Below are 922746 nucleotides of genomic sequence, written 5' to 3' on the forward strand. Positions count from 1 at the left end.
GCCCTTCATTGCCGAAGACCTGCCGGCCTTGACGCAACTCGATATGCGCGACAACGGCCTGATCGTCACGCCCGATGTCCAGGCACAGTTCAATGGTCTGCAAACATTGGAGCAACTGAACCTGGAGAACAACCCGCTCGACAACCTCGATGTCAGCGCCATGGGCCAGCTCAGGACATTGAACCTCAGGGCGACCCGGTTACAGGCTTGGCCAACCGGTGCCGAGAGCCTGCCGCACCTGACATGGCTCGACTTGCGGGACAGCCTGCTGCGCTCGCTCCCTCCATCAGCTCTTGCCAACGACGAGGTGCTGCTCAGCGTCAACCTGACCGGGAACCCCTTGAGCCCCGAGGGCGAGGCCGCCCTGGTGGCGGCACAGCAGCGGGTCGAGAACGCGAGAGGGCTTCCCCATGGGGCATTGGCTCGATTTGCCGGCGAAACCGTACCGTCTCAATTCCCGCCGCCGGAAACGGGCTGGTCCACAGCCCAACGCCTGTTATCGCTTCCCGAGCAATCGGCAGTGCCCGAGGGAGACGCCGGACGTCAGCTTCGCCTGCAGCGTCTTGATCCGCTACTGACCCAGGAACAGGCCGCCTCCAGACTTGAGCGATGGCGTAACGAGGGCATGACCGGCCTGCAGATGGACGCCCGGATCACCCAATGGCATCAGGCGACGATCTCGCTGATTCGTCGCCTCAATGGCTGGCTCTTTGTGAGGGAAGTCAACACAGCCAGGGGTATCATGCCTGCGCGAAGCCGTGCGCTCGCGGCAGCGCGCATCCGTGGTGTGTGGCAGGAGGGGCTGATGCGCGTCGAGGGGCGAGGGCTGGGGCTCAGTTTGCGGGACCTGCAAGTGGGCGACTTGCCTGAGCTGGTGGAGCAGTTCCCTGGCGTAAGGACGCTGGATCTTTCCGGGGTCTTGTTGACCGAGCAAGGTTCGAACGCCTTTCTCGGCGCCTTCCCCCGTTTGAACCGCTTGGACCTGGGCAGCAATGATTTGCGCGCGGTACCTGATGCGGTCCTGCAGATGGATCGGTTGGAGCACTTGGGGTTGGGTTATAACAACCTGCCGTCCGCGTCGGCTTATCCGCTGTTGACCAATGGCCGCCTGCGTTCGCTTAACCTTTCCACCAACGGGCTGACCACATTCGATCCTCCGGATTTCGGCCAGATCGAATCGCTGGAACTCAGCTACAACGAGATACAAGTCTGGCCTGGCCGTCTATTGGATGCGCAGGCTTTGCATATATTGAACGTGAGCGGTAACGAGTTCTCGGATCTACCGGCGGGGTTGCTCGATGGCAGTCACGACACGCTGGTGGGCGGGATGGACCTGAGCGAAAACGAATACCTGTCGCTCCCCGCGTTCTATGCAATCAGGGATTATTTTGAGCGGGCCGGCGACGACGAGGTCCTGGGGTTTTCCGAAGACGAAATCGATAGCTGGATTGCGGCGTTGGAGGCGCCGCAGGATGACATGGCGAATTTTGATGACGACCCCGATGGCGGCGCAGGCGCAGTAGCGGGTGCCCATCACGATCCCCACGCCGGTGTGGCCCCGGTCGAACCTCTCCTTGACCCGTCGCACGATACGTCGACCGATGCGCTGGAACCCTGGCTGGCCGATTCAAGCGATGAACAGGCGATGGCCCGTCGAACGATCTGGGCGCAGTTGGCCCAAGAGAACGATCACGAGCGGTTTTTCCAGTTGCTTGATCGGCTGCGCACTACCATCGATTTCAGGCGCGGCCGAACAGGACTGACGCAGCGGGTATGGAACGTCCTGGAAGCCGCCAGTGAAAATAGGGAGTTGCGTCAGTTGCTCTTTCAGAACGCCGAAACCCACGGTACCTGCATCGACGGGCGAATCTTGACGTTCAGCGAGCTGGAAGTCCGCGTGTTTGTCCATCAAGCCTTGCGCAACCTTTCACCGGACCGTCTGACGCCCAGGGGCCAGGCCCTGTTGCGCTTGTCGCGGCAGTTGTTTCGGCTGGACCGGCTCGATACGTTGGCCGAAGCGAACGGGCAAGGCATGGATCGGGCAGAGGTGCGCCTGCGCTATCGCATTGGCCTGACGAGAGGATGGGGGGATGGAATCGATTTGCCGGGGCAGCCTGCACATATGGCTTATGGCGTCGCGATCACTGATGCTCAGCTGGAGCAGGCGCGCGCCTCGATCCTTGAGGCAGAACGGACCGATGAGCTGCTCATAGACATGGTGTCGCGGGAATACTGGACGACATACCTTCAGGCGCGGTATCCGGAACAGATGAGCGATATCGACGAGGCTGTTGCCAATGGGCGCGATGAGCTTTTCAACGAGCTGGAAGATCGCAGAAACAATGGCGACGTCGACGGGCAGCAGTACGATCAGGAAGTCATCGCCCTGGGCAGAAAATTCGATGCCATGCGAAAGCAGAAACTGGTCGAGCTGACGCGAACAACCGTGAACGACTTGCAGGGCACCGCCGCTGAAACGCAGCTATCCGACCGCCAGTCACCTCAACCCGGACCCTCTCGCCGCGACTGATTCGCGGCATTTGGCAATAAAAATGCCGACCGGACGAGGCTTGCGCCGTCGAACGGTCGGCATTCTTTCGCTTAGTTGTCGTAACCCAAGTTAGGCGCCAGCCAGCGTTCAGTCACGCTCAAGTCCTGCCCCTTGCGTGCGGTGTAGCTCTGGACCTGATCCTTGTCGATCTTGCCCACGGCGAAGTACTGCGCCTGAGGGTGGGCGAAGTACCAGCCGCTGACCGCCGCCGCCGGGAACATGGCGTAGTGTTCGGTGAGGAACACGCCGCTGCGTCCGGCTTTCAGTTCGCTGGCTTCTGGGTCGAGCAGGCGGAACAGAGTGGCCTTCTCGGTGTGATCAGGGCAGGCTGGGTAGCCGGGGGCAGGGCGGATGCCGGTGTATTGCTCCTTGATCAGCGCCTCGTTGTCCAGGCTTTCGTCCTTGGCGTAGCCCCAATGCTCCTTGCGCACCTGCTGGTGCAGCCATTCGGCGCAGGCTTCGGCCAAACGGTCGGCCAGGGCCTTGACCATGATTGAATTGTAGTCGTCGCCGGCTTCCTGATACGCCTTGGCGACTTCTTCGGCGCCGATGCCGGCGGTGGTGATGAAACCGCCGACGTAATCGGTGACGCCGCTGTCCTTCGGCGCGACGAAGTCGGCCAGGGAAAAGTTTGGCTTGCCGTCGGTCTTGATGATCTGCTGGCGCAGGTGATGCAGGCGCGCCAGTGGCTTGCCGTCGTCGCCATAGACTTCCAGGTCATCGTCATGCACCTGGTTGGCCGGCCAGAAGCCGAACACGGCGCGGGCGCTGATGAGTTTTTCGTCGATCAGCTTGCGCAGCATCGCCCGGGCATCGGCGTACAACGCCGTGGCCGCTTCGCCGACCACTTCGTCGGTGAGGATGCGTGGGTATTTGCCGGCCAGGTCCCAGGAAATGAAGAACGGCGTCCAGTCGATGTATTCGGCCAGGACGTTCAAGTCGATGTCGTCCAGCACCCGTGCGCCAGTGAAGGTGGGCTTGACCGGCTGGTAACTGCTCCAGTCGAACTGCGGCTTCTTCGCCACGGCCGCCGGGTAGCTCAGGCGCTCAGTACGGGCGCTGCGATTGGAGGTACGCTCGCGCACGTCAATGTAGTCCTGGCGGGTTTTCTCGACGAACGCCGGCTTCAGCTCCTTGGACAGTAACTGGGTCGCCACGCCCACGGCGCGGGAGGCGTCGGTGACGTAGATCACCGCATCGTTGCTGTACTTGGGCTCGATCTTCACCGCCGTGTGGGCCTTGGAGGTGGTGGCGCCGCCAATCATCAGCGGCAGGTGGAAGTCCTGGCGCTGCATCTCGCGAGCCACGTGCACCATTTCGTCCAGGGACGGGGTGATCAGGCCGGACAGGCCGATGATGTCGCACTTCTCGTCCTTGGCGACCTGGAGGATTTTCTCCGCCGGCACCATCACGCCGAGGTCGACGATGTCATAGCCGTTGCACCCGAGCACGACGCCGACGATGTTCTTGCCGATGTCATGCACGTCGCCCTTGACCGTCGCCATGAGGATCTTGCCCTTGGCTTCCGGCTTGTCGCCTTTTTCCGCCTCGATGAACGGGATCAGGTGCGCCACCGCCTGCTTCATCACGCGGGCGGATTTGACCACCTGGGGCAGGAACATCTTGCCGGCGCCAAACAGGTCGCCAACGATGTTCATGCCGGCCATCAGCGGGCCTTCGATCACTTCGATCGGCCGGGCGAACGACAGCCGCGACTCCTCGGTGTCTTCAACGATATGGGTGGTGATGCCTTTGACCAGCGCGTGCTCCAGGCGCTTGTTCACTTCCCAGCCGCGCCATTCCTCGGTTTCCGCTTCCTTGACGCTGCCGTCGCCCTTGTACTTGTCGGCGATGGCGAGCAGGGCATCCGTGCCCTCGGGGGTGCGGTTGAGGATCACGTCTTCCACGGCGTCGCGCAGCTCCACCGGGATCTGGTCGTAGATCTCCAATTGGCCGGCGTTGACGATGCCCATGGTCAGGCCCGCACGGATCGCATGCAACAGGAACACCGAGTGGATCGCCTCGCGCACCGGGTTGTTGCCGCGGAACGAGAACGACACGTTGGACACGCCGCCGGAGGTCAGCGCGTAAGGCAGTTCGTCGCGGATGTAGGCACAGGCGTTGATGAAGTCCACGGCATAGTTGTTGTGCTCTTCGATGCCGGTGGCGACGGCGAAGATGTTCGGGTCGAAGATGATGTCTTCTGGGGGAAAGCCGACTTCATTGACCAGGATGTCGTAGGAGCGCTTGCAGATTTCCTTCTTGCGCGCCTCGGTGTCGGCCTGGCCGGCTTCGTCGAAGGCCATCACCACCACGGCGGCGCCGTAGCGCTTGCACAGCTTGGCGTGGTGGATGAACTGCTCGACGCCTTCCTTCATGCTGATGGAGTTGACGATGCCCTTGCCCTGGATGCACTTGAGGCCGGCCTCGATCACTTCCCACTTGGAGGAGTCGATCATGATCGGCACCCGGGAAATGTCCGGTTCGCCAGCGATCAGATTGAGGAAGGTCACCATGGCCTTCTTCGAATCGAGCATGCCCTCGTCCATGTTGATGTCGATCACCTGGGCGCCGGCCTCGACTTGTTGCAAGGCTACTTCCAACGCTTCGGTGTAGTTGTCCTCGCGGATCAGCCGGGCGAACTTGGCGGAACCGGTGATGTTGGTCCGCTCGCCGACGTTGACGAACAAGGAGCTGCGATCGATGGTGAACGGTTCCAGCCCCGACAGGCGGCACGCCCGGGGAATCTCCGGAATCTGCCGCGGCGCATAACCGGCCACGGCCTTGGCGATCGCTTCGATGTGCGCCGGAGTAGTGCCGCAGCAGCCGCCGACGATGTTAAGGAAGCCACTCTGGGCAAACTCTTCGATGACTTTGGCGGTGTCCACCGGCAGTTCATCGTATTCGCCGAATTCGTTGGGCAGGCCGGCGTTCGGGTGGGCCGATACGTGGGTGCTGGCCTTGTTCGACAGCTCTTCCAGGTAGGGACGCAATTCGCTGGCGCCGAGGGCGCAGTTCAGACCGACCGAGATCGGCTTGGCGTGGGCCACGGAGTTCCAGAAGGCTTCGGTGGTCTGGCCGGAGAGGGTGCGGCCGGAGGCGTCGGTGATGGTGCCGGAGATCATGATCGGCAGTTCGACGCCCAGTTCTTCGTAGACGCCTTGCACGGCAAAGATCGCGGCCTTGGCGTTCAGCGTGTCAAAAATGGTTTCGATCAGGATCAGGTCGGCGCCGCCTTCGATCAGGCCCTTGGTGGCTTCGGTGTAGTTCTCCACCAGTTCGTCGAAGGTCACGTTGCGGTAGCCAGGGTTGTTCACGTCCGGCGACAGCGAGCAGGTACGGCTGGTCGGGCCGAGCACGCCGGCGACGAAGCGCGGCTTGTCCGGGGTTTCCAGGGTCTTGGCGTCGGCAACCTGGCGGGCCAGCCGCGCGCCTTCCAGGTTCAATTCATAGGCCAGGCCCTGCATGCCATAGTCCGCCTGGGACACCTGGGTGGCGTTGAAGGTGTTGGTTTCGAGGATGTCGGCGCCGGCATCCAGGTAGGCTTTTTCAATCGAGCCGATCACGTCGGGGCGGGTCAGTACGAGCAAGTCGTTGTTGCCCTTGACGTCGCTTGGCCAGTCGGCGAAACGCTTGCCCCGGTAGTCCTGTTCTTCCAGTTTGTAGCTCTGGATCATCGTGCCCATGCCGCCATCGAGGATCAGGATGCGTTCCTTGAGGGCTTGCTGGAGAAGATGGAGGCGAGCGCTGCGATCGGACATAGGACTACCTGGAAAAAAAGACCATTACGAAAGCCGAAATCATAGCAAACCTGTGCGGTATTTGATCATGCTGGGCTTTTGCATGAATATCGCTCATGTTTGCAAGGTGATACCGGCCCGGTAGAATCGCCGGAGAATTCTTAGGCATCGAGACATGCCGTACCGCTTCTTATCCGGCAGTCTGTTGCTGCTGTTGTCCTTTACCGCAGCCGCCGGAGGTCCCGCTCCCGCGATTTCCTATACCCGCGACATCCAGCCGATCTTCACCGAAAAATGCGTGGCCTGCCACGCCTGCCATGAGTCTGCCTGCCAGTTGAACCTAGGCAGTGATCCGGGCGTGCTCAGCAGCTATCCGAATTTCATCTTCAACATCCCCGCCGGGCAGGTGCCGGCATTTGTCGACGCCATGGAAACCGACCCCATGGAAGCAGGGGGGCTGGACATGAATCGCTACCAGAAACTCTGATCGAGGCGCCTGGCGATGCGCCTTCACATCGTCGGGTTCTTTCCTGACAAAAATACTAGGACTTTGTCCGGCGCGATGATTGGCGTAAACTGCCGGCAAGCCTGCGAGGAGTTTCCATGACCGCCATTACCATTACCGATGCCGCCCACGATTACCTGGCCGACCTGCTGTCCAAGCAGAACACCCCGGGTATCGGGATCCGCATCTTCATCACCCAGCCCGGCACCCAGTACGCAGAGACGTGCATTGCCTACTGCAAGCCGGGAGAAGAAAAACCTGAAGACACCGCGCTGGGGCTCAAAAGCTTCACCGCGTACATCGATTCGTTCAGCGAAGCTTTCCTGGACGATGCGGTTGTCGACTACGCCACTGACCGAATGGGCGGCCAGCTGACCATCAAGGCACCGAACGCGAAAGTGCCGATGGTCAACGCCGACAGCCCGGTCAACGAGCGCATCAATTACTACCTGCAAACCGAAATCAACCCGGGGCTGGCCAGCCACGGCGGCCAGGTATCGTTGATCGACGTGGTGGAAGACGGCATCGCCGTGCTCCAGTTCGGCGGCGGCTGCCAGGGCTGCGGCCAGGCCGACGTCACCTTGAAGGAAGGCATCGAGCGCACGTTGCTCGAGCGCATCCCGGAACTCAAGGGCGTACGCGACGTGACCGACCACACGCAGAAAGAAAACGCCTACTACTGATAGGTGTTCGCTGCGCGCAGCACACTGTGGCGAGGGAGCTTGCTCCCGCTCGATTGCGAAGCAATCGCAAGGCAACCGGCGCGATCTCCGTGATGGGTGCGTGGGTTACCCAGGGACCGCTTCGCGGTCCAGCGGGAGCAAGCTCCCTCGCCACAACAGCTTCGGTGATCGGCGCGTAACCTGTGGGCACCTGCCGAACCCTGTGGGAGCGAGCTTGCTCGCGATAGCGGTGGGTCAGCTTGCGATGATGTTGAATGTGCCTTTGTCATCGCGAGCAAGCTCGCTCCCACAAGGGACAGTGATGAGTCAGGGCCGATAGAGATGCGCATGTCCAGCGCGGTACAGCGATGATTCGCTGAATACATCATTGCCCAACACCCGTCCCACCAGAATCAACGCCGTACGCCGATAGCCCTTGGCCCGTACCTTTTCGGCAATATCCTCCAGCGTCCCCACCACCCAATCCTGATCGGGCCACGTCGCCCGGTGAACTACCGCAATCGGACAATCCGCGCCGTAGTGGGGCAGCAGCTCATCGACGATTTTTTCCAGATGGTTGACGCCCAAGTGAATCGCCATGGTGGCGCCGTGTTGCGCCAGGCTGACCAACTCCTCTCCAGTGGGCATGGCGGTTTTGTCCGCGTAGCGGGTCAGGATCACGCTTTGGGATATGTCCGGCAGTGTCAACTCGGCACCGAGCAGAGCGGCGCAAGCTGAAGTGGCGGTCACGCCCGGGATGATTTCGAAAGGAATGTCCAGCTCCCGTAGGCAGCGGATCTGCTCGCCGATCGCGCCGTAAAGGCTCGGGTCGCCGGAGTGCACTCGCGCTACATCCTGACCGTTGAGGTGTGCCGTCTTTATCAGATCGATGATCTGTTCCAGGTGCAGCTCGGCGCTGTTTACCACCTGTTCGGCGCGGTGGCCTTCCAGCACGGCCGTTGGCACCAGGGAGCCGGCGTAGATGATCACGGCGCAGTTGCGAATCAGCCGCTGGCCCTTGACGGTGATCAGCTCCGGATCGCCAGGGCCGGCGCCGATGAAGTAAACGGTCATGACCGGTTCCTATGCAAAGATGAGGGCGTGCATGAGCAATGCTCATGATTCGGCAGTCGATTATCGAGTGTTACGAAGCCGCCGCCAATGCCAACGTCGCCTGTGGGCCTTTCTGGCGGGTGACTCGCAATCTCGCGGGCGAAACACCCAATTGATCGGCCAGGGCGAGGGCGGCGCTTTCGGCGACGCCATGGCAACCCGTACGCTCGAAAGCGATGGCTGAGCGATGGCTGAGCTGTGCTTGATAACCCGCCAGTTGTTCAGCGCTGAAACACGTCAGCGGCAGCGATAATTGCGCTGCCAACTCCAGCAGCCCCGGCTCGTCACGCTTGCGGTCAATGCTCGCCAATGCCCTTATTTCGTCGAGCGCGATACCGTGGGCCAGCAGCGTCTGCTCAAGCAATGCCCGCAACGTGCTGGCCGAGCAACCGCGCTGGCAGCCGAGGCCGACCACCAGGATCGGCCCGCCACTCATGCTTGGTCGTGAGCCTGTGCACCACGGCGGAACAGCCAGGCGCTGATCAGGCCCAAGGCCAGCCAAAACGCAACATTGGTCAATTGCGAAGCGAGCTTGAACTCACTTTCCAGCGCCTCGGGCGCGAGCATCGAATGCACGTCCGGCTGCGGGGCGCCAATGACGTGAGGAATCAGCAGGGTCGCAAGGCCCAACACTTTCAACAGCCAATGCCGACCGAACGCAATCAGGGCGATGCCCACCGCCGTACATGCAGCGGTGCCGATCCACCACATCTGCCGTTGGGCCAGATCCGCCGCAGCAGTGCCCGGCAGTTCCGGCGGCAAGCCCAGCGTCGGCGCCAGGACGAAGGTGGCATAGCCGGCCAGGCCCCAGAGCAAACCCTGGGATGTGCGCGTCGGTTCACGCAAGGTGTACAGGCCCGCCAGCATCAGCGCAAAACCCACCGCGACCACCAGGTTGCCGCCGGTGGTGGAGAGCACGCGTTGCCAGCCGTCCTCCGGCTCCCAGGCTTGCGCGTCATGGCTGTGTGCAACCCCAGCGGCGTGTTCATGGACCTCGGCGGCCGGGGCCTTTTCGTAGGTCTCGGCTTGCTGGATCAGCGGCGATACCCAAAAACTTTGTAGAAGAGTCAGCAGCAGGGCGGCCAACAATCCACTGAAACCGGCGGTTTGCGCGATACGCTTGATCATGGCGTCGGCGCTCAATGGCACGGGAACGCGGCGCTGTGCCGTGTGTCGTGGGCTGCGTTGTGCACCGCTTCGATGTGGGAGAAACCGGCGAAATACACCAGGCCCGCGCCGAGAATCGAGGCAAGGACCGCGGCGCTCAAGCGCTGGCTCAGGGTGACGGTGCTACTGGTCGTGCGGGCGGTGCTGCTGATGGTCGACATGGCGCTTCCCTCTGGTGTCAGCGGGCGGACCGAGCGCAATGAAAACCCAGGCGAAGACTCGCCGGGATTCGAACAGCGCCCGCCCACCGCGGGTTTGTTGAAAAGAAGTCATGGGCCGGTCTCCGGGCTCACGAGGGGCAGGGCCTGAGCCTTGCCTGAAAGCGTCACCTTCCCATGCGCATGCACAGTGGTTTCGACGCTTCACTCGCTTACCGTTGCGGGGGCAGCACCGGACTGACGTGGCCTTGAAGTAAAGCACACGATTCACCGGTTTCCCGTTTCACCCTGTGAAGGGCACCCAAACAGGCGCACAGGAGACCATGGGCGGGTGCGGGGCGTCAATGTGCAAGGCAGCCCAAACGGTGGCGTGTTTCAGGATTTGAGATAGGGTTGAGCTGAAACACTGCAACTCTCAAGGAAATGACATGCGCTTTTCAGCCCTGACCCAACGCATCATCGGCGACGGTGCCGCCGCCTGGGAAATTCATGACCGGGCGCTGGCCATGCGCGAGCAGGGCAGGGACGTGCTGTTGCTCTCGGTGGGCGACCCGGATTTCGACACACCCCACGCGATCGTCGAGGCCGCCGTCGCCAGCTTGCGGGCCGGCGATACCCACTACTCGGATACGCGAGGCTTGCACTCGTTGCGCGCCAGCATCGCCCGGCGGCATCAACAGCGCTGCGGCCAACCGGTGGGCGCCGAGCACGTCACGGTGCTTCCCGGTGCCCAATGCGCGGTCTATGCCGTCGCGCAATGCCTGCTCGACCCTGGCGATGAAGTGATCGTCGCCGAACCGATGTACGTCACCTATGAAGCGGTATTCGGTGCCTGCGCAGCGAAAGTGGTGCCGGTGGCGGTGACGCCGGAGAACGGCTTCCGAGTCCAGCCGGCCGACGTCGCCCGGCTGATCACCCGGCGCACCCGCGCCATGCTGATCAACAGCCCCAACAACCCCTCCGGCGCCAGCCTGCCGCTGTCCACCTGGCAAGCCCTGGCGCAACTGTGCATCGAACACGACCTGTGGCTGATCAGTGACGAGGTCTACAGCGACTTGCTCTACGAAGGCGAACACATCAGCCCGGCCGGCCTGCCGGGCATGGCTGAGCGCACCGCCACCATCAACAGCCTGTCCAAATCCCACGCCATGACCGGCTGGCGCATCGGCTGGGCCATTGGCCCCGAACCTCTCGCTGAACACCTTTCCAATCTGTCGCTGTGCATGCTGTTCGGCCTGCCGGACTTCGTTCAGCGCGCGGCCCAGGTTGCGCTGGATCTGGATTTGCCCGAAGTGGCGCAGATGCGCGAGGAGTATCGACAGCGTCGCGACCTGGTGTGCGCGGCACTGGAAAATTGCCCTGGTCTCAAGCCGGTACAGCCTGATGGCGGCATGTTTGTGATGGTTGACGTGCGGCAGACGGGGCTGGGTGCGCAGGCGTTTGCCGAGCGGTTATTGGAGGGCAATGAGGTGTCGGTGCTGGCGGGGGAGGCGTTTGGGCCGAGCGCGGCGGGGCATATTCGAGTTGGGTTGGTGGTGGGCCAATCCCAGCTCAAAGACGCCTGCCAAGGGATGGCCCGATGTGCCGTGGATTTATTGAAGAGGTAGGCGGGTCGGCTACCTGACGTTTGTAATTGAGTGGTTCACCCGACGAACGGTGGGTTAACCTGTCAGATCTGACAGTAGGCGCGGCGGGCAAATCCGCGCTTAATTTCTCCAGGCTATTGAGTGCCGGTCTGGAGTGTCATGTATGTCCTCTTTAGTTAGGAATATTGGTATCTTGGCGAGGCCTCTCAGCATTGAAGGGGTTGGTGCCGACAATATCTTTCCTCCTGAAGCCTCCACCCAAGGCGCAAAGTTATTAATTCCTGAGTGGGAGAATCCCTCTCAGCAACTCGGCAAGAGTGATCTGCTGGAGGTCTGGGTAGTTGCACCTGGATCGTCAGATGAAGTGTCGTTCTATAGTAATTATTTCCCCGTTCCTGTGGTATTTCCGGCATTTGTCTTATTGCCCGCTCAATATCTGCAACAGGAGGGAGATGTTCTTCTGAAGTATCGTGTGACGCAGGGGGACTCCGAAAACGAAGATACATCGTCTCCGCAGATATTTCATGTGACGAGACCTACACCGGTGAACCTGGCTGGGCCAGGTTTTCCCAGCGCCACACTATGGGGTTATCTCAATTGTTCTTCGCAACCCAAGTTGTGGGAGCGGGTGCTTGTACACGTGCCAGCCCAATCTGGGCGGTTCGCCAAGGATGACGAATGTGCATTGAACTGGGAGGGCTATAGCAGCCTCAATGGTCTCGGTCCGATTGCCGGAACAGCGGTGCGAGTGACAAAGATTCTGACTCAAGAAGAGGCGTCATCTGACCAGGGATTCGATCTGGTCCTGGAAAGTGACAAGTACGAACAGCACATAAAGCCAATGGAAAGAAATGCTTCGGCTTTGGCCAGTTATACCTTGTATCGAAACGGCAGCGCATTGGGAAAGTCACCGCCCGCATTGGTGAAGATTGATCGAGTCATTCCAGGGCAAGCGCTTCCCTGCGGTCCTGGTGCTACAGGGCTGGAGGCAATCCACGCCTTTTCTGATGTTAAAGATCCATTAAACGTAATGTCGATGGAGTTCGAAAAAATGAATATTCAAGTTAAATCGGGTGGGGTACTGGCTGAGCCTCCTATCATTGTGGGGCAGTTGCCGGATAACAGGCTGACGTACCAACAATTAAAAGTCGACGGTTCCATTGAAGTGCAGCTTGCGAGTATTGTGGATGAAAGTCCCGAAGGGGGCTCAAAGGTAGAGCTTCATTTGTTTCCCAAAGGCGAGACTCCTGTTGAGAATGATCCGACTTATGTGATTGCGACACAGTTAAAAGCAGATCAGCCCGGAGGAGACTGGTCATTTCCGATTAAATTTCAGGTGCCCACGGATGGGTTTGAGGACGTCTTCAACCCTACTGGAGAATACAATGCCTATGAGCTCGCATTCATAGTTTACGACGCCAACGGCAACGTTGATACTTCGTCACCTTTTACCGAAGCACTGATCGATTTGACTGCGCCTTACCAACGCCAGCCCGGTACTGGCAATGGGACCGGTACCCGCCCAGCGTTGTTAACTTTGGACGCCGCGTTTCCAGTCGTTATCGATGATGCCTGGTTGGCCGATCCCGCCAACGCAGGTGGATTGAATCTCACCATTCCTCATGCGTATCAAAAATTTGAGGCGAATAATGATCGGGTCAAATTCTATATTTCGACGCAAACCACCTTTGGCTTGATGCAGGGGGAAACACCCGCCTACGACGGGCCTGTTCCGCCCAATGGGACCATCAATATTCCCCATGCCTTTCTTGCAGCACTGAATGACGGGATGCATTACTACTCCTACAATCTTACTGATCTGCCGGGCAACATCAGCAATCACGCACCCATTACTCCAATGTTCAGCCGGGTCAAGGCAGAAAGGCCGGTGCTGGCTGTACCCAGGATTCCTGTTACCAACGGTGGTGCAATACCCATTACATTCGCGACGGTACGTCCGAGCCCCAGCTTAGCGGTTATGGAAATTGACCACCCTCTTCATTCAATCCCCGGGGACCGGATCATCCCCTACCTCTATTCATCGGAAAGCGGGCCGACCCAACTGCAGGAACAAGAAATACCTCCAGGTAATACTAGGCCACTAGAATTCTTGCTGGACTATGACACTTTGGCTCCCCTTTTTGGAGACGCGAACAAGGATAGCGAGACTGAGCTGGAATATTATTATGAATTGGAACGCTCCTCGATCACTCCCAACCCGGTATCGGCGCCTCAGCAGTTTGCGGTCATCGATTTTAGTTATGCGGGACCGGAACAGCCTAACCTCCCGGATCCGGAGAATGTCAACATTGCTCATGTAGTAGTGCAGGGCGCAGGCACTCCTCAACCCGATCCTAATACGCTTGGGCCTGACCAGGCGGGCTTGGCGGCGGCCATGAACTGGCCAGTCTGGACGGACGTCGATCGACCTGTCACGGGGCGTGAGATTGTCACGTTTTTCTATCAGGGCAAACCAGTAGGTGGCCCGGTGCCGGTGCGGGTGGGCGATACAACCGTTACAACATCGTTACCCTGGACAACGATTCTGGCTGAGGGTAACGGTACTGCGGCGGGCGGCAATGCCCGGGAGGCGTACATCACTATCGGGTACCCTGGTGGCGAAAATGGGATGACGCAGACGCCGACAACAAAGGTCGACGTGACCGCAATCGTCATAAATCTTCCTGCGCCGCAAATCGTTGTGTCTGCCTTTACTAACCCTGGTACAGGAAGTCTGGTGCCGGAACGAATCGTGACCAGCATCAACTGCCCGAGCCTCGACCACCCGGTTGTTGCGAACGGTCCGAAGCCGCCCTATCAGCCCCGTCAATTGCGAATCCGGATTCGGCGAGATACCAACATTCCCACCGGTACGCCAGTGGATCTGGTATTCGAAGGACGAGAAAACAATGTACCTGGGGCCCCGGCGATTCCCAATACGCGCATCGAGCTTTCGTCAGCGATGCCGGCCACGGGGGATTTGGAGTTCAGACTGACGGACTACGAAAAAATCAAGACCATTCAACTGCCCAGCCCTGCCGCCGGACAACGCCCTCCTACCCGCTACGCGCATATTGCTTATACCGCAAATGGTATCGAAGCGGCGGTGACCGTTCCCGTGGCACTGTTGAACTCAAGCCTGGTGTATTGCGAAGTGGAGCGCCCAGAGCCAACACCTTGATTGTAATTTCAGCTGGAGCAGCTAAAGGCGACAACCGATGTCGTCTTTAGCTGTTGAAGTGAAGTTTCAATTGCTAAGAAATAGAGCTCCCACAATAAACGGAAAAAGCCTTACGCAGTTACAGATTTATCCTACATAAGCTCGGGTGGGTAGACAGTACTCTGGCGACCGTTTTTTTACTCGGCTCGCGCATATAACGAGTCGGACATTCGTTCCCCTAAGGAACGTAATCGAGTAGGACTCATTTATGTCGTCTAGGCCTGTTTTTTCCTATCGTAAGACAACGCTCAGCCTTGCGGTCATGGTGTTCATGCCCTTGCTGATCAATCCGTCCATGGCGCAGGCGGCAGGTGTCGTCCTCCCCGGACAGAACCAGACCATTGATGCGACTACCCCAGTAGATACTTGGTCCGTTGGGCAAGGGGCTACCCTGACCGGCACGCGAGCTTCCACGTTGGGCATCATCAGCAGCGCCGGTGGTGCTGTCAACTTGACTAACTCCGCGGTCAACGCCACCGGAACAGGCCAGTTCTCCCGTGGCATCGCGCTAACTAACGCCAACGCTACGCTGGACAACTCCACAGTCACCAGTACCGATGGCGTTGGCATCCTGGCCGCCCGGGACGTCAACACCGTGGGCGGCTCTACGGTAACGTTGCGTAACAACAGTACGGTACGAGGTCTGACGGGGGGGATAGCCGGCAACCGTTTCAGTAACCTGACCGTACAGAACTCCACGGTGGAAGGTACCGGCGCCAACAGTTTCGGCATACGGCTTCTGGAGGGCTCGTTATCCGCCAGCGGCAGTACGATCACCGGCGGCCTGAACGGATTGACGGTAGGCACCGATACGATGCCAACCGGAGTCACGCCTTCGTCCATTGTGCTGGACGGTACCCGGATAGAGGGCAAGACCGGTTCGGCCATTGTCGTAGGGTTCAATACCTCGACTGTTCCAACCGTGGCCAACATCGAGGTGCGCAACGGTTCGACCTTGATAGGCGGTAACGGTACAGTGCTGGAAGTGCGCAACGGCGCCTCAGCAGGATTGCTTGTCGATAACAGCGCGCTGACCGGCAATATCGTGGTGGATGCAGGCGGGACGGGCAACGTGACCCTGCAGAACGCAGCGTCATTGACCGGTGACATGCAAAACGTCACCAGCGCGACTCTTAATAATCAAGCGAGCATGACCGGCAATGTGCTGGGCGCTTCAAGCGTGGTGATCAATAACGCATCCACGCTGACGGGTAATTTGCAGGATGTTGCCAATGTATCCATCAACAACCGAAGTGTGATGGTCGGTGATGTCTCTGGTGCGGCCGGCAGCGCTTCGAGCCTTGCGCTGGATAACGGTGCCAGCCTGACCGGCAAGGTCAACAACGTTAACACCTTCGCTATCAGCAACCAGGCACTGTGGCAAATGGTCGAGAGCCAGGCGGTGAGTAACCTCACGCTCAACAGCGGGGGAACGGTTCGCTTGGGCAGCAACCAGCAATACTTCCAGCTGGACGTAGCCAACCTGGCGGGCAATGGTCGATTCGAGCTGGGTACGGATTTCAGGCAAGGCATCAGCGATCTTTTGAACATCACCGGCAGTGCATCTGGCAATCATCAATTGCTGGTAGCCAGTACCGGGCTAGATCCTGTCAGCGACGCATCGATCAAGGTGGTACAGAGTGTCGCTTCAGGTGCTCAATACGATCTGGTCAACGATCGGGTGGATGTCGGGGCATACACTTACCGTTTGGTCAAGCAAGGTGATGATTGGTATCTGCAACCCGACAAGGACGTGATCAGCAATCCGACCCGTTCAGTCATGGCGATCTTCGGCACCGCGCCGACGGTCATTTATGGAGAAATGGCGCTATTGAACACCCGCATGGGCGACCTACGCGTCAATGGAGGTCAGACGGGCGGTTGGATGCGTTCGTTCGGCAGCCGATACAGCGTCACCAACAAAGCTTATGGCAATGGTTATAGCCAGAACCAACAGGGGATTTCCCTGGGGGTGGACACCCCGGTGGAAATCGCCGGTGAGCGGGTGTTGCTGGGCGTGTTCGCCGGCTACAGCAAGTCGAACCTCGACTTGAGCCGTGGCAGCTCCGGTGAAATCGACAGCACCTCTCTCGGTATGTATGGCACTTGGCTGGGGGACAGTGGTTATTACCTGGATACCGTGGCCAAGCTCAATCATTTCCGCAATGATGCCAAGGTGACGATGAGCGACGGCACCAGGACCAAGGGCGGTTACAACAACCTGGGCGCCAGTGCATCCGTTGAGTTTGGCAAGCATATCGACTTCAAAGATGGCTATTACATCGAGCCGTTCACTCAATGGCAGGTAGCGACGGTGCAGGGTAAGGACTTCAGCCTTGATAATGGTTTGAAGGCGGATGCTGACACGACGCGTTCCATGCTGGGTAAAGTGGGTCTGTCCGTGGGACGGGGCATGAAGCTGGACGATGGCAGCGTGCTCCAACCGCATGTTCGTACAGCCCTTGTCCAAGAGTTTGCCAAGCACAACGAGGTGCGGGTCAACGATAACAAGTTCAACAACGATCTTTCCGGTACGCGGTTCGAAGTGGCGGCGGGTGCTTCTTGGACACTGAGTGATCGTTGGCAGGTCCATGGTGAACTCGATACCAGTAAAGGCGATAACCTGACCAAGGATTACGGCTTCAATTTTGGCGCTCACTACAAATTCTGAAAAAGAAAAAGGGGAAGCCTCGGCTTCCCCTTTTTTCTGGTTTCTGGCTTATGCAGCCTTGAGCACCTGAAACTCTCCCTTGAGAATAAAAGTCTGCCCTTCGGACCCTGGAATTTCGACGGTTATATTGAATACGCCTTTTGTGTGCCCTTCTGACGCAGGGAGCAATTCGATGTTACCTGAAACCCCTTCATAGATGAACTTATCGGCATCCTTATAGCTAAAGCCTACATCGGAACGGACCGTGCCTCGTAGTTCATTACCTACCTGATGTACCCCCAATTCATAGTCTGCTGGGATACAAATAATGAGTTCACGCGTAGTGGTTGCGGTTGCCGTTGTCTTTTTTTCCTCACGATCCACTGCAGTAATGACTATGGTTTCTACCTTATCTATCCCGGCAAGCTTCTTTTCAATCAATCGTGAGGTAGCTGCAAATTCTGGAAATTCCTTGCCCTGGGTCGAGTAAGCAGATGCGAGCACGTAATTGTTTGGTGCAAAACTCAGTGAGTTGCTAGCGGCATTCATGGTCCGATCTCCGTTTGGGAATTAGATATCCAAAGGCCGTATGGCCTTAACTCAGGATGAACTATAGGAGGCTCGTTTTTTAACGGCTTGTAAACTGTCAGAGCTGACAGTTTACAAGCGCTGTCAGACATGAATCCTACCGCTGCGATAATTTAAACTAAGCACTTTGGCCCTTCCGTCTTCGAGGCGAGGGATGGCCACGACTGTGTGTGAAATTGTGTAAGGGTTTTGCTCGCGGGTGGACGAGGGCGTATATCCTTGGCGGCTTGAGATTTCCTGCGCCGGATATGTCGCCATCGCGAGCATGCTCGCTCCCACAGTGGTTTTGCGCCGTACCCGAAGACCTCTGTGGAAGCGAGCCTGCTCGCGATGAGGCCCTGCCAGGCGCCACAGCACTTAGCGGACCCACCCATGCCCAACATCCTCCTCGTCGAAGACGACGCCGCCCTCTGCGAACTCATCGCCAGCTACCTGGAACGCAACGGCTACCAAGTCAGCGTGCTCAACCGTGGCGACCATGTGCGTGAACGTGCGCGGGCCAATCCGCCGGACCTGGTGATTCTCGACCTGATGCTGCCGGGCCTGGACGGCTTGCAGGTGTGCCGTTTGCTGCGGGCCGATTCGGCGACGTTGCCAATCCTGATGCTCACGGCGCGGGACGACAGCCACGACCAGGTGTTGGGCCTGGAGATGGGCGCCGACGACTACGTCACCAAGCCTTGCGAGCCACGGGTGCTGTTGGCGCGGGTGCGCACGTTGTTGCGGCGCAGCAGCTTGACCGAGCCGCAGACGGTCAACGACCGCATCGTCATGGGTAATCTGTGCATCGATCTGTCCGAGCGCACGGTGACCTGGCGCGGGCAGCCGGTGGAGTTGTCCAGCGGCGAGTACAACCTGCTGGTGGTGCTGGCCCGTCATTCAGGCGAAGTGCTGAGCCGCGACCAGATCCTCCAACGCTTGCGCGGTATCGAGTTCAACGGCACCGATCGCTCGGTGGACGTGGCCATTTCCAAGCTGCGGCGCAAGTTCGACGACAACGCCGGCGAGGCGCGCAAGATCAAGACCGTGTGGGGCAAGGGTTACCTGTTCAGCCGCTCCGAGTGGGAATGCTGATCGATGTGGAAGCTGCTGATTCGCCTGTATCTGGTCACCATCGTTTCCTACAGCGCGGCGATATATTTGATGCCGGAACTGGTGATCCGCCTGTTCCACGAGCGTTTCCAAACCTACAACCTCGACTATTCCCGTGGCCTGCAAACCCTGATGGTCAAGCAGTTCCGCGCCGCGCCCAGCGAGCAATGGCCGGCGCTGGCGGCACAGATGGACAAGGAGTTCGAGCCATTGCGCATAGAGTTGGCGACCACCGGGGACGCCGGTTTCACCGCAACCGAACAGGCGCGTCTCAAGCGTGGTGAGAACGTGGTGCGCATCGGTGACTGGGGCTGGCGAACCCTGGCGGCCGCGCCGCTGGACGAGCACACGGCGGTGAAGATGATCGTGCCGCCCGACCCGGCGGATGTCAGTTGGTTGTATTGGAGCATCAACGTGTTGATCGGCGCGACGATGCTGGGCTGCCTGCTGCTCTGGTTGCGGCCGCACTGGCGCGATCTGGAGCGTCTGAAGCGCACCGCCGAGCGTTTCGGCAAGGGGCATTTGAGCGAGCGCACGCACATTGCGCCGCGCTCGAACATCGGCAGCCTGGCCCACGTATTCGACACCATGGCCGGGGACATCGAGAATCTGCTCAACCAGCAGAGGGACCTGCTAAACGCCGTTTCCCATGAACTGCGCACGCCCTTGACCCGGCTCGATTTTGGCCTCGCTCTGGCGTTGTCGGAGGAGATGCCGACGGCCAGTCGCGAGCGTTTGCAAGGGTTGGTGGCGCACATTCGCGAACTGGACGAGTTGGTGCTGGAACTGCTGTCCTACAGCCGCTTGCAAAATCCGGAGCGGTTGCCGGAGCGGGTCGAAGTGCCGCTGGACGAGTTCATCGACAGTATCCTCGGCAGCCTCGACGAAGACCTGGCCGCGCCAGAGGTGGTGATCGACGTGCTGCTGCACGGGGCGCTGGAGCGTTTTGTGCTGGACCCGCGCCTCACCGCCCGGGCTTTGCAGAACTTGCTGCGCAATGCGATGCGCTACTGCGAAAAGCGCATCCAGGTCGGTGTGCTGGTGAGCGAGCAAGGCTGTGAGATCTGGGTCGACGATGACGGCATCGGCATTCCCGACAGCGAGCGCGAGCGCGTCTTCGAGCCGTTCTACCGCCTGGACCGCAGTCGCGACCGGGCCACGGGCGGCTTCGGCCTCGGCCTGGCGATCAGCCGCCGTGCCCTGCAAGCCCAGGGCGGCACCCTGACCGTCGAGGCCTCGCCGCTAGGCGGGGCACGGTTCAAGTTATTGCTCCCCACACCTTCCTGATGGCTTCTGTGGCGAGGGGGCTTGCTCCCGCTGGGCCACGAAGTGGCCCCATACAGTCATCCAAACAACCCCGCCGCAATATTGATCGAAAACCCCAATATCGCCGTATTGAACACAAAACCGATCAACGACTGCGCCAACACGATCTTGCGCAACTGCCGCGTGGCAACCCCCACGTCCGAGGTCTGCACCGCCACGCCGATGGTGAACGAGAAGTACAGGAAATCCCAGTAATTGGGTGTGGCCAGGCCTTCGGCAAAACGCAGCGCCGGCTCCTTGCCGTTCCAGGTGTAATACAACCGGGCGTAATGAACGCTGAAGATCACTCCGATCAGCAACCATGAGCCGATCACGGTCAACGCGGTCGCGCCATAGTGCAGCCACTTGCCGGCCGTTTGCAGGTCGCGGCTTCCGGCCAGTTCAAAGGTGATGGTCGCCAGGCTGGCCAAGGCTGCGATGCAAACCATCAACAACACGAGCCCGGCGTTTTCGTCTTCCATTTCGGCGATGCGCTTCACGTCCGGTGCCTTGGCTCGCACCGTGAGCCAGAACATCAACAGCAGATAAGTCCAGACCCCGACGTTCCAGCCGATCAGGATCTTGCCGATGACCGAGTCAGCGGGAATCGACAAACCCGCGGCCAGGCCAATGATCGTGGCCCAGGAAAGGCGCGGGTGAGTGCGGGTGAGGCGGGGCATGGGAACTCACTGTGACAAGGGAATACGGGTAGTAACAGTCATCCGGCAAACGCCGGGCTGGCGATGTCGCTGGATTGAATCAGCCGCACGCCGGCCTCCTGCATGCGCCGCATGGCCGCGTCCATCGAACCGTCGATATCGATGCCCCGGCAAGCGTCCAGAACGACGATCGCGTTGAAGCCAGCCATTCGTGCGTCCAGCGCCGAGTACATCACGCAGAAGTCCAGGGCCAATCCGACCATGTACACCGTGTCGATGCCGCGTTCCTTGAAGTAGCCGGTCAGGCCGGTCGGGGTCTGGCGGTCGGCTTCCATGAAGGCTGAGTAACTGTCGATGGCCGGGTTGCACCCCTTGCGAATGACCAATTGGGCATGAGGCAAGTCGAGGTCAGGGTGCAGCGCGGCGCCCGGGGTATCCTGGACACAGTGATCGGGCCAGAGCTTTTGTTCGCCGTAGGGGAGCTGGATGAGGTCGAAGGGTTGCTTGTCTTCATGGCTGGAGGCGAACGAGGCGTGCCCGGCGGGGTGCCAGTCCTGGGCGCAGACGACGTTCAGGAACGAACGGCCGAGTCGGTTGACCAGCGGCACGATTTCGTCGCCACCCGGCACGGCCAGTTGGCCGCCAGGGATGAAGTCGTTCTGGATGTCAATCACGAGTAAAGCGGTGGTTGTGGCTTTGGTATCCGCTAGGGTCATGCCGGCTGCTCCTGGGGGGGAACTGAAGAGCTTAGCCGAATCGGTTCCGGCTCAGGTGGTTGTTTGTGCCGGGCACCGCATCGCGAGCAAGCTTGATTCCACATGGGCCGGTGGACGACGCCCTGCGGATAAGGGCCGCTACAGGGGAGCCCAGTGTCTTTCGTCGCAAATATTTTTTGTATGATGGCTTTTTGATGCACTTCTGTAGCGACTGTGTAGAATCGCCAACTTTCAACCGGGCATGGAAGCAGTACGGCCTTAAGGTCACGAGAAAAAACCCATGCTCATCGGCAGCTATTCACCCGCTCTCGTTTCGTTTTCCCTGTTTGTTGCAATCCTGGCGTCCTACACCGCGCTGGATCTGGCCGGGCGTATCGCCACCGCTCAGGGGCGTGCCGTTCACTTCTGGATGGCCGGTGGTGCGTTGGCGATGGGGGTGGGCATCTGGTCCATGCATTTCATCGGCATGCTCGCTTTCACCTTGCCGGTAGAGCTTGGCTACGATTTGGCGATCACTGCGCTGTCTTTGCTGATTGCCGTCCTTTCCAGCGGCTTTGCGCTGTGGTTGGTCAGCCAGCCACAACTGCGCGCCTGGCATTTGGCGTTCGGCGCGTTGGTGATGGGTACCGGCATCAGTGCCATGCATTACACCGGCATGGCCGCGTTGCGGATGCAACCGGGCATCGATTACGACCCGACGCTGTTCGGGGCTTCGTTGTTGATTGCCGTCGTAGCGTGTGCGGCGGCGTTATGGATCGCCTTTCATCTTCGCCAGAATACGCCTCACGTACGCCTGGCTCGTGCCGGCGCCGCCGTGGTGATGGGCGTCGCCATCGTCGGCATGCACTACACCGGCATGGCCGCGGCGCAGTTCCGCGAAGGCAGTTTCTGCGGGGCCCTGGATGGCTTGAGCGGCAAGGGGCTGGACAATGTGGTGCTGATTACCACCCTGGCAATCCTGGCGATTACCTTGCTGACTTCCATCCTCGACGCACGCCTTGAAGCGCGTACGGCGGAGTTGGCCAGGTCACTGACCCAGGCCAACCGGGAGCTGACTCAACTGGCCCTGCACGACCCCCTGACCGGATTGCCCAACCGTGTTTTGCTGGCCGATCGCATTGGCCAAGCCATGCACCGCGTGCAGGAACAGGGCGGGTGTTTCGCCTTGATGTTCATTGACCTGGATGGCTTCAAACCGGTGAACGACGCGTTTGGCCATCACATGGGCGACCTGTTGCTGCGGGACGTGGCCCTGCGCCTGCGCGAGGATCTGCGCAACCAGGACACCCTCGCACGGATCGGTGGCGACGAGTTCGTCCTGCTGGTGCAACTGGCCGAGCCGGACGACGCCCTGCGCCTGGCCGCTCGGCAGGTTGCATTGATCGGCGGCACGTTCCGGGTCGCCGACCATGACCTGCAGATCTCCGCCAGTGTCGGCATCTCGCTTTATCCGGGCAACGGCCAGAGCGCCGATGAACTGTTGATGAACGCGGACGCGGCGATGTATCACGCCAAGGGCGCCGGCAAGAACGGCTACAGCTTCTTCGACGCCTCGATGAACAGCAACGCCCGCAAGCAATTGCAACTGCTGCAAGACTTGCGCATCGCCGTCGAGCAGCGGCAGTTCAGCCTGCATTACCAGCCCAAGTTCGACGCCGCGAAGGGCCGTCCGGTAGGTGCCGAAGCGCTGCTGCGCTGGACTCATCCAACCCAGGGCCTGCTGATGCCCGACACCTTCATCGACCTGGCGGAGAAGACCGGGTTGATCATTCCGATCGGCGAATGGGTGCTCAACGAAGCCTGCCGGCAGATGCGCGAATGGTACGTGCTGGGCTACACCGACTGGCGCATCGCGGTGAATCTCTCGGCCTTGCAGTTCTGCCATGCGGGCCTGGTGCAGAGCGTGGCCAAGGCGCTGGAAACTCATCATTTGCCGGCCAACAGCCTGACGCTGGAAATCACCGAGACCACTGCCATGAGCGACGCGGACGCGAGCATGACGGTGCTGCAACAGCTGTCGGACATGGGCGTGGACCTGTCCATCGACGACTTCGGCACCGGCTATTCGAGCCTGATGTACCTCAAGCGCCTGCCGGCCAACGAGTTGAAGATCGATCGCGGTTTCGTGCGCGACCTGGAGCACGACAGCGATGACGCGGCCATCGTCTCGGCCATCGTCGCCCTCGGCCAGGCCCTGGGGCTGCGGATCGTCGCCGAAGGGGTGGAGACCGATGTACAACAGGACTTCCTGACGCAGTTGGGCTGCGATTCACTGCAAGGATATCTGCTGGGGCATCCGCAACCGGCCGAGCATTTCCTCAAGAACATCCGCCAATTCCCGCGCGTGGCGATCGCCTGAGGCGATTGCTCAGGGGACGATGTCGAACGCGGTGCTGCCCAGCCGCTCGCCATTGATCAGCACATGCACCGCATGCCGGCCCTCATAGTGTCGGCGCGTGGTCAGCTCGCGGATGTGCTGGGAGCGGCTGAGGTTGGCGCACGCCAGGGCGGGCAGGTCGAAGGTCCTGAGTTTAAACACCTTGGCCGACGTACCGCCCGAGGCTTTTACGTAATCGATCGCATAATCGATCACCAAGCGTTGGTTCTCGGGACAAGTCGATTGCACCTTGAACGACAACGTGACCTGCTCGCCCAGGCGAATCACCGCCGGCAGCACTTGCAGATCCGAGACCTCGACCTGCGCCTTACCTCCCGCTCCGATGACCGCCAGCGCCCGGGGGTTACCTTGCTTGATCAGGCTGCGCAGGGCATGCCGGGCGATCCAGGCGGTGTGGCGCTCCTGGAGCGGCCAGCCTTCGATGCGGTCAAGGACCCAGTCGGGATGCTGCTTGGTCACATCGTTCAGGTGGTTGGCGACGGATTTGCGCACGTACAGGCTGTCGTCGGCCTTAAGCGCATCGAGGATGGCGGCGGCGAGTTCCGGGTTGGCCTGGATCGGCTCCAGATGGAATGACCAGGGCAGGCGCGGGCGGCTGCCTTCGCTGGCGAGGCGGCGCACGTGCTCGTTGGCGTCCAGTGCCCATTCATGCATCACTTCTAAAGTACCTGCCAGGTCATCGCGCAGGAAATGCCGCACGGCGAATTCCGCGGAGCCGAACCGGGTGAAATACTTGAGCGCGTCCATGGACGCTTCGAAGGCATGCCGACCGTACGACGCCACGTAGTGCGGCAGGAACATGCTCACGAACATGCTGTTCAACCGCGGCGCCAGGGCACGCAGTACTTCCAGCGATGATTCGTAATCCAGCGGCAAGACCGTATGCAGACACTCGCTGACCCGCGCCATGCGCTGCATCACCGACAACTGCGCCAGCCCATCGTTGGCCATGTCCAGGAACGCCTTGGCATCGAACGCCGGGTACACCGCGCGCATTTCGGTGGCGATGTGTTCCAGGCGGGCGTTGTTGAAGATTTCCTTGAGGGCTGGGGAAGAGGTGGTGGTGCTCATGTTGGGTCCGTCCGGCGGGTGTTGGGCCAAGGCTCGCCACTATGCCATAGCCGGCACAAGGGAATGGGGCCTTCAGAAGCAACAGTAAAAGGAATGATTCGCCGTCGCCGAAGTCCCAGATTCAGTACCTTGAATTAATTGGAGTTCTTCTATGCGCAAACCCACCCTCATCGCCAGCCTCGTCTTGATCGCCGGCCTCGGAGCCTTTGGGCCTGTCGCGCAAGCCGTCGAGAAAACCGGAGACGCCCTGGAGCATTCGCCAAGCAATGGCCGCCGGCTGGTGGAAAACGACCGGGTCCCGGCGGACTACCAGCGCTCGGACAGGGCCATGAAAGACTGGAAGCAGAAAAAGCTCGAGCAGCCGACAGAAGAGCAGCAATGGGTGCATATCGACGATAAGTACCTGCTGATCGAAACCGTGTCCGGCGCCATCGTCAAGATCGTCCCGGCGACACGTTAAAGCACTAAAGCACTTCGCCTTTATCCCACAGATGAACCAACTCGCCAGGTGCCCGGTCCTCGGGCACTTGCAGCACCATTTCGTCGTCCTGGTCGTTGGCCCGGTAACGCACCTCGATCTGGAAATAACGCTGGTCGCCCCGGCCAGGGCTGGAAGAGGTGAGCGGCAGGCACCCCTCCAGCACCGAGCAGATGCGCGTGCGTTGGTCGATGTCGCATTGGGCGAACTCGATTTCCCGGGGCCGGGTCAGGGCATGGATGGCTGCCACGCCGCCCTGGCGCGACAGCTTTACGACCGCTTTGTCATCAAGGTCTGGCAGGGTTTTCATCCGTTCTCCTCGTTCAGGTCGACACCCACCTGTGCCCAGCCGTCCTGGACGGCTTTGACTTCCCGTTCGCCGAAACGCTGGCGGGCGTGCTCAATGGTCAGGCGAGCAAACGCGCTGAAGGACGCGTCGTTGGCCAGTTGCCTGTCGCACAAGGTGTCATACCAGATTTTCCCGGCCTTTTCCCAGGCGAATCCGCCCAGCGCGGTCGCCACCAGATAAAAGGCCCGGTTGGGAATGCCGGAGTTGATGTGCACGCCGCCGTTGTCCTCGCGGGTGATGACGAACTCGCGCATGTGCGCCGGCTGGGGATCCTTGCCCAGCAGCGGGTCATCGTAAGCGGTGCCGGGGTTGGACATGCTGCGCAAACCGTCACCGTTGATCTTGTCGGTGAGCAGGTCCGCGCCGATCAACCAGTCGGCCTGCTCGGCGGTCTGGCCCAATACGAATTGCTTGACCAGTACCCCGAACACATCGGAAATCGATTCGTTCAATGCGCCGGACTGGTTGGCATAGATCAAGCCCGCTTCGCTTTCGGTGACGCCGTGGGCCAACTCGTGGGCCACGACGTCGAGGGAGCGGGTGAAGCGCTGGAAGATCTCGCCATCGCCGTCGCCGAACACCATCTGCGCGCCGTTCCAAAAGGCGTTTTCGTAGTCCTGGCCGTAATGCACGCTGCCGACCAGGGCAAACCCCTTGTTATCGATGGAGTCACGCTCCAGCACCCTCCAGAAAAAGTCATAGGTCGCGCCGAGGGCGTCGTACGCTTCGTCCACCGCCGGGTCGCCACTGGGCGATTGACCCTCCAGGCGCACCGGTTGGCCTGGCAGTTCCATGCCGTTCTGGGCGTCGTGGATGCTGCGCTGTGGTTGGCCGGCCTTGCCGGGCTTGGGCAGCTTGGCGGACGCGGGTGGGTTGCTGGGAGGGCCTGGGTTGTGGCGCAGGTTCTTGACATGAGTCAGGGTGCCGAGGGCGCTGGAACGCTGCTGCTCGGAGCCATGGGCGATAATGCGGTTGAGGATGTAAGGCGGAATGAAGCCGTGGAGCGGGCGTGAGTCGATCATCAGAAAATCCTTATCTGAAATGCAGGGTCGATACCCATGTGAACCGAAGTGGCCGTTGCGGTTCCCTTTGCCGCAAAAGGTTGCCTGTCGCGCAGATATCTGCGAAAACCCCGCGCCTGGATCACACGGGAATAACGCCATGAATGACGAGTTGCAAATCATCGACTTAAAAGAGGGCGACGGCAAAAGCGTAGTCAAAGGCGCGCTGATTACCACCCAATATCGCGGCACCCTCGAAGACGGTACAGAGTTCGATTCATCCCACAGTCGGGGCAAACCCTTCCAATGCGTGATCGGCACTGGCCGGGTCATCAAGGGCTGGGATATCGGATTGATGGGCATGAAGGTCGGCGGCAAGCGCAAACTCTGGGTACCGGCGCACCTGGCCTACGGTGAACGGTCCGTGGGCGCCCACATCAAGCCCAACGCCAATCTCAGCTTTGAAATCGAGTTGCTGGAAGTCCTGACGCGGGACGATTGAGGCGTCTTCGTTCATGACCGGTCGCTGAACAGCGGGATCCGTCCGTTGGTCGAGGGGCGGTAGTGCCAGGCCAGTTGATCCAGGCACGGCGTGCGTTCCAGGATTGCCTCTAGGGATGCGCGGGCGATGTCCATCGCCAGGGCCTGGCCTGGACATTCGTGGCGGCCGCTGCCGAAGCTGAAACTGCGCCGATTCGGGCGATCCAACAGCAGGGTATCGGGCGCTGGGTTGAGCTGCGGGTCGCGGTTGGCCGCGGCTAGCAGCACCAGGACTGCGTCTCCCTGGGACAGCGCAGCGCCAAGGATTTCGCAGGGCGCGGCGATGAAGCGTCGGGTGTTCTGCACGGCTGGGTCGAAACGTTGGACTTCGGCCAATAATGAGTTGATCTGCGTGGGGTCGTCCCGGAGCACTTGATGTAGCGCGGGATCACGGATCAACGCCAACAATGCGTTACCGATCAGGCCTGCGGTGGCCTCATGGGTTTGCGAAAGCAAGCCGATCAGGTTGGCGGTCCGGCTGTCTGGGTCGGCGTCTTCGAAGCCCTGGCAGATGCTGTTCAATAACTGACTGTCTCGCGCGACGATCCGCTCCTGGAAAAGCCTTGCCAGTTGCTCGCTGGCCCGGTGGGCGGCCTCCCGTTGTGGAGCTTGGCTCAGGGGCGACAGGCAGGCGACGAAATCACCCGTCAGCTCGCTGATCAGGTGACTGTCCGTCGGATTGAAACCCAGCAGTTGCGCCACCACGCTGACCGGGCCGCTGAACTGCGCCTGGCGCACGCCTTCGGCGCCATGCCTGAGCAAGCGCGCCTTCACCAGCGCCTCGAGGTGGCGGGGATCGATGTCCTGCAACCTCGGCGCGATGGCCGCCCTCGGGCAGCGTTGTCGTTCACCTTCGTTCATCCGCATCAAGCGCCCGAACACTCGGCCGGCAGGCCCCTCGGCAATCGCCTTCGGCACCGGCTCGTGGGCGGGGCGCACGTGGCAGTCGGGATGATGCAAGACCGCGCACACCGCTTCGGCGCTGCTAGCGACCCAGATATTCAAGTGTGGGTCGAAGTCCAGCCCGCCGTTGGCGCGAAGGGTCGAATAATATGGGTAGGGATCGGCGTGTGTCGCGGCGGTGATCGGGTCCATGATGGTTGCCTCGTTCGTGCGGGGAGAGTGCTGCTACTATCTCCAGTCGACGCATGGCTTGATTCGTCCGGGAGCGAAATATGAACGCAGAGCAACACGATGTGGGCGTGTCCCAGGTAGCCGCGGCCATTGCCGAACCGGCCCGCACTCGAATGCTCTGCGCGCTGATGGATGGCCACGCCCGCACCAGCACGGAGCTGGCAAGCATCGCCGATGTCAGTGCCTCCACCGCCAGCGCCCACCTGGCGAAGCTCAAGGAGTCGGCGCTGGTGCGTTTGCATGTGCAGGGCCGTCATCGTTATTACAGCCTCGCCGACAAACGCGTAGCCGCTGCCCTCGAGGCGTTGATGGTGATTGGCCAGGACGCCGCGCCGACCTTCACCCCACGTACGCCGGATCGCCTGCAGTTTGCTCGCACCTGTTACGACCATATGGCGGGCACCCTAGCGGTGCGGCTGCACGACCGCTTGCTCGAAGCCGGGTGGCTGGTCGAGGTGGACGGCCAAGGGTATCGGCTGAGTGAAACGGGTGAGGCGCTGTTCGAAGGCTTGGGTATCGATGTGCAGGCATTGACGGCCCAACGACGCCGTTTCGCCTGCCCATGCCTGGACTGGAGCATGCGCCGGCCGCACCTGGGCGGTGCCTTGGGGGCGGCGTTGCTGCAACTGGCGATCAAGCGTAAATGGCTGGTCCAGGACCTGGACAGCCGGGCGCTGGGGTTGACGGCCAGCGGCCGCAAGGAAATGGCAGGGCGGTTTGGGATCGATGCGGAATTCGATGCCATATCGACTGGCGCCATCGCGAGCAAGCTCGCTCCCACAATGGACTTGCGCTGAACTCAACACTCAAGACCACCCGAGATTTCCTGTGGGAGCGAGCCTGCTCGCGATGGCGGCGTCTCATTCAATCCTTTTGCAAGCTGACCCACCGCCATCGCGAGCAGGCTCGCTCCCACAGTGGATTTGCGCTGAACACAACACTCAAGACCACCCGAGATCAACTGTGGGAGCGGGCTCGCCCGCGATGACGGCGGCGCATTCAATCCTTGTGCAAGCTGACCCACCGCCATCGCGAGCAGGCTCGCTCCCACAGTGGATTTGCGCTGAACACAACACTCAAGACCACCCGAGATCAACTGTGGGAGCGGGCTCGCCCGCGATGACGGCGGCGCATTCAATCCTTGTGCAAGCTGACCCACCGCCATCGCGAGCAGGCTCGCTCCCACAATGGACTTGCGCTGAGCACAACACTCAAGACCACCCGAGATTTCCTGTGGGAGCGAGCCTGCTCGCGAAGGCGGCCGCTCATTCATGCAGTCATATGGCGGCGCCGATATTCATCCGGCGTGGTGCCCATCATTTTGCGGAACATGCTGATGAACGCCGAGGCGCTGCTGTAGCCCAGGTCCAGGCCAATGGTTTCCACGCTCTGACCACGTTCGAGCAGGGCCAGGGCCTCGATGACTTTCAGGCGCTGGCGCCATTCCACCAAGGACATGCCCAGGTCCCGCTGGGCCCGGCGCATCAGTGTGCGCTCGGTGGTGTTGGCGGCGCGAGCCAGTTGCGGCAAGGAGCGCGGGTCGCTGGGATTGGCCTCCAAGGCCCGCAACACCGGACCCAGCAGCGGATCATCCGAAGAGGGCAGGTAACTGCCGACGTGGGGCGCCTGCGTCAGCTTGTCCACCAGCACTTGCAACAAGCGCTGCTGTTCGGGCGTCTGTGGCTGGCTCGGCGGGTCGCTGCGCAGTTCTTCCAGCAACGCGCGGATCAGCGGGCTCAGGGTCAGCGCGCAGGGGACGGCTGGCAGCGCACCGCACAGCTCGGCCGCCAGGTACAACGAGCAATGGCAGGCTTCATGCCGATTGAAGCCCACGTGTTCCATGTCCGGCGGCAGCCAGATGCCGTATTGCGGGGGCGCCAGGTAATGGTGCTGGGCGATTTCGATTTCCATCACGCCACTGTAGGAATAGACGAACTCTCCCCAGGCATGCCGGTGCCGGGGATACGTGGCGTGGGCCGGCATGCAGGCGCTGCGGAAGAAAATCGCCGAGGGTAGCGCCGCGTCGAACGGAGGAATCTTCAGGTGTTGGGCTGGTGGCTGCATATCGACCGCAATGGCGGATTACCGGGATGGCTTGTCGGGTTTTCACTATATCCAGCAAAGGTGTCAGGCAGACAATCCTTTCATCTCTTTTCTGCCCGAGGACCTTTCCATGACCACCCGCCGTGCCCTGGATGGCCAGGTCATCGCCCTGATGACCGGCCTCTGTGCCATCTGGGGTTTCCAGCAAGTCGCGATCAAGGCCGGCGCCGCCGACATGGCGCCGATGTTGCAACTGGGGGTGCGCTCGGCCATCGCCGCGGTACTGGTCTGGCTGTTGGTGCTGGCGCGCGGTGAACGCCTGTCCCTGACCGACGGCAGTTGGCGCCCGGGCCTGTTGGTGGGGTTGTTGTTCGCCCTGGAGTTCGTGATGGTGGGTGAGGGCCTGCGCCACACGACGGCTTCGCACATGGTGATTTTCCTCTACACCGCACCGATGTTCGCCGCCCTCGGTTTGCACTGGAAGTTGCCAAGCGAGCGTCTCAAACCGGCGCAATGGCTGGGCATCGCCGTTGCCTTCGGCGGCATTGTGGTCGCCTTTAGCGGCGGTTCGGGCGCGGCGAACGGCAGTTCGTTGCTCGGCGATGGCATGGGCTTGCTGGCCGGCGCGCTGTGGGGCGCGACCACCGTGACGGTACGCTGTTCGCGGCTGACGGACCTGCCGGCCAGCCAGACGCTGCTGTACCAGTTGGTGGGCGCCGGGGTGCTGCTGATCGGCATGTCGGCAGCGCTGGGGCAAACGACAATCAACCCCACGCCATCTCTTATTGCGAGCATGGCGTTCCAGGTGTTGCTGGTGTCCTTCGCCAGCTTCCTGATCTGGTTTTCGCTGCTACGCCGGTATCTGGCGTCGCAATTGGGGGTGCTGTCGTTCATGACGCCCCTGTTCGGCATCGGGTTTGGCGTCTGGTTGCTGGATGAGCCGCTGGAGCCGAACTTTATTGTTGGCGCTGCGCTGGTTTTGAGTGGGATCTTGCTGGTAAGCGGTTACGGTTGGTTTCGCCAGCGTTGGGGGCGATCGCCGGTATTGCGGCAAGAGTAACTGAACGCAGATGCATAAAAGCCCACCCTTGCTATGACAGGGGTGGGCTTTTTTACTGAAAAAATTCACCTGCCCAGAGGGGCTTGGATCAAACCTTGACGATCCAACCCGCGGGCGCTTCCACGTCGCCGGTCTGCACGCCGGTCAGCTCTTTGTAGAGCTTCTGAGTGATCGGGCCGACTTCGGTTTCGCTGTGGAACACGTGCAGCTTGTCCTTGTAGCTGATGCCGCCAATCGGCGTGATCACCGCAGCGGTACCGCAGGCGCCGGCTTCCTTGAAATCCGACAGCTTGTCGATGAACACGTCGCCTTCGATCACTTCCAGGCCCAGGCGCGATTTCGCCAGTTCGATCAGCGACAGGCGGGTGATGCCCGGCAGGACCGAAGGGGAGTTGGGGGTGATGAATTTGTTGTCGTGGGTAATGCCAAAAAAGTTGGCCGAGCCGACTTCTTCGATTTTCGAATGGGTCAGCGGATCCAGATAGATGCAGTCGGCGAAGCTGGCCTTCTTGGCCTGGGAACCGGGCATCAGGCTCGCGGCGTAGTTGCCGCCGACCTTGGCCGCGCCGGTGCCCTGTGGGGCAGCGCGGTCGAAGCTGGAGATCAGGAAGTTGTGCGGGGTCAGGCCGCCCTTGAAGTAGGCGCCGACCGGGATGCAGAAGATCGAGAAGATGAACTCGGGCGCGGTGCGCACGCCGATGTTGTCACCCACGCCAATCACGAACGGGCGCAGGTACAGCGCGCCGCCAGTGCCGTACGGCGGGATGAAGCGCTCGTTGGCGCGGACCACTTGCTTGCAGGCTTCTACGAACTGCTCGGTGTCGACATGCGGCATCAGCAGGCGGGCGCAGCTGCGCTGCATGCGGGCGGCGTTCTGGTCCGGACGGAACAGGTTGATCGAACCGTCCTTGCAGCGATAGGCCTTCAAGCCTTCGAAGCATTGCTGACCGTAGTGCAGGGCGGTGGAGCCCTCGCTGATGTGCAGCACGTTGTCGTCGGTCAGGGTGCCCGCGTCCCAGGCGCCATCGCGCCAATGCGACAGGTAGCGCTTGTCGGTCTTGATGTAGTCAAAGCCCAGTTTGTCCCAATTGATGCTCTCGTTACCCATGACACCCTCTATTTCCTGACAACCGTCGAAACGGTTCAAGCTTCTGACGTTTTGAATGGGGACAACAATACTTCATTCCGGGGGTGTTTCGCAGCTTGCTCGATGAGGAGCAGGAGATATTTCCAGCCGACTCCCCCGTGGCGAGGGAGCTTGCTCCCGCTCGGCTGCGAAGCAGTCGTAACCCGTTAGACGCGGTGTGACTGAATAAACCCGTCGCCAGATTCAGGGCCGCTTCGCGGCCCAGCGGGAGCAAGCTCCCTCGCCACGGTATAACTGCCGTTAACAATGCAACGCATGCCCCAACGCCCGCAACGCCGCTTCCTGCACCGCTTCGCCCAGCGTCGGATGGGCGTGGATAGTGCCGGCGATATCTTCCAGGCGCGCGCCCATTTCCAGGGACTGGCCGAACGCGGTGGACAGCTCCGACACCCCCACGCCAACCGCTTGCCAGCCGACGATCAAGTGATTGTCCCGGCGCGCCACGACGCGCACGAAACCGCTTTTCGATTCCAAGGTCATCGCCCGGCCGTTCGCGGCGAACGGGAAGCTCGACACGATGCAATCGAGCCCGGCAGCCTTGGCCTCGTCCGGCGTCTTGCCTACAACGACGACTTCCGGATCGGTGAAGCACACCGCCGCGATGGCCGTCGGGTTGAATTCGCGATGCTGGCCGGCGATCAGCTCGGCGACCATCTCGCCCTGGGCCATGGCCCGGTGGGCGAGCATCGGTTCGCCGCTCAGGTCGCCGATGGCCCAGACGTTGCGCATGCTGGTCTGGCAATGGTTGTCGATCTTCACCGCCGAGCCGTTCATCGCCAGGTCCAGGGCTTCAAGGTTCCAGCCTTGGGTGTTGGGTTTGCGTCCAACCGCCACCAGCACCCGGTCAGTGTCCAGGTTTAACGTGTCGCCGTTGGGATCACGCACCTGCAAAGTGCTGCCCTGGGCATCGAAACCTTCGACGCTGTGCTTGAGGTACAGCCTCACGCCCAACTGCTTGAGCGCCTCGTGTACCGGTTGGGTCAGTTCGCCGTCGTAGGCCGGCAGGATCCGCTCCTGGGCCTCGACCACGCTGACTTGCGCGCCGAGCTTGCGATAGGCGATGCCCAGCTCCAGGCCGATATAACCACCGCCGACCACTACCAGGTGCTTGGGCACCGAGGTGGGGGCGAGGGCTTCAGTGGACGAGATGATCGGCCCTCCAATCGGCAGCATGGGCAGTTCTACGCTTTTCGAGCCGGTAGCCAGCAGCAGGTGCTCGCACTGGATGCGCGTGTCGCCGACCTCGACGGTCTTGCCGTCGATGACCCTGGCCCAGCCGTGGATGACCTGGACCTTGTTCTTCTTCAGCAACGCGGCGACACCAGTGGTCAGGCGGTCGACAATGCCGTCCTTCCATTCCACGCTCTTGCCGATGTCAAGGGTTGGCGCCGACACGGTGATACCCAAGGCCGAGCCCTGGCTGTGGTGGTGAGTCTGGTGAAACTGCTCGGCCACATGGATCAATGCCTTGGACGGGATACAGCCGATGTTCAGGCAGGTACCGCCCAACGCCTGGCCCTCCACCAGGATCGTTTCAATGCCCAGCTGGCCGGCGCGAATCGCCGCAACGTAGCCGCAGGGACCGCCGCCGATGATCAGCAACTTGGTGTTCAAAGTCTGCATCGCCTACTCCACAAACAGGGTGGCAGGTTGTTCGAGCAAGCCGCGCAGGGCCTGGATAAATTGCGCCGCGTCCATGCCGTCGACCACCCGGTGATCGAAGGAACTGGAGAGGTTCATCATCTTGCGGACCACGATCTGGCCCTTGATCACCACAGGCCGCTCGACGATCTTGTTCACGCCGACGATCGCCACTTCCGGCAGGTTCAGCACCGGTGTGCTGACAATGCCGCCGAGTGCGCCGAGGCTGGTCAGGGTGATGGTCGAGCCGGAGAGCTCATCGCGACTGGCCTTGCCATTGCGGGCGGCCGTGGCCAGGCGCGAAATCTCCGCCGCGCTGTCCCACAGGCTGCGGGCTTCGGCGTGACGCACCACGGGCACCATCAGGCCGACATCGCTCTGGGTCGCAACGCCGACATGCACTGCGCCGCAGCGATGGATGACCTGGGCTTCGTCGTCATAACGGGCGTTCATCTGCGGGAAGTCGCGCAGGGCCACGACCAACGCGCGGACGAGGAAGGGGAGCAAGGTCAGCTTGCCGCGACTGGCGCCGTGTTTTTCGTTCAGATGAACCCGCAGCTCTTCCAGCGCGGTGACGTCGATTTCCTCGACGTAGCTGAAATGGGCGGCGCGTTGAGTTGCTTCCTGCATGCGCTGGGCAATCTTGCGGCGCATGCCGATCACCGGGATCTGCTGCTCGTCATGGCGTTCGGCGTAACCCGAACCGCCCTTGGCCTGGGTCGAGGGACCCTGGGCCAGATAGGCTTCCAGGTCTTCATGCAAAATACGCCCGGCAGGGCCGCTGCCCTGGACCAGGCGCAGCTGGATACCGAGGTCCAATGCGTGCTTGCGCACGGCCGGCGAGGCCAGTGGGCGCTCGTCGGGGTCACGTGCCACTGGGGCTTGCGGGGTGCAGCGGGGTGCGGCGGTTTTTGCCATCACCGGTTCAGGCGTTGCCACTGGCGCTGGCTTCGGTGCTTGCGCAGCAGCAGCAACCGGAGCCGGAGCCGGTTGCGAGGACTCCTTCAGGTTGCCCGCACCTTCCACTTCAATGCGGATCAGCTCGCTGCCCACCGCCATGACTTCACCCGGCTCGCCACCCAGGGCGATGACCCGGCCATGCACTGGCGAGGGGATATCCACCATCGCTTTGTCGGTCATGACGTCGGCCAGTACCTGGTCCTCGACGACCATGTCGCCCACCTTGACGTGCCACACCGACAACTCAACTTCCGCGATGCCTTCGCCGATGTCCGGCATCTTGATAACGTGCGTGCCCATTCAGACCTCCATGACCCGTTTCAACGCCGCGCCCACACGGGACGGCCCAGGGAAATACGCCCACTCCTGCGCATGCGGGTAGGGGGTGTCCCAACCGGTGACACGCTCGATGGGCGCTTCCAGGTGGTGGAAGCAGTGTTCCTGCACCAGCGAGACCAGCTCTGCGCCGAAACCGCAGGTGCGGGTGGCTTCGTGGACAACCACGCAACGGCCGGTTTTCTTCACCGATTTGACAATGGTGTCCAGGTCCAACGGCCAGAGGCTACGCAGGTCGATGACTTCCGCGTCGATGCCGGTCTCTTCGGCCGCCACTTGGGAGACATAGACCGTGGTGCCGTAGGTGAGCACCGTCACGTCCTTGCCCGGACGGGTGATGGCGGCGACGTCCAGTGGCACGGTGTAGTAACCGTCCGGCACTTGCGCCTGCGGATGCTTGGACCATGGCGTTACAGGGCGGTCATGGTGGCCGTCGAACGGGCCGTTATACAGGCGCTTGGGTTCGAGGAAGATCACCGGGTCATCGTTCTCGATGGAGGCGATCAGCAGACCCTTGGCGTCGTAGGGGTTGGACGGCATGACGGTGCGCAGGCCACAGACCTGGGTGAACATCGCCTCGATGCTCTGGCTGTGGGTCTGGCCGCCATAGATCCCGCCGCCGCAGGGCATGCGCAGGGTCATCGGCGCGGTGAACTCGCCGGCCGAGCGATAGCGCAGGCGCGCCGCTTCGGAAATGATCTGGTCCGACGCCGGGTAGACGTAGTCGGCGAACTGGATCTCGGCCACCGGCCGCAGCCCGTAGGCGCCCATGCCCACCGCCACGCCGACGATGCCGCTTTCGGAAATCGGTGCGTCGAACACCCGTGAAGTGCCGTACTTGTTCTGCAGGCCTTCGGTGCAGCGGAACACGCCACCGAAATAGCCCACGTCCTGGCCGAACACCACGACGTTATCGTCGCGCTCAAGCATCACGTCCATGGCCGAGCGCAGAGCCTGGATCATGGTCATGGTGGTAGTGGTCATGGCGGTGTCCAACGCAATATTGTTGTTGTGATCGTTCATGTCAGATCCCCAACTGCTGACGCTGGCGCTTCAAGTGCTCCGGCATCTCTTTGTAGACGTCTTCGAACATGGTCGCGGCGCTTGGAATCTGCCCGCCGGCGAGGGTGCCGTACTGCTCGGCTTCTTTCTGCGCGGCGATCACCTCGGCTTCGAGTTCGGCGGTGACGGCCGCGTGCTCTTCTTCGGACCACTGGCCGATCTTCACCATGTGCTGCTTGAGGCGGGCGATTGGATCGCCCAGGGGGAAATGGCTCCAGTCATCGGCGGGGCGGTATTTGGAAGGATCGTCGGAAGTGGAGTGCGGGCCGGCGCGGTAGGTGACCCATTCGATCAGCGCCGGGCCGAGGTTGCGGCGGGCGCGTTCAGCGGCCCAGCGCGAAGCGGCGTAGACCGCCATGAAATCGTTGCCATCGACGCGAAGGGAGGCGATGCCGCAGCCGACGCCGCGCCCGGCGAAGGTGGTGGCTTCACCGCCGGCAATGGCCTGGAAGGTGGAAATCGCCCACTGGTTGTTGACCACGTTGAGAATCACCGGGGCGCGGTAGACGTGGGCGAAGGTCAGGGCGGTGTGGAAGTCCGATTCGGCGGTGGCGCCGTCACCGATCCAGGCCGAGGCGATCTTGGTATCGCCCTTGATCGCCGAAGCCATGCCCCAGCCCACGCCCTGGATGAATTGCGTGGCGAGGTTACCGGAAATGGTGAAGAAGCCGGCGTCCTTGACCGAATACATGATCGGCAATTGCCGGCCTTTGAGCGGGTCGCGCTCGTTGGACAGCAGTTGGCAGATCAGGTCCACCAGCGGCACTTCCCGGGCCATCAGGATGCTTTGCTGGCGGTAGGTGGGGAAGCACATGTCGTCAATGTTCAATGCCAAGGCCTGGGCGCTGCCGATGGCTTCTTCGCCAAGGCTTTGCATGTAGAACGACATTTTTTTCTGGCGCTGGGCGACGACCATGCGGTTGTCGTAGATGCGCGTCTTGAGCATGGCCCGCATGCCCTTGCGCAGGATCTCGACGGGGATGTCCGCAGCCCACTCGCCCAAGGCATTGCCCTGGTCATCGAGCACGCGGATCAGGCTGCGGGCCAGGTCAGCGGTGTCGGCGGGTTCGACGTCGATGGGAGGTTTGCGCACCGTGCCGGCATCGGACAGATGCAGATAGGAAAAGTCGGTCTTGCAGCCGGGACGGCCCGAGGGTTCTGGGACGTGCAGGCGTAGCGGTTCGTACGCTGGGTTCATGGCTTTCTACGCTCGATCTTGTGAATTTCTTGTAGTGGGCGCGCTAGCTGACGAATTTCCCTGGGTAGGTGGGAAATTGTCCTACAACAATCATAGGCTCGACGAAGAAGAATATTTTTCTCTGTTGCCTTGCTGTTCAGATCATTTGCAGATAAAAAATCTGCACAACGATAAAAAACAGGAAATTTTGCCTCATGCGCAAATTGGATCGCACCGATATCGGCATTCTGAACAGCCTTCAGGACAACGCCCGGATCACCAACGCCGATCTCGCTCGCTCGGTCAATCTGTCACCGACGCCATGCTTCAACCGCGTCCGAGCCATGGAAGAGCTTGGGGTGATCCGCGAGCAGGTCACGCTGCTGGACGCCGACTTGCTGGGGTTGCACGTCAACGTGTTTATCCATGTCAGCCTGGAGAAGCAGGTGGAAGAGGCGTTGCAGCACTTCGAGGAGGCCATCTCCGACCGGCCGGAGGTCATGGAGTGCTACCTGATGGCCGGCGATCCTGATTACCTGATCCGTGTGTTGGTGCCGACCATTCAGTCGCTGGAGCGGTTCATGATGGACTTTTTGACCAAGGTCCCGGGCGTGGCGAACATCCGCTCCAGCTTTGCGCTCAAGCAGGTGCGCTACAAGACTGCGTTGCCGTTGCCGGCCAATGGCATGACGTTAGCGACTTAGGCAGCGTTCGCGGCGGCGAGCGGCCTGAAAGTCTCAATCTGCTTTCATAATGGGTGAAGGTGCTCAGAGGTGATAGGTCGCTGAGGTCGAGCAGGTCCTGTTGAACAGACATAACAAATCCGATACCAGAGGTCTGGCATCGGATTTTCGGATAAGCCCAGCTTTGACTCAGACACTTAGTGAATTGCTTTACAATCTACTTCAGGTCATTTCTGAGATCAGACGAGTCACAGGGTAACTATCGGACTGGTAGCTTGGATGCTTTCCATTTCTGAATGGCCGGATCGAAGACAAACTCGAATTGGTCTCCGTTCAATAACATGATCGAATCTTTACCTGCATTAGTATTGCCCAATAAAAGTTTTACTGTTTTTTGGGTACGACTACTCAGCACGATCTTGACGCCTTTGCATGCTTCCGTGGGTAGCGTGACCAACGGCGCATAATCGGTGTCGGACACATCATATTTAATGTTGCCCTCCGCACGCGGTATATTCCCATCACCATTTTTCGGAACGAAATTGAGCGTCCAGACGGAGGACATGCAGCGTGATCCGATGACTTCCATTACTTTTTTCGATACGACCGGTTCCGGCGACGAGGCATGATTTGCCGAGGCGGTGCAGACCCCATCGTTGCTACAAGATGAATAAGCGATTCCTTGGCAGAGACCATAGGTGGTGGGTGTGGAGCCGAGTGGCGCGACGGTGCCTGAATTCGCTCGTGGAGGGTAGAAAAGAGCAGAGGTGGAAGGCACCGATTGGCAGGATGGCCTGGCCTGTGCTCCTTGGGCATAGTCCTCCAGGAAATCAGTCACTTGTTCGGATAAGCCGTTCCACTGGACGGGGACTTCGACAGTTGCTACCGCAGTTGAAACGCCACTCGAGGTATCTGTGATGGTTGCGCTCCATTGGTCAGGCGCGGTAGCCGATACACGCAATTTATAGTTCACGCCCGCCTTCCAGGGATAGGTTATCCAGCATTGAACGCCATTGCCTTCGTGAGAAATAAAAACGCAATTGGAGGCTGTGGTATGTTTCCAGCCGGTGGCTTTCGAGACCGAGAAAATCAGCAGCCTCTCATTGGCTGTGCGGGCCTGTAGACCCATATGACCGCCCTCACCGTTCTTGAAGAAGAATCGATGGCCCCAATAAGTGTGTCCATTGAATCCGGGTTCTTTTGTGATGATAATGGAAAACTCGATGTCGTTGTAACCATTGGTCGTCGACATAAAGTTACGGTCTATCTTAGCCATGCCTCCGGCAACTACCGCTGCCTGAACGTTGCTTTGAAAGAACAATGACATTGAAAATAGAAGACCGAATGCAACCCGGAGGATGATTGCCATCCGCCACTCGGAGCCAGAGCAAAGGAAGTTATTAGATATTTGTGTCGATGAGGGTTTCATAAAATGCCTCCTGTTTTGTCATACAGGAAAATAGATACAAATCATGAGGCTGACACCTGACAGAAATAACAGTGCCGACCAGTGGTCTAAGGCATCCGTTGTGCGGTCCCTCTGCTGCCTGATGGACAGCATTTCATAGCTGATTAAGGGGAATCTTCAGGTACGTCACACCATTGCCCTCCGCCGGCGGCAGGTGGCCCGCCCGCACGTTCACTTGGATCGCCGGCAACAGCAGCGTCGGCATGCCCAGTGTCTTGTCGCGCTGGGTACGCATGGTCACGAACGACGCCTCATCGATGCCATCGCGTACGTGGATGTTGTACTGGCGCTGCTCACCCACGGTGCTCATGCATTGGGGCTCGCGTCCTTCCGGCGGATAGTCGTGGCACACGTAAAGCCGCACACTGGCGGGAAAGGCCAGCAACTTGCGAATCGAGGCGTAAAGCTGACGGGCATTGCCGCCCGGGAAGTCGCAACGGGCGGTGCCCACGTCCGGCATGAACAGCGTGTCGCCCACCAGGATCACGTCGCCATCGATCAGGTAGGCCATGTCCGCCGGGGTGTGACCGGGCACGTGCAGCGCAGTGGCCTCGAGATTGCCGATCAGGAAGGACTCGTCGGCCGCGAACAGGTGGTCGAACTGCGAACCGTCGACGGCGAAGTGTGGTTCCAGGTTGAACAGGGACTTGAACACGTTCTGCACCTGGCCGATGGACTCGCCAATGGCGATCTTGCCGCCCAGTTCGCGACGCAGGTAAGGTGCGGCGGACAGGTGATCAGCATGGGCATGGGTTTCCAACAGCCATTGCACCGTCAATTGATGTTCGCGCACATAAGCGATCACTCGATCAGCCTGTGCGGTACCGCTGCGGCCCGATGCCGGATCGTAGTCGAGCACCGGGTCGACCACCGCGCATTGCCCGCCGTCGTGTTCGTAAACCACGTAGGTGTAGGTCTTTGAAGCGGGATCGAGGAAGCTTTGGATCTGCGCGGGCATGGCAGCGGACCTGTGCAAGAAGAAGCGGTTGCAATGCGCAAGATTTACGACATATGGTCCGCAGCTTAAGTGAGGGCCACCGCGTCCTGCAAATGCGATCACGCCTGACAACAGACGTGCGCGGCTTGAGAGACCCTTATGTTACTGGCAGGTTTTTTCGGTGTGGTGATGGGCCTGGTTCTTGGCCTGACGGGGGCGGGCGGGGGTATCCTGGCCGTCCCGGCCCTGGTGTTGGGCCTGGGCTGGAGCATGACCCAGGCCGCGCCGGTGGCACTGTTCGCGGTGGGCAGCGCGGCGGCGGTGGGCGCCATCGATGGCTTGCGCCATGGCCTGGTGCGTTACCGCGCGGCGCTGTTAATCGCCTTGCTGGGCGCTGTGTTCTCGCCAGTGGGCATTTACTTCGCCCACCAGCTTTCGGAAAAAATCCTGATGGTCCTGTTCAGCCTGCTGATGGTGCTGGTGGCGGCGCGCATGCTGCGCCGGGAAACCTCGCAGCCGGGCCCCAGCGATCACGGCGCGGCCAGCTGGGGCCAAAAGAATTGCATGCTCGATCGCCAGACCGGGCGGCTGGCCTGGACACCGCGCTGCACCGCCACGCTGTCGGCATTGGGCGCGGTCACGGGAATGGTCTCAGGTTTGCTGGGCGTGGGCGGCGGTTTCTTGATCGTGCCGGCATTCAAGCAACTTACCGACGTGCAGATGCGCGGCATCGTCGCCACGTCCTTGATGGTCATCAGCCTGGTTTCGTTGATTGGCGTGGTCGGCGCGTTTCATGCCGGGGTGAGCATCGACCGGGTTGGGGCGGCGTTCATTGCGGCGAGTATCGTCGGGATGATCCTGGGGCGACGGTTCTGCGCGAAGGTGCCGGCGCGGGCGTTGCAGGTGGGGTTTGCCGGGGTTTGCCTGGGGGTGGCGGTGTTCATGCTGGTGCGGGCGTAGCGATCTGGTCAGGGGGCTTTTGTGGCGAGGGAGCTTGCTCCCGCTGGCCTGCGCAGCAGGCCCATACGGTCTTGAGCCAGGGCGTCTGCTTCGCAGCCGAGCGGGAGCAAGCTCCCTCGCCACGGGGATCGGCGCGCCTTACAACTCTCGGCACTGCATCGAAAACCCCAACGCCACCGATTGCCCTTGCTCCAGCAAACGCAGCCCCGGCCGTCCTGGCAGGTGATGGGCATTGACCGGGTGACTTACCGGTTCGATGCAGAAAAAATCCAGCCCCACGGGGCAGTACAGCAGGAAGTAATCGCTGCCGCTGGCGCGGCATTCCAGTTCATAACCCAGGTCTGGTTGCTGGATCAGGCACTGGCCATCCCAACCACCGAAGCCGTTGTCGACGAGGGTATCCGGCAGTAACCGTGCGTGTTGGAAATCCCACTCCGAGGGAACATCCTTCAGTTCCGTTGGCAGTTTCGTGGCGTCGCACATCCAGACTTCGCTGGCGCGGGTTTGCAGGCGTGTATCGGCTGTGCGCGGGAAATACGGATGCAAACCCAACCCGTGCCAGGCGGCCTGTTCGGCCATGTGGGTGACGTGCAGCGCCATCTGCAGTTGGCCGCCACTGAGGCGGATCCGCAAGCTGGCGCAATAGGCAAACGGGGTTTGGCAGTCGAGTTGCAACAAAACTTCCCCGGCACTCTGTTCGGCGACTTGCCAAGGCTGCTGCCAGGCACTGCCATGGATCGGAAATGGATCGTTGGGGCTGTTGGCTTCCAGGGCGAGCCAGCCGCCGGGGCAATCGAAACCGCCATGGGCGATTCGGTTCGACCACGGGATCAACGGGAAGCAGCCGAGCTTGCCTGGCAAGCCATTTTCCAGCGCTTGTGGCGCGGGTGGGCGTAGGAGGGGAGCGCCGGTGCTGCGCAAGGTCCATTCAACGAGGCTGGCGCCCAGGTGTGGGGCCAGGGTGAGGCGGGTCAGTTCGTCTTCGAGGTGGAGGAGTGGTGGTGTCATGGCGGCGTCTGATGGGTTGGCAAAGCTGGAGGGGAATACGCCCAAGTGTGGCGAGGGGATTTATCCCCGCTGGGCTGCGAAGCAGCCCTAAAGGCTTCAATCTCGGTGTATCAGACAAATCGAGATGGCTGGTTTTGGGGCCGCTGCGCAGCCCAGCGGGGATAAATCCCCTCGCCACAAGGGGACCTATTGTTTTCTGTTACAACACCAAATGTGGCAACCACAGCGAAATGGCGGGCACGTACGTCACCAGCAGCAGAACCAGGAACAGCATGCCGTAGAACGGCAGCAGGGCCTTGACGGTGCTTTCGATGCTGACCTTGCCGATGGCGGAGCCGACGAACAGCACCGCGCCCACCGGCGGCGTGATCAGGCCGATACCCAGGTTCACCAGCATGATCATGCCGAACTGCACCGGGTCCACGCCGATGCCGACGATGACTGGCATCAGGATTGGCGTGAGGATCAGGATCAGCGGTGCCATGTCCATCACGGTGCCCAACAGCAGCAACATCACGTTGATGCACATCAGGATCACGTAGCGGTTATCCGACAGCGTCAGGAACGCGGTGGTGATCTTCGCCGGGATTTCCATCAGCGTCATGATGTAGCCGAAGCTGGCGGCGAAGCCGATCAGGATCATCACAATGGAAATGGTGCGCACCGTACGGTGCATCAGTTTCGGCAACTCGCTCCACTTGTAGTCGCGATAGATGCACATGGTCACGAAGAACGCCCACACCACGGCGATGGCGGCCGATTCAGTGGCAGTGAACACACCCGAGAGAATGCCGCCCAGGATGATGAACAACGTCATCATGCCCCACATGGCTTCCTTGCAAATCTTCAGCGCTTCTTTGAGCGGAATAACCTCGCCCTTGGGGTAATTGCGCTTTTTCGCGAAGACCAGGCACAGCGCCATCAGGCAGAGGTTCATCATGATGCCGGGGACGATGCCGGCCATGAACAGCGAACCAATGGAGACGGTGCCGCCAGCGGCGAGAGAGTACAGCACTGCGTTGTGGCTTGGCGGTGTCAGCAGCGCTTGTACCGAACCACTGACGGTGACGGCGGTGGCGTAATCACGCGGATAGCCCCTGCGTGTCATTTCCGGGATCAGTACCGAACCGACCGAGGCGGTGTCAGCCACCGAGGAACCGGAGATCGCGCCAAAGAAACTCGAGGCCACGAGGTTGACCAGGGACAGGCCACCACGGACGAAACCTACGAGCACGCTGGCGAAGGCCACTAGCCGGCGAGACATGCCGCCCTCGGCCATGATCGCGCCGGCCAGGACGAAGAACGGAATGGCCAGCAGCGAGAATTTGTTCACGCCGCCCGTTATCTGAATCATCATGGCCTGGAACGGAATGTCGATCCACCATGCCCCGATCAGGGCGGCGGCGCCCAGCGCGTAGGCGACCGGCATGCCGATCAGGATCAATACCAAAAAACTGCCCAGCAGAATCAGAGCGTCCATTAAGCGGCACCTTCGTTTTCTTCTACCAGGTCGAACTGCACGACCCGACGCTGGCTTTGATCACCCAGCAAGAGTTTTTCCAAGACAAAAATCAGGGTCAGGAACCCACCGATCGGGATCGGCATGTAAGTGATGCCGACTCGCAGGGTAGGGATGGCGCTCATGAACTGGTTCCAAGTGGTCATGCACAGCTTGGCACCCCAGATGGTCATGAAAATGCACACCGCTGCCATCATCAACTGGGTGAACACCGAAGCCACGTTTTGCCAGTGCTGGGGCAGGCGGCTGGTGACCATGTCCACAGCCATGTGCGACCCGGAGCGGTAGCTGGCGGCGGCGCCGATGAAGGTGAAGACGATCATCAGCAAGATCGCGGTGGGCTCCGGCCAGCTTGAGCCGGTGCCAAGGACGTAGCGGGCGAACACGCCCCAAGGGATCATCAGCGCAACGGCAAGGACAGAGAGGCCGGCCACCCAGATGCAAGTCATGTAAATCTTGTCGTTGATACGCAGCAGCAAATTCTTCATCGGGTTCCACCGTTACCGGGCGCGCCTTCTAACCGCAGGCGCGCCCAGCCGTTTCATGAGTACAGATTAAGAGGTCTTACTGAACAGCTTCGATGCGCTTGATCAGGTCGGCGTACGGTGCACCGTATTTGGCTCGGACCGGCGCGGTGGCGTCGTAGAAGGGTTTCTTGTCGACGGTGATGAACTCGACGCCGGCTTTCTTGAGTTTTTCTTCACTGGCGGCCGATTTCTCGTCCCACAACTTGCGCTCTTCAGCCTGGGCAGCCTTGGCCGCTTTCTTCACCATGTCCTGCTGCTCTGGGGTGAGCTTGTTCCAGGTGATTTTCGACATCACGATCGGCTCAGGCAGGATCAGGTGCCCGGTCAAGCTGTAGAACTTGGCGTTCTGGTAGTGGTTGTGCTCGAGCATGGTCGGTGGGTTGTTTTCTGCGCCGTCGATCACGCCAGTCTGCAACGCGCTGAAGATCTCGCCAGTGTCCATCGCGATACCGTTGCCGCCCATGGCGTTCATCATTTCAATGAACATAGGGTTGCCTTGGACGCGGATTTTCATGCCCTTGAGGTCTTCCGGCGTGCGCACGGGCTTCTTGGTGTAGAGGTTGCGCGTGCCGCCGTCCATCCAGGCCAGGGCCACCAGGCCGAATTCGGAGTTGGTGATCCGGTCCAGGATCGCATCGCCGACCTCACCGTCGATCACGGCGCGCATGTGCGCCTGGTCGCGGAAGATGAATGGCATGTTGAAGACGTTCACGTCCGGCACCACGGGGCCGACGATGCCCAGGCTGACGCGGGACATCTGGATTGCGCCGGCTTGCATCTGCTCGATCACTTCTTTTTCAGAGCCCAGTACGCCCCCCGGGAAGTACTTGAACTTCAGTTCGCCTTTGCTCTCCTTTTCCAGGGTTTTACCCATGGATTCCTCGGCGACCACGGTTGGGTAGCCCTTGGGGTGGATGTCGGCGATCTTGATGTCCAGAGCCTGCGCCGCCTGTGCCAGGAAGGCCAGGGGCAAGGCCGCGATCAGAAGTGTACGTTTGAAATTCATGGTCAATCTCCAGTGTTGTTGTTTTTATGTCTATCGATGTGAAGCGGCAAAGCAGATCAGTTCGCGGAGTGTTTCCATCCTCCGAAAGCAGGTTCAGCGAGACCCTTGACGCCGGGGTTCAGCGCGAACACGCCACCGGCCAGGGATTGCGGATCGTTGTCGTCTCCAGGACGGATCGAGGTCACGAAAAGGGTGTCCAGCTGGCTGCCGCCAAAGGCGCACATGGTCGGTTTTTTCACCGGCACTTCCAGGGAGCGGTCGAGACGTCCATCCGGCGTAAAGCGATGGATCAAGCCGGCGTCGTTGGCGCAGATCCAATAGCAACCATCGGCGTCGACTGCCGCGCCGTCCGGGCGACCGGCCAGGGGCATCATGTCGACGAACAGGCGGCGGTTGGATGGGGTGCCGCTGTCGATGTCGTAGTCGAAAGCCCAGATCTGCTGGATCAGCGGGTGTGAATCGGACAGGTACATCGTCCGGCCGTCGGGGCTGAAGCCCAGACCATTGGGCACGATGAAACCACTCAGTTGCGCCTCGACCGGGCTGCGTTGTCCGGCTTCATAACGGTACATCTTGCCTTCATCCGCATTGGCGCCCATGTTCAGCACCATGCTGCCGGCCCAGAAACGACCCTGGCGGTCGCAACGGCCATCGTTGAGGCGCATGTCGGCGCGGCTGTGCTCGACGTTTGCACAGAGCTCGCTGTCCAGGCTGCCGTCGTCATGTGGATGCAGGCGGAAGAAACCGCTTTCCATCCCCGCGATCCAGCCACCGTCCTGGTGACGGGCAATGCAGGCGAGCATTTCGGGGGCTTCCCAGCTTTGGATCTTTGCGCTGCTGGCGCTCCAGCGCTGCAGGCCGCCGCTGGGGATGTTCACCCAATACAAGGCGTTTTCCTCGGGCACCCACACAGGGCTTTCCCCGACGGCGTTGCGTGCGTCGACAATCAATTCGGCTTGCATGGTGATTCCTTGGTTCGTTTGTATCCCACGGACAACAGGCGGATCAGTCGAACGGGCCGGCGGCCACAAAGGCGCCACCTTGGTAGACCATGGCCGGATCATCGGCGGCCGGCATCGGTTGCGCTTCGACCTTGGCGCGGAAGATTTCCGAGGTGTCCTTGGGCTTGTAGCCCAGGTGCGCGGCGTGGCTGTTGTCCCACCAGACGTCACGGTTGGCGGAGACGCCATAGACGATGGTGTGGTCGACTTTGGGTGTGTAGAGCGAGCATTCGATCAGTTGGGTGAGGTCGTCGAAGCTCAGCCAGGTGCTCATCATCCGGCGGTTCTGCGGTTCCGGGAACGACGAGCCGATGCGGATGCTGACGGTTTCGATGCCGTAGCGATCGAAGTAGAAATTGGCGACGTCTTCGCCGTAGGACTTGGACAGGCCGTAGTAGCCATCCGGACGGCGAGCGCAGTGGGCGTCGAGGGTTTCGTCTTGTTTGTAGAAACCGATGACGTGGTTGGAACTGGCGAAAATCACGCGTTTGACACCGTGCTTACGCGCGGCTTCGTAGATGTGGAACACGCCGCTGATGTTGGCGCCGAGGATCTCCTCGAATGGACGCTCAACCGATACACCACCGAAATGCAGGATGGCATCGACACCTTCAACCAGTTGATGCACGGCCTGCTTATCCGACAGGTCGCACGGCACCACTTCCTCGCTTTCATCGATGGCCGGGGCCATGTTGGCAATGTCAGACAGGCGAATGTGGCGGGCATAAGGCTTGAGGCGTTCGCGCAAGACTTTACCAAGGCCGCCGGCGGCGCCGGTCAACAGCAGGCGATTGAAGGGATGGCGAATCTGTGTGGTGGTCATGGCATTACCTGAGCAAACAGTGAGAGGTACAGTTGTTATAAGTTGTCGTACGACCGAGAGGGAATATCCTTATCCTTCCGCTACCTTGTCAACGTTTGATCGACGAACCGCTCTGGGTCGGCATCCTTGCCGGGGCTCGCCATGGCGCTGGCAGGCGTTCATGGCAAGTGTTCCATGGGTCTTACAGGAGCGAAATCGGATAGCTGATGAAGATACGGTTCTCGTCGAATTCGTTGGTGCTGAAGTCGCGACGAATCGATGCGTTACGCCATTTCACGTTGAGACTCTTGAGTGCGCCGCTCTGCACGGTGTAGGCCAGTTCGGTTTCACGGCCCCATTCCTTGCCGTCATCGACCGTGGCGGTGTGAACGTTGTCACCGCTGATGTAGCGGTTCATCAGGGTCAGGCCCGGCACGCCGACGGCGGCGAAGTTGAAGTCGTGGCGCAGTTGCCAGGATTTTTCCTTGGCGTTGTCGTAGCTGGAGTTGTAGCTGTCGTTCGCCAGGGTGCCGCCGCTGGTGCCGTTGACGCGCATCCAGGCATCGTCGCCGCCGACTTTCTGCAGGCCGACGTAGAAGGTGTTGCCGCCGTATTTGGCGGAAAGCATGGCGAAGGCGGTTTTGTTGTCAAGGTCGCCGGCCAGTGCGCTGCCGTCTTCCTTGCCGGTGAAGTAACCGAGGTTGGCGCCCAGGGTCCAGTCGCCGATCGGCTGGCTGTGGGTCAGGTTGAAATATTGCTGTTGGTAGATGTCGGACAGTTCCGCGTACCAGACGCCGACCTGGGTGCGTTTTTCGTTGAAGGCGTATTCGCCGCCACCGAAGTTGAAACGGTCCGAGGTGAATGCACCGCGGCCGTTCATCGACATGTCTTCCATGCTCGCGTCGTTACGCGGGCTGTTGGCGCGGAACTGGCCGCCGTAGAGACTCAGGCCGTTGATTTCGGTGGAAGTCACCTGTCCGCCACGGAAGGTTTGCGGCAGGGAACGGCCGTCGTCGGAACGCAGGATCGGCAACACTGGCATCCACTCGCCGACTTTCAATTCGGTCTTCGAGACCTTGGCCTTCAGGGCGACGCCCAGGCGACCGAAGTCATCGGCCGGGCGGCCGTCGTCGTGCACCGGCAGCAGCTGGGTGCCGGCCGTGCCACGACCGCCGTCGAGCTTGACCGAGTACAGGCCCAGCACGTCAACGCCGAAACCGACGGTGCCCTGGGTGAAGCCGGACTTGGCGTCGAGGATGAAACTCTGGGTCCATTCCTCGGCTTTGCCCTGGGTGGCGTTGTCGTTGACGAAGTTGCGGTTGAAATAGGCGTTACGCAGGTTCAGCGTGGCTTTGGCATCATCGACAAAGCCTTCGGCACCAGCGGTCATGGGCATGAACAGCGCCAGACCGGTGCAGCCGAGCAGTGACAGCGCGGGCGTGGATTTGAGAAGGGTACGGCGGCTGGGGCGGTTACTGGACGAAAAACGGGCACGAGTGCTCACTCTGACGCTCCTACTTTTTGTTGTTTTTATTTGTCATACGTCGTCGTACAACATGGAGCGGATTATTTGTGGAGCGTTCCTCGTTGTCAACTGGCCATTACCGCAAATTTTCATCGAGAATGATCCGGCCATGGGCTATTTCAACGCTTTCGCCTAACAAAACGCAGGCAAGCGGGCCGTTGCGGTAAGGAAAAACGGTGCCCTCAGGATAGCGACGAGCGGCGCCGGTCATGCGATGACCGGCGTAAGACATTAGTCGAATGGCCTCGAAAAAAGCAGTGGGGGCGAGGGAGATTGCTCCCGCCGGGCTGCACAGCCGCCCCATCCCAGGCGACTCTGTACGGCGTATTCCGTTTACAGGGGAGGCTGCTGCGCAGCCAGCGGGAGCAAGCTCCCTCGCCACGCAAAAGCCCCGGGCACTTCTTGCACCTTCCCATCGTCGAACGGGAATTGACCCGTGGCAAACGAGCCGACATGTCCCTGCAAGGTCTCTGAATGGATCAATACACCCCACGCGCCTGGGAGCCCCACGAAAGGCCGACGCTGCCAGGCTCCCCGTCGACGCCACTGCATCCCACGCCCAAACGGCTCGCCTTTGCGCTGGTGGGCGTGCTGGTGGCGTTGACCGGGGGGTTGGGCAATTCGCTGGTGATCGCCAACTTGCCTTACTTGCAAGGGGCCCTCGGCGCCACCACCGCCGAGATGGCCTGGTTGCCCGCCGCCTACGTCATGACCAACGTCTCCATGAACCTGCTGCTGGTAAAGTTCCGCCAGCAGTTCGGCTTGCGCGCGTTCACCGAGGTGTTCCTGGCCCTGTACGCCCTGGTGACGTTCGGTCATCTGTTCGTCAACGACCTGAACTCGGCGATTGCCGTGCGGGCGGCCCATGGCATGGTCGGCGCTGCCCTCAGCTCCTTGGGCCTGTATTACATGGTCCAGGCTTTCCCGGCGAAGTGGCGGCTCAAGGCGCTAGTGCTGGGCCTGGGGACTTCGCAGCTGGCCTTGCCGATGGCCCGGTTGTTCTCCGAAGACCTGTTGCAAATTGCCGAGTGGCGGGGCCTCTACCTGTTCGAACTGGGGATGGCGCTGCTCTCGTTGGGTTGCGTGCTGCTGCTCAAGTTGCCACCGGGCGACCGCTTCAAGACGTTTGAAAAACTCGATTTCCTGACCTTCACGGTGCTTGCCAGCGGCGTCGCCTTGTTGTGCGCGGTGCTGTCGTTGGGGCGCATCGATTGGTGGCTGGAGGCGCCATGGATCGGCGTGGCCTCGGCGCTGTCCATCGTGTTGATCCTGGCGGGCCTGGCGATCGAGCATAACCGCAGCAACCCGATGCTGATGACGCGCTGGCTGGGCAGTGGGGTGATGATCCGCCTGGCCCTGGCGGTGATCCTGATTCGCATGGTGACTTCGGAACAATCCACTGGAGCGGTGGGGTTTCTGCAAGCGCTGAACATGAGCAGCCAACAGATGCACAGCCTTTATGTGGTGATGCTGGTCGGCAGCATCGCCGGGCTGGTGACCAGTGCCTTGACGATCAACCCGGCGCACCTGTTCATGCCCCTGATCATCTCCCTCGCGTTGATGGCGACAGGTTCGGTCATGGACAGCTACTCGAACAACCTGAGCCGCCCGCAGAACATGTATTTCAGTCAGTTTCTGCTGGCGTTTGGCAGTACGTTTTTCCTGGGGCCGACGATGATTCTCGGCGTGCGCAATGTACTGACCAACCCGCGCAATCTGGTGAGTTTTTCCGTGTTGTTCGGGATTTGCCAGAACCTCGGTGGCCTGGTGGGGGCCGCGGTGCTCGGTACCTTCCAAGTGGTGCGCGAGAAATTTCATTCCAGCCACCTCGTGGAAAACATCAACCTGTTCGACCCTCGCGTGGCCGCGCGGGTGGACAGCGGTGGCTCGGCGGTGGGTTCGCTGATCGCCGATCCGGGCCTGCGGCACCTGCAAGGCATTCGCAGCCTTGCCGCGGCCGCCACCCGCGAAGCCAACGTGCTGGCCTACAACGATGTGTTCATGCTGATCGCGGTGATCGCCGTGCTGACCATGATCTGGATCTCCCTCCGCGCCCTGTGGCTGATGACTACCACCCAGCACGTCGCCACAGCGCCTGCCCCTTCGACACAACCAAGCGGTGCCACTTCTTCATGACCGAGCCGACCTCCACGACCACCAACGCCATCGCCGATACGCCTGAGGACCAGGCGCCACCCGCCGTTCCAGCGACAAAACCGCGTTCCCTGCGGATAAGAGTTGTTTCATCCCTGGGGTTCGCGGCGGTGGCGATCGTCGGTGTGCTGGTGGTGCTTTATGCCTGGCAATTGCCGCCGTTCGGTAGCGCCGTGGAAACCACAGAAAATGCCTTGGTGCGCGGGCAAGTGACGATCATCGGGCCGCAGTTGAGCGGCTACGTGCATGAGGTGCCGGTGCAGGATTTTCAGTTCGTGAAGGCTGGCGATCTGTTGGTGCGGCTCGACGACCGCATCTATCGACAACGTCTCGACCAGGCACTGGCGGAACTGGCCGTGCAGCAAGCGGCCCTCGCCAACGTCGTGCAGCAACGCAACAGCGCCGAAGCCACCATCAAGCTGCGCCAGGCCGCGCTGGCGGACAGCCAGGCCCAGGCACGAAAAAACGCCGCCGACCTGCGCCGCAACGAGGAACTGATCAAAGACGGTTCGGTGTCCCAGCGTGAGCTGGACCTGAGCCGCGCGGCCAGCGCACAAACCCAAGCCGCCGTGGCGCAAGCCCAGGCCAGCCTGGAAATCGCCCGCCAGGATTTGCAAACGGTGGTCGTCAACCGTGGCTCCCTCGAAGCCGCCGTCGCCAGTGCCGAGGCGACGGTGCAACTGGCGCGCATCGACCTGTCCAACACCCGAGTCGTGGCGCCCCGGGACGGTCAGTTGGGGCAGATCGGCGTACGCCTCGGGGCCTACGTCAACTCCGGTGCACAGCTGATGGCCCTGGTCCCGAACCAGAAATGGGTGATCGCCAACCTCAAGGAAACCCAGATGGATAAGGTGCGTGTTGGCCAGCCGGCAAGTTTCACCGTGGATGCCCTCGGCCATCGCCGATTCCATGGGCATGTCGAACGGATCTCCCCGGCCACCGGTTCTGAGTTCAGCCTGTTGCAGGCCGACAACGCCACGGGCAACTTCGTCAAGATCGCCCAGCGCGTGCCGGTTCGCATCACAGTCGATCCAGGCCAGCCGGAAAGCGAACGCCTGCGGCCGGGAATGTCGGTGGTGGTGAGTATCGATACGGCGGGTAATGCAGAAAAAACAGAATAATTGTGGGAGCGAGCCTGCTCGCGATGGCGGTACCCCAGGCTATGAAGATGCTGGATATGCCGGCCTCTTCGCGAGCAGGCTCGCTCCCACAAGGGTATGTGGATTATGTGAGTTCTATGGCTGCCAAAAATCCAATGTGGATTATGTAAGTTCTGTGGCTACCAAAAATCCAATGTGGGAGCGAGCCTGCTCGCGATGGCGGCACCCCAGGCGATGAAGATGCTGGATGTGCCGGCTTCTTCGCGAGCAGGCTCGCTCCCACAAGAACCCGGTGCAATCTTGAATTCAGTGCCTGGCGCTCATCTCACGACGTAGACCTTGCGCACGTAGACGCTGCTTTTCCAGGCGCAAGGGGCGTCCAAGGGAACGAACACTGTATCGCCGGTGCCGACGATCAGCTCGGTGCCGTCGGCCAGTTGCAAGGTGACGCTGCCTTCGAGCAGGTGCATCAGTTCATGCAGCTTGTGCGGCCGTGACTTGCGTGTGTAGGGGGTTGAATCCCAGATGCCGATGCGCAGGTTCGTCGCTTGCTCGACGAACAGGTTGTGCGAGCGGCATTGCGGCGCCGGGCTGAGCAGGATCTCTTCGTCGGGCGCCGCGGAGGGTGCAAGCAAGGTCGGCGCGGGCAGGGCGGTGAGTCCCGGTTGATTGGCCTCGACGGATTGGGTATCGGCACAAAAGGCCCACAGCGAAGCCGGTTGCGCATCAATTTCGAGGGCGGTGCCACGGGCTATCACAGCGCTTTCGCCCGGATTGAGCCGCAGCGTTTGCGCCTGGCTGCGCAGCGTGACCGCCCCGGCATGGACGACGATCGTTTCGCTGAACGGATACTCCTCGACGCTGATTCGTCCGCCGGCCCGGACCACGCCGGCGGCCATGCCATCAACCCCAGCGTAGGCAATGAGCCGGTCGAAGGGGTCGTTGGCACCCAATGAACCTGGCTTGAATGAGGTGGAGGCGGGGCTGCCATCGGCGCGCGCCAACAGCATTGCAGTGGGCTCAAGCATGAAACATTGCTCCGGAATTAACGGCATGGAATGAAGAGTCTGTCAGCCGATGGCCTGGGTCACCGGTGCGAATTGGCGCACGCCACCACTGGCCTGGGGCGCAGTGCCTTGTGCCATCTGGGCGACGGTGTCGACGTGCTTGAGGCCAATCTCTTCGAGCCAGGGCCCCAAGCCGCAGTCGGCGGGAATATCGATGCGCACGAACGCCTCCGGCACGTGGGCCAGCAATGCCGCGACCAGGTGCCGGGCCTGCGTGGCGTCCTGGGCGATGACCGGGCCGATGCAGCGTCCGCGTCCGTAAGGGCGAAGCAGGGCGAAGGCGCGCAACTGGCCGTCCTGCTCGATGCCCACGCCTTGTTCAACGACATCGAACAGATCGTTCAGCACGGCCTCGCGATCCAGGCCGCTGCCAAGGTTGGCCAGCCTGATCAACTCGGCCCGATCGGCCGGTGCCAGCGCACGGCAGCGTTGGCCGTTGCCCAGGGCCGGCGGGACAGGTGACGATGTGTGCCCTTGATGTTGCTGGATCTGCCCGAACTCAACGAAGCCCTGGCTGGCGTATAGAGGCGTGCCGGCCAACGTCGCATTGAGAACGGCGGTCCGCGAACCGCAAGCCTCGATCGCCAACTCCATCAATTTGCGACCAATGCCCCGGCCCTGGTATTCATCGTCGACAATAACCAGGCCGATGGTGGCGTAGTTGCCCTGGGCGCAGGAGAACGCAGTGCCGATCAAGCGATCCCCATCCAGTGCGACGAAACCTTGGGCGAGCCGCTGCAACATGGCCCAATCCTCCAGGCGATGGGGCCATTTCAGCTGCACGGACAAGGCATGCGCCGAGGGAACATCAGCGTCGGTCATGGCGCGATAAACGTAAGCAGGGCGTTGCGAAATGGACATGGCGGGTCCCCTGGAAATTGACGTGGAGCCGGACGCAATTGTCCGTGCAGAATGGTTGTATCTCACCTGTCGCCTGGGCTGACAATAGCCGCCAGTGAATTCGGCAGCTTCGATAAGCCGCAGCGGTGCCGGCCGAATTTCTTGCCCCAACGGGGCGTCAGCCCAGCAGGAAATACCGAGCCGATTTGCGCGATAGCCATGTCAATAATTGCGCTCGCGATCCACCAAGCCCAGCATCGATTCGCCCCGCTGGTGCCGTCGAATGTTCTCCAGCAGTCCGTCAAAGGCTGTCTCCGGCTGGGTCATCGCCGCGATATGAGGCGTCAGCAGGATCTGCGGGTGGTTCCAGAAAGGATGCCCGGGATCGGCCGGTTCCTGCCTCAGCACGTCGAGCACTGCCGCGCTCAGTTGCCCGCTGGCGAGTGCGTCGAGCAAGTCCGCCTCGACGAGGTGACCCCCCCGGCCCATGTTGATCAAGGCTGCCCCCTTGGGCAGATGCTCCAATAGCTGGCGGTTGAGGATGCCTTGGGTCTGTTCGGTGAGCGGCAGCACGCACAGGAGGATGTCGCACTGGCTGAGGAAAGCGGGCAATTGCTCGGCGCCGGCGTGACAGGTCACGCCATCGATGTGATGTTCGCTACGGGCCCACCCCGACAAGGCAAAGCCGAATGGCTTCAAGGTGGCGAGTATCTGTCGCGCCTGCAGACCAAGACCCATGACACCCACCCGACGTTGCCGGGCCGGCACCAGGCGATGCGCCTGCCAGCGACGTTCGGCCTGTTGCTGGCGGTAGCGCATCATGTCTCGATGAAGGCTGAGCACGGCGAAACTGGCGTATTCGCACATGCCCTGGCTGATGCCTGGATCCAGCAGCCGCACCACGGGCAGCGTGGATGGCAAACGTGCGAGGTCGAGTTGGTCGACGCCGGCCGAGAGGGCGAACAGCACCTCAAGGTTGGGCAGCAGCGTCTCGAGGTCATCCGGCGCCTGCCAGGCGGCGAGGTAGCGGATATCCCGAGGATCGCCGATGTCTGGCCAGGCCCGCCATTGGATGTCGGGTGCCTGTTCGGCGAACAGGCGTCGCCACTGTTCGCCGCGTATCGGGTCAGCTTTATAGAGCAGGGCCATGGACAGTTCTCGCGTCAGATTCCAGAGTGTTCAGCATGCCTGAATGGCGAAGCAGGATCTGTCGAAAGGCATGCGCAGGGGGGCACGAGGCGGTGCTGTAGCGCGCCCATGGCGGCAGAATCGTTGGGGCGCGAGGCCGTTGGCGGATTCTGCTGTTTGCCGGGGTGTAAACAGTCGATCCGGATTTCTCAACGAGCAAGTTCGGCGTAGACCGTTGCGTCGAACGCTTAACCTGTGAACACACCGCAGCCGCTTCCTGGTTGCGCGGCTCACGATGGGAAATGCCAATGAACAGTAAAGTCGAAGAAACCCCGAGTCTGCTCCGTCAGCGTGATCAATTCGTGCCCCGTGGGCTGGTGACCGCGCACCCGTTGGTGATCGATCGGGCCCAGGGTTCGGAGTTATGGGACGTGGACGGTAAGCGCTACCTGGACTTCGTCGGTGGCATCGGTGTGCTCAACATCGGCCACAACCACCCGAAAGTCGTCGCGGCGGTGCAGGCTCAATTGCAGAAAGTCTCCCATGCCTGTTTCCAGGTCGTGGCCTATAAGCCGTATCTGGATCTGGCTCAGCGCCTGTGTGAAATGATCGGCGGCCAGCACGACTATAAGGCAGCGTTTTTTACCTCCGGCGCCGAAGCCGTGGAAAACGCCGTGAAAATCGCCCGTGCCCACACTAACCGCTCGGCAGTTATTGCCTTTCGTGGCGGCTTCCATGGCCGGACGTTGCTTGGCACCACCCTGACCGGCATGAGCCAGCCCTATAAACAGAACTTCGGGCCGTTCGCGCCGGAAGTCTTCCACACGCCTTATCCAAACGCGTATCGAGGCGTCACCGGCGAAATGGCCCTCCAAGCGCTGGACGAGCTGCTGGCAACCCAAGTGGCGCCCGAGCGAGTGGCAGCGATCATCATCGAACCGGTGCAAGGTGACGGCGGTTTCCTCTCGGCGCCCACCGAGTTTCTCCAGGGCCTGCGCGCGCTGACGGACAAACACGGGATTGTACTGATCCTCGATGAAATCCAGACCGGCTTCGGACGTACCGGCAAATGGTTCGGTTTCCAGCATGCCGGCATCCAGCCAGACCTGGTCACCGTCGCCAAGAGCCTGGCCGGTGGCTTGCCACTGTCGGGCGTGGTCGGCAAGGCCGCGATCATGGATGCGCCGCTGCCCGGTGGCCTGGGCGGCACCTATGGCGGCAACGCGTTGTCGTGCGCGGCGGCGCTGGCGGTGATCGACGCCTACGAGCAGGAACAGCTTTTGGCCCGCGGCGAGGCGTTGGGCGAACGGTTGCGCCAGGGCCTGTTGGCGTTGCAAACGCGCTATCCGTGCATTGGCGATGTGCGGGGCAAGGGTTTCATGCTGGCGATCGAGCTGATCAAGCAGGACGATGCGCGTACGCCGGATGCGGAGCTCAACCAGCGGCTGATCGACGAAGCCCGTGCCGGTGGGCTGCTGGTGATCAAGTGCGGGGTGTACCGCAACGTCCTGCGTTTCCTCGCGCCGCTGGTGACCACCGAAGCGCAGATCGACGAAGCGTTGCAGATTCTCGAAGGCGCCTTGGCACGGGTCTGTGCCGTTTAGGGAGCGTTGATCGATGGGACATCATCGGAGGCTTACAGATGAAGCTGACTGAATACCAGGCGTTGCTGATCGACTGCGATGAGGTCCTGGTGGATCGTGATTCAGGTGTCTGGGCGGCCTTGCAGCCGTTGTTGGAAAACCATGCCGGACCATTGGACAAAGCCGCGCTGCTCGCCGATTTCAACGAGGTGCTGCAATCCCTGTATCCGCGCTTCGGCGAGTTGGGCTTCAGTGGCCTGCTGTGTTTCGCCCACCGTCAACTGGCCGAGCGCTGGAAGGTCAAGGCCAGTTGGGAGGAGGGCATTAGCTTCGCCCGCTCGGCCGCGGGCTGGACGCTGTTCGAGGACGCACCGGGAGCGATGCTTTACCTGCGCAAGTTCTATCGGTTGTTGGTATTGGGCGACCGCGACGCCGAGGACCGTGGCGTGTTGTGCGAGCGCCTGGGCATCGAGCCGGAGGATTTCATTTCGCTGGCGAGCGCGCCGCTGCAGGATCGTGACTGGCTGGACGCCAATGGGCTGGACGCGGCGGCGATCCTTCACGTGACCCGCCCTGGCACAGGGTCGCGGGCGGTTGGGGCGGTGTGCCTGATCTGTCGCGACCTCGACACCTCCCCGGCACCCTGCGCGGCGGACTACTGCATCAACAGCATGGCGGACCTGGTGGCTCAGCATCAGCTGTCTTTACGGCGCTGATTTTGTTAGAAGATTGTCTTACAAACGGCAGGCGAGGGGTATGCGATGGAAGGTTTAGCGAAACTGGACCGGATCGACATCAGCATTTTGGTCGAGCTTCAGAAAGACGGTCGCATGACCAACGTCAGCCTGGCCGACGCTGTGGGGCTGTCAGCCAGCCCATGTCTGCAACGGGTCAAGCGCCTGGAGTCGGCGGGGTATATCTCCAGCTACAAGGCCCATCTCAATCTTGCCAAGATCACCGATTCGGTGACGGTGTTCACCGAAGTCACCCTGAGCGACCACAAGCGTGAGGACTTCGCCAAGTTCGAGTCCAATATTCGCCTCGTCGATGAAGTGCTCGAATGCCACTTGATCAGTGGCGGCTACGATTACCTGGTCCGTTTCATGACCCGCAGCATCCAGGATTACCAGGACGTGATGGAAAGCCTGCTGGACAAGAACATCGGCATCTCCAAGTACTTCAGCTACATCGTCATCAAGTCGCCGGTTCGCAAGGATGAGATTCCGTTGCGCAAACTGTTGCGGCATTGAAGGCGTTCGTCCAGAACCACTGGCCTTTGTCTGCGGTCACTGCCAGGTAACCCTCGCTGATGGAGGACCTGGACATGGACCTGGCCGAGCAATACCGCAACTACATCGCCTGCCTCAATGCCCGTCACTGGCAAGACCTGGGCAGCTTCGTCGACGACAGCGTGCACTACAACGGAGCCCCGGTGGGCCTGGCGGGTTATCGGGCGATGCTGGAAAACGATGTGGGCACGATCGCGGACTTGCGTTTCAATATCGACCTGCTGGTGGTCGAACCGCCGAATGTCGCGAGTCGTTTGCTTTTTGATTGCTCGCCGCGCGGACGTTTCCTCGGATTGGACACCCACGGTCGGCGGATTCGATTTTCCGAGAACGTGTTTTATACCTTCGAGCAGGGCAAGATCGTTCGGGTGTGGTCGGTGATCGATAAGGCGGCGGTGGAGGCGGCGCTGCAACGCCAAAGCCCTTTCGAAGAAGGGCCTTGAGCAAAATCATGTGGGAGCGAGCAGGCTCGCTCCACAGGGGTTACCGTCCAGGGCGACCCGAGCCTCATTCCTTGAGGAAAGTCAGCAGGTCCTGATTGAGACGGTCCTTGTGTGTCTCGGTCAGCCCGTGCGGCGCACCGGGATAGACGAGCAACCGGGCACCCTTGATCAGCGCTGCCGAGGCGCGGCCTGCAGCGTCGATGGGCACGATCTGGTCATCGTCGCCGTGGATCACCAGCGTCGGCACGTCGAATTTCTTCAAGTCGCCACGGAAGTCGGTCGCCGAGAATGCCGCGATCGAGTCATAGGTGTTCTTGCTGCCGCCCTGCATGCCTTGAACCCAGAACGATTGGATCAGGCCTTGGGATGGCTTGGCGCCTTTGCGGTTGTAGCCGTAGAACGGACCGGACGCGATGTCCAGGTACAGTTGCGAGCGGTTCTCCAGGGAGGCCTTGCGCAGGCCGTCGAAGACTTCGAGCGGCAAGCCGCCGGGGTTGGTATCCGTCTTGAGCATCAGCGGTGGAACCGAGGACACCAGCACGGCTTTTTTCACCCGGGCTGTGCCATGGCGACCGATGTACCGAGCCACTTCACCGCCCCCCGTCGAGAAACCGACCAGGGTGACATTCTTCAGGTCCAGCGCTTCGATGACCGCCGCGAGGTCGTCGGCGTAGTGATCCATGTCGTTGCCTTCCCAAGGTTGGCTGGACCGCCCATGACCGCGGCGGTCATGGGCGATCACGCGGTAGCCCTTGGACGCGAGGAACATCATCTGTCCTTCCCAGCTGTCGGAATCCAGCGGCCAGCCGTGGCTGAAGGTGACGACCTGGCCATTGCGCGGGCCCCAATCCTTGTAATACAGCTGGACGCCATCTTTGGTGGTGATGTAGCTGGCGGACTGCACCACGCTGCCGATTGCCGAGGCGCTGGCGCCGGCCTGGACAGGTGTCGCCGCTTCGGCGCCGAGGGTGGCCAGGGCCAGGGTTGCGACAGCCAGGGTGCGGTTGATTGTGTTCATCGTTTCTCTCTCCATAAGGGACGGTTTGATCTGCCGAGATCGTCGTCGATCCCGTTGGTGGGCAGATTAGAGAGGGCGCAGCGGAACGAGAACGGCGCTGGCGTCGATAGCAACTATGGGGATTTCAGATACCCGTGTTCTGCTTCCTGGGTGTGCAGGGTTTTGTGGCAAGGTAGCTCCCTGCCACAAAACAGCAGGATCAGTATTTGTAGACGATGCCCAGCCTGCCCATGATTTCCAACGCATTGGCCAGGCCCAGACCGTTCATCGGCAGGCATGCAAACGCTTGGTACTCGTCGAAATGCGTGCCGATGGCCAACAGCTTAAGATCGTGGATTTCCAGTCGTGCATTGAAATACTGGAGCAGCGCCCGCTCCCAATCGTCGGCGTGATTGACTGCATCGACGACTGTGCCGTCGGGCGTGGGGATTTCAATGCCCCGTTCGCGCAGGGGGGCGAGGGCGTTGATGGCGTAGACGCCAGACAACGACCATTCCTTCCACTCGAACTCAGCCATCCGATGCGTGCTGACAAGGGCCGATTGCAGCTGAGTCCACGCCCAGTCCCATTGGCCGGTAGCCGCCGGCATGTTTTCGATCAGCGCTTGCGCGTGCGTCTCGTCGAACAGGCAGTCGAACAGGTCCGCCAGCGTATCGGCCGGATCCAGTGGTGGCGTTTGCCCCTGAGTGTCCAGGTCATGACTCAGACGCTGCCACAGACTGCCCAATTCCAGCCAATCGTCCTCGTCCATGGCATCGTCGATCACCTGGGCCTTGTGGCCTCGGTGGTAGTTATCCAGCCGCGTCTTGCGCACACGTACCGCGCCCTCGGCCAGGTCGGCCTTATAGCTGCTGTGGTCCAGGTAGTTGGTCTGGAAAACGATGCGGTCCACGAATATGTCGTGGACGAGGCTTTCCTCTGCGTCGAAATAGGCCGCGCCTTCGAGTGTGCCGTGGGCGGTGATGACGCGTTGAAGCGACAGGGGGTCAATGGGGTTCAAAGAATCAGCTCTCAGGGGAAACGGTCGAGTCCGGTCCGGCTTCAGCCGCCATTTTCAGTCGGTCGGCTTTGCTGATGTATCGGTCTTTGCTTTTCGGTGCCAGCTTGGCACTGGCTTTTTTGGCGTTGGCCTTGAGCAACTGGTTTATTTTCTTGCGACGATTCATGTTGTTTCACTTGGGCGCGTAAGAGGCTGGGGGTCGATCATACCGCCAGTCGAATAAGTTATCGCCGAAAGTGTAGCGCTGATTTTGAACCCTGCATCAACGCACCCGGCTGCGACTCTGCACCGAAAGATCCAGCGCCTTTTGCATGTCCAGCCGTGCCGAACGCCCTACGTCCTTGTCGTTGAGCTGGTAATTGCGCTCCGACGGCAGGATGGGTGCGGTGAGGTCTTCGCCGTCCATTTGTTCGAAGTCGTGATTGTCGCCAATGGTCATGGCGCTGCGTCGCAGGAGCATGCGCAGCTGTTCGGGGTGAAGTTGCGGGTTGATCGACAGCATCGCTGCCAGCAGGCCGGTGACCATGGGTGTGGCGTACGATGTGCCGCAATGCACCGGGCCATCCTCGCCGGCATTGGGCGTCGAGGCGTGGGTGCACGCGGCGGCGGTGATGTCGACGCGCATGTCGATATTCGAGGAGTTGCGCTTGACCGCGTAGCCTGGGTCATCGACGGCGACGCCGGCCCGTTCGCTGCGCTGGTGTCCGCCGACCACCAATAACTGTTCGGTAATGAACGAGGAGGGCAGGCGGTATTCATCGGTGCCGGAAAATGACGACCCATTGCCAGCGGAGTTCACCACCACCACGTCGGGATGTTCCTTGCGCAGCCACAGGAAAAACTCTTCCAGCAGTTCTTCGTAGCCGCTCATGGCAATACCCGAACGCAGCAGCGAATCGACGTCATCGCCCTTGACGTCTTTCGCTCCCACGCGGTGGATGCCCCAGCTCCAGTTCAGCACACGGACGCCATCCTCGACGAGGTTCACCGAGGCGGCGATGTTGGCTGTGATCCCTGCGTCCGAATTTCGCTCGACGATCACTTCGAAGCCGCCGCTCGCCTTGTCCAGGCCCCGCAGCAAACCGGTGTTGCCACCATCGTTCCAGCGCGCGGCGAGAATGCCGGCGACGGTCGTGCCATGGTTGTCGGGTTTGTTCGCATCACGGGCGTACACGCAGGTGCGCGGCATGGAGCAGGGGCCAAGATAGTCGGCAAAATCCGACGTGTCGAAATCCACGTCACGCTCGATCAAGCCGATGCGCACCGGCTGCGGTTGGATCGGCGCCTGCTGCCCGGGGATGCGCCGCTGGTAGTAATGCACCGCGTCGAGAAAGCGATTCGCGGCCCATTCATCGGAGCCCTGGGCCGGTTTCTTGGGCTCTTCGGGCTGGGTGGGCGCTTGCTCGGTTTCTTCGGCCCCGGACTCTTCGATCACTACGGCATCGACGCTGGTTTCGCCGCCCAGGCGCAGCACCAACGCGTCGCGCTGCATCAGGTCCCTGGCCGGCAGGCGCAATTGATACACGTTGAGCGGCGCGATGCTGCCGACCACCCTGGCCCCGTACTTGTTGGCGAGACGTTCCGCCTCCTGGCGGCCATCGTGGCTTTCCTCGATCAACACGCTGACCAGATCCACATAGGTGGTCAGGCCGTCCATGTTCTTGGTCACCTCATCCGGCCCGGCCGCGACGACATGACTGCTGCGCAGGGTCAACCAGACGGCATTGCTGGCGCGCGGACCGTCTTCCAGCCAGAGCGGCCCGCTTTGGTAGTCGGCCTTGTCCAAATGCAGACGCAGGCGTTGGCCGTCACGCTGGACCCTGTCAGCGGGAATCGCTTTTTCACCGAGCTTCAGTTGCGGCGTTGCTTCACCCAGCCCTCGCGCGGTCAAGCACCACTCCTGGCGCTCGATTTCGAGCAAGTCGCCGCAGCGCTTCAGGCTTTCCAGGCGCAACGGCTCTTGCGCCATTGCAGACGTGCCCGCAGACAACGCGATCAAGGTGACGAGGACAGCGGATCGTAAGGGCATGGGTGAGGTTTCTTTGCCGGGGTTTGCTGTTCCGACCGCTGTGTCGATGGCTTCGTTCAGGCAATGGCGCCAGCCGTCATCAAAATTGAACAACCGAACCCGCGCCGAAATCCGATCCATAGGCAACTGAAAAACGGGGAACCCTATGTCTCGTCCACCCATGATCGGAATCATCGCCTGTTCAGGCAAGGTCGGCCCACACACCGTCCAGCTCAGCAACGACAAATACGCACAAGCCGTCGCGACCGCCGCCGAGGCACTGCCGGTGATCCTTCCGGTGGTTGCGTCACTGATCGATCCGGCTGACGTCATCGCTGGCCTGGACGGGCTGCTTTTCACCGGCTCGCCTTCCAATATCGAACCCCATCACTACGGCGGCCCACCCAGCCCGCCTGGCACCGAGCACGACCCGGCCCGGGATAACCTGGCGCTGCCGCTCTGGCGCGCCGCTGTCGAGGCCGGTCTTCCGGTGCTTGGCATCTGTCGCGGCTTCCAGGAAATGAATGTCGCTTTTGGCGGCACGCTCCATCAACAACTCAACGGCCCCGGCGCCGAGCACGAGCCGCCGAGCAACGAGCCGGTCCAGGACCAATACGCCCGCAACCATGCACTGACCGTGCGACCGGGCGGGGTGTTGGCGCGGTTGGGGCTCAAGGAACAGATCGAAGTCAACTCCGTCCACGGCCAGGGCATCGCACGGGTGGGGCAGGGTTTGCGCATCGAAGCCGTGGCGGAGGATGGCCTGGTGGAGGGGCTTTCGGTGGAGGGCAGCCGGGCGTTTGCGTTGGGGGTGCAATGGCACCCGGAATGGGAAGTGACGGAGCATCCGGATTATCGGGCGATCTTTCGCGCGTTCGGAGAGGCGTGCAGGCAGCGGGCGAGCTAACCCGGTTCGTGACACAGACGCAGATCTTGTTGCCTTGCCGGCCCACACCGTCTGAGGAAAACGGAACGGGCAATACGAGAAGCGTCTGACAGCGCCGCATGAGTCCCTTGCGATAGCGTCCGTCCTGAATTTTCAGGATGAGAATCGCGATTCGTGACGCGCCCAAACAATCTGCCAAAAGTCAAAAATCCACGTTCCGGCGAAGGGGGTTCGGCCGGTTTATGTGGTTTTGAGCATCCGCCGAAAGGGTCTGGCCGAGGCGGGCCACGACTATCATCCTGCTCCGAAGACACATGAAATTACGGGCTTCTCTGATCTGAAGAAAGGCAAGAAGAAAACTCCGGTGCAAGGAGGCGGAGGCTTAAGAGATCGCTGGCTCGACGCCAAAGGCCGGACCATTTACGGGTGAGAAAACGGGACAGATCTATTTTGACTTCAACCGCCCCTCGATCGCCACTCGCACGCAGCCCCAGGCGATGACGCCGATGATCAGCAACTCTGCCAGGCCGATAATCAAGTGGAATGAAAAGGCCACGGGCTGTTCGGTCCAGTAGAAAATCGTCGGGCGAGTGCTGCCGATGCGTATCCGTCCGGTAAACAGCGACGGCGTCCATGCGATCAGACGGGTCAGCTCCAGCACAATCAGGAAAGCGCCAATCAAGGCGATCAGGGCGCGTGCGGGGATGCCTAGTTGTTCGGTCGACTCAGCCGAAGGCGTGAGCGCCTTCGCTTTGCGTTGCCTGGCGATCTTCGCCGGCGTTGGAGTAGGCCTGTAGGGCACTTTCGAAACGTCCGTCGAACCGACAGCAACCTCCGTGGGCATCGGTACCTGCAGGTAGTCGCTCAGCTCACGCAGCCACCGCTCGGTGCGTTCACTGCCCGGCACCACCGCAACGTTGTCACTTGTCAGGCGGTGGGTGGCGCCATCGCGCATCACCAGCCACAGTTGGGTGTTGGCTGGTTTGGCCTGTTGATGGCGGCGGAGCTCGAGGTGCTTGACGGCGTCGAACCTAAACACCGAATGCACCCGTTCGCGGCGTGCAAAGAAGTTCCGGGTACGGCGCTTGCCTTCACCGTCGATACGCGACAACAGCAAGGTTTCGCGGGTGCCGGTGTAAAGCATCAGCGCCAAGCCTAGGGCAGGAATCAGCAGCAGCCCGAGCACGAGCAGGAGTGAGGCCAATGGATCCATGCCTGTCGGCGACAAGTCGGCATCTGTGATTGCGAGCACGGCCGCCACTGGAAAAATGAAAGTCATCGCGCTTGTCAGCAGCACGAATCCGCCCTGCACCCAATTGATTGAGTGGATATGCAGGTCATCCCGCGCGGTACGCTCGAATCGATATCCGATCAACATGCAGACCTCCTGGCGCACCACTTTCAAGACCGCTTCAAGTTGCGAACAGCCGTTGGCCATGGCTGTTTTCTAGCCGCGCAGAATACCTCTTTCGGCGGGTTCTCGGCATGCTTGATGGTCTGTGCGCGTAGGCATAACCACCGCCGACCTGCCAGTTTTCGGTCGATCCGGAACACCGCCAGGCAGGCATTCGGAATGAATTGGGGCCTAAGTCAAACGCCAAAACGCCCGATACGGCGTATCGGGCGTTTGGGTGGGGATGTCCATCTGTCCTAAAAACTGCCTCCCTCGATGTGGTAGACCTTCGGTTCATCCGAAAAATATTCCTCCAATCCCATCATGAATATCCGATGGTCTTCACTCTCTTCGAAACCCGGCGTGTGATCTTCAAGTGACTGCCATCTCACGATCAGGTTGAATTGTTCAGGGGTTTCAATCCCGGGCGCCAGCAAGTGACCGCCGTATCCCTTTGCACGGGTGAGCAGAGGAGCGACCTCGGCAAACGCACGTCGGAACATTTCAATGCGGTCCTTGTGAACGGGGAGCAGGGCGATCTCGTAAATCATGGCGTACCTCGAAATGACATGAACGGTTAAAAAGTACGGGCTTATGAGATGAGCGATGGCTCAACGGCGATCGCGATTTTTCCTAGAACGCCGTTGTTGGGACTTTCCAGCCGTGCATGGGCGAGCGGGATGTCGGCAAGGGAATAGACGGCGCCAACGTGTGGCCGCAACTGACCTCGTGCTATCAATGCACTCAACTCATCGAGTTTGCCTCGGTTCTGCCTTGTGAAAACGAAGTGATAACTCGCGTTCTTGCCCCAGGCCTGAACCAGGTTTTGCGGTTGTGCAATGTCCACGATGCTGACTACGCGACCAAGCTGTGCAAGTGTGTCGGGGCTGCGTGACAGTGCATTGCCGCCGATGGTGTCAAACACGACGTCAACGCCACGGCCTTCTGTTTCTCGCATGATGGCCTCGACGTAGTCCTCCTTCTCGTAATCAATGACGACATCGGCCCCCATACTGCGCGCGAACTCGAAGTTCACCTCGCGCACGGTCGTGTATACCCGTGCTCCGATGGCTTTCGCCAACTGGATCGCCACGTGACCGACACCTCCCGCGCCGCCGTGTATCAGAATGCTTTCTCCCACTCTGAGCGACGCACGCACGACCAGTGCTTCCCACGCCGTCCCGCCAACCAATGTCAGGCTCGCCGCCTCAAGGTGGCTTAGCAAGGGAGGCTTTTTGCCGATGATGCTCTCAGCAGCTACGTGGTACTCGGCGTAACTTCCTGGGCCATCGAATATTTGCGGGGTGTACCAGACCTCGTCTCCGGGAGCGAAGGCTGTCACGCCCGGCCCAACTGCTTCGACAACGCCCGAAATGTCGTGTCCGGTGATGGCCGGCAGTGGCACCAGGTCCGGATAGTCGCCGCGTCGGACCTGGTAATCCAAGGGATTGATGGAGGTGGCATGCACCCGGACCAGGACTTGCCCTGCATGCGGCACGGGTTTGGGCACATCGCGAAGTTCAAACGATTCCGCCCCGCCAAATGATTTCAATACCATCGCTTTCATAATGACACCTCATATCTATAAAAAGGGATATCGAGATATCTCGATATTTTACGGCAAAAAATTAGAGCTCTTTCCCTATGATTTCAGCAAGGGTGCTGATGGCCGCTTCATTACGCTTGTAGTAAGTCCACTGACCGATGCGCCTGACTTCCACCAGGCCCACTCGTTGCAGCGTCGCAAGATAACCAGACACCGTGGACTGGGACAATCCGATGCCTTCCTGGATACTGCTGACGCAAACGCCCACCGTGAGAACGTCACCTTCATCCTGCGGAGGGAAGTTCTTTGTCGGGTCCTTCAGGCCTTTCAAGATTTGAAGGCGTGTAGGGTTCGATAGGGCTTTAAATACTTCGATCAATTCCATGGAGTGGATAATATCGAGATTTACCGATATGTCAATACGATTTTCAATGAATCCTTTGGGCGGTAGAGAACTCCGCGCTTTGGGTCACCCCCAGCACAATCCCTGCGCTTTGAACGTTTCAAGCGCCGCCACCGCGCCGGCATCGAGAAAGGGGCAGGTTTATTGATTAAATAAACCTGCCCCTTTTCGCTTAAAATTCCAGCGAAGCACCGTCCTCCGGAATGTCTACACGCCCCTCAATCCCTTGCTTCTTAACATAGGCGCGCAGTTCTTCACGAGTGAGGGACATATGGTTGATCGCGTCCATGTGCACCGCGACAATGTGTGCGTTTTTCGCGGCTTTTGAGGCGCGAAGCACATCATCTTCACCCATGATGATCGAACCTTCGAATCCCGCCATTTTTGCTTTGCCGGCGTTGAGCACGATTACTTCCGGACGGTACTGGTTGATGGCCTGGTCTACCTCGTTACGCCAAATCGTGTCACCGGCAAGGTAGAGAGTCTTATAGCCTGGCGCCTGGAAAACCACGCCCATGGCTTCACCCAGAGGTTTTGCGAGCGCTGGCACGGCATACATTTCGTCAGTGCCATGCTGACCGCCGGTCTTGGTGATTTTGACGCCGCCGAATTCCGCTTCGTCAGTTAGTACGCGTACGTTCTTGAAACCTTGGGAACGAATCAGTTGCGCATCTGCTTCATGTTGAGCGAACAACGAAATGTCTTTAGGCAGCGCTTTTTGTGCGGCATCGTCCCAATGGTCCAGGTGTGTATGGGTGACGATGACGGCGTCGACCCCGGCGATAACCTTCTCCGGCGATTGCGTGAGATCAACCAAGGGGTTGCGAAGGTTGCTTCGATAGGTGTTTTCAAAACCCGGATAGGCGCCTTTTTTTGCCAGCATCGGATCGATCAGGAAGGTGGTGTCACCGAAGGTGATTTTTACCGTCGCGTTGCGGACCTGCTGCAAATCCAGTTTATGAGGGGCGCCAGGCGCCTTGGGAGTAGTTGAACCGGCGAACGAAGGGGTAGCGGCCACGGCGCAAGCAATGCTGAGGGCAAGCTGTAACGTTCTGAGTTTCATAAAAATCATTCCTGTTGTTTACCACGAGGGGTCCATTCTTGCCGAATGTCTCGGGGGTCAACAGTGGCCCGAACGACACATTTCGATATAATCGGGCCAACTGATCAACGTTGTTCACCTTGAGCCCTACGGGGCGAACCGAGGCTGCCCCCATGCTCTCCGTACGCGTTGCTGTTTTAGCTTTCGAAGGCGTCAGCCTTTTCCACCTTTCGGTGCCGGGAATGGTATTGGGAACCGCCCAGCCTGCGCCCGATGGGCCTCGGTATGAAATCAATTACTGCGCAGAAGTGCCCGGAATGGTCGGTACCGACCAAGACATTGGGTTGTCGGTAAGCCTCGGCCTGGAGCTGATGGAAACCTGCGACGTCATCATCATCCCGGCGTGGGGCGATCAATCCCTGATTGCATCGCCCCAGCTCGTGGAAGCGCTGCAGCTGGCCAACACGCAAGGCAAGCTCATTGTGGGATTGTGTTTGGGGGCATTCGTCCTCGGCGATGCCGGGCTGCTCGATGGAAAGGAAGCCACTACCCACTGGGCTGCCCGTGACCAGTTTGCGCAACGTTTTCCCAAGGTTCGATTCAAACCCGAGGTGCTTTACGTCCGTGCCGATAACATCGTGACGTCCGCGGGCACCGTAGCGGCAATCGATTGTTGCTTGCACCTGGTGCGCGAGCGCCTCGGTGCGGACGTGGCGAATCGCACCGCGAAAATGCTGGTGACGCCACCTCACAGGCCGGGAGGCCAGGCGCAGTATGTTGAACACCCAGTGCCAGCATTCGCTGGCGAGACTCACTTATCCGACGTCCTGACATGGGCCCGAATGAATCTGTCCAGTGACCTGTCTCTCGACGCTCTGGCAGACACGGCGAAGATGAGCAGGCGAACGTTTACCCGTCGGTTCAAGGAGGCGACGGGCACAACCGTGTCCAAATGGTTAACTGCTGAACGGGTGGCCAGAGCGCAGGCATTGCTGGAAACGACTGAGTTGCCCATCGAATGCATCGCAGGGGAGGTGGGGTTTGGGACGTCATTGTCGTTGAGGCAGCACTTTGGCGCGCATCTGGGGACGTCGCCTTCTGATTATCGGAAGATGTTTTGTCTTGGGGTGGGGCGCAAGCGTTGATGGAGATGTATCTTTCGATGGTCTTGCTCACCCCCAACGCGTTCCCAACACAATCCCCTGCGCCTTGAACCCCTCAAGGGCCGCGACCCCCACCGGCATCAACTCACGCACCGTCACTCCTGCCGCCTCGGCCAACGCAACCAGATGCTCCCGCCCGCTGCGCCTATGCTCCGTCAGCGAAACCAGCAGCGCATAAGCCATTGGCGCAAGGCGTGAAAACGTCACGTGCCCACCACGGCGCTGAAGCAGGACCAACGTCGGGGCCGTTGGTTTGTCGATGGGCCGATGATCCGGCCCGATGTCGCACACCGGCCATTCATAGGCGTGTGCCCACGCGAGTTCCGACATCACGGGCGTGCCTTCAACCAGATTGCCGTGGGGATTGTGTGCGGGCTCCACCGCATCATTCAGCAACAGGGCGCTTTCGCTCCATTCGTGTTGCGCCAGCTCGGGCAGCCAGGCGGGGTGGTTCTGCGAGCTGGCACGTTGTTCCAGATAGCTGACAAACTCCCCGCCCAGCTGCGTGAACAGTGGCGTCTGGCAACGGTAGTTCGCGTAGAAATCGTGGACCAGCCATCGCCAGTCAGCGGCTGGCAGGGTTTGGTGGATGACCGGGAAGCTGGCGGCCAGCAGCGATTCGATGCTGCCGATGAACAGTTGCCGGTAGACGGCCAGGCGTCGGGTTTCAATTCCCGGCGGTGGTGGGTTTTGAGGATTGCGGACGTAATTGGCCATGCAGTTGAGTTGGTCGAGCAGTTGTTCAGGCATGGCGGGCCTCCGGTGTTGCCGGGCAAGCGAGTTTTTGAAGGTGTTTGATCTGCCCGACTTCAGCGAGCAGTTCCGACAAGGGTGGGAAGTTGTAGTCGCGTTCCAGCAGGGTTGGTACCGAGCCGAATCGTTGATACGCCTGGTGTAGCAGCGTCCAGACGTCTTGCTTGACGGCCGAGCCGTGGGTGTCGATTTTCAAATCCTCGGCTTCGTCAAAATGGCCTGCGACGTGCAGGTAGGTGACGCGTTGGGCCGGGATGGCGGCGAGGAACTTCTCGGCGTCGTAACGGTGATTGATCGCGTTGACGTAGAGGTTGTTGACGTCCAGCAGCAGGTCGCAGTCGGCTTCCTGTAGCACGGCGGTGATGAAGTCGATCTCGCTCATGGCCTGGAAGGGCGCGGCGTAGTAGGAGATGTTTTCCACCGCGATGCGCTGGCCCAATACGTCCTGAGCCTGACGAATGCGGGCGGCGACGTGATGGACGGCTTCTTCGGTAAAGGGGATCGGCAAGAGGTCGTAGAGGTGACCGCTGTCGGAGCAGTAACTCAGGTGTTCGCTGTAGAGCGCCACGGCGTAGCGATCGAGGAAGCGGCGAGTACCACGCAGCAGTTCAATGTCGAGGGGCTGCAGACCGCCGAGGGACAGGGACAGGCCGTGGCAGGTGATGGGGTGACGTGCGGCGAGTTGGTCGAGTTGTTCGGCGTAGACGCCGCCGACACCGATCCAGTTGTCCGGGGCGCACTCAAGGAAATCCACGGCGCTTGGGGCCATTTCCAGTAGGTCGCTTAGCAGGGCACGGCGCAGGCCGAGCCCGGCGCCGGAGGGTGAAGTGAACGTGCTCATCGCGCTTCTCCAGGGGATGGCCAAACCCTCCCGGCCTGGGCGGCCAGGAGGGAGGAGCGAAGGGGGATTTACTCCTTGGCCTGGCTCATATGGATGAACAGCTCGGTCGGTACTTTCTTGCCATTGGCTGTGTATTGGCCGGTGCGGTATTTGTAGGTTTCCGCCTCGGACAGGTAGCCGTCGTGGTTACTGTCAATCTTTTCGAACTCGGCTTGCTGGGTCGGCGCGACGGTGAGGAATTCCTTCAGCGACACACGGGCGTCGTCGTCAGTGTCGGTACGAGCGAAGGACGCGTCGCCACATTTGCCTTCACCGCACTTGCCTTCTGCCGCGGTGACTTTTTTGCCCGATTCGGCGGCACCGCATTTGCCTTCACCACACTTGCCTTCAGCCTGTGTGGCCTTTTTGGCCGATTCGGCAGCGCCACATTTGCCTTCACCGCATTTGCCTTCGGAGGTCTTTTCAGCCGAAGCCAATTGATAACCCTGGGCCAGGGCGTCAACGGCGAAAGCGGACTGGGCCAGGCCCAAACCGCCGGACAAAGCCAGGGCGGCGAGGGCGAGGCGAGCGGAGTTCGAATTTTTTGTACGCGTCATGAGATTTCTCCAGATAAGAGCTGTGTGGCCCCTGGCAAGCGTTGCGCGGGGCGTGTGCCGTGGCGGTGTCACGTTGCTTGCCCGGTGCTCGGCACGTCGGGTCGAAGCAAGGCGGGACTGGCCTGTTCGGACGGGGCCATTTGGCGCTTGTCGTGTATCTGGGATGTGTCATGCGGCGGTGTGTTTGTATTGCTGTGTGTCGTGGATACAGAGCGCTGCGAACCTTTTTCCGCTGATCCGTATTTTTCGCTTACAGGTGCGTCTGTAACGGTCTCAGTTCTCGTCCCACAATTCGATCGTGCCGCAATGGCTCTATTGGGAGAAAGCTCATGGCGAAGATGGCGATTTTTTTGGGTGGTTTCCTGGCGCTGACGCTGCTGATTGGTGTGCTGGCGACGATCTCGCCTGTTTAAGACAGCTTTTGTGTGGCGAGGGAGCAAGCTCCTTCGCCACACAGCTTTCACTTGAGAAAAAATGCGCGGATCAGCGATGCAAGATCACCTGCGCAATGTCCAGCAACGGCATCACCCGTTGGGCGGCGTTGAGTTTGATCGCTTCCTTGGGCATGCCAAAAACCACGCAACTGGCCTCGTCCTGGGCAACGGTGGCGCTGCCGGCATCGAGCATTTCCTTGAGGCCGCGGGCGCCGTCGTCGCCCATGCCGGTCATGATGATGCCCGTGGCGTTACGGCCGGCGAACTTGGCCACCGAGCGAAACAGCACATCCACCGAAGGGCGATGGCGATTGACCAACGGGCCGTCCACCACTTGCACGTGATAGAACGCGCCGCTGCGGGTCACCATCATGTGCTTGCCGCCGGGGGCGATGAGCGCCAGGCCCGGGTGGATGCGGTCGTTGTTCTTCGCTTCGCGCACTTCGATCTGGCACAGGCTGTTGAGCCGGGCGGCGAATGAGGCGGTGAATTTTTCCGGCATGTGCTGGACGATGACGATGCCCGGGCACACGCGCGGCAGGGCCGTCAGCACCGCCTCCAGGGCCTGGGTGCCGCCGGTGGAGGTGCCCATGGCGACGATGCGTTCGGTGGTCTGGGCCATGGCGTGGCCGTTGGCGGCGGGCAGCATCGCGTCAGCGCTGAGTTTGGCCGCCGGGGTCAGCGGGGCGGCCGGGGCCGGGCGTTTACCCAGGTTGCGGACGTTGACCTGGGCGGCGGCGCGGATGGCCGAGACCAGTTCCGACGCCGAGTCCAGCAAGAAGTTCTTCAGGCCGCTAGTGGGCTTGGTGATGATTTCCACCGCGCCGGCGGCCATGGCTTGCAGCGTGGTTTCCGCGCCCTTGGGCGTCAGGGAAGAACAGATCACCACGGGCGTGGGCCGTTCGCTCATGATCTTTTTCAAAAAGGTAATGCCGTCCATGCGCGGCATTTCCACGTCCAGCACGATCACGTCGGGCCATTCCTTCGCCAGTTTATCCATGGCGAAGATCGGATCGGACGCCGCGCCGATAACGTTGATGTCCGGCGTGTCACTCAGGATCGCCAGTAATACCTGACGGACCACGGCGGAATCGTCCACCAGCAATACATTGATTTTTCTGCCTGGCATGGTTAATTCAAGGTCCTTATCGGTTGGTGCCTGACCCAGACATCGCCATTGCACAGGTCGAAAACAATACTTCGGTAGCCAGTGCTACCCATGTCCTGGGCAATCAGGTCCAGGCGATAGAGGGCGGCCATTTCCAGCGCGGCGTTGACGTTCAACCGCGCCACGTCGCCGAACGCCACGTGGCGTTGCAGCTCGGGAAACATTTCGCCGCCGCCGAACAGCTTGAGCTGGTATTCCTCGGGTTCGGTGCGATGGGCCCGCGCCTGGCGGACGAACAACTCAAAGGCTTCATCGGCGTACATCCCATTCAGCGCCGTGGAGCAGCGTACCCGGTTGGGCAACATGAAGTGGCACATGCCGCCGATCTTGCGCCGTGGATGCCAGAGGGTGATGGCAACGCATGAGCCAAGGATCGTGCGCAGCCGGGTCGGGCAGGTCGCAAAGCGAAACTCCCCAGGCCCCAGATAGACTTCGGCGACTGGCTTTATCGCGGCGTTCATGGCTTGCGATAAATCGAAGGGGCGACCAGCTTTAACGCATCGCAAACGCCGTTGAGGCTCTCCGAATGGCTGACGATGAAATACCCACCGGGCTTGAGCCGGGGGATCAGTCGAGCAACCACTTTGCTTTTGGTGGGCTGGTCGAAATAGATCATCACGTTGCGCAGGAAAATCACATCGAACTCCCCCAACTCCGGAAGCGTGTCGTTGAGATTGACCTGGATGAAGTTGACCCGGTTGCGCAACGCCCGATCGATGAGGAAGGTGCCTTGCTGATTGCCGGTGCCCTTGAGGCAATATTTCACGAGTAACGAATGGGGCAGGTTGCGGGCGCGCTCCATCGGATAGTGCCCGGAACGGGCCTTCGCCAACACTTGCATGCTGATGTCCGAGCCGATGACTTCCCAGGGCGTGGTGCCCAGGCTTTCGGCCAGGGTCATGGCGAGGCTGTAGGGCTCCTCGCCGGACGAGCTGGCCGCGCTCCACAGGCGAAAGGTCTTGCCGGGTGTCGCATGGGGCAGCACGTGATCGCGTAGAAAATCGAAGTGCTTGGGCTCACGAAAAAAGTAGGTTTCGTTGGTCGTGAGCAGGTCCAGCGCCACTTGTAATTCGTCGCTGCGCTGGCCGCTCATGATCAGCTTGAAATACTCGCCGTAGCTGTCCAGCTCATAGTGCTTGAGGCGCTTGAACAGGCGCCCGGCCACCAGGGCTTTCTTGGCCGGCGACAGGTTGATGCCGGCGGCCTGGTACAACCAGGATTGAAACTGGCCGAACTCCCGGTCAGTGAGCGCCATTGAATTCACTGTGCGTTCCTTGCAAGTGTCCGTGCTCATGAGTCTGGCGCTTCCAGTGCGGCGGGGCTGGCTTGGGCGAGTTCGGACATTTCGTCGATGGACAGCACCCGATCCACCTCCAGGACGATGACGAACTTGCCCTCGACCTTCGCCATGCCGCTGATGAAGTCGGCGCGAATTTTCGCGCCGAAGCTCGGTGGCGGTTCGATCTGCGAGGCCGGGATTTCCAGCACCGCCGATACAGTGTCCACCAGCAGCCCGATGTCCTGGGCCAGGCCGTCAGCGCTGGCGGCCTCGATGATCACTACGCAACTGCGGCGGCTGATGGTGGAGTTCGGCCGGCCAAAACGGGCCGACAGATCCACCACCGGCACGACCGCGCCGCGCAGGTTGATCACTCCACGAACGAAGGCCGGCATCATCGGTACGACGGTCAGGTTGCCGTACTCGATGATTTCCTTGATGCACAAGATGCCGATGGCGAACATCTCTGTGCCGAGCATGAACGTCAGGTACTGCGCTTCTTCCTCGACCGCGCTGGCGGTCTGACGTGTGGTCGCGATAGCGCCCATTGCCTTTTCTCCTTTAAGCAAGCCTATGGAACCGAGCCATCAGAACCGGGTGAATTCCGATTCGTCCGGCGCGCTGGCCATGTTGTAGGCAAACGCCTTGGGCATCACCGGTGCCGGCGCCCGGGCCGGTTTACGGCTGGACGGGCCGGGCGTGTTATCGACCCGGGCGACCTGAAGAACGGCCTTGGGCGGCGAGTCCAAGGTGAAGAAACTCATGGCCTGTTGCAGTTGTTCGGCCTGGCTGCTCATCTCTTCGGCGGTGGCGGCCAGCTCTTCGCTGCTGGAGGCGTTCTGCTGGGTCACCTGGTTGAGTTGGGTCATGGCGGTGTTGATCTGCGCCACACCGGCGGCCTGTTCTTCGGACGCGGCGCTGATTTCCTGCACCAGATCCGAGGTCTTGTTGATGGACGGGACCATCTCGTTCAGCAGGTTGCCGGCCTTCTCGGCCATCTCGACGCTGCTGGACGACAGCTCGCCGATCTCCTGTGCCGCGACCTGGCTACGTTCGGCCAGTTTGCGAACTTCGGCAGCGACCACTGCGAAGCCTTTGCCATGTTCCCCAGCGCGGGCCGCTTCGATGGCGGCGTTGAGCGCCAGCAGGTTGGTCTGGTAGGCGATGTCGTCGATGATGCTGATTCGCTGGGCGATTTTCTTCATCGCCACCACGGTCTGCTGCACCGATTCGCCACCGTCGGTGGCTTCCTTGGCAGCCTTGCTGGCCATGCCATCGGTCACCTTGGCGTTTTCGGTGTTCTGGTTGATGCTGGCGCTCATCTGCTCGATGGATGCGCTGGTTTCCTCGACGCTGGCCGCCTGTTCGCTGGTCGCCTGGCTCATCGATTGGGCGGTGGCGCTGACTTCCTCGGAAGCGCTGGCGAGGTTGTCCGCCGCGTTGCGCACTTCACCGATGATGTGCGACAGCTTGCCGACCATGTTCTGCATGGCGTTGAGCACCATGCCGGTTTCGTCCTTGGAACCGCCATCGATTTTCGCGTTCAGGTTGCCCTCGGCCAGTTGCTCGGCCACCACCGCCGCCTGTTTCAACGGACGGGAAATGATGCGTGAGACGAACAGCGCCAATCCCAGGCCCACCAGCAGGGCCGCGACCAGCACGGCGATGATCGACAGGCGTGCGTTTTCATACAAGCGGGTGCCGTGCGCACTGGCGACGTCAGCGCCGGCCGCGTTGAGCTCGACAAGTTTTTGCAAGTCGTTGGTCACCAGGTCGAAGCGATTCTTGGATTCGCCCTTGAGCATCGCCTGGGCTTGCTCGGTCAGGTTCTGCCGGGACAATGCGAGCAGGTCTTTGCTGATTGCAAGGTAAGAAGCCCAGTCACCGCGGGTGGTTTCGAATGCCTGACGATCCTCAGCGCTGGAGAGCAGTTTCTCGTAAGTGCCCAGGCGCGTTTCGAAGGCCTTTTTGGCTTCCTCGGCTTCTTGCTCGAGGGTGACGCGCTCCTGTTCGGAGTCGGCGGCAATATGGCGATTCTCCTTGAGGCGATAGCTCGCCGCAAAAAAGCGCATGCCTGAAGCGGCGCGCATGGACGGCATCCAGTTCTCACGGATATCAAGAGCGGTGCCGTTCACCTGGCCCAGTTGGATGATCGAGAACACGCCCATGACGGCGGTCAGCGCCAACACCACGAGAAATGAAGCGATCAGTTTGGTGGCGATTCTAAGGTCGTAGAACCATTTCATTGGGGAATACCTCTCCATGGAGTGTTGAAGCGTCAGCGAGCGTTGGCTTGTTGTAATGGGGTCGAGTTGTAGCGGTTTTCTATTTGTGCGATCTGGGTGAGCAGGGCCGGTACGTCGAGGATCAACGCCACGGCGCCGCTGCCCAGAATGGTCGAGCCGCTGATGCCGCGCAGTGCGCCGAACAGCTTGCCCAGGGGCTTGATCACGGTCTGGAATTCACCCAACAGGTCATCCACCACCAGCCCGGCCTTGAGTTCGGCGTAGCGCACCACCACCACGTTCTGCCGGCGCGAGGCCGGACCTTCGTGATGAAAGTGATCGCGCAAGTACACCAATGGCAGCACCTCGCCCCGCAGGTCGAGGTAGCCTTGTTCGCGGCTGGCGATGCCATCGTCTTCGCTCAGCTCGATGCATTCCTGGACCATGTCCAGCGGAATGACATAGGTGGACTGGCCGATGCCGACCAGGAATCCGTTGATGATCGCCAGGGTCAGCGGCAGTCGGATGCGCACCACGGTGCCCTTGCCCGGCTGGCTGTCCAGGTCGACCGTGCCGCGCAGCAGCGTGATGTTGCGCTTGACCACGTCCATGCCCACGCCGCGCCCGGACAGGTTGGTGACGGCCTGGGCGGTGGAAAAGCCCGGTTCGAAAATAAGGTTGTAGATTTCCTGGTCGGTCAGGTTCGCGCCCGCTGCGATCAGCCCACGTTCGTGGGCTTTTTCCAGGATGCGGTCGCGGTTCAGGCCGGCGCCGTCGTCGGCGATTTCCAGCACGATGCTGCCCGAGTCGTGGTAAGCGTTGAGGTGCAAATGCCCCTTGGCCGGTTTGCCTGCCGCCAGCCGCGCCTCAGCGGTTTCGATGCCATGGTCCATGGCGTTGCGCAACAGGTGCATCAGCGGGTCGCCGATCTTTTCCACCACGGTCTTGTCCAGCTCGGTTTCCGCGCCGCTGATGATCAGATCGATGTCTTTGTCGAGCTCCTGGCTGACATCGCGCACCACCCGACGAAAGCGGTTGAAGGTCTCGCCGATGGGGATCATGCGCAGGCGCAAGGCGCCGTCGAGAATCTCCTCCACCAGCCCGGATACCGACGAGGTGGCTTCCTGCAATGGGTCGTTCTGGCAGTTACGGGCCAACAGGCTGGCGCCGGCGCTGGCGATCACCAATTCACCGACCAGGTTGATCAGTTCGTCGAGCTTGTCGGCATTGACCCGGACGTACGCGCCGTCCTTGGTTTTACTGTCACTGACCACGGCCTGCTTTTCAGGCGCGACCTGGGCAGGCATGCGCGGGGTCTTGCGTTGGTCCGGCATCAGCTCGCCCGTGGTGACCATGGCGGTGCTTTCGTCGCTCTGTGCCTGGGATGTCGCGACCTCGCCGATGCTTGCCTGGGCCTCGACGTCTTGGGCGACGATTTCGATCGCACAGTCTTCCCGGACGAAATCGAACACTTCATTGATCGCGGTATAACCGGCGGCGGAGCGGAACGCGATGTCGAAGCCCAGGTAGCAGGATTCAGCATCCCAGGTGTCGATGGCCGGCATCGCCTCGGTGAGCGTGGTGATGTCGACGATTTCACCCAGGGTCTGCAAGTAGCGCAGGAACGACAAGGGGTCCATGCCGTTGCGGAACACGTCCTGGCCGAAGCGCAGGGAGATGTGCCAGAGGCACGCTTCGGCTGAGCCGGTTGGCTCGGCTTGGGTTTCCCGATCCGGTTCGGTCGCGGTCGGGGGCGCCTGGTACTCCTGCAGGAGCTGGCACAGTTCCATTTCCCGCGCCAGGGCAGGGGGCTGCAACGTCGAGCCCTGGTTGGCGACCACGTCGATCAATTCGAGCATGTGGTCGCCGGACTTGAGCAGCACCGCGATCAAGCCAGGGTCCACCGCGACGCTGCCCTCGCGCAGGCGATCGAGCACGTCCTCGACGATGTGGGTAAAGCTGACGATCGGCTCCAGGCCGAACAGTCCAGCCGACCCTTTGATCGTATGGGCCGCTCGGAAGATCGCGCCGATGGCGTCATCGTCGCCGGGGTCGTTTTCCAATTGCAGCAACGATTCTTCCATCGCCTGCAGTTGTTCACGGGCCTCGACGATGAAGGTTTGTTGTGCCTGATCGAGATTGATGCTCACGCTCATATCCTTTGTCGTGTCCGACGTGTTGCAAAGGGACTACGCAACCAGGTTGCACAGCGCCAGTGTTTCGGTGACGGCTTTGCTTGGGTCGGCCACCGTCAGTTGGGTCCCGGCCTTGGGCGCCTCGCGCTGAACCATCAGCAGCAATTGCAGGCCGGCGCCATCCATATCGGTGATCTGCGACAGGTCCAGCACCATGGCGGGCGTGGCCCCCAACCGTGGCAGCAATTGCGCGGCCAGGTCGGCGGCGGTGTAGATCGTCAGCTCGCCGTCGATCTGCACCTGCGCGGTGTCATTTTCTACTTCGTACAGCAGCGGCATTGAAGCCTCCAGCCATCAGGGAAGAATCAGCTTGGACACCGCCGCCAGCATCTGCGCTGGCTGGAACGGCTTGACCACCCAGGCCTTGGCGCCTGCGGCCTGGCCCTCTTGCTTCTTCGATTCCTGGGACTCGGTGGTGAGCATGATGATCGGCGTGAACTTGTAGCTGGCCAGTTTCTTGACCTCCTTGACGAAGGTGATGCCGTCCATGTTCGGCATGTTCACGTCGCTTATGATCAGGTGCACTTTCTGGCCGTTGAGCTTGCCCAGTGCATCCTTGCCATCGCTGGCCTCGATCACGTCGTAGCCGGCACTTTTCAACGCGATGCCGACGACCTGCCGAACGCTCGCGGAGTCGTCGACAACCAATACATTTTTCGCCATGAGGGGCTCCTAAAAGAAGGTTATTTCCTGTGAAGTCTGTTGCGCGGCCGAGTCGCCGTGATGGTTGCGGCGTTGCTCGTCGGTGGCGTAGGTGGTTTCCATGCGCGCCAGCCATTGGCGGGCGTCGATGGAGATGGCCTGTTCGGGCGACTGGCTGGCTTGCTGCATGTGCACATGCAGGTCCTCGATGTTGTCGCGCACGTGGCTGAGGATCTGGCTGACCCGATCCTGGAATTGCAGGCTGACCAGCACTTGGGTGAGTTCGTCTCGAATACCGAAACTCTCCCGTTGCAACATGTCGGCCGAATCGGCGAGGCGGCCGGTGACGCTCTGGAAGCGTTCGAGCACGCGTTGGATGCTGCCTTCGGACACGGCCACGGACTGGCTGTCCTGGTCGGCGCCGCTGGAAGCCGCCTGCACCAATTGGGTGATGGCGGTGTTGATGACATCGACCTTGGCCGACATCTGTTGGCCGGTCTCGCTGGACTTGCTCGACAGGGCCCGCACGGCATCTGCCACTACCGCAAAACCGCGTCCGGCTTCGCCTGCGCGGGCGGCTTCGATGGCGGCGTTGAGGGCCAGCAGGTTGGTCTGGGCGGCAATCGCAGCGACATCCGCGGCCATGGTCCGCAACTCGCCAGTGTAGGCCGTCAGGTTGCGCACTTGGGCCAAGGTTTCATCACGGCTGGCCTGGGTGCACTTCAGCGAATCGATCACCTTCACCAGTTCGCCTTCGCTCTGCGCCAGCACCTGGACGGCACCGCCACCACCACTGCCCGCCAACTCGCCAGCGGCCAGTTGCGAGGCTTGTACGGTTTCTTCGAGACGCGAGGAAATGCCGGTGAAGCGGCTGGTCAACGAGACGATCGCGGTTTCTGTCTGCTGCCGTGAGCTTTCGACTTGCTTGGCCCAGATCGGCATCGCGCCGAGGATCACTTCGTTGAGTTGCGCGCTGCTTTTGTGAGCGCCATGGTCGGCGGCTTGCAGTTCATGATGGGCGATGGCCGCTGCGGCCACCTTGTCCAATTGCAGGCGCTGCGAGCGCGCGCCCCAGATACCGGCACCCACGCCAAGGACCAGAAGCACAGCACTGAAACCGATGTTTTGAGCGCTCGTGCCATTGAGTACCAGCAGCCCTGCGCCGGCGATGATGGCAACGATCAAGGCGTGCCAGGAGGTGTGCGTCTGGGATGTGGCAAGGGAATGGTCGTGGGAATACGACATCATGGTTCGGTCCTTGAACAGTATTGCTGACAGGATATTTGCGAATAACTGGTTATCTGCAAAGTCGACCCGGTCTTGAGGACCAGTCGTCCGGTTTTGGAAAAAAAGTGGCACATTGCTATCGCAGAATAGACGAGATCCTGGAAATGTCGAGGTGGCCTGACCTGTGGAAGAAATCACGATGAACCTCAACAGTGTTCGTCAGATCATTCTGTGAAACACAATGAAAGGATTGAGCTAAATTACCCGCACCAGTTTTCGAACCTGCCATCGAGCCCTCATGCCCACCCAGCCTCTCTGGAAAACCTACCTGCTGTTCTTGGCCCCCATGGTCTTGTCCAATTTCCTGCAATCGATGTCCGGTACGCTCAATAGCATCTACATCGGCCAAATGCTCGGCACCCAGGCCCTGGCGGCGGTGTCGGGGATGTTTCCCATCGTGTTTTTCTTCATCGCGTTGGTGATTGGCCTGGGCGCGGGGGCAGGGGTCTTGATCGGGCAGGCCTACGGCGCCGGCGAGACGGGAACCGTGAAGGCGATTGCCGGCTCGACGCTGCTGCTGGGGACAATCATCGGACTGACGGCGGCAATCCTCGGCAGTGTTTTTGCCCGCGAGGGGCTGCAAGGCCTCGGAACGCCCGCCGACGTGCTGGAGGATGCGGTGTCGTATGCGCGGGTGATGATGTGGATCCTCCCGATGCTGCTGGTGTTTGTGCTTTTCACCCAGCTATTGCGTGGTGTCAGCGATACCGTTTCGCCGTTGCTGGCGTTGCTGGTGTCCACCAGCGTTGGGATGGCGCTGACGCCGGCGTTGATCCGGGGCTGGCTGGGGTTGCCGCAGATGGGCATCCAGAGCGCGGCGCTGGCGGGGCTGGTGGGCACCGCGTCGGCGATGGCGATGCTGGCGTGGCGCCTGAATCGACGGGCCCATGCCTTGGCGCCGGATCGGGCGCTGTTCGCGGCGATGCGCCTGGACAGGGATATCCTCGGCAAAGTGCTGCGCATCGGCCTGCCCACCGGATTGCAGATGGTGGTGATCTCGCTATCGGAGTTGGTCATCCTGGCCCTGGTCAATCGCCACGGGTCCCAAGCCACGGCCGCCTATGGCGCGGTGACGCAGATTGTCAGTTACGTGCAGTTCCCGGCGCTGTCGATTGCCATCACCGCGTCGATCCTCGGCGCCCAGGCCATCGGCGCCGGACGCCTGGAACGCCTGGGGCCGATCCTGCGCACCGGGATGCTGATCAACGTCTGGTTGACCGGTGGGCTGGTGCTGCTGGGGTACCTGTTGTCCCGCTGGTTGCTGGGCCTGTTCATCACCGACCCGGCGGCGCGGGTCCAGGCCGAGCACCTGTTGCACATCATGCTATGGAGCCTTTTGGTGTTCGGCTTCCAGGCCATCATCGGTGGCATCATGCGCGCCAGCGGCACGGTGCTGATGCCGGTGGCGATCTCGATTTTCTGCATCATCGGCGTGCAAGTTCCGGTCGCCTACCTGCTGGACGCACACTTCGGCCTGCAAGGGGTGTGGATGGCGTTTCCGGTGGCTTACCTGAGCATGCTGTTGCTGCAGACGCTGTATTACAAACGGGTCTGGCAGCACCAGCGGATCGAGCGGTTGGTGTAACCGGCCCGACATGGAACCCTTGGGGGGCAAGCTCGCTCCCACAGGGTTAGTCACCTTTTCCGATTTACGAGGATCCCGATGTCCGCAGAACTCCCCACCGTCGCCTACCGTGCCTTCCTCTTCGACATGGACGGCACGCTGCTCAATTCCGTCGCCGCCACCGAGCGGATCTGGACCCGCTGGGCCATGCGCCATGGCCTGGACGTGGCTAAATTCCTGCCGACTATCCATGGCGTGCGCGCCGTCGACACCGTTGCCCGCCAGAACCTGCCAGGAGTGGATGCCCAGGCCGAGGCCGCGCAGCTCACCATCGAAGAAATCGAGGACGTGGAAGGGGTGGTCGAGGTGCCCGGTGCGCTGGGCTTTCTCAAGAGCCTGCCGCCGACGCAATGGGCGATTGTCACCTCGGCGCCGATGGCCTTGGCTTTGCGTCGCATGGAAGCGGCCGGGATTCCGCTCCCCGACGTGATGGTGACCGCCGAGGACGTGAGCGCCGGCAAGCCGAATCCAGCGTGCTACCTATTGGCCGCACAACGCTTGCAAGTTGCTCCGCGGGAATGCCTGGTGTTCGAGGACGCAGAAGCCGGAATCAAGGCTGGCGAGGCGGCGGGCATGGACGTGATGGTAGTGACGGCCACGCATACGCACCCGGTGGTGACGGTGCATTCGCAGATCGCGGATTACCGTGGGCTGAGCATTGTGGTGGACGATGGATTGATACGCGTCTCAAACCAACGCTAGCCCCTGTGGGAGCGAGCTCGCTCCCACATTTTTAACCTCAGCGATTTCGGGATCAGGTCACTACCCGATAGCACGGCACATACGCCGCGCCGCCCGGCAGTTTCATCCGGTGTTGCGCGACAAAGGCCTGGAGCAGGCGATCCAGCGGTTCCATGATCGCGGGATCACCATGGATCTCGTACGGGCCGTGTTCTTCGATCAGGCGGATGCCCTTGTCCTTCACGTTCCCGGCCACGATCCCCGAAAATGCCCGGCGCAGGTTGGCGGCCAGTTCGTGGGAGGGCAGGTCGCGGCTCAAGCCCAGGCTGGCCATGTTGGCGTGGGTAGGGTCGAACGGGCGTTGGAAACCTTCGTCGATTTTCAGCAGCCAGTTGAAATGAAAGGCGTCGTTGCGCTCGCGGCGGAACTGCTTCACTTCTTTGAGCCCCTGGGTCATCTGCCGCGCCACTTCGGCCGGGTCGTCGATGATGATCTGGTAGTGCTTCTGCGCGGCTTCGCCCAAGGTCGCGCCGACGAACGCGTGCAACTGCTCGAAATACGGCGTAGCGCTTTTAGGCCCGGTGAGGATCACCGGGAACGGCAGGTCCTGGTTGGCCGGGTGCATGAGAATGCCCAGCAGGTAGAGAAATTCTTCCGCCGTACCGGCGCCGCCCGGGAAGATGATGATGCCGTGGCCGACGCGCACGAAGGCTTCCAGACGCTTTTCGATATCCGGCAGGATCACCAGTTCATTGACGATCGGGTTCGGTGCCTCCGCGGCAATGATGCCCGGCTCCGTCAGGCCCAGGTAGCGGCCACCCTGGATGCGCTGCTTGGCGTGGGCGATGGTGGCGCCTTTCATCGGGCCTTTCATCACGCCGGGACCGCAGCCGGTGCAGATGTCCAGGCTGCGCAGGCCCAGTTCGTGGCCGACTTTCTTGGTGTACTTGTATTCTTCGGTGTTGATCGAGTGGCCACCCCAGCACACGACGATTTTCGGTTCCACTCCAGGGCGCAAGGTGCGGGCGTTGCGCAGCAGGTGGAACACGTAGTCGCTGATACCCTGTGACGAGCTCAGGTCGATGCGCTGGCTGTCCAGCTCGTTCTCGGTGTAGACGATGTCGCGCAGGGCGCTGAAGAGCATTTCCCGGGTGCTGGCGATCATCTCGCCGTCGACGAACGCATCGGCCGGCGCGTTCAGCAGCTCCAGGCGTACACCACGGTCCTGTTGGTGGATGCGGATCTCGAAGTCCTTGTAGGCTTCCAGGATGGTCTTGGCGTTATCGACATGGGCGCCGGTGTTGAGAATCGCCAGGGCGCACTGGCGGAAAAGATCGTAGATGCTGCCGGAACCGGCTTCGCTCAGTTGCTGCACTTCGCGCTGGGACAAAGTCTCCAGGCTGCCCTTGGGGCTTACCGAAGCGTTGATTACATGTCTTTGAGTCATTCAGCTTTCCTTGAAAACGATGCCGCTCGCACGACGGCGGCATCTTGAAAAAAACGTCCACGCAGGAAGATCGCACGATCCTTGCGGTATCGCCATGGACTTTGATCCGGATCCATCGGGTCGGTTGCAACACAAAATGAGCCCCAGCATAGCTAAATCGACCGGGCAGGCGATAATGCGCGAGTCTTTTCACGCCATACAAGGAAATTGCGACGCGATGTTCGAGATCAAACCGTGGGACGCCGCCGACTACCGGCAACAGACCCGTCGCAGCACCCTCATCGTGGCCGTGGTGTTCCTGGCGCTGGCAATGCTGTTGTCCAGCCTGGCGGTGATGCTGTTCGGTACACCCGGGGGCGATAATTTTCGCTTCAATGTCGGCGGCGTTTTCGCTGCCGTGCTGGTGATGGTCGGGCTGATGCGCGGCTATTTCTGGTCGCAGCCGTGGATGGCCGCTGCGGTGTATGGCTGGCAGCTCAAGCGCAGCCTGATGAGCGTCACCAACGTGATGCACCAGGTAAAGGCCGGTGTGCAGGCCCGGGATCCGGCAGCGATGAAGCTACTGCGTTTCTATCACCTGGGCCTGGCCCAGATGCACCGGCTGGATGCCAATTCCAGCGACCACGCCTCGTTGGTCCGTGAGGCCGACGAGCATCTGGAAAACATGCAGGCGCTGGGCCTGGATTCAGAGCAATCACGCCTGGACCCGGCCTGGATAGACTCGGTCAAACAGGCCTACGGCGAGCGCCGCTAACGGCCGCTCATCGGTTGCCTCGGGAAAAAAATAAACCCCGGTCTTCCAATGCCTTTCTCATGAGCAGTCATGGAAAGGAGAGTCGAGATGACTGGAAAGATGGTTCATGGAACCTGGGCCCTGTTGTGTGTGGCTACAGTGGGATTGGCGGGCTGCGCGGGCGGTAACAGCCACTCACCGGTAGACGCGCCAGGCGCCGCGAAAAGCCCAACCACCGCGACGCTGGAAGCGGGGGCCGGGATCATGCAGAACAAACCCCCTTTGCAAGCGTTGGATACCTACCTGGACGGCTTTCATTTTTATAACGGCCGGATGTCCGGGCAAATGGAAGCGCACCATTACTGCACGGCACTGAACGAAGAAGTGTTCCAGTGCGCCATCTTCGATGCCAACAGCGCCAAGGCCAAATTGATGGGCGTGGAATACATCATCAGTAAGCGCCTGTTCGAAAGCTTGCCCGCCGCCGAAAAGCAGCTGTGGCACAGCCATGTGCATGAGGTGAAGTCTGGACAACTGGTCGCGCCGGGCATTCCGGAGGTGGCGGAAACCCGCTTGATGAAGAACCTGGTCAGCACTTACGGCAAGACCTGGCACACCTGGCACACCGAGCAGGGCAACGCTCTGCCTTACGGCGTTCCGCAGTTGATGATGGGGTTCACCGCCGATGGGCAAATCGATCCGCAATTGGTGCGCGAACGCGACCGCCGGATGGGCATCGACAGCGAAGCGAAGAAACACGCCCGCGAATCGATCAGCGCACCGGACATCGATCCTGGCGCAGATGCGTGGCGCAAAGGGCAGGTGTGGCAGATAAAGGATCCGACGGGGCATACCCATTAAAGTCATTTGAACAAATGCTTTGTGGCGAGGAGGCTAGCTCCCGCTGGGTTGCGAAGCGGCCCAGGGCAATCAACCTGGATATATATGTTTTGTTAATACGAGTTGGGCTGCTGTGCAGCCCATCGGGAGCAAACTCCCTCGCCACGGGGGCAGAGAGTTGAAAACAAAGGTTATATACACTACGGCTGTTTGAAATGCCCCGGAACATCATATTCCGTTTCGTTTGGCTTGGTTCTTTTCTGAACTTGAACATCGCTGATCTTGACGCTCTTTAATTCAGTAAAGGACACTCGCAAGAGTGCCTCGGCTTCTTCGGTGGTAAGCGTCTCGGTGTCGCCCGCCAATACCCGGCTATCGGGTTGGCCGTCAGCGATGAAACTGACGATGAATCGATCCTGGCTCATTCGTTACCTCGACAAGTCAAGCGCCAGGACGCAGCAGAGCTGCGCCCCAACGGTTCTCGGGTTACGACTTCCTGCCGCCGCCGTGGCTGCGTTCGCCACCTTTGCGGCCTGCTTCAGAGGCTTTTTCCCGATCATTTGCAAAATTGCCGCCGGAAGCGTGTCCGCCTTTCTTGCCGGCTTCGGATGCTTTCTCACGGTCGTTTGCGAAGTTACCTGGATTTTTGTTTCCGCTATTAGCCATTTCGAGAATCCTCATTTTGGTTAAGCGAGTAAAACGTGCCTCGCAGTATTGTGAAAGAAAACGGCGGATGGAAGTTTAGAAAAAACGTTTCGCTGGCGACGAACGGTAGTGAGTTGAAAAGTGTTGCTGAAAAAACTTATACAGCCGTTTCGCTTGAGCTTATACAACATCGAAAAGATTAATTAACAAAGCGGCGGCAAATGATATTTATTCATCGAATAACTCAGTCCTCACCGCCGCTCACTTTCCAATGCTTGGCTTCGGGTGGAAACACCACTTGTTCAACCCTGTGGGCAATGCCAAAGGCCAGTGAGTTTTCCGCCGGGATCACACGCTCCTCGGCGCACAGGCACTTGAAGATATCCAGTTGCGTGGCGGCACCGGCGGTTTCCTTGACGTAGATTTCCACATACCGCGCCACGTCGTTGTCCAGGCTGGACAGGTATTCGCGCAAGCGCGAGTGATCCACCGACTTCTGGCCGAAATACCAATTCATCGGGTGGATCAGGAAGCGCGAGTGGGGTGTGGTGGTGCGGTCGCTGGCGGCCAGGTACATGACGATGCCCATCGACTCGATGTTGCCGGCGTTCACGGCGCGCACCGGCACGGGAAGAGACTTGATGAAGGTGTAGAGGGTGAAACCGAAGTTCGTGCTACCGCCGACCGTAGAGAGGTTGAGCATCAGCGAGTCGGCGCCTTTTTCAATGGCTTCCAGGCAATTGTCCCGAAAGCGCTCGGTGGTTCCTTGATCGATCTGGCAATGGAAATGGACGATGTGTTCGGACATCTGAAACTCCTCTCGACTTACGCGTTGACGAGTCTGCGGATCAGCGGCTCTGTACAGTTGGGAGTCCGCCGGCTGTCGGATGTTCCACTTCCGTCACTCGCTTATCGAGGCCCGCAGCGCTCGATTGCTTCGGTCAACAGGCTTGGACGGCTTGGGCCATGCGCTGCAGGAACATCGTCAGCGCAGCTTCTTGGGCACTCAGGCCTTTGCGAACCCGGGGCTTGGGCAGTTCGTGCAGGACGCCGCGCATGAAACCTTCCACAACGGCGGGGTGGATATAGCATTTACGACAGACGGCGGGCGTGTTGCCCAACTGTCGGGCGACCTGCCTGACCATCTCGGCCACGTGCCGCTTGGCCTCGGTTTCGGTTTCCCACTGCAGTGTGCGCAGGCCGTCCAGCGCCGCCGCGCTGCCTGCCCAGGTGCGGTAGTCCTTGGCGGTGAAATCGGCGCCGGTGAGGGTCTTGAGGTAGGCGTTGATATCCGAAGAAGTGATGGCGTGGCGCTCGCCGTTTTCATCCAGGTACTGGAACAGGTTCTGCCCGGGCATTTCCTGGCAGCGCTTGACGATCCGCGCCAGGCGCCGGTCCTTCACGGTGATCTGGTGTTCGATGCCGCTCTTGCCCCGGAACTGGAAAGCGATGGCGCTGCCATTGACCGCGACATGCTTGTTGCGCAGGGTGGTCAGGCCGTAGGAGCGGTTGTCCCGGGCGTATTGCGTATTGCCGACGCGAATAAGGGTGACGTCGAGCAAGGTGATGACCGTCGCCATGACTTTGTCGCGGCTGAAGCCGGGGGTGGCGAGGATCTCTTCCAGGCGTTTGCGCAGCCGGGGCAGGGTGCGGCCGAATTCCAGCATGCGTGAATACTTGTCGGCATCGCGCACTTCGCGCCAGCGCGTGTGATAACGGTACTGCTTGCGCCCACGGGCATCGCGCCCGGTGGCTTGGAGGTGGCCGCGCGGGTCGCAGCAGATCCAGACGTCGGTGTAGGCCGGCGGAACGGCCAGGGAATTGATGCGTTGGATTTCGGCCGCGTCAGTGATGCGCTGGCCCGAAGGATCGAAATAGCAGAATTTGCCTCGCAGTTTCCTGCGGGTGATGCCCGGCGCAGTGTCATCGACATAGTGCAAGTCGGCCGGGAGTGCATCGGGCAGCGGGGTGTCGGGCATGGTTGATCCTTGGCGATGAATTCAAATGGCCTGTGAACTCATTGACCTCTGCCCGTTGCGGTCGTGCCGAGATTCTCATGTCACTTGGGACGCTTGTGTGCTGGCCCTACAGGCGCGAAGGCTACGCCAACACCGCCACCGCCTTGATCTGCGCCCACACGATCTGTCCGGGATGCAGCTTCAACTGATCGCGCGAATACCGAGTGATCCGCGCCAGCAGCGGTGTGCCGGCGGCCTCCACGCGGATCAGCACATGGGCGGCATTGTCGCCGGCCAGTTCGCTGACGACCGACACTGGCAGGCGATTGAGGATGCTGGTCTGCCCGTCGTTCGCCAGGCTCAGGCTGACGTCCCGGGCCTGGACCTTGAAGCGCAGCGGCTGCCCGACCGCCAGCGCCGTGTGGGCAACCCGCACGTTCAACTGGCTGTCGGGCAGGGTCAGGGTGAGCAACTGATAGTCCGGGTCGTAGCCGGCGACTTTTCCGTTGATCACCACGCCTGCGTCATCCCCCAACGCCAATGGCAGGTCGAGCCGGGCGAGGGTCTCGCCGATTGGCCCGCTGGCCAAGGCCCGCCCAGCGTCCAGCACCACGATATGATCGGCCAGCCGCGCCACTTCGTCCTGGGAATGGCTGACGTACAGCACCGGGATATCCAGCTCATCGTGGAGCCGTTGCAGGTAAGGCAGGATCTCGTTTTTGCGGCGTGTATCGAGGGCGGCCAGAGGCTCGTCCATCAGCAGCAGGCGCGGGCTGGTCAGCAAGGCGCGGGCGATGCCGACGCGCTGGCGTTCGCCACCGGAAAGGTTGTGGGGTTGCCTGTCGAGGAGATGGCCGATGCCGAGCAGTTCCGTCGCGTGGTTGATGTCCACGCGCCGTTGCGCCGCGGCAACGCGCTTGAGGCCGAACAGAAGATTGTCGCGCACCAACAGGTGATCGAACAGGCTCGCCTCCTGGAAAACGTACCCCAGCGCTCGCTTGTGAGGCGGGACGAACACCTCACGCTCACTGTCTTGCCAGACCTCGCCATTGACCTCGACGAAACCCCGCGTCGGTCGGTCCAGCCCGGCCATGCAGCGCAGGCAGGTGGTCTTGCCGGATCCGGACTCGCCGTACAGCGCCGTCACCCCACGGCCGGGCAATTGCAGGTCCAGGTCCAGGGAAAAATCGCCACGGTCGAGTTGAAACCTCGCCTCGATCATCGATCAGCTCCAACCGGCGCGAGTTCGGCGGCTAGAGTACAGCGCCAGCAGCACCAGGAAAGAAAACACCAGCATCGCCGCCGCCAGCCAATGGGCCTGGCTGTACTCAAGGGCTTCGACGTGGTCGTAGATTTGCACCGACACCACCCGGGTCTTCTCGGGGATGTTGCCGCCGATCATCAACACCACGCCAAACTCACCCACCGTGTGGGCGAAGCCGAGGATTGCGGCGGTGATGAAACCCGGTCGGGCCAAAGGCAGGATGACGCTGAAAAAGGTATCCCACGGCCCGGCCCGCAGGGTGGCGGCGACTTCCAAAGGACGACTGCCGATAGCGGAAAAGGCGTTTTGCAGCGGCTGCACCACGAAGGGCATTGAGTAGATCACCGAGCCAATCACCAGTCCGGTAAAGCTGAAGGTGAGGGTGCCCAGCCCGAGGGCTTGGGTGAATTGGCCGATCCAGCCGTTGGGTCCCAGCGCCAGCAGCAGATAGAAGCCAATCACGGTCGGCGGCAGTACCAGCGGCAGGGCGACCACCGCACCCACCGGGCCGCGAAGCCGCGATTGGGTGCGCGACAGCCACAGGGCGATGGGCGTGCCGATGAAAAGCAGGATCACCGTGGTCAGCGACGCCAGTTTCAGGGTCAGCCAGATGGCGGCGTAATCGGCGTCGGTCAGTGGCATCAGCGTTGGTAACCGTAGGCCTGGATGATGGCGGCGGCTTTCGTGCCCTTCAGATAGCTCATCAATGCCTGGGCGGCGGGGTTGCCCCGTCCCTTTGCCAGGATCACCGCGTCCTGCTTGATCGGATCATGCAGTTCGCCCGGGACAACCCACGCGGAACCGCTTGTCAGCTTGCCGTCCTTGAACACCTGGGACAGGGCCACGAAACCCAGTTCGGCATTGCCCGTGGAAACGAACTGATAGGCCTGGGTGATGTTCTGGCCCTCGACGATCTTGCCCTTGACCTGATGGGTGAGCCCCAGCTTTTCCAGCACCTGTGTGGCGGCCAGGCCATACGGCGCGGTTTTCGGATTGGCAATGGACAGGTGTTGGAAGGCATTGTCCCGCAGGACTTGCCCCTTGGCGTCGACGTAATCGGTCTTGGCCGACCACAACGCCAACGTGCCGATGGCGTAGGTAAAGCGCGAGCCCTGGACGGTGTCGCCTTCGCTGTCCAGCCTCGCCGGCGTGGTGTCGTCGGCAGCCAGGAACACCTCGAATGGCGCGCCGTTCTTGATCTGGGTATAGAACTGCCCGGTCGCGCCGTAGGCGGCAATCAGTTTATGCCCGGTGTCCTTCTCGAAGCTGGCGGCGATGGCCTGGATCGGGGCGGTGAAGTTGGACGCGACGGCGACTTGCACTTCATCGGCTTGGGCGGCGTTGATACAAAAGCAAGTAGCAAGCAGCAGGGCGAGTGGGGTCAGGCGCATGGGCAGGGTTCCGTCGAAATGGGTTCGCTATATAGCGGAATATATAGCGAAAGGCTGACAAACGGAACGTGGCATTTTGTCAGAAGTCAGCGGTGGCAGGGCTGCCGTCATCGCGAGCAAGCTCGCTCCCACAGGATTTCGGGATGAATGCATGATTGATATTCACACTGGACCCCTGTGGGAGCGAGCTTGCTCGCGATAGCGTCCGGTCAAGCGCCGGAGACTGTCAGGCTAGCGCTCAGCCCTTGAACCGAGCCAGAGCCTCCTCAGCCAGGCGCCGCGTCAGCTCGCCACTGGGCAGCTCCCGCCCCAGGGGAAACGCCTGGCCGGCCCAAAGGTTGGCGAAGTCGGCTTCATCCTTCGCGCGAAGGGGCATCAACGCGCCGCCCGCCAGCGGAAATGCTGGCGCCAGTGGGCTCATCGGGCCGACCTCGCGCATCACCCGGTTGACGATCCCTCGGGCCGGCCGACCGGTGAACAGGTTGGTGATTGCAGTCTGGCTTTCCTTGGCCGTGCGCAACGCCCGGTGATGGGAAGGCGTGATCTTCGCTTCCGGGGTAAACAGGTAGGCGCTGCCCAGCTGCACCGCCGACGCACCCAGGGCAAATGCGGAGACGATGCCCCGCGCATCGCCGATACCGCCGGCGGCAATCACCGGCACGGTCACCGCGTCCACGACTTGCGGCAGCAAGGCGAACAGGCCCACCTGAGTATCGAGGTCGTCGCTGAGGAACATCCCTCGATGACCGCCGGCTTCATAACCCATGGCAATGATCGCGTCGCAGCCGTGTCGCTCGAGCCAGATCGCTTCTTCCACGGTTGTGGCCGAAGAGAGGACTTTCGCCCCGGTGGCCTTGACCCGATCGAGCAACGATTTTTCCGGCAGGCCGAAGTGGAAGCTGACCACCTTGGGTCGCATCTCTTCCAGCACCCGGCAGGCCGTATCGTCGAACGGCGTGCGATTGGATACGGGCATCGGCGCGTCGAAATCCACCCCCAGCTCTTCGTAATAAGGCTTGAGGCGCTGTTTCCAGGCCTCGGCCCGTTGTTCGTCGAAGGCGGGCGGCTGATGGCTGAAAAAATTGACGTTGAACGGCTTGTCGGTCTGCTCGGCGATGGTCGTCAGTGCCTGGCGCAGTTGCTCCACGTCGAGCATCGCCGCGGGCATCGAGCCCAGTCCGCCGGCATTGCAAGTGGCGACCACCATCGCCGGACCGGTCACCCCGGCCAGCGGCCCCTGGATGATGGGATGCTCGATGCCGAGCAGGTCAAGAATGCGGGTGTCTGGCCACTGACTCATGTTCGGGTGTCTCCGACGGCAGAAGGAAACGGTGTTTTTAGCAGGTGTGACCCGGCCAGGGCCAGTCGAGTTTTTCAATCGCTGCCCGGGTTTGATACCAACGGCGGGATGGGTACCATGGGACACCACTTATCAAGGAGCCGAACCCATGGACGTGAAACTCAAGACCGTCGAACCTTTCACGGTCGCCGGTTTGCAGGTACGCACCCGCAACGCCGAGGAGCAACAGGGCGATACGGCGAAAATCGGCCCGATGTGGCAGCAATTCTTCACCGAAGGGTTGTTTGAGCGAGTTCCGGCGCGGCAGTCGGAGTCGTTCGTCTACGGTGTGTACTCCGGCTACGAGTCCGATGCCACCGGCTACTTCAATGTGACGGCGGGCGTACAGGTCGACGCCACGAGCGCAGGCTACCCCGCCGTGGAAGTCGAGGGCGGGGATTACCTGGTGTTCTCGGCCAAGGGCGAAATGCCTGATTGCGTGATCCAGACCTGGGGGCTGATCTGGGCGTACTTCGCCGACAATCCGCAGGCCGTGCGCCGGTTCACCACCGATTTCGAGGTCTATAACGCACCCGACTCGGTGGCGATCTATATCGGTGTTCAATCCTCGGGCGAGCGTTCCAGCGCCAACAGCTGACGCTTGCGCTCAACGCCCCAGCGGTAGCCCGACAGGTTGCCGTCGCTGCGCACCACTCGATGGCAGGGGATCGCCACGGCGAGGCTATTGGCGCCGCAGGCCTGGGCCACCGCGCGCACCGCTTTGGGCATGCCGATGCGCTGGGCGATTTCGGCATAGCTGGCGGTGCTGCCGGGCGCGATCTCTCGCAGGGCTTGCCAGACCCGTTCCTGGAACGCCGTGCCACGCAAGTCCAGTGGCAGGTCCAGGCCCAGGGCCGGTGCCTCGATGAAGCCCACCACTTGGGCAATCAGTTGCTCGAATTCCCGATCGGCACCGATGAGGTTGGCGCGGCGGAACTTGTCTTGCAGGTCACGCAGCAGCGCATCCGGGTCGTCCCCCAGCAGGATCGCGCACACGCCACGCTCGCTTTGCGCCACCAGGATCGCTCCCAGGGAACACTGGCCGAGGGCGAAGCGAATATCGGTGTTCAGCCCGGCGGCGCGATACTCGCCAGGTTTCATACCCAGGACTTTGTCGGCGGCTTCATAGAAGCGGCTGTTGGAACCGAAGCCTGCGTCGTAAAGCGCTTCGGTCACCGTTCCGGCGTCGGCCAGGCGTTCGCGCACTTTGCGCGAGCGATGGGCGGCGCCGTAGGCCTTGGGGGTCAGGCCGGTGATCGACTTGAAGACGCGATGAAAATGGAAGGGACTCAGGCCGGCGCTTTGTGCCAGTTCATTCAAGCCTGGCAGTTGCTCGGCCGCCTCGATCTGCCGGCAGGCCGCCGCCACCCGCGCCGCTTGTTGCGCGGCGATCTGGGTCTGGTCCCTGGCCATCCGTTTGCTGGGACGATAACCGGCTGCCTGGGCCTGTTCCGGCGTGTCGAAGAATTCGACATTGCGCGGGTTGGGCAGGCGCGACAGGCTGCTGGGGTGGCAATAGATGCCGGTGGTCTTCACGCCGTAGACAAAGGTGCCATCGGCGCGCGGATCCCGGGCGAGTACGGCGGCCCAGCGAGGGTCCTGATCAGGGGCGAGCGTACTTGAAGTGCTGTTCATGGTCGTGATTCCTTTGGCCCGTTTTGGCTAGATTACTGAGCCATCCAGGTGACGACACTCCGGGTCTTGCGGTTGAATTCTGCATTGTCATCCGGCCATGCGGAACGTCATGTTGATGCGTTGGGCGCCCAGACGTGTATGTTGTCCCGGCTTGAGCGGCAGCACGCCGTGGTAGCGCAACCGGTCCACGCCGCCCCAGATTGCGATGTCGCCATGAAACAACGGAATGCGCTGGCTTTTGTCGCTGCGCTCGAATCCACCAAACTGGAATGTCGCCGGCAGGCCAAGGGAAAGCGAGACGACGGGGGCCGTCAGGGAGCGCTCGTTCTTGTCCTGGTGCAGCGACATCCGCGCGCCGGGCACGTAGCGGTTGATCAGGCAGGCATCGGGCTCGAAGTGCTCGAAGCCCGCTTGCCGGGCGGCGGCCTGGGCCAGCTCGCGAAACACTGGCGGCATGGCGGGCCAGGGATCGCCTGTCTGTGGATCATGGGCGGTGTAGCGATAGCCGCTGCGGTCGGTGGTCCAGCCGAGTGCGCCGCAACTGGTCAGGGCCACCGACATGGTAAAGCCACCGGGCGTGACCATCTGCCGGAACGGTGCGGCCTGCAAGACTGTTTCCAGCGCTGGCAACAAACGGTCGAGCCAGGGCAGGGCAAACCCGCGTAGCACGAAGGATTGCTGGCCGATCTGTTCGACCTGGCCAGGCGTGGTGGGCGCCTGGTCGGCGAACAGGTCGAGAGTGACGGGGGTGTCGTCATTGCGCATCATGAAAAATGATCCCGAGTGTATGCCGGCGACCGCTGTGTACACGGCTGACGCCATGGCGCAAGTTAACCCGATAATACCCGCGAACGCCTTTGACCGGCCGCTGGTGTACGGCGAACACCACGGCGTCGCCTCGTTTCAAGTCGATGACTTGGGGGCGTGACTGCATGCGCGGGCGTTGCTCGGTGAGGACGAACTCGCCCCCGGTAAAGTCGTCTCCCGGTTCCGACAGCAGGATGGCTACCTGTAGCGGGAACACCTGTTCGCCATAAAGGTCCTGGTGCAGGCAGTTGTAATCCTGCGGGCCGTATTGGAGGAGCAACGGTGTGGGACGCTGCTGCCCGGCGGCATGGCAACGGCGGATGAAATCCGTGTGCTTGTCGGGGTATCGCGTTTCCAGGCCCATGCAATCGTTCCAGCGATTAGCCACTGGGACCAGCATCGGATAGAGCGACTGGCGCAATTGCTGGACGATCTCAGGCAGCGGATAAGCGAAATACTGGTACTCACCGCGCCCGAAACCGTGGCGCCCCATTACTACCCGCGAACGAAAAACCCCGGCGTCCTCATACAAGCCGCTCAACTGCCGGCATTGTACGGTCGGCAGCAGGTTGCGAATGATCGCGCAGCCGTCCTCATCGAGGCTATCCACCATGGTGGGCCAATCGAGGTGGGGGAGGTGTTGGGTCAATAGAGGCGTTGAGGACATGATTGCAATCCTGGATAAAAGGACTGTTCAGCCTGAAGAGTGCAGCGCTGCCGGGCACTCCGATTCTTGCGATGTGAAGCGCTTTTTGTAGAAAGGGAGCAAGCTCCCTCACCACAAAAAGCCAGCTGGCAGGCTTCAGAGTGCCTTGCTGACCTTGAGGTCGGTGATCTGATCATCGGTCTCGCCATGCAACTTTTGCAGCGCGACCAGCGCTTCTTCCTCGGTGCCGGTCTCCAGTTGCGCGAACTCGAAGCGGCGCTCGCCGTTGAGTTTGTACTTGATAACGTATTTGGTTGTCTGGGCCACGGTTTTACCTATCTTGGACGGGGGGCTCAACTCAGCTTCGAACTGGAGCGCCGGATGATCTTGATCTTGTGGGTCAGGGTCGGCTTGCGGGTAACGCTGATGGCGCGACGGTTGACGGTGTCGATGGTGATATTCCAGAAGCCGGTGCTGGGGGCCGTGATCCTGGCCGGGAACGTGTCGAACGCGCCGCCGTGGTAGGTGTGGCGGCCACCATTCTTGAAGCTACGGAAATTGGCGTCGTTCATCAAACGGATGTTGCACATTTGGGAGCATTCGATCACGACGATATCGTCTTCGTTGAGGTGCTCGCGCTGGTGGATGAATTTCATGGGCGCCTCCAGAAGGGCATTTCTTGCAAATCAGGACAGTAAGATGAAGCAATGATAATGGAGGGCAGTTTATCAGCACCGCGGGTTAATATCCGGCCCCTGTCCTGGGTGTCATTCATTTCTCAGGCGGGGGCGAATAAAAAATGAGAGGACGTTGGAGAAAATCGACGTTTGCATTGTCGGAGGGTCTTTATTGGAGGATTCATATGAAGCGCAGCGTGTGGGTATTGGCCTTGGCCTTGGGTGGATGTGCATCGGTATCGGACATCAACCAGACGCCGCCCACCATGAGCGTCATCTCCGGCAAGAAACCTCATGAATACGCCAAGTGCGTTGCCGACAAGCTTCTGGAGAGCCGTGGCCCGCTGCAAATGGAGCCGCATAAGAATGGCGTGCGGGTGATCGTCCCCGGCAAGCTGTCGGCGCTACCGGCCGCGGTGTTCGACATCGACGAACGCTCCAGCGGCTCCAGCATCAAGCTGCACGAAAGCCTCTCCAACGTACCGGTGCGCCCGGGCGACGTTCAGGACGCGGCCAACGCTTGTATTTCCGGTTAAGCAGGGCCCGTCCTTTATTTACAGACGACCACCACGCTGCGGCTGGTGAAGTTGCCCACGTCCACACCGAGGGTCTTTTCGCTGTCGTTGGCCTGTGGCGTGCCATCCGTGCCGACGATGCGGTAGCCCGTACCGGCGCAGGAAGCTTCCGCTTTCTCGTAACACGTCGCCCAGGAATTGGCTTCGCCTGAACAGTCGATGGCCAAGCCTTGTTCACCGGTATCCAGATAGGTTTTTTCGGCTGAGGCACAGCCTGCCAGGGCCAGAACTGCAAACAGCGCCAGGATTGTCTTCATGGGGGGGTTGTCATCAGGATGGGGAGGAATGGCGCGAGATTATAGCGAATGGCCATTCCGGTACAGCTAAACCCGCGGCCCCTTCCGAGCACCAGGGCTTCGGCGGGGCCGTCTGTTTATTTCTTGCGGCGAGTATTGCGCGCTGGCGCCTGTTCACGTTCCCGGGGCGCCGGGGCGGAACGTTCGTCCTGAAAGACCGCGGCGACTTCCACCGCCATTGTCTTGGTGGGCAAGGGACCGGCGACCTGCTCGCCGTGGTAGTTGATAATCCACCACTGGCCGTCCTTGTCCTGGCTGACCGAATAACCGTTTGCGTTCTGTGTTGCCGACATCTAGCTGCCTCGTTGGCGGAATCAAGGCGGCCATGATACGCCAAATGCTCGCAAACCGTGCTGATGGGCGTACAGTGAGGACCGCTGGAACCATCGAAGCGAAAGGCGATTGAACTATCCGCCGGTTTATTTCTCTATGATGGCATCGGTTGGCCAGCGCAGGCATTGTAAGGTGCCTGCCGGCTGATTAGACTGCGCCGAAAACTTGTACACACCGCCTTTTCAAGGACTTATATGATCAAGAAATGCTTGTTCCCAGCAGCCGGTTACGGTACTCGCTTCCTGCCAGCGACTAAAGCCATGCCCAAAGAAATGCTGCCGGTGGTGAACAAGCCACTGATCCAGTACGGCGTCGAAGAAGCCCTGGATGCGGGCCTGACGGAAATCTCCATCGTCACCGGCCGTGGCAAGCGCGCCCTGGAAGACCATTTCGACATCAGTTACGAGTTGGAAAACCAGATCAAGGGCACCGACAAGGAAAAATACCTGGTCGGCATTCGCAAGTTGCTGGACGAGTGCTCGTTCTCCTACACCCGCCAGACCGAAATGAAAGGTTTGGGCCATGCGATCCTGACCGGCCGCCCGCTGATCGGTGACGAACCGTTCGCCGTGGTCCTGGCGGACGACTTGTGCGTGAACCTGGAAGGCGACGGCGTTTTGACCCAGATGGTCAAGCTGTACAAGCAATTCCGTTGCTCCATCGTGGCGATCCAGGAAGTGGATCCGCAGGAAACCAACAAGTACGGTGTCATCGCCGGTGAAATGATCCGCGAAGACATCTACCGCGTTCACAGCATGGTTGAAAAACCAAAACCTGAAGATGCGCCGTCGAACCTGGCGATCATCGGCCGCTACATCCTGACTCCGGACATCTTCGACCTGATCGAACAGACCGAGCCAGGCAAGGGCGGTGAGATCCAGATCACCGACGCCCTGATGAAACAGGCCCAGAACGGCTGCGTCATGGCCTACAAGTTCAAGGGCAAGCGCTTCGACTGCGGTGGCGCCGAAGGTTACATCGACGCAACCAACTTCTGCTTCGAGAACTTCTACAAAACCGGCAAGGCTTACTGATTCAGCCTGCGTCGCGCCTTGAAAAAACGCCCCGACTGGTTCGGGGCGTTTTTTTTTCTGCAAAAAAACCTTCCGCCAATCATCAATCACACAAACAAAGTCGCTGTTTGCGCTGCAACGCTGCCTCAGGTGAAAACAGCAGGTATGCTGACAACCTGCCGAAGGAGATAGATGATGGCCTACGATTTTGATCTGTATGTGATTGGCGCCGGTTCCGGCGGTGTGCGGGCGGCGAGGTTTGCCGCGGGTTTCGGCGCGAAAGTGGGCGTGGCGGAAAGCCGCTACCTGGGGGGGACCTGCGTCAACGTCGGCTGTGTGCCGAAAAAACTGCTGGTCTACGGCGCGCATTACGCCGAGGACTTCGAACAAGCATCGGCCTACGGTTGGACGGCGGGCGAGGCGAGTTTCGACTGGGCCACGCTGATCGCCAACAAGGATCGTGAGATCAATCGCCTCAACGGCATCTACCGCAACCTGCTGGTCAACAGCGGTGTGACCTTGCATGAAGGCCACGCCAGGATTACCAGCCCTCATGAAGTCGAGATCAACGGCGAGCGCTACACCGCCAGGCACATCATGATCGCCACCGGCGGCTGGCCGGTGATTCCGGATATTCCCGGGAGCGAGCACGCCATCGGTTCCAACGAAGCGTTTTTTCTCAAGACGCTGCCCAAGCGCATGCTGGTGGTGGGGGGCGGCTACATCGCCGTGGAATTCGCCGGGATCTTCCACGGCATGGGCGCGCAGACATCCTTGCTTTATCGCGGTGACCTGTTCTTGCGCGGTTTTGATGGCGCGGTGCGCAAGCATCTGGCCGAAGAGCTGCAGCGTCGTGGCTTAGACCTGCAATTCAACGCAGACATCCAACGCATCGACAAAGAAGCCGACGGCAGCTTGAAAGTGACGCTCAAGGACGGTCGCACGTTGTCGACCGATTGTGTGTTCTACGCCACCGGCCGCCGGCCGATGCTGGACAATCTTGGGCTGGAGAACACGGGCGTCAAGCTGGACGAGAAAGGCTTCGTGCAGGTCAACGAAAAATACGAGACGGCTGAACCGTCGATCCTGGCCATTGGCGATGTGATCGGCCGTGTGCAGCTCACGCCTGTCGCCCTGGCCGAAGGCATGGCGGTGGCGCGGCGCCTGTTCAAGCCTGAGCAATACCGCCTGGTTGATTATCGAATGATCCCCACGGCGGTGTTCAGCCTGCCGAACATCGGCACGGTAGGTTTGACGGAAGAACAGGCTCGGGAAGCCGGCCATGAGGTGCAGATTTTCGAAAGCCGTTTCCGGCCGATGAAGCTGACCCTCACTGACTGCCAGGAACGCACCCTGATGAAATTGGTGGTCGATGCCAAGACCGATAAGGTCCTGGGCTGCCACATGGTCGGGCCGGACGCCGGTGAAATTATCCAAGGGCTGGCGATTGCCCTCAAGGCCGGTGCTACCAAGCGCGATTTCGATGAAACCATCGGCGTGCATCCAACCGCAGCCGAAGAATTCGTCACCATGCGTACGCCTACCGCCTGATCAGGCTTTTCGTCCATGGGGCTGTGATCCGTTGATCCAGCCCCGTGAACTGTCAGGCAGCTGCCACGATCAATTGATCGCCGCCTTCGGCAGCTTCCACAGATTTCTTCTATCTATATAGATTCCTGATAGCCAAAACCAATCATTTGCATGAGCTTTGGCAATGAGCCAACAGCGCAATGAATGGCTAAGATTCACCCCATCAACTTTTCAACCACTGACGGAGAGTCAACGATGCCTATCATCAACAGCCAAGTTAAACCGTTCAAAGCCACCGCTTTCAAAAACGGCGCTTTCGTCGAAGTATCGGACGCCGACCTGAAAGGCAAGTGGTCTGTCGTGTTCTTTTACCCAGCTGACTTCACCTTCGTTTGCCCAACCGAGCTGGAAGACCTGGCCGACAACTACGCCGAGTTCCAGAAGCTGGGCGTCGAAATCTACAGCGTGTCCACCGACACTCACTTTGCCCACGCTGCCTGGCACAACACTTCGCCAGCCATCGGCAAGATCCAGTACACCATGATCGGCGACCCGACCCTGGCCATCTCCCGCAACTTCGACGTGCTGATCGAAGAAGCTGGCCTGGCTGACCGCGGTACTTTCGTGATCAACCCTGAAGGTCAGATCAAGATCGTTGAAATCAACGACGGTGGTGTAGGCCGTGACGCTTCCGAGCTGCTGCGTAAGATCAAGGCAGCCCAGTACGTTGCCGCTCACCCAGGTGAAGTCTGCCCAGCCAAGTGGAAAGAAGGCGAGGCCACCCTGGCTCCGTCCCTGGACCTGGTCGGCAAGATCTAAACCAATGCGTTACCCGAGGGCGATCCGCTCTTAGCCAAGTAAGCCGCTTCGCCCCAAAAAACGCCCGGGCGAGATTCGCCTGGGCGTTGTTTTTTCTGAAATTCAAAAATGGAAATCGCCCGTATGTTGGACGCCAATCTTAAAGCTCAGTTGAAGTCATACCTGGAACGGGTCACCCAGCCGATCGAGATCGTTGCATCCCTCGACGACGGTGCGAAATCCCAGGAAATGCTTGCGTTACTCAAAGACGTTGCCAGTCTTTCCAACCAGATTACCTTGCTCGACAACGGCACCGATGTGCGTAAGCCATCGTTTTCGTTGAACCGCCCGGGAGCCGATATCAGCCTGCGTTTCGCCGGCATTCCCATGGGGCATGAATTCACTTCGCTGGTGCTGGCCCTGCTGCAAGTCGGTGGCCACCCTTCGAAGGCCAGTGTCGAAGTGATCGAACAGATCCGCTCGCTCAAGGGCGAGTTCAACTTCGAGACGTATTTTTCGCTGTCGTGCCAGAACTGCCCGGACGTGGTCCAGGCGCTGAACCTGATGGCGGTGCTGAACCCGAACATCAAGCACGTCGCCATCGACGGCGCGCTGTTCCAGGCTGAAGTCGATGAACGCCAGATCATGGCCGTGCCAAGCGTGTACTTGAACGGTGTGAACTTCGGCCAGGGTCGTATGGGCCTGGAAGAAATCCTCGCCAAGATCGACACCAGTGGCATCGAGCGCCAGGCTGAGAAGATCAGCGCCAAGGATGCCTTTGACGTGTTGGTGGTGGGCGGTGGCCCGGCCGGTGCCTCGGCGGCCATCTATGCGGCACGAAAAGGCATCCGTACCGGTGTGGCGGCCGAGCGTTTCGGCGGCCAGGTGCTCGACACCATGGCCATCGAGAACTTCATCTCGGTCCAGGAAACCGAAGGGCCGAAACTGGCTGTCGCCCTGGAAGAACACGTCAAGCAATACGACGTCGACATCATGAACCTGCAACGCGCCGACGCACTGGTGCCAGGCACGGCCGGTGGGCTGCATGAAGTCAAGTTCGCCAGCGGCGCGAGCCTCAAGGCCAAGACCGTGATCCTGGCGACCGGTGCCCGCTGGCGCGAAATGAACGTGCCGGGCGAGCAGCAATACCGCAACAAAGGCGTGGCGTACTGCCCGCATTGTGACGGTCCGCTGTTCAAGGGCAAGCGGGTCGCGGTAATCGGCGGCGGTAACTCCGGCGTCGAAGCGGCCATCGACCTGGCGGGTATCGTGTCCCACGTCACGTTGCTGGAGTTCGATGTGCAATTGCGTGCCGACGCGGTGTTGCAGCGCAAACTGCACAGCCTGCCGAACGTGACGGTGATCACCAACGCCCAGACCACCGAAGTGACGGGTGACGGGCAGAAGGTCAACGGCCTGCGCTACAAGGACCGTCCGAGCGGTGAAGTGCGCGACGTGGCGCTGGAAGGAATCTTCGTCCAGATCGGCCTGTTGCCTAACACCGATTGGCTCAAGGGCACCGTCGAGCTCTCGCCGCGTGGCGAGATCATTGTCGATGCTCGTGGCGAAACGTCGATCCCGGGTGTGTTCGCTGCCGGTGACGTGACCACCGTGCCGTACAAGCAGATCGTGATCGCCGTGGGCGAGGGCGCCAAGGCTTCGCTGAGCGCCTTCGATCACCTGATCCGCACCTCCGCACCGGCCTGATAGCCAGTCGCTGGAAAAACAAAACCCCATGGGCCTTGGCTCATGGGGTTTTTTTGTGACCGCAGAACTTACAACGGTGCAGGCTGGATGATCTCGACCCAATAACCGTCCGGGTCTTTGATGAAGGCCAGGCTTTTCATGCGGCCATCACTCAAGCGTTTCTGGAAGTCACAGCCCAACGCTTCGAAGCGCTCGCAGGCGGCGACCACGTCTGGCACGGAGATGCAGATGTGACCGAAACCGCGCGGGTCGGTGTTGCCGTTGTGGTAGGTGAACGCCGGATCGTTTTCGGTGCCGTGGTTATGCGTCAGTTCGAGGATGCCGGGGATCGATTTCATCCACTCGGTACGCGCCGCCGCGTCCGCCGGGATCTGGTTCTTGTCGACCAGGGCAAGGAAATACAGGCTGAATTCGGCCTCTGGAAAGTCGCGTTTTTCCACCAGGGAAAAACCCAGCACACGGGTGTAGAAATCAAGGGACTTGGTAATGTCCTTGACCCGCAGCATGGTGTGGTTGAAGACGAACTTGGCCGTTGCGGCATCGGGTTGAGCGGTGACGCCAGGGAAAGTATTGAGTTCTTGCAGGCTCATGGGCCCTCCGAAAAATAAGTGGGGCTTGTGCTAGCTTCCTTGCAGGTGCGTCCATGATACGCAAGGGGCGTGGCATCGCCAAACGTGCCTATTGCCTGGTGGTGCGTCGCGCTTCAGACTTCACGATCAGTCCTTGAGTGCAACGCAATGTTTCGACCGCTTTCTTCGCTGTTCGTCCTGTTGTTTGCCGTCGCGTCGAGCGTCGATGTGGGGGCGGCCGAACCACAGGTAACCTGGCCCTCGGGATGGATCATCGAATCGCTGCCCGCCGACGCACTGGCCCCGGCCAAAGGTACCAGTCGGCAGCGCGCCACCAAAAGCGACCCTTCGGGCAATGCCGTGATGGTGATGGAATTGACCGCGTCGGCTGTCGAGCCCGACCATCAAGTAAACTTGCAAGGCGTGCTGTTGGAAATGAGAAAGTCCATTCAGAAGGATTTTTTCCAAGGCGGCTATCAAAGTGTCTGCAATAAGATTCACGCGTCCGTATTGGGTGGCGTAAGCGCTTTGGAAACCACTTGCACGATCACGCAAAACGGGCGTCATGTATTGTCGCAGACCCTCGTCGCGGCACTTAATGACGGTAATGCCTACGTGTTGTCCTATGCGGGGCAGGCGCAGGTATTTGTAGAAAGCCAGGATGAAATACAGTCGGTACGAAATAGCCTGAAATTATAAGGCTTTCAGCGTAATACTCTTGGGCCAACACGAAAGTTCGGCCCATAAAAAAGCCCTGGGTGCAGGCCAGGGCTTTTTTCGTTGTAGTGCTTTCAACCGCGCAGCCAGGAATCGACGGTGCTCGCACCGTATTTTTCCTTCCAGGCTTTCAAACCGCGATGGTTGCCGCCCTTGGTTTCGATCAGTTCGCCCGTGTGCGGGTTCTGATAGACCTTGACGACGCGGGCACGGCGGGTCTTTGGCGTCTTGCCCGACGACAGGCCTGATTTGGACGGGCTCGGGTCGAGGATCGCAACGATGTCGCGCAGGCCCTTGCCGTAGGTTTTCATCAGCCCTTGGAGCTTTTCTTCGAATTCGATTTCTTTCTTGAGCCCGGCGTCATTCTTCAAAGCTTCCAGCTGCGCGAGCTGCTCTTGAAGGGCCTTTTCGGCTTTGCGAAATTCAGCGAGTCTGGACAATATAATTACTCCAATCAAAATATAAGGCTGATACCAACCGCAAACAAAGCTATAAGCCAGGCGCCTTGTAGCGACTCGGTGACTAATGACTCTCCTGCTATCTGGTAGAGGCAGAAAAAATTGTAGTAGTTAAACCGAAAAGTGTAAATCGTAACTTTTTCGTTATGTAACAGCTGTTGGCGTTTTACCATCAGTCGGGCCGATGACGTCAAGCGACTGGCGACGGAGATTGGCTGTTAGCAGTACTAGGCGGTGTAATGCAATCGCGTGCTCTAGTCCGTTGGGCTAATAGATAACCCTATCGAAAGTTAAGCGCAATCAAGTCGGCTGAACGGCCTGTGCCAGCTCGATAAATGCCAGGGTTGCCGGCGAGGCCTGGCGGCTATCGAGTACGGCCAGGCCGATCTGTCGTGGGACGGGAGGCGACAGAGGACGAACAACGAAGCCAGGATTATCGAACAGGGGCAACGAGCCTTCGGACACTACGCTCACCGCGTCGCCACGAGTGACGAGGTCGAGCGTACTGAGCAGTTGCGAGCAGCGATAACGGACATTGGGTGTCAAGCGCGCGGCATTGAACAGTCGCCAGACCAGTTCCGACGAGCCGGCCTCGGTGAGAATGAAAGGGTCGTCGCACAAATCCTTGAGTTGCACGTGGGTTCGATCCCCGAGGGCGTGAGCAGAAGGGAGCAAGGCGACCATCTGGTCGGTCACCAACGCGAACGTATCGAAGCGTTCCTCCGGCAAGACTACGAAACCGACGTCGATCCGGCGTTCGTCCAACCATTGCAGAACCTGCCGGTCCGGCCCCTCGTCGACATGCACTTCGATCCCCGGGTGCAAGGTCCTGAAGCGTTCCAGGATAGCGGGCAACAGCTTCATCGAGGCTGTCGGGCCGAACGAGCCGATGCGCAAGGTTCCGCGGCGCATGCCTCGGGCATCCGCGGCTTCCTGGCGCAGCGTGTTGGCCAAGCCGAGCATGGCTCGGGCCCGCAGCAGCAATTGCTGGCCGATGTCGCTGGGCTCCACCAGGGTCTGATGACGCCTGAACAGCTCGACGCCCAGTTCGTTTTCCAAGGACCTGATTGCGTGCGACACCGCTGATTGTCCGATGCCCAACCGTGTCGCGGCTGCCGTGAAGCCGCGCAGCTCGGCGACCAGCGAAAAGATTTCGAGTTGGGTCAGGGTCATGAGTAAAAGCTCATTTTACGATGACAAGATATGAGGCGAACAATACGGCACTTGAGCGACAGAGAAAACCGTGGCGAGAGAGCTCCCTCGTCACTGGCATCCGAACGACCTTGAATGAGATGAAAGCAATGAAACCCATGGAACATTCCATGCCGATCGCTTCCGACCTGCCGGTCTACCTGAAGCTCGCCATGGTCACAATGATCTGGGGAGGGACGTTCGTGGCCGGGCGGATCCTCTCCAATGCATTGGCGCCCATGCTGGCCGCCAGCCTGCGCTTTCTGCTGGCGAGTCTCGCGCTGCTGGTGTTTCTCGGGGTGGCCGGCATTCCTCTGGCCAGGCCCAGCCTGAAGCAGGGCTTGCAACTGGCGATGCTGGGGTTCTTCGGTATTTTCTTCTACAACCTGTGTCTCTTTTATGGTTTGCAATACATCAGCGCGTCGCGGGCCTCGTTGATCGTGGCGTTGAACCCCGCGGTGATCGGGCTGGCCTCCTGGTGGTTATTCAAGGAGCGGCTGAGCCGCTTGAAAGTCGCCGGCATCGTCTTGTGTCTCGGCGGGGCGGGTCTGGTGATCGTGGGTCGTGACCCGGCCTTGCTACAAACAACGGAGCAAGGGTGGATAGGCGACGTGCTGATTTTCGGCTGCGTGCTCGGCTGGGGTATTTACTCGCTATTTTCCAAAAGCCTGAATGAAAGCCTTGGCCCGTTGCAAACGGTGACCTGGTCGATCCTGCTGGGCACGCTGATGCTTTGGGGAGCGTGCGCGGTCGGGGGAGAGATTCGCTTCGCGGCGCTGACCGCACTGGATGCCGGGCAATGGCTGAGCCTGTTGTACCTTGGCGTACTGGGCTCGGCGCTGGCCTATATCGCCTGGTATGACGGCATCCGCCGGATTGGCGCGACCCGGTCCGGCGTGTTCATCGCGCTCAATCCACTGACGGCGGTCCTGCTGGGCGCCTTGCTATTGGACGAACGGCTTACGGCCTTGATGTGCGGGGGCGGGGGGCTGATCCTGATGGGTATTTTCCTGTGCAACAAACCCCTTGCACGCTCGGCCAAAAAGGCGATTTGATACCCAAGGCGGACAAATGTGGTTACGCTGTGTAGAATCGATTTACGCATATAAGAATAACGTCTTCTGGCAGCAGAAGCCTCGCCCGCAAGAGCCTTGGGTCGACAATGAAGATACTTGGGTTTCAACTGATCTATGGCGATTTCCTCGCCCGCAGCGTCCGCGGTATTTCCTGCGCGCCGCCGCGCGCCCTCAGCATCACTGGCAACTAACGTTTCTTGTTAATTGATAAGCATGATGAGGCGCCGACATGGCAGATCTATACGAAAACCCGATGGGCCTGATGGGCTTTGAATTCATCGAATTTGCATCCCCTACGCCCAACACCCTGGAGCCGATCTTCGAGATCATGGGTTTCACCAAGGTAGCGACCCACCGCTCCAAGGACGTGCACCTGTATCGCCAGGGCGCGATCAACCTGATCCTCAACAACGAGCCCAATAGCGTGGCGTCCTACTTCGCCGCCGAACACGGTCCGTCGGTTTGCGGCATGGCGTTCCGCGTCAAGGACTCGCAAAAAGCCTACAAGCGCGCCCTGGAACTCGGTGCCCAGCCGATCCATATCGAGACCGGCCCGATGGAGCTGAACCTGCCTGCGATCAAAGGCATCGGCGGCGCGCCGCTGTACCTGATCGACCGTTTTGGCGAAGGCAGCTCGATCTATGACATCGACTTCGTGTTTCTCGAAGGTGTCGACCGCAATCCGGTGGGTGCGGGGCTCAAGATCATCGATCACCTGACCCACAACGTGTATCGCGGGCGCATGGCGTACTGGGCGAACTTCTATGAGAAGTTGTTCAACTTCCGCGAGATCCGCTACTTCGACATCAAGGGCGAATACACCGGTTTGACCTCCAAGGCCATGACCGCGCCGGACGGCATGATCCGCATTCCGCTGAACGAAGAATCCTCGAAGGGCGCCGGCCAGATCGAAGAGTTCCTGATGCAGTTCAATGGCGAGGGCATCCAGCATGTGGCGTTCCTCACCGACGACCTGATCAAGACCTGGGATGGGCTGAAGAAAATCGGCATGCGCTTCATGACCGCGCCGCCGGACACCTACTACGAAATGCTCGAGGGCCGTCTGCCGAATCATGGCGAGCCAGTGGCGGAGCTGCAATCGCGTGGCATCCTGCTCGATGGTGCTTCCGAGCAGGGCGACAAACGCTTGCTGCTGCAGATTTTCTCGGAAACCCTGATGGGCCCGGTGTTCTTCGAATTCATCCAGCGCAAGGGCGACGATGGCTTCGGCGAGGGCAATTTCAAGGCGCTGTTCGAGTCGATCGAGCGTGACCAGGTGCGCCGTGGTGTGCTGACCGCTGACTAATGCCTGAGTGTCACAAACACCGCCCGGCCTGATGCCGGGCGGTTTTTTTTTGCCCGGCGCAAGCTACGCTGGCGATCCATCCGCCCGTGGTGGCGCTATCGCCAGCAAGCTCGCCCGCACCCTGAATATTGGCCAGAGCAGGTCCGGCATCAATGCTTGACCGGTGCTGTTTGTCAGGCGCTTTGCACGCGTTTCAACCCAATCGCTTCATCCAGGTGGGCCGTGAGGGCGTCCAGGTTGTCAAACAGACGAAGCTCGGTAAGCCCCCATTCCGGTCGATTGATATAAAGCTTGCCCGACAACTGATCCTTGCTGACCAGCGTTCTTTTGATCGAGCTGTCCTTGGAACGGTGGAAGATCATGGTGCCTTCCGGTCTGGTTTCGACAAGGTACATGCCAGGATCGGTCAGCCGTGGGTGCCTATCCATCAGGCGCAGCGGCGAGACGGGAATCACCGTCGTGCCGCTGACCTGTTTCAGACCGGCAGTCTTGAGCGCCCACACCAGTGCGTCGATGTCCTTGAACTTCACTCTGTTGACTTGCCACACCCGGTGGTAATGCTGGGACAGATCGGGAATGTCGACCGATAGCTGGTCAGCAGCCATAAGCAGAGGGTATACGCTGAAGTCCCCCAGCTGATGTTTCGCCAGGTACAGCTGAAACCCATCTTCCGAGCGTTCGATCAGGAATTCGTTCGGCTTGTTCAACAACTTGCCAGGGCTGACGGGCGCCCGCCGTATCAGCTGGGTGCCGGTACTTATCTCCAGCAGCAGATCTGACTTCACAAAAAGGTACCCGGCGCCGGAGGGCGTACGGTGAGCGGTTGGTCGTGCGATGGGCAAGAGACTGGAAACGATCTCTCCTTCATCGGGCAGCACTCGCGTGGGTTGACTGCCGGCATCGACCACGCGTACCCCGACGGCACCTTGCAGTTCAGCCAATCCGGGGGTGTTTCGAGCGGTATTGGCGTGGCCGCTCTCCACCAGCGCCACCCATTTGAGCGGGCCCCGGTGGGTCTGGTCGGTCTCGATGAGGGTATGGGCCACGTACTTGAAGTTCCTGGAGCGCTCGGGGGCGTGCCGCCTCATTTCGTCCCTGAAGGTGATCGACGTGTCGAGCGCCTGCACCTTGATGCCGTGCCGGTGAGCAACAGTGATGAGGTTGATCAACGAATGGGCGCTGGAGGGATTCATCTGCTGGAGTTCGTCCTGGCGCCGGAGATTCGCCCGCAGAGGATCGGACATCGCACCGCTGGAGGCAAATGCATCCAGCCGGGGTTGATCGTATTCACTGATCAGGTTTTCCATGTAGAGCGTCTTGACCTGCTGCTCCTTCAGGGCGGGCATGTTGTCGATCAAGAACTTCCTGGCGCCGATGGCGTTGTAGGCCGCTCCCAAGACCAGGCCATTGGATACACGGTAAATGCTTTCAAGCACAGCGGGGGGTGGGCTGTAAGGTTGCAAAGCCGGCGTGGGCGGCCTGGGGCGGGTGACCGGTTGGCCTTCGAAGAAGTACTGGCTGGCGCTGATGGTATCCCTGGCGCGCTGGAAACGTTCCCGCTGCGCGGTTTCGACATCGAGACCACGCTGCACCGGTATTGTCGCAAAAAGGCTATGGGGGTCCTGCGTAAGGTTGGCACTTCGAATGTCTTGTTCCAGAACGCGTCGGTAACGAACGGGCAGCTCGAATGGCTTCATGCCCTGGCCCCCTACGTTCAGGTTCAAATCAGCGGCCCCGAGCGACGGGTCCTGGATGATCTGCAGGTTCGGGCCATGGGCAAGGTCCTCGACATGCAAGCTCATCACACCTTGCACTTGGGCCAGGCCAGGCGTGTTGGGGTAGCTGAAAGTCACCGTGGCGTGCTGCTCCTGTTCAAGAGCGATGTTCCTTTTACGATACTGGGACGCTCCCACCAGGGCGACCCACTTGCCTTGCGGACGATTAACGCGGTCGGCGTTGATCACTTGGCTGGCGTGATACGTGAGCAGGCCTCGGAAACCGTCGTCTCCGGACAGTTCCGCCTGGGCCCTGGCGGCGCAGTCCAGGGCCTGGACCCTTATGCCATTTTCCCGCGCCGCGATGATCAGGTTCTGATAGGTGTAGGGCGTTGGCGGGACCGCGTCATCATTCACGTCGAGAGCGTGCAGGCGACGCTTCAGTCTGGCGTCGAGGACACCGGTCCTGGCGAACCCGTCCAGGACGACCTGGTCGATGTCGATTCGCAAGCGATCCAGGTACAGCGTCGTTACACCGCTTGCGACCAGTGCCGGCATCGCGTCGATCAGTTGCATCTTGCTGCCGGTGCCCGAAAACCGCTCCGTCATGACCAGGCCTTGGGAGTGTTCGAAGATTTTCTCGATGAGCTTGGAAAATGTCTCCACGCCAAGCAACGAAGGAGCGGCGGAACGAGGGATCCGTTGGGCGTTTTGAAGGAATAACCGGGCGTCCTCTTTCAGTTGGTTCTGTTGGGTCCGGTAAATAGGGCCTAAAGCAGCGTCGCGCTCTTTGATGGACTGGCTCGATAGCCCCTCGTTCCTGCGATCGAATACTGCTCGCTGGTCCTTGCCCAGTTGGTAGGCCCGCAGCTTCGTGGCGAAGGCGTTTTCGCGCCAGGACACCGCGCCTGTTGGCCGATAGAGTGCCGGGCCCGAAGGTGACAGTTCATTCAGGCCCCACGCGTAATAAGCGTTCAAGGCAGGGTCATGGACGACCCGGGCGACTTTCCCGTCGTCCAGATCGACGTAGCTGCCGTTGCCGTTGACCCGAAGACCATCGGCGCGGGCCGGTGGCAACCCTTCGGGTGGATTGAGCGCGTAGCGATCCAAAGACCTTGGCGAAGGCTGCGCAGCCGTTGGGGCGCCACTGGTCGGGTCCGTCAGCTCGACGGGTGGCGGCGGGCTCTTCTGGGATGAAGCCCCGGCAGAGCCACTGGGCTCGGACGTCGATGTGTGGGGGCGTGGCGGGATGCCGGTCCCAGGCAATGCAAGATGAGGCGGCAGCCTGACGTCGGGTAGGGTAATCGTGCCCGGATCGGTGCCTGGCGTGTCTGTGCCCTTCGGGCGCACAGGTTTTTTTGGAGACATGTTCTCTTCCTTGATAGGTGTCGTGTTGCAGCGGCCAGCCGGTGCCGACGCGTGCGGACGGGTTGGTCTTGGCTGCTTGGACGTGTTGAGGAAGTGCCGTTCAGTGCTGGGCAATGGTCCCGATCATCAGGTCCGAGCTGTTCACTTCTTGCGTGTCGTCGCTATCGAGAATCCAGCGCTGGTCCAGTACGTCATAGAAGATCGCGCCTGGCGTGCCGTCAGCGAGGCGAACGCCAGCGACGCTGAGAAATGTCGTCGCCAGGCTGCCATCAGCTTCATGGGCCTGGATTTCTCGCAGGAGCGTGGCAATGTCGGCATGGAACCTGGCATTGATGCTCAACAGTCGCGCTTTCGCCAGATCGGTGTCGATCTGGTAACGGGTGCCGGACACGAGTTCCACATGCACAATTTCCGGTGGTTTCCGGTCATCGGACGCTGGCGTGAGCAACAACCGCACGTCACCGAGCAGGACCCAGGTCCTACCGACACGGATATCGCTGCGGGCCAGATCCATGTCAAAGCTGTCGGCGTGAATATTCCACACCGACGAATCGGTTGCGCTGGTCGTATACAGGCGCAGGGTGGCGCCGGGGCTGGGGTGGACTTCGTAAGTGGAGGCGTTGCCCTCCAGCTCGTAAATGCTGGTGTGCTGGCGTTCAGGCAACCTGATTTTTTGCGGTCTGGAAGGCAGGCGTATGACTTCACGGGACGGGGACCGGAAGACAGCACGACCAGGGCGTCGGCGCAGTACATGGCGCCCCTCGACCACGCGTGTTCCCGGGTTCTGATAATCATCGTGGAATGACGGCCGTACCGTACCCACCCGGTAGGAGGTGCCGTCACGAAAGACCAGGGTGATGGCGCGCGTGAGCGATACGCCAGTGGACATCAACGTGCCCGTGACATTCGACGCAACACCCTGGTTATGCTTCATCCAATGATCGAGCGTCAGCCGCGTGCCGTTGGTGAATTGCAGCACCAGCTTCATGTCGCTGTAGGTCAGCCAGTTCCAATAACCGATGGTGCAAACCTCCACGCGATAATGAGCGTGGACGGCTTCCAATTCGCTGTCGTCATGGTCCAGGAACAGCGTGGTGGTTGCGTTGGCAGGTTGCTGCGGGATATCGAAGATCGGCTCGAGGCATTCCCTGGCAACGAAATAGTTTTCGATGACGAGATCCCGTGAGGCGACTTTTTCACCATTGAAAATGACCGGCGCGGGCGGCGATTTGCGTTGGTGCACCATGATCGCGCTGACGGGGTGATCTTCCGGGGCGAGCAAAGCGTCTGGCAGATCCGGCTTGAAAGTGAAGCCATCTCGCGTCACGAACAGCAGAGCGTCATTACGCAGGACCCGTTGAGTCCCAACCTGGCAATACGTATCGACAATGCACAGCTCGCGAAATAGATCCGTTGTCTGCGCATCATGGGATAACGTCACCTTCAACGACGTGCCCTGGATTTTCCAATCCTGGATCCCTTCCGCTGGGTAGCCGAGTTCAATGATGCTCGGCTCCGTCCCATCCTCGGTGATATGGATGTCGCCAGTGTTCATGGCGACGTAGTAACGGTCCGTGCCGGGGCCACCGTCGACCCGACTGGAATTGCCCATCAGCCGGAACACATCATCGCCGCGTCCACCGGTGGCTCGGTCATCCATACCATTGAGCGTGATGTGGTTGGGGTGCCGGTCACCGATGACCCGGCTGTAGCCACGCGGTAGTGTCTCGACGTTTTCAATCGAGGTGATCGTTGCGTAGTGGGCAGGGTGGGTGTCGTCGTGGGACTTCAACAGGGAGAGTCCGCCGGGCAGATCGATTTCAAGGCCGAGATAGGCGTAAGAGCCGTTGACGTCCGGGAGCCGACCCTGCAACGACAGCGTGTCGTTGCCCGCGCCGCCATGCAGCGCGTTCCTGGCATCCACGACCGGCGTCTTGAGGGTCTCGTTCACATGGAACATGAACGCATCATCCTCCGAACCTCCCGTCAGGCTCTTCTTACCCGTTGAGAAGCTGAAGTAGTTGGGTTTGTCGTATACGCCGAAGACCTGGTCGTTGCCGCCACCCAACTGCCAATAGATGCCCTTGCCCTTGCCTGGTTCACCGACGGTCACCCTGGGAGCCTTGTCCAGCCCCCGAGACGCATCGATTACATCGTCGCTTTCCACTACCTCTGGTGTGCTCACTTCCCGGTAAGGCTGCTCGCCGTCATCCCAGTGCAGTTTCCAGTGCTTGAGCGGTTGCATGTTGACTTCGAAGCGGCCGCTGACGAGGGCTTCCACGCTGGGTTTCAACTCGCCGTCCAGCAGCTTGCGCGCCTGGTCCACCAGCGCCTGGGTGTACCCGACACGGGTGCGCGCAACCTCGTAGCGTCCCATCACTTGCGTATCGAGGGCTTGCCCAGTGAACGCGAACCAACCCGAGCGCCAGCGTTCGTTGATGCTCAGCTCGATGTAATCGTCAATGTCATCGACCTGGCGTGCTGCGCCGTAGACCCTTGCGCCCACCATCAGGACGGCGCACGCCACCAACCCAACCGCGCCGGTCAGACCGAACCCCGCCATTGCCGCCGCCCCGAGCGCGACCGAGAGGCCTGCGCTCGCCACGCTCATGCCGGCCGAGACGTAATGGTCCATGGCCTCCTTGCCCGTGGATCTGGCGGCGGCGTCGAAGGCATTGATGGCGTGGTAGATATCGAAAGGGAGCGTGAGGATGCCGGCCATCAGGCCCGCGCTGCGGATCAGCCATTTGCCCACGGCGGTGGCCTTGAAGCCCATGAGCACCCGGTCAGCCTGGCGCAGCATTTGTTTTCCGGTCTTCAACAGCCCGTGCTCCACCATGACCGAAGTGAGCTCACCGCCGATTTCCCCGGAGCTGACCGCTATCTCGGCCAAATCGCTGTTTCTCAGGCCATCACGGATCCCCACCAGACCACCGTAGATTCCGTAGATCTGCATGCCCAGCGCAGCGGTGAGCATACCGTGGCTCTTCAGGTTGTTGACCCAGGTTGGCATGCCCGGTGCGAAGGGTTGGCCCTGCAACGCTTGCATCGTCTGCAACGCATCGAGCAATTTGCCGAACGTGTCCATCGACCCGCTGGGGACGTGGCCTGGTGTTGGCTCAAGAATCGCGGGGGAGCTGGAGGATCGGACGGACGCGAGCTCGAACAACAGAGAGGTCGCATCGGGGGCGTTGCCCAAAGGGTGCGCCTTGATGTAAGTCTCGATCATCAGTGGATCGAACCGGACGGCATCGATCAGCGCTCCGTCCGGTTGCGAAAGAAGTGCCGAGTCTGTTGCGGTCCCGTCGTCGCCCAGGCGTGCGCCCATGCGATAAAGGTCGACGCGGCTTATGCTCAACTCGCCAATCTTCACCGGCCCCAGGCGTTCATCCAAACGCGTGAGCCGTTCCCGGGGCGTTGGTTTTTTATCCGGTTGCGTGTCGTTATGTTCGGGCAGACGTTGCAGCGGATGGGACGTGATATCGGTGATCACCACAGGTGGAATCCGTTCCACTCCTGGTTGGGCGGATCGCCCTTGGGAAGGTTCTGACATCGATAATTCCTTTATCGTAAGGTCTGCCGAGCGCCCTCCTGGCGTTCGTGCGGGCATGATAAAGGAGCTGGACCTGGCGCGTGGGCGCAGAGTGTTTCGTGATGCAAGCTGGGGCAGTCAGGCCCGGCGCCGTTGCCGCACCATATGCTTGGACCCTTCGAATACCAGAACCGCCACGGCCATCCAGATGGGGATATAGGTCAGCCATTCTCCAGCCTGGATGCTTTCACCCAGCAGCAGCGCGACCCCCAGCAACAACACCGGCTCGACGTAGCTCAACAGCCCGAACAGGCTGAAGGGCAGCAACCGGCTGGCAACGATATAGGCCACCAGGGCCGAGGCACTGATGACGCCGAGCAGCGGGATCAGCAGCGACAGCCATGGGTGTTGATTGAAAACCTTGAAACCTTGTTCGCCGCTCTGCACGAACCAGAGCGCCAACGGCAGCATCAACGTCATGTCCAGCCAGAGCCCACCCAGGTTGTCGGTGCGCAGGCGTTTGCGCAGGATGAAATAGATCGGATAGCCCAGCACCACCAGTAACGTCGCCCAGGAAAACCCACCCACCCGGTACAGCTCGTTGAGCACGCCGAGAGAAGCGAAAAACACCGCGGCTTTCTGCAGGCGCGAAAGGCGCTCGCCATAGGCGATGCGCCCCGTCAGGACCATCGATAGCGGCAGCAGGAAATAGCCCAGCGACACGTCCAGGCTGTAGCCGTTGAGCGGCGCCCACATGAACAGCCACAACTGCGCCCCCATCAGTGCCGATGACGCCATTGCACCCAGCAGCAAGCGCGGCGTGGCGATCAGGCGTGCGACAAGATCCGAGACGAGTTTCCATTCACGGGAGATCAGCATGAACGCAGTCATGCACGGCATCGTCAGCAACATGCGCCAACCGAAAATCTCCAGGCCCGTCAGCGGCGCGAGCAGCGAGGTGTAGTAGTACATGACGGCGAACAGGGCGGATGCCGAGACCGATAGAGCGATGCCTTTGGACACGGATGCCTCTTGTTATTGGAATTGCAGCACGATACGGAAAGCCGTTTACCCGTGGCGAGGGAGCTTGCTCCCGCTGGGCCGCGTAGCGGCCCCAAAGAGCGACTGCTGCGCAGCCGAGCGGGAGCACGCTCCTCGCCACGGTGATCACAGTGTAAGTTACGACGTACGCGGCACGCGCCCCGGCACGAAATGGCCGACATCATTGAACCCCGGCGTCGAGGCATGGCCCGGTGTCACCAGCGAATCGATGAACGCTTCATCCTCCGCCGTGATTTTCACCGCCTGTGCCTTGGTGTACGAATCCCACTGCTCCTCGGTGCGCGGCCCGACGATGGCCGAGGTGACGGCATTGTTGTTCAGCACCCAGGCGATGGCGAACTCGACGATGCCCACGCCCCGGCCCTGGGTGTATTCCAGTATCTGCTGGGCGATGCGCAGCGACTCGACCCGCCATTCGGTTTCCAGGATGCGCTTGTCCTGGCGTCCGGCACGGCTGTTGGCGTCCGGTGCGACGTCTGGCGCGTACTTGCCGCTGAGCACGCCGCGAGCCAGGGGGCTGAATGGCACCACGCCAAGGCCATAATTCTGCGCCGCTGTGATCTGCTCGGTTTCCGCCTGGCGGTTGACGATGTTGTACAGCGGTTGGCTGATGACCGGGCGGTCGATGCCCAGGCTGTCGGCAATGCGGATCACCTCGGCGATGCGCCAGCCGCGGTAGTTCGACAGGCCCCAGTAGCGGATCTTGCCCTGGCGAATCAGGTCGCCGATGGCCGACACGGTGACGTGCAGCGGGGTGTTGTGGTCTTCGCGGTGCAGGTAATAGATATCCAGGTAATCGGTGCCCAGGCGCGTCAGGCTGGCCTCGATCCCATTGAACAGATGCTTGCGGCTCAGGCCGCTGCGGTTAGGCATACCGTCCGGCGGGCCGAAGCCGACCTTGGTGGCGAGCACCCATTCATGGCGACGATGGGCAATCGCCTCGCCGACGATTTCTTCGGAGCGACCTCCGGTGTAGACGTCCGCGGTGTCGATGAAGTTGATGCCCTGGTCCCAGGCCTTGTCGATGATCCGCAGCGAATCTTCGGTGCTGGTCTGTTCGCCGAACATCATGGTGCCCAGGGTCAACGTCGAGACTTGCAACCCTGAATGGCCTAGCGTGCGGTAGCTCATGACAAGATCCTTTTATTCATGGGGAAAGGTTCAATCAAATACCAGAACCGCCGCAAGGATCAAACAGAATTCTCAAACCACCACAAATCAATTGTGGGAGCGAGCAAGCTCGCTCCCACAGGGTAAAAGAGGTGTCAGGCCCGCAAGGTGCGGGTCATGCGCAGCGCCAACAGGCTGCCGCAGACGATCACGCCGGCCAGCAGGTACAGCGCCGCATCGGTCGAGCCAGTGGTGTCCTTGACCCAGCCCACCAGGTATGGGCTGAGGAAACCGGCCATCTGGCCCATGGAGTTGATCAACGCCAGCCCGCCGGCCGCCGCGCCCGCGCTGAGCAGGGCGGTGGGCACCGGCCAGAACATCGGCAGGCCGGTGAGGGCGCCCATGGTGGCGATGGACAGGCCGAGGATGGCGATGGCCGGCGTGGTGTCGAAGTTCACCGCGATCAGCAGCCCCACCGCGCCCATCAGCATCGGCACGACCAAGTGCCAGCGACGCTCCTTGTGCAGATCCGCCGAGCGCCCCACCAGCAACATGAACACCGCCGCCAGCAGATAGGGAATCGCACTCAGCCAGCCGATCACCAGGTTATCGCTGAAACCGAGGTTCTTGATGATCGACGGCAGCCAGAAATTGATCGCATACACGCCGCTCTGGATGCAGAAGTACACCAGGCCGAAGGCCCAGATCGCCGGGTTCTTGAACACGGCGGCCAGAGAGTCTGTGGTGGTTTTCGGTTTGTTGGCCAGGTCTTCGGCGTGGTCGGCGGTGAGCACGGCGCGTTCATGGTCGGTCAGCCAGGTGGCCTTGGCGAAGGTGTCGCTGAGCAGGAAGAACGCCAGGGCGCCGAGAATCACTGTCGGGATGCCTTGCAGCAGGAACATCCACTGCCAACCCGCCAGACCGCCCTGGCCGGCGGCGAAGTGGTTGAGAATCCAGCCGGAGAACGGGCTGCCCAGCAGCCCCGACACTGGGATGGCCGACATGAACAGCGCCATGATCCGGCCACGGCGGAACGTCGGGAACCATTGCGAAAGGTACAGCACGACGCCAGGGAAGAACCCGGCTTCAGCCGCCCCGGTGAACAGCCGCAAGGTGTAGAACTGGGTTGGGGTGGTGACGAACAGCAGGCAGGTCGACAGCGTGCCCCAGGTGATCATCATCAGGGCGATCCAGCGCCGAGGGCCGAATTTGGTCAAGGCCAGGTTGCTCGGCACGCCGCACAGCACGTAGCCGATGAAGAAGATCCCGGCGCCGAGGCCGTACACGGTTTCGCTGAACTTCAACGCGTCGAGCATCTGCAACTTGGCGAAGCCAACGTTCACCCGGTCGAGGTAGTTGAACAGGTAGCAGATGAAGATGAACGGGATCAAACGCAGGGTGATGCGCTTGTAGACGGTATTCTTTTCGTCGGGGGTAGCCAGGAGGGCTGCTGCGCTCTGGGACATGACGGGGCTCTCTTTATTATGATTTTGGCGTGCCAAGGGGTAACGTTGACCGCCCCTTGAGTCTCGGCCAGCCCAAGGTCCCGTGTCTTTGTGCCGCAGCACAACGTTTGCAATCCGACCCTGTGCGCCTGACCAATCCCGTGGGCGGCGCACCTCAAAACAACAATCACGCCGCTTGCAAGGAACACCGCCCATGTTCGAACTCGATCACGACCTGGCGCAGGACATCGTCGACCGGGCGATGGCGATTCTGCCCTATAACGTCAACGTCATGGACAACCAGGGCTTGATCCTCGGCAGCGGCGAGCGCGAGCGCATCAATACCCGCCACGAGGGCGCGCAACTGGTCCTCGCCAACGGACGGGTGGTGGAAATCGACGAGCACACGGCCGTCCACCTCAAGGGCGTACAGCCGGGAATCAACCTGCCATTGATGCTCGACCAGCGCTTGATCGGCGTGCTGGGCATTACCGGCGAACCCGCGCAATTGCGCACTTACGCCGAACTGGTGCGTATGACCGCCGAAATGCTGCTCGGCCAGCGCAACCAGCAGGCCGAGCAGCAATGGCGCCGCCAGCGTTGCGATGACTTGCTGGCGTTGCTGCTGGGCGATGCCGGGGATTCGCCAAGGTTGCTCGATGAAGCGCAGCAGATGGGCCTCAAGCCGCAGCTGTCGCGCGTACCGTATCTGTTCGAATTGGGCTTGGAGCATGGCCCTGGTCAAACCGTCGAATCGCTGAGCGCCTGGCTGATGTCGCGCTACCCGGACAGCTGGTGCCTGACGTCGTCCAAATCCTCCTTGCTCTGGTGCCGGCCGGTCACGGCCTCGGTGGAGAACGAGCGGCTGCTGGGCAAGCTCGATGGCCTGGGCTGGAGCATCCTGCGAGTTGCTGTGGGCGGCCAGGCCGAGGGGCTGGCGGGGCTGCGCCGTTGCTACCGGCGGGTGGCGGATCTGCTGGCGTACGGGCGCGATGTCCTGCCGCAGTCGCGCTTGCTGCTTCTCAATCGCTATCGGCTGCCGGTGATGCTCTGGCGGCATCGCAGCGATGATGCCCTCGACGAACTGCTCAGCCCGTTGCGCAAAGTGATCGCCAAGGACAGCAACGGCCAATTGCTCGCTACCTTGCGAAGCTGGTGCGAACACGACGGCCAGAGCCAGGCCTGCGCCGACGCCCTGGGCATCCACCGCAACAGCCTGCGCTATCGCATGGAACGCATCGCCGAACTCAGCGGCGTCGACCCGCTCAGGCTGGATGGGATGCTGGCGTTGTACCTGGGGGTTCAATTGTTGCCCCATGATCAGAACTTTCCGGAGTGACCCCTTCGCGAGCAGGCTCGCTCCCACCATTGATCTCCAGTGATTACAGAATATGCGACCACAGCAGTTCCCATGTGGGAGCGAGCCTGCTCGCGAAGAGGCCAGCAATGCCAACCCATCCTTTGTGAATTTGACCAATAATGCCCAAGGTCTTTTGTGCGGCGGACCGGCGTCAGAATCGCGGTCAGCTGGCAGCATGCTGTACATCGGAACCGGAGAACAAAAATGAAAATAGTCATCGCCCCCGACTCGTTCAAGGACAGCCTCAGCGCCCAGGCCGTGGCGGACGCCATCGCAGGAGGGCTGGCCGAGGTCTGGCCGGACGCGCAGCTGATCAAGTGCCCAATGGCCGATGGCGGCGAGGGAACGGTGGAGGCGGTGCTCGCGGCCTGCGATGGCCAATGGCGCGAGGCGCGGGTCCGTGGCCCGCTGGGCGCCGCTGTCCAAGCCCGCTGGGGCTGGTTGCCCGACAGCCGCACGGCGATCATCGAGATGGCCGAGGCCAGCGGCTTGCAACTGGTGCCGCCGGGACAGCGCGACGCTTGTTCCAGCAGCACCTATGGCACTGGCGAACTGATCCGCGCCGCTTTGGATGAAGGGGCGAGCCGAGTCATCCTGGCGATCGGTGGCAGCGCCACCAACGACGGCGGCGCCGGGGCGATGCAGGCACTGGGCGCGGCATTGCTGGACGACCACGGCCAAGCCCTGCCCCCCGGCGGCCTGGCCTTGGGCAAACTGGCGCGTATCGACCTGGGCGACCTGGACCCACGCCTGGCCGGCGTGTGCTTCGAGATTGCCGCCGATGTCGACAACCCCCTTTGCGGTGCCCATGGCGCTTCAGCCGTGTTCGGCCCGCAGAAAGGCGCCTCCGCCGAGCAGGTGCAACAACTGGACCGGGCGCTGGGGCACTTTGCTGAACATTGTGCCCAGGTGTTGAACCGCGACGTTCGCGACGAACCCGGCAGCGGTGCCGCTGGCGGCCTGGGGTTTGCCGCCAAGGCGTTCCTCCAGGCGCAGTTTCGTACCGGCGTGGAAGTCGTCGCGCAATTGACCGGCCTGGCCGATGCGATCGACGGCGCCGACCTGGTGATCACCGGCGAAGGCCGTTTCGACGCCCAGACCCTGCGTGGCAAGACGCCGTTTGGCGTGGCCCGTATCGCCCAGCGGCGCGGCGTACCGGTGGTGGTCATCGCCGGCACGCTGGGGGAGGGCTACGAAGCGCTTTATGAGCACGGCATCGATGCCGCGTTTGCCCTGGCGAATGGGCCGATGACGCTACAAGAAGCTTGCACCGATGCGCCACGCCTGCTGGCCGAGCGGGCCCGGGACATCGCCCGGCTCTGGCGAGTGGCGGCGCGCTGACTTGCCCTTGGGGCAGTCGCCAGGACGCATCAGTCGTCGGAGATTGCCTTGGGACATTGACCCGCCCGCACACCCTGCGTAGCCTTGCGCCTTCGAGGTTCTTCGGCACGCGCCGAAGCTAGGGTCTGTATGAAATGTTCGCGTACAGAGCCTGAGAAGGGAACGCGGTCCAAGCCGCGGCTGCCCCCGCAACTGTGAACGGTGCTGTTTCTGCAAGGCCACTGTGCTTGCCCTATACAACGGGCGCACGGGAAGGCGCAGCAAAATGTCAGTCCCGGCTTTGAAAAAAGCCGATTTGGCCCGCCGTCAGCCAGGAGACCTGCCTCGACAACAGATTCTCACTACAACCGGGCGGGGTGATCCGGTGGCGAAATCTTCCGCGCGCGCCTGTGCCAGTGGTTGTCGTCCCGTTTGCCCGCCACCTTGCCAAAGGGCATCCGATGAAAACACTGGCCAAACTCCCCGTCACCATCGTCACCGGTTTCCTCGGGTCGGGTAAGACCACCTTGCTGCGGCACATGCTCGACAACGCCCAAGGCCGACGTATCGCGGTCATCGTCAACGAGTTCGGCGAACTGGGCATTGACGGGGAGATCCTCAAGCAGTGCTCCATCGGTTGCACCGAAGAAGAAGCCAACGGCCGCGTCTATGAACTGGCCAACGGCTGCCTGTGCTGCACCGTGCAGGAAGAGTTCTTCCCGGTGATGCGTGAGTTGGTGGCGCGTCGCGGCGACCTCGACCACATCCTCATCGAAACCTCCGGCCTGGCCTTGCCCAAGCCGCTGGTCCAGGCCTTCCAGTGGCCGGAAATCCGCAGCGCCTGCACCGTCGATGCGGTCATCACCGTGGTCGATAGCCCGGCCGTGGCCGCGGGCACCTTCGCCGCGTTCCCGGACAAGGTCGATGCCCAGCGCAAGCTGGACCCGAACCTGGACCATGAATCACCGCTGCACGAGCTGTTCGCCGATCAACTGGCGAGCGCCGACCTGGTGATCCTCAACAAAGCCGACCTGATCAACCCCGAGGACCTGGCCAAAGTCCGCCTGGAAGTCGCCGAAGAGCTGCCGCCAGCGGTCAAGGTCATCGAAGCAAGCAACGGTCGCCTGCCGCTGGACGTGTTGATCGGCCTGGGCGCGGGCTCCGAGGAACACATCGACAGCCGCCACAGCCATCACGACCACCACCATGACGGCGATGACGACGACCACGATCACGATGCCTTCGATTCGATTTCCATCGAACTGCCCCAAGCTGACGAAAGCCTGCTGCTGGACGCGCTGACGCAACTGGTAATTCAGCATGACGTATTGCGGGTCAAGGGCTTCGCGGCCATCCCGAACAAGCCGATGCGCCTGTTGATCCAAGGTGTGGGCACGCGCTTCGACAAGCACTTCGACCGCCAGTGGGGCGCCGATGAAGCGCGCGTCACACGTCTGGTACTGATCGGCCAGGCCCTGGACGCCGGGCTGCTCGAAGCGCAGTTGCGCGCCGCCCTCAGCGTCTAAACCATGCACCTGCTCAGGACCCAGCCCGGTGGTTTCGTGTCGGATGACAACATCGCCGACCTCGGGCAAACCCCCGCCGAGCTGGTGATCCTGTGCAGCGGCGATTCCAGTCTGGCGCTGCTGGCAGAAGCGGCGCGGCAGTTGCCGGACGATTTTCCGCAGTTTCGCCTCGCCAACCCGATGCAAGTGCAGAACCACGCCTCGGTGGATCTGTACGTTGAAGATGTATTGCGCCACGCCAAGGTCATCCTGCTGTCGTTGCACGGTGGCATCGGCTATTGGCGCTACGGCATCGAGCGCCTGGTGGAACTGGCCGGGCGCGGGGTGAAACTGATCCTGGTGCCGGGGGACGACCGTCCGGACCCGGAGCTCAGCGACCTGAGCAACGTGTCCGCCGAGCACCGCGATCGGCTCTGGCAGTTTCTTCGTCAAGGCGGATTGGAAAACGCCCTTAACCTGTTCCGTCACCTGGGCAGCCAATGGTTTGGCCGCGATTATCCGTGGGGCGAGCCCCAGCCCTTGGCGCGCACGGCGATCTATCACCCGGAAAAAACCAACGCGACCCTGAATGATTGGCAAGCGGACTGGCGGGCAGGCGATCCCGTAGCGGCGCTGTTGTTTTATCGCTCCCACCTGCAAGCCGCGAACACCGCGTTCATCGACGTGTTCTGCCAGCGGCTGCAAGCGGCGGGGCTCAACCCTTTGCCGATCGCCGTGGCGAGCCTCAAGGAACCCGGTTGTCTGGCACAGGTGGAAGACTGGCTGGACGAAGTGGCAACGGGGGTTATTCTCAACACCACCGGCTTTGCACAATCGAGTCCGGAAGCGCCGCACTTGCGGCCGTTTCGCCGCGATATCCCGGTGATCCAGGCGATCTGCGCCCAGGACAACGAACCCGGCTGGCGCGCCAGCGAACAAGGCCTGGGCCCACGGGACCTGGCGATGCACATCGCCTTGCCGGAGCTGGACGGGCGAATCATCAGCCGGCCCATCAGTTTCAAGGACCTGGCCTGGCGCAGCGAGCGCAGCCAGAGCGATGTAGTCTGCTACCGGGCGATACCCGAACGCATGGATTTTGTCGCTGGACTGGCCCGCCGCTGGACCACCCTGGCGCGCCTGCCCATCGGCGAAAAGCGCGTGGCGCTGATCCTCGCCAACTACCCGACCCGGGACGGACGCATCGGCAACGGCGTCGGCCTGGACACGCCAGCGGCGGCGCTGAATATTCTGCGGGCGATGCAGGCCGAGGGTTATCCGCTGACCACCGAGCTGCCGGCCAGCGGCACCGCGCTGATCCGGCAGTTGCTCGGCGGCGTTACCAACGACCTGGATAGCCTCGACCTGCGGCCTTGTCATCAGAGCCTGGCCGTCGACGCGTACCGGGCCCTGTTCGACGCGCTGCCCGAGGCCAATCGCCAAGCGGTGCTGGAACGTTGGGGCGCACCCGAGCAGGACCCGATGTTCCGTGACGGACGCTTGATGATCGCCGGCCTGCGCCTGGGCCTGACGTTCGTCGGCATTCAGCCGGCGCGGGGGTATCAGGTCGATCCGAGCGCGGTGTACCACGACCCGGACCTGGTGCCGCCCCATGGCTACCTGGCGTTCTATTTCTGGTTGCGCCACACCTACGGCGCTCACGCCGTGATTCACGTCGGCAAGCACGGTAACCTCGAATGGCTGCCGGGCAAGGGCGTCGGGCTGTCGGAAAACTGCTGGCCGGACGCGCTGCTGGGGCCGCTGCCAAACATCTATCCGTTCATCGTCAACGACCCGGGCGAGGGCGCTCAGGCCAAGCGGCGTACCCAGGCGGTGATCATCGACCACCTGATGCCACCGCTGACCCGCGCCGAAACCTACGGGCCGCTGCGCAACCTGGAGCTGCTGGCTGACGAATACTACGAGGCGCAATTGCTCGATCCGCGCCGCGCCAGGGAATTGCAACGGGACATCCTGGCCCTGGTGCGCGAGACGCATATCGACCGCGAGCTGCAACTCGACGCCGGCCTCGACAGCGACGCCGACGCGGCGATCTGGCTGCCGCGCCTGGACACCTACCTGTGCGACCTGAAGGAATCGCAGATTCGCGATGGCCTGCATATCTTTGGCGAGTCGCCGAGCGGACGGCTGCGCATCGACACCTTGCTGGCATTGCTGCGCATTCCCCGTGGCGACGGCAAGGGCGCCCAGTCGAGCCTGCTACGGGCCCTGGCCAAGGCGTTCGGGTTGGGCTTCGATCCGCTCGATTGCACCTTGGCCGAGCCTTGGGCCGGCGAGCGCCCCGAGGCTTTGCGCGACGTCAGCGATGAGCCCTGGCGCACCGTCGGCGACAGCCGTGAGCGTCTGGAGCTGTTCGCGGCGCGACTGATCGAGCAAGCCTTGGCGGGCGATATCGCGCAGCTCGACGCGCCGGGTTGGGAGACGGTGCACGGCATCATCGACCACCTGCGTGCCGTCGTCGCGCCGCGCCTGGATGCCTGTGGCTCGGCGGAGATGCGCGGCTTGCTCGACGCATTGGGCGGGCGTTTCGTACCGGCCGGCCCCAGTGGCGCGCCGAGTCGCGGACGCTTGGATGTGCTGCCCACCGGGCGCAACTTCTTCTCCGTCGACGTGCGCAACTTGCCCACCACCACGGCGTGGCGCATCGGTTTTCAGTCGGCGAGCCTGATTCTGGAGCGGCACCTGCAAGACCACGGCGATCACCTGCGCCAGCTCGGCCTGTCGGTGTGGGGCACCGCCACCATGCGCACCGGTGGCGACGACATTGCCCAGGCCATGGCGCTGATGGGCGTGCGTCCGGTGTGGGCCACGGGCAGCCAGCGGGTCGACGATTTCGAGATCCTGCCGTTGAGCCTGCTGGACCGGCCTCGGGTGGATGTGACGTTGCGGGTGTCCGGGTTTTTCCGGGACGCCTTCGCCAATCTGATCCGCTTGTTCGATGCGGCGGTGCAAGCCGTAGCGGCCCTGGATGAACCCGATGACATGAACCCGCTGGCGGCCAAAGTGCGTGCCGAGCGCGAAGCCTTGCTGCAATCGGGCTTGCCCATGGAAGACGCGGCGCGCCAGGCCGGCTGGCGGATTTTCGGCGCCAAGCCCGGCGCCTATGGGGCGGGCGTGCAGGGGGCCATCGACGGTCGGCTCTGGCAGAGTCGCGAAGACTTCGCCGAGGTGTACCTCAACTGGGGCGGTTATGCGTATGGTGCGGGCGACGAAGGCACCGCCGCGCGGGCGCAATTTTCCCGGCGCCTGAGCCAGGTGCAAGCGGTGTTGCAGAACCAGGACAACCGTGAGCACGACCTGCTCGATTCCAACGATTACTACCAATTCCAGGGCGGCATGCTCGCAGCCGTGGAAACCCTCAGCGGCGAAACCGCCGCCAGTTATCACGGCGATCACAGCCAACCGGATCTGCCGAAGATCCGTACCTTGAAAGAAGAACTCAACCGAGTCATCCGTTCCCGCGCGGCCAATCCGAAGTGGATCGATGGGGTCAAGCGTCATGGCTACAAAGGCGCGTTCGAACTGGCGGCGACGGTGGACAACCTGTTCGCCTTCGACGCCACCACCCAGTTGATCGAAGACCACCAGTACGCCTTGCTGGCCGATGCCTATCTGCTCGATCCGCATACCCGTGACTTCGTCCGGCAGCACAACCCCGACGCTCTGCGGGACATGACCGAGCGCATGCTCGAAGCGCAGCAGCGGGGGATGTGGCAGGCGCCGGGGGATTATCGCGAGGCGCTGGAAAACCTGCTGCTGGACATCGAAGAAGATGGCTGACTTACCGACGGATGACGGCCGCTGGTGGCGAGGGAGCTTGCTCCCGCTCGGCTGCGAAGCAGTCGTCATCCAGAACAGCAGCGTGACCAAAGGTTCTTGGGGCCGCTGCGCGCTACAGCGGGAGCAAGCTCCCTCGCCACAGGGGACCTCCTTACATTGATGAGATTTCTCATATGACCGACACCCCACATTTCCCCCTCGCCGCCGTGGTCGGCGCCGATGCGCTGAAACTGGCCCTGTGCCTGGCGGCCATCGATCCGAAGATCGGCGGCGTGCTGATCGAAGGCCCGCGCGGGATGGCCAAGTCCACCCTGGCCCGGGGCCTTGCGGATATGTTGGCCAGCGGTCAGTTCGTGACCTTGCCCCTTGGCGCCACCGAGGAGCGGCTGGTGGGCACCCTCGACCTGGACGCGGCATTGGGGCAAGGGCGCGCGCAGTTTTCCCCGGGGGTGCTGGCCAAGGCCGACGGCGGCGTGTTGTACGTCGATGAGGTGAACCTGTTGCCTGATCACCTGGTGGACCTGCTATTGGATGTCGCCGCCAGCGGCACCAACCTGATCGAGCGCGACGGTATTTCCCACCGGCATCCGGCGCGTTTCGTGTTGATCGGTACGATGAACCCGGAAGAAGGCGAACTGCGTCCGCAACTGCTCGACCGCTTCGGCCTCAACGTGGCCCTCGATGGCCACACCGCACCGGCCGAGCGCGGGCAGATCATCCGTCGCCGCCTGGATTTCGACAACGACCCGGCGGCGTTTTGCGCCGAGTGGGAGCCGGCCCAGCAGCGGTTGCGTGAACGCTGCGAACAGGCCCGCGCAGGCTTGGCCCAAATCCCCCTGGATGACGCGGCGCTGGGGCAGATCACCGAGCGTTGCTTTGCCTGCGGAGTCGATGGGTTGCGCGCCGACCTGGTCTGGCTGCGGGCTGCCCGCGCGCATGCCGCCTGGCGTGGCGCGCACGCCATCGCTGCTGAAGACATTGATGCCGTTGCCGAATTTGCCCTGCGTCATCGCCGCCGCGAGCATGCCGCTCCGGCCCCCGCGCCAAACCAGGCCCCACCTTCGAACCCGAATGAAACCAGCCAACCCAGCGAAGGCCAAGGCCAAAGGGGCGACCTGCCGCCCCGGGCGTTGCCGACCGGCGCCCGACGAGACGTGCCGAGCTGGCCAAAAAAGCCCTAGGCATTCGCCCCCGTTCGCCGTCGGGGGCGAATGCCAGACCCCGTCCGGGACGTCTGGACCATGGGCGCCAAGGCCACGGCAGAGCAGCGTCCAACGGTGTGGTGGACTGGCCGGGCACGCTGCTCAAGGGGCGCCCGCGCCTGGCTGCGGACCTGCGTTTCAAATCGCGGCAGCGTTCAGCCCATGAACTGTGGTTGGTGATTGTCGACGCATCGGCCTCGACCCGTCGCCATCGGGCCTTGAGCGACGGCAAGGGCCTGCTGGCGCAACTGTTCGACGAGGCCTACCGACAACGCGCACGGTTGGCGCTGTTGACGGCCAGCGGCGCCACGCCGACCTGGCAAGTGCAAGGGCTCAAGGCCTCCCACGGCCTGGTGAAGTGGCTCGACGCGCTGGGGGCCGGTGGTGGTACGCCGTTGCTGGCGGCGATCGGCGAGGCGCAGCGCTGGCTGGCCTCCCGTCGCAAGCGCTTCCCGGCGGAGCGACAGCGGGTGTTGCTGATGACCGACGGCCGGGTGAGAGACGGGCAACCCATGCCGCCCCTCGATTGCCCCAGCCTGCTCATCGACATCGAGCGCGGGCCGATCCGCCTGGGTCGGGCGCGGCAATTGGCGGGGCAGTTGGGGGCTGAGTATCGGCATATTGATGAAGGCACTTGAAATGAGCTGTGGCTGTCTGGGCCCTATCGCGAGCAAGCTCGCTCCCACATGGGTTTCGCTGTGAACACATAACTGCTGAACACCCCAGCTCCCTGTGGGAGCGAGCTTGCTCGCGATGGCATCGCCCCGGTTCCAATGCTCTGCCCACCCAACCCGCATCACTGCTCTATGCTCAAGCAACTCTCAAAGGAATGAACCCATGCGCGTACTCGTCACCAACCCCCAGGACGATTTCAGGGTCAAGGCCTACGCAGGCACCAACGGTGTGCTGCTCGCCATGGACCTCGCCGAGCCACGACGCAAGGGGCTGTTGGGCTTCGCCATCGAGAAGCAGCACGGTGACAAGCCGTGGCTGTTCCTGTTCAACAGTCTGACCTTCCCCGACAAGGCCCACACCTTCCCGCAGTTCCATGCCACGCCCAGCGACAAGGCGCCGTTGCAGAAATTTCGCTGGGCCGATTATGCGGTCAACCCGGGCACGACGATCCATTACCGCGTGCACCTGGCCTACGGCAGTCCCGATGCGCCGCAGTTGGGCGAGGCCCTTGAGTTGACCGTCACCAGCGATGACGGCCAGCCTGCCAACCAGAGCGTCATCTTCAATCGCGCGGTGGCCGCCAGCCAGGCGTTCCAGCGCAAGTTTCCGGAATTGGACAGCCTGATCAGCGCCAATCGGAGCCTGTCCATCGAAGACTGGCCAGATGCGCCGCGTCGCTGGCTGGAAAACGGTTTGCTGGGGCGCCTGGTCGGCTTCATCGACCGGGCCCTGGATGCAAGCTGGGCGTTGGACGTGGCCATTTATGAATACGAACTGCCGGTGATTGTCGAGGCGGTCAACGCGGCCCATGCGCGCGGCGCTCGGGTGAGGGTGCTTTACCATGCCCAGCCGGAGGACGACGCGACGATCAGCAATGAAGCCAGCCTGCAAAAACTGCCGGCGGCGAACAAGCGTGGTCGAGTCACCCATAGCATTTTCCACGACAAGTTCATCGTCCTGAGCAAAATCGACCGGCATGGAGTGCCGACACCCGAGGCCGTATTGTGTGGCAGCACCAACTTCACCGCCAACGGCGTCTATCGCCAGGCCAACGTCATCCATGTGCTGGACGATCCACGCATCAGTGACAGTTATCGCCAGGTGTTCGAGCAGATCTGGGCCAACCCCGGGGACGTCGACGCCACCCGCGATTGGCTGACGCTCAGCAATCCCATGGACGGCGACGAAAAACTCTTCGCCGGTTTTTCGCCCCGCAACGGCAAGGGCGATCTCGATCGCTTTGTCGAGATCATCGCGGCCGCGCGCAAGGACCTGCTGTTCGTCACCGCATTCGTCTTACCCGAGCGGATTCTCGATGCCTTGCTCGGCCAGCCGAACGACGACGTGTTGCGCTACGGCCTGCAAAACACCACCAGCCGCATCACCGGTTTCCATGCCGACCGCACCGCCGAATTCGCCGCCACCGCGCTGCTCAATACCGGCCTGGAGGGTTGGCTGCGGGAAAACATGAAAGGCCAGAAGGGCAACCTGCTGGTCCACACCAAGGCCGTGGTCACCGACTTCACCAGTGACTCGCCGACCATCATCAGCGGCAGCCACAACCTGAGCGCCGCCGCCAGCGCCAGCAACGACGAGAACTATCTGATCATCCAGGGCGACACCGACCTGGCCGACCGCTACGGGCTGGAACTGCTGCGCTTCTATGAGCACTACCGGTTTCGCTATTTCGCAAAAAAGCTCGCCCTCAAGCAGGTCCAGCCCCTGGCGCCGGACGACAGCTGGAGCGATGACTATTACCGCGAGGGCGATCTACGGATGTTGTCCAGGATCAGGTTTTGCGGCCGTTGAAGCGGCCGTCGAAAACGTTTCCACGTTGTGCTGCCAATCGCTGCGCCACGGCGCAGATCCTGCCGTAAACCGCTCGGCAAAACGTCGCCTGGCGCACCATAACTGCCCCCAAACCCTCAGAAACACGGGCGCAGCGCCCGTGTCTGGAGCATCCCGCAAAGTCTGCTGAGCGGGCCCCGCAAAACGGTGGTTTGTACCAAGCGGCGACTATTTTTAACGGTTTTTCCACGGTCTCATGGTGTTGTAATGAAAACGTGATGCAGCGTTGCCGCGAGCCTCACGAATGGCGTCAATGTTTGCTTCGTCATGCCTTCAACAACAAATCCAGGACCGCACTCATGAGCTTTCTTCGACCCAAGTACATCACCTTCGACTGCTACGGCACGTTGACCAACTTCCAGATGGGCAACATGACGCGCGAGCTGTTCGCCGACCGTGTCGATGCCGGGCAGATGGACCAATTCGTCAAGGACTTCGCCGCTTATCGCCTGGACCAGGTGATGGGTGACTGGCGGCCTTATGATGAGATCATCAAGACCTCCCTGATGCGGGTCTGCAAGCGTTGGAACGTCGAATACCGCGGCGAAGGCCAGCTCTATTACGACGCCGTGCCAACCTGGGGCCCCCACGCCGATGTGCCGGCGGGCCTGTCGAAGATCGCCGACAAGATCCCCCTGGTGATTTTTTCCAATGCGATGGACGAGCAGATCATGTCCAACGTCGACAAGCTCGGCGCGCCTTTCCATAAAGTGTTCACTGCCCAGCAGGCCCAGGCCTACAAGCCGCGGCTGGCCGCGTTCGAATACATGCTCGATAACCTCGGCTGCGGGCCGGAGGATGTGCTGCATGTGTCGTCGAGCTTCCGTTACGACCTGATGCCGGCCAATGACATGAAGATCAAGCACAAGGCCTTCGTTGCTCGTGGTCATGAGCAACCGGGCAACTCGATCTACAACTACCACCAGATCCCCGATATCGGCGGGCTGCCTGGACTGGTCGGGCTCTGAAACCGAGCGAACGCTTCAAGGCGAAAGGGGTTTAGACATGGGCAGTGAGTCTTATTGGCTCGATACCGCACCGGCCTTCACCGGTGCCCAGGTCGGCGGGTTGCCCGACCAGGTCGACGTCGCCATCGTCGGTGGCGGTTTCACCGGTCTGGCGGCGGCCCGGGCCCTGGCCTTGAAGGGCGCCCGGGTGGCGGTGCTGGAGGCGGGAAGGGTGAACGGGCAGGCGTCCGGGCGCAATGGCGGGCAGTGCAACACCGGCGTCGCCCAGGACTATGCGGCATTGTCAGCAAGCCTGGGTGCCGATAAGGCCCGCGCTTATTACCTGGCCTACGAAAGCGCCGTGCAGAGCGTCGTTTCGTTGGTCGAGCAGGAAGGGATTGCCTGCGACTTGACGCGTCACGGCAAGCTCAAGCTGGCCGCCAAGCCGATGCACTACGAAGGGTTGGCGCGCACCTGTGAACTGATCCGCAAGGAGGTCGATGCCGAGGTTCAATTGTTGTCGGCGAAGGAAGTTCGCGCCGAGGTCAATTCGGACCAGTTCCACGGCGGCCTGCTGCAGCGCAATGGCGTACAGATGCATGTCGGGCGCTTTGGTGTCGGCCTGGCCGAGGCGGCCGCCCGTCATGGCGCGTTGATTTTCCAGGGCGTCGAGGTGAAGGACTGGAAGACCCGCGGCAGCGGCTATCAAGTCAACACGAACAAAGGCGTGCTGCATGCCTCGCAAATTCTGCTAGCCACCGGTGCGTGCCAGCAAGGCGGGCTGGGTTGGTATCGGCGACGCATCGTCCCGGTGGGCAGTTTCGTGGTCGCCACCGAGGTACTGCCACAGGCGCTGATCGACAGTTTGCTGCCGGCCCGTCGCTCCTACGTCACCAGTCGCATGATCGGCAATTACTTTCGCCTGACCCCGGACAACCGCTTGCTGTTTGGCGGCCGTGCGCGGTTTGCCATGTCTGACAGTGTGTCCGATGCCAAGAGCGGCAAGGTGCTGCAAGCGGCGATGGTGCAGATGTTCCCGCAGTTGGCCGACGTGAAAATCGACTATTGCTGGGGCGGACTGGTGGACATGACCTCTGACCGCTTGCCCCGCGCCGGCCAGCATGGCGGCATCTACCACTCCATGGGCTACAGCGGCCACGGCGTGCAGATGTCGGTGCACATGGGCCAGGTCATGGCCGACGTCATGGCCGGCAAGGTCGAGGCCAACCCTTGGCGCGAGCTCGACTGGCCGGCGATTCCCGGGCACTTCGGCAAGCCCTGGTTCCTGCCGTTTGTAGGCGCGTATTACCGCCTGCAGGACTACCTACACTGATTCATAAGGCGTTGTTTGGCGTTTCAACCGTTGCGACGACCGTGCGCAACCGAGCCCCTATCACTTGCGGAAGGTAGAACTGACATGACTGACAATAAGAACAGCATCGACGGCCAGTTGATTACGGGCGAAGAAAGTCTGCGGGTTTTCGAAGGGCTCAATCGCGGCATGTCGCGCCGCCACGCCTTGCAAATGCTCGGGCTGGCCGGGGTCGCCGCGGCCGGGGCCGGCAGCCTGTTCGGCGCCGCCGGCAAGTTGTGGGCCGATGACGCCACGAGCCCAGGCAAGGGCAAGCCCGGCGGACGTATCCGAGTGGCGGGCATCACCAGTTCCACCGCCGATACCCTGGATCCGGCCAAGGGCTCATCGTCCACCGACTACGTGCGCCATTACATGTTCTACAACGGCCTGACCCGTTTCGACAGCCACATGGTGCCGCAACTGGAGCTGGCCGAACGCATCGATACCACCGATGCGACGCTGTGGGTGATCACCCTGCGCAAGGAAGTCACCTTCCACAACGGTAAAGGACTGACAGCGGCGGACGTGGTGTTTTCCCTGCTGCGGCACAAGGATCCGGTCACCGGTTCGAAGGTCCTGCCGCTGGCCTCGCAATTCGAGGAGGTCAAGGCCAACGGGACCCACGAGGTGCAGATCCGCTTGAGCGGCCCGAATGCCGAACTGCCGTCGATTCTGGCCGTGTCCCACATGCTGATCGTGCCCGAGGGCACCACGGATTTCAGCCAGGGGGTCGGCACCGGTCCGTTCAAGGTCAAGGAGTTCAAGCCGGGAGTACGCTCGATCGGCGCCCGCAACACCAATTATTGGAAGCCCGGCTTGCCCTACCTGGACGAGATCGAGTTCATTGGCATTGGCGACGAGCCGTCGCGGGTCAACGCGCTGCTGTCGGGCGATGTGCAGATCATCAACGAGGTCAACCCGCGCTCGACGACCCGCATCAAGGACAGCGCAGGCCACCGTGTCGTCGATTCGCCCTCGGGCAACTACACGGACCTGATCATTCGTCAGGACCAGATGCCAGGCCAGAGCCCGGAATTCACCCAGGCGATGAAACTGTTGCTGGACCGCGAGCAGGTCAAGTCGGCGATTTTCCGTGGCTTCGCCAGGGTCGGCAACGATCACCCGATTGCGCCGGGCGCGCGCTTCTTCAACGCCGACCTGCCGCAACGCACCTATGACCCGGAAAAGGCGCGTTTCCTGCTGAAGAAAGCCGGCATGGAAAACATCAGCATGCCGGTGATGTGCTCGCCGGCCGCCACCGGTTCGGTGGACGTCGCCGTGCTCTTGCAGCAGTCGGCGAAGGAGGCCGGGCTCAAGCTCAACGTCAATCGGCTGCCGAGCGACGGCTACTGGTCCAACCACTGGGCCAAGCACCCGCTGAGCTTCGGCAACATCAACCCACGGCCGAACGCCGACATGCTGTTCTCGCAGTTTTTCCAGTCCTCGGCGCCGTGGAACGAGTCCGGCTGGAAGAACCCGCAATTCGACCAACTGCTGGTGCAGGCCCGTGGCGAAACCGACGAGGCCAAGCGCGGCAAGATGTACGCCGACATGCAGACGCTGGTGCATGAGCACAGTGGCATCGGCATCCCGGTGTTCATCAGCAACATCGATGGCGTCGACCAACGCGTCAAGGGCTACGGCACCAATCCGCTGGGTGGCTTCATGGGCTACATGTTCTCCGAGCAAGTCTGGCTGGACGCTTGATGAGCGTGGTCTGGCTCCGTGACATGGCAAGAGGATCGGGTGATGAATAGCAACACATTGTGGTTGATCGGCCGGCGCCTCGGCGCCGCGATCGTGACCCTGCTGATCGTCTCGATGGTGGTGTTCGCCATCACGGCGGTATTGCCGGGAGACGCGGCGCAACAGTCCCTTGGACAGTTCGCGACGCCTGAACAAGTGGCGGCCCTGCGGGTGAAGATGGGCCTCGACCAGCCAGGCGCATTGCGCTACCTGCACTGGCTGACCAGCCTGCTCAGCGGCGACCTCGGCGTATCGATTTCCAATGCCGTGCCGGTCAGCGAGCTGATGGCCGGACGAGTGCCCAACACCTTGATGCTCGCGGCCGCCACGGCGCTGGTGTCGGTGCCGGTGGCACTGATCCTCGGAATCGGCTCGGCGATGGGGCGAGGGGGGCGCATCGACAGCGTCCTGAGTTTCTTCACGCTGACGATGGTGGCGGTGCCGGAGTTCCTGGTGGCGACGCTGGCGGTGTTGATCTTCGCGGTCAACCTGGGCTGGCTGTCGGCGCTGTCCTACTCCAGCGAAATCACCTCGCCGCTGCAATTCATGCGCACCTATGCCTTGCCGGTCATGACGCTGTGCTGCGTGATCGTTGCGCAGATGGCGCGCATGACCCGGGCGGCGGTGATCGATCAGCTCGACAGCCCCTACGTTGAGATGGCTCGCCTCAAAGGCGTGAGTCCGGTGCGGGTGGTTTTGCGCCACGCCTTGCCCAATGCCATCGGGCCGATCGCCAATGCCATCGCCTTGAGCTTGTCCTACCTGCTGGGTGGCGTGGTGATCGTCGAGACGATCTTCAACTATCCCGGCATCGCCAGCCTCATGGTCGATGCCGTGACGAACCGCGACATGGCATTGGTCCAGGCCTGCACGATGCTGTTTTGCACGGCGTACCTGATGCTGGTGTTGATTGCCGACCTGTGCGCAATCCTGTCCAACCCGAGGCTGAGAAACCAATGAACAATCTCATTGCGAAGTCCCCGCCTGCTGCGCCCGAACTGGCCTATGGCAAGGTTTCCAACGGCGCCTCCTGGCTCGGCCTGCTCGGCGCCGCCATGTGCGTCATCTGGTTGCTGGTGGCCATTTTCGGACCCTGGCTGGCGCCGCACCCGGTGGGCGAAGTGGTGTCCGACAACGTCTTCGACAGCTTCAGCGCGGCGTACCCGCTGGGCACCGACTACCTGGGCCGCGACATGCTCAGCCGGATCATGGTGGGCGCAAGGTTCACCGTCGGCCTGGCCTTGGTCGCGGCGGTCCTGGCGAGCGGCTTGGGAACCACTTGCGCGCTGTTGTCAGTGGTCTCGCCGAAGTGGCTGGACGAGCTGATCAGCCGCCTGATGGACGCCTTCATTTCGATCCCGAGCAAGATGCTTGCGTTGATCATGGTTTCGGCCTTCGGCTCCTCGGTGACCTTGTTGATCTGCACGGCGGTGCTGAGCTTCACGCCGGGCGCATTCCGGATCGCCCGCAGCATGGCCGTGAATATCGAGGCTTTGGAGTACGTGCAGGTGGCCCGTACCCGTGGCGAGCGCAGGTTGTACATCGCTTGTGTGGAGATCCTGCCGAACATGCTCAACCCGGTGCTGGCCGACTTGGGGCTGCGCTTTGGCTTTATCGTGCTGCTGCTCAGTGGCATGAGCTTTCTCGGCCTGGGCGTGCAGCCGCCGGACGCGGACCTGGGCTCTCTGGTACGCGAGAACATCGGCGGTCTCAACCAGGGCGCGCCAGCCATCGTGATTCCGGCCCTGGCCATTGGCACCCTGACGATCGGCGTGAATCTGTTTATCGATCGCCTGTCTTCGCGGCGCAATCGACGCACGGGAGGTCATTGAAATGAGCGAATTGATTCGAGTCGAAAACCTGCGGGTAGTCGCCTGTGGCGAACGCGGCGAGGTGGAGATCGTCAAGGGCGTCAGTTTTTCTCTGGCAAAAGGCGAAGTGCTCGCATTGATCGGCGAGTCCGGTTCCGGCAAGACCACCATTGCCCTGGCGCTTCTGGGTTATGCCCGACGCGGCTGTCGCCTGGCCGGTGGCGTGGTGCGCATCGGCGAGCACGACATGCTGGCCTTGAGCGAAGGCGAGCTGCAAGGCTTGCGCGGCAATCGCGTCTCGTACATTGCCCAAAGCGCCGCGGCGGCATTCAACCCAGCGAAAAAGCTCATCGACCAGGTGGTCGAGGGCGCGCTGATCCATGGCCTGGGCAGCCGGGCGGTGCTCGAAGCCAAGGCCATCGAACTGTTCCGTGACCTGGCGTTGCCGAACCCCGAGCGCATCGGTCAGCGGTATCCCCATCAAGTCTCCGGCGGGCAATTGCAACGGGTCATGGCGGCAATGGCGCTGATCAGCGATCCGCTGCTGGTGGTGCTCGATGAGCCCACCACCGCCCTGGATGTGACGACCCAGATCGATGTGCTGCGCGCTTTCAAACGCGTGGTGCGCGAGCGGGGCGCGACGGCGGTGTACGTGTCCCATGACTTGGCTGTCGTCGCGCAGATGGCCGACCAGATCGTAGTACTCAACGGCGGCGAGATATTCGAGCAGAGCGCGACCGCGCCGTTGCTCAAGGGGCCCGCCCATGCCTATACCCGAAGCCTGCTGGCGGCGGCGCGTCCGGACACGACGATCCGTCCGCCCTGCGGCCTCGCGGAGGACGCTCCGCTGTTGACCATCCGGGGGCTGACCGCCGGCTACGGCAACAAGAACCCGCAAGGCATGCCGGCGATTCGCGTGCTGGAGGACATCGACCTCACCGTGCGCCGGGGCCAGGCCATCGGGGTGATCGGTGAGTCCGGTTCAGGTAAATCGACCTTGGCCCGGGTGGTGGCGGGGTTGCTGCCTCCGGCCCTTGGCGGGTTGACCTTCGACGGCCAGCCATTGGGCGGCAGCTTGCAGGAACGCACTGCTGACCAGTTCCGCCGCATCCAGATGGTTTTCCAGAACGCCGACACCGCCCTTAACCCCATGCATAGCATCAGCGCCATCCTGAGCCGGCCGTTGAAGATGTATTTCGGCCTCAAGGGCGCGGCCCTGCGCGAGCGCATCGGCGAGTTGCTCGACCTGGTCCGTTTGCCCCGGGACTTGGCCGAGCGACGTCCGAGCGAGCTGTCCGGCGGTCAGAAACAGCGGGTCAACCTGGCCCGGGCGCTGGCGGCCAAGCCGGACCTGATCCTCTGCGATGAAGTGACGTCGGCCCTCGATACCGTGGTCGGCGCGGCGATCCTTGAACTGCTGCGCGACCTGCGCCAACAACTGGGCGTGTCGTACCTGTTCATCAGCCACGACATCTCCACCGTGCGAGCGCTGTGCGACGACATCGTGGTGATGTACAGCGGCCACAAGGTCCAGTCGGGGTCTCGGCAATCGTTCGCCCAGGCACCGTTTCATCCCTACACGGACCTGCTGATCCATTCGGTGCCAGAGCTGCGCCAGGGCTGGCTGGAAACCTGCGGCGCGACGACTTGCGGTACGTTGCCGGCGTTGGGGCCAACGGCCAATGAACCGGATCTGTGCACATTCCTCGGTCGCTGCCCGGTACGGGTCGATGGGGTGTGCAACCATATCGCGCCACCCCGGCGCATCATCGATGGCGGCAGCGAGGTGCTCTGTCACCACGACAGCGGCGAACTGCTGAAAAGCCAGCGGGATTCAAACAGCATGATCGTGGGAGCCTACGCATGAACGCGCGTTTCGTGAGGTTGGCCGAACAGGGCCGCCCCGTCGTCAACCTGAAGGTCGATGGCGTGCCCATCACGGCGTTGCAGGGCGATACGTTGATGGTCGCCTTGCTGACCCATGGCCCAGCGTTGCGCCAGTCGGAATTCGATCCCGGCAGCCGCGCCGGCTTTTGCCTGATGGGCGCCTGCCAGGATTGCTGGGTCTGGACCCGCAGCGGCGAACGCTTGCGCGCCTGCTCCAACGAAGTCCGCGAAGGGCTGGATATCATCACCACGCAACCGGAGGCGATATGGCCACTGCGCGGATAGTCATCGTCGGCGCCGGACCAGCCGGCGTACGCTGTGCCCAGACGTTGGTCGCGGCAGGGTTCAGGCCGATCCTGATCGACGAGAACCGTCGCGACGGCGGGCAGATCTACCGGCGCCAGCCCGAAGGGTTCACCCGAGACTACGGGACGCTGTACGGCACCGAAGCGGCCAAGGCCCGTGATTTGCACGAAAGCTTCGATCGCCTGCGCCCCAACCTCGACTATCGTCCGGATACGCTGGCGTGGAACCTGACGCCGGGTCAATTGAGCTGCGTCAGCCAGGGTCGCCATACGACCGTGGATTTTGACGCACTGATCCTCTGTACCGGTGCCACCGACCGCTTGATGCCGGTCGAGGGCTGGCAGTTGGGCGGCACGTATAGCCTCGGTGGGGCGCAGATTGCCTTGAAGGCTCAGGCGGTGTCCATTGGGCACCGGGTGGTGTTCATGGGCAGCGGGCCGTTGCTGTACCTGGTGGCCAGCCAATACGTGAAGGCTGGCGCCCAGGTCGCGGCGGTGCTGGACACCTCGCCATTGGTCAAGCGCATCCTGGCCTTGCCCAAGCTCATGGCGCGTCCTGGCCTGCTGTTCACGGGCATGAAACTGCTGGCGCAGCTGTACCGGGCGAAGGTTGCGGTACACCTGGGTATTTCGCCGCTGCAAGTGCTCGGCGAAGCGACCGCCGGAGTGAGCGGCGTTCGGGTACGTCGCGCAGACGGCCAGGAACTGACGGTGGATTGCGACGCGGTGGCGTTGGGGTATCACCTGCGTCCCGAAACCCAGCTGGCCGACCTGGCGGGCTGCCGCCTGCGCTTCGACGAGGCTTCCGGGCAATGGCTGCTGGACACCGACGAAGAAGGTCGGACGTCGGTCAGTGGCATCTATGCGGCGGGGGACGGCTCGCGAATTCGGGGTGCCGACGGCGCCGAGCATGCCGGGCGGCTGGTGGCCATGGCGCTACTGGGTGACTTGCAGCAACCGGTGGATGCGGCCCGATTGGCCGAACAGCGCGGGGCGTTGAAGGTGATGGACGAGTTCCGCCTCGGCCTCGCCCAGGCGTTTCCCTGGCCGGCCGCGCAAGCCAAGGCCTTGCCGGACGAAGCCATCGTCTGCCGCTGCGAAATGATCAGCGCCGGTGAGCTGCGGCGTACCGTCAGCGAGAAGGGGGCCTGTGAAGTCAATCGGGCCAAGGCTTTCAGCCGGGTCGGCATGGGTCGCTGCCAGGGCCGTTATTGCTCCCAGGCCGGGGCCGAGGTGATTGCCGCGGCGGCCGGCGTGCCGGTGCAAGAAGTCGGACGCCAGCGCGGACAGGCACCGGTCAAACCGCTTTCCATGCTGACTCAGGAGGTCACGCCATGACCGTTGAAAAGGCCGATGTACTGATCGTCGGTGGTGGTTTCATGGGCGCGGCGTCGGCGTTTTTCCTGCGCCAGCGGGGCCGGTCGGTGATCCTGCTGGAGCGCGACCAGATCGGCCAGTATGCCAGCGGCGTCAACTTTGGCAACGTGCGACGCCAGGGCCGTTTTCTCGGGCAGCTGGAATTGGCGAACCGTTCCTGGGCGCTGTGGAAACGCCTGCCGGAACTGATCGGCGAGGACCTGGAATTCATTCCCAGCGGACACATGCGCGTGTGTTACCGGGAAGAGGAAATCGAGGAGCTGCAAGCCTACGCCGATGCCCCCGAAGCCCGGCAACTGGAACTGCAGATTTATCGGGGCAGTGAACTGCACGGGCGCTTTCCGTTCCTGGGCAAGGACGTCAAGGGCGGCTCGTACGCCCCCCATGACGGTCACGCCAACCCGCGTCTCGCGGCACCGGCATTTGCCCGCGCGGCGCGGCGCCTCGGTGCCCGCATCGAAGAACGCACGGAAGTGGCCGAGGTGCACAAGGCCAATGGCGAATTCAGCGTCACCACAACCGATGGCCGCCAGTTCCGCGCCTCCCAATTGCTGATCACAGCCGGTGCCTGGGGACAAAAACTTTCCGGGCAGTTCGGTGAGCCGGTGCCGCTGGCACCCAACGGTCCGCAAATGGCCGTCACCGAGCCGGTGCCCTATGCCTTGCCGACGGTGATCGGGGTGTACACGAAGATTCCCGAAGAAGTGATCTACTTCCGGCAGATTCCACGGGGCAACATCATCATCGGCGGTGGCTACCGTTGCGAGCCGGACATGCTCAACCGCCGCGCCCATGTCGAACCGCGCAGCCTGCTCAACCAACTGGACCAGATGCGGCGCCTGGTGCCGGGCATTGGCAACCTCAACATCATCCGCGTGTGGAGCGGTATCGAAGGCTACCTGCCCGATAACCTGCCGGTGATGGGCGCCAGCGGCAACGTCGACGGCCTGTACTACGCCTTCGGCTTCAGCGGCCATGGTTTCCAACTCGGTCCGGGCGTCGGCGACGTCATGGCCGAACTGATCAGCACCGGCACCACCAGCACGTCGATCGAACCGTTCTCCATCCGCCGGTTCACCCCGTCCGAACAACGGAGCAAAGCCTCATGAAACCTCGCGTCCTGGCTATTTTCGAGCGCCTGTTGGCGTTCGAAACGGTTTCCTCGGAATCGAACATGGCGCTGATCGAATACGTCCGCGATGTGTTGGCGGGCAAAGGCATCGAATCGCTGATCGTCAAGGACGAGAGCGGCAAGAAAGCCAACCTGTTCGCCAGCACCGGCCCCCGTGAGGTGCCAGGGGTCCTGCTATCCGGCCATACCGACGTGGTGCCGGCGGCGGGGCAGGCCTGGACCGTTCCGGCATTCCAGGCGACGGTGCGCGATGGCCGGGTCTACGGGCGCGGTAGCTGTGACATGAAAGGCTTCATCGCCCTGGCGATCGACGCCATGCTCGACGCGGCCGACCAGCCGTTGAGCCGGCCGCTGCAACTGGCGCTTTCCCATGATGAAGAAATCGGCTGCGTGGGCGTTCGCCGCCTGCTCGACGTGCTGCACCTGGCCCCGGTGCGACCGTTCCTGTGCGTGATCGGTGAGCCGACCAACATGCAATTCGTGTTGGGCCACAAGGGCAAGGGCTCCTACCGCACCTACTGCCGAGGCCTGGAAGCGCACTCATCCCTGGCCCCGCGCTCGATCAACGCCATCCACGTGGCGTGCGACTTCATCGCGGCGTTGCGCCAGAGTCAACGGCAGTTGCAGGAGCAGGGCGCCCAGGACAGCGACTATGACGTGCCCTACAGCACGGTGCATGTCGGGCAGATCGTCGGCGGCAAGGCACTCAATATCGTGCCGAACCTGTGTACGCTGGACTTCGAAGTGCGCAACCTGCCGGCCGACGATCTGGATCGGTTTCTGGAGCAACTGCACGAGCACGCCGAAGTGATCGTCCGCGAGGCGAAAAAGCTCTCGAACGTAGCGGACATCCAGATCGAGACGCTGAATGTCTATCCGGGGCTTGATACGCATCCGAGCGTCGAAGCGGTGCGGTTTCTCAAGCATTTCGCTGAGCCGGGTACCGGGACTGCGAAGGTCTCTTTCGGCACCGAGGGTGGGTTGTTCAAGCAGCGGCTGGACGTGCCGGTGGTGGTGTGTGGGCCGGGCTCCATCGAACAGGCGCATAAGCCGGATGAGTTTATCGAAGTGGCGCAGATGGAGGCGGGGGAGCGGTTCCTGGCTGGGTTGCTTGGGGCTTTGAAGGTTTAAACCGCGTCCACCGCAAGGCACCCAGATTTAGCCACGCCAAAGAAACCTGTGGGAGCGAGCTTGCTCGCGATGGGCCCAGCACATTCGACTCACTCATGGGCTTATACGCCGCCTTCGCGAGCAAGCCCGTTCCCACGCACCAAGCAAGAACAAAGCAGTCGCAGTCCTATCGGTATAGCCTGCCGCTTCACCCCAAAACTTCAGCATCCAACACCGCCCAACCTCCGCTTTCAGCATCCTGCGCCGCGGCACCTCCTTAGACTGGAACTACCTCGGAACAGGACGCGACCATGCTCACTCAACTTCTGAAAGACCCCAGCCTGCTGGCGGAACTGGCTTATATCGACGGGCAGTGGGTGGGGGCCGACGATGGCGCCACCCTCGACGTCATCAACCCGGCCACCGGCCAAACGCTCGCCCGCGTCCCCGCGATGCAAGGCAGCGAAACCCGACGCGCCATCGAGGCAGCGGACGGGGCCTGGGCGGCATGGCGCGCGCGTCCGGCGGCGGAGCGGGCGGCGATGTTGGAGCGCTGGTATCAGGCCATGATGGACAACCTCGAAGACCTCGCGCTGATCATGACCCATGAACAGGGCAAGCCACTGAATGAAGCCAGGGGCGAGATTCGCTACGGCGCCGGCTTCGTCAAATGGTTCGCCGAAGAGGCCCGTCGGGTCTATGGCGAGACCATTCCGGCCCCCAGCGGCGACCGTCGGCTGCTCACGCTGAAGCAACCGGTCGGCGTCTGCGCCGCCATCACACCGTGGAACTTCCCCAACGCGATGATCACCCGCAAGTGCGCTCCGGCGCTGGCGGCGGGGTGCCCGGTGATCGTCAAGCCGTCGGACCTGACACCGTTGTCCGCCCTGGCGCTCGCCGTGCTGGCCGAGCGGGTCGGGATTCCGGCCGGGGTCTTCAATGTGGTCACGGGCATGCCCGCTGGCATCGGCGAAGAGCTGACCGGCAACCCGACGGTGCGCAAGATTTCCTTCACCGGCTCGACGGCGGTCGGCCGCCTGTTGATGCGCCAGAGCGCCGAGCACATCAAGCGCCTGAGCCTGGAACTCGGTGGCAATGCGCCGTTCATCGTGTTCGACGATGCTGATCTGGAACAGGCCGTGGCCGGCATCATGCAAAGCAAGTTTCGCAACGCCGGCCAGACCTGCGTCTGCGCCAACCGCATCCTGGTGCAGGAAGGCATCTACGAACGTTTTGCCGAGCGGCTGGTGCAGGAAGTGCGCAAGCTGAAGATCGGCGATGGGCTCGAAGCCGACGTGATGATCGGCCCATTGATCAATCCTGCTGCGGTGAGCAAGGTCGCCCGGCATATCAACGATGCGCTGAGCCAGGGCGCGCGCCTCCTGTGTGGCGGCATTCCTCAAGGCGACAGCCAGTTCGTCGAGCCGACGGTGCTGGGCGACGCCCACGCCGGGATGTTGCTTGCCAATGAAGAAACCTTCGGCCCGGTTGCACCGCTGATGCGCTTTTCGACGGAGGACGAGGCACTGGCTTTGGCCAATGCCACGCCTTATGGCCTGGGTGCCTATTTCTTTACCCAGGACCTGCGGCGCTCGTGGCATTTCGGCGAGGCGTTGGAGTTCGGGATGATCGGGCTCAACACCGGGATCATCTCCATGGAGGTGGCGCCTTTCGGTGGCATCAAGCAGTCCGGCCTGGGGCGCGAAGGCAGCAAGTACGGCCTGGATGAATACCTTGAAGTGAAAGCTTTCCATATCGGTGGGCTGTGATGCGGCCTTCGTTTGAACAGACAACCGGGAGTCAGGACTGATGAGCAAACCCTTTAGAATCGCCGCGATTGCCGGCGATGGCATTGGCAAGGAAGTATTGCCCGAAGGCCTGCGAGTATTGGAGCAGGCCGCCAGGCAATGGCAGTTGGACCTGGACATCCAAGTGTTCGATTGGGCTCACTGCGATTATTACCTGGAGCACGGGCAGATGATGCCCGTCGACTGGTTCGAGCAACTCAAGGGCTTCGACGCGATCTACTTCGGCGCCGTGGGATGGCCGGACAAGGTCCCGGACCACATTTCCCTGTGGGGCTCGTTGCTCAGGTTCCGCCGCGATTTCGACCAGTACGTGAACATCCGCCCGGTGCGGCTGTTCCCGGGCGTGCCCTGTCCGCTGGCCGGACGGGAGGCGGGGGATATCGATTTCGTGGTAATCCGCGAAAACACCGAGGGTGAATATTCCTCGGTCGGCGGCAAGATGTTCGAAGGCACCGAGCATGAATTCGTCCTGCAGGAATCGGTGTTCACTCGCCGAGGCGTCGACCGGATTCTCAAGTTCGCCTTCGACATGGCCCAATCCCGACCGCGCAAGCGCCTGACGGCCGCGACCAAGTCCAACGGGATTTCCATCAGCATGCCGTACTGGGACGAACGCACGGCCTTGATGGCCGAGCAATACCCCGAGGTGACATGGGACAAACAGCACATCGACATCCTGTGCGCCCGTTTCGTCCTGCAACCAGACCGCTTCGATGTGGTGGTCGCCTCGAACCTGTTCGGCGACATCCTTTCCGACCTCGGCCCCGCCTGCGCCGGCACTATCGGCATCGCGCCGTCGGCGAACCTGGATCCGCAGCGGCGCTTTCCCTCGCTGTTCGAACCGGTGCACGGCTCGGCGCCGGATATCTATGGGCAAAACATTGCCAACCCGATCGCGATGATCTGGTCGGCAGCGTTGATGCTGGATTTCCTTGGCAACGGCGATGAGCGTTATCGCGCGGCCCATGACGGGATCCTGCGGGCCATCGAGCAGGTGATCGCACACGGGCCGATAACCCCGGACCTGGGCGGACAAGCCTCGACCCAGGACGTCGGCAAGGCTATCGCCGCGGGGCTTTGAGGGCCTGGCGCACTATCGCAAGCCCATGTGGTCGTAACCTTCAGCGCATCCATGCCTGAACGTCACGACCCATGGAGACCCAATGAATCAGGACGTCCCGAACACCGATACCAATCGCCGCCAATTGCTGCAAATCATCGCCGGATTGTCTGACGGCGTGATACTGGTCGAGGTCGACCAGACCATTGCCTGGGCCAATGAAGCCGCCCTGACCATGCACGGCGTCACGGAGCTCGGCGAGTTGGGCGCCAATGCCAAGCAATACGCCAAGCGTTTCCACCTGCGCTATCGCAATAACCATTCGTTGCCCGAAGACAATTACCCCATCGCCCGCGTCGCTCGTGGCGATGAATTCAGCGATGTGCTGGTGGAAGTCACGCCAGACGCCGACCCGGATCGGACCTGGGTTCACCGCATCCGCAGCATGGTCCTGAGTGACCGTGCCGGCGAGCCGGAATATCTGGTGCTGATTCTCAGCGATGCCACTGAATGGGCCAGCGCTGAGCAACGGTTCGAGAGAACCTTTGGTGCCAATCCGGCGCCTGCGGTGATCTGCCGCCTCAGCGACCTGCGCTATATCAAGGTCAACGCGGGCTTCCTGGAAATGACCGGCTACAGCCGCGAGCAGGTGATCGGCCGTTCGGTGTATGAGTTGGATGTGCTCGAAGCGGCCGAGAAGCGTGACCTGGCCATCGAGCGCCTGGGCCAGGGTGCGACCATTCCGCAGATGCAGGCCGAAATGCGTTTGCCGGACGGTAGCAGCAAGCAAGTGATCGTCGCCGGCCAGCCCCTGGACCTGCACGATGAAGACTGCATGCTGTTCTCCTTCATGGACATGGAGCCCCGGCGCAAGGCCGAGACGGCGCTGCGCCAAAGCGAGGAGCGCTTTGCCAAGTCATTCCGCCTGTCGCCGGTGCCAACGCTGATCTGTAGCGCTGAGCAGCAATTGCTGGAAATCAACGAAGCCTTCCTCCAGGCGACCGGTTATGCCAGCGAAGAGTTGTTGGGCAAGACCGTCGAGGAAATCGGTTTTCTCGACAAGGACGCAGGCGCGACGCTTTTTGCGCGGTTGGAAAAGACCGCCACTGTGTCCGGCGTCGACATCAAGGTTCACAGGAAGGGGGGCGAACAGATCGACTGCGAAGTGGCGGCCGACACTGTGGTCATCCAGGACAAACCCTGCTATTTGCTGGTGCTGATGAACATCACCGAACGCAAGCGTTCGGAGCTGGAACTGGTGGCGGCCATCGAGGAAGTGATGAAGGACGCCTCGTGGTTCAGTCGGACCTTGATCGAAAAACTCGCCAATGTGAAAAGTATCAACGCGCAAAGCCCCACGACATCGTTCACCGAGCTGACGGCCCGGGAACGCGATGTGCTTGGCCTGATCTGCGAGGGCCTGGCTGACAAGGAAATCGCCGCGCGGCTCAAGCTCGCGCCAAACACCGTGCGCAATCACGTGGCTACGCTATATTCCAAACTGGACGTGCATAGCCGCAGCGAAGCGATTGTCTGGGCGCGGGAGCGGGGGTTGTACGCAAATGAATGGCGGATGAAGGCACCATAGTAGCCAGTGCATATGCACCTGCCGTGCTAGTGCAAATTCGGGTTCTTCGCGGGCGCCTCCTTCCTTAGGCTGAGAGGGTGCGGCATAGCTGTTGATGTCGCGTCCCCCACGAAACAGTCAAGGAATACGCCACAATGCGCAACAAGCCCTTCAAGTGCGAGATCGACAGGAAGTCTGCGGGAGCCAGGAGGCCGGGTGTGTCCACCGGTCATTTGCGACTTCGAAGCTGAGGTGCAAACGATGACCCATCTTGCTCCGCTTCGCGCCCGCCTCGAAAAAAGTTTTGCTCCGCTGTCCTGCGCATGCAACCTCAATGGCGATGGCACGCTGACTATTCGCCTGTATCACCAGGAAAGCGGCGAGGTCGACCTGGTGGTGAGCGGCATGAGCGTCGAGAGCATCCGCTCTGAAGAGGGCCTGGAGAAGCTGATTGACGAGCTGCGCTACGAACTGCAGAACACGCCGTTGCACCGCAGTGATCCTGCCTGATTTCCTGGTCCGGTAAGACGCGCTCCCTCGCCACGGGCCAACGAATCAGAGCAATGTCGCCCGGCAATCGAGCACCAGCCGGGCGCCGCCCGACTCGCTGCGATCCACTTCCAGGGTAAATCCGTGCAAATTGACAATCGCCGCGACAATGGACAGGCCAAGGCCGAATCCGCCGTGCTGGCTGCTGCCCTCGGCGCGGTAGAAACGGCGAAACACCGCCTTGCGCTCTGCCTCCGGGATGCCAGGGCCGGAGTCGAGCACTTCGATGCGGGTGCTGTCGCCCTGGTCGACGCCGCGCAGGATCACCTCACCGCCCGGTGGGGTGAATTTGATGGAATTGCTTAGCAGGTTCGACACGGCCTCGAACAGCAACGCCCGGTCGCCGTTGAGCAGGGGCAGGCTGGCGGGCACCTCCAGCTTGAAAACCAGCTCGCGCTCTTCGGCGAGGGGCAGGTAGAAATCGTGCAGTTCTTGCAATAACTGCAAGGGATCGAGGCGCATGAAGCCGGAGCGACGCTGCTGGTCCTCCAACTCCGATATCCGCAACAGCCCGCGAAACCGCGCCATTAGCGTATCCGTCTCGGCGATCACCTGATCCATCTGCAAGGCTTCGGGCGAGCCGTCCGCCGCTTCCTGCTGGATGCGATAGAGCTGGGCCCGCAGGCGGGTCAGTGGCGTGCGCAAGTCATGGGCGATGTTGTCGCAGACGCCCTTGACCTCGTTCATCAGCCGTTCGATGCGGTCGAGCATGGCATTGACGATGGCCGCCAGCATGTCCAGTTCATCGCGGCGGCTCGACAGCGGCAGGCGATGGGTCAGGTCACCGGCGACGATGGCTTCGGCGCTGGCTTGCAGCTTGCGAATCCGCCGCAACGGCCGGCGCCGCAGCAGGTGCCAGCCGAAGATGCCCGGCAGGATCGTCAGCGATACGCCCCAGAACAGCGCGTGTGAAATGATGCGTGTCACGGCGAACAACGAGCCGTTGTCCCGCGCCAGCACCAGCCAGCGACCATCCTGGGTCCGGGTCGCTATCGCGTCGCAACTGTCGGACGGCACGCCCGGGTCGTCGGAATCGACGCAACCGCCGAGCATATGGATCTTGCCATCGAGCGGCAGATCGGCGGGGATGCGTTGGATCGGTCCGCTCAGATGGCGCAACTGCGGATCGAACAGGCCGTAGGCGTCGACGCCGCGTTCGTCCAACGTCAGGCTGGCCATCAGCGCGTCCTCCAGCTGGTCGCCGTGGATGCGCGCGAACAGGTGCTGGCGTTGCATCAGGGAATGTTTGGCGAGGCTGTCGAGGTAGCCAAACACTTCGTAATACATCACCCCCATCAGGATGGCGCTCCAGATCACGAACAGCGCGCTGTAGAGCGCCAGCAGGCGGCTGCTTGAGGATCGCCAGCCCTTAGCGGGGTTCAGCAATGACATAGCCGGACCCTCGTACCGTGCGAATCAGCGGTTCCAGGCCCGGCGGGTCGATTTTCTTGCGCAGGCGACCGATGTGGACGTCGATCAGGTTGGTGCCGGGGTCGAAGTGATACCCCCAGACCTCTTCGAAAATCATCATGCGCGACAGGATCTGGCCGCTGTTGCGCATCAGGAATTCCAGCAGTTTGTATTCGGTGGGCAAGAGGCTGAGCAGTTGCCCGTTGCGGCTGGCTTCGCGGCTGATCAGGTTCAGCTCCAGGTCCGCCACCCGCAGCGCGGTCTCGGGTTCACGGGCACCGTTGTTGCGGCGCAGCAACACCTCGACCCGGGCGGCCATTTCATCGGTGGCGAACGGCTTGGTCAGGTAATCGTCGCCACCGGCGCGCAGGCCGCGGACGCGTTCGTCGACATCGGACAGGGCGCTGATCATCAGAATCGGCGTGGCCACGCCCATGGTCCGTAGCGTGGTGACAATCACCAGGCCGTCCAGTTCGGGGAGCATGCGGTCGAGGGTGATCAGGTCGTAGTCACCGCTGACCGCGCGCTCCAAGCCTTCACGGCCATTGTCGACCCAGTCGACGTCCAGGCCGTTGCGGGTCAGTTCGGCGACAATTTCCCGAGCGGTCACGGCGTCGTCTTCGATGGTCAGGATGCGGTTCATGGTCAGTACCGGGTGAGTAATTGGAGCGACTGCGCAGCATTCTGCCAAAGAATACCTGTCGGCTTTCTGAAAAAAAGTTCATGGGCGCGGACGTGCGCATTGATTGGCCTGGATCAACACTTCGTCACAAATAATCCCTAACATCATTGCGCCGCGCACCAGCATGCTGCGCCTGTTGCCCTGTTTTGGCGCGCAGTCGCCGATGGGCATCGCCGCAAGGCGGGTGGTGGCGTGCCGCAAGGAGCCAAGACCGACTGAACCTTCAAGGAAGAGCTGCATGATGCAACCTCAAGACCTCATACACCGACAATACGATATCCAGCCGCTCGAGGCTGACATGACCGTGCTCCTGGACGGACAGGCTGTCAATGCCGCCCAGGGCGAAACCGTGCTTACCGTGATCCAGGCCCTGGGTCGCCGGCACGTGGCCCGCAACGACCATGACCAGATCAGTGGCGCCTATTGCGGCATGGGGGTTTGCCACTGCTGCCTGGTCAAGATCGATGGTCGCCATAAGCGCCGCGCCTGCCAGACTCTCGTGCGCCCCGGCATGCAGATCGAGACCCGGGCCAACCGCATTGCTGAAACGGAGGCGCCATGAACCTCGATCCGGTCATCGTCGGCGGCGGGCCGGCGGGCATGGCGGCGGCTACCGAGCTGGCCTCCCACGGGGTGCGCTGCACCTTGCTCGAAGAGGCGCCGCGCCTCGGTGGCGTGGTGTATCGCGGCCCCTTGCGCGATGGCGTATGCCTGGATTACCTGGGGGCCCGCTACAGCGAAGCGTTGGAGAAGCTCCACGGGGACTTCCAGCGCCACGCCGACCTGATCGACGTGCAATTGGGCAGCCGTGTCATCGGGGCGGAGGGATTCCGGGCGCTGACGCTGCTCGATGCGCACGAGCGCTTGCGGTCGGTTGCCTATTCGCAGTTGATCCTGGCAGCGGGGTGCCATGAACGCAGCGTACCGTTCCCTGGCTGGACCCTCCCGGGTGTGATGATGCTTGGCGGCTTGCAGCTGCAGATCAAGAGCGGCGTGGTCAAGCCGCCGAGCCCGGTGGTGATCGCCGGGACGGGCCCGTTATTGCCATTGGTGGCCTGTCAGCTTCACGCCTCGGGCGTCACCGTGGCGGGTGTCTATGAGGCGTGTGCGTTCGGCAGGATCGCCAAGGAAAGCCTAGCGCTGCTGAACAAGCCGCAACTGTTCCTCGACGGCCTGGGCATGCTCGCGTACCTCAAGCGCCATCGCATTCCCGTGCGCTATGGCTGGGGCGTGGTGCGTGCCGAAGGCGAGGGCGAGTTGAGCGCCGTGACCGTAGCGCCGTACTCCGTAAATTGGGAACCGGACCTTGCGCGCGCCGAACAGGTGCCGGCCCAGACGTTGGCCGTCGGCTACGGGTTTATCCCGCGCACCCAGCTGAGCCAGCAGATGGGCCTGGAACATGGTTTCAGCGACGACGGCTATCTGCGTGCCGTGTCCGATGCCTGGCAACGGGGCAGCGAGGCGCATGTCCATCTGGCGGGCGACATGGGCGGGATTCGCGGGGGAGAGGCAGCCATGCTGAGCGGGCGCATCGCGGCGCTGTCGGTGCTGGTGCAACGCAACGTCCTGGATGAGGCGGCAGCCCTCGGGCGTCGCGAGCGGTACCAGGCACAACTGGACCGCATCATTCGTTTTCGCGCCGCGGTCGATCGCTACACCCAGCGTGGGGCGGGCCAAACGGCGCTGCCTGCCGCCGACACGGTGATCTGCCGCTGCGAACATGCCACCCGCGCCGACATCGACCGGGCCCTGGCGCAGGGCGTGCAAGACATGGCCAGCCTGAAGATGCGCACCCGCGTGAGCATGGGCGACTGCCAGGGGCGCATGTGCGTCGGTTATTGCAGCGATCGGTTGCGCGAGGCCACCGGGCGCGCTGATGTAGGGTGGCTGCGGCCACGTTTCCCCATAGATCCTGTTCCTTTTTCAGCGTTCCAGTACCTCGGCACGGAGGCCGTTTCCCATGATTAGGCATTACGATGTTGTGATTGCCGGTGGCGGCGTGATCGGCGCCTCCTGCGCTTACCAGCTGTCCAAGCGCAACCATCTGAAGATCGCCCTGATCGACGCCAAGCGTCCAGGCAACGCCACCCGCGCCTCGGCGGGTGGCCTCTGGGCCATTGGCGAATCGGTGGGCCTGGGTTGCGGGGTGATTTTCTTCAGGATGATGTCAGCCAATCGCAAGCGCCAGGCCCAGGGCGCCGCCGTGGCGGTGGATGCCAGCACGCCGCACATCCTGCCCGACTCGTTTTTCGAATTCGCCTTGCAGTCCAACGCGATGTACCCGCAAATGCACCGGGAACTGTTCGATCGTCATGGCATGGATTTCAAGTTCGAACGGACCGGGCTCAAGTTCGTGATCTACGACGATGAAGATCGGTTGTATGCCGAGCATATCGTCGCCTGCATTCCTCATCTGGCCGATCAGGTGCGCTGGCTCGACCAGGCGGCATTGCGCGAGGCCGAGCCGAACGTCAGCCACGAGGCCCGGGGTGCCCTGGAATTCCTGTGCGACCATCAGGTCAGCCCATTCCGCCTGGCAGACGCCTACACCGAGGGCGCGCGGCAGAACGGTGTCGACCTGTTCTTCAACACCAACGTGACTGACGTGTTGCGAAGCGGGACGCGGGTCACCGGCGTGAAGACCGCCGAGGCCGGGACATTCACTTGCCAGACCTTGATCAACGCCGCCGGGGCCTGGGCGGCGGACCTGAGCGAGCAGGCAACGGGCGTGCGGATCCCGGTCAAGCCAGTCAAGGGCCAGATCCTCTTGACCGAGCGCATGCCCAAAATCCTCAATGGCTGCCTGACCACCAGCGACTGCTACGTGGCGCAGAAAGACAACGGCGAAATCCTCATCGGCAGCACCACGGAGGACAAAGGGTTCGACGTGACCACCACCTACCCGGAGATCGAAGGGCTGGTACAGGGTGCCGTGCGCTGTATCCCGCAACTGGTCGACATCAACCTGAAGCGCACCTGGGCCGGCCTGCGTCCAGGCTCACCCGATGAGCTACCGATCCTGGGGCCGATGCGCGGTGTCGAGGGCTACCTCAACGCCTGCGGGCACTTTCGCACCGGTATCCTGACCTCGGCCATCACCGGCGTGCTGCTGGACAAACTGGTGAACCAGGAGCCGCTGCCACTGGACATCACGCCATTTCTGGCCGACCGCTTCGAGGTAGCGCCGACTCCAGAGCCTAGAAAAATGGAACCGGCCTGAACCCTGTGGGAGCGAGCTTGCTCGCTCCCACAAAGGCATGTATCCAGCCGTCATTCCACCGGCGTGCTGACAAACGCTTCCAACCCTTCGGCATAGGCGGTGAATGCGCTGATCTGCGGGAAGGACTTGCCCTGTACTTGATCCGCCACCAACAGGTTGGTGAAGGTCCACGCCACGGCGACGGTGATGCCGGCCTGATCGATGGAACCATCGGTGGGCAGCGGTTGTTTTGCCAGGGCTTGCTCCAGCTCACCGTAGGCGGCCAGCAACTGGCCCGAAATTCGTGACAGCCACGGAGCATGTTGGATATCCGCCGGTCGCAGGGTGCGTTCGTAATAGATCTGCACCGACTTTTCGCACGCCGCCAGCGCCAGCCCGACCAATTGCAAGGAGCGCAACCGTTGGGCTGGATCGGACGGCATCAGGCTGTTCGCCGGGCCGGCCAGTACCTCCAGGTAATCGATGATCAAGGTGGAATCCATCAACACCGAGGCATCATCCATCACCAGCGTGGGGGCCTTGACCACCGGGTTGATGCTCTGGAAATGCTCGAATTGCCGGAACACCGACACCGATTCGTGTTCCAGGGCAATCCCTAGGCATTTGGCGGAAATGGCGACGCGTCGCACGTAGGGCGAGTCCAACATGCCGATCAGTTTCATGGCTTCTCCTTCAGCGGTTTGGCAGGTCGGGTATCAATCCTCGAAGCCGACCTGTTCATGGATTTCATCGACTTTGAGTTCGAGTCGGTAGGCCACGGCGATGAACAGCGCTTGGCACAGGCACAACGTGGCGCTCAACGAGCGGAACGCGAACGAGCTGCCTTCGTTGACCAGCAACACCGCGTTGGCCCGCTTGGCCAGCGGCGATAAGTTGCTGTCGGTGATGATCAGTGTCTTCGCCTGGTGATGCTGGGCAATGCGTAGGCAGTGCTGGGTTTCCTTGCCGTAAGGCGTAAAGCTGATGGCAATCACCAGGTCGTTGGCCCGCACGCTGCGCATCTGCTCGCGATAACTGCCGCCCAGGCCGGAGACCAGGTGAATGCGCTTGTTGGTGTGCTGCAGGTTGTAGACCAGGTAATCGGCCACCGCGAATGAACGCCGCACACCGACCACATAGATGTTGTCGGCATTCACCACCAGGTCCACGGCTTTTTCGAACGCCTCGTCTTCGAGTTCCAGCCCCAGGCGTTCGATACCCGACAGGGTCGCGTTGACGCATTCCCGGGCCAGGTCGCCGGCACTGGCCTTCTGGGATTTGTTGGCGATCATGCTGCGAATGCGTTGCTGGTAGTTCTGTACCGGCGTGGTTTTGTGGGTGTACGCCTCGCGGAACAAAGCCTGCATTTCGCTGAACCCGCTGAAGCCGAAGCGCTGAGAGAAGCGCACGATGGCCGAGGGATGCACTTCACATTCCCGGGCGATGTCGCTGATGCGATCAACCATGATCCGGTCGCTTTGCTGGCTCATATAGCTGGCGATGCGCTTGAGCTGGCGCGGCAGGCCTTCGTATTCCTCGGTGATCAGTTGCAACAGCCGCTCGGCGTTGATCGGTGGGCTGGGGAGGGCGGCTTCGGACGCGCTCTCGGACGGCGCCTGCAGATCGGGGCGGGTCATAGGAAATCCTTCTGGCTTGTTCTTATAGGACGCCCCTGAAAAACGGGCCGATCCTCGACAATAGGTTGGCTGGTCGCAGTCTACAGCGTAGGCGGGAGGAAAATCATGGGTGAACGAAGTTGTAGCCCTGCTGAAACGATGCACCGCGTCTGGCCCGGTTGAGCAATAGCATATTGGAAAAAATATTCCACGATAAAAATATATGGAAAAAATATTGATTCTTGGCGCTTGCTCGTTTTAGTCTGCATCCACCAAAGCGTTGGCGTCGGTTCCGACGGCAAGCGCAGGCTGATAAAAATAACAGGAGCCAGCATGGGCCAGACTCGTTTTGCCAGTGGGCGTCAATTGGATGTCATCTGCCTGGGACGCCTGGGCGTCGATCTCTATGCGCAGCAGGTCGGCGCGCGGCTGGAAGATGTCAGCAGTTTTGCCAAGTACCTGGGTGGATCGTCGGCCAACATCGCCTTCGGTACGGCCCGCCTGGGGCTGAAATCGGCGATGTTGAGCCGTGTAGGCGACGATCACATGGGGCGTTTCCTGGTGCAGTCCCTCGCCCGGGAAGGCTGTGACGTCAGCGGCATCAAGGTCGATGCCGAGCGCCTGACCGCCATGGTCTTGCTGGGTATCAAGGATCGCGAGACCTTTCCCCTGGTGTTCTACCGGGAAAACTGCGCGGACATGGCGCTGCGGGCCGAAGACATCGACGAAACCTTTATCGCTTCCAGCAAGGCGCTGCTGATCACCGGCACTCATTTCTCTACCGAAGGCGTCTACAACGCGAGCATCCAGGCGCTGGACCATGCCCGAAAACACAACGTCAAATGCGTTCTCGACATCGATTACCGCCCGGTCCTCTGGGGCCTGGCGAGCAAGGCCGACGGTGAAACCCGTTTCGTTGCCGACCGCAAGGTCAGCCAGCACGTGCAAGGCATCCTGGCGCGTTTCGACCTGATCGTCGGCACCGAGGAAGAATTCCTCATCGCTGGCGGCAGCGAGGACCTGCTGGCCGCGCTGCGTACGGTGCGCGCGCTGACGCCGGCAACCCTGGTGGTCAAGCTCGGCCCACAAGGATGCACGGTGATCCACGGTGACATCCCGAACCGATTGGAAGACGGCGCCATTTACCCGGGCGTTAGGGTCGAAGTCTTGAATGTGCTGGGTGCCGGTGATGCGTTCATGTCCGGGTTCCTCGCCGGTTGGCTGGAGGACGCCGACGATGAGCGCTGCTGCCAGTTGGCCAATGCCTGCGGTGGCCTGGTGGTTTCGCGCCATGCCTGCGCTCCGGCGATGCCGACCCGGGCCGAACTCGACTATTTGTTCAACAGCCCGGTGCCCATCACCCGACCGGACCAGGATGCCGCGCTGCAACGGCTGCATCAGGTGAGCGTGCCGCGCAGGGCCTGGAAGCAGTTGTTCATCTTCGCCTTCGACCATCGCTGGCAACTGGTGGAACTGGCTCAGCGCGGCGGGCGTGGCCTCGACAGTATCAGCGAGCTCAAGCAACTGTTCATCCAGGCTGTGCAGCGGGTCGAGGTCGACCTGCAACGCCAGGGTATCGCCGCCGATGTCGGTTTGCTGGCCGACCAGCGCTTTGGCCAGGACTCCCTCAACGCGGCCACCGGGCGTGGCTGGTGGGTGGCGCGGCCGGTGGAAGTGCAGGGCTCGCGGCCGCTGGCGTTCGAGCACGGGCGCTCCATCGGCAGCAACCTGATTGCCTGGCCGCAGGAACAGATCATCAAATGCCTGGTTCAATTTCACCCCGACGACGAACCGCTGCTGCGCCTGGAACAAGAGGCTCAGTTGATGGGCTTGTACAAGGCGTCCCAGGTCAGCGGTCATGAGTTGCTGCTGGAAGTCATCCCGCCGAAGGATCATCCATCAGCCCATCCGGACGTGCTCTATCGCGCCCTCAAGCGCCTCTACAACCTGGGTATTTTTCCGGCGTGGTGGAAGATCGAAGCGCAGACGGCCCAAGAGTGGAAGCAACTCGACGAGTTGATCCAGCAGCGCGACCCGTACTGCCGTGGCGTGGTGCTGCTGGGCCTCAACGCCCCGGCCGCCGCATTGGCCGAGGGCTTCCGCCAGGCCAGCCAGAGCACCACCTGCCGGGGCTTTGCCGTGGGCCGGACGATTTTCCAGGAGCCGAGCCGGGCCTGGATGGCCGGGGAGATCGATGACGAAACGTTGATCCGGGACGTGCAGGGGCGGTTTGTGGAATTGATCGAGGCGTGGCGCAGTGCCCGGGCTTGATGACAGGGCCCTTGTGGCGAGGGAGCTTGCTCCCGCTGGACTGCGAAGCAGTCCCAAATCCAGCCACCCTCGATTTGACAGGTAAAACCGCATCCATAGTTTTGCGACTGCTTCGCAGCCGAGCGGGAGCAAGCTCCCTCGCCACAGGTGATCGGCTGAACATTAGAGACAACAATAAAAGGTGCAGCCATGCCCGCTATTCGAATTGGCATCAACCCGATTTCCTGGAGCAACGACGACCTGCCGTCCCTTGGCGGCGAGACGCCCTTGAGCACGGCGCTGAGCGAAGGCAAGGAAATCGGCTACGAAGGGTTTGAGCTCAACGGCAAGTTCCCCAAGGACGCCAAGGGCGTCGGCGACGTGTTGCGCCCGTACGACCTGGCGCTGGTTTCCGGCTGGTATTCCAGTCGATTGGCGCGGCGTTCGGCGGCCGAGGAAATCGACGCCATCGCCAGCCATGTCGAACTGCTGGCGCAGAACGGCGCGACGGTGTTGGTCTATGGCGAAGTGGCTGACTCCATCCAGGGCCAGCGCATCCCGTTGATCGAACGCCCGCGCTTTCACACCGACGAAGCCTGGCAAGCCTACGCCGACAAGCTCACCGAACTGGCGCGCTTCACCCTGTCCCAGGGCGTGCGACTGGCCTATCACCACCACATGGGCGCCTACGTCGAATCGCCTTCGGACATCGACAAGCTGATGGCCCTGACCGGCAGCGAAGTGGGCCTGCTGTTCGACTCTGGCCATTGCTACATGGGCGGTGGCGAACCGCTGCAAGTCTTGCGCAAGCACATCGAGCGCATCTGTCACGTGCATTTCAAGGACGTGCGCAAACCCGTGGTGCAGCTGGCGCGCAACAACCTCTGGAGTTTCCCCGACTGCATCATCAATGGCACCTTCACCGTGCCGGGGGATGGCGACATCGATTTCGCTGCGTTGCTCGACGTCCTGCTGGCTGCCGACTACCAAGGGTGGCTGGTGGTGGAAGCCGAGCAGGACCCCGCCGTGGCGCCGAGTTATGTCTACGCCAAGAAGGGCTACGACACCTTGCGTGCCCTGCTGCAAGAGAGGATGCCGGCATGAGCCTGTTGATCAAGAGCAATCCCGGCGGCCAGAAACTGGTCGAACTGCCCCATGGTGCGTTGGATTACGTGGGCTTCGCGGCCTACCGCCTGAGCCTCGGAGAAACCCTTCCGGTGATGGCCGGTGACAAGGAGTTGTGTGTGGTCTTGCTCAGCGGGCGTATCGACCTCAAGGGCGAAGCGCCGGGGCAGGGAACGTTCAGCTGGGACAACCTCGGTGACCGCCACTCGGTGTTCGAGGATAAATCCCCCTACGCCGCATACCTGCCACCCGGCAGCCAGGCCCAGGTGACGGCCTTGAGCGACGTGCAAGTAGCGGTGTGCGCCGCGCCGGGCGCGGCCAGCAATGAATACGGACCACGGCTGATCCGCCCGCAAAGCATGAAACGCAGCGTTCGCGGCAAGGGCGCCAATACCCGTTATGTCTGCGACATCCTGCCCGACAGCGAACCGGCCCACTCGCTGCTGGTAGTGGAAGTGCGCACGCCGTCCGGTCATTCGTCCAGCTATCCGCCCCACAAGCACGACACCGACGACCTGCCGCACCAGAGCTTTCTCGAAGAGACCTACTACCACCAGGTCAACCCGTCCCAGGGCTTCGTGTTCCAGCGGGTCTACACCGACGACCGCAGCATCGACCAGGCCATGGCCGTGGAAAACAGTGACCTGGTGGTGGTGCCCAAGGGTTACCACCCGGTCAGCGTGCCCTACGGGTACGAGTCGTATTACCTGAATGTCATGGCCGGTCCGAAGCGGGTCTGGCAGTTCCATAACGACCCGCAGCACAGCTGGCTGCTCGACCTCTGAATTCGAACATTCCAACGGAGAACCAGGACAATGAGCGACACCCCGGTAATAGGCCATTACATCAACGGCCAAGTGCAGGATGGCGACACCGCTCGCTCCAGCAATGTCTTCAACCCGGCCACCGGCGCGGTGCAGGCCCGGGTGGCCCTGGCCGAGCCGAGTACCGTCGAGGCAGCGGTGGCCTCGGCGCTGGCGGCGTTCCCGGCCTGGTCCGAGCAATCGTCGTTGCGACGGTCGCGGGTGATGTTCAAGTTCAAGGAATTGCTCGACCGCCACCATGATGAGTTGGCGCAGATCATCAGCCGTGAACACGGCAAGGTGCTGTCCGACGCCCATGGCGAAGTCACCCGCGGTATCGAAATCGTCGAGTACGCCTGCGGTGCGCCGAGCCTGCTCAAGACCGATTTCAGCGACAACATCGGCGGCGGTATCGATAACTGGAATTTGCGCCAACCGCTGGGCGTTTGCGCTGGCGTCACGCCGTTCAACTTCCCGGTCATGGTGCCGTTGTGGATGATTCCCCTGGCGCTGGTTGCCGGTAACTGCTTCATCCTCAAGCCTTCGGAACGCGACCCGTCCGCCAGTTTGCTGATGGCCCGCTTGCTGACCGAAGCCGGCCTGCCGGACGGTGTATTCAATGTCGTCCAGGGCGACAAGGCGGCCGTGGATGCGCTATTGCAGCACCCGGACATCGAGGCGATCTCCTTTGTCGGCTCCACGCCCATCGCCGAATACATCCACCAGCAGGGTACGGCGCACGGTAAGCGCGTGCAGGCCCTGGGTGGGGCGAAGAACCACATGATCGTCATGCCCGATGCCGACCTCGACCAGGCGGCGGACGCGCTGATCGGCGCGGCCTACGGTTCTGCCGGCGAGCGCTGCATGGCGATTTCCATCGCGGTGGCGGTGGGCGACGTGGGCGATGAGCTGATCGCCCGATTGTTGCCACGTATCGACCAACTGAAAGTCGGCAATGGCCAGCAACCCGGCACCGACATGGGGCCGTTGGTCACCGCCGAACACAAGGCCAAGGTAGAAGGCTTCATCGATGCTGGCGTGGCCGAGGGTGCGCGACTGATCGTCGACGGCCGGGGCTTCAAGGTGCCGGGGGCCGAGCAGGGATTTTTTGTCGGCGCGACGCTGTTCGACCAGGTCACCGCCGAGATGAGCATCTATCAACAGGAGATTTTCGGCCCGGTGCTGGGCATCGTTCGTGTGCCGGATTTCGCCACGGCGGTGGCGCTGATCAATGCCCATGAGTTTGGCAACGGTGTGTCGTGCTTCACCCGTGATGGCGGCATCGCCCGGGCGTTCGCCCGCAGCATCAAGGTCGGCATGGTGGGCATCAACGTGCCGATCCCGGTGCCCATGGCCTGGCACTCCTTTGGCGGCTGGAAGCGTTCGCTGTTCGGGGATCACCATGCCTATGGCGAGGAAGGCCTGCGTTTCTACAGTCGCTACAAGAGCGTGATGCAGCGCTGGCCCGACAGCATCGCCAAGGGCCCCGAGTTCAGCATGCCCACTGCCCAATAACTCATTTCATGAATGCCGGAGGGAGAACAACAATGAACAAGCCCCTGCGTTTTGCCTTGAATCGAATGGTTGCCCCGCGCCTGTCGCTGCCTGCTTTCATCGACCTGGCGCTGGCGTTGAAGACCGATGCCATCGAGATTCGCAATGACCTCAAAGGTGTCGAGATCGAAGACGGCATGCCGCCGGCCCATGTCCGCGAGTTGTGCGAGGCGCGCGGCATCAAAGTGCTGTCGATCAACGCCCTGTACCCGTTCGATGTGTGGAACGAAGAGCGCCGTGCCCAGGCCGTGCGCCTGGCCGATTACGCCCGCGAGTGTGGCGCCGAGGGATTGGTGATGTGCCCGCTCAACGATCGCGCCGATCCGCGCAGCGAGGTCGAGCGAGCGGCGGGGTTGCGTACTGCCTTAAGTGAACTTGCGCCGATCCTGCGCGCCTTCGGCATTTACGGTTTCATCGAACCCTTGGGTTTTGCAGAGTGCTCGCTACGCCGCAAGCGCACGGCGGTGGAAGCGATCAAGGCCACCGACGGGCTGGATGTGTTTCGCCTGGTGCATGACACCTTCCATCACCATCTGGCCGGCGAGCAGGAGTTCTTCCCTGAATTGACCGGGCTGGTTCACATCTCAGGGGTCGAGGATGCCCAAGCGCCACTGGCGACCATTCGCGACGGCCACCGAGTGCTGGTGGGCGAGGGAGATATTCTCGGCAATGCCGGGCAGATCGAGGCGCTGCTCCGCGGCGGCTATGACGGTTACCTGTCCTTCGAGCCGTTTGCCGAAAGTGTTCATGAGTTGGCCGATATTCGCCAGGCGTTGGGGGCGAGTATGAGCCATCTGCAAAGCTTCTGGGCCGGCTCCCTGAACAATGGAGGACCCCTGTGGGAGCGAGCTTGCTCGCGATGACGGCGCTCCAATCAATGCATGAGTTGCCTGACACACCGCTATCGCGAGCAAGCTCGCTCCCACAGTTGACCGAGTTGCGTTTGAAAAAGGTGCAAGCATGACCACAACAAGACTGACCATGGCCCAGGCCCTGGTGAAATTTCTCGATAACCAGTACGTCGAGGTCGATGGCGTCCAGAGCAAGTTCGTCGCCGGGGTGTTTACCATTTTCGGCCACGGCAATGTGCTGGGCCTGGGCCAGGCGCTGGAGCAGGACAGCGGCGACCTGGTGGTTCATCAGGGCCGCAACGAACAAGGCATGGCTCATGCCGCCATCGGGTTTGCCAAGCAGCATCTGCGGCGCAGGATCTACGCCTGTACCTCGTCGGTTGGTCCCGGCGCGGCGAACATGCTGACCGCCGCCGCCACCGCGACGGCCAACCGCATCCCGCTGCTGCTGTTACCTGGCGATGTCTATGCCAGTCGTCAGCCGGACCCGGTGCTGCAACAGATCGAGCAATTCCATGACCTGAGCATCAGCACCAACGATGCCTTCAAGGCCGTGAGCAAATACTGGGATCGCATCAACCGCCCCGAGCAATTGATGACTGCCGCGATCCAGGCCATGCGCGTGCTCACCGACCCGGCCGAGACCGGCGCGGTGACCCTGGCGCTGCCCCAGGACGTCCAGGCCGAAGCCTACGATTACCCGGATTATTTTTTGCAGAAACGCGTGCACCGCATCGACCGCCGGCCGGCCACCGAAGCGATGCTCGGCGATGCCCTGGCGTTGTTCAAGGGCAAGCGCAAGCCATTGATCATCTGCGGTGGCGGGGTGAAGTACTCCGGGGCCAATGCTGCATTGCAAGCCTTTGCCGAGCGCTTCGAGATTCCCTTTGCCGAGACTCAGGCGGGAAAAAGCGCCATCGTCTCCAGCCACCCGCTGAATGTCGGTGGCGTTGGCGAGACCGGCTGCCTGGCGGCGAACCTGCTGGCCAAGGAAGCGGACCTGATCATCGGCATCGGCACCCGCTACAGCGATTTCACCACAGCGTCGAAATGGCTGTTTCAGCATTGCGACGTGCAATTTCTCAACCTCAACATCAGCCCGTGCGATGCGCTGAAACTCGATGGCGTGCAACTGCTGGCCGACGCCCGTTCGGGCCTGGAGGCGCTGGCCGACAAGCTGGGGGACTACCGTGCCGAATGGGGCGCGCAGATCGCCGACGCCAAGGCCCAGCTCGACGCCGAAGTGGACCGGATCTACCAGGCAGATTTCCAGACCCAGGACTTCGTCCCGGAAATCAACGATCACATGGACCCCGCAGTGTTTCGTGAATTCATCGAGCTCACGGGGTCCTGCCTGACCCAAAGTCGCGTGCTTGGCACCCTCAACGAAACCCTGGCGGACGACGCCATCATCGTCGCCGCCGCCGGCAGCCTGCCCGGCGACCTGCAGCGCAGTTGGCGCAGCAAGGGCGTGAATACTTACCACGTCGAATACGCTTATTCATGCATGGGCTATGAGGTGAATGCCGCCCTGGGGGTGAAACTCGCCGAGCCCGATAAAGAGGTCTACGCGCTGGTGGGCGACGGCTCCTACATGATGCTGCACTCGGAACTCGCAACCTCCATCCAGGAGCGGCGCAAGATCAACATCGTGCTGCTGGACAACATGACCTTCGGTTGCATCAACAACCTGCAAATGGAACACGGCATGGACAGCTTCGGCACCGAGTTCCGCTTCCGCAACCCCGAGACGGGCAAGCTTGATGGCGGCTTTGTGCCGGTGGATTTCGCCATGAGCGCGGCGGCCTATGGCTGCAAGACCTACACGGTCAAGACGTTGGACGAGTTGTACGCGGCATTGGCCGACGCCCGGCGCCAGACGGTCTCGACCCTGATCGACATCAAGGTCCTGCCCAAGACCATGATCCACAAATACCTATCCTGGTGGCGGGTCGGCGTGGCGCAGGTCTCCACCAGCGCCCGCACCGATGCCGTCGCCAAGACCCTCAACGAACGACTGGCCAAGGCCCGTCAATACTGATTGCGCCAACACCTACATAAGGAGTTCAACATGTCTTTGAAGCTGGGCGTCATCGGCACCGGGGCCATCGGCCAGGACCACATCCGTCGTTGCAGCCAGACCTTGCTCAACAGCCAGGTGGTGGCAGTGACTGACATCAACCTTGCCCAGGCGGCGAAAGTGGTGGCCGACCTCAAACTGACCGCCGAGGTCTATCCGGACGGCCACGCGTTGATCGCGGCGCCGGACGTCGAGGCGATCCTCGTCACCTCCTGGGGGCCGAGCCATGAAGAGTTCGTGCTGGCGGCCATCGCGGCAGGCAAACCGGTGTTCTGCGAAAAGCCCCTGGCGGTCACGGCCGAAGGCTGCCGCAAAATCGTCGACGCCGAAGTGGCCCACGGCAAGCGCCTGGTGCAGGTGGGCTTCATGCGCCCTTACGATGAAGGTTATCGCGCGCTCAAATCGGTGATCGACAGCGGCCAGATCGGCGAGCCGTTGATGCTGCATTGCGCCCACCGCAACCCGAGCGTGGGGGAGAACTACAAGACCGACATGGCGATCACCGATACCCTGATCCACGAGCTGGACGTGCTGCGTTGGCTGCTGGCCGACGACTATGTGTCGGTACAGGTGGTGTTCCCGCGCAAGAGCAGCAAGGCTTTGGCCCACCTGCGGGATCCGCAGATCGTTCTGCTGGAAACCGCCAAGGGCACGCGGATCGACGTCGAGGTGTTCGTCAACTGCCAGTACGGTTACGACATCCAATGCGAAGTGGTGGGGGAGACCGGCATCGCCAAGCTGCCGGAACCGTCCCAGGTGCAACTGCGCAGCGACGCCAAGCTGTCCAATGCCATCCTGATGGATTGGAAGGATCGCTTCATCGCCGCTTATGACGTCGAATTGCAGGCGTTCATCGACGGCGTGCGTGCCGGGCAAGTAGGCGGGCCGTCGGCCTGGGATGGTTTCGCCGCGGCGGTGGCGGCGGATGCCTGTGTCCAAGCGCAGCAAAGTGGGCAGATCATCAAGGTCGAGCTGCCGGAGCGGCCGCGTTTCTACGGCTGACCACATTTCCCTGTAGGTATGCAGTCAAATTGTGGGAGCAAGCTCGCTCCCACAGGGGGGGTGTGTATTCAATGACTAACAAGGAGCTTTCATGCGAATCGGACTAGTGGGCTATGGCAAGGGCGGGCGGTTTTTTCATGCGCCGCTCATCAGCAGCCTGCCGGGCGCTACGTTTGTCGGGGTGGTGACCCGTTCCGCCGAGCGACGCCAGCAATTGGCAACCGAGCATCCGCGGGTCCAGGCCTTCGATAGTCTTGAGCAACTGGTGGCGGCCGGCGTCGATGCGGTGGTGGTGTCCACGCCGCTGCAAGCGCGCCCTGCCATTGTGATGGAGGCCATCGAGCACGGCGTGGCGGTGGTCAGCGACAAGCCATTCGCCCTTGATGCCGGGCAGGCCGAAGCGATGGTGTTGGCTGCCGAACGACGCAACGTACCGTTGAGCGTGTACCAGAACCGCCGCTGGGATTCGGATTTCCTGACGGTGCGCAAATTGCTTTCATCCGGTGCCCTGGGGCAGGTCATTCGTTTTGAGTCCAGCGTCGAACGTTACTCGCCGACCTCGGTGGGCAAAGCCAGTGGCGGGGGCTTCCTGCGGGATTTGGGCAGCCATCTGGTGGACCAGGCGCTGCAATTGTTCGGGCCGGTGACCCGGGTGTATGCCGAGCTGGATTATCGACAGCCAGGCCAGGCCTACGACAACGGTTTTTTCATGTCGTTGGTCCACGCAAGCGGTGTGGTCTCGCACTTGAGCGGCAATTGCCTGCAAAGCGCTCCGCGCCCAAGGTTTAGGGTCAGTGGCAGCGAAGGCTGCTATACCGTCGAAGGCCTCGATGGTCAGGAGGCCCTGGCGTTGGCGGGACTGAGCCCCGCCACCGAGGGCGAACGTTGGGGCACGGAAGAACATCGGCGCTGGGGCTGGTTCGAACACGGTGCCGAGCGCGAGCGGGTAGCCTCGGAACGGGGCTGCTGGCTCGCGTTCTATCAGCGTCTACAGACAGCGTTGCAGGGCGACGGCCCGCTGCCCGTTGCGGCCCGCGACGCCTTGGCCACGACACGCCTCCTGGACGCGGCAAGACAGAGCGCGGAGCAGGGTCAGGTGGTGTGTTTATCTGAGCCTGTAGGACATGGAACAAAAAACGAATAAAATTCTAAAATGAGTTGATATGGAAAATATTTTCCAATAAAGTCGATTCCAGGTTACCGACAACCCTGTCCGCGTTTATCCAGGCTCACCCTGAATGGACGAAGGACGAAACAAAAACAAGAAACACAGCCAGGTACCGTCGATGAAAACCTTCAACCGCTCTGCGTTTCACCTGCCATTGTCCTTGCGCCTGTCCGCAATCCTTCCCTTGTTCGAAGCCCTGTGCATCCAGCGCAGGGGCGCCGTGGTGTGCTGCATGCCCGGCGCACCGATCGTGCGTTTACCACGTTCCTGAAGTCCGTCACGCCTTATCCATAAGACCAACAAAAAAGTGGAGAAAGAACGTTCATGAACACCAAGACCCGTATTGCCTCGCTGGCCCTGTCATTGATGTTTGCCAGCAGCGCTGCCCTGGCGGACCTGAAGATCGGCGTCAGCATGTCCCAGTTCGATGACACCTGGTTGACCTACCTGCGCGAGTCCATGGACAAGAAAGCCAAGGCCCTGCCGGACGGCGTCACGTTGCAGTTCGAGGATGCGCGCAGCGACGTGGTCAAGCAATTGAGTCAGGTAGAAAGCTTCATCAGCCAGAAGGTCGACGCGCTCATCGTCAACCCGGTGGACACCGCCGCGACCCAACGCATCACCAAGGCCGCCGTGGCCGCCGGCATTCCGCTGGTGTACGTCAACCGCCGTCCGGACGACCCGAAACTGCCGGAAGGCGTGGTCACCGTGGCCTCGGATGACCTTGAGGCCGGGCGCATGCAGATGCAGTACCTGGCCGACAAGATGGGCGGCAAGGGTGAGATCGTGATCCTGCTGGGCGATTTGGCGAACAACTCCACCACCAACCGCACCAAGGGCGTCAAGGAAGTCCTCGCCAAGTACCCGGACATCAAGATCGAGCAGGAGCAGACGGGCACGTGGTCCCGGGACAAGGGCATGACCCTGGTCAATGACTGGCTGACCCAAGGCCGCGAGTTCAACGCCGTGGTGTCCAACAACGATGAAATGGCCATTGGCGCCGCCATGGCCCTCAGGCAAACGGGCGCCAAGAAGGGCAGCGTGTTGATCGCAGGGGTCGACGGCACGCCGGACGGCTTGAACGCCATCAAGAAAGGCGACATGGCGGTCTCGGTGTTCCAGGATGCCAAGGGTCAAGCCGACGGCTCGATCGATACCGCGGTGAAAATGGTCAAGAAGCAGCCGGTCGAGCAATCCGTCTGGGTGCCATATCGCTTGATCACGCCGGAGAACGTCGATCAGTTCAAGTAACGCTTCACCTGTTTCATCACAACAATAAACAGGCAAGGTCGCCGCGCCGACCTTGCCCAGGGAGTACCCACCATGTTCGCATCAGCGACTGCTTCGAGCGCCCCGGCGGCAACGTTCCGGCCGGACGCATTACCTGACGAACCGTACCTGTTGGAGGTCGTCAACGTCAGCAAAGGCTTCCCTGGCGTCGTGGCCCTGTCAGACGTGCAGTTGCGGGTACGCCCCGGCTCGGTGCTGGCCTTGATGGGGGAAAACGGTGCGGGCAAATCCACGCTGATGAAGATCATCGCCGGCATCTACCAGCCCGACGCCGGCGAGCTGCGCCTGCGGGGCAAGCCGGTGACCTTCGACACCCCCCTGGCGGCCTTGCAGGCCGGGATCGCCATGATCCACCAGGAACTGAACCTGATGCCCCACATGAGCATCGCCGAAAACATCTGGATCGGCCGCGAACAGCTCAACGGCCTGCACATGATCGATCATGGTGAAATGCACCGCTGCACTGCCCGGTTGCTGGAGCGCTTGCGCATCAAGCTTGACCCGGAGGAGCAGGTGGGCAACCTGAGCATTGCCGAACGGCAGATGGTGGAGATCGCCAAGGCCGTCTCGTATGACTCCGACATCCTGATCATGGACGAACCGACTTCGGCCATCACCGAGACCGAAGTCGCCCATTTGTTCTCGATCATCGCCGACCTCAAGGCGCAGGGTAAGGGCATCATTTACATCACCCATAAAATGAACGAAGTCTTCGCCATCGCCGATGAAGTGGCGGTGTTTCGCGACGGTGCCTATATCGGCCTGCAACGGGCCGACAGCATGGACGGCGACAGCCTGATTTCGATGATGGTCGGGCGTGAGTTGAGCCAATTGTTCCCCGAGCGGGACAAGCCAATCGGCGATCGGGTCCTGTCGGTACGGGACTTGAGCCTGGCGGGTATTTTCAAAGGGGTGTCGTTCGACCTGCACGCCGGGGAAATCCTCGGTATTGCCGGGTTGATGGGCTCGGGCCGGACCAACGTCGCCGAGGCGATTTTCGGCGTCACCCCTGCCACTGGCGGTGAAATCCTGCTGGACGGCCAGCCGGTCCACATCAGTGATCCGCACATGGCGATCGAGAAGGGCTTCGCGCTGTTGACCGAGGATCGCAAGCTCAGCGGCTTGTTTCCCTGCTTGTCGGTGCTGGAAAACATGGAAATGGCCGTGCTGCCTCATTACGTCGGCAACGGTTTCATCCAGCAAAAAGCCCTGCGCGCCTTGTGCGAGGACATGTGCAAGAAGCTGCGGGTCAAGACACCGTCCCTGGAGCAGTGCATCGACACTCTATCCGGCGGTAACCAGCAGAAGGCCTTGCTGGCCCGCTGGCTGATGACCAACCCGCGCATCCTGATCCTCGACGAACCGACCCGCGGCATCGATGTCGGCGCCAAGGCCGAGATCTACCGACTCATTGCCTACCTCGCCAGCGAAGGCATGGCGGTCATCATGATTTCTTCGGAGCTGCCTGAGGTGCTGGGCATGAGCGACCGCGTCATGGTGATGCACGAAGGCGACCTGATGGGCACCCTCGACCGCAGCGAAGCCACCCAGGAACGAGTCATGCAACTGGCGTCGGGCCTGTCCTGATGGCTGCCGGGCGAATCAATAACGTCGAGCAATAATCCCGTGGCGAGGGAGCAAGCTTCCTCGCCACAGATAAAAAAGGTGATTGGCTATGAACGCGATATTGGAAAACAAACCCGCCGCCGCACCGGCCAGGACGCGTCGGCGGCTGCCCACGGAACTGAGCATTTTCCTGGTGCTGATCGGCATCGGCCTGGTGTTCGAGCTGTTCGGCTGGATCATGCGCGACCAGAGTTTCCTGATGAACTCCCAGCGCCTGGTGCTGATGATCCTGCAAGTGTCGATCATCGGCCTGCTGGCCATCGGCGTGACCCAGGTGATCATCACCACCGGCATCGACTTGTCGTCAGGTTCGGTGCTGGCGTTGTCGGCGATGATTGCCGCGAGCCTGGCCCAGACCTCGGATTTTTCCCGGGCGGTGTTTCCTTCCCTGACGGACCTGCCCGTGTGGATACCGGTGGTGGCGGGCCTCGGCGTGGGGCTGCTGGCGGGGGCGATCAACGGCAGCATCATCGCCGTTACCGGCATCCCGCCTTTTATCGCCACCCTCGGCATGATGGTCTCGGCCCGCGGCTTGGCGCGTTATTACACCGAAGGCCAGCCGGTGAGCATGTTGTCCGATTCGTACACCGCCATCGGTCATGGCGCGATGCCGGTGATCATCTTCCTGGTGGTGGCGGTGATCTTCCACGTCGCCTTGCGCTACACCAAGTACGGTAAATACACCTACGCCATCGGCGGCAACATGCAAGCGGCGCGGACCTCGGGCATCAACGTCAAGCGCCACCTGGTGATCGTCTACAGCATCGCGGGGCTGCTGGCGGGCTTGGCCGGCGTCGTGGCCTCGGCGCGGGCGGCGACCGGGCAGGCCGGCATGGGCATGTCTTACGAGCTCGACGCGATCGCCGCGGCGGTCATTGGCGGCACCAGCCTGGCCGGTGGAGTGGGGCGCATCACCGGGACGGTGATCGGGGCGCTGATCCTCGGGGTAATGGCCAGTGGTTTTACCTTTGTCGGTGTCGATGCCTATATCCAGGACATCATCAAGGGTCTGATCATTGTCGTCGCGGTGGTGATCGATCAGTACCGCAACAAGCGCAAACTCAAACGCTGACATGCCTGAGGTTGCGACAAAGCGCCACGCCTGACCCGCGTGGCGTTGCCATTTGTCTTCTTGATACAGCCATCGCAGCGAATTTCTTGTTATAAACGCACTCCGACGGCCGGCAGAAGCCTGTCAGACAGCATTTGAAGCGGTTGTCGGACATTTTCCCCATGTTTTCGGTTGCTGACGCCCCGACTCGGCCTTAGACTGCCGCCCCTCGTAAATTGAGTGCCGGGTGGCGCTTGGAATAAACGGCGCCTTCCCGATGAGCGTGGCTGCTTGATGCGGGACGCTCCATAATTCGCCTTAATGCACGTTTTTTTATAGAGAAATCAATGACAAAGGAAAAGTTGCTGGCCATGCCGGCGGATGACTACATGAATGCCGAGCAACTGGCTTACTTCACCAAGCTGTTGCAGAACATGAAAGTCGAAACCCACGAGCGCATCGAACAGAACCGAATCGCCATTGAGAGCCTGGACAGCCCGGCCGACCCGGCGGACGCAGCTTCCGTAGAAGAAGAGCGCACCTGGCTGGTCAACGCCATCGATCGCGACCAGCGCATGCTGCCGCAACTGGAGCAGGCCCTGGACCGTATCAACGACGAAAGCTTCGGCTGGTGCGACGACAGCGGCGAGCCGATCGGCCTCAAGCGCCTGTTGATCAGTCCGACCACCAAATACTGCATCGAAGCCCAGGAACGTCACGAGCAGATCGACAAGCACCAGCGCCAGGCCTGATACCGTTTTCGAAAAAGACCGCAGCCCTTCATCCGAAGCTGCGGTCTTTTTGCTTTTTGGTCATCACGCTTCTCGTTTTTTTGCCGAAAACACGACTAATGGACCATGGATAATGGCTCGATAGTGGCGTTTAATGCGGCCATAACAATGAGAAAAGTGGGTGACGAAAATGGCGACAGAAGGATCTCTGGCGGCGACAGCGTCGGCCTCGGTGCCAGCAGCGCGCGTTACAGCGCGCTGGCTTGCGCCGACTCTGCAAAGCCTGGCGCTGGTTTCGCTGCTGTGTGGCATGACCTTGGGCGGTTGGTCGTTGTACCTGGCGTTGCCGCTGGCGCTGCTCATCGTGTGGTTGCCACGCCTGCGCTCGCGGCTGAACAGCACACCGGTGCCGACGGCAAGCGACAGCCTGGCCGAGCTCACCCGCGATCTTTCCTACACCACCAGCCATAATGCACTGTCCGCCGCTGGCGTTGCCTATTCGGTCAAGCAGCTGGCGGGCAAGGTCCAGTCACAGCTCGGGGCCGCGGCGCAGATCGTTGGCAACGCCGAAGCGATGATCGCGACCGAGCAGGCCACCTCGCAGCTCAGTCAACAGGCGCTGGGCGCGGCCAGCGAGGCCCATCGCAGCAGTGTCGCCGGACGCAGCGAGTTGGTCGAATCCATCAGCCGCATGCATCAGCTCAGTCAGCGCGCCAATGAAAGCCGCGAACTCATCGAGGCGCTGAGCGTGCGCAGCGACGAAATCCAGCGGGTGACCCTGGTGATTCAATCGATCGCCAGCCAGACCAACCTGTTGGCCCTTAACGCTGCGATCGAGGCGGCCCGTGCCGGGGAACATGGTCGCGGGTTTGCGGTGGTGGCCGACGAGGTGCGTGGGTTGGCCGGGCGCACTGCCGCGGCGACCGGCGAGGTCGGCGTGATGGTCGCGGATATCCAGCAGCGCACCGCGCAGGTCGTCGAGCAGATCCGCCAATTGGCCGGTGACCTGGACAGCGGTGTGCAGCAAGTCGAGCACACCGGCCAGCACCTGGAAAACATCGCGCGGCTTGCGGCCGGTGTCGAAACCCAGGTCAGCGCTATCGCCCAGGGTACCGACACTAACCGTGGACAACTCGATAGCCTGTTTCATGCGATCGAGCAAATGCGCGGTGACCTGGCGATCAGCGACCAGCAGACCCAGCGCCTGGCCGAGGCCGCTGTGCAGATGGAAGGCCAGGCCGAGACCATCAGCGAGCGCCTGGCCGAGGTGGGCCTGGACGATTATCACCAGCGGGTCTATGACTTGGCGCGGGAAGGGGCAAGCCGGATTGCCGCACAGTTCGAGGCGGATATCGACCAGGGGCGCGTCAGCCTGGAGGATCTGTTCGATCGAAGCTACCAACCGATCCCCAATACCCATCCGGCGAAGTTCCAGACCCGTTTCGACCGCTACACCGACCAGGTGCTGCCAGCGATCCAGGAACCGTTGCTGGCGCGGCATGAGGGGCTGGTCTTCGCGATTGCCTGCACTCAGCAGGGCTACGTGCCGACTCACAACAATGCGTTCTGCCAGCCGTTGACCGGCGATCCGCAAGTGGACACGCTGAACAATCGCACCAAGCGCAAGTTTTCCGATCGCACCGGGATCCGCTGCGGCAGTCATCAACAGCCGGTGTTGCTGCAAACCTATACGCGGGACACGGGCGAGCTGATGCATGACCTGTCGGTGCCAATCATGCTCAAGGGACGTCATTGGGGTGGGTTGCGGCTGGGCTATAAGCCCGAGAAGCCGCGCTGAGTCTCGACGCAGCCTGTATGAGGAGCAAGCTCCCTCGCCACGAGAGCTTGCTTGCCGTTCTGGGGTTATTTACCGTCGTGCAGGCGTACGTTCAGTTGATCCACCAATACCGCCTCTTCGCCGTCGGCAAGCAGCCATTCGCGAAGCAGATCTTGTTGCTGATTCGACCAGAAAGGCGCATCGACCAACTTGGTGTTCGGATCCAGCGGGTGCGCCATGATGAAATCATCGATGGCTTTGCCGTCCGAAGGCAGGCCAAGTTGGTCAAACAGGGTGCTGAGTTCGTGGGATGGTTGTTCCATTTTGTAGGACTCCTCTGGACTACCGCCGTCATGGCGCCTCGGTTGCTTCCCTCTATCTGAGGCGAGCAGTCGTCAGGAGTTCGATTGGCTTCAGGCTTTCAGCGCACCTTCGTCCACCGCGAGCTTCAGGGCCCGGGCTGACTCCTTGGCGGCCTCGGCCGCAAGTTCCGGCGTCTTGAACCAGCGATCCCTTTCTACCTGGTGATAGGTGACCGCAGTGGCGGCGGTTTTGGCGCGCATGACGATGACCGCTTGGAATTCGCCTTCTACCTCTCTGGCTTCGCCGCGGATGAAAAAATCGCCGATGTCTAGTTCCGTCACGTCGCGCCTTCCCTTCAAGTCATATTGTTGTACGAGCGTCGCCGATGGAGACGCTCGCTGGGCAGGCAGTATGGCAGCAGTTGCCGGTCGGCGGCTGAGTTAAGTCATGGCGCCTGCCGTTGAAGGGTTCTGTTCGAGGGTGCGGGCGAGATAGCAGGCTTCGTTATGGTCGGCGCGGAAACCTCTTACGCGCCCGGTAGAGGTTTCTTCGATATGAAAAAAACACTTGCCGGCAAGAACGACCCGGTATCTGGGCTGGATCAATGCAATCGGTGTGTAACCGTCGTCATGAGTGGCGTCTTGCGCCAGGGCGACACATGAGATGGCGGGGCGGATCAGGGTTGGAAACGTAGCCATGTGAATTCCTTTTCTATGGTTACCGACGGATTGCCGGCTGTTTTAAGTAGTCTGCGCGTCAGCGGCTGCTCTAGAATCGGCAGCGCCGTGTGTACGGTTGCGCCTATCTAAAGCAATTTTTTTTGGCCTCGATGTCAGAAAAATGCTTTTCTAAGTGAGAAATTTCCCTAAAGTTAGTAGTCCCACCTTTTCCGATGCTCAGAGTGGTGTTTTCCTTCAGCCTCTGACGACCGCCGGGAAAGACGGCGAGAGTAGCGATCCTATAGTCTTCTCCCGCCCTGGGTCAGGGCGCACCGTTCACTTTCGAATTCAATGACAGGTCCATGGGGCCGTGCGGGTTCTCGTGGTCCATTCTCAAAGAGTGGGCCGTTTAAAGATGGGGATGTTTCCTTGGCAGTAAGTAATCTCGACATGCATGCGTTATTTGTACTGGGCGACCTGCGGGCAAAACTGGTCAAGCAATTCCAGTCACGGTTTGTCTATATCACCGAGCAGACCGCCGAAGGTATCTATATTGCCGAAATCGACACCGAGTCGGCATTGGTCGTCGATGACAAACCCCGGCTGGAACTCAAGGTTGGCGACCATTTTCGCGCGGCGGTACTTCCCAGTCGCGAGGGAGGCAAGTTTGAAATCCGGTTTCGTGAAATCAAGTTGACGGTCTATGGCCTGGGTGACTACGCGTTCGTCACGACCGCCGAGGGCCACGCCATCCTGTTCAAGGAAGGGCACAGCGTAGTGACCGTATTGGCCGCCAACGAACAGTTGCAGGAAGGTTTGACCAAGACGTTGAAAGCAGTCACCGCCAAGGCTGCCAAATGGCGCAAGGGTGAACTTGTGACATTCAAGGCCAGCGAGTAGGAAGCGGCTTTCATCCTTGGATGACGAATCGGGTTGATGTCCTTTGTTCTTTTTATACTCGTAACAGTTTTAAAACGCTCCTGCTGGAACCTTGGCTACAGTCAATTGACTGAACTAGTCACAGGCTTGCGTTCGCTTCGCACGCCGTTCGGCTATTGCTGCATCCGGCATGAGGTATCAAACATGAAACGAGTTCGACAGTGGCTGGCTGCCTGGGCCACCCTCGCTGTGTTGGTTTCACCCCTTCCGGCATCCGCTGCATCGACGCCGATCCACTTTGCCGACCTGAACTGGGAAAGCGGCAGCCTGATCACCGACATCCTGAGGGTCATTGTCGAAAAGGGCTACGGGTTGCCGACGGACACGTTGCCGGGCACCACCATTACCCTGGAAACCGCCCTGGCCAATAACGATATCCAAGTGATCGGCGAGGAGTGGGCAGGTCGCAGCCCGGTGTGGGTCAAGGCCGAGGCCGAGGGCAAGGTGGTCGCCCTGGGCGATACGGTCAAGGGCGCGACCGAAGGCTGGTGGGTGCCGGAATACGTCATCAAGGGCGACCCTGCCAAGGGCATCAAGCCCCTGGCGCCGGACTTGCGCAGCGTCGAGGACCTTGCGCGCTACAAGCACGTGTTCAAGGACCCGGAAAGCCCCAGCAAGGGACGCTTCCTCAACAGTCCCATCGGTTGGACTTCCGAGGTGGTCAACAAGCAAAAGCTCAAGGCCTACGGTCTTTCCGACAGCTATGTGAACTTTCGCAGCGGCTCAGGGGCCGCGCTCGATGCCGAGATCACTTCGTCGATTCGCCGTGGCAAGCCGATCCTGTTCTACTACTGGTCGCCCACGCCGCTGCTCGGGCGTTTCAAACTGGTGCAGTTGCAAGAGCCGCCATTCGATGCCGAGGCCTGGAAAACCCTGACCGATGCCGACAACCCCAACCCCAGGCCAACGCGGTCCCTGGCTTCGAAGTTGTCCATTGGCGTGTCCGTACCGTTCCAGAAACAACACCCGGACATTGCCGAGTTCTTCAGCAAGGTCGACCTGCCGATCGACCCGCTGAACAAGGCCCTGGCCGATATGAGTGAGAAACGCACGCCCTCCCGCGAGGCCGCCGAAGCCTTCCTCAAGTCTCACCCCGAGGTTTGGCAAGCCTGGTTACCCAAGGAGGTCGCCGACAAGGTGACCGCGGGGCTGTAGCGCGTTAAGGCCAGTCAATTGAACAGTTGATCCTGGGCAAGTCGTCATTCACTGGAATCCGGCAACCTGCGCCCGTCCAGCGAAATGCCAGATTCCAGCTAGGATGATTGTTCAACCTTTTTCAGGAGGCTGGCGAATGACGCTTGTATTGGCTCGGTCGCTGGTCGCGGTGTTTGCGACCATCAGCTTGATTCATTTGTATTGGGCCCTGGGCGGGCAGTGGGCGGCGCTGGCGGTAGTGCCGCAGGTGCCGGTGAAGCAGGGCGGCACACTGCAACCGGCGTTCAACCCGTCGGGATGGCTGACGCTGTTGGTGGCGCTGGCGCTGCTGATGATTGCGGTGCTGGTGTGTCTGCGGGTCGGCCTGATCGCGCCTCCCGTGACCCATCGTGCCTTGCAATGGCTGATCAGTGCGATTGCCCTGTTGATGTTTGCCCGGGCCATTGGCGAGTCGAACCTGGTGGGCTTCTTCAAGGAGGTCAAGGGGTCGACGTTCGCCCGGCTCGATACCTGGGTCTACTCACCGTTGTGTGTCGTGCTGGGGGCAGGGTTGCTGACGGTGGCGTGGGCTTGAGCATCCAGAGACGAACGCCGTTGTGGCGAGGGGATAGATCCCCTCGCCACAACAAAGCCTGGCTCAAGCTTCCTTAGCCATCGCTCCCGGTCCTGGGGCTGCTTATTTCCGCCGGTACATCGTCCCCCGCCATGCGCTTGCGAAACAAAGCCGCCCGGGCCAGCAGCAGGGTCGTTACCGGCACCGTGATGGACAGCAGGATCGGTATCAGCCAGGCATGCAGCACCGGGCCCGACTTGAGCGCCGAGAAATAAATGATCGAGGCCAGCGCAACGCACCAGGCCCCCAGCGTCGAAGCCAGGGCAGGCGGGTGCATGCGCTGAAAATAATCCTTGAGCCGCACCAGGCCGATCGCCCCGGTCAGGGCGAAAAGACTGCCGAGCACCAGCAGGATCGCCACTGGGATCTCGACCCACATCGACAGTTCTCCCGTCATTCGATCACCTCGCCACGCAACAGGAACTTGGCCAGGGCAAACGAGCCGACAAAGCCGAACAGGGCGATCAACAGCGCCGCCTCGAAATACGTGTCGCTGGCATACCGAATGCCCAGCACCAGCATCATCAGCATCGCGACGATGTACAAGTAGTCGAGGGCCAGGACCCGGTCCTGTGCCGAGGGGCCCTTGAACAGGCGCACCAGGGTCAGCACCATGGTCAGCGAGAACAGGAACAGGCTCAGCAGGATCGCATTGGACAGCAGCGCGCTCATTCGAAAATCTCCATCAGCGGACGCTCGTAGGTGGCCTTGAAATGATCGATAAACGCCCCTTCGTCCTCCAGATCGAAAATGTGTATCAACAGGATGCTGCGATCCAGCGCCAACTCCGACCAGACCGTGCCTGGAATCACCGTGGTGATCATCGAAAGCACCGCCAGCCCATTGGCGTCGTGCAGGTCCAGCGGCACCTTGATAAACCGCGAGCGAGGCGGGCAGCGCCCGGCGTTGAGTACGCGCCAGGCGACAGCCAGGTTGGACACCAGCACGTCCCATCCCACCAGCAAGAGCAGTCGCAGCATGACTCCGGGACGCCGGATGCGGATGGGTCGTGGCCGCAGCGGACGCATCATCAGTGGCGCGAGGAAACCCAGCGCGGCGCCCAGCAGCAGGTGGCCGGCACTCAGGGAAAGGTTCAACAACAGCCAGAGCAACCCCAATGCCAGGGACAGCCACGGTGCGGGAAACAAATGCTTGATCATGGCTGCACCGCCTGCAATCGAGTGTTGCCTTCAGGGTTGGGGACGGCGCGGGTGGAAAAAACCGCCATCACATAATGTTCAGGCGTATTCAACCCATCGGCGGCGGATTGGGTGTAGCGCAGCAATGGCTCGGCCTTGAACGTCAAGACGATCCCCAGCCCCAGTAACGCGAGGATCGGCAGGCATTCGAACGGACGCAACAGCGGGGAGGGCCGTTCCTGCGGTGTCCAGAAGCGCTGGATGCCCAAGCGCGAAAAGGCGATCAACGAGGCGAGCCCGGACAGGATCAACAGCGCCAGCAGGCCCCAGGCGGCGGCCGATACGGGCACGTCGGCACTCGCCCCCAGGCCCTGGGGGTTGAGCAGCGCGCTGAGCAGCCCCAGCTTGCCGATAAACCCCGACAAGGGAGGCATGCCGACAATCAACAGTGCACAGGCGATGAAACTCAGACCGAGAAAGGCCATGGTCCAGGGGATCACTTGCCCGACCACGGCTTTCTGTTCGTCATCGAGGTTGATGCCCTTGGGCGGCTGCAGCGATTCCAGGGGGCGCGGCAGGGTGTCGAGGTCATCTTCCAGCGGCAGGTCATTGGCGGAGCGTGAGCGCTCGATCAGTTCGGCCAGCAAGAACAGCGCGCACAGCGCCAGGGTCGAGCTCACCAGGTAAAACAACGCGGCGCCTATCAGGTTGGGCTGTGCGAAGCCGATGGCTGACAACAGGATGCCGGCCGAGACCAGGATACTCAGGCTGGCCATGCGTTCCAGGCGCTGGGCCGCGAGGATGGCGATGGCCGCGCAGGCGATGGTCGCCATGCCGCCGTAGACCAGCCAGTCGCCGCCAAAATACGCCGACGCGCCGGCTTGCCCCGAGAACAGCAGGGTCCACAACCGCAACACGGTGTAGACGCCCACCTTGGTCATGATCGCGAACAAGGCCGCCACCGGGGCGCTGGCCGCGCTGTAGGCCGGCACCAGCCAGAAATTCAGCGGCCACATGCCAGCCTTCGCCAGGAACGCCACTGCCAGGATCGCGGCACCGGCGTGCAGCAGGCCGCGGTCCGCTTCGGGCACCAAGGGCACTTTCAAGGCCAGGTCGGCCATGTTCAAGGTGCCGGTGACGCCATAGATCAACGCCGCGCCAATCAGGAACAACGACGACGCCAGCAAGTTGATGGCGATGTAATGCAGCCCCGACGAGACGCGGGCCCGCCCCGATCCGTGGAGCATCAAGCCGTAGGACGCGGCCAGTAACACTTCGAAAAACACAAACAGATTGAACAGGTCCGCCGTCAGGAAAGCGCCGTAAAGGCCCATCAGCTGAATCTGGAACAGCGCATGGAAACTGGCGCCGGCCCGATCCCACCGCGCCATCGCGAACAGCAGGGCGCAGACGCCGATGATGCCCGTCAGCACGAGCATCAGCGCCGACAGGCGATCGACCACCAACACGATGCCGAACGGCGCTTGCCAGTTGCCCGGCAGGTACACGCCAAAGGACGCGGGCAATGCCTGGTCCTGGGTCCAGTCCAACAGCAGCACGGCGATGCCCAGGCCCAGCAGGCTGGAAAACAGATTGATCCGCGCTTTGAGCGGGCGATGTTTCTCGCCCAGCATCAGCATCAACGCGGCGGTCAGCAGCGGTAGCAGGATGGGCGCGGCGATCAAGTGAGGCGTCAGCATCATTCCTTGGGCTCCCGGCCGTCCACATGGTCGGTGCCGGTCAGCCCGCGGGACGCGAGCAAGACGACGAGAAACAGCGCGGTCATGGCGAAGCTGATCACAATGGCGGTCAACACCAGGGCCTGGGGCAGCGGATCGGTGTAGTTCAGCAGGTCCTGGGGCACGCCGTCCTTGATGATCGGTTCCTTGCCGATGAACAGGCTGCCCATGCTGAAGATGAACAGGTTGACGCCATAGGACAGCAGGCAAAGCCCCATGACCACCTGAAAGGTCCGGGGCCGCAGCACCAGCCAGACGCCCGAGGCGGCCAATACGCCGATTGCGATTGCGATGACTTCTTCCATCAGGCGTTGGCTCCTTTGAGGGGGGCGACGGGTTTGGCGTGCAGCCCCGGTTTATGGGCCCGCACCGACTGGTGAGCCAGGGCGGTAAGGATCAATAGCGTGGAGCCGACCACCACGGCGTAGACGCCGATGTCGAAGAACAGCGCACTCGCCAGATGGAGGTCACCCAGCAGCGGCAACTCGAAATGCCAGGTGTGAGTGGTCAGGAACGGATAACCCACCGCCATCGCCCCCAACCCCGTCGCGGTGGCGAACAACAGCCCCGTGCCCATCCAGCGCAGCGGTCGCAGGCTCATTTGTGCTTCGACCCACTGGGTGCCGGCGACCATGTACTGGAGGATGAACGCCACCGACATCACCAGGCCGGCGACGAAACCGCCACCCGGTTGGTTGTGGCCGCGCATGAACAGGTAGAACGACACCACCAGGGCAATCGGCAACAGCAGGCGCACCAGCACCGACGGCACCATCATGAAGCCCAGCGCGGTGTCGCTGGCGTGACGCGGGTTGACCAGGTCGGTCACCACGTCCGGCGCCAGCAGGCGCTGTTGCGCCGGGAGCTGCATGCTTTCCTTGGGTGGCCGGAAGCGCCGCAGCAGGGCGAATACCGCCAGCGCTACCGCCACCAGTACGGTGATTTCGCCCAGGGTGTCGAAGCCGCGGAAGTCCACCAGCATCACGTTTACCACATTGCTGCCGCCACCTTCGGGCAAGGCCCGGCTCAGGTAAAACGACGAAATGTCGTTGGGTGTCTGGCGCGTGAGCATCGCATAGGACAGCAACGCCATGCCGCCGCCCACTGCGATGGATAGCAGCAAGTCCCGCAGACGACGGACGCGCGCGCGGCGTTCGCTGTTGGGCAGCGGCGACACATCTTCGATCCGCCGTGGCAACCAGCGCAGGCCCAGCAGGATCAGCACCGTGGTGACCACCTCCACGACCAGTTGAGTCAAGGCCAGGTCCGGGGCCGAGAACCAGACAAAAGTCACGCACGTCATCAGGCCGCAGACACTGACCATCGTCAGCGCCGCGAGGCGGTGGTATTTGGCCTGCCAGGCAGCGCCCAACGCGCAAGCGATGGCCAGCACCCACAGCGTGACGAACACCACGGAGCCGGGAATCCTGGGGCGGTCGCCCCAGGCCAGCGTGCTGCTGAGCATCGGAATCAGCCCGGCCATTACGGCCGCCAGTACCAGCAGGAACAACTGAGCCTGCAAGCGCCGGGTACTGATCTTGCGCTCCAACCGTCGGCCCTGGCGCATCATCAGCACCAGGCTGCGCTCGAACAAACGCTTGCCGCTGAGACGCCCCATCAGCGGTGGCTGCTTGATATGGCCCTGCTTGAATTGCTTGCGCAGCAGCAGGTACAGGACGATCCCACCCGACATCGCCACCAGGCTCATGATCATGGGTGCGTTCAGGCCATGCCAGATCGCCAGGCTGTACTGGGGCAGCGGACCGCCCACCACCGGCAGCGCCGCCGCCGCCAGCAACGAACCAACCACCTGTGCCGGAAAGATGCCCACCAACAGGCAGGTAAACACCAGAAGCTCAACCGGCGCGCGCATCCAGCGCGGCGGTTCATGGGGCGTGTGGGGCAGGTCGGTGGCAGTGGGGCCGAAGAACACGTCGACGGTAAAACGCAGGGAATAGGCGACGCTGAACGTGCCAGCGATGGTGGCGACGATCGGCAGCGCCAGCTCGACCCAGGCCGTGGCGGAAATGAACACGGTCTCGGCGAAGAACATTTCCTTGGACAGGAAGCCGTTGAGCAACGGCACCCCGGCCATCGCCGCGCTGGCAACCATCGCCAGGGTGGCGGTGTACGGAATCAGCTGCACCAGGCCGCTGAGCTTGCGGATGTCCCGGGTGCCACTTTCGTGGTCGATGATGCCGGCGGCCATGAACAGCGAGGCCTTGAACGTGGCGTGGTTGAGGATATGAAACACGGCCGCGACCGCCGCCAGCGGGCTGTTGAGGCCAAGCAGAAGCGTAATCAGCCCCAGATGGCTGATGGTCGAATAGGCAAGGAGGCCCTTGAGGTCGTTCTGGAACATCGCGCAATAAGCGCCCAGCATCAATGTGAACGCCCCGGCGCCGCCGACGATATAGAACCACTGTTCACTGCCCGACAGCGAGGGCCACAACCGTGCCAGCAGGAAAACACCGGCCTTGACCATGGTCGCCGAGTGCAGGTACGCCGACACCGGCGTGGGCGCGGCCATGGCGTGGGGCAGCCAGAAATGGAAAGGAAACTGGGCGCTCTTGCTCAAGGCGCCGATCAGGATCAGCGGCAACAGGACTGGATAGAGGGCGTGCTGGCGAATCATGTCGCCGGCGGCCAGGACCTTGTCCAAGTCATAACTGCCCACCACATGGCCAAGCAGCATCACCCCGGCCAACAGGCACAGCCCGCCGGCGCCGGTCACCATCAACGCCATATAGGCGCCGCGCCGCGCGTCGGCGCGGTGATGCCAGTAACCGATCAGCAGGAATGAGAACAGGCTGGTCAATTCCCAGAAGAACACCATCTGGATCAGGTTGCCGGAAATCACCAGCCCGAGCATCGCGCCCATGAAAGCCAGGAAAAACGCAAAGAACCGCGGCACCGGATCGTCCGGCGACATGTAGTAGCGGGCATACAACGACACCAGCGTGCCGATGCCCAGCACCAGCAACGAAAACAGCCAGGCGAAGCCGTCCAGGCGCAGGACGAAATTCAGGCCCAGGCTGGGCAGCCAGGCATATTGCTCCTGGATAACCCCGCCGTCGGCGATCTGCGGGTACCACAAAGCCACCTGAACGGTGCCCACCAAGGCCACAAGACCTGCCAGCAATGATTCGGCATTGCGCGCGTTATGCGGCAGCAACGCCGCGACACAGCTGCCGACGAAGGGCAAAAGCAATAGAACTATCAGCGACATAGGCTTCTATTCGGCAAAGGTTGTTCGGGATCATACGTGGCGTATTCCCGATCACCAACCGCAAGGGTGTCGCAGAATCCTACAAGGAGGGGGAAGTTTTCCTGTTTGGAGTCGTTTTGCGAGCGCCGGGTCGTCGGGATCGACCATGGGTATCAAGGCACTCGTACCACACGAACCCTGCTCGGGTGCGGTAAGTATGTACCGCACCCGAGCAGGGCTTCATCGCCATCCTGCGCCATACAGAAAAGGAGATGTCGTTCGGCGCCTTCGACCAGGCGCTATGGCGGACCCTCTCTGAACATCCGGCTCTGTGGGCAAACACAGACGAACTCAACCGCAAACGCATCGAACGCGGCTTTGCGCCCTATGCGCCAAAAAGGACATGGGTGGGAGAGCGTCGAGAATTCGAGCTGCGTTATCGGGAGCGTGCGGAGCTGGGGGAGAATCCATTCAACCTCGACCGCATCAGCGTTGCCACGCCCAACAGCCTGCTCGGCAGGCCGGGCATCGTCCCGGCGGTCATCCCGTGGCCGGCGCCTCCCATCGGCCACGGTACCCGAACGCCTTTGGTTCCGCCGGGCATCGAACAACTTGGCCCGACCACGCTGCCCGTCACGCCACCGTTTTCGCAGATTTATCCCGGCAAGCCTGTCATCCCCGTCCTACCGGAAAACGAGACGCTTCCGGCTGTTGATCCAGTGCAGACCGGTGCGAGTATTCCTGGGTATCCGGGGGATATGGATCTGCCCTCGCCGGATGCGCTGTTTTATGACCGGCGAGATGATCCCGGGATGGCCCTCGGCTTTGGGCAGCCAGTTTCAGGCATTTGGTTGGGGGAGGCGGCGAGAACGACTGGGGCGGCGATTCCTGATCGGATCGCGGATCAGTTGAGGGGCAGGGAGTTTGCGAATTTTCATCGGTTCAGGGAGGCGTTTTGGAGGGCGGTGGCGGCGGATCGTGATTTAAGTAAGCAGTTTAATGGCTCAAATCTGCGAGAGATGACCAAGGGAGCGCCGCCGTTCGCTAGTCGATTGGATCAGGTTGGCGGGAGAAGGAAGTTTGAAATCCATCATAAGCACGAAGTTGCGAAAGGCGGTGCAGTTTATGACTTGGAAAATCTGCTAGTTATGACTGCAAGGCGGCATATTGATTTTCACAAAGGAGAGAAGCCATGAGCGTGCTCAAAGAACGGCTGGAAGATTATACGGAGGCTGAATTTCTGACATTTCTTCGAAAATTTTTTGATTACTCCGTTGCTTTGGAGGGGGATGCGTTGAGCCAATATACCGATAGGTTGGTGGACCATTTTGAACTGATTACTGAGCACCCTGATGGCTCAGATGTTCTCTTCTACCCAAAGGAAGGCCAAGAAGACAGCCCCGCTGGAATCCTGAAAGAAGTCAAGGAATGGCGAGCCCGCAATAACAGACCAGGTTTCAAACCCGAATAAATCATCGTTTCGTACGCATCAGCTCGACCCGTCGCGAGCAGGTGCGTCATCCACGTCGCACGCTTGAGCAAGGAAAAACCAAAGATGGAACTTAAACCCAAACTCCAGGATTACACCGAGTCCGAGTTTCAAACTCTTGTCGACAAGATCTGGAATGTGGAGGGCTGCAGGGACAAGAAAGAGCATGACAGACTGATCAAACACTTCGATCTGATAGTTGGTCATCCTGATGGTGCGGATCTGTTGTTTTACCCGGAGGATACCTCCAATTTTCATTCCCCAGGCGCAGTCACCTTCCAGCTCAAGCATTGGTATCACCAGAGGAGACTCATTCCTTTCAAGGACGGTGTGCTTCCAGCACCGTTCACGCCGGTCGACGGGTCGAGCCTTATTGGACACAACACGGCGAGAGCCAGGCACGAACTTGCGAACGCTCAGCGAGTGGCTGGGGACATCGCCTCTGCGGAGCAAACGGTCGATTCAGCATTCTCTCTGCTTGAAAGCGCTATCCAGCATCTGCCAATCCAACAGCCTTCGAACGCGACGCTGGAGGCACTGGAAAAAGGTATCCGTCGGGTTGAACATGCACAGCACGAGGTGCTGATGGCGGTTCGTGCATTCGAAGGTAAAAAAATGCGTGTCGAGTTCGACAAAGCCGCGGCACAGCGAAATCTTACCTACAGCCAGGCGGAGAGGCCCCTCTGGCAAGCCGTTTTGCAGCAGGCCACTGCCAATCAGGCTGGTTATCTGGCGCGTCTGCCCTCCAACACCCAGCGTCATGCCGAACTCCACACCAACGCCGAAGCCTTAGTTGATCATGCCTGGCAGCAACTGGTGCGCCTACGGACTCCCGACCGATACCCAAGCGAGTTTCGCCTGTCTGTCGTCGCTAACCTGGAACGACCGGATCTTTTGATCAGCGACGCACAGCCGTTGATGTCGGTACAACGAGTGGGCTTGCATAAGACCCTGCGTTCCGCAGTCGCCGAATTCAATTGGTCATTGACCGACGGTGCGCAGGAACATCTTGGACAGTACGCCGGCGTGCTGCACTTCAGGTTCGCCAGCCGCGCCAAGGCCGTGCGTTTTGGCCTCTGCGTTGCGCTGAATGAGCTTTCTCTGATCGATCCTGATTGGCAACTATTGGCCGCCCAGCAAGGCGAAGTAGAACTGCCGCTGCGAATGAGCACCTCGACAGTTCCCGTGAAGGCCGGCAGCCTGTCGTATGGATTACAGGAAATACGCGAACTCTTCGAAGTCTTTATCACTCCCTGCGCCGGGGTTTTGCCTGCGAAGGTTCGTGTCAGGCTCGCCGTCTGGCAGGAAGGCGAGAGGGCCTATCGGTTCACGAGCGATGGCCCGCAGCCCTCCGTTATTAAGTGGGCAGTACCCCATGGCCTGGAAGCGCCGGTGGCGCCAAAACCGGATCGGCTCGATTCCGTTGGTTTCGTCCGGTCATCGCCAGTGCCCGAATTGGCCACGTTCGAATCTATCGAAGAGGTGCGATTCGATGATTATGTGGTGGTGTTTCCGCGGGAGTCAGGGCTTGAGCCGGTCTATGTGCTATTCAATGACCGTCGGGATTGTCCAGGTGTCGTCAGTGGAGAAGGGCACGCGGAGGCTGACGATTGGCGAACGCAAGCCTTGACCAGCCAGGGCGCGTCGGTCCCTGCGTCAGTCGCCGATTCATTGCGCGGGCAAGTTTTCGAGCGTTTCGATCTGTTCAAACGTGCATTCTGGAGGGCCGTTGCGGCCGTACCGACCTTGAATGCACAATTCAATATCGAAAATAGGGTGTTACTGCTCAACGGTTCAGCGCCCCGCAGCGAGCAGCCCGACGATCATCGTTCGCTGCGCATTCTGCACCGCGTCGACATCACGCAGGGCGGTGGGGTCTACGATCTCGATAATCTGATTATTCGCTACTGAAACCCGAGGGCTGACGCATGATGGTCAGCCCTCGCGCTCAAGCGCTTCATCCGGCTCTACGACACCTTTGTTCCGCGTTTTCAACTCGCTGACGATCACCGCCGCCACGATCAAGCCCGCCCCGAGCAACGCAATCGCCGGCAACCGCTCACCCGCCAGGCGCCCGGCGATGCCGGCCCATACCGGTTCGCCGGCATAGATAAGCGTGGCGCGGGTTGGCGAGACGCTTTTCTGCGCCCAGTTCATCGCCACCTGGATCGCTGCGCTGGCGGCGCCCAGGCCCACCGCGCTGATCAGCAACAGCCAGGAAAAGCCTGGGATGACCTCTTGCGTCGGCACCACCATGAGGAATGCCAGCACCGCCGTGCTTGCCAGTTGCACCACGGTTACCCGCCGTACGTCGACCTGGCCCGCATAGGCACTGATCAGAATGATCTCCGCCGCAATCGCGATGGCGCTGATCAGCGTGGCGATTTCACCGGGGCTGAAGTTCAGCGAGGCCCCAGCCGGCCCGGACACCAGCATGAGCCCAGTGAACGCCAACATGATGCCTATGCTTGGCATCAACCCCGGCCGCCGGCCCAGCACGAGCCATTGCAACAGCGGCACGAAAGGCACATACAGGGCGGTGATAAAGGCCGATTGGCTGCTGGGAATGGTTTGCAGGCCTACGGTCTGCAGGCCGTAGCCGAGCATGATCGCCACTCCGATGAAGGCCCCGGCCTTGAGCTCGAACAGGGTCAGGTCACGCAAGTGGCGCCACGAGAACAGCGCGACAAACGCCGCCGCGGCGGCAAAGCGCAGGCCCACGAAGAACATCGGTCCGCTGACCGTCATGGCGTGTTGCACCAGCAGGAACGTGCCGCCCCAGATCATGGTGATCAGTACGAGCACGCATTCGGCCTTGCTGAACCTGGGCAGATGGGAGGAAGTTTGCGGGGAGTTCACCGATGCCATGACCTTGCGCACTACTTGAGGCGGACGCACAATGCGCCCGAAGTTGGGCAGTATAATGCGCAACCCCGGCAGATGAGCAATATAGTGCACAAAGAAAATGGCCAGCGGGCGTCCGTCCTGCAACACGTCAGCCAGAACGTCCGCCGCCTGCGGCATGCCGCGCAGCTCAGCCAGACGGCGCTGGCCGAATTGTCCGGTGTTAGCCGGCGGATGCTGGTTGCCATCGAAGCGGGCGAAAAGAATGTCAGCCTGACCACCCTGGACCGCGTTGCCGAAGCCTTGGACGTGGCTTTCAGCGACCTCATCCAGGCGCCTGACGCCCGCGATCCGAGCCGGATCAATGAGCTGGCCTGGGCCGGTGTGATTCCCGGCAGCAAAGCCATCTTATTGGCCAAGGCCATCGCCAACCGAGAGGTGGAGCTTTGGGAATGGCGCCTGGAACCCGGCGAGCATTACCATTCAGAACCCGACGCGGACGGTTGGAGCGAACAGCTCTACGTATTCGAGGGCTGCCTGACATTGTTGTTGGGCAGCGAAGAACGTCGAGTCGGGGCCGGCGAGTTTTTCATGTTTGCCAGCAACCAGCCCCATGCTTATCGCAACGATGGTCCGGTGGCGGTGAGATTCGTCCGCAACGTGGTGATTTGACTCCTGGAGAGCGGTATGGACACAGCGCTGGAGCAATCTGTGATCGGCACCGCCCGCCAGGCCGATATCCTGATTATCGGCGGCGGCCTGAGCGGAACCCTGTTGGCGGCGCAACTGCTGCGGCTGCCGGGCCGGCGCGAGGTATTGATTGTCGAGCCGCGCAGCGAGTTGGGCCGGGGCGAGGCCTACAGCGCCGTGGAACTGGGCCACACCCTCAATGGCAATGCGGCACGCATGAGCGTCGACCCGGACAATGCCGATGATCTCACGCAATGGCTCGCTGCGTTCATCGTGGCCGGTGGTTGGCCTGAGTCCGATCAGCAACATGTGCCAGTCAGCGAGTTGTTTCCTCCGCGGGGGATGTTCGGCCTGTATGTGCAACAGCGTCTGGCCGAGGCTCGTGCGTTGGGCGCGCGCCATGGATCGGTGGCGGAGCATGTGCGCGGGGAGGCCGTCGATTTGCGGGTCATCGATGATGCCGTGCAAGTGACGCTCGGCGATGGCCAAGTATTGCAAGGACGCTTTGCCGTGCTCGCCACCGGCATGTTCCCCGCGGCACGAACCCCGCAGACCGAGTCGAGCGGCTTGAACGCCGCGGCGCTTGATCCGTGGGACGTGGCTGCGATGCGCCAGCTTGATCCGCTAGCGACGGTCATGATCATCGGTTCGGGATTGACCATGGTCGATGCCGTGGTATCGCTGGAACAGGCCGGGCATCGCGGGCCTATCGAAGTATTTTCCCGTCACGGTTTGTTGCCCCATGTACGTCGGCAGCCACCGGCCTGGGTGGACTTTCTCGCCGATGATCACAGCCTGCGTTCGCCACGCCAGTTGATGCGCGCGCTGCGTGGGCAATGCCGCTTGGCCCAAGCCCAGGGCATCGATTGGCAGGCCCCGCTGGACACGGTGCGTGCCCATATCGGGCGTTTGTGGAGTCAGGCCAGCGATGTGCAGCGCCGACAGTTTGTGCGGCATGTGCGACCTTGGTGGGAAAGCCATCACCATCGCTCGCCTCCGTTGAGCGCGGAACTGGTGGCGCGTCTGCACGGGGAGGGACGGTTGCGGATCCAGGCGGCGTCGTACAAGGGGCTTGTGTCGTCTGGCGAAGGATCGGTGGCGATCAATATTCGCCGAAGGGGCGAGGCTGGACTGGAAGTGGTGGAGGGCGCCGCGTTGATCAACTCCAGCGGCATTGAATATGACTGGCGCCGTGTTGCCCGGCCGTTGCCGCAGCAGTTGTTGGCCCGAGAGTTGGTCCAGCCCGGTCCGTTGGCGCTGGGTATTGCAGCGCGTGCCGACGGCGCAGTGCTGGACGCCCAAGGCGAGCCGGCCAGCCGCCTGTTCGCCATGGGTCCGCCGTTACGCGGGATGTGGTGGGAAAGCACGGCCGTCACCGACGTGGCGAGCCAGGCCAAGGCACTGGCGGGGCGGTTAGCTGAACTCCAAGCCCAGCGTTGAATCCTGTGGCGAGGGAGCTTGCTTCCGCTGGGCTACGAAGTAGCCTTAAAACCATTCACCTCGGTGTGTCAGGTCAACTACCTCCGACTTCTTTGGGGTTGCTGCGCAACCCAGCGGGAGCAAGCTCCCTCGCCACAGAAGCGTGTTTCATTGCTACCGCACTTGCACCCAACGCTCCTCACTCGCCGCCACGCGAATCGCCGCCGCCAGCCGCTCCACTTCCCAGGCCTCTTCGAAATCCGTCCCGCTGCCACCTTCACCTGCCAGCGCCATGATCAATTCCTGCACCTCCAACGTCTTCAGTTCGTTGTAGCCCAGCTGGTGCCCGGCGGCAGGGCTGAACGCGGCATAGCCGGGTAGATCCGGGCCGGCCAGCAGACGCTGGAAACCCGCCTGGCCGGCGCGGCACACCCGCAGCTCGTTCAGCCTTTCCTGGTCGAACGCCAGCGTGCCGAGTGTGCCGCTGATTTCGAAGCTCAGGTGATTCTTGCAGCCGTGCTTGAGCCAACTGCTGCTCACCGTGCCCCGGGCGCCGCTGGCAAAGCGCAGCAGTGCATTGACCTGATCATCCACCGCGATCGCGCGTTGTTCGGTGCTGCCAACCTTGGCAGGACGCTGTTTGTGCACGGTTTGGCTGTCGGCACACACAGCCTCTACCTCGCCCAACAAATGCCGCGCCATCGCCAGGAGATGGCTGCCCAGGTCCGCCAGCGCGCCACCGGCGTGCGCGGCCTCGCAGCGCCACGACCAGGGCGAGGCCGGGTCGGCCATGAAATCTTCGCTGAATTCGCCCTGGAAACTGATGATCTGTCCAAGCTCTCCGCGCTGGATCATCCCCCGCGCCAGTTGGATGATCGGGTTGTGTTGGTAGTTGTAGCCGACCCGCGTCACCACGCCAGCCGCCTTGGCTGCCCGGCGCATCTGCTCGGCCTGTTCCAGGGATACCGCCAACGGCTTTTCACAATAGACCGGCTTGCCCGCCGCCAACGCGGCCATGGCCATCGGAAAGTGCAAATGATTGGGCGTGGTAATGGCGACCAAATGAACCTTCGGGTCGTCGATCAGCCGTTGCCAGTCACTGTGAGCCGTCTCGAACCCCCAGCTCTGGGCGCATTGCCGGGCACGTTGCGGATCGGCGTCGGCCAGGGCCGCCAGTTTCAGGTTCAAGGGGAGGTCGAACACCGCCTTGGCATTTTGGAACGCCAAGGCATGGGCACGGCCCATGAAGCCGGTGCCAATCAGACCGATGCCGAGTTCACGCATGAGAAGAGCCCTTTGAATTTTTATTTTCAGGAGGGCTCTTTATGGAATAAATATTCGCTAATTGCAAATACTGGAATAAATATTCATTCTGCTGCCGCTCAGCATCCCTTGTGGGAGCGAGCTTGCTCGCGATTGCGGTGGATCAGCCGGTACTGTTGTGCCTGATGCAACGCTATCGCGAGCAAGCTCGCTCCCACAGGAATTCCAAAGGTCTGCCTCGCGGCTCGTTGTCAGGAAAGGAACCCGCCATCCACATTCAACGCCACGCCCGTGGTATAGCTCGACGCATCGCTCGCCAGGTACAACACCGCGCCGGCCATTTCGCTCGGGTCGGCCACGCGCTTGAGGGGAATCTGCGCCAGGGCGGTTTTGAGGATGGCGTCGTTCTTGACCAGCGCTGAGGCAAACTTGGTATCGGTCAGGCCCGGCAGGAGGGCGTTGCAGCGGATGCCGAACTGCGCGCATTCCTTGGCGAAGACCTTGGTCATGTTGATCACCGCGGCCTTGGTGACCGAGTAGATGCCCTGAAAGATTCCCGGGGAAATGCCGTTGATCGACGCCACGTTGATGATGCTGCCGCCACCGTTTTCGCGCATCAGCTTGCCGGCCTCCACCGACATGAAGAAATAGCCGCGAATGTTCACGTCCACGGTTTTCTGGAACGCGCCCAGGTCGGTGTCCAGCACGTTGCAGAATTGCGGGTTGGTGGCGGCGTTATTCACCAGGATATCCAGACGCCCGAACTGTTCGCGGATGCCGGCGAACACCTGGCTGATCTGCTCCATTTCACCAATGTGACAGGCAATGGCGGTGGCCTTGCCGCCGGCGGCGATGATGGCGTCAGCGACATGCTGGCAACCATCGAGCTTGCGGCTGGAGACGATCACGTGGGCGCCTTGCTGGGCCAGCAGTTTGGCGATGGCTTCGCCGATGCCGCGGCTGGCGCCGGAAACGAAAGCGATCTTACCGTCGAGGTCGAACAACTGGGTCTTGGACATGCTGTTTCCTTGTTATAGGTGCGCTCAGAGCGTGGATTTGCTGATGACTTGCAGGCTCATCTGCTCCAGCAGCTTGTTCATCTGAACGAACTGCGCGAAGCGTTTGTCCTGGGTCTGGCCATGGAAAAAGCGGTAGTAGATCTGCTGGACGATACCGGCCAGGCGGAACAGTCCATAGGTGTAGTAGAAGTCGAAGTTGTCGATGCGAATCCCGGCGCGTTCGGCGTAGTAATCGACGAACTCACGGCGGGTCAGCATGCCCGGCGCGTGGCTTGGCTGGCGCCGCATCAGTTGCACGGGCGCCGGATCACCGGCTTCGATCCAGTAGGCGAGGCTGTTGCCCAGGTCCATCAACGGATCGCCGAGGGTGGTCAGTTCCCAATCCAGCACGCCGATGATCTGCATCGGGTTGTCCGGGTCCAGGATGACATTGTCGAAGCGGTAGTCGTTGTGGACGATGCTCGATGTTGGATGGTCGGCGGGCATCTTGTCGTTGAGCCAGGCCTTGACCGTCTCCCATTTCGGCGCATCGGGCGTCAAGGCCTTGTCGTAGCGGTCGCTCCAACCACGGATCTGCCGGGCCACGTAGCCCTCGGGCTTGCCCAGGTCGGCCAGGCCGCAAGCGGTGTAGTCGACGCGGTGCAGCTCGACAAGCCGGTCGATGAAGCTCTTGCACAATGCTTCGGTGCGGGCGGCGTCGAAGCCCAGTTCCGGTGGCAGCTCGGAGCGCAAAATGATGCCCTTGACCCGCTCCATCACGTAAAACTCGGCGCCCATCACCGACTCGTCGGTGCAATGGACGTAGGCTTTCGGGCAGTACGGAAAACCTTCACGCAATTGATTGAGGATGCGGAACTCACGGCCCATGTCGTGGGCCGATTTAGCCTTGTGACCGAACGGGGGCCGGCGCAGGACGAACTCCTGTTCAGGGTATTCGAGCAGGTACGTCAGGTTTGACGCGCCACCGGGAAACTGGCTGATCACCGGCGTGCCGGTCAAGCCAGGAATGTGGGCCTTGAGGTACGGGTCGATCAGGTTGGCATCGAGTTCTTCACCGTCGCGCACGCGGGTGGACTGATCAGTAACTGCCATGCTTATCCCTTCTGCTTATTTTGGAGGCCATCGATCATTGGCTAATCTAATGGCGTGCGACAGCCGTCACAAGCACGCCGGGGTCTTATAGGTTAGCGTGTTGCTGGGTGATCAGCGGATTTGATGAGCCGTGGTTGCGTCTGGCCTACCGGTCAACGCAAGCCTGCGCATCGGGTAGCTGCACTGGCGTCAGCACCGGCTTGCCGGAAAAGAACGCGTTCAGGTTCTCACCCACTAACTCCACCGTGGCGCGTGTCGCTTCCGGCGACAGGCCGGCCACGTGAGGCGTGAGCACGACATTGGGCAAGTGTTTCAGGGCGTCAGGCACTTCGGGCTCGTGATCGAACACATCCAGCGCAGCCCCGGCAATTCGCCGGTGTTCAAGGGCGCTGATGAGTTCGGTCGTGGCGACCACGCTGGCCCGGGCGATATTCACCAAGAAACCGTGGGGCCCCAGGGCATCGAGGGCTTGCTTGTTGATCAATTGGCGGGTGTCCAGGCCTCCGGGCGTGGCGACAATCAGGAAATCCGACACCCTGGCGAGCTCGGTGGGGGTGGCGCAGAAGGCGTAGGGAACATCGCTGCGCACGCGACGGTTGTGGTAGCTGACCTGCATGTCGAAACCGAGGGCGGCCCGCTTGGCAATGGCCATGCCCACGGCGCCGAGCCCCAGGATGCCCAGGTGCTTGCCCGCGAGGGAAGGGCGCATGGTTCGCGGCCACTCGCCACGGCGCAGGGCCGCGTCGGATCGAGGCACATCGCGCACCAACGCCAGCAACAACGCCATGGCATGGTCGGCCACCGAGGAGGCATTGACCCCGGCACCGTTGGTGACGACGATGCCTCGCTCGCTGGCGGCTTGCAGGTCCACTTGCTCATAACCGGCGCCGATTACACAGATGATCCTGAGGTTGGGCAAAGCCGTCATTTCTTCAGCCGTCAAACCGAGGGGGCCACGGGTCAACACCACGCTGAACCGGTCGCCGTGTTCGAAAATCGCTGTCTTGCGTTCGGCGGGCGTGGGCGCCAATTCCAAGTGATAACCCTGGCGCTCCAGGATTGGCAGGTATTCGTTGACGGTTTCAACCAGTACCAGAACGGTTGCGGTCATGCTGGGCTCCTGTAGGCGCTTTTCGATCATCGATATTCAACCTGATTGTAGGAGCCGGCGGGAGGGATGGCCTGGGCTTTTTTATGATCATTTGTCCTGCTGCGCTGTTCTTGTGGGGGCGAACTGGAAAACGCTGCTCCGCAGAACCGCTCCTCAGCTAAGTCTTTGCTTCTGCTCGTTAATCCCGGACAATCGCGCCCCTGTTTCGGCCAGGGGCGCTGCCTGTCGGGTTTTTCCGACTCGTCCCGGCCGGGTGCATGTGACCGGAAAGCGGAGATCCGACCGGATGAATGATCAGGCCAACAGCGTCGAAGAGCGCTTTGAAACGACAGCCCCAGCCACCCTCAGCCAATGGAGTCGCCAAGACACGACCTGGATGCTGGGCCTGTTTGGCACCGCCATTGGTGCCGGCACGCTGTTCTTACCGATCAATGCCGGCCTTGGCGGTTTCTGGCCGCTACTGGTGCTGGCGGTGCTGGCGTTCCCCATGACGTTCTATGCGCATCGGGGCTTGACCCGTTTTGTATTGTCCGGCCGCGACGGCGCGGACATCACCGAGGTGGTGGAGGAGCATTTCGGTATCAAGGCCGGTGCGCTGATCACGCTGTTGTACTTCTTCGCCATCTTCCCGATCTTGCTGATCTACAGCGTGGCGCTGACCAACACGGTCGGCAGTTTCCTGGAGCACCAGCTGCACGTGCAGCCGCCGCCCCGGGCCTTGTTGTCGCTGATGCTCATCCTCGGCCTGCTGGCCGTGGTCCGCTGCGGCGAGCAGGTCATCGTCAAGGCCATGAGCCTGATGGTCTATCCCTTTATCGTGGCGCTGTTGTTTCTGGCGGTGTTCCTGGTGCCCCATTGGAACGGCGGGATCCTGAGCGCGGCGTCGACGGTGCCGCAGCCTTCGGCGTTGCTGCATACCTTGTGGCTGGCGATTCCGGTGATGGTGTTCTCATTCAACCATTCGCCGATCATCTCGGCATTCGCAGTGGACCAGAAACGCCGCTACGGCAATGACGCTGAAAAGCGCAGTGCGCAGATCCTGTCGCGCGCCCATGTGCTGATGGTCGTAATGGTGCTGTTCTTCGTGTTCAGCTGCGTGCTGACCCTGTCCCCGGCACAACTGGCCGAGGCCAAGGCGCAGAACCTGTCGATCCTGTCGTACCTGGCCAACCACTTCAGCAACCCGACCATCGCCTTCGCGGCGCCGTTGATTGCTTTCGTGGCGATCGCCAAATCCTTCCTCGGGCATTACATCGGCGCCAGCGAAGGCCTCAAGGGCTTGATCGTCAAGAGCGGCCGCCGCCCAGCCCCCAAGACCCTGGACCGCCTCACGGCAGCGTTCATGCTGGTGGTGTGTTGGGTTGTCGCCACTCTCAACCCAAGCATCCTGGGCATGATCGAAACCCTGGGCGGCCCGGTGATCGCGGCGATTCTGTTCCTGATGCCGATGTACGCCATCCGCAAGGTCCCGGCCATGGCTCGTTATCGCGGACAAGCGTCGAATGTCTTTGTGGTAGCGGTGGGTTTGGTGGCGATTACTGCGTTGGTCTATTCCCTCTTGGCCTGACCTTTTTTTGTGGGAGCAAGCTTGCTCCGGGCGGCGTTCCGGCGAAAGCGGCGAGTCAGCTTTCATCAAATCCCAGGCATAAAAAAACGCCGCCCCTCGTGAGAGGGACGGCGTTTTTAGGCGGGCGTCTTAAGCGTTACGCTTGGACGACCGGGATGTTGGCGTTTGCAGCCGCTTCACGGAACTCGGCGATCTGGTCGAAGCTCAGGTAGCGGTACACGTCCGCTGCCATGCTGTCGATCTTGCCGGCGTATTCCATGTACTCCTCGACGGTCGGCAGGCGACCCAGGATGGACGCTACGGATGCCAGTTCGGCCGAGGCCAGATAGACATTCGCGCCGTCACCCAGACGGTTCGGGAAGTTACGGGTCGAAGTCGACACCACGGTGGAGTTCGGCTCGACGCGTGCCTGGTTACCCATGCACAGCGAGCAGCCTGGCATTTCCATCCGAGCACCGGCCTTGCCGTAGATGCCGTAGTAGCCTTCTTCGGTCAGTTGGTGAGCGTCCATCTTGGTCGGTGGCGACAGCCACAGACGGGTTGGCAGCTGACCCTTGACCTGATCCAGCAGTTTACCGGCAGCGCGGAAGTGACCGATGTTGGTCATGCACGAACCGATGAACACTTCGTCGATCTTCTCGCCAGCAACGCTGGACAGCAGACGGGCGTCGTCCGGGTCGTTCGGCGCGCAGAGCACAGGCTCGCTGATGTCGGCCAGATCGATTTCGATGACTTCGGCGTATTCGGCGTCGGCATCGGCTTCCATCAGTTGCGGGTTGGCGATCCAGGCTTCCATCGCTTGGGCGCGACGTTCCAGGGTACGCGCATCGCCGTAGCCTTCGCCGATCATCCAGCGCAGCAGGGTGATGTTGGACTGCAGGTACTCGGTGATCGACTCTTTCGACAGCTTGATGGTGCAACCGGCAGCCGAACGTTCGGCCGAGGCGTCGGACAACTCGAACGCCTGCTCCAGGGTCAAGCCTTCCAGGCCTTCGATTTCCAGGATGCGGCCGGAGAAGGCGTTTTTCTTGCCTTTCTTCTCGACGGTCAGCAGACCGTTCTGGATAGCGAAGTAAGGAATGGCATGAACCAGGTCACGCAGGGTGATGCCAGGTTTCATCTTGCCTTTGAAGCGCACCAGGATCGATTCCGGCATGTCCAGCGGCATGACGCCGGTGGCAGCGGCGAACGCGACCAGGCCGGAACCGGCCGGGAACGAGATGCCCATTGGGAAACGGGTGTGCGAGTCGCCACCGGTGCCCACGGTGTCTGGCAGCAGCATGCGGTTGAGCCACGAGTGGATGATGCCGTCGCCCGGACGCAGGGAAACGCCGCCGCGGGTCATGATGAAGTCAGGCAGGGTGTGGTGGGTGGTGACGTCGATCGGCTTCGGATAGGCCGCGGTGTGGCAGAAGGACTGCATCACCAGGTCAGCCGAGAAGCCCAGGCACGCCAGGTCTTTCAGTTCGTCACGGGTCATGGGACCTGTGGTGTCCTGGGAACCCACGGTGGTCATTTTCGGTTCGCAGTAGGTGCCAGGACGAACGCCTTGGCCTTCTGCCAGGCCGCAAGCCTTGCCGACCATCTTCTGCGCCAGGGTGAAACCCTTGGTGCTTTCAGCAGGCGCTTCAGGCTTCTTGAACAGGTCGAACGGTGGCAGGCCCAGTTCGGCGCGAGCCTTCTCGGTCAGGCCACGGCCGATGATCAGCGGAATGCGGCCACCAGCGCGGACTTCGTCCAACAGCACCGGGGTCTTCATTTCGAAGGTGGTGATGACTTCGTCGGTGCCGTGCTTGCAGACTTTGCCGGCGTGCGGGTACAGGTCGATCACGTCGCCCATGTTCATGTTCGACACGTCGAACTCGATCGGCAGTGCCCCGGCATCTTCCATGGTGTTGTAAAAGATCGGTGCGATCTTGCTGCCGAAGCAGAAACCGCCTGCGCGCTTGTTCGGCACGTAGGGAATGTCGTCGCCGAAGAACCACAGCACCGAGTTGGTGGCCGATTTACGCGAGGAGCCGGTACCCACCACGTCGCCGACGTAGGCGATCGGGAAGCCCTGGCCGCGCATTTCTTCGATCTGCTTCATCGGGCCGGTCTTGCCTTGCTCGTCCGGAACGATGCCGTCACGGGCCATTTTCAGCATGGCGAGGGCGTGCAGCGGGATGTCAGGACGCGACCAGGCGTCCGGGGCAGGGGACAGGTCGTCGGTGTTGGTTTCGCCGGTGACCTTGAACACGCGCAGGCTGATCTTGTCGGCCAGCACCGGGCGCTTCTTGAACCACTCGCCGTCAGCCCAGGATTGCAGCACGGCCTTGGCGTGAACGTTGCCGTTCTTGGCTTTTTCAGCCACGTCGTGGAAGGCGTCGAACATCAGCAGGGTGTGCTTGAGTTCTTCGGCGGCGACTGGCGCCAGCTCGGCGTCGTCCAGCAGCTCGACCAGGGTCACGATGTTGTAGCCACCCTGCATGGTGCCGAGCAGTTCTACAGCGCGCTTCTTGTCCAGCAGAGGGGATTGGGCCTGGCCCTTGGCCAGGGCGGACAGGAAGCCGGCCTTGACGTAGGCGGCTTCGTCGACGCCTGGCGGAACACGATTGGTGATCAGGTCAACGAGGAAGGCTTCTTCGCCAGCCGGAGGATTCTTCAGCAGCTCGATCAGGCCTGCGGTTTGTTCGGCGTTAAGCGGCTGGGGAACGATACCCAGGGCTGCACGCTCTTCGATATGTTTGCGGTAGGCTTCAAGCACAGTTATTACCCTCATCAGTGGTCCCAAATGGGTGTCCGGGACGCTCATCCAGAAACTCACGGCACTCATGCGCGACAGGGGCTTTTTGGGCCTCCACGCCAGAGTTGACGGAGTTCCTCACAGAAGCTGCTTTCAAAGTTTTACGCCTGCAGAACGGGGAGCTGATGAGGGTTGGCGTTGGGCTTTCCCCGCTGGAAAGACCCTTCGCCAACACCGCTCTGAAGGAACGACTGTGCTCGTGACGCTTTGAAAACAGCTTCTAACGGACATTGGCGCCTTAAAAGGCTGGCTGATTCTACGGGAAAAAAAAATTAAAGGTAAGTTGGGCTTCCAGGTTTGAGGGGTGATCAATCTTAGACAAAGGGCTAACATGCCCGTCTGTCCTGTTTTTGCGTGTGCGTTGCCTTATGCCCAACCAGCTCATCAAGACCCCCTGCGTCGGCCTCTGTTCCACTGTCTACGGTGACCTGGTCTGCCGTGGCTGCAAGCGGTTCCACCATGAAGTGATCCACTGGAACGGCTACAACGAGGAAGAAAAACGCGCGGTGTGGATGCGGCTCGAGCAACTGCTGGTGCAGGTAATGGTGGCGAAGCTGGAGGTTTTCGACCCGGCGTTGCTGCGTCAGCAACTGGAGGCGCGCAAGATCCGCTTCGTGCCGCACCAATCGGAATATTGCTGGGCCTATCAACTGATCGCCCGGGGCGCGCGGGTGATCAATAACCTGGAAGCGTACGGCATGGTCCTGTTGCCGGAGTTTCGCGATTGGGACCTGCCGGACCTGCGAGATGCCATTGATCGGGAATTCTTCCTCCTGTCCGAAGCGCATTACCAACGTTATATCGCGCCGGGGTTCCTCAAGGATGCGATGGACGGCTGACAGCCTGTCATTCGGACCAGATAGCTTTTGTGGCGAGGGAGCAAGCTCCCTCGCCACGGAAACTCGGCTGAATCCACAAAGCCTCAACCCTTGTACGCCAACTCTACCAGGTGGTCTTCGACTTCCTGTGGCTTGAGCACCAGCACATCGCTTTCCAGCGCATCGAGCACGGCTTCGGCGGTATTGCCGATCAACACGCCTGACAAGCCGGAGCGCGCCACGGTGCCAATCACGGTGACCGCGGCCTGAAGCTTGTGGGCCATGTAGGGAATCAATACGTCCGCCGGGCCTTCCTGGATGTGCAGATGCTGGTCATCGATGTCGAACTCGGCCTGGAACGCCCGGCATTGTTCGCGATAACGCGCTTCGATGGTTTCCTTGAGCTGGAAGGTCGGGTCGGCCGACGAGAGCATCGGTGACGGGTGGGCGCTGATTACATGCAGGTGCGCCTTGGCCAGGAGGGCAATGTCATAGCCGTGATCGATGATGGTCGAGTGCAGGTGACGATGCTCGCCATCGGCATTGCCGACATCGACTGCCGCCAGGATGACCCGGTCTTTCCAGGAACCGCACGTCTTGACCAGCAGCACCGGAGTCGGGCAATGGCGCAGCAACTTCCAGTCCGCCGGGGTCAGCAGGGCTTTTTTCAATGGGCTGTCCGGGAAGTGTTGCTTGATGACCAGGCCACAGCCTTCGGCCTGCTGCACGTCGATGATGGTTTCGTAGAGGCTTTCGTTCCAGGCCTGTTCGGTGGTGACGCTATAGCCGTCGGCCAGCAATGCGCTTTTCAGCACGCTGAGCAGGCCGGCATGATCGTGGTGTTTGTCGCATGCCAGCAGATGCAGATGAGCCTGGGTTACTCCGGCGATCAATTTGGCGCGCTTGAGCGCAAGGCTTTCCGAATGTTCGGGTTCGATGACCACCAGGATGCTGCGAATGGCTTGCATGATCGGCGTCTCCAGCAATAAAGAGGCATGGCGTTGCTCAACTATAGTTGCTATGGATGGCGCGTCGACTTGATGCATATCAATCGGTGTGACTGGTGGTCTGGAGGCAGGCCGGTATAATCGGCGCCCTTTGCTCGACTACCTTTTCCGTGAGCCCCATGATCCTTCCCGAAATTCACGAGTTCCTCGGCTGCCGCACCCCCGATGCCTGGGTCCAGGCTGCGCTGGCCGATCAGGAAACGCTGCTGATCGACCACAAGAACTGCGAGTTCAAGGCCGCCAGCACCGCCCTGAGCCTGATCGCCAAGTACCATTCCCATGTAGATTTGATCAACATGATGTCGCGCCTGGCCCGGGAAGAGCTGGTGCATCATGAGCAGGTCATGCGCCTGATGAAAAAACGCAAGGTAGGTCTTCGCCAGCTCTCTGCCGGGCGCTATGCCTCGGGCTTGCGCAAAGTGGTGCGCAGCCACGAGCCGGTGAAACTGGTGGACACCCTGGTGGTCGGCGCCTTCATCGAAGCCCGCAGCTGCGAGCGATTCGAGGCGCTGGTGCCGCATCTGGACGAGGAACTCGGCAAATTCTATTTCGGCTTGCTGAAAAGTGAGGCCCGGCACTTCCAGGGTTATCTGAAGCTGGCTTATCAGTATGGAGACGCCAAGGACATCGCCCAGGTGATCGACAAGGTTCGCGAGGCCGAGCGCGAGCTGATCGAGTCGCCGGATGGGGAGTTCCGGTTCCACAGCGGCGTGCCGGCCTAACGGGTCAAACCCAACCGTTCATGCCACTGGGCAATCGATTCCTCGGGATATACCTCGAACTGCTGGTCGCCCGGATGCGCCTCGACTTCCACCCACGGCGCCTTGGAACCCAGCATCAGGTGGGTGTGCTCCGGCGGTACCGGCAACGGCGTGTCGATGGCTGAGGCAAACGGATGGATCAGCTCCGGCCACTCGGGGCTGAACAACCACAACCCCGAACCGCAAAGCGAACAGAAATGCCGTTCGGCGCTGCTGCGATGGGCGCGTTTATCGCCTTCATCCTTGAGTCGCGCATGGTAGACCGTGATGTGCTTGCGGCCTTGCACCTTGAGACTCTTCGCATCGCCCCCCAGGTTGACCGCAAAACCGCCGCCGCCCATGGTCTTGCGACAGATCGAGCAATAGCAGCGCTGGTAAGGGTAGGGATGGGTGCTGTCCAGGCTGAACGAAACGGCGCCGCAGTGGCAGGATCCTTCGAGGTGCATGGGGGAACCTTCGGTTAGGGACTGAATAATCTGGACAACCTCGATGGGGTGATGTTCTCAACTTTTGAGTTGATGCGCCGACGTCAGTGGAAGAGCTTGCCGGCGATGAACGATCATGCGGACTTGATTTTGGGCACCCGCCACAAATACCAAGCCGCCACCGTCCGATAAGGACTCCAGGCCTGGCCGATAGCGATGATCTGCCGGCGATTCGGCTGAGTCTCCAGACCTTTTAGCCGTCGATATCCTTCGCGAACCCCAAAGTCATCCGCCGGCAAGACATCCACTCGTTCCAGGCTGTAGATCAACAGCATCTCCACGGTCCAGCGCCCGACGCCGCGCAGGCTGACCAGGCGCTCGATCAGTGCTTCATCGTCCATGGCCCGGGCCGTGGCGTAATCCGGCACGATCCCATCCAGTGTCGCCTGGGCGATGCCCTGGAGGGTCGCGAGCTTGCTCGCGGAGAATCCGCAACTGCGCAGTAGCGTGCTGTCTGTTGCCAACAGTTGTTCGGGGGCGGGAAACGCGGCGGGGGCAAACAGCGCGACAAGCCGCCCGAGAATGGCGTCCCCGGCCTTGGCGTGCAGTTGTTGGTAGGCAATCGCCCGCACCAGTGCTTCATAGGGATCGCGGGCCGGCTTGGGTTGCAGCAGGCACGGGCCGACGGACGCGATGTGACGCCGCCAGTCTTCGTCAAGATTGGCCAGGAAAGTACTCGCTTCGTCGTAAGGCGTGCTCATCCGGATCTCTGTTCGGGGCTGATCAAAACGCCAAGGGCAACGAAACCTGCACCGCGGCTTTTTCCAGCCGCAACAGAAACGCCTTGCGCGGCTGGCCGCCACCGTAACCGGTCAGCGCGCCGTCCGCGCCGATCACCCGATGGCAGGGAATGACGATCGCCAGGCGATTCTGCCCGTTGGCCAAGCCCACGGCGCGGCTGGCGCCAGGGCTGCCCAGGGCGCAGGCGACGGCGCCGTAGCTGCGGGTTTCGCCATAGGGGATCTTTTGCAGTTCGGCCCAGACCCGGACTGCAAAGGCACTGCCAGGCATGTGCAGCGGCACGTGGAAAATCGTTTGTTTGCCGGCGAAATAATCCGCCAGTTCGGTTTCGATCTGTTGCAAATGAGCGTTATGCCCCGGGGCGACCGTGTAGCCGTAGCGTTGCTGCAGTTCTTCCAATTCTTTGGTCAAGGCCGGGCGGTCGAGAAATTCCAGCAGCACCAGTCCGCGACGTTCGGCCATGGCCAGCATCGGCCCCAGAGGGGTTGTCAGTCGGGTGAACAGCAACGGTTCGCTGAGGCCGGCGCGGCCGGGGGTGATATGAAAAGACTTCACGAACGCATCACGAAAACCGCTCAGGGATTCATAGCCGGAATCGAACGCGGCGTTGTCGATCGAGGCGCCTTTCTTGATTCCGCCCAAGGCGATGCCCAGGCGCCGGGTCCGAAGGTAGGCGTGAAAAGTCATGCCGAAATGCTGTTTGAACCAGCGGCGCAGCTTCAGCGGTTCGATGCCCTGTTCGTGCAGCAGCGCATCGGTCCAGCGCACGTCGGGCCCGGCATCCACGGCTTTGAGCAGCGCCTGGATCCAGGCCGGTGCGATGGCCGCGGCATCCAATGGCTTGCAGCGCAGGCAGGCTCGATAGCCGGCCGACATGGCCTCGTCGGCGTGGGCGAAGAACTCCACGTTCTCCGGCTTCGGCTTGCGTGCCGTGCAGCTGGGACGACAGAAAATGCCGGTGGTCTTGACCGCGGTGAAAAACACCCCCTCGTAGGCGGTGTCTCGTTCGAGCATGGCGCGGACCATTTCGGCGTGGGGCGGGAGCAGCGAGTCTTGTAGGTTCATGGGAGGAGCATAGAACCGTGGCCCCAAGCCCTCCACCGAAAAATCGACAGTGAATTTGCCGATATCAATATTTCCAGAACACTGGCGTGAACAACACCAGCACCGTCAGGATCTCCAGGCGTCCCAGCAGCATGCCGAGGGTCAGCAGCCATTTCGCCGCGTCCGGCAGGGTCGAGAAGTTGCCGGCCGGGCCAATGATATTGCCCAGGCCCGGGCCGACGTTGCACACGGCGGTGGCGGCGCCGGTCAAGGCGGTCGTCCAATCCAGGCCGATCAGCGCGAGGCCCAGGGCGATGGCGCCGATGGTGATCGCGAAGAAGAACGAAAACGTCAGCAGCGAGCGAACGATTTCCTCGTCGATGGGGTGATTGTTGTACTTCTTCTGGATCACCGCCCGGGGGTGGATCAGTTGCTTCAAGCTGCCCATCAACAGGACCTTGGCGACCTGAAACCGAAAGATCTTCAGGCCCCCGGCCGTGGACCCCGAACAGCCGCCGACGAACGTCAGGTAAAAGAACAGCAACAGGGCGAAGCTGCCCCACAACGTGTAGTCCCCCAGGGCCACGCCAGTGGTTGTGACCACGGAGGTGACGTTGACCGCGACGATACGGACCGCGTCCCACCATGCATGGTCGCTGTTCAGGCTCAGCCAGGTGCCGACCGCGAGCCAGGTGACCACCAGAAAGCCTATGAACCCCCTGACTTGCTGGTCCTTGAGCAAGGCGCGCCGGTGGCCTCGCAATGTCGCCACATACAGCGTGTAGGGCAGCGACCCCGCCATCATGACCACCACCGACACCCAATGGACCGCCGGTTGCGGCCAATGGGCGAGGGACGCATCGGAGGTGGAGAATCCTCCGGTGGAAATCAGCGACATCGCATGGTTGATCGCCTCGAAAGGCGTCATGCCGGCAAGCCACAGCGCCAACGTCGAGAGCGCGGTCAAGCCTACGTAGATCCACAGGATGTAGTTGGCCGCGACATGCGAGCGCGGCGTGACTTTCTCCGACCAATCCGAAGATTCGGTCTGGAACAGCCGCATGCCACCGACCCGCAATAACGGCAGGACCGCCACGGCCATGCCGATAAAGCCGATTCCACCGAGCCAGTGCAGCATCGAGCGCCATATCAACAGGCCGGGCGATGCCGTGTCCAAACCGGTCAGGATGGTCGAGCCGGTGGTAGTGATGCCGGACATGGTCTCGAAAAACGCATCGGTGTAGCTGATGTGCTGAATGAGCACCATTGGCAGGGCGGCGAACGCACAGACGAATACCCAACTGGCGGTGGTCAGCAGGTACATTTCCCGGGGCCGCATCTGGGCCTGTTCCGGTCTTCCACGGGCGACCAGTGCCACACCGCAGACAAAAGTGATCAGGCTCGACCAGAGAAACGCCGACAAGTCATCGTTGCGCTCGTAGAACATCAGCGTGAACAGCGGAATCGCCATGCTGACCGCGAGGGTGATCAGGAAAATCCCAAGGATGAAACCGATGAGACGCAGAACCGCTATGGACATGGATAACGCCTGATTCAAAAGCTGCACAGTATCGATTTGGCGAGTCGGTCAGCGCGTAAAGTTTGCGTAAAAAAAGAAGCGGGCGTGCTTGATGACGAAGGCAGTTTTCTTCAATACCCGTGCGGGCAACCCGTTTAACTTGGGGCCTCTTTCCTCAAACGAAGAAGATATGTGATGAGCTTGATATTATCCATGGCGACCTTTGCGCTGGTCGCGTCCATTACGCCGGGCCCGGTCAATATCGTGGCCCTCAGTTCCGGCGCTCGGTACGGTTTGCGCGCCACCTTGCGCCACGTCGCCGGCGCCACCCTGGGGTTTGTCCTGCTGCTGGTCTTGATGGGGTTGGGGTTGCACGAAGTCTTGCAGCGCTGGCCGGGGCTCACCCGCGTGGTGCAACTGGCGGGGGTGGCGTTCCTGTTGTTCATGGCCTGGAAGCTGGCGATGGACAACGGCGAGCTGGGTGAGCGGGACGAAGGGCGCGCGCCGTCGATGATCTACGGCGCACTGATGCAGTGGCTCAACCCCAAGGCCTGGCTGGCCTGCGTGGCGGGGATGGGCGCTTTCGTCGCCGATGGCGAGGCATCGCTGGTGTGGCAGTTCGCGGCGATCTATTTGGTGATCTGCTACCTGTCCGTGGGCTGCTGGGCATACGCCGGCAGCTTCCTGCGTACCTGGCTGGGGAATCCGGTGACCATGCGCCTGTTCAATCGGGCCATGGCGGCGTTGCTGGTGGCGAGCGCGGTGTATCTGTTGTTGCCGTGAGCAACCCGTCCTTGGGGTTGGAGCGCTGTCGGGGCGAGGCAGTGTCAGCCTCGGTATTGCCCGGGCGTGGCGGCCAGGTGTTGCTTGAATGCCCGTTGGAAATGCGCCTGGTCGGCAAAACCGCTTTGCAGCGCGACATCGGCAATCAACTTGCCCTCGCGCAATTGGCGACGGGCGAATTGGATCCGGCGATTGATCAGGAAAGCGTGGGGCGTCATACCGTAGTGACGCTTGAAGGCCCGGCTCAAGTAGGACGGCGAGAGCTGTGCAAACGCGCAGATATCCTCGAGCTTGAGGGCTTCGGTGCAATGGTCATGGATGAACTGCGCGGCCCGCATCAAAGCAGGGTGACTGCCCCGGTCCGGGCGCCCGGCCGGATTGAGCCGATGCTGGAGGTCGGTGAAAAACGCCTCGACGGCATCTTTTTTGGCGCGGGTATCGACCTGTTCATCCACCAGTATTTCGTAGAGCTCGCACAGGCCGGAGAAAAGCGCGGCATCGCGGCTGTGGGTGGTGTCGAACGCCTGGAACTCCATGGACGGATCAAAGCCGATCCGCCGTTGCAGGTCCCTTAGCCATTGGGTATCGACATACAGCATCACGTAGGACCAGGGTTGATTGTCGATGGGATTGCAGGCGTGGACGTCGCCAGGATTCATCAGCACCACCGTGCCACCCTCGACCTGGAAGCTCGACTGCTCATGCAGATACGTGCTGCGCCCGGCAGTGATCGCACCGATCGAGAAATGGTCGTGGGAGTGACGCGAATAACAGACCTTGCGCCCATCGGCGATGGCCCGGGCTTCGATGAAAGGCAGCGCCGCGTCGTGCCAGAAACGTGGGGCAGCGTCATGGTTGGCGGGCTTCATCGATCGATGTCCTGTTTTGTTGGCTGTGCCTGAGTGTATTCGCCTGCGCCCAAAAATGCCCGTTCGAGATCGGTGCGGGTCTGGACGGGGTTGCAAGTTCGTTCCACAGATAATGTGCAGAGCAAAAAAAACGCCGCTTGACCTTTCCAGGCCAAGCGGCGTTTTTGTTGCAACGCGAAGATTATTCTTCGATGTTGCCCATGGCGGTGGTGTTGAAGCCGCCGTCCACGTACATGATTTCACCGCTGATGCCCGACGCCAGGTCAGAGCACAGGAAGGCGCCGGCGTTGCCGACTTCTTCGATGGTGACGTTGCGACGCAGCGGGGTTTGCGCTTCGTTGGCGGCCAGCATCTTGCGGAAATTCTTGATGCCGGAAGCGGCGAGGGTGCGGATCGGGCCGGCCGATACGCAGTTCACGCGGGTGCCGTCCGGGCCCAGGGAGCCGGCCAGGTAGCGAACGCCCGCTTCCAGGGAGGCCTTGGCCATCCCCATGACGTTGTAGTTCGGCATGGTGCGCTCGGCGCCCAGGTACGACAGGGTCAGCAGGCTGCCGTTGCGGCCTTTCATCATTTCACGGCCGGCTTTGGCCAGGGCCACGAAGCTGTAGGCGCTGATGTCGTGGGCGATGCGGAAGCCTTCGCGGGTGGTGGCTTCGGTGAAGTCGCCGTCCAACTGGTCGCCCGGGGCGAAGCCCACGGAGTGCACGATGCAGTCCAGGCCATCCCACTTCTTGCTCAGTTCTTCGAAGACCTTGGCGATTTCTTCATCGCTGGCCACGTCGCATGGGAAGCACAGCTCCGGGCTCGAACCCCAGCCTTGCGCGAACTCTTCGACACGACCCTTGAGTTTGTCGTTCTGATAAGTGAAGGCAAGCTCAGCGCCCTCGCGATGCATGGCGGCAGCGATGCCGGATGCGATGGACAGCTTGCTGGCGACACCGACGATCAGTACGCGCTTACCGGCGAGAAAACCCATGTGTTGCTCCTCTTTCAGGTTATTCGGCAGTTGTTGGGGCCAGGAAGGCGGCCTCCAGCAACTGCTGTGTATAGGGGTGTTGCGGCGCGGCGAATATGCTGCGGGCATCACCTTGTTCGACCACTTGGCCATGCTTGACCACCATCAGCTGGTGGCTCAGCGCTTTGACGACAGCCAGGTCATGGCTGATAAACAGGTACGTCAGGTTGTACTTGGTTTGCAGCGACCGCAACAGCTCCACCACCTGGCGTTGCACGGTACGGTCCAGGGCCGACGTCGGCTCATCCAGCAGAATCAACGCCGGCTTGAGCACCAGGGCCCGGGCAATGGCGATGCGCTGCCGTTGCCCTCCGGAAAATTCATGGGGGTAGCGGTTCCGGGTTTCCGGGTCCAGGCCTACCTCCTTCAATGCCGCGATTATCGCTTGTTCCTGTTCTGCCGGGGTGCCGATCTTGTGGATCCGCAACCCTTCGCCGACGATCTGGCTCACACACATCCGTGGGCTCAGGCTGCCGAACGGGTCCTGAAACACCACTTGCATCTCCCGGCGCAGCGGCCGGACCTGCTGCTGTGACAGGCAGTCAAGCTGCTGGCCCTCGAAGCGGATCGCGCCCTGGCTGCCGATCAACCGCAAGATCGCCAGCCCCAGGGTCGACTTTCCGGAACCACTTTCGCCGACGATGCCCAAGGTCTGGCCCTGGGGCAGGCTGAAGCGGATTCCGTCCACCGCCTTGATGTAATCCACCGTACGCTTGAACACGCCTTTCTTGATCGGGAACCAGACTTTAAGGTCCTCGACCTGCAACAGCGGCGGGCCGACGACGTTGTTTGCCGGGTTGCCGCTGGGCTCGGCGGCCAGTAATTCCCGAGTGTACGGATGTTGCGGCGCGCGGAACAACTCTGCGCACGATGCCTGTTCGACGATGCAACCGCGCTGCATGACACATACGCGGTGCGCAATTCTTCGCACCAGGTTCAAATCGTGGCTGATAAGCAGCAGCGACATGCCCAGGCGTGCCTGCAAATCCTTGAGCAGTTCGAGGATTTTCAGCTGCACGGTGACGTCCAGCGCGGTGGTCGGTTCGTCGGCGATCAGCAGTTCCGGCTCATTGGCCAAGGCCATGGCGATCATCACCCGTTGCCGCTGGCCACCGGACAGTTCATGGGGCAGGGCCTTGAGGCGCTTGTGCGGATCAGGAATGCCGACCAGCTCCAACAGTTCAAGGGAGCGGCGGGTAGCGACCTTGCCAGTCAGGCCCTTGTGGATGCCGAGCACTTCGTTGAGCTGTTTTTCGATGCAGTGCAAGGGATTCAGCGACGTCATCGGCTCTTGGAAAATCATCGCGATCCGGTTGCCGCGAATATGGCGGATGGTTTTTTCCTTCAGGCCCAATAGGTCCTGGCCCGCGTACTGGATGGTTCCGGTGGGATGATGGGCCAGCGGATAGGGCAGCAAGCGCAGGATGGAGTGGGCCGTCACGGACTTGCCCGAACCGCTTTCGCCCACCAGGGCCAGGGTTTCGCCTCGCTTGATGTCGAAGCTGACGCCTTCGACCACCCGCTGGCGGCGTTCGCCGACGACGAACTCCACCGCCAGGTCGCGTACTTCGATCAGATTGTCCTGGTTCATTTCACTTCCTCGGATCGAAGGCATCGCGAGCGGACTCGCCGATGAACACCAGCAGGCTCAGCATGATCGCCAGTACGGCGAACGCGCTGATGCCCAGCCACGGCGCCTGGAGGTTGGACTTGCCCTGGGCTACCAGCTCGCCCAGGGAAGGCGCGCCCGCCGGCAGGCCGAAGCCGAGGAAATCCAGGGCGGTGAGGGTGCCGATGGCGCCGGTGAGGATGAACGGCATGAACGTCATGGTCGAGACCATGGCGTTGGGCAGGATGTGGCGGAACATGATCGCGCCGTTCTGCATGCCCAATGCCCGAGCGGCGCGCACGTATTCCAGATTGCGGCCGCGCAGGAACTCGGCGCGCACGACGTCCACCAGGCTCATCCAGGAAAACAGCAGCATGATGCCCAGTAGCCACCAGAAATTGGGCTGGACGAAACTGGCGAGGATGATCAGCAGGTACAGCACCGGCAACCCGGACCAGATCTCCAGGAAGCGCTGGCCGGCCAGGTCCACCCAGCCACCGTAGAAACCCTGCAGGGCACCGGCGATCACCCCGATGATCGAGCTGAGCACCGTCAGCGTCAGGGCAAACAGCACCGAGATACGAAAACCGTAGATCACCCGCGCCAGCACATCGCGCCCCTGGTCATCGGTACCGAGCCAGTTCACCGAGGAGGGCGGCGCCGGTGCCGGGACTTTCAGGTCGTAGTTGATGCTCTGGTAGCTGAACGGAATCGGTGCCCACACCACCCAGGCGTCCTTGGCGGCCAGCAGCTCACGGATGTACGGGCTCTTGTAGTTGGCCTCCAGCGGGAATTCGCCGCCAAAGGTGGTCTCGGGGTAGCGCTTTAGGGCCGGGAAATACCAGCCGCCGTCGTAATGCACCACCAGCGGTTTGTCGTTGGCGATCAGCTCGGCGCCGAGGCTCAGCACGAACAGCACCAGGAACAGCCACAGCGACCACCAGCCGCGCTTGTTGGCCTTGAACAGTTCGAAACGGCGGCGATTGAGAGGGGACAGGTTCATCTCAATGCTCCCGGCTTTCGAAATCGATGCGCGGATCGACGAAGGTGTAGGTCAGGTCGCCAATCAATTTCACCACCAGCCCCAGCAAGGTGAAGATGAACAGTGTGCCGAATACCACGGGGTAGTCGCGGTTGATCGCGGCTTCGAAACTCATCAGGCCCAGGCCGTCGAGGGAGAAGATCACTTCCACCAGCAGCGAGCCGGTGAAGAAAATGCCAATGAAGGCCGAAGGAAAGCCGGCGATCACCAACAACATTGCGTTGCGAAACACATGGCCATACAGCACGCGGTTGCGGGTCAGGCCCTTGGCCTTGGCGGTAACCACATACTGCTTGTTGATTTCATCGAGGAAGCTGTTCTTCGTCAGCAGCGTCATGGTGGCGAAGTTGCCGATCACCAGCGCGGTCACTGGCAAGGCCAGGTGCCAGAAATAGTCGAGGATCTTGCCGCCCAGGGTCAGTTCATCAAAGTTGTTGGATGTCAGCCCACGCAGCGGGAACCAGTCGAAATAGCTGCCGCCGGCAAACACCACGATCAACAGGATGGCAAACAGGAACGACGGGATCGCATAGCCGACGATGATCGCCGAACTGGTCCACACATCGAAATGACTGCCGTGCCGCGTCGCCTTGGCGATCCCCAGGGGGATGGACACCAGGTACATGATCAGTGTGCTCCATAGCCCGAGGGAGATGGACACGGGCATCTTTTCCTTGATCAGGTCAATGACCTTGGCGTCGCGGAAGAAACTGTCACCGAAGTCCAGGCGGGCGTAGTTCTTGATCATGATCCACAGGCGCTCCGGGGCGGACTTGTCGAAGCCGTACATGCGCTCGATTTCCTTGACCAGCGCCGGGTCCAGGCCCTGGGCGCCGCGGTAAGAGGAGGAACCTGCCACCGATACCTCGGCACCGCCGCCAGCGATGCGGCTGGTGGCGCCTTCGAACCCTTCGAGCTTGGCGATCATTTGCTCCACCGGGCCGCCGGGCGCGGCCTGGATGATGACGAAGTTGATCAGCAGGATGCCGAACAGCGTCGGGATGATGAGCAACAGCCGCCGAAAAATATAAGCCAGCATCGGGTTACTCCACACTCTCGGGAGCGGCGATTTGCTGCTCGATGACCTGCTTCTCTACCTCATCGGCTGGCTTGACCTCCGGCTTGACCCACCATGTAGTGGTGCCGATGTCATAGGTCGGCGTGACTTTCGGGTGGCCGATGTGGTTCCAGTAGGCCACGCGCCAGGTCTTGATGTGCCAGTTGGGAATTACGTAATAGCCCCATTGCAGGACCCGGTCCAACGCCCGGGCATGGGCCACCAGGCTCTTGCGCGAGTCAGCGTTGATCAACTGTTCCACCAGTTGGTCCACGGCAGGGTCCTTGAGGCCCATGGTGTTGCGGCTGCCGGGTTTGTCCGCAGCGGCCGACATCCAGAATTCGCGCTGCTCGTTTCCTGGCGAGCTGGATTGCGGAAAGCTGCCCACCACCATATCGAAGTCCCGCGAGCGCACGCGGGTGATGTATTGCGACACGTCGACGCGGCGGATCACCAGTTCGATGCCCAGGTCACTCAGGTTGCGTTTGAACGGCAGCAGGATCCGTTCGAATTCGGTCTGGGCCAGCAGGAACTCCAGCACCACCGGCTTACCTTGGGCATCGACCATCTTGTCATCGACGATGCGCCAGCCGGCTTCCTGCAACAGCTGATAGGCCTTGCGTTGCTGGTCGCGGATCATGCCGCTGCCGTCGCAGACCGAAGGTTGGAAGGCTTCGGTGAAGACTTGCTCGGGAATCTTGCCGCGCAAGGGTTCGAGAATCTTCAGCTCGTCTTCGCCGGGCAACCCGGTGGCGGCCATTTCCGAATTCTCGAAATAGCTGCGGGTGCGGGCGTAGGCACCGTTGAACAATTGCTTGTTGGTCCATTCGAAGTCCAACAGCAGGCTCAGGGCCTGGCGCACCCGTACATCCTGGAACACCGGGCGGCGCAGGTTGAAGATGAAGCCTTGCATGCCCGTAGGGTTGCCGTTGGGAATCTGTTCCTTGATCAGGCGGCCTTCGGTCACGGCGGGGATGTTGTAGGCGTTGGCCCAGTTCTTCGCGGTCATTTCCAGCCAGTAATCGAACTGTCCGGCCTTGAGGGCTTCCACCGCCACGGTGTTGTCGCGGTAATAGTCGGTGGTCAATACGTCGAAGTTATAGAAACCGCGGTTCACCGGCAGGTCCTTGCCCCAATAATCCTTCACCCGCTCATAGCGGATCGAACGTCCGGCCTTTACTTCGGTGACCTTGTAGGGCCCGCTGCCCAGGGGAATTTCCAGGTTGCCCTTGCTGAAATCGCGGCTGGCCCACCAATGCTTGGGCAATACCGGCAGTTGGCCGAGGATCAGCGGCAGTTCACGGTTATGGGTGTGCTTGAACTTGAACAGAACCTTGAGTGGGTCTTCGGCGATGACCTCGGCCACATCGTTGTAATAGCCGCGGAACATCGGCGCGCCATCCTTGGTCAGGGTCTCGAAGCTGAACACGACATCTTCGGCGCGCATGGGGTGGCCGTCGTTGAAGCGCGCTTCGGGGCGCAGGTAAAAGCGCACCCAGCCGTTGTCCGGCGCTTTCTCGATTTTTTCCGCGACCAGACCGTATTCGGTGAAGGGCTCATCCAGGCCTTGCTTGGCCAAGGTGTCGTAGATCAGGCCGATGTCATCGGCAGGTACGCCTTTGCTGATGAATGGGTTGAGGCTGTCGAAGCTGCCAAAGCCACCCTGACGGAATATTCCGCCCTTGGGGGCATCGGGGTTCACGTAGTCGAAATGCTTGAAATTGGCCGGGTACTTTGGTGGCTCGTTGTACAAGGTCACGGCGTGCTGCGGCGCGGCGCAGGCCAGCCCGGCGAATAACAAACTGCCGGCCTGCAGAAGCAGGGCGCGTAGAGGCTTCATTGATCTTTCTCCGAAGATTTCAGCCACCACGCGCTCAGGCCCAGGGTGTAGGGCGGCGTGGTGACAAAGGCGAACCGGTTGCGATACGCCAGGCGATGGTAATTGATATACCAGTTGGGAATGCAGTAATGCTGCCACAGCAGGACCCGGTCCAGGGCCTTGCCGGCGGCGACTTGTTCGTCGCGGGTCTGGGCGGAGAGCAGTTTTTCCAGCAGATGGTCAACCACCGGATTGGCGATCCCTGCGTAGTTCTTGCTGCCCTTGATCCCGACCTGGCTGGAGTGGAAATACTGCCATTGTTCAAGGCCCGGGCTGAGGGTCTGGCCCAGGGTCAGCAAAATCATGTCGAAGTCGAACTGGTCCAATCGCTGCTTGTACTGGGCACGATCCACTGTGCGCACTCGGGCCTGGATGCCAATGCTGGCCAGGTTTTCGACGTAGGGCTGCAGGATGCGCTCCAGGTTCGGGTTGACCAGCAGGATCTCGAAGCGCAGGGGTTGGCCGTCGGCGTTGAGCAGGTGCTGGCCGTTGAGGGTCCAGCCGGCTTCCTTCAGCAGGCCAAGGGCCCTGCGCAGGGTTTCCCGGGGAATGCCGCGCCCGTCGGTTTGGGGCAGGCTGAAGGGCTCGGTCAGTAATCGAGGGGGCAGTTGTTCACGGTAAGGTTTGAGCAACAGCCACTCGTGGCCGACGGGCAGGCCAGTGGCGGAGAATTCGCTGTTGGGGTAATAGCTGAGGGTTCGTTTGTACGCGCCGCTGAACAGGGTGCGGTTGGTCCATTCGAAATCGAACATCAACCCCAGGGCTTCTCGGACCTTGACCTCGCCGAAGGTGGCGCGCCGGGTGTTCATGAACAGGCCCTGGGTCTGGGTCGGAATCTGGTGAGGAATCTGCGCCTTGATCACATCGCCACGGTTCACCGCCGGAAAGTTGTACCCGTTGGCCCAGTTCTTGGCCTGGTGCTCGATGTAGATGTCAAACTCACCGGCCTTGAAGGCTTCGAAGGCGACGCCGCTGTCTCGGTAGAAATCCACTTCCATTCGATCGACGTTGTACTTGCCACGATTGACCGGCAGATCCTTGCCCCAGTAGTCCTTGACTCGCTCGAACACCAATTGGCGACCTGGCTGCACTTTGGTGATGCGATAAGGCCCGCTGCCCAACGGCGGCTCGAAGGTGGTCGCCTTGAAATCGCGGTCTTTCCAATAATGCTGCGGCAACACCGGCAGCTCACCCAGGCGCAGGATCAGCAGCGGATTGCCCGAGCGCTTGAACACGAAGCGGATTTTCAGCGGGTTGAGGACATCCACCCGCAGCACTTCCTGCAAATTGGTCCGGTATTGCGGATGGCCATCTTTGAGCAGCGTTCGGTAGGAAAACGCTACGTCATAGGCAGTGATCGGCACGCCATCATGAAAGCGCGCTTCGGGCCGCAGGTTGAACACCACCCAGCTGCGGTCCTCGCTGTACTCCACCGACTGGGCGATCAAGCCGTAACTCGACGTCGGCTCATCCCCTGAGGGCGCATATTGGCCAGTGCCTACCATGAGCGGTTCGTTCAGCTCATTGATGCCGTATTGCAGGAAGTTCGGCGTGGAAACCGGGCTGCTGCCCTTGAATGTATAGGGATTGAGGGTATCGAAGGTGCCAAACGCCATGATCCGCAAGGTGCCGCCCTTGGGCGCTTGCGGGTTGACCCAGTCGAAGTGGGTGAACCGGGCCGGGTATTTCAGCGTGCCGAACTGCGCATAGCCATGGCTTTCGCTGATGGTAGCGTCGACGGCAGGGCTCGATGCCAGGCTGATCAGGAGCAGGAGGAGGGGGCGTATCAAGTCTGGGATCCGATCCAGGCGGCTTGGGCATTTATGGCCTGTACAGTAACAGCTTGTATGGGCGGGAAAAAGGCGGTGGGCCAAAGCCTCTCAGATTAGGCGAAGCCGGGGCAAGAATGCATTCGAGGCGAGGGAGCAAGCTTCCTCGCCACGAATGCTGCTCGGGCACAGCCCTTCAGCCATCGATAAGCTTAGTGCGGGGAATAGACCGTCAACATCTGCCCAGGCTTGAGCGCCTTGCCCATGCGCGGGTTCCAGCGCTTGAGGTGCTGCATTTCGACATTGAAGCGCTTGGCGACGACGTACAGCGAGTCACCCTGCTTGACCTTGTATTGGGTCTGCTTCTTTTGTTCCTTGCCCTTGGCGGCCACGACGGTGTTGATGCGCTTGCCGCGGGCCTTGGTGGCCTTGACGTCCTGCATCACCAACGTTTGACCGACCTTGAGCTTGTTGCCGCTGAGCTTGTTCCAGCGCTGCAAGTCCTTGGTCTGGACCTTGTTGGCCTTGGCGATCTGGGCCAGATTGTCGCCGCGCTTGACGCGGTAGGTGCGCCTTGCGCCTTCCACTTCGCTGTCATCGGCGGTCTCGAAGACTGGCTTGAGCGAGCGAGGGCTGATCAGTTCTTCCGGGCGCATGGTCGACAGGCTGGCGGTCAGCAGTTGCGCCTTGGAGGTCGGCACCAGCAGGTGCTGCGGGCCGTCGATGGTGGTGCGCTGCTTGAAGGCCGGGTTGAGCTGGAACAGCTCGTCCTCGTCGATGTTCGCCACCGCCGCGACCTTCGACAGGTCCATGCGCTGGTTGATCTCGACGACCTGGAAGTACGGCTCGTTGGCGATCGGGTTGAGGTTCACGCCATAGGCGTCCGGAGCCAACACGACCTGGGACAGCGCGAGCAGCTTGGGCACGTAGGCCTGTGTTTCGCTGGGCAGCGGCAGGTTCCAGTAGTCGGTGGGCAGGCCAAGCTTCTCGTTGCGCTCGATGGCGCGGCTGACCGTGCCTTCACCAGCGTTATAGGCCGCCAGTGCCAGCAACCAGTCACCGTTGAACATGTCGTGCAGGCGCGTCAGGTAGTCCATCGCGGCGGTGGTGGACGCGGTAATGTCACGACGGCCGTCGTAGAAGCGGGTCTGGCGCAGGTTGAAATAACGCCCGGTGGAAGGGATGAATTGCCACAGTCCCACTGCATTGGCCCGGGAATAGGCCATGGGGTTGTAGGCGCTTTCGATCACCGGCAACAGCGCCAGCTCCAGCGGCATGTTGCGTTCTTCAAGACGCTCGACGATGTAGTGGATATATAAGCTGCCACGCTCGCCGGCATTTTCCAGGAATGAAGGGTTGCTGGCGAACCACAAACGCTGCTGCTCGATGCGCGGGTTGACGCCGGCGGTTTCCTGGAGCTGGAAGCCCTGGCGCATGCGTTCCCACACATCCTGGGGCACCTGGGGGGTAGGCTTTTCCGTGAGCCACACAGGTTTTTGCTTGGCCCGCGCGGCGACATTCGGCTTATGCGCAGCATCGCTCTGTGGCACCTGGCCGGTGCTCTGACAGCCCGCCAGCGTGGCGGACACTGCCACCGCGATGGCCTGGGCCAAGCGGGTCAGTGTGTCTGACTGGACGGACCTGCGAATAGATGACGACATTGGCTGGAAGTAAGTTCCGGGCAAAAATGTCGGCCGATTCTAGGAAGCGCACCCCAGCAGGTCAACCATTCAGAATTTTTGTATCAATCGGTAGCTGCCTTAGAACTTATCTTTCCAGGCCCTCAAGGCCGCAAAAACCTCACTCGCCGTCTGGTTGGGTTGACCGTTCCGTTCGTCTGCTTTTTGTTTAACGGATGTTTCAGCGGTGCGCAAAAACGGATTGGTGAGTTTTTCCAGAGCCAGGGTCGAGGGCAGGGTGATGATGCCCTGGTTGCGCTGCTGGGTGACTTTCTCCAGGCGGGCGGCAACGTCTGGGTTGGACGGCTCGACCGCGGCGGCGAATTTCAGATTGCTCAAGGTGTATTCATGGGTGCAGTAGACAAGCGTATCTTCAGGGAGCGCGGCGAGGCGGCCCAGGGAGTGGTGCATCTGTTCGGGCGTGCCCTCGAAAAGCCGTCCGCAACCGGCGGCGAACAGCGTGTCGCCACAGAACAGCAGGCCACGGTGGTAGTAGGCGATATGCCCCAATGTGTGCCCGGGAACCGCATAAACATCGAAGTCCAGGCCCAGCACATTGACTTTCGCGTGGTCGTTAAGGGCGATGTCTCGCGCCGGGATGTTTTCGCTGGCCGGGCCGTAGACGGTGGCGCCGGTCGCGCTTTTCAGCGCGGCGACACCGCCGACATGATCGTGGTGATGGTGGGTGACCAGGATGTCGCTCAAGACCCAGTCGGGACGAGCCTCAAGCCACCCCTGCACTGGCGCAGCGTCGCCTGGATCGACCACGGCGCAAGTCTGCGTCGAGTGATCTTGTAACAACCAAATGTAGTTATCGTTAAACGCGGGCAGGGCAGTGATCTGTATCATCGTCGAATTCGCCAAGCTCAAAACAAAGGCGCATCTTAGAACTTCCTGACGCGTTGGAGAATGCAATGACCGATGAAGCGTTCGCTCAGGCCGATCCTGACTGGCTGGCATTGATCAGCTCTGCCCGTGAGTGGCTGTCCGGCCCTGTCGGGCAATTTCTGCTGGAAGAAGAACGGCGCATGCTCGAAGACGAGTTGGGCCGGTTCTTTGGCGGCTATCTGGTGCATTACGGTCCTTCGGCGCAAACGCCACCGTCGGCGCCTCAGGTCCAGCGCAACGTGCGCTTGGGGGCGCCGTTGCCGGGCGTCGAGATCGTTTGCGAGGAGCAGGCCTGGCCCTTGAGCGAGCATGCCGCCGATGTGGTGGTGATGCAGCACGGCCTGGATTTCTGCCTGTCGCCCCATGGGCTGTTGCGCGAAGCCGCCAGCAGCGTGCGGCCCGGTGGGCATCTGTTGATCATCGGCATCAACCCCTGGAGCAGTTGGGGATTGCGCCATGTATTCGCCAGCGATGCGCTGCGCCAGGCCCGTTGCATTTCGGCCTCGCGGGTCGGCGACTGGCTCAACCTGCTGGGTTTCGCGCTGGAGAAACGCCGCTTCGGGTGCTATCGTCCGCCGCTTGCGTCGCCCAAGTGGCAGGCCCGATTGGCTGGCTGGGAGCGCAAGGCGGGTGACTGGCAATTGTCGGGTGGCGGCTTCTATTTATTGGTGGCGCGCAAGATCGCGGTCGGGCTGCGCCCGGTGCGTCAGGCGCGACGCGAGCCGATGGGCAAGCTGATTCCCTTGCCGATGGCCAAGGTCAACCGTCGCCACATCGAGCCGTAATCCCTTTATCGATGGTTCTGGCCGTATCCGGCTCCGGGCGCTGATCGGCCCTGGGCGGCGGCCTTTTGTTTTTGGATTGATTGGCATGAGCGATAGCGTGGAACTCTTCACTGATGGCGCCTGCAAGGGCAACCCTGGCCCGGGTGGCTGGGGTGCATTGCTGGTGTGCAAGGGCGTGGAAAAGGAGCTCTGGGGCGGCGAAGCCAATACCACCAACAACCGCATGGAGCTGATGGGCGCCATTCGGGGGTTGGAAGAGCTCAAGCGTCCGTGCGACGTGCTGCTGGTGACCGACTCGCAGTATGTAATGAAAGGCATCAACGAGTGGATGGCGAATTGGAAGAAGCGCGGCTGGAAGACGGCGGCGAAAGAACCGGTCAAGAACGCCGACCTCTGGAAATTGCTGGACGAGCAGGTCAACCGCCACAACGTCACCTGGAAATGGGTACGTGGCCACATTGGTCACCACGGAAACGAACGGGCCGACCAGTTGGCCAATCGAGGAGTGGATGAGGTGCGCGGCTACAAGCAGTCCTGATCCGGCCGGATCTGATTTTTGGCAAATGGAAATAATCGTGGCGAGGGAGCTTGCTCCCGCTGGACCGGTCCGGCGCCTCGGGCGAAGCAGGCCCCTTTCGGCGGTCGCTGCGCAACCTAGCGGGAGCAAGCTCCCTCGCCACAAAAACGGTCCCAGGCTAATCCCACTTCATAGCATGGTAAGATCCGCGCTTTTGCAAGACTGCCCGTTGAGAATTGAACACTGATGGCCAACAGATCTGTAGTACTGGATACCGAAACCACCGGCATGCCGGTGACCGACGGTCACCGGATTATTGAAATCGGCTGTGTCGAGCTGATGGGTCGGCGCCTGACCGGCCGTCATTTCCACGTTTACCTGCAACCGGACCGCGAAAGTGACGAGGGTGCCATTGGCGTGCACGGCATCACCAATGAATTTTTGGTGGGCAAGCCGCGTTTCGCCGAAGTGGCCGATGAATTCTTCGAGTTCATCCAGGGCGCCCAGCTGATCATTCATAACGCGGCGTTCGACGTCGGGTTCATCAACAATGAATTCGCCCTGTTGGGCCAGCACGACCGCGCCGATATCACCCAGCACTGCACCATTCTCGACACGTTGATGATGGCCCGGGAACGGCATCCGGGGCAGCGCAACAGTCTTGACGCCTTGTGCAAGCGCTACGGCGTCGACAACTCCGGCCGTGAGCTGCACGGCGCCTTGCTCGACTCCGAAATCCTTGCCGACGTCTACCTGACCATGACCGGCGGGCAGACCAGCCTGTCCCTGGCCGGTAACGCCTCGGACGGCAACGGTACCGGCGAAGGGTCGGGCAACCAGGCGACCGAAATCCGTCGCTTGCCTGCGGACCGCAAGCCGGCCCGGATCATCCGCGCCAGCGAAAGCGACCTGGCCGAACATGCCGCGCGTCTGGAAGCGATCGCCAAGTCCGCGGGCGCCCCGGCATTGTGGACGCAGCTGGCTGAGGCGCAGGCCGCCGCGAATTGATCCGGATCCACGGTTCATACCGATCATTTCTCGCGACAATCGCCAGTACCTTCTAACCTGAAGCAAGGCAGGCCATGGATACCCGCTTGATGTGTGAAGATTCAAGAGGCAAGGGCAATGGATGGCACTGTGCCGTTGATTGCCTCAAGGAATGAGGACCTTTCCCTGTATGCAACCGGTCAAGAATCCCAAGCATCCCGGCCTCTCGGTACGCGTCGTCGACGACGGCTTTGCCGTGTATGTCTGGGGCAGTGATTTCAGTTTTGACGTCAGCGCCTACGGTACGCCGCAGATCGGCCGGCCGGTGAGCCAATGGCCTGTGACGCCGATCGTTCCCTACCGCAAGTGCTACGGTATCGATCCTGAAGAATTCGCCAGTTTCCGGGATGCCCCCGACAGCGAAATCTTCATGGCCTACCTGGACGACCAGCCAGTGGGTCACCTGGTGATCAGCACCAACTGGAATGGCTATGCCCATATCGATGAGTTGGCGGTGCATGCCCCGGCGCGCCGGCATGGGGTGGCCAAGGCACTGTTGGACGTGGCCCAGTTCTGGAGCCGCAAGAAAAAACTGCCGGGCATCATGTTGGAAACCCAGAACAATAACCTGGGTGCCTGCCGTCTCTACGAACGTTGCGGCTACGTGCTCGGCGGGATCGATCATTTGCGATATCGCGGCATCGATCGGCATACCGCCGAGGTGGCGCTGTTCTGGTACCGGTTGTTCGACGATCCGCTGGGCATGACGATCAGTGGTTCAGCAACGCCTCGGCTTGTTCCGTAATTCGTTCCAGCAGCGCTTGGACCGTCGGCGAGGGCTGCACACCGTTCAGGCTCAGTGCGTAAAGGCAGATCGGAACGGCTGGTGACACCGGGCAGATATCCAGCCCGCTGCCCTTGGCGCCCGAGGCGGTGAATGGATCGACGATGGCGAGGCCTTCGCCGGCTTCGACCATCGCGCGCATCATCTGGTGCGTCTGCACACGAATCTGGATCACCGGTGCGGGGCGCAGCGCCGCGAGCTTGTGGTCGAATGCCGGGCTCAGCGGGTCATGACCATCAAGCCCCACCAGCGACTGGCCCGCCAAGTCCTGTATTGAAATGTATTTCTGCCGAGGTTGCAGCCAGCCGTGGGGCGCCAGCAATTGCAGTTTGCCTTGGGCGATTGTCTGGCAGTGGATGTCCGGGTGTTCCGGATCGTGCAGGCTCAGGCCCAAGTCGCTTTCACGCAGCAACAGGCTCTTGACGATTTCGAGGGTTGGTTCGCTGAGCAGGGTGCAAGGCGCATCCGGATGGCGCCGACGCAGGGCGGCGATGCCCAGGGGCAGCAACTGTTGCGCCAGCGGCGGGGTGCAGATGATGCGCAGGGGCGGCGCCTGATGATGTTTCAAGCTGCTGGCCAGCCGCTGTATTGGCTCGAGGGTGTCGTAAAGCTGCGTAATGCCTTCGCGCAACTCCAGGGTTTCGCGGGTGGCCTGCAATCGTCCGCGAACGCTGGCAAACAGCATGAAACCGAGCTGGGCTTCTGCATCGCGCAGGATCGACTCGACTTCGGCCACCGGCAATTGCAGCCATTCGGCCGCGGTTGCGAGGTGGCCGGTCTGCAGCAGCGCCTGGATCACTTCGATGTGGCGTAAACGCATGCAAGAAGTCCGTTTTAGGCAGGTAAGCCATTGGGAGGCTGAATCCTAACCCAATTACGGGTGCGACTTCTGCTCAAGAAACCGGGTTACAGCGCTATTTGCGGTTCGGGTTCGCGGATCAGTTCGATGCCGGACTGCACCAGGAGAAATTTCTCCTCATCCAACTTGCTGACTCGATCGCCAATGGCCAGCTTATAGGTGATGACATCCTTGCCAATGCCGTCCTGGGACGGGTCTGATTCTTGGAATTCATGCACAGAATAGACGCGTCCTTCAGCGTCCCGCGCATGAAACTGTCCGACAAGTACTGTTGCCATTGCTTAGAACCTCTGGAAATAGATCACTCGATTTGCGGTTCTGTAGACCTTTGCCGAGCGCGGTAAGTTTTCCTACAAGAAAAAAATAGTCCGTGCGGCAGGTTTTCGACGCTCCATTGGTCCAATTGTCGTGCCGATCATCTATAACTACAGGCTTCCTATGAGCCGACAATCGAGAACCTCTGATGAGTAATGTCTACAACGTTTCCGTTTTGGTGGGCAGCCTGCGCAAGGCGTCGATCAACCGCAAGATTGCGCTGGCGTTGGCGGAGCTGGCGCCAACCAACCTCAAGCTGAATATCGTCGAGATAGGCGAACTGCCGCTGTACAACGAAGACATTGACGTGACACCGCCCCAAGCCTACGCCAGGTTTCGCGAGCAAGTAGGCGCCGCCGACGCGCTGCTGTTCGTAACCCCGGAATACAACCGCTCGGTGCCGGCCCCTCTGAAAAACGCCATCGACGTTGGCTCGCGCCCTTACGGCCAGAGTTGCCTGAGTGGCAAGCCAGGCGCGGTGATCAGCGCTTCACCTGGTGCGATGGGTGGTTTCGGCGCCAACCATCATCTGCGCCAATCCCTGGTGTTTCTCGATGTGCCCTGCATGCAACAACCGGAAGCCTACCTGAGTGGCGCGGGGACCGCGTTCGACGAAGCGGGCAACCTCTCGGATTCGGTCAGGCCGTTTTTGCAGAGGTTCATCGATAGCTATAGCAAGTGGGTCGAGCAGCACAAGAAACTTTGATCTGTGTTGACGGTGCCGGCGTTGGTTGTGCGGTTGTCCCTTAGATGGCGTCGGCCTCAATCGCAAGCAAGCTCGCTCCCACAGGAAACTGCATTCCAAATGTGGGGGCGAGCCTGCTCGCGATGGTGCCCAGAAGGGCATTTCAAATGCTTAGCCGTTGCCCGGCACATCCGGCCAAAGATCCGCCACCAGGAACGCCCGCTCGGCTTCTTCCCATTCGCCCTCGGCATTTTCCGTCAGGCGCACCATCAGTTGTGCCGGCGCCATGGGGTCGAGTGCGGTTCGCCAGGCGTCCAGTTGCGCGACAGTCCAGACCTGGTCCGGCGGATAATGGGCCGGGGCCAGCCAGGCGGCGCGGGGCAGGGGCTGCCAGCGGCCTGGAGGCCGTTGGCCGATGAACTCGGGCCAATCACGTTGATGCAGCCAACGGCCGCGCAAATGCCTGGGGTGCGCGCCGCTCGGTGGTTCGGCCTGGCCGGGCCAGGGGTAGAGCAGATATCCGCCGAGCCATAGGTGTGGGCGAAACGATTCGATGCCCAGCGCAGCCAGGGCCTGGCGACTTTCCGGGCGGGCTGAAATCGGCAGTTGGTGCTCGCGCAGGTGCGCCAGCTTGCGGTCGAGACGGTCATGGCAGCCGGGGCCGAGCCATTGCGCAGTGTCGTGGCCGTTGCCCTGTTGCGGGCCCAGGTACAGCTTGATCGCCAGTTCCAGGTGGTGCACGCCTTCGCCATCGCGCAGCAGCAGGTCCAGTTCCCCCAGCGTATGGCCTTCGCGACGGATCGGCAGGTTCGCCGCGATCAGTTCGATGCCCGGCGCGTGTTGCACGGCAAACTGCCACAGCCTTTCGTAATACAGGCCCAGGCGCCGCGTCCGACCTTGGGACAGGCATTGCAGCAGCGGGTAGCTGTCGCGGTCCAGCTGGCGAAGCCAATGCTCCAATCGATGGGGTTGCTGCACCCAGTCGCTGCCCGCCAGCGGGTGACGCTGGGGCCAAGGGGTGTCGATGAGCATCGGTGGGGCGACGATCACCCACGCCAGATCCCGCACTTCGGGATGGCGCAGGCGGCGGGGCAGGTCCAGCAACTCAGGGAACAGGATCATCTTGCGAGCATAGCCGTTGCGCTGGAGGCTTAAAGAATTTTGTCTACGGAGCGCTTTCGCCCATAATCGTATTTTTCGCCCGTCGCAGACCCCGCAGGAGCCTCATGGAGCAATTTCGCAATATCGGCATCATCGGTCGCCTGGGCAGTTCACAGGTGCTGGACACCGTTCGCCGTCTCAAACGCTTCCTCCTGGAGCGGCACCTGCATGTGATCCTCGAAGACACCATCGCCGAAGTGCTGCCGGGCCACGGCCTGCAGACATCGTCGCGCAAGATGCTCGGCGAAGTCTGCGACATGGTCATCGTCGTCGGCGGCGACGGCAGCCTGCTGGGCGCCGCCCGGGCCTTGGCGCGGCACAACATTCCGGTACTGGGCATCAACCGTGGCAGCCTTGGCTTCCTCACCGATATCCGCCCGGACGAGCTGGAAATCAAGGTTGCCGAGGTACTGGACGGCCATTATCTGGTGGAGAACCGCTTCCTGCTGCAAGCCGAGGTCCGTCGTCACGCCGAGGCCATCGGCCAAGGCGATGCCCTCAACGACGTGGTGCTGCACCCCGGCAAGTCCACCCGCATGATCGAATTCGAGCTGTACATCGATGGCCAATTCGTCTGCAGCCAGAAGGCCGACGGCCTGATCGTCGCGACGCCCACCGGTTCCACCGCCTATGCGCTGTCGGCGGGCGGGCCGATCATGCATCCCAAGCTCGACGCTATTGTGATTGTGCCCATGTACCCCCATACCTTGTCTGGGCGACCCATCGTGGTCGATGGCAACAGTGAACTGAAAATCGTCGTGTCCAAGGATATGCAGATCTACCCGCAAGTATCATGCGACGGCCAGAACCATTTCACCTGCGCGCCAGGTGACACCATCACCGTCAGCAAAAAGGCCCAGAAGCTGCGCCTGATCCACCCGTTGGATCACAACTACTACGAAGTCTGCCGGACCAAGCTCGGCTGGGGCAGTCGTCTGGGGGGTGGAGGCGACTGATGCTCGATCCCGCGCGCAGTTACGACCTGATCGGCGACGTGCACGGATGCGCCTTGACCCTGGAACACCTGCTTGACCGGCTCGGTTACCACAAGCAGGGCGGGGTCTGGCGGCATCCGTCGCGCATGGCTGTGTTCCTCGGAGATATCATCGACCGTGGCCCGCGTATTCGCGAGGCGCTGCACATCGTCCACGACATGGTGCAGGCCGGCCAGGCGCTGTGCATCATGGGCAACCACGAATTCAATGCGCTGGGTTGGAGCACGCCGGCACTGCCGGGCAGCGGCCAGCGCTACGTGCGTGAGCACACGCCGCGCCATGCCCGCCTGCTCAACGAGACGCTGAGCCAGTTCGAGCAGCACCCTGGCGAGTGGCGCGATTTCCTCAAATGGTTCTATGAGCTGCCGTTGTTTGTCGATGCCGGCCGTTTCCGGGTCGTGCACGCTTGCTGGGATGCCGGCCTCATCGAACCCTTGCGTGGCCTGTTTCCGAATGGCTGCGTCGACGAGCATTTTCTCCAGGCGTCGGCCGAATCCGGCAGTTTCGCCTGTACGGTCTTCGACCGCCTGCTGCGGGGCACCGACATGCGCCTGCCCCATGGCATGACCCTGACGGGTGGCGATGGCCTGACGCGGGCATTCTTCCGCACCAAGTTCTGGGAAGACAACCCGCAGACCTACGGCGACATCGTGTTCCAGCCTGATGCATTGCCAGAACCTGTGGCCCGCACGCCATTGTCCCCGGATGAAAAAAACAACCTGCTGCGTTATGGCGTCGATCAGCCGATGTTGTTCGTCGGCCATTATTGGCGCAGCGGCAAGCCTGCGCCGATCCGCTCGAACCTGGCGTGCCTGGACTACAGCGCGGTGCTCTATGGCAAGCTCGTTGCGTATCGCCTCGACCAGGAAACCCGCCTGGATCCGCACAAGTTCGTCTGGGTCGATGTTGAGCGACCGGAGGTGGTGCAATGAGCGTCGTCGCGGTCCTGCGCCTGCCCCTGGCGGTAGACCTCAGCGGTTTCGTCAAACTGCTGCAACGCATGCAGGTCCCCCATCGCGTCAGTGAAGAGGCGGGTGAGCAGGTGCTCTGGGTGCCGAACGAGATCAGCGAAGACGTGCGCTCGTTGTATGCGCGATTCCCTGCTGGCGATCCCGAGCAACAGCTGGAACTGCCGGACAAGGGCAGCACTTCCCGGCGAACCGGGTTCGTGCAACAGCTGACCCGCAGTCCGGTGACGGCCCTGGTATTGCTGCTGAGCCTGATCGTCAGCGCGGTGACCCTGCTGGGGGACAATCTTGAAACCTTGCGCTGGCTGACCTTCCTCCAGTTTCGCATCGTCGGCGAGTACATCCAGTTCACACCGCTGGCCGATAGCCTGGCGGCGGGGCAGTGGTGGCGCCTGGTGACGCCGATGCTGATTCACTTCGGCTTCCTGCACATCGCCATGAATGGCATGTGGTATTGGGAGCTGGGGCGGCGGATCGAAGCGCGCCAGGGCGGCATCAACCTGTTGGGGCTGACGCTGCTGTTCAGCCTTGTCTCCAATTTCGCCCAGTACTTTTTCAGCGGCCCGACGCTGTTTGGCGGGTTATCGGGAGTGTTGTACGGCCTGCTGGGGCATTGCTGGATCTACCAACTGCTCGCACCGAACCCGGCCTATCATTTGCCCCGAGGGGTGCTGGTGATGATGCTGGTGTGGTTGCTGCTGTGCCTGTCCGGGCTGGTTTCGCTGATCGGTTTCGGCGAGATCGCCAACGCGGCCCATGTCGGTGGGCTGCTCGTCGGCTGCTTCACCGGGCTGTTGGGCGGGCTGTTCGCTCGCCGTAAAATGTCTCTTTGACAGGCGCCTGTGTCTTTTGAAAATGCGCGATTGCGCGGAGAATCCATGTCTTCCTTCAACGAAATGATCCAGAACATCACCCCCGACATCTATCGCAGCCTGAAGTTGGCCGTGGAGATCGGTAAATGGGCCGATGGCAACAAGCTCACCGCCGAGCAGCGCGAGCTGTCGCTGCAGGCGATGATCGCCTGGGAAATCCAGAACCTGCCCGAGGAAGAGCGCACCGGCTACATGGGCCCGCAGGAATGCCAGTCCAAAGCCATCGAAGTGCCCAATATCCTGTTCAAGTCGGATGCCATCCATTGATCGAGATTGGCCGCGGTGCAATCAGCAAGATGTCGGCGCGCCTTGACGGGCCGACTGTTCAATATGCCTTTCGCCTGGGTGACGTCGAGGTGCCGGTCAATCCGTTGATCGGCAGCACGATTCGCCTGCAATACCTTGGTGCGATCCACTGCACCCATTGCGGACGCCGGACCAAGACCAGTTTCAGCCAGGGTTATTGCTACCCTTGCATGACCAAGCTGGCCCAGTGCGACCTGTGCATCATGAGCCCCGAGCGCTGCCATTTCGACGCGGGCACCTGCCGCGACCCAGGGTGGGGCGAGCAGTTCTGCATGACCGATCACGTGGTCTACCTCGCCAATTCGTCGGGCGTGAAAGTCGGCATCACCCGCGCCACGCAGTTGCCGACCCGCTGGCTCGACCAGGGTGCGAGCCAGGCGCTGCCGATCCTGCGGGTCGCCACCCGCCAGCAGTCGGGGTTCGTCGAGGACCTGTTCCGCAGCCAGGTGGCGGACAAGACCAACTGGCGCGCCTTGCTCAAGGGCGACGCGGCGGCTGTGGACTTGCCCGCCATCCGCGATTCCCTCTTCGAAAGCTGCGCCCCGGGCTTGCAGGGCCTTCAGGAACGATTCGGCTTGCAGGCGATCCAGACCATAGCGGACGTCGATCCCATCGAGATCCGTTACCCGGTGGAGCAATACCCGGCCAAGATCGTCAGCTTCAACCTGGACAAGGACCCGATCGCCGAGGGCACGCTGTTGGGAATCAAGGGCCAATACCTGATTTTCGACACCGGCGTGATCAATATTCGTAAATACACGGCTTACCAGCTCGCCGTGCATCAGTAGAAGGATTCGACCCATGCGCACCGAACAACCGAAGATGATCTACCTCAAGGACTATCAGGCCCCCGAGTACCTGATCGACGAAACACACCTGACCTTCGAGTTGTTCGAGGACCACAGCCTGGTCCATGCGCAACTGGTGATGCGCCGCAACCCCGAGCGCGGTGCCGGACTGCCGCCGCTGGTGCTCGATGGCCAGCAGTTGGAATTGCTGTCGATCAAGCTCGACGACGCCGACCTGGGGCAGGGCGACTACCAGCTCGATGACAGCCACCTGACCTTGCAGCCCAAGGCCCAGGCGTTCACGGTCGATACCACTGTGCGGATCCATCCGGAAACCAATACAGCGCTGGAAGGCCTCTATAAATCCGGCAGTATGTTTTGCACCCAGTGCGAGGCCGAGGGGTTCCGCAAGATCACTTACTACCTCGACCGCCCTGATGTGATGAGCAAGTTCACCACCACGGTGGTGGCTGAGCAGCACAGCTATCCGGTGCTGCTGTCCAACGGCAACCCGATCGCCAGCGGCCCCGGCGAAGACGGTCGGCACTGGGCGACCTGGGAAGATCCGTTCAAAAAACCCGCCTACCTGTTTGCACTGGTGGCCGGTGACCTGTGGTGCGTCGAAGACACGTTCACCACCATGACCGACCGCACCGTGGCGCTGCGCATCTACGTCGAGCCAGAAAACATCGACAAATGCCAGCACGCCATGACCAGCTTGAAGAAGTCGATGCGCTGGGACGAAGAGGTGTACGGTCGCGAATACGACCTCGACATTTTCATGATTGTCGCGGTCAACGACTTCAACATGGGCGCCATGGAAAACAAGGGCCTCAATATCTTCAACTCCAGCGCCGTGCTGGCCCGTGCCGAAACCGCCACCGACGCCGCGCACCAGCGGGTCGAGGCGATCGTTGCCCACGAATATTTCCATAACTGGTCGGGCAACCGCGTGACCTGCCGCGACTGGTTCCAGTTGTCGCTCAAGGAAGGCTTCACGGTGTTCCGCGACGCCGGCTTCTCGGCGGACATGAACTCGGCCACCGTCAAGCGTATCCAGGACGTGGCGTACCTGCGTACCCACCAGTTTGCCGAGGACGCGGGGCCAATGGCCCACCCGGTGCGCCCGGACAGCTTCATCGAGATCTCCAACTTCTATACCCTGACCGTGTACGAAAAGGGCTCGGAAGTGGTCGGCATGATCCACACCCTGCTGGGGGCCGAAGGCTTCCGCAAGGGCAGCGACCTGTATTTCGAGCGTCACGACGGCCAGGCCGTAACCTGCGACGATTTCATCAAGGCCATGGAAGATGCCAACGGTGTCGACCTGAGCCAGTTCAAGCGCTGGTATAGCCAGGCCGGTACCCCACGGCTGGTGGTGAGCGAGTCCTACGACGCAGCGGCCAAGACCTACAGCCTGACCTTCCGCCAGAGCTGCCCGCCAACCCCGGACAAAGCGGAAAAACTGCCGTTCGTGATTCCCGTCGAGTTGGGCCTGTTGGACAGCCAGGGCGGTGAAATGCCCCTACGCCTGAACGGCGAAGCGGCGGCCAGCGGCACGACCCGGGTGATCTCGGTGACCGAAGCCGAGCAGACCTTCACCTTCGTCGATATCGCCGAGAAGCCTCTGCCTTCGTTGCTGCGCGGTTTCTCCGCACCGGTGAAACTGAGCTTCCCATACGACCGCGACCAACTGATGTTCCTGATGCAGCACGACAGCGATGGCTTCAACCGCTGGGATGCCGGCCAGCAGTTGTCGGTGCAGGTGTTGCAGGAACTGATCGGCCAGCACCAGCGGGGCGAGAGCCTGGTGCTGGATCCACGGCTGGTCAGCGCATTGCGCACCGTGCTGTCGGATGAATCGCTGGATCAGGCGATGGTCGCGGAAATGCTCTCGCTGCCAAGCGAAGCCTACCTGACCGAAATCAGCGAAATCGCCGACGTCGAGGCGATCCACGTCGCCCGCGAGTTTGCCCGCCGGCAATTGGCGCAGGACCTGTTCGAAGCCTTATGGCTGCGCTATGAGGCCAATCGCGACCTGTCCCGGCGCACGCCTTACGTGGCCGAGGCTGAACACTTCGCCCGTCGCGCGTTGCAGAACATTGCGCTGTCGTACCTGATGCTGACCGACAAACCGCAAGTGTTGAGCGCGACGCTCGATCAGTTCGACACTGCCGACAACATGACCGAGCGCCTCACGGCGCTGGCGGTGCTGGTCAACTCTCCGTTCGAAACCGAGAAGACTCGCGCCCTGGAAGTGTTCGCGGAAAACTTCAAGGGCAACCCACTGGTCATGGACCAATGGTTCAGCGTACAGGCGGGCAGCCCGTTGCCGGGTGGCCTGGCGCGGGTCAAGGCGCTGATGGAGCACCCTGCGTTCAACATCAAGAATCCGAACAAGGTGCGGGCGTTGATCGGCGCGTTCGCCGGGCAGAACCTGATCAACTTCCACGCCGCCGACGGTTCGGGCTACCGCTTCCTGGCGGATCTGGTCATCCAGCTCAACGGTTTCAACCCGCAGATCGCCTCGCGGCAACTGGCGCCGCTGACCCGGTGGCGCAAATACGACAGTGCCCGCCAGGCACTGATGAAGGCCGAGCTGGAGCGCATCCTGGCGTCTGGCGGGTTGTCGGCCGATGTGTTTGAAGTGGTGAGCAAGAGCCTGGCTTGACTAGGCTTCGCGCTGCCTTTTGTGGCGAGGGAGCTTGCTCCCGCTGGCCTGCGAAGCAGGCCTGCTCTTGATTCGTTTCGCCACTGAAGGCGCGTGAACCAGGAAAAGGGAGTCCTCCGGCCTCCAGCGGGAGCAAGCTCCCTCGCCACAGTCATCATTCTCACGAATATCTTCTGATTCACCCCTTCCCGTTATCCCCATGGTTAACAAAAGATAACGTGGCGTCGATTGTCAGACCTTTCGAAAGCCCGATAGGATAGGTTCCGCTTGCGAGTGGCTCTAGATTGCAGGTTTCAGGGCTATGCTCCAAGCCTGGCAACGTACCAAGCCATAACAATAATAATGGGGGAAAGGTCTATGAATGAGCCTGTCATGGCTGTGGGCCGCTGCCGGCCGCCGATGCTGCGCCGTGTGGCGTTGCTGGCCTCGGCGCTCTCACTGCTGGGCTCCGCCGTCTTGTCGGCACCCGTGCTGGCGGTGGCCGCATCGACATCCGATGTCATCTATTCCGTCGAGTCGGCCAAGGCCAGCAAGACCCTGATGCTTGATGTGGTCCAGGCCGGCCAGCGACTGGTGGCGGTCGGTGACCGTGGCCACATCGTCTATTCCGATGACCAGGGTAAATCCTGGACCCAGGCCAAGGTTCCGACCCGCCAGCTGCTCACTGCGGTGTTCTTCGTGGATGACAAGCATGGCTGGGCCGTAGGACACGACGCGCAGATCCTCGCCAGCGTCGACGGCGGCACCACCTGGACCAAGCAATTCGAAGACCTGCCTCGCGAGGCGCCCTTGCTGGACGTCTGGTTCCAGGACCCCAGCCATGGGTTCGCCGTGGGTGCCTACGGTGCGCTGTACGAGACCAACGATGGCGGCAAGCACTGGGAAGACGCCAGCGACCGCCTCGACAATGAAGATCAATACCACCTCAATGCTGTTACCGCCGTGAAAGATACAGGGCTGTTCATCGTCGGCGAGGCCGGCAGCATGTTCCGTTCCTCCGATTGGGGGCAGACCTGGGAAAAAATCCAAGGCCCTTATGAAGGCTCGCTGTTTGGCGTCGTTGGCACAGCCCAGCCTTCGACCCTGTTGGCCTACGGCCTTCGCGGCAATCTTTATCGTTCCACCGATTTTGGCACGACCTGGGAGCAGGTCGAGCTCAAGGCCGCCCGTGGCGCGCTGGAGTTCGGCTTGTCGGGCGCAACGCTGTTGCCGGACGGCTCGATCGTCATCGTCGGCAACGGTGGCAGCGTGATCCGCAGCACCGACGATGGCGTGACGTTCAGCGTGTTCAACCGTCCGGATCGAATTTCCGTGGCGGCCGTCACGTCGGCGGGCAACGGTAACCTGATCCTGGCGGGACAGGGCGGTGTTCGCGCCACCACGTCCACTGGCGCCGAATTGAGCAAATGAGCCGGACCTGTCAGACGGGCACAATAACAACAAGGCGGACCCCATGAGCAGTCATCACCAAGACAAGGCGACGTTTCTCGAACGCCTGATTTTCAACAACCGCCCGGCAGTGATCGTCATTTGCCTGCTGGTCAGCATCTTCCTTTTCTGGCAGGCGACGCTGATCCGGCCCTCCACCAGTTTCGAAAAAATGATCCCCCTCGAGCATCCTTTCATCGAAAAGATGCTCGAACACCGCAACGATCTGGCGAACCTCGGCAACACGGTGCGGATCTCCGTTGAAGCCACTGACGGCGACATTTTCTCCAAGGAATACATGGAGACCCTGCGCCAGATCCACGATGAAGTGTTCTATATCTCCGGCGTTGACCGCTCCGGGCTCAAGTCGCTGTGGAGCCCGAGCGTGCGCTGGACCGAGGTGACGGAGGAGGGCTTCGCCGGCGGTGAGGTGATTCCCCAGAGCTACGATGGCTCGGCGGACAGCCTCGACTTGTTGCGCAACAACGTGCTCAAGTCCGGCCAGGTCGGACGCCTGGTGGCGAACGATTTCAAATCGAGCATCATCGATATCCCGCTGCTGGAGTCCTACCCGGACCCGCAAGACCAAGGCAAGTTGCTCGCCCTGGATTACCGCAAGTTTTCCCATGAGCTTGAAGACAAGATCCGCAACAAGTTCGAAGCCCAGAACCCCAATGTGCAGATCCATATCGTCGGTTTCGCCAAGAAGGTCGGCGACCTGATCGACGGCCTGGTCATGGTGGTGATGTTCTTTGGCGTGGCCTTCGTGATTACGTTGATCCTCCTGTACTGGTTCACGAACTGCATGCGCAGCACCGTGGCGGTGTTGAGCACCACATTGGTGGCGGTGGTCTGGCAGTTGGGGCTGATGCACGCGGCGGGCTTTGGCCTTGACCCCTATTCGATGCTGGTGCCGTTCCTGATCTTTGCCATCGGCATTTCCCATGGCGTACAGAAAATCAACGGCATCGCCTTGCAGTCCAGCGAAGCGGACAACGCGCTGACGGCTGCCCGGCGTACCTTCCGCCAGTTGTTCCTGCCGGGGATGATCGCGATCCTGGCCGATGCCGTCGGCTTCATTACCTTGTTGATCATCGACATCGGCGTGATTCGCGAACTGGCCATCGGCGCCTCCATCGGTGTGGCGGTGATCGTGTTCACCAACCTGATCCTGTTGCCGGTGGCGATTTCCTATGTAGGCATCAGCAAGCGGGCCGTCGAGCGCAGCAAGAAAGACGCGACCCGCGAGCATCCGTTCTGGCGCCTGCTGTCGAAGTTCGCCAGTGCCAAGGTCGCGCCGGTGTCGATTGCCTTGGCGGTGCTCGCTTTCGGCGGCGGCCTCTGGTACAGCCAGAACCTGAAGATCGGCGACCTGGACCAGGGCGCACCCGAGCTGCGACCGGATTCGCGCTACAACCAAGACAACAATTTCATCATCAGCAACTATTCCACCAGTTCCGATGTGCTGGTGGTGATGGTCAAGACCAAGGCCGAAGGCTGCTCGCGCTATGAAGCCATGGCGCCGATCGACGAGCTGATGTGGAAGATGCAGAACACCGAGGGCGTGCAATCGGCGATTTCCTTGGTGACCGTGTCCAAGCAAATGATCAAGGGCATGAACGAGGGCAACCTGAAATGGGAAACCCTGTCCCGTAACCCCGATGTGCTCAACAGCTCCATTGCTCGGGCCGATGGCTTGTACAACAACAGCTGTTCCCTGGCGCCGGTGCTGGTGTTCCTCAACGACCACAAGGCCGAGACCCTGGACCGCGCGGTGAAGGCGGTGCAGGACTTCGCCAAGGAGAACAACCGCGATGGCCTGGAATTCATCCTGGCCGCCGGTAACGCCGGCATCGAGGCCGCCACCAACGAAGTGATCAAGGAATCGGAGCTGATCATCCTCATCCTGGTTTATATCTGCGTCGCGACGATGTGCATGATCACCTTCCGCTCCTGGGCGGCGACGCTGTGCATCGTCCTGCCGCTGGTGCTGACGTCGGTGTTGGGCAACGCGTTGATGGCCTTCATGGGGATTGGCGTGAAGGTCGCGACCCTGCCGGTGGTGGCCTTGGGTGTAGGGATCGGCGTGGACTACGGCATTTACATCTATAGTCGCCTGGAGAGTTTCCTGCGGGCCGGCCTGCCGTTGCAGGAAGCGTATTACCAGACGCTGAAGTCCACCGGCAAAGCGGTGCTGTTCACCGGGCTGTGCCTGGCGATCGGGGTGTGCACGTGGATCTTCTCGGCCATCAAGTTCCAGGCTGACATGGGCTTGATGCTGACGTTCATGCTGCTGTGGAACATGTTCGGCGCGTTGTGGCTGCTGCCGGCCTTGGCGCGCTTTCTGATCAAGCCGGAAAAACTGGCAGGGCAGAAGGGCAATTCGCTGTTTGCCCATTGACCGATGGCAGTACCTTCAGCACAGCCCAGGTGGCGAATTGATGTAGGAGCGAGCTTGCGAGCGATAGCGGTGTGACAGTCAATGAAGGTGTTGAATGTCCATCCGCCAGCGCGAGCAAGCCCGCTCCCAGGCTTTCATGTACCTCGATCACGGCGCCAACGGTAGAAACCTGCTTTGCGCCAGTGACCGGCCTATCTGGCCACGATGCACGTTTACAACCGCATAAGGGCTGTCGGCCTTGGCAAGCAGCGAATGATAATGTTCGTGGCGTTGTTCCTTGGTCTTGAGGTGGGCGACGGTGTAGTCAGCTTTCGGCGAATCCACCGTTTCATAGTGAAAATGCCCATACCAGAGCGGGAAACCCTTGCGGTCATTGACCGCGTATTCCTGGAGGAAGTCCTTGCGAGTGCCCTTCAAGGGCTGGCGTTTGCCGAGCAGCGCGACTTGAATCAGGTTTTTATCGAACAAGTAGCGAAGGTTGCCGTCGGTGGGCGGCAGGTGCAGGCTCAGTTCGGTGCGCAAGGCACTGCCTTTGCTGCCCAGACTTGAAATCGCATCCGACAATTGCTTGCCCAGCGCCTGGTCCGCCGCTGTGCGAGATGTTTTCGAGGCTGTGAAGGCGCGGTCCAGTTCATCGGCGAGCACACGGAAGCGACTGGCTTCGTTGCTCATGATTTCTTCGATCTCCTGGGGATGTCGGCAGCGCTTTTTGTAGTCATCGGCGCGGCGCAGGCGTTCCGCCAACTGTCCCAGCAGGGCCTGTGCATCGGCCTTGATTGCTTTGATGGAGCGCGTTCGGGGAGCGGGCCGTGGTCGACGCACTTCGACGACATCCCAGACATCGTCGTGTTGCGAATACGTGGAAAGCACCTCGTCATTGGCTTGCGAGCGCAGCTCCACGACTTCGATCGGCAAGCTGGTACCCGCAGGCTTCAGGTCGCCAATCAGCACGCCGTTCTTTCGCGTCTTGATCACCTTCTTCTGAGGACGGCCGGAGGGCGACTTAGGCCGTTTTGACGGGCGCTTGCGAGGTTTTGGCTCGGGTTTGACTTCGGCGGCAAGCTTGCTGGAGGCGTCTTGGTACAGGCTGTCGACCAGTGAGATCAGCTTGTCGAAGTACGCTTCGTTGATGTCGTCGATATAGAGCGTCTTCATGCCGAGCAAGGCATCCAGCGTCTTGGCGTATCGCTCGGTCAGGCTTTCCAACACTTCCAGATGCTCAAGCTCAGGCAGGTCGTACATGCCCAGTTCCGAGTGCGAGCGCACCTGCTCTCCCAAAGGCTGGAGGATACGAAACAAGCTGTCGGGCAGGTCGCTCTCCGGGTGCTTGATCGACAGCAACGGCAATGTCGCCAGTTGCAGGGCCTTGGAACCCAAGGCATTTCGCTCGTCCAGTGGACGGTCTTTAACCAGACGCTCGTAGACCTGGGCGCCTGCGCTGTCCAGGTTCAACAGTCTGTCCAGGTACTCATCCTTGAGTTCCAGCCAGTAGATGGCCCGCTCATTGATCTCGACGGTCTGATCGAGGAATTTCAGATAGTCCCTCATGTTGGAAGTGACGGCCGTCAACACCAATTCTTCCCCATAGTTCGGGTTGGCTGCATTGAGGGCGCGTTGCTCCATATCAGTGACCAATACCGCCCTGCGGGCGTTGATGACCACATTTTCCATCAGCGCACGGATTTCCTTGGCGGGAATATCGATACCCAACCTGGCATGTTCCGGCGCCCTGTCGAGCATCGTCAGGTAAATGTCGACCTGTTCTTTGTTCAGGTCATAGAACACTTTGCGCCTGGGGCCCCGCTGGTTTTCGGTTTTGGTGCTGTCATTTTCTACTCTGTTGAGTATCTGTTGAGCGACGTCCAGCTCCGTTTGCAACCTATCAATGCGCTTCCTCATCGCATTTGTCTCTTCGATCAAGGTGATGGTTCTTTTAAAGTTCAGTTGCCGTTGCTCGGCAATGCGTTTAGGCGGCATGCCCCCCCTGAGGCGCAGGCTCAGGTCAATGGACCAGTTGCCTTGGCCATCCGTTTGCAGCGCCGGGCCCATCCTGAGCCGGTCGAGCGGGTCGACGATCCTGGTGCTGCCGTCCGCTTCCGGGCTGATTCGATACAAGTTTTCGTTCACCAGCGCGTGCCATTTGTTACCGATCACATAGAGGCCCTTGAAGGGACCGTAGTGGATCGGTTCGGGGAGAGATTCGGGGCGGGGTACTTGCATGCGTGCCAGTTGGGTGCGTTGCTGCGACGTCAGGCGATGACGGGCGCCGGTGAAACTGAAATCGAGAATGCGGTCGAGGGCGCCGGAATGCGCGTCGGGCAGGGAAACGGATCCTTCCAGGATGGCCGGCACCGGCGGCGCCGGCCATTGTTCGGCCGTGGCACGTGGAGCAGGGGCCTGCATGGCCTGCTCCTTGACCGTTTCGGCGATGGGCACGCGTGGTGGCGCCGGGCTGGCGTGCAACTGGCTGGTCAGCATGGCGAGGTTGACCAGAAAATCGACGGCAGCCAGCTCCCGTGTCACAGGGTCTTCGCTGATCAGGGCGGGAATGTCGCGACTGGCGCTGGCCATCAAGCTCCATAACCAGACCGCGGACATGGCCGGGCCTCGCAACAACGGGAACAGCAACGTGTTGAACAACAGGCTGCCGCCTTCCAGCAATGCCGCCCAGCGGCTTTCGCTGTTCGAGACGGAGTTTCGGTCGGCCTGTGTGATCAAGGCCTGTGCGTTGCAGCCATACAGGTACTGGAGCAGTTCGCCTCGGTGCAGGTACTGCAGCAACTCGTCATTCATGCCACCGGTGGCAAGCGTGGCCGGGACGGGTTTTTCGGGGGCGCTGAATTCGTCGCCCTGGAAAAAACGCACGATGTGCGGCTCCGTAAAGCCACCGTTGGCATACACCGAGCGCGCCGCGTCGGACATCCAGGTCAGGACGCTGGTTTGCAGGTCGCCCGTAGTGGCGATGGCCTGTTGCAGCGCCAGGCGGGTGGGAAACTCCATCAGCGAGGGCACGTACAGCGGACGGTACAACAGATGCGGGCCGGTGCTGGCGTCCTGTGCTTCGACGATAAACATGTTGCTCGCGATGTCGGGCTGGGCCTGGGGTTTGCGCAGAAAGGCCAGGTGACGCATGACAACGGGCTGCCCGTCGACTTGTCGACCCTCGGTGTCGGGTTGGAAAACCGCTTCGATGAGGCGCAGCCCTTGGCGGGTCATGCCGTTTTTTTCGGTGAGCATCTGCCGCAGCGCTTCGAGCGGTAACTGCGCCGGGACCTGTTCGGCAAATATCTTTTGCTGCTCACGGGCTTGGGACGAGTCGCCCAACAACTCTTGTTGCAGGTAGCGAGGATAGGTCGTGCCGATGTCGACTTGCTCGATCAGCCCGTTCTTGCGGGTGATGAAATCTGTTGTCAGCCAGGCCGGCAATGACAGGCCCTGCCGGTGGGCGAGTTGCAAATGGCCGCTGGGACGGGCGACAAGATTGTTGATGGCCAGGCGGGTAAGGCTCATCGTCCTGCGTTCGCTGATACCGGCCGTTCCGGGATATCCCGCGGATACTGTGAAGATCAGCTCGATGTCATCGGGTTGGTACTGGCTGGGGTCGGCCTTGTCCGGGCTGATGTCGTTGGTTTTGTTCATTTGCGTGAGCAGCGCCTCGGCGGCAAAGGCCTTGATGTCGCTGGGGTGGCTTGGGCCTTGAATCCGACTTCTGATACTCGCCAGCCCCAGGCTGTACCGCTGGAATCGGCCGCAATCGGCCAGGGATGCATTTTTTAACCAATCGGGGAGTAGCGGCGCGAGTCGAGCCGATGTCTCAGGCGTCAGCCTTGGTGCATCGCGCAGGCATCGCGTCGGGTCGCTCAAGTCGCTGTACAGCGCACTGAGGTTCGCCAGGCCGATTTTTGACGGCAGTTGCACGGCCTTCAGCTCGGTGAGTTGCTGCTCCAGGATCAGCGCGGCCTGGGTGTCGAAAAGGTCGCCGTCGAGCTCGTAGCGTTGGCAAGTGATCGTGTCGACCACATAGCGATTGGCGATCTGTTCGCGCCAATGGCGATTGAAGGCGTCTAGCGATTCGAAAGGTCGGATGGCGGCGCCCGGGCTGCATAGCAAGAGCGTAAGCCCGTACTCGGTGTAATGCATGAGCAGAAGATCGCTGCTCGGCAGCACCGAGGACACGGCGCCTTTGGTCAGCACGCTGTTCAGGCCATACACGTATACCGCAGAGGCATTGCGCTGGAAACGTTGCTCGCGGTCCGGCCACCGGACGATCTGGTCCAGCGCCTCGCAGGCGGGCACCGTCAGGCCCGGTTGCTGAAGCCTGCGGATATGCAACGAGATCCTCAGCGTATCGCCCAGCCAATGCCAGCGGCTGGTGCGGGCAGCCACCCGGGTGTGGGAGATGGTTTCGGCATCGCCGTTCCAATAGCGGGTCAATGCTTCTTCGAGCCCGATCGGCACGGTCCAGGGCAGCTCATGCAGCAGTTTCTCGACAACCTTCATGTCGAGCCTGTCGTTGCCCGACCAGAGACGGCTGGGGACCGAGTCGGACAGATAACAGTCCAAATTACCCCGTGAACTGAAATCCACCGGCGTGCCGAGGGCCAGGTAATCGAGCACCAAGGGCATGAAGGGTTGGTAGTTCCAGCCTTGGGCGGCCTCGTTCGGTGTCGCCAGTCGGGTCTTGTCGAGGTCGATGGCCAGCGCGGGGTATTTTTCCCTGAGGGCTTGCCCGAGCACCTGCTGGACAACCTGCTTGAAGGTCGGGCGGGCGGACATCGGGTTGATGGTGTGCGCGGCGGCCGGCGGGCTGCCGGCCGAGGAGAGCGTGTTCATGAGAATTCCTTTTCTGGACGCATGGCCGTCGGGATGACGGCGAGAGTCAAGTGTCGGGATTCTCTTTCCCTGCGTGCGGTATATAGGTACCACCCGCTGGGGATGGCTTGTGTCAGGCCGGGGCGGGATCGCTGCCCAACACCACGTTCAAGGCGCTGCGGGCATCATCCAATTGCACCAGGGTGGCGTGGCGTGCGCCGAGGGCGTCGCGGTTCTCGATGGCGGTGAGGATCGCCTTGTGTCGCGGCATCGCCAGTTCATGCAGGTTGGGCCGCTGGTTGGAGTGCTTGAGCGCTTCGGCAATGGCCACGGACAACATGTTGCAGAGGTTGGCGAGCAGGTCGTTGTGGGTGGCGTCGGCGATGCGGCTGTGGAAATCCAGGTCCGGTTGCAGCAGCGCTTCGGGAGTCGGTGCCGCTTCCATGCGTTGGTAGGCTTCGCTGATGGCGGCAATGTCTTCGTCGGTGGCGAACTGCGCGGCGAGCGCGGCGGCGGCCGGTTCGATGATGCTGCGCACGCTGGTAAGCAGGCCGAAGAATTCATTCTGCGGGCTGCTTTGCATCAGCCAGTGCAGTACGTCCGGGTCGAGCATGTGCCATTCCCGACGGGCCTTGACCACCGTGCCCACACGCGGCCGTGAATACACCAACCCCTTGGCGACCAACACCCGCGTGGCTTCGCGCAGCACGGGGCGGCTGACGGCGTACTCTTCGCACAGCAACGCTTCGGCGGGCAGTTTGTCGTCGGGCTTGAAGCGGCCGGAAACGATCTGTCTGCCCAGTTCCTGGACGATGCGCGCATGCATGCTTTTGCGGTCGGAGGGTTTACGGTAATCCATGGGACGCGGCGCGATCCTGTGTGCGTGGGGTGCTGCGCATGATAGCAGGCGCGGCAGATATTCATCAGGCCAAACCCTTGGGGCTGAATGGCCCTGTGGCGAGGGAGCTTGCTCCCGCTCGGTTGCGCAGCAGCCGTAAAAGGGGCCTGCTGCGCAGTCCAGCGGGAGCAAGCTCCCTCGCCACAGTCAGCTATGACAGCCAACTGGGGTGTTGGATGTTCAACCGCTATCGCGAGCAAGCTCAGCTCCCACAAAAGCTCCGCTCCCACAAAGTTTGCTCTCACAAAGCTTGCTCCCATAAGGGGGGGCGGGGTCAGTGGGAGTGACGCGGCACCTCGGCGCCGCGGCAGCCCACCAGGAAGTCGAAGTCGCAGCCCTGGTCCGCTTGCAGCACATGGTCGATGTACAACTGGCGATAGCCGCCCACCAGCAATTGTTGCGGTGGTGCGAGGTCGGCCAGGCGCGCGGCGAGTTCGGCGTCCGGGATGTCCAGGTGCAAGCGGCCACTGGCGCAATCGAGTTCGATCCAGTCGCCTTCTTTCACGGCGGCCAAAGGTCCGCCAGCCGCGGCCTCCGGCGCCACGTGCAGCACCACGGTGCCGTAGGCGGTGCCGCTCATGCGCGCATCGGAAATGCGCACCATGTCTGTCACGCCCTGGGCCAGCAGCTTGGCCGGCAAGCCCATGTTGCCCACTTCAGCCATGCCCGGATAACCCTTCGGCCCGCAGTTTTTCATGACCAGGATCGAGTCGGCATCGACGTCCAGTTCCGGGTCGTTGATCCTGGCCTTGTACTCGTCGAAGTTCTCGAACACCACCGCGCGACCACGATGTTGCATCAGTTGCGCCGTGGCGGCGGATGGCTTGAGCACTGCGCCCAATGGCGCCAGGTTGCCGCGCAGCACGCAGATACCGCCGTCGGCGCGGATCGGGTTGTCGAGGGTGCGGATGACTTCGTCCTGGCCGTAGATCGGCGCGTCCTTGGTGTTTTCACCGAGGCTCTTGCCGTTGACTGTCAGCGCGTTCGGGTGAGGGATCAGGTTGGCTTCACCCAGGCGACGCAGCACGGCGGGCAGGCCGCCGGCATAGTAGAACTCTTCCATCAGGAAGCGCCCGGATGGCTGCAGGTCGACGATCGTCGGCATGCCACGACCGATGCGGGTCCAGTCGTCCAGGTCCAGTTGCACGCCGATGCGTCCGGCGATGGCCTTGAGGTGAATCACCGCGTTGGTCGACCCGCCTATGGCGGCGTTGACGCGGATGGCGTTTTCGAAGGCTTCCTTGGTCAGGATCTTCGACAATCTCAGATCTTCACGGACCATTTCCACCGCGCGCATGCCGGACATGTGGGCCAGCACATAACGACGGGCGTCCACGGCCGGAATCGCCGCGTTGTGGGGCAGGGAAGTGCCGAGGGCTTCAGCCATGCACGCCATGGTCGAGGCCGTGCCCATGGTGTTGCAGGTGCCGGCCGAGCGGGACATGCCGCCCTCGGCGGCGAGGAAGTCGTCAATGGTGATGGTGCCGGCCTTGACCTGCTCGCTCAACTGCCAAACCACCGTGCCTGATCCGATGTCCTGGCCCTTGTGCTTGCCGTTGAGCATCGGGCCACCGGTGACGACGATGGCCGGCACGTCGCAACTGGCGGCGCCCATCAGCAAGGCCGGGGTGGTCTTGTCGCAACCGGTGAGCAGCACCACGCCATCGATCGGGTTGCCGCGAATCGCCTCTTCCACGTCCATGCTCGCCAGGTTGCGGGTCAGCATGGCGGTCGGGCGCAGGTTCGATTCGCCGTTGGAGAACACCGGGAATTCCACCGGGAAACCCCCAGCCTCGATCACGCCGCGTTTGACGTGCTCGGCGATCTGGCGGAAGTGCGCATTGCACGGCGTCAGCTCCGACCAGGTATTGCAGATGCCGATGATCGGCTTGCCGTGGAACTGATGGTCGGCGATGCCCTGATTTTTCATCCAGCTGCGGTACATGAAGCCGTTCTTGTCGGCAGTGCCAAACCATTGGGCCGAGCGCAGGGAGGGTTTCTTATCAGACATGATCGATTCTCTTATTGTATGACTATATTGTTCGAGCTGAAGCGTAACATAAGCGCAATTTGCGCGGTTTGGAAGTGTTGTTGAGTAAATAGTATTACTATATAGTCCGATTCAACGGAGGGGTTGTCCTGGCGTTCGTTCGCGAGAGAAATCCCCCAAGGTTCTATAACAACAACAATCGGAGACCGGCCCCATGAGCCAGGAATTGCGGCTTATTCGTCGCATCACTCTCAAACTGATTCCCTTCCTGATCCTGCTGTACTTGATCGCCTACGTGGACCGCTCTGCGGTGGGCTTCGCCAAGTTGCACATGGGTGCCGACATCGGCATCGGCGACGCCGCCTATGGCCTGGGCGCAGGACTTTTCTTCATCGGTTATTTCCTGCTGGAAATCCCCAGCAACCTGATGCTCGAACGCTTCGGTGCTCGGCGCTGGTTCGCCCGGATCATGATCACCTGGGGCGCCATCACCATTGGCATGGCGTTTGTACAAGGGCCTCACAGTTTCTACGTGATGCGCTTTTTACTGGGTGCGGCCGAAGCCGGGTTCTTCCCGGGCGTGCTGTACTACATCACCCAATGGTTCCCGGTGCGCCATCGTGGCAAGATCCTCGGGCTGTTCATTCTTTCCCAACCCATCGCGATGATGATCACCGGCCCTGTGTCCGGTGGCTTGCTGGGCATGGATGGCATCCTTGGCCTGCATGGCTGGCAGTGGCTGTTCATCGTCATCGGCCTGCCGGCGGTGCTGTTGACCTGGCCCGTGCTGCGCTATCTGCCAGATGGCCCGCAACAAGTGAAGTGGATGGACCAGGCTGAGAAGGACTGGCTGACCGGCGAGCTGCAAAAAGACCTCGAGCAATACGGCCAGACGCGCCACGGCAATCCACTGCATGCGCTGAAAGACAAGCGAGTCTTGCTGCTGGCGCTGTTCTACCTGCCAGTGACCTTGAGCATCTACGGCCTGGGCTTGTGGTTGCCGACACTGATCAAGCAGTTCGGCGGCAGTGACCTGGTGACCGGCTTTGTGTCCTCCGTACCGTATATCTTCGGCATCATCGGCCTGTTGATCATTCCCCGCAGTTCCGATCGCTTGAATGATCGCTACGGTCACCTGGCCGTGCTGTATGTACTGGGCGCCATCGGCCTGTTCCTCAGTGCCTGGCTGTCGGTACCGGTGTTGCAACTGGCCGCGCTGTGCCTGGTGGCATTCGCGCTGTTCTCTTGCACAGCGGTGTTCTGGACCTTGCCAGGACGTTTCTTCGCTGGCGCCAGCGCGGCGGCGGGCATTGCGTTGATCAACTCGGTGGGCAACCTGGGTGGCTACATCGGGCCGTTCGTGATCGGTGCGCTGAAGGAGTACACCGGCAACCTGGCTTCGGGGCTTTATTTCCTGTCGTGCGTGATGGTGTTCGGCCTGGTGCTGACCGGCGTGGTCTATCGCCTGCTGGAACGCAAGCATGTGCTGCCGGCGGATCAGTTCGCGGCGAGCGCCCGGGGGGCGACGCGTAGCTGAACTTATTGCAATTGTGAACGAGAGCTTTTGTGGCGAGGGAGCTTGCTCCCGCTCGACTGCGCAGCAGTCGCAAAAACATACGCTGTGCTTGCCTAAATGAACTCGGCGCCAGAAGTTGGGGGTGCTTCGCCCCCCAGCGGGAGCAAGCTCCCTCGCCACATAAAGCCTGCTTCGCCTATTCATGTTTTGTTTACAGGGAGAAAACCCATGCGTTTAGTTCAGTTCGAATTGAGTAACGGCGAGCGCCGCGTCGGTGTGGTCGAGGGCGATCAGGTACGTGAAGTGCAGGGCGCCGCCACTGTGCGGGAGCTGGCGCTGGCCGCGATCGAGGCGGGCGTGAAGCTTGAGCAGCAGGTCAACGGCTTGGGCCTGGGGGCGAGCCATGACTACGCGCAACTGCTCGGCGAACTGCGTATCCTGCCGCCGCTGGACCACCCGGACCCGGCGCACTTGCTGGTCAGCGGCACCGGCCTGACCCACCTGGGCAGCGCTTCGGCCCGGGACAAGATGCACCAACAGGCCGGCGACGAAGCAGCGATGACCGACACCATGCGCATCTTCAAATGGGGCGTGGAGGGCGGCAAACCACAGGCCGGGCAGGCCGGCGTGCAGCCGGAATGGTTCTACAAGGGCGACGGCAGCATCGTGGTCCGCCCGGGCCATCCGTTCCCGTTGCCACCGTTTGCCGAAGACGCCGGCGAAGAGCCGGAGATCAGCGGCCTGTACGTCATTGGGCACGATGGCAAGCCGTATCGACTGGGCTTCGCGGTGGGCAACGAATTTTCCGATCACGTCATGGAGCGCAAGAATTATCTCTACCTGGCCCATTCGAAACTGCGCAGTTGCAGCTTTGGCCCGGAACTTCGCGTGGGTGAATTGCCTCAACATCTGTCCGGGACCAGTCGTATCCTGCGCAACGGCGAAGTGTTGTGGCAGAACGAATTCCTCAGCGGCGAGGCGAACATGTGCCATAGCCTCGAAAACCTGGAATTCCACCACTTCAAGTACAGTCAGTTCCTGCGCCCGGGGGACGTTCACGTTCACTTCTTCGGCACCGCGACGCTGTCGTTCGCCGACGGCATCCGCACCCAGCCGGGGGACGTGTTCGAAATCAGCCAGGCCGAGTTCGGCGCGCCGCTGGTCAACGGCATTGCCCCGGTAGACGCGGTATTCAATCCGGGTACTATCGGCACACTTTAAGAGGAGACTTGCGATGAACCAGATCCTTGGTCACAACTACATCGGCGGTGCGCGCAGCGCGGCCGGCCAGACTCGCCTGCAGAGCGTCGACGCCAGCACCGGCGAAGCCTTGCCCCATGAATTCGTCCAGGCCACGGAGCAAGAAGTCGACGCGGCCGCCAAGGCCGCTGCGGCGGCGCATCCGATCTACCGTAGCTTGAGCGCGGCGCGCCGGGCCGAGTTCCTCGACGCCATCGCCGATGAGCTGGACGCCCTGGGCGATGATTTCGTCGCCGTGGTCTGCCGCGAAACTGCCTTGCCAGCGGCCCGCATCCAAGGCGAGCGCGGTCGCACCAGCGGCCAGATGCGCCTGTTCGCCAAGGTCCTGCGCCGTGGCGATTTCTACGGTGCGCGTATCGATCGCGCCTTGCCGGAGCGCACGCCGCTGCCGCGTCCGGACCTGCGTCAGTACCGCATCGGCCTGGGTCCGGTGGCCGTGTTCGGCGCCAGCAACTTCCCGTTGGCATTTTCCACCGCCGGTGGTGACACCGCCGCCGCCCTGGCCGCCGGTTGCCCTGTCGTGTTCAAGGCCCACAGCGGCCACATGGCGACCGCCGAGCACGTGGCCGATGCGATCATTCGCGCAGCGGAAAAAACCGCGATGCCGGCCGGCGTGTTCAACATGATCTACGGCGGTGGTGTTGGCGAATGGCTGGTCAAGCATCCGGCGATCCAGGCCGTCGGTTTCACCGGCTCCCTCAAGGGCGGGCGCGCCCTGTGCGACATGGCGGCCGCTCGGCCGCAGCCGATTCCGGTGTTTGCCGAGATGTCGAGCATCAACCCAGTGATCGTATTGCCGCAGGCCTTGAAAAATCGCGCCGACAGCGTTGCCCGCGACTTGACCGCCTCGGTGGTGCAGGGCTGCGGTCAGTTCTGCACCAACCCTGGCCTGGTGATCGGCATCCGCTCGCCGGAATTCACCGCGTTCACCCAGCAGGTAGCTTCGCTGATCGGCGACCAGGCGCCGCAGACCATGCTCAACGCCGGCACGCTGCAAAGCTACGGCAAGGGCTTGCAGAAGCTCCTGTCTCACCCGGGCATCGAACACCTGGCCGGTCGCGATCAACAGGGCAACCAGGCCCAGCCGCAATTGTTCAAGGCCGATGCCAGCCTGCTGATCAACAGCGACGAAGCGTTGCAGGAAGAAGTCTTCGGCCCGACCACGGTGTTCGTCGAGGTCGCGGACCAGGCGCAACTGACCGCAGCCCTGAACGGCCTTCATGGCCAGCTCACCGCCACGATGATTGGCGAGCCGGAGGACTTCGAACAGTTTGGCGAACTGACGCCGTTGCTGGAGCAGAAAGTCGGGCGCATCTTGCTCAATGGCTATCCAACCGGCGTGGAGGTGTGTGATTCGATGGTCCATGGCGGGCCTTACCCGGCGACATCCGATGCCCGTGGCACGTCGGTGGGTACGCTGGCGATCGACCGGTTCCTGCGTCCGGTATGCTTCCAGAACTACCCGGACAGCCTGCTGCCGGAACCGCTGAAAAACGCCAATCCGCTGGGTATCCTGCGGTTGGTGGATGGGGTGCCGGGGCGCGAGGCGCTCTGAGGGTTGCGGTGAGGTCGTTACATTCGAGTTGAATGTGCCGGCCTCTTCGCGAGCAGGCTCGCTCCCACAGTTGGATTTTCAGCGAACACAAATTTTGCATTCACTGGAGATCCCCTGTGGGAGCGAGCCTGCTCGCGAAAGCGATATGTCAGGCAACACTGCTTTCGAACCTTATGGCCCAAGGCTCACTCCTACATTGGGTTATCATGCCGCCTTTCCCAATGAACGTTGACCGCCATGATTGCCTTGACCGACACCCTGCTGCATGCCCTCGAACACTGCGACATGCTGATCATCGACGGGCTGCACGCGTTCGATTTCTCCCTCGACGAGCAAGACCAATTGCACGTCGAGTGCATGAACGGTCGCACCCGCGAGCATTGGCGTTTCACTGAGGCGCAGATGCAGGCCGCGACCTTCGACGAAGCCCTGAAGCATTGGATCATCACCAGCGATTCGGGCGATCACCACTTGGCATGCGTGGAAGCGACCAGCGGCCACGACGATGAGGACTCCGATCATGAAGATGCGTAGTTTCTGGCCCTTGTTGATGGCCGGCAGCGTCGGCGCCATGGGCGTCCAGGCGGACACTGGCGAGCGCCATCAGTTATTGGTGGGTTCCTACACGGCGAACCAGAGCCAGGGCATCTACCGCCTGCGATTCGACAGCCGCACCGGCCAGATCGATGCCAACCCATTGCAAGTGATCAAGACGCACAACCCTTCCTGGCTGACCCTTTCCAAGGACATGACCCGGTTGTTCGTGGTCAACGAAAACGGGCCGGGCCAGAAAGACCCGGTGGGCAAGGTCAGCAGCTACGCCATCGACCCGAAGACCTTTGAACTGAGCCTGATCAACCAGGTGCAATCTTTGGGCAACGAGCCGACCCACTCCAGCCTGAGCCATGATGGCCAGCATTTGCTGGTGAGTAATTATTCCGTCCTGGAAAACCCGGGCGGCACCCTGGTGGTGTTGCCGGTGGGCGCGGACGGTAGGTTGGCGCCGGTGGTGCAGATGGGCAGCCATCAGCCGAGTCGGGTCAATTCCGAGCGGCAGAAGTCGGGTCATGTGCATTCCTCGGTGTCGTCACCCGATGGCAAATATGTGTTCGCAAACGACCTGGGGGCAGACAAGGTGTTTGTCTACCGTTACGACCCCAAGGCCAACCCCGAAATGCCGCTGACGCCTGCCGATCCGCCGTTCGTGCAGTTGCCACCGGGCAGCGGACCGCGCCATCTATTGTTCAGTGGGGATGGCAAGCACGCCTGGCTGACGATGGAAATGACGGCCCAGGTGGCCGTGTTCGATTACCAGGACGGTCGCCTGACCCAGCGCCAGCTTGTGGCGCTGGCCGATGGAAAGCCGCAGCCAGGTAAAGCCGCGGCAGCGCTCCATGCTTCCAAAGACGGCAAGTTCCTGTACGTCAGCAATCGTGGCACCACAAACGAGATGCTGGTGTTCGCCGTCGACCTGGCTTCCGGCACCCTGAAAGAGCTGCAGCGACGCTCCGTCGAGGGTGATCATCCTCGAGAGTTCAGCCTGGACCCGAGCGAAAAATTCGTTCTGGTCGCCAATCAGAAAAGCAATCAGATCGTGGTCATCGAGCGCGATTTGAAGACCGGCCTGCTGGGCAAGACCGTCCAGAAGCTGCCCATGGACGCACCAAGCGATGTGAAATTCCTCGTTCGTCAATAACTCGAGGCCCCGATTTTCGGGGCTTTCGGAGTTGTATCAACGAGACTGATAGTCGCTAGTATTACAAAGCATTTCAAGACGAGACGCCTCGGCGCGTAAGTTTGCTTCACGGCCCCACCGGGCAAGTCAGCCAACTGAATCCGAGGATTACCGCCATGAACATGAATCTTTTTTCCGTGATCGCCGCTTCCGCCATCTCCGCCACCGTGGCATTGCCCGCCAGTGCCAGCATCGAGATCAGCGACAAGAAAAACCGCACCCAGAGCTACACCGAAAAATACCTGCAACAGAGCGCCAACTTCTACGCGGCGCTGGATCACAAGACTCAACACTGAGCACGCTCACACTGAAGCCTGCGATCTTTTCATCTCCTCATCGAATACGGAGAGACAAGATCGCAGGCTTCGTGCGTTCAGAAGGAAAGTTTTGTTGTGATGTCACATAGCCATGTGTTTAAATTTGACGCTAGTTAATTGACTCCTTGCTAATAAGGATCGACACCATGGCGATGCGTCTGGCAGTGATGTTGCTGTTCCTTTATTCCACCCCGATTGTTTCGGCGGCCCAGCCGATTCCCGGTGAATTGGAAGTGGCTCGCGAGCGATTGTTGAGCTTGTTGAGCGACTGAGCGGATAACTTTTATCGATCAATTAAACTGATGGTGACTATGCATATTAGTCGCTACTCATAACGGTTTATTTGATTGATTCTGTCGGCATTCAAACATGCCCACGGAGCCTCCCATGGCCAGTGCAATCCTAATCTGCGCCAAGCGCGGCGCCTACCTAGCCATCGGCCTCTACGTAACGCTGGTGCTGGTAGTCAGTCTCGGCACCCAATACCAAAACGTTGCGGAACCCTCCCTCCAGGCTTCAGCCGTGAGCGTCACGCATGCCGTCGCGAAAGGAGCGGCCGGAGCATGAGCAGGTGCAAATTCTGGGTGATCGCCTTCCTGGCATTCATCACCAATGGCTTTTCATTGCTTGGATTGGGTCAGGCGTCGGCGGGGTCGTTGGCGCGGACCATCGAATGCAACCACAGCATCGCCCACAACATCCTCACGGCCAGGGCGCTGGGTGTGTTGGTGGGGAACCCGCCGGTCAAGCCGAGGGCGGCGGTGTTCGGGCCATTTCAAATTGATTGCGCCCAAGCGCCCATGTGCAGCGCTGGATAAATACCTATTTGGCCATGATCGTCACAAACAGCTCTGAATCCAGTAAACCCTCCAACCATTCCCGAAGCCGAGGGTAGGGCGACTGGGCAAACCACTCGCGATCTACATGGGCGAACTGGCGCACGAACGGCATCAGCGCCACGTCCGCCAGGCTCAGGTGATCCGCGGCCAGGAACTGGCGGTTTTCAAGCAATCCGTCCAGCTTGCGCAGGAACGCTTCACCCTCGCTCCGGTAATGCAGCGCCGAGTGGTCCGGATGGCGCTCCGGATATTTGTAACGGTTGAGGTGAAGCTTGAAAACCTGGTCGTTTTCTTCGATCAAGGTCGCCGTCAGGGCACGACCGTCGGGATCATTCAGCAATGTCCAATCCTGCGGATCATGCAGGCCCAAGGCCCAGTGCATGATCTCGAGGCTTTCATCGATGACCCGTCCATCGGCATGCAAGACCGGCACCGTGCCTTTGCTCGACAGCGCGAGCATTTCCGGTGGTTTGGCCTTGAGGCTCACTTCGACGATGTCCAGCGCGATACCGCTGTAGCGCAACGCCATGCGGGCGCGCATGGCGTAGGGGCAACGGCGGAACGAATACAGCGTGGCGTGGCTCATTTCACCTCCACCGTGCTCAATCCGTTGCCTTGACGCCGGACCTTGATTTGCACCGGGATGCGCTCGTGCATTTCCTGCACGTGGGAAATGACCGCGACCTTGCGCCCCTGGGCCTGCAACCCATCCAAGGCGTCCATCGCCAGTTGCAGCGACTCGGGGTCGAGGCTGCCGAAGCCTTCGTCGATGAACAGCGACTCGATTCTCAGCGTGTTGGACGCCATCGAGGCCAGGCCCAGTGCCAGGGCGAGGGAGACGAGGAAGGTTTCGCCGCCGGACAACGAATGCACCGAGCGCAATTCATCACCCATCTCGGTATCCAATACCAGCAGGCCGAGCATGCTGCCGCCGCGCTTGAGGCGGTAGCGGCGAACCAATAGTCGCAACTGGGCGTTGGCGTGGTGGACCAGCAAGTCGAGGTTGTACGCCTGGGCCAGTTTGCGGAAGCGATCGCCAGTGGCCGACCCGATCAATGCGTCCAGGCGTGCCCAGCGCTGGTACTCGGCGTAGGCTCGTTCGATTTGTTGGGCCAGGGCCTGGTTGGCAGTCTGCCTGCGCTGGTCCTCGGCCTGTTCGGCACGCAGCTCTGCGCAGCGTTGTTCGCTGGCCGCGAACTGCCCGTGAAGCGTGGCGAGGGCTTCGGCCAATTGTTCCGCCGGCAGGTTGCCGTTGTGTTGCGACTGGTGGTTTTGCAGCCGCTGCTCCCGTTCGGTGAGCAATACGCGGGCCTGCTCGATGGCTTTTTCGCTGTTGAGCAAGCGTTGCCGCAGGTGAGCGACCTGTTGGTCGTCGAGACCAAGCAACGCGCCCAGCGCGGCGTCGTCCAATTCCGGATGAGCTGCGCGCCACTGGGCAATACCCGCGGCCAACGCCTGCTGTTCGGCCTCTAGGGATTGGGCCTGCTCATGGCGTGCCTGGAGTTCGGCAGCCAACTGCACAAGGCTGTTGCGCAGATCCTGCAATTGTTGATTGGCCGTCGTCTCGGCATGGCGAGCCTGTTCCAGGGCCAGGTCGATTTGGTGCTGCCATTGTTCGGCGCTGGCGTGTTCACCGAGCAGTTGGTGAAGCTTTTCCTCGCACGCCTGTCGTTGCGCGTTCAACGCGCTGAACTGGCGCTGCGCCGATTCCAGTTGCTGTGTGCGTATCTGCTGGCGATCCTGTTCTTTCTCCAGGGCTTGCTGGCGCTGGACTTGGTCGGCGAGCTCTTCGCGTTGCTGTTCCAGTTGCGCGAGGCGCTGGCTGATCCGCTGGTCGAGTTGCATGAACGTGGCGGCAGGTTCGCTGCGCAGGGCCTGCAACGTGTCGGCCGGCAACAGTGCGCTGAAGTGCTCAAGCTCCTCGTCCAGGCGCTGGCGATCCCGGGCCAGTGCCTGTAGCTGGTTGTTCAGGTGCTGCGAGGCTTGTTGGCTGGCTGTTTCTGCATCGCGCAGTTGCTGCGCCAGCTTGGCGGCGTCCTGTTGCAGCGTAAGCAGGGCGGCCTGGCGATGTTCGTCCTGGCTGATGAGTTGATTCAGCTGTGCGGTTTGCTGGGCCAGCCAGCTGTCGCGCTTGGATGAATCCTGGGCCAGCAGCTGCGCCGACAGCGGGTGAGCTTCAAGGCTTGGCGCCACGCTCCGTTGTTGGTCGGTGAGTTGTTCTTGCTGCTGCTTGAATTCCTTGAGCTGAGCAATGACCCCGCTGTACTGGGCCCGCAGTTCGATGACTTTTTCATTGAGCAGGTCGACGGCCTTGCGAGCGTTGGCCTGTTCGCTTTCATCGAAGCGCCCGAGGCTTTGCAGCAGCGCTTCGGGTTGGTGGTAGGGATGTTCGACACTGCCACACACCGGGCAGGGCTGGTTGTCCTGCAATTGTTCGCGCAGATGCTCGACGCTTTCGCTACGGGCCAGGCGCTGGCGTTCCAGCAGCTCGCGGGTCACGGTCAGCGTCTGTTCGGCGACCGCCAGCTCGGCCTTGGCTTCGCTGCCTTCACGCACCAGTCGGTCGCGTTGCTGCAAGGCTTGCTGCTGGCGCTGTTCCAGTTCGGCGACACGCTTGTCCAAATCCTGCTGGCTGGCCCACAACCGAGCCAGGTCTTCGAATGCACGTAACTGCTTGCGGTTGTCTTGCAGCAGGTTGCCAAGCAGTTGGATCTGTTCGGCCACGGCTTGCGGTTCGGCACCGGCCTCCTTGTAGAGCACCTCAAGACTTTGTCGGCGGGTTGCGAGGTCTTCGGCGGCACGAGCGGCGGTTTGTTCCAGCAGCGCAAGTTCTTCCTGGCCCTGGTTCAGTCGATTGCCGATCAGCATCAGTTGCTGGAGGCGATCGCGGTAGGCGCCCCATGCATCACTCAGTGTTGCGAGGTCTGTGCTTTGTTCCAGTTCGCCGGCAATCCGTTCAAGCCGTTCGCCAACCTGCTGCTGTTGTTCCAGCAAGGTGTCGATCGTGCGCTGGCCGTCAGTGCTTGCCTGCTGGGCGTGCTGTAACTGCTCGGCGCCTTGCTCGGCCTCCCTGGCCAGGCGGGCGAGGCTGCTTTGTTCGTCGAAGGCCTGACGCAGCAGTGGCGTGCTGTCGGTGCTCTGCTGGCGGGCGGCGGCCACGGCCAGCTGCGCGATGCCGAGGCCTTTTTCCAGTTCGGCCTGCCGTTCATGCAACTCGACGTGTTGCTGCGTCAGCTGTTGGATCCTGGCCGCGAGCGGGTCCAGCTGCCGGGCCAGTTCCGCCTGACGGATGAACTGATGCCGCTGGGGTGCCAGCTGTTCCAGGCGGGTCAGTTTCAGGCGTTCGTCTGCCAGCGCCTCCCAATCGGCCTGGGCCCGTTGCAATTGCTCGGCGGCGCTGGCCTGTTCGTCCTGCAGATGGCGCAGGTCCTTGAGCCAGGCTTGTTGCTGCTCCAGTTGCTTGAGCTGCGCCTGTTGGGTTTTGAGTTGCTGCTGGGCTTCGTTGAAGTGCTGATCCAGCTCGGCGCGGGCTTCGGGTGATAGCGGTGTGACGCCCGTGGCCTGGTCCTGCAATTGCTTGTGGGTTTCCTTGGCCTGCTTGGCTTTGTCGAAGGCACGACGACCGAGGCGTGTATACAGCGCGGTGTCGGTAAGCTTTTCCAGCAATTCGCTGCGGTCGTTGTCGTCAGCCTTGAGGAAGGCGCTGAACTCGCTCTGGGCCAGTAGCACGGCACGGGTGAACTGCTCGAAATTCAAACCGAGGACGGCTTCCAGTTGCGCTTTGTATTCGCCTTTCTGGCTGGCCAGCAGTTGGTCATTGTCCAGGTCACGCAGGCTCTGGCGGCTGGCTTGCAGCTTGCCGGAGGCTTTTTCCCGGGCACGATTGGCCTCCCAGCGAGCCCGGTAGCGGCGACCGTCGATGCCGCGAAAATCCACTTCGGCATAACCCTCGCCGGTCCCACGACGCAGCAGCGTGCGTGGATCGCCCGTGCCGATTTCGCCGTCGGCGTCGGGCACCTTGGCGTCACGACCGGTGTTGTTCAGCCGTGGCACCGCGCCGAACAGCGCCAGGCACAAGGCATCGAGCAAGGTGCTTTTGCCGGCGCCCGTGGGGCCGGTGATGGCGAACAGACCGGCGCTGGCCAAGGGTTCGGCGGTGAAATCGATTTCGAACGGCCCCGCCAGGGAGGCGAGGTTCTTGAGACGGATCGCGAGGATTTTCATGGCTGTTCGCTCTCCATCTGTACATCCTGCAGCAGCACGGCAAAGTCCTTGAGGGTCTGGTCATCGACTGGGTTGCCGTAGGTGTCCTGCCAGGCGCGGCTGAACAGTTCCTGTGGGCTGAGCTGGTCGAGTTCAATCAGCGCCGCGCCTCCATCGGCATCGCCGGAGCCACCGCTGCCGGCATACTCGGCGGCGATCCGCACCAGTCGCACGGCTTTGCCTTGCAGGGCGGTTTCGACCTGATGTCGCAGGTCCGGCTGCGGTTCATCGAGGCGCACCCGGACTTCCAGCCAGGGCTGGCGATGGATGTCGGCCAGCAAGTCGATGTCCGGCAAGTCCTTCAGTTGCACCAGGATGTCGGCCAGGGGCGCCGGGCCCAGGCGTTGCAAGTTGACGGCGCGGGGAATCAGCCGTGGTTCGACGCTGACCAGGGTTTCGCCGTTTAGGGCGATGTCGAGGATCTGGTGCCGGTAGCCGATTTCGGAAAACGACAACGGAATCGGCGATCCGCTGTAGCGGATGCGTTCTTCACCGTTGACCTTTTGTGGCTTGTGCAAGTGACCGAGGGCGACATAAGTGATGCTTGGGCCGAACAGGCTGGCTGGCAGGGCTTCGGCGTTGCCGATGATCAGGCTGCGCTCGGAATCCTCCGATACCGAGCCGCCGGCCATGTGTGCATGGCTGACGGCAATCAGCGCCTGGCCCTTCTTGCGCTTGGCGTTGGCGGCGGCAATCAGCCATTCGTGGACCTGGCCGATGCCGCGCAAATAATCATCCCCCAGTTGCGCGCCCGTGACCTCGGCCGGCCGCAGGAACGGCAGGGCCAGGCACCAGGCCCGGACCTTGCCCTTGGCGTCGGGCAGCGGCAGCAGCAGGCGCTCGACGTCCAGCTGCCCATCGTCCAGCCACAGGACGCGGCCCAGGGCATGGGTGCGCAGGCGGCGCATCAGCGGCGCCGGCAATTCGATGCGCGAACCGGAATCGTGATTGCCCGCGATCATGACGATGGTCAGGTTGGCGTTTTGTTCATGGGCGCTGACGATGAAGTCGTACAGACGCTCCTGGGCTTTGACGGGCGGGTTGACCGTGTCGAAAATGTCGCCGGCGATCAATAGAACGTCGGGTTTTTCGCTGGCCAGCTGACGCAGCAGCCAATCAAGGAAACAGGCGTGTTCGAAGTCGCGATCCTGGCCGTGGAGGTTTTGCCCCAGGTGCCAGTCGGAGGTGTGAAACAGACGCAAGGCAGACTCCAGAAAACAGACGATGGCCGCGGGAAGAGAGGCGGCGCAAAAATGCAGAGTTTACTGGGAAACGCGGGGGAGGGGGCGGCTCAACTTGGCGAGCACTACAGCTGAGCCAATTGTGGCGAGGGGATAAATCCCCTCGCCACAGAAAGCGGTGCTATCCCGGCTATTTGGGATAAAGCGGCGGCAAGCTGGAATCACCCGCCGCGTCCGGCGTTCCCTCGAGCGGCGGAATGGCGCGGATGGCGCGCCACAGGTCTTCGCCTTGCCAATATTGGCCGGTTTCGCTGTAGAGGGCGCCGTTCAAGCCGTCGAGGGCATCGGACAGCGGCACGAAACGCGCCGCCATGTCGGCCAGGGTCTCCGGTTGCTGCCGGGCCCAGGCGTCCAATGCCTGGCGAGTAGCGTGGGAGTCGTTGGCCAGGCAGGCACGCTTGAGGTCATCGAGCAGGGTGCGCGGGCTTGGCCCGGCCTGGGTCGAGCGCAGGACGGCGGGTTGCCAGCGGGCGCGCCACCACAGGCCGAAACCGAGCAGCGTCGTACACGCCAGAATGAGCGTGCTCAACTGCCAATACCAAAGTGTCTCGCTGTCGACGGTCGTGACGATCTGCGCAGTGCCCGCCGGCGTGTCGACCATCAAGCTTGGATTATTCGCCACTTGCAGCGTGCGCGCGGGCAGGCTGGTGCGGTCCAGGTGATCTTCCAGCGTGTTCCACCAGACCACTTCAACCGGCGGCAGCTCGATAGTGCCGCTGCGGTTGGGTACCAGTGCCTCGCGGTCTTCGCGGCTGCCCACCAGGCCACGTTCGCTGCTGCGGCTGCTCAGCACCGGCTGGTCGGGGTAACGGCGCAGGCCGTTGATTTCGGTAGCAGGCAGTGGCGGCAATTGGGCGCTGGTCAGACCCTCGGCTTCCAGGGTCAAGCTGCGGGTCAATGAGTCGCCGACCTGGCTGTGGGTCGGTTCCGGGCTCCAGCTTTCGCTCAAGGACAGACTGCGGGCCGGCAGCCAGGGAAGGTCGGCCGGGTAGCTGGCGGGTTTTGGCTTGACGGTCAGCAGCAACTGCGTGGAGCTTACGCGCATCAGTTGGCCGGGCTTGGCGACGGGCGATGCGCCGCCCTGGGCGGTGGGTTCGACCAGCGTGGCGCTGAAGGTCTGTGCCGGGACCGCCAGCTCGCCGCTGCGCTGCGGATAAATGCCATAACGCAGTTCGATCACGCCGTGGCGCACGTCATTGATGACTTTCTCGTAGGTGCGCGATTCGCCCAGTTGCTCGGTGCGCGCATCGGGGATGTGCAAGGGTGTCAGGCTGCTGTCATCGTAGAGCGACACCGAATGGTAGATGCGCAAGGTCAGGATCGCCTGGGCCTGCACGTACAGTTCGGCCTGGTCGAGGCTGGCTTCGATGAACACCGGTGCGAGGGTGCCGGAAGCGTTGCGGGTTTCGCTTTCGATCACCTGCAACGTGATCGGCTGGCTGGTCACTTCCCCCAATTTCAGGGCCGGGATCACCACGGTGCCGCTCTGGCGGGGAAGCAGTGTGACGATCCAACGGGTCGTGGCGCGATTCTCGCCGTCGAGGGTGGTCAGTTGGTTGACCTGGCGGGTGCCTCGTACGTCGAACAATTCCTGGAGCGGGCTCAGATCGGGTTTGCCGAACAGCGTGGCGTCGTTGGATTCCAGCGTCAGTTCCACGGTCTCCCCCGAATTCAGGCGGCTGCGATCCACGCTGGCAGTCAACTGCGCAGCCTGGATCCCGGCAGTCCAGAGCAGCAAGGCGAGGAGGTAGACGGTGAAGCGGGTCATTGATCTTTTTCCTGGGCCTGGTGGCTTTGCTGTTCATACCAGAATTTACGCCTGAGCAGCTCACCCGGGTTGTCCGGGATCTGGCGCAGCCATTGTTCCAGCGCCTGGCGTTGTTCTTCTTCGTTGCGTTGACCCGCGGCCGGGCGAAGCGGCGGGGTGGTGGTCTGCTCGTCGGGCAACTCGCTGCCCGGCACATCCTGGGCGCCGGGCGGTGGGGCCTCGGACGCCTGGGAGTCGTCCGGCGTGGCTGTCGCTTCGGAGGAGGGGTGGCCCTGCTCGGACGACTGGCTGGGCCTGTCGGTCTCCTGCGGTTGCTCCGAGGGAGGCGGTTCCTGGTTTTCGGCAGGTTCGGGCTCGTCCGGTGGCGCAGTCTGTTCTTTGAGCAGGCTTTCCACCAGGGCTTTGTTGGTCTGCGCCGGACGCAGGTCCGGTTGCAACTCCAAAGCCTGCTCATAGGCATCGATCGCCGCCTCCAGCTCGCCGCTGCGTGCCAGTGCATTGCCGCGATTGTAGTGGGAGCGGGCGTCGTTGCCTTCGGCGAATCGCCGAGCCGCTTCGCTGTACTCGCCGGCTTCGTAGAGGGCGACGCCTTGCCATTGCCTGTCCTCGAAACGGGCGGCGGCCTCGGCCGGGCGTTTTTGCTTGAGCAGGTGCTGGCCTTGCTGGTCGGGACGCAACCACAAATCCTGGAATTCGAAGGCATGGCCCGTTTGCGGCAAGACGAACAGCAGCGGCAGGCAGAAAAGCCAGCCGCGCCGCCCCGCGCACGCCGCCAGTAGCAACAGCGGCAGAAGCAGCCAATAACCCTGGTCAGCCCAAGTGTCCAGGCGCAATGTCTGGCCATCGCTGCGCAGTTGGCGCGGTGCGTCCATAAGGCCCAGGCCGCGCAGGTCGCTGTCGTCCACATGCGTGGGGCGGTAACGGCCGTCCAGCTCATTGACGAACGACTTGAGGCTCGGACTGTCCAGGCGCGGCACGAGGATAGCGCCCTGGGCGTCCTTGAGGTAACTGCCGTCGTCCTGGGCCACCGGCGCGCCTTCGCGGGTGCCAATGCCCAGCATCAGCAAGCGGGTGGCGGAACCGTCCAGGACCTGGCGAATGCCCATGCGTTCCTGCTCGTTCAGCGACGAAGCGATCAGCAGGATACGCCCGTGGCCGAGCCCGGCCTGGTTCAGCAGGGCCATGGCCTTGTTGACGGCAAGGTCGGCGCGGTGGCCGCCTTGGGGCATGATCGATGGCGCCAGGGCTTCGAGCAGGTTGGCGCTGGTGGCCAGGTCATCGGACAGCGGCACCAGGGTGTGGGCACTGCCGGCGTAGACGATGATCGCGGTCTGGGCGTCGCTGCGGTTGTGCAGCACGTCCAGTATTTTGCGACGGGCTTGTTCCAAACGCGTGGGCGGGACGTCAGTGGCAAGCATCTCCGGGGTCAGTTCGAGGATAACCACCAGCGGATCGGCGGGTTTCTGGCTGGTCTGTTCGACCCGTGTCCAGCTGGGGCCAAGCAAGGCCAGCACCATCAGCAGCCAGCCCAGGCCCAGGGCAATCCAGGGCAGTTTGCTTTCACTTCCGCTGCCGCCGCTGAGCAGCACCCCATGGAATGCCGGGGGCAGGATCATCTGCCAACGGCCCACCCGTTTCTGCCGATGCCACAGTTGCCAGAGCAGCCAGCCCAGCAAGGGCAGCAGCAGGATGAAACCGGGGCGCAGCCAGTGCGGCCAGAGCGCGATCATCGGCGCCTCCGCAGTCGCAGGCGCTTGAGCCGCTGGCGCCATTCGGAAGGGTGCGCAGGTTGAAACAGCGGCTGGGTGAACAGGCGCTGCAATGGATTGTCCGGCCAGCGCTCCCGTGCCACCAGCAACATACTCAACACCAGTGCGACGGCTAGCGGCCACTGATACAGCGCGTGGGCCGGGCGGGCCTGGGTCGGTTGCTGGGACACCGGTTCGAGCTGGTCAAGCGTTGTCTTGATCGCCTGCAGTTGCTCGCCGTCCTCGGCCCGGAAATACTGGCCGCCGGTCACCTGGGCGATTTCTCGGAGTGTCGCTTCGTCGAGGTCCAGGCTCGGGTTGACGCCCAGGAACCCGGCGGTGCCACTTTGTTCCGGATCGGCGCCCACGCCGATCGGATAGATTTTCACGTTTTCATCGGCAGCCAACCGCGCGGCGGTCAGCGGGTCGATCTCGCCGCCGTTGTTGGCGCCGTCGGTCACCAGAATCAATACTCGGCTCTGCGCCGGGCGTTGACGCAGGCGCTTGAGGGCCAGCCCGATGGCGTCGCCAATGGCGGTGTTTTTGCCGGCGATGCCTACGCGCGCTTCGTCGAGCCAGCGCCGCACGGTGTGGCGATCGAACGTCAGTGGAGCCTGGAGATACGCCTGAGTGCCAAACAGAATCAGGCCGACCCGGTCACCTTCGCGGCTTTCGAGGAAATCGCCGAGCGTGCGCTGGACCAACGCCAGACGGCTGACGTCTTCGTCCTTCCATTGCATGTCGGGAAAGTCCATCGACCCCGACACATCCACCGCCACCAGCAGGTCGCGACCGCTCGCGGCGATCGGCAACGGCTCGCCCAGCCACTGCGGGCGGGCGGCGGCGATCAACAACAGGAGCCAAAGCAGGATGAAGGGGGCCTGCTGGCGCCACGTCGGTAGATTGGCCCGGGCCCGGCGGCCCACCAACCCTTCGAGTTCATCGAGGAAGCTGACCTTGAGCGCCGGCTCGCCACTGTCTGCAGCCGGCAGCACCAGGCGCATCAGCCAGGGCAGCGGCAACAGGACGAAGATCCACGGCCAGGCGAATTCAAACATGTTTGCGAATCCAGATTTCGACGGCTTGGGTCAGGCCGGCGATGGCTTTGTCATCGAGCTTGCATTCGGGTTTGTAGGCGCCCTCCACGAGAATCATCCATCGGGTCAGGCCGGCGGCCGGGCAGCGGTTATCGAGGAAGGCCAGCCATTTGCGCCCATTGAGTGTGTGGCTCTGGCTGTACGGATAGTGATTGCGGCACAAGCGCTTGAGCAGCCCGTTGAGTTGTTGCAACCAGGCGCCGGCCGGTGCGCCGTCGTAGGGCTTGGGCAGCAGCGCGAGCTCGGCCAGTGCGGCCAGGCGCACCGGGTCCAGCGGTTGTTCGGCCCGGGCGCTGCTGCGTTTGATGGGGATGAATCGGCGTAACTGCCACAAGCCCAGGCCCAGCATCGGCAGTAACAACAGCAACAGCCACCAGCCCGGCGCGGGCGGCCAGAATCCGATGGGAGGCGGGGCCATCAGTGGCTGCAACTGATCCAGGCTGCTCATCGGGCTTTCCCCGGGCGCTTGGGATTCAGGTATTCACGCAGTTGTTCGACCATGTCGCCTTGAGTGCTCAAGGGGAGCATCAGGATCCGCAGCTTCTGGGCCAACATCTCCCAGCGCTCCAGCCGTGCTTCGGCCTTGGCGCGATAGGTCTGGCGTAACTCCAGGTTCAGCGTGTCGAGTTCCAGTTGCTCGCCGCCCTGGGCAAAACGCAGCAATCCGGCAGCGGGGAGGGCGTGATCCAGCGGGTCGGACAATGGCAACAGCAGCAGGTCGCAATGGCGCGAGAGAAGGGTCAGTTGCTGCTCGGCGCTGTCGGACAAGGCGCGCTCGTCGCAAATAATGATCGCCAGGCTGCCGGGGCGCAGCACCTCCCGGGCCCGGCGCAAGGCAACGCCGAAGGAGTCGCGGTCCGACTCGCCGTCGGGCTGGAGGGACTGATTGACCCGGACCAGACGGTTGAGCAATTGCAACAGGCTCTGCTTGCTGCGCCGTGGTTTGACTTCGTAATGGGCGTTGTTGCCGAACACCAGTCCGCCAACCCGGTCGTTGTGCCCCAGCGCGGCCCAGCCGATCAGGCTTGCGGCCCGAGCGGCCAGCACCGACTTGAAAATCAGCCCGGAGCCAAAGAACAGGCGGTGGCTCTGCTCGATCATGATGAAGATCGGCCGCTCGCGTTCTTCGTGGAACAGTTTGGTGTGGGGTTCCTGGGTCCGCGCGGTGACCCGCCAGTCGATGGTGCGCACGTCATCGCCGGCCTGGTAGACCCGCACCTGATCGAAATCCACCCCGCGCCCTCGCAGCTTGGAATGGTGCAGGCCAATCAGTGGGCTGCGCTGGCCAGGCGTGGAGAACAACTGCACTTCGCGCACGCGATGGCGCATCTCGATCAGCTCCGAAAGGCTGACGCGGATGCCCGGGACGGGCGCCAGTGGGTTATTCATTGTCGATACTCAAGCGACGGCGACGACGTCGAGAATCCGCTGCACGACCCGGTCCTGATCGATGCCGGCGGCTTCGGCCTCGAACGACAGGATGATGCGATGGCGCAGCACGTCGAACAGCACGGCCTGGATGTCCTCCGGGCTGACGAAGTCGCGCCCGGCCAGCCAGGCGTGGGCGCGGGCGCAGCGATCCAGGGCAATCGAGCCCCGTGGGCTGGCGCCGTAGGCGATCCACTCGGCCATTTCCGGGTCGAACTTGGCCGGGTTGCGGGTGGCCATGATCAGTTGCACCAGGTATTCCTCCACGGCATCGGCCATGTATAACCCGAGGATTTCCTTGCGCGCCGAAAAGATCGCCTGCTGGCTGACGCGTCGCTCCGGCTTGGTCTCGCCGTTCAGTGCCTCGCCTCGGGCCTGTTGCAGGATGCGGCGTTCCACCGCAGCGTCGGGGAAACCCATCTTGACGTGCATCAGGAATCGGTCGAGTTGGGCTTCGGGCAGGGGGTAGGTGCCTTCCTGCTCGATCGGGTTCTGTGTCGCCATCACCAGGAACAGCGGCGATAGTTCATAGGTGCTGCGCCCGACGCTGACTTGCCGCTCGGCCATCGCTTCGAGCAAGGCGGACTGGACCTTGGCCGGGGCCCGGTTAATTTCATCCGCCAGCACCAGGTTGTGAAAGATCGGCCCTTGCTGGAACACGAAACTGCCGGTTTCCGGACGATAGATCTCAGTGCCCGTGATGTCGGCCGGCAACAGGTCGGGGGTGAACTGTATGCGATGGAACTGCGCTTCGATCCCCTCGGCCAGCTCCTTGATCGCCTTGGTCTTCGCCAGCCCTGGCGCGCCTTCCACCAGCATATGCCCATCGGCGAGCAAGGCGATGAGCAGGCGCTCGATGAGTTTTTCCTGGCCGAGAATCTGCGTAGAAAGAAAGGTTCGCAGCGCCAGCAGCGCTTCACGATGTTCCATCGATGACTGTTCCTGGAAAGGGTGGCCCAGGCGTTCGGATAACGCCGGGGCTGGGGGCGTTACTTTAATGCATCGCGGGGGGTGGCGACTAACGGGATTTTGATCGGCCGTGTGAATTGTGATCGGCTTGGAAACATTGGGGGGTGGGCTTGCTTGCGAAGAATCCCACCCGGACAGGCGCACTTACCCCGTGGCGAGGAAGCTTGCTCCCGCTTGAGTGCAACGCACTCTCAAAATGAAGGGATGTTTATCCGGACGTAGGAGTGCTCTGGAACAGGCTACGTTGTCTTGCGCCATTGCCTACGACTGCGCCAGAATCCGCCGGCTTGTGCGCTTGGAAGGCAGGTTCTATCGTTTCCGGGTCGTTGAGGAATCAGCGATCGGGTTTGGTAGCCCGGTTTTCTGGCGCAGGTGCAGCCTGATATAGGGGGCTTTTCGTCCTCTGTTTTATGGTGGTCATGCGCAGGGCGTCCTTGGACGCGCCGGGTTGCCAGATAACCGGTCTACCAACCTTCGTATGGCCACCTCCCTTCGTTTGGTAGCGAGAGAGATGGCTCCAATTTTCTAATCTGGAGTTTCATCTATGTTCAAAGTAACGCCCAACCCACCGAACACCGATTCGTCCTCACCGCGCCCAAAAACCAAGTCCCAAAAACACGACGAAGTCACCGACCGAGTCCTCGACCATTACCTAAAACGCAAACCGGCCAAACCCGGAGCAGAACCTGCCCCCGGCCAACTCTTTACCGTCAACAAAGACATCGACACCGAAAGCTTGCTTGCCTACCTCAGCGAAACCCTGGCTTCGGCCAATGCCATGGCCAATGACTTGGCTTTTGACCTGGACGGTTCACGCCGGCATTTCCTCCTGGGCATTCAGCAACTGATCGAACTGGGCAGCCTGCTGGCGAACCGTGCACTGGACAACATCGAAACCCGTCAGCCGACATAACCTCGTGGCGAGGGAGCTTGCTCCCGCTGGGCTGCGCAGCAGCCCCAAACCGAGCCGGCGCGGTTCCCCATACACACCGCGCCCGCCGGGCCTGCGACTGCTGCGCAGCCGAACGGGAGCAAACTCCTTCGCCACAAGGGACTTGTGTCATTCCTTAAATTTGGGCAAACGGCAAAACCTTGGGAGCGAGCCTGCTCCGGCGGCGATCCGACGATGACGGCAGCAGATCCAGCACCATATTTCGCTAGTTCTGCATCCGAATCTCATCCACCAGCAGCTTGATTGCTGGCCTGTCGATAAGATCCAGCCACGGACCGTCCTCCACGATTGCCCCGTCATGCATCACAATGACCCGGTCAAACCGATGCAGGTGGTCAATGTCATGGGTGACACATATCAACCCTTGCCCGGCAAAAACGTCGAATAACAGGTCCCATAGAGGCGTGGTCAGCCTGGGTTCTATGGATGCGCTTGGCTCGTCGAACATATTGAATTTTCCGGGTTTGTTGATAAGGCGCAGCAGTGATAGGCGTTTAGCTTCGCCTCCGGAGATATTCGATGCATTTTCGCTGACCTGCCGTGTTGTCACAATCTCATCCAGTTCCAATTGCCGTATGGCTCTAGACAACATCGGCGATGCGCTGCCTCCGAACAGAACCGATTGTTCAAAAGAACCCTCCAGAAATCGCGGTTGTTGGGGGCAGTATCTCAAGGCGTCCAAGTGGGCTTGGCCGGTCAAAAGTGAGACCGGTACCAAGTCGATGCTCAGTAGGTCTCGCTTTGATGCATCAAGCCCGGCGAGGACTTCCAGAAAAGTGGTTTTGCCTGCGCCGCTAGGGCCCGTAACGGCCACTGACTGCCCTTGAGCAAATGCCAGGGAGCGCTTGATCGACAGGCGAAGCGGTCCCGTTCCCGTCACTTCGCAGGGGCCGAGTTCCAGAACTGAGGAGCGCTGGGAATCAACCAAGGCCAGCCGATTGCTGCGATCGAAGTCCGGGAGTGATAGCAGACCCTGAAATTGACCCTGGTCTGCAAGGAACTGATCAAGAACACGATACCCGTCAGTCAAGGTTGAAATACTGAGCAGATAACTCCCCGCGATTGAAAAAATGGCAACCAACTGCCCGACACTGATACTGGGCTGACCCGAAAGCTGGTCCAAGACGCCCCAGTAGAGCAATCCCCCAGTGGAGAGGCTTACGAACAATATCTTGGCGGTGCTCAGCAGGCCGCCAGAGGATGCCGTAGTCACAGCAGCGCTGGCATAACGTCTGAACGCCGCGTTCAACGGGTGCAGGGCAGTAGGTATGGCACCTTCCAGCTTTATGTTTTTCCCCGCGTTGAGGGTGTTGTAGAGGTGTGCACTTAACTCATCTTCCTGTTCATTGACTGCATCGATGTGCTTTCTTCGCCATTTGATAATTTGGTGGGTGGTAGCCAGATAGATAACTCCGGATGCCGTCATGCTCAAAAAAATATCACCACCCCCTATGTAAACAAAAGCTCCCCCAACAACTATAAACTCCAAGAGTACGGGGAGCGCAATGGTTACAATGAAAGTGAGTAGTTGTTCGTGCGCAGTAATTCCGCGCTCGACCGATTTGATGAAATGACCGATTCTCCAAGAGTTAAATAACGAAAATTCTTTACCTATGAGTTCGGTGATCCACTCAATGGAAGCGTTCATGATAATGCCCTGTACCAGCTTGGACAGCGCATGGAGCTGCAGAGGCGTGATGATGGCATGAATACATCCCGCGACAATCAAGACTGTCGTCATTGCAAGTAGAGTGCTCGATGCTGGATTGCTATCGTCTTGCAGGGTATCGATAATGGTTCCGAGTAACAGCGGGGGGGCAAGTGTGATGAGCTTGAGTGCGATAATTGTGATTACGGTTATTGCTAGAAGCTTGGCGTGTTTTTTATAGGCGGTTTTTATCATTGCTCGGATGCTGTGCATGTACTCGCTCCTGGTTGCTTTGCGTTCGATAATTCAACCGCGTAACACGTACTGAGGCACCACCAAGCGACCGTTTCTAATGATGTTGAAGCGCTCAAGTCCTGGGATATAGATCTGGGTGACGATGCTGTTGCCTGAGAAGCGGGCTACCGTTCGGTCGAGTATTTCATTCGTTTAATGGATAGTTTTTTTGCAGTCAGTGACGCGAAAAAATCGGCTTCCGTTGCGAGCAGATCTTTAGAAAGGCCTAATGCCTGCGGCAGGCCGAAAAAGGTATGATTTATTCTAGAGCGTTTCCTACCCATATCGATTACTCCAATGTAATTAATGGGCGTCGCGATGCGAGCGCCCAACTTGCGTTTGTTCGCAAGTGATTAATTAATAGCATTGGGGTGATGTGAAGGCTATTGCGTGACTTCCGAGGCTGACGTAGGTTTGTTCTTGCCGTTGAGTAGGAGGGAGATGTAGGAATGTAGCTGCTTTGCTGGAAGTGTGGTTTCTCTCTACTGTTTTCGCCGTTTGGTATGTTTATATTATTTAAGGAAGGATCAAAAAGGATAATTCGGCAGCGGCGCTCTAAGGCGGGCGTGCCCGGAAAGGTTGTGTTGCGTGCACATCTAAATGAATACAGGTGCCATCGCGATCTTGCTTGCGATGGCACATTTTGAAGGCCGTAATGTCAGCGCTTCCACGCCCCCGGATTGACCAGGTTCGCTGGCCTTTCACCCGCCAGCGCCGCCAGCAGGTTCTCCACGGCACAACGCGCCATCGCTTCCCGGGTCTCGTGGGTGGCGGAGCCCATGTGCGGCGTCGCCACTACGTTGTCCATCTGCAACAGCGGCGATTCCGGGTCCAGGGGCTCGCGCTCGAAAACGTCCAGCCCGGCACCACGGATCTGCCCGTTGCGCAAGGCGTCGATCATTGCCGCTTCGTCGACGACTTTGCCTCGGGAGATGTTGATGAAGATGCTGTCAGGGCGCATCTGCGCAAACGCCCGTGCATCGATCAGGTCTTCGGTTTCAGCGGTCAACGGCAAGGTCAGGCATATGAAGTCGGCCTGTTGCAGCAGCGTATCCAGATCGCAATAGCGCGCATTGAAACGTTGTTCAACAGCGGGTTTCGGCGAATGGCTGTGATAGAGCACCGGCATGCCGAAGCCAAAGTGCCCGCGCTGGGCCAGGGCTTCGCCGATGCGGCCCATGCCGACGATGCCCAGGGTCTTGCCGTGGACGTCGCTGCCGAAATGTCGGGGCCCGATGCTCTGTTGCCAACCGCCTGCGCGGACGAGGTTGGCCAGCTCCACCACGCGTCGGGCGGTTGCCAGAATCAAGGCGAAGCCGGTGTCGGCGGTGGTTTCGGTCAACACATCCGGCGTATTGGTGAGCAGGATCCGGCGTTCGGTCAGGTAATCGATATCGTAATTGTCGACGCCCACCGAAACGCTGGCGATCGCCTCAAGGTTGGGGGCCAGGTCCAGCAGCGACGGATCGAGTCTCAGGCTTGCGCCCAGCAGGGCATGAGCGCTGGGCAGGGCGGTGCGCAGTTGCGCCAGGCCGTGGGCGTCCAGGTTTTCGATGAGGGTGACCTGGGCATGCGCCTGCAAGCGATCCATCAGTTGCGCTGACAGCTTTTTGTACAACACCACGTGCTTTTTCATAGGGGTTCCCGATTCGTTAACGGACAGGCGCCGGATGGGGCGTCGCGGTTTTGGTCACGACCCGGTCGCTGGCGCCGGGTTTGAGGGCAAGGGTCAGCAACACCGACAGCAGCAACGCGCCGCTCATCAACAGAAAGGACATGCCGGTGGAGCCGGTGGAACCGTTGAGGTAGCCCACCAGATAGGAGCCGCCGAACGAACCCAGCGCGCCCATGCTGTTGATCAGCGCCATGGCGCCACCCGCGACATTGGCCGGGAGAATCTCCGGAACGATGGCGAAAAACGGCCCGTAGGGCGCGTACATGCAGGCGCCGGCAATCACCAGCAAGGCATAGGACCACCAGAAGTGTTCAGCTCCGAGCAGATAGGAGGCGTAAAACGCGATGGAGGCGACCAGCAGCGGCGGCCAGACGAAACGCTTGCGTTTCTGGACCTTGTCCGACGCCCAGGACACGATCAGCATGGCGATCACTGCCGCCAGATAAGGCAGCGATGACAGCCATCCGGCCTCGACCATGTTCATCTTCAGGCCTGCCTTGAGGATCGACGGCAACCACAGCACGAACCCGTAGACGCCAATGCTCCAGAAAAAAAACTGCAACGCCAGGATGATCACTTTCGGCGAGCGGAAGGCCTCGGCATAGTTCTTCACGGCCTTGATACCGACCTGCTCGGCGGCCAGCACGCTTTCCAGGTCCTTCTTCTCCTGCTCGCTGAGCCACTTGGCCTGGGCTGGACGATCATCGGCCAGGCGCCACCAGACAAAGGCCCAGAGCACCGCCGGCAGGCCCTCGATGATGAACATCCAGCGCCAGTCGAATTGCTCGACGAGGTACCCCGAGACCACCGACATCCACAGCATGGTGACCGGGTTGCCAAGGATCAGGAAGGTGTTGGCCCGCGAGCGTTCGGCCCGGGTGAACCAATGGCAGAGATAGACCAGCATCGCCGGCATCACGGCGGCTTCCACCACGCCGAGCATGAAGCGGATCACGATCAGCCAATACGCATTGGAGACCACGCCCGTGAGGGTCGCCAGCGAGCCCCAGAGGATCAGGCTGACGAAGATCAGCTTTTTCACGCTGTGTTTCTGCGCGTAGATTGCCCCGGGCACCTGGAAGAAAAAGTAGCCGAGGAAAAACAGCGCGCCCAGCAACGAGGACAGCCCTGGCGTGATCATCAAGTCTTCGGCCATGCCCGAAGCCGCGGCGAAACCATAGTTGGCCCGGTCCAGGTAGGCCAGACTGTAGGTGATGAAGACGATGGGCATGATGTACCACCAGCGGCGGGTGGCGAGGTTGAGCGTTTGCATGTCGTTGACTCCTGAGCTTGTTGTTTTTATGCAGCAGGTGCGTTTAGCGGTGGATTCAATCGCGAGCGAGCTCGCTTCCACAGGGGTAACTCGAATCTTTGTGGGAGCGAGCTTGCTCGCGATGGGCGGTTTCAAATTCAGCCGACAATTCCAGGCGCGTCGGCAGCCCTTCCATGTCTCCACGGTTCTGCACCGCGCGGCTGCCAATCCAGTTCGCCCGCCGTACCGCCTCGGTGATGTCGCGGCCTTCGAGCAATGCGCTGATCAGGCCGACGGCGAAGCCATCCCCGGCGCCCACGGTGTCCACCACCCGGGCCACCGGCACGCCGGCGATGAATCCCTGGTCACGCGAGGTGCGGTAATAAGCGCCGTCCGGGCCGAGCTTGATCACCACGGCTTCGGCGCCCTGGTCCAGGTAGAACGCGGCGATGTCGGCCGGGTCGTCAAAACCGGTCAGCAGCCGACCTTCACCGAGGCCGGGCAAGACCCAGTGGGCGAGGGCGGCGTGGCGATTGATCTCGCTGATCATCGTCGCTTCGCTGGACCACAGGCTCGGGCGCAGGTTGGGGTCGAACGACAGGCTGCGGCCGGCCTCGCGCATGCGGGTCATCAATTCGAAGGACATCGCCCGTGCAGTCACAGACAGCGCTGGCACGATACCGGTGGCATGCAAATGACGGGCGGCGAGCAATGGCGGTGCGATGGAGTCCACGGACAAGTGACTGGCCGCCGAACCACGCCGGAAATATTCGACTTGCGGGTCGCTGCCATCGTCGGTACGGGACTTGAGCTGGAACCCGGTGGGGTGCGCCGGATCAACCGCCACGTGACGGCAATCCAGGCCTTCCTTTTCCAGCGTCTGCACCACGAAACGGCCCAGGGAGTCGGCGCCGACCCGACTGAGCCACGCGACTTGGAAACCCAGCCGTGACAAGCCGATGGCCACATTGCTGTCGGCCCCGGCGATGCGTTTGTGAAACTGGTTGACGGTCGCCAGGTCGCCGGTCTCGTCGGCCACCAGCATGGCCATGGTTTCACCGAACGACAGCACATCGATCTCAGACATGAGCGGCCTCCCGGCGCGATTGCCCCAGGCGGGACAGGGTGGCGACATGTTCAGCGGTCAGTTGCAGCAGGTCATCGCCTTCTAGCGGGTACTCGGCGGCGCGCATCACGCCGACCGGCATGTGCTTGAGCAATTGCTCCCACAGGTGCAGGTCGGTCGCGGCTGGCGGCACCGCGACCAGCTTGCCATCGGCGCGTCGGGCCACGGCCTTGCAATGCACATATGCCACGTGCCGTCCGAGTTGCAGGGCGGCCACGGTGGCTGATTGGTCCTGCCATTGCCAGTTGCCGATGTCGAAGGTCATGCCGATGGGTACCCCGCGTTCTTCCACCGCCGCGAAGAAGCGTTGCAAGGGCTCGATCCGCCCGCCTTGCAAGGTCTGGTCGTTTTCCACCAGCAGTTGCACCGGGCTTGCCGATAGGGCATCCGCCAGGGCTGATACGTCGTGGGAGTCAGTGAAGTGGCCGAGGGAAACCTTCAGCCAAGCCGAGCCGAACGCTTCGCAACGTTGCAGGGTGGACGCCAGGGCGGGATTGGGCCTGGGCTGGCCGGGGAGCCAGAGCTCGATCGGCGATGAAAAGATACTTTCCAACCCCTGGGCCCGCGCCCCAGCGGCCAGTTCGGCGGGTTGTTCGGTGGTGAGCAGCTCTTCGCGCCATTCGATGCGCGACGCGCCGGCGGCGGCCAGCAGGGCGATGAAGCTGCCTTGACCATGCTGGCGTACGAGGTCGGCGCCGTAGCTGGAAAGGCTGATGGAAACGGCTGGTTTGTTCATTGTTGTTGTACCTCTGAAACCGGTTTCAGTTTTGGTCAAAAAAATTTAGGTGGTGTGCTGGAGGGCCCTATCGCGAGCAAGCTCGCTCCCACAGGTCCGCGCGACGCTGAAAATCCCTCGTGGGAGCGAGCTTGCTCGCGATAGGGCCCTCACCATCACCGAACATTCCCAAGCGTCGACCCACGCTCAATCAACCGCGCCGAGAAATCCAGGGTCTGCACCGGCCCGTTATCGCCGCGCAGGCGCTTGAGCAGGCATTCGAACGCACGGGCGCCGATTTCGGCGGTGGGTTGGGCGAGGGCGGTAATGCCGCTACCCACCAAGGGATACCAGTCCAGGTCATCGAGGGCGATCAAACCGATATCGTCGAACAAGTGGCAACCTAAATCGCGTAATGCCTGGGTCGCAGCCAGCGCGGCGATACCGTTGGCGCAAAACAACGCCTTGGGGCCACGGTCCGGCTGCGCGAGAAAGGTCTTGATGCGCGGGAGCAGTTGATCGCAGGTTTCCACCACGGTGCCGGCCAGGGCTGGGCGTCGTTCGATGCTGGCCTTGAAACTGTCGACCCGCTCGATCCGCGAACTGGTGCCATCGTACGGCTCGGTGACCAACAGCAGGTCGCGGTAGCCGCGCTGTTCGAGGTGATCGAGGGCCATCTCGACGGCGGCCGGGTTGCCCAGCCCGACGAGGTCGGCTTCGAGTCGATCGACCTTGCGATCCACCAGCACCATGGGCATCTCGCTGCGCAGTTCGACCAGCTCATCGCGGTGATGACCCAGCGTGTTCACAATCAGCCCTTCGACGTTATAGGCGCGCAGCAGCGCCAGGTGTTGGCGCTCCTGCTCATCGTCGCGGTCGGTGTTGCACACCACCAGGCTGTAGCCGTGGCGCCGGCAGGCGGTTTCCACGCCATGCATCACGGCAATCGAATAGGGGTTGCGGATATCGGCCACGAGCATGCCGATCAGGCGCGTGCGCCCGCGCTTGAGGCCGCGGGCCATCTGATTCGGCCGGTAGCCCAGCTCGCTGATCGCCTGCTCGATGCGCCGGGCGATGGCTTCCGAGAGAAGGGCGCGGTCCTCGCCAATGAAACGCGAGACGCTGGCCTTGGAGACCCCAGCGCGTTCGGCGACGTCGAGCATGGTCACGCGGCTGCGCTGGGCGGCGGAGAAAGAATTCACGGATTGAAACCTGCTTTTTAGATTTATTGAGGCTCTGAAACCGGTTTCAGGAAACACCAGAACTCATTCGGTCGTCAAGGGCGGCGCGTCACAGGTACGACCGACGGTGCTTCGCATCACTCGCCGCGATGTAATGAGCAAGCTACATAGGCCGCCTTGCGACTGCTGCGCAGTCGAGCGGGAGCAAGCTCCCTCGCCACAGAGGAGCGCTCGCCTGGAAGTCAGAGCTGGCTTATATAGGTCCCCGTGCCCCTGAGGATGTTCTGCAAGGTCAGCTCCACTTCCGCCACGTCCGTCACCTTGGGATCGAAGGTTATTTCCAGCACATCATCGCCATTGAGCGCATCGGCGTCCGTCGCGGCGATTTCGATTTTCAGCAGGGTCGGGCTGAGTGTGACCTTGACGCCGTCCAGCGTCGAGGGCTCGCCGTCCAGGGTTATCTCCAGTTCGTCTTCGTCCGGATAGCGCGTCATCAGGAACATTTCGCCCTGGGCGCTGTGGCAGCAGAGCATGGCCATGTTGTCTTCTTCGTCATCGCATGGGTTGGCGATCAGCAGGGCGGTGGTCATTTGCATGGGAAGGCTCCTGGCTCCGATGAGCCTTGCGGGGGCAAAACGGGATTCTGCCAGTCCCGGCGAATTTCTGCTGGATTACCACCGCAGGGTGCCGTTTGGCCCTGGGACTGCTAGGGTCTGTATGAGATGTGCTCGCGCACATTTCGTACACAGCCTAGGGTTGTTCGATGCCTGGCGAGCGGGGGAGCTAGCCGATGACCGAATATGTCGCAGCGCTGCAAGCAGGCACGTTGTCGCACTCGTTAAGCTGCGCAACGGATGTGTACCTGCAAAGAGCATCGCGGAGTGTTTTTTGCAGGTGGTCATTACGTTGCAATTAGGTGAGAAAAGGATGTGACCTGCGGGTCGCGTCCAGCTTCACCCACCTGTCATCCTGTTTCCTCTGCCCGAGAATCAGGAACGGGATGGCCGACGGCCCCGAAAGGGGCTGCACGCGACGCTTTCATCAATAACAAGCCCAAGCGGAGTACCACAGATGGCGTTCTTCACCGCAGCCAGCAAAGCCGACTTCCAGCATCAACTGCAAGCGGCACTGGCGCAGCACATCAGTGAACAGGCACTGCCACAAGTGGCGCTGTTCGCTGAACAATTTTTCGGCATCATTTCCCTAGATGAACTCACCCAGCGCCGGTTGTCCGACCTCGCCGGCTGCACCCTGTCCGCTTGGCGCCTGCTTGAGCGCTTCGACCACGCGCAACCGCAGGTGCGCGTCTATAACCCCGATTACGAACGCCACGGCTGGCAATCGACCCACACCGCCGTCGAAGTGCTGCACCATGACCTGCCGTTCCTGGTGGATTCGGTCCGCACCGAGCTGAACCGTCGCGGCTACAGCATCCATACCCTGCAAACCACCGTCCTGAGCGTGCGTCGCGGCAGCAAGGGCGAGTTGCTGGAGATCCTGCCGAAGGGCACCCAGGGCGACGACGTGCTGCAAGAGTCGCTGATGTACCTGGAAATCGACCGCTGCGCCAACGCCGCCGAACTCAACGTCCTGAGCAAGGAGCTTGAGCAGGTGCTGGGCGAAGTGCGCGTCGCCGTGGCTGATTTCGAGCCGATGAAAGCCAAGGTGCAGGAAATCCTCGCGAGCCTGGACAACAGCGCCTACGCCACCGACGCCGACGAAAAGGCCGAGATCAAGAGCTTCCTGGAATGGTTGGTGGGTAACCACTTCACCTTCCTGGGCTACGAAGAGTTCGTGGTTCGCGACGAAGCCGATGGCGGTCACATCGAGTACGACCCCGAGTCCTTCCTCGGCCTGACCAAGTTGCTGCGCGCCGGCCTGACCGCCGAAGACCTGCGCATCGAAGACTACGCCGTCAACTACCTGCGCGAACCGACCCTGCTGTCGTTCGCCAAGGCCGCGCACCCGAGCCGCGTACACCGTCCGGCCTACCCGGACTACGTATCGATCCGCGAGATCGACGCCAACGGCAAGGTCGTCAAGGAATGCCGCTTCATGGGCCTTTACACCTCCTCGGTGTATGGCGAGAGCGTGCGGGTCATTCCGTACATCCGCCGCAAGGTCGAGGAAATCGAACGTCGCTCGGGCTTCCAGGCCAAGGCGCACCTGGGCAAGGAACTGGCCCAGGTGGTTGAAGTGCTGCCCCGCGACGACCTGTTCCAGACCCCGGTGGACGAGCTGTTCAGCACCGTCATGTCGATCGTGCAGATCCAGGAACGCAACAAGATTCGCGTTTTCCTGCGCAAGGACCCGTACGGCCGTTTCTGCTACTGCCTGGCCTACGTGCCGCGTGACATCTACTCCACCGAAGTTCGCCAGAAGATCCAGCAAGTGTTGATGGATCGCCTGAAGGCGTCGGATTGCGAGTTCTGGACGTTCTTCTCCGAGTCCGTACTGGCCCGCGTGCAATTGATCCTGCGGGTGGACCCGAAGAACCGCATCGACATCGACCCGCTGCTGCTGGAAAAAGAAGTCGTGCAGGCCTGCCGCAGTTGGAAGGACGACTACGCCAGCCTGGTCATCGAGAGCTTCGGCGAAGCCCAGGGCACCAACGTGCTGTCGGATTTCCCGAAAGGCTTCCCGGCCGGATACCGCGAGCGCTTTGCCGCGCACTCCGCCGTGGTGGACATGCAACACCTGCTGAGCCTGAGTGAAACCAACCCGCTGGTGATGAGCTTCTACCAGCCGTTGGGCCAGGTGTCCGGCCAGCGTGAGCTGCATTGCAAGCTGTATCACGCCGACACGCCGTTGGCGTTGTCCGACGTGCTGCCGATCCTGGAAAACCTCGGCCTGCGCGTGCTGGGCGAGTTCCCGTACCGCCTGCGCCACACCAATGGCCGCGAGTTCTGGATCCATGATTTCGCCTTCACCGCCGCCGAAGGCCTGGACCTCGACATCCAGCAACTCAACGACACCTTGCAGGACGCGTTCGTCCACATCGTGCGTGGTGATGCCGAGAACGATGCGTTCAACCGCCTGGTGCTGACCGCCGGCCTGCCATGGCGCGACGTGGCGTTGCTACGTGCCTACGCCCGCTACCTGAAACAGATCCGCCTGGGCTTCGACCTCGGCTACATCGCCAGTACCCTGAATAACCACACCGACATCGCTCGCGAATTGACCCGGTTGTTCAAGACCCGTTTCTACCTGGCGCGCAAGCTCAGCGGCGATGACCTGGAAGACAAGCAACTGCGTCTGGAGCAAGCGATCCTCTCGGCCCTGGACGAGGTGCAGGTACTCAACGAAGACCGCATCCTGCGTCGCTATCTGGACCTGATCAAGGCCACCTTGCGGACCAACTTCTACCAGACCGACGCCAACGGCCAGAACAAGTCGTACTTCAGCTTCAAGTTCAACCCGCACCTGATTCCGGAACTGCCGAAGCCGGTGCCGAAGTTCGAAATCTTCGTCTACTCGCCACGGGTCGAAGGCGTGCACCTGCGCTTCGGCAACGTTGCCCGTGGCGGTCTGCGCTGGTCGGATCGTGAAGAAGACTACCGCACCGAAGTGCTGGGCCTGGTAAAAGCCCAGCAAGTGAAGAACTCGGTGATCGTGCCGGTGGGCGCCAAGGGCGGTTTCCTGCCGCGTCGCCTGCCATTGGGCGGCAGCCGGGACGAGATCGCGGCCGAGGGCATCGCCTGCTACCGCATCTTCATTTCGGGCCTGTTGGACATCACCGACAACCTGAAGGACGGCGCGCTGGTACCGCCGGCCAACGTTGTGCGGCATGACGACGATGACCCGTACCTGGTGGTCGCGGCGGACAAGGGCACCGCGACCTTCTCCGACATCGCCAACGGCATCGCCATCGACTACGGCTTCTGGTTGGGCGATGCGTTCGCCTCCGGCGGTTCGGCCGGCTACGACCACAAGAAAATGGGCATCACCGCCAAGGGCGCGTGGGTCGGCGTGCAGCGCCACTTCCGCGAGCGCGGCATCAACGTCCAGCAAGACAGCATCACCGTGGTGGGCGTCGGCGACATGGCCGGCGACGTGTTCGGCAACGGCTTGTTGATGTCCGACAAGCTGCAACTGGTCGCGGCTTTCAACCACCTGCACATCTTCATCGACCCGAACCCAGAGCCTGCCAGCAGCTTTGCCGAGCGCAAGCGTCTGTTCGAGCTGCCGCGTTCGGCCTGGACCGACTACGACACCAGCATCATGTCCGAGGGCGGCGGCATCTTCTCGCGCAGCGCGAAGAGCATCGCGATCTCGCCGCAGATGAAAGAGCGCTTCGACATCAAGGCCGACAAACTAACCCCGACCGAACTGCTGAACGCCTTGCTCAAGGCGCCGGTGGACCTGTTGTGGAACGGTGGTATCGGCACCTACGTCAAGGCCAGCAGCGAAAGCCACGCCGATGTCGGCGACAAGGCCAACGATGCGCTGCGCGTGAACGGCAACGAACTGCGCTGCAAGGTGGTGGGCGAGGGCGGTAACCTGGGCATGACCCAACTGGGTCGCGTCGAGTTCGGCCTCAATGGCGGCGCCACCAACACCGACTTCATCGACAACGCCGGTGGCGTGGACTGCTCCGACCACGAAGTGAACATCAAGATCCTGCTCAACGAAGTGGTGCAGGCCGGCGACATGACCGACAAGCAGCGCAACCAGTTGCTGGCGAGCATGACCGACGAAGTCGGTGGCCTGGTGTTGGGCAACAACTACAAGCAGACCCAGGCCTTGTCCCTGGCGGCACGCCGCGCCTTCGTGCGGATCGCCGAGTACAAGCGCTTGATGAACGACCTGGAAGCCCGTGGCAAGCTGGACCGCGCCATCGAGTTCCTGCCGACCGAAGAACAACTGGCCGAACGTGTCGCGGCGGGCCACGGCCTGACCCGTGCCGAACTGTCGGTGCTGATCTCCTACAGCAAGATCGACCTCAAGGAAGCGCTGCTCAACTCCCTGGTGCCGGACGACGATTACCTGACCCGTGACATGGAGACGGCTTTCCCGCCAACGCTGGTGAGCAAGTTCTCCGAGGCCATGCGTCGCCATCGCCTGAAGCGCGAGATCGTCAGCACCCAGATCGCCAACGACCTGGTCAACCACATGGGCATCACCTTCGTCCAGCGGTTGAAAGAGTCGACGGGCATGAGCCCGGCGAACGTGGCGGGTGCTTATGTGATCGTGCGAGATATCTTCCATCTCCCACACTGGTTCCGCCAGATCGAAGCCCTGGACCACCAGGTTTCCGCCGACGTGCAGCTGGAGCTGATGGATGAGCTGATGCGCCTGGGTCGTCGCGCCACGCGTTGGTTCCTGCGCAGCCGCCGCAACGAGCAGAATGCTGCCCGTGACGTCGCTCACTTCGGTCCTCACCTGGCGGCGTTGGGCCTCAAGCTCGACGAACTGTTGGAAGGCCCGACCCGCGAAGGTTGGCAGACTCGCTACCAGGCCTACGTGGCGGCCGGCGTGCCGGAACTGCTGGCGCGCATGGTTGCCGGTACTACGCACCTGTACACCTTGTTGCCGATCATCGAGGCGTCCGACGTCACCGGCCAGAACGCCGCCGACGTGGCCAAGGCTTACTTCGCCGTGGGCAGCGCGCTTGACATCACCTGGTACCTGCAGCAAATCAGTGCCTTGCCGGTTGAAAACAACTGGCAGGCCCTGGCCCGTGAAGCGTTCCGCGATGACATCGACTGGCAGCAACGGGCGATCACCATCTCGGTCCTGCAGGAAGGTGACGGTAGCCAGGACGTGGAAACCCGCCTGGCGCTGTGGCTCGAGCAGCATCGTGAAATGGTCGAGCGCTGGCGCGCCATGCTGGTGGACATCCGTGCCGCCAGCGGCACCGACTACGCCATGTATGCGGTGGCCAACCGCGAGCTGCTGGACCTGGCGCTAAGTGGTCAGGCGGTCGTGACGGCCAACTGATTCACCGTTGAATAAAAAAGCCCCGCATCGAGAGATGCGGGGCTTTTTTATGGGTGATGTTCCAGCCCATGAAGGCCAGAAAGCTCTTGTGGCGAGGGGATTTATCCCCGCTGGGCTGCGCAGCAGACCCAAATCAGGCAGCTCGGTGGGCCTGTAAGACAGAGGCGAAGGCTTTAGGGATGCTGCGCAGCCCAGCGGGGATAAATCCCCTCGCCACAGAAAAGCGCTCTCAGGCAGGGCTGCGTTCACGCAGCTCCTGCAACCGATCAGCCCCGCCTTCGGCTACGCGATTCTCGATCAAGCGATCAGCCCCGCCTTCGGCTACGCGATTCTCGATCAGGCGATCGGAGCCACCTTCGGCCAACTGATGTGCAGCCTGTTCGTAAGATGACGGTGCGCTTTCGGCCGAGGCGATGTTTGACAGGCCGACGCCGCCAACCAGGGTCAGGGCGATTGCCAGGGACGAGAGTTTCGAGAAGTTGATCATGGTAATTCTCCTTGCGCTTGATTGAGTGGGCCAGTGCAGCGGGTGTGTGCTGCTGTCCGGTGTGTGCAGTTAAGCGCCCGGGTGTATCGAGGATGTGTGCCGCAAAGGCCCGAAATCGGCGGATTCGTATCAATCGGCTGCTCCTATACAGAGCGATACAAATCGCCTTCGAAAAATCCCTCACCCAACCGGGAGGCTGCGGGGCGCCTCGCAACGGTGACCGATAATCGCACGGTAGTTCCGCCTGGATCGGTCATCCGGTCAAGCAAGGTTATTGACCGGATTAACTGGGTAGTACATTTTAGCGGTCACCCAGCCTTGCCATGTCCAGGCGAGGCCATAATAAAAACAGAGGATCCCCTCATGCGTGCCCGTCAACCGAACTTGTCCTCATTGCGTACCTCCCTTTGCGGTGCTTTCCGGAATATTCCAGCGTCGATCCGATAGCGCTCGCCCTGTCGCCGGCTACACGGCCGGTGTCCGGATCAACCTGGAGGTGTTCAAGATGACAAAAGTCGTCGATCTGTATTTCAAGCTGCTCAAGTTGCTGATCGTGCTGTGCATGGTCGCGATGATCGTGCTGGTGTTCGGCAATGTAGTGCTGCGCTATGCCTTCAACTCCGGCATCAGTGTGTCGGAGGAACTGTCGCGCTGGTTCTTCGTCTGGATGATTTTTCTAGGTGCCCTCGTGGCGCTCAAGGACCGCGCGCACCTGGGCATGAACAGCCTGGTCAAGCGCTTGCCGCCAGCAGGCAAGCGTGCCTGCCTGGTCATCGGGCATCTGCTGATGCTCTACATTTGCGGACTGATCGTCAGCGGCAGTTGGCAGCAGGCGGTGATCAACCTCAACGTGGTCGCGCCGGCTTCGGGCCTTTCGATGGCGCTGTTCTACGCCGCCGGGCTGGTGTTCGGGGTCAGCGCCACGGCGATCCTGCTGTACGAACTGTACCTGGCACTGTTCGGCAAACTGCGGGATGACGATCCTTTGTCAGTCGAGGAAAGCGAAGCCGCCGGCCTCAACCCTGACACCCTCAAGAGTACCCGCCCATGACGTTGGCTATTTTCCTCGGGTCGCTGCTGGGCAGCATGGCGTTGGGTATCCCGATTGCCTTTGCCTTGCTGGTGGTCAGCGTCGCGTTGATGTTTTACCTGGACTTGTTCGATGCGCAGATCATTGCGCAAAATTTGCTCAATGGCGCCGACAGCTTTCCGCTGATGGCCGTGCCGTTCTTCATGCTGGCCGGCGAAGTCATGAATGTCGGCGGGTTATCCAAGCGCATCGTCAACATTGCCATGGCGCTGGTTGGGCATAAGCGCGGCGGCCTGGGTTACGTCGCGATCATTGCCTCCTGCCTGCTGGCCTCGCTTTCCGGTTCGGCGGTGGCCGATGCGGCGGCGTTGGCGGCGTTGCTGGTGCCGATGATGGTGTTGGCGGGGCACAACCGGGGACGTTCGGCCGGGCTGATCGCCGCCGGCAGCACCATTGCGCCAGTGATTCCGCCCAGCATCGGCTTCATCGTTTTTGGCGTGGCGTCCGGCGTGTCGATTTCCAAGCTGTTCCTGGCCGGTATCGTGCCGGGGCTGATGCTCGGCGTCGGGCTGGCCATCGCCTGGTGGTTGATCTCCCGGCGCGAGAACGTCGAGACGGCGCCGAAGCGTTCCCGTGCCGAGGTGCTACGCACGTTGCTCGATGGCAGTTGGGCGATGGGCTTGCCGCTGATCATCATCCTGGGCCTCAAGTTCGGCATCTTCACGCCAACGGAGGCAGCAGTGGTCGCGGCAGTCTATTCGCTGTTCGTGTCCCTGGTGATCTACCGGGAGATGAAGATCAGCCAGCTGTACGAAGTGATCCTGTCTTCGGCCAGGACCACCTCGGTGGTGATGCTGCTGGTGGCAGCGGCCATGGTTTCATCGTGGCTGGTGACCATCGCCGACCTGCCGGGCCAGCTGGCGGAACTGCTCGCGCCGTTCATGGACAACCAGACGCTCCTGCTGCTGGTGATGATGGCGTTGATCATCCTGGTCGGTACGGTGATGGACATGACCCCGACCATCCTCATCCTGACGCCGGTATTGATGCCAGCGGTGATCCAGGCGGGGATCGACCCGGTGTATTTCGGCGTGCTGTTTCTGATCAACACTGCGATTGGGTTGATCACGCCGCCCGTGGGCACGGTGCTGAACGTGGTCTGCAGCGTGGCGAAGCTGGAGTTCGAGGAAATAGTCCGGGGGGTCTGGCCGTTCATGATTGCGCAATTTGTGGTGCTGTTTCTGTTGGTGCTGTTTCCGCAACTGGTACTGGGACCGTTGAAATTTTTCACCGGCTGACACCGGTGCTCGCTGGCTCGACCTTTAAAAACAATAACGATCGGAGAGTGACATGGGAAAACTGATGAAAACCTTGCTGGCCGGGGCGTGCGCGACGGGCTTGCTGCTGACCGGCGTGGCCAGCCACGCGGACGAGATCCGTGAGCGGACCTTGCGATTCGCGTTCCAGAACGTCAAGGAACATCCCCAGGGCCAGGGCGCGCAGAAGTTCGCCGACCTGCTCAGTGAAAAGAGCGGCGGTAAGATAAAGGTCCGCCTGTTCCCTGGCGGAACCCTGGGCGGCGACGTGCAAACGGTGTCGGCATTGCAGGGCGGCACCTTGGACATCACCGTGCTCAACTCCGGCATCCTGGCCGCCCAGGCACCGGATTACGCCATGCTCGATTTCCCCTTCCTGTTCAACGACGTCAAGGAGGCCCATGCCGTCATCGATGGGCCGGTCGGGCAGAAACTGGCGGCACAGCTGGACAGCAAGGGGCTGGTAGGGCTGGGTTATTGGGACCTGGGGTTCCGTAACCTGACCAACAGCAAGCACCCGGTGACCAAGCTCGAAGACCTGCAGGGCTTGAAGCTGCGCGTCATCCAGTCACCGATCTACCTGGAAACCTTCTCAGCCCTGGGCGCCAACCCGGTGCCGATGGCGTTCCCCGAGGTGTACACGGGCCTTGAGCAGCACACCATCGACGGCCAGGAAAACCCGTTCACGGTGATCGAGGGCAACAAGTTCTACGAGGTGCAGAAATATCTTTCCGTCACCGGCCACATCTTCAACCCGCAGTCGTTGATCATCAGCCAGAAAACCTGGAACCGCCTCAACGACGACGAAAAGGCAATGATTCGCGCAGCCGCAGCCGAGGCGCAGACCTTCCAGCGTGAAGTCACCGAGACGAGCATGGAAAAGGCCAAGGCGGCGCTGGCCGGTGCGATGACCGTCAATGAAATCACCCCGGCCGAGAAAGACCGCTTTCGCGAGCGCGTGAAGCCAGTCGTCGACAAGTTCGCCAAGTCGTTGGACGGGGATCTGGTGAAAATGATGTACGACGAAATCAACAAGGTGCGTGCCGCGCAGTGAGTTGAAGCACCCCCACGGACGGTCCATACGAAGGGCGCCCGGACACTGTCCCGGCGCCCTTCGTTTTGCCTGGGGGCGGATGACTTCGATGCGCAACCAGTACGGTCGCGGCGTCTCGTAGGCCCAACCTGATGTCGTTTGTGGAACAGTCATGGCCGGTCGATGTCACAGGCATGCCTCCAGACTTGTTAGGCTATGGCACTTACTCTCGTTTTCACTTGGAACAGCGGGGCTTTTCAGACCATCACGCGCGCGTGCGTGTTGCATAATCAAAGGAGGTTCACGTGGGTAAAGATCCTGTAGACGATCTATCAGGAAAATCCCAGACGCCCGGTACGGAGGGGATACCTGCCCCTAGCGGCGAGGCAAATCTCATCGAAACAGACTACGTCATCGGACAGGACAATTTCCGCGGTGAGTTTTCTTTCTCCCTGGACATCCATGGCAAGGTTTTCCTCATCTCTGCCGCCACCGTTTTGTTGTTCGTCATCGTGACGCTGGCGCTGCAAAATGAAGTCGAGCCGCTTTTCAGCGCCATGCGCGGTTGGCTGACCCGGCACCTGGCCTGGTTCTTCATGAGCGCAGGCAATATTTTCGTTCTGTTGTGCCTGGCGTTGATCGTTTCGCCACTGGGCAAGGTGCGATTGGGCGGTCGCGATGCCACGCCCGATCATACCTATGTGGGTTGGTTCTCCATGTTGTTCGCCGCCGGGATGGGCATCGGGCTCATGTTCTACGGCGTAGCGGAGCCCATGTCGCATTATGCCGCCGCGATGGGGGGCGTGACGCTCGATCCCAGCGGGGTACGCACGGACTGGGCCCCCCTCGATGGCGCAGCGGGCGATATGAAAGGCGCTGCGGACCTGGCGATGGCTGCGACGATTTTTCACTGGGGTCTGCATCCCTGGGCCATCTACGCCATCGTGGCGTTGTCCTTGGCGCTGTTCTCGTTCAACAAAGGCTTGCCGCTGTCGATTCGCTCGATTTTCTATCCGTTGCTGGGGGAGCGCGTCTGGGGCTGGCCAGGGCATATCATCGATATCCTGGCGGTGTTCGCGACGCTGTTCGGGCTGGCGACCTCGCTGGGCATCGGTGCCGAGCAGGCCGCGGCGGGGATTGAACATCTGTTCGGCATTCCATCGTCCAACGTCAGCAAAGTGGTACTGATCATCGGTATCACGCTGATTGCCCTGTGGTCGGTTCTGGCCGGGCTGGAGAAGGGCGTCAAGCTGCTCTCGGAAATCAATATGGGCCTGGCGCTCCTGTTGCTGCTCTTCATCATCGTGGTCGGTCCCACCTTGGCCATTCTTACCGGCTTCTTCAAGAACGTGGTGACCTACGCTGAATACCTGCCCGCGCTGTCCAATCCCTTTGGCCGTACGGACGCCGAGTTCACCCAGGGCTGGACAGCGTTCTACTGGGCCTGGTGGATCAGCTGGTCGCCCTTTGTAGGTATGTTCATTGCGCGGGTCAGCCGGGGCCGGACCGTCCGGGAATTTCTGATTTCTGTCTTGCTGGTGCCTTCGCTGGTGTCGGTGCTATGGATGACCACTTTTGGCGGGACGGCTATCGACCAGGCCACCTTGCAGGGATTGAGTGGGGTAAAGGATGCAGTGTTGGAACTCAAGCTGTTCGCGATGCTGGAGGCGCTGCCCCTCAAGGAAATTTCCTCGTTGCTGGGCATCGTGCTGGTGATCGTGTTCTTCATCACTTCGTCGGACTCCGGCTCGCTGGTAATCGACACCATCACGGCCGGCGGCAAGGTCGATGCGCCTGTGCCCCAACGGGTTTTCTGGGCTGTCATCGAGGGCGTGATCGCGATTGCGCTGCTGTTGGGTGGGGGGCTGGTCGCCTTGCAGGCCATGGCGGTTTCGACCGGGCTTCCCTTTGCCATCGTTCTGCTGCTGGGCTGTATTTCCCTGGTGAAGGGATTGATGTCAGAACCGCGATCCTGATCGCCTGAAGATTGGCTGGGGCGAGGCGCGCCCCAGCGTTCAATCCCACAGCTGCCCGACCGCCACGGACGGGCTGTAATGGGTGGCTACCTGCGCTTGCAACAGCTCGGCCGTGGCCAGTGCATCGGTCAATGCATGGTGGGCGTGATAGGTGGGCAGTCGATAACGCAGACGCGTATCGGCCAGCCGGATGGAGGCCGGTGGCCGCCGCAACAGCCGGTCCAGCCAACGGCGACGACCCCTGACCCGCCATGCCTCCAGTTGCATCGTGTCAATGACCGGAAACTGCAGGCCCTCTCCAAGGTGACGTCGAAACGCCTCGTCCAGAAAGTCGCGCTCGATGGCCCGGTAATGCACCACCATGATTCGCCCCGCCAATGCTTCCAGCAGGTTGTCCATGATGTCGGGGAATCGAGGGGCATGACGGATGTCGGCATGGGTAATGCGATGGAATGTCACCGACTCATGGGTCAGCGTGGAAGGTTTGATGACCCAGTACAGGGCTTCGCCGCAACGTATTCGCTTGAGGGTAAAAGGCATCAGGCCGATGCTGACGATGCTGTCGCTGCGGGCGTTCAAACCAGTTGTTTCCAAATCCATGGCCAGCAATTCCACTTGTTCCAGCGCGGTCTGGCCGTCGATCACCCCTGTCTGGTAGAAACGCTGCAGCAGGGGATGGCGTGCTTGTCGCGCCAGTTGTTCGAAGCGCGCCGCCCAGTCCGGCATCGTCCGTTCGGTCGCTACTCGTGGGGCGTTCATCGGGATGGCCGGGCGTGACCGGGATAGCGGAAACGCAGGAATTTCTGGGCATTGCTCAACACCTGGAAGGCTTCCTTGAGATTGTGCCGCTCAGCGGTTGAGAAGCGCTCGGGCTCGATGTAATTATCCGGTTTGCGACCCTGTTCGATGGCATCGACCTGGTGCCGTATGCGCACCATCGACAGGAACTCCAATGCGTAGCGCAGATGCTCGATGGCCTCGGGTGGTACCCATTGCGTTTGGCCGATGGCATCGAGCCGATCGAATGAATTTTGCGCCGTGGTGCCACACGCCAGCGCGTGGATGCGGATCAGGTCGGTGAGGGGCGCCGTGCCACGGCCCTTGAGGTTGATGATCTGTTTTTGTTCCCCATCCGTTTCCATGACAAATGTACGAAAGAAACCCAGGGGCGGCGTGCGATTCAATGCGTTGCGCGCCATCGCCGCCAGGAAAGCCGGAGTATCCCTGGACTTCTGCGCGCAAAGCGTCTTGAGCGATTCGACCATGTCCAGCGCGCCATAGACCCCGTCCAAGTCAAAAAAGATGCAGCTGTTGAGCAGGGTGGCGGCGTTCGGTTTCTCGATCCACTGGCTGAAATAGCCACGCCACACTCGCAATGGCTGGCGCCACTGGACGTTGGTCGCCATGATCCCGCCCTTGCAGTAGCTGTAGCCGCATTGGGCGAGCCCGTCGCTGACGAACGCGGCCAGCTTGCGAAAGTAATCGTCATGCAGCGCTGGGTCGAAACGATCGTCCAGCACCAGGGCGTTGTCCTGGTCGGTGACAAGCAATTGTTCGTCACGGGCCATCGAGCCCAGCACCATGAAACAATACGGAACCGGTGGTGGTCCCAGTTCGCGTTCGGCCAGTTCAAGCAGGCGCTGGGTGAAGGCACGACCAATGCCCGAGATGGCGCTGCCGATCATGTGGGCGGTCGCGCCGTCGCGGACCATGCGAATGTAGGTCCCGCGTAGGTCGCGCAGCAATGAGCGAAGACCCTCGACACTGGTCTGGTTGGAAATACTGTTTACCAGGTACAGGCTGCTCTGAGACTCGTGTCGGATGATGTCCGACAGATTGATCAAGCCCAGCGTGCGGCCCTTGTGCATCACCGGAAGGTGATGGATGTTGCTCCTGAGCATGCACAGCATCGCCTCGAACAACGAGTCATCGGCCTGGATGGCCACCGGGTCGATCGACATCACTTCGCCGATGGTGGTTTCGCCGCTGCGGTTGGCGGCCACAACGCGGGTGCGCAAGTCCCGGTCGGTCACGATGCCGAGCATCTGCTCGGGGTGTTTCCCGGCTGGCTCAAGGACCACGACACAGGAAACGCTTCGTTCGGTCATCAATTGTGCGGCTTCCCGGACGCTGGTTTGCGGCGTAACCCAGACCAGATCCCGGGAAATCAATGCTCGGGACTTGAGCTGGATCAGCTCGCTCGCACGGCCTTGGGCCTCGACGGCTGACTTGAGCCTGGAATGCCCCTCGGCCTCGACAAAGTCGGCGAAACTGTCGTGCCGCTCGCATAACTGGGCGAATACATCCGCCGGAATGAAATAGATCAGGCTGTCTTCCAGGGCCTTGGCCGGGAAACGCACCCGGTTGCTGCGCAGCAAGCCCGCCTGGCCAAAGATATCGCCCTCGACCAGTCGGTTGTACAGTTCGCCGCTTCGCCGATAGATCTCGACTGCGCCGCTGCGTACGTAGTGCAGGTCATGAATGGCCGCACCTGCTTCGAGGATCGGGCTTGAGGCCTTGAAATACGCGACTTCGACGCGCCGGGCAATTTCCTCCAGGGTCTCCTGGGGAAGGGCATCGAATGGCGGAAAACGATGAAGGTGCTCACTGATTTCCAGTAATTCGATCTGCATGGGGCCTCGTGACAGTTCTGTTTGAAGGCCCAACATGCCAGACCATGGCGCCGCACACAAACCCGGGAGCGTGTACGGCCACCGGTTCGTTATTGAGCTTGAGGCACGGCCAGCCACTGCCCGATGACTTTCTGATAGCTGCCGTTGGCCTTGCTCAGGTGCAACCACTGGTCGACGTACATCTTCCAGGTGTTGTCGTCACGGGGCAGCAGATAGGCTTTCTCGCCATATTGCAGGTAGCGGGTAGGGTTGACGGCGCACAGGCCCGGCTTGAGTTTCTGCTGGTAGAGCGCTTCCGAGGCATCGGTGATCATGACGTCGGCGCGTTTGTCCAACAGCTCCTGGAAGATCGTCACGTTGTCATGGAAGGCGAGCTGGCCCTTGGGCAAAAACGCCCGCACGAACGCTTCGTTGGTGCCACCGGCCGGCTCGACGAGGCGTACCGACGGCTGGTTCATCTGCTCGATGGTCTGGTAGCGCGACTGGTCTTCGCAACGCACCAGTGGGATCTTGCCATCCACGTCCAGGGTGTTGCTGAAATAGGCTTTCTTCTGTCGTTCCAGGGTCACCGAAATCCCGCCCATCCCGATGTCGCACTTGCCCGCCAGCATGTCGGGCATCAACGTTTTCCAAGTGGTCTGGACCCATTGCGCCTTGACGCCCAGGCTGGCGGCCAGCGAGCGGGCCATGTCGATGTCGATGCCTTCGTATTCCCCCGATTCGGCCTTGTAGGTGTAGGGCTTGTAGTCGCCGGTGGTGCACACGCGCAGTTCACCTTGCTGGATCACTTTGTCCAGATGCGAAGCCGTTGGTTCGGCCAGGGCGCTGCCGCAGAATGCCAACAGGCCAAAGAGCGTCATCGTGCTTGTTATGATTTTCATGGGATGGGACGCCTCGCAAGGGAAGGGGACAAGACGGGGGAGTGTAGTAAAACTGCCGGCGGGCTGTCACTGGAACGTCGACGCGAATGCTCAGCCTGCCGTGCTCTCGCACGCCTGGAGGTTTTTCAGGTAGGCGCAGAACATATCTGCCATGGCATTGGCATAGCTCTGGACTTCTTGCCGAACGCGAGGCGTTGCCGAAAACCGTTTCCCCACGGAGCTGAGGGTGGCGATGATCAGCTCACCGGCCAGGGCGCGGGTTTGCATACTCGCGTCCGGCAGCACTTGCTGCATGAACGCATCCACCGATGCCTGCACTGAAGTACGTGCCGCCTGGTGCTCAGGCGCATCCCGATAAAGTGGCGCAGCGTCGTTGAGCGCGACGCGAATCTGCGCTTCGTCGCACTCGGACTGGATGAACGCCTGCACAAGGGTTCGTAACCGCGAGAGGGGCGGTGTGGAGGGATCTTCCAGAATGTCTCGCAACATATCGCTGGTCTGCCGCCATTCATCACTTTGCAGCCGAAACAGGATCGCTGCCTTGTTCGGAAAGTACTGATACACCGATCCGACGCTCACACCCGCTCGCTCGGCAACGCGGGCAACGGTGAAGCGTTGGGCGCCCTGACTTGCCAAAACCTGAACAGCCGCTTCTAGGACTGCCGCCACAAGCTCGGTGGACCGTGCCTGTTTTGGCTGCTTGCGTGAGGAAATCTGCGGGCTTGGGCGATCGGACATGGCGGCATCGGCCTCGGAAAAGGAATGCGAATAGGAAATACGACGGATTATTCGTATCTTGAATGCGACTAATTGATCGCATTTTAGGCGGCTGCGCAAGCGGCATTCAACTTCACTTCGCGTCCCTTTCCATGGGTAGGGTTATGACTCAAGAAGATATTCATCCGGGTGCCTCTGCGGCGCCCCCGGCAGCCGTCGAAACCAATCCGGTATTCAAGTTGTTGCCGCTCACGTTGACCGTGTTCATCGGTTTTCTCACCATCGGCATGCAACTGCCAGTTTTGCCGCTTCATTTGCACGACACGCTGGGGATGGGCACGTTGGTGATTGGCCTGGTAGTGGGTGCACAGTTCGCCGCGGCGCTGCTGTCGCGATCCTGGGCCGGCAATTTCGCCGACCTGCGCGGCGGCAAGCGCGCGGTCATGGTCGGGCTGGTGACGGCGGCGGTTTCCGCTTTGGTCTATCTGCTGTCCCTGGCGGTCGTCGCTACGCCGGTGTTGTCGGTCTGGCTGTTAGTAGGCGGTCGCGTGCTGCTGGCGATCGGTGAAAGCCTGATCGTCACTGGGGCGTTGGGGTGGGGCATCGGTCTTGTAGGGGCGCAGCATGCCGGCAAGGTCATGGCCTGGAATGGCATTGCCATGTATGGCGCGTTCGCCCTGGGCGCCCCGCTTGGCGTGGCGCTCGATTCGGGTTGGGGATTCATGGGCATCGTTGTGGCGTCGGCGTTTATTGCGCTGTTGGCCTTGGCGATTGTCGCCGGCGTCCGCGGCGTAGCCCCTACGGCGACCCGGCGCACACCGTTCTACAAGATGTTCGGCGCGGTATGGGTTCCCGGCATGGGCCTGGCGTTTTGCAGCGTCGGCTTTGGTGTCGTGACAGCGTTCATTGCCTTGTTATTCGCGGCCAGGGATTGGGGCAACGCTTCGCTCGCGTTCACGGCGTTCGGTCTGGCCTTCATCGGCGCGCGGCTGTTGTTCGGGCATCTTCCGGACAAGATCGGTGGCGCGCGTGTCGCATTGGTCTGCGTCGTGATCGAGGCCGTTGGGCTGCTGCTCATCTGGGGCGCCGATACGGCATTCATCGCCTATCTCGGCGCCGCGTTTACCGGCTTCGGTTATTCCCTGGCGTTTCCCGGTTTTGGCGTGGAAGCAGTGCGGCGTGCTCCGCCGCAGTCACGTGGCCTCGCCATGGGCGCCTATGTTGCCTTCCTGGATATTTCCCTGGGCATGACCAGCCCGCTGGCTGGTGTGTTGGCCAGTGGTTGGGGCATCGAGGCGGTTTACCTGGGCGGTGCTGTTGCGGTTGCGTTGTCGTTCGGGGTGGCCTTGATGTTGCTCCGAAGTCAAGAAATACAAGTTCAATACAAATCCTGAGCCTTGTTCAGGTTATAGAAGACTTTCTATCTCGCTTTTCCAGACAGGAGCGTTGCTCATGCACGTATTCGTTACCGGTGCCACGGGCTGGGTTGGGTCGGCCGTGGTGCAGGATTTGCTCGGCGCCGGGCATCAAGTCACCGGCCTGGCCCGTTGCGAAGAAAAGGTTGCCGCGCTCGCCGCCACCGGCGCGAGAGTAATTCAAGGGACGTTGGATGATCTGGATGTCCTGCATCATGCAGCGTCGGCGGCGGATGCGGTTATTCACACCGCTTTTAATCATGATTTTTCACGATTTGCCGAAAATGCCGAGCAAGACCGTCGCGCGATTATGGCACTGGGCGGCGCGTTGCAAGGCTCCGAGCGACCGCTCTTGGTGACCTCGGGCTTGTTCGGATTGACCCGGGGCGCCAGTGAGCTGGAAGTGGTCAGCCCGGCCTCGCCTCGTAAGTCCGAAGCCACGGCAAGGGATCTGACCGAGCGTGGTGTGCGCGTGGCGACGGTTCGGTTGGCGCCATCGGTCCATGGCGTCGGCGACTATGGATTCGTACCGATCCTGATTCGTCTGGCCCGTGAGCAGGGCGTATCGGCTTATCTCGGCGACGGTAACCATTGCTGGTCGGGCGTGCATCGACTGGATGCGGCACGGGTCTATCGATTGGCGCTTGAGCAGGGCGTGACCCAGTCCGTCTACCACGCCGTTACCGACGAAGCTGTACCCTTCAAGGACATTGCCCAGGCGATAGGACGTGGCCTGGGAGTGCCGGTCGAGTCCCGAGAGCGCGAGCATTTTGGCTGGTTCGCTCACATGGCGGGCGCGAACATGGCGGTGTCCAGTGAGTACACCCGCGGTTTGTTGGGTTGGGTGCCGAGCGGGCCGGGGTTGTTGGATGATCTTGAACATCCTGGTTACTACATCAGCGCGGAATGATCCCGTGGTCGATCGCGTATTTCACCAGGGCCGCGGGCTTGTCGATGTTGAGCTTTCGGCGAATGCTCAGGCGGTGGGTTTCGACGGTGCGGACGCTGATGTCCAGCTCGCGGGCCATTTCCTTGTTGTTGAAGCCCTGGACCATTTTCTTCAGCACCTGGGTCTCGCGCGGCGTCAGCTCGCTGTCGGTGTGCGGGTCGGTGGCGAGGCGCTGGGCGATCTCGGCGCTGTAGAAGGTGCCGCCGTTGATGATGGCCTCGATGGCGGCGATGATTTCCTTCGACGGCGAGTTCTTCAGGACATAGCCGCTGGCGCCGGCGCGCACGGATTCGCTGACGTACTCATGATTGTCATACATGCTCAGGATCAGGATCTTCAAGCCTGGGTGCTGCCTGCCCAGCAGTCGGGTCAGCTCAAGGCCGTTCATGTCCTTGAGGCCGATGTCCATCAACAGAAGATCCGGCTGGCAGCGTTCGACCATTTCGATGGCCTGTACACCATTCTCCGCTTCGCCAACCACATCCAGCCGGGGCATGACGGACAGCAGGGCGCGGATGCCGTCCCGGACCAGGGAATGATCGTCGACCAAGGCGACGCGTATGGCTGGAGACAGGGTCATCGACAAGGGCTCTTGTTGAGTTCAAGGCGCATCAGCTTTCCGTGGTGGGCATGGTCATGGGCAAGAGGATATCCAGTTCGCTTCGTCCTGGCACCGATGTCATGTCCAGCCGCCCGCCGAAATGCTCGACCCGTTCGCGGATATTACGCAAGCCGATGCCCGTATGGCCGCGCTCGACCTGTGGAACGTTGAAGCCCATCCCGTCATCCACAACGGTCAGTCGCAAGGACTGGCCGGAGCCGAACAGGGTGATGGCGACACGCTTCGCCCCGGCGTGACGCTCGATGTTGGTCAGCGCTTCCTGGGCGATGCGAAACAGCGAGACCGGTGCGCCGTTTTCCAGGCGACAGTCGAATTCGTTGCTTCGGTAGGACACTTCCAGGCCGCTGCGTTGCTCGAATTCGGCCGCAAGCTGGCCGATGGCGGCAGGCAGGCCCAGGGTGTCGAGCAAAGACGAGCGCAGGTCGTGGGAGATGCTACGGATTTCACCGATGGCTTCACCCAGTCGGTCCGTGGCGTTTTTCAAGATGCCCACTCCATTTTCCTGGCCGTTCTCGATGACGTGGCTGGCCAGCTCGAACTGGAACTTGATCGACACTAACAGTTGGCTGATGCCGTCATGCAGTTCACGGGATACCCGGGAGCGCTCTTCCTCTTGCAAGCTGACAATGCGCTGGTTCAAGCGCTGCAGTTTCTTGTCGGCCAGGCGATGCTCGCTGACGTTGAGGGTAATGCCGCCGGCGAACACCAGCAGCACTGCGATCAGAGCAATGGCGGCGATCGCCTGCATGGTGGTGTGGATGCCTTGGGCCACTTCGGCGCGGGCTTGTTGGGTGGCACGCTCCACGTCCTCCAGGTAAATCCCGGTGCCGAGCATCCAGCCCCAGCGATCGAGCATCACGACATAGGCCAGTTTGTCGGTCACCTGGCCGGAGGACGGCTTGTTCCAGGCATAACGCTGGAAGCCTTCGCCCGATTCGGCGCTCTTGAGCAACGCCTGGATGACGGGCAGGCCCTGGGGATCTTTCATGTCCCAAAGGTATTGCCCGACCAGTTCCGACTGCCGGGCGTGCATCAGGCTGCGACCCTGGCGGTCGTACACGAAGAAATATCCGTTGATACCGAAGCTGAGCTTGCGCAGCTCTTCCAGTACCTGCTGCTGTGCCCGCGCGTCGCCCTGGCCGTTGTCATACAGCGGCGCGATCAGGCTCTGCGCCATCTCGACATAGTTCTTCAATTCGGCGCGCTTGCTCGCCAGGATGCTGTCTTCGATCAGTTGCGCCTGTTGATCACCCAACTGGCGGTTGAGCGAGATGACCAAGGCACCGATGACAGCAATCGCCAGGACCAGCGGCAGGATCCCGAGAGCAACGATTTTGTGTTTGAGCAGCATCTTTACTCCAGTCCGGGCGCGGCGGGGAGGCGAATGGCGGCATCATATGCCAAACCTGTGCGCGCGGCATAAGACCTGTGGGAGCGAGCCTGCTCGCGAAGGCGATGGGGCAGTCAAATCATCATTAACTGACACGCCGCTTTCGCGAGCAGGCTCGCTCCCACAAGGGAATCGAGGTTCTACGTAGTACTACGGATTTATTTATTGACGGCATGCAGGGATATTGGGCCGGCTCCGAATAGCCGGGGCACACTATAAAAACAATCGCCGCAATCCATTGGATATCGGCAGGAGACACGCAATGACAACCCGTCTGGTTAAACACCTCGCCTGGTTTGCCGTGGCTGTTCTGGGAGCTTGTGCGCTGAGTGTCGTGGCCTTGCGCCGCGGAGAGCCGATCAACGCCCTCTGGATCGTCGTCGCAGCCGTGGCCATTTACCTGGTCGCCTATCGCTACTACAGCCTCTTCATCGCCAACAACGTGATGCAACTCGATGCGCGCCGGGCCACGCCTGCCGTGCTCAACAACGATGGCCTGGACTACGTCCCGACCAACAAGCACATCCTGTTCGGCCACCACTTCGCGGCCATTGCCGGCGCGGGGCCGCTGGTCGGGCCGGTGCTGGCCGCGCAGATGGGCTACCTGCCCGGCACGCTCTGGCTGATCGCCGGCGTGGTGCTGGCCGGTGCGGTGCAGGACTTCATGGTCCTGTTCCTGTCCACCCGCCGCAACGGTCGCTCCCTGGGCGACATGGTGCGCGAGGAAATGGGCCGCATTCCCGGCACCATCGCGCTGTTCGGCTGCTTCCTGATCATGATCATCATCCTCGCGGTGCTGGCGCTGATCGTGGTCAAGGCCCTGGCCGAGAGCCCGTGGGGCATCTTCACGGTGATGGCGACCATCCCGATCGCGATGTTCATGGGCATCTACATGCGCTACATCCGCCCGGGCCGCATCGGCGAGATCTCGATCATCGGCGTGCTGTTGCTGTTGGGTTCGATCTGGCTGGGCGGGCAGATCGCCGCCGATCCGGTCTGGGCCAAGGCCTTCACCTTCACCGGAATCCAGATCACCTGGATGCTGATCGGCTACGGTTTTGTCGCGGCGGTCCTGCCGGTGTGGCTGATCCTGGCGCCACGGGACTACCTGTCGACCTTCCTCAAGATCGGCACCATCGTCGCCCTGGCGATCGGCATCCTGGTCACCATGCCCGAGCTGAAAATGCCCGCGCTGACTCAGTTCACCGACGGCACCGGGCCGGTGTGGAAGGGCGGCTTGTTCCCGTTCCTGTTCATCACCATCGCCTGCGGCGCGGTCTCGGGTTTCCATGCGCTGATCTCCTCGGGCACCACGCCCAAGCTGCTGGATAACGAAACCAACGCCCGCTACATCGGTTACGGCGGCATGCTGATGGAGTCCTTCGTGGCCATCATGGCGATGGTTGCCGCCTCGGTGATCGAGCCGGGCGTGTACTTCGCCATGAACAGCCCGGCGGCGATCGTCGGCACTGACGTGGTGGCCGTGGCCCAGACCGTCAGCAGTTGGGGCTTTGCAATCACCCCCGACGCGCTGCAAGCGGTGGCCAAGGACATCGGTGAGACCACCATCCTGGCCCGTGCCGGCGGTGCGCCGACCCTGGCGGTCGGTATCGCGCAGATCCTGCACTCGGTGCTGCCGGGTGAGAACACCATGGCCTTCTGGTACCACTTCGCGATCCTGTTCGAAGCGCTGTTCATCCTCACCGCGGTGGACGCCGGCACCCGTGCCGGGCGGTTCATGCTGCAGGATCTGCTCGGCTCGTTCGTGCCGGCCCTCAAGCGAACCGAATCCTGGACCGCCAACCTGATCGCCACTGCCGGCTGCGTCGCGCTGTGGGGTTACTTGCTGTACCAGGGCGTGATCGATCCGCTGGGCGGCATCAACACCTTGTGGCCGCTGTTCGGCATCTCCAACCAGATGCTGGCCGGTATCGCGCTGATGCTCGCCACCGTGGTGCTGATCAAGATGAAGCGCCAGCGCTACGTCTGGGTCACGCTGCTGCCGGCGAGCTGGCTGCTGATCTGCACCACCACCGCGGGCCTGATCAAGCTGTTCGACGCCAACCCGGCGATCGGCTTCCTGGCCCTTGCGCGCAAATACAACGATGCCCTGGCCGCCGGCCAGATCCTGGCCCCGGCCAAGAGCATCGAGCAGATGCAGCACGTGGTGTTCAACGCCTACACCAACGCAACGCTGACGGTATTGTTCCTGTTCGTGGTCTTCAGCATCCTGTTCTACGCGCTCAAGGTCGGCATCGCCGCCTGGGGCACGAAAGAGCGCACGGACAAAGAAGCGCCATTCCAGGCCCTGCCGGACGCTTGATAGAGGATTGCAACGATGTTCAATGACTTGAGTCGCCTCGGTAAATACCTCGGTCAGGCCGCCCGCCTGATGGTCGGCATGCCCGACTACGACAACTACGTCGAGCACATGCAAACCAAGCACCCGGACAAGCCGCTGATGGACTACGAGGCGTTCTTCCGAGAGCGCCAAGAGGCCCGTTACGGCGGCAAGGCCGGGCCCAAGTGCTGTTGAGCTGAGGCCCATCCCTTGTGGGAGCGAGCCTGCTCGCGATAGCGGTGGGTCAGTTAATGATGAATTGACTGACCCGACGCCATCGCGAGCAGGCTCGCTCCCACAGTTGTTTTGGGCTGGTCTCAGGATTTTTGTACAGCACCGGTTCCCTTGTGGGAGCGAGCTTGCTCGCGATAGCGGTGGGTCAGTTGGTGATGAATTGACTGACCCGACGCTATCGCGAGCAAGCTCGCTCCCACAGTTGTTTTGGGCTGGCCTCAGGATTTTTGTACACCACCGGTTCCCTTGTGGGAGCGAGCCTGCTCGCGATAGCGGAGTGTCAGTTAATGATGAATTGACTGACCCGACGCCATCGCGAGCAGGCTCGCTCCCACAGTTGTTTTGGGGTGTCCTCAGGATTTTTGTACACCACCGGTTCGCTTGTGGGAGCGAGCTTGCTCGCGATAGCGGTGGGTCAGTTGGTGATGAATTGACTGACCTGACGCCATCGCGAGCAAGCTCGCTCCCACAGTTGTTTCGGGCTGGTCTCAGGATTTTTGTACACCACCGGTTCCCTTGTGGGAGCGAGCCTGCTCGCGATAGCGGAGTGTCAGTTGGTGATGAATTGACTGACCTGACGCCATCGCGAGCAGGCTCGCCCCACAGTTGTTTTGGGCTGGTCTCGGGATTTTTGTACAGCACCGGTTCCCTTGTGGGAGCGAGCTTGCTCGCGATAGCGGAGTGTCAGTTGGTGATGAATTGACTGACCCGACGCCATCGCGAGCAAGCTCGCTCCCACAGTTGTTTTGGGCTGGTCTCAGGATTTTTGTACACCACCGGTTCCCTTGTGGGAGCGAGCCTGCTCGCGATAGCGGAGTGTCAGTTGATGATGAATTGACTGACCTGACGCCATCGCGAGCAAGCTCGCTCCCACAGTTGTTTTGGGCTGGTCTCGGGATTGCGTACACCACAGATCGCCTTGTGGGAGCGAGCCTGCTCGCGATAGCGGTGGGTCAGTTGGTGATGAATTGACTGACCCGACGCCATCGCGAGCAAGCTCGCTCCCACAGTTGTTTTGGGGTGGCCTTGGGATTGCGTACACCACGGATCGCCTTGTGGGAGCGAGCCTGCTCGCGATAGCGGTGGGTCAGTTGGTGATGAATTGACTGACCTGACGTCATCGCGAGCAGGCTCGCTCCCACAGTTGTTTTGGGGTGGCCTTGGGATTGCGTACACCACGGATCGCCTTGTGGGAGCGAGCCTGCTCGCGATAGCGGTGGGTCAGTTGGTGATGAATTGACTGACCTGACGTCATCGCGAGCAGGCTCGCTCCCACAGTTGTTTTGGGGTGGCCGTGGGATTGCGTACACCACAGATCGCCTTGTGGGAGCGAGCTTGCTCGCGATAGCGGAGTGTCAGTTGGTGATGAATTGACTGACCCGACGCCATCGCGAGCAGGCTCGCTCCCACAGTTGTTTTGGGGTGGCCGTGGGATTGCGTACACCACAGATCGCCTTGTGGGAGCGAGCCTGCTCGCGATAGCGGTGGATCAGTTAATGATGAATTGACTGACCTGACGCCATCGCGAGCAAGCTCGCTCCCACAATTGTTTTGGGCTGGTCTCGGGATTTTTGTACACCACCGGTTCCCTTGTGGGAGCGAGCCTGCTCGCGATAGCGGAGTGTCAGTTGGTGATGAATTGACTAACCCGACGCCATCGCGAGCAAGCTCGCTCCCACAGTTGTTTTGGGCTGGTCTCAGGATTTTTGTACACCACCGGTTCCCTTGTGGGAGCGAGCCTGCTCGCGATAGCGGAGTGTCAGTTAATGATGAATTGACTGACCCGACGCCATCGCGAGCAAGCTCGCTCCCACAGTTGTTTTGGGCTGGCCTCAGGATTTTTGTACACCACCGGTTCCCTTGTGGGAGCGAGCTTGCTCGCGATAGCGGAGTGTCAGTTGGTGATGAATTGACTGACCCGACGCCATCGCGAGCAGGCTCGCTCCCACAGTTTCGGGGTGGCCGTGGGATTGCGTACACCACAGATCGCCTTGTGGGAGCGAGCTTGCTCGCGATAGCGGAGTGTCAGTTAATGATGAATTGACTGACCTGACGCCATCGCGAGCAGGCTCGCTCCCACAGTTGTTTTGGGCTGGCCTCAAGATTTGTGTACATCACCGCTCCCACACGGCTGGTCGAAACGCTTAGTCCGCCAACAACACCGCCGCATCAAACCCCACCCGCAAATTGCCCCAGTGACGGCCGCCGAAGAAGAATGGCACGTCGATCTCGGTCATGATTTCCCCAGTGTCGCGCAGGTAGGTCTGGAGCAGGAAGCGCTGGACGTTGCCCGCAGCGCGCAGGCCGATCGGGTCGTTGAAGATCCGCTTGTTGCGGCACACCGGCAGGTCAACCGCGCGGTCGCCGGTGGGTTGCTTGGACACCCAGCTGTTATTGACCGGGCAATACCCCTTCGTATCGACAATGAAAGAGACCTTGCCGCCCGGCGTGCTGCGGGTGAGCTTGTCGCATTCTTCCTGGCAGGCCCGGGCAAAGCGTTCGGTATAACTGGTCATGTATTGCTTGGGATCGGTGCCGGGAATCAATTGGTAATTCTGGTCGAACAGGTTGACACCTTCATCCTGCAACGCCTGCAAATGAACCTGCAGCGTGTCGCGGCATTCGCTGGCACGGGTGATGGCGGCGTCCAGCTTGCCGTGGCCAAGCACGAAGCGGCCCAGTAGCGTCTGGACCTTCTCCGCCACGCCAGACAGGTCGCGGGTGGCGGTCGCCGATTGCTGCATGCGTTGGTCAATCGACTGGCTGTCGGCGTGGATCTGGGTAACGCGTTCGTTGATGCCAGTGTTGGTATCGGCGAATTGCTGGATATGGTCAGCGATGTCGGCCAACTTGCCGTTGGTGGATTCGAAGTCGACGATCATGCTCTCGAAATGGCCAGAAGCACGCTCCACCACTTTCTGGGTTTCCCGGGCGCTGTGGCTGATCTGGGTGGTCTGTTCGTGGGTCGAGCTGACTTCCTGCAACATGGCGTCGATGTTACGGGAGATATCGTCGGTGGCGCGGCTGACGTTCTGCGCCAAGGTGCGCACTTCATCGGCGACCACCGCAAAGCCACGGCCACTTTCCCCGGCACGCGCGGCTTCGATGGCGGCGTTGAGGGCCAACAGGTTGGTCTGGGCGGAAATCTGCTGGATCAGGCCGACGATCGACTTGATGCTCGAAGAGCGCTGGTTGAGGGCGTCCACCAGCCCGGCGAACTCGCCGAGGCTGCTGGAAATCTCGCTGATGTTGCCGGTCACTTCCAGCAATTCGGCGTAGGAGTCCCGGGCCATGCTCAGGTTCTGCGCGGTGGTCCCGGATATGCCCTGGGTCTGGCGCGACACCTCTTCGATACGGCCCACGGCGGTATTGCTCTGCTCCATCACTTCCTTGGCGAAGCGCGCCTGGTGCGTCGCGCTGTCGCTGGAATCACTGATGTTCTTCAACGAGCGGGCCGATTCGACGGCGATATGGACGGTCAATGCCTGGACGTTGCTAATGATCTCGCGCTGCTTGGCCAGGAAACGGTTGCAGGTGGCGGCCAGCGTGCGGATCTCGTCGTGGGTCACCAGCGGCAGGTCCTTGGACAAGTCGCCCTCGCCGTTGGCGATCTCTTCCAGGGCTTTGGTCATGGCGGTAACGGGGCGCACGATGAGGTGGCGGAAGTACCAGACCATGAAACTGACCATGGCCAGCGTCAAAAGCGCGCCGAAGAGCAGCGCATGGGTGAGGCTGTCGAGGCGGTCTTGAATCTGTCCCAGCAGCGCGGCGTCAAGCTGGGCAGTGCGCAACTGCAGGACGATATCGGCGCGGGCGCTGAGGGCCACCCAATAAAGCAAGGCACTGACCGCGACCAAGAGGAAAAGGCTTGAAAGCTTTTTGGTGAGGGTATCGAAAAATTGCATTTCGATAGACTCATACAAGGCCTTTAACGTCTGCATCACAGCTCCAGGGAAAAATAGATTCGATGGCATACATTCGACCGAGAACGGCAAAGCTTTAGGGGGTTGGGGCGATTTGATATCACCCTGGGATTCTGACGCGGCCTGGCCCTGTCTTTTCGGTGCGAAAGGGATGTCAATAACTGTTGTTACGAATTAGACGAAAGTCGTACTAGCGCCTTGCCCGGCGACTGCTACGGTTTGAAGTGCAAAACAATAACAACAAAACAAGAGGGCGCTTCGATGTCCACTGAAAAACAACAGGCTGCGCGTGCCTACTGGACGGAAAATCTACGCTGGATGCTGGTGTTGCTGGTCATCTGGTTCGTGGTGTCGTTCGGTTTCGGCATCTTGCTGGTCGACTCACTCAACACCATCAGTTTCTTCGGCACGCCCCTGGGGTTCTGGTTTGCCCAGCAGGGGTCCATCTACGTCTTTGTGCTCGAGATCTTCTTCTATGTCTGGAAGATGAATCAGCTTGATCGCAAATATGACGTTCACGAAGACTGAGGGCGGCGCACATGGACACAAAAACCCTGATCTACCTGGTCGTAGGCGCCACCTTTGCGTTGTACATCGCGATCGCGATCTGGACGCGGGCCGGCTCCACCAGTGAATACTACGTCGCGAGCAAGGGCGTGCACCCCGTGCTCAACGGCATGGCGACCGGTGCGGACTGGATGTCGGCGGCGTCGTTCATTTCCATGGCGGGGATCATCGCCTTCGCGGGGTACGACGGTTCCGTCTACCTGATGGGCTGGACCGGCGGCTACGTCCTCCTGGCGATGTGCCTGGCGCCGTACCTGCGCAAATTCGGCAAGTTCACCGTGCCCGAGTTCGTTGGGGCGCGTTATTACTCGCAGACGGCGCGGGTGGTGGCGGTAATCTGCGTGATCTTCATTTCCTTTACCTACGTGGCGGGGCAGATGCGCGGCGTAGGCATCGTGTTTTCCCGCTACCTGGAAGTGGACATCAACACCGGCGTCATGATCGGCATGGCCATCGTGTTCTTCTATTCGGTGCTGGGCGGCATGAAAGGCATCACCTACACCCAGGTGGCGCAGTACTGCGTGATGATCTTCGCCTACATGGTGCCGGCCATCTTCATCTCGATGATGATCACCGGCAATCCGATCCCGCAGCTGGGCTTCATCAGCGAAGCCGCCGGCTCGGGGCAGAGTGTGATCGAACGGCTCAATGGCCTGGGCGCCGAGTTGGGCTTCTCTGCCTATACCAATGGCACCAAGTCGACCATGGACGTGTTTTTCATCACCATGGCGCTGATGGTGGGGACCGCGGGCCTGCCCCATGTGATCGTGCGGTTCTTCACCACCCCCACCGTCCGGGACGCACGCAAGTCTGCCGGCTACGCGTTGCTGTTCATCGCGATTCTCTACACCACCGCACCGGCAGTGGCAGCGTTCGCTCGTACCAACCTGCTGACCTCCATCCCCAACGTCAGTTATGCCACCGCGCCGGACTGGTTCAAGGCCTGGGAAAATTCCGGATTGATTGCCTGGGCGGACAAGAACAACGACGGCATCATCCAGTACAGCCCTGGGGCGGCGCTGGTCGGGGCGCCGAGCTTTACCGGCGAACGTGGGGCGCATGAGCAGCGGTTGCTCAAGAACCAGCTTTCGCCGGTGCCCAACGAGCTGTATGTCGACAACGACATCATGGTGTTGGCCAACCCTGAAATCGCCGGGCTGCCCGGTTGGGTAATTGCCTTGATCGCTGCCGGTGGGCTGGCGGCGGCGCTATCGACGGCAGCGGGGCTGTTGCTGGTGATCTCCACCTCGATCTCCCATGACCTGCTCAAAAGCAACATCATGCCCAGGATCAACGAGAAGCAGGAGTTGCTCGCGGCGCGTATCGCGGCCGGTGTGGCGGTATTGATCGCCGGATTGTTCGGCATCTACCCACCCGCATTCGTCGCCCAGGTGGTGGCGTTCGCCTTCGGGTTGGCGGCGTCTTCGTTCTTCCCGGTCATCGTCATGGGGATTTTCTCCAAGCGCATGAACCGCGAAGGCGCGATCGCCGGGATGATCGTCGGGCTGACCTTCACGTTCACCTACATCGTCTATTTCAAATTCATCAACCCGACGATGAACACGGCTGAACATTGGTGGCTCGGTGTGTCCCCTGAAGGCATCGGCACATTGGGCATGGTATTCAACTTCCTGGCGGCCCTGGTGGTGTCACGCTTCACCGCGCCGCCACCGGAGCACATCCAGCATCTGGTCGAGGACATCCGCGTACCGAGGGGTGCCGGCGCCGCCATCGATCACTGACCTTCAACGAGCCCCAAAAAGGAGAGGCGACCGATAAAGGGCGCCGGAGTCATCCTCCGGCGCCCTTTAATGCATTCAGAGTCAAGCGTGGAAATGTTGGAAAGATTTACTGGGAATCATTCTCAAAGTATATTCGCTCTCATTTCCAACCCTCTGTGAGTGCGCGTCTTGAATCGTTTCACCCCTTTCGCCTACCGCAACGCCCTCGTCAAATGTGTTTTACCTGCGCTGTCCTGTTGTTTCATGGCCAGCCCATTGAGGGCACAGGACACCCTCGAACTGCCCACTACGGATGTGCAAGGCAGTCGGATCATTCAGGACGAGGGCTACACGGCGACGCAAGCCAGCACGGCGAGCAAGAGCGATGTACCGATCAAGGAAGAGGCGCAATCGATCAACGTAGTCACTCAGCAGACGCTGGCGGACTATCAGGTGCGCTCGCTGGAGGACGCGATGAAGTTCGTCAGCGGCGTCAGCCAGGGCAACACCCTGGGCGGCTCGCGGGACTCATTGGTCAAGCGCGGCTTCGGCACCAACGACGACGGCTCGATCCTGCGCGACGGCGTGCGTTCCAACCTGGGCCATAACTTCAGCGCCACCACCGAGCGGGTCGAAGTACTCAAGGGGCCGGCCTCGATGTTGTACGGCGCGCTGGAACCTGGCGGCCTGATCAACGTCATCAGCAAGAAGCCGCAATACACCCAGAGCACCACGCTCAGCGGTTCCGCCTACAGCGAAGGCGGCGGCACCATGGCCCTGGACACCACCGGACCGCTGGGCGATACCGGATTGGCCTATCGCCTGATCGCCGAGCGCGGCCATGAGGATTACTGGCGCAACTACGGGGTTAACGAGAGCACGCTGGTGGCGCCGTCGTTGGCCTGGACCGGCGAGCGGGCTTCGTTGAATTTGAGTTATGAGTACAACGAATATTCCAACCCGTTTGACCGGGGCACGATGTTCACCAATGGACATCCGGCTGACATCGACTATGACAAGCGCCTGGATGAACCTTGGGCCAAGAGCATCGGCATCCGTGAGACGGCCACTGCGCGGTTCGAGTATGAATTGAGTGACGCGTGGAAGACGCGGGTGACCTACGGCTGGAACAATGACCGTTACAGCCTTTCGATTGCCCAGCCGCGCCTGTCGAATGGTGTCCTTCAGCGCGCCGCCAACGGTGCCCATTATGACGATGAAACCCGCTACGCCAGTTGGGACTTCATTGGCAATCAAGAATTGTTCGGCCAGCGTCATGATCTGTTGGTCGGGGTCGACAACCAGGTTTCAGACCAGTTTCGGGGCAAGACTTACCGTGGCGCTAACCAAGCAGGTTTCGACCCTACGACTCCGGTGTACGGTGGCCTGGATGAGCCAAGTCGTGTGAATGCTGCGCAGAGCAACCTGAGCAACAAGCTGACCTCCAGTTCGGTGTATCTGAAGGACAACTGGCACCTGGACGACCGCTGGATCCTTGTATTTGGCGGTCGTTATCAGCATTACGATCAATACACGACGCAGGGACTCGTCCCTGCCAAGCCAGTTCGCGACGATAATGGAGACGCCTTCGTCCCATTCCTCGGCCTGGTCTACAAAGCCACGGAAGAACTGTCGCTATATGGCAACTACAGTCGCTCGTTCAAGCCTAACGACGTGGTGGACGAGGGTAGTCATACCTTCAAGCCGGAGGAGGGCCGCAGCTACGAAGTCGGCGCGAAATACGATCCGCTGCCGGGCCTGAATATCAACCTCGCCCTGTTCGATATCGTGAAGAAAAACGTCGTGACGTCCTCTACGATCAACGGCGTAACGTTGGCAGAAGCCGCTGGCAAAGTCGGCTCTCAAGGCCTCGAACTCGATATCACTGGTCGCCTCGCCGAACGTTGGGACTTGATCGGCACCTACGCCTATACCCACACGGAGATCCTTGATGATCCGGACGATGAAGGCCATCGTCTGGCCGACGCCCCCAAGCACACCGCCAGCCTGTACCTGAGCCACCACCTGAACGTCCCGGCCGAATTCGGTGCCTGGCACGCCGGTGCCGGCGCCCGTTATGTCGGCGAGCGCGCCGCCAACAACGCCAACGATTTCTGGCTCAGCAGCTACACCGTCGCCGACGCTTTCCTGCGCTGGGAGTCGCCGGTGTTCGGGCACAAGACGTCGTTGCAGTTGAACGTCGATAACCTGTTCGACAAGCAATACTACCCGTCATCCACCGGCAGCGAACTTCAGGTCGCCGTCGGCGAGCCGCGTACCGCCAGGTTGAGTGCCAGCGTGACGTTCTGATCGCAGCGCGCCAACAAAAATGCCCGGACAGCCATGTCCGGGCATTTTTGTTTCTGGCTTCAGGCCGTCTTCGCGCAAGCTCGCTTCCAACGAAGCGCTCTTTCAGCGAAGTCTTCGCCCGTGAGCTATGGTTGAGCCAAGCGCAGCGCTTTAGCGGTGAGTAATAATTTCCCCTTTTCGGGGCGTTCGGCCTCGACTTCCCGTCTGTCTGCACCGATTCGACCCGTTTGCTGTGCCGGCGCTTGAAACTGGAGTCAGCGTTTCAGGGCTCGAAACTCTTTTCGTCGCGAAATCAAAAATAAATTTCGCTTTTTCACCGCTTTGCGCCGGTTTTTCCAGCATTGCCTCAATCCGCCGCACTTAGGCACAGCCCTTGCTACGGCTCCACCACTATCCAGCAGAAAGGAGTTTCGATACGCCAATATAAAAAAGGAGGCGCACGTCATCCAGACGCAAAGGCCTGGTCAGAGACCCATGCCTGACGAGGTATTCAAAGAACCAGGGCTCATAAACGAGGCAAGGCCGTACTTGGTGGAATGACGACGTAATAAGAAATGCCGTGTACGACACGGCTGGGAGTTGGCTATGCCCCACGCTTTTTTCAATGAAATGTACGACGCGAAGGGTGACTGCCGCCCGCACTACCAAGCATTTTCGCGCTGGCTGGCGGACACGCCGCTGGAACTGCTGGAACAACGCCGCCGTGAAGCCGACCTGCTGTTTCATCGGGCGGGCATCACCTTCACGCTTTATGGGGACGAGCAGGGCACCGAGCGCTTGATCCCGTTCGATATCATTCCGCGCAGCATCAAGGCCAGCGAATGGCAAATCGTCGAACGCGGCTGCATCCAGCGGGTCCAGGCCCTGAACATGTTCCTGGCCGACATCTACCATGGCCAGCGCATTCTCAAGGAAGGCATCATCCCCGCCGAGCAGGTGCTCGCCAACGAGGGTTATCAAATTGCGATGCAGGGCCTGGACCTGCACCGAGGCATCTATGCCCACATCGCAGGCGTCGACCTGGTCCGCGATGGCGATGGCAGCTATTACGTGCTGGAGGACAACCTGCGCACGCCAAGTGGCGTGAGCTACATGCTCGAAGACCGCAAGATGATGATGCGCCTGTTCCCCGAACTCTTCGCCGCCCAGCGCGTAGCGCCCATCGATCATTACCCGAACCTGTTGCTCGACACGCTCAAAAGCTCAAGCCCGTTGGACAACCCGACCACCGTGGTCCTGACGCCGGGGCGTTTCAACAGCGCCTATTTCGAGCATGCGTTCCTGGCCCGGGAAATGGGAGTGGAGTTGGTGGAAGGCGCGGACCTGTTCGTGCGTGACGACCATGTCTATATGCGCACCACGGCCGGGCCCCAGCAGGTGGATGTAATCTACCGTCGCCTGGACGATGCCTACCTCGATCCGCTGTCCTTCAACCCTGATTCCATGCTCGGCGTGCCGGGGCTGATCGCGGTCTACCGTGCAGGCAATGTGGTGCTGGCAAACGCCGTCGGCACGGGCGTTGCGGATGACAAGTCGATCTATCCCTATGTCGACGACATGATCCGTTTCTACCTGACCGAAGAACCGATCCTGAAGAACGTGCCGACCTGGCAGTGTCGCAAGCCCCAGGACCTGTCCCACGTACTGGCGAACTTGCCCGACTTGGTCGTCAAGGAAACCCAGGGTTCCGGCGGCTACGGCATGTTGGTCGGGCCAGCTGCCACCGCAGCGGAGATCGAAGATTTTCGGGCCCGCCTCAAGGCCCGGCCAGAGGCCTATATCGCCCAGCCGACCTTGAGCCTTTCCACCTGTCCGACGTTCGTCGAAAGCGGCATCGCGCCACGCCACATCGACTTGCGTCCCTTCGTGCTGTCCGGCAAGGAAACTCGTCTGGTGCCCGGCGGCTTGACCCGCGTGGCGCTGCGCGAGGGCTCGCTGGTGGTGAACTCGTCCCAGGGCGGCGGTACCAAAGACACTTGGGTCGTGGAGGACTAAGACATGCTTTCAAGAACCGCATCGGACCTCTACTGGATGTCCCGCTACCTGGAGCGCGCCGAGAACCTGGCACGCATGCTCGAAGTCAGTTATTCGCTGTCGCTGATGCCCCAGGCCGGACGCGGCGATGGTCAGGCCGAGCTGGCGATGTCGTTGCTGGCGGCCGGTACGCTGGATGACTACAACGCCCGTTATGACACCCTCAACACCGAGCGCATGCTGCATTTCTTTGCGTTGGACGAAACCAACCCCGGCAGCATCTACAGTTGCCTGCGGGCGGCGCGGACCAACGCCCATGCCGTGCGCGGACGCATCACCGCGGACATGTGGGAGAACATCAACGCCACCTGGCTGGAGATGCGCAGCATCGCCAGCAACGGCCTGGGCCGTTATGGCATCAGCCATTTCTGCGAATGGGTGAAGGAGCGTTCGCACCTGTTCCGTGGCGCGACGTCGGGCACGATCATGCGCAACGATGCCTACTGTTTCATTCGCCTGGGGACATTCATCGAACGCGCCGACAACACCTTGCGGCTGCTGGATGCGCGCTACGAGATGTACGGCGAAGAATCGGAAGAGGTCAGCGACAACTCGGCGCGCGGTTACTACCAGTGGAGTGCGTTGCTGCGGGCGTTGTCTTCGTTCGAGGCGTTCAACGAGATCTACCGTAACGCGCCGAATGCCGAGCAGGTGTCTGAGATGTTGCTGCTGCGGGCCGACGTGCCACGCTCGCTGCACGCCTGCATTGAAGAACTGGACCATATTCTCGCCAGCCTGCCGGGCAATAACGGTCGGCCGGCGCAGCGGCTGGCCGCCGAGCTGAATGCGCGGCTGCGTTATTCGGGGATCGACGAGATCCTCGCGTCGGGCCTGCACCAATGGTTGACCGAGCTGATTGGCCAGATCCGCCACTTGGGCCAGACCATCCATGACGCCTATCTGGAGGTCGTATGAAACTGTCCATCCGCCACGACACGACCTATAGCTATGCCGACGAGGTCTGCACGAGCATCCAGTTCCTGCGCCTGACGCCCAAGGACACCCGACGCCAGACCATCCTGCAATGGCATCTTGAATTGCCGCGCCTGGTGCGCAGCCAGCTCGACCCGTACGGCAATATCCTGCACGTCATGACCATGGACGAGCCTCACGGCGCCCTGATCCTGACCGCTTATGGTGAAGTGCAGATCGACCAGACAGTGGAAATGGAGCCCGATACCCAATCACCGCTGCCGTTCCTGCGCACCAGCCGCCTCACTCTGGCCGACGACACCCTCAGCGCTTTCGCCGTGGCGCAATGCGGCGCACGCCGTGACCGTGCTGCGTTGGCCGACTTGATGAATGGCCTTGCCGATCGCATGCCCTACAGCCCCGGCACTACTGCCGTCAGCAGTACGGCGGCAGAGGCGTTCGCCGGTGGCGCCGGGGTCTGTCAGGACCATGCCCATGCGTTTGTGGCCTGCGCCCGCAGCCTCGGCGTGCCGGCGCGTTATGTGTCCGGCTATCTGTGTACCGAGGACGAGAGCCATCTGGCAAGCCACGCCTGGGCCGAGGCTTGGCTGGATGACGGCTGGTACAGCTTTGACGTGACCAATCGCTTGCTTCGTCCCGACCGCCATTTGAAGTTGGCGATTGGCCTGGATTACCTTGACGCCTGTCCGGTTCGCGGCATGCGCCGTGGTGGCGGGGCGGAGCAGATGCACGCGCGGGTGCAGGTAAGCTCGATGGTTCAGGTGCAGCATCAGTAATTTGACCATTGAAGCCTAAGGCCTCTTCGCGAGCAGGCTCGCTTCCCCAAAGGTTCGAGTTAACACTGGGGGAGCGAGCTTGCTCGCGATGACGCAGGCACATCCAACCTCGATACGGCTACTGAACAGGCAAAACCCTGCGCATTGGCTATACCTGTAGTTCCGCCCCCCCTCAGGTGTGGCCTACAGGAGTAACAGCATGAAACTCGCGTCCATGATCGGCACTGTCTGCATCGCTTCGCTCGCGCTGATGGGCTGCTCGAGCAAAGTCACCCAGCCGGACGAATACTCCGGCTTCCTGGGAGACTACAGCCGCCTCAAGGAAGAAAAGTCGCCTTCGGGGGCCGAAGTGATGCGTTGGGTCGATCCGCAGATCGATCTGGCTAAATACTCCAGTGTGTATATCGAGCCGACGCAGCTCTATCCCAAGCCGCAACCGACCGTGAAGATTCCCGCCGGCACGCTGGCTGGCATTACCAGCTACTACGACCAGGCGCTCAAGCGGGAGGCGGGCAAGTCGTTGCCTCTGGCGACCAGTCCCGGGCCGGGTGTGTTGGTAGTACGGGCGGCCATCACCGCGGTCAGCAGCAAGACCGAGGGGCTCAAACCTTATGAAGTGATTCCGATTGCCTTGGTGGCCGCCGCGGTCAGTACGGCCAGCGGCATTCGCGATCAGGAAACCACGCTGGGCACCGAAGCGGTGTTTCTGGACGGTGGCACTAATGCGGTGGTCGCACAGGTGGTGCGCAAGGGCACGGGTAAGCCGTTGTCGAACGAGTCCCAGGTCATGAAGCCCGATGATGTCAAAGGGGTGATCGACGGCTGGGCCTCAGATCTGCATCAGTCGTATTTGCAGCTCAAGGCTAAATAGCGGGCCCCGCCACTCGTGACTTTTTGTGTGCAGGCATAGGTCGGAGCTCCATTTCATGGTTAACTCCGGCCTCACTGTTTTCAAACCTGTCAGAAGGAATCCGTTCATGGCTCAAGTCACCCTCAAAGGCAACCCAGTCCAAGTCAACGGCCAATTGCCACAAGCCGGTTCCAAGGCGCCAGCCTTTTCCCTGGTTGCCGGCAATCTGTCGGACGTGTCCCTGCAAGACTTCGCGGGCAAGCGCAAAGTGCTGAACATTTTCCCAAGCGTCGACACCCCGACCTGCGCCACTTCCGTGCGCAAGTTCAACGCCCAGGCCAACGACCTGGATAACACCGTGGTGCTGTGCATTTCCGCCGACCTGCCGTTCGCCCAGGCCCGCTTCTGTGGCGCCGAAGGCCTGGAAAACGTACAGAACCTGTCCACGCTGCGCGGTGCCGAGTTCATCGAGAACTACGGCGTCGCCATCGCGGACGGCCCGCTCAAAGGCCTGACTGCCCGCGCCGTGGTGGTGCTGGACGAAAACGACACCGTGCTGCACAGCGAGCTGGTCAAGGAAATCGCTGAAGAGCCGAACTACGAGGCGGCGCTCGCAGCCCTGAAATAACTGTTCCGAAACAAAGTATTTATTACAATTGTTAACGGCCTGGCCTGACCAGGCCGTTTTCATTTGTGTTTCAAGGCCTTAGCCGAGCATGAGAAAGGTAAGCCCAAGGTAAATTGCCGGTAAAGGCGCTTTGCTAAATACCCGCCAGTGCTTATCGTTCAGCCTCCTGTAGAAGAAGCCCACGCGCCCAATGGTTGACCATTCAATGCAATCCTCTGTTTCCCGTAAATCTCGTCGCTGGCTGTTCGGCCTGCTCATCCTATTGGCCGTTGCGTTGCTGGCTTGGAAATTCTGGCCTGCCGGCACCGGCTCGAACAACGAAGCAGGGCAGAAAGGCGCGGCCGGGCATATGGGGCGTTCGGGCGGCATGCGGCCAGGCTTTGGCGGTGCGACGGGGCCGATCCCGGTTCGGGTGGCGCCGGCGGTGACCGGAGATTTTCCGCTGTATTACAAGGCCCTGGGCACGGTTACCGCGCTCAATACCATCAATGTTCGCAGCCGCGTGGGCGGCGAATTGGTAAAGATCGCCTTCGAGGAAGGGCAGATGGTCAAGGCCGGGGACCTGCTGGCCGAGATCGACCCGCGTCCGTACCAGAACGCCTTGCTCCAGGCCGAAGGCACGTTGCTGCAGAACCAGGCCCAATTGAAGAACGCCCAGGTCGACCTCGAGCGTTATCGCGGCTTGTATGCCGAGGACAGCATCGCCAAGCAGACCCTCGACACCGCCGCTGCGCTGGTGGGCCAATACCAGGGCACGGTCAAGACCAACCAGGCGGCGGTCAACGACGCCAAGCTCAACCTGGAATTCACCAAGATCCGCGCGCCGATCAGCGGCCGCGTAGGGTTGCGTCAACTGGACATCGGCAACCTGGTAGCGGCCAATGACACCACGGCCCTGGCCGTCATCACCCAGACCCAACCCATCAGCGTTGTCTTCACGCTGCCTGAGAACAACCTCGAAACCGTGCTCGCCCGCTACCGTGGCGGGGCGAAACTGCCGGTCGAGGCTTGGGATCGTGGTGATGTGAAGCTGCAGGCCAGCGGCGTCTTGCAAAGCCTGGACAACCAGATCGACATCACCACCGGCACCTTGAAATTCAAGGCTCGCTACGAGAACCGCGACCAGTCGCTGTTTCCCAACCAGTTCGTCAACGTGCGCCTGCTGGCCGACACGCTCAAAGGCGTGGTCCTTGCGCCGACCGCCGCCATCCAGTTCGGCACCAACGGCACGTTTGTCTATGCCTTGGATGGCGACAAGAAAGTCACCATCAAGAAGCTCAAGATCGGCGCTAGCGATGGCGACAGGACGGTCGTCACCGAGGGGCTTGCCGCTGGCGACAGGGTGGTGCTCGAAGGCACCGACCGCCTGAAAGAGGGCAGCGAAGTGGAAGTGGTCAACGACAGCCAGGAGGTGCCGACCACGCCGACCGAGCATTTGCAGGGCAAGACCGCCGCGGCCCCGACTGAGCCGGCCATGGCCGACAAGGCGAAAAAGGGCGGCGCATGAATCTCTCGCGGCTGTTCATCCTTCGCCCGGTCGCCACCACGCTGAGCATGCTGGCCATTGTCCTGGCCGGCCTGATTGCCTATCGGTTGCTGCCGGTGTCGGCACTGCCCCAGGTCGATTACCCGACCATCCGCGTGATGACGCTGTACCCGGGCGCCAGCCCTGACGTGATGACCAGCGCCGTGACCGCGCCGCTGGAGCGTCAGTTCGGGCAGATGCCGGGCCTGACGCAGATGGCGTCCACCAGTTCCGGCGGCGCATCGGTGATCACCCTGCGTTTCAACCTGGACATCAACATGGATGTCGCCGAGCAGCAGGTGCAGGCCGCGATCAACGCCGCTACCAACCTTTTGCCCACCGACCTGCCGGCGCCGCCGGTGTACAACAAGGTCAACCCGGCCGACACCCCGGTACTGACCCTGGCGATTACCTCCAAGACCATGCTGCTGCCCAAGCTCAATGATCTGGTGGACACGCGCATGGCGCAGAAGATTGCGCAGATCAGCGGCGTTGGCATGGTGACCATCGCCGGTGGCCAGCGCCAGGCCGTGCGGATCAAAGTCAATCCGCAAGCCCTGGCGTCCGCGGGCTTGAACCTGGCGGATGTGCGCACCTTGATCGGCGCTTCCAACGTCAACCAGCCCAAGGGCAACTTCGACGGTCCGACCCGAGTCTCGATGCTCGATGCCAACGATCAGTTGACCTCGCCCGAGGACTACGCCGAACTGATCCTGGCCTACGCCAACGGCGCGCCGCTGCGGCTCAAGGACGTCGCAGAGATCGTCGATGGCGCCGAGAACGAACGCCTCGCCGCCTGGGCCAACGAAAACCAGGCCGTGCTGCTCAATATCCAGCGCCAGCCAGGGGCCAACGTCATCGAGGTGGTGGACCGGATCAAGGCGATGTTGCCGAGCATCACCGACAACCTGCCGGCCGGCCTGGACGTTGCCGTGCTAACGGACCGCACCCAGACCATCCGCGCCTCGGTCACCGACGTTCAGCATGAATTGCTCATCGCCATTGCCCTGGTGGTCATGGTGACGTTCCTGTTCCTGCGACGGGTCAGTGCCACGATCATCCCGTCGGTGGCCGTGCCGCTGTCATTGATCGGTACGTTCGGCGTCATGTACCTGGCCGGTTTCTCCATCAACAACCTGACCCTGATGGCCCTCACCATCGCCACCGGTTTTGTGGTGGACGATGCCATCGTCATGCTGGAGAACATCGCCCGCTACATCGAGGAGGGCGACAGCCCGATGCAGGCGGCGCTCAAGGGTGCGAGGCAGATCGGCTTCACCTTGATTTCCCTGACACTGTCGCTGATCGCGGTGCTGATTCCGCTGCTGTTCATGGCGGACGTGGTCGGTCGCCTGTTCCGCGAATTCGCCATCACCCTGGCGGTGGCGATCCTGATCTCGCTGGTGGTGTCCCTGACCCTGACGCCGATGATGTGCGCGCGGCTGCTCAAGCGTGAACCCAAGGAAGAGGAGCAGGGCCGCTTCTACCGCGCCAGCGGCGCCTGGATCGATTGGTTGATCGCCGCCTACGGGCGCAAGTTGCAATGGGTACTCAAGCACCAACCGCTGACGCTGTTGGTGGCAGTGGGTAGCCTGGTGTTGACGGTGGTGTTGTACCTGGCCGTGCCCAAGGGCTTTTTCCCGGTGCAGGATACGGGCGTGATCCAGGGCATATCCGAGGCGCCGCAATCGATCTCCTTCGCCGCCATGAGCGAGCGCCAGCAGCAATTGGCCAAGGTCATCCTCGCCGATCCCGCCGTGCAAAGCCTGTCTTCCTACATAGGCGTGGACGGTGACAACGCCACGCTCAACAGCGGCCGCCTGCTGATCAACCTCAAGCCCCACAGCGAACGGGACGACAGCGCCAGCGCGATCATCGCCCGCCTGCAACCGCAACTGGACCGACTGGTGGGCATCCGGCTGTTCATGCAACCGGTGCAGGACCTGACCATCGAAGACCGGGTCAGCCGTACCCAATACCAGTTCAGCCTGTCGTCGCCGGATGCCGAATTGCTCAGCCTCTGGAGCGGGCGGCTCGTCGAAGCCCTGGTGCAACAGCCAGAACTCACCGACGTCGCCAGTGACTTGCAGGACAAGGGCTTGCAGGTCTACCTGGTGATCGACCGCGACGCCGCATCGAGACTGGGCGTGTCGGTGTCGAACATCACCGATGCGCTTTACGACGCCTTCGGCCAGCGGCAGATTTCGACCATCTATACCCAGGCCAGCCAATACCGCGTGGTGCTGCAGGCTCAGGCGGGGGAAAAGATCGGCCCGCAGGCCCTTGAGCAGATCCATGTCAAGACCACCGACGGCGGGCAAGTCCGCCTGTCGAGCCTGGCCCGGGTCGAAGAACGTCAGGCGCAGTTGGCGATTGCTCACATTGGCCAGTTCCCGGCAGTGATGATGTCGTTCAACCTGGCACCGGGCGTGGCCCTTGGGCACGCTGTCGATGTCATCGAGAAAGTGCAGAAGGACATCGGCATGCCGGTCGGCGTACAGACCGAATTCCAGGGCGCGGCGCAGGCGTTCCAGGCGTCGCTGTCGAGCACCTTGTTGTTGATCCTGGCGGCGGTGGTGACCATGTACATCGTGCTGGGCGTGCTCTACGAGAGCTACATCCACCCGATCACGATTCTTTCCACCTTGCCCTCGGCGGCCATCGGCGCGTTGCTGGCATTGATGCTGACCGGCAATGACCTGGGCATGATCGCGATCATCGGTATCATCTTGCTGATCGGTATCGTCAAGAAGAACGCGATCATGATGATCGACTTTGCCCTCGACGCCGAGCGCAACCAGGGCATGGACCCGCAGACCGCCATCTACCAGGCTGCGTTGCTGCGCTTCCGGCCGATCCTGATGACCACCCTCGCTGCGCTGTTCGGCGCCGTGCCGCTGATGCTCGCCACCGGCTCCGGCGCCGAGTTGCGCCAGCCCCTGGGCCTGGTGATGGTGGGCGGCTTGCTGGTGAGCCAGGTGCTCACGCTGTTCACCACGCCGGTGATCTACCTGTACTTCGATCGCCTGGGGCGGCGGTTCGTCAGGCCTGAGGCCGATGAGGTGCGGGTATGACGGCTTTCGTGCCGTGCCAGGGCTTTTCGTGGCGAGGGAGCTTGCTCCCGCTGGGCTGCGCAGCGGCCCCTTTTGTGAGCGCTGCGCACTCAAGCGGGAGCAAGCTCCCTCGCCACGAAAGCCTGTCCATTGAAGCATGGGGCTGCGGCCGATGAACCTCTCCGGCCCCTTCATCCGCCGTCCAGTGGCGACCATGCTTCTGAGCTTCGCGATCATGCTGCTCGGCGGCGTGTGCTTTGGCTTGCTGCCGGTTTCGCCGTTGCCGCAAATGGATTTCCCGGTGATCGTGGTCCAGGCCAACCTGCCGGGGGCGAGCCCGGAGGTGATGGCTTCCACCGTGGCGACGCCGCTGGAGCGCTCGTTCGGCGCCATCGCCGGGGTCAATACCATGAGCAGCCGTTCGAGCCAGGGCTCGACCCGGGTGATCCTGCAATTCGACTTGGACCGCGACATCAATGGCGCGGCGCGGGAAGTACAGGCGGCAATCAACGCCTCGCGCAATCTGCTGCCCAGTGGCATGCGCAGCATGCCGACCTACAAGAAGGTCAACCCGTCCCAGGCGCCGATCATGGTGCTTTCGCTGACCTCCGACGTGCTGGAGAAAGGCCAGCTCTATGACCTGGCTTCCACCATCCTGTCCCAGAGCCTGTCCCAGGTGGCGGGGGTGGGGGAAGTGCAGATCGGCGGCAGTTCGCTGCCGGCGGTGCGTATCGAGCTGGAGCCACAATTACTCAACCAGTACGGCGTGGCGCTCGACGACGTCCGCACGGCGATCGCCGACAGCAATGTCCGCCGGCCAAAAGGGTCGGTCGAAGACGACAAGCGCATGTGGCAAGTCCAGGCCAATGACCAGTTGGAAAAGGCCAAGGACTACGAAACGCTGGTCATCCGCTACCAGGACGGCTCGGTGTTGCGGCTCAAGGATGTGGCGAAGGTCAGCGACAGCGTGGAGGACCGCTACAACAGTGGGTTTTTCAACGGCGATGCCGCCGTGCTGCTGGTCATCAACCGCCAGGCCGGCGCCAACATCATCGAAACCGTCAACGAGATCAAGAACCAGCTGCCGGCCCTGCAAGCGGTGCTCCCGGCCAGCGTCAAGCTCAACCTGGCCATGGACCGCTCGCCGGTGATCAAGGCCACCCTGCACGAAGCGGAAATGACCCTGTTGATCGCCGTGGCGCTGGTGGTGCTGGTGGTGTTCCTGTTCCTCGGTAATTTCCGTGCGTCGCTGATCCCGACCCTGGCGGTGCCGGTGTCGTTGGTGGGCACGTTCGCGGTGATGTACCTCTACGGTTTTTCCCTGAACAACCTGTCGCTGATGGCGCTGATCCTCGCCACCGGGCTGGTGGTGGACGATGCCATCGTGGTGTTGGAGAACATTTCCCGGCACATCGACGAGGGCGTGCCGCCGATGAAAGCGGCCTACCTGGGCGCCGAGGAAGTGGGCTTCACCTTGCTGTCGATGAACGCCTCGCTGGTGGCGGTGTTCCTGTCGATCCTGTTCATGGGCGGGATCGTCGAGAGTCTGTTTCGCGAATTTTCCATCACCCTGGCGGCCGCCATCGTGGTCTCGCTGGTGGTGTCCCTGACGCTTACCCCGATGCTCTGCGCCCGGTGGCTAAAGCCCCACGTGCCGGGGCAGGAAAACCGCTTGCAGCGTTGGAGCCACGGGCTCAACGAGCGCATGGTCCGGGGGTACGCCCTCAGCCTGGATTGGGTGCTGCGCCATCGGCGCCTGACCTTGCTCAGCCTGCTGGTGACCATCGGCGTGAATATCGCACTGTACGTAGTGGTGCCAAAGACGTTCATGCCCCAGCAGGACACCGGCCAATTGATCGGCTTCGTGCGCGGTGACGATGGGCTGTCGTTCAACGTGATGCAGCCGAAAATGGAAATCTTCCGTCGCGCGGTGCTCAAGGACGAAGCGGTGCAGAGCGTGGCGGGTTTCATCGGCGGCAACAACGGCACCAACAATGCTTTCATGCTGGTGCGCCTCAAGCCGATCAAGGAACGCGGGGTTTCCGCGCAAAAGGTCATCGAGCGCTTGCGCAAGGAAATGCCCAAGGTACCCGGTGCCCAATTGATGCTGATGGCCGACCAGGACCTGCAATTCGGTGGCGGTCGCGAGCAGACCACGTCGCAGTATTCCTACATCCTCCAGAGCGCCGACCTGGCGTCGCTGCGCATCTGGTATCCCAAGGTCGTCGCCGCTTTCCGTGCCTTGCCGGAACTGACCGCCATCGACGCCCGCGACGGTGGCGGGGCGCAGCAGGTGACGCTGATCGTGGACCGCGACCAGGCCAAGCGCCTGGGCATCGACATGGACATGGTCACCTCGGTACTGAACAACGCCTACAGCCAGCGGCAGATCTCGACCATCTACGACAGCCTGAACCAGTATCAGGTGGTCATGGAGGTCAATCCCAAATATGCCCAGGACCTGAATACGCTCGAGCAGGTCCAGGTGATTACCGCCGATGGCGCGCGGGTCCCGCTGTCGGCGATTGCCCATTATGAAAACAGCCTGGAGGACGACCGGGTCAGCCATGAAGGCCAGTTCGCTTCAGAAGGTATTTCGTTCGACATGGCCGAAGGCGTCACGGTGGAGCAGGGCACCGCGGCGATCGAGCGGGCGATAGCCAAGCTCGGGATGCCCGAAGATGTCATCGCGAAAATGGCCGGCACCGCCGACGCGTTCGCCGCGACCCAGAAAAGCCAGCCGTTCATGATCCTCGGCGCGTTGCTGGCGGTGTACCTAGTGCTCGGCGTGCTGTACGAAAGCTATATCCACCCGCTGACCATCCTGTCCACCTTGCCCTCGGCCGGGGTGGGCGCGTTGTTGTCGATCTATGTCCTGGGCAGCGAGTTCAGCCTGATCTCGCTGCTGGGGTTGTTCCTGCTGATTGGCGTCGTGAAGAAAAACGCCATCCTCATGATCGACCTCGCATTGCAATTGGAGCGCGCCGGCCAAACGCCGTTGGAGTCGATCCGCAGCGCTTGCCTGTTGCGACTGCGGCCTATCCTCATGACCACGCTGGCCGCGATCCTCGGAGCCCTGCCGCTGTTGCTCGGTGGCGCCGAAGGCTCGGAAATGCGCCAACCGCTGGGCCTGACCATTATCGGCGGGTTGGTATTCAGCCAGGTCCTGACGCTCTACACCACCCCGGTGGCCTACCTCTATCTTGATAACCTGCGCCATCGTTTCAACCGCTGGCGTGGGGTGCGCACTGATGCTGCCCTGGAAACTCCGCTATGACCGATCGTTCGTTGTTCAACCTTGTCGCTGCGCTGGCGACTGCCCGTGGTTCGCGTGTCTTGAGCCTGGCGCTCTGCGTGGCACTGCTGAGTGCCTGCGCAATCGGTCCCGATTACCAGCGCCCGTCAGCCGCCGCGCCGTCGCAGTACAAGGAGGCCCAGGGCTGGCGCCAGGCCAACCCCAGCGACGCCCTGGCCCGTGGCGCCTGGTGGGAACTGTACGCTGACACCCGGCTCAACGACCTGGTGGAACAGCTCAACGCCTCCAACCAGACCGTGGCCCAGGCCGAAGCCCAGTACCGTCAGGCCCAGGCTTTGGCGCGCAGTGCTCGCGGGGCGTTCTTTCCGACGGTCGACCTTTCGGTCGGCAAGACCCGCTCCAGCCAAGGCACGGGCAGCAGCAGTTCGAGCCTGAGCAGTTCCTCCAGCGGCATCCGCGACACTTACAGCGCCCAGGCCGGCGTGAGCTGGGAAGCGGACGTGTGGGGCAGGTTGCGCCGTACCTTGGAGGCTGATGAAGCCAGCGCCGAGGCCAGCTTTGCCGACCTGGCGGCGATGCGTCTGAGCCAGCAATCGGAGCTGGTGCAGAACTACCTGCAGTTGCGGGTGATCGACCAGCAGAAGCGCTTGTTGCAGACCACCGTCGACAACTACCAGCGCTCCCTGAAAATGACCGAAAACCAGTACCGCGCCGGGGTGTCCGGCAAGGATGCGGTGGCCCAGGCACAGAACCAGCTCAAGACCACCCAGGGCGACCTGATCGACCTGATCTGGCAGCGTGCGCAGTTCGAAAATGCCATTGCCGTGCTGATCGGTCTGCCGCCGGCCGAATTCAGCCTGGCCGAAACCCAGGATGTCCCAGCGCTGCCGCAAGTCCCGGTGGCCGTGCCGTCGCAACTGCTCGAACGCCGTCCAGACATCGCATCGGCGGAGCGCTCGGTCATGGCGGCGAACGCCAACATCGGCGTGGCGAAGGCCGCCTATTACCCGGACCTGACCCTGAGCCTGAGCGGTGGCTACAGCAGCAGTACCTACGATAACTGGGTGAGCGTGCCGAACCGCTTCTGGTCGGTCGGCCCGCAACTGGCGATGACCCTGTTCGATGGCGGCCAGCGCTCAGCGGAGGTCGACCGCAGCGTGGCGGCGTATGATCAGACGGTCGCCACCTATCGCCAGACCGTGCTCGACGGTTTCCGCGAAGTCGAGAACTACATGATCCAGCTCAAGGTGCTCGAAGACGAAGCCCGCGTGCGCCAGGAAGCCCTCGACGCCGCCCGCGAGTCCCTGCGCCTGACGCAGAATCAGTACAGGGCAGGGCTGATCGGTTATCTCGACGTGGTGTCTGTCCAGGCTACAGCTCTGAGCAACGAGCGCAGCGTGTTGAGCCTGCAACAGAGTCGGTTGATTGCGAGTGTGCAGTTGATTGCCGCGTTGGGCGGTGGTTGGGATGGGCGGTTGGAGGCGTCCGAGCAGCCGGCAACGGACTGATACCCGCCCCAGACCTTGTGGGAGCGAGCCTGCTCGCGAAAGCAGTGGTTCAGCTTATGAAAATGTTGACTGACCTGCCGCCTTCGCGAGCAGGCTCGCTCCCACATTAGATTGCGCAGCGTGATGCAGTCCCGCTTTTGGCCGATGCGCTGCCTACGTCCGGTCGTGATCGCTTGTTATAGTTCAGGCCTCTTCCAGCCGGTCAAAGGATACTGCCATGTCGCAATACCAAGCGTTCAACGTCGAACTTGCAGACAACATCGCCCATGTGCAGATCAACCGACCGGACAAGATCAACGCCATGAACGCGGCGTTCTGGAGCGAAATCGTCGAGATTTTCCAATGGATCGACGACACCGACGAAGTGCGGGTGGTGGTCCTGAGCGGTGCCGGCAAGCACTTTTCTTCAGGCATCGACCTGATGATGCTGGCTGGCGTGGCGAACGAACTGGGCAAGGATGTGGGCCGTAACGCCCGCGTGCTGCGACGCAAGATCCTGCAGCTGCAAGCCTCGTTCAATGCCGTGGACAACTGCCGCAAACCGGTACTCGCGGCGGTCCAGGGCTATTGTCTCGGTGGTGCCATCGACCTGATTTCCGCTTGCGACATGCGCTACGCCGCCGAAGACGCGCAGTTCTCCATCAAGGAAATCGACATCGGCATGGCGGCCGATGTTGGGACATTGCAACGCTTGCCCCGGATCATCGGGGACGGCATGCTGCGTGAACTCGCTTATACGGGGCGCACCTTCGGTGCCGACGAAGCGCGCAGCATTGGCCTGGTCAATCGTGTCTACAATGACACCGCCAGCCTGCTCGACGGCGTGATGGGCATTGCCCGGGAAATCGCCGCCAAGTCGCCGATTGCCATCACCGGCACCAAGGAAATGATCAGCTACATGCGCGACCACCGCATCGACGACGGCCTGGAATATGTCGCCACGTGGAATGCCGCCATGCTGCAATCAAATGACCTGCGCGTGGCTATGGCCGCCCATATGAGCAAACAGAAACCCGAATTTCTGGATTGATCGATCATGATTTCACGCTGGACCACCGCAGTACTCGACACCGACCTTCCCGGCGGCTGGGCCGTGGCCCGCAGCCCGGAAGGTTTTTTGTACGACGATAACGGCGCGCTGTTTCCTCGCGACTGGCTCAAGCGCCAAGACCTGTCGATCCTCGCCGAGCACGGCATCGGCCATTTCGATGGCGAGCCGGTCTACCTGCTGGAACTGCACAGCCCCCTGGATATTCCCGGTTGCAGCTGGAAAGGCTTGCGCGCGTTCATGCTCGAGGAAGATCACACGCTGTTCAAGGTGTTGGGTTATGCCGCTCAGGTCGGGACCTGGGCCCGGGAACACCGCTTTTGCGGCAGTTGCGGCCAGCCCATGAGCCAGGTGCCGCGCGAGCGGGCGATGCATTGCCAGGCGTGCGATCTGCGGCATTACCCGCGGATCTCACCGAGCATGATCGTGCTGATCACCCGTGGCGATGAAGTCCTGCTCGCACGTTCGCCCCGTTTTGTCTCGGGTGTCTACAGCACCTTGGCTGGATTTGCCGAGCCGGGCGAGTCGGCCGAGGACTGCCTCGTCCGGGAAGTCCGCGAAGAAGTCAGTATCGAAGTGAAGAACATCCAGTACGTGGGCAGCCAGTGCTGGCCGTTTCCCCATTCGATGATGCTGGGCTTCCACGCCGAATACGCCAGCGGCGACATCGTGCCCCAAGAGGACGAGATCGAAGACGCGCAGTGGTTCAGCATCCACGATCTGCCACCGCTTCCCGCCTCGCGCTCGATTGCCCGGTATCTGATCGACCTCTACGTGGCGCGGCGCTTAGGCCATGCTGAACCAGTGTTGCCAGGCTAGGCGCACGGTCAGGGCCAGCACCACGGTGATGAACACTGGCCGGATGAACTTCGCGCCGCCGCTGATGGCGGTGCGCGCGCCAAAGAAAGCACCGACCATCACCGACAGGCCCATGCTCAGGCCGATGATCCAGTCCACCTGGCCCGAGACGATGAACACCGTCAGCGCCGCGATGTTACTGACGAAGTTCATGCTGCGGGCCACGCCGCTGGCCTTGACCAGGTCGATGGGGTAGAGCAGCAGGCTGCTGACGGTCCAGAACGCACCCGTGCCCGGGCCGGCCACGCCGTCATAGAAACCGAGGGCGAAGCCTTGCGGCGACTGCCAGGTCTTCTTGATCGGCGCATTGCTGTCCAGCGGTGCCTTGGGCGTGCCGCCGAACAGCAAGTAGAGGCCGCAGGCAAAGACAATGACCGGCAGCATCTTGTTCAGCCACTCGGCGGGCAGATAATGGGCAACGACGGCACCGGCCAGGGCACCGATCAGCGTGCCGACGAGGGCGTGGGTCCACTGCCGTGGGTGAAACAGCTTGCGCTTGTAAAAGGTAAAGCTGGCCGTGGCCGAGCCAAAGGTCGAGCTGAGCTTGTTGGTGCCCAGCACCAAGTGTGGCGGCAGGCCGGCGGTCAACAGGGCCGGGGTGGTGAGCAGCCCGCCACCGCCGGCAATGGCATCGATGAAGCCGGCGATGAACGCCACAACGGCCAGTATCGCGAGGGTGGAAAGTTCAACGCTGAGTTCGAAAGGCATGGAATGGACTTAGTCGGCAGGGCGCAGGAGGGCTGCGGGAAAGGCCGGTATGTTACCGATTATGACCGCGCGCCGCGACTGTCCGGTGAGGCCCTGCAATCCCGGTGGCGAGGGAGTTGCTCCCTCGCCATGGAGTTTGATCTATTCCGGCCGGAACACCGCCCGTAGGCAATCCTGGCGTTTGTCCTTGAACATTGCGTAGCCCTCAACCGATTGCTCCAGGCCCATGGGATGCGTCAGCAGATAGGAGGGGTCCAGGTCACCGTTCTGGATGTGTTCGAACAGACGCTTCACATAACGCTGTCCCGGTTGCTGGCCGGAACGCAGGGTCAGTGACTTGTTCACGATCGCGCCCATCGGGAATTTGTCCAGCAAGCCGCCGTACACCCCGACCACCGACACCGTCCCGCCTTTACGACACGCACGAATCGACTGGCGCAACACGGTCCCGCGCTCGGTGTGCAGGCGCAGCATCTGTTTGGTCTTGTCGTAGAAATAATCGACTTCCGTGCCATGGGCCTCCATGCCGACGCAATCGATGCAGCGATCCGGTCCACGGCCGCCGGTCAGTTCCAGCAGGGCGGCATGCACGTCGGTGGTCTCGTAGTTGAGGGCGATGGCGCCGGCCTTTTCCTCGGCCAGGCGCAAACGATCGGCAAAGCGGTCGATGGCAATTACCCGTTCTGCGCCTAGCAAGTAGGCGCTGGACATCGCCATCAGCCCAACCCCGCCGCAACCCCAGACCGCCACCGTATCGCCGGGTTGGATATCGGCGTTGTCGGCGGCGAAATAACCGGTGGGCACCGCATCGGAGACGAACACGGCCTGCTCGTCCCTGACGCCATCGGGGATCGTGAACAGGTTGACGTCGGCAAACGGCACGCGGATATAGGTGGCGTGGCTGCCGGCATAACCACCGAACGCATGGCTGTAGCCAATGATGCCGCAGGCGGGTTGACCGTAGGCGATGTCGGTGGCGGTGGGGTTTGGATTGGAGTTGTCGCAGCAGGAAAAGTCCGAACGCTGGCAATGCTCGCATTCTCCGCAGCCGACAATCGACACTGTGACGACCCGGTCGCCTTTCTTGATCTGCGTGACAGCCGAGCCGGTTTCCACCACTTCGCCCATGAACTCATGCCCGATGATATCGCCGGCCTGCATGGTCGGCACGTAGCCGCCAAGCAGATGCAGGTCCGAGCCGCACACCGAGGACAGGATCACCCGCACGATGGCGTCGCGGGGATTCAGGATGGAGGGATCGTCCACCGTCTCGACCTGCAGTTTGTTGGGGCCTTGCCAAGTCAATGCGCGCATCAGACGGTACCTCCATTGAGTTCGGGTTTGTCAGAGGATGAGTCATTGGCCGGCGCTTGCGTCGCGTGGGTAGCCGGGTGGACAAACAGAAAGTCCTTGGTATGCGGATCGCGCATCTTGTTGGTGCTGACTTCGCCCGTTTCCAGTTGCTGCTTGATGCTGCGCAGCACATTGAGCAGGGCCTTGTCGGAGAACCGGGAAATAGCGGCGGCGAGCGCATAGCCGGCCGCGCCGAGAGGCGTCTCGCAAGCCACGATGACTTTGATCTGCGTACCGCGACCGGCGGGCGCATCGCTGAAATGCATCTGGATGTCATGCTTGAAGCGTCGGTCCGGACCGGCAATCCAGTGCAGCTTGCGGCCTTCCTTGGGTTCGCAGTGTTCGAGGTCACACTGCAACGTCTTGTCCATCGGGCCATGGGCGACCCAGCGATAAGTTCGTTCGCCCGTCTGTTCGATGGCGTCCACCCATGGCATGAGCGCTCCCAGATTGGCCGGTTCGCTGCAGAACGCGTAGACCTCGTCCCTCGGCTTGCCCACCGTGATGCTGCGGGAAATGACCTTGCTGCCGTCCCAATCGCGATCCTGTTCGAATGTTTGTTCGAAAGGGCTGTGGGTCAGGGCTTGCTTGATCCGGCATGTGCCTGAATAGGCTCGCCAGGCAGCGCACGCGCCGAGCAGCACCTGCGGCCAGCCCTTTAGACCGCCCTGGCGCAAACCATTGGCAAGCAATAACGAGCCGGCCACCAGCGACACCAGGCGCTCCGGCGTGCCAAGATTGGGGCGTGATGAGGTGGGCACCGGAGCCCGGCTCGCCACCAGTTTTGGGCGTTCAGTCATGATGGTTCTCCTTGCTGATCCAGGGGACGACATAACGAATGAACCGAGGGCAACGGCGGTTGTTCCGTTGGTGTGAGTGGTTTCCCGATGAGCCGGTTGGCAGAGGTTTCGGCCCGTCGTGTTGCCCAGGAAATACATCCGAAGGTCTCACCGCCAGGCAAATTTTTTTTGAAATCAAGGGGTTGTCAGCTTAGGCAAATGAGTACATAATTGCGCCCATCGAATGCATCGAGGCGTAAAAAACTTCAATGTTTTCAAGGAGATAGCTCGCTATTAGCGGCTTTGTCCGGATAAGTTTTTATCCGTTTGATGTGGTTTCATTGCATCAGGCGTATTGAGGCCGAATAGCAAAATGGTTATGCAGTGGATTGCAAATCCACCTACGCCGGTTCGATTCCGACTTCGGCCTCCACTTCTAAAAAGCTCTGTAGATTCATGATCTACGGAGCTTTTTTATTTAGGGGGCGGTGAAAGTTTTTGTCTTGAAAAGGGCAATGGCCGCCTTGCTTCACCCAGGAGGGATGTATATATTTCCCCCTCTGTTGCACCAGCCTCGATCCTGTGGGATGCCTATCCGACAGTGTCACATGGCTTGACCGCGCTACCGCCCGAATGGCGAAACTGGTAGACGCATGGGACTTAAAATCCCCCGCTCGTAAGGGCGTGCCGGTTCGATTCCGGCTTCGGGCACCATCTATATCAAGGGTTTGCGAGCGAAAGCTAATGCAAACCCTTGTTTGTTTCTGGTCCGTAAAAATTGTTCGTCAGGTTTTAAGCGGTCTACAGCCTGCGCCGAAACGCTTCCAATATTTCCCGCATCCCTTTTTTCATCTGCAACTGCGCAATGGCGTCCAACGGGTGCCATACACAGTCGCTGATCTCATTCTGTGGCCTGGCGGCCGTCGAATCGTTGACCGCCGCCTCGAACACGTGATGCTCGGTACCGCCGTCATTGATCCGCATCAGGTAAAGCAGGCTTTCGGCGCTCAGCCCCGTTTCTTCCGCCAGTTCCCTTAGGGCGGCGTCGGCGTGGGTTTCGCCGCGCTCAACAGTACCGCCAGGCAACGCCCAGCGGCTCTTGGGCTTACGTACCAGCAGGATGTGGCGGTCTTCTTCGCAGATGACGGTCGCTCGAATCTTCATAACCTGGCCCAATCTCGACTGTCATTAAAGTGCAATATAACTGCAATATTTGAGCCTCGCTCCATTTCGGCGTTCAAGAAACGAAATGTTTCGTTTCTGTCCATGGGATCGCGCCCCATGGAAAAGGCTTCGTTTATTTCGCGGACGGTTGGAAAACGTCGAGGCAGGGCCGTTGTCGACGACCGATCATCGCCAAAAATGAATCAGCGCCGAAAAAACGCATCAATGTTGGGTGGACGAGCCGGCCCCGATGGGGGGAGCGAGGAATGATGACCACCGTTGAAGACTTCAAAGTCAGATCCCACGAGCTTCTGGTTGAGCTCGACGCAGCAACGTCGGAGATGATGGCGCTTATCTGTGTCCATCAAATGTCGGGAACCGCCTGGGACGAGGCGGTCCGGCGTCAGCACGAGGCCTATGAGCAATGGGTCGCCTACCTCAACGAGCGCTTGTAGCTGCACGATCGTCAACCGTAACAGCAAGTCAGATTCTTTGAACGGAGCTGGCGCGGCCATGCCTAATCCATAGACCGACAAGAGGATTGAGGCCATGTCTGAACTAGCCAGTTATTTCTGGATCGCCGTAGCGGTGTTGCTGTTGCTCGTGGACTTGTGGGCGATCGTCAGCGTCTTTCGCAGCGACAAGTCGGCCGGTACCAAGGCGGGCTGGGCGCTGTTGCTGATTATCTTGCCTGTCTTGGGCTTGATCATCTGGGGCGTGGCCGGGCCACGAGGCGTCAAGAACCCGCCTTCTTCCCCAGAACACAGCAAGGGCTGACGCCATGTGATGCGAACCACCCGGTCAGCGGTTTTTCCATTGGCCGCCGGTGGTTTCGCAATCCTTTTGTGCTTGCTGCACTTGTTGCGCGTCGTAGTAGTACCAGGTGACTTGGGCGTTGTCCGGGATATTCGCCGAGCCGCCGCTGCGATCCTTGCTGGTGGAATGGGGATTGGCCAGGGCTTCCTGAGTCAGTCTTGCCTGACACGTTGCCACGTAGCCCTCGGCGCAACGCTCGACGGGTTTCTTTTGAGTGCTCAGGGTCCCTTTGCTTTCGTTGCTGCAGGACCAGCCGATGGCCTCCGAGGGGACGCCCTTGTACTCATAGCAACTGCGGGTTTCGATTTCCTGTACCGCCTGGCTTTGGGATCGGGTAAGGACCTCGCAACCCTGCGCCATGACGGCGGCGGGGCAGGCACAGGCAATCAGCAGCAGGACTCTGGCATTCATGTTGGTTCTCCCTTATGACGGCTCTTGCATCGATACCTATCAATATCGAGGTGCAAACGTACGCCGTCGTTCCATCGGGTTTACAACCGGTGGAGCTCAGGGAAACCGGTGCGGCAAGCGTCGTTGACGAAGCTTTCCATCAACGAAACATATAGCGAAACCTATTAGCGAAATCTTGGCAACGGACGTTCCACAGGTTTGAGTGAAGAGAGGGCGCTCTGGATCGACGGGGCATCCTTTTCGATGTCGTTGAGCCGATCGCGGATGCGCACTGCAGCGGGATGGCCGCCCTGATGGTCGACCCAGTCGGCAATTTCCTTACAGGCCGCGGTCAGCCCCGCCTGGCGCGATTCCAATAAAGTGAGCAGGGTGGTGATGGACTCTTTTTCGGACATGTCACACCTCCATTCAACGTTGGATGAGGCAGCACGAAACCCATCGCTATGGACGGGTAAGGCTGCAATAAGGGTAGTTGAGATATTTCTGCGGCGTTGGATATCCGGCGCACGACTGGACAGTCGGTGCGCCGGACCCTTTCATGTCTTGTTCAGCCAGACTCCTTGACCCAGGATGGCGCGACGGAGGCTCGCCAGCGCACATCGGTAATGCCATATTTTTCTGCCATGGGTTTTGAAACCCGCTTGACCTTCTCCCTGCCGAATTTGGGGATGCGCCCAACACCCGCGTCGCAACTGGCCCAATGCCAAGCTTCGGAGTTATTCATCACTTCGGCGCGAATGATGAAAGACTTGGGCTCGCCATGGAGCATGTAGTCGATGATGTAAAGCGATGGACCGCCCATAAATCCTCCCTAATTGATCCTATACGGATGGATACGGAGGCGTTCGGAAAATTCCATTGGATTTCCGGACGGTCAAGAATGGGGTCTACAGGGAGAGTGTCGAGGGTTGCTGAACACCGTGCTCACGGTGCGGAACCAAACCCGGGTAACCTTCTCCAAGGTGAGCTTGAAAGCACCGGTGCCAAGGATCAAAGGCGACGTAACGTGGCACTGAATAAAGGCAAGACATGAACAATTTCGCCAGGGCGCTGGTCGTGGCGCTGTTTGTCCTGCACTTGTCGGGCTGCATCGGCCCGCCCATCGAATTGACCCCGCAAACCGAGGAACGCCTGCGCGTCCAGGCCCCGATCCGTTTCCTGCTGACATTCGATGATGGGCCCAGCGCATCGTCTTTCTGGAATCCGAGCGCCGACGTACTGGACGCATTGGACCGTAATCCGGTGCAGCCTGGGATCAAGGCGGTTTTTTTCGTCCAGACCCGAGCGCCACGGGCCGGTGGCAGCGAAATCGGCCGCTCGCTCATGCGTCGTGAGCATGCGAACGGACACTTATTGGGATTCCACACGGCTACCTATTGGCATACCAATCATCGATTCCTGGATCCGGATGAGTTGGAGCAGTCCCTGGCCAATGGCGCCAACGATATCGCTGTGATCACAGGCGCATCGCCAAACCTGGTACGGCCGCCATTCTGGAGTTTCGACAAGCGCACGTTTGCCGCTTATCAACGACACGGTATGCACGTATTGCTGACTGACTTGAGCGCCAATGATGGCAAGGTTTGGGGCATTACCGTGAGCCCACGACGGCGGATGAACCTCACGCGCCAGCTCTCCGAGGTCCGCGAGCGCATCGCGGATGGTCAATTGCCCACTGTGGACGGTGTGATACCGGTCGTCGTGACCTTCCACGACCTCAACCGATATACCGCCCGCCACGCTCGTGAATACCTACAGATCCTTTTGGACAGTGCCAGGGAGACCGGGCTCAGGACCGATGCGAAGCCGTTCTACGACGACAGCCGCGCCCTGGAACGAGCGGCGCTGGCTCGCACTGTTCGCGACACGTCCCAGCCCGTGCATCTGCCAGGTTTATGGGATTGGCTGTGGGATTCGGACTCCCATTGAATTGCATGGACGATGTCGCGACGCCCGGTAGGCACCGACGGGTGAACCGGGAGTATGGTAGGCAGCGTAACTCGGTACTTTGCAGGAGGTGATCACCATGAGTACTGCGATGCTGACGAAAATGCACATCAATGGCTATGACGTACTGAGCGTCAACAGCGGCCCTTGGCGAGTCTGTACCCAGGCTGATCGGCTGGGTTCCTTCGCCTCACGGGAGGAAGCGCTGGCCTACGCCGCCGCATTACCCGCCAGGAGACGCCGTAACGCCCCGTCCGGAAACGTCAAGTAGGGCCGCGTTCTGTTGACTGCGCGCAGGCACGGATGCCAGCCGCGCAGTCAAAGCGGGTCATGAGGCTGCCAGCTCCAGGGGCAGTTCCAGGGTAAACAGGGCGCCTTGCCCCGGTCCGTCACTGTAGGCCAGGAGACGGCCGTTCATTTCGACCGCCGCCAGGGCGCAACTGTGCAGGCCAAAGCCATGGCCGTCCTTGCGGGTCGTGAAGCCATGATTGAAGATCCTCGCCTGGTTTTCCTTCGAAATCCCTTCGCCACGGTCCTTGACGCTGACGCATAACGTCGTCTGGTCGACGATGCGGATTCCCAGGGTCATCTCCCGTGGGTGCTCAACGCTGGACATGGCGAACTTGGCATTGCTGATCAGGTTGATCAGGATCAGCAGCAGCCGGTGCTTGTCGCCGAGAATCACGGGAGCGTCCTGGTAATCCTTGATCACGGTGACATGATGCCGGCTCAGCGCCCCTGAATTCATGCGCAGGGCATCCTCGAACAGATCGGCGACGTTCAGCGGCTCGATCAGCCTCGCAGCCCCGGCGTAGGTTTGTTGGGTAGTGACGATGTCCTTGATGTGATCGATGCTTTTGGTCAACTGCGCCAGTTCTTCGATGAGCAGTGCTTGTTCGCCTGCAACAGAGTCCACCAGTTCATTGAAGTAGCGGGGCAACAACTTGCCTTTTTCGTCCTCGGTGATGAAATGACCCAGGTCGTCGGCATGTTCGTTCATCATTTTCACGGCTTTGCCCAACCCTTGCGTCTTGCTGTTTTTTAACTTGCGAGTGACCATGTCCGCGGAAATATTCACGCTGTTGAGGACATTGCCGACGTTGTGCAACACGTTCGTTGCAATCTCGGCCATGCCTGCCATGCGAGCGGCATCCACCAACTCCCGTTCGGCCTCCTTCAACTCGCGAGTGCGTTCCTGGACGCGTTCTTCCAGTTTGTCATTGGAAGTTTGCAGCTCATGGTTGATCTGGTTGATGACTGAATAACTGCGCACCAGCCGTACGGCCAGATAGATCATCAAAAGCGCCATCAGGCCGGCGCACACCGCCAGGTATATATGGTACTTACGGTCCGTGGCGGCGGTCCTGCGCTGCGTTTCGTTCAACAGCTCGTTGATGCTGTCCAGCTCCTGGGCCACTGGGATGACGCTGATGCGGTCCAGCAGGTCGTTGACCTGGGGCTGTTCGTGGATGATGGTTTTGACGTGGTGTATCAGTGACACAAACGCGGGCCGATAGAGGGCAGGCAGTTGGTCAATCTGATGTTCGAGTTCGCTTAACTGGTCCCGCACTTCCCGTTCTTTATCCGCCGTGACGTAAAGGGCGAACTCCAGGGTGGTCAAAGCCAGGTCCAGGACATTCGAGGCTGCGGTCAGGCGCGCGATCTCGCCGTTCGCCTTCATCTCCTGCAACAGGTTTTGTATTTCGTCTTCAACCGTTGGCAACTCATCCAGTGACGCCCGCAGGGTGGCGTTGTGCTGCTCGAACTGCTCGACCAGCAGATTTTTGTTCTTGACCGCATCCACGTATCCCTGGCGCCTTGACGCCCAGAGCGCCGCCAGCGGGCCGGAACTGTTCAAACGCTCCAATTGCTCCCAGCGAGTCTGCGCTTCGGGCGGTGGGGTGAGTGACAGGTTATTGTTGACGCCGATTTTCTTCCTGAGGATTTTTACGTTCCAGTTGGCGTCGGCTTGCTTGAGTTGGCGAATGAAGTCCCGTGATTCGAAATAGGTCGCTGAGTCGTATGTATAGGATTTTATTAAAAAGAAGATCAATGCGGAAAAGACAACAAGCGCCGCGGCCAACAGGACGGGCCACTTGTATTTATTGATCAGAATGGTCACAGGTTTCTCCTGCGCGGAACGGATGCCGAAACCGGACCTGGCGAGTGTGAGCAATTATCGGGATGACGGGCGGAGAATGGGATACAGGAGGGGAGTTGCGTTGTTTGTTTGCCTGGGTACACGGTGAGCTCCCTGCTAACGGTGAACGTCTGGTCATCAGTGAAGCAAGTGTAGCGTCAACCACCGGCGTCGACGTATCTGTCCAGACGCTGCACGGGAAAATGGCGCGGCCGGAATCGACCGCGCCGAGGGAGGTTACTTCAAATCGATAAAAGGCAGCGCGCTGTTCGGCAGCATGGTGGTGGGCAACTCACCGTTCCAACGCTCGGCCTTGGTCAGCTCCACCAGGTTCTGGTTGCTGGCCAGCGCCTGGGCGCGGGCCTTGATCGCCTCGGCTTCAGCCTTGCCACGCAGTTCCGTTGCCAGGGCATCGGCCTTGGCCTGGGCCACTTGCGAATCGGCTTCCGCCTGGGCCTGGGTCACCCGAATCTGCGCCTGGACCTGTTCGGTGGCGAGCTGCTGCTCACGGGTCTTGACCTGGACCTCGGCGGCCATGCGCGCTTCGATGGCCTTTTCGTAGGCATCGCTGAAATCGATGTTTTCAACCTGGACGCTGTCGATGATCACCGGCCCGGTAATCGTCGATTTGATCGCAGCGGAGATATCGTTGACCAGTTGGACGCGGTTCTGCACGGCGGCCACGGCGTTGAACTTGCCGAACACATTCTCCACCTGCGTCGGCACCTGCCGGCTGATCATCCGGTCGCGGATGCCTTCCAGATCCTTGAACTGGGTATAGACCTTCGCCACGTCGGAAGGCGCGATGTGCCACGACACCGACACTTTGAGCTCGGCCGATTGCTGGTCTTTGCTGTAGGCCTGCAAGTCGTCGTAGGAGGTTACCTGGCTCTGCGTGCTGATCAGGCGTACCGATTCGATAAATGGCGTCTTGAACGACAGCCCCGGCTCAACCACCCCGACCAGCGCGCCATTGCGCAGAAGCACGCCGCGCTCGGTTTCATCAACCGTGTACCAACTTCCGAAGAACACGCATAACAGGACCACGCCGACAATTGCAGCAGCGATCGAACCGATTGTTTTACGGGGCACTTTACTTTCCTTGAGTAGGCTAGGGGATGGCATGCACTGTTTCCTTTGTGAAGACCGTCACTGTTTTTTCAAACGCCAGACACGAAAAAGCCCTGACAAGTCAGGGCTTTAACGTTAGAAGATGGCGGAGGCGATGGGATTCGAACTCATGGACCTGTTACAGTCGACGGTTTTCAAGACCGTTGCCTTAAACCACTCGGCCACACCTCCGTATTGCGTTGCGGGCGCCATAATACCCGAATGAAACACACTGTCAAACTCTCCACGTAGCTTGTTACAGAGCGTCTGTTATGATCCTTGCCACTGAATGTTTCAAAACCGGAGGAGTGTCGCCATGCGCGAACAGGATTACGCAGTGAACAACAGCGTGCAGGCTGAGCAGCTAGAAGTTAGCCGCGTCCTGCGCAACACTTATGGCCTGCTGGCACTCACGCTCGCTTTCAGCGGTGTGATGGCCTTCGTCGCACAACAGATGCGCGTCGGTTACCCGAACATCTTTGTCGTGCTGATCGGTTTCTACGGCCTGTTTTTCCTTACCAACAAGCTCCGCGATTCGGCCTGGGGCCTGGTTTCGGCCTTCGCCCTGACCGGGTTCATGGGGTTCCTGCTCGGCCCGATCCTCAACCGTTACCTGGGCATGCAGGGCGGCGCAGAAGTGGTCAGCTCGGCCTTCGCGATGACCGCGCTGGTGTTCGGTGGCCTGTCGGCGTACGTACTGATCTCTCGCAAGGACATGAGCTTCCTGAGTGGTTTCATCACCGCCGGTTTCTTCGTGTTGCTGGGTGCGGTGGTGGCTAGCTTCTTCTTCCAGATCAGCGGCCTGCAACTGGCGATCAGCGCCGGCTTCGTGCTGTTCTCGTCGGTCTGCATCCTGTACCAGACCAGCGCCATCATCCATGGCGGCGAGCGTAACTACATCATGGCGACCATCAGCCTGTATGTGTCGATCTACAACCTGTTTGTCAGCTTGCTGCAGCTGTTTGGGTTGATGGGACGTGATGACTGATATTGCCGGAGTGTCCGGCTTGAGCTGTTGATTTGAGAAACGGCGCTTTTCCTGAAGGAAAGGCGCCTTTTTTTTGTCTGGGGCTTGCACCAGGTCGGCGTCCATCAACGGCTCTCACCCCATCGGAGGCAACCGCCGCTTCACCGGCGTCTTCTTGACAATAGCCGTATTGGTTTCCGCAAGAACGTTCAACTTATCCAACAAAACATCCAACTGTTCCATCGACCGCACATGCAGCCGCGCGATGAAACAATCCTCGCCAGTCACCTTGTCGCATTCAGTGAACTCGCCAATGGCCTGGATCTGCCGCTCCACCTCTTGCAACTGCCCTGGCAATGGGCGAATGCGCACGATGGCCTGGAGTTGATAACCAAAACACTTCGGATCGACTTCAACGGTATAGCCCCTGAGCACGCCACGCTCCTCGAGTCTACGCAGGCGTTCGGCAACGCTGGGGGACGACAGGCCGCTCAGGTTCGCCAAAGCCTTGAGCGAGCGTCGGGAATCATCCATCAGCGCCTTGATGAGGATTTGGTCGATGTCGTCAGTCATAACGGCTCCGTTAGGTAAATGGTCAAAATGGCCTTTATAAAAAAGGTCAAAAACCAGTTTAGCCTTTTTCAGGCCATGGAGAAGCGGCCCGGCGGCTCGGCATACTGTAGCCACTTACCGAAGGAGCCTGAAGATGGACAAGACCCTACGCCGCGGTTCGCTCGAAATGACCGCCGCCATGCTGATTTCCGGAACCATAGGTTGGTTTGTACTGGTGGCGGGCCTGCCCGTACTGGATGTGGTGTTCTGGCGTTGCGTATTTGGCGCCGTCACGCTGCTGCTGATTTGCGCGGGATTTGGTTTCCTGCGTCGGGATGTGCTGACGCGCACAACGTTCCTGCTGGCGGTACTCAGCGGCGTGGCAATCGTGGGCAATTGGGTATTGCTGTTCGCTTCCTATTCCCGCGCTTCGATTGCGATCGGTACGGCGGTGTACAACGTCCAACCGTTCATGCTGGTCGGGCTGGCGGCGTTGTTCCTGGGCGAAAAGATCACCGCGCAAAAGCTCTTCTGGCTCGCGGTTTCGTTCCTTGGGATGCTGGCGATCGTCAGCGCCCATGGCGAACAAGGGCAGGGTGGCGAGGACTATCTGGCGGGCATCGCCCTGGCGTTGGGTGCGGCTTTGCTGTACGCCATTGCGGCGTTGATCATCAAGCGGCTCAGCGGCACGCCACCCCATTTGATCGCGCTGATCCAGGTCAGCACCGGGATACTGCTGTTGGCGCCATGGGCGAATCTCTCGACGTTGCCGCAGCAACCCGAGGCCTGGGCCAGCCTGCTGACCCTCGGCATGATTCACACCGGTATCATGTACGTGCTGCTATACAGCGCGATCCAGCGGTTGCCGACAGCCGTGACCGGCGCGCTGTCCTTTATCTATCCGATCGCGGCGATCTTCGTCGACTGGTTCGCCTTCGGTCATCGCCTCGAACCGCTTCAGTGGCTGGGGGTGGCGGCGATCCTGCTGGCTGCTGCCGGCATGCAACAGGGCTGGGGCGTCAAATGGCGGCGCCCGGCCCTGTCGTAACCAGCGAGCGGTCTCAGAAAATGTAGTCGGTGGTCAGGAAATTCGAATCCCGCTCGCGGATGATGTCGCTGATAAGCGCCTTGTTGCTCTCCTGGAATTTGGTTGCCACCAGCGTACGGATCGAAAAAGTGCGTAGCGCATCATGGACCGACAATGTGCCTTCGGCGGAATTTTTCCGGCCGTTGAAAGGGAAGGTGTCTGGGCCGCGTTGGCACTGGGCGTTGATGTTGATGCGCCCGACCTGGTTGGCGAAGGTGTCCACCAGCTTGCCGACTTCAGCTGGGTGGGTGCCGAAGATACTCAGTTGCTGGCCGAAGTCGGATTCGAGCACGTAATCGACCACGGTGTTCAGGTCACGGTACGGCACGATGGGCACGACGGGGCCGAACTGTTCTTCGTGATACACACGCATCGCTGTGTTCACCGGGTATAGAACCGCCGGATAGAAGAACGAAGCCCGGGATTCGCCACCGTGCTGGTTCATCACCCCCGCACCCTTGGCGATGGCATCGGCCACCAGGGCGTGCAAATAATCGACCTTGCCGGCTTCGGGCAGTGGCGTCAGCGCCACGCCATCTTCCCAAGGCATGCCGGGTTTCAGCGCGGCGAGTTTGGCATTGAATTTCTCGATGAACGCCGGGGCGACGTCTTCATGAACGAACAGGATCTTCAGGGCCGTGCACCGCTGCCCATTGAAAGAAAGCGAACCGGTGAGCGCTTCGCTGACGGCATTGTCCAGGTCGACATCGCGTAACACCAGGCCGGGGTTTTTTGCATCCAGCCCCAGGGCGGCGCGCAGGCGATGCGGGCGCGGGTGGAGTTTCTTGAGGTCGCTGGCAGCCTTGTTGGTGCCGATGAAGGCGAATATGTCGATCTTGCCGCTGGCCATCAGTGCGCTGACGGTCTCTCGGCCGCTGCCGTAGATCACATTGATGACGCCCGCAGGAAAGCTGTCGCGAAAGGCTTCCAGCAGCGGACGTATCAGCAGCACGCCGAGCTTGGCCGGCTTGAAGACCACGGTGTTGCCCATGATCAGCGCGGGAATCAGCGTGGTGAAGGTTTCGTTCAGCGGATAGTTGTACGGGCCCATGCAGAGGGCGACGCCGAGGGGCACGCGGCGGATCTGCCCCAGCGTGTCCTGTTCCAGCTCGAAGCGGCTGGAACGACGATCCAGCTCCTTGAGGGCGTTGATAGTGTCGACGATATAGTCGCAGGTCCGGTCGAATTCCTTTTGGGAGTCCTTGAGATTTTTGCCGATTTCCCACATCAGCAGCTTGACCACTGCTTCACGTCGTTCACGCATGCGCGCCAGGAAGCTCTCGACATGGCGGATGCGTTCGGCGACGCGCATCGTCGGCCATGTGCCTTGGCCGCGATCATAGGCCCGGACGGCGGCGTCAAGCGCGGTGAGCGCCGTCTCGGCGTCCAGCAGCGGCGTGCTGCCGAGGATCACTTGTTCATCGCCGTTCGGGCCGGCCAGGTAAACCGGGCTGCGCACGGTGGCCAGTGGTCCTTGCCAGGTTCTCAAGACGCCATCGACCAGGTATTCCCGTTGTTCGACGGGATCACCGAGACGGTAGGCCTCTGGGATATCCGCGGCGCTGGGAAATAAATGGGAGAGCAGGGTGGCGGTGGTCATATCGTTACTCCATCAATGAAATGAGCCATGGGCTGACAGTCTGCGGCGCTTCTAGCGTTATACGCCTTAATGAAGGTGATTTCGAAGTGGCAAGGGCGTGCGGCTGTCCTGCCTACGCCCCTGCCACCATTGCGTTGAATGCATGAAGCCGGTGTTTACCAACGCATCCGCACGCCCAGGCTGGCGATGACGCCGTTGAGGTCGTTGTCGTCGACGTCACTGCTGTAGTCGGCGCTGACATACAGGCTCACCACTGGGGTGACCCGGGCAACCAGGCCCAGGCCGACTTCAACGGTCGAAGATTTGCGGCTGCTGCTGATCTTGTCGACTTTGTCCAGGGTAACGGTGTCGGCGCTCTGGACCGTGTGCCACAGGTTGGTGCGCACGTACGGCTCGACGCCCAGGCCGTTGACTTGGTAGGCCCCTTTGAGCCGGGCGCCGACGCGACCGCTCCAAGTGCTCAGTTCGCTGCTGTCGCCATTTTCGCCGTTCGGCGTATCAAGGCTGATGCGCTGGTTGATCAACTGCGCCTGGGGTTCGACCACCCAGTTTTCGCTGATGCCGATGGGGAAGCCGCCTTCGACCGACAGCGTGACGGCGCTGCCCTCGGTGGCTTGACGTTGACCCTGTTCGTTCAGGCTGAACCCGTTGACCCGCCCCCCGCTGGCACTCAGGTCCACGTGCCAGCCCGCGGGGCCGGTCAGGCTCCAGTAGGCTCCAAGATTCTGCCCCTCCAGGCTCAGGGTTTCCTGGCCCGGCTTGGCGAGAGCCGGCGCGACCAGCATTGCGCTGCCATTGGCTGTGATCCGGCTCTGGCCGCTGATCAAACCGACGCGCTGGGTATGGCCATTGTTGTTGCGAAGCGTGAAGAGCGCGGGACTTTTGCCCGAAGCGGGGTCGTTGCCCGTTGGGTGGTCGGCGGGTGTTCGGTCGTACCAGGGGGCAGTGAGAGGGTCTTCCAGTTCGGCCAGCACTTGCATCGACGAACACAGCAACAGGGAGGTCGAGACGGTGCAGAGGGTGGTTTTGAGTTCCTGCGGGCGGGGGGAAGTTTTCATGGGGGTCTGCCTTGCAATCGCATGCATTTCTCGCTTAGGGCGTCTCTCCTACCCCGAATGAGGGGCGACCGAATGGATGAGGCAAACCTCTGGCGACCCGCGATGGCGGGGTTCCAGAGGCCTGCCCCTGACTGTGTTTCCGGGGGTAGTACGTTGTATTCAAGAAGACCAAAGCGGTTGCGTCAAGAAATTGGCCGACAAATGGCATAGTGAAATCAGGGAGCGCTAACCCAATGATTTCACGCGGATAAAAACGATCCTATTTAGGCGTCAATTCATCGTCGTCTGCGCCTCACCAACTGATTCTCACGCCCACATTGCCCGCCACGCCGCGTTGCTGGTTGCTGTCCAGGTTATTGCTGTAGTCCACGCCGGCATAGGCGCTGACGCTCGACGCCAGGCTAACGACCAAGCCAACGCCCAGGTCCGCCGTGGAGGCGCGTTGTTCGGTCTCGATCCGTTGGGTGTCGTCGAATGTCACCGTGTCGGTGCCGGAAAAGGTGTGCCAGATATTGGCTCGTAGATAGGGCTCCACCGGCAAGCCGCTGACTTGATAGCTGCCCTTGAGCCGGGCGCCTAGGCGGCCAGTCCAGGCGCTGTCGGAGTCGAATTCGACCTTTGAAATCCCATCGTCCTGGCTGTCCAGGCTGATCTTCTGATGAATGATCTGGGCCTGGGGTTCGAAGACCCAGTCGCGAGCTACCGCAAACGGATAGCCGGCCTCCGCCGATAGGGTCAAGGCGTGCCCGCGATTGTCGATTTTGACGCCACGTTCGGAGCGGTTATCGCCATTCAGGCGGGTGCCCATGACCACCGCATCGATGTAGCCACCCGAGCGGTCGATGAGGGTCCAGTAAAGGCCATAGCTGTCGCCATCGAGCTCGATCTTGCCAGCGCGCCGGCCTTGGAACCCGAGGTTGAAGCCGTCAACGTTACCGTTCAGTTCGGTGTGGCCGACAAAAAAACCGATACGCTGGGTCCGATCGTCGGACGTCGGGGCGGCGTACAAGTCGTGGCCGACCTGGAAACCCTTGATGGAACCGTCGAACCGGGGCGTTACCGTGCCCGCCCAGGTTTGATCGAGGTCCTTGCCGTAGGCCCGGCCCCAACCCGCGCCGAACGCGCCGGTTTCCGACAGCAGGCGCTGGTCGCCTTGCCGATCGTGAAACGTACCCAGGGCCATCAGCGTCAATTGCGCGGCGGCTGGGGGCAGTACTGACCAGGTAGGGACTTCGGGGCGGTACAAGGGAATCGGCGCAGCGCCCGGCACGGCGGCCGGCAGCGGCGGCAGCGTCGGGCTGGGCGCTGCGACCGGGCCCGCCACTACCGTGGAGCGCAGGTACCAGTTGTTGGCGTTGCCGGCCACGCCGCCCTTGAACAGGCGATAGTCGAATGCACCGGCCGAGACGGATTGCGCCAGTGAAAAGGCGCTGCTATCACTGACGGCTCCGCTCTGGGCCTGGACCAGTTCGATGCCGTCCTGGGTAGTCAGGCCGCCGGCGCCACCCAGATTCGTGACGGTGATGGCGGTGCCGCCTGTCAGGGTGCCACCGTTGACCACCAGTTTGTCACTGGGCGAATCATCGGCCCCAAGCACCGTTTGCAGGCGTAGCTGGCCGCCATTGCCGGCGTAATTGCCTTGCACGGTGAGGGTGTCGTTGGTGCGGGTGTTGCCGTCGGCAAGATCAATTGCTCCGGCATTGTTGAGCGTGGTCATCTGGCCTGAAGTAAACGGCGCGATGACGCCTTGGGTCGAGGTCAATACGCTGCTGCTGTCGATGTTGAACACACCCGTGCCGGTGACGTTGTCGCCCAGCAGCAGCGTGTCGCCCAAGTCCAGGCGCGAGCCTTGGGTCAGGCTGACGGTTTCCCAGTTGTCATAACGGGCTCCGGTACTGGACGTGCTGCCCTCGAAGGTCAGGTTGTCCTGGCCCAAGCCTCCGTCCAGGCTGGGCGTGGGGGCGAGTCCCGCCTCGGTGAGATTCTGCAACAGAGCGGTGTCGGTGCCGTCGCCCATCAGAATGGCTGAGCGGATGGTGCCGCCGCTCCATTGGAATCGATCGTCGCCGGCACTGGTCCGGACCTCGCCGCCGATTTCCCCGCCACTGACGGTCACGCTGTCGTTGCCACCGCTGACGCTGACATTACCGCCGATGCGTCCTTCGGACAGGATGATGGTGTCCCTGCCGAAGCCGGTGACGAGGTTGCCGATGATTTCCCCACCTGACATGTCGAAGACGTTGTCATCGAGCTTCATGTCGACCCTGCCGATGGTGCCGCCGGTCATCTGGGCGATGTCGCCATCTTCGAACGCGTCGACGATGGTGCCGCCAGTCATCAGGAACGTATCGAGGCCATCGCCTTGGGAGATCGATAGAATCCGGCCGCCATTCATTTCAAACGCGTCGGCTTGCGAGCCTTGCTCGACGTCGCCATCGATCACACCGTTGGCGTTGATTTCGATGCGGTCGGTTCCGGCATCGAACACGACGTCACCCTGAACGAGGCCACTGCCTGAGACCGTCAGGTTGTTGTTGCCCGACAGATCCGTAAGCCCGGTTGCACTCGTGCCACTGTCGCACACGTAAGTGTCGTCGCCTGCCGTGGGTGACAATGTGCAAGCCGCCATCGCTGATGAGGCAGGAAGCAGGAACGGAGCCGCTACCCACAAGGCGTTGAACAGACGATTGAGATGCCGATCGCGCCGAATCATGTGCTATCCCTCTGCATGGGCATCCATGGCATGCCTGTTTCAGCATGGGTTGCACGACAGATGGCACACAGGACCCGGCAACGCTCGCTGTATGGAAAGGCACGCTAGCAACGAATCAAAGGCGTCGCTACTGTCAGATCTTACAGGTCGGTTTACCCGGATCAGGGGCTACAGATGCACTTCCACCGCCAACGGCAGGTGATCGCTCAAGTGCGTCCAGGGCTTGTTCCCGAGGATCTGCGGGGCGTGGCTGGTGGCGTTGCGCAGGTAAATGCGGTCCAGGCGTAGCAGGGGGAAGCGGGCGGGGTAGGTCCGGGCAGGACGCCCGTGATGGTGTTCAAAGGCCTCGTGCAGGTACTGGCGACGGGCAAGCGTGGTGTTGCCGCGCAATTGCCAATCGTTGAAATCCCCGGCGATGATCACCGGAGCGTCCTCGGGGAGAGAGTCAAGCAATTTGCAGAGCAGCTTGAGCTGCAATTGGCGATGGCTTTCCAGCAGGCTCAGATGCACGCAGATCCCGTGGACTTCGGCATGGCCCGGCACGTCCAGCACACAATGCAGTAACCCGCGCCGTTCGGGACCGGTGATTGACACGTCGAGGTTGCGGAACTGGCGGATCGGGTATTTGGAAAGCAGCGCGTTGCCGTGATGTCCGTCGGGGTACACCGCGTTCCGGCCGTAGGCGAAGTCGCTCCACATGCTGTCGGCGAGAAATTCGTATTGCGAGGTCTGGGGCCAGTTGTCGTAGCGCAGGGCATGTCGATCATGTTCACCAAGCACCTCCTGAAGGAAAACCAGGTCGGCACCTGTGGCGCGCACCGCTTCGCGCAGCTCCGGCAAAATGAAACGACGATTGAGGGCTGTAAAGCCTTTATGGGTATTCACCGTGAGAACACGCAGTCGATGAATCGCCGCGGGTGCGTCCAGCGGCACTGATTCTTCGACCCGCCAGTGGGGATCGCGAGTCACGTTCACTCCTGAGTCAGACGTCTCTGTTCATGCGACTCATGGCGACTGCGGCAGTTCCGGAATTCTTGCCGGACAAAACTCCAAGGCAAAAAATGTGGGGGCGAGCCTGCTCGCGATAGCAGTAGGTCAGCTTGACGAGATGTTGGCTGGGCCGCTATCGCGAGGAAGCTCGCTCCCACAGGGCTGGAGGTCAGATAAATACAATTTCGTACGGCATGCCCATGCGATCGAGAATGACCCTCGGCACCAGCGGTGCGATGCCGTTGGTGGGCTCGCTGCCGAGCTGGCTGGCATAGGCGTGCATGGCGTGACGCTTGCGGGCGGTGGTCCACACGTCCAGCCGTAATTTGCGCGCCCGATGCCAGGGGATCCTGTTCTGCTCACGAACCGGCCAGTGCCAGGCCCATACGGGCAGTTCGTTGAACACCGCTCCGACGGTCTCAGCGGCCAAGGCTCCAGCGCGGCCGACCGTGTCGTGGTCGCTGTCGCCGTCCAGGCGCCAAGTGCTGAACACCACGTCGCCAGGTTTGAGGTAATGGCCGATGAACGCGGTCAGTTGGGCTTCATGTTCGGCGAGGCCCTTTTCCGGGAACCCTCCGCGGACCCACTGCAGGCCATTGGAAGGCACGCCCAGGCGATGCAGGGCGTCCACGCTCTCCTGGGGATGCGGGCGAAACGTGCGCAGCCGCTCATCGGACCACAGTGGCGAGCCCGGATGGCTCAGGCTGCCGTCGGTGACCGAGATCAGCAACATCGGTTGGCCCAGGTTGCTCAACAACTGGAGCAACCCACCGCAGGCGCCGACTTCGTCGCCAGGGTGCGGGGCAAGGATGACCGCGCGGGCGCCCGCGGGTATGAGTGTCTGGGTGCTGATGATCGGAATATCGGCCAGTTGCGGCGCGCTGTTCCAGATTTGCGGGTGATGCCGGCCTTGCAACCGAGAGGCAGGTTTCATGAGATACGTCCTTGTCGTGTCCAATCGTTCAGTCACGCATCGGGCCAGCCGCCCAATGTCGCCCCTTGGGAGCGATGACTGTGATTCGCGATGTTCCGAGTCCTGGAATCGACCGCAGGCGAAGTATTGACCATGCCAGCGGATTCGTCGCGTCAGAATGTGTATCTGAACCGGTTTTTTTTGTTCGAACTGTGTTGCGCGTGCAGCAGGGCGCGTCCTTGCGCCAGCCGACTCGGGGAAGGTCCCTTATTCCTCTTCTTCGCGTTGAAGCTCGAACAGCAGCAGTGAGCGCCCGGTCACGGAATATTCGAAATCGAAATCGAAACGCTCCTGGCCACGCACCGCGGGTTGGTTGGTGTCCACCATGCAGGTCCAGAAACTCCCTTCGGGCACCTCTGGCAGGCGGAAGTTGACGATGTCGTGGTGCGCGTTGACCACCAGCAACAATGTCGCGTCGCCGCCCTTGCGGCGGATGCCGGTCTCCTGTGCGCGGCCGTCCATCAACATGCCGAGGCAACGGCCTTGGCCATCCTGCCATTGTTCGACGGTCATCTCGCTTGCGTCGGGGGCCAGCCAGGTCACATCCTTTACGCCGATGTCCTCGTTGTAATTGCCGACCAGGAATCGACCGCGTCGCAGGATCGGGTAGGACATGCGCAGTTTGATCAAGCGCTTGACGAACTTCAGCAACGCCTGGCCATCAGCGCTCAGGTCCCAGTTGACCCAGCCGATTTCGCTGTCCTGGCAGTAGGCATTGTTGTTGCCGTGCTGGGTTCGGGCGAACTCGTCGCCAGCGACAATCATTGGTGTGCCTTGGGCCAGGAGCAGGGTGGCGAAGAAGTTGCGCATCTGCCGATGACGCAGCTCATTGATCTCGGGATCATCCGTCGGGCCTTCGACGCCATGGTTCCAGGACAGGTTGTTGTTGCTGCCGTCCTGGTTGTTCTCGTCGTTGGCTTCGTTGTGCTTGTCGTTGTAGGAGACCAGGTCGTGCAACGTGAAGCCGTCGTGGGCCGTGACGAAGTTGACCGAGGCGTATGGCCGTCGGCCACGCTGGTTGAACATCTCGCCCGAGGCGGTCATGCGGCTGGCGAAGTCGGCCAGTTGGCCGTCGTCGCCTTTCCAGAAGGCGCGCACGGTGTCGCGGAATTTGTCATTCCATTCGACCCAACCTGGCGGGAAGCGTCCGACCTGATAGCCGCCGGGGCCGCAGTCCCAGGGCTCGGCGATCATTTTTACCTGGCGCAGCACCGGGTCCTGGCGACAGGCGACGAGGAAACTGTGGCGTTCGTCGAAGCCGTCGTGATACCGGCCCAGAATGGTCGCCAGGTCGAAGCGGAAGCCGTCCACGTGCATTTCCGTGGCCCAGTAGCGCAACGAGTCGGTGACCATTTGCAGCACGCAGGGATGACTCAGGTCCAGTGTATTGCCGGTGCCCGAATCGTTGATGTAGTAGCGCTTGTCGTCGGGCATCAGCCGGTAGTACGACGCGTTGTCGATGCCTCGCATGGACAACGTCGGGCCCTGTTCATTGCCCTCGGCGGTGTGGTTGTAGACCACATCGAGGATGACCTCCAGATTGGCCTCGTGCATGTGTGCGACCATTTCCTTGAACTCGGCAATCTTGCCGCTGGCCAGGTAGCGCGGATCCGGGGCAAAGAAGGCGATGCTGTTGTAGCCCCAGTAGTTGGTCATGCCCTTTTGCAGCAGGTGCTGGTCGTTGACGAACGCGTGGATGGGCAGCAATTCCACAGACGACACGCCCAGCTTGCGAATGTGTTCCAGGACATCGTCGACCATCAGGCCAGCGAACGTACCACGCAGGTTCTCCGGCACCGAGGGATGGCGCATGGAGATGCCGCGCACGTGGGTTTCATACAAGATGGTCTTGTCCCACGGCACGCTGACCCGATGATCGCGGCCCCAGGTATGGGCCGGGTCGATGACCTTGGACTTGGGCACGAATGGCGCGCTGTCACGCTCATCGAAACTGAGATCGCCATCGGGATGGCCAATGGTGTAGCCGAACAGGGCTTCCGACCATTTCAGCTCGCCCACCAGTTGCTTGGCGTAGGGGTCGATGAGCAGCTTGTTGGGGTTGAAGCGGTGGCCGTTCTCGGGGTCGTACGGGCCGTAGACGCGGTAGCCATAGATCAGCCCCGGATGTGCGTCCGGTAGATAGCCGTGGTAGATCTCATCGGTGTATTCCGGCAGTTCGATACGCTCGAGTTCCACCTCGCCTGTGTCGTCGAAGATGCACAGTTCGACCTTGGTGGCGTTGGCCGAGAACAACGCGAAATTGACCCCCAGGCCATCCCAGGTCGCGCCGAGTGGAAACGGCAGCCCTTCACGTATCCGCGAAGCCTCGATAACGGGCGGCGGCGTGGTATTTTTCGGACGGGTCATAGTTGCTCCTGCAAAAGACAGATACGGTGGTGCGCTGCACGCAGGGCTGCGTGCTTTGCGCTTGTGGCGAGAAGACAAGTCTGCACGCCACAAGCAGGCCTCTTCGTTGAAAGAAGCACTGGCTTGGGAACGATGAGTCCGCGGGTTCAGACCGCCGGGGGCTTGCGCGTGGCGCGTGGCTTTTTAGCGCTAGCCTTGTCGGCGGGCGGGACCATTGCCGCGGTAGCTGCCGAAGGCTTGGTCGCGGGCTTGGCCTTGGGCGCGGTGCTCTTGGCGGCGGCCTTGGCGACGGTGGCCTTGGCGGCAGCAGCCGGCTTGGTGCCGTCAGTCTTGCTGGCCGCGGATTTGCTCGGTGCTTTCGGTGGTTTGCTTGGCGCCAGGGCTTCGGCCTCCGCCAGCTTGCGTGCCATTTCCCAATGGCGCTCTTCTTGCCCGGCAGGCTTACCTTCCGACTCCCAGATCTGATAGGCGAATTCACGAATGCGTTTATCGTCGGTACTCATCGCAGTGCTCCTGACTTGACTCAAGATTCAATAAAGACATTGACCGGGAAATCCCCCAGTGCGGCGCTGACCATCAGCTCCCTTTGGGGTGTGACTGCTGCGCTTGCAAAAAGTCCCCTCAGTTTTGCTCCCTCGGTGGCAAACGGTAGCGAGATGCGCGTGTCGCCCCAGTCCGATGCAGCGACCTGGGGCAGGGCACTGTTTTCCAGCAGGCGCGCCGTGTGAATCGGCACCACGACGATCGCCCGTTGCTGCTGGTGTTGGCGCACGAATGCCAATACGTGCTCGGCATGCTTACCCTGTACCGGCAACGGCTCGTAGCTGCCCTGGCGGAACAGTTGCGGATACTCGGACCGCAAGGCCAGCGTCCGCGCGATCAGTGCCTGCTTGACACACCCGTCGCGCCAATCACGCACAAGCGCCACGGGGGCGCTGTCGGCCTGCATCGCCTCACGGCGGGCCTCGAAATCCACTGGGCGACGGTTGTCCGGATCCACCAGGCTGAAGTCCCAGAACTCGTTGCCCTGGTACAGATCCGGTACGCCGGGGACGGTCATGCGCAGCAAGGTTTGCGCCAGGCTGTTGAGGGCGCCCGCTGGAGCGATGGCCTGCACGGCTTCGGCGATGGCGCAGCGCAGAGGCAAGCCCTCATCGCACAGCAGCAACCGCTCCAGGAACATCTGCGTTGCCTGCTCATAAGAATCGTTGACGGCGGCCCAACTGCTTTGCAGCTTGGCTTCGCGCAACGCCTTGCGCTGCCATTGCCACAAGCGTTCGGCATAGCTGGCCAAGGCCTTGGGGTCCTGCAAGTCAAGGTCCAGCGGCCAACTTCCGAGCAGGGCCTGGTAAAGAATCAACTCGTCACCGGCCGAAGGGGCGGCCGGGTCACTGTGCAGCGACGGGGCGAGGATGCGCCATTGCTCCACGCACGCGGTGTACCAATCCGGGCGTTCGCTGATCACCGCCAGCCGTGCTCGAGTGTCTTCCCCGCGTTTGTGGTCGTGGGTGGCGGTGGTCACCAGGTTGTCTGGGAAATGCTCCAACCGCTCGAAGCAGGCCCCGTGGAACTCCTGAGCCGGCGCGCTGAACCGTTCGGTGTTGTAGCCCACGTCATTGCGCGACAGCAGCACCGCCGAACGATACAGCGCAGTGTCTTCGACAGCCTTGGCGGCGGCCGGCGAAGTCAGTTGCTGGAAGCGCACGCAAGCGTGGCGCAGCCGTTTGCGCTCGCTGCCCCGAGGTCGCCCGCGCCAAGGCATGCCACCGAGCCAGTCGGCCAGGCAGTCAAGCACCGGCCAGTCGGCTTCGCTGAGGGTTTGCCGGGCGCCTTCCAGGGCCTTCTGGAAAAACACCTCATCTTCGGCGGAGCGACCCAGCGGGGTGATATAGGTGCGGTACACCGGGAAATGCACGATCAGTTCCTGCAATGCCCGTCGAATGGCACCCAGGGTAAGGTCGCGGGTCATCACGTCATCCCGCGCCACCTGCAACAGGGCTTGGGCCACGCTTTCGAAGTCCCCGGCCAGGGATCCATTGAGAATCTGCTGGCGGGCCAGGCGCGCCTCTTCGATAAAATGCGCTGGCCGTTCACTGTGGCGGCTCCAGAATTCAGCGAGGGGCTCGGCGCCGGCCGGGTTGTGTTGCAGCAACGAAATCTGGTTCATGAATTCGTAACCGGTGCTGCCGTCAACGTTCCAATCCCGGCGCAGGGTTTCGCCATCGCCAAGGATTTTCTCCACGAAAATCGGCAGATGCCGTGACGGGGACAGCGAGTCGACGCGCCGGCGCAGCTTGCGGCAGTAGCCCCGGGGATCGGCCAGGCCGTCAATGTGATCGATCCGCAGCCCGTCCACCAATCCTTCGGCAATCAGCTCGAAGATTTTCGCATGGGTCGCTTCGAATACCGCCGGCCGCTCGACCCGTAGGCCGCCCAGTTCATTGACATCGAAAAAACGCCGCCAATTGATATCGTCCGCCGCCGTACGCCAACTGGCGAGACGGTAGCTCTGACGTTCCAGCAGCCGATGCAGGCGTTCGAAACCTTCCGGCTGCGTGGAGTCGTAGCCGCGCAGGGTGACCTCGATGGCGTCGAGTATCGCGGGCTCCGCTGCCAGGTCTCGCAGTTCCTGTTGCAAGGGACGGGCGAGGGAGTGGGCATCGGTCTGGTAGTTCAACGTGGTAAAGCGCTCGGCCAGGCCCTTGAGCGACTCGATCTGCTCGGCTGCCAGGTCGTCCGAAGGCTTTAGCAACTCACCGTACTGCATGGGGCAGACAGGGAAGCGATGCTCATAATGCTCGACATAAAAGCTGCCCTGCGTGGCATCAAAGCGCAGTTTCAGCGTGCCTTCTTGCAGGGCCACGCCGTAGTCGCTACCCAGGAAGGGCAGGAGCAGTTGGCCTTCCATCAACGGGTCGGGGGAATGCCATTGGATGTCGAAAAATTCGCCATAGGGGCTCAGCCGTCCCCATTCCAGCAGGTCCAGCCACCACGGATTGTCATTGCCGCCGACGGCCATGTGGTTGGACACGATGTCGAGGATCAGCCCCATCCGATGTTCGCGCAGGGTGGCGACAAGGCGCTTGAGCGCGGCTTCACCCCCCAGCTCGGGGTTGACCTGGGTCGGGTCGACCACATCGTAGCCATGCATGGATCCGGCCCGCGCCTTGAGCAGCGGTGAGGCATAGATATGGCTTATACCCAGCGACGCGAAGTAAGGCACTTGCGGTATGGCGTCGTCGAGGGTGAAGCCCTTGTGAAATTGCAGGCGTAAGGTGGCCCGCAGGGATGGAGTCATTTTATCGTTCATCGGTCACGCTCGTTCGCCTGAAGCCTCGCGCAGGCGAGTATTTCCAGACGCCGTGCGGCGTCCGGGTCGTCCAGCAGCGCTCCGCTCTCCAGAGCCAGGCGCCGCCGCCAGTTAGGGTGGGTGTCGGTGGTGCCGGGGAGGTTGGCCTGCTCGTCGATGCCCAGGGCATCTTCCAACGGCAGCAGTACCAACGGCGCTCGGGTATGCCCGAGAAAGCGCACGCTGGCGTCCAGCACCTGGTCGGTTTCGCGGTGTTCCTCGCGGAAGTTCTGCGGGTCCTGGTTCAGCGCGTTGCGCAACCCTTTGCGTTCACGCTGGCGATGTTTGCGCCAATCCATTTCGGTGTGGGAATCGATCAGCTCCAGCCGGGCATTCCAGTCGATGTCGTGGCCGTGCCACCAGCCGTTGAGAGTGGGCAGGTCATGGGTGCTGGTGGTCGCCAGGGCGTCGTCGGGCCAATCGAGAATGGGCTTGAAGTGCGTGTTGTACTGTTCGAACAACAACACGCGCATGCCGAGGATCGAGCGCGCCGCCAGTTTTTCACGCAGGCCGTCGGGCACCGTACCCAGGTCCTCGCCCAGGACGATGGCCTGGTGACGATGGGACTCCAGGGCCAATAGCCGCAACAGGTCGTCGATGGGGTAGTAGAGATAGGCACCGTCGGTGGGCGGGGCATCGTTGGGGATCACCCATAGCCGTTGCAATCCCATGATGTGGTCGATGCGCAAGCCACCCGCGTGGGCGAAATTGGCCCGCAGCATCTCGATGAAGGCGCGAAAACCATTGCGAACCAGGCCCTCGGGGGAGAACGCGGAGATGCCCCAACCCTGGCCCGAGCGATTGAGGATGTCGGGGGGCGCGCCCACGGTAAGGGACGCGAGCAATTCGTCCTGCCGGCTCCAGGCCTGGCTGCCGGCGCCGTCGGCACCCACCGCGAGGTCGGCGATCAGGCCGATGCTCATGCCGCTGGATTTGGCGGCGCTCTGGGCACGCTCCAGGCAGCGGGCGATCAACCATTGGCAAAAAGCGTAGAAGCCGATTTCGTCAGCGTTTTCTTCGGCGAAACGGGCGATTGCCGGGCTGCGCGGGTCCCGCCATTCTTCGGGCCACTGTCGCCAGTCGAGGCTTTCGCCGCGAGCCGCGCGTTCGGCCTGGAGGGCTTCGAAGCGGCAGTGATTCTCCAAGGCTTCTCCACTGCTATGGCGGAAGCTGCTGAAGTCTTCGTGCAAAGGGTGCTCGCCCTGGCTGAAGCCGTCATACAGGGCGCGAAGCACCCGTTGCTTGGCTTGGGCAGCAACCGGCCAGTCGATAAGCGGCTGCTCTTCAAGGCTGCGCAATTGGTTGGTCAGGCCGCTGGCGTCGATCGCCGTGCGCAGCGCACGCTCGCCCAGGATGGTGCCCGGCGCGGCATACAGGCTGTTGAGAAACAACCGGCTGGAAGGCGAGTAAGGGCTGTAGCGGCCGGTATCGCTGCTGAACATCGCATGCATCGGGCTGATAGCCAGGGCATCGGCGCCGCGTTCGCCCGCGACCCGCGCCAGCTCTTCGAGGGCCTGGGTGTCGCCGAAGCCGCCATCACCCGGGCGTCGTAGCGAATAAAGCTGTGCGCTCAAACCCCAGGCCCGAGGCGTTGGATCATCCACGGCATCGGCCACGCTGTAGCAACGGGCCGGCGCCACCGCCAGGGTGAAATGTTGGCCCTGGATGCTCACGTGCTGATACCCCACCGGGACGATCCCGGGGAGAGCGGCATCGGCATCGAGCTTTGAGCTCATCGTCGCGCCGTCCTCGAGTTGGATTTCGCAAGGCGTGCCGGGCTCGAAATAACGGCTCAGGTCGACATTGACGCCGACGTCCGCCGTGATCAGCGGTGGCAGGCGGTGGTTCTGTTGGTCCTCTTGCAATTGCAACAGGCTGGCGTCGATTTCCTGCGCGCTACCGGCGGGATGGCCCAGGCCGGTGAGGACCGAACGCAGGACCGCCGGCGATACTTTCTGGGCCCGGCCGTTGGCGTCGATCCAGTCCACCGCCAGGCCTGCCCGGCCAGCGAGGATTTCCAATTGCGCATCACTCATAGGCGCTCTCCAGTAAGGGTGGGCAAGGTTGCCGCTTGCGTCAGACTGACCAGCGCGCTGTAGGGCGTGAGTACCCCCTGTTGCAACAGACCCATGGCCTGCGGTGGATGTTCGAAAAGAATCTGCGCATCTTGCGGGGCGCTGTGGTTGACAGGCTTGTCGCTGAGGTTCAGGTCGATGCGCAACACGCTGCCATCGCCCATTTGCCAGCGTGCGCTGACGGCGCCGTGACCCAATACGTCGGCGCCCAAGGCATGGGCGGCGGGCAGGCGCGGAACGATTTCCTCCCGACGGATTTTCAGCAGTAGGCGATAAAGAGCTTCACTGGCCAGTTGCTCCGGCTGGTGCGCCTCCAGGTTGGGCCTTGAGGCGTCAAACGTACTGGCCGCGTTCGGATCGGGGATCCGTTCACGCTTCTGCGGATCGGCAAAGGCGCTGAAGGCCTTGAACTCGTTGCGGCGGCCTTCACGCACCAGCTCGGCCAGTTCGCCGTGGTGGCTGGTAAAAAACAGGAACGGTTGTTCAGCGACCACCTCATCGCCCATGAACATCAGCGGAATCATCGGCGACAAAAGCAATAGGGCGGTCGCGGCTTGCAGGGCTTGCGGCGGCGCCAGTTGATGCAGACGTTCACCGAGGGCGCGGTTGCCGATCTGGTCGTGATTCTGCAGGAACAGCACGAACGCGCTGGGCGGCAAGTGACCGCTGGGCTCCCCGCGGGATTCGCCATGGCGGTTGGTATGGCCCTGGAACACGAAGCCCTGGCTCAGGCAGCGGGCGAGTTTTTCCGTCGGTTGCTCGGCATAGTCGGCGTAGTAAGCGTCGGTCTCGCCCGTCAGCAGCACGTGCAGCGCGTTGTGTCCGTCATCGTTCCACTGGGCGTCGTAGCCTTGTTCCAGAAGGCTGGCCTGGTTGTGTTCGTTCTCGACGGTCAGCCAGACATACCGTGTCGGGTCCACCTGCTGACGCACCCTGGCGGCCAGTTCCTGAAGGAAGTCGGGGTCTTCGATGGCGTGAACAGCGTCCAGGCGCAGGCCGTCGAAACGGTACTCCGACAGCCACATCAGCGCGTTGTCGATGAAGAAGTCACGGACCTCGCGGCGCCGGAAATCAATCGCCGCGCCCCATGGTGTGTGCTTGTCTTCGCGAAAGAAGCCCTTGGCGTAGCGGTGCAGGTAGTTGCCGTCGGGGCCGAAGTGGTTGTAGACCACGTCCAAGATGACTGCAATTCCATGGCCATGGGCGCTGTCGATCAAGTGCTTGAGCTGGTCCGGCGTACCGTAAGAAGCCTGGGGCGCGTACGGCAGCACGCCGTCGTAGCCCCAGTTGCGGTCTCCGGGAAACTGCGAGAGCGGCATCAGTTCAATGGCCGTGACGCCAAGCCCGGCCAGGCGCGCCAGCTGTTGTTCGACACCTTCGAAACCGCCCAGGGCGCCGACGTGTAGCTCATAGATGACGGCATCGTACCAGGGGCGTCCGCGCCAACCGGTGTGCCGCCATTGATAAGCGTGGGGGTCGACCACCACGCTGTGGCGGTCAATATCGCCATCCTGGGACCTGGAAGCCGGGTCAGGCACTTGCAGTTCACCATCGATGTTGTAGCGGTAGCGAGTGTCGGCGGGGCAACGGGCCTGGATCATGTGCCAGCCGTTGGCCTGGGGCAGCATCGGTATGGATTCTCCAGTGTCGAGTTCGACACTGACATAAAGGGCATCAGGGGCCCACAGGGCGAAACGGGTGTGCTCTGGATCAAGCAGGACCGCGCCGTGGGTCCAGGTTTCAGGCGTCCTTGACGGCATCGGTTACCTCATTGTCTGGCAGATTTTCCTAATGATTTAGCGACCAGTTGTTCGTAAAGTTCGGCGTAGGGTTCCACAGCCTTGCTCCAATTGAACGGCGCGGACATCGCCCGGCAGCGCATCGCATTAAGCAGTTCGGGGAACTCGTACACCTTGAACGCACGGGTCAGCGCCTCTTTGTAACTGTCGACGGTGGATTCGTTGAACAAGAACCCGGTGACTCCGTCCTCGATCGTGTCGGCAAGCCCGCCGGTATTCCGGGCTACGGGCAGCGACCCGAAGCGTTGCGCATACATCTGGCTCAAGCCGCAGGGCTCGTAGCGGGACGGCATCAACAGGAAGTCGCTGCCGGCGAACATCCGCCGAGCGTCGGTTTCGTTGAAGCCGATGCGCACGCCGATCCGGCCTGGGAAGCGCAGGGCCAGTTCACGCATGGCTTGTTCTTCTTCCGGCTCGCCGCGGCCGATGATCGCGATCTGCCCGCCGGACTCGACGATGAATTCGGAAACGGCTTCGGTCAGGTCCAGGCCTTTCTGATACACCAGACGCGATACCACGGCGAACAGTGGGCCGGTGGAATCATCCAGGCCGAACAGGTCGCGTACATGCGCGGCGTTGGCTGCCTTGCCATCCCAGTCGCCTATGGAAAACTGGCGCTGCAGGTGGGAATCGGTGGCCGCGTCCCAGCTTTCATCGATGCCGTTGGGGATGCCACTGAGCAAGCCTTGTTGAGTCTTGGAGGCAAGGAACCCATCGAGTCCACAGCCGAACGCCGGTGTGGTGATCTCCTGGGCGTAGGTGGCGCTCACGGTGGTGATGTGGCTGGAATAGGCCATGCCGGCCTTCAGGAACGACAGCTTGCCGTAGAACTCCATGCCTTCCTGTTGCAGCGCGTGCTCGGGAATACCCAACTCAGGGCAGGACGCGAGGCTGACCACGCCCTGGTACGCCAGGTTGTGGATGGTGAACAGGGTGGGGGTGCGTTGACCGCGCCAGTGCATATAGGCAGGCGCCAGCCCGGCTGGCCAGTCGTGTGCGTGGACCAGGTCGGGGCACCAGTGGATTTGCGCCAGGTTGGCGGCGATGTCTGCCGCGGCGAGGCCCAGGCGGGCAAAGCGGATGTGGTTGTCGGGCCAGTCGCGGCCATTGTTGGCGCCGTAGGGAGAACCTTCACGGGCATAGAGTTCGGGACAGATCAGTACGTAGATTACCAGACCGTCGGCCATGTCCATGCGGCCGATCTTGCAGGGCGGAAGTGCGGCATGGCCGCCCAGTTCGCCGATGATATGGATAGGATTGCCGCTGTTCATCACTTGCGGGTACCCAGGGATCAGGATCCGCACATCGTGCAGCCCGGCCATCGCCCGGGGCAGGGCGGAAGAAACGTCACCCAGCCCGCCGGTCTTCACCAGGTCGGCGATTTCGGACGTCACGAACAGAATTTTCTTGCGATTTGGATTCTGTCGAACGACAGGGAGCAGTGCCTTGCCTCCGGTGGCCAGCACCGGTGCCGTCGGCGATTCTGCCGCCGGCGGTAGTTGAGAGCGGACTTGCTGTGGTTCCAAGGCAGCACTGATCATAAATAACTCCTATGTTCTCGATCTGTTTCCGGCAAGCGCCAGAGCTGTTGTTACATTGGCCGAATCCTGCGGCCAGGCGCACGAGCGCTACGCAAGGAGAGCAAAGCGCTGCCCAATGCGGCGAAGCGAATCAGGTGAGGGGGCCGTTGCAAGGAATGCTCCAGCCGTTGTTGCCCTTCCTCTAACCTGACCTTTCGCCGTTGTGAAAAGTTTCGACTTTTTTTCGTCCTGATGACCGGTCGGTTTTGCGCCCGGACCGGCAGTCTAGGTCAGAAGCTAGAGCGGTGCGGTTCGCTTCGTCGAATTGTCGGACAATCACATTTATTGTCGGCAATGTCTTACACGACGAAGGGGAATACGAGGCGACGAAATGCAGCCTCTTTGAAATATTCGTGTTGTAAGGAAAGGCGCTGGTTCAATCGCATGCGCGGTTCAACAGCGCATCGCACCATAAAGGGGCGGGCAGGATGGAGGCGTTTTGATGGCTTTCAAGCAGGGTGCAGATGCTTCATGGTGGGAGCTGGGTGGGAGAGAGCCTGCTCGCGAAAGCCCCAGGTCAGACGACATCTCCTCTAACTGACACACCGTCTTCGTCGGCACGCCGCCCGGAAACGGCTCGCTCCCACAGGGACGGGGAAACTCAGGCTATCGGCTTCAACACCCGAATCGGCTTGCCTGCCGCCCAGGCCTGCAAGTCTTCAATCATCTGGCCGTAGAATTGCTGGTAATTCTGGCGGCTCACGTAACCCACGTGAGGTGTTGCCAGTACGTTGTCCAGCGTCCGGAACGGGTGGTCGGGCGGCAACGGTTCCTGGGTGAATACATCCAGGCCCGCCCCAGCCAGGCGTTTGTGCTGCAGCGCATCGATCAAGGCAGCCTCGTCCACGATCGGCCCGCGGGCAGTATTGATCAGCAGCGCACCAGGCTTCATCCAGCCCAGCGCCCGGGCATCGACCAGGCCCCGGGTGCGGTCGCCGAGCACCAGGTGGATCGAGAGAATATCGGCCTGCTCGAACAGCGCTTGCTTGCTTACATAGGTGACGCCGGCATCGGTTGCCCGTTCGGCCGTCAGGTTCTCGCTCCAGGCGATCACCCGCATGCCGAACACTTGGCCGAACTGCGCCACGCGCGTGCCGATGCTGCCCAGGCCGAGGATTGCCAGGGTCTTGCCGTGCAAGTCGCCGCCCAGGCCCTGTTGCCAAAGCCCGGCACGCAACGCGTTGGCTTCTGGGACGAGGTTGCGCGTCAGCGCCATGATCAGTGCCCAGGTCAGTTCGGGCGCGGCGTGCTTGTAGCTGTCGGTGCCACACACCTGGATACCCAGCGCGGCGGCAGCCTTGAGGTCGAGGGCGGCATTGCGCATGCCGCCGGTCAGCAATAGCTTGAGCTTTGGCAAGCGGCGCAGCAGCGCTTCATCGAAACGTGTCCGTTCGCGCATCACGCAGATGACATCGAAGCCTTGCAGGCGCGCGGCCAGGGTGTCGTGGTCGGCGGGATAGTCATGCAGGAACGTCACCTGGCCGACGCTCTCCAGTGCGGACCAATCCACCACATCCCTTGCCACGTCCTGCCAATCATCGATGACTGCAATCTGCACCGCCATGAAATACCTCGTCAGAGAATGGGTTTGTCCAGCCAGCCCAGCAGGGCTTTGTGGAACCGGTCTGGTTCCTCCATCTGCGGCGCGTGACCCAGATTGGGGAATTCCACCAGTGTCGATCGAGGAATCAGCTGGGCGACCTGCTTGCCCAGCACGTCATATTTGCCCAACCTGGCCTTCACTGCCGGCGCAGCGATGTCGCTGCCAATGGCGGTGGTGTCGGACGTGCCGATCAGCAGCAGAGTCGGCGCCTTCAGGTCCTTGAACTCGTAGTAGACCGGCTGGGTGAAGATCATGTCGTAGATCAGTGCTGAATTCCATGCCACCTGCTTATGTCCCGGGCCTTTGTTCAATCCGGCCAGCATGTCCACCCAACGCTCGTACTCCGGCTTCCAGCGACCGCCATAGTATGTATTGCGCTCGTAGGTACGGATGCCGTCGGCGCTGAGTTTCAGCTCGCGTTCATACCATTGGTCCACGCTGCGGTAGGGAACGCCGAGGGCCTTCCAGTCTTCGAGCCCGATGGGATTGACCATCGCCAGGCGTTCGACCTGATCGGGAAATTGCAGCGCATAGCGGGTGGCAAGCATGCCACCGGTGGAGTGGCCCAGCACGATGGCTTTCTGCACACCCAGGGTCTTGAGCAGCGCGTTGGTGTTGTTCGCCAGTTGGTGAAAGCTGTACTGGTAGTGGTCTGGCTTGCTCGAGGTGCAGAAGCCGATCTGGTCCGGCGCGATGACCCGGTAGCCAGCCTCGCTGAGGGTCTTGATCGAGTCGCCCCAGGTCGCGGCGCAGAAATTCTTGCCGTGCATCAGCACGACACTGCGACCGTTGGCCTTGCCTTGGGCGGGCACGTCCATGTAGCCCATCTGCAATGTTTTGCCCTGAGACTGCAAGGAAAAGTGCTTGAGGGTGTAGGGGTATTTGAAGCCTTCGAGCTGAGGGCCATAGGCCGGACCTTCGGGCGGGTTCTCGGCCTGGGCGAACAGCGGCAGGGCAGCGAGCAAGAACAGGCTGGACTTCCAGCGGGTAGTCAAACGCGGCATTGTCAAACTCCTTTAGGCAACCGACCGATCCTGGAACGGCTGGATTATGGCGACATTAATCACAGGCAACCGAACCGTGGGAACGTTCAACCCATCCAGCCCAGGGTTGCGAGCACGAGTACGCCATAACGCAGGCCTTTGGCGAGGGTGACCATCAACAGAAAGCGTCGCCACGGTTCACCCATCACGCCCGCCACCAGCGTCAGGGGATCGCCAATGATGGGCACCCAGCTCAGCAGCAGCGACCAATAGCCATAGCGCTGGTAATGCTGGCGGGCCTTGTCCAGGTGAGACGGGCCGACGGGGAACCAGCGGCGGTCCTTGAACTGCTCAACGCGGGTCCCTAGCCACCAGTTCACCAGTGAGCCCAACACATTGCCGAAGGTGGCGACCCCCAGCAACAGCCAGACCGCGTGGCGCTCGCTGAGTACCAGGCCGATCAGCAGCGCTTCCGATTGCAGCGGCAACAGGGTCGCCGCGCCAAATGCCGCCAGGAACAGCCCGACATATGCCTCGGGCATCAGTGGGCTGGATAGTCCGCCACGACGGTTTGGGAGCCGTCCTTTTTCTGCCCGATCACCTGATAGGCATCACTCATGCCGTCCATTTCCATGCCCGGCGAGCCCATCGGCATGCCTGGCGCGGCAATGCCGAGCAGATCGCCGCGTTTGCTTAACGCCAGCACCTGCTCGGCGGGGACGTGACCCTCGACGAATTTGCCGTTGATCTCGGCGGTGTGACAGGAACGCAGGTTGGGCGCGACGCCCAGGCGCTGCTTGACCGCACTCATGTCGGCTTCGACATGGTCATTGACCTTAAGACCGTTGGCTTGCAGATGGGAGATCCATTTCTTGCAACAGCCGCAATTGGCGTCGCGGTGTACATCGATGGTGACCGGCTCGGCAGCCTGGGCCAGGGCAGAGGTGAAAACGGCGCTCAGTGCGAGCAGGTGCAGGGGATTGGCCATGGGTCAGGTCTCTTGGCGAACGGCTTTGGATGGAAGGATAACAGAGTAGCGGCGGTGGCCTGACAGCAGGCTGAAGGGCGAATGACGGAACTATCAGTTGGCAGCGGCCCCGGGGAACATAGCGATCACATTCGTTCGCGTTTCTGTAAGCCCTACCGCTCGTCCAGATTTGGCGCATACCTGTAGGTTCTGACAGTAGCCGATGTTACTTGCCTGATGTGTGATGGCTCATGCCGAAAGGCCAACCATCTGCCAGGTAAAAATCATGGATATCCCAGCCTCAGCCTTGAGCCATCCCTTCGAACTGTATCCAGTGCATATTCCTGGGTGGGTGACATTTTTACAGCCGCCAAATATTGCGCACGGCGGCATTCCTAAAAGCATTTATGACGACCGGCTTCAGGGACTGCAATGCGTGATCAATCCATTGACCGATCTCAAAAGCGGCCCTTGGATAATGGCGGCGTTTGATCACGTCGATTTGTACGTCAATGGAATACGGAGCACCGGGGCAGGGCATACCGTTCAGCCGGGAGATGAAGCTAAGTTCATCGTCCTGTACCTTCCCCATGGGGAGTTAAGAGACGGGGTCAACACCCTGCACTACAGAGTGACGCGCCTGAGCGAGAACTTCGACGACTCGATCTCTTTGGACGTGCTCTATCACCTTAGGGCGCCCGGTGAACCCGCCCCCCAGAACATGGATCTGGTGATCCCGCCCGACGTGATCAGCGATGGGGTCAGCGCTGACAGGGCGGCGCAAGGGGTGAAGTTTGGTTTTACTTATGGCAACCGGCGAGATTTCGATCGCATCGAGTTTCGGATAGGCGCGGTGGCTAAACCTTACGATGTGCCGAGTGCTCCGGCTCCGGCGGAATATACGCTGCTCACCGACACCTTCAGAGACGTGGGAGACGGCGCCTTTACTGCGGTCCAGTTCAAGGTGACCGATCAACTGGGTAACTCCAACCTGTCGTCTGACAAATATATTGATGTCCACCTGGACCGGCAGTTGACCTTGGCACCGCCTTCGGTGAAAGAGGCCAGCGGCGCGTCCTTGAACCCGGTCAACGCCAAGGACACCCTGACCATCGTCGTGCCGGTCAACGCCGAGTTGCTGCCCACGGACAAACTGACGGTGACCTGGACGGGCGCACCGGGAACCCCAGCCGGCGGCTCACACACCTCGGGTGAATCGTTGGTCAGCGCCGGGTTGGAAATCCCGATTCCCAACAGTGTGGTCGCGTTTAACCTGGGCAGGTCGGTGACGGTGTCCTATGCGGTGATTCGAGGCAGCGAAGCCCCTGTGGCGTCACCGCCCTTTGCCTTGGCGATACAGCCCCTGGCTCCAGGTGATCTTGAACTCGGCAAGCCAAGGATCCTGGAAGCCGCCAATAATGGCGAGGGCAGCGAACTGAACCTGGCTTCCATCATTGCGAATGTCACCTGCTGGTTCGGTACCTGGCCCCTGATTGCCGTTGACCAGGACGTGTGGCTGCGTTTCAAGGGCACGAAGGCCGATAACACCACGCCTTACAACCTCGATATCTGGGTGCCAAAGCCGCCGACTAAAGGGCCTAGGGTCAATCAAGGTTGGGTCAACAACGGTTTCTATCAGCCAGGACCCTTGGGCAACTCTTACAACTACCTGAAGGACCTGAAAGACGGCAGCACGCTGACCGTGGAGTTCAAGGCGGATTTCAGCAAGACCATCGACGAGGCCAATGCAATAACGTTTCCGCAGCGTACTTACACCGTCAAATCAATTGTGGTGGTGACGCCGACGATCACATCCGTGAAAGGCCAACCCAGCAATGGCGAAATCCCGGACGGGACCAACACCGTGGAAACCTCGGTGATCCTTAGCGGCACGGCCACGGCTGGCATGGACGTCGAGATTTTCGAGGGCCCGGACTCCAGGGGCACCTTCGTTGCGACTGGCGGCACTTGGACAACCACGGCCATCACCGTGGCGCTTGGGAGTCGCAGTTTTACCGCCAAGACCAAATATGGCGCTGAACCGGTGTCAGATGCGCGTACCTTTACCGTGGTCGCGGCTCAGAAGCCGGTAATCAGCTCGGTGAAAGGCCAACCCAGCAATGCCGAAATCCCCAACGAGACCACCACCGTGGAAACCTCGGTGATCCTCAGCGGCACGGCCACGGCTGGCATGGACGTCGAGATCTTCGAGGGCCAGGACTCCAGGGGCACCTTCGTTGCGACTGGCGGTACTTGGACAACCACGGCCATCGCCGTGGCGCTTGGCGGTCGCAGTTTTACCGCCAAGGCCAAATATGGCGTAGAACCGGTTTCAGATGCGCGTACCTTTACCGTCAGAGCTGCAGGCCCTTTCTGTACATTTACGATTATGTATGGAGGCACCACCCGGGTGTACCAGCCTAATACAACGAATAATAAGCTTCCGATAGGAATCGGTACCTTTCCGGTAAACGTAGACATACAAGTACATCGGGCCCCAGACGCATCGACTCCAAATGACGCGACATTCGGGATAACTGGAGGTGGGGACCTTTATTATCTGTCCGGAATGAGATCGTTAACGGTTGGTACTCATCGCCGGCCACTTTCGGCACTCGCTCGGCAGCCGGGGACATATGAAATCCGCGCAGCTCCCAACGGCGCGTGGCCCCGCACGTATTGGGGGATTGTCTATGCATGAACATACAGAAATAGCGCATCGTTTTTGGGTTTAGCGTTGGTTTCAGTTGATGTACAGGAAAAACGGGGGGCGCTGGTAAGCAAGAAAGCCTGCCACTCGTCCAAATCTCATCCATACCTGTAGGTTCTGACAGTAGCCGATGTTGCTTGCCTGATGTGTGATGGCTCATGCCGAAAGGCCAATCATCTGCCAGGTAAAAATCATGGATATTCCAGCCTCAGCCTTGAGCCATCCCTTCGAACTGTATCCAGTGCATATTCCTGGGTGGGTGACATTTTTACAGCCGCCAAATATTGCGCACGGCGGCATTCCTAAAAGCATCTATGACGACCGGCTTCAGGGACTGCAATGCGTGATCAATCCATTGACCGATCTCAAAAGCGGCCCTTGGATAATGGCGGCGTTTGATCAGGTCGACTTGTACGTCAATGGAATACGGAGCACCGGGGCAGGGCATACCGTTCAGCCGGGAGATGAAGCTAAGTTCATCGTCCTGTACCTTCCCCATGGGGAGTTAAGAGACGGGGTCAACACCCTGCACTACAGAGTGACGCGCCTGAGCGGGAATCCCGACGACTCGATCTCTTTGGACGTGCTCTATCACCTTAGGGCGCCCGGTGAACCCGCCCCCCAGAACATGGATCTGGTGATCCCGCCCGACGTGATCAGCGATGGGGTCAGTGCTGACAGGGCGGCGCAAGGGGTGAAGTTTGGTTTTACTTATGGCAACCGGCGAGATTTCGATCGCATCGAGTTTCGGATAGGCGCGGTGGCTAAACCTTACGATGTGCCGAGTGCTCCGGCTCCGGCGGAATATACGCTGCTCACCGACACCTTCAGAGACGTGGGAGACGGCGCCTTTACTGCGGTCCAGTTCAAGGTGACCGATCAACTGGGTAACTCCAACCTGTCGTCTGACAAATATATTGATGTCCACCTGGACCGGCAGTTGACCTTGGCACCGCCTTCAGTGAAAGAGGCCAGCGGCGCGTCCTTGAACCCGGTCAACGCCAAGGACACCCTGACCATCGTCGTGCCGGTCAACGCCGAGTTGCTGCCCACGGACAAACTGACGGTGACCTGGACGGGCGCACCGGGAACCCCAGCCGGCGGCTCACACACCTCAGGCGAATCGTTGGTCAGTGCGGGGTTGGAAATCCCGATTCCCAACAGTGTGGTCGCGTTTAACCTGGGCAGGTCGGTGACGGTGTCCTACGCGGTGATTCGAGGCAGCGAAGCCCCTGTGGCGTCACCGCCCTTTGCCTTGGCGATACAGCCCCTGGCTCCAGGTGATCTTGAACTCGGTAAGCCAAGGATCCTGGAAGCTGCCAATAATGGCGAGGGCAGCGAACTGAACCTGGCTTCCATCATTGCGAATGTCACCTGCTGGTTCGGTACCTGGCCCCTGATTGCCGTTGACCAGGACGTGTGGCTGCGTTTCAAGGGCACGAAGGCCGATAACACCACGCCTTACAACCTCGATATCTGGGTGCCAAAGCCGCCAACTAAAGGGCCTAGGGTCAATCAAGGTTGGGTCAACAACGGTTTCTATCAGCCAGGACCCTTGGGCAACTCTTACAACTACCTGAAGGACCTGAAAGACGGCAGCACGCTGACCGTGGAGTTCAAGGCGGATTTCAGCAAGACCATCGACGAGGCCAATGCAATAACGTTTCCGCAGCGTACTTACACCGTCAAATCAATTGTGGTGGTGGCGCCGACGATCACATCCGTGAAAGGCCAGCCGAGCAACGCTGAGATTCCGGACAACAGCAACACGGTGGAGAGCAGCGTGATATTGAGCGGTGCCGCCTCGGTAGGGCAGAAGATTGAACTGTTCGACGGAAACACGTCCGTAGGAGAATTTATGGCTGTCGCTGGTAACTGGACCAGCACGGCAATTACGGTGGCGGTCGGTGAACATAACTTCAAGGCCACAGGCCTTTACGGTGATCGTCCGACGTCGGCTGTTCGTCGTCTTAGGGTGATAGAACCCTTGGTGATAGATAACCGCATCGCCAATCTTGATGGCTTCTTCCTGTACTACAACGGAGCACGAAACAGCACACCGATGCCGGCGGGCACAACGGTTACTCGCACCCCCTCGCGTGGAAATCCTCCGTATGCATACAGCACGTCAAATACCGGTGTTGCCACTGTGAATGATCAGGGGGTCGTGGTCGGTGGAGGAAACGGCGAGGCGATCATTACGATAACCGACGCCTACGGGCAAACTGCGTCATATACAGTGAGCCGCTCAAATGCTTGGACACTAAGATCGACACGCTCCATTCGAGGCGGCCAGGCGCAGGGCTGGGCAAACGGTCAGGGCGCGCAAAGTTCTTTTAACCAAAATCCCTATCCCGATGGCGGCACTATGCAGGCAATCCGCACTTATTATGAGCGGGACCTAGGCTGGAACTACAACAACTGGACCGGCCGCTATGATAGCGGTAATCCATTATGGCCATGTTTTGCAAACATCTATCAAGGCACCAAATCTACATCGACGATTGAAAGTTATTTAGGTGCTTATTGTCGGGTGCCTTATAACCAAGGCACATTGTTGCTTTCGGAGCGAACTGAGTTGGGTGAGCCCCCCGAGCCACCTGAGCCATCTGGAAGTTGACCCGGTCGGGGCTCGCTGGGCTGTGTCCAAGCGCCACCTTCGCCTTCGTCGATGGGCTTGGAGAGGCCGCTTTCAATCGCCACAGCGGCAGGCGCAATGCCCTTTAACGTTGAACTGAAAGGGGGCCTGCTATCAACCCTGACAGGAGGCCCCCTTTTACTCAGGCGATGTTTCAGCGAACCTTGAACCGCCCCATGATCGCATTCACCCGGCTGTTGGCTTCCAGCAACTGACGGGTGTTGTTCTCGCTGGCCAGGCCGCTTTCCACCAGCTCTTCGACCATGTGCCGGATCTGCACCATGCTCCGGTTGATCTCTTCGGTCACTGCACTTTGCTGCTCTGCGGCGGTGGCGATCTGGGTGCTGAGGCTGTTGATCTGGCTGACGGAGCCGGCCATTTCGTCCAGGCCCGAGTTCACTCGGGAGGTGGCGTCGGCAGCCGATTGGCAACTGGTCTGGGTGTTTTCCATGGCCGCGACCGACGAGCTCACGCCTTGGGTCAGGCGCGTCAGCATTTCGTTGATCTCCGAAGTGCTGGCCTGGGTGCGGGCGGCGAGGGCGCGGACTTCGTCGGCGACCACCGCGAAGCCACGGCCTTGCTCGCCAGCCCGGGCGGCTTCGATGGCGGCGTTGAGCGCCAGCAGGTTGGTCTGCCCGGCGATGGCCCCGATCACACCGAGGATCTCGGTGATGCGCTGCGCATCCTGCTGCATGCTCTCGACCTTGTGGGTGGCGCTGGCCACTTCCTCGATCAACGCGACGACACTGTTCGATGCCTCGCCGACAACGACGCGGGAGCGATCGGCATGTTCATTGGCCCGCTGGGTGAAGGCGGCCGTCTCAGCGGCATTCTGCGCCACGCTTTCGGCCGTGGAACTCATTTCGGTGATGGCCGTTACCGTCTGGTCGGTCTCCGAGGCATGGCGCATCAGGATTTCACTGGTGTGGGCCGAAGTCTGCTGCAGCTTGTCCAGGCTAGATGCCATGGCGCCGGTGGCCTGGGTGACTTCGCCGATCATGTCTTGCAGGTACGCGATAAAGCGGTTGACCGAATGACCGATGGCGCCCAGTTCGTCTTCGGCGCGGATGGTGATGCGGCGGGTCAGGTCGGCGTCGCCCGTGGACAGCGCATCGATGTTGCCCTTGAGCACTTTCATGCGGTTGGTCAATTGGCGGATCGCATACAGCTGCATTAGCACCAACAGGATCACCATGGGTATCTGCAACAGGCTCAGCGTGTTCAATACGTCATCACGTTGGGCTGTGATCAGGCGGGTCGGCAGGGCAGTGGCGAGGAACCAGGGCGAGCCTTCGATAGGCCGCATGAAGAACGTGCTGGCTTCACCGTTGTTGTCGAATTCGACGCGCTGCGGTTGGTCACGGTTGGCCAGGCCAGCCTTGACCTGGGCGGCAAATGGCGAGCCAGCCGCCAGTTCGCTGATGTTCTTGAGCACGATCGGGCCGCTGATCCGCGAGCTGTTGCTGATGATCTTGCCGTCGCTTTCCACGATCAGCATCTCGGCGTTCAGTTCTGCTTCCTTGCGTGCGATCAGCTCGTTGAAAAAGCCGAGGGTCACGTCGATGGTGGAGACGCCATACGGCGCGCCATTCTTCTGGATGGCCATGGCGCAGTTGGTCCGGGGTTCGGCGCTCGCGTCGTCCTTGTAGGCTGCCGCCCAGGCGCATTTGCCAGGGGGAGTGGCCATGCCGCCCTTGTGCCAGGGTTGCTCGTAGTAGTTCGGCGCAGCATCGCTGTTCCAGAAGGTGTTGACGATCAGCTTGCCGGAAGCGTCGCGGTGCCAGAACGTGCTGAATTTGCTGCGACCTTCGGCGCGCTGGTTGGGCAAAGGCCAGATCCCGCCGCCGAACACTTTCAGCTCACCGTACTGGTCCACCAGGCCTGGCAGTACCTTGTCGATGGCATCGCTGTCGAGCAAGGGGATGGTCTGGGTAATGCTGCGTTGCTGGGCCTGGACCTTGTTCAGTTCGCCCTGGATCTGCTCGGCGACCTCGGCAATGCGGTTCAGCGCCACTTGTTCCTCGGTGTGGCGCAGCTTGGGTGCGACGAGGTAACTGATGCCGACGACCGTCAGGATGGATAACACCAGAATGAACAGAACCAAAAACAACGTGTAGCGGGCCTGAATGGTGCGCAATGAGGGCATGTGGGTGTTCCTTGCACGGGGCGACTTTCGGAAGCAAATGGGATGAACGTTCCAATATATGTCGGCTTCTCTGCCAGGAGCTTGAGTGTGGGGCCTGACCAGCCGTCAGGCGGCGGAATGGGCCTGGGCGTTTTTCCAGGTTTGAGCGTGAGCCTGCAATTCATCGTGAAGGCGTTGCATGGGGGCCGAGTGCAGGCTGAGCCTGCGCGGATGTGCAACTCGGTGGAACAGCGCCTGCCAACCTTGCCCGGCGTCCGTGGGCATCATCCCAGTGAAGAAAAAACCCGCAGCCAGCAGCAGCTGGTGGTCGGCGCAAAAGTGTCGACAGAGGCCGATTCGGACCGAAAGCGGCCAATGGGCCGGCAAGCGCCGAAGCTGCCCGACGAGGCATGTATCCACCCGATCCGCCACGATCTCGATCCGGCCGGGTAAATGGCTAAGCCGCAACGGATGAATGCCCTGCGGCCTATCCACAAGGGTGGTCCCGAAACGCGTTTCCAAAGCGCCCATCAGCCATTGATGGGGCGCGGGCCATTGAAGACGTGGCAGCGGCCGAGGGTGGTCGCCGATCACTTGGCAGCCGATCACGATGGTTTCGGCCTGGTCCGTGGCGAACGGAGAGGGCACGAAGTCGGGTAGCAGGCCGACGTCATGAAAACCCAGTCGTTGGGACAGCCGTTGGCTGTAGGGATGGCTGGTGACCTGCTTGATCGATAGCCTGGCGAGCCCGAGCTGCCGGCAACCGTCCAGTAATTGTTGCCCCAGCCGCGAGGCGATCTGCCTGCCCTGCAACTCGGGGTCCACCGCAACCAGCGCCAGCTCGGCATTTTGAGTCGCGTGTCCCTGGCGGCACAACGCGGCATGACCGACCACGCGCCCGTCGACCACCGCCACCTGCGAATGCCAGCGCCCCTTGAGATTGTGCTGGCAGATCATTTGCGGCATGTAGACGTCAGGGGAGACGTAGTGATCACCGTACACCCGACGAAACAGCTCGCACGTACCGGCGCTGTCGGTGGCTTGGAACGGCCTGAATACCAGAAGGCTCATCCGGCATCCTCCGTTGCCCGCGAACCGTATACCCGACGATCGATGATCGACAGGTGCTTGCCGGAACGGGGGTGGCGCTCCAGGTCCTGTGCGGTACAGGCCTGGGTATCCACGTGAAGTCGGTCGAGGCCTGGATATTGCTCGATCAAGGCCGCTTTAAGCGCATGGGATCGCGTTGGGCCTGCATCCTCGGCTTTTTCCGGCAGCCACTTGAGCAACACGCAGTCATTGCCCTGGCTGTGCTCGATGATCAGTTGCCACTGCACACCGCCGGCCACGCGCCGCGCGATGTCGCTTATTTCTTCGGGAAACAGCGACAACACGCCAACGCGTACGCGCCGGCTCTCTGCGCTGCGTCCTCGAAGGGCGAATTTGCGCCCCGGCGTGCCTGCCGGCTCGCACCAACTGGCGCGGTCTCCCACCGGGTATCGGACAATGGGCATGAGGGTCCGGTTGAAATTCGTCACCACCAGGTTTCCGGCTTGGCCAATGGCCTCGATCGCTTCCCCGCTCAGGTCGTCGACGATTTCCACCCGCGTGTGCTGATCGAATACCCGGTGCTCGCCCAAGCCGCAATCAGGCGTGCTCGCACCTACCAGTCCGGCATCCACGCTGGCGTATCCGATGGACGCGAAACGCGCGCCCGGGAAGGCGCGCTTCAATGTCGGCATCTGGCTTTCGAACAGGTTCTCCCCGCCAAAGAGCACGGTGGTGATCTGTGGCAGCCTGCGCCCTTTGCCAATGACATGGCTGGCGAAGGCCAGCAAGTGCGCAGGCACGCCGACGAGTACGTTGATGCGGTGTCCAGCAATGGCGTCGGCCAACACATCGAGTTCCACCGAGCCGGAGAAGGGAAACTCGGTAATCGCAACATCGACGCTGCACAGGGCGCCGTGGATGAACAGGAAACTGGCGTAGAGATCCCCCGAGAAAAACAGATTGGCAATGCGATCCCCAGCAGCCAATTGGGCTGTCAAGCTGCGCCCGAAGCAATCGAGCATCAGTTGCCATTCTGCGTGGGTATACACCGATAACTTGCCTTCGCTGGTCGTACCGCCGGTCTTGAAGACCAGTGCGTCCTTAACGCGGCTGGTCAACACCGGCCAATGGTCCAGGTCGTGGCTGTCTTTCCAATACTCGCTGAGATTGACGATCGGCAACTGGTGGAACTCGCAGCCATGGACGGGTAGATGGCTCAGCTGCGTGCGATAGAACATCGAATGCGTGCGGATATGCTTGAGCCATTGGTCGTAGGTTAATGGGGCGCTCATCGGAATATTCTCAAGGCTATGGGTCGGCTTATCGGGTACCGGGCGAAATCAACGGCGGGCTAACCTGCAATCGATCACCATCGGGACTTTGCCGCTGTGCTTGTTATGTTCGAACCGCTCAACCGGGCAGTGCTCGACGTCCAGGGCCAGCAACCCGGCGTTGACCGACGTGCGCAGCGCTGCGAGGCCCAGCACCTGGCGCCGAACCGTTTCGGCGTCGCCATCGGTACGAATCAGCAAACGCTCACCGCCACAGCCCGCATGGCTCAGAACGATCTGGATGGCCGTCTGCGCGTGCTCGGACAGGTCCCGGGTATTGATGAACTCCGTGGCGATGCGCACCAGTTGGCCGTGGCGCTCGCGCAGCTCGAATCTGGGCGACTCCAGGCCACACGCGCATGGGCCGGGTAGCCAGCGCCCTAGGTCGCCGACTTCGTATCGCTGGAGCGGGCGCGCCTGGCGTACGCGGGAGGTGAACAGCAAGCGCCCGATACCATCAGGGCCGACCGGCATATCCCGTTCCAGGTCAACGATTTCCAAGGATTGGATATCTTCCATCAGATGAAACACACCGTCGCCGCTGGCTATGCAGGCATGCCCGAGGGGGCCCGCATCGACGCTGCCGTAGATTGCCGAGCGAACGCAGGTGACGCCGCATTGCTCGAACAGGAGACGACAGTCCTGCCCCAGGTGTTCGCCACCAAGCATGATCTTGCGCACACCGCCGTAGCCTTGAAGGACTGATTGCTGGCTTGAGAACAGACGATGCAACGTGCTGGGCATGCCCATGAGCGTGTTGATTCGATGCTCGACGATCAACTGCGCGATCTCTGCAAAGTTGTCATCCGGCGGCGCACTCATCGGGTAATGCACGACATCCATCTGTTCGAGGATCTTGGTGAAACTGAGGAACCCGCCGTACAGGCTGCCGCCATAGAACAGGTTCATCACTCGATCGTACGTCGGGTCGAGCCCCGCGGCGCGCACCCCATCGGCGGCGGCCCGCATGTGGCGGTCGAAATCACGATGGCTATAGGGGGACAAAACCGGCGCACCGCTGCTGCCGCCGGAACGGAAGAACAGCTGTGCCTGAGGGGCCGGGGGCAGCGCCACGAACGCTGCTTTGTCCATGATGGGCGTCGAAGGGGTCAGCGCCAATGGGCTCGCGGCGGCATCCAGCGTGACGCGATGGCTGGCAATGCCTGCATCAAGGCTGACCGATACCCGGCGACTCAATCGTTGCAGCCCGTAGACCCCATCGTGGGGCTCGCCGTCGTAACCTTGCTGGATTTCCCCCGTGGAGGTCACCCGGCCAACCCCGGCGGCTATCAGGCGCCGAACCAGCCCAGGTGCGCGCTCCGGCTCGCAGACAAGGGCGCAGCTCTGCAGCACATTGCGCCATGGCAGCAAGGTTTCGGCGAGCAGCACTTGCGGCATCGGCCGTAGCAGGAGCGTGCGAAACAATGGCGAAGGTTGCAGTTCGCGGTGGTGCTCCCAGAGAATGCGCCAGCCATTGCCCGTCCAGACCTGGCCGGTTTCGTTGGCAAAGCTGAAGTCCAGGCGGGCCAGTGCCGTACGGGTGGTGATCTCACTGGCTTCGGCGGCGGTGGTCTCCAGGGTGGGCCAGCGCCCGGTCCGGCGTTCGAACGCGGCGGCCAGGGCGCTTCCCACTGCTTGCAATTGCCCAGGATCATCGCTGTCCACCAGCAGCCATTGCGGGCTGGAGCAGGCCTGCTGGTCGAGGCGGCAGACTTCGTCCACCAGCGCATCCAAGGCCTGCTCGCTGGCGGCCAGAGGCGTGATATAGGCGAAGCTGATCCGGTGGCCCCAATCGATCCAGCGACAACCCGTTGGAATGCGCTCGCGCAATGCCTTCAAGGCAGCTTCGCCGCCCCAGGCACTGACGCCATTGGCAACGGCAAAAAGACGCCCGGTTTGTTCAGAGGGCACCGGCAATACCGCCAGATAACCACGTAACCGGCCGCCTGGATCGCACGCCAGGAACGCCGCTAGGAGTTGCGCCGTCAGGTCGCCCTCGCGGGTGCTGGGGCGCAGCCAATTGACGTTGCCCGCAAGTAGGCCTTCCAGCACCGCGCAAAACCCCAGCAACGGCGAGTTGCCCGGCGTGACATGAACCACCAGGCCCAAGGGGTGCCAACTCTCGAAGGGCCCGTCGCAATAATCGATTCGCCGTAGCGAACGTGCATCGACGCCCAGCTCCCGTTCCAGCTTGAAGCTCAACGACTTGCGGGCGCAGAAAACAATCAGGGCTTGGCGCTGGTCCTCGTCCAGCAGCGGGCTTCGGTCTGCCGCACGCAGCCATTGCGCGAACGCCTCGGCACAGTCGATCACCTCCTCGCTGCGAGGTGGCGTTTCCAGCAAGACGGGCAGTTGCGCTTGGAGGCGTTCAAGCGCTGCATCGAGCGGCAGCCCGGCGTTCAGTTGGCCGTTGATGAGGTACATATCAGTTTTCCTTGATCAATTCGGCAGCGGCCATGGCGCAGCTTCGGCTGGCGCTGGTGCCGGCCCGGCCATGCAGCTCGAACCACTGGGTTTGAAGGCCGCACTTGCAGTTGGCCGGGTGCAGGGTCGCCAGATCACTCATCACCACGGCGTGCGCGGGGCTTGACGAGATGTAGGGCGAAACGAACGACAACAACCCTGGCTCGCCGAACGGCTGGACACTGAAGTCCGAGGGGTGGCGTATGTAGACTTTGGAATAGACCGGCACGTGGAACCGATGATGGGCGCACTCGATGTAAGGCACCGCGTGCTCGACCGCACCGTAGCCGTCGCGGCAGCGTTGGACCTCGATGCCGAGTTGCTGTGTGATGCGCTCGTAAACGTGACGTCGGGGGATTTCCTCGGCCGCCTGTTTCTTCCAGCCGCCGCCCAGGAAGACCAGCGAACCGGCGGCGAGCTTCAGGTCTTGCATGCCGGTTTCACGCATGCGCTCAAGCACATGCCAGAGCAGCGCCGGGAAGCCGAAGATGCGCACCGGCAGGCCCTCTTCGGCGAAAGATTGCAGGGTGCCGATGGCGCCAAAGACGTCGAACTCGTGGTCTTTTGCGGTGCGTCGCAAGGCGTAGGCGATCCGATTGGCCGGTGCGAAGCGGCACAGGAACTGGTCGGTGTAGGCCGTGCCCAGGCGATTGGCCGCTTCGGGCTCATGGCTGAAGAGCAAGTAGTTGCACGGCGAGTCGGGTGTCGACCAGCCGTAATACTCAAAGATGTTTGCCACCATGCCTTGGGCCGCCGCCATGCTGCGCTCGTCGTAGCGCATGCGGCTTTTCTGCCCGCTGGTGCCCGAGGACGTGAGTTCCAATGCACCTTCGGCGGTGGGGCTGAGCAGCAGTCGCTGCTTGAAATAGCTGGCGTAGATGGGCGGCAGGCGCGACCAGTCAGTCAAATGGTCCAGGTCGTGGGCCCGAAGCCCGTTGGCGTTGAGCCAATGTTCGTAGCCTGGCGTGTGGTGGCTATGGAACAGGCTGATTTCAGCCATGGCTCTGTCGAACAGCCCCGGTGGCAGCGAATCGCCGTCATACGGCTGGGGCCATGCGCACAGCGCATCGGCATGGGGAAAGTGAATCATCGGGTCATCCTATGGGAAGGCAAATCAAGGGAGAGCAGCGGGGCGCGAGGTGAACAGGCGCAGCACGACAGGACAGCTGAGCCCGGCGATGCCGACCATCAGCGCGAAGGACTCAAGGTTCGCCCCGGCACCCAGCAGCGCCAACAGCGACCCTGTCGCGCTCATCACGGCGATGGAGATCATCCCGACCATGGCCGAAACCAAGCCCTTGCTATCGTCGGTGGCGAACAGGGCCAGTCGATACAGCGCGGCATTGCCCATGCCGAGCCCGATGGCATACAGCGACAGCCCACTGACCAGGACGGGAACGGACAGGGCGAACTGACTGCCGGCCACCAGCGCGGTCAGGCCTGTACACAACGGCCACAAGCTATAGCGGACCACCCGATGCACCCCAGCCCGTTCCACCAGGGCGTTGAGGACGAGATTGCCGAGGATGACCGCCGCGAAAACCGGAATCTGCCAAACCCCATACGCCAATGGGGACAGGCCATGTCCTTGGATCAACAGCAGGGGCGACAGGCCGATCCAGGCAATCAGCGGCAGGCTCATCAACCCCAGCGCGACGCTGGCCGACATGAAGCCTCCGTGGCCCAGCAGCGCTGCGTATCGCCTTACGAGCGAACGCAGGTCGAATGCTTCGACGACCGGTGTTTCAGCGCCGGCATGGGTGCCAGGGGGCGTTCGCGGCATGAACCCCCACAAAGCCAACCAGCTGACCACCCCGAGACCGGCCAGCAACATGAACAGCTCGCGCCACGACAGCCACTGCAGCAGCAGCCCGCCCGCCAAAGGGCCTAAAAGCGGTGAAAGAAGGGCGAGATTGCCCAGCATGGCCATGACCTTCACGGCGGCGGATTCGCAGAATATTTCCTGTATGGCGGGGTAGCTGACTGCAATCACGAAGCCCAGCCCCATCCCCTGGACCAGGCGAAGCCCATTGAAACCCTGCATGCCGGTGACCTGGGTGATCGCCACGCAAGCCAGCACGAACCCGGCACACCCCACGAGCATGAAGGGGCGCCGCCCATGACGATCCGACAACGGGCCGATCAGCCAAGGCAGCAGGACGCCGCCCAGCAGGTACAGATTGAACGCGTGGGGAATCTGATCGGGGGATGCATCGAGGTCCTGGGTCACGGTGAGCATGGCGGGCATGATCAAGTCGCTGGCCATGTAAGTGAGGAACTCGAAAAGAGCGATGGCCAGGCAGAAACCTGTCAGGCGAAAGGGTGAAAGAAGGGTGGGCTGATTTGGCATGGATTCCCAACGTCGGTTCTCGGAAACAAGGAAATTTCTTCTTTTTCGAGAGTACGTTGGCGAGATCCAGGGTCGAAAGGCGCCTTTTCGCGTAACAGGCAGTGGAAAGCGGACCGGTATATGTAGGAAAAATCCTTCGGTCGCACGAAAACGCCCAGCGGTTGTACCATACGATGCTGACTGCATCCCACCTTGCTTGTGGTGGAATAAACACGCATCAGAGGTGCAGAACGAAAAACTTCAGGAAACTGGCAAATGACTCATTCGCAACGTTTGAAATACTCGATTCTGGTGGTTCTCGTCGTACTGGCGATCATGCTCGGACTGTCCTGGATGCAAGGCAAGGGCATGATCAGCGAGCAGCTGTTTCAATACATCGCCATTGCCGTGGCGGTCATCGTCGTGGTGATCAACGGCGTGATGCGACGCAAGGTCAAGCCTTGAGCGCCGCTCATTCTTCGGTGTTGAGCAGGGCCACGGCCTGGTGGTGCAAGCTGTAGCTTTTATCCGAATTGAGCGTGACCACGCCTTCGCCGCACAGGCGCTTCAGCACCTCACGCACGCTCAGGAAGGACAAGGGAATGTCCAGCCCCAACAATTGGCTATGGACGCCGCGTACACCCAGCCGGCGGTTTTCATCGGCGGCCTTGAGCAAGGCGTCGATGACCTTCAAGCGAATCAGGCTCGTCCTGAGCCCATAGCTCTTGAGCAGACGCTTGATCTGCTCGTTGCCGCCTCGTTCCGCGGGCCCAGGGAACGTACGGTTTATGGCTGTCATCGTGACACGGGCCGATCCTGGCTTGCCCTCCATGGGCATTTGCGCGTTATGCATGTAAAGACTCCTTACCAGCCTGACAGAAAAGATCATCAACGCTCTCCTGTATAGGACGAACGAGAGCGGCCAATCATGAGGAGGTGGGTGTGAAAAAAATGCCTGGATACCGTCAAACCCCGGTAGAAGCGGCTTGCCAGCCGATTAATTTTTTTTCATCCGGTTCGTTCTCAAGGTAGGCACATCCGCGTTGAAGCGCGGCGCATGTGAACTTCCAGGCCGGGGCGGACGTACAAGGGCGTATCGGCGGCCGTCCTGGTTTTTGTACGCTATCGATCAGGAGTGAGTGTGGGAATGTCCGGGCAGTTATCGAGGTTTTGCCTTGCCGGTGTCTTGCTGGGGATGTCCCTGGGCTTGAGTGCCGTTGTCAGCGCACGAGGCGAGGCCGGGCAGGCCACTGCCGAAATTCGTCGCACCAGTTTTGGCGTGCCGCATATTCGCGCCCAGGATGAGCGGGGATTGGGATACGGCATCGGCTATGCGTACGCCCAGGACAACCTATGCCTGTTGGCCAATGAGATCGTGACCGTCAACGCCCAACGCTCGCGCTATTTTGGTCCGGAACAGGTCACCGTCGAGCAGCGCGAGAATCGTGCAAGCGACGTGTTTTTTGCGTGGCTCAACACGCCCCGGGCGGTTTCCGGTTTCTGGCAGGCGCAGACGCCCCAGGTCCAGCAGTTGGTGGAAGGTTATGCCGCCGGCTACAACCGCGCGCTGGCTGAGCGCAAGGCCAAAGGCCTGCCGGAACAATGCGCAAGCGAGTGGGTGCGGCCAATCACCGCGCTGGATATTGTCAAGCTCACCCGGCGCCTGTTGGTGGAGGGTGGCGTCGGCCAGTTCACCGAGGCGTTGGCCGGGGCGCAGCCGCCCAAGGCTACGGCAGACGCGGGGGGCTCGGCGTCCGGTTTCGCCATCGCGGCGCAACGGCAACAGCGCTTCGCCCTGGAGCGCGGCAGTAACGCCCTGGCTATCGGCAGCGAACGCTCGTTCAATGGGCGCGGCATGCTGCTGGCTAATCCGCATTTCCCGTGGGTGGGAGGCATGCGTTTTTACCAGATGCATTTGACCATCCCCGGAAAGCTGGACGTGATGGGCGCGGCGTTGCCGGGCCTACCGATGATCAATATCGGCTTCAGCCGGCACTTGGCCTGGACCCATACCGTCGATACGTCCAAGCATTTCACCCTGTATCGGCTACAACTGGACCCCAAGGACCCGACTCGCTACCTGGTGGATGGCAAGTCCGTTGCCATGAGCCAGCAAACGGTCACGGTGGACATCAAGCAGGCCGATGGGCAGGTCAAGCCGGTCTCCCGTGTGGTCTACGGTTCGCAGTTCGGACCGATCGTGCAATGGCCCGGGAAACTGGATTGGGATAACCGGTTCGCCTATAGCCTTCGGGACGCCAACCTGGAAAACGACCGGGTGCTGGCGCAGTGGTACGCGATGAATCGAGCCGACACGCTCAAGGATCTGCAAGAGGCCGTTCATGGCATTCAGGGGATTCCCTGGGTCAATACCCTGGCCGTTGATGACCAGGGACAAAGCCTCTATATGAACGTCTCGGTGGTGCCCAACGTCGATGCCGGCAAGCTTGCCCGATGCAGCGACCCCAAGGCCGGGCTGCGGCTGATCGTGCTGGACGGTTCACGCGGCGAATGCGCCTGGGATGTGGACCCCAAGGCGGTGCAGAAGGGTACCTATGCGGCGGACAAGCTCCCGCAACTGTTGCGCCGCGATTATTTGCAGAACTCCAACGATTCGGCGTGGATGGTCAATCCGTCGCAGCCGTTGGCCGGTTATTCCCCGGTGATCAGCCAGCAGGACCTGCCACTGGGCCTGCGGGCGCGTTTTGCCCTGGACCGACTGGGACAACTGGAAAAGGCGGGGCCGGTAACGGTGAGCGATTTGCAGGGCATGGTCATGGACGACCGGGTGTACCTGGCCGATCAGGTCATGCCGGACCTGCTGGCTTTCTGTGCCGAGAAGCTGGGGCCCGATGCACCGGCCCTGACGCAGGCATGCAGCCAGCTCAAGGCCTGGGACCGTACCGCCAGCCTGGACAGCGGCGTGGGGTTCGTCCATTTCCAGCACATCATGCAGGCATTGCAGGCGGCGCCGGGCATCTGGCGGGTCGCGTTCGACCCGAACGATCCGCAACATACCCCGCGCGGCCTGGCGATCGAAGCATCGCCAGTGGCTGATGCGCTGAGCCAGGCCATGGTCGCATCGGTCCAAGCGGTGGACGCTGCGGGACTGCAAGCGGATAGCCAATGGCGGGACGTGCAGGTGACCCGCAGCGGCGACCGCCGGATACCCATTCACGGTGGACCGGGCGAGCTGGGCATCTATAACGCCATCCAGAGCATGCCGGGCGCGAACGGCCAGCGGGAAGTGGTCAGCGGCACCAGTTACCTGCAAGTGGTGACGTTTGACGGCAACGGACCCAACGCACAGGGACTCTTGGCGTTCTCACTGTCCAGCGATCCTTCATCGCCCTATTCGGCGGACCAGACCCAGGCATTCTCGAAGGGGCAATTAAGTGTGCTGCCTTTCTCTGAACAGCAGATCAAGGCCGACCCGCATTACCAGGCCCAGACCATCCATGAGGGCGAGCAGGCGGGCAGGGTGGCGACGCAATAGCCGCGGGAGCAATCAGGCCGCGTCCCCAAGGGAGGCGGCCTATGTCAGTTTCGGGTAGGACGAGCGATGGCGTTCAATACCAGGTTGCCGTCGCTGTTCTGTGTCAGGTACACCGGCAAGACCTTGGGCAGCGAAGGCACCAGGTTCTTCACTTCGTTCAGGTTGTAGTTTCCACCGATGCGCAGAGTGCCCGTTGCGTTGTCCGCCAGCATCACGGGACGGTCGAGGTAGCGGTTGATCAGCGGCAGCGCGTCGGACAGGGCCAGGTTATCCAGCACCAGCTTGCCACTTCGCCATGCCAGCGAGCTGTCATCGAGGGCGACGTCACGAACCTTCGGCTGGAAATCGCCAGCCCTGTAGCTCGCCTGCATCCCAGGTGACAGTTGCTGGCCGCCCGCTTTGGATGCCCGATGGCTGGTTACCCACACGGAACCTTCCACCAGCGTAACCCGCACTTGATCCTGGTACATCCACACGTTGAAACGGGTCCCGGTCACGCGCACCTGGCCCTGGCCTGCTCGAACGACGAAGGGGTGGCGGCTATCGTGGTGGACATCGAAAAACGCTTCGCCTTTTTTCATCGTGACCCGGCGTTCGTCCTTGTAGTTGGCAAACACCAGCTCGCTTGCGAGGTTGAGCTCTACCTGACTGCCGTCATCCAGAGTGATGTGACGCACGCTCGTACCTGCCTCGAATCGCTGGTAGGCGTTGGGCAACCACCCCATGTTCCAACCGGTAAAAGCAGCCAGGGGCAGGCCGAGGGCAAGCACCGTCGCCGCGATCGCCATGGAGCCGAAGCGAGACCGCGGGCGCTGGGTCGCAGGGATGGCCATTGGCTCGACGCGCGGCAGATGCTCGGCAACGCCCCAGATTTCCAGCATGGCTGCGTATTCAAAGGCGTGCAGCGGATCGGCGTCGTGCCATTGCTTGAACGCCAGCCGTTCGGCATCCGTGCAGTCGTCCGCATGCAGACGCATGCACCAATGCGCGGCCGCATCGGTGATGGCATCGTATTCGGCTTCCGGGAGTGTACGTTCGGTCATGGGCTCTTCCTGGTTTGCCGCATTCTAACCCTCGGGGCCCATTGCCGAGAACAGGGATGATGGCATTTGCACGGCATGCATCGGTTTTCCGTTGGTCAGACGTAGGAGCGTCCAGGTCCGGGTCGTACTGTCGCACACATGCCGTGAAAAAAAGATCAACGGCCTTGGCATGCCCAGGGCTCAACGCACTCAAGTGGAACGCGATGGACTCGGATCGAGCTGGCGCCCCAATTCACAAATCAGCAGCGTGACCGAATCGGCGTTACGGAGTATGACGTCGATGCGCTTGTCCGGCAAAACCGGGTTCAAGAACGCGTTTCGTGCTTCGTCCATGCTCCGTGTGTCGGTGACTTTCAAAATGGCCTTGGCAATGTCTTTATACATTGGCAACAACTCCAGCCTCTTGTAGCTGTTGTCGGTACTGTCCCACTGTCTGAACAGCTTGGATTTTGCCGTGCCCAGGGAGAGCCCATTGAGTTGCAGCTCCTTCTGCGTGTCATAGCGTGTTTGCCCCAGGTGGGTCGAGGTTGAAATCAAGTCGGGAAACGGCAGCGCAGCGTCCAGGTAGATGATGTCGATCGTGTCGATGAGCTGATGGGATATCTCGTGGATAAGCGTCGCGCCTTGGGCATGCGCGTCGACGTTGAAGAACGCCGGCACCACGGTCTTGTACCAGTCCAGCCCCGGTTCGAAGAAAAACTGCGTCAGGTAGATTCGCCCGCGGGCCGCAGGTTCGAGCACAAATGCGGTTGCCCGGTCTTCCAGGTATTTCAAATTGCCAATGACGATACGGCTGGCGTTCTGCTGTTCCCAGGTGGGGTCGGCCAACGCCCTGCATATCGGGAAAATGGCGGTCTCCACTTTGCCGATCAGGGCGCTGTCGACCTGTCGGACCCCAAAGAACGACATCAGGAAGCTATCCAGCCGAGAACCTGGCAAAGGCTGCTTTTTGAACTGCTCTAGATTGAGCAAGGCGTTCAGCGAATAGAATCTGGCGGTTTCCAATGCCTGTACGATGACGTTGGCGCGATAAGGAGACTTCTTGCGTATCTCAGCCATCCCGCGCGCTTCGATGTTCAAGGATCCCTTTGCCTTGAAGTCGCTATAGGTCACCGCCATTTTCGACCCCGCCTTGCCGAAACGAATGGTCTGTCGCTGTGGGTCGATTGCCCATGTCGTTTCGTTGGCGCTATACCTCAGCAACGGGCCTTCGTCATCACCGTGGATAATGCGCCAGCCCCGGCCGGCCCTTGCCACTTGATAGACCTTGCCGGCCAGGGGCACGTTGAACTTGCCGCCGTCCTTTGATTCATAGGTGCCGTCGGCCCGGTTCTGCTGGAGCGCCCAGAGGCTGATGCCTATGGCTTCGAAGGCCTGTAAGTCGGTGCGCAGTGGCGCGGTGCAGGCGATTTCCTGCCACCCGGGCGTCGAGGAGCCGCTTGGCGAGGCCGGTTCGGCGGGATCGAGAAGGCCGAATGTATCGTCGCGATTGAGCAAACCCAGCGACACCATTTCCGCGGCGCCGGCGATGAAATCATGCAGGCCGGTTTTCCAGTCGTGCTGCTGCAGGGCTTCGGCCGAACCCTTGAAGTCCTGATAGCTCTCCCAAAGCGTTTCCAGGAACGTCAACCTGGCCGGTAGCTGCCTACCCACCAATCCGATCCCAGAACTGAACAGGTGCAGCACCGTTGCCCAGTCGAATGGGCGATGGTCCTGGTTCTTCGTGCCCAGCATATCCAGTAGCAACGTCGCGTTGTCGTTGTACAGGGTTTCGAATACATCGGTGTCGATCGGATTCGAAGCGAGGGTAATCTCCGACAGTTGCCCGAGGGTGGCGGCAAACAGATTCCGGAAGGTGGCTCGCTGGTCTTCGGGCAGCCGGCGGACCAGCAGGTCCTGAAGCGCGCCGGGGGCATTGAGGGCGGCGACGATGCTTGGTTCATCCTTGAACTCGGCCAGGGAATGCCCCTCGTGGTAGGGAGCATATAAAACATGAGGGTCCGCCGGATCGGCGCTCGAGCTGATCACATAGAGCCCGAGCGCCCTTACCGTGGCGGCGCCGCCGGTCTTGATCAGCTCCAGTGGACGTATGAACGCACCGGCACCCCTGACCGCTCGACGGGCGATGGCGTCCGGCATGTCCAGGACTTGGAGGATCAAGTCGAACGCCTTCGGGGAAATGTGCTGTTGCAGAAGACGTGAGTGGGCGTATTGCAACAATTGCCATGGCAGCTGCTGGCGAAAGCGTCGCTTCCTGGGCTGGACATCGGAAATTGCGCCGCAAAGCGCTTGTTTCACCTGATGTTTGTAAGTGCTCTGGATATCGAGCGACGACAACATCTGCCGCACCGCCAGTTCGTTCAGGCTGTCTGGCAATGATTGCGTGGAGGTCGAGGAAACCTTGAAGCCCTTGCTGGTGACATCGATGGGGTGCAAGGCAAAGTCGGTCAATGAACTGGCAGGGCCGACCACCGCCAGGTTTGGCGTGATCTGGATGGTTTCGGGGTTGAGTCTGTCCTCGGGGAAACGTGCGTCCAGCAGTGCTTGCAGACGATTTTGCACGTAGGTACGCAGGGGTTCGATGCCGTCCAGGTAATCCTTGCCATCGGCTACGCTGCTTTTGTATTGCTCCAGGATCTCGACGTGCAAACGTTGATCCTCGAGGGGGGCAGCGCCGAGCCAGGCGGGCAGTTTCTGCCGGTATTTGCTGGCCTGGGCGATGGCCGTGGCGCGTTTCAGGTTGGTGGGCGCTCCTTTTTCCAGTAGGGCTTCAAGACCGTTTGCCAGTGCCGAGCGGGTCAGTTGCCAATCCCCGCTTTTCAGGACACTCAGGTAGGCGTACTCAGTCTCGAAAAGGTGGATGAACGAGGTCATTCGATTCATCAGCACGTTGTCTTCGATCAGTTCGTAGGTGTCCAGTTGATAGCGTCGGTGGGGCTGGCGCTGGGCGGGGGGAAGGTTGGACAGCAAGCCAAATCGCCTGCGGGAATCGAGCAATTGCCGATTCAATTGTCGAGTGGCCAGGTCGACCGAGGCGAATGCCTGTAGCCCGTCGGCAGGTGTCCAGACGATCGCCATGCCCGAGTACGGCGTATCGAGGCCACCACGCTCGGTCAATAGAAAGCAGTTGGCCAGTGGCAGCGAGATGGCGACGCCGGACGATGCGCACGTCAGTTTCAATGAATAAACGTCTGGCCGGAATCCCCTGACGCCGATGCGCCGCCGGCGATCCGGGTAGTCGGGGTCGAAGGCGAACACCGTCGTGATCAGTTCATGGGCGATTGTCGGCAGCGTGGCGTCGATCGAGCGTAGATCAGCCTCTGCGCGAATCCCCACTGAAAACACATTGGTCAATTGTGGAAGCAATTGCCTGAGTCCGTTTTGAAGCGAAGACCGGAGAAACGATGGCAGCCTGGAAAATTCGCTAGCGAAGGCGCCTTCCACGTCGATGTAGCTCTTGGCCTTTCTTTCCATCTGATCGGCCAGGAAGTTGGAAAGTCGCAATTTTCCATGGAAAGCGGGCTGGGTCCCCCAATGTCCGGCGGTCTTTTGATTGAGTAGCTTGTTGCTGATGAAGGCTCGTATGTCGAGGGCCTTGTCGACCAGTGCATGGACATTCACCCGGCCCTGGCGGGACATTTGCAGCGCATACCGCAGATTGTGCGTCTGTTTGTCGATGATCGCGCCAGCCAATGAATCAGCGATAGGCATGTCTATCGGTTCGCCGCAAATTTTCGGATGCTCGAAACCCAGGAGCCGGTTGCGCTCGTCCAGGTCCAGCAGGCTGTAGATCGCCTCCTTCTGCTCGGGCGTGCTGACCAGCGCTTCTTTGAATCCAAGGTAATTGCCAACGACTTGAAGGCCGTCGGTGGGCGTGTAGAGGTAATGACCTTGCCCGCTGACCATCAGCGATCCAGCGAGCTCCACGAAGTTAGGTGCATATTCCCAGAGGCGCACCGTCTCGATGAACAGCACTGCCTCGTCCCGGCGCGACGGCCTGAACAGCCGAAGCAACTCGCGGCCCTGGGCCTCCGTCAGCTGGTTTTTTTCTCGTTTGATCAGAATGGCCGCCCACAGGGCGTCCTGAATGAATTGGGCCAGGAATTGGCGCCGAGATGTGTGGAAGGGGCCGCTGGTGTCCCAGAACGCGTTGACACGATCGATCAGCTTCGGGATCAGCCTTATCGCCGCACCCTTGATGATCGCTTCCCACTCCTGTCCGGAATAGGACGACGCAGGCGTGTCAGGGTGGGTCAGGTCGGCAAGATGCCCGGCTGGCCAGCCTTGATGGTGGAAATAGACCAGCACCGCCTCGCTCAGGGGAATGCTTTGGGTGACATGAATCGCCTCGGGCGCCTGGGTGTAGTCGATCCTGGACAGCGCAATGCGTACCTGCCTGGGATCGAGGCCGGGTAGCGCGTCGCCCAGTATCTGGTCCAGCAGCGTCGCGAGCGGGGGCAACTTGACCAATTCCTCCACCATGGACAGCACGTTGTGGTGTTGGGCATGTTCGATGGTGTTGAGTTGAGTCTCGAAAACGTCCCCGTCGATGGCCTGCCAGGATTGTTCGATATCCGTCGTGCCCTTCAGTTCGCTGCGCTGGGCAATCGACAGGAGCCGAAACAGATTGTTGCGATCGCGGTTGTCCAGCAGTGTCTGGTCAATCCAGGCCCGGAGCGCTGCGGGACTGTCGAACTTGCGAACCCCGTCCCATGGCGTGTACAGGAATGTTGGATCGACGGCGGTATCGCCGCGTCTGGGCGTGGTTCGCAGGCAGAAGCAGCCAGCCAACGCAATGGCCGGCTTGCCTTCGGCGCTAAGCTGGATGGTCTCGGCGATCATCGGAGGCGTCTGTGCGGCGCGTTGCGCATGGGTGGGCAGCGAAACGTTTTGCAGCCAGTCGAGGTCGGCCTGCGTCAGGCCATGGTGTGCCTCCAGCTCATCCAAGCCCTTGGCGGCCAACAGCTGGGGAAATAATAACGGCAGTGCTGCTGTGCTCATCGTCGCTTCTCGTCAGGGCAGGCCAATGCGGCGTCCCGGTGGATGAAGCGGCCAGACTAGGCCACGCTGAAAGGGCACAGGTGGTACATAGTTACCGCATGGACGATGGGCGTGTCTGCCAGGCTCGCTGGCGAACGCCCCGGCCCAAAGGGTTGCTTGCGCAAAGGTTGACAGCGCGCTCATGGGGCAGTGTTAATCAGCCCAAGTCTTGTCGTTTCAACGCTGTTGCTACCTCCTACAATCACTCAGGAGCTTCAGATGTCCGCGCTTCCCGATCACACCGGTCCTTGCACGTTATCCCTTGACGCCTTGGTTGGGCTGTTGGAGCAGATCTTCCTGCGCCACGGCACATCGGCAGAGGTCGCCCGCACCCTCGCCGAAAACTGCGCCGCAGCCGAGCGCGACGGGGCCCATAGCCATGGAGTTTTCCGCATGCCGGGTTATGTCTCCACGCTCAAAAGCGGTTGGGTCGACGGCCGAGCCGTGCCGGTGGTCGAGGATGTCGCCTCAGGTTTCGTACGGGTGGACGCCGGCAATGGCTTTGCCCAGCCCGCTCTGGCGGCCGCGCGGCCCTTGCTGGTGGAAAAGGCCCGCAGCGCCGGTATCGCGGTGCTGGCGATCCGCAACTCTCATCATTTCGCGGCGCTTTGGCCGGACGTCGAGCCGTTTGCCTATGAAGGGTTGGTGGCACTGAGCGTTGTCAACAGCATGACCTGCGTAGTGCCTCATGGCGCGGACCGCCCCTTGTTCGGCACCAACCCCATCGCTTTCGCCGCGCCACGCGCCGGTGGCGAGCCGATCGTCTTCGACCTTGCCACCAGCGCCATCGCCCACGGCGATGTGCAGATTGCCGCGCGCAAAGGCGAGCTGCTGCCGCCGGGAATGGGGGTGGATAGCCTGGGCCAGCCGACCCGCGACCCGAAGGCAATTCTCGAAGGCGGGGCGCTCTTGCCATTTGGTGGGCACAAGGGGTCGGCGTTGTCGATGATGGTCGAATTGCTGGCGGCGGCGTTAACCGGGGGCAATTTTTCCTTCGAGTTCGACTGGCGCAATCACCCCGGCGCCAAAACGCCTTGGACTGGGCAATTGTTGATCGTGATCGACCCCAGCAAGGCCGCCGGGCAAGGATTTGCCGAGCGCAGCCAGGAACTCGTCAGGCAGATGCACGGAGTGGGGCTGCGCCGTTTGCCTGGTGATCGTCGGCACCGGGAGCGCGGCAAGTCCACAGAACAGGGCATCACGCTGGATGAGCAGGCGTACGCTCAGTTGCGGGAACTGGCGGGAGCGTAGACCGAAGGCCAGTGGTTTTTTCATGGCAAGGGAGCGGTCTCCCTTGCCATGGGTCGGTGCTCAACGTCGCCCGAGCAATAACCCCACCACGAGGCCAAACCCCGCGGAAATAGCAACAGTCTGCCAAGGGTGCCCGCCAATATAGACTTGCGTTGCATCGACCATCGGCCGCGTGCGCTCCCGGGCGCTGGCAACCGCATCCAAAGCCTGTTGCAGTTTCAGGGCGATCTGGCCGCGCAGGTTTTCAGCATCCTCGCCGACCAAGGACGCACTGCTCTTGAGTAATTTTTCCGACTCTTCGATCAATGCCTTCAGTTCGCTGAAGGCTTGATCCTTGATTTGCTCTCCGTTCGGTTGCGCGGCGCTTTTACGGGCCATTGAGGTGCTCCTTGAGGATGGATGGCAGTGAACAGTGGAGTGCCACGCTTCGGTAAAAGTTGCAGCGCCAGGGGTGCGTCCGTACAGCGCAGGGCCAATTCGGTGTTAAGCCGTTTCCCCGCAAGGTGTAAGATGCCGCCTATTTACGCAACAGGAAATTCCCCATGAGTTTCAATCTGGCTGACAGGCCCCTGGCCGAGCGCGCCGCGCTGGAAGACGAAAAATCCCGGCTCTTCGAACTTTGGCAAAACAACCTGGGCAAGGCCAAGGGCGACGCCGCCCGGTTGTTCGGCGAGCGTTCCAAGCGCAAGGGCAAGTGGGCCGAATGGGTACGCGCCGAACTGGACGGCATGTCGCCTCCGGAATACGCCAACATGGTGCGCAGCGAGGTCAATCGACTGATGGCCGCCAATAAATAAAAACTTACGCAAAGGTCGCGATGATCGCCTCGCGCACCTTGTCCACCGCCAGGTCCTTCTGCCCGTGGGTCCGCGACCCCAGCTCGATGGGATAGCGCGGCAAGGCCAGCGGGCAGGGCACCAATGCCAGGCCGCTGAGCTGGGCGATGGCGCGGGCGGCATGGTCTGGGATGGTCGCCACGGCCTGGCTGTCCTTGAGCAGGAACGGCAGCGCCGCAAAATGCGTGGTCGAGGCACATACTCTTCGTCGCAGGCCCAGCGCGGCCAGCCCCTCATCGGTGATGCCGATGAAGCCGCCGGACGACACCAACAGATGCTCCCGCGCGACGAAGGCTTCGAGGGTAAGGTCCTGCTGGCCCGCTGCCAGACTGGCCGGATCCATGAGGCAAGCGTAGCCACCTTCGCCGAGGACCCTGCGACTCAGCAGCCGTTCGGTAAATCCCCCCGCCGTAATCGCCAGGTCCAGACTGCGCTCCATCAAGGCCCTGCCGACGATCTGGCTATGGGTCTGGCGAAAGATCAAGCGCAGGCCCGGCGCCCGTCGTGCCACTTCCTCTATCAGGCGGCGTCCATAGGCGATCTCGAAATCATCGGACAAGCCGAGGATGACGGATCGACCTTCGTAGTGGCTGGCGCCAGGATCGACCATTGCCAGGCTCTGGCGGCACTTGTCCAAGGCTTCACTGATGACGGGTTTCAACTGGTTGGCGCGCAAGGTAGGGGCCAGGCCCCGACCCGTGCGCACGAACAGCTGGTCGTCATAAATGCCGCGAAGCCTGCGCAGCGCCGCACTGATGGCGGACTGGGTGACCCCCAGGCGCAACGCGGCGCGGCTTGCGCTGGATTCGTCGTGCAAGGCTTCGAAGGTTTTCAGCAGGTTAAGATCGACGTCGACGATATTCATTTGGCTCATATCTTTTAGCAGCGTTTCGGGCTTTATTGATGATCGGCCGTGGCGTGAAAATCAGCAACACCTGAAACCACGGAGTTCAAGACCATGCCCAAATCCATCGTCGCTGCCCTGCAAATCGGCTCGCTACCGGGTGGCAAAGCCGAAACACTGACGCAGATCCTTTCCTATGAAGAGGCGATTCGCGACGCGGGCGCTCGTTTGGTCGTAATGCCGGAGGCGCTGCTGGGTGGTTATCCCAAGGGCGAGGCTTTTGGAACGCAACTGGGCTATCGGCTACCGGAAGGACGCGAGGCGTTCGCTCGCTACTTCGCCAACGCCATCGACGTACCTGGCGTCGAGACGGAGGCATTGGCCGGCCTGTCGGCGCGCACCGGGGCAAGCCTGGTGCTGGGTGTTATCGAGCGGGCCGGCAATACCTTGTATTGCACGGCCCTGTACTTCGAGCCCGACGCCGGCTTGGTGGCCAAGCACCGTAAACTGATGCCCACCGGCACAGAACGGTTGATCTGGGGCAAGGGCGACGGTTCGACTCTGCCGGTGATCGACAGCCAGGTGGGTCGCGTGGGCGCGGCGGTGTGCTGGGAAAACATGATGCCGCTGCTGCGCACGGCGATGTATGCCAAAGGCGTCGATGTCTGGTGTGCCCCAACGGTGGATGAGCGGGAGATGTGGCAAGTGAGCATGCGGCATATCGCTCACGAAGGTCGTTGCTTCGTGGTCAGTGCCTGCCAGGTCCAGGCATCCCCCGAGGCGCTGGGAGTCGAAGTGGCTAACTGGCCGGCACAACGGCCATTGATCGCCGGCGGCAGCGTGATCGTTGGCCCCATGGGGGACGTGCTGGCTGGCCCGTTGAAGGGTACCGCCGGGTTGCTGACCGCTGAAATCGACACCGACGAATTGGTGCGTGCGCGCTATGACTATGATGTGGTCGGCCACTACGCCCGGCCCGACGTGTTCGAACTGGTGGTGGACGAGCGGGCCAAGCCGGGCGTGCGCTTCACTGCATGAGTCACCAGGTGGCCGAGGCGCCTGGCAAGTCAAGGGTCCCGCGGTCGACGAAGCGCATCGTGCCGAATACACCGCCGGCGAGCTTGCCCTTGAGTACATAGGGCAGGTTGTCCAGGCGCTGGGTCTGGCTCAGGCCCAGCGTCTGGCGCAGCACCGAAAAGGCCGAGATGCTCACCGGCACGCTTAATACGCCTTCGGAGAAACGTGGGATCGAGCCGCTCTGGTCACTGACCCCCGTCGCCAGGGTGTGGCCGTTGACTTCCAGGTCCAGCGCGACGCCGTTGTACTCGATAGTGGTTTCGTTGGGGTTCTGTAAGCGCAGTTTCACCGCAAAGCGCAGTTCCATGCCCTGGCTGGGTAACGGCTCGATACCGACCACATTGATGTTCAGCGGATCCCGTTGCTGGAAGAGGGCGCAGGCGCTCAGGCTGAGCACTATCAAAATGAAGGACAAGCCGCGGATTGTGCGCATGAAAGGAGGCTCTCGCGTTGGGGCGGGTGGGACAGGACAATAACATTCCACTCGCCATGAGGCTCAAGTCAAAGCGGTGTCGCCTACTGACAGTTTCTGACACCAGCCTCTGCTAATCTGCTGCAACTTTCCTCGTGGGCCTATCATCGTGTCGCGAACCACTCGGCTGCTTACTTTGTTGCAAGTCTTGCGGGGCAAGCGATGCCCAGTCACGGCTGCGACATTGGCGGGCGAGTTGAAGGTCTCCGAGCGCACGCTTTATCGCGATATCGCCGAACTCACGGCCCTCGGCGCACCGATCCAGGGCGAGGCAGGCATCGGCTATGTGCTGCGCAGCGGCCTGTTCTTGCCGCCCTTGATGTTCACCGCCGATGAAATCGAGGCCATCGTGCTGGGTTTGCGTTATGTCGACCAGCGCGGCGACGAGGTGCTGGGCAAGGCAGCCGCCGATGCCCTGGCCAAGGTCGAGGCGGTGCTGGCGCCCGGTTTGCGCGATGCGCTGCACAACCCCACCGTATTACCGGGCCCGGCGGGCTACGGCTATCCGCAAAACACTGTCGAGCTGAATGTCTATCGCCAGGCCATTCGCACGCAGGCCAAGCTGCATATCGACTACGCCGATGTGAACAAGGCCCCGAGCCAGCGCTTGATCTGGCCGCTGGCCCTGGGTTTTTTCAATGAGGCTCGGGTGGTGGTGGCCTGGTGCGAATTGCGTGGCGCCTATCGTACTTTTCGCACGGACCGGATTGCCTCGGCCGTCGTCCAGGGCGAGCGTTATCCAGGCAGGCGCAGTGACTGGCTGCGCGCCTGGTTTGCGCTGATGAATCTCGACGAGACGGGGCGTTTCACTCCTGACAAAAACTGACACAGCGCTGTTTTAGCATGGCCTTGAAACGAAAAAACAAGGAGCCCTGACATGTCCAATCCCGTCTCTTCCCTGGCGCCGGCCATCGCCGGCTACATTGCCGCCGCCAACGCCCGCGACAGCTCGGCGGTGACGCGTTTCTTTGCCGAAGACGCCAATGTGTTCGATGAAGGCAACCATCGGGTCGGCACCCGGGCCATCGCCCAATGGATGGAAGACACCGCGCGGCGCTACCAGCCACGGGTGGAAGTGCTCAACGTGCAGCAGCGTACCGGAAAGGTGCTGGTCCACAACCTGATTTCCGGGACCTTCCCTGGCAGCCCGCTCGAGTTGCGCTATACCTTCCGACTCGATGAGCAGGGGAAGATCAGCCGGTTGGATATTTCTGTCTAGGGGGTGGGGTTTGGGTAAGCCTGATTGAGGAGAAACGCACGGGATCGCCCCGCATGGCATACTCCCCACCTTTGCCTTCCGGACCCGGGCCGTATGACTTTCGACTCACCCTTGAGCGCTTGGCAACACGCTATCGAACACCATGGTTTTGTCCAGGATGAAGCCCAGGAGTTGGCCATCATGGCCCTTGAGCAATGCCACAAGGCATTGCATGAGGGCCGCAAGTCGATCAAGGGCGTCTATCTGTGGGGGCCGGTCGGGCGCGGCAAGACGTGGCTCATGGACCGCTTCTATGAAAGCCTCAAGGTTCCGGCCCGTCGGCAACACTTCCACCATTTCATGGCCTGGGTGCATCAGCGCTCGTTCCAGCTCACCGGCACACCGGACCCGTTGCAGGCGCTTGCGCGGGAGTTGAGCCGAGAAGTGCGCGTGCTGTGCTTCGACGAGCTGTTCGTCACGGACATCGGCGATGCGATCATTCTTGGCCGCCTGTTCCAGGTCATGTTCGAATTGGGCATGGTTGTGGTCAGCACCTCCAACCTGCCGCCGGATGAACTTTATGCCAGCGGCCATAACCGGGAGCGATTCCTGCCGACCATCGCGTCCATCAAACGCTACATGCAAGTAGTTCCGGTCAATGGCTGGCAAGACCACCGCCAGCACCCGGGGGCGCTGCAGCAGCGCTACTGGGTGCGTGACCCGGCCCAGGCGGACCCATTGGCGGAGGTCTTCGACCGGTTGAGCAAGGGGCAGGCACCTGTCAGTCAGCCGATCGAAGTCGGCCATCGCCAGGTTGTGGCGCTCAAGGCTTGTGACAAGGTGCTCTGGAGCCGCTATCCGGATCTCTGCGAACAACCGTTCTCGGCCGTCGACTTCATGGCGCTGTGCGACCGTTTCAGCGCCATCCTTCTCAGCGATGTCCCGTGCCTGAGCGCCGAACAGCGTGAAGGGCGTATCGCCCGTGGCACCGAGGACGGGGTGGAGCGGGTCGAGGCCGGCGACCGCGAGTTGCCGCAGCTGTCGATACACGACGATGGCGTCCGTCGGTTCATCGCCCTGGTCGATGAGTGTTATGACCGAAAGGTGCCGTTGTATCTGTCGGCCCAGGTTCCGATGGACCAGTTGTACACGGAGGGCTATCTGCAATTCCCGTTTCGCCGTACTCTCAGTCGCCTCCAGGAAATGCAATTGCAACGTTTCGGTCAGCTCGCCTGACCGGATCCCGCCGCGGCCAAGCCGCCGGCCATACCGAAAACGAGATGGAAGATCATGGAAGAAGCCAAGGAAATCCTTGTATTGCAAGCCAGCTACAGCAATCCGATCCATGCCGAAGCGATTTGCCACGTGCTCAACGGCTACGCCGAGGATCCGATGGGTGGCGGCCATTCGCTACCGGCCGAAGTGCTTGCGCATTTGCCCCAGGAGCTTGCCAAGCGCGCGCATGCCTTCAGTGTGCTGGCGTTCGTCAATGGTGAACCGGCAGGGTTGATCAATTGCTTCGAGGGTTTCTCGACGTTTGCCTGCCGACCGTTGGTGAACGTCCACGACGTTGCGGTGATGCCAGCGTTTCGCGGGCTGGGCTTGAGCCAGAAGATGTTGCAGAAAGTCGAAGATATTGCCCGCCAGCGTGGGTGCTGCAAAATCACCCTGGAAGTGCTGGAAGGCAACGCCGTGGCCCAGGCCAGTTATGCCAAGTTCGGTTTTGCCGCCGGCATGTTCGACCCGGCCCATGGCCGTATGTTGTTCTGGATCAAACCCCTGTAGCAACGGGGACTTTTCGGCTACTTCAAAACGACCTGGCCCGCCGGCCCCTTGGGTTTCATGAGGCTGAAATCGATCAGCGCCTTATGCTGGCTTTGATAGGGGTTGCCGATCAGCAATGGGCGCGCCGTGAACGAATCGCTGACCAGGCTTTTGCTCCGGTCCAGCTCATCGAAGTTCAAGCCCGCCAAGTCCGCCCAGGTGTGGATCAGGTGTGAGCTGCTGTAAGGACGTGACAGGTCGCCGGTGAAGTTCCAGTCATGGGTTTCGCGCCATTTGGGCGAGGCCCAGGCCATGAACGGAATGGTGTACATCGGCGCGGTCGGCTTGCCTTCGTTGCGGCCCAGGGTGTCATGCCCTGGCGAATCGAAGACGTCCTCGCCATGGTCCGACAGGTACAACAGGAAACCGTTGGGGTCGGTGCGGGCGTAGTCCTTGATCAGGCTGGAGACGACGAAGTCGTTGTACAGCACCGCGTTGTCGTAGCTGTTGTAGGTCGGCACCTGGTCGTCACGTACGCCGGCGGGCACGCCCTGGCGATCGGTGAATTTATTGAAGGTCGGCGGATAGCGGTATTGATAACTCATGTGTGTGCCGAGCAGGTGAACCACAATCAGCTTGCGTGGCGCGGTGTCCGCCAGGGCTTTGTTGAACGGCTCGATCACGTCGCCATCGTATTGCGCGGCATTCTGGTTGCGGTTGTTGTTCAGGTAGACCTGCTCATCGGCCTGTTGGGAGAAGGTTGTGAGCATGGTGTTGCGCTTGGTCATCGTCTGCTGGTTGGTGATCCAGAACGTCTTGTAGCCGGCCTGTTTCATCATGCTCACCAGTGACGGTGTGCTGAGGTAGAGGTCGGGACTTTCCTCGTCGGCGAAGGTCAGCACCTGCTGCAAGGCTTCGATGGTGTAGGGCCGCGGGGTGATGACATTGTCAAATACCGCGAGTTGATCCTTGAGCTTGTCCAGCTCCGGCGTCGTTTCCCTCGGATAGCCATACAGGCTCATGCGCTGGCGATTGGTGGATTCGCCGATCACCAGCACCAGGGTCGCGGGCTGGTTGGCCGCGCTGTCTTTGAGGTTGCGCAGGGGCGCGATCTTGCTGGTGCTGTGAAGCATGCCTTGCATGTTTTCCAGCTGTTCACCGTAGCGACGATAAGCCACCAGCATCTGCCAGGGCACGGCCGGCTCGATGCGATCCTCGAATTTCTCCAGACCGCCGGCAAGCGTGCCAGTGCGCAGGGTCTGCTTGACCAATGGGTAACCGACGACGGCAACGACGATCAGGCCGGCGGCGATCATCGCCTGGCCCCGGGGCAAATAGACCGGGCGCAGGCGTGTCCAGAGGAAATAGCCAACCAGGGTGTGTGCGAGGAACGCCGGCACCATCCACCAAGCGAAATACTGGGTCATGTATTCGCCGGCTTCGTTCACGTTCGACTCGAACATGATGAAGATGACGCTTTGGGAAAATTCCTGCTGGTAAATAAAGAAATAGCCCAGGCTGGCCATTGAGCATGCCCACAGCACCACGCCGATCGCCGCGGCGAGCAGGCGCGTGCGAGCCGGAAACAGCAGCAGCGGCGCCAGCCAGAACGCACTCATGACGAAGGCTTGGCGAAACCCGGTGAAACCTGAGGTATCGCTTGCCAGGATAAGCAATTGGGTAATGCCGGAAAAATACCAGAAGAACAGAAAAAGCCAGCCGAACCCGGCCCAATCGAAACTTTTCGCAGTCGTTTTGCTGCGTTTGAACACACTCATCAAGCGCTCCAGCTTTTGCCGACGGGGTCCACTGGCACCGATCTGGCGCCGGCAGTATGCGTCGTAACTATTTGTCAGCGCAGGAGTATTGCGAGGGTGGTGTGAAAACTTCGTGAGTTTTTTGCAGGCGAATCATGGCGTCCGGTTCCGCTGGTGTGGCGGGAACGGCTTTGTGGCGATGGAGCAAGCTCGATCGCCACAAGGGTAATTGGGAGAGTTTGTCAGTGTGACACCGGCTCGCCCGGTGCCACGTGCCGCCTGGGCCAGAATCAGCGAGCCAAAGCCTGGCTCTGGTAAGGAAGCTGTGCGTGTTGCAACTGCAAGCGCAACTGCGTCACTTCATCAAGCAGCAAATCACGCTCTTCTTTCAGCAGGCGTAGTTCGTCGCGACGAATAGTCACGTAAAGGGTCTGAGGAGGACGTGCGGTAACGACAGGGCCCATTGCTCACCTCGCAAATGGCTACATCAACTAGAGAGATGTCGTCAGTTTCTTGGCGACAATTCTTTATCGGCACCAATTCTGAATACTTTTGCCCGTTGATGGAACTTTTTTATTTTTCATGGTCGACGTGTCTTCGGCGGGTTATTGAACGTTATCCTTTGTGATCGGGCGATTTACCCGGAAACTATGCGGCAATGCTCTGGACTAACCTCCACAAGTCACCTTGAGCTAAACCTTTGACACACCTTAATTTGTAGTAGGGAGCATCAGCACATGCAACTCGGGATCATCGGACTGGGCCGCATGGGCGGCAATATTGCACGGCGCCTGATGCTCAATGGGCACACCACCGTTGTTTATGACCGCAATGCCGCTTTCGTCGAAAACCTGAGCCAGGAAGGCGCGACGGGGGTCGCGGACCTGTCGGCGCTGGTCGCCGGGCTGCAAAAGCCTCGGGCGGTCTGGGTCATGCTGCCGGCCGGCGCACCCACCGAGGACACCATCAACGTGCTCAGCGAACTGCTGGAGCCGGGCGACGTGGTCATCGATGGCGGTAACACGTATTACAAGGACGACATCCGCCGCGCCCAGACGCTGTCGGAAAAAGGCTTGAACTACATTGATGTCGGCACCTCCGGTGGCGTCTGGGGGCTCGAGCGCGGTTACTGCATGATGATCGGTGGCGACGCCGACGTCGTTCGTCGCCTGGACCCGCTGTTTGAAAGCCTCGCGCCAGGCATGGGCGATATTCCACGCACCCGTGACCGCAAGTCCGACGACGATCGCGCCGAACGAGGCTATATCCATGCGGGCCCGGCCGGATCTGGGCACTTCGTCAAGATGATCCACAACGGCATCGAATACGGAATGATGCAAGCGTTCGCCGAGGGCTTCGACATCCTCAAGACAAAATCCAGCGAAAGCCTGCCGCCTGAACAGCGCTTCGACCTGAACCTGGCCGACATCGCCGAAGTCTGGCGTCGTGGCAGCGTGGTGTCGTCCTGGCTGTTGGACCTGACCGCCGATGCATTGGCCAGCGATCCGAAGCTGGATGGCTTTTCCGGCGAAGTGGCCGACAGTGGGGAAGGGCGCTGGACCATCGAGGCCGCCATCGAGCAAGCGGTGCCGGTGCCGGTACTGTCCAGTTCGCTGTTTGCCCGTTTCCGCTCCCGTCAGCAGGCGACCTATGGCGACAAGATGCTCTCGGCCATGCGCTTTGGCTTCGGCGGCCATGTGGAGACTACGAAAAAATGACCTCGATCGGCAGGAAGTCCAAGGCTCAACCTGCGCCACCGACCACGCTGTTCCTGTTCGGTGCCCATGGAGACCTGGTCAAGCGCTTGCTCATGCCGGCGCTTTACCACCTCAGCCGTGACGGGCTGTTGGGGGATGGCCTGCAGATCGTTGGTGTTGACCACAACGCCATCAGCGATGTGGATTTTGCAAAAAAGCTCGAAGATTTCATTCGTAGCGAAGCGGCGAGCAAGGGCGGCGATCCCGACCGCGCGCTCGATCCGACGCTGTGGGCCAGGCTGGCCCAAGGCATCAGTTACGTCCAAGGTGACTTCCTCGATGACAGCACCTACGAAGCGCTGGCGGCGAAAATCGCCGCCAGCGGCACTGGCAATGCGGTTTTCTATCTGGCGACCGCGCCACGTTTTTTCAGTGAAGTGGTCCGCCGCCTTGGCGCGGCCGGGCTGCTTCAAGAGCAGGATGACGCCTTCCGGCGCGTGGTGATCGAGAAGCCGTTCGGCTCCGACCTGCACACCGCCGAGGCGCTCAATGCCTGCCTGCTAAAGGTCATGGGCGAAAAGCAGATCTATCGGATCGACCATTACCTGGGCAAGGAGACGGTACAGAACATTCTGGTCAGCCGTTTCTCCAACAGCTTGTTCGAGGCGTTCTGGAACAACCACTACATCGACCACGTGCAGATCACCGCCGCCGAAACCGTTGGCGTCGAAACCCGTGGCAGTTTTTATGAGCACACCGGCGCCCTGCGGGACATGGTGCCCAACCACTTGTTCCAATTGCTGGCGATGGTCGCCATGGAACCGCCGGCCGCTTTCGGTGCCGACGCGGTGCGCGGCGAGAAGGCCAAGGTGGTGGGGGCGATCCGCCCCTGGTCGGTGGAACAGGCGCGCGCCAATTCGGTACGTGGCCAATACACGGCCGGGGAAGTAGGCGGCAACGCAGTGAAGGGTTACCGCGCGGAAACCAACGTCGCGCCCGACAGCAGCACCGAAACCTACGTCGCCCTGAAAGTCATGATCGATAACTGGCGGTGGGTCGGCGTGCCGTTCTACCTGCGCACCGGCAAGCGCATGAGCGTGCGCGACACGGAAATCGTTATCTGCTTCAAACCGGCGCCTTACGCTCAGTTCCGTGACACTGAAGTCGACGAATTGCAACCTACCTACTTGAGAATCCAGATCCAGCCTAACGAAGGCATGTGGTTCGACCTGTTGGCCAAGCGGCCTGGGCCGGCCCTCGACATGGCGAATATCGAGCTGGGTTTTGCCTACAAGGATTTCTTCGAAATGCAGCCGTCCACGGGTTACGAAACCCTGATCTACGATTGCCTGACAGGCGACCAGACGTTGTTCCAGCGCGCCGACAACATCGAAAACGGCTGGCGCGCGGTGCAGCCGTTCCTCGACGCGTGGCGAGAAGACGCAACGGTGCAGCCGTACAAGGCCGGGGAGGATGGCCCGGCGGCCGCTGATGATCTGCTGACTCGCGACGATCGCGTCTGGCATGGCCTCGGATGAGTAATCAGCTGAAACGCCCCATCCGCTTCCTGCTTAGTGATATGGACGGCACCTTACTGCTGCCTGACCACAGCCTCAGCCAGCGCACCATCGCCGCCGTCCGCTCGTTGCGCGAGGCCGGCGTGTTGTTCAGCCTCGCCACCGGACGGCCGCCACGGGCAATGTTGCAGCAGATCGAGGCGCTGGGCGTCGACCTGCCGACAGCAGCGTTCAACGGCGGTACGCTGGTGCATCCGGACGGCACCTTCCTGGCCGTGCATTACCTGCCGCCCGAGGCGGCGCTGGCCACCCTGGCCTTGTACGCCGATCAGCCCGGCATCGAGGTCTGGGTGTTTGCCGACGGCGATTGGCTGGTGCGCGACGCCAATGGGCCCATGGTGCCGGTGGAAACCCGTGGCCTGGGTTATCCGCCTGTCGAAGTGGACAGTTTCGAACCCTATCTGGAGCGCATCGACAAGATCGTTGCGACAAGCGCCAACACAGACTTGCTGGTGGAGCTGGAGGCGCGCTTGCACCCACTGCTCAAAGGCCAGGCCCAGGTATCGCGTTCGCAACCGATCTATCTGGACGTGACCGCGATGAAGGCGAACAAGGGGGAGGCGCTGTCGACCCTGGCCGAGTTCCTCGGCGTGCCGCTGGAGCAGACCGCCGCAATGGGGGATGGTGGCAACGACCCGGCGATGTTCCATCGCGCGGGGCTTTCGATTGCGATGGGGCAGGCCGAAGAGGCGATCAAGCGCCAGGCTGACGTTGTCACCGCAGCCAACACCGAGGACGGTGCGGCGTTGGCGATCGAGCGGTACATCCTGCCGCGGTGACTTCCCTTCCATCCCGGATGATTGGGCGGGCTCTTTCTTATGGTGGTCATGCTTGCCAGCCGCCGTTTTTTCCCGAGCCTGAAATTTGTTTCCACCAAGTTGTAAGACAACTGCCCCGCTGGCTTGAGTATTGGGTAGAATCCGACGCTGATCGGATTATGGGAGGAAACAATGGGGAATAGCTCAACTCAGGGCGGTGATACGCGCATGGCCACGCCACTGGAACGCTTCATGCAATCGGAGTCGTCGGGCGGCATCGTGCTCATGTTTTCGGCGCTCGCCGCGCTGATCGTGGCTAACAGCCCACTGTTCACCACTTATACCAGCGTACTGCATGCCTCTTTTCTGGGTATGTCTGTTGAACACTGGGTCAACGATGCGCTGATGGCGATATTTTTTCTATTGGTAGGCCTCGAGATCAAGCGTGAGATGCAGATTGGCGAACTCGCCAAATGGAGCCAGAGGGCACTGCCGGGTTTTGCCGCCCTGGGGGGCATGATTGTCCCCGCGCTTATCTACGCCTGGGTCAATAGGCATTCTTCTGAAACGTTGGCGGGTTGGGCCATCCCCGCAGCAACCGACATTGCATTTGCGCTGGGTGTGCTCTCGTTGCTGGGCAACCGAGTGCCGATGTCTCTCAAGGTCTTCCTCTCAGCCCTTGCCATTCTGGATGACCTGGGCGCGGTCGCTATCATTGCCATGTTCTATACCAGCGGCCTGGACGTGACCATGCTTGCGGCTTCCGCTGGGGTGATTGCAGTGTTGCTGATCATGAACAAGGCCGGGGTAACCAGACTGTTGCCCTATCTGGCGCTGGGTTTGGTGTTGTGGGTGCTGGTTCTAAAATCCGGTGTACACGCAACGCTGGCGGGGGTCGCACTTGCCTTTTGCATCCCGCTGAACAAAGACGCCCCAGCAGAGGATTCCCCATCCCTCAAGCTTGAACGACGGTTATCGCCGTGGGTCGCTTTTCTCATCATGCCGATCTTCGGTTTTGCCAATGCCGGCGTCTCCCTGGCGGGTGTGTCATTGAGCAATCTGCTGGATCCCGTGCCGTTGGGGGTCGCCGCGGGACTGTTGCTGGGCAAACAGCTCGGCGTCTTCACCTTCGCGCTGGTGGCGATCAAGACCGGGCTGGCGCAAATGCCGACCCACAGTTCGTGGCGGCAAGTATATGGCGTGGCGTTGTTGTGCGGGATCGGGTTCACGATGAGCTTGTTTATCGGCAACCTGGCGTTCCCCGGTGCGCAGTTGTTGATCGATGAAGTGAAGGTTGGCGTATTGGCTGGTTCTACATTGGCTGCACTTGCGGGCATTCTGGTGTTGCGGTTTTGCGCCACTTCCAAGGCTTGAAAGAAGAAGACCGCCGAACGGCTTGATCTCACCTATAAAAAAACGGCGCTTATCCAGAAATGGAAAGCGCCGTTTTTTTGGTTCTGAAAAAGAACCGGTATTTCTTGGGGAAGTTATTCCGGCATCGACCAGGATTGAAGTTTGTAGCCTTCCTGGCTCAGTTCGGCACGGGCCTGTTTCAACAGGTCGGCAAGTTGCGCCGGGTCGGTGTAGGCGCTGCTTGGAATCTGGGTACGACCGATATGGGTATTGGTGCGGTCAATGACGGTCAGGCTCAGTTCGCCGTTACCGTCTTGTGGGGCCCAGGCCACGCATTGGAAAGGACGGAATGCGCGGTCGGCAATCAAAAGAGCTTCGTTGATACGGAGCGGGGCGTTCATGGCGTTTATCTCTCAAGGGTGCCCAATCAAATGATGTGCCGTCGGTTGGGCATACCGTGCGGCGGGTTACTTGTACTGATGTCCCGAACCCGGGACCAGGTCACACAATCTTTGAATAAATTTCGATTTTCTTTCAGACCAGGCTTTTCGGCTTTTGTTTGAAAGCGCCGTGAAAGATTCGACGCGCGGAAACTAACGAAGCGCATTTCTTATAACCGGTTTTGGGCCGACTTGATAACTAATCGATACAAGCAAGTGTCAACTTCTTGCTACTGTTACATGCAGGTTCGCCAAACGCCTGTTTCTAATCATATTTCCTTAATTTTGGCGCCAAGGATCAGTCATGATCGAAGCCAGTGCGTTGCGTCGCCTTCTCGTGGTTGACCCTTGTGATGATTGCCATCGCCTGATGCCAGGCTTGCGCGCCATCGGCTGGGATGTCGACAGCTGTTCCCTTGAGCATGCCAGCGACCGGAGCTGTGACGTCGGCCTCTTGCGCTTGCAGCCCTTCCATCTGGAGCGGCCGGAAGCGGTCAAGGAACTGATCAGCCGCAGCGGGACTGAATGGATCGCCGTGCTCAGCCAGGAAGTGCTGCGCCTGCAGAACGTCGGGGATTTTGTCTGCGAATGGTTCTTTGACTTCCACACCCTGCCGTTCGATGTGTCCCGGGTCCAGGTGACGCTGGGGCGGGCGTTCGGCATGGCGCGGTTGCGGGGGCAGGGCTCTGTCCACATCGATCAGCCTGAACACGAGCTGCTGGGCGACAGCAAGCCAATTCGCGAGCTGCGCAAGTTACTGAGCAAACTGGCGCCGGCTGAATCGCCCGTACTGATTCGCGGCGAGAGCGGCACCGGCAAGGAGTTGGTGGCGCGCACCCTGCATTGCCAGTCCCATCGGCGTAACAAACCGTTCATTGCGATCAATTGTGGCGCGATCCCGGAGCATCTGATCCAGTCCGAGCTGTTTGGCCACGAGAAGGGCGCCTTCACCGGCGCCCATCAACGCAAGATCGGACGGATCGAAGCCGCCCACGGTGGCACGTTGTTCCTGGATGAAATTGGTGACTTGCCGCTGGAATTGCAGGCCAATCTGCTGCGATTCCTCCAGGAAAAACACATCGAGCGGGTCGGTGGCAGCCAGCCGATTGCCGTTGATGTCAGGGTGTTGGCGGCGACACATGTGGACTTGGAAGCGGCCATCGAGCTCCGGCGTTTCCGAGAGGATCTGTACTATCGCTTGAACGTTCTCCAAGTCGTGATGGCGCCGTTGCGGGAGCGTCATGGCGACTTGGCGATGCTGGCGAGCCATTTTTCCCATTTCTACAGTCACGAAACTGGTCGCCGACCTCGCAGTTTCAGCGAGGACGCCTTAGTGGCGATGGGGATGCACGACTGGCCCGGCAACGTGCGCGAGCTGGCCAACCGCGTCCGTCGCGGCCTGGTACTGGCGGAAGGGCGACAGATCGAAGCCCGGGACCTGGGCCTGGCCAGCCATCAGGGCGTCGTCGCCCCGATGGGTACTCTGGAAGACTACAAGACCCGCGCCGAACGCCAGGCCTTGAGCGACGTGCTCAATCGCCACAGCGACAACCTGAGCGTGGCGGCCCGTGTGCTGGGCGTGTCGCGTCCGACGTTCTATCGGCTGCTGCACAAGCACCAGATTCGCTGAACGGCCTCGCTCCCACAGTGGGGAGTCAGCTTTCCAGAACGCGTCGTTCGATCACGCCGAATACGTCCGTCGCTTCCAGCCCCCACAACCGACCGGTAGGACGCCCCCACGATACTTGTGGGAGCGAGCTTGCTCGCGATGACATTCGAGATTTGTACTGGGATTGCCCGCGCCAGTAAATGTCGCCATCGAAGCCAGCAATCTCCATCACCAGGATTCGCCGACCTGGCTAATGCGCAAGGCTGTGATTTCCCACAGTTGTCGATTGCATGATCAGCCTTTGCATCAGAAGTAATACGGGAATTTCAGGCTAAAGGTGAAATCCGGTGCGTCGTCGGTCAGCCCGATGGACAGGTTGGGCACGATGGTCAGGTTGTCGCTGGCGGCCAGGGTCATGCCGATGTTGAAGTAGCCCGCGTTGGCGTCGCTGGACACCACCGATTCCCAATCCCCGCCGTCCTGCTTGAGCTTGCTTTTCTTTTGGATCAAGTCGGAGACCGAAAACGACATGCTCATTTTCTCGTTCAGGGCAAAGGCGATACCTGCGCCGATCTGGAAGCTGTCGCCGATCCGCACCTTGCCAGGCACCTCCTGGTTGACGGTCGAGCTGATGTCGTCGAAGGATTCTTCGAAATTGTGGGTATAGGAAAGGCTGCCGAACAGCACGGCCGGATCGAACGTCTTGACCAGGGAGATGCCCGGGGTGATCGACCAGACGCCGTTGCCCGTGGGCAAGTCTTCGGGGACGAACAGGTTGGTGTTGGCCTGGGACTGGCGCAGCTTGATGCCAAACGGATCCTTGCCGGTGGGTGCCTTGACGCGAAGGGTCACCACGGCATCCGGGCTGCTGACCGATTCATCCATGAATTTGTAGGCAATGCCGAAATTCACGTCGCCGATGGTCGGGTCGCGGGTGACGGTTTCTTCGCTGGTCACCCCGGCGGCCCCTTGATTGGCGCCACCGGACTGGTAGGTTGATTCGCGATAGATCACCGGCACATTGAGGTCGAACTGCCAGCGGTTGTCGAAGTTGTAGCGACCGGTGAGGTCCAGCGTCCAGGTGTCGGCCTTGATCCGATCGAGGTTGATATTGCCCAGGAAAATCGAATCCAGGGCCAGAAAACCATTGAGGATCAGCTGTCGCGTGTCGTAGCGCGAATAAGTCACGCCGGTTTCGAAGCTGAATTTTCCGCCGCCGAAGAAGCCGCTGGCCTCATCGTAGAGGTTGGAGACGCTCTGGGCCGGCTGCGAATCGTCGGCCAGGGACTGTCCGTAACCGCTGCCTCCTGAACTGGCCGCGCCGCTGCCCGCCACGCCCTGGTTGCCTTTCATGTCGGCCGGGGATTTAGCCAGGCGCTTGGGCGGCGGGGCGGTGGGTTGGTCTTCCACCTGGCGGACGCGTTGTTCGAGGACCGCCAGGGCTTTTTGCTGGACCTCGTACCGTTGCTTGAGCTCTAGAAGTTCTTGTTTCAGGGCCTCGATGTCCGAGTCCGGTGCAGCTTGCACCAGGGTTGCCGGGAACATCGTGCTTAAACACATCACAGCGCGCAACGATACGGATCGATACATGAAATATGCCGTCCCTATTTGCCCAATGATTGGAGATCAGCGTAGATCAATATCCGAGGTTTCGAAGGCCGCGCAGCTGCGTAAGGTTGCAGTCCAGGGCTCCGGTGCTGGGGCCATTGTTGTTCAGTACGACATTGAGCTGGGTCATGTTGTTGACCAGGTTGCTGTTACCCAGCAGGCGGGTGTTCTGCAACAAGCCACCTTGGGCCACCTGCTGCAGGGTATTGCCCTGGTTATGGTTGGCCTGGATCGCCATCTGCACGCCGCTGCCGGTCGCGGTGACAGCGACGCTGCCGGCGGCGTTGCTGCCGCTGATGGTCTGGCCCTTGGTCAACAGTTGGCCTTGCGAGGGGGCCAGGGCAGGGGCGTGGCTGCTTTCCTTCACGTTGATGCTGACGTTGTTATAGGCCGTGTTGCCGTCACCCGCGGCTCGCACGCTTTGGGTCACGCCCTGGCCCGAGCCCAGGCCGGCGCCGCCGGTGACCGTGCCGTTGCCCTGTTCCGGGACGCTGCCGTTGCCGGTCTGCTTGATGGTGGACACATAGAACTGCGGTTTGACCGTCGAGGCCTGGATCTGCATGGAGCTTGACGCGCCGATCACGTCGCCACTGGCGTTCCGCCAGGTGCTGCTCATGACGATGCCAAAGCTGATGACTCGCCCAGGCATGACATAACGACCCCGAAGCTCGGCGAGTTCCTGATCCTTGACTTCAATGGGTTTGAAACCGGCGTGGGCAAGACCCGACGTCGTTGCGGCCAGGCAGGCCAGCGTGAGCCAGTATGAGGTTTTCATGTGTTGCTCCCGGAGCTTCCTGCTCCTTTTGTATTTTTATTGGCAGTTGTCCGGCGATTAGAAAAAATCGCTCTGAATGAAGCCGAAATCCATTAGTTCCGCGTCCTTGACCGGGTTGAAGCCGTCCAGTTTGTTGCGTGCCGTCAGGGGTTGCGGTGGGCTGCGCAACGCGTTGGTCTTGTCGTAGCCGGGGCCGACGATGGCGAAGACGATGCCGTTCCAGCCTTTGACGAATTCGTCATGGGCGTAGCGTTTGTGCCCCAGCACCGGGTCAGCGATGTAGACCCATTGCTTGTCGGATCGCTGCAGTACCACGAAGTGCTTGTAGCCGCGTATATCCATCAGGACCACGACTGGAATCGTCACCGCGGAAAGTTTCTCCGGCGGTATCCGATAGCCCCGGGCGCGCATGCCGATGGTTTCGACGTAGCGTTTCATGTCCAGCATGGAGAAGCCCTGGGTACGAACCAGGTCGTGGTCGGCATTGACCAGCATGCCCTTGATAACCTGTTCTTCATCCACGTCGAGCCAATAGGCCTGGCGCAACACGGTGGCCAGTGCGGCGGCACCGCAGCTGAAGTCGGTTTTCTGCTCGACGATGTCGCTGAACTTGCGTTCGCGCACGCTCTGCACCGGTTTGTAGACGAGCATGCCGCCAGGCAGGGCGGCAACGGGCATCTGCGCGGCTTCGCTCGCGCAGGCAAAGCATAGACACAGGCAAAGCGCTCTCGCACGCATGATCGATACGCCTAGTGGATATCGGGAAAAGCCCCTGTGGGAGCGAGCAGGGCCCGCTGCCACAGGGAAGCTTTTTTTACATGCAGGCCTTGCAACCCGCAGCAATCGACAGCGAGTTGCTCTGCTGATTGCCCACGCCCGCCGACACGTTGGCGCCGCCGTTGCCGGAGAAGCCGTTCATGGAGTTGGTCATGGTTGCGTTGTTGATCACAGGGTTTTTCCAGCCGTCGCGGGTCAACACTTGTTGGGTGTTGCTGCCGGCCAGTTCGAAGGTGCCGACGGCGGAGAACTTGAACTTGTCGTCGTCGTGACCGCCACCGTAACCGCCTCTGTTGCCCCAGCCGCCGTCATCTTCGACGGTACCGTTGCCTTTGGCCTTGAAGGTGCCAGAAGCCTCGTAGCTGTTGGTAAGGGTGACAACCTCGTTTTTCTTCACGCCTTTGTTGTCGACCACCAGGCCGGTGGAAGACTGGTCAGCCGATGCAGCGGCTTGAGCCACCCGGCCGCCCGACACAGCGATGGCCAGGTTGTTTTTCTGCTGGTTGAAATTGCCGGCGGTCACGTTGATGCCGATGTTGCCGGAGCCGTTGTTGCCCGCGTTGGTGAGCGACGCGTTGTTCAGCGTGGAGTTGTTCTTGACGTAGTTGTTGTTATTGACTTGCGTGGCGCTGGACATGGCAACAGCCGAGCCGAAGATAAAGCTTTCATCGGCGGTGGCCAGTGCGGCGGCATTGTCCTGCTGGTTGCCATCCCCGGCGGCGATGTTGGCGCCCATGTTGCCGTTGCTGCCATTGAGGGAATCAGTGGCCTCGGCGGTGTTTCGGGTCGCCTGGTTGGTCACTTCGTTGCCGTCACTGTTCTGCACATCCAGCACCGTGGCCCCAGCGCCGGCGCTGATGGAGAGCAGTTGTTCCAGCGTTGGCCCTTTAGGGCCGTGGTTGCCATGGCCGTTGCCATGACCATTGCCGTGACCGTTTCCGTCAGCCTGTGCAGCCATTGCCATGACAGCGGCGAGAGCGAAAACCAATGGTTTGAGCGCCATTGTGGGTTTCATGGTGTTTCTCCTTGCGTGTCGTTGGTTAAGTGTCGGTACTTTCTTATGCGCTGCGCCGGGTCAGTCAGCGACCCGGATGCTCAGGGTGTTAGCCATGCGGTTCCCCACCCCGGCACTCTGATGCACCTGGATAACCCCTCGGCTGCCGGTGAAGGCCTGGTCGCTCGTTGCGACCTGGCGGCTGCCGGTTGGGGTGTCAGTTGCTCCGGAGTTCGGTACCAGCGCCACGTTCTGTTGAGACAGGGCGCTGTCGTCCATGCTTTGCGGGCGGGCACTGATGCTCACCCGCATGACATTGGCCATCTGGTTGTTGGCGCCGGCGGACTGGTTGACGCCCAGCACGCCGTTGCCGTTGGTGAATGAGCTGCCATCAATGCGCGCGCTTGCGTTCATCGATGCACTGGCCGGCGTGTCGAGGCGTTGCCGCACGACGGTGGTCGCCTGGGCGTCGGTGCCAATGGCAATGGCCCGGGTGTTGGTCTGTTGGGTCCGGTCCCCGGCCGCCTGGTTGACATTGAGGTTGCCGGTATAGCGACTGCCGGAGTTCTGCAGATCGGCATGGCTCACCGCCACGCCTGGATCGGCAAGCACGGCGGATGAGCCGAGCAGCGCGATCAGGAGCCAAGTCGAATTCATCTCACTGACCTCCCGCCAAGCGGCCCAATGGGGCCAGGCCGGAACTCAGCGAGCGGTTGATGGTGCCGGAAATGGCGCCGCCGCTACCGCCACCGTGTCCAGCGCTCATGCCCGGCATGCCGTTGGGATTGGTCACCACGTTGAGGCCTTGCACGCCGGTATTCGGATTGACCGTGTTGCGGATCGTCGAGCCGCTGGCAATGCCGGCGAATTCGCCGTCGCTGAGCTCAGTGCTCGCGGTTGCCTGGTTGATCCGATCGGAAGGGTTGGCGTTGACGGTGGTCGGGTAGGGGTCTTTGCCGCCGTTGCGACCGATATGGACGGGCTGCACGTCACGGTCGAGTACGATGACGCCGTTGCCCTCGGCTTGTGCCGGTAGGCTGAGCGTTGCCGCGGTGGCGCAGCCGAACAGCAACAGACAGGTCAAGCTCGTGTTGATAGTCCCCATGACTTCGTTCCTTCTGCACTTGGCGCTGGCCCTAGTCAGCGTTGCGAAGGAGCGGAGCAGGTGTTGTGCCGGATTTGGAAAAGCGCGGGTTTTCAGTAAGTTGCGGGAATGACCAGGCGAGCGTCAGGCAATCTGTTTCATCGATGAAACATGCCTGCCGACGGGCTACCGGCCACAGGCCACTGTTTGGCCCCGGAACCGGGGTTGGAAGAAGGTGTATCAGTGACTTGACAGTCAGGCTGCCAAACCCTTGAGGCGGCGGTGGATCCGCGTTTGGCGAGAGCGGGATGTATCAGGGATGAAACATCACGCTTGGAGCAACCGGGAGACGGCAGCCAGAACTTGCTCGCGGCGCTGCGCCCAGTCACCTTCGATTTTCAGGAAGGGTTGCCGGTGGCGAACCAGCCAGTCTTCAATGGCATCAAAAAAAATCACCCGTTCGGCGAGGGCAGGCTGACAGCGCAAACCGTCGCCGATCCATTCGACCTGTTCGGGGCTGAGGAGCAGGTGTAAGTCGTAATGGCGTGCCAGCAGGGCCGGTTCGAGCCAGGCCGGGCAGTCGCCGAACAGCGTCTGGCTCCAGAGGATATTGCTCAACAGGTGCGTGTCGAGGATCAACAAGGCCGGTTGTCGCGCCCGGGCCGCATCTTCCCAGGCCAGTTGCCCCGTGGCGATAGCGGTAATGTCGTCCAGGGACGTCTCGCGTTGGGTCTGTTCCATGAAGTGGCGCACGTATTCATCCACCCGCACGCCGCCGAAATAAGTCTGCAACTGGGCCGCCAACCAGCTCTTGCCGCTGGATTCCGGACCGGTCAGCACCACCACCTTCATGTGCGCAGCGCCGGGTCGGCACGCCATTCCCGCCAGCCTTGCACCGCCAGCAGGGTAAACAGGGCGTAAAGGGCGGCGGTCAGGTACAGATCCTTGTAGATGAACAAACCCACGAAAGTCACGTCGAGGACAATCCACAACGGCCAGCACTGCACGCGTTTCTGTGCCATCCACCACTGGGCAACCAAGCTGAACCCGGTGAGCGCCGCGTCGAGCCAGGGTTGCGCGGCGTCGGTCCAATGGGCCATCGCACCGCCCAACATCAAGCTACCCGCCGCACCGATGGCAAGGCCGAGCCACACCGACGGCGCGCCCAGGCGAGTGACTTGGCGTCCCTCGTGATCGCGCCCGGCGCGGGTCCACTGCCACCAGCCATACAGCTGCAGAACCGCGTAGACCACCTGCAACAACATGTCGGAATAAAGCTTCACTTCGAAGAAAATCCAGCTGTACAGCAGCACCATGACCAGGCCGATCGGCCAGCACCAGGGGTTCTGCTTGACGGTCAACCAGACAGCGATCACGCCGAGGGCTGCGGCAAACAGTTCAAGCCCGGACATGGCGATTCCTTGGGGAAGTCGGAGAGGGCGGGGATTGTAAACGCTATGGGGCGCAGAGCTCCAACTTCAGCGGTTAATGCATTGGTGCTATCGCGAGCAAGCTCACAAGGGATTACGGTGTAAATCCGCACTCCAGATCATCTCGCAACCCTGTGGGAGCGAGCTTGCTCGCGATGGCGCCGGGTCAGCTGGCATCCATGTTGGATGTGCTAGCGCATCGCGAGCAGGATGCATCTCAGACCCGGAACTGCTTGAGCAACCCGTTCAGCTGTTCGCTCAAGTCTTTCAGGCGCGCGCTCGCCAGGCTCGACTGCTCGGCGGCCACGGCGGTGCTGTGGGAGAGGCCGGCGGCCTGGGTGACGTTCTGGTTGATGTCTTCCACCACATGGGCCTGTTGAAGAGTGGCGCTGGCGATGGAAGCGTTCAGGCTGTTGAGGTTGCGCAAGGCTTGGCCGATGGCGTTGAGGCTGGCACCGGCCAGGCCCGCTTGTTCGATGGTCAACTGCGAGGCCCGGCTGCTGTCGCTGATGACTTTCACCGCGGCTTCGGAGTGGTTTTGCAGGCGTTCGATCATGGCCTGGATTTCCGCCGTGGATTTCTGCGTGCGCTGGGCCAGCAGACGCACTTCGTCGGCCACCACGGCAAAGCCGCGGCCTTGTTCGCCGGCGCGGGCGGCTTCGATCGCGGCGTTGAGCGCCAGCAGGTTGGTTTGTTCGGCGATGGAGCGAATCACCTCCAGCACGCTGCCGATCTGGGTGCTTTCACTCGCCAGGGTGCGAATCACTTCCACGGCCTGGTCGATGGTCTGCGAAAGCCGGTCGATCTGTTGCAGGCTGCCGTCGATGTTGACCTGGCCTTGCTGGGCCTGGGATTCGGCGTCGCGCATTTCGCTGGCGGCATGTTCAGCGTTCTTGGCGACGTCCTGCACGCCATAGGTCACTTCGTTGATGGCGGTCGCCACCAGTTCCATCTGTTGGGATTGCTGCTGGCTGCGCTGCTGGGCCTGCGCGGCGTCGTTGCCCAGCTCGCTGGATGATTGCCCCAGCGCACTGGCGGAGATCTGCAACTGGCCCACGACTTGCCGCAGTTTTGCGGTAAAGGCGTTGAAGTGTCGCGCCAACTGGGTGACTTCGTCCTGACCGTGGGTGTCGAGGGTGCGGGTCAGGTCGCTTTCACCGCTGGCGATGTTGGCCATGGCGTTTACGGTGTCCTGAAGCGGACGGACGATGCTGCGCACGATCAGCGTCAGCAGCAGGCCCATGACCAAGGTAATCGCCAAACCGATCAACGCGGCCTTGATCACCTGGGACTGGAATTCTGCCTGGACGTCATCCACATACACACCGGAGCCAATGATCCAGCCCCACGGTTCGAACAGTTTGACGTAGGACGTCTTGCCGACCGGCGCGTCGGCGCCCGGCTTGGGCCAGAGGTAGTCGACCATCCCGGCGCCCTTGGCCTTGGCGATGGTGACCATCTCGTTGAACAGCGCAAACCCGTTGGGGTCGCGGATCGCCGAGAGATTCTGGCCTTCGAGTTTGGGATTGGTGGGGTGCATGACCATGACCGGCGTCAGGTCGTTGATCCAGAAGTAGTCGTTCTGGTCATAGCGCAGCCCGCGGACCGCGCTGAGGGCCTGCTTCTGCGCCGCATCGCGCGTCAGCGTGCCGGCGGTTTCCAGGCCATGGTAGTAGCTCAACACACCGCTGGCGGTCTGGACCACGTGTTGGGTCTTCTGCACCTTGGCCTGATACAGGTCCGTGTGGATCTGCTTGAGCATAAACGCGCCCAGCGTGAACAACATCACGATGGCCACGACCAGGATGAGCCACAAGCGTCGGCTGATCGATACACTGCGCAAGCTATTCATACGCTGTCACTCCGGTTCTTATTCTTGTCATTTTTAACGACGGCCGGCACTTTAACGCTCGGCAGGTACGCGTGATGGACCTGGGTCATGACGCGGCAGCGTTATCAGGGCTTGTCTGATAGGATTTCGGCCCCGCAGCGCAAAACCTGAGCCGGTTCTGCTTTTTTCATTGGTTTTTTTTGCAAGGTCGCGGTTATCGTGCAGCCCGCTGCGCTCGCCGCGTAATGTTTGAATATAGATAAGGCCTGGATAGACAGGCTTTTTTTTGGGGGATGAATGGATTTGTGGACTGCCTTTTCGGCATTGATTCTTGGCGTGGTAGAGGGCCTGACGGAGTTTCTGCCGATTTCCAGCACGGGGCACCAGATAGTTGTTGCGGATTTGCTCGGGTTTGGTGGCGAACGTTCGATGGCGTTCAACATCATCATCCAGCTCGGCGCGATCCTGGCGGTGGTCTGGGAGTTTCGGCGCAAGATTTTTGATGTGGTGTTGGGCCTGCCGACCCAGCCCGGCGCCCGTCGATTCACCGCCAACCTACTGATTGCCTTCTTTCCCGCGGTGATATTGGGCGTGCTGCTTGCCGACTGGATCCATCATTACCTGTTCAACGCCATTACCGTTGCGACGGCGCTGGTAGTGGGTGGGTTGGTGATGCTGTGGGCCGAGAAGCGCCAGCACACGGTGCACGCCGAAACCGTCGATGACATGACATGGAAGGACGCCCTGAAAGTCGGCCTGGCCCAGTGCATCGCGATGATTCCCGGCACCTCCCGCTCCGGGGCAACCATCATCGGCGGGCTGCTGTTCGGCCTGTCGCGCAGGACCGCCACGGAATTCTCTTTTTTCCTGGCGATGCCGACCATGGTCGGCGCGGCGGTTTACTCCGGCTATAAATACCGCGAATTGTTCGTTCCAGCGGATTTCCCCGTGTTTGCCATCGGCTTCATCACCGCGTTCATCTTCGCCATGATCGCGGTCAAGGGCCTGCTGCGCTTCATCGCCAGCCACAGCTATGCAGTCTTCGCCTGGTATCGGATTGCGTTCGGCCTGTTGATCCTGGCGACCTGGCAGTTTGGCTGGGTGGACTGGACAGCGGCCAAGCCATGAACGATTCAGGCCGGCGCGGCGCGCGTCACACCAGCGGGGCCGTGCAGAACCTGCGGCTCAAGCTGGGCGTGTTCGCGCTGCTGTGCGCCTTGCCGCTCGCGGGTTCGCTACTGCTGGGGCTGCAAGGCGAGTCCTGGGTGCCGATGACAGCTTACGGCCTCGTCAGTGTCGTGGCGTTTTTGCTCTACTGGAGCGATAAGCGCAAGGCGCGTTCGGACGCCTGGCGCACGCCGGAAAATGTGTTGCACGCCGTCGAGCTGGCCGGTGGCTGGCCCGGTGCGTTGCTGGCTCAACAGGTGTTTCGCCACAAGACCCGTAAGGTTTCGTTTCAGGTGGTGTTCTGGTTCGTCGTGTTATTGCACCAGGGGTTCTGGGTGGATCAGTTGTTCCTGGGTGGGCATCTGCTGGCGTTGTTCTAGGACGCTACAGCAACAACCCAACCTGCGTCCGCTTCGGCAATTTGCTGACCACCAGTTGATGGGAGCGTTGCAGCAACCCCCGCAATTCGTCATCGCCCAGCGGGTAGGGCACGTTCATGATGATCCACTGCGCCCGGGCCAGATAAGGCGCGGGGTGAATGCCGGGCCGGTCGCAGTGGCCTAGAAACAGGTCCTTGTCGACCTTGAACGCCAACGAATCACTGCGCAGGCCCTGCAAGGCGAACATCTTGTTTCCAGCGATGGAAAATACCCGCACGCCGCCCCACTTGTAGTCTTCCCTGACCCCAGGCAGGCCCAGGCAAAACCGTGCGACATCCTCTTCGCTCAAGCTCATAGCGTTTTCTCTCCACATTGTTCAAACGCCGCCACCAAATGATCGATCCAGGCGCGCACCGCCGGCAGCATACCGCGCCGGTGAGGATAAACCGCCAAGAGCCAGCCATCGGGGGATGACCAGCCAGGCAACAACTCCACCAACCTGCCGTCGCGCAATTCCTCTTCGCAATACATGCTCGGCAGCAGGGTAAAGCCCAGGCCGGCGAGGGCGCAGGCGCGGCGCACGATGAAATCATCGATGCCCAAGCGCGCTTCCAAGGCCAGTTCGGTGCTTTGACCACGGCGGTCGAGCAGGCGCAGGTGAACCTGTCGATCTGCTTCCAACGCCCCCAGCACCGGCAGTTGCCGTAGATCCTCCGGGGTTTCGATTCGCCGCCCCTCGGTAAAGGCGGGGCTGGCGACCATGATCAACCGGGCCTGGCGCAAGCGGCGGGTCATCAACAGTGGGTCCTCGTCACCCAGGTCTCTCACCCGCAGCGCCACGTCGATGCCTTCGCTGACCAGGTCCACCCGCCGATTGAGCAGAATCATCTCCAGTTGGACCTGCGGGTATTTCGCCAGGAAAGTTTCGATGATCGATGGCAAAAACTGGTGCGCCAATCCCACCGGGCTCGACACCCGCAGCCGTCCACGGGGCTCGCTGGACATGCTCGCCACGGCCTCGTCGGCCATCTCCGCTTCCAGCAACATCGCCTGGCAGTGGCGAAGGTAGCGTTCACCCACGGCGGTCAGCTTCAGTTGGCGAGTCGTACGTTGCAACAGGCGAGCATTGAGACGCTCTTCCAGCTCGGCTATACGCCGTGACAGCCGCGACTTCGGTATGCCGAGCAAGCGCCCGGCCGCCGCGAAGCCGCCGGCCTCGACCACCTTGGCGAAGTAATAAAGATCGTTGAGGTCCTGCATGGCCAGCTCGATTGTCCTGTCAGTGGAACAAACTATCGCATTGTTGGTATCTTATCGGCTATTGGTTTCATCGATAGGATTGTTCTCAATTGATCGCCTGGTCGCGATCCTCACTTGGAGAGCACTCACATGAAACTGTTGCACATCGATTCGAGCATCCTCGGCGACAACTCCGCTTCGCGCCAATTGAGCCGTGAACTGGTCCAGGCTTGGACAGCCGCCGAGCCGGGCATCACCGTCACTTACCGCGACCTGGCGACCGATGCCATCAGCCACTTTTCCGCCCAGACGCTGGTCGCCGCCGGCACCAGCGCTGAGCTGCGCGATGCTGCCCTCAAGCACGAAGCCGACCTCAGCGCATCGACCATGGCCGAATTCCTTGCGGCAGACGCCGTCGTGATTGCAGCCCCGATGTACAACTTCAGCATTCCGACCCAGCTCAAGGCCTGGATCGACCGCATCGCCGTGGCTGGTCAGACGTTCCGCTACACCGAAGCCGGCCCCGAAGGCCTATGCGGCGGCAAGAAGCTGGTAATCGTCTCGACCTCCGGCGGCCTGCATGCCGGGCAACCAAGTGGCGTAGGCCATGAGGACTACCTGAAGCAAATGTTCGGGTTCCTGGGCATCACCGACATCGAATTCGTCCGCGCCGAAGGCTTGGCCTACGGTGATGACATGCGAAGCAAAGCGATAAGCGAAGCCAAGCTGCAGATCGGCCAGCAATTCGCTGCCGCGTAAGGCTTGCGTAAAGGCGCCAGGCGCTTCGGGCAACCTTTGCAAAACCCTGTATTCTCGTCGTCATGAAGCGGCTGGAATACGGGGTTTTTTCGTATGTCGGCGCTGGGTTGGATGGCGCAGGTTATGCACGGCCAGAACGCTAACGACGGGGCCTTCCCCGTGCGTGCGAAGGTGGAAGATTCGATGACACGTGTTGGTGCAGCATTACTGCTTTGTCTGTTTGCCAGCCTCGGTCCGGTGCAGGCCGCGCCGGCGCCGCATCCGCATTGGAGTGCCGGTTTCCATGAGTTGGATTTTCTCGATCCGCTGGACCAGCAGCCGATGCATGCCATCGCGTTCTATCCGTCCACCGCCAAGGATCAGTCCAGCTCCCTGGACGGCTATCAGATCGACGCGGCGCCGGATGCCCAGATCGCCATCGGCCGGTTTCCATTGCTCATGCTCTCCCACGGCAACACCGGCACGCCCTTGGCCCTGCATGACCTGGCCACCTCGCTGGCGCGCAAGGGGTTCGTGGTGGTAGCGGTGATACATCCGGGGGACAACGCCCAGGATCACAGCCGACTCGGTACTTTAAGCAATTTGTACGGGCGGCCGATCCAGATCTCCGAAGCCATCACCGCAACGTTGAACGACCCCATGCTATCGCCATTCGTCAATGCCGGACAGGTGGGCGTGATCGGTTATTCGGCCGGCGGTGAAACCGCCTTGATTCTTTCCGGCGCCACGCCAGACCTCAATCGCCTGCGGCGCTATTGCCAGGAACGGCCCGATGACCGTGACGCCTGCAATACCCAGGGTGAGCTGATTGCCGATCGCGATGACCTGTCACCAGTGGCTGATCCCAGGGTTCGCGCATTGTTGCTGATGGCGCCATTGAGCCTGAAATTCGGCCGTCACACGTTGGCCGACGTCCATGTGCCGGTGCTGCTCTACAGTGGCGACGGCGACAAACTGGTGGCGTTCGACAAGAACGCCGCGGCCCTGGCGCGCAAGCTGCCCACCGCGCCGGACTTCAAGACATTGGCCGGGGCCGGCCACTTCGTCTTCATGGCCCCATGCACCGACGAGCAGATCGCGGCAATGCCGGCGCTGTGTACCGATGCCGATGGGGTCGATCGCAAGGACATCCACCGCACCATGATTTCCGAGGCCAGTCGCTTCTTCAGCCAGGCACTGGGCAAGCCGACCCGCGCGGGCATGAGGACGGCCGATCAGTGATCGCTACGCTCGGCCCGCCGGCGCAGCAGTAGCGCCAGGCCCAGGCCGATAAGCGACAACAAGGCCGCGAAGAAAAAGATCGACGAGTAGCCGAGGTTCAACGCCACCGCGCCCATCAGTGGGCCGGCAATCGCCAATGCCAGGTCGAAGAACACCGCATAGGCGCTCAACCCGGCACCTCGGCTGCTGTTGGGCACCTGCTTGATGGCTTCCACGCCCAACGCCGGATAGACCAGCGACAAGCCGAAACCGGCCAGGCCCGCGCCCACCAGGGCAAACGCGGTGGAGGGGGCGAGCCAGAGCATTACCAGCCCCACGGTCTCGATGCTCATGCAGACAATGGCCGAGCTGAAGCCACCGAAACGGGCGATGCTGGAAATGAACAATAGCCGCGACAGGATGAAGCAGATGCCGAAGACCGTCAGGCACCACGCCGCGCCGGTCCACCCGCGGCTGACATAGAACAGCGTAATGAAGGTGGTGAGCGTGCCGTAGCCGATCGAGGCCAGGCACAGGCTCGCGCCAAAGGGCGAAATGCGCCCGAACACGGCCCAGAAGGGTAGGCGCTCGCCACGCACGACCGGTACCGACGGCTTGTTGCGAATCAGCAGCAGCGCCATGCCGGCCAACAAGGACAAGGCGATGCCCAGGCTGTCGAAGCCGAGGCTGCCGACCATCACCACCCCCAGCGGCGCACCGATGGCGATGGCACCGTAGGAAGCAATCCCATTCCATGAAATCGAGCGTGCGGTGTGCTCCACGCCGACCTGGCCCATGCACCAACTGATCGTCCCGACACCGATCAGCCCTTGGGCGACCCCCAAGAGCAAACGTCCCGCGATCAGGATCACCAGGCTTGGTAGCGGGAAATCCTGCAGCAATGTCGAGATCAGCGTCAGCACGCCGCTGAGCAGAATCCCTAGCAAACCATACACGATGGCCCGCTTGGTCCCGACGCTGTCCGACAGCCTTCCGGCCATGGGGCGGCTGAGCAGGGTCGCCAGGTATTGCGAGCCGATGGTCAGCCCCGCGATGACGGCGCTGAAGCCCAATTGATCGTGGACATAGCCTGGCAACACGGCGATGGGCAGGCCGATGCAAAGAAAGGCGATAAAGGTGTAGAAAACGATGGAGACGATCTGCAGGGTGATCGACAAGGAGCTGGGAGCGGGCTGGGCTGTTGGCATGGTGGCTCGTTCGCGGGCAGCGGCAGGAGTGCTTCATCATGGCGCGTGGCGGGGAGAAAAGGAAGCTGGCTAACGGTTGTTGAGCGGGATGACTGTGCCAACGCCATCGCGAGCAGGCTCGCTCCCACAGTGTTTGGGTGTATTTGAGCCCTGGGGCAGGCCACGAGTGCCCCGTGGGAGATTCTAGCTTGCTCGCGATGGCGGTGGGTCAGGCAGTGGGATGCTGGCAGGAGTGGCCATTTAGCGAGCAGGCTCGCTCCCACCGGTTTTTGGGTTTAGAACGAAAAAGCCCCGTCACATGGACAGGGCTTTCGCTTGCAGCTTGAGGCTTACGGCTTGTGGCTGTTCTTAGAACATCACGCCCTGGCTGCGCAGGTAGTCATCGTAGGTGCCGCTGAAGTCGACCACGCCATCGGCGCTCAGCTCGATGATGCGGGTCGCCAGGGACGATACGAATTCGCGGTCGTGGCTGACGAAGATCAACGTGCCTGGGTAGTTCTCCAGCGCCAGGTTCAGCGCTTCGATGGATTCCATGTCCAAGTGGTTGGTCGGTTCGTCCATCACCAGTACGTTCGGCTTTTGCAGGATCAGCTTGCCAAACAGCATGCGGCCCTGTTCACCACCGGAGATGACTTTGACCGACTTGAGGATCTCATCGTTGGAAAACAGCATGCGACCCAGGGTGCCACGGATTATCTGTTCGCCCTGAGTCCACTGGCCCATCCAGTCGAACAAACTGACGTCGTCCTCGAAGTCGTGGGCGTGGTCCTGGGCGTAGTAGCCCAGTTCCGCGCTTTCGGTCCATTTGACCGAGCCGGCGTCCGGTGTCAGCTCGCCCATCAAGGTACGGAGCAGGGTGGTCTTGCCGATGCCGTTGGGGCCGATGATCGCCACGCGCTCGCCGGCTTCGACGGTGAAGCTGAAGTTCTTGAACAGCGTCTTGCCGTCGAAGCCCTTGGACATGCGCTCGATGGTCACGGCCTGGCGGTGCAGCTTCTTGGTCTGTTCGAAGCGGATGAACGGGCTGACGCGACTCGATGGCTTGACCTCGGCCAGCTGGATCTTGTCGATCTGCTTGGCGCGGGAAGTGGCCTGCTTGGCTTTCGAGGCGTTGGCCGAGAACCGGCTGACGAACGTCTGCAATTCGGCGATCTGGGCTTTCTTCTTGGCGTTGTCCGACAGCAACTGCTCGCGGGACTGGGTGGCCGCGATCATGTATTCGTCGTAGTTGCCTGGGAACAGGCGCAGCTCACCGTAGTCCAGGTCGGCCATGTGGGTGCAGACGCTGTTGAGGAAGTGCCGGTCGTGGGAAATGATGATCATGGTGCTGTTACGCGCCGTGAGGATGTTTTCCAGCCAACGGATGGTGTTGATGTCCAGGTGGTTGGTCGGTTCGTCGAGCAACAGCACTTCCGGATCGGAGAACAATGCCTGGGCGAGCAACACACGCAGCTTCCAGCCTGGGGCGACTTCGGTCATCGGGCCGAAATGCTGTTCCAGGGGAATGCCCAGGCCCAGCAGCAGTTCACCGGCGCGGGATTCGGCGGTGTAGCCGTCCATCTCGGCGAACTCGGTTTCGAGCTCGGCCACGGCCATGCCGTCTTCTTCGGTCATCTCCGGCAGCGAATAAATGCGGTCGCGCTCGGCCTTGACCTTCCACAGCTCTTCGTGGCCCATGATCACGGTATCGATCACGGTGAATTGCTCGTAGGCGAACTGGTCCTGGCGCAGTTTACCCAGGCGCACGTTCGGCTCCAGCATCACCTGGCCGCCGGATGGCTCGAGGTCGCCGCCGAGGATTTTCATGAAGGTCGACTTACCGCAACCGTTGGCACCGATCAGGCCGTAGCGGTTACCCGCGCCAAATTTGACAGAGACGTTTTCGAACAGCGGCTTGGCGCCGAACTGCATCGTGATGTTAGCTGTAGAAATCAAAGGTTTATCCTGCGGAACATTCAGAGTAGCTAAGGGTGCGGCAGTACCTGTTCAGTACCTGTTTGCGCCGATCCGCACCGCGCTGGAAGCTTCGCGGTCGCAAGCGCAAGGGTCCATCCGGCATAAGAGGACAGCTGCATACGGAGCGCCTCGCCCGAATGGATAGGCGCCGAGGTCGGTTTTCCGGCATCGGCCAAAAGGGGGCGCGTGATATTGGGCGGCGATTGTACTGATCTGGACGCGTTAACGATAGGGTATTGCCCGGGCGAGACAGTTTTTCACAACTGAGGATAACTTTCAGTTACAAAGTCTGGCTAAAATGCCATCTCACTCGACGCCCTCTACCTCGCCGCTTGGCTGGCCAGGAGACGCCGCCTGTCAACTCTTGCATTGTGACGGACTCCGTGAAGCTCATCATCGTTGCGATCTATATCCTCTCCATCGGCTATGTGCATCTGCGTGGGCGCGTGCGGCATAAGCTCGGACGCCAGCTGAGCGACCACTCGTCCTTCCTCGCGCCGGTCAATTGCCTGCTCTACCTGTGCTCGAAATTCCCCAACAAGCCGTTCCTCAGCCCAGGCGAGTTCCCGGACCTGAGCCCGTTGCAGGCCCATTGGGAAGAAATTCGCGCCGAGGGTCAGAACCTGTTGCAAGCAGGCGAGATCAAGCGCTCGAACCAATATGACGACGTGGGCTTCAACTCCTTTTTCAAAACCGGTTGGAAGCGTTTCTATCTCAAGTGGTATGGCGACAGCCATCCGTCGGCCATGAAGCTGTGCCCACGCACCACCGAGCTGGTGCAGGGCATCGGATCGATCAAGGCGGCCATGTTCGCTGAACTGCCGCCGGGCTCGAAACTGGTCCGACATCGTGATCCGTACGCCGGCTCCTATCGCTACCACCTGGGCCTGCAGACGCCCAATGATGCCGGTTGCTACATCGATGTCGACGGCCAGTCGTATCACTGGCGGGACGGCGAGGCGGTCATATTCGACGAGACGTTCATCCATTACGCCGAAAACACGACGCCAGATAACCGCATCATCTTGTTCTGCGACGTGGAACGGCCCATGAAGTACCGTTGGGCCACGGCGTTCAACCGTTGGTTCAGCCGTACCGTGATGTCCGCCGCTGGAGCGCCGAACGATGCCGGTGACAAGACTGGCGGCCTGAACCGGGCGTTTTCACGGTTGTACAAGATTCGTCTGCAAGGCAAAGCGCTGAAGAAACGCAACCGCAAGTTGTACTACTTGCAGAAATGGGCGTTCTTCGGCGCTCTGCTGGCTATTTTCGTCTGGATCTGAAAGGTTCAGGAACCGGGCTTTTCAGCCTCCAGCTGTGTCCACATCCTGGTGGTGATCCGCTGGCGATGGCTATAACCTTCCCACGGATCGGCGCCCAGGCCCTTGGCCCGTTCCAGCGCCGTCTGGATGTCCCATTGCTGGGCGTTGCGCAGGCCGTCCAGTTCGTCCCGTGCTATCGGGACCGAAACCGGCAGGCCTGGTCTTGCGCGCACCGAGTAGGCGGCCACGGTGCTGGCGCCACGGGCGTTGCGCAGATAGTCGACAAACACCTTGCCCACTCGGTTCTTCGGCCCCATGGTCGCGGTGATTCGTTGCGGCATCTGCCGGGTCAGGAATTGTGAGATGGCCTTGGCGAAGGCTTTGGTGACATCCCACCCCTCGCTGCGCGCCATCGGCACGATGACGTGCATGCCTTTGCCACCGCTGGTCTTGAGAAATCCTTGCAAGCCCAGTTCGTCAAGCACCGACAAGGTCATGCGTGTCGCTTCCAGCATGGCGCTCCAGGGCAGCGACGGGTCGGGGTCCAGGTCCAGGACGAACAGGTCGGGTGTCTCGATCCGGTCATGGGTCGCCGTCCAGGTGTGCAACTCCACCGCACCCATCTGCGCGGCGCCGACCAGCGCATGGACGCTGTCGATCTCCATCAGCGCTGCATGGCCTGGGTCCAGGTCCGGGTCCAGCTGTTTGATATGAGGGATCTCCAGGCGGTCGGCATGTTTCTGGAAGAACAGTTCTTCGCCGATCCCCTCCGGTGCCCGCACAAGCGCGACCGGGCGCAACTTGAGGTGGGGCAGGATCCACGGCGCGATGTCCAGGTAGTATTGCGCCAGCTCTGCTTTTTGCACGCCGCTGACGCTGTCGACGACGCGGTCGGGGTGGGTGATCACCACGCCGTCGACCTTGGCGGCGTTGGCCTTGGTCCGACGCTTGGGCTTGGGGGCCGCCGCTTTTATCGGCATGGGTTGTTCGCGCACAACGCGACTGGCTTGCCCGTCGCCCGGTAGCTCAAGGAATACCGCCTGGCGGGCCAGGCCGTCGCCGGTCCATTCAGCGAATTCGACTTCGCAGACTTGCGTCGGCTCGACCCAATGCACGCCGCGTGCCTGTGCGCCGCTGAGCGGTTTGTCCAGCGGTGAGGTTTCGCGCTCCTGGGCGCAGAGTTGTTCATGCAGTTGCTTGAGTTGGGACTGGCTGAAGCCCGTGCCGACCCGACCGGCGTACACCAGCCCCGACGGCCCGTTGACCGCCAGCAACAGTGCGCCAAAACCGCTGCGTTTGCCTTGCGGGCGGGTGAACCCCACGATAACGAAGCACTGGCGCAGCCGACATTTGAGCTTGACCCAATCGGGATTGCGGCCGGAGACATAGGGGCTGCCCAGGCGCTTGCCGACCACACTGTCCAAGGAAAGGGCGGTGGCACTTTCGAAGATGTCGTGTTGGCTGGCGGAGAATGCCTCGGAAAACCGCAGGCGCTTGCTGGTGTTGTTCTTCAGGGCGTTCTTGAGTGCGGCGCGGCGTTCTTCCAACGGCTGTTGGCGCAGGTCGATCCCATTGAGAAACGGCGCGTCGAAAAGAAAGTAGACCATGTCGACGCTACGACCGATCTCGAAGGCCTGGCGCAGGGCAGGGAAGTCGGAATGGCCGGTGTCGTCGAGCAGCACCAGTTCCCCATCGAGCCAACAGTCACCCAGGTCCAGCTTCGCCAGGGCGTCGGCGTGCAGCCTGAGCCGTTCGGTCCAGTCCGTGTGGCTGCGATTCAACAGGCGTACTTCGCCGTTCTCGATTCGCGCCAGGAGTCGATACCCGTGGAACTGGACTTCATAACGCCATTCACCCGCCGGTGGGTGCTCCACCGGCGTGGCCAACGGTGGTGACAGACGTTCCGGGAGCCGGCCGTTGTCCACCTGTTCGCCCCGTCGGGCACGGGTACGAGTCGTTATTGGGTCCGCTTCCACATCGGACAGACGGGCAGATTCACTCTCGGCCTTGGCCATGACAGATTCCCTTGTATTGCAGGCGCCCGGGGTTTAGCCCTGGGAGGCCTTGGTGGCTTTTTTAGCTGGAGCGGATTTACGCGTCTTGATCGATTTTGCCGCAGTCTTTTCGGCTGGTTTTTCCGGGGCCTTGCCCTTGCCGCCAAGGCTGCGCTTGAGCAGTTCGGTAAGGTCGATGACGTCGGCGGTCTTGCGCTGTTCTTCGCCAGGGTCGGTTTCCACCGCTTCGAGCCGGCCTTCGGTGGCCTTTTTCTCCACCAGCTCCATGATTTTTTCCTGGAAACTGTCGCGGTACTCCTGGGGCTCCCAGTCACCACTCATGTCTTGCACCAGGCGTTTGGCCATCTCCAGTTCGCCTTTCGCCAACGTGGGGTTGGTCACTTCGTCGCCCAGTTCCAGTACATCGAGTTCGCGGACTTCGGCAGGCCAGCGCAGCATCACCAGCACCAGGGCCGATTCCAGCGGCATGAGCGCCGCCAGGTGCTGGCGGGTATGAAGCACCACATTCGCCAGGGCGACTTTGTTGGTCTTGAGCAGGGTCTCGCGCAGCAGCGCATAGACCTTGCCGCCTCGCTTGTCCGGCGCCAGAAAATAAGGCTTGTCGATGTTCTGTAGCGGGATCTTCTCGCTGTCGACAAAAGAGAAAATGTCGATGGTCTGGGTGGACTTGGGGTGGGCTGCGCGAATTTCCTCCTCGCTGATCAGCACGTATTGACCCTTCTGGTACTGCACGCCTTTGACGATGTCATCCTTGGTCACTTCCTTGCCGGTGACCTTGTTGACACGCTTGTACCCCACCGGATCCATGCTGCGTTTGTCCAGCCAGTCGAAATCCACGCCTTGGGACGCTGTGGCCGACACCAGCGCCACGGGAATGTGGACCAGTCCGAAACTGATTGCGCCTTTCCAGATTGCCCGTGCCATGGTGCATTTTTCCTTACCGGTGAGTGGTCTCTCTGGTGACCCCACTGGCTTGGGAAAAGTTTCCGCCGGGCGCCGGCTGGCTGCGGTTGACGTCCATGGGAGGACGCAGGCGGAGATGCCTCGTTACATCTTCAGTGGGATATTTCGCTTAACAACAACGAACCTGCGGCGTAGCGTGCTTTCGATATGCCGGTATCGTCTCGTGTTGCAGGGAGGTTTCCATGAACAGGCGGGTGCTCGCCTTGATAGCGCTTTTCATGAGCGCCACGGCCCAGGCCGTTACCCCGGTCACCGGGCCCGTGTTGCTAGCGCAGAACGTGCCAGGCAACAACAATCCGTACAACAGCCCGATCCGCCGGGCCAACCCCAACAGCATGCAGGGCACCCAGCCCAACGTGCCAACCATTCGCAGCAACCCGACGGTGCCGGTGCCGCGGCCCCCGACCCTGGAAAATGGCGGTATCGGCAACGGCTATCCTCGGGCTGGCTCGCCAGCCGGTTCGCCACGGCCGACGATCGAATCTCCGACACCCCCCAGGAACACGAACAACGGCAATCGCTGAGGCGCCGTCCTGATCCACGTCACCACAGAAGGAAGTGTGCATGTTGCGTAAAACATTCCGGGCCACCCTGTTTGCCAGCGCCATGGTGGTCCTCGCCACGCCGGTCTTCGCCGCGCAAGTCCAGGCATTGAAGAGCGAGGAGGGCACCCTCGAAGTCACGACGGTAGCCAGGGGGCTCGAGCACCCTTGGTCCGTGGCGTTCCTGCCTGACCAGCAAGGCATGCTGGTGACGGAGCGCGCCGGCAACCTGCGGTGGGTTAGCACCGATGGAAGATTGTCTGCACCGCTGAACGGTGTTCCGCAGGTCTGGGCCAAGGGGCAGGGCGGTTTGCTGGATGTGGTGCTGTCTCCGGACTTCAAGCAGGACCGCACGATCTACCTGTCCTACGCCGAGGCCGGGGAGGACGGCAAGGCCGGCACTGCCGTGGGCCGGGGGCAATTGTCCAAGGACTTGAAAAGCCTTGACGGCTTCGACGTGATTTTCCGACAGCAGCCCAAGCTCTCCACTGGCAACCACTTCGGTTCCCGCCTGGTGTTCGACCGGGATGGCTATCTCTTCATTACGCTTGGGGAGAACAACGACCGTGCCACCGCCCAGGACCTGGACAAGCTGCAGGGCAAGATCGTGCGGGTCTACCCCGACGGCAAGGTGCCTGACGACAACCCCTTCGTCGGCCAGAAAAACGTACGCCCGGAGATCTGGTCATACGGCATTCGTAACCCCCAAGGCGCTGCGCTGAACCCCTGGAACGGCACGTTGTGGGAAAACGAGCACGGTCCCAAGGGTGGTGACGAGATGAACATCATCGAGCGAGGCAAGAACTATGGCTGGCCGTTGGCGACCCATGGCGACAACTATTCCGGCGCGCCGATTCCCGAGGCCCAGGGCAAGACTGTCGAAGGCACCGTAGGGCCGCACCACGTCTGGCAGGTATCGCCGGGGCTCAGCGGCATGGCGTTCTACGACAACGATCGTTTCAAGCCTTGGCAGCGCAACGCGTTTATCGGCGCGCTGGTGTCCAAGGACCTGATTCGCCTGGAGTTCGAAGGTGACAAGGTCGTTCATGAAGAGCGCTTGCTGGGAGAGCTCAAGGAGCGCATCCGCGATGTTCGCCAGGGCCCGGATGGTTTCCTCTACGTATTGACGGACGAAGATGACGGCGCGTTGTACAAGGTCGGACTGAAGTAATCGCGATGCGATGAAACTAAAGTTGTGGCGAGGGGATTCACCCCTTCGCCACAAGATTGCAGCGACTTGATTTCCGTTGACTTACCGCTTCGTCGCGGCTAATTTCCAGCCATGACTTCCACCGTATTGCGCAGCCAGCCAAGCATTATTACCGCCATTCCTGATTGGCGGGCTAGCTGACGGCTGCACCGAACCCGCCCTAGAGGCGGGTTTTTTCTTTCTGTCTCCAGGGCTTCTTCAGAACCAGGAGACCGCCATGACCCCGACCAGTGCCGAGCTGGATTTGCTGGAACAGTATGTAAAAAGGATCCTTGCCGCCCCGGTCTACGAGCTGGCGGTGGCCACACCGTTGCAGGCGGCACCCGCGCTATCCCAGGCCCTCGGCAATCAGATCCTGCTCAAGCGTGAAGATCTGCAGCCGACCTTTTCCTTCAAGATCCGCGGTGCTTACAACAAGTTGGTGCAACTGACCCCGGAGCAGCGCAGCCGTGGGGTCATCACCGCCTCGGCGGGCAATCATGCCCAGGGCGTGGCGCTGGCGGCGCGGGAGCTGGGCATTTCGGCCTGCATTGTGATGCCGCAAACCACGCCGCAGTTGAAAGTCGCGGGTGTACGCAGCCGAGGTGCCGAGGCGTTGTTGCACGGTGAAAGTTTCCCGTTTGCCTTGGCGTTCGCGTTGGAACTGGCTCGCCGTAGCGGGCGGGAGTTCGTTTCGCCGTTCGACGATCCGGATGTTATCGCCGGGCAGGGAACCGTTGCGATGGAGATCCTGCGCCAGCACCCAGGCCGATTGGACGCGATTTTCGTTCCAGTGGGCGGCGCAGGGCTGATCGCCGGGGTGGCGGCGTACGTCAAATATCTACGCCCCGAAGTCCGCATCATCGGCGTTGAATCAGAACACTCCGCCTGTCTTCAAGCCGCGCTGGCAGCGGATGCGCGGGTGACGCTCCCCAGCGTGGGCACTTTTGCCGATGGTGTGGCGGTGGCGCAGATCGGCGCCCACGGTTTCGATATCTGTCGCTTCTGTGTCGATGATGTGATCACCGTGACCAATGACCAGCTCTGCTCGGCGATCAGAGATATTTATGACGATACACGTTCGATCACCGAGCCCTCCGGTGCACTGGCGGTAGCGGGAATCAAGCAACACGTGGCGCAAAGCGGAGCGCAAGGGCAAACGTTCGTTGCTATCGATTCTGGCGCCAACATCAACTTCGACAGCTTGCGCCACGTGGCGGAACGTGCTGCCGTGGAAATCGCTTGATGTTGAACCGTCAGGCGAACTTTTTTGAATCAGCCGACGGACGCCCGGCCATGAAGTCGAAACAGTGGCTACTCTGAGCGTGGCAAGTCGAACTGACTGATTGCAGTTTGCATGGAAGAAAGGCCCTCGCCATGCATTTTGCACGGTCCTTCCAGGGGCATTACTGGCTAAATCATTGATTTGTAACAGTCTGGAAGTATTCAGATATGGGCATATTAATTGCGGGTAAATACAGGAGCCCGATCTACGGGCCCCAACACCAGAAAACGCCAAAATGAACGAACGGCACGGCATTCACAGTCCAGTCCGCAGGGAAGAAACGGACGAAAATACCGCCGTCGTGAACATGAATTGGCTGGCTCAACAGGAGAGAGTTGCCATGTTTTTATCTGCCCTCGAAATGCGAAACATCATCGAAAGCAGCCTGCTGCCCAAGCGGTCGCAATGCACCTTGTCACCGGACTTGTCCATGACCGTCAAGATCTACGACGATCATGAAACCGATCGCGTAGCACTGGTCAAGAGCGACATCGATGCCACCAAGCTCACGGGCTGCCGGGCGATCAATGATCTGATTGCCGAGCTGCGTACTGAACTGGATCACGGTCACGGTTCAGGCAATTATTTTCATCAGCAGCACCGAATGAACGGGCGCTAGCCCCAGCCCAACCTAAGCAAGCCTGACGCCCGGGTCCGATGTGTTCGAACCCGGCGTCGAGTCATTCCTTTCTAATCAAGCTGCTGGCGGTACGGCAAATCCGGTCCGGTTTTGGCGCAGGTCAACGCAGCAGCGCGCATCGCGAAGTCGAGCATCTTGCCGATTTGCCCAGCGTCCAGCGAATGCAAACCCTCCACATTATCCAATCGCTGTTCGGTCAGCCAAGCGATCAACGCCGCCTGGAACGTATCGCCTGCGCCCACCGTGTCGGCTATCTCGACTGGGCGAGCGGGCAACGACCATACGCCATGCTGACGGCTGAACACCGTCGCGCCCTGGCCCCCACGGGTCAGGAACGCCAGTTGGCAGCGGTGTTCCAGCCAACCCGCGATGACATCCTGTGGATCGCGGTCGGGATAAAGAAGGCTCAAGTCCTCGTCACTGACTTTGATCAGGTCGGCGTACGGCACCAGTGTCGCTATTCGCGAGCGCCAGAGCTCGATATCCGGTTGCGGGTTGAGCCGCACGTTCGGGTCCAGGCTGATCAGGCGTTTGCCGCTCTCGCGTTGCACGAGCGCCAGCAATGTATCGCCAACGGGTTGCACCACGAGGGAAAACGAGCCGACGTGCAAACCGCGCACCTCCGGGCCCAGGGTCGGCAGATGGTCGAGGCTCAGTTGGCGGTCCGCGCAGCCTTCGCCACGGAAGCTGTAATGCGGCGAGCCGTTGGCCCCGACAGCTACCATCGCCAAGGTCGTTGGCACATCGAAGTCGTGGGTGAACCGGGTGCTGACGCCTTCGTCGACCAGCACTTGGTGCAGACGACGACCCAGATAGTCGGCGGAAAGCCCGGTAAACAGCGCTGATTCGACCCCCAACCGCCGCAGCCCCACCGCCACGTTGAAGGGCGAGCCGCCGGCAATCGCTTTGTAATTCACTTGGGAAGCCGGGGTTCGTGCTTCATTTGCGCTGAAGAAATCAAACAGCGCTTCACCACACACCAAATACATAATTGCCTGCTCTCAAAGGGTTGCGACGTGTTGCCGGTAACGTTCGTAGGCGTGTTGCGACGCCGCGACATGCTCGGTGACGGGGCGGGTTTCGCTGGCCGGGTCGAGCGTGACGCAGCGTTCGCACAGATCGGCCAGGGGTTCTTGTGCGCCGCCATGGCACCATGCAGCCTGGATTGCCCCACCCAGGGCCGCCGCCTCGCTCTGCTCGGTGCAGATGACGGTGGTGTCCATGATATCCGCGACGATCTGCCGCCAGACCGCGCTCTTCGAGCCGCCGCCGATCAGGCGGATGCTCTGGGCCTTGAGGCCATTGGCACGCAACAGGTCCAGGCCGTAGCGCAGGCCGAATGTCGTGCCTTCGACCACCGCGCGGCACAGGTTGGCCCGGCTCAGGTTGGTGGTCGTCAGGCCCAGCAGGGCGCCAGTGGCGTGGGGCAGGGCGGGGACACGTTCACCGTTGAGGAATGGCAGCATGCAGACGCCCTCGGCGCCGATCGGTGCCTGGGATACCAGGGTGTTGAAGGTGTCGATGTCCAGGTCCAGCAGCTCGCGCACGGCCCCGGTGGCGTTGGTCAGGTTCATGGTGCAGATCAGCGGCAGCCAGCCGCCGCTGGAGGAACAAAAGGTCGCTACCGATGGCTGCGGACTGACGGTAGGCTCCGCTCCATAGGCGTACACGGTGCCGGAGGACCCGAGGCTCATGGTAATCACGCCGGGCTGGATGTTGCCGGTGCCGATGGCGCCCATCATGTTGTCTCCGCCACCGCTGGACACCACCGCCTCGGGGTTCAGCCCCAGGTGCGCGGCGATCTCCGGTAGGATCCTGCCGACAGGGTGGTGAGCCTCGATCAATTCGGGCAAAGCCGATTGCAGCCGGCCGCTGGGGTCGATATGCCGCAACAGCGCCACGTCCCATTGACGGGTGCGTACGTTGAAATAACCCGTACCCGAGGCGTCGCCATATTCGCTGCAATGGCGACCGGTGAGCCAGTGGTTGAGGAAGTCGTGGGGCAGCAGGACGCTGGCGATGCGCTCGAAGACCTGGGGGTGCTGCTCTTGGGTCCAGAGCAATTTGGATACCGTATAGCCCGGCGCGATCACAACGCCGAGGCGTTCGAGGCTGCCGCTTTCACCGCCCAGGTGCGCCAGCAGCCGATCGTTTTCCGGGGTGGTCTCGGTGTCGCACCAAAGCTTGGCCGGGCGCAGGACCTGGCCTTGGTCATCCAGCAGCACCAAGCCATGCTGCTGCCCGGACACGCCGATGCCGAGAATCGCCTGGCCATCGACCCCGGCGGCGGCCAATGCCTGGTGCGTCGCCTGGGTGAATGCGTCGAGCCACTGCTGGGGCTCTTGTTCACGGCGGCCGTTGGCACCGCTGATCATGCTGTGGGCCGCGGCGCCCAGGCCGAGTACCTGGCCGCTGGCCGCGTCGAGGATCAGCGCCTTGGTGCCTTGGGTGCCGCAGTCGATGCCCAGGAACAGTTGTTGGTTTGCCATGGAAATCCTCGGATCAGCATCAGATTATCGTCAGGGACATACAAAACCTGTGGCGAGGGAGAAAGCTCCCTCGCCACGAAAGGCGGGCCGTACCTAGTCTTGATCCGCCAGCACTCGCTCAAGCGTCCGCGTTACCCCATGCTCGCGCAAGCTGTTGCAACACCATTCGAAGGCTGCCACGAATTCAGGTGAGCGAGGTATAGCCGTGCCGAAGATTTCTTCTACTTCCAACATCCGCTGGGTCACCAGGGCATCGTCAGCCACCAGCGCCTGGCAGAAAGCCGCGCGAGGGTCGGGAATTGAATAGACCGCGCCATTTTCGTCCACACCCTTCAGATACACCGCCCAGGCCGCCACCACCAACGCCGCGCGGCGGGTCTCGCCGCCGTCGGCAATCAGGCGATTGAGGGTCGGTACGGTGAACTTCGGAAATTTCGACGAGCCATCCGAACACACCCGTTCCAGTTGGTCGGCGATGGCCTGGTTGGAGAAGCGCTCCACCAGGGTGTCCTTGTACAGCGTCAGATCGATGCCGGGTACGGGCGCCAGTTGGGGCGTGACGTCCAAGTCCATGTAGGCGCGGATGTAGCGCACGAACAACGGGTCGTTCATGGTTTCGTGGACGAAGCGATAACCCTTGAGGAAGCCCAGGTAGGTCAGGGCGAGATGGCTGCCGTTGAGCAGCTTGATCTTCATTTCTTCGTAAGGCGAAACGTCGTCGGTAAATTGCACGCCGACATTCTCCCAGGCCGGGCGACCGTTGACGAACTTGTCTTCCAATACCCACTGCACGAACGGCTCGCATACCACCGGCCAAGCGTCATCGATGCCATGCTCGTCATGCAACTGCAAGCGGTGGGCGCCACTGGTCATCGGGGTGATGCGGTCGACCATGGCGTTGGGGAAACTCACGTTGCGGTCAATCCATTGCCCCAGCGCCGGATCACGCAGCGCGGCGAAGGCCAGCAGCGCCTTGCGCGTCACCGCGCCGTTGTGGGGCAGGTTATCGCAAGACATCAAGGTAAACGCCGGCGTCCCCTCGGCGCGGCGCTTGGCCAGGGCTGCGCACAGAAATCCAAACACGGTCTTCGGCGCGTCGGGGTGGGCCAGGTCGTGCTGGATCTGCGGCAGGTGGGCCATGAACTCGCCGTTGCTGTCGTCGATGCAGTAGCCACCTTCGGTGATGGTCAGCGAGACGATGCGGATCTGCGGGTCGGCCAGTTTGTCGATCAATGCCTGGGCGCTGTCTTCGGCCAGCAGCATGTCGGTGATGGCACCGATCACCCGGACTTCGGTGTCGTCGGTGTCGCCCAGTTCATAGAGGGTGAACAGGAAATCCTGGCCGGCCAGGTCGTCCCGGGCGCGGCGATCTTCGGGGCGCAGGCCTACGCCGCAAATGGCCCAGTCGAGGCCTTCGCCGGTGTTCATCAATGCATCGGTGTAATACGCCTGGTGCGCACGGTGGAAGCCACCGACACCGATGTGGGCGATGCCTTGGCGCCGGTCGTCCAGGTTATAAGCGGGCAGGACGACCTCTGCGTTGAGGTTGTGCAGGTTCTGTCGGTTGAGTTTCATCGCAAAATCTCGGCAATCAGGCGGCAGCGCGCAGCGCGCGGGAAACCGCTACGCCCTCGGCATCGAATAAGTGGCAGTGTTCGGCGTCCAGGTGCAGGTCCAGTTGCTCGCCGAATCGGCTCGCCAGGTCACCGCGCACGCGCATGGTCAGGGCTTCGCCGGAAGCGGTGATGACGTGACAGAAGGTGTCGCTGCCCAGGCGCTCGCTGACATCGGCGGTCACCCGCAGCGTGCAATCGCCCGGCTGGGCCAGGTTAAGGTGCTCCGGGCGAATCCCCAGGGTTACCGCGCCGCCGATGCTCAAGTTCGAGCCAATTCGCGGCAGGCTGATGCGAGTGCCGGCGTCCAGCAGCACTTCACAACCCTGGTCGTGCAGACCGGTGACCTTGCCCTTGAGGAAGCCCATCTTCGGCGTTCCGAGGAACCCGGCGACGAACAGGTTCGCCGGCTGATGGTACAGCTCCAGAGGCGAGCCCACCTGCTCGACGCGCCCGCTGTTGAGCACGACGACCTTGTCGGCCAGAGTCATGGCTTCGACCTGGTCGTGGGTCACGTAGATCATCGTCGCTTGCAGTTCCTTGTGCAGACGCGCCAATTCCAAACGCATCTGCACCCGCAGGGCGGCGTCGAGGTTGGACAGCGGTTCGTCGAACAGAAAAATCTTCGGATTGCGCACGATGGCCCGGCCGATCGCCACGCGCTGGCGCTGTCCACCGGACAGTTGCTTGGGCTTGCGCTCCAACATCGGCCCCAGTTCGAGGATGCGCGCCGCTTCGTTGACTTTCTTCTCGACGTCGGCCTTGGGCACGCCGGCCAAGTCCAGGGCGAAGGACATGTTCTTGCGCACGCTCATGTGCGGGTAAAGGGCGTAGGTCTGGAACACCATCGCCAGGTCGCGCTTGGCCGGGCTGACTTCAGTGATGTCGCGGCCGTCCAGTTCGATGGTGCCGTCGCTGACTTCTTCAAGGCCGGCGATCAACCGCAGCAGCGTGGACTTGCCGCAGCCCGACGGGCCGACGAACACCACGAACTCGCGGTCGTTCACTTCAAGGTCGATGCCCTTGATGATGGAGAAACCTTCGAAGCCTTTTTGCAGATTCTTGATTTTCAGGTTGGCCATGATGATGGGCCTCCACTTCTGATAACTGTGTAAGGCGCGTTATTTCACCGCGCCGAAGGACAAGCCGCGCACCAGTTGTTTCTGGCTGATCCAGCCGAAGATCAGGATCGGCGCGCAGGCCAGGGTCGAGACGGCGGACAATTTGGCCCAGAACAGGCCTTCCGGGCTGGAGTAAGAGGCGATCAAGGCAGTCAGCGGCGCCGCTTTGGACGAGGTGAGGTTCAGCGACCAGAACGCCTCGTTCCAGCACAGGATCAGCGACAGCAGCACGGTAGACGCCAGCCCGCCCTTGGCGATGGGCAGCAGCACACGAACCATTTCCTGCCACAAGGTGGCGCCGTCCAGCCGCGCGGCTTCGAGGATGTCGCGAGGGATGTCCTTGAAATAGGTGTAAATCATCCAGACCACGATCGGCAGGTTGATCAGCGTGTAGATGATGATCAGCGCAAGGCGCGTGTCCAGCAGGCCAAATTGCTTGGCCAGCAGGTAGATCGGCATCAGTACGCCCACCGGCGGCAGCATCTTGGTGGAAAGCATCCACAGCAGCGTGCCTTTGGTGCGCTGGGTTTCGTAGAACGCCATGGAGTAGGCCGCCGGCACCGCGATCAGCAGGCAAAGAGCAGTGGCGCTGAAGGAGATCACCACTGAGTTCCAGGCGAAGCTGAAGTAGTTGCTGCGCTCGTTGATGTGCAGGTAGTTCTCCAGCGTCGGCGCGAAGATGAACTGCGGCGGCGTGGCGAAGGCGTCGATTTCGGTCTTGAAGCTGGTCAGCACCATCCAGAAAATCGGGAAAAAGATCAGGATCGCGATGGCCCAGGCCAGCGTGCCCAACAGCAGGCTTTGCAGTCGACGGGATTGTTGAAGAGTCATGGCGACGGCCTCAGTGCTTGTCGGTGAGGTTTTTGCCGATCATCCGGACCAGGATGATGGCGGCGATGTTGGCGATGACCACGGCAATCAGCCCGCCGGCCGACGCCATGCCGACATCGAACTGCACCAGTGCCTGGTTGTAGATCAGGTACGCAAGGTTGGTCGAGGCATAACCAGGGCCACCGTTGGTGGTGGTGAAGATCTCGGCGAACACCGACAGCAGGAAAATGGTTTCGATCATCACCACCACGGCAATCGGGCGGGCCAGGTGTGGCAGGGTCAAGTGCCAGAAAATCGCGATGGGGCCGGCGCCGTCCAGGCGGGCAGCTTCTTTCTGTTCCTGGTCCAGGGACTGCATGGCGGTCATCAGGATCAGGATCGCGAAGGGCAGCCATTGCCAGCTGACGATGATGATGATCGACAGCAGCGGGTAGTGCGCCAGCCAATCCACCGGTTGGGCGCCGAAGAGCTTCCACACCGAAGCGAGGATCCCGGAGACTGGATGGAAAATCAGATTTTTCCAAATCAGCGCACCGACCGTGGGCATGATGAAAAACGGCGAGATCAGCAGCACGCGGACGATGCCGCGCCCAAAAAACTCGCTGGCCTCCAGCAACGCGCTGATCAACACCCCGAGGACGATACTGATCAACAGCACGCTGCCCACCAGCAACAGGGTATTGGTGGCGCCGGGCATGAAGCCCGAGTCGGTCAGGAAATAGGTGAAGTTTTCCAGCCCGACGAATTCGTTTTCGCCGGGGTACAGCAGGTTGTAGCGGATCATCGAGAAGTAGACGGTCATGCCCAGGGGCACAATCATCCACAGCAGCAACAAGGCGACCGAAGGGCTGACCAGGAACCAGCCGGGGTTGGCCAGGCGGATCTTGCGGGCCGGCGGGGCTATTTCGATGGGGGCTTTGACTGTCGTTGTTGAGGTATTCATGAGTGCTTACTCTTATGCGACGCGTTTCCCTGTGGCGAGGGAGCTTGCTCCCGCTGGACCGCGTAGCGGACCCATATCGATAGGCAATCTTTCAGATCGCCAGGGCGGGCTTCGCCCGCCAGCGGGAGCAAGCTCCCTCGCCACAAATGGATACCTACAGGCCTTTACTTGGGATACCCGGCGCGCTTCATCTCGCGTTCGGTGGTGGATTGCGCGGCGGTCAACGCCTGGTCCACGGTCTGCTGGCCGGTCAGTGCGCCCGAGAAGAACTTGCCTACCTGGGTGCCGATGGCCTGGAACTCGGGAATGGTGACCAACTGGATGCCGATGTAGGGCACAGGCTTGAGGGTGGGGGCTTTCGGGTCGGCGACTTTCAACGATTCCAGCGTTACCTTGGCAAACGGCGCGGCCTTCATGTACTCGTCGCTGTAAGTGGAGGCGCGGGTGCCCGGTGGTACGTTGGCAATGCCATCAGTCTTGGCGACCAACTGGCCGTACTCCTTGGACGTTGCCCAAGTCGTAAACACTTTGGCGGCTTCCTTGGCTTTGGAACTGGCCGGGATCGCCAGCGACCAGGAGTACATCCACGAGGTGCCTTTTTCGGTTTTCTCGTGGGGCGCGAAGGTGAAGCCTACGTGATCGGCCACCTTGCTCTGGGTCTTGTCGGTCACGAACGAGCCCGCGACGCTGGCATCGACCCAGACCGCGCACTTGCCGCTGTTGAACAGGGCCAGGTTTTCGTTGAAACCGTTGCTGGAAGCGCCCGGTGGGCCGGATTTCTTCATGTTGTCGACGTAGAAGTTCAGGGCGTCCTTCCACTCGGGTCCATTGAATTGCGGCTGCCACTTCTCATCGAACCAGCGCGCGCCAAAGCCGTTGGCCAGGGTCGTGATCAGCGCCATGTTCTCGCCCCAACCGGCCTTGCCCCGCAGACACAGGCCATATTGTTCCTTGGATTTGTCGGTGAGTTTTTGCGCGAACTCTCCGATCTGGGTCCAGGTCGGGTGCTCGGGCATGGTCAGCCCGGCGTCCTTGAACAGGTCCGTGCGGTAGTAAGTGATCGAGCTTTCGGCATAGAACGGCAGGGCGTATAGCGAACCCTTTACCGACAAGCCATCGCGCACGGACGGGAAAATGTCGTCCAGGTCATAGGCGGCCGGCAGGTCTTTCATCGGTTCCAACCAGCCTTTGGCACCCCAGAGTGCGGCTTCGTACATGCCAATGGTCAGCACGTCGAACTGACCGCCCTGGGTGGCGATGTCGGTGGTCAGGCGCTGGCGCAGGACGTTTTCTTCAAGCACCACCCAGTTCAGCTTGATGTCCGGGTGCTCGGCCTCGAAGGTCTTCGAAAGCTTTTGCATGCGGATCATGTCGCTGTTGTTGACGGTGGCAATGGTAAGGGTTTGTGCGCCGAAACTGACGCTGCTGAGGGTCATGCAGGTGGAGACAAGCAGAGCTTTTACCGAAGGTTTCATCGCGCACTCCTTTTCCGCGCCCACGGGCTGCAGAAGGACAGTTATTGTTTTTGTGTCTTCCGGATGAGAGGAAGAATGTGCGCTGATTACAGCCCTCAATGGACGGCATGACAAATCATCCGTCGCACTTTTACTGATACTTTTTTGCACTGAGTGAAATTCGCGAAAAACCTGTGGCGAGGGAGCTTGCTCCCGCTGGGCTGCGCAGCAGCCCCATTTTGGGGCCGCTTCGCGCTGGAGCGCCAGCCCGGCCCAGCGGGAGCAAGCTCCCTCGCCACGGGGGGCGGTGAAAATTCAGCCCTGGTTCTGCTCGGTCAACCGCTGCACCGCCAGCCGCCGATAATGGGAAGGCGTCATGCCCTTGAGTTGCTGGAAGCGTCGGTTGAAGTTGGAAATATTGTTAAAGCCCGACTCAAAGCACACATCCGTCACCGGCTTGTCGCCGTCGGCGAGCAGCTCGCAGGATTTGCTGATGCGCAGCCGATTGACGAACTCGATGAAGCAACGCCCGGTGGCTTGCTTGAACACCCGGCTGAAATAGGTGGGTTTCATCCCCAGGTGCTCGGCCACTTCTTCCAGGGGCAATTCCCGGGCGTAGTGGGCAAAAATATAGTCCACCGCGCGGTTGGTGCGGTCGATGCTGTGCTCATCAGCCGCTTGTGGGGCGGTGGCGCCAGAGAGCAATTGATAGTCATCGCAGCTGGCCAACAGCTCCATCAGGATGAAAAAGTAGCCGAGCCGGCTCATGCCCTGCGCGTCGGCGATGCGCTGCATCAAGGTCATGGCCTGGCGGACGGTGCGCTTGCAGCGAAACTCGATGCCGTGTTGAGCGCGTTCGAGCAGCGGCGCGAGCGTCTTGAGTTCGGTAAATACCTGGTGCCCACTTTCGAACAGCTCATCGGTGAAATTCACCAGCATGTCGCGCTTGGCCACCACTTCGTCCTCGGCGACCTGGCTGATCCAGTTATGGGGCAGGTTGGGGCCGGTGAGGAACAGCGATTGCGGGGAGAAATTGCCGATGTAATCGCCAATGAAAACCTTGCCCGAGCTGGCGACGATCAGGTGCAGCTCGTATTCCTTGTGGAAATGCCAGCGCACCAGCGGACAGGGAAAACCGTGCTGGCGGTAGATGATGGACAGCCCGTTGTGGTCGTCCATCAACTCATAGGAAGGGTCGGTGACTCTGGCTGTGCGGGTCATGGGTTTGGCGCTTTTGTTGTTATCGCCGCTGGATAATGCCCCCTTCGCCGCCCGGGTTCCAGCCCTCGGAGCGACGATGGAGTCAGCTGTTGCGGTTCTTTTCCTCGATCCATTGGGACATGTACTGGGTGCTCTTGTGCTGGTGGTGGCGGAGCATGCTGCCGGTGAAATTGTCCCGACGGCGCCGCGCAAGGTCGACGCGGCAGGCATTGATAATGTCAATCAAGGCAGGGCCGTGGACCTGCCTGCGAAAACGTTCCGCGAGCAAGGCCAACCCGGCCCCCTGGGCATGGGTCCAGCGCGCCTGGTCGGTATACAGCTGTACGGCGGCTTCGGCGATGGCCTCGGCGCTTTGCGCGATCACCCCGGGCCAGGGCATGCCGCCGTGCATGGCTTCGGCACCTATGGGCGTGGTGATACTGGGTGTGCCGCATAGCATGGCTTCGATCAGCTTGCCCTTGATGCCGGCGCCGAAACGCAGCGGCGCCAGGCAGATACGTGCCGCGGACATGACCTGCAAGGCGTCCTCGGCCCAGTTCATGATATGAAACCCTTGGGCTGGATTATGCAGTGCCGCTGCCTTGGGCGGGGTGTAGGCCCCGTAGAGATGCAGCTGCGCACCCGGCAATCGTTGGCGAATCAGTGGCCATATGGCGTTTTTCATCCAGAGCACGGCGTCCCAGTTCGGTGCGTGGCGGAAATTGCCGATGCTGAGAAAATGCGCTCGGTCTTCGAAGGGCACGAACGGCTCGGTCGGCAAGTCCAGCATCAACGGGCACCAGAGCAACAGCTCGCGGGGCACCTTGAAGTGTTCCACCAGCAGCTCGATCTCGAACTCAGATACCATCAGGTTCAGGTCGCAACGCAAGAGGGCTGCAATTTCCCGCCTTGCCATGTCAGTGTCCGCCATCAGCTCGAATTCCTCGCGCAAGGCAGGGGCGAACAGGTCGCTGAAGTCCTGGGAGGACTCATCGGACTTCAAGCGGTCTTTCAGGCGCTGATGCCGTGCATGACGCAGGCTTTGCAGATCCGAGGTTTCGAGCACGCGCAGGGCGTCGGGGCAGTGCTTTTCGACCCGCCAGCCAAACTGCTCTTCCATCATGAATTGGTCGAACAGGACGATATCCGGCGCCAGCTCACTGATAAACACATCAAAACTGCTGCTATTGAGCTCGATCGGTACTTCCCGGATGCCCAGGCCAATCAGGTCGGCGCGGTTCTCACCGGGTCTGGCGGGGCTGCTGAAGGTGATGTCCCAGCCTTGTTCGAGAAAGGCTTCGAGCAGTTGCATGACATGCCCGCCGGCCGCCGATGAGCGTGGCTCGGGCCAGACGTAGCCGATAACCAGGACTTTGGTGGTGGGGTGAGGCATGACGGGCAATCCTTGGAACATTTTCAGGCGCAGTCGGCGCGCGGGGCGCCGATAGTGACCAACAATGCGTCCGCGCTCAAGAAAGAATCTTTTGGACCTTGTCGCGCAATTGATCGATGGAGAACGGTTTGCCGATGACGCTCATGCCTTCTGGCACGTCGATGCTTTCGGCGTAGCCGCTGGCGAACAGGATGGGGAGTCCGGGGCGCACTTCGCGTGCTTTTGTTGCCAACTCGCGACCGTCCATGGGCAGCATGCTGACATCCGTCATCATCAGGTCGATGGAACGGTCCTTCTCCTCCAGGAGCTTAAGCGCCTCTTCGCCACCTTCTGCCTCCAGTACCTCGTATTCCAGTTCCTCCAGCACGTCGACAATCAACATGCGCACGATGTTGTCGTCTTCGACGACCAGGATGGTGGGAGGGGTGACAGGGGCAGGGACGGACATAATGGACTTCTCGGAAGGTGGAATCGTAAGGGCTTGGTAATAACCGGCCGTAATGCATGAGTAAGTCGAGAGGCGGCACAAGTTCCCGAAGCTGTACAAGAAAGGATCTATAGTACAAGAGCTGACAAGGATAGTCGCATCCTTACAACCGGGGTACAGCGCCTTGGATTTGCGACCTTGAATCGTCAGAAATGTGGATCCAGTCCGTATTTTTGGGCAAACTCCATGATTTTCAACTGCTCACCAAGGCCTTTTCCATGACTCCTTCGTCTTCGGTCGACGAACAAAGTTTTCGCAAGCTTCTGAGCCGTAACATCAGCCTCCCCTTGGGCATCGGTGCGCTCAGCGCGGTGTTTTTCATCGTGCTGATCACCTACCTTCTCTCGGTGATCCAATGGGTCGGGCACACCGACCGGGTGATCAATAACGCCAACGAAGCGCTGAAGCTGAGCGTTGACCTGGAAACAGGCATGCGCGGGTTCCTGCTGAGTGGCGACGAGCACTTCCTCGACCCCTATGAAGTGGCCAAGCCCCGGATTGCGGTGGCACTGGACACATTGTTGGAACTGACAGCCGATAATCCGGTACAGACCGACCGCTTGCGCCGGATCGAGGCACTCCAGGTGGAATGGGCCAATTACGCCCAAGGCATGATCGATCTTCATCGCAGCGGCGGCGACTATCGCGGTGCGCTCAAGGCCGGGCGGGGCAAGCGGTTGACCGACGAAATACGCAAGACCTTCGAGGATGTCGTCGAGACCGAGCAACAACTGCGCGCCGAACGTAACGAACAGGTGCGCACCACCACGGTCTGGAGCATCGCGCTGTATCTGCTGTTCGTCGCCGCAGTCAGTGGGCTGCTGGCCTATGTTGGCCGTCGGGATCTCCTGACACTGTCTGGCAACTACAGCGCCAGCCTGAAAGTCCAGCAGGAGAGTGCCTTGCACCTGGAGAAACAGGCCTGGTTGCGCAATGGCCAGACCCAGTTGGCGGAACAGGTCCTCGGTCAGTTGAGCTTGAATCTGCTGGGGCGCAACATCTTGCAGTTTTGTGCCCAGTACCTGGGCACCGTGGTCGCCGCCCTTTATGCACGGGAAGAAAACGGCACGCTACGGCGTATCGCCACCTATGGCATGTCCAAGGAGGATGACGAACTCCAGCAGGTCATCATCGATGGCGAGGGCATCGCCGGGCAGGCCGTGCGGCAGGGGCGTCTTATCCGGCTGGACGATGTGCCCCAGGATTATCTCAAGGTCAGCTCCGGGCTCGGCGAGGGACTGCCCAACTGCGTGCTGGTGGTGCCGACCCGTGACGATGACCGCATCAATGGTGTCGTTGAACTGGGCTTCCTGCGGCCGTTGACCGCGCGCGACATCGAGCTGCTGGAGCTGGTGGCCGGGAACATCGGCACGTCCATCGAAGCGGCCCGCTATCGTCAACGCTTGCAAGAAGTGCTGGCCGAAACCCAGCAGTTGAACGAAGAGTTGCAAGTGCAGCAGGAAGAGCTCAAGACCGCCAACGAAGAGCTGGAAGAACAGTCGCGCATCCTGAAGGAATCCCAGGCGCACCTGGAAGCCCAGCAACAGGAACTGGAGCAGACCAACGAACAACTGGCCGAGCAGCGCGACGCCATGGACCAGAAGAACAGCGAGCTGAACCTGGCCCAGATCCAATTGCAGGAACGCGCCGAAGAACTGCAGCGTTCGAGCAAGTACAAGTCCGAGTTCCTGGCCAACATGTCCCATGAGCTGCGCACGCCGCTCAACAGTTCGCTGATCCTGTCCAAATTGCTGGCGGAGAACCCTCACAATAACCTCAGCGATGAACAGGTGAAGTTTGCCGAGTCGATCTACTCCGCCGGAAATGACTTGCTGAACCTGATCAATGACATCCTCGACATCTCCAAGGTCGAGGCCGGCAAGCTGGAAGTGCGGCCGGAAAACACCAGCGTGGCGCGTTTGGTGGAAGGGCTCCAGGATACGTTCAAGCCGTTGACGGCTGAAAAGGGACTGGACTTCGAGGTGCAGTTGCTGCCGGACGCGCCGTCGATGCTGTACACCGACCGCCAGCGCCTCGAACAGATACTCAAGAACCTGCTGTCCAACGCGGTGAAGTTCACCGAACGGGGTTCGGTCCAGGTGTCCGTAACCGGCCAGCCGGGCTCGGGCATTGCCTTCATGGTGCGTGATTCGGGCATCGGCATCGCCGCCGATCAGCAACAGAGTATCTTCGAGGCGTTCCGCCAGGCCGATGGCACCACCAACCGCCGCTATGGCGGCACCGGGCTGGGGCTGTCGATCTCCCGAGACCTGGCGACCTTGCTGGGCGGTTCGATCTCGGTGACCAGCGAGCCAGGGCAGGGCAGTGTCTTTACGCTGGTCTTGCCGGAGCGTTACGTCGAGCCCGGGGAAAATCCGGTGAATCCAGTGACCTTTACCCCGACCGCAACCGTGCCTGCAACGACCCGTGCCCCGGCACCCGTGCCGCTGATTGCCGAGGTGGACACACCCCTCCCGCAATTCGCCGACGACCGGGACAAGGCGCCGTTCGATTCCCGTTGCATCCTGGTCATCGAGGACGAACCCAAGTTTGCCCGCATCCTGTTCGACCTCGCCCATGAGCTGGGCTACCAGTGCCTGGTGGCCCATGGCGCCGACGAAGGCTTTGATCTGGCCCTGCAACTGAGTCCCGATGCCATTCTGCTGGACATGCGCCTGCCGGATCACTCCGGGCTTACCGTTTTGCAACGCCTGAAGGAACAGGCCCAGACCCGCCACATCCCGGTGCACGTCATTTCCGTCGAAGACCGCGTCGAAGCGGCGATGCACATGGGCGCCATTGGTTACGCCGTCAAACCGACCACCCGGGAAGAGCTCAAGGACGTCTTCGCGCGACTGGAGGCCAAGCTGACCCAGAAGGTCAAACGCGTGCTGTTGGTCGAAGACGATGACTTGCAGCGCGACAGCATTACCCGTCTGATCGGCGACGACGACATCGAGATCACCGCCGTAGGCCTGGCGCAGCAAGCCCTGGACCTGCTGCGCAATAACGTCTACGACTGCATGATCATCGACCTCAAGCTGCCGGACATGCTGGGCAATGACTTGCTCAAGCGCATGTCCAGCGAAGAGATCTGTTCATTTCCGCCAGTGATCGTCTACACCGGGCGTAACCTGACGCGGGATGAGGAAGCGGAGCTGCGCAAATATTCACGCTCGATCATCATCAAGGGCGCCCGCTCGCCGGAACGCCTGTTGGACGAAGTCACTCTCTTTCTGCACAAAGTCGAATCCCGGTTGTCCCATGAACGACAGCGCATGCTCCAGACCGCCCGCAGCCGCGACAAGGTCTTCGAAGGCCGCAAGGTGCTGTTGGTGGACGACGATGTGCGCAATATCTTCGCTCTGACCAGCGCCCTGGAGGCCAAGGGGGCGATCGTGGTGATCGGGCGCAATGGGTATGAGGCGATTGATCGCTTGAATGAAGTGGAAGACATCGACCTGGTGCTGATGGATGTGATGATGCCCGAGATGGATGGCTTCGAAGCGACCACGCTGATCCGCAAGGACCCCCGCTGGCGCAAATTGCCGATTATCGCCGTGACCGCCAAGGCCATGAAGGATGATCAGGAGCGTTGCCTGGCGGCGGGCTCCAACGATTACCTGGCCAAGCCGATTGACCTGGATCGCCTGTTCTCACTGATTCGCGTGTGGTTGCCGAATATGGAAAGAATCTAGTGGAACGAAACACAGACATTGAGCTTCGTTTGTTGATCGAAGCGATCTACTTGAAGTACAGCTACGACTTTCGCGACTACTCCGGCGCTTCTATCAAGCGCCGGGTGCTGCATGCGTTGAACCAATTCGAATGCAAGACCATATCGGCCTTGCAGGAACGTGTATTGCACGACCCTGGCGCATTCATGCAACTGCTGCAGTTGCTGACGATCCCTGTCAGTGAGATGTTTCGCGATCCTGCGCATTTCCTTGCCATCCGCGAGGAAGTGGTGCCGCTGCTCAAGACCTACCCGTCGATCAAGATCTGGATCGCCGGTTGCAGCACAGGGGAGGAGGTCTATTCCATGGCCATCCTGCTAAGAGAAGAAGGGTTGCTGGATCGTACGTTCATTTACGCCACGGACATCAACCCGCGCTCCCTGGAAAAAGCCAAGCAGGGCATCTTTTCCCTGGAAAATGTCCGGGCCTACACCCAGAATTACCAGCTCGCCGGCGGTAAGCGTTCGTTTGCCGACTACTATACGGCCGCCTACGATTACGCGATGTTCGACAAGACCTTGTGCAAGCATGTGACCTTTGCCGACCACAGCCTGGCAACCGATAGCGTATTTTCAGAAACCCAATTAGTTTCATGTCGTAACGTATTGATTTATTTCAATAAAAAGCTGCAAGATCGCGCTTTCGGGTTGTTTCATGAGTCCCTTTGCCACCGTGGGTTCCTGGTGTTGGGGAGCAAGGAGACGCTGGATTTTTCGGCGTTCAGTGCGCAGTTCGAACCGCTGGTCAAACAGGAACGGATCTATCGCAAGTTATGAATCCACTGACGGACAGATCCAGCCACTTGATCGAAGCAGTCGTCGTCGGCGCATCCGCCGGCGGCGTCGAAGCGTTGCTCAAGATTTTCAGCCACTTGCGCAAAGGCTTCAGCCTGCCTGTGCTGGTGGTGTTGCATTTGCCCGATGAGCGGGACAGTCAGTTAGCCCAGGTATTGCGTCATCGCCTGGCGATACCCGTTGAAGAAGCCCGCGACAAGCAAGACATCCTTCCGGGCACCTTGTACGTTGCAACCCCTGGTTATCACCTCTCGATCGAGGCCGACCGTAGCCTGTCGCTGAGCCTCGAAGAGCCGGTTCACCATTCGCGGCCGTCGATCGACGTGCTGTTCGAGTCAGCCGCCGATGTCTATGGCCCTCGTCTGCTGGCGGTGGTATTGACCGGCGCCAACAGCGATGGCGCCCTAGGCTTGGCCAGGGTCAAGGCGCTGGGCGGCATCACGGTCGTCCAGGACCCGAAGGAGGCGCAGGTTTGCACTATGCCTGAAGCGGCCCTTAGCTTGCACGAGCCTGACCATATCCTAACTTTGCAGGGCATCGGCCAATTGCTGGCCGGGCTGGAATGAACTAAATGCCAAGAGATATTCAAGCCAAACTGCTGATCGTCGACGATCTGCCTGAGAATCTGTTGGCCCTGGAAGCGCTGATCCAGCGCGATGACCGCGAGGTGTTCAAGGCCTTGTCGGCGGACGAAGCGCTGTCGCTGCTTTTGCAACATGATTTTGCCTTGGCGATCATCGATGTGCAGATGCCGGGCATGAACGGTTTCGAACTGGCCGAGTTGATGCGCGGCACGGAAAAGACCCGCAGTATCCCGATCATCTTTGTCAGCGCGGCCGGCCGGGAGCGCAACTACGCGTTCACCGGCTACGAAAACGGCGCGGTGGACTTCCTGCACAAGCCGCTGGATACCCATGCGGTCAAAAGCAAGGTCAATGTGTTCGTCGAACTTTATCGCCAGCGAAAGGCGATGAAGGAGCAAGTGCTTGCCCTGGAGCAGAGCCGCCGGGAGCAAGAGCTGTTGCTTGAGCAATTGCAAGCCACTCGCGGCGAGCTGGAGCAGGCCGTGCGCATGCGCGATGACTTCATGTCGATCGTCGCCCACGAAGTCCGCACGCCACTCAACGGCCTGATCCTGGAAACGCAGTTGCGTAAAATGCACCTGGCGCGGGACAACGCCGCCGCCTTCACCCTGAATAAAGTGAAGGCGATGGTCGAGCGCGACGAACGCCAGATAAAGAGCTTGATCCGTTTGATCGAGGACATGCTGGACGTATCGCGGATCCGCACCGGCAAGTTGTCCATCCGTCCGACCCGTTTCAATCTGACGGCGCTGGTTCAAAACTTGCTGCACAACTTTCAACCACAGATCAGTGCCGCCGAATGCACCGTGACTTGTACCGCCGAACCTTCGGTGGAAGGGCATTGGGATGAGTTTCGTATCGAGCAGGTGGTTTCGAACCTGCTGACGAACGCGTTGCGCTATGGCTGCAAGAGCCCGATTGAGGTGCGCGTTTACCAGACGTCGGAGCATGCCTGTATCGAGGTCCAGGACCACGGGATCGGGATCAGCGAAGAGAACCAGAAGCGTATTTTTCAGCAATTCGAACGGGTGTCGTCCAAGGCCGCCGCCGCCGGCCTGGGCCTTGGGCTGTTCATTTCCGAGCAGATCGTCACCGCCCACGGCGGCATCATCACGGTCAACAGCCGCCTCAACGAAGGGGCGTTGTTTCGCGTTTGTCTGCCTTTTCAGAAAACTGGCGAACGGACGCAACCTCTGAGCGACCCCAGGGTCGTATCAGCAGCTATTGATTCAACAAAGGCTTCTCATGAGTGAAGATGCGCAAGACGTTGTATTGATCGTCGAGGATGACCCTTCGATCCTGATGGTGCTGTCGGCCTATCTTTCCGGGGAGGGGTATCGGGTGCTGCAGGCTGAAAACGGCGAGCAGGCGTTCGAGATCCTGGCGAGCAAGCCTCATCTGGACATGATGATTACCGACTTCCGTCTGCCCGGGGGTATTTCCGGGGTGCAGATCGCTGAGCCGGCGGTGAGGTTGCGTCCGGACCTGAAGGTTATTTTCATCAGTGGCTACGCCCAGGAAGTGCGCGAGACGGATAGCCCCATTACCCGCAAGGCGCCGATCCTGGACAAGCCGTTTGACTTGGATGTGTTGCAGAAAGTCATGCAAGAAATGTTGTCCTGACTTCAAACGCTTCACTAGTACCCAGTAAGACGCCACTGATCGCTGGCCGTGAAACTGAATACTGCATCGTCAGAAGGTATTGCAGGCAGTATCAGCTTGATAATCGGCCTAATCTCTCCTCCGGACTGATTCCAATAGTGATATTGCTCCTGCTGGGCGTTTGCCTTCCCGCCTTCCGTATAGAAAAAAGCCTCGATGGGAAGCGAAACGGGATTGTCATACTGTGGCCACGTTTCGAGAACGAGCTCGATATAAGCGTAGCTTCCCTCGAAAAACCCGGCGAGGTTATGAGCACGGATGGTCTGAGCAAAAGACTTCGCGTTCGCATTGTTCGTTCGGTCATCGACGTCAAAACCGCACCGCGCACTATGGGTATTCTGGTTCTGTACCCATTGCTCTGCGGTGGTGATGCCCAATGTCTCGCAACGTTGGCTTTGATGGCGTTGGGTTGCATTCGGGAAAGGGTAAGCGCCACAGCCGGATTTGTCCCGGTTGTTGGTTGCTCCGTCCATAGGGAAGGCGCATAGGACTTGCACGTGGAAACTAGCGGGATCCCTGATCAAGTCTGGATAAAAAATGAAACCGCTGTTTTGCCCATAAACCAACCCTTGGAATTTCACATCCTTCCTCAGGTAGGAAAACGAAACCCCACCGCTACGTTGCGAGTATGGGCTTGGATTCCAAGTGAAGTAATTGGGTCCGCCTTTTGTCGAGCGCAGCATTATACCGGTACAAAGAAAACTCGGCCTTAAAGCGGTGCCGCAGTCAACCCGAAGATCGCGGTATCGTCGATTCAGATCGGCCGCCACTGCGTCACCCGAACGGCGCCAATCCAATGCGAAAGCATGCTCTACGGCACTCCCTGTCAACGTGAGCAACAGTACCCATATGCCAAACTTTTTCATGATCCACCTCAAACGCATTATCAATACCCCGGACGGGTCGCCCAGGGTTCTGCGTTAAAAATTCAATCAGGAAAAAGTCGTACGGATAACTGACAACTCCTACAGCTATCTATCGGCGTGATCGGCATTTAAGATATTCGGCGTCTTCTAAACCTTGATCATCTCCCGCACCTTCGCCGTCAACAAATCAAAGGTAAACGGCTTGGTGATCATTTGCATGCCCGGGTCAAGAAAACCACCGCGCACCGCCGCGTGTTCAGCGTAGCCAGTGATGAACAATACCTTGAGGTCAGGGCGGATCTGGCGGCCTATTTCGGCCAGTTGTCTTCCGTTCATGCCGGGCAGCCCCACGTCGCTGATCAGCAGGTCGATGCGCTGGTTCGATTGCAGGATCGGCACCGCGCCGTTGGCGTCGCCGGCCTCGACGAAGGCGTAGCCCAATTCGCTGAGCACCGCGCTGACCAGGACCCGCACCGCTGGGTCATCTTCAACGATCAATACGGTTTCGCCATCTTGCGCATAAGGCGCCTGTGGGACGACGACTTGCGGTTCGTGCATTTCTTCGCCGATGAAGCGCGGCAGGTAGAGATTCACGGTGGTGCCGTTGCCAACCTCGCTGTCGATGGTCACGTGTCCGCGTGACTGCTTGCTGAACCCATAGATCATCGAAAGCCCAAGGCCCGTGCCCTGGCCGATGGGCTTGGTGGTGAAGAAGGGGTCGAACGCGCGATGCATCACCGCTTCGGGCATGCCGCAACCGGTGTCCTGAACGCTCAACACCACATAGTCGCCGGGCTCGAGGTTGCTGTAGGCATCGGTAAAGCCGGTGTCCAGGTATTTATTGAAGGTCTGTACCACCAGCTTGCCGCCGCCGGGCATGGCATCGCGGGCGTTGAGGACCAGGTTGAGCAGGGCGCTCTCCAGTTGGTTGGGGTCGGCTTCGGCGATCCATAGGTGTTCGTCGAGGCGCATTTCCAGGGCGATGCTTTCGTTGAGGCTGCGCTGAAGCAGTTCGCCCATTGATAGCACCAGGGTATTCATCTGCACGGCCTTGGAATCCAGTGACTGGCGGCGGGAGAAGGCCAGCAGCCGGTGGGTCAGGCCCGCGGCGCGATTAGCCGAGGTCACGCCCAGGTCGATCAGGCTGTCGAGATCTTCGGTGCGGCCTCGCGCCAGGCGTCGACGCAGCAGTTCGAGGCTGCCGATGATGCCGGTGAGCATGTTGTTGAAGTCGTGGGCGATGCCGCCGGTGAGCTGGCCGACCGCTTCCATTTTCTGCGATTGGCGCAGGGCTTCCTCGTTGTGACGCAGTTGGGCGGTACGCTCCTCGACTTGCTGTTCCAGCGTTTCCAAAGTGTTCTGTAGGCGTTGTTCGCTGGTGCTCAGGTCGATCAGGCGGTCCCGGGCTTCGTATTGCCTTCGGCGGCCGCGCAGGGCGGTGGTCACCAGGCTGACGAGCGTCACCGGGTGGAACGGCCGCTCCAGGAAGGTCACATTACCCAGTTGTGTGCCGATACGTGCGACTGGGTTGTGCTCCGGCCCCCCGTGGTGCGTCAGCAGGACGATGGGCAGGTCGGACCATGCCGGTTGCTGCTCGATGTATTGGAGCAGGTTCTCCAGGTCGGGCCCTACCAGCGCTTCCGAGGAAATCACCAGCAGGCCCGCCCCGTGTTCCAACTCTTCACACAAATGACCCAGATGACCGCATACAAGGCCATTAAAGCCGGCCTCGTTGAGAATCATCAGGGCAATCTGGCTGTCCCGTCCCAGGGGCGCGAGAATCAGCGCCCTCTCGGACAGTGGCTCGCCCGACGTCACTGGGGATCATCCTCAAGCAACGGGTGTCCCGCTCCCATATAGGTTGGCACTCCGCGCAATACGCCTTGGAACGCTTCCAGCGGTTCACCGATGGTCATGCCCTGCTTGTTGATGCGGTATTCGCGGATGGTGGATTCATGGCTGCCGGTGCGTTTCTTGATGATGGAAATGGCCCGGCGAACCTTGCCCAGCGCCTCGAAATAACGCAATAAGATGACGGTGTCGGCCAGGTAGGTGATGTCCACCGGCGCTTGCATGTCCCCCACCAGGCCGTGTTGGGCGACGGTCATGAACGTCGCCGCGCCTTTGCGGTTGAGGTAGAGCAACAGCTCGTGCATGTGCAGAACCAAGGCGTTTTCTTCGGGCATGGCGGCCTGATAGCCATTGATGCTGTCGATGACCACGGTCTTGATGTCGCCTTCGTTGACGCAACGGCGTACCCGGTGGGAAAACTCGCCGGGCGAAAGCTCGGCCGCATCGACCTGTTCGATCAGCAGATTCCCGGTATTTTGCAGTTCCAGCAGGTCGATGCCGATGTGCTTCATGCGCTCGAACAGCAGCCCCAGCTCTTCATCGAAAATGAACAGTGCGGCTTTTTCGCCGCGATGCACCGCTGCCGCCGCGAAAATCAAGGAAATCAAGGATTTGCCGGTACCCGCCGGGCCAAGAATCAGCGTGCTGGAGCCGGTCTCGATGCCGCCCCCCAGCAGGGCGTCCATTTCCTTGATGCCACTGGACAGTTGCTGGCGCACGTACTGGCCACGGTGTTCGGCGGCCACCAGGCGAGGGAATACATGCACGCCATCGCCCATGATGGTGAAGTCGTGGTAGCCGCCACGGTATTTCTGCCCACGGTACTTGACCACCCGCAGCCGACGCCGCTCGGCACCGTAGCTGGGGGTCAGTTCTTCAAGGCGGATAACGCCGTGGGCGACACTGTGTACGGTCTTGTCCAGGGACTCGGTGGTCAGGTCATCCAAGAGCACTACCGTAGCGTCGTAGCGCACGAAATAGTGCTTGATCGCCAGGATCTGCCGGCGATAGCGCAGGGAACTCTGCGCCAGGAGGCGGATCTCCGAGAGACTGTCCAGCACGACGCGGGTCGGCTTGACGCGCTCGACCACTTCGAAGATCTGCCGGGTCGCTTCGCCCAGCTCCAGGTCCGAGGAATACAGCAGGCTTTGCTGGTGCTCGGCATTGAGCAGGCTCTCGGGCGGGGTCAATTCGAAGATATGGATGTTTTCATCCAGGGTCCAGCCATGGGAGGCTGCGCCCTGGCGCAGTTCACGCTCGGTTTCCGATAGCGTGATGTACAACGAGCGCTCGCCGGCCTTTGCGCCGGCTAGCAGGAAGTGCAACGCGACCGTGGTTTTGCCAGTGCCCGGTTCTCCCTCCAGTAGGAACACATGGCCTCGGGACAAACCACCGGAAAGGACGTCGTCCAGCCCTTCGATACCGGTGGCGGCTTTTGCGCTGATCAACTCGTTAGATGTAATCAAAAATAACCCTCTCATGACTAGGGAAGTAGGCAGCTGGCGGGTTAGCGCCTGAAATGAACTGCCTGAACACTTGACCTTCGGCAGTCATGGCGGTTCCGCTTCCTTTGACAAAACGCGTACTGTTGCACAACTTTCGGTATACGCCTATTGCCCTATAAACCTTGTTGTATTGCCGGGTCGTCGGGGTTCAGTTGTTCCAGCTGGGCCAACAGCACCTGGACATGCTGCAACTGACCGGTCTCCTTCCAATAGTTGATCAGCAACACCCGGGCGTTGCGGTCGGCGGGGTAGCGCTGGACGATTTCCTGCAACTGTTTCTGCGCCGCTTCCACTTCCTGCTCTTCATGCAGCGTAGTCGCCAGATCAAAACGGTATTGCCGGTTATCAGGCTCCAATTCCACCGCTTTCGCCAAGCCTAGCACCGCGTATTCACTCTGGCCGTGCTGCAACAGCCACATGCCCAGCGCATGTTGCAGATAAGCCGATGCCGGCTGTGCTTGCAACTGCCGAGCGAGCAACTGGCGGGCGGCTTCTCCCTGGCCTTGTTTATCCAGCACATCGACCTGCATGACCAGCGCCGGCAGGTTGTCGGGTTGCAGGCGCAGAAGATGCTCCAATGCCTGTTGGGCTTTTTCCAGTTCGGCGTCATGCCTGTACAGCCGGGCAAGCTGAAAGAGGGATTCGGGGGAGGGTGGGCTGTCGTTCAACGACTGCTTCCAGGTATCGACGGCGATCTGCATCGCACCGAAATAAAGCCCGAGTTCATCGGGTGACAGCCCCAGCAATGCATTTACGGCGGCGAACCGGACATCCGGGTCGTTTTCATCCAGGAGCGGGCCGAGCAGCAGGCTGCGCTGGGCGTTCGGCACCAGCCCGACGATGCTGCCGATCGCCGCGCGGCGGACCTGCGGCGATTCGCTGTGTAAATCCGCCTGCGCCAGTTTCAACGCTTGGGGGCTTGGATAGTTGGGCAGTTCGCCGTGCAGCCATACCCGGCGCTTGGGGGAGAGGTCCGGGCGTCCCAGTTGCTGGTAAAGCATCCGCGCCGCCCCTGGCTGTCCGTTGCGGGCGCTTTCCAATGCTTCGCTGTAACCACGCTTGATGGCCTCGGGAATCTGCGGTGTGGCATTGCGCAGCCATATCGCGACGAGACCGATTGCCAAGACAACCGCAAGCGTGAACAGCAGGTAGCGGCGAGACGAAGACATGCAGGTAATCCATAACCAGAAGCGTGAAATGCCGCAAGCTTCGGTCAGGTCCGCGTTTGAGTCAAACCTGTAATCGCGGTGAGGGACCCGCGGGTGCGAGCCTGCTCCCACAATGGATTCTGACATCCATAAAAAAGCCCCGCGTCCGAATGAGGCGCGGGGCAAACAATTGGTTGGTTGCGGCCAACCAAAGGAGCTCGGTTGGGAAGGGTGTCAGTTGCTGGCGACGGTTTCCGGTTGCCAGCCGCCGCCCAGGGCCTTGTAGATCGCGACAATGCCGCGATACAGGTCCACTTCGGCCTGGGCCTGACTGTCTTCGGCCGCCAGGCGTTCACGTTGGGCGTCGAGTAGCACGAGGAAGTCCTCGGTGCCTTCGCGATAACGGATCTCGGCCAGGTCGGCGGCCGCGCGGCTCGATTCGCTCTGGCGGATCAGCGAGATGAGGCGCTGTTGGCGTTTGCCGTAATCACTGAAGGCGTTTTCCGATTCTTCCAGGGCCAGCAGCACTTGTTGTTCATAGTTCGCCAGTGCTCCGTCGGCGTCGGCGCTGGCGCCGCGTAAGCGAGCCCGCACGCTGCCCAGGTCAAAAGCGGCCCAGGTAATGCTCGGGCCCAGCGCCCAGGCGTTGGCGGCCGAGGAGCCGATCTGCGAACCACGTCCGGCGGTAAACCCGAGGAAACCGCTCAGACTGACCCTAGGGAACAGGTCGGCCTTGGCCACGCCGATGCGCGCCGTGGCGGCTGCCAGTTGACGCTCCGCGCTGAGGATATCGGGACGGCGTTGCAACAATTGGCCCGGATCGCCAATCGGCAGGGCCTTGGCAATGGCTGGCAGCTGTTTAGGACTCAAGTCCACGCTCAGCTTGTCCGGGCGCTCGCCCAGCAATGTCGCGATGCGGTTGCGCTGACGCGCCTGTTCGGCCTGCAGTTGCGGCACGCTGGCTTCCACCGCGGCCAAGCGGGCGTCGGCACGCACCACGTCGAGCTGATCGCCGACGCCGGCATCACGCAGGCTTTCGGTGATCTTGCGGGACGCCTGCTGGTTCTCCAGGTTGGCCAGGGCGATTTTCTCCCGAAGCTGCGCGCCACGCAGTTGGCCGTAGGCGTCCACCAGCTCGGCGATTATGGTCACCTGCAGTTGGTAGAGATCGGCTTCGACGGCCTGCTGGTCGGCATCGGTCGCTTCCAGGTTGCGCTGGATGCGTCCGAACAGGTCCAACTCCCAGGCCATGTCCAGGCCCAGGTCATAACGCTCGGAGTTGACCCGATCGTCCGTCTGCCCCATCGGGTTCTGGCCTTTGCCCAGTTCGCTGCTGGCGCGGCTGGTGATGGTCGGCATGGCGTCATTGCTGGCGTCGTCGCGAATCGCCCGGGCAGCCCGCAGGCGGGCGAAGGCCACGCGCAATTCCCGGTTGCCTTCCAGAGAACGCGTCACCAGCGAGTTGAGGGTCGGATCGTCGAACTGCTGCCACCAGACGCCTTCGAAGCGGGCGCGGTCGAAGTTCTTCTGGCCGGCGGCGCCGTCGGTGGCGGTGGTGATATTCGCCGCCTCCGTTTGCGGTGCCTTGTAGTCCGGGCCTACGGCGCAGGCACTCAGTGCAAGCACCAGCAGGCTCGGCAGGAACGCTTTCAAACTCATTGTTGCGCCTCCAGTTTCAGGGCCCGGGCCGCTTTGCGGGCCTCGCTGCGCTCGACGAAATTACGGATCAGTACGTAGAACACCGGGGTGAGCAGCAGGCCGAAGAAGGTCACGCCGAGCATGCCCGAGAACACCGCCACACCCATGGCGTGACGCATTTCCGCACCGGCGCCGCTGGAGAACACCAAGGGAACCACGCCCATGATGAAGGCGAAGGAGGTCATCAGGATCGGCCGCAGACGCAGGCGGCACGCTTCCAGGACCGCCGCCAGCGGGCTCATGCCTTCGAGCTGTTTATCCTTGGCGAACTCGACGATCAGAATCGCGTTCTTACAGGCAAGTCCTACCAATACGATCAAGCCAATCTGGGTGAAGATGTTGTTGTCGCCACCGGACAGAATTACCCCGGTAATTGCCGACAGCAGCGTCATCGGTACGATCAGGATTACCGCCAATGGCAGGCTCCAACTTTCGTATTGCGCGGCGAGCACCAGGAACGCCAGCAATACGCAGAGCGGGAACACGAACAGCGCAGTGTTGCCCGAGAGGATCTGCTGGTACGTCAGGTCGGTCCACTCGTAGGTCATGCCATTGGGCAGTTCGTCATTGAGCAGTTTCTCGATGGCTTTCTCGGCCTGTCCGGAGCTGTAGCCAGGGGCGGCGGCGCCGTTGATTTCAGCGGTGATGAAGCCGTTGTAGTGCATCACGCGGTCAGGCCCCGAGGTGTCGCTGACCTTGATGAAGGTCGCCAGCGGGATCATCTCGCCACGGTTGTTGCGCACCTTCAGTTGGCCGATCTGGTCCGATTCGAGACGGAACTGCTGCTCGGCCTGGACATTGACCTGGTAGGTGCGGCCGAAACGGTTGAAGTCGTTGGCATACAGCGAACCCAGGTAGATCTGGAGGGTGTCGAAGATGTCGCTGACGGCCACGCCATGGGTCTTGGCTTTTTCACGGTCGATGGCGGCATCGACCTGGGGTACGTTCACGGTGTAGCTAGTGAACAATCCGGCCAGTTCCGGCACGTTGTGGCTCTTGGCGATGATGTTCATGGTTTCTTTGTACAGCTCGTCGTAGCCCAGGTTGCCCCGGTCTTCGATTTGCAGGCGGAAACCACCGATCGTGCCCAGGCCTTGCACCGGCGGCGGCGGGAAGATCGCCATGTAGGCTTCCTGGATTTCCGAGTACTGGCCGTTCAAGGCACCGGCGATGGCGCCGGCCGACATGCTCGGGTCCTTGCGCTCGTCGAAAGGCTTGAGGGTCACGAACACGATGCCGGCGTTCGGGCTGTTGGTGAAGCCGTTGATCGACAGGCCAGGGAAGGCCACGGCGCTTTCCACGCCAGGCTGCTTGAGGGCCAGGTCGGACATGCGCTTGATCACATCTTCGGTGCGGTCCAGGCTCGCGGCGTCCGGCAGTTGGGCGAAGGCCACCAGGTATTGCTTGTCCTGGCCAGGCACGAAACCGGTCGGCGTGTTGGAGAAGCCGAAGAAGGTCAACACCATCAAGCCTGCGTAGACGATCAGGGCAATCCCGCTGCTGCGGATCACCCGAGCGACAGTACCCACGTAGCCATGGCTGGCACGTTCGAAGAAGCGGTTGAACGGACGGAACAGCCAGCCACCGAAGACCCGGTCCAGGAATCTGGAGAAACGGTCCTTGGGTGCGTCATGCCCCTTGAGCAAAACTGCGGCCAGGGCCGGCGACAGGGTCAACGAGTTGATCGCCGAGATCACCGTGGAGATCGCAATGGTCAGGGCGAACTGCTTATAGAACTGACCGGTCAGGCCGCTGATGAATGCCGCAGGAACGAAGACCGCGCAGAGCACCAGGGCGGTGGCGATGATCGGGCCGGTCACTTCGCCCATGGCGCGCTTTGTCGCCTCCACGGGGGTGAGGCCCAGTTCGATGTTCCGCTCGACGTTCTCCACCACCACGATGGCGTCGTCCACCACGATACCGATGGCCAACACCAGGCCGAACAGCGAAAGGGCGTTGAGGGAGAATCCGAACAGGTGCATGACCGCGAAGGTACCGATCAGCGAAACCGGTACGGCCACCAATGGGATGATCGAGGCGCGCCAGGTCTGTAGGAACAGGATGACCACCAGCACCACAAGGATCAGCGCTTCGAACAGGGTATGCACCACCGCTTCGATGGAGCCACGGACGAAGATCGTCGGGTCATAGACAATGCTGTAGTCCATGCCGGCCGGGAAGCCTTTCTTCAGCTCGTCCATTTTCTCCCGAACATCGTTGGAGATCTGGATGGCATTGGAGCCAGGACGCTGAAAGATCGGGATTGCCACCGCCGGCTGATTGTCCAGCAGCGAGCGCAGGGCGTATTGGCTGGAGCCCAGTTCCACCCGAGCGATGTCCTTCAGGCGAGTGATTTCACCGTTGGCGCCGGAACGAATGATGATGTTCTCGAACTCTTCCTCATTGACCAGGCGGCCTTGGGTATTGATCGAGAGCTGGAAGGCCTGGGCATTCGGTGCCGGCGGCGCACCCAGGGCACCGGCAGCGACCTGGCGGTTCTGCTCACGAATCGCGGTCACCACGTCGGTGGCGGTCAGGTTGCGCGAAGCGGTCTTGTTCGGGTCCAGCCAGACCCGCAGGGAATAGTCACCCATGCCGAACAGCTGCACATCACCCACGCCACCCAGGCGCGCCAACTCGTCCTTGATGTTGAGCAAGGCGTAGTTGGACAGGTAGAGCATGTCGTAGCGTTTGTCCGGCGAGGTCAAGTGCACGACCATCGTCAGGTCGGGCGACGCCTTGTCCACCGTGATGCCGATGCGGGTCACTTCCTCCGGCAGCTTGGGCTCGGTGCGGGTGACACGGTTCTGCACCTGCACCTGCGCGTTATCCAGGTCGGTGCCCAGAGCGAAGGTGATGGTCAGGGTGATCTTGCCGTCGGCGGTGGATTGCGAGGACATGTACAGCATGTTCTCGACGCCGGTAATGGCTTGTTCCAGGGGCGCGGCCACGGTTTCGCCGATGACCTTGGGGTTGGCGCCCGGGAAGTTAGCGCGCACCACTACGGTAGGCGGCACGACTTCCGGATATTCGCTGATCGGCAGTTGGAACAGCGAGATAGCGCCGGCGATCAGAATCAACAGCGAGAGCACCGCTGCGAAGATCGGCCGCGAAATGAAGAACTGGGAAAATTTCATCTTGAGTTCAGTCCCTTAACCGCGTGGGGACGCAGAGGCCAGTTTGCCTGCCGCTCCGGACGCTGCCTTGGAGGGCGCGACCTGGGGCAGATTGCTGGCTTCGAGCGCTTTGCGTTGTTGTGCCAGGGCGGCGAGGGTCTGCTCGCTGGCCATCGGCACGGTTTCAGGCGTAACCGGCGAACCCGGACGGGCCCGTTGCAGCCCCTTGACGATAATGGTGTCGTCCTTGCTCAGGCCGTTGCGCACGATGCGCAGGCCTTCGATCTTTGGCCCCAGCTCGACAGCGCGGTAGGCCGGCTTGTTCTCGCCATCCATCACCAGGACGAATTTCTTGCCCAGGTCGGTGCCTACGGCTTCGTCGTTGATCAGCACGGCGGAATAGGTGCCGCTGCCCACCAGCTTCAGTCGGGCATAAAGGCCTGGCGTGAAGGCGCCGTCTTTATTGTCGAACACCGCGCGACCACGGATCGTGCCGGTCTGTGGGTTGACCTGGTTGTCGACGAAGTTCATCTGGCCCAGGTGCGGATTGCCGTCTTCGTTGGACAGGCCCATGTAGACCGGCGTGGCTTGGCCGCGCTGGCCTTGGCGGGCAAGTTGGGTGTACTTGAGGAACACACGCTCGTCGGCGTCGAAGTAGGCGTAGACCTTGTCGGTGGACACCACACTGGTCAACGGCGTGACGTCGGCGGTCACCAGGTTGCCGGCGGTGATTTCCGCCCGGCTGACACGACCGTTGATGGGCGAGGTAACCCGGGTGAAGCTGAGGTTCAGCTTGGCCAGGTCCAGCTGCGCTTGAATACCTGCCACGGCGGCGCGGGCTTCCTGTGCAGCGGTCGTACGCGAATCCGCCAGTTCAGCGGAAATCGCATTGCTCAGACGCAGGCGTTCGCCACGTTGGGCCTCGTTCTCGCTGCGGGTCGCGGTGGCGCGGGCCTGGGCCAGTTGCGCTTCGAGACGACGCACTTCCGCCTGGAAGGGGCGGGGGTCGATCTGGAACAACAGGTCGCCTTTCTTGACCAGGGCGCCTTCGGTGAAAGCAACTTGATCGATCTGCCCCGAAACCCGCGGGCGAATCTCGACGGTTTCCGGCGCTTCGAGGCGCCCGGTGAATTCATCCCATTCGTTGACGGGCTGCTCCAGCACCTTGGCCACGCTGACTTTGGCCGCCGGCATCGAAGCTGCCGTATCGGGAGTCTTACCGCAAGCGCTGATCACCAGCACCGCCAACAGTGCGAGGGGAAAGCGCAATTTAGAAAGTGAATGTTCCATGGATAGCATCCGCCAAGTGTATTGAGATGGGCGGATGATGCGTGTCGAGGCGCAGAGGAACGAATCGAATGAAACAAAGGTAACTATCATCCGGAATGATATAAGTCATCGACGAGGCCTCTATCGCGGGGCTTTCGTTAGTTGGCTATCAATCCAGTTGATATCCCTTCAGGTGGTTCGCAAGACTGATGCCATCGCCTGCTCGGCGATGTCACGGGACATAAAGATCATGGATACGCTTGATCGCCCCTTCATTGCGCAACGCTTCCACCGCGCCGCGCAAATCCTCGACGAGTTTCGCCGAGCATTGCCTGGAGCACGCGAGATAGAGGTCGGCACTGCTGCCCACTGAACTCATGAGGAGCTTGCGCTTGGACACTTTTGGCCAGATATATCGGCTTTCGGGCACACCGTTGAACCAGGCATCGATGCGCCCCATCAGGAGCATTTGGGCAGGGTTGTCGCCGATGGCCAACGGGTAGATCTGGTCGTCCCGAAAGCCCTCGGTGCGCAGGATTTCCTCTTGCGCGCTACCCAGGCCGACGCCCACCTTGCGAAAGGTTTCTTTCGCTTGGGCAAAGCTGCCGACCTTATGATCGAGGCTGAAGAACGCGCGCTCCATGGGCATGATCGACGAAATCCAGGTGAAGCGGGTTTCTCGCCCCGGAATGCGCGACAGCGGCGCTATCAAGAAGTCATGCTCCTCGCTGACGTGCTTTTGCGCCCTGGCCCAGGGAAGCACATGGATCTTTACCGCATACCCGGCGCGGGTGATCGCCTTCACGGCGACATCGCCGACAATGCCGTGGCCCCTGGGGTCGTTGAGGAGTGTCAACGGGGGCGCGTCGAGAATGTGCAGTTCAATGACCTGGGGCTCGCCGCACGCGCTATCGACAGCCAGGAGCAGGCAGAGCAGCGACAATACGCTGGTACGGTCATTCAATACGCGGGTGATCCGGCTCATGATCGTTACTTCAGGCATTGAAAGGCGCGCCATTCTATTGAGGGAGGCGGCGCGCAAATAGCCTCCTGCTGTCCAAAGCAAGCAGCACCCGACCGAGGGCACGACATTATTATTGGCTACACGTCGGCCTGTCCCTTGGCCTGACGACGTGTACCTGAAGGTATAGATCATCCGGAAGACAAAAGCCTTGAACTTCGCATGGCGGCAGCCGCTCCCAAGATAGACGCCGCGAAACCCGGCTTGAAAATGGGTTTGCGTCATTCCTCGTTTATAAGCCTCTCCCTCGCGCCCCGGGTGTCAACCGCGCACCGACGTCGGCAACGCTTCGTTGTAAACCGTATCTGTAGGCCATTTTCCGACAGCTTGTGAGTCCATTCTCTTTCGTAGAAATGGCCTGGGTTTAGACCTGTCCGGCTCTGCGCCGCTTCGCTATGTTTGTACAGCGAACACTTAACATCCGGTTTGAGAGGAATAGGCATGGCTTCATACAGTTTCCAGAATGAAGTACCCAAGAGCAGGGTCAATATCAAACTTGATCTGCACACTGGCGGCGCGCAAAAGAAAGTTGAGTTGCCACTCAAATTGATGGTGATGGGAGATTACAGTAACGGCAGGGAACAGCGCCCTTTATCCGTCAGGGACAAGATCAATATCAACAAGCACAACGTCGATCATGTCCTGGCCGAGTTTTCGCCAACTTTGACGATCGCTGCGCATAATACATTGGCGGACAACGGGGAGGATATTTCAATCGAACTGCAGTTTCATCGCATGAAAGACTTTGAGCCGGAACAAGTAGCCAGGCAGATCCCTCAATTACGGGCGCTGCTGGCCATGCGCAATCTTCTACGCGACTTGAAGTCGAACCTGCTTGATAACATGGCCTTCCGTCAAGAATTGGAGCGCATCCTCCAGGATGATGCGCTCAGCAATGAACTGCGGGACGAATTGGCGGCCTTGGCGCCAAAAGACATTCGCTAATCAAATACGGGCGGCAGCCCAAAGAGTAAATTCATATGTCTACTGAAAGTAATAACGTGCAATCGCGCGGCGCTACAGTATTGGCTGAAGATAAGGGAGTTTATGCAGCCCTGTTCAGTAAGATCAATTTGAGTCCTATCGCGGAGTTGGGAAGCATCGAAACTTTCCAGCATGCCGAGGCGCTGTCCGAGGCCTCGGTTGACGAGCGCGTCACTGCCGCTGTCAGTGTGTTCTTGAAGTTGCTCAAGGAATCGCCGCACAGAGTGGAACGATTGGACAAAGTGCTGCTGGATGAGCATATAGCGTTGCTCGACATGCAAATCAGTCGTCAACTTGATGCGGTCATGCATCACGCCGAATTCCAAAGGATCGAATCAACCTGGCGCGGCGTAAAGTCCCTGGTCGACCAGACCGATTTTCGAAAGAACGTGCGAATAGAACTGCTGGATATCAGCAAGGATGATCTGGTACGAGACTTCGAAGACGCCCCCGAAATCGCCCAGAGCGGGCTGTACCTGCATACCTATACCCGTGAATACGACACGCCGGGCGGAGAGCCGATCGCGGCAGCGATCTCCAACTACGAGTTCGATCGTAGCCCGCAGGACATCGCCTTGCTGCGTAATATTTCGAAAGTCGCCGCGGCAGCCCATATGCCCTTCATCGGTTCGGTGGGGCCGGCATTTTTCGGCAAGCGATCCATGGAGGAAGTGGCTGCCATCAAGGACATCGGCAACTATTTCGATCGCGCCGAATACATCAAGTGGAAGGCGTTTCGCGACAGTGACGATGCGCGATACATCGGCCTGACCATGCCGAGGGTCCTGGGTCGCCTGCCCTATGGCCCGGATACCGTGCCAGTGCGCAGCTTCAATTACATCGAGAGCGTCAAGGGCCCCGATCACGACAGGTATTTGTGGACCAACGCATCCTTTGCCTTTGCCGCCAACATGGTCAAGAGCTTCATCGCCAATGGATGGTGCGTGCAGATCCGTGGGCCTCAATCGGGCGGCGCAGTCACCGACCTGCCGATCCACTTGTATGACCTGGGCACTGGCAACCAAGTGAAGATTCCTTCAGAGGTGATGATCCCGGAAACCCGCGAATTTGAATTCGCCAATCTCGGTTTCATTCCTTTGTCGTATTACAAGAACCGCGACTACGCCTGTTTCTTCTCCGCCAGCTCGGCTCAGAAACCTGCGTTGTACGACACCGCGGATGCTACCGCCAACAGCCGGATCAACGCACGGCTGCCCTATATCTTCCTGCTCTCGCGCATTGCCCATTATTTGAAGTTGATCCAACGCGAAAACATCGGCACCACCAAGGATCGTCGTTTGCTGGAGCTGGAGCTCAACAAGTGGATCGGCGGACTTGTCACCGAAATGACCGATCCGGGCGATGACCTGCAGGCTTCGCACCCTCTTCGTGACGCAAAGGTGACGGTGGAGGACATCGAGGACAACCCCGGTTTCTTCCGGGTCAAGTTGTACGCAGTGCCGCACTTTCAGGTCGAGGGCATGGACGTCAACTTATCCCTGGTCTCGCAAATGCCCAAGGCGAAAGCCTGACTCGCTTTCAAGGAAATGACGCCATGAAAATCGATCGTCCTTTATGGACGTCCGGCACCCTGTTGTCTGCGCAACAGTTTCAACAACAGGCGCGCTGGGAAGCGTGGGCCAACGAGCAACGCGCCGGCTTGGCCTTGGCGCATCCCTGGGGCGTGACGGCCGTCGAGTTCGATACCGACGCATTGGGCCTTGGTAAGCTCAAGGCAACCCGGCTAAGCGTGTGCATGCCCGACGGTACCCTGCTCGACAGCGTACGGGTGGATCGTCTTCCGCCTGGGCTGGAGTTGTCGCGGTTATTGACCGACGACACCCGGGAGGCGCTCGTGCTGCTGGCCCTGCCCCTGGAACAGGCCAACGGAAACAATTGCCTGATGGAGGAGGGCCGCGCCGATCGGCCCACCCGTTACCGTCAAGACTGGCGTAGCGTGCAGGATCTCTATGCGCAGGAAGTGCAGTCGATCGCGGTGCTGGAGCACAACCTGTCGCTGCGCCTGGACAAGGACGACAACGGTGATTACCTGGTCTGTCCCATCGCGCGCCTGATACGTGAAGGGCAGGGCAAGTGGCATCTCGATCCGGCCTACGTACCGCCATTGCTCAGTTTCGCCGCGCACCCGGGTCTGTTGCTCCAGCTGGACAACCTATTGACGCAGCTGTCGGCCAAGCGGCAGCGCCTGATGGGCATGCGCCGGGAGAGCAATCAACGCATGGCTGACTTCGCTGTAGCCGATGTGTCGTTGTTCTGGTTGCTCAACGCCTTGAACACCTACGAGCCGGTGCTGGCTGATATCAAGTCCTATCCCCAGCGACATCCCGAGCAGGTCTATCTGGAGCTCGCCAAGCTGGCCGGGGGGCTGCTGACGTTTTCGCTGGAACACGATATCGACAGGATTCCAGCCTATCGGCATGAGCAACTGGAGACGGTGTTTGCACCGCTGATGCGTTGTATCGCAACGTTGCTTGAAGCCAGCCTGCCTTCGCGCGTCATAGCACTGGTTCTGGAGAACACGAGCGCCAATCGCTGGCAGGTAACGCTCAACGATGCCCGGCTACGTGAACCTGACGGCGCTGATTTCTACCTCTCGGTGCGCTGCCAGTTACCGGCGGCACAGTTGCAGGAGCAATTTCCTCGCTTGTGCAAGGTCGGCGCGCCGGCCGATGTCGACAACCTGATCAATGCGGCGCTCGACGGCGTCCCCCTGAAGCCCCTCAGCCATGTGCCCGCGGCCATCGCGCTGCGCCTGGAAAACCAGTACTTCGCCCTCGATCTCGGTCACGCCAAGGGCCAGGCCATGCTGGCCGCCGGGGCTTTTGCTTGCTACGTGCCCAGCACTTTGTCGCAAGTCCAACTTGAACTGTTTGCGGTGTTACGCACATGACGCTGAACTTCACGAAACAAACCCACGCAATGGCGAAGCATATCGACGCCTTGCTGCAGGACAGTTATTTGCTGGTGGTCGAGTTACGCCATGGTACTTCGGTACACGACACCCAGGCGCTGCAGCAGCTTTGCCTGGAACAGGTCGAGCAGGTTCGACGGCAGCTCGAACAGCTCGCGGTGGAACCGCGCAGCATCGAACACATCAGTCATGCCCAATGTGCGTTGCTCGACGAAGCCATCCTCGTCTGCACGAAGGGCCCGATACGAGCCGAATGGAGCCGCGAACCGCTACAGGCCAAGCTGTTCAACCGGCATCAGGCCGGTGAGTTTCTCTACGAGGAAATGCGCCTGGTATTGCGCGAACCATCACCGGATCCACGGGTGCTTGTCGTGTTCCATCGGGTACTCATGCTGGGTTTCGGAGGCCGCTACACGGACCCTGACGACCCTGAGCGCGAGCAAGTGCTTGCCGCCCTCGACGCTCAGGTCCCGCCTTTGAATATCAGCCAGAACCTTGCTACGCGAAAGGGCGGTCGCCTGGGTCGGCATCAATCCCCATGGTTCCATGGAATAGCGGTGGCGCTGCTGCATGCCGGTGTCTGGTGGGCAATGGATCACTGGCTGGCCGGCGTGGTTGTTTCACTCATGCCCGGCCAGGCATGAGGGGCCCTATGACGATTCCATTGAAACGAGTCCTTTGGGCATGGGCCGGGATGCTTGGCGTGATATTGCTGTTCATCCTCCCGCTCGACACCCGGATACGCGTGATCGCGGTGTTGGTCATGATCGGCGTTGCGACGGTGGTTTGGGCGATGGCCAATCATCGTGCGGCTCGATTGCGCCTGGCGGTAGAGTTCGCCGCCGATGTGGCCATGCCACCCTCGTCGTTTCGTCAACCGGTGGTCCTGGTCTGCGGCGACGCCCTGGATGGCCTGTTCGGCACCGTCCCCGCCGAGCGATGGGCGCTACGCGTCACCCATCAAGGTTGCTATGTACGGGTGCCGAGTGTCGAGCAGTTGCCGAACGTGACCGAGAGCCTGCTGGCCTTGCGTCCGGGGTGGGGTGCTCAGCTCAGCGTGATGTTCATCATCAACCCTGCGGCACACCGGAATGAAGCTGAACTGGCGGGGCGGATACGAGCGTTTCGTCACCAAGCCGCGCTGGCAGGCAGGCAGGGGGCGTCCATGCCAATGATGCTGGTGAGTTATGTCCGCGCACCTCAGCGCGTGGACCCATGGTTCTGCTGGGTGGATGGTCCTCCCAATAATCCTCGTGTTCATGATGCCGGAGCCTGTGTCGATCTGGCTGACTGGCTGCAACAGCCCACCCGTTCGGCGCTGCGGGCGACACGGTTGCATGCGGGCGTGCAGCTGAACAATGCGGTGGCGTGGCTGCACGAGGAGGTGCTGCCGCATTTCAATTCACGCGGTGACGGGCGAGGCTCGGCGGTGTGCTGGTCGATAAAGTTGGTGCCGGCAATACCGCAAACCGTGGAGGGGAATCTCTGGGAGCAGCGGCTACGTAGCAAAGTGGCGCTGGTCGACACCAGGCCCGGGGAGATGCAAGCGGTGCTGCCGTTTCCGGATCCTCTGCTGAACCTGATTCCACTGCGGGCCCAACGTACCTCGATGCAGCGTGCCGCCATCATCGCGGTGTGGATGTATGCCCTGGCCGGCGGGATCGCCCTGGTCAGTTCCGCATGGCAGAACAACTTGTTGGTGCGCCAGGTCACTGATGACCTGCGCCGCTATGCGCCGCTCCTTGAGATGGAACCTCAGGAACAACCAACATCTCGCTGGCGCCAGCAAGCCGAGGTCAACCTCCGTGAGACCGCGCATCGGCTGCAGACCTACCACCGACAGGGTGAACCCCTGGCGCTGGGCATGGGGCTATATCGCGGTGACCTTTTGCGCGAGCCATTGAGGGCGGCGCTTTCCAGTCGTCTGACGTCGCCCGGGCCAATGCCTGCGCAAGCGTCCGAACCCGTGAGGCTAGACAGCCTGTCGCTGTTCAGCCCGGGCAGCGCGCGGCTCAAGCCGGGTTCAACCAAGGTACTGGTCAAAGCGTTGGTCGGCATCAAGGCACGATCCGGCTGGCTGATCGTGATTGCCGGGCACACCGATGCCACCGGCGAAGCCGCGCACAACCTCAAGCTGTCGCGAGCCCGTGCCGCCGCCGTGCATGAATGGATGCTGCACGTGGGCGGCATGCCCGACACGTGTTTCGCCGTGCAAGGGTTTGGCGCAAGCCAGCCGATCGCCAGCAATGACACCGAGGCGGGGCGTGCGGCCAACCGCCGAGTCGATATCCGTCTGGTACCTGAAGTGGGCGCTTGTGCGTTCCCCACGACAGGGTCGGACAGTCAACCCCCAGTCGCATTCAGCGACATTCAATCTTGAAAAGGAGCTTCACATGGCAATTCCCGTTTACCTCTGGCTGCAAGATGACGGCGGCGCGCAAATCAAAGGTTCCGTGGATGTACAAAAGCGCGAGGGCAGCATCGAAGTGGTTGCTCAGGATCACAGCCTGTACATCCCGACCGATAACAACACCGGCAAGCTGACCGGCGCGCGGGTTCATACGCCGTTCCTGTTTTCAAAGGAAATCGACGCCTCCAGTCCCTACCTCTACAAGGCCGTTACCACCGGGCAGACGCTCAAGAGCGCCGAATTCAAGTGGTACCGCATCGATGATGCCGGGCAGGAGGTCGAGTACTTCATCACCAAGCTGGAGAACGTCAAGGTGGTGAAGGTCGCGCCAAAAATGCACGACATCAAAGACCCGACCAAAGAGAAGCATAACCACCTGGAACAGATTGAGTTGCGCTACGAGAAGGTCACCTGGACCTACAAGGACGGCAACATCATTCATTCCGATTCCTGGAGCGAACGCCAAAGCGCCTGAGGCGAATAAGCCCAAAGGCCACCGCGGCGCCGCCGATTGCCGGTGTGCTGGGTTGAGCGTCCGTTCGCGGGCGCTCAGCCAAGAACATCTGTTTTTCCCACCGTTTACCCGACCTGTACCGGAACCCGAACAAGGATGCTCCCCATGGCACAAAGCCCCTCGCGTCTGCTTCGTCGTTTGAATCCATACTGCGCCCAGGCCCTGAGCGACGCGGCCTCAATGTGTCAGAGCCGCGCCCATGCCCACATCACCATCGAGCACTGGTTGCTCAAGTTGCTGGGGCAGGGCGAGGGCGACCTGACCGTCATCGCCCGTCGTCACGAACTGGACCTGGAGGTGCTTTGGTGCGGCCTGCTCAACCACCTCGATAACCTGCCGCGCAGCGTACAGGCCAAGCCACAGCTGTCTGAACCGTTGCAAAAACTGATCAAGCATGCCTGGCTGCGGGCCTCGCTGGATGACGACAACGACCGGCTGCGCTCCGCCCATCTGCTGGGTGCGCTGATGGACGACCCCGGGCTGCTGATTTGCGAAGCGGCCTGGCCGTTGCTCAGCCTCGGCGAGCTCCAACTGCAACGCCTGTTTGCTTTGCTGGATCAAGTCTCCGAAGAGCGTCCCCAAGGGCAGGAGCCTGTTGCGATAAGCGATCCCATCGCCGCCTTGAACGGAGACGCCAAGCCTGATGCACGCACGCTACTGCTGGACAGATTCACCCAGGACCTGACCGCTCGGGCTGGGGAAGGGCAAATTGATCCGGTGTTCGGTCGCGACGATGAGATACGTCAGGTCATTGACATACTCAGTCGCCGGCGCAAGAACAACCCGATCCTGGTCGGTGAGCCGGGCGTGGGCAAAACCGCGCTGGTCGAAGGCCTCGCCCTGCGCATCGCCCAAGGCGACGTGCCCGACAGCCTGAAGTCCGTCTGCGTGCGCGCGCTGGATTTGGGGTTGCTGCAAGCCGGTGCCGGGGTCAAGGGCGAGTTCGAACACCGCCTCAAAAGCGTCATCGACGCGGTGCAGCAGTCCGAAACGCCGATCCTGCTGTTCATCGACGAAGCCCATACGCTGATCGGCGCCGGCAACCAGGCGGGGGGCGCCGACGCGGCAAACCTGCTCAAACCCGCCCTGGCCCGTGGCGAGTTGCGCACCATCGCCGCGACCACCTGGGGCGAATACAAGCAATACTTCGAGCGGGATGCGGCATTGGAGCGTCGCTTCCAGCAGGTCAAGGTCGACGAACCGGACGATGCCAATGCCTGCCTCATGTTGCGCGGCCTCAAGGCGCGCTACGCGAGCCACCACGGCGTCCACATCCAGGATGCGGCGGTGCAGGCGGCCGTCAGCCTGTCGCGGCGCTACCTCACGGGCCGTCAATTGCCGGACAAGGCCGTCGACCTGTTGGACACGGCCTGTGCAAGGGTGCGCATGAGTGTCGATTGCGAACCCCAGGCGTTGGTCCACGTCAAGGCGCGGCAGGCTGCCCTGGAACTGGAGCGACAGGCACTGGAAGCCGACCAGGGCCTGGGCAGTCGCGTCGACACCGAACGCCTCGGGCAGATCGCTGCGCAACATGCCGAATTGGAACGCGGCCGAATCGAGCTGCTGAGCCGATACAGGCAGGTGCTCGATCTCTCTCAACAATTACTCGATGCTCGCGAGGCAGAGCCGCCGCGCTGGGTGGACTGTGTCCAGTTGCAACAGGAACTGGATGCGATCCAAGGCAATCAGCCGATGTTATCCCTGGATGTCGACGCCCGCAGCGTAGCTGAGGTGATCGCCGATTGGACCGGGGTGCCCCTGGGCAGTTTGCTCAAAGATGAACAAGCGCACCTGCTGGAGCTTGAACAACAATTGGCGGAGCGCGTCATCGGCCAGGCCCCAGCCCTCGAAGCGTTGGCCCAGCGCCTGCGTGCCGCCAAGAGCGGGCTCGCCGATGACAAAGGCCCCCTGGGCGTTTTCCTGCTGGTGGGCACCAGCGGGGTAGGCAAGACCGAAACCGCCCGGGCCTTGGCCGACGCCCTGTTCGGCGGCGAAAAGGCGCTCGTCACCCTCAACCTTTCCGAGTATCAGGAAGCCCACACTATCAGCCAGCTCAAAGGTTCGCCGCCCGGTTACGTCGGTTACGGACAAGGTGGTGTGCTGACCGAAGCCGTGCGTCAACGGCCCTACAGCGTCGTGCTGCTCGACGAGGTGGAAAAAGCCCATCGCGACGTCCTGAACCTGTTCTACCAAGTGTTCGATCGTGGCTTCATGCGTGATGGAGAAGGGCGAGAGGTCGATTTTCGCAACACCGTCATTCTGATGACCTCCAACCTGGGCAGCGACGCGTTGCAGGCCTGCCTTCACGTTCAACCCGACGCGCCGGACGGCACGTTGCATGAATGCCTGCGACCGATCCTGCGCGAACACTTTCAGCCGGCCTTGCTGGCGCGTTTCCAGACCCTCATCTATCGCCCGCTGCAAGTCGGTGCGCTGCAATGCATCGTTGCGATCAAGCTGGGCCAGGTTGCCCACCGTTTGCGGCGCCACTATGGCCTGGATTGCGAGTTCGACGATGCCCTCGGCGAAGCGATGGTTGCCGCTTGCCTGCTGCCCGATACCGGGGCGCGCAACATCGATAGCCTGCTCAACGAACAGATTTTGCCCGTGCTGAGCCAACAGTTGTTGCAACGCCGGGCCGCGCAGATAAGAACAAACGGGGTGCGCCTGGGTTATTGCCAGGAGGAGGGCATCACCCTGCGTTTCATCGATGTCGCGGACACGGCCGGGACCGGCACCGTCGCCATGGAGCCTGCGCGATGAACATGGCCACCTTCTTCGACCACAGCCGCCACACCCTGAGCGTCTGCGACCTCACAGCCCATCTCGACGTCCTGGCCTTCACCGGCGAGGAGCACCTGAGCCGGCCCTACCACTACCGCATCGAATTCACCTGCACCGAGCGCGACCTGGTGGTCACCGACCTGCTCAACCGGGATGCTTACTTCAGTCTTTACCCGCTGCCGCCACCGCCGACGCCCAAGGGCTTCGCGCCGCCGGAGATCAAGCCGCTGCGCACGTTCAATGGCGCGATCACGGCGTTCAAGCGCCTGTCCGGCTCCAACGACGAAGCCCGCTACGAAATCACGTTGCAACCGCGTTTCGCGCTGTTGGCGCGGGGCAAGCAGTTTCGGATCTACCAGCACCAGTCGGTGCCGCAGATCGTCGAACACATCCTGCGCACGCGCCACGATTTCCGGGGCCAGCATTTCTATTTCAATGTGGTGCGCGACTACCCCAGGCGTGAACAGGTCATGCAATACGACGAAAGCGATCTGGCCTTCATCGAGCGCCTGTTGGCCGATGTCGGCATCTGGTACCGCGTCGTCAGCGATGACCGCCTGAGCATCGACGTGGTGGAGTTTCACGACGATCAGCGGCACTACCAGCGCGGCGTCAAGTTGCCGTGTCGCCCGCCGTCCGGCTTGTGCGCCAACGAGCAGGACGCGGTCTGGCACCTGCAAACCGCCCACCAGGTGGTGGAAAAAAACATCAACTTTCGCGCCTACCACCATCGCGAGGCCTTCGCGTTCCTCGACGGCGAGGTCGACCATACCCGCCGCGCCAAGGGCACCTACGGCGAGGCCTATCACTACGGCGAACCCTACACGGTGCTGGGCGAGCGCTACGCCCTGGACGAGGACCTGCAAAGCGAAAGTGGTTTTTTCTACGCGCGCCTGCGCCATGAACTCTACCTCAACGACCAGACCCGCCTCAGCGGCACCACCAGCAGCGCCACCCTGGCCCCGGCCCAGATGCTCGAAATCACCGGCGGCGCGCCCCAGGCCTTCGAGTTCGGCGCGGTGATCGTCAGCCTGCGCACCGAAGCGGCCCGGGACCGCAGCTTCATCGCCACCTTCCAAGCGATTCCTTACTCGGAAACCGTGTGCTTTCGCCCACCGCTGCCGCCCAAGCCGCGCATCAGCGGCACCATTCCCGCCCGCGTCAGTCACCCGGAAGTCAACCCGCCGTACGCTGACCTCGACTTCGAGGGCCGCTACAAGGTGCGCTTCCTGTTCGACCGCGACACCTGGCAAGCCGGCCGCGAAAGCGCCTGGCTGCGCCTGGCCCGACCCTACGGCGGCGACACCCACGGCCTGCATTTCCCGCTGCAGGCCGGCACCGAAGTGGCGGTGGCCTTCGAGCACGGCGACCCCGACCGCCCCTACATCGCCCACGCCCTGCACGACGACCGGCACCCGGACCCCGTCACCGCCCGCAACGAGCGCCGCAACGTGCTGCGCACTCCGAGCAACAACAAACTACGCATGGACGACACCCGCGGGCAGGAGCACATCAAGCTCAGCACCGAGCACAGCGGCAAGAGCCAGTTGAACCTGGGGCATCTGGTGGATGCCGAGCAGACGAAGCGGGGGGAAGGGTTTGAGTTGCGCACCGATGGACATGGCGCCCTTCGTGCGGGCAAGGGGGTGTTTATCAGTGCTGATGAGCAAACCCAGGCCAAGGGCGACGTCCTCAGCATGGACCCGGCCACCGCCCAGGTCGAAGGTGCCAGACAGCAGATGGCCGAATGGCAGGACATCGCCCAGGCCCACCACAGCCGCAAACCCGACCTGCGCGGCTTGGAACAACTCCAGGCCGACGCAAAAGACCTTTCGGCTGCCGCCATCCTGCTCAGCGCCCCCCAAGGCATCGGCGCCGTCACCCCGGCCAGCCTGCTGCTCAAGAGCGGCGACGCGCTGTACCTGCAAAGCCACAACGAAATCAACCTCGCCGCCGCCAAGCGGCTATCGGCCCACGCCAACCAGGGCATCTCGCTGCTGGCCCAACAGGAAGGCCTGCGCCTGGTCTCCGGCAAAGGTCCCCTGGACATCGAATCCCACGGCGATGGGCTGGGCATGAAAGCCCAGCAGGACATCACCGTGCAGTCGGTGCAGGGGCATGTGCAGGTGACGGCGAAGAATGGCCTCACCCTGGCGTGTGGGGGTGGGTTCATTCGCATTACAGCCGAAGGCGAAATCCAGATTCATAGTCCTGGCCTAGTCAGTATCAAAGGGAAGCACAGACTCGACCGCCCCGGTGGCGAGACGTTTCCGCTGCCTGAGTTACCCGGTTCGGTGTGCAAAGAATGTTTGAAAAGGGCTAGCGCAGCCGCCCAGGGCTTCATGCCCAGGGGGGCATCGATATGACTTCAATGCAACGCCATGTCTGGCTTGACTTGCTAGAGGCCTCTGGTACCAGGAGCGGCTTGTACCATCTCGATGTAGTTGTGGATCAGGCTGGCAGCAACGCCCCGTTATTGCCCAGCGTATTGAGCGTCGAGCCGCCGTTGCAATGGCGTTCGCTGTTCACCGGTCTGCCCGAGGAAGGCGCTAGCGAACTGGCGCCGTTGTTGCTGCGTATCGACCTGACGCAGCCACTGCAACGGCAGTGGCTTGGCGGCCTGATGCACGAGGCACGCGATCGTTCGCAATTGATGGTGTTGGCCTCGCCTTGGCTGTTCCCAGCATTGGCCGAACACCTCGGTCGCTGCTTGGAAGTGACCAACGGCGGCTGTACGGGGCTGCTGCGCTATTACGACCCGCGTCTGTTTCCGCTGCTGTTCAGCCACGTATTGGAGCCTGCACAACAGCAACTGCTACTTCGTCCCGCAGTGTTCTGGAGCTGGCTTGATCGTGACGGCGTTCCCGGCCACTTGCCTGGCGCTCCTGGCGAACCCTTGGGCTCGGAAGATTTTCGCCCCTTGGACCTTAGCGACAGCCAGTTGGAAGTTCTTGGTTGCGCAAGTGATGCGACGTTGGCAATGAGCAAGCTGCTTGCTGCACGCCCAGCGACATATGGGAATGAACAATTTTTTCACCAGTGTTACGCGGCGATGCTCGACGCCACCGAAGCGGGATTGCTTCTGGGGCCCGAGCGGGAAGCGTTCGTTCTCAAACGATTGCTCGCGCACGAATCGACAGCATTTAACAGAGGGAAGTGACTTTATGCCCGCGTGTTTGATAGCCAGACGCGTCGTTGGGATTGCCGCAGGTTTGACCGCCATTTCAATCACTTCAAGTGGGGTGGCGAGCACCTTGGAAGCGATCAATCACACTCATTGGGCGATCAACCGATTCAGTGCGGATGGGCGTTCGGGGATTGACGTTATCGGGCCTTACCAGGGTGGCGGGGGCGGATGTTGTTACGTCGCGCCGTCGCGTTGGCAGCAGGGAATGACGGTGCGGGTTGAATGGGAGGCAGGTGTGGCTTACCCCGATGGGTTTCCTGGGTATGCCGACTGGCCTAGATATTTGGCTTGGGAGAAGCAAATAAGCGCGCAAACGCGGCAGCACCGCAAACAGGTGCCCGTCCCAGACTACACCGGCCAAAAAGTCTGCGGCCTGACCGTGCACTTCCTGCCCTGCGACGACATCCAGGTCACCACGTCCTGCTACGCCTATGGCAGTCCCGAATACCCGATCAAGACCCCGCTCAACTTACCGGAGCCCACCTCATGTCCGAGCTGAAGCACACCCCGATCTGGTATCCGCCGGCATTCCCGGTCCAGGGCCGCTTACCCAGAGATGTCGGGCTGGTTTACCAGAACCTCAATCGCCAATGCGCTCTGGAGCATGACTATCACGACTCCCTGTGCGTCGCCGCTGGGCGCAGAGTGATGCCTCCATGCTGCAAGACCGTGCACATCAGCCTGTTGCAGCCCGGCCAGGTCACGTTGCTGGGATTGAAGCTGTATGTCTACGGTTTTTCCCGCGGAGCGACGGCGGCCCGGGGTTTTGTAAGTTGGCTGTTAACAGAGGGAAGTGACTTTATGGCCACGTGTTTGATAGCCAGACGCGTCGTTGGGATGGCCGCAGGTTTGACCGCCATTTCAATCACTTCAAGTGGGGTGGCGAGCACCTTGGAAGCGATCAATCACACTCATTGGGCGATCAACCGATTCAGTGTGGATGGGCGTTCGGGGATTGACGTTATCGGGCCTTACCAGGGCGGCGGGGGCGGATGTTGTTACGTCGCGCCGTCGCGTTGGCAGCAGGGTATTACGGTGCGGATCGATTGGGAGACGGGTGTCGCTTACTCCTATGACAATCCTGGCTATGCGGACTGGCCTAAGTACCTAGCCTGGAAACAAAAGCTAAAAGCGCAAAAGCAGCAGCATAGCAAGATGGTAGAGGTCCCAGATTATACGAACCAAAGAGTCTGCGGCCTGACCGTGCACTTCCTGCCCTGCGACGACATCCAGGTCACCACGTCCTGCTACGCCTATGGCAGTCCCGAATACCCGATCAAGACCCCCCTCAACTTACCGGAGCCCACCTCATGTCCGAGCTGAAGCACACCCCGGTCTGGTATCCGCCGGCATTCCCGGTCCAGGGCCGCTTACCCAGAGATGTCGGGCTGGTTCACCAGAACCTCAATCGCCAATGCGCTCTGGAGCATGACTATCACGACTCCCTGTGCGTCGCCGCTGGGCGCAGAGTGATGCCTCCATGCTGCAAGACTGTGCACATCAGCCTGTTTTTCGACGGCACCGGCAATAACCTGAACAACGACCTGTACGAGTCCTCGACACCGCACCCGACCAATATCGCCCGGCTGTTTCGCGCCAGCATTGGCGCCGGCCATGCCGGCGGTACCGCCCACAGCGACAAGGCCGAGCGCCTGGTCGATGCGCCGGGTAATGGCAATGGCCAGTATTTCAAGTACTACATGCCCGGCGTGGGCACACCTTTCCCGGAAGTCGGAGACCTTGATTACAGCGAATCGGGCTTGGCCACCGCCTGGTACGGTGAAGAGCGGATCAACTGGGGGTTGATGATGCTCATCGATGCCCTGCGCCGCACCTTGAACCAACCACGCCTGGACAATGCCGCGCTGCAGGTGGCGGTCAAGGCCATGGGCACGGCGCTCGGCCTGGGTTGGGGGACCGGCCACGCCAATCGCAGCCGCGAGTTTCGCAAACAGTTGCAGGCGTTGGCCAAGCCCCTGCAACTGGCCCTGACGCAGCCGCAGCCCGGCCAGGTCAAGTTGCTGGGACTGAAGCTGTATGTCTACGGTTTTTCCCGCGGAGCGACGGCGGCCCGGGGTTTTGTAAGTTGGCTGGATCGATTGTTGTCCGACTTGGCGCTGACGCTGCCGATGGCGGATATACGGGTGCCCCTGAGCGTGGAATATCTGGGTCTGCTGGACACCGTGGCCTCTGTGGGTATCGCCGACATTATTCCAGGCGCCCAGGGGCACATGAGCTGGGCCGATGGCAACCAGCACCTGCCGGAGAGCGGATTGGTGAAGCGTTGCCTGCATTTGGTGGCAAGCCATGAGCAGCGGTTGTGTTTTCCATTGGAATCGATTCGCCGTGAAAACGGGGAGTACCCGGCTAATAGCCAGGAGGTGATCTATCCGGGGGTACATTCGGATCAGGGTGGGGGGTATCCGCCAGGTGATCAGGGGAAGGCGATGGGCGAGAGCGATGGTTTGCTGCTGTCGCAAATAGCCTTAAACGATTTGTATGCAGATGCCTTTGCCTATGGTGCCCCATTGAAGGTTTCGCCTCTTTCCTTGCCGTCAGAGTTGGGCCATGAGCTTTGGAGGGCAATGGCGGATGACGTGGCCGAAGCGTTTGAAGTCGCTCCAATAACCGCAAGTCGATTCAACGCCTGGCGCCAAGTCACCTTGGACCTGCCAGCGGTAACGCAACCGTTGCCCATCGAACAGATCGAAAGCTACCAACCCTTACCGACCACCCTCAGCCTGGAGGAAGCCCTACGCACGCAACTGGACTGGATCACCGCCTGGCGCATCGACCGCTACGCCTTTGCCAGCCTCAAACAGACAGGCTTCTACCAACAGGCAAGCGATACCGAAGCCGACAAGACTGTCCGTGAAGCTGCCGAACACAAGCGTGATGCAGAACAACAAGCGATCGAAAGGCATCGCAAACTGCAGATGGTCGCCGAACGTATAGGCCGTGTCCCGAAAAAAACACTGAAACCCGGCGTAAAGGATTTCGACGCGGACATGGCGAAAACCCAGCTGCGCGAAGCGGCCGAAGAGTTCTCTGAGGTTTACCGGAGCGAGGGTCGCCAGGATCCGTTGGCCCTGCTGGCGCTTGGTCTGGTCGCCGGCCCAGAGCCGTTCTGGGTTGCCACCCAGATCCGTGCCGAGCGTGAACGAATGAAAGCGGCCGGCCAGAAGTTGGTCAGCCAATTGTTTCCACCCCCTCGGTCCCAGATAAACCATCAGAACGAAACCTTTCGCGGCAACGTCGACGAAAGCCGCAATGCCGAACAACCCGAAGGGTTGTTGCGTGCGTTATTCGACGACCACGTGCACGACTCCCGCGCCTGGTTCCTCTACAAGCTTGGGCGCGAACCTTGGGGCAGCTTCTTGCGAGACCGCATGGTGTTCTTCGGCGAGAGCAACAGCCGGGCGCTGGCGCTCTACAGCGAAAACGCCCAAGGCCAGTGGGCGCAAAGACAGCCAAAGTCGACCAGCGACCCGGTGCCGCTACACATGGATGTTGAACGCCTGGCCCAGGTGCAGAAGGACATCGATGAGCTTTGGAAGGATTTTTATGCAAAGGCCAGGGAGACGAACGATGCGCCAAGCTGAACCTTTGCTTCGCCACCCTTCAAGAGGCAACGCTCCGATGCTTAGGCCCAGCCCGTGGCATGCGCTATTGCTAGCCTGGTGTGGTTTGTTGGGCGCGGTGCTCGCGCCCAACGTCTCTGCCAGTACGCTCGAAGCCATCAACCACACTCACTGGGCGATCAACCGATTCAGTGTGGATGGGCGTTCGGGGATTGACGTTATCGGGCCTTACCAGGGTGGCGGGGGCGGATGTTGTTACGTCGCGCCGTCGCGTTGGCAGCAGGGTATTACGGTGCGGATCGATTGGGAGACGGGTGTCGCTTACTCCTATGACAATCCAGGTCTTGCTGATGAAGCCAAATACGACGCCTGGCTCGACAAAGTCGTCGCGCAAAAGAGGCGGCACACCAAGCAAGTCCCCATCCCCGACTACACCAACCAAAAAGTCTGCGGCCTGACCGTGCACTTCCTGCCCTGCGACGACATCCAGGTCACCACGTCCTGCTACGCCTATGGCAGTCCCGAATACCCGATCAAGATCCCGCTCAACCTGCCGGTGCCTACGTCGTGCCCGCAGTCCTGACCCATTCATTACAAGGAGTTGAAATTATGAAAGCCATCATTCGCCAAGGCGACACCCTCAAGGAATACGGAGGCGAGGTATTGGGGGGCCACTACCTATGCGACGGCCTGTCCATTGCCTGTCAGGGGGATGCGGTGCGCTGCAACCTGCACGGCCGTACCGAGATTGCCGAGGGCAGTGACCTGATGGAAGTCGACGGGTGCCCCGTGGCGCTGGATGGTCACCGCTGCGGCTGCAATTGCACGTTGGTCAGCTCCGGGCCTGATACGCTGGTGGCCTCATGATCCCGGCGCCGGAGTTCGCGCCTTACCCTGCGTCACGGGCGCCCGGATACAGGCGCTGGATAGCCGGAGTCGCGGGGCTGCTGATTTTGTTGGGCGGCGCCAGCGCGCTTCTGGATGGGGTCGTAGAGCCGCGCTTGATGGTTGTCGGCGCGATCACGACGTTGCTGGCATGGTTGCTCGTGTTGCTGTTGCGTGTGTTGCGCTACCGATTCAACCGACACAACGCTCGTTGTTATGCCGAAGCGGCGCAACGGATCCAGCGAACCTGGTGGGCGCATCATCGGCAAAAAGCCGCGTTGGTGGACACTGTCTTGCTCGGGCCCGCCTGCCTGACCCAGGAACACAGGCAGAATCTGCTCAACCCGGATCAACCTGCGCCCATACCGCAAGAAACGCCCGAAGGCCTGGCGCTTCGTCTGCTTCAGGTATTCGGTGACGACCTCACCGAGCGCGAGCGGCAATTGGCCGTTTTGCTCGCCCTGCAATGGTGTGAGCAACAAACCGAGCCCATCGTCTTGCAGCCGGTGCGTTGCTATTGGCAGGGTTCCGTCGATTCCTGGGCGGCGTTCGTCGAGCAAATGGCCGAATCCTGTCCCCAGGTTGAACTGCCGGAGCGACCTGAGCCCTGGCAGGGCATTCGCAGCCTGGACTCAATCATCGACCAGCTGCAGAGCGCCCCTTCGGATGCGCGCATTCTCTGCGGCGGTTGCCAATCCTCGTCACCACAAAAAGACAGCCGCTTACCGGCCGGCGAGGCGGCGCTGCTTTGGCTGCTGGGCCCTGAGCAAGGCATCGGTTTGTTGCGGGGAGAATGGTCCACCGATCAAGAGTCGGTGGTAAAGGTGGCCGAACGAGCCGTCCAACAAAGCGAACTGCAGGCGCCCGCCAAAGTGTGTGTGTCGTTCTTCCAGCCCGACATAGTCGACCTGTCTGCCATTGGCTGGAACACCAAGCAAAACGTGCAAGACCACAATTTCGGCACGCTGGCGAATTTGGAGGCCATGGTCGCGCAGACCCTTGCCGCCTGGCACGCCGAGCAACACGGTGAGCCCTGTGCCTGGCTGGCTTGCGATTCCCATTACACCTTGGCCCTCGGAATTGTGAAACCCCATGACTCAAACAGATGAACCTCAAAAAATCTCTTCCTGGCTTACGGCGCTTCTGTTGGCGTTGATCTTGGCCGTGTTTGTTGCCTTGGCAGGCGGGGGGTGGTGGTTATGGGCTGGGCAACCCGTCGACCGCGTTGTGCTGTCGGACCTGCTGCTCAAGGCATTTTTTTGCTGGGCATTGTTGTTCGCGATGGCGATATTGATGTGGCAAATCCTGCAGAACGGGATCAGAGTTCTGGTGCGTAGCACCCAGGTGACCTCATCACGACCTCAGGTCAGGACGCCTGAATCGATACTGGGCGCAGAGCTACGCGAAAACCTCCACTTCCAATACGGCCCCCTCTGGCGCCACAAGGTCCGCCTGCTGCTCATCGTCGGCGAGCCCACCCAGATCGCCGCCATCGCCCCGGAGCTGGCGAAAAAGAAATGGCTCGAAGGCGAACGCACCGTGCTGCTATGGGGCGGCAGCGTCCAGGAAGAATTGCAAACCCCGCTGTTGAACCCATGGCTCACCTTGCGCCGTTGGCGGGCGCTGGACGGGGTGGTCTGGGCGCTGGACAAACCGCAAAGCACCGATGCGGTGGCGCTGGCCAAGGGCATGCGGCAGTTGCAGGGGCTGGCTCGGCGGCTACGCCGACGGTTGCCGTTGCACTTGTGGCAGGTGTGCGAGAGCGGCTGGTCCCAGGACGGGCGCGAGAGCCAGCCGGTGGGTTGTCTGTTGCCGGCCAAGGTGACGCCGTCGCTGTTGGAGGCGTGCCTGGAGGATCTGGTCGAGCCGTTGCGTTGCCAGGGCTTTGCCCAGATGAAGATCAAGAAGCGGATGCACCACGATTTCCTGCTGCGCCTGTCCCGGGATTTGCAGGCCGAGGGCATTGCCCGTTGGCGGCAGGCGCTGGCGCCGTCGTTGAGTGGGTTCAACCCGGGGGTGATGCTGCGAGGGTTGTGGTTCAGCCTGCCACTGCGCGTGACGCAAAGCGCTGACGGCGAGCATTTCTGGTGGCCGGACCCGGCGTGGCACGGCGTGCAGCGCGACAAGGCCGTCGGCGCGCGGTTGGGGTGGGGCGCGCCGCGAGTCGTCTATGGGCTGTTCATGGGCCTGGCGCTGGTGTGGGGCGCGGGGATGGCGCTGTCCTTTGTGAGCAATCGGGCGCAGATCGTCGAGGCGCAGGCCTTGTCGACGGCGTTACAACAGTCATCCACCCAAGAGGAGCAACTGTTGGCGCTCGAAGCGCTCGTCCACGTGCTGGCTCGCCTGGATCACCGTGTCGTGTCCGGTGCGCCGTGGTACCAGCGCTTTGGCTTGAACCGCAATGAAACCTTGCTCGAACTGTTGTGGCCCCGGTATGTTGAGGCCAATAACCGCCTGGTGCGCGACCCGGCGGCGGCGAGGTTGCGCGGGCAACTGGAGGCGCTGGTCAAGCTGGCGCCGGGCAGCCCCGAGCGCGTTGAGCGCACGCGTATGGCCTACGATCAGCTCAAGGCTTACCTGATGATGGCGCGCCCGGACAAAGCCGAGGCGCTCCTGTTGGTCAAGACCCTGGGCCACGCCGAACCCACGCGTGACGGAATTTCGTCAGGGCTCTGGCAGACCCTCGCACCGAACCTGTGGCAGTTCTACGCCGAGCAACTGGCCGCGCACCCGGACTGGCGCATCGAGGCCGACCCGCGGTTGGTGGCGCAGGTGCGCCAGGTACTGCTCGACCAATTGGGCCAACGTAACGCCGAGGCCAGCCTGTATCAACGGGTGCTGGACGACGCCACCCCGCACTATCCAGCCCTGGGCCTGCAACGGATGGTGGGCGACACCGAAGCCGCCGGGTTGTTTTCCAGCAAGGCCAGCGTGCCGGGAGTGTTCACGCGCCAGGCCTGGGAGGGCCAGGTGCGCCAGGCCATCGATGACATCACCCAGGCGCGCCGCGAAGAAATCGATTGGGTGCTCAGTGATAGCCCCGGTGACATCGATGTGCGCTTGACGCCCGGCGAGCTCAAGGCGCGCCTGACCGAACGTTATTTCAAGGACTACGCGGGCGCCTGGCTGGTGTTTCTCAACAGCCTGCGGGGCAATCAACCCAAAAGCCTGGAACAGGTCATCGACCAGTTGACGCTGATGAGCGACGTGCGCCAATCGCCGTTGCTCGCGTTGATCAATACCCTGGCCTATCAAGGGCAAGCGGGCACCCGCGTCCCGGCCCTGGGCGACTCGCTGATGAGGTCCGCGCACAAGCTCATCGGCCCGGACAAGGCCCCGCCCATAGACCCGCTGGCCGACCTGCCGAGCGGCCCGCTGGATCCGACGTTCGGCCCGTTGTTGGCCTTGCTGGGCAAGGGTGGCGCTGACCATTTGAGCCTCCAGGCCTACCTCACCCAAGTGACCCGCGTGCGCCTGAAACTGCAACAGATCAACACGGCCAGCGACCCCATGGAAATGACCCAGGCCCTGGCGCAGACGGTGTTCCAGGGCCGGGGCATCGACCTCACCGATACCCAGTCCTATGGCCGTCTGATGGCCGCCAGCCTCGGTGCGCAATGGGCCGGCGTGGGCGAAACGCTGTTCGTGCAACCGCTGGAACAGGCCTGGCAGCGAGTGCTGCAACCGTCGGCGGCGGGCCTCAACAGCCAATGGCGGCGTTCGATCGTCGAGCATTGGAACGCGGCCTTTACCGGGCGTTATCCCTTCGCCGCGACGGCCAGCGATGCTTCGTTGCCGATGCTGGGGCAAATGATCCGCGCCGACACGGGGCGCATCGAACGTTTTCTCCACAGCCAGTTGAGCGGCGTGTTGCGCAAGGAAGGCAACCGCTGGGTGGCCGATCCCCGCCACGGTCGCGGTTTGCGCGTCAATCCCCAATTCCTGGAGGCGGTCAATCAACTGAGCGATCTGGCCGACGTGCTCTACACCGACGGCGGCCTGGGCTTGAGTTTTGAACTGAGCGGCAAAGGCGTGCGCGATGTGGTGCAAACCACCTTCATCCTCAACGGAGAGAAACACCACTACTTCAACCAGAAGGAGCGTTGGCAGCGCTTCGGCTGGCCGGGACGCAGCGACTACCCCGGCGTCAGCCTGACGTGGACCAGCGTCCACACCGGCGAACGGTTGTTCGCCGACTACGCCGGCGCCTGGGGGCTGATCCGCTTGCTGGAACAGGCCACGTTCACCGCGCTGGACGATGGCGACAGCCGCTACCGCATGGTGCTCAAGGCGCCCGATGGCCTGGGCCTGACGTGGCACCTGCGCACCGAACTGGATGCCGGACCGATGACGCTTCTGAAGTTGCGAGGGTTTACGTTGCCGGGGCGGATATTTTTGGCTGAGGGCGGGCCAGCGGTGCCTCTGGCGCGCAATGAGGTGCTCCGATGAGCCTGCAAAACCTGATCACCCATTGCCTGGGCAAGCGCGACGCCTTGGCCATCGCCCGTGAACAGGCCGCACGCTGGCAACCCTGGCTGCAGCCCATCAGCGAAGCGGCACCCGTTGGGCACGACCCTGGCTATGACGATGATTTTCAATGCATGCGCGAAGAGGTTGGCAAGCTGTCCGGCGCCGATGCTGAACGAGTGGCCCAACTGGGTGAAAAGCTACTGAGCCGCAAATGTAAGGATTTACGCGTCGCCACCTATTACGTGTGGGCTCGCTTGTGCAGGGACGGCGAAGCCGGGCTGGCCGACGGTTTGAGCCTGTTGGCGGCGCTGGTGGAGCGGTTCACCGATACGGTACTGCCCGTGCGACCGAACAGCCGCAAGATGGCGTTGCAGTGGCTGGCCGGCGAAAAGCTGCTCGATACGCTGTGGCGGTATCCGGAGGTGGTGAAAACCGAGGCTGAGCGCACCGCCGCGGCATTGGCCTGGCTGGAGCAGGGCCTGACGGCATGGCCTGACGATCAACGTCCTTGCCTGGGGGCCCTGTATGCCGCGTTATCCGCCCGATTGGCTCGGTCCGAAGGCATGGAGGCGCTGGTCCCGCAGAGTACCGCCAGCCAGGAATCGCAAGCCCAGGCCGGGGCTTCGGCTGCTATCGCGATCAAGTCCGGTCGGGATCTGTTGGACCACGGCCGGGCCTTGGCTGGTTATCTGCGTGATCAACCTCAGGGTTGGCTGGCGGCCCACCGCGTGATGAAGAGCCTGCGCTGGGACACGGTGCAAGAGGCGCCGCCCGAGGACGCCGATGGCAACACCCGGCTGACGCCGCCCAAGGCTGACTATCGGGCGCAGCTCAAGCGTTTGTACTTGCAGCAGGGCTGGACCCAGTTGCTCGATCACGCGGAACGAATCTATGCCGAAGGCGTGAACCATTTCTGGTTGGATTTGCAGTGGTATGTGTATCAGGCACTGAGTCGACAACCGGCGCCGCAGGTGTGCTGGGCTGATGTCGTCCAACGTGACCTGGGCATGTTTTTGGATCGGTTGCCGGGGTTGGAGCTGCTGCGCTGGCGCGACGGCACGCCTTTCGCCGATGAGACCACACGTGAGTGGATTGCCCAGCAAGCCAGCGCAGACCGCCCGGAGCAAGGCTTGGCCGCGCCATCGTCGGCACCGGTCATCGGCGATGCCGACATCTTGTCGTGGGAAACCGAAGCCCTGGCGCAGGCCGACAAAGAAGGGGTCGAGCAAGCGCTGGCTTGGCTGGCGGCGCGCCCGGACATTGTTTGCGCACGCCAACGATGGCTGCTGCGCCTGCTGATGGCGAGGGTGGCCGAACAGTTCGGCAAAAGTGAGCTGGCCATCCACCTGCTGGGGGAACTGGACACCGCTTCACAACACCATGACCTGTGCGCGTGGGAGCCCGAATTGTATTTCGAGGTCAAGGCTCGCCTGCTCAGGTTGCTGCGGGTCAAGGCCCAACGCAACGACACGGACAAACCTGCCCTGGCCCGACGCATGGAACCTTTGTTGGCGGCGCTGGTGGCCATCGATCCGGTACGTGCCGCTGTGCTTTGCGGCTGACACTCATTTCAGGACTTTTATGGACATGGAAAATCTGACACTGCGCTATTTCGACGCCGAGATGCGTTATTTGCGCGAGGCCGGCAAGGAATTCGCCGAGGCGTTCCCGGACCGGGCGGCATATCTCAATCTCGACAAGCCGGGGGCGCAAGACCCTTACGTAGAACGTTTGTTCGAGGGCTTTGCATTCTTGATGGGGCGCTTGCGGGAGAAGCTCGACGATGATCTGCCGGAGCTCACCGAAGGCTTGGTCAGCCTGCTGTGGCCGCATTACTTGCGGACCATACCGTCCCTGTCGATTATCGAGCTGGCGCCGGATCTTGCCTTGATAAAGCGCAGCGAACGGATCCCCAGAGGGTTCGAGATCCTGTCGCGCCCCATCGGGCCGCAGCACACCTGCTGTCGCTACACCACCACGCAAGACGTGACGTTACAGCCGCTGGCGTTGACAGTCGTGGCGCGCGACCACGAACCGGATGGCCGCTCGCTGCTGCGTTTGCGTTTTATCCGAAGCGCGTCCGTCCCTTGGTCACAAATCGACCTGAGCCGCTTGCCGCTGTACTTGAATGCCGATGCGCCACTGGCCAGCGCACTGCACCAAGCCCTGACCTTGAACAGGCAGGCAATGTATGTGCGCTTGCCAGGACAGTCGGATCGCAAGCCGGTGGACGGGTATTTCACCCCCAAGGGCTTTGGCGACGAGGATCGCCTGTGGCCCAAGGGCGACAGCGCTTTCAGCGGCTATCAACTGCTGCTTGAGTACTTCACGTTTCGTGAAAAATTCATGTTCGTCACCCTCTGTGGCCTTGAGCAACTGCCGCTTGAGTCCGGCGCGCCCTGGTTCGAGCTCGAAGTGGTGCTGTCCAAGCCCTGGCCGCAGAACTTCGACCTGAACCGTGAACATATTCGTCTGCACTCGGTGCCGGTGATCAACCTGTTCGTACTGGAGGCCGACCCGTTGGCGTTGGACCCCTTGCAAACAGATTACTTGCTGCGTCCGATGCGCTTGCAGGATAGCCATCTGGAAATCTATTCGGTGGACCAGGTGACCGCATCCAAAGGCGCCGAGCGCATGGACTACGTGCCGTTCACCAGTTTTCGCCATAAAGGCGGCATGCTGCGTGATGAGGCGCCGGAACGTTATTTCCATAGCCGCCTGAAGCGGGCCGCCAATGGGCTGTATGACACCTGGTTGATCCTGGGCGGAGAAGGCTTCGACGAGGATCGGCTGCATACCCACGCCAGCCTGTCGTTACACCTGATCGGCACCCACGGTCAGCTGCCACGCAAAGCGCTGCAGAGCACGGTGCTCGATACAGCGGTGCAAACCACCCAGTTCGGCCTGCGGGTGCGCAACCTGTGTGCGCCGACGTTGCCGTGCTATCCGCCAAACCGCGACCGTTTCCACTGGCGCATCCTGAGCCACCTGGGCTCCAATTTCTTGCCGATGCTCGACAGCGCAGAGGTGTTGCGCGGGACGTTGGCGTTGTATGACTGGACCGGCAGCGAGCAGAACCGGCGTCGCCTGGCGGCGATTGTCGAGGTGAACCATCACCTGGTCCAACGTTTTGAAAATGGCTTTTTGCTGCGCGGGGTGGATATTGAAATCACCTTGGATGCCCACGGCTTTTCGGGAGACGGCGATATCAGTCTGTTCGGTGAAATGCTCAACCGCTTTTTTGCGCTCTACGCCGACATTCATTTGTTCACCCAGCTCACGCTGATTCTTCAACCTACCGGAGCGTGCCTGCGATGGAACGAGAACCACAGCCAGCGCATTCCCGGTTGAACGCCGACGGTTTGCTGGACGCGTTGCGAGGGCGGGTGGCCGAGGCCAGCCTGTATCGTTTCTGCCAACTGTTGGAACAAACGCTGCCCGGCCGCCCTCTGCTTGGCAGCACCGCGCATCCGGCAGACGATCCCGTGCGCTTTCGACCCGATCCCGGCATGGGGTTTCCCGCCGGTGAGCTGAAGGGGATCGAAATCGACACGAACAACCCGCAACGTCCGGCTACGGTGCGCACCCGTCTGATGGGTTTGTACGGCCTAGATTCGCCAATGCCGACGGGGTTTGTGGATGACATCGCTCAACGCCGGGAGGGGCATGAGGCCCTGGAAGATTTCCTCGACATTTTCAATCACCGGATTTTCACTCAGTTCTATCGAATCTGGCGCAAGTACTCTTATCCAGCGACGTTTGCAGCGGGCGGCAGCGATGCGACATCGCAGTGCCTGTTCGGTTTGATCGGGCTGGGCATTCCCGGAACAGCGGAACGCGTCGCTACCCCAGTCTCCCGTTTCCTCGCGTTGCTCAGCGTCATGCGCCTGCCTACCCGCAACGCCGAAGGGATCGAGGCGCTCGTCAAGCTGCTTGCCGTCCATACCCAGGCACGGATAACCCCGCACCGGCCGCAGAAGATTCCCTTGCCGCAACCGGCCAGCCTGTGTCCGTCTTGCCCGGTACGCTTGTCCAAGGGCACGCCGCTGGGCAATGTCGGGCAAGACGTCAACAGCCAGCTGCACTTGGTGCTGTCCACCGACGACGCGCAGGAGGCCAATGACTGGTTGCCCGGCGGAGCGCTTCACCGCGACCTGCTTGTACTCCTGCGGGTGTACCTGGGATGGCGCTGCACCGCGACGCTGCAATTGACCATCGCGGTAAGCAGCCTGCCAACTCCGATACTGGGGCATCGGCAGATACGACTGGGAATGACCGGTGTGCTGGGCTTGGGTTCAGACACCTGGCAGCCGCGAGAACAGGACACCCTCACGATTAATATGGGCCGCTACCAGGGCCTTTCGACCAACCCACGGATCAGGGAAACACAACATGTCACATACCTTTATTAACCGGTTGGCACTGACGGTGCTGGTCGCTGCGCTTGGCGGGTGTGGAGCGGCGCAGACCGTCGAGCCGAGCACGGGGTTCACCACCGGGACGATGTTCCGTAAACAGGTCAAAACCTTGCACCTGGATTTCAACGCACGAACCGCGCTCAACACCGAAACCTCGGACATGAACGCCTTATCGCTGCCCACCTTGGTGCGGGTTTACCAGTTACGCGACAGTACCGCGTTGGAGCAGGCCACCTACGACGGGCTGGTGAACACAGACGACAACCTGTTCGACGGTGCATTGCTGGACAAACGCGCCGTGGTGGTGAAACCCGGGGCAGGGGCGCTGTTGAGCGTGCCCATGGACCCCCGCACGCGGGTAGTGGCGCTGGTGGGCTTGTTTCGAAGTCCAGACGCCGCGTTAGGCTCCTGGCGCCTGGTGCTGAGGCGCGAAGACCTGGACCCGGATCGGGCACGGCTCATCGAGATGGGGGCCAACCAACTGACGTTGCGCCCGTTGGCGAAGGACTGATCCATGACCGAGCCCAACCCTTCGCTCTATGAAATGCTGCTGCAAAACTTCAATGGTGAACTGGATTTGCATCGCGTCAGCGAGCAGGACCAGCACACGCTGTCGGTCCTGGACAACCTGCAACGCATCCTTAATAGCCGGGCCGGCAGCGTCAGCCATTTACCAGATTATGGACTTCCCGACATGGGAACCATTTTGCAGGGGCTACCGGCTACCGCCCATACGTTGATAAAGGCCATGACCCATACCCTGCTCAAATACGAACCGCGATTGACGGCGCTCGCCATCGAGCTACTGCCGCAATTAATGCCGGGGCATTTGGAGTGCGCCCTGGACGTGCAGTTGAAAGGAGGGCGCCGGGTAACTTTCGGTACCACGTTGGGACCGGAGGGCAAAGTCCTGATGCGTCACCTGAAGCGACAGAACCATGTGGCGGCAACGGGAACGGATAACGCAAGGCAAGCGCGATGAGCGCGTTGTTTGAAGTGCATGTTCGAATCGGTGGCGATCCGCGCGGCTATGCTGAGTTCGTCGCTTTGCGCGACGAGTTGGCCAGATTGGGCCATGGCGCCTGCCCAGACGTGGATTGGCAAAAAGTCGAGCAGTTATGCCTTGTGCTGCTGCAACTCAACGGTGCGGAGCTGCAAACCGTCAGCTTCTATGCGCTGGCTCGAAGCCAGCGTCACGGTTTGGACGGCATGGTCCAAGGCGTTCGATTGTTGAAGACGCTCAGCAGTCAATGGCCCAGCCTGTGGCCGCCGTCGGTGCGGGTGCGCCTGGATACGTTGGGGTGGTTGTTCGCACAGCTGCAAACGCTGCTGCGTGGCCTGGCGCTGACGACCAACGATCAGCGCGCGTTGCTTGAGCTCGATGGTGCGTTGGGCTGCCTGACTGAGCGGCTGGCGAGCTACGCATCCACGCCGCTGCCGGCTCTCCAGTCTCTGCGCCAGCAGGTCAACCAGCTGATCCAACGTTTGGAACGATGCGATCAACGTATCGAAGCGGCACTGCTTCCCATGGGAATGACAGAGCCGGCATTGGCGATACCCATTGTGGTCCTGCCCCCGCCGGACATGACCCATCGTAAGGGGCACTTTTCGCCATGGCTGTGCGGCGCGGCGCTCGTCTTCGCTCTCGTCGCAGGGGTTGTCGGGTGGCGGATGAGCGCGAGGTCAGCGTTGGTCTTGCCCGCTCCGGTGCAGTTGGACAGCCTGTCGCTGTTCGATGTCGGCAGTTCGCAGCTCAAGCCTGGTTCGACCGATACCTTGGTCAAGACCTTGGTGGATATCAAGGCCCAGCCAGACGGGTTGATCGTCATTTCAGGCCATACCGACGGGACAGGTTCATCGGAACAGAACCTGCAACTCTCAAACGCCCGTGCTGTTGCAGTGCGGGACTGGATGCAGCACGTGGGCAAAATCCCCGCCGGTTGCCTAGCCGTCCAGGGCGTCGCCGCCGGTCAGCCCATAGCTGGAGACGACACCGAAGCTGGGCGAAGGGCCAATCGGCGTGTCGGTATCCGCGTGGTGCCGCAAGTGGTGGCTTGTGAGTCTGCGTGGGGCGCGGGCAAGGGCGGCGCATCCCAGGGGATACCCCTTAAGTACTGAACTGATGTGCCGATACACGCTGGTAGACCCGATTTCGCCGGTGCTCCAACGGTATCCAACCAAGGATCTTCCAGGCGTCAGCGGGCCTGTCCCTTTGTGATTTTTTTTCAGGTTTGACCGGAATCGGACCTCAGGTAATGACCATGCCAGCCCACTCCAGGACCGAGTTGGAACAAGCCCTTGCCGCGTGCAAGGGCAGTTTTCTTTCCGTTGCCTTTTTCAGTTTTTTCGTTAATTTGCTGATGCTGGTTCCTTCGTTCTACATGTTGCAGGTCTACGACCGCGCGGTAGCCAGTGCCAGCCTGTCGACGCTATTGATGCTGACGCTGATCATGTTGCTGCTCATGACCACAATGGGTGGCCTGGAGTGGGTTCGCTCGCGGATCATGGTACGGATCAGTACGCGTCTGGACACGCTGCTAGGTCAGCGATTGTTCGACGCAAGTTTCAAGCAGGCGCTCAATTCCAGTGGCATGAACGCCACGGCCCAACCCGTGAGTGATTTGAATGGGTTGCGCCAGTTCTTGACGGGCAACGGCCTTTTCGCATTTTTCGACACGCCCTGGATTCCGATTTACCTGGCAGTCATGTTCATGTTCCATCCCTGGTACGGTTGGATGGGGTTATTGAGCGCGCTGTTGCTTGGGGCGCTGGCCTTCGCCAACGAGAAGCTCACCCACGCGCCGCTGCAGGCTGCCAACCGGGAACAGATGGCGGCCATGGCGTTTACCCATAAAAGCCTGCGCAACGCCGAAGTGGTCGAATCCATGGGCATGCTTACGAGCCTGCGTGACCAATGGAATGGGCAAACCTACAGGGTCCTGTCGCTGCAAAGCCTCGCCAGTGACCGTGGCACCACCGTTGCGGCGATTTCCAGGACGTTTCGGCAGGTCGTCCAATCGCTGGTCCTGGGCCTTGGCGCTTACCTGACGATCAATCACGAGATTTCCCCCGGGCTCATGATCGCTGGCTCGATTCTGCTAGGGCGCGCGCTGGCCCCTATCGATCAGCTGATTGGCGTATGGAAAGGCTTTTTGGGGGCGCGTTCGCAATATGCCCGGCTGCATGAATTGTTACTCAAGTTCGCCGCCGAACCTGAGCGCATGTCCCTGCCAATGCCCGAGGGGGCGATCCGTGTCGAGGGGCTTTCGGTAGGCTCGCCCAACGGCGGCAAGCCGATCATTCGTAGCGTGGGATTCGAGGTGCCGGCGGGGTCGGTGGTCGGCATCATTGGTCCCAGTGGCGCCGGCAAATCGACCCTGGCCAGGGCGCTGTTGGGGATATGGTCGGGCATGGCCGGTACGGTGCGCCTGGACGGCGCGGATATCAGCCAATGGCGCCGGGAGGAACTCGGCCCCTATGTGGGCTATCTGCCGCAGGACATTGAGCTGTTCGAGGGCACCATCAGCCAGAACATCTCCCGTTTCGGTCCGGTGGATGCGCCTGCGGTGGTCGCCGCCGCGCGCATGGCCGGGGTCCATGAGCTGGTGCTTCAACTGCCAGACGGCTACGACACCCTGATCGGTGCCAACGGCGGCGGGCTTTCCGGTGGTCAACGCCAGCGTATCGGCCTGGCTCGCGCCTTGTATGGAGAGCCGCGCCTCGTAGTGCTCGATGAGCCGAACTCCAACCTCGACGAAGCCGGAGAAAGAATGCTCGCCGAGGCGTTGCAAAAACTCAGGCAAAGCCGGGCGACCGTATTTGTCATCACCCACCGGCCAGGCGTGCTGGCGCAGGTCGACAAGCTGTTGGTCCTCAATCAAGGCGAATTGAGCCTCTTCGGGCCCCGGGACAGGGTGCTGGAACGGTTGCAAGGCGCTGCGTCGACGGCGAGGCAGGCCGGCGTCGTTGAACCGTCACAAACGGATGAGCGTTATGCAAAACAATAGTCACTCATCCGTGGACAGGGCTGAGCTGATGACCGATGACAAGCCCGTACGGCGCATCGGCTACGTTATGCTGCTGGTGACCTTCGGCCTGTTTGGCGGCTGGGCGACCTTCGCGCCGCTCGACAGCGCGGCATTGGCGCCGGGTGTGGTCACCGTCAAGAGCTATCGCAAGACGGTGCAGCATTTGGAAGGAGGCATTGTGCGCGAGCTGCGCGTGCGTGACGGCGATCTGGTGAAGGCGGGCGACGTGCTCCTGGTTCTGGACAACACCCAGGCCCGCTCGGAAATGGAAGCGATGCGCAGCCAACTGATCGCCGCCCTTGAACTCGAAGCCCGGTTGGTGGCTGAACGCGATGCTCTGCCCGAGCCGCTGCCTGTACCGACACTAGATCACGCCGATCCGCGTGTGCGCGAGGCGCGCGACAGCGAACGACGAATCTTCCAGGCTCGACGAACGTCGTTGCTTGGTGAGATTGCCTTGCAGGAAAAATCCATTGGCCAGATCCAGGAGCAGATTCGCGGGTACAAAGCCGTCGTGGCCAGCAAGCAAATGCTGGCGGCATCCTACCAGGACGAAATCGTCGACCTGCGTGCATTGTTGGCCGAGGGGTACGTGGACAAGCAGCGTCTGCGTGAGCAGGAGCGCAGCCTCTCTCGGTTGCAGGCGGAAATGGCAGAAAGCCAGTCCGAAAGCGCACGGGCCCGGGTTCAGGCCGACGAAGCGCAACTGAAAATCCTCCAGTTGAAAAAAACCTTCGCCACTGAGGTCGCGAGCCTGTTGGGCGATGCTCGGACCAAGGTCTATGAACTGCGCGAACGCTTGGCGACCCTGCAGGATCGCGACCAGCGCACCGAAATCCTCGCGCCCGAATCCGGCAGGGTCATGGGCATGGCGATACACACCCTGGGTGCCGTGGTCAGCCCGGGCACCGCGCTGCTGGATATCGTCCCGGCCAATGAAGAATTGATCGTCGAAGCACAGGTTTCGACAACGGACATCGACCGGATCAAGCCGGGCAAACTGGCGGGCATCCGGTTCAGCGCGTTCAACAGCAGCACGACGCCGGTCGTCGAAGGGCGGTTGATGCAGGTATCGGCCGATCGGCTGGTCAACAAGGACACTGGCGCCGCTTATTATCTGGCGCGCGTTGCCTTGACCGATGACGGGCGCCGGGCGCTCGGCGATCTTACGCTGGTGCCGGGCATGCCGGTCGAAGTGTTGATCAATACCGGGGCGCGGACGCTGCTGGAGTATTTGATTCAGCCGGCGAGTAACGCCTTCGCCCGTTCGCTGATCGAGGATTGAGATGAGGTCTCTGGTCGCGTTGTGCCTGATTGCCTGCTCACTTGGCGTCCTCGCCGACGATGGGGCGGCGTCCAGCTATACCGATTTGTGGCAATTGCACCAGGAAGCGCAAGGCGCCGATCCGCGTATCCTGCGGGCGCAAGCCTTGACTCGCAGCGGCGAGGGCAATGAGCGCGCCGCCTTCGGCCAATTGTTGCCGCAGCTCAACGCCAGCGGTAGCGTGAACCGCAGTCGGCGGGAGGACGAGCTGAGCCGTATCCAGTACAACGGCAAGCGCGTTGCCGTGATGCTCAACCAGGTGATCTACGACCCGCAGGTCTGGCGCAGTTACCAGCGATACGTGGAGTTGGCGCGCCAGAGCCAATACGAATCCGATGACACGCAGGTGCAGGCCAGCATTGACCTGTCCGAACGGTATTTTGCCGTGCTTGCGGCGGAAGACGAGCTGTCCCTGGTGCGTAGCGAATTGGACGCGACCGAACGCAACCTCAAGCGCGTCCACGCGTTGTATGCGCGCCAGATGGCAATGGTGACCGATACGCTCGACCTGGAGGCGCGGGTGGATGCACTCAAGGCTGACGAGATCGAGGCCAGGAACAAGGTCGAGGTCAGTCGCGAGGCCATCTCCGAACTGGTGGGGCGCGAGGTCCGGGAACCGTTCAAGCGTATTGCCGACAATCCGGTCTTCAGCCTGCCGGCGCAAGCTCAGGACTATTGGGTGCAGACGGCACTCGACAGCAACCCAGCGTTGCACGCCCGCGAACACAGTATCCGTGCCGCCGAGGCGGCGATCGGCGAGGCAAGGGCCGGCCATCTGCCTCGGCTGGGCCTGAATCTCACGGCGCAACGCAGCGACATCGGCTATGAAGGTGCGTTGGCGCCTCGCTCGGACAATCTCGTCGCGTCCCTCGACTTGCAGATGCCCCTCTACAGCGGCGGGTCCACCCGTGCCCGGGTGTCGAGTTCCGAAAGCGAAAAGGAGGTCGCGCAACAGGAGCTGGAAGCCTTGCGCCGCCAGGTCATCAAGGAAACCCGCACGGCGTACCTGGGCATGAGCGCCGAGCTCAGCCGGATCAAGGCAACGCGGCGCGCACTGGAGTCCGCCGAAAAATCCCGGATAGCCACTGAAAAGGCCTTCGCCTATGGCGTCAAGAATGCCGTGGACGTGCTGGACACCATCCAGGCTGAATTTCGTGCGCGGCGTGACTTTTTTCAATCCCAGTATCGCTTCGTAACCAGCCTGCTGGTCCTGCATCGCTGGAGCGGTCGGTTAGGGGAGCCGGACATCCGCAAGGCCAACGATTGGCTGGTTGCCCCAGCCTCTTCGGATGCGCGGTCGAAAAATAGTGGCTAACTAATATCAATGCCCTTGTTTCTCATGCAAAATAAACCACTTGTAGCGGCCGCATCCGGGAAAGGTCGCAGACAGTCCAAAGGAAGTTCGCATGCCCAGTCCGCTTGGTTATTCCTCCGTTTCGAACGCAAAACTGACCACCAACGCGCAGGTCAACAGCTTGCTGGTCGGTACTTATTGGAGCGGTAGTGCGACAGCAGGCACGTCCTTGACGTACAGCTTCATGACGGCGGATTCCTACTTCGCCAGTAACTACAGCAGTGAAAACGAATACCTGCTTGGCTACGCCGTAACGACGGAGCAGCAGGACGGCATTGTTCGTGCCGTCGACAGCTGGGGGGCGGTTGCCAACCTCCATTTCACCCAAGTCAGCGAGTCTGCTACCAACGTGGGTGACTTGCGGTTCGGCGGTTACCTGTGGATGGACGATGACACCGCAGCGTGGGGCTATTATCCCGGCCGCACGCCCAGCGCGGGCGATGTCTGGTTGGGGCCGATCACCAATGACCCCACCCCGGACGAGGGGTCCTACGACTACTTGGTCTTCATGCATGAGATCGGCCACGCGCTGGGCCTCAAGCATCCGTTCTCCAAGAGCCTGTCGAACCCGACGGTACTTTCCGCGCAATTCGATGACGTGCGCTACACCATCATGAGTTACAACAGCGCGTACTCCTACGAGCCGACGACACCCATGCTGCTGGACATCGCGGCGATCCAGAGCCTGTATGGCGCGAACAACCAATGGCAGACCGGTAACACCACGTATAGCTGGACGACTGGCCAATCGGTTTTCGAGACGATCTGGGACGCGGGCGGCAACGACACCATCGACGCGAGCAACCAGGCGGGGGCGGTGCGTATCAACCTGAACGAGGGCCAATTCAGCAAGATCGGCCAGGCCTTCCTCAACACCAAGACCGGCGCTGCCTTCAATGAAGGATTGGCGATCGCCTACGGCGCGAAGATCGAAAACGCTATCGGCTCGGCCAATGACGACACGCTGATCGGCAATGCGCTCGGCAACCTCCTGGATGGCCGCGGCGGTAGGGACGTCATGACCGGTGGCGCCGGTAACGATACCTACGTGGTCGACGATTCCAGGGACACCATCAGCGAAACCAGCACCCTGGCGACCGAAATCGACACGGTACGTTCCTCCTTGAGCTGGAGCCTGGGCGCCAATCTGGAGAACCTCACGCTGACGGGTATCGCCAACCTCAATGGCTCCGGCAACGCATTGAGCAACGTATTGACCGGCAACGCCGGAAACAATGTCCTGGACGGTGGGGCCGGTCGAGACACGCTGGTTGGTGGCGCCGGAAACGATAGTTATGTGATCGATAACGTAAATGACAGCGTCGTCGAGCTTGCCGACGGTGGTATCGACCTGGTTCGCACCGCAGTCACCCATACCTTGTCGGCCAATGTCGAGAACGGGCAGCTGCTCGGTGTCGCGGCCCTCAATCTCGTCGGTAACGCGCTGAATAACAGCCTGGTCGGCAATGCTGCCGCCAATGTGCTCAATGGCCTGGGCGGCGCGGATACCCTGGACGGTGGCGCCGGCAACGATACCTACTACGTCGACAACGCCGGCGATACGGTCATCGAGCGAGGCGCCTCCCTGACCGAGATCGACAGCGTTATTTCGACCGTCAACTTCGCCTTGGGCACCAACGTTGAAAACCTGACGTTGAGCGGTGCCGGCAGCATCAATGGCAGCGGCAATGCACTGAACAACCGCATCACGGGCAATGCCGGCGCCAACATCCTGGACGGTGGCCTCGGTATCGACACGCTCGTTGGCGGCACCGGCAGCGACACCTACGTGGTCGACAACCTCAAGGATGTCGTCAGCGAAACCAGCACCCTGGCCAGCGAAATCGACAGCGTACGTGCTTCGGTCAACTGGGTGCTTGGCGCGAATCTGGAAAACCTCACCCTGACCGGTATCGCCGCCATCAACGGCAGCGGCAATGCGCTTAACAACGTACTGACCGGCAACGCCGGCGCCAACGTGCTGAACGGCCTCGCCGGACGCGACACGTTGATCGGCGGTGATGGCAACGACATCTATATGCTCGATAACACAGGCGACAGCGTCGTTGAACTCGCCGACGAGGGGCGCGACGTCGTGCGTACGACAGTCAGCCATGCGTTGACGGCCAACGTCGAGGACGGTCAGTTGCTCGGCGCCGCCGCGCTCAGTCTCACCGGCAACGCGCTGGGCAACAGCCTGACCGGCAACGCCGCCGCCAACACCCTCAACGGCCTGGACGGTGCGGACATCCTCGATGGCGGCGCCGGCATCGACACCCTGATCGGGGGAACCGGCAACGACACCTACGTGGTGGACAACCTCAGGGACGTCATCAGCGAAACCAGCAGCCTCGCCAGCGAGATCGACACCGTGCGTTCCTCGGTGAGCTGGAGCCTGGGTGCCAATCTGGAAAACCTAACGCTTACCGGTGCTGCCGCGATCAACGGAAGCGGCAACGCCTTGGAAAACGTACTGATTGGCAACGCGGCCGGCAATGTCTTGAACGGCGGGGCAGGCGCGGACCAACTCGACGGCGGTGCCGGCAACGATACCTACCACGTCGACAACGCCGGCGATACGGTCATCGAGCGAGGCGCCTCCCTGACCGAGATCGACAGCATTATTTCGACCGTCAACTTCGCCTTGGGCGCCAACCTTGAAAACCTGACGTTGAGCGGTGCCGGCAGCATCAATGGCAGCGGCAATGCACTGAACAACCGCATCACGGGCAATGCCGGCGCCAACATCCTGGACGGTGGCCTCGGTATCGACACGCTCGTTGGCGGCACCGGCAGCGACACCTACGTGGTCGACAACCTCAAGGATGTCGTCAGCGAAACCAGCACCCTGGCCAGCGAAATCGACAGCGTACGTGCTTCGGTCAACTGGGTGCTTGGCGCGAATCTGGAAAACCTCACCCTGACCGGTATCGCCGCCATCAACGGCAGCGGCAATGCGCTGAACAACGTACTGACCGGCAACGCCGGCGCTAACGTGCTGAACGGCCTCGCCGGACGCGACACGTTGGTCGGCGGTGATGGCAACGACATCTATATGCTCGATAACACAGGCGACAGCGTCGTTGAACTCGCCGACGAGGGGCGCGATGTCGTGCGTACCACGGTCAGCCATGCGTTGGCGGCCAACGTCGAGGACGGTCAGTTGCTCGGCGCCGCCGCGCTCAGTCTCACCGGCAACGCGCTGGGCAACAGCCTGACCGGCAACGCCGCCGCCAACACCCTCAACGGCCTGGACGGTGCGGACATCCTCGATGGCGGCGCCGGCATCGACACCCTGATCGGGGGAACCGGCAACGACACCTACGTGGTGGACAACCTCAGGGACGTCATCAGCGAAACCAGCAGCCTCGCCAGCGAGATCGACACCGTGCGTTCCTCGGTGAGCTGGAGCCTGGGTGCCAATCTGGAAAACCTAACGCTTACCGGTGCTGCCGCGATCAACGGAAGCGGCAACGCCTTGGAAAACGTACTGATTGGCAACGCGGCGAATAATGTATTGAACGGCGCGGCTGGCAATGATCGGATCGACGGCGGCGCAGGCAACGACACGCTGATGGGCGGAGCGGGGACGGACACCCTCACCGGCGGCACCGGAGCCGATCGTTTTGTATTCAGTTCGTTGAGCGACCTGGGCAAGGACGGTGCTGGCGACGTCATCCTCGATTTCAGCCGCCTGCAAGGCGACAAGATCGACCTGTCGAAACTGGACGCGAATGCCCTGACGCCGGTGTTCAACAAGTTCAGCTTCATCGACGCGAGTGAGTTCACCGGGGCAGGGCAGTTACGCTTCGTTGATCATGTGTTGTATGGCAACGTAAACGGCGACCTCAACGCCGATTTCGAAATCCAGTTGGTCGGCGTGAATACCTTCAATAGCGGCGATCTGGTCGCTTGATAAGAAAGCGGTTTAGGACCCACGGCAGTCGCGGGTCCCGAACCGCTCTCCCTGCTTGGAACCACCTTAACGGAATGTTCAGCCGAGGCTGCGTGGCGGCAGGATGACGGCTGTCCGTGTGTTTGTCGGACTTGCCTAGATTAGATGTCGATCAAAATCAAAACTGTTGACGGCTATGATTATGCTCATCATCATAGAGCTACCCCGACACGTATCGATGTCGGGGCCGACCCAGTTGCCGAGGAACACTCCATGACGATCCACAAACCCGTAGCCTTGGTGACCGGCGCTTCTTCCGGTATCGGCGAAGCCATTGCCAACTCCCTCGTAGCGGCCGGCTATCAGGTATACGGCACCAGCCGGCGCGGAGCCCGGGCCGATCATCAGGCGTATGAGATGCTGGCACTCGACGTGACCGACGATGCCTGCGTCGAGGCCGCGGTTGCGCAGTTGATGCAGTTGGAAGGGCGTATCGACCTGCTGGTCAACAACGCCGGTTTCGGGCTCGCCCCGGCCGCCGCCGAAGAGAGCTCGATCGACCAGGCCAAGGCGATCTTCGATACCAATTTCCTCGGTGTTGTGCGAATGACGCGCGCCGTTGTGCCGCATATGCGTCGCCAGGGTGTCGGTCGCATCATCAACATCGGTTCCATACTCGGCGTGGTATCCGTGCCCTATGTGGCGCTGTACGTGGCGAGCAAGCACGCGGTGGATGGCTATTCCCAAGCCCTTGATCATGAATTACGGACCCATGGGATCCGGGTCGTCGTCATCGAGCCCGGTTATACCAAGACATCATTCGAGAGCAACAGCCTGCAGGCTGACGCTAAGCTGGACCTGTACGAGGATATCCGGGGTAAGGTAACCAAGGTCGTCAATCACGCAATGGCCACGGCCGAGGGGCCCGATGTGGTCGCTGACGTGGTGCTCAAGGCCGCTCGCGCCGAGCGTCCGAAGTTGCGTTACACCGCCGGCAAGGCGGCAGCACAATTGCAGTTCATGCGCCGCTTCGCGCCGGCGGGCATGCTGGATACCGGTATCCGCAAGGCGATGCAACTGGCGTGAATCTGCTCAACCGGGCCCACGACATTCGCCGCTCAAATGCACAGGAAAACAACCATGACCTTCAAAGCGCTGCTTGCCACCAAAACCGATGAAACCATGTCGACCGGCCTGGTCGACTTCACCGAAGAAGACCTGATGCCCGGTGATGTCACCGTCGCTATCGAATATTCCACGGTGAACTACAAAGATGCCATGGCCCTCAGTGGCCGCTCGCCGGTGATCCGCCAGTTCCCGTTGATTCCCGGCATCGACTTCGCCGGAATCGTTGAAAGCTCCAGCCACGCAGGTTTCCAGGCTGGCGACCGGGTACTGCTGAACGGTTGGGGGCTGAGCCAGACGCACCACGGCGGTTTCGCCCAGAAGGCCCGGGTGAGTGGTGACTGGCTCGTGAAGGTTCCGGACGTATTCTCGACCCGCCAAGCCATGGCCATTGGCACGGCGGGCTACACCGCGATGCTCAGCGTGCTGGCGCTGGAACACGGCGGCCTGGCGCCCGATGGGGGCGATATCCTGGTGACCGGCGCCAACGGCGGCGCGGGCTCGGTGGCGATAGCGCTGTTGTCGGGGCTGGGCTATCGGGTGATCGCGTCGACTGGACGCCTGGAAGAAGCCGACTATCTGCGTGACCTGGGCGCTGCAGAGGTGATTGATCGGCGCACCCTGTCGGAGCCGGGCGCACCGATTGCCAAGGAGCGTTGGGCGGGCGTCATCGACTCGGTCGGTAGCCATACCTTGGCCAATGCCCTGGCCCAGACCCGATACCGCGGGGTCGTCGCCGCCTTCGGCCTCGCCCAGGGCGCGGATCTGCCGGGGTCGGTGCTGCCTTTCATCCTGCGCAACGTGACCCTGGCCGGTATCGACTCCGTGAATGCGCCGCAGGCTGTCCGTTTGCAGGCATGGTCGCGTCTGGCCCGGGATCTGGATGTGGACAAGCTTGCTCGCACCACGCAGCTTGTCGGCCTGGCGCAAGTGCCGGAAGTCGCGGCTCGGGTGCTGCAAGGGCAGGTTCGCGGGCGCACGGTCGTGGATGTGAATGCTTGAGCGAAAGGACAAGCCAGCATTTATTAGCGGAGCGTTACAAGCATTCGGATGCCACACGCTGTAGCGGTTTCGCGCAAAAATTAATGAACATTTGCAGCGCTGGGATATCGATTCTGTAACTGAACATTTCCGTGTGGGCATTCGGTCTCTAGCTTCGTTGGGCCACTGTCCGGGCGGTCAGTCGGCCAACGGGGCGAGTTTCCATGAATGGCAGATACCAGTGCAGCGTCGAGTACAACGGTCGCACCCTCAGGGGTGACGCTGACCAGCCGCTGATCGATTTCTTGGCAGAGCACGGCATCGACCTGCCTCACGTCTGCTATCACCGCGCCCTCGGGCCGATCCAGACCTGCGATGTCTGTTGGATCGAGCATGATGGCGAGTTGGTCCGCGGGTGCGCGCTGCGTTCCGCCGACGGCATGAAGCTGATGAGCGAAACGCCTCGCGTGAAGGCGGCGCAGGAAGAAGGCATGGACCGGATCCTTGCCAAGCACGAGCTTTATTGCACGGTCTGCGAGCACAACACCGGTGACTGCACGCTGCACAATACCGTCGCCGACATGAACCCCGTGATCCAGCGCTACAAATACCAGCGCAAGCCCTACAGCAAGGACCACTCGAACCCGTTTTATACCTACGATCCCGATCAATGCATCCTGTGCGGGCGTTGCGTGGAAGCGTGCCAGAACGTCGAGGTCAATGAAACGCTGAGCATCGATTTCACCCAGGAGCATCCAAGGGTGTTGTGGGATGGCGGAACCAAGATAGAGGGTTCCAGTTGTGTGAGCTGCGGTCATTGCGTCACGGTTTGCCCCTGCAACGCGTTGCTCGAAAAAACCATGCAGCCGGATGCCGGACCGTTGACGTCGATGCCCGAGGACATCAAGCGGCCGCTCATCGACGCGGTGAAGACGATCGAGAATACGATCGGTGCGCCGCCCATTACCGCTATTTCCGTCATGGACATGCACTGGCGCCAGCCTGAAATCAAACGCACCAAGACCGTGTGCACCTATTGTGGCGTGGGCTGCTCGTTCGAAATGTGGACTCGCGACCGCACGCTGCTCAAGGTGCAGCCAGTGGTGAACGCACCGGCGAACGGCATTTCCACGTGTATCAAGGGCAAGTTCGCCTGGGATTTCGTGAACAGCGAGAAACGCCTGACGACGCCGCTGATCCGGGAAAACGGCCGGTTTCGTGAAGCGAGCTGGGACGAGGCGCTGACCTTGGTCGCGGGCCGTCTTCTGGCCATAAAACGTGAGCACGGCGCCGATGCCATCGGCTTCATTGGCTCCAGCAAGGCCAGCAATGAAGAAGCTTACCTGACGCAGAAAATCGCTCGCCTGATCATCGGCACCAATAGCGTCGACAACTCTTCACGCTACTGCCAGAACCCCGCGACACAGGGGTTGTTCCGCACGGTCGGTTACGGCGGTGACGCCGGCACGATCACCGATCTTGAGCAGGCGGACCTCATCGTCCTGGTGGGCAGCAACCTGGCGGAGAACCATCCGGTTATCGCTTCGAAAATCAAGGCCGCGCGCAAGCATCGAGGGCAAAAACTGCTGGTGGTCGATCCACGCAAGCATGAAATGGCGGAGCGCGCCGACCTGTTCCTGCAGATCAGGTCGAGCACCGACATAGTCTGGGCCAGCGCCATGTCGCGTTACCTGTTCGATCATGGCATGGCGGACGCGGCATTCCTGGAAGCGCGGGTGAATCAGGTGGACGAGTACCGACGCTCCCTGGAACCCTTTACCCTGCCATTCGCGTCGCAGGTCACCGGGTTGTCGGAGGCGGATCTGGTCAGCGCCGCGAACATGATCGGCAACGCCAAACGGGTCTGCCTGCTCTGGGCAATGGGCATTACCCAGCATAGCCATGGGGCCGACACGAGCACCGCACTGTCCAATCTCTTGTTGGTTACCGGCAACTATGGCCGCCCCGGAACCGGCGGTTATCCGATGCGGGGCCATAACAACGTCCAGGGGGCCAGCGACTTCGGGTGTTTGAAGAACGTCTATCCCGGTTATGAAAAAGTCACTGACGAAGCGGTTCGAGCCAAGTGGGCGAAGGCCTGGGGTGTGGCGCCGGAACGACTGTCCAACAAGGTCGGTGAAGACAACTTCCTGATGGTTCAGCATGCCGCCGAGCAGAAGATAAAAGCCATGTATGTGATCGGTGAAGAGACGGCGTTTTCCGACGCCGACACTGAAAACGTGCATGAGGCTTTCAGAAAACTCGATTTCATGGTCGTGCAGGACATTTTCTTCAGCCGCACCGCGCAGTTCGCCGACGTCGTGCTGCCAGGTTGCCCAAGCGTTGAGAAGGAGGGCACCTTCGTCAACACCGAGCGGCGGATCCAACGTTTTCATGAGGTTTTTCCGCCGCTGGGCAACAGCCTGCCGGACTGGCGCATCCTGACCGATCTGGCCAAGCGAATGGGCCATGACTGGGGATACGAGCATCCCTCGCAGATCTTCGCGGAGGTGGCCGGTATCGCCACCCTGTTCGCCGGCGCCAGCTATGAGCGCCTGGACGGTTGGAAATCTCTCCTCTGGCCAGTACAGCCGGATGGCACCGATACCCCGTTGCTCTATACCGACCGGTTCCACACCGACGACGGCAAAGCCGTGTTGTACCCGCTGGAGTGGAAACCTCCGGCGGAAGCGCCCGACAGCGAATTCGACCTGATGCTGGACAACGGACGCATGCTGGAGCATTTCCAGGGCAACAACCAGACGGGACGTGGCGACCGTGTCGATTCGTTGTCACCTCATTGGTACGTCGAAATCAGTCCCGAGCTTGCAGCCGAGCGGGGTATCCAGGATGGGACCCAGGTGCGGATCACTTCTCGCCGTGGTTCGGTCACGGTGCCGGTTCTGATCACCGATCGAGTGCGCGGCAAGGTGCTGTTCATGCCGATTCACCAGGGCAAGCCCGGCATTAATGAACTCACCGGGGAACATCATGATCCAGACGTCAACACGCCGGCCTACAAGGAAACCGCTGTGAAGATGACGATCCTGAAGGATCCCCCTCCGCAATCGACATTGCCGCGCGGCAATTTCCGAAACGGCCATAGGACACCGAACAATGGCGTGGCTGTTGAGGTGAAGTGGGCCAGAGACGACTACGCGCCGATCGACGCACCGGCGCCCCATCCGGAGAGGTTTTGATGGCCGAACCTATTGATTACGACGTAAAACCAAGCAAGACCGAGCCTGACGCGCAGGATGAACTCGATCGTCTGGTCCAGAGCCTCCATGAACACGGCGTGCTGCGCATGGCCAATGACCTGGTCTGTGCCAACACGGCGATTGCCAAAGTGCTGGTTGATGGCCTGAACAAGGAAGGCACGCTCAACGTCATTCAGAACCTGTCGATCCTGGCGATGGCACTGTCCCGCGTGCCGCCCGATGAATTCTACCGGTTGGTCTTCGCGCTGAAGGATGCCGGCGCTGCGGTCAGTCAATGGACCGCGCCCAACAACGACGACGTCGCGCCAGGCGTGCGGGGCGCATACCGTTTGCTGCATGACGAATCGCTTTGGCGCGCGATCTTGCCGCTCCTGGAGGGCTTGAAAGCGATGGGTGAGGGCATGAAGAGGCCGATCGATAAACCGATCAGTCAATTCTGCGGCAAACCCAGCGGCGCTTGAGCGGGGCCTGCCCATGGAATCGATGGATTCGGCGTTGATGCTGGCGCGCTACCAGTTTGCGTTCACCATTAGCTTCCACATCGTGGTTGCCGCATTTTCCATCGGCCTGGCCAATTACCTGATGGTGCTGGAAGCCCTCTGGCTGTGGCGAAAGCGTCAGGTCTATATGGACGTCTACCGATTCTGGCTGAAGATATTCGCCTTGACGGTCGCCGTGGGCACGGCATCAGGGCTGGTCATGGAGTTCGAGTTCGGGACCAACTGGAGCGCGCTGGCCAGCCGGGCGGGGGGCATCCTCGGGCCTCTGATGTTCTATGAAGTCATGGTCGCGTTTTTCCTGGAAGCAGGCTTCATCGGGGTCATGCTGTTTGGCATGAATAAAGTCGGGCCGCGCCTGCACTTCCTGTCTACATGCGCGGTGGCCGTCGGCTCGTTGTTCAGTGCATTCTGGATACTGTCAGCCAATTCCTGGATGCACACACCGGCAGGCTTCAGCATTGCCGGCGATGGCCGGTTCGTGCCCGAAGACTGGCTGCAGATCATATTCAACCCCTCGTTTCCCTACCGTATGGTGCACATGAGCATCGCCGCCTTTCTCGGCACGGCCACCCTCGTGGGCGGCGCGGGCGCGTGGCACTTGCTGCGCGACAATACCCACGCGCCTGCGCGAGTGATGTTCTCAATGGCACTGTGGATGGCGGCCGTGGTCGGGCCTATCCAGCTCGTCGCGGGGGACCTGCACGGCGAAAATACCCGAGATCACCAGCCGCAGAAGCTGGCCGCGATGGAAGGTTCCTGGCGACGCCCGGAAGCCGGCCAGGGCGAGCCGCTCAGGTTGTTTGCGATACCGGACCAGGCCAACCGCAGGAATGATTTCGAACTGGCGATACCCCATCTCGGCTCGCTTTATCTGCGCCACGACTGGACCGGCACCATACAGAGCCTTGATGAGTTCGCGCCCGAAGACATTCCGCCCGTGGCCGTGGTCTTTTTCGCGTTTCGTATCATGGTGGGCATCGGCTTGCTGATCGTGGCCATGGGTATCGCCAGTCTCTTCTTGCGTTGGCGCGGCGGTCTGTTCGAGTGTGGATGGCTGATGCGCTGTGCGGTGTTCATGGCCCCGGCCGGGTTCGTAGCGATGGTTTGCGGATGGGTGGTTACCGAAGTCGGGCGCCAGCCATTCACGGTCTATGGCTTGATGCGCACCGTTCACAGCAGCTCGCAGCAACCGCTCTCATTCGTCCTGGGCAGCACACTCGCCCTGGTGATCCTGTACCTGCTGGTTTTCGGCCTGGGGCTGTTTTACCTGATACGCGCCATCAACCGACTGCCGGCAACTTCAACGGATGCCGACGACCAAGCCAGCGCAACGCAGGGGAAATCGTGATGTTCATCTCTGAAGCGCTGTTACCCAATCTGTCGGCCGCCGCAATTGCCTTTACCATCATCACCTACGTGATTCTGGACGGCACCGACCTGGGCGTCGGCATCCTCTTCGCGACCCGCCACAACCCCGACGATAAGCAGATCATGGTCAATTCCATCCTGCCGATCTGGGACGGGAACGAAACCTGGCTGGTGCTCGGTGGCGGCGGTTTGCTCGCGCTTTTTCCCGTGGCTTACAGCGTCTTGTTTTCCGCCCTGTATATCCCGGTGATTGCGATGCTGCTGGCATTGATTGTCAGGGCCGTCGCGTTGGAGTTCCGGGCCGACGCGCCTGCACGGGTGAAGCGCTGGCTCGACGTCAGCCTCGTGACCGGCTCGTTGATCGCAACGCTTTGCCAGGGTGTCATCATGGGCAGCGTGGTACAGGGAATCGATCACCACGAGGGCCGGTTCGCCGGAAACGGTTGGGAGTGGTTGAGTGCATTTGCGCTGGCGTGTGGCGTGGTGCTGGTGATTGGCTACGCACTGCTTGGCAGTTGCTGGCTGTTCTGGCGAACCGAAGGCGCGCTGCAAGCGGCGGCCAGAAGGCAGGCGCGATGGCTGGGGTGGCTGACACTGGCAGGCATTGCAATCATTGTGGTGTGGACCAGCGAGTTGGCGCCGTCCTATCGAGACCATCTTCTTGAATCGAACCTGAGCCCGGCGCTTCTGCTTGTTCAGTGCGCGTTGCTGGTCGGGTTTTACCGGGCTTTTTCCAGCCGATACCATTTCCTTCCGTTGTTTGCGGTATTGGGATGGTTTGGCACGGCGTTCGCTGCCGCGATCATTACCCTCTATCCGTTAATCCTGCCGCCGTCGCTGGCGATCAGCCAAGCGTCTGCTCCCGCTTCGAGCCAAGGGTTCATGCTCGTGGGATTCGCGGTGCTGGTGCCGGTAACGCTGGCCTACAACACGTGGGGGTTCTGGGTGTTTCGCGGTAAGGTCAAAGCGCAGTACTTCCCAGACCGATAAAGCCTGTCTTCATTTCCCGTCCCCGAATGGTGTGTCGACTAGTTTGTAGACATGCATGTCGAGCGCGGGATTGCTACGGCATTGCCATTGCTGCACTCTCACTCTTCATTTTTGCATCGGGGCGGAACATGGATTGGAGTGATGTGCGGGTCTTTCTCGCGATTGCCCGCAGTGGGTCATTGGGCGCTGCTGCCAAGCTGTTGGGTGTTAGCCATCCGACCGTGGGGCGGCGCCTGCAGGTGCTTGAACAGTCCAGCGGCCAGCCCATTTTCCTGCGTACCACCCAAGGTCTGATACTGACCGAGAGCGGAGAGAAGCTACTCAGCCTGGCGCAGCAAATGGAGCAAAGTGCGTTGGCCATCGAGCGGCGCCTTGCGGGCGACAGCGCGCAGCCCGAAGGTGTGTTGCGCATCTCCTGCGCTGACTGGTTTGCCTGTTACGTGCTGGCCCCGGTTCTGAGCGAACTGGGGCGACGTTATCCGCTGATCGTGCCCGAGGTCATCGCCGGGCATCGATTGTTCGACCTGGCCCGTCGCGACGCCGACATCGCGTTTCGGATCGTTCCTTTCACCGAACCCGATATTGTTCACCGCAAACTCACTTCCCTGAGCTATGGGCTGTACACCGCCGTCGGATCTCCTGACGTCGAGCCGCAGGGCGAGGGGGTTGGCTTGATTACCATGAGTGTCGCCCAATCACATTATCCCGATGTGCAGTGGCTGCGGCAGCGTTACCCTCTGGCCCGTACGGTGTTCACCAGTAGTAGTCGCACCGTCCAGGCGCAGATGTGCGCGCAAGGGCAGGGCATCGCTGTGCTGCCCCGCGCCCTGGGCGACCGGTTAACGGCGCTGCGCCTGATTGATCCGCATGAGGCGCCACCGGGCCGTGACATATGGATGGGCTACCACCAGGACATGCGGCAGATGGACAGCTTGCGTGCTCTTGCCGACCTTGCTTCCATCATGATCGGCAACCAGGCAGGCGGTTGACTCACTCCGCTGGGTGCATGGCTGTCGTTTGCAGTTGCGCAGCAGGTTGGCGCGCCAGGGTAAGGCTGAGTCCCGTGCCTACGACCAGGCATGCCGCGATACAGAGTATTGAGACGGTGAAGGCGTGGGTGATGGCAGCCGCGTCTGTGTCCGTGCCTAGAAGGGTGTAAAAAACTCCGCCTATTATCGCGACACTCAGTGATGTGCTGATTTGCAGAGTAGAGCTGGTAATGCCCGCAATCATGCCGGAGTACGCTGGCGCCACGCGCCCTGTGATCATGCGCATCAATGTCGGAAGGGCCAGTCCTTGTCCGAAGCCGATCAGAAACAGAATGACGGCAAGGGGCAGCGCAGCGGGGCTGACGGACATCGGCGTGTGCGCCACGAGCCAGGCCAGGAGCATGAGCCCCAACACTTCAAGTCCCATCCCGACCGGATTGACGTACGCCCCCAGCAAATGCCTGAAGTGAGGAGTGGAGAGCGGTCCCAGCAAAAAGCCCGCGCCGAAAGGAAGGAAGACGAGGCCTGCATTGAGTGGGCTCGTATGCAGCGCTCCCTGTAAATAAATAGAAAACAGCAGAAAAAACACGCCGATCGCGTAAAAGGTCAGAGCGACGAACAGTGCCCGGCCCAACCCAGGCGCGCGCAGTACGGCAGGATTCAGCAACGGCGCGCCTTGCGCTTGGTGCAAACGGGCTTCGTAGCGCCAGAACAGCCAGGCCAGCAGCGGCACCGCCGCAAGCGACAGCCAGGCCCACAAAGGCCAGCCCGCTTCACGCCCCTCGATCAGCGGCACGATCAGCGCTCCCAGCGTCACCGTGGACAGTACCGTTCCGCCCAGATCAAGCTTGCTTGTATGTGGTGCGCGGGTTTCCTTGACCACCGCAATGGCGATCAGAATCACCAGTAACGCAATCGGTAAATTCACAAGAAATATCGTCCGCCACCCCAAGCCCATCAAGTTGAGCGATATCAATATTCCGCCAAGGGCCTGGCCGACTACCGACGCCAGACCAAAGACTGCGCCATAGAGGCTCAACGCCAAAGGTTTTTCGGACTCAGGGAATATGGCCTGCACTGAAGCGAGTGCCTGGGGCGCCATGACCGCTGCCGTCACGCCTTGCAGCGAACGTCCGGCGATCAACATCCAAGGTGACTCGGCGACACCGCAGATCAATGAGGCGATTGCAAAGCCAACCAGGCCAACGAAGAACATTCTCATGCGGCCGTAGATATCGCCGAGCCGACCCCCGGTGATCAATGTCACGGCATAAAGAGCCGCATATGACGAGATGACCAACTGTTCGGCGGAGGAGGCCGTGCCCAGCGATTGTTGAATCGAGGGCAGTGCTACGTTGACGATGAAAAAATCCAGCGGCGGTAAAAACGCACCGACCAACAAAATGGCGAACATCAACCAGCGCCGCGGTTCCGGGGGGGCGATTTTAGTCTGAGGCATAAGGTCTCCTTCCTGGAACACTTCGGTTCCAGATATTCTCGATTGCGGGTCATGCTCTGAATCAGCTGACTCGAATCTAAACGATCAAACCTTCGCTGACGCCTCACATAACTGAACGGCCAATGTTCATTTTTGGCAGTGCCGCTCAGCCCCTGACTCCTCTCAAAATGGCCGTACTGTGGTTTCAATCGAGCCACACAACCGAGGCTGAGGAGTCAGATATGTCAGGTAAATTCGCCAATCAGGTTGCAGTTGTCACCGGCGCATCCACCGGGATCGGATTTGCGATTGCGCAGGGTTTGATTGCAGAGGGAGCCAAGCGTGTTTACATCACGGGTCGCTCTGCAGCCACGCTGGAAGCTGCGGTGGCAAAGCTGGGCGACAGAGCCGTCGCGGTCATTTCGGATGTCGCGCGCCAAGCTGATCTCGATAAGCTCAAGGCGACCATTGTGGCCCGTGACGATCAATTGGACGCAGTGTTTGCCAACGCGGGCATTTGTGAAAAAAACCCGGTGGGCGAGACCACCGAGGCGGCTTATTTCAATATGTTCGACATTAACGTAAAGGGCGTTTTTTTTACCGTTCAGACGTTAATGCCATTGTTGAAAGATGGCGCTTCGATCGTGTTGACGGCCTCTATCTGTTCCAGCAACGGGATGGAAGGGCTGAGCCTTTACAACGCATCCAAGGCCGCGGTGCGGTCCTTCGCAAGGACTTGGGCCAACGAACTCAAAGGTCGCAGGATTCGAGCGAATGTCCTGAGCCCTGGCTTCACCCGCACGCCTCTGATGGATAACGGCTTGAAGATGAGCGAACGCGACATCGCCGCGCTGCGACAACATGTCGAGCAGATCACTCCGCTGGGGTATATGGCCCGACCTGAAGAAATCGCCTCGTCGGCGCTGTTCCTTGCATCCGCCGATGCGAAATACGTCAACGGTGTGGAGCTGATGGTCGACGGCGGCCTGTCGCAGATCTGAACACTTGCTTAACCGCAGCGCAGCCCTCGCAGAGGGTTGCCTTTTTCGCTTTTGCGAAGTCTCAGCAGGGAACCTCATCATGAACATTGAAGAACTGAGCACCCGACTGGACGCCCTGGAAAGTCGCGCCGCAATCGAGTCGCTGATCAGCGCCTACGCCAATGCCTTCGATCGCGTTGACGTGTTGCTCCTGGGCGCAATCTGGCACGAAGAATCGACACTGGACTTACCGGGTTTCGGCAAGGCCGGAAACCGTGACGAAATCCTGGCGATGGCGCAAAACAGCTGGCACCAGATGCCTTATATGCACCACTGGATGGCCAACCCACTGATCGAAATCAAGGGTGACAGCGCGGCGGGTACGGTGGCCGCGGATTGCCTGTTCCATGACATTGAAAAAGGTCCGGTTCAAGCCAGTGGGCTGTACCACGACAGGTTTGAACGTCGCGACGGAAAATGGGCGTTCCTGTCACGTCGTTTTGAACTGCACTTTCTGACACCTTTAAAGGATTGGGTACCTGTACCGGGCGATGAAAAGTACACAGTGGATCAACATCAGCGCCTGAACATGCTTTCACAGAAATGACGTGCTTGCATGACGTCCAGTGAGTGGTGAGTGGCGCGAACGACGAGCGCTGCCCGGTGTGAATGGATCGCCACGACCGATGAAGAGTCAGAAATGATCAGCTAAACAGCCTGCAGGACGAAACCTAAAGGCTATCAGGGTCGCCAAAAAACATTTTGACTAGGCTCTAGGGCGGTCGTGGGTCAGACAGCTATGCCATATTTTTTCAGAGACGATTGTGCGACCTTGACTCATCCACTGATGTCTCGAACTTCTGTCCTGCTGGCTCGGCAACCAGGTTTAACGCAGTATCGAGTCAGACTTAGTCTCTGAAGCAGCGCTGCTGAGCAGCCAAATCAGCGCAGTGGATTGCTTGACGTGTTCTGCCATGGTTATCATTGCAACCTTGAGAGGCGGAATAGTCGACACCACGACATCGTAATTCTCGGCAGGCTGTAAACGAACGCCAATGATGACACTTTTGTCTTCTTGTTCGCGGGCGTAAGCAATAAAGCCATTCTCCAACGGATGCACATATTCTCCAGTCCGCACGTCGGGATAGTTTGGGGCCTTGTGGAAATCACTTCGTAGTGCAATGACTTTGGTCACGGCCTTGAAGGCCGGGCTGAAGTTGTCGGTAAGGTAGTCGTAGCTCATGGCAAATAGCACGCTAATGATAAGAGCCCCTGCACCATGGAACATTATCATACTGCGCGATTGCTTGAATTTAGCCTGAAAGCCGAGGAGCGCGGCCAAGCGGGTCATATGTTGCCAGGCTGCTTCGAATGGCAGGCTGATCATCGCGATGACCATGATCAGCATTGCTGTCAGACCAAGGAGTATTGCCATCACAAGCAGCCACGATGGAATGTAAAACAGCAACGCGAGAAAGCCGACTGTCAGATCAAAACTTTGAGGGGGCAGCCCTAACGTCTCGGCAACCGCGAAACGCGCGCATGCTGTGGATATCAGCAGTGCAAGCAGATGCATAATGATGATGGGCGTTTTGGCGAATGGCTTATCCCATGCTGTATGGAGCCAGCGGGCGAAAGGGATGCACCAGGCAATGAATCCGCAGATTATCAATGCAGCCGCGACCGTCGTCCCGATGGTAAGCGCGGATATGCCCGTATATTGGGAAGCTGCAATCGTGATGAGATACGTAACTACCGAGGCGAGATAGCACCGTTGGGATACGGAATATTGCTGGGATTTGGCGAGCAGTTTTGCTTTCAAAGCTATCATTTTCATCCTTGAACTTCTTTTCAGTGCTTCTAAATCCATGCGGATAGCAATGCTTGGCCGCCTTGATGTACGTCTTGTTCTGCCAGTTGAGGTGGATGACCTCGTGGCGGCCCATCAAACCCCCACGAGTTCAGCTTATTTATGTGGGCACGAACGACGAATCAATCGGCTGGCAGACAATTCGCCACATCCCGCGTACGCCGTCTTCGACCCAAGTGCCTTCCAGCACATTCGAGCCTTCGAAGCGGTGCAGCGTTGCTCTGCCGTCGAAGCCTTCTGCTTGCAGTTCGTAATGCCCCAGGCCTTTTGCCTGGCCTCGGTATTGCCAGGTCTGCCCCGCGTCGTCATAGGAGACGGTGATAAACTCGATGTCGATCGTAACCTTGCAGGGTTGATCAAACGACGTGGCACTGCTAGGGCGGAAGGTGTCCATTTTGGCGTACATGTTGGCGTCCTTGTAAAGATTTCGGGAGCTGTTCAGGGCAGCAGCCAAGTGCTGTTTGGGGTGGTGGACCGGATGCCGACTGCCTGGCACTGCTCCAGAATCGGCAGAATGTAAGTGATATTGGTACGGCCCGGCTTGCCTTCTGCTCTGTAACGAGCCGCCTGGCAAAGTGGGCCGGCTTTTTCGTACGTATGGTTGGAGTTGATTTCCACCGCTTGTGCTTGGCCGAAATGACTGTTATCGGCGAGGTAGTCCAACGTTTGCTGGAAAGCTGCTCGAGTCAGCGCCAACTGCGAGTCTTCCGATCCGGTCTCAATCACAACGCGATTTGCATCAACGGTCGTGATACGGCAACGGGCGCTACGCGACGGTATTTGCAGTTCCTTGCCTTGCAGGCGGCTGGTCAAAGCCCAGAGAGTGTTGTCGACCTGAATGATATGCTGCATGGGATAATTCCTCCGTTGCTGAACGGACGCTAGCTTTAACCTGAAGCGACTTATGGAATCTTGATCCCCAACGCATTCAGCGATGGTGTATCCATCCGGCCATTCACGGTCAGCCCACTGTCCATTTGAAAGGCCATCAACGCACCACGTGTTGCTTTGCCCATCACCCCATCAATGGTGCCTTGGTAATACTGGCGCACCATCAGCGCGGTCTGCACACGGGTGACCAGGTTGCTTTTCTGCTCATTGGTCGCGCGGCTCTTAGAAGTGCTCGAACTTGTCCCGCTGGTAGTGCCAGACGACTGATAAAGGCTGTTGCTGCTTGGAGGGCTGCTCGAAGCACTCGGCGCGCTGTAGCCTCGGGTACTAGTAGCGGGTGGGCTGTAGTAGCGAGGTGCGCTATAGCCACCCGAGCCGCTGTAGTGAGAACTGTGCGAGCTGTGGGACCGGTGAGAACTGTGCGAGCGATGCGCCGCATAGATGTTGACGGTGTTTGGCGCATTGAGCGTATCGGCAAATACCGGGGGCTGTAGCTTGTCGTTGGGTTGCCAGTTCGCATCGGCGAGTGGCAGATGGCCCGCCTGTACCAGGGTGGTACCTGCTATTGGCAGCAGGCTGATCCCACTGATCAGGACTTTCCAGCGGTCGAGCAATTTCACTGTGCACTCCTTGCATAGGCGCTAAAGGCCTCGGTCGATAGTAGTTGTACGCCGCGGCTCTGCCAGCGGTCGGTGTGGGATTTGAAGAAGCCAGAGCAATGTTTGACGGCAGCGCATTGCTGGCAGGTATCGATGAACAGGTTCTTCCAGTCCGAGATGCTCTGGCGGGCGAAACGCGAGAGGTGGGCCGGGATCAGGCACAGGGGCAAGTTGTAGATCGAAACCGGCACTCCGCGGTTGAACAGGAAATACACGGCCTGGCTCAACGACTCCTGATAGTCCAGCGGGTCAATCCACAGTTCTTCGTAGTTTTTCCTGGCCAGGCCGGTACTTTCGATACCCATCAGCGCAACATGCCGCACGAAGGGTAGGTTCCTGAACACGTAGTGGGCAAGCTCTGGCAAACGTGGCGTGGTCAGGCGATTGAGCACCACGCGTATCTCGATAATCTGGTTGGCGCGCGCCAGGTTGTAAAGACCTTGCAGGGTTTCGCTAAACGCGCCGGGAGCCTGCACCACATGGTCATGGTCTTCGGCATTGTCGGCATACAGGGGGATGCCCCAGCTCAACTGAGGGTGGCCGATTGCAGAGAGCGCTGCGATCCAGCTCGGGTCTTGGAACAGACGCCCGTTGCTGAGTACATGAATGGATTTCTGTGGCAAAACGGCTTTGCACTTGGCTAGGATTTCCAGCAGGCCGTCGCGATAAAGCGTTGGTTCTCCACCGCTGATTCCCAGATTTTCTTCGCCCGGGTCCATCAGGTCGATCAGCCGTAGGTTCTCCTCGATGTGCCAGCGGTCATCGATATCTTTGGGCGGCTGCGAGCACATCAGGCAGAGGCTGTTGCAACGATCGGTCATGAACAGCAGGTTGCTATCTGAGCCTCGTCGATAGAGCACTCGCACCAACGCGTTGCCTGGTGTGATGGCAATGACATCGCCGGGCTGCACGACATCCGCATCTTTGGGGGTGTGCAGGTATGGCCGCGCGCAGTCGAAGTCGCCGATCAATGGCTCCGGGATCAGGAATCCACCCACTGGTAATGAGAGCAGATGCGGGCTCCGTAGCCGTACTTCGTTTGGCAGCCAAAGCAGCAGGTCACCGAATTCAGCGCTTCCGGCACAAACAGCCAGGCCTTGTTCGATGAATTCATCCAGAGTGATGACTTTGAGCAGTTTCGGCTCATTCAGGTGATGGATTTCGAAGCGGGTATCTTTGCGCAGCATCGCCATCAGCCCCTGTAACCCGGAAATCGAACATCGTTGTAAGAGCGCCTGTTCAACCAAGACAGCAGCACTCTCTGTACGTTGTCGTCGCCATCGCAAAGCAGGCCGAAAAGATGCTTCAGCAGCCCCATGTTCTTCTTGCAGAAGCTGCTGAACACTCGGTGTCCGATCGGGTCAGATTGACGGGCGTAGTGTTCGATGGGGTCAGCACCGCAGTACGGGACAAGTGCGCAATCGGAGCAGCCCGGCAGCGCCTCTGCTACACCACTGGCGAGCAACGCATTCATAACGAGCGATGCGAGCAATTCAGACAAGGGTTGCTGCACGGTGCCGAGCCTCAAGCCGTCTTCACCCATCTCCAGCAACATTCGGGCTTCGTCCGAGGGATAGACGTAACCGTCATAGTTGTAGACCAGCGCCGCAGTGCCTGCGCCAGCGGGGGAGCGCAGGTCTACATAGCCGGAGGAGAAGGGTGTCAGGATATTCTTCAGCAACAGGCTCGTATAAGTCTCTGAGAGGAATACGCCCTGTTGGTTGATATGCAGCAAATAGGTCAGTGCCTTCTTGTAGAAGGCCAGGTATCGCTCAATAGGGTAATCAAGTCGATGGGCAATCTTGGTGGCAAACCCATAAGGGCTCAGAGGCCGAAGCGAGATGCTGGAAAAGCCCTGGCTTACATACTCATCGATGATCGCTTCAGGTTGTTCGAGGCTTCTTGAAGTCAGCGTGGTCAGCGCGGAAACTGCATCATGGCCAAGGCGTTCACGGACCCACTGGATGCCTTTTACAGTGCGTTCGTAGGAGTCTCGTGACGGGGTAGGGCGGTTGGCATTGTGCAAGGGCGCCGGCCCATCGAGCGAGGTCGAAAACTGGATGCGATTTTGTTCTGCGAAGTCGAGTATTTCCTCCGTCAGGTGGTGCAGCGTGGTGGTGATGACGAACTGGATATCCCGTTGTTCGACCACGTTTCGTTCAACGATCCATTCGACAATCTGGCGGACGCGCTCGAAGGCCAGAAGCGGCTCGCCACCCTGAAACTCCACAGTCAGGGCGGGAGCGTTCGATTCGAACAGGCGATCGACCGCCGCCTGTGCATCCGCTTCCGACAGGTCGTGGCCGGATCCTCCCAGAGGGGCACGCGACACCTGGCAGTACTGGCAGGTGTGGTTGCAGCGCAATGTCACTACGAACAAGTGCAGTGCTGGGCCCTGGAAGAGGAAGTCCTTGCGGCTGCGATACTGCGCGGCCATTTCCGGGAACGGGTCGTGGCGGCCTGGTTCGTAGATGAAGTGGCGGGCCAGCAGGTCCTTGTAAAAAGGCGTACTTGCTTGAACGTCGAAGTAACTGAGGGCTCGTAATTGCGCGTCGTTCACGTGCATGTACTCACCGGTATCGGAGGTGAGCAGGATGTCACGGTCATGTCCCGTGTTCATGCGCATGAATCGAAAAGGCAGCAAGCGGTAGTGCTTGGCGTCTGTCGCTATTAGTGTCACTTCGAAACCCCACATCCAGCGAGCGCGGCTCGGGCCAGGACTTCGCGCAACCCTGCTGTTTCGCGGTTGATATGGTCGCGTAGGGCAAAGTCGTTCAGATGCTGGAGGATCAGCGAGTGAGCCTGCTTCGGGGAAAGCGTTAGCCTTGCTTCAGCGGGATGGGCCGTGAGGCTTATCTGATTGGTTTCAATACCGACCTGGATCGCGACAGTGTCGGCCAGGGAATAAGCGGCGCGTTGCACCACGCTGAGCGGGTAGGCTGCGCTGTCGAGTTTCAGCGTGACTGGCCATGTCATCGGAACCGCTCCTTCAAATCCGTTGGAAACGTGTGGATTTTGCAGGTTGCCGAGGCATTATGCCATCATAATTTTTTACATTTGCACGTATTTGTCCAGCGTGGTGGGTGGTGCGCTCACTACGGCTCGGCCATTGATACGGGGTAGGGCCGAGGGGTCATATCTCCCTTAGTCCACCCATCCACATTAATAGCTTGCTTGGCCTCAGGCTGGGGGCATCCTTTTCAAACCATCCAAGCATGCCCTCAAATATGCCCCCAATGTAGCAATCCACTGGAAGTGAATGGATCGCCACGACCGGTGAAAAGTCAGAAATGATCAGCTAAACAGCCTGCCGGACGAAATCTAAAGACTTTCAGGGTCGCCAAAAAACATCTGGATCCGCGACCGCAACCAGCGTTCTCCCGGGTCATTATCCTGTGATCCCCGCCAAGCCATGTGCAGTTCGAAGCTTCGCACCGGGATGGGTGGGTCTTCGGCGCGCACGCCGCCGGCGGCGGTCAACGCGTCGGCGGTGTAATCGGGTACGGTGGCGATGATGTCGGTGCCCGATAACAGTGTGCTCAGGCCGTTGAACTGCGGAACCGCCAGTACCACATGGCGCTTGCGGTCGAGTTTTTCCAGTTCTTCATCGATAAAGCCGCTCAAATCCCCGGCGAATGACACCAGGGCGTGGGGCCGGGCGCAGAATTCGTCCAGGGTCAGCCGTCCCGGCGCGGTGTCGGCCCGTAGCACTTTCGGTGAACTGCGACGCAATACCTTGCGTTTGGCATTGGCCGGCAAGTCGTCGGTATAGCTGACGCCGATGGAGATTTCCCCCGAGGCCAGCAAGCCCGGCATCAGGATGTAATTGACCCGGCGCACCACCAGCACAATGCCCGGTGCTTCGGCTCGCAGGCGCTTGAGCAGCATGGGCAGGAGGGCGAATTCGGCATCGTCCGACAGGCCGATGCGAAACACCGAAGTGCTGGTGGCCGGGTCGAATTCCGCCGCCCGGCTGACCGCGGTGGAGATTGAATCCAGGGCCGGAGAGAGCAGGGCGAAGATTTCCACCGCTCGGGCGGTGGGTTCCATGCTGCGCCCGGTGCGCACGAACAAGGGGTCATCGAACAGGCTGCGCAGGCGCGACAGCGCGGCGCTGATGGCCGGCTGGCCGAGAAACAGCTTCTCGGCGGCGCGGGTCACACTGCGTTCATGCATCAATGTTTCGAACACGATCAACAGGTTCAGGTCGACACGACGCAGGTCATTACGATTCATCTGGGGTCCTGGCAGATTCGGCAAGCTTGACGTGGGCGGCCATATGGGAACAATGACCGGCATGAATCTTACGGGGAAAGGCTGGTACTCTGCATCGGGTAAATGCATTTTCTTAGGGATAAGTCCTACAGGACTGGTTAGGTTTTCTTGCTGCGGAATCAATGACAGGCATGTCGACTATTAATAGCCACTGATGGTCTTGGCTACAAAGCCCGGATAGAGTTCATGGCATTAGAGGTTACTTTGACGAGGTTTGCGATGTCCCGCACGATCCGTTTTCACAAGTTTGGTGGTGCCGAGGTGCTCAAATGCGAAGAGCATGCGGCGGCTCTTCCTGCGCCGGGAGAAGTGCAGGTCCGCGTCGAAGCGATCGGCATCAGCTGGTATGACACCCTGTGGCGCCAGAACCTGGCGTCGTCCCAGGCGCGCCTGCCTTCGGGGCTTGGCCATGAAATGGCTGGCGTGGTCACCGCCATCGGCGACGGTGTCGACGATCTGGCCGTCGGCGACAAGGTCGCCAGCTTCCCCGCAGAGAGTCCGAACGATTATCCGGTGTATGGCGAGGTCATCGTGCTGCCACGCACCGCGCTGACTCGCTATCCCGACGTGCTCAGCCCAATCGAGGCCGCGGTGCATTACACGCCGCTGTTGATCGCCTACTTCGCTTACATGGACCTGGCACGGGTCAAGCCTGGGCAGTTTGCCCTGGTCACCGATGCCAGCCATTGCGCCGGTCCGTCGTTCGTGCAGCTGGGCAAGGCCTTGGGTGTGCGGGTGATCGCAGCGACCAAGACTGCCGACGAGCGCGAATATCTGCTGTCGCTGGGCGCCGAAAAGGTGATCGTTACCGAAGAGCAGGACTTGCTGATGCAAATCAACAAGCTGACGGACAATCGTGGCGTCGACGTCGTGTTCGACGGCCTTGGCGGTCCGCAGATGTCGCTCCTGGGTGACGTGCTGGCACCTCGTGGCAGCCTGGTGCTGTATGGCTTGCAGGGTGGCAACCAGACGCCATTTCCGGCTTGCGCGGCCTTCCAGAAGAACATCCAGTTCTTCGTGCACTGCATCGGCAATTTCACCGGCAAGCCGGAACTGGGGATTGTCCAGGACCAGGTGGCCTTGCAGCGCGCATTGCGTGATATCAACCAGCTCACCGCCGATCGTGTCGTGTTGCCACTCAAGACTCGGGTCTTTCCCTTCTCCGAGTTCGTCGAGGCCCACCGCTACATGGGCGAATGCCCTTGCCGCGAACGTGTTGCCCTTCAGGTGGTCGACCCCGCCTGATTCCCCTCCTTGCGCAAGAGCCAGCGGTTTCGGCTCTTGCGCGGCCCTGGCCTGCCTGGCCACGCGCCTTTTCATTGCGTCTTGCCTTATCCAAGGCGGCCCTGCGCCTGCTTGTGCGCGTTACCTGTGCCGCTTTTCCCCGCGTTGAAACCGAAGTCGCGCAACTGAACTGGTTTTTGGCGCCAATCTGTATCTTCTAATCATTATTTAAGTGCTGATAATTGAACGCTTGTTTCCAACTCAAGGAAGAAGTCGTGGCGCAATACAGACTTTACTCAGGTTTCGACCCTTCAGCGAATATTCAAAATGGCCCGGATGGTAGTTGCTTTGGTCCTGCCCGTCGATCATGGGGAAAATCGAGTTGGTCAACAGGAGAGTTGCTTTTCGGCATGTTCTTTATCTGTTGTCTCTCTAGTCTGTGGGAAGTTGTAAGAAATCTCCTAGGACGTAACGATTGTTCAGCGAGGGGCAATGATTGCGGGGTTTTCCTGGGTTCTGATGAGGCGGCGGGGTCAAGGTGCCTCGTATGTGTCAAATGATTACCCAAGGCAAACATGGAGCGTATTGCCAATACTGTTGGCAATAACAAAGCAATATTCAGAACACTGCGTCGCGCAATCGGATTGGTGCGGGCGCGACGCCGATAATCGAATTTCCAGGTAAATGGTTATGAGTGCAATTCATGAACAGGCAATGACTTACGTTTATCAGCAAGTATTGCAACGCTTGCTGGATTTTTATTCCCGAGCGGAACGGACTGCACTGCAGCTCCTGATCCAACGCTTGATCGTTGCCGCTGGGGGCATCGAGCGAATCGGCGATTACCGGGTGCTGTCGGTGCAGAACGGGAGCCGAGAGGGGTTCTACGTCCTGACAGCCTTGCGAGCGGCGCAATTGAGCATCGCCGGTCGGCACCCGGCGACGTTTGATCTTCGCGTCGCCACGCCTCGCCTGGGGGAGACGACCCAGGCCAGCCTGGAGAATATTCATCGCTGCTACAGCGCGTTGTTCCTCTACGACGACCCCAGGGTGGAGCTGCTCATGGCCGACAACCGTGAGGTGGTGCCATTCGACCATCGCAAGGCACCTTCGGAGGCGTGGTATGAGTCCAATCGGACCCACATGCTGATGCTGGGCCACCTGCGTCCGTCCGACAGCCTCTTGGGCCTGGGGGATGAGGGCTACCTGGCAATGGCGGAATTCTACAGGCATGTGGCGCGCTGGGAGTCGGGCGTCGATTCATGGGTCAGCAGCGACACGCCACGCCAGCAGAAGCAATTCATGGCGGGCCTTCATCGTGCGACCCGCAAGGTCGGCCAGCCTGTCGATCCGAGTTGTGGCTTCGACGGCCTGTTCATGCAGCTCGACACGATAGGCGGCGATTTCTTCCAACAGTTCTATGGCCGGGCCCGCCTGGGGCCGTGGCGGCCCGAAGGTCAGTTCGAGGCCTGTCGGCGGATAGGGCATATCAGCATCGACGACCTGATCGTCGATCGCCTGGAGGAAAACAACTGGCCTCTGTTCAGTGAATTTCTGCGGGTACGTCCCGATGGGCTGGTTGCGCCAACGATCGAGCATGAGTTCCTCAGTCCGTTCCTGTCCGCTCACCTGTACGGCTTGCAGGCCTGCTATCTGCAAGGCCGCAGCTATGAAACCGGCTATGGCGACTATGTGCAGCGCACTGTCATGCTCATGCATCGCAAGCAATTACCCCTCCATGTCTGCCAACAGGTCCAGGAACTGTTCGGCTCGCCGGCGGCCATCCCCGAGCGTCGCGCCCAGGCAGCCAACGAGGTGCAAAACACCTTGAGGCTCAATGAAACCCAACTGGTGTGCATGCTGTTTGCGCCCTTCGTGGACAATGGCGCGGGGCTGGAGCATTTCCTGCGCTGTAGCCATCCGGGCATGCTGGTGGCGATGCCGGACCTGCACAAAGCCTTGCAGGGAGGGACCGTCGCCGATCAGGTTGCGCAATGGATGGTGGATGTCAGCGGCCTGTCTATCCCGATGCTTGGCAAGTTGTACCGCGTCCGACTCGTCCCCGCGGAACGGGGGGCGGTTTCGGTGGTCGGCCCGCAATCAGTCGAGCAAGGCTTCGATACGGATGAAGATGAGCAGGGTACCGATGGATTGCGCGAACGCTCGGCGCGACGCTGAGGAACGGGGTTTGAAGGGGTTGGCTTTTCTCGTCCCGGCACGGCTGGCCATGGCTCGTATCGTTGGCGCGGGCTCATGAAGGTAGGCCGGGAAACAGATTTCGCCTACCAGGCGGTCTACCGATACCTGACGAACCTCATCAATGAGCTTGGCGCAGACGCCAAGGTGCGATTGCCATCGTTGCGGCAGTTGTCCGAGCGCCTGAGCGTATCCATCTCGACGATCCAGTACGCCTACTCCCTACTGGAGAAGGAAGGGCGCGTGTATTCGATCGCCAAGTCCGGTTACTACGCGTCGCCGGTGCCCTGCGTTGCCGACCTGGGCGACGGTGAGGATTTGCTCGAAACCTTGTATGTCAACGCCCGCAGGCCTGGCATGCTGGTGCTCAGCGATGATGAGCCGGCTTCCCTGCAGCCGCTGGACAGCCCGCTGCTTTTGCTCGAGCGTGAGTTGCTCCGCCAATACCCGCGCGCTTCACAATTGCCCTCGCAACCCTGGGGCGAACAGGAGCTGCGAACGGCCCTTGCGGCTCGCTATACGTCTTCGCCGGCCCGATGCTGGAATGCCGACGACGTTTATATCGGTGCCGACCTGCGAGGTGTCCTGGAGATCCTCATCGCGGTATTGGCCCTCAAGGGGGCGACGGTGCTGATGGAGTCACCCGGCGACTGGACTGTCCTGCGCCTGCTGCAAGCGGCCGATGTGCAAGTGATCGAGCTGCCATCACCGGCGGGCGGGGACATGGACGTCGAGCAACTGGAGCGATTGCTTGCGAGCGAAACGGTGAGCCTGGTGGTGCTGTCCTCGGTCTTGAGCATGCCCAGGGGGACGCGCGCGAGCGAGGGTAATCGCCGCGCCGTGGCGCGGTTGCTCGAACGATACGGTACCTGGGTGCTGGAGAACGATAGCTACACCGACTTGGTATTCGAGCCAGGGAGCACGCCATTTCGGGATCTGCTGGACCCGGATCGCCTGATTGTCTACTCCACGTTCGAGAAAACCATCGGTGCCGAGGCGCCCTACGGTTACGTGCTGTCCAGGCAATTGACGTTGACCTTGCAACGGCACTTCCTGCTGCGCGCATTTCGCCTGTCGCCGATTCGCCAGAAGGCCATTGCACGCCTGTACAGCAATGGAAGGATCGACCAGCACCTCCTGGTCTTGCGCCGCTTGCTGCGGGAAAGCGCCGCGTCGACCTCGCAATTGTTGCGCGAGCGGGTGAGTGATTGCCTGCAATGGGTGGAGCCCGAAGGAGGGGCGACGGTCTGGGCGCGAACTTCGCGCCCAGCTGACATGCGCCGGGTCTTTCAGCGCCTGCTGGCCCGTCGAATCGTCATCGCGCCGGGAGAATTGTTCAGCATCCAGGGGATGTACGGCCAGCATCTGCGCCTGACCCACGCATTCAGCTCAGTGGACGATCGGCAGGCCGCCCTATCTGCATTGGCCGACGCTTTGAAGCTCGAGCAATCTTGATCGCTGGGCCAGGGATCGAACCCATCGCGTGATGGTCGAACTGTCAGTAAACTGCATCCATTTTCGAGCCACTCCATTCCGAGGTTTTGCATGACAGTCAGTCCATTTGCGGGCAAGCCGGCACCGGCAGAGTTGTTGATCGATATCCCGCGACTGGTTACGGCCTATTACACGGGCCGACCCGATGCCTCGGTCGCGACCCAGCGCGTCGCTTTCGGCACCTCGGGGCACCGCGGCAGTTCTTTCGACCTGGGCTTCAATGAATGGCATGTGCTGGCCATCAGCCAGGCGATTTGCCTTTACCGCGAAGCCCAAGGTATCGATGGGCCGCTGTTCGTCGGCATCGACACCCATGCGTTGTCGACCCCCGCGGCAGCCAGCGCCCTGGAAGTGCTGGCCGCCAACGGTGTCACCGTGATGATTGCCGAAGGCGATGAATACACCCCTACGCCGGCCGTTTCCCACGCCATCCTCTGCTACAACCGAGGCCGCACCACTGGCCTGGCCGATGGCATCGTCATCACGCCGTCCCATAATCCGCCGCAAAGCGGTGGCTACAAATACAACCCAACCAACGGTGGCCCGGCGGATACCCATATCACCAAATGGATCGAAGCCAAGGCCAATGAGCTGCTCGCCAACCAGCTGGCCGGCGTCAAGCGCATCAGCTACGAACAGGCGCTCAAGGCCGACACCACCCACCGCCATGATTTCCTCAATACCTACGTGGCAGATCTGGTCAACGTCATCGATTTTGATGCCATTCGCAATGCCGGGTTGCGCTTGGGCGTCGACCCGCTGGGTGGCGCGGGCGTGCGCTACTGGCCGGCCATCGCCGAGCACTATCGACTGGATCTGGACGTGGTCAATACTCACGTCGATTCGACCTTCCGCTTCATGACGGTCGACTGGGATGGACAAATCCGCATGGACCCATCCTCCAGCCACGCCATGCAAGGCCTGATCGGCCTGAAAGAACGGTTTGACGTGGCGTTCGCCTGTGACCCGGATCATGACCGCCACGGTATCGTGACTCCGAGCGGCGGCCTGCTGGCGCCGAACAACTACCTGGCAGTGTCGATCGACTACCTGTTCCAGAACCGCCCGCAATGGCGTGCCGATGCCGCTGTCGGCAAGACTGTCGTCAGCAGTGGCCTGATCGATCGCGTGGCCAACCGTCTGGGACGACGCCTCTATGAAGTCCCGGTGGGCTTCAAGTGGTTTGCCGATGGACTGTTCGACGGTTCCCTCGGTTTCGGCGGCGAAGAAAGCGCCGGCGCCTCGTTCCTGCGCAAGGACGGTGGCGTCTGGAGTACCGACAAGGACGGTCTGATTCCGGCGTTGCTGGCTGCTGAGATGACCGCTCGCACGGGTCGTGATCCAAGCCAGGCCTATCGCGCCCTGACAGACGAGTTGGGTGAACCGTTCTCGGTGCGGGTCGACGCCAAGGCCAGCCCGCAGCAAAAAGCACTGCTGAGCAAGTTGTCGCCGGACCAGGTCCAGTCCACCGAACTGGCCGGGGAGGCGATCCAGAACATCCTCAGCCATGCGCCAGGCAACGACCAGGCCATCGGCGGCCTGAAAGTGATGACCGAGAACGGCTGGTTCGCAGCGCGTCCGTCGGGCACTGAAGACATCTACAAGATCTATGCGGAGAGCTTCGTGAGCGACGAGCACCTTAAACAACTGGTGGTCGAAGCCCAGGCGCTGGTGGACGGGGCCATTTCCGGGCAGTAACCGAACGTTACGCTCCCCCCTGTATTTGCAGCGATGCCAATACAGGGGTGGGTGACCCTGCTCGCGAAGCATTGCCATGCCAGCAAACCTTGCGATACCAACCTGCCATGGCACTTTCATTTCATCGCCTAAATCCATGACTTAAAAGCTTTTGGCTGGAATCCGCCGGTAAATCCAGACACCATAGTCGCCATGGTTCTGAACACCGGAGTCCCCAGCGTGCCGCAACACCGTCCCGATCTTCCCTCCGACCTCTTGCCCCTGGCCCAGATGCCCTGGTTCAAGCGCCTGGCCGCGCGTTTATTCGGCCACGGCCTGACACGCTTGCGCGCCCAACACCGGGCGTCCTGGCTGCACGGTCAGGCCGATGGCTTTCGAAGCGGCCACACCGCCGGGTTTGACTATGGTTTCAGCGAAGGCAAGGCCGAGGGGTTGGAAGAGGGTCGCCAGGTCCTGTTGATCCGGGATTCGCGAAGCACTGAACATCCCGCTCCCCAAGTCGATGACCTGCTGTTCGATGACTGGCGCTTCCCCCTGACGGCCGAGCTGAAAAAACGCATGAAGGCTGACGTTGCCCGGTTGTTGCCGGCGCAGGCGCAACCCAGCAGCGCCCAATGGAAAATGATCTTCAGCGATACGCCGGCGACGTCGGTCGTTGCGGGCGCGGGCGCGGGCAAGTCCACCACCTTGGTGCTGCGCATCGTGCTGCTCTCACAGTACCTGGGCTTCGAGCTGGGCTCGATGACCGTGGTGACATTTACCCGGGAGTCGCGCAAGGATTTCATCGAGAAGCTCATCTCGGTCTTTGCGCTTTGGGGGCGGGCGATCGGGTTGAAGGAGGCGCGCGAACTGGTGCGCACCTTCCATTCTCGTATCCTGCCCATGGTCCGCAGTTTGCCGGGATTCGAGCGGCTCCAGGCGTTCGAGACCCTGAGCCATCGAACCGGGCCTGATGATGAGGACGGCCAAGGCAATCCGTTCGATCTGCGCATCAACGATGCCCAGCGCCAGCAGCTCAACGCCTGCTACCACGGGCTTTACCAGCGTGACGAGCGGTTCCGTGAGCTGATGATGGCACTTTCCCGTCACGCCTTGCGGCTCAAGGAACTGGAGCGCGACCACCCGGATGTGCAAAAGCGCATCGCTGTGACCGAGCTGGCGGCCCAGCGCGACGAAGCGTTGTGCGATGCGATCGAAGACCTCTGGTTTCGCGCGGGCGCCTGGCCGATCAAAGGGGTTGAGCCCAAGCGCGAAACGTTTGAGATCAATGGGTCGAGGTTTCATTGCCACGGCTACATACCGACCCTCGATGCCTGGGTGATGCTAGGGTTCGATCCGCGAGAAAATACTCAACTGAGTCGGCCCGGCGCCAAGCTCAGCCTGCGCGCCGAATGGGCAGTTAAGCGAACCCTGTTTCAAGCTTTCTGCCGTAAGCCGTTGATTTGGCTCGAAAGCTATGAAGAGGCCAGGCGGGTCCTCGCCTCGCTGGCGGGCAACGCCACGGCGGGCCCCGGCTTTGATTACAAGATAAAGGGCGAGTTGGCTTCGGCACCGTTGCTGGATTGTTTCGTTTCGGCGGCGGGCTTCATCGAAAACCTCGGCCTGGATGTCCCGGACGCCGTGGGCAGGCTGTGTTTCTCCAAGGACGACCCGGATCGGTATTTTTTCGAAGCGCTGAGCCGTTTCTGGCGGGCTTTCGAAGACCATTTGCTCGACCAGTCCCCTCCGGTCATGACCTACAACCGGATGTTCTCGCTGTACAGCGAGCATTCGCCGGAGAACTTCAAGCTGCTCGATGACGCGCTGCTGAGGTCGATGTCACATTTGATGATCGATGAGTTCCAGGACGTTTCGCCACAGATCGTCTCCTGGCTGCGGGCGACCCTAAGTGAGGTGCGCAAGCGCGGGCCCGCCATGCATGTGGGGCGGGGCGCCCAGCGGTCATCGTTGCTGTGCGTGGGTGACGACTGGCAGTCGATCTACGGGTGGCGTGGCAGTTCGCCGAGTTTTTTCGTGGGATTCAACAAGCAATTTCCATCACCGGCGAATACGCGGGTCATGCTCACCGAGAATTACCGCAGCCACCAATACATCATCGACGCGGCCGAACATATCGTCGGTACGACGCCTTCCATTCCCGGCAAAAAAGCCAAGGCCAGTGGAGAGCCTCGTTCGCCGAGCCCCGTCAATGTGCTGGAGCGGGACGACGAAGGCTTGGCGAGGCGGCTCGGCGAGCACTACCGCAACGGCGATTCGATCTTGATGTTGTATCGAAAAAGCAGCGATAAGCTATTGATACAAAAGTATATTGAGCCCACAGTTAATGTGGATTCTAGCTTGCCGTATTCTCAAAGGCGCCTCAGGCAGATGACCTACCATAGCGCCAAGGGTCTCCAGGCGGATGCGGTGTTCTTGATAGGCGACTGCCAACATTTGACCCGTTCGCCCTACAAGAACCAGGTGTATCGAATGGCTGGGTTGGGCCAGGAAGGCGACGCCGAACCTTACGACTCGGCGCAGCGCGATGAGATCCTGCGCTTGGCGTATGTGGGCATTACACGGGCGGTGCAGCATTGCTACTGGTATGTGGATGGTCAGGACAGCCAGGCGGCTAACGCACCGAAGGCCTCGGACCGGGTCGGGGTAGGCAAACCGTTTTTCGCTGATCACCGCCGTGCGCGCGGCTGAGCTGCCTTGGCAAAACTCTTAACGACAAAAAAGCCCACATGAAAATGTGGGCTTTTTTCGTCACGAGGCGAATCGTCGCAAACCAACCGGGGGGACGAAGGCTTCTAGCTCGGCTTCCACCGCTTCGATAATTCGCTCGACGTCGGGGGCGTTCATCACGGTCGCGCAGGGAATGCCTGCAATCGCGATCATGGTTTCGCCGCTCGCGCGGTCAAATAACCGGGCAACCATACTGCCCGGGGCGTCCATGCTGGCTTCGAAGCCCATGGGATGGAAGTGCCAGCGCATCAACTGGCAGGCGTTGGGGAACGTTACCTTGCTGAAAGATCCTTTATTCATCTGTAGCCCGCCTTCTTCATCAAGCGCTTCCTTTTGCTCATGTCAGGAAGGAAGAGCCATCTTGGCTCTACCAGTGAGTACTAAAAATAGCATTTGAAAATGAACGGCACGTGGATTTTTTCAGTCCGTTTGGCGATTGGTTCAGTTTTTTTGATCTGCGTCATGACCTAACGCTAAATGTTCAGAACGCCATCACCGTTTGCTGGTGCGCTCCGCGCCTTGCTTCAACCGCTCTGGCACGCGGGTTGCGGCGCTTATCAACCACGCCAGGGCGGTCAGGGCCAGGCCGGCGGCAAACGTGAGATGCATGCCGTTCGTTACGTCTTCCGGACTTGCGACAGAGATACCGTTGGTCGGCAAAACCGCGGCAAAAACCGCACCGAGCACTGACGCGCCAGAAAGGAAGCCAAGATTGCGCGATAAATTGAGCAGGCCGGCAACCACGCCACGCTTGTCATCGGGGACCGGCGCCATCACCGCCGCGTTGTTCGCGGGTTGAAACAGCGCGTAGCCAAGGGTAGTCACCGCAATGGCAAGAACATAGCCCGCAATGCCCTGCGCGGGGGGAATCCGCGACAAGAGCAGGGTGCCGAGGACCATCGTCGGCAGCCCGGCTAGCCGCATTGGGCGTACCCCGAACCGATCAGCCAGGCGTCCGGCGGGCACACCGGCGAGCGCGGCCACGCAGGGGCCCGCCGCCAGTACCAGGCCGACGATTGCCGGAGGCAGACCGAGGGTGATGGACAAGTAGAACGGACCGACCAGCAAAGTCGCCATCATGACCGCCGCGACCAATGCGCTGGTCGCCAGGCCTGACACCAAAGGACGGTCGCGGAACATTGCCAGGGGAATCAGTGGCGAGTCGAGCCTACGTTGCACCTGGACGAACAGCCCGCCGCTGATAACCGCTACCAGTAACAGCCCGCTGTTCAGCCAGCCGAAGCTTGTGCGTCCGACGGTCATCGCCAAGGTATAGGCGCCCAGCCCGGTGGCGAGCAACAGCGTGCCCAGGCCGTCGAAGCGCAAGCGCCCGATGGCAATCGGCCTGGGCACGACAGGCAGGAATCGCCAAGCCAACAGCAGCGTCAGCAGGCCCAGGGGCAGGTTGATCAAGAACAGTGCGTGCCAGCCAAACCCTGTGATCAGCAGGCCGCCCAGGGACGGGCCCAAGGCGGTGCCCACCGCCGACAGCGTGGCAAGCAGCCCCATGGCGCTGCCAGTCCTGCTCTTTTCCACCGTTTCGCCGACCAGGGCCAGCGTCAGGGTCATCATGATCGCCGCCCCCAGGCCTTGCAGGGCCCGGGCCGCGACCAACCACCAGAGCGACGGCGCCAGGGCGCACAGCGCCGACGCAAGGGTAAACAGCGCAATGCCTGCCAGCAGCAGCTTGCGCCGGCCCAGCAAGTCGCCGAGCCTGCCCACGCTCACGATCAGCGTGGTAATCGCGAGCAGGTAGGCCAGCACGACCCATTGGACTTGCGCGAACGAGGCCTGGAACGCCTCGGCGAGCACCGGCAAGCCGACGGTGGCTACGCTGGCACCCAGTGACGCCAGCAGTGTCGAGAGTGCGAGGCTGGTCAGGGCCCAGCGCACCGGGGTACCCGGCGAGTGAGCCGCTGTCGTTGGCAAGCTTTGTTCTGCATTGGCTGGCTTCATCATGTCTCCGTTGTTTGCAACCTGCTGTTACAACGGTACGTCGAGGCTTAACATGGCGGAAGACGCATGAGTTGCAGGTTATAGCTGCATGTGACGCCATCTAACCCAGCCAAAGGCCCGCCAATGTCTGCAATCGACCTGAATCTACTCGTCACCCTGGATGCGTTGTTGTCCGAAGGCAGCGTGGCCGGTGCGGCCCGGCGGCTGGGGCTAAGTGCCTCGGCCATGAGCCGAGCGTTGGCGCGGTTGCGGCAGGCGACGGGGGACCCGTTGCTGGTCCGGGCGGGGCGCGGCCTGGTTCCAACGCCCCGGGCCATGGAACTGCGCGAGCAAGTCAGCCAGTTGGTGCACGGCGCCCAGGCCGCCTTGCGTCCGGTGCAGGCTCCGGACTTGCGCCGTATCAACCGGACATTTACGTTGCGCACCCGCCAAGGATTCGTGGAGAACTTCGCGATCGACCTGATCGCATACCTAAGCGAGCACGCCCCAGGAATACGGTTGCGTTTTGTCGAGAAGACCGACCGGGACGGCACGGCGCTGCGCGAGGGCAGCGTGGACCTGGAGACCGCCGTCGTCGATGAGGACACGCGCCCGGAACTGCGCACCCAGGCGTTGTTCGTCGACCGCATCATAGGCGTGGTGCGTGCGGGGCATCCGCTGAGTCGGGCCGAGGTGGATGTAGCCGGTTACGCGGCCGGCAGGCATGTCGGCGTTTCCCTGCGCGGAATCGAGCATGGCCCGATCGATGAGGCCTTGGGGGCGTTGAATCTATCCCGCGACATCGTGACTTGCGTCCCGGGTTTTTCCACTGCCCTGGGGCTCGCGCGGTCCAGCGATTTGATTGCCAGCGTGCCGGAGCGCTACACCACGCGCCTGCGCCACGGCATGCACAGCTTCGCGCTGCCAGTCCCGATTCCTGAATTCACTGTCGCAATGCTCTGGCATCCGCGAATGGATGCTGACCCCGTGCACCGTTGGTTGAGGGGCTGTCTGCGGGAAATATGTTCGGGGAAAAAGCCGATATAGCGAAGCCAGCGAGGCTAGGGCCATGGACTGGCGAGGGTCGGTCCGCTACAGGTGGACAGACCGGCCGGCCCTCCAAGGGAAGGGCCCGGGATCCGTTCAGTCTTCCTTGCGAATCGTGGCGACTTCATCGGCACGAACCCGGACTTTCTTGCCTGAAATGTCTTCGAATTCGTAGAAGCCATCCGCCGTGCGGGTATTGGGGGTGTCCTCGGTCAAGTATTGGGTACCGTTCTGCAACGTCACCACGGTTGGTGATGCACAGCCGGCCAGCGCCAGGAATGCCACGGTGACCCAGGGCAGGCCCAGAAACCTGATGTTCATATCCATAACCTCTATGCATAGGGGTGAAGCCCAGCTGATTCGACCGGGCCATCACTGAGTTAACCGCCATTGGTCCCGCTTGTTGTAGGAAAGTTCATCGCCGCTTGAAGGTTTTCCCCTTTAAATATAGGAGACCGCTCATCTTTTGCAGTTGCCTGGGCTGCGACTAGCTGTTATCTGTACGCATAACCAGTACTTCAAGCACCGTGGCGCTATTTTCCGTGACAGCCAACCCCCTCGACGATCCCTTTTACTACCTGAACAATTTCCAGCGGGTGCTCGCCTGGCTGGCGCAACGCTACGCCGATGTACTCAGCGTCGAGGAGCAACGTTTCATCGAAGATTTCGCCGCACTGCCGCGTGCCGCCCAAGGCCTGCTGGTGCGGATGGTGATGCGCAAGGGGCGGCACTTTCGCCACGGCAAATTGCATTACCCCGAGATCGGCGACATCGGCACGGCGGTGCAACCCCTGATCGCCTTGGGCTGGGTGGTGGAAGACGCTGAGCTGAGCCTGGAAGAATTGTTCGAAGTGCTGCTCAAGCCTGAAATCCTGCTCTGCCTCGGCCATGGGATCGAGCAGCCCAAGGCAAAGAAGGCTGACTGGCTATTGGCGTTGAGCGAGGGGTTCAGCCAACCCCAGCCATTTCGCGCCTGGTGCCCTCAGCTCGAGGATCGGTTGTTCAGTCTGACCGTCATGGCGCTGTGCGACCGCTTGCGTCTGATGTTCTTCGGCAATCTCTACCAGGATTGGTCGGAGTTCGTGCTGGCGGATCTGGGTATTTTTACCTACGAGGCCGTTGAGTTCAGTGTCGAGTCCCGGGGGCTGCGCAGCCGGCAGGACATCGATGCCTGTCTTTTCCTGCATGAATGCCAGCAGTGCTTCGAAGCCGGCGAAGCGCTTGAGGCGATCGTCGCCCGGATCAATACCCTGGAATTGGATAATCCTTGGCTGGAGCGGCGTCGGGGCAAGCTGTTGTTCCAGATCGGCCAGCACGCGGAACGTATCGGCGACTTTGCCACGGCCCTGTGCATCTATCGCGATTGCACCTATCCCGGCGCGCGGTTGCGCATGATCCGGGTGCTTGAACGCGTCGGTGAATATGCCTCGGCCCTTGACCTGGGCGAAGCCGCGGCGAAGTCGCCGCAAAGCGCCGCCGAACAACAAGCCCTGTTGCGGATCGTGCCGCGGCTGCGGCGCAAACTCGGCGGGCCACCCGTGCCGCGCCCGATGGCCCGTAGCGTCGAGCGGCTGGATTTGCACTTGCCCCGGGTCGATCCGGCATTGTCGGTGGAATATTGCGTCCAGGCCCATTTGCATGACGACGCCGCGCCGGTGCACTACGTCGAGAACAGCTTGGTCAATTCCCTGTTCGGCCTGCTGTGCTGGCCGGCGATTTTCGCGCCGTTGCCAGGGTCGTTCTTCCACCCGTTCCAGCGCGGCCCGGTGGACCTGCTCAACGAGGACTTTCACGACCGTCGCGCCGAGCTGTTCGCGGCGTGCTTCGCCGAGCTGGATGACGGGCGCTACCGTGAAACCATCCGCCGTCGTTATTCAGAAAAATGTGGCGTGCAATCACCTTTCGTGTTCTGGGGGGCGCTGTCCGAAGCGCTGTTGGACCAGGCGCTCGACTGTCTGCCGGCAGAGCACCTCAAGCACTGGTTCAGTCGTTTGCTATTGGACATCAAGGCCAACCGCGCGGGCATGCCGGACCTGATCCAGTTCTGGCCGCAGCACAAGACCTACCGCATGATCGAAGTCAAAGGCCCTGGCGATCGCCTGCAGGACAACCAGCTGCGATGGCTGGACTTCTGCCATGAGCACCGTATGCCGGTGGCTGTCTGTTACGTGCAATGGGCGGAGCAGGGCGCATGACCGAGGCACCGGGCTACAGCATCGCCGTGCGGGCATTGTGTGAATTCACCGCCAAGGTCGGCGACCTCGATTTGCGCTTTACTCCGTCACCCACCGCGCTGGAAGGGATTGTCGGCCACCGGACAGTTGCATCACGGCGCAGCGAGGGCTACCAGGCCGAGGTCAGCCTGGAAGGCACCTACCAGAGCCTGAAGGTCAAGGGGCGGGCCGATGGCTACGATCCTGCGACCAACCGCCTCGAAGAAGTGAAGACCTACCGCGGCGACCTCAGCAAGCAACCGGACAACCATCGGCAGCTGCACTGGGCCCAGGCGAAGATCTACGCCTGGCTGATGTGCCAGAAATTGGAGCTGCCGCGCATTGACGTTGCCTTGGTGTATTTCGACATCGTCAGCGAGAAGGAAACCTGCCTGGACCAGCGTTTCGAAGCGTCGCAACTCCAGACGTTTTTCGAGCAGCAATGCGCACGGTTCCTGGCCTGGGCAGAGCAGGAAATGCGCCATCGCCAGGCACGCAACCAGGGCGCACAGGCCCTGCTTTTTCCCCACGCGACCTTCAGGCCGGGGCAGCGCCACCTGGCCGAGTCGGTTTTCAAGGCCGTCAGCACCGGTCGTTGCCTGATGGCCCAGGCGCCCACTGGCATCGGCAAGACGGTTGGCACCTTGTTCCCCATGCTCAAGGCCTTGGCGCCGCAGCGCCTGGACAAGGTGTTTTTTCTCACGGCGAAAACCCCGGGACGCAAACTGGCATTGGACGCCGCCCGGCTGCTCACCATCAGCACGACCGCGATGCCGCTGCGGGTGCTGGAAATGATCGCCCGGGACAAGGCTTGTGAACATCCGGATAAAGCCTGCCATGGCGAATCCTGCCCGCTGGCCCGTGGATTCTATGACCGCCTGCCCCAGGCCCGGGCAGCGGCGAGCCAGGTAACGCTCCTCGATCAAGCCGCATTGCGTGACATCGCCCTGCAACACGAGGTCTGCCCGTATTACCTGAGCCAGGAAATGGCCCGCTGGGCCGACGTGGTGGTGGCAGACTACAACTATTATTTCGATTTCAGCGCCTTGCTTTTCGGCCTTGCCCAGGCCAATGGCTGGGCGGTCGCGACCCTGGTGGACGAAGCCCACAACCTGGTGGAGCGAGGGCGGCAGATGTACAGCGCGACCCTGGATCAGGCCACCTTGTCGGCGGTGCTCAAAACCGCGCCCGAGCCCCTGAAGAAACCCCTGCAAAAGCTCAATCGCCAGTGGAATGCCTTGCACACACCACAGGTAGCGGCTTACCAGGCTTATGGCCGCCCCCCGGAAAAGCTGCTCCTTGCGCTGGGGTCCTGCGCCACGGCCATGGGCGATTACCTCAACGACCACCCCCAAGGCCTGGACAGCGGCCTGCAGGCCTTCTATTTCGACATCTTGCAGTTCGGGCGCGTGGCGGAGTCGTTCGACGAGCACTTCCTGTTCGATATCCATAAGCGCGAAACCGGTCGCCAGCGCAGCCTGTCCACGCTGTGCCTGCGCAACGTGGTCCCGGCCGGTTTCCTGCGGCCCCGGTTCACGGCGTCACGCAGCAGCGTGCTGTTCTCCGCGACCCTGAGTCCACGGCGCTACTACGCTGACTTGCTGGGTACGCCGGCGGACACGGTATCGATCGACGTTGAGTCACCGTTCCAGGCCCAACAATTGGACGTACAGGTGGTCAGTCGCATTTCCACCCGGTTCGCCCGTCGCCAGGCTTCCCTTGAGCCGATCGTCGAGTTGATGGGCCGCCAGTTCGATGAGCGCCCTGGCAACTACCTGGCGTTCTTCAGCAGTTTCGATTATTTACAGCAGGTGGCCGGGCTGTTCGCCGAGCGATATCCGCACGTCGAGACCTGGGCGCAATCGCGCGGCATGGGCGAGGCCCCACGACAGGCGTTTATCGAGCGATTCACGGAGCAGGGCCAGGGCATCGGCTTCGCCGTGCTGGGCGGGGCGTTCGGGGAAGGCATCGACCTGCCGGGCTCGCGTCTGATCGGCGCCTTCGTCGCCACCTTGGGACTGGCGCAGTTCAACCCGGTCAATGAACAGATCAAGCAGCGAATGGCGGCGATCTTCGGCGATGGATACGACTACACCTATTTGTACCCCGGCCTGCAGAAGGTCGTGCAAGCGGCTGGGCGCGTCATCCGTACCCAGCAGGATCGCGGGGTGGTGATGCTGATCGACGATCGCTTCGGCGAGGCCAAGGTGCAGCAGTTGCTGCCACGGTGGTGGTCAATCAATCCTGAGCATCCCAAGGCACCTGCGGGAGCGAGCTTGATCGCGATGGCGCCTGCATATCCTGCCTCTTCTTAGGCGGATGCACCGCTGTCACAAGCCCAACAGCCTATAGCCCCACGAAAATCAGGTTTTTCCCGGCGGGTCAGTTGTTCCATACTCCACCCAAATTCCCTTGGATGCCTCGGCCACATGCTTGAGAAGAACCCAAAGACCGCCCGTATCGATGAAGATCAGCGCTTTAGACTGTTGATCGATGCGGTGGTGGACTATGCCATCTACATGACCGATCCGTCGGGCATTATCATCAGTTGGAACTCCGGTGCCCGGCGCTTCAAAGGTTATGAAGAATCGGAAATCCTGGGCCAGCATTTTTCCCGTTTCTACACCGACCAGGACCGCGCCGCCGGCCTGCCGCAGCGGGCGCTGGACACCGCCGTGCGCGAAGGACGCTTCGAAGGCGAAGGCTGGCGAGTGCGAAAGGATGGCACGCTGTTCTGGTCCCACGTGGTGATCGACCCGATCATCGACGCCCAGAGCGGCGAGCTGCTCGGTTTCGCCAAGATCACCCGTGACCTGACCGATCGCAAGATGGCCGAGGAAACCCTCAAGCAAAGCGAACAGCAATTTCGCCTGCTGGTGCAAAGCGTCACCGACTATGCCATCTACATGCTCGATCCGGATGGACAAGTCACCAACTGGAACCAGGGTGCCCAGCGCATCAAGGGCTATCTGCCGGCTCAAGCCATCGGCCAGCATTTTTCCATGTTCTACACCCCTGAAGACCGCGAAGCCGGGGAGCCGCAGCGCGCTCTGAGCATCGCCGCCACGGAGGGGCGTTTCGAAAAGAAGGGCTGGCGCGTGCGCAGGGATGGCACGCGATTCATGGCCCACGTGGTTATCGATGCGATTCGCAGCGATACCGGTACGTTGCTGGGGTTTGCCAAGATCACCCGGGACATCACCGATGCCACCCAAGCGCAGCAGGCCCTTGAACAGGCTCGCGAGGCGTTGTTCCAATCCCAGAAATTGCAAGCCATCGGCCAGCTCACCGGCGGCATCGCCCATGATTTCAACAATCTGCTGACGGTGATCCTTGGCAACCTGGAGATCGTGCGCAAGCGTATGCCCAGCGAGCCGAAGCTGACCCAATTGCTGGACAACGCCACCCAGGGCGCGCTGCGCGGCGTGTCGCTGACCCAGCGCATGCTCGCGTTTGCCCGGCGGCAGAAACTCAGCGCCGAACCGGTCGAATTGTCGGCGCTGGTGGACGGCATCAGCGGTTTGCTGCAAAGCTCCATGGGCCCTTCGATACACATCCAGACCCAGTTTGACGAGGCGTTGTCGCCGGTGCTGGCCGACGTCAACCAACTGGAACTGGCGATCCTCAACCTGGCGACGAATGCCCGGGACGCGATGCCCCAGGGCGGCCGGATCTTGATCCAGGCACAGGAGCGACAGGGGAGCGATGCTCCGACGGCAAGCAAGCCGCTGGCGACCGGACGCTACATCTGCCTGACCATCAGCGATGAAGGCGAGGGCATGGACGAGGAGACGCTGGCTTCGGCGGTGGATCCTTTTTTCACCACCAAGGGCGTCGGCAAAGGCACTGGCCTGGGTCTGTCCATGGTGCATGGCCTGGCCGAGCAGCTGGGCGGCCGGCTGATTCTCAAGAGCGAGAAAGGCGTCGGCACCAGTGCCGAGCTGTGGTTGCCAGTGGCCGACGATTCGGTCAGGGACAAGCCTCCCGCCACCGAGATACCAACGCAACACGTCCAGAAACTGACGGTGCTGGTGGTGGACGATGACAGCCTGGTGCTGACCAGCACCCGTTTGCTGATCGAAGACTTGGGGCATCGGGTCCTCTGCGCGTTGTCTGGCGCCCAAGCGCTGGAGCTGTTCGAGCGCAATGAAGGGATCGACCTGGTGATCACTGACATGGCCATGCCCCAGATGGATGGCGCGCAGCTGGCCAGATTGCTGCGCGAGCGCCAACCGACCCTGCCGGTTATCCTCGCCACTGGTTACGCCGAGCGCCTGGAAGGGTTTGCAACGCAATTGCCGCGTTTGACCAAGCCATTCAAGCAGATCGACCTGGTGCAGATCATCGGGCAGACGATGGGTTAAACCGCCAAGTCGTCATGTGCGATCGCTGTGGCGAGGGGATCAAACCCCTCGCCACGATCAGATGGTGTGTCATTGGGTATTTTTCTTGAAGCCCCGCAGGTTCATCGCGCACAGACAGAACTGCAAGACAATCAGCGCGTAGGCATCCGTGTGCAAGCCCCAGATGACCCACAGGATATTGCTGAGAATAAAACAACTGAAGCCCGCCACTCGCCGACGGGGCTGGCGCGATCCGATCAACCATGCCGCCAGTACCGTGACCGCCATTGCTGGCCATTGCACCCATCCAAGATAATCCACGCTTTTTTCCTCTTGCCTTCAATCCTTTAAAGACCCCGGCGGTGCAGCAGCGTTTCGTTGACCTTTGGTCCATCGGCTTGAACTTGCCCGGCCCTCATCCTTCTAGATGTACCCCAATCAAACCGAGGGAAAACCTGAGCAATGCCCAGAATCCTCACCCGCCTGACCCCTGAAGAAGAACTGACCGAACACAACGCCAAAATGTTCGGCTCGCCCAAGGAGCGGCTGGACTTTTATCGTCGGGAAATCCAGTACGAAACCAGCATTCTGGCCAATCGCACCGACGCCTACCTGACCGCCCAGTCATTCCTGGTGATCGCGTTTGCATCCTGCATGGCCAATCTGAACCCGGAGTGGGGCAAGCTCTTCACACTGATCGTGCCGCCATTTTTGGCGTTGCTCGGCGTCTTGAGTTCCCTCAATGCATGGCCGGGCATTCGGGCCGCCTACGACATCATCGACCACTGGCATTTCAAACAAAGCGAATTGCTGCGCAGCGAGCCGCTGATGGGGCTGGCCTACGACGAATCGCCGCTGTTCAGCGAGCGAGAGTCGACCCATAAGGGCTACCGTAAATCGCTGCTGTTTTCGGTGCGCACGCCGTGGATATTCGCAGCGTTCTGGGTGCTGTTGGGCATTTACTCGGTGTTTATCCAAGTGACCGATCCGGGCGGCTAGCCCGCGCGACCGTCTTTGCGGCGCTCATACCACGCCAGGGCGGGTTGGGTGGTGACACCGTGGACAAGGATGCTCAGCGCCACCACCGACAGCGTGAGGTTGATGCACTGCTGCGCCACTTCCGATTGCACGTCGTGATTCAAGGCGTAGAACAGATAAAACAGGCTGCCGATCCCGCGGATACCGAACCAGCCGATCAACAGCCGTTGCGGATGGTCCAGCAACCGCCCCCAGGGCATCACCCACACACTCAACGGGCGAATGACCGCGAATAACAGGGCGCCGACGGCGAGGGCCCGCCAATCCCAATGAGTGGCAAGGACGACGCCCACCAGTGTCACCAGGAAAACCTCCATGGAACGCTCCACCAGGCTGCCGAACGCCAGCATGTCGCTCATCATCACGCCAGCCGCCACTTGGCCGTCGTCCAAGGCCTGGGTGTCGCCGACCACCGCCTGCTGAGGCTCGACCGTTTCGTGGCCCACCACCGGCTGTACCAGGTGTTCTGCCGGTGGCGAGTGTTCGTCGGTGGACTCGACCTCGGCCTGGCGCAGCCCCAGGCCAGCGGCGAACACCGACAGGAAACCGTAGCCGTGGATCGCTTCTGCCGCCACGTAGGCGAGGGCGATCAGGGCCAGGGCCAGATAGTCATTGGGTGACAAGGTGCTGTCGGCATTCTTGATACGCATCGACAACGTCAGCCCGCCGATGCCGCGCCCCAGCCAGTAGCCCACCAGCAAACCCGCCGGCACCGCCCACAGGACGTCCCGCAACGCCCATTCGCCGAGGAATCCGCTGCCTTCCTCGCTCAGCATGAGCAAGCCAAGGATGACGAAGGGAAACGCCGTGCCATCGTTCAGCCCGGCTTCACCGGACAGCCCGAACCGCACCCGGTCGTCGTCGCGGGCATCGTTGACCTGCACCAGGGCCGCGAGCACCGGGTCGGTCGGCGCCAGTATCGCGCCGATCAGCATCGACATGCCCCAACCGAGGCCAAACAGGTAATGCAGCGCCAGGCAAAGCCCGACGATCGTCAGGATCATCACCGGCCCGGCGAGCCCGTAAGCCACGCGCCAGCTGCGGTTCTTGAGAGGCAGGCGCAGTTTGAGACCGCTGACGAACAGCGAAAACACGACGGCGACTTCGGTCAGGTGCTCCATCCACCCGGACGAGTCATTGACATCGAGCCTTAGCAGCCCCAGCCCAGCCGGCCCGATGGCGACGCCCAGCGCCAGGCACACGGCGGAGGTGGTGACGGGCATCCAGCGCAGGTAGGAGGAGGTCAGGGCCAAGGTCAGCAAGACAGCGCCGAGTACGGCTACCCACACGGTAAAGATCATGATTGCTCCTCGGGTAATGAAAAGGCGCCTGTCCAACGTTCGAGGGCGATAGCGAAGCGAGGGTTCCGCCGCATATCAGGGCGATTCCGTTTATCCGGGCGCTTTTCGATCCAGGGGAATTTTTTGCCCTGCGCGAGGCTCTGCAAAGGAAGAGACGTGCCGATTCGAGCGTCCAGCCAAGAACCCAAGAGGCCTATATGACTGCGCTGACACCCCTCCAATCCAGGCCTGCCACCGCGCAGCCATTCACAAGTGCTGGTAACGTTCGCCAGTGTTACGAGCGGCTGTTGCAAGGCACCGACGATGCTGACAAACAAGCGGTTGCCCAGGCCTTCCTGCAACCGTGTCTCGAACAAGCGAGCGCATTGCCTCAAGAAATGCCTGACGACCCTGGCGCGTTGCTCGCCTGGGTAGAACAGCACAGCGCCGGCGTGGCCCGGCAATATGCCGACTACCTGGAACGGCGCAAAAGCGGCGGCGGTCGGGAGTTTTTCCAGACCAAGGCCCATGCCCTGTATTTTATCCAGGCCGTGGCGCCGACTAAGCTCGTGGACGGCGCATGGCTGTACGGTGTGCTCAAACACTGGCATGACCATCGCTTCGAAGGGCTGCTGTGCACCTATCTGGAAGAGCTTGGGGATGGCGTTCCGGCCCAGAACCATGTCGTGCTCTACCGCAAGCTGTTGGCCGAACACGGCTTACAGGACATGCCCGACATCGATGACGAGCGCTACCTGCAAGGTGCTGTTCAATTGGCCCTGGGCTATGCCGGCGACGAATACCTGCCCGAGGTCATCGGTTACAACCTGGGTTATGAGCAACTGCCCCTGCATTTGCTGATCAGCGCCTATGAGCTGAGCGAGCTGGACATCGACCCGTATTACTTCACGCTTCACGTGACCATCGACAACGCCAGCACCGGGCACGCCCACAAAGCCGTGCAAGCGTTGCAACAACTGATGCCGATGGAAGCTGACCGCGAGTCGTTCTGGCGCCGGGTCACACTGGGCTATCGCCTCAACGACCTGGGGCAGGGCAGCCGGGCGGTCATCGAGTCGTTCGACCTTGAGCGCGAAGTCCTGGACATGCTTGAGCGCAAGCGCCCGTTCGGCCAGCACATGCATTCCGATTACTGCAAGTTCGAAGGCAAGACCGTCAACCAATGGCTGGCGGAACCGGGGCAGTTGGAGGGTTTCCTCAAGGCCATGCAAGGCAAAGGCTGGATCCGTCGCCATGAAGATCCCCAGAACAGCCGTTTCTGGACGCTGATCGAAGGCCCGGGCGCGGCGATGTTCGGGGTTTTCAGCCCTTACGAAAAACAGCTGCTGCACGACTGGATTGCCGGCGACTGGCTGGACCAGCGCGGTCGTCCCGGCGCCCGCCGCAATCATGGCGCGGCCCATGAATCGCCGGCACCGGCCCAAGACCCGGATGTGCAGAACCTGCAGCAAACGCTGCGGGGCAAGGCCCCCGATGAGCAGATGCAAATTCTGATGCCCTGGCTCTCGGCCCGCTGCCACAGCCACCCGGCCGGGTTGTTGGCGACCCGCCGGTTCATCGAACTCAAATCCGCCCTTCGCTAGGAGCCCTGCATGAATCAGGAAGACCGCCTGTCCGAACCCGACCTGGCGCTGCTGCAGCTAGGTCGTCGCCTGCACGCTGACGGCTACCGTTTCATCACCCCAACGCCGCTTACTCACGAGCGCGTCAACCAGCGGCCAGGCAACGAGCGCTCCAAGACCCTGCGGGATGTTTTCGGCTGGTCCAGGCCCTTCGCGCCGGGGCTTATTTCCGCCGACGAGCAGCGTCAATTGCAAGAAGCAGAAGTGTTGGAAGAACACGACGGCCTGCTGCGCAGCCGCGTGCGTTGGTCAAGCCTGGACGGCATGCTGTTCGCCCATTCGCAATTTCCGACCCAGGCCAACGACGCAGTGTTCTTTGGCCCCGACAGCTACCGTTTCGCCCACCTGATCCATACCCATCTGCAACAGAACTTCACGGCCGTGCATCGCGCGGTGGACATTGGCTGCGGCGCCGGTGTCGGGGCGATGGTGATTGCCCGCGCCCGTCGCGAAGCCCAGGTACTGGCCATCGACATCAACCCGATGGCCTTGCGGCTGTGCGCCGTCAACGCGGCGCTGGCCGAGGTGGCAAATGTCGAGATCGCCCGCAGCGACGTGCTCAAGGACGTCGAGGGTGACTTCGACCTGATCGTCGCCAACCCTCCGTATATGGCCGACCCCGCCGAGCGTGCTTATCGCCATGGCGGCGGAACGCTGGGCGCGGGATTGTCGCTGCGTATCGTCGAACAGGCATTGCCACGGCTGACACCCGGCGGTTCGCTGGTGCTCTACACCGGCGTGGCGATGGTCGACGGTCGTGATCCGTTTCTGGAGGCTCTGGGCCCTTGGCGCGATTCACCGCAGTTCGCCTGGACCTACAGGGAATTGGACCCGGATGTGTTTGGCGAGGAACTGCTGACACCCGGTTATCAGGACGTGGAACGGATCGCCGTGGTGGCGTTGGTTGTCACCCGCACGGGTGCGGGTATCGGAGGGAATATCGATGAACAGGCGTCTGAAGTTCGGCATTGAAGAGGAATATTTCATCACCGATCTGCAAACCCGCCGCATGCCCGATCAACCGTCGGCGGCGGCGGTGACGGCGTGCCGGGAAGAGCTGGGCAAGCACTTCGCCCATGAAATGTTCCAGAGCCAGGTGGAAATGGCTTCGCCCATCTTCCGCAGCCTGGCCGAAGCGGCCGATTACCTGGCCCAGGTGCGTAACGGCCTGACCCAGCGCTTGGCGCCCCATGGCCTGGGATTGCTGAGCGCAGGATCCCATCCAATGGCGACCGTTGGCTTGCAACCCACCGACGAGCTGCACTTCCAGCAGTTGTTCGACGACTACCAGCGCGTGGCGCGCCGCAGCGTCCTGTCGGGCCTGCACATACATGTGGAAGTGCCGGGCGATCACGACCGGGTCAAGGTGATGAATGAGGTGCTGCCCTGGCTGCCGATGCTGTTGGCGCTCAGCGCGTCATCGCCGTTCTGGAACGGCGCCTACAGTGGCTTCAGCAGTTATAGGCAAGTGGCCTGCGATGAATGGCCGCGCATGGGCGTGCCGGAATTCTTCGAGGACGAATCAGCCTTCAATGGCTACGTCGATATGCTCACCCGCACCAGCTCCATCCGCCAGCCCAGCGATTGCTGGTGGGTGATCAGGCCTTCCTCGCACTATCCGACCCTGGAGCTGCGTATCTGCGATGCCTGCCCACGGACCGAAGATGTGCTGTGCCTCGTCTCGCTGTTTCGGCTGATGATTGCCCACGCCGTCGCCCAGCCCAAGCCAGGCGCCCACTACAGCTTGATGTCACACTGGATCCTCAAGGAAAACCGCTATCGGGCCAAGCGCCACGGCATCCTCGCGGAATTTATTGTCGAAGGCCAGGAGCAACCGATGCTGATTGGCGAGTGGCTGAACCTGGCCGAGCAGACCTTCGGCGACACCGCGACGGCGCTGGGCGTGCAGGACGTGTTCAAGCAAGCGCGCCGGATCATCCAGGAGGGCACCAGCGCTGATCGACAAGTGGTCCTCTACGAGCAAGGCCTGCTGCTGGGCGATACGACCGAAGAGGCCCTGGGCCGGGTGGTCGATCAGCTGTTGTCGGAAACCGCCGGTTTGCCGGTGGCCGATCCCACCCTCGCGCAAGTTGCAGGTGGCCAATGACCAGCAAAACCCTCGACGACTACAACCGCATGCGCGATTTCGGCGCCACCTCGGAGCCGTCGGCGAAGCGCTCTCGCAAATCGGCAAAAACCACCCACGCGTTGCAGTATTGCATTCAGAAGCACGATGCAACGCGGCTGCATTACGACTTTCGCCTGGAGCTGGATGGCGCGCTCAAGAGCTGGGCGGTGCCCAAGGGGCCGTCCCTGGACCCGAAGGTCAAGCGCCTGGCGGTTCACGTTGAAGACCATCCCATCGAATACGCGACGTTCGAGGGCAGTATCCCGGAGGGGCACTACGGCGCGGGCGACGTCATCGTCTGGGACCGGGGCGTGTGGATTCCACAGGGTGACGTGCACGAAGCCTACGAAAAAGGCCGGCTCAAGTTCGAGCTGCGGGGGGAAAAGCTCGCGGGGCTGTGGAACCTGGTGCGCACCCATATGCCGGGCAAGCAGGAACAATGGTTTCTGATCAAGCATCAAGATGACGCCGCCCGGCCGGAAAGCGAGTACGACGTGGTGCAGGCCGAGCCCGACAGCGTGCTCAGTGACCGCACCATCGTGCCCAAGCGGCGGGGCAAGGCGGCCGCCGCCAAGGCTGTAAAGCAGCCGGAAAAACCCGCCAAGGCGAAGCCATCCAAAAAGAGCGGCAAGACCACCCTCAGCGGCGCCGTGGCCGGGCCCATCCCCGAGACCCTCAAGCCGGAACTGGCGACCCTGGTGGAAAGCGCACCCGATGGCGAATGGCTCTACGAAATCAAGTTCGACGGCTACCGCGTCATGGCGCGCATCGATAATGGCGACGTGCGCTTGATTACCCGCAACGGCCATGACTGGACCCACAAACTGCCGAAACAGGCCGAGGCTCTGGCGGGGCTGGGGTTGGAATCAGCCTGGCTGGACGGTGAAATGGTCGTCGCCGACGAGCAAGGCGTGCCGGACTTCCAAGCCCTGCAAAACGCCTTCGACGCTGGCAGCAGTGGCAAGATCGCTTATTACCTGTTCGACCTGCCGTACCTCAACGGCATGGACTTGCGCAAAGTGCCGGTGGAGGAGCGCCGGGCGGCGTTGGCTGCGGTGCTGGAACCCAACGAAGACCCCTTGCTGCGTTACTCCGATTCCTTCGAGGAAACCCCGCAAGCATTGCTCAACAGTGCCTGCCAGATGCGCATGGAAGGGCTGATCGGCAAGCGCCAGGGCAGCGCCTATGTGTCCCGGCGCAGCAGCGACTGGATCAAGCTCAAGTGCAAGAACCGCCAGGAATTCGTCGTGGTCGGCTTCAGCGAGCCGAAGGGCGCCCGCAGCGCGTTTGGCGCCTTGTTACTGGGCCTGCATGACGTCGACAGCGGCGAGCTGCGCTATGCCGGCAAGGTTGGCACCGGTTTCAACGAAACCACGCTCAAAAGCATCCATCAGCAGCTGTTGCCCCTGGAAACCAAAAAGGCCGCCGTGGTCAATCCGCCCACAGGGTATGACGCCAAGGGTGTGCACTGGCTAAAACCGGAGTTGCTGGCGGAAGTGGCGTTTGCCGAAATGACCAAGGAAGGCTCGGTACGCCATGCCGTGTTCCATGGCCTGCGCAATGACAAACCGGCAAAGGCGATTACCCAGGAATTGCCCAAAACCGTGAAAAAAGCGGCGGCCAAGGACAATGCTGAACCGGCGCCGGCCGAGCCGAAAGCCAAATCCAAATCCAAATCCAAATCCAAGGCCACGGCCAAGGCCAAGACCACGCAGTCGCCAACCTTGGAAGGCAAGGTCCGCATTACCCATCCGGATCGGATTATCGACGCAAGCAGCGGCACCACGAAGATGCAACTCGCCGAGTACTACGCCAGCGTTGCTGATTTTATCCTGCCGGAGCTGGCCGATCGCCCGGTGGCGCTGGTACGGGCGCCGGATGGCATCGCCGGCGAGTTGTTCTTCCAGAAGAACCCCGAGCGCCTGGCAATTCCCGGCATCACCAGCCTGGACAAGGACCTGACCGGGCAACCAGTGATGATCATCAACAACGCCGAAGCGCTGATCGGCGCGGTACAGATGAGTACCGTGGAGCTGCACACCTGGAACGGGACTTCTGCCGATCTGGACAAGCCTGACCGCTTCGTCCTCGACCTTGACCCGGACCCGGCGCTGCCGTGGAAAAGCATGGTGGAAGCCACGCAATTGACTTTGTCAGTGCTGGATGAGCTGGGCCTGAAGGCGTTTCTAAAGACCAGCGGCGGCAAGGGCATCCACATTGTCGTGCCGATTACTCGCAAGTTGGGCTGGGACGAGGTGAAGGGCTTCAGCCATGCCATCGTCAGCCACATGGCCAAGCTGTTGCCCGATCGCTTCTCGGCAGTGTCGGGTCCCAAGAACCGGGTAGGGCGGATCTTCATCGATTACCTGCGCAACGGTTTGGGCGCAACCACCATTTGTGCCTACGCAGTGCGTACCAGGGAAGGGCTGCCGGTGTCGGTGCCCATCTACCGGGAAGAAGTGGCCGAGCTCAAGGGCGCCAACCTTTGGAACGTGAACAACGTCCACGAGCGGCTGGCGGAGGTGGGGCATGAGCCTTGGGCTGACTTGCCCAAGACCCGCCAGAGCATCACCGCCGACATGCGGCGGCGGATTGGGATGAAGAAGACTGCGAAGTAGCTTGATCGGCCTCGCTTTTTTGGCGAGGCAATGAGTAGCTAAAAATAACCCGCCTCTGTGGTGAGGGAGCAAGCTCCCCCGCCACAGAGGCTGTTCTAGCCAGCCTCAGCTAGTAAACCCGCGAACGCCGCAACTGCTCGATCGTTTCAATCAACTCGTCATAGGACACCGGCTTGCCGATGTGCTGGTCGAAGCCCGATTGTTGTGATTTATGCAGGTCGATGGACGCACCGTAGCCCGTCAGGGCGATGGCCGGGATGTGTTTGATGTGAGGCAGCTCGCGCAGCGCCTGCATCAATTCATGGCCATTCATCACCGGCATGCCCAGATCGGAGATCACCACGTCGAAACGGGCGTCCTTAGCGGCCTGCAAGGCTTGCAGCGGCTGGTCGAAGGCGACCACGTTGGCGTCTTCCATTTCCAGCAGCAACTTGAGGGTATCGAGCACGTCCGGGGAATCGTCCACCAGCAACACCGTCAGGCCGCTCAGGCGTCCCGACTGTTCCTCGCAAGCCTGCGGTTTGGGCACGATCGCGGCATTGCTCAGGGGCAGGCGAATCGTGAAGGTGCAACCTTTGCCCAGCCCCTCGGACTTGACCTCGACGCTGCCGCCGTGGGCTTCGGTCAATTGCCGGACCAGTGACAGGCCGATCCCCAGGCCTTCGCGCTGGTGTGTCGCGTGTTGGGTCTCGGCCTGGCCGAACAGGTCGAACACTTCGCTCAGGTGCTCCGCCGCGATACCCACGCCGGAGTCCTTTACGTCCAGGCGCGCCATATGGTCGTCGTGGCTGGCGACCAGTTGCACGCGGCCGCCGCTAGGGGTGAATTTCAGCGCGTTGTTCACCAGGTTCCAGATGATCTGTTCCAGCCGGGTCGGGTCGGCATTGACGATCAGTTCTCCATTGGAACCCTCGGGCAGGTCCAGAGTGACCTTGTTGGGATGATTGTCGTTGATCACCACGGTGTAGATGTCTTGCAGCACCCGCGCCAGATCGACGGCTTGGCGCTTGAGCTTGAGCTTGCCGGTGCGGACACGGGCCACGTCCAGCAGATCGTCAATAATGCGTGCCTGGCTGTTGACCGCATCGCAAATGGTATTGACGGCCCGGGCCGCGGTGGTGGCGGCCTTGGTCACCGGCAGGCGGCGAAGCAATTCGGCGTTTAGCTGGATCAGGTTCAGCGGGTGCTTGAGCTCGTGGGACATGACGGCGAAGAACTCATCCTTCAAATGGCTGGAGTTCTGGGTTTCCATGAGCCGCTGGGTCTGTTCCTCGTGCAGGCGCTTGTGGCCGGTGAGGTCACGGGCAATCTTCACGTAACCCTGCAGATATTCGCCGCTGAGCAGTGTGACTTCGCCGCTGCAGAAGAAGCGGCTGCCATCCTTGCGCTGGTGCCAGCGCTCGTCTTCGCAACGGCCTTTGGTTCGAGCGGTGCTCAATTCTGTTTCGGGTACGCCAGTGGCGCGGTCCTCGGGCGTGAACACGAAGTCGTAGTAACTGCCTTCGGCTTCGCTCTTGGTATGCCCGAAGATCAGCTCCGCCCCGGTGTTCCAGCTGTTGATCACGCCGTGCTCGTCCAACAGGATAATCGCGTAGTCGCGGGTGCTTTCAGCCACAAGGCGCATGCGTTCCTCGCCCAAGCGCAGCTCTTCTTCGGCCGCGCGACGCTTGGTGATATCGATGAAGGTCAGCACCGTGCCGTCGATATGATCTTCGCTGGAGCGGTATGGCAGCAGCCGGGCAATGTACCAGCGAGCGTCGCTGCTAGTGACTTCGCGCTCGATCATGTTCAGGGATTCGAATACCTGGGTGGCGTCCGCCGCCATGTCCGGGTAGTCCAGCCGATGGGTGATGTCCAGCAACGAACGGCCGGTGTCCACCGGCAGCATGCTGAAAATCTCCGTGGCCCGAGGCGTGAACCACTTGATGCGCATGCTGCGGTCGACGAATACCGTGGCAATATCGGTGGAGGCGATCAGGTTGGTGAGGTAGTCGTTGATCTTGTCGGTTTCCTCCACCTTGGTCTTGAGTTCGTAGTTGACCGTCAGCAGTTCCTCATTGATCGATTGCAGCTCTTCCTTGCTGGTCTCCAGCTCCTCGGTGGCCGATCGCAATTCCTCGTTGATGGCCTGCATTTCTTCATTGGAAGCCTTGAGCTCTTCGCTGGAGACTTCTGCCTGCTCGATGGTGTCCTGCAGGTGCGACTTGGTGCGCTGGAGTTCGCGTTCCAGGTTGGCAAGCACTTGGTTTTCGGTCTGGCTGGTAATGGCGGCAACCTGCTGGCCGGGGTCGACTTCTTCCTCTTCGAAGACGACGAGCACAAAGTCGCCATCGGATTGTTCGTCGCGATAGGGCTGGACCAGCAGGTCCACCAGGAAACGCCGTCCGTCGCGTTCCATGTTGACTTGGCGTGACTTGACCGGTTGGCCGTTCTGGTTGACCTGAAACAACGCCGTGCGGATTTCCAGGCGCAGTTGCGGATTGATCAGCGTCAGCAGGTTGCGCGACATTTCGCCGCCGACATGGCGCAGGTAGCGGCCGGCACTTTCGATCATGTGCAGGATGTCGCCATTGTTGTCGACAATCATGCTGGGCGGCGCGGCACGCTCGATGGCGCGCAGGTGGATATCGGCGAACGAGACTTTGCGTGGCACCGCGACCTGGGGCGGGACCAACGCCGAGGTACTGCGCACATAACCGCCACGGGGCATGGTCGGTGTGCGGCGGCTGCTGGCGGTGCCGTACTTGGCGCGGAAGATCCGGTTGCGCTTGTCCACCGGGCTGAACAACTCGCTGCAGGCGTCGGCCGATTCCGAAGAGCCGAGAAACAGATAGCCGCCCGGCCGCAGGGCAAAGTGGAACATTTGCAGGATTTCACGCTGCACCTCGCGGTCGAGGTAGATCAGCAGGTTGCGGCACACGATCAGGTCGATCTGCGAGAACGGCGGGTCCGAGAGTAGGCTGTGCTTGGCGAACAGCACCCGTTCGCGGACTTCCTTGCGCACACGGAAAGTCGAGTTTTCCTTGACGAAGTACTGGCGCAGGCGGGTGGGCGGTACGTCGGTGATGATCGCTTCGGGGTAGGCCCCGCCGCGGCCCACTGTAATTGCCCGCTCATCGATGTCGGTGGCGAATATCTGCAGCTTGGCGTTGCTGGCATCGTGTTGCAGTTGATCGCTGATCAACATGGCCAGGGTGTAGGCTTCCTCGCCGGTCGAGCATCCGGCCGACCAGACCCTGATTTCCTCCGGCGGGACGCTGCCCGGTTCCACCGGCTTGAGCAGGTTGGGCAGTACGTCGCGCTCCAGGGCTTCGAAGGCCTCACGGTCCCGGAAGAAGTTGGTCACACCGATCAGCAGGTCACCGAGCAGGGCCTTGGTTTCCTCCGGATGATTCTGCAGATAGCTGTAGTAGGCGTTGAGGTCCGGTTGGGCGGTGACTTGCATGCGTCGTTCGATACGCCGCAGTACGGTGGCCCGTTTGTAATGCTTGAAGTCATGGCCGGTGCCTGCCCGCAGCTGCACCAGGATGTCGTGCAGCGATTGCTCGGCGGCAACGGCTTCTCGCTCGGATGCCGGCGGCTGGGTATGTATCTCAGGGTCGTTGGCGGTCGGCAGACGGATGGCCTGGGAGTTTTGCCACAGCTCCAGGAGTTTTTGCGGCATTTCCGCCACCGGCAGCACCAGATCGACCATCTGGGTGTCGATGGCCGCCTGTGGCATGCCATCGAATTCGGCGTCCTGGGGCGACTGAGCGAGGGTCACCCCGCCTTGTTCCTTGATTCTCGACAGACCCACGGCACCGTCGGAACCGGTGCCCGACAGCACCAGGCAAAACGCGCGGTCCTTGTGCACATCGGCCAGGTCACGGAAAAACAGGTCGATCGCCACGTGCCCACCCTGGCGCGATTCGGCCGGGGTAACCTTCAGATACCCGTCGTTCATCGATAAATGATGGGCCGGGGAAATCACATAGACATGGTTCTTCTCGATCGGCACCGCCTCGGTCACCTGCAATACAGGCATCTTGGTGGATTCCTGGATGATCTTGTCGGCGATGCTCTGATGATCCGGCGCCAAGTGAAGTACGATCACGAACGCCATGCCGTTGTCCTTGGGCATGTGCTCGAAAAACTGCTTGATGGCTTGCAACCCACCCGCCGAGGCGCCGATGCCCACGACGGCGAAATCCAGGTGACTGGGGCTCAGCTCCTTTCGTTGTGGAACGTTGGGAGAGCGTTTGCTTGGAGATGACATATTAGGTTAGGCCTTAAAGGGCGGCGGGGCGGTCCAGCGCTGCCGACTCGATTTCAGGATGCAAAGCCGCAGGATAGTCGTGTTACACGAACATTGCGAAATTGACGCTTCGCAACACCGCCGCCACCGTCATTGTGTACCTCAAAACCCGTTCAGCCTACCGGAACCCGCAAATACTCCGGCTGCAAATAGTTGAACCACAGCAGGATCATCTCCACCAGAATCGTGACCAGCACCAGCAGGCCGACGCCCCAGACACTGGCCGAATACAGTAGGCCCTGTTCCTTCTTCAAACCCATGAACTTAGGCAGGCCGACGAACAGCAGGAAAGTCGAGTACACCGAAGCCGCCAGCAGGACCGCCACTGCCAGCCACCGGCTGGGGTACACGCCGAATATTCCGGCCAGGAAGTAGGGGGTCGCGGTGTAGGCAGCGAAACCGATGCATTGGTTGACGGTTGGCCGGGCCTCGAAGGTGCGCGACATCCAGCGGATGAACAGCCCCATCAACGTCACGCCGACAACGATGGTCACATACAGCAAGACGCACAGCTGCAGCGCACTGGCGTGGCTGAGTCGCACGGTTTCGTTTTCGGCCAGACTCCAACCGGTCCAAGTGGTACCGACGAACAGGCATACCGCCGGAATCAGTGCGAGCAACAGAAGATGCGCCAGGTAATGGTGGGGATGGGCCTGTTCCTGCTCGCGAATGTCCCCCCAGGCGAATTCCGGATGGGTGAACAGTTTGACGAAAAGCACGGACATAACGACCTCCTGATCAAGACAGCCTCTGCATGAGGCTCATACCGTTATGAGGTACAGGAATGACCAGGGGTTTCATTTATTTGACCGCTTGGCGCGACGGCGCGATAAAGGGAATGATTCGGGGCGGCGGGGGTCAACCCATCAGCATCCATGAAGGACTGTATGCCATGACTGTTGCCCATTCCCTGATCGAGTACATGCGTGAACATGAGTTGCGCCTGACCACTGCCGAGTCCTGCACCGCAGGGCTTATCGTCACGCTGTTGGCCGAAGTGCCGGGCAGCGGTTCGCTGATCGAAAGCGGTTACGTGGTGTATTCCCCCGAAGCCAAGCAGCGGCTGCTGGGTGTCAAGCCGCGGACCATCGATACCTTCAACCTGACCAGCCGCGAAGTCGCCGAGGAAATGGCTTTTGGCGCATTGCGCGACGCCAACGCCAACGTGGCGGTGGCCACCACCGGCCTGCTCGGGCCCGACGACAAGGACGGCATTCCCGCCGGCACGGTGTGTTTTGCCTGGGCGTTCGAATTGAACGGGCAGCGCGCGCTGTTCAGCCGCCGAGAGCGTTTTTTCGGCGATCGGCGCCAGGTGCAACGGTTATCCAGTGAATACGCCTTGCAGCAATTGCCCAGCTATCACCGGCGCGCCATGGCGGGTGAACGTCGATAGGAGGACCCCATGACCGACCAATGCGAACAGGACGATCATCGCAGTCGCCAGTACCCGGTATGCGAGGACATGGCGTTCCAGCACAAGGTCTGGCGTTTCGAACGGGTGGGTTGGTATGCGTTGGTGCTGCTGGTCTTGTTGACGTTGCTCGGGCTGTTTTCCCATGGGCCACTGAGCAATAGCGAGATTCACAGTGCTGACGGCAGCATCGGGGTCGAATACGAGAGGTTCCATCGCAACGGCTCGACCAATCCGGTGATCGTGCGCTTGAAGGGAGCACCCAATGCAGTGCTGGAAATCGAGCTCGGGGGCGACTGGCTGGAGGGATTCGACGTGCAAAGCGTGCAACCTACGCCCATGCGCTCGGCCGCCGCGGGTCCGGGCATGAAGCTCTGGCTCCAGGCGGATGGTCAGGGGCAGGCGAACCTGCACCTGTCATTGCTCAGCGAAGGCCTCGGCACGTACCAGAGCCGCATCGCAACGCCCAACGGCGCCGTGGTCACGTTCAGTCAATTCATCTTTCCTTAGGTGACATATGGATTCGGTACTGCGAGCCGCCGCGATGTATGCGGTGCTGATGGTGTTGTTCAAGATCGCCGGGCGTCGTTCGTTGGCGGAAATCACCACGTTCGATTTCGTGCTCTTGATGATCATTGGCGAGGCGACCCAGCAAGCGCTGCTGGGGGATGACTTTTCGATGACCAACTCGTTCATGGTCATCGTCACGCTGATCGCCATTGATGTCGGATTTTCGTTGCTCAAGCTGCGCTCCGACTGGGTGTCCCGGCTCATCGATGGCGGCCCGACCATCATCGTCGAGGACGGGCGCATCCTCCAGGGCCGCATGCGCCACGCACGGCTGGTTGAGGCGGACATCATGGAAGCGGCACGCTCGAGCCAGGGCATCGAGACCCTGGACCAGATCAAATTCGCGATCATCGAGCGCAATGGGAAGATTTCGGTGATTGCCAAGGAGTGATCAGAAGGGCGCTTTCCGTGGCGAGGGAGCAAGCTCCCTCGCCACGGAATATGTGCCTGCGCTTACAGGATCGGCTTGCCCCCCGTCACCGCATACCGCGAGCCGGAGATGTAGCTGGACTCATCCGACGCCAGCAGCACGAAGATCGGCGCCACTTCCACCGGTTGGCCGGGGCGGCCCAGCGGCGTCTGGGAACCGAAATTCTGCACTTCTTCCTCGGGCATGGTGGCGACGATCAGCGGCGTCCAGATCGGCCCCGGCGCAACACTGTTCACGCGAATACCCTTGGGCCCGAGCATCTGGGCCAGACCGCCGGTAAAGTTGGCAATGGCGCCCTTGGTCGTAGCATAGGCCAGCAGCGTCGGCTTGGGCATGTCGGAGTTGACCGATGTGGTGTTGATGATCGAGCCTCCGGCCTTCATGTGCGGCACCGCGGCCTGGCAGATCCTGAACATCGCCGTGATGTTGATATCGAACGTGCGCACCCATTCTTCATCGGGAATTTCTTCGAGGGTTTCATGGGTCATCTGGAACGCGGCGTTGTTGACCAGGACATCGATACGCCCGAAGCGCGCCACGGTTTCATCGACAACCTTGCGACACTGGGCCTTGTCGGCAAGATCACCCGGCAGCAACAGGCACTGGCGACCGGCCTGTTCAACCCAGCGCGCGGTTTCCTTGGCATCTTCGTGTTCGTTCAGGTAGGAAATGGCCACGTCCGCGCCTTCACGGGCGAAGGCAATCGCCACGGCGCGCCCGATGCCGCTGTCGGCGCCGGTGATCAGGGCGATCTTGTTCGCCAGGCGTCCTGAACCTTTGTAACTCTGTTCGCCGCAGTCTGGATAAGGGTCCATTTTCTGCTGGCTGCCAGGTACGGGTTGGTTTTGCTTAGGGAAGGGTGGGGTTGGGTAATCGGCCATTTTCGTTCTCCATCTCCGGTGGTTGCGATGGAGGGTGGACCCTGGGGTTTTGGCCGGAGTTCGGTCGGATTTTCCTGCCGGTCGATAAGCGTGACCACGAGCGTTTCATCGACCGATCACCGATTAAGGTGAACGTGGGCGAAGCCGCCTTTTCCAATCGAATAAGGTCTCAGAAGGAGAAGGGCATGTTCAGTCATATTCAGATCGGCGCGCGCGACCTACCGAAGATGGTCGCGTTTTATGATGCGGTCCTGGGCTGCCTTGGCCTGGTGCGCATGGACAGCGAGGACGACTCTGGCCCACCCGGCGAGGGCTGGCATCAGCCCGGCAGGCATTGGCCGCAGGTGTTCGTCCAGGTGCCCATCAACGGGCTGCCGGCGACCTGGGGCAATGGGATGCAGGTCAGCTTTGCCGCTGAATCACAGCAAGCCGTACGCGAGGCCTGGAAGATGGCGATGGACATGGGAGGTTTCGACGAAGGCGAGCCGGGCCCGAGGCCCCAATATTCGAAGGATTACTTCGGCGCCTATTGCCGGGATCCGGAGGGGAACAAGCTGTGTTTTGTGCATACGCCGGATATGCATGACTGACTTCGGCATGGGCGGTGGTGGAGGCTTTTGTGGCGAGGGAGCTTGCTCCCGCTCGGTCGGCCCGACGCTTCGGGCGCAGCGACCGCAAGATTTTGGGGCCGCTTCGCAGCCCAGCGGGAGCAAGCTCCCTCGCCACGGGGGATCCGGTCAGGTTCGGGATTTCAGGCTACGCTCCATCCGCGCAATCCCTTCCTCCAGCAACACCCGTGGGCAGCCGAAGTTCAGCCGCACGTACTGCCCCGCGTCGTCGCCGAAATCCAGCCCGGCGCTCAGGCCGACCTTGGCTTGCTTCAGGAAAAAGCCCTGTGGGTCGTCCAACCCCAATCCGGAGCAATCCAGCCACGCCAGGTACGTTCCCTGCGGCGCGGTCATGGTGATGCCCGGCAAGCGGGTCTTCACCGCCTCGACCAGGTAATCACGATTGGCCTGCAAATACTGCTTCAAGGCCTCCAGCCACGGTCCCGCTTCGCTGTACGCGGCGCGGGTGGCCTCCAGGCCAAGGGCGTTCACACTGTCGACCATGCCGGCCCTGGCGCCGTTGACCCGCTCGCGCAGCTTGGCGTTCTGGATGATGGCGAAGGAGGTTTTCAGCCCCGCGATGTTATAGGCCTTGCTGGCGGACATCAGGGTGATGGTGCGTTCGGCAATGTCCGCGCCCAGGCTGGCGGTGGGGATGTGCACGCGGCCATCGAAGCATAGCTCGGCATGGATTTCGTCGGAGATGATCCAGGCGTCCTGCTCGACACAAATATCCGCCACCGCCTTGAGTTCGTCGCGACCGAATACCTTGCCCAGCGGGTTATGCGGATTGCTCAGCAACAGCGCGCCGCCGCCCTGCAGAGCATCCCGTAGTTCGGCCAGCGGTGTGCGGAACTCGCCATCGACCGTGTCGAATGCCAATTCCACCTTGTTCAGGTTCCAGTTACCAGGCGCGTTGCGTAGCGGTGGATAGTTGGGCACCTGCACCACGACGTTCTGCTGCGGTTCCACCAGCGCATGCAGCGCCATGTTGAAACCCGGCTCGACCCCAGGCAGGAATAGGATTTGCTGGGGCTCGACGCGCCAGGCGTATTTGCTCCAGAGATCGGCGACGATGGCCGCGCGCAGATTGTCCTGGGCAACGCTGTAGCCGAGCATCGGGTGCTCCAGGCGTTTGCGCAGCGCATCGACGACGACCGGTGGCGCGGCGAAATCCATATCGGCCACCCACATTGGCAATACATCCGCCGGGTAGCGGCTCCACTTGGTACTACCGGTGCCGTGGCGCTCGAACACCAGGTCGAAATCGAAAGTCATGGTCGTTCCATCAGGTCAGGGAATGGGGATGGCGCCATGATAAAGCGTGAACGGCATGATTGTATCGCTGTGTATCCAGACCCTTTGCCGATACGCACTGATTCCTTTGTGCCAGTCGATGACACACCCCAGATACCTCGCCGGCGTCAAATGAGCCCATCGAGACAGCACAAGCCGTCTCAGCTATTCACTCAAACGTCGGAGACATCGCCATGAACGTCAAGAATCTCAGCATTGCTTCACTGTTCGCCGTCCTCAGCCTCGGCGCTCTGGCAGCCAACGCCCAGGACGCCGTCAAGCCGCATACCTACATGTACGGTGATCACCTGGACATCGCCACGGTGCTGTCGGTCAAGCAAGGGATGGGCTCAGGCTGCGGCGTCGTCGAGTCGCGAATGACCTACCTGGATTCCACCGGGGCGATCCAGGCGCTGGACTACAGCGCGATCGAGCAGGATTGCGGTCAGGGCAATTGAAGAAACGGGTGTCCCATGTGGCTGTGGCGAGGGGATAAAACCCCTCGCCAAGGTTTGGCGTTCGCTCCCAATCAAGCCAGGCTGAACGGCAACTGCCGCAGGGGTTTGCCCGTCAGGCTGGCAATGGCATTGGCAAACGCCGGGGCCAAGGCGGGCAGGCCGGGTTCGCCCATGCCGGTCGGTGGCTCAGCGCTCGGGACGATGTGGACGGCAATTTGCGGCATGTCGGTGATACGCGGCACGCTGAAGTCGGCAAAGTTGCTTTGTTGCACGACACCGTCCTTCAACGTCACGGCGCCACCAGGCAGGCACATCGACAGGCCCATCAGCGCAGCGCCTTGGACCTGGGCTTCGATGCTGCGTGGGTTGACCGCCAGATTGCAGTGCACGCCCGCCGTGACGTTATGGAGCACGGGACGGCCATCCTGCACCGAGGCTTCGACCACGTAGGCCACCACCGAGCTGAACGACTCGTGCACCGCCACGCCCCAGGCTTGACCGGCGGGTAACTGGCGCTTGCCGTAGCCGCTCTTGTCCACCGCCAACTGTAGCGCGTCGCGATGACGCGGGTTCTGGTCGCCAAACAGCTTCATGCGGTACGCCACCGGGTCCTGCTTGGTCGTGCGGGCGATATCGTCGAGCAGCGTCTCCATTACGAAGGCGGTGTGGGTCGAGCCGACGCTGCGCCACCACAGTACGGGCACATTGAGCTTGGGATGATGCACCGTCAATCGCATCGGCAGCGGATACGGATCGCGCAGGCCTTCGGTGGCGGTGGGGTCGATGCCGTTTTTCATCTGCCCGGCGAACAAGGTACCGGTCAAGATGGATTGCCCCACCAGCGCGTGGTCCCAGGCCAACACGTTGCCGCTGTCGTCAAAGCCGATCCGCGCGCGGTGAAGGTGCATGGGGCGGTAGTAGCCGCCCTTGATGTCGTCTTCACGGCTCCAAAGGGTGCGGATGGGGGCATCGAGCCCGGCGGCGCGGGCCGCCTTGGCCACTTCGCAAGCCTGTACGACGAAATCATTGGTGGGCACGCCGCGCCGGCCGAAGCCACCGCCCGCCGTCTGCACATTCACCTGGACCTGCTCAGGTTTGAGATTGAGCACCTTGGCCGCTGCCGCGCCGTCGCCGCCGGGAAACTGCGTACCCACCCACAACTGCGCACGGCCCTCGGACAGCTGGACGGTGCAGTTCAGCGGCTCCATGGGCGCATGGGCCAGATAAGGAAATACGAACTCGGCTTCCAGTTGATGGGGCGCCGACGCCAGGGGCTTCATGTCGGCATCGAAGTGGAGCGGTCCGGATTGGCCGGCCAGTTCGCGGTACTGGGCCAGTTGTTTTTCCGTGTCGACTTTTTCGACCTTGGCTACGTCCCATTCGACCTTCAGCGCATCACGCGCCAGCTTGGCCTGCCAGTAGCCGTCGGCGATCACCGCGACGCCTTCGGCACCGCCGTCCAACGGCACGCGCAGCACGGCTTTTACACCTTTGGTCGCGCGTGCGGCGCTGTCGTCCAGGGAGGCGATGCGGGCACCAAATACCGGTGGATGGGCGACCACGGCGGTCAGTTGCCCCGGCAGATGCACGTCGATGCCGAAATCCTGTTGCCCGCTGCTCTTGGCCTTGGCGTCGAGGCGGGTGGTGGCCTGGCCGATGAGGCGGAAGTCCTTGGGGTCCTTGAGCGTGACCTTCTCCGGCACGGGCATCGCCATGGCGGCTTCGGCCAACTCACCGTAGGTGGCCTTGCGACCGCCAGGGCCAAGCACCGCGCCGTTTTGCGTGGTCAGGCTGGAGGCGTCGACATTCCAGCGCGCCGCTGCGGCGGCCAGCAGCATTGAACGGGCCCGGGCGCCCAGTTCGCGGTATTGGGTGTAGCTGTTCTTGATCGAATTGGAGCCGCCGGTAAGGTGAATGCCAAAGGCCGGATCCATGTACGCCGCGTCGTTGCTGCCGTTGCGCGTGCGCACCAGGCTCCAGTCGGCGTCGAGCTCTTCGGCGAGGATCATCGGCAGGCCGGTCTGCACGCCCTGGCCGAACTCAAGGCGATTGATGGTCACCGTCACCTCGCCGTTAGGCGCGATCTGGACGAAGGCAGAGGGTTGCTGGGTCGGCTTGAGTGGGCCTTCGCCCGCGCCGTTGGCCTGTTCGGCCAGGGCCAGGTGAGGAAAAGCCCCCAAGGCCAGGCCGCCGATGCCGACGATCTTGAGGAAGCTGCGGCGGGGCAGGGTCGCGGGACCGTCCGCGTCATCGCGTTCGAGCAGGTGCTGCAAGGCTCGCGGAAGTTCGGTTGGAAAAATCTCGTTCAGCATGGCGCAACTCCCTGTCAGGCGAGGGCTTTGGCGGCGTCGGCCACCGCGGCGCGGATTCGTGCGTAGGTGCCGCAGCGGCAGATATTGCCGGCCATGGCCGAGTCGATCTCGGCCGGTGTCGGCTGCTTGCCCTTGGGCTGGGCCTTGAGAAACGCGGTCGCGCTCATGATCTGCCCGCTCTGGCAGTAGCCGCACTGCGCCACGTCATGCTTGACCCAGGCTTCGTGCACCGCGGTGCCTACCGGGTCGCTGCCGTCGGTGGCCGCCTCGATGGTCGTGATCTTTTTGCCAACCGCCGCGGCTATCGGCGTCACGCAGGAGCGAATGGCTTGGCCATCCAGATGAACGGTGCAGGCGCCGCACAAGGCCGCACCGCAGCCGAACTTGGTGCCGGTCATGCCCAGCGTGTCGCGCAGGGCCCAAAGAATAGGGGTGCCAGGGTCTACGTCAACCGTGTGCTCACGGCCATTGATATTGAGGGCGCTCATAGTCGGACCAGCTCCAGATGGTTGGGCACCGATTACTATAGAAAGCATTGGGCGCGATAGCTTGCACGATCCGGTCCGATGATTGCCCAATCTTGCAAATCACCCAGCCGTTCGTTTGAAACGACCACGCCAAGATGTGGGCACGGCATACCCGCGTATGATATCGGGCGCCCCATACCGCGATGCACACTCGTCCTCCAGGTGATCCGTTGTTCTGCCAATGGATACGGATTCGCCTCATCCAGCACAGGAGAGCGATCATGACGATGCATCTGCAAGACACGCCGCAAAAAAACCATCCAGGGAGTATCCGCGACCGAGGAACTGGTTCCGTCGCGCTACGCACTCAAGGTCGGCGACATCGATGTACTGGTGGTGAGCGACGGCGTGCTGCCGCTGCCGACCTCGACCATGTCCACCAATGCCGACCCCGCCGCACGTGCTGCCTGGTTCAAGGACATGTTCCTTGGCCCGGACGCGTTCGATTGGGCGTTGAACGTGCTGGTGGTGCGCAGCGGCGAGCAAACCCTGCTGGTCGACGCGGGGCTGGGCGGGCAGTTCCCCGGCTTCCCACGTGCAGGGCTGTTTCCAAAGCGGCTGGAGGCGGCCGGCATCGAGCTTTCCTCCATTACCGACGTGGTCATCACCCATATGCATATGGATCACATAGGCGGCCTGCTCGTCGACGAGGTACGGAACCGCCTGAGCCCGGACGTGCGGATCCATGTTTGCCAAACCGAGGTCGATTTCTGGGCGGAGCCTGACTTCTCCCGCACCGTCATGCCCGCGCCGATACCGGACGTGCTGCACACGACCGCGCGGCAGTTCATGGAGGCATACCACGACAAACTGCACACCTTCGAGCAGGAGCATGAAGTGGCGCCGGGTGTCGTGGTCAAACGCACCGGCGGGCATACCCCGGGGCACAGTGTGGTGCATGTGACGTCTGGCCGCGAAAAGCTCACGTTTGCCGGCGACGCCTTGTTTCCGGTGGCTTTCGACCATCCCGATTGGCAAAACGGCTTCGAGCATGACCCTGAAGAAGCGGTGCGCGTTCGCGTACGGTTGATGCAAGAGGCCGCGGCAAGCGGGGAGCTGTTCGTGGCGACCCACCTTTCGTTTCCTTCCGTGGGCCGTGTGGCGGTGGATGGCGACGCGTTTCGTTGGGTGGCGGGGTCCTGGGATTATTGAGTGCTGGCTGGGCTTGGATGTCAGTTCGGGCCCAGCGTAACGAACCAAGTCGCGACGTTGTCACTTCGAACTCAGTTGCACCGGCGTCGTCTCGATCAGCCGTCGCGAGCGGATCACCGACTTGGTTTGCTCGATGTAAGGCTTGAAATGTCGATCTCAAGTTGCGCGATACGGACCACGGCCGTGGAAGGGAAGCTTTGCGCCGATGCCCAGCCACCAGCAAAGAGACCCGGTACTAACGCGCATGCGAAAAACAGGCGATGGATTTTCATGAACTCTCCTGACTGCTATTCATACTCGGTGAATCGGTGAAAGGCGGGGACAAACAAAACGCCAATCCCGGTTCCGCCCTGTGCGCAACCAGTGTCCACCCGTGTGCGCGAGCGATCTCCTGGCAGATGGTCAGCCCCAGTCCCGCGCCGTGATCGCGCCGATGGGCGCCGCGCCAGAAACGAGTGAATATGTGGGGCAGTTGCGTTTGCTCCACGCCGGGGCCCCAGTCGCGCACGGTCAACTGGTCGGCGGTACATTGCACCCGCACCTGCGTGCCTTCAGGCGCGTGCTGGATGGCGTTTTCCAGCAGGTTTTTCAGCAGCGTGAACAGGGCGCTGCGGTCGGCCTGCCAAGGCGTTTGCGTGGCCGTATGCCCTGTCAGGACGATGCCGACCCGCGCGGCGTCGGCCATGCGTTGCAGGTAGTCTGCGGCTTGCTGCACCACTTCCCCGACGTTCACGGCGGCAAAGCTGTAGTTGTGGGCCTCGCTGGTCTCGGCCAGCAGCAGTAATTGTTGAACCTGGCGTGTCATGTGCTCGACGTCATTGAGCAGCGAGTCGCGGGTCTTGTCTGGAGCCATCAATTCGATTTGCGCGCGGATCAGCGCCAGTGGCGTCTTCAGTTCATGGGCCGCGGTCGCGAGGAACTCCTGCTGCACACGGTATCCCTGTTCCAGGCGTTCAAGGGCGCTGTTGAAGCTGCTGACCAGTGGCGCGACTTCCGACGGCACGGTTTTGCTGTCCAGGCGTGAATGCAAGGATCGAGGGGAAATGGCCGCCGCCGATTCCGAGACTTCGCGCAGTGGCTTGAGCGCATACCCCAGCGTGAAATAGGCGCAAGCGCCGAAGACAAAAAGCAGCACCAGGCTGAACAGGACGATACCGGCCCCCATGAAAGGCCAGGCGAAACCCTGATGAAGCAGTTCCATTAGTCGTTCGCTGACGGCGAATTGCAGATACCAGATCGTGCCGTCGCGCTCCACCGGGGCGGTGGCGGCGTACATCAGCATGCCCTCACGCTCGAACTTGAAGCGCCCTTGGTCCGAAGGCGGTGATTTGGCGACCGGCGACCAGAATGCCTCGTCGGTGGAGGCCAGGACGACGTTTGCCTGCGAGTCCAGCACGCGATAGCCGATTTCCGCCCCCAGGCTCTTGAAGGTCCAGACGCGATCACCTTCGCTGTCATCGAAGCCGGTAGGATGGCCCGCAGCGTCGAACATCAGCTTGCCGGCGAGTTCATGGGTGCGTTCGGCGACGTCGGTGGTCAGGAGGATATCGCTCCTGGACGTAATGAGCGCGACAGCGCCCAGCGCAATCAGCAAGATACTCAAGCCCACGCCTGCGACGTAGGCGAGCAGGACCTTGAAACTGATGCTATTGCGCCAGGTCGTCTTGACGAAGGGCATAGCCCAGGCCTCTCAAGTTGACTATCCGTTGGTGGGAGCCGATCGCCAGGAGCTTGCGGCGAATACGATGCAAGGCCACGTCGAGGGCGTTTGGCGTCACGGCTTCGCTCAAGCCCCACGCAGCCGCCTCGATGGCGCTGCGACGGACGATTTCACCGGGCTTGCGCAGTAACAACAACATGATCTGCATTTCCGCCGGCGCCAGTGGAACGCTGCCTTTGACGCTGCACATGACCCCTGCGTCGGGTTGCACGCTGAGGTCGCCGTGTGACGGCGCCAAGGCGCGGCGCTCCACGGGACGACGCAACAAGGCCCGCACGCGTGCGACCATTTCGTCCATGGCGAATGGCTTGGGCAGGTAGTCATCGGCCCCGGCGTCCAGGCCTTCGATCCGGTCATGCAGCGCGTCGCGGGCCGTCAGCACCAGGCAGGGCACGCCCAACCCGGCGTTGCGCAAGCGTTCGAGCAGTAGCAGCCCATCGCCATCCGGCAAACCCCGGTCGAGAATCAACGCCTGGTAGGGCACCTGTTGGATGGCCGCCCATGCCGCATCGATGCGGCTGATGACGTCGACGGCGATGCCTGCGCTCGACAAACCCTTGCACACCAGTTGCGCCAGACGCTCATGGTCTTCGACCAGCAGTATGCGGCTCATCAGAAACGGTACAGGTAGCCGAACAGCGCGCTGTTTTCGGTAGATCGATCTACCAGCGGGCTGTCCTTGATTTCATCGGACAGGCTCGTGGCCTTGAGGTCCAGAAACACGGAGTGATGATCATCGAACATATAGTTTCCACGTAAGCCGATTTCGGTGTTCATGCCGGACTTGCCATCATAGGCTGCCCGATCGGCGCGAGCTTCATTTTCCCGGACGCCGAAGTAGTAGTCGACGTAGTTGTCGTCCTGCCAGATGGCGGCCAGCCGTGGCGTGAGCCTGATGTGCTCGCCGAAATTCCAGGACCGTTCCAGGCCCAGGGTGAAGCGCTGGCCCTTGCTGTTGCTCGAAACGTCGCCCAACCACTCGGCGCTGACATCGGCCAGGTCGTTGCGCCACTGCACCTTGCCCCCCGCCCAAAAGCCGCCCTTGCGGTCGCTCATTCCGTCCAGGATGCGGGCGTCATCGTCATCATAGCCACTGAAATCGTACTCACCGACGAGGCTGAATTCGAGTTGCTGGGTGTCGCTGATGTCCAGGCTCGGCAATTTGATCTCGGCGGTTGGGCCAAAGACGCGCACATATTCGTTTTCAAAATAGATCAGCGGCAGGACCTCGCTGTCACGGTCGATGCCTTTGTAGGGCTGTTGGCTGCTGGCTGCACCCACGCCGAGGCCCCAAGCGGAGCCTTCAGACTCGTCGGCACTGGCCGCGATCGGTAAGCACACGCCCAGCACAAGCGCGGAGCTGGCGATGGTCAGCCGGATCGCAAGGTAAGGTTTCGATAAGGTCAAGGCGCGCATGGAAGTCTCCGGATCGGTGGGATGAATGCATGCCTATCGTTGAGAACTTCTTCTTACTGAACACTTACGGTTCGGCATGGCTAACCGCCTTTTGCCGGTAAGTGTTGCGAAAGACTGCCTGTCGGATAGTGGCCGTCTCGAGCAATCGCGCCATGTGGATGTATCGGCACCCGCGAGCGATGCGAACCCTGCGCAGGAATCCGATCCCCATGAAAAGAAAAACCCGCCACGTCGTTCTGTTTGTCGCGACCATCGCCTGCACCGTTGCATTGGTGATGATGGGCCTGTCGCCGGACCCGCGACCGCCCGGTTCTGAACATCACCCCAGACCGGCAATGACCGTGGCCGTCACCCGGCTTGAATCGGCCATGCTGCCGGTGCGCATCCAGGCCAATGGCAACATCATGGCGTGGCAGGAAGCGAGCGTCGGCACCGAGGCCGATGGCTTGCGGTTGGCCGAGGTCATGGTGAACGTTGGCGATGTGGTGCGGCGTGGCCAGGTGCTTGCAACGTTCAGCTCCGATACGGTGGCCGCCGAACTCGCGCAACGTCGCGCGGCCACCGCCGAAGCACACTCGGCCCTGGCCGAAGCCCGGGCCATCGCGCGGCGTGCCCGGCAGTTGCAGTCGAGCGGGGCGCTTTCGCAGCAGCAGGTCCATCAACATGTGACAGCCGAACGCACGGCGCAGGCAAGGCTTGAGGCGGGCGAGGCCGCCGAACGATTGCAGCACCTGCGCCTGGCCCAGACCCGCGTCCTGGCGCCCGACAACGGAGTGATATCGGCGCGCAGTGCCACGGTGGGCGCCGTATTACCCGCCGGCCAGGAGCTGTTTCGCCTGATCCGCGAGAGCCGGCTCGAATGGCGCGCCGAGGTCGCGGCAGCGGATCTCGCGAAATTCCATCCCGGCCAGCTTGCGCGTGTGGTGCCGGTCAACGGCGCGGCGATCGAGGGCAGGGTGCGCAGGGTTGCGCCCACGGTGGACATGCAGACCCGCAATGGCCTGGTGTATGTCGACCTGCCCGCCGACACGGCGGCGCGTGCCGGGATGTTTGCCCGTGGCGAGTTCGACGTCGGGGCCGAGCGGATGGCGACGCTGCCGCAAACTGCCGTGCTGCAGCACGACGGCTTCAGTTACGTCTTGCAGGTCGGCGCGGCGTTCCAAGTGGCCCAGGCCAAGGTGACAGTAGGGCGCCGCGTCGGCGATCGAATCGAGATCACCGCTGGCATCGACAGCACCGCCGCCGTGATCGAAGCCGGAGGCGGTTTTCTCGCTGAAGGTGACCTTGTCCGCGTCGTCCAGGGGCGCACCCAACCGATACACAATCTCACCAGCGGGAGCGCGCAATGAGCCTTAACGTGTCGTCCTGGTCGATCCGCAACCCAACGCCTTCGGTGCTGTTGTTCATCCTGCTGACATTTGCCGGCGCGATGGCCTTCTGGAAGATGAAGGTGCAGAACTTTCCCGACATCGACCTGCCCATGGTCGCTATCTCAGCCGAGCTGCCGGGTGCTTCGCCGGTCCAGCTGGAAAACGATGTGGCCCGCAAGATCGAGGATTCTCTCGCCACCGTGCAGGGCGTCAAGCATATCCAGAGCACCTTGACCGACGGCGACGCCGATATCACGGTTGAGTTCCGCCTCGGCAAACCCACCCAGGAAGCGCTCGATGACGTTCGTGATGCGGTTTCCAGGGTCCGGGCAGACCTGCCCGCCGACCTGCGCGACCCGGTGATCAGCAAGATCGAGGTTGCTGGCACGCCGATCCTGACCTACACGGTGTCGGCCACGGGCCTGGACGAAGAGGCGCTGTCATGGTTCGTCGACAACACCCTCAGCAAGGCCTTGCTGGCTGTCCCTGGCGTGGGCGCAGTCGAGCGTGTCGGTGGGGTGACGAGGGAAATCCGCATCGATCTGGCCCCGGCACGCCTGTTGGCCTTGAATACCACGGCGCTGGATATTTCCCGTCAACTTCGCCAGATCCAGCAAGAGGCCTCCGGCGGGCGCGTGGATCTGGGTGGCATCGAGCAAACGGTGCGTACGCTTGCCACGGTACGGTCGGCCGATGAAGTCGCGATGCTGGACGTGACCTTGAGTGACGGCAGGCGAGTGCGGCTCGACCAGGTCGCGACGGTATCCGATACCGTTGGCGAGCGACGTTCGGCGGCGCTGCTGGACGGCGAGCCGGTGGTCGCGTTCGAAATCGTACGGGCAAAAGGGGCCGGGGAAATCGAGGTCGATGAAGGTGTACGCGCCGCCCTTGAGCGGCTCAAGAACCGACATCCTGGAATCACGTTCAACCAGGCGTTCAGTTTCGTCGAGCCGGTGATCGAAAATTACCAGGGTTCCCTGCACCTGCTCTACGAGGGCGCGGCACTGGCGGTGCTGGTGGTGTTCCTGTTCTTGCCGGATTGGCGAGCGACCTTCGTCTCGGCCGTCGCGCTGCCGCTGTCGGCGATACCGACATTCGCGGTGATGCACTGGATGGGGTTCACGATCAACACCGTTACGCTGCTGTCGCTGTCGCTGGTGGTCGGTGTGCTGGTGGACGACGCCATCGTCGAAGTGGAAAACATCGGGCGTCACTTGCAGATGGGCAAGAAACCCTACCAGGCGGCCATGGATGCCTCTGAGGAGATCGGCCTCGCGGTGGTCGCCACGGCGTTTACGTTGATTGCGGTGTTTCTGCCCACCGCGTTCATGAGCGGCACGGTCGGCAAGTTTTTCGTCCAGTTCGGCTGGACGGCGGCCACGGCGGTATTTTTCTCTCTCGTTGTCGCGCGCCTGCTGACGCCCATGATGGCGGCCTACCTGATGCGCGCCCCGAAAAAACCCGAGCCCAGGGTGGCCGGATGGGTGACGCACTACTTGTCCTGGGCCCGCTGGTGCCTGCGTCATCGAGCCGTGACCGCTGTTGGCGCAGCGATTTTTTTTGTCGGCGGGTTGATGCTCGCGGCAGCGTTGCCGGGCACCTTCATGCCGCCCGATGACGACTGGCAAACCCAGGTCACCCTCACGCTTGCGCCCGGTAGCAGACTGGACGACACCCTGGTGCTGGCCGAGCAGGCCCGGGGGATAGTCCGGCACAACCCCCAGGTGAAAAAGGTCTACACCGCCGTCGGGGACGGCAATGCCGGCACGGACCCTATAGGAGCGGGCGGCAACGTCAAAAATGTCCGCACGGCGGTGCTGACACTTAACCTGACGCACCGCAACGATCGACCCGGACTGAGTAAGCAACAGATCGAGCAACAATTACGCGAAGCCCTCGCGATACTGCCCGCAACGCGGGTAAAGGTGGGCATGGGCGAGTCGGAGAACTACGTGCTGGTGCTCGCCGGCGAAGACGGCGCCTTGCTCACCCGGCATGCGCAGCTGGTGGAGCGCGAACTGCGCGGCGTGCCTGGCGTGGGCGCGGTGATTTCGACCGCGAGCCTGAAACGCCCCGAACTGCTGGTGCGACCCGATTTCGCCAGGGCGGCCGACCTTGGCGTGACCTCCGCAGCTATCGCCGACACCCTGCGCGTCGCCACCTTGGGTGACTACGACCAGGCGCTCGCCAAACTCAATTTCAGTGAACGGCAAGTGCCTGTTGTCGTGCGCTTGACCGACGCCGCTCGTCAGGATTTCGAGACGCTCAAGCGCCTACCGGTGCCCGGCGCCCGTGGTCCGGTGCCGCTGGAAAATGTCGCGTCGCTGGAGATCGCCAGCGGCCCGGCGCAGATCGAACGTTTCGACCGCATGCGCAACGTCAACATCGAAATCGAGACAAACGGCCAGCCATTGGGCGACATTGACCAGGCAGTGCTTGCCTTGCCGAGCCTGCAAGCACTGCCGCCCGGCCTGGTGCGCACTTCGGTGGGAGATGCCGAAGCCATGGGGGAGCTTGCCTCGGGATTCGGCGTGGCGATGCTGACCGGGGTGTTGTGCATCTATATGGTCCTGGTCCTGTTACTGAAGGACTTCCTGCAACCGCTGACCATCCTCGCCGCCCTGGTGCTCTCGGTGCCAGGCGCCTTCCTTGCGCTGTTCGTCACCGGCTCGACATTGTCGATGCCGTCGATGATTGGGCTCATCATGCTAATGGGGATTGCCACGAAGAATTCGATCCTGCTGATCGACTACATCCTCCTCGCGCGCCGAGACCACGGACTGACGCGCTCTGAAGCGATCATCGATGCCTGCGGCAAGCGTGCGCGGCCCATTGTCATGACGACAATCGCCATGGGCGCCGGCATGATGCCCATCGCACTCGGTTGGGGGGCTGACCCGAGCTTCCGCGCGCCGATGGCCATCGTGTTGATTGGCGGGCTTATCACTTCGACAGTGCTGAGCCTGTTGGTCATTCCCGTAGTGTTTTCCTTGGTGGACGACGGCGCGCAGGGAATATATGCGCGTATGCGTAACATCACGGGTAATGAAGCGGTGGGGGGTCACTCCGAGCACTCATGAAGCCGACCCAAGCCCCTGTTGCGCGACAGGGACAAGGCGCTCTGAGAAACAATGCGTCAGCGTCCTGGCGCCTTGTTCTCGACCAAGCGTTGTGGTGAGCGAGTATGGCATCGATTGGCCGGTGCATAGCGTTGGCCTCTACTGTGGCCACTGCTCCAGCAGGATCGAGACGAATTTTTCCGCAGCGGGGGAAAGGGAGGCACCGCGTCGATAAACCAGGCCCAGCGATCGATTCACCACCGGCTCGATCAGCGGTACGCTGACCAGCGTCGGATGATCGACCGCCGGCATCGCCAGGCTGGGCATCGCCGACACGCCGAGGCCAGCCTCGACCAAGCCCAAGGATGTGGACAGGTGCTGCACTTCGTAGAACCACTGCGGACGCCAGCTCAGGCCTGACAAGGCGTGGTCAAGCAGCATGCGGTTGCCACTCAAGCGACCGACACCGATCAGCCGATAGTCGCTGAGCTCCGACCAGGTGACCGCACTGCGGCCAGCGAGCTCATGGTCTCGTCGGCAGGCCAGCACAAAGGGTTCGTTGACCAGGGGCACGAACTCGATGTCCGGGTGCTGGCCACTCATCATGTTGATGCCGAAGTCAGCTTCGCCACGCAGTACAGCCTCCAATCCTTCGTTGGCACTGAGATCGAGCAGGCGTATGCGGATCTTCGGGTAGCGTTCGTTATAAAGCCGGATCACCGAGGGCAGAAAATAGAACGCCGCCGTCGGGATGCAGGCCAAGGTGACTCGGCCGATCTGCCGCTCGGCCAATTCGCGAATATTGAGAATGGAATCGTCAAAATCATCCAACAAGCGCCGCGCCTTAGGCAGGAAATCACGCCCAACGCTGGTCAGGCTGACCTTTCGCGTCGTGCGGTCGAGCAAGGCGGTGCCTAATCCTTCCTCAAGCTTTTTCATCCGTCGGCTGAGGGCGGGCTGGGATAGGTGCAGTGCATCGGCGGCTTCATGGAAACTGCCAAGTTCGGCGATCTTAACGAAAGATCGGATGTCCTGAAGTTCATATTCCATCAATTTTTCTCACTACCAGGTTCCAAAGAACTCCAAATTAATTCTTTTGTGAAACGCAATAATAACTCCGATCTTTGCATTGGAAACACTTTTTAAACCCTGCCACTCTTGTGCACAGAGCATCAATCATCCAGATTGATCAACAAGAGTTAGTGGTCATGCAACGAATTCCTTGTGTACTCATGCGCGGCGGCACTTCTAAAGGTCCGGTTTTTCTCGCCTGGGATTTGCCGGCAACGATTCCTGAACGTGACGAGTTGCTGCTCAACCTGATGGGTTCTGGCCATGAGCTGGAGATCGACGGCATCGGGGGTGGTAGTCCACAAACCAGTAAGGTGGCGATCGTCAGCCCATCGCTGCACCCTGAAGCCGACGTGGATTACCTGTTTGTCCAGGTCATGGTTTCCCAGCGCCGGGTCGACACTGCACCCAACTGCGGCAACATGCTCTGTGCCGTCGGCCCGTTCGCAATTGAGCAAGGGCTGGTCAAGGCCACAGGCGACCTGACCCGCGTGCGGATCCGCAACCTCAATACCGGAACCTTCGTCAATGCCGAGGTCCAGACACCTCAGGGCAAGGTCAGCTACGAAGGCGACACTGCCATCGACGGTGTGCCGGGTACGGCCGCTCCAGTGCAACTGACCTTTCTCGACGCAGCCGGCAGCAAGACCGGAAAACTCTTCCCCACGGGGCAATCCGTCGACTTGATCGATGGCATCCCGGTGACTTGCATCGACATGGCCATGCCGATGTTGATTGTCGAGGCCGGCCAGCTCGGCAAGCGTGGCGACGAAAGCCCCGCCGAGCTTGATGGCGATACGGCGTTCTTGCAGCGCTTGGAGTCCTTGCGCTTGAAGGCCGGCCTGGCGATGGGCCTGGGCGACGTCAGCGACAAAGTGATTCCCAAGCCAGTGCTGGTCTCGACGGCCACGTGTGGCGGGACGATCCAGGTGCGCTACTTCATGCCGCATAGCTGTCATCGCGCCTTGGCGATTACCGGTTCCATCGGGCTGGCGACGGCCTGCGTGACCGACGGCAGTGTCGCGGCCAACCTGCTTGGCGGCGTCAGCGAACCACGCCTTCAGCGGGTGCGCATCGAGCACCCCAGTGGCGGTATCGATGTCGTGTTGTCCTACACCGGCGAAAAGGGTGAGACCATTCGCGCCTCGGTGGTCCGTACCGCCCGCAGGCTTTTTTCAGGTTTTGTCTACGCCACGGTTCCCCAGCGCCTGGCCGGATGACCCGGGCAGACTTTGTCATTGCATCAGCGACTCATAACAACAAGAGAACTGACTTATGCTCGCTTTACTTGGCTTGGCCATGGTGGTGGTCTTCACCTTTCTGATAATGACCAAACGGCTGTCGCCGATCGTCGCCCTGACGATCGTGCCGATAGTCTTCGCGGTGATCGGCGGCTTCGGTGGGACCACTGGCAAGATGATGCTGGATGGGCTGAAGATGGTTGCACCGTCGGCGGCACTGCTGTTGTTCGCGATTCTTTTTTTCGGTCTGATGATCGACGCGGGCCTGTTCGACCCGCTGATCCGCAAGATCCTCAAGCGGGTCAATGGCGATCCGATGAAAATCGCCGTGGGCACCGCACTGCTGTCGCTTCTCGTTGCACTGGACGGTGACGGCACGACGACCTACATGATTACCTGCGCCGCGATGCTGCCACTGTACAAGCGCATCGGCATGAATCCGATGATCCTGGCGACCGTCGCGATGCTTTCGCTGAGCATCATGAGCGGCATGACGCCTTGGGGCGGGCCGGCGACCCGGGCCATCGCGGCACTCGGCCTGGATGCCGGCGAGTACTTCGTGCCTTTGTTGCCGACTATGATCGGTGGCGCGATGTGGGTGGTGTTCACCGCGTTCCTGCTGGGTCGTGCCGAGCGCAAGCGTATCGGCAACATTCAACTACAGAGCGGAGGTGGCGATTGCTATATCAAGGCCATCCTGGAGGACACGCCGCACAAGCGTCCGAAACTGGCCTATGTCAATTTGCTGTTGGTCGTCGCAGTCATGGTCGCGCTGGTGATGGGCCTCATGCACTCGGCGATTCTGTTCCTGATCGGTTTCGTCCTGGCGCTGGTGATCAACTATCCGCAGCTGGACATCCAGAAAGAGCGCATTCTCGCCCACTCGGGTAACGCCATGACCGTGGTCCTGCTGGTGTTCGCGGCGGGTATTTTCGCCGGAATTTTCTCCGGAACGAAAATGGTCGATGCCCTGGCGCAAACGCTGGTCGACTGGATTCCGCCTTCCTGGGGCCATTTGTTCCCCTTGGTGGTGGCAATTACCAGCATGCCGCTGACGTTCGTATTGTCCAACGATGCCTATTACTTTGGGGTCGTTCCTATCCTGGCTAACGCCGCTGCCGCCTACGGGATTCATCCGGTCGAAATAGCTCGGGCGTCCATCCTCGGTCAGCCGGTGCACCTGATGAGCCCATTGGTGGCCTCGACCTTGTTGCTGGTGGGCATGGTCGATCGCGACCTGGGCGATTTCCAGAAAGCCACCATCAAATGGGCGGTGCTCACCTCAATCGTAATAACGGCGCTGGCGCTTCTGACCGGGGCGCTGACGCTGTTCTCCTGATTCACCCGACACCCTTTAGTCCTTGCCTGACGCTCCCCGCATGGGGAGTGCGCCGGCCTGCGCGCCAAATAACAACAACGAGACACTCGACATGAATATTTACCTGATTCGCGGGGTTCTGTTTCCGATCCTTGGTCTGCTGCCGCTGGCCAACGCCAGTGCAGAGGGAATCGTCGACGACAGCAAGCTCAAATTGCAGTTGCGCAATGTTTACTTCAACGAGAACTTTCGCGATGAACATGGCATGAGTGCGCGAGCGGCGCGGACCGCCAAAAGCGAGCGCACCGAATGGGCTCAGGGCTTTCTGTTGGATTATCAGTCAGGCTACACGTCAGGCACGGTCGGTTTCGGCGTCGATGCCCTGGGCCTGCTCGGATTCAGGCTTGATTCGGGGCGCGGTCGTAGCGGCACTGGCTTGCTACCGGTCCATGACGACGGTCGTGCCGCAGAAGAGTTCGCCAGCGCGGGGATGACCGCCAAGGCCCGACTGGAAAAAACCACGTTCAAATATGGCACGCTGCTGCCCAAGAACCCAGTACTGATCTACAACGACGCGAGGCTGCTGCCCCAGACCTATCAGGGGGGGCAGGTCAGCAGCAACGACATCGACAACCTCACCCTGACGGGTGGGCGGCTGGAACGATTCAAACTGCGCGATTCAAGCGACAGCATGCCGATCGTGCCCGACGGCTACAGTGGCAACGAGTCAGGCGACTTCATTTATGCCGGCGCCGACTACAAGCTGGGAAAGAACATTCGCTTGAGCTATTTCTATGGCGAACTGGAAAACTTCTACCGGCAGAACTTCGCCGGTGTCCAACATGACCTACAGCTCGGTCCCGGCGTGCTCACCAGCGACCTGCGCTACTTCAACAGTGCCGAATCGGGCTTGGCCCATGGCGGTAAAGTCGACAATGACATGTTCAGCGGCTCGCTGTCGTACGTTGCCCTCGGCCACACGTTCAGTGCCGGTTACCAAAAGCTCAGCGGGGAAGGGGGCTTGCCATACATCAGCGGCGCCACGGTCTATTCCTTCAGCAACGTTGGGATCGGCAAGTTCATCGAGGAAGATGAAAAGACCTGGATGCTCGGCTACGGCTACGATTTCGCTCGCCTAGGCGTGCCCGGCCTGACGTTTTCCAGCCGCTACCTCAGTGGCGCCGATGGCAAATCCAACAGCGTCGTGAACGAGTGGGAGCGCGACGCCGAAGTCGCTTACATCGTGCAGCAAGGTAAGTTGAAGGGGTTGGGTGTCAAATTGCGTAACTATGTCTATCGCTCCGACTTTTCACGGGGACGCGATAGCAACCGTGTCTACGTCACTTATGACGTCGCGCTTTGGTAGGGTCTGGGTTCGCGGGGGGGGGCTTTCTGACAAGAATGTCAGCAAGCCGTCAGCCTCCGGACACCTTCTGCGTCTAGACTCTTCTGGTTGCCCCGCTTTCGTAGAGGAGTCACCAGATGCGCTTGCTGATCGTCGAGGACGAAGAAAAAACCTCCTCCTATGTCCACCGCGGCTTGAGCGAGCTCGGCTACATTGTCGATGTCGCGACGAACGGCATCGATGGCTTGCACTACGCCCTGGAGCTTGAGTACGACGTGGTCATCCTCGATGTCATGTTGCCGGGCAAGGACGGCTATGCCGTGTTGCAGGGCCTGCGCCTGCACAAGAAAACCCCGGTGATCATGTTGTCGGCCAGGGGCACGGTGGATGATCGCGTCCGGGGGTTGCGCGAGGGTGCTGACGACTACTTGGGCAAGCCCTTTTCGTTTGCCGAGCTGGTGGCGCGCGTCCAGGCGTTGATCCGCCGTCGCGCCGATGACGCGGCCGATCCCACGCATCTGCGCATCGACGACCTGGAAGTCGACCTGCAAGCTCGCAAGGTCACCCGGGCCGGTTTGCGGCTGGACCTCACGGCGAAGGAGTTCTGCCTGTTGAGCCTGCTGGCGCGACACCAGGGGGAGATTCTTTCCAAATTGATGATTGCCGAGCAGGTCTGGGACATGAATTTCGACAGCGATGCCAACGTGGTGGAGGTCGCGATCAAGCGTGTGCGCGCCAAGGTGGATGCGCCATATCCACGCAAATTGCTGCATACCGTGCGCGGAATGGGCTATGTATTGGAAAGTCGTGAAGCGGACGACAGGCACGTTGGGATGGTGTGATGAAAGGATCGATCTCCAAGCGGCTCGCCCTGATGTTTGCCCTCGCGGTCATGCTTATCACCGCGGTCAGCGCAACGCTGCTGCGCTGTTCCTTGAAGCAATCGCTCGAAGACCAGATGCAGAACGAGCTGATCCTGCGGCATTCGGTTCTCGATCCGGTGCTCGCCAAATATGACTCACCGGAATTCTGGGTGGGGCTGCGGCAGAAGCTCGACGGCCTGACACCCACCGATGAGCGCGTGCGTTACTGGGTCCTGGTCGATAACCCGGCCTACAGCTATGGCGGGGCGATGCCGGACGGCCAGGATTGGTCAAAGCGTCCGGATGGGTTTTCCACGGTCGCCATCCCTGACCGGGATCGCCCCATGGTGCTGATGATCGAAACCATCGCGGCCATGGGCAGCCGGCCGGAGGTGCGTTTTATCGTGGGGCTCGATTCGACGCCGTTCATGAAGACCCTGAATAATTTCACCAAGACGTTGATCGTAACGTCCGCGTTGGGTGTCGTGCTGGTCGCGCTGCTGGGGTATTGGATCGCGCGTTTTGGCCTGGGACCGGTCCGGCGCCTGAGCCGCCAGGCCAACAGCCTGCCGCCGGGGGATTCCAAGCAACGGCTGGACACCGAGGCGTTGCCTGGTGAGTTGCAGGAGCTGGCTGTGTCGTTCAACGGCGCCCTGGCTCGCCAGGAGGCCGCCTGGTGCCAGCTCGAAGGGTTCAATGCCAATGTCGCCCATGAATTGCGCACGCCCTTGACCAACCTGATCGGCCAGACCCAGGTCGCCCTGGCCCACGGCCGGGACGTGAATGAGCTTCAAGACCTGCTGCAATCGAACCTCGAAGAGCTGGAGCGGATGGGCACCATCGTCAATGACATGCTGTTCCTGGCGGGTGCCGAAAGCGGGCAGCGAGCCACGGAGCTGAGCGATGTCTCGCTCTATGAAGAGGCGTCCAAGACAGTGGACTACCTGGAGCCGGTCTTGCACGACAAGCAGTTGAGCGTGGTGATTCAAGGCGACATGCGGGTGTGCATCGACCGACGTCTGTTCCACCGTTCCCTGGCCAACCTGATCCAGAATGCTGCGCGATACGCGGTACCGACCAGCACGATCACGGTAAGCCTGGTCAGCCATGGCATGCAGGCCGAGGTGAGCGTGTCCAATGCTGGCGAGCCGATTGATAACGTCCACCTGCAGCGTCTGTTCGAGCGCTTCTACCGGGCCGACGCCGCCCGGGCCCGCAGTGACGCGCATCATGGCTTGGGGCTTTCCATCGTACGGGCGGTGGCCTCCATGCACGGCGGTCGCGTGTTCGCCCACAGCAAGGACGGGCTCAATACCTTCGGGTTCTCGTTGACAAGCCAGGCAGCGCGTTAGTCCGCCTTCAGTCCCCGTTGCCCGTGATACAGCCATCGCGAGCAAGCTCGCTCCCACACCGGATTTGCGGCTGACTTGAATCCCGAGGGCAACACAACCCCTGTGGGAGCGAGCCTGCTCGCGAAGACGCCGGCACATTCAGCATCTTCATCAACTGAAGCAACGCCATCGCGAGCAGGCTCGCTCCCACATTGGATCTGCGGCTGACTTGAATCCCGAGGGCAACACACCCCCCCTGTGGGAGATTCTATGGTGCATGGCTAGCCCTTAGATGCCTTTTGGTAAGTATTCGCTCTGGTTCTTCAACAGAGCGAATACCACTCGGGCAAGCTTGCGGGCCAGTGCCACTAATGCTTCGGTTGTGCTTAGCCCTCGAGCCCGCAGAGCCCCATAAAAACCCTTCCACGCCGCTGTGCGGCTCGCCGACATCGCGGCGTTGTGCATCAATCGGCGCGCCTCCGGGTCACCTCGCTTAGACAGGCAGCGGCGTCCCTTCTTTTTTCCCGAGTCCGATATGCGCAGGTCCAGCCCTAGAAAAGCGATGAAGGCATCGGCATTTCTGAAATCTCCACGCTGAAACGACGTAAGTAAACGCGCACCGCTCAACAGCCCGATTCCTTCGACTTTCATGCAGCGCTTGAGCTGACTGCCCAGACCGGCTGCATCCAATTGCGTCTGGATTGTTTTCTCAAGCAAGATTTCCAGTCGCTGCATGGCCTTTATCTGGTTCTCAAAGGCCGTTTTGAGCAACGGTTCGTTCGACCAACTTTGCTTGAGGCTGACACGCGCCTGAACCAAGGCTGCCCGGCGCCGGAAAAGGCTTATAAGCCGGCAATACAGGGGCGATGGCGGGGTCCACGGGTGCAACTGGTGGCCTTCGTTGTTCAAGTAGCGAGCCAACAACCGAGCATCCAGCGCATCGGTTTTGGCGCGAACTTTCACACCTTTGCGGTAATGGCTGAGTTCGTAGCCGCCGATCATGTAGATCACACAGCCCTGCGCATAAGCCAGGTCGGCGAAGTCCTGGTGATAGATATTGGTGGCCTCGATGGCGACATCCACTGGCGCAGGCAATTCCTTGAGCCACTTCTTGATCGCAGCTTTGGTGTTGGGGATCGCTTCCAGTCGATCTGTTTCTGCGTGATAAATCACCAACTCATCTTTGGCGACATCAACCCCCACGATCGGCTTTGCGACAGAAACCGGCATTGCCATTGAAAATCCTCCGCGCTAAGGTTTGAACACTTGAAGGGTTCACCCAGAGGCGCAGGCTTGTTCCTATCGTCGGTCTAGGCCAGATGCATTCTTTATCGGCGCTTGGGTGAAAGGAGGAGGGGTGAAATCTCCCACGGTCTGTACTGCGCGAACAGTCAGAATCGAGCCTTGTCCCTCCTCCTCCCTTCAAGCCCTACCATACAAGCGAGCTTGCTCGCGAAGACGCCGGCACATTCAGCATCTTCCTCAACTGAAGCACCGCCATCGCGAGCAGGCTCGCTCCCACATTGGATCTGCGGGTGACTTGAATCCCGAGGGCAACCCAACCCCCTGTGGGAGCGAGCTTGCTCGCGAAGACGCCGGCATATTCAGCATCTTTATCAACTGAAGCACCGCCATCGCGAGCAGGCTCGCTCCCACATTGAATCTGCGGCTGACTTGAATCCCAAGGGCAACACACCCCCTGTGGGAGCGAGCCTGCTCGCGAAGACGCCGGCACATTCAGCATCTTCCTCAACTGAAGCACCGCCATCGCGAGCAGGCTCGCTCCCACATTGGATCTGCGGGTGACTTGAATTCCAAGGGCAACCCAACCCCTGTGGGAGCGAGCTTGCTCGCGAAGACGCCGGCACATTCAGCATCTTCATCAACTGAAGCACCGCCATCGCGAGCAGGCTCGCTCCCACACCGGATTTGCGGGTGACTTGAATCCCGAGGGCAACACAACTCCCTGTGGGAGCGAGCTTGCTCGCGAAGACACCGGCACACTCAGCATCTTCATCAACTGAAGCACCGCCATCGCGAGCAGGCCCGCTCCCACACTGGATTCGCGGGTGACTTGAATCCCAAGGGCAACACAACCCCCCTGTGGGAGCGAGCCTGCTCGCGAAGACGCCGGCACATTCAGCATCTTCATCAACTGAAGCACCTTCATCGCATTGGCGTTTGACATGTTCCTGACAGGCACCGGTCACCTTGACGTCAGCGTCCCGCTCTTAAAGTTCAACCACCATCCCGGTCAGGACAGTGGAGTCCACCATGAACATTCAAACCTTGTCGGTCGCCAGTCTGCTGGCAGTGATCACGTTGAGCGGTTCGCCTCTGTTTGCCAAAGAGCAAACCCCTATTCCGGCTTATGAGTACGGCATGCCGTTGGACGTTGCCCAGGCCCTGCGTATCGAGGAGCCGAAATCAGCCGTATGCGAGGTCGCGCAGGCAAAGATGACCTACGTAGACACCCAAGGACAGATCCGGCACGTCAGTTTCCTTCAGCAGACTGACGCCTGCGCCATTCAGTAAGCCCGGTCGCGCCGGTTGCCACCCAATCAAGGAACTCAATCATGTGGAATAGAACGATCACCCCCGCCGTTGGCTTTTCATACAACATCAGCAAGCTCATGAGGCTGGCCCGTACGTTGACGGCCGGCGTCGCGCTCCTCAGTGCGATGAGTCTTGAAGCATCGGATCGTGCCGCGCCGAAACCCGACTGGTCGACCCGTGACATGCCCTCCCAGAAGGGCCGGATCGTGCTGGTTACCGGCGGCACCAGCGGCATGGGCTACGAAGATGCGCTGGCGTTGGCGCGCGCCGGCGCCGAAGTGATTATCGCGGCGCGTAACCCGGAGCGGGGCGCGGAGGCCATCAAGCGTATCCGCCAGGCCGTACCCGACGCCAAGTTGCAGTTCGAGCCCGTCGACCTGGCCAACCTGTCATCGGTGCGCGGCCTGGCCGAGCGGCTCAACCAGCGATTGCCGCGCCTCGACGTGTTGATCAACAACGCCGCCATCATGGCGCCGCCGGAGCGGGGCACCTCCGCCGATGGCTTTGAGCTTCAGCTGGCGACCAATTACCTGGGGCACTTCGCGCTGACTGGCCTGCTGGTTCCACTTCTGCGCCAAAGCGACGACGCGCGAGTGGTAAGCCTTTCCAGCATCGCGGCCACGCGCGGCGCGGTGAATCTCGATGACTTGCAGTCCGAGGAGAAATACGACCCTTATGCAGCCTATGCCCAGTCGAAACTGGCTGTGCTCCAGTGGTCGTTCGAATTACAACGGCGTAGTGACGCGCAAAAATGGGGTATCCGCAGCATTGCCGCCCATCCCGGCGTGGCCGTCACCGAACTGATCGCCCGCGGCCCGGGCGTCAATAGCGTGTTCGGCCAGCGCTGGGCGAAGGACCGCGATGCGTACCATTCCGCGGCACAAGGTGCGCTGCCCACGCTCTACGGGGCCACCGCCGAGCAGGCCGTTGGCGGTGCCTACTACGGCCCGACGGGCGATGAGGAAAAACGCGGCCCGCTGGGGTTCGCCAAGACACCGCCAGCCGCGACCAACGAAGCGGATGCCGAACGGCTCTGGGCCGCCTCCGAACGTCTGACCGGCGTTACCTATCGCTGAACCGGTCATGGCGCGAGTGTCCGTCTCGCGCCTGCTCTCTAGCCTGCTGCCGCCTCCCTCTGGAGTTTTCATGAGTACGACTTCCTACTTGCATCGGCTGAGTCTCGCCCTCAACGCCCGCGACGGCGAGCTGCGTCCGGCGCTGTGCGGGTTCCTGCTGTTTCTTTGCCTGTTTACCGGTTACTTCATGCTGCGTCCGATCCGCGAATCGATGGGCATTGCAGCAGGCGTCGAGAACTTGCAATGGCTGTTTACCGCGACCTTCCTGGTCATGCTCGCGGCCGTTCCGCTGTTCGCCTGGCTCAGTTCCCGGGTGCCGCGATTGCGTCTGATCGACTGGGTCTACGGCTTTTTCGGCATTAACCTGTTGATGTTCGTCGAATTCTTTCAATTCCAACCGGACAGCGTCTGGCTGGCCCGGGTGTTTTATGTCTGGATATCGGTTTACAACCTGTTCGTCGTGTCGGTGGCCTGGAGTTTGATGGCGGATGTGTTCGACAGCGAGCAGGCCAAGCGCTTGTTCGCGTTCATCGCCGCCGGCGCCAGTGTCGGCGGCCTGTTGGGGCCGGCCCTGAGCGCTTTGCTTATCGACATCGTGGGTGCGTCAGGCTTGATGCTGTTGGCGGCGGTGTTGCTCGGTGCGACGCTTGTGTTGAAAAGGACCTTGATGAACTGGCGTGAAGAAGGTGGGGCGGGGCGGCCCGGTGCTGCGCCCACGCAAAGCCCCCGACAGCCGTTGGCCGGCAATCCGTTGAGTGGGATGGTTGCCGTGCTTCGCTCGCCTTACTTGTTGGGCATCGCCGGTTTCGTGGTGTTGTTGGCGACGGTCAGTACGTTTCTCTATTTCGAGCAAGCGCGTCTGGTGGCCGAACACTATCCGGACCGCGCCTCACAAGTTCGCATCTTCAGCACCATCGACATCATCGTGCAGGCCGGTGCGTTGCTGTCCCAGCTATTCATCACCGGCAGAATCGCACCGAAGCTTGGCGTGCGCGCGTTGCTGGCTATCGTCCCGTTGCTGATGTGCATCGGCTTCCTGGGCCTGGCCCTGGCGCCTGGGTTTGCGCTGCTGGCGACCCTGATGATTGTGCGACGCATCGGCGAATACGCATTCGTGCGGCCGGGCCGGGAGATGCTCTTCGCACCGCTGGATGCTGAAAGTAAATACATGGCCAAGAACTTCATCGACACCGTGGTCTATCGCGCCGGCGACGCCATGAGCGGCTGGGCCAAGAGCCTGCTCGACCAGTTGGGCCAAGGGGCAGGGGTGGCGGCGATGGTGGGTGCGTGTTGCGCGTTACTGTGGGGTTACCTGGGCTGGCAACTGGGGCGACAGGCGGATTACGCCGCATCAAGGGAACTGCGCCTGGCGGCCATTTCGGCCAGGGCATGACGCCTGTGCATTTGCATCGCGGCGTGGCGCTAACGACTTGAACGTCTACCGCGATGCAGCCTCTGACAATAATGCAGGGCGGATGCATTTCGCCCATTACCGATCGGAGGAAAGGTGTACATGAAAATTTTGATGGTACTTACATCTCATGATCAGTTGGGCGACACCGGCAAGAAGACCGGTTTCTGGCTGGAAGAATTCGCGGCCCCTTATTACGTGTTCATCGACGCCAACGCCGCGGTGACGCTGGCGTCCCCGAAGGGCGGGCAGCCCCCTCTGGACCCCAAGAGCGATGAGGAACAAGCCCAGACCGACGCCACGCGGCGCTTCGCCACGGATACCAGCGCCCAAGCGGCACTGGCCGATACCGTGCCCCTGGGCGAGGTCGATCCCTATGATTTCGATGCGGTGTTCTATCCTGGCGGCCACGGCCCCCTGTGGGATCTCGCCGAAGACACCGACTCCAAGACCCTCATCGAAGCCTTTTATGCATCGAACAAACCCATCGCCGCGGTCTGCCATGCGCCTGGGGTGTTCAAGGATGTCAACGCACCGGATGGCGAGCCTGTGGTGAAAGGTAAAAAAGTCACCGGATTCACCAACTCCGAAGAAGAGGCGGTGGGCCTGACGCAAGTGGTGCCGTTTTTGGTGGAGGACATGCTCAAGGCCAAAGGCGCCCAATACTCCAAGGGCGCGGACTGGGCGAGTCATGTGGTGGAGGATGGGCACCTGATCACCGGCCAGAATCCGGCCTCATCGCAAGCGGCCGCCCATGCGTTGCTCAAGCGGCTCAAGCAAGAGCAGAGCGCTTGAATCCGGCTTTGTGGGGGCGACAGATCAAGTCGCTCCCGTTGGAGGAGCATCAAACATGCACGACCCATACAATTTGGCCCGTTTCGTTGACGCGCAACACCCGGTATTCAGTCGCGTCATGGATGAGTTGCGTGCGGGCCGTAAGACGAGCCACTGGATGTGGTTCATATTTCCGCAATTGCGCGGGCTTGGCCGTTCCGAAATGGCCAGTCGCTTCGCCATTTCCGGCCTTGCCGAGGCCCGCGCGTATCTGCAACACGATGTGCTCGGTCCGCGACTGGAGAGCTCTGTTGAAGCGGTGTTGCAACACAGCGACGTCAGCGCCGAGCGCATATTCGGCTCGCCCGATGATATGAAGTTTCGTTCCTGTCTTACGCTGTTCGTCAGCGCCCAGTCGGGCTCTCCTTTGTATCAACAGGCGCTCGACCAGTTCTATTCCGGCGAGCCGGATCGCAAAACCCTCGCCCTGCTTGAGCAACAGGTTTGAACGGCGGACGCGTCACACCGACCTAATCAGCAGGCCCCTGAGGCTGCGAGGACATCGGCTTCAGAACGCCCTGTATCAATGCCGTGAACGCTTCGATCACTTCCTCCTCACCATGTCGCCCCCTAACCAAGGCGCCGGAGAGCGCTTCTCCCGCGCCAACCAGGCCGATGCAGCACCGCTCAAGTTCGGCTTCTGCCAGACGGGCGTGGGGCTTGAGAACGGCCATGAACATCTTTACGCAATTGTCGAGCAATTCCTGGAACGCCGCCTTTTCGTCACTGCCGGCCAAGGCCGCGCCCACCGCGTGAAACTCGTCGGTATGGTCCGCCGCGCACTGGATGTAGGCGCTGGCCAGGGCCTGGGCGGTTTGCTCAAGGCTTAGGGTGGTGCTGGACATCGCGTCCCGGAAAGCATTGACCCGCTCGGTATCGATCCACTTGTAGAGCTCGATCAACAGCCCCGAGCGTGTGCCGAAATGATCATAGACGACGGGCTTGGACACCCCGGCGCGGACGGCTAGGTGGCCCAGGGTCAGTCGGTCGGCGTTTTCCTCGCGCACGATCAACAAGGCAGTGTCCAGTAGCTGGCGTCGCCGTTCGGCTTTGGAAAGCCTGCGGGGCGGAGCGCTGACAGGGGTCGGCTCGATTTCTTTTTGCACGTTGTCGCTTCCAATTCAAAAAAACCTACCAATGGTAGGTAACAGTCGGTGATGGTGTGCTAGGTTACCTACTAACAGTAGGTTAACCCGGAAACAAGGAGAACAAACAATGTCACTCAATCCTATCTTGTTCATGGGCGGTTCCGGCGCAATCGGCCACCACACAGCCCGAGCGCTACGCGCCGCTTATCCAGACGTGCCGCTGCTGATTGGTGGGCGGGACCTTGCGAAGGCCCAACGGGTCGCAGCGCAGATGGGCGGGGCGCAGGCCGTGGTGATCGATTCCAGCGCAGACGACCTGGGCCTCGGCGATCGTCCGGTCAGCGCCGTGGTGGTTTTCTACATGGACCACGCCCTCGCCGGATTGCGCTATGCGCAAAAGCGCGGGGTGCCGCACCTGAGCATATCTTCCGGGGTCTTCGAGATCGCCCCCGAAATCGCAATGTACATGCATGCGCCAGGCGCCTCGCCCATTGTTCTGGGTTACGAATGGATGGCCGGCGCAACGACGGCGGCGACGTTGAGCGTGGCCCGGGAATTTGGCCGGATCGATGATATCCGCATCGATGCGCTGGTCGATGAGCAGGACACTGGCGGGCCGACCGTCGCCAGCGATTTCGAACACCTCAACAAGATGCTCCCCGCAGCGCTGACAAGGCGCGACGGGGTATTCGTATGGCGTGAAGGCGAACATTCCAATACGCAGTTCCAAGCCGTGGACGGTACGTCAATCGACGCCGGCGGCTTCTCATCCATTGATGTCGCCGGCCTGGCGGCTGCGACGGGCGCGGCCAATGTCCAGTTCAACATTGGCATCGGGGTGAGCTCCAGTCGGCGACAAGGAAAACCGATGTCCACCGAAATCATCATCGAGCTTGCCGGCGCGGACCTGAAAGGCGAACCGCTGCGCACCCGTCACGCCGTCGTTCACCCGGAGGGCACGGCGCCGCTGACCGGCCTTAGCGTCGCCATGCTTCTTGAACGCCTGCTTGGGTTGGATGGTCAGCCGGTGACGTCGGCAGGGCTTTATTTTCCCTATCAGTTGTTGGACGCTGCGGCGTACCTGGAACGCTTGAAACAAGAGGGCGGCGAGTTGCGCCGGTTGCAGGTGCAATGATGCTGCGAATCAGCGCTTCCTAAGCTGGCGCCTGGCAAAACCTCGCCGCAGGGTAGACTCTTGCCCCAGGCAACGGCTCAACGTTCGCCGGCCTTTTCGAGCACCTGGCTGCTGAGCCGCGCGTCGCTGGCTCGGTTGTCCGGGCCCTGGCAAATTGCGCTGCAAAGGGCCCGGACGACCGGTACGTGGCTCACCTGACTGGGCTGCCCGACATTGACAGCACCCGTTGGGTTGATCAGGTGCACGGCGATTTCGCCTGGCAACCATGGAACCAGTGGCCAACTCGCACGGTTGGCCAGTATCGCGCAACGATTGCCCATCGCGGGCCCGATATCACAAGACGTCACCAGAGCCACGCCCATCAGCCAGGCGCCTTCAAGCTGCGAGCGCACACGGCCTGGGCTCTCTACATGACCCAGGTCCGCCACTACTACCGCGTGATGAACAATCAAGCGGCGCTCATCGCTCATCTCGATATCGACGACGATCGCGGCGCAGCCCTGGGCATCGTAATGAGCGGCGATCCCCTGAGTCCGGCCACGTTCGCCTGCCTTGCCCCAATGGCCCCTCGCGGCCGCCTCGGTAATGACGCGACGCATTCGATGGGCATCGAAGGGGGAGGGTTGGCCTGCGCCTTCGCTCACGGCCGATGCCGAATCAATCAGCGCGAGCAGATAGTCCCGATGATCCATATTGCGGGCTCGCAGCTGCGCGACCACGAACTGCTGTTCGGCGAGCATGTGAAGCAACAGGTCTTTCTTGTCCAGATTGCGGTCAAGGGTCGCCCGCCAGGTCAATTGATCGAGCGTGCTGTCGTGCCCATCGGGATGGCTCATTAGCGTTTCTCCTTCCGCTGATGCATGAGGCCAGCAAAAAACGACGTCCCACCGGGCCTGTTGCTCGCGCAACCACCTCAGAGAGATCAAGGCCTACCTTAGGCGCAGGGAACTGACGTCAGGGTGACGGGCCGCTGACAGGAACATGTCAGGTCGAAAAAAGCGACGTTGCCATTCGATCTTCATAAAAACGTAACAACTCTGTTGCAGAGTTCCTCAGCCCGTCATCACAAGGAGTTTCCTTTAATGAAAAGTTTGATGAAGTCTGCTGCGCTTGCCGTTACGGTTTCTCTTTGTGCCAGCTCGGCATCCTTCGCCGCAGAGAGCGTCCGCCTGACGGGCTCTGGCGCCAGTTTCCCCGCGCCGATCTACCTCACCTGGTTCAAGGATTTCAGCAAGAAGTCCGACGGTGTCACCGTGGATTACCAATCCAAGGGCAGTGGCGCCGGGGTTCAGGATTTCCTGAACAAGACCGTCGATTTCGCCGCCAGCGATTCGGCCATGAAAGACGAAGACATCGCCAAGGTCGCCGAAGGCGTGCAGTTGTTGCCGATGACGGCCGGTGAAATCGTCCTGGCCTATAACCTGCCAGGCAATCCCAAGGGCCTGAAGCTGCCACGGGACGTTTACTCCAACATTTTCCTGGGCAAGATCACCCGTTGGAACGATCCTCAGATCGTCGCCGCCAACCCGGACCTGAAACTGTCCGATACGCCGATCACCGTCGTTGTGCGTGCGGATTCCAGCGGTACGACCGCGGTGTTCACCAAGCATTTGGCGACCATCAACCCTGAGTTCAAGCAGGCGCTGGGCGAGGGCAATACGGTCAACTGGCCGGCCAGCGACAAGTTCATCAAGTCGCCGAAGAACGATGGTGTGACGGCCACCGTGCGCCAGACCCCGGGTGCGATTGGCTACATCGAATACGGCTTCGCCAAACTCGCCAAGGTCGACTTTGCCCAGTTGCAGAACAAGGCCGGCCAGTACGTCGTGCCGAACGCCGAAAGCGGTGCCGAGGCCTTGGCTGCGGTGAAGATGCCGCAAAGCCTGGTGTCGTGGTTGCCTGATCCGGACGGCGCCAAGTCCTACCCGATCACGTCCTACACCTGGATGATCTTCCGCAAGGACAACGGCAATCCGGCCAAGGCCAAGGCCATGCGTGAAATGGTCGAATACAGCCTGACCGAAGGCCAGAAGATTGCCGACTCGATGGGTTACATCCCACTGCCGGCCTCCGTCGTCGAGCAGGTTCGCAAAGCGTCCGCCAACATTCAGTAATGCATGAGGCCTCTCCCGGTGCGTGCGCGATCAGCCGCGCCGGGAGAGCTTTTCCCTTGTTCGGACTTAGCCAATGAACAAACCTTTTGTCGTACCGGTTAATCCGGACTCTGCCTGCCAACCACCATCGGCGAAGGACTTCCTGGTTGATCGCACCTTCCGTGCGCTTGCACGCATCGGGGTGGTTCTGATCCTGGCGCTGGTATTCGCGCTGGTGTTCGAGGTGGGGCGCAAGGCGCTTCCGGGCATGGAGAAGCATGGCACGGATGTGCTTTTCGGCACTGTCTGGGACGTTAACCAAGGTAAATACGGCATCCTCCCGGCGATCTGGGGCACGCTCTACAGCGCCTTGATCGCATTGCTCATTGCAGGTTTCTTCGGCGTCAGCATGGCGATTTTCCTGACCCAGGACTTTCTGCCCCCCAAGCTCGCCGCCATTTTTCGCACCATCGTCGAACTGCTCGCGGCTATCCCCAGCGTCGTCTACGGCCTATGGGGCATCTACGTGGTCATCCCTGCGATCCGTCCGCTGACGACTTGGTTGAACAGCGAACTGGGCTGGATCCCGTTCTTTGGCACTTCCTTGAGCGGGCCGGGGCTGCTCCCTGCGGCGCTGGTGCTGGCCATCATGATCCTGCCAACCATTGCCGCCGTTTCCCAGGATGCGCTCACGGCCGTACCGATGAAAACCAAGCAGGCCGCCTACGGCATGGGCACCACCCACTGGGAAGCGATTCTCAAGGTGATGGTGCCGTCTGCCGCCACCGGCATCTTCGGCTCGCTGGTCCTTGGCTTGGGCCGGGCGCTGGGTGAAACGATGGCGCTGGCCATGCTGGTCGGCAACGCCAACACGCTTTCGCTCTCGCTGTTCGCACCGGCCAACACCCTCGCGGCGCTGTTGGCGCTGAACTTCCCCGAGGCCGGGCCGAACGAGATCGAGGTGTTGATGTATGCCGCGCTGGTGCTGATGTTCATCACGCTGCTGGTGAACATCATCGGTTCGATGATCATGATGTACGCCCAACGGGGTAACAAGTGATGACTGATCTCACTGCTGCAACAGATTTGACGGCTCCAGCGGGCGCGATGCCCAGCCTGCAACGCAGGTTCGAGGGCCGGGCCCTGCGCAGCCTGATCTTGACCACCCTGGTCTGGGCGGGGGCACTGCTGGCAAGCGTACCGCTAATTTCGGTGCTGTACATGCTGATCACCCGCGGCGGTGCGCGCTTGAACCTGGAAGTGTTCACCGAGCTGCCACCGACTGGCTTCGAGATGGGCGGCGGCTTCGGCAACGCCATGGCAGGCACCTTCGTAATGGTGGGTATCGCGGCGGCCATCGCGGTGCCCGTCGGCATCATGGCAGCGATCTTCCTCGCAGAGCTGGGGCCGGACAGCAAACTGGCAAACGCCGCGCGTTTTGCGGCCAAGATGCTCACGGGTCTGCCATCGATTCTTGCCGGTGTCTTCGCTTATGCCCTGGTGGTGATGACCACCGGCACGTATTCGGCACCGGCCGGTGGCGTGGCGCTGGCGGTGCTGATGCTGCCTATCGTCGTGCTGACGGCGGAAGAGTCGATGCGGATGGTGCCCAAGATCATGAAAGACGCCGCCTATGGCATGGGCTGCACCCGCTCGCAGGTGATCTGGAAAATCATCTTGCCCACCGGCATGCCCGCGATCCTCACCGGCGTGATGCTGGCGGTAGCGCGCGCCGCCGGCGAAACCGCGCCGTTGCTGTTTACCGCGCTGTTCAGCAACTACTGGATCTACCACCAAGGCAACCTGGAGGTCATGAATCCGACGGCATCGCTTGCCGTGTTGATCTACAACTTTTCCGGCATGCCTTTCGACAACCAACTGGAGCTCGCCTGGGCGGCCTCGTTGGTGCTGGTGATGATCGTGCTGGTCGTGAACATCATCAGCCGTATTTTCGGCAAGCCCAAGTATTGAGAACGGGAGCATCTGATCTTGAACGTATCCACTGCGCAAATAGCCGCTCCGTTTGTCACCCAGGCGCCTGTAGTCATGGACTGCAAACTGGACAAGATTTTCTATGGCAACTTCATGGCGGTGCGTGACAGCCACGTACCGATCGAGAAAAACAAGATCACCGGCTTCATCGGCCCATCCGGCTGCGGCAAGAGCACCGTGCTGCGCAGCCTCAACCGGATGAACGATCTGGTGAAGGGGTTCCGCTTCGAGGGTCACGTGCATTTTCTTGGCCAGGACGTCTACGGCAAGGGTGTCGACCCGGTGGTGGTGCGCCGTTATATCGGCATGGTGTTCCAACAGCCGAACCCGTTCTCGATGAGCATCTTCGACAACGTCGCGTTCGGCCTGCGCCTCAATCGCTATAAAGGTGACATTGGCGACCGGGTCAAGCATGCGCTGCAAGGCGCGGCGCTGTGGGACGAGGTCAAGGACAAGCTCAAGGTCAGCGGCCTGTCGCTCTCCGGTGGCCAGCAACAACGGCTGTGCATTGCCCGCGCCATCGCCACCGAGCCGGAAGTATTGCTGCTGGATGAACCCTGTTCGGCGCTCGACCCGATCGCTACCCGGCGGGTCGAGGAACTGATGGTCGAGTTGAAAAAGGACTACACCATCGCGCTGGTGACTCACAACATGCAGCAAGCCATCCGCGTTGCTGACACCACAGCGTTTTTCTCTGTGGACATTTCCCAGGGCACACGCACCGGCTATCTGGTGGAAATGGGCCCGACGACGCAGATTTTCGATAACCCCCGTGAACAGATGACCGGCGATTACATCAGCGGCAAGTTCAGCTGAGCCACATTCCCGGTCGAGGCCGCATCCCTGCAGAAGCCAAATGGATTTGGCGGGCATCCGGTAGACATTTACCAAGCGTTTCCAAGGAGCACCAATGCCTGCTACGCATCGCCTTGATTTGCCTGCGATTGAGTGCGCACTGCGCGAAGTGCAAAAGAGCTTCGCCGCGCTGAGCCGGCACTTCACGGAGCCGCGGGACCCTCTGACGGATGAAGTGCTGCAAAATGTGCTTGAAGGCTATGGGCTGATTGACGACTATGTGGCCCGCGGCGTCGACCTGTTCGATCTCCAGCAACTGAACCTGATGCTCGAGATCAACGCCACGGTGCTGTGTGGCCGAGACCCCGTACGCCGGCTGGAATACGCCCAGCACCTGGCGGCGACCGAGGCGCATTTCTTCAACAACGTTGAGGGCGGCATCAAGGACTTGTACAACTGGTATTGCGCCTATCGCAGTGAGTCGGTGTGGAAGCGTGCGGCCGGCGTCTATGTACGCATTCTCAGCAAGCCGCAGTTGTTCATCGAGGGCAACAACCGCAGTGGGTCGCTCATCGTCAGCTATCTGCTCATGCGCGCGGGGCTTCCTCCTTTTGTGCTGTCACTGGAAAATGCCGAGGGCTACTTCAATCCGTCCTCGGTCATACGCAACTCCGCCAAGCATGGCGTCAAGGCTTTGTATGAATTGCCCAAGATCAAGAAGAAATACGCAGCGTTCCTCGAAGAACAGGCACCGGATCCAATGAAATTTTTCCTCGAGGGCAAATCCTTGCCCGTCTCACAGGGCCGCCACTGATGAGCAGTGCTCTTGTGCTCGCCGGATGCAAAACCTTAGGTGGCCGGGTAGGGCAGGCTATCCGCAGCGTCAATCCGACGCGGCTGCTCCTACGCCAGCGCATACGCATTTCGTTCGACATCGACGACACGCTCGCCTGCCAACTCCACCACTGCGATGTCGAGCGAAGCCGGTTGCCGGCCTGTGTTCACCGCTGGCTGGGAGAGCCGCTGCGCATGGGTACGCGCTCGCTGATCCGGGAGCTGCGTCGCCAGGGTTGCAGTATCTGGGTCTACACATCGTCTGGGCGCACGCCGTCCTACATCAGGCGTTGGCTGCTGCTGTACGGCATCCGCGTCGACGGTGTCGTCAACAGCGTGCTGCACAACCGCGCCCTGACGACACATGGGCTGTCCAACTCACCCTCCAAGTACCCGCCGGCGTTCGATATCGACTTGCACGTCGATGATTCCGAGGGTGTGCAGATTGAAGGGGATGACCACGGGTTTCGCGTTGTCGTGGTGCATCCGGAGGATGAAGGCTGGGCGCAGAAGGTGCTGGATGCGGTGGCCATGGTCCAGGCGCAGCTTGATTGGCAGCAGAGGCCGGTCCAGCGGGCTCCGTTGCGCCGGGTTACGACCGGCTAGCAAGTCAGGCTGTCATCGTGCGATTCAGGGCCACAATCTGCTCATGGGTAAGCTGACTGCCGGGATCCATGAACCTGGCGATCAGTGCGTCGCGGTTTTGCGGTGCTCGTGCCTTTTCTGCCGCGTCCAGCGCCGTTTCCAGCTCCGGCAGCGTCAATTCAGTGCAGTAAGCCGGTGTGCCTGGCTGCTGACGCCATGAGGCTTCGAGGCTACCGGCGGCAAAAGCGGTAAAGCCTGTCTGCTCTACAAGATCCTGCGCTAGCGCCACAGCGGCGGCATCGTTCCCAGCCACGGGTATCGCGATGCGCGTTGAAGCTTCCGCCGGCTGGCCTTTGTCGGCAAGCGTGGCGGCGAGCAGGGCATTCCATGCCTTGACCACCGGGCGACCAAGCTGTTCGCTCACCCAGACGCTCTCGGGCTTGCCGTTCTCAACTTCCTTGATTGCCCCGTCACGACCCGGATAGTAATTGGAAGTATCGATGACGACGGTCTTCGGGGAAGCATTGCTCAACGTCTGCTTGAGGTCAGGGTATCTAGCAAATGGAATCGACAGGATTACAGCTTCCACGCCAGACACCGCATCGTCCTTGGTCACGGCATGCACGCCGATTTCGCTGGCAAGTTTCTGGATGCTTTGAGGGTCTTTCGAGTTCGCCAGTTTGACGTCATGGCCGCACGCCGCGAGTTTGCGGGCAAGGGTCGCCCCAATGTTGCCTGCGCCGATAATCCCGATTTTCATTTCAGTCACCTCGCTTGTGGACAGTCTGCAAGTTTCATCATTCCTGCGCCGGCCTGTATCTGGCCAGCAAACTTAGAATCTCGTCATGTGAGCCGTTGGATTCGGCAAACCGTAATGGCTTGGCGCGCTCGACGACAAGTTCCTGTGGATTCGATTTCGAGCAATTCAAGAACGTCATGCAGGAACTCGTCCAAGGGCATGGCGTTTTTCTTCATTTTTCGTATTTCAGCGGGAGCCGGAGAAATTCCGGCCCTCTGTGGGTAAAAATTCTGAGCAAACGGCACTGCCTGCGCGTCCAAAACCCTCAACGCATCCTTTAAATGCGACTATCTATTCGTCAGATCGTTTTGGAAATCACCATGCTTCGCCTATTTGAACAACGGCTAGACCCTTTCCCACCCGATGAAGTCCCCCCGCCACCCGACGGTCTGGCCCGGTTCCTGTGGGCTTGCACGCGAGGCGCACGCGGTTACATTCTCGCATTCGCGCTGCTCAGTGCCGGTGTGTCGATCTACGAAGCCTGGCTGTTTTCTTTCCTCGGTCAGGTCGTGGACTTGCTCTCGACCTGGCAGGCAGGCGGCGATGCGGCAGCGCAAGAGAGTCGGGTGCTGTGGGGCATCGGCATCATCCTGGTGGCCAGCGTTGGGCTGGTCGCGTTGCGCACGATGGTGCAGCACCAGATTCTAGCGATCAACTTGCCGTTGCGCCTGCGCTGGGATTTTCACCGGCTGATGCTGAGGCAAAGCCTGTCGTTCTTTTCGGATGAGTTTTCCGGCCGGGTCACAACCAAAGTGATGCAGACGGCGCTGTCGGTGCGTGAGGTGCTGTTCACCATCATCGAGATCGTTCCCGGGATCGGCGTGTACTTCATCGCGATCATCGCCCTGGCAGGCGGTTTCGACCTGAAATTGATGCTGCCTTTCATTGCCTGGATGGTCTTGTTCGGTGTCGCCATGCGCTACTTCGTGCCGCGCCTGGAGAAAGTAGGGCAGGAACAGGCCAATGCGCGGTCGTCGATGACCGGGCGAGTTTCAGACGCCTACACCAACATCACCACGGTAAAGCTGTTCTCCCACTCCAAGCGCGAAGCGCATTTTGCGCGCGCCGCCATGGAGGATTTCAAGCAAACCGGCTTTCGCCAGATGCGCTTGGTCAGCCAGTTCGAGATCGTCAACCAGGCCTTGGTGGTCGGGTTGATCATGGGCTCGGGCGGTTATGCCCTCTGGCTATGGCACCAAGGTGAAGTCGGCACCGGTGCCGTCGCGGCGATTACCGCCATGGCGTTGCGTATCAATGGCATGTCGCACTGGATCATGTGGCAGATGACCTCGCTGTTCGAGAATATCGGCACGGTGCAGGATGGCATGGCGACCCTGACCCGCGGCCCCAAGGTGCAGGATGCGCCAGACGCCGGCGTGCTGGTCACCACGGGCGGCGCGGTGACCTTCGACAAGGTGCGCTTCAACTATAACGGCGAACGCCAGGTGCTCGATGGTCTGAGCCTGAGCATCCGCCCGGGCGAAAAGATTGGCCTGGTAGGCCGTTCCGGCGCCGGGAAATCCACGCTGATCAACCTGCTGCTGCGTTTCTACGACGTGGATAGCGGCGAGATTCGGATCGATGGGCAGAATATCGCCCACGTCACCCAGGACAGCTTGCGCAGTGCCATCGGCATGGTCACCCAGGACACGTCGCTGTTGCACCGCTCCATCCGCGACAACATCGCCTATGGCCGCCCCGATGCAACCGACGCGCAGATCCGCAGCGCCGCGATCAGCGCTCAAGCCGATGGATTCATCAGCCAACTGAGTGACAAGCAAGGTCATTGCGGCTACGACACCCTGGTTGGGGAGCGTGGGATCAAGCTTTCGGGAGGCCAGCGACAACGCATCGCCATTGCCCGGGTGATGCTCAAGAACGCCCCGATCCTGCTGCTTGACGAAGCCACCAGCGCACTGGATTCAGAAGTCGAGGTCGCCATCCAGGAAAGCCTCGATGAAATGATGAAGGGCAAGACCGTGATCGCCATTGCCCATCGACTGTCGACGATCGCGGCCATGGACCGGCTCATCGTCATGGATGAAGGCCGCATCATCGAGCAGGGCACCCACGCCGAGCTGCTCGGGAAGAACGGGACCTATGCGCGATTGTGGCATCACCAGAGTGGCGGTTTCCTGGGGGAGGATCAGGGGGTGGTTGAGGCGGTGGAGTAGGCTGGCTCAGTATCGGAACAACACACGATTTCGGTTCCGTGTAATCGCGCAAACCGAAAGACCCGCGCATTTCAGGGCTTGTTCCAGGGAAGCGATTTTCTCGCAGGCGGGGTTTTGCAAGAATGTACCCTCTGCATATGACTGCTCCCCCTGAAGGAACCTCCCCGGTGAACGTCAATGACGCCAGCTTCGAAGAACTGCTCAACGCTCTCCATGACGGCGTCTACATCACGGATGGCGACGGCAAGACGCTAAAAGTAAATCAAGCCTATGAGCGCCTGACCGGGCTCAGTGGTGCGGATCTCGTCGGTCGATCCATGCAGGAGCTGGTGAAGGAGGGCGTCATCTCGCAATCGGCCACATTGCGCGTGTTACAGGGTGGTCGGCCGGTATCGGTGATGCAGAGCCTGAGCCATGGCAAGAAATTGCTCGTCAGTGCCACGCCAATTCTCGACGCTGGAAAGCGAATTTCATACGTGGTCAGCACCGTACGCGACATGACTGAACTGCTGCGCATGAAACACGAGCGCGATGAGTTGCAACAGCTCAAACAACTGCGCAACAGCACCGCCAAGCTTCATGCCGGGCAACGGGACAATCTGCTGCGTTCTCCGCTCATGGCCGATCAGGAGGTTTCCGGCCGCGTCCTTTCGCTGGCCCGGCAGGTTGCGAGCAGCTCGGTGAAGGTGTTGCTTCAAGGCGAAACCGGAGTCGGGAAGACCCTCGTCGCGCAATTCATCCATAACGCCAGCCCACGTGCCAGCGAACCCTTCCTCGCGCTCAACTGCGGCGCGCTGCCCGAGAATCTGATTGAAGCCGAGCTGTTTGGCTATGCACCTGGGGCGTTCACTGGCGCAGGTCCCAAAGGCAAGCGTGGCCTGCTGGAACTGGCGCATCACGGCACGTTGTTTCTAGATGAGATTGGTGATCTTCCGCTGCCGGTGCAGGTCAAGCTGCTCAAGGTCATCGAAGAAAACCGCTTCATTCCTGTCGGCGGCCTGGAATTGAAGGAGGTGGATGTACGCATCATCAGCGCCACCCACCATGACCTCAAGCAGCGGGTGGCGGAGGGGCATTTTCGGGCTGATTTGTATTACCGGCTCAACGTGGTGCCGATTCACATACCGGCACTGCGCGAACGTCGGGAGGAGATTGCGCCACTGCTGCGTTACTACCTCGACCGATTCAACGTTCGTTATGAACGCCAGGTCCAGTGGAGTCTGGATGCCCTCGACTTGATGTGCGAATACGCCTGGCCCGGCAACATTCGAGAGTTGATCAATGTCGTCGAACGGCTGGTGGTGATCAATCAGACCGGGACTGTCGAGGCGCTTGATATGCCGGAAGAGATCCTCAACCTTAATCCGTCGAAAACCAATGACGCGGGGCTGCCACTGCGCAAGGTATTGGAAAATGCCGAGCGCAGCGCGATTCGCGCCGCGCTGCTTGCGCACAAGACCACGCGCCTTGCGGCCAAGGCGTTAGGGGTGAGCCAGGCGACTGTGGTGCAGAAAATGAAACGCTGGGAACAGTCTGATTAGGATTCTGATCAATTTAGGGTAAAACGATCAGAAAACTAATCGGAGCTCACCGGTAAAAAAGCCCATAATTCACGCAAGGTCCCGTAGGGCGGGGCTTCCAGGGCATTGGCACGTCTTTCGCTATCCCATTTAGCACGTCTTCCATAAAACAACATCAACTGGACGAGCCCGATGAACATTTGTTCTTTCAAAATCGCCAATAAATTAATCACCGGACCCGGCGCAATCGAGCAGCTTTGCGCTGAGCTGACGCGCCTTGAGATCAAGAACCCACTGATCGTCACGGACACCGTCCTGGTGAACTCCGGCACTGTGGACCTGGCGCTGGCGCAACTCGGTGATCGTCACTACGGCGTTTTCGACCAGGTCAAACCGGAGCCTGAGGTGGCCATCGTGGAGGAGTGCACTCGCGCGTATCGCGAGGGTGGGCACGACGGATTGATTGCGGTGGGTGGCGGCAGTGCCATCGATATTGCCAAGGGCGTCGCGGCGTATGCCGGTCATGCAGGTCCGCTGACGGAACTGTTCGGTGTCGATCTGGTGAAACGCAAGGGCCCGCCCTTGATTGCTATCCCGACAACTGCCGGCACAGGTTCGGAAGTGACCAACGTCGCGATTTTCTCCGACAAGCAAGCACAGCTGAAAAAAGGCATCGTCAGTGACTACCTGCTACCGGACGTGGCGCTGGTCAGTCCGACCATGACGTTGACCTGCCCACGCAGTGTGACGGCGGCCAGTGGCGTCGATGCGCTGGTGCATGCGGTCGAGTCCTATCTTTCAGTCAACGCTTCGCCAATCACCGATGCCATCGCGCTCGGTGCGATCAAGTTGATCAGCAAGGCGCTGCCGAAGGCTTATGCCAACCCAACCAACCTCCAAGCCCGGGAAGACATGGCCACCGCGAGCCTGATGGCCGGCATGGCGTTTGGCAACGCGGGGGTAGGGGCGGTGCATGCGCTGGCGTACCCGCTCGGCGGACGGTTCAACATCGCCCATGGCGTCAGCAACGCCTTGCTGCTGCCGTACGTAATGGAGTGGAACAAGACGGCTTGCGTCGAGCGTTTCCGTGACATCGCTGAAGCCATGGACGTGCGCGTCGCGAACCTGAGCGACAGGGACGCAGCAGACCAGGCTGTGAAAGCCATGGCGGATCTGTGTGCTGGCGTTGATATTCCCTCCGGGCTGCGCAGTTTCAACGTGCCGGAAGAGGCCATCCCAGCGATGGCGGAGGAGGCCAGCAAGATCGACCGTTTGATGCGCAACAACCCGCGCAAGCTGACGGCCGCCGATATCGAGAAGATCTATCGCGCCGCCTACTGATCCATAGAGCCATGGCTCCGGTTTCCCGGAGCGTGCGCCCGCCACTACAAGACCAATAACACAGGTGAACCTAATGTCTGACACTCCTGCGCAGCGGGGCGAAAGTCCATACATCCCGCTCGGTCCTTTCAAGGTCCGGTTGCCGTTTCTCCATTACAAAATCGAACTTCCAGACTACCTCCAAGGCTTGTTGATGTGTGCCGTGGACCTGGCCGCGATCCCGCTGATGACCGAACTGCTGGGCATGCCTTTCGAAGTCGCGCTTGCCGTGGTGATGCTCAACGGCTTGCTTTACCTGGCGCACCATTTGCTCGGTGACCCGACCGTTCCTGGCTGGATCACGCCGGCGGTTCCTCTGTTGATGGCTTACTGCGCGCAGTTCCCAATGGGCCCGGAGCGTGTCCATGCCTTGATAGCCTTCCAGCTGATGCTTGGCGTATTTTCAATTGCCCTGGGGGCGACTGGAATGGCGAAAAAGGTTGTGGAATTCGTGCCCTCGGCAATCAAGTCCGGCATCATCGTCGGGGCTGGCTTGAGTGCCGTGATCGCGGTGTTCCAGGTAGGCGGGAAATTCAATGTACTGCCCTGGACCATCTCCATTGCGGTGGGCATAGCCTTCTACCTGATTTTTTCCCAGCACTTCAACGAGCTCAAGCAACGCAACCGCTTCTGGTGGAACTTCGCCAAGCTCGGCATCCTGCCGATCATCCTGCTGGCGGTGGTAATTGCACCGTTGTTTGGTGAGGCGCCATGGCCGACGATTCAGTGGGGAATCAGCCAACCGGACTTTGCCGGATTGTGGAATGACTACACCGTCTTCGGTCTGGGTATGCCGCCAGTCTCCATGTTCATCTCAGCGTTGCCGACCATGCTGGCGGCCTACATCATCGTGTTCGGCGACGTGCTCAGCGCCAAATCGCTCCTCGATGAGGCAGAAACCGTGCGCACCGACGAAATCGTCGACTACAACGCCGATCGCGCTCACCTGATCTTCGGCGCGCGCAACGCGTTCATGAGCATCGTTGGTCCCGATGTCGCCATGTGCGGGCCAAAATGGGCTGCGATGCTGGTGGTGGTGATCGAGCGTTTCAAAGGTGGACCGAAGGCAATGAAGTCGATCATTGGCGGCGTCGGGTCGTTCCGCTGGGGTACCAACAGCGGCCTGCTGTTGTTGCCGGTCGTCACGCTGGTACAGCCGATTCTCGGTGTCGCCTTGTCACTGACGCTGCTGATCCAAGGGTACGTTAGCGTACGCCTGGGCATTCTCGAAGCCCGAAGCCAGCGTGACCTGGGCATCGCGGGCGTGATTGGCGCGGTGCTGGCGATCAAAGGCGCGAGCTGGGCATTTGGAATTGGCGTTGTGTTGTGCTTGCTGATCTACGGCAAGAACTTTTTCAAGGGGGAGGTGGATGGGACGTTCGCCAAGGACCTGAAGGCGCCGGGCGGCAACCCTGTCAGAGATGTCGGGTCGGCCCCCGCGATCAAGCGGGTTGCAACGGAGAATGTGCTTTAACCTGGGCGACGTGTCCGTCGATATCAGCCGGGCCGCAGCTGCAAAGCTCCGGCCCGGCATCCCTCGCTTGGACGTTAGGAAAATTCTGGTAGCGAGCGTGTGAGCCGGAAACAGTCCAAGCCGTTAGTGAGCGTCGATGTCGAGATGTGGATTATGTATGTGGGTCAATCTTCTGATTTTCGAGAAGCGGGGTTACTGGAAGTGGACAACAGGAAGGGAGCGGATACGTAAACATCGTGTTTAACATAATATACATTATGTGAACCTTCGTATGGAGTTACCTGGGGCGTGGGCAGACAGATTTGAAGCCACGATCGCCACCTCAGCACGTTCACACTGAGCATGAACGGTCACAGCGTCATGCAACCGGACAGCAACTGTAATGAGCAGCATTGCAACGACTGCGGACTTGAACAGTCAGGATTTTCGACGACACATGACACGCACTGGTCGGCACATGGATCTGCTCGGTCCACAGTACGAAGCCCCATCGGTCATGCTCGGCCTGCGTTATCGGCTCTGAGGCAACAGGATGTAGCAAGCGACTATAGCCATTTACCTGATCACCGGAAACGATCAAAATCGCCCCCATTCGTCTACCCTCACAACGCGCCCGGCAAGGATGCCAGGTGATTGAACCTTTTTGCTTTCACGCACCGGAGATTTCCATGCTCAAGCGTTCCCTGGCTTTGGCCGTCGGTTTCACCCTGACCCTGAGTTCTGTCCTGGCGCAGGCCGCCGACACCCTGAAAGTCAGCGCGATTCCCGACGAAGCGCCGACCGAATTGCTGCGCAAGTTCAAGCCGCTGGGGGCTTACCTGGAGCAGCAGATCGGCATGAAGGTCGAGTTCGTACCGGTGAGCGACTACCCCGCGGTGGTCGAGGCATTGGCCACCGACCGCATCGACATGGCCTGGCTGGGCGGTTTTACTTTCGTCCAGGCTCGCCTGAAGACCGGCAACGCCATTCCATTGGTGCAACGTGAGCAGGACGCGCAGTTCACCAGTAAATTCATCAGTGCCGACCCGGCCGTCAAATCCCTGGCCGACCTGAAGGGCAAGAGCTTTGCCTTTGGCTCTGTTTCGTCTACCTCCGGCAGCCTGATGCCGCGTTACTTCATGCTCCAGGATGGCATCAAGCCGGAAACCTACTTCAGCCGCGTGGGCTACTCCGGTGCCCATGACGCGACGGCCGCGTGGGTCCAGGCCGGCAAGGTCGACGCCGGCGTGCTCAACGCCAGCGTCTGGGAAAAACTGGTGGCCGCCGGCAAGGTCGACACCAGCAAGGTCAAGGTCTTCGCCACCACCCCAGCGTATTTCGACTACAACTGGACGGTGCGCGGGACCCTCGACCCGGCGGTGGCCGCCAAGATCAAGGCCGCGTTCCTGGCGCTCGATCCGGCGAACCCAAAGGACAAGGAGATCCTTGATTTGCAAGCCGCCAGCCGCTTCATCGAAACCAAGCCCGAGAACTACAAGGGCATCGAAGAAGCCGCACGCGCCGCTGACCTGCTCAAATGACATTGCGTTTGACCCAGGCCAGCGTCATCCACGCCAACGGCGCCCAGGCGTTGCGCGGCGTGGACCTGCACCTGCGCGCAGGGGAACAGGTCGCGATCATCGGCCCGTCCGGCGCTGGCAAGTCGAGCCTGCTCAACGTCCTTGCCACCGCGCTGCGGCCAGGCAACGGTGAAGTAGAAGTGCTGGGCGAGCGGGCCTGGCAGCTGTCGGCGCGCCAGCGCCAACGCCTGCGTGCGCGCATTGGCTTGATTCATCAAGCGCCTCCCCTGCCCCCGCGCCAACGTGTGGTCACCGCAGTACTGGCTGGCAAGCTGGGGCAATGGGGTATCGGCAAAAGCCTGCTGAACCTGTTCCATCCGCTGGATATCCCCGGGGCTCGGGCAGCCTTGGCCCGTCTGGACCTGGGGGAAAAACTGTTCGTGCAATGCCAGCAATTGTCCGGCGGGCAGCTGCAACGCGTCGGCATCGCCCGCGTGCTTTACCAGGCGCCGGAGGTGTTGCTGGCGGATGAACCGGTATCGGCGATGGACCCGGTGCTCGCCGAGCACACGCTCTCGGTGCTCTGCCAGCATGCCCGGGAGCAGCAGGTCACCCTGGTGACCAGTCTGCATGCGGTGGACCTGGCGCTTGCGCATTTTTCGCGAATCATTGGTTTGCGTGACGGCCAGATTCTCTTCGACTTGCCGACCGAAGCGGTTGATCGCAAGCAGCTCGATGCACTTTATGCCAATGAGCAACTGGAGTCGCTGTCGAGCCCAACGCCGCCGTCGAGCGTGCAGATTCCCCGATGCTGACGCGTGACGCTCGGGACCCCGCCGCCCTCCCTCGCCTGTTCCTTGGCCTGCTGGCCATTGCCCTGCTGTGGCCGGGTATCCATTTCAGCGAATTGGACCTGGGTGTGCTGCTGGCCAGCGATAGCCAAAGCGAGATGGGCCGGTTCGCCGCCGCGTTCTGGCCGCCGGCCCATGACGAAACGTTTGTCGAATTGCTGCTGCAAGCCACACTGCAGACGCTCGCCATCGCTACCGCCGGCATGACCTTGGCACTGCTGTTGGCGGTGCCCGCGAGCCTGGTCGCCAGCCGGGCGCTGTCGTTGTCCGCCGCGTACCGCGCAGGCAGGCCTGGCCTTTGGGGTCAGTGGCTGCGTTGGCCGGTCCGTGGCCTGCTCATCTTCCTGCGCAGCGTGCCGGAGATCGTCTGGGCGTTGCTCTTCGTCCGGGCCGTCGGTCTTGGCCCCACCGCCGGGGTATTGGCCATCGCCATCACCTACAGCGGCATGCTGGGCAAGGTCTACGCGGAAATCTTCGAGTCGGTTGACCAACGCCCCGCACACGCGCTGATGCAAGCCGGAAGCGGTCGGCTCGCCGCCTTCTGCTACGGCATCTTGCCCAACGTCGCCGCCGAGCTGCTGTCGTACACCGTGTACCGCTGGGAATGCGCCATCCGCGCCTCGGTGGTGATGGGCTTCGTCGGCGCTGGTGGACTGGGCCAGCAGATGGACCTGTCGTTGCGCATGTTCGCCGGCGGTGAAGTCGCCAGCCTGCTGCTGACTTTCCTGATATTGGTGCTGCTCGCCGACCAGCTCAGTCGCGTGCTGCGCTGGAGGTTGGCATGAGTCGCCTGCTCAACGCGCTGTTGCTGCTGTGCATCGGCGCGGCCGTGGTTGCCTCGTTCGTCTATCTGGGTATCGACCTGGACGCCCTTGGCGATCACTCGAATCTCAAGCAAATGGCCGCTTATGCCCAGCGTTTCCTGACCCCTGACCTGAGCCCGACCTACCTCAAGGCGATCGGCCATGGCGCGCTGGAAACCATCGCCATGTCCGCCCTTGGCACACTGCTCGCGGCAGTGCTGGGTTTGGCCTTGGCGCTGCCCGCCGCCGGGCGCCTTGGCTGGCCGTTGCAGAGCGTGTCGCGCCTGTTGTTGAACGCCTTGCGCGCGGTGCCGGAGCTGGTATGGGCCGCGCTGATGGTGCTTGCCGCCGGGCTTGGCCCCAACGCCGGTACGCTGGCGCTCGCCCTGCACACCGTCGGCGTGCTCGGTCGATTGTTTGCCGAAGCCTTGGAAAACACTCCGTCGCAACCCGCCGATGCCCTCCGCCTGCAAGGGGCCAGCGCCCTCTGGGCGTTCTGCTACGGCACGCTGCCCAACCTGATGCCGCAACTGTTGGCCTACACCTTGTACCGCTGGGAAAACAACATCCGCATGGCCAGCGTTCTAGGGTTCGTCGGCGCCGGCGGCCTGGGCCAGATGCTCTACGTCAGCCTCAGCCTGTTCCAGGAGGCGCAAGGCAGCACGGTGATCCTGGCGATGTTGCTGCTGGTCTTCACCGTCGATACGTTGAGCAGTTGGAGCCGTCAGCGTTGGGTCAAGGCTTGACGACCTGGGGACTCACCACAACGCCATCGTATAGCTGACGATCAAACGGTTCTCATCCAGGTCATTGCCGAAGTTCGAACGCACCGTTGCATTGCGCCATTTGAAACCCAGCCCTTTCAATGTGCCGTCCTGGATCACATAGGCAATGTCGGTGTTGCGCTCCCATTCCTGGCCCTCCCCTGGCGCGCTGCGTTGCACGTTGTCGCCACTGATGTAGCGGGTCATGAATGTCAGGCCCGGCACACCGAGGGCGGCGAAGTTGTAGTCGTAGCGGGCTTGCCAGGAGCGTTCGTCGGTGTTGGCGAAGTCGCCGATCTGCACGAAGTTGACCAGATAGGGATCGCTGCGGGAGATGTAGGGGAATGGATCGTCGCCGCTCATGCGCTGATAGCCCAGCCCGAACCCGTGGCCAGCGAGGCTGTAGGTGAACAGTGCGCCGAACGCTTGGTTATCGATCCTGCGGAAACTGCCGTCCTCGGTGCTGCGCGAGTAACGCACGTCGCTTTTCAGTGACTGGTCATCGCCCAGGTCCAGGGTGTGGACGAAGCCGAGGTAGTTCTGCTGGTAGATATCCTCGAGCTTGCCGTAGCGGTACTGCGCCGTGAGATTGGGCAGAAGCTGGTAGTCCGCCCCGGCGAACTGGAACCTGTCGCTGGTGCCGCCGATGCGATTGGCGGTCATGTCTTGATAGTCGGTGGAATCGACGAAATTGATCTGGGAGAGCTGCCCGGCGGTGAGCTTGAGGCGGTCGATTTCCTGCACGTTCAACAGCCCGCCCTTGAAGGTGCTCGGCAATAGGCGCGTGTCGTTGGAATTCACCACCGGGTCCTTGATCTGCAGCGTCCCGGCTTTCAGCGTGCTGTTGGACAAGCGCATTTTCACGGTGAGGCCGACTTCGCCGTAGCGATCCTGGGAGCCGCCGGACAGGTCCGCCGGCAAAAGATTGGTACCCGCCGTGCCGCCGCCCGAGTCCAGCTTGATGCCGGCCATGGCCAAGGCGTCGAGACCAAAACCCACGGTGCCGGCCGTGTACCCCGACTCCAGGCGCAACAAGAACCCTTGCGCCCATTCCTCGGCCTTGTCCCGAGCGCCCTCCTGCCTGAAATCGCGGTTGAAGTAAAAATTGCGAGCTTCCAGGCTGGCCTTGCTGTCGCCAATGAAATCGGCGTGGGCCACCGACGCGCCGATCAGGCCCAGGCCGAGCAAGGGGCCAATGGGCGAACGGCTCCAGTGGGTATCGATGAAACAGGGCATGGCGTGCTCCTTTTTGTGGGCGCGAACGATCCCTTCGGGGACGGCGTACGCGCCTCGCTTATTATTTGGGGCAGTGCGGATACTGTGGCGAGTGGGCTTGCTCCCGCTGCGCCGGTCCGACGCCTCGGGCGCAGCGGCCCCATTCACGGTGAGCGCTGCGCGCTTAAGCGAGCAAGCTCCCTCGCCACGGGGCGGATTCTTCGCAGTGGCGCGATACAGCGTCAAACGGGAAAAACCCAGGCGCGTACATAAGAAAATTTGATGCGCGCCGAAGCCCTATCTGGAGTAACAATTGCAACGATAAGAACGATAAACGCCAAGAGAGCCACCATGAACCTCAAGTTCCTCGAAACCTTCGTCTGGGTCGCTCGCCTGCAAAGCTTCAGCCTGACCGCCGAAAAGATGTTCAGCACTCAGGCCGCGATTTCCAGCCGGATCGCCTCGTTGGAAGACGAGCTGGGCCTGCGCCTGTTCGTGCGTGATTCACGGGGCGTGTCATTGACCCCGGAAGGCACCAAGGTCCTTGAATATGCCGAGCGAATGCTCGACGTCCAGCGCGAGTTGAAGCAGTCCCTGGACAACAGCACCCCACAGCAAGGCCTGGTGCGCATCGGTGTGATGGACACGGTGATTCACACCTGGCTGAGCCCGTTGATGTCGATGCTGATGCAGGCGTTTCCCGCCGTGGAGATCGAAATCACCGCCGACGCGGCGCGAAATCTTTGTGAGCAGCTGCAAAAAGGTTACCTGGATATCGCCTTCCAGACCGACCTGGTCCGCCACGAAAGCGTGCGCAATCTCGAGCTGGGGCATTACCCGATGCACTGGATCGCCGCCAGCCAATCGATTTACGCCCGGCCCTACGCCTCGCTGGCGGAAATGGCGAGCGAGCGCATCATCACTTTCGTCAAGCATTCACGGCCTCACCAGGATGTGCTCAACCTGCTGTATGCCCATGGCGTCGGTACGCCGAGGGTCAGTTGCGTCAATTCGGTATCGGCGATGACGCGACTGATACGCGACGGTTTCGGCATTGGTGCGCTGCCCGCGGCGCTGGTGACCAAGCCGCTGGCCCGTGGCGAGTTGATCCAGCTGGAACCGGGCGCGCCCCTTCCCCAGCTCGATGTCGTCGCATCGTGGCGGGCCGGCGTGGGGCTCGAACTGATCGAAAGCATCGTGCACATGAGCCGCCAAGTGGCCTGCCAGTACGCCACGGACGTCGGACCGCAACGAATGGTCGCGGCACCGGGGCTGTCGACGGTCGAATAACTTTTACTTGTCAGGGGGTAGCAATTTTCCTTGTTGGACGCCATCGCCGGGATTTTCTAAAAAGGACTCACTCAGAAAAAGAACCCAACGGAGCCCCTGCGATGAGTCCATCAGCCCTGTCCCTCGAGCAACTGCAGCAGTGTTCACCGCAAGCCTTGCGCCAGAAAATCGCCGCCGGGCAATACCACGGCCATACCAGCGGCCTGGGCCAGGGTCGGGTCCAAGCCAATATCGTGATCCTGCCGGGAGACTGGGCCGACGAGTTCCTGCGCTACTGCACGCTCAACCGTCAGGCTTGTCCGGTGCTGGACGTGACGGAACCGGGTGACCCCTTCCTGCGCAACCTGGGCGCTCCCATCGACATCCGCCACGAGGTCCCAAGCTACCGGGTCTTTCACCACGGAGAGATAAGTGAGGAACCTTCGGACATCGAACACCTTTGGCGCGATGACCTGGTGACTTTCGCCCTCGGCTGTTCGTTTTCTTTCGAGCAACCGTTGCTTGAGGCCGGCATTCGGATGAGGCACATCGACCTGGGTCGCAACGTCGCCATGTTCCGCACCAACATCGACACACGCCCCACCGCGCGACTGTCTGGCAAAATGGTCGTGAGCATGCGCCCGATGAAAGCGGCGGCGGCGATCCAGGCGATCCAGATCACCGGGCGCATGCCCGGCGTCCATGGCGCCCCGGTACACATTGGCGATCCATCGCTGATCGGCATTGAGTCCCTGGAAACGCCGGACTACGGCGATGCGGTACCGGTCGAAAGCGATGAAATACCGGTATTCTGGGCCTGTGGCGTGACGCCTCAATCGGTGGTCCAGGCGTCGCGTCCGCCGCTGTGTATCACTCACGCGCCGGGTTGCATGCTGGTCACCGATCTATGGAACAGCGCATTGTGATGTATCGACCCGGAGACGGAGATTTGATGAACAGCCCGCGACGATCGATCGAGCAGTACATCCGCGCCAAGGACGGCAACCGCCCCCACCTGCTGGACCAGGCGTTTACCAATGACGCGACCCTGGACATGGTGGTATGCACCGGATCCATTTCATTCCCCGATCATGTCGAAGGCCGTGGCGCCATCGGTGATGTGCTGGTGAGCCGTTTCAACCAGACCTTCGAGAACGTCTACACGTTTTGCCTGGACGCTCCTCCTGCGTCCAACGCCGAGACGCTACAGTGCCGTTGGATGGTCGCCATGGCGGACAAGCACAGCGGTGAAGTCCGGGTCGGGTGTGGCCGGTATGACTGGCGATTCAAGCCCCAATCGTGGTTGGCTGAGGGACTCACCATTACCATTGCACACATGAAAACCTTGCCTGCTGACGATCTATCGGCAGTCATGGCCTGGGTGTCGCGTTTGGCGTATCCGTGGTGCAGCGTTGATGACGCCATGGATGCGGCGCCGGATTCAAGCGCGCTTGAAGACGTGATCCAATACCTGTCATTCAGGCGTGATCGAACGGTTTGATCGCCCTTGGATTTCCCTGCCTCTTCGTTTCAAGGAGCTGCCCGACATGAATATCAAGTTCCTGGAAACCTTCGTCTGGGTCGCCCGCTTGAAAAGCTTCCGGCTGACGGCGGAAAAGCTCTTCACCACCCAGGCGTCGATTTCCAGCCGTATCGCGGCCCTTGAAGATGAAATGGGCGTGCGCTTGTTCGTCCGCGATCCCAAGGGCGTGTCGCTGACATCCGAAGGCCTGCGGGTACTCGAATATGCCGAGCGCATCATGGAAACCATGCAAAGCATGAAGGCGGTGATCAAGGATCCCCGTCAGGTGCGCGGTCGGATCCGCATCGGCGCGATGGACACGGTGATCCATACCTGGCTCAGCCCGTTGGTGACACGGCTGATGGAATGCTACCCGGCCCTGGAAATCGAGTTGTCGGCAGATACCGCGAGCAACCTGTGCTCGCAGCTGGAAAAAGGCTATCAGGACATCATCTTCCAAACCGACATCCTGCGCCTGGACAGCGTGCGCAATACGCTTTTGACCCGTTATCCGATGCATTGGGTGGTGCGCACCGGCTCCGCCTATGACCGCGATTATGCTTCGCTGGAAGAATTATCCCAGGAGCGCATCGTGACCTTTTCGCGCAACTCGCGTCCGCACCAGGACATCCTCAATTTGCTGCACTCGGCCAATATCGTCTCGCCGCGCATCAATTGCGTGAATTCGGCGTCGGCCATCACGCGGCTGGTGCGCGACGGCTTTGGCATCGGCGCCATGCCCGCGGCGCTGGTTCAAGGCGAACTGGCCCAGGGTACGTTGAGGCTGGTGGATGGCGTGCCGCTGCCCTCGGTGATGGACGTGGTCGCCAGCTGGCGCACCGGCGCGGGCATGGAACGGGTCGAAGACATCGTCACCCAGACCCGGGAGGTGGTTGAAGAATTCAGCGCGCAACTGCCTGCCCAATACCGGCTGGCGGCGGACCCTGCCCCGGCAGGCTGTCAGTGAACTGCAACATCCCCGCCCTATCCTGAAACGAGCGCACCGCGGTGTACCGCTGGGTGCGGCCGCTCGGGATGGTCCAGGGAGTTCGCCATGAAGATCAGCGTGTTCGGCAGTGGTTACGTTGGATTGGTGCAAGCCGTCGTGTTGGCCGAGGTCGGTCATGACGTGGTGTGCATGGACATCGACGAGCAAAAGATCGAGAACCTGCGCCAGGGCCAGGTGAGTATTTTCGAACCCGGCCTGGCGACGCTGGTGCGCGAGGGGCTCGATGCCGGGCGCTTGCGTTTTACCAGCGACGAACAAATGGCCGTCCGGCATGGGCAGGTCGTGTTCATCGCCGTCGGCACGCCGTCCAGGGAAGACGGCTCGGCGGACTTACGCCAAGTCCTCGCCGTCGCTGAAGCCGTTGCCCGCTACGGCGAACAGCCGCTGGTGGTGGTGGAAAAGTCCACCGTGCCGGTGGGCACTGGCGATATCCTGCGCGCCCACATCGATAAGTGCCTGCTCAAGGCCGGGCGCCTGCTGCAATTCGATGTCGTGTCCAATCCCGAATTCCTCAAGGAGGGCTCCGCGGTCTCCGATTGCCGGCGTCCCGATCGCATCGTGATCGGCTGTGAGCGTGAGGAAGTTCGGGAAACCATGCGCGAGCTGTATGCGCCATTCAACCGCAACCACGACCGGATCCTGTTCATGGACGTGCGCAGCGCCGAGCTGACCAAATACGCGGCCAACGGCATGCTGGCGACCAAGATCAGCTTCATCAACCAGATCGCCGAACTGGCCGAACACCTTGGTGCCGACATCGAGTCGGTGCGCCAGGGCATAGGGGCTGACTCGCGCATCGGCTATCACTTCATTTATCCCGGTTGCGGCTACGGCGGTTCGTGCTTCCCCAAAGACATGCGGGCCTTGATCCATACAGCGCAGCAAGCCCATTGCGCCAGTGACCTGCTGCAGGCGGTGGAGTCCATCAATCTGCGGCAGAAACACAAACTGTTCGAACGCATCAATGCTTACTACCAGGGCGACTTGCACGGCAAGACCTTTGCCCTGTGGGGCCTGGCCTTCAAGCCCAACACCGACGACATGCGCGACGCCCCCAGTCGCATGCTCCTGGAAGCGTTGTGGGCGGCTGGGGCCAACGTCCGCGCGTTTGACCCCGAAGCAATGCAACAGACCCAGCTGCTCTACCCCAACGAGCCGAAACTGATGCTGATGGGAACGCCAGAGTCAGTCCTGGCCGGCGCCGATGCGTTGATCATCTGCACCGAATGGCAGTCGTTCAAGGCCCCCGATTTCCAGTTGATCCGGCAGCGCCTGAACGCACCGGTGATTTTTGATGGGCGAAACCTCTATGAACCGGAACGCATGGCGGACAGAGGTTTCGTCTATTTCCCGATGGGCCGCGGACAGTCATGCAGCTTGCCCATTGCCCACCAGCCTTGGTTACAAGCCAGAAGCGCTTGATCAAACTGCAAAATAAATGAACTCAACCAGCATTAATATGAATTTGTAAGCAAGAGAGCCGAGCGGCACACTGTGCTCCGTTCCTCCCCCAAATGTTGGAACACTTAAAGGGCTTTCTGGGATTCTCCCGTAAGCCCCTTTTTTTGTTGGCTTTTTGGATCTCCGCTTAATGTTTTCTCGCTGGTTCCCCGCTGCTATCAATACCCGTCCCACCGAATGGAGCCGTGCCGCGATCGGCATGGCTTTAGGAACAATGTTCAGTGTCTGGCTCTGCGGCCAGGTGTTTGGCCTCGAAGTGGCGCAACACCTGATCGGCCCTCTCGGGGCCTCGGCGGTATTGCTGTTCGCCGTGTCGTCGGGCGCCCTGGCCCAGCCTTGGTCGATTTTTGGCGGTTACCTCTGTGCTTCAGTCGTGGCGTTGCTGGTCGCCCATGTGCTCGGCCGAACACTGGGCAGCGCTTGCCTGGCGGCGGGCATGGCGCTGGTTCTGATGTGCTGGCTGCGTTGCCTGCACCCGCCGGCGGGGGCCTTGGCGGCCACGCTGGTGCTGGCGGATCATTCGATCATTGCCCTGGATTGGCAGGCGCTTGGCGCTTCGATGCTGGCCGGCTCCGGTCTGCTCGCCTTCGCATTGGCCTATAACAACCTGACGCGCGTACGCTACCCCAAGCGCGCCAGCGAGCCGGTCGCCGCCATTCCGGCCGACCACCCGCCCGTGGATCGCCAGGCCATCACCGCCGAAGACTTGAAGCTTGCGCTCGAGGAAATGGAAGCATTCTTCGACGTAACTCCCGAGGATCTCGAACAATTGATCCACGCCAGCGAGCGCCATGCCAAGCGCCGCAGCATCACGGAGGTGCTGTCGGGTCGCGGTTGAGCCTGTGGCTGCTATAAATATGCAGACAGGACCTGCACGTATCCCGGTTGTGCAATGCAAATTTGCACTGTTACGATCCCGACCGGGTACGCGCGACATTATTTATAAAGACAATAAAAGCAGGGAGTTAGCGATGACAGCTCAGGTTTCATCCCAAGCTGCGGACGGCGTCGAGACCGCGCCATACGAGGTGCTGTTCGACGTCCGCAACCACATTGGCCACTTGACCCTGAACCGCCCCGCCGGCCTCAATGCCCTTACCTTGGGCATGGTGCGCAGCATGCAACAGCAACTCGATGCCTGGGCGCAGGATGCGCAGATTCGCGCGGTGGTCCTTCGCGGTGCCGGCGACAAGGCGTTCTGTGCGGGCGGTGATATCCGCTCGCTGTACGACAGCCACAAGCAGGGCGATACCCTGCATGAAGACTTCTTCGTCGAGGAATACGCCCTTGACTTGACCATCCACCACTATCGCAAGCCCATTCTGGCCCTGTTGGACGGTTTCGTGCTGGGCGGCGGCATGGGCCTGGCGCAAGGCGCCGACCTGCGGGTAGTGACCGAGCGCACTCGCCTGGGCATGCCTGAAGTGTCCATCGGTTATTTCCCGGACGTGGGCGGCAGTTATTTCCTGCCGCGCATTCCCGGTGAGCTGGGGATCTACCTGGGCGTCAGTGGTGTGCACATCCGCGCCGCCGACGCGTTGTACTGTGGGCTCGCCGACTGGTACCTCGATAGCCGCAAGCTTGCCCAGCTCGATGAGCGTCTCGATCGACTGGAGTGGCGCGATACCCCACTCAAGGACTTGCAAAGCCTGCTGGCAAAAATGGCGGTTCAACAGCTACCTGCCCCGCCCCTCGCCGATTTGCGGTCCGTCATCGACCATTTTTTCGCTCTGCCCGATGTGCCGAGCATGGTCGAGCAGTTGCGTCAGGTCACGGTTGCCAACAGCCATGATTGGGCGATGGAAACCGCCAATCTGCTGGAAACCCGCTCGCCGTTGGCCATGGCGGTGACCCTGGAAATGTTGCGTCGCGGCCGTCACTTGAGCCTGGAAGACTGTTTCGCCCTCGAGCTGCACCTGGACCGCCAGTGGTTCGAGCGCGGTGACCTGATCGAAGGCGTACGCGCCTTGCTGATCGATAAAGACAAGCGCCCGCGCTGGAACCCGCCGACCCTGGAGGCGCTGGACGCCTCGGTCGTGGCGAGTTTCTTCGACGGCCTCGACTACCACGGGAATTGATCATGCAAGACCTTGAGCTGACCGAAGAACAAGTGATGATCCGCGACATGGCCCGTGACTTCGCCCGCGGTGAAATCGCGCCCCACGCTCAGGCCTGGGAGAAAGCCGGGTGGATCGACGACGGCGTGGTGGCGAAGATGGGCGAGTTGGGCCTGCTGGGCATGGTCGTGCCGGAGGAATGGGGCGGCACCTATGTCGATTACGTGGCCTACGCCCTCGCCGTGGAAGAAATCTCCGCTGGCGACGGTGCCACGGGCGCATTGATGAGCATTCATAACTCGGTGGGTTGCGGGCCGGTCCTCAATTTCGGCACCGAAGAGCAGAAGCAGACGTGGCTGGCGGATCTTGCCAGCGGCCAGGCGATTGGCTGCTTTTGCCTGACCGAACCCCAGGCCGGCTCCGAAGCCCACAACCTGCGCACCCGCGCCGAGCTGCGGGACGGCCAATGGGTGATCAACGGCGCGAAGCAGTTCGTCAGCAATGGCAAACGGGCGAAGCTGGCGATCGTCTTCGCTGTGACCGACCCGGACCTGGGCAAGAAAGGCATCTCGGCGTTCCTGGTGCCGACCGATACCCCGGGCTTCAACGTCGATCGCTCCGAACACAAAATGGGCATTCGCGCTTCCGACACCTGCGCGGTGACATTGAGCAACTGCACCGTCCCCGAGGCCAATCTGCTGGGTGCCCGAGGCAAAGGCCTGGCCATTGCGCTCTCCAACCTCGAAGGCGGTCGCATCGGCATTGCCGCCCAGGCACTAGGCATCGCCCGCGCAGCGTTTGAAGCGGCCCTGGCCTATTCCCGCGATCGTGTGCAGTTCGACAAGCCAATCATAGAGCACCAGAGCATCGCCAACCTGCTGGCCGACATGCACACCCGCCTGAACGCCGCCCGCCTGCTGATCCTCCACGCCGCGCGCCTGCGCAGCGCTGGCAAACCGTGCTTGTCGGAAGCGTCGCAAGCCAAGCTGTTTGCTTCGGAAATGGCCGAGAAAGTCTGCTCGTCGGCGATACAGATCCATGGGGGGTACGGGTATCTGGAGGATTATCCGGTGGAGCGCTACTACCGGGATGCGCGGATTACCCAGATCTACGAAGGATCTAGCGAAATACAACGCATGGTCATTGCCCGCGAACTCAAGCACTACCTGGCGTAACGGCGGGAAAAACATCGCGAGCTAGCTCGCTCCCACAGGGTTTGGAGGCGTACGCAATGGCGCGTACACCTCAGATCCACTGTGGGGGCGAGCTAGCTCGCGATGGGGTCAGTCGGAACGCCGCTTTACTTGTCCTGGAACGCCGCCGCACGCTTGGCCACGAACGCCGCCATGCCTTCCTTCTGATCCTGCGTCGCAAACGCGGCGTGGAATACCCGCCGCTCGAAACGCACGCCTTCGGACAGGCTGACTTCAAAAGCGCGATTGACGCTTTCCTTGATCATCATGCTGATAGGCACGGACTTGGAGGCGATCAGTGCCGCCGTCTTCATTGCATCGTCCAGCAGCTCATCAGCCGGCACGATCCGCGCAACGATGCCGCAACGCTCGGCCTCGACCGCATCGATAAAACGCCCGGTGAGGCACATTTCCATAGCCTTGGCCTTGCCCACGGCGCGGGTCAGACGCTGGGTGCCGCCCATGCCCGGCAGCACGCCGAGGTTGATTTCCGGCTGGCCGAACTTGGCGTTGTCACCCGCCAGGATGAAGTCGCACATCAACGCCAATTCACACCCGCCGCCCAAGGCAAAACCGTTCACCGCCGCAATGATCGGCTTTCGGCGATTGGCAACGCGGTCGCTGTCGCTGAACAGATCGTCCAAATAGATTTGCGGGTAGGTCAGCTCGGCCATCTCTTTGATGTCGGCGCCGGCAGCGAAGGCTTTTTTCGAGCCGGTCAGCACGATGCAACCGATCTGCGGGTCCGCCTCCAGGCTGTCCAGCGCCTGGTTCAGCTCGCTGACAATCTGCGCATTGAGCGCATTCAGCGCCTGAGGACGGTTTAGCGTGATCAGGCCGACGCGGTCCTTGATCTCCAACAAAATCGTTTCGTAATTCATGCAGGATTCCTTGTTCAAAGATTGCGCGAAATGACCATGCGTTGGATATCGCTGGTGCCTTCGTAAATCTGGCAGACCCGCACGTCGCGGTAGATGCGCTCCAGCGGGAAATCGTTGAGGTAACCGTAGCCGCCCAGGGTTTGCAGCGCCATGGAGCAGACCTGCTCGGCCATTTCCGAGGCGAACAGTTTGGCCATGGATGCTTCCACTAGCGCAGGCTGGCCGCCATCGCGCAGGGCTGCGGCATGATGAACCATCTGCCGTGCCACGGCGATTTGAGTCGCCATGTCGGCCAGGCGGAACGCCACGGCTTGATGTTCGATAATCGGTTTGCCGAAACTCTGGCGCTCACGGGCATAGTCGCGCGCCGCTTCGAATGCCGCGCGTGCCATGCCCACCGACTGCGCGGCAATGCCGACCCGCCCGCCTTCCAGGTTCGCCAGGGCGATCTTGTAGCCCTCGCCCTCTTCTCCCAGGCGATTGGCCACAGGCACCTTCAGGTCCTCGAAGAGGATCTGGCAAGTGTCGGAGGCGTGCTGGCCGAGTTTGTCTTCGACCCGCGCCACGCTGTAGCCCGGCGAGTCGGTGGGCACGATGAAAGCACTGATACCGCGCTTGCCGGCGCTCGGATCGGTGACCGCAAACACGATGACCACCCCAGCGTTCTGCCCGGACGTGATGAACTGCTTGCTGCCGTTGAGCACGTAATGGTCGCCCTCCAACCGCGCCCTGGTCTTCAAGCTGCTGGCGTCGGAGCCGGCCTGAGGCTCGGTCAGGGCAAAGGCGCCGAGCATCGTGCCGCTGGCCAGGGGTGTGAGGAACCTGGCTTTCTGCTCGTCAGTGCCGAATTTCAGGATCGGCACGCAACCCACCGAGTTGTGCACACTCATGATGGTCGAGCACGCGCCGTCGCCGGCGGCGATTTCTTCCAGCGTCATCGCGTAGGCCAGGTAACCGGTGTCGCAGCCGCCCCACTGTTCCGGCACCAACATGCCGAAAAAGCCCAGCTCGGCCATTTCACCAATGGCCTCCTTGGGAAAACGATGCTCGCGGTCCCATTCAGCCGAGAACGGTTTCAAACGCTCTTGGGCGAATTGCCGAGCCATGTCGCGGATTTGTGTCTGTTCTTCAGTCGGGAGCATGGCAGTTCCTTAGTACAGGCATTCAACGGCCATGGCCGTGGCTTCGCCGCCGCCGATGCAGATGGCCGCGACGCCGCGCTTGAGGCCCTTCTGGCGCAGGGCCGACAACAAGGTCACCAGGATCCGTGCGCCGGATGCACCGATCGGATGGCCCAGGGCGCAAGCGCCCCCATGGACGTTGACCTTGTCATGGGGGATTTCCAGCTTGTCCATCGTTACCACGCCCACCACGGCAAAAGCTTCGTTGACTTCGAACAGATCAACCTCGTCCAGCGACCAGCCAGTCTTGCCCATCAGCTTCTTGACCGCGCCAATCGGCGCCGTGGGAAACAGGCCCGGGGCGTCGGCAAAGGCCGCATGGCCATGGATGACCGCCAGCGGTTTGAGGCCGCGCTGTTGCGCCTGGCTCTGGCGCATCATCACCAGGGCTGCGGCGCCATCGGAAATCGAGCTGGAGTTGGCCGCCGTCACGCTACCGCCTTCGCGGAACGCCGGTTTGAGCGTGGGGATCTTGTCGATGCGTGCCTTGGGCGGTTGCTCGTCGTGGCGAACGGTGACCTGTTCCTTGCCGACCATGACCTGCAACGGCACGATTTCGGCATCGAAACTGCCATCCTCGATTGCCTGTTGCGCGCGGGTGGTGGACGCGATGGCGAAGGCATCCTGGGCCTCACGGCTGTAGCCGTTGGCCTCGGCGCAGTCTTCGGCAAAGGTGCCCATCAGGCGCCCCTTGTCGTAGGCGTCTTCGAGGCCGTCGAGGAACATGTGGTCCAGCACCTTGCCGTGGCCCATGCGCAAGCCGGCGCGAGCACGGTCCAGCAGATACGGGGCGTTGGACATGCTTTCCATGCCGCCCGCCACCACGACGTCGGCGCTGCCGGCGACGAGCATGTCATGGGCGAGGATCGCTGCTTCCATGCCCGAACCGCACATCTTGTTGAGTGTGGTGCAACGGGTCGATTTGTCGAGCCCGGCGCCGAGGGCTGCCTGCCGTGCCGGCGCCTGGCCTTGGCCTGCGGCGAGCACACACCCGAACAACACTTCTTCGACCGCGTCCGGTGCGATGCCGGCACGCTCCACGGCAGCCTTGATGGCGGCGGAACCCAGCTGCGGCGCGGTCAGACTTTTGAGTTCGCCCTGGAAGCCGCCCATCGGGGTGCGGACAGCGCTGACGATGACAATTGGATCATGGGACATGACAAATCCTCCTATTTGGCGGCCATGCGCAAGGCGCCGTCGAGACGGATCACCTCGCCGTTGAGCATGCTGTTTTCAATGATATGCCGGACCAGCGCCGCGTACTCGGCGGGTTTGCCCAGGCGCGGCGGGAACGGCACGCCGGCGGCCAGGGAGTCGCGCACTTCCGGGGTCATGCCGGCCATCATCGGGGTTTCGAAAATGCCCGGCGCGATGGTCATCACACGGATGCCGAAGCGTGCCAGCTCACGGGCGGCCGGCAGGGTCAGGCTGGCGATCGCACCCTTGGATGCGGCATAGGCTGCCTGGCCGATCTGGCCGTCGAAGGCCGCCACCGACGCGGTATTGATGATCACACCGCGCTCGCCGTCGGCGTTGGCTTCGGTTTCGGCAATGGCCGCAGCGGCCAGGCGCAACAGGTTGAAACTGCCGATCAGGTTGACGTTGATCACCTGGCTGAAACTGGCGAGGGCGTGAGGACCGTTCTTGCCGAGGATCTTCTCGCCGCGCACGATCCCTGCACAGTTGACCAAGCCGTTGAGGCCACCAAACGCATCGACCGTGGCCTTGACCGCCGCTTCGGCGGCTGCTTCGTTGCTGATGTCCGCGACCACGCTCTGGCAGCCAAGCTTTTGCGCCTGGGCGGCCACGGCGTCGGCGTTGAGGTCCAGCAGCATCACCTTGGCGCCGGCCTTGACCAGCATTTCACCGGTGGCCGCGCCGAGGCCGGAAGCGCCACCGCTGACGAGGTATATCTTGTTGTCGATCTGCATCATGGTTTCCTTGGATTCAAGCTGAAACGTTCTTCGCCGCAGCCTCTTGAGCTTTGGCGATTTCCTGGTTGCGCAAGATAAAGCGCTGCAATTTGCCGCTTGGGGTTTTCGGCAAGTCGCTGACAAATTCGATCTCTCGCGGATACGCATGGGCAGCGAGGCGCTTGCGCACGTGCAGCCGCAGTTCTTCGGCCAGCTCTGGCGCGGCGCGGTACTGGGCGCTGAGCACCACAAAGGCTTTGACCAGCTCGGTACGTTCCGGATCGGGCTTGCCGACCACGGCAGCTTCGACCACCGCCGGATGCTCGATCAACGCACTTTCCACATCGAACGGGCCAACGCGATAGCCGGACGTGGTGATCACGTCATCGCTGCGCCCGACGAAGCTGATGCTGCCGTCCGGATTGAACTCGACGGTGTCGCCACTCAGGTAATAATCGCCGACGAAGGCCTTGGTCGGCCCGCCCTGGTAGCCGGCGAACCAACACATGGGTGACTGGCTACGGTCGACCGCAAGAATGCCCGGTTGGCCGACGCCCAACTCCTGATTGCTTTCATCCAGCACCACGATGCGATGGCCCGGCGAGGCAAAACCCGCGGCGCCCTGGTGCACCGGATGCTCGAGGCCGTGGTGATTGCACAGCACCATGCCCAGTTCAGTCTGGCCGTAATGGTCGTGGATCACCACGTCCAGGTTGTCGGCGAACCAGCGGATCACTTCCGGATTCAGCGGCTCGCCGGCGCTGCTGACGATGCGCAGCTTGCCTTTGATTGAGCGGGCGAACTGCTCGCCGCCAGCGATCAGCAGACGATAGGCCGTTGGCGAGCCCGCGAGGTTGGTGATGCCGTATTTATTGATGACCCGGCAGGTGCTGTCCAGGGTGAACGGGCCGTCGTAGAACGTGATCGGATGCCCCATCGCCAAAGGCCCGGTCACGCCAAAATAGATGCCGTAGGCCCAGCCGGGATCGGCAACGTTCCAGAACGCGTCTTCGGGGCGCAGGTCAACGGCGTCGCGCATGTAGCTCTGGAACGCCACGATCGCCTTGAGCGGCACCGACAACGCCTTGGCCGGGCCGGTGGTGCCAGAGGTGAACATCAGCAGGAAGGGGTCTTCGCCAGTCAGCATCAGGGGTTCGCACTGGTTGGGCTGATTGGCGACTTCGGCCCAGAAGCTGAAATCGCCACGAACGATGCCCTCGCCCTTTTTCCCGCCGACCGTGACGACGATGGGGCAATCAGCAACCTCAGTTAGTTTTGGACGGTTGACGGCGTCAGTGACCACAACCCGTGCCCCGGAGCTGCCGAGGCGGTGTTCGATGGCTTTCGGGCCGAACGCGGTGAACAGCGGCTGGTACACCGCGCCGATGCGCCAGGTGGCGAGCACCACGATCAGTAATTCGGCAGTGCGCGGCAACAGGCCGGCCACCCTGTCACCCTTGCCGACGCCCTGGGCGCGCAGGAAATTGGCGAAGCGCGCCGCGTTGTCCTGCAGGTCACGGTAAGTCCAGGTCGCGTCACTGCCGTCACGGCCCTCCCAAAACAAGGCGATGCGCCCCGGCAAGGTGTGCCTGTCGCAGCATTCGACGCAGGCATTGAGCGCTTCGAGCGAGCCGTGCAACGAGGCATTGACGGTGTTCAGGTAATCGAACTGCGACGTGGCGGACGAATAATCGCGCATGACCAGAATCCCTCTGTACTTTTTATTGGTGGGGGGAACCGTGAATAGCAGGGAAATACTCGCGCCGAAGAGGCGGCGCGGCAATGGTCAAAGCCTTCAAGTTGCTTGACTGGTTTGGCCATGGACCAAAGTAGGCGTTGGCTGTGCGGGCCGTCAGCCCGCCTCGTTGAGAATCAAGCTGCGATAGTGCCCAGGATTGGACCCGGACCACTTGCGAAACGCCTTGTAGAACGAACTGGCGTCGGCGAACCCCAGGCGCGAGGCGATTTCCACGAAACTGATGGAAGGTTCGGCCAGCCAGGCAATGGCCAGTTCCTTGCGGACGCCGTCCTTGAGGCCCTGGTAGGTTTGCCCCTCCTCTGCCAGGCGTCGGCGCAGGGTCGAGGCGGAAACGCATAACCGCTGGGCCAGGGCCTCGGTTTCCGGCCACTGCTCGGCGGGCAGCTGGCGCAGGTCATGGCGAATGCGGCTGGAGAGGCTTTGCGGGTCGCGGTACTTGACCAGGATATTCGCCGGTGCCTGGGCCAGGAAGCGCTTGAGCTCCTCGGGACTGCGGCGGATGGGCAGGTCCAGGCAGTCGGCGGAAAAGATCATCCGCGTACGGGGCCGGTCGAAGCGCAGGTTCTGGGAGAACATGACGCGGTAATCATCACAGAAGTCGGGCTGCGGGCACCGCAACTCGACGGACAGGATCGGAATGCGTCGCCCGGCCAGCCAGCAGGCCACGCCATGGACGATCATCCAATAGGTGAAATACGTGAAGGCCCGGCGCGGTGTCTGGTCTTCTTCGAGCAGGACAATTTCCGCCAGGCTTTGTTGGCGAGCCCATTGCGCCGGCAGGTGTTCGAGCATCAGCGAAAGGAACCCCAGCCCCGCCGTCAGCCCGGACGCCAATGTCGGCTGGGCCATGGCGCAGCGGCACAGAAAGGCCAGGCTGCCGGACTTGAGCTTGCGCGGGTCCATGCCGAAAAATTCATCATCCAGGCGCCTCGCCAGCAGGCGCCAAAGCTGCGCATAGGCATGGGCCGGGACCCGCGCCTGGGCATCGCCGAGCAACGCCGGGTCGATGCCCACTTTGCGCAGCACCTCGTCGGTCGCAGCGCCAGGGGCACAGCTTTGCAGCAGTGCTTCGCGCACCAACTGGACCGAGATGGTGTCTTTTTCCGACATGGCCTGGGTTTTCACAGGATCCGGTAAAGCAGACGCTCTATTCGCACCCGGCTGACGCGCTTGAGGAACTTGCCCACCGCTGCGGGGTAATCCGGCAGGGTTTCCAGGTCCAGGTAGCGTTCGATTCGCTGGGTGTGCCGATAGATCCGTTCGAGCTCGGCCTGGCGCGGTCCCGACAACTCGCCCTTGGGATCGTCCAGCAACAGGGCATTTTCCAGGTCCAGGCGAAACGCCCGTGGGTTGAGGTTGTTGCCGGTGAGCAAGGTATAGCGCTCGTCCACCCACATGCCCTTGAGGTGGTAGGTATTGTCGCCGTCTCGCCACAGGTGCAGGTTCAACTGGCCGCTGTCGATGTAGCGCTGGTGCCGCTTGGCGAAGCGACGCAGGCTGATTTCGTACAGGTAGGGCAACGCAGCGATGATCTTGAACGGCTCGCTCGCAGGAATATAAAAATCGTTGGCGGTCTTGTCGCCAACGATGATGTCGATTCGCACGCCGCGAGCCAGGGCACGGTTGATTTCCCGCGTCACAGCCAATGGCAGGTTGAAATATGGCGTGCAGATGGTCAGTTGCTTGCGGCTGCCGGCGATCAGTTCACCGATCACCCTGCTCAGCGGGTTGTTCTTGCCGACGCCCAGCAACGGGCTCACCGACAGGCCATTCTTGTCGAGGCTGCCCGCCGTGGTGTCGTAGGCCGCGTACTTGAGGCGGCTGCGCAGGTCGCCGATGTCCTTGCGCAAACTGCGGGTGCTGGGCAGGTCCGGCAGGTCAAGGCGATGCACGGCCCTGGAGGCGATCAGGCCATGTTGCACCAGATGATGCATCGAGTCGGCCAGCGGGGCGTTCTGCAGCAGGTGATAACGGTCGTAGCGGTACTTGTCGAACTTGTGCAGGTAGACGTTGTTGAGGCTCGCACCGCTGTAGAGCACACAGTCGTCGATCACGAAGCCTTTGAGGTGCAGTACCCCGAACAGCTCGCGGGTCTGCACCGGCACGCCGTAGATCGGCACTTCGCTGGCATGGGCGCGGGTCTGTTTTTGATACCACGCCGAGTTGCCCGGCTGTTTTTTGGCCCCGATCAGCCCACGTTGCGCCCGCAACCAGTCCACCACCACCGCAATGTCCAGTTCGGGACGTGCGGTTTTGGCGGCATGCAAAGCATCGAGGATTTCCTGGCCGGCCTCGTCCTCTTGCAGGTAGAGGGCGACGATGTAGATGCGCTGGGTGGCCTGGGCGATTTTCTCAAGCAGGCAACGGCGAAACTCGGCGGCACCGTCGAGGATCGTCACGGCGTCGGCGGTGAGTGGAAAGCTGCGCAGCTTGGGCAGCAAGGAACGTTTGAAAAGCGACGGCATAGGGCTCGCAAAAAGTCGATTCCGAAGAACCGATGAGCTTACACCATGACGCGTGGCTTGGGGTCTCCCCGTGGAGATGAAAAAATATTTGACCAAGGAGAATGACCGTTCTACTTTAAGTCGCATGAACGAAATCACTGGCACTGAAACACGAGACATCATCCTTGATGTCGCCGAAAAGTTGATCTACAGAAGTGGCATCGCGGCCACCGGCATGGATCTTCTGGTAAAAACCGCCGGCGTCTCCAGGAAGAGTATCTACCGCTACTTCGCCAACAAGGAGGAGCTCGTCGTCGCGGCGCTCAAGCGCCGTGATGAACGCTGGATGCAGTGGTTCAGCAGCGAAGTGGGCAAGGCGCCGACGCCCCTCGCACGTTTGCTCAGCCTGTTTCCCGTGCTCAAGGGCTGGTTCCAGAGCGAAGGCTTCCGTGGTTGTGCATTCATCAACACAAGCGGCGAAACCGGCGACCCTCAGGATCCGGTCCGCCAGGTTGCGAAAATGCACAAACAGGCATTGCTCGACTATGTGACCCGCTTGTGTACCGAACAGGGTATTGAGCAGCCGCACGTGCTTGCCCGACAGCTGCTCATCCTGATTGACGGCGCCATTACCCTCGCGCTCGTCATGGGCGATCACGATGCTGCCGATCAGGCCCAAGACGTCCTGAAGATGTTATTGGCGATTGAATAAGCAACACGTGTAAACCGCAGGACCGCTCGTAAAGACCCTCGCTGTAAAGCAATCGTGCAACCCACGTTCATTATCTGGAGATTGGCCATGTCGTCCTCTGCCGAAGTTCGCCCACCGCTGCCACCTTTCACCCGTGAAACTGCTATCGAAAAAGTTCGCCTGGCCGAAGACGGCTGGAACGGTCGTGACCCGCAGAAAGTATCGCTGGCCTACACTCTCGATACTCAATGGCGTAACCGCGCTGAATTCGCCCATAACCGGGAAGAAGCGAAGGCCTTTTTGACCCGCAAGTGGGCCAAGGAACTCGACTACCGGCTCATCAAGGAGCTCTGGGCCTTTACTGGCAACCGTATTGCCGTGCGCTACGCCTATGAATGGCACGACGACTCGGGCAACTGGTTCCGCTCCTACGGCAATGAAAACTGGGAATTCGATGAGAACGGCCTGATGGCCAACCGCTACGCCTGCATCAATGACATGCCGATCAAGGAAAGCGAACGTAAATTCCATTGGCCGCTGGGCCGTCGGCCGGACGATCACCCAGGCCTTTCTGAGCTGGGGCTGTAACCAAACCCTTGTGGGAGCGAGCCTGCTCGTGAATGCGGTGTATCAGCCAATGCAATATTGGATGGGCCGCCGCCTTCGCGAGCAGGTTCGCTCCCACATTGATCCCCGTGGCGTCAGGCACTACGTCGATTCAACAAGAATTCCAGCAATGTCACCGCGCAAGCCTCGATACTGCCTTCCACGATCAGCTCATAGCCGTGGGTATTTTCGGTCGGGATTGCGATACAACCGCCTTGGGCGGACGCCCCGCTGCTCATGATCGCACTGGCGTCACTGGCGAAATCCGCCAACAAGGCAAATTGTGGTGTCAGCCCGCTGCGTTTACCGGCCTGGTACAGCTGGTCGACGAGCCCACGGTGGTAACAGCCATTCTTGTCACCCGTGTTGATGATCGGATCGACGCCCAATCGGGTCGCGTATTCCGCGACCACGGGGCCGACCTCGACCGCCACCGTGGCGTCCCCGGGCAAATGGCTGGCGGCATAAAGGGCGCCGGCATTGGACTCTTCTTCCTGGGTGGTAAAAACAAAATAAACGTCGTGCGGCAGCTCTTTACGGCGCTCGGCCAAGAGCGTGGCGGCCTGGAGCGCAGCCACCATGGGCGCGCGGTCGTCCAGGAAATGCGCGGCGATGGCGTCGCCGACCCGGAACGGTCGTCGCCAGTGCTGGCTCAACACCACCCGCGTGCCGGGGCGTACCCCATGGGCCTGCAATTGCTCGCTCGTGCGACGGGTAATCACATGGACGTCACCCCAATTCACGTTTCCCGACAACACGTCCGCGCCCTGGTGGGTTTCACCGGTGCTGTGCATCGACCCGAACGACAACACGCCAGGAATGAAATCCTGGTCGCCAAGAATGTCCACTGGGCAGACCCCGAAGTTGATCGGATTGGCACCGCCCAGGGCCACCACTCGCAACGTGCCGTCAGACTCGATGCGCTTGACCAGCATGGCGATCTCGTCCAGGTGCGCCATGATCCGGATCGACTGATGCGGCTTCGTGTCCGGCCGGGCGCCCTTGATCAGCCCGATGACATTGCCCGCCGGGTCGACCCAGGTTTCGTCGCAATGCGGTTTCAGCTCCCGAAGGCAGATGTCGCGCACTTCATGCTCCTGCCCGCCGGGCCCACGGGCCATCAGTAGCTCCTCCAGCAGCGGCAAGGTAGACGGATTGGGTTGCATCAAATGGGTTCTCCTTTTTTCCAGGCGCGGCCCGCTGACGAAGCGGGCCGCGACGTGTCTGTCTTCTTGAACACGCCTGGCCTTGGAAAATTTGATCGGATCCTGGCGAAACTGACGAGCGGCCCCCATGGAGTGCGGACAGGCGGCCTTCCCGAAGGGTTGACCGACACGCCGTCAGGCATCACATTGCCTGGATCGTCCCTACGCCGAAGGCGGTTTGTCGTGTTGCAGAGCTTGTGGAGCCCATGACCGCGTCGATGCCCATCCGTCCCCCCTGCCCGCCTGGTGTCTGTGATTGCGGGCGTGATGCGTTGCTGCAAACGCCGGGCAGCGATCTGCGCATCCTTTGCCTGAATCGCCAGGAAGAGAAACGCCTGCTTGAGCGACTGGAAAATATCCAGAGCCTGGACGAGCTTGAACGGTTGCAGCAGCGGCTGTTCGAGAACCTGGGTGTGCGGGTAACCATCGAGCCCGGCTATAACGAGGTTCGGACGATGCGCGGTATTGCCATCGAATTCCAGGAGCAGGCGGGGCTGTGCCGCAAGATTCGCCAGTCGATCCCGGCTGCGATTCGCCGGGGGCTGGAGAAGCGGCCTGAAATTGCCTGGCGGTTGCTGGACTCGCGGGATCTGTTTCGGGGTGGTTGAGGCTGCTCTTGGCCGGTTTGTATATTCGTCATCCTGGTAACGGATATACCTCCACTTCAGAGAACCACATTCAAAAATCCACGGTCGCCGAAACCAGATAAGTCCGAGGCGTCGCAGCGTCAACCCCGGCTCACTGTCATCCGAAGCCCCCGCCGAACTTCAATACCGTTTATCCGCGACGTTCTCGATATTGGCGCGCACACCTTGGCGCAGAATGGGATGTGCCGACGGTGCCGGGGCTGACATATGACAAAGGCACCGGCGGTCTCAATGGCTGGCGTGGAGGGTCTTGGGCACTTCAGGCATGGCCGATGAGTGATGGTTGATGATTTTCCACTGCCCGTCGAGTCGTTCATAGAGGAAGGTGTACCGCGCCTGGACCTCTCGCTTGGAACCGTCGGCCTGGGTCAGCGTGAACGTGTAGACCCCGCTGTCCATCGCAGCGTCGGCGCCCAGGTGACGGATCTCCCGGTAGTTGATTACCCCGACCGGCTTGGCCGCCAGGAAGTGCACGAAGTAATCCTGGATCTGGTCCGGTGTGCTGCGCACCTTGTTGGAAACAGTCGGTTGCAATACCGCATCCGGCGCGTAGAGGGCGGTCACCGCGCTGGCGCTGCCGGTTTGCAGTGCTGCGTTCCAGCGGTCGAAAAGCCCCGCTATTTCCCGGTCGGTTTGCTTTTGCGGTTGCTCGACGACGGTGCGATAGACGAACGGCGCGGTCTCCGCAGCCTGGACAAAGGGAGCAGCCAGCACGAAAAAAGCGGCGATGGCACAGGTTTTCATTTTCATCGTTGTGGTCCTTTGGGTTTCAATGGCCCCACTTTGCCGATCCCCGCAGCGCTCGCCATCGGCCAACCGGTGTTGATCGCCTATGCCATTCGGCAGATAGGCCAGGTGCCGATCCCAAGGTCTAATGTCGCCATCGCGAACCAGGCCGGTTCACGTCTACGCTGGAGTTCCCCCATGCAAAGCCCACCCCACGACCCTGGCAGCGCCCTGGCGATTCGCAGCCAATACCGCCAGTCGCAAAGCCGCGCGGCACGTTTGGGCCTTCTGTTGGGCACCGGGCACGAATTGACCCGCCTGCCCTTGGCGCAAATGCGCGAGCGCGCGGTGCAGCGAGCGTGCGCATTCGTCGCCATGGACCATGGGTTGTTGCTGGAGTGGACGCCGCAAGCCACGTTGCAAACCGTTGCCAGTCACGGCAGCGGCGATGGGCTCGACTTGCTTGCCCAGCTCGCGCAGCCGTCGGCGCCAGAACCGCAGTGGTTGGACTGTCCGGGGAAAACCCTGGCGCAGGTTCTGCGCGTGCCGCTGCGGGGCGCGGACGGCATCGTGTTCGGTGCCCTGCTGCTGGGTAACAGCGTGCCCCTCGGGGCTCCCGACAACGAGGACATCGAGTCGCTGCAATTGCTTGCGACGCTGCTGGCGGCGCACCTGGAAAACAGCCGGCTGCTCCAGGCGCTGCAAGCCCGTGAGCGGACCATGTCCGAGCTGGTCCATCGGCTGTTCAGCGCCCAGGAAGACGAACGCAAGCGCGTGGCCTATGACCTTCACGATGGCCTTGCGCAGAACCTCGCGGGGCTGCATCAGCGCCTGCAAGGTTTCGCCGGCCGCTGCCCGCCGCTGTCGTCGACGCTGGACAGCGAACACCAGGCCATCCTCGACCTGGCCCAGCGTTGCGTCGGCGAGAGCCGGCAGTTGATCGGCGGCCTTCGCCCCCATGTGCTGGACGATTTTGGCTTGTACACCGCCATCGACAAGGAAGCCGATCGCCTGCGTGACGCCGGGCTGACGGTGGACTGGGTCGAGCACAGCGCCGCGCGGCTGTCGGGAAACGCCGAGATTGCCCTGTTCCGCATTGCCCAGGAAGGCATCAACAATATCCTCAAGCATGCCCAGGCCAGGCATGTTTGCCTTGGCTTGGTGGTGCGTGACGGACGGGCAACGTTGCGGGTCGAGGACGATGGCCGCGGGTTTGCCCTCGAACCGCCCATCGAAAGCCATGGCTCCAGCCACCTGGGCCTGGCGGCCATGCAGGAACGTGCCAGCCTTCTGGGAGGCCATCTGGACTGTCGCAGCGAACGCAACGGTGGTACTCGCCTGTTGGCCAGCGTGCCCCTGCCAACCCATGGAGGCCAATCATGAACCGTCCTCTGCGCGTGCTGTTGGCCGATGATCACGAAGTGACCCGCACCGGTTTCATTTCAATGCTTTGCGGTATCGAGGGCTTCGAGGTGGTCGGCCAGGCCAGAGACGGCCAGGAGGCGCTCGATTTGTGCCAGCAGCTGCAACCGGACATCGCGATCCTGGATATTCGCATGCCGGTGCTCAATGGCCTCGGCGCGGCGCGCATCCTGAAACAACGCCAGCCGCAGCTCAAGGTCATGATTTTCACCATGGACGACAGCCCCGACCACCTGGAAGCGGCCATCGGCGCGGGCGCCGTCGGTTATCTGCTCAAGGATGCCAGTCGCGCCGAGTTGATCGATGCGCTCAGAAGGGTCGCCCAGGGAGAGGAAGCCTTGAACAGCTCGGTCAGCGCGCGCCTCTTGCGGCGCATGGCCGAGCGCGGCGCCGGAGGTACGGCTCAGGTCCAGGCCCTGACCGCCCGTGAGCGGCAGGTGCTCGGCCTGGTCGCCAGTGGTTTCAGCAATCGTGAAATCGGCGAAAAACTCGGCATCGCCCCCGGCACCGCAAAGGCCCATGTCGAGCGGGTCATCGGCAAGCTTGGCGCCGCCGACCGCACCCAGGCCGCGGTGCGCGGTGTCGCCCTGGGGTTGGTCGCGCAACCGTCGGGGCAATGGCCATGAAGATCCTCGCGGCCCGTCGCTGGGCCGACCTGCCCTTGCGGGGCAAGGCATTGGTGGTGATTTCCCTGCCGCTGGTTGTCCTGTTGCTGTCACTGGTGCTGATCTACATCACCGAGCGCCAGACCGCACGCGCCGAAGAGGATGTGCGCCGGGTGCTGCTGGTACAGGGCGACATCCAGGCGGTGCACACCCTACTGGCCGAAGCAGCCGCCAGCGTGCGCGGTTACCTGCTGACCCGCCGCGAAGATTTCCTGCCCGGCTACGAACAGGCCACCCCAAAGATCCAGGCCGCACTGCAACGCCTGGATCATAATATCCGCGACGCCAGGATGCGCGAGCACCTCAAGACCATCACGCCGCTGATCACTGAAAAGCTCAATGGACTGGTCTCCCTGCGCACCGGCAAAGGCGACGACACTGCGACCATCACCGCCATCCTGATCGAAAACAAACAAGTGCTGGACGTGCTGCGCGAGCAGATCAGCGCCATGCGTATCCGTGAGGACGCCCTGCTCACCGACCGCAGCGCCGCCGCTTCCGCTACGCGCATGCGCCTGTTGTTCGCGACTCTGCTGGCGGCGCTGTGCGGACTGTTCGGCGCCATCGTTGCAGTGCTGTTCCTGTCCAAGGGCATCGTCGCCCGGGTCCAGAAGGTGCAAGGCAACGCCCAGCGTCTGGCGCTGGGCCAACCGCTGTTGCCACAACCACCGGAGCGGGATGAGATCGGCCAGTTGGGCACGCGCCTGGTGGAGGCTGGGCAATTATTGGCCGAGCGCGAACGAGCCTTGCGCGACAACGAAGAACGCCTGCGGCTGATCATCGATGGGGTGAAGGACTACGGGATCTTCGCCCTGGACGCCCAAGGCCACGTGATCACTTGGAATGTCGGCGCCGAACGGATCAAGGGCTATACCGAACAGGAAGTGCTCGGCCGGCATTTCTCGTTGTTCTACCTGGCCGAAGAATGCCCGGCGCATCCGGACATGGCCTTGCTCGCGGCCACCCGCGAAGGTCATTACATGGAAGAAGGCTGGCGATGCCGCAAGGACGGCAGTCGTTTCTGGGCCAGCGTGGTGATTACCGCCCAATACGACAGCACCGGCGCCCTGCGAGGCTTCTCCAAGATCACCCGGGACATCACCGACCGACGGGCCGCCGAGATAGCCCTGCGCACGGCCCGTGAAGAAGCCGAAAGCGCCAGTCGCGCCAAGAGTGAGTTCTTGTCGCGCATGAGTCATGAACTGCGCACGCCGTTGAATTCCATCCTGGGCTTCGCGCAACTGCTGGACATGGATTCCATTGCCGGCCAGCGCCCGCAAGTCAGCCACATCCTGCGAGCCGGTCAGCACTTGTTGGCGTTGATCAACGAGGTACTCGACATCGCCCGGATCGAAGCCGGCCGCCTGCCCCTGAACATCGAACCGATCGGATTGCCGGCGGTGCTGCACGAGGCGTTGACGCTGGTGTCGCCGATGGCGGCCGACGCCGGGATCCATCTGGCCGAGCTTGCATCGCTGCCCGAGGGCAGCGGCGTGCTTGCCGATCGCCAGCGCCTGGTGCAGGTATTGCTGAACCTGCTGTCCAATGCCATCAAATACAACCAGCCGGGTGGCGAAGTACGCATTGAGGTCACGGCTGAAGCTCCCCATGTCAGTATCGCCATCAGCGACACCGGGCGTGGCATCGCCCCCGAGCTGTTGGATCAGCTGTTCAAGCCATTCGAGCGCCTCGGCGCGGATCCCCAGGTCGAAGGCACCGGGCTCGGCCTTTCGCTGAGCAAGAGCCTGCTGGAGATGATGCAAGGCAGCCTGCAAGTGCGCAGCGATCCGGGACAAGGCTGTTGCTTCACCTTGCGACTGCCCGGCGCCCGGGTATCCGGCGCTCACCTGCCGCCCATGGTTGCGCTGGAAGTGGCACGCCCACGCACCGAATTCGACGGCAAGGTGCTGTGCATCGAGGACAACCTGTCTAGCCTCGCCCTGATCGAGACCCTGATGCAACGCCGTCCAGGCATTCAGTTGCTGTCCAGCATGCAAGGCCAGATGGGCGTCGACCTGGCTCGCCAGCACGCGCCGCAATTGATCCTGCTGGACGTGACATTGCCCGATCTGGATGGCCTGGAAGTTCTTCGCCGCCTGCGCCAATCCCCGACCACGGCCTACACGCCGGTGTTAATGATCACCGCCGATGCCAGCGATCTGTCCCACCGGGCCCTGCTTGACGCCGGCGCCACGGCGATTCTCACCAAACCCATTCATATCCAGGCCTTTCTTGGCCACCTTGAGCGTTATCTACCGGAGTCCGCATGAATCGCGACCTGCGCATCCTGATCATCGACGATCAGCGCCCCAACCTGGATCTGATGGAGCAATTGCTCGCCCGCGAAGGGCTGCACAATGTACTGAGCAGCACCGAACCGCTGCGCACCCTTGACCTGTTCAACAGTTTCGAGCCGGACCTGGTCATCCTGGACCTGCACATGCCTGCGTTCGATGGCTTCGCAGTGCTTGAGCAGCTCAACCGGCGGATCCCGGCCAATGATTACCTGCCGATCCTGGTCCTGACGGCCGACGCGACCCGCGACACCCGCCTGCGTGCCCTGGCGCTGGGCGCGCGCGACTTCATCAGCAAACCCCTCGATGCGCTGGAAACCATGTTGCGCGTGTGGAACCTGTTGGAAACCCGCGCCCTCTATAAATCCTTGCGCACCTTGATTCCCGCCCAACAAATCGAATTATTGCGCCAGCACCGGCCAAGCGCTGATGCGGCCCAGCACGGAAGCGATTGAATGGCTTTCAGGCTCTCTTGCCACAAGGGCACAGCAGGTGCTCAATGCCCGCGAATGTAATGCTCCAACTGCCGGATCAGGTCCGCTTGTTCGACGATCGCTTCCTTGACCAGGTCGCCAATGGACAACAGCCCGATCAGCTCACCGTTATCCAGCACCGGCAAGTGCCGCAGGTGGCTGTCGGTCATGACCGCCATGCAGCGATCGATGCTCTGCTGGCTGTCGGCGGTGATCACCGGCGTGCTCATGATGGTGCGCACCGCAGTGCCCACGGATGAACGGCCCTTGAGGACCATCTTGCGCGCGTAGTCCCGCTCGCTGAACACCCCCACCACCTGCCCGCCTTCGATCACCGGCAGCGCACCGACATTTTTCTCGGCCATGATCTGCAACGCTTCGAGCACGGTCTGATCCGGTGCGATGCTGTGGACCTGCTGGTTCTGTACGCTCTTGAGCCTTACCAGTTGCGCGGCGGTCTTCATTACTAATCCCCAATCTCAAACAAAGTGGCCGCTGTCGTGGCGAGGGAGCTTGCTCCCGCTGGGCTGCGCAGCGGCCCAAAAAATCTTACGGTCGCTACGCAACCGAGCGGGGATAAATCCCCTCGCCACAATCAGGCAAGCTAATAGCCCTCGCCAATCTCCACCACATCGCCATTCAAGCGCACCGGCCAGACGCGCAAGCGCTGCTCCGGGTACTCCAGGCAAAGGCCGTCTTCCAGGCGGAAATGCTGTTTGTACATCGGCGAGGCAATGACCAGTTCGCCCTTGATATTGCCCAACAGGCCGCGGCCGATGACGTTGGCGCCGGACTTCGGATCGCGATTATCGACGGCGTACAGTGGCTTGTCCGCATGCTCTGGGAGATAGAGCAGCGCCACTTGGCTGCCGTCGTGCCAGGCGACCACGCCGGAGTTGGGCACCAGGTCCTCGCGGCTGCACAGGGCACGCCATTGCACGGATTCTTGGGCGATACGAACGACGTTTGGCTGGCTCATCAGAGCACCTCCTCGGTGACGGGAATCAAGTGAAGTTCGCCGGCATGCACCGGCCGGCGCTGGCCGCGTTCACGGACGAAATGAACGTCTGGATCGCCGCGCTTGTCGTTGACGAAGGTGCGGAAGCGCTTGAGCTTTTCCGGGTCCTTCAGGGCGTTGGCCCATTCGCATTCGTAGCGATCGACCACCAGTTGCATCTGCGCTTCGAGCTCGGCGCCCAGGCCCAGGCTGTCGTGAATGATCACGTCCTTGAGATAGTCCAGGCCACCTTCCAGGCTCTCGCGCCACACCGAGGTGCGTTGCAGCTTGTCGGCGGTGCGGATGTAGAACATCAGGAAGCGGTCGATGTAACGGATCAGCGTCGCATCGTCCAGGTCGGTGGCGAACAGTTCGGCGTGACGCGGACGCATACCGCCGTTGCCGGCCACATAGAGGTTCCAACCTTTTTCGGTGGCGATTACGCCGACGTCCTTGCTCTGGGCTTCGGCGCACTCACGGGTGCAGCCAGACACCGCGAACTTGAGCTTGTGGGGCGAGCGCAGGCCTTTGTAGCGATCCTCGATGGTCAGGGCCATTTGCACGCTGTCCTGCACGCCGTAGCGGCACCAGGTGCTGCCCACGCAGGATTTTACCGTGCGCGTGGATTTGCCGTAGGCGTGGCCGGTTTCGAACCCAGCTTCGATCAATTCGGCCCAGATGTCCGGCAACTGGTGCAGCTGCGCGCCGAACAGGTCGATGCGCTGTCCGCCAGTGATCTTGGTGTAAAGGTCGTATTTCTTGGCGACCACGCCGATGGCGATCAGTTTGTCGGCGGTGATTTCTCCACCGGCGATGCGCGGCACCACCGAATAGGTGCCGTTCTTCTGCATGTTCGCCATGAAGGTGTCGTTGGTGTCCTGCAACGGCACCAGGTGCGGGTCCATGATCGGCTGGTTCCAGCACGACGCCAGGATCGAGCCCACGGCCGGTTTGCACAGGTCGCAACCGGTGTGGCCACGACCGTGTTTGGCGAGCAATTCTTCGAAACTGATGATGCCTTCTACGCGCACCAGGGCATACAGTTCCTGGCGGGTATAGGCGAAGTGCTCGCACAGGCTCTTGTCGACGCTGACGCCGCGGGCGATCAGTTCGTGCTCGAAGACTTGCTTGACCAGCGCCGCGCAGCCGCCACAACCGGTGCCGGCCTTGGTGTCGCACTTGAGCTGGCCGAGATCGGTGCAGCCGCCGTCGATGGCCGAGCAGACCGCCCCCTTGGTGACGTTGTGGCACGAGCAGAGGGTGGCGGATTCGGGTAAAGCCGCCGGGCCCAGTGTCGGGGCGCCTTCGGACGATGGCAGGATCAGGCTGGCGGCGTCCTTGGGCAACGCGATGCCGTTCTGCATGTACTGCAGCAAGGTGTCGTAGTAGCTGTTGTCGCCTACCAGCACCGCGCCGATCACGCGCTTGCCGTCAGCGTCGATTACCAGGCGACGGTAGCTGGCGCTGGTTTCGTCGATGAACTGGAAGCTGCGCGAACCCGGCGTGTTGCCGTGTGCGTCGCCGATGGAGCCGACGTCCACGCCCAGCAGTTTGAGCTTGGTGGACATGTCCGCGCCGGTAAACGCCTCGCCGGCTTCGCCGCACAGGCGCGACGCGACGTTGCGGGCCATCTGGTAGCCCGGCGCGACCAGGCCAAAAATGCTGCCGTTCCACGCCGCACATTCGCCGATGGCGTAAATGTCCGGGTCGCTGCTCTGGCAATGGTCGTCGATTACCACGCCACCGCGGGGGCCGATCGGCAATTGGCATTGACGGGCCAACGCATCCTGGGCGCGAATACCGGCGGAAAACACGATCAAGTCGGTTTCGAGGAAATCGTCGTTGCCGAAGTTCATCCGATAACGGTACTGCTCGCCCGCGCTGATCGATTGGGTGCCCTTGGACAAATGCACGCCAACGCCCAGTTTCTCGATGCGCGCCTTGAGTGCCAGGCCGCCTTGCTCGTCCAATTGCACGGGCATCAACCGGGGGGCGAATTCCACGACGTGAGCTTCCAGGCCGAGGCTCTTCAAGGCATTGGCCGCTTCCAGACCCAACAATCCACCACCGACCACCACGCCACGACGGGCGTTGCTGGCGGCGGCGCGGATCGCATCGAGGTCTTCGAGGGTGCGGTAGACCAGGCAAGAATCACCCTCGGCGCCCTGGATCGGCGGCACGAACGGATAGGAACCGGTGGCGAGCACCAGCTTGTCATAGCCGAGGCGTTCAGTGGCGGTGACCACCTCACGCGCCTGGCGGTCGATTTCCAACACCGGCACGCCCAGGTGCAACGTCACACCCGGCGTCTGGTACAACGTCGCTTCGCCAAGGGCCAGGGATTCGGCGTCTCGCCCAGAAAAATATTCGGACAGATGCACGCGGTCGTAGGCCCGCATCGGCTCTTCGCTGAAGACATGCACGCGGTAATGGTTGAGGGCACCGCGCTCGATCAGTTGCTCGACGCAGTGATGGCCGACCATGCCATTGCCGATCACGATCAGCGTTTGCAGTTTGTTCAGGGAAGCAACATTGGAATTCATAAAAGCACCCGACAAAAGCCCATCACGGTTTTTTGAAAGCAAAAAAAAGACGCCTGAAACCTTGCGGTTCCAGGCGTCTTTGCCTGTTCTGTGCGGTATCGACCCGGCGGCTGCGCCCTGATCTACCGTTATCCCCCGGCCTGCTGGCGCTCGATCTTCGTTGACCGACGGAGCTGCCCACTCGATTGTGTTCACGGTGGGCCTGGACAAGGTCTTGCAGCGAGCGTGCCAAACCTCATCAACAATCGCATATTCGCCGCCAGCCCCTTGTGGGAGCGGGCTAGCTCGCGAAGGGGTCAGCTCGGCTACCCGAAACCCGTGGGCGACATCCGCCTGTTCCTTTGCCTTGCGATGGTGCGATCGGGCACCGACGGCTTCATATAAGTGCAACCCTGAGAGCCCGACCGCAAAAAATCCTGAACCTACGCCAGCCGGGATTTTCACAATAATTGGAAACCAACAGCGCCAGAGGGCGCAGGCTATTGATCGGATGTGAACGCAATGGATGAGCGAAACCCACCTGTCGTTGTCATCAGTGGATCCACCGCCGGCGTCGGTCGTGCGACCGCCCACCGGTTTGCCGCGGCGGGCTACCGCGTCGGGTTGCTGGCCCGGGGCGAACAAGCCTTGGCGGCTACCGCAGAAGAACTGAACCAATTGGGTACGACGTGCCTGGCGATCAGCGTCGATGTCGCCGACGCCGATGCAGTCTTCGAAGCGGCCCAGCGGATGGAGCGCGAACTGGGACCTGTCGATGTGTGGATCAACTGCGCAATGGTCACGGTGTTTTCGCCGATCCGTCAGTTGAGCGCCGAAGAAATCCACCGAGTCACGAAGGTGACTTACCTGGGCACCGTCCACGGCACCCTCGCAGCGCTGGACCTGATGGGACGACGTAATCGCGGGGTGATCATCCAGGTCGGCTCGGCGCTGTCCTACCGCGCGATTCCCCTGCAAGCCGCTTATTGCGGGGCCAAGTTCGCGGTGCGTGGCTTTACCGATTCATTGCGCTGCGAACTGCTTCATGAGCACAGCAAAATCAAGGTCTGCATGGTGCAACTGCCGGCGATCAACACGCCGCAGTTCGATTGGGCCCGGAACAAGCTGGGCAAGCGCCCGCAACCGGTGCCACCGATTCATGATCCGGACGTGGCCGCCCGGGCGATATTGAGCGTGGTCAAGCGCACGCCCAGGGAATTGTGGCTGGGTGCGGCGTCGCTCAAAGCCATTGTCGGCACGAGTCTGATGCCTGGGCTGCTCGATCGCCTGTTGGCCCGCAACGCCTGGTCGGGGCAAATGACCAACGAGGAAGACGACAATCAGCGCCCGGACAATCTGTTCGAGCCGCAGGAGTCCATGCATCGTACCCGCGGGCGCTTCAACGGCCGCTCCCGGGACTCTGCGCTGGCCCTGAGCTCGACACAGGTGTCGGCCCTGCTGTTGGCCTGTGGCGGGTTGTTGGCGCTCGTGCTCCTACTGTTCTGAGCCACCGCGCCGGAACCAGCGATACCCGTATCCGTTCAGCGCCAGCTTCGATTGCGCCGGGGCCGGGTACGGGCTGTCCGAGAGCACTTCCTCGAAACCCTCCAGGTCCAGCTCGCGCAACTGCACGGTGACCGCGTCGGTGCCGAGATTCGCCAGCATCACCGAGGTGGCTCTGCATTCATGCGCGATGGCGAACACCGCTGGATGATCGACCGTCAACAGGCGCGCCTTGCCGTCGCCCACTTCACCCAACCGCCTGCGCGCCAACAGCAATCGACGGGCGCGAGCCAACAGCGAATCGGGGTCATCCAGCTGCGCTTCCACGTTCAGTCGCGTATAGGCGAACGGCCCTTCGTCGATCAGCGGCGCGGCCAGGCGCTGGGCCGATGAGAACCCGGCATTGGCCTCGTCGCTCCATTGCATGGGCGTGCGCACCGAAAGGCGCTCGGGACGGGACAAGTCCTCGCCCATGCCGATTTCTTCGCCGTAGCGCACGATCGGCGTCCCGGGCAGTGACAACAACAATGCCTGGGCCAAGGCCTGGCGCCGGACATCGCCTCCGAGCATCGGTGCCAGGCGCCGGCGGATGCCTCGGCCGTACAGGCGCATGTCCGGTTCCGGGGCGAACGCCTGCATCACTTCCTCGCGTTCCTGCTCACTCAAGCGCTCCAGATCGAGTTCGTCATGGTTGCGCAGCCAGACCGCGTAATTCGCACCATCCGGTGGCGCCGGACGCCGGATGATGGCCCGCTGCAAAGGCTCGGCCTCGCCACGGGCCAGTGCCAGGAACAGATGATTGTTGACCCAGAAATCCAAGACCAGGCCCAAGCGTTCCCCGGTACCGAAATAGTGGCTGAAGCGCTCCGGCTCGACATCCACTTCGCCCATCAGCACGCCTTCGGGGTTGATGCGGGTCATGCATTTGTAGAATCGGTCGAGCACCCAGACGCCCTGCTCTTCATTGCCGCCGCCAGCCTGTTCTACCAAGTGTGAAGCGGCATCGAGACGAAAGCCGGCGATGCCCAGCTCGAGCCAATGGACCATGATGCGCTCGATCTCCTCGACCACGCGAGGGTTCGCCAGGTTGAGGTCCGGCTCATGGCGGTAGAACAGGTGTCGATAGTACTGTCCGGCCTGTTCGTCCCAGCGCCAGATACTGTCCTCCACCGATGGGAAGATTGGCTGGTTGCCATCGTCCACCGGCGTGTCGGACCACAGATAATAATCTCGATAGACGCTGTCCTTGTCCCGCCGCGCGCGAAGGAACCAGGGGTGCTGATCGCTGGTGTGCTGCACCACCAATTCAAGGATCACTCGAATGCCGCGCTCACCGGCCTGGACGATCAACTGGCGCAAGTCTTCTTCGCTGCCAAAGCGCGGGTCCAGTGCCATGAAATCGCTGACGTCATAACCGGCGTCCTTGAACGGTGACCGATACAGCGGCATCAGCCAGAGCGCACCGACGCCCAACGCCTGAAGGTAGTCGAGCTGGCGAATGATGCCCTTAAGGTCGCCCCGGCCATCGCCGTTGCTGTCGTAGAACAAGGATGGATCGATCTGATAGATCAAAGTGTTTCGGTGCCAATTGGCTTTCATTGATCACTCCTTATCGACACAGGATCACGGCCTGCTCGGCAGCCAGAAGGCCGCTGAACGGCTGGCCTTCGTCCGCCCCATCACTGGCGACTTCCACCCGCCAGGGATCGGCCAAAGGAAAGGTGTGTTCGTTGTCGGCAAAGTTGATGCAGACCAGGCGCTCGTCGCCTTCGCAATGGCGACGATAGGCCAGCACTTGTGGATGGGACGGCAGTTCTTCCCAGCCGCCCAGGCGCAGCGCCAGGCTATTGCGACGGCAGGCGAGCAAACGGCGATAAAGGGCCAACACCGAATCGGTGGCACGTTCCTGCGACTCCACCGACAACACGTCGGCGTCTGCTGCAAATGGCAACCACGGCGCCTGCCCCGACCAACCGTGCGGCGCCTGGGACGTCCACGGCAACGGTGCCCGGCTGCCGTCCCGCCCGCCAGGATCGACGCGGGTCTGGGCGGTTACTTGGGTGTCTTCCAGCCCCAATTCCTCGCCCTGGTAGATGAAGGGTGTGCCCCGCAGCGTCAGCAGCATCACTGCCGCGGCCCTCGCCCGGCGCAACGAGCCACCATAGCGACTGCGGTGACGGCTGTTGTCGTGGTTGGACAGCACCCACGTGGGCCAGGCCTGCAAGGGGCCGAGGTCGTTTTCCACCTCGCGGATGCACATGCGAAACACCACCGGGTCCCAGGGGGCGTCCAGGGGTGGAAAATTGAATGACATGTGCAATTCGTCACTGGCGCCGTAGTAGGCCGCCACCTGCGCCGTGGAGCGAATGTTCACCTCACCGATCAGCACCCGCTCGCCGGGGTAGCTGTCAACGAGGCGTCGCAACCCTCGCAACACTTCATGGCTATAGGGCTGGTCGTTGATCTTGACCATCGTTTCACCGGCCATGCAGCGCGGGTCGTCGGCGAAACTCGGGTCCTTGCCGACGCAATGCACCACGTCGACGCGAAACCCGTCCACGCCGCGCTCGAGCCAGAAGTGCAGGACTTGGTGCATGGCGGCCACGACTTCGGGATTGTGCCAATTGAGATCCGGTTGTTGCGGCAAAAAAAAATGCAAGTAGTACTGCTGGCTGGTCTCGTCCCAGGTCCATGCGCTGCCGCCATCGATCGAGGCCCGCCAGTTGTTGGGCTGGTCGCGCCAGATGTACCAGTCGCGCTTGGGGTTGTCGCGGCTGGAACGTGATTCGAGGAACCAGGGATGCTGGTCGGACGTATGGTTGGGCACGAAGTCGAGTAGGACCTTCAAGCCTCGTTCGTGGGCCTGGGCAATCAATGCGTCGAGGTCGGCCAGGTTGCCGAAGAGCGGATCGACATCGGTGTAGTCGCAGATGTCGTAGCCTGCGTCACACATCGGCGAGCGGTACACCGGCGACAGCCACAACGCATCGACGCCCAGACGTTGCAGATGGTCCAGACGTGCCGTCAAACCGGGAAGATCGCCAATGCCATCGCCGTTGGCATCGGCAAAAGAGCGAGGATAAACCTGGTAGATCACAGCGTTCTTCCACCAGGGCGAATGGAAGGAGTTGGGCATGTCGCCTCCTTTGATCGCAGTGTTTGGTGGGCAAGACCGCGGCCCCGCCTGATGTCCCTGTTATCAAGGGACATCAGTTAAGAACCGAAAAAGGAGCCTGGGGTTCGTTTTTTCTTGGAGAGAGGTTGAATGTGCTGCCGCCATCGCGAGCGGGCTCGCTCCCACATGGGGTTGTTCCGTTCACAAGACTTATGAAAGCGAGCCTGCTCGCGATAGCGGTTGATCAGTTTGAGGCATTTCCGGCAGCCCGCTCGACCATCGCAACGATGGTCAGGAACAACTCCCGCTTGGCCTCCTCCGCGCTGACCTCTGCATTGGCCGCCGCATCGGACAACGCCTCCGCCGCCCCCAGCATCGCCCGCAGGCTCGCTTGGGAAAGGCGTCCGGTTCCGGCGAAGGGTTCGAGGACTGATCGGCATTTTTCCAGGAAGCTTCGTTCACATTCCCTTTTTATGGACTCAAGTTCAGGCGTGCCGCTCAGCGCCGCGCTGACGCCCGGTATGTCCCTTCCCTGAAGCAGCACGCAATCCACAAACGAGCAAGCAATCACCTGCGCGCGGCTTTCCAGATCCGGCTCGCTGGCGTCGATCGCGGCACCTATCAATGCGGTCTGACGGACATCGAAATCCTGATAAAGCGCGGCCAGTAGCCCTGATCGCGTGATGAAGTGGTTGTAAACGATGGGTTTGGTCACGCCAGCCTGTTCCGCCAGGCGGCCCAGGGTCAGCGCCTCGCTGCCTTCTTCGCGCACCATGCGCCAGGCAACTTCCAACAGCTGCCGCTGCCTGTCGGCGCGCGATAGCCGCCGCCGGGGTGCAGCGCCGGGGCGCCCATTTTCTTCGTGGGTTGACATGTTAACTATACCAACGGTAACTTACGTTCAGTAACTTAGCTGATCATACGCGCTTGTTAATGCGCGATACCAGAGGAAATCCATATGCATGCCGTTATCGTTGTTGCTCACCATAACCCGGGTTCTTTGACCCATGCCCTCGCCCAAGCCATTGGCAACGGGATCAATCAAGCCAATCCGACGGATACGTTCGAGATAGCCGATTTGGCGGCCGAAGGATTCGACCCACGCTTTGATTACGCCGACGGTGCGGTTCATCGGCGCGTTGCAGCACCGCCCGCCGATGTTCTGACCGAGCAGGCCCGGATCGACCGTGCCGACGCATTGGTCGTGGTGTACCCGATCTACTGGTGGTCGATGCCGGCATTGCTCAAGGGATGGATCGACCGGGTATTTTCCAACGGCTGGGCGTTCGATTACATCCCCGGTCAACCATTTGTCCAGAAACTCCAGCGGCTGCGGGTTCATTTGGTGGGCGTCGGCGGCGCAGATGCCGGCAGTTTCGAACGCCACGGCTACGACAAGGCGATGGTCACGCAAATCGAACACGGCATCTTCGACTACTGCGGCGCCCACGTCGTGAGCTCCGACAGATTGCTCGAATCGGAAAGCCTCGATCCGAAGCTGCATCTGCAAACGGCAGAGGCCCTTGGCCAACGGCTCTTTTCGACAACTGACGAGACAGTCCATGTAACGGGCGAAGCGGCCTGCGCCTGAGCCCCCTGTGCTCAGAGCGCACGGCGGTCAGCGGCAGACAGGGCGATATCACGTTGGTAGATATCCGGGATATACACCGCCCGGCCCTGGCTGTCCGCTTGCACTGTCCAATAGCCCAGCAGGATCGGCACGGGCTTGGCCAGCCTGAATTCATGGGTCAGCTCGCTTGCCAGCAGCGTGTCGGTCCGCTTGCGTTCGGCCGGGGTTACGAGCAAGTCCCGCATGTGCATGACCTGCTCGATGCGCACACAGCCAGAGCTGAAGGCCCGCGGGCCTTTGCTGAACAAAGCCTGGCTGGGCGTGTCGTGCAGGTACACGGAAAACGGGTTGGGAAAGCGCACGACCAGTTTGCCCAAGGGATTCTTCGAGCCGGCATCCTGGCGCAGCATGAGATCGCCGGGGTGCTCCCAGTCGATACTCTCCGCTGCCACCGGCAAGCCGTCCCGATCGAGCACGCGCAGATTGTGCCGAGTGAGAAATTCCGGGTCGCGACGGATTTCGGGCAGTTTGTCCTCGCGCATGATGGTCGGCGGGATCGTCCAGGTGGGGTTCAGCGTCAGGCGGGTGATACGCGATTTGATCAGCGGCGTCTGGCGTTCGGCACGCCCCACCTGGGTGCGGGTTTGCCACACTGGAGCGCCGCCCTGGTAAACCGTCAGTTGCGCCGCCGCCACGTTGACCAGCACGCTGTCCGGCTCCAGGTCCTGGGCCAACCAACGCATGCGCTCCAGGTTGATGCGCAACTGCTCGCGACGCATGGCCGGGCTGATGTTGAGCTCGGAGACGGTCCAGGGGCCCACTACCCCATCCGCTTGTAGCGAATGGTCAAGTTGGAAATTCTTCATCGCGTCCACGAGGCTCGGGCTGTAATGCTCATCGGCATCGAGTGGCGGCACGCTCAGGTAGCCTTCGTTGAACAAGCGCCGGGCGAGTGCCGGGACGCGGGCGTCGCGCTTGTCGGGCTGCAAAAGCGGACCGCCGGGCACCGATTGCCAGTCCGCCAGGGGTTGCTGCCGCTGCCGGGCGTAAAGCTCGCGCAGGTTGCGATAGAGCGTCAGGCTCGGCCGAGCCAGTTCGAAAGCCTCTACCGGATTGTGCAGGCCCGCGATGGCGAAGTGCAGCACCATGGATCGACGATCCGGCAATTGCGGATTGGCTTTCCAGATCGGCTCCAGGCGGTTCTGTGGCAGATAACCGAAGCGCAAATCATGCAGGGCTTGCAGGTAGCGTTGGCTGATGGCGATGTCGGTACACGCCGCATTCGAATAGGCGCCCTGGCCCGGTAGGCTGTAGCGGGCCGGATCCATTCCATCATCCGCCAGTTGTTGCAATTGGATTTGTAGCGCCTGTAACCGCTCATCGTCCATCCAGATCGCCTGGCCTGCGTTTTGCTGGTACAGGGACTGCAAGCTCATGACTGTCGGAAAATCAACGCTTGCAGCCAACTCAGGGCAGTTGACCGACAGCTGCGCCAGCGTGGTTTGCGCCTGCCCCGGATCGCCGTCATCGGCCGTAGCGACCAATGGCGCAACGAGCAATAAAAGGCTCAGGTAACATGCGGGCTTTTTAAACAACTGCTTTACTCCAATCCATGGCCGTCTCGTTGACGGTGAATTTTGCGACAGGTACGATCCGCCATCATGCAGACAAACGAAACCGGACGGGATGCCGCAAACGAACGCCACCATAAGCTGTTTTCGCCTGTATCGGCCTACTTGCGCCGACTTTGCCTGGTCATGACCAGCCTGGGCGTCGTGTGCAGCCCCGCGCTGGCCGAAAAGCCCAAGACCCAGCCTCTTTACAACAGCCTCGCCCACGCCGCGCCGGAACTCAATCCCCAGGCGCTGAAAAGTGCCCTGAGTGCGATGCAGTGCGCAGTTGCCAACGGCGCTGGACAGGCCCGCCACCTGGCGGTGATCGACTATTCGCAACCGTCCACGGCCCGCCGGCTATGGATTTTCGACCTGCGCCAGAAAAAGCTGGTGCTGCGCGACCTGGTGGCCCACGGGCAGAAATCCGGGGAAAACTTCGCCACGCAGTTCTCCAATCGCCTGGGCAGTTATCAGTCCAGCCTCGGGTTGTTCCGTACCCAGGAAAGCTACCAGGGCGCCCATGGCTACTCCCTGCGCATGGACGGCCTCGAACCCGGTTTCAACGACTTGGCCCGGGACCGGGCGATCGTGATCCACGCCGCCGATTATGTGAATCCGCTGTGGAGCGCGCGCCAGGGTCGCATCGGCCGCAGCCTCGGCTGCCCCGCCGTACGCCCGCAAGTGGCGCGCCAGGTGATCGACAAGCTCAAGGGTGGGCAATTCATGTTTTCCTGGTACCCCGACCCGGCGTGGCTCAAGCGTTCGGCCTATATCAATTGCCAGCCGCAACAGGTGGCGAGCATCCTGGCGACCAGCGGCGGCTAGCAGCAGCCCCAATCGTGTGAGCGTTTCGCACTCAAGCGCGAGCAAGCTTGCTCGCCACAGGGATTGCACCCGGTTCGCCGGTGGTTAAAATGCCGGCCTTTCGAGTCGCTGGCGTTTTTTCTGATGAATCCTCAAGCCCTTCAAACATTGCAGAGCCACTTGTCGACGGCGCTGGGATCGGTGCCCGACGAAACCCGTCGCCTATTCCACGGTCGCGGGCGCTGCTGGCCAGGGCTGGAGCAAATCACTGTCGACTGGCTGCAAGGCGTGGTGCTGGTTTCGCTGTTCAAGGAGCCCGCTCCAACGCAACTGGATGACTTGTTCACCATGCTGCGCGCCCTCGCCGCCTCGCCCGCCTGGCAACACAGCGGCGCCCATACCCTCGCCGTGCAGTATCGATACCTGCCCGACAGTCTCACCCAGTGGCTGGTAGGCGAACCGATCGATGAATGGACCCTGACCGAAGGCGGCCTGCGCTACCGAATCGATCTGGGAAGGAAGCAGAACAACGGCCTGTTCCTCGACATGCGCTACGGGCGCGACTGGGTGCGGGCCAATGCCTCTGGCAAGCGGGTGCTGAACCTCTTCGCCTACACCTGCGGTTTTTCGGTAGCGGCCATTGCCGGCGGTGCGCACCACGTGGTCAACCTGGACATGTCCCGCGCGGCCTTGAGCCGTGGACGCGACAATCACCGGTTGAATGGCCATGACCTGGGCCAGGTCAGTTTCCTCGGCCACGACTTGTTCAAGTCCTGGGGCAAGGTCATCAGCAACGGGCCGTACGACCTTGTCATCATCGATCCACCCACTTTCCAGAAAGGCAGCTTTCTGCTGACTAAGGACTATCAGCGTGTACTGCGCCGCCTGCCGGAACTGTTGACGCCTGCCGGAACCGTCCTGGCTTGCAGCAACGATCCGGCCACCGGCCCGGACTTCCTCATCGACGGTGTCATGCGCGAAGCGCCGGGGCTGTTATTTGCAGAGCGGCTGGCCAATCCCCCGGAGTTTCCAGACGCTGACCCGGCCTGTGGCCTCAAGGCCCTGGTGTTCAGGCGACAGGCCTCAGGCAAGGGTATGGACGCTATTGAGGCCGCAACGGCCACCATGGATCGACCAGATCGGTAGTCACGCGACGAACCAGGGCGTCGATCTCCCGAGTCCTCACCGAGCGGTAGATCGCCATGGTGCGCCGGAACTGATCATCATTGAGTGCCACCGGCTGGCCAGCAGTCCACTCCACATCGTTCACGGCCTCCAGGTTCGCTCGGCGCCAAACCATCTGGCCATCCACCGGAGCGTGCTCCCAGGCACTCGGTAGATCGGCGGCTGGATGCCTGAGGTTGTCCAGCAGCGCTTGCGGCCAGCCGGCCGGGTCCACCGGTTCGCTGAAGGCATCCGACAGCTTCTCGTCCACGCTTTCCCAAATGGCCGCTCCTTCAGTCCAGTCCCGGGACATCAGGCCAAGGTATGGCCGCCAAGTGGTTTCCCCTACGTGAGCGACTTGATCAGCATCGTTGAAAATGTCCTGGGCCGTGCAAAGCCAGTCGATGAACGCCTCCCGGCTCATCAGTGCGGCACGCTCGGCAACAGTGAGCGGCCTGAGCGATAGCGAGTAATTCCAGAAGTCGTATTGAATTCTCATGAAACTGGCAAAAGGCACGGGTTCATTCAAAAGGCGGGCGCGCTGTACCGTAATGAACATGGATATGTGTACTTCAAGCTCTGACAAATCAGGCGATACCCTGTCCAGGATGCGCTGCTGCAAGCGGCTGCGCAGCGCTGCCAGTTGTGGATCAAAGTCTGTCAGTCGGCTCGGAAGCTCGGCATAGATGTCCTCGAAATTCGTGTAATGCTGGAGCACGGCGGCTCCCCTGGAACGAGCATTGGACGGCAGCCCCGGGTCGGCACTGTTGATATCGCTGGTCATCCGGACTGAAAACCAGTCAATGAAACGCCTGTTCCCGGGCTCATCGCGCGCCGCCTCCAGGGAGCCTCGAAAAGAGTCAAAGCCCTCCAACCAATCATCGGCCGTGTAGCGAAAGGCCTCCGGTCGCAAGACGCGAAGCGCTTGGATCTGGGCGCTCGGCAACGGATTGTTCTGAAGGAGTATTGCCAGCACATCAGGTGTTGGCTCACCGCCCAATAGAGGCAGCAGGTCATCCTGGATATTGCTGATCCGATTATTCATGAGGTCGAGGGTGATATGCGCGGCGGATGGATTGGACAGCATCGCCAGGGCCGCCGGGGGCACCGTATCGAGCCCGGTATTGGCCAGTCCCAGGTCCCGCAACAGTCTGAGCTCGGGCAGGCTTGGCAGATGGGTGCAATTGTTGCCGTTCAAGGCGAGCTCCTCCAGCCCGGTCGCCGTGCGCAGGAATGCGCTGCCTTCCTCATCGAGCCTCAGGCCACAGCGCGACAGGTTCAAGATGCGCAGCTCCGGCAAGGCGGCGATGGCTCGCAGCTGCTCGGGAGTGAAATGCAGATTATCAGCCCATACCAGGTCCTGCAGCGAAGGCAGCTCGGCGAGGCGACCGATGGCCTCGACCGTGGCGGCACTCATCGACGGCCCTACCCCACTGCTGACTCCCGACAGGTTCAGGATATGCAGGTTGCTCGCCGAATCGCCGCCAAGCAGAGGTACGAAGACATCGGCGGTCATCAACAAGGGATTGTCCTTCATTGACAACTCCAGCAGCCCGCGCAACTCGCCGGCAGCCACGGGTATCGTATTCAGCTGGTTGCCCCGCAGGTGCAAGGTATCGATGTTGGGAAACAACCGGAGGAAATCAGATGGGTCCTCATCCAGGCTCAGATTCGTCAACATCAACTCTTCGATGTGCTCGAAATTTGCGCTGATGGTCGGTAATCGGCCGAGGTAGTGCCCCGACAGCTTCAACCGCACCTCGCTCCCCTCCTGGCCCGGAATCGGGGTGCGTCGCCAGGCACGGCGGATTTCCCCGCCGACGATCCTGCGCTGCTCGGCCCGCGCCTGCGGGTCGAGCAGGTTTTCGGCGGGGTGATGCACGTCTCCATGGGATTCCCAGTGATGCAGCTCTTGGTCAAGTGCCGTCCACTGGGCTTGCAGCCGGTCGACATACACCTCCAGCGTCGTGCCCGCCCGCCTCGCCTGCTGGCTCAGATCCAGCCGAAGCTGAACCATGGCATCACCGGCATGACCGGGATAAAGCTGTTCGATCCGATGGTCCAGGCCGTTGCGCCACGCCGATAGAGGAAGGCGTCCACGCCCGCTGAGCGGGTAACCCATGCGGCCGTTGAGCGATTGCAGGCCGGGCCCGTCATCACCGATGCGCTTCATCTGCAGGAAACCACGGAGTGCCTGCCGATCATCCAAGGCCTGGTCGAGCAAACGGGTGCGCAGCTTCGTCGCTTCCCATATATCCAGGCCGAGCGCCTTGCGCGCGTCATCGGGCATGGCCCTGAGCAGCGCTTCCTCCAACGGGAGAGGGCCCGCCAGTTCTTCACCTTGTTCATCGAAAGGCTGGTATCGCTCACCTTCCTGGCGGATGGTCTTCATCGGCCCTTCTCCTTCCAGCTCAAGCGGAGTTCGGAGTTCCCGCGACCACAGGCGAAGGTGCAAACGCCCCTTGGCCAGCGGCGACTGGTCGAGCAGGCCCATGACCAGGCGATCCCGGTCACCGGTGCTTTCACCGCGTTCCAACGCGCCCAGCGCGCGGGTCAGGCGCAACTCACGCAACGCTTCGGCGCATTGGTCACCCAAGTCCCCGGCCACACGCCCTTGGACCAAGCGCAACCGTTCAACCCCCGTCGTTTGACGGGCAAGCTCGTTGGCGATGGACTCCGGCATACCGGGAAAAGCACGCTTGATCGGCGCGGCCAACGGATCCAGCTCGACACCGCGACGCATGCCATCGGTCACCCGTGCCGCGTTGCGCTCCAACAGGTCGGCCCAGCGGTCCCCCAACAGCCGACTACGCTCTGCTGGGCGCAGGCCGATGCTGCGTTGCCCGAGTATCTCGGTCTGTTCTTCCCTGCCCAAATTCGAGAGCAAATAGTTGGCCCAGGCATCGCTCTGCAAATCTGTGCTGGTCAATCGGATAAACCGCACGTCGCCCGCACGCCCAATGGGGTAGACCCTGACGCCATCGTCGTAGCGCAGCGTGGCGCCTCTCGGCCAGCCTGGAAGATCGACAAGGGTCTGGACGATCCGAAAGTGCGCGCCCCCCATCGACTCATTGCGGCGCAGTCGCGCGACGGCCTGTTTCAGGTCCTGCCAGTTCCTCGCGTCATCCAGACTGTCGGCGAGTATTGCCGGCAATGGCTGGCCCTCGACCTGCAAATAGCGTAGATGTTCCTCGTTGATACCTGTCTGGCGCTGCAATGAGAGGATTGTCTGGTCATCCAGCTCGGAGGGTGTTTCGGCGAAGGATCGCAGCAGCTCCAGGTTGCCCTGCCGCATCGGATCGCGATGGGCCCACTGCCAACCACGGGCACGGTTCCACTTCAGGGGCGGTCGGATACCACGATGGTCGGCAGGCAAGCGCAGGTCGAGCGCGTCGCCGGCTCCCTGGACTTCGAAGTAGTCATCGTCGATTCGAACCCAGGCCTGCTCCGGTGTGCGCCAGACGCCCCACGCGTCCTGTTCGGCTTCTGCCGGCGGCACGCCTTGCGCCCGGAAACTACGTACATCGCCGTTCCACAAGCGCGTGCTACCGTCATGGGCGGACATCGGCTCGAGGGTCCCGCCCACGAATCCCAGATAGGCACCTTGGGCGATCCCGAACAAGACATTGAAGATATGGTCGATGCCCTCCTGGGCCTGGCCTTCGTTGAACGCCTGGATGCCTTCAAAAATCTCATACACCATCTGCGCGCCCCCGACCGCCGCCGCGGTCATGCCAACCGGTGCGTAGAAGGGGAACAGCATGGCCGTGACCATCAACGCACGCTCGGCAAGGCTTTCCCAGTAGGCAAACCGCGCCATCCGCGCCTGCCAGTCCTTCTCCTCGGTGGGCACCATCAGCGTAGCCGCGTTGGCCAATACATGGCCGCGCCACTCGCGATAGCAAGCGGGCCAAGGCTGCTCGCGCAGATCACCCAGGCCCCAGGCAACCTTTGGCATCGGCACCCGGATGCGTTCCCGCGTCCCGTCCTCGCCCCGCTCACCCTCGCGCCAGCCGGTGATGCGGCCGTAGATCTCCTGCATCACGTTAGGGTGGGCATCCACCCGCCATTCCACCTGATCGTGCAACGCGGTCCCCAACGAGGCCTGCAAGCGCAACGGGAAGTAATGCATCAGGCTCTGGCGATAACTGCGTTTACGTACCCGTTCGATCAGCTCGGCAGACATGGCTTGCAGGCTTTTGAATTGCTTGAGGGGAGCCACCGCATCATGGGGCATGTGCAGGACGACTGGCCGAACGCCTTCGGCGTTGCCTTGCACGCCCCAGTAAACCCGTGCACCGAACAACGGCACCGACAGCAGCTCAAGGGACTTGACCTCGCAAGCCAGCGGCACGGCAGGTCGCTCTTCCAGGTGCACACCAACGTGGGCCAGCATCCGCTCGCCGGTTTCATCCAGGCGCCCGTCCAGCTTCGCTTCATAGGCATCGTAGGCGAGACGGCTGCGTGCATAGCTCATGTAGACATGCGCAATGGCGGGGACTTCGGCGCCGAGGTGCGGCAACCTGCTTTCGAGCACCTGTCGGTAAGCCCCGCCTGCGTTAATCCGGCGGCAAAGACGCGCAAATTCGGCGGGTGACATGGGCAATGCCGCGGTATTTGATCGTTCTTCGGCGCCCAGGAACTCCAGGCTGCGACCTTGAATGTAGAGCACGCCGTCCTTATCGAAGTCGCTGCCTGTCACAGCATCGGCGGGCGGGAAATTTTGCATCGCGGCTTTCACCACCGTCAGGGCGGGGTCACGGATGTAGTGGGTGCGACTCACCCTTGCCCTGCGCACCGCATCGACAGCCGTGCCAAAGCCGTTTACAGCAATCCAGCGTTGTATCTGTGGCTCGGCTTGCAGCAGGTTGGTTGCGAAAACCGCTGGTTTCGGCAGGTCGGCAACCAACGCGTTGAGTGCGTCGCTGTCGCTCTGTAACTGCTTCATGAGGGCTTTCAAGCGCGTCTGATGAGGCCGGGCGGCTCGCTTCAACCAGCCGGGCAGCTTGGCCTCGATGATGGCGACATGAGTTTGAATGGACATGATGGACCTCCTTCCTTGGGGTCGTTCGAGCGTTCGAAGTGGTGAGCACGCTCAGCTCAGGGTTGGGCGATGCTGTCGAAATCGGACGCTTTTTGAAACCGGCGAAGCGTTGCAAGGGGTTGCGAGACTGGGGCGCGGGCACGCGGCTAATCGCACCCGGCGCCTGGGTGCGTGCAGCGAACCCGTTGCCCCTTCGCGTCAGGCCGCCATCTAAGCGGCTCTCGACTAGACAACCAACGTCAACCACGCCGAGACCAGCAGCAACACCGCCATGGCCCGATTGAAGCGGCCCATCGCAACGGCGGAACGGCAAAACCTCGCCGCGCCACGCCCCAAGCAGGCCCAGGCAGTCATGCAGGGGATCGAAATCGCGAAGAACGCGAGGGACAGCCACAGCACCCGCGCCGTACGGTCGGCCTCGGACCCGGCGAACACGCTGACCACCGCCAACGCCATCATCCAGGTCTTGGGATTCACCAGCTGCAACCCGGCGGCGCCCGCCAGGCCGAGTCGGGGCCCGTCCACAGGTCGGTCCGGGTCGATGGCTTCAGCCGGTGCGCTGTAGATCTGCCAAGCCATCCAGCTGAGCCAGGCGATGCCGGCCCATGACAGCGCCGTTTGAACCATGCCATGCCGGGCCAGCACGTCCCCCAGCCCGGTGCCCACCAATAGCACCAACATGGCGGCGGCTGCGCAAGCGCCGAGGATTATCGGCCAAGTGGTCGCCAGGCCGTAGCGTGAGCTGTGGCTCAGTACGAGGATATTGGTCGGGCCCGGCGTGATGGAGGCGACGAAGGCAAACAAGGCAAACGGCAGTAATTGGTCCATGGAGCGACTTCTCATTGGTGATCGTAGAGCTGATCATCCCGATGCCGCCGTATTGAGTCTGGAACAATTGAGCAGCGCTTGCGCTAGTCCACCGGGCTCAGTGCATTACTGTAAAAACCGACCCGCGAAGCTAGTCGAGGAACCCTGTTACCGGACGCACATGGCAATGCCAAGTTACATACTTTGATCGTGCAATATCTCGCCGCAAAATTGACAGCACGCTAAACAACCAACCCTGACTACTTCATTTATATTCCTGTCCGCACACATCATATTTTCTGCGGGGAGTAATACTTTGACTAACATCAAGCGCCATCTTCGAGGCACGTGGATCTCGACAGTAATCAATCTCGACTGGCCATCAAAAAACTCCCTCTCGCTTGTTGATCCTCAGGCACGCATCAACCAACAAAAGAACGAACTCAAAAACCTGCTGGACGAGGCAGTCAAGCTGCGGCTCAATGCGGTGTTCTTTCAGGTCAAACCGGCTTGCGATGCCTTCTACCGTTCGCAAGTACTGCCTTGGTCGGCCTATCTTACTGGCACTTTGGGCCAGCATCCCGGTTACGATCCATTGCAGTTCGCCATTGAGCAGGCACACCTGCGCAACTTGGAGCTGCACGCATGGTTCAACCCATACAGAGTGTCCATGAATACAAGACAAAGCACTGTCGAGGCGCTGAGTAACGTGCCCCCCGCCTCGCCCGTCAGTGTTTACTCGTCGAATCCTGACTGGGTCCGCATCGCCGCGCAGCGATTCGTGCTGGACCCAGGGGTTCCAGAGGCAAGGGATTGGGTTATTCAAGGCATCATGGAAGTGGTCGACAACTACGACATCGATGGCGTTCACCTCGATGATTATTTCTATTACGAAACGCCAGACTCGCCACTTGATGATGCGGACACTTTCGCAAAATATGGTAATGCCTTTCAAGACAAAGGCGATTGGCGCCGAAATAATATTACCGAGATGATAGCCCTGCTTTCCAGGCGAATACGAGCCTCGAAATCACATGTCAAGTTCGGTGTCAGTCCCGCAGGAGTATGGCGCAACCAAAGAGACGATATAGAGGGGTCGGATACCACGGCCGGCAGTCCCACCTACGATAAGCAGTTCGCCGATACGAGACAGTGGGTATTGGATGAACTGCTCGACTATATCGCGCCTCAAGTGTATTGGCCGCTGACGCGCAGAATAGTGCAGTACGACATTATTTCGAACTGGTGGGCAAGTGTCGTTCGCGGCAAAAGTGTGCATCTATATATCGGCATGGCACTCTATAAAGTAGGAGTCGCCAGCAGTGCGGAACCACAGTGGCTCGTGGAAAATGGCACGACTGAAATCGGTAACCAACTCCTGTGGAACCTCACATCGGAGGGCGTTCACGGAAGTGTTCTTTTTCGAGCGTCATTCTTCCATGCCCCGGCGGTGCTACCCGCGACAGGTGTGATCAATCAAAGTATATGGCCAACCCTGGCGCTCGTTCCTTCCATGCCGTGGAAAGGCACAAAGCCCCCCGCCCCACCCATAGAGCCGGAATGCCGCACGGCGTCGCAAGGGGTTGAACTTCGATGGGTGGATGGAAATGACGAGGGGACCGTGTACTACGCGATTTACAGATTCGCGTGCAATCAGTCAGTCATGATCGACAATCCTGAAAATCTGATCGCTACGGTGCGCAGCGCGGGAACACAACAGTGTTGGGTGGATACGTCACCGTCGAGTTCCGAGGGGATGATGTATGCCGTGACAGCACTTGATCGCTACCACAATGAAAGCGCCATGGCGCTCGCCCGTTGGAGCGCCCTTGTACCGCAACAAAGCGAATGAACCGGTTCATTGGTTCCGGAGTGCTCGCTTGCGATAGTCCGCCGGGCTCATGCGATAGGCACGCTGGAACCAACGGCCGAGGTGGCTCTGGTCGGCAAAACCGAGCATCGCAGCCACCGCCACGGCGCTTTCGCCACGAGCCAGCAGACGTCGCGCCCGAGCCAGGCGCAGCTGGATCAGGTAAGCATGGGGCGCCAGGCCGAAAGCGGTTTTGAACGCGCGGCTCAGGCGAAAGCGATCCACACCGGTGGCCCGCGCGAGGTCGTCGAGGCCGATGTCCTCGCTCAAATGACTGTGCAGGTAGTCGCGGGCCTGCTGCGCCACCAGCGGCAAGCGCGGGTCGGGATTGATCCGCGCGCGCCAGTGCAGGTGTTGGGTGAGGTTGGACAGCAGCATGTCGAGGGCGGTTTGGCGCACGATCAGGATGTCCTGTTCATGCAAGCTCTGGAAAGCCGTGGCGGTGGCGCGCGCCAGTTGTGCGTCGTCGTTGAGGGTTGCGGCGAAGCCCAGGCGGGCGTTGTCCGGCGCTTCTTCGAACAGCGAGCGCAGTTCGCGCTCCAGCCATTGCGGTTCGAGATACAACGTGCGGTAGGTGAAACCGTGTTCGTGAGGGGCGTTACCGTCATGCAGTTCGCCGGGCTCGAGCAGGAACACTTTGCCCGGCGTGCTGGTGTGTTGTTGTCGGCGACAATGGAACTGCTGCACGCCCTGCTCCGTCACGCCCACCAGGTAGGCGTCGTGCCAATGCGGATCGTAGGCATGCCCCTCGAAATGCGCGCGCACGGTCTCGATGCCGGACGTGGCGTCCTGCTTGAGATCGATCCAGTTGCGCGCTGTCATGTTTCTTTCCGTCTAGTCGATGTGCTCCGGCAGATTAACGGCTGCTCGGGCCTCTGTCTGGAAGATTTGTGCAGATCGAGGGGAAATAGCATCACGCATCGGGCGTGATTACCGGCAGCACCGTCTCCACCGCCAACCGCGCCAGCTCCGCATCTTCCTCGGCCTTCACACCGGAAACTCCGATGGCGCCGATGCATTGGCCGTCATGGCGGATCGTCACGCCGCCCTCGAGCATGCCCTGCAAGTGCGGCGCGCTCAGGAAGGCCAGGCGGCCGCCGTTGATCATGTCCTCGAAGGCTTTGCTGTCACGCCGTCCCATGGCGGCGGTGCGGGCTTTTTCGGTGGCGATGTAGGTCGACAAGGGCGACGCGCCGTCCAGACGCAGCAGCCCGAGGGGATGTCCGCCATCGTCCACCACACACACCGACACCGCCCATTGGCGCTGGTGAGCAAGCTCCTTGGCCGCCACCAGTAGTTGTGCAACGTCCTGTTCCGTGAGTACCGCTTTGGTTTTCATGAATCACCCCGAGTTATGGAACATGAGGCCTGCTGGCCAGCGCCTACAGGCCGTAGACAATGCGCTGATTATTCACCGTAGATATCGAAATCGAAATATTTTTGGCGAATCCGATCGTACGTGCCATTGGCGCGAATGGTTGCCAGGGCCCGGTTGAAGCGGCTCGCCAGCGGATCGTTTTTGCGCACCGCGATACCGATGCCCGTGCCGAAGTATTGTTCTTCGACGAAATTGGGTCCGACAAATTCAAAATCCTTGCCTTCCGGCCGCTTGAGCAAGCTTTCGTCGATGACGACCGAACTGGCCATCGTCGCGTCCAGACGGCCGCCCAGCAGGTCGAGGAAGATCTCGTTCTGCGAACCGTAGCGGATGACTTCGGCGCCGGCCGGGGCAAGCTTGTCGGTGACGTAGCGATCGAAGTTGGTCGCCCGTTGCACGCCGATTCGTTTGCCCTTGAGCTGCGCGGGAATCGCGTTGATGCCGCTGCCCTTGCGAAACACCAGGCGAGCCGGGATTCGGTAGTAACGGTCGGTAAAGTCGACCGATTTCATCCGCTCCGGCGTGATCGACATGGAGGAAATCACCGCGTCGACTTTCTTCACTTTGAGCGCCGGGATCAAGCCATCGAACTCCTGCTCTTTCCATTCACAACGGACCTTCATCTCGGCGCACAAGGCCTGGCCGATATCGTAGTCGAAACCCACGATGGCGTTGTCCGGGGTTTTAGAGGCGAACGGTGGATAGGCCGCTTCGATGCCGATGCGCAACGAAGTCTGCGCGGCCTGCAGGTTGGCGCCGAACGCCAGCAACGAGACGATGCCCAGGTTAAGTGCAATGCGTTTGATGTTCATTCATTAGCTCCGGATGCGATGTTATTGATTTCGGACGCTCCGGGGGAAGCCGTCCGTTATGGCAGCAGCAACGTGAACAAGCGCGGGCGACGGCTCTGGTGGTCGTCTTGCCCGGGGACGGCAGCACAGCGGTCCGGCGGTGCTACACCGCCGCGGTGACGATCAGTTCCAGCAGGATCTGCGGGTCATCGAACACCACCTGTGCGGTGGCCCGCGCCGGGGTATGCGCGGCCTCGACCCAATCACTCCACAGCGCATTCATCGCGGCGAAATCGCGCCCCATGTCTTTCATCCAGATTTGCACGCTGAGCAGCCGACGTTTATCGCTACCCGACGCGGCGAGCAGTTCATCGACCCGTTGCAGCACCTGGCGGGTCTGGCCCTCGATGTCCTGGCTACAGTCGGCGGCGACGATGCCGCTGAGCCAGGCCACGCCGTTGTGCACGACGCTACGGCTCAGGCGCGGGTTGCTTTCGATACGTTGGATGGTCATGACAGTTGCTCCAATGAGTGGCTTTCGCCGGCCAGTTGGGCCAGCGTGATGGGTTTGAGGGGCGCACGGATGCGGTAGTCGCCGACCTCGGCGGGTGAAACCCGGCGATGGGCGGCGATGATCTGCGTGACAGTCAAGCCACACTGGCGGCCCTGGCACGGGCCCATGCCGCAGCGGCCGAAGGCCTTGGTCTGGTTGGGCCCCAGGCAGCCGAGGTCGACATGACGGCGGATATCACCGGCGCTGACTTCTTCGCAGCGGCACACCGTGACGTCATCGGCGGGAACGCAGCTCTGCGTCGATGGGCGATAAAGGGCATCGATCAATGGCCGCGCCGCACGGGCGCGGCGTAATGCCTTCTGGACGCGACGCGCGGGCTCCTGACATCCGGCCACGGCCAGCGCCGCCAACCGCCCTTCGAGTCGCGCCACCTGGGCGCCGCCGATGCCACCGCCGTCACCGGCAATGAAGATGCCAGGAGCACTGGTTTCGCCAAAGCCATTGCGGCGCGGGACCCAGCACAGCTGCGACTCGCTCCAATCATGTTCCAGGCGCAGCGACCGGCTGACCTGCGTATGAGGGACCACGCCCTGGTGCAACAAAATCAGCTCGGCACCTACCTGGTGATGCCGCCCGCCACTGTCGAAACTCAACGCCCTGGCACGATCCTCGCCCTCGATGCGCAAATGAGCGGCACCGCGAAAATGGCGGATACCGGCACGCTTCAATTCAGCCAGTAACCCCGCCCCCTTGAGCAAGTCACGCCAACCACGGAGCGCCCCGGGTATCTCACGCCAGGCCTTGATGAGATCGCGCCGATGGCTGGTATCGACCAGCGCGTCGATGACGATCCCGGCCCGCAGGTACTGCACTGCCAGCAGGTACAACAGCGGACCACAACCTGCCAGGACCACGGGCCCGGCCGGAACCATCGCCGCGCTCTTGAGCAAGATCTGCCCCGCGCCGGCGGTCATCACCCCGGGCAAGGTCCAGCCGGGAATCGGCATCGGCCGTTCGAGGGCGCCGGTGGCAATCAGCAGATGGCGCCCCTGCAAGACTCGCGCACGGCCGTCGATCAGGTAATGAACCGCGCGCTGCGGTGTGACTTGCCAGATTGCCGCGTTGGGCAAATAGCGGGCTCCACACTGCATGAATTCCGCCGCCAATCCAGCGCCCACGCGGTAATCCTCACCCAGGACCGCGCGGCTGCGGGCATCGGCGTGAAGGACCTGGCGATAGATCTGCCCGCCGGGGCTGGCCTGTTCGTCCAGTACCACCACTGACAATCCACGGGACCGGGCTTCGAGCGCCGCGCTCATGCCGGCAGGTCCGGCGCCGATGATGACCATGTCGATCGCGACGTTACTCATCGCTTTGCTCCCGGCCCGTTACCAGGCTGGCGGCGCCACATTGACGGCGCACGCGCATGCCGGCGCGCACGGCAACCAGGCAGGATTGGACGTTGGCCTGGTCATCCACCTGCACCAGGCATTCGAAGCACACGCCCATCATGCAATACGGCGCCCCGGGCCTGCCGTTGATGGCGCTTTCGCGGGTATGGCGGACGCCGCTGGCGAGCAAGGCGGCCGCCAGCGAGACATTCCCCGGCACGCTCAACGGTTGGCCTTCGAATTCGATCAACACATTGTGCTGCGCAGCGGCCAAAGGTCTGAAAAGGCTGTCAGCCAGCATGGCGTACCTCCACGGATGAGCTAAAGCGGTGCAAGCCGAATGGCTTCACGGCCGGGTCATCGAATTCACCGGCAATCCACGGGGCCAGGCGCAGGGCATGAGCGGCGGCCAACGTCACACCACTGTGGCAACTGACGACCGACAGCCCGGGGCAGCCCTGGGGCATTTCGTAGATGGGGAACCCGTCCGCGCTCATCACCCGCAACGCGCCCCAGGCACGCACCAGCCGCACGTCACCCAACAGTGGAAAACACTGCACCGCGCGCCTCGCGATAGCGGCCATGACCTGGCTACCGGTGCCATCGTCGAAACCTGCCGATTCATGGGAATCGCCCAATTGCACGGTGCCCTCGTCGGTCTGACGCACGTAAGTGGTGGGGTAATCGAGAAAGGGCTTGAGGCGCTCGGTCACCAGGATCTGCCCTCGGTTCGGTTGCACGGGCACATCCAGACCAACCATTTCACCCAAGCTCCGATTGCCCAGGCCGGCGGCCAGGACAACCTGCCGGGCCGACCAGTGCTGGTCGCCGGCACGTAGCCGAAAACCACTGGCATCGGGTTCGATTGCATCGACGTGATGACCATTGATCAACGTTACGCCCCGGGCCTGGCATGCGGCGTAGAGCGAACGCAACAGTTTCAACGGATTCACATGACCGTCCATGGGCGAGAAGCAACCGCCCACCACGTCTGGCCCGATGCCGGGCAGACGGCTGCGCAGTTGTGCCGGTGCCAGCAGTTCGTAGGGGTAATCGCCGTCAAGGGCTTCGCGCAACCAGCCAAGGCGCGCGGCCTCCTCGGCCATTTCCGCGTCGCTCAGGCACAGTTGGAAACCGCCCTGCTGGCGCAGGTGGATATCGATGCCGGTATCGGCCTGCAACGCAGCGGCGAAGCGTGGCCACAGCGCCACGGACTCACGGGTCCATTGCGCATAAGGACTCATCCCAAAACCCTTGCCCTGGACCCAGAGCAAACCGAAGTTGCCCCGGGCGGCGCGTATGGCATCGTCGCCCTCGTCGAGCACACTCACCTGGCGTCCGAGCAGGGCCAGGCCATAAGCGATGGACATACCTACCAACCCACCGCCGACGATGATGACATCAGTTTTTTGCATGGCAGCTCTTTACCGTGGAGGTGCTTCTTGCAGGGGTCACAGGCCTTTATTCCGGCCACATGCTTTGATGGACAAGATGCTAGGGCGCTGCCGCGCTCGTGAAAAATGCTTTATTTTGTCCAGCTCATGTCTTTTTGTTATGGATAGGTAAGCCCATGAACCTTCGTCAGCTCGAAGCCTTTCGCGCAGTGATCCTGGGGCAGACGGTGACCCGCGCCGCCGAGATGCTGCACATTTCCCAGCCCGCCGCGACCCGGCTGATCGCCAGCCTGGAAGAAGACATCGGCTTCAGCCTGTTCGACCGGATCAAGGGGCGGCTGCAACCCACCGCCGAAGCCATGACGCTTTATCAGGAGGTGCAGCGGTCGCTGCTGGGCGTGGAACGCATCGCGCGGACCGCACAGGACATCCGCAACCTCAAGCGCGGATCGCTGCACATCGCCTGCGCGCCGGCCATGGGCTTGTCGTTCCTGCCACGGGCCATCGCCGCGTTCATGGCCGAGCATGACCAGGTGCAGGTTTCCCTGGTGGTGCAATCCTCGCGGGAAGTCGTGGACCTGGTGGTGGGCCAGCGTTGCGACCTGGGCTTGATCGTCCTGCCCAACACCTACCCGAGTCCCCGCGCTGAAAAACTGCTGGCGACACGGATGCTCTGCGCCCTTCCCGCTGGCCATCGTCTGACGGATCGCCGGATGATCGTGCCGCAAGACCTGCACGGTGAGCGGTTCATCTCCTATCCGCAGTCCATTGGTTCTCGCCAGCACATCGACGCGATCTTCGCCGCACACGGCGTGGAACGTGAATTGCGCCTGGAGACGCAGCTTTCCCAGCCCATGTGCACGTTCGTCGAGCAAGGCCTGGGCGTTGCGTTGGTGGACGCCATCAGCGCGGTCGAATACCGGGGCAACGGCATCGTCTTCCGCGCCTTCGAGCCGGCGATTGAAATGGACTTCAGCATGTTGCTGCCGATTCAGGGACCCTTGTCGAAATTGCAGGCGTGCTTTCTGGAACACATGCAGCGATTCATCGAGGCGCAGGTGCCGGCGGCGTATCGGTTTTAGCTGGTTCAACGGATCCATTGGGCAAAATCAGTGAAGACTTGATGGATCACTTGACCAAAACTGAACTGCCGCAAAACCCGTGGCGAGGGAGCTTGCTGCCGATGGCCTGCGAAGCAAGCCCCTTAATGGAATCAAGGTAAAGCTCATTCGCCGTTTTGCGGCTGCTATGTAGCCGAGTGGGAGCAAGCTCCCCCGCCACGGGTTTTGTATAGGCTCGACTATAGGGACGTGTCTCTGCCCCGCCTCAATCCGTCGTGCTCGCCGCCAGCACCCCCAGCGTGCGACGCTCGGGGTTCCAGATACTCAGGCACCAAACGCCCCACCATTCCATGCCATCGTCGAAATAATCACTCCAGGGGTCCCGGGCCGGGTCGGGCTCGTCGCTGGCCAACCCGTTGAAGTTGAAATTATCGACCCAGTCCACCACCACCACGCGGGCATCCGGTGCAAGCCCCAACAGGTCAAGCCATTCCTTGAACAGCGCCTGGGGCGTGTCGTCAACGAAGCGAGTGCCATAGGGTGGCTCGCAGAACGCGTCGTACAAAGCGAAGGATTCCGGGTTTCGCCCGGTCTTTTCAACACGCACCAGTTGAAGGATCTCATCGCGCCCTAGCGCTCTGGGCCGGGCTTTGGCCAAGTCCCAGTTCATGTTTGGAGGCGGGACGTCGGCAACGGACGGATCCACGACCAACTGACGGTGCTGTTCGAGCCATTGAGCCTTGATGTGCTGGAACAGCCGGTCTACCGCCTGGCCATGCAGCGCTTGGTCGACGGTATCAACCGCCTCGGGCGCGAAGACCAGGAAATCAAACGCGCAACCGGCTTTCTCCATCCGCTGGCGCAACGCATCACTGGCCGACTGTTCAACGATCCTCAACATGACGAGCTCCGCTAACCCTTGACGCACACCACTTGACGCAGTGTATGCAGCACTTCGACAAGTTCACGTTGTGCATGCATTACCTTTTCTATGTCTTTGTAAGCCATGGGGATTTCATCTATCACGGCGACGTCCTTGCGGCACTCCACATGGGCGGTGGCGCGCACTTGGTCGTCGACGGTGAAACGCTTTTTCGCTTCGGTGCGGCTCATGACCCGACCGGCCCCGTGGCTGCACGAACAGAACGATTGCTCGTTGCCCAGGCCCCGGACGATGAAACTTTTGGCGCCCATCGAGCCGGGAATAATGCCCAGTTCGCCTTTTTGCGCCGATACCGCGCCTTTGCGGGTCACCAGCACCTCGCGTCCGAAGTGTCGCTCCCTCTGCACATAGTTGTGATGGCAGTTCACCGCTTCCAGAGCCACATCGAACGGTTTGCTGATCACCTGTCGCGTGGCCTGTATCACGGCGTCCATCATCAACGCCCGGTTCTGCCGGGCGAAATCCTGGGCCCAGCCCACCGCTTCGACGTAGTCATCGAAATGCCGGCTGCCTTCTTCAAAATAGGCCAGGTCTCGATCCGGCAGATTGGCGAGGTGTTGGCGCATGTCGGCCTGGGCCAGCTGGATGAACAGGTTGCCGATGGCGTTGCCCACGCCCCGGGAGCCACTGTGCAACATGAACCAGACCCGATTGGCCTCATCCAGGCACACCTCGATGAAATGATTACCGCTGCCCAGGGTCCCGAGGTGCTGGCGATTGTTGGTGCGGGCCAGCTTCGGGTATTTGTCGGTAATCGCCTTGAACCGCGCGGCCAGCGCGGACCACGCCTGGTCCGCGTGCCGTGGGACGTTGCTCCAGGCGCCTTTGTCGCGCCCGCCATGGCTGAGGCTGCGGCCATGGGGCACGGCTTTTTCAATGGCGCTACGCAGGGCGTGGAGGTTGTCGGGCAGATCGGCGGCATCCAGTGAAGTACGGGCCGCAATCATGCCGCAACCGATGTCCACCCCCACCGCAGCGGGAATGATTGCCCCCACGGTCGGGATCACGCTGCCTATGGTCGAGCCCTTGCCGAGGTGGACATCGGGCATCACCGCCAAGTGCTTGAAGATAAACGGCATCTTCGCGGTGTTCATCAATTGCTGTCGGGCCTCGGGCTCCACCGGGACGCCCTGGGTCCAGAGCTTGATGGGCTTGCCGTTGGCGACTTCCAGCAGATCGTAGGTATTTTCTTGCATGACCGGAGCACTGTCTGTAGGCGAACCGGCTTGATTGCCGGTTCATGATTTTCGACACCGGCCATGAACGCAGATTCAGGTGCGGTCTGTCGAATGCGATTGCGTGACGGGATGTGGCGAGCCTGCCTCGAGGCTGTGGCGATACTCGCTGGGCGTCTGGTTCATCTCAACGCGAAAGTGCCGATTGAAGTTGGACAGGTTGTTGTAACCGACTTCAAAGCAGATGTCCGTCACCGCCATTTCGCTCTGCGACAGCAACCGGCAGGCGCGCTGGACCCGGAGCTTGCGCGTCAGGTCGATGAACCCGTGCCCGGTGATGCGTTTGAAGAACCGAGAGAACCCGGGCTCGCTCATGCCCAGTTGCTGGGCGATCTCTGACACTCTCAGGTCGCCTGTGAGTTCGGCTTGCAGGTATTCGAACGCTTTTTGGATGCGCTCCGAGCTGCGCGCGTCAAGGACCGGCGCATAGCAAGGACTGGCCAGGCATGAGGCCTCGCCGTCGCCGGCATGGCCAAGGGTGTCGAGCAGTTCGAGAAACAGCGCCAGTCGCGCCAGCCCCCTTGCCGGGCCGATCGCTTCGAGCAGTTGCGCGGCACGGCGCGCAGTGCCGCCGCTAAAGGCCAGGCCACGTCTGGCCCGCTCGAACAATCGCTGCAGATCCCCCAGTTCAGGTAAGGTCCGGCGCAACGACAACAGCGTGGCACCGTCGAACTGCAACACCACGTCGCGCCCGACCAACTGCTCCCCGGGTGCGACATCGCCGATCCAGTCGTGAGGCAAATCCGGCCCGATCATCGCCACATGGCCTGGCCCGAAAGGGCCCATGTAGTCACCGACCAGCAACCTGCCGCTGCCCTGGCGGATCAGGTGGATTTCAAACTCCGGATGATGGTTCCAGCGTGCCAGCGGATAGGGATAATCGTGTTCGTACCAGCGAAAACTGTGCTCGGGCTCGGTCAGGATGACTTCCAGCTCGGCAGGCCGGTGATCGTACAGCAGCGTTCGGTGGTCAGGCATGTCGCGCCTCTTTCTCGTTATTGCGGGCACCTTACGCCGAGTCCCTAGGGCCTCGCCAGCGTCGTCGCGATCGCGCACCGATACTTTTTTAACACGGGCGCTGGGGTAGTCGATCGCGTTAAAAAAGTATCAGTTTTCAGCCCCACTGGCGTTTGTCGGCTTCCGCCCGCGCTGCTGTAATCGGTCTGCCCCTAACAATGACAGGACTTCCCCATGAAACGACTGGAAGGAAAAAGCGCCCTGGTGACCGGCGCCGCCCGCGGCATCGGACGCACGTTTGCCCAGGCCTATATCAACGAAGGCGCGACGGTGGCGATTGCCGATATCGACCTCGAGCGTGCCAAAGCCACCGCCACTGAACTGGGCGACAGCGCCTTTGCAGTCAAGATGGACGTGACTGACCAGGCGTCAATCGATGGCGCCATCGACGCAGTCGTGGCCCGTGCGGGCAAGCTAGATATTCTGATCAACAACGCGGCCTTGTTCGACCTCGCGCCCGTCGTCGAAATCACGCGCCAGAGCTACGAACGGCTGTTTTCCATCAATGTCGCCGGCACGTTGTTCACCTTGCAGGCCGCCGCTCGGCAGATGATCAGCCAGGGCCACGGCGGCAAGATCATCAACATGGCAAGCCAGGCCGGCCGGCGCGGCGAGGCTCTGGTGGCGGTCTATTGTGCCTCCAAGGCTGCCGTGATCAGCCTGACCCAGTCCGCCGGGCTGGACTTGATCAAGCACCGGATCAACGTCAACGCCATCGCCCCTGGCGTGGTGGACGGCGAACATTGGGACGGCGTCGACGCGCTGTTCGCGCGCCATGAGAATCTGCCGTTGGGAGAAAAGAAGCGGCTGGTCGGGCAACAGGTCCCGTATGGCCGGATGGGCACGGCCCAGGATCTCGTCGGCATGGCGATTTTCCTGGCGTCGGCGGAAAGCGAATACGTGGTGGCACAGACCTACAACGTTGACGGAGGCAACTGGATGAGCTGACGCGCTGGAAGTTTTATGGCCTTGAGACGACGAAAATGGACCTAATCGCCTGAAAATTGATCCGACTATTTGAGGATCGTCCCAAACGGTACCAAACGGTGCCGTTGAAAGGGATTTGAAGAGAGCGTGAATACCGTTGCCCCAGCGGGGCAAAAATTGCGCATCATAGGCGCCGTCCGCTCAAGGGAGATTTACATGCGTGCCATTTTTTCCGTCATGCGTCTTGCCGCGCTGTCGCTGGGACTGGCGTTTGCCACCAGCGCCGCAGCCACCGAGGAGACGCAACTGGTCGAGTCCATCAACCTCTACCGCAGCCAGTCCCAAAGCTGCGCGGGCCAGGCGTCCCTGGAATTGCCACCGCTGGCGATGGATTCGCGGTTGATCCTGTCGGCCAATGGCATTGGCGATCTGCAACAGGCGTTGGCGCGAGCAGCCTACCCGATGGTCAATGTGCAGGCCATCAGCCTGTCCGGGCCGCGCGACGCCCAAGCGGCAATGAAGGCTGTACAGGAAAGCTTCTGCCAAGTTGTGCTGGACCCACAATTTGTCGATATCGGCGTCAGTCGCCTGGACCGTGAGTGGCGCATCGTGCTCGCCCGCCCGCTGTTATCGGCGCGCCTGGGTGATTGGCAGGCCGAAGGGCAGAAATTGCTCAAACTGATCAACAGCGCCCGCGCACAGCCGCGCCGCTGCGGCACCGATGCGTTCAGCGCCACGACGCCGCTGGCCTGGAACGCCACGCTGGCCCTGGCCGCTGTCAATCACACCCGGGCCATGGCCAACAACAATTTCTTCGATCACAAGGACCGTGACGGACGCATGCCGGGCGATCGCGCTGAATTGGCGGGTTACCTGGGCCAGGCCATCGGCGAAAACATCGCCGCCGGCCAGGACACCGCGCTGAAGGTAGTGGACGGCTGGCTGGCAAGTCCGGGGCACTGCGCCAACCTGATGAATCCGCAATATCGCGAACTGGGCGCCGGGTATGCGGTGGACCCGAAGAGCGATGCGGGGATCTATTGGACGGCGATGTTTGGCACTCAGTAATTGTATTGATCGACCTTGCGCCTTCGCGAGCAGGCTCGCTCCCACATGGATTGCGGTTTTCCCCTGTGGAAGCGAGCCTGCTCGCGAAGGCCGCGCATCGGCCCTCATTGCAGCCGCAATACCTGCCGCACATGCCCCATGAACTGGCTCAACGACGGTGACGGGGCTACTGGCTTGCGCTGCAGCAGGCCAATCGAACGTTTTGCCGGTTGATCGATGCCGGTGACGGCGCATTGCTCGCCGATGTTGAACACCGCCGTGCAACTGGCCGGCAACAGCGAAAATCCCAGCCCTTCCCGCACCAAGGCCGTGGCGGTGCTCATATGCGCCACTTCCCAGGCGGGCAACGGATCGACATTCAGGTAACGCAACGCAGCGTCAGCCAACGGCCGGATACTGGTGTCCGGCGTCAGGGCGATATAAGGCTGCTGCGTCCAATCGCGTTGATGATCCTTGTGGCTCAGCAGCACAAGGTTGTCATCCAACAGGCGCTCGAAGCTCAAGCCAGACAGGTCGTCCGGCAGTGAACTGATGCCGGCATCCACCTCGCCACGCTGCACCCAGCCCATGATTTCCCCCGCTCGGCCATCCAGCAGATGCACGTTCACGCCCGGATGCTCACGCTGGAAAGAAGCGATGACCACCGGCAGGAACGACGCGGCAGCGGTCGGCAACGCTGCGAGCCTGAGCGTGCCCCGGCTCAAGCTGAGGGTGTCGCGGGCGTCGCGCACGGCATCGTCCATGTCCCGAAGCATGCGCCGGGCCTGGGGCAGGAAATGCTCGCCGGCCGGGGTCAGCTCGACGCTGCGGGTGTTTCGCGCGAGCAATTGCAGGCCCATGCTCTCTTCGAGTTTGCGGATGCTGTAGCTCAGCGCCGGCTGGGACAGGTGCAGCTGTTCGGCGGTGCGGGTAAAGCTGGACGTTTCAGCGATCAGGATAAACGCACGCAGCTGGCGGAAGGATACGTTCATGGCCCGATCATAAAATTATTGGATCAATTGATTCTACCTTTAAAATTCACAGAACAATCCAGCCTCTCCACTATGGGGCCACCCTTCAGTGGAAAACGGACATGACAAAAACAATTCTCGTCGGGTGTGGCGCCGGTTTCGCCAATGACCGGCCTGACGCGGCCCTGCGACTGGCCCAGGACCTGGCACAACGCAGCGGCCAGCGGTACATCATGCTCGAGCTGCTGGCGGAGCGGACCCTGGCCGAAGCGCAACTGCGCAAGCGCCTCGATCCACAGGCCGGTTATTCCGCCCGGTTGTTCGATTTTCTCGAGCCCATGCTGGACCTTTGCATCGAAGCCGGGATCCCGATCATCACCAACGGCGGCGCCGCCAACCCGAGGGCGGCCGCCCAGCGACTGCGCGGTGCATTGGCCGGTCGTTTCCCTGGGCTGAAAATTGCCTGCGTGCTCGGCGACGACCTGCTTGAAGAAACACCGCCGCGCTATGAGCGATGGCTGTCGTCCGATACTCAACAGCCTGTCTCCGTGAACGTCTACACCGGCGCCGACGGTATCGTCCAGGCGTTGACCGACGGTGCCGGCATCGTTCTTTGTGGCCGTGTCGCCGACCCTTCGCTGGCGGTAGGCGCGATTCGTCATGGGTTGGGTTGGAGCGCCGACGATTGGCAGAAAATCGCCGTCGCCACGGCGGCCGGCCATCTGTTGGAGTGCTGTACCCAGGTCACCGGCGGTTATTTTGCTCATCCCGGGATGAAAGACATTCCAGACCCGGTCAATCTCGGTTGTCCGATCGCCGAAATCCACGAGGACGGCCGCTTGATCCTGGGCAAGACCCGCCACAGCGGCGGCCGGGTCAGCGAGCAGACCGTGAAGGAGCAGCTTCTTTACGAAGTCCACGACCCTCGCCGCTACCTGACGCCGGATGTTGTACTGGATCTGGGCGAAGCACGCGTGCAGGACCTGGGCGACGACCGTGTGGAGATCAGCGGCCTGCTCGGCCATCCGCGTCCTGACACGCTCAAAGGATTGGCGGGCGTGCGTGGCCTCTGGTTCGGCGAGGCGGAAATATCCTATGCCGGCCCCGGCGCCGTGGCGCGTGCGGCATTGGCGCGAGAAATCCTGCTGGAGCGTTTCGACCGGTTGGCGCCAGGCGTACAGCCCTGGATCGATCTTTCCGGCGTCGCCAGCCTGTTCAACGACCAGGGCGGTCGCTATCTGCAAAAGCAACTCGCCCAGGCACCAGCCCTCGAAGATGTGCGCGTGCGCATCGGCCTGACCCACACCGACCGGTCGTTGCTCGAAGTGCTGTTGGCCGAGGTGGAATCGCTCTACACCAACGGGCCAGCCGGCGGCGGTGGCGTTCGGCGACACCTCGTCGAGGCCGTCACCACTCGCAGTTTCCTGCTGCCGCGCGGTGAAATCCATACAACCCTGGAGTGGTACTGATGAACCTCGTCACGCTCGCCGATTTTGCCCACGCCCGTGCCGGCGACAAAGGCAACATTCTCAGCATCGCGGTGTTTCCCCATGACGCGGCCCACTACGCCTGGTTGCTGCGGGAGCTGACCTGCGAACGGGTGGCCGAGCAATTCGCCACGCGGCGGCCTTCCATGGTGCATCGCTATGAACTGCCGAACCTCAATGCACTGAATTTTGTCCTTGAAGACGCCCTGGAGGGCGGCGTGAACCGCAGTTGCGGCCTGGACCGCCACGGCAAGAGCTTGAGCTATCTGCTGTTGGCCCTGCACCTGCCAGGCCCGGGAGACTGATCGATCCTTCGCCCGCCCGAACCATCCGACAAGAATAAAAAGAGAGGCTGCAACATGATTACAACCCTGGGTTTTTTGATGATGCTTGCCATCATCGGACTGATATTGCTGCGCAGGATCAGCCCGGTGGTGGCGTTCACCACCCTCCCCGTGATCGTTTGTCTGCTCGCGGGGTTCAATCTCGGGCAGATCGGCGAATTCATCAAGGCGGGCCTGATCACGGTTGCGCCGACTGCCGCGCTCTTCCTGTTTGCCATCCTGTTCTTTGGCATCATGCGTGACCGGGGGTTGTTCGATCCCCTGGTCAACCTGCTGATCCGCAGCACGGGCGGCAAACCCCTGGCTGTGGCGTTAGTGACCGTATTGGTGACGTCGGTGGTGCACCTGGATGGCGTTGGCGCCGCCACGTTCCTGCTGACTATCCCGGCGCTGCTGCCCTTGTACAAACGCTTGAACATGAGCCCGGCGATGTTGCTGTGTCTGGTGGGCACCACGGCGGGCGTCATCAATATGGTGCCTTGGGGCGGCACGACCGCCCGCGCCGCCGCGGTGTCGGGCCTGGACGCCACCGAGCTGTGGCTGGGCTTGCTGCCGGTGCAGATGGTGGGCCTGGTGTGCATGCTTGGGGTGGCGACGATATTGGGTATGCGCGCGCAGCGTCGCCAACCGATGTCGCTGGGGGCGGCCGCAACGTGTGATGTAGACGGTCTGCAAACCCAGGATCGCGAATTCAGTCTTTCTCCCCGGGAGCCGCGCTACTGGCTGAACGTGGCCCTGACCGGTGGCATTCTGGTGTGCCTGTTCACCGGTATTTTCCCTTTGTATGCGTGTTTCATGGTGGGACTGGGCATCGCCCTGCCGCTGAATTTCCCATCCCTGGACGCCCAGGCCGAACGCCTCAAGGCTCATGCATCCGATGCACTGCAGATGGTCCTGGTGATGATGGCTGCCGCCGTCCTGCTGGGCGTGCTCTCCGGCGCGAAGATGTCCGACGGCATGGCCTTGGCGCTGATCGATATCCTGCCCGCGGGTTCTGCCCAATACCTGCACGTGATCGTCGGTTTCTTCGGCGTGCCCCTGGGCATGATTTTTTCGCCGGACGCCTATTATTTCGCCCTGCTACCGGTGATCAGGGACGTGGCCGCCGCGGCCGGCGTTCCCCTCGAAGCGGTCGCCCGGGCCATGTTGATCGGCGAGAACACCGGGTTCTCCATCAGCCCGGTGGTGCCCAGCGTCTACCTGGCGCTTGCGCTGTCCGGCGTCGAACTGCGCAAGCACATGGCCTATACGTTTTTCTGGGCCTGGGGCGTCAGCCTGGTGATGCTCGCTTTCGCCGTGGCAACCGGCGCGGTACAGGTCTGAGCTTCAAGGGTGGGTCTGGAAGATCAACGACCGATGCACCCCGGAGCCCGCCCTCACCCCATCACCAACGGCCAGCGCGACCGAGCCGAACGGCATCGCCGCGTCGCCACAAGCAAACACCCCGGGAATGCTGGTTTCTCGGGTCATCGGGTCGGCCTGGATGAACGCCCCGAGCGGGCCTTCTTCAAAGTTGCAACCCAGGGATCTGGCGAGGGAACTGGCAACGCGGGTATGCGGCAAGACAAACAGGCCTTCAATGGCGATCACTCGCCCGTCCGCCAACACCACATTGGCCCGATCGCCTTCAATACGTTCGACACGTTCCGGCACCAAGGTCACACCGCGTTGCGCCAGGCTGTCCTGTTGCTCACGGTCAGGCTCGAACACACCATTGGTGAAAAACGTCGTCGGGCCCCAGTCGGGCAGCATCAAGGCATGGTGCAGCGACATCGGCGACGTCGCCAGCACACCAATCGGCCTCCGCTCCAATTCATAGCCATGACAGTACGGACAATGGAAAACGTTTTTTCCCCAACGCTCCCTCAATCCTGGCACATCGGGCAACTCATCGATCACGCCGGTGGCGAGCAACAGGCGTTTGGCACTGTAGCGTTGTCCCCGGGCCGTTTCGACGACGAAGCCGTCCGCGTCGCGGGTGGCGTGGATCGCGCTATCCGACAGCCATTCCACGGTCGGGTAAGCCATGAGTTGGGCACGGGCGTCACTGGCAATGTCACCCGGGGCGCGGCCGTCCTGTCCTAGGAAACCATGGGAAGTCGCTGCAAACCGGTTGCGGCGCTGGTCGGCGTCGATTACCAGCACCTTTTGACGGGCGCGGGCCAATTGGAGGCCAGCGGACAGGCCGGCGTAGCTGCCGCCAGCGATGATGATGTCGTGTTCCATGGGGCGATCTCCGTTTTCCGAAGGCGTGGGATTTTCTCGAAACATCGTATGTTTCTTGAAAAGCGCCTGTCAATGGTCTCGTAACTTTTGCGATTACAGGCGATACTCCGCGCAGATTTACCTTCGGATCCGCCCATGAGAAACGACACCCGCCTATCGCGCATGCTGCACGTCTTGATTCATATGGATCGCCACCAGCAATCGGCGACCTCCGACACCCTCGCCCAGATGCTGGGTACCAACCCGGTCGTGGTACGCCGAACCATGGCGTTGCTCAAGGAACGGGGTTACGTCACTTCGGAGAAAGGCCATCGCGGTGGATGGAGCCTGGCTAAACCGTTGACGGAGATGACGCTGCTGGACATTCATCAGGCGTTGGGCAGCACGTCGATTTTCGCCATCGGTCTGTCCACTGATCATCCGCAATGCCTGGTTGAACAAGCGGTGAATGCGGCGCTGACGGATGCGTTCGATGAGGCCCAGGCGTTGTTGCTTGAGCGTCTGGGCAGTATCACGTTGGCCCAGTTGGCGGAGGATTTTGATACGCGGTTTCGGGACGAGCCCAAGGTCGAGCGTCACCTCTGATTCCTGGCGCACGCACATAAAAAAACGCCGCTCAATGAGCGGCGTTTTTTTTACCTGACCAGACAGCGTCCGGTTTACAGCGCCATGTCAGCCGCTGGATTGGATTCCCGAGCAGCAGCCGGCTGGGCCGGAGCTACAACGGTGCCAGCCTTGCCGATAGCCGGTGGCGGGTCCAGTAGCAGCACTTCGCTGGTGTAGGCCCATTCCTGCGCAACACGCTCAGGGCTTTCGTTCAGCTTGGTGCCGTAGCTCGGTACGATCTGGCGCAGTTTTTCCTGCCAGGCCGGGGTGGCGACTTTGTCCTTGAAGACTTTTTCAAGCACGGTCAGCATGATCGGCGCAGCGGTCGAGGCACCTGGCGAGGCGCCCAGCAGGCCGGCGATGCTGCTGTCCTGGGAAGCGACGACTTCAGTGCCGAGTTTCAGCACGCCGCCCTTCTCTTCGTCACGCTTGATGATCTGCACGCGCTGGCCGGCTTGCCACAGGCGCCAGTCTTCCTGCTTGGCGTCCGGGAAATATTCTTTCAGAGCATTGAAGCGGTCTTCGTCCGACAGCATCAGCTGGCCGGCGAGGTATTCCACCAGCGGGTACTGTTCGATACCGACCTTGGTCATCGGCCACACGTTGTGGGTCGTGGTGCTGGTCAGCAGGTCAAAGTACGAACCGTTCTTCAGGAACTTGGTGGAGAACGTCGCGAACGGGCCAAACAGGATCACGCGCTTGCCATCAAGCACGCGGGTGTCCAGGTGCGGCACCGACATCGGCGGCGCGCCAACCGAAGCCTTGCCGTAGGCCTTGGCCAGGTGCAGCTGAGCGATGGTCGGGTTTTCGGTCACAAGGAACGAACCACCCACCGGGAAACCGGCGTATTCACGGGCTTCTGGAATGTCAGCCTTCTGCAGCAGGTGCAGCGCGCCGCCACCGGCACCGATGAACACGAACTTGGCGTCGGTCTCGGTTTCGGTCCCGTCTTTGAGGTTCTTGTACGAAACGCGCCAGGTGCCGTCTTCGTTGCGGGTGATGTCTTCCACTTCGCTGGAAAGCTTGAGGGAGAAGTTCGGCTTGGATTGCAGGTGAGCTGCGAACTGACGGGTTATTTCGCCGAAGTTCACGTCGGTACCCAGCGGACTCCAGGTGGCCGCGACTTTCTGGCTCGGGTCACGCCCTTGCATCATCAGCGGAACCCATTTGCTGATCTGCGCCGGATCCTCGGAGTACTGCATGCCGGCGAACAGCGGGCTGGCCTGGAGCGCGTCGTAGCGCTTCTTCAGGAACGCGATGTTGTCATCACCCCAGACAAAGCTCATGTGCGGCGTGGAGTTGATGAACGAGCGCGGGTTCTTCAGCACACCGTTCTTGACCTGCCAGGACCAGAACTGACGGGAGATCTGGAACGCTTCGTTGATCTCGATGGCCTTGACGATCTCGACCTTACCGTTCTTGTCTTCCGGCGTGTAGTTCAGCTCGGCCAGCGCGGAGTGACCGGTACCGGCGTTGTTCCAGCCGTTGGAGCTTTCTTCGGCAACACCGTCCAGGCGCTCGACCATTTCCATGGTCCAGCCCGGCTCCAGCTCATTGAGCCAGACGCCGAGGGTCGAACTCATGATGCCGCCACCAATGAGCAAGACATCCACTTTTTTCGGCTCGGCGGCGTGCGTGGTCGCAAGACCCATCGCCATCGCCAGGCCCAATAGCGCCGTGTGTGTTTTCTTCAACATGTGTGTATCCCTAGGATGGAACGCCATTCCGTCCTCCGATTTCGTTCAAGCATCAACCACACCCCATTGCGGCAAGGCCGGCGGGCGGGTATCGAGTGGACTGGAGGATGGACCTACAGGGGCCGAGCATATCGGCCTCACATTTATGTCTCTCCGGCGCTGACTTCTTGTAGGTCTTGGCTTCAGCTGGGTGAGGGACACTGCAAAACGGTCTGGATCGGGCCCGGCGTGGCCGTGCCCGATTGTCGCAGCGGGGGGAGTTTACAGAATGAACCAAACAGACCGAAGCGTATTTTTACATTCCAGGCAAAAACGCCGACCAAATGGCGGCGTTTTAATGGCTCGGTTGCGTCCCGCAAATATCGCGGTTTCGCCAAATCAGAGGTACTTGAGGAGCGAGATATCGCGACGGCGTTGTTTCAAGGCGGCGAACCAACGTGTTGGAAAAAACAGCACGACGGCCAGCATAACGCTCCACAACCAGACCATTGGCAAGTGATCGAAGCCGAAATACGCGCCCTGGTTGGTTCCCCACAAGGCGACCGCAACCAGGTACATGGCCTTCAGCACGTAGAGGTGCAGCAAGTAGAAAAACATCGGCGCGCCGCCGTAGATCGCCAGTTTCGCGATGCTCCCCCGCTCCTGGGCTTTTTCGAACAGGGCCAGTAGGATCAAGCCCAGCCCCAGCGTCGGCATGAGAAACATCAACGACGGCGGATATTTCGTCGCACTCATGAAACTCATGAATGTGCGCAACCCATCCCCGGTCTGGACCCAGGGTTTATCACCGTAGACATTGACATAGCGGATCAACGCGAAGGCGATCAATAAGCCAAGGCCGACCATGAACAACCGCCGCAGGCGCACGGCGGGCTCCACGTCCTTGGCGAACCATGGCCCGATCCCCCAACCCAGCAGGATCACGCCGATCCATGGCAGCACCGGATAGGTGGTGCGGGCCCGGGTGAACTCGGTGATGTCGATGAACGCCCGCTGGTGAAGAATCGACCACGGCACGAAAAACGGTGAATCCGGCCCGAGCACGATACCGTCCAGCAGGTTGTGCCCAGCGACGATGACGACCCCAAGCACAATCAGCCAGCTGCGCTTGAAATGCAGCAGCGCCGCCAGGACGATCATGCAGATCCCGATGCACCAGATCACCTGCAACCACAGCGTCTTCGGCGGAAACTCGGCGTTCCACGCGAAACACACGAACGTCAGTTCCAGAAACACCAGGAACAGACCGCGCTTGAGCAGGAACACCGAGGTCTGGCCGGCGGTGTGTTTCTGGCTGTAGAGCCATGCCGACAAACCGGTAAGGAAGATGAACACCGGCGCGCACAGCGTGCTGAGCAAACGGGTGAAAAACAGGTCCGGGGTCACGCTCAGGGCATCGATCGGATCAGTGACCTGACGATGCAGAAGAAACGTTTCGCGCACATGGTCCACCAGCATCAACAACATGACGAATCCCCTCAGGGCGTCGATGGCGAGCAAGCGTGTGGCGGCTGTTGCGGTGGTGGATGCAAGGGTCGGCGCGATGACAGCGGCTGGGCTTGTCGCGCTTGGGGATAGACTCATGGCGGTACTCGGGCGGTCGTGGTCCGGACAAGGCAGATGAGAACACCTGCCAAATGAAAGCGGATAACATAACACGAATACCTGCAAATGCCTCGTTCTTGTGGGAGCGAGCCTGCTCGCCAAAGCGGCGTGTCAGCCCCATCATTTCCGTTGACCCAGCGGCCACGGGGATCTGTGTACGGCGGCCTATGCGAGCAACTGGCTCAACACCGCCCGCAACTTTCCAGGCTTGACCGGTTTGTTCAGCAGCGGCGCGTTCAGTTTGCGCAAGGCGCGGCGGCATTGGTCGCTGCGGTCGGCAGTGATGATCACGGCGGGAATCGCCCGCTGGAAATGCTCGCGCAGATGCCTGACCACCTCGCAGCCGACCACACCATGATCAAGGTGGAAATCCGCCAGGATCAGTTCCGGGGCACGGCCCCGCAGGACGTCGAGGGCAGCGGCTTGATCGGTGGCGGTCAGCACTTCACAACCCCACTGTTCCAGCAGCGCCGCCATGCTTTGCAGAATGCTCACTTCGTTATCGATGACCAACAGCCTTCGACCCGGCAGCGGATTGCCCGCCACTGGCTGGACCGGGACCTGGGACATGGGCAGCGGCCGCTCGGCCGACAGCGGCACGTCGATGCTGAACACCGAGCCGCGTCCCGGCCGCGAACGCACCTGCACCCGATAACCGAGGATATGGGCAATGCGTTCGACGATCGCCAGTCCCAGGCCCACGCCCTTGCGATCCGCCGCACGACCGACGTCCAGTTGGTTGAACTCCAGGAAGATCGACTCCAGGCAATCAGCGGCAATGCCTCGCCCCGTGTCCCAGACTTCCAGACGCAACCGCCCTCCCCGACGCCGAGCCGCCAGCAGGATGCCGCCCTGGTCGGTGTATCGGCAGGCGTTGCTGAGCAGGTTGCGCAGGATGCGAGTGATCAATCGCAGATCCGTCAGTACCGCGTCATCGGCAAACCGCACGCGCAATTCCAGGCCCGCGGCACCGGCCACCGATTGGAACTCGGACACCAGCGGCGCGAGTAGCTCATCCACTCGATAAGGCGCCAGGTCCGGCCGGACAGCAGCTTGATCCAGGCGGGAGATGTCCAGCAGGTCAGTGAGCAAATCCTCGGCGCCTTCGAGCGCCTGGTGGGTCCGCTCCACCAGTACGTGTTCCGGGGCGGGCAGTTGCCGCTCGCGCAACGTCGCAATCAGCAAGCGCGCGGCGTTGAGTGGTTGCAGCAGGTCATGGCTGGCGGCGGCCAGGTATTTGTCCTTGCTGCGGTTGGCCGCCTGGGCGGCGTCCCGGGCATCTCGCAGCTGTTGCTCGACCAGTTCGCGCTGGGCAATTTGCTGCTGCAGGTTGTGATTGGCCTCCAGCAACGCATCGGTGCGTTCGGCCACCCGTTGTTCCAGTTGATCATTGAGCTGCTGCAGGTGCCGTCGGGCCTGCTCCAGCTCATCGAGGCGCGCCGCCAGTTCAGGGTAGTGGCTTTTGCGCGTCGAGTGGTTGCCCAGCCCCAGCAGGCCTGCCAGGGCTTTTTGCTGCTCCTCAGAGGGCTTCGCCATAGACGACCTCGACATCCCGCTGGCTCGACTCTCGAGGGTTGGTGAGGATGCACGGATCGTCCATCGCATGTTGCGACAAGAATGGAATGTCCGACGTGCTGACGCCATGCAGTCCGAGGGTTTCATGGAAGCCGATGGTGTGCTTGAGGGCGATCAGGTGCTCCACCAACCGGGTGCGGATCTGCCGATGGTTGAGGCCCCGGCAATCGAGGCCCAGGGTCTCGGCAATCACTTTGAAACGCTCCGGTGCCGAGGTGTAGTTGAACGCCACCACATGTTCCACCAACACTGCGTTGCACAACCCATGGGGCAGATCGAGGAAGCCCCCCAGGCTGTGGGACATCGCATGCACGGCGCCGAGGATCGCATTGGAGAATGCCAACCCGGCCTGCATGCTGCCGAGCATGATCTTCTCCCGCAGGGCGACGTCCGCCGGGTTGGCGATCATCTGCACCAGGTTGTTGTTGATCAGCCGCATTGCCTCCAGGGCATGGGGATCGGTCAGCGGCCCGTGGCCCGTGGAGACGAACGCCTCGATGGCGTGCACCAGGGCGTCGATACCGGTACAGGCGGACAGGAACGGGTCCATGCTCAGGGTGGTTTCTGGGTCGATCAGCGACACGTCCGGCACCGCCGCCTTGCTGACGATGGAAAACTTCATGCGTTCCTGCTGGTTGGAAATGATGACGAACTGCGAGACGTCGGCCGAGGTGCCGGCGGTGGTGGGAATCAGGATCAGCGGCGGGCTGGGCACGTGCAGCGTATCCACGCCTTCGAATTCAAGGATGCTGCGGCCATGGGCAACCACGATCCCGATCGCCTTGCCACAGTCCATGGGGCTGCCGCCACCGACCGCGACGATGACGTCGCAATGGTTCTCGCGGTACGTCTCGGCACCGAGCATCACTTCCTCGACCCGTGGGTTGGGCGAGACGTCGCTGTAGAGGCAGTAATCGATGCCCTGGGCTTGCAGGCTGGCTTCGACATCGCCGACCCAACCGGCGGCGATGACCCCGGGATCAGTCACCACCAACACCTTGCGCGCGCCGAAGGTCTTGGCGTAGTTGCCGACGTTGTGCCGACATCCTGCGCCGAACATGATTTCAGGGGAAACGAACTTGCGCAGCGGGCTGAGGCTCATTTTTTCAGGGGGGCTCATCGGTAAGCCTGTTGTTATTGTCATGGGATACGTTGAGCCTAAAGCATCCCGCCATGAATGCAATCCGACCAATGGGGAGCCCGGCCCGAACGCATCAGGCCGGGCCGGCGCCTCATCGGTTGGCGAAGTACATCGTCACTTCAAAGCCGATACGCAGGTCGGTGTACGCGGGTTTAGTCCACATTGGTCTTTCCTCTTCTTGTACCGGGCGATTCCGGCAGGTTCATTAATGCACGGGGCGACCAGGGCTCGAATGCTACTTTCGAAGCAGTGGGTGGGGTGCGTTGGTACTACTGGAGCAGCGAGCACTTGTGGCGAGGGAGCTTGCTCCCGCTGGGCTGCGCAGCAGCCCCAAAATAGCAGCCACACAATCAATATGTGCATCAAGGAAAGGGCCGCTTCGCGGCCCAGCGGGAGCAAGCTCCCTCGCCACAGGGTCACTGCAACTGCCTTGTTATCTCCCAGGGTCAGAAGAACCCCAGCGGATTCACGTCATAGCTCACCAACAGATTCTTGGTCTGCTGGTAATGGTCGAGCATCATCTTGTGGGTTTCACGCCCGACGCCGGATTTCTTGTAGCCACCGAACGCCGCATGAGCCGGGTACAGGTGGTAGCAGTTGGTCCAGACCCGACCGGCCTTGATCGCCCGGCCCATGCGGTAGGCGCGGTTGATGTCGCGGGTCCAGAGGCCGGCACCGAGGCCGAACTCGGTGTCGTTGGCGATTGCCAGGGCTTCGGCTTCGTCCTTGAAAGTGGTCACGCCCACCACCGGCCCGAAGATCTCTTCTTGGAACACGCGCATCTTGTTGTGGCCCTTGAGCAGGGTCGGCTGGATGTAATAGCCGCTCGACAAGTCTCCTTCAAGGCATTCGGCCGCGCCGCCGGTAAGCAGTTCGGCGCCCTCTTGCCGGGCGATGTCCAGGTACGAAAGAATTTTGTCGTATTGCTGCTGGGACGCTTGGGCACCGACCATGGTCTCGGTGTCCAGCGGGTTGCCGCGCTTGATCTTGGCGATTTTCTTCATGACCTCGGCCATGAACGGCGCATAGATCGATTCCTGCACCAAGGCACGGGATGGGCAGGTGCAGACTTCGCCCTGGTTGAAGAACGCCAGCACCAGGCCTTCCGCCGCTTTCTCAATGAACGCCGGCTCGGCTTGCATGATGTCTTCGAAGAAGATATTCGGCGACTTGCCGCCCAGTTCCACGGTGGACGGGATGATGTTCTCGGCCGCGCATTTCATGATGTGCGAACCCACCGGTGTGGAGCCGGTGAAGGCAATCTTGGCGATGCGCTTGCTGGTGGCCAGGGCCTCACCGGCCTCGCGGCCAAAACCATGGACGATGTTCAACACGCCGGCCGGCAGCAGATCGGCGATCAGCTCGGCGAACACCGTGATCGACAGCGGCGTCTGCTCCGCCGGCTTGAGCACGATGCAGTTACCGGCGGCCAGGGCCGGGGCGAGTTTCCAGGCGGCCATCAGCAGCGGGAAATTCCACGGGATAATCTGCCCGACCACGCCCAGCGGCTCGTGGAAATGGTAGGCGGTGGTCAACTCGTTGATCTCGGCGGCCCCGCCCTCTTGCGCGCGAATGCAGCCGGCAAAGTAGCGAAAATGGTCGGCTGACAACGGTACGTCGGCGTTAAGGGTTTCGCGCACGGCCTTGCCGTTGTCCCAGGTCTCGCTGACCGCCAGGATTTCCAGGTGCTGTTCGATGCGGTCAGCGATTTTCAGCAGTATCAGGGAGCGGTCCTGGACCGACGTCTTGCCCCAGGCATCGGCGGCGGCATGGGCCGCGTCCAGGGCCTTGTCAATGTCGGCGGCGCTGGAGCGCGGAAACTCGCCGATGACTTCGCCATTGACCGGCGAAGTGTTGGTGAAATACTCGCCGTGGACCGGCGCGACGAACTCGCCGCCGATGAAATTGCCATAGCGCGGTTTGAAGGAAACGACGGCGCCTGGGGTTCCGGGTTGTGCGTAGATCATGATGGGCCTCTGCCTGGTCGATGCCTGTCGCGGGACAGGCGATAGGCCGATGGTAGAGAGCCCCGCGCGGTGGACGAATGCGTCATTGGCAGGGGGATCTCTCGTTATTTGGTCGTAGGTTTCAAGCAATAAGCGCAAGTTCAAGGCCGGCGCAGGCCCTTGTGGCGAGGGAGCTTGCTCCCGCTGGAGTGCGCAGCACTCCCCGCTTTTGGCGGCTGCTGCGCAGCCGAGCGGGAGCAAGCTCCCTCGCCACGGTTCTCGGCAACGTTTTAGCGCTTGGCGACAAGTTCCTTCGGCAACTTGAAGGTCCAGAGCATGCCGCCCTGGTTGAAGTCCTTCACGCGCTTGGCCACTTCACCGCCCCACAGCGGCACCGCACCGCCCCAACCCGAGACCACGGAGACGTACTGTTCGCCGTCCATTTCCCAGGTGATCGGCGAGCCCAGCACGCCCGAGCCGGTCTGGAATTCCCAGACCTTTTCCCCAGTCTTGGCGTTGAACGCCTGCAAGAAACCTTCAGGCGTACCGGTGAACACCAGATTGCCCTTGGTGGTAAGCACCCCGCCCCACAGCGGCGCGAAGTTCTTGTGGCGCCACACTTCCTTGCCGGTTTTCGGGTCTATGGCCCGCAGCACGCCGATGTAATCCTCGTTCAGCGGCTTGATGGTGAACCCAGCGCCGAGAAACGCCGCGCCTTTCTTGTAGGCGATGCCTTCGTTCCAGATGTCCATGCCCCACTCGTTGGATGGCACGTAGAACAGGCCGGTGTCCTGGTTGTAGGCCATCGGCATCCAGTTCTTCGCGCCGAGGAATGCCGGAGCGACGAAGACTGAGCTGCCCTTGGCCTCGCTGCCCGGCGCACCCGGACGGCTGGCCTCGTTGTAAATCGGACGGCCATCCTTGTCCAGGCCAGTGGCCCAGGTGATCTTGTCGACGAATGGGAAGCCGCGGATGAACTTGCCGTTGGTGCGGTCGAGCACGTAGAAGAAGCCGTTACGGTCGGCGGTCGCCGCCGCCTTGATGTCCTTGCCGCCGTCCTTGTAGTTGAACGAGATCAGCTCGTTGACGCCGTCATAGTCCCAACCGTCATGGGGCGTGCTCTGGAAGTGCCATTTGATGGTGCCATCGTCCGGGTTCAGGGCCAGGCGCGACGACGAATAAAGGTTGTCGCCAGGGCGCAGGTGGGAGTTCCACGGTGCCGGGTTGCCGGTGCCGAACAGCAGCAGGTTGGTCTCCGGGTCGTAGTAGCCGCCCAGCCAAGGCGCGGCGCCGCCGGTTTTCCAGAGATCGCCCGGCCAGGTCTTGCCCGCCTCGCCGCCGGAAATACCGTTCTCCACGGCCTTGCCGTCCTTGTAGACGTAGCCCATGTGGCCTTCAACGGTCGGCCGGGTCCACAGCAACGCGCCATTTTTCGGATCGAATGCGGTGATCTGGCCGACCACGCCGAATTCGCCCCCCGCCACGCCGGTGATGAGCTTGCCATTCACAACCATGGGCGCGGCGCTGATGGAATAGCCTTCCTTGTGGTCGGCGACCTTCTTGCTCCACACCACTTTGCCGGTGTCCTTGTTCAGGGCCACCAGCTTGGCGTCCAGCGTGCCGAAGAACACCAGGTCGCCATACAACGCCACGCCCCGGTTGATCACGTCGCAGCAAGGGCGGATGTCATCGGGCAAGCGCGCGTCGTATTGCCAGAGCTTCCTGCCGGTGCGCGCATCCACCGCAAACACCCGAGAGTAGGAGCCGGTGAGGTACATCACCCCGTCCTTGATCATGGGCTGGGCCTGTTGACCGCGCTGCTTTTCACCGCCGAAAGAGAACGCCCAGACCGGACGCAGGTCCTTGATGTTATCGACATTGAGGGCATCGAGCGGGCTGTAGCGCTGGCCCTGCACGCCCAGGCCGTTGGTCACGACCTGCTGCGGATTCTTCGGGTCCTGGAGAATTTCCTGATCGGTCACGGCGGCCAAGGCCGAGCCGGACAGCAGCATGGCACTGAGCAGCAGGCTTACGGCGAAGGGCTGGCGACGTGTGGGATGAATCATGGCGGCTACCTCTGCGGTTATTGTTATACCCGGGAAAATTTCCCGGTCTGTCGCAGATTCTTGGGCCGGGGGCCGCCGCCAACAATTGCCCGCTGTGTTGAGTTTTCTAGTTCCTTGGTACACATAGAGGTAAGCAAATACCCCGTGGCGAGGGAGCTTGCTCCCGCTGGGCTGCGCAGCAGCCCTTCTGTTGTCCCCCTGGTTATCAATGTTGACTGGCTATCTTAGGGCCGCTGCGCGCCCCAGCGGGAGCAAGCTCCCTCGCCACGGGGATGTGTGATCAGTCAGGGTTTCGGGTATCCACCCGCGTCATCCCCGCCCGCTCATAACGCGGGTATAGATGACTGACGCTGCGGATTAACTCATACCGGCTCAAGCTGATCCCGGCGAAGCGCTCGGGGATGGGGCTGCGGATCATTTCGGCCATGTCGTCGCCCCGGGCGGCGCCCTCGCGCATCAGTTGGTCGAGCCAGCCCAGGTAATCGTGCATCTGTGCGAAAGGCCGGGCGTCGATGGCCACCGGGCCGTGGCCGGGGACGATCTGCTTCCAGGGCAGCGCCTGCAGCGTATTCAGATCGTTGAGCCAGATATCCAGGCCGGGGCTGTTCGGGGTGGTCAGAGCCCGTTCATAAAACACCAAATCACCGGCAAACAGCACGCCGGTGGTTTCATCGAGGATCGCCAGGTCCGCCCCGGTGTGCCCGGCCAACGCAAGCAGGCGCAGCGAGTGATCGCCGACCTTCAGCGTACCGGGGCTCAGCGCCTGGGTCGGCAAAACCACTTCGGTGCCGCGCATCCAGTCGCCCACCAGCCGGTACATGTTTTCCGCCATCGCATCGCCCTGCTGTCGCAGCAGGTCGGCGGTACCCGCCAGCGCACCAACAGGCACGCCGTTGAAGGCCTGGTTGCCCAGCACATGATCGGGGTGATGGTGGGTCAGCAGCACCTGGATCACCGGTTTGTCCGTCGTCGCCCCGATGGCCTGGCGCAGCGCCTCGCCGTAACGCTTGGACGGGCCGGTGTCGATGACCACCACCCCGACGTCGGTGACGATGAACGCCGTGTTGACGATGTTGCCACCGTTGGCCTTGGCGAAATTATCCGTGCTGCCTTCCAGCAGCCAGGTGCCCTCGGCGATCTGCCGGGGCTTGAGGGAATAATCGGAGGACCACGCCGGCAGGCACAGTCCAAGACAGATCAGCAACAACCAGCGCATGGTGCGCTCCTTGTGGTCAGGGAATGGCCGCCTCGAATTCGTTGCCGCTGTTGTCTCGCAGCACCAGACGGGTCTGTCCCGGGCCTTGGATGTCGAAGCCCAGGTTGGGGTTTTCACTGACCGCCGGGAACAGCTCCAGGCGCGCCAGCAGCTTGCCGTCAGCGTCCAACAGTTGCGCCTGGTTGAGGAAAAACTCAGGGATGCCGCTCACCAGGCCGTTGTCCATGGGATGGGCTATCTGCAAGCGCAGGCGATTCGAGTCCCCACGCGGGTAGCGCCCGCCCAGCACTTCGCCCAGGTGTTCTTCCCAACCCGGTTGGGTGCGCACCACGCTGGGCGCCGTGCAACCACCACCGGCCGCGTCGATCAACGCCGAGCCAACGTGCCACAGGCCGTCGCGGGTCTGTACGGCGGCACGTAACGGCGTGGCCTGCTCGATACGAATGCGGATCGACAGCCACGGCAGCACCCGCTCCGAAGGTTGGAAGTCGACGATTTTCGGCAGTGGGTTGAGCTCGGCCCACGCCAGCACTCGTACGACATCGCCGGTGAACGCCCTGGCATCGATTTCCAGCGGCACCTGCCGCGCATCTTCGGCAAAAGGTGGCGCCAGCAGCCGCACCCGGTCGTCGAAAACGAACGGTGCGTCAGCCAGCAATTGTTTGTGATAGAAAGCCCACATCACCGATGGCACCGGATCCTTTCCCGGCTCGATTGCGCTCACCATCAATGGCAGCCAGCCCAACAGCAGCCCCAACACACGCCAGTTCATCCTGCGCTCCTATTGGTACATTTGCGGTACTTCGTAGCGCAGGCCATAGCGGGCATACACCGCCTTGAGGCTGCCGTCGCGAATCAAGCCTTCCAGCGCCTCCTCCACCGCATAGGCCAGCTGACGGTTGCTTTCATGCACCGCCATGCCGATCTCCCAGCGCTGCTTACCCATGTTCGGATAAGCGTTTTCAGCGAGGGCCAACTGCGAGTCGGCAGCCTGATGTACTTGCCAGTCGATCTCGCCGCGCATCGCCATGACCGCATCGACTTCGCCGGCCTGCATGGCCCCGAAGGCTTTGGCAACGCTGGGGTAATGGCGAGTCTTGGCACTGAGCATGCCGTTGAACACCGAGGTCAGGTAGAACGATGGCACGCTGTCGACTTCGACGCCGATGGGGTGCCGCTGGAACACCGCGACACTGCCCACCGACGCCAATCGACGGCGGTCATACGCCACCTGCCAGCACTCCTGCTGATATGGCCCGAACATCACGACCTGGGCGTTTTCCCGTTCGCCTATGTCGTTGCGCCGCTGCACATAGTCGTGATCGTACGGCACTCGCATCATCAGGTCGGCCAGTTGCCGGTCGTGCAGCGGACTGCTGCGCCATATGTAGTCGCGCAGGTCATCGTCGAGCTTCTCGCCAGGTGGCGCCCACATCAGTTTCAGCCGCACGCCCATGGCCTTGGCCAAGGCCTGGGCCAATTCAACGTCGACGCCCCTGGGCTGGCCCTGGTCTTCGAAACTGTAGGGGGCAAAGTCCTTGTAGACCGCGACCTTCAATTCGCCGTCGGCGATCATCTGGTCATAGCCGCGGACCTGCGCCTGCACCGCCGAGCCCCACAGCAACAGGCTGCACATCACCCAGGCGAACAGGCGCATGGCGGTCACTCCTCGACGTGTACGCTGTCCAGATAGGTCCGCACCGCCCACAGCGCTTCCTGGCTCAGGTAGTCGGCCATCTTCGGCATATAGACCCGGCCGTCGCGCACCGCGCCATGGCGCACCCGTTCGACGAACCATTCGTCACCGGCTTCGGCGGCATCGAGCATGCGCAAGTCCGGGGCGATCCCGCCGGACTTGGCTTCCAGGCCATGGCAGGCCGCGCAGTTCTGGTTGTACGCCGATGCGCCGATCTCAACGGCTTTGTCCCGTTCGGGAGCATTGCGATAGGGGTTTTGCGAAGCCCAGCCATCGGCATCCAACGGCAGATTGGTGTCCTTCACCGGGGTCAGTCCCTGGGTTTCCACTGCCTGGGGCACTACGTTGCCGTGGCTCCACGCGGAGCCTGCGCCGGTCAGCCCCATCAGCAATGCGGTAGCGATGATGGCGTTGCGTTTTGTTGTCATTGTTATGCCCTCGAAATTGCACGCAAGACCTCTTCGCAGAGGCCGTGCCGTCATCTTAGGAACCGTCTGCCGCCAACCGAATGCTGCTTTGGTGGTCGCGGTCTAGTTCCTTGGTAGCAGGCCATCCGACGCTAGTCGCAAAGACAGGCGCCCTGGGAAGTTTTCCCGGCGAGGGCGGGACTTTTTCCGTATCGGACCAGGGGGGCGAGACCCGACCCTAGTCAGGCCAAAACCTCACTGGGAATCCCACCATGACAATAAAAACGCTCCCTGCCCTCTCGTCCCTGACCGTTGCCTTGCTGCTGGCCGGCAGCCTGTCCCTGGGCCCACAGGCCAACGCCGCCGTTACCTGGGAAGACATCGCCAACGATCACCTGACCACCAAGGACGTGTTGCAATACGGCATGGGCACCAACGCCCAGCGCTGGAGCCCGCTGGCCCAGGTCAACGACAAGAACGTCTTCAAGCTGACCCCGGCCTGGTCCTATTCCTTCGGCGACGAGAAGCAACGCGGCCAGGAATCCCAGGCCATCGTCAGCGACGGCGTGGTCTACGTCACCGGCTCGTACTCACGAGTGTTCGCCCTCGACGCCAGGACCGGCAAGCGCCTGTGGACCTACAACCACCGCCTGCCGGACAACATCCGCCCATGCTGCGACGTGGTTAACCGGGGCGCGGCCATCTATGGCGACAAGATCTACTTCGGCACGCTGGACGCCCGGGTCGTCGCCTTGGACAAAAACACTGGCAAGGTGGTGTGGAACAAGAAGTTCGGCGATCACGCCGGCGGCTACACCATGACCGGCGCCCCGGTGCTGATCAAGGACAAGACCAGCGGCAAGGTTTTGCTGATCCATGGCAGCTCCGGCGACGAGTTCGGCGTGGTCGGGCAATTGTTTGCCCGCGATCCGGACACCGGTGAAGAAGTCTGGATGCGCCCCTTCGTCGAAGGCCACATGGGGCGGCTAAACGGCAAGGACAGCACCCCGACCGGCGACGTCAAGGCGCCGTCCTGGCCCGACGACAAGACCACCGAGACCGGCAAGGTCGAGGCCTGGAGCCACGGCGGCGGCGCGCCCTGGCAAAGCGCCAGTTTCGATCCCGAGACGAACACCATCATCGTCGGCGCGGGCAACCCCGGCCCGTGGAACACCTGGGCGCGCACGGCGAAGGACGGCAATCCCCACGATTACGACAGCCTCTACACCTCCGGGCAGGTAGGCGTCGACCCCAGCACCGGTGAAGTGAAATGGTTCTACCAGCACACGCCCAACGATGCCTGGGACTTTTCCGGCAACAACGAACTGGTGCTGTTCGACTACAAGGACAAGGACGGCAAAATGGTCAAGGCCACCGCCCACGCCGACCGCAACGGCTTCTTCTACGTGGTGGACCGCAACAACGGCAAACTGCAGAACGCCTTTCCCTTTGTCGACAACATTACCTGGGCCAGCCACATCGACCTGAAGACTGGCCGCCCGGTGGAAAACCCTGGCCAGCGTCCGGCCAAGCCATTGCCCGGTGAAACCAAGGGCAAGCCGGTGGAAGTCTCACCGCCATTCCTCGGTGGCAAGAACTGGAACCCCATGGCTTACAGCCAGGACACCGGGCTGTTCTACGTACCGGGCAACCAGTGGAAAGAGGAGTACTGGACCGAGGAAGTCAGCTACAAGAAAGGCTCGGCTTACCTGGGCATGGGCTTTCGTATCAAGCGCATGTATGACGACCACGTCGGCAGCCTGCGAGCCATGAACCCCACCACCGGCAAGGTGGTGTGGGAGCACAAGGAGCCTCTGCCACTGTGGGCCGGTGTGCTGGCGACCAAGGGCAACCTGGTGTTCACCGGTACTGGCGATGGCTTCTTCAAGGCCTTCGACGCGAAAACCGGCAAAGAGCTGTGGAAGTTCCAGACCGGCAGCGGCATCGTCTCCCCGCCCGTCACTTGGGAGCAGGACGGCGAGCAATACATCGGCGTGACCGTTGGCTACGGCGGCGCCGTACCGTTGTGGGGCGGAGACATGGCCGAACTGACCAAGCCGGTGGCCCAGGGCGGTTCGTTCTGGGTGTTCAAGATTCCGAGTTGGGATAAGGCGACGGCGCAGAAATAACCTGAACCCAACTGGGTCCTGACCCACACCACCCCCTGTGGGAGCGAGCTTGCTCGCGATAGCGCAGTATCAGTCAACATCAATGCCGGCTGAACCACCGCCATCGCGAGCAAGCTCGCTCCCACAGTCAACATCGAGTTCCTGCCATGAAATTTTTGCCATTACTGCTTCTGTTCATCGGCGCCGTTGCCCATGCCGATGACCCCGACACCCCACTGACCCTAAACGGCTGCCTCATTGCCGAATCCAGCCAATGCCCCGGCGCTAACCTGCGGGGCGCCCACCTGGCCAACCAGGACCTGCGCAAGATGAACCTCGCCGGCGCGGATCTGCGCGACGCCGACCTGCGCCATGCCCGGCTGGACCTGGCGAATCTAGAGAAGGCCCAGCTACAGGGCGCCAACCTGAGTCGCGCGAGCCTGCAACAAAGCAACCTTCGCCTGGCGGACTTCAGCGGTGCCACGCTCAAGGCGATCCAGGGCTGGGGCCTGTTTGCCCAGGGCGCGCAGTTCCAGCGAGCCGACCTGACGGCCGCCTATCTCCAGTTCGCCCGCTTGTCCGGCGCCCGCCTGCACGACGCCAATCTGCAAGCCGCCGACCTGGAAATGGCGTGGCTGAGCAAAGCCGACCTCAAGGGCGCCGACTTGCGCGATGCCAACCTGCAAGAGGTCAAACTGGGCGAAAGCAACCTGGAACAGGCCAACCTGACGGGCTCGCGGCAGCATTACGGGAATTTCCAGGATGCGAATATGCAGGGGTGTGTCGGATGCCCAACGTCTTGGGAACAATGAAGCTCCCGTGGCGAGGGAGCTTGCTCCCGCTGGGGTGCGAAGCAGCCCCAATTTGTACGACTCAATTAACCTGACACACCGAGGCGCCGGCCTTGGGGGCGCTTCGCACCCCAGCGGGAGCAAGCTCCCTCGCCACAATTGGCCGGCATTTCAAGTCAGGGACTCACCCAGCCACCCGCACCACCCCCATATCGATCCCCAAATGCACCAACTCGGCATGGGAACTGACCTGCAACTTACTCTTGAGCAACGTCAGGTGGTTGGACACGGTCTTGGCGCTGATGCATAGCTGTTCGGCAATGGTGCGCGCGGGAGTGCCATTGGCGAGCATGACGAAGATCTCCAGCTCGCGCTGGGTCATCGATTGCAGGCGTGGATCGCTGTCGTGGCGGGTGGTGGCGCAGGCCAACTGAGTGGCCAGGGCCTGCTCGATGTAGGCATGGCCGGCCAGCACGCGCCGTACCGCCTCGATCAATACCTGCGGCGCCGAATTCTTGGTCAGGTAGCCCGCAGCGCCCGCGTCCAACGCCTGGCGAACCAACGGCAACTCGTCGTGCATGCTGAAGAACAGCACCCGCAGTTGCGGCAAGCGTTGACGCAGGCGCCGGGTGGTTTCCAGCCCGCTGATCCCCGGCAGGCCGAAGTCCATGATCACCAGGTTCGGCACTTGTTCCTGCACCTGGCTCAACGCCTCTTCGCCGCAGGCCGCTTCGCGCACCTGCAGCTGTGGCATCAAAGTCCGCAACAAGCTGGCGTAGCCCTGCCGAACCACGGCGTGGTCGTCCACCAACAAAATGTTCATGAGGCCTCCAAGGGAATATTCAAGGCCAGCGCCCAACCCGCCCCGGGCCGGCTGATGATGCGCAGCTCACCACCAAGGCTGCGCGCCCGTTCCGCCATCGAATGCAGGCCCACGCCGGCCCGGGAGGGCTGCTGGGCACCGCGTCCGTTATCGCGCACCCATAGCCGCAGGCGACCGGCGCGGTGCTGCATGCGGATCCGCACCTGGCTGGCGTCGGCATGCCGTGCGATGTTGGTCAGCGCTTCCTGCAACAGGCGGTACAACTGAGCCTTGTGCGATGCGGCCAATGGCGGCGGTGCTCCATCGACCCGTAACTGACAGGCGATGCCGTGGCTGTCCTGCCATTGCCGGGCCAACAATTCAATGGCCTCACCCAGCGGCAGATGCTGGAGCACGACCGGATACAAGTCGTTGACCAAGGCGCGAAAGCCTTGCTGCAAATGATCGCAGTGTTCTTCCAATTCGTTGGCGGTCTGCTCCAGCACGGGCGGCTGATGAATCACCAGGCGCAACAAACAGGCCCTCGCGCGAATACCTGCCACGTACTGGCCCAAATCGTCGTGCAAGGTTTGCGCGAGGGACCTGCGCTCCTGCTCCTGGACGGCCAGCAACGCCTGGGTCAGCCGCGCATTGTCGGCCCGAGTCTGGGCCAGGGCGGCGGTCATGCGGTTGAAATGCGCCGCCAATTGCTGGGCTTCCGATAGGCCCTCGGGCCGCAGATGCACTTGCAGGTCGCCGCTGGACACCTGGTGCAACGCCTGTAGCAACTCGTCCAGCAGGCGCATGCCCCGGCGCACCGCCCAGCGGATCGCCAGCAGGCTGAGCAGCAACGCCATCGCGCAAACGCCAAGCAACTGCACCAGGGAATCGAAGATTTCATCGACTTCGTCACCGGGGTCGACGGCAATCCAGGCCCGACGACCGTCCTGCAACTCGACGATCTGGGCGGCAGGCCCTTGGGCCAGGAGTCGACGCCCCAACCAGGCGTTCAAGCCAGGCTCCTGTGCCGGCGCGTTTTCGCCGGGCGCCAACCAGCGCACCCGAACGTGACGCAGGCTGCCGGTGAGCCGCGACTGGAGGCTGGCCGGGTCGCGCTGGGCAGTCTCGCGCAGGTAATGCACCACCGACTCGGCCGATTGCAGTTCGCGTCGCACATCCACCGTGGTCTGGTGCAACAGCAGCGTTGCGCAGGCCAGGGTGACCAGGGCGAAGAACGCCGTGACCCAGAGGTTGATGCGCCAGAGGGCAGACATGGTCAGTGCTCCGCCTCCTGTCTCGCACCGATCCCCTGTGGGAGCGAGCCTGCTCGCCATAGCGGTGGTTCAGCCAGCCTCAATATTGGACGTGCCGCTGCCATCGCGAGCAGGCTCGCTCCCACAGGGGCCGTGGCGCGTCGATCCACGCCGATCAAGCTAAGGATCAGTATCAACGGCAACAGCAGCGTCTTGAGTACCCGCATGACCTGTCCGCTCCCCTGATGAATGACAATTGGAAGCATCCTAAGACCCCGGCGCGCGGACCGAGCTACTACCTTGGTACTGGCCCAGCGGTACTTTCTGCATATTTCCCCGGGATCACGGCCTTCCTATGCTGGCGCTACCCGCAATGGAGGACGTCATGCGCTGGCTTGTCAGTTACGCCCTGATCTACCTGTTGGCCGCATCGACCGCCCAGGCCAGCGATGCCGCGCCGTTGCAGGTGCGCATCGGCTACCTGGGTTACCGTCCCGACCCCGGCCCGCTGCTGTCCAACGTCATCGCTGAACCCACCGATGCCGGATTGCGCGGCGCCGAACTGGCGATCATCGACAGCAACAGCACCGGGCGATTTCTCAAGCACGACTACCGTCTCGAAAGCGCTAACGTCGACAATTCCCAAGCACTGCTGGAGGCCGCCCGTGCCCAGCATGAACAGGGCCTGCGTTTGTTCGTGGTGAATGCGCCAGGCGAAAGCCTGCGCCAACTCAGCGCCGCCCTGCCCGACAGCCTGCTCTTCAACGCCGGCAGCCCCGACGACAGCCTGCGCACCAGCGGCTGCCTGAGCAACGTGCTGCACACCCTGCCCGACCGCGCAACACTGGCCGACGCCTTGATCCAGTTCAGCGTCGTGCGCAAATGGCAGCGGGCCTTGCTGATCGTCGGCCAGGCACCCGAAGACCAGGCCTACGCCGCTGCATTGCGCCGGGCCATGAAACGCTTCGGCATGAAGATCGTCGCTGAGAAACCTTGGCAATTCGATAACGACCAGCGCCGCAGCGCTCAGGCCGATATGCCGCTGTTCACCCAGGCCGCCGAGTACGACGTGGTGCTGGTAGCCGATGAGCGCGGCGACTTCGGCGAATACGTGCCCTATCAGACCTGGCTCCCGCGCCCGGTCGCAGGGACCCAGGGACTGACGCCCACCGGTTGGCACAAGACCGTCGAGACATACGGCGCGGCGCAGTTGCAAAAGCGCTTCGAAGCCTTGGCCGGCCGCTGGATGAACGACCGCGACTTCGCCGCCTGGATCGCCGTGCGCAGTATCGCCGCCGCCGTGAGCAAGCTGCGCCAGGACGAGCCATTCGCCATTCGCCAACTGGCCCTTGGCGACGAGCTGCCGCTGGATGGATTCAAGGGCCGCAAGCTCAGCTACCGGCCCTGGAATGGTCAACTGCGCCAACCGATTCCCCTGGTTCAGCCTCGGGCCTTGGTCAGCACGTCGCCTCAGGACGGTTTTCTCCACCCGTCCAACGAAATGGACAGCCTGGGCTTCGACCGGCCCGAAGTGAGCTGTCGCTACCCCTGATCGATCACAACAATAAGGAAAACGCCATGCGCCGCCCCCTGCTCAACCCGGCTCTGCTTTGCCAAGCCCTCGCCCTGGGCGCCTCGCTGCTCCTTGCCGGTCCCGCTGCCGCCAGTATCGCCTGGGTCTCCAACGAAAAAGACAACAGCCTCAGCCTGATCGACCTGCAGAGCCTGGAAGTCGTCGATACCTTGCCGGTAGGCCAGCGCCCGCGAGGCTTGTTGTTGTCCCATGACAACCGCCTGCTGTACATCTGCGCCAGCGATTCGGACCGCGTCCAGGTGATGGACGTCGCCACTCGCAAGATCATCAAGGAGCTGCCCTCCGGCAAGGATCCGGAGCAATTCGCCCTGCACCCCAACGACCGCTGGCTCTACGTTTCCAACGAGGACGATGCGCTGGTCACAGTGATCGACACCCATACCTCCGAAGTGCTGGGCCAGATCGGCGTCGGCGTCGAGCCCGAAGGCATGGCCGTCAGCCCCGACGGCAAGTGGGCGGTCAACACCAGCGAAACCACCAACATGCTGCACTGGATCGACACCAGCACCCAGACCCTGGCCGACAACACCTTGGTGGACCAGCGGCCGCGTTTCGTCGAGTTCAATCGCGACGGCACGCAACTCTGGGCCTCGGCGGAGATCGGCGGGACGCTGACCATCCTCGACGTTGCCTCGCGCCAGGTGCTCAAGACTCTGACCTTCCAGATCAAGGGCGTGCACCCGGACAAGGTGCAGCCAGTGGGCATCAAGCTCAGCGCCGACGGCAAGCTGGCATTCGTCGCCCTGGGCCCGGCTAACCATGTGGCAGTGATCGATGCCAAGACTTTCGAGGTGCTGGATTACCTGCTGGTGGGCCGACGCGTCTGGCAGCTGGCGTTCACCCCGGACCAGAAGCAACTGCTGGCAACCAATGGAGTCAGCGGCGACGTCTCGGTGATCGACGTGCAGAGCCGCAAGGTGCTCAAGTCGGTGAAAGTCGGCCGCTATCCCTGGGGCGTGGTGGTGACGCCATGAACGCCTTGGAGGTCAGCGACCTGAGTTTCGCCTATGGTGCGCGGCAAGCCCTGCGCCAGATCAGCTTCAGCGTACCGGCCGGACGCTTCGCCGCCCTCCTCGGACCGAACGGCGCTGGGAAGTCGACGCTGATTGCGTTGCTGACGCGTCTGTACGATGTTCAGCGCGGCGAGATCCGCGTCGGCGGTCATTCATTGCGCACGTCACCGCACCAGGCGTTGCGCCAGTTGGGCGTGGTGTTCCAGCAAAGCACGCTCGACCTGGACCTGAGCGTCGAGCAGAACCTGCGTTATCACCTCGCGCTGCATGGCTTTTGCCGGCGCCAGGCCGATGCCCGGATTGAAGCCGAACTGGCCCGCCAGCAATTGGCCGAACGACGTCACGAGCGGGTGCGCCACCTCAATGGCGGACACCGGCGCCGGGTGGAAATCGCCCGGGCCCTGCTCCACGAACCGCGCTTGCTGCTGCTGGACGAGCCGAGCGTCGGGCTCGATCCGGCCAGCCGCCAGGCTTTGGGGCAACACATTCGCCAACTGTGTCGCGGACAGGACATCAGCGTGCTCTGGGCCACGCACCTGTTGGACGAAGTGCAGCCCAGTGATGACCTGCTGATCGTGCATCAGGGCCGGCTGGTCGCCAGCGGACGGGCCGAGGACGTGAGCGAGGAACACGGCGGCAGTCTCGGCTCGGCCTTTCATCGATTGACCGCCTCGGGAGTTGCCGCATGAACGCGTATTGGCAATGTTTCCTTGGCATCGTGATGCGCGAATGGCTGCGCTTCGTCTTGCAACGCACGCGATTGCTCAGCGCACTGGTGCGACCGTTGTTGTGGCTGCTGGTGTTCGCCGCCGGCTTCCGGGCGGCGCTGGGCATCGCCATCATCGCGCCCTACGACACTTACATCCCCTATGAGGTGTACATCGTGCCGGGGCTGGCCTGCATGATCCTGTTGTTCAATGGCATGCAAGGCTCGCTGTCGATGGTCTATGACCGCGAAATGGGCAGCATGCGCGTCCTGCTGACCAGCCCCCTGCCCCGGGCCTTTTTGCTGGCGAGCAAATTGCTCGCAACCTCGCTGATCTCGCTCTTGCAGGTCTACGCCTTCCTCGCCATCGCCTGGCTCTACGGTGTCCAGCCGCCAGCCATGGGCGTGCTGGCGGCATTGCCGGCCTTGCTTTTGGTGGCGCTGATGCTCAGTGCCCTGGGCCTGTTGTTGTCCAACGCGATCCGCCAGCTGGAGAACTTCGCCGGGGTGATGAACTTCGTCATCTTCCCGATGTTTTTCCTGTCTTCGGCGCTGTACCCGTTGTGGAAAATGCTCGAAGCCAGCCCCTGGTTGTACTGGCTGTGCGCGGTGAACCCCTTCACCCATGGCGTGGAGCTGGTGCGGTTCGCGTTGTATGGGCAATTCAACCTGGTGGCGATGGCGGTGTGCGTGGCGTTGACGCTGGTGTTCGCAGCGCTGGCGGTGTGGACATTCAATCCGCAGCATGCGGCGTTGCGCAGGGCCAGCTGACCCTTAAATACCCACAGGAATAGGAAATTACTACTTTAGTACCGGTTTTCCTGTCTATGGTCGCATTCACAAGACCTCGACCCTGGCATGTAATGGGCGCATAACAAAAAGGATAAATCCCATGCCCCGTTTGCTGGCCATCGTCTTGCTGGGCCTGTCGCTGAATGTCGCCCAGGCCGACACTGCGTTGTTTTCGGCGCAGGGCTATCGCATTACCCAATACCGCAGCCCCACGCCCGCCTCCGCCCAGGGCGCGCAAACCGTCGACACCGAAGGCTTGCAGCGCCTGCTTGGGCAAACGCCCGCCCCGGTGTTGATCGACGTGTACCGTCGTCCATGGGTCCAGGGGCGCTTCATCGACACCGAGCCCCACGCCAACCTCCCCGGCAGCCTATGGCTGGCCAATACGGGCGATGGTGAGCTGGAGGGGAACTGGCAAGATTACTTCACCTCCCACCTACGCAAGGCCACCGACGGGCGCCTGGACCAACCCTTGGTCTTTTACTGCCGCTCCGATTGCTGGTTGAGCTGGAACGCGGTAAAACGCGCCGCGTCCATGGGCTATAAACATTTGTATTGGTACCGCGACGGCGTCGACGCCTGGGAGGCGGCCAACCTGCCCTTGCAAGCGGCCCGCCCCGAACCTTTTCCCTGATGCAGCGCCCTGCGTGCAATTGCCCCAACACGACAATAACGAGGTGAATGGCCATGTATAAAATCCTGATAGCCGACGATCACCCACTGTTTCGCGAAGCCATCCACAACGTCATCAGCGACGGGTTCGCCGGTAGCGAGGTGATGGAAACCGCCGACCTGGACAGCGCCCTGGCGCTGACCCGCGAACACGACGACCTGGATTTGATCCTGCTGGACTTGAACATGCCCGGCATGCACGGCCTCAACGGCCTGATCAACCTGCGCAACGAAGCGCCGACCATCCCCGTGGTGATCGTGTCCGCCGAACAGGACAAGCAAATCGTTCTGCAGGCCATCACCTATGGCGCGGTGGGTTTCATCACCAAGTCTTCACCTCGCTCGCAAATGACCGACGCCATCGAGCAGATCCTCAATGGCAACGTGTACTTGCCGCCGGACATCATCCGCACCCAGAAGAGCCCCACGGGCCGCCGCTTGAACGAAACCCCGGCGTTCCCGCCCGAACTGCTCCAGGCCCTGACGCGCAAGCAACTGCTGGTACTCGAACGCATGACCAAGGGCGAGTCGAACAAGCAGATCGCCTACACGCTGGACATCGCCGAAACCACGGTCAAGGCCCACGTCTCGGCGATCCTGCGCAAGCTCAACGTGCATAACCGGGTGCAGGCGATTCTCAGCGCGGGGGATATTGATTTCGGGGCTTATTTGCGGCGTTGAACGGCTGAACACTAACGGGACACTGTGGCGAGGGAGCTTGCTCCCGCTGGGGCGCGAAGCGGCCCCAAACCCAGGCACCTCGGTGTGTCAGGCTTGTTCAGGATGGGGCTGCTCTGCAGCCCAGCGGGAGCAAGCTCCCTCGCCACAAAAGCGGTTCGACTCATCGGCTGGTTGTTTGGCCCAGCAAGTGACTCATCGCAATCTTCAGTTTCATCGGCCGCACCGGCTTGTGCATCAGTGTGTGCCCGAGCTCGCGGATCTGCTGTTTGAGTTCATTGCTGTAATTGGCGGTGATCATCATGGCCGGGATCGGTGAGGCACGGCAGGCGTTGATCCGGGCCACGGCGTCCACGCCGTTCTGGTCGTGATCCAGGTGGTAATCGGCGATCAGCAGGTCGGCTTCGGCACGGTAGCCGTCCACTTGCCGCGCCAGGTCCTGTTCCGACAGCGCAGTCACCACGAGGCAGCCCCAACCTTCGAGCAAGGTACGCATGCCGGCGCAGATCGCTCCATCATTATCCAGCACCCAGACCCGCGCCCCGCGCAGGCGTTCAAGCATGGGCTCGCTCATGTCCAGGCACGGCAGCGGCTTGGGCGCGGTGGCGCTGAGGGGCACCTCAATGGCGAATACCGAGCCTTTGCCCGGCCATGAGCGCACCCGGATCCGGTGCCCAAGTATCCTGGCGATCTTCTCGACAATCGCCAGCCCCAGGCCCAAGCCTCGATCCTGGTCCGGACGCTGGACATCACCGCGCTTGAACTCCTGGAAAATCTCCTCCAGGCGATCCTGGGCGATGCCGATGCCAGAATCCCAGACCTCGATCGAAACACGATTGCCAAGGCGTCGGCATCCCAGCAGAACCCGCCCGTTCGGGGTGTAGCGCAGCGCATTGCTCAGCAGGTTCCGCAGGATCCGCGCCAACAGTTGGATGTCACTGCGCACCAGCACCGAACAAGGTACGAAACACAATTCAAGACCCTCGCTGCGCGCCACTTGGCGATATTCGGCCGCCAGGTTGTCGAGTAACTCACTCAAGGCGAACGGCGCCACGTCGGCCTTGATCACGCCGGCATCGAGCTTGGAGATATCCACCAGGGTGCCCAACAGGTTTTCCACGTCCTGCAGCGAATTGCTCACGTTGCGCACGAGGTGCGCGTTCGCCACCGGCTCGCGGCGCTCCAGCAAGGCGCTGGTGAACAGCCGCGCGGCGTTCAACGGTTGCAGCAGGTCATGGCTGACCGCCGCGAGGAATTTGGTTTTTGACAGGTTGGCCCGCTCGGCCTCGCGCTTGGCTTCGCGCAAGCGCAGTTCCACCCGGCTGCGCTCATCGATCTCGCGCAGCAACTGGTCGTTGAGGCTGGTCAGTTCAGCGGTGCGCTCCTGCACGCGCTGCTCCAGGTTTTGATAGGCCTGGTGCAACGCCTCGGCGGTGCGACGGCGCTCGGTGATGTCGCGGATCAGCACGAAGATCCCCACCACTTCGCCGTTGGCCAGCACGTTGGGCACATAGGAGCGCAACATGTAGCGCTCCTGGTTGTTGATGTTGGTCTCGGCGAATTCGAACGTCACGCTCTCGCCCGCCAGCGCCCGGGCCACGTAGGCTTCCAAGCGCTGATAGTGCTGCTCGCTGTGGGCTTCTCGCAGGCTCTGGCCGAGCATCACGCCACGGGGCCAGCAATACCATTGCTCGTAGACCTTGTTGGTGAACTCATAGACCAGATCGGCGTTGAGATAGGCGATCAGCGCCGGAACGTGGTCGGTGATCAGGCGGATCCAGCGCTCGCTCTCGCTCAACGCCTCGGCGTGCTGGTAGCGTTCGGTGATGTCGGTGAAGGTGTTGACGTAGCCACCGGTGGGCAGTGGATGGGTGCGGATCTCCAGGACTCGGCCATCGGACAGCCGTTGCTCACACTCCTGGATCAGCCGGCCATTGCCATCGCGACTGGTCGGTGTGAGCAGTTGCAGCTCGCTGTCGGCGATGACCTCGTTGAACGGCCGATGGGCCGCTACCGGTGCCAGGCCACTGAGCTCCAGGAAGCGCCGGTTCCACAGTTCCAGCACGCCTTGAGCGTTGACCATCGCCACGCCCTGGGACAGGTTGTCCACGGCGCGCTGCAACAGATGGGATTTCTGCGCGATGGCCTGTTCCCGGCGCACGGTTTCACTGAGTTTGACGTCGGTGATATCGGTGAAGAGAATCACCCGGCCGCCTTCCTGGGTCGGCCGCTCACTGACTTGCAGCCAGCGCCCGTTCTGCAATCGGTACAGCACCGGTTCGTCGGGCTGGCCGCGGGTTTCTTCGCTGAACAAGCCGTTGGCGGTCATCAAACGCTTGACCTCGGCAAGGCGCATCCCCGCGATGATCCGCACCCGGCTGTGGGCCCAGAACGCCTTGAAACGGCTGTTGAACAGGACGATGCGCTGTTGCGCGTCGAACAGCACGAAGGCATCGGAAATACTCTCGATCGCGTCGATCAAATGCCGATGGGCCGTTTCCGCCCGCAACCGCGCTTCGCCGAGCAAATGGTTGCCGGCCTTCAACTCGGCCATGGCTTGGTTCAAGGCGTCGGTACGCTCACGCACCTGTTCGGCCAGCACCACCGAATGCTGGAAGGCTGCGTATGGGTCGCTGCCGCGCGTCACGCCGGATTCCACCCGCTCGATCAGCGCTTCATTGATGCGCCGCAGCTTGCGGTTCTCATGCTCCAGGGCGGCGAGCTGCGCCTGCAGTTCAGCGATGGTCGGGGACGCGATGGCGGGCAATGGCAACTCCGGTGAACGTCTGGTTGATGTGCATGCCATTGAATTGCTCTCCATAGGTGTTGAACCCCATCACCCGATGTTCACGCAGGAACTGGCCGATCTGTTCCAGGCCGTCGCGATCTTCCAGCTCCAGGCGTCGAAGGAAACAGTCGCAGCCCAGGGTCAGCAGCAAGTCCCCGAGGCGCGCCTGCAAACCATCGAACAGATCTTGCAGGTTGTGCAGCAACGGCCCCGGGCTCATGGCGGTGAGGACGATGCCGTTCTCCACCGCGCAATAGAAACTCAGGCTCAGGTCCGAATGGACCTGCTGGATCGCTCGCACGTAGTACTGGTCGTTGATGCGCACGGCCAATGGATGGGCAGCGAAGACCCGGTAATCCAGCGCGTTTACCGGCACGCCAATGTGCCGTGCGTATTCTTCGGCCGCAGGCTCGGCGTTTAGCTCGTAGACCCTGCGCGTGGCGCTGTCGGCGCCGGTCACCACCAGTTTTTCCTGCCGGGGCAGGATGTGGTGGGTGGTAAACACTTCGAACTCCAGCCAAGTATTGATCAACACCACCACGGCCGCGCCGCTGTGGAATTGACCTTCAAAGTAGACGTGGGTATGGGTCAGGTAATTGTCATCCCCGGCCGAGCCGCCGAAATGCGGGATGTCCCCCAGGGCGGCGCTCAAGGCTGCCAGCACCATCTCCTCGCGGCTGGACAAACCGTCGAGCAAGGTCAAGGCGAAGCTGTGGCCCTTGATCGGCGCCAAGGCGTTGCTGCGGCAACCACTGGCCAGGCGCTCGACCATCTGCTGGGCATCGATCAGGCTGAAGTGCTCCATTTCGCCGATCAGTTCGGCAGCGATGGAAAAATGCCGGTGGTCGAAACCCACCGCCGTCACGCAGTTGCGGCCGTAACCTTGTGGCGTGATTTCCCCCGCGCTGGTGCATCCCACCAGCCGGATCCCGCCAAAGCTGCGCGAAAGCGCGTGGCCCAGGGCCGGCAGATTGTATTCGGCGGAACAAAAAAACAGCACGAACCCCAGGTACGGGTGCAACAACTGTCGCGCCAGCTCCTGGGCCACTTGCTCGACGTCCGTTGCCTGGGACATGGCGCTGACCACGCCCTCGCTCTGGGCCTGCTGCATCTGCGCCTCCGACGGTGCGTGATAGAGCCTTGAGTGTACGAATCGACGCCCGGCCCACGAATGCTACTTGGGTAGCGGATGGACGCTTCCATGGGATGAGAACCGTGGCGGCCCCAGCCGCGATGCGCACGGTTGGGACCGCCAAGAAAACCTTGTTGACGTGGATCGCTTCTGTGGCGAGGGAGCTTGCTCCCTCGCCACAGGGTTGAGTAGTCCTTACCAGGTCAACACCGCCCCCACCGCGAAGGTATCGGTGTCTTCGTTCTGCGCGCTGGTGTCATGGCCGTTGATTTCGAACTGGTTGTATTCGGCGACGAGCTTGAGGTTATCGTTGATGTCGTGGAACAGCGCGACACCGCGAGTCTCATAGTCGGCGCCGCTGCCGACCACGCCGTTTCCGTCGTCCTCGGTCTTGCCATAGGACAGCGCCAGGCGGTTCTTGCCCAACTTGTAGGAGCCCTGCAAGAGGTAGCCCTTGCTGTCGACATTGCGCAACGTGGCCTCGCCGGCATTGTTTGTGAAGAACGGGTTGATACCCTTGGCCTGAAACCCCGAGCCGGTGAGCGACAGCCCACCCATCTTCGCCTGCACCCCATAACCCAAACCTTTGGACGTGACCGACTCGACGCTGGAGTCGGTGTTGTCGGAAGTCTGGTAGCTGCCGTTCAGCCAGCTGTAGATCTTCGCTGCGCCCAGGTCGAACTGATAAGTAACCTCGCTCTCTGTGCGAGGGTTCTCCTGGTAGGCCTTGCCGGTGGCGCTGCTGTCGTTGGTGTCCACCGGGTCCATGATGCCCACCGCCACGCGCAACCCGTCCATCACGGGGGTGCGGTAGGTGATTTGCGACGTCGGGAACGGGTACGGATAACCGCTGCCGATATTGCCGAACGAGACGCCGCCGCCGTCCACCAGCCCCAAGGTGTCGCTGACCTGGCCATAACCGGCCAGCAGCTCATCGAGCAGGATGTTGGAACGGGCGAACAGGCCGAAGTCCTTGCCGATCAGCACTTCGCCCCACTCCGGGTTGGCGACGGTGCCGTAGAACTGGCGCACGTCGATGGCAGTGTCGGTGCCGTTGGTTTCGCTGTCGTTGATGGTCACCCAGAACGACGCCCGGGCGCCGAGCTTGAGGTCATCGACCTGCTTGCCCATGTTGAAGCCCAGGTAGTTGGGCAAGAAGCCCATCTTGACCCGCGACTGGCGGCGGTCGAACTGTTCGCCGGCACGGTCCACGTCGCTGTTGACGTAGAAAGCGTTGATGTAGCCGTCGGTGGAAAAGGTCGTCTGGTCCTTGTCGTACAGCATGATTTCGGCGTGGGCCCAAGGCATCGGGGCGAGGGTCGAGAGGCCTGCGATGATCGCAGGCAAAAAACGCAGGCAGGTATTTTTATTGTTGTGCATGGCGCGCTCCGCAACAGGGGACGGGATGTCGGAGGCGATTATCGAAAGGCACCCGGGCGCGTCATACGCTGCCTTGGATGTGATTGGCGGCTGCTTTGGCAGCGCAGGCCCGGCGCGGCAGTTTGTGTGTAAGACCCGGATGCCGCCGGGCGCGGTACTTTGGGTGTGGGCCGGTGGGTGGGTAGGATCAACTCGTTGTGCAGTGGTACCGAGTCGTCTGGTTTGGGGCTGCTGCGCAGCCCAGCGGGAGCAAGCTCCCTCGCCACAAAGCCGAGTACGACTTCGTTCCCGAATACAAGGTGATCCCGTGGCGAGGGAGCTTGCTCCCGCTGGGCTTGCGCAGCAGGCCCCCTCGCCTTCAGCTCAGAACCTCGGCTTGACGGTCTTCCAATCCGGCCGATAGCGCCGCATCTGCCGCACGTCATCGCGCTGGCGAATGCCGCAGCTCAGGAACTGCTCGTGCAGCTTGCCCAATTGATCGCGGTCAAGCTCCAACCCCAGGCCCGGCGCCCGGGTGATCTTCACGCAGCCGTCGACAAACGGAAGCTTGCCACCCTTGATCACTTCTTCATCCGGTTCCTGCCATGGGTAATGCGTGTCGCAGGCGTAATCCAGGTTCGGCACCGAAGCCGCCACGTGGGCCATGGCCATGAGGCTGATGCCCAAGTGCGAATTGGAATGCATGGAAACCCCCAGGCCAAAGGTGTCGCACATTTTCGCCAGTACCTGGGTGTCCCGCAGCCCGCCCCAATAATGGTGGTCGGCCAGGACGATCTGCACGCTGTCCTGGGCCACGCTTCGGCGGAACTCGTCAAAATCGGTGACCACCATGTTGGTCGCCAGCGGCAGGCCAGTGCGCTTGTGCAGCTCGGCCATGCCCTCCAGGCCAGGCGTCGGGTCTTCGTAATACTGAAGGTCGTCCCCTAGCAGCTCAGCCATGCGGATCGAGGTTTCCAGCGACCAGTTGCCGTTGGGATCGATGCGCAGCGGAAAGCCAGGAAACGCTTTTTTCAACGCCTTGATGCAGGCCACTTCATGCTCCGGCTCCAGGGCGCCGGCCTTGAGCTTGATGCTTTTGAACCCGTATTCCTCGATCATCCGCCGTGCCTGGGCGACGATCTGCTGCTCGTTCAGCGCTTCGCCCCAGTTGTCCGCAGGATATGGCGAGTCGATGTGCTCGGCATATTTGAAAAACAGGTATGCGCTGAACGGCACTTCATCGCGAATCGCACCGCCCAACAGGTCCACCAGCGGCACGTTCAGGTAATGCGCCTGCAAGTCCAGGCAGGCCACCTCGAAGGCCGAATAGGCATTGCTCACCGCTTTGCTCGCATGGGAGCCCGGCGCCAGTTCCGCCCCGGCAACGCTGGCCGGCTTGTGGGCCGCCACGGTGGCCTGAACGATGGCCCGCAACTGGTTGAGGTTGAACGGGTCCATGCCGACCAGTTGGTCCTGGACCTGTTGCTGGATCGCCAGGGCCGGCGCATCGCCGTAGCTCTCGCCGAGGCCGATGTAGCCGTTGTCGCTTTCAATCTCGATGATCGAGCGCAGCGCAAAGGGCTCATGGATGCCGCTGGCGTTAAGCAGCGGGGGGTCGCGGAAAGCGATGGGGGTGACGGTGACGCGTTTGATTTTCATGCAGCGGCTCCGGAAGGTGTGCGCGTCGATGATGGACGCCGCTGATTGTTCCCGTCTAATCTAACCTGGCACTTGATTGATACCAGGATTGAATCAATGTTTGACCTGGCCCAACTGCGCTGCTTCACCACCGTGGCGACCGAACTCAACTTCCGTCGCGCCGCCGAACGCCTGAACATGACCCAACCACCCTTGAGCCGGCAGATCCAATTGCTGGAGCATCACCTGGGCGTCGAACTGTTCACCCGCAGCACCCGCAGCGTCGCCCTCACCGCCGCCGGCCGGGCGTTCTTCATCGAGGCGCAGAACCTGTTGCAACAGGCGCAGCAGGCAGCAGTGGCCGCCAAGCGCTTTGCCCAGGGCCATATCGGTTCGGTCACCATCAGCTTCGTCGGCAGCGCGGTGTATGAATTCCTGCCAAAGGTGATCGCCGAAGCGCGGCTCAAGCAACCGCAGGTGAAGATCGTCCTGTCGGAGATGAACACCTACCAACAACACGAAGCCCTGCGCGCCCGGCGCATCGACCTGGGCATCGTCCGCTCGCCGCTGCTGGAAACCGGCTACGCCACTGAGTGCCTGGTGCGCGAGCCGTTTGTCCTGGCCGTGCCTGCGGGCCACCCGCTGGCCAACGCCGAGTCTGTCAGCGTGCAGGACCTGGATGGACAGCCGTTCCTGATGTACGCCCACTCTGCCTACCCGCCCTTCAACGAACTGCTCACCGGCATGCTGCGCTCGGCCCGTGTCGCCCCGCAGTTCGTGCAATGGCTGGGGTCTTCGCTGACCATCCTGGCGCTGGTCAACGCCGGCATGGGCCTGGCACTGGTGCCGCGTTGCGCGACCAGCGTGGCGTTCAGGCAGGTGGTGTTTCGCGAGATCGATCTGGGTGAAGGGGTGCAAAGTGAGCTGCATCTGGTTTGGCGGGAGGATAACGACAATCCGGCGTTTACGATGTTGCTGGAGGGGATTCGAGGGGCGGTTCGGGAGGGACTGTAGGCAAATCGCGGATCAATACCGTGTGCCCTTGTGGAGAGGACGCTTGCTCCCTCCCCACGTTGGCCGTGCCCTATTCCAGTCTACCGTAACAAGTTGTACGATGACCGACGAGCCCTAGACGCTCGAATTCCCGATACTTACAAAAACAAGGAAAAAACCCATGAAAAAAGCATCATTGCTGATCGGTTTCGTTTGCCTCTTCAGCGGCTACGTCGCAGCCGCCGCACCGGCCGAAAAAGAAGTGGCCGAAGCTGTCGACCACCTGACCCAGGCCATGCTTCACAAAGACATCCCCCAACTCCAGGCCCTTGCCGCCGAGAACCTGACCTACGGCCACTCCAGCGGCAATATCCAGGACAAAAAAGCCTTCATCGCCGACATCGAAACCGGCAAGAGCGCATTCAAGACCCTGGAAATGAAAAATCAGAAAATCACCCTTTCTGGCGACGTGGCCCTGGTACGCAACCACTTCTCCGCCCAGGCGCTCAAGGGCACCGAAGTGGTCCCGACCGAAATCGAAAACTTCCAGATTTGGCAAAAACAGAACGGCAAATGGCTGCTGATTGGTCGTCAGGCATTCCGGTTCTGATAAGGGGCTGGGCCGGGAATCTCTGCGGCAAACGCATTATTTGAGCTTATGGTGATCCATTGTGGCGAGGGGATTTATCCCCTCGCCACAGATCACAATCACCTCAAGTCGCGGCCCACTGCTCCCGGTACTGCAACAGAAAATCCACAAACGCCCGCACCCGCTGCGGCACGTACCGGCCATGGGGATACAGCAACGTGAACGGGCGCGAACGCCCCGCGAACGGTGTCAGCACTTCCACCAATTGCCCGTCCGCCAACTCTGTTTCAACGATGAATCGATAGGTCTGGAACAGCCCGGCGCCATGCTTGGCCAGCGTTACCCCGCCCAACACGTCGTCGGAACAGCAATACCCACCCTGCCCGAACACTTCCTTCTCCTTGCCCTCGACGTTGAACAACCAAGAGATACGACGACCACTGCTGGGCAGCTCGAATTGGATGCACTCGTGCAATTGCAGGTCTTCCAGCGTTTGCGGCGTGCCTACCCTGCGCAAGTAATCCGGGGACGCGACCACCGCCAGTTTCGCATCTTCCAGCAACCGGGCGATCATCGAGGAGTCCGGCTGGGCCCGAACACGGATGGCGAGGTCATAACCTTCGGCGACAAAATCGATGTTGCGGTTGCTCAAGTGGACATCAACGGTGACTTGCGGGTATTGCGCGCGAAACGCCGGCAGCAGTGGCAGGATGCGGTGATGGCCGTAAGTCGTCGGCACGCTGATGCGCAGTTGCCCGGATGGCACGGATTGCGCCCCCATGACTTCCTGTTGCGCCTCGACCAATTGCGTCAATGCCTGACGGCATTGCTCGAAAAAAGTCCTGCCGGCGTCGGTCAGGCGGATGCTGCGGGTGGTGCGCACAAACAGGCGCGAACCCAGGCGCTCTTCCAACCGAAAAATCGAGCGGCTCACCGCCGCTGGGGTCACGCCCGCCACCTGCGCCGCCGCCGTGAAACTGCCCGCCTCCGCCGCCAGACAGAAAAGCTCGATGCTGCCCAACTGCAAGTCTTCGAAGTGCCGCTTCATGATTCATTACACCGCGTATCAACTGAAGATTCCCGATGCCTGTTTATCAGGCCGTGGCGTATAAATACAGTGGTCCCTCGATTGCGCTGGTTCTTCCCGCGCCTATTCTCGTCAACTGGAGTGCAGCATGCCTTTCGTCAATGTACGTATCACCCGCGACGGCGTTACCCGCGAACAGAAAGCCCAGGTGATTAGCGAAATCACCGAAACCCTGCAGCGCGTGTTGGGCAAGGACCCGCACCTGACCCATATCGTTATCGAGGAAGTCGATACCGATAACTGGGGTTATGCCGGCATGACGACGACGGAGTATCGAAGCAAACCCAAGGAGTAAGGCTTCGCCCTACCGAGCCCGGTCCGAATGACCGGGCTTTTTTCTGCCTGCCGAGTCGCTATCCCTGTGGGAGCGAGCTTGCTCGCGATAGCGGCGGGTCAGCCAGCCCACATGTGATTGATCTAATGCCATCGCGAGCAAGCTCGCTCCCACAGGGTGTAGCGTAGGTTCGATTGATTGATTACACCAAGTATCAACTCAAGTACCAGAACCCCCATTTATCAAACCCAAGCGCATCAATACCCTGATCACAACCAACGCCCAGACAGGCGCAGCGGTTCCTACTCAACGTGATCAGGAGTCAACATCATGAGCAATCAGAAAACCGTCATCATCACCGGCGCGTCCAGCGGCATTGGCCTTGGCTTGGTCAAGGCGTTCCTGGCTCGCGGCTATAACGTAGTGGGCAATGCCCGTTCCCAGTCGGGCCTGGACGATGCGGCCGGCCAGTTGGGCCATCCAGCGAGCTTCATCGGCGTGGCCGGAGACATTGCCGATCCGGCGACCTCTACCGCCCTTGTCGGCAAAGCCATCGCGGCGTTTGGCGCGGTTGATGGGCTGGTCAACAACGCCGGTTTTTTCCTGCCCAAACCCTTTGTCGAATACAGCCCGCAGGACCTGGAATCGCTGCTGGACACCAATCTCAAAGGGCTCGTCTACGCCAGCCAGGCCGCAGCCGCGCACATGATCGATCGCCAGCAGGGTTTCATCATCAACATTTCCGCCTCGGTGGCCTTGCAACCGAACATCCAGGTGCCGGCAGCACTGCCAGTGTTGATCAAGGGCGGCGTCAACCAGATGACCCGCGCCCTGGCCCTGGAGTTGTCGCCTTTCAACATCAAGGTCAACGCCGTGGCGCCCGGTATCATCGACACGCCGATGCATGACCCGGCGCACCGCGACTTCCTCAACAACCTGGCGCCGGCCGGTCGGGTGGGCACCATCGAAGAGATCGCCGAAGCCGTGTTGTACCTGGCGGGTGCCGACTTCACGACTGGCGCGGTCCTGCCGGTGGACGGCGGCATGAGCACCGGCAAATGGTGAAAAACAAAAACCCCGAAGGCAGAAACCTTCGGGGTTTTTCTTTAGCTCGAACCTACAGCGTGTAAGAGATGCCCGCCTGCACCGTCCGCGGTGCGCCCGGATAGGCGTAGACGCCACCAAACGCGCCCTCTTCGTAATCGGCGTCGAACAGGTTCTTCAGGTCCAGGTTGAGGCGAATGCGCTCGTTGACCTTGTAGTAGCCGAGCAGGTCGACCACCGTGTAGTCGTCCATGGTGAAGGTGGTGGCGGCGGTGTTGCCGGCCCGCTCATCCACATACCTGGCGCCCAGGCCCAGGCCTAGCCCCTTCAAGCCACCGTCCTGGAATTCATAGACGTTCAACAGGCTGACGGTGTTTTTCGGTACGTTGAGCAGCCGAGTACCGGTGGGGATGTTCTCGTCCTTGGTCACTTCGGCGTCCACATAGGCGTAGCCGCCGATGACGCGCCACTCCGGTGTCAGGTTGCCCGCCACGTTCAAGTCGAAACCACGGCTGCGCACTTCGCCAGCGGCGACGTTGAAGGTCGAATCCAACGGATCGGGCGTCAGCACGTTGCGTTTTTCGATCTGATAGACCGCCGCATCGACGCTCAACTGGCGATCCAGCGCTTCCCACTTAACGCCCATTTCATAGGACTTACCCTCTTCCGGCTTGAACCCGCCACCCTCGCGGCTCGCGCCGTTGTTGGGTTTGAACGAGCGCGCGGTGTTGGCATAGACCGCCACCGTGTCGGTCAGGTCATAGATCACGCCTAGGCGTGGGGTGACCGCATTGTCGGTAACCTCCCAGTTGCGGCTGCCGGGGCGTGCTTGGGGCACAAAGCTTTCATACTCATGCTCAAACCGCTCGAAACGCGCCCCCGCCAGCACCTTCAGCCGCTCGGTCAGCGCCACCTGGTCCTGGACAAACACGCCGAAGGTCTTGAGATTTTCCTGGTCGTCGGTTGGGGTGCGGGTCAAGGCCGGGCGCGGCTGGCCATAGACCGGATCGAAGATGTCGATCGGGTAGGCGCCAGGGCCATTGGCGGAACGCTGGATGATGGATTCGTAGCTGTAGTCTTCGTATTCCACACCCGTCAGCAGCGTATGTTCGAACCCTCCCGTGGAGAAGTGCCCGGTGAGGTTGAGCTGGGTATCGCGGTCGGTCCATTCCAGCTTGCGGTAGTTGAAGTTGCGCCCCAGGGTGCGCCCATCGGCGGCGATGCCGTTGCCTTCGACAGCGTTGCCCTGCAACGTGCCTTCGAGCCACTGGGTGCCACCGGCCAGGGTCCAGTCGTCGTTGAGCATGTGCTCGAAACGCACCTGCAGCATGTTGTTGTCGTTGTGCAACTTGCCGACGTCTTTTTCGCCGAAGAAGGTATCGCGGGACGCGGTGCCACGCTGGCCTGCGTAGTGCGTCAGGCCACGGTCCAGCGGCGCATTGTTGCGCATGAAGTCGCCTTCGAAGGTCAGGCGCGTGGTGTCGTTGACCTGCCAAGTGACCACAGGGGCGATGCCATAACGTTCGGTCTCGACATGATCGCGGAACGTATCGCCGCCCTCGCCCACCACATTCAAGCGATAAGCCAGGCGGCCTTCGTCATCCAACGGGCCGGACGCATCCAAGGTGCCGCGACGCATTCCCTGATCGCTGATCTGACTGCCCAGGGTCACCGTGCGCTCGGCCAATGGTTGCTTGGACACTACGTTGAAGGTGCCGCCGGGATCGCCACGCCCATACAGCATGGACGCCGGCCCACGCAGCACTTCCAGACGCTCGATGGTGTTGGCATCGGGCATGTTCGGGTAACCCCGATTGATCGGGAAGCCGTTGCGGTAGAACTCGCCCGTGGTAAAGCCACGCACGGTAAACGTGGTCAGGCCCTGGCCGCCGAAATTGTTCCCCCTGCCGACGCCGCCAGCGTAATCGAGGGCATCTTGCAGGCGCGTGGCGCTGAGGTCTTCGACCACATCGCGGGACACGACAGAAATCGACTGCGGGGTTTCGTGGATGGCGGTGTCGGTACGCGTGGCGCTGGCGGAACGGGTGGCGTGGTAGCCCTTTACCGGGCCTTGTGCAGTCTCGAAGTCCGAGGTGCCGACAATGTCGGTGGCTTGCAACTCCAGCGGCGCCTTGTCCGTGGAAACGGGCTCTTCTGCCCAGGAGGAGATGGAATAAGCTTGGAGCACACACAGTGAAACGAGTATCCGACGCATCGACACACAATCCTAATGAAAGACGCCGCCTCAAGGGCGACAAGAATGTGTCGCGAAAGATACAGCAACTCATTCCTATTTGACATCTATTCCCATTAGTACCCCCGTTCCAGCTGTGGAAACTTGTCGAATTTGCCTGAGAAACGCCTGGGCCCGGGCATCCTGGGTGAACGCAACGTTCAGCCGCAACCAGTCGCAGGCTCCCCCCTCTGGCAGGAACGACGACCCTTGGGACAACTGGACCTGCAGCTGCTTGGCGATCTGTCGCACCCGCTCGGCCGGCACAAGACGAGGCCGCGCCCACACGAACAGCCCGCCACTGGGCTCGGCAAACACTTCCCAGTGCGTCGGGTCAAGCTGACGCAACGTGCTCGCCATCTGCTTGTTCAGGCGCCCGCGAAGGCGCTGGATCAGCTTGCGATACGCCCCGTTCGCCAACAGCGTCGCCACGACGTTTTCCGTCAGCAATGAACAACCAATACCGGTCACCATCTTGACCTGCGCCAGGCGCTGGATGATTTCAGGCTGGGCGACGACGTAGCCGATGCGCAACGAGCTGGACAAGGTCTTGGAAAAACTCGCCAGGTAGATCACCCGGTCCAGGGCATCGAGGGAGGCCAGGCGCGACGTCGGGCCGTTCTGGAAATCGGCGTAGATATCATCCTCGATGAGGCGAAAGTCGTGCAGCGTCGCCAGTTGCAACAGGCGATAGGCCACGCTCGGCGCCAGGCTGGTGCCGGTGGGGTTCTGGTACATGCTGTTGATGAAGAAATACGTGGGCTTGTGCGCTTCGAGCAACTGCTCCAGCCGGGCGATATCCGAACCATGGGCGGTTCTCGGCACCGCCAGGGTCCTGACTCCATGCAGCTTCAGCAGATTGAACAGGTTGTAATAGCCAGGGCTCTCCACCAACACCAGGTCACCGGGCTTGAGCAGCGTGCGCACCAACAGGTCCAAGCCATGGCTGGCGCCTTGGGTGGTGATGATCTGGCGAGGATCGACGTGAATGTCGATCAGGCCCAGGCGCTTCTGGATTTGCTGGCGCAGATCAGCCGAGCCCAACGGCGTGCTGTAATTGAACAGCGCCTTATTGTCACTGCGCACCACCTGCCGGATCGCCTGGCCCAGGTCGGTATCATCGCGCCACGCGTCCGGCAGCCAGCCGCAACCCAGCTTGAGCTGGGTCGATTCGTTGTCGAACAGCGGCCAGGATATCGCCTCATCCTCGATCTGCGCCGCCAGCGCCTGGGGTAACTGCTGGGCCACGAAAAAACCCGAACCATGCCGCGATTCCAATACGCCGCTGGCGACCAGTTGGTCATATGCCTTGATCACGCTCGACAGGCTCAAGCCGTTTTCCGTCGCCAACTGGCGGATCGAAGGCATTCGCGCACCGGGGCGGATGCCATGGGTATCGATCCACGCGGTTAGGCTGGCAACCAGTTGCCGGACCACGCTTCCCCTGGCGTTGCGATCGATGTTCAGGTCCATGGCGCGGCGTCTCGACTAAGTGTTCTTGAATTTCGAGCAAACAGTTAAACATAAAAGCCCCCCGTCTGTTCCTTGTTTGCCTGCTGTCCGGCGGTGATAGTCCGACCAGGCTCACACTTTTGCAGGATCTCTCTTGGACGCACAGCAACGACATTCATGGGGCCTGGCCTTTGGTCTGTGCCTGATCACCCTGGCGGTCAACCTGCAGGCGCCGCTGTACACCACCTATGCGCAGCTTTCCGGTTACGGCGCAGGCGCCACGGCGGTGGCGTTTTCCGGTTATGTGCTCGGCGTGTTGCCCGTGCTGCTGGCGTTCGGCGGACTGGCCGACCGGATGGGCCGCAAACCGTTGATCCTGGTGGCGCTTGGCCTGTCGATGCTGGCAACGGTCATCACCTCGATCTGGCCCAACCTGACGGCGCTGGGCGTGGCGCGCCTGATGATGGGCGTCGGCACCGGGTTGGCCTCGGCGACTTCCACGGCCTACATGGTGGAATTGATGCCGACCGGCGATGCGCGGTCGCCGGCCAACCGGGTCACCGCCAGCACCTCCCTGGGTTTCGGCCTGGGCGCGGCGTTGACCAGCCTTTTCCTGTTCGTCCATCACAGCGTTACGCCAGGCAGTTTCTGGGTGCAGTTGGCGTTGGCCGCCCTGGCGATCGTCGTGGTCGCGCGACTGCCGGACCCAGCCCCGAAAATCAGGCACGCGCCGCTGTTGCGCCTGCCGTTGTTCCCTGCTGGCAGCCTGCCCTACAGCTTCTCCATGCTGCTGGCCTGGGCCACTTCCGGGCTGGTGATCGCCATCCTGCCTTCGGTGCTCGCGGCCCATGACTTGCAGCGCTGGTCCGGCCTGTCGACCTTCACCGTGATCAGTTGCGGGCTGATCTTCCAGCCTTGGGTGAAACGCATGCAGCCGGCCAGGGCCACGGGTTTGGGGCTGCTCGTTTTGCCTTTGAGCTATGCGCTGCTCGCCTGGGGCGCGAGCCAGGGTTCGCTGGCCGCCGTGCTGCTCGGCGCACTGGGGGCCAGCAGTGCGTGCTATGGCTTTCTTTACCTCGGCGGACTGTCGGCGATCACGGCCATGGCCGGTACGCAAAAAGCCCGAGTCAGCGCCGGTTTCTTCCTCTTCGCCTATGTCGGGTTCAGCATTCCGGTCGTGGTGACGGGTTGGATGGCTGACCATTTCGGCGCTGATGTCGCGTTGACGGTGTTTGGCCTGGCGTTGCTGGCAGGCGCAACGATCACCGGGTTGCGCATCGTCCGGACGCAGGCTTTCATCGCCCAGCCCTCCCACGGCTGAATAAACCCTTCGCCACAATGGCCAACGTCGCTCGACATCACGGCAGGCAGGTCGTATACCATATCCCCACCTCAGCCAAACGACCCTCGCCGTGACTTTATCCAAATTCAACCTGCCCGACCTGGGCAACACCCCGTCCACCTCGGAAATCATTACCCGCCACTTGCGCGACGCTATCGTGGCCGGGCTTTTCGCCGAGGACGAGCCGATTCGCCAGGACGACATCGCCCGGCAATTCAACGTCAGCAAGATCCCCGTGCGCGAAGCGCTCAAGCGCCTGGAGGCCGAGGGCCTGGTGATGTTCCAGCGCAATCGCGGGGCGATGGTCACGCGGATCTCCGAGGCGGAACTGGCGCAGATGTTCGAGGTGCGGATGTTGCTGGAGGACAAGGTGCTGCGCCTGGCGATTCCCAACATGACCGACGCGACCTTCGCCCGTGCCGAAAGCATCTGCCGGGAGTTCATCGGCGAGGACGACGTCGGCCGCTGGGCCGAGCTGAACTGGCAGTTGCACGCCTGCCTCTATGAACCGGCGCAACGGCCCTTCATGGTGAGCCTGATCCGCTCGGTCCACGACAAACTCGAACGTTACCTGCGCATGCAGATGAGCCTGTCGGCCGGCAAGGATCGCGCCGACCATGAGCACCGCGAAATCCTCGACGCCTGCCGCGCCGGTGACGTGGAGCGCGCGGTTAAACTGCTGGACGAACATATCGCCGGGGTGTGCAGGACGCTGTTCGAGTTCTTGCCCTCGAGCCGGTGATACCTTCGCGTTGTGCCGATTTCGTCACCGTCGCGAGATAAAACCATCAAGCCGCCACCCCCCGGCGCGCGCCACGCTTGTGTCCACTCATCTGAACGGACGTGGCGCCATGAAACGCATCACCGTGATCGACTCCCACACCGGCGGCGAACCGACCCGACTGGTGACCGATGGCTTCCCCGACCTGGGCCAGGGCAGCATGGCCGAACGCAGGCAGCGCCTGGCCGAGCAGCACGACGCCTGGCGCACCGCGTGCGTCCTGGAACCGCGCGGCAGCGATGTGCTGGTGGGCGCGTTGCTGTGCGAACCGGTGGACCCGACCGCCTGTGCCGGGGTGATCTTTTTCAATAACAGCGGCTACCTGGGCATGTGCGGCCACGGCACCATCGGCCTGGTGGCGTCATTGGCTCATCTGGGCCGGATCGGCCCGGGCGTGCACAGCATCGAGACACCGGTGGGCACGGTGCAGGCGACGTTGCACGAGGATCGCTCGGTCAGCGTGCGCAACGTGCCGGCCTACCGTTACCGCCAAGGGCTGCGCCTGGAGGTGCCGGGCATCGGGCCGGTGTCTGGCGATGTGGCGTGGGGCGGGAATTGGTTTTTCCTGATCGCCGACCACGGGCAACGCGTGGCGGGCGACAACCTGGAAGCACTGACCGCCTACACCTTCGCCGTGCAACAAGCCCTGGAGCAACAGGGGTTTCGCGGCGAGGACGGCGGGCTGATCGATCATATCGAGCTGTTCGCCGACGATCCCCAGGCCGACAGCCGCAATTTCGTGCTGTGCCCCGGCAAAGCCTATGACCGCTCTCCCTGCGGCACCGGCACCAGCGCCAAACTGGCGTGCCTGGCGGCCGACGGCAAACTGCAACCCGGGCAGATCTGGCGCCAGGCCAGCGTCATCGGCAGTGAATTCGAAGGGTCGTATGAACGTTCAGGCGAGCGCATCGTGCCGACCATTCGCGGCCGGGCCTATATCAGTGCTGAAAGCACCTTGCTCCTCGAGCCGGACGATCCGTTCGCTTGGGGCATTCGTCCGTGAGCCAAGGCCATGTCGCAGACGTGATCATCGTCGGCGCCGGCATCATTGGCGCCGCCTGCGCGCAAGCCTTGGCCCAGCGTGGTTTGAAGGTGCTGGTGCTGGACGCCGGTTGGCACGGCGCCACGGCGGCCGGCATGGGCCACTTGCTGGTACTCGATGACAACCCGGCGGAGCTGGCTCTGAGCCAATACTCCCTGCGACGCTGGCGCCAGATGGCCCCTGCTCTTCCAGAACGCTGCGCCTGGCGCAACAACGGCACGTTGTGGCTGGCGGCCAACGCCGAAGAGATGGCCGTGGCCCACAGCAAATACATGAACCTGATGGCCCATGACGAAGCCTGTGAACTGATCGGCCGAGCCGCACTGCTCCAGCGCGAACCGGAACTGCGGCCCGGCCTCGAAGGCGGGCTGCTGATCAAGGGCGACGGCATTCTCTACGCACCCGCGGCCGCCCGCTGGATGCTCGATCACGCCAACATTCGCCATCAACGGGCGCAAGTCAGCGAAGTGGACGGTCACCTCGTGCGCCTCGCAGGGGGCGGTTGGCTCAGCGCCGGCGCAGTCGTCCTCGCCAACGGCATCCAGGCCACCGACCTGTGCCCGGAGCTGCCGATCGAACCCAAGAAGGGGCACCTGTTGATCACCGACCGCTACCCCGCCACTGTCAGCCACACCTTGGTTGAGCTGGGTTACGTCACCAGCGCTCACAACGCCAGCGGACCGTCGGTGGCGTGCAACATCCAACCGCGCCCGACGGGACAACTGTTCATCGGCGCTTCGCGGCAGTTCGGCAATGTCGACCCAGCGGTGGAAGGCTGGATGCTGGCGAAAATGCTCAAGCGTGCCGTGGACTACATGCCTGGCCTGGCGCACCTCAACGGTATCCGCGCCTGGACAGGCTTTCGCGCGGCGACCCCCGACGGCTTGCCACTGGTGGGCCAACATCCGCAGCGCAAGGACCTATGGCTGGCGGTGGGTCATGAAGGGCTCGGCGTTACGACCGCACCGGCGACGGCCGACTTGCTGGTCGCCCAGCTATTCAACGAAACCGCGCCGCTGGCCGCGCAACCTTACCTGCCGCAACGTTTCCTGGGAGAGGCGGTCCATGCCTGAGTTATTCCTCGATGGCCGCCCGCTCTCGGTGGCCGATGGCACCAGCGTCGCGGCGGCATTGGCGTTGGGTGCTGACGGTTGCAGTCGCACCTCGGTCAGCGGCCAACGCCGGGCCCCCTTGTGTGGCATGGGCATCTGCCAGGAATGCCGGGTGATGATCGATGGCCGCCGGCGCCTGGCGTGCCAGACGCTGTGCCGCGACGGCATGCGCGTGGACACCCGACCATGACCGAACTCGCCGACATCCTCATCATCGGCGCCGGCCCCGCCGGCATGGCCGCTGCGCTGGCCGCGGCACGCAGCGGGGCGCGCATCGTGCTGCTGGACGACAACCCGAGCCCTGGCGGACAGATCTGGCGCGACGGTCCCCAGGCCAGCCTGCCTGCCCAGGCGGGTCGGATGCGTGATCGTCTGAACGCCTGCACTAATGTGTACTGCCACGCCGGCACCCGGGTCATTGCCTGCGCGGGCGAGAAGACGCTGTTGGTGGAAAACGCCGGGCAGGGATGGCTGATCCGCTACGAGCGGCTGATTCTTTGCACGGGCGCGCGGGAACTGCTGCTGCCCTTCCCTGGCTGGACACTGCCCGGCGTCACCGGTGCAGGTGGCTTGCAGGCACTGATCAAGGGCGGCCTGCCGGTGCGCGGCGAACGCCTGGTGATTGCCGGCAGCGGCCCGTTGTTGTTGGCCAGCGCGGCGACGGCCAGGCATCACGGGGCGCAAATATTGCGCATCGCCGAACAAGCCAGCGGTGCCGCCGTTACAGGTTTCGCCATGCAATTGCCGCGCTGGCCGGGCAAGTTGACGCAGGCGTTCAGCCTGTTCGATTCCCACTACCGCGTCGGCACGCATGTGCTGGAAGCCCTGGGACGGGACAAGCTCGAAGGCGTGCGCCTGCAACAGCGGGGCAAGACTGTGGAACTGGCGTGCGACCGGTTGGCCTGCGGATTCGGCCTGATTCCCAATACCCAGCTGGGTCAGGCGTTGGGCTGCGAGCTGGCTGGACAAGCCCTGGCGGTCGACGCCTGGCAGGCCACCACGCGCCGTGATCATTACGCCGCTGGTGAGTGCACCGGTTTCGGTGGCAGCGAACTGGCCCTGGTGGAAGGCGCCATCGCCGGTCACGTCGCCGCCGACGACACCTCGGCAGCCGAACGCCTCTGGCCTCGCCGGGCGCGATGGCAGGGCTTTGCCCTGGCGTTGAACAAGGCTTTCGCCCTAGATGCTCGTTTGAAAGGCCTGGCCCGGGGCGACACCTTGGTGTGTCGCTGCGAAGACGTGGCCTATGCAGAACTGAGCAGCCATGCCGACTGGCGCGAAGCAAAACTTGCCAGCCGCTGCGGGATGGGCGCCTGCCAGGGTAGGGTTTGCGGCGCGGCGCTGGAGCATCTGTTTGGCTGGGCGCCGCCGGCTCCTCGTCCACCGTTCAGTCCGGCACGGGTTGAGACGTTGCTTAATCTGGCAGATGAGTGAGCCACGCGTACGGCGTGACAAGCACCTCATTTCGATCAAAACTCCACGTCTGACAAAACGACGAAGCCGCCCATGTACCCCTCGCTGACGACCTTCACTCCCTGCGACTTCGACACCCTGCTGCGCAGTCTGCTGCCCATCGCGCCGTTGCTCGATACCCTCTCGGACACGGTGTTTTTCATCAAGGACACCCAAGCCCGCTACGCATTCGTCAACCAGACCCTGGCCCGGCGTTGCGGCTTCAAGCAATGCAACGACCTGCTCGGTCTGACTGCCGAGCAAGTGTTCCCGGAGCGCTTCGGCCCGCTGTACACCGAACAGGATCGACGGGTGCTGGCCAGCGGACGGGAGCTGGCCGACCAGCTCGAATTGCACCTCTATTACGGCAACCAACCGGTGTGGTGCCTGACCCACAAGCTTGCCTTGCGCGAACCTGAGGGCGGGATCGTCGGCCTGGCCGGGATTTCCCGTGACTTGCAGTCGCCGCAATCGAGCCATCCGGCGTACCAACAACTGGCGGCCGTGGACGCGCATATCAAGCAGCACTTCGCCCGCCCCATCAGCCTGGCGGAACTCACTGCCATCGCCGGGTTGTCGGTGGCGCAGCTGGAACGACACTGCAAGCGCATCTTCCAGCTCACGCCTCGGCAGATGATCCACAAGGCGCGCCTGGGAGAGGCCTCGCGATTGTTACTGGAACACGATCTGCCCATTACCGAGATCGCCCTGCGCTGTGGCTATACCGATCACAGTGCCTTCAGCCGCCAGTTCCGCGCGCTGACGAGCCTTTCACCCAGCCAGTACCGGGACAACCAGCGTTGAGCCTGTTCCTTTAGGGGGCGTAAACCCACCCCACTGCTCCCATCTGTAACACTTCACATTCACCTGCGCGCCCGGTGCCCTGCCAGCCGGACCACCATAATCTGTTGGTTATCAAAGCATTACTAAAAACACAGAAATAAGACCCGATCAGGCACGTCGATTGCTTATCTAATATCGTATACGAAATCCTCAATACGATATTTCACCGCATTTATTCGACAGCGAGGCATTTATGAAAAACCCTGCATTGGCCGTAGCCCTTGGCGTTGTCCTCTTTCCCCTGCTTGCCCTACCCGCCCATGCCGACAAGCTCGACGACATCATCGGCTCGGGCAAGCTGCGTTGCGCGGTGACACTGGACTTCCCACCCATGGGTTTTCGCGATGAAAGTAACAAACCGGCGGGCTTCGACGTGGATTACTGCCACGACCTGGCGAAGGTCCTCGGCGTTGACGCCGAAGTGGTGGAAACGCCATTCTCCGACCGCATCCCCGCGCTGCTTTCGGGCCGCGCCGATGTCATTGTCGCTTCCACTTCCGACACCCTGGAGCGGGCCAAGACCGTTGGCCTGACCGTGCCCTACTTTGCCTTCCAGATGGTGGTGCTGACCCGCGACGACACCGGTATCAACAGCTACGCCGACCTCAAGGGCAAGAAACTCGGAAACACCAGCAGCACTTACGAAGCCATCGCCCTGGAGAAAGACCAGAAGAGTTGGGGCAGCGGCAGTTTCCGCGCCTACCAGTCGCAGAACGACACATTGCTGGCCGTCGCCCAGGGGCACATCGACGCCACCGTCGTGACCAACACCGTGGCCGCCGCGACCATCAAGTCGGGCAAGTACAAGGGCCTGAAGATCGCCGGCGATGCTCCCTATGTCATCGACTACGTGTCCCTCGGCGCCAAGCGCAGCGAGTACGGCTTGCTCAACTACCTCAACCTGTTCGTCAACCAGCAAGTGCGCACGGGCCGCTACAAGGAGCTGTTCGTCAAATGGGTCGGCACCGAGATCCCGCCGGCCAACCTGACCGTGCCCCAGGTGTACTACTGAGGATCGCGGCATGCCAAGCACGCCTATCCGCTTGCACGGCCGCAGCCTGGTGGAGGGTGCCGCCCAGGGCACCCTGTTGTTCGCCGACGTTGGCCTGAGCTTCTGGGGCGGGGTCGATCCCATTACGGGCGAAATCATCGACCGGCATCATCCTCTGAGTGGCGAACGCCTGGGCGGTCGCGTGCTGGCGATTCCCAGCGGGCGGGGTTCCTGCACCGGCAGCAGCGTGTTGATGGAGCTCATCAGCAACGGCCACGCACCGGCCGCACTGGTACTGGCCGAAGTCGACGAGATCCTGGCCCTTGGAGTACTCGTGGCCGAGGTGATTTTCCAGCGCTCGCTGCCGGTCTTGTGCATCGGCCACGAGGCGTTCGCTGGCTTGCGCGGCCAAGGATTCGTGCGCGTCGAGGGCAACCGCCTGACGTTGTCCGGCCGACGGCCCAACGATCAATGGCATGGGACGGATATGGCCCCGCAGCCGTCCATGCCGTTCACCGTCCGGTTGAACGATCGGGATCGGGCAATGCTCGACGGCGCGCACGGCAAGGCAGCCCAAGTAGCGATGCAAATCGTCCTGCGGATGGCCGAGATCCAGGGCGCCGACCAACTGCTGGACATCACCCAGGCGCACATCGACGGCTGTATCTATACCGGCCCGGCCAGCCTGCGCTTTGCCGAACAACTGGTGCGGTGGGGGGCGAAAGTGAGTGTGCCCACGACCCTCAATTCGATCTCCGTGGACCAGCGCCGCTGGCGGGAACTGGGCGTCGACGCTGCGCTGGGCGAACCGGCCAGCGCCTTGGGTGATGCTTACATGGCCATGGGCGCGCAATTGAGCTTCACCTGTGCGCCCTACTTGCTGGACACCGCGCCCGTGGCCGGCGAACAGATTGTCTGGGCCGAGTCCAACGCGGTGGTCTACGCCAACAGCGTGCTCGGCGCCCGCACGCAGAAGTACCCGGACTTTCTCGACATCTGCATCGCACTGTGCGGTCGCGCGCCGCTGGCCGGATGTCATCTCGATGGGCCGCGAAAGGCCGGGCTGATCGTCGAAGTGACAAGGCCCAACCCGATGGACGACAGTTTTTATCCGCTGCTGGGCTATCACATCGGCGGCCTGACGGGACGACGTGTCCCGCTGATACGGGGCCTGGAAGACGCCGCGCCCACCCGGGATGATTTGAAGGCGTTTGGCGCCGCGTTCGCGACCACCAGCGCCGCGCCACTGTTCCACATCGCCGGGGTAACGCCCGAGGCCTTGGACCCGGCCAATGTGCTGGACTGCGACGCTGTGTTACCGGTGGAAACCGTCAACGCTGCCGGGCTGCTTGTCAGTTGGCGCGAGCTCAACAGTGCCCGGCATCGCCACGTGGATGTGATTTCCCTGGGCAATCCACATTTCTCCCTCAGCGAATTCGCCGCCCTGGCACACCTGTGTTCGGGCCGGAACAAACACCCCGGCGTGGTGCTGGCGATCACCTGTGGCCGTGCCGTACTGGAACAGGCCCGCCAGGCAGGTTACCTGGACGCGATCCGGGCCTTCGGGGCGACGCTGGTCACTGACACCTGTTGGTGCATGTTGGGCGAGCCGGTGATCCCGCCGACCGCCACCACCCTGATGACCAATTCCGGAAAATACGCGCACTACGCGCCGGGCCTGGTGGGGCGCGGCGTGCATTTTGCCGGTCTGGCCGATTGCATCGAGGCGGCCTGCACCGCCACCGCCAGCGATCAGCCGCCACAGTGGTTGCAACCTTCCGCACCCAAGGGGACTCCGAGCCATGTTTGACTACAGCTTCCAGTGGCGCCCCGCCTTGCGCGCCCTGCCCGATATGCTTGCCGGCGCCTGGGTGACCTTCGAGACCGCCGCGTTGTCGATGATTTTCGGCGTGCTGATCGCCCTCGTCCTGACGGTGATGCGCCAGGCACGCCATCCGCTGTTGCGCGGTGTCGGCAATGGTTGGGTGTCGATCGCCCGCAACACACCCTCGTTGTTCCAGATCTACATCCTCTACTTTGGCCTCGGCTCCCTCGGGCTGCACGTCAGTTCGTGGTTTGCGCTGCTGGCGGGTATCACCTTCAACAACGCCGGCTACCTGGCGGAAAATTTTCGCGGCGGCCTCAAGGCCGTACCGGGCACGCAGATGCGCGCCGCCCGTTCCCTGGGCATGAGCGCGTTCCAGGCCTACCGGATGATCATCGTCCCGCAACTGTTGCGCATCGTTTTCTACCCGCTGACCAATCAGATGGTCTGGGCGGTGTTGATGACGTCCCTGGGTGTGGTGGTCGGTTTGAACAACGACCTCACGGGGGTGACCCAGGAATACAACGTCAAGACGTTCCGCACCTTCGAATATTTCGCCCTCGCGGCGGTGCTCTATTACCTGATCGCCAAGTTGATCGTCGGGTTGGCCCGGCTGTTGTCCTGGCGCCTGTTTCGTTATTGAGGGCGGGACATGTTCTCTACAAGCCTTACCGTCAACGACGTGTTGTATCTGCTCGAAGGTGCCTGGGTCACGGTGCAATTGACCGTCTGGTCGATACTGCTGGGCACCGTGGCCGGGTTGTTGTTCGGCCTGTTGCGGGCGCTGTTGCCCAGGGTCAGCCTGCCATTGGCCTGGGTACTCGATGCGTTTCGCAGCGTGCCGCTGCTGATTCAGTTCGTGCTGTTCAATTCCCTCAAGAGCATCGTCGGCCTGGACCTCAGCGCCTTCGCCGTCGGTTGCATCGTGCTGGGGGTCTATGCCGCCGCGTACTTCACCGAGATTGTCCGCGGTGGCGTGCTGGCGGTGCCGACGAGCACCCGGCGGGCCAGCCGATCCCTGGGGCTCACGTACTGGCAGGACCTGCGCTTCATCGTCCTGCCGATTGCCACGCGGGTGGCGTTTCCCGGCTGGTTGAACCTGGTGCTGGGGGTGATGAAAGACACCGCGCTGGTGATGTGGATCGGCATCGTCGAACTGCTGCGGGCTTCGCAAACCATCGTCACGCGTATTCAGGAACCCCTGCTGGTGCTGTGCATCGCGGGCCTCATTTATTACCTCATGAGCCTGGTGGTCGCCCGCCTCGGCGCTCGCCTGGAAAGAAGGTGGCAAGAAAATGATTGAGATCGAAAACGTGCATAAATCCTTCGGCAACCTGGAAGTCGTCAAGGGTGTCAGCCTGACGGTAGACAAGGGCGAAGTCGTGTCGATCATCGGTGGCTCCGGTTCCGGTAAATCGACCCTGCTGATGTGCATCAACGGCCTGGAGCCGATCCAGAAAGGCAGCATCCGGGTGGACGGCGTCTCGGTACACGACAGCGCCACCGACCTCAACCGCCTCCGGCAGAAGATCGGCATCGTTTTCCAGCAGTGGAACGCCTTTCCCCACCTGACCGTGCTGGAAAACGTGATGCTCGCGCCGCGCAAGGTGCTGGGCAAGAGCAAGCAGGACGCCGAGGCGCTGGCGGTCAAACAGCTTGAGCACGTGGGCCTGGGGGACAAGCTCAAGGCCTTTCCCGGAAAGCTCTCCGGCGGCCAGCAGCAGCGCATGGCAATCGCCCGTGCCTTGGCGATGTCGCCGGACTACATGCTGTTCGACGAAGCCACCTCGGCCCTCGACCCGCAACTGGTCGGTGAGGTGCTGGACACCATGCGCATGCTGGCCGAAGACGGCATGACCATGGTGCTGGTGACCCACGAGATCCGCTTCGCCCGGGACGTATCCGACCGCGTGGCGTTCTTCTGCAATGGGCGAGTCCATGAGATCGGCCCGCCGGAGCAGGTGATCGGCAATCCGGCGCAGCCGGAGACGGCGGCGTTCCTCAAATCGGTGAAGTAGCGGATGGCCTATCGCGAGCAGGCTCGCTCCCACACGGGTTTTGTGTAGGCCGCAATGACCTGCTAACCACCACAGAACCCTGTGGGAGCGAGCTTGCTCCGGGCGGCGATCCGACGATGAGGCCCGACCAGACAACACAAGGATCTGACCCATGCGCTCATCCAGAATCATCCACATAGTCAGCTGCCACGCCGAAGGCGAAGTCGGCGATGTGATCGTCGGCGGTGTCGCGCCGCCACCCGGCGCCACGGTCTGGGAACAATCACGCTGGATCGCCCAGGACCAGACCCTGCGCAACTTCGTCCTCAACGAGCCTCGTGGCGGGGTGTTCCGCCACGTCAACCTGCTGGTGCCGGCCAAGGACCCGCGGGCGCAGATGGCCTGGATCATCATGGAACCGGCCGACACCCCACCCATGTCCGGCTCCAATTCGTTGTGCGTCGCCACCGTGCTGCTGGACAGCGGCATCCTGCCGATGACCGAACCCCGGACGCGCTTGGTCCTGGAGGCACCGGGCGGCTTGATCGAGGCCGTGGCCGACTGCCGCGACGGCAAGGTGCAACGGGTCGAGATCAAGAACGTGCCCTCCTTCGCTGACCGCCTCGATGCCTGGATCGAAGTCGAGGGCCTGGGAACATTGCAGGTGGACACCGCCTATGGCGGCGACAGCTTCGTCATCGTCGACGCCCAGCGCCTGGGCTTCGCCATTCGCCCCGACGAGGCCGCCGATCTGGTGACCGTGGGGCTGAAGATCACCCGGGCCGCCAACGAGCAGTTGGGCTTCGTACACCCCTTGAATCCCGATTGGTCGCACATTTCGTTCTGCCAGGTCGCCGCGCCCGTCGTCATGGAAAACGGCATCGCCACCGGCGCCAACGCCGTCGTCATCCAGCCCGGCAAGATCGACCGCTCGCCCACCGGCACCGGTTGCTCGGCCCGCATGGCGGTGCTGCACGCCAAAGGCCTGATGCAGGTGGGTGAACGGTTTATCGGCCGCTCGATCATCGGCTCCGAATTCCATTGCCGCATCGACTCACTGACCGACGTTGCCGGTCGCCCAGCGATCTACCCGTGCATCGCCGGGCGGGCGTGGATCACCGGAACCCACCAATTGCTGCTGGACCCGGCCGATCCGTGGCCGCAGGGCTACCGGCTCTCAGACACCTGGCCCGGCGCATGACTTTCATACCCACCCATAACCCTTGTGGCAAGGGAGCTTGCTCCCTCGCCACAGAGACACACCAAAAGGAGACACCCATGAGCCAACGCATCAACTGGAGCGGCGTATTCCCCGCCGTTACCACCCAATTCAACGATGACTTTTCCATCAACCTGGAAAAAACCCATCAGGTCATTTCCAACGTCATTCGCGATGGCGTATCCGGCCTCGTGGTCTGCGGGTCGGTGGGGGAAAACACTTCCCTGAGCGCGGAGGAAAAGATTGCCGTGACCGAAGTGGCGGTGGACGCTTCCGGGGGCCGAGTGCCGGTGATATGCGGCGTGGCCGAGTTCACCAGCGTGCAGGCCGCCAAAGTCGCCAATGCGGTGCGCAAGGTCGGTGTCGACGGGGTGATGCTGATGCCCGCGTTGGTCTACGGCTCCAAGCCGTTCGAAACCGCCGAACATTTCCGCTATGTCGCCCGGCATGCCGACGTGCCGCTGATGGTCTACAACAACCCGCCTATCTACAAGAACGACGTCACCCCGGACATCCTGATTTCCCTGGCCGATTGCGACAACGTGGTGTGTTTCAAGGACTCCTCCGGCGACACCCGGCGTTTCATCGACGTGCGCAATGAAGTGGGCGATCGCTTCGTGCTGTTCGCCGGTCTCGATGATGTGGTGCTCGAAAGCCTCGCCGTAGGCGCAGAAGGTTGGGTCTCGGGCATGTCCAACGTGTTCCCCAAGGAAGGTGAAACGATCTTCCGGCTGGCCCGCGCCGGACGGTTCGCCGAAGCCATGCCGATCTACGAATGGCTGATGCCGATCCTGCACCTCGACGCCCGCGCCGACCTGGTGCAGTGCATCAAGCTCTGCGAAGCCATTGCCGGCCGAGGCAGCGCTCTCACCCGCCCACCGCGCCTGGCCCTGCCGGAAGCAGACCGGGTGTACGTGGAGCAGATCATGGCCACGGCCCTGGCCAATCGGCCAGTGTTGCCGGAGGTGGGGCTTTAAGCCGGGGCGCAGGCTCAGGCATGTGAGAAACCTGTGGGAGCGAGCTTGCTCGCGATAGCGGTTGTCCAGCTTGCATCTCTATTGGATGTGCCGACGCTATCGCGAGCAAGCTCGCTCCCACAGGGGGTTGTGGTGCAAACACGGGACCAACCGACCAGCAACACGGCGTTATCGCCAGTCTTTGCTACGCTTTTTCCCCGGCGCAATGACGCACGGGAGGCGTCCCATGAATTATTTCCTGGCCCAAGCCCTGAACAATCAATGGGCCAATCACAGGCTGCTGGACGCCTGCGCACAGCTGAACACCGTGGAGTACGAGGCCTACCGCACCAGTTTCTTCCCCTCCATCCAAGCCACGCTGTGCCACATACTGGAAGTAGACCGCTATTACCTCACCGCCCTCAAAGGCGATGTCATGGGCCAGGAGCGGGATTTTTCCGAGACGCTGGCGTTCAACCAGCTCAGGGAAAGCCAGGACCGGACTGACCGGCAACTGGCGGCATTGTGCAGCAACCTTAAACACACAGACCTGTCTCGCACCGTCGACCTGGTGCGTGCCGACGGCAACGCTTTCGAACGGATCGACCGCTTGCTGCTGCACCTGTTCGAGCACCAGATCCATCACCGCGGCCAGGTCCACACCATGCTCAGCGCCACCCACGTCGACCCGCCGCAGCTCGACGAGTTTTTCCTCGACTGCGACCGCCGCTTCCGCGAAGAGGAGGAACAGTTGCTGCAACTCGACGAGCAGCGGGTCTGGCGAGAGTACCAGCCCGATTGAATCGATAACCCAGGAGACCTTGCCATGAACCTGATCTTTCGTTGCATCGGCTTGTCCACGATGCTGGTCACCACCGCCGCCCTTGCCCACCATGGCTGGAGCGAATACGACGCCAGCAAGCCACTGACGCTCGAAGGTACGATCAAGGAGTCCGGTTACTCCCACCCCCACGGGACCGTGCGCCTGCAAACCACGGAAAAGACTTGGTTCGTCGTGCTCGCGCCGCCTTCTCGCATGGAAAATCGGGGGCTGACCAAAGACATGCTCAAAGCCGGTAACCGGGCCACCGTGGTCGGCTACGCCAATAAAAACAAGCCTGACGAGCTTCGCGCCGAACGCATCACCATCGACGACAGAACCACCGAGCTGCGCTGATGCAGGTCACTGGCCCGGTCGCGCAAGGCTGGATGGACCGATTGGGCGACTCGCCCTTGGCCTCGGCCATGCGCAGCGAGCTATGGCTCTATCCGCTGGTGGAAGTGCTACACATCATCGGGTTCTCGATACTGGTGGGCGCGGTGGTGATGTTCGACCTGCGCGTCCTCGGGCTGTCCAGGGACATCGCCGTGACCGCACTGGCTCGCCATCTGCTGCGATGGGCCGTCGGGGCCCTGCTGTTGATCGTGCCTGCCGGCTTGATGATGTTCAGTGCGCACCCTCATGATTTCGCCAGCAACAACGTGTTCATTCTCAAGCTGTGCCTGATCGCGGCGGCAGGCGTCAATGCCCTGCTGTTCCACCTGGTGCCCTACCGCTCCGTCCAGCAATGGAATACCCACCTCACGGCGCCGAGCCTGGCCAAGCTCCAGGCGCTGCTGTCCGTGGCGTTGTGGATCGCGGTAATCGGCTGCGGGCGCTTGCTGGCCTACACCTGAACGAGCATTGAAAAAAAGGCGATGGCCGCTTCCGGCCATCGCCAAATCGCCCACTTCAGGCGCCGTCAGATCCGTGCGGGTGACACGATGATTTTCACGTTGTGTTCCTTGTTGTTTACCAACTCCTCGAAGCCCTGGCCGACGATTTCTTCCAACTGGATGCGCCCGGTCACCAGCGGCGAGATGTCCAGGCGTCCGTCGGCGATGAACGCAATCACGTCGGCGAACTCACCGTTGTAGGCCAATGCGCCCAGCACCTGCTTCTCGGTTGAAACCAGTTCGAAGAAGTTGAACTCGCTCGGTTCTTCGAAAATCCCCACCAACACGCATTTGCCCGCCTTGCGGATCAGGTCGATGGCGAACTTGGCGGTGTGCTTGTTGCCGATGCACTCGAAGCTGACATCGGCGCCAAGGCCGCCGGTCAGGCGCCGAACTTCGGCCAGGGCGTCGCACTCATTGGGATCAATCACATGGCTGGCCCCGACTTCCAGGGCCTTGGCCTTGCGCGCGCCGGACATTTCCAGGGCGATGACCTGGGCCGCGCCGGCCGCCTTGGCGCACATGATCGTGCACAGGCCGATGGTCCCGGCGCCGACCACCACGACGTTCTGGCCAAGCAAACTGCCAGCCTTCTTCACTGCGTGCATGCCCACCGCCAGCGGTTCGATCAACGCGCCAGCCTCGGCAGGAAAGTTGGCCGGGAGCTTGTACAGCAGGTTGGCCGGGACATTGACCAACTCCGCAAACGCACCGTTATTCATCAGCCCGGTAAAAGCCAGGTTCTCGCAGATGTTGTAGAGCCCATGGGTGCAGTAATAGCAGGTGCCGCAATGCTGGCAGGCATCGGCGGCCACTGGTTCGCCGACGTTGAAACCTTCGACGCCCTCGCCCAGCTCGACGATCTCGCCGCAGAACTCATGGCCGAGGATGCACTGGCCCTTGATCCCGGTCAGGGGGTGTGGCGCGTCCACCGGGATGAACACCGGCCCCGCCACGTACTCGTGCAGGTCCGAACCGCAGATGCCGCACCACTGCACGCGGATCTGCACCCAACCGGCGGGCGGTGAAACCGGCAGCGGCACGTCTTCGACGCGGATGTCATTACGGCCATGCCAAACGGCGGCGCGCATGCTGCGGGTCGGCTTGATTGAAACGTTCATAGCGTTACCTCCAGGATTTTTCATAGGGCGACGACTCAACCGCCGCCCGCTGGTTCAGTGCTGTCCGATGAACTCGATAATCAATCGATTGACCTGCTCGGCCGCCTCCATCTGCACCATGTGGCCCTGGCCCGGCAGCACTTCGACCTGGGCACTCAACCCTTCGGCGTGGACCGCCGGGATGATGGCGTCATCACTGCCCCAGATCACCAGGGTCGGGACATGGCCGGCCTGCACCACCTCGCGTAGCTCCACTTGCTGGCGGCCGTCCTTGAACAAGTTCTCTGCCAATTGGCGCAGGGCCACGTCCACACCCTCCAGGCGCTTGTACTTGAGCATGTCGTCGAGCATCTGCCGGTTGACCAGCTCGGCATTGGAGAACAGTTGCACCAGCTGTGGCTTGAGGGCGTTGCGGTTGGCGGCGTCGACGAAGCCTTGCAAGTAACTGCCGTTGATCTGGGCGCCCAGGCCGGCGCTGCCGATCAGGGTCAGTGAGCGCAAGCGCTGCGGCATCAAGCGCGCGGCATTCAGCGAAACGGCCCCGCCCATGGAATGCCCGACCAGATGGGCCGCGTTGATGTCCAGATGATCGAGCAAGGCCAGCACCACACCGCTCAGCTCGTCGAGGTCACCGCGCTCCAGGGTTTTCGCCGATTCGCCATGCCCTGGCAGGTCCAGGGCAATCACCCGGCGCCCAGCGGCCAAGGCTTCATGGTTGAACAGCCAGTTGTTGAGATCACCACCAAAACCGTGCACCAGCACCAGCGGCGTACCGCCCTCGCCGCGCTCGAAATAGCGGATCAGCCGACCGTCCACCTCGACTTTCTGCGGTTTCGGGCCGCTGTCCTCGTCAGCCGCGTCGCCAGGCACGAAATTGGATTGGAACTGCTCGATGACCGCGTCGATGTCGGCGTCGCTGGCTTCGCCTTCGACGACGATGCCGAGCAAGGCGCCGACCGGCAGGGTTTCATCCTGGCGCGCCACCTGGCGGCGCAATACGCCGGAAAATGGCGCCTCGACGCTGCTGGAGATCTTGTCGGTCTCGACGTCCATCACTTCATCGCCTTTGGTGATGGCCTGGCCTTCTTCCTTGAGCCAGGCATCGACCCGGCCCTCGGTCATCGACAGCCCCCACTTGGGCATGGTCAGGGTAAAAATCTGGCTCATCAGTGCTTGCTCCACTCGATCACGTTGAGCACGGCTTGCTCGATTTTTGCCGCGTCGGGGATGTACAGGTCTTCCAGGGAGTCGGAAAATGGCACCGGCGTGTGCGGCGCGGTGACCATCTCGATCGGTGCCTTGAGCGCGCCAAAGGCCTTTTGCGCCACCAGCGCCGAGATGTCGGTGGCCATGGAGCAGCGCGGGTTGGCCTCGTCGATCACCACCAGGCGTCCGGTTTTCTCGACGCTTTCAAGGATGCTGTCCTCGTCCAGCGGGCTGGTGGTGCGCAGGTCGATGACTTCGCAGTCGATGCCACGTCCGGCCAGGTTGCGTGCCGCATCCATCGCGGTGTTGACCAACCGCCCGTAGGACACCAGAGTCACGTCCTTGCCGTCGCGCAGGAAGTTGGCCTCGCCGAACGGCACGGTGTAGAGCTCTTCCGGCACCTCGCCCTGCATGCTGTAAAGCAACTTGTGCTCGCAGAAGATCACCGGGTCGTTATCGCGAATGGCCTGGATCAGCAGACCCTTGGCGTCATAGGGCGATGACGGACACACCACTTTCAGTCCCGGAATGTGTGTCCACAACGAAGTGAGCATCTGCGAATGCTGGGCCGCGGCGCGCAGGCCGGCGCCGACCATGGTGCGAATGACCAGGGGCGTGGACGCCTTGCCGCCGAACATGTAGCGGAATTTCGCCGCCTGGTTGAGGATCTGGTCCAGGCAGCACCCGGCGAAATCGACGAACATCAGTTCGCACACCGGGCGCACGCCGCAGGTGGCGGCGCCGACCGCCGCGCCGACATAGCCGATTTCCGACAGCGGCGTGTCCAGCACCCGCCCGGGGAATTGGTCGTAAAGCCCCTTGGTGACGCCGAGCACGCCGCCCCAGGCATCGTTTTCACCGGGTGCGCCAGCGCCGCCGGCCACGTCTTCACCCATGATGAACACGCTGGAGTCGCGACGCATTTCCTGGGCCAGGGCTTCGTTGATTGCCTGCTGATAGCTGATTTTTCTCGCCATGATGGGATTCTCTCTTGTTGTTTTCAGGGGCGTTCAGGGGTAGCTGACGTAGACGTCGGTCAGCAGGTCGGACGCCGCCGGCTTGGGATCGGACTTGGCCTTGTACACGGCATTTTCGATCAGCATTTCCACCTCTTTGTCGATCTGGTCCAACTGCTCGACGGTGAGCAGCCCGGCCCGGGTGGTGCGCTCGCGGAACTGCATCAGGCAGTCCTGGTTTTCGCGGAAATGCTTGACCTCGTCGGGTGCGCGATACGTCTGGGCGTCGCCTTCGAAGTGGCCGTAGTAGCGGGTCAGCTTGACCTCGATCAGCGACGGCCCTTCCCCGGCACGGGCGCGCTCGACGGCGGCCCCGGCGGCTTCATGGACGGCGAAGAAGTCGAAGCCATCGACGGTCACGCCGGGCATGCCGAAGCCGGCGGCGCGGTCGGCGATGTGGTCGCAGGCCACCGACCAATTGGACGCGGTGGCTTCGGCGTAGCCATTGTTTTCCGCGATGAACAGGCATGGCAGGTTCCACACCGAGGCCATGTTCATGGCTTCGAACACTGCGCCTTCGTTGGAACCGCCGTCGCCGAAAAACACCACGGCGACGCTGTCGGTGCCCTTGAGCCGAGCCGCCAGGGCAGCGCCGACGACCAGTGGCGCACCGGCGCCGACGATGCCGTTGGCGCCGAGCATGCCTTTTTCAAAATCGGCGATGTGCATCGAGCCGCCCTTGCCTTGGCAGACGCCGGTTTTCTTGCCGTAGATCTCGGCCATCATCCCGTACACATCCACGCCCTTGGCGATGCAATGGCCGTGGCCACGGTGGTTCGAGGCAATGCAATCGTCGTCCCCGAGATGGGCCATGACGCCCGCGGCCGAGGCTTCTTCGCCGGCATACAAGTGGACGAACCCGGGGATCTCCCCCGTGGCGAATTCCACGTGCAGGCGCTCTTCGAAGGCGCGGATGGTGCGCATGACTTGATAGGCATGCAGTAATTGATCATCGTTGAGCGATGTCGACATTTTTATTCTCCAGGCGTGTCTTCTTGAAGGTTCGAGGGGTGTTGCGGGTGCTCGCGACCAATGGCCAACAAGCGCTGTTGCGCGGCGTAGGTGAGCACCGCGTTGACGTCGATGCTCAGCGGGCCGCCGGCATCGAGGGTGACCGTGGGCCGGTCATGGACGTTGAATTCGATTTCCCGCTCGCCATCCAGGGCCAAGGTGCCGGCGGACAGCGACAAGCCATGGGCGACGCCGGGCTCCAGAGGCCCGGCGGCGAGCACCCCACAGCCTTGCAACAGGCCCGGGGCGAGCGGCACCAGCAGCGCTTCAGGGGATTGCGGATCCAGGCGCATCCAGGCCCCGCCCGGAGCCTGGCGGGACACCGGAAACCACAAGCCGCACAACGCCGACAGGCCAATGGATTGAGGTTCGGCGAAGGTCACGAACACTTCGGCCAGGTCTTGCGCGCGGCTGATCGCCCTCGCGCCGACAAAGCGCAGCGGCGACACGGCAACGTCCACCAGAGCGACTTCCCGCAAACCACGCCCGGCGTCACAAACCAGCAAGCGCTTGTTGCGACGCAGACCGACCTCGTCTGGAATTCGCCCGCTGGCGTACAACCCGCCGGCCAGCCCGGCGCTGGTGGCTTCGCGCAATTCGGGGAAGGCATTGTTGGTGCCGGTGGACAGGGTCAACAGAGGAGTGTCGCCCACTTCGGCGGCGACAGCCTTGTGGGTGCCGTCGCCGCCGAGCACGGCGATCACCGCCACCTCGCGCTCGGCCATCAGGCGCGCGGCGCGGCGGGTGTCTTCGACGGTCTGGCGCAGGGTCAGGTCGAGAAACTCCAGGGCCGGCCAATGGCTACTGCGGGCCTGGCGGCTGTGGCTGTTCTTCAGCACGGCGGCGGCCATGCCGATCATGTCGGTGGGCATCAACACCCGCTCGATGCCGGTGGCGCCAAACGCCGCCAGCAAGCGCTGGATCACCGAGACCTTGTCGGTGCTGGAGAACAATCCGGCATTGGCGGTCAACCGCCGCACGTCACGGCCCGATGCGGGGTTGGCGATGATGCCGACGGTGAGCGGACGGCGGCTCATGGCGCCACCGTGGCGGGAACAGTCAACGGGCTTGGCGTGCAAGTCATAGGCACCTCTTTTTATTATTGGAAGCCCAACGGGTGGGTCCAAGGCCTAGAGCAAGGGCGGTGCCAATAGCCGGAAACTGGACGCAAACGCCCGAGCCAGAGCGCTTGCGGCGCTTCGCTGCAAGCATTGGCCATAGGCCCGGTGAGACGCCACATGCCAGCCTGCACGACCTAACCGCGAGACGTTGAGACGTGGCGTCTCACCGGGTTGCCTGCGCTCCGTCGGGCTTGTCTGCGCCCGGCGATCAGCGCTTAATGTGCCGACAATGACAAGAAGCTGAACCGGAGGCCCCTATGCTTTCCGCTCACTCCAGGGCGCACGTGGATTGCATCAGCCGCGTGCTGAAGAACGCCGCCCAACTGCCGCAACTGCCCGTGCCGGACCTGATCCTCGACTCCTGGCGCCGCTCGATGGAGCAACATCACCTGGACCCCGGCTCGCTGCAGGGCCCACGGATCCTGTCCCACGACGTGCTCAAGCAATGCCGCGAGCGCTCGGAACTGTTCCTCAATATCGCCAGCGACGAAGTGGCGCGCCTGCACGGCCGGGTGCGCGATGCCGACTATTGCGTGCTGCTGACCGATGCCCAGGGCCAGACCATCGATTACCGGGTGGAAACCACCCTTCGCAACGACTGCCGCAAGGCCGGGCTCTACCTGGGTACGTGCTGGTCGGAAGGCGAAGAAGGCACATGTGGCGTGGCGGCGGTGCTCACGGCCAAGACTGCGGTGACGGTGCACAAGCGTGATCACTTTCGCGCGGCATTCATTGGCCTGACCTGCTCCGCCGCGCCGGTCTTCGATCCGCAGGGCGAGCTGCTCGGCGTGCTGGACGTCTCGGCGGTGCGCTCGCCGGATGATCGACGTTCCCAGCACCTGATCCGGCAAATGGTGGTGCAGAGCGCCCGGGAGATCGAACAGGCGTTTTTCATGAGCAGCGCCCAGGGTTATTGGGTGTTGCGGGCCCATCGCAACGCGGGGTACGTCGACAGCCAGCCGGATCTGCTGCTTGCCTGGGACGACGATGGCTGCCTGCAAGCCCTGAACCCGGCGGCGCGCCAATACCTGATGCAACGCTACGGCCAGTTGCCTCGCCACATCAGCCAGGTTTTCGACCCGCAATTGCTGCACCGGGCCCGGGATGAAGGCCTCTACCCACTCGATGCCGATTTGCATGGCCGCCTGAGCGCGCCACGGCGCCGGGCCAAGCCTCGCCAGCGCGTCGCGATGACTCCCACCGAACTCGATCCACGCCTGGCCGACAGCCTGAACCTGGCGGTGCGGGTCAAGGATCGCAACCTGCCGGTGTTGATCCAGGGCGAGACCGGTTCCGGCAAGGAGGTCTTCGCCCGCCAGTTGCACCAGGCCAGCCAGCGCCGCGATCGGCCCTTCGTGGCCTTGAACTGCGCGGCCATACCAGAAAGCCTGATCGAGAGTGAGCTGTTCGGCTACGTCGCCGGCGCCTTCACCGGGGCCTCGGCCAAGGGCATGCAGGGTCTGTTGCAGCAGGCCGATGGCGGCACGCTGTTCCTCGATGAGATCGGGGACATGCCGCTCGCCTTGCAAACCCGCCTGTTGCGGGTGCTGGCCGAAGGCGAAGTAGCGCCACTGGGAGCTTCAAGGCGCAAGGCCGTGGACATCCAGGTGATCTGCGCCACCCACCGCGACCTGGAGGCGCTGGTGGCGGCCGGCGAGTTTCGCGAGGATCTGTATTTCCGTCTCGGCGGCGCCCGCTTCCAGCTGCCGCCGCTGCGCGAACGCACCGACCGGCTGGCGTTGATCAATCGAATCCTTGAAGAAGAGTCGGCGCTGTGCGGCGGTGCGGTGCAACTGAGCGGCGCCGCGCTGGAATGCCTGCTGGGTTATCACTGGCCGGGCAATGTCCGCCAGTTGCGGCATGTGCTGCGCTATGCCTGCGCGGTCTGCGAGGCGAGCGTGATCCAGCTTAGCCACTTGCCCGATTCATTGCACACCACGGACGCCGCCGATCATGGGCCGGAGCCCAGCGCCAGCCCTGAACGCCAGGCGTTGCTGGACGCCCTGGTGCGTCATCGCTGGAAACCCACCCCGACGGCCCGGGCGCTGGGCATTTCCCGAGCGACCCTATATCGACGGGTGCATCAGCACGGTATCGAGATGCCCGGCAGGCGTCCTGACGCTGTTCACTAAAGGTCGCCAAACAGCTGTGGCGAGGGAGCTTGCTCCCGCTCGGCTGCGAAGCAGTCGTAAAACCGGAGAATGCGATGTATCTGAAGCTCTGCATTCGGCAGGTATGGGGCCGCTTAGCGGCCCAGCGGGAGCAAGCTCCCTCGCCACGGGATCGTCGTTTTCTCAAGTGAACGGTATTACGGCAGGAACCCGGGCTGATGGCTTATCGTCGCGCCAGCTCATGGCGCACGCATTGTTCGTAGTAGGTCTGCTTGACCGCGGCAGGTTTGAGCCGCGAGGTGCTGTTGTAGGTCTGTTCGGTGATGCCCAGGGCGGTCATGCGCATCCAGGGCCGGGGAAACTTGCGCACCTGCAGCTTCTTGCGCGCCCCATACAGGCTCACTCCGGACAGCTTGGACGCCTGCGCTCCGGCGGCAATGTCCGAACCCCAGCGACACACCGATTGCTGGTTTGCCGTCAGCGCCCTGGCTTGGGCTTCATGCGAAACGGCGGCCATGAGCATGGCCGCCGCGATCCAGATAGAAACACGCATAGGTTTGTCGTCCAACTTTCTGAAATAAAAGGAGTTTGACCTCAACTTATGGAGCAAGGGGCCAGCATTGGCGCGCCGCTCTCAAGCCTATGTCTATTCGTACAAACAACTTTATATAGACTCTATAACCTCTTGATAAATAGTATCTTTATCCAGCCTTCGCCTCTTGTAGCAATCGCTGGATCACCTGTTCCTGCTCGCCATACCGCCCTTCGCCGAAGTGGCTATAGCGCACCTGCCCCTTGGCATCGATGAAGTAATGGGCCGGCCAGTACTGGTTGTTGAAGGCACGCCAGATCGCATAGCGGTTATCGATGGCCACGGGGTACTGGATGTCCAGCTTGCGCACCTGTGCGCGTACGTTGTCGATGATCTTTTCGTAGCCGTATTCCGGGGTATGAACGCCGATGACCACCAGCCCGTCCTTTTCGTATTTCTTCGCCCACTCGTTCACATACGGCAGCGTGTGCTGGCAGTTGATGCAGTCGTAGGTCCAGAAATCCACTAGCACCACTTTGCCCCGCAACGACTCGCTGCTCAGCGGCGGCGAGTTGAGCCATTGCACCGCGCCGTCCAGCGAAGGCATGGCGCCTTGGGCTTCGAGGTCCGGCATGGCGCTCGCGCTGGCCTTGCTCACCACATAGTCGATGGCTTGGGGCACGCTCTCCAACAGGCTTTTTTCCAGGCTGGCCGACTGTTGCGACGACGTCGCGGCCAATAACCGGTCATCCGCCCCAGTGCCGATCGCCACGGCGGCCAGCAACACCAGTGCCCCGGTGGCGCGGCGCAGCCAGGCGGTGATCGGCAGCGAGAGTTTCAACCGACCGATCAGGCCTCGACCGGCGAGGATCAGGGTACCCAGCGACAGGGCGCTGCCCAGGCCGTAGGCGAGCAGCAACAGGCTGGTCTGGGCGCTGGCGCCTTGCAGCATGGCCCCGGTCAGGATCACGCCGAGGATCGGCCCGGCACACGGCGCCCAGAGCAACCCGGTGGCGACACCGACCGACACTGACGCCAGAGGCCCGCCCATCCGCCCGGCACCGGTGTCAAGACGATTGCCCAGGCTGACCAGCGGCCGCGCCAACCAAGTGCCCACCCGGCTGAACATCAGCGACAGCGCAAACAGCACCATCACCACCAAGGCGACCTGCCGGCCGACGCTACTGGCGCGTACCACCCATTCGCTGCTGGCCACCGCCAGGCTGGACACCAAGGCAAAGGTCAGCACCATGCCGGCGAGCGTCAGCAACACCGAACGGCGCGATTGATTGGCCCGGGCGAACAGGAACGGCACCACCGGGAGGATACAAGGGCTGAGGATCGTCAGGATCCCGCCGAGAAATGCGATCAGAAGCATGGCAACACCTCAATATAAAGGCTGGCGAAGGTCAGTTCTGGTTGGTGCAGTTATCGGAGAGCTTGCGGTAATCCAGCGCCTGCTCATGGCCCGCCGAGTCCAGGTAGGTCATGTGGGCGTTGACCACGCCACAGGCTGGCTGCGGATCTTCGCTCAGGGACAGCACTTTGCGTACATCAAGGTGTGTGCCGTAGGTGTAGGTGTGCGCCGGCGCGGTGCTTTCGGCCCGGGCCGACAGGGTGCAGATGTTCAGCGCGGCGAACAGGCAGGCGGCGTAGATGGCTTTGGTGTTCATGGTGCGGTCCTCGATTCAATGGGTGTTTGTCGCAGAGGCCGGTTGTGTCGCCTCGATGGATGCCATTGAATGCTCCCCACGTATCGCGCCTGTATCGAGCAGGTGGCTTTTTGCATCGCTGTGTATCCGCCACGCGCCAGATACACTGCAATACAAACCGTCGCGAGCCAGGCCGGCTGCTGGCTGTAGACTGACCCACACCAAAACGCCAAGGGGCAGAACACCATGGATCATGTCGATCATGTGCTGATCGTGGACGACGATCGCGAGATCAGGGAGCTGGTAGGCAACTACCTGAAAAAGAACGGTTTGCGCACCACCGTGGTCGCGGATGGCCGGCAAATGCGCGCCTTTCTGGAGACCACTCCGGTGGACCTGATCGTGCTGGATATCATGATGCCCGGCGACGATGGCCTGGTGTTGTGCCGGGAGCTGCGGGCCGGCAAGCACAAGGCCACGCCTGTCCTGATGCTCACCGCTCGCAACGACGAGACCGACCGCATCATCGGCCTGGAAATGGGCGCGGACGATTACCTGGTCAAGCCTTTCGCCGCCCGGGAGCTGTTGGCGCGGATCAACGCCGTGCTGCGCCGCACGCGCATGTTGCCGCCTAACCTGGTGGTCACCGAGAGCGGGCGCCTGCTGGCGTTTGGCCGTTGGCGGCTGGATACCACCGCTCGCCACCTGCTGGACAGCGACGGCACCATGGTGGCCTTGAGCGGCGCCGAATACCGCTTGCTCCGGGTATTCCTCGACCATCCACAGCGGGTACTCAACCGCGACCAGTTATTGAACCTGACCCAGGGCCGTGACGCGGACCTGTTCGACCGCTCCATCGATTTGTTGGTCAGTCGCCTGCGCCAACGCCTGTTGGACGACGCCCGCGAGCCGGCGTACATCAAGACGGTACGCAGTGAAGGTTACGTGTTCTCGCTGCCGGTGGAGATCCTCGAGGCCTCGGTATGACCCTGTCTCTGCGGTGGCCGCGTACCCTCGCCTCGCGCTTGTCGTTGATTTTCCTGATCGGTCTGGTCCTGGCCCAGGGTTTGTCGTTTGGCGTCCAATACTACGAACGCTACGAGAGCGCCAAGAACACCATGCTCGGCAACCTGGAGACTGACGTCTCGACGTCCGTGGCGATCCTCGATCGCCTGCCTGCCGCCGAACGCCCCGCGTGGCTGCCAAAGCTTGCGCGACGCAACTACGGCTATGTGCTTGATGAGGGCCAGCCTGGCATGCCGATGCTCCCGGACAACGCGCCGATATCGGTCAGCTCGATCCAGGAAGCCTTGGGCGAAGCCTATGCCCTGACCTACAACCAGATCCCGGGACCGAAGATGCACTATCAGGCGCACCTGCGCCTCAAGGACGGCAATCCGCTGACCATCGACGTACGTCCGGCGATGGCACCGCTGTCGCCCTGGCTGCCGGTGGTCTTGCTGGGGCAATTGGCGCTGCTGATCGGCTGCACGTGGCTTGCCGTGCGCATCGCCATCAGCCCCCTCACCCGGCTGGCCCAGGCCGTCGAAACCCTGGACCCCAACGCCCACGGCGTGCGCCTGGACGAAAAAGGCCCGACCGAGGTGGTACATGCGGCCAAGGCCTTCAATGCCATGCAGGACCGCATCGCCGCCTATTTGAAGGAGCGCATGCATCTGTTGGCTGCGATCTCCCATGATCTGCAGACCCCCATCACCCGCATGAAGCTGCGGGCCGAATTCATGGATGACGGCATCGAAAAAGACAAACTTTACAGCGACCTGGGGGAAATGGAGCACCTGGTGCGTGAAGGCGTGGCCTACGCCCGCAGCATCCATGGCGCCACCGAGGCCAGTTGCCGGATCAGCCTGGACGCGTTTCTCGACAGCCTGGTGTTCGACTACCAGGACACCGGGCAGGACGTGCAGCTGTCCGGCAAGAACGCCGCGATCATCGATACCCGTCCCCATGCATTGCGCCGGGTGCTGGTCAACCTCGTGGATAATGCGTTGAAGTTCGGCGGCGCGGCGCAGATCCAGGTCCAGCCCGCCGCCAACGGGCAGCTGGCGATCCGGGTTTTGGACCGTGGCCCCGGCATCAGCGAGCAGGAACTGGCCGAAGTGCTCAAGCCGTTCTACCGGGTGGAAAGCTCGCGCAACCGGGAAACCGGCGGCACCGGCCTGGGTTTGGCCATAGCCCAGCAACTAGCGAATGCCATGGGCGGTTCGCTGACCTTGAGCAACCGTAAGGGCGGTGGGCTGTGCGCTGAGCTGCGGTTGGGTTGCGATACCCAGGTCTGAAGACTACTGAATCCCTTGTGGGAGCGAGCTTGCTCGCGGTAGCGGTGGGTCAAACAACATCTGCTCAACTGGCCCAACGCCATCGCGAGCAAGCTCGCTCCCACAGGGTCTAGTGCAAGGTTCGGTATTGGGTTTGTATTGCAGTGTGTCAACCGCCACAGCGCATACACAAACTTGCACACCGGCCCCCTTCCCGACACACCCCGCTTACACCCACTTGAAAGACTCCTTCTATTCCCGGCCACCACGATGCCGGGCCATCCAAGGAGCTTCCCCATGCCTACCGCCACCGCAACGCCGCCTGCTTTCCGTTACCAGGGCTGGTCGCTGTTCAGCCTGCTTGCCGCCCTGGTATTGCTGATGACCGTGCTGGTCCTGATCATCAATCCAGACCTCACAGAAGGCGTGCGCAGTGCCATTCGCGCGACCGCCCGTTCGTCCTTCGTCCTGTTCCTGCTGGCCTTTACAGCGTCGGCGTTCGCCGTGCTGGTGCCCTCGCCCCTGAGCAAATCCCTGGTGCGCGAACGGCGCTTCATCGGGCTGGCCTTTGCCTTTTCCCATTTGGTCCACGCCGCATTGATCTACTGGTACGGCCAGCTCAACACCGAGTTCTGGCCCGGCCGGACCACCCTTGGCAACGTGCCCGGCACCGTGGGCTACGTGTTTATCCTGCTGCTGGCCCTGACTTCGTTCAAAAGCACCACGCGGCTGATCGGCACCACCGCCTGGAAGCGCCTGCATACCACCGGCATGTGGGTACTGGCGGCGATCTTTGCCTATTCCAATTTCAAGCGCATTCCGATGAGCGCCTGGTACGTGCTGCCCTTCGGCCTGATATGCGCCGCCACGGCGGTCCGCCTGGTGGGCAAGCTGGCCCAGGCCAACAAGCGTCAATCCCTGCAACGTGCGGCCTGAGCCGAGGAGATCAACCATGTACGCCTCTTTCTCGAAAGCCCTGAACGGCCTGCACCTGAACCTCGATCACGCCGGTTCGTGGCTCGCACCGCTGGGGCTGCGCCTGTTCCTGGCCTGGGAGTTCTTTGAATCCGGCCTGGAAAAATGGAACGGCCAGAACTGGTTCGCCGAGATCCAGTCGGCTTTTCCGTTCCCGTTCAACCATGTGCCGGCCAGTTGGAACTGGGAATTGTCGATGTGGGCGGAGCTGATCTGCGCCCTCGCCCTGTTGATCGGCCTGGGCACACGCGCCTCGGCGCTGGTGCTGATGATCGTCACCGTGGTCGCTACCGCCGCCGTGCATTGGCCGGCGGATTGGTCGAGCCTGGGCGAGCTGGCCCAAGGGTACGCGATCACCAACAAGGGCTACGGCAACTTCAAGCTGCCATTGATTTACCTGGTCGCATTGCTGCCGCTGCTGTTGCAGGGCGCCGGGCGGTTGAGCGTCGATGCGCTATTGAAGTCGTTGCTCCGGTCAAAAAAATCGAAACCTTGAAGGGCTTGAGTCGGTCCAGTCCTGTAAGAGCCATGGCGCTGCGTACCGCTGCCCAGCGGGCGCAACGCTCAAGACAGCCCATCAGGACGAGGAACAGACATGAGCATGACCGTCGGCGATTTTCTGGTTGAACGCCTTTATGAATGGGGCGTTCGGCGCATCTACGGCTATCCGGGCGATGGCATCAACGGTGTGTTCGGGGCTCTGAACCGGGCCAAGGGCAAGATCCGATTCATCCAGGCGCGGCACGAGGAAATGGCGGCCTTCATGGCCTGCGCCCATGCCAAGTTCACTGGCGAGCTGGGCGTTTGCATCGCAACCTCCGGCCCTGGGGCGTCGCATCTCATTACCGGCCTGTATGACGCGCGCATGGACCATATGCCGGTCCTGGCGATCTGCGGCCAGCAGGCCCGAAACGCCCTCGGCGGCCATTATCAGCAAGAATTGGACCTGCCCAGCCTGTTCAAGGACGTTGCAGGCGCGTTCGTCCAGCAAGCCAGCGCCCCGGCCCAGGTCCGCCACCTGCTCGACCGCGCGGTACGCACGGCGGTGGGTGAGCGTCGGGTCACCGCGCTGATCCTGCCCAACGACCTCCAAGACCTGGAATACACACCGCCGCCCCACAAGCACGGCACGCTGCATTCCGGCGTCGGCTACCGCAAACCTAAGGTCGTGCCCTACGAGGAAGACCTGCGCCGAGCGGCAGAGGTGCTCAATGCCGGCAAGAAAGTTGCCATCCTGGTGGGCGCCGGCGCCCTGCATGCAACGGACGAAGTGATCGCCATCGCCAACAAACTCGGCGCCGGCGTCGCCAAGGCCCTGCTCGGCAAAGCCGTGGTGCCCGATGAACTGCCATGGGTCACCGGCTCCATCGGGCTGCTGGGCACCGAGCCCAGCGACAACCTCATGGCCGGTTGCGACACCCTGCTGATGATCGGGTCCGGCTTTCCCTATGCCGAATTCCTGCCTGGCGAGGGCCAGGCGCGTGGCGTGCAGATCGACCTTAAGCCAGACATGCTCAGCCTGCGCTACCCCATGGAAGTCAACTTGCAAGGTGACAGCGCCGACACCCTGCGGGCCCTGTTGCCGCTGATCGAAGAAAAGACCGACCGCACCTGGCGCGAAAAAATCGAGAAATGGCGAGCGGACTGGGACAAGACCCTGGAAAAACGCGCCCTGGTCTCGGCCAAACCGATCAACCCGCAGCGCGTCACGTTCGAACTCTCGCCACGGCTGCCGGATCGCGCCGTCATCACCTGCGACTCCGGCTCCTGCGCCAACTGGTATGCGCGGGATGTCCAGATCCGTCGCGGCATGATGTGTTCACTCTCCGGCGGCCTCGCCTCCATGGGCGCCGCCGTGCCCTACGCCATCGCCGCCAAGTTCTGCCACCCGGATCGTCCGGTGATCGCGTTGGTCGGTGATGGCGCGATGCAGATGAACAACATGGCCGAATTGATCACCGTCGCCAAATACTGGCGCACCTGGACCAACACCACCTGGATCTGCGCGGTGTTCAACAACCAGGACCTGAATCAGGTGACCTGGGAACAACGAGTGATGGAAGGCGACCCGAAATTCGAGGCGTCCCAGGATATTCCCGACGTTCCCTATCATCTGTTCGCCGAGTCGATCGGCCTCAAGGGCATCCTCGTCGACCAGGAAAGCGACGTGGCGAGCGCCTGGGACCAGGCGTTCGCCGCCGAACGCCCGGTGGTGATCGAGTTCCGCACCGACCCCGACGTGCCTCCGCTGCCGCCGCACATCAAGCTGGAACAGGCGAAGAAGTTCGCCTCGACCCTGCTCCAGGGCGATCCGAACGAGCGCGGCATCGTGGTCGAGACCGCCAAGCAGGTGCTCGGCGCGTTGCTGCCCGGTCATCGCAAGGACAAAGAATAAGCATGCAGCCCCGAGCGAGCCGTTATGAGCTGATCGGATCGATCGACGGCGCCTATATGGGCGGCGATACCGCCAAGGCGTTTGTCGGCGCGCAACAGGACCCATGGGATTCGCAAAAGGACATGGCCCTGGCGGGGTTGGCGGCGTGCTTGACGCTGCTGACGGCCGCTGGAGCCAATTATTTCCAGCAACCGGACTTTGCCCTGGACGGGCCCTGAGCGGCAAAACCAGCACCTGAGGGCAGCTGCTGTTAAAAATGGTGCAACTGGTCAGCTATTTTCCACTTTCATTAAGTTAATCAGGCGGTCAGCCGATACAAAACTAGTGCGGGATGTCTCGCGTTCAGCTGATGGCTTGTTTTTATGAATGAAGATGCTGGCAATGGCTCCACGGTGATTTCCGGCGAGCGGCCTACCCGAAGTTTCACTCGCCGCACCTTTCCGGCCATCATGCTGTTGCTGTTCATCATGTCCGCGCTGGCCATCGCGGTATTGCTCAACATCACCCAGACCCAGGACGAACAGGCCCGTTCCCAGAGCCTGTTCTTTGCCCAACGGGCCGTCGACGGGATTCGTACCGGCATCGGCCGCGACCTGAGCGATTATTCCAAGTGGAGCGACGCCTACCGCCACCTGCACGTCGAAGTCGACAAAGACTGGGCCTACGACCAGGAAAATGTCGGCAGCAGCGTGTTCTCGCTGTATGGCTACCAGGCTGTGTTCGTGATTTCCCCGACCGGCAAGACGGTTTATTCGGTCATCGATGGTGAAATGAGCGAAGTGCACGCCGACACATGGCTGACTGGCAACCTGCGGGCACTCGCCAGAAAGGCCAGCGCCGCCGAGAATCGCGATGAAGTGATCGTCGAATTGCTCCATCACCAGGACGCGCCTGCCTTCGTCGCCGTCTCTGCCATCACCACCGGCACCGACAACAGCGTGGCTGAGATTCCTGGCCCGCCGAGCCTGCTTTTATTCGTCAAAGTCCTCGACAAGGGCGCGTTGCAAGCGCTGGAGCGGGACTTTGCCCTGCCAGACGCGCATATCGCCCATACCCCAGGCCCGAAAGACACCGCCCAGGTGCTGCTCAATGACCTGACCCGCGAAGCCCTGGCCTGGCGCCCCGCTACCCCTGGCAAGGATCTGCGTAAAGCCCTGTTGCCGTTGTTGGCGCTGGCGTTGCTGTTCCTGGGCGTCATGGCCCTCTTGGTATTGCGCCACGCCTTGGTCATGCTTCGCGCCCAGGAACAGCAGTACGTCAGCCTCCTGGCCCATCGCAAGGCGTTGGAGCGCAGCGAGGAACGCTTTCGCGACATTGCCGAAGTGTCGTCAGACTGGCTGTGGGAAGTCGACTCGGCCGCAAACCTGACCTATCTGTCGGAGCGCTTTGAACAGGTGACGGGCTTCAGCCCCACGCAATGGATCGGCAAACCGTTGCACCGGTTGCTGGAACCCCACAGCGGGTCGATCTCCATTGCCCATTGGCTGCTCGGCGGCGCCAACAGTGCCTCGTCTGCCCCGCTGCTGTGCGAGTACATTGCGCGTAACCAACGCATACGCACCTGCAAGCTTTCGGTACGGGCCATCGACGCCGGTAGCCAGGGCTTTCGTGGCACCGCCACCGACATCACCGATGAATTGCGCGCCCTGGCACAAATCAAGCACCTTTCCCAGCACGACCCGCTGACCGGGCTGGCCAATCGCAACCGTCTGTTCGATTGCCTCAGCGAACACCTGGACCAAGCGCAGAGCACACCACTGGCGCTACTGAACCTGGACATGGATCGATTCAAGCCGGTCAACGACACCCTGGGCCATGCCGTGGGCGACAAAGTGCTCAAGGAAGTGGCTCATATCCTCCAGCAAAACGTTCGCAACAGCGATCTTGTGGCGCGACTGGGGGGCGACGAATTCGTCATCGTCATGCCCAACCCAGGCAGCGCAAGAGACCTCGATCAGCTCTGCGAGCGCTTGATCGACTGCATGCAGCGCCCCATGCACCTGGACGGCAATACGCTGTACCTCGGCGTGAGTATCGGCGTGGCGTGGTCGCACCCCCGTGACCCACGTGCCGAGGAGCTGCTGCGCCAGGCTGACATTGCCCTGTATGCGGCCAAGGCCGCCGGCCGCAACACCTGGCGCATCTATGAAGAGGCCATGGGCAACGTCGCCCGTGACCGGCGCCGCTATGAACAGCAATTGCGCGACGCGATGCAGGAAGGCCAGCTCGAACTGCGTTACCTGCCACGCTTCGACGTGAATGCCGAGCAGTTGCACGGCTTTGAAGCCCAGGCTTTCTGGCACCATCCCGAACGCGGCGAACTGGGCGGCATCGACTTCATCCCGGTCGCCGAAGCGTCCGGGCAGTTGGAAGAGCTGGGCACCTGGATGCTGATCAACGCCTGCGAGGAAGCGACGAGCTGGCCCAACGCACTCAACGTTTCCCTGGCCGTTTCGCCTCGGTGGTTCAGCAGCAGTTTCCTGTTCAACCAGGTACACAAAGCCCTGGAGACCAGCGGTCTTCCCGCCCAACGCCTGACCCTGGAAGTGGCCGAAGGCGTACTGCTCACCGACCACAAGACCCTCGCCAATACCTTGCATGCCTTGAAGGCGCTGGGCGTACGGATCAACATCGACAAGTTCGGCACCAACATCGCTTCCCTCAGGGAAGTCCTCGACCAGCCATTCGACGGCATCCGCTTCGATCGCAATATCCTCACGCAATTGGGCCTGGAGCATGATCAGGAAGGCGTGCTGGCGATGATCCGGCTGAGCCGCAGCGTCGGGCTGATGGTCACCGCCGAGGGCATCGAGAATGCCCGGCAGTTCAGCCAATTGCGCAGCGTGGCGTGTGACCAGGTACAAGGGCCTTACTTCGGCGCGGCATTGGCTCGCTCGGAAATGGCCTCGTTCTTTACAACGCCCCGGTGGCTCTAGGCTTCATGGCTTTTGTTGGACTGACCCCAGAATGTTGGACGGTCTGTTTTCAGCACGCCGCTTAGGCACTGCCTAGCCTCCCGGACTCTGGCGAAAACTCACCGCCAATCGGTTCCAGCTGTTGATGGTGCTGATCGCCAGCGTCAGGTCCACCAGTTCCTCTTCGCTGAAGCTGGCGCGGGCTACGGCATAGACGTCATCGGGCACCTGGCTTTCAGCCAACAGGGTGACCGCTTCGGTCCAGGCCAGGGCCGCCCTTTCGCGTTCGCTGAAGAATCCGCTGTCGCGCCATACCGCCACGGCATACAGACGCCGCTCCGTCTCGCCCTGGCGGCGCGCATCCACCGAATGCATGTCGGTGCAGAAGGCGCAGCCATTGAGTTGCGAGGCGCGGATCTTGATCAGATGCTGCAGCGCCGGCTCGATGCTCAGGCGGCTGGTCAGCGCTTCCAGGCCAATCATTGCCCTCATCGCCCCGGGGGATGCGCTGTAGTAGTCAAGACGCGGGCTCATGGCGGCCTCCGTGGTGGTTGATGATTCCACGGTAGGACGTCGACGCCGCCCGTGACAGGTCCAATCTGACGATAAACGCCCACGCAACTTCTCCGCGCCGGCGCATTGCGGGTAACCTTGCGTCCGCGGCCCTTGCCGTCATCGATTATCGGGAGCCCGCAGGTATGGAACTTCACGTCGTCATCAACGGCCGCAAGGACCTGGCGGGCCAGTTGTACCGACAATTGCGCAGCGCCATCGAGAGCGGTCGGCTGGCGGCCGGCACGCAACTGCCACCCAGCCGGCTGCTGGCCGAGCAGTTGGGCATCTCGCGCAAGACCGTCTCCGACACCTATGCGCAACTGACCTACGAAAATCTCCTCACCGGCGTCATCGGCAAGGGCACCTATGTCAACGCGCGCCCGGCCAGCGTCGTGCGCAAGCAGAGTCACCGTGAGCTGGCCGGGGCGGACGTGGTCGAGACCTGGCGCAACATGCCGGACCTGCTGCGCCATCCGCTGCCCGAAAGCGCGCTGCGCTATGACTTCATCGGCGGCGCCACCGGCAAGGGCCAGTTTCCCCTGGATGACTGGCGTCGCTGCACCGCCCACGCCCTTCGCCAGATCGCCACCGCCAAGGGTTTCTACAGCCAACCCGAGGGATTGCCGGCGCTGCGCAATGCCATCGCCCGGCACATCGCGTTTTCCCGTGGGGTCAACTGCCAGGACGACGACGTGGTGGTGTGCAACGGCGCGCAACAGGCCCTCGATCTGATTTCCCGGGTACTGACCCGCCCCGGCAGCCTGGTGGCGATGGAAGATCCCGGCTACCCGCCGGCACGCCTGCTGTTCGGATCCCACGGCGCGACGGTGGCCGGGGTGCCGGTGGATGAGCAAGGCATGCGCGTGGATATGATTCCCGACGGCACGCGGTTGATCTACGTGACGCCGTCCCACCAGTTTCCCCTGGGCATGCCCATGAGCCAGCCCCGGCGCGAGGCGCTGCTGGCACGGGCGTATGAGCTGGGCGCGATCATCATCGAAGACGACTACGACAGTGAGTTCCGCTATGAAGGCCGGCCCACCGACTCCCTGCAAAGCATGGACGAGCGCGGGATCGTGGCGTACGTCGGGACCTTCTCCAAGACCTTGCTGCCGGAGCTGCGGCTCGGCTACGCCGTCCTGCCGACGGCGATTCTCGAGGCGGTGATCCTCGCCAAGCGCCTTACCGACCAGCACACCTCCACCCTGCCCCAATGGGCACTGGCCAAGTTCATCGCCGAGGGCTGCCTGCTCAAGCACATCCGCCGCTGCCACGCGCTGTATGCCGGCCGGCGCGAGCGGATCCTGGCGCGCTTGGCCGATGACCTGTCACCGTGGTTCGAGGCCGTGCCCACCACAGCGGGTTTTCACATGGCGGTGCTGGGCAAGGTGCCGATCGACCTGCCGTTGGTGATCGAATTGGCGAAGAAAGCCGAGGTTGGGCTCTATAGCCTCGACGGATTCTTTACCGCGGCACCGGTGCGTCCAGGCTTGATACTGGGCTTTGGCGCCATCGAACTGCTCGACATTGATATCGCCTTCGATCGCCTGCGGGACATCCTGCAGCAGGTCGCCTGACCGATTGGACTGGGCATTTATCCGCCCATTGGCTGTTTTAGCCTTGTCTTGCCGGGCCTATCCTGCCTGGGTGTCATCAGATTCCGTTCGACTTGATTCAGGAGCCAGGACAATGTCTCGCCAAGTGATCAATACCGTTCAGGTGCAGGCCGCCGCCGGGCGCTCGGAAGAACTGGGCCGGCAGTTGCAGCAAATCGTCGAAACCCTGCGGGCCTCGCCAGGCTGCGACGCCTATATGGTCGACCGTTGCCCGCAAGACAACGACCGCTGGAACGTCAGCGCCCGCTGGCAATCGGAAGCAGCGATGCAGGCGCATTTCAACTGCCCCGAAGTCCAGGGCTTCATCAGCCTGATCGAAAGCCGCCTGGCTCGCAGCGTGGATTTCAACAGTTTCCCGGTGGTGTGAATGGGCTCATCTCTGGCGTGGCGAGGGAGCTTGCTCCCTCGCCACCGTGGTCTACTCGTCTTTCAATAAATTGGACGTTTGTCCCCGACACCTTGGGGCTTAGGGTGAACGCGAACTCACTCGATACCACAAAGGTCCCGCCCCATGAAAACGCTCTATTTGATCGCCGCCCTGAGCCTGCTTCCCATAGTCCCGCTCTACGCCCACGAAACCGCGCCGTCGGAGAACGTTCAGGTGCTCCAGGAAAAACTGCTCAAAAACCTGCCCGGCAAGAAAGCCATGATGTTGACCGTCGACTATGCACCGGGCCAGTCGTCCATCGCCCACAAGCATGACGGCACCGCCATGGCCTATGTGCTCGAAGGCGCAGTCACGTCCCAGGTCAAGGGCGAGCCGGCCATCACCTACAAGGCTGGCGAGTACTGGTACGAAGCCGCCGGTTCCGAGCATCTGGTATCCAGGAACGCCAGCGCCACCCAATCGGCAAAGCTTTTGGTGTTCATGGTGATGGGTGAGAACGAAGCGGTGCTGATTCCGCTCAAGCAATGACCCATGGCCTCGCTCCCACCGTCGCTTACCGGTGGGAGCGAGCCTGCTCGCGAAAGCGGGGGGCAGGCCGAAACCTTTATCCTCAAAATGCGCCCTACCGAGCCGACGCGACCATGAACGAGATGACCCATGACATTCACATCGCCGCCGAGTCGATGTCCCAACCGCGTGCGTTGGTGTTCCTCGCCTATCCGCAAATGGGCCTTCTGGACCTGACCGGCGCCCAGACCGTGTTCTGGGCCGCCACCAAAGCCATGGCCGAACGCGGCCGGCCGGGCTATCGGATGCACACCGCAAGCCTGGCCGGCGGGCTGATGCAGACCGCTGAAGGCCTGGTCGTCGAGACGGCGTCCCTGCATCAGTTCGACGACGTCATCATCGACACGCTGATCGTGCCCGGTGCCCCGAACATTCGTCAGGCGATGATTGACTGTGTCGAGCTGGTGGACTGGCTGCGCGCGGCCTCCACCAGGGCCCGGCGCACGGCGTCGGTGTGCAGCGGGACCTTCCTCATGGCCCAGGCCGGCTTGCTCGATGGCCGCCGTGCCGCCACGCATTGGGCCATGTGCGAGATGCTCAAGAGCGGTTTCCCATTGATCGAAGTGGACCTGGACGCCATCTTCATCCAACAGGACAAGGTCTGGACCTCCGCGGGGGTAAGCGCCGGCATCGACATGGCCCTGGCGCTGGTGGAGGCCGACTGCGGTCGCGACGTGGCCCTGCAAGTGGCCCGGGAACTGGTGGTGTTTCTCAAGCGGCCCGGTGGACAGGCACAGTTCAGCCAATTGTTGCTGTCCCAGACCCAGGACAGCGCCGGGTTCGATGAATTGCACGCCTGGCTCGCCGAGCACCTGGACGAGGCCGACCTGACCATCGAGCGTCTGGCCCGGCAGGCGCGGATGAGCCCGCGCAATTTTGCCCGGGTCTACAAGCGCCAGACCGGACGAACGCCGGCCAAGGCCGTCGAAATGTTCCGCCTCGAAGCCGCGCGAAGGTTGTTGGAGGACTCCGAGCGCAACATCGACCAGATCGCCCGCTCGTGCGGCTTCGGCGACGAGGAACGGATGCGCCAAACGTTCCAGCGGCATCTGTCGATCTCACCGCGCGAATATCGCAACCGGTTTTCCCTTTGAGAAGGCTTGCGCGATCGCGTCATGCCACGCGCCGGGCTTGCGGCGCCGACTGGGCCTGCTCGGCGATGAACGCGCAGCAACGAGAACGCAGCCAGCGCTCGCCTGGATCATCATGGGAGGCACCTCGCCAGACCATCGACAGCTCATGCTCAGGCAATTGGACCGGCGCCGGCTCCGCCCGCAAGCCTGCGACTGCCGCCATGGCCCGGGCCACATAGTCGGGCACGATGGCGATCATGTCGCTGCGATCCAACAACACGGGCAATGCGCTGAATTGCGGTACCGTCAGCACCACCCGCCGCTGCCGGCCTACCAGGCTCAACGCGCGGTCCGAATCATCGATGACGTGGCCCATGGATGAAACCACGGCGTGGGGCCGGCGGCAAAAGTCGTCCAGGGTCAACTCGCCGGGACGCGAATCGGCCCGCAGCAGCATCGGCCGGATCGGGCGCAGCGCCTTGCGCCGGGCGTTGGCCGGCAGTTCCAGGGTATGGCTGATACCGAGGGAAATTTCCCCACTGACCAATAACTGGCACATCTGCCATTGATCGGTGCGACGCACCACCAACGTCGTGCCCGGCGCCTCGACCCGCAGGCGGCGCAGCAAATCCGGCAGCAGCGCGTACTCGACATCGTCGCAAAGGCCTATATGAAACGTTGCCTCGCTGGTGCCAGGGTCGAACGCCTGGCAGCGACTCAAGGCGGCGGCGATGCCGTCCAAAGCGGGTGAAAGGTTGGAAAAAATCTCCCGGGCCCGAGACGTCGGCTCCATCAACCGCCCGGTCCTGACGAACAGCGGGTCGTCGAACATCAAGCGCAAACGGGCCAGGGCCGCACTGATGGTCGGTTGCCCGAGAAACAGCTTCTCGCTCACACGTGTGACATTTCGCTCATGCATCATGGTTTCGAAGACAACCAGCAGATTGATGTCAGCACGACGCAGGTCATTTCTGTTCATCATGGTAGCCATTCCAGGCACAGGGCCAATGAGTCAGCAAAGAAACGTCGTGCCTCGGGCCGTTTGCACGGTTGGACAACGACGACGTACCAGGAAGGTTATGCCAGAGCCCCTCCGGTGTCTGTTGTACTGGGGGACACCGGACTCACGCTTTGGGTAGATCCATTGATACGTGGGTATGCATCGACAACCGGCCGGGGTTGGCAGTAATTCAGGGATTTATGTCCTACCCGATGCCAAGGGCAACTTCTAAGATCCGAAATCGATGCCCCGTTTCCTCGGGCTGCACCGGACAACAGAAGGTCTGCGCCGTGCCCACACCCGCCACGATGTTCAAGAGTGTCTATGACAGCTTCCGGTACATCCCCTGCCCGATGGGCGGGGAGCCGACGATGCGCATCAGCGCACACCCAGTGGTCAACGCCCTGGGCTGGGCCGTGGGCCTGGTGGTGGCCTGCGGGATTGTCATCATCAACTCCGAAACCCATTCCGACCTGGCGCCGACGCTGCTGTACATCACTTTGCTGCTGATGGCGGCGAACCTGTTTTCCATCAACCTGGTGATCACCGTAGCGCTGATGTGCATGTTTTTGCTGACGGCGATGTTTGCGTACAACGGTGGCTATCACCGCTGGGAGTCCATCACTGGGTTCTTTCGTTGCCTGACGGCCCTGTCCGCCATTGCGTTTCTCGCGTTGCGCAGCAAGCAGGCCGCGGACCGCCTGCGCCACAACCAGGCCTACCTGATCAACGCCCTGATCGCCAGCAAACACGCCGAGCAAGCGTTGTCCCGCGCCCACGCCCAGTTGGCCCACGTCACGCGCCTGACGTCCCTGGGAGAGATGGCCGCCTCGATTGCCCATGAAGTCAACCAGCCGCTGACCGCCATCACCAGCAGCGGCGAGGCCTGTCGTCGCTGGCTCGATCGCCCGGTTCCGGACCTCAAGGAAGCCCTCGACGCGCTGGAGCGGATCGTCACCAATGCCTGTCGCGCCAGCGAAGTCATCAATCGTACACGAGCGATGGCGCGCAAATGCGACCCTCTGCGTCAGCCTGAGCTACTGGACGACATCGTCAACGAGTCGCTGAACCTGGTGCGCCAGCAGTTGGCTCATCACAAGATCAGCCTGAAGGCGAACCTCGCGGCAAAGGCGTGCCAGGTCAACGCCGACCGGGTGCAACTGCAGCAAGTGATCATCAACCTGATCATCAATGCGTGCCAGGCGATGGAAACGATTGACTCGCCCGATCGGATCCTGCGCATACGCACCTGGACGCAGGAGCACGAGGTGCTATTGGAGGTGGCGGACCGCGGTATCGGAATTTCCGACGAAATCCTGCCTTCTTTGTTCACCCCCTTCTTCACCACCAAGGAAAACGGCCTGGGCATCGGGCTTTCCATTTGCCGCTCCATCATCGACTTCCATGACGGCAGGATCTGGGCCGCCAGCGCGGCTGGCCAAGGCACCTCGTTCACGTTTTCGTTGCCATTGCTAACCTCTGCCCGCCCCGCCAAGGACGCCGCCCATGAACCCAAGCCACACCCCGAACCCTGCCTTCACCGCTGAGCCCATCGTTTACGTGGTCGATGACGATGCGTCGTTACGCCAAGCGCTCCGCAGTCTGCTACGGTCCATCGGCCTGCGGGTCGAGCTGTTCGACTCGGTGGCAGACTTCATGCGCCATCCACGCGCCGACGGGCCCAGTTGCCTGCTGCTGGATGTGCGCCTTCGCGGCACCAGCGGCCTCGACTTCCAGCAACAGCTGGCGAGCGCCGACGTTCACCTGCCCATCGTGTTCATGACCGGCCATGGCGATATCGCCATGACGGTAAGGGCCATGAAAGCCGGCGCAGTGGACTTCCTGACCAAGCCGTTTCGTGAACAGGACCTGATCGATGCGGTGTCCACCGCCCACCAGCGCGACCGCCTGCGTCGCGAGGCCGAGCACAGCCAAAAGGCGCTCCAGGACCGCCACGCCAGCCTCACCGCCCGGGAACGCCAAGTGATGCTCCTGGCTGCGTCGGGGTTGATGAACAAACAGATTGCCGGGCAGATCGGCTTGAGCGAAATCACCGTCAAGATTCATCGCGGCCAGGCCATGCGCAAGATGGGCGCGCGCTCGTTTGCCGAGCTAGTGCGCATGGCCCAGGCATTGGACCCGGGGCGCGGTCAGTGAAAGTTCATACCCACGTATACTAGGCGCGGCTTTTGTACCGCGTATCTTGCAGTGATAGGGACGCCTTTATGGCGTCCTGACATTACTGCCAGGTTTCGAAATGTCCGACACCGCAATTATTTCAATTATCGATGACGATGAATCGGTTCGAGTTGCATTGGATGGTTTACTGCGCTCCCACGGTTATCGCGTCAAGACTTACCCCAGTGCTCTCGATTTCTTGTCTTCAGCTGGCTATGTGAATACAGCCTGCTTGCTGTCGGACATTCAGATGCCGGGGATGACCGGGATTCAACTGTGCGATGAGCTTCGTGCCCGCGGCATCGAGATTCCGCTTATTTTCATAACGGGCCTGCCTGCCGTACCGCCGCGAACCCGCTCGGGCGGGATGAGCCCGGTGGCGGTTTTTCCCAAGCCGTTTGATTGTGGTGAGTTGATTGCCTGCATTGAATCGGTGATGGGTGGCGAGGGGTAAAGGCGGTTGCAGTGGCCTCTTCGCGAGCAGGCTCGCTCCCACAAGCGTAATGGGGTGCGCATGGTTCTGTGGCTGCTGAAAATCCACAACCCAACGATTTTAATACCTTCGTATAGCCCCCCTAACACCCACGCATGCCGCCACTGACCCTATGTAGAAGTGCCGCGGCTCCCGCCGACGAATACCATTTCCAATAGCGAACCGAAGCTGAATGCGCCTAATGATTCACCCCATCAGGCCAAGCACCTCCGGGCGTTTCGCAACACGGTCACGCTGAAACATCAAACAAATTCAACGTATCGACTCAGTCTTCGGGAGCACCTCATGAAACAGCAAATCTTGATCGTCGGCGCCGGTTTTGGCGGTGTATGGAGCGCACTCAGCGCGGCTCGCCTGCTCGACCAGCATGATCGCAATGACGTACAGATCAGCGTCCTGGCGCCCCAGGCCGAGTTGCGCATCCGCCCGCGTTTCTACGAACCCGACGTCCACACCATGATGGCGCCGTTGGCCGGGTTGTTCGACGCGGTCGGGGTAAATTTCGTCCAAGGCTTTGCCGAGAGCATCGACGTCAACCGCAAGCAGGTCGGCTATCGCGACGTGTTTGGCGGTCAAGGCACGCTGGGCTATGACCGGCTGGTACTGGCAGCGGGCAGCAAGCTGGTTCGCCCCGACCTTGAGGGCATGCTGGAGCATGCGTTCGACGTCGATGAGATCGAACAGGCGACGCGCCTCGAAGCCCACCTGAAATCCCTCGCAACCCTGCCCGACAGCCCCGCTCGCAACACCGTGGTGGTGGCCGGCGGCGGGTTCACCGGGATCGAAACCGCCACTGAGATGCCCGCCCGCCTGCGCGCCGTCCTGGGCAGCGACGCCAATATCCGCGTGATCGTGGTCGACCGGGGGCCGACAATCGGTGCGGCGCTGGGCGAAGGAATCAGCCCTTCGATCATCGAAGCGTCCGACCACCTTGGCATCGAGTGGATGCTCAATGCCTCGGTCGAATCGGTGGATGCCGGCGGCGTCACGCTGTCGGACGGCCAGCGCATCGAATCCAGGACCGTCATCTGGACCGTCGGTTTCCGCGCCAGCCCGCTGACCGAACAAGTGCCCGGCACCCACGATCGCCAGGGCCGGCTGCATGTCGACGGGACCCTGAAGGTGCTCGGGCAGAGCGATATCTTCGCCACCGGCGACGTGGCCTACGCCGCCACCGACGACCTTGGCAATTACGCGGCGATGTCCTGCCAGCACGCCATCGCCCTGGGCCGCTACGCGGGCAACAACGTGGCAGCCGATCTGCTGGGCGTCGCGCCGATGACCTACAGCCAACCCAAGTACGTGACGTGCCTGGACCTGGGCGCCTGGGGCGCGGTGTACACCGAAGGTTGGGATCGCCAGGTCAAGTTGGTCGGACAAGAAGCGAAGGACCTCAAGACCCAGATCAACTCTGTGTGGATCTACCCACCCGCCGCCGACCGCGCCACCGCACTGGCTGCCGCGGATCCATTGATCCCTGTCGCCTGATCCCAATGCCCTGAAACTCACGCGCCAACCGGCCAGTCCCTCCTTCTCTGCCGGACTTTCCCAAACGCCTGCCAAGGTTTTTTCGGCGGGCGTTTTTTATGCCCGTCCGACAAGCCAGCCTGGATATCGCCACTGCCTAGCAAAATCCGTTGCAACGCCCGTCGCGCTGCGCAAGCGGCTCACGGTAAGGTAGGCAAAATCATCCGGACCGAGGTGTGCCGTGGCGTCCTACTCCCTGCGTCAGTTGAAGTACTTCGTCACCACCGTGGAGTGTGGCAGCGTCGCCGAAGCCTCCCGCAAGCTGTATATCGCCCAACCGTCGATTGCCACGGCGGTCAAGGGCCTGGAAGACAGTTTCGGCGTGCAGTTGTTGATCCGTCATCACGCCCAGGGCGTCTCGCTGACGCCGGCCGGTGCGCGTTTCTATCGAAAGGCCCAGGAGCTGCTGCGCATGGCCCGGGAATTCGAACAGAACGCGTTGGCCGACAATGACGTCGTCAGCGGGCAGATCGACATCGGCTGCTTCGAGACCGTCGCCCCACTCTACCTGCCACGGCTGATCGCCGGTTTTCGCGAGCGTTTTCCTGGCGTGGAGATCCGCGTGCAGGACGGCGAACAGCAGGAGTTGGTTCAAGGCCTGACCGGTGGACGTTTCGACCTGGCGATTTTTTATGAGCACGATCTCGACAGCACGATCGAAACCGAAGCGCTCACGGCACCGCAACGGCCGTACGCACTGCTGCCGGCCGGACACCGCTTTGCCAATCAATCCCAGGTATCGCTTCGCGACCTGGCGCTTGAACCGATGATCCTCTTGGATGTGCAGCCCAGCCGCACCTACTTCGTCAGTATTTTCGAGGAGCTGGGCCTGACGCCAAACATCGTCTTCAGCTCGCCCTCCATCGAAATGGTGCGCGGCATGGTCGGCCAGGGATTTGGTTTCGCCGTGTTGGTGACCCGCCCGCAATCGAGCTGCACCTACGACGGACAGGACGTGGTGTGTGTCAGCATCGCCGAGGACGTAACCGGTTCGGCCCTGGTGGCCGGCTGGCTCAAGCGCGCGCACCTGACCAAGCCGGCGCAGTTGTTCGTGGATTACTGCAAGGAGCAGTTCGGGGAATGGCTGGCGTAGACCGGCGAGCCTCATACCTCCGTGGCGAGGGAGCTTGCTCCCGCTGGGCCGGTCCGACGCCTCGGGCGCAGCAGCCCCAAAAACCTGACGCGGTCCACCTGCTACACCGCGATCGCAGGGTAAAGGGGGTGCTTCGCACCCCAGCGGGAGCAAGCTCCCTCGCCACAAGAGCGGTTCGATATTAGGTTGGATACTAGCGAGCCGCCCAGGCGTTGAAGCGCTGTTCCAGCTCTTCGCCATGGTCGACCCAGAACTCCGCGTCCACCGCTTGCGCCTGTGCCAGGTTGGCCTCGGCGGTGGGCAGTTGCTCGCGGACTTCAGCGGGCAGCAGGCCCAGTGTCTGGCGATGCACCGGTCCGTAGGGGATGTTCTCCGAGAAGACTTTCTGGGTCTGCGGCTGGCTGGCGAAGGCAATGAATTTCTCCGCCAAGGCCTTGTTTGGCGTGCCTTTCACCACCGCCCAATATTCCGGGTCATACAGGCTTTGCGGCCAGACGATGCTCAGTTTCATGCCCTCTTTCTGCGCCGAGGCGATGCGACCGTTGTAGGCTGCGCTCATCGCCACATCCCCGGCCACCAGCCATTGCGCCGGCTGGGCGCCCGCCTCCCACCACTGGATATTCGGCTTGATCTGGTCCAGCTTGGCAAATGCCCGCGCCACGCCTTCCGGCGTATTCAAGACCTTGTACACATCTTCTGTCTTGACGCCGTCCGCCAGCAAGGCGATTTCCAGGGTGTACTTGGCCCCCTTGCGCAACCCACGCTTGCCCGGGTATTCGGTCACGTTCCAGAAATCGGCCCAGGAGGTGGGTGCCTTGGCGAGCTTGCTCTGGTCATAGGCCAGGACCATCGACCAGACGTACGTGGCCACGCCGCACTCAGTGAGCGCTCCCGGAACGAAATCCGCAGGCTTCCCTATGGCCGCCGGGTCGAGTCTTTCGAACAAGCCTTCCTCGCAACCACGCAGCAGTTCGGGGCTCTCCACTTCGACCACATCCCAACTGGTATGCCCGGCCGCGACCATCGCCTTGATCTTCGACAGCTCGCCGTTGTACTCGCCGGCCACGATGTTTCCCGCACCGCTGGCGTTGAAGGGTTGGAAGTAGGCCTTGTCCTGGGCCAACTTGGTGGCGCCGCCGAATGAAATCACGGTCAGGCTTTGTGGCGCGGCCAGGACGCTGGTACTCAGCAACGCCAGGGCACACGCCATGTTGTAACGCAAGGATCTGGACATGAATCGGTTCCTCGAAAATGCCGGCTCGCCCGCACGAGCCGGCGACGGACTCAGAGGCGACCGTAAGCGCGGGCGGTGCGGTCTACAGCAATACGGGTCTTGTTGACCAGTTCATCGATATCGGCATGGCTGGCCACGAGCGCCGGGGCCATGATCATCCGGCCCAAGGTGGAGCGAATGATCAGGCCCTCCTCGAAGCCGAAGGTGCGGCATTGCCAGGCCATTTCGTTTTCGTTGGCAAAGCGCTTGCGGCTGTTCCTGTCTTCGGCCAGTTGCAGGGCCGCGACCATGCCGGCGCCCTGGATCTCGCCGATCAGCGGGTGCCCGTCGAACGTTTCCCGCAGGCACCGTTGCAAATACGGCCCCGTGTCGTCCTTGACCCGTGTCACGATGCCCTCGTCGCGCAGGGCCTTTAGGTTGGCAATCGCCACCGCGGCCGCCACCGGGTGTCCGGAATAAGTCAGGCCGTGGGCGAACACGCCGCCCTGCTCCACCAACACTTCGGCCATGCGTTTGGACAGGACCAGGCCACCCATGGGGATGTAGCCGCTGGTCAGGCCCTTGGCGATGGACAATGTGTCGGGCTCGAAGCCGAAATACTCATGGGCGAACCATTCGCCGGTACGACCGAAGCCACCGATGACTTCGTCGGCGCACAGCAATACATCGTACTGCCGGCAGATGCGTTGGATTTCCGGCCAGTAGCTCTCTGGCGGAAAAATCATGCCGCCGGCCCCCTGGAAGGGTTCGGCCACGAACGCCGCGACATTCTCGGCGCCCAGTTCGAGGATTTTCTCTTCCAACTGCCGGGCCGCCCGCAGGCCAAACTCGGCTGGGGTCAGGTCACCTTCGTGGGCGAACCAGTACGGCTCGTCGATGTGCGCGACATCCGGAATCACCCCGCCCATTTCGTGCATGAACTTCATGCCGCCCAGCGCCGACGCGCCCAGGGTCGAGCCGTGATAGCCGTTCCAGCGACCGATCATGATTTTCTTCTGCGCCTTGCCGAGGATCTGCCAGTAGCGGCGCACGGTACGAATCAGCACCTCGTTGGCCTCGGAGCCGGAGTTGGTGTAGATGGCGTGGCTGTAATGATCCGGCAGCAGGCTGAACAGCAGCTCGGACAGCTCCACCACGGCCGGATGGGTGGTGTGGAAGAACATGTTGTAGTACGGCAATTGCTCCAACTGACGGCTGGCCGCTGCCGCCAGGTCCTGGCGCCCGTAGCCCAGGTTGGTGCACCAAAGGCCCGACATGCCGTCCAGATAACGCTTGCCATCGTTGTCCCAGAGCGCCAGCCCTTCGCCACGGACGATGACCCGTGGCCCTTCGGCATTGAGGGCTTTCTGGTCGAGAAACGCATGGATGTGGTGCGCCGCATCCAGCGCCTGATATTCGCGGGTGCTGCGGTTCGGGTTCAATGGCGCGTTCATTAAAGGTCTCCTTTGTTGATCTTGTCGGTTTCGGTGCCCTGGACAGACGCCAGCGGCTCGGGCTTGAACAGCGGTTTGCCCATCACGCACTTGACCCACACCAGCGCGATCAGCGAAACGATGCCCAGCACCGCGCCAGCGCTGGCGAAGATCGGAACAGTCATTTCAGGGCTGGGGGACACGTGCCAGATGGCAAAGAGCATGCCGGCGATGCCGAACAGCTGCGGCACCGGGTAGAACGGCGTGCGAAACGGCCGGTGAACATGGGGATAGCGGCGCCGCAGGGCAATCACGTTGATGTGAGTGATGACGTAGGCCAGCAGCCAGGCCAGGGCCGCCGCCAGAAGCAAAAGGTTGATGGCGTCGGGCGTGTCGTGCATCAGCAGCAGCGGCAAGCCGGTAACCAGCGCCACGAACAGCACCGCCACCCAAGGAGCACCGCTGCGCTTGCCCTGGCGCTTGAAGATGCCGAACGCCTGGCCGCTACGGGCCATGCCCAACAACATGCGCGGTATGGCAGCGAGGGAACTGTTCAGCGTACTGCACGTTGCGGTGATGGCGGCGGTCACCAGGAATACCTGCCCGGCCTCGCCGAACACCGAAGTCGCGAACAAATAGTGCGGCAAGCCATTGCTGGCGAGCTCAGCCTGGGGAACGGTGAGCAAAGCGCCCAGGCAATACAGGCAGATAATGACGAGGATCACCGTCAGGCCAATCATCATCGAGGCCGGGATGTTGCGTTCCGGACGGCGGGTTTCCTCGACCAGTGGGCAGACGAATTCGGCCCCGACAAATCCCCACACCGCCATCGCGGTCAGGGCAATGACACCGAGGCCCATGGGGTTCCAGCCCGTAGCCGCCACCAACGTCGATACGCTGCCTGCCCCATCGCTCGCCAAGGCGCCGAGGCCCATGACCAACAGCATCACCGTCATGACCAGGGCCAACACCGTTTGAAGCCGAGAGAAAATGTCGATGTTGAACAGGTTGAGCACAGTGAACAGGCACAGCACGCCAACCGCGACACTCAACGGCGGCATCGAGTGCGGGTAGACCTTGTCGATGATGAACTCCATCAGCAGCAATTCCGCCGACAGGGCAAACATCGCCACCACCACATAACCGGAAAACGTCGCCAGGATCGCCGGGAACTGGCCAATGGCGACTTCGGTGTAACTGCTCAGGCTGCCTGCGCGGGGAATCATCAAGGCCAGTTCGGAAAACGAACAGGCGTAGCTCAGGGCCAACAGCCAGGCCAAGGCCAACGGAATCACGAAGCCCAGCCCGGCGATCCCGGCCCCTTGCAGCATCAGCACCATGACGCCCTGGGAAACCACCAGGCCCACGGCGACGGCCAACAAGGCGCCCAGGCCCAGCCGTTTGCGGGGGCCGACCTGCGATGGCGTAACGGTTTGTAGCGGCACGCTTGAGGAACTGTCCATCGGTTGCTCCGTTTTCTTTTTTTAGGGAGAACAAATCGATTGCGAACGACGACCTGGACCGCGGTCAGCTGCGCAGCTGGATCCAGGTGGTCTTCAGTTGTGTGTATTTGTCGAAGGCGTGCAGCGACAGATCGCGTCCGAAGCCCGATTGCTTGCCGCCGCCAAAGGGCACGGTGACGTCGAGGGCGTCCACGGTATTGACCGACACCGTGCCCGCGTTCAAACGCCGCGCCACACGGTGGGCCCGGTTCAGGTCGTCGGTCCACACGGAGGCCGCCAGGCCGTAGATGTGTTCGTTGGCCATGGCGACGGCCTGCTCTTCGTCATCGAACACGCTGATTGCCAGCACCGGCCCGAACACCTCTTCACGGGCCAATTGCATGGTTGGGCGCACGTCGGTGAAGATCGTCGGTTCGATGAAATTGCTCGACCCATCGATGTTCAGTTGGCGTCCCCCACACACCAGGCGTGCGCCTTCAGCCCTGGCCTGCTGGATGTATTGCATGACCCTCGCGGTCTGACGCGCATCGACGATAGCGCCGGCAGGGCTCGCCGGGTCCAGCGGATTGCCGGGTTGCCACAGGCGAGCCTGTTCCACCAGGCGTTCTACGAACGCGTCGTGAATCGACCGTTGGACCAACAACCGCGAGTTGGCCGAGCACACTTCGCCTTGGTTGAAGAAGATTCCGAACGCGGCTTTGCGCGCCGCCAGGTCGAGGTCCTGACAATCGGCAAACACCAGGTTCGGGCTCTTGCCACCGCACTCCAGCCAGACCTGCTTGAGGTTCGATCGGGCCGAGTACTGCATGAAATATTTACCGACTTCGGTCGATCCGGTGAACACCAGCGAATCGACGTTCGGGTGCAAGCCGAGCGCCCGCCCGGCCTGCTCGCCCAGGCCCGGCACGACGTTGAGCACACCCGGTGGCACGCCTGCCTCGAGGGCCAGTTCAGCCAGGCGCAGGGCCGAAAACGGCGATTGCTCCGCCGGCTTGAGCACGACACTGTTGCCCGCCGCCAACGCTGGCGCGACTTTCCAGGCCGCCATGTCCAACGGAAAGTTCCACGGCACCACCGCCGCAATCACGCCGAGCGGAACGCGGGTAATCGTGGCGAGGACGTTCGCCGCCGAGGGCGCGACCTGGTCGTAGAGTTTGTCGAGGCTTTCGCCATACCAGGCAAACACATGGGCGGCACCCGGCACGTCGATGTTCCAGGCATCCATGACCGGTTTGCCCATGCTCAAGCAATCCAGCAGCGCCAGTTCCTCGCGATGAGCCAGCATCAACTGAGACAAACGCAACAACACGGCCTTGCGCTCGCTGGGCGCCATGCGCGCCCAAGGGCCCTGCTCGAATGCCTTGCGTGCGCTTTTCACGGCAAGGTCCACTTCCGGTTCAGCGCAGGCCACGACATTGGCGAGCAACACGCCGTTGGCGGGGTTGATCACTTCGAATCGGGCGCCATCGAGGGCTTCGTGGGGCTCGCCGTCGATCAGGGCGCTGTCGCACAGGCGCACTTGAGCGGCACGCGCCTTCCAATCATTGAATTCGTTCACGGGTATTTCCTTGGATCAAACGTCATTGGGTTCGCTGAGGTAAACCGCCAGGCGGTCCATCAAGCGATCGCAGGCAGCCATTTGCTCGACGCTCACGTATTCGTCGGGTTTGTGGCCTTGGTCCATGCTGCCGGGGCCGCACACCACCGTTGGGATGCCGGCCTGGTGGAACAGCCCGCCCTCGGTGCCGAACGCCACGGTGCCGAAACCGTCGTTGCCGCACAGCCGGGCCACCAGGCGCGCGGCCGCGCTGTGCGGCGAGGTCGCCAGGCCCGGGTAAGCGGACAAGGGTTCGAAACGAATGGCGGTGTCGGTGTTTACTGCCTGCATCCTGGGCAGCAGCGTCTGTTCGGCGTAATCGCGCAACTGCTCGACCACTGCCTGCGGGGCGAAGTCCGGCAAGGCGCGCACCTCGAAATCGAAGCGGCAATCGGCCGGGACAATGTTCAATGCCGTGCCGCCCTCGATCACGCCGACCTGTACGGTCGAATACGCCGGGTCGAAACGCGGATCGTGTCGTGAGGGCTCGGCCAGCTCCGCACCGATCTCACCCAGATGGCCGATCAAGCGCGCCGCCTGTTCGATGGCGTTGACCCCGTAAGGCGCATAGGCGGAATGACAAGGCGCGCCCTTGACGTGGCAACGCATCGCCAACTTGCCCTTGTGGCCCAACACCGGTCGCAGCTCGGTGGGCTCGCCGATCAGGCACAAGGCCGGTTGCGGGACGCGTTGCGGCAGGACTTCCAGCAGGCCGCGCACGCCCAGGCAACCGATTTCTTCGTCATAAGAGAACGCCAGGTGTACAGGACGCTTCAACGGGCTGGACAGGAATGTCGGCACCGCAGCCAGCACCGAGGCCAGGTAGCCTTTCATGTCCGCCGTACCGCGTCCGAACAACTTGCCGTCCCGCTCGCTAAGGCGGAACGGCTCCGCGGTCCAGGCTTGCCCGTCCACTGGCACTACATCAGTGTGCCCGGACAACACCACGCCGCCCGGCACCGACGGGCCGATGCTCGCAAGCAGGTTGGCCTTGGTCCGTTCCGTGTTGTAGATCAGCTCGCTGGTCACGCCCAGGCCGTGCAGGTAATCGCGAACGAACTCGATCAACGCCAGGTTCGAATCGCGGCTGACCGTGGCAAAGCCCACCAGCTCGGCGAGTAATGCACGGCTGCGCAACTCACTCATCGCCCGGCACCCCGTAGCTGGGCGCCTGGGTTGGATCGAGGGCGCGAGTGAGGTAGTCCTGCAACTGCGGCTGATAGGCGAGCCAGAGTTTTTCCAATTCGCCGATGGGATTTTCATCCGCCCAATCGACCCGTAGATCGACGATTGGCCAGGTCAGGTCATCCACCACCGACAACGCCGCCGAGTGCACCGCCCCGGCTTCTCCGCCTGCGGCCTGTCCCGCCTGCAACGCGCTCAACAGGCGGGACGCGAGGCTGCCCTCACCCTGTTCGAATGCCGTGACCATTGCGGCAATGACCCCGTCGCCCGCCAGCAGGTTGCCGGCCGCCACACACTGTTCGCCGACCCCGGCGCCATGGACGCCCAACGCGTGGCGACCGCTGAAAACCGCCGTGCGCCCCTGGGCATCCACCACGGCCACCTGGCGATACTCGCTGTAGCCGTTGCGTCCCAGGGCACGGTCCAGCGCCTCTTGGGCCACCGAACCGGCGGCCAATTCGTCGAGGATCTGCGGGCCCAGCGCAGGCAATGTGATGTTCTGGCTCGACACCGCGCCAACCCCTGCCCGCAGCCAGGGGCAACGGGCGCCGACGGCAATGCTCGACGAGCTGATGGCGATGCCCAACTGGCCGGTTTCGGCGCAGCGTCCGACGATGGAAAACGTCATGTCGTGCTCCTTATTCGGGGATGACCGCGATCACATCGATTTCCATCAGCCATTGCGGCTGGCCGAGGGCGCTGACCACCAGCCCGGTGGAAATCGGGAACACGCCCTTGAGCCATTTGCCGACCTCCTGGTACACCGGCTCGCGGTAGCGCGGGTCGATCAGGTAGGTGGTGGTCTTGACGATGTGGCTCAGGTCACTGCCGGCTTCTTCCAGCAGTTGCTTGACGTTGCGCATGGCCTGTTCGGCCTGGGCCCGCGGATCGCCGAGGCCCACCAGCTGGCCGTTGAAATCGGTGCCGACCTGCCCACGGACGTAAACGGTATTGCCCGCGCGCACGGCCTGGCACAGGTCGTTGTCCAGGGTCTGGTTGGGGTAGGTGTCCTTGGTGTTGAACATGCGGATGCGAGTGTGAGTAGGCATCAACGAACTCCCGTCAGGCTGGTTTTCAAAGGTGGCGAAATGCGCTGGGATGCATCGCGGTAGTCGAGATACGTGCGCTGTTTGACGATGTGGTCGGTGATATGCCGGGCGTCGTGCCACACGCCCCAGATGAACGCCGACCCCCGGCGCGACAGCCAAGGCAGGCCGACAAAATAGAGGCCAGGCTCGCTGCAGACTCCACGCTGATGCCGAGGCTTGCCATCGGCTTTGAACGCATCGACGTTCAGCCAGCTGTAATCCACCGAGTACCCGGTGGCCCAGATGATGGTGCTGACACCCGCCTCGACCAGGTCCAGCTCAAGGATCGGATGGGTCATGCATTCAGGATCGGGCAATAGCCGGCGCGCCTCGGGCTCGGGCGGCAGGTCCAGGCCATTGCGCTCGATATAGGCATCGGCGGCGTCGAGCAACGCCAGGTAGTTTTCATCGCCACGGGCGACGTTTTCGGCAAGGTTGGATTCGAAACTCACTACGTGGCCGTTGAACGCTCGGGTCAGGCCCACCAGCGTGATGCCCTCGTGGGCCAGCCGGCGGAAATCCACGGTGTGGCCGCCCCGGGCGCCACTCACAGCGATGGTCACGTGCTCCTTGCCCGGCTTGACCGCCTCGGCATCCCACTCGCCCAGCACCCCGAGCCACCAGCAGAAATCCCGATTGCGATAGGCGCGTGGCGGACGATCATGGGCACCGACAGAGAGGTAAACCTGCTTGCCGGCCCGCTGCAATTCATCGGCGATCTGCACCCCCGACGACCCCGCCCCCACCACGAGCACGGCGCCTTCGGCCAACTGCCCGGGGTTGCGGTATTGCGCCGAGTGAATCTGGGTGACCGCAGGCATCTGCGGCGCGATGGGCGGGATGACGGGACGTTGGAAGGGCCCGGTGGCGACCACCACGTTAGTGGCTTCGATCACACCGTCGGAGGTATCAATAGTAAAACCTGGGCGACCGACAGTGCGCTCGACCTTGCGCACTTCCACACCCGTGCGGATCGGCGCGTTGAACTTGCGGGCGTAGGCTTCGAAGTACTCGGCCACCTGGTCCTTGGAGGCGAACGCATCGGGATCCAGGCCGTCGAATTCCAGCCCAGGAAAGCGGTCATGCCAGGCCGGGCCGTTGGCGACCAGCGAGTCCCAGCGCGCCGTGCGCCAGGCCTCGGCGATGCGGTCGCGCTCCACCACCAGATGCGGCACGCCTTGGCGGCTCAAATGTTCACTCATGGCGACGCCGGCCTGGCCGGCGCCTATTACAAGCGTATCGATGCGTAGGGTTTCAACGGGCATGTCTTGGCACTTCCGGCAGAGGGTTTGGCTCAAGTCGGCGTGTCGCCGCCTCGGGTTCCGGTTTCTTGTTGTTCTGCGATTGCAGCTATCGAAACAAGCTGTCGAGGCGATTGTGTTGGCAGGCGGGAATTTACGAAACGAGGGTTTTTGTTGTGGCTGGGAAGGAAAAAACTGGTTGGGGAACGAATGGCTGGATCAGCGCGCGCGGGTGTCCCAGGGTCTGTTTGAAATGTGTTCGCGCGAAGGCCAGCCCCGTTTCAACGCTGTATGGGTGAGTGCGGATACATTTCGTACCGAGCCTAGACGCTTTCCGGAACATCCACTTGCAACGCCACCACCCGCCTCGCCACCGGCCCCACCGACGTGGCCGTCGCGGCTTCGACCAGAGCATCCACGGCTTCTTCGGCCAGGGTGGTCACCGGGTGGGAGAGCACCGCCTGGACCAATCCGGTTTTCAACGCCTCCCGGGTCAGCGGCGTCAGGTCATGGCACACCACGACGGGCAGGCGCAGCTGTTGCTGCTGAAGGCTGCACAGGGCGCGCAATACCCCGGCGATGCCGCCGCCGGCCACGTAAAGCCCTGCCAGGTCGGGTTCTGCCGTAAGCAGGTCGACGGTGTTGCCATAGGCAAACTCGTCGTCCTCCAGGGTCAGGCGCGAGGCGAGCAGCTCCCATTCGCCGGTTTGCTCCGCCAAGTAGCTGCGAAAGCTCAATTCGCACAATTCCTGGCATTGGAAACGCTGGCTGCTGAGCATGACCGCCGCTGGCCCGGGCTGCCTGGCGAGGCGGCTGATGAACCAACCGGCGGTGCGTCCCGTGAGGCGATTGTCGAGGCCGGCGTAACCAGTGCCGGCGCCGCTGGACAGTTCCGAGAGCAGCGCCACGACCAATATGCCTGTCGCGCGCAATTGGGCCACCGCCTCACGCACCTTGGGGTGATCGACCGCCACCACGCCAAGGCCGTCCACCTGGTCACGCAAGGCGAGGATGCGTTGGGCCACGTTGACCGGATCAAGGTCGTCCAGGTAACCAATGACCACGCGAATCCGCGCTCGCGTGCAGGTGGCGGCGGCGTTTGACAGGGCGTGGGCCAGCCCCTGATAGAACGGCACCCCGCTTTTCTGCAACAGGAACCCCAGACGCAGGGTGGGACGGTCGTTGAGCACACGCTGCTCGATCACCCCCTTGGCATGGAAGCCCAAGCGCCCCGCCGCTGCCGCGATGCGCTGGGCGGTGTCGGCACGCACGTCGGCGCGCAGGTTCAGCACCCGGTCCACCGTCGACAGGCTCACACCGGCTTCCCGGGCGACATCGGCCATGGTGGGGCGCAATTTTCGGCGTGGCTGCTTTGACATGTCTTGACACCTCTTTTCGCCATCATGAGGGGTTCTGACACATTAAGCCATCTCCCCATGGCCCGCTCCGCAACGAGGCAATAGCATCAGCCCAAGACAAAAACAACAACACAGCCGGAGTGCTTCAAATGGCGATCCACATCTGCACGGCGCCTTGCTGCTGGGGCGTCGACGACATCAAGAACGCGTTTCTGCCACCGTGGCGACGGGTGCTGCGCGAAGCCGCCGATGCGGGCTATCGCGGCATCGAGCTGGGGCCCTATGGTTATCTGCCGCTGGAGGCGGAAATCCTCAATCCAGCACTGTCGGAGCACGGCCTGCACATCGTCGCGGGAACGATTTTCGATGACTTGGTAAACCCAGCCAATCTGCCCGAACTGCTGCGCCAGACCCACGCCATCTGCGGCTCGCTCAAACAACTGCCGCCCTTCAAACCCCAGCCCGGCCAGCGCTTCGGCGGGCCCTACCTGGTGATCATCGACTGGGGCCACGACGAACGCGACTACGCGGCCGGCCATTCGGACCGCGCGCCACGCCTGGACGACGCGCACTGGAACGCGATGATGGCGCACATCCGCGCCATCGCCGCCCTCGCCTGGGACACCTATGGCATCCGCGCCGTCATCCATCCTCACGCGGGCGGCTACATCGAATTCGCCGATGAGCTGGCGCGGCTGGTGGATGACATCCCCCACGACATTGCCGGGTTGTGCCTGGACACCGGGCACCTCTACTACGCCGGCATGGACCCGCTCGCATCGCTGCGCACCTACGCCCATCGCTTGGACTACCTGCACTTCAAAGACATAGACCCGGCGGTCTTCGACCAGGTGCTGAACGAGCGCATCCGCTTCTTCGCCGCCTGTGCCCGGGGCGTGATGTGCCCGATAGGACGCGGTGCCATCGACTACCCGGCCCTGCATGGCCTGCTGCGTGAGCTCGGCTACCAAGGCGCGATTACCGTCGAACAGGAACGCGACCCGCGCAACGCCGCCACCAGCCTGGACGACGTGGCGGCCAGCCGCGCCTATCTGGCCGGCATCGGCTTCTGACCAAAGGAGGACAACACTCATGATCAATGGCAGCAAAACCCTTGGACGGCCCCTGCGCTGGGCCATGGTCGGCGGCGGCGAGCACAGCCAGATCGGTTACATCCACCGCTCGGCCGCCCTGCGCGATCGCAACTTCGAACTGGTCGCCGGTGCGCTGGACATCGATCCGGGCCGTGGCCAGGCCTTCGGCGAAGCGTTGGGGATCGACCCGGCGCGCTGTTATCCGGACTACCTGAGCTTGTTCGAGCTGGAAGCACAGCGGCCCGACGGCATCGAGGCGGTGTCGATCGCCACCCCCAACGGCACGCACTACGCCATCACCCGCGCCGCCCTGGAAGCCGGCTTGCATGTGGTTTGCGAGAAACCGCTGTGCTTCACCCTCGACGAAGCCGAGGCGTTGCGGACCCTGGCCAGGTCCCGGGGCCGTATCGTCGGCCTGACCTACGGCTACGCCGGCCACCAGTTGATCGAACAGGCGCGGGCAATGATTGCAGCCGAGGAGCTGGGGGAGATTCGCATGGTGCACATGCAGTTCGCCCACGGTTTTCACAGCGCGCCGGTAGAGGCCCAGAGCCAGGCGACGCAATGGCGCGTCGACCCGCGCCAGGCCGGGCCCAGTTATGTGCTGGGGGATGTCGGTACGCATCCGTTGTATCTGTCCAAGGTGATGCTGCCCGAGCTCAAGATCAAGCGCTTGATGTGCAGCCGGCAGAGCTTCGTCGCCAGCCGCGCGCCGCTGGAGGACAACGCCTACACCTTGATGGAGTACGAAAGCGGCGCGATGGGCATGGTCTGGTCCAGCGCGGTGAATGCCGGTTCCATGCACGGCCAGAAAATCCGCGTGATCGGGTCCCGGGCGAGCCTGGAATGGTGGGATGAGCGCCCCAACCAGCTCAGTTTCGAGATCCAGGGCCAGCCCGCGCAAACCCTGGAGCGCGGCATGGGCTATCTGCACGACGACGCCTTGCTGGACGACCGCATCGGTGGCGGTCATCCCGAAGGGCTGTTCGAGGCCTGGTCCAATCTCTATCGCCGCTTCGCCCTCGCCATGGACGCCGCCAACCGTGGCGACGCCCAAATGCTGGCCGCGCTGCGCTATCCCGACATCGACGCCGGCGTGGACGGCGTGCGCTGGGTGGAGCGCTGCGTGGAATCGGCCAACAACGATTCAACCTGGATCGCCTATTAACCTGCTGCCACAGGTAACCAATGTTGATCAACGGAGAACAACAATGAAAATCGCCCTCGATCCCTACATGCACCGCCACCTGAGCCTGCCGGACCTGTGCCGCAAGACCGCCGAGCTCGGCTACCAATACCTGGAACTGTCGCCGCGTGAAGATTTCCTGCCGTGGTGGGTTCGCCCTCGCGCCCACAAGGAACGCATCACCGAATTCAAGAAAGCCCTGCGCGACCATGACCTGCAACTGGCGTCGCTGCTGCCGATGTACCGCTGGGCCAGCCCCCACGAGGACGAACGCCGGGCGGCGGTGAACTACTGGAAGGAAGCGATCCAGGTTGCCGTGGAGATGGGGTGTACGACGATGAACTCGGAGTTTGGTCGCGGGCCGTCGCCCGATCGCGGGCACAAGGTCAGCTGCTGTGGCGGCATGCACAGTCATGAGTCGAGCGAAGCGGCCTGGTGGCGCTCGATGGAAGAGCTGGTGCCGATTCTCGAATCCGAAGGCGTAACCCTCAACGTCGAGCCGCATCCGGAGGACTGGTGCGAGACCCTTCAGCCGGCCCTGGACAAGCTCAAGACCGTCGGTTCAGACAACGTGAAGTTTTTGTACTGTGCCCCCCACACGTTCTACTTCGGCGATGACATGCAAGCCATGATCGCTGAAGCCGGGTCGATGATCACCCATGTCCACATTGCCGACACCTACAACCACAAGGCCTCGTCCGGCCTGCGCTATATCGTCAACCCACCCGGAGCCAAGGTGACGGTGCATCAGCACATGGACATGCACCAGGGCGAGATCGACTGGGACCTGTTCTTTGGCGAACTGGCGAAGACCGGCTTCGACGGCATCGTCACGGCGTGTGTGTTCGGCTGGGAGGAACGGGCCGATGAATCCGGGCGTTTCATGCGCCAGGAGATCCAGTCCTACGTCGACAAATACTTCAGGTAACTCAGGCCTGTCACGGTAGCAACGGCACGATCCGCGGCTCGATCCCCTGCTCGCTGACCTCCAGCAACGCCAGCGTCACCGGCAACTTGAACCGCCGCCGGCCGGCGCTGCCGGGGTTGAGGTAGAGCCGCTCGCCACGCCAGTCGATCAGCGGCTTGTGGGAATGGCCGGTGATCACCACCCTTACAGCTGGATCGAGCGTCGCCGGCACATCGGCGATGTCATGGACCAACAGCACCTGCCACCCGCCCAGGTCGAATTGCAACTGATCGGCGATCTGTCCCGCCCAGTCGGCCTCCAGGTCGTTGTTCCCACGTACCACGTACAGCTCGCCGATGGATGTCAGGGCTTCCAGGATCTGCGGGCTGCCGATATCACCGGCATGAATGATCCTCTCGCAGCCTTGCAGCGCGTCCAACGCTTCGGGGCGCAGCAAGCCGTGGGTGTCGGATATGACGCCAACTTTCATGAACCTTCCCCTTGTGCCGTGTGCCATCGGCTGTATAGGCCTCGTCGCAGTTAGCTAACGTGCTGAAATGGAATAGGATAGGCTGTGCGCTGCAAGCGCACGGACCCGTCGTGTAGAAGGATAAGCCAATGCTCGGACGCAAACAGCCAGAGCCCAGGATTGAAAGCCCCGATCAAGCGTTCCCGCAGGCTGTGCGAGCCGGGGCGGCGTTTCGGCTGACGGTCAGTTTCATGCTCGTGGTCGTCATGGCCTTCCTGGCCGTCGAGGGCTGGCGCACATGGCGCGATTATCGCGCGGCCTTCGCTTCCGCCCGCGACTCGGTCACCAACCTGGCGAGGGCGACCGCCCAACACGCCGAAGACGCCATCCGCCAAGTGGACGTGCTCACCGCCGCCCTTGCCGAACGAGTGGAAGGCGACGGGCTGCAAAACATGGACATTGCGCGTATCCACAAGCTGCTCATCCAGCAAGCCGCGATCATGCCGCAACTGCACGGCTTGTTTATCTACGGCCCGGACGGTCAATGGCTGGCGACAGACAAGGACGTGATACCGGAAATGGCGAACAACGCCGATCGAGACTACTTCCAGTACCACCGCACCCACCAGGACCGTGGCGTGCGTATCGGCGAAGTGATCAAGAGTCGTTCCACCGACGACTTGATCATTCCTGTCTCGCGCCGCTTGAACAACCCCGACGGCTCTTTCGCCGGCGTGATGCTCGGGACCGTCAAGGTCAGCTATTTCGTCGACTATTACGGTGACTTCAAGATCGACGACAAAGGCGCGCTGGTGCTCGCATTGCGCAGTGGCACGATCCTGGTACGACGGCCCTTCGTCGCCTCGGTGATCGGCAAGAGCCTGGTCAACAGCGTGATCTTCCGTGAGCACCTGCCAACCTCCAACCAGGGCGTGGCCGAAGCCCGGGCGGTCGTCGACGACACCGAACGCTTGTACGGCTACCGGGCCCTGACCACCTACCCGCTGGTGGTGGAAGCCGGTTTGTCCCGCGAATCGATCGTCGCCCCGTGGCGCCGGGACTTGTTCAAGACCAGCCTGGTGCTGATATTCCTGATCGCCATCCTGGTGGGTTTCGGGCTCATCGTGTTGAGCCAGCTGCGCTACCGCATGACCATGGAAAAGCAGATCCGCAGCGCCCACCAAGCCATGCGGGACATGGCCCTGACCGACAGCCTGACCGGCCTGGGCAACCGTCGGCGGCTAGACAGCGCCCTGGCCGATGAGCTGCGCCTGGCCAAGCGCCAGGGTTCGTCCCTGGCCCTGATCATGCTCGACGTCGACTACTTCAAACGCTTCAACGACAAGTACGGCCATGCCGCCGGCGACGACTGCCTGCGGGCGATTGCCGGCGCGATCGGGCAGACGATCAAGCGGCCCGGGGACCTGGCGGTCCGCTACGGCGGCGAGGAATTCACGGTGTTGCTGCCCAACACCGACAGCACTGGCGCCGCCCAGGTCGCGCAACAAATCCTCGAAGCCGTCAGGGCCCTGAACATCGAGCATGGCGATCATCCCCTGGGCATCGTCACCATCAGCGCGGGCATCAACACCTGCCAGCCGAGCAATGAGGACGTGAGCCCCGCCATGTTGATCAAGGCCGCCGACGCGTTCCTGTACCTGGCGAAGAACACCGGGCGCAACCGCTGGTGCAGCATCGGCGCCGCCCAGGGCTGACCGCGTATCGGCTCATTTCCCCCGACACAGGCTTGCACAGGTGCCGATCCGGCGCCTGGCGGCTACAATGCGCGCTTCGACCGTGACCAGCCTGACTAAAAAAACATGTCCTTGCCTAAACATCATCTGGAATTGCTCAGCCCCGCCCGCGACGTGACCATCGCCCGCGAGGCGATCCTGCATGGCGCCGACGCCGTGTACATCGGTGGCCCGAGTTTCGGTGCGCGTCACAACGCCTGCAACGAGGTGAGCGATATCGCCGGGCTGGTGGAGTTCGCCCATCGCTACCATGCCCGGGTGTTCACCACGATCAACACGATCTTGCATGACAACGAGCTGGAGCCGGCCCGCCAGTTGATCCATCAGCTCTACGATGCCGGCGTCGATGCCCTGATCGTCCAGGACCTGGGCGTGATGGAACTGGACATTCCGCCGATCGAGCTGCACGCCAGCACCCAGACCGACATTCGCACACTCGCCCGAGCGAAATTCCTCGACCAAGCCGGTTTCTCGCAGCTGGTGTTGGCCCGCGAGCTGAACCTGCAGGAAATCCGCGCCATCGCCGACGAGACCGACGCGGCCATCGAGTTCTTCATTCACGGCGCGTTATGCGTGGCGTTTTCCGGCCAGTGCAACATCTCCCACGCGCAAAACGGCCGCAGCGCCAACCGTGGCGATTGCTCCCAGGCCTGCCGCCTGCCCTACACCCTCAAGGATGATCAAGGCCGGGTGGTCGCCTACGAAAAGCACCTGTTGTCGATGAAAGACAACAACCAGAGCGCCAACATCCGCGCCCTGGTTGAAGCTGGCGTGCGCTCGTTCAAGATCGAAGGCCGCTACAAGGATGCGGCCTATGTGAAGAACATCACCGCCTACTATCGCCAGCGCCTGGACGATGTCCTCGAAGACCGCCCGGACCTGGCCCGCGCTTCCAGTGGCCGCATCGCGCACTTCTTCGTGCCGGACCCGGACAAGACCTTCCACCGTGGCAGCACCGACTATTTCGTCAGCGAGCGCAAGATCGATATCGGCGCCTTCGACTCCCCCACGTTCACCGGCGTACCGGTGGGCGTGGTGGAGAAAGTCGGCAAGCGCGACCTGCACGTGGTGACGTCTGATCCGTTGTCCAACGGCGACGGCCTCAACGTGCTGGTCAAGCGCGAAGTGGTGGGTTTCCGGGCCAACATCGCCGAGCCCAAGGGCGAGTTCCTCGATGACGAAGGCCAGAAGCGCTACCGCTACCGCGTCGAGCCCAACGAGATGCCCGCCGGCATGTACCAGTTGCGGCCCAACCATCCGCTGAGCCGCAATCTGGACCACAACTGGCAGCAAGCCTTGCTCAAGACCTCCGCCGAGCGTCGCGTGGGCCTGGCCTGGGTCGCGCACTTGCGCGAAGAGCGTCTGGAGCTGACCGCCACCAGCGAAGAAGGCATCAGCGCCAGCGTTGCCCTCGACGGTCCTTTCGGCCTGGCGAACAAGCCAGAACAAGCCCTGGAGCAGTTGCAGGACCTGCTCGGCCAACTGGGCACCACCGAGTACCACGCCACGTCGATCAAGCTGGACGCGCCCCAGGCGTTTTTCATTCCCAACTCCCAGCTCAAGGCACTGCGCCGCGAGGTGATCGAAGCCCTGACCACGGCGCGCGTCGCAGCGCATCCACGGGGCGGGCGCAAGGCCGAAACCACGCCGCCACCGGTGTACCCGGAGTCGCACCTGTCGTTTTTGGCCAACGTCTACAACCAGAAGGCCCGGGACTTCTACCACCGCCACGGCGTCAAGCTGATCGACGCGGCGTTCGAGGCCCACGAGGAAACCGGCGAAGTACCGGTGATGATCACCAAGCATTGCCTGCGTTTTTCGTTCAACCTCTGCCCCAAGCAAGCCAAGGGCGTCACCGGCGTGCGCACCAAGGTCGCGCCGATGCAGCTGATTCACGGCGATGAAGTGCTGACCTTGAAGTTCGATTGCAAACCCTGCGAGATGCATGTGGTCGGCAAGATCAAGGGGCATATCCTCGACCTGCCATTGCCGGGCAGCACGGCTCAGCCGGTGGTGGGGCATATCAGCCCGGAAGATCTGCTCAAGACGATTCCGCGCGGGACGCATTAAACCCGTGCCCAGCCCTGCCCTGTGGGAGCAAAATTGCTCCCACATTAGGCTGCGTTATGTCCGCTGCAAACCCCTTGTGGGAGCGAGCTTGCTCGCGATAGCGGTGGGTCAGCTTGCATCTATGCTGATGCTGCTGACGCCATCGCGAGCAAGCTCGCTCCCACAGGGTTCCCGGGGGTTTGATGGCCCTCAGCCATTTTTCATTTCTGCGCCGTTTTTGCTTCGTTGTGCGACAGATTCCCTCGCAAGGCTCCCCTGCCCCTCGCTCGCCTGTTAGGTTGTAAGCGTTTGTGTCAAAAAAATCAGACACTCCTCTCCCAACCGCCCGCAAAGGAATGCCCAGCAATGGACTTCTCGCTCAAACACCTGGCCGTGGCCACCCTCCTGCTGTCCAGTCTCGCCTCAATGACCACGCCTGCCTTCGCCAACATCACCGCCCAACAGAGCGCGGACTTCGTCAAGACCTACGCCGATACCTCGGTCAGCGATTTCCGCCAGTTCCTGGCGAGCGTCGCCAAGAGTGAGCTGGCCAAATCCGCGAATCTCGGCCCGGCCATCGATGCCTTCCAAGGCAACAAAACCCTGTCGGCGGAACAACAGAACGAAATCCATCGGCTGCTCGGTATCTACGCCCGGGTGAAGTATGGCAAGGCCGCCACCGAGACCTTGCGCCAGTTGGTGGAAATCCAGACCTTTCGCAAGGACGGCGTGGCCCAGCATGAAAACCCCGAGTTTCTCAAGATCGCCGACAAGATCAAAAGCCTGGCCACCGACTTCAACCTGAACTTCCGCAACATCGACAACCGCGTCTATGAGATTTCACTCGAAGGCAGCGGTGACGAAGTCGTGGGCATTCACGCCCATGCCGACGTGGTGCCGGTGACGCCGGAAAACTGGGTGCTCAAGGACGGCACCAGGCTCGATCCGTTCAAGGTCACGCTGGTGGGCGATCGCATGTACGGTCGAGGCACCGAGGATGACAAGAACGCCATCGTCGTGGCGCTCTACGCCATGAAGATCATCAAGGACGAAAAACTGCCGCTGGCGCGCCACTTCAAGCTGCTGGTGGACACGACCGAAGAAACCACCGGCGACGCCATCCCCTACTATTTCGAGCGCAACCCGACGCCCAATTACAACCTGGCGCTCGATGGCAGCTACCCAGTGGTGATCGCCGAGAAAGGCTACGGCACGGTCATGGCGAACTTCCCTCGCCGGGCGGGCGAAGGCAAAGGCGCTGAAGTCGTTGCAATGACCGGCGGCATGGCGACCAACCAGATCCCGTCGACTTCAGTCGCGACATTCAGCACCGACAAACCCGCCGAGCTGGCCGCCAGCCTGCTCAAGGCCGGCACCGACTACGCCAAAGCCAATGGCGGCGACTTTGAAGTAAGGAGCGAGGTGGCCGATAAAACCGTCAAGCTGACCTTTACTGGCGTATCCGCCCATTCCTCCGAGCCCGAGTCAGGCGTCAACCCGGTCGCCAGGATGCTGGCCTTCATCAATGGCCTGGATGGCAAGGTCGCGCTCAAGCACAACCACATCACTGACGCCGCGCGTTACGCCACCGATAACTGGGGCCTGGATTACCTGGGCAACAAATTGGGCATCGGCTTTTCCGACGCGTTCATGGGCCCGCTGACCGCCTCGCTCACCTACGTCGGGATGGACGACAAGAGCTTCAAGCTCGCCGTGAACCTGCGGGTGCCCGTGGGCAAGCCAACGGACACGCTGAAGGCTGAGATCAACGACAAGCTCTCCGCCTGGGCCAAGAAGTCCGAGGTTGCCGTGACCTTCGACAACACTATCGACGAACCCATGTACCGTAACCCCGAGGGCGAATGGGTCAAGGCACTGCTGGCCGTCGCCACCGAGAACCTGGGCATGGAGCACAAGTTCGGCACGTCCGCCGGGGCCACGTCGGTCCATGACTTGCCCAACGGCGTGCAGTTCGGCCTGGCCATGCCCGACGTCAAGTACACCGGCCACAACGACAACGAGTTCAAGACCGTGGAGCAGTTCCTGCTGGACCTGCAGGTCGTGACCGAAATGATGGGGCGGATCGGGCAGTTGCCGAAGCTCTAAGTAACGGCGTGCTCCCCATCGCCGCAACCACCGACGTCCACAAGGAATCCCGATGCCCCCACGCTCAGCCACTGCTTTAACCGCTGGCACCGGTTTCGTCCGGGTGCGTGGCGCCCGCGAACACAATCTCAAGAACGTTGACGTGGACATTCCTCGCGATGCCCTGGTGGTGTTCACCGGCGTGTCGGGTTCCGGCAAATCCTCGCTGGCCTTCTCCACGCTTTACGCCGAAGCCCAGCGTCGTTATTTCGAGTCCGTCGCACCTTATGCCAGGCGCCTGATCGACCAGGTCGGCGTGCCGGACGTAGGCAGCATCGAAGGCCTGCCGCCGGCGGTCGCCTTGCAACAACAGCGCGGCACGCCCAGCGCGCGCTCCTCGGTGGGCAGCGTCACCACCTTGTCGAGCCTGATCCGCATGCTTTACTCCCGCGCCGGCAGTTACCCGGCCGACCAGCCGATGCTCTATGCCGAGGACTTTTCGCCCAACACGCCCCAGGGCGCGTGTCCGCAATGCCACGGCCTGGGCCGGGTTTACGAAGTGACCGAAGCCACCATGGTCCCCGACCCTTCGCTGACCATCCGCGAACGCGCGGTAGCCGCTTGGCCCATGGCATGGCAAGGGCAGAACCTGCGGGACATCCTGGTGACACTCGGCTATGACGTCGACATTCCCTGGCGCGACCTGCCGAAGAAGCAACGCGACTGGATCCTCTTCACGGAAGAGACCCCCACCGTCCCGGTGTACGCCGGGCTCACCCCGGCCCAGACCCGCGACGCCCTCAAGCGCAAACTCGAACCCAGCTACCAGGGCACGTTCAGCGGGGCCCGGCGCTACCTGTTGCACACCTTCATGCATTCGCAAAGCGCGCAGATGCGCAAGCGGGTGGCGCAATATATGCGCGCCAGCCCCTGCCCGGTCTGCGAAGGCAAGCGCCTCAAGCGCGAGGCGCTGACCGTTACCTTTGCCGGGCTGGACATCGCCGAGCTGTCCAACCTGTCATTGCTGGAATTGGCCGAGGTGCTCAAGGCCGTAGCGGCGCCGGATTATCTGGAGCAGCCCGAAGAATCGGGCGATGTCCTCACCCATCGCCAGACGCGCGAGGCTCGTGAGCAGCGCGCCGCCAGGGGCGACAACCCGCACGCTGGCGGGCCGGACGCGCGCCACACGCCCAATCTGTCCCTGGAAAAGCGCCTGGCCGCCCAGCGCATTGCCGCCGAACTGCTGGAGCGCATCGTCACGCTGATCGACCTGGGCCTCGGCTATCTGGCCCTGGAGCGCAGCACGCCGACGCTTTCCTCCGGCGAACTGCAACGCCTGCGCCTGGCGACCCAGCTCAACTCCCAATTGTTCGGGGTGATCTATGTGCTGGACGAACCTTCCGCCGGCCTTCACCCGGCCGACAGTGAAGCGCTTTTTGGCGCCTTGCAACGGTTGAAAGCAGCAGGAAACTCGGTGTTTGTGGTCGAGCACGACCTGGACACCATGCGCCGCGCCGACTGGCTGATCGACGTGGGCCCCGACGCGGGCGAGCAAGGCGGCAGGGTCCTTTACAGCGGCCCGCCCGAAGGCCTTGGGCAAGTGCCCGAATCCCGCACCCGCGCCTACTTGTTCGCCGAAGAACGGGCCATTGCGCGCCATCCGCGCCCACCCAAGGACTGGCTGCGGCTGGACGGCATCACCCGCAACAATCTCGACAACCTGAGCGTGGGTTTTCCCCTGGGCTGCTTCACGGCTGTCACCGGCATTTCCGGTTCGGGCAAATCCAGCCTGGTCAGCCAGGCCCTGCTGGATCTGGTCGGCGCCCACCTGGGCCAGCCCGGCGCCAACGCCGATGGCGAAGAGCAAAGCCTGGAAGACGAACCGGTGCTGGCCAGCGGCGGCCAGGTCACCGCCGGGCTCGAGGGGGTCAAGCGACTGGTTCAGGTCGACCAGAAACCCATCGGCCGCACGCCACGCTCCAACCTCGCCACCTATACCGGGCTGTTCGACCATGTGCGCAAGCTCTTCGCCGCGACAGAGCAGGCACAAGCGCTCGGTTTCGATGCCGGACGGTTCTCCTTCAACGTCGCCAAGGGCCGTTGCGAAACCTGTGAGGGGGAAGGTTTCGTCAGCGTGGAATTATTATTCATGCCCAGCGTGTACGCCCCCTGTCCGACCTGCCATGGCGCCCGCTACAACCCACAGACCCTGGAAGTGACCTGGCAAGGCCTGGACATTTCCCAAGTGCTGCAATTGACGGTGAACCAGGCCCTGGAGGTCTTCGTCGAGCAACCGCCAGCCAGGCGTTCGCTCCAGGTACTCAAAGACATCGGCCTGGGCTATCTGCGCCTGGGCCAACCGGCCACCGAACTGTCCGGCGGCGAGGCCCAGCGGATCAAGCTGGCGACGGAACTGCAACGCAAGGCCCGTGGCGCGACGCTTTACGTGCTGGATGAACCGACCAACGGCCTGCACCCCCAGGACGTGGACCGCTTGCTGGTGCAGCTCAATCGACTGGTGGATGAAGGGCATACGGTGGTCGTCGTGGAACATGACATGCGCGTGGTAGCGCAAAGCGACTGGGTCATCGACATCGGGCCAGGGGCCGGGACTCAGGGAGGCAAAGTCGTGGTGTGCGGCGCGCCGCAGGTGGTGGCGAACTGCGGGGAGAGCCGCACGGCGCCGTTTCTCAAGAAGGTCTTGGAGTGAATGTTCACCTTGGGCCAAGGCACTGCAAGCCGCACCACCCTTTCATTGTGGGAGCGAGCTTGCTCGCGATGGCGTCGGATCAGTTGCATCAAAGGTAACGGGTACACCGCTATCGCGATCGAACTCCCACAGCTCTGATACGGCGCTCAAAAGCGTCAATTAAATGTTACACATCAAACCAACCCACAACCGTTTATCAGTTTTTTGACACTCCGCCGATATGCGGACGCAACTTTTTCACTTACTCCGGTCATAACTCCGTGGTCGCTGATGGAATATTGGCAGATACCGAGGTTCTTAACCTGATACGGAGATAAGTCCATGATTTTCAACGTACAAAATTTTGGCGCCAAAGGAGATGGCGTCACTGACGACACGGCGGCCATTCAAAGTGCAATTGATGCGGCAGCTGCCGCGGGCGGAGGCCAGGTGTACATGCCGACGGGCACTTACATCGTGTCAGGGGGCGAGGAACCCTCCGACGGCTGCCTGATGCTCAAGAGCAACGTTTACCTGTACGGCGACGGCATGGGCGACACCACGGTGAAATTGGTCGATGGCTCCGATGCCAAGATCACCGGCATCATCCGCTCAGCCTATGGCGAAGAAACCCATGATTTCGGGGTCAGCAACCTCACCATCGACGGCAACCGCGACGCCACCACCGGCAAGGTGGACGGCTGGTTCAACGGGTATATCCCCGGCGAAGAAGGCTACGACTCAAACGTCACCCTCGACAGCGTCGAGATCAAGGATTGCTCCGGGTATGGCTTCGACCCCCACGAGCAAACCGTCAACATGGTCATCAAGAACAGCGTGTCCCACGGCAACGGCCTGGATGGATTTGTCGCCGACTTCCTCAGCGACAGCACCTTCGAAAACAACGTTGCCTACGACAACGACCGCCACGGTTTCAACGTTGTCACCAGTACCCACGATTTCACCATGACCAACAACGTCGCTTACAACAACGGCGGCAACGGCATCGTGGTGCAGCGCGGCAGTGAAGACATCCCCTCCCCCAGCAACATCACCATCACCGGTGGCGAGATGTACGGCAACGGCGCTGAAGGCGTGCTGATCAAGCTGTCCAGCGACGTAACCGTGACCGGGGTCGACATCCATGACAACAACGGCGCCGGTGTCCGCATCTATGGCAGCAACCATGTCGAGGTACTGGACAACACGCTGAACAACAACGCGCTGGGCAGCGCGGTGCCGGAAGTGATCATCCAGTCCTACGACGATACGCTCGGGGTGTCCGGCAAGTACTTCAACGGCAGCGACAACCTGATCCAGGGCAACATCATCAGCGGCAGCAACCTGTCCACCTACGGCGTCGCCGAGCGCAACGAAGACGGCACCGATCGCAACGCCATCATCGCCAACACCATCAGCCACACCAGCAAGGGCGCCACGCTGGTCTATGGCGATGGCAGCTACGTCAGCGCCACGGTGCCGATGACCACCGTGCAGGGCACGGCCGGCAACGACACACTCACCGGCACCAGCGCCAGCGAGATCTTCTTTGGGGCGGCGGGCAACGACACCATCAACGGCGCGGCCGGAAGCGACATTCTGGTGGGCGGCGCGGGCGTCGACAAACTCACCGGCGGCACGGGCGCCGATACATTCCGTTTCACCAGCCAGTCCGACAGCTACCGCAACGCAACGGCGAGCTTCGACGACACCATCACCGACTTCGACGTGACCCAGGACAAGATCGACCTCGCCGATCTCGGCTTCACCGGCCTGGGCAATGGCCGTGGCGGCACCCTGCAGGTCAGCTACAACGCCAGCAGCAACCGCACCTACATCAAGGACTACGACGCCGATGCCAGCGGCAATCGCTTCGAGCTGATTCTCTCAGGCAACCTGGCGAGTACTTTGACGGCAGATAATTTCATCTTCAACCGGGTGATCACCGGCACCACCGGCAGCGACTCGTTGCAGGGCAGCGATGCGGCGGACACCCTGCTCGGCCTGGCGGGCAACGACAGCCTCAGTGGTGGCGCGGGCGCCGACAAGCTCGACGGCGGCGCAGGCATGGACACCCTCACCGGTGGCGCCGGGGCAGACACCTTTGTGTTCGCCAACCGACTCGACAGCTACCGCAACTACAACACCGGCGGCGCGAATCTGGGTGACCTGATCACCGACTTCGACATCGCCGCCGACAAGATCGACCTTTCCGCCATGGGCTTCACCGGCCTTGGCGACGGCAAGAACAACACCGTCTACCTGGTGCTCAACAGCGCCGGCACCAAGACCTACATCAAGTCCTTGGAGGCAGACGCCAACGGCAATCGGTTCGAGGTAGCGCTGGACGGCAATTACCTCAATAAGCTGACCAATGCCAATTTCGTCTTCGCCACGTCCTCGCCCACCAACCAGGCGCCGGTGGTAGCCACGCCATTGCTGGATCAGAACGCAACCGAAAAGACACCTTTCAATTATGTGGTCCCGGCCACCAGCTTCAACGATCCGGACAATGACAGCCTCAGCTACACCGCCAAGCTGGCCGACGGCAGCGCCCTGCCCAGCTGGCTGACGTTCGATGCCGCCACGCGCACCTTCAGCGGCACGCCTCCCGACACGGCGTCGGGCACTTACTCGATCCAGGTCACCGCAACCGATGGCAGCAACGCCACCGTCAGCGACAGCTTTACCCTGGCCGTGCAAGACGTGCCCTCGTCCGTGGTGATCAACGGCACGCCGAACAACGACACCTTGACCGGCACCGTCGCCAACGAGCAAATTTTCGGCGGTGCGGGCAACGACACCCTCAATGGCGCCGCCGGCAACGATGTCCTGGTGGGCGGCACCGGCGTGGACAAACTGACCGGTGGTACGGGCGCCGACGTATTCCGCTATACGTCCAAGCTCGACAGCTACCGCACCAGTTCCACCAGCGCCAGTGACCAGATCCTCGATTTCGACGTGGCCGCCGACAAGATCGACGTCGCGGCTCTCGGTTATACGGGCCTGGGCAACGGGCTCAATGGCACGCTGCAAGTCACTTACAGTGCATCGACCAACCGCACCTACCTCAAGGACCTCACGGTCGATGCCAACGGCAACCGCTTCGAAATCTCGATGGCCGGCAACCTGGTCAGCAGCCTGACCGCCAATCATTTTGTCTTTGCCGACCAGAACACTCCGACGAACGTCGCGCCGGTGGTGGTCATCCCCCTTCTGGACCAGAACGCCAGCGAAAGCACGCCGTTCAAATACACCGTGGCCAGCAACAGCTTCAGCGACGCCAACCAGGATGTGCTGACCTACACCGCGACCCTCGCCAACGGCAACGCCCTGCCTTCGTGGCTGACGTTCAACGCCGCCAACCTGACGTTCAGCGGCACGCCCACCACCACCGCCGCTGGTAACTACGACGTGCTGGTCAAGGCCACCGACCCCTCAGGCGCCTCGGTCAGCGACAACTTCGCCCTGGTGGTCGCCGATGCGCCGGCCAACACCATTACCGGTACCGCCAACGCCGAAAGCCTCAACGGCACGGCAGGCGCCGACCTGATCCTCGGCCTCGGCGGCAACGACACCATAAAGGCCGGCACCGGCGCGGACATCATCGACGGCGGCGCCGGACGCGACTCGTTGTATGGCGGCGACGGCGCCGACACGTTCCGCTACAACAACCTGGCCGACAGCTACCGGGATTACGACACCGGCGGCGTGACCGCCACGGATACGATCTATGACTTCACCGTTGGCGTGGACAAGATCGACGTCTCCGGGCTGGGCTTCCTTGGTCTGGGCGACGGCAACAACGGCACGCTCTACATGACCCTGAACGCGGCGGGCGACAAGACCTACGTCAAATCCAGCCAGGCCGACGCCGATGGCAATCGCTTCGAAATCGCCCTGAACGGCAACTACCTCAACACCCTCACCGCCGACGATTTCGTCTTTGGCGAACGCGCCCAGCAAGACATCCTCTACCTGCCGACTCTTGGCCAATCCAACGCACGCCTGCTGCGCATGAGCGAAGACGACGATCAATCCGGCACCTCAATGCTGGTCAACGATCTGAGCAAGTACACCACCTACGACGTACGCAGCCAGTTCGACGATGCCGATGGCAACGGCATCGACATCGCCGTCGGCGGCAGCACGGTCAACGGCTTGTCGACGCTGGGCGCCGAGGAGCTGAAGTTGTGCTGGTGGCTGACCGATACCAATCAACCGGGGCCGGCGCTGTTGCGCGCCGTGACGTTGCTGCGTGACCAGCTCACCGAACTGAAGTCCATCGATAACGTGACCATGGGCATCATCTGGGGCCAAGGCGAAGAAGCCGCCCAGGAAATCGCCCGCTCCACGGACAAGGCGGCAGCAGCGGCAGCCTACAAAGCGGCGACATTGAAGGTATTCGATTACCTGCACAGCCAATTCGGCAACTTCAACGTGTACATCATGGAGACCGGGCACTACGAGCAGGACGCCGCGCGCGCCCGTGGTTACCCGGAGGATAAGATCGCCGACATCGTCGAGGGTGTGGGTTACGTTCGCGCCGTCCAGGAAGCCATCGCCGCCGAGCGTGCCGATGTGAAACTGGCGGTGGACCCCAACGACCTGCCCTTGCGTTATGAAGTGGACCCGCTGGTCTATCCCGACGACGTCTGGCACCTGCACGAGGAATCAGCGGAAATCGTCGGCCAGCGCCTGGCCGACTACATCGCCGATGACCTCGGTTTCCAGGGCAACCCCAACGACAACAACAGCGTGCAGGACATTTTCGACGGCGCGCAGAATGAGGGCGGGATGATTTCCGGCACCGACCAGGACGATACGCTGGTGGGCAGCTCGGGCAACGATACTCTGAACGGCGACCTGGGCGCCGACACGTTGACCGGTGGCGATGGCAACGATATCTACGTCGTCGACAACGCGTTCGACAGCGTCGTGGAAACCAACACCTCGACCGCGCAGATCGATACGGTACAGGCTTCGGTCAGTTGGACACTGGGCGCCAACCTGGAAAACCTGGTGCTGACCGGCGTTTCGGACATCGACGGCACCGGTAACGATCGGCGGAATTTCATCACCGGTAACGTCGCCAGCAACGTGCTCAATGGCGCTGCGGGAGCCGACAGCATGAGCGGTGGCGACGGCGACGATACCTACTACGTCGACAATGCCAGCGATACCGTCATCGAGAAAAGCAGCAATCCGGTGACCGGCGGTATCGACAGCGTCCACAGTAGCCTCGCCGCCTACACCTTGGGCGCCAACGTGGAGAACCTCTACGTCGACAGCCCCGGCGTCGCCAACGGGACGGGTAACGCGCTGGCCAACACCTTGTTCGCCGGTGCCGGCGACAACATCCTCGACGGGCGTGATGGTAACGACACCGTGTCCTACGACCGAGCCCTGGCCGGGGTCACCGTGAACCTCTCGACCTCTGCCCAGCAAAACACCGTGGGCTCCGGGCTGGACACCTTGAAGTTCATCGAAAACCTGACCGGTAGCGCCTACGCCGACACATTGTCGGGCAACAGCGCTGGAAACATCCTCGACGGCGGTGCCGGCAACGACACCCTGGTGGGCGGCTCGGGCGATGATCGGCTGATTGGCGGCGCGGGCACCGATAACCTCACCGGCGGCACCGGCGCGGACACCTATGCGTTTGGCGCGTTGTCGGACATGGGCGTCGGGGCGGCACGGGACGTGATCAACGGCTTCAAGAGCACGGAGATGGACAAGCTGGACTTCACCGGCCTGGACGCCAACCCGCTGACCGCCAACCTCGATGCGTTCACCTTCATTGGCAGCAACGCCTTTGACACCACCAACGCCACCGGCCAATTGCGCTTTGTCGACGGCATCCTCTACGGCAGCGTCGACTCCGACGCCACCGCCGAGTTCGAACTCTCTCTGGTGGGCGTCAAGGAGCTGCATGCCAGCGACTTCACTGCCTGATTGAGCTTATAGGGGCTGCTTTGCAGCCCTTGTACTCTCCTGCTTTGTGGCGAGGGAGCTTGCTCCCGCTGGGCCGCGTAGCGGCCCTAAAAAGGCAAGACGGAATTTGCCTGACACACCGCAGTAATTTGCTTTGGGACCGCTTCGCGGCCCAGCGGGAGCAAGCTCCCTCGCCACCACAGCGCCACGACTTCAGAACAGACTTTGCACCTGCTCCAGCACCGCACGGTTCATCTGGCCGGTGTGGGTGTGCAGGCTTACGTAGCTTTGGAGCATGTCGAGCTTGGTGTCGAGCAGGTCCCGGCGCGCCTGGAACAGCCGTTGCTGGGCGTCGAGGATGTCGACCGTCGAGCGCACGCCGCCCTGGAAGCCTTTTTCCGTCGACGTCAGCGCGCGCTGATTGGACTCCACCGCCCGTAGCATGGCCCTGCTCTTGGCGAACCCCGCCACCACGCCCAGGTAATCGGTCTCGATGGACTCAGCCAGCTCCTGACGCTGCACGTCATAGTCGGACTGGGCGCCGGCCAGTTGTGCCTCGGCCTTGGCCACCGAAGCGCGCACCGCACCGCCGCGATACAAGGGGATGTCCAGCTGCACACCGACGTAATAGGTGTCCTGGCGCGGGTCGAGCTCTTGGTACTGGCGGGTTTCCCGGCGCGTCAACTGCGTGGTCAACGACAACGTCGGGTAATGCCCGGCGCGCTGGCTGTCGGCCTGGGCCTCGGCGACTTTCACCGCCGCCAGCCGCGCGGCCAGTTCGGGGCTGGCCTCGCGGGCGATTGCCGTCCAGTACGGCAAATCCTGCTCCGGCGGGATGGGGCTGCCGGCAGGCAATTCTTCGCGCATCGGCTGGATGTCCTCGATGGGCACGCTCGCCCGCCCCGACAGTGCCCGCAGCGCGGCCACGCGACGGGCCTGGGCTTCGGTTTCCTGGGCCTCCACCAGATCGAGCCGGGCCTGGGCCTCGTCGATATCGGTGATTGCCCCCTGGCCGCCTTCATAGAGCTTTTTGCTTTGGATGACCAAGCCACGAATGGCGGTCTTCTGCTGGGCGATCAACTTCAATTCATTCTCGGCCCGGGCCACATCGAAATAGCCCTTGGCGACCCGGTCGAACAAGGCTTGGCCGGCCACGTCGAATTGTTGGCTACCGAGCACGCCGCGGGCCTTGCCTTCTTGATAAGCCGCCCAGCGCCCCTTGTCATACAGCGGCTGTTGCGCCGCCAGCGTCACGCTGTTCGCCTGGTAGTCGTTGCTGTTCACATAACTGCTGTCGTCGCCGCCATCGGTACGCCCGCCATACCCATACCGCGAGGACAGCGAGACCTGCGGATAAAGCCCGCCACGCCCAATCGCTTCTTCCTGCCGGGACGCGTCGTAGGCGTGGGTCGCGGTCTGCAAGGTCGGGTCATTGAGCCGCGAGGCATCGTAGGCGGCAGTCAGGCTCAGCCCGCCCTCCGCCGCCCAGGCGGGGCCGATCACCGCCCAACTGGTGTACAGGCTCAACAGCACACGGACGCCGTAACGGCAACGGTCGGTCATGCTCATTCCTCTTTGAAGGCAGCCAGCAAGCGTTCGCGCAAAGGTTTCATCAGGTAGTTCATCAAGGTGCGCTCACCGGTCACGACGGTGACGTCGGCGAGCATGCCGGGACGCACCAGCAAACCGGCGCCTTGCAGCGCGACGACTGTCTCGGCGGGAATTTCTACCTTGGCGGAGAAGTACGGCTGGTGGGTCTGCTGGTCGATCAGTTGGTCCGCCGACACGGTGGTGACCGTGCCGGTCACAGTCGGCGTATCCACCCGCTGCAGGGCGGTGAAATGCACATGCACCGGCAATCCGGGGGTGAGCTTGTTGGCCATCAACGGATCGAACCGCGCGGTGATCGCCATCGGTGCGTCCAACGGCACCACTTGCATCAACGTTTGCCCGGCCTGGGCGACGCCGCCCACGGTGTGGATCGACATGTCCATGACCTGGCCCGCCACCGGCGCGCGGATGGCACCGTTATCGACTTCGAACTGCAAGGCGCGGATCTGATCGGCATAGGCCGCGGCTTCGGCCGAAACCTCGCTGAGCTGGGTTTCGGCATCGCGGCGAAACTCCTGCTGCGCCTGCAAGGCCTTGAGGCGACTTTCGTTGATCGCCTGGCGCGTGCGCCCGACGTCGCCGATGCCCGAAGCGATCTGTCCGGCCAGTTGCGCCGCGTTTCGCTCGGCCTCGAAAAGTTTGTTGCGCGGCACGTAGCCTTCCCGGGCGAGCTCGCGCAAACCTTCGAGTTCCTGTTGCTGGAAGCGCATTTGCGCATCGTAGTTGCGCTTGACCCCTTCGTAGCCCTGCAGCTGTTGCTGCAAGGCGCCGATTTCATGCTCGATGATCTTCAGGCGGCTGCCCAGTTCGGCACGCCGGGTCATGAACAGCTGACTCTGCAGGGCCATGGCCGCCTTGACACGCGGCTCATCGGCGCGCTCCAGCAATTGTTGCGGCCATTGGATTTCATCGGCGCCCAGGCGCTCGGCCATCAACCGCGCCTCGATGCTGCGGTCGTTGAGCAGCTTGCCCAGGGTCACGTCCAACTGCGATTGCGCCTGCACCGTGTTGAGCTGCACCAGCAACTGCCCCTGGCTGACACGATCGCCATCACTGACCAACAATTTTTCCACCACGCCCCCCACCAGCGACTGCACCGCTTTGCGCTCCCCCGCCACTACCACGGTGCCGCTGCCCACCACGCCCTGGTCGAGTGGCGCCAGGCAGGCCCAAAGCAGAAAGCCGCCAAGGGTCAGGGCCAGGAAAACCACGCCGTAGCGCGCCGCGCCGCCCGCATCGGTGCTCGCGGTGGGCAATGTGTCGCTGCTGAGCACGCTCAGGCCATGCTCGCCGTGGGCCGGTGTGGCCGATTTCAAATCACGCATCCTTGCCTGCCTCCCGCACAGCGGCCGGCCGCGGCCCCGGCATCAGCGCCTTGAGCACCCGGTCCCGAGGGCCGAACGCTTGTTGAGTGCCGTCCTTCAACACGAGGATGTGATCGACCACCGCCAGCACGTTGGGCCGATGGGTGATCAACACCACGGTGCTGCCGGCGGCCTTGAGCACGCCGATGGCCTGCACCAGCGCCAATTCCCCGGCTTCATCGAGGTTGGAGTTGGGCTCGTCGAGCACGATCACGGACGGGCTGCCATACAGCGCGCGCGCCAGGCCCAGGCGTTGCTTCTGACCGCCAGACAGGCCAAGCCCGCCAGGGCCCAACGGTGTGTCGTAGCCCTTGGGAAACCTGAGAATCATTTCGTGAATGCCCGCTTGACGGCTGGCGGCGATGATTTTGTCGGCGTCCTGCTCGCCGAAACGGGCGATGTTGTCGGCGACGCTGCCATCGAACAGTTCGATGTCCTGGGGCAGATAGCCCAGGTATGGCCCCAGCGCGTCATGGGACCACTGGCTGATCTCGGCATCGTCCAGGCGCACCGATCCGCCCATGGCCGGCCACACGCCAACCAACGCGCGAGCCAGAGTCGATTTGCCGCTGGCACTGGGACCAACCACCGCGAGCACCTCGCCCTTGCCGAGGCTGAAATTGATGCCCCGCAGAATCGGCTGTGATGCCCCGGGCGGTCCGACGTACAACTGCTCCAGGCGCAGCGCGCCGGTGGGCGGTGGCAGCGGCATGCGCAAGCGATCGCGTGGATGTTGCGCGAGCAGTTGGCTCAGGCGCTGGTAACTCTGGCGGCCGCTGTTGAATTGCTTCCACGAGCCGATGGCGATTTCCACCGGAGCCAGGGCACGTCCCAGCAGCAGCGACATGGCGATCATCATCCCTGCCGAGAGCTGCCCCTCCAGCACCAGCAGCGCGCCCAATCCCAAAGCGAGGGACTGACCGGAAATCCGCACGAATCGCGTCGCCGAGGTGATGCGCGCCCCGCGGTCGCTGGCGTGGGCCTGCGCGGCGATGATCCGTTGTTGCAGCAGGCTCCAGCGCTGGCGCAGCGGCCCGAGCATGCCCAGGGCCTGGATGACCTCGGCGTTGTGCAATGTGCTGTTGACGTAGACCGAGGACTGCACGCCCAGTCGATTGGCCTCTCCCAGGCGCGAACGGGTCGCCAACTCGCCCCACAGCGCCAGGCCGATCAGCAATACGGCGAGCACCAGCGTCAATACCCCGAACCAAGGGTGAAAGATGAACGCCACCAGCAGGAAGATCGGCAGCCACGGCGCATCGAGCAAGGCGATCAGGCCCTGGCCGGTAATCAGCTGTCGCAAGGTGGCAAGATCGGTGAGCACTTGTGCCGGGTTGGCGTTGTGCTCGCGCAGGCTGCGGGCAAACGCCGCATCGAAAATCCGCTCGCCCAAGGCGTCGTCCAGCCCGGCGCTCATGCGGATCATCACCTCGCCGCGCACCCACTCGATCAACGCACTGAACATGAACAGCCCAAGGGCGATCAAGGTGAGCATGACCAGGGTGGTTTCGTTGCGACTGGTCAGGACCCGGTCGTAGACCTGCATCATGTAGAGCGACGGCACCAGCACCAGCAGATTGATCACGCCGCTGAACAAGGCCAGGGACCAGAATACACGGCGATAACTTAACAAAGCGGCATCAATGTCATGCCGTGGATCGAGAAAAAAACCCATAGAGTGTCAACCCGCAAAAGGAAATAACGGTCCCCGCGAAATCCATGCGAGTCTTTGCCCCGAAGGCGTCAAAAAAAGGGCGTCATGTAGCTGACATTGTCGCTATATGAGCCGAACGTCGGCCCTACGGCGGCCAAGTACTGACAACGTAGTCGCAGGTTAGTGCCAGAGGGGAAGCGGGATTTTTGCGGGGGATAGAGCAAAACGGCGGCGGTTCGGGATCGGGCTTTGCTGTGGCAGCGAGCTTGCTCGCGATGTTGGTGGGCCAGTCGCATCGATTTGACCGCCTTACGGCCATCGCGAGCAAGCTCGCTCCCAAAGGTTTGGCGCGTTAGGCAGGTTCTGCGCCGAGGGTTTCAGCCATCCGCACCAGGTCGGCGAACGACTTGGCGTGCATTTTCTTCATGGCATGGGCGCGATGGATTTTCACCGTAATCTCGCTCAGGTTCATCTGCCCGGCGATCTGTTTGTTCATCAGTCCCTTGGCGGCCAGGGCCATGACCTCCTTCTCGCGCGCCGTCAACGTCTGGTAACGCGTATGCAAGCCGCAAAGCTGCTGCTCGATTTCCCGCCGTTTGACGTCCGCCTCAAGCGCAGCTGACACGGCGTCCAGCAAATCCTGTTCGCGAAACGGTTTAGCCAAAAAGTCCATGGCGCCGGCCTTCATCGCCTTGACGGACATTTCAATGTCGCCGTGACCGGTAATGAAGATGATGGGAATCCTGATATTCGACGCCGCCAACTGGCGCTGGAAATCCAGCCCGCTACTGCCCTGCAACCGGACATCGAGTACCAGGCAACTGGCGCAATCGGGTTTGGGCCGCTGGAGAAACTCGGCGGTGGACGCGAATGTCTCGACGCGCATGCCGACAGAGCGCAGGAGATTGCTCAATGCACAACGTATGGACGCATCGTCGTCCAGCACGAACACAACAGGACCTTCGCTGCCCGGCTCATTGTTTTTGATATTGCCGTTCATGCACGATTCTCTCGCAGGGTGGATTGAAAAAGCCTAGCACAGCGCCTCCGACGCCGAAGTGGGCCTGACGAGGCGCAATCGGTAGCGTCACGCAACGAAAAGAGCCTTCAGTGCGGTAATCGTTGCCAGGAACTCGCGCGGCCGGTGCCAATATGCGCCGACCTGGGCACTGTAGCCCTTCCCGGTAAGGCACCAGGTGCAGAAATGTTCGCAGTTGTTGGCCAGGAGACTGTAGCGGTTTTCGCCCAACCTGGAGCGGGCCCGACGGGCCACTTCGTTGGCCGGATAGCGGGCGGGTTGTTGGATGATCCACACCGGCCTGCCACTGGCGAAATGCTCCAGATCGGTCACTTCGATGGGCCCCGCTTCCAGCGCGCCACTGAACCCCGAATAATGGGCAACGCTTCCGGCGCCCAGGTAAATCCCGTGATGGATATAGAAACGGCGCGGACTGATCAGATGCGCCCCGATGGGCACCTCACCCAAGGCGCTGATATCGACCAACCTCAGCGAATCGATCGCCAGCCCTTCGGGCCTTTTGGTGCCGTGGCGGGGTTCCAGAGTCACGCCTGCCGGCACCGGCACAACCAAACGGTAGGAGACGTTGGCCGCTACCAACGCCAGGCAGATAAGCACTATTGAACGAAGTGACGAAAATTCATCCGCCGCGATGCCTGTCAGTTTCATTGCCAGATCCTCCGCAACCCATGGCAATCACTGTATCGCTCGGGTTGGAGGGGATCATTTGTACGTGGGATTGGTTCACTGATCGATTGATATGCAGCGTGTAAACCTTGGTATTAGCGAGCAACGGGCAGCGAGAACTCAAGGACAGCCCCACGGGGCTGGTTGGCGTGCGCCTGCAAACAGCCGCCGTGGGCTTCGATGATCGATCGACAGATGGATAATCCCAGCCCAAGGCCCGAAGCCTTGGTGGTGTAGAACGATGCGAACACCCGTTCCGCGCATCCCAAGGCAAAGCCCGGCCCCGAATCGCAGACTTTCACCCACACGCAACCGGCATCGTCCAGCCCGGAACTGATCGACAAGTGCCGCTCGCTTTCATCGACGGCGCTCATGGCCTCCAATGCGTTCATGATCAGGTTGAGCAGCACCTGTTGCAGCTCCACGCGATCCCCGTCGATAGCAGGCAGCGCGTCGGCCAGGTGTGTTTGGATCGAGGCGCCACTCTTGATGATCTGGCTGCGGCTGAACTCGACCATTTCCTCGATGGCTGCGTTGATGTCCAGCGGCCCTTTCTGCGGTGGAGCCTTGCGGATGTGCTCGCGGATTCGCCCCAGCACATCGGCGGCTCGATTGGCATCGAAGACCAGATGCCCGAGAATCTGCCGGACTTCCTCGATTTCCGGCGGCTGCGCGTTGAGCCAACGCAGGGCGGCGTCGGCATTGAGGATCGTCGCGGCGATCGGCTGGTTGACCTCATGGGCGATCGAGGCGACCAACTGGCCCATCGTCGCGACTCGGTTTGCATGGGCCAGTTCGGCCTGCACTTCGCGATAGCGACGCTCGCTTTCGCGAATCTTCTCCTCGGCCTGTCGGCGCTCGGTCAGATCCAGCACAAAGGCCACGCCTTCCCGGCTGCTGGCTTCGAACATGGCCAGGCCAACGATCACCGGCAGACGGCTGCCGTCTTTCCTGAAGTATTCCTTCTCGTACGGGCAGGCTTGCCCGGTGCGCAGGGCCTTGGCCAACGAACGCTCACTCAGCTCGCGATACTCCGGCACCGTCAGGTCCCTCCAACGCAGCCGGCCGGAGGCAAGGTCTTCGCGCTCATAGCCCACCATGCGCAGGAATGCGTCGTTGGCTTCGATGATGTCGCCCTCGGCATTCCAGACCAGAATCCCGATGATGTTGGCATCGACGAGACGACGGATCTTTGCCTCCCGTTCGGCCACCTCTCGGTACAGACGAGCGTTTTCCAGGGAGATGGCCGCGCGAGACGCCACCAGATTCAGGATGGTGAGCCGGTTCGGACTGAATACATGGGCGGCAAGGCTGTTTTCCAGATACAGCACGCCCACCAGCGCGGCCTGGTTGATCAACGGCAGGCACAGGATCGACCGCACCGGACGTTTGCGAAAGTAGGGATCGGCGGCAAACGTCGCGGCGGCCGGGCCCATGGCGTCGTCGAGAAACACGCTCTCCTGGGTCCGCAGCACATGGTAAAAAATCGACTCCGGCAACAGCGCCGAACTGACCGGCTCGTCACGCAGTTGCGTCGTGGTCCCGCCGGTCGTCGCTTGCGCCGCGATCCGGTGCCCCTCGCCAGTGGACAGGATCAGCAGGCCGCGCTCAGCGCCGGCTTGCTCGATGGCCGTGGCCATCACCCGATCGATCAGCTTCTCCAGGACGATTTCTCCCGACACTGCCTGAGAGACTTTGAGCACGGTGGCGATGTCCAGGTGTTCCACCGGAGTCGCCATCGTAGTCGCCGGGCCGGGCGCGGGTTCTGTTTCGCGCAGCCACGGATACCGGGCTTCGAGCTGTCGAACCTTGCCGTCGGCTCCCCAACGCAGATAGCCGTAGCAGGCGTCCTGCATATACATGCGAGCGATTTTCCCAAGGCCACGGGCGGCGTAGAAACGTGAGGCTAGTTCGTTGGCAAGCGCCTCGACATGGACGAAGCCGCTTTGCCGGGCGAGGTTCATGGCGTGTTCGTAAAGCAGCTCGGCATCGATTGGCCGCCCTTCGACACGGGCAATCTCCGCGCCCACCAGTGCGGCGCGGCTCGCAAAGTTGTCCGGGCACTGCTGCGCCCAGGCCTGAAGCTGTCCATGGCCCTCCTTCATTGCGTCCAGATGCGCCCCTCGCTGATCCGCAGGGGCTTTGTCATAAACGGCAGCATGGGCCAGGGCACCGAAAAAGTGATATTCGGCTTCCTCGAAAAAGGACTGGCAAACCCAGAGCAACCGGCGCGCTTTTTCGGCAGCGGCCAAGGCCGCTTCTGGCTCGTCGGCCATACAGCGGGCCTGTAGCTTGCGAACCCAGTACAAGCATTCAGCCAGGACCAGGTCCGGATTGCTGGACAAATGGGATTCGGTGGTCACCTCGTCCAGTTCGTCGTCATCCAGGCGCCCGAAGATCGACGTCTGGCCGCGAAGCATCCGGATCAGCAGCAATTGCGTGACGATAAAATCCGTCACCAGCCCGAAACGCACCTTCCTCGCATAGTCCAGGCCACGCTCGGCTTCATCTTGTACCTTGGGCAGCGGTTCCCCGGCGAAGAGCAGATCCGCAGTGAGGTTGTTGCCCGCGTAAGCACCGTACGGCAGGTCCCCGATCCGGTTCGCAGCCGCAAACGAACGACGCAAGAGGTCGCGGCATTGTCCGACCGGTCTCATCCAGCGCACGGCAAAGCAAGAGAAGCACAGATAGGTGCTGGCTTCGAATCGAGTCATGCCACGGTGCTCGACAAGGTCGCAGCCCAGCTGCCCGAAACGAAACCCCACCTCATGGTCGCCGAACCGCCGGCCCGCGACCCTGAACAGATTGGCATAGAGCACACAGGACGCGTCGCAATTGCCGCGTTCCAGGCTCAAGGTGATGGCCTTGCAGATCAACAGGTCCGCCAGGTTCGCGTCACTTTGCAGTGCCGGGGCGAAGAGCTTGCTCAGCGCATTGACGGTCTCCAACGCGGTCGCGTCTTCCATCAAGGGCAGATCGATCAAATCCTCGATGGCCCTATCGCCGAGCAATGTGGCGATGCGGTCGTATTCCTGGCGCACGGCCTCGTCACTTGGCTGCGCGGCCCAGTGAATGCCGACATGCCGCAAATACGCGAGACACACCGCCACCGCGCCGTCGCTGCGATCCATCAGCAAGTACACATCCATCAACAGGCAGGCGACGCTGGCCCGTTCGCTCACCGTCACGGCGCGATTGGCCAGCGCCGTCAGCCGCTCGTCGGCAATGGCGAGCTGGCCGGTGAGGAACTCGCATTCGGCCCTGTTCAGCTCAAGGGCGAAATTCAAGCCGTGCCGATGCGTCCAACTGTCATCGCCCAGCAGCTGGGCACCATGGGCCAGGTAATTGAGTGCCGAAGCATAGGCCGTCGACGCCTTGGCCCGTTGGCCGGCGAGCAAGTTGAGCGCGGCCAGCTCCTCTCGCTCGGCCTGATCGACGAGCAACCCGGCGCCGAGGTTGAGCTGGCCCACGATGTCGAATATCGCCTCGTCCCGGCCCTCGGGAGCGGTCTGCCGGGCCAGCAGCCGGCCGATTTTCAAATGGGTCGAGGCGCGTGACTCCGGGGGGATCATCGAGTAGGCCGCTTCATGGATACGGTCGTGGACAAAACCGTAAGCACCGTCGCGGCGCTCTACCAGTTCCTGGCGGACCGCCTCCCAGAGGACCGTGCGGATTTGCGTTCTGGGGACCTCAAGGATAATCGCCAGTGCGTTCAGCCCGCAGACGTTCCCCATGCAAGCAAGCTGCTGCAAGGCCTGCTGCGTCTGGGCCGGCAGGCGCGCCAGCTTGCCGCTCATCAAGTCGACGATATTGTCGGTGTACCCCTTGGCGTGGATCCGATCCGGGTCCCACCACCACTGTCGGCTGCCATGATCGAACGCCAGCAAGTGCTCATCGGCGAGCGCCTGCAAGAACTGGATCACGAAGAACGGATTGCCCGCGGTCTTGTCCAGCACCAACTGCGCCAACGGCTCGATGCGAGCAGGCTCGTCATGCAGCGCCTCGGCGATCAATTGCTCGATATGCCCCTTGGCGAGCGGTGAGAGCATGATTTCGCTGACCTTGCCGCCGACGCTGCGCAGCGTCTTGAGTTTGCCTGACAGCGGGTGCTTCGCATCCACTTCGTTGCTGCGGTACGCACCGACCAGCAGCAGATATTGCACGTCGTCGCTGGTCAGCAGGTCTTCCAGCAGGTCGAGCGTCGCCGCGTCAAGCCATTGCAAGTCGTCGAGAAACAGCGCCAGGGGATGCTCGCGGCGGGCGAACACACCGATAAAACGGCGCAACACCAGCAGGAAACGCCGTTGCTCCTGCTGGGGATCGAGTGCCAGCACCGCAGGCGGCTCCCCGACGATCAGCCTCAGTTCAGGGATCAGGTCCGTCATCAGCCGTGCGTTGGGGTCCAGGGCCTGGCGCAATGCATCGCGCCAACCGGCCAACTCGGCATCGCTCTTGCCCAACAGCGTACGCACCAGGCTCTGAAACGCCTGGATCAGCGTCGAATAGGGAATATCGCGCCGGTACTGATCGAACTTGCCACGGGCGAACAACCCCCTTGGCGGCACGAGTACCTTGTGCAGCTCGTTGACCACGGAAGATTTACCAATCCCGGAATACCCCGTGACCAGCACGAGTTCCGGCGCGCCACGTTCAACCACCCGGTTGAACGCGCTTACCAACGCTTGGACCTCGGGCTCGCGTCCATAGAGTTTTTCGGGAATCAAAAGGCGGTCTGAGCCGCCTTGCTCGCCCAATGCAAAATCTTCGATGCGACGCCACTGCCGCCAATGCGCCAGGCACTGACGCAGGTCGTGCTCTACGCTCGCGGCCGTCTGGTAGCGTTCCTCGGCGGTCTTGGCGAGCAGCTTCATGACGATCCGCGACAGCATGTCGGGAATGGTTTGGATCCGCTCGTTGGGCGCCAGCGGCCTCTTGGCGATATGGCAATGCACCCATTCGATCGGGTCCGATGCTGTGAACGGCAGCGAGCCGGTCAACATCTGGTAGAGCGTGACGCCGAAAGAATAGAGATCACTGCGCGAGTCGATCGAGCGATTCATCCTGCCGGTCTGTTCGGGCGCCATGTAGGCCAGCGTCCCGGCAAGCGTCTCGGGGGCCTGCCGCTCGCGGGGCAAGCGTGACGTCATGCCGAACCCGGTGAGCCGGGCCTGGCCGTCGTCGCAATCCACCAGGATATGGCTGGGCTTGATGTCCTTATGGATCAGGCCACGCTCGTGAAGCTTGCCCAATGCGACGGCAATGCTCACCGCGAGCTGCAAGAAGCGGGTCGTCTCCAAAGGCGAGGTGAGCAATTGCAACAGCGGCAAACCACCCGGGTCGCTGGCGACCAGTTGCACTTGAGGACCTTCACTGATCCATTCCAGGGGCTGTACGCACCACGAAGCATCCAGCTGGTCCCTCAGGCCGAATTCATGAGCAAGACGCTCAAGGCAATCGGGCCGCGGTTGGCGGGTGGCGGGCCGCACCACCAGGACAGGTTTATCGCCGTCGGCACCTGGGCGTCGTTCCCGGCAGAAGATACGCTCGCCATCGTCCCATTGTGTTTGCATGCGGGTTTCCATCGGCACTGGAGCAAGAGGGGTTCAGTTGCATTTACCGTCGAGCTGCCATCCAGTGTCGTGCCGCAATTGCCAAGGCCAGGGTTCGGCTTCCATGGCTGCGCCGGCGACTCGACGAAAAGCGGTCATGTCGGGTTCCGGGACGGATCGTATTGCCGTCGTTTAGATTAGCGCCTCGCCTATGCCCTTCCCATATTTTTTTCAACGGCGATGACGGGCCTCGAACACAGCGGATACGGCAGTTGAATGACCACGCAGGCCGACGATGCGGCGCCAGTCTATGTGAAATCCCCCGCCAGTCATTCCTGCCCGCGTATGACTTGGGCATCCGTTGGTTTCATGCCGCCAGGGGCGCGCGCACCTTAGGTCTTAGCCGGATATACATAGGTATACTTTTGCGCCTGGACGGACCGCGTATGGTGAATTGAAAACCGGCGCTGTTACGAGCGATCCCATGGAAGACACCCCCGTGTGCAACAAGACGATCGCAGTCATCGATGACGATGAATCCGTACGCACGGCGCTCAATAGCCTGTTGCGGTCCAGCGGCCATCAGGTCCGTACGTATCGCAGCGCCAGGGAATTCCTCGATTCAGAAGCGCCCGCGCAAACCGGCTGCCTGGTTTGCGACATACAGATGCCGGGCATGAGCGGCATCGAGTTGCATCGGCACTTGCTGAAAAACAAGGTGCGTATCCCTACCCTGTTCATTACGGCGTACCCGGAACTGGCCGCCAACACGTCGGGGCTGGTGGATTGCCTGCCCAAGCCCTGCGATGCCAGAAGGTTGCTGGACTGCATCGCAAAAGCCCTCGGTCAGCCGCACTGATCAACGGGATCGGTTCCTGCTCATACTTGCGTATATCCCCGCCTATCCCACGTATGGTTTCGCTGAACCGAGGTAGAAGTGTGCCTGGGGCAACCCGTCGATAACATGGGGTCACGAATCTATCGACCCCATGGCGGAGGCTCTTCGGCTGACGCCGCACATTGCGGGGATCTGGCTATGTCAGGCTTCGACGAATTACCCCAGTACCTACGCTCTCGCTTCCCCGCCATCACCGCGGCGCTTGGCGCTGCTTGCCTGGCGGGCTGCATGGTGGGCCCGGATTTCACCAGGCCTGAAAACGGATTGGACGCCGCGCAACTGACGCCCCGCCAGGAACACCGCGGCGAGCCTCGCTCCTCCACTGCGGCCGTGCCCATGCAATGGTGGCGGCTGTTCAATGACGCCCTGCTCAGCCAGTTGCAGGCGCGCACGCTGGAGGGAAACCTTGACTTGCAAATGGCCGCCGAACGCATCGAGCAAAGCCGCGCACGGCTGGGCATCGCCGCGTCGCAGTTGGTGCCCACTGTCGGCGCCAACGCCAGCTACGCCCGCGAGGGGCTAAGCGAGCATGGCAAATTCGCGGCCCTGGGGGCTCCCACCGATCCCAGCAATTTCTGGCAGCTGGGTTTCGATGCCAACTGGGAAATCGACCTCTGGGGCCGGGCCCGACGTTCGCGCGAAGGTGCCGAGGCGACGGTCGAGGCCTCGCTGTACGATCGCGAAGCCGTAAGGGTGGCGCTGACCGCCGAAGTGGCGCGCACGTATCTGCAGTTGCGCGGGACCCAGGCACAACTGGACATTGCCCGGCAGAACCAAGCGGTTGCCGAACGCACCCTGGCCCTGGCCGAAAGCCGCGAGCGCAACGGCGTGGCGACACGCTTCGAAACCTCATCGGCCCGCGCGCAGTTGGCGACGGTCAAAGCCCTGCTTCCCGAGCTGGCCCAGCGTCGTAACGCTCAGATGAACGCCCTTGCCCTGCTCATGGGTGAACAACCGCGAGCCCTCGATGCGCAACTGCGCCAGGCCATGCCCCTGCCGTCGCTGCCTGCACGCATTCCGCTGGGCGTGCCGTCGGAACTGGCCCACCGGCGCGCGGATATCCTGCGCGCCGAGGCGCAACTCCACGCTGCCACGGCGGCTATCGGCGTGGCCAAGGCTGATTTCTATCCGCGTATCGGCTTGAAAGGCCGCATCGGCGTGGAGGCTTTCGACAGCGGCGACCTCACCAGTTGGGACTCGCGGATGTTTTCGGTCGGGCCGACCGTCTACCTGCCCATCTTCGAGGGTGGCCGCCTGATGCAGCGCTTGGCCCTGAACGAATCGCGGCAAAAAACCGCCGCCCTCGCCTATCGCCAGACCGTGCTGCAAGCCTGGCACGAGGTAGACAACGCCTTGGACGCCTGGGCTGCTCAACGGCGCCAGCACGACGAGCTGCAGGTTTCGTACGAACAGAACAGGGAGGCACTGGACGCGGCGGAGCGTGGCTATCAACAAGGCGCCGCCGACTATCTGAGCGTCCTCACGGCGCAACTCAACTTGTTGGCCAGCCAGACCCACCTCAACACCAGCGCGACCAACGCCACCCTCACCGTGGTCAATCTGTACAAATCCCTGGGCGGCGGCTGGGATCCGGAGCAGGTTCGATGAACAGCATGGCCTTGCCGACGGCCGCCGTCGCTGTCAGCGAAGCGCCCCACGGCGGGGCCTCGAAGCGGCCGTTGGTCGGCCTGCTGGGCATCTTCCTGGCGGCAATGATGGCGGGACTGAACATCCGCGTCGGTTCATTGGCCTTGGCGGACGTGAGGGGCGCACTGGGCTTCGGCCTGGACGACGCCTCCTGGCTCACCACGGCGTACAGCGCCGGTGAACTGATCGCCATGCCGTTTGCGGCCTGGTTTGCCATGACGCTTTCGGTCCGCCGCCTCGAACTGTGGGTGTTGGGCACTTGTACCGCGCTGGCGGCGATATTGCCCTTCATCCGGGACCTGGACCTGCTGCTGGCGTTGCGCTTTGTTCAAGGCCTCGCCAGTGGCATGACGATCCCCTTGCTGATGATGGCTGCGCTGAAATTCTTGCCGCCATCGATACGGCTGTATGGGTTGGCGCTGTATGCCATGACCGCCACCTTCGCGCCCAACCTGTCCATCTGGCTGGCCGGCCATTGGACGGATGGCCTGCAGGACTGGCGCTGGGTGTACTGGCAGATCATTCCGCTGGCCTGTATCGCTGCGGCATTGATTGGCTGGGGATTGCCCAAAGAACCCATCCAACCCCAGCGTTTCGGGCATGCCAACTGGCTGGGCATGGCATTCGCGGTGCCGGCCTTCGGCCTGATCACGGTGGCACTGGACCAAGGCACGCGCCTGGACTGGTTCAACTCGCCGCTGGTCACCTCCTCGCTGCTGGCCGGCCTGGCATTGCTGGTGATCTACTTGTTGACCGAGTGGTATCACCCCTCGCCCTTCATCAAATTGCAAGTCCTGGGGCGGCGCAACCTGGGGCTGGGCTGCACCTTGTTTCTCTGCTTGCTGGTGGTGCTGATGTCCAGCTCGCTGTTGCCCGCCAGCTATCTGGCCTCGCTCCAGGATTATCGGCCCTTCCAGATGGCGTCCATTGGCCTGATCGTGGCGCTGCCGCAGTTGATCCTGGGCCCCCTGGTGGCGCTGCTGCTCTACCAGAAGTGGGTCGATGCGCGCCTGGTCTTCGCCGCGGGGTTGTGCCTGATTGCCCTGGCGTGCCTGTGTGGCGCGCAATTGACCAGCGACTGGAACCGCGAACAATTCGTCATGGCGCAAACGCTGCAATCGCTGGGGCAACCCATGGCCGTGGTGTCGATGCTGTTTCTGATCACCAGCGTGGTGCAGCCTGCCGAGGGGCCTTTTTTCTCCGGCACCATCAATACAGTGCGCGCTTTCGGGTCCCTGGCCGGCGCTGCGCTGGTCGGGCAATTGATGGTATTGCGCGCACGTTTCCACTCGGAAATGCTGCTGGACCACACGGCCATGGTGGGCGGCGCCTTGCCGTCCATGCCCGATCCACAGCAACTGATGATGCTCATCGGCGGGCAGGCGCTGGTGCTGTCTATCGCCGACGCCTACCGCGTCCTGGGCGCACTGGCCGTGCTGCTGATTCCGCTGGTGCTGCGCCTGAGCTTCATCCCTGCCCCGGTCATACGGGCCGCCTCGCCCCCTTCTTCCTCCCATCGGTGACCCATCATGGCATTACCCAAGAAAGCCAAGCTCATCATTGCATTGCTGCTCACCGTGGCGATCAGCGGGGCCGCCTACCTCAACCGACCCGAGTCGGCTGCCGCCATCCAGTCGACCGACGATGCTTATGTCCACGCCGACTTCACCACGGTAGCGCCGCAAGTGTCGGGCACGGTGGCTTCGGTATGGGTCGAACACGACCAACCGGTGGCCAAGGGCGACTTGCTGGCGACCATCGACGACCGTGATTTCGTCGCGGCGCTGAGCGCGGCGACAGCCCAGGTCGCCAGTGCCCGGGCCGGTATCGTCAGCTTGCAGGCACACCTGGCCCGGCAGGCCACCGCCATTCGCCAGGCCCAGGCTGCGCTGGCGGCAGACGAGGCCGCGGTCACGTTGGCGACTGCCAACCAGACGCGGTATCGCAACCTGGCCAATGACGGCTCGGGCACCGTGCAGGCACGGCAACAGGCCGAAGCGCAACTGAGCATCCAGCAGGCACGCCGGGACAAGAGCGAGGCGGGTCTGCAAGCTGCCCGGCAACAAGTGGATATCCTCAAGGCCGACCTGGAAAAAGCCGTGGCGACCCTCGCCCATGCCGAGGCCACGCAATCCATCGCGCAACTGCAGCTGTCCTACACCCGGATCACGGCACCGATCAGCGGCATGATCGGGCAGAAATCGGTACGGGTCGGTGCGTTCGTCAATGCGGGCAAACCGTTGCTGGCCATCGTCCCGCTCGACGCCGTCTACATCACCGCGAACTTTCGCGAGACGCAACTGGCGCGGGTTGAGACCGGACAGGTGGTGGACATCGAAGTGGACGCATTGCCGGGCGAGGCGTTGCAAGGCACGGTGCAAAGCCTGGGACCGGCCAGTGGCGTGAGTTATTCGGCCGTTGCGCCACACAACGCGACCGGGAACTTCACCAAGATCGTCCAGCGCCTGCCGGTACGAATCCACATTGCCGCCGACCAGCCCGCTGCCAGGAAGCTGCGGGTGGGGATGTCCGTTACGCCGCATATTCGTGTGGGTGAGTGATCATTGGAGCTGTGCGGGGAAATGGAAGGTTTGCGCCCGTTGATCCGATCCAACGACTTAAGCATATAGCTTAATGTTATTTTCAATATGGTTTTTAGATCTTCTAGATTAGCCGTCAAGGCCAATGGTTCTGCACGGCGATACCATCACCGGCGTTGGCCGCCACCCACTCTTCCTCGATTTATCAACGGGCCACTGCCATGCAGCTTCTCACGCTTCCCCCTTCTCCCGGCCTGGCTACGTCGATCCGCGCCACCGCCCAGGTTTTCGAAGACCCCAGTTCCCAAGCGCTCCTGGCCCACTTGCAACAGGTGGCGCCCAGCGACGCCAGCGTGTTGATCATCGGCCAGACCGGCACCGGCAAAGAACTGGTGGCGCGCCACGTCCACAACCTCAGCGCCCGACGTGACAGGCCATTCGTGGCGGTGAACTGCGGGGCGTTCTCGGAGACGCTGGTGGAAGCCGAGCTGTTCGGACATGAAAAAGGCGCGTTCACCGGCGCCTTGACAGCCAAGGCCGGGTGGTTCGAAGAGGCCGATGGCGGCACGCTGTTCCTGGATGAAATTGGCGATCTGCCGCTGCCGATCCAGGTCAAGTTGCTGCGCGTTCTACAGGAGCGTGAAGTGGTCCGCCTGGGCTCGCGCAAGAGCATCAAGATCAATGTGCGTGTATTGGCGGCCACCAACGTGCAGCTGGAAAAAGCCATTAATGCCGGGCACTTTCGCGAGGATCTGTATTACCGCTTGAACGTGGTCAGCGTGGTGCTCAAACCCTTACGCGAGCGACCCGGCGACATCATCCCGTTGATTCGTCATTTCATCGCGCAATATAGCCGCCGACTTGGTCATGGCGAGGTTACGCTGGATGCCCAGGCGCAGCGCAAGCTGCTGGATTATTCCTGGCCGGGGAATATTCGCGAGCTGGAAAACGTCATCCATCACACCTTGCTGATTTGCCGCAACCAGGTGATTGGCGTGCAGGATCTGCACCTGTCCAATTTGCGCATCGAGCGTCAGGACACGCCGCACGACAACACCCCGCAGACCGCCGAGGCGTTGTTGGAAAAAGCCTTCGTGCAAATGCTTGAGCAAGCGCACGGCGATGTCCATGAACAGGTAGAAGCCGCCCTGCTGCGCACCGCCTATCGCTACGCCAATTGCAACCAGGTCCACACCGCCAGCCTGCTGGGCCTGAGCCGCAACGTCACCCGCAGCCTGCTGATCCGGATCGGTGAGTTGGTGGTCAACAGACGGCGACCGGCGTTGAGTACGCAGGACGGTCGGGTGGTCAATCTGTCGACTTGAGCCACTTCCCCAAGCACACAAGGACCCGGTGGGAGCAAGCGCGCTCCCACGGGTACGCTTCCCTTCCCGAAGGCGTGTTGGGTCATCACCCTGCCCGGGCACCCAGGTAGAAATCCTCCAGGTCCCCAGGCGCCGCCAGTCGTTCGGCGCTGCCCTCGCTGACCACCCGCCCGCTTTCCAGGACATAACCATACTGGGCGTAACGCAGGGCGAGGCTGATGTTTTGCTCGGCGATCAAAAAACTGGTGCCCTCGCGCTGATTGAGCTGGTGGATGATTTCGAAAATCTCCTCGACGATCTGCGGCGCCAGCCCCATCGATGGCTCATCCAGCAAGACCAACTGCGGCCGGGCCATGAGCGCGCGTCCGATCGCGATCATCTGTTGTTCGCCGCCGGAGGTGTAGCCTGCCAAGCTTTTGCGGCGCAGCTTCAGACGTGGGAAATGCGCATACACCGACTCCAGGTCAGCCAAGAGCTGACGTCGCGAAACCTGACGGGGCAGCGCGCCCGCCAAAAGGTTTTCTTCCACCGTCAACTGACCGAAGCAGTGCCGTCCCTCCAAAACCTGCACCAGGCCGCCTTGCGCAAGCAGATGCGGTGCGCTGCGCGTCACGTCCTGGCCTTGATAGACGATCCGTCCGCGCACCACTTCGCCCCGCTCGGCGCGCGCCAGGTTCGACGCGGCCTTCAGCGTGGTGCTCTTGCCCGCGCCGTTGGCGCCCAGCAGCACCACGATCTGTCCTCTCGCCACGCTCAGCGACACGTCGCGAAGCGCCAGGATGGTGGACTCATACAACACCTCGATACCCTCGATCCGCAGGATGGGCTCATCTGTCGTCATGCTGTCCCGCCTTCTCGCAAAAGCGACCGGACGCAAGCGCCTGGTCGCAACAAATAATTCAGGATTCCTTGCTGCAATCGCGCGGCGTGATGCCTTTTTCCCGAGCGTATTGGTGCGACGAGGCTTCGATGATCGGCCGCAGCAAGGCGCGGTCGGCCTGTACCCAGTCGCTGACCAGTTTCCATTGCGTACCGTCCCACTGCTGGAAGCGCACCGCGCCGCCCCCTTCATGGTCCGAGCAGGACAACTGCAACGGCTGCACCAGCCCTAACGCGCCTAGCTCCTTCAGACGGGCGTCATCCAGCCTGAGGTTCTCGAAGCCCCAGCGCACCTGCTCGCCGGTCAACGGTTGTTGGCCGAACTTCTGCTGGGCGATGCGCAGGGCCTCGACGTTGAGGATGCCGTTGACCACGCCCAGGTTGTAATACACCGTGCCGAAACGCTTGGGGTCCGCCAAGTCGCCGTGGCCTGCGTCGACCACGTCCTTCTTGATGCCTTGCAGCACCGGGAAATCGGTGCCGGAAGGGTGCGTGGTGATGGCGATGAAACCCTTGGCGGCGGCACCGGCCGGCGCTGCATCGTCCTCGGAGTTGCTCCAGATATTGCCGATGATGTGGTCCGCAGGAAAACCGACTTTCTGCGCGGATTTCAGCGCCACCGGGTTCATCACACCCCAGCCGCGCAGGATCACCCAATCGGGTTTTTCCCGACGGATGTTCAGCCACTGCGATTGTTGCTCGTTGCCCGGATGCGGCACCTCCAGCAAGGTCAGGGCAAAGCCGTACTTGTCCGCCAGGGTCTGCAATACCTCGTTGGTTTCCTTGCCGTACGGGGAGCCGTGGTACAGGGTGACGATCTTCAAGCCCTTGAGCTTATCCAGCCCGCCGGCGCGCTGGCCGATGTAGTTGATGATCGCCGACACTTCGGAATACGGGTTCAATTGCAACGGGAAGACGTAGGGAAACACGCTACCGTCGGTGGAGTCCGTGCGGCCGTGGTTGATGGTGATCAGCGGCAATTTGTCGGCCGTCGAGCGGTCCAGCGTGGCGTAGGCGATGCCCACCGACAGCGGGTTGGTGGCGGCCGCAGGCGCGCCGTTCAAGCCTTTCTTTAGGCGTTCGTAGCACTCGACGCCCTTCTCCACCACGTACTCGGTTTCGCACTCGCTCCAGGTCAGTTTCACTCCGTTTACGCCGCCATTGGCGTTGACATACTTGAGGTAGTCGATAAAGCCACCGAAAAAACCGGTGCCGCCGGCAGCGTAGGGACCGACGCGATAGCTTTGCAGCGGAAAGTATTGTTCATCGCCCGCCTGGACGCAGAACGCTGCGGCGGTGAGGGTCAGGGCCAGCGCGAGGCCGCTGGCGATCGATCGTTTGGACATCGGATTTTCCTTGTTATGAAGCCACAGAGAACCAACGGGAGGGAGCTGTTCAGTAGCGCAACGGCCACAGCCGCGCACGCTCGCGAAAACGTTGCCAGAGGCGCGCAAGGCCCTCTGGCTCCTTGATCAGGAACAGGATGATCAGGGCGCCAAAAAACATCTTTTGCAGGTTCTCCACCTGGCCGGCATCGATCAGCCCGCCGGGCAGCAGCGACACCAGGTTGGACAGCAGCACCGGGAAGAGGACGATGAAGGCCGCCCCGAGCAAGTTGCCCAACAGGCTGCCGAGGCCACCAATAATGATGATGAACAGGATCTGGAATGAGCGATTGAGATCGAAGCCATGGGGCTCGACGGTGCCCAGGTAAGCGAAAGCCCACAGCGCGCCGGCCACGCCGAGGTAAAACCCGCTGAGGGCAAAGGCCAGCAGCTTGGTTTTCGCCAGGGGGATGCCGATCACCGCCGCGGCCGTGTCCATGTCGCGCACGGCCATCCACTGGCGTCCCAATTCGCTGCGCACCAGGTTCTTGCCCAGCCAGAACAGCGCCACCACCACGGTCAGGGTCAACAGATAACGACCGGCCGGCGCATCCAGGTTCACACCGAAGATGTCCAGGCGCGGCGCGCTGATCACCCCCGACGCGCTGTTATTGGAAAACCAGCCAAACCGCGTCAGCGCCCAGCCAACGAAGAACTGCGCCGCCAAGGTCGAGACCAGCAAATAAAAGCCCTTGATCCGCAGGCTCGGCAGGCCGAACAGCGCGGACACCAACGCCGCCGCCAGCCCGCCCAGGGCGATGCTGATCAATAACGGCAAACCGTAGACACGCACTTCAAGGTTGTAAGTGGCAAACGCCCCCACGGCCATGAACGCCGCAGAACCGAGGGACAATTGCCCGGCGTAGCCGGTGAGAAAATTCAGCCCCAGCCCGGCCAGGGACAGCACCAGGAAAGGGATGAGGATTGCGCTGAGCCAGTAGTCGTTCCCCACCCACGGCACCACGACAAAGGCAACCGCCAGCAGCGCCGCGAGCCCATGGCGATCCTGGCGCAAGGGGAAGCTACGGCGATCTTCGGCATAACGGCTGTTGAACTGGCCTGCTTCTCGATAAATCATATTGTTCTCCTAGACCCGTTCGATGGCGCGTTCGCCAAACAGCCCCGCCGGACGCACCAGCAGGAACAGCAGCGCCAGCCCATAGGGAAACCAGTTCTCGATGCCGCTGCCGATGATCGGCCCCAGGTACACCTCCGCCAGTTTCTCCGAGGCGCCGATGATCAACCCGCCGACAATCGCCCCACTGATCGAGGTGAAGCCGCCGATGATCAACACCGGCAGCGCCTTGAGCACCACCAGCGACAGCGAGAACTGCACCCCCAGCCGAGCGCCCCAGAGCAGGCCGGCGACCAGGCCGACGAAGCCCGCCACCGACCACACCACCACCCACACCCGCTGCAAGCGGATGCCCACCGCCAATGCCGCCAAGGGATCATCGGCCACGGCCCGCAGCGCCAATCCGAGCCGGGTCTTGTTGAACAGCCAGGACAACAGCGCCACCAACAACGCGGCGGTCAGCGCGGCGAAAATGTCGAATTGCGACAGCAGCATTCCGCCCAGCTCCAGCGGCTCATCGCTGATGCCCAGGTCCAGCCCGTGCACTTGCGTCCCCCACAGCGCCTGGGCGAAACCTTCGATGACGTAGGAAAGCCCCAGGGTCGCCATGAACAGCGTGATCGGCGAGCGATTGACCAGCGGGCGCAGCACCACGCGCTCCACCGCCACGGCAATCAGCAACATCGCCGCCAGGCTGATAAGAAACGCCAGCCAGAACGGCACGCCCCGCTCCAGCAGGCTGACGAAGGTCAGCGCGGAAAACAGCACCATCGCGCCCTGGGCGAAATTGAACACCCCGGAGGCCTTGTAGATCAGCACGAAACCGATGGCCACCAAGGCGTACATCACCCCGGCGAGCAATCCGCCAATCAATACTTCAAAGAAAAATTCCATCGCGTTTTCCTGTTTTGCGGGCGCAACCTGCCGGCCCTCCCGGACGGGAAGGCGTCGAATCTCAAAAAAATCAGTGTCGCGTGCCGAGGTAGGCCGAAATGACCTCCGGGTTGTTCCGTACTGCTTCGGGCGAGCCGTCGCCGATCTTGCGACCGTAGTCGAGCACCACCACGTGATCGCTGATGTTCATGACGACGCCAATGTCGTGTTCGATCAGCAGCACCGTCGTGCCCAGCTCCCGGTTGATGTCGATGATGAAACGGCTCATCTGTTGCTTCTCGTCGGCGTTCATCCCGGCCATCGGCTCATCCAGAAGCAACAATCGGGGCTCCGCCGCCAGGGCCCGGGCCAGCTCCACGCGTTTCTGCAAGCCGTAGGGCAAGGTGCCCACCAACGCGTCGCGCCACGGCTGCAACTGCATGAACGCGATGATCCGTTCGGCCGCTTCGCGCTGGCTGTCGTCCTCGCGACCGGCCCGCCCCAGGCGCAATGCCTGTTCGATCCACGTACTGCGGCGCTTGAGGTTGCGTCCGGTGAGCACGTTGTCGAGCACGTTCATGCCCTTGAACAGCGCGATGTTCTGGAAGGTCCGGGCAACGCCACGCACCGCCACGTCGTGGGCACGCATGCGACGACGCTCGCGGTTGTCGAAACGTATGCGTCCTTCCTGGGGTTGGTAGACACCGCTGATGATGTTAAGCAACGAACTCTTGCCGGCGCCGTTCGGGCCGATCAGGGCGCAGATCTCGCCAGCGGCGACGCGAAAGCTGATGCCGGTGACCGCTTTGACGCCTTTGAACGACAGCGAGATATTGTCCAGCTCCAGCAGGTGCGTGGCGGCCGTTTGTGTCATGTAGTCGCCTCCTTCCAGACGCGTTGTGTATGAGGCTCATCCTGTCCATTCGCAACGGACCCCGGCGAACTCGACGGCACTTCCCATTCAGTCGAATCCCCCCACCGACGGACCTTGATACCCACGGATTCGAAAAACGCCTGGGTCTCGGGCCGCAAGGCATCCCCCACCACCAGCGGCGCATGGGTCCGTGAAAAACCCAATACATCCCGCAGGGGCCGACGAACCAGCCAATGGCCGACGAACCGCCGCAACGCGCCCGGACGTGCCGCCAAGGCCCAATCCACCAACCTGCGGGCGCGATCGCCCGGCGGTGGCAGGCGCTCCAGTGCGTAGCCATGCAAACGCTCATAGGTCTCCCGCGTGCCGGCCACCAGCGTCGGACCCAGCTCACGCCGATCGCGATCACGGGTCGCGAGGTTTTCCGGAAAATTCAAGCGGAAACCGGCGATCAGCCAGGGCGCGAGCAGGTACCGCGCCTGGCCGGCCGAGGCAAATCCCCGGGCCGCTAGCGCTTCTTCGTATCGACCCAAGCCTTCGCGCTGTACCAAGTGGCGTCCGTGTTGCAGCAGTTCGGTGTGGCGGATGCGTTGTGCTTCGGTGGCTTGTTGGCTGCGCCGGAAAAAGACCAAAGCCGTTTGTTGCGCGTGGGCCAGCGGAACCGTGTCAGTGAATGCTTTCGAACCCATCAACGTGGCGTAATCCAACGCCCGGTCAAACGGCCCCGAGCCCGACAGCCCGCGCCCGTCCAGGTAGATCAGCACGCGGGGCGTCACCTGCGCCGCGCCCAGGCGCAACAACTCTTCGTGCCCTTGGGCCAGTACGAAATCCGGCTGCAATTCGCCGAGCAGTGCGATCTGCCCGGCGGGTGCGTCCAAGGGATCGAACAAACTCGCGGCGCCGCCCAGCCATTGCGCCGCCAACGCCGCCACGATCGCTTGCGGCGTCGGACGGCTGATGATCGTCAGGGTCGCGCCCACCGAGAACCCCCGTGCTTGCAGCGCACCCGCCAAGCTCTGCACCTCATCGGCCACTTGCTCCCAGGTCCGCACTTGCCAAATGCCCAAGTGCTTGTGGCGCAGCGCGACGTCCGTGCCATGCTCGAGCGCTTGTCTATGCAGCCAATGCGGCAACGTGTCGAGGGTATCGGTGAGCTTGCCCATGCTGCCTCCGCGCCTAGGCGACCGCCGCCGTTTTGACCGTGACTTTCTGCTGCTCCAACTCACGCACCAGCGGCAAGACTCGTTGGCCGAAGTACTCCACTTCTTCGTGGAAGTGCAGGAACGCGGCGAGCACCAGATCCACACCCACGGCTTTCAACGCCACGATGCGCTCGGCGATTTGCTGGGGCGTGCCGATGAGGTTGGTTTTGAAGCCATCGTTGTACTGCACCAGGTCTTCAAAGCTGGACTTGGCCCAGTTGCCCTCGCCTTCCGGGCTGGCCTTGCCGGCCTGCTTGGCCGCATCGCCAAACGCGTTGACGGCTTCGGGGTCGGCCTGGTCGATGATCTGGGCCAGCACCGCGCGAGCTTCTTCCTCGGTGTCGCGGGCGATGATGAAAGCATTCACGCCGACCTTGACCGTGTGGTTGTTGGCCGCCGCTTTGGCCCGCAGGTCATCGACCTGGGCCTTGACCCCTTCCACCGTGTTGCCGTTGGTGAAGTACCAGTCGGACACCCGAGCGGCCATGTCCCGCGCGGCCCGGGAGCTGCCGCCCTGGAAAATCTCCGGGTGCTGTTGCAGCGGTTTGGGCTTGAGGGTGTAGCCGTTGAAACGATAGAAATCACCGCGAAAGGTGTAGTTGTCGGTGGTCCAGATGCCCTTGAGCGTGGTGATGAATTCCTCGGAGCGGCGATAACGTTCGTCGTGCTCCAGCCAGGGTTCGCCGATGGCGGTGAATTCGCCCTTGAACCAGCCGGAGACCACGTTGATCGCTACGCGGCCGTCGGTGAGTTGGTCGATGGTTGCGATCTGCTTGGCCAGCACCGAAGGCGTCCACGGCCCCGGCAACACTGCTGCAATGACTTTAAGGCGCGTGGTAGCCGCCAGCAGCGCGTGACTGAACGCCACCGATTCGTGCTGGTATTCGGCGCCGTAGCCGGCGGTGAAACGAATCTGGGTCAGCGCATAGTCAAAACCGGCAGCCTCGGCGATCTGCGCCAGCTTGCGGTTGTAATCGATGCCCCAGTCAGTGCGCTGCGGGATCTTGCTGACCACCAGCCCGCCGCTGACGTTAGGCACCCAGTAGGCAAACTTGATCGGGTCCTGGCTCATTGCGTGTACTCCCAGCTCGTTGGATGTAGGCGTCGTCGCCTCTGTACAACGGCTAGAGCAGCAACCGTGCCACTTATATTTCTCATTTATTTTCAACGGGTTAGTTATTTATCTGATTTTCATGTCTGTCGTGCGACAGGCAGGCTGTTGGATCGCTGTTGCCCAGCCAACACCCGGCGTACCGCTGCCCAAAGGACTGACTGTTGCCTGGCGCACAGTCGCCGGACAGATTGCCCGCAGGACGACAGCTTTTGTGCTGGAAAACCCCGCGAACGCCCCGTTTTCGTTGGCTTCAAGCACCGGGCATGGAGCGTGCAATGGCTGTCGGCAACGGCAGGCTTTCACCCTGCCCGCCCTCTCGTCCTCAAAAGGAACATCGCCATGACCGCACAGCAACAACACTTGCCACCCGTTCTCTCCACTGGCGCCAACTATGAAGCCCTGGCCGAGCGGTTCCGGCCGATCTTCGCGCGTATCCAGGCCGGCGCCCTGGAACGCGAACAGTCACGCAGCCTGCCGTTCGAACAGGTGAAATGGCTGAAGGAAGCGGGCTTCGGCGCCGTACGGGTTCCGGTCGAATTCGGTGGTGCCGGGGCGTCGTTGCCGCAGCTGTTGCACTTGCTGATCGAACTGGCCGAAGCCGACTCCAACCTGCCCCAGGCGCTGCGTGGCCACTTCGCCTTTGTCGAGGACCGTCTCAATGCCCACGCCAGCAGCCCGCAAGACGTCTGGTTCAAGCGCTTCGTCGACGGTGACCTGGTGGGCAACGCCTGGACCGAAATCGGCGCGGTGAAACTCGGCCAGGTCATCACCCGCGTATCCCGCCAGGGCGAGCAATGGGTGGCCAACGGCACCAAGTACTACAGCACCGGCAGTATCTTCGCCGACTGGATCGACCTGTATGCCCAGCGCGACGACAACGGCGCCGACGTGATCGCCGCCGTCAGTGTCCACCAACCGGGCGTCAAGCAAAGCGATGACTGGGACGGTTTCGGCCAGCGCACCACCGGCAGCGGCACATCGGTGTTCGACAACGCCGTGGTGGAGGCTGAAAACCTCATCGATTTTTCCACCCGTTTCAAATACCAGACCGCGTTCTATCAACTGGTCCTGCTCGCCGTGCAGACGGGCGCCGGCCGCGCCGCCGTCCAAGACTTCAGCGAACACGTGCGTCAACGCACCCGCGTGTTCAGCACCGGCAACGCCAGCGAAGTGAGCCAGGACGTCCAGGTCCAGCAAGTGATCGGCAAGGCGTCGGCCCAGGTCTACGCCGCCGAAGCCACGACCCTGCGCGCCGCCAGCGCCTCGCAGCGAGCCTATGAAAGCCGCTTCGGCCAGGACACCGAAGCCGAGCACACCGCCAACATCCTCGCCGAACTCGAGTCGGCCCAGGCCCAAGTGGTGGTCGCCGACCTGACGCTGCGGGCCACCAGCGACCTTTTCAACGCCCTCGGCGCTTCCGCCACCAGCACCGGCAAAGCCCTCGACCGCCACTGGCGCAACGCCCGCACGGCGGCTTCACACAACCCACTGATCTACAAGGAACGGATCATTGGGGATTGGGAGATCAATGGGACGGAGCCGCCGTATGTCTGGCAGATTGGTGGGGGATCAAAGCAGCGTTGATTTCGCCGCTCGCCGTCAACGGTTGTTGCGCAGAATGGTGAAGTTCAGCGCAGCAGCCACGCATAGCCACGCCAGGTAGGGAAACAGAATCAACCCGGTGATCACGTCCAGGCGCAACGCCAATACCACCATCGCGGCCACGACCAACCAGAGCAGCGTGATAATCATCATGCCGGCGAGAATCTGATGCGCCCCGAAAAACACCGGCGTCCATAACGTGTTGAGCGCAATTTGCGCCGCCCACAGCGCCAAGACCAACTGGCTTCCCGGCATCAGGCTCAAGCGGTACCCTGCCCAGGCAAGCAGCAGGTAAATAATCGACCAGGCCACCGGGAACATCCAGTTGGGCGGTGTGAAGCTGGGTTTGACGAGGGATTCGTACCATTGGCCCGGTTTGAAAATGACGCCAGTACTCGCAGCAGCACAGCAGGCGATGAGAAAAATAAAGAAGGTCATTGTCCGTCCTTAGCTGGTGTCAGCTGTCTGAGGTAATGGAATACGTCGGCAGGCAGCGACTGGTCGCCGATCCGTTGCGGTGTCCATTTTTCAAAGACTCGACGGCGGTCTGATAAATTCAATAAACCACCCGTCTGGAGCAAAACATGTTCGTCCGACCTTTCTCCATCGCCGTCCCTGACAGCGCGCTTGACGACCTGCATGATCGCCTGCGTCGCACCCGGTTGCCAGAGCCCTTGGCCGGCGTGGGCTGGAGCGAAGGCATGGACGCGGACGTGCTGCGCGATCTGCTCGCCCAATGGTCGACAAACTTCGACTGGCGGGCCCAGGAAGCGGCGCTCAATCGCCTGCCGCACTTCGTCGCCACCTTGGGCGAGCAAGAGATTCACTTCGTCCACCAGCGCGGCATCGGGCCCAATCCGATGCCGCTGGTGCTTACCCACGGCTGGCCCGGCTCGTTCATCGAGATGCAGCGCATCATCGAGCTGCTGACGGACCCCGCCAGCCATGGCGGCGACCCGGTCGATGCTTTTGATGTGGTGGTACCGTCCTTGCCGGGCTACACCTTTTCGGCGCCGTTCATGCAAACCGGGTGCGGGCCTTATGAAGCGGCCGGGTTATGGAGCGAGCTGATGACCGGGCTAGGTTACGAGCGGTTCGGTGCCCAGGGCGGCGATGTGGGCGCGGCTGTCACCAGTTGGTTGGGCGTGCGCTTTGCCGAGCGTCTGACCGGCATCCACCTCAACTACATTCCCGGCGCGTACCGCCCGCCGCTGGGCGAAACCGACCCGCCTCCGAGCGAAGAAGAAACCAAATTCCTGCAACGCGCCGCGGCGTTCAGCGAAGCCGAAGGTGCCTATGCGCATATCCAGCGAACCAAGCCGCAAAGCCTGGCCGTGGGCTTGAACGACTCACCTGCTGGATTGCTGGCCTGGATGGGCGAAAAGATTCTGTCGTGGTGCGATCCGAGCGCCCCCATCGATCGCGAATGGCTGCTGACCAATGTGACGCTTTATTGGCTGACCAACTGCATTGGCTCGTCGTTTCGCCCGTATGTGGAAGGCAGTCGCCGGCCTCTGGTGCTTGCCAGCGGTGAGCGAATAAAGCCGCCGTTGGGGGTCGCGCTGTTTCCCTGGGAGTTGCCGCTGCCACCACGAAGCTGGGTGGAGCGAGGCTACAACGTTCAGCGTTGGACACAGATGCCCCGGGGCGGTCACTTTGCGGCGTTGGAGCAGCCTGAGTTGTTGGCGGAGGATATTCGGGCATTTTTCCGGGACTTGCGATAAGCCAAGGCGGTCCGAAAATCTCGTAGGAAATGACGACCCGTGGCGAGGGAGCTTGCTCCCGCTGGGCTGCGAAGCGGCCCCACATCAGCGACTCCATTTCTCCAGACACACCGCATCGCCCGGTTTTGCGGCGGCTGCGCCACCGAGCGGGAGCAAGCTCCCTCGCCACGGGGATGGGGGCGTTCTACAGGTCGGTTGTGGGGCTGGGGGCGATGGACGTAACCGGCGTCATCGAACGACGCGATCTCGAAGCAAACAGCACTGTGGGAGCGAGCTTGCTCGCGACGGCGCCGTGTCAGCCAGTGAAAATATTGATTGATCGAATGTCATCGCGAGCAAGCTCGCTCCCACAGGTTTCGCGTCGGGCCTGTGACCAAGCAGCGTTGCACCCGTGGCGAGGGAGCTTGCTCCCGCTGGGCTGCGAAGCGGCCCTAAATCGGCGACTCCATTTCTCCAGGCACACCGCAGCGCCCGGTTTTGCGGCGGCTGCGCCACCGAGCGGGAGCAAGCTCCCTCGCCACGGGGATTGCTTGCTCCCGTCGGGGTTGTGCGTCAGGCCGCCTCCTCCGGCTCTTTCAACGCCGCCAACACCAACGGATGCAGCACCGCATCCGGATATTTCTCCTGCCACGCCCCCAGGTCCCGGCGCATGCCTGGTGTCCAGAAGTTCTTGATGTGCTGCCGAACGCCGTTCACCGCCAGGGCGTGGTCAGGCTCGGTGGCGAAATACCGGGCGATCTCGTTAGCCATTTTGATCAGGTTCTGAGCGCTCATCGACGCACCTCGGCCTTTTCCCCTTGACGGCGCTCCTTGAGCAAGCGGCGTTGTTCGTCGCTGAAGGCCTGATACCGCTTCTGCCATTCCGAAGGCTGGCTGACCCGCACGATTTCCACCGCCGTGACCTTGTATTCCGGGCAGTTGGTGGCCCAGTCGGAGTTGTCGGTGGTGATCACGTTGGCGCCGGATTCGGGGAAGTGGAACGTGGTGTAGACCACGCCCGGCGCCACCCGCTCGGTGACCTTGGCCCGCAGCACGGTCTGCCCGGCGCGGCTGCTGATGCCGACCCAATCGTCTTCGGCGATACCGCGGTTCTCGGCGTCGGTCGGGTGGATTTCCAGGCGATCTTCCTCGTGCCAGGCGACGTTGTCGGTGCGCCGGGTCTGGGCGCCGACGTTGTACTGGCTGAGGATGCGCCCGGTGGTCAGCAATAGCGGATAACGGCCGTTGACCTTTTCGTCGGTGGGCACGTAGCCGGTGAGCATGAAACGCCCTTTGCCCCGCACGAACGCCTCCATGTGCATGGTCGGCGTGCCGTCCGGCGCGGCGTCGTTGCACGGCCATTGCAGGCTGCCATGACGCTCCAGTTCGGCGTAGCTGACGCGGCTGAAGGTCGGCGTCAAACGGGCGATTTCATCCATGATTTCCGAGGGATGGCGGTAGTCCATTTTGTAGCCCAGGGCATCGGCCAGGGCGACGGTGGCTTCCCAATCGGCCTTGCCGGCCAACGGTTCCATCACCTTGCGCACGCGGGAAATGCGGCGCTCGGCATTGGTGAAGGTGCCGTCCTTTTCCAGAAACGAGCTGCCCGGCAGGAACACGTGGGCGAACTTGGCCGTTTCGTTGAGGAAGATGTCCTGGACGATCACGCATTCAAGGGCGGTCAGGGCAGCGGTGACGTGCTGGGTATTGGGGTCGCTCTGGGCGATGTCCTCGCCTTGGCAGTAAAGCGCCTTGAAGGTGCCGTCCAGCGCCGCCTCGAACATGTTCGGGATGCGCAGGCCCGGATCGGGTTGCAGGGTCACGTTCCAAGCCTGTTCGAACTGGGCGCGCACCGTTTCGTTGGAGATGTGCCGGTAGCCGGGCAGTTCGTGGGGAAAGGAGCCCATGTCGCAAGAGCCCTGGACGTTGTTCTGCCCACGCAACGGGTTCACCCCGACGCCTTCGCGACCGATATTGCCGGTGGCCATGGCCAGGTTGGCAATGCCCATCACCGACGTGCTGCCCTGGCTGTGTTCGGTGACGCCGAGGCCATAGTAGATGGCCGCGTTGCCGCCCGTGGCGTAGACCCTTGCGGCGGCGCGGATCTGCTCGGCAGGCACGCCGCAGACAGGGCCGACGACTTCGGGGGCATTTTCCGGCAGGCTGACGAAATCGCGCCAGCGGGCGAAATCCGTCGCCTCGCAACGGGCCTCGACAAAGGGTTGGTTAATCAAGCCCTCGGTAGCGATCACATGGGCCAACGCGTTGAGCATCGCCACGTTGGTGCCTGGACGCAGTTGCAAATGCAGCTCGGCGCGGGCGTGGGGTGAATCCACCAGGTCGATGCGCCGTGGGTCGATGACAATCAGACGTGCGCCCTGGCGCAAGCGACGCTTGAGCTGGGAGCCGAACACCGGGTGTGCATCGGTAGGGTTGGCGCCCATCACCAGGATGACGTCGGCCTTCATCACCGAGTCGAAATTCTGCGTGCCGGCGGACTCGCCCAAGGTTTGCTTGAGGCCATAGCCGGTCGGCGAATGGCAGACCCGGGCGCAGGTGTCGACGTTGTTGTTGCCGAACGCGGTGCGCACCAGTTTCTGCACCAGGTAGGTTTCTTCGTTGGTGCAACGGCTGGAGGTGATGCCGCCGATGGAATCGCGCCCGTACTTGAGCTGGATGCGCCGCAGTTCGCTGGCGGCGTAGGTGACCGCCTCATCCCAGCTGACTTCCTGCCACGGGTCGCTGATGTGCTTGCGGATCATCGGCTTGGTGATGCGGTCCGGGTGCGTGGCGTAGCCCCAGGCGAAGCGGCCCTTGACGCAGGAGTGGCCGTGGTTGGCCTGGCCGTTCTTGTCCGGGACCATGCGCACCAGTTGTTCGCCTTTCATCTCGGCGCGGAACGAACAACCCACGCCGCAATAGGCGCAGGTGGTGACAACGCTGCGTTCCGGCTGGCCGATCTCCACGACGCTTTTGTCGATCAGTGTGGCCGTCGGGCAGGCCTGGACGCAGGCGCCGCAGGACACGCATTCGGAATCGAGGAAATTCTCGCCGCCAGCCGCTTCTACTCGGGAGTCGAAGCCGCGCCCGCTGATGGTCAGGGCGAAGGTGCCCTGGATTTCTTCGCATGCGCGCACGCAGCGACTGCAGACGATGCACTTGCTCGGGTCGTAATCGAAATACGGGTTGGATACATCCTTGGCTTCGGCCAGGTGATTGGCCCCTTCGTAGCCGTAGCGCACCTCACGCAAACCCACCTGCCCCGCCACAGTCTGCAGTTCGCAGTTGCCGTTGGCCGGGCATGTCAGGCAGTCCAGCGGGTGGTCGGAAATGTACAGTTCCATCACGTTGCGGCGCAGCGTGGCGAGCTTGGACGTTTGCGTGCGGACCACCATGCCGTCGGTCACCGGCGTCGTGCACGAGGCCGGATAGCCGCGCATGCCGTCGATTTCCACCAGGCACATGCGGCAGGAGCCGAAGGCTTCCATGCTGTCGGTGGCGCACAGTTTGGGGATGGTGGTGCCGAGCAGGGCCGCCGCGCGCATCACCGAGGTGCCGGACGGAACCCTGATTTCGCGCCCGTCGATGGTCAGGCTGACCTGCACGTCGCTTTCGCGGGCCGGGGTGCCCAGGTCGATGTCGCTGGCTGGATCGAAAATGGTAATCATTGGTCGGCCTCCGAGGTCGCCAGACCGAAGTCGGCGGGGAAATGCTTGAGGGCGCTGGCGACGGGGTAGGACGTCATCCCACCGAGGGCACAAAGCGAGCCGTATTGCAGGGTGTCGCACAGGTCTTGCAGCAACAGCGCCTGGTCCTGACGGGCATGGGCATCGGTGCTGGCGAGCAGGCGATCCACCACCTCGACGCCACGGGTCGAGCCGATGCGGCACGGCGTGCATTTGCCGCAGGACTCCTCGGCGCAGAACTGCAAGGCGAACCGGGCCATCCTGGCCATGTCCAGGCTGTCATCGGCGACCACCACGCCACCGTGGCCGAGCATTGCGCCCATGGCGGCGAACGCCTCGTAGTCCAATGGCGTGTCGAACTGCGCTGGCGGCACCCAGGCGCCCAACGGCCCGCCGACTTGCGCGGCCTTCAGCGGACGACCGCTAGCGGTGCCGCCGCCATATTCTTCCACCAATTCGCGCAGGCTCAGGCCGAACGCCCGTTCAACCAGGCCGCCGCGACGCACGTTGCCGGCCAATTGGAACGGCATGGTGCCCAGGGAACGGCCCATGCCGAAATCACGGTAGAATTGCGCGCCCTTCTCCAGGATCACCGGCACCGAGGCCAGCGTCACCACGTTGTGCACCAGCGTCGGCAAGCCAAACAGGCCCTGCAATGCCGGCAGCGGCGGCTTGGCGCGCACCGTGCCGCGCTTGCCTTCGAGGGATTCGAGCAGCGCCGTTTCCTCACCACAGATATAGGCGCCGGCGCCAACCCGGACTTCAAGCTCGAAGGCGCGACCGCTGCCGCCCACATCGGTCCCCAGGTAACCGGCCTCGCGGGCGATGCGCAGTGCTTCGTTCAAGGTGCTGACGGCGTCGGGGTATTCCGAGCGCACGTAGATGTAACCCATCGTCGCGCCGACGGCGATGCCGGCGATAATCATGCCTTCGATCAGCAGGAACGGGTCGCCTTCCATCAGCATGCGGTCGGCAAAGGTGCCGGAGTCGCCTTCGTCGGCATTGCATACCACGTACTTCTGCGGCCCCGGAGCGTCGCGCACGGTGCGCCACTTGATGCCCGCTGGGAAAGCCGCCCCACCCCGGCCACGCAGGCCAGAGTCGAACACCTGGGCGACCACCTCGGCGCCATCCGTCTGGATCGCCCGGGCCAGGCCAAGGAACCCGCCCCGGGCGCGGTAGTCATCGAGGGACAAAGGTTGAGTGATGCCGGCACGGGCAAATAACAGGCGTTGCTGGCTCTTGAGGTAGGGAATGTGCTCAACCAATCCCAATGCCGATGGATGGCTACCAGGATCACCCGCCAGCGCGTCGAGCAGGCCCGGTACGTCCTGGACCGTGACCGGGCCAAAACCCAAGCGTCCTTCAGGTGTGTCCAGCTCCACCAACGGTTCCAGCCAATAAAGCCCACGGGAACTGGTGCGCAACACCTGCAAGGGCAATTGACGCCGCTCGGCCTCGCGGACCAGCGCATCGGCCACCTTGTCCGCACCGACGGCGCGGGCCACTGAATCACGGGGAACGCAGAGGGTCAGCATGGGCCATCCTCCAGGCAGCCATTCACCAATTGGCGCAGGCGCTCCGGGGTCAGCCGCGCATGCAGTTCCCCGTCCAGCTCCAGGGCCGGCGAACAGACGCAGGCGCCCAGGCAATAGACGGGTCGCAGGCTGATCGCTCCATCGGCGCTGGTGCCGTGGTCATCCAGCGAAAGCTGTTCGCGCAACTGCGCAGCCAGCCCCTCGGCCCCCATGCTCTGGCACGACTCGGCCCGGCACAGGCGCAGGGTGTGGCGCGCCGGTGGCGTGGTGCGAAAGTCATGGTAGAAGCTGATCACCCCGCGCACTTCAGCCTGGCTGAGGTTGAGGGCATGGGCGATTTCAGGGACGGCGGTGTCGGGAACGTACCCGCACCCTTCCTGGATGGCATGGAGGATGGGCAACAAGGCACCAGGGGTGTCCTTCTTGCGCGCCAGCACGTCGTGAATCAGAGGCAGGTGAAGCGTCTCATCAGGCATAAACGTACCTCGGCATCTCGAACGACAGCGCCGCGTGGCGGTGGCCGTTCGGAGTCTTGGCTGCGGCGTGCGGCCCACGTCACGGTTACGTGGCAAATCCGATCGCCATTCTTGCTCGCCGGCCAAGTGTCTTTGGCGCACTGGGTCCGGGGCATCTTCACAGCTTGCCACTCCCGGGGGGTGGCGATTGCACATGGACGACTAAACGTGTTCTGAAAGCGACCAGGGGTGAAAAGTTGTCCTGCGTCCACAGGAGGTCAAATGCACAAATGATTGTAGGCGACGCACAGCGATCGGTGGCTATTGGCCGTTTTCCTGACTGTCAGCGACGGCCTGGGAAACCTGACGCGGGTGAACAGCCCTGACAGCGGCGCCACTCACTACCAGCACGATGCCGCAGGCAACGTGACGCAACAGGTGGACGCGCGTGGTGTGGTCACGACTTTTACCTACGATGCGCTCAATCGCCTGACCGCCCGCCGCTATTCGACGAACCCGGCATTGGACGTTCAGTTCCACTACGATTCGATTGCCGCCGGTAACAAAGGCATCGGCCGACTGACAGCCGTGGAGGATGTCAACGGGGTGCTGAATTACACCTACGACGCCCAAGGCAACGTTACAGCCCAGCGGCAAACAGCGCCTGCAAACACAGCCACTCAGCCAGAACAAATCGGCTATGGATACGATGTCGCCAATCGATTGAGCAGCATCGACTATCCGGCGGATTTTGGCATCGTCTACTCACGCAACACCGCAGGACAAATCAGCCAAGTGCAGATCCGGCGCGGCACAGGGCAGCCAACCGCATTTGCCAGTCACATCACGTATCAACCTTTCGGTCCGCTTAAAAACCTGACCTGGGCCAACGGGGCTACGCTTCAACGTACCTACGATCTGGACTACCGGCTGACCGCTCAAACCGTTGCCGGCCAGAGCAAGACCTATACTTACGACGGCCAGGGAAACATGACTCAATTGCAACGCGACTCAGTCGACAACCATGGCTACAGCTATGACTCACTGGATCGCCTGATAGGGGAATCTACTGCTTTCAACCGGATGACTTACGTTTATGATCCGGCGGGGAACCGCACCCGAAAAGAGCTCAGCACTTTGATTGACGGCGAGTTACGTATCACCGCTGGCACGTCTTATCGGTATGGGGCGAGCAACAATCGGTTGACGCAGGCAGGCACCCACTCGGTAGACTTCGACGCGGCAGGCAACCTGACCGCAGACCGCGCTAATCGTCAGTTTTCCTACGACGAGCAGAATCGCCTGAGCAAAGTGAAAATCAAGGGGGTTATCAAGGCTCGGTTCCGCTACAACGCTCTCGGCCAACGCAGCCAGAAAATCACCCCTCAAGGCACGACAACGTTCATCTACGGATTAAATGGCGAACTCCTTGGCGAGCATTTATTCGATAAGCATGGCAAGAAGCTGAAAAGTCAGTTTTATATCTGGCTCGAAGGGGTGCCCTTGGGCGGGATCAGTATGAGCTACGGCGCAACAGGCGCGCCAGCAAACAGCACCCCGTTCTACCTCCATAGCGATCACCTCAACACACCTCGAATCGCAACGAACGCAGCGCGGACCAAGGTATGGGAATGGGTTTCCGATGCATTTGGTACAAAGGAAGCCAGCGGACAACTGGAGATCAATCTGCGCTTTCCCGGTCAGTACTACGATGTCGAGACTGGACTCCACTATAACTATTTTCGTGATTACGACCCTAAAACTGGACGCTATGTGCAGAGTGATCCGATTGGGTTGGCGGGCGGACTGAACACCTACAGCTATGTAAATGGCAATCCGCTAAAACAGGTTGACCCATTAGGCTTGGAATCTATTTTTGAGTGGTCCACAAAAGCTGAAACCGAAGCGCAAAATAGTAAATTACCTGGCATGCACAATGGGCCTCAAGATGCGTATAGACATTGTGTTGCATCCTGCATGATCGCCTCATCGAACTGGGGAGAAACAGTAAGCCAGTTCGCAGGCTGGGCAAATGAAATATCCAATTTTGGACAAAATCCCAGCGAAAGAGCCATGGATGATTTTAACAACCAAGCAGGTATATGCGCAGCCAAGGGCAACAACCCCCCAGAAAACTGCCCCCAAAGCTGCATGACATTTCTTAACAATGGAATTTTAAGGACAGAGGCAAGCTCTGAAGGTGCATACTATTAACATCATTCTTAAAATATCGAAAAGAACAGCAGTATTGGTTGCTCTAGCGGTTGTATTTTTTGCTGCCTTTCAACTCAGATACAAAGAACCCGTAAACATTGAACTTGCTTGCGAGGGCACTCCACCTCTGCTAACAAACAACTTAAATAGCTGCAGCTTTGTTGATCAGACATTGAGTTTTCTTGAGGCGGAAGGCTACAAGCCAGTAATCCTAGAAAGCTCAGAAAAGAACAGCGGCCTTCTACGAAAAAAATTTTCTTTAAAAATACTTGAAGTATCCAACTATAAAATAGACAACGATACTGGATCCGCGCAATTCAGCTTTATAAATGGACGATTATTTGCCATTTCCTACTTCCCAAAAGCTTCAGATACGGTATTTGAAAGGTATCCAGCAAGTAAATCCGAGGCGCTGACTGTAAAACACCTGACCAACCACCAAGGGTTGAAATACATATCATGGTCAAACAATCACCTTGAAGCCTATATCACTTGGTGGATATCGAGATTCTCATAAGAACTAGTATATGAGTCACTAACGTTACGGCTTTCTCCAAGCCGTAACGTTTCTTTAGAGGTATTGGAGCGCCCGGTTTCAGTGCAACAACAGTTCTTATCAGCCCACAGATCTCCGCGAAAAAAGGACTCCCGTCTCGCCACAAAAGCAACACATCCTGACCAAAACACTCGCGCCGAAATGACCTATCGATCTACCTCGCTTGAGACGATGCATAGGTTCCGGCTGACTGGCGTAGCGTTTTACTCTCAGACGTTGCGCAATGCATTGGCAACCAGGGTAAAGGCAGGCGAAGGCTGCCGTCGGCTGGGATAGTACAGATAGTAGCCTGGAAATGGTGGGCACCAATCCTCCAGTACGCGCACCAGCCGGCCCGCCTCCAGGTGCGGTTCGAATTCCTCTTCGGGCAGGTACGCAATGCCCAGTCCGGCCAACGCGGCGTCAACGATGTGGGTCGAGGTATTGAAGATGAGCTGGCCGTCTACTCGGACGTTGACCTGCTTGCCGCGCCGCTCGAAATCCCAGACATAAAGCCCGCCAGAAGTCGGCATGCGCTGGTTGATACAGCGATGGCCGAGCAGGTCGCGGGGGCTCTTGGGAATGGCGCGGGTGTCGAAGTAACCAGGCGCAGCCACCGCAGCCATTCGCAATTCAGGACCTATCGGCACTGCCACCATGTCCTTGTCGATGGTGTCGCCCAAGCGTACCCCGGCATCGAAACGGTCCGCGACGATGTCACGGAAGCCGTAACTGACGTCAAATTCAACGTTGATGTCCGGATAGTCATGCAGCAACCCAGTCAGTTTCGGCAGCAAAGTGGTGCGCAAGACGTGGTCGCCGCAGGTGATGCGAACAATGCCTGCGGGCTTGTCGCGCATTTCCGTGAGCATAGCCAGCTCAGCTTCGATCTCATCGAAACGATTGCCGATGGCCTGCAGCAGGCGCTCCCCCGCAATGGTCGGCGACACGCTGCGGGTGGTGCGCGTGAGCAGGCGGATCTGCAGGCGTGCCTCCAGCCCACTGATCGCCTGGCTCAGCGCCGATTGGGTGACGCCCAATGCGCCGGCAGCCCGGGTGAAGCTGCCCTCCCTCGCCACGGTGACGAAAGACAACAGATCGTTGAGATTTCTTTTGACCATGGCGAAAGCACTTCAAGCAGTTTGATTAGCTTTGCTTATAGCCTTGTTAAGCATTCATTAGCTAGTCGCTTTACTGTGCGCAGGTCACCATGGCCCCTATGAAAAAGAACCCCTGCACAACGGCGATAAGGTCGGTCCGGCTTGTGTTGCTGCTGGTCATGCTCGTACTTGCGAATCACGCAACGCTCAACGGTGCTGCGTTGGCATCTTCCCTCACGGAGAAAACGGCAATGTGGATGACCGTGGGTGAACAGCGTTTCGCCATTACCGTGGCTGACAACGCCGCTGCCCAGAGATTTGTCGCGCTATCGCCACTGGCACTGGAGATGAGCGATCTCAATCGCAACGAGAAATACGCCACCCTCCCCCAAACGCTGCCCGCCACGGCGAGCAGGCCGGGAACCATCCGCAACGGCGACCTGATGCTGTACGGCAAGGACACCCTGGTCATGTTCTACAAGGATTTCGACTCGACCTACGCCTATACGCGCCTCGGTCACGTGAACGACACCTCGGGACTCGCTCAGGCATTGGGCCCAGGCACCGTGCGAGTGACGTTCTCCCACGATTGATAACCCGCATCGACAGGTCCACCCATGAAAAAGATCCTCGTCCTATTAACGCTTTTCGTCACGTCTCTTTCAGCGATAGGAGCCGATATGTCCAACGGCGCAGACAATTTCTACACCAGCGACGAAGTGACCGTGAAAAAGGTCAGCTTCAGGAACCAGTACCAGATGAAGGTGGCAGGCAACCTGTTCATCCCGAAAAAACTCAACGGCAAGACAAGCAATCCGGCAATTGTCGTGGGCCATCCAATGGGCGCGGTGAAGGAACAGAGCGCGAATCTATATGCCACGAAGATGGCGGAAAAAGGCTTCGTGACCCTCTCTCTCGACCTGTCGTTCTGGGGCGAAAGCGAGGGTCGGCCACGCAACGCGGTCTCGCCGGATATCTACGCCGAGGACTTCAGCGCGGCGGTGGACTATCTCAGTGCCCAACCTTTCGTCGACAAGGAACGGATTGGCGCCCTCGGTATCTGTGGCAGCGGCAGCTTCGTGATCAGTGCCGCCAAGATCGACCCGCGCATGAAGGCCATCGCCACCGTGAGCATGTATGACATGGGCGGCGTCAATCGCAACGGGTTGAAGCATTCCCAGACGCTCGATCAACGCCGAGCCATCATCGCTCAGGCAACGCAGCAGCGTAACGTCGAGTTCGCCGGCGGTGAAACGCTGTACACCAGCGGTACGGTGCACAAGCTGGATGAAAACACCCACCCTATCCAACGCGAATTCTTCGACTTCTACCGCACCCCACGCGGCGAGTTCACGCCATCCGGCTCGTCCAGGGACTTGACTACGCACCCCACGCTCACCAGCAACATCAAGTTCATGAACTTCTACCCGCTCAATGACATCGAGACCATTTCACCTCATCCGATGCTCTTCATTGCCGGCGCCGATGCCCACTCCAGGGAGTTCAGCGAAGAGGCCTATAAACTTGCCGGCCAGCCCAAGGAACTGGTGATCATCCCTGGGGCCGGGCATGTGGATCTTTATGATCGGGTCGATCTGATTCCGTTTGACAAGTTGATGAGTTTCTTTCAGAACAGCCTGAAGTGATATATCGGCAACCAGGTTCGAAAAACCCATGGACGAACGCCTAGCAATTATCAAGAAGCTGATCCGAGCCGTTGTGACCACGAGCCAATCTGATGAAATCACCTATCAATCAGAGTGGCTCGGCTACATGCCCTTCCCGGTCAATCACTGGGTTGAACATCAAGGCAAGACGTTCTCCGGCGACTTCCCGTTTGACTGGACGCTAGAGGACTTGGCCGGTCTTGAGCGCATAGGCTTCCTGGAAAAGCTGGAAGCCTATGAAAATCCGGAAGACCGATTCGATCGACATATCCGGTACCGCGTGCATATCGGACCCGCGTAACACGCGGTGATAATGGCGGGCGGGGTAATTTTTGCCGTCCGCGTTCGTAGTCCCCGCCTGTTCTTTTAGCAAAAGCGGCTAGGCGGGCTCGCGGCGTATAGTCGACTCTAGGCCCGACCCGTTTCCAAGAGCCCTGATCCGTGCCCGACTTGCCAAAGACCTCCACCTATAAAAGACGCTTCGACGCCGTCCTCGCCTACATCGACGCCAATCTCGAAGGTGATCTCTCGGTGAAAACGTTGAGTGATGTGGCGAACTTCTCGGTGTTTCACTTCCATCGACAATTCACGGCGTTCATGGGCGTGCCCGTTTCACGTTATGTGCAGCTGATGCGGCTACGACGCGCGGCACATCAATTGGTTGCCTTTGCTGGGTACTCGGTACTGGATGCCGCATTGGATGCGGGCTTTAAAAGCCCCGAGGCGTTCTGTCGAGCGTTTGGCCGAGCGTTCGGCATGGCGCCAAGCGCGTTCAGGAAGAAACCCAACTGGCAGGTCTGGAGTACGGTGTTTGCCATCCCCCATTTCTCACGGAGTATCTTTATGCAAGTTCGAATCATCGAGTTCCCTGAAGTCAGGATTGCGGCGCTTGAACATCGCGGCCCGGCCGGGCTCGTCAGCGAAAGCGTGGACCGGTTCATCGAATGGCGTATGCGTAGCGGGCAGTCGCCCGTGGCATCAAGCCGTACGTTTGGCATTCCCTACGGCAACCCCGACACCACACCGCCACACGACTTCCGCTTCGCGATCTGCGGCGAGATTGATGAGGAAGTGGCGCCGAACGCGTTCGGTGTTCAGCCGATGGTCATCCCCGGCGGTCGCTACGCAGTGGTCCGCCACGCCGGATCGCCTGATCATATCGGCGAAACGATCTATCCGATCTACCGTGAATGGCTACCCGCAAGCGGCGAGGAACTTCGTGACCAGCCGCTGTTTTTCCACTACCTGAGCGCCTATCCCGAGACACCACGAGATCAATGGCAAACCGATGTGTACGTTCCGCTGCGGTGAGGACAAGCACTACGCCCCATCAGGCCCTCGAGCGAATCCGCTCCACCAACCGCGCCTGCAACGCCTCAAGCTCCTGCGGATCGGCTTTCCCTTGCCCATGTACGCCAGGCGCCTGTCCTTCCCAGCGCGGAACGATGTGCACATGGATGTGAAAGACCGTCTGCCCCGCCGGCGCGCCGTTGAATTGGGCGATTTGCACGCCGTCGGGTTGCAACTCGTCGACGATGATGCGGGTCAGGCGTTGTACCGCTGCCATCATCTTGCCAAGGATTGCCGGGTCGACGTCGAGGATATTGCGCGCCTGGGCCCCCTTTGGAATGACTAGCACATGGCCCCGGGACTGGGGAAAGATGTCGAGGAAGGCCAGCACATCGTCATCTTCGTAGATCTTGTAGGCCGGTGCTTCGCCACGAAGGATCATCGCGAAAATGTTCTGGGAATCGTATTGGCCGTGCAGACTCATGGTTGCTCCTTGGGTTTCAGAGCCGCCGATATCGGCCCTGGCATGGCGTTGCGTTCTTGCAGGGTCAGCGCGATTTTTCGCTGCAACTCGTTTTCCGAAAACGGCTTGTGCAACACCGGGCACTGGGCAAACTCGGCGGGCAGGCCGCTGGCGCCGTATCCGGTGCTGAATAAAAAAGGAATTTTACGATCACGAAGGATTTCAGCCACCGGAAAAACCCGTTCTCCGGCCAGGTTGACGTCCAGGATCGCCAGATCGACCTCAACCGTCCCCGCCGCTTCCCGGGCCATGGCAAGCCGCGGGATGGAGGCCACCACCTCGCACCCCTGCTCTTCGAGCATTTCCTCGATCAGCATGGCGACTGTGCCTTCATCCTCGACGAGCAACACCTTGATCCCGGCAAATATCGTCATGCGTGGTGCTCGGGAACCATGAAGGAGAACCGGCAGAGCACGCCTTCAGGCGCGAAGGTCAGCACAAATATTCCACCCAGGTCGCGTTCGATGCAGCGCTTCATCAATCGCGAACCCAAACCCTCGCGTTCCGGTTGCGACACTGGCGGTCCGTCTTGCTCGCGCCAGTCCACGGTCAGCAACACGCCGTTTGATTGCGGCTGGACATTCCAGCTCACTGAAAGGCGGCCCGTCTCGACGGACATCGAACCGTATTTGAGGGCGTTGATCGCCAATTCGTTGAGCGTCATCGTGAGGCCGAGCGCGACCCGGGTATCGACGTCAATGGGATCACCCTCGATCGTGATACGGTCAGAATCAGTGCCGAAAATGGGCATGAGCACCTCCTGGGCCAGGGACCCCAGGGCCGTATGGCCCCAATGCCGCCTCGTCAGCAGGTCATGGGCGCGGGACAACGCGAGCAGCCGCGCTTCGAACCGGTTGTAACCGTCCTTGGCGCTTTCTGCGTTGCGTGCCGTCTGGGCCGCCAGGGATTGCACCGTGGCCAAGGTGTTCTTGACCCGATGGTTGAGCTCGTCGATCAGGGTTTTTTGCCGGTCTTCCGCTTGTTTTCGCTCGGAGATATCCACCAGCATGTTGATGGCGCCCACCAGGTTGCCCTCGGCATCGTGCAGCGGCGTAGGGTACGGGGCGAACGGCACCCGTGTGCCGTCGGGCCGCTCCGCGACGGCTTCGACCCCGCGTATCGGCCGGTTTTCCTTCAGCGCGACTGCCATCGGGCATTGGTCGTGGGGCAGGAAGGTCCCGTCGGTGGTGAACAATTTCCAGGTCACGCACCAAAGGTCGCCCAACTGTGGTGTTTGTCCCGACAACTCCACCGCTGCGCGGTTGAAAAAGGTGATACGGCCTTGAGCATCGGTGGTGTAGACAGCCGCCGGCAGGGCCTCGAGCAGGTTGCGCATATGCCGCTCGCTGTCGCGGATCTGATTTTCCATGCGACGCGCCAGCGTGACGTCCTGCAGTATCCGGACCCCATACCGAAACGCGCCATTGGCGTCGCGCACGGACGAGCTGTGGATGTCCAGGTAGACGGTCTCGCCATCGGGCTTGAAGGCGCGCTTGCGCAGCACGTAATTGTCCAGTTCACCCGCCACCTGGCGTGCATAGAGGGCTGCATCCTCGTCGGTACTGTCCCTATGCGTGTAGTCCAGGAATGTCATTTCCAATAGCTCTTCGCGCGTGCGGCCCAGCATGTTGCAGAGGGCGTCGTTGACGCGCAGCAGCCGGCCATCCGCGCCGGACTCGGCAATGCCGATCGTCGCCGCTTGGTAAGTCGCCAGGAGTCTGTCGTCGCTCTCCTGGCGCGCCGTCTCGGCCACGTGGACACTGGTCATATCCACCGTAAAGCACCGCGTATTGAACAGTTTTCCCTCTTCGAACCGGCCGTTGGACGTGATGGTGACATGCTTGATCGAGCCGTCCTTGGCCTTCAGGCGCGCCGGGTAATCCTGCAGGCATTGACCGCTGCCGAGCTTGTTCAGGATGTCGCTGATGACCGGCTCGTCGGCATGGAAATCGGTGATGCTACGGCCGATGTATTCCTCCGGCGAATAACCCAGCAAGGCCAGTTCGGCCTTGTTGGCGCGCAGGATGATGCCTTCACCACTGACGATGTGGAGGCCCACGGCGCTGTTCTCGAAGAAATCTTCAAGGTCCTCATTCTTGCGTCGCAACTCTTCGGCCAAGGCATGCTGCGCCGAAATGTCCTGGAAGCAGTTGATCGCCCCTTGGATGATGCCTTGGGAGTCTTTCAACGGCCTGATATTCACCAGGGCAATGAATCGCGATCCATCCGGACGCTCGATGAACACTTCCTGGTTGCGCGTTGCCTCACCCGTGACGAGGGCTGTGGCCATCGGGCAGTCTTCGAAGGCAAGCGGAGTGCCGTCGGGCAGGAACAAACGGTAGGAACCGCAGAAACGATCACCGCCCTCCCCCAGAATCGGCGTCCGCCCCCACATGGCGGCCGCCTCGCTGTTGTGCCGCACCAGCCAGCCGTTGTGATCGCACAGGTACACCGCGCCAGGAATCGCATCAAGTGCGCTGGCGCCCGTTGCCACAAGGCTTTCATACTCGCTCGGCGTGCGCGTCCCCGTGGGAAACGCTTCTATATTCGACATGGTTGATCCTCAATCCGCCTGGCTGAATGCCTGCTACACAACGACTCAGGCTTCAACCTGAGTCGTGATCCCGGCCCGGATAACTCCTTATAAATATGCCGGCGCGGATTTTTTCATGCAGCTGCAATAGATACTAGATGTTTATTCAGCCTACGAGTTCAGGAAAGTTCGCCATACCGGCGGGCGCGTCTTAAAACTTGAATAATGTGCGGGGGGTTTCCACCATGAGCGCGCGCAAGAGCGGCGCCGGGCATTGCAAAGCCCGCAACTGCCGAACCACGGTGTCGAAGCCCACGACGCCTTCATGTTGTGTATGTGGCCAATCGCTGCCCCACACCATCCGATGAGGGCCCAGGCTCTGCTCCAGCATCGCCAACGCGGAGCGGGCGAAGTCGAGATTTTCTCGATCCGTCCCCGCCAATCGGTAGATGCCCGAGACCTTCATCCAGACTTGCCCGCCGAGCCCCAACTCAAGCAGCTCGGCGAAACCCGGTTGGTCGAGGCCCAGACGGGCATCCGGACGACCGAAATGGTCGACCACCAGGCGGATGCCAAAAGGGATCAGTTGGCTGATCAACCCGGCCAGTTGGTCGACCGGCGCATGCAGTTCCACATGCCAGTCCAACTCGGCAAGATGCGCCAGGAAGCCTTTCCACCTTGTCTCGCAAAAATCAGGCACGGCCCTGCCCATCAGGTTCAAGCGAACGCCGACCACGCCCAGCCGTGCCATTTCATTCAGCACGGTCCGGCTGATCTCGGGTTCCACCACCACAACGCCGCGCAGTTGCCCCGGCGCCTGCCGGAGGGCGGCCAGCAGGTAACGGTTATCGGTGCCGAGAAAGCTCGGCTGGACCAATACCCCATGGCTCAGGCCGTGGGAACGCAGGTGATCCAGGTATTGCGCAAGCGTGGCGTCATAATCCGGTGTGTAGCGCCGCACCGCAGCCAGCTCCAGTTCACGGCTGAACACATGGGCATGGCTGTCGATGCCGGTGATCGGCGTAGTGCAGGTATCAACCATTGGTCTTCATCTTTCAAAAATAAGCAGTGATCAGGCCCGGGCGCTCTCGGTGCCAGGCGCTACGTCCGGCGCAGGCGGCGCCGTGGCCTCAAGGCTCCGGCCTCGGGTTTCCGGCAGGCAAAGCGCCGCAAGCACCGCTACGCCGTAGGCAATGCCGGCGTCGATGCCGATGGCCGACCCCAGGGACATGGAGTCGCTCATATGACCAACCAGGAACGGAAACAGCGCCGAGAGGACCCGGCCGAAGTTGTAGCAAAAGCCGACACCGGCGCCGCGCACATCCGCCGGGTACAACTCGTTGAAAAACGCCCCGAGACTGGCCGGAATGCCGGCCGCGAAAAAGCCGAGGGGGAAACCCAGGAACAACATCTGGGTATTGGTCAGCGGCAGGAACACGTAGCACTGCACCGTCACGACGCAGCACAGCGCAAACAGCAGGATGTTCTTGCGTCGGCCGATGCGATCGATCAGCAGCCCGCTGACCACACAGCCACACCAGAAGGCGAAGATGATCACCGCCAGGTAGCCGCCGGAGTTGAGCACCGACAGGTTGCGTTCGGTCTTGAGGAACGTGGGCAGCCACGTCATCACCGCGTGGTAACCGCCGTGTGCCCCCAACCCCAGCAAGCCACCGAACAATGTCACGCGAATCAACTCAGGGCGAAAGATACCGCCCAGGGACTTGAAAAAACTCTGGGGAATGGCCTGTTCCTTTTGCAGGCGCTGGAAGCTGTCCGGCTCCTCGACGTTGCGACGCACCCAGATGATCAGGAACGACGGCAGCAGGCCGACGATGAACATCAGCCGCCAGGCCATGTCCTGCGGCACCAGGGAATAGATCAGCGTAAAGACGCCCACCGCCAACCCCCAGCCCACCGCCCAGGCACTCTGCACCGTGCCCATGACCTTGCCGCGGTATTTCGGATTGATCGTCTCGGCCATCAGCACCGCGCCGGCGGCCCATTCGCCACCGATCCCGAAGCCTTGCAGGGCCTTGACGATCAACAATTGATGGAAGCCAGTGACGAACGCCGACAGGAAGGTGAAGAACGAAAACCACAGGATCATCCACTGCAGCGTGCGCACCCGCCCGTAGCGATCGGACAGCGTCCCGCCCACCCAGCCACCCAGGGCCGAGGTCACCAGCGTGACCCCGCTGATCAGCCCCGCATCGCCTTTGGACAAGGCGAACGCGGCGATCAGCGCCGGGATCGCCAGGCCGAACATCTGAACTTCCAGCGCGTCGAGGGACCATCCGCCGAAACAGGCCCAGAACGTCTTACGCTCCCGGGAGGTGATTTGCCGATACCAACTGAACATGATTTTTATCCTTGTAGGTGGAACGAAAGGCAGCCGAGCGCGAACCGTGCCGCTGCAAGGCCAGTCAGGAAAAACACAAACGGCAAGGGCAGCGGTATTTGCTGCCGGACGATCCGCTAACCCGGTGGGGTCAACGAATCTCTACGCTGTAGCGGAAATGCTCGGCATGCCCGCGCGAACGTCGCCACTCCAGCGGGTTGCCCGCGTAATCACGGGCCAGACGCTCGATTACCACCACCGGGCTGTTGACCGGCACTTGCAACAAGCGGGCATGCACGTCGTTGACTGACTCGGCGGTGAGGGTTTCCTGCGCATAAGCGACAACCTGCCCGCAGGTCTCTTCATAGATGGGATAAAGCAACGGGCCTTTGTGGTTCAGGTCGATTTCCAGCAACGGCTGGAATCGGCTGCGAGGCAGCCAGATCTCTTCGGCGAGCACGGGCTCGACGTCCAGCAGACGCACCCGCACGATACGAATCACCGCCGCCTCCACCGGCAGCCCCAACGCCTGGGCTACGGCTGACGGCGCCGCCACCGGCTCTACCGACAAGATGCGGCTCTCTGGAACCCGGCGCTCCCCGGACGCGGACTGAAAACGGAAGAAACGAAACAACGACGACTGGAACTGAGGGCGACGAATGAAGGTGCCTCGGCCCTGCTGACGCTCCAGGACGCCTTCGCTGACCAACGCATCGATCGCCTTGCGCACCGTCCCGGTGGACAGTTGGTATTCGGCTGAAAGCGCCGCCTCGGTGGGAATCGCCTCCCCCGGACGCCAGCGATTGTTGGCAATCTGCTCGGCCAATTGGTCGCGCAAACGTTGATAGAGCGGCAAGCGGGCATCGCTGGGGAGTGGGTTCATCAGACGTTATCTACCTTGTTATCTAGTCATCTATATGAATTTAGGCGGAAGTATTCGCGCCCACGAATCTGTTGTCAAGAACGCTCGATTACCGCACGTCCCCTCGGACGGTCAGTGACAACGGCTGCCACGCCACGGGACATTCCTCGTGAATGGCCGGCGCTCTCGTAGTAAAGTCTGCAACCGATATCAGAACCCATTTTGAAAGACGTGAAGCCACCCGAACTTCGTTCGAACCAAGCCTCGCATCACGTCATTCGCCAGCCGCAGCGGTCATCGCATGATTGAAATCACCGAAGTCTCCATCGCCCAACTCCGGGCTGCGCTCGAATCCGGCCAGACCACGGCGGTCGAACTGGTCCAGGCCTACCTTGCCCGAATCGACGCCTACGACGGCCCCGAAACGCCCACGGCCCTCAACGCCGTGGTGGTTCGCAACCCCGACGCGCTGCAAGAGGCGAAGGCGTCGGATACCCGTCGGGCCAAGGGCCAGACACTGGGCCCGCTCGACGGCATTCCTTACACGGCCAAGGACAGTTACCTGGTGAAGGGCCTGACCGCTGCCTCTGGCAGCCCGGCCTTCAAGGACCTGGTTGCCTATCGCGACGCCTTCACCGTCGAGCGGCTGCGCGCCGCCGGGGCCATTTGCCTGGGCAAGACCAACATGCCGCCGATGGCGAACGGCGGCATGCAACGCGGCGTGTATGGCCGCGCCGAAAGCCCGTACAACGGTGACTACCTCACCGCGCCCTTTGCCTCCGGCTCGTCCAACGGTGCGGGCACCGCCACCGCCGCCAGCTTTGCCGCCTTTGGCCTCGCCGAAGAAACCTGGTCCAGCGGACGCGGGCCCGCGTCCAACAACGGGCTGTGCGCCTACACGCCTTCGCGGGGAGTGATCTCGGTGCGCGGCAATTGGCCGTTGACGCCGACCATGGACGTTGTCGTGCCCTTCGCCAGGACCATGGCCGACCTGCTCGAAGTGCTTGACGTGGTGGTGGCCAATGACCCCGACACCCGCGGAGACCTGTGGCGCCTGCAACCTTGGGTGCCGATTCCCTCCGTCGATTCCGTTCGTCCCGCGTCCTACCAAAGCCTTGCCGCCAAACCGCAGGTGCTGGCCGGCGTGCGCTTTGGGGTCCCGCGCATGTACATCAACGCCGACCCCGAGGCGGGCACGGCCGAAAAGCCAGGGATCGGTGGCCCGACCGGCCAGCGCATCATCACGCGCCCGTCGGTGATCGCTCTTTGGGAAGAAGCGCGCAAGGCTCTGCAAGCCCAAGGCGCCGAGGTGATCGAGGTGGATTTCCCGTTGGTATCCAACTGCGAGGGTGATCGCCCTGGCGCGCCGACCGTGTTCACCCGCGGCCTGGTGTCCAAGGAGTTCCTGCACCACGAATTGTGGGATCTATCGGCCTGGGCATTCGATGATTTCCTGCGGGCCAACGGTGATCCGAAACTCAATCGCCTGGCCGACGTCGACGGACCGCTGATTTTCCCCCACGACCCTGGCACCCTGCCCAACCGCGAGGACGACCTTGCCGCCGGCATGGACGAGTACGTGAAGATGGCCCAGCGCGGAATCACGCCGTGGGACCAGATTCCTACCTTGCCTGATGGCTTGCGAGGTCTCGAAGAGACGCGCCGGATCGACCTGGAAGATTGGATGGCGCGCCTGGGCCTCGATGCGGTGATTTTCCCCACGGTGGCCGACGTCGGCCCAGCGGACGCGGACGTCAATCCAGCCTCGGCCGACATCGCCTGGAGCAATGGGGTCTGGGTCGCCAACGGCAACCTCGCCATCCGCCACCTGGGCGTGCCCACCGTCACCGTGCCGATGGGCGTCATGGCAGACATCGGCATGCCTGTCGGCCTGACGTTCGCCGGCCGAGCCTATGACGATTCGAAGCTGTTGCAGCTGGCTTCGGCGTTCGAGTCGCTGGGATCGAAACGGATGATCCCGCCGCGGACTCCGCCGTTGTAACCACAACAGCACCGCCCTGGTAAAAGCAGGCCCACCCCGGTGAGGCCTGCGTCACCATTGCTTCAAGCTATCGGTTAATCAAAGCTTCCGACCGCCAGCCGGCCGATTTCGGGCCGCGCATAAAGAAATCCTTGCATCAACTCGATGCCCATCGCCAGCAGCGTAGCGCTCTCTTCGCGCGTCTCGACGCCCTCGGCAATGATGGTAATCCCCAGCCGGTTGGCGACCAGGATGATCCCCTCGACGATGGCACGCTTGACCGGATCGTGATCGATGCCTCGGGTCAGCGCCATGTCGATTTTCAGCACCTGGGGTTGGAACAGCGCCAACAGGTTGAGCCCTGAGTAGCCAGACCCGAAATCATCGATGGCCGTGGTGAAACCCTGGCGCTCATATTCCATGAAAATCGATTTCAAGTGATCCGGGTCGTCGACACGCTCGCCTTCCGTCACTTCGAACATCAGCCTGTCTGGCGGAAAGCCGGTCTGACGCGCAGCCTCCAGGGTTGCGCGAATGCAGGTCTCGGCCCGGTAAACGGCGTTGGGCAGGAAGTTGATGCTGAGCAGGCAACCGGGAATCTCCAGGATACCCAGCCGAGCGGCTTCTTCGATGGCCTTCACGCGACAGGCCTGGTCGAATCGGTAGCGGTTGCTGTCGTTCACCAGCCCCAGAATATGGCCGGCCGACTCACCCTTCAGGCCTCGGACCAACGCCTCGTACGCAAATGCCTGGCGCGTGCGGACATTGAAGATGGGTTGGAACGCCATGGTGAATTCGAACCCCAGCGCCTCGTGGTCACGACACTCGGCGCAGCCAAGGGACTTGAAGTTGGGATGGGAAGAAGATTGGGTCATGATCTGTGTTCCGTCGCGTCAGCGGGCGTCCCTGTGAAGCAGAAACTATAGGCAATACCCTTGAGTCGGCACGGGCGCGGCTTTCTGGAGTGCTATCGGGTCCGTTATCGTATGACCGGTGGGTCAAATCAGGCGTTCATTCGATTGTCTGAACGTAATTAACAACGATTAACTCGCACCCGCGCGCGGCGTCACCAAAAATGGAGGCTCTCTGCAGACCTTCTAAAGCGGGACGCGCGCCCCAGAGCGCTGCACATCGACGTGCTTCCCGCTGGCACGGAATTCATGTCATGGCTCATCCATCGCTCACCGCCGTCAGGACGCCCCTTACGCCGTTGCAAAAATCCAACCACGGCGGCCTTTCGCCCTGGCGTGAAAGCCTGGTCAAGAAAATGATCTTCGACGGCCTCGGTGAAACATTGGCAATAGCCCGGCTGGCCGAGGCGTGCGCGCTTTCCCGTAGTCACTTTTCCCGAGCGTTCAAGGCCAGCACCGGTCAGTCCCCTCAAGCCTGGATCCGGGGCCAGCGCATCATGCGCGCCAAGCGCCTGATGCAGACCACCGACCTGACCCTCACGCAAATCAGTCAGGAATGCGGTTTTTGCGACCAGGCGCACTTCTGCCACATCTTCACCCATAGCGAAGGCATCAGCCCGTTCGCCTGGCGATCCCGCATGCTGCGCACGTTACTGCACGCGGGAGAGCCTGGGTGATCGCGCGAGCCTCTGTTATCTGGAAATCATCCATGTCGCCTGTCACGAAAAACCTGATCGCCCCCGGGCAAGCGACGTTTACGCTGAAGCCGCTCTGGTTCCTCGCCCTGCTGACAGCAAACGCCCCAGCACTGGCGGCGCCCGGCCTCTTGGAAGGGGCGTCGCTGGAGGTACTGAGCCGCAACTTTTACCTCAACAGTGACTACCGGTCCCCTACCCCGGCGGGCCAAAGCTACAAGAAGGAATGGGCGCAAGGATTCATCGCCACGTTCGAGTCTGGCTTCACCCCCGGCATCCTCGGCGTAGGCATCGACGCCCACGGGTTCCTGGGCTTGAAACTGGACGGCGGCAAGGGCCACGCCGGAACGGGATTGCTGCCGCTGGACAGCGACGGCCGTAGCGAGGATCAATATTCCAGCGCCGGCGGCGCGCTGAAATTCAACCTGTCGCGAACCACCCTGGCACTGGGCGAAATGACCGTGGCGACGCCGGTATTCGACACTGCGGACAAACGCCTGCAACCGGAATACGCCAGCGGCGCACTCCTCACCAGTCGGGAGATCGACGGGGTCGATCTCCAGGCCGGTCATTTCAGCGCGTTCAAGAATCAGGATGCGTCCACCGCCAAGGGAGATTTTTCCGGCTACGGGGCAACCACCCGACACGCCAGCATCGATTTCATCGGTGCCGATCTTTTCAGCGGCCAGCGAGTGGGCGGCGCGCTCTACGCCTCCGAACTGAGCGACACCTGGCGCCAGTACTACGGCAATCTGCACGCAACCGCTGGCGACCTGTTCCTGGACGGCAACCTGTATTACACCCGCGACCACGGCCAAGCCAGTGCCGGGGCCATCGACAACACGGCATTCAGCCTCGCGGGCAAATACCGACGCGAGGCCCAGGCATTCACCCTGGCCTATCAGAAAGTCCGCGGCGACACGCCTTTCGACTTCGTCGGCGGCGACTCCATCTACTTGGCCAATTCGATCAAATATGCCGACTTCAATGGCCCGGGCGAACGCTCCTGGCAGGCACGCTACGACCTTGACCTGGGCGCCATGGGCGTTCCCGGCCTTAGCTTCATGGCCCGCTACGTGACAGGGCGCGGGATAGATGGCAGCCATGCTCCCCGGGGCGGCGCCTACAACCCGTACGACGGCAACATCGGCAACTACGTCCCGCAGCAGGGAGACGGCGGCCGACATTGGGAACGCGACATCGACCTGCGCTATCTCGTGCCGTCAGGCCCGGCCAAGAACTTGTCGTTGCAGCTGTCCCACGTCACCCATCGCGCCAACAGCGCCCAGGCCGGCGATGACATCGACAGGCTGTACATCGTCATCCAGTACCCACTTAAACTGGGCCCGTTCTGAAGGCGCAAAAAACCGGTCGAACAGTGTTTCCGCTTAGTCAGTCATGGAGATTGCCCGGGACGACGATCCGCCCCGGGCTTGGGGATCATGGCTTGCGGGTTACACGCCAGACCGTGTTCGCGAGGTCGTCGGCGATGATCAAGGCACCCCGAGGATCGACCGTCACACCCACTGGCCGCCCTCGGGTCTTGCCATCGGACCCGCGAAAGCCAGTCGCGAAATCCACCGGCTCACCGGCGGGCCGCCCGTTGCTGAACGGCACGAAGATCACCTTGTAGCCCACAGGCTGGTCACGGTTCCAACTGCCGTGCTCACCCACGAACGCCCCTTCGGCGAACTGTTCGCCCATGGCCGGAATCGAAAAATCGACACCCAGGGCGGCGACGTGGGACCCCAGGCTGTAGTCGGGCTTGACCGCAGCGGCGACTTTTTGCGGATCCTGCGGCTGCGCCCGTGGATCGACGTTCTGCCCCCAATAACTATAGGGCCACCCGTAGAACGCGCCTTCGCGCACGGAAGTCAGGTAATCCGGCACCAGGTCGGGCCCTAACTCGTCCCGCTCGTTGACCACCGCCCACAACTGCCCGGAACCAGGTTCGACCTTCAACGCCGTCGGGTTGCGCAGGCCGGTCGCATAAGGCTTGTGGGCGCCCGTCTCGGCGTCGATCTGCCAGACCATCGCTCGGTCGATCTCGACTTCCATGCCACGCTCGGTGACGTTGCTGTTGGAACCGATACCGACATACAGCGAGCGCCCGTCGGGGCTGATGGCCAACGCCTTGGTCCAGTGATGGTTGATCGCCGACGGTAGATCAGTGACCTTGACGGGCGCCCCGCTGGCCTTGGTCTGGCCCTCCTGGTAGTCGAAGCGGACCAGCGCATCCTGGTTCGCCACGTACAGCTTGCCGTCGGCAAACGCCAGCCCATAGGGCGCGTTGAGGTTTTCGGCGAAGACAGTCTTGAGCTCGTAAGTGCCATCGCCATCGGCGTCGCGCAACAGGGTCAGGCGGTTACCGCCCTTGACCTGCGTGTTGCCCTTCGCCTTGATGACGCTGGCGATCACATCCTTGGGCTTCAACTTCGGTGCATTTCCGCCTCTGCCTTCGGCCACCAGGATATCGCCGTTGGGCAAGACGAGGGTCTGGCGCGGTATTTTCAGGTCGGTGGCGATGGCGGTGATGTCGTAGCCTTGCGGCACCGTAGGCTTCTGGTCACCCCAAGCCACCGGCTCGGCGATTTTCATGCTGGGCAGGAGGCTACGCTGGGGCTCCGGCAACTTCGGGTCCGGACCGCGCGCTTGCGTGGCGTCCCCTTCGCCTCCGCAACCGCTCAACAGCAGGGCCATGCTCAAGGCCGTCAATGGGATGCGAGAGTTCATTGCTCACCTCCCGAACGCAGGTTGGTCAGCCCGACCCATGCCGCCACGCAGGCCAGCAAGGTCACGACGACGGACAATGCCAGGCCCTGGGGCATCGCGGCCCAGGCGTCCTTGGCGTGCTCGAAGGCGTTGATCAGCCCCAGCACCCAGGTGACGAGCAACAACAGGAAATAGCCTACCGGACGACCGGCCTTGTGGTCCGCGCGAATCAGATTGACCAGCGCGAACACCAACGCCAGCCCACAAAACAGCAGCCCACCGGCAATCAACCAGGAGGCGAAATTGCTCCATTGGATCTGGTAGGTCTTGTAGTAAGCGATGTCGCTGAGCAGGCCCCCGAGAAACAGTGGAACCGTGCCGGCAAGCAGGACCGCATGGAGCGGTCCCGGCGTGCTTCGGTAGATAGGATGGGCGGTAACGGTCATGACAACTCCTTTTCGGTCGCGGTGATACGCCTTGGAAAAGGATCGTGTCGGGAGCGCGTTAGTTCCGACATTTTTACTCGCAGGCAGACCGTCTACCCGAACTGTTCCGGGGCCGCGACGCCCAAGAGTTGCAGTTGCGCAAAGGGCTCGTCACCTGAAGCGAAGATAAAGTTCTTGTCGCTCAGTTGCGCTGCCACATTCCCCTCCAGGGTGACCTCGAATCGGCGCCCCTCGTCATCGGCCTCATAGCTTTTCAGGTAGGTCCGCTGGCCGTCTTCACTGACGACCGCTTGCAGCGTTTTGTTATAGCCGCTCCAGAACTCGGTGAAGCCCAACGCCGACACGTCGATCTTGTCCGTGAGCGGATCGAAGTCGATGATCCGATCCTGGAAATTGCCTTCGGCCGTGCGAAAGCTGTCATCGAGAGCATCGAAGCGGAAAACATCCCAACCCTCGCCGCCGCTGAGCACGTCGCGTCCCAGCCCGCCGTCGATGACATCGTGCCCATTGCCGCCCGAAACGACATCGTTACCGGCGCCGGCGACAATCTGGTCACCGACCACCGAACCCATCAGTCGGTCGGCTGACTCGGTCCCCTGGATCAGGTGCGGCGCGAATACCACGTTGGTTTCATCGAGGGCCTGAGCCACGTCGCCATCCAGGACCAATTCGAAACGATGCCCCCGCCCGTCCGCGTCGAAGCTTTTCAGATAGGTTCGCGTTCCGGCCTCGTTGACGTGCACCGCCAGGGTTCCATCCAACCCGTTGCCGAACCCGCTGAACCCCAGCGACGTCAAATCGATCCGATCCAGATCGGCGTCGAAGTCGACGATTCGATCGCTGACGGCCTGGTTGTCGGTGCGATAACTGTCGCCGATCGTACTGACCCGAAAGACATCGGCACCGGCTCCGCCCTCCAGCACATCCCGTTGCCCAGCGCCATCAAGCAAGTCGGCACCGTCATGGCCGCTGAGTCGTTCCGGGACATAGGTGCCTGACAGGACGTCATCGCCCCGCCCTCCGTCGATGCCCGGCAACACACCGTCAAGTGCGCCGAAGGTGGTATCGAGCGTGCCATCGGGGTTGAGCCGGATAAGGCTGAAATCAGCGTTGCCGAAATAGGTGCTCTGCCCCGCCACCAGGATTTTCCCGTCCGCCAGAACGGTAATGTCCCTAGCCATGTCCCGATCACCGGTCAGGTCGATCACCGCGACGCCAGCGTTGCCGAAACTTGTGTCCAGAGTGCCGTCCTGGTTCAGCCTGATGATCTTGAAATCAAAACCGCTGCCATTTTGTTCGCCGCCACCGGCCAACAGGATCTTGCCATCGGCCTGGACGGTGACCGAGGCCGCCAGGCCCGCCACCTGCGTATCGACCAGGCCGTCCGTGCCGAAACTGCTGTCCAGGCTGCCGTCTGCATTCAAGCGCGCGACCACCATCTCGCCGTTGTAACCCGGCACCAGCAATTTGCCATCCGCTTGCAGGGTGAATCCGTACCCTTCCAGCGCGCCCATGTTCGGGATATTGAATTGGATGGCGTTGCCGCCATTGAAGGTCGAGTCAAGCGTTCCGTCGGCATTGAGGCGACTGACCGAAAACAGACTCTCGTAGCTGTCCTGATTCGACACCAGGATCTTGCCGTCAGGCTGTACCGTGGCACTGGCATAATCGCCCCAGGACCCCGGCACGATGGCCTTACCGTTGACACCAAACCCCTGGTCCACCGTGCCGTCGGTATTGAGCCGGATCATGGCGATGCCGGATGTGAATTGTGGGTAGACGAGCAGATACTTCCCGTCTGGCTGCACGGCCGCACTGTAGCCTTCCCCTGGGAAAATATCGTGAGGGAGCTGCGTCTTGCCGTCGTCGCTGAAGGTCGTATCGAGGGTGCCGTCGGCATTGAAGCGCATCAGGGAGGTCCGGTAGCCTTCGTACTCCCAATCCTTTTCTACCTTTGTCATGCCCGCCAGCCATATCGTGCCGTCCGGGGCCACCGCGATTTTCTTGGTGTCGTTGTAGCCGTCAAGGTCGACGAAGGTCTTCCCGGTGCCTGCTCGTGGGGCCAATCCTGCATTGCTGTGTGCGTTGTCCATGCTGAACCTCATGTGTCGATGAGACACTCCAGAAAATTTTCGCACCTTACAAAATAGCCATTCATGGCGGCTTCGCCAGTCTTGGATCCCATCAGCGCAACGCAGCGCCGTGCTTTTCCAAGCCTTACACCTTCATCATCAACTCGCCTTGGGCATCCGCTTCGCCATGGAGCAACTCGATCACCCAGTCGATAAACACCCGCACCCGGGGCGACAGTTGCCGATGGGGCGGATAGACCACCGAAATCGGCCATGACGGCACTGGATGTTCCGTCAACACTTGCACCAAGCGCCCTTCGGCCAACTGCCGCTGCACGTGATAACGCGGCGCCTGAATCAAGCCGAGTCCCGCTTCGCAGGCCGTCACGTAGGCGTCGGCATTGTTGACGGTCAGTTCCGAAGGCATGTTCAGCTCTCGCACCTGCCCCGCTGCCTCGAACTCGAACGGAAAAAAACGTCCATTGCCGGACGCGAAGCCAACGGCGCGGTGCCCGGACAATTCTTCAGGCCGCCGTGGTGTGCCCTCGCGAGCCAGGTACTGCGGGCTGGCGCAGGTCACTTGATGCAGCCGCACGATCGGCCGCGCCACCAGCGCCTGGTCGACGATATTGCCGGCCCGGATGGCGCAATCGACCCCCTCGCGTTGCAGATGTACTTGCCGATCATGGAAACCAAGGTCCAGTTGCAACTGCGGATAGCGTCGATAGAAGTCCGCCAGGTTCGGCACGATCCAGGTGCAACCGAAGGCGATCGGCATGTCCACGCGCAAGGTGCCCCGGGGTTGGCTCCGTTGCGTGGAGAGCGAGTTTTCCAGGTCGTCCAGTTCTTCCAACAAGTGGCCGCAGCGCTGGTAATAAGCTTCGCCGTCGAGGGTGGCACGCACTTGCCGGGTGGTGCGCTGCAACAACTGCACGCCCAAGTGGCTTTCCAATTGCTGGATCAACAAGCTGACGGTGGCCCTGGGCAGCCCCAGGTCATCGGCCGCCCTGCCAAAACCGCCCAGCTCGACGATGCGTCGGAACACTTGCATTGCCTGTAATCGGTCCATTATTCGGCTCACTGTTTAGAAATCACGAATAGTTAAACCAAAATCACCAGCTTTATCCATAAAACCAATTTAAGGAGACTGATCTCGTCATCTCAACCCAAAGGAACACTCTCATGATCACCCGCCAACTTGGCCATCAAGGCCCACACGTCAGCGCCATCGGCTTGGGCTGCATGGGCATGTCGGATTTCTACACCACCGGCGCGGATGAGCCAGAGGCAATCGCCACGCTCCACCGCGCCGTGGAACTGGGCGTAACACACTTCGACACCGCGGACATGTACGGGCCGCACACCAACGAGCAATTGGTGGGACGGGCGTTGCGCGGCAAGCGCGATGGGATTTTTCTGGCGAGCAAGTTCGGCCTGGTTCGCAGCGACGATCCACATGCCCGGGGCGTCGATGGTCGCCCGGATTACGTCCGGCAATCGATCGACGGCAGCCTCAAGCGGCTCGGAACCGATTACCTGGATCTTTACTATCAACACCGAATCGACCCTCAGGTGCCGGTGGAAGAAACGATTGGCGCCATGGCCGAATTGGTCAAGGCCGGCAAGGTGCGCCACATCGGCATTTCGGAAGCCAGCGCCGAGACAATCGAGCGGGCCCATGCCGTGCATCCCCTGGCGGCGGTGCAAAGCGAATATTCGTTGTGGTCCAGGGAGCCGGAACACAACGGCGTGCTCGAAACCTGCCGACGCCTGGGAATCGCTTTTGTCGCCTACAGCCCGTTGGGGCGTGGTTTCCTGACGGGCGAGTTGAAGACGCCGGAGGACTTTGCCGCCGACGACTATCGGCGCTTCAATCCGCGTTTCGAGGCCGACAACTTCTATCGCAACCTCGCCCTGGTCGAACGAATCCGGGCCATGGCCGAGGACAAGCACATCAGCGCCGCGCAACTGGCCTTGGGCTGGGTACTGGCCCAGGGAAGCAATGTCACCGCGATCCCGGGCACCAAGCAGCGTCGGTACCTGGAAAGCAACGTCGCCGCCGCCAGCGTTTTCCTGAGCAGCGATGACTTGAATCATCTGGACGCCATTTTCGCCCCCGCAGGCGCCGTGGCCGGCGAGCGCTACAGTGCCGAGGTGATGACCTTGCTCGACGGCTGATCCTCACACCCACCGTGGCGAGGGAGCTTGCTCCCGCTCGGCTGCATAGCAGTGGCAAACAGCCGACGCGGTCTGCCCGAAGACCGCCGGGGACGGCTTCGCCGGCCAGCGGAAGCAAGCTCCCTCGCCACGGGTTATTCGATAGATGGAGTCATCGCGATGCGAGCGATTCTTGCTTACTGGAGATCCTCTGCTATGACTTAACCCCGTCACTTTCAGTATGTGAGGCAAGGGAATGTCAGCCGCCAAGAAAATGAGCGTGGGGCAACTCACCATGCTGACTGCCGTCAACATGCTGGGATCCGGCATTGTCCTGTTACCCACCAAGCTCGCCGAAGTCGGCGGCATCTCCATCCTCTCCTGGTTGATCACCGCCACGGGCTCCCTGGCGCTGGCCTACGCGTTCGCCCGCTGCGGCATGCTCAGTCGAAAGACCGGCGGCATGGGCGGATACGCCGAATACACCTTTGGCAAATCCGGCAACTACATCACCAACTACACCTATGGCCTATCGCTGCTGATTGCCAACGTGGCGATCAGCATCACGGCCGTCGGCTATATCCAGACGCTTTTCAGCATCCAGCTCGACTCGCTGCAAGTCGGCCTGGCAACCATCGCCTTGTTGTGGCTGACCACCTTCGCCAATTTCGGCGGCGCAAGCGTTACCGGCAAGATCGGCGCCGTGACCGTATGGGGCGTCATTGCCCCGGTGGTGCTGGTGTCGACTATTGGTTGGTTCTGGTTCGACAGCAGTGTCTATGCGGCCGGTTGGAACCCTCACGATAAACCCTGGTACGAAGCGGCTGGCGCATCGGTGGCGATCACGCTCTGGGCCTTCCTAGGCCTGGAGTCGGCGTGCGCCAACGGTGACGCGGTGGAGAACCCCGAGAAGAACGTGCCGATCGCCGTTCTCGGCGGGACGCTCGGGGCCGCTGTGATCTACATCGTCTCGACCAACGTCATCGCCGGTATCGTCGACAACGCCGAGCTGGTGTCCTCCACCGCGCCGTTCGGCCTGGTGTTCGCCAAGATGTTCACGCCCCTGGTGGGCAACATCGTCATGGGGCTGATGGTGCTGGCGTGCGTCGGCTCCCTGCTCGGCTGGCAGTTCACCGTCGCCCAGGTGTTCAAGAGTTCGGCGGACACGGGTTACTTCCTGCCGATCTTCGCCAAGGCCAACAAGCATGGCGTGCCGATCATCAGCATGTTGATCCTGCTGGCGATGCAGACGGCGATGGCGCTGCTGACCATCAGTCCCGACCTCGCCAAGCAGTTCGATACGCTGGTGAACCTCGCCGTGGTGACCAACCTGGTGCCGTACATTCTCTCCATGGCGACGCTGGTGACCCTGCAGAAGGTTTCCAATGTCCCGGCGAACAAGGCTCTGGTCACCAATATCGTCGCAGGCATCGCCGCGGCCTACAGTTACCTGGCGCTCTACAGCTCGGGCGAACAAGCGCTGATGCTCGGCGGCGTGGCGGTCATCGTCGGCTACACGCTGTTCGGTTACGTCAATACCCGCCTGATCCGCCTGGAGGCCATGAACAACAGCGTACCGACCCAGACCGTCGCGGCGCAGCACATCGTTGGCGAGCCCATTCCCGTCAACCACTTGAAGCCGGCTAACCTGGAGGCATTGCCATGACGGAACATCGAAATCTATTGGGGATGCTGGCCCTGCTCGTCTCCAACGCACCCGACAAGCGCAGCGTATTCGGCCGGGCCCTGATCCAGCTGATCAGTGACGTAGAGGATCGCGCCGTCAGCGTGCTGACTTCCGAGACCCTGAGCGATGCCAAGTCGATCCTCAGCTCCGACCCGGCCATCCAGTGCGTGCTGCTCAGCTGGGAAATAGACACCAGCGAAGACCATCGCGAATGCATCGACCTGCTGACCGCGCTGCGCGAGCGCAACACCCGGGTGCCGGTGTTCCTGATCAGTGATCGCAGCACCGCGTCCAACGTGCCGTTGATCGTCATGCAACACGCCGACGACTTCATCTGGCTGCCCGAGGACACCAGCCGGTTCCTGAGCGGGCGGATCCTGGCGGCGATCGAACGTTATCGCCAGGCAGTGTTGCCACCGATGTTCGGCGCCCTGCTGAAATTTGCCCGCAGCTACGAATATTCATGGCACACGCCGGGCCACGCCGGCGGCACGGCCTTTCTGAAAAGCACGGCGGGCCGGGCATTCTATGAATTCTTCGGGGAAAACCTGCTGCGCTCGGACCTGTCCATCTCCGTCGGCGAGCTGGGTTCGCTGCTCGACCACAGCGGCCCCATCGGGCAAGGCGAGCGTTATGCCGCCAAGGTCTTCGGCGCCCATCGCACCTACTACGTCACCAACGGGTCATCGATGTCCAACCGCGTGATCCTGATGGCCAGCGTGACGCGGGACCAGATCGCCTTGTGCGACCGCAACTGTCACAAATCCGCCGAGCATGCGATGACGCTGTCCGGGGCAATTCCGACCTACCTGGTGCCGACTCGCAACCGCTTCGGCATCATCGGCCCGATCCTGCCGCAGACCCTCAGCGCCGAGGGCGTGAAGGCCGCCATAGCCAGCAATCCGTTGGTCAAGAGCGACATCGACCCGACACCCGTGCACGCGATTATCACCAACTCCACCTACGACGGCCTGACCTACAACGTCACCCGTGTCGAGGAACTGTTGGGGCAAAGCGTCGATCGCTTGCACTTCGACGAAGCCTGGTATGGCTACGCGCGCTTCAACCCGCTGTACAAGGACCGCTTTGCGATGCACGGCAGCCCGGACGACCACGACCCGTCGAAACCGACCGTGTTCGCCACCCAGTCCACTCACAAGCTGCTGGCTGCGCTGTCCCAGGCGTCGATGATCCACGTGCGCAATGGCCGCAATCCGATTCCCCACGGGCGCTTCAACGAGTCGTACATGATGCACGCCTCGACCTCGCCCAACTACGCGATCATGGCCTCGTGCGATGTCAGCTCGGCGATGATGGAGGCGCCCAGCGGGCAGATCCTCACCAGCGAGGCGATCGAAGAAGCTGTCGCCTTCCGGCAGGTCATTTCCCATATGCAGAGCGAGATGTTCAGTCACGACGATTGGTTCTTCTCGTGCTGGCAGCCGCCGATGGTGCAAGTGGACGGGCAGTCGATCGCCTTCCATGAGGTCGATCCAGCGCGGCTCAAGGCCGACCCCGGTTGCTGGGTGCTGCACCCCAATGAGGTCTGGCACGGCTTCGGCGACATTGAAGACGGCTACTGCATGCTCGATCCGATCAAGGTCTCGATCCTGAGCCCTGGCATGGGCGACGACGGCAATCTGCTGGACTTCGGCATCCCGGCCTGTGTACTCAGCGCCTACCTGGGCACGCAAGGCATCGTGGTGGAAAAAACCACCGACTTCACCATCCTGTTCCTGTTTTCCATCGGCATCACCAAAGGCAAATGGGGAACCCTGGTCAACGCCCTGCTCGACTTCAAGCGTGACTACGACGCCAACCTCGAACTGGAGCTGTGCCTGCCCGACCTGTTGAGCGCCAACCAACAGCGCTATGCCGGCATGGGCCTCAAGGACCTGGCCGAAGAGATCTTCGCCGCCATGAAAAAAACCAAGACCACCGCAGCCATGGCCAAGGCTTTCGGCACGCTGCCGCAAGCGCAGTTCAGCCCCGTGGGGGCCTATGAAAAACTGGTCAGAAACGAAATCGAGCAGGTGACGCTGGACGAGGCCGCCGGTCGGATCGCGGCAACGGGGATCGTGCCGTATCCACCGGGCATCCCCCTGTTGATGCCAGGGGAAAATGCAGGCCCATCGGACGGACCCTTGCTGGCTTACCTCAAGGCTCTGGAGAGTTTTGACCGGTCATTCCCTGGCTTCACCCATGACACCCACGGGATCGAAAATGACGGCGGCGTCTATCGGTTGCTGGTGTTGAAACAGGACGCGGCGGACCGTTAGCCGATTGGATCGAGGATGTCATCGAGATTCGCTGGGCTCACGCCAGCAGCTCGTTGATCCACCGCACCTGCCGCGCGACCTCTTGTACTTTTTCTTCAGCCACGGCCTGCTCCGCCTGGGCGAAATTGGCCAGGGTCTTGTGCTTGAGGCGCAGCATGCGTTGCCACTTGGCCAGGAATACCGGGCTGCGGGCCTGCATTTGCAGCGGGCCGAAGTACAGCTCCTCGGCGCTGTACATCACCGGCCCGTCACGCTCGGCGACGATGATTTCATAGTAGAAGCGGTTTTCTCGCAATACGTCTTCGCACAGGATGCGGTAGTCGTTGTCCATGAGCCATTGGCGCAAGGGCTGTTCGCCGCCATTGGGCTGGAGGATCAGGCGTTCCCGACCGCTCAGGCGACACTTGCCGCTGTCAAGAATGTCGCGAATCGTCTCGCCGCCCATGCCGCACAGACTGATCGCCGTGATGCCGTCCGCCGGTTCGATCGCCGCCAGGCCGTCGGCCAGGCGCACGCTGATCCATTCGCCCAGGCCGCTTTCACGCACGGTGCGCTCAGCCGCGCGGAACGGCGTCAACGCCACCTCTACCGCCACCGCCGCCGCGATCACCCCACGCTTGATCAACGCCACCGGGAGGTAGCCATGGTCCGAGCCGATATCGGCCAGGCGCGCCCCTGTCGGCACGAGCCCCGCCACGCGTTCAAGGCGCATGGACAATGTCTGTTCGTTCAAGCGTTCAATCCTGTTTTGCGTTGCTTATGCTGTCGCTGTCTTGGCGGGGCGCCCACTTTATCAGCGATGGAATGTAAAAGTTGCTACCGGCCACGCTTGCGACAATGAACTGAGGCATTGCTCGCATAACGAAGCAGCCGCCGATGCCCGGCACGTGTTTGGGTCTATGCTTGTCTTGGGTTCGCCAGCAACAGCGAACCGTTGATCAGGAGAACACGTGAAGTATTCGATGCCTGCCGCAGTGCTGCTCAGCCTGTTGCTCGGCCCGGCGACCGCACACGGGCAATATCAGGTCGTTACCGAGGAATGGGCACCCTACAACTATGTGGAGAACCATCGGCTCACCGGCATGACCACGGAAATCGTCCGGGCCATCATGGCGCTGACTGGCGATCATTTCGAGATGTCGGTGCAACCCAGCATGCGCGCCACGCAGATCCTGAAGAACAGGCCCAAGACCATCATGTATTCGCTGTTCCGCACACCGGAGCGTGAGCCATTGTACAAATGGGTCGGCCCGATCGTTGAGGAATCCATCCACGCCTACCAACTGGCCGGCTCGCCGCCGATCAACTCTCTCGAACAACTGCTGCGCGCTCCGCAGATCACCACGCGGCACGCGGGCCTGGTGCCGCAGACGTTGCAATCGCTGGGTTTCAATAACCTGGACAAAAGTGCGACCGAAAGCAGGCTGCTGTACCGCATGCTGCTTGCCGGACGAACCAGCATCATCGTCGGCGACACCGCGGCCGGGGTGGCGTACTACAGCCGCCAATTGGACATCGCGCCGGGCACCCTGCGCAAGATTCCCATCGAGCTTTACCGCTCGTCGCTGTACATCGCCTTCAGCACAGACAGTGACGACGAACTGATCACCGCTTGGAGCAACGCGCTGGAGCAACTGCGCCGGTCCGGCGAATTGGCGCGTATCCAGCAACGCTATGAGCAGCCTGCCCAGCCCTGAAGCAACGCGCCTGAGTCACGGCTCGCCGGCGATGCGTCTCACCCTGTGGCAATCCCCCGGTTGCAATTTCTGGCCGCTCAATGCGCGGACCTCGATGGGCATCAACGGCTCGCCAGAGGCGTTGTCCAACAGCACCGACCGCGTCTCGTGCTCGGCGAACAAAAACCGTTCGCCCCACTGCCGCAGGCTGATCACGATTGGAAAGATTTCCTGGCCTTTTTCCGTCAGGACATATTCCTTGTAGGCGCTTGCGTCCGATGCGGGCTGCACGCGCAATACACCGACTTGAACCAGGCCTTTGAGGCGCGATGCGAGGATGTTCTTGGCAACGCCTAGGCTCTTCTGGAATTCGCTGAAGCGGCGAATGCCGTCGAAGGCATCGCGGATGATCATGAGCGACCAGCGGTCACCGATGATTTCCAGTGTTCGGGCTACCGGGCATTCGCTGTTAGGCGATGGGGTGTTTTCTGACATTGGGTTTCCTGTTTGCTGACGCAGGGGAGTAGCTCCACCAAACTAGTTGCAAATTAAAACCCATTCAAGCAAAAATCCAATCCGGTTTTTAATTGCCACCAGATTGGAAAGCGCACATGACCGCACACATCATCCCAAGCCAAGGCCTGTCCCCAGCCCTCACATCCCTGTTATCCATCACCTGCGCACTGGCCGTCGCCAACGTCTACTTCGCCCAACCCCTCCTAGCCTCGATGGCCGAGAGCCTGGGCGTCGCTCCCGCCTCGATCGGCATCGTGGTCACGGCCACCCAGCTTGGATACGCATTGGGCTTGCTCTTTATCGTCCCGCTGGGCGACAGGATCGACGGCAAACGGCTGATCCTGACCCTAGTGACGTTGTCCGTGATTGCATTGGCGGCCGTCGGCGCATCCCAGCATTGGCTCATCCTCCTGGGCGCCATGATCACCACGGGCCTGCTCGCGGTCGTCGTCCAAGTGCTGGTGGCCTATGCAGCCGTGCTATCGGCACCGTCCCGACGAGGCCAGACCGTCGGTACCCTCACCAGCGCAGTCGTGATGGGCATACTTCTGGCGCGATTCATCTCGGGGTTCATCGCCGACCTCGCCGGCTGGCGTGCGGTTTATTTTGTGTCGTCGGGACTGATGCTGATCATCGCGACGGTGTTCTGGAAAGTGGCACCCACCACGGCGTCACCGGGAAATCGGCAGCCCTATCCAGCCCTGATCCGCTCGCTGTTCCAACTGTTCATGACCGAACCGCTGTTACGAATCAGGGGGCTGTTCGCGCTGCTGATCTTCGCCGCGTTTTCCGTCCTCTGGACCGCCATGGTCCTGCCGTTGAGTGCCCCGCCATTGTCGCTTTCCCACACCGCCATCGGCCTGTTTGGCCTGGCCGGGGTTGCCGGCGCGCTGGCGGCTCGGAGAGCCGGTCGCTGGGCCGATCGAGGCCTGGGGCAACGCGTGACGGGTCTTTCGCTGGGTCTGCTGGTGCTCTCATGGCTGCCCATCTCCTTCGCCGAAAGCTCCCTGATCGCCCTGGTCTTCGGCGTGGTCTTGCTCGACTTCGCCGTACAAGCCGTGCATGTCACCAACCAGAGCCTCATCCTCGCCGCACGCCCCGACGCGCAAAGCCGCATGGTCGGCGCCTACATGTGTTTCTACTCGATCGGCAGCGCACTGGGTGCCGCCGCCGCGACCCAGGTCTATGCGCTATGGGGCTGGGCCGCGGTCAGTTGGCTGGGTGGGTCGATCAGTGTTGGAGCGTTGGGTTTGTGGGGCGTTTCGATTCATCGGGGCGGGTGCGCTGAACAGAAATCGGCGTGATCGATAACTTGTGCGCGGCGAGCTGCGAGGCGCTTTCGATCAAGGCACCGACTCACCCTTCACAAATGCTACAGTCGCGCTCCAATATCGAGGGAACGCCATGCGCATCATCGGAGCGGCTCTAACCATCGCAATGCTGACCGGCTGCGCAACGGCCAACGAAACCTTTGGCCCCGGGTCGCTCTGCGGTGTGCAGCCTTATTGCGGTACGTATTTCGATTATCAGGTGCTCAAGGAAGCGGCGACGGAGGATAACGCGACGTACGCCAGTGCGTTTGCGCCGCTCGCGGCCATCGATCTGCCCCTCAGTTTTGTCGCCGATACGCTTATCCTGCCCTACACCATCTTTCACATAAGGCCGGCGGAAGAATAGCCGTCGCCTCCTCCTGTTCTTACAGTCGAAAGCGCTGCTGGATCGCTTTGCCCAACAGATCTACCGCTTCATCGGCGTGTGAGGCCTGGGAGCGCACGAACACCACTTCATGATCGGGCACCACCGGCAAACCCTCGAGGATGCGCATGTTCTCCGTCACCCGGGCGCGGTCGATCAGGCTGATTCCCAGTCCGGCTTCCACGCATGCCTTGATGGCCTGGTTCGAGGGGCTCTCCAGGACGATTCGCACCTTGCGCCCGCTTTGCCGCAGCGCCTGCAGCATGACTTGGCGGTAAGGGCATTGCGCCGCATGCACGGCCAGCGGGAGCGGGTCCGTCGCGCTCGGCGCCCCATGGGTCGCGCCTACCCAAACCGGCGTGGTGGTGACCAGGATCTGGCCCGCCGCCTCAGGCTGGTCCATTGGCTGGGTGAGTACGGCGGCCTGCAGTTTTGCACGTTGGACATACTCGCGCAGTGCATAGCTGGGTGCGGTCTTGAGTTCGAGGACCACGTTTGGCCAGGCTGCGGTGAATGTCGGCAGAATGTCGCGAATGACATGATCGGCGTATTCGTCCGGCACGCCCAGGGTGACGCGCCCCGCCAGCCGTGTCCCGTGTAGGTCGGCGAGCACGCGGTCATGGGTCGCGAGCAGCTCCGTGGTGGACACGAGCAGGCGCTTGCCCAAGGCAGTCAGGGAAACCGACTGATTGTCACGGTCCAGCAAACGTCCCCCGGCGACTGCTTCCAATCGCTGGATGTGCACGCTCACCGCCGCCGGGCTCTTGTGGAGCTGCTGCGCCGCGCCGCTGAACTTGCCCAGGCGCGCGACCGCATGAAACGTCCGGATCAGTTCGATATCCAGTATGGCTGTCATGATTCAACCTTTTTAAACCAGTGCTGCACGATATTTTGATTTATTAGATTAGTCGGCTTTCGTAGCCTGTGACCATGAACCCGACCAAATCGATCACCCGCTCGTTGCCGCCCAGTGCGTATTGGCTGATTCCGTTGCCCTTGCTCGAAGCGGCATTACTCGTGGCCTGGAGCTCCGGCTTCGTCGGCGCGCGATTCTCCATCGATTACGCCCCGCCGCTGCTTGTGGTGTTCTGGCGTTGCGTGCTGGTCACGCTCCTGCTGTTTCCTTTCGTCGTCCGGCAACTGAGGCGTGCCGCCCTCGTCACCCTCCTGAAAAACGCCGGTATCGGACTGCTGGCGATGGCGGGTTACCTGGCTGGTATTACCCAGGGCATTGCCTGGGGTGTGCCCGCTGGCCTGGCCGCCTTGTTCGCCGACTTGTTGCCGATGGGTCTGGCGCTGATGGCCGCGGGTATCCTGGGGCAGCGCATGGCGCCGCGGGTCTGGGCAGGTTTGTTCATAGGCCTGACGGGCGTTGCCCTGGGCACCCATGGCGCGCTCGGGTGGGGCAGCGCCCCGTTGTGGGTCTACGGGCTGCCACTGCTGGGCATGTTGTCGCTCGCTGCGGCGACGCTCTGGCAAAAACACCTGCCAGCCTCGCAATCCATGGGCCTGCTACCGAACCTCTGGTTGCAATGTTGTGTCTCGGGCCTGGCCTTTGCCCTGATCGAAGGCGTGCAAGGCAGCCTGGCGCCGATCCCCAGTACCGGGTTCGCCCTGAGCGTCATATGGACGGCCGGATTGTCGACGATGGGCGGCTATGGACTCTACTGGCTATGCCTGCGCCGGGCCTCGGCGACCCGGGTCGCCAGCGTTCTTTACCTGAGCCCGCCCATCACGATGGTATGGGCCTGGGCGATGTTCGACGAACCGCTGTCGTGGCAAATGGCGCTGGGGATGGCGGTGTCTGCTGTCGGGATCGGATTGGTTGTGCGAGGGGAAGCGCGTGAGGCGCGGCGCAAACAACCTCACGGAACGGCTGCCGAATCGGAAACCGCCGGGTAGGTCAGCTTCAGTTCGGAGCGTCGTGCCGCCGGATTCAACGCCGCCCGGGTCGCCTTGTCCTTGTCCATGATATGGAAGACGTCGACACCGCGAATCAACAGGTAGTCGGTGATGATGCGGCGATGACAACGCCACCAGACCGCTTCCGCACACATGATGGCGCATCGGCGTGCCTGGTTGAGCGCAAGGAGGCGGTCCAGGCCCGTCTCGAATTCGTCCGACAGCGCGTAATCCGCATAATTGTGGAAACTGCGGTTTTCCCAGAATCCGTTGACCTCATCGGCTACCGCCCTGGATTTTTTTCGCAGGCCGCCCAGCTCCCGTATCTGCTCATGCTTCAACCCGTGCTGCTCCAACAGCCCCGCAAGCGTATCGAGGTTGTATTGAGGATTCGTTCGGGATCTCGGAACAGTCCTGACGTCTACGATCATCTCGACATCGAAGCTTTTTACGATGTCCACGAATTGCTCGAGGGTGCGGGTCGAATGACCGATCGTGTAGAGGCTGGGTTCTTCCATGACGGATCCGGATTCAGCTGAGCGTTTTTATAGGAACAACTGCGCCGCACGTTAGTTTCCCAACACGCCAGTCACAAAAGCCCGGGCACGACAACATGCCCGGGGCTTTGCAGAGCGCGCAATCAAGCCGGTTGCTTGAGCGTGTCGTACGCCTCCAGCGACCGCAGCGAGTAGATATAAGCTGCGCCAGCATTCAACGAAATAGCGGTTGCCAGGGCGGCGGCGACTTCTTCGCGGCTGGCGCCGGCCTTGATCGCGGCATCGGTATGCACGCCGATGCAACCGTCGCAGTGAGTGGTGATCGCCACAGCGAGGGAAATCAACTCTCGAGTCTTGGCGTCGAGTACATTATTTTCGCTGGCTGCTTCGCCAAGGGCCATATAGGCCTTGACCATTTTCGGGTTGCTGCGGCCCAGGGCACCAAAGGCTTTCTGGATGGTAGGCAACAATTCGGACCAATTATTGAACATGGCATTAACTCCTGAGTGGGTTGGGTGTACTGTTTCAACGCCCTCAGTTTTCCACTTGGGTGCGGGTCGGGTTTGTTCGATCCGCTCAGCTTTTGTCGCGAAACGCTCAAATGAATGCCATCGATAAACTCATCAGCCTGGCGAACGTGCGCGGCAGCCTGGATCTGCGTTGCCAGTTCCAGGGTGACTGGGCCCTGCACCGCGAACAGCAAGCCCTCGGCAATGCGCCCTACCACATCGTGCTGGCGGGTGAATGCCGGGTGGAGTTCCCCGACGGCCAGCGCTTGCCCATGCGCGCCGGCGACATCCTGCTATTACCCCGGGGCGCCCGACACGTCATGCACAGCCCCGGAAAAACCGTGGCGCCGACCTCGCCGAAAATCATCAACGGAGGCACGCTGCCGGTCCACCGCATCGGTGGCGCCAGCGCGGAACTGGACATGATCTGTGGCGGATTCCACTTCAATCGTGCCTCGCTGCTGTTCGCATCGCTGCCTGAGTACCTGGTGATTCCCAGCGGCGCGCTGCCCGCCAATGGTCCGCTACAGGGGCTGGTGGAGGTGATTCGCGCCGAAGCGGACGACAACAAGGTAGGCGCGCGATTTTTGCTGGATGCGTTGTCCCAGGCTCTGTTCACCTTGATCCTGCGGGCGCACCTGGCCAATCACGGCCAGGACAGCGGCTCGCTTGCATTGTTGACTGACAAGCGCCTTGGCCGCGCCTGGCAGGCGATGCTGGATGACCCCGCCCATGACTGGACCATTCGGGGCCTGGCAGAACTGGCGAGCATGTCCCGGGCCAACTTCATGCGCGCGTTTGTCAAAGTGGCCGGCGTCTCGCCGTGGGTGCTGTTGACCCAGGTGCGCATGGAACTGGCGTTCAGCCTGCTGAGCCATTCGCATCTGGGCTTGAGCGATATCGCCGCACAGGTCGGCTATCAATCCCAGGCGGCGTTCAGCAAGAAATTCAAAGAGGCCTATGGCGAGGCGCCGGGACGCGTAAGGCGAACGATCTAGTCAGCTTGCATCGCCGGCTTCAAACCTCCAATACCAAAGGCTCGCTGCCCTGGGCCGGTACCGCGCAACAGATCAGCACTTCGCCGTCGGCCACGGGCTCGGCGGGTTGGGTCAGGTAGTGCACCTGACCTTGGGTCATGCGGGTTTTGCAGGTACCGCAGGAACCGCCACGGCAACTGAATTCCGGATTCAGGCCGCGGGCCTCGGCAAGCTCGAGCAGCGTCCCGCTGCCGGGTTCCCAGCGGGCTTCCTTGGCCGAACCGGAGAACAGCACTTTCACCGCCTCAGTCGCCGCCGGCACCTGTTCGGCGGCCGGTACGCGGACCTCGATATCGCGCACCAGCGTAGACGGACCAAAGGTTTCAGCATGAATGCGATCATCCGGGATACGCAGCTTGCGCAGGCCGTCGTAGAGCGCCTGGGTAAACGTGCCCGGACCGCACAGGTAGTAATCGTAGTCGTCCAGCGGCAGCAGTTGCTTGAGCAGCGCCACATCGATTCGTCCGGCCACGTCATAACCCTGCCCGGGTTTGCCGTCGGCGGGCGGTTGGCTGACCAGGCGCAGCACTTTCACTTTGTCACCGGCACGCGCCACCAGCTCATCGATTTCCTCGCCAAAGGCCAGGTCGGCCACGTGCCGGGCACTTTGCACCAGCCAGACCGGACGCATGCGGCTGATGCGTTTTCCTTGATAGACCACCTCGCGCAGCATCGACAACAGCGGCGTGATGCCAACGCCCGCCGCCAGCAGCACCAACGGCCGGCGCTCGGTGGCGTCCACCGTGAAATGACCTTGTGGCGCCCGGGCTTCGATATCGTGGCTCGCCTGGATCTGCTCATGCAGATGCGAAGAGACCGCGCCGTCACGCTTGACGCTGATGCGCAGGAAATCATCCGAGGGCGCGCTGGACACGCTGTACGTCCGGATCGAAGGCACGCCCTGCCCCTCCAACAACACCCGCACGGGCAGATGCTGCCCGGCCTCGAACCGGGGCAAGCCGGCACCGTCGGTGGTTTGCAGATAGAACGAGCGGATGTTGTGGCTTTCGTCCACCACTCGCGTGACTTGCAGCGCACGCCAATGGGTACGCAGGGCCTCGGCCTGCAAGCGTTCGGCAGTCTGTTCCCAGTTGCCGGTCATCAGTGAATTGGGCGAGTCGCCTTCAGCCTGATCCTTCCAGCGCAACGGTATCGCCGTCGAACGGTAGACCACGCGCTGCGGGGTGAACCGCAATAACCGTTCGGCGCCCTGGAACGCGGCGATCTGCGGGTCTTCCAACACCACCTGCGCCGAACCACTCATCTGCAGCAGGTCGCCGGTCTGGAAATCGACGAACACCAAGCCTGCGCGGGGGTTCAGCAGGATGTTGCCGAGCGTGTTGAAGAACAGGTTTCCAGAAAAATCCGGGATGGTCAGCGTCCCGTCCTCGTCCATGCGCACGAAACCGGGCTTGCCGCCGCGATGGGAGGCGTCGACCTGCCGTTCACCGTCGCGTACCACGTAAGTGGCGATGTAGAACGAGTCTGACGCGGTGACCAGACGACGAACCAAAGGATCGGCTACTTCCAGCTCACGTGAGGGAGCAGGCTGCTCATCGACGAAGCGGTATTGGCGCAGATTGATGTAACGCGGGCAGTTGCCATAGGCCTGGGTCACCGAAATCTCCAGGCCCTGGTCAAGCTCGCGGCGCACCACGCCGTTCATGCGATTACGCCGACGGGTGTGCAATTCGATACCCAGCATGCCGATGGCGTCGCCCTCGCCCAGCCCTTCTTGTGCCGGGTCTTCAGGCTGCGCATCGAAATGGATATGCAGCGTTTCAGGATCTGGTGAATTCATGAAGCCGGGCTGCCCGGTGCGCAGAGTCGCCCAGACATCGCCCTGACGATCCACTGCCCCAAGCACCACAAACGGCAATTGCCCGTAGAACTCCCGATGCTGGTCCGGCATCCAGGTACGCGCCAGTTGTCGCTGACCGACGCCGGCCATCATCTCAACCGCCCCGACGGAGCGCTGCAAGGTCAACTCCCCTTCATGCCAGGGCGAAGATTGTGCTTTGGTGGCTTCGTTCATCAGCTACTCCTCGCGCCCCCCGTTTTGCAACGGGGTTGAATGCGCATTGGTCAGGGAGGGTCCATCACACCGATGGCGAACGGTGCATGAGGTGGAGCCATCTTCTGCCCAAAGCGGTGGCGCAGGAATACGCATGGATTGAAATCCACTGTTTCATTAAATGGAATGACCCTTCAAAGCGCTGCGCCGTCGACTCGACTTATCTTGTCGGTTGCCCTTGTCTGCCTGACAGAGCGCCCATAGATTAGAGTCCACGTCTCGACGCCAGCCATAGCGCAAACGTGTCGTGGCTTCGTCCCGGAACAAGTGCACTCAACGATAAGGTACGTTCATGAGCCAAGCGTCTTACGTTCCACCCAAAGTCTGGAAACACGAGGCCCCCTCGGGTGGCCACTTCGCGAGCATCAACCGGCCTGTCGCCGGGCCGACCCACGAAAAAGACTTGCCGATCGGCGAGCATCCTTTGCAGCTCTATTCGCTGGCAACGCCCAATGGCGTGAAAGTCACGATCATGCTCGAAGAGCTGTTGGCCCTCGGGCACACCGGCGCGGAATACGACGCCTGGCTGATTCGCATCGGCGAAGGCGATCAGTTCTCCAGCGGCTTTGTCGAGGTCAATCCGAACTCCAAGATCCCAGCCCTGCTGGACCGCAGCGTCGAGCCGCCGACCCGTGTGTTCGAGTCCGGTTCGATCCTGCTGTACCTGGCGGAGAAATTCGGCGCTTTGCTGCCCAGCGATCTGGCCGGCCGCACTGAAACCCTGAACTGGTTGTTCTGGCAGATGGGCTCGGCCCCTTACCTGGGCGGTGGTTTCGGCCATTTCTACGCCTACGCGCCGGACAAACTGGAATACCCCATCAATCGCTTCACCATGGAAGCCAAGCGCCAACTGGATGTCCTGGACCGTCGCCTGGCTGAAAACCGCTACCTAGCCGGCGAGGCATACACCATCGCCGACATCGCGGTCTGGCCTTGGTATGGCCAACTGGTGCGGAACAACGTGTACTCGGCGGCCGAATTTCTTAGCGCCCATGAGTACACCCATGTGCAGCGCTGGGCGGAGGAAATCGCCCAGCGGCCCGCAGTCATGCGCGGACAGCGTGTCAACCGGACCTGGGGCGATGAGGCGAGCCAGGTGCCGGAGCGGCATCGGGCGCAGGACTTGGGCTAGGCAAGGCACCATGGCGAGGGAGCAAGCTCGCTCGCCATGGAAGCTCTGCTATACCCCCGGCATGGGGTATTTCAGTCGTAGAACGGTTCGACCAAGGTACGGCTGCCGACGAAAAAGCTGTCCGCCACCAGGCGCAGCGGTTGCAGGTCCATGTCGCACGCCTTGTCATTGATCAGTTGCTGGAAGTGCCGGTACACCGCCGCGTACTCACCCTCCTGCGACACGACCTGGCGCACGCCGTCGATGCTCAGCAGCGCACCGCCGTTGTCCAAGCGCAAAGTGCCTTCGGCGCAACGAATCTCGATGCTCCAGAGCTCATCATGACCATGGTCGAAATCGAACTCCGCGCGGATATCGAGACCGCGCGCGTCCGACATCTTGATGCTCGCGGCGATGGGCGACTGGCAGTTGTCGGGAACCCGCAGTTCGGCCGACTCGACGAACAATGACAGCGGCAACAGGTGGGTGGCGATGGACAAGGCGTTGATGCCCGGATCAAACACGCCCAGGCCGCCGGGTTGCCAGATCCATGCCTGGCCGGGGTGCCATTTGCGCACGTCTTCCTTCCAACCGATCTGGACGCTTTGCAGCGTGCGGCTGGCAAGCCAGTCGCGGGCCGCCTCGATGCCGGGCGCATAACGCGAATGCCAGGCGAACAGCCCGCTGACGCCTGCCGCATGCGCCTGGTCCACCAACGCCATGGCCTCGCCCAATGTGGCGCACGGCGGCTTTTCCACCAGGACGTGTTTACCCGCCTCCAGCGCCTGCCGCACCAGCTCGAACCGGCCCTGGGGCGGCGTGCAAAACGCGACCGCATCGACGCGCGGACCTTTGTCCAGCAGCTCCCCCAGGGACTGGAAGTTCTCCACTCCAGCGCAAGGCTGCCCTTGGGTCGCGACCGCCACCAACTCGAAAGCAGGGTTGGCGCGGATAGCGGGCACGTGTTGGTCCTGGGCAATTTTACCGTAGCCCACCAGACCGAGACGGATCGGTTGCATCGATGACTCCTGACTTTTGTACTTATGATGGGGCAGCAAACTAGACGTAAAACGCTTGTCGGACAATGGGCTCGTGGCCCGTTGCAGCATCTTATGTCTTGGCGGGGGCTTTGATGACCTTGGCGATGCGCTCCAGGAAGGGGTCGAGCCGCTCATGGGGTGCATCGTGTTCCACCACCAGCGCGGTGACTTCTTCACACGTCGCCACTTGGTAATGAGCAACGCTGGACAGCTTCTGGTTGGTAACCGCCACCACCACCTGACCGCTCGCCGCGACCACCGCACGCTTGAATTCGGCGTCATCCAGGCCAAACGCCGTCACGCCATTGTCCGGGTCGATGGCGCAGGCACCGACAAAACACAGGTCGAAATTGAACTGGCGCAATTGCTGGACGGCCGCCAGCCCGATCGCACCACCGGCGACAGGGTTCAGACGGCCACCGAGCAGGATGACCTCGGCGTTGGGCAGTTTCATCAACTCCACCGCGATCAAGGGCGAGTTGGTGCTGATGGTCAAGCGCAGCGCTGGATCGATGGCACGGGCAATCGCCAGGTTGGTCGACCCGGCATCGAGAAAGACGTGCTGACCGGCGCTGAGCAACGACGCCGCCGTCCGGGCAAGGTCGTCCTTGCGCGCCGGATCCTGATGGATCCGAACGTCTATGGGCGCTTCGGCCGCCGGCAGGCGAATCGCGCCGCCATAGACGCGCTTGCACAAGCCTGCCGCCGCCAATGCCCCTAGATCCCTGCGGATCGAGTGTTCGGATACATTGAATTCGCTGGCCAGGTCCGCCGCGATGACCCGGCCATAGACGGCGAGTCGCTCACTGATCAAGCGTTGGCGCTCGCCGGGAAATACTTCGTGAGTGGCGCTCATGACATCACAACCTGCATAAACGAGCATGAATAAACATAAACGAGCACAATATGCCGGGTCTTGTTCGGGTCGTCAAACCCCCGCCGCAGCCCAGGCTGAATCACCTTTCGTCACCCTCTCCCGCCGGGTCGCTGAACAGCGCCCCGTGACGCCAGTCAACACAAGGTCGGTTGCGTCATTTCGTTAACGAGCGACTTCCTCGGTCGCCGAGGATGGAACTATGAACACTGCAATCATTGCGACCCTGCTGAGCGTCGCCCTCTCATTGAGCGTCAACGGTGCCCAGGCCGCGGAAACGAAAAAAGTCGATGTGCTGCTGGTGGGCGGCGGCATCATGAGTTCAACCCTGGGCATATGGCTCAACGAGCTAGAACCGGGCTGGTCGATGGAAATGGTCGAACGCCTGGATGCCGTGGCCGAAGAAAGCTCCAACGGCTGGAATAACGCCGGCACCGGCCATTCGGCGCTGGCCGAGCTGAACTACACGCCGATGGACGACCAAGGCAACGTCAACATTACCAAGGCCATCGAGATCAACGAGGCCTTCCAGATCACCCGGCAGTTCCTGGCGTGGCAGGTCAAGAGCGGCGTCTTGAAAAACCCCCATTCGTTTATCAACTCCACCCCGCACATGAGCTTTGTATGGGGTGACGACAACATCAAGTTCCTGCGCAAACGCTACGAAGCGCTGCAGGCGAGCCCCTTGTTCCGCCCAATGCAATATTCGGAAGACCCGGAGCAGATCAAGAAGTGGGTACCCTTGATGATGGAAGGCCGCGATCCGAATCAAAAGCTCGCGGCCACCTGGGCGCCGATCGGCACCGATGTGAACTTTGGTGAAATCACCCGCCAGTACGTCAGCTATCTGCAAAGCAAACCCAACTTCAGCCTGAAGCTGTCCAGCGAAGTGCGCGACATCACCCGCAATGACGACGGTACCTGGCACGTTGAATACAAGAACCTCAAGGACGGCGAAACGAGCGCCACCGACGCCAAGTTCCTGTTTATCGGCGCAGGCGGCGGCGCCCTGCATCTGTTGCAGAAGTCAGGCATTCCAGAGGCTGACGAATACGCGGGCTTCCCGGTCGGCGGCTCGTTCCTGGTCTCCGAGAACCCCAGCGTTGCCGAACGACACATGGCAAAGGCCTACGGGATTGCGTCCACCGGCGCGCCGCCGATGTCGGTGCCTCATTTGGATACGCGGGTACTGGACGGCAAGCGCGTCGTCCTGTTCGGGCCATTTGCGACCTTCTCCACCAAGTTTCTCAAGGAAGGTTCGTACTTCGACCTGTTCACCAGCATGACCACACACAATGTCTGGCCCATGACCAAGGTCGGCATCGAGCAATACCCCTTGGTTGAATACCTGGCCGGCCAGCTCATGCTGTCGGATGATGATCGTTTCAAGGCCTTGCAGGAGTATTTCCCCCAGGCCAAGCAGGAAGACTGGCGCCTCTGGCAAGCCGGCCAACGGGTGCAGGTCATCAAGCGCGATGAGGAAAAAGGCGGCGTGCTGAAGTTGGGCACCGAAGTGGTGGCCTCCCAGGACGGCAGCATCGCCGGCCTGCTTGGCGCGTCCCCTGGCGCATCGACGGCGGCCCCGATCATGCTTGAAGTGATGCAACGGGTCTTCAAGGACAAGGTCGCCTCCCCGGCCTGGCAGCAAAAGCTGCACCAGATCGTGCCCAGCTACGGGACACGCCTCAACGACGATCCTGACCGTGTCTACGAGGAATGGAAATACACCAGCGACGTGTTACAACTGACACCGCCACCGGATATTCGTGGCAACAGTGAGCCGAAGGCTCCGACCAACAGCGATCCGGTGGGCCAGAAGCACAGCGACTCCGACCCGGACCTGGCGCTGTGAAGGAGGCCTGGCCGGCACGGGCTAGAACCATTCCCGGTGTTCCTCAAACGCCGCGCGGACCAGCGCCGCCAGCCGGGCAACTTCTTCCCGGTGTGCTTCGTCGCCGTGCACGGCCATCCAGACCTGCATCGTCATGTCACGGCCGAACAACTCGGGTAGCGGCTGCAGGTTTTTTTCGAGCGCGCCTACGTAATGCGGCAGCAGGCCCACGCAAGCGCTCCACTGGATCATCTGGCGCATCAGTTCATAGGAATTCACGTGGGTGACGCCAGAACGACGCGCCTCGACTGCTCTATTCCAAGGCTGCAGGGAAGCAATGTCCGCGTGGCTGTGCAGGCTCACCAACATGTAGTCCTGCAGTTCGACCAGGCTGCGCGGGCGGCTCGCTTCCCGTGAATAACGCTTGGCGATGTGCGGAATGTATTCCAGTTCGGCGAGACAACTGAGCTCGGCCACCGGAAACGACAGCGTCGGAGCCACGACTTGCGAGTCGGCGAGCCAGACGATGACATCCGCCTCGACCGGTTCGCTGTCGAGGCGCAGCAGGTTCAGGCGCACGTTGGCGTGCTGGCGCAGGAAGCCGAGCAGGTCGCGATTAAGGATGTCATGCAACAAGGGCTCCGCCATGGCCACACGAACCAGCGCCTGGTCCTCCTCGGACGTGCCGGGCAATGCCAGCAACGCACGGTGGGCCAGCAACTGGCTGCGCAGATGGTGACCGTCCTGGCTGAGCACCAGCGCATTGCCTCGGTGCTCGAACAAAGGACGGCCGTATTGGCTCGATAGCCGCGAAAGTTTTTTGCGCAACAACGAAGCTTTGACATTGAGGCTCCGCGCCGCCTGCATAAAACAGCTGCAACGGGCCGCCACCAGGAAGAACTCCAATGCCTGGAGATCCTTGAAGCCGTTCAAGACATCGGTACCTACCGAGGTGGCCTGCCGCGCACACTCGTGAATGAGATCAACCTCCTCCAACGCCATACGCCCTCCTCCCTAAGGTGACCCTCGAATTGCCGGACCGCTTAACGAACAGACTCCAATGCCTGATTCAGTTGCGCGCCATCGATGCTCAGCGTTGCCTTGCTCACCAGCCCTTCCATATAGGCCCTGGCCACTTGTTCCTGGCGCTGATTGCGCAGCGCCTCGCGCAGTTGTTCACGAACTTCATCCAGGCTGGCGGCGCGTGCCGGCTGCATGTCGGTCAGTTTGAGGATGTGAAAACCCGCCTGGCTACGCAACGCGTCGGAGACGCTGCCGACCCGTTGTCGGCTCAAGACTTGGCGCATCTCCGGCACATATTGCTGCAACGGTTGCAAGCCGCTGTCACCGCCCCGTTGGGCCGTCGCCTGGTCCTCGGAAAACTGCCGGGCGAGGTCGGCGAAATCCGCGTTGGGGGCCTGGGCACGACGAGCCAGCTCGGTGGCTTTCTTGCGCAGCGGTTCTTCGTTGGCTCCCGGCTCAACCGCGATGAAAATCTGGCTGACTCGGTACAGCGCCGGGCTTTGCAGCTTGTCCTTGGCGCTCTCGTAAGCCTGTTGCAGGGCTTGGTCATCCGGATAGTCGGCGGGGACCTGGCTGACGGATTGCAAGTAAGTGCGCAGCAAAATCTGTTCGGTAGCCGCGCGGGTCATCTGTTGGATGTCCGGACGCTCCTGCCAACCTTGGGCGTCGGCCTGCTGCAACAGGGCTTTCTCTGCCAGGCGCGCTCGGACCCACCCCTCCAGCGCACCACGATTGCCGCGCAGCTGCTCGCGCACCTGCGGTGTGAGCGCGCTCAACACAGCGTTGAGCTCGGCGCTGCTCAGTTGCAGTTCGCCCAGACTGGCCACGGCCGGTGCAGCCTCGGCCGGGGCTCTGGCGGGTTTCGGTTGTGCCGCAGGCACCGAGGCTTGGGATACGCCGTCAGGGTTGGAGATCACCGTCAGCACAATGCCGCCGAGCATCAGGACAGCCGCACTGATGCCAGCCAGTCTACTAAACCTGTTCATCGCAATCAGACCTCTTCGACCGCAGCTTCCTGCGTTACATCCGCACCGTCTTTGTGCTGCTCGCGTGCGTGCTGGCTGTAGTCGCGCAGGTACACCACGAACTCTTGCAACAGGCGGTCCCAGAGCTCCAGCACGCCACGCACGTGGTCTTCACTGACACCGGCGGCAACGATGGCATCCATTTCCATCACCAGGAAATCGCCCTGGCGACTCAGGCGGGCAAAGCGGCGGCTGGCATTCCATACCTGGACCAGACCGTCAGGCAATTGGCCCTCGATGCGCAACGCGCAACTGAACGTGAAATCGACAAAGCTGCCCTCGGTGGCGGCCGGGTTGCCGAAACGCACGGCAAAACCAATGCCCTGGCTGGCGCTCAACAACTGAACCACGGCGCCTTGCTCGGTACGATTGACACGATAACCGGCGGCTTGCAGTAATTCGCCCAGTTGCTCGGGAGTGGTGCTATGGATCAGTGTCTGTGCGGTCATGACAGGATGTTCCTTATGGTCATTTTATCAATGGTTAGTTGCCGGCAGTGGTCTTGGCGGCATCGAACTGGGTCTGGTACAGCGCATCGCCGTAGCGCTGCGCCAATTCTTCGAACTTCACCCGTGCCCCACTGGCGAAGGGTTGGCGGATCTTCAATACGTCGCTGACCTCGATGTTTTCGTAGGCAGTGAGGATCTCCTTGGCGATGCCGTACATCTCTTGGTTTTTCGCCACGCACTGCTGCACTTCACTGTCCCGACTGGTCAGGCTGGCTTGCAGCGTGGCGCGCGCTGCCTCTATACCCCGTGCGCGGCCCAGCAGCTCTTCATAAGCTTGTTTGAACTTGCCGACCTGCTCGGTACTGGCCGCGATCTGCGCCTGGGCGCTGCTGCGTACGGCGTCCTGTTGCGCGCCCAGTTGTTCGCTCTGGCTGCGGGCCTTGGCGAGTTCGGCGGTCAGTTGCTTGATTTGCGCTTGTGCCGCGCTCAGCTCGGTTTGTGCTGCCTGGCGCGCGGCGGCGCCTTGCGCCTGTTCGCTCTGCAAGGTTTGCAGCTGTTGAGTGGTACTGCGCAACTGGGCACGCAGGCGTTCTTCCAAGGTTTGCGCCGATGCGCCCAGGGCTGCACCGAGCCCCAACAGCAGCACCACGGCGTGGATCGCGGGATGAAATGACTTTTTCATGCTATCTCTCCCGGCGCTAGAAGCGCGTGTTGAGCTCAAGTTGCAGAACGTCGATATCGAACGGCGCGCCGTAGACTTCTTCGCTGCTCAACCAGCGCGCGGTCGCGAAGACGTTGTCTTCGATGCCGTAGTTGCCGCCGAGGAAATAACCCTTGGCGTTGGTGCCGCCGAGGTGGAACGAGGAGTCGTTGAAGCCGTCCGGCAAGGCGTCCGGCTCGATGTATTTGTAGCCGGCGAACAGGTTCCAATCGCCGCGCTTCTTCAGGTCCAGGGAACTGCCCAGGGTGAACTGCAGCATCCAGGCGGTATCGCCGCTTTCGATGTCACCGTTTTCGTCCACGTTGTTGACCAGCGCACCGGCCGAGCGCTTGCGCATCTTGCCTTCGTCGTAACCAAGGTTGACCAGGTAGTTGCCTTGGCTGCGCAGCTTGAGATCGTCGAACAGCAAGGTGTCCCACACCAGGTTGAGGTCAAGCACGTTGAACTCCGAGGCCAGGCCCACGAACTGTGGCTGCGGCGAGGTGGTCGGCGCGGAAGGGTCAGGCACCAGGTTGCGCAGTTCCATCAGGGTGTTGCCCTTTTGCATGAACGCCGGACGCGTTTCGTCACTGTCACAGGCCGGCGCGCCGTCGTAGATAGCGCAAGGGTTGGAGCGCCGCCCTTCGATGTCGTCAAACTGGTAGTAAGCCAGTGCCCCTTTGATGCTGTTGTCCGGCGCAAACGCCCAGGTCGCGCCAAGCTGGGCGCCGTAGAGCCACTTGTTCTCGCTGTCTTCCTTGTTGAAACCATCGCTCGACGCGCTGTCGGAGCTGTACTCCACCGGGAACGCACCGAGGGTGCCGAACATTGCCAGGTCGCGGCTCAACGGGTGATTGAACGAGCCGGCCAAGCCGTCGAAATTGAGGTCGTTGGAATACAGCAGATCGGTGGACATGAACGGGTTGGGCATGCGCCCGCCGGTGAAGCTCAGTTCCTTGGTGGGGCGATAGTTGAGGTAGCCCTGATCGAGCCACAGGTCCTTTTTGTCAAAGCCGCCGCCAAGGGTCTGGGTGGTGGAGACAGGACTGCTGTCCGATCCCGTGCCCAGGCGGATAGCCGCTGTCCATTGCGGGGAAAGCGCCGCCCGCATACCCATGCGAGCCCGCAGGCGCAGCATGTTCTCGCGGTCTTCGCGGGTATTGAGCAACGGCGGAAGTTGCGAGCCGCTGTTGGGGTTGACGTCATAAGGCCCGCTGTTGTTGAGCTCGGCGAAGTCGACGATCTCGTTGCTGTTGCTGCCCGAGTAGAAGCGCGACTCGTTGCGCAAGCGCACGTCGCCTTCAAAGGTGATGCGTGAGACCCAGTCGGGGAAGGTGTTGGGCTGGGCCCAGTTTTCCTGTTTGGCCTGGGCGATCACTTCGGCTTTCACCTGGTCGCGAATCTGTTCCCGAACGATGGCCGGCACGTATTGCACCCGCACCTCCCCCGGCGCGCCGGGCGCTGGCACCGGCGCGGCAGTCGCGGCGGCCTGCCGGGCTTGCACGGCCTCGGCTTCGGCCTGATCGATCAGCGCTTGCGCCTGGTCCTGCTTGAGCACGCCTTGTTGCACCAACAGGCGAATCAGATTGACCGTCGCGTTCTGCGAGGGTGTCTGCGCCAACGCGCTGCCCGCCAGGCTGGCGATCACCAGGCCGACGCCCAGCGCCACTCGATTGATTTTGCAGATCATGAACACAACTCCTAATGGTCTCTTGTCGACCCGGCTCAGCCCGGTCGGCGTCCTTGTAGGCGGATACGCACCGGCACCTGCAACGAGGCGGGTGGACGTTCCAGATGGGGTGAAGCGCGCAAGGTCGCCAGGACCTTGGCGTCGAGTTCGGCATCGCCACTGCTGCGTCCCAGCTCCACGCGCGTCACGCGACCGGCCTGGTCCAGCCAGACGTCGGCCTCCAGGCGGAACGCCAGGTTGCGCAGCTCGGGCGACTCGCGCAGCAAGCGTTGGAAGCTGTAGGCGAGGAACTGGCTGTAGGTGCCGTTGCCGAGGCGTCCGCCACCAGCGCCAGCCATCCCGCCGCCCTTGCCCGCGCCGATATTGAAAGCGTCGGAGCCAGCCTGGGCGTCGCTGTCCATTTGCATCGGGTCAGCCAAGTCCTCGGCGGGTGAAGGCGGTGCTTCTTCCTCCGGCTTGACTTCCTCTGGTTCGGGCGTGGGTTCGGGCTCGACGATTTTTTCTTCCACCGGCTTTTCCGGCTCCGGCGGTTTTTCCGGGGGCGGCGGCGGAGGTGGCGGCAACGGAATGATCGCGGGAATTTTCGGCGCCTCGCGACGGATGCCGCTCATGTCGTTGGCCCATGACCACAGCAGCCAGGCCAGGCCCGCCCCCACCAGCAAACCGACAGTCCACTGCAATACGCGGCGCACCCTGCCGGTGCCGTCCCGCTGTCGTTCCAGGTGTTCGTTTTGCGGCTGTTCAGGAAAAGACGTCATGACTCAGCCCTGGCTCGGTTTGCCGGTGACCAGGCCCACCTGGGACAACTCCAGGCGGCGCAACAGGTCCAGCACTTCAACGACTTTCTGGTACTGCACGGCCGAGTCACCGCGCACGATGATCGGAAAATCCGGGCTCTGGGCTTTCTCGATGCGCAAGCGATCTTCCAGTTCGTTAAGGGTGACCGGGTAAGCATCGAGGAACACCTGGCCGCCATCATTGATGGAAATCGCCTTGGTCTTGGGCTGCGAAAGCGAAATGGTCGAGCTGGCCTTCGGCAGGTTGATCTGGATCCCGGAGACCTGGGCGGTGGCGGTGAGAATAAACATCACCAGCACCACCATGAGCACATCCACCAGTGGCGTGATGTTGATGGTATCGACGGCGGCATCTTCGTCGTCGTCCGAGGCGCTATTGAGGTTGGCCATGGTCGCTCCCTTACACCGTCAACGACGGGCTGGTGACGTGGTTGCCCCGTCGATGCGCCGCTTCACTGGACTGGCTTTCGCCGTGGACTTCGGCCAGGCGGGTGATGAACTCGTCGACGAATACCCGCATGTCGGCGCTGACTTCCTTGTTGCGCGTGGTCAGGCGGTTGTAGCCAAACAGCGCCGGGATCGCGACGAATAACCCCATGGCGGTGGCCAGCAACGCAGCCGCCATGCCGGGGGCGATGGCGTTGATGTTCACATCACCAGCCATGGCGGTGCCGAGGAACACCACCATGATCCCCAGCACCGTCCCCAGCAGGCCGATGTAAGGGCCGCCGGCGATGGCGTTGGACAACGTCGACAACTTGGAACTGAGCTGTTGGTTTTCCCGGGTCCGTACACCGTCCATGGAACAGCGGATGGCTTCGATGGTGGCGGCGGAGATCGACGAGGTGTCGGCGCCCTGGTCGCGGCGCGTGCGGATCTCGGCAACCGCCACCCCATACAGGCGCCACAGCGACGAATCGCCCAGGCGCTGCGCCAGGTCGCGGTCATCTGCAAGCAGTTCCAGCCGTGTCCCGACCTTGGCGAAATGACTGCGGAAGACTTCGTTGGCATGGCTGACTCGGCTGACATTGCGGCTCTTGCGCACCATGATCACCCACGACTGCAGCATCATCAGCACCAGGACGGCGATGATCACCCAGGCGTCCAGCGGCACCGCATTGAGCAAGAAACCCAGGCTGCCGAAACCAAAGCCGGACTGTTCTTCGTCCACCCCGTAAACCACCAGGCGCGACTCGGCGCCCTGGGCGGTGGCATCGGCCAGGATCTGTTCAGGCGAACGGGCGACGCGGGACAAGCGCAGTTCATCGAGGGCGCCGGTGAAGGCTTGATACGTAGCGGTCGGTGCCACCGCGCCGGCATCGACGGCGGCCGGTGAGTCGGCGCCGATGGCAATCGCACCCTGCAAGGCCGGCAACGGTTGCGCCAGGCTCGCCGCCGGCTTTCCATTCACATACAAACGCAACCCGCTGGCGTCAGCCGTCAACGCCAAGTGTTGCCATTGTCCCAGTGCCACGGCCTGGTTGGCCACGGCGCGCTGGCCGTTCACTTCCACAAAGGGCACGCCTTGGTTCATGCCCACCAGCAGCGCATTGCCGGCATCACGACGGGCCAGCAGCAGTTGCTCGCCTGCGCCCTGCTCCATTCGCAACCAGGTGCTGAAGGTCAACGCACCACCCGCGCTCACGCCCAGGGATGGACTGGCCGGCAGCAACAGCGGCTGACCGTTGAGCTGTGCCGAGCGCCCGATGACACCGTCAATGATGTTTGCCGGTGCGTTCTGCGCGTGGTTGGCAAAGGCGCTGGCATCACGCGGTGGTGCGCCAACGGCACCATCGAAGTGATAGACCAGGCTGTAATCGGCATCGAACGCCAACTGGGGATTGCTGGTGGCCGGTGCTTTCGGGTTGCCATAGTACATCCAGATGTCCGAGCGCTTGCCCCCCTCCACCATGGGCACGTCCACCCAGATCAAGGCCATGCCCATCAGCGGATCGAAGCTCTCAATCTGGTGGTTGAGCACGGTGTGGTCGTCGGCGGCGACAAAGCGAATGTCCGAGCCGTTTTCGTTGACACCGTCAAAGGTGAAATTGCCGGTGTGCAAACGCACCAGCAGCGAGGTGCGCCCCACCGCCTGGCTGATCGCCGCGCCCTGGGGCGTGGTGTCGATGCTGATCTGTTTGCGGTAGTGCCAATCGTCCTGCCACCAAGCGCTGGCCGTTGCCGGCAGCACGAGGCCCAGGCAAGCGAGAAGAATGAAAATCAAGCGATGCATAACGGAGTGCTCCAAGGTCTGTGCCTACCGGTCAAAAGGTCGCCTGCACATTGAAGTGCACGCGTGAATCGTGTTTGCGGGTGTTCGGGCCGTCCTTGAGCGGCAGGCCCCAGTCGAGGCTGCCCGACAGCCATTCGCGCAACGTGGCGCGGGTGCCGAAGCCGATACTCGCCAGGCTGTAGTCGGCCTCCTGGTCGGGCAGCGCGTCTTGCAGGGCCAACTGCGCGCCTTCGGCAAAGATGTATAAACGCCAGTTGTCGACGTAGCTGCCGATGCCTTTGCCCAGGTGCTTGCTCAACGACGGTGTGCGCAGTTCCTGGGAAAACAGCACGCCATCATCGCCAGTGCGTTCCGCAGCGAGATAACCGCGCACACTGGTGGCGCCACCGGCGGAAAACTGTTCGTTGGAGACCAGCGGCCCGGAGGCCAATTGGAAGCTCAGCTTGCTTGCCGCTTGCCAGTCCCCGGAAAAATTCCGGGTGAAGGTGCTGTCGCCCTTGAACACGGCGAAGCTGGGATTGGCCTCGTAGCGCTTGGCCCGAAATTCATCGGCGTCGCTGCCATAACCGAAGAAGCTGCGGGTGCCGGCAACGATGCTCAGGCCCAGGCCGAACTGTGAGGTTTCGGTGTAGCGAAAGCCGTTGTAGGCAAGGGTGATGGGCGCGTACTTGATCGGCACTTCATCGCTCGAACCGCCGAACTGCAGGGCTTCATCGAAATCCTTGAAATCCACGCCCACCGACAGCGAGTTCGCCCAGACGCCTTGCGCAGGCACGTTGTAGATCAACGACACGCCGTAGGAATGGCCCTTGCCCAGCACATTGCTGCCGCCGATGGTTGCGACGTTGCTGTCGGATTGATAGCCAGCGAACTGCAGGTTCCAGCGCTCACTCAAGGGAGCGTTATAGGAACCCGACCAGACCTGCGCGTTGTCCCGGTCCTCGGGGGCGGTGAAATAGGTCAGCGAAGCCGTATGGCCGCGTTGCCAGAGGTTGTTGTGGCCGAGCGTGACCACCGAACGCAGCTTTTCGGTGTCGGCGCTGTAGTCGTTGTTCAAGCCGACGCTCGCCTGCCAGGGATTTTTATCCTCGACTTGCAGGTCGACATCCATCGTTCCCGGGCGCTGCCCTTCGCGCACGACCGGCACCACTTGGCGTCCGGGGTTACGGTTGGCAACCGCCAGCTGGGTTTGCACCGCCGCGAAATCGGCCACCTTGCCTTCTGTCAGCGCCGGTACTTCTTCGCGCACATTGACGGGAGAGTAGTGCTCGGTGCCGACCACGCGTACCCGGCCGATCCTGGTTTCGCTGACCTGCAGGTACACCACGCCGCCTTCGACCTGCTGCTCCGGCAGTTCGACGAACACCGACTGGTAACCCTTGGCCTGGTAGCGCTGTTGCAGGGCATCGCGTGCGCCTTCGATATCGGTGAGCTTGCGTTGCGGCCCCAGGAACGCATACACCGCCTCTTCGATTTCCCGGGCATCGAGCACGGTGTTGCCGCGCACCACGTACTCATTCACGTCCACCAGGCGCGCAGGCGTTCCGGCCTCGGCCGCTGTATCGGCTTCCTCGGCCCACAGCGTTGGCGCCTCGGCGACGAGCATCAGCGCGAGCGCCATGGGCAGGTATGGCCTGCACCGGCCGATGTTGAAGTCCCAATGATCCACACATCCCCCTCGATTCAATTGCGCCACGCGCGCAGCGCCTGCTACAAAGCCGCGCGCCGCATGACGCGCCGCTTTGCATCGTGTTGTTGCCTGACGGTTTATTTGCGTTTGGAATGGCCTGCGTGCCTGGAAAGCCAGGTGTGCAACAAGGCGAAGTTCAGCGAAAACTCCGGCATGTGCATCAGGTCGCCGCAGAACACTTCACTGACGATGCGCTCGAGCAATTTCGCCGCGTGCGGGCTGTCCAGCAGCTCGCCGATATCGCGCACAAAGACCGAGAACGCCCAGACCCGCTGGTTCAGCTCAAGGCCCACAAACCAGCGGAACAACAGGTTGTAATTGAGCTGCTCGTACAACTGTTTTTCACTGGGCAGCGAGTACAGCAGTTGCAAAAGCAACGCGAGCATCAAGGCCGGTACCGGCACCTGGATGTGGTGTTCCCGGGCCCATTGCTGCAAGGGCTCGGACGCGGCCTCCAGCAGCTCCTCGATTTGCGGGCGCAACATCACCAGGGAATGACCTGGCGGCACGTAGCTGGACAGTTCCTTCAAGGCACTCTGCCAATCGTCCTGGGACACAATCCACACCCAAGGCGCGCCGTAGCGGTACACCGAGACCGGTTTTTTGCGCGCGGCTTCAACAATTTTCGACAGGCGCTGGTCCAGCTCCTGCATGCCCACTTTCGAGTAACTTTCCATAGACCCCAATGCCCCTGTCACACCTGGCATCCAGCGCGAAATAGCGCCAGAAAAAAGTTGTCCGGCTTCCCTGCATAAGGCCTTTTCGTCCACGGCGTTCCTGCGCCGTTGCCGTTTCACACAACCTTGACCCCGGCCACCTGCCACTACCGAACTTTTGTCATCGAATCTTCATGAACGGTTACCGACAGCGACCGAGCGCCCACAAAAAAGGGCGACAGTTGCCTGTCGCCCGGGGTTTTTTTGATGTTTCTTAGAGCGTCAGGTTGCGCTGTTCCTCCGGGGTCAACTGATTACGCGCCTGGTCGTCCAACCGTCCGGCGCCCAATACCCGCACGCTGTTGTTCGGTTCAGCGTCCGGTGCCCGGCTGGCGCCTTCCTGGGACGGCGCCAGACGTTCGTTGCCGAAGCCCAGGACCTGCACGCTGAACACCGATGGCATACGGTTGCGCGACGCGGCTTGTTGCTCGCGCGCGACGCCTTCCGCGGCATCGCTCGCGGACGCTGCGGCGGAGCTGGCGTTGGTCAGTGCGCCAGTGTTGACCACCGCGCTGACCGGCACGCCGTTGGACTTGCCTTGCACCTGGATGTTGGCGGCGTTCACTACATGCAACGCGGCAATGTTGATGTTACCCGAGACCCGGATGCCCGCCTCTCCCGCGTCGATGGTGCCGAGCGGCGCGAGCAGGTCGATGTCGCCCGGCGCGACCTCGGCGATGGGGTTGAGGGTGGCAATGCCGGCGCCAGTGCTCGGCACCGACGGCGACAGGGTGACGTTGCCCCAGTCGTCGTAGACGCGCTTGGGCGGCGTGTACACCAGGGTGGTTTTCGAGCCGCGACCGGCGTTGATATCCCCGGTCGCCGACCAGGCGAGAATGTCGCCGCCGAAGGTGGTCATGATCCGGCTTTGTCCCAGCAACACGCTGCCGTTGCTGAACAACTGGATGTCACCGGTGCCTTGGGTGATGACCCCGGCACTGGACGGCGGGGCCTCGCCTTCGATACCAAACACCTGCTGCCCGCCGGGCGTCAGCAGCTGGATATCGCCGCCGAAGTTGGTGTGCACCCCGGCGCCGCCGAACATCGTGATGTCGCCCTGGTAAGCCAAGGCATTGCCGGCCACGTCGTGGGTGGGGAACAACGCGGCGATGGCGTTGCGACCGCGCAGGTAGCTGCCGGAACGCGGGCTGCTGGCATCGTTGTACTCGCGGCCACCGGCACGTAGTTCGGCGAAATACACCTGGCGGGCAAACACCCGCTGTTGTTCGGACGGCAATGCCGCGAAGTAGGCCTGTGCCTGCTCGGTATCGCCGTCGAAGCCGTACCGCAATGCCAGCCACGCCGCCAGCTCGACCTCATAAGTCTTCGCCACCTTGCCCGGCTGTTGGGCCAGGCCGGCACCGGCGTCCGCCAGGTTGGCCGGGTCCAGGTATTGCCGCACGAAGCCCAGGTAATCCGGCCCGGCGGCGCCTACACCGGCTTGCATCACGATGCTTGCGCCGGGGCGATTGTCACCGGCTTTCACCGGACCGAGGCTGGTCACGGCGGCCTGGTCTTCCATCAGGATATTGCGCCCGGCGCTGATTTCCAGCGTACCGGGGCCGGCAACGTTGAAGGTGCTGTAGAGGATGTCGCGGCCGGCGGAGACAATGGAGATGTCCGTGGGGTCATCGTGGACGAACAGGTTGCCGGTGCTGGTGGGCCGGGTTTCGAACTGCGTCAGTAAAGTGCCCGCGATGTCACCACTGTTGACGATATCCCGCCCCGCCATGATCCATGCGGGGCTGGCGGCCTCGTACCACGTCTCGCCAGCTCTTGGGCCGGAACTGAAGGCAATCATTTCGCCCGTGCGCAAACCCACGATATCGCCCTTGACCGCATAAAAGCGCACTGGCTGATCGCCCCCTCGGTAATCTCCGTCTGCACCGGTACCGCCAAACGCGAACAAGCCCATTCCGATACTGCTGGGTAGCGAGAGGTTCACACTCGCCCCTTCCAGATCGCCATACAGCCGGCCCGACTCGTCCCTGTAATAGAACGCAGGATTGTCTGGGGTCGTCAGGCTGCTTGCCGGAGCACGGGTGGGTGATATTGCGTAGCCTCCCGCATAAATCGAATCCCCAGCGAGAAACTCCAGCTGCGCCTGGTTTCCAGGCGCCAGGATCAAGGAATAGGGGGTCACAAAGCCCCCTACCCCGCGTGATGAGGGCCCGTAATACAGGCTGCCTGAGGGCGCGGCTACCCGCAAAATCGACGGATAGACGAAACGCCCGTCGGTTTGCGAATAGTCCATGCCGCTACGAGGCGTGGCGGTATTGACGCCAATCGAAAGCTCTGCGCCTTGGGTCGAAGGCGTAAGGTTCCCTCCGGCGGCAAACAGATCGATAGCGGTATGGTCGGTCCACAGGCTGAACCAGGAATATCCGGGGCCTCTGGTCCCGCCGCCCAGGTCCACCGACTGGGCGACTCGTGTCGGCGCACGGCCCGGGTCCACTGCGCCGCCAAGTACGAGATCGCCACGGGCATCCAGACTGGCGGTGGCATCGCCGGGTACCAGCAGCAGTCCACCGGTCGCGCTGGCCATCGTTGCATCGTATGGGTTGTAGGCACGGATCTCTCGGGGGTCCTGCGAAACCTTGTCCGGACCGTTGATCAATTCCATGCCGCCGAACGAACCGGCACTGGCCCTCAGCGAACCCCGCAAGTTCGTCAGGCTGCCATTCATGTCATGGCGCGAATCAACCGGCTGGCCGGCTAAGTTGAGAAACGCCCTAGCCTCCAGTGAAGGGTTGAGCGCGCCGCCGATTGTCAGCGACAGGTCACCGCCACCCGTGAACTTCAATTGACCGTCCACCATGCGCCCGGTCGAGCCGACCGCCAGGACTATCCCCTGACTGCGACTGGCGCCCTGCTCGCCTCGCTCCCCACGGGGCGCCAACATGCCCGCATCTCCCGCGACTCGCACATCCACGTTGCCGCCGCCCAAGGTACCGATACCGGTGAAACCGTTCAGTACCGGATCGGTGCCATGGGGCACATAGGTGCCGAAATTGATCCACCAGGCCGTAGGCGTACCGTCACCATCGCCTTGGCGCCACAACCAATTCCCAACCCCCGAGCTCTCCATCTGCGGTGCATCTTCGGTCACGAGAGTACTTTGTTTTCTGCCGACTATGTCACCGGCCAAATCGCCGCCCACCGACAGCAGCAGGTTACCGCCATGGTCTGGATACCATGCGCGATATCGGCTGTCTGCGCCGCCATCCACCAAGCGTTCATAAGGGCTGTCACCGTTCCCCAGGATCGAGTCAGTCGGCAGGCCGGCGTTATTCAGCGAGACGCCTCGCGCAAGGTTGTACGCCGCCGAGTCGGCCAGGCTCAAGGACGACGTGCCCGCGGTATAAATGCCAAACAGCGATTGCATGCCGAAATCACCTGCGCTGACCAGGTCCAGATCGCCGGTACCGGTACGAAGCACACTGAAGCTGCTGGTGCCCACCACGTAGGTGTAAACGCTCCCACCGACGCATAACCCCGGCGCCTGGGCACAGAATTCGTCCTCCGACATACCGTACAGGTCCGCCAACTCCGCCACGGGCCGACCGGCATAGGTCAGGTCACCGAAATAGTCGAGCGAGGCTTGCTCGGTCAACGTCCGCCCCGCAGCGACACAGAGCCCTGCCCCCTGCCCGCAGAACTCGTCGACGCTTATGCCGTAGAGGTCAGCCAACTCGGCGACAGGCCGCCCGGAGTAGCTCAAGTCACCGTAATAGTCGAGCGAGGCTTGATCGGTCAACACCAAGCCACCCGCCTTAGCCAGCATTCCATAGTGAGTGTCGGCCACCGTGAAGCGTCCATGCTCGGCATAAGGATTGGCCAGGCGGGTATCAGCGGCCTGCAAATCGGCGCCCGCCACGGCACGCAACGACCAGGACTGCGAGCCCTCGGCCAACATCGGGGCTATCGCCCAGTTACGGCCCTTGCCATCGCCGCCGCGCAGATTGATCTTGTCCACGCCCGCGGCCAGCTTCACGTCGGTGCCTGCGGGTATCAGCGCGCCCAAGGGCAACAGCAACGCGCCCGCCTGAACCACGGTGCTTGGGCTATGAACTGTCACCGAACTTGCCGGACGGCTGGGCAAAGCCACGCCTTTTGGCCAGACCAAACCGGTCAAGGCGGTATCGCCGATCAACACTGAACCACTCCCGAGGATCATCCCTTGCGCCACGGTCAGGTCGGCGGTCAGGCGCGTACCGGCGGCATACGCCACACGGCCGTCGCTGTAACGGATATTGGCCGCCAATACCGTGCCGGCAGGCAGTGAAATCGCCTCGGCCAACTCACCGTCCACCGGCAGGCGCGTGCCTGCGGCCAGAGTGATGGCTTGCAAGGGCAGGTCGTAGTTGAGGATGACGCCGGACAGGAACGTCGTGCCGTCCTGCAATTCAATGCCCGCTCGCGGCACGATCAAATCACCGTTGAACATCACCTTGCCGGGCGTCAGCACCCAGCCATCGTCATCCGGGGTTTCCGGCGGCGGCGCGAAACCATCGTTGATGCTGCCAAGCACGGTCAGGTCGCCCCCGGCACGCAGCACCAGGCTGCCGACTTCGCCGGAGCCGTATACGCCCGTCTTTGGTGTAAGCGGGTTGAGGCTGGCGTAGCGGTAACCGGAGAGGTCCAGGTCGCCCTGCACCACCAGGTCGCCGTCGGCGGTGGCACTGACGATTTCGACGCCGGGACGCAGGTGGAAAGCGTTGCGATAGGCGGCATTGTTGAGGCCCGCCAGCTTGCCATCGCGTAAGGCATTGTTGTTCAAGGCATTGTCGATAAAGTCGCGGTTGTCGTCATGGATACCGTTGAGGTAGTCCTGATTGATGACTTGGTACGGCCGGCCACTGGCCGCCGGGTCGGTGCCGTAGGCGGCATCGTCGTAGCGTTGCACGCCATTGAGCGCGATCAGCTTGGCGCCCTGGATGTTCAGGTTGCCGCTGGCATCGATGGCGATGTCGCCGGCCGTGGCCCCGCCCAGGCGTGGCGCATTCAGCTCCAGGGTGCCACGGGCCTTGCCGTCGTGGCCGACCGTGGTGGCGGTGCCATGGCGCAAATCGATGCGCGCGCCACCGGCCAGCGTCAGCAGGCCATCTCCGGAACTGAGCTCAACCATGGCGCGGTTCGGCGAATCGATGATCTGGCCGTAACTGTCCACCCGCAGCACGCGGCCGTGGGCGTCGAGCACCGCGTTGCCGCCAAGGGTCAAGCCTTGCTTGCCGGCCAGGCGAATGGACCCCACGCGCTCGCCACTGGCGTCCACGGTGCCGTTGACCGTCAGCTTGCCGCCGTCCACCGACACGCTGATCACGCCGGCCTTGAGCCCATCGCCGATCACCAGGTCACCCTGCTTGAGCTGGAAGCTGCGGCCGCCGAAGACCTGGCCCTGGTTCAGGCGTTGGTTGAGGGCGGCGAAGTCATCGCTCAGGCTACCATCGCCAAGGCGCTGGGCACGGATGTCCAAGCTCCCGGCCTTGTAGGGCACGGCGGTGCCGCCCGCATCGTAGTAGCCGCTGCTGCTGCCCAGCACGCTGCCCGCCAGGTCGACCTTGCCAGCGGCCGCCGCCAATGCGGTGGCCTTGAGGGTCCCGGCCTGGTTGTTCACGGCGGAGAGATCGATCACCGAGCCGGCGGCCTGGCGGATATTGCCGTTGCGGCTTTCGAGGATCAGGTCACCACCCCAGCTGTACTTGCTGACATCGTTGAAGGTGATTTTGCGTCCGGCCAGGTCGAGGCGCGCGGCATCGGTGAGGGTCAATTCATCCTCGGCGCTGAGGGTCAGCTTGCCGCTGGGCAGCACCACGTTGCCTTCGACCCGCACGTTCTTGCCGTTCAACGCCAGCTCGGCGCCCAAGCTATCGGCGCGGGCCACCGGCAAGCGACTGCCCGACGGAGCGCTGACACGGATATTGCCGCCTGCGGTGATCCGGTTGACCGACCCGGCCTCGCCGGTCATCAACGGCGTGAGGATGTTCAGGTTGCCGCCGCTGTACTGGAAGCCCTTGCCTGTGATGTATTCACCCTGACGCTGGTAAACCAGCAGGCCACCCTTATGGTTGGCGGTGATGCGTTCGCTGGCGTTGAGATTGACGTTGGCAAATCCCAGTGCAAGCCGGTCATAGGCCTTGGCCGCCTTGGACTCGGTGGCTGGGGCATAACCAAACTCGATGCGTTGGGCATCGATCTGCAGGTTGCCCGTGCCGGTGCCCGCGCCGCCGGCCACGATGCTGCCAGCCTCGTTTTGCACCCCATTCCAGATCAGGTTACCGGTGCGAATCAGCGCCGTTTCATTGGCATTGCCTTTGCCATAGATCGCTGGAGTGCCAAGCACCAATTCCTTGAGCCGCGACTTGCCGGTCACAGCGTCAAAGGTATCGAGGCTGGCGTTGCCATAGAAATTCAGTGAATCGCGCGCGCCCAGCACCAGGGTTTCGAGCGCCGGCGCGCCAGCGCTGGTATCGCCCTGCAACAGGCGGTCGAGCACCTGCTGGTTGAGTGTCAGCCCGCTGGGCAACAGATTGCGTGACGCCAGGTCGGCCAGGGTCTCGGCGCTGCCAACGTTGATGCCGCCAACCGCCAGGGTCAGGTTACGGGTACCGAAGCGTACGGCATCCGTCAGCTCGAAGCGATTGTCCGTGGCCGAAGCGATGGTGCCTTCGGAGTACAAACGGGTTGTACCGCTGCAAACACCATCGCATACACCGATGCGGATAATGCCAGGTGCGCTGTCCGGCGTCATCGGGTTGGGCGCCGCAGGCGCCAGCATGTTCACGTAGCCATTGGAGACGGCGAGCACGCTGTTGCGGCCGGGGTTGTAGAGATAGCCATCACGCGAGTCACGGGCCACGGCGCCCATGCCCAGCGTATTGATCGACGCGCCCTGCTCCACGGTGATGCCGCCATTCGGGCTGGACGTCACCAGGAACACTTCAGGTGCCCGCAAGGTCGCGCCGCTGCGCAAGGTGATATTTTGGGTCCTGGCGACGGAGCCATTACCATCTCCGAACTCAAGGAAGTTACCGCCCTGGCCATAGCGGGCCAAGGCATAACCGCCGATGAACAGGCTGCTGGCGCCGATGGCATTCACCGCATCGTCGGTCAGGGTTACACCGTTCAATCCGGCGTTGGCTACCTGTCCAGCCTTGATGATTTCCAGGTCCCCGGCCCTGACCAACGTGAGTGAGGTGGTGCTGCCGCGACCCTCTTTGGCTGCTTTGCTCAGCAGTTTGCCGGCAAAACTGAAGCTCGGTTGGTCACTCTGGTTGCGCTCGAACGTGACGTTGAACGCCTTGGCATCCCGGGGCAGCAGGACGGCGGGCACGCCCAGGCGCGCCGCGTCCGCCAGGGCGAACTGACTGAAGCTGGTCTCGTTGTACTGCGAATAGCGGCGCAGCGTATCGGCCGCGGTGACGATCACCTGGCTCGCCAGACTGTCGCGTACGCCGGTGCCGGCAATGCCGAGGGTACCGGCCGTTGCCCAGGAGCCGTTACGCATGGCCTGGGTCGGCACCACCCCGCCCTGCCCGGCCAGGCCGTTGACCTCGATGCGAAACGCACCCGGCAGCAGCGCGTAGGTCGAGGGCAGCAAGGTATAGGTGCCGGCCGGCAAGCCGGGGACGCCGGCACCGAGGGTAATCTGTTGGCCGGCCAAGGGGGCGACGGCGCCGGCTTCACCGCCCACGGGCGCATAGCCGGTCTGTACGCCAGGAACGATGGCGTAGACCGGGTTGCTGCTCAGTGCCGGTAACAGGAAACCGTCCGAACCGAACTGCACCAAGGGGTTGAAGCGCGCGTCAGTGGAGCCGCCACGCCCCGAGATGAACCCGGCGCCGGTCAATTCACCCCCACCGGACACGTCCACCACGGCTCCCGCCGCGACGTCGATGGTCTCGCCCACCAGATCTATCTTTCCCGGCACGCCATTGAGGGCGGGCCGCAGCAGGCTCTTGTCGAGCGTCACGCCATCGAACACGTAGGACTTGCCATCCGCTGTTCCGCCATAGGGCATGACGAGCCCCGCGCCGCTGACGGAGGTCAGGCTGCCTGACAGCAGGTTCACGTCACTGCCAGGTCGCCCCTCCGTTTCCAGCGCCGTCTGGCCGATGATCAGGTTGCCCAATGGCGCTCGCAGAATGCCGCCCTGGTTGATGACATCCGCTTCAAGCCGCAACTCGCCGAACGCGGAATAAGGCACCGAAAGAATCGCCGAGCCGTTGCGGCCTATGTCCATGCGCTTGGCGGTCAGCGTCCCTTGCACGCCGGTGCCGGGATAGATCTGCGCGGCGGTGAGGCCCAGGACGTCGGGCGTTCGAAGTAACATTTTATGATCGGCCTGGCTGCTCGCCATCCGAATGTCACCCTGGCTGTTCAATTGCAAATCCGCAAAACCACGACGATCGACGTTTCGAACTTCGCCCCGGGCCATCGTCAGCGTTCCGCTGCCACCGATCCTCACCGCGTCGCGAACCTCAAGCAACCCGGTCGCTGACACCAACAACTGCCCTGCGGCAGGTCGTGCCGAAGGCGCCAGCCCTATGCCGGTGCTGCTGTTGTCAGCCCCGGCGGTCGTATTATCTTGCGCGCCGGCCAAGCGCACATAGTTACCGCGCAGTTTGACCACCGAGTCCGCCGCCGCTGTCTCCGCCATGCCGTACGCACCCGCGTAGAGCTGAAGCGCATTGGCCATCGTCAGGTTGACATTGCCATCGAAGGTCAGCAGACCGGTACTGAAAAGGGACAACGTATCAAAGCCGCCGGCCTCGACCTGATCCACCGCAAGCCGTGCATAGCCGTGCTCCAGCAGGGAGGCGCCCTGCTCTGGCGCGCTCCCGGCCGTGATACCCGTCGCGGAATGGTGCTGCTCGATAATCAGTTCGCGAGTCTTGCGCTGGTTGTCCGGCAAATCCGAGCTGTTCAAATAAACCGTCGCCCCGAGCCCGACCGACAAGCTCCCGCCCGCCGCTCCGGCACCGCCGGCGGCAGCCTTGAACTGACCGTCCAGGTAAAGCCCACTGGTCGAGCCAAAACTGATGTCGCCGCCGTGGCTGGCAACCACTCGGCGTTGCCCCGCGTCATCCAGCACCGCCTGGGCACCCGAAGCATCGAGCAACGCGCCTTCGCGCACCACGATGAATTTTCCGATACCGCCGCCGTCGCCCGTCGCATGGTCGATTTCACCACCGATGACGATACTTCCGCCGTTACGCACGAACCCGTATTGGGTCCCCCTGGCACCCGTGGCGGTGGCGGCGCGAGCGGCCACGTCCAGGACCGCGTTCTCGCCGATCCAGATCGACTTGAAATTGTCACCGGGCGGTATGACCGCCGCTTGCGGCCCAGGCGCGGAGCCGACAGTGATCGAGCCGCCCCAGGCATTCAAGGTGCCGTCCACGGTGATTTGGCCAATGCCCGTCAAGCGGATCGCTTGTCCGGGGTCGACATTCAACACCGCCGACTTGCCCACCAGCAGGTCAGCCGTGGCGACATTCGCCGCGCCGGTTTGCTGGCTGCCGGCTTGCAAGGACAGGCTGGCACCCTGGCGCTGGGTCAGCACGCCCTTGCTGGCGTCTTCGAGGTACAGCGGCGGCGTCCAGGTCTCCAGCGCGCTGCCCGGTGTACCACCAGTGGCGACCCCAGGCGCGCCAGCGCCTTGGCGATAAACCGGCACGGTGACATCGACCCGGGTGCCCTCGGCAACCTCCAGGCCGTCGTTGCCGATGATGTCGTAGGCGGAAAAGCCTTTTTTGAAGAAGCCGCCATCAAGCAGCAAGGTACCGGCCGCCGCGGAGGTCGCGGTGTCGCTGATCAGGACTTTACCGGCCTGCAATTGCAAGGTGCCGCCGCCCTTCACACCCTGGCCCCGCAATTCGCCGCCCAGGCTCAATTCGCCCGTGAGAGTGCTCAAGGTGACATCGCCGCCCTTGCCGCCCTGGAACTTGCCTGAGTTGAGCAGTGCCGCTCCGGAAGAAACGTCCAGCACGCTGCCGGCACCCAGCACGATGGCGCCGCCGGCTTTCAGGGCGATGCTGCCGCCGTTCTGGTAAGGCAAGGCGCTGATATCGCCAGGGTCCAGTTGTATATTGCTCCACAGCCCGCTGGCATCCAGACGCACCCGGTCAGCCACCCTGACCGAGGACGCGCCGGCAACCGGCATCGTGCCGTCGACCTGGACGAAATCCCTGCCTACCTGAATGGCACCAGCGTGGGCAGTAAGATTGGCATTCACGGCCACCTTCGGGCCAAACAGGCTGATGGAACCGGCCGGAGCCACCTGCAACGCACCGTTGACTGTGATGCCTTCGCTCGCAGCGACCTTGACGGCACCGAGCTTGAAGCCGTTGAGCTGGTTACTGTCCAGGTACAACGTGCCCTGGCGATCCGTCGGCAAGGCACCGTCCAGACCGACGCTACCGGCAACGCCCGCCGCGTCTTGGCCGAAGATCACGTTCTTCAAGGTATTGGCCGTGGCGCCAAGGGCATATTCCACAGTGCCGCTTTCCTTCACGTAGAACGGCACGTACGAGCCGACCACCAACTGCCCGCCACGGGCCACCGCTTTCTGCGATTGCTGGTAGCCATCCAGGCCGGCCTGGGCGGCGCGGGTCTGACGGTCACCCTGGAAGGTATCGCTGGCGAGCGTGCCTTCGAGCACCGCGTTTTTAGTCCCGATCACCAGGGTGCCGGCGTCGCGGCCGACCGTGTAGCCGGCCTCCTGGCGCGAACGCGGGGCAATCAAGGGATTGTAGTAATACTTCGTTTGCCCCCAGCGCTGGGTGTGGTCTTCGTATCCCTTGTAGATCCCGGTGTAGAGCATGTCCCCAGGCGCACTGTTGAGTTCATACAAGCGGCCATCGGCGCCCTTGAGCCAGGTCTGCTTGACGGTGCCGCTCTGCACATCCAGCGTGCCGCCGGACAGATTGATCTGCGAGCCGGCCTGGGTCACCACATCATTACCGGTAAAACTCACGGTGCCGCCCTGGGCCATCCATTCGGCGGCGCTGTGGCCCTGAGTACCGAGGTAGCCGCTGACTTCCAGCAGACCACCGGCGGTGTACCAGCGATCAGTGGCGTAGCCGTTGGTGCCGGCGGGTACGAATACCAACTCTCGGGCATCCACCCAAACATCATTGTTGTTCAACGCACCTTCATCCCGGTTGCCGGCGGCATCGCGCTGCTCGTTTCCCTGGATGTTGACCTTGATGCTGTTGGCTTCCATCGCCATCTTGACGCCGGTGGCGCCGGAGACGTCGATCACCGCACCGTCGCGCACCAGGCTGCGGGTGCCGGCGTTCACCGCCACCTGACCGCCCGTGGCGAGGGTGATCGATCCCTTCTGGAAATCGACGCTGCCGGCGCTGTCGATCTGCACCAGGGACAGGTCGCGGCGATAGGTGTCCGCTGGAATGACTTTGCCGTCCTGGCTGACGATCGGTTTCAAGGCACTGTCGCGTTGGCTGTCCAGGGCCTTCGCGCTGGCATCCACTAGAATCGCCGTGGTGCTGCCCTCGCCCAGGGCCACGCTGGCATCGCTGCCTCGCGCCGTGAGGTGCAGCGTGCCACGGGTGTCCGCCGAAGTGCTGGCCACGGCTACGCCGTTCTGCCGCACTTGATTGCCGGTCAGCGTCACATCACCGCTGGCCGCCATCAATAATCCTGTGTTGCTCACCCGGCCGGCGCCCGTGCCGCCATCCTGGTGGGCGATGACTTCATTGCCGCGCGTGGTCGACGTCGAGTTACCATCGCTGGCGAAGCCCTTCTTGATGGTGAAGCTGCCGCCCGCCGCCAGCACGGTCTGTCCACGCGGGGTACTGATGGTGCCTGCGTTGTCGACGTTTTTGCCCAGCAACAAGACATAGCCGCCACCGGCGGTCGATTTGCTCGGGGCGGCCGTGGAAATCTGCGCGCCCTTCTCCACCCGGATCCCGCCCTGGGCGTTGGTAAAGCTCGCCGCGTTGGCGTTGTAGAGGCCACCGGTCTTGAACTGTTCGTCGCTGAAATCCGTGGCGGCCGCCACCAGGTTACGCACGTTGACCTGGCTGCTGCCGCTGAACACCACACCGTTGTTGTTGAGGATCATCACCGTGCCGTCGGCCTTGATCTGGCCGTGGATCTGGCTCGGCGCGGTGCTGTTGTTGACCTTGTTCAACGCCGCCCAACTGGCGTCCTGTTGAAACGCCAGGGTGGTGTCACGGCCGATATTGAACGTGTCCCAGTTGAGGATGGCCTTGTCGGCGGTCTGCTTGACGGTCACCACGACCTTGCCATTGGCATCGGTCTGTACCGGGCCATTGGCGTTGACGAACAGCGGCTTGCCGTCCGGACCAATCACCGCGTTCAGGCCATTGCCACCCAAACCGTTATGGATGGTTTGCGGTGCGCCAAAGGTAGCCGCACGTCCTGCCGCCTGGGCAGCTTGGCTGGCCGCAATGGCCGCCACCGTGCTGTTCATGTTCGCCAGCGAACGGCCCAACTGCTGCTGCACCCGTTGCTGCTGCGCCAGCGGTGGAGGCGTTCCAGGGCGAGGCGCGCTGGGGCTGGCCGGGCCCGCCGCCGGAGCCGCGCCCTTGGCCGCGAACCAGGCCGAACTGAAACTGGTCGCTGCGTACGCGGGGTTGGCCAACAACAACAAGGCAATGGCCTGGGCCAAGGGCTTGAGGCACAGCACAGCGGTGGATTCTGCATTACGGCGAGTGGCTTTCTGTGGGCGGCGACGCATCACTACGGATCCTTTTTACGCAGGGCGAATTCGGTAGCGCCCTCTGGACGAGGCGCGCAAATGACTAATCCCAAGGCAGGTTGACGCCATCGCGACCGAACTTTTGTCATGCAATGTTCATCTGCCGGGCGGTTGCTTGAAACGAAAAACCGGCAACAGCGCGAGGCTGTTGCCGGTTCATGGAGCGAACCCTGATCAGGGCTTATTGCGGACGACCAATGCCGTTGCAGGCGGTGGCGTTACCCACCGACAGCGAGTTGCTGGCGGTCCAGAAGGTGCTGCGAATGGCAGTTTTCCAGGTGTCGGTGATCGGGATCAGCTTGGCGGCGATGATTTCATCGTCGTTGTTGTTTGCGTCGGACAGGGTGTAGTGGCGACCGATGAAGTCACGTACAGCCGCGGTATCGGTGCTGTCTTTGTAGCACTGGTTGAACACCAGGAAGGTGTAGCCAACGATGCTGTAGCCCGTCGCCGGGTTAGGCAGGACCTTGGCCCAGTTTTCCGGCAGGCCACGATCAGCAGCGGCTGGCGGAGCGATGGTGCTCAGGGCGGTCGTCACGTTGCCGACGGTGGGCAGGTTGCCGTTGACGCGAGCGACCACGGCGTTGCTGCTGGCGTTGACGTCTTCCGGACCGACGTAGCCGATGGCGCCTTCGGTGGAAAGCACGGTGCTGGCCATCGCGGTGCTGCCGGTCACGGCAGTGGAGTTCGCCGGAACGGTGCCGACAGCCGTGGTGAAGGTGCCGTTGGTGGTGAACTTGGTCGGGCACTGGCTGTTCAGGTGACGGGTGAAGATCTCACTGGTGCCGCTGCTGCCAGCACGGTAGTAGACCTTGATCGGGGTGCTGGGGTAGGTGCTGTTGACCTGGTTCCAGGTGGTGACAGTGCCAGAGAAAATGTCGCACAGCTGGGCGCTGGTCAGGTTCAGGTTGTTGACGGCGGTGCCGTTGGCCAACGTGAGTTTGTATGGAACGGTGACCGAAGTGGCTTCGGCAGGGATCTGAATGATCGGACCCCAGTTGGCGGCGTTGCCGGTCGGCACGGCTGGCGACTGGTGAGCGGCGCGATAGGTGGTCAGTTCAGCGCTGGACAGGATCGAATCGCTGCCGGCGTAGTCAACGGTCACGGCCGGAACGTAGACCTTTTCCAGGGCAGTTGCCGAGTTGCCGTCGAGGTTCCAGACCAGCACGTCCGAGTTGTTGGTCAGGAAAGCAGTCTTGCCGCCGCCGCTGCCCACGCCCACGTAGTTGGCGAAGGCCGGTTGTGGCGCAGGGCCGTTGAGGATGCCGACGGGAGCAGCGACGCCACCGGTTGGAGGCACGCCGTACAGGTTCTGCGGCAGAGTGGCACCGCCACCGACGACAGCGGCCATGGCCTGGGCGGAGCAAAGGCCGGCGACGGCCATGGAAACAGCAAGAACGTTGCGCTTGAACATGAAGAATCTCCTTTCATCGTGTCTGGACGTTGGTAGTTCGCTTGTGCTTCTCATCGCGACCGCTGCCCCGAGCAGGTTTCCAGCGCTCTTTTAAAGGGGTGGCCACGGCGTAGAAGCTCTCAACTTCCGGTGACAGAGAAAGGAAAAAATCTCGGGTGTTCGGTGTTGTTTTTCCTAAATATTCTCGGGAGTTACCGACACCTTACTGACATTTCGCCCAGCTTTCGCAGCATGAGCGAAATTCCTATGGTATGCCCTGCCCTGTGCGCCGTAGCCTGGCGCGCCGTATATGTCGGACCGATGAACCCGAGTGGCGCTCTGGTGTGGGATTACGCAGGTGTCATTGCACCAGCTGATTGATCTCGATGATCGGTAGCAACACGGCCATGACGATGGTCAGCACCACCGCGCCCATGATCACGATCATCAGCGGCTCCAGGAGCGCCGTCATGCCCATGGCCCGCCGTTCGATGTCGCGGGACAGGGTTTGCGCGGCGCGTTCGAGCATGGGCGGCAAATTACCGGTTTTTTCGCCACTGGCGATCAGATGGATCAGGATCGGCGGGAACACCTTGCCGACTCGCAGCGCATTGGCCAGGCCCACGCCTTCGCGTACCCGCAGCGTCGCATCAGCAACGCAATGAGCCAGGCGATCGTTGGCCAGCGTCTGCCCAGCGGCGTTCAGGGCGCGCAACAGCGGCACGCCGGCGCTGCCGAGAATCGCCAAGGTCGAGGCGAAACGCGCCGTGTTCACCCCAAGCACGAAGCGGCCGATCAGCGGAAGCCGCAACACCCGGCTATGCCAGGCCAGGCGTGCCTCGGCGTTACGCAAATAGCGGCGCCACCCCCACCAGCAACCGGCCAGCCCGGCGAAACAGGCCCAACCCCAGGCGCGCAGGAAGTCGCTGGCCTGCAACATCACCCGGGTCAGGGTGGGCAAGTCCTGGCGCGCCTGGGAAAAAGCGCTGACCACCTGCGGCACCACGAAACCCAGCAGGAAAATGACGATGACGATGGACACCACGCCCACCACCGCTGGGTAGATGAAGGCCGTGAGGATCTTGCCCCGCAGGTTGTTGCGCTCTTCGATGTAGTCGGCCAGGCGCTCCATCACCTGGGCGAGATCGCCAGACTCCTCCCCCGCTGCGATCATCGCCCGGTAGATCTCGGGAAAATCCCGTGGTCGCGCGGCCAGCGCATCGGCCAGGCGCATGCCGTTGCGCACATCGCCGCGCACCGCGCCGAGGGTGTCGGCGATGTGGCGTTTCTCGGCCTGGTCGACGGTGGCCGACAGGGCCGCTTCCAGGGGCAGACTGGCGCCCAACAGGCTCGCCAATTGACGGGCAGCCCAGGCCAGGTCGCTGTCCGACAATTTTGCGCTGAACAGGCCCGAGGCACCGGCGCTGCCGACGTGCAACTGCTCGTCGATGCGCAACGGCGTCAGTCCACGGCCGCGCAGTTCGCCCATGGCACTGCGCTGGCTATCGGCCTCAAGCACGCCTTGCTCGATGTTCCCCGAGGCATCGGCGGCCTCGAAACGGTAGCGGTTCATCAGGCGTCCCGGGTCACGCGCAGGATTTCCTCGCGGGCGGTGGAGCCGCTGCTCACCCATCGCTCGCCGTCCTCGCGCATGCTCAACATGCCGGCCTGTCGCGCACAGGTGCGCAACGCCTGCTCGCCTTCACCCTGATGGATCAACCGCCGCACCTCATCGTCCACCACGAAGAGTTCGTGGATGCCGGTACGCCCGCTGTAGCCGGTGTGGTTGCAGCGCGGGCAGCCATGGGGACGCCATTGGCCCGGCGCGGCTTCGTCAGGTTGCTTGCATGCCGGACACAGGCGACGCACCAGGCGTTGCGCCAGGACGCCGAGCAATGACGACGCCAACAGGAACGGCTCGACACCGATGTCGGTCAGCCGCGTCACCGCCGACACCGCGTCGTTGGTATGCAACGTCGCCAGCACCAGGTGCCCGGTCAGCGACGCCTGGACGGCGATCTGCGCGGTCTCCTGATCGCGGATTTCACCGATCATGATGACGTCCGGGTCCTGGCGCAGGATCGCGCGCAAGGCCAGGCCGAAGCTCATGTCAATCCGCGTGTTGACCTGGATCTGGCTGATGCCCGGCAGGTCATATTCCACGGGGTCCTCGACGGTGAGGATATTGCTGGTGCTGGCATCCAGGCGGGCCAGGGCGGCATACAGCGTGGTGGTCTTGCCGCTGCCGGTGGGGCCGGTGACCAGCACGATGCCGTGGGGTTGGCGGATCAGTTGATCCAGTTGGCTCAGCACCGCGGGCGCCATGCCCAGGGTTTCCAATTGCAGGCGCCCGGCCTGTTTGTCCAGCAGGCGCATCACCACCCGCTCGCCGTGGCCGGTGGGCACGGTGGACACCCGCACATCAATGGGCCGTCCGGCAACACGCAGGGCGATGCGGCCGTCCTGGGGCAAGCGCTTTTCGGCGATGTCCAACTGCGCCATGATCTTGATCCGCGACACCAGCGCCGCGTGCAGGGCCTTGCGCGGCGCGACCACATCGCGCAGGCCCCCATCAACGCGATAACGCACCACGGAATGGCTTTCGAACGGTTCGATATGAATATCGCTGGCCTCATCCCGCGCGGCCTGGGTCAGCAATGCGTTGATCATGCGGATGACTGGCGCGCCACCCTCACTGTCCAGCAAGTCGGTGACTTCCGGGATGTCCTGCATGAGGCGGTCGAGGTCGACTTCGTTTTCCGCCGCGCCAACGATCGCCGCGGCGCTGCCGGTGTCGGCATAAGCGCTGGTCAACAGCGCTTCGAGCTCTTCGTCGCGTATCCGTTGCAACGCAGCGGGACCATAACGCCGGCGTACCTCGTTGATGGCCCAGCCCGGCGTCGCGGCACTGACCAGCATCACGTTGCCCTCCTCACCGGCCTTGAGGAGGAGCCGCTGCGCCTTGGCCCACGCATAGGGCAACGCGCCCGCACCGGTTTGCAGGGAGGGGCTCATGGCTGCCCACCTGGTTCCAGCGGCACGGCGCGCATCGCTCGGGGTGGCTGATTGAGCGGTATCGGCTGACGGGGTGACGGATTGAGCGGCATCGCCTGGGCGGCCGGCGGCAACTGCGGCGCCTGCATATCCGTGAGCGGCCATTTGTGCGCTGGCTGCAGATTGCCTTGGGCACGACGGATAAAATCGTAGCGATTGAGGGTAATGCTGCGGCCGACGTTACTGTCGCGAATGATGTACGGCCGCAGGAAGACCATCAGGTTGGTCTTGGTCCGCGAACGACTGTCGCTGCGAAACAGCGCGCCAATGCCCGGGATGCTGCCCAGCCCCGGAATCGCGTCGGTGCTTTCGGTAAAACCGTCTTGCAGCAGGCCGCCCAACACCATGATCTGTCCGTCGTCGAGCAGGATGCTGGTGTCGATGGCGCGCTTGTTGGTCACCGTGCCGGCGTCGCTGGAGGCGCGCGGGTCCACGCTGCTGACTTCCTGGTAGATGTCCAGCTTGACCGTGCCACCCTCGGAAATCTGCGGGCGCACGTTCAGGCGCAGCCCGACTTCCTCGCGCTCGATGGTCTGGAACGGGTTGTTGCTGTTGCCGCCGCCGTTGGTCACGTAGTTGCCGGTGACGAAGGGGATGGTCTGGCCCACGAAAATGCTCGCCGCTTCGTTGTCCAGCGTCAGCAGGTTGGGCGTGGACAACACATTGGTTCCGCCCTTGCTTTTCAGGGCGCGGGCCAACACTTTCAGATCCAGCACCTGACCGATGCCGGGAATATTCACCGTGCCCGAGACCTTGCCAATGCTCAAGCCACCGGGCAACGCATCAATGCTGTTCTTGGCCGAGGTATTGATGCCGGCACCGCCCAGGTTGGCGCCACCGATCCAGCCGTTGCCCGCCAGGTTGCCGGCTTGCCACTGAATGCCGAACGCACTCGCATCGTCTTCACTGACCTCGACGATCAGGCTTTCGATCACCACCTGAGCGCGGCGCTGGTCGAGCAGATCGATGACTTCACGCAGGTTTCGATACAGCGGGTCGGGCGCGGAAATCAGCAACGTGTTGGTGGTGGTATCGGCCTGCACGGTGACGCCGTTGGCGGAAAACGCCACTGCGCCTTCGCCTGCCTGATGGCTGCCCTGGCCGCTCGACATTTGCAGGCCTGCATTCTGCCCATTGTTGGCTTGCGAACTGCTGCCGGTAGTACTCGACGAATGACTGCCGTTGCTGGTCGTACTGCTGCCCGCCGGGCCACCCAGGCCACCGCCGTTCAACAGGCTCCGTGCGCTGTCGGTGGACGCACCGGCCATTTCCCCTTCACCCGTGAGCAAGCCGCGCAAAGCTTGCGCCAGCTTATTGGCCTGGGCGTTGCGCAGGTACACCACGTGGAGATTGCTCGGGTTGTTCTGGGCATTGTCGAGCTTGTAGATCAGTTGCCTGGCCAGCTCGGTGCGTTCGGGGCTGCCGGTGCGCAGGATGATGCTGTTGGATCGAGGGTCGCCAATCACCGACACCTTTTGCGTCGCATCGGCGCCCTGCGCGTCGAGCAACTCCGACACCATCGTCGCAATGTCGACGGCAATGCCGTTCTGCACGGGGACTACATCCGTGTCGATGGCGCCGGGTATGTCGACGTTGGCGATGATCTGCGCCACCCGATCGAGGTTTTCCGCATAGTCGGTGACCACCACCGTGTTATTGCCAGGGTAGGCATTGATGGGATTGTTGGCCGATATGATGGGCCGCAGTGCCGGAATCAGGTTGACGGCGTTTTCGTATTGCAAGCGAAAGGTCCGGGTGATCATGCCGTTGCCTGCCGCACGATCGGCGTCCCCCACCGGTCCGCCCAACAACTTGGCGTCGGCTTCCGGTACCACCTGGCTGACGCCTTGCACTTCGACCACGGCAAAACCCTGCATGCGCAGGGCCGCGAGCAGCATGTCATAGGCCGTGCGGGCCGGCACTTCGCCTTCGGACACCAGGGTCAGTTGGCCTTTGACACGTGGGTCCACCAGGAACTGGCGACCGGTGGCGCGTGACAGCGCACGCACCACGGCAGGTATATCCGCCTCGACGAAATTCAGTTGCACCGGTTGGTTGCCCAGCCCGTTGCCGGTCGGGCCGGCATTGTCGGCGGGCGGCCGAAGGCTTGAGCGCGACGGGGCCTTGCGCGTGACCTGACGTCGCTGCTCTGCCTGTGCCTGCACGCGCTGGCGCTCAGCCAACGCGTCACCGCTGCCGGTCTGTGCCAGCGGCTGGCCCAGCTCACTTTGAGCGGGAATGGGCTGCGCCTGCTCGCTGCCCAATTGACTACAGGCACTGAGCAACAGCGCCAAGGGAATTGTTGACGCATACAGACCAAACCGCTTCATGAGGATTCCTTAGCGCCGGGCGCCTGTTCCATGCCAACGACCCCGGAAATCCGCGCGGCCGTCTCAGTGCTTTGCGAGGTTGCCCGTTGCAAATGAGCGTCGCGCACCTGCAGGCCGAGCCTGGGTGCGTCGTCCAGTAACCAGTTCAACAAGGCATCGGCGGGCGCGTCGTCGAGGGTCAGCCGCCAGGTCACGGCGCCGGCCTCGACGCGGTGCTCCAGGTCGTAGGCGCCGGCCAGACCGATGTCATCCAAACGCGCTTTCACAAGCTGTGGCGTGACCGCGCCGGACACCACGCCGGCATCCTGAACCTCGGCCAGCACTCCCTCCAGGGCCGCCGCCTGGGAGCGCAGGCGCGGCAGTTCGGCTTGCCAATGGTCGATGCGTTGCAGTGGCGGCTGGATCAGGCCGTACCACAGCAGCACCACGGGCAACACCAGCGCGGCGACCCGCAGGATGCGTTTATCCCGGGCACTGCTGCGTTGCCAGAACTGCTGAGCGCTGGCTCGCTGCGCCTGCCAGCGGGCGCGGTAACGGGCAAGGCTATTCATCCGCGCCTCCCGCAACGGGCGCTGCCGCGGCGTGCGCTGGCAAACGCTTCAGCGTCCATCGCCCATTGGCGAGATCGGCCACGATGCCCGCTTGCGCCAGGCTGGTTTGCCAGTTGCTATCGGCGGGTGGCTTGCGGGCAGCCGTGCGGGGGGTCAGGTGCAATTCGCTGCCATCGAAGTCGAGTTTGTCGACCGCGCCCGCCATGAACGGCAACTGCCCAGCCGCCTGCTGCACCAGGGCAGCGAAGCTGACCGGCCCCTCGGCCAGCGCGCCATTGCGCCGGGCATCGCGCTGCTGGCGAGCCTGCTGCAAGGGATTGAGAATCACCGGCAGTTCAGGAAAAGCCTGCTGGACCCGGCTGGTCATCTGCCCCTTGATTGCCTGGCCCTCGCCGGCCAACCGCATCGCGTACAGGTTGAGGCCCAGGGCCCAGATCAACGCCGCCACCGTGCAACAACCGACCGCGCGGCCCCAGCGCTGATTGCCCCGGACGCTTTGTTCGATCCCGCTCAGTAAGTTCCACGCCGGGACCGGACCGATCCAGCGTTGCTCGTCCGGCCATGGATCGACGGATTCCGCACCTTCGCCGATCCAACGCACCGTCCTTTCGCGCAACTGTTCGGCGCCTTCTTGCATCATTGGATGCACCCATGCGCGCTGGCGATCCTCACGGACCAGCAAATGACCTTCCACGCTTGCCGCCGTGCACGTGCCCGGCTCAGCCAGCGGCAGAAAACAAGGCGCCGCGTACACGCCGCGCGGTTGCAACCTGAGCCCCTGCAACAGTTGCGAAAGATCCGACAGCGCCGCGCGCTCGAACCAAGCCAGCTGAACCTGGCCGCTCGCATCACGAGGCCCATGCACCAGGTGCACGGTGTCGTCGCTGCCCAGCAGGAGGTTGTCTGCCGCACAGCGCACGGCATCGCCAAGGCGCGCCGGTGGCAGTGGCGGCAACTCGACGCAGGCGAGCAACGTGTCTTGAGGATGCAAGCAGAGCTCCAGGGCTTTGCCTTGGGCCGCGCCGCTCAGCTCCCGCAGGGGTTGCCGCCCCAGCTCGACCAGCGCGCCCTTGCGATCGAGCCAGGCGAAGTCCAACGGGCTGTCGGCCGTCAACTGGGCCAGCGGCGCCAGCGCTATCCGTAGCAAGGTGCTCATGCGCCCACCCGCGACCAGACCACCTGGGGCCTGCGCTGCTCGCTGCGATAAAACAACGCTTGGACGCCGAATCGGCGCTGTTCGACCGTGGCCTGTCCGCGCAATAGAAACCACTCGCTGGTGATGCCCAGGCGCAGTTGCTCGGTGCTCATCTGCGGCACGCGCAAGCGGTTGAGGAAATCCCCGCTATTGATGAACCACCGGCCACGGTCACGCTCGGCAATCACCGCCTGTGCCTGGGCCACGCTCATACCGGGCACTCGTGCGGCCAAGACCTGGGCCGTGGTGGTATTGCCGTTCACCCAAGTGAGCGCCGGCAGCACCGTGACATAGGGGCGCAGGCGCTCAAGGGCCGCGAGGTCGATCCCGGGCAGGCCGGCCAGGTCATCGAGACCGCGCAACATCGGCCGGGTGGCGGGCAGCGGCTGGCTCTCGGCGTCCGGCGATGTCAGGCGACCGCTGTCGAACCCGGGTGCCGCGCTGGAGACTGGCGGCGGTGGACGCAAGCGCTTGGGGTAGGCCTCCACCACGCGTTGGACGATACGGTTGCCCTGGGCCACGGGCACGCCCAGCTCGGCGCACAGGCGTTCGAATACGGCGACTTCCAGTGTGTCGAGTTGACCGTCGAGGATCAGGTTGCGCAGGTTGAATTTACTTTGCTCATCGCTGACATGGCCATCGAACACTCCGTTTTCAGTGCCCAGGCGCACCCCACGCAAGGGCTGCGCCCACGCCTGGTCCAAACGCGTCATGGGCTCGCGCAGGCGTTGCTGCCAGAGCGCCTGGCGGGTCCATTCCAATACGCCATTGGTCAGCCAGGCGCCCCGCACCCGCTGGCTTTCGCTTTCCACGCCGCGAGTCACCTGGACCTGTCGGGCGATCATGCCGGCGGCGATCACCGCGACCACGGTCGCCACCAGCAAGGCGCTGATCACCGCCATGCCACGCTGGGCTGAGCGATTCACGACTAGAGCTGCCAGGAGCCGATATCAGCGTTGACACCTTCGCCGTCGGGCTGCCCATCGGCGCCGAGGGAAAACACATCGACCTCACCGTTGGTGCCCGGGTTGAGGTAGTTGTAGGCGCGGCCCCAAGGGTCCTTGGGCAGCCGTTCCAGATACGCGCGCCAATTGCCGCTGGTGGCGTTGGCGGGTTTTTCCGCCAGGGCCTTGAGCCCTTCATTCATGGTCGGGTAGCGACCCTGGTCGAGACGGAACAGCTTGAGTGCCTGCATCAGGCCCGCAACATCCTGGCGGGCCGCCGTGGCCCTGGCCTGGTCCGGGCGGTCAAGCACCTTCGGCACGACCATGGCGGCAAGGATGCCGAGAATGACCACCACGACCATGATCTCGATCAGGGTAAAACCTCGCTGCCGGCGAGGGCCACGTGTGGGACGGCCAGACGATGCGACACCCATCTCGACACTCCTTGGCTGGCGCCGTGTTCTGGCGCTGGTTGAGGTTTCCATTCGCTGCGGATTGTTCCAGCGGCATATGTCACTGGTATAAAAAATCCTCAGGAGCTTTGGTCAGCAATCCGTCAAACGCGGGCATTAGGCTGAAGCACATTTCCCCGACGATGCTCATTGCCATGACCCGACAGGCACCCCGGCAACGCGGCTTTACCCTGATCGAGGTATTGGTGGCGCTGCTGATCGTTGCGGTGGCGATGTCGGCGGCTGTGCGCGCCAGTGCGCAAATGAGCCAGAGCAACGCGCTGCTGCGTGATCGCTCGTTGGCGCTGTTGGCGGCCCAGAACAGCCTTGCAGAAGTGCGTCTGCGCGGGACCACAGATAAGGGCAGCGCCATGCAACGCTGTGATCAAGGACGCTTGAAACTCAGCTGCGAGCAGCAGGTAACCCGCAGTGGCGACCTGCTGAGAGTGAAAGTGCTGGTGCATGAACGTGAACATGACGGACCGCCGCTGGCGCGCCTGGAAACGCTGCTCAGCCGCCCTGTCACCCCGCCATGAATCAGCGCAACGACGGCAGCGCCACCGGCACCGGCAAACGAGCCATCGACAGGCGAGACTCAACGCCGGCCCGCTCGATGACCACGGCATCAGCCTCGATTCCTCTCAGGCGCACGCCTTCGCCCAATGGCTCACCCGCACGAAAAGCCCGCGGCGGCGAGTCCTCGATGCTGAGAATCGCCACCGCGCCATGGGGCCCGGCCAGTAGGCCGCTGAGCTTGATCTCCAGGTTGTGCGGGGAACTGGCGAACCATTGCGCCGCGGCTTGGCCAGTGGCTGCCAAGGGCGGCAAGGGTTCGCTATTGGCCTGGGCTTGCACGGGCGCCGAATCGTTGAGCAAGAAGCCCCAGGTGACAAGCCCCGCCACGCTGGCCAACACGGCGACAGCCTGGACCAGCGTGGCCGGATCAAGGCGATGGAAATGGCGCATGAGCGAATCCTCCGTGACGTCCAGTGCTTCAGGCTACCAGCGCTTTCTCACGGTTTTATTGCAAATTCACCCCAGCGAAAGGCGTAGAGACCATGAATGAATGGCGACACCGACAACGCGGCTTCACGCTGATCGAATTGATGGTCGTGCTGGTGATCATCGGCATCGCCAGCGCCGCCATCAGCTTGAATATCCACGCCGACGCTGCCAGTGGCCTGCGCGAAGATGCCAAGCGCCTGGCCTTGCTGCTGGAAACCGCCCAGGCCGAAGCGCGCAGCGACGGTCGTCGCATTGCCTGGGTCGCGGACAGCCAGGGCTACCGTTTCGTGCGGCTGGACGCTGTCGGCGTGCAGGACCGGGAGTTCATCAACGACCCGCAACTGCGCCCCAGGCACTGGAGCGCGGGACCGGTGCAGGTGCGCATCCACCCAGGCAAAACACTGGTGCTCGATGCCGAATGGATTGCCGCGCCCCTGCACGTCATTCTGTCCAGCAACCAGGCCAGCGTATCGGTGAGGCGCACCGCGGCTGGCCGCATCGAGGTGCATTGATGGTCCGGCAAAACGGCTTCACGCTGATTGAAGTGATGGTCGCCATCCTGCTGATGACAATTGTCAGCCTGATCGCCTGGCGCGGGCTCGACGGTGTGACCCGCGCCGACGCCCACTTGCAGGACAGCGCCGAACAGCACGCGCAACTGATGCGCGCACTCAACCAACTGCAGCGTGACTTCGCCCTGCGCGCCACCACTGAACTGGCCGAACCGCCTCCACCCGACGAACCCTCGGCCAGCCGCCCCCCGGTGCCCGCTGCGATCAGTATTCGCAGCAGCGACAGCGACCCTTTGCAGTTGGAATTGATACGTGCCGCGGCGGACCAGGACGGCAAGATGCAACGGGTGAGGTGGTGGATTGAAAGCGGCACGCTTTTCCGTGCCTCGGGCGTCGCGCGGTCACGCTATCCCCTACCGGCGCCCAAGGAGCGTGTCGCGGTGTTGAGTGAGCTTGAGCGCGTTGATGTGCGGGTATGGCGCACCGACCGGGGCTGGAGCCATCTGACTGGCAGCAAGGAGGAAAATCCGGCGGGTGTGGAAATCAGCTTCAGCCGCCGCACGGCATACGGCACCGAGCGCTACCGCCAGGTGCTGGCACCGCTTCAATAGCAGCCCACTGGAATGAAAACGCCTAGCTGACCAGCACGACACCGCCCGGTAGCTCGGTAATGGTCGCGCCGTAGGCATCGCGAATCAGTACGGCGACATTCGCCAGTTGCGCCAGGCTGAAGCGCGCCTGAACCTTGCGCCGCCCGAGCTCAGCGTTCATCAGTACGATCATGCCGGGACGGTAGCGGTTGATCTCATCGATCACGCTCGCCAAGGGGGCATCGTTGAACACCAGCAACTGTTGACGCCAAGCCATGACTTGCTGGGTATCGAAGGGGGTGGGTTGGCCTTGTCGCTGCGCGGTATAGGTCAATTGTCGGCCCTGCTCCAAGCTCACGCGCCGCCCCTGATGCTTCAGTTGCAAGCGGCCCTCCAGGCACGTTACGCACACGCTACCCTCGGTGGCCCGCACATTGAACCGCGCCCCATCGGCGAACAACTCGCCATTGCCGGCAAGCACACGCAACGCCGTGCTGGCCTGGATTTCCAGTTCACCGCTGAGTACTTCGATGGCGGCGTCACCAGGGGCCTCGCTGCGCTGGCTGATGCGCGTCTGGGTATTGAGCTCAAGCACCACGCCCTGGGTCAGGTCGACGCGGCGTTGCTCGCCGACACCGGTATGAAAATCCGCGCCCATGGGCCAGCCGTCCAGCAGCGACGGGCGCGCGACCAGCACCGCAACCGACGCGGCAATCGCGCCGCCGAGAAACGCTCGGCGCCCGAAACGCCGCGGGTGGTTGACGACCTCTGCCGCCTGCTCCTGCTGGAGCTTTTGCTCGGCGGGCGCCATGGCCTGCCACAACTGGCGGGCCAGGAAAAAGGCCCGGGCGTGCTCGGAACTTTGCGCACTCCAGCGCCGAAAAGCCTCGGCGTCGGCGTGGGTGGCGTGCCCTGAAGTCAAGCGCACCAGCCAATGGAACGCTTCTTCCCGGAGCTGGTTAGCCGTGGCAGTGGCCGATTCAGATGCGCTTATAGACATGTTTTTCAAACGTGAAATGACTCAAGAAGGTATGCGCGACAAGCGCCTTATCACCTAAGACTGTTTTCCCGCGCCGGGACCGAACCGCTGAATCACTTTTCTTTCCAGGCGATCGGCACAGTATTGCAGCGCAGCCTTGAGTTCCTTCTCAACCATCCGGGTGGAGATGCCGAATCGCTGGGCGATCTCCTGATGCGGTGTTTGCTCCATGCGCGACGCCATCAATATTTGCCGGCGCCGGGGCGCAAGCTCGGTCAGCGCCTGCATCAGCGCGCGAATTTCAATCTGGCCACCGACGATCACCGCCGGGTCCTGATGTTCGTCGGCGGTTTGCATCAGTTCTTCGATTTCAGTGCCGGTGAGCAAGCGTGCATCCTGCGCACGACGGTCAGCCGCGATGTTCAGGGCCATGCGGAACAGGTAGGCGCCAGGCTTCTGCACGTCCACCGGCTGTTCCATGCGGTCTACCCGAAGATAGGTTTCGTGCAGTACGTCGTTGGCCAGGTCATCGGAGCCCAGACGCCGACGCAAGCGTGCGCGAAACACATCATAGGAAGCCAGGAACACCTTGAGCATGGTGCTCTGCTCCTTTTCCTTCATGGCTCTACCGCTCCTTCCCATGGGTTGCATTCCGTGCCGGCCGAAGCGGCGCCTGGCACCACCAGCACCGTCACCGGCTGCGGCAACGAGGACGGCGGAACCCGGCCGATGTCCAATGTGCCCAGCCCCTCGATAATCGCCGCATCGCGCCGGGCGTCACCGGTGGAGGCCAGCAAGCGACTGCGCCGCACCTCGCCCGATGCCCCCACCCACAGCTGTAACGCTGCTCGATAATGGCCCGGGCGAGTCACCGTTGACCGGCAAAGCGCCTGCTCCAACGCGACCTGCAATGCACGGGCAAAATTGTCCTCGCGCACTGTAGGACCACCGTTGCGCGAAGACGCATCGGCGCGGAGGGTCAGCTTTGCCTCTTTCACGGTGAAAGCGTCTGCGCCGGTGTAGAGCGCCGCCAAGCCGCTACCGGCCAGCAATTGCTCCAACGCCTGGCGGGCATTCAAGCGTCCGTGCACCGCGGTCGACCGTCGCCCATGTGCCAGTTGACGGTCCACCAGGATCGCCACCCCGCTGGCCCTGCTGTACAGCTCCAGGGCAACGGTCATTTCCTGGGCGGGTATCGCAAACTCGACAAAACGCGCCAGCCGATCGTCCACCTCGACGGGCGCAGGCGTGGCAGACCACGCGTCGCGTTGCGGCATCAATGCATGGAGCAACAAGAACAGTACCGTGGGCGCGAGGCAGCACCTGCTCAGCGCTTCTCTTGACATAGACATCTTCCGGCCCGAACGGCGTGTCGACGCCCTGCGTTGGCGCATCATGAGACGTGTACATGTCGTTTGTGTGACGAGCGCTGCAAAAAAAACATCGTCATACCTCGCTCCAATACGAGGTAGATTCAGGCTTCTACCGTTAGAAAGGAGCTCCGCCATGGACTGTCGTGTATTCGCGCTGCTGCTTGCTGCCCTTCCCTTGTGGGCCCAAGCCGCCGAGCCGGCGAATGAGGGATGCATCAATGTCGAGGTGAACGGGTACAAGGCGCTGTCCTACGAATGCCTGAGCGAACAGATGGCCAACCCGAAGGGTACGCCGGCAGCGCGCAAGAACCAGGAAGCGTTGAACGTGCCGATAGAGCAGCGAGCGCCGAACAGGCTGGGTCTGTACAACCAGTCGGCCACGCGGATTCGCATGGGCAATACCTTCGGCCACTCGGCGTTGCCGCAACGCCCACCGCAGTGACCTGGAGGCTTAATCCAACGACCGCATACCCGGTGTGTTTGCCTCCCTGGTCGAATCGATCAACCAGGCCCTGAACGCCTCGACCTTTTTCGAGTGGGCTGTCTCGACGGGTGTCACCAGATAGAAACCGAGATCGGACTTCAACCTCAGGGCAAATGGCGCGACCAGTCGACCTGCCTTCAGATCGTCGTCGACGTAGGTCGAGCGGCCGATGCAAATACCCAAGCCGTCGATGGCTGCCTGCACGGCCATCATCGCCAGGTCGAAGGTCAACCGTGAGCCTTCGGCCAGGGCGCTCGGTTGCCCGGCGGCCCCCAGCCAGAGGCTCCAATCGTCCCGCGTCATACCACTGACCTGCAACAGGGTGTGATGGGTCAGATCGCCGGGCGCCTTCAGGGCATTGGGCCCCGCCAGCAATTTCGGACTGCACACCGGAAAAACCTCATCGGACATCAGCCAGTCAGCGCGCAAGCCCTTCCAATCGCCGGTGCCGTAACGAATGGCCGCGTCGGTGCCACCCTTGCGAAAATCCACCATATCGGTGGAGGCCGAGACACGTACATCGATGTTGGGATGGGCCTCCTGGAACGAGGCCAAGCGAGGCAGCAGCCATTTGGATGCGAATGACACCAGGGTACTCACCGTCAGCGCACTGTTATGGACCGAATCCAACAAGGTTTCCGTGCTATGACGCAACTCATGGAATGCCGAACGAACGCCTGGAAAATAGGCACGACCTTCATCGGTCAACGCCAGGCCGTCCTTGAGCCGCAAGAACAGGCGCACCCCCAATTCCCCCTCCAGCCGCCGGATCTGATGACTGATCGCCGTTTGGGTGACATTCAACTCAAGGGCGGCCTGGGTAAAGCTCATGTGACGGGCAGCCGATTCGAATGCCTTCAGGCCATTGAGAGAGGGGATTCTGGCAGCCATGACGGTCAACGGCACTCATGAGGTTTTGTCATACCCTAGCACCCGATATGTCCTTTGAAAATCTTCCCGTTGGCGCCGATCCTCAGCGGCACTCAACGCCATCAGGAAAATCCCATGAAATTGTATTTCGCGCCCATGACCTGTTCATTGTCCCCGCACATTGTGCTGCGAGAGCTGGACATTGCCTTCGAGCTGGTACGCGTCGACAACAAGACCAAGCGAACCGCCGACGGGCGGGATTTCCTCGCCATCAATCCCAAGGGTTACGTCGCGGCGTTGATGCTGGATAACGGCGAAGTGCTCACCGAAGGCCCCGCCATCGTCCAGTACCTCGTCGATCAGGTTCCGGGCAATCACTTGACGCCGGCCAATGGCACCTGGGGACGGGTGCGGTTGCAGGAATGGCTCAATTTCATCAGCTCTGAAATCCATGGCGGCTGTGCCCCGCTGTTCAACGACGAGATCCCGGAAACCACCAAGGCCATCTTCAAGCAAAAGCTGTTCAAGCGTCTCCATCACTTGGCCGGTGCCCTTGAACACCGCAACTATTTGCAGGGGGATTTCGGCCTCGCCGATGCGTATCTGTTCTCGGTGCTCAAATGGCTGCCGTTTTTCGCCATCGGTATCAATGATTGGCCGGCGCTGGCGTCGTATATGGCTCGGATCGAGACGCGACCCAGCGTCATGGCCGCGATCGAAGCCGAGGCGAACGCCGGCCGAGGCTGATCATTGAGCCACGAACGGATAATGCTCGATCCGACAAGGATGCTCGTTGCCGTCGCCCTTGCAGATGCCGTCCAGGTAACGGTATTTGATCCGAATCGCCTGGCCTTTTGCGGGCCATTTTCGCCGCGCAAGCGTTGACTGATAGTCAGCGGTTTCCGGGATGAAGCTGATCACTGCGCCGACTTCTGGGCATTCCACCTTGGGCGAGGCCGGGCTGGTTTTCAGAACCTGGGCTCGGAGACCAGGGAACGGCTGCTTGACCACTTCAGTGACCCGCAATTGCATGTCGCAGATCTGCCACGTCGCGGCGTGCACCGGGACGCACAAGGCTGAGAGCATCAGGATGAATGGCACGGCATGGGCAGGGGGCAGGTTCATTTCGATCCTTTGTAGGCGGCGACGTCGCGTACGGCATCCTCTCACACCCACGTACGCAAGGCTCTCCAAACAAAAAAAGCCCCGCGACCGAATACGGTGCGGGGCAAAGGGAATTGGTTGGTTGCGGCCAACCAAAGGAGCACGGATAAAACGTCTACGGGCCGGTCAGATGCATTCCTGGGCGGCGCGTTCAAAATTCGAAGGCAAGAGATTGGAGGCCAGCAGATGCCGGTCGTAAATGAACACCTTCCCACCGTTGCCAGCCTTGTAGGCTTCGAGCACGTTGTCCGCCGCAATTTTGCTCGGCACGACGATGCGGTAGCTGCGCTGGGTCTGCGAGACCGTCGGGTTCAGGGCGCTGCCCTGCAGCTTCGGTACGACGCATTCGGCGTATTCGGCCGGTGTCTTGCTGGTCTGCAAGGTCAGGGTCGGATCGTTCGGAGCCGAAGCGCAACCTGCTAGCAACAAAGGGGAAAACGCCAGGGCAAGGAAAGATAAAGGGCGCATGATTGAGGTCCTGCAGTGGTGGGCTGCGTGTTCGATGGCGCTGATTTTCCAATGATTGCCGACAAAGCAGAACTTGCATTTCGTAATGGTCACTATTACTGATGGCAATAGTTGAAAGCCCCAGAAGGACCTCGCAAAAGCGCTCGGCCAAGATGAAACCGACGGACCTCCCCCGACGCAGCTGACCGTCGATTAACGCCTCACCACAGGAGCCCGGACTACTCGCTCACCACACTCGCGCCCTGCTGATACTCCCGAGGCGTACAACCGAACTCGCGACGAAACACCGTGTGCAGGTATTGCGCCGACTTGAAGCCGCAATTGCGGGCGATGTCGGCGATCGCCGAGTCGGTGTTTTCCAAGCCGTTGGCCGCCGCGGCCAATTTGAAGCGCAGGATTTCGTCATGAACGCTGCAACCTCGCTCCTTGCGAAAATGCGCTTCCAGGGATGAGCGCGAGACACCGACATACGCCGCCACTTGCGCGGTCTTGATGCCCTGGCATGCGTACTGGCGGATGAACAACAGCGCTTGCATCACATAAGGATTGCCCAGCGGCTGGTGCAAACTGGATGTCTGCACATTGATAGCATCCGGCGGGATCAGCACCTGCGTGCCTGTGGACGGCATGCCATGCAGCATCTGGTGGAGCAGCCGCGCGGCGGTCCGACCCATCGTTTCGGTGCCCTGCACCACGGAGCTCAGCGGCACCCGAGTCAGGCTGCGGGTCAGTGGATCGTTGTCGATGCCGATTAATGCCACCTGCTCCGGAACAGCAATGCCGGCGGTCAGGCAAGCCTGCAACAGCTGGCGGGCTCGCGCATCGCTGACGGCGATGATGCCGATGGGTTTGGGCAGGCTTTGCAGCCAGGCGATCTGCTGTTCGACGGCGCTGTCCCAGAGCGGCGCGCTGGTGCCCATGCCGCGATAGACCTCGGCGTGCAGACCATCGCGCAGCATCAACCGGCGAAAGGCTTTCTCCCGTTCCTGGGCCCAGCGATTGGCTTGGGATTCCGGCAGGCTGAAACAGGCGAATCGCGTCAGTCCGGCTTCGATCAGATGTTCGTAAGCCAATTTGATCAGCCCATGGTTATCCGTGGCGACATAGGGAATGCCCTTGGGATAGGCGCGCTCGTCCTGGTACGAGCCGCCCACCGCCACCACGGGCATCTTGATCCCGGCCAGCGCCTCGCCGATCAGCGGGTCGTCGAAGTCGGCGATGATCCCGTCGCCCTGCCAACGCTCGATCCCTTTCAACCTGCATAGGAAATCTTCCTCGAGAAACAGATCCCAGGACGCGCGGGTACTGCTCAGGTAGTTACCGATGCCGCTGATGATGCCTCGGTCGTAGATCTTGCTGCCGTTGAACAAAAGGGCGATGCGGTGGACGGGCGGGACGATTTTCATTGTAAGAACCCTAGGCCGGTGGACAGAGACTAGGCGCGCGGACGGCGAATCTCAATACTCAAAATCGAACTGTCCTTTGATGATTTTCATAATCAGCGGCCCCAGGGGCGGCGTTAGTATCAGGTCACCGCCAAGAATAAAAAGGAAACCGTCCATGTCGTACTTCCCCGATGTTCAGCCGATCCGCTATGAGGGCCCGGGCAGCGACTCGCCGCTCGCTTTCCGGCACTACGATGCCGACAAACTGATCCTCGGCAAACCCATGCGCGAGCACCTGCGCATGGCGGTCTGCTATTGGCACACCTTTGTCTGGCCGGGGTCCGATGTGTTCGGTGCGGGAACCTTCAAACGCCCATGGCAGCACGCAGGGGACCCGATGGAAGTGGCCATCGGCAAGGCCGAGGCGGCGTTCGAGTTTTTCTCCAAGCTGGGCATCGACTACTACTGCTTCCACGACACCGATGTCGCGCCGGAAGGCCACTCGTTGAAGGAATACCGCAACCACTTCGCGCAAATGGTCGATCACCTCGAGCGTCACCAGGAACAGACCGGCATCAAGCTGCTCTGGGGCACCGCCAACTGCTTCAGCAACCCGCGTTTTGCCGCCGGCGCCGCCAGCAACCCTGACCCGCAAGTCTTCGCCTGCGCCGCCGCCCAGGTGTTCAGCGCCATGAATGCCACCCAGCGCCTCAAGGGCTCCAACTACGTATTGTGGGGCGGCCGCGAAGGTTACGAAACCCTGCTCAATACCGACCTGGCCCGCGAACGCGAGCAACTGGGCCGGTTCATGCGCATGGTGGTCGAGCATAAATACAAGATCGGCTTCAAGGGCGACCTGCTGATCGAGCCCAAGCCCCAGGAGCCGACCAAGCACCAGTACGATTACGACAGCGCCACGGTGTTCGGCTTTCTGCAGCAGTTCGGCCTGGAAAAAGAGATCAAGGTCAACATCGAGGCCAACCATGCGACCCTGGCCGGGCACAGTTTCCATCATGAAATCGCCACGGCGGTCTCCCTGGGGATCTTCGGCAGCATCGACGCCAACCGGGGCGATCCGCAGAACGGCTGGGACACCGATCAGTTCCCCAACAGTGTCGAAGAAATGACCCTGGCCACCTACGAGATCCTGAAGGCCGGAGGCTTCGGCAACGGCGGTTTCAACTTCGATTCCAAGGTACGCCGCCAGAGCTTGGACGACGTCGACTTGTTCCACGGCCATGTCGCGGCCATGGACGTGCTCGCCCTGTCCTTGGAACGTGCAGCCGCCATGGTGCAGGACGATCAGTTGCAGAAATTCAAGGACCAGCGCTACGCCGGCTGGCAGCAGCCGTTCGGCAAGGCGCTGCTCGCGGGGGACTACAGCCTCGAATCCCTGGCCGAGCATGCATTCACCAACGAGCTGAATCCGCAGGCGGTCAGCGGTCGGCAGGAAATGCTCGAAAACGTCGTCAACCGGTTCATCTACTCCTGACGGCGGGCGACTTTGCGGGCGCGGGGAGGCTGTTACATTCGCGCGACAAATCTGTGCCCGCAACGCCGCGCAACGCTCTACAGTTCTACCGGCATCACGTTCTCGTCAGGCAGTGTCTTTCAAAAAACAATAAAAGGACGCACCACCATGAAAACATTCAAACGTACCCTGCTCGCCGGCGCCCTCGCCCTGCTATCGCTCCCGGCCATGGCCGACGCCACCCACCCCAAGATCGGTTTCTCCATCGATGACCTGCGCCTGGAACGCTGGTCCCGCGATAGAGACTACTTCGTCGCGGCGGCAGAAAAACTCGACGCCAAGGTTTATGTCCAGTCCGCCGATGCCAACGAGCAGAAGCAGATTTCCCAGATCGAAAACCTGATTTCCCGTGGCGTCGACGTCATCGTGATCGTGCCGTTCAACGCCACTGTGCTGACCAACGCCGTCGCCGAAGCCAAGAAGGCCGGGATCAAGGTGGTGTCCTATGACCGGCTCATCCTCAACGCCGATATCGACGCTTACATTTCCTTCGATAACGAAAAGGTCGGCGAGATGCAGGCCGGCGGCGTGTTGAAGGCAGCGCCCAAGGGCAACTACTTCCTACTCGGCGGCGCGCCTACCGACAACAACGCCAAAATCCTGCGTGAAGGCCAGATGAAGGTGCTGCAACCGGCCATCGACAAGGGCGACATCAAGATTGTCGGCCAGCAATGGGTGAAGGAATGGAACCCCACCGAAGCCCTGAGCATCGTCGAAAACGCCCTGACCCGGAACAACAACAAAATCGACGGCATCGTCGCCTCCAACGACGCCACCGCCGGCGGCGCCATCCAGGCCCTGGCCGCGCAAAAGCTGGCCGGCAAGGTGCCGATCTCCGGCCAGGACGCCGACCTGGCGGCGGTCAAGCGAGTGATCGACGGCACCCAGACCATGACGGTCTACAAGCCCTTAAAGCTGATCGCCTCCGAAGCCGCCAAGCTTTCGGTACAACTGGCGCGCAACGAAAAACCCACCTACAGCTCGCAGTACGACAATGGCAACAAGAAAGTCGACACCATCCTGCTCACGCCTACCGCGCTGACCAAGGACAACATCGACCTGCTGGAAAAGGACGGGTTCTACACCAAGGCGCAGATCGCGGGGCAGTGACCCGGGAGCAGCTCTTTGGATAGCAAAAATCCTTGTGGGAGCGAGCCTGCTCGCGATGGCGGCGGCACAGTGAATGCAGATGCAAGCTGACCTACCGCTTCGCGAGCAGGCTCGCTCCCACAGGTTTTATGTTGTGTGAGCCCCTTTCTTACGAGCCCTCGCCATGTCTGATTACCTGCTGCAAATGAACGGCATCGTCAAGACCTTCGGCGGTGTCAAGGCCCTGAACGGCATCGACATCAAGGTCAGGCCGGGTGAATGCGTCGGCCTGTGCGGCGAGAACGGCGCCGGCAAATCCACCTTGATGAAAGTCCTATCGGCGGTCTATCCCTACGGCACCTGGGAGGGTGAGATTCTCTGGGACGGCCAGCCGCTGAAGGCGCAATCGATCAGCGAAACCGAAGCTGCCGGCATCGTCATCATTCACCAGGAACTGACCCTGGTGCCCGACCTGTCGGTGGCCGAAAACATCTTCATGGGCCACGAGCTGACCTTGCCCGGCGGACGCATGAATTACCCCGCGATGATCCACCGCGCCGAAGCCCTGATGCGTGAACTCAAGGTGCCGGACATGAACGTCTCGCTGCCGGTTTCGCAGTACGGCGGTGGCTACCAGCAATTGGTCGAGATCGCCAAGGCCCTGAACAAACAGGCCCGCCTGCTGATCCTCGACGAGCCTTCCTCGGCCCTGACCCGCTCGGAAATCGAAGTGCTGCTGGACATCATCCGCGACCTCAAGGCCAAGGGCGTGGCGTGCGTCTACATCTCCCACAAGCTCGATGAAGTGGCCGCCGTGTGCGACACCATCGCGGTGATACGCGATGGCAAACACATCGCCACCACTGCCATGGCCGACATGGATATTCCCAAGATCATCACGCAAATGGTCGGGCGGGAGATGAGTAACCTCTACCCCACCGAACCCCACGCTATCGGCGAGGTGATTTTCGAGGCACGCCATGTGACCTGCTACGACGTCGACAACCCCAGGCGCAAACGCGTCGACGATATTTCGTTCGTGCTCAAGCGCGGCGAAATCCTTGGCATCGCCGGGTTGGTGGGTGCGGGTCGCACGGAGCTGGTGTCGGCGTTGTTCGGCGCTTACCCCGGTCGTCACGAAGGCGAAGTCTGGCTGGACGGCCAGCGCATTGACAGCAGCACGCCCCTCAAATCGATCCGGGCCGGCCTGTGCATGGTCCCTGAAGATCGCAAGCGCCAGGGCATCATCCCGGACCTGGGCGTCGGCCAGAACATCACCCTGGCGGTCCTGGAAAACTTCTCGAAGATGACCCGCATCGACGCCGAGGCCGAGCTGGGCAGCATCGACCGGGAAATCTCGCGCATGCACCTCAAGACCGCGAGCCCGTTCCTGCCGATCACCAGCCTTTCCGGTGGCAACCAGCAGAAAGCCGTGCTGGCGAAGATGCTCCTGACCAAGCCCCGGGTATTGATTCTCGACGAACCCACCCGGGGCGTGGACGTCGGCGCCAAGTACGAGATCTACAAGCTGATGGGCGCGCTGGCGGCCGAAGGCGTGTCGATCATCATGGTGTCCTCGGAACTGGCCGAAGTGCTGGGTGTGTCGGACCGCGTGCTGGTGATCGGCGAGGGGCAACTGCGCGGCGATTTCATCAACCAGGAATTGACCCAGGAACAGGTGCTTGCCGCCGCGCTCAGCCATCCCGAAAGCAATAACAACAATGATCGGAAGTCCGCGTAGATGAACCAAGTCAAACAAGTGTTCACCCGCTACAAAATGCTCGCCCTGGTGATTGCCGTGGCGGTCATCTGGTTGTTCTTCAGCTGGCAGACCGAGGGCGGGTTCCTGACTCCGCGCAACCTCTCCAACCTGCTGCGGCAGATGTCCATCACCGGCATCCTGGCTTGCGGCATGGTGCTGGTGATCATCAGTGGCGAGATCGATTTGTCGGTGGGCTCGTTGCTCGGTTTATTGGGAGGTCTGGCGGCGATACTCGACGTGGTCTATCACATCCCGCTGCTGGCGAACCTGAGCCTGGTCGCCCTGTGTGGGCTGATGATCGGCCTGGCCAACGGCTACATGACCGCCTACCTGCGCATCCCCTCCTTCATCGTCGGCCTGGGTGGCATGCTGGCGTTTCGCGGAATCCTGCTGGGCATCACTGGCGGCACCACCATCGCGCCGGTATCGCCGGAGCTGGTTTACGTCGGCCAGGGTTACCTGCCCCACGCAGTCGGCACGGGCCTGGGCGTGTTGTTGTTCGCGCTGACGCTTTTCCTGACCTGGAAACAGCGCCGCAACCGCGCGCTGCATGGCCTCGCGGCCCATTCCCTGACGCGGGACGTGGCGCGGGTGGTGTTGATCGGCGCCGTGCTGGCCGGGTTCGTCTATACGCTCAACAGCTACGACGGGATCCCGGTTCCGGTGCTGCTGCTGTTGGTTCTGCTGGGGGTGTTCAGCTACGTGACCAGCCAAACCGTATTCGGCAGGCGCGTCTATTCCGTGGGAAGTAACATGGAGGCCACGCGCCTGTCTGGCATCAATGTACAGGCAGTGAAGCTCTGGATCTTCGGCATCATGGGCGTGATGTGCGCCCTCGCCGGCATGGTCAACACCGCGCGCCTTGCCGCCGGCTCGCCCTCGGCGGGCAACATGGGCGAACTGGACGCTATCGCCGCCTGCTTTATCGGCGGCACATCCATGCGCGGTGGCTCGGGCACGGTCTACGGCGCGCTTCTGGGCGCGCTGGTCATCACCAGCCTGGACAACGGCATGTCCATGCTCGACGTCGACAGCTATTGGCAGATGATCGTCAAGGGCAGCATTTTGGTCCTGGCCGTGTGGGTGGATGTCAGCACCCGCACCGCCCGACGCTGACCCATACCGATTCGGGGCAACCATGGATGGCCGCCCCACTCCCCGTCGTGATTGATCACAATCCGTGTGCAACGCCTTCACCGCTGGGCTCTTGATGCGACGCCGGCAGTCAATATGCTGTGGGCAGACCCGCCAAAAATGAAGAAGCGCCTGCATGAACAGCCCCCGAACGCTCTATCAAAAGCACATCGACAGCCATACCGTTTGCCCGTTGGACGATCAGGGCCATGTGCTGTTGTACATCGACCGCCAGGTCGCCAACGAATACACCAGCCCGCAAGCCTTCAGCGGCCTTCGTGAAAACGGCCGCAGCGTCTGGCGGCCGAGCGCGACGCTGGCGGTGGTCGATCACGTCAACCCGACGGCGCCCCAGCGCATCGCAGCCATGCCGGATGCCGGCGGCGCCCGGCAGGTCTCGTACTTCGCAGAAAACTGCCGGGACTTTGGCATCGAACTGTTCGACGTGCTGGACAAACGCCAGGGCATCGAGCACGTCGTCGCCCCCGAGCAAGGCTTCATTCTGCCGGGCATGGTGGTGGCCGCGGGCGACAGCCACACCACGACATACGGTGCGTTGGGGGCCTTTGGTTTTGGCATCGGCACGTCTGAAATCGAACACCTGCTGGCTACGCAAACGCTGGTCTACAAGCGCCTGAAAACCCTGCGCGTCACGGTCAACGGCACGCTTGGGGCAGGTGTCACCGCCAAGGACATCATCATGGCGCTGATCGAAAGAATCGGCGCCTCGGGCGCCACCGGTTATGCGATCGAATTCACCGGCCCGGCAATCACCGCCCTTAGCGTCGAAGCCCGCATGACCATCTGCAACATGGCCGTGGAAGCCGGCGCCCGGGGCGCGTTCATGGCGCCGGATGACAAGGTTTTTGCCTATCTGCAAAGCAAGCCCCGCGCTCCCAGGGGCGAGCTGTGGGAACGGGCCGTGACCAAATGGCGAGCCCTGCACAGCGATGAAGGCGCGGTGTTCGACCGGGAAGTGACGCTCGATGTCGACGCATTGGAACCCATGGTCACCTGGGGCACCAGCCCTGACCAGGCTGCACCGATCGGAAGCCAGGTACCCGACCCTGCGACAGAACCCGACCTGATCCTGCGCCAAGGCCTGCAGCGTGCCCTCACCTACATGGGCCTGACGCCAGGCATGCCGCTCGCCGACGTGGTCATCAACCATGCTTTCATCGGCTCGTGCACCAACGCTCGGATTGAAGACTTGCGCGATGCGGCGCGTGTCGTACAGGGCAAGCACGTTGCCGCCCATGTGCGCGCGATGATCGTGCCCGGCTCGACCTTGGTGCGCGAGCAGGCCGAAGAAGAAGGCCTGGCGGCAATATTTCGCAAAGCCGGTTTCGAATGGCGCCAATCCGGCTGTTCGATGTGCCTGGCGATGAACGATGACGTGCTCGCCCCTGGGGATCGCTGCGCCTCCAGTACCAATCGCAACTTCGAAGGACGCCAGGGCGCCGGCGCGCGCACCCACCTGATGAGCCCGGCCATGGTGGCCGCCGCCGCGATTGCTGGTCATTTGACCGATGTTCGTTCACTGCTTCCGGAGGCCTGAAGCATGCAACCCTTCAATACTGTAAGTGGCACCGCCGCCCCGCTGCTGGCCGCCAACATCGACACCGATGTGATCATGCCCAAGCAGTTCCTCAAGGGCATCGACCGCAACGGGCTGGACCGTGGCCTGTTCTTCGACTTGAAGTGGCTGGGCAACGGCGATCCCAATCCTGAATTCGTGCTCAACAAACCGGGCTGGCGCGGCGCAACGTTCCTGGTGGTGGGGGAAAACTTCGGATGCGGCTCAAGCCGCGAACATGCGGTGTGGGGTTTGAAGCAAGTGGGCATCCGGGCGTTGATCGGCAGCAGCTTCGCCGGGATCTTCTATGACAATTGCCAGCGTAACGGGGTGTTGGTCATTCAATTGCCCGAAGCGCAACTCAAGAGACTCGCGCAGACGATCAGCCACGCCGAAACCGCCAGCATCAGCGTAAACCTGCCGGCGCAACAGATCAGATTGGCGGACGGTGAGGTAATTTCTTTCGAGATCGACGAGCTGCGCAAGCGATCCTTGCTGCTCGGCCTGGATGCCATTGGCACGACCCTTCAACGTGCGGACCAGATACGCCGCTTCGAAAGCCGGCACCTCGCGGAAAATCCCTGGCTGTAGCGTAACGTCCAACCACTGAGCAAGACTGTGGGCGAGCCTGCTCGCGAAAGCGGTGCTGCTCTTCTACCCAGCCGACAAGTCCCGAAAACACGTCTCAAGAAATTCAACGCAAACCCGCAGCTTCGCCGACTGACTGAGCCGGGTCGGGTACACCGCCCAGACGTTGGCGCTTTGCGAATACGCCGGCAGCACCTGAACCAACCGCCCCTGTTCAAGCAGGGGCCCGGCGTCCCACATCGAGCGCAGCAGGATCCCGCCGCCACTCAACGCCCATTCCAGGACAATCTCGCCGCTGTTGGAGGACAACGGGCCGCCGACACGCACTGTCTCCTGCACCCCATCCTTGCTCAAAGTCCAGATGCCGAAGGCGTTGTCGCGCTCCTTGAGCACCAGGCAATCATGGTCCTTTAGGTCATCGAGCGAACGCGGTGTGCCCCGTCGTTCCAGATACCCGGGGGCTGCGCAGAGCACGCGTCGATTGCTCACCAGCTTGCGGCCCAGGTGCTGCCCTGGCAGGTCATCACCGACGCGGATCTCAAGGTCGAACCCCTCGCCAACGATATCGACGACGCGGTCGAACACATCCAGCCGGATGTCGAGGCCAGGATACGTCTGCGACAGCTTGCCGATTGCCGGCGCGACATGGTTGCGGCCAAAACCAAAGCTGCTGCAGATATGCAACGAGCCGGTGGGCTGATGGCGAGCCCGGGCGATTTCACCGACGAACTCATCGAAATCCCCCAGCAGCTTTTCGGCCCACACCCGCACGCGCTCGCCGTCGTCGGTCAATGCGATGCGCCGGGTCGTGCGATGCAGCAGTCGGGTAGCGAGCGTCGACTCCAATACCGAGATGCGCTTGCTGATATAGGCCGGTGAATAGCCCAATGCCTCGGCCGCGCTGGCAAAGCCATTCTTTCGGACGACAGTCAGAAAGACCTTCAGGTCCTCCGGCAAGGGGAATTGATCACGGGTAGTGTTCATCGGCTCTACCGCAGCGCTATTCTTCGCAATTTCGCGAAGAATAGCACTGAAGCGGCCCGGCTCAACCGCCGTATTTGCCCAGCAATTTAAGCGTCACGCCGTTCGTCCAGCCAAAGCCATCCTGCAATTCATACTCGCCCCCGCCCCCACCGTCGCCTTGACCGGACAAGTCGTACTTCTCGACCAGTTTGTCTTCCTTGCGGTAGAGATCCTGGACCTGTTGCAGAAAACGGCTGCCAACCTCCCTGGCCAGGTCGGTTTGGCCGTAGCGCTCCAACCCCTCGACCGCCACCCATTGCAGGGGCGCCCAGCCATTGGGTTCATCCCACTGCTGGCCGTTATTGACCTGGGTGGTGGCGATGCCGCCGGGACGCAGCAAGCCCTTGCGCACGGCGTCGGCAGTGCGGTTGGCGCGTTCGCTGGAAGCCAGGCCGGTATAGAGCGGGAACAGCGTCGCGGCAGTGAGTGCCGGGCGCTGCCGGTTCTGCTGCCAATCGTAGTCCACGTAATAGCCGCCTTCGGCGTTCCACAGGTACGTCTCGATGGCGCGCTGGCGTTGCTCGGCCCGTTGCCCATAGGCTTGGGTACACGGCGTGTTCCGCACCGTTTCACAGGCCTTGGCGATGGTGCGCTCCAAGTGATACATCAGGCTGTTCAGGTCCACGGGTGCGATGGAGGTCGTGCGAATGGTCGCCAGGTTTTTATCGTCTCCCAGCCAGCGGGAACTGAAATCCCAGCCGCTTTCAGCGCCTGCGCGCAAGTCGCGCCAGACTTCTTGCTTGGGCCTGTCGGCTGCCTGTTCAGCGGTCTTGACGTCCTGCAGCCACGACTCCTGACGAGGCGTGGGGCTGGCGTCCCAATAGCGGTTGAGCACGCTGCCATCGGCAAGCTTGACGACGTGTCGCCCAGCCTCACCCGGCTTGAGGGTCTGCGCCCCTTCCATCCAGTAGGCATATTCTTTTTGCAGTTGCCCAAGGTAACGCCCGTAGGCCTGCTCGCCCTCGATATGCGCCTGCAATTCCACCATATAGGAAAAGAATGGCGGCTGCGATCGGCTCAGGTAGTAGGTGCGATTGCCATTGGGAATGTGGCCGTAGGTGTCGATCATGTAGGCAAAGTTGTCGGCCATCTGGCGAACCTGCGTCTGGTCACCGCTTTGCTCCAACCCCAGCATGGTGAAATACGAATCCCAGTAATACATTTCTCGGAAACGCCCGCCTGGCACGACATAGGGCTGCGGCAACGGCAATAGACTGCTGTATTGCGGAACCTCAGTGTAGGTTCGGCTGAGCACCGGCCAGAGATTGTCGATGTGTTCCTTGATCGGCGCGCCGGGTTTTGGAGTCGGGCTCTCAGCCTGGCCTGACTCGACGAAGTTGTCCTTCACGAACGCGTTGAGATCGAAATCGGCACTGTCGCGGCGGGCCAGGTAATCGGCGCGAATCTGCGAGGGGTCGCGCTTGGGCAGCGCATCGACGAAGTGTTTTTGGTCAGTGAACAACTGTTTGCCTTGCACCGCCTCAAACAACTCGGGATAGGCCTGGTCGGGCGGCACGGGGGTGCGACTTCGCGCGTCCTCGTAGCTCCATGTCGCAGGCGATTGGCTTGAGCATGCTGCGCACAGCAACGCGGTGAAGGACAGGCTGGCGAGATAAACAGAACGCATCTGAGGCTCCTTGATGTGATCACTTCCTACAGCAATGACTGAAGAAAATGAGCCTCGGTTCACTCGAACTTCCTTTCCTCACTTCAATGGAACCCCCGTTTCACCCTCGCTCTCTATCGCAGAACCAACAGAGCGGAGGTGTTGATCATGATTTCCCCGGCAACCGGAATGAGGACGGGCGAACGCTATGCCGTCGAAAGCGTCGAGCGAGCGCCACATTTCCCCGGCTTTTTCCTTGATGGAAAGTATTACCTGGGCCCAGAACTGAACACCGCGGTGGGCTGGCTGGAGGGCGAAAAGTTTGTCTATGACCAACTCGACCCCGAGGGCGAGCCGGTGTACCCGGACAGGGTCGCCGGCACCGTCCAGGACCTGACGCTGATCATGGCGGACGGGGTGCGCCTGAAGCTTTCGCCCATGCAGCCCGAGATCCATCAGTCGGCAGGCGAAACCGCCCCGAGCCGTAAGACGACGTCGTATCCCTTGTCGGAGAAACTGGTGGTCATCACCGGCGCTTCGAGCGGGATCGGCCGCGCCACCGCCCAGGCGTTTGCCAGGCAGCGCGCACGCCTGGTCCTGGCGGCACGCGACCGTGCGGCGCTCGATGAGGTCGTTGCACAATGCCAGGCCCAGGGAGCCGACGCGTTGGCGGTGTGCACAGACGTCACCAGCAGTGAGCAGATGCAGGCGCTTGCCGCCGAAGCCGCAACGTTCGGTGACGGTCGCATTGACATCTGGATCAACAATGCCGGCGTGGGTGCGGTAGGCAGCTTCGAGCAGACGCCGCTCGATGTGCATGAGCAGGTCCTGCAAACCGATTTGCTTGGCTACCTGCGCGGCGCCTACGTGGCCTGGCCGTATTTCAAGAAGCAACAACGCGGCATCCTGATCAATACCCTGTCGTTAGGCAGTTGGGTCGCCCAGCCTTACGCCGCCGCCTATTCCGCCAGCAAGTACGGACTGCGCGGGTTGTCCGAAGCCTTGCGCGGTGAGTTGGGGGAATACCGGGACATCCACGTCTGCGACATCTATCCCGCGGTCATCGATACGCCGGGTTTTCGCGATGGCGCCAACTTCACCGGCCACGCGCTGAAGCCACCACCACCGGTCTACGACCCCCATCGCGTCGCCGAGGCGATGGTCAGTTGCGCACTCAACCCCAAGCCCACCACCACCGTGGGCAGCGCCGCGACACTGGCAAGGATGGCGCATTTTCTTGTGCCCGGGTTTGCGCAACTCTCCGGCTGGCTGACACGCCGGGGCCTGGATCGCAGCCCGGCAATGGCTTCATCCTCCGGAAACCTGTTCTCCCCGCCCAGCGGCCAGCGACGTGTCGAAGGCGGTTGGCGCAAGCCGACGCGGCGATCCGCGCCCCTGCTGGTGGCGGGCGCCGCATTGTTGATTGGTGGGTGCCTGGTGGCGCTGGGTCGGGAACGAAGTCGTCGCTGAAGCGGCGTCTGGGTATTGGCTCAGGCCAATCCCGAACGGAACGCTTCCACCTTGAGCCCGAATCGGTTCATCTTGTTGTACAAACCGCCACGGGAAACGTTCAACTGCCGGGCGGCCAGGCGGATATTGCCCCGCGTGTCCCTGAGGGCCGCGATGATCGCATTCATTTCATGGGTACCTAGATCCACGGCTGCCCGCGGCTCGGGGGCAAAATGCCGGGCCGCTGGCTGTCCTCCCTGCCTGATCTCCAACGCAAGATCACTCGCTTGGATCAGCTCGGTGGCAGCCAGGTTGGTCGCGCGCTCAATGACGTTTTCCAGCTCACGGACGTTGCCCGGCCAGTGGTAGGCGCCCAAGAGCTCCAGCGCCTCCGGGGACAGATCGCGCATGGATTTTCGCAGCGACCGGGCGCAACGCGCAAGAAAATGCCGTGCCAGCATCGGCACGTCTTCGCGGCGCATGCGCAGGGGCGGCACCGTCAGGCCCAGCACGTTGAGGCGGTAATAAAGATCTTCGCGAAAAGCCCCTTCGGCCACGGCCTGGCTCAGGTTGCGATGGGTCGCAGCGATGATGCGCACGTTCACCCGCAACGATTTTTTCGCCCCCACCCGAGTGACTTCGCCTTCCTGCAGGACACGCAGCAAGCTGACTTGAGCATCGAATGACATGTCGCCGATTTCGTCGAGAAAGATCGTCCCGCCGTCAGCCAATTCGAACTTGCCCGCCGAACCGCCACGCACCGATCCGGTGAACGCGCCTTCGACATGGCCGAATAGTTCACTCTGGACCAGGTCGCGAGGAATGGCCCCGCAATTGACCGCAACGAAAGGTCCGCCGCAACGCTCGCTGCCATTGTGGATGGCCTGGGCAAACAGTTCCTTGCCAGTGCCGCTCTCCCCGAGAATCAGCGTGGTCGAATCGCTGCGGCTGGCGATTCGAGCCAGGTGCAATGCGTCCTGGATGGCGCGTGAATGGCCCTGGATGGTTTCGAAGGTATAGCTGGCCTGGGTACCCATGATGCGCCGGGTAATCTCGCGGATGCGCCGGTTCTCGCGCAATGAAACAATGCGACCGCCCTGCGCCAGGGGACAGACCGACACCAGGCAGGCCAGGTGGCTGCGATCGTGCAGCTCAAACGTACAATCCAGGTCCCGTACTCCTTCCCCGGCCCTGCGCAGGATTTCATCGCTCAGTTCGGTCTGGCCCAGGCTCTGGAACGGCTTGCCCAGCCAGGCAGGGTCGACACGAAACAATTGCCGGGCGTAATGGTTGAGGGCCTTGATATTGTTTTTCTCGTCCAATACGACCAAGCCCTCGTTGAGCACTTCCAAAACCGTTTGTTGTTCTTCCAGCAACGCTTGCAGCGCCATTTGCCTGGAAACAGCTTCGGCTGCAGCCTGGACGGTGCCCAAGGTGTGGAAGTGAAACCAGCCGGGCTCGGCCGTTAGGGTCAACATGGCCAGGGTCCGGCCATGGGCATCGCGGATGGGCGCGGCGGCACAATGCATCTGCCGCTGGCGCAGGCCGGCGCCGAAATTCTCGCCAGACAGCACGTATACCAAGCGGTCTTCAACCAGTGCCAGGCCGGTGCAATTGGTGCCCTGTACCGATTCAAGCAAGCGACTGCCGATGGGTGTGAGGTCCAAGCCACAGAAGTACAAGGTGGTGCCCTGGGCATCCGTGAGGTTGATATGCCCGTTGGGATTGTAGGCAAGCAGGCCGCGCATGACCTGCGCCGCCGCGGCGATCAACAGTCGATTCGCCGCCAGTGTGGCGGTCAGCTCGGCAGGCGAGACAAAACGGTACTCGCCGTCTGCCGAGTCGAGGCCGGCATCGACGCTACGCTGCCAGGAACTCCAGATAACCTGCCGGACACCTTCAGGACGCTCGGTGACGCCGCTCAAGCAGGCTCGCCAGGCTTCATCCAGCGCCGGGCTTGATCCCCCATTCAATGACGCAGGCCCCAGGGCAGTCAGGTAATCACGGTCTTCAACGCTCAACGTCATCGGCTGTGTGTTCATGGCGGGCTCTATGTACATACTTTTGACATGTCAGTATAGGCATGTCTTCTAAATGGACACATGCAATCACAAAGCACCAATTAAACCCTTTATTTTCAGGCTGTTAACAATTGGCACAGCCCTTGCTCCCGGCAATGCACCGACAACGAGTCGCGAACAACAATAAAAGGGAGTCTCTTATGGGTACGTCAAAAACCGTCCGCCTGGGTCTTATCGGTGCGGGTCGCATGGGCAGCTTTCACGGCCTGACCGCCGCTCGCCACATCCCCGGCGCATACCTTGCCGCCATTGCCGATCCTACCCCCGGCCAGGCCGAGCGCCTGGCGGCAGAACTGGGCGCAGGGAAGGTTCATACCGATCCACAACAGTTGCTGAATGACCCGGATATCGACGCGGTGCTGATCGCCGCGCCAGCTCGCAGCCACGCCGAACTGGTGATCAGCGCGGCGCAGGCGGGCAAAAGCGTTTTCTGCGAAAAACCCATGGCCGTCACGCTGGAGGAAGCCGATCGGGCCATTGCCGCCGCTGCCGATGCGAGGGTGACGCTGCAAGTCGGCTTCAACCGGCGCTTCGCCAAGAGCTTCCGCACCGCGCACCTGGACGTGGTCGCCGGCCGAATCGGCACGCCACAGCTTCTGCGTTCGCTGACCCGCGACCCGGCGCTGAACAATCCCGCCGCCTCGCCGCAATGGGTCATTTTCCTGGAGACGCTGATCCACGACTTCGACACCCTGCGCTACCTCAATCCGGGTGCAGAAGCGGTCGAGGTGTTCGTCATGGCCGACGCGTTGATCGCGCCGGACTTCAAACACAAAGGGTTCCTCGACACGGCGGTGGTCACGATCCGATTCGACAACGGCGCCATCGCCACGGCCGAGGCTAACTTCCAGGCGGTTTACGGCTACGACGTCCGCGGCGAAGTGTTCGGCAGCGCCGGCATGCTGACCATGGGCAGCGTCAACGACAGCGACTTGCTGCGCTACCTGGCAAGTGGCGTCCAGGCCGATACCCAGCGCATGGACACCGACTTGCTGCGTGACGCCTACGTGACCGAGCTCAATCACTTCGTCAATTGCGTACGCAGCGGTGAAAAGCCCCTAGCCAGCGGTGAGGACGCCCGGGCCGCGCTGGCGATTGCCCGTGCCTGTATCGAGTCTTTCCAGCAAGGCAAAGCGGTGCGTGTCCAAGGAGTGCTGTCATGAGTCTCGTACCGTTCAAGCTGGCGGTCAGCGCGGAGATGGTGTTCCTCGACCTGCCCTTTATCGAACGCGTCAAACGCATCCATGCGCTGGGCTTCAGCGTCGAGATATGGAATTGGACGACCAAGGACATCCCCGCCCTCGCCGCGACGGGCGCTGACTTTACCTCGATGACCGGCTACATCACGGGCAACCTCACCGACCCCGAGGACATCCGGCAACTGCTGGACAGTGCCCAGGAGTCCCTGGGTGTCGCCGCGCAATTGAATTGCCCGAGCCTGAACCTGCACGGCACCGGCCTGGGGGACCAGGGTCTGCCGGTCAAACCCGTGGCCCAGGCCACCGGCCGCATGTGGTTGAGCGCCTGCAAGACCCTGGAAAAAATCGCCCGCCTGGGGGAAGACGCCGGCCGTGTGTTCCTGCTGGAAAACCTCAACACCGAAGTCGACCATCCGGGCACGCCGTTCGCTCGCGCCGACGACACCCTGGCGCTGATCGAAGCCGTAGGCAGCCCGCATCTGAAAATGAACCTGGACCTCTATCACGCGCAGATCGGCGAAGGAAACCTGACCGAACTGATCCAGCGCGCCGGCGGCGCCATCGGTGAAATCCAAGTCGCCGATGTGCCTGGCCGCATGGAGCCCGGCACTGGCGAAATCAATTATCCGGCGATTGCCAGGGCGTTGTCCGGCATGGGATACAGCGGTGTCGTCGGCCTCGAAGGTTGGGCCAGCGGAGACAGCGAGCGGGCGCTTGAGCGATTCAGGCGGGCCTTCACGCTGGATGGGTAAGGCCCGTGCAGAACATTTATTGATGACGTTCACTCCATAACAACAAAAGGAAAACCATCATGCGTCGTTGCACACTGCTGTTCGCCACGCTGCTCCTGCTCTTCAGCCAATGGGCCTCCGCCGACTATCGCATCGGCGTCAGCATCGCCAGGGTCGACGATAACTTCATGACCTATGTGCGTAACGGCCTGGACGAGGCCGCCAAGAAGGACAACGTCCAGATCCAGTTCGAGGACGCCCAGGGCGATGTGGTTCGCCAGCTCAACCAGGTCCAGGGCTTCATCAACCAGAAAGTGGATGCGGTCATCGTCCTGCCGGTCGACACCTCCGCCACCGCCAATATCACCCGTGCCGCAGTCGAGGCGAAGACGCCACTGGTCTACGTCAATCGGCACCCGGACGAACGTACGCTGCCCAAAGGGGTGGTCACGGTGGCGTCCAATGACATCGAGGCTGGCCAATTGCAGATGCGTTACCTCGCCGAAAAGCTCGGTGGCAAAGGCAACCTGGCGATCATCATGGGTGACCTCGCGCAAAACGCTACCCACGACCGCACCGAAGGGGTCAAGCAAGTGCTCAAGGACTTTCCCGGCATCAAGATCGTCGAGCAGCAGAGTGCCGAGTGGCAACGCAACAAGAGCATGGACCTGACCAGCAATTGGTTGCTCGCCGGCAGCCGGTTCGATGCCATCGTCGCCAACAATGACGAGATGGCCATCGGTGCGGCCATGGCCTTGCAACAATCCGGCAAGGCCAAGGGCGAGGTTGCGATTGTCGGAATTGACGGCTTGCCGGACGGCCTGGCGGCGATCAAGCGCGGGATGCTAGTCGCCTCGGTATTCCAGGATCCTAAGGCCCAGGCGGCCAGCGCGGTGCAGGCAGCCATCAAGATGATCAAGGGCGAGCCGGTCGAGACAGAAGTCTGGGTGCCCTTCCAGTTGATCAAGCCTGAACAACTGGCGGTGTTCGAGCAGCGTTACAAGTAGCAGTAATCACCTGAGAAAAATGATGGCTCCGTGGCGAGGGAGCTTGCTCCCTCGCCACGAGTGAACAGCGCTGGATCAAGCGATGTGCAACGCTCGGCCCTTGGTCTCGGCGAGGGCGTTGTTCAATGCAACACGGAACAGTTCGACCAGCACATCAATCTCGTCGGCCTGGATGATCAGCGGCGGCAGGAATCGCACCACGGCGCCGTGACGCCCGCCCAGTTCCAGGATGACACCCAGGCGCAGGCATTGGCGCTGGATGGCCTGGGCCAATGCGGTGTCCGCAGGAGGAACACGGCTGTCGCTCGGGGTGTCGCTGACGACTTCCACGCCCACCATCAACCCCCGACCGCGCACCTGGCCCAGGCAAGGGTAGTCGCCCTGCAACTGGCGCAGTTGCTCCATCAGGCGCTGCCCCATGGCATCGGCATGTTCTGGCAGGTTTTCGCTGATGATATGGCGCAATGTCGCGGCACCTGCAGCCATCGCCATCTGGTTGCCACGGAACGTGCCGGCATGGGAACCGGGCTTCCAGGTGTCCAGCTCTTCGCGATAGACCATCACCGCCAGTGGCAGGCCGCCACCGATGGCTTTGGACAGCACCAGAATGTCTGGCTCGATATCGGCATGCTGGAAAGCGAACAGCTTGCCGGTACGACCCAGGCCGGTCTGCACTTCGTCGATGATCAGGGCCACGCCGTATCTGCGAGTCAATTGACGCAAGCCCTGGAGCCAGCGTACCGGTGCCGGGATCACCCCGCCCTCGCCCTGCACCACCTCCACGACCACTGCCGCCGGCGGCAACACGCCCGATTCCGGGTCGCTCAGCAGTTGTTCGATGAAGTGCAGCCCGGCATCGATGCCAGCGTCACCACCGATGCCGAACGGACAACGGTAGTCGTAAGGGTACGGCAGGAATTGCACGTCGGCCATCAGCGAGCCCAGCGCCTGTTTCGGCCCCAGGTTGCCCATCAGGCTCAATGTCCCCAGGGTCATGCCATGATAGCCGCCGGAGAACGTCAGGATCGGCTTACGCCCGGTGGCGATTCTCGCCAGTTTCAGGGCCGCCTCGATGCCATCTGCACCCGTCGGCCCGCAGAACTGTATGCGCGCGTGACGCGCGAAGTTTTCCGGCATGGCATTGAAAAGGTCCTCGACAAAGCGATCCTTGACCGGCGTCGTCAGGTCCAGGGTGTGCAAGGGCAAGCCGGAATCGAGCGTCTGGCGCATCGCCGCAATGGCCACCGGGTGGTTATGGCCCAGCGCCAAGGTTCCCGCGCCGGCGAGACAGTCCATGAACAATTGCCCCTGCGTGTCGCGAACATAAAGGCCGTGAGCCTCTTGCAGGGCCAGCGGGATGCGTCGCGGGTATGAACGCGCATTCGATTCCCGGGCCGCCTGGCGTTGCAGGTACGGATTGGTATTCAGTTCGCGAGGCGCCTGTTGGCGGAACTGCTCCAGCGTGAAGGTGGCGCTGGATGATGAGCGGGGCTGGACACTTTCCATTTTGACTCCCTGAGATGAGAACGCTGTCGTGGGCGATCAGCCCTGTCCTTATGCCTGCATTGCCTGGCGCAGGCTCAGCGGGCGCATGTCGGTCCAGACTTTCTCGATGTAGGCCAGGCACTCTTCCTTGCTGCCCTGCATGTCTACGGTGCGCCAGCCATCGGGCACACTGCGGTAGTCCGGCCAGATCGAGTACTGCTCCTCTTCGTTGACGACAACCAGAAACCGCGTATCCGGGCTATCCAAACTCATTGCTTGCTCCTTGACTGGCATGACGGGAAAGATCGCTACGATACAATACAAATAGTATCGATTCTCATTAATATTTTATAAATCTTACATGGCTTGCCTGCTTCAACACCCACGAGCAGTCGCAAGACGGTGGTGCGCTGTTTATACTTCGCCCCTTCTGGACGATAACGTCTCTCAATTCGCGGTCACGGATGAGTCAATGATTCCCAGCCTTGCTCCGCTGTTCACCGGGCCGCTCGCGGCCTTCGAAGAAAAACTGCAACTGCGCAGCCACTCGCCCACCGTTCTGTCGGTGGAACTGTTCTTCCAGCGCGAGACGTTCAGTCAGTTCGTCGACGAGCTGCTGGCGCGCTACAAGACCGATGAACGCCTGGCCCTGGTGTCGCTGTGGTCCAAGTGGTATTTCAGTACCTTCCTCGCGCCGGTGATGGGCGCCAACCTGTTGCTGCAACGGGACCTGCCAGTCGCTCTGAACGATGTTGGGTTGAAACTCGGCGACGACGCCAGGCCACAGGCCTTACATGTTCGCGACGCCGGGCAACCACTGCCCGAATGCACAGCCTTTGAACGGTTCCATACGCTGGTTGAACAACACCTGGAACCGGTCATCGACACGCTGGCCAGTGTCAGCCGCGCATCGCCCCGCTTGTTCTGGAGCAATGCCGGCAACACCTTCGAATTCGTCACCACGCGGATCGACCTGCATCCGCTGGCCAATCCCGAGAGCACCCTGCCCGCCCGGCAAATCCTCACTGCCCGCCTGCGCCCCGATGGTCGGCGCAACCCGCTGTTCGCCCCCGTGCGTTACCACGATATCGGCGAGGACGAGCCGCAGCGCCTGCGGCGAATCTGCTGCATTCGGTATCGCCTTCCCAGCGTCGGCTATTGCAGCAGTTGCCCCCTCGATGAATGCAAGCGGCAGCATTGAAGCGTCTGATCGCGCCGATCATTTTGCCAATTGAAAGGGATTCTCCGTCGCCCGGTCGTAATCGACGAGGTGGCCGTAGTCGAGACGATAGACCCGGTCCGCCACGTCGAAATAACGGTCGTCATGGGTGATCGCGATGACCGTCTTGCCGGCCGCTTTGAGCTCGGGCAGCAATTCGTTGTAGAACACATGGCGGAACACCGGGTCCTGGTCGGCCGCCCACTCGTCCAGCAGGAACACTTCACGGCCTTCCATCATCAGCAACAGTAAGGCCAGGCGCTTGCGCTGGCCCTGGGACAACGCGGTGGTGGACAGGCGTCCAGCGGCGAATTCAACCTTGTGAGCCAGCCCCAGGCGCTCCAGATAATGGTCCACCCGAGCCTCCAGCCCTTCATGGTCGCCCGCCTCGCCCAACACATCGGCGAACAGATAGAAGTCGGCAAAGATCGCGGCGAAGTGCTCGCGATGCCATTCGCTGGTGCTGGCATCGAGCACCACGCCGTTGAGTGAAACCTCCCCGCAAGCGGGCACATAGAGCCCGGTCAGCAGCTTGGCCAGGGTCGACTTGCCACTGCCGTTGCCCCCCACAATGAAGATCAACTCGCCGCGCCGGATCGTCAGGTCGATCGGTCCCAATTCAAAGGCAAATTCCTCGTTCTTGCCGGCATACCGGTAATGCACGTTCGACAGACGCAGATCCCGAAACGGCTGCGCTGCTTGCGCGGACGCCTTGAACTCTACCGTCTCGCCCAGTGCCAGGGCATCAATGGCCTGTAAAGCGACATGACCACGAATGACAGCGGGAATAGCGTCGAGGATCATCGAGATCGGCGTGCGCAGGAACATGATCGCCAAGACGTAGCCCACCACCACCTGCTGGCTCAGCAATCCCAGCCCCTGGCCGAGGAAAAACAGCGTGCCGATCAGCACGAACACCAGCAACGTCGTCCAGTTCAGGTTGACGGCCCATAAGGTGTCAGCGCGTACCGATGCGTCCAGCGACGCCCGGGCGATGGGTTCGAGCTTGCGTTGATAGAGTAAATGCCGACGCTCCCGGCTCAGGCCCAGTTCGCAACGCCCCTGGATGGCGGCTTCGAACTGCTCGGTGAGTTGGTCGTCCTGCTGCCGGACCGCCTGCATCAAGGTCTTGACCTTGCGCCCGAGCAGCACGTCGAGGCCGACGCCAGCGGCGATCACTGCCAGCGTCAGGCCGAAGAACGGCAGGCTCAACCACGCCATATAGGCCAGCCCCGCCAACAGCAGCAAGCCGTTGTACAAGGAAATCGGCAATTGCTTGAAGGCCGTGGCGACGGTGGTCACGTCCTTGGTCAGGGCGTTGTAGATGCGTGGGCTGCCCAACCGTTCGATGCGTTCCAGCGCGGTGCCCAGCACCTTGCCCACCAGCCGCAAGCGCAGCTGGTACACCAGCCGATGGCCGATCTGCACCAGCAGCCATTGCGCGGTGACCCCGCTGATGAACAACAGCACCAGCAGGCCACCGAACAGCAGCAAGCCCTGGCCGAGGTCATTGAGACCTTGTTCCAGGCAGCGGTTGATGTAGCCGATCAGGCCGATACTGGTGGCCGCGCTCAGGGCACTGCTCAGCACCGCTAGGAAAATGCGCCATCGCGCGTTGTGCAGCAGTTCTCTCAATAACATCATGGGACCGACACCACCTTGGCAGAGGTTTGCAACAGTAAAGGCAGCAGGTTTTCGACCAGTCGCGGCTCGCCGAGCATCTCATGATGCCCCACATCCAGCGTCCACTGGCTAACCGGTTGGCGCGCGTGGACTTGCCATTGTGCGCGCAAGTCGCCGTGGGCATTGCCGCGCCACAACCAGACTGGCACGTCAACGGTTGGCAAGGCCTGCTCGTACAAACGGGTCTTGATCGCGCGATATCGCGCCATCAGCGCCAGCAGTTCACCATCCGCCGCTTTCCATTGCAGGTGCCCGCGCACCTGTTCATCGTCGAGCAGCCGGGCGACACCCTCGGCATAGTCGAGGCCGGCCAACAGGCCCGTCAACCGTTCCCGTAGCGACTCGCCGATCGGCTGGCCGTGGCTGCGGCAATAAAACGCGAAATCGGCAATCAACTGGCCCGCTTCGTCGCCCTCGCCGGCCAGGCTGCGCTGAGCATCGTGATCGAGCAACACCAGGCCTTCGACGCTGAAGCCGCTGGCTTGCAGATGCGGCACCAGCAACAAGGCCAGGCGCGCGGCCAGGCTCCAGCCCAACAACACCATCGGTCGCTGTTTGAGCTGGACCGGGATACTCGCCACGTATTGCTGCAACAGCGCATCCATATCGCCGTGGGCCCAGTCATTTTCAAGGGCGGCCAGGCCAAAGACGGCCACTTCGCCGCGCAGGTTTTCCACCAGCGGCTGGTAAGCCTGCAGGTGCCCTTGCGCACCATGCACCGCCAGCAAGGCCGGTGCGTGCGGATCGGCGTCGCTCAAGATCTTAAAGGGGCCGCTGCCGATATCGTCCAGGTCCTGCACCAGATCACGCACCGTATGCCGCTCGAACAACAGATTGGTCGGCAGGTTGAGGCCCAACCGTTCACGGATCAGCGACACCACTTTGATCGCCGCCAGCGAATGCCCGCCAACGTTGAAGAAATTGTCCGTTACGCCGAGGTCATCGACCCCCAGCACGTCACACCAGATCGCAAGGACCACCGTCTCCAACTCCCCCTCCGGCTTCACCCGCGTATTCTGCAATCGCTGCCGGGCCCGTTCGAGCAGGTGCTTACGATCGAGCTTGCCGTTGCTGTTCAGAGGCATGGCCTTCAACGCAAAGATACCGCTGGGCAGCATGTAATCCGGCAATTGACGAGCCAAGCTGGCGCGCAACGGATCCGTCCCCTGGAACTGAACATCGTCCGTGACTACAAATGCCAGCAACCGCCCGAGATCGCCTTCGCCATCCAGCAGCACAGCGGCTTGCAAGACGCCCGGCTGGGCGAGCATCGCCTGCTCGACCTCCGCCAGCTCAAGGCGAAACCCACGAATTTTCACCTGCTGGTCATTGCGCCCCAGAATGCGCAGGGCCCCATCGGCCTGGCGTAAGACCAAGTCACCGGTACGGTACAGGCGATCGCCGCTGGCAGGATCTACACCGAAGGCCTCGCCACCGACATTGCCGACGTATCCCCTGCCGACACTGGCGCCACTGATGTACAACTCGCCAGCCTGGCCGGGCGGCACTGGCCGTTGCTGCTCGTCAAGCAGATGAATACGGTTGGCACCCAACACTTGATTCAACGCGCAACCAGTCACGCCCTGCGCAAGATCAATGGCTCGCCACAACACCCCGACGGTGGTTTCGGTCGGGCCATAGTGGTTATACAGTCGGCAGGCCGGCTCGGCCTGGGCCAAGCGTGTCAGCAACGCCTCGCCAATCGGTTCCCCGCCCAATACCAGCACCTGGCGAGGCAGTACGCCGACGGCTTGCTCGCCCATCAAGGCTTCGAGGTGCGATGGGACGATTTTCAGCACGTCGAGGGGATAACGCCTTAGCTCCTCGGCAAAGGCCTGGGCGTCGGTCACCGTCGACTGCGCCAGCACATGCACACAACCGCCCTGCAGCCACGCCGGGAACAACACGGTATTGCCCAGGTCCGCGAGCAGCGAGGACACCAACCCATAATGCCCGCCCTCGGGCAGTTGCAGTGCACGGGTTACTTGGGTGACGTAATGGCGCAATTGCCCTTGTTCGATCTGCACCCCTTTTGGCTTGCCGCTGGTGCCCGAGGTGTAGAGCACGTAGGCCAGGTCTTGTGCGGTGCCGGAGTGCGATGTAGCTGACACAGGCCCTTTGCTTGCCTGGGACCAGCACAGCGTCCGGGCCGACGTGTCAGGCAAGAGGCCCTCCAAGTGCAGGAGTAACGCAGGTCGGGCGTCATCCAGTACCGCAGCCAGCCGCAGCGGCGGCTGTTGGGGATCCAAAGGCAGATACGCGGCACCGACCTTGAAACAAGCGAGCATCGCAACCAGCATCTGCGCGCCGCGTGGCAGATACAGCCCCACCACGTCGCCGCGGCCCACGCCCGCCTGATCCAGGCTGCCGGCGACGCGGTCACTCAAGGCATCGAGTTCAGCGTATGAGAGAAATTGGTCGGCATACCGCAGCGCCGGGCGATCCGGGTGTGCCTGGGCGTGCCGGCGCAGGGCAACGATGATGTCAAGGTCCGCTCCGAGGTCAGGACGCGGCGAGGACACCAGCGACTCCTCGGGCAGACACGCATCCATGCCATCGATAAGCTCATTGGGCGACTGCATCAGTTGGCCGAGCCAATGCTTGACACGCTTGAGCAGCGCCTGCATCTGCTCCTCGCGATACACCCCGCAATCATACGCCAACGCCAGCTCGCCATTGCCCTGGGTGTGGAGGGTCAACTGAAGTTGCAGCTCGATCGGCGTGTCAAACGAGAGCCACTGCAACGCGTCCGGTTGCGGCCCTTGCAGAACCTGCAATCCTGCCTGGAAACTGGCTCGCCACTCTGGCAACAACTGCGCCTGGCCGACGTATTCCTGCCAGTCGACGGCACTCTCCAGTTGCCGGGCCATTTGCCGGGCCAGGTTGACCAGGGTGCTGTGCTCGGACATTTGCATCACCATCGGCAACGTCTGTTCGAACACACCAAACGCGCCGGTCAGTTCCTCGTAGTTATCTCGAGGGTCATGCTGCAAACCCAGTTGGCCCTGCCGTTGGCCATTGAGCCTGCCGAGCAATGATCCCCAGGCCGCCAAGACCAACTGCTCCTCAGCGATACCTTCCTGCTCGGCCAGGGCGGTCAGTCCCGTCACCTCGCTTTGCGCCAACTCCTGACGGACGACGGCATGACGGCCACTGGCGATGCCATAACGTTCGACCAGGCGCATGCCCGGGATGTCCTGCAAGGCCAGGTTGCGCCAGAACTGTGCGCCCTGCTCAGCGTCTTCATCCAGTTGCAGGCCGTTGATCCACTCGACGTAGTCCACGTACTGCATGGGCTCGTCATCCAGCGGCGCGGCGCGGCCCAGCAAATGCTCGCGCAACTGGACCAGGCTGCGCGCGTCCAGCGAGTAGGCCGGGACCGCCAGCAACAATTGATCATCGAGCAGCCAAGCCAGCACGTCGGGCTGTTCGGCCTGGCAGCGACGCCGCGCCTCTTCCAGCCAATCCTGCTCATCGTGACCGTCGGTTGCGCGCCCCTGGCGCCAGTCAAGGCGCAATGCCTGAGGTTCGATCACCCTTTGGCGCAGCCCGGTGGCGCCCAGTGGCCGCTCATAGCGCAAGCGCAGCGCTTGATGCTGCGCCAGGCTGTCGCGCAAGCGTTGCTCGACGATGCCTTCGGGAACGCCTGTCAGTACCATGCGCACCCAGCGCCAGGCGTGTGGGTTGGCCTGGGCCAGTTGTTTCTGCTGGGGTGAAAGCGTGAGTCCAAGGTCCATCATGGGGTCAACTCTTCAAGTGTGTCTTCGGTCTGCGCCGGCGCGGACATGACTTGGTGGCGGGCATAGATTTCCCCCATGGCGACGACGATTTTGCGCTCGCCCTCGAACGGATCCCGAGCATGGGCCGCTAGCATGTTATCGAGCATCACCACGTCGCCCTGTTGCCAGTCGAAGCGCACGGCACAACGGTCGTAGGCGGCATTGATGGCATCGATAGCCGCTGGTTCGAGCTCCGAGCCGTCCCCATAAAACACTTGCCTGGGCATTGCCGATTCGCCGTCGCGCAGGAATTGCTCGCGAACATCCTCATCGAGCAATGCCGGGTGGTACAGCTGGATCTGGTTGAAGAAGCTTTCTTCGCCCGTCAACGGGTGCAGGATCACCGCCGGGCACACCTGCCGGGTGTGCAGGTTATTGGCGCCGCGCCACTGGAACTCGATGTTGCTCTCACGACAGATCCGCTCGACGTCGGCTCGGTCCTCGGTCTGGAAGAAGTGCTGCCAACTAACGTCCAGGCTGGTGCTGAAATTGCGCACGTACATCAGTTGTTTGCTCCGTAGGTTCGCCTGCAACCACGTCGGCAATTCGCGGTAGACCTGGCGACTGTCAACGATTGGCGTCGCGCCCCCGGACGTCGCGGGCGTCTCGCAGTAGAACCACTGCCGACGTGGCCAGCGGTGCTGATGCGCGCTTTCGTTATGGAACAGGATCATCCGGTCCTTGGGGTATGGCGTGGACTTGTAGATGTTCTTGCCGCCTTCCTCTTTCGGCAGGTCACCGTATTGCCCGTACAGCTGCGGGCACAGCGCCTGGCAGAACGCCTCGAAATCCGCCGGGGTCGGCAGGTCGAAGCCACGGAACAGGATGCCGCCATGCTCGCGTAACCAGTGCTCGACCTTGTCGCGGTTGGCTTGCGCCCAGATGGCCGGGGCCAGTTCGCGGTCACGCAACGAAACCAGCAACGGGAATGCCGAGTCCGCTCGTAGCGGCCGGGCCTCGATGGGCTCACGGCTAGCCGCCGATCCGCCCTGGCGCATCTTGCCCAATTTGCTCATTTTGCGTTGCAGCGGGTTGTCCGTGGACATTGCAGCAGCTCCCTTCACAGTCGGCATCAAGGTATCGATAGGGGTTTGCGGCGCGGCGAGCGCGCGCTCCAGCAGCAACTCGAAGGCATCGCGCAAGCGTTCGATGGTGGCCGGACGGAACAGGCTGGTGCGGTACACCCAGCGCAGGCTGAGCGCGTCGCGGTCTTCGCTGGCGAACAGCGCCATGTCGAACTTGGAGTGGTGCTGCTCGCCCGTCAACGGCTCGACCTGCAGATCGCCCAGTTGGCGCTGCTGACGCGGCGTGTTGTCGAGCACGAAGAGTGTCTGCAACAGTGGATGCACATTGGCCACCCGCGGCAATTTCAGGCACTCGACCACGCGTTCGAACGGCGTGTCCTGCCAGGCGAACGCTTGCAGGCATAACTCGCGGACTTGCATGGCCTGCTCATGGAAGCTCAGTTCCGGTTGCACGCGGATGCGCAAGGCCAGCAGGTTGACGAAGAAGCCGATCAGCGATTCGGTGGCCGGATGGTCGCGGTTCGCCACGTCCGTGCCAATCACCAGGTCGCGGCCTTGTGTCTCACGTTGCAGCACGGCTGCATAACACGTCAGCAGCACCATGAACGGCGACGTGCCGCTGTCCTGGGCAAAGGTTTTCAACCGGCCCACCGTGGCGGGCGACAATTGGAAATCCACCGCCGCCCCGGCACCGCTATCACGCTCCGGACGCGGGAAATCGAATGGCAATGGCACCTGCGCGGGAATCCCCGCCAGGGTCCTTCGCCAGAATTCCAAGCCTTCCCTTTGACGCAACTGGACCGCCGCCGAACCTTGCCAAACGGCGTAGTCGACGTATTGGATCGGCAGCGCTTCCTGGGTTGGCAGCACGCCGGTGCTGTAGGCCTCGTAACCTTCGATCAGCTCATCGACCAACACCGCGCCGGACCAACCGTCGGAGGCAATGTGGTGCATGACCATTTGCAGTACATGCTCCTGTTCGCCGAGGCGATACAGGACCACCCGAAGCGGCGCTTCGCTGCCGAGGTCGAACGGTCGCAGCGCCATGTCCCGGGCATTGATTGACCACTTCGATTCGCTCGACGGCAGGCGTTGCAAAGCCACCGCCAATTGCGGGTGGATTCGCTGGCGCAACTCGCCGCCGCACTGGTGATAGGTGGTGCGCAGGATTGCATGTCGATTCACCAACCGTTGCAACGAACGCCCCAGGGCCTGGTTATCCAGTTCCCCACGCAAGCGCACGTTGCTACTCATGTTGAAGCTGCTGTCGACCTCATCCAGTTGTTGCATCAACCAGACCCGTTGCTGCGCCGAGGACAAGGGTTGATCGATGCCTTGGTCAACCACCGGAATCGTCACCGACGCCAGATCCTGCTCAGCGGCGAGGCCCTCGATTCGCTCGGCCAGTCGCGCCAGCACCGGTGTTTCGAACAGCCAGCGCAATGGCACCTCGAAGCCCTGTTCCCGCAGGCGCCCGCGTACCTGGGCCGCCATCAGGGAGTGCCCGCCCAATTGGAAGAAATGTCCGTCGGGTGGGACGTCCCGCACGTTCAGCACCGAGGCCCAGATCTGCGCCAGCATCCCCTCGCCGGCCGACAGCGGGCGCCCGGTTGCTGGCGCGCTGCCGACAACCGATTGCAAGCGCGGCAGTTGTCTGCGATCGACCTTGCCATTGCTGTTGAGCGGCAGTTGCTCAAGCGCCTGCAGGTGCGTCGGCACCATGTAGACCGGCAAGCGCGCCTGCAAATAGTCTCGAACAGCTGCCTCACCAGGTGCATCGTCAGGATTCGCCACCCAGAATCCGGCCAACTGCTCGCCTTGCACGGCCACCACCGTTTGCAGCACTTGAGGATGGCTGAGCAGGACGGCCTCGATTTCCCCCAGTTCGATGCGATAGCCACGCAACTTGATCTGGTCGTCGGTGCGTCCGAGGTAGTACAGCTGGCCGTCGGGCTGCCAGCGCGCCAGATCGCCGGTGCGGTACAAGCGACCACCGTTACCGAACGGGTCGGCAATGAAGCGCTCAGCGGTCAGCCCCGGCTGCCCGGCATAACCCCGGGCCAGTCCGTCACCGGCGATATAGAGTTCACCGACGCAGCCTGGCGGCACTTCACACAGGTATTCATCGAGAACATGGCAGCGGGTGTTGAGCAACGGCCGGCCTATCGGGGCGACGGGCAATTGAAGTGTGTCGATCGGCGTCTGGGTCGACCACACCGTGGTCTCGGTCGGGCCGTAGACATTGATCAAGCGCGCCACGTGCTGCTTCAGCTCGCTGGCCAGCTCCTTCGGCACCGCCTCGCCGCCGGCCAGGGCCACTCGCCCTTCCAACACCCGGCGGTCGCCTTGCAACAACATCGCCCAGGTAGCGGGCGTGGCCTGGATCAGGTCAACGGACCGTTCGTCAATCAAGCGTGCAAGCAGCAGCGGATCCTGGCGCTCGTCGTCGTCCGCCAGGACCACCGAGCCGCCACGCACCAGCGGCAGGCAGAGCTCCAGGCCACAGATGTCGAAAGTGACAGTGGTCAAGGCCAGGTAACGCTGCACGTTATCCAAGGGCAGCGCCTGCTCCATGGCGAGCAGGAAATTGGCAAAGTTACCGCGGCTGATCTGCACGCCCTTGGGTTGCCCGGTCGACCCCGAGGTGTAGAGGGTGTAGGCCAGTTGCCCGAGGTGCGTCGCCAATCCAGGCGCCTGGGCGGGAAATTGCGCCAATGGCAGATCTGCCCACAGGCAAACACGTAGGTCGGCAGGCCAATCCCCTGTCGTCGAATCGCAAAGCAGCATATGTGGCTGCGCCCGGTTGAGCACTTGCGCCTGGCGGGCCGGTGGATGGGCGCGGTCGAGTGGCAAATAGGCGGCACCGGCCTTCTGGATGCCCAACATGCACACCAACAGGCGTTCATCCCGAGGCAGGCAGAAGGCAACCAACGATTCAGGCCCGACGCCCTGGGCCAGCAACCAATGAGCCAAGCGGTTAGCCTGGGCCTCCAGCGCGGCATAGCTCAATTGGCGGTCGGCGCAGTAGACGGCGATGCACTCGGGATGCACAGCGGCTTGCACTTCGAAACGCGTCACCCAATCCGCTTCGCCGTGCAAGGGCAACGACTTCCCGGCAGTCGCCAAAGTCGCAACCGAACGCAGCGGGATTTCCAGCAGGCGCCCATCAAGATCCTGGCCCGACAGGCTGGCGAGCAATGCCTGGTAATCCTCTACCAACCGGCGAGTGATGTCGGGCCGCAACAATGCGGTCGCGTATTCGACGATCAAACCGGTGCTGGCCTCGGCACCGCGACCCTGGGTGAACAGGTTGAACGTCAGGTCGAATTTGGCGCTCACCACGCCACCCGGCAGCGCCAAAGCCTGGGCACTGATGCCGGGCAGGTTCAGGCTGCGGGAATCCTGATGGTCGACCTGATAGTTGAACATCGTCTGGAACAGCGGCGTGCGATCCAGGCTGCGCTCTACATCCAGCACTTCCAATAACTGCTCGAACGGCAGCGATTGATGGGCCAGGTCCTCATTCAGCGTGCTGTTCAGGGCCTGGACGAATGCTTGCAGGCTCTGGCGGCCGTCGATCTGGACACGGTGGGCCAGGGTGTTGACGAACAACCCGACTAACGCCTGGCTCTGGACTGACTCACGCCCCGTCACCGGCAAGCCGATGGCGAAATCACTGCGCCCGCCGTGGCGCCAGAGCAGCAACTGATAGGCCGCGAAATACAGCACGAACGGCGTGACGCCTAGCGCCCTCGCCCGCGCCTCGACCGCAGTGCTCAGCGAACCGGGCAGCACATATTCGTCTCGCGCTCCACCGAACGCCTGCACCGCCGGCCGCGTGGATTGCTCAGGCAGCTCCAGCGGCTCGTTGCCCAGGCCTTCCAGGCGTTGTTGCCAATAGGCCAACGAATCCTTGCCATACGCGCCATCCAAGCGCTCTCGATGCGCCTTGATCAACGGCAGCAAAGCGCTTGCCGCCGGTAGGGTCTGATCTTGATAAAGCGCTGCCAGATCCTGGACCAGCAAGCCCATCGACCAACCGTCCACGGCAATGTGGTGCACGTTGAACAGCAGGCGATAGTCGCCGGGCGCCACACCAAACACATCGATGGCCAGCAGCGGACCTCGCGTGAGATCGAACACCCGCTTGGCCGCACTGGCAATGGCCGCGTCCTGTTCCGAGTCACTCAGGGCGCCGATGTCATGGACGTTGAAGATCGGTGCAGCCGTATCGTCCAGCCGCTGCCAGACTTGCCCGTGCTCTTCGAAAAAACGGCAGCGCAATGCGTCATGCCGGGTCACCAGCGCCTGACAGGCGCGTTGCAGGCGGGGCACATCCAGGTCGCCGCGCAAGGCCAACAGTTGGGTAACGTTGTAGGCGGTTTCAGCCGGGTCGAATTGCTGCATGAACCACACCCGTTGCTGGGCATGGGACAGAGCCTGCGGTTGCGCCGCGTCCTCGCACGGCGCCACGGCATCAGCGACCGGTGCGACGATCGGTGCGAGCACCTTGGCCAGTTGCCGAGGGGTCGGGTTTTCCAGCAATTGCCGGGGCATCAGGCGCAAGTCGGCCTGACGCAAGCGCGCGATCAACTGCAAGCTGAGGATCGAGTCGCCGCCCATGGCAAAGAAATCGGCGTCCGGCCCCAGGCCAGGTTGTCCGAGCAACTCGCGAAAAGCCGTCAGAACCGCAAGCAATGCCGGCTCGGCGCGGCAGTCGATGCACAGGGCCATGGCCGCCAGGGTCGGATGCTGCAACACGTCCCGCGGTTCCAGCTTGAGCCCTTCCCGGGATGCCAGGCCGATCAATTGCAGGCTGAGAATCGAATCCCCGCCGAGAGCGAAAAAATCGTCCGCGCGGCCAACTGGCGCGCAGCCGAGGATCTGGCACCACAGTTGCGCCAATCGTTGTTCGGTCGCTCCGCTGGGCTGCTCGGTGGCTTCGGCGGCCGGCTCATCGATCGTCGGCTCAGGCAATGCACGTCGGTCCAGCTTGCCATTGGCAGTCAGCGGCAACGCGTCCAGCGCCAACCAATGGGCCGGCACCATGTGTTCCGGCAGTTGCCGCTTGGCCTCGGCTTGCAGCGCCGCCAGCGCTTGGGTGGTCATCGAGGGGCTGACATACGCCACCAGTTGCGTCCGCCCTTTTACTTCACAAGCCAGCACGGCGCCTTCGCGAACCTGAGGCTGGGCGTTGAGCCAGGCGCTGACTTCGCCCGGTTCGACGCGGAACCCGCGGATCTTAGCTTGATCGTCCTGACGTCCGAGAAACACCAGGCGCCCGTCGCGATCCAGGCGAACCCGGTCGCCGCTGCGATAAAAGCGTTGGCCCTGGGCCGTGACGCCGAACGCACGTGCTGTCAACTCAGGCTGGCCGAGATAGCCTTGGGTAACCTGGGGACCACCAATCAGCAGCTCACCGGCGACACCCAGCGGTACGCACCGATTTTGACCATCGACGATGCGCAACTCACAGCCGGACAGCGGCTGGCCCAGCGGCAGATACTGACCCGCTACGAACGCCTCGGAGTCCAGAATTTCACCGCAGACCACGCCGACAGTCGTTTCCGACGGGCCATAGTGATTGAAGATACGGAGTTGCGGCGCCAGTTCACGCACCTTGGCGAATAACGCCTGGTCGAACCCCTCGCCACCAAGAATCAACAGCTCCTTGGGCAACACGCGACGGGCGTCGTCCAACGCCAGCAAACCGCGCAGGTGCGAAGGGGCGATTTTCAGGCAATCCGCCGGATATTGGTCGAGAAAATCGGCCCAGCCGGGCGGGTCGAAGGCCAACGACGCCGGTGGCAATACCAGCGTGTCGCCTGCGTTGAGCGCGGCGAAAACAGAGGTCAAGCCGAGGTCGGCGGCGACCGTTGCCAAGGTCGCCCAGCGGCTACCCGATTTGGCTTGCAAGCGTTGACCGACGGCATTGGCGTAATGGGCGACGTTGGCATGCGTGACCTGAACGCCTTTCGGCTGGCCGGTCGAGCCCGACGTGTAGATCAGGTAGGCAGGCAACTGAGGCTGGCTGAGGCTTTCGTACTGGTGGACGTTCGCGTTGAGCGACCAATCGTCGGCGCTCAGCACCAGGCATGGGATGCCCACGCCGGTCTCGGGTGCTTGCGCCAATGTCAGCCACAGGCTCGCGCCGCTGTCGTGCAACAGTTGTTCGAGTCGCCGGGCTGGTTGCGCCGGGTCGAGAAACAGACAGGTGGCGCCACGCTGCCAGCACGCCAGGGTCGCCAGCACTTGTTCGGCACAGCGCGGCATGCACAGCGCGACCACCTGACCCGGCCCAACGCCCTGCGCGGCCAGCCGTGCGGCCATCGAGCGACTGGCCGCGCCGAGCGTGGCGTAATCGATGCTCTGCCCCACACTGCACAACGCCACGGCATTCGGCGTGTGCGTGGCCCAATGCAGCACCTGCTGGTCCAACGGCAACGCGATCGCGCCCAGGACCGGGCCGCGCACTTCACTCGGCGTGGAAACCAGTTGCAGGTCCGACAACCGCCGCTGCGGATGAGCCGAGCCCTCGTGGAAGATCGCCAGCAAGTCGTCGAGCATTTGCTCGACCGTGGCCGTGTCGAACAATTCGTCGCTGTATTCCAGTTCGCAACGCAGCCGCGCGTCGGCGGTACGGACCATGCGCAACGTCAAGTCGAAACGCGCGTGGCGTTGCGGCGGGTCGAGTACCTCCACCGCCACGCCGGGCAAGGCCAGGGTGCGGCTTTCGGGCAGATCGACCTGGACGAACATGACCTGGAACAACGGGCTCGAACGTGGACGTTCAAGGTTTTCGAGGATGTTTTCGAAGGGCAACTGCTGATGGTCGAACGCCGCCGCAACGGTGTCGCGGGTGCGCTGCAACGCGCTGCTGAAGTCCGGATTGCCTTGAAGGCGCTGGCGAATCACCAGGGTATTGAGTAACGGCCCGATCAACGATGCCAGTTCCGGACGGTCACGTTGGGCAATCGAGGTGCCCAGGCACAGATCAGTCTCGCCGCTATAGCGCGACAGCAGGCAGGTGAATGCCGTCAGGCCATAAATGTACAACGTCACGCCATGATTGCGGATGGCGGTTTCGACTGCCGTGGTCAGTTGCGGCGGGAGCTCCCGGGCCAGGACCGCGCCACTGTGGCGACGTTGTGTGGGCGTGGGGCGCGGACGGTCCAGTGGCAACGCCATCGGCGCCGGTGCATCGGCCAGTTGGTCGCGCCAGAAATCGATATGCTGCCGGCAGCTATCGCTGTCCAGCCACTCACGTTCCCATGCGGCGAAATCGGCGTACTGGATACTCAGTTCAGCTAACGCGGCAGGCTCGTTCGAAGCGAGTGCCCGGTAAGCCTCGGCCAGTTCCAGGGTCAGTTGTTGGGCCGACCAGGCGTCATAGGCGACGTGGTGAATGGTGAAAAAAAGCCAGGTGCAATGCTCCTGGGCATCGCTGAATGCCTTCCAGCGCCAAGGCATCGACTGCGCCAGGTCGAAGGGCTCGGCGAGTTGGCGGGCATATTCATCGGCACACCATTGCTCGTGCTCGGATGCGGCGATGGTCAACCGTTCGACGCCCGGCAAGTGCACCTGTTGTGGCTCGCAATGGGGCTGCAACTGTCCGCTGGTGTCAGGGCTGTAGCGCGTGCGCAGGATCTGGTGGCGGTCGACCACCTGCTGCATCGCCTGTTGCAAACGCGCGCCATCCAGGCGCCCATCGAAGCGCAGCACCGAGCACAGGTTATAAAGGGCCCGGCTGCTCAGGGCTTCAGCCGACAGGAAGCGCCGTTGCGCCTGCGCCAGCGGCCTGTGTTCGCCTTCGCCGAGCAGAGCGGGGACGATCGGCAGGCGCCAGCTGTCGATGCCCTTCTCGGACAGGCGTTGGCGAAAGACCTTTTTCTTCTCCGCGGGCAAGGATGCCAGCCGCTGCGCAATCTCCAGGAAAGCTTGTTGCGTCATCGTACTCATCCTTACATTTCCATCTCGGCCAACAGGCGCTGCATTTCGTCCAGGGCTTCGTCGGCCGAAGGCCCCTGGGGTTTTTCAATCTGCTCGGCGAGCGCGGCGATTGTGGGGTTCTGGAACAGGCTGCGCAGTTCGAGCTTGACGCCAAAACGGCTCTCGACCTGAGTCATCAAACGCATGGCCAACAACGAATGTCCGCCCAGCTCGAAGAAGCTGCTGAACACGCCAACCTGCGGCAACGCCAGCAGGTCCTGCCAGATGCCCGCCAACTGCCGCTCCAGCTCGCTGCGCGGCGCCACTCCCTGGATCGCCACAGGCTGTGGTGCCGGCAAGGCCTTGCGGTCGATCTTTCCATTGGCGTTGAGGGCCAGACGTGGCTGCTCGATGAAGCCAGCCGGGATCATGTAGCCCGGGAGCACGCCTTCCAGATACCGACGCAACGCCGCCTGATCGACCGGGCTCGGTGTCTGCAGCCAGGCAAACAGGCTCTGGCTGCACGGATCGATCATCACCACCGCTTCTTCCACGCCTGGGTAACGGCGCAGCAGCGATTCGATTTCACCGGGCTCGATACGGAAACCGCGCACCTTGACCTGGAAATCGCCGCGACCTACATAGGCCAGCCGCCCGTCGTTGCGGCGGCGTACCAAGTCGCCGGTGCGGTACATGCGGCTACCGGGTTCGCCTGCATAGGGATCCGGCAAATACGCCGCCGCCGTGGTGGCCGGCGCATGCTGATACCCTCGCGTGACGCCGGAGCCGGCGATATACAGCTCACCCGTCGCGCCGAGCGGCACCGGGCGGAACATGTCGTCGAGCACGTAGCAGCGCGTGTTGAGCAACGGCGCGCCGATGTCGGCGACGCCGGACGGCACCTCCTGCAACGCCTGGGTGGTCGACCAGACGGTGGTTTCCGTCGGGCCGTAGGCGTTGATCAGCGCCACGCCACGACTGCGCAGTTCGTTCACCAGCTCACCGGGCACCGCCTCGCCACCGATCAGGCCACGCAGCGGCGGCCAATCGGCCTGGCCGGTTTCCAGCAGGATCTGCCATCCAGCGGGGGTAGCCTGGAATACCGTCGCCCGGCGCAGCAGCGCGAACAGTTGATGCCCGTCGATCACCTGCTCGCGGCGCGCCAGCAGGATGGCCGCGCCGTTGACCAGCGGCAGGAACAGCTCCGGCTTGCACATATCGAACGCGTACGTGGTGCTGGCGAGCCAAACATCCTCGGCGCCAAGCGGCAGCAAGCGATCGAGGCCTGCCAGCAGATTGCTCAGGTTAGCGCGGCTGACCTGCACGCCTTTCGGTGTGCCGGTGGAGCCCGAGGTATAGATCACGTAGGCGCGCTGCTGTGGATCGATCGGCAATGCAAGGTTGGCGTCGCTGCAATTGTCCAGCGCCAACCCGTCGAGCAGGAAGTGGTTGACGCCGCCCAAGGCCCCGGCGCAAAGGCTTTCAGTAAGCACCATGGCCGCACGCGCATGCCGGATGATTAAGCCCAGGCGCTCGCCCGGCTGCTGCGGATCCAGTGGCAGGTACGCCGCACCGGCCTTGTGGACCGCCAACAGGGTTGGCAGCAGCCATGGACCGCGAGTCAGACAGACCGCAACCAGGTCATCCGTGCCGACACCTTGCGCGCGCAGCCACTGGGCCAGGCGATTGCTGATGGCGTTGAGTTGCGCGTAGGTCAGTTGCTGGTCCTGGCAATCCACCGCCAGCGCTTCAGGTGTCAGGACGACCTGCTGTTCGAAACGGGCGATGACGTCCACCACTGGCGTCGAGGATTGCGCCGGACGGTTCCAAGGACGCTGGGCCAAGGCGTGGTCGGCATTGGCCAGGTCGATGTCCCAGAGGCGCGCTTCGGGTTGTTCCAACATGCCTTCAAGCAGGTAGCGGAACTCATCGGCATAACGATGCGCGGTGTGCGCCAGGAACAGGTCGGTGTTGTATTCCAGCACGCATTGCCACTCCTCGCCCTGCTGCTCGATGTGCAGGCCGATGTCCACCAGGGCACTGTCGCTTTCAACGTTGAGTCGCTGTACGGGCAAGCCGGCGAAGTATTGCTCGGTCGTTGCGTTGGCATCGCGTTGGATCAGGTTGAACAACGCCTGGAACAGCGGCGTGTGGCTGAGATCGCGGCGTACTTGCAGGGCTTCCACCAGGCGCTCGAAAGGCACGTCGGTGTGCTGTTGCGCCGCCAGGTGCGTGGTTTGCAACTGCTGCCAGAACTGTTCGACCGATTGTTGCGGATCGAGATGGCTGCGCAGGACCTGAGTGGTGGCGAAATAGCCGATCAGGTTGTCGGTATGAGCCTGATGGCGATGGGCGACCGGCAAGCCAATCCAGATTTCACGTTGGCCCGAGTGCCTGGCCAGCAAGGTTTTCCAGGCGGCCAGCAACGGTGCAAAAGCGGTCAGGCCACGGCGCTGCGCCGTCTCGCGCAGGCGCTTGACCAGCCTAGCCGACAGGTTGAAGCGCAGACGCTGGCCCTTGTAGCCCTGCTCGGCGGGCCGAGGCATGTCGGTCGGCAGGTTCAGCACCGGCGGCTCGCCCGCCAGGGTACGGCGCCAATAGTCAAGTTGCGACTCGATCTGCGCCTGCCCCGCCGGGCTCTGCCAACTGGCCGCGATGTCGGAAAACTGCAACGGCAACGCTGGCAGACAAGCGTCACGCCTTTCCAGCAAAGCCTGGTAGATCACTTGCAGCTCATTGAAGAGAATCTCCAGCGAACGCGCGTCAGCGATGATGTGATGCAAGGTCACCTGCAGCACGCTGCGATCCTGGCCCTGGTACACACGCACCCGCCACAGCGGCGGCGCTGTGAGATCGAATGAATGCTGCGCCTCCTGGCTGAGCTTCTGGGCGAAGCCGCTCGAATGCTCATCGACTTCCAGCGGTTCGAAGCTCAGCGGCACCGCCACAAGGTCTTCGATATGCTGGCGTGCGCCGTCGGCGGTGTCGCTGAACACCGTCCGCAGACTGTGTTGGCGAGCCTCCAGTTGCGCCAGCGCCTGCTCCAGCAAATCGGGTTGTAGGATGCCATCCAGGCGCAGCGCCAAGGACAGGTGGTAGGCCTGGGTATCGCCCTGTAAACGGTCAAGGAACCACAAGCGTTGCTGAGTGAAATGCAACGGCGCCAAGGGTTCTGCGAACGGGCGCAGGATGCGATCAGCCTCGGTGCTTGCCTGGGCCAAAATGGCGGCCAAGTCCCGTAGCACCGGTTGTTCGAACACGCTGCGCAATGGCAGGCGGCGGCCATGCTGTTCGGCGATTTGCGCCACCAGCCGCGCCGCCAACAGCGAGTGTCCGCCCAGGGCAAAGAAGTTATCATCGGCGCCAATGTCGGTGCATTCCAGCAGCTCTTCCCAGAGGCCGGCCAGGGTTTGTTCCCACTCGCTCGACAGCGCGCCCTGCTGGCCGTCACGCTGTTGCGGCGCCGGCAAGGCCTTGCGGTCGACTTTGCCGCTGGGGCTCAACGGCAAGGTGTCGAGGCGAACGAACTGGCCGGGCAACATGTAGTCCGGCAATTGGGCGCCGAGGCTGGCGCGCAGCGTCGTTTCGTCCAGCGCATCGCCAGCGTAGTAGCCCACCAGCCGCGCCGCGTCACCGCTGCCCAGCAGCACCACGGCCGCCTCGCGGACCCCGGGGACGCGGGACAACAGCGCTTCGATTTCCCCCAGTTCGATACGGAAACCCCGCAGCTTGACCTGGAAATCCAGGCGCCCGAGGTAATCCAGGCTACCGTTGCCATTGCGTCGAACCCGGTCGCCGGTGCGGTACATGCGCGCGCCAGCCACGAAAGGGTCCGGCAGGAACGCGGCGGCGGTCAGGCGCGCGGCAGCGAAATAGCCGCGACCCAAGTTGGCCCCCGCGAGGTACAGCTCACCTGGCACGCCGGCAGCCACCGGTTGCAAGTCAGCGTCGAGCACGTATGCGGCGGTGTTCGCCACCGGTTGCCCGATCGGCACCTCGACCGCGCTTTCTTCGCCACCGCGCACTTCGAAGGTGCTGTAGACGGTCGCTTCAGTCGGCCCGTAGCCGTTGATGACCTTGGCACCCCTGCCCTCGATGGCTTCGGCCAACGCGCACGGCAAGGCTTCGCCACCGGAGATGGCACGCACGCCCCGCCAGCTGCGGGAGGTATGCGCCACGAGCATTCGCCAGGTGGCCGGCGTAGCCTGCATGACGGTGGGTCGTCCGTCTATCAGCAACTGATCGATCGCTTGCGGGTCCCGCGCCTGCTCTCGATCGGCCAGCAGGATGCTGGCGCCATGGGCCAAGGGCAGGAGCAACTCGACAATGGCAATGTCAAAGGTCGCGGTGGTCAAGGCCAGGACCCGGTCCCGGGCCGTCATTGGCAGGACCTGCTCGACGGCCAGCATCAGGTTCATCAGGTTGCCACGGCTGATCGCCACCCCTTTGGGCTGGCCGGTGGAACCCGAGGTGTACAGCACGTAGGCGAGTTGACCGGGGTTGCAGTCCACAGGCTTGCGCGTACCGGTCGCACCACTGGCGTCGATGTCCAGCAGCGGCAGGCCGGGGTTCCACTGCGCCAACACGCCGAGGCTCGCGGCGGTGCCCAGGCACAACGTGGGCTGCGCCGCCTGGAGAATGTAGCGGCCGCGTTCCGGCGGCGTGTCCTCGGCCAACGGCACATACGCCGCCCCGGCCTTGAGGACCGCCAGCATGGCCATGGGCAGGCGAGCGTCGCGCGGCAGGCTCAACGCTACGCGGTCTTCGACACCGACACCCTGGACCTGCAACCTCGTTGCGAGTGCCTCGGCGGCTTGGTCCAATTCGGCGTACGTCATTTGTTGATTGCCTGCCACGACGGCAATCGCCTCGGGCTGGCGCGCAACCTGAAGCGCGAAGGCGTCAAGGATGTCTTGCTGACCGGCCAGGGCGCGCCCATCGATCCGCGCCAGGGCCCGTTCAGCGGGCTGCCATGTCAACTCACCCAGCGGCCGCCCGGCCTGTTGGATCACCGCATCGAGCAAGGCCAGGTACTGCTCGGCCATGCCTCGCACCGTCTGCTCGCGGAACAGGTCGCTGCTGTATTGCAAACTCAGGTCAATCCCGTGTTCGCTGTCGCGCACGTCCAGGTGCAGATCGCACAAGGCGCTCTCCGGGCGGTTGTCCAGCGGCTCGGCGATGACGTCAGTGAGTTCGAAACGCTCCAGAGCGTTGCCCGGGAAGTAATTGAACATGACCTGGAACAGCGGGTAGTAGCTCACCTGCCGGACCACTCCCAACTGTTCGATCAAGTAATCGAACGGCAAGTCCTGGTGGGACTGGACCGAAACCGACAATGCCTGCAATTCGCTCATCAGTTGCAGCGGGCTGCGCTCGCCGGAGATTTTCTTGCGGTACACCAATGTGTTGACGAAGCAACCCACCAGCGGCTGCAACGCCGCATGGTGCCGGTTGGCCGCCGGTACACCGACCAGGATGTCGTTTTCTCCGCTGCGACTGCGCAACAGCAGTTGGAAAGCGGTCAGCATCGGGATGAAGTTGCTCCAGCCATGGCGAGCGCTGAAGGTCCTGAGCCGCGCCGCCAGGTCGTCGGGCAAGCGACGCTCGACACGTCCACCGGCCTGGCTCGCCTGGGCGGGACGAGGGAAATCGGCCGCCAGGTCGAGCACCGGCAGCTCGCCGGCCAGTTGCTCGCGCCAGTAGGCCAGCTCTTGCTCGCACGCCTTGCTGCCCATCCACTGGCGTTGCCACACGGCGTAGTCGGCGTATTGCATTGCCGGGGCGGGCCGTGGGGTCGCGACGCCCTTGCGACAATTGCGGTACTGCTCGCAGAGGCCGTCGATGATCAGTTGCAAGGACCAGCCATCGGCAACGATGTGGTGGCAATTCAACGACAGGACAAACGCCTCCGGCGCCAGGCGATACAGCCTGGCGCGCAACAGCGGCGCCGCGTCGAGGGCGAACGGTGTCATGGCGTCCAGGCGTAGCCGTTCGTGCAGCGCGTCTTCGCTCGCCACATCGATGACCGGCAACTCAATTTCGCTGTGCGCCAGGACAACCTGGCTCGGCCCTTGGGCCGCGCCGATGAACCCGGTGCGCAGCACCTCGTGCTGGTCGAGGACCGCTTGCAACGCCGCGTGCAGGTCAGCGACGTACAGCTCGCCAGTCAGGCGCACGGCGCCGGCCAGGTTGTACGCCGGGCTGTCGGGGTCGAGTTGTTGCAGGAACCACAACCGTTGCTGGGCAAACGAGAGCGGCAGCGTTTCCGGGCGCGGCAGCAAGGACGGCGACGGCTTTACCGCGCCAGCCTGGTTCTCCAGCCAATCCGCCATGGCGGTAATGGTCGGACGCTCGAAGACCACGCGCAACGGCAAATCCTTGCCGCTGAGCTTACCGATCAGGCCGATCAATTGGGTCGCCAGCAGCGAATGGCCGCCCAGCTCGAAGAAGTTGTCCTCGACACCCACCTGGTCCAGGCCGAGCACGCTTTGCCAGGCTTGCACCAACTGGCCTTGCAACTCGCTGCTCGGCGCCACATAGCGGGCCTGGCTTTGCGCGGCAAAATCCGGGGAGGGCAACGACTTGCGGTCGATCTTGCCGTTGCCGTTGAGCGGGAAACGCTCCAGGAATACGAATGCGCTCGGGATCATGTAGGCCGGGAGATTGCCCAGTACATGCTCGCGCAACATCTCGATGCTGCAGGCGTCATCGGCCACGACGTAAGCCACCAGTACCTTGGCGCGTTGCTGGTCGTCACGGGCCACGACCACGGCTTCGCGCACACCGGGGTAATGGGTCAGGCATGCCTCGATCTCGTCCAGCTCGATGCGGTGGCCGCGAATCTTGACTTGATGGTCGGTGCGTCCGACGTATTCCAGGTCGCCGTTGGGCAGGAAGCGCGCCAGGTCACCGGTGCGGTACAGGCGCGAACCGTCGTTGGCGATCGGGTCCGGCAGGAACACCGCCGCCGTACGCGCAGGGTCGGCCATGTAACCGCGCCCGACGCCGACACCGGCAACGAAGATCTCCCCGACCGCGCCGACCGGTATCGGCTGCAGATCGGCGTTGAGCAGGTACAAGCGATTGTTCAGCGTGGCGCGGCCGATCGGTACGTTGATGCGCTGTTCCGGCAGGCGCTCGAGCAGCGGATGAAAGGCCACGTCATCGGAGCACTCAGCCGGCCCGTAGGCATTCATCAGCGGGATCGCCGGGTAGCGCTCGAACCAGCGACGCGCCAAGGCCGGCGGCAAGGCCTCGCCCGTGGCAAGCACCCAGCGCAGGGGGGACGTTTCCAATCCAGCGTCCAGCAGGCTTTGCATCAAGGACGGCACCGCTTCGAGGATGCTGATGCCGTGCCGCCCGATGGCCGAGGCCAATGCCTCGGGGTCCTGCACCACGCAGTCGCCGAGGATCACGGTGCGGGCTCCGAGCACCAGGCCGGCGAGGGTCTGCCAGACTGAGATGTCAAAGCACTGCGGCGCGGTCTGGGCAATCACATCGTTCGCATCGAGCCCCAGCCCCGGCAATTTACCGAGAATGTTATTGAGCATGCCCGCCTGCGCCACCATCGCGCCCTTCGGCGTGCCAGTGGAGCCGGAAGTGAAGATGCAGTAGGCCAATGATGTGCCGTGCACCGTGATGTCGAGGTTATCGTCGCTATAGCTGCCCAGCACCGAAGGGTCGTAGCGAACGGCCTTGGGTCGGTGCATGAGCAGGTCGAGGGCCTGCATCGCCAGCTCGCCCTGCCCTGCGCTATGGATCAGCAACGGCGTGCGGCTCTGGCGCAGCACTTGGGCCAGGCGCTGCGCCGGGTTGCGCGGATCGAGCGGCAGCCAACCGGCACCGGCCTTCAGCGTGGCGACAATCATCACCACCAGATCCAGGCCCCGCTCGTCGAACACCGCGATCAGGTCGTCGCTGCCCACACCCTGGGCGCGCAAGTGCCGAGCCAGTCGGTTAGCGGCGCGGTTCAGCTGATCGAACGTCAGGCTTTGCTCGCCATGGACAACGGCGACACGCTCTGGCGTCTGGCGCACCTGCTGCTGGAATCGCTCGATGTATAACGGTTGCAGCAGTTGCTCGTCCGCCGCCAGGCCACCGCCGGCCCAAACCTTATGCTGGCGAGTGACTTCACTTTCATCCAGCATCGCCAGTTCATGCAAGGGCGTGCCGGCGTCTGCGCCGAGGGCATCGCCCATGTTCAACAGCAAGGTGCGGAAATGCCGCAGCATCTGCTCGATTTCTTCGCGCAGGAACCAGTCGGTCTGATAGGTCAACTGCAGGTGCAGGCGCTCGCCCGGCACGATTACCACAGTGACCGGGTAGTTGGTGTGGGTGCGGTTGGCCATGTCGCTGATCAGGTAATCCAACTGGCCCTGGCGCAAGTCGGCGGCAATGGGCGCGTTCTCGAACACGAACAGGCTCTGGAACAAGTCCTGTCGCTGAACGTCGCTCCAGCGCTGGATGTCGGCCAGGGAAACACTTTCGTGTTCGCGCAGGCTCAG

The 922746-nt window shown here is 61.6% G+C and carries 758 protein-coding genes, 3 tRNA genes, 4 pseudogenes and 2 riboswitches (2 of these 767 only partly in view); of the genes and pseudogenes, 376 read left to right on the forward strand and 389 right to left on the reverse strand.

The window, feature by feature from the left end:
• Positions 1-2530, forward strand: partial view of an NEL-type E3 ubiquitin ligase domain-containing protein gene (locus tag M1D68_RS10025; protein ID WP_457970181.1) — the end only. The gene continues 4412 nt to the left of window position 1, outside the view; 2530 of the gene's 6942 nt are visible here — the last part of the coding sequence; the start codon falls outside the window, past its left edge; the stop codon is at positions 2528-2530.
• Positions 2531-2601: 71 nt separating this feature from the next.
• On the opposite strand, the gene metH is transcribed toward M1D68_RS10025, so the two are convergent.
• Positions 2602-6312 carry a methionine synthase gene (gene metH, locus M1D68_RS10030; RefSeq protein ID WP_420764497.1) on the reverse strand — a complete coding sequence of 1237 codons (3711 nt, stop codon included), beginning with the start codon at positions 6310-6312 and terminating at the stop codon, positions 2602-2604.
• A 154-nt stretch (positions 6313-6466) separates the two neighbouring features.
• Here metH and M1D68_RS10035 point away from each other — a divergent pair.
• Positions 6467-6649 (forward strand): annotated as a pseudogene (locus M1D68_RS10035) (hypothetical protein); the annotation flags it as partial.
• A 245-nt stretch (positions 6650-6894) separates the two neighbouring features.
• A complete protein-coding gene (gene nfuA / locus M1D68_RS10040) occupies positions 6895-7479 on the forward strand; it encodes a Fe-S biogenesis protein NfuA (RefSeq protein WP_003182850.1) in 585 nt (194 codons plus the stop codon).
• Positions 7480-7785: 306 nt separating this feature from the next.
• Here the strand turns inward: nfuA and cobM are convergent, their stop codons facing one another.
• From cobM to M1D68_RS10060, 4 genes are all read right to left on the reverse strand, one after another.
• Positions 7786-8532, reverse strand: coding sequence for a precorrin-4 C(11)-methyltransferase (gene cobM, locus M1D68_RS10045; RefSeq protein ID WP_434563500.1), 747 nt, complete (start codon positions 8530-8532; stop codon positions 7786-7788).
• 70 nt (positions 8533-8602) lie between these two features.
• Positions 8603-9007, reverse strand: coding sequence for a cobalamin biosynthesis protein (locus M1D68_RS10050; protein ID WP_457970182.1), 405 nt, complete (start codon positions 9005-9007; stop codon positions 8603-8605).
• Positions 9004-9699 (reverse strand): CbtA family protein, encoded by a 696-nt coding sequence (locus M1D68_RS10055; protein ID WP_457970183.1) that lies wholly within the window; start codon positions 9697-9699, stop codon positions 9004-9006. Before M1D68_RS10055 ends, M1D68_RS10050 begins: the two co-directional genes overlap by 4 nt.
• A gap of 11 nt (positions 9700-9710) precedes the next feature.
• Positions 9711-9899, reverse strand: coding sequence for a CbtB domain-containing protein (locus tag M1D68_RS10060; RefSeq protein WP_420764493.1), 189 nt, complete (start codon positions 9897-9899; stop codon positions 9711-9713).
• A gap of 96 nt (positions 9900-9995) precedes the next feature.
• Positions 9996-10216, reverse strand: a riboswitch (cobalamin riboswitch).
• Positions 10217-10324: 108 nt separating this feature from the next.
• Here M1D68_RS10060 and M1D68_RS10065 point away from each other — a divergent pair.
• From M1D68_RS10065 to M1D68_RS10075, 3 genes are all read left to right on the forward strand, one after another.
• Positions 10325-11503: a pyridoxal phosphate-dependent aminotransferase gene (locus M1D68_RS10065; protein WP_457970184.1), complete on the forward strand. Its 1179-nt coding sequence runs from the start codon at positions 10325-10327 to the stop codon at positions 11501-11503.
• A gap of 142 nt (positions 11504-11645) precedes the next feature.
• Positions 11646-14663: a hypothetical protein gene (locus tag M1D68_RS10070; protein ID WP_457970185.1), complete on the forward strand. Its 3018-nt coding sequence runs from the start codon at positions 11646-11648 to the stop codon at positions 14661-14663.
• A 247-nt stretch (positions 14664-14910) separates the two neighbouring features.
• Positions 14911-17373: an autotransporter outer membrane beta-barrel domain-containing protein gene (locus tag M1D68_RS10075; RefSeq protein ID WP_434563511.1), complete on the forward strand. Its 2463-nt coding sequence runs from the start codon at positions 14911-14913 to the stop codon at positions 17371-17373.
• 48 nt (positions 17374-17421) lie between these two features.
• On the opposite strand, the gene M1D68_RS10080 is transcribed toward M1D68_RS10075, so the two are convergent.
• Positions 17422-17901: a hypothetical protein gene (locus tag M1D68_RS10080; protein WP_457970187.1), complete on the reverse strand. Its 480-nt coding sequence runs from the start codon at positions 17899-17901 to the stop codon at positions 17422-17424.
• Between the two features lie 411 nt (positions 17902-18312).
• On the opposite strand from M1D68_RS10080, the gene M1D68_RS10085 reads away from it, so the two are divergent.
• Positions 18313-19014, forward strand: a complete 702-nt coding sequence (locus tag M1D68_RS10085; protein WP_420764487.1) for a response regulator — start codon at positions 18313-18315, stop codon at positions 19012-19014.
• Positions 19015-19017: 3 nt separating this feature from the next.
• Positions 19018-20319 carry an ATP-binding protein gene (locus M1D68_RS10090; protein WP_457970189.1) on the forward strand — a complete coding sequence of 434 codons (1302 nt, stop codon included), beginning with the start codon at positions 19018-19020 and terminating at the stop codon, positions 20317-20319.
• A gap of 56 nt (positions 20320-20375) precedes the next feature.
• Here M1D68_RS10090 and M1D68_RS10095 read toward each other — a convergent pair whose 3' ends face one another.
• Positions 20376-21017, reverse strand: a complete 642-nt coding sequence (locus M1D68_RS10095) for a DUF1345 domain-containing protein (RefSeq protein ID WP_434610862.1) — start codon at positions 21015-21017, stop codon at positions 20376-20378.
• A gap of 38 nt (positions 21018-21055) precedes the next feature.
• Positions 21056-21712, reverse strand: a complete 657-nt coding sequence (pncA, locus tag M1D68_RS10100; RefSeq protein WP_434563519.1) for a bifunctional nicotinamidase/pyrazinamidase — start codon at positions 21710-21712, stop codon at positions 21056-21058.
• A gap of 280 nt (positions 21713-21992) precedes the next feature.
• On the opposite strand from pncA, the gene M1D68_RS10105 reads away from it, so the two are divergent.
• Complete coding sequence (locus tag M1D68_RS10105) at positions 21993-24071, forward strand: putative bifunctional diguanylate cyclase/phosphodiesterase (RefSeq protein ID WP_434563521.1); 2079 nt, start codon at positions 21993-21995, stop codon at positions 24069-24071.
• A 9-nt stretch (positions 24072-24080) separates the two neighbouring features.
• Here M1D68_RS10105 and M1D68_RS10110 read toward each other — a convergent pair whose 3' ends face one another.
• Positions 24081-25181 (reverse strand): DNA alkylation repair protein, encoded by a 1101-nt coding sequence (locus tag M1D68_RS10110; protein WP_445571643.1) that lies wholly within the window; start codon positions 25179-25181, stop codon positions 24081-24083.
• 151 nt (positions 25182-25332) lie between these two features.
• On the opposite strand from M1D68_RS10110, the gene M1D68_RS10115 reads away from it, so the two are divergent.
• Positions 25333-25641 carry an RcnB family protein gene (locus M1D68_RS10115; protein ID WP_434563525.1) on the forward strand — a complete coding sequence of 103 codons (309 nt, stop codon included), beginning with the start codon at positions 25333-25335 and terminating at the stop codon, positions 25639-25641.
• 4 nt (positions 25642-25645) lie between these two features.
• Here M1D68_RS10115 and M1D68_RS10120 read toward each other — a convergent pair whose 3' ends face one another.
• Positions 25646-25969 carry a protealysin inhibitor emfourin gene (locus M1D68_RS10120; RefSeq protein ID WP_434563527.1) on the reverse strand — a complete coding sequence of 108 codons (324 nt, stop codon included), beginning with the start codon at positions 25967-25969 and terminating at the stop codon, positions 25646-25648.
• Positions 25966-27030, reverse strand: a complete 1065-nt coding sequence (locus M1D68_RS10125; RefSeq protein ID WP_420764478.1) for a M4 family metallopeptidase — start codon at positions 27028-27030, stop codon at positions 25966-25968. Before M1D68_RS10125 ends, M1D68_RS10120 begins: the two co-directional genes overlap by 4 nt.
• A gap of 139 nt (positions 27031-27169) precedes the next feature.
• On the opposite strand from M1D68_RS10125, the gene M1D68_RS10130 reads away from it, so the two are divergent.
• Entirely contained in the window at positions 27170-27511 is a 342-nt protein-coding gene (locus tag M1D68_RS10130) for an FKBP-type peptidyl-prolyl cis-trans isomerase (RefSeq protein ID WP_434610870.1), read from the forward strand.
• A gap of 11 nt (positions 27512-27522) precedes the next feature.
• Here the strand turns inward: M1D68_RS10130 and M1D68_RS10135 are convergent, their stop codons facing one another.
• Positions 27523-28644: a cytochrome P450 gene (locus tag M1D68_RS10135; RefSeq protein ID WP_457970192.1), complete on the reverse strand. Its 1122-nt coding sequence runs from the start codon at positions 28642-28644 to the stop codon at positions 27523-27525.
• A gap of 80 nt (positions 28645-28724) precedes the next feature.
• Between M1D68_RS10135 and M1D68_RS10140 the strand changes: the two genes are divergently transcribed.
• Positions 28725-29480, forward strand: coding sequence for an ArsR/SmtB family transcription factor (locus tag M1D68_RS10140; RefSeq protein WP_457970194.1), 756 nt, complete (start codon positions 28725-28727; stop codon positions 29478-29480).
• 472 nt (positions 29481-29952) lie between these two features.
• On the opposite strand, the gene M1D68_RS10145 is transcribed toward M1D68_RS10140, so the two are convergent.
• Entirely contained in the window at positions 29953-30747 is a 795-nt protein-coding gene (locus tag M1D68_RS10145; RefSeq protein WP_420764474.1) for an AraC family transcriptional regulator, read from the reverse strand.
• A gap of 109 nt (positions 30748-30856) precedes the next feature.
• Here M1D68_RS10145 and M1D68_RS10150 point away from each other — a divergent pair, with 109 nt between their 5' ends.
• Positions 30857-31786 carry a DMT family transporter gene (locus M1D68_RS10150; protein ID WP_434563535.1) on the forward strand — a complete coding sequence of 310 codons (930 nt, stop codon included), beginning with the start codon at positions 30857-30859 and terminating at the stop codon, positions 31784-31786.
• A gap of 88 nt (positions 31787-31874) precedes the next feature.
• Here the strand turns inward: M1D68_RS10150 and M1D68_RS10155 are convergent, their stop codons facing one another.
• The 5 genes from M1D68_RS10155 to M1D68_RS10175 form a co-directional block, all read right to left on the reverse strand.
• Positions 31875-32894, reverse strand: coding sequence for a branched-chain amino acid aminotransferase (locus tag M1D68_RS10155; RefSeq protein WP_420764472.1), 1020 nt, complete (start codon positions 32892-32894; stop codon positions 31875-31877).
• Positions 32895-33173: 279 nt separating this feature from the next.
• Positions 33174-34556: a dihydrolipoyl dehydrogenase gene (lpdA, locus tag M1D68_RS10160; RefSeq protein WP_457970196.1), complete on the reverse strand. Its 1383-nt coding sequence runs from the start codon at positions 34554-34556 to the stop codon at positions 33174-33176.
• A 3-nt stretch (positions 34557-34559) separates the two neighbouring features.
• Positions 34560-35834 carry a dihydrolipoamide acetyltransferase family protein gene (locus M1D68_RS10165; RefSeq protein WP_457970198.1) on the reverse strand — a complete coding sequence of 425 codons (1275 nt, stop codon included), beginning with the start codon at positions 35832-35834 and terminating at the stop codon, positions 34560-34562.
• Positions 35835-36893, reverse strand: a complete 1059-nt coding sequence (locus M1D68_RS10170) for an alpha-ketoacid dehydrogenase subunit beta (protein ID WP_305500321.1) — start codon at positions 36891-36893, stop codon at positions 35835-35837.
• 1 nt (position 36894) lies between these two features.
• Positions 36895-38130 (reverse strand): 3-methyl-2-oxobutanoate dehydrogenase (2-methylpropanoyl-transferring) subunit alpha, encoded by a 1236-nt coding sequence (locus M1D68_RS10175; protein WP_434610886.1) that lies wholly within the window; start codon positions 38128-38130, stop codon positions 36895-36897.
• Between the two features lie 194 nt (positions 38131-38324).
• On the opposite strand from M1D68_RS10175, the gene bkdR reads away from it, so the two are divergent.
• Positions 38325-38813: a Bkd operon transcriptional regulator BkdR gene (bkdR, locus tag M1D68_RS10180; RefSeq protein WP_434563543.1), complete on the forward strand. Its 489-nt coding sequence runs from the start codon at positions 38325-38327 to the stop codon at positions 38811-38813.
• Positions 38814-39051: 238 nt separating this feature from the next.
• Here bkdR and M1D68_RS10185 read toward each other — a convergent pair whose 3' ends face one another.
• Both M1D68_RS10185 and M1D68_RS10190 read right to left on the reverse strand, forming a co-directional pair.
• Complete coding sequence (locus tag M1D68_RS10185) at positions 39052-40221, reverse strand: DUF3472 domain-containing protein (protein ID WP_457970201.1); 1170 nt, start codon at positions 40219-40221, stop codon at positions 39052-39054.
• 133 nt (positions 40222-40354) lie between these two features.
• On the reverse strand, positions 40355-41218 hold the full coding sequence (locus M1D68_RS10190; protein ID WP_457970203.1) for an MBL fold metallo-hydrolase: 864 nt from the start codon (positions 41216-41218) through the stop codon (positions 40355-40357).
• Between the two features lie 138 nt (positions 41219-41356).
• Between M1D68_RS10190 and M1D68_RS10195 the strand changes: the two genes are divergently transcribed.
• Complete coding sequence (locus tag M1D68_RS10195; protein WP_457970204.1) at positions 41357-42157, forward strand: sulfite exporter TauE/SafE family protein; 801 nt, start codon at positions 41357-41359, stop codon at positions 42155-42157.
• 138 nt (positions 42158-42295) lie between these two features.
• Here M1D68_RS10195 and M1D68_RS10200 read toward each other — a convergent pair whose 3' ends face one another.
• The 7 genes from M1D68_RS10200 to M1D68_RS10230 all read right to left on the reverse strand — a co-directional run bounded on the left by M1D68_RS10200 (position 42296) and on the right by M1D68_RS10230 (position 49524).
• Complete coding sequence (locus M1D68_RS10200; RefSeq protein WP_434700919.1) at positions 42296-43165, reverse strand: aldose 1-epimerase; 870 nt, start codon at positions 43163-43165, stop codon at positions 42296-42298.
• A gap of 199 nt (positions 43166-43364) precedes the next feature.
• The gene (locus tag M1D68_RS10205; protein WP_420764464.1) at positions 43365-44645 is read right to left on the reverse strand and encodes a TRAP transporter large permease; all 1281 of its coding nucleotides are present in this window, start codon (positions 44643-44645) and stop codon (positions 43365-43367) included.
• Positions 44645-45172, reverse strand: a complete 528-nt coding sequence (locus M1D68_RS10210; protein ID WP_420764463.1) for a TRAP transporter small permease — start codon at positions 45170-45172, stop codon at positions 44645-44647. The genes M1D68_RS10205 and M1D68_RS10210 overlap by 1 nt, the downstream gene beginning before the upstream one ends.
• 76 nt (positions 45173-45248) lie before the next feature.
• Positions 45249-46217: a TRAP transporter substrate-binding protein gene (locus tag M1D68_RS10215; protein ID WP_420764462.1), complete on the reverse strand. Its 969-nt coding sequence runs from the start codon at positions 46215-46217 to the stop codon at positions 45249-45251.
• A 56-nt stretch (positions 46218-46273) separates the two neighbouring features.
• Positions 46274-47179: an SMP-30/gluconolactonase/LRE family protein gene (locus M1D68_RS10220; RefSeq protein WP_434675006.1), complete on the reverse strand. Its 906-nt coding sequence runs from the start codon at positions 47177-47179 to the stop codon at positions 46274-46276.
• A gap of 43 nt (positions 47180-47222) precedes the next feature.
• Positions 47223-48041, reverse strand: coding sequence for an NAD-dependent epimerase/dehydratase family protein (locus M1D68_RS10225; protein ID WP_420764460.1), 819 nt, complete (start codon positions 48039-48041; stop codon positions 47223-47225).
• Positions 48042-48222: 181 nt separating this feature from the next.
• Entirely contained in the window at positions 48223-49524 is a 1302-nt protein-coding gene (locus tag M1D68_RS10230) for an OprD family porin (RefSeq protein WP_434563553.1), read from the reverse strand.
• A 495-nt stretch (positions 49525-50019) separates the two neighbouring features.
• Here M1D68_RS10230 and M1D68_RS10235 point away from each other — a divergent pair, with 495 nt between their 5' ends.
• Both M1D68_RS10235 and M1D68_RS10240 read left to right on the forward strand, forming a co-directional pair.
• The gene (locus tag M1D68_RS10235) at positions 50020-51681 is read left to right on the forward strand and encodes an MFS transporter (protein WP_434563555.1); all 1662 of its coding nucleotides are present in this window, start codon (positions 50020-50022) and stop codon (positions 51679-51681) included.
• Positions 51678-52820 carry an HlyD family secretion protein gene (locus tag M1D68_RS10240; protein WP_457970207.1) on the forward strand — a complete coding sequence of 381 codons (1143 nt, stop codon included), beginning with the start codon at positions 51678-51680 and terminating at the stop codon, positions 52818-52820. Before M1D68_RS10235 ends, M1D68_RS10240 begins: the two co-directional genes overlap by 4 nt.
• A 299-nt stretch (positions 52821-53119) precedes the next feature.
• Here the strand turns inward: M1D68_RS10240 and M1D68_RS10245 are convergent, their stop codons facing one another.
• From M1D68_RS10245 to M1D68_RS10255, 3 genes are all read right to left on the reverse strand, one after another.
• On the reverse strand, positions 53120-53827 hold the full coding sequence (locus M1D68_RS10245; protein WP_434563559.1) for a cupin domain-containing protein: 708 nt from the start codon (positions 53825-53827) through the stop codon (positions 53120-53122).
• A 42-nt stretch (positions 53828-53869) separates the two neighbouring features.
• Positions 53870-54727: a GNAT family N-acetyltransferase gene (locus tag M1D68_RS10250; RefSeq protein ID WP_434563561.1), complete on the reverse strand. Its 858-nt coding sequence runs from the start codon at positions 54725-54727 to the stop codon at positions 53870-53872.
• 201 nt (positions 54728-54928) lie between these two features.
• A complete protein-coding gene (locus tag M1D68_RS10255) occupies positions 54929-55855 on the reverse strand; it encodes a 2-hydroxyacid dehydrogenase (protein WP_457970209.1) in 927 nt (308 codons plus the stop codon).
• Positions 55856-56142: 287 nt separating this feature from the next.
• Here M1D68_RS10255 and gabT point away from each other — a divergent pair, with 287 nt between their 5' ends.
• From gabT to M1D68_RS10275, 4 genes are all read left to right on the forward strand, one after another.
• The gene (gene gabT, locus M1D68_RS10260; RefSeq protein WP_420767672.1) at positions 56143-57438 is read left to right on the forward strand and encodes a 4-aminobutyrate--2-oxoglutarate transaminase; all 1296 of its coding nucleotides are present in this window, start codon (positions 56143-56145) and stop codon (positions 57436-57438) included.
• A gap of 38 nt (positions 57439-57476) precedes the next feature.
• Positions 57477-58133, forward strand: coding sequence for an HAD family hydrolase (locus tag M1D68_RS10265; RefSeq protein ID WP_457970211.1), 657 nt, complete (start codon positions 57477-57479; stop codon positions 58131-58133).
• A 45-nt stretch (positions 58134-58178) separates the two neighbouring features.
• Positions 58179-58667: an Lrp/AsnC family transcriptional regulator gene (locus M1D68_RS10270; RefSeq protein ID WP_420767674.1), complete on the forward strand. Its 489-nt coding sequence runs from the start codon at positions 58179-58181 to the stop codon at positions 58665-58667.
• A 74-nt stretch (positions 58668-58741) separates the two neighbouring features.
• Positions 58742-59149: an ester cyclase gene (locus M1D68_RS10275; RefSeq protein WP_457970699.1), complete on the forward strand. Its 408-nt coding sequence runs from the start codon at positions 58742-58744 to the stop codon at positions 59147-59149.
• A gap of 64 nt (positions 59150-59213) precedes the next feature.
• On the opposite strand, the gene M1D68_RS10280 is transcribed toward M1D68_RS10275, so the two are convergent.
• From M1D68_RS10280 to M1D68_RS10295, 4 genes are all read right to left on the reverse strand, one after another.
• On the reverse strand, positions 59214-60167 hold the full coding sequence (locus M1D68_RS10280) for an alpha/beta fold hydrolase (RefSeq protein WP_434610909.1): 954 nt from the start codon (positions 60165-60167) through the stop codon (positions 59214-59216).
• A 199-nt stretch (positions 60168-60366) separates the two neighbouring features.
• Positions 60367-61167 (reverse strand): DUF6630 family protein, encoded by an 801-nt coding sequence (locus M1D68_RS10285; protein ID WP_457970213.1) that lies wholly within the window; start codon positions 61165-61167, stop codon positions 60367-60369.
• A gap of 4 nt (positions 61168-61171) precedes the next feature.
• Positions 61172-61333, reverse strand: coding sequence for a DUF2986 domain-containing protein (locus M1D68_RS10290; protein ID WP_420767676.1), 162 nt, complete (start codon positions 61331-61333; stop codon positions 61172-61174).
• A gap of 96 nt (positions 61334-61429) precedes the next feature.
• Positions 61430-63196 carry a S8/S53 family peptidase gene (locus M1D68_RS10295; RefSeq protein WP_457970215.1) on the reverse strand — a complete coding sequence of 589 codons (1767 nt, stop codon included), beginning with the start codon at positions 63194-63196 and terminating at the stop codon, positions 61430-61432.
• A gap of 145 nt (positions 63197-63341) precedes the next feature.
• On the opposite strand from M1D68_RS10295, the gene M1D68_RS10300 reads away from it, so the two are divergent.
• Entirely contained in the window at positions 63342-64082 is a 741-nt protein-coding gene (locus tag M1D68_RS10300; RefSeq protein WP_420767678.1) for a gamma-glutamyl-gamma-aminobutyrate hydrolase family protein, read from the forward strand.
• 223 nt (positions 64083-64305) lie between these two features.
• Complete coding sequence (locus tag M1D68_RS10305; RefSeq protein ID WP_457970217.1) at positions 64306-64491, forward strand: colicin E3/pyocin S6 family cytotoxin; 186 nt, start codon at positions 64306-64308, stop codon at positions 64489-64491.
• A gap of 15 nt (positions 64492-64506) precedes the next feature.
• Here M1D68_RS10305 and M1D68_RS10310 read toward each other — a convergent pair whose 3' ends face one another.
• The 5 genes from M1D68_RS10310 to M1D68_RS10330 all read right to left on the reverse strand — a co-directional run bounded on the left by M1D68_RS10310 (position 64507) and on the right by M1D68_RS10330 (position 68466).
• Positions 64507-65439: a hypothetical protein gene (locus M1D68_RS10310; RefSeq protein ID WP_457970219.1), complete on the reverse strand. Its 933-nt coding sequence runs from the start codon at positions 65437-65439 to the stop codon at positions 64507-64509.
• 272 nt (positions 65440-65711) lie between these two features.
• Positions 65712-66005, reverse strand: a complete 294-nt coding sequence (locus M1D68_RS10315) for an antibiotic biosynthesis monooxygenase family protein (protein WP_420767681.1) — start codon at positions 66003-66005, stop codon at positions 65712-65714.
• A 41-nt stretch (positions 66006-66046) separates the two neighbouring features.
• Entirely contained in the window at positions 66047-67021 is a 975-nt protein-coding gene (locus M1D68_RS10320; RefSeq protein WP_457970221.1) for a zinc-dependent alcohol dehydrogenase family protein, read from the reverse strand.
• A gap of 61 nt (positions 67022-67082) precedes the next feature.
• Positions 67083-67385 (reverse strand): ArsR/SmtB family transcription factor, encoded by a 303-nt coding sequence (locus M1D68_RS10325; protein WP_434563579.1) that lies wholly within the window; start codon positions 67383-67385, stop codon positions 67083-67085.
• Positions 67386-67575: 190 nt separating this feature from the next.
• Complete coding sequence (locus tag M1D68_RS10330; RefSeq protein ID WP_457970223.1) at positions 67576-68466, reverse strand: MBL fold metallo-hydrolase; 891 nt, start codon at positions 68464-68466, stop codon at positions 67576-67578.
• 152 nt (positions 68467-68618) lie between these two features.
• On the opposite strand from M1D68_RS10330, the gene M1D68_RS10335 reads away from it, so the two are divergent.
• Positions 68619-69590 (forward strand): GlxA family transcriptional regulator, encoded by a 972-nt coding sequence (locus M1D68_RS10335; RefSeq protein WP_434610928.1) that lies wholly within the window; start codon positions 68619-68621, stop codon positions 69588-69590.
• 27 nt (positions 69591-69617) lie between these two features.
• On the opposite strand, the gene M1D68_RS10340 is transcribed toward M1D68_RS10335, so the two are convergent.
• From M1D68_RS10340 to M1D68_RS10395, 12 genes are all read right to left on the reverse strand, one after another.
• Positions 69618-70358, reverse strand: coding sequence for an HvfC family RiPP maturation protein (locus M1D68_RS10340; RefSeq protein ID WP_457970225.1), 741 nt, complete (start codon positions 70356-70358; stop codon positions 69618-69620).
• Complete coding sequence (locus M1D68_RS10345; RefSeq protein ID WP_457970227.1) at positions 70351-71202, reverse strand: HvfB family MNIO-type RiPP peptide maturase; 852 nt, start codon at positions 71200-71202, stop codon at positions 70351-70353. Before M1D68_RS10345 ends, M1D68_RS10340 begins: the two co-directional genes overlap by 8 nt.
• 68 nt (positions 71203-71270) lie before the next feature.
• Positions 71271-71798 (reverse strand): HvfA family oxazolone/thioamide-modified RiPP metallophore, encoded by a 528-nt coding sequence (locus M1D68_RS10350; RefSeq protein ID WP_434610936.1) that lies wholly within the window; start codon positions 71796-71798, stop codon positions 71271-71273.
• A gap of 483 nt (positions 71799-72281) precedes the next feature.
• Positions 72282-73361 (reverse strand): protein-glutamate methylesterase/protein-glutamine glutaminase, encoded by a 1080-nt coding sequence (locus M1D68_RS10355; protein ID WP_434563591.1) that lies wholly within the window; start codon positions 73359-73361, stop codon positions 72282-72284.
• A 2-nt stretch (positions 73362-73363) separates the two neighbouring features.
• Positions 73364-73861: a chemoreceptor glutamine deamidase CheD gene (gene cheD / locus M1D68_RS10360; RefSeq protein WP_434563593.1), complete on the reverse strand. Its 498-nt coding sequence runs from the start codon at positions 73859-73861 to the stop codon at positions 73364-73366.
• Positions 73858-74694, reverse strand: coding sequence for a CheR family methyltransferase (locus M1D68_RS10365; RefSeq protein WP_420767691.1), 837 nt, complete (start codon positions 74692-74694; stop codon positions 73858-73860). The genes cheD and M1D68_RS10365 overlap by 4 nt, the downstream gene beginning before the upstream one ends.
• A complete protein-coding gene (locus M1D68_RS10370) occupies positions 74691-75227 on the reverse strand; it encodes a chemotaxis protein CheW (RefSeq protein ID WP_420767692.1) in 537 nt (178 codons plus the stop codon). Before M1D68_RS10370 ends, M1D68_RS10365 begins: the two co-directional genes overlap by 4 nt.
• 39 nt (positions 75228-75266) lie before the next feature.
• Positions 75267-76925 (reverse strand): methyl-accepting chemotaxis protein, encoded by a 1659-nt coding sequence (locus M1D68_RS10375; RefSeq protein ID WP_457970235.1) that lies wholly within the window; start codon positions 76923-76925, stop codon positions 75267-75269.
• 32 nt (positions 76926-76957) lie between these two features.
• Positions 76958-79054 carry a chemotaxis protein CheA gene (locus M1D68_RS10380; RefSeq protein ID WP_457970237.1) on the reverse strand — a complete coding sequence of 699 codons (2097 nt, stop codon included), beginning with the start codon at positions 79052-79054 and terminating at the stop codon, positions 76958-76960.
• 39 nt (positions 79055-79093) lie between these two features.
• Positions 79094-79378 (reverse strand): STAS domain-containing protein, encoded by a 285-nt coding sequence (locus tag M1D68_RS10385; RefSeq protein ID WP_457970239.1) that lies wholly within the window; start codon positions 79376-79378, stop codon positions 79094-79096.
• A 15-nt stretch (positions 79379-79393) separates the two neighbouring features.
• Entirely contained in the window at positions 79394-79762 is a 369-nt protein-coding gene (locus tag M1D68_RS10390; RefSeq protein ID WP_003180343.1) for a response regulator, read from the reverse strand.
• A gap of 9 nt (positions 79763-79771) precedes the next feature.
• Positions 79772-80989 (reverse strand): methyl-accepting chemotaxis protein, encoded by a 1218-nt coding sequence (locus M1D68_RS10395; protein WP_457970240.1) that lies wholly within the window; start codon positions 80987-80989, stop codon positions 79772-79774.
• Positions 80990-81266: 277 nt separating this feature from the next.
• Here M1D68_RS10395 and M1D68_RS10400 point away from each other — a divergent pair, with 277 nt between their 5' ends.
• The gene (locus M1D68_RS10400) at positions 81267-82613 is read left to right on the forward strand and encodes an MATE family efflux transporter (protein ID WP_457970242.1); all 1347 of its coding nucleotides are present in this window, start codon (positions 81267-81269) and stop codon (positions 82611-82613) included.
• A 78-nt stretch (positions 82614-82691) separates the two neighbouring features.
• Entirely contained in the window at positions 82692-83354 is a 663-nt protein-coding gene (locus M1D68_RS10405; RefSeq protein WP_457970244.1) for an HAD family hydrolase, read from the forward strand.
• Positions 83355-83406: 52 nt separating this feature from the next.
• On the opposite strand, the gene ppnN is transcribed toward M1D68_RS10405, so the two are convergent.
• The gene (gene ppnN, locus M1D68_RS10410) at positions 83407-84780 is read right to left on the reverse strand and encodes a nucleotide 5'-monophosphate nucleosidase PpnN (RefSeq protein WP_420767699.1); all 1374 of its coding nucleotides are present in this window, start codon (positions 84778-84780) and stop codon (positions 83407-83409) included.
• A 217-nt stretch (positions 84781-84997) separates the two neighbouring features.
• On the opposite strand from ppnN, the gene M1D68_RS10415 reads away from it, so the two are divergent.
• Both M1D68_RS10415 and M1D68_RS10420 read left to right on the forward strand, forming a co-directional pair.
• On the forward strand, positions 84998-85534 hold the full coding sequence (locus M1D68_RS10415; protein ID WP_434610951.1) for a DUF3087 family protein: 537 nt from the start codon (positions 84998-85000) through the stop codon (positions 85532-85534).
• Between the two features lie 87 nt (positions 85535-85621).
• Positions 85622-86374, forward strand: coding sequence for an OBAP family protein (locus M1D68_RS10420; protein ID WP_434563607.1), 753 nt, complete (start codon positions 85622-85624; stop codon positions 86372-86374).
• A gap of 179 nt (positions 86375-86553) precedes the next feature.
• Here M1D68_RS10420 and M1D68_RS10425 read toward each other — a convergent pair whose 3' ends face one another.
• From M1D68_RS10425 to M1D68_RS10460, 8 genes are all read right to left on the reverse strand, one after another.
• Positions 86554-86778 (reverse strand): hypothetical protein, encoded by a 225-nt coding sequence (locus M1D68_RS10425; protein WP_457970246.1) that lies wholly within the window; start codon positions 86776-86778, stop codon positions 86554-86556.
• A 61-nt stretch (positions 86779-86839) separates the two neighbouring features.
• Positions 86840-87019: a con-10 family general stress protein gene (locus M1D68_RS10430; RefSeq protein WP_003182983.1), complete on the reverse strand. Its 180-nt coding sequence runs from the start codon at positions 87017-87019 to the stop codon at positions 86840-86842.
• Between the two features lie 223 nt (positions 87020-87242).
• Positions 87243-87806 (reverse strand): ATP-dependent Clp protease proteolytic subunit, encoded by a 564-nt coding sequence (locus M1D68_RS10435; protein ID WP_030142235.1) that lies wholly within the window; start codon positions 87804-87806, stop codon positions 87243-87245.
• A 133-nt stretch (positions 87807-87939) separates the two neighbouring features.
• Positions 87940-88977: a DNA topoisomerase IB gene (locus M1D68_RS10440; RefSeq protein WP_457970247.1), complete on the reverse strand. Its 1038-nt coding sequence runs from the start codon at positions 88975-88977 to the stop codon at positions 87940-87942.
• Between the two features lie 121 nt (positions 88978-89098).
• Complete coding sequence (modC, locus tag M1D68_RS10445) at positions 89099-90178, reverse strand: molybdenum ABC transporter ATP-binding protein (RefSeq protein ID WP_457970249.1); 1080 nt, start codon at positions 90176-90178, stop codon at positions 89099-89101.
• Positions 90179-90181: 3 nt separating this feature from the next.
• Positions 90182-90862 (reverse strand): molybdate ABC transporter permease subunit, encoded by a 681-nt coding sequence (modB, locus tag M1D68_RS10450; protein ID WP_420767705.1) that lies wholly within the window; start codon positions 90860-90862, stop codon positions 90182-90184.
• On the reverse strand, positions 90862-91611 hold the full coding sequence (gene modA / locus M1D68_RS10455; protein WP_457970251.1) for a molybdate ABC transporter substrate-binding protein: 750 nt from the start codon (positions 91609-91611) through the stop codon (positions 90862-90864). Before modA ends, modB begins: the two co-directional genes overlap by 1 nt.
• A 238-nt stretch (positions 91612-91849) precedes the next feature.
• A complete protein-coding gene (locus M1D68_RS10460; protein WP_457970253.1) occupies positions 91850-92911 on the reverse strand; it encodes an NAD(P)H-dependent flavin oxidoreductase in 1062 nt (353 codons plus the stop codon).
• Positions 92912-93059: 148 nt separating this feature from the next.
• On the opposite strand from M1D68_RS10460, the gene M1D68_RS10465 reads away from it, so the two are divergent.
• Positions 93060-93548, forward strand: coding sequence for a GyrI-like domain-containing protein (locus M1D68_RS10465; protein ID WP_420767708.1), 489 nt, complete (start codon positions 93060-93062; stop codon positions 93546-93548).
• Here M1D68_RS10465 and ada read toward each other — a convergent pair.
• From ada to M1D68_RS10490, 5 genes are all read right to left on the reverse strand, one after another.
• On the reverse strand, positions 93512-94585 hold the full coding sequence (gene ada / locus M1D68_RS10470) for a bifunctional DNA-binding transcriptional regulator/O6-methylguanine-DNA methyltransferase Ada (RefSeq protein ID WP_420767709.1): 1074 nt from the start codon (positions 94583-94585) through the stop codon (positions 93512-93514). The two genes, M1D68_RS10465 and ada, sit on opposite strands and share 37 nt — an antisense overlap.
• 87 nt (positions 94586-94672) lie before the next feature.
• Positions 94673-95353 (reverse strand): DNA oxidative demethylase AlkB, encoded by a 681-nt coding sequence (gene alkB, locus M1D68_RS10475; RefSeq protein WP_420767710.1) that lies wholly within the window; start codon positions 95351-95353, stop codon positions 94673-94675.
• Positions 95340-96059 (reverse strand): 2OG-Fe(II) oxygenase, encoded by a 720-nt coding sequence (locus M1D68_RS10480; RefSeq protein WP_457970256.1) that lies wholly within the window; start codon positions 96057-96059, stop codon positions 95340-95342. Before M1D68_RS10480 ends, alkB begins: the two co-directional genes overlap by 14 nt.
• Positions 96060-96194: 135 nt before the next feature.
• Positions 96195-96365 (reverse strand): hypothetical protein, encoded by a 171-nt coding sequence (locus tag M1D68_RS10485; protein WP_457970257.1) that lies wholly within the window; start codon positions 96363-96365, stop codon positions 96195-96197.
• A gap of 26 nt (positions 96366-96391) precedes the next feature.
• Positions 96392-96694, reverse strand: a complete 303-nt coding sequence (locus M1D68_RS10490) for a DUF1883 domain-containing protein (RefSeq protein ID WP_003182962.1) — start codon at positions 96692-96694, stop codon at positions 96392-96394.
• A gap of 206 nt (positions 96695-96900) precedes the next feature.
• On the opposite strand from M1D68_RS10490, the gene M1D68_RS10495 reads away from it, so the two are divergent.
• A complete protein-coding gene (locus M1D68_RS10495; RefSeq protein WP_420767713.1) occupies positions 96901-97251 on the forward strand; it encodes a hypothetical protein in 351 nt (116 codons plus the stop codon).
• 14 nt (positions 97252-97265) lie between these two features.
• Here the strand turns inward: M1D68_RS10495 and M1D68_RS10500 are convergent, their stop codons facing one another.
• Together M1D68_RS10500 and M1D68_RS10505 are read right to left on the reverse strand one after the other, a co-directional pair.
• On the reverse strand, positions 97266-97547 hold the full coding sequence (locus M1D68_RS10500) for a hypothetical protein (RefSeq protein ID WP_420767714.1): 282 nt from the start codon (positions 97545-97547) through the stop codon (positions 97266-97268).
• A 116-nt stretch (positions 97548-97663) separates the two neighbouring features.
• The gene (locus M1D68_RS10505; protein ID WP_420767715.1) at positions 97664-97879 is read right to left on the reverse strand and encodes a hypothetical protein; all 216 of its coding nucleotides are present in this window, start codon (positions 97877-97879) and stop codon (positions 97664-97666) included.
• A gap of 234 nt (positions 97880-98113) precedes the next feature.
• On the opposite strand from M1D68_RS10505, the gene galU reads away from it, so the two are divergent.
• The 4 genes from galU to ahpF all read left to right on the forward strand — a co-directional run bounded on the left by galU (position 98114) and on the right by ahpF (position 102967).
• Complete coding sequence (galU, locus tag M1D68_RS10510; RefSeq protein ID WP_039592970.1) at positions 98114-98953, forward strand: UTP--glucose-1-phosphate uridylyltransferase GalU; 840 nt, start codon at positions 98114-98116, stop codon at positions 98951-98953.
• Positions 98954-99127: 174 nt separating this feature from the next.
• A complete protein-coding gene (gorA, locus tag M1D68_RS10515) occupies positions 99128-100483 on the forward strand; it encodes a glutathione-disulfide reductase (RefSeq protein WP_434676582.1) in 1356 nt (451 codons plus the stop codon).
• Between the two features lie 234 nt (positions 100484-100717).
• Positions 100718-101281, forward strand: coding sequence for an alkyl hydroperoxide reductase subunit C (gene ahpC / locus M1D68_RS10520; RefSeq protein ID WP_011061677.1), 564 nt, complete (start codon positions 100718-100720; stop codon positions 101279-101281).
• 123 nt (positions 101282-101404) lie between these two features.
• Complete coding sequence (gene ahpF, locus M1D68_RS10525; protein ID WP_457970261.1) at positions 101405-102967, forward strand: alkyl hydroperoxide reductase subunit F; 1563 nt, start codon at positions 101405-101407, stop codon at positions 102965-102967.
• 68 nt (positions 102968-103035) lie between these two features.
• On the opposite strand, the gene gloA is transcribed toward ahpF, so the two are convergent.
• Complete coding sequence (gloA, locus tag M1D68_RS10530; protein ID WP_420767718.1) at positions 103036-103557, reverse strand: lactoylglutathione lyase; 522 nt, start codon at positions 103555-103557, stop codon at positions 103036-103038.
• A gap of 147 nt (positions 103558-103704) precedes the next feature.
• Here gloA and M1D68_RS10535 point away from each other — a divergent pair, with 147 nt between their 5' ends.
• A complete protein-coding gene (locus tag M1D68_RS10535; RefSeq protein ID WP_434563623.1) occupies positions 103705-104235 on the forward strand; it encodes a DUF4946 domain-containing protein in 531 nt (176 codons plus the stop codon).
• Positions 104236-104327: 92 nt separating this feature from the next.
• On the opposite strand, the gene M1D68_RS10540 is transcribed toward M1D68_RS10535, so the two are convergent.
• Complete coding sequence (locus tag M1D68_RS10540) at positions 104328-104693, reverse strand: histone-like nucleoid-structuring protein, MvaT/MvaU family (RefSeq protein ID WP_420767720.1); 366 nt, start codon at positions 104691-104693, stop codon at positions 104328-104330.
• Positions 104694-105011: 318 nt separating this feature from the next.
• The gene (locus M1D68_RS10545; protein ID WP_457970263.1) at positions 105012-105884 is read right to left on the reverse strand and encodes a LysR family transcriptional regulator; all 873 of its coding nucleotides are present in this window, start codon (positions 105882-105884) and stop codon (positions 105012-105014) included.
• Between the two features lie 128 nt (positions 105885-106012).
• Between M1D68_RS10545 and M1D68_RS10550 the strand changes: the two genes are divergently transcribed.
• Together M1D68_RS10550 and hppD are read left to right on the forward strand one after the other, a co-directional pair.
• Positions 106013-106957 carry a DMT family transporter gene (locus tag M1D68_RS10550; RefSeq protein ID WP_457970265.1) on the forward strand — a complete coding sequence of 315 codons (945 nt, stop codon included), beginning with the start codon at positions 106013-106015 and terminating at the stop codon, positions 106955-106957.
• Positions 106958-107207: 250 nt separating this feature from the next.
• Positions 107208-108284, forward strand: a complete 1077-nt coding sequence (gene hppD / locus M1D68_RS10555; protein ID WP_420767723.1) for a 4-hydroxyphenylpyruvate dioxygenase — start codon at positions 107208-107210, stop codon at positions 108282-108284.
• A gap of 173 nt (positions 108285-108457) precedes the next feature.
• On the opposite strand, the gene M1D68_RS10560 is transcribed toward hppD, so the two are convergent.
• From M1D68_RS10560 to M1D68_RS10580, 5 genes are all read right to left on the reverse strand, one after another.
• Positions 108458-111367 (reverse strand): hypothetical protein, encoded by a 2910-nt coding sequence (locus tag M1D68_RS10560; RefSeq protein WP_457970267.1) that lies wholly within the window; start codon positions 111365-111367, stop codon positions 108458-108460.
• A gap of 100 nt (positions 111368-111467) precedes the next feature.
• Positions 111468-114920 (reverse strand): hypothetical protein, encoded by a 3453-nt coding sequence (locus M1D68_RS10565; RefSeq protein WP_457970269.1) that lies wholly within the window; start codon positions 114918-114920, stop codon positions 111468-111470.
• Positions 114921-115037: 117 nt separating this feature from the next.
• On the reverse strand, positions 115038-115922 hold the full coding sequence (gene rarD, locus M1D68_RS10570; RefSeq protein WP_457970271.1) for an EamA family transporter RarD: 885 nt from the start codon (positions 115920-115922) through the stop codon (positions 115038-115040).
• A 156-nt stretch (positions 115923-116078) separates the two neighbouring features.
• Positions 116079-117092, reverse strand: a complete 1014-nt coding sequence (locus M1D68_RS10575; protein WP_434563635.1) for an aldo/keto reductase — start codon at positions 117090-117092, stop codon at positions 116079-116081.
• A gap of 134 nt (positions 117093-117226) precedes the next feature.
• Positions 117227-118537, reverse strand: coding sequence for an MFS transporter (locus tag M1D68_RS10580; protein ID WP_434563637.1), 1311 nt, complete (start codon positions 118535-118537; stop codon positions 117227-117229).
• A gap of 193 nt (positions 118538-118730) precedes the next feature.
• Here M1D68_RS10580 and M1D68_RS10585 point away from each other — a divergent pair, with 193 nt between their 5' ends.
• The 21 genes from M1D68_RS10585 to M1D68_RS10685 all read left to right on the forward strand — a co-directional run bounded on the left by M1D68_RS10585 (position 118731) and on the right by M1D68_RS10685 (position 146838).
• Positions 118731-119855, forward strand: coding sequence for a sugar diacid recognition domain-containing protein (locus tag M1D68_RS10585; protein ID WP_434563639.1), 1125 nt, complete (start codon positions 118731-118733; stop codon positions 119853-119855).
• 225 nt (positions 119856-120080) lie between these two features.
• Positions 120081-121217, forward strand: a complete 1137-nt coding sequence (locus tag M1D68_RS10590; RefSeq protein WP_457970274.1) for a glycerate kinase — start codon at positions 120081-120083, stop codon at positions 121215-121217.
• Between the two features lie 104 nt (positions 121218-121321).
• A riboswitch (cobalamin riboswitch) is annotated at positions 121322-121558 on the forward strand.
• A 99-nt stretch (positions 121559-121657) separates the two neighbouring features.
• The gene (gene cobW, locus M1D68_RS10595; RefSeq protein ID WP_420767731.1) at positions 121658-122722 is read left to right on the forward strand and encodes a cobalamin biosynthesis protein CobW; all 1065 of its coding nucleotides are present in this window, start codon (positions 121658-121660) and stop codon (positions 122720-122722) included.
• Between the two features lie 3 nt (positions 122723-122725).
• Positions 122726-126499 carry a cobaltochelatase subunit CobN gene (gene cobN, locus M1D68_RS10600; RefSeq protein ID WP_457970276.1) on the forward strand — a complete coding sequence of 1258 codons (3774 nt, stop codon included), beginning with the start codon at positions 122726-122728 and terminating at the stop codon, positions 126497-126499.
• Between the two features lie 173 nt (positions 126500-126672).
• On the forward strand, positions 126673-127680 hold the full coding sequence (locus M1D68_RS10605; RefSeq protein ID WP_457970278.1) for an ATP-binding protein: 1008 nt from the start codon (positions 126673-126675) through the stop codon (positions 127678-127680).
• A complete protein-coding gene (locus tag M1D68_RS10610; protein WP_434564097.1) occupies positions 127662-128339 on the forward strand; it encodes a vWA domain-containing protein in 678 nt (225 codons plus the stop codon). The genes M1D68_RS10605 and M1D68_RS10610 overlap by 19 nt, the downstream gene beginning before the upstream one ends.
• 199 nt (positions 128340-128538) lie before the next feature.
• On the forward strand, positions 128539-130185 hold the full coding sequence (locus M1D68_RS10615) for a phospholipase D-like domain-containing protein (RefSeq protein ID WP_457970280.1): 1647 nt from the start codon (positions 128539-128541) through the stop codon (positions 130183-130185).
• A gap of 338 nt (positions 130186-130523) precedes the next feature.
• Positions 130524-131192 carry a haloacid dehalogenase type II gene (locus M1D68_RS10620; protein WP_420766630.1) on the forward strand — a complete coding sequence of 223 codons (669 nt, stop codon included), beginning with the start codon at positions 130524-130526 and terminating at the stop codon, positions 131190-131192.
• Between the two features lie 37 nt (positions 131193-131229).
• Complete coding sequence (locus M1D68_RS10625) at positions 131230-132504, forward strand: NAD(P)/FAD-dependent oxidoreductase (protein WP_434563649.1); 1275 nt, start codon at positions 131230-131232, stop codon at positions 132502-132504.
• 84 nt (positions 132505-132588) lie between these two features.
• Positions 132589-134232 carry an ABC transporter substrate-binding protein gene (locus M1D68_RS10630; RefSeq protein ID WP_457970282.1) on the forward strand — a complete coding sequence of 548 codons (1644 nt, stop codon included), beginning with the start codon at positions 132589-132591 and terminating at the stop codon, positions 134230-134232.
• Between the two features lie 42 nt (positions 134233-134274).
• The gene (locus M1D68_RS10635) at positions 134275-135231 is read left to right on the forward strand and encodes an ABC transporter permease (protein WP_420766627.1); all 957 of its coding nucleotides are present in this window, start codon (positions 134275-134277) and stop codon (positions 135229-135231) included.
• The gene (locus M1D68_RS10640; RefSeq protein ID WP_420766626.1) at positions 135228-136103 is read left to right on the forward strand and encodes an ABC transporter permease; all 876 of its coding nucleotides are present in this window, start codon (positions 135228-135230) and stop codon (positions 136101-136103) included. Before M1D68_RS10635 ends, M1D68_RS10640 begins: the two co-directional genes overlap by 4 nt.
• Position 136104: 1 nt before the next feature.
• Positions 136105-137949 (forward strand): ABC transporter ATP-binding protein, encoded by a 1845-nt coding sequence (locus M1D68_RS10645; protein WP_420766625.1) that lies wholly within the window; start codon positions 136105-136107, stop codon positions 137947-137949.
• Positions 137946-138254, forward strand: coding sequence for a (2Fe-2S)-binding protein (locus tag M1D68_RS10650; RefSeq protein ID WP_420766624.1), 309 nt, complete (start codon positions 137946-137948; stop codon positions 138252-138254). Before M1D68_RS10645 ends, M1D68_RS10650 begins: the two co-directional genes overlap by 4 nt.
• Complete coding sequence (locus M1D68_RS10655) at positions 138236-139612, forward strand: FAD/NAD(P)-dependent oxidoreductase (RefSeq protein ID WP_420766623.1); 1377 nt, start codon at positions 138236-138238, stop codon at positions 139610-139612. Before M1D68_RS10650 ends, M1D68_RS10655 begins: the two co-directional genes overlap by 19 nt.
• Positions 139609-140760, forward strand: a complete 1152-nt coding sequence (locus M1D68_RS10660; RefSeq protein WP_457970285.1) for an NAD(P)/FAD-dependent oxidoreductase — start codon at positions 139609-139611, stop codon at positions 140758-140760. The genes M1D68_RS10655 and M1D68_RS10660 overlap by 4 nt, the downstream gene beginning before the upstream one ends.
• Complete coding sequence (gene argE / locus M1D68_RS10665) at positions 140757-141914, forward strand: acetylornithine deacetylase (RefSeq protein ID WP_457970287.1); 1158 nt, start codon at positions 140757-140759, stop codon at positions 141912-141914. Before M1D68_RS10660 ends, argE (M1D68_RS10665) begins: the two co-directional genes overlap by 4 nt.
• Positions 141915-142204: 290 nt before the next feature.
• A complete protein-coding gene (locus M1D68_RS10670; RefSeq protein ID WP_457970289.1) occupies positions 142205-143662 on the forward strand; it encodes an NAD-dependent succinate-semialdehyde dehydrogenase in 1458 nt (485 codons plus the stop codon).
• Positions 143663-143702: 40 nt separating this feature from the next.
• Positions 143703-144782, forward strand: coding sequence for a tartrate dehydrogenase (locus M1D68_RS10675; RefSeq protein ID WP_457970291.1), 1080 nt, complete (start codon positions 143703-143705; stop codon positions 144780-144782).
• A gap of 82 nt (positions 144783-144864) precedes the next feature.
• Positions 144865-146349: a PAS domain S-box protein gene (locus M1D68_RS10680; RefSeq protein ID WP_420766618.1), complete on the forward strand. Its 1485-nt coding sequence runs from the start codon at positions 144865-144867 to the stop codon at positions 146347-146349.
• Positions 146350-146589: 240 nt separating this feature from the next.
• Positions 146590-146838 carry a DUF1652 domain-containing protein gene (locus M1D68_RS10685; protein WP_420766617.1) on the forward strand — a complete coding sequence of 83 codons (249 nt, stop codon included), beginning with the start codon at positions 146590-146592 and terminating at the stop codon, positions 146836-146838.
• Positions 146839-146883: 45 nt separating this feature from the next.
• On the opposite strand, the gene M1D68_RS10690 is transcribed toward M1D68_RS10685, so the two are convergent.
• The 3 genes from M1D68_RS10690 to M1D68_RS10700 all read right to left on the reverse strand — a co-directional run bounded on the left by M1D68_RS10690 (position 146884) and on the right by M1D68_RS10700 (position 149209).
• Complete coding sequence (locus M1D68_RS10690; protein ID WP_420766616.1) at positions 146884-148269, reverse strand: sensor histidine kinase; 1386 nt, start codon at positions 148267-148269, stop codon at positions 146884-146886.
• Complete coding sequence (locus tag M1D68_RS10695; protein WP_047230191.1) at positions 148247-148930, reverse strand: response regulator transcription factor; 684 nt, start codon at positions 148928-148930, stop codon at positions 148247-148249. Before M1D68_RS10695 ends, M1D68_RS10690 begins: the two co-directional genes overlap by 23 nt.
• Positions 148931-149008: 78 nt before the next feature.
• Positions 149009-149209 (reverse strand): hypothetical protein, encoded by a 201-nt coding sequence (locus tag M1D68_RS10700; protein ID WP_420766615.1) that lies wholly within the window; start codon positions 149207-149209, stop codon positions 149009-149011.
• Between the two features lies 1 nt (position 149210).
• Between M1D68_RS10700 and hcnA the strand changes: the two genes are divergently transcribed.
• The 3 genes from hcnA to hcnC are packed head-to-tail and all read left to right on the forward strand — an operon-like array spanning position 149211 to position 152189.
• Positions 149211-149531 (forward strand): cyanide-forming glycine dehydrogenase subunit HcnA, encoded by a 321-nt coding sequence (gene hcnA / locus M1D68_RS10705; RefSeq protein ID WP_457970700.1) that lies wholly within the window; start codon positions 149211-149213, stop codon positions 149529-149531.
• Positions 149528-150937 carry a cyanide-forming glycine dehydrogenase subunit HcnB gene (gene hcnB / locus M1D68_RS10710; protein ID WP_434611033.1) on the forward strand — a complete coding sequence of 470 codons (1410 nt, stop codon included), beginning with the start codon at positions 149528-149530 and terminating at the stop codon, positions 150935-150937. Before hcnA ends, hcnB begins: the two co-directional genes overlap by 4 nt.
• Positions 150930-152189, forward strand: a complete 1260-nt coding sequence (gene hcnC / locus M1D68_RS10715; protein ID WP_457970294.1) for a cyanide-forming glycine dehydrogenase subunit HcnC — start codon at positions 150930-150932, stop codon at positions 152187-152189. The genes hcnB and hcnC overlap by 8 nt, the downstream gene beginning before the upstream one ends.
• A 50-nt stretch (positions 152190-152239) precedes the next feature.
• On the opposite strand, the gene M1D68_RS10720 is transcribed toward hcnC, so the two are convergent.
• From M1D68_RS10720 to M1D68_RS10730, 3 genes are all read right to left on the reverse strand, one after another.
• A complete protein-coding gene (locus M1D68_RS10720) occupies positions 152240-152851 on the reverse strand; it encodes a glutathione S-transferase N-terminal domain-containing protein (RefSeq protein ID WP_457970296.1) in 612 nt (203 codons plus the stop codon).
• 33 nt (positions 152852-152884) lie between these two features.
• Positions 152885-153805 (reverse strand): MurR/RpiR family transcriptional regulator, encoded by a 921-nt coding sequence (locus M1D68_RS10725; protein ID WP_434650799.1) that lies wholly within the window; start codon positions 153803-153805, stop codon positions 152885-152887.
• An 80-nt stretch (positions 153806-153885) separates the two neighbouring features.
• Complete coding sequence (locus M1D68_RS10730) at positions 153886-154119, reverse strand: hypothetical protein (protein ID WP_457970298.1); 234 nt, start codon at positions 154117-154119, stop codon at positions 153886-153888.
• On the opposite strand from M1D68_RS10730, the gene M1D68_RS10735 reads away from it, so the two are divergent.
• The 14 genes from M1D68_RS10735 to M1D68_RS10800 all read left to right on the forward strand — a co-directional run bounded on the left by M1D68_RS10735 (position 154118) and on the right by M1D68_RS10800 (position 171113).
• Positions 154118-156055, forward strand: a complete 1938-nt coding sequence (locus tag M1D68_RS10735; protein WP_457970300.1) for a bifunctional 5-dehydro-2-deoxygluconokinase/5-dehydro-2-deoxyphosphogluconate aldolase — start codon at positions 154118-154120, stop codon at positions 156053-156055. The genes M1D68_RS10730 and M1D68_RS10735 overlap by 2 nt on opposite strands.
• Positions 156056-156244: 189 nt before the next feature.
• Positions 156245-157138: a myo-inosose-2 dehydratase gene (iolE, locus tag M1D68_RS10740; protein ID WP_434563673.1), complete on the forward strand. Its 894-nt coding sequence runs from the start codon at positions 156245-156247 to the stop codon at positions 157136-157138.
• On the forward strand, positions 157135-157944 hold the full coding sequence (gene iolB / locus M1D68_RS10745) for a 5-deoxy-glucuronate isomerase (protein WP_434563675.1): 810 nt from the start codon (positions 157135-157137) through the stop codon (positions 157942-157944). Before iolE ends, iolB begins: the two co-directional genes overlap by 4 nt.
• 30 nt (positions 157945-157974) lie before the next feature.
• Positions 157975-159477 carry a CoA-acylating methylmalonate-semialdehyde dehydrogenase gene (locus M1D68_RS10750; RefSeq protein ID WP_420766607.1) on the forward strand — a complete coding sequence of 501 codons (1503 nt, stop codon included), beginning with the start codon at positions 157975-157977 and terminating at the stop codon, positions 159475-159477.
• 32 nt (positions 159478-159509) lie between these two features.
• Positions 159510-160379 (forward strand): TIM barrel protein, encoded by an 870-nt coding sequence (locus M1D68_RS10755; RefSeq protein ID WP_457970302.1) that lies wholly within the window; start codon positions 159510-159512, stop codon positions 160377-160379.
• 97 nt (positions 160380-160476) lie between these two features.
• Positions 160477-162408: a 3D-(3,5/4)-trihydroxycyclohexane-1,2-dione acylhydrolase (decyclizing) gene (gene iolD, locus M1D68_RS10760; protein WP_445571681.1), complete on the forward strand. Its 1932-nt coding sequence runs from the start codon at positions 160477-160479 to the stop codon at positions 162406-162408.
• A gap of 30 nt (positions 162409-162438) precedes the next feature.
• Positions 162439-163449 (forward strand): Gfo/Idh/MocA family protein, encoded by a 1011-nt coding sequence (locus M1D68_RS10765; protein ID WP_457970304.1) that lies wholly within the window; start codon positions 162439-162441, stop codon positions 163447-163449.
• Between the two features lie 91 nt (positions 163450-163540).
• A complete protein-coding gene (locus tag M1D68_RS10770; RefSeq protein WP_434650811.1) occupies positions 163541-164593 on the forward strand; it encodes a Gfo/Idh/MocA family protein in 1053 nt (350 codons plus the stop codon).
• 142 nt (positions 164594-164735) lie between these two features.
• Positions 164736-164888: a hypothetical protein gene (locus tag M1D68_RS10775; RefSeq protein WP_434563685.1), complete on the forward strand. Its 153-nt coding sequence runs from the start codon at positions 164736-164738 to the stop codon at positions 164886-164888.
• Between the two features lie 53 nt (positions 164889-164941).
• Positions 164942-165868 carry a sugar ABC transporter substrate-binding protein gene (locus tag M1D68_RS10780; protein WP_457970306.1) on the forward strand — a complete coding sequence of 309 codons (927 nt, stop codon included), beginning with the start codon at positions 164942-164944 and terminating at the stop codon, positions 165866-165868.
• A gap of 72 nt (positions 165869-165940) precedes the next feature.
• The gene (locus tag M1D68_RS10785) at positions 165941-167494 is read left to right on the forward strand and encodes a sugar ABC transporter ATP-binding protein (RefSeq protein WP_434563689.1); all 1554 of its coding nucleotides are present in this window, start codon (positions 165941-165943) and stop codon (positions 167492-167494) included.
• An 88-nt stretch (positions 167495-167582) separates the two neighbouring features.
• The gene (locus tag M1D68_RS10790) at positions 167583-168605 is read left to right on the forward strand and encodes an ABC transporter permease (protein ID WP_420766599.1); all 1023 of its coding nucleotides are present in this window, start codon (positions 167583-167585) and stop codon (positions 168603-168605) included.
• Positions 168606-168931: 326 nt separating this feature from the next.
• Complete coding sequence (locus tag M1D68_RS10795) at positions 168932-169336, forward strand: TraR/DksA family transcriptional regulator (RefSeq protein ID WP_030141286.1); 405 nt, start codon at positions 168932-168934, stop codon at positions 169334-169336.
• 169 nt (positions 169337-169505) lie between these two features.
• The gene (locus M1D68_RS10800; protein ID WP_434563691.1) at positions 169506-171113 is read left to right on the forward strand and encodes a methyl-accepting chemotaxis protein; all 1608 of its coding nucleotides are present in this window, start codon (positions 169506-169508) and stop codon (positions 171111-171113) included.
• Positions 171114-171178: 65 nt separating this feature from the next.
• On the opposite strand, the gene M1D68_RS10805 is transcribed toward M1D68_RS10800, so the two are convergent.
• The 3 genes from M1D68_RS10805 to M1D68_RS10815 form a co-directional block, all read right to left on the reverse strand.
• Positions 171179-171415: a DUF2789 family protein gene (locus M1D68_RS10805; protein WP_434563693.1), complete on the reverse strand. Its 237-nt coding sequence runs from the start codon at positions 171413-171415 to the stop codon at positions 171179-171181.
• A gap of 90 nt (positions 171416-171505) precedes the next feature.
• The gene (locus tag M1D68_RS10810; RefSeq protein WP_420766596.1) at positions 171506-171736 is read right to left on the reverse strand and encodes a hypothetical protein; all 231 of its coding nucleotides are present in this window, start codon (positions 171734-171736) and stop codon (positions 171506-171508) included.
• Between the two features lie 99 nt (positions 171737-171835).
• Positions 171836-172093 (reverse strand): hypothetical protein, encoded by a 258-nt coding sequence (locus M1D68_RS10815; RefSeq protein WP_457970309.1) that lies wholly within the window; start codon positions 172091-172093, stop codon positions 171836-171838.
• A 411-nt stretch (positions 172094-172504) separates the two neighbouring features.
• Here M1D68_RS10815 and M1D68_RS10820 point away from each other — a divergent pair, with 411 nt between their 5' ends.
• From M1D68_RS10820 to M1D68_RS10830, 3 genes are all read left to right on the forward strand, one after another.
• On the forward strand, positions 172505-172954 hold the full coding sequence (locus M1D68_RS10820; protein ID WP_420766594.1) for a hypothetical protein: 450 nt from the start codon (positions 172505-172507) through the stop codon (positions 172952-172954).
• Between the two features lie 183 nt (positions 172955-173137).
• On the forward strand, positions 173138-174148 hold the full coding sequence (locus tag M1D68_RS10825; RefSeq protein ID WP_434563695.1) for an ABC transporter substrate-binding protein: 1011 nt from the start codon (positions 173138-173140) through the stop codon (positions 174146-174148).
• Positions 174149-174284: 136 nt separating this feature from the next.
• A complete protein-coding gene (locus M1D68_RS10830; RefSeq protein ID WP_420766592.1) occupies positions 174285-174722 on the forward strand; it encodes a DUF3995 domain-containing protein in 438 nt (145 codons plus the stop codon).
• Between the two features lie 73 nt (positions 174723-174795).
• Here the strand turns inward: M1D68_RS10830 and M1D68_RS10835 are convergent, their stop codons facing one another.
• The 6 genes from M1D68_RS10835 to M1D68_RS10860 are packed head-to-tail and all read right to left on the reverse strand — an operon-like array spanning position 174796 to position 180868.
• Positions 174796-175158 (reverse strand): Na+/H+ antiporter subunit G, encoded by a 363-nt coding sequence (locus M1D68_RS10835; protein WP_420766591.1) that lies wholly within the window; start codon positions 175156-175158, stop codon positions 174796-174798.
• Complete coding sequence (locus tag M1D68_RS10840) at positions 175155-175433, reverse strand: K+/H+ antiporter subunit F (RefSeq protein ID WP_420766590.1); 279 nt, start codon at positions 175431-175433, stop codon at positions 175155-175157. Before M1D68_RS10840 ends, M1D68_RS10835 begins: the two co-directional genes overlap by 4 nt.
• Positions 175430-175918, reverse strand: coding sequence for a Na+/H+ antiporter subunit E (locus M1D68_RS10845; RefSeq protein ID WP_457970701.1), 489 nt, complete (start codon positions 175916-175918; stop codon positions 175430-175432). The genes M1D68_RS10840 and M1D68_RS10845 overlap by 4 nt, the downstream gene beginning before the upstream one ends.
• Positions 175918-177603: a monovalent cation/H+ antiporter subunit D gene (locus tag M1D68_RS10850; protein WP_434611060.1), complete on the reverse strand. Its 1686-nt coding sequence runs from the start codon at positions 177601-177603 to the stop codon at positions 175918-175920. The genes M1D68_RS10845 and M1D68_RS10850 overlap by 1 nt, the downstream gene beginning before the upstream one ends.
• The gene (locus tag M1D68_RS10855; protein ID WP_005789164.1) at positions 177600-177944 is read right to left on the reverse strand and encodes a Na+/H+ antiporter subunit C; all 345 of its coding nucleotides are present in this window, start codon (positions 177942-177944) and stop codon (positions 177600-177602) included. Before M1D68_RS10855 ends, M1D68_RS10850 begins: the two co-directional genes overlap by 4 nt.
• On the reverse strand, positions 177944-180868 hold the full coding sequence (locus M1D68_RS10860) for a monovalent cation/H+ antiporter subunit A (protein WP_457970312.1): 2925 nt from the start codon (positions 180866-180868) through the stop codon (positions 177944-177946). The genes M1D68_RS10855 and M1D68_RS10860 overlap by 1 nt, the downstream gene beginning before the upstream one ends.
• Positions 180869-181119: 251 nt before the next feature.
• Between M1D68_RS10860 and M1D68_RS10865 the strand changes: the two genes are divergently transcribed.
• From M1D68_RS10865 to M1D68_RS10875, 3 genes are all read left to right on the forward strand, one after another.
• Positions 181120-182043 carry an HNH endonuclease signature motif containing protein gene (locus M1D68_RS10865; protein ID WP_457970314.1) on the forward strand — a complete coding sequence of 308 codons (924 nt, stop codon included), beginning with the start codon at positions 181120-181122 and terminating at the stop codon, positions 182041-182043.
• Positions 182040-182318 carry a bacteriocin immunity protein gene (locus M1D68_RS10870; protein WP_434611066.1) on the forward strand — a complete coding sequence of 93 codons (279 nt, stop codon included), beginning with the start codon at positions 182040-182042 and terminating at the stop codon, positions 182316-182318. Before M1D68_RS10865 ends, M1D68_RS10870 begins: the two co-directional genes overlap by 4 nt.
• An 84-nt stretch (positions 182319-182402) precedes the next feature.
• Positions 182403-184247: a bacteriocin immunity protein gene (locus tag M1D68_RS10875; protein WP_457970315.1), complete on the forward strand. Its 1845-nt coding sequence runs from the start codon at positions 182403-182405 to the stop codon at positions 184245-184247.
• A gap of 24 nt (positions 184248-184271) precedes the next feature.
• Here the strand turns inward: M1D68_RS10875 and M1D68_RS10880 are convergent, their stop codons facing one another.
• Positions 184272-185294: a DMT family transporter gene (locus M1D68_RS10880; protein WP_457970317.1), complete on the reverse strand. Its 1023-nt coding sequence runs from the start codon at positions 185292-185294 to the stop codon at positions 184272-184274.
• On the opposite strand from M1D68_RS10880, the gene M1D68_RS10885 reads away from it, so the two are divergent.
• Positions 185289-185852 carry a helix-turn-helix domain-containing protein gene (locus tag M1D68_RS10885; protein ID WP_457970319.1) on the forward strand — a complete coding sequence of 188 codons (564 nt, stop codon included), beginning with the start codon at positions 185289-185291 and terminating at the stop codon, positions 185850-185852. The genes M1D68_RS10880 and M1D68_RS10885 overlap by 6 nt on opposite strands.
• A 15-nt stretch (positions 185853-185867) precedes the next feature.
• Positions 185868-187310: an FAD/NAD(P)-binding protein gene (locus M1D68_RS10890; RefSeq protein ID WP_457970321.1), complete on the forward strand. Its 1443-nt coding sequence runs from the start codon at positions 185868-185870 to the stop codon at positions 187308-187310.
• 153 nt (positions 187311-187463) lie between these two features.
• Here the strand turns inward: M1D68_RS10890 and M1D68_RS10895 are convergent, their stop codons facing one another.
• From M1D68_RS10895 to M1D68_RS10910, 4 genes are all read right to left on the reverse strand, one after another.
• Positions 187464-188573 carry a Gfo/Idh/MocA family protein gene (locus M1D68_RS10895; protein WP_457970323.1) on the reverse strand — a complete coding sequence of 370 codons (1110 nt, stop codon included), beginning with the start codon at positions 188571-188573 and terminating at the stop codon, positions 187464-187466.
• Between the two features lie 230 nt (positions 188574-188803).
• Positions 188804-189571 carry an SDR family oxidoreductase gene (locus tag M1D68_RS10900; RefSeq protein WP_003180553.1) on the reverse strand — a complete coding sequence of 256 codons (768 nt, stop codon included), beginning with the start codon at positions 189569-189571 and terminating at the stop codon, positions 188804-188806.
• A 24-nt stretch (positions 189572-189595) separates the two neighbouring features.
• On the reverse strand, positions 189596-190663 hold the full coding sequence (locus M1D68_RS10905; protein ID WP_434650830.1) for a phosphotransferase family protein: 1068 nt from the start codon (positions 190661-190663) through the stop codon (positions 189596-189598).
• 145 nt (positions 190664-190808) lie between these two features.
• Entirely contained in the window at positions 190809-191774 is a 966-nt protein-coding gene (locus M1D68_RS10910; RefSeq protein WP_457970326.1) for a 2-hydroxyacid dehydrogenase, read from the reverse strand.
• A 286-nt stretch (positions 191775-192060) separates the two neighbouring features.
• Between M1D68_RS10910 and M1D68_RS10915 the strand changes: the two genes are divergently transcribed.
• Positions 192061-193341: a serine/threonine transporter gene (locus tag M1D68_RS10915; protein ID WP_457970328.1), complete on the forward strand. Its 1281-nt coding sequence runs from the start codon at positions 192061-192063 to the stop codon at positions 193339-193341.
• Between the two features lie 136 nt (positions 193342-193477).
• On the opposite strand, the gene acnB is transcribed toward M1D68_RS10915, so the two are convergent.
• On the reverse strand, positions 193478-196087 hold the full coding sequence (gene acnB / locus M1D68_RS10920; protein ID WP_249877324.1) for a bifunctional aconitate hydratase 2/2-methylisocitrate dehydratase: 2610 nt from the start codon (positions 196085-196087) through the stop codon (positions 193478-193480).
• A gap of 407 nt (positions 196088-196494) precedes the next feature.
• Here acnB and M1D68_RS10925 point away from each other — a divergent pair, with 407 nt between their 5' ends.
• Positions 196495-196965: a DUF1289 domain-containing protein gene (locus tag M1D68_RS10925; protein ID WP_420766577.1), complete on the forward strand. Its 471-nt coding sequence runs from the start codon at positions 196495-196497 to the stop codon at positions 196963-196965.
• Positions 196966-197048: 83 nt separating this feature from the next.
• Here the strand turns inward: M1D68_RS10925 and M1D68_RS10930 are convergent, their stop codons facing one another.
• Positions 197049-197912, reverse strand: a complete 864-nt coding sequence (locus M1D68_RS10930; RefSeq protein WP_420766576.1) for a universal stress protein — start codon at positions 197910-197912, stop codon at positions 197049-197051.
• A gap of 158 nt (positions 197913-198070) precedes the next feature.
• On the opposite strand from M1D68_RS10930, the gene miaE reads away from it, so the two are divergent.
• Positions 198071-198673, forward strand: coding sequence for a tRNA-(ms[2]io[6]A)-hydroxylase (gene miaE / locus M1D68_RS10935; protein WP_420766575.1), 603 nt, complete (start codon positions 198071-198073; stop codon positions 198671-198673).
• Here miaE and M1D68_RS10940 read toward each other — a convergent pair.
• The 4 genes from M1D68_RS10940 to M1D68_RS10955 form a co-directional block, all read right to left on the reverse strand.
• The gene (locus tag M1D68_RS10940) at positions 198670-199158 is read right to left on the reverse strand and encodes a GFA family protein (protein WP_434674965.1); all 489 of its coding nucleotides are present in this window, start codon (positions 199156-199158) and stop codon (positions 198670-198672) included. The two genes, miaE and M1D68_RS10940, sit on opposite strands and share 4 nt — an antisense overlap.
• Before the next feature lie 113 nt (positions 199159-199271).
• The gene (locus M1D68_RS10945) at positions 199272-199898 is read right to left on the reverse strand and encodes a DNA-3-methyladenine glycosylase family protein (RefSeq protein WP_434563721.1); all 627 of its coding nucleotides are present in this window, start codon (positions 199896-199898) and stop codon (positions 199272-199274) included.
• A gap of 22 nt (positions 199899-199920) precedes the next feature.
• Positions 199921-201003, reverse strand: a complete 1083-nt coding sequence (locus tag M1D68_RS10950; protein ID WP_457970331.1) for a bifunctional transcriptional activator/DNA repair enzyme AdaA — start codon at positions 201001-201003, stop codon at positions 199921-199923.
• A 64-nt stretch (positions 201004-201067) separates the two neighbouring features.
• Positions 201068-202522, reverse strand: coding sequence for a TrkH family potassium uptake protein (locus M1D68_RS10955; RefSeq protein ID WP_457970333.1), 1455 nt, complete (start codon positions 202520-202522; stop codon positions 201068-201070).
• Between the two features lie 174 nt (positions 202523-202696).
• Between M1D68_RS10955 and M1D68_RS10960 the strand changes: the two genes are divergently transcribed.
• On the forward strand, positions 202697-203284 hold the full coding sequence (locus M1D68_RS10960; RefSeq protein ID WP_420766570.1) for a LysE family translocator: 588 nt from the start codon (positions 202697-202699) through the stop codon (positions 203282-203284).
• A 44-nt stretch (positions 203285-203328) separates the two neighbouring features.
• On the opposite strand, the gene M1D68_RS10965 is transcribed toward M1D68_RS10960, so the two are convergent.
• The 9 genes from M1D68_RS10965 to gloB all read right to left on the reverse strand — a co-directional run bounded on the left by M1D68_RS10965 (position 203329) and on the right by gloB (position 215052).
• Positions 203329-204153 (reverse strand): AraC family transcriptional regulator, encoded by an 825-nt coding sequence (locus M1D68_RS10965; RefSeq protein WP_457970335.1) that lies wholly within the window; start codon positions 204151-204153, stop codon positions 203329-203331.
• A 181-nt stretch (positions 204154-204334) separates the two neighbouring features.
• A complete protein-coding gene (gene fabI, locus M1D68_RS10970; protein ID WP_003202751.1) occupies positions 204335-205129 on the reverse strand; it encodes an enoyl-ACP reductase FabI in 795 nt (264 codons plus the stop codon).
• 19 nt (positions 205130-205148) lie between these two features.
• The gene (locus M1D68_RS10975) at positions 205149-206759 is read right to left on the reverse strand and encodes an ABC transporter ATP-binding protein (protein ID WP_420766568.1); all 1611 of its coding nucleotides are present in this window, start codon (positions 206757-206759) and stop codon (positions 205149-205151) included.
• 1 nt (position 206760) lies between these two features.
• A complete protein-coding gene (locus M1D68_RS10980; RefSeq protein ID WP_434563729.1) occupies positions 206761-207780 on the reverse strand; it encodes an ABC transporter permease in 1020 nt (339 codons plus the stop codon).
• A gap of 1 nt (position 207781) precedes the next feature.
• Positions 207782-208858 carry a microcin C ABC transporter permease YejB gene (locus M1D68_RS10985; RefSeq protein ID WP_420766566.1) on the reverse strand — a complete coding sequence of 359 codons (1077 nt, stop codon included), beginning with the start codon at positions 208856-208858 and terminating at the stop codon, positions 207782-207784.
• A gap of 4 nt (positions 208859-208862) precedes the next feature.
• Positions 208863-210716, reverse strand: coding sequence for an extracellular solute-binding protein (locus M1D68_RS10990; protein ID WP_434611095.1), 1854 nt, complete (start codon positions 210714-210716; stop codon positions 208863-208865).
• Positions 210713-212542, reverse strand: a complete 1830-nt coding sequence (locus tag M1D68_RS10995) for an extracellular solute-binding protein (RefSeq protein ID WP_457970703.1) — start codon at positions 212540-212542, stop codon at positions 210713-210715. Before M1D68_RS10995 ends, M1D68_RS10990 begins: the two co-directional genes overlap by 4 nt.
• Positions 212543-212736: 194 nt before the next feature.
• On the reverse strand, positions 212737-214185 hold the full coding sequence (locus tag M1D68_RS11000) for a transglycosylase SLT domain-containing protein (RefSeq protein ID WP_420766564.1): 1449 nt from the start codon (positions 214183-214185) through the stop codon (positions 212737-212739).
• Positions 214186-214284: 99 nt separating this feature from the next.
• The gene (gloB, locus tag M1D68_RS11005) at positions 214285-215052 is read right to left on the reverse strand and encodes a hydroxyacylglutathione hydrolase (protein WP_457970339.1); all 768 of its coding nucleotides are present in this window, start codon (positions 215050-215052) and stop codon (positions 214285-214287) included.
• 65 nt (positions 215053-215117) lie between these two features.
• Here gloB and M1D68_RS11010 point away from each other — a divergent pair, with 65 nt between their 5' ends.
• The 4 genes from M1D68_RS11010 to M1D68_RS11025 all read left to right on the forward strand — a co-directional run bounded on the left by M1D68_RS11010 (position 215118) and on the right by M1D68_RS11025 (position 218185).
• Entirely contained in the window at positions 215118-215876 is a 759-nt protein-coding gene (locus M1D68_RS11010; RefSeq protein ID WP_420766562.1) for a class I SAM-dependent methyltransferase, read from the forward strand.
• 85 nt (positions 215877-215961) lie between these two features.
• Positions 215962-216414 (forward strand): ribonuclease HI, encoded by a 453-nt coding sequence (gene rnhA / locus M1D68_RS11015; RefSeq protein ID WP_420766561.1) that lies wholly within the window; start codon positions 215962-215964, stop codon positions 216412-216414.
• A gap of 225 nt (positions 216415-216639) precedes the next feature.
• Positions 216640-217401 (forward strand): DNA polymerase III subunit epsilon, encoded by a 762-nt coding sequence (gene dnaQ, locus M1D68_RS11020; protein ID WP_420766560.1) that lies wholly within the window; start codon positions 216640-216642, stop codon positions 217399-217401.
• Between the two features lie 169 nt (positions 217402-217570).
• The gene (locus M1D68_RS11025; protein ID WP_420766559.1) at positions 217571-218185 is read left to right on the forward strand and encodes a GNAT family N-acetyltransferase; all 615 of its coding nucleotides are present in this window, start codon (positions 217571-217573) and stop codon (positions 218183-218185) included.
• Here the strand turns inward: M1D68_RS11025 and M1D68_RS11030 are convergent.
• The gene (locus M1D68_RS11030; protein WP_457970341.1) at positions 218151-219044 is read right to left on the reverse strand and encodes a LysR substrate-binding domain-containing protein; all 894 of its coding nucleotides are present in this window, start codon (positions 219042-219044) and stop codon (positions 218151-218153) included. The two genes, M1D68_RS11025 and M1D68_RS11030, sit on opposite strands and share 35 nt — an antisense overlap.
• An 86-nt stretch (positions 219045-219130) precedes the next feature.
• Entirely contained in the window at positions 219131-219361 is a 231-nt protein-coding gene (locus M1D68_RS11035) for a hypothetical protein (RefSeq protein WP_420766557.1), read from the reverse strand.
• 185 nt (positions 219362-219546) lie between these two features.
• Between M1D68_RS11035 and M1D68_RS11040 the strand changes: the two genes are divergently transcribed.
• On the forward strand, positions 219547-220104 hold the full coding sequence (locus M1D68_RS11040; RefSeq protein ID WP_457970343.1) for an NADPH-dependent FMN reductase: 558 nt from the start codon (positions 219547-219549) through the stop codon (positions 220102-220104).
• A gap of 150 nt (positions 220105-220254) precedes the next feature.
• Here M1D68_RS11040 and M1D68_RS11045 read toward each other — a convergent pair whose 3' ends face one another.
• Positions 220255-221205: a DUF1853 family protein gene (locus tag M1D68_RS11045; protein WP_457970345.1), complete on the reverse strand. Its 951-nt coding sequence runs from the start codon at positions 221203-221205 to the stop codon at positions 220255-220257.
• A gap of 104 nt (positions 221206-221309) precedes the next feature.
• On the opposite strand from M1D68_RS11045, the gene M1D68_RS11050 reads away from it, so the two are divergent.
• From M1D68_RS11050 to M1D68_RS11085, 8 genes are all read left to right on the forward strand, one after another.
• Positions 221310-222200, forward strand: a complete 891-nt coding sequence (locus M1D68_RS11050; protein WP_003180647.1) for an NAD(+) kinase — start codon at positions 221310-221312, stop codon at positions 222198-222200.
• Positions 222197-223171 (forward strand): metallophosphoesterase, encoded by a 975-nt coding sequence (locus M1D68_RS11055; RefSeq protein WP_420766633.1) that lies wholly within the window; start codon positions 222197-222199, stop codon positions 223169-223171. The genes M1D68_RS11050 and M1D68_RS11055 overlap by 4 nt, the downstream gene beginning before the upstream one ends.
• Complete coding sequence (locus tag M1D68_RS11060) at positions 223168-224040, forward strand: rhomboid family intramembrane serine protease (RefSeq protein WP_434563737.1); 873 nt, start codon at positions 223168-223170, stop codon at positions 224038-224040. Before M1D68_RS11055 ends, M1D68_RS11060 begins: the two co-directional genes overlap by 4 nt.
• A 45-nt stretch (positions 224041-224085) precedes the next feature.
• Positions 224086-224346 carry a YeaC family protein gene (locus M1D68_RS11065; RefSeq protein ID WP_420766553.1) on the forward strand — a complete coding sequence of 87 codons (261 nt, stop codon included), beginning with the start codon at positions 224086-224088 and terminating at the stop codon, positions 224344-224346.
• Positions 224343-225173: a DUF2797 domain-containing protein gene (locus tag M1D68_RS11070; protein WP_457970347.1), complete on the forward strand. Its 831-nt coding sequence runs from the start codon at positions 224343-224345 to the stop codon at positions 225171-225173. Before M1D68_RS11065 ends, M1D68_RS11070 begins: the two co-directional genes overlap by 4 nt.
• 13 nt (positions 225174-225186) lie before the next feature.
• Positions 225187-227844, forward strand: a complete 2658-nt coding sequence (pepN, locus tag M1D68_RS11075) for an aminopeptidase N (protein WP_445571702.1) — start codon at positions 225187-225189, stop codon at positions 227842-227844.
• A gap of 357 nt (positions 227845-228201) precedes the next feature.
• Positions 228202-229254, forward strand: coding sequence for a WD40/YVTN/BNR-like repeat-containing protein (locus M1D68_RS11080; protein WP_420766550.1), 1053 nt, complete (start codon positions 228202-228204; stop codon positions 229252-229254).
• A 43-nt stretch (positions 229255-229297) separates the two neighbouring features.
• Positions 229298-231673: an efflux RND transporter permease subunit gene (locus M1D68_RS11085; protein WP_434563745.1), complete on the forward strand. Its 2376-nt coding sequence runs from the start codon at positions 229298-229300 to the stop codon at positions 231671-231673.
• A gap of 147 nt (positions 231674-231820) precedes the next feature.
• Here the strand turns inward: M1D68_RS11085 and M1D68_RS11090 are convergent, their stop codons facing one another.
• The 3 genes from M1D68_RS11090 to M1D68_RS11100 form a co-directional block, all read right to left on the reverse strand.
• On the reverse strand, positions 231821-236506 hold the full coding sequence (locus tag M1D68_RS11090) for a dermonecrotic toxin domain-containing protein (RefSeq protein ID WP_457970349.1): 4686 nt from the start codon (positions 236504-236506) through the stop codon (positions 231821-231823).
• A 112-nt stretch (positions 236507-236618) separates the two neighbouring features.
• Entirely contained in the window at positions 236619-237344 is a 726-nt protein-coding gene (locus tag M1D68_RS11095; protein ID WP_434563751.1) for a FadR/GntR family transcriptional regulator, read from the reverse strand.
• Positions 237345-237657: 313 nt separating this feature from the next.
• Positions 237658-239394 carry an IlvD/Edd family dehydratase gene (locus tag M1D68_RS11100; RefSeq protein ID WP_420766546.1) on the reverse strand — a complete coding sequence of 579 codons (1737 nt, stop codon included), beginning with the start codon at positions 239392-239394 and terminating at the stop codon, positions 237658-237660.
• A gap of 193 nt (positions 239395-239587) precedes the next feature.
• On the opposite strand from M1D68_RS11100, the gene M1D68_RS11105 reads away from it, so the two are divergent.
• The 9 genes from M1D68_RS11105 (at position 239588) to M1D68_RS11145 (ending at position 246574) form a co-directional block, all read left to right on the forward strand.
• The gene (locus tag M1D68_RS11105; RefSeq protein ID WP_420766545.1) at positions 239588-240910 is read left to right on the forward strand and encodes an MFS transporter; all 1323 of its coding nucleotides are present in this window, start codon (positions 239588-239590) and stop codon (positions 240908-240910) included.
• Between the two features lie 207 nt (positions 240911-241117).
• Entirely contained in the window at positions 241118-242110 is a 993-nt protein-coding gene (gene araD1, locus M1D68_RS11110; protein ID WP_434563753.1) for an AraD1 family protein, read from the forward strand.
• 13 nt (positions 242111-242123) lie between these two features.
• Positions 242124-243704, forward strand: a complete 1581-nt coding sequence (locus tag M1D68_RS11115; protein WP_457970352.1) for an aldehyde dehydrogenase (NADP(+)) — start codon at positions 242124-242126, stop codon at positions 243702-243704.
• 237 nt (positions 243705-243941) lie between these two features.
• Positions 243942-244238 (forward strand): DUF5629 family protein, encoded by a 297-nt coding sequence (locus M1D68_RS11120; RefSeq protein WP_457970354.1) that lies wholly within the window; start codon positions 243942-243944, stop codon positions 244236-244238.
• On the forward strand, positions 244225-245400 hold the full coding sequence (locus M1D68_RS11125; RefSeq protein WP_457970356.1) for a lactonase family protein: 1176 nt from the start codon (positions 244225-244227) through the stop codon (positions 245398-245400). The genes M1D68_RS11120 and M1D68_RS11125 overlap by 14 nt, the downstream gene beginning before the upstream one ends.
• Positions 245401-245555: 155 nt before the next feature.
• Positions 245556-245735, forward strand: a complete 180-nt coding sequence (locus M1D68_RS11130; protein WP_420766540.1) for a hypothetical protein — start codon at positions 245556-245558, stop codon at positions 245733-245735.
• Positions 245736-245902: 167 nt separating this feature from the next.
• Positions 245903-246028: a hypothetical protein gene (locus tag M1D68_RS11135; protein ID WP_434563761.1), complete on the forward strand. Its 126-nt coding sequence runs from the start codon at positions 245903-245905 to the stop codon at positions 246026-246028.
• 115 nt (positions 246029-246143) lie between these two features.
• Positions 246144-246323: a hypothetical protein gene (locus M1D68_RS11140; protein ID WP_434563763.1), complete on the forward strand. Its 180-nt coding sequence runs from the start codon at positions 246144-246146 to the stop codon at positions 246321-246323.
• Entirely contained in the window at positions 246320-246574 is a 255-nt protein-coding gene (locus M1D68_RS11145; protein ID WP_434563765.1) for a hypothetical protein, read from the forward strand. The genes M1D68_RS11140 and M1D68_RS11145 overlap by 4 nt, the downstream gene beginning before the upstream one ends.
• A 4-nt stretch (positions 246575-246578) precedes the next feature.
• Here M1D68_RS11145 and M1D68_RS11150 read toward each other — a convergent pair whose 3' ends face one another.
• The 9 genes from M1D68_RS11150 to M1D68_RS11190 form a co-directional block, all read right to left on the reverse strand.
• The gene (locus M1D68_RS11150; protein WP_457970358.1) at positions 246579-247181 is read right to left on the reverse strand and encodes a glutathione S-transferase; all 603 of its coding nucleotides are present in this window, start codon (positions 247179-247181) and stop codon (positions 246579-246581) included.
• Complete coding sequence (locus M1D68_RS11155; protein ID WP_457970360.1) at positions 247178-250819, reverse strand: AAA family ATPase; 3642 nt, start codon at positions 250817-250819, stop codon at positions 247178-247180. The genes M1D68_RS11150 and M1D68_RS11155 overlap by 4 nt, the downstream gene beginning before the upstream one ends.
• Positions 250816-252060: an exonuclease SbcCD subunit D C-terminal domain-containing protein gene (locus tag M1D68_RS11160; protein WP_420766537.1), complete on the reverse strand. Its 1245-nt coding sequence runs from the start codon at positions 252058-252060 to the stop codon at positions 250816-250818. The genes M1D68_RS11155 and M1D68_RS11160 overlap by 4 nt, the downstream gene beginning before the upstream one ends.
• 169 nt (positions 252061-252229) lie before the next feature.
• Positions 252230-253867: a BatD family protein gene (locus M1D68_RS11165; protein ID WP_457970362.1), complete on the reverse strand. Its 1638-nt coding sequence runs from the start codon at positions 253865-253867 to the stop codon at positions 252230-252232.
• On the reverse strand, positions 253864-255597 hold the full coding sequence (locus M1D68_RS11170; protein ID WP_457970364.1) for a tetratricopeptide repeat protein: 1734 nt from the start codon (positions 255595-255597) through the stop codon (positions 253864-253866). Before M1D68_RS11170 ends, M1D68_RS11165 begins: the two co-directional genes overlap by 4 nt.
• Entirely contained in the window at positions 255594-256673 is a 1080-nt protein-coding gene (locus M1D68_RS11175; RefSeq protein ID WP_420766534.1) for a vWA domain-containing protein, read from the reverse strand. The genes M1D68_RS11170 and M1D68_RS11175 overlap by 4 nt, the downstream gene beginning before the upstream one ends.
• Positions 256666-257160, reverse strand: a complete 495-nt coding sequence (locus tag M1D68_RS11180) for a DUF4381 domain-containing protein (RefSeq protein ID WP_420766533.1) — start codon at positions 257158-257160, stop codon at positions 256666-256668. Before M1D68_RS11180 ends, M1D68_RS11175 begins: the two co-directional genes overlap by 8 nt.
• The gene (locus tag M1D68_RS11185; RefSeq protein WP_420766532.1) at positions 257157-258101 is read right to left on the reverse strand and encodes a DUF58 domain-containing protein; all 945 of its coding nucleotides are present in this window, start codon (positions 258099-258101) and stop codon (positions 257157-257159) included. Before M1D68_RS11185 ends, M1D68_RS11180 begins: the two co-directional genes overlap by 4 nt.
• A 9-nt stretch (positions 258102-258110) precedes the next feature.
• On the reverse strand, positions 258111-259070 hold the full coding sequence (locus M1D68_RS11190) for an AAA family ATPase (protein WP_420766531.1): 960 nt from the start codon (positions 259068-259070) through the stop codon (positions 258111-258113).
• Between the two features lie 583 nt (positions 259071-259653).
• Here M1D68_RS11190 and M1D68_RS11195 point away from each other — a divergent pair.
• Complete coding sequence (locus M1D68_RS11195) at positions 259654-260022, forward strand: DUF6124 family protein (RefSeq protein ID WP_420766530.1); 369 nt, start codon at positions 259654-259656, stop codon at positions 260020-260022.
• 244 nt (positions 260023-260266) lie between these two features.
• On the opposite strand, the gene M1D68_RS11200 is transcribed toward M1D68_RS11195, so the two are convergent.
• From M1D68_RS11200 to M1D68_RS11230, 7 genes are all read right to left on the reverse strand, one after another.
• Positions 260267-261982, reverse strand: a complete 1716-nt coding sequence (locus M1D68_RS11200; RefSeq protein WP_457970367.1) for an ATP-binding cassette domain-containing protein — start codon at positions 261980-261982, stop codon at positions 260267-260269.
• A gap of 679 nt (positions 261983-262661) precedes the next feature.
• Positions 262662-263639, reverse strand: a complete 978-nt coding sequence (locus M1D68_RS11205) for a 2-hydroxyacid dehydrogenase (RefSeq protein ID WP_457970369.1) — start codon at positions 263637-263639, stop codon at positions 262662-262664.
• A gap of 16 nt (positions 263640-263655) precedes the next feature.
• Positions 263656-264951, reverse strand: a complete 1296-nt coding sequence (locus tag M1D68_RS11210; RefSeq protein WP_445571712.1) for an MFS transporter — start codon at positions 264949-264951, stop codon at positions 263656-263658.
• Positions 264952-265006: 55 nt separating this feature from the next.
• Positions 265007-266017, reverse strand: coding sequence for a sugar kinase (locus M1D68_RS11215; RefSeq protein ID WP_457970371.1), 1011 nt, complete (start codon positions 266015-266017; stop codon positions 265007-265009).
• The gene (locus tag M1D68_RS11220) at positions 266010-266792 is read right to left on the reverse strand and encodes a sugar phosphate isomerase/epimerase family protein (protein WP_434650869.1); all 783 of its coding nucleotides are present in this window, start codon (positions 266790-266792) and stop codon (positions 266010-266012) included. The genes M1D68_RS11215 and M1D68_RS11220 overlap by 8 nt, the downstream gene beginning before the upstream one ends.
• Positions 266793-266947: 155 nt before the next feature.
• A complete protein-coding gene (locus tag M1D68_RS11225) occupies positions 266948-267973 on the reverse strand; it encodes a LacI family DNA-binding transcriptional regulator (protein ID WP_457970373.1) in 1026 nt (341 codons plus the stop codon).
• A gap of 221 nt (positions 267974-268194) precedes the next feature.
• Entirely contained in the window at positions 268195-268548 is a 354-nt protein-coding gene (locus M1D68_RS11230) for a hypothetical protein (RefSeq protein WP_434563790.1), read from the reverse strand.
• A 475-nt stretch (positions 268549-269023) separates the two neighbouring features.
• On the opposite strand from M1D68_RS11230, the gene M1D68_RS11235 reads away from it, so the two are divergent.
• The gene (locus M1D68_RS11235; protein ID WP_457970375.1) at positions 269024-273892 is read left to right on the forward strand and encodes an NAD-glutamate dehydrogenase; all 4869 of its coding nucleotides are present in this window, start codon (positions 269024-269026) and stop codon (positions 273890-273892) included.
• A 229-nt stretch (positions 273893-274121) separates the two neighbouring features.
• Here M1D68_RS11235 and M1D68_RS11240 read toward each other — a convergent pair whose 3' ends face one another.
• Positions 274122-274379: a phage infection protein gene (locus M1D68_RS11240; protein ID WP_457970377.1), complete on the reverse strand. Its 258-nt coding sequence runs from the start codon at positions 274377-274379 to the stop codon at positions 274122-274124.
• A gap of 505 nt (positions 274380-274884) precedes the next feature.
• Between M1D68_RS11240 and M1D68_RS11245 the strand changes: the two genes are divergently transcribed.
• The 4 genes from M1D68_RS11245 to M1D68_RS11260 all read left to right on the forward strand — a co-directional run bounded on the left by M1D68_RS11245 (position 274885) and on the right by M1D68_RS11260 (position 279734).
• Positions 274885-275430: a TRAP transporter small permease gene (locus M1D68_RS11245; protein WP_434563796.1), complete on the forward strand. Its 546-nt coding sequence runs from the start codon at positions 274885-274887 to the stop codon at positions 275428-275430.
• The gene (locus M1D68_RS11250; protein WP_457970379.1) at positions 275427-276707 is read left to right on the forward strand and encodes a TRAP transporter large permease subunit; all 1281 of its coding nucleotides are present in this window, start codon (positions 275427-275429) and stop codon (positions 276705-276707) included. Before M1D68_RS11245 ends, M1D68_RS11250 begins: the two co-directional genes overlap by 4 nt.
• A 52-nt stretch (positions 276708-276759) precedes the next feature.
• On the forward strand, positions 276760-277779 hold the full coding sequence (locus tag M1D68_RS11255; protein ID WP_434563798.1) for a TRAP transporter substrate-binding protein: 1020 nt from the start codon (positions 276760-276762) through the stop codon (positions 277777-277779).
• Between the two features lie 284 nt (positions 277780-278063).
• A complete protein-coding gene (locus M1D68_RS11260) occupies positions 278064-279734 on the forward strand; it encodes a BCCT family transporter (protein ID WP_434611164.1) in 1671 nt (556 codons plus the stop codon).
• Positions 279735-279773: 39 nt separating this feature from the next.
• Here M1D68_RS11260 and M1D68_RS11265 read toward each other — a convergent pair whose 3' ends face one another.
• The 4 genes from M1D68_RS11265 to M1D68_RS11280 all read right to left on the reverse strand — a co-directional run bounded on the left by M1D68_RS11265 (position 279774) and on the right by M1D68_RS11280 (position 283986).
• Entirely contained in the window at positions 279774-280493 is a 720-nt protein-coding gene (locus M1D68_RS11265; protein ID WP_434611166.1) for a 3'-5' exonuclease, read from the reverse strand.
• Positions 280490-282367 carry a DUF294 nucleotidyltransferase-like domain-containing protein gene (locus M1D68_RS11270; RefSeq protein WP_434563804.1) on the reverse strand — a complete coding sequence of 626 codons (1878 nt, stop codon included), beginning with the start codon at positions 282365-282367 and terminating at the stop codon, positions 280490-280492. The genes M1D68_RS11265 and M1D68_RS11270 overlap by 4 nt, the downstream gene beginning before the upstream one ends.
• Positions 282368-282456: 89 nt before the next feature.
• Entirely contained in the window at positions 282457-283248 is a 792-nt protein-coding gene (locus M1D68_RS11275) for a transporter substrate-binding domain-containing protein (protein ID WP_434611168.1), read from the reverse strand.
• A 90-nt stretch (positions 283249-283338) separates the two neighbouring features.
• Positions 283339-283986: a TetR family transcriptional regulator gene (locus M1D68_RS11280; protein WP_457970705.1), complete on the reverse strand. Its 648-nt coding sequence runs from the start codon at positions 283984-283986 to the stop codon at positions 283339-283341.
• 143 nt (positions 283987-284129) lie between these two features.
• On the opposite strand from M1D68_RS11280, the gene M1D68_RS11285 reads away from it, so the two are divergent.
• The gene (locus tag M1D68_RS11285) at positions 284130-285359 is read left to right on the forward strand and encodes an arabinose transporter (protein ID WP_457970382.1); all 1230 of its coding nucleotides are present in this window, start codon (positions 284130-284132) and stop codon (positions 285357-285359) included.
• A gap of 58 nt (positions 285360-285417) precedes the next feature.
• A complete protein-coding gene (locus M1D68_RS11290) occupies positions 285418-286290 on the forward strand; it encodes an SDR family oxidoreductase (RefSeq protein WP_434700857.1) in 873 nt (290 codons plus the stop codon).
• Here M1D68_RS11290 and M1D68_RS11295 read toward each other — a convergent pair.
• Both M1D68_RS11295 and M1D68_RS11300 read right to left on the reverse strand, forming a co-directional pair.
• Positions 286277-286909 carry a response regulator gene (locus M1D68_RS11295; protein WP_434674937.1) on the reverse strand — a complete coding sequence of 211 codons (633 nt, stop codon included), beginning with the start codon at positions 286907-286909 and terminating at the stop codon, positions 286277-286279. The genes M1D68_RS11290 and M1D68_RS11295 overlap by 14 nt on opposite strands.
• Positions 286910-286940: 31 nt before the next feature.
• Positions 286941-288302: a cache domain-containing protein gene (locus M1D68_RS11300; protein ID WP_434611177.1), complete on the reverse strand. Its 1362-nt coding sequence runs from the start codon at positions 288300-288302 to the stop codon at positions 286941-286943.
• Positions 288303-288603: 301 nt separating this feature from the next.
• Here M1D68_RS11300 and M1D68_RS11305 point away from each other — a divergent pair, with 301 nt between their 5' ends.
• Both M1D68_RS11305 and M1D68_RS11310 read left to right on the forward strand, forming a co-directional pair.
• Positions 288604-290664, forward strand: coding sequence for a carbon starvation CstA family protein (locus M1D68_RS11305; RefSeq protein ID WP_045156376.1), 2061 nt, complete (start codon positions 288604-288606; stop codon positions 290662-290664).
• Between the two features lie 15 nt (positions 290665-290679).
• Positions 290680-290877: a YbdD/YjiX family protein gene (locus M1D68_RS11310; RefSeq protein ID WP_072390895.1), complete on the forward strand. Its 198-nt coding sequence runs from the start codon at positions 290680-290682 to the stop codon at positions 290875-290877.
• A 2183-nt stretch (positions 290878-293060) separates the two neighbouring features.
• Here the strand turns inward: M1D68_RS11310 and M1D68_RS11315 are convergent.
• Positions 293061-294857: a methyl-accepting chemotaxis protein gene (locus M1D68_RS11315; RefSeq protein ID WP_457970383.1), complete on the reverse strand. Its 1797-nt coding sequence runs from the start codon at positions 294855-294857 to the stop codon at positions 293061-293063.
• Positions 294858-295100: 243 nt separating this feature from the next.
• On the opposite strand from M1D68_RS11315, the gene M1D68_RS11320 reads away from it, so the two are divergent.
• From M1D68_RS11320 to nudC, 14 genes are all read left to right on the forward strand, one after another.
• Entirely contained in the window at positions 295101-295367 is a 267-nt protein-coding gene (locus M1D68_RS11320) for a DUF4212 domain-containing protein (RefSeq protein ID WP_420766769.1), read from the forward strand.
• 11 nt (positions 295368-295378) lie between these two features.
• The gene (locus M1D68_RS11325) at positions 295379-297148 is read left to right on the forward strand and encodes a sodium:solute symporter family protein (RefSeq protein WP_420766770.1); all 1770 of its coding nucleotides are present in this window, start codon (positions 295379-295381) and stop codon (positions 297146-297148) included.
• A gap of 243 nt (positions 297149-297391) precedes the next feature.
• Complete coding sequence (locus M1D68_RS11330) at positions 297392-299437, forward strand: TonB-dependent siderophore receptor (protein ID WP_457970385.1); 2046 nt, start codon at positions 297392-297394, stop codon at positions 299435-299437.
• 585 nt (positions 299438-300022) lie between these two features.
• Complete coding sequence (locus tag M1D68_RS11335; protein WP_420766772.1) at positions 300023-301432, forward strand: circularly permuted type 2 ATP-grasp protein; 1410 nt, start codon at positions 300023-300025, stop codon at positions 301430-301432.
• A gap of 3 nt (positions 301433-301435) precedes the next feature.
• Positions 301436-302386, forward strand: coding sequence for an alpha-E domain-containing protein (locus M1D68_RS11340; protein ID WP_457970387.1), 951 nt, complete (start codon positions 301436-301438; stop codon positions 302384-302386).
• On the forward strand, positions 302383-303180 hold the full coding sequence (locus tag M1D68_RS11345) for a transglutaminase family protein (RefSeq protein ID WP_420766774.1): 798 nt from the start codon (positions 302383-302385) through the stop codon (positions 303178-303180). Before M1D68_RS11340 ends, M1D68_RS11345 begins: the two co-directional genes overlap by 4 nt.
• 199 nt (positions 303181-303379) lie before the next feature.
• Positions 303380-304051 carry a DUF3313 domain-containing protein gene (locus M1D68_RS11350; RefSeq protein WP_457970389.1) on the forward strand — a complete coding sequence of 224 codons (672 nt, stop codon included), beginning with the start codon at positions 303380-303382 and terminating at the stop codon, positions 304049-304051.
• Positions 304052-304157: 106 nt separating this feature from the next.
• Complete coding sequence (gene tpx / locus M1D68_RS11355) at positions 304158-304658, forward strand: thiol peroxidase (RefSeq protein ID WP_420766776.1); 501 nt, start codon at positions 304158-304160, stop codon at positions 304656-304658.
• A 190-nt stretch (positions 304659-304848) separates the two neighbouring features.
• Positions 304849-306165, forward strand: a complete 1317-nt coding sequence (locus tag M1D68_RS11360) for an MdtA/MuxA family multidrug efflux RND transporter periplasmic adaptor subunit (RefSeq protein WP_420766777.1) — start codon at positions 304849-304851, stop codon at positions 306163-306165.
• Positions 306162-309257 (forward strand): MdtB/MuxB family multidrug efflux RND transporter permease subunit, encoded by a 3096-nt coding sequence (locus M1D68_RS11365; RefSeq protein WP_457970391.1) that lies wholly within the window; start codon positions 306162-306164, stop codon positions 309255-309257. Before M1D68_RS11360 ends, M1D68_RS11365 begins: the two co-directional genes overlap by 4 nt.
• A 151-nt stretch (positions 309258-309408) precedes the next feature.
• Positions 309409-312513, forward strand: coding sequence for an efflux RND transporter permease subunit (locus M1D68_RS11370; protein ID WP_457970393.1), 3105 nt, complete (start codon positions 309409-309411; stop codon positions 312511-312513).
• Positions 312510-314000 (forward strand): efflux transporter outer membrane subunit, encoded by a 1491-nt coding sequence (locus tag M1D68_RS11375; RefSeq protein ID WP_420766780.1) that lies wholly within the window; start codon positions 312510-312512, stop codon positions 313998-314000. Before M1D68_RS11370 ends, M1D68_RS11375 begins: the two co-directional genes overlap by 4 nt.
• A 217-nt stretch (positions 314001-314217) precedes the next feature.
• On the forward strand, positions 314218-315030 hold the full coding sequence (locus M1D68_RS11380) for a crotonase/enoyl-CoA hydratase family protein (protein ID WP_434611198.1): 813 nt from the start codon (positions 314218-314220) through the stop codon (positions 315028-315030).
• Between the two features lie 6 nt (positions 315031-315036).
• Entirely contained in the window at positions 315037-315867 is an 831-nt protein-coding gene (gene nudC, locus M1D68_RS11385) for an NAD(+) diphosphatase (protein WP_434563828.1), read from the forward strand.
• On the opposite strand, the gene M1D68_RS11390 is transcribed toward nudC, so the two are convergent.
• The 3 genes from M1D68_RS11390 to M1D68_RS11400 all read right to left on the reverse strand — a co-directional run bounded on the left by M1D68_RS11390 (position 315835) and on the right by M1D68_RS11400 (position 318767).
• Complete coding sequence (locus M1D68_RS11390; protein WP_434611200.1) at positions 315835-316614, reverse strand: TSUP family transporter; 780 nt, start codon at positions 316612-316614, stop codon at positions 315835-315837. The genes nudC and M1D68_RS11390 overlap by 33 nt on opposite strands.
• A gap of 141 nt (positions 316615-316755) precedes the next feature.
• Positions 316756-317928, reverse strand: a complete 1173-nt coding sequence (locus M1D68_RS11395; protein ID WP_420766784.1) for a zinc-dependent alcohol dehydrogenase — start codon at positions 317926-317928, stop codon at positions 316756-316758.
• The gene (locus M1D68_RS11400) at positions 317928-318767 is read right to left on the reverse strand and encodes an SRPBCC family protein (protein WP_434563832.1); all 840 of its coding nucleotides are present in this window, start codon (positions 318765-318767) and stop codon (positions 317928-317930) included. The genes M1D68_RS11395 and M1D68_RS11400 overlap by 1 nt, the downstream gene beginning before the upstream one ends.
• A gap of 338 nt (positions 318768-319105) precedes the next feature.
• On the opposite strand from M1D68_RS11400, the gene M1D68_RS11405 reads away from it, so the two are divergent.
• Together M1D68_RS11405 and M1D68_RS11410 are read left to right on the forward strand one after the other, a co-directional pair.
• Positions 319106-319179: transfer RNA gene (locus M1D68_RS11405), tRNA-Cys, on the forward strand.
• A 194-nt stretch (positions 319180-319373) separates the two neighbouring features.
• A tRNA-Leu gene (locus M1D68_RS11410) sits at positions 319374-319460 on the forward strand.
• A gap of 87 nt (positions 319461-319547) precedes the next feature.
• Here M1D68_RS11410 and M1D68_RS11415 read toward each other — a convergent pair.
• Complete coding sequence (locus M1D68_RS11415) at positions 319548-319910, reverse strand: NUDIX hydrolase (RefSeq protein ID WP_434611568.1); 363 nt, start codon at positions 319908-319910, stop codon at positions 319548-319550.
• A 266-nt stretch (positions 319911-320176) separates the two neighbouring features.
• On the opposite strand from M1D68_RS11415, the gene M1D68_RS11420 reads away from it, so the two are divergent.
• Together M1D68_RS11420 and M1D68_RS11425 are read left to right on the forward strand one after the other, a co-directional pair.
• Complete coding sequence (locus M1D68_RS11420) at positions 320177-320365, forward strand: hypothetical protein (RefSeq protein WP_420766787.1); 189 nt, start codon at positions 320177-320179, stop codon at positions 320363-320365.
• 94 nt (positions 320366-320459) lie between these two features.
• Positions 320460-320687, forward strand: coding sequence for a PLD nuclease N-terminal domain-containing protein (locus M1D68_RS11425; protein WP_420766788.1), 228 nt, complete (start codon positions 320460-320462; stop codon positions 320685-320687).
• A gap of 24 nt (positions 320688-320711) precedes the next feature.
• Here the strand turns inward: M1D68_RS11425 and M1D68_RS11430 are convergent, their stop codons facing one another.
• The 3 genes from M1D68_RS11430 to M1D68_RS11440 all read right to left on the reverse strand — a co-directional run bounded on the left by M1D68_RS11430 (position 320712) and on the right by M1D68_RS11440 (position 321939).
• Positions 320712-321137 (reverse strand): hypothetical protein, encoded by a 426-nt coding sequence (locus M1D68_RS11430; protein ID WP_457970396.1) that lies wholly within the window; start codon positions 321135-321137, stop codon positions 320712-320714.
• A 164-nt stretch (positions 321138-321301) separates the two neighbouring features.
• Entirely contained in the window at positions 321302-321532 is a 231-nt protein-coding gene (locus M1D68_RS11435; protein WP_420766790.1) for a hypothetical protein, read from the reverse strand.
• 152 nt (positions 321533-321684) lie between these two features.
• Positions 321685-321939, reverse strand: a complete 255-nt coding sequence (locus M1D68_RS11440; protein WP_039588765.1) for a DUF6555 family protein — start codon at positions 321937-321939, stop codon at positions 321685-321687.
• 227 nt (positions 321940-322166) lie between these two features.
• Here M1D68_RS11440 and M1D68_RS11445 point away from each other — a divergent pair, with 227 nt between their 5' ends.
• Together M1D68_RS11445 and M1D68_RS11450 are read left to right on the forward strand one after the other, a co-directional pair.
• Positions 322167-323066 (forward strand): polysaccharide deacetylase family protein, encoded by a 900-nt coding sequence (locus M1D68_RS11445; RefSeq protein WP_457970398.1) that lies wholly within the window; start codon positions 322167-322169, stop codon positions 323064-323066.
• A gap of 97 nt (positions 323067-323163) precedes the next feature.
• Entirely contained in the window at positions 323164-323355 is a 192-nt protein-coding gene (locus M1D68_RS11450; RefSeq protein WP_420766792.1) for a DUF2188 domain-containing protein, read from the forward strand.
• A 57-nt stretch (positions 323356-323412) separates the two neighbouring features.
• Here M1D68_RS11450 and M1D68_RS11455 read toward each other — a convergent pair whose 3' ends face one another.
• The 3 genes from M1D68_RS11455 to M1D68_RS11465 all read right to left on the reverse strand — a co-directional run bounded on the left by M1D68_RS11455 (position 323413) and on the right by M1D68_RS11465 (position 326526).
• Positions 323413-325206 carry a DAHL domain-containing protein gene (locus tag M1D68_RS11455; protein WP_457970400.1) on the reverse strand — a complete coding sequence of 598 codons (1794 nt, stop codon included), beginning with the start codon at positions 325204-325206 and terminating at the stop codon, positions 323413-323415.
• Positions 325207-325461: 255 nt separating this feature from the next.
• Positions 325462-326316 (reverse strand): prohibitin family protein, encoded by an 855-nt coding sequence (locus M1D68_RS11460; RefSeq protein WP_420766794.1) that lies wholly within the window; start codon positions 326314-326316, stop codon positions 325462-325464.
• 122 nt (positions 326317-326438) lie between these two features.
• Positions 326439-326526: transfer RNA gene (locus tag M1D68_RS11465), tRNA-Ser, on the reverse strand.
• Positions 326527-326650: 124 nt separating this feature from the next.
• Here M1D68_RS11465 and M1D68_RS11470 point away from each other — a divergent pair.
• The gene (locus tag M1D68_RS11470; protein WP_039588756.1) at positions 326651-327322 is read left to right on the forward strand and encodes a Bax inhibitor-1/YccA family protein; all 672 of its coding nucleotides are present in this window, start codon (positions 326651-326653) and stop codon (positions 327320-327322) included.
• Positions 327323-327436: 114 nt separating this feature from the next.
• On the opposite strand, the gene M1D68_RS11475 is transcribed toward M1D68_RS11470, so the two are convergent.
• Positions 327437-327874: an Lrp/AsnC family transcriptional regulator gene (locus M1D68_RS11475; protein WP_457970402.1), complete on the reverse strand. Its 438-nt coding sequence runs from the start codon at positions 327872-327874 to the stop codon at positions 327437-327439.
• A 133-nt stretch (positions 327875-328007) separates the two neighbouring features.
• Between M1D68_RS11475 and M1D68_RS11480 the strand changes: the two genes are divergently transcribed.
• On the forward strand, positions 328008-328901 hold the full coding sequence (locus M1D68_RS11480) for a DMT family transporter (RefSeq protein ID WP_420766796.1): 894 nt from the start codon (positions 328008-328010) through the stop codon (positions 328899-328901).
• 13 nt (positions 328902-328914) lie between these two features.
• Here the strand turns inward: M1D68_RS11480 and M1D68_RS11485 are convergent, their stop codons facing one another.
• The 15 genes from M1D68_RS11485 to M1D68_RS11555 all read right to left on the reverse strand — a co-directional run bounded on the left by M1D68_RS11485 (position 328915) and on the right by M1D68_RS11555 (position 351018).
• Positions 328915-330540, reverse strand: coding sequence for an NADP-dependent glyceraldehyde-3-phosphate dehydrogenase (locus M1D68_RS11485; protein WP_420766797.1), 1626 nt, complete (start codon positions 330538-330540; stop codon positions 328915-328917).
• A gap of 155 nt (positions 330541-330695) precedes the next feature.
• Positions 330696-331598, reverse strand: a complete 903-nt coding sequence (locus M1D68_RS11490) for an autotransporter domain-containing protein (RefSeq protein WP_420766798.1) — start codon at positions 331596-331598, stop codon at positions 330696-330698.
• A gap of 292 nt (positions 331599-331890) precedes the next feature.
• Positions 331891-334311 carry an autotransporter family protein gene (locus tag M1D68_RS11495; RefSeq protein WP_434563846.1) on the reverse strand — a complete coding sequence of 807 codons (2421 nt, stop codon included), beginning with the start codon at positions 334309-334311 and terminating at the stop codon, positions 331891-331893.
• Between the two features lie 168 nt (positions 334312-334479).
• Positions 334480-335280: an endonuclease/exonuclease/phosphatase family protein gene (locus tag M1D68_RS11500; RefSeq protein ID WP_420766800.1), complete on the reverse strand. Its 801-nt coding sequence runs from the start codon at positions 335278-335280 to the stop codon at positions 334480-334482.
• A 190-nt stretch (positions 335281-335470) separates the two neighbouring features.
• Positions 335471-336235 carry a PIG-L deacetylase family protein gene (locus M1D68_RS11505; protein ID WP_434563848.1) on the reverse strand — a complete coding sequence of 255 codons (765 nt, stop codon included), beginning with the start codon at positions 336233-336235 and terminating at the stop codon, positions 335471-335473.
• A gap of 246 nt (positions 336236-336481) precedes the next feature.
• Positions 336482-338641, reverse strand: coding sequence for a glycogen debranching protein GlgX (gene glgX, locus M1D68_RS11510; RefSeq protein ID WP_420766802.1), 2160 nt, complete (start codon positions 338639-338641; stop codon positions 336482-336484).
• Positions 338642-338787: 146 nt separating this feature from the next.
• Positions 338788-339144: a DUF2934 domain-containing protein gene (locus tag M1D68_RS11515; protein ID WP_420766803.1), complete on the reverse strand. Its 357-nt coding sequence runs from the start codon at positions 339142-339144 to the stop codon at positions 338788-338790.
• 20 nt (positions 339145-339164) lie between these two features.
• Entirely contained in the window at positions 339165-341951 is a 2787-nt protein-coding gene (locus M1D68_RS11520) for a malto-oligosyltrehalose synthase (protein ID WP_457970406.1), read from the reverse strand.
• Positions 341948-344026 (reverse strand): 4-alpha-glucanotransferase, encoded by a 2079-nt coding sequence (gene malQ / locus M1D68_RS11525; RefSeq protein ID WP_457970408.1) that lies wholly within the window; start codon positions 344024-344026, stop codon positions 341948-341950. The genes M1D68_RS11520 and malQ overlap by 4 nt, the downstream gene beginning before the upstream one ends.
• Entirely contained in the window at positions 344023-345825 is a 1803-nt protein-coding gene (gene treZ, locus M1D68_RS11530; protein WP_457970410.1) for a malto-oligosyltrehalose trehalohydrolase, read from the reverse strand. The genes malQ and treZ overlap by 4 nt, the downstream gene beginning before the upstream one ends.
• An 8-nt stretch (positions 345826-345833) precedes the next feature.
• Positions 345834-347405, reverse strand: coding sequence for a glycogen synthase GlgA (gene glgA, locus M1D68_RS11535; protein WP_457970412.1), 1572 nt, complete (start codon positions 347403-347405; stop codon positions 345834-345836).
• 640 nt (positions 347406-348045) lie between these two features.
• Positions 348046-349008 carry a D-2-hydroxyacid dehydrogenase family protein gene (locus tag M1D68_RS11540; protein WP_457970414.1) on the reverse strand — a complete coding sequence of 321 codons (963 nt, stop codon included), beginning with the start codon at positions 349006-349008 and terminating at the stop codon, positions 348046-348048.
• Positions 349009-349019: 11 nt separating this feature from the next.
• Positions 349020-350051: an alpha/beta fold hydrolase gene (locus M1D68_RS11545; protein WP_434563860.1), complete on the reverse strand. Its 1032-nt coding sequence runs from the start codon at positions 350049-350051 to the stop codon at positions 349020-349022.
• Positions 350052-350137: 86 nt separating this feature from the next.
• A complete protein-coding gene (locus M1D68_RS11550; RefSeq protein ID WP_457970416.1) occupies positions 350138-350572 on the reverse strand; it encodes a YqaA family protein in 435 nt (144 codons plus the stop codon).
• Complete coding sequence (locus M1D68_RS11555) at positions 350572-351018, reverse strand: DUF411 domain-containing protein (RefSeq protein ID WP_457970417.1); 447 nt, start codon at positions 351016-351018, stop codon at positions 350572-350574. The genes M1D68_RS11550 and M1D68_RS11555 overlap by 1 nt, the downstream gene beginning before the upstream one ends.
• A gap of 265 nt (positions 351019-351283) precedes the next feature.
• On the opposite strand from M1D68_RS11555, the gene M1D68_RS11560 reads away from it, so the two are divergent.
• Both M1D68_RS11560 and M1D68_RS11565 read left to right on the forward strand, forming a co-directional pair.
• Positions 351284-353698 (forward strand): hypothetical protein, encoded by a 2415-nt coding sequence (locus M1D68_RS11560; RefSeq protein ID WP_457970419.1) that lies wholly within the window; start codon positions 351284-351286, stop codon positions 353696-353698.
• Between the two features lie 202 nt (positions 353699-353900).
• A complete protein-coding gene (locus M1D68_RS11565) occupies positions 353901-356327 on the forward strand; it encodes a hypothetical protein (RefSeq protein WP_457970421.1) in 2427 nt (808 codons plus the stop codon).
• Between the two features lie 172 nt (positions 356328-356499).
• Here the strand turns inward: M1D68_RS11565 and M1D68_RS11570 are convergent.
• The 7 genes and pseudogenes from M1D68_RS11570 to M1D68_RS11600 form a co-directional block, all read right to left on the reverse strand.
• Positions 356500-357027: pseudogene (locus M1D68_RS11570) on the reverse strand (methyl-accepting chemotaxis protein); the annotation flags it as partial.
• A gap of 378 nt (positions 357028-357405) precedes the next feature.
• Positions 357406-358491: pseudogene (locus M1D68_RS11575) on the reverse strand (cache domain-containing protein); the annotation flags it as partial.
• A 105-nt stretch (positions 358492-358596) separates the two neighbouring features.
• On the reverse strand, positions 358597-359541 hold the full coding sequence (locus M1D68_RS11580) for a GNAT family N-acetyltransferase (RefSeq protein ID WP_457970423.1): 945 nt from the start codon (positions 359539-359541) through the stop codon (positions 358597-358599).
• The gene (locus tag M1D68_RS11585; protein ID WP_457970425.1) at positions 359538-360812 is read right to left on the reverse strand and encodes a phenylacetate--CoA ligase family protein; all 1275 of its coding nucleotides are present in this window, start codon (positions 360810-360812) and stop codon (positions 359538-359540) included. Before M1D68_RS11585 ends, M1D68_RS11580 begins: the two co-directional genes overlap by 4 nt.
• A 48-nt stretch (positions 360813-360860) precedes the next feature.
• Positions 360861-363275: an acyl-CoA reductase gene (locus M1D68_RS11590; protein ID WP_457970427.1), complete on the reverse strand. Its 2415-nt coding sequence runs from the start codon at positions 363273-363275 to the stop codon at positions 360861-360863.
• A gap of 1 nt (position 363276) precedes the next feature.
• Complete coding sequence (locus M1D68_RS11595) at positions 363277-364404, reverse strand: LuxE/PaaK family acyltransferase (protein ID WP_457970428.1); 1128 nt, start codon at positions 364402-364404, stop codon at positions 363277-363279.
• A gap of 24 nt (positions 364405-364428) precedes the next feature.
• Positions 364429-365664, reverse strand: a complete 1236-nt coding sequence (locus M1D68_RS11600) for an MFS transporter (protein ID WP_445571735.1) — start codon at positions 365662-365664, stop codon at positions 364429-364431.
• Positions 365665-365919: 255 nt separating this feature from the next.
• On the opposite strand from M1D68_RS11600, the gene M1D68_RS11605 reads away from it, so the two are divergent.
• Positions 365920-366108 carry a hypothetical protein gene (locus M1D68_RS11605; protein WP_186631798.1) on the forward strand — a complete coding sequence of 63 codons (189 nt, stop codon included), beginning with the start codon at positions 365920-365922 and terminating at the stop codon, positions 366106-366108.
• A 7-nt stretch (positions 366109-366115) separates the two neighbouring features.
• Here the strand turns inward: M1D68_RS11605 and M1D68_RS11610 are convergent, their stop codons facing one another.
• Positions 366116-366496, reverse strand: a complete 381-nt coding sequence (locus M1D68_RS11610; RefSeq protein WP_457970430.1) for a fe2+ zn2+ uptake regulation protein — start codon at positions 366494-366496, stop codon at positions 366116-366118.
• 294 nt (positions 366497-366790) lie between these two features.
• Between M1D68_RS11610 and pvdQ the strand changes: the two genes are divergently transcribed.
• On the forward strand, positions 366791-369139 hold the full coding sequence (pvdQ, locus tag M1D68_RS11615; RefSeq protein ID WP_457970432.1) for a bifunctional acylase PvdQ: 2349 nt from the start codon (positions 366791-366793) through the stop codon (positions 369137-369139).
• A gap of 44 nt (positions 369140-369183) precedes the next feature.
• Here the strand turns inward: pvdQ and M1D68_RS11620 are convergent, their stop codons facing one another.
• Positions 369184-370182 carry a FecR family protein gene (locus M1D68_RS11620; RefSeq protein WP_457970434.1) on the reverse strand — a complete coding sequence of 333 codons (999 nt, stop codon included), beginning with the start codon at positions 370180-370182 and terminating at the stop codon, positions 369184-369186.
• 189 nt (positions 370183-370371) lie between these two features.
• Positions 370372-374664 (reverse strand): dermonecrotic toxin domain-containing protein, encoded by a 4293-nt coding sequence (locus tag M1D68_RS11625; protein ID WP_457970707.1) that lies wholly within the window; start codon positions 374662-374664, stop codon positions 370372-370374.
• Positions 374665-375441: 777 nt separating this feature from the next.
• Between M1D68_RS11625 and M1D68_RS11630 the strand changes: the two genes are divergently transcribed.
• Complete coding sequence (locus M1D68_RS11630) at positions 375442-376473, forward strand: Ldh family oxidoreductase (RefSeq protein WP_420766821.1); 1032 nt, start codon at positions 375442-375444, stop codon at positions 376471-376473.
• Between the two features lie 60 nt (positions 376474-376533).
• Here M1D68_RS11630 and M1D68_RS11635 read toward each other — a convergent pair whose 3' ends face one another.
• Positions 376534-376851 (reverse strand): DUF883 family protein, encoded by a 318-nt coding sequence (locus M1D68_RS11635; RefSeq protein ID WP_420766822.1) that lies wholly within the window; start codon positions 376849-376851, stop codon positions 376534-376536.
• Between the two features lie 164 nt (positions 376852-377015).
• On the opposite strand from M1D68_RS11635, the gene M1D68_RS11640 reads away from it, so the two are divergent.
• A complete protein-coding gene (locus tag M1D68_RS11640) occupies positions 377016-377270 on the forward strand; it encodes a hypothetical protein (protein ID WP_039591001.1) in 255 nt (84 codons plus the stop codon).
• Positions 377271-377274: 4 nt separating this feature from the next.
• Here M1D68_RS11640 and M1D68_RS11645 read toward each other — a convergent pair whose 3' ends face one another.
• Positions 377275-378183 carry a LysR family transcriptional regulator gene (locus tag M1D68_RS11645; protein ID WP_420766823.1) on the reverse strand — a complete coding sequence of 303 codons (909 nt, stop codon included), beginning with the start codon at positions 378181-378183 and terminating at the stop codon, positions 377275-377277.
• 84 nt (positions 378184-378267) lie between these two features.
• Here M1D68_RS11645 and M1D68_RS11650 point away from each other — a divergent pair, with 84 nt between their 5' ends.
• Entirely contained in the window at positions 378268-379191 is a 924-nt protein-coding gene (locus M1D68_RS11650) for a carbon-nitrogen hydrolase family protein (RefSeq protein ID WP_434563888.1), read from the forward strand.
• Between the two features lies 1 nt (position 379192).
• Here M1D68_RS11650 and M1D68_RS11655 read toward each other — a convergent pair whose 3' ends face one another.
• A complete protein-coding gene (locus M1D68_RS11655; RefSeq protein WP_434563890.1) occupies positions 379193-379663 on the reverse strand; it encodes an LEA/WHy family protein in 471 nt (156 codons plus the stop codon).
• 148 nt (positions 379664-379811) lie between these two features.
• Here M1D68_RS11655 and M1D68_RS11660 point away from each other — a divergent pair, with 148 nt between their 5' ends.
• From M1D68_RS11660 to M1D68_RS11675, 4 genes are all read left to right on the forward strand, one after another.
• Positions 379812-380528 (forward strand): helix-turn-helix transcriptional regulator, encoded by a 717-nt coding sequence (locus M1D68_RS11660; protein ID WP_434563892.1) that lies wholly within the window; start codon positions 379812-379814, stop codon positions 380526-380528.
• A 51-nt stretch (positions 380529-380579) separates the two neighbouring features.
• Positions 380580-380921 (forward strand): nuclear transport factor 2 family protein, encoded by a 342-nt coding sequence (locus M1D68_RS11665; RefSeq protein ID WP_434611252.1) that lies wholly within the window; start codon positions 380580-380582, stop codon positions 380919-380921.
• Positions 380922-381014: 93 nt separating this feature from the next.
• Positions 381015-382136: a cell division protein ZapE gene (zapE, locus tag M1D68_RS11670; RefSeq protein WP_420766828.1), complete on the forward strand. Its 1122-nt coding sequence runs from the start codon at positions 381015-381017 to the stop codon at positions 382134-382136.
• A gap of 54 nt (positions 382137-382190) precedes the next feature.
• On the forward strand, positions 382191-382685 hold the full coding sequence (locus M1D68_RS11675; RefSeq protein ID WP_420766829.1) for a GNAT family N-acetyltransferase: 495 nt from the start codon (positions 382191-382193) through the stop codon (positions 382683-382685).
• A gap of 17 nt (positions 382686-382702) precedes the next feature.
• On the opposite strand, the gene M1D68_RS11680 is transcribed toward M1D68_RS11675, so the two are convergent.
• Positions 382703-384442: a phosphoethanolamine transferase CptA gene (locus M1D68_RS11680; RefSeq protein ID WP_434563896.1), complete on the reverse strand. Its 1740-nt coding sequence runs from the start codon at positions 384440-384442 to the stop codon at positions 382703-382705.
• Positions 384443-384711: 269 nt separating this feature from the next.
• Positions 384712-384885 (reverse strand): DUF6026 family protein, encoded by a 174-nt coding sequence (locus M1D68_RS11685; RefSeq protein WP_196304772.1) that lies wholly within the window; start codon positions 384883-384885, stop codon positions 384712-384714.
• A gap of 273 nt (positions 384886-385158) precedes the next feature.
• Between M1D68_RS11685 and gnd the strand changes: the two genes are divergently transcribed.
• The 4 genes from gnd (at position 385159) to nhaA (ending at position 389827) form a co-directional block, all read left to right on the forward strand.
• On the forward strand, positions 385159-386139 hold the full coding sequence (gnd, locus tag M1D68_RS11690) for a phosphogluconate dehydrogenase (NAD(+)-dependent, decarboxylating) (protein WP_434628506.1): 981 nt from the start codon (positions 385159-385161) through the stop codon (positions 386137-386139).
• Complete coding sequence (gene zwf, locus M1D68_RS11695) at positions 386136-387656, forward strand: glucose-6-phosphate dehydrogenase (RefSeq protein ID WP_457970439.1); 1521 nt, start codon at positions 386136-386138, stop codon at positions 387654-387656. The genes gnd and zwf overlap by 4 nt, the downstream gene beginning before the upstream one ends.
• A complete protein-coding gene (locus M1D68_RS11700; RefSeq protein WP_420766833.1) occupies positions 387653-388474 on the forward strand; it encodes an HAD family hydrolase in 822 nt (273 codons plus the stop codon). Before zwf ends, M1D68_RS11700 begins: the two co-directional genes overlap by 4 nt.
• Before the next feature lie 207 nt (positions 388475-388681).
• Complete coding sequence (nhaA, locus tag M1D68_RS11705; RefSeq protein ID WP_434674909.1) at positions 388682-389827, forward strand: Na+/H+ antiporter NhaA; 1146 nt, start codon at positions 388682-388684, stop codon at positions 389825-389827.
• Between the two features lie 113 nt (positions 389828-389940).
• On the opposite strand, the gene M1D68_RS11710 is transcribed toward nhaA, so the two are convergent.
• A complete protein-coding gene (locus tag M1D68_RS11710; RefSeq protein WP_030142711.1) occupies positions 389941-390207 on the reverse strand; it encodes a hypothetical protein in 267 nt (88 codons plus the stop codon).
• A gap of 343 nt (positions 390208-390550) precedes the next feature.
• Here M1D68_RS11710 and M1D68_RS11715 point away from each other — a divergent pair, with 343 nt between their 5' ends.
• On the forward strand, positions 390551-391876 hold the full coding sequence (locus M1D68_RS11715; RefSeq protein WP_420766835.1) for a sigma-54 dependent transcriptional regulator: 1326 nt from the start codon (positions 390551-390553) through the stop codon (positions 391874-391876).
• A gap of 285 nt (positions 391877-392161) precedes the next feature.
• Here the strand turns inward: M1D68_RS11715 and M1D68_RS11720 are convergent, their stop codons facing one another.
• From M1D68_RS11720 to M1D68_RS11760, 9 genes are all read right to left on the reverse strand, one after another.
• Positions 392162-393445, reverse strand: a complete 1284-nt coding sequence (locus tag M1D68_RS11720) for a hypothetical protein (protein WP_434563902.1) — start codon at positions 393443-393445, stop codon at positions 392162-392164.
• A gap of 46 nt (positions 393446-393491) precedes the next feature.
• Positions 393492-394238, reverse strand: coding sequence for a hypothetical protein (locus M1D68_RS11725; RefSeq protein WP_420766837.1), 747 nt, complete (start codon positions 394236-394238; stop codon positions 393492-393494).
• 57 nt (positions 394239-394295) lie between these two features.
• Positions 394296-394976 (reverse strand): C39 family peptidase, encoded by a 681-nt coding sequence (locus M1D68_RS11730; protein WP_420766838.1) that lies wholly within the window; start codon positions 394974-394976, stop codon positions 394296-394298.
• A gap of 76 nt (positions 394977-395052) precedes the next feature.
• A complete protein-coding gene (locus M1D68_RS11735; protein ID WP_420766839.1) occupies positions 395053-396030 on the reverse strand; it encodes a heme utilization protein in 978 nt (325 codons plus the stop codon).
• A 60-nt stretch (positions 396031-396090) separates the two neighbouring features.
• Positions 396091-396666, reverse strand: coding sequence for an adhesin (locus tag M1D68_RS11740; protein ID WP_457970443.1), 576 nt, complete (start codon positions 396664-396666; stop codon positions 396091-396093).
• 1 nt (position 396667) lies between these two features.
• On the reverse strand, positions 396668-397114 hold the full coding sequence (locus M1D68_RS11745) for a hypothetical protein (RefSeq protein ID WP_420766841.1): 447 nt from the start codon (positions 397112-397114) through the stop codon (positions 396668-396670).
• Between the two features lie 306 nt (positions 397115-397420).
• A complete protein-coding gene (locus M1D68_RS11750; RefSeq protein ID WP_420766842.1) occupies positions 397421-397945 on the reverse strand; it encodes an AAA family ATPase in 525 nt (174 codons plus the stop codon).
• A complete protein-coding gene (gene pnuC / locus M1D68_RS11755; protein ID WP_420766843.1) occupies positions 397942-398505 on the reverse strand; it encodes a nicotinamide riboside transporter PnuC in 564 nt (187 codons plus the stop codon). The genes M1D68_RS11750 and pnuC overlap by 4 nt, the downstream gene beginning before the upstream one ends.
• A gap of 235 nt (positions 398506-398740) precedes the next feature.
• Positions 398741-400375 (reverse strand): methyl-accepting chemotaxis protein, encoded by a 1635-nt coding sequence (locus M1D68_RS11760; RefSeq protein WP_420766844.1) that lies wholly within the window; start codon positions 400373-400375, stop codon positions 398741-398743.
• A 276-nt stretch (positions 400376-400651) separates the two neighbouring features.
• Here M1D68_RS11760 and M1D68_RS11765 point away from each other — a divergent pair, with 276 nt between their 5' ends.
• Both M1D68_RS11765 and M1D68_RS11770 read left to right on the forward strand, forming a co-directional pair.
• Positions 400652-401482 carry an undecaprenyl-diphosphate phosphatase gene (locus tag M1D68_RS11765; protein WP_434563910.1) on the forward strand — a complete coding sequence of 277 codons (831 nt, stop codon included), beginning with the start codon at positions 400652-400654 and terminating at the stop codon, positions 401480-401482.
• On the forward strand, positions 401479-401901 hold the full coding sequence (locus tag M1D68_RS11770; protein ID WP_434563912.1) for a DUF1294 domain-containing protein: 423 nt from the start codon (positions 401479-401481) through the stop codon (positions 401899-401901). The genes M1D68_RS11765 and M1D68_RS11770 overlap by 4 nt, the downstream gene beginning before the upstream one ends.
• Before the next feature lie 4 nt (positions 401902-401905).
• On the opposite strand, the gene M1D68_RS11775 is transcribed toward M1D68_RS11770, so the two are convergent.
• Together M1D68_RS11775 and M1D68_RS11780 are read right to left on the reverse strand one after the other, a co-directional pair.
• The gene (locus M1D68_RS11775) at positions 401906-402256 is read right to left on the reverse strand and encodes an MmcQ/YjbR family DNA-binding protein (protein WP_420766847.1); all 351 of its coding nucleotides are present in this window, start codon (positions 402254-402256) and stop codon (positions 401906-401908) included.
• Complete coding sequence (locus M1D68_RS11780) at positions 402253-403161, reverse strand: LysR substrate-binding domain-containing protein (RefSeq protein WP_420766848.1); 909 nt, start codon at positions 403159-403161, stop codon at positions 402253-402255. The genes M1D68_RS11775 and M1D68_RS11780 overlap by 4 nt, the downstream gene beginning before the upstream one ends.
• Positions 403162-403290: 129 nt before the next feature.
• On the opposite strand from M1D68_RS11780, the gene M1D68_RS11785 reads away from it, so the two are divergent.
• Positions 403291-403899: an FMN-dependent NADH-azoreductase gene (locus M1D68_RS11785; protein ID WP_420766849.1), complete on the forward strand. Its 609-nt coding sequence runs from the start codon at positions 403291-403293 to the stop codon at positions 403897-403899.
• Positions 403900-404082: 183 nt separating this feature from the next.
• Positions 404083-405120, forward strand: a complete 1038-nt coding sequence (locus M1D68_RS11790) for an alpha/beta hydrolase family protein (protein ID WP_457970452.1) — start codon at positions 404083-404085, stop codon at positions 405118-405120.
• Here the strand turns inward: M1D68_RS11790 and M1D68_RS11795 are convergent.
• Both M1D68_RS11795 and M1D68_RS11800 read right to left on the reverse strand, forming a co-directional pair.
• Positions 405114-406307: an MFS transporter gene (locus M1D68_RS11795; RefSeq protein WP_420766851.1), complete on the reverse strand. Its 1194-nt coding sequence runs from the start codon at positions 406305-406307 to the stop codon at positions 405114-405116. The genes M1D68_RS11790 and M1D68_RS11795 overlap by 7 nt on opposite strands.
• Before the next feature lie 348 nt (positions 406308-406655).
• Positions 406656-408242: an ABC-F family ATPase gene (locus tag M1D68_RS11800; protein ID WP_249875015.1), complete on the reverse strand. Its 1587-nt coding sequence runs from the start codon at positions 408240-408242 to the stop codon at positions 406656-406658.
• A gap of 404 nt (positions 408243-408646) precedes the next feature.
• Between M1D68_RS11800 and lpxO the strand changes: the two genes are divergently transcribed.
• A complete protein-coding gene (gene lpxO, locus M1D68_RS11805; RefSeq protein ID WP_445571748.1) occupies positions 408647-409546 on the forward strand; it encodes a lipid A hydroxylase LpxO in 900 nt (299 codons plus the stop codon).
• 5 nt (positions 409547-409551) lie between these two features.
• On the opposite strand, the gene ligD (M1D68_RS11810) is transcribed toward lpxO, so the two are convergent.
• Positions 409552-411540: a DNA ligase D gene (ligD, locus tag M1D68_RS11810; RefSeq protein WP_457970454.1), complete on the reverse strand. Its 1989-nt coding sequence runs from the start codon at positions 411538-411540 to the stop codon at positions 409552-409554.
• Between the two features lie 33 nt (positions 411541-411573).
• Positions 411574-412464: a non-homologous end joining protein Ku gene (ku, locus tag M1D68_RS11815; RefSeq protein ID WP_457970456.1), complete on the reverse strand. Its 891-nt coding sequence runs from the start codon at positions 412462-412464 to the stop codon at positions 411574-411576.
• 221 nt (positions 412465-412685) lie between these two features.
• Here ku and M1D68_RS11820 point away from each other — a divergent pair, with 221 nt between their 5' ends.
• The 4 genes from M1D68_RS11820 to M1D68_RS11835 all read left to right on the forward strand — a co-directional run bounded on the left by M1D68_RS11820 (position 412686) and on the right by M1D68_RS11835 (position 416138).
• Positions 412686-413027, forward strand: coding sequence for a hypothetical protein (locus tag M1D68_RS11820; RefSeq protein WP_420766856.1), 342 nt, complete (start codon positions 412686-412688; stop codon positions 413025-413027).
• Positions 413028-413067: 40 nt separating this feature from the next.
• A complete protein-coding gene (locus M1D68_RS11825; RefSeq protein WP_457970458.1) occupies positions 413068-414216 on the forward strand; it encodes a PQQ-dependent sugar dehydrogenase in 1149 nt (382 codons plus the stop codon).
• Positions 414217-414472: 256 nt separating this feature from the next.
• On the forward strand, positions 414473-415480 hold the full coding sequence (ilvA, locus tag M1D68_RS11830) for a threonine ammonia-lyase, biosynthetic (RefSeq protein ID WP_457970459.1): 1008 nt from the start codon (positions 414473-414475) through the stop codon (positions 415478-415480).
• A 379-nt stretch (positions 415481-415859) separates the two neighbouring features.
• A complete protein-coding gene (locus M1D68_RS11835; protein WP_420766886.1) occupies positions 415860-416138 on the forward strand; it encodes a DUF1652 domain-containing protein in 279 nt (92 codons plus the stop codon).
• A gap of 71 nt (positions 416139-416209) precedes the next feature.
• On the opposite strand, the gene M1D68_RS11840 is transcribed toward M1D68_RS11835, so the two are convergent.
• The 10 genes from M1D68_RS11840 to M1D68_RS11885 form a co-directional block, all read right to left on the reverse strand.
• Positions 416210-417148: a carbohydrate kinase family protein gene (locus tag M1D68_RS11840; protein ID WP_457970460.1), complete on the reverse strand. Its 939-nt coding sequence runs from the start codon at positions 417146-417148 to the stop codon at positions 416210-416212.
• 12 nt (positions 417149-417160) lie between these two features.
• A complete protein-coding gene (gene xylB, locus M1D68_RS11845; protein WP_457970461.1) occupies positions 417161-418648 on the reverse strand; it encodes a xylulokinase in 1488 nt (495 codons plus the stop codon).
• Positions 418649-418741: 93 nt separating this feature from the next.
• Positions 418742-420223, reverse strand: coding sequence for a mannitol dehydrogenase family protein (locus tag M1D68_RS11850; RefSeq protein ID WP_434563926.1), 1482 nt, complete (start codon positions 420221-420223; stop codon positions 418742-418744).
• A gap of 16 nt (positions 420224-420239) precedes the next feature.
• A complete protein-coding gene (locus M1D68_RS11855; RefSeq protein WP_457970462.1) occupies positions 420240-421343 on the reverse strand; it encodes an ABC transporter ATP-binding protein in 1104 nt (367 codons plus the stop codon).
• Positions 421344-421382: 39 nt separating this feature from the next.
• Positions 421383-422213, reverse strand: a complete 831-nt coding sequence (locus tag M1D68_RS11860; protein ID WP_014338173.1) for a carbohydrate ABC transporter permease — start codon at positions 422211-422213, stop codon at positions 421383-421385.
• Between the two features lie 10 nt (positions 422214-422223).
• Positions 422224-423156, reverse strand: coding sequence for a carbohydrate ABC transporter permease (locus M1D68_RS11865; protein ID WP_030142680.1), 933 nt, complete (start codon positions 423154-423156; stop codon positions 422224-422226).
• Between the two features lie 164 nt (positions 423157-423320).
• Positions 423321-424631, reverse strand: coding sequence for an ABC transporter substrate-binding protein (locus tag M1D68_RS11870; RefSeq protein WP_420766862.1), 1311 nt, complete (start codon positions 424629-424631; stop codon positions 423321-423323).
• A gap of 294 nt (positions 424632-424925) precedes the next feature.
• Positions 424926-425831 (reverse strand): AraC family transcriptional regulator, encoded by a 906-nt coding sequence (locus M1D68_RS11875; protein ID WP_420766863.1) that lies wholly within the window; start codon positions 425829-425831, stop codon positions 424926-424928.
• Positions 425832-425913: 82 nt separating this feature from the next.
• Positions 425914-427203 (reverse strand): glycosyltransferase, encoded by a 1290-nt coding sequence (locus M1D68_RS11880; RefSeq protein ID WP_457970464.1) that lies wholly within the window; start codon positions 427201-427203, stop codon positions 425914-425916.
• 76 nt (positions 427204-427279) lie between these two features.
• Entirely contained in the window at positions 427280-427651 is a 372-nt protein-coding gene (locus tag M1D68_RS11885) for a response regulator (protein WP_420766865.1), read from the reverse strand.
• 257 nt (positions 427652-427908) lie between these two features.
• On the opposite strand from M1D68_RS11885, the gene M1D68_RS11890 reads away from it, so the two are divergent.
• The 5 genes from M1D68_RS11890 to M1D68_RS11910 are packed head-to-tail and all read left to right on the forward strand — an operon-like array spanning position 427909 to position 434428.
• Positions 427909-431388 (forward strand): response regulator, encoded by a 3480-nt coding sequence (locus tag M1D68_RS11890; RefSeq protein ID WP_457970466.1) that lies wholly within the window; start codon positions 427909-427911, stop codon positions 431386-431388.
• Positions 431388-432203, forward strand: coding sequence for a CheR family methyltransferase (locus M1D68_RS11895; RefSeq protein ID WP_420766867.1), 816 nt, complete (start codon positions 431388-431390; stop codon positions 432201-432203). Before M1D68_RS11890 ends, M1D68_RS11895 begins: the two co-directional genes overlap by 1 nt.
• The gene (locus M1D68_RS11900) at positions 432200-432787 is read left to right on the forward strand and encodes a chemotaxis protein CheB (RefSeq protein ID WP_420766868.1); all 588 of its coding nucleotides are present in this window, start codon (positions 432200-432202) and stop codon (positions 432785-432787) included. The genes M1D68_RS11895 and M1D68_RS11900 overlap by 4 nt, the downstream gene beginning before the upstream one ends.
• A 5-nt stretch (positions 432788-432792) precedes the next feature.
• A complete protein-coding gene (locus M1D68_RS11905; protein WP_457970468.1) occupies positions 432793-434058 on the forward strand; it encodes a hybrid sensor histidine kinase/response regulator in 1266 nt (421 codons plus the stop codon).
• Positions 434051-434428, forward strand: coding sequence for a response regulator (locus tag M1D68_RS11910; RefSeq protein WP_434563940.1), 378 nt, complete (start codon positions 434051-434053; stop codon positions 434426-434428). The genes M1D68_RS11905 and M1D68_RS11910 overlap by 8 nt, the downstream gene beginning before the upstream one ends.
• 14 nt (positions 434429-434442) lie before the next feature.
• Here the strand turns inward: M1D68_RS11910 and M1D68_RS11915 are convergent, their stop codons facing one another.
• From M1D68_RS11915 to M1D68_RS11950, 8 genes are all read right to left on the reverse strand, one after another.
• Positions 434443-435333, reverse strand: coding sequence for a halovibrin HvnA (locus M1D68_RS11915; protein WP_434563942.1), 891 nt, complete (start codon positions 435331-435333; stop codon positions 434443-434445).
• Positions 435334-435480: 147 nt separating this feature from the next.
• On the reverse strand, positions 435481-437151 hold the full coding sequence (locus M1D68_RS11920) for a response regulator (protein WP_457970470.1): 1671 nt from the start codon (positions 437149-437151) through the stop codon (positions 435481-435483).
• Entirely contained in the window at positions 437148-438650 is a 1503-nt protein-coding gene (locus M1D68_RS11925; RefSeq protein ID WP_420766871.1) for an ATPase domain-containing protein, read from the reverse strand. Before M1D68_RS11925 ends, M1D68_RS11920 begins: the two co-directional genes overlap by 4 nt.
• A 152-nt stretch (positions 438651-438802) precedes the next feature.
• Positions 438803-439858, reverse strand: coding sequence for a tetratricopeptide repeat protein (locus M1D68_RS11930; protein ID WP_434674893.1), 1056 nt, complete (start codon positions 439856-439858; stop codon positions 438803-438805).
• Between the two features lie 213 nt (positions 439859-440071).
• Positions 440072-441496, reverse strand: a complete 1425-nt coding sequence (locus tag M1D68_RS11935) for an efflux transporter outer membrane subunit (protein WP_420766873.1) — start codon at positions 441494-441496, stop codon at positions 440072-440074.
• Positions 441493-444672, reverse strand: a complete 3180-nt coding sequence (locus M1D68_RS11940; RefSeq protein ID WP_420766874.1) for an efflux RND transporter permease subunit — start codon at positions 444670-444672, stop codon at positions 441493-441495. Before M1D68_RS11940 ends, M1D68_RS11935 begins: the two co-directional genes overlap by 4 nt.
• Positions 444673-444687: 15 nt before the next feature.
• Positions 444688-445941, reverse strand: a complete 1254-nt coding sequence (mexE, locus tag M1D68_RS11945) for a multidrug efflux RND transporter periplasmic adaptor subunit MexE (RefSeq protein ID WP_420766875.1) — start codon at positions 445939-445941, stop codon at positions 444688-444690.
• A 211-nt stretch (positions 445942-446152) separates the two neighbouring features.
• The gene (locus M1D68_RS11950) at positions 446153-446905 is read right to left on the reverse strand and encodes a substrate-binding periplasmic protein (protein WP_457970709.1); all 753 of its coding nucleotides are present in this window, start codon (positions 446903-446905) and stop codon (positions 446153-446155) included.
• Positions 446906-447382: 477 nt separating this feature from the next.
• Between M1D68_RS11950 and tssB the strand changes: the two genes are divergently transcribed.
• From tssB to M1D68_RS12115, 33 genes are all read left to right on the forward strand, one after another.
• Positions 447383-447886, forward strand: coding sequence for a type VI secretion system contractile sheath small subunit (tssB, locus tag M1D68_RS11955; protein WP_434563950.1), 504 nt, complete (start codon positions 447383-447385; stop codon positions 447884-447886).
• Positions 447887-447921: 35 nt separating this feature from the next.
• A complete protein-coding gene (gene tssC / locus M1D68_RS11960; protein ID WP_457970473.1) occupies positions 447922-449457 on the forward strand; it encodes a type VI secretion system contractile sheath large subunit in 1536 nt (511 codons plus the stop codon).
• A gap of 23 nt (positions 449458-449480) precedes the next feature.
• Positions 449481-450836 carry a type VI secretion system baseplate subunit TssK gene (tssK, locus tag M1D68_RS11965; RefSeq protein WP_457970475.1) on the forward strand — a complete coding sequence of 452 codons (1356 nt, stop codon included), beginning with the start codon at positions 449481-449483 and terminating at the stop codon, positions 450834-450836.
• On the forward strand, positions 450833-451501 hold the full coding sequence (gene tssL / locus M1D68_RS11970; RefSeq protein ID WP_420766879.1) for a type VI secretion system protein TssL, short form: 669 nt from the start codon (positions 450833-450835) through the stop codon (positions 451499-451501). Before tssK ends, tssL begins: the two co-directional genes overlap by 4 nt.
• 8 nt (positions 451502-451509) lie before the next feature.
• Positions 451510-453237: an OmpA family protein gene (locus tag M1D68_RS11975; RefSeq protein ID WP_457970477.1), complete on the forward strand. Its 1728-nt coding sequence runs from the start codon at positions 451510-451512 to the stop codon at positions 453235-453237.
• Positions 453238-453250: 13 nt separating this feature from the next.
• On the forward strand, positions 453251-453742 hold the full coding sequence (locus M1D68_RS11980) for an Hcp family type VI secretion system effector (RefSeq protein ID WP_420234474.1): 492 nt from the start codon (positions 453251-453253) through the stop codon (positions 453740-453742).
• A 144-nt stretch (positions 453743-453886) separates the two neighbouring features.
• Complete coding sequence (tssH, locus tag M1D68_RS11985) at positions 453887-456544, forward strand: type VI secretion system ATPase TssH (RefSeq protein WP_457970478.1); 2658 nt, start codon at positions 453887-453889, stop codon at positions 456542-456544.
• Entirely contained in the window at positions 456541-458931 is a 2391-nt protein-coding gene (locus tag M1D68_RS11990) for a type VI secretion system Vgr family protein (RefSeq protein WP_457970480.1), read from the forward strand. Before tssH ends, M1D68_RS11990 begins: the two co-directional genes overlap by 4 nt.
• Positions 458932-458990: 59 nt before the next feature.
• Positions 458991-459725 carry a DUF4123 domain-containing protein gene (locus tag M1D68_RS11995; RefSeq protein ID WP_457970482.1) on the forward strand — a complete coding sequence of 245 codons (735 nt, stop codon included), beginning with the start codon at positions 458991-458993 and terminating at the stop codon, positions 459723-459725.
• Positions 459726-459729: 4 nt separating this feature from the next.
• Positions 459730-460251 carry a DUF3304 domain-containing protein gene (locus M1D68_RS12000; RefSeq protein ID WP_457970484.1) on the forward strand — a complete coding sequence of 174 codons (522 nt, stop codon included), beginning with the start codon at positions 459730-459732 and terminating at the stop codon, positions 460249-460251.
• 338 nt (positions 460252-460589) lie between these two features.
• On the forward strand, positions 460590-461075 hold the full coding sequence (locus M1D68_RS12005) for a DUF3304 domain-containing protein (RefSeq protein WP_445572153.1): 486 nt from the start codon (positions 460590-460592) through the stop codon (positions 461073-461075).
• Positions 461063-463354, forward strand: a complete 2292-nt coding sequence (locus tag M1D68_RS12010) for a T6SS phospholipase effector Tle1-like catalytic domain-containing protein (RefSeq protein ID WP_457970486.1) — start codon at positions 461063-461065, stop codon at positions 463352-463354. Before M1D68_RS12005 ends, M1D68_RS12010 begins: the two co-directional genes overlap by 13 nt.
• 37 nt (positions 463355-463391) lie before the next feature.
• The gene (locus tag M1D68_RS12015) at positions 463392-463916 is read left to right on the forward strand and encodes a DUF3304 domain-containing protein (RefSeq protein WP_457970488.1); all 525 of its coding nucleotides are present in this window, start codon (positions 463392-463394) and stop codon (positions 463914-463916) included.
• Between the two features lie 26 nt (positions 463917-463942).
• Entirely contained in the window at positions 463943-464200 is a 258-nt protein-coding gene (locus M1D68_RS12020) for a PAAR domain-containing protein (RefSeq protein ID WP_420767927.1), read from the forward strand.
• The gene (locus M1D68_RS12025; RefSeq protein ID WP_457970489.1) at positions 464197-465327 is read left to right on the forward strand and encodes a hypothetical protein; all 1131 of its coding nucleotides are present in this window, start codon (positions 464197-464199) and stop codon (positions 465325-465327) included. Before M1D68_RS12020 ends, M1D68_RS12025 begins: the two co-directional genes overlap by 4 nt.
• A 34-nt stretch (positions 465328-465361) precedes the next feature.
• Positions 465362-468667, forward strand: coding sequence for an ImcF-related family protein (locus M1D68_RS12030; protein ID WP_457970711.1), 3306 nt, complete (start codon positions 465362-465364; stop codon positions 468665-468667).
• Entirely contained in the window at positions 468664-470250 is a 1587-nt protein-coding gene (tssA, locus tag M1D68_RS12035; protein ID WP_457970491.1) for a type VI secretion system protein TssA, read from the forward strand. Before M1D68_RS12030 ends, tssA begins: the two co-directional genes overlap by 4 nt.
• 19 nt (positions 470251-470269) lie before the next feature.
• Positions 470270-472039 (forward strand): type VI secretion system baseplate subunit TssF, encoded by a 1770-nt coding sequence (tssF, locus tag M1D68_RS12040; protein WP_457970493.1) that lies wholly within the window; start codon positions 470270-470272, stop codon positions 472037-472039.
• The gene (gene tssG, locus M1D68_RS12045; RefSeq protein ID WP_457970495.1) at positions 472003-473100 is read left to right on the forward strand and encodes a type VI secretion system baseplate subunit TssG; all 1098 of its coding nucleotides are present in this window, start codon (positions 472003-472005) and stop codon (positions 473098-473100) included. The genes tssF and tssG overlap by 37 nt, the downstream gene beginning before the upstream one ends.
• Positions 473081-473617 (forward strand): type VI secretion system lipoprotein TssJ, encoded by a 537-nt coding sequence (gene tssJ, locus M1D68_RS12050; RefSeq protein WP_457970497.1) that lies wholly within the window; start codon positions 473081-473083, stop codon positions 473615-473617. The genes tssG and tssJ overlap by 20 nt, the downstream gene beginning before the upstream one ends.
• A gap of 3 nt (positions 473618-473620) precedes the next feature.
• Complete coding sequence (gene tssE / locus M1D68_RS12055) at positions 473621-474088, forward strand: type VI secretion system baseplate subunit TssE (RefSeq protein WP_457970498.1); 468 nt, start codon at positions 473621-473623, stop codon at positions 474086-474088.
• Positions 474085-475224, forward strand: coding sequence for an OmpA family protein (locus M1D68_RS12060; RefSeq protein ID WP_457970500.1), 1140 nt, complete (start codon positions 474085-474087; stop codon positions 475222-475224). Before tssE ends, M1D68_RS12060 begins: the two co-directional genes overlap by 4 nt.
• A 143-nt stretch (positions 475225-475367) precedes the next feature.
• A complete protein-coding gene (locus tag M1D68_RS12065; protein WP_420767922.1) occupies positions 475368-477113 on the forward strand; it encodes a type I secretion system permease/ATPase in 1746 nt (581 codons plus the stop codon).
• Positions 477100-478419, forward strand: coding sequence for an HlyD family type I secretion periplasmic adaptor subunit (locus tag M1D68_RS12070; RefSeq protein ID WP_457970502.1), 1320 nt, complete (start codon positions 477100-477102; stop codon positions 478417-478419). Before M1D68_RS12065 ends, M1D68_RS12070 begins: the two co-directional genes overlap by 14 nt.
• A gap of 1 nt (position 478420) precedes the next feature.
• Complete coding sequence (locus M1D68_RS12075) at positions 478421-479773, forward strand: TolC family protein (RefSeq protein ID WP_434563970.1); 1353 nt, start codon at positions 478421-478423, stop codon at positions 479771-479773.
• Positions 479774-479864: 91 nt separating this feature from the next.
• Entirely contained in the window at positions 479865-483728 is a 3864-nt protein-coding gene (locus M1D68_RS12080) for a M10 family metallopeptidase C-terminal domain-containing protein (RefSeq protein ID WP_457970504.1), read from the forward strand.
• Positions 483729-483980: 252 nt separating this feature from the next.
• The gene (locus tag M1D68_RS12085) at positions 483981-484793 is read left to right on the forward strand and encodes an oxidoreductase (RefSeq protein ID WP_457970506.1); all 813 of its coding nucleotides are present in this window, start codon (positions 483981-483983) and stop codon (positions 484791-484793) included.
• A gap of 54 nt (positions 484794-484847) precedes the next feature.
• Positions 484848-485834 (forward strand): acrylyl-CoA reductase (NADPH), encoded by a 987-nt coding sequence (acuI, locus tag M1D68_RS12090; RefSeq protein ID WP_457970508.1) that lies wholly within the window; start codon positions 484848-484850, stop codon positions 485832-485834.
• Between the two features lie 203 nt (positions 485835-486037).
• Positions 486038-489013 (forward strand): formate dehydrogenase subunit alpha, encoded by a 2976-nt coding sequence (gene fdhF / locus M1D68_RS12095; RefSeq protein WP_457970509.1) that lies wholly within the window; start codon positions 486038-486040, stop codon positions 489011-489013.
• On the forward strand, positions 489013-489495 hold the full coding sequence (locus tag M1D68_RS12100; protein WP_434651023.1) for a helical membrane plugin domain-containing protein: 483 nt from the start codon (positions 489013-489015) through the stop codon (positions 489493-489495). The genes fdhF (M1D68_RS12095) and M1D68_RS12100 overlap by 1 nt, the downstream gene beginning before the upstream one ends.
• 13 nt (positions 489496-489508) lie before the next feature.
• The gene (locus M1D68_RS12105; RefSeq protein ID WP_457970511.1) at positions 489509-490882 is read left to right on the forward strand and encodes a cytochrome ubiquinol oxidase subunit I; all 1374 of its coding nucleotides are present in this window, start codon (positions 489509-489511) and stop codon (positions 490880-490882) included.
• A complete protein-coding gene (gene cydB / locus M1D68_RS12110) occupies positions 490882-491892 on the forward strand; it encodes a cytochrome d ubiquinol oxidase subunit II (protein ID WP_457970513.1) in 1011 nt (336 codons plus the stop codon). Before M1D68_RS12105 ends, cydB begins: the two co-directional genes overlap by 1 nt.
• A 128-nt stretch (positions 491893-492020) precedes the next feature.
• Positions 492021-492881, forward strand: a complete 861-nt coding sequence (locus tag M1D68_RS12115; RefSeq protein WP_457970515.1) for a LysR family transcriptional regulator — start codon at positions 492021-492023, stop codon at positions 492879-492881.
• A 1-nt stretch (position 492882) separates the two neighbouring features.
• Here M1D68_RS12115 and M1D68_RS12120 read toward each other — a convergent pair whose 3' ends face one another.
• Positions 492883-494340 carry an MFS transporter gene (locus M1D68_RS12120; RefSeq protein ID WP_457970517.1) on the reverse strand — a complete coding sequence of 486 codons (1458 nt, stop codon included), beginning with the start codon at positions 494338-494340 and terminating at the stop codon, positions 492883-492885.
• Positions 494341-494561: 221 nt separating this feature from the next.
• Here M1D68_RS12120 and M1D68_RS12125 point away from each other — a divergent pair, with 221 nt between their 5' ends.
• Both M1D68_RS12125 and M1D68_RS12130 read left to right on the forward strand, forming a co-directional pair.
• Positions 494562-495320, forward strand: a complete 759-nt coding sequence (locus tag M1D68_RS12125) for an SDR family oxidoreductase (protein WP_457970519.1) — start codon at positions 494562-494564, stop codon at positions 495318-495320.
• A gap of 79 nt (positions 495321-495399) precedes the next feature.
• Complete coding sequence (locus M1D68_RS12130) at positions 495400-495906, forward strand: nuclear transport factor 2 family protein (protein ID WP_457970521.1); 507 nt, start codon at positions 495400-495402, stop codon at positions 495904-495906.
• 279 nt (positions 495907-496185) lie between these two features.
• On the opposite strand, the gene M1D68_RS12135 is transcribed toward M1D68_RS12130, so the two are convergent.
• The 8 genes from M1D68_RS12135 to M1D68_RS12170 all read right to left on the reverse strand — a co-directional run bounded on the left by M1D68_RS12135 (position 496186) and on the right by M1D68_RS12170 (position 502955).
• Positions 496186-497136: a hypothetical protein gene (locus M1D68_RS12135; protein WP_457970523.1), complete on the reverse strand. Its 951-nt coding sequence runs from the start codon at positions 497134-497136 to the stop codon at positions 496186-496188.
• A gap of 133 nt (positions 497137-497269) precedes the next feature.
• Positions 497270-497575, reverse strand: coding sequence for a hypothetical protein (locus M1D68_RS12140; protein ID WP_457970525.1), 306 nt, complete (start codon positions 497573-497575; stop codon positions 497270-497272).
• A 32-nt stretch (positions 497576-497607) separates the two neighbouring features.
• Positions 497608-498021 (reverse strand): hypothetical protein, encoded by a 414-nt coding sequence (locus M1D68_RS12145; RefSeq protein WP_457970527.1) that lies wholly within the window; start codon positions 498019-498021, stop codon positions 497608-497610.
• A 50-nt stretch (positions 498022-498071) separates the two neighbouring features.
• Entirely contained in the window at positions 498072-498680 is a 609-nt protein-coding gene (gene hxsA, locus M1D68_RS12150; protein ID WP_457970529.1) for a His-Xaa-Ser repeat protein HxsA, read from the reverse strand.
• A complete protein-coding gene (hxsC, locus tag M1D68_RS12155) occupies positions 498677-499912 on the reverse strand; it encodes a His-Xaa-Ser system radical SAM maturase HxsC (protein ID WP_457970531.1) in 1236 nt (411 codons plus the stop codon). Before hxsC ends, hxsA begins: the two co-directional genes overlap by 4 nt.
• Entirely contained in the window at positions 499912-501399 is a 1488-nt protein-coding gene (gene hxsB, locus M1D68_RS12160) for a His-Xaa-Ser system radical SAM maturase HxsB (protein ID WP_457970533.1), read from the reverse strand. Before hxsB ends, hxsC begins: the two co-directional genes overlap by 1 nt.
• Positions 501396-501695: a His-Xaa-Ser system protein HxsD gene (hxsD, locus tag M1D68_RS12165; protein WP_457970535.1), complete on the reverse strand. Its 300-nt coding sequence runs from the start codon at positions 501693-501695 to the stop codon at positions 501396-501398. Before hxsD ends, hxsB begins: the two co-directional genes overlap by 4 nt.
• A 345-nt stretch (positions 501696-502040) precedes the next feature.
• Positions 502041-502955, reverse strand: a complete 915-nt coding sequence (locus M1D68_RS12170) for a LysR family transcriptional regulator (protein ID WP_420764013.1) — start codon at positions 502953-502955, stop codon at positions 502041-502043.
• A gap of 258 nt (positions 502956-503213) precedes the next feature.
• Here M1D68_RS12170 and M1D68_RS12175 point away from each other — a divergent pair, with 258 nt between their 5' ends.
• From M1D68_RS12175 to M1D68_RS12195, 5 genes are all read left to right on the forward strand, one after another.
• Positions 503214-504239 (forward strand): zinc-dependent alcohol dehydrogenase family protein, encoded by a 1026-nt coding sequence (locus M1D68_RS12175; protein WP_420764012.1) that lies wholly within the window; start codon positions 503214-503216, stop codon positions 504237-504239.
• 669 nt (positions 504240-504908) lie between these two features.
• Complete coding sequence (locus M1D68_RS12180; RefSeq protein ID WP_420764011.1) at positions 504909-506396, forward strand: hypothetical protein; 1488 nt, start codon at positions 504909-504911, stop codon at positions 506394-506396.
• A 75-nt stretch (positions 506397-506471) separates the two neighbouring features.
• Entirely contained in the window at positions 506472-507869 is a 1398-nt protein-coding gene (locus tag M1D68_RS12185) for an aminotransferase class I/II-fold pyridoxal phosphate-dependent enzyme (protein WP_434564005.1), read from the forward strand.
• A 90-nt stretch (positions 507870-507959) separates the two neighbouring features.
• Positions 507960-509606 carry a phosphoglucomutase (alpha-D-glucose-1,6-bisphosphate-dependent) gene (gene pgm / locus M1D68_RS12190; protein ID WP_420764009.1) on the forward strand — a complete coding sequence of 549 codons (1647 nt, stop codon included), beginning with the start codon at positions 507960-507962 and terminating at the stop codon, positions 509604-509606.
• A 219-nt stretch (positions 509607-509825) separates the two neighbouring features.
• Complete coding sequence (locus M1D68_RS12195; protein ID WP_434564007.1) at positions 509826-512294, forward strand: UvrD-helicase domain-containing protein; 2469 nt, start codon at positions 509826-509828, stop codon at positions 512292-512294.
• Between the two features lie 60 nt (positions 512295-512354).
• Here M1D68_RS12195 and M1D68_RS12200 read toward each other — a convergent pair whose 3' ends face one another.
• The gene (locus tag M1D68_RS12200; RefSeq protein WP_003201764.1) at positions 512355-512633 is read right to left on the reverse strand and encodes a DUF1652 domain-containing protein; all 279 of its coding nucleotides are present in this window, start codon (positions 512631-512633) and stop codon (positions 512355-512357) included.
• 192 nt (positions 512634-512825) lie between these two features.
• Positions 512826-514289, reverse strand: coding sequence for an MFS transporter (locus tag M1D68_RS12205; protein WP_457970539.1), 1464 nt, complete (start codon positions 514287-514289; stop codon positions 512826-512828).
• Positions 514290-514412: 123 nt separating this feature from the next.
• Here M1D68_RS12205 and M1D68_RS12210 point away from each other — a divergent pair, with 123 nt between their 5' ends.
• On the forward strand, positions 514413-515315 hold the full coding sequence (locus M1D68_RS12210; RefSeq protein WP_434674869.1) for a LysR family transcriptional regulator: 903 nt from the start codon (positions 514413-514415) through the stop codon (positions 515313-515315).
• A 96-nt stretch (positions 515316-515411) separates the two neighbouring features.
• Here the strand turns inward: M1D68_RS12210 and M1D68_RS12215 are convergent, their stop codons facing one another.
• Positions 515412-515636: a YgdI/YgdR family lipoprotein gene (locus M1D68_RS12215; RefSeq protein ID WP_457970541.1), complete on the reverse strand. Its 225-nt coding sequence runs from the start codon at positions 515634-515636 to the stop codon at positions 515412-515414.
• 221 nt (positions 515637-515857) lie between these two features.
• Here M1D68_RS12215 and M1D68_RS12220 point away from each other — a divergent pair, with 221 nt between their 5' ends.
• The 3 genes from M1D68_RS12220 to M1D68_RS12230 all read left to right on the forward strand — a co-directional run bounded on the left by M1D68_RS12220 (position 515858) and on the right by M1D68_RS12230 (position 521892).
• Positions 515858-517510 carry a VRR-NUC domain-containing protein gene (locus M1D68_RS12220; RefSeq protein WP_457970543.1) on the forward strand — a complete coding sequence of 551 codons (1653 nt, stop codon included), beginning with the start codon at positions 515858-515860 and terminating at the stop codon, positions 517508-517510.
• Positions 517507-519843: an ATP-dependent DNA helicase gene (locus M1D68_RS12225; protein ID WP_457970545.1), complete on the forward strand. Its 2337-nt coding sequence runs from the start codon at positions 517507-517509 to the stop codon at positions 519841-519843. Before M1D68_RS12220 ends, M1D68_RS12225 begins: the two co-directional genes overlap by 4 nt.
• A 114-nt stretch (positions 519844-519957) precedes the next feature.
• Positions 519958-521892: a hybrid sensor histidine kinase/response regulator gene (locus M1D68_RS12230; protein WP_434564013.1), complete on the forward strand. Its 1935-nt coding sequence runs from the start codon at positions 519958-519960 to the stop codon at positions 521890-521892.
• Positions 521893-521961: 69 nt separating this feature from the next.
• On the opposite strand, the gene M1D68_RS12235 is transcribed toward M1D68_RS12230, so the two are convergent.
• Complete coding sequence (locus tag M1D68_RS12235; RefSeq protein WP_457970547.1) at positions 521962-522192, reverse strand: hypothetical protein; 231 nt, start codon at positions 522190-522192, stop codon at positions 521962-521964.
• Between the two features lie 141 nt (positions 522193-522333).
• Here M1D68_RS12235 and M1D68_RS12240 point away from each other — a divergent pair, with 141 nt between their 5' ends.
• Positions 522334-522870: a hypothetical protein gene (locus M1D68_RS12240; RefSeq protein WP_420764000.1), complete on the forward strand. Its 537-nt coding sequence runs from the start codon at positions 522334-522336 to the stop codon at positions 522868-522870.
• Here the strand turns inward: M1D68_RS12240 and M1D68_RS12245 are convergent.
• Positions 522867-524210, reverse strand: coding sequence for a cation:proton antiporter (locus M1D68_RS12245; protein WP_457970549.1), 1344 nt, complete (start codon positions 524208-524210; stop codon positions 522867-522869). The genes M1D68_RS12240 and M1D68_RS12245 overlap by 4 nt on opposite strands.
• Before the next feature lie 197 nt (positions 524211-524407).
• Between M1D68_RS12245 and M1D68_RS12250 the strand changes: the two genes are divergently transcribed.
• Genes M1D68_RS12250 through ligD (M1D68_RS12265) form a run of 4 tightly spaced genes read left to right on the forward strand, consistent with a single transcriptional unit; the run spans position 524408 to position 530578 of the window.
• Positions 524408-525793 carry an iron-containing redox enzyme family protein gene (locus tag M1D68_RS12250; protein WP_420763998.1) on the forward strand — a complete coding sequence of 462 codons (1386 nt, stop codon included), beginning with the start codon at positions 524408-524410 and terminating at the stop codon, positions 525791-525793.
• A gap of 9 nt (positions 525794-525802) precedes the next feature.
• Positions 525803-526804, forward strand: a complete 1002-nt coding sequence (locus tag M1D68_RS12255; RefSeq protein WP_420763997.1) for a methyltransferase — start codon at positions 525803-525805, stop codon at positions 526802-526804.
• Complete coding sequence (locus tag M1D68_RS12260; protein WP_420763996.1) at positions 526776-527939, forward strand: carboxylate-amine ligase; 1164 nt, start codon at positions 526776-526778, stop codon at positions 527937-527939. Before M1D68_RS12255 ends, M1D68_RS12260 begins: the two co-directional genes overlap by 29 nt.
• A complete protein-coding gene (ligD, locus tag M1D68_RS12265) occupies positions 527936-530578 on the forward strand; it encodes a DNA ligase D (RefSeq protein ID WP_457970551.1) in 2643 nt (880 codons plus the stop codon). The genes M1D68_RS12260 and ligD (M1D68_RS12265) overlap by 4 nt, the downstream gene beginning before the upstream one ends.
• 109 nt (positions 530579-530687) lie before the next feature.
• Here the strand turns inward: ligD (M1D68_RS12265) and M1D68_RS12270 are convergent, their stop codons facing one another.
• Positions 530688-534833, reverse strand: a complete 4146-nt coding sequence (locus tag M1D68_RS12270; RefSeq protein ID WP_457970553.1) for a CheR family methyltransferase — start codon at positions 534831-534833, stop codon at positions 530688-530690.
• A 152-nt stretch (positions 534834-534985) separates the two neighbouring features.
• Positions 534986-535597 carry a Yip1 family protein gene (locus M1D68_RS12275; RefSeq protein ID WP_420763993.1) on the reverse strand — a complete coding sequence of 204 codons (612 nt, stop codon included), beginning with the start codon at positions 535595-535597 and terminating at the stop codon, positions 534986-534988.
• A 167-nt stretch (positions 535598-535764) separates the two neighbouring features.
• Between M1D68_RS12275 and M1D68_RS12280 the strand changes: the two genes are divergently transcribed.
• The 3 genes from M1D68_RS12280 to M1D68_RS12290 are packed head-to-tail and all read left to right on the forward strand — an operon-like array spanning position 535765 to position 537244.
• Positions 535765-536265: a CinA family protein gene (locus M1D68_RS12280; protein WP_420763992.1), complete on the forward strand. Its 501-nt coding sequence runs from the start codon at positions 535765-535767 to the stop codon at positions 536263-536265.
• 9 nt (positions 536266-536274) lie between these two features.
• Complete coding sequence (locus M1D68_RS12285; RefSeq protein WP_420763991.1) at positions 536275-536793, forward strand: hypothetical protein; 519 nt, start codon at positions 536275-536277, stop codon at positions 536791-536793.
• 7 nt (positions 536794-536800) lie between these two features.
• Positions 536801-537244: a DUF421 domain-containing protein gene (locus M1D68_RS12290; protein WP_420763990.1), complete on the forward strand. Its 444-nt coding sequence runs from the start codon at positions 536801-536803 to the stop codon at positions 537242-537244.
• 62 nt (positions 537245-537306) lie between these two features.
• On the opposite strand, the gene M1D68_RS12295 is transcribed toward M1D68_RS12290, so the two are convergent.
• A complete protein-coding gene (locus M1D68_RS12295) occupies positions 537307-538164 on the reverse strand; it encodes an SDR family oxidoreductase (RefSeq protein ID WP_420763989.1) in 858 nt (285 codons plus the stop codon).
• A gap of 185 nt (positions 538165-538349) precedes the next feature.
• Between M1D68_RS12295 and M1D68_RS12300 the strand changes: the two genes are divergently transcribed.
• Positions 538350-538754 carry a VOC family protein gene (locus M1D68_RS12300; RefSeq protein ID WP_434564019.1) on the forward strand — a complete coding sequence of 135 codons (405 nt, stop codon included), beginning with the start codon at positions 538350-538352 and terminating at the stop codon, positions 538752-538754.
• Between the two features lie 147 nt (positions 538755-538901).
• Here M1D68_RS12300 and M1D68_RS12305 read toward each other — a convergent pair whose 3' ends face one another.
• Positions 538902-540050, reverse strand: coding sequence for a MalY/PatB family protein (locus tag M1D68_RS12305; RefSeq protein ID WP_457970555.1), 1149 nt, complete (start codon positions 540048-540050; stop codon positions 538902-538904).
• 212 nt (positions 540051-540262) lie between these two features.
• On the opposite strand from M1D68_RS12305, the gene M1D68_RS12310 reads away from it, so the two are divergent.
• Positions 540263-540526, forward strand: coding sequence for a DUF2790 domain-containing protein (locus M1D68_RS12310; protein WP_457970557.1), 264 nt, complete (start codon positions 540263-540265; stop codon positions 540524-540526).
• 71 nt (positions 540527-540597) lie between these two features.
• On the opposite strand, the gene M1D68_RS12315 is transcribed toward M1D68_RS12310, so the two are convergent.
• Together M1D68_RS12315 and M1D68_RS12320 are read right to left on the reverse strand one after the other, a co-directional pair.
• A complete protein-coding gene (locus tag M1D68_RS12315) occupies positions 540598-542838 on the reverse strand; it encodes a molybdopterin cofactor-binding domain-containing protein (protein ID WP_457970559.1) in 2241 nt (746 codons plus the stop codon).
• A gap of 14 nt (positions 542839-542852) precedes the next feature.
• Entirely contained in the window at positions 542853-543326 is a 474-nt protein-coding gene (locus tag M1D68_RS12320) for a (2Fe-2S)-binding protein (RefSeq protein WP_457970561.1), read from the reverse strand.
• 270 nt (positions 543327-543596) lie between these two features.
• Between M1D68_RS12320 and M1D68_RS12325 the strand changes: the two genes are divergently transcribed.
• Positions 543597-544517: an MBL fold metallo-hydrolase gene (locus tag M1D68_RS12325; RefSeq protein ID WP_457970713.1), complete on the forward strand. Its 921-nt coding sequence runs from the start codon at positions 543597-543599 to the stop codon at positions 544515-544517.
• 113 nt (positions 544518-544630) lie between these two features.
• Here the strand turns inward: M1D68_RS12325 and M1D68_RS12330 are convergent, their stop codons facing one another.
• Genes M1D68_RS12330 through M1D68_RS12345 form a run of 4 tightly spaced genes read right to left on the reverse strand, consistent with a single transcriptional unit; the run spans position 544631 to position 547653 of the window.
• On the reverse strand, positions 544631-544789 hold the full coding sequence (locus tag M1D68_RS12330; RefSeq protein WP_457970563.1) for a hypothetical protein: 159 nt from the start codon (positions 544787-544789) through the stop codon (positions 544631-544633).
• On the reverse strand, positions 544786-546195 hold the full coding sequence (locus M1D68_RS12335; protein ID WP_457970565.1) for a sensor histidine kinase: 1410 nt from the start codon (positions 546193-546195) through the stop codon (positions 544786-544788). Before M1D68_RS12335 ends, M1D68_RS12330 begins: the two co-directional genes overlap by 4 nt.
• Entirely contained in the window at positions 546164-546850 is a 687-nt protein-coding gene (locus tag M1D68_RS12340) for a response regulator transcription factor (protein WP_434651064.1), read from the reverse strand. Before M1D68_RS12340 ends, M1D68_RS12335 begins: the two co-directional genes overlap by 32 nt.
• A complete protein-coding gene (locus tag M1D68_RS12345; protein ID WP_457970567.1) occupies positions 546850-547653 on the reverse strand; it encodes a MipA/OmpV family protein in 804 nt (267 codons plus the stop codon). The genes M1D68_RS12340 and M1D68_RS12345 overlap by 1 nt, the downstream gene beginning before the upstream one ends.
• Before the next feature lie 209 nt (positions 547654-547862).
• On the opposite strand from M1D68_RS12345, the gene M1D68_RS12350 reads away from it, so the two are divergent.
• Both M1D68_RS12350 and M1D68_RS12355 read left to right on the forward strand, forming a co-directional pair.
• Positions 547863-549002 carry an efflux RND transporter periplasmic adaptor subunit gene (locus M1D68_RS12350; protein WP_457970569.1) on the forward strand — a complete coding sequence of 380 codons (1140 nt, stop codon included), beginning with the start codon at positions 547863-547865 and terminating at the stop codon, positions 549000-549002.
• Positions 548999-552103 carry an efflux RND transporter permease subunit gene (locus M1D68_RS12355; RefSeq protein ID WP_457970571.1) on the forward strand — a complete coding sequence of 1035 codons (3105 nt, stop codon included), beginning with the start codon at positions 548999-549001 and terminating at the stop codon, positions 552101-552103. Before M1D68_RS12350 ends, M1D68_RS12355 begins: the two co-directional genes overlap by 4 nt.
• Before the next feature lie 138 nt (positions 552104-552241).
• Here M1D68_RS12355 and M1D68_RS12360 read toward each other — a convergent pair whose 3' ends face one another.
• Positions 552242-553132, reverse strand: a complete 891-nt coding sequence (locus M1D68_RS12360) for a LysR family transcriptional regulator (protein ID WP_039588554.1) — start codon at positions 553130-553132, stop codon at positions 552242-552244.
• 158 nt (positions 553133-553290) lie between these two features.
• Between M1D68_RS12360 and M1D68_RS12365 the strand changes: the two genes are divergently transcribed.
• The 5 genes from M1D68_RS12365 (at position 553291) to M1D68_RS12385 (ending at position 559272) form a co-directional block, all read left to right on the forward strand.
• Positions 553291-554373 (forward strand): 4-oxalomesaconate tautomerase, encoded by a 1083-nt coding sequence (locus tag M1D68_RS12365; RefSeq protein WP_434564030.1) that lies wholly within the window; start codon positions 553291-553293, stop codon positions 554371-554373.
• A gap of 55 nt (positions 554374-554428) precedes the next feature.
• Positions 554429-555733 (forward strand): CitMHS family transporter, encoded by a 1305-nt coding sequence (locus tag M1D68_RS12370; RefSeq protein ID WP_420763976.1) that lies wholly within the window; start codon positions 554429-554431, stop codon positions 555731-555733.
• Positions 555734-555824: 91 nt separating this feature from the next.
• Complete coding sequence (locus tag M1D68_RS12375) at positions 555825-557078, forward strand: OprD family porin (protein ID WP_457970573.1); 1254 nt, start codon at positions 555825-555827, stop codon at positions 557076-557078.
• Between the two features lie 116 nt (positions 557079-557194).
• Positions 557195-557899 carry a heavy metal response regulator transcription factor gene (locus M1D68_RS12380; RefSeq protein ID WP_420763975.1) on the forward strand — a complete coding sequence of 235 codons (705 nt, stop codon included), beginning with the start codon at positions 557195-557197 and terminating at the stop codon, positions 557897-557899.
• Entirely contained in the window at positions 557899-559272 is a 1374-nt protein-coding gene (locus M1D68_RS12385; protein ID WP_420763974.1) for a heavy metal sensor histidine kinase, read from the forward strand. Before M1D68_RS12380 ends, M1D68_RS12385 begins: the two co-directional genes overlap by 1 nt.
• A gap of 267 nt (positions 559273-559539) precedes the next feature.
• On the opposite strand, the gene M1D68_RS12390 is transcribed toward M1D68_RS12385, so the two are convergent.
• Positions 559540-560487, reverse strand: a complete 948-nt coding sequence (locus M1D68_RS12390) for an IS110 family transposase (RefSeq protein WP_445570990.1) — start codon at positions 560485-560487, stop codon at positions 559540-559542.
• 1038 nt (positions 560488-561525) lie between these two features.
• Between M1D68_RS12390 and M1D68_RS12395 the strand changes: the two genes are divergently transcribed.
• The 5 genes from M1D68_RS12395 (at position 561526) to M1D68_RS12415 (ending at position 565576) form a co-directional block, all read left to right on the forward strand.
• Entirely contained in the window at positions 561526-561786 is a 261-nt protein-coding gene (locus M1D68_RS12395; RefSeq protein ID WP_434564033.1) for a DUF2790 domain-containing protein, read from the forward strand.
• Between the two features lie 41 nt (positions 561787-561827).
• The gene (locus M1D68_RS12400; protein ID WP_434564034.1) at positions 561828-562883 is read left to right on the forward strand and encodes an SDR family oxidoreductase; all 1056 of its coding nucleotides are present in this window, start codon (positions 561828-561830) and stop codon (positions 562881-562883) included.
• Between the two features lie 70 nt (positions 562884-562953).
• A complete protein-coding gene (locus M1D68_RS12405; protein WP_457970576.1) occupies positions 562954-564276 on the forward strand; it encodes an NTP/NDP exchange transporter in 1323 nt (440 codons plus the stop codon).
• A gap of 120 nt (positions 564277-564396) precedes the next feature.
• Positions 564397-565089, forward strand: coding sequence for a type 1 glutamine amidotransferase domain-containing protein (locus M1D68_RS12410; RefSeq protein ID WP_434611422.1), 693 nt, complete (start codon positions 564397-564399; stop codon positions 565087-565089).
• A 55-nt stretch (positions 565090-565144) separates the two neighbouring features.
• Positions 565145-565576: a DUF1810 domain-containing protein gene (locus tag M1D68_RS12415; RefSeq protein WP_420763969.1), complete on the forward strand. Its 432-nt coding sequence runs from the start codon at positions 565145-565147 to the stop codon at positions 565574-565576.
• 22 nt (positions 565577-565598) lie between these two features.
• On the opposite strand, the gene M1D68_RS12420 is transcribed toward M1D68_RS12415, so the two are convergent.
• Positions 565599-566234 carry a TetR/AcrR family transcriptional regulator gene (locus M1D68_RS12420; protein ID WP_434564037.1) on the reverse strand — a complete coding sequence of 212 codons (636 nt, stop codon included), beginning with the start codon at positions 566232-566234 and terminating at the stop codon, positions 565599-565601.
• A 109-nt stretch (positions 566235-566343) separates the two neighbouring features.
• Here M1D68_RS12420 and M1D68_RS12425 point away from each other — a divergent pair, with 109 nt between their 5' ends.
• Complete coding sequence (locus tag M1D68_RS12425) at positions 566344-567351, forward strand: NAD(P)-dependent oxidoreductase (RefSeq protein ID WP_457970579.1); 1008 nt, start codon at positions 566344-566346, stop codon at positions 567349-567351.
• Between the two features lie 77 nt (positions 567352-567428).
• On the opposite strand, the gene M1D68_RS12430 is transcribed toward M1D68_RS12425, so the two are convergent.
• Complete coding sequence (locus M1D68_RS12430; protein WP_457970581.1) at positions 567429-568187, reverse strand: hypothetical protein; 759 nt, start codon at positions 568185-568187, stop codon at positions 567429-567431.
• 246 nt (positions 568188-568433) lie between these two features.
• On the opposite strand from M1D68_RS12430, the gene pstS reads away from it, so the two are divergent.
• The 6 genes from pstS to M1D68_RS12460 all read left to right on the forward strand — a co-directional run bounded on the left by pstS (position 568434) and on the right by M1D68_RS12460 (position 573671).
• Positions 568434-569465, forward strand: coding sequence for a phosphate ABC transporter substrate-binding protein PstS (pstS, locus tag M1D68_RS12435; protein ID WP_420763965.1), 1032 nt, complete (start codon positions 568434-568436; stop codon positions 569463-569465).
• A gap of 73 nt (positions 569466-569538) precedes the next feature.
• Positions 569539-570504 carry a phosphate ABC transporter permease subunit PstC gene (gene pstC, locus M1D68_RS12440; RefSeq protein WP_420763964.1) on the forward strand — a complete coding sequence of 322 codons (966 nt, stop codon included), beginning with the start codon at positions 569539-569541 and terminating at the stop codon, positions 570502-570504.
• Positions 570504-571415 (forward strand): phosphate ABC transporter permease PstA, encoded by a 912-nt coding sequence (gene pstA / locus M1D68_RS12445; RefSeq protein WP_039588462.1) that lies wholly within the window; start codon positions 570504-570506, stop codon positions 571413-571415. Before pstC ends, pstA begins: the two co-directional genes overlap by 1 nt.
• 75 nt (positions 571416-571490) lie before the next feature.
• The gene (pstB, locus tag M1D68_RS12450; protein ID WP_025214260.1) at positions 571491-572252 is read left to right on the forward strand and encodes a phosphate ABC transporter ATP-binding protein PstB; all 762 of its coding nucleotides are present in this window, start codon (positions 571491-571493) and stop codon (positions 572250-572252) included.
• Between the two features lie 94 nt (positions 572253-572346).
• Positions 572347-573045, forward strand: a complete 699-nt coding sequence (locus M1D68_RS12455) for a hypothetical protein (RefSeq protein ID WP_457970583.1) — start codon at positions 572347-572349, stop codon at positions 573043-573045.
• Complete coding sequence (locus M1D68_RS12460; RefSeq protein WP_457970585.1) at positions 573045-573671, forward strand: hypothetical protein; 627 nt, start codon at positions 573045-573047, stop codon at positions 573669-573671. The genes M1D68_RS12455 and M1D68_RS12460 overlap by 1 nt, the downstream gene beginning before the upstream one ends.
• A 4-nt stretch (positions 573672-573675) precedes the next feature.
• Here the strand turns inward: M1D68_RS12460 and M1D68_RS12465 are convergent, their stop codons facing one another.
• Positions 573676-574410 carry an NADPH-dependent F420 reductase gene (locus M1D68_RS12465; protein ID WP_457970587.1) on the reverse strand — a complete coding sequence of 245 codons (735 nt, stop codon included), beginning with the start codon at positions 574408-574410 and terminating at the stop codon, positions 573676-573678.
• Between the two features lie 359 nt (positions 574411-574769).
• On the opposite strand from M1D68_RS12465, the gene M1D68_RS12470 reads away from it, so the two are divergent.
• The 8 genes from M1D68_RS12470 to phnE all read left to right on the forward strand — a co-directional run bounded on the left by M1D68_RS12470 (position 574770) and on the right by phnE (position 584896).
• Positions 574770-576623: an ABC transporter ATP-binding protein gene (locus M1D68_RS12470; protein WP_434564041.1), complete on the forward strand. Its 1854-nt coding sequence runs from the start codon at positions 574770-574772 to the stop codon at positions 576621-576623.
• 167 nt (positions 576624-576790) lie between these two features.
• Positions 576791-578164, forward strand: coding sequence for a sigma-54 interaction domain-containing protein (locus tag M1D68_RS12475; RefSeq protein ID WP_457970589.1), 1374 nt, complete (start codon positions 576791-576793; stop codon positions 578162-578164).
• Positions 578165-578335: 171 nt separating this feature from the next.
• Positions 578336-579484: an iron-containing alcohol dehydrogenase gene (locus M1D68_RS12480; protein WP_457970591.1), complete on the forward strand. Its 1149-nt coding sequence runs from the start codon at positions 578336-578338 to the stop codon at positions 579482-579484.
• A 73-nt stretch (positions 579485-579557) separates the two neighbouring features.
• Complete coding sequence (locus tag M1D68_RS12485; RefSeq protein ID WP_457970593.1) at positions 579558-580997, forward strand: hypothetical protein; 1440 nt, start codon at positions 579558-579560, stop codon at positions 580995-580997.
• 668 nt (positions 580998-581665) lie between these two features.
• A complete protein-coding gene (locus tag M1D68_RS12490) occupies positions 581666-582517 on the forward strand; it encodes a putative selenate ABC transporter substrate-binding protein (protein WP_434564044.1) in 852 nt (283 codons plus the stop codon).
• The gene (locus tag M1D68_RS12495) at positions 582514-583311 is read left to right on the forward strand and encodes a phosphonate ABC transporter ATP-binding protein (RefSeq protein WP_457970595.1); all 798 of its coding nucleotides are present in this window, start codon (positions 582514-582516) and stop codon (positions 583309-583311) included. Before M1D68_RS12490 ends, M1D68_RS12495 begins: the two co-directional genes overlap by 4 nt.
• On the forward strand, positions 583305-584132 hold the full coding sequence (locus M1D68_RS12500) for a PhnE/PtxC family ABC transporter permease (protein ID WP_434564046.1): 828 nt from the start codon (positions 583305-583307) through the stop codon (positions 584130-584132). Before M1D68_RS12495 ends, M1D68_RS12500 begins: the two co-directional genes overlap by 7 nt.
• Entirely contained in the window at positions 584129-584896 is a 768-nt protein-coding gene (gene phnE / locus M1D68_RS12505) for a phosphonate ABC transporter, permease protein PhnE (protein WP_420763954.1), read from the forward strand. Before M1D68_RS12500 ends, phnE begins: the two co-directional genes overlap by 4 nt.
• A 12-nt stretch (positions 584897-584908) precedes the next feature.
• Here phnE and M1D68_RS12510 read toward each other — a convergent pair whose 3' ends face one another.
• Positions 584909-586150, reverse strand: coding sequence for an OprD family porin (locus M1D68_RS12510; RefSeq protein WP_457970597.1), 1242 nt, complete (start codon positions 586148-586150; stop codon positions 584909-584911).
• A gap of 330 nt (positions 586151-586480) precedes the next feature.
• Here M1D68_RS12510 and M1D68_RS12515 point away from each other — a divergent pair, with 330 nt between their 5' ends.
• The 8 genes from M1D68_RS12515 (at position 586481) to M1D68_RS12550 (ending at position 594622) form a co-directional block, all read left to right on the forward strand.
• Positions 586481-587419 carry a LysR family transcriptional regulator gene (locus M1D68_RS12515; RefSeq protein WP_457970599.1) on the forward strand — a complete coding sequence of 313 codons (939 nt, stop codon included), beginning with the start codon at positions 586481-586483 and terminating at the stop codon, positions 587417-587419.
• 101 nt (positions 587420-587520) lie between these two features.
• Positions 587521-588324, forward strand: a complete 804-nt coding sequence (locus M1D68_RS12520) for a putative hydro-lyase (protein ID WP_434674829.1) — start codon at positions 587521-587523, stop codon at positions 588322-588324.
• Positions 588325-588350: 26 nt separating this feature from the next.
• Positions 588351-588899 (forward strand): hypothetical protein, encoded by a 549-nt coding sequence (locus M1D68_RS12525; RefSeq protein WP_457970601.1) that lies wholly within the window; start codon positions 588351-588353, stop codon positions 588897-588899.
• Between the two features lie 46 nt (positions 588900-588945).
• Positions 588946-589887, forward strand: coding sequence for a LysR family transcriptional regulator (locus tag M1D68_RS12530; protein ID WP_434564051.1), 942 nt, complete (start codon positions 588946-588948; stop codon positions 589885-589887).
• 87 nt (positions 589888-589974) lie between these two features.
• Positions 589975-591351, forward strand: a complete 1377-nt coding sequence (locus M1D68_RS12535; protein WP_420763949.1) for a UDP-glucose dehydrogenase family protein — start codon at positions 589975-589977, stop codon at positions 591349-591351.
• Positions 591352-591520: 169 nt separating this feature from the next.
• The gene (locus M1D68_RS12540; protein WP_434564052.1) at positions 591521-592228 is read left to right on the forward strand and encodes an HPP family protein; all 708 of its coding nucleotides are present in this window, start codon (positions 591521-591523) and stop codon (positions 592226-592228) included.
• Between the two features lie 133 nt (positions 592229-592361).
• Positions 592362-593468, forward strand: a complete 1107-nt coding sequence (locus tag M1D68_RS12545; protein WP_420763947.1) for an enoyl-CoA hydratase/isomerase family protein — start codon at positions 592362-592364, stop codon at positions 593466-593468.
• Positions 593469-593470: 2 nt separating this feature from the next.
• Positions 593471-594622: an acyl-CoA dehydrogenase family protein gene (locus M1D68_RS12550; protein WP_457970604.1), complete on the forward strand. Its 1152-nt coding sequence runs from the start codon at positions 593471-593473 to the stop codon at positions 594620-594622.
• A gap of 125 nt (positions 594623-594747) precedes the next feature.
• Here the strand turns inward: M1D68_RS12550 and M1D68_RS12555 are convergent, their stop codons facing one another.
• The 7 genes from M1D68_RS12555 to pssA all read right to left on the reverse strand — a co-directional run bounded on the left by M1D68_RS12555 (position 594748) and on the right by pssA (position 602839).
• Positions 594748-595521 carry an enoyl-CoA hydratase gene (locus tag M1D68_RS12555; protein WP_420763945.1) on the reverse strand — a complete coding sequence of 258 codons (774 nt, stop codon included), beginning with the start codon at positions 595519-595521 and terminating at the stop codon, positions 594748-594750.
• A gap of 14 nt (positions 595522-595535) precedes the next feature.
• On the reverse strand, positions 595536-596663 hold the full coding sequence (locus tag M1D68_RS12560) for an acyl-CoA dehydrogenase (RefSeq protein ID WP_457970606.1): 1128 nt from the start codon (positions 596661-596663) through the stop codon (positions 595536-595538).
• A 9-nt stretch (positions 596664-596672) separates the two neighbouring features.
• The gene (locus M1D68_RS12565) at positions 596673-597860 is read right to left on the reverse strand and encodes an acetyl-CoA C-acyltransferase (RefSeq protein ID WP_434611457.1); all 1188 of its coding nucleotides are present in this window, start codon (positions 597858-597860) and stop codon (positions 596673-596675) included.
• A gap of 11 nt (positions 597861-597871) precedes the next feature.
• Positions 597872-598633 (reverse strand): SDR family NAD(P)-dependent oxidoreductase, encoded by a 762-nt coding sequence (locus tag M1D68_RS12570; protein ID WP_457970608.1) that lies wholly within the window; start codon positions 598631-598633, stop codon positions 597872-597874.
• A gap of 16 nt (positions 598634-598649) precedes the next feature.
• Positions 598650-600314: an AMP-binding protein gene (locus M1D68_RS12575; RefSeq protein ID WP_457970610.1), complete on the reverse strand. Its 1665-nt coding sequence runs from the start codon at positions 600312-600314 to the stop codon at positions 598650-598652.
• Between the two features lie 153 nt (positions 600315-600467).
• Positions 600468-601484: an AraC family transcriptional regulator gene (locus tag M1D68_RS12580; RefSeq protein WP_420763940.1), complete on the reverse strand. Its 1017-nt coding sequence runs from the start codon at positions 601482-601484 to the stop codon at positions 600468-600470.
• A gap of 11 nt (positions 601485-601495) precedes the next feature.
• The gene (gene pssA / locus M1D68_RS12585; protein ID WP_420763939.1) at positions 601496-602839 is read right to left on the reverse strand and encodes a CDP-diacylglycerol--serine O-phosphatidyltransferase; all 1344 of its coding nucleotides are present in this window, start codon (positions 602837-602839) and stop codon (positions 601496-601498) included.
• Positions 602840-602963: 124 nt separating this feature from the next.
• On the opposite strand from pssA, the gene M1D68_RS12590 reads away from it, so the two are divergent.
• Together M1D68_RS12590 and M1D68_RS12595 are read left to right on the forward strand one after the other, a co-directional pair.
• Positions 602964-603530, forward strand: a complete 567-nt coding sequence (locus M1D68_RS12590; protein WP_434564105.1) for a TetR/AcrR family transcriptional regulator — start codon at positions 602964-602966, stop codon at positions 603528-603530.
• Positions 603531-603617: 87 nt separating this feature from the next.
• A complete protein-coding gene (locus M1D68_RS12595) occupies positions 603618-604097 on the forward strand; it encodes a nuclear transport factor 2 family protein (protein ID WP_434611466.1) in 480 nt (159 codons plus the stop codon).
• A 113-nt stretch (positions 604098-604210) separates the two neighbouring features.
• Here M1D68_RS12595 and M1D68_RS12600 read toward each other — a convergent pair whose 3' ends face one another.
• Complete coding sequence (locus tag M1D68_RS12600; protein WP_457970612.1) at positions 604211-605281, reverse strand: M28 family peptidase; 1071 nt, start codon at positions 605279-605281, stop codon at positions 604211-604213.
• A gap of 245 nt (positions 605282-605526) precedes the next feature.
• Between M1D68_RS12600 and M1D68_RS12605 the strand changes: the two genes are divergently transcribed.
• Positions 605527-605928 carry a hypothetical protein gene (locus M1D68_RS12605; RefSeq protein WP_457970614.1) on the forward strand — a complete coding sequence of 134 codons (402 nt, stop codon included), beginning with the start codon at positions 605527-605529 and terminating at the stop codon, positions 605926-605928.
• 267 nt (positions 605929-606195) lie between these two features.
• On the opposite strand, the gene M1D68_RS12610 is transcribed toward M1D68_RS12605, so the two are convergent.
• Positions 606196-606717: an SgcJ/EcaC family oxidoreductase gene (locus tag M1D68_RS12610; RefSeq protein ID WP_420763935.1), complete on the reverse strand. Its 522-nt coding sequence runs from the start codon at positions 606715-606717 to the stop codon at positions 606196-606198.
• A gap of 174 nt (positions 606718-606891) precedes the next feature.
• On the opposite strand from M1D68_RS12610, the gene M1D68_RS12615 reads away from it, so the two are divergent.
• Genes M1D68_RS12615 through M1D68_RS12630 form a run of 4 tightly spaced genes read left to right on the forward strand, consistent with a single transcriptional unit; the run spans position 606892 to position 611529 of the window.
• Complete coding sequence (locus tag M1D68_RS12615; RefSeq protein WP_434674820.1) at positions 606892-608076, forward strand: sensor histidine kinase; 1185 nt, start codon at positions 606892-606894, stop codon at positions 608074-608076.
• Complete coding sequence (locus tag M1D68_RS12620) at positions 608073-608741, forward strand: response regulator (protein WP_434564062.1); 669 nt, start codon at positions 608073-608075, stop codon at positions 608739-608741. Before M1D68_RS12615 ends, M1D68_RS12620 begins: the two co-directional genes overlap by 4 nt.
• The gene (locus M1D68_RS12625; RefSeq protein WP_457970616.1) at positions 608738-611050 is read left to right on the forward strand and encodes an ATP-binding protein; all 2313 of its coding nucleotides are present in this window, start codon (positions 608738-608740) and stop codon (positions 611048-611050) included. The genes M1D68_RS12620 and M1D68_RS12625 overlap by 4 nt, the downstream gene beginning before the upstream one ends.
• Positions 611047-611529 (forward strand): response regulator, encoded by a 483-nt coding sequence (locus M1D68_RS12630; RefSeq protein ID WP_420763931.1) that lies wholly within the window; start codon positions 611047-611049, stop codon positions 611527-611529. The genes M1D68_RS12625 and M1D68_RS12630 overlap by 4 nt, the downstream gene beginning before the upstream one ends.
• Positions 611530-611570: 41 nt before the next feature.
• Here M1D68_RS12630 and M1D68_RS12635 read toward each other — a convergent pair whose 3' ends face one another.
• The 3 genes from M1D68_RS12635 to nirB form a co-directional block, all read right to left on the reverse strand.
• Positions 611571-612011, reverse strand: a complete 441-nt coding sequence (locus M1D68_RS12635; protein ID WP_457970619.1) for a CBS domain-containing protein — start codon at positions 612009-612011, stop codon at positions 611571-611573.
• Positions 612012-612151: 140 nt separating this feature from the next.
• Positions 612152-612526 carry a nitrite reductase small subunit NirD gene (gene nirD / locus M1D68_RS12640; RefSeq protein WP_457970621.1) on the reverse strand — a complete coding sequence of 125 codons (375 nt, stop codon included), beginning with the start codon at positions 612524-612526 and terminating at the stop codon, positions 612152-612154.
• On the reverse strand, positions 612526-615087 hold the full coding sequence (nirB, locus tag M1D68_RS12645) for a nitrite reductase large subunit NirB (RefSeq protein ID WP_434700788.1): 2562 nt from the start codon (positions 615085-615087) through the stop codon (positions 612526-612528). Before nirB ends, nirD begins: the two co-directional genes overlap by 1 nt.
• A 501-nt stretch (positions 615088-615588) precedes the next feature.
• Here nirB and M1D68_RS12650 point away from each other — a divergent pair.
• Positions 615589-616572, forward strand: coding sequence for an SDR family oxidoreductase (locus tag M1D68_RS12650; RefSeq protein WP_457970623.1), 984 nt, complete (start codon positions 615589-615591; stop codon positions 616570-616572).
• Here the strand turns inward: M1D68_RS12650 and M1D68_RS12655 are convergent.
• From M1D68_RS12655 to M1D68_RS12665, 3 genes are all read right to left on the reverse strand, one after another.
• Positions 616561-618168, reverse strand: a complete 1608-nt coding sequence (locus M1D68_RS12655) for an alpha-amylase family protein (protein ID WP_457970625.1) — start codon at positions 618166-618168, stop codon at positions 616561-616563. The genes M1D68_RS12650 and M1D68_RS12655 overlap by 12 nt on opposite strands.
• 10 nt (positions 618169-618178) lie before the next feature.
• A complete protein-coding gene (locus tag M1D68_RS12660) occupies positions 618179-619705 on the reverse strand; it encodes an alpha-amylase family glycosyl hydrolase (protein WP_420763925.1) in 1527 nt (508 codons plus the stop codon).
• 223 nt (positions 619706-619928) lie between these two features.
• The gene (locus M1D68_RS12665; RefSeq protein ID WP_434558832.1) at positions 619929-620558 is read right to left on the reverse strand and encodes a TetR/AcrR family transcriptional regulator; all 630 of its coding nucleotides are present in this window, start codon (positions 620556-620558) and stop codon (positions 619929-619931) included.
• Positions 620559-620642: 84 nt separating this feature from the next.
• On the opposite strand from M1D68_RS12665, the gene M1D68_RS12670 reads away from it, so the two are divergent.
• Positions 620643-621275 (forward strand): NAD(P)H-dependent oxidoreductase, encoded by a 633-nt coding sequence (locus M1D68_RS12670; RefSeq protein WP_457970628.1) that lies wholly within the window; start codon positions 620643-620645, stop codon positions 621273-621275.
• An 11-nt stretch (positions 621276-621286) separates the two neighbouring features.
• Here the strand turns inward: M1D68_RS12670 and M1D68_RS12675 are convergent, their stop codons facing one another.
• Positions 621287-622849, reverse strand: coding sequence for a L,D-transpeptidase family protein (locus tag M1D68_RS12675; RefSeq protein ID WP_457970630.1), 1563 nt, complete (start codon positions 622847-622849; stop codon positions 621287-621289).
• A gap of 162 nt (positions 622850-623011) precedes the next feature.
• Between M1D68_RS12675 and M1D68_RS12680 the strand changes: the two genes are divergently transcribed.
• Complete coding sequence (locus M1D68_RS12680; RefSeq protein WP_457970715.1) at positions 623012-623692, forward strand: murein L,D-transpeptidase catalytic domain family protein; 681 nt, start codon at positions 623012-623014, stop codon at positions 623690-623692.
• 123 nt (positions 623693-623815) lie between these two features.
• The gene (locus M1D68_RS12685) at positions 623816-624817 is read left to right on the forward strand and encodes a class I SAM-dependent methyltransferase (RefSeq protein ID WP_457970632.1); all 1002 of its coding nucleotides are present in this window, start codon (positions 623816-623818) and stop codon (positions 624815-624817) included.
• Here M1D68_RS12685 and M1D68_RS12690 read toward each other — a convergent pair.
• Together M1D68_RS12690 and M1D68_RS12695 are read right to left on the reverse strand one after the other, a co-directional pair.
• Positions 624774-629879: a dermonecrotic toxin domain-containing protein gene (locus tag M1D68_RS12690; protein ID WP_457970634.1), complete on the reverse strand. Its 5106-nt coding sequence runs from the start codon at positions 629877-629879 to the stop codon at positions 624774-624776. The genes M1D68_RS12685 and M1D68_RS12690 overlap by 44 nt on opposite strands.
• 225 nt (positions 629880-630104) lie before the next feature.
• Entirely contained in the window at positions 630105-630707 is a 603-nt protein-coding gene (locus M1D68_RS12695) for a LysE family translocator (protein WP_434558842.1), read from the reverse strand.
• A gap of 295 nt (positions 630708-631002) precedes the next feature.
• Between M1D68_RS12695 and M1D68_RS12700 the strand changes: the two genes are divergently transcribed.
• Entirely contained in the window at positions 631003-632538 is a 1536-nt protein-coding gene (locus M1D68_RS12700) for a family 10 glycosylhydrolase (protein ID WP_457970636.1), read from the forward strand.
• Positions 632539-632544: 6 nt separating this feature from the next.
• Here the strand turns inward: M1D68_RS12700 and M1D68_RS12705 are convergent, their stop codons facing one another.
• The 7 genes from M1D68_RS12705 to M1D68_RS12735 form a co-directional block, all read right to left on the reverse strand.
• Positions 632545-633378 carry an AraC family transcriptional regulator gene (locus M1D68_RS12705; protein WP_420763917.1) on the reverse strand — a complete coding sequence of 278 codons (834 nt, stop codon included), beginning with the start codon at positions 633376-633378 and terminating at the stop codon, positions 632545-632547.
• Positions 633379-633469: 91 nt separating this feature from the next.
• Positions 633470-633895 (reverse strand): GlcG/HbpS family heme-binding protein, encoded by a 426-nt coding sequence (locus M1D68_RS12710; protein WP_420763916.1) that lies wholly within the window; start codon positions 633893-633895, stop codon positions 633470-633472.
• Between the two features lie 68 nt (positions 633896-633963).
• Positions 633964-634746, reverse strand: coding sequence for an ABC transporter substrate-binding protein (locus M1D68_RS12715; protein ID WP_420763915.1), 783 nt, complete (start codon positions 634744-634746; stop codon positions 633964-633966).
• 142 nt (positions 634747-634888) lie between these two features.
• Positions 634889-635239, reverse strand: coding sequence for a RidA family protein (locus M1D68_RS12720; RefSeq protein WP_434558848.1), 351 nt, complete (start codon positions 635237-635239; stop codon positions 634889-634891).
• Positions 635236-636609, reverse strand: a complete 1374-nt coding sequence (locus M1D68_RS12725; RefSeq protein ID WP_445571983.1) for an FAD-dependent oxidoreductase — start codon at positions 636607-636609, stop codon at positions 635236-635238. Before M1D68_RS12725 ends, M1D68_RS12720 begins: the two co-directional genes overlap by 4 nt.
• A complete protein-coding gene (locus tag M1D68_RS12730) occupies positions 636602-636931 on the reverse strand; it encodes a (2Fe-2S)-binding protein (protein ID WP_420763912.1) in 330 nt (109 codons plus the stop codon). Before M1D68_RS12730 ends, M1D68_RS12725 begins: the two co-directional genes overlap by 8 nt.
• Entirely contained in the window at positions 636921-638045 is a 1125-nt protein-coding gene (locus M1D68_RS12735; RefSeq protein ID WP_434558852.1) for an NAD(P)/FAD-dependent oxidoreductase, read from the reverse strand. The genes M1D68_RS12730 and M1D68_RS12735 overlap by 11 nt, the downstream gene beginning before the upstream one ends.
• A gap of 155 nt (positions 638046-638200) precedes the next feature.
• Between M1D68_RS12735 and M1D68_RS12740 the strand changes: the two genes are divergently transcribed.
• On the forward strand, positions 638201-639106 hold the full coding sequence (locus M1D68_RS12740) for a LysR substrate-binding domain-containing protein (protein ID WP_420763910.1): 906 nt from the start codon (positions 638201-638203) through the stop codon (positions 639104-639106).
• 244 nt (positions 639107-639350) lie between these two features.
• Here the strand turns inward: M1D68_RS12740 and M1D68_RS12745 are convergent, their stop codons facing one another.
• The 3 genes from M1D68_RS12745 to M1D68_RS12755 all read right to left on the reverse strand — a co-directional run bounded on the left by M1D68_RS12745 (position 639351) and on the right by M1D68_RS12755 (position 642241).
• Positions 639351-639986 (reverse strand): hypothetical protein, encoded by a 636-nt coding sequence (locus tag M1D68_RS12745; protein WP_457970641.1) that lies wholly within the window; start codon positions 639984-639986, stop codon positions 639351-639353.
• Between the two features lie 11 nt (positions 639987-639997).
• Positions 639998-641224, reverse strand: coding sequence for an RtcB family protein (locus M1D68_RS12750; protein ID WP_457970643.1), 1227 nt, complete (start codon positions 641222-641224; stop codon positions 639998-640000).
• A gap of 75 nt (positions 641225-641299) precedes the next feature.
• Positions 641300-642241 carry an AraC family transcriptional regulator gene (locus M1D68_RS12755; RefSeq protein WP_420763907.1) on the reverse strand — a complete coding sequence of 314 codons (942 nt, stop codon included), beginning with the start codon at positions 642239-642241 and terminating at the stop codon, positions 641300-641302.
• A 213-nt stretch (positions 642242-642454) separates the two neighbouring features.
• Here M1D68_RS12755 and M1D68_RS12760 point away from each other — a divergent pair, with 213 nt between their 5' ends.
• Positions 642455-643228, forward strand: coding sequence for an L-iditol 2-dehydrogenase (locus M1D68_RS12760; protein WP_434605761.1), 774 nt, complete (start codon positions 642455-642457; stop codon positions 643226-643228).
• Positions 643229-643423: 195 nt separating this feature from the next.
• Positions 643424-644275 carry a CAP domain-containing protein gene (locus M1D68_RS12765; RefSeq protein ID WP_420763905.1) on the forward strand — a complete coding sequence of 284 codons (852 nt, stop codon included), beginning with the start codon at positions 643424-643426 and terminating at the stop codon, positions 644273-644275.
• Positions 644276-644379: 104 nt separating this feature from the next.
• Here M1D68_RS12765 and M1D68_RS12770 read toward each other — a convergent pair whose 3' ends face one another.
• Positions 644380-645246, reverse strand: coding sequence for a LysR family transcriptional regulator (locus M1D68_RS12770; protein ID WP_457970645.1), 867 nt, complete (start codon positions 645244-645246; stop codon positions 644380-644382).
• Positions 645247-645347: 101 nt separating this feature from the next.
• Here M1D68_RS12770 and M1D68_RS12775 point away from each other — a divergent pair, with 101 nt between their 5' ends.
• The 3 genes from M1D68_RS12775 to M1D68_RS12785 are packed head-to-tail and all read left to right on the forward strand — an operon-like array spanning position 645348 to position 648379.
• Positions 645348-646694 carry an acyclic terpene utilization AtuA family protein gene (locus M1D68_RS12775; RefSeq protein WP_420763903.1) on the forward strand — a complete coding sequence of 449 codons (1347 nt, stop codon included), beginning with the start codon at positions 645348-645350 and terminating at the stop codon, positions 646692-646694.
• Positions 646694-647017 carry an AtuA-related protein gene (locus tag M1D68_RS12780; protein ID WP_420763902.1) on the forward strand — a complete coding sequence of 108 codons (324 nt, stop codon included), beginning with the start codon at positions 646694-646696 and terminating at the stop codon, positions 647015-647017. Before M1D68_RS12775 ends, M1D68_RS12780 begins: the two co-directional genes overlap by 1 nt.
• A 54-nt stretch (positions 647018-647071) precedes the next feature.
• Positions 647072-648379 (forward strand): CitMHS family transporter, encoded by a 1308-nt coding sequence (locus tag M1D68_RS12785; protein ID WP_434647449.1) that lies wholly within the window; start codon positions 647072-647074, stop codon positions 648377-648379.
• A gap of 3 nt (positions 648380-648382) precedes the next feature.
• Here M1D68_RS12785 and M1D68_RS12790 read toward each other — a convergent pair whose 3' ends face one another.
• The gene (locus tag M1D68_RS12790; protein ID WP_457970648.1) at positions 648383-649282 is read right to left on the reverse strand and encodes an NAD(P)/FAD-dependent oxidoreductase; all 900 of its coding nucleotides are present in this window, start codon (positions 649280-649282) and stop codon (positions 648383-648385) included.
• 135 nt (positions 649283-649417) lie between these two features.
• Between M1D68_RS12790 and M1D68_RS12795 the strand changes: the two genes are divergently transcribed.
• A complete protein-coding gene (locus tag M1D68_RS12795) occupies positions 649418-649867 on the forward strand; it encodes an Rrf2 family transcriptional regulator (protein ID WP_457970650.1) in 450 nt (149 codons plus the stop codon).
• A 74-nt stretch (positions 649868-649941) separates the two neighbouring features.
• Here M1D68_RS12795 and mqo (M1D68_RS12800) read toward each other — a convergent pair whose 3' ends face one another.
• From mqo (M1D68_RS12800) to pedF, 11 genes are all read right to left on the reverse strand, one after another.
• Positions 649942-651585, reverse strand: a complete 1644-nt coding sequence (gene mqo, locus M1D68_RS12800; protein ID WP_457970652.1) for a malate dehydrogenase (quinone) — start codon at positions 651583-651585, stop codon at positions 649942-649944.
• Between the two features lie 378 nt (positions 651586-651963).
• Positions 651964-653169, reverse strand: coding sequence for a DUF1624 domain-containing protein (locus M1D68_RS12805; protein ID WP_457970654.1), 1206 nt, complete (start codon positions 653167-653169; stop codon positions 651964-651966).
• A gap of 186 nt (positions 653170-653355) precedes the next feature.
• A complete protein-coding gene (locus tag M1D68_RS12810; RefSeq protein ID WP_434558874.1) occupies positions 653356-654726 on the reverse strand; it encodes an ATP-binding response regulator in 1371 nt (456 codons plus the stop codon).
• Complete coding sequence (gene ercA, locus M1D68_RS12815; protein WP_434651123.1) at positions 654710-655867, reverse strand: alcohol dehydrogenase-like regulatory protein ErcA; 1158 nt, start codon at positions 655865-655867, stop codon at positions 654710-654712. Before ercA ends, M1D68_RS12810 begins: the two co-directional genes overlap by 17 nt.
• 130 nt (positions 655868-655997) lie before the next feature.
• Entirely contained in the window at positions 655998-656069 is a 72-nt protein-coding gene (gene pqqA / locus M1D68_RS12820; RefSeq protein WP_003243383.1) for a pyrroloquinoline quinone precursor peptide PqqA, read from the reverse strand.
• Positions 656070-656352: 283 nt separating this feature from the next.
• Complete coding sequence (gene exaC / locus M1D68_RS12825) at positions 656353-657873, reverse strand: acetaldehyde dehydrogenase ExaC (RefSeq protein WP_457970656.1); 1521 nt, start codon at positions 657871-657873, stop codon at positions 656353-656355.
• Between the two features lie 269 nt (positions 657874-658142).
• On the reverse strand, positions 658143-659918 hold the full coding sequence (locus M1D68_RS12830) for a PQQ-dependent methanol/ethanol family dehydrogenase (RefSeq protein WP_457970658.1): 1776 nt from the start codon (positions 659916-659918) through the stop codon (positions 658143-658145).
• A gap of 280 nt (positions 659919-660198) precedes the next feature.
• Positions 660199-661134: a quinoprotein relay system zinc metallohydrolase 1 gene (locus M1D68_RS12835; protein ID WP_457970660.1), complete on the reverse strand. Its 936-nt coding sequence runs from the start codon at positions 661132-661134 to the stop codon at positions 660199-660201.
• A gap of 16 nt (positions 661135-661150) precedes the next feature.
• Complete coding sequence (locus tag M1D68_RS12840; protein WP_434558882.1) at positions 661151-661906, reverse strand: quinoprotein dehydrogenase-associated SoxYZ-like carrier; 756 nt, start codon at positions 661904-661906, stop codon at positions 661151-661153.
• Between the two features lie 9 nt (positions 661907-661915).
• On the reverse strand, positions 661916-662791 hold the full coding sequence (locus M1D68_RS12845) for a substrate-binding periplasmic protein (protein WP_434605782.1): 876 nt from the start codon (positions 662789-662791) through the stop codon (positions 661916-661918).
• Between the two features lie 5 nt (positions 662792-662796).
• On the reverse strand, positions 662797-663258 hold the full coding sequence (gene pedF / locus M1D68_RS12850) for a cytochrome c-550 PedF (protein WP_457970662.1): 462 nt from the start codon (positions 663256-663258) through the stop codon (positions 662797-662799).
• A gap of 251 nt (positions 663259-663509) precedes the next feature.
• Here pedF and exaA point away from each other — a divergent pair, with 251 nt between their 5' ends.
• The gene (exaA, locus tag M1D68_RS12855; protein ID WP_434558886.1) at positions 663510-665366 is read left to right on the forward strand and encodes a quinoprotein ethanol dehydrogenase; all 1857 of its coding nucleotides are present in this window, start codon (positions 663510-663512) and stop codon (positions 665364-665366) included.
• 146 nt (positions 665367-665512) lie between these two features.
• Positions 665513-666157 carry a pentapeptide repeat-containing protein gene (locus M1D68_RS12860; protein WP_434676508.1) on the forward strand — a complete coding sequence of 215 codons (645 nt, stop codon included), beginning with the start codon at positions 665513-665515 and terminating at the stop codon, positions 666155-666157.
• A 163-nt stretch (positions 666158-666320) separates the two neighbouring features.
• Here M1D68_RS12860 and M1D68_RS12865 read toward each other — a convergent pair whose 3' ends face one another.
• Both M1D68_RS12865 and M1D68_RS12870 read right to left on the reverse strand, forming a co-directional pair.
• The gene (locus M1D68_RS12865) at positions 666321-666959 is read right to left on the reverse strand and encodes a response regulator (RefSeq protein WP_434605787.1); all 639 of its coding nucleotides are present in this window, start codon (positions 666957-666959) and stop codon (positions 666321-666323) included.
• The gene (locus M1D68_RS12870; protein WP_457966902.1) at positions 666956-668212 is read right to left on the reverse strand and encodes a histidine kinase; all 1257 of its coding nucleotides are present in this window, start codon (positions 668210-668212) and stop codon (positions 666956-666958) included. Before M1D68_RS12870 ends, M1D68_RS12865 begins: the two co-directional genes overlap by 4 nt.
• A 364-nt stretch (positions 668213-668576) precedes the next feature.
• Here M1D68_RS12870 and M1D68_RS12875 point away from each other — a divergent pair, with 364 nt between their 5' ends.
• The 6 genes from M1D68_RS12875 to M1D68_RS12900 all read left to right on the forward strand — a co-directional run bounded on the left by M1D68_RS12875 (position 668577) and on the right by M1D68_RS12900 (position 673649).
• Positions 668577-669743, forward strand: a complete 1167-nt coding sequence (locus M1D68_RS12875; protein WP_457966904.1) for an ABC transporter substrate-binding protein — start codon at positions 668577-668579, stop codon at positions 669741-669743.
• A gap of 26 nt (positions 669744-669769) precedes the next feature.
• A complete protein-coding gene (locus M1D68_RS12880) occupies positions 669770-670759 on the forward strand; it encodes a YVTN family beta-propeller repeat protein (protein ID WP_434605795.1) in 990 nt (329 codons plus the stop codon).
• Positions 670756-671487 (forward strand): ABC transporter ATP-binding protein, encoded by a 732-nt coding sequence (locus M1D68_RS12885; protein WP_457966906.1) that lies wholly within the window; start codon positions 670756-670758, stop codon positions 671485-671487. Before M1D68_RS12880 ends, M1D68_RS12885 begins: the two co-directional genes overlap by 4 nt.
• On the forward strand, positions 671484-672275 hold the full coding sequence (locus M1D68_RS12890; RefSeq protein WP_457966908.1) for an ABC transporter permease: 792 nt from the start codon (positions 671484-671486) through the stop codon (positions 672273-672275). Before M1D68_RS12885 ends, M1D68_RS12890 begins: the two co-directional genes overlap by 4 nt.
• A 121-nt stretch (positions 672276-672396) precedes the next feature.
• The gene (locus tag M1D68_RS12895; RefSeq protein ID WP_457966910.1) at positions 672397-672930 is read left to right on the forward strand and encodes a PQQ-dependent catabolism-associated CXXCW motif protein; all 534 of its coding nucleotides are present in this window, start codon (positions 672397-672399) and stop codon (positions 672928-672930) included.
• Positions 672931-672983: 53 nt separating this feature from the next.
• Complete coding sequence (locus M1D68_RS12900; protein ID WP_039588789.1) at positions 672984-673649, forward strand: response regulator transcription factor; 666 nt, start codon at positions 672984-672986, stop codon at positions 673647-673649.
• A gap of 160 nt (positions 673650-673809) precedes the next feature.
• Here the strand turns inward: M1D68_RS12900 and nahK are convergent, their stop codons facing one another.
• The 4 genes from nahK to M1D68_RS12920 form a co-directional block, all read right to left on the reverse strand.
• Complete coding sequence (gene nahK / locus M1D68_RS12905) at positions 673810-676452, reverse strand: hybrid sensor histidine kinase/response regulator NahK/ErcS' (RefSeq protein ID WP_457966912.1); 2643 nt, start codon at positions 676450-676452, stop codon at positions 673810-673812.
• Entirely contained in the window at positions 676382-677545 is a 1164-nt protein-coding gene (gene nosP / locus M1D68_RS12910; protein WP_420763879.1) for a nitric oxide-sensing protein NosP, read from the reverse strand. The genes nahK and nosP overlap by 71 nt, the downstream gene beginning before the upstream one ends.
• A gap of 216 nt (positions 677546-677761) precedes the next feature.
• Positions 677762-678946 (reverse strand): porin, encoded by a 1185-nt coding sequence (locus M1D68_RS12915; protein ID WP_457966914.1) that lies wholly within the window; start codon positions 678944-678946, stop codon positions 677762-677764.
• A gap of 363 nt (positions 678947-679309) precedes the next feature.
• A complete protein-coding gene (locus M1D68_RS12920) occupies positions 679310-680584 on the reverse strand; it encodes a glucarate dehydratase family protein (protein ID WP_434558906.1) in 1275 nt (424 codons plus the stop codon).
• A gap of 96 nt (positions 680585-680680) precedes the next feature.
• Between M1D68_RS12920 and M1D68_RS12925 the strand changes: the two genes are divergently transcribed.
• Positions 680681-681577: a LysR substrate-binding domain-containing protein gene (locus tag M1D68_RS12925; protein ID WP_457966916.1), complete on the forward strand. Its 897-nt coding sequence runs from the start codon at positions 680681-680683 to the stop codon at positions 681575-681577.
• A 160-nt stretch (positions 681578-681737) separates the two neighbouring features.
• The gene (locus tag M1D68_RS12930; RefSeq protein ID WP_420763875.1) at positions 681738-682166 is read left to right on the forward strand and encodes a nuclear transport factor 2 family protein; all 429 of its coding nucleotides are present in this window, start codon (positions 681738-681740) and stop codon (positions 682164-682166) included.
• Between the two features lie 103 nt (positions 682167-682269).
• Here the strand turns inward: M1D68_RS12930 and M1D68_RS12935 are convergent, their stop codons facing one another.
• Positions 682270-683193 carry a LysR family transcriptional regulator gene (locus M1D68_RS12935; protein WP_434558908.1) on the reverse strand — a complete coding sequence of 308 codons (924 nt, stop codon included), beginning with the start codon at positions 683191-683193 and terminating at the stop codon, positions 682270-682272.
• A gap of 127 nt (positions 683194-683320) precedes the next feature.
• Here M1D68_RS12935 and M1D68_RS12940 point away from each other — a divergent pair, with 127 nt between their 5' ends.
• Together M1D68_RS12940 and M1D68_RS12945 are read left to right on the forward strand one after the other, a co-directional pair.
• The gene (locus M1D68_RS12940; RefSeq protein WP_030140737.1) at positions 683321-683527 is read left to right on the forward strand and encodes a tautomerase family protein; all 207 of its coding nucleotides are present in this window, start codon (positions 683321-683323) and stop codon (positions 683525-683527) included.
• Between the two features lie 309 nt (positions 683528-683836).
• Positions 683837-684571, forward strand: a complete 735-nt coding sequence (locus tag M1D68_RS12945) for an SDR family NAD(P)-dependent oxidoreductase (protein WP_434558910.1) — start codon at positions 683837-683839, stop codon at positions 684569-684571.
• 52 nt (positions 684572-684623) lie between these two features.
• Here M1D68_RS12945 and M1D68_RS12950 read toward each other — a convergent pair whose 3' ends face one another.
• Positions 684624-686765 carry a TonB-dependent siderophore receptor gene (locus tag M1D68_RS12950; protein WP_457966919.1) on the reverse strand — a complete coding sequence of 714 codons (2142 nt, stop codon included), beginning with the start codon at positions 686763-686765 and terminating at the stop codon, positions 684624-684626.
• A 75-nt stretch (positions 686766-686840) separates the two neighbouring features.
• Positions 686841-688256: an aminotransferase-like domain-containing protein gene (locus M1D68_RS12955; protein WP_457966921.1), complete on the reverse strand. Its 1416-nt coding sequence runs from the start codon at positions 688254-688256 to the stop codon at positions 686841-686843.
• 133 nt (positions 688257-688389) lie between these two features.
• Here M1D68_RS12955 and M1D68_RS12960 point away from each other — a divergent pair, with 133 nt between their 5' ends.
• The 17 genes from M1D68_RS12960 (at position 688390) to M1D68_RS13040 (ending at position 703472) form a co-directional block, all read left to right on the forward strand.
• A complete protein-coding gene (locus M1D68_RS12960; RefSeq protein ID WP_457966923.1) occupies positions 688390-689556 on the forward strand; it encodes an MFS transporter in 1167 nt (388 codons plus the stop codon).
• Positions 689557-689647: 91 nt separating this feature from the next.
• The gene (locus tag M1D68_RS12965) at positions 689648-690319 is read left to right on the forward strand and encodes a GntR family transcriptional regulator (protein WP_457966925.1); all 672 of its coding nucleotides are present in this window, start codon (positions 689648-689650) and stop codon (positions 690317-690319) included.
• 109 nt (positions 690320-690428) lie between these two features.
• Positions 690429-691361 (forward strand): 4-hydroxyproline epimerase, encoded by a 933-nt coding sequence (locus M1D68_RS12970; protein WP_434605818.1) that lies wholly within the window; start codon positions 690429-690431, stop codon positions 691359-691361.
• Positions 691358-692473, forward strand: a complete 1116-nt coding sequence (locus M1D68_RS12975; protein WP_457966927.1) for an NAD(P)/FAD-dependent oxidoreductase — start codon at positions 691358-691360, stop codon at positions 692471-692473. Before M1D68_RS12970 ends, M1D68_RS12975 begins: the two co-directional genes overlap by 4 nt.
• Positions 692466-692702, forward strand: a complete 237-nt coding sequence (locus M1D68_RS12980) for a 2Fe-2S iron-sulfur cluster-binding protein (protein WP_420763865.1) — start codon at positions 692466-692468, stop codon at positions 692700-692702. Before M1D68_RS12975 ends, M1D68_RS12980 begins: the two co-directional genes overlap by 8 nt.
• A complete protein-coding gene (locus M1D68_RS12985; RefSeq protein WP_457966929.1) occupies positions 692699-693946 on the forward strand; it encodes an FAD-dependent oxidoreductase in 1248 nt (415 codons plus the stop codon). The genes M1D68_RS12980 and M1D68_RS12985 overlap by 4 nt, the downstream gene beginning before the upstream one ends.
• Before the next feature lie 72 nt (positions 693947-694018).
• A complete protein-coding gene (locus M1D68_RS12990) occupies positions 694019-694768 on the forward strand; it encodes a helix-turn-helix domain-containing protein (RefSeq protein ID WP_457966931.1) in 750 nt (249 codons plus the stop codon).
• Positions 694769-695000: 232 nt separating this feature from the next.
• Complete coding sequence (locus tag M1D68_RS12995; protein ID WP_420763862.1) at positions 695001-695819, forward strand: ABC transporter substrate-binding protein; 819 nt, start codon at positions 695001-695003, stop codon at positions 695817-695819.
• Between the two features lie 10 nt (positions 695820-695829).
• Positions 695830-697608, forward strand: a complete 1779-nt coding sequence (gene lhpI, locus M1D68_RS13000) for a cis-3-hydroxy-L-proline dehydratase (protein WP_457966933.1) — start codon at positions 695830-695832, stop codon at positions 697606-697608.
• A complete protein-coding gene (locus M1D68_RS13005; RefSeq protein WP_434558928.1) occupies positions 697601-698266 on the forward strand; it encodes an amino acid ABC transporter permease in 666 nt (221 codons plus the stop codon). Before lhpI ends, M1D68_RS13005 begins: the two co-directional genes overlap by 8 nt.
• Positions 698267-698275: 9 nt before the next feature.
• Positions 698276-698926: an amino acid ABC transporter permease gene (locus M1D68_RS13010; protein ID WP_420763859.1), complete on the forward strand. Its 651-nt coding sequence runs from the start codon at positions 698276-698278 to the stop codon at positions 698924-698926.
• Positions 698919-699641, forward strand: coding sequence for an amino acid ABC transporter ATP-binding protein (locus M1D68_RS13015; protein WP_457966935.1), 723 nt, complete (start codon positions 698919-698921; stop codon positions 699639-699641). Before M1D68_RS13010 ends, M1D68_RS13015 begins: the two co-directional genes overlap by 8 nt.
• A 151-nt stretch (positions 699642-699792) precedes the next feature.
• Positions 699793-700821, forward strand: coding sequence for a trans-3-hydroxy-L-proline dehydratase (locus tag M1D68_RS13020; RefSeq protein WP_434558930.1), 1029 nt, complete (start codon positions 699793-699795; stop codon positions 700819-700821).
• A 77-nt stretch (positions 700822-700898) separates the two neighbouring features.
• Entirely contained in the window at positions 700899-701816 is a 918-nt protein-coding gene (locus M1D68_RS13025; RefSeq protein WP_420763856.1) for a dihydrodipicolinate synthase family protein, read from the forward strand.
• Positions 701817-702042: 226 nt separating this feature from the next.
• On the forward strand, positions 702043-702597 hold the full coding sequence (locus M1D68_RS13030; protein ID WP_457966937.1) for a DinB family protein: 555 nt from the start codon (positions 702043-702045) through the stop codon (positions 702595-702597).
• Between the two features lie 24 nt (positions 702598-702621).
• The gene (locus M1D68_RS13035; protein ID WP_457966939.1) at positions 702622-702972 is read left to right on the forward strand and encodes a DUF6152 family protein; all 351 of its coding nucleotides are present in this window, start codon (positions 702622-702624) and stop codon (positions 702970-702972) included.
• Entirely contained in the window at positions 702972-703472 is a 501-nt protein-coding gene (locus tag M1D68_RS13040; RefSeq protein WP_434605832.1) for a DUF6644 family protein, read from the forward strand. Before M1D68_RS13035 ends, M1D68_RS13040 begins: the two co-directional genes overlap by 1 nt.
• Positions 703473-703537: 65 nt before the next feature.
• Here the strand turns inward: M1D68_RS13040 and M1D68_RS13045 are convergent, their stop codons facing one another.
• The 5 genes from M1D68_RS13045 to M1D68_RS13065 form a co-directional block, all read right to left on the reverse strand.
• Complete coding sequence (locus M1D68_RS13045; protein ID WP_434564108.1) at positions 703538-704602, reverse strand: 2,3-butanediol dehydrogenase; 1065 nt, start codon at positions 704600-704602, stop codon at positions 703538-703540.
• An 84-nt stretch (positions 704603-704686) separates the two neighbouring features.
• Complete coding sequence (locus M1D68_RS13050; protein ID WP_434558934.1) at positions 704687-705799, reverse strand: acetoin dehydrogenase dihydrolipoyllysine-residue acetyltransferase subunit; 1113 nt, start codon at positions 705797-705799, stop codon at positions 704687-704689.
• A complete protein-coding gene (locus tag M1D68_RS13055; RefSeq protein ID WP_434558936.1) occupies positions 705799-706815 on the reverse strand; it encodes an alpha-ketoacid dehydrogenase subunit beta in 1017 nt (338 codons plus the stop codon). The genes M1D68_RS13050 and M1D68_RS13055 overlap by 1 nt, the downstream gene beginning before the upstream one ends.
• A 33-nt stretch (positions 706816-706848) precedes the next feature.
• Positions 706849-707826, reverse strand: coding sequence for a thiamine pyrophosphate-dependent dehydrogenase E1 component subunit alpha (locus M1D68_RS13060; protein ID WP_457966942.1), 978 nt, complete (start codon positions 707824-707826; stop codon positions 706849-706851).
• Positions 707827-707828: 2 nt separating this feature from the next.
• On the reverse strand, positions 707829-708902 hold the full coding sequence (locus M1D68_RS13065) for an ATP-NAD kinase family protein (RefSeq protein ID WP_457966944.1): 1074 nt from the start codon (positions 708900-708902) through the stop codon (positions 707829-707831).
• 341 nt (positions 708903-709243) lie between these two features.
• On the opposite strand from M1D68_RS13065, the gene M1D68_RS13070 reads away from it, so the two are divergent.
• Positions 709244-711118, forward strand: a complete 1875-nt coding sequence (locus M1D68_RS13070) for a sigma-54-dependent Fis family transcriptional regulator (RefSeq protein WP_457966946.1) — start codon at positions 709244-709246, stop codon at positions 711116-711118.
• A 202-nt stretch (positions 711119-711320) separates the two neighbouring features.
• On the opposite strand, the gene M1D68_RS13075 is transcribed toward M1D68_RS13070, so the two are convergent.
• From M1D68_RS13075 to M1D68_RS13085, 3 genes are all read right to left on the reverse strand, one after another.
• Complete coding sequence (locus M1D68_RS13075) at positions 711321-711614, reverse strand: hypothetical protein (protein ID WP_420764035.1); 294 nt, start codon at positions 711612-711614, stop codon at positions 711321-711323.
• 184 nt (positions 711615-711798) lie between these two features.
• Complete coding sequence (locus M1D68_RS13080) at positions 711799-713007, reverse strand: cytochrome c biogenesis protein DipZ (RefSeq protein ID WP_457966948.1); 1209 nt, start codon at positions 713005-713007, stop codon at positions 711799-711801.
• A 31-nt stretch (positions 713008-713038) separates the two neighbouring features.
• Positions 713039-713302, reverse strand: a complete 264-nt coding sequence (locus tag M1D68_RS13085; RefSeq protein WP_434558946.1) for a DUF2790 domain-containing protein — start codon at positions 713300-713302, stop codon at positions 713039-713041.
• Between the two features lie 225 nt (positions 713303-713527).
• Here M1D68_RS13085 and M1D68_RS13090 point away from each other — a divergent pair, with 225 nt between their 5' ends.
• The 7 genes and pseudogenes from M1D68_RS13090 (at position 713528) to M1D68_RS13120 (ending at position 721866) form a co-directional block, all read left to right on the forward strand.
• Positions 713528-714268 (forward strand): response regulator, encoded by a 741-nt coding sequence (locus tag M1D68_RS13090; protein ID WP_123344949.1) that lies wholly within the window; start codon positions 713528-713530, stop codon positions 714266-714268.
• The gene (locus M1D68_RS13095) at positions 714265-715581 is read left to right on the forward strand and encodes an ATP-binding protein (protein ID WP_457966950.1); all 1317 of its coding nucleotides are present in this window, start codon (positions 714265-714267) and stop codon (positions 715579-715581) included. The genes M1D68_RS13090 and M1D68_RS13095 overlap by 4 nt, the downstream gene beginning before the upstream one ends.
• A 276-nt stretch (positions 715582-715857) precedes the next feature.
• A complete protein-coding gene (locus tag M1D68_RS13100; RefSeq protein ID WP_457966952.1) occupies positions 715858-716496 on the forward strand; it encodes a ferric reductase-like transmembrane domain-containing protein in 639 nt (212 codons plus the stop codon).
• A gap of 16 nt (positions 716497-716512) precedes the next feature.
• Positions 716513-717031, forward strand: coding sequence for an HvfX family Cu-binding RiPP maturation protein (locus M1D68_RS13105; protein WP_434558950.1), 519 nt, complete (start codon positions 716513-716515; stop codon positions 717029-717031).
• Between the two features lie 99 nt (positions 717032-717130).
• On the forward strand, positions 717131-718930 hold the full coding sequence (locus M1D68_RS13110; protein ID WP_420763841.1) for a thiamine pyrophosphate-requiring protein: 1800 nt from the start codon (positions 717131-717133) through the stop codon (positions 718928-718930).
• A gap of 23 nt (positions 718931-718953) precedes the next feature.
• A pseudogene (locus M1D68_RS13115) lies at positions 718954-719148 on the forward strand (DUF2238 domain-containing protein); the annotation flags it as partial.
• Positions 719149-719292: 144 nt separating this feature from the next.
• Complete coding sequence (locus M1D68_RS13120; RefSeq protein WP_457966954.1) at positions 719293-721866, forward strand: bifunctional diguanylate cyclase/phosphodiesterase; 2574 nt, start codon at positions 719293-719295, stop codon at positions 721864-721866.
• Between the two features lie 72 nt (positions 721867-721938).
• On the opposite strand, the gene M1D68_RS13125 is transcribed toward M1D68_RS13120, so the two are convergent.
• Positions 721939-722379 (reverse strand): carboxymuconolactone decarboxylase family protein, encoded by a 441-nt coding sequence (locus M1D68_RS13125; RefSeq protein WP_420763839.1) that lies wholly within the window; start codon positions 722377-722379, stop codon positions 721939-721941.
• 164 nt (positions 722380-722543) lie between these two features.
• On the opposite strand from M1D68_RS13125, the gene pdxR reads away from it, so the two are divergent.
• From pdxR to M1D68_RS13145, 4 genes are all read left to right on the forward strand, one after another.
• A complete protein-coding gene (gene pdxR, locus M1D68_RS13130) occupies positions 722544-723977 on the forward strand; it encodes a MocR-like pyridoxine biosynthesis transcription factor PdxR (protein WP_457966957.1) in 1434 nt (477 codons plus the stop codon).
• A gap of 112 nt (positions 723978-724089) precedes the next feature.
• A complete protein-coding gene (locus M1D68_RS13135; protein WP_420763837.1) occupies positions 724090-724383 on the forward strand; it encodes a putative quinol monooxygenase in 294 nt (97 codons plus the stop codon).
• Between the two features lie 144 nt (positions 724384-724527).
• Positions 724528-724932 (forward strand): cupin domain-containing protein, encoded by a 405-nt coding sequence (locus tag M1D68_RS13140; RefSeq protein ID WP_457966959.1) that lies wholly within the window; start codon positions 724528-724530, stop codon positions 724930-724932.
• 113 nt (positions 724933-725045) lie between these two features.
• On the forward strand, positions 725046-726065 hold the full coding sequence (locus M1D68_RS13145; RefSeq protein ID WP_457966961.1) for a GlxA family transcriptional regulator: 1020 nt from the start codon (positions 725046-725048) through the stop codon (positions 726063-726065).
• A 19-nt stretch (positions 726066-726084) separates the two neighbouring features.
• Here the strand turns inward: M1D68_RS13145 and M1D68_RS13150 are convergent, their stop codons facing one another.
• A complete protein-coding gene (locus M1D68_RS13150; protein ID WP_434558962.1) occupies positions 726085-727026 on the reverse strand; it encodes a LysR family transcriptional regulator in 942 nt (313 codons plus the stop codon).
• Between the two features lie 389 nt (positions 727027-727415).
• Between M1D68_RS13150 and M1D68_RS13155 the strand changes: the two genes are divergently transcribed.
• From M1D68_RS13155 to M1D68_RS13175, 5 genes are all read left to right on the forward strand, one after another.
• Complete coding sequence (locus tag M1D68_RS13155) at positions 727416-728591, forward strand: sensor histidine kinase (protein WP_457970719.1); 1176 nt, start codon at positions 727416-727418, stop codon at positions 728589-728591.
• A complete protein-coding gene (locus M1D68_RS13160; RefSeq protein WP_420763833.1) occupies positions 728551-729201 on the forward strand; it encodes a response regulator transcription factor in 651 nt (216 codons plus the stop codon). The genes M1D68_RS13155 and M1D68_RS13160 overlap by 41 nt, the downstream gene beginning before the upstream one ends.
• Positions 729202-729301: 100 nt before the next feature.
• Positions 729302-729676 carry a response regulator transcription factor gene (locus tag M1D68_RS13165; protein ID WP_420763832.1) on the forward strand — a complete coding sequence of 125 codons (375 nt, stop codon included), beginning with the start codon at positions 729302-729304 and terminating at the stop codon, positions 729674-729676.
• Between the two features lie 324 nt (positions 729677-730000).
• A complete protein-coding gene (locus tag M1D68_RS13170) occupies positions 730001-731203 on the forward strand; it encodes an NAD(P)/FAD-dependent oxidoreductase (RefSeq protein WP_434558966.1) in 1203 nt (400 codons plus the stop codon).
• A gap of 220 nt (positions 731204-731423) precedes the next feature.
• The gene (locus M1D68_RS13175; RefSeq protein WP_420763830.1) at positions 731424-732335 is read left to right on the forward strand and encodes a LysR family transcriptional regulator; all 912 of its coding nucleotides are present in this window, start codon (positions 731424-731426) and stop codon (positions 732333-732335) included.
• A 193-nt stretch (positions 732336-732528) separates the two neighbouring features.
• On the opposite strand, the gene M1D68_RS13180 is transcribed toward M1D68_RS13175, so the two are convergent.
• The 9 genes from M1D68_RS13180 to M1D68_RS13220 form a co-directional block, all read right to left on the reverse strand.
• On the reverse strand, positions 732529-733545 hold the full coding sequence (locus M1D68_RS13180; protein ID WP_434564110.1) for an ABC transporter substrate-binding protein: 1017 nt from the start codon (positions 733543-733545) through the stop codon (positions 732529-732531).
• 74 nt (positions 733546-733619) lie between these two features.
• Positions 733620-735002 carry an aspartate aminotransferase family protein gene (locus M1D68_RS13185; RefSeq protein WP_457966970.1) on the reverse strand — a complete coding sequence of 461 codons (1383 nt, stop codon included), beginning with the start codon at positions 735000-735002 and terminating at the stop codon, positions 733620-733622.
• Entirely contained in the window at positions 735002-736444 is a 1443-nt protein-coding gene (locus tag M1D68_RS13190; protein WP_457966976.1) for an APC family permease, read from the reverse strand. Before M1D68_RS13190 ends, M1D68_RS13185 begins: the two co-directional genes overlap by 1 nt.
• Before the next feature lie 64 nt (positions 736445-736508).
• Positions 736509-738002 carry an aldehyde dehydrogenase gene (locus tag M1D68_RS13195; RefSeq protein ID WP_457966978.1) on the reverse strand — a complete coding sequence of 498 codons (1494 nt, stop codon included), beginning with the start codon at positions 738000-738002 and terminating at the stop codon, positions 736509-736511.
• Between the two features lie 15 nt (positions 738003-738017).
• Complete coding sequence (argE, locus tag M1D68_RS13200) at positions 738018-739187, reverse strand: acetylornithine deacetylase (protein WP_457966980.1); 1170 nt, start codon at positions 739185-739187, stop codon at positions 738018-738020.
• Positions 739180-739854, reverse strand: coding sequence for a DUF1028 domain-containing protein (locus M1D68_RS13205; protein ID WP_457966982.1), 675 nt, complete (start codon positions 739852-739854; stop codon positions 739180-739182). The genes argE (M1D68_RS13200) and M1D68_RS13205 overlap by 8 nt, the downstream gene beginning before the upstream one ends.
• Positions 739855-739864: 10 nt before the next feature.
• A complete protein-coding gene (locus M1D68_RS13210; RefSeq protein WP_003201555.1) occupies positions 739865-740275 on the reverse strand; it encodes a RidA family protein in 411 nt (136 codons plus the stop codon).
• Complete coding sequence (locus M1D68_RS13215) at positions 740275-741579, reverse strand: flavin-containing monooxygenase (RefSeq protein ID WP_457966986.1); 1305 nt, start codon at positions 741577-741579, stop codon at positions 740275-740277. Before M1D68_RS13215 ends, M1D68_RS13210 begins: the two co-directional genes overlap by 1 nt.
• A 299-nt stretch (positions 741580-741878) precedes the next feature.
• On the reverse strand, positions 741879-742934 hold the full coding sequence (locus M1D68_RS13220) for a LacI family DNA-binding transcriptional regulator (protein WP_457966988.1): 1056 nt from the start codon (positions 742932-742934) through the stop codon (positions 741879-741881).
• A 128-nt stretch (positions 742935-743062) separates the two neighbouring features.
• On the opposite strand from M1D68_RS13220, the gene M1D68_RS13225 reads away from it, so the two are divergent.
• From M1D68_RS13225 to M1D68_RS13235, 3 genes are read left to right on the forward strand one after another with little or no spacing between them, the layout of a single operon-like run.
• Positions 743063-743986 (forward strand): TIM barrel protein, encoded by a 924-nt coding sequence (locus M1D68_RS13225; protein ID WP_434605877.1) that lies wholly within the window; start codon positions 743063-743065, stop codon positions 743984-743986.
• A gap of 19 nt (positions 743987-744005) precedes the next feature.
• Positions 744006-745175: a Gfo/Idh/MocA family protein gene (locus M1D68_RS13230; RefSeq protein WP_457966990.1), complete on the forward strand. Its 1170-nt coding sequence runs from the start codon at positions 744006-744008 to the stop codon at positions 745173-745175.
• A 43-nt stretch (positions 745176-745218) separates the two neighbouring features.
• Positions 745219-746121: a sugar phosphate isomerase/epimerase family protein gene (locus tag M1D68_RS13235; protein WP_457966992.1), complete on the forward strand. Its 903-nt coding sequence runs from the start codon at positions 745219-745221 to the stop codon at positions 746119-746121.
• 10 nt (positions 746122-746131) lie between these two features.
• On the opposite strand, the gene M1D68_RS13240 is transcribed toward M1D68_RS13235, so the two are convergent.
• Positions 746132-746590, reverse strand: a complete 459-nt coding sequence (locus M1D68_RS13240) for a metallophosphoesterase family protein (protein WP_457966994.1) — start codon at positions 746588-746590, stop codon at positions 746132-746134.
• Between the two features lie 128 nt (positions 746591-746718).
• Here M1D68_RS13240 and M1D68_RS13245 point away from each other — a divergent pair, with 128 nt between their 5' ends.
• The 5 genes from M1D68_RS13245 to M1D68_RS13265 all read left to right on the forward strand — a co-directional run bounded on the left by M1D68_RS13245 (position 746719) and on the right by M1D68_RS13265 (position 761101).
• Complete coding sequence (locus M1D68_RS13245; protein ID WP_457966996.1) at positions 746719-748284, forward strand: sensor domain-containing diguanylate cyclase; 1566 nt, start codon at positions 746719-746721, stop codon at positions 748282-748284.
• A 105-nt stretch (positions 748285-748389) separates the two neighbouring features.
• Positions 748390-750393, forward strand: a complete 2004-nt coding sequence (locus M1D68_RS13250; protein WP_457966998.1) for a peptidase U32 family protein — start codon at positions 748390-748392, stop codon at positions 750391-750393.
• A gap of 345 nt (positions 750394-750738) precedes the next feature.
• Positions 750739-752478, forward strand: coding sequence for a dipeptidase (locus tag M1D68_RS13255; protein WP_457967000.1), 1740 nt, complete (start codon positions 750739-750741; stop codon positions 752476-752478).
• 52 nt (positions 752479-752530) lie between these two features.
• Entirely contained in the window at positions 752531-755167 is a 2637-nt protein-coding gene (locus tag M1D68_RS13260) for an excinuclease ABC subunit A (RefSeq protein WP_457967002.1), read from the forward strand.
• A 321-nt stretch (positions 755168-755488) separates the two neighbouring features.
• On the forward strand, positions 755489-761101 hold the full coding sequence (locus M1D68_RS13265) for a putative Ig domain-containing protein (protein ID WP_457967004.1): 5613 nt from the start codon (positions 755489-755491) through the stop codon (positions 761099-761101).
• A 192-nt stretch (positions 761102-761293) separates the two neighbouring features.
• Here M1D68_RS13265 and M1D68_RS13270 read toward each other — a convergent pair whose 3' ends face one another.
• The 6 genes from M1D68_RS13270 to M1D68_RS13295 form a co-directional block, all read right to left on the reverse strand.
• A complete protein-coding gene (locus M1D68_RS13270) occupies positions 761294-762643 on the reverse strand; it encodes a TolC family outer membrane protein (RefSeq protein WP_420763813.1) in 1350 nt (449 codons plus the stop codon).
• 2 nt (positions 762644-762645) lie between these two features.
• Positions 762646-764016, reverse strand: coding sequence for an HlyD family type I secretion periplasmic adaptor subunit (locus M1D68_RS13275; protein ID WP_420763812.1), 1371 nt, complete (start codon positions 764014-764016; stop codon positions 762646-762648).
• Positions 764009-765730 carry a type I secretion system permease/ATPase gene (locus M1D68_RS13280; RefSeq protein ID WP_420763811.1) on the reverse strand — a complete coding sequence of 574 codons (1722 nt, stop codon included), beginning with the start codon at positions 765728-765730 and terminating at the stop codon, positions 764009-764011. The genes M1D68_RS13275 and M1D68_RS13280 overlap by 8 nt, the downstream gene beginning before the upstream one ends.
• A gap of 331 nt (positions 765731-766061) precedes the next feature.
• The gene (locus tag M1D68_RS13285) at positions 766062-766709 is read right to left on the reverse strand and encodes a response regulator transcription factor (protein ID WP_434559002.1); all 648 of its coding nucleotides are present in this window, start codon (positions 766707-766709) and stop codon (positions 766062-766064) included.
• Between the two features lie 87 nt (positions 766710-766796).
• Positions 766797-767396, reverse strand: a complete 600-nt coding sequence (locus tag M1D68_RS13290; protein WP_457967008.1) for a lecithin retinol acyltransferase family protein — start codon at positions 767394-767396, stop codon at positions 766797-766799.
• Between the two features lie 113 nt (positions 767397-767509).
• Positions 767510-772984, reverse strand: coding sequence for a trifunctional serine/threonine-protein kinase/ATP-binding protein/sensor histidine kinase (locus M1D68_RS13295; protein WP_457967010.1), 5475 nt, complete (start codon positions 772982-772984; stop codon positions 767510-767512).
• Positions 772985-773447: 463 nt separating this feature from the next.
• Between M1D68_RS13295 and M1D68_RS13300 the strand changes: the two genes are divergently transcribed.
• The 5 genes from M1D68_RS13300 to M1D68_RS13320 all read left to right on the forward strand — a co-directional run bounded on the left by M1D68_RS13300 (position 773448) and on the right by M1D68_RS13320 (position 779373).
• Entirely contained in the window at positions 773448-773822 is a 375-nt protein-coding gene (locus M1D68_RS13300; RefSeq protein ID WP_434559008.1) for a response regulator transcription factor, read from the forward strand.
• A gap of 177 nt (positions 773823-773999) precedes the next feature.
• The gene (locus tag M1D68_RS13305; RefSeq protein ID WP_457967012.1) at positions 774000-775469 is read left to right on the forward strand and encodes an efflux transporter outer membrane subunit; all 1470 of its coding nucleotides are present in this window, start codon (positions 774000-774002) and stop codon (positions 775467-775469) included.
• Positions 775466-777031: an MFS transporter gene (locus M1D68_RS13310; protein ID WP_457967014.1), complete on the forward strand. Its 1566-nt coding sequence runs from the start codon at positions 775466-775468 to the stop codon at positions 777029-777031. Before M1D68_RS13305 ends, M1D68_RS13310 begins: the two co-directional genes overlap by 4 nt.
• A gap of 6 nt (positions 777032-777037) precedes the next feature.
• Positions 777038-778069, forward strand: coding sequence for an HlyD family secretion protein (locus tag M1D68_RS13315; RefSeq protein WP_457967016.1), 1032 nt, complete (start codon positions 777038-777040; stop codon positions 778067-778069).
• A 200-nt stretch (positions 778070-778269) separates the two neighbouring features.
• Complete coding sequence (locus M1D68_RS13320; RefSeq protein WP_457967018.1) at positions 778270-779373, forward strand: sigma-54 interaction domain-containing protein; 1104 nt, start codon at positions 778270-778272, stop codon at positions 779371-779373.
• 85 nt (positions 779374-779458) lie between these two features.
• On the opposite strand, the gene M1D68_RS13325 is transcribed toward M1D68_RS13320, so the two are convergent.
• The 7 genes from M1D68_RS13325 to sfnG all read right to left on the reverse strand — a co-directional run bounded on the left by M1D68_RS13325 (position 779459) and on the right by sfnG (position 786733).
• Entirely contained in the window at positions 779459-780214 is a 756-nt protein-coding gene (locus M1D68_RS13325) for an ABC transporter ATP-binding protein (protein ID WP_457967020.1), read from the reverse strand.
• A gap of 58 nt (positions 780215-780272) precedes the next feature.
• Positions 780273-781598 (reverse strand): ABC transporter substrate-binding protein, encoded by a 1326-nt coding sequence (locus tag M1D68_RS13330; protein WP_457967022.1) that lies wholly within the window; start codon positions 781596-781598, stop codon positions 780273-780275.
• Between the two features lie 49 nt (positions 781599-781647).
• Positions 781648-782715, reverse strand: coding sequence for a branched-chain amino acid ABC transporter permease (locus M1D68_RS13335; protein ID WP_434559022.1), 1068 nt, complete (start codon positions 782713-782715; stop codon positions 781648-781650).
• Positions 782716-782724: 9 nt separating this feature from the next.
• Positions 782725-783606: a branched-chain amino acid ABC transporter permease gene (locus M1D68_RS13340; protein ID WP_457967024.1), complete on the reverse strand. Its 882-nt coding sequence runs from the start codon at positions 783604-783606 to the stop codon at positions 782725-782727.
• 70 nt (positions 783607-783676) lie between these two features.
• Complete coding sequence (locus M1D68_RS13345; RefSeq protein ID WP_457967026.1) at positions 783677-784459, reverse strand: ABC transporter ATP-binding protein; 783 nt, start codon at positions 784457-784459, stop codon at positions 783677-783679.
• Positions 784456-785622 carry an AMP-binding protein gene (locus M1D68_RS13350; RefSeq protein ID WP_457967029.1) on the reverse strand — a complete coding sequence of 389 codons (1167 nt, stop codon included), beginning with the start codon at positions 785620-785622 and terminating at the stop codon, positions 784456-784458. The genes M1D68_RS13345 and M1D68_RS13350 overlap by 4 nt, the downstream gene beginning before the upstream one ends.
• 13 nt (positions 785623-785635) lie before the next feature.
• On the reverse strand, positions 785636-786733 hold the full coding sequence (sfnG, locus tag M1D68_RS13355) for a dimethylsulfone monooxygenase SfnG (protein ID WP_457967031.1): 1098 nt from the start codon (positions 786731-786733) through the stop codon (positions 785636-785638).
• A 381-nt stretch (positions 786734-787114) separates the two neighbouring features.
• Between sfnG and M1D68_RS13360 the strand changes: the two genes are divergently transcribed.
• Positions 787115-788359, forward strand: a complete 1245-nt coding sequence (locus tag M1D68_RS13360) for an acyl-CoA dehydrogenase family protein (protein ID WP_457967033.1) — start codon at positions 787115-787117, stop codon at positions 788357-788359.
• 15 nt (positions 788360-788374) lie between these two features.
• Here the strand turns inward: M1D68_RS13360 and tspO are convergent, their stop codons facing one another.
• Positions 788375-788815 (reverse strand): tryptophan-rich sensory protein TspO, encoded by a 441-nt coding sequence (tspO, locus tag M1D68_RS13365; protein WP_457967035.1) that lies wholly within the window; start codon positions 788813-788815, stop codon positions 788375-788377.
• A gap of 146 nt (positions 788816-788961) precedes the next feature.
• On the opposite strand from tspO, the gene M1D68_RS13370 reads away from it, so the two are divergent.
• Positions 788962-790101, forward strand: coding sequence for an epoxide hydrolase family protein (locus tag M1D68_RS13370; RefSeq protein ID WP_457967037.1), 1140 nt, complete (start codon positions 788962-788964; stop codon positions 790099-790101).
• Between the two features lie 552 nt (positions 790102-790653).
• Here M1D68_RS13370 and M1D68_RS13375 read toward each other — a convergent pair.
• The 4 genes from M1D68_RS13375 to M1D68_RS13390 are packed head-to-tail and all read right to left on the reverse strand — an operon-like array spanning position 790654 to position 795780.
• Positions 790654-790875 (reverse strand): formate dehydrogenase subunit delta, encoded by a 222-nt coding sequence (locus M1D68_RS13375; RefSeq protein ID WP_445571935.1) that lies wholly within the window; start codon positions 790873-790875, stop codon positions 790654-790656.
• Positions 790872-793748, reverse strand: a complete 2877-nt coding sequence (gene fdhF, locus M1D68_RS13380) for a formate dehydrogenase subunit alpha (RefSeq protein ID WP_457967039.1) — start codon at positions 793746-793748, stop codon at positions 790872-790874. The genes M1D68_RS13375 and fdhF (M1D68_RS13380) overlap by 4 nt, the downstream gene beginning before the upstream one ends.
• A complete protein-coding gene (locus M1D68_RS13385) occupies positions 793745-795304 on the reverse strand; it encodes a formate dehydrogenase beta subunit (protein ID WP_457967041.1) in 1560 nt (519 codons plus the stop codon). The genes fdhF (M1D68_RS13380) and M1D68_RS13385 overlap by 4 nt, the downstream gene beginning before the upstream one ends.
• Positions 795298-795780, reverse strand: a complete 483-nt coding sequence (locus tag M1D68_RS13390) for a formate dehydrogenase subunit gamma (protein ID WP_420763805.1) — start codon at positions 795778-795780, stop codon at positions 795298-795300. The genes M1D68_RS13385 and M1D68_RS13390 overlap by 7 nt, the downstream gene beginning before the upstream one ends.
• A 303-nt stretch (positions 795781-796083) precedes the next feature.
• On the opposite strand from M1D68_RS13390, the gene M1D68_RS13395 reads away from it, so the two are divergent.
• Positions 796084-797973: an RHS repeat domain-containing protein gene (locus M1D68_RS13395; RefSeq protein WP_457967043.1), complete on the forward strand. Its 1890-nt coding sequence runs from the start codon at positions 796084-796086 to the stop codon at positions 797971-797973.
• On the forward strand, positions 797960-798490 hold the full coding sequence (locus M1D68_RS13400) for a hypothetical protein (protein WP_434647600.1): 531 nt from the start codon (positions 797960-797962) through the stop codon (positions 798488-798490). The genes M1D68_RS13395 and M1D68_RS13400 overlap by 14 nt, the downstream gene beginning before the upstream one ends.
• A gap of 248 nt (positions 798491-798738) precedes the next feature.
• Here the strand turns inward: M1D68_RS13400 and M1D68_RS13405 are convergent, their stop codons facing one another.
• The gene (locus M1D68_RS13405; RefSeq protein WP_420763801.1) at positions 798739-799629 is read right to left on the reverse strand and encodes a LysR family transcriptional regulator; all 891 of its coding nucleotides are present in this window, start codon (positions 799627-799629) and stop codon (positions 798739-798741) included.
• Between the two features lie 230 nt (positions 799630-799859).
• On the opposite strand from M1D68_RS13405, the gene M1D68_RS13410 reads away from it, so the two are divergent.
• The 4 genes from M1D68_RS13410 (at position 799860) to M1D68_RS13425 (ending at position 802586) form a co-directional block, all read left to right on the forward strand.
• Positions 799860-800201, forward strand: a complete 342-nt coding sequence (locus M1D68_RS13410) for a cyclophilin-like fold protein (protein ID WP_434647604.1) — start codon at positions 799860-799862, stop codon at positions 800199-800201.
• Positions 800202-800225: 24 nt separating this feature from the next.
• The gene (locus M1D68_RS13415; RefSeq protein ID WP_457967046.1) at positions 800226-801254 is read left to right on the forward strand and encodes an alpha/beta hydrolase; all 1029 of its coding nucleotides are present in this window, start codon (positions 800226-800228) and stop codon (positions 801252-801254) included.
• Positions 801255-801282: 28 nt separating this feature from the next.
• Positions 801283-801576 carry a hypothetical protein gene (locus M1D68_RS13420; RefSeq protein ID WP_434647610.1) on the forward strand — a complete coding sequence of 98 codons (294 nt, stop codon included), beginning with the start codon at positions 801283-801285 and terminating at the stop codon, positions 801574-801576.
• Between the two features lie 140 nt (positions 801577-801716).
• Positions 801717-802586, forward strand: a complete 870-nt coding sequence (locus tag M1D68_RS13425; protein ID WP_434627415.1) for an AraC family transcriptional regulator — start codon at positions 801717-801719, stop codon at positions 802584-802586.
• 19 nt (positions 802587-802605) lie between these two features.
• On the opposite strand, the gene M1D68_RS13430 is transcribed toward M1D68_RS13425, so the two are convergent.
• The 6 genes from M1D68_RS13430 to M1D68_RS13455 all read right to left on the reverse strand — a co-directional run bounded on the left by M1D68_RS13430 (position 802606) and on the right by M1D68_RS13455 (position 808845).
• Positions 802606-803049, reverse strand: a complete 444-nt coding sequence (locus M1D68_RS13430; RefSeq protein ID WP_434559050.1) for an HIT family protein — start codon at positions 803047-803049, stop codon at positions 802606-802608.
• A complete protein-coding gene (locus M1D68_RS13435) occupies positions 803046-803405 on the reverse strand; it encodes a response regulator (protein WP_457967050.1) in 360 nt (119 codons plus the stop codon). Before M1D68_RS13435 ends, M1D68_RS13430 begins: the two co-directional genes overlap by 4 nt.
• Before the next feature lie 53 nt (positions 803406-803458).
• The gene (locus M1D68_RS13440) at positions 803459-805642 is read right to left on the reverse strand and encodes a PAS domain-containing sensor histidine kinase (protein ID WP_434605932.1); all 2184 of its coding nucleotides are present in this window, start codon (positions 805640-805642) and stop codon (positions 803459-803461) included.
• A gap of 190 nt (positions 805643-805832) precedes the next feature.
• Complete coding sequence (locus M1D68_RS13445) at positions 805833-806663, reverse strand: amidohydrolase family protein (RefSeq protein WP_457967052.1); 831 nt, start codon at positions 806661-806663, stop codon at positions 805833-805835.
• Positions 806664-806693: 30 nt separating this feature from the next.
• Positions 806694-807983 (reverse strand): MFS transporter, encoded by a 1290-nt coding sequence (locus tag M1D68_RS13450; RefSeq protein WP_457967054.1) that lies wholly within the window; start codon positions 807981-807983, stop codon positions 806694-806696.
• A gap of 130 nt (positions 807984-808113) precedes the next feature.
• Positions 808114-808845: a GntR family transcriptional regulator gene (locus M1D68_RS13455; RefSeq protein ID WP_420763790.1), complete on the reverse strand. Its 732-nt coding sequence runs from the start codon at positions 808843-808845 to the stop codon at positions 808114-808116.
• Positions 808846-809125: 280 nt separating this feature from the next.
• On the opposite strand from M1D68_RS13455, the gene M1D68_RS13460 reads away from it, so the two are divergent.
• Positions 809126-810826: an amidase gene (locus tag M1D68_RS13460; protein ID WP_434605938.1), complete on the forward strand. Its 1701-nt coding sequence runs from the start codon at positions 809126-809128 to the stop codon at positions 810824-810826.
• A gap of 74 nt (positions 810827-810900) precedes the next feature.
• On the opposite strand, the gene M1D68_RS13465 is transcribed toward M1D68_RS13460, so the two are convergent.
• A complete protein-coding gene (locus M1D68_RS13465) occupies positions 810901-811680 on the reverse strand; it encodes an EAL domain-containing protein (protein ID WP_434605940.1) in 780 nt (259 codons plus the stop codon).
• A 290-nt stretch (positions 811681-811970) separates the two neighbouring features.
• Between M1D68_RS13465 and M1D68_RS13470 the strand changes: the two genes are divergently transcribed.
• Together M1D68_RS13470 and M1D68_RS13475 are read left to right on the forward strand one after the other, a co-directional pair.
• Entirely contained in the window at positions 811971-812393 is a 423-nt protein-coding gene (locus M1D68_RS13470) for an AraC family transcriptional regulator (protein ID WP_457967057.1), read from the forward strand.
• 32 nt (positions 812394-812425) lie between these two features.
• Entirely contained in the window at positions 812426-813766 is a 1341-nt protein-coding gene (locus tag M1D68_RS13475; RefSeq protein ID WP_457967059.1) for an OprD family porin, read from the forward strand.
• Between the two features lie 85 nt (positions 813767-813851).
• On the opposite strand, the gene M1D68_RS13480 is transcribed toward M1D68_RS13475, so the two are convergent.
• From M1D68_RS13480 to M1D68_RS13495, 4 genes are all read right to left on the reverse strand, one after another.
• The gene (locus M1D68_RS13480) at positions 813852-815144 is read right to left on the reverse strand and encodes a PQQ-dependent sugar dehydrogenase (RefSeq protein WP_434605946.1); all 1293 of its coding nucleotides are present in this window, start codon (positions 815142-815144) and stop codon (positions 813852-813854) included.
• A complete protein-coding gene (locus M1D68_RS13485) occupies positions 815141-815569 on the reverse strand; it encodes a DUF2231 domain-containing protein (protein WP_420763786.1) in 429 nt (142 codons plus the stop codon). The genes M1D68_RS13480 and M1D68_RS13485 overlap by 4 nt, the downstream gene beginning before the upstream one ends.
• A gap of 92 nt (positions 815570-815661) precedes the next feature.
• The gene (locus M1D68_RS13490) at positions 815662-817662 is read right to left on the reverse strand and encodes a M10 family metallopeptidase C-terminal domain-containing protein (protein WP_457967062.1); all 2001 of its coding nucleotides are present in this window, start codon (positions 817660-817662) and stop codon (positions 815662-815664) included.
• Positions 817663-817786: 124 nt separating this feature from the next.
• Entirely contained in the window at positions 817787-818710 is a 924-nt protein-coding gene (locus M1D68_RS13495; protein WP_434605948.1) for a LysR family transcriptional regulator, read from the reverse strand.
• Between the two features lie 113 nt (positions 818711-818823).
• On the opposite strand from M1D68_RS13495, the gene M1D68_RS13500 reads away from it, so the two are divergent.
• The 3 genes from M1D68_RS13500 (at position 818824) to M1D68_RS13510 (ending at position 823764) form a co-directional block, all read left to right on the forward strand.
• Positions 818824-819819 (forward strand): aldo/keto reductase, encoded by a 996-nt coding sequence (locus tag M1D68_RS13500; protein ID WP_457967064.1) that lies wholly within the window; start codon positions 818824-818826, stop codon positions 819817-819819.
• 235 nt (positions 819820-820054) lie between these two features.
• Positions 820055-821464, forward strand: coding sequence for a putrescine-ornithine antiporter (gene potE, locus M1D68_RS13505; protein WP_434559073.1), 1410 nt, complete (start codon positions 820055-820057; stop codon positions 821462-821464).
• Positions 821461-823764, forward strand: coding sequence for an Orn/Lys/Arg family decarboxylase (locus tag M1D68_RS13510; RefSeq protein WP_457967067.1), 2304 nt, complete (start codon positions 821461-821463; stop codon positions 823762-823764). The genes potE and M1D68_RS13510 overlap by 4 nt, the downstream gene beginning before the upstream one ends.
• A gap of 37 nt (positions 823765-823801) precedes the next feature.
• On the opposite strand, the gene M1D68_RS13515 is transcribed toward M1D68_RS13510, so the two are convergent.
• Positions 823802-824497 carry a tRNA (adenine(22)-N(1))-methyltransferase gene (locus tag M1D68_RS13515; RefSeq protein WP_457967069.1) on the reverse strand — a complete coding sequence of 232 codons (696 nt, stop codon included), beginning with the start codon at positions 824495-824497 and terminating at the stop codon, positions 823802-823804.
• 217 nt (positions 824498-824714) lie between these two features.
• Between M1D68_RS13515 and M1D68_RS13520 the strand changes: the two genes are divergently transcribed.
• Positions 824715-825461, forward strand: coding sequence for a substrate-binding periplasmic protein (locus tag M1D68_RS13520; protein ID WP_420763779.1), 747 nt, complete (start codon positions 824715-824717; stop codon positions 825459-825461).
• 15 nt (positions 825462-825476) lie between these two features.
• Here M1D68_RS13520 and M1D68_RS13525 read toward each other — a convergent pair whose 3' ends face one another.
• Positions 825477-825935, reverse strand: coding sequence for a winged helix-turn-helix transcriptional regulator (locus tag M1D68_RS13525; protein ID WP_420763778.1), 459 nt, complete (start codon positions 825933-825935; stop codon positions 825477-825479).
• A gap of 116 nt (positions 825936-826051) precedes the next feature.
• On the opposite strand from M1D68_RS13525, the gene M1D68_RS13530 reads away from it, so the two are divergent.
• Together M1D68_RS13530 and M1D68_RS13535 are read left to right on the forward strand one after the other, a co-directional pair.
• Entirely contained in the window at positions 826052-827260 is a 1209-nt protein-coding gene (locus M1D68_RS13530; RefSeq protein WP_457967072.1) for an MFS transporter, read from the forward strand.
• Positions 827261-827360: 100 nt separating this feature from the next.
• Positions 827361-827633 carry a YceK/YidQ family lipoprotein gene (locus M1D68_RS13535; protein WP_434559085.1) on the forward strand — a complete coding sequence of 91 codons (273 nt, stop codon included), beginning with the start codon at positions 827361-827363 and terminating at the stop codon, positions 827631-827633.
• A 19-nt stretch (positions 827634-827652) separates the two neighbouring features.
• Here the strand turns inward: M1D68_RS13535 and M1D68_RS13540 are convergent, their stop codons facing one another.
• Entirely contained in the window at positions 827653-828507 is an 855-nt protein-coding gene (locus tag M1D68_RS13540; RefSeq protein WP_434559087.1) for a LysR family transcriptional regulator, read from the reverse strand.
• Between the two features lie 74 nt (positions 828508-828581).
• Here M1D68_RS13540 and M1D68_RS13545 point away from each other — a divergent pair, with 74 nt between their 5' ends.
• The gene (locus M1D68_RS13545) at positions 828582-829553 is read left to right on the forward strand and encodes a DMT family transporter (RefSeq protein ID WP_457967074.1); all 972 of its coding nucleotides are present in this window, start codon (positions 828582-828584) and stop codon (positions 829551-829553) included.
• Here the strand turns inward: M1D68_RS13545 and M1D68_RS13550 are convergent.
• A complete protein-coding gene (locus M1D68_RS13550) occupies positions 829517-830071 on the reverse strand; it encodes a DUF488 domain-containing protein (RefSeq protein WP_457967076.1) in 555 nt (184 codons plus the stop codon). The genes M1D68_RS13545 and M1D68_RS13550 overlap by 37 nt on opposite strands.
• A 122-nt stretch (positions 830072-830193) precedes the next feature.
• Entirely contained in the window at positions 830194-830541 is a 348-nt protein-coding gene (locus M1D68_RS13555; RefSeq protein ID WP_030140590.1) for a carboxymuconolactone decarboxylase family protein, read from the reverse strand.
• A gap of 110 nt (positions 830542-830651) precedes the next feature.
• Here M1D68_RS13555 and M1D68_RS13560 point away from each other — a divergent pair, with 110 nt between their 5' ends.
• A complete protein-coding gene (locus M1D68_RS13560; protein ID WP_457967078.1) occupies positions 830652-831557 on the forward strand; it encodes an AraC family transcriptional regulator in 906 nt (301 codons plus the stop codon).
• Positions 831558-831576: 19 nt separating this feature from the next.
• On the opposite strand, the gene M1D68_RS13565 is transcribed toward M1D68_RS13560, so the two are convergent.
• Entirely contained in the window at positions 831577-833631 is a 2055-nt protein-coding gene (locus M1D68_RS13565) for a 2Fe-2S iron-sulfur cluster-binding protein (RefSeq protein ID WP_457967080.1), read from the reverse strand.
• 331 nt (positions 833632-833962) lie between these two features.
• On the opposite strand from M1D68_RS13565, the gene yghU reads away from it, so the two are divergent.
• A complete protein-coding gene (gene yghU / locus M1D68_RS13570) occupies positions 833963-834802 on the forward strand; it encodes a glutathione-dependent disulfide-bond oxidoreductase (RefSeq protein ID WP_434559097.1) in 840 nt (279 codons plus the stop codon).
• Positions 834803-834873: 71 nt separating this feature from the next.
• Here the strand turns inward: yghU and M1D68_RS13575 are convergent, their stop codons facing one another.
• Positions 834874-835800 carry a Gfo/Idh/MocA family protein gene (locus tag M1D68_RS13575; protein WP_457967082.1) on the reverse strand — a complete coding sequence of 309 codons (927 nt, stop codon included), beginning with the start codon at positions 835798-835800 and terminating at the stop codon, positions 834874-834876.
• Positions 835801-835891: 91 nt separating this feature from the next.
• Positions 835892-836677 (reverse strand): DeoR/GlpR family DNA-binding transcription regulator, encoded by a 786-nt coding sequence (locus M1D68_RS13580; RefSeq protein WP_420763770.1) that lies wholly within the window; start codon positions 836675-836677, stop codon positions 835892-835894.
• Positions 836678-836897: 220 nt separating this feature from the next.
• Between M1D68_RS13580 and mqo (M1D68_RS13585) the strand changes: the two genes are divergently transcribed.
• Entirely contained in the window at positions 836898-838547 is a 1650-nt protein-coding gene (gene mqo, locus M1D68_RS13585; RefSeq protein WP_457967085.1) for a malate dehydrogenase (quinone), read from the forward strand.
• Between the two features lie 21 nt (positions 838548-838568).
• Here mqo (M1D68_RS13585) and M1D68_RS13590 read toward each other — a convergent pair whose 3' ends face one another.
• From M1D68_RS13590 to gspG, 19 genes are all read right to left on the reverse strand, one after another.
• A complete protein-coding gene (locus M1D68_RS13590) occupies positions 838569-839528 on the reverse strand; it encodes a LysR substrate-binding domain-containing protein (protein ID WP_457967087.1) in 960 nt (319 codons plus the stop codon).
• 41 nt (positions 839529-839569) lie between these two features.
• On the reverse strand, positions 839570-840535 hold the full coding sequence (locus M1D68_RS13595; protein WP_434605981.1) for a peptidylprolyl isomerase: 966 nt from the start codon (positions 840533-840535) through the stop codon (positions 839570-839572).
• Positions 840536-840540: 5 nt separating this feature from the next.
• Positions 840541-841023: a YbjN domain-containing protein gene (locus M1D68_RS13600; RefSeq protein ID WP_457967089.1), complete on the reverse strand. Its 483-nt coding sequence runs from the start codon at positions 841021-841023 to the stop codon at positions 840541-840543.
• A gap of 34 nt (positions 841024-841057) precedes the next feature.
• On the reverse strand, positions 841058-841705 hold the full coding sequence (locus M1D68_RS13605) for a DNA repair protein (RefSeq protein WP_434559109.1): 648 nt from the start codon (positions 841703-841705) through the stop codon (positions 841058-841060).
• Between the two features lie 16 nt (positions 841706-841721).
• Positions 841722-843413 (reverse strand): putative porin, encoded by a 1692-nt coding sequence (locus M1D68_RS13610; protein ID WP_434559111.1) that lies wholly within the window; start codon positions 843411-843413, stop codon positions 841722-841724.
• Between the two features lie 35 nt (positions 843414-843448).
• A complete protein-coding gene (locus tag M1D68_RS13615) occupies positions 843449-844171 on the reverse strand; it encodes an energy transducer TonB family protein (protein WP_434647676.1) in 723 nt (240 codons plus the stop codon).
• A gap of 3 nt (positions 844172-844174) precedes the next feature.
• Entirely contained in the window at positions 844175-844600 is a 426-nt protein-coding gene (locus M1D68_RS13620; RefSeq protein WP_434559115.1) for an ExbD/TolR family protein, read from the reverse strand.
• A 10-nt stretch (positions 844601-844610) separates the two neighbouring features.
• The gene (locus tag M1D68_RS13625; protein WP_457967092.1) at positions 844611-846443 is read right to left on the reverse strand and encodes a DUF2341 domain-containing protein; all 1833 of its coding nucleotides are present in this window, start codon (positions 846441-846443) and stop codon (positions 844611-844613) included.
• Positions 846444-846474: 31 nt separating this feature from the next.
• Positions 846475-848064: a ShlB/FhaC/HecB family hemolysin secretion/activation protein gene (locus M1D68_RS13630; protein ID WP_434605990.1), complete on the reverse strand. Its 1590-nt coding sequence runs from the start codon at positions 848062-848064 to the stop codon at positions 846475-846477.
• A 146-nt stretch (positions 848065-848210) separates the two neighbouring features.
• The gene (locus tag M1D68_RS13635) at positions 848211-848810 is read right to left on the reverse strand and encodes a transposase (RefSeq protein WP_420763758.1); all 600 of its coding nucleotides are present in this window, start codon (positions 848808-848810) and stop codon (positions 848211-848213) included.
• Positions 848811-849063: 253 nt separating this feature from the next.
• Positions 849064-861576 carry a filamentous haemagglutinin family protein gene (locus M1D68_RS13640; RefSeq protein ID WP_457967095.1) on the reverse strand — a complete coding sequence of 4171 codons (12513 nt, stop codon included), beginning with the start codon at positions 861574-861576 and terminating at the stop codon, positions 849064-849066.
• A gap of 202 nt (positions 861577-861778) precedes the next feature.
• Positions 861779-863011 carry a substrate-binding domain-containing protein gene (locus M1D68_RS13645; RefSeq protein ID WP_420763755.1) on the reverse strand — a complete coding sequence of 411 codons (1233 nt, stop codon included), beginning with the start codon at positions 863009-863011 and terminating at the stop codon, positions 861779-861781.
• A 340-nt stretch (positions 863012-863351) separates the two neighbouring features.
• Positions 863352-864563, reverse strand: coding sequence for a type II secretion system inner membrane protein GspF (gene gspF, locus M1D68_RS13650; protein WP_457967097.1), 1212 nt, complete (start codon positions 864561-864563; stop codon positions 863352-863354).
• Positions 864563-866005, reverse strand: coding sequence for a type II secretion system ATPase GspE (gspE, locus tag M1D68_RS13655; protein ID WP_457967099.1), 1443 nt, complete (start codon positions 866003-866005; stop codon positions 864563-864565). Before gspE ends, gspF begins: the two co-directional genes overlap by 1 nt.
• Complete coding sequence (gene gspD / locus M1D68_RS13660; protein WP_457967101.1) at positions 866002-868374, reverse strand: type II secretion system secretin GspD; 2373 nt, start codon at positions 868372-868374, stop codon at positions 866002-866004. The genes gspE and gspD overlap by 4 nt, the downstream gene beginning before the upstream one ends.
• Complete coding sequence (gspM, locus tag M1D68_RS13665; RefSeq protein WP_434606001.1) at positions 868371-868925, reverse strand: type II secretion system protein GspM; 555 nt, start codon at positions 868923-868925, stop codon at positions 868371-868373. The genes gspD and gspM overlap by 4 nt, the downstream gene beginning before the upstream one ends.
• Positions 868918-870081, reverse strand: coding sequence for a type II secretion system protein GspL (gspL, locus tag M1D68_RS13670; RefSeq protein ID WP_457967104.1), 1164 nt, complete (start codon positions 870079-870081; stop codon positions 868918-868920). The genes gspM and gspL overlap by 8 nt, the downstream gene beginning before the upstream one ends.
• Positions 870078-871061 (reverse strand): type II secretion system minor pseudopilin GspK, encoded by a 984-nt coding sequence (gspK, locus tag M1D68_RS13675; protein WP_457970721.1) that lies wholly within the window; start codon positions 871059-871061, stop codon positions 870078-870080. Before gspK ends, gspL begins: the two co-directional genes overlap by 4 nt.
• Positions 871049-871498 (reverse strand): type II secretion system major pseudopilin GspG, encoded by a 450-nt coding sequence (gspG, locus tag M1D68_RS13680; protein ID WP_249874554.1) that lies wholly within the window; start codon positions 871496-871498, stop codon positions 871049-871051. The genes gspK and gspG overlap by 13 nt, the downstream gene beginning before the upstream one ends.
• A gap of 173 nt (positions 871499-871671) precedes the next feature.
• Between gspG and gspI the strand changes: the two genes are divergently transcribed.
• Positions 871672-872052, forward strand: coding sequence for a type II secretion system minor pseudopilin GspI (gene gspI, locus M1D68_RS13685; RefSeq protein WP_457967106.1), 381 nt, complete (start codon positions 871672-871674; stop codon positions 872050-872052).
• A 1-nt stretch (position 872053) separates the two neighbouring features.
• On the opposite strand, the gene M1D68_RS13690 is transcribed toward gspI, so the two are convergent.
• Positions 872054-872482, reverse strand: coding sequence for a type II secretion system protein N (locus M1D68_RS13690; RefSeq protein WP_420763748.1), 429 nt, complete (start codon positions 872480-872482; stop codon positions 872054-872056).
• A 92-nt stretch (positions 872483-872574) separates the two neighbouring features.
• On the opposite strand from M1D68_RS13690, the gene gspH reads away from it, so the two are divergent.
• Together gspH and M1D68_RS13700 are read left to right on the forward strand one after the other, a co-directional pair.
• Positions 872575-873033: a type II secretion system minor pseudopilin GspH gene (gspH, locus tag M1D68_RS13695; protein WP_457967108.1), complete on the forward strand. Its 459-nt coding sequence runs from the start codon at positions 872575-872577 to the stop codon at positions 873031-873033.
• Entirely contained in the window at positions 873033-873644 is a 612-nt protein-coding gene (locus M1D68_RS13700; RefSeq protein ID WP_434606009.1) for a prepilin-type N-terminal cleavage/methylation domain-containing protein, read from the forward strand. The genes gspH and M1D68_RS13700 overlap by 1 nt, the downstream gene beginning before the upstream one ends.
• A gap of 22 nt (positions 873645-873666) precedes the next feature.
• Here the strand turns inward: M1D68_RS13700 and M1D68_RS13705 are convergent, their stop codons facing one another.
• Genes M1D68_RS13705 through M1D68_RS13715 form a run of 3 tightly spaced genes read right to left on the reverse strand, consistent with a single transcriptional unit; the run spans position 873667 to position 875948 of the window.
• The gene (locus tag M1D68_RS13705; protein WP_457967110.1) at positions 873667-874623 is read right to left on the reverse strand and encodes a FecR family protein; all 957 of its coding nucleotides are present in this window, start codon (positions 874621-874623) and stop codon (positions 873667-873669) included.
• Positions 874624-874677: 54 nt separating this feature from the next.
• Complete coding sequence (locus M1D68_RS13710) at positions 874678-875223, reverse strand: RNA polymerase sigma factor (RefSeq protein ID WP_420763744.1); 546 nt, start codon at positions 875221-875223, stop codon at positions 874678-874680.
• Positions 875220-875948: an STN domain-containing protein gene (locus M1D68_RS13715; RefSeq protein WP_457967113.1), complete on the reverse strand. Its 729-nt coding sequence runs from the start codon at positions 875946-875948 to the stop codon at positions 875220-875222. Before M1D68_RS13715 ends, M1D68_RS13710 begins: the two co-directional genes overlap by 4 nt.
• Before the next feature lie 160 nt (positions 875949-876108).
• Here M1D68_RS13715 and M1D68_RS13720 point away from each other — a divergent pair, with 160 nt between their 5' ends.
• Complete coding sequence (locus tag M1D68_RS13720; protein ID WP_434559139.1) at positions 876109-876417, forward strand: hypothetical protein; 309 nt, start codon at positions 876109-876111, stop codon at positions 876415-876417.
• A gap of 9 nt (positions 876418-876426) precedes the next feature.
• Here M1D68_RS13720 and M1D68_RS13725 read toward each other — a convergent pair whose 3' ends face one another.
• Positions 876427-877350 carry a transcriptional regulator GcvA gene (locus tag M1D68_RS13725; RefSeq protein ID WP_457967115.1) on the reverse strand — a complete coding sequence of 308 codons (924 nt, stop codon included), beginning with the start codon at positions 877348-877350 and terminating at the stop codon, positions 876427-876429.
• Positions 877351-877464: 114 nt separating this feature from the next.
• Between M1D68_RS13725 and gstA the strand changes: the two genes are divergently transcribed.
• Complete coding sequence (gene gstA / locus M1D68_RS13730) at positions 877465-878076, forward strand: glutathione transferase GstA (protein WP_457967117.1); 612 nt, start codon at positions 877465-877467, stop codon at positions 878074-878076.
• Here the strand turns inward: gstA and M1D68_RS13735 are convergent, their stop codons facing one another.
• The 3 genes from M1D68_RS13735 to M1D68_RS13745 form a co-directional block, all read right to left on the reverse strand.
• The gene (locus M1D68_RS13735) at positions 878077-878454 is read right to left on the reverse strand and encodes a hypothetical protein (RefSeq protein ID WP_457967119.1); all 378 of its coding nucleotides are present in this window, start codon (positions 878452-878454) and stop codon (positions 878077-878079) included.
• A 165-nt stretch (positions 878455-878619) separates the two neighbouring features.
• On the reverse strand, positions 878620-878961 hold the full coding sequence (locus M1D68_RS13740; protein ID WP_420763740.1) for a YajG family lipoprotein: 342 nt from the start codon (positions 878959-878961) through the stop codon (positions 878620-878622).
• Positions 878962-879179: 218 nt separating this feature from the next.
• Positions 879180-880367, reverse strand: coding sequence for a XylR family transcriptional regulator (locus M1D68_RS13745; RefSeq protein WP_420763739.1), 1188 nt, complete (start codon positions 880365-880367; stop codon positions 879180-879182).
• A gap of 154 nt (positions 880368-880521) precedes the next feature.
• Between M1D68_RS13745 and xylA the strand changes: the two genes are divergently transcribed.
• The 6 genes from xylA (at position 880522) to leuD (ending at position 888029) form a co-directional block, all read left to right on the forward strand.
• The gene (xylA, locus tag M1D68_RS13750; RefSeq protein WP_457967122.1) at positions 880522-881838 is read left to right on the forward strand and encodes a xylose isomerase; all 1317 of its coding nucleotides are present in this window, start codon (positions 880522-880524) and stop codon (positions 881836-881838) included.
• 147 nt (positions 881839-881985) lie between these two features.
• Positions 881986-882987 carry a D-xylose ABC transporter substrate-binding protein gene (gene xylF / locus M1D68_RS13755; RefSeq protein ID WP_305494967.1) on the forward strand — a complete coding sequence of 334 codons (1002 nt, stop codon included), beginning with the start codon at positions 881986-881988 and terminating at the stop codon, positions 882985-882987.
• Between the two features lie 163 nt (positions 882988-883150).
• Positions 883151-884707, forward strand: a complete 1557-nt coding sequence (gene xylG / locus M1D68_RS13760; RefSeq protein ID WP_457967124.1) for a D-xylose ABC transporter ATP-binding protein — start codon at positions 883151-883153, stop codon at positions 884705-884707.
• Positions 884708-885844 carry a sugar ABC transporter permease gene (locus M1D68_RS13765; protein ID WP_420763736.1) on the forward strand — a complete coding sequence of 379 codons (1137 nt, stop codon included), beginning with the start codon at positions 884708-884710 and terminating at the stop codon, positions 885842-885844.
• A gap of 154 nt (positions 885845-885998) precedes the next feature.
• Positions 885999-887420, forward strand: coding sequence for a 3-isopropylmalate dehydratase large subunit (gene leuC, locus M1D68_RS13770; protein ID WP_457967127.1), 1422 nt, complete (start codon positions 885999-886001; stop codon positions 887418-887420).
• 3 nt (positions 887421-887423) lie between these two features.
• A complete protein-coding gene (gene leuD, locus M1D68_RS13775) occupies positions 887424-888029 on the forward strand; it encodes a 3-isopropylmalate dehydratase small subunit (RefSeq protein WP_457967129.1) in 606 nt (201 codons plus the stop codon).
• Between the two features lie 63 nt (positions 888030-888092).
• Here the strand turns inward: leuD and M1D68_RS13780 are convergent, their stop codons facing one another.
• A complete protein-coding gene (locus M1D68_RS13780; protein ID WP_445571906.1) occupies positions 888093-889010 on the reverse strand; it encodes a LysR substrate-binding domain-containing protein in 918 nt (305 codons plus the stop codon).
• A 61-nt stretch (positions 889011-889071) separates the two neighbouring features.
• On the reverse strand, positions 889072-890676 hold the full coding sequence (gene treA, locus M1D68_RS13785; RefSeq protein WP_457967131.1) for an alpha,alpha-trehalase TreA: 1605 nt from the start codon (positions 890674-890676) through the stop codon (positions 889072-889074).
• A gap of 147 nt (positions 890677-890823) precedes the next feature.
• On the opposite strand from treA, the gene M1D68_RS13790 reads away from it, so the two are divergent.
• Complete coding sequence (locus M1D68_RS13790; protein WP_457967133.1) at positions 890824-892125, forward strand: SDR family oxidoreductase; 1302 nt, start codon at positions 890824-890826, stop codon at positions 892123-892125.
• Between the two features lie 20 nt (positions 892126-892145).
• On the opposite strand, the gene M1D68_RS13795 is transcribed toward M1D68_RS13790, so the two are convergent.
• On the reverse strand, positions 892146-894146 hold the full coding sequence (locus tag M1D68_RS13795; protein WP_457967135.1) for a sigma-54 interaction domain-containing protein: 2001 nt from the start codon (positions 894144-894146) through the stop codon (positions 892146-892148).
• A gap of 179 nt (positions 894147-894325) precedes the next feature.
• Here M1D68_RS13795 and M1D68_RS13800 point away from each other — a divergent pair, with 179 nt between their 5' ends.
• From M1D68_RS13800 to M1D68_RS13810, 3 genes are read left to right on the forward strand one after another with little or no spacing between them, the layout of a single operon-like run.
• The gene (locus M1D68_RS13800) at positions 894326-895348 is read left to right on the forward strand and encodes a Gfo/Idh/MocA family oxidoreductase (RefSeq protein WP_457967137.1); all 1023 of its coding nucleotides are present in this window, start codon (positions 894326-894328) and stop codon (positions 895346-895348) included.
• Positions 895345-896136, forward strand: a complete 792-nt coding sequence (locus tag M1D68_RS13805) for a TIM barrel protein (RefSeq protein ID WP_420763728.1) — start codon at positions 895345-895347, stop codon at positions 896134-896136. Before M1D68_RS13800 ends, M1D68_RS13805 begins: the two co-directional genes overlap by 4 nt.
• Before the next feature lie 59 nt (positions 896137-896195).
• Positions 896196-897122 (forward strand): sugar ABC transporter substrate-binding protein, encoded by a 927-nt coding sequence (locus tag M1D68_RS13810; RefSeq protein WP_457967139.1) that lies wholly within the window; start codon positions 896196-896198, stop codon positions 897120-897122.
• Between the two features lie 75 nt (positions 897123-897197).
• Here M1D68_RS13810 and M1D68_RS13815 read toward each other — a convergent pair whose 3' ends face one another.
• Together M1D68_RS13815 and M1D68_RS13820 are read right to left on the reverse strand one after the other, a co-directional pair.
• Positions 897198-898628 (reverse strand): diaminobutyrate--2-oxoglutarate transaminase, encoded by a 1431-nt coding sequence (locus M1D68_RS13815; RefSeq protein ID WP_434559165.1) that lies wholly within the window; start codon positions 898626-898628, stop codon positions 897198-897200.
• A 48-nt stretch (positions 898629-898676) separates the two neighbouring features.
• On the reverse strand, positions 898677-898880 hold the full coding sequence (locus M1D68_RS13820) for an MbtH family protein (protein ID WP_420763725.1): 204 nt from the start codon (positions 898878-898880) through the stop codon (positions 898677-898679).
• A 199-nt stretch (positions 898881-899079) separates the two neighbouring features.
• Between M1D68_RS13820 and fhuF the strand changes: the two genes are divergently transcribed.
• The gene (gene fhuF / locus M1D68_RS13825; protein ID WP_420763724.1) at positions 899080-899808 is read left to right on the forward strand and encodes a siderophore-iron reductase FhuF; all 729 of its coding nucleotides are present in this window, start codon (positions 899080-899082) and stop codon (positions 899806-899808) included.
• Between the two features lie 18 nt (positions 899809-899826).
• On the opposite strand, the gene M1D68_RS13830 is transcribed toward fhuF, so the two are convergent.
• The 4 genes in view from M1D68_RS13830 to M1D68_RS13845 are tightly spaced (at most 11 nt apart) and all read right to left on the reverse strand, a layout consistent with a single transcriptional unit that may run on beyond the window.
• Positions 899827-901470 (reverse strand): cyclic peptide export ABC transporter, encoded by a 1644-nt coding sequence (locus tag M1D68_RS13830; RefSeq protein ID WP_420763723.1) that lies wholly within the window; start codon positions 901468-901470, stop codon positions 899827-899829.
• Positions 901467-905249, reverse strand: coding sequence for a non-ribosomal peptide synthetase (locus M1D68_RS13835; RefSeq protein ID WP_457967143.1), 3783 nt, complete (start codon positions 905247-905249; stop codon positions 901467-901469). Before M1D68_RS13835 ends, M1D68_RS13830 begins: the two co-directional genes overlap by 4 nt.
• A complete protein-coding gene (locus M1D68_RS13840) occupies positions 905246-914263 on the reverse strand; it encodes an amino acid adenylation domain-containing protein (RefSeq protein ID WP_457967145.1) in 9018 nt (3005 codons plus the stop codon). Before M1D68_RS13840 ends, M1D68_RS13835 begins: the two co-directional genes overlap by 4 nt.
• Before the next feature lie 11 nt (positions 914264-914274).
• On the reverse strand, positions 914275-922746 hold the 3' portion of the coding sequence (locus M1D68_RS13845; protein ID WP_457967147.1) for an amino acid adenylation domain-containing protein. Its footprint extends 993 nt past the window's final position; 8472 of the gene's 9465 nt are visible here — the last part of the coding sequence; its start codon lies off the right edge, out of view; its stop codon occupies positions 914275-914277.

It is taken from the genome of Pseudomonas sp. R4-84 (assembly GCF_054130985.1).

What these genes read in the sequence shown, in the direction of transcription:
- M1D68_RS12215 (WP_457970541.1), bottom strand. Translation starts at nt 515,636, where the DNA reads ATGAACATCAGGTTTCTGGGCCTGCCCTGGGTCACCGTGGCATTCCTG.
- M1D68_RS11365 (WP_457970391.1), top strand. Translation starts at nt 306,162, where the DNA reads ATGAATCTCTCGCGGCTGTTCATCCTTCGCCCGGTCGCCACCACGCTG.
- cobN (WP_457970276.1), top strand. Translation starts at nt 122,726, where the DNA reads ATGCACCTGCTCAGGACCCAGCCCGGTGGTTTCGTGTCGGATGACAAC.
- hxsC (WP_457970531.1), bottom strand. Translation starts at nt 499,912, where the DNA reads ATGGCGATGCTGCGCAAAGATACCCGCTTCGAAATCCATCACCTGAAT.
- M1D68_RS11840 (WP_457970460.1), bottom strand. Translation starts at nt 417,148, where the DNA reads ATGTATTTGGTGTGTGGTGAAGCGCTGTTTGATTTCTTCAGCGCAAAT.
- M1D68_RS13800 (WP_457967137.1), top strand. Translation starts at nt 894,326, where the DNA reads ATGGGTACGTCAAAAACCGTCCGCCTGGGTCTTATCGGTGCGGGTCGC.
- ligD (WP_457970454.1), bottom strand. Translation starts at nt 411,540, where the DNA reads ATGGCCAAGGCCGAGAGTGAATCTGCCCGTCTGTCCGATGTGGAAGCG.
- M1D68_RS11030 (WP_457970341.1), bottom strand. Translation starts at nt 219,044, where the DNA reads ATGCGTTTACGCCACATCGAAGTGATCCAGGCGCTGCTGCAGACCGGC.
- M1D68_RS13185 (WP_457966970.1), bottom strand. Translation starts at nt 735,002, where the DNA reads ATGAACGCGCCATTGAACCCGAACCGCAGCACCCGCGAATATCAGGCG.
- M1D68_RS11080 (WP_420766550.1), top strand. Translation starts at nt 228,202, where the DNA reads ATGAATGAGCCTGTCATGGCTGTGGGCCGCTGCCGGCCGCCGATGCTG.
- M1D68_RS12535 (WP_420763949.1), top strand. Translation starts at nt 589,975, where the DNA reads ATGAAGATCAGCGTGTTCGGCAGTGGTTACGTTGGATTGGTGCAAGCC.
- M1D68_RS11485 (WP_420766797.1), bottom strand. Translation starts at nt 330,540, where the DNA reads ATGACCACCGCCACCCTGCTCTCCCATTTATTTCCCAGCGCCGCGGAT.
- M1D68_RS11145 (WP_434563765.1), top strand. Translation starts at nt 246,320, where the DNA reads ATGAGCAGGTGCAAATTCTGGGTGATCGCCTTCCTGGCATTCATCACC.
- M1D68_RS12710 (WP_420763916.1), bottom strand. Translation starts at nt 633,895, where the DNA reads ATGAAAACCAAAGCGGTACTCACGGAACAGGACGTTGCACAACTACTG.
- M1D68_RS13705 (WP_457967110.1), bottom strand. Translation starts at nt 874,623, where the DNA reads ATGTCTATAAGCGCATCTGAATCGGCCACTGCCACGGCTAACCAGCTC.
- M1D68_RS13340 (WP_457967024.1), bottom strand. Translation starts at nt 783,606, where the DNA reads ATGGAATTTTTCTTTGAAGTATTGATTGGCGGATTGCTCGCCGGGGTG.
- M1D68_RS11150 (WP_457970358.1), bottom strand. Translation starts at nt 247,181, where the DNA reads ATGAGCCACGCCACGCTGTATTCGTTCCGCCGTTGCCCCTACGCCATG.
- M1D68_RS11490 (WP_420766798.1), bottom strand. Translation starts at nt 331,598, where the DNA reads ATGAAAACTTCCCCCCGCCCGCAGGAACTCAAAACCACCCTCTGCACC.
- modC (WP_457970249.1), bottom strand. Translation starts at nt 90,178, where the DNA reads ATGATCGAGGCGAGGTTTCAACTCGACCGTGGCGATTTTTCCCTGGAC.
- M1D68_RS13635 (WP_420763758.1), bottom strand. Translation starts at nt 848,810, where the DNA reads ATGGAAAGTTACTCGAAAGTGGGCATGCAGGAGCTGGACCAGCGCCTG.
- mqo (WP_457970652.1), bottom strand. Translation starts at nt 651,585, where the DNA reads ATGTTGAAGAAAACACACACGGCGCTATTGGGCCTGGCGATGGCGATG.
- M1D68_RS11425 (WP_420766788.1), top strand. Translation starts at nt 320,460, where the DNA reads ATGTCTGAACTAGCCAGTTATTTCTGGATCGCCGTAGCGGTGTTGCTG.
- tssG (WP_457970495.1), top strand. Translation starts at nt 472,003, where the DNA reads ATGGAACGAGAACCACAGCCAGCGCATTCCCGGTTGAACGCCGACGGT.
- M1D68_RS13035 (WP_457966939.1), top strand. Translation starts at nt 702,622, where the DNA reads ATGAACCTGATCTTTCGTTGCATCGGCTTGTCCACGATGCTGGTCACC.
- hppD (WP_420767723.1), top strand. Translation starts at nt 107,208, where the DNA reads ATGGCAGATCTATACGAAAACCCGATGGGCCTGATGGGCTTTGAATTC.
- M1D68_RS13550 (WP_457967076.1), bottom strand. Translation starts at nt 830,071, where the DNA reads ATGGAAGAACCCAGCCTCTACACGATCGGTCATTCGACCCGCACCCTC.
- M1D68_RS12655 (WP_457970625.1), bottom strand. Translation starts at nt 618,168, where the DNA reads ATGAAAGCCAATTGGCACCGAAACACTTTGATCTATCAGATCGATCCA.
- M1D68_RS12715 (WP_420763915.1), bottom strand. Translation starts at nt 634,746, where the DNA reads ATGAACATCAAACGCATTGCACTTAACCTGGGCATCGTCTCGTTGCTG.
- M1D68_RS12605 (WP_457970614.1), top strand. Translation starts at nt 605,527, where the DNA reads ATGACCGCGTCGATGCCCATCCGTCCCCCCTGCCCGCCTGGTGTCTGT.
- M1D68_RS12510 (WP_457970597.1), bottom strand. Translation starts at nt 586,150, where the DNA reads ATGCCCTGTTTCATCGATACCCACTGGAGCCGTTCGCCCATTGGCCCC.
- gspI (WP_457967106.1), top strand. Translation starts at nt 871,672, where the DNA reads ATGACCCGACAGGCACCCCGGCAACGCGGCTTTACCCTGATCGAGGTA.
- M1D68_RS13795 (WP_457967135.1), bottom strand. Translation starts at nt 894,146, where the DNA reads ATGAACACACAGCCGATGACGTTGAGCGTTGAAGACCGTGATTACCTG.
- M1D68_RS10800 (WP_434563691.1), top strand. Translation starts at nt 169,506, where the DNA reads ATGGCGACAGAAGGATCTCTGGCGGCGACAGCGTCGGCCTCGGTGCCA.
- M1D68_RS11775 (WP_420766847.1), bottom strand. Translation starts at nt 402,256, where the DNA reads ATGAGCTTGAGCGAAGAGGATGTCGCACGGTTTTGCCTGGGCCTGCCT.
- M1D68_RS13155 (WP_457970719.1), top strand. Translation starts at nt 727,416, where the DNA reads ATGCGCATCAGCGCACACCCAGTGGTCAACGCCCTGGGCTGGGCCGTG.
- pstS (WP_420763965.1), top strand. Translation starts at nt 568,434, where the DNA reads ATGAAAAGTTTGATGAAGTCTGCTGCGCTTGCCGTTACGGTTTCTCTT.
- M1D68_RS10830 (WP_420766592.1), top strand. Translation starts at nt 174,285, where the DNA reads ATGACGCTTGTATTGGCTCGGTCGCTGGTCGCGGTGTTTGCGACCATC.
- M1D68_RS12395 (WP_434564033.1), top strand. Translation starts at nt 561,526, where the DNA reads ATGAACATTCAAACCTTGTCGGTCGCCAGTCTGCTGGCAGTGATCACG.
- M1D68_RS10190 (WP_457970203.1), bottom strand. Translation starts at nt 41,218, where the DNA reads ATGCCCGCGCAGATCCAAAGCTTCCTCGATCCCGCTTCAAAGACCTAC.
- M1D68_RS12130 (WP_457970521.1), top strand. Translation starts at nt 495,400, where the DNA reads ATGAACATTGAAGAACTGAGCACCCGACTGGACGCCCTGGAAAGTCGC.
- M1D68_RS13465 (WP_434605940.1), bottom strand. Translation starts at nt 811,680, where the DNA reads ATGACCCAATCTTCTTCCCATCCCAACTTCAAGTCCCTTGGCTGCGCC.
- M1D68_RS11885 (WP_420766865.1), bottom strand. Translation starts at nt 427,651, where the DNA reads ATGTCCGTCCCTGCCCCTGTCACCCCTCCCACCATCCTGGTCGTCGAA.
- M1D68_RS10145 (WP_420764474.1), bottom strand. Translation starts at nt 30,747, where the DNA reads ATGCAGCCACCAGCCCAACACCTGAAGATTCCTCCGTTCGACGCGGCG.
- M1D68_RS10225 (WP_420764460.1), bottom strand. Translation starts at nt 48,041, where the DNA reads ATGACCACCACACAGATTCGCCATCCCTTCAATCGCCTGCTGTTGACC.
- M1D68_RS12175 (WP_420764012.1), top strand. Translation starts at nt 503,214, where the DNA reads ATGTCCCGCACGATCCGTTTTCACAAGTTTGGTGGTGCCGAGGTGCTC.
- M1D68_RS10725 (WP_434650799.1), bottom strand. Translation starts at nt 153,805, where the DNA reads ATGACCCGCCCCGATCTGCAGGCGCCGTCCGAGAGCGCGTCCGAAGCC.
- M1D68_RS12570 (WP_457970608.1), bottom strand. Translation starts at nt 598,633, where the DNA reads ATGCAGATCGACAACAAGATATACCTCGTCAGCGGTGGCGCTTCCGGC.
- yghU (WP_434559097.1), top strand. Translation starts at nt 833,963, where the DNA reads ATGAGCCAAGCGTCTTACGTTCCACCCAAAGTCTGGAAACACGAGGCC.
- M1D68_RS12560 (WP_457970606.1), bottom strand. Translation starts at nt 596,663, where the DNA reads ATGCTCCCGACTGAAGAACAGACACAAATCCGCGACATGGCTCGGCAA.
- M1D68_RS11495 (WP_434563846.1), bottom strand. Translation starts at nt 334,311, where the DNA reads ATGATTCGGCGCGATCGGCATCTCAATCGTCTGTTCAACGCCTTGTGG.
- M1D68_RS12995 (WP_420763862.1), top strand. Translation starts at nt 695,001, where the DNA reads ATGAAAAACCCTGCATTGGCCGTAGCCCTTGGCGTTGTCCTCTTTCCC.
- M1D68_RS12780 (WP_420763902.1), top strand. Translation starts at nt 646,694, where the DNA reads ATGAACCTCGTCACGCTCGCCGATTTTGCCCACGCCCGTGCCGGCGAC.
- phnE (WP_420763954.1), top strand. Translation starts at nt 584,129, where the DNA reads ATGAGTCGCCTGCTCAACGCGCTGTTGCTGCTGTGCATCGGCGCGGCC.
- M1D68_RS10205 (WP_420764464.1), bottom strand. Translation starts at nt 44,645, where the DNA reads ATGGACGCTCTGATTCTGCTGGGCAGTTTTTTGGTATTGATCCTGATC.
- M1D68_RS11350 (WP_457970389.1), top strand. Translation starts at nt 303,380, where the DNA reads ATGAAACTCGCGTCCATGATCGGCACTGTCTGCATCGCTTCGCTCGCG.
- M1D68_RS13630 (WP_434605990.1), bottom strand. Translation starts at nt 848,064, where the DNA reads ATGGCGCTCGCGCTGATGCTCGTCGCCGAGGCGCCAACGCTGTGGGCC.
- M1D68_RS13135 (WP_420763837.1), top strand. Translation starts at nt 724,090, where the DNA reads ATGTCTCGCCAAGTGATCAATACCGTTCAGGTGCAGGCCGCCGCCGGG.
- M1D68_RS12105 (WP_457970511.1), top strand. Translation starts at nt 489,509, where the DNA reads ATGGAATCGATGGATTCGGCGTTGATGCTGGCGCGCTACCAGTTTGCG.
- M1D68_RS10620 (WP_420766630.1), top strand. Translation starts at nt 130,524, where the DNA reads ATGAGCTTTCTTCGACCCAAGTACATCACCTTCGACTGCTACGGCACG.
- M1D68_RS13780 (WP_445571906.1), bottom strand. Translation starts at nt 889,010, where the DNA reads ATGAACACTACCCGTGATCAATTCCCCTTGCCGGAGGACCTGAAGGTC.
- M1D68_RS12545 (WP_420763947.1), top strand. Translation starts at nt 592,362, where the DNA reads ATGACAGCTCAGGTTTCATCCCAAGCTGCGGACGGCGTCGAGACCGCG.
- M1D68_RS12840 (WP_434558882.1), bottom strand. Translation starts at nt 661,906, where the DNA reads ATGAACTGGCGTGTGTTGGGGCTGCTGTTGGGCTGGCTGCCATTGATG.
- M1D68_RS11295 (WP_434674937.1), bottom strand. Translation starts at nt 286,909, where the DNA reads ATGACCCTGTCTCCAGCCATACGCGTCGCCTTGGTCGACGATCATTCC.
- M1D68_RS10330 (WP_457970223.1), bottom strand. Translation starts at nt 68,466, where the DNA reads ATGAAACTCAGAACGTTACAGCTTGCCCTCAGCATTGCTTGCGCCGTG.
- M1D68_RS12935 (WP_434558908.1), bottom strand. Translation starts at nt 683,193, where the DNA reads ATGAAGCGGCACTTCGAAGACTTGCAGTTGGGCAGCATCGAGCTTTTC.
- M1D68_RS10255 (WP_457970209.1), bottom strand. Translation starts at nt 55,855, where the DNA reads ATGGCCCTGCTCTATAAAGCTGACCCGATACGCGGCGAACAGTGGCGA.
- M1D68_RS12015 (WP_457970488.1), top strand. Translation starts at nt 463,392, where the DNA reads ATGCTTAGGCCCAGCCCGTGGCATGCGCTATTGCTAGCCTGGTGTGGT.
- M1D68_RS13490 (WP_457967062.1), bottom strand. Translation starts at nt 817,662, where the DNA reads ATGGACAACGCACACAGCAATGCAGGATTGGCCCCACGAGCAGGCACC.
- M1D68_RS10700 (WP_420766615.1), bottom strand. Translation starts at nt 149,209, where the DNA reads ATGCAGCTCTTCCTTGAAGGTTCAGTCGGTCTTGGCTCCTTGCGGCAC.
- M1D68_RS10050 (WP_457970182.1), bottom strand. Translation starts at nt 9,007, where the DNA reads ATGAGTGGCGGGCCGATCCTGGTGGTCGGCCTCGGCTGCCAGCGCGGT.
- M1D68_RS12880 (WP_434605795.1), top strand. Translation starts at nt 669,770, where the DNA reads ATGCGCCGCCCCCTGCTCAACCCGGCTCTGCTTTGCCAAGCCCTCGCC.
- M1D68_RS12210 (WP_434674869.1), top strand. Translation starts at nt 514,413, where the DNA reads ATGTCTGCAATCGACCTGAATCTACTCGTCACCCTGGATGCGTTGTTG.
- M1D68_RS11555 (WP_457970417.1), bottom strand. Translation starts at nt 351,018, where the DNA reads ATGGCCAATCCCCTGCACCTGCTCGCACTGAGCGCCGTTTTCACCTCT.
- dnaQ (WP_420766560.1), top strand. Translation starts at nt 216,640, where the DNA reads ATGGCCAACAGATCTGTAGTACTGGATACCGAAACCACCGGCATGCCG.
- tssK (WP_457970475.1), top strand. Translation starts at nt 449,481, where the DNA reads ATGAAAATCGATCGTCCTTTATGGACGTCCGGCACCCTGTTGTCTGCG.
- tpx (WP_420766776.1), top strand. Translation starts at nt 304,158, where the DNA reads ATGGCTCAAGTCACCCTCAAAGGCAACCCAGTCCAAGTCAACGGCCAA.
- M1D68_RS13560 (WP_457967078.1), top strand. Translation starts at nt 830,652, where the DNA reads ATGAATGCCATCGATAAACTCATCAGCCTGGCGAACGTGCGCGGCAGC.
- M1D68_RS12125 (WP_457970519.1), top strand. Translation starts at nt 494,562, where the DNA reads ATGTCAGGTAAATTCGCCAATCAGGTTGCAGTTGTCACCGGCGCATCC.
- M1D68_RS12270 (WP_457970553.1), bottom strand. Translation starts at nt 534,833, where the DNA reads ATGTCATCTCCAAGCAAACGCTCTCCCAACGTTCCACAACGAAAGGAG.
- M1D68_RS10480 (WP_457970256.1), bottom strand. Translation starts at nt 96,059, where the DNA reads ATGTCCTCAACGCCTCTATTGACCCAACACCTCCCCCACCTCGATTGG.
- M1D68_RS11630 (WP_420766821.1), top strand. Translation starts at nt 375,442, where the DNA reads ATGTCCGCGCTTCCCGATCACACCGGTCCTTGCACGTTATCCCTTGAC.
- M1D68_RS11320 (WP_420766769.1), top strand. Translation starts at nt 295,101, where the DNA reads ATGTCCACTGAAAAACAACAGGCTGCGCGTGCCTACTGGACGGAAAAT.
- M1D68_RS11235 (WP_457970375.1), top strand. Translation starts at nt 269,024, where the DNA reads ATGGCGTTCTTCACCGCAGCCAGCAAAGCCGACTTCCAGCATCAACTG.
- M1D68_RS11560 (WP_457970419.1), top strand. Translation starts at nt 351,284, where the DNA reads ATGGATATCCCAGCCTCAGCCTTGAGCCATCCCTTCGAACTGTATCCA.
- M1D68_RS11710 (WP_030142711.1), bottom strand. Translation starts at nt 390,207, where the DNA reads ATGAACGCCCCGCTCCGTATCAACGAAGCTCTTTTGATTGCCGACCGC.
- M1D68_RS13530 (WP_457967072.1), top strand. Translation starts at nt 826,052, where the DNA reads ATGACCGCACACATCATCCCAAGCCAAGGCCTGTCCCCAGCCCTCACA.
- M1D68_RS11175 (WP_420766534.1), bottom strand. Translation starts at nt 256,673, where the DNA reads ATGTTTGAATTCGCCTGGCCGTGGATCTTCGTCCTGTTGCCGCTGCCC.
- M1D68_RS13095 (WP_457966950.1), top strand. Translation starts at nt 714,265, where the DNA reads ATGACCCTGTCTCTGCGGTGGCCGCGTACCCTCGCCTCGCGCTTGTCG.
- M1D68_RS11230 (WP_434563790.1), bottom strand. Translation starts at nt 268,548, where the DNA reads ATGCAAATGACCACCGCCCTGCTGATCGCCAACCCATGCGATGACGAA.
- M1D68_RS13430 (WP_434559050.1), bottom strand. Translation starts at nt 803,049, where the DNA reads ATGAGTCTGCACGGCCAATACGATTCCCAGAACATTTTCGCGATGATC.
- M1D68_RS13545 (WP_457967074.1), top strand. Translation starts at nt 828,582, where the DNA reads ATGAACCCGACCAAATCGATCACCCGCTCGTTGCCGCCCAGTGCGTAT.
- M1D68_RS10690 (WP_420766616.1), bottom strand. Translation starts at nt 148,269, where the DNA reads ATGTCATTGCTGAACCCCGCTAAGGGCTGGCGATCCTCAAGCAGCCGC.
- M1D68_RS10585 (WP_434563639.1), top strand. Translation starts at nt 118,731, where the DNA reads ATGTTCGAACTCGATCACGACCTGGCGCAGGACATCGTCGACCGGGCG.
- cheD (WP_434563593.1), bottom strand. Translation starts at nt 73,861, where the DNA reads ATGAACGCCGCGATAAAGCCAGTCGCCGAAGTCTATCTGGGGCCTGGG.
- M1D68_RS10165 (WP_457970198.1), bottom strand. Translation starts at nt 35,834, where the DNA reads ATGGGCACGCACGTTATCAAGATGCCGGACATCGGCGAAGGCATCGCG.
- M1D68_RS13110 (WP_420763841.1), top strand. Translation starts at nt 717,131, where the DNA reads ATGAGCATGACCGTCGGCGATTTTCTGGTTGAACGCCTTTATGAATGG.
- hcnA (WP_457970700.1), top strand. Translation starts at nt 149,211, where the DNA reads ATGCAACCTCAAGACCTCATACACCGACAATACGATATCCAGCCGCTC.
- M1D68_RS13085 (WP_434558946.1), bottom strand. Translation starts at nt 713,302, where the DNA reads ATGAACACCAAAGCCATCTACGCCGCCTGCCTGTTCGCCGCGCTGAAC.
- M1D68_RS13745 (WP_420763739.1), bottom strand. Translation starts at nt 880,367, where the DNA reads ATGAAAATCGTCCCGCCCGTCCACCGCATCGCCCTTTTGTTCAACGGC.
- M1D68_RS10850 (WP_434611060.1), bottom strand. Translation starts at nt 177,603, where the DNA reads ATGATGCTGACGCCTCACTTGATCGCCGCGCCCATCCTGCTACCGCTG.
- M1D68_RS12810 (WP_434558874.1), bottom strand. Translation starts at nt 654,726, where the DNA reads ATGGCGAAGCCCTCTGAGGAGCAGCAAAAAGCCCTGGCAGGCCTGCTG.
- nosP (WP_420763879.1), bottom strand. Translation starts at nt 677,545, where the DNA reads ATGCAGCAGGCCCAGAGCGAGGGCGTGGTCAGCGCCATGTCCCAGGCA.
- nfuA (WP_003182850.1), top strand. Translation starts at nt 6,895, where the DNA reads ATGACCGCCATTACCATTACCGATGCCGCCCACGATTACCTGGCCGAC.
- M1D68_RS13610 (WP_434559111.1), bottom strand. Translation starts at nt 843,413, where the DNA reads ATGATCTGCAAAATCAATCGAGTGGCGCTGGGCGTCGGCCTGGTGATC.
- mqo (WP_457967085.1), top strand. Translation starts at nt 836,898, where the DNA reads ATGAACACTGCAATCATTGCGACCCTGCTGAGCGTCGCCCTCTCATTG.
- M1D68_RS11125 (WP_457970356.1), top strand. Translation starts at nt 244,225, where the DNA reads ATGAAGATGCGTAGTTTCTGGCCCTTGTTGATGGCCGGCAGCGTCGGC.
- M1D68_RS12000 (WP_457970484.1), top strand. Translation starts at nt 459,730, where the DNA reads ATGCCCGCGTGTTTGATAGCCAGACGCGTCGTTGGGATTGCCGCAGGT.
- M1D68_RS11780 (WP_420766848.1), bottom strand. Translation starts at nt 403,161, where the DNA reads ATGCAGGACCTCAACGATCTTTATTACTTCGCCAAGGTGGTCGAGGCC.
- M1D68_RS10855 (WP_005789164.1), bottom strand. Translation starts at nt 177,944, where the DNA reads ATGGAAGAAGTCATCGCAATCGCAATCGGCGTATTGGCCGCCTCGGGC.
- M1D68_RS12490 (WP_434564044.1), top strand. Translation starts at nt 581,666, where the DNA reads ATGCTCAAGCGTTCCCTGGCTTTGGCCGTCGGTTTCACCCTGACCCTG.
- M1D68_RS12345 (WP_457970567.1), bottom strand. Translation starts at nt 547,653, where the DNA reads ATGCGCGCCTTGACCTTATCGAAACCTTACCTTGCGATCCGGCTGACC.
- M1D68_RS11900 (WP_420766868.1), top strand. Translation starts at nt 432,200, where the DNA reads ATGAATCCACTGACGGACAGATCCAGCCACTTGATCGAAGCAGTCGTC.
- M1D68_RS13605 (WP_434559109.1), bottom strand. Translation starts at nt 841,705, where the DNA reads ATGAAAAAGTCATTTCATCCCGCGATCCACGCCGTGGTGCTGCTGTTG.
- M1D68_RS10535 (WP_434563623.1), top strand. Translation starts at nt 103,705, where the DNA reads ATGTTTCGACCGCTTTCTTCGCTGTTCGTCCTGTTGTTTGCCGTCGCG.
- M1D68_RS12305 (WP_457970555.1), bottom strand. Translation starts at nt 540,050, where the DNA reads ATGACTTTCGATTTCGACCTGGTGTTCGAGCGCCACGGCACCGGTAGT.
- M1D68_RS13090 (WP_123344949.1), top strand. Translation starts at nt 713,528, where the DNA reads ATGGATCATGTCGATCATGTGCTGATCGTGGACGACGATCGCGAGATC.
- M1D68_RS11375 (WP_420766780.1), top strand. Translation starts at nt 312,510, where the DNA reads ATGACCGATCGTTCGTTGTTCAACCTTGTCGCTGCGCTGGCGACTGCC.
- M1D68_RS11600 (WP_445571735.1), bottom strand. Translation starts at nt 365,664, where the DNA reads ATGCCAAATCAGCCCACCCTTCTTTCACCCTTTCGCCTGACAGGTTTC.
- malQ (WP_457970408.1), bottom strand. Translation starts at nt 344,026, where the DNA reads ATGAGTGATGCGCAATTGGAAATCCTCGCTGGCCGGGCAGGCCTGGCG.
- M1D68_RS10135 (WP_457970192.1), bottom strand. Translation starts at nt 28,644, where the DNA reads ATGGACCCGATCACCGCCGCGACACACGCCGATCCCTACCCATATTAT.
- M1D68_RS10785 (WP_434563689.1), top strand. Translation starts at nt 165,941, where the DNA reads ATGTTCGCATCAGCGACTGCTTCGAGCGCCCCGGCGGCAACGTTCCGG.
- M1D68_RS13735 (WP_457967119.1), bottom strand. Translation starts at nt 878,454, where the DNA reads ATGAACCTGCCCCCTGCCCATGCCGTGCCATTCATCCTGATGCTCTCA.
- M1D68_RS11440 (WP_039588765.1), bottom strand. Translation starts at nt 321,939, where the DNA reads ATGGGCGGTCCATCGCTTTACATCATCGACTACATGCTCCATGGCGAG.
- gspL (WP_457967104.1), bottom strand. Translation starts at nt 870,081, where the DNA reads ATGAGCACCTTGCTACGGATAGCGCTGGCGCCGCTGGCCCAGTTGACG.
- M1D68_RS13640 (WP_457967095.1), bottom strand. Translation starts at nt 861,576, where the DNA reads ATGCGTCGCCGCCCACAGAAAGCCACTCGCCGTAATGCAGAATCCACC.
- M1D68_RS11270 (WP_434563804.1), bottom strand. Translation starts at nt 282,367, where the DNA reads ATGCAGATCGAATTACTGGAAATCAGTGAGCACCTTCATCGTTTTCCG.
- M1D68_RS11400 (WP_434563832.1), bottom strand. Translation starts at nt 318,767, where the DNA reads ATGACTGAACGCCCAAAACTGGTGGCGAGCCGGGCTCCGGTGCCCACC.
- M1D68_RS12085 (WP_457970506.1), top strand. Translation starts at nt 483,981, where the DNA reads ATGACGATCCACAAACCCGTAGCCTTGGTGACCGGCGCTTCTTCCGGT.
- cobM (WP_434563500.1), bottom strand. Translation starts at nt 8,532, where the DNA reads ATGACCGTTTACTTCATCGGCGCCGGCCCTGGCGATCCGGAGCTGATC.
- M1D68_RS12555 (WP_420763945.1), bottom strand. Translation starts at nt 595,521, where the DNA reads ATGAATTACGAAACGATTTTGTTGGAGATCAAGGACCGCGTCGGCCTG.
- M1D68_RS10625 (WP_434563649.1), top strand. Translation starts at nt 131,230, where the DNA reads ATGGGCAGTGAGTCTTATTGGCTCGATACCGCACCGGCCTTCACCGGT.
- M1D68_RS10645 (WP_420766625.1), top strand. Translation starts at nt 136,105, where the DNA reads ATGAGCGAATTGATTCGAGTCGAAAACCTGCGGGTAGTCGCCTGTGGC.
- M1D68_RS12945 (WP_434558910.1), top strand. Translation starts at nt 683,837, where the DNA reads ATGAGCAATCAGAAAACCGTCATCATCACCGGCGCGTCCAGCGGCATT.
- M1D68_RS12665 (WP_434558832.1), bottom strand. Translation starts at nt 620,558, where the DNA reads ATGTCAACCCACGAAGAAAATGGGCGCCCCGGCGCTGCACCCCGGCGG.
- M1D68_RS12310 (WP_457970557.1), top strand. Translation starts at nt 540,263, where the DNA reads ATGAACGTCAAGAATCTCAGCATTGCTTCACTGTTCGCCGTCCTCAGC.
- M1D68_RS10295 (WP_457970215.1), bottom strand. Translation starts at nt 63,196, where the DNA reads ATGCCCTTACGATCCGCTGTCCTCGTCACCTTGATCGCGTTGTCTGCG.
- gspH (WP_457967108.1), top strand. Translation starts at nt 872,575, where the DNA reads ATGAATGAATGGCGACACCGACAACGCGGCTTCACGCTGATCGAATTG.
- M1D68_RS12465 (WP_457970587.1), bottom strand. Translation starts at nt 574,410, where the DNA reads ATGAAAATCGGGATTATCGGCGCAGGCAACATTGGGGCGACCCTTGCC.
- M1D68_RS10240 (WP_457970207.1), top strand. Translation starts at nt 51,678, where the DNA reads ATGACCGAGCCGACCTCCACGACCACCAACGCCATCGCCGATACGCCT.
- M1D68_RS10490 (WP_003182962.1), bottom strand. Translation starts at nt 96,694, where the DNA reads ATGAAATTCATCCACCAGCGCGAGCACCTCAACGAAGACGATATCGTC.
- nudC (WP_434563828.1), top strand. Translation starts at nt 315,037, where the DNA reads ATGATTTCACGCTGGACCACCGCAGTACTCGACACCGACCTTCCCGGC.
- M1D68_RS13125 (WP_420763839.1), bottom strand. Translation starts at nt 722,379, where the DNA reads ATGAGCCCGCGTCTTGACTACTACAGCGCATCCCCCGGGGCGATGAGG.
- M1D68_RS12610 (WP_420763935.1), bottom strand. Translation starts at nt 606,717, where the DNA reads ATGAAAATGAAAACCTGTGCCATCGCCGCTTTTTTCGTGCTGGCTGCT.
- M1D68_RS13345 (WP_457967026.1), bottom strand. Translation starts at nt 784,459, where the DNA reads ATGACACAAACGGCCGCCACGCACCTGCTGGAGCTGGACAATATCTCG.
- M1D68_RS10365 (WP_420767691.1), bottom strand. Translation starts at nt 74,694, where the DNA reads ATGAGCACGGACACTTGCAAGGAACGCACAGTGAATTCAATGGCGCTC.
- M1D68_RS11275 (WP_434611168.1), bottom strand. Translation starts at nt 283,248, where the DNA reads ATGAAAATCATAACAAGCACGATGACGCTCTTTGGCCTGTTGGCATTC.
- M1D68_RS12785 (WP_434647449.1), top strand. Translation starts at nt 647,072, where the DNA reads ATGATTACAACCCTGGGTTTTTTGATGATGCTTGCCATCATCGGACTG.
- M1D68_RS12615 (WP_434674820.1), top strand. Translation starts at nt 606,892, where the DNA reads ATGCAAAGCCCACCCCACGACCCTGGCAGCGCCCTGGCGATTCGCAGC.
- M1D68_RS12520 (WP_434674829.1), top strand. Translation starts at nt 587,521, where the DNA reads ATGAGTCCATCAGCCCTGTCCCTCGAGCAACTGCAGCAGTGTTCACCG.
- M1D68_RS13625 (WP_457967092.1), bottom strand. Translation starts at nt 846,443, where the DNA reads ATGCATCGCTTGATTTTCATTCTTCTCGCTTGCCTGGGCCTCGTGCTG.
- M1D68_RS12080 (WP_457970504.1), top strand. Translation starts at nt 479,865, where the DNA reads ATGCCCAGTCCGCTTGGTTATTCCTCCGTTTCGAACGCAAAACTGACC.
- M1D68_RS13440 (WP_434605932.1), bottom strand. Translation starts at nt 805,642, where the DNA reads ATGTCGAATATAGAAGCGTTTCCCACGGGGACGCGCACGCCGAGCGAG.
- M1D68_RS12405 (WP_457970576.1), top strand. Translation starts at nt 562,954, where the DNA reads ATGAGTACGACTTCCTACTTGCATCGGCTGAGTCTCGCCCTCAACGCC.
- M1D68_RS11585 (WP_457970425.1), bottom strand. Translation starts at nt 360,812, where the DNA reads ATGAGCGCCCCATTAACCTACGACCAATGGCTCAAGCATATCCGCACG.
- M1D68_RS12390 (WP_445570990.1), bottom strand. Translation starts at nt 560,487, where the DNA reads ATGGCAATGCCGGTTTCTGTCGCAAAGCCGATCGTGGGGGTTGATGTC.
- M1D68_RS10495 (WP_420767713.1), top strand. Translation starts at nt 96,901, where the DNA reads ATGAAGCGCAGCGTGTGGGTATTGGCCTTGGCCTTGGGTGGATGTGCA.
- M1D68_RS10265 (WP_457970211.1), top strand. Translation starts at nt 57,477, where the DNA reads ATGAAGCTGACTGAATACCAGGCGTTGCTGATCGACTGCGATGAGGTC.
- M1D68_RS13830 (WP_420763723.1), bottom strand. Translation starts at nt 901,470, where the DNA reads ATGATGTTATTGAGAGAACTGCTGCACAACGCGCGATGGCGCATTTTC.
- araD1 (WP_434563753.1), top strand. Translation starts at nt 241,118, where the DNA reads ATGCGTTTAGTTCAGTTCGAATTGAGTAACGGCGAGCGCCGCGTCGGT.
- M1D68_RS11950 (WP_457970709.1), bottom strand. Translation starts at nt 446,905, where the DNA reads ATGAGCCGGATCACCCGCGTATTGAATGACCGTACCAGCGTATTGTCG.
- M1D68_RS10300 (WP_420767678.1), top strand. Translation starts at nt 63,342, where the DNA reads ATGTCTCGTCCACCCATGATCGGAATCATCGCCTGTTCAGGCAAGGTC.
- M1D68_RS12275 (WP_420763993.1), bottom strand. Translation starts at nt 535,597, where the DNA reads ATGTCCGTGCTTTTCGTCAAACTGTTCACCCATCCGGAATTCGCCTGG.
- M1D68_RS12750 (WP_457970643.1), bottom strand. Translation starts at nt 641,224, where the DNA reads ATGCAAGAAAATACCTACGATCTGCTGGAAGTCGCCAACGGCAAGCCC.
- M1D68_RS10605 (WP_457970278.1), top strand. Translation starts at nt 126,673, where the DNA reads ATGACCGACACCCCACATTTCCCCCTCGCCGCCGTGGTCGGCGCCGAT.
- M1D68_RS10680 (WP_420766618.1), top strand. Translation starts at nt 144,865, where the DNA reads ATGAATCAGGACGTCCCGAACACCGATACCAATCGCCGCCAATTGCTG.
- M1D68_RS10630 (WP_457970282.1), top strand. Translation starts at nt 132,589, where the DNA reads ATGACTGACAATAAGAACAGCATCGACGGCCAGTTGATTACGGGCGAA.
- M1D68_RS10770 (WP_434650811.1), top strand. Translation starts at nt 163,541, where the DNA reads ATGCGAATCGGACTAGTGGGCTATGGCAAGGGCGGGCGGTTTTTTCAT.
- M1D68_RS11875 (WP_420766863.1), bottom strand. Translation starts at nt 425,831, where the DNA reads ATGACCCGCACAGCCAGAGTCACCGACCCTTCCTATGAGTTGATGGAC.
- gspF (WP_457967097.1), bottom strand. Translation starts at nt 864,563, where the DNA reads ATGAACCGCTACCGTTTCGAGGCCGCCGATGCCTCGGGGAACATCGAG.
- M1D68_RS10130 (WP_434610870.1), top strand. Translation starts at nt 27,170, where the DNA reads ATGAATGACGAGTTGCAAATCATCGACTTAAAAGAGGGCGACGGCAAA.
- M1D68_RS11420 (WP_420766787.1), top strand. Translation starts at nt 320,177, where the DNA reads ATGATGACCACCGTTGAAGACTTCAAAGTCAGATCCCACGAGCTTCTG.
- M1D68_RS12925 (WP_457966916.1), top strand. Translation starts at nt 680,681, where the DNA reads ATGTTTGACCTGGCCCAACTGCGCTGCTTCACCACCGTGGCGACCGAA.
- M1D68_RS10835 (WP_420766591.1), bottom strand. Translation starts at nt 175,158, where the DNA reads ATGACGGGAGAACTGTCGATGTGGGTCGAGATCCCAGTGGCGATCCTG.
- M1D68_RS13275 (WP_420763812.1), bottom strand. Translation starts at nt 764,016, where the DNA reads ATGCGTGATTTGAAATCGGCCACACCGGCCCACGGCGAGCATGGCCTG.
- M1D68_RS12575 (WP_457970610.1), bottom strand. Translation starts at nt 600,314, where the DNA reads ATGCGCGATTATTCGTCCGCCACGTCGCAGTTCGATTACCTGAACACC.
- M1D68_RS12985 (WP_457966929.1), top strand. Translation starts at nt 692,699, where the DNA reads ATGACCGAACTCGCCGACATCCTCATCATCGGCGCCGGCCCCGCCGGC.
- M1D68_RS11220 (WP_434650869.1), bottom strand. Translation starts at nt 266,792, where the DNA reads ATGAACAAACCAGCCGTTTCCATCAGCCTTTCCAGCTACGGCGCCGAC.
- M1D68_RS12830 (WP_457970658.1), bottom strand. Translation starts at nt 659,918, where the DNA reads ATGATTCATCCCACACGTCGCCAGCCCTTCGCCGTAAGCCTGCTGCTC.
- M1D68_RS10975 (WP_420766568.1), bottom strand. Translation starts at nt 206,759, where the DNA reads ATGAACCAGGACAATCTGATCGAAGTACGCGACCTGGCGGTGGAGTTC.
- M1D68_RS13025 (WP_420763856.1), top strand. Translation starts at nt 700,899, where the DNA reads ATGAGCCAACGCATCAACTGGAGCGGCGTATTCCCCGCCGTTACCACC.
- gstA (WP_457967117.1), top strand. Translation starts at nt 877,465, where the DNA reads ATGAAATTGTATTTCGCGCCCATGACCTGTTCATTGTCCCCGCACATT.
- M1D68_RS12320 (WP_457970561.1), bottom strand. Translation starts at nt 543,326, where the DNA reads ATGAGCGCCCTCAATATCAATGGCCGTGAGCACACGGTTGACGTAGAC.
- M1D68_RS12670 (WP_457970628.1), top strand. Translation starts at nt 620,643, where the DNA reads ATGCATGCCGTTATCGTTGTTGCTCACCATAACCCGGGTTCTTTGACC.
- M1D68_RS10750 (WP_420766607.1), top strand. Translation starts at nt 157,975, where the DNA reads ATGAGCGACACCCCGGTAATAGGCCATTACATCAACGGCCAAGTGCAG.
- gorA (WP_434676582.1), top strand. Translation starts at nt 99,128, where the DNA reads ATGGCCTACGATTTTGATCTGTATGTGATTGGCGCCGGTTCCGGCGGT.
- M1D68_RS11255 (WP_434563798.1), top strand. Translation starts at nt 276,760, where the DNA reads ATGGGAAAACTGATGAAAACCTTGCTGGCCGGGGCGTGCGCGACGGGC.
- M1D68_RS12900 (WP_039588789.1), top strand. Translation starts at nt 672,984, where the DNA reads ATGTATAAAATCCTGATAGCCGACGATCACCCACTGTTTCGCGAAGCC.
- M1D68_RS13045 (WP_434564108.1), bottom strand. Translation starts at nt 704,602, where the DNA reads ATGCGCGCCGCCGTTTGGCATGGCCGTAATGACATCCGCGTCGAAGAC.
- M1D68_RS11905 (WP_457970468.1), top strand. Translation starts at nt 432,793, where the DNA reads ATGCCAAGAGATATTCAAGCCAAACTGCTGATCGTCGACGATCTGCCT.
- M1D68_RS13450 (WP_457967054.1), bottom strand. Translation starts at nt 807,983, where the DNA reads ATGTTCAGTTGGTATCGGCAAATCACCTCCCGGGAGCGTAAGACGTTC.
- M1D68_RS10615 (WP_457970280.1), top strand. Translation starts at nt 128,539, where the DNA reads ATGCGCGTACTCGTCACCAACCCCCAGGACGATTTCAGGGTCAAGGCC.
- M1D68_RS11480 (WP_420766796.1), top strand. Translation starts at nt 328,008, where the DNA reads ATGGACAAGACCCTACGCCGCGGTTCGCTCGAAATGACCGCCGCCATG.
- M1D68_RS11390 (WP_434611200.1), bottom strand. Translation starts at nt 316,614, where the DNA reads ATGCCTTTCGAACTCAGCGTTGAACTTTCCACCCTCGCGATACTGGCC.
- M1D68_RS13460 (WP_434605938.1), top strand. Translation starts at nt 809,126, where the DNA reads ATGATTGAAATCACCGAAGTCTCCATCGCCCAACTCCGGGCTGCGCTC.
- M1D68_RS12225 (WP_457970545.1), top strand. Translation starts at nt 517,507, where the DNA reads ATGACCGAGGCACCGGGCTACAGCATCGCCGTGCGGGCATTGTGTGAA.
- M1D68_RS11115 (WP_457970352.1), top strand. Translation starts at nt 242,124, where the DNA reads ATGAACCAGATCCTTGGTCACAACTACATCGGCGGTGCGCGCAGCGCG.
- M1D68_RS12495 (WP_457970595.1), top strand. Translation starts at nt 582,514, where the DNA reads ATGACATTGCGTTTGACCCAGGCCAGCGTCATCCACGCCAACGGCGCC.
- M1D68_RS11790 (WP_457970452.1), top strand. Translation starts at nt 404,083, where the DNA reads ATGACACGTGTTGGTGCAGCATTACTGCTTTGTCTGTTTGCCAGCCTC.
- M1D68_RS11370 (WP_457970393.1), top strand. Translation starts at nt 309,409, where the DNA reads ATGAACCTCTCCGGCCCCTTCATCCGCCGTCCAGTGGCGACCATGCTT.
- M1D68_RS12140 (WP_457970525.1), bottom strand. Translation starts at nt 497,575, where the DNA reads ATGTACGCCAAAATGGACACCTTCCGCCCTAGCAGTGCCACGTCGTTT.
- M1D68_RS10860 (WP_457970312.1), bottom strand. Translation starts at nt 180,868, where the DNA reads ATGTCGCTGATAGTTCTATTGCTTTTGCCCTTCGTCGGCAGCTGTGTC.
- M1D68_RS11545 (WP_434563860.1), bottom strand. Translation starts at nt 350,051, where the DNA reads ATGCCGCGTTTGACTACCCGCTGGAAGTCCAGCCTGTTCTTGCTCGCT.
- M1D68_RS11265 (WP_434611166.1), bottom strand. Translation starts at nt 280,493, where the DNA reads ATGAACGCCCCACGAGTAGCGACCGAACGGACGATGCCGGACTGGGCG.
- M1D68_RS13790 (WP_457967133.1), top strand. Translation starts at nt 890,824, where the DNA reads ATGATTTCCCCGGCAACCGGAATGAGGACGGGCGAACGCTATGCCGTC.
- M1D68_RS12970 (WP_434605818.1), top strand. Translation starts at nt 690,429, where the DNA reads ATGAAACGCATCACCGTGATCGACTCCCACACCGGCGGCGAACCGACC.
- M1D68_RS11040 (WP_457970343.1), top strand. Translation starts at nt 219,547, where the DNA reads ATGAGTAATGTCTACAACGTTTCCGTTTTGGTGGGCAGCCTGCGCAAG.
- nahK (WP_457966912.1), bottom strand. Translation starts at nt 676,452, where the DNA reads ATGGCATGCACATCAACCAGACGTTCACCGGAGTTGCCATTGCCCGCC.
- M1D68_RS13410 (WP_434647604.1), top strand. Translation starts at nt 799,860, where the DNA reads ATGTGGATGACCGTGGGTGAACAGCGTTTCGCCATTACCGTGGCTGAC.
- M1D68_RS11445 (WP_457970398.1), top strand. Translation starts at nt 322,167, where the DNA reads ATGAACAATTTCGCCAGGGCGCTGGTCGTGGCGCTGTTTGTCCTGCAC.
- M1D68_RS12895 (WP_457966910.1), top strand. Translation starts at nt 672,397, where the DNA reads ATGCCCCGTTTGCTGGCCATCGTCTTGCTGGGCCTGTCGCTGAATGTC.
- M1D68_RS11735 (WP_420766839.1), bottom strand. Translation starts at nt 396,030, where the DNA reads ATGAAACCCACAATGGCGCTCAAACCATTGGTTTTCGCTCTCGCCGCT.
- M1D68_RS12315 (WP_457970559.1), bottom strand. Translation starts at nt 542,838, where the DNA reads ATGCTGAACGAGATTTTTCCAACCGAACTTCCGCGAGCCTTGCAGCAC.
- M1D68_RS11025 (WP_420766559.1), top strand. Translation starts at nt 217,571, where the DNA reads ATGCAACCGGTCAAGAATCCCAAGCATCCCGGCCTCTCGGTACGCGTC.
- M1D68_RS13245 (WP_457966996.1), top strand. Translation starts at nt 746,719, where the DNA reads ATGCTCGGACGCAAACAGCCAGAGCCCAGGATTGAAAGCCCCGATCAA.
- M1D68_RS11750 (WP_420766842.1), bottom strand. Translation starts at nt 397,945, where the DNA reads ATGAAGGTGGTGGTGCTGACCGGTCCGGAATCCAGCGGCAAGAGCTGG.
- ilvA (WP_457970459.1), top strand. Translation starts at nt 414,473, where the DNA reads ATGACCCCGACCAGTGCCGAGCTGGATTTGCTGGAACAGTATGTAAAA.
- M1D68_RS13390 (WP_420763805.1), bottom strand. Translation starts at nt 795,780, where the DNA reads ATGCCTGATGAGACGCTTCACCTGCCTCTGATTCACGACGTGCTGGCG.
- M1D68_RS10820 (WP_420766594.1), top strand. Translation starts at nt 172,505, where the DNA reads ATGCATGCGTTATTTGTACTGGGCGACCTGCGGGCAAAACTGGTCAAG.
- M1D68_RS11650 (WP_434563888.1), top strand. Translation starts at nt 378,268, where the DNA reads ATGCCCAAATCCATCGTCGCTGCCCTGCAAATCGGCTCGCTACCGGGT.
- M1D68_RS12290 (WP_420763990.1), top strand. Translation starts at nt 536,801, where the DNA reads ATGGATTCGGTACTGCGAGCCGCCGCGATGTATGCGGTGCTGATGGTG.
- tssJ (WP_457970497.1), top strand. Translation starts at nt 473,081, where the DNA reads ATGTCACATACCTTTATTAACCGGTTGGCACTGACGGTGCTGGTCGCT.
- M1D68_RS13500 (WP_457967064.1), top strand. Translation starts at nt 818,824, where the DNA reads ATGATCACCCGCCAACTTGGCCATCAAGGCCCACACGTCAGCGCCATC.
- M1D68_RS12065 (WP_420767922.1), top strand. Translation starts at nt 475,368, where the DNA reads ATGCCAGCCCACTCCAGGACCGAGTTGGAACAAGCCCTTGCCGCGTGC.
- M1D68_RS11765 (WP_434563910.1), top strand. Translation starts at nt 400,652, where the DNA reads ATGGATTTGTGGACTGCCTTTTCGGCATTGATTCTTGGCGTGGTAGAG.
- M1D68_RS12455 (WP_457970583.1), top strand. Translation starts at nt 572,347, where the DNA reads ATGCCTGCTACGCATCGCCTTGATTTGCCTGCGATTGAGTGCGCACTG.
- M1D68_RS13205 (WP_457966982.1), bottom strand. Translation starts at nt 739,854, where the DNA reads ATGACGTTTTCCATCGTCGGACGCTGCGCCGAAACCGGCCAGTTGGGC.
- M1D68_RS11045 (WP_457970345.1), bottom strand. Translation starts at nt 221,205, where the DNA reads ATGATCCTGTTCCCTGAGTTGCTGGACCTGCCCCGCCGCCTGCGCCAT.
- M1D68_RS13070 (WP_457966946.1), top strand. Translation starts at nt 709,244, where the DNA reads ATGCTTTCCGCTCACTCCAGGGCGCACGTGGATTGCATCAGCCGCGTG.
- M1D68_RS13470 (WP_457967057.1), top strand. Translation starts at nt 811,971, where the DNA reads ATGGCTCATCCATCGCTCACCGCCGTCAGGACGCCCCTTACGCCGTTG.
- M1D68_RS11050 (WP_003180647.1), top strand. Translation starts at nt 221,310, where the DNA reads ATGGAGCAATTTCGCAATATCGGCATCATCGGTCGCCTGGGCAGTTCA.
- M1D68_RS13065 (WP_457966944.1), bottom strand. Translation starts at nt 708,902, where the DNA reads ATGAGCCGCCGTCCGCTCACCGTCGGCATCATCGCCAACCCCGCATCG.
- M1D68_RS10780 (WP_457970306.1), top strand. Translation starts at nt 164,942, where the DNA reads ATGAACACCAAGACCCGTATTGCCTCGCTGGCCCTGTCATTGATGTTT.
- M1D68_RS13010 (WP_420763859.1), top strand. Translation starts at nt 698,276, where the DNA reads ATGTTCTCTACAAGCCTTACCGTCAACGACGTGTTGTATCTGCTCGAA.
- M1D68_RS13335 (WP_434559022.1), bottom strand. Translation starts at nt 782,715, where the DNA reads ATGATTTATCGAGAAGCAGGCCAGTTCAACAGCCGTTATGCCGAAGAT.
- cobW (WP_420767731.1), top strand. Translation starts at nt 121,658, where the DNA reads ATGAAAACACTGGCCAAACTCCCCGTCACCATCGTCACCGGTTTCCTC.
- M1D68_RS11610 (WP_457970430.1), bottom strand. Translation starts at nt 366,496, where the DNA reads ATGCATAACGCGCAAATGCCCATGGAGGGCAAGCCAGGATCGGCCCGT.
- pvdQ (WP_457970432.1), top strand. Translation starts at nt 366,791, where the DNA reads ATGTCCGGGCAGTTATCGAGGTTTTGCCTTGCCGGTGTCTTGCTGGGG.
- ahpC (WP_011061677.1), top strand. Translation starts at nt 100,718, where the DNA reads ATGCCTATCATCAACAGCCAAGTTAAACCGTTCAAAGCCACCGCTTTC.
- M1D68_RS10210 (WP_420764463.1), bottom strand. Translation starts at nt 45,172, where the DNA reads ATGAAGAATTTGCTGCTGCGTATCAACGACAAGATTTACATGACTTGC.
- M1D68_RS11725 (WP_420766837.1), bottom strand. Translation starts at nt 394,238, where the DNA reads ATGAAAACCTCATACTGGCTCACGCTGGCCTGCCTGGCCGCAACGACG.
- M1D68_RS12870 (WP_457966902.1), bottom strand. Translation starts at nt 668,212, where the DNA reads ATGTCTGCCCTCTGGCGCATCAACCTCTGGGTCACGGCGTTCTTCGCC.
- M1D68_RS12980 (WP_420763865.1), top strand. Translation starts at nt 692,466, where the DNA reads ATGCCTGAGTTATTCCTCGATGGCCGCCCGCTCTCGGTGGCCGATGGC.
- M1D68_RS11910 (WP_434563940.1), top strand. Translation starts at nt 434,051, where the DNA reads ATGAGTGAAGATGCGCAAGACGTTGTATTGATCGTCGAGGATGACCCT.
- treZ (WP_457970410.1), bottom strand. Translation starts at nt 345,825, where the DNA reads ATGCCGTCAAGGACGCCTGAAACCTGGACCCACGGCGCGGTCCTGCTT.
- tssF (WP_457970493.1), top strand. Translation starts at nt 470,270, where the DNA reads ATGGACATGGAAAATCTGACACTGCGCTATTTCGACGCCGAGATGCGT.
- M1D68_RS12680 (WP_457970715.1), top strand. Translation starts at nt 623,012, where the DNA reads ATGACCAGCCTGGGCGTCGTGTGCAGCCCCGCGCTGGCCGAAAAGCCC.
- M1D68_RS13720 (WP_434559139.1), top strand. Translation starts at nt 876,109, where the DNA reads ATGGACTGTCGTGTATTCGCGCTGCTGCTTGCTGCCCTTCCCTTGTGG.
- M1D68_RS13810 (WP_457967139.1), top strand. Translation starts at nt 896,196, where the DNA reads ATGCGTCGTTGCACACTGCTGTTCGCCACGCTGCTCCTGCTCTTCAGC.
- M1D68_RS10950 (WP_457970331.1), bottom strand. Translation starts at nt 201,003, where the DNA reads ATGAACCTACAAGACTCGCTGCTCCCGCCCCACGCCGAAATGGTCCGC.
- M1D68_RS11000 (WP_420766564.1), bottom strand. Translation starts at nt 214,185, where the DNA reads ATGTCGTCATCTATTCGCAGGTCCGTCCAGTCAGACACACTGACCCGC.
- M1D68_RS13690 (WP_420763748.1), bottom strand. Translation starts at nt 872,482, where the DNA reads ATGCGCCATTTCCATCGCCTTGATCCGGCCACGCTGGTCCAGGCTGTC.
- M1D68_RS10195 (WP_457970204.1), top strand. Translation starts at nt 41,357, where the DNA reads ATGTTACTGGCAGGTTTTTTCGGTGTGGTGATGGGCCTGGTTCTTGGC.
- M1D68_RS11620 (WP_457970434.1), bottom strand. Translation starts at nt 370,182, where the DNA reads ATGACCGAACGTACACTCCCGGAAGCCGAATACGATGCCATCACCGAT.
- M1D68_RS12350 (WP_457970569.1), top strand. Translation starts at nt 547,863, where the DNA reads ATGAAAAGAAAAACCCGCCACGTCGTTCTGTTTGTCGCGACCATCGCC.
- pstA (WP_039588462.1), top strand. Translation starts at nt 570,504, where the DNA reads ATGACTGATCTCACTGCTGCAACAGATTTGACGGCTCCAGCGGGCGCG.
- xylB (WP_457970461.1), bottom strand. Translation starts at nt 418,648, where the DNA reads ATGGCAAACCAACAACTGTTCCTGGGCATCGACTGCGGCACCCAAGGC.
- M1D68_RS12940 (WP_030140737.1), top strand. Translation starts at nt 683,321, where the DNA reads ATGCCTTTCGTCAATGTACGTATCACCCGCGACGGCGTTACCCGCGAA.
- hxsD (WP_457970535.1), bottom strand. Translation starts at nt 501,695, where the DNA reads ATGACATGGCCAGTCACGCTGAAACTCGACAGCGCAGCCTACCCGCTC.
- treA (WP_457967131.1), bottom strand. Translation starts at nt 890,676, where the DNA reads ATGCGTTCTGTTTATCTCGCCAGCCTGTCCTTCACCGCGTTGCTGTGC.
- M1D68_RS11060 (WP_434563737.1), top strand. Translation starts at nt 223,168, where the DNA reads ATGAGCGTCGTCGCGGTCCTGCGCCTGCCCCTGGCGGTAGACCTCAGC.
- M1D68_RS13580 (WP_420763770.1), bottom strand. Translation starts at nt 836,677, where the DNA reads ATGAGCGCCACTCACGAAGTATTTCCCGGCGAGCGCCAACGCTTGATC.
- M1D68_RS10335 (WP_434610928.1), top strand. Translation starts at nt 68,619, where the DNA reads ATGCTCTCCGTACGCGTTGCTGTTTTAGCTTTCGAAGGCGTCAGCCTT.
- M1D68_RS11215 (WP_457970371.1), bottom strand. Translation starts at nt 266,017, where the DNA reads ATGTCTGAGATCGATGTGCTGTCGTTCGGTGAAACCATGGCCATGCTG.
- M1D68_RS10875 (WP_457970315.1), top strand. Translation starts at nt 182,403, where the DNA reads ATGGAACTTAAACCCAAACTCCAGGATTACACCGAGTCCGAGTTTCAA.
- M1D68_RS10985 (WP_420766566.1), bottom strand. Translation starts at nt 208,858, where the DNA reads ATGCTGGCTTATATTTTTCGGCGGCTGTTGCTCATCATCCCGACGCTG.
- M1D68_RS10980 (WP_434563729.1), bottom strand. Translation starts at nt 207,780, where the DNA reads ATGAACCTGTCCCCTCTCAATCGCCGCCGTTTCGAACTGTTCAAGGCC.
- M1D68_RS13230 (WP_457966990.1), top strand. Translation starts at nt 744,006, where the DNA reads ATGATCAATGGCAGCAAAACCCTTGGACGGCCCCTGCGCTGGGCCATG.
- M1D68_RS10325 (WP_434563579.1), bottom strand. Translation starts at nt 67,385, where the DNA reads ATGGAATTGATCGAAGTATTTAAAGCCCTATCGAACCCTACACGCCTT.
- M1D68_RS13455 (WP_420763790.1), bottom strand. Translation starts at nt 808,845, where the DNA reads ATGAACCCACTCCCCAGCGATGCCCGCTTGCCGCTCTATCAACGTTTG.
- M1D68_RS12805 (WP_457970654.1), bottom strand. Translation starts at nt 653,169, where the DNA reads ATGAGTCTATCCCCAAGCGCGACAAGCCCAGCCGCTGTCATCGCGCCG.
- M1D68_RS12200 (WP_003201764.1), bottom strand. Translation starts at nt 512,633, where the DNA reads ATGAATAAAGGATCTTTCAGCAAGGTAACGTTCCCCAACGCCTGCCAG.
- M1D68_RS13180 (WP_434564110.1), bottom strand. Translation starts at nt 733,545, where the DNA reads ATGGCGTGTGCCCTGGCGTTGCTGAGTACCAGCGTCCTGGCCGCGCCA.
- M1D68_RS11135 (WP_434563761.1), top strand. Translation starts at nt 245,903, where the DNA reads ATGGCGATGCGTCTGGCAGTGATGTTGCTGTTCCTTTATTCCACCCCG.
- M1D68_RS10080 (WP_457970187.1), bottom strand. Translation starts at nt 17,901, where the DNA reads ATGAATGCCGCTAGCAACTCACTGAGTTTTGCACCAAACAATTACGTG.
- M1D68_RS10155 (WP_420764472.1), bottom strand. Translation starts at nt 32,894, where the DNA reads ATGGGTAACGAGAGCATCAATTGGGACAAACTGGGCTTTGACTACATC.
- M1D68_RS11825 (WP_457970458.1), top strand. Translation starts at nt 413,068, where the DNA reads ATGTTGCGTAAAACATTCCGGGCCACCCTGTTTGCCAGCGCCATGGTG.
- leuD (WP_457967129.1), top strand. Translation starts at nt 887,424, where the DNA reads ATGCAACCCTTCAATACTGTAAGTGGCACCGCCGCCCCGCTGCTGGCC.
- M1D68_RS10075 (WP_434563511.1), top strand. Translation starts at nt 14,911, where the DNA reads ATGTCGTCTAGGCCTGTTTTTTCCTATCGTAAGACAACGCTCAGCCTT.
- M1D68_RS10670 (WP_457970289.1), top strand. Translation starts at nt 142,205, where the DNA reads ATGCTCACTCAACTTCTGAAAGACCCCAGCCTGCTGGCGGAACTGGCT.
- M1D68_RS10550 (WP_457970265.1), top strand. Translation starts at nt 106,013, where the DNA reads ATGAAACCCATGGAACATTCCATGCCGATCGCTTCCGACCTGCCGGTC.
- M1D68_RS11980 (WP_420234474.1), top strand. Translation starts at nt 453,251, where the DNA reads ATGGCAATTCCCGTTTACCTCTGGCTGCAAGATGACGGCGGCGCGCAA.
- M1D68_RS10370 (WP_420767692.1), bottom strand. Translation starts at nt 75,227, where the DNA reads ATGGGCGCTATCGCGACCACACGTCAGACCGCCAGCGCGGTCGAGGAA.
- fhuF (WP_420763724.1), top strand. Translation starts at nt 899,080, where the DNA reads ATGATTCCCAGCCTTGCTCCGCTGTTCACCGGGCCGCTCGCGGCCTTC.
- galU (WP_039592970.1), top strand. Translation starts at nt 98,114, where the DNA reads ATGATCAAGAAATGCTTGTTCCCAGCAGCCGGTTACGGTACTCGCTTC.
- M1D68_RS12845 (WP_434605782.1), bottom strand. Translation starts at nt 662,791, where the DNA reads ATGCGCCTGTTCGCCTGGGTGATGTGCAGCCTGTTGCTGTGGGGCTCG.
- M1D68_RS10275 (WP_457970699.1), top strand. Translation starts at nt 58,742, where the DNA reads ATGGACCTGGCCGAGCAATACCGCAACTACATCGCCTGCCTCAATGCC.
- M1D68_RS12865 (WP_434605787.1), bottom strand. Translation starts at nt 666,959, where the DNA reads ATGAACATTTTGTTGGTGGACGACCACGCCGTGGTTCGGCAGGGCTAC.
- gabT (WP_420767672.1), top strand. Translation starts at nt 56,143, where the DNA reads ATGAACAGTAAAGTCGAAGAAACCCCGAGTCTGCTCCGTCAGCGTGAT.
- M1D68_RS12590 (WP_434564105.1), top strand. Translation starts at nt 602,964, where the DNA reads ATGAACGAAATCACTGGCACTGAAACACGAGACATCATCCTTGATGTC.
- M1D68_RS12720 (WP_434558848.1), bottom strand. Translation starts at nt 635,239, where the DNA reads ATGACCATCCAACGTATCGAAAGCAACCCGCGCCTGAGCCGTAGCGTC.
- M1D68_RS10065 (WP_457970184.1), top strand. Translation starts at nt 10,325, where the DNA reads ATGCGCTTTTCAGCCCTGACCCAACGCATCATCGGCGACGGTGCCGCC.
- M1D68_RS13565 (WP_457967080.1), bottom strand. Translation starts at nt 833,631, where the DNA reads ATGAACGAAGCCACCAAAGCACAATCTTCGCCCTGGCATGAAGGGGAG.
- M1D68_RS11100 (WP_420766546.1), bottom strand. Translation starts at nt 239,394, where the DNA reads ATGTCTGATAAGAAACCCTCCCTGCGCTCGGCCCAATGGTTTGGCACT.
- M1D68_RS11395 (WP_420766784.1), bottom strand. Translation starts at nt 317,928, where the DNA reads ATGCGCGCATTGACTTGGCAAGGCCCCAACAAACTGCAGGTCGAGACG.
- M1D68_RS12135 (WP_457970523.1), bottom strand. Translation starts at nt 497,136, where the DNA reads ATGAAAATGATAGCTTTGAAAGCAAAACTGCTCGCCAAATCCCAGCAA.
- M1D68_RS11335 (WP_420766772.1), top strand. Translation starts at nt 300,023, where the DNA reads ATGCCCCACGCTTTTTTCAATGAAATGTACGACGCGAAGGGTGACTGC.
- M1D68_RS12860 (WP_434676508.1), top strand. Translation starts at nt 665,513, where the DNA reads ATGAAATTTTTGCCATTACTGCTTCTGTTCATCGGCGCCGTTGCCCAT.
- M1D68_RS13285 (WP_434559002.1), bottom strand. Translation starts at nt 766,709, where the DNA reads ATGAACGGCAATATCAAAAACAATGAGCCGGGCAGCGAAGGTCCTGTT.
- M1D68_RS11915 (WP_434563942.1), bottom strand. Translation starts at nt 435,333, where the DNA reads ATGAAAAAGTTTGGCATATGGGTACTGTTGCTCACGTTGACAGGGAGT.
- M1D68_RS10350 (WP_434610936.1), bottom strand. Translation starts at nt 71,798, where the DNA reads ATGACGCGTACAAAAAATTCGAACTCCGCTCGCCTCGCCCTCGCCGCC.
- lpdA (WP_457970196.1), bottom strand. Translation starts at nt 34,556, where the DNA reads ATGCAGACTTTGAACACCAAGTTGCTGATCATCGGCGGCGGTCCCTGC.
- M1D68_RS11520 (WP_457970406.1), bottom strand. Translation starts at nt 341,951, where the DNA reads ATGAACGATAAAATGACTCCATCCCTGCGGGCCACCTTACGCCTGCAA.
- M1D68_RS12625 (WP_457970616.1), top strand. Translation starts at nt 608,738, where the DNA reads ATGAAGATCCTCGCGGCCCGTCGCTGGGCCGACCTGCCCTTGCGGGGC.
- M1D68_RS13815 (WP_434559165.1), bottom strand. Translation starts at nt 898,628, where the DNA reads ATGGAAAGTGTCCAGCCCCGCTCATCATCCAGCGCCACCTTCACGCTG.
- pepN (WP_445571702.1), top strand. Translation starts at nt 225,187, where the DNA reads ATGCGCACCGAACAACCGAAGATGATCTACCTCAAGGACTATCAGGCC.
- M1D68_RS11760 (WP_420766844.1), bottom strand. Translation starts at nt 400,375, where the DNA reads ATGAATAGCTTGCGCAGTGTATCGATCAGCCGACGCTTGTGGCTCATC.
- M1D68_RS10915 (WP_457970328.1), top strand. Translation starts at nt 192,061, where the DNA reads ATGAATGATCAGGCCAACAGCGTCGAAGAGCGCTTTGAAACGACAGCC.
- mexE (WP_420766875.1), bottom strand. Translation starts at nt 445,941, where the DNA reads ATGGAACATTCACTTTCTAAATTGCGCTTTCCCCTCGCACTGTTGGCG.
- M1D68_RS11195 (WP_420766530.1), top strand. Translation starts at nt 259,654, where the DNA reads ATGTTCAAAGTAACGCCCAACCCACCGAACACCGATTCGTCCTCACCG.
- M1D68_RS10775 (WP_434563685.1), top strand. Translation starts at nt 164,736, where the DNA reads ATGAAAACCTTCAACCGCTCTGCGTTTCACCTGCCATTGTCCTTGCGC.
- M1D68_RS12515 (WP_457970599.1), top strand. Translation starts at nt 586,481, where the DNA reads ATGAACCTCAAGTTCCTCGAAACCTTCGTCTGGGTCGCTCGCCTGCAA.
- M1D68_RS10215 (WP_420764462.1), bottom strand. Translation starts at nt 46,217, where the DNA reads ATGAATTTCAAACGTACACTTCTGATCGCGGCCTTGCCCCTGGCCTTC.
- M1D68_RS12525 (WP_457970601.1), top strand. Translation starts at nt 588,351, where the DNA reads ATGAACAGCCCGCGACGATCGATCGAGCAGTACATCCGCGCCAAGGAC.
- M1D68_RS10055 (WP_457970183.1), bottom strand. Translation starts at nt 9,699, where the DNA reads ATGATCAAGCGTATCGCGCAAACCGCCGGTTTCAGTGGATTGTTGGCC.
- M1D68_RS11345 (WP_420766774.1), top strand. Translation starts at nt 302,383, where the DNA reads ATGAAACTGTCCATCCGCCACGACACGACCTATAGCTATGCCGACGAG.
- zapE (WP_420766828.1), top strand. Translation starts at nt 381,015, where the DNA reads ATGACTTTCGACTCACCCTTGAGCGCTTGGCAACACGCTATCGAACAC.
- M1D68_RS10660 (WP_457970285.1), top strand. Translation starts at nt 139,609, where the DNA reads ATGACCGTTGAAAAGGCCGATGTACTGATCGTCGGTGGTGGTTTCATG.
- M1D68_RS12070 (WP_457970502.1), top strand. Translation starts at nt 477,100, where the DNA reads ATGCAAAACAATAGTCACTCATCCGTGGACAGGGCTGAGCTGATGACC.
- M1D68_RS11245 (WP_434563796.1), top strand. Translation starts at nt 274,885, where the DNA reads ATGACAAAAGTCGTCGATCTGTATTTCAAGCTGCTCAAGTTGCTGATC.
- fabI (WP_003202751.1), bottom strand. Translation starts at nt 205,129, where the DNA reads ATGGGTTTTCTCGCCGGTAAGCGCGTACTGATCGTCGGTGTCGCCAGC.
- M1D68_RS13020 (WP_434558930.1), top strand. Translation starts at nt 699,793, where the DNA reads ATGCGCTCATCCAGAATCATCCACATAGTCAGCTGCCACGCCGAAGGC.
- M1D68_RS12685 (WP_457970632.1), top strand. Translation starts at nt 623,816, where the DNA reads ATGAATCCTCAAGCCCTTCAAACATTGCAGAGCCACTTGTCGACGGCG.
- M1D68_RS10675 (WP_457970291.1), top strand. Translation starts at nt 143,703, where the DNA reads ATGAGCAAACCCTTTAGAATCGCCGCGATTGCCGGCGATGGCATTGGC.
- M1D68_RS10795 (WP_030141286.1), top strand. Translation starts at nt 168,932, where the DNA reads ATGACAAAGGAAAAGTTGCTGGCCATGCCGGCGGATGACTACATGAAT.
- nirD (WP_457970621.1), bottom strand. Translation starts at nt 612,526, where the DNA reads ATGAGCCAGCCAAACGTCGTTCGTATCGCCCAAGAATCCGTGCAATGG.
- M1D68_RS10420 (WP_434563607.1), top strand. Translation starts at nt 85,622, where the DNA reads ATGACTGGAAAGATGGTTCATGGAACCTGGGCCCTGTTGTGTGTGGCT.
- M1D68_RS13210 (WP_003201555.1), bottom strand. Translation starts at nt 740,275, where the DNA reads ATGCCTACTCACACTCGCATCCGCATGTTCAACACCAAGGACACCTAC.
- gspE (WP_457967099.1), bottom strand. Translation starts at nt 866,005, where the DNA reads ATGAGCCCCTCCCTGCAAACCGGTGCGGGCGCGTTGCCCTATGCGTGG.
- M1D68_RS10865 (WP_457970314.1), top strand. Translation starts at nt 181,120, where the DNA reads ATGTCGTTCGGCGCCTTCGACCAGGCGCTATGGCGGACCCTCTCTGAA.
- M1D68_RS12630 (WP_420763931.1), top strand. Translation starts at nt 611,047, where the DNA reads ATGAATCGCGACCTGCGCATCCTGATCATCGACGATCAGCGCCCCAAC.
- M1D68_RS13715 (WP_457967113.1), bottom strand. Translation starts at nt 875,948, where the DNA reads ATGTCAAGAGAAGCGCTGAGCAGGTGCTGCCTCGCGCCCACGGTACTG.
- M1D68_RS10220 (WP_434675006.1), bottom strand. Translation starts at nt 47,179, where the DNA reads ATGCAAGCCGAATTGATTGTCGACGCACGCAACGCCGTCGGGGAAAGC.
- M1D68_RS11105 (WP_420766545.1), top strand. Translation starts at nt 239,588, where the DNA reads ATGAGCCAGGAATTGCGGCTTATTCGTCGCATCACTCTCAAACTGATT.
- M1D68_RS10280 (WP_434610909.1), bottom strand. Translation starts at nt 60,167, where the DNA reads ATGAACACAATCAACCGCACCCTGGCTGTCGCAACCCTGGCCCTGGCC.
- M1D68_RS10400 (WP_457970242.1), top strand. Translation starts at nt 81,267, where the DNA reads ATGCCCACCCAGCCTCTCTGGAAAACCTACCTGCTGTTCTTGGCCCCC.
- M1D68_RS10945 (WP_434563721.1), bottom strand. Translation starts at nt 199,898, where the DNA reads ATGAGCACGCCTTACGACGAAGCGAGTACTTTCCTGGCCAATCTTGAC.
- M1D68_RS12295 (WP_420763989.1), bottom strand. Translation starts at nt 538,164, where the DNA reads ATGGCCGATTACCCAACCCCACCCTTCCCTAAGCAAAACCAACCCGTA.
- M1D68_RS13710 (WP_420763744.1), bottom strand. Translation starts at nt 875,223, where the DNA reads ATGAAGGAAAAGGAGCAGAGCACCATGCTCAAGGTGTTCCTGGCTTCC.
- M1D68_RS13495 (WP_434605948.1), bottom strand. Translation starts at nt 818,710, where the DNA reads ATGGACCGATTACAGGCAATGCAAGTGTTCCGACGCATCGTCGAGCTG.
- M1D68_RS12875 (WP_457966904.1), top strand. Translation starts at nt 668,577, where the DNA reads ATGCGCTGGCTTGTCAGTTACGCCCTGATCTACCTGTTGGCCGCATCG.
- M1D68_RS10435 (WP_030142235.1), bottom strand. Translation starts at nt 87,806, where the DNA reads ATGTCCGAACACATCGTCCATTTCCATTGCCAGATCGATCAAGGAACC.
- M1D68_RS12950 (WP_457966919.1), bottom strand. Translation starts at nt 686,765, where the DNA reads ATGCGTCGGATACTCGTTTCACTGTGTGTGCTCCAAGCTTATTCCATC.
- gloA (WP_420767718.1), bottom strand. Translation starts at nt 103,557, where the DNA reads ATGAGCCTGCAAGAACTCAATACTTTCCCTGGCGTCACCGCTCAACCC.
- M1D68_RS12790 (WP_457970648.1), bottom strand. Translation starts at nt 649,282, where the DNA reads ATGGAACACGACATCATCATCGCTGGCGGCAGCTACGCCGGCCTGTCC.
- M1D68_RS13360 (WP_457967033.1), top strand. Translation starts at nt 787,115, where the DNA reads ATGACCGCACAGCAACAACACTTGCCACCCGTTCTCTCCACTGGCGCC.
- M1D68_RS10840 (WP_420766590.1), bottom strand. Translation starts at nt 175,433, where the DNA reads ATGAGCGCGCTGCTGTCCAATGCGATCCTGCTGAGCCTGTTCCTGTTC.
- M1D68_RS12370 (WP_420763976.1), top strand. Translation starts at nt 554,429, where the DNA reads ATGCTCGCTTTACTTGGCTTGGCCATGGTGGTGGTCTTCACCTTTCTG.
- M1D68_RS12245 (WP_457970549.1), bottom strand. Translation starts at nt 524,210, where the DNA reads ATGATCTTTACCGTGTGGGTAGCCGTACTCGGCGCTGTCTTGCTGACC.
- M1D68_RS12915 (WP_457966914.1), bottom strand. Translation starts at nt 678,946, where the DNA reads ATGCACAACAATAAAAATACCTGCCTGCGTTTTTTGCCTGCGATCATC.
- M1D68_RS11685 (WP_196304772.1), bottom strand. Translation starts at nt 384,885, where the DNA reads ATGGGCCCTGTCGTTACCGCACGTCCTCCTCAGACCCTTTACGTGACT.
- fdhF (WP_457967039.1), bottom strand. Translation starts at nt 793,748, where the DNA reads ATGATTACCATTTTCGATCCAGCCAGCGACATCGACCTGGGCACCCCG.
- M1D68_RS12930 (WP_420763875.1), top strand. Translation starts at nt 681,738, where the DNA reads ATGAAAAAAGCATCATTGCTGATCGGTTTCGTTTGCCTCTTCAGCGGC.
- M1D68_RS11435 (WP_420766790.1), bottom strand. Translation starts at nt 321,532, where the DNA reads ATGTCCGAAAAAGAGTCCATCACCACCCTGCTCACTTTATTGGAATCG.
- M1D68_RS12705 (WP_420763917.1), bottom strand. Translation starts at nt 633,378, where the DNA reads ATGACAGCGCGCAACTGGATCGATCTCAAGCAGGACGCCACGTCCGGC.
- gloB (WP_457970339.1), bottom strand. Translation starts at nt 215,052, where the DNA reads ATGATACAGATCACTGCCCTGCCCGCGTTTAACGATAACTACATTTGG.
- M1D68_RS10090 (WP_457970189.1), top strand. Translation starts at nt 19,018, where the DNA reads ATGTGGAAGCTGCTGATTCGCCTGTATCTGGTCACCATCGTTTCCTAC.
- M1D68_RS11935 (WP_420766873.1), bottom strand. Translation starts at nt 441,496, where the DNA reads ATGAGTTTGAAAGCGTTCCTGCCGAGCCTGCTGGTGCTTGCACTGAGT.
- miaE (WP_420766575.1), top strand. Translation starts at nt 198,071, where the DNA reads ATGATCCTTCCCGAAATTCACGAGTTCCTCGGCTGCCGCACCCCCGAT.
- M1D68_RS13100 (WP_457966952.1), top strand. Translation starts at nt 715,858, where the DNA reads ATGCCTACCGCCACCGCAACGCCGCCTGCTTTCCGTTACCAGGGCTGG.
- M1D68_RS10790 (WP_420766599.1), top strand. Translation starts at nt 167,583, where the DNA reads ATGAACGCGATATTGGAAAACAAACCCGCCGCCGCACCGGCCAGGACG.
- M1D68_RS10120 (WP_434563527.1), bottom strand. Translation starts at nt 25,969, where the DNA reads ATGAAAACCCTGCCAGACCTTGATGACAAAGCGGTCGTAAAGCTGTCG.
- M1D68_RS11475 (WP_457970402.1), bottom strand. Translation starts at nt 327,874, where the DNA reads ATGACTGACGACATCGACCAAATCCTCATCAAGGCGCTGATGGATGAT.
- M1D68_RS11325 (WP_420766770.1), top strand. Translation starts at nt 295,379, where the DNA reads ATGGACACAAAAACCCTGATCTACCTGGTCGTAGGCGCCACCTTTGCG.
- M1D68_RS10735 (WP_457970300.1), top strand. Translation starts at nt 154,118, where the DNA reads ATGGGCCAGACTCGTTTTGCCAGTGGGCGTCAATTGGATGTCATCTGC.
- tssC (WP_457970473.1), top strand. Translation starts at nt 447,922, where the DNA reads ATGTCTACTGAAAGTAATAACGTGCAATCGCGCGGCGCTACAGTATTG.
- tssB (WP_434563950.1), top strand. Translation starts at nt 447,383, where the DNA reads ATGGCTTCATACAGTTTCCAGAATGAAGTACCCAAGAGCAGGGTCAAT.
- M1D68_RS13120 (WP_457966954.1), top strand. Translation starts at nt 719,293, where the DNA reads ATGAATGAAGATGCTGGCAATGGCTCCACGGTGATTTCCGGCGAGCGG.
- M1D68_RS11640 (WP_039591001.1), top strand. Translation starts at nt 377,016, where the DNA reads ATGAGTTTCAATCTGGCTGACAGGCCCCTGGCCGAGCGCGCCGCGCTG.
- M1D68_RS10655 (WP_420766623.1), top strand. Translation starts at nt 138,236, where the DNA reads ATGGCCACTGCGCGGATAGTCATCGTCGGCGCCGGACCAGCCGGCGTA.
- M1D68_RS12335 (WP_457970565.1), bottom strand. Translation starts at nt 546,195, where the DNA reads ATGCCCTTCGTCAAGACGACCTGGCGCAATAGCATCAGTTTCAAGGTC.
- M1D68_RS10405 (WP_457970244.1), top strand. Translation starts at nt 82,692, where the DNA reads ATGTCCGCAGAACTCCCCACCGTCGCCTACCGTGCCTTCCTCTTCGAC.
- M1D68_RS12425 (WP_457970579.1), top strand. Translation starts at nt 566,344, where the DNA reads ATGTCACTCAATCCTATCTTGTTCATGGGCGGTTCCGGCGCAATCGGC.
- M1D68_RS10150 (WP_434563535.1), top strand. Translation starts at nt 30,857, where the DNA reads ATGACCACCCGCCGTGCCCTGGATGGCCAGGTCATCGCCCTGATGACC.
- bkdR (WP_434563543.1), top strand. Translation starts at nt 38,325, where the DNA reads ATGCGCAAATTGGATCGCACCGATATCGGCATTCTGAACAGCCTTCAG.
- M1D68_RS12365 (WP_434564030.1), top strand. Translation starts at nt 553,291, where the DNA reads ATGCAACGAATTCCTTGTGTACTCATGCGCGGCGGCACTTCTAAAGGT.
- M1D68_RS12380 (WP_420763975.1), top strand. Translation starts at nt 557,195, where the DNA reads ATGCGCTTGCTGATCGTCGAGGACGAAGAAAAAACCTCCTCCTATGTC.
- M1D68_RS10185 (WP_457970201.1), bottom strand. Translation starts at nt 40,221, where the DNA reads ATGAAACCCTCATCGACACAAATATCTAATAACTTCCTTTGCTCTGGC.
- M1D68_RS10430 (WP_003182983.1), bottom strand. Translation starts at nt 87,019, where the DNA reads ATGGCTAATAGCGGAAACAAAAATCCAGGTAACTTCGCAAACGACCGT.
- M1D68_RS13435 (WP_457967050.1), bottom strand. Translation starts at nt 803,405, where the DNA reads ATGCTGATCGAGGAAATGCTCGAAGAGCAGGGGTGCGAGGTGGTGGCC.
- M1D68_RS10060 (WP_420764493.1), bottom strand. Translation starts at nt 9,899, where the DNA reads ATGTCGACCATCAGCAGCACCGCCCGCACGACCAGTAGCACCGTCACC.
- M1D68_RS12230 (WP_434564013.1), top strand. Translation starts at nt 519,958, where the DNA reads ATGCTTGAGAAGAACCCAAAGACCGCCCGTATCGATGAAGATCAGCGC.
- M1D68_RS11285 (WP_457970382.1), top strand. Translation starts at nt 284,130, where the DNA reads ATGACTCAAGAAGATATTCATCCGGGTGCCTCTGCGGCGCCCCCGGCA.
- M1D68_RS11930 (WP_434674893.1), bottom strand. Translation starts at nt 439,858, where the DNA reads ATGTCTTCGTCTCGCCGCTACCTGCTGTTCACGCTTGCGGTTGTCTTG.
- M1D68_RS10315 (WP_420767681.1), bottom strand. Translation starts at nt 66,005, where the DNA reads ATGATTTACGAGATCGCCCTGCTCCCCGTTCACAAGGACCGCATTGAA.
- M1D68_RS11170 (WP_457970364.1), bottom strand. Translation starts at nt 255,597, where the DNA reads ATGATCGCGCTCTGGCCGCACTGGCTGCGCCCCGGTTTCATCCTGCTG.
- M1D68_RS13415 (WP_457967046.1), top strand. Translation starts at nt 800,226, where the DNA reads ATGAAAAAGATCCTCGTCCTATTAACGCTTTTCGTCACGTCTCTTTCA.
- pgm (WP_420764009.1), top strand. Translation starts at nt 507,960, where the DNA reads ATGACAGTCAGTCCATTTGCGGGCAAGCCGGCACCGGCAGAGTTGTTG.
- M1D68_RS12400 (WP_434564034.1), top strand. Translation starts at nt 561,828, where the DNA reads ATGTGGAATAGAACGATCACCCCCGCCGTTGGCTTTTCATACAACATC.
- M1D68_RS11880 (WP_457970464.1), bottom strand. Translation starts at nt 427,203, where the DNA reads ATGCCTCACCCCACCACCAAAGTCCTGGTTATCGGCTACGTCTGGCCC.
- iolE (WP_434563673.1), top strand. Translation starts at nt 156,245, where the DNA reads ATGCCCGCTATTCGAATTGGCATCAACCCGATTTCCTGGAGCAACGAC.
- M1D68_RS12410 (WP_434611422.1), top strand. Translation starts at nt 564,397, where the DNA reads ATGAAAATTTTGATGGTACTTACATCTCATGATCAGTTGGGCGACACC.
- M1D68_RS13270 (WP_420763813.1), bottom strand. Translation starts at nt 762,643, where the DNA reads ATGACCGACCGTTGCCGTTACGGCGTCCGTGTGCTGTTGAGCCTGTAC.
- M1D68_RS11360 (WP_420766777.1), top strand. Translation starts at nt 304,849, where the DNA reads ATGGTTGACCATTCAATGCAATCCTCTGTTTCCCGTAAATCTCGTCGC.
- M1D68_RS10895 (WP_457970323.1), bottom strand. Translation starts at nt 188,573, where the DNA reads ATGCGTGAACTCGGCATCGGTCTGATTGGCACCGGCTTCATGGGCCGT.
- M1D68_RS12300 (WP_434564019.1), top strand. Translation starts at nt 538,350, where the DNA reads ATGTTCAGTCATATTCAGATCGGCGCGCGCGACCTACCGAAGATGGTC.
- M1D68_RS11565 (WP_457970421.1), top strand. Translation starts at nt 353,901, where the DNA reads ATGGATATTCCAGCCTCAGCCTTGAGCCATCCCTTCGAACTGTATCCA.
- M1D68_RS10575 (WP_434563635.1), bottom strand. Translation starts at nt 117,092, where the DNA reads ATGAGCTACCGCACGCTAGGCCATTCAGGGTTGCAAGTCTCGACGTTG.
- M1D68_RS13105 (WP_434558950.1), top strand. Translation starts at nt 716,513, where the DNA reads ATGTACGCCTCTTTCTCGAAAGCCCTGAACGGCCTGCACCTGAACCTC.
- M1D68_RS12580 (WP_420763940.1), bottom strand. Translation starts at nt 601,484, where the DNA reads ATGTCGGAAAAAGACACCATCTCGGTCCAGTTGGTGCGCGAAGCACTG.
- M1D68_RS11625 (WP_457970707.1), bottom strand. Translation starts at nt 374,664, where the DNA reads ATGGTGGAGGAATTGGTCAAGTTGCCCCCGCTCGCGACGCTGCTGGAC.
- M1D68_RS11155 (WP_457970360.1), bottom strand. Translation starts at nt 250,819, where the DNA reads ATGAAAATCCTCGCGATCCGTCTCAAGAACCTCGCCTCCCTGGCGGGG.
- M1D68_RS11430 (WP_457970396.1), bottom strand. Translation starts at nt 321,137, where the DNA reads ATGAATGCCAGAGTCCTGCTGCTGATTGCCTGTGCCTGCCCCGCCGCC.
- M1D68_RS12620 (WP_434564062.1), top strand. Translation starts at nt 608,073, where the DNA reads ATGAACCGTCCTCTGCGCGTGCTGTTGGCCGATGATCACGAAGTGACC.
- M1D68_RS13840 (WP_457967145.1), bottom strand. Translation starts at nt 914,263, where the DNA reads ATGACGCAACAAGCTTTCCTGGAGATTGCGCAGCGGCTGGCATCCTTG.
- M1D68_RS10900 (WP_003180553.1), bottom strand. Translation starts at nt 189,571, where the DNA reads ATGTCCAAGACCCAGTTGTTCGACCTCGACGGTAAGATCGCTTTCGTT.
- nirB (WP_434700788.1), bottom strand. Translation starts at nt 615,087, where the DNA reads ATGAATTCCAATGTTGCTTCCCTGAACAAACTGCAAACGCTGATCGTG.
- M1D68_RS11715 (WP_420766835.1), top strand. Translation starts at nt 390,551, where the DNA reads ATGATCGAAGCCAGTGCGTTGCGTCGCCTTCTCGTGGTTGACCCTTGT.
- M1D68_RS12240 (WP_420764000.1), top strand. Translation starts at nt 522,334, where the DNA reads ATGCCCAGAATCCTCACCCGCCTGACCCCTGAAGAAGAACTGACCGAA.
- M1D68_RS10930 (WP_420766576.1), bottom strand. Translation starts at nt 197,912, where the DNA reads ATGCAAGCCATTCGCAGCATCCTGGTGGTCATCGAACCCGAACATTCG.
- pdxR (WP_457966957.1), top strand. Translation starts at nt 722,544, where the DNA reads ATGGAACTTCACGTCGTCATCAACGGCCGCAAGGACCTGGCGGGCCAG.
- alkB (WP_420767710.1), bottom strand. Translation starts at nt 95,353, where the DNA reads ATGATGCGCAATGACGACACCCCCGTCACTCTCGACCTGTTCGCCGAC.
- M1D68_RS13320 (WP_457967018.1), top strand. Translation starts at nt 778,270, where the DNA reads ATGCAGCTTCTCACGCTTCCCCCTTCTCCCGGCCTGGCTACGTCGATC.
- M1D68_RS11095 (WP_434563751.1), bottom strand. Translation starts at nt 237,344, where the DNA reads ATGGATTACCGTAAACCCTCCGACCGCAAAAGCATGCATGCGCGCATC.
- M1D68_RS12170 (WP_420764013.1), bottom strand. Translation starts at nt 502,955, where the DNA reads ATGAATCGTAATGACCTGCGTCGTGTCGACCTGAACCTGTTGATCGTG.
- M1D68_RS12115 (WP_457970515.1), top strand. Translation starts at nt 492,021, where the DNA reads ATGGATTGGAGTGATGTGCGGGTCTTTCTCGCGATTGCCCGCAGTGGG.
- M1D68_RS10320 (WP_457970221.1), bottom strand. Translation starts at nt 67,021, where the DNA reads ATGAAAGCGATGGTATTGAAATCATTTGGCGGGGCGGAATCGTTTGAA.
- M1D68_RS12250 (WP_420763998.1), top strand. Translation starts at nt 524,408, where the DNA reads ATGACTGCGCTGACACCCCTCCAATCCAGGCCTGCCACCGCGCAGCCA.
- M1D68_RS10440 (WP_457970247.1), bottom strand. Translation starts at nt 88,977, where the DNA reads ATGCCCGACACCCCGCTGCCCGATGCACTCCCGGCCGACTTGCACTAT.
- M1D68_RS10460 (WP_457970253.1), bottom strand. Translation starts at nt 92,911, where the DNA reads ATGAGTCAGTGGCCAGACACCCGCATTCTTGACCTGCTCGGCATCGAG.
- pstB (WP_025214260.1), top strand. Translation starts at nt 571,491, where the DNA reads ATGGACTGCAAACTGGACAAGATTTTCTATGGCAACTTCATGGCGGTG.
- lhpI (WP_457966933.1), top strand. Translation starts at nt 695,830, where the DNA reads ATGCCAAGCACGCCTATCCGCTTGCACGGCCGCAGCCTGGTGGAGGGT.
- M1D68_RS13005 (WP_434558928.1), top strand. Translation starts at nt 697,601, where the DNA reads ATGTTTGACTACAGCTTCCAGTGGCGCCCCGCCTTGCGCGCCCTGCCC.
- M1D68_RS10505 (WP_420767715.1), bottom strand. Translation starts at nt 97,879, where the DNA reads ATGTCGGCAACACAGAACGCAAACGGTTATTCGGTCAGCCAGGACAAG.
- M1D68_RS11700 (WP_420766833.1), top strand. Translation starts at nt 387,653, where the DNA reads ATGAGTAATCAGCTGAAACGCCCCATCCGCTTCCTGCTTAGTGATATG.
- M1D68_RS12075 (WP_434563970.1), top strand. Translation starts at nt 478,421, where the DNA reads ATGAGGTCTCTGGTCGCGTTGTGCCTGATTGCCTGCTCACTTGGCGTC.
- hcnC (WP_457970294.1), top strand. Translation starts at nt 150,930, where the DNA reads ATGATTAGGCATTACGATGTTGTGATTGCCGGTGGCGGCGTGATCGGC.
- M1D68_RS12005 (WP_445572153.1), top strand. Translation starts at nt 460,590, where the DNA reads ATGGCCGCAGGTTTGACCGCCATTTCAATCACTTCAAGTGGGGTGGCG.
- M1D68_RS13835 (WP_457967143.1), bottom strand. Translation starts at nt 905,249, where the DNA reads ATGATGGACCTTGGACTCACGCTTTCACCCCAGCAGAAACAACTGGCC.
- M1D68_RS13255 (WP_457967000.1), top strand. Translation starts at nt 750,739, where the DNA reads ATGGACTTCTCGCTCAAACACCTGGCCGTGGCCACCCTCCTGCTGTCC.
- M1D68_RS13740 (WP_420763740.1), bottom strand. Translation starts at nt 878,961, where the DNA reads ATGCGCCCTTTATCTTTCCTTGCCCTGGCGTTTTCCCCTTTGTTGCTA.
- pedF (WP_457970662.1), bottom strand. Translation starts at nt 663,258, where the DNA reads ATGACAACAAAACGCAACGCCATCATCGCTACCGCATTGCTGATGGGG.
- M1D68_RS12180 (WP_420764011.1), top strand. Translation starts at nt 504,909, where the DNA reads ATGAGTGCAATTCATGAACAGGCAATGACTTACGTTTATCAGCAAGTA.
- M1D68_RS12430 (WP_457970581.1), bottom strand. Translation starts at nt 568,187, where the DNA reads ATGAGCCATCCCGATGGGCACGACAGCACGCTCGATCAATTGACCTGG.
- M1D68_RS13300 (WP_434559008.1), top strand. Translation starts at nt 773,448, where the DNA reads ATGGAAGACACCCCCGTGTGCAACAAGACGATCGCAGTCATCGATGAC.
- M1D68_RS10765 (WP_457970304.1), top strand. Translation starts at nt 162,439, where the DNA reads ATGTCTTTGAAGCTGGGCGTCATCGGCACCGGGGCCATCGGCCAGGAC.
- M1D68_RS11210 (WP_445571712.1), bottom strand. Translation starts at nt 264,951, where the DNA reads ATGCAAACGCTCAACCTCGCCACCCGCCGCTGGTGGTACATCATGCCC.
- fdhF (WP_457970509.1), top strand. Translation starts at nt 486,038, where the DNA reads ATGAATGGCAGATACCAGTGCAGCGTCGAGTACAACGGTCGCACCCTC.
- M1D68_RS10125 (WP_420764478.1), bottom strand. Translation starts at nt 27,030, where the DNA reads ATGATCGACTCACGCCCGCTCCACGGCTTCATTCCGCCTTACATCCTC.
- M1D68_RS12340 (WP_434651064.1), bottom strand. Translation starts at nt 546,850, where the DNA reads ATGAGCCGCATACTGCTGGTCGAAGACCATGAGCGTCTGGCGCAACTG.
- M1D68_RS11850 (WP_434563926.1), bottom strand. Translation starts at nt 420,223, where the DNA reads ATGAAACTCAACCGACAGAACCTGCACAACCTCAACGCAGAGGTCGTC.
- glgX (WP_420766802.1), bottom strand. Translation starts at nt 338,641, where the DNA reads ATGACCCGTCCGAAAAATACCACGCCGCCGCCCGTTATCGAGGCTTCG.
- M1D68_RS12205 (WP_457970539.1), bottom strand. Translation starts at nt 514,289, where the DNA reads ATGAAGCCAGCCAATGCAGAACAAAGCTTGCCAACGACAGCGGCTCAC.
- M1D68_RS13375 (WP_445571935.1), bottom strand. Translation starts at nt 790,875, where the DNA reads ATGAGCGCTCAGAACCTGATCAAAATGGCTAACGAGATCGCCCGGTAT.
- tssL (WP_420766879.1), top strand. Translation starts at nt 450,833, where the DNA reads ATGACGCTGAACTTCACGAAACAAACCCACGCAATGGCGAAGCATATC.
- acuI (WP_457970508.1), top strand. Translation starts at nt 484,848, where the DNA reads ATGACCTTCAAAGCGCTGCTTGCCACCAAAACCGATGAAACCATGTCG.
- M1D68_RS13315 (WP_457967016.1), top strand. Translation starts at nt 777,038, where the DNA reads ATGGCATTACCCAAGAAAGCCAAGCTCATCATTGCATTGCTGCTCACC.
- M1D68_RS13260 (WP_457967002.1), top strand. Translation starts at nt 752,531, where the DNA reads ATGCCCCCACGCTCAGCCACTGCTTTAACCGCTGGCACCGGTTTCGTC.
- M1D68_RS11665 (WP_434611252.1), top strand. Translation starts at nt 380,580, where the DNA reads ATGTCCAATCCCGTCTCTTCCCTGGCGCCGGCCATCGCCGGCTACATT.
- M1D68_RS10560 (WP_457970267.1), bottom strand. Translation starts at nt 111,367, where the DNA reads ATGTCTCCAAAAAAACCTGTGCGCCCGAAGGGCACAGACACGCCAGGC.
- M1D68_RS10650 (WP_420766624.1), top strand. Translation starts at nt 137,946, where the DNA reads ATGAACGCGCGTTTCGTGAGGTTGGCCGAACAGGGCCGCCCCGTCGTC.
- M1D68_RS12460 (WP_457970585.1), top strand. Translation starts at nt 573,045, where the DNA reads ATGAGCAGTGCTCTTGTGCTCGCCGGATGCAAAACCTTAGGTGGCCGG.
- M1D68_RS13485 (WP_420763786.1), bottom strand. Translation starts at nt 815,569, where the DNA reads ATGACCGTTACCGCCCATCCTATCTACCGAAGCACGCCGGGACCGCTC.
- M1D68_RS10465 (WP_420767708.1), top strand. Translation starts at nt 93,060, where the DNA reads ATGGACGTGAAACTCAAGACCGTCGAACCTTTCACGGTCGCCGGTTTG.
- M1D68_RS11330 (WP_457970385.1), top strand. Translation starts at nt 297,392, where the DNA reads ATGGCCAGCCCATTGAGGGCACAGGACACCCTCGAACTGCCCACTACG.
- hcnB (WP_434611033.1), top strand. Translation starts at nt 149,528, where the DNA reads ATGAACCTCGATCCGGTCATCGTCGGCGGCGGGCCGGCGGGCATGGCG.
- M1D68_RS12375 (WP_457970573.1), top strand. Translation starts at nt 555,825, where the DNA reads ATGAATATTTACCTGATTCGCGGGGTTCTGTTTCCGATCCTTGGTCTG.
- M1D68_RS11745 (WP_420766841.1), bottom strand. Translation starts at nt 397,114, where the DNA reads ATGGGGACTATCAACACGAGCTTGACCTGTCTGTTGCTGTTCGGCTGC.
- M1D68_RS10345 (WP_457970227.1), bottom strand. Translation starts at nt 71,202, where the DNA reads ATGAGCACGTTCACTTCACCCTCCGGCGCCGGGCTCGGCCTGCGCCGT.
- M1D68_RS11240 (WP_457970377.1), bottom strand. Translation starts at nt 274,379, where the DNA reads ATGATCAACTTCTCGAAACTCTCGTCCCTGGCAATCGCCCTGACCCTG.
- M1D68_RS12660 (WP_420763925.1), bottom strand. Translation starts at nt 619,705, where the DNA reads ATGCCCAACTCCTTCCATTCGCCCTGGTGGAAGAACGCTGTGATCTAC.
- M1D68_RS11470 (WP_039588756.1), top strand. Translation starts at nt 326,651, where the DNA reads ATGCGCGAACAGGATTACGCAGTGAACAACAGCGTGCAGGCTGAGCAG.
- M1D68_RS11130 (WP_420766540.1), top strand. Translation starts at nt 245,556, where the DNA reads ATGAACATGAATCTTTTTTCCGTGATCGCCGCTTCCGCCATCTCCGCC.
- M1D68_RS12595 (WP_434611466.1), top strand. Translation starts at nt 603,618, where the DNA reads ATGTCGTCCTCTGCCGAAGTTCGCCCACCGCTGCCACCTTTCACCCGT.
- M1D68_RS13075 (WP_420764035.1), bottom strand. Translation starts at nt 711,614, where the DNA reads ATGGCCGCCGTTTCGCATGAAGCCCAAGCCAGGGCGCTGACGGCAAAC.
- M1D68_RS13645 (WP_420763755.1), bottom strand. Translation starts at nt 863,011, where the DNA reads ATGTTCAAGCGCAACGTTCTTGCTGTTTCCATGGCCGTCGCCGGCCTT.
- ada (WP_420767709.1), bottom strand. Translation starts at nt 94,585, where the DNA reads ATGAACAGCACTTCAAGTACGCTCGCCCCTGATCAGGACCCTCGCTGG.
- M1D68_RS11720 (WP_434563902.1), bottom strand. Translation starts at nt 393,445, where the DNA reads ATGTATCGATCCGTATCGTTGCGCGCTGTGATGTGTTTAAGCACGATG.
- M1D68_RS10425 (WP_457970246.1), bottom strand. Translation starts at nt 86,778, where the DNA reads ATGAGCCAGGATCGATTCATCGTCAGTTTCATCGCTGACGGCCAACCC.
- M1D68_RS11550 (WP_457970416.1), bottom strand. Translation starts at nt 350,572, where the DNA reads ATGCCCGAGGCATATGTCGGGCTGTTCCTGGCGGCATTTGGCGCGGCG.
- M1D68_RS11990 (WP_457970480.1), top strand. Translation starts at nt 456,541, where the DNA reads ATGAACATGGCCACCTTCTTCGACCACAGCCGCCACACCCTGAGCGTC.
- M1D68_RS10870 (WP_434611066.1), top strand. Translation starts at nt 182,040, where the DNA reads ATGAGCGTGCTCAAAGAACGGCTGGAAGATTATACGGAGGCTGAATTT.
- M1D68_RS13290 (WP_457967008.1), bottom strand. Translation starts at nt 767,396, where the DNA reads ATGAAACTGACAGGCATCGCGGCGGATGAATTTTCGTCACTTCGTTCA.
- ppnN (WP_420767699.1), bottom strand. Translation starts at nt 84,780, where the DNA reads ATGACTCAAAGACATGTAATCAACGCTTCGGTAAGCCCCAAGGGCAGC.
- M1D68_RS12635 (WP_457970619.1), bottom strand. Translation starts at nt 612,011, where the DNA reads ATGAAGACCGCCGCGCAACTGGTAAGGCTCAAGAGCGTACAGAACCAG.
- M1D68_RS11035 (WP_420766557.1), bottom strand. Translation starts at nt 219,361, where the DNA reads ATGGCAACAGTACTTGTCGGACAGTTTCATGCGCGGGACGCTGAAGGA.
- M1D68_RS10990 (WP_434611095.1), bottom strand. Translation starts at nt 210,716, where the DNA reads ATGAAGCCTCTACGCGCCCTGCTTCTGCAGGCCGGCAGTTTGTTATTC.
- M1D68_RS13820 (WP_420763725.1), bottom strand. Translation starts at nt 898,880, where the DNA reads ATGAGTTTGGATAGCCCGGATACGCGGTTTCTGGTTGTCGTCAACGAA.
- M1D68_RS11340 (WP_457970387.1), top strand. Translation starts at nt 301,436, where the DNA reads ATGCTTTCAAGAACCGCATCGGACCTCTACTGGATGTCCCGCTACCTG.
- M1D68_RS10825 (WP_434563695.1), top strand. Translation starts at nt 173,138, where the DNA reads ATGAAACGAGTTCGACAGTGGCTGGCTGCCTGGGCCACCCTCGCTGTG.
- M1D68_RS12885 (WP_457966906.1), top strand. Translation starts at nt 670,756, where the DNA reads ATGAACGCCTTGGAGGTCAGCGACCTGAGTTTCGCCTATGGTGCGCGG.
- M1D68_RS10815 (WP_457970309.1), bottom strand. Translation starts at nt 172,093, where the DNA reads ATGGCTACGTTTCCAACCCTGATCCGCCCCGCCATCTCATGTGTCGCC.
- M1D68_RS10235 (WP_434563555.1), top strand. Translation starts at nt 50,020, where the DNA reads ATGGATCAATACACCCCACGCGCCTGGGAGCCCCACGAAAGGCCGACG.
- M1D68_RS11205 (WP_457970369.1), bottom strand. Translation starts at nt 263,639, where the DNA reads ATGAAAAAGCACGTGGTGTTGTACAAAAAGCTGTCAGCGCAACTGATG.
- M1D68_RS12695 (WP_434558842.1), bottom strand. Translation starts at nt 630,707, where the DNA reads ATGGACCAATTACTGCCGTTTGCCTTGTTTGCCTTCGTCGCCTCCATC.
- M1D68_RS11540 (WP_457970414.1), bottom strand. Translation starts at nt 349,008, where the DNA reads ATGGCGGTGCAGATTGCAGTCATCGATGATTGGCAGGACGTGGCAAGG.
- M1D68_RS11310 (WP_072390895.1), top strand. Translation starts at nt 290,680, where the DNA reads ATGTTCAATGACTTGAGTCGCCTCGGTAAATACCTCGGTCAGGCCGCC.
- M1D68_RS10545 (WP_457970263.1), bottom strand. Translation starts at nt 105,884, where the DNA reads ATGACCCTGACCCAACTCGAAATCTTTTCGCTGGTCGCCGAGCTGCGC.
- M1D68_RS13575 (WP_457967082.1), bottom strand. Translation starts at nt 835,800, where the DNA reads ATGCAACCGATCCGTCTCGGTCTGGTGGGCTACGGTAAAATTGCCCAG.
- M1D68_RS11380 (WP_434611198.1), top strand. Translation starts at nt 314,218, where the DNA reads ATGTCGCAATACCAAGCGTTCAACGTCGAACTTGCAGACAACATCGCC.
- M1D68_RS13765 (WP_420763736.1), top strand. Translation starts at nt 884,708, where the DNA reads ATGAACCAAGTCAAACAAGTGTTCACCCGCTACAAAATGCTCGCCCTG.
- M1D68_RS12025 (WP_457970489.1), top strand. Translation starts at nt 464,197, where the DNA reads ATGATCCCGGCGCCGGAGTTCGCGCCTTACCCTGCGTCACGGGCGCCC.
- M1D68_RS13140 (WP_457966959.1), top strand. Translation starts at nt 724,528, where the DNA reads ATGAAAACGCTCTATTTGATCGCCGCCCTGAGCCTGCTTCCCATAGTC.
- metH (WP_420764497.1), bottom strand. Translation starts at nt 6,312, where the DNA reads ATGTCCGATCGCAGCGCTCGCCTCCATCTTCTCCAGCAAGCCCTCAAG.
- M1D68_RS13050 (WP_434558934.1), bottom strand. Translation starts at nt 705,799, where the DNA reads ATGAGCCAGATTTTTACCCTGACCATGCCCAAGTGGGGGCTGTCGATG.
- M1D68_RS13330 (WP_457967022.1), bottom strand. Translation starts at nt 781,598, where the DNA reads ATGTCCAAACGATCGATCGCCAGCGGCCTCGCGCTGGCCCTGACCCTC.
- M1D68_RS12550 (WP_457970604.1), top strand. Translation starts at nt 593,471, where the DNA reads ATGCAAGACCTTGAGCTGACCGAAGAACAAGTGATGATCCGCGACATG.
- M1D68_RS12770 (WP_457970645.1), bottom strand. Translation starts at nt 645,246, where the DNA reads ATGAACGTATCCTTCCGCCAGCTGCGTGCGTTTATCCTGATCGCTGAA.
- tssE (WP_457970498.1), top strand. Translation starts at nt 473,621, where the DNA reads ATGACCGAGCCCAACCCTTCGCTCTATGAAATGCTGCTGCAAAACTTC.
- M1D68_RS11655 (WP_434563890.1), bottom strand. Translation starts at nt 379,663, where the DNA reads ATGCGCACAATCCGCGGCTTGTCCTTCATTTTGATAGTGCTCAGCCTG.
- M1D68_RS13305 (WP_457967012.1), top strand. Translation starts at nt 774,000, where the DNA reads ATGTCAGGCTTCGACGAATTACCCCAGTACCTACGCTCTCGCTTCCCC.
- M1D68_RS11165 (WP_457970362.1), bottom strand. Translation starts at nt 253,867, where the DNA reads ATGACCCGCTTCACCGTCTACCTCCTCGCCTTGCTGCTCTGGACTGCC.
- M1D68_RS11300 (WP_434611177.1), bottom strand. Translation starts at nt 288,302, where the DNA reads ATGCTGCTCAAACACAAAATCGTTGCTCTCGGGATCCTGCCGCTGGTC.
- M1D68_RS11730 (WP_420766838.1), bottom strand. Translation starts at nt 394,976, where the DNA reads ATGCGTGCGAGAGCGCTTTGCCTGTGTCTATGCTTTGCCTGCGCGAGC.
- M1D68_RS10635 (WP_420766627.1), top strand. Translation starts at nt 134,275, where the DNA reads ATGAATAGCAACACATTGTGGTTGATCGGCCGGCGCCTCGGCGCCGCG.
- M1D68_RS11280 (WP_457970705.1), bottom strand. Translation starts at nt 283,986, where the DNA reads ATGTCCGATCGCCCAAGCCCGCAGATTTCCTCACGCAAGCAGCCAAAA.
- M1D68_RS13480 (WP_434605946.1), bottom strand. Translation starts at nt 815,144, where the DNA reads ATGAACTCTCGCATCCCATTGACGGCCTTGAGCATGGCCCTGCTGTTG.
- potE (WP_434559073.1), top strand. Translation starts at nt 820,055, where the DNA reads ATGTCAGCCGCCAAGAAAATGAGCGTGGGGCAACTCACCATGCTGACT.
- gnd (WP_434628506.1), top strand. Translation starts at nt 385,159, where the DNA reads ATGCAACTCGGGATCATCGGACTGGGCCGCATGGGCGGCAATATTGCA.
- M1D68_RS12145 (WP_457970527.1), bottom strand. Translation starts at nt 498,021, where the DNA reads ATGCAGCATATCATTCAGGTCGACAACACTCTCTGGGCTTTGACCAGC.
- M1D68_RS10095 (WP_434610862.1), bottom strand. Translation starts at nt 21,017, where the DNA reads ATGCCCCGCCTCACCCGCACTCACCCGCGCCTTTCCTGGGCCACGATC.
- M1D68_RS13615 (WP_434647676.1), bottom strand. Translation starts at nt 844,171, where the DNA reads ATGACGTCTTTTCCTGAACAGCCGCAAAACGAACACCTGGAACGACAG.
- M1D68_RS11820 (WP_420766856.1), top strand. Translation starts at nt 412,686, where the DNA reads ATGAACAGGCGGGTGCTCGCCTTGATAGCGCTTTTCATGAGCGCCACG.
- M1D68_RS10565 (WP_457970269.1), bottom strand. Translation starts at nt 114,920, where the DNA reads ATGTCAGAACCTTCCCAAGGGCGATCCGCCCAACCAGGAGTGGAACGG.
- M1D68_RS10085 (WP_420764487.1), top strand. Translation starts at nt 18,313, where the DNA reads ATGCCCAACATCCTCCTCGTCGAAGACGACGCCGCCCTCTGCGAACTC.
- M1D68_RS11010 (WP_420766562.1), top strand. Translation starts at nt 215,118, where the DNA reads ATGACCGATGAAGCGTTCGCTCAGGCCGATCCTGACTGGCTGGCATTG.
- M1D68_RS10905 (WP_434650830.1), bottom strand. Translation starts at nt 190,663, where the DNA reads ATGGCAGTTACTGATCAGTCCACCCGCGTGCGCGACGGTGAAGAACTC.
- exaA (WP_434558886.1), top strand. Translation starts at nt 663,510, where the DNA reads ATGACAATAAAAACGCTCCCTGCCCTCTCGTCCCTGACCGTTGCCTTG.
- M1D68_RS11450 (WP_420766792.1), top strand. Translation starts at nt 323,164, where the DNA reads ATGAGTACTGCGATGCTGACGAAAATGCACATCAATGGCTATGACGTA.
- exaC (WP_457970656.1), bottom strand. Translation starts at nt 657,873, where the DNA reads ATGATCTACGCACAACCCGGAACCCCAGGCGCCGTCGTTTCCTTCAAA.
- iolD (WP_445571681.1), top strand. Translation starts at nt 160,477, where the DNA reads ATGACCACAACAAGACTGACCATGGCCCAGGCCCTGGTGAAATTTCTC.
- M1D68_RS13160 (WP_420763833.1), top strand. Translation starts at nt 728,551, where the DNA reads ATGAACCCAAGCCACACCCCGAACCCTGCCTTCACCGCTGAGCCCATC.
- M1D68_RS12775 (WP_420763903.1), top strand. Translation starts at nt 645,348, where the DNA reads ATGACAAAAACAATTCTCGTCGGGTGTGGCGCCGGTTTCGCCAATGAC.
- M1D68_RS12920 (WP_434558906.1), bottom strand. Translation starts at nt 680,584, where the DNA reads ATGAAAATCAAACGCGTCACCGTCACCCCCATCGCTTTCCGCGACCCC.
- M1D68_RS13055 (WP_434558936.1), bottom strand. Translation starts at nt 706,815, where the DNA reads ATGGCGAGAAAAATCAGCTATCAGCAGGCAATCAACGAAGCCCTGGCC.
- M1D68_RS10580 (WP_434563637.1), bottom strand. Translation starts at nt 118,537, where the DNA reads ATGTCCCAGAGCGCAGCAGCCCTCCTGGCTACCCCCGACGAAAAGAAT.
- M1D68_RS12795 (WP_457970650.1), top strand. Translation starts at nt 649,418, where the DNA reads ATGAGAAACGACACCCGCCTATCGCGCATGCTGCACGTCTTGATTCAT.
- M1D68_RS12745 (WP_457970641.1), bottom strand. Translation starts at nt 639,986, where the DNA reads ATGTTGAGGATCGTTGAACAGTCGGCCAGTGATGCGTTGCGCCAGCGG.
- M1D68_RS10175 (WP_434610886.1), bottom strand. Translation starts at nt 38,130, where the DNA reads ATGAACCCAGCGTACGAACCGCTACGCCTGCACGTCCCAGAACCCTCG.
- M1D68_RS12540 (WP_434564052.1), top strand. Translation starts at nt 591,521, where the DNA reads ATGTTTTCTCGCTGGTTCCCCGCTGCTATCAATACCCGTCCCACCGAA.
- xylA (WP_457967122.1), top strand. Translation starts at nt 880,522, where the DNA reads ATGTCGTACTTCCCCGATGTTCAGCCGATCCGCTATGAGGGCCCGGGC.
- M1D68_RS11590 (WP_457970427.1), bottom strand. Translation starts at nt 363,275, where the DNA reads ATGTACCTCATCAACGGCCAACTGAACGCCGGGCTGCCGCTCGATGCA.
- M1D68_RS12530 (WP_434564051.1), top strand. Translation starts at nt 588,946, where the DNA reads ATGAATATCAAGTTCCTGGAAACCTTCGTCTGGGTCGCCCGCTTGAAA.
- tssA (WP_457970491.1), top strand. Translation starts at nt 468,664, where the DNA reads ATGAGCCTGCAAAACCTGATCACCCATTGCCTGGGCAAGCGCGACGCC.
- M1D68_RS12955 (WP_457966921.1), bottom strand. Translation starts at nt 688,256, where the DNA reads ATGGACCTGAACATCGATCGCAACGCCAGGGGAAGCGTGGTCCGGCAA.
- M1D68_RS12990 (WP_457966931.1), top strand. Translation starts at nt 694,019, where the DNA reads ATGTACCCCTCGCTGACGACCTTCACTCCCTGCGACTTCGACACCCTG.
- M1D68_RS11180 (WP_420766533.1), bottom strand. Translation starts at nt 257,160, where the DNA reads ATGAGCAGCCTGGATCAGTTGCAGCCACTGATGGCCCCGCCTCCCATC.
- M1D68_RS13370 (WP_457967037.1), top strand. Translation starts at nt 788,962, where the DNA reads ATGTTCGTCCGACCTTTCTCCATCGCCGTCCCTGACAGCGCGCTTGAC.
- M1D68_RS13190 (WP_457966976.1), bottom strand. Translation starts at nt 736,444, where the DNA reads ATGGACAGTTCCTCAAGCGTGCCGCTACAAACCGTTACGCCATCGCAG.
- M1D68_RS12890 (WP_457966908.1), top strand. Translation starts at nt 671,484, where the DNA reads ATGAACGCGTATTGGCAATGTTTCCTTGGCATCGTGATGCGCGAATGG.
- tssH (WP_457970478.1), top strand. Translation starts at nt 453,887, where the DNA reads ATGGCACAAAGCCCCTCGCGTCTGCTTCGTCGTTTGAATCCATACTGC.
- M1D68_RS13295 (WP_457967010.1), bottom strand. Translation starts at nt 772,984, where the DNA reads ATGCAAACACAATGGGACGATGGCGAGCGTATCTTCTGCCGGGAACGA.
- M1D68_RS13235 (WP_457966992.1), top strand. Translation starts at nt 745,219, where the DNA reads ATGAAAATCGCCCTCGATCCCTACATGCACCGCCACCTGAGCCTGCCG.
- M1D68_RS12120 (WP_457970517.1), bottom strand. Translation starts at nt 494,340, where the DNA reads ATGCCTCAGACTAAAATCGCCCCCCCGGAACCGCGGCGCTGGTTGATG.
- M1D68_RS10170 (WP_305500321.1), bottom strand. Translation starts at nt 36,893, where the DNA reads ATGAACGATCACAACAACAATATTGCGTTGGACACCGCCATGACCACT.
- ku (WP_457970456.1), bottom strand. Translation starts at nt 412,464, where the DNA reads ATGGCACGGGCAATCTGGAAAGGCGCAATCAGTTTCGGACTGGTCCAC.
- M1D68_RS10140 (WP_457970194.1), top strand. Translation starts at nt 28,725, where the DNA reads ATGAACGCAGAGCAACACGATGTGGGCGTGTCCCAGGTAGCCGCGGCC.
- leuC (WP_457967127.1), top strand. Translation starts at nt 885,999, where the DNA reads ATGAACAGCCCCCGAACGCTCTATCAAAAGCACATCGACAGCCATACC.
- M1D68_RS11635 (WP_420766822.1), bottom strand. Translation starts at nt 376,851, where the DNA reads ATGGCCCGTAAAAGCGCCGCGCAACCGAACGGAGAGCAAATCAAGGAT.
- M1D68_RS12020 (WP_420767927.1), top strand. Translation starts at nt 463,943, where the DNA reads ATGAAAGCCATCATTCGCCAAGGCGACACCCTCAAGGAATACGGAGGC.
- M1D68_RS10910 (WP_457970326.1), bottom strand. Translation starts at nt 191,774, where the DNA reads ATGACCGCAACCGTTCTGGTACTGGTTGAAACCGTCAACGAATACCTG.
- M1D68_RS13150 (WP_434558962.1), bottom strand. Translation starts at nt 727,026, where the DNA reads ATGATGAACAGAAATGACCTGCGTCGTGCTGACATCAATCTGCTGGTT.
- M1D68_RS13080 (WP_457966948.1), bottom strand. Translation starts at nt 713,007, where the DNA reads ATGCTTCTGATCGCATTTCTCGGCGGGATCCTGACGATCCTCAGCCCT.
- M1D68_RS10805 (WP_434563693.1), bottom strand. Translation starts at nt 171,415, where the DNA reads ATGGAACAACCATCCCACGAACTCAGCACCCTGTTTGACCAACTTGGC.
- M1D68_RS11975 (WP_457970477.1), top strand. Translation starts at nt 451,510, where the DNA reads ATGACGATTCCATTGAAACGAGTCCTTTGGGCATGGGCCGGGATGCTT.
- cydB (WP_457970513.1), top strand. Translation starts at nt 490,882, where the DNA reads ATGTTCATCTCTGAAGCGCTGTTACCCAATCTGTCGGCCGCCGCAATT.
- M1D68_RS11740 (WP_457970443.1), bottom strand. Translation starts at nt 396,666, where the DNA reads ATGAATTCGACTTGGCTCCTGATCGCGCTGCTCGGCTCATCCGCCGTG.
- M1D68_RS10390 (WP_003180343.1), bottom strand. Translation starts at nt 79,762, where the DNA reads ATGGCGAAAAATGTATTGGTTGTCGACGACTCCGCGAGCGTTCGGCAG.
- M1D68_RS13600 (WP_457967089.1), bottom strand. Translation starts at nt 841,023, where the DNA reads ATGACCGCACAGACACTGATCCATAGCACCACTCCCGAGCAACTGGGC.
- M1D68_RS11305 (WP_045156376.1), top strand. Translation starts at nt 288,604, where the DNA reads ATGACAACCCGTCTGGTTAAACACCTCGCCTGGTTTGCCGTGGCTGTT.
- M1D68_RS13595 (WP_434605981.1), bottom strand. Translation starts at nt 840,535, where the DNA reads ATGAACAGGTTTAGTAGACTGGCTGGCATCAGTGCGGCTGTCCTGATG.
- tspO (WP_457967035.1), bottom strand. Translation starts at nt 788,815, where the DNA reads ATGACCTTCTTTATTTTTCTCATCGCCTGCTGTGCTGCTGCGAGTACT.
- M1D68_RS12740 (WP_420763910.1), top strand. Translation starts at nt 638,201, where the DNA reads ATGAACCTTCGTCAGCTCGAAGCCTTTCGCGCAGTGATCCTGGGGCAG.
- M1D68_RS11860 (WP_014338173.1), bottom strand. Translation starts at nt 422,213, where the DNA reads ATGACTCTTCAACAATCCCGTCGACTGCAAAGCCTGCTGTTGGGCACG.
- M1D68_RS12690 (WP_457970634.1), bottom strand. Translation starts at nt 629,879, where the DNA reads ATGTCCATTCAAACTCATGTCGCCATCATCGAGGCCAAGCTGCCCGGC.
- glgA (WP_457970412.1), bottom strand. Translation starts at nt 347,405, where the DNA reads ATGATCAGTGCTGCCTTGGAACCACAGCAAGTCCGCTCTCAACTACCG.
- M1D68_RS13620 (WP_434559115.1), bottom strand. Translation starts at nt 844,600, where the DNA reads ATGGCCAACCTCAATAGCGCCTCGGACGACGACGAAGATGCCGCCGTC.
- modA (WP_457970251.1), bottom strand. Translation starts at nt 91,611, where the DNA reads ATGCGCCTGACCCCACTCGCCCTGCTGCTTGCTACTTGCTTTTGTATC.
- M1D68_RS13700 (WP_434606009.1), top strand. Translation starts at nt 873,033, where the DNA reads ATGGTCCGGCAAAACGGCTTCACGCTGATTGAAGTGATGGTCGCCATC.
- M1D68_RS11835 (WP_420766886.1), top strand. Translation starts at nt 415,860, where the DNA reads ATGTTTTTATCTGCCCTCGAAATGCGAAACATCATCGAAAGCAGCCTG.
- M1D68_RS12100 (WP_434651023.1), top strand. Translation starts at nt 489,013, where the DNA reads ATGGCCGAACCTATTGATTACGACGTAAAACCAAGCAAGACCGAGCCT.
- M1D68_RS11120 (WP_457970354.1), top strand. Translation starts at nt 243,942, where the DNA reads ATGATTGCCTTGACCGACACCCTGCTGCATGCCCTCGAACACTGCGAC.
- M1D68_RS11785 (WP_420766849.1), top strand. Translation starts at nt 403,291, where the DNA reads ATGAAACTGTTGCACATCGATTCGAGCATCCTCGGCGACAACTCCGCT.
- M1D68_RS10940 (WP_434674965.1), bottom strand. Translation starts at nt 199,158, where the DNA reads ATGCACCTCGAAGGATCCTGCCACTGCGGCGCCGTTTCGTTCAGCCTG.
- M1D68_RS10640 (WP_420766626.1), top strand. Translation starts at nt 135,228, where the DNA reads ATGAACAATCTCATTGCGAAGTCCCCGCCTGCTGCGCCCGAACTGGCC.
- M1D68_RS10200 (WP_434700919.1), bottom strand. Translation starts at nt 43,165, where the DNA reads ATGACACCACCACTCCTCCACCTCGAAGACGAACTGACCCGCCTCACC.
- M1D68_RS13420 (WP_434647610.1), top strand. Translation starts at nt 801,283, where the DNA reads ATGGACGAACGCCTAGCAATTATCAAGAAGCTGATCCGAGCCGTTGTG.
- xylG (WP_457967124.1), top strand. Translation starts at nt 883,151, where the DNA reads ATGTCTGATTACCTGCTGCAAATGAACGGCATCGTCAAGACCTTCGGC.
- M1D68_RS10110 (WP_445571643.1), bottom strand. Translation starts at nt 25,181, where the DNA reads ATGAGCACCACCACCTCTTCCCCAGCCCTCAAGGAAATCTTCAACAAC.
- M1D68_RS10590 (WP_457970274.1), top strand. Translation starts at nt 120,081, where the DNA reads ATGAAAATAGTCATCGCCCCCGACTCGTTCAAGGACAGCCTCAGCGCC.
- M1D68_RS12010 (WP_457970486.1), top strand. Translation starts at nt 461,063, where the DNA reads ATGTCCGAGCTGAAGCACACCCCGGTCTGGTATCCGCCGGCATTCCCG.
- M1D68_RS13040 (WP_434605832.1), top strand. Translation starts at nt 702,972, where the DNA reads ATGCAGGTCACTGGCCCGGTCGCGCAAGGCTGGATGGACCGATTGGGC.
- M1D68_RS11200 (WP_457970367.1), bottom strand. Translation starts at nt 261,982, where the DNA reads ATGCACAGCATCCGAGCAATGATAAAAACCGCCTATAAAAAACACGCC.
- M1D68_RS13165 (WP_420763832.1), top strand. Translation starts at nt 729,302, where the DNA reads ATGTCCGACACCGCAATTATTTCAATTATCGATGACGATGAATCGGTT.
- iolB (WP_434563675.1), top strand. Translation starts at nt 157,135, where the DNA reads ATGAGCCTGTTGATCAAGAGCAATCCCGGCGGCCAGAAACTGGTCGAA.
- M1D68_RS10385 (WP_457970239.1), bottom strand. Translation starts at nt 79,378, where the DNA reads ATGCCGCTGCTGTACGAAGTAGAAAATGACACCGCGCAGGTGCAGATC.
- M1D68_RS10115 (WP_434563525.1), top strand. Translation starts at nt 25,333, where the DNA reads ATGCGCAAACCCACCCTCATCGCCAGCCTCGTCTTGATCGCCGGCCTC.
- M1D68_RS12285 (WP_420763991.1), top strand. Translation starts at nt 536,275, where the DNA reads ATGACCGACCAATGCGAACAGGACGATCATCGCAGTCGCCAGTACCCG.
- M1D68_RS10500 (WP_420767714.1), bottom strand. Translation starts at nt 97,547, where the DNA reads ATGAAGACAATCCTGGCGCTGTTTGCAGTTCTGGCCCTGGCAGGCTGT.
- M1D68_RS12725 (WP_445571983.1), bottom strand. Translation starts at nt 636,609, where the DNA reads ATGAGTAACGTCGCGATCGACATGGTCATCATCGGCGCCGGACCTGCC.
- ligD (WP_457970551.1), top strand. Translation starts at nt 527,936, where the DNA reads ATGACCAGCAAAACCCTCGACGACTACAACCGCATGCGCGATTTCGGC.
- M1D68_RS12470 (WP_434564041.1), top strand. Translation starts at nt 574,770, where the DNA reads ATGCTTCGCCTATTTGAACAACGGCTAGACCCTTTCCCACCCGATGAA.
- M1D68_RS11090 (WP_457970349.1), bottom strand. Translation starts at nt 236,506, where the DNA reads ATGAACACGCTCTCCTCGGCCGGCAGCCCGCCGGCCGCCGCGCACACC.
- M1D68_RS12485 (WP_457970593.1), top strand. Translation starts at nt 579,558, where the DNA reads ATGTCTGACACTCCTGCGCAGCGGGGCGAAAGTCCATACATCCCGCTC.
- M1D68_RS10245 (WP_434563559.1), bottom strand. Translation starts at nt 53,827, where the DNA reads ATGCTTGAGCCCACTGCAATGCTGTTGGCGCGCGCCGATGGCAGCCCC.
- M1D68_RS11890 (WP_457970466.1), top strand. Translation starts at nt 427,909, where the DNA reads ATGACTCCTTCGTCTTCGGTCGACGAACAAAGTTTTCGCAAGCTTCTG.
- M1D68_RS12565 (WP_434611457.1), bottom strand. Translation starts at nt 597,860, where the DNA reads ATGTCCCATGATCCAATTGTCATCGTCAGCGCTGTCCGCACCCCGATG.
- argE (WP_457966980.1), bottom strand. Translation starts at nt 739,187, where the DNA reads ATGAGTGAGTTGCGCAGCCGTGCATTACTCGCCGAGCTGGTGGGCTTT.
- M1D68_RS11580 (WP_457970423.1), bottom strand. Translation starts at nt 359,541, where the DNA reads ATGAGCCTTCTGGTATTCAGGCCGTTCCAAGCCACCGACAGCGCCGGT.
- M1D68_RS11250 (WP_457970379.1), top strand. Translation starts at nt 275,427, where the DNA reads ATGACGTTGGCTATTTTCCTCGGGTCGCTGCTGGGCAGCATGGCGTTG.
- M1D68_RS11940 (WP_420766874.1), bottom strand. Translation starts at nt 444,672, where the DNA reads ATGAAATTTTCCCAGTTCTTCATTTCGCGGCCGATCTTCGCAGCGGTG.
- M1D68_RS13350 (WP_457967029.1), bottom strand. Translation starts at nt 785,622, where the DNA reads ATGGGCAAGCTCACCGATACCCTCGACACGTTGCCGCATTGGCTGCAT.
- M1D68_RS10290 (WP_420767676.1), bottom strand. Translation starts at nt 61,333, where the DNA reads ATGAATCGTCGCAAGAAAATAAACCAGTTGCTCAAGGCCAACGCCAAA.
- M1D68_RS12060 (WP_457970500.1), top strand. Translation starts at nt 474,085, where the DNA reads ATGAGCGCGTTGTTTGAAGTGCATGTTCGAATCGGTGGCGATCCGCGC.
- M1D68_RS11290 (WP_434700857.1), top strand. Translation starts at nt 285,418, where the DNA reads ATGCACGTATTCGTTACCGGTGCCACGGGCTGGGTTGGGTCGGCCGTG.
- M1D68_RS10695 (WP_047230191.1), bottom strand. Translation starts at nt 148,930, where the DNA reads ATGAACCGCATCCTGACCATCGAAGACGACGCCGTGACCGCTCGGGAA.
- M1D68_RS12650 (WP_457970623.1), top strand. Translation starts at nt 615,589, where the DNA reads ATGGATGAGCGAAACCCACCTGTCGTTGTCATCAGTGGATCCACCGCC.
- M1D68_RS13310 (WP_457967014.1), top strand. Translation starts at nt 775,466, where the DNA reads ATGAACAGCATGGCCTTGCCGACGGCCGCCGTCGCTGTCAGCGAAGCG.
- gspD (WP_457967101.1), bottom strand. Translation starts at nt 868,374, where the DNA reads ATGAAGCGGTTTGGTCTGTATGCGTCAACAATTCCCTTGGCGCTGTTG.
- M1D68_RS10955 (WP_457970333.1), bottom strand. Translation starts at nt 202,522, where the DNA reads ATGTCCATAGCGGTTCTGCGTCTCATCGGTTTCATCCTTGGGATTTTC.
- M1D68_RS13250 (WP_457966998.1), top strand. Translation starts at nt 748,390, where the DNA reads ATGTCCTTGCCTAAACATCATCTGGAATTGCTCAGCCCCGCCCGCGAC.
- M1D68_RS13325 (WP_457967020.1), bottom strand. Translation starts at nt 780,214, where the DNA reads ATGACGACAGATGAGCCCATCCTGCGGATCGAGGGTATCGAGGTGTTG.
- M1D68_RS13590 (WP_457967087.1), bottom strand. Translation starts at nt 839,528, where the DNA reads ATGGCGTTGGAGGAGGTTGATCTCATTCACGAGTGTGCGCGGCAGGCC.
- M1D68_RS10070 (WP_457970185.1), top strand. Translation starts at nt 11,646, where the DNA reads ATGTCCTCTTTAGTTAGGAATATTGGTATCTTGGCGAGGCCTCTCAGC.
- M1D68_RS13240 (WP_457966994.1), bottom strand. Translation starts at nt 746,590, where the DNA reads ATGAAAGTTGGCGTCATATCCGACACCCACGGCTTGCTGCGCCCCGAA.
- M1D68_RS13525 (WP_420763778.1), bottom strand. Translation starts at nt 825,935, where the DNA reads ATGTCAGAAAACACCCCATCGCCTAACAGCGAATGCCCGGTAGCCCGA.
- M1D68_RS13265 (WP_457967004.1), top strand. Translation starts at nt 755,489, where the DNA reads ATGATTTTCAACGTACAAAATTTTGGCGCCAAAGGAGATGGCGTCACT.
- argE (WP_457970287.1), top strand. Translation starts at nt 140,757, where the DNA reads ATGAAACCTCGCGTCCTGGCTATTTTCGAGCGCCTGTTGGCGTTCGAA.
- M1D68_RS10340 (WP_457970225.1), bottom strand. Translation starts at nt 70,358, where the DNA reads ATGCCTGAACAACTGCTCGACCAACTCAACTGCATGGCCAATTACGTC.
- M1D68_RS13405 (WP_420763801.1), bottom strand. Translation starts at nt 799,629, where the DNA reads ATGGTCAAAAGAAATCTCAACGATCTGTTGTCTTTCGTCACCGTGGCG.
- ahpF (WP_457970261.1), top strand. Translation starts at nt 101,405, where the DNA reads ATGTTGGACGCCAATCTTAAAGCTCAGTTGAAGTCATACCTGGAACGG.
- M1D68_RS12480 (WP_457970591.1), top strand. Translation starts at nt 578,336, where the DNA reads ATGAACATTTGTTCTTTCAAAATCGCCAATAAATTAATCACCGGACCC.
- M1D68_RS10105 (WP_434563521.1), top strand. Translation starts at nt 21,993, where the DNA reads ATGCTCATCGGCAGCTATTCACCCGCTCTCGTTTCGTTTTCCCTGTTT.
- M1D68_RS13510 (WP_457967067.1), top strand. Translation starts at nt 821,461, where the DNA reads ATGACGGAACATCGAAATCTATTGGGGATGCTGGCCCTGCTCGTCTCC.
- pssA (WP_420763939.1), bottom strand. Translation starts at nt 602,839, where the DNA reads ATGCCGTCGCTTTTCAAACGTTCCTTGCTGCCCAAGCTGCGCAGCTTT.
- M1D68_RS12330 (WP_457970563.1), bottom strand. Translation starts at nt 544,789, where the DNA reads ATGAAAATCCATCGCCTGTTTTTCGCATGCGCGTTAGTACCGGGTCTC.
- M1D68_RS12835 (WP_457970660.1), bottom strand. Translation starts at nt 661,134, where the DNA reads ATGCGCTGGTTGTTGCTGATCTGTCTTGGACTGTGCCTGCCGGCGTGG.
- M1D68_RS12730 (WP_420763912.1), bottom strand. Translation starts at nt 636,931, where the DNA reads ATGCTGGCTGACAGCCTTTTCAGACCTTTGGCCGCTGCGCAGCACAAT.
- M1D68_RS11065 (WP_420766553.1), top strand. Translation starts at nt 224,086, where the DNA reads ATGTCTTCCTTCAACGAAATGATCCAGAACATCACCCCCGACATCTAT.
- pncA (WP_434563519.1), bottom strand. Translation starts at nt 21,712, where the DNA reads ATGACCCTAGCGGATACCAAAGCCACAACCACCGCTTTACTCGTGATT.
- M1D68_RS11680 (WP_434563896.1), bottom strand. Translation starts at nt 384,442, where the DNA reads ATGAGTGTGTTCAAACGCAGCAAAACGACTGCGAAAAGTTTCGATTGG.
- M1D68_RS10355 (WP_434563591.1), bottom strand. Translation starts at nt 73,361, where the DNA reads ATGCCAGGCAGAAAAATCAATGTATTGCTGGTGGACGATTCCGCCGTG.
- M1D68_RS13535 (WP_434559085.1), top strand. Translation starts at nt 827,361, where the DNA reads ATGCGCATCATCGGAGCGGCTCTAACCATCGCAATGCTGACCGGCTGC.
- M1D68_RS10250 (WP_434563561.1), bottom strand. Translation starts at nt 54,727, where the DNA reads ATGTCCATTTCGCAACGCCCTGCTTACGTTTATCGCGCCATGACCGAC.
- M1D68_RS11795 (WP_420766851.1), bottom strand. Translation starts at nt 406,307, where the DNA reads ATGCCAACAGCCCAGCCCGCTCCCAGCTCCTTGTCGATCACCCTGCAG.
- nhaA (WP_434674909.1), top strand. Translation starts at nt 388,682, where the DNA reads ATGGCCACGCCACTGGAACGCTTCATGCAATCGGAGTCGTCGGGCGGC.
- M1D68_RS13170 (WP_434558966.1), top strand. Translation starts at nt 730,001, where the DNA reads ATGAAACAGCAAATCTTGATCGTCGGCGCCGGTTTTGGCGGTGTATGG.
- M1D68_RS11505 (WP_434563848.1), bottom strand. Translation starts at nt 336,235, where the DNA reads ATGAAACCTGCCTCTCGGTTGCAAGGCCGGCATCACCCGCAAATCTGG.
- M1D68_RS10685 (WP_420766617.1), top strand. Translation starts at nt 146,590, where the DNA reads ATGACCCATCTTGCTCCGCTTCGCGCCCGCCTCGAAAAAAGTTTTGCT.
- M1D68_RS12260 (WP_420763996.1), top strand. Translation starts at nt 526,776, where the DNA reads ATGAACAGGCGTCTGAAGTTCGGCATTGAAGAGGAATATTTCATCACC.
- M1D68_RS13030 (WP_457966937.1), top strand. Translation starts at nt 702,043, where the DNA reads ATGAATTATTTCCTGGCCCAAGCCCTGAACAATCAATGGGCCAATCAC.
- M1D68_RS12255 (WP_420763997.1), top strand. Translation starts at nt 525,803, where the DNA reads ATGAATCAGGAAGACCGCCTGTCCGAACCCGACCTGGCGCTGCTGCAG.
- xylF (WP_305494967.1), top strand. Translation starts at nt 881,986, where the DNA reads ATGAAAACATTCAAACGTACCCTGCTCGCCGGCGCCCTCGCCCTGCTA.
- M1D68_RS11605 (WP_186631798.1), top strand. Translation starts at nt 365,920, where the DNA reads ATGACTCATTCGCAACGTTTGAAATACTCGATTCTGGTGGTTCTCGTC.
- sfnG (WP_457967031.1), bottom strand. Translation starts at nt 786,733, where the DNA reads ATGAGCCAGGACCCGATCAAGTTTGCCTACTGGGTGCCTAACGTCAGC.
- M1D68_RS12735 (WP_434558852.1), bottom strand. Translation starts at nt 638,045, where the DNA reads ATGCAAAAAACTGATGTCATCATCGTCGGCGGTGGGTTGGTAGGTATG.
- M1D68_RS11085 (WP_434563745.1), top strand. Translation starts at nt 229,298, where the DNA reads ATGAGCAGTCATCACCAAGACAAGGCGACGTTTCTCGAACGCCTGATT.
- M1D68_RS12500 (WP_434564046.1), top strand. Translation starts at nt 583,305, where the DNA reads ATGCTGACGCGTGACGCTCGGGACCCCGCCGCCCTCCCTCGCCTGTTC.
- M1D68_RS10965 (WP_457970335.1), bottom strand. Translation starts at nt 204,153, where the DNA reads ATGAAGCCCGCCAACCATGACGCTGCCCCACGTTTCTGGCACGACGCG.
- M1D68_RS11315 (WP_457970383.1), bottom strand. Translation starts at nt 294,857, where the DNA reads ATGCAGACGTTAAAGGCCTTGTATGAGTCTATCGAAATGCAATTTTTC.
- M1D68_RS10925 (WP_420766577.1), top strand. Translation starts at nt 196,495, where the DNA reads ATGCCCAACCAGCTCATCAAGACCCCCTGCGTCGGCCTCTGTTCCACT.
- M1D68_RS12760 (WP_434605761.1), top strand. Translation starts at nt 642,455, where the DNA reads ATGAAACGACTGGAAGGAAAAAGCGCCCTGGTGACCGGCGCCGCCCGC.
- rnhA (WP_420766561.1), top strand. Translation starts at nt 215,962, where the DNA reads ATGAGCGATAGCGTGGAACTCTTCACTGATGGCGCCTGCAAGGGCAAC.
- M1D68_RS13215 (WP_457966986.1), bottom strand. Translation starts at nt 741,579, where the DNA reads ATGCCCGTTGAAACCCTACGCATCGATACGCTTGTAATAGGCGCCGGC.
- M1D68_RS13280 (WP_420763811.1), bottom strand. Translation starts at nt 765,730, where the DNA reads ATGGGTTTTTTTCTCGATCCACGGCATGACATTGATGCCGCTTTGTTA.
- M1D68_RS13145 (WP_457966961.1), top strand. Translation starts at nt 725,046, where the DNA reads ATGAACGAGATGACCCATGACATTCACATCGCCGCCGAGTCGATGTCC.
- M1D68_RS11675 (WP_420766829.1), top strand. Translation starts at nt 382,191, where the DNA reads ATGGAAGAAGCCAAGGAAATCCTTGTATTGCAAGCCAGCTACAGCAAT.
- M1D68_RS10890 (WP_457970321.1), top strand. Translation starts at nt 185,868, where the DNA reads ATGGACACAGCGCTGGAGCAATCTGTGATCGGCACCGCCCGCCAGGCC.
- M1D68_RS11870 (WP_420766862.1), bottom strand. Translation starts at nt 424,631, where the DNA reads ATGAAACCTTCGGTAAAAGCTCTGCTTGTCTCCACCTGCATGACCCTC.
- M1D68_RS11140 (WP_434563763.1), top strand. Translation starts at nt 246,144, where the DNA reads ATGGCCAGTGCAATCCTAATCTGCGCCAAGCGCGGCGCCTACCTAGCC.
- M1D68_RS11515 (WP_420766803.1), bottom strand. Translation starts at nt 339,144, where the DNA reads ATGAGTACCGACGATAAACGCATTCGTGAATTCGCCTATCAGATCTGG.
- M1D68_RS10720 (WP_457970296.1), bottom strand. Translation starts at nt 152,851, where the DNA reads ATGAAACTGATCGGCATGTTGGACTCGCCCTACGTGCGACGCGTCGCC.
- M1D68_RS12415 (WP_420763969.1), top strand. Translation starts at nt 565,145, where the DNA reads ATGCACGACCCATACAATTTGGCCCGTTTCGTTGACGCGCAACACCCG.
- modB (WP_420767705.1), bottom strand. Translation starts at nt 90,862, where the DNA reads ATGCCACTGACCGACGCCGATTACGCCGCCATCTGGCTGACCCTGAAA.
- M1D68_RS12360 (WP_039588554.1), bottom strand. Translation starts at nt 553,132, where the DNA reads ATGGAATATGAACTTCAGGACATCCGATCTTTCGTTAAGATCGCCGAA.
- M1D68_RS12755 (WP_420763907.1), bottom strand. Translation starts at nt 642,241, where the DNA reads ATGCCTGACCACCGAACGCTGCTGTACGATCACCGGCCTGCCGAGCTG.
- M1D68_RS10395 (WP_457970240.1), bottom strand. Translation starts at nt 80,989, where the DNA reads ATGATGTCGTATTCCCACGACCATTCCCTTGCCACATCCCAGACGCAC.
- M1D68_RS13475 (WP_457967059.1), top strand. Translation starts at nt 812,426, where the DNA reads ATGTCGCCTGTCACGAAAAACCTGATCGCCCCCGGGCAAGCGACGTTT.
- M1D68_RS12600 (WP_457970612.1), bottom strand. Translation starts at nt 605,281, where the DNA reads ATGCAACCCAATCCGTCTACCTTGCCGCTGCTGGAGGAGCTACTGATG.
- M1D68_RS13060 (WP_457966942.1), bottom strand. Translation starts at nt 707,826, where the DNA reads ATGTCGACATCGCTCAACGATGATCAATTACTGCATGCCTATCAAGTC.
- M1D68_RS13445 (WP_457967052.1), bottom strand. Translation starts at nt 806,663, where the DNA reads ATGGTTGATACCTGCACTACGCCGATCACCGGCATCGACAGCCATGCC.
- M1D68_RS13015 (WP_457966935.1), top strand. Translation starts at nt 698,919, where the DNA reads ATGATTGAGATCGAAAACGTGCATAAATCCTTCGGCAACCTGGAAGTC.
- M1D68_RS13555 (WP_030140590.1), bottom strand. Translation starts at nt 830,541, where the DNA reads ATGTTCAATAATTGGTCCGAATTGTTGCCTACCATCCAGAAAGCCTTT.
- M1D68_RS13220 (WP_457966988.1), bottom strand. Translation starts at nt 742,934, where the DNA reads ATGTCAAAGCAGCCACGCCGAAAATTGCGCCCCACCATGGCCGATGTC.
- pnuC (WP_420766843.1), bottom strand. Translation starts at nt 398,505, where the DNA reads ATGTCCGGGCTTGAACTGTTTGCCGCAGCCCTCGGCGTGATCGCTGTC.
- M1D68_RS11865 (WP_030142680.1), bottom strand. Translation starts at nt 423,156, where the DNA reads ATGAATACCTCAACAACGACAGTCAAAGCCCCCATCGAAATAGCCCCG.
- M1D68_RS10375 (WP_457970235.1), bottom strand. Translation starts at nt 76,925, where the DNA reads ATGAAATGGTTCTACGACCTTAGAATCGCCACCAAACTGATCGCTTCA.
- M1D68_RS10755 (WP_457970302.1), top strand. Translation starts at nt 159,510, where the DNA reads ATGAACAAGCCCCTGCGTTTTGCCTTGAATCGAATGGTTGCCCCGCGC.
- M1D68_RS13805 (WP_420763728.1), top strand. Translation starts at nt 895,345, where the DNA reads ATGAGTCTCGTACCGTTCAAGCTGGCGGTCAGCGCGGAGATGGTGTTC.
- M1D68_RS12185 (WP_434564005.1), top strand. Translation starts at nt 506,472, where the DNA reads ATGAAGGTAGGCCGGGAAACAGATTTCGCCTACCAGGCGGTCTACCGA.
- M1D68_RS11770 (WP_434563912.1), top strand. Translation starts at nt 401,479, where the DNA reads ATGAACGATTCAGGCCGGCGCGGCGCGCGTCACACCAGCGGGGCCGTG.
- zwf (WP_457970439.1), top strand. Translation starts at nt 386,136, where the DNA reads ATGACCTCGATCGGCAGGAAGTCCAAGGCTCAACCTGCGCCACCGACC.
- pstC (WP_420763964.1), top strand. Translation starts at nt 569,539, where the DNA reads ATGAACAAACCTTTTGTCGTACCGGTTAATCCGGACTCTGCCTGCCAA.
- M1D68_RS11595 (WP_457970428.1), bottom strand. Translation starts at nt 364,404, where the DNA reads ATGATTCACTTTCCCCATGCCGATGCGCTGTGCGCATGGCCCCAGCCG.
- M1D68_RS13385 (WP_457967041.1), bottom strand. Translation starts at nt 795,304, where the DNA reads ATGCTGACCCTCTGCGTTCCCCGTGATTCAGTGGCCCGCGCCGTCGGT.
- M1D68_RS11855 (WP_457970462.1), bottom strand. Translation starts at nt 421,343, where the DNA reads ATGGCCAACCTGAAAATCAAGAATCTGCAAAAAGGCTTCGAAGGTTTC.
- M1D68_RS11415 (WP_434611568.1), bottom strand. Translation starts at nt 319,910, where the DNA reads ATGAAGATTCGAGCGACCGTCATCTGCGAAGAAGACCGCCACATCCTG.
- M1D68_RS12355 (WP_457970571.1), top strand. Translation starts at nt 548,999, where the DNA reads ATGAGCCTTAACGTGTCGTCCTGGTCGATCCGCAACCCAACGCCTTCG.
- M1D68_RS13540 (WP_434559087.1), bottom strand. Translation starts at nt 828,507, where the DNA reads ATGACAGCCATACTGGATATCGAACTGATCCGGACGTTTCATGCGGTC.
- M1D68_RS13225 (WP_434605877.1), top strand. Translation starts at nt 743,063, where the DNA reads ATGGCGATCCACATCTGCACGGCGCCTTGCTGCTGGGGCGTCGACGAC.
- M1D68_RS10415 (WP_434610951.1), top strand. Translation starts at nt 84,998, where the DNA reads ATGTTCGAGATCAAACCGTGGGACGCCGCCGACTACCGGCAACAGACC.
- M1D68_RS11185 (WP_420766532.1), bottom strand. Translation starts at nt 258,101, where the DNA reads ATGAATAACCCACTGGCGCCCGTCCCGGGCATCCGCGTCAGCCTTTCG.
- M1D68_RS13725 (WP_457967115.1), bottom strand. Translation starts at nt 877,350, where the DNA reads ATGGCTGCCAGAATCCCCTCTCTCAATGGCCTGAAGGCATTCGAATCG.
- gspM (WP_434606001.1), bottom strand. Translation starts at nt 868,925, where the DNA reads ATGAATAGCCTTGCCCGTTACCGCGCCCGCTGGCAGGCGCAGCGAGCC.
- M1D68_RS12385 (WP_420763974.1), top strand. Translation starts at nt 557,899, where the DNA reads ATGAAAGGATCGATCTCCAAGCGGCTCGCCCTGATGTTTGCCCTCGCG.
- gspG (WP_249874554.1), bottom strand. Translation starts at nt 871,498, where the DNA reads ATGGGTGTCGCATCGTCTGGCCGTCCCACACGTGGCCCTCGCCGGCAG.
- M1D68_RS11645 (WP_420766823.1), bottom strand. Translation starts at nt 378,183, where the DNA reads ATGAGCCAAATGAATATCGTCGACGTCGATCTTAACCTGCTGAAAACC.
- ercA (WP_434651123.1), bottom strand. Translation starts at nt 655,867, where the DNA reads ATGAGCCTCAGCCCGCTGCGCAAGTTCGTTTCCCCTGAAATCATGTTC.
- M1D68_RS10960 (WP_420766570.1), top strand. Translation starts at nt 202,697, where the DNA reads ATGAGCTTGATATTATCCATGGCGACCTTTGCGCTGGTCGCGTCCATT.
- M1D68_RS12280 (WP_420763992.1), top strand. Translation starts at nt 535,765, where the DNA reads ATGACTGTTGCCCATTCCCTGATCGAGTACATGCGTGAACATGAGTTG.
- M1D68_RS11190 (WP_420766531.1), bottom strand. Translation starts at nt 259,070, where the DNA reads ATGGAACATCGTGAAGCGCTGCTGGCGCTGCGAACCTTTCTTTCTACG.
- M1D68_RS10310 (WP_457970219.1), bottom strand. Translation starts at nt 65,439, where the DNA reads ATGTTGATCGGATATCGATTCGAGCGTACCGCGCGGGATGACCTGCAT.
- M1D68_RS12765 (WP_420763905.1), top strand. Translation starts at nt 643,424, where the DNA reads ATGCGTGCCATTTTTTCCGTCATGCGTCTTGCCGCGCTGTCGCTGGGA.
- M1D68_RS10270 (WP_420767674.1), top strand. Translation starts at nt 58,179, where the DNA reads ATGGAAGGTTTAGCGAAACTGGACCGGATCGACATCAGCATTTTGGTC.
- M1D68_RS10730 (WP_457970298.1), bottom strand. Translation starts at nt 154,119, where the DNA reads ATGCTGGCTCCTGTTATTTTTATCAGCCTGCGCTTGCCGTCGGAACCG.